General features: G+C 63.1%; 813 protein-coding genes, 2 tRNA genes, 1 other RNA gene and 67 pseudogenes (2 of these 883 only partly in view). 367 read left to right on the plus strand and 516 right to left on the minus strand.

Annotation, left to right across the window (positions count from 1 at the left end):
* The 3 genes from kdpB to ABIG06_RS04575 all read right to left on the minus strand — a co-directional run.
* On the minus strand, positions 1-43 hold the start of the coding sequence (gene kdpB, locus ABIG06_RS04565; protein WP_424578080.1) for a potassium-transporting ATPase subunit KdpB. The gene continues 2,075 nt to the left of window position 1, outside the view; only the first 43 of its 2,118 coding nucleotides appear in the window; it begins with the start codon at positions 41-43; the stop codon falls past the left edge of the window.
* A 24-nt stretch (positions 44-67) separates the two neighbouring features.
* Positions 68-1,771, minus strand: coding sequence for a potassium-transporting ATPase subunit KdpA (gene kdpA, locus ABIG06_RS04570; protein WP_370134582.1), 1,704 nt, complete (start codon positions 1,769-1,771; stop codon positions 68-70).
* A 113-nt stretch (positions 1,772-1,884) separates the two neighbouring features.
* Positions 1,885-1,974 (minus strand): K(+)-transporting ATPase subunit F, encoded by a 90-nt coding sequence (locus ABIG06_RS04575; protein ID WP_035698142.1) that lies wholly within the window; start codon positions 1,972-1,974, stop codon positions 1,885-1,887.
* Positions 1,975-2,566: 592 nt separating this feature from the next.
* On the opposite strand from ABIG06_RS04575, the gene ABIG06_RS04580 reads away from it, so the two are divergent.
* Positions 2,567-3,034 (plus strand): hypothetical protein, encoded by a 468-nt coding sequence (locus ABIG06_RS04580; RefSeq protein ID WP_370134584.1) that lies wholly within the window; start codon positions 2,567-2,569, stop codon positions 3,032-3,034.
* 23 nt (positions 3,035-3,057) lie between these two features.
* On the plus strand, positions 3,058-3,243 hold the full coding sequence (locus ABIG06_RS04585; protein ID WP_370134586.1) for a hypothetical protein: 186 nt from the start codon (positions 3,058-3,060) through the stop codon (positions 3,241-3,243).
* Positions 3,244-3,335: 92 nt separating this feature from the next.
* Here the strand turns inward: ABIG06_RS04585 and ABIG06_RS04590 are convergent, their stop codons facing one another.
* Positions 3,336-3,917, minus strand: coding sequence for a TetR/AcrR family transcriptional regulator (locus ABIG06_RS04590; protein ID WP_370134587.1), 582 nt, complete (start codon positions 3,915-3,917; stop codon positions 3,336-3,338).
* Positions 3,918-4,002: 85 nt separating this feature from the next.
* On the opposite strand from ABIG06_RS04590, the gene ABIG06_RS04595 reads away from it, so the two are divergent.
* The 3 genes from ABIG06_RS04595 to ABIG06_RS04605 all read left to right on the plus strand — a co-directional run bounded on the left by ABIG06_RS04595 (position 4,003) and on the right by ABIG06_RS04605 (position 7,053).
* Complete coding sequence (locus ABIG06_RS04595; RefSeq protein ID WP_370134589.1) at positions 4,003-4,743, plus strand: crotonase/enoyl-CoA hydratase family protein; 741 nt, start codon at positions 4,003-4,005, stop codon at positions 4,741-4,743.
* 69 nt (positions 4,744-4,812) lie between these two features.
* Positions 4,813-5,448 carry a uracil phosphoribosyltransferase gene (gene upp / locus ABIG06_RS04600; RefSeq protein ID WP_370134591.1) on the plus strand — a complete coding sequence of 212 codons (636 nt, stop codon included), beginning with the start codon at positions 4,813-4,815 and terminating at the stop codon, positions 5,446-5,448.
* Positions 5,449-5,481: 33 nt separating this feature from the next.
* The gene (locus ABIG06_RS04605) at positions 5,482-7,053 is read left to right on the plus strand and encodes an AMP-binding protein (protein ID WP_370134592.1); all 1,572 of its coding nucleotides are present in this window, start codon (positions 5,482-5,484) and stop codon (positions 7,051-7,053) included.
* 25 nt (positions 7,054-7,078) lie between these two features.
* On the opposite strand, the gene ABIG06_RS04610 is transcribed toward ABIG06_RS04605, so the two are convergent.
* Positions 7,079-8,245, minus strand: coding sequence for an acyl-CoA dehydrogenase family protein (locus ABIG06_RS04610; protein ID WP_124162503.1), 1,167 nt, complete (start codon positions 8,243-8,245; stop codon positions 7,079-7,081).
* A gap of 147 nt (positions 8,246-8,392) precedes the next feature.
* On the opposite strand from ABIG06_RS04610, the gene ABIG06_RS04615 reads away from it, so the two are divergent.
* Positions 8,393-8,845 carry a MaoC family dehydratase gene (locus ABIG06_RS04615; protein WP_124162502.1) on the plus strand — a complete coding sequence of 151 codons (453 nt, stop codon included), beginning with the start codon at positions 8,393-8,395 and terminating at the stop codon, positions 8,843-8,845.
* Positions 8,845-9,696, plus strand: coding sequence for an HpcH/HpaI aldolase/citrate lyase family protein (locus tag ABIG06_RS04620; RefSeq protein ID WP_370134595.1), 852 nt, complete (start codon positions 8,845-8,847; stop codon positions 9,694-9,696). The genes ABIG06_RS04615 and ABIG06_RS04620 overlap by 1 nt, the downstream gene beginning before the upstream one ends.
* A gap of 100 nt (positions 9,697-9,796) precedes the next feature.
* On the opposite strand, the gene ABIG06_RS04625 is transcribed toward ABIG06_RS04620, so the two are convergent.
* Positions 9,797-10,207, minus strand: coding sequence for a hypothetical protein (locus tag ABIG06_RS04625; RefSeq protein ID WP_370134596.1), 411 nt, complete (start codon positions 10,205-10,207; stop codon positions 9,797-9,799).
* A gap of 308 nt (positions 10,208-10,515) precedes the next feature.
* On the opposite strand from ABIG06_RS04625, the gene ABIG06_RS04630 reads away from it, so the two are divergent.
* Together ABIG06_RS04630 and ABIG06_RS04635 are read left to right on the plus strand one after the other, a co-directional pair.
* Positions 10,516-10,734, plus strand: a complete 219-nt coding sequence (locus ABIG06_RS04630) for a hypothetical protein (RefSeq protein ID WP_370134597.1) — start codon at positions 10,516-10,518, stop codon at positions 10,732-10,734.
* Positions 10,731-10,907 carry a hypothetical protein gene (locus ABIG06_RS04635; RefSeq protein ID WP_199752071.1) on the plus strand — a complete coding sequence of 59 codons (177 nt, stop codon included), beginning with the start codon at positions 10,731-10,733 and terminating at the stop codon, positions 10,905-10,907. The genes ABIG06_RS04630 and ABIG06_RS04635 overlap by 4 nt, the downstream gene beginning before the upstream one ends.
* A 61-nt stretch (positions 10,908-10,968) precedes the next feature.
* Here the strand turns inward: ABIG06_RS04635 and ABIG06_RS04640 are convergent, their stop codons facing one another.
* The 4 genes from ABIG06_RS04640 to ABIG06_RS04655 all read right to left on the minus strand — a co-directional run bounded on the left by ABIG06_RS04640 (position 10,969) and on the right by ABIG06_RS04655 (position 13,687).
* Positions 10,969-12,075 carry a trypsin-like peptidase domain-containing protein gene (locus ABIG06_RS04640; RefSeq protein WP_370134600.1) on the minus strand — a complete coding sequence of 369 codons (1,107 nt, stop codon included), beginning with the start codon at positions 12,073-12,075 and terminating at the stop codon, positions 10,969-10,971.
* Positions 12,076-12,238: 163 nt separating this feature from the next.
* Positions 12,239-12,574 (minus strand): hypothetical protein, encoded by a 336-nt coding sequence (locus ABIG06_RS04645; protein ID WP_124162497.1) that lies wholly within the window; start codon positions 12,572-12,574, stop codon positions 12,239-12,241.
* A gap of 87 nt (positions 12,575-12,661) precedes the next feature.
* Positions 12,662-13,153: an Hsp20/alpha crystallin family protein gene (locus ABIG06_RS04650; protein WP_370134603.1), complete on the minus strand. Its 492-nt coding sequence runs from the start codon at positions 13,151-13,153 to the stop codon at positions 12,662-12,664.
* A gap of 72 nt (positions 13,154-13,225) precedes the next feature.
* Positions 13,226-13,687, minus strand: a complete 462-nt coding sequence (locus ABIG06_RS04655) for an Hsp20 family protein (RefSeq protein WP_124162495.1) — start codon at positions 13,685-13,687, stop codon at positions 13,226-13,228.
* Between the two features lie 436 nt (positions 13,688-14,123).
* On the opposite strand from ABIG06_RS04655, the gene ABIG06_RS04660 reads away from it, so the two are divergent.
* From ABIG06_RS04660 to ABIG06_RS04675, 4 genes are all read left to right on the plus strand, one after another.
* Complete coding sequence (locus ABIG06_RS04660) at positions 14,124-15,614, plus strand: hypothetical protein (RefSeq protein ID WP_370134606.1); 1,491 nt, start codon at positions 14,124-14,126, stop codon at positions 15,612-15,614.
* A gap of 240 nt (positions 15,615-15,854) precedes the next feature.
* Positions 15,855-17,054 (plus strand): ABC transporter substrate-binding protein, encoded by a 1,200-nt coding sequence (locus ABIG06_RS04665; protein WP_124162493.1) that lies wholly within the window; start codon positions 15,855-15,857, stop codon positions 17,052-17,054.
* A gap of 8 nt (positions 17,055-17,062) precedes the next feature.
* The gene (locus ABIG06_RS04670; RefSeq protein WP_370134609.1) at positions 17,063-18,796 is read left to right on the plus strand and encodes an FAD-dependent oxidoreductase; all 1,734 of its coding nucleotides are present in this window, start codon (positions 17,063-17,065) and stop codon (positions 18,794-18,796) included.
* 19 nt (positions 18,797-18,815) lie between these two features.
* Complete coding sequence (locus ABIG06_RS04675) at positions 18,816-19,610, plus strand: IclR family transcriptional regulator (RefSeq protein ID WP_370134611.1); 795 nt, start codon at positions 18,816-18,818, stop codon at positions 19,608-19,610.
* 3 nt (positions 19,611-19,613) lie between these two features.
* Here the strand turns inward: ABIG06_RS04675 and ABIG06_RS04680 are convergent, their stop codons facing one another.
* The 11 genes from ABIG06_RS04680 to ABIG06_RS04730 form a co-directional block, all read right to left on the minus strand.
* Positions 19,614-20,393, minus strand: coding sequence for an SDR family NAD(P)-dependent oxidoreductase (locus ABIG06_RS04680; protein ID WP_370134614.1), 780 nt, complete (start codon positions 20,391-20,393; stop codon positions 19,614-19,616).
* Between the two features lie 39 nt (positions 20,394-20,432).
* Positions 20,433-21,176 carry an aspartate/glutamate racemase family protein gene (locus tag ABIG06_RS04685; protein ID WP_124162489.1) on the minus strand — a complete coding sequence of 248 codons (744 nt, stop codon included), beginning with the start codon at positions 21,174-21,176 and terminating at the stop codon, positions 20,433-20,435.
* Between the two features lie 9 nt (positions 21,177-21,185).
* On the minus strand, positions 21,186-22,451 hold the full coding sequence (locus ABIG06_RS04690) for an NAD(P)/FAD-dependent oxidoreductase (RefSeq protein ID WP_370134617.1): 1,266 nt from the start codon (positions 22,449-22,451) through the stop codon (positions 21,186-21,188).
* Positions 22,452-22,455: 4 nt separating this feature from the next.
* Positions 22,456-24,117 carry a thiamine pyrophosphate-binding protein gene (locus ABIG06_RS04695; RefSeq protein WP_370134620.1) on the minus strand — a complete coding sequence of 554 codons (1,662 nt, stop codon included), beginning with the start codon at positions 24,115-24,117 and terminating at the stop codon, positions 22,456-22,458.
* A gap of 255 nt (positions 24,118-24,372) precedes the next feature.
* Positions 24,373-25,119, minus strand: a complete 747-nt coding sequence (locus ABIG06_RS04700) for a metallophosphoesterase family protein (RefSeq protein WP_370140787.1) — start codon at positions 25,117-25,119, stop codon at positions 24,373-24,375.
* A gap of 233 nt (positions 25,120-25,352) precedes the next feature.
* Positions 25,353-26,138 (minus strand): ABC transporter permease, encoded by a 786-nt coding sequence (locus ABIG06_RS04705; protein ID WP_370134623.1) that lies wholly within the window; start codon positions 26,136-26,138, stop codon positions 25,353-25,355.
* Positions 26,135-26,947 carry an ABC transporter permease gene (locus ABIG06_RS04710; protein ID WP_370140788.1) on the minus strand — a complete coding sequence of 271 codons (813 nt, stop codon included), beginning with the start codon at positions 26,945-26,947 and terminating at the stop codon, positions 26,135-26,137. Before ABIG06_RS04710 ends, ABIG06_RS04705 begins: the two co-directional genes overlap by 4 nt.
* A 253-nt stretch (positions 26,948-27,200) precedes the next feature.
* Positions 27,201-28,259, minus strand: a complete 1,059-nt coding sequence (locus tag ABIG06_RS04715) for an ABC transporter substrate-binding protein (protein ID WP_370134626.1) — start codon at positions 28,257-28,259, stop codon at positions 27,201-27,203.
* A gap of 28 nt (positions 28,260-28,287) precedes the next feature.
* Positions 28,288-29,595, minus strand: a complete 1,308-nt coding sequence (locus tag ABIG06_RS04720; RefSeq protein ID WP_370134628.1) for an NAD(P)/FAD-dependent oxidoreductase — start codon at positions 29,593-29,595, stop codon at positions 28,288-28,290.
* A 16-nt stretch (positions 29,596-29,611) separates the two neighbouring features.
* Positions 29,612-30,328 carry an HAD family hydrolase gene (locus tag ABIG06_RS04725; RefSeq protein ID WP_124162932.1) on the minus strand — a complete coding sequence of 239 codons (717 nt, stop codon included), beginning with the start codon at positions 30,326-30,328 and terminating at the stop codon, positions 29,612-29,614.
* A gap of 35 nt (positions 30,329-30,363) precedes the next feature.
* Positions 30,364-31,443: an ABC transporter ATP-binding protein gene (locus ABIG06_RS04730; protein WP_370134631.1), complete on the minus strand. Its 1,080-nt coding sequence runs from the start codon at positions 31,441-31,443 to the stop codon at positions 30,364-30,366.
* 210 nt (positions 31,444-31,653) lie between these two features.
* On the opposite strand from ABIG06_RS04730, the gene ABIG06_RS04735 reads away from it, so the two are divergent.
* Both ABIG06_RS04735 and ABIG06_RS04740 read left to right on the plus strand, forming a co-directional pair.
* The gene (locus ABIG06_RS04735; protein WP_370134634.1) at positions 31,654-32,592 is read left to right on the plus strand and encodes a LysR family transcriptional regulator; all 939 of its coding nucleotides are present in this window, start codon (positions 31,654-31,656) and stop codon (positions 32,590-32,592) included.
* A 206-nt stretch (positions 32,593-32,798) separates the two neighbouring features.
* Complete coding sequence (locus ABIG06_RS04740; RefSeq protein ID WP_370134637.1) at positions 32,799-33,206, plus strand: nuclear transport factor 2 family protein; 408 nt, start codon at positions 32,799-32,801, stop codon at positions 33,204-33,206.
* A gap of 24 nt (positions 33,207-33,230) precedes the next feature.
* On the opposite strand, the gene ABIG06_RS04745 is transcribed toward ABIG06_RS04740, so the two are convergent.
* A complete protein-coding gene (locus ABIG06_RS04745; RefSeq protein ID WP_370140789.1) occupies positions 33,231-33,986 on the minus strand; it encodes an HAD family hydrolase in 756 nt (251 codons plus the stop codon).
* Positions 33,987-34,156: 170 nt separating this feature from the next.
* Here ABIG06_RS04745 and ABIG06_RS04750 point away from each other — a divergent pair, with 170 nt between their 5' ends.
* Both ABIG06_RS04750 and ABIG06_RS04755 read left to right on the plus strand, forming a co-directional pair.
* Complete coding sequence (locus ABIG06_RS04750) at positions 34,157-35,005, plus strand: SDR family oxidoreductase (protein WP_124162936.1); 849 nt, start codon at positions 34,157-34,159, stop codon at positions 35,003-35,005.
* Between the two features lie 78 nt (positions 35,006-35,083).
* Positions 35,084-35,840 (plus strand): annotated as a pseudogene (locus ABIG06_RS04755) (serine hydrolase domain-containing protein); the annotation flags it as partial.
* Positions 35,841-35,896: 56 nt separating this feature from the next.
* Here ABIG06_RS04755 and ABIG06_RS04760 read toward each other — a convergent pair.
* Positions 35,897-36,400 (minus strand): annotated as a pseudogene (locus ABIG06_RS04760) (dienelactone hydrolase family protein).
* Between the two features lie 679 nt (positions 36,401-37,079).
* Between ABIG06_RS04760 and ABIG06_RS04765 the strand changes: the two are divergent.
* Positions 37,080-37,658 (plus strand): MarR family winged helix-turn-helix transcriptional regulator, encoded by a 579-nt coding sequence (locus tag ABIG06_RS04765; RefSeq protein WP_124162937.1) that lies wholly within the window; start codon positions 37,080-37,082, stop codon positions 37,656-37,658.
* A 12-nt stretch (positions 37,659-37,670) separates the two neighbouring features.
* Here ABIG06_RS04765 and ABIG06_RS04770 read toward each other — a convergent pair whose 3' ends face one another.
* On the minus strand, positions 37,671-38,645 hold the full coding sequence (locus ABIG06_RS04770) for a hypothetical protein (RefSeq protein WP_370134639.1): 975 nt from the start codon (positions 38,643-38,645) through the stop codon (positions 37,671-37,673).
* A gap of 819 nt (positions 38,646-39,464) precedes the next feature.
* Here ABIG06_RS04770 and ABIG06_RS04775 point away from each other — a divergent pair.
* Positions 39,465-40,235 (plus strand): winged helix-turn-helix transcriptional regulator, encoded by a 771-nt coding sequence (locus ABIG06_RS04775; protein ID WP_199752189.1) that lies wholly within the window; start codon positions 39,465-39,467, stop codon positions 40,233-40,235.
* Between the two features lie 256 nt (positions 40,236-40,491).
* Here the strand turns inward: ABIG06_RS04775 and ABIG06_RS04780 are convergent, their stop codons facing one another.
* The 37 genes from ABIG06_RS04780 to motA all read right to left on the minus strand — a co-directional run bounded on the left by ABIG06_RS04780 (position 40,492) and on the right by motA (position 71,184).
* Positions 40,492-40,950, minus strand: a complete 459-nt coding sequence (locus ABIG06_RS04780; protein ID WP_370134642.1) for a hypothetical protein — start codon at positions 40,948-40,950, stop codon at positions 40,492-40,494.
* Entirely contained in the window at positions 40,947-41,459 is a 513-nt protein-coding gene (locus ABIG06_RS04785; protein WP_370134645.1) for a flagellar biosynthesis protein FlgN, read from the minus strand. Before ABIG06_RS04785 ends, ABIG06_RS04780 begins: the two co-directional genes overlap by 4 nt.
* Positions 41,460-41,498: 39 nt before the next feature.
* Positions 41,499-41,972 carry a rod-binding protein gene (locus ABIG06_RS04790; protein ID WP_199752191.1) on the minus strand — a complete coding sequence of 158 codons (474 nt, stop codon included), beginning with the start codon at positions 41,970-41,972 and terminating at the stop codon, positions 41,499-41,501.
* A complete protein-coding gene (locus ABIG06_RS04795) occupies positions 41,969-42,388 on the minus strand; it encodes a hypothetical protein (protein WP_124162942.1) in 420 nt (139 codons plus the stop codon). The genes ABIG06_RS04790 and ABIG06_RS04795 overlap by 4 nt, the downstream gene beginning before the upstream one ends.
* Before the next feature lie 7 nt (positions 42,389-42,395).
* On the minus strand, positions 42,396-43,148 hold the full coding sequence (gene fliR, locus ABIG06_RS04800; RefSeq protein ID WP_370134649.1) for a flagellar biosynthesis protein FliR: 753 nt from the start codon (positions 43,146-43,148) through the stop codon (positions 42,396-42,398).
* Positions 43,145-45,226: a flagellar biosynthesis protein FlhA gene (flhA, locus tag ABIG06_RS04805; protein WP_424578081.1), complete on the minus strand. Its 2,082-nt coding sequence runs from the start codon at positions 45,224-45,226 to the stop codon at positions 43,145-43,147. The genes fliR and flhA overlap by 4 nt, the downstream gene beginning before the upstream one ends.
* A 75-nt stretch (positions 45,227-45,301) precedes the next feature.
* Positions 45,302-45,568 carry a flagellar biosynthesis protein FliQ gene (fliQ, locus tag ABIG06_RS04810; RefSeq protein WP_027572776.1) on the minus strand — a complete coding sequence of 89 codons (267 nt, stop codon included), beginning with the start codon at positions 45,566-45,568 and terminating at the stop codon, positions 45,302-45,304.
* Positions 45,565-45,984 (minus strand): flagellar hook assembly protein FlgD, encoded by a 420-nt coding sequence (gene flgD / locus ABIG06_RS04815; protein ID WP_370134652.1) that lies wholly within the window; start codon positions 45,982-45,984, stop codon positions 45,565-45,567. Before flgD ends, fliQ begins: the two co-directional genes overlap by 4 nt.
* A 14-nt stretch (positions 45,985-45,998) precedes the next feature.
* Positions 45,999-46,409 (minus strand): flagellar biosynthesis repressor FlbT, encoded by a 411-nt coding sequence (flbT, locus tag ABIG06_RS04820; RefSeq protein WP_124162946.1) that lies wholly within the window; start codon positions 46,407-46,409, stop codon positions 45,999-46,001.
* Positions 46,409-46,753, minus strand: coding sequence for a flagellar biosynthesis regulator FlaF (flaF, locus tag ABIG06_RS04825; protein ID WP_199752193.1), 345 nt, complete (start codon positions 46,751-46,753; stop codon positions 46,409-46,411). The genes flbT and flaF overlap by 1 nt, the downstream gene beginning before the upstream one ends.
* Before the next feature lie 55 nt (positions 46,754-46,808).
* Positions 46,809-47,855 (minus strand): flagellar hook-associated family protein, encoded by a 1,047-nt coding sequence (locus tag ABIG06_RS04830; RefSeq protein ID WP_370134655.1) that lies wholly within the window; start codon positions 47,853-47,855, stop codon positions 46,809-46,811.
* A 3-nt stretch (positions 47,856-47,858) separates the two neighbouring features.
* Positions 47,859-49,334 (minus strand): flagellar hook-associated protein FlgK, encoded by a 1,476-nt coding sequence (gene flgK / locus ABIG06_RS04835; RefSeq protein ID WP_370134657.1) that lies wholly within the window; start codon positions 49,332-49,334, stop codon positions 47,859-47,861.
* Positions 49,335-49,368: 34 nt separating this feature from the next.
* Positions 49,369-50,601 carry a flagellar hook protein FlgE gene (locus ABIG06_RS04840; RefSeq protein ID WP_370134659.1) on the minus strand — a complete coding sequence of 411 codons (1,233 nt, stop codon included), beginning with the start codon at positions 50,599-50,601 and terminating at the stop codon, positions 49,369-49,371.
* A gap of 90 nt (positions 50,602-50,691) precedes the next feature.
* A complete protein-coding gene (locus ABIG06_RS04845) occupies positions 50,692-51,273 on the minus strand; it encodes a transglycosylase SLT domain-containing protein (protein WP_124162951.1) in 582 nt (193 codons plus the stop codon).
* Positions 51,224-52,570, minus strand: a complete 1,347-nt coding sequence (locus ABIG06_RS04850; protein ID WP_424578082.1) for a flagellar hook-length control protein FliK — start codon at positions 52,568-52,570, stop codon at positions 51,224-51,226. Before ABIG06_RS04850 ends, ABIG06_RS04845 begins: the two co-directional genes overlap by 50 nt.
* Positions 52,567-53,745 carry a chemotaxis protein gene (locus tag ABIG06_RS04855; protein ID WP_370134664.1) on the minus strand — a complete coding sequence of 393 codons (1,179 nt, stop codon included), beginning with the start codon at positions 53,743-53,745 and terminating at the stop codon, positions 52,567-52,569. Before ABIG06_RS04855 ends, ABIG06_RS04850 begins: the two co-directional genes overlap by 4 nt.
* Positions 53,742-55,055, minus strand: a complete 1,314-nt coding sequence (locus ABIG06_RS04860; protein ID WP_370134667.1) for a MotB family protein — start codon at positions 55,053-55,055, stop codon at positions 53,742-53,744. Before ABIG06_RS04860 ends, ABIG06_RS04855 begins: the two co-directional genes overlap by 4 nt.
* A 6-nt stretch (positions 55,056-55,061) precedes the next feature.
* Positions 55,062-55,757: a hypothetical protein gene (locus tag ABIG06_RS04865; RefSeq protein WP_370134669.1), complete on the minus strand. Its 696-nt coding sequence runs from the start codon at positions 55,755-55,757 to the stop codon at positions 55,062-55,064.
* Positions 55,754-57,379, minus strand: a complete 1,626-nt coding sequence (gene fliF / locus ABIG06_RS04870; protein ID WP_370134671.1) for a flagellar basal-body MS-ring/collar protein FliF — start codon at positions 57,377-57,379, stop codon at positions 55,754-55,756. Before fliF (ABIG06_RS04870) ends, ABIG06_RS04865 begins: the two co-directional genes overlap by 4 nt.
* Before the next feature lie 307 nt (positions 57,380-57,686).
* On the minus strand, positions 57,687-58,601 hold the full coding sequence (locus ABIG06_RS04875) for a flagellin (protein ID WP_370134673.1): 915 nt from the start codon (positions 58,599-58,601) through the stop codon (positions 57,687-57,689).
* Between the two features lie 275 nt (positions 58,602-58,876).
* A complete protein-coding gene (locus ABIG06_RS04880) occupies positions 58,877-59,785 on the minus strand; it encodes a flagellin (RefSeq protein WP_124162957.1) in 909 nt (302 codons plus the stop codon).
* A gap of 266 nt (positions 59,786-60,051) precedes the next feature.
* Positions 60,052-60,792 (minus strand): flagellar type III secretion system pore protein FliP, encoded by a 741-nt coding sequence (gene fliP / locus ABIG06_RS04885; RefSeq protein WP_035715624.1) that lies wholly within the window; start codon positions 60,790-60,792, stop codon positions 60,052-60,054.
* Positions 60,789-61,232 (minus strand): flagellar basal body-associated FliL family protein, encoded by a 444-nt coding sequence (locus ABIG06_RS04890; protein WP_370140790.1) that lies wholly within the window; start codon positions 61,230-61,232, stop codon positions 60,789-60,791. The genes fliP and ABIG06_RS04890 overlap by 4 nt, the downstream gene beginning before the upstream one ends.
* A 39-nt stretch (positions 61,233-61,271) precedes the next feature.
* The gene (gene flgH / locus ABIG06_RS04895) at positions 61,272-61,979 is read right to left on the minus strand and encodes a flagellar basal body L-ring protein FlgH (protein WP_124162958.1); all 708 of its coding nucleotides are present in this window, start codon (positions 61,977-61,979) and stop codon (positions 61,272-61,274) included.
* Positions 61,980-62,744, minus strand: a complete 765-nt coding sequence (locus ABIG06_RS04900) for a MotE family protein (protein WP_370134676.1) — start codon at positions 62,742-62,744, stop codon at positions 61,980-61,982.
* Positions 62,745-62,811: 67 nt separating this feature from the next.
* Positions 62,812-63,942 (minus strand): flagellar basal body P-ring protein FlgI, encoded by a 1,131-nt coding sequence (gene flgI / locus ABIG06_RS04905; RefSeq protein ID WP_124162960.1) that lies wholly within the window; start codon positions 63,940-63,942, stop codon positions 62,812-62,814.
* Complete coding sequence (flgA, locus tag ABIG06_RS04910; protein ID WP_199752199.1) at positions 63,939-64,415, minus strand: flagellar basal body P-ring formation chaperone FlgA; 477 nt, start codon at positions 64,413-64,415, stop codon at positions 63,939-63,941. The genes flgI and flgA overlap by 4 nt, the downstream gene beginning before the upstream one ends.
* Positions 64,416-64,428: 13 nt before the next feature.
* Positions 64,429-65,217 (minus strand): flagellar basal-body rod protein FlgG, encoded by a 789-nt coding sequence (gene flgG, locus ABIG06_RS04915; protein ID WP_124162962.1) that lies wholly within the window; start codon positions 65,215-65,217, stop codon positions 64,429-64,431.
* Positions 65,218-65,234: 17 nt separating this feature from the next.
* On the minus strand, positions 65,235-65,564 hold the full coding sequence (locus tag ABIG06_RS04920) for a flagellar hook-basal body complex protein FliE (protein ID WP_124162963.1): 330 nt from the start codon (positions 65,562-65,564) through the stop codon (positions 65,235-65,237).
* A 2-nt stretch (positions 65,565-65,566) separates the two neighbouring features.
* A complete protein-coding gene (gene flgC / locus ABIG06_RS04925; RefSeq protein ID WP_124162964.1) occupies positions 65,567-65,983 on the minus strand; it encodes a flagellar basal body rod protein FlgC in 417 nt (138 codons plus the stop codon).
* 11 nt (positions 65,984-65,994) lie between these two features.
* A complete protein-coding gene (gene flgB / locus ABIG06_RS04930; protein WP_370134681.1) occupies positions 65,995-66,396 on the minus strand; it encodes a flagellar basal body rod protein FlgB in 402 nt (133 codons plus the stop codon).
* A 65-nt stretch (positions 66,397-66,461) separates the two neighbouring features.
* A complete protein-coding gene (gene flhB / locus ABIG06_RS04935) occupies positions 66,462-67,547 on the minus strand; it encodes a flagellar biosynthesis protein FlhB (protein WP_124162966.1) in 1,086 nt (361 codons plus the stop codon).
* A gap of 13 nt (positions 67,548-67,560) precedes the next feature.
* The gene (locus ABIG06_RS04940) at positions 67,561-68,601 is read right to left on the minus strand and encodes a flagellar motor switch protein FliG (protein ID WP_124162967.1); all 1,041 of its coding nucleotides are present in this window, start codon (positions 68,599-68,601) and stop codon (positions 67,561-67,563) included.
* Between the two features lie 2 nt (positions 68,602-68,603).
* Entirely contained in the window at positions 68,604-68,978 is a 375-nt protein-coding gene (gene fliN, locus ABIG06_RS04945) for a flagellar motor switch protein FliN (protein ID WP_061877142.1), read from the minus strand.
* Between the two features lie 76 nt (positions 68,979-69,054).
* Entirely contained in the window at positions 69,055-69,369 is a 315-nt protein-coding gene (locus tag ABIG06_RS04950) for a hypothetical protein (RefSeq protein WP_124162968.1), read from the minus strand.
* On the minus strand, positions 69,350-70,291 hold the full coding sequence (locus ABIG06_RS04955; protein ID WP_124162969.1) for a flagellar motor switch protein FliM: 942 nt from the start codon (positions 70,289-70,291) through the stop codon (positions 69,350-69,352). Before ABIG06_RS04955 ends, ABIG06_RS04950 begins: the two co-directional genes overlap by 20 nt.
* Positions 70,288-71,184 (minus strand): flagellar motor stator protein MotA, encoded by an 897-nt coding sequence (gene motA / locus ABIG06_RS04960; protein WP_027572805.1) that lies wholly within the window; start codon positions 71,182-71,184, stop codon positions 70,288-70,290. Before motA ends, ABIG06_RS04955 begins: the two co-directional genes overlap by 4 nt.
* A gap of 142 nt (positions 71,185-71,326) precedes the next feature.
* On the opposite strand from motA, the gene ABIG06_RS04965 reads away from it, so the two are divergent.
* From ABIG06_RS04965 to ABIG06_RS04980, 4 genes are all read left to right on the plus strand, one after another.
* Positions 71,327-72,115, plus strand: a complete 789-nt coding sequence (locus tag ABIG06_RS04965; protein ID WP_124162970.1) for a DUF1217 domain-containing protein — start codon at positions 71,327-71,329, stop codon at positions 72,113-72,115.
* Between the two features lie 3 nt (positions 72,116-72,118).
* Positions 72,119-72,847: a flagellar basal-body rod protein FlgF gene (gene flgF / locus ABIG06_RS04970; protein ID WP_035670156.1), complete on the plus strand. Its 729-nt coding sequence runs from the start codon at positions 72,119-72,121 to the stop codon at positions 72,845-72,847.
* Between the two features lie 36 nt (positions 72,848-72,883).
* Positions 72,884-74,209: a flagellar protein export ATPase FliI gene (gene fliI, locus ABIG06_RS04975; protein WP_124162971.1), complete on the plus strand. Its 1,326-nt coding sequence runs from the start codon at positions 72,884-72,886 to the stop codon at positions 74,207-74,209.
* An 823-nt stretch (positions 74,210-75,032) separates the two neighbouring features.
* On the plus strand, positions 75,033-75,668 hold the full coding sequence (locus ABIG06_RS04980) for a MarR family winged helix-turn-helix transcriptional regulator (protein ID WP_124162972.1): 636 nt from the start codon (positions 75,033-75,035) through the stop codon (positions 75,666-75,668).
* Between the two features lie 1,111 nt (positions 75,669-76,779).
* Here ABIG06_RS04980 and ABIG06_RS04985 read toward each other — a convergent pair.
* Entirely contained in the window at positions 76,780-78,321 is a 1,542-nt protein-coding gene (locus ABIG06_RS04985; protein WP_124162973.1) for a porin, read from the minus strand.
* Between the two features lie 530 nt (positions 78,322-78,851).
* Here ABIG06_RS04985 and ABIG06_RS04990 point away from each other — a divergent pair.
* On the plus strand, positions 78,852-79,331 hold the full coding sequence (locus ABIG06_RS04990) for a MarR family winged helix-turn-helix transcriptional regulator (RefSeq protein WP_124162974.1): 480 nt from the start codon (positions 78,852-78,854) through the stop codon (positions 79,329-79,331).
* 183 nt (positions 79,332-79,514) lie between these two features.
* Here ABIG06_RS04990 and ABIG06_RS04995 read toward each other — a convergent pair whose 3' ends face one another.
* A complete protein-coding gene (locus ABIG06_RS04995) occupies positions 79,515-80,810 on the minus strand; it encodes an alpha/beta hydrolase (RefSeq protein ID WP_370134688.1) in 1,296 nt (431 codons plus the stop codon).
* Positions 80,811-81,321: 511 nt separating this feature from the next.
* On the opposite strand from ABIG06_RS04995, the gene ABIG06_RS05000 reads away from it, so the two are divergent.
* On the plus strand, positions 81,322-82,386 hold the full coding sequence (locus ABIG06_RS05000) for a ketopantoate reductase family protein (protein ID WP_370134689.1): 1,065 nt from the start codon (positions 81,322-81,324) through the stop codon (positions 82,384-82,386).
* A gap of 27 nt (positions 82,387-82,413) precedes the next feature.
* Here the strand turns inward: ABIG06_RS05000 and ABIG06_RS05005 are convergent, their stop codons facing one another.
* Positions 82,414-82,998, minus strand: coding sequence for a hypothetical protein (locus ABIG06_RS05005; RefSeq protein ID WP_370134691.1), 585 nt, complete (start codon positions 82,996-82,998; stop codon positions 82,414-82,416).
* A 451-nt stretch (positions 82,999-83,449) separates the two neighbouring features.
* Here ABIG06_RS05005 and ABIG06_RS05010 point away from each other — a divergent pair, with 451 nt between their 5' ends.
* Positions 83,450-84,268 carry a YkgJ family cysteine cluster protein gene (locus ABIG06_RS05010; protein ID WP_370134693.1) on the plus strand — a complete coding sequence of 273 codons (819 nt, stop codon included), beginning with the start codon at positions 83,450-83,452 and terminating at the stop codon, positions 84,266-84,268.
* A 105-nt stretch (positions 84,269-84,373) separates the two neighbouring features.
* A complete protein-coding gene (locus tag ABIG06_RS05015; protein WP_424578083.1) occupies positions 84,374-85,888 on the plus strand; it encodes a helicase HerA domain-containing protein in 1,515 nt (504 codons plus the stop codon).
* A 10-nt stretch (positions 85,889-85,898) separates the two neighbouring features.
* Here ABIG06_RS05015 and ABIG06_RS05020 read toward each other — a convergent pair whose 3' ends face one another.
* From ABIG06_RS05020 to ABIG06_RS05060, 9 genes and pseudogenes are all read right to left on the minus strand, one after another.
* Entirely contained in the window at positions 85,899-86,990 is a 1,092-nt protein-coding gene (locus tag ABIG06_RS05020; protein ID WP_370140791.1) for a HoxN/HupN/NixA family nickel/cobalt transporter, read from the minus strand.
* 209 nt (positions 86,991-87,199) lie between these two features.
* Positions 87,200-87,940 carry an ABC transporter ATP-binding protein gene (locus ABIG06_RS05025; protein ID WP_370134698.1) on the minus strand — a complete coding sequence of 247 codons (741 nt, stop codon included), beginning with the start codon at positions 87,938-87,940 and terminating at the stop codon, positions 87,200-87,202.
* A pseudogene (locus tag ABIG06_RS05030) lies at positions 87,937-88,784 on the minus strand (ABC transporter ATP-binding protein). The gene ABIG06_RS05025 and the pseudogene ABIG06_RS05030 overlap by 4 nt, the downstream one beginning before the upstream one ends.
* Positions 88,784-90,607: an ABC transporter permease gene (locus ABIG06_RS05035; RefSeq protein WP_370134701.1), complete on the minus strand. Its 1,824-nt coding sequence runs from the start codon at positions 90,605-90,607 to the stop codon at positions 88,784-88,786. The pseudogene ABIG06_RS05030 and the gene ABIG06_RS05035 overlap by 1 nt, the downstream one beginning before the upstream one ends.
* Positions 90,608-90,663: 56 nt before the next feature.
* Complete coding sequence (locus ABIG06_RS05040; RefSeq protein ID WP_370134703.1) at positions 90,664-91,821, minus strand: ABC transporter substrate-binding protein; 1,158 nt, start codon at positions 91,819-91,821, stop codon at positions 90,664-90,666.
* A 60-nt stretch (positions 91,822-91,881) separates the two neighbouring features.
* Positions 91,882-92,457, minus strand: a complete 576-nt coding sequence (locus ABIG06_RS05045; RefSeq protein ID WP_370134706.1) for an alkylhydroperoxidase domain protein — start codon at positions 92,455-92,457, stop codon at positions 91,882-91,884.
* The gene (locus tag ABIG06_RS05050; protein WP_370134708.1) at positions 92,454-93,068 is read right to left on the minus strand and encodes a CMD domain protein; all 615 of its coding nucleotides are present in this window, start codon (positions 93,066-93,068) and stop codon (positions 92,454-92,456) included. The genes ABIG06_RS05045 and ABIG06_RS05050 overlap by 4 nt, the downstream gene beginning before the upstream one ends.
* 36 nt (positions 93,069-93,104) lie before the next feature.
* Positions 93,105-94,119 (minus strand): annotated as a pseudogene (locus ABIG06_RS05055) (putative FMN-dependent luciferase-like monooxygenase).
* A 128-nt stretch (positions 94,120-94,247) separates the two neighbouring features.
* A complete protein-coding gene (locus ABIG06_RS05060) occupies positions 94,248-95,030 on the minus strand; it encodes a MetQ/NlpA family ABC transporter substrate-binding protein (protein ID WP_370134711.1) in 783 nt (260 codons plus the stop codon).
* 454 nt (positions 95,031-95,484) lie between these two features.
* On the opposite strand from ABIG06_RS05060, the gene ABIG06_RS05065 reads away from it, so the two are divergent.
* A complete protein-coding gene (locus ABIG06_RS05065) occupies positions 95,485-97,275 on the plus strand; it encodes a peptide ABC transporter substrate-binding protein (protein WP_370134714.1) in 1,791 nt (596 codons plus the stop codon).
* A 546-nt stretch (positions 97,276-97,821) separates the two neighbouring features.
* On the opposite strand, the gene ABIG06_RS05070 is transcribed toward ABIG06_RS05065, so the two are convergent.
* Both ABIG06_RS05070 and ABIG06_RS05075 read right to left on the minus strand, forming a co-directional pair.
* Positions 97,822-97,983 carry a DUF2934 domain-containing protein gene (locus ABIG06_RS05070; protein ID WP_124162990.1) on the minus strand — a complete coding sequence of 54 codons (162 nt, stop codon included), beginning with the start codon at positions 97,981-97,983 and terminating at the stop codon, positions 97,822-97,824.
* Positions 97,984-99,889: 1,906 nt separating this feature from the next.
* On the minus strand, positions 99,890-100,042 hold the full coding sequence (locus ABIG06_RS05075; RefSeq protein WP_370140994.1) for a hypothetical protein: 153 nt from the start codon (positions 100,040-100,042) through the stop codon (positions 99,890-99,892).
* A 675-nt stretch (positions 100,043-100,717) separates the two neighbouring features.
* On the opposite strand from ABIG06_RS05075, the gene ABIG06_RS05080 reads away from it, so the two are divergent.
* Complete coding sequence (locus tag ABIG06_RS05080) at positions 100,718-101,593, plus strand: helix-turn-helix domain-containing protein (RefSeq protein ID WP_370140792.1); 876 nt, start codon at positions 100,718-100,720, stop codon at positions 101,591-101,593.
* Positions 101,594-101,819: 226 nt separating this feature from the next.
* The gene (locus tag ABIG06_RS05085; protein ID WP_370134718.1) at positions 101,820-102,746 is read left to right on the plus strand and encodes a catalase; all 927 of its coding nucleotides are present in this window, start codon (positions 101,820-101,822) and stop codon (positions 102,744-102,746) included.
* A 5-nt stretch (positions 102,747-102,751) separates the two neighbouring features.
* Here ABIG06_RS05085 and ABIG06_RS05090 read toward each other — a convergent pair.
* Positions 102,752-103,682 (minus strand): annotated as a pseudogene (locus tag ABIG06_RS05090) (helix-turn-helix domain-containing protein).
* 426 nt (positions 103,683-104,108) lie between these two features.
* Between ABIG06_RS05090 and ABIG06_RS05095 the strand changes: the two are divergent.
* The 8 genes and pseudogenes from ABIG06_RS05095 (at position 104,109) to ABIG06_RS05130 (ending at position 113,606) form a co-directional block, all read left to right on the plus strand.
* On the plus strand, positions 104,109-105,089 hold the full coding sequence (locus ABIG06_RS05095) for a helix-turn-helix transcriptional regulator (RefSeq protein WP_370134721.1): 981 nt from the start codon (positions 104,109-104,111) through the stop codon (positions 105,087-105,089).
* Positions 105,090-105,621: 532 nt separating this feature from the next.
* Positions 105,622-106,827: an NAD(P)/FAD-dependent oxidoreductase gene (locus ABIG06_RS05100; RefSeq protein ID WP_370134724.1), complete on the plus strand. Its 1,206-nt coding sequence runs from the start codon at positions 105,622-105,624 to the stop codon at positions 106,825-106,827.
* 99 nt (positions 106,828-106,926) lie between these two features.
* Entirely contained in the window at positions 106,927-107,880 is a 954-nt protein-coding gene (locus ABIG06_RS05105) for an MBL fold metallo-hydrolase (protein ID WP_370134726.1), read from the plus strand.
* Between the two features lie 167 nt (positions 107,881-108,047).
* The gene (locus tag ABIG06_RS05110) at positions 108,048-108,848 is read left to right on the plus strand and encodes an acetoacetate decarboxylase (protein WP_370134729.1); all 801 of its coding nucleotides are present in this window, start codon (positions 108,048-108,050) and stop codon (positions 108,846-108,848) included.
* A gap of 24 nt (positions 108,849-108,872) precedes the next feature.
* Entirely contained in the window at positions 108,873-110,048 is a 1,176-nt protein-coding gene (locus ABIG06_RS05115; protein WP_370134732.1) for a patatin-like phospholipase family protein, read from the plus strand.
* A gap of 42 nt (positions 110,049-110,090) precedes the next feature.
* On the plus strand, positions 110,091-110,873 hold the full coding sequence (locus ABIG06_RS05120) for a 3-hydroxybutyrate dehydrogenase (protein WP_370134735.1): 783 nt from the start codon (positions 110,091-110,093) through the stop codon (positions 110,871-110,873).
* A gap of 40 nt (positions 110,874-110,913) precedes the next feature.
* On the plus strand, positions 110,914-111,945 hold the full coding sequence (locus tag ABIG06_RS05125) for an HlyD family secretion protein (RefSeq protein WP_370134738.1): 1,032 nt from the start codon (positions 110,914-110,916) through the stop codon (positions 111,943-111,945).
* Positions 111,942-113,606 (plus strand): annotated as a pseudogene (locus ABIG06_RS05130) (DHA2 family efflux MFS transporter permease subunit). Before ABIG06_RS05125 ends, ABIG06_RS05130 begins: the two are co-directional and overlap by 4 nt.
* 123 nt (positions 113,607-113,729) lie before the next feature.
* Here the strand turns inward: ABIG06_RS05130 and ABIG06_RS05135 are convergent.
* From ABIG06_RS05135 to mnmA, 4 genes are all read right to left on the minus strand, one after another.
* A tRNA-Met gene (locus ABIG06_RS05135) sits at positions 113,730-113,806 on the minus strand.
* Between the two features lie 271 nt (positions 113,807-114,077).
* The gene (locus ABIG06_RS05140; protein ID WP_370134741.1) at positions 114,078-114,434 is read right to left on the minus strand and encodes a hypothetical protein; all 357 of its coding nucleotides are present in this window, start codon (positions 114,432-114,434) and stop codon (positions 114,078-114,080) included.
* Between the two features lie 278 nt (positions 114,435-114,712).
* On the minus strand, positions 114,713-115,351 hold the full coding sequence (locus ABIG06_RS05145) for a class I SAM-dependent methyltransferase (protein WP_124162925.1): 639 nt from the start codon (positions 115,349-115,351) through the stop codon (positions 114,713-114,715).
* A gap of 148 nt (positions 115,352-115,499) precedes the next feature.
* Positions 115,500-116,681: a tRNA 2-thiouridine(34) synthase MnmA gene (gene mnmA, locus ABIG06_RS05150; protein ID WP_370134743.1), complete on the minus strand. Its 1,182-nt coding sequence runs from the start codon at positions 116,679-116,681 to the stop codon at positions 115,500-115,502.
* A 350-nt stretch (positions 116,682-117,031) separates the two neighbouring features.
* Here mnmA and ABIG06_RS05155 point away from each other — a divergent pair, with 350 nt between their 5' ends.
* The 9 genes from ABIG06_RS05155 to ABIG06_RS05195 all read left to right on the plus strand — a co-directional run bounded on the left by ABIG06_RS05155 (position 117,032) and on the right by ABIG06_RS05195 (position 126,629).
* Complete coding sequence (locus ABIG06_RS05155) at positions 117,032-118,621, plus strand: flagellar hook-length control protein FliK (RefSeq protein ID WP_370134746.1); 1,590 nt, start codon at positions 117,032-117,034, stop codon at positions 118,619-118,621.
* Positions 118,622-118,633: 12 nt separating this feature from the next.
* Positions 118,634-119,341: a flagellar hook assembly protein FlgD gene (locus ABIG06_RS05160; RefSeq protein WP_370134749.1), complete on the plus strand. Its 708-nt coding sequence runs from the start codon at positions 118,634-118,636 to the stop codon at positions 119,339-119,341.
* A 264-nt stretch (positions 119,342-119,605) separates the two neighbouring features.
* Positions 119,606-119,881, plus strand: a complete 276-nt coding sequence (locus ABIG06_RS05165; RefSeq protein ID WP_002714638.1) for a DUF1153 domain-containing protein — start codon at positions 119,606-119,608, stop codon at positions 119,879-119,881.
* 182 nt (positions 119,882-120,063) lie between these two features.
* A complete protein-coding gene (gene fliF / locus ABIG06_RS05170) occupies positions 120,064-121,677 on the plus strand; it encodes a flagellar basal-body MS-ring/collar protein FliF (RefSeq protein ID WP_370134751.1) in 1,614 nt (537 codons plus the stop codon).
* A gap of 30 nt (positions 121,678-121,707) precedes the next feature.
* Entirely contained in the window at positions 121,708-122,805 is a 1,098-nt protein-coding gene (gene fliG / locus ABIG06_RS05175) for a flagellar motor switch protein FliG (RefSeq protein ID WP_124162920.1), read from the plus strand.
* The gene (locus ABIG06_RS05180) at positions 122,805-123,428 is read left to right on the plus strand and encodes a FliH/SctL family protein (protein WP_370134754.1); all 624 of its coding nucleotides are present in this window, start codon (positions 122,805-122,807) and stop codon (positions 123,426-123,428) included. Before fliG ends, ABIG06_RS05180 begins: the two co-directional genes overlap by 1 nt.
* Before the next feature lie 3 nt (positions 123,429-123,431).
* A complete protein-coding gene (gene fliN / locus ABIG06_RS05185; RefSeq protein ID WP_124162918.1) occupies positions 123,432-123,782 on the plus strand; it encodes a flagellar motor switch protein FliN in 351 nt (116 codons plus the stop codon).
* Positions 123,783-123,838: 56 nt separating this feature from the next.
* Positions 123,839-125,224 carry a sigma-54 interaction domain-containing protein gene (locus tag ABIG06_RS05190; RefSeq protein ID WP_370134757.1) on the plus strand — a complete coding sequence of 462 codons (1,386 nt, stop codon included), beginning with the start codon at positions 123,839-123,841 and terminating at the stop codon, positions 125,222-125,224.
* 256 nt (positions 125,225-125,480) lie between these two features.
* Entirely contained in the window at positions 125,481-126,629 is a 1,149-nt protein-coding gene (locus tag ABIG06_RS05195; protein ID WP_370134760.1) for a M20 family metallopeptidase, read from the plus strand.
* Positions 126,630-126,740: 111 nt separating this feature from the next.
* On the opposite strand, the gene ABIG06_RS05200 is transcribed toward ABIG06_RS05195, so the two are convergent.
* The 13 genes from ABIG06_RS05200 to ABIG06_RS05260 all read right to left on the minus strand — a co-directional run bounded on the left by ABIG06_RS05200 (position 126,741) and on the right by ABIG06_RS05260 (position 137,072).
* A complete protein-coding gene (locus ABIG06_RS05200) occupies positions 126,741-126,896 on the minus strand; it encodes a hypothetical protein (protein WP_199752170.1) in 156 nt (51 codons plus the stop codon).
* Between the two features lie 96 nt (positions 126,897-126,992).
* On the minus strand, positions 126,993-127,574 hold the full coding sequence (locus ABIG06_RS05205) for a flavin reductase family protein (RefSeq protein ID WP_370134762.1): 582 nt from the start codon (positions 127,572-127,574) through the stop codon (positions 126,993-126,995).
* Between the two features lie 33 nt (positions 127,575-127,607).
* A complete protein-coding gene (locus ABIG06_RS05210) occupies positions 127,608-128,444 on the minus strand; it encodes an ATP-binding cassette domain-containing protein (RefSeq protein ID WP_370134765.1) in 837 nt (278 codons plus the stop codon).
* 20 nt (positions 128,445-128,464) lie between these two features.
* Positions 128,465-129,271 carry an aliphatic sulfonate ABC transporter permease SsuC gene (gene ssuC / locus ABIG06_RS05215; protein ID WP_370134768.1) on the minus strand — a complete coding sequence of 269 codons (807 nt, stop codon included), beginning with the start codon at positions 129,269-129,271 and terminating at the stop codon, positions 128,465-128,467.
* Positions 129,268-130,431, minus strand: coding sequence for an FMNH2-dependent alkanesulfonate monooxygenase (gene ssuD, locus ABIG06_RS05220; protein ID WP_370134770.1), 1,164 nt, complete (start codon positions 130,429-130,431; stop codon positions 129,268-129,270). The genes ssuC and ssuD overlap by 4 nt, the downstream gene beginning before the upstream one ends.
* Before the next feature lie 10 nt (positions 130,432-130,441).
* Entirely contained in the window at positions 130,442-130,588 is a 147-nt protein-coding gene (locus ABIG06_RS05225; RefSeq protein WP_158626787.1) for a hypothetical protein, read from the minus strand.
* Positions 130,567-131,517: a sulfonate ABC transporter substrate-binding protein gene (locus ABIG06_RS05230; RefSeq protein ID WP_370134772.1), complete on the minus strand. Its 951-nt coding sequence runs from the start codon at positions 131,515-131,517 to the stop codon at positions 130,567-130,569. Before ABIG06_RS05230 ends, ABIG06_RS05225 begins: the two co-directional genes overlap by 22 nt.
* A 360-nt stretch (positions 131,518-131,877) precedes the next feature.
* Entirely contained in the window at positions 131,878-133,044 is a 1,167-nt protein-coding gene (locus ABIG06_RS05235; RefSeq protein ID WP_370134774.1) for a cytochrome P450, read from the minus strand.
* Between the two features lie 90 nt (positions 133,045-133,134).
* Positions 133,135-133,992 carry a L,D-transpeptidase gene (locus tag ABIG06_RS05240; protein WP_370140793.1) on the minus strand — a complete coding sequence of 286 codons (858 nt, stop codon included), beginning with the start codon at positions 133,990-133,992 and terminating at the stop codon, positions 133,135-133,137.
* 119 nt (positions 133,993-134,111) lie between these two features.
* A complete protein-coding gene (locus ABIG06_RS05245; protein WP_424578084.1) occupies positions 134,112-134,516 on the minus strand; it encodes a VOC family protein in 405 nt (134 codons plus the stop codon).
* Between the two features lie 352 nt (positions 134,517-134,868).
* The gene (locus tag ABIG06_RS05250; protein ID WP_370140794.1) at positions 134,869-136,230 is read right to left on the minus strand and encodes a metal-dependent hydrolase family protein; all 1,362 of its coding nucleotides are present in this window, start codon (positions 136,228-136,230) and stop codon (positions 134,869-134,871) included.
* Positions 136,231-136,401: 171 nt separating this feature from the next.
* Positions 136,402-136,605: a hypothetical protein gene (locus ABIG06_RS05255; RefSeq protein ID WP_370134778.1), complete on the minus strand. Its 204-nt coding sequence runs from the start codon at positions 136,603-136,605 to the stop codon at positions 136,402-136,404.
* A 185-nt stretch (positions 136,606-136,790) separates the two neighbouring features.
* Positions 136,791-137,072, minus strand: a complete 282-nt coding sequence (locus tag ABIG06_RS05260; RefSeq protein ID WP_370134781.1) for a hypothetical protein — start codon at positions 137,070-137,072, stop codon at positions 136,791-136,793.
* Between ABIG06_RS05260 and ABIG06_RS05265 the strand changes: the two genes are divergently transcribed.
* Positions 137,062-137,997 carry a DUF4105 domain-containing protein gene (locus tag ABIG06_RS05265; RefSeq protein WP_370134783.1) on the plus strand — a complete coding sequence of 312 codons (936 nt, stop codon included), beginning with the start codon at positions 137,062-137,064 and terminating at the stop codon, positions 137,995-137,997. The genes ABIG06_RS05260 and ABIG06_RS05265 overlap by 11 nt on opposite strands.
* A 150-nt stretch (positions 137,998-138,147) precedes the next feature.
* Here ABIG06_RS05265 and ABIG06_RS05270 read toward each other — a convergent pair whose 3' ends face one another.
* Complete coding sequence (locus ABIG06_RS05270) at positions 138,148-138,642, minus strand: RlpA-like double-psi beta-barrel domain-containing protein (protein ID WP_199752168.1); 495 nt, start codon at positions 138,640-138,642, stop codon at positions 138,148-138,150.
* A gap of 228 nt (positions 138,643-138,870) precedes the next feature.
* A pseudogene (locus ABIG06_RS05275) lies at positions 138,871-139,008 on the minus strand (LuxR family transcriptional regulator); the annotation flags it as partial.
* Between the two features lie 108 nt (positions 139,009-139,116).
* Here ABIG06_RS05275 and ABIG06_RS05280 point away from each other — a divergent pair.
* Both ABIG06_RS05280 and ABIG06_RS05285 read left to right on the plus strand, forming a co-directional pair.
* Entirely contained in the window at positions 139,117-140,388 is a 1,272-nt protein-coding gene (locus ABIG06_RS05280) for an SDR family oxidoreductase (protein WP_370140796.1), read from the plus strand.
* The gene (locus ABIG06_RS05285; protein ID WP_370134787.1) at positions 140,388-140,867 is read left to right on the plus strand and encodes a DUF2269 family protein; all 480 of its coding nucleotides are present in this window, start codon (positions 140,388-140,390) and stop codon (positions 140,865-140,867) included. Before ABIG06_RS05280 ends, ABIG06_RS05285 begins: the two co-directional genes overlap by 1 nt.
* Positions 140,868-140,877: 10 nt before the next feature.
* Here the strand turns inward: ABIG06_RS05285 and ABIG06_RS05290 are convergent, their stop codons facing one another.
* The gene (locus tag ABIG06_RS05290; protein ID WP_370134790.1) at positions 140,878-142,080 is read right to left on the minus strand and encodes an LLM class flavin-dependent oxidoreductase; all 1,203 of its coding nucleotides are present in this window, start codon (positions 142,078-142,080) and stop codon (positions 140,878-140,880) included.
* A 255-nt stretch (positions 142,081-142,335) separates the two neighbouring features.
* On the opposite strand from ABIG06_RS05290, the gene napE reads away from it, so the two are divergent.
* The 11 genes from napE to ABIG06_RS05345 all read left to right on the plus strand — a co-directional run bounded on the left by napE (position 142,336) and on the right by ABIG06_RS05345 (position 151,435).
* The gene (gene napE / locus ABIG06_RS05295) at positions 142,336-142,521 is read left to right on the plus strand and encodes a periplasmic nitrate reductase, NapE protein (protein ID WP_370134791.1); all 186 of its coding nucleotides are present in this window, start codon (positions 142,336-142,338) and stop codon (positions 142,519-142,521) included.
* A 26-nt stretch (positions 142,522-142,547) separates the two neighbouring features.
* Positions 142,548-142,862 carry a chaperone NapD gene (locus ABIG06_RS05300; protein WP_370134794.1) on the plus strand — a complete coding sequence of 105 codons (315 nt, stop codon included), beginning with the start codon at positions 142,548-142,550 and terminating at the stop codon, positions 142,860-142,862.
* 16 nt (positions 142,863-142,878) lie between these two features.
* Positions 142,879-145,392, plus strand: a complete 2,514-nt coding sequence (gene napA, locus ABIG06_RS05305) for a nitrate reductase catalytic subunit NapA (RefSeq protein WP_370134796.1) — start codon at positions 142,879-142,881, stop codon at positions 145,390-145,392.
* Positions 145,389-145,859 (plus strand): nitrate reductase cytochrome c-type subunit, encoded by a 471-nt coding sequence (locus ABIG06_RS05310; RefSeq protein ID WP_370134798.1) that lies wholly within the window; start codon positions 145,389-145,391, stop codon positions 145,857-145,859. Before napA ends, ABIG06_RS05310 begins: the two co-directional genes overlap by 4 nt.
* On the plus strand, positions 145,856-146,509 hold the full coding sequence (locus ABIG06_RS05315) for a NapC/NirT family cytochrome c (protein ID WP_370134801.1): 654 nt from the start codon (positions 145,856-145,858) through the stop codon (positions 146,507-146,509). The genes ABIG06_RS05310 and ABIG06_RS05315 overlap by 4 nt, the downstream gene beginning before the upstream one ends.
* A 264-nt stretch (positions 146,510-146,773) precedes the next feature.
* Positions 146,774-147,889, plus strand: coding sequence for an ATP-dependent DNA helicase (locus tag ABIG06_RS05320; RefSeq protein ID WP_370134804.1), 1,116 nt, complete (start codon positions 146,774-146,776; stop codon positions 147,887-147,889).
* A 100-nt stretch (positions 147,890-147,989) separates the two neighbouring features.
* Positions 147,990-149,348: a twin-arginine translocation signal domain-containing protein gene (locus ABIG06_RS05325; protein WP_370134808.1), complete on the plus strand. Its 1,359-nt coding sequence runs from the start codon at positions 147,990-147,992 to the stop codon at positions 149,346-149,348.
* A gap of 160 nt (positions 149,349-149,508) precedes the next feature.
* Positions 149,509-150,213: a peptide-methionine (S)-S-oxide reductase MsrA gene (gene msrA, locus ABIG06_RS05330; RefSeq protein WP_370134811.1), complete on the plus strand. Its 705-nt coding sequence runs from the start codon at positions 149,509-149,511 to the stop codon at positions 150,211-150,213.
* Between the two features lie 28 nt (positions 150,214-150,241).
* Complete coding sequence (gene msrB, locus ABIG06_RS05335) at positions 150,242-150,661, plus strand: peptide-methionine (R)-S-oxide reductase MsrB (protein ID WP_124162896.1); 420 nt, start codon at positions 150,242-150,244, stop codon at positions 150,659-150,661.
* Positions 150,662-150,767: 106 nt separating this feature from the next.
* Entirely contained in the window at positions 150,768-150,932 is a 165-nt protein-coding gene (locus ABIG06_RS05340) for a DUF3309 family protein (RefSeq protein ID WP_035677634.1), read from the plus strand.
* Positions 150,933-151,141: 209 nt separating this feature from the next.
* Positions 151,142-151,435, plus strand: a complete 294-nt coding sequence (locus tag ABIG06_RS05345) for a hypothetical protein (protein ID WP_027560969.1) — start codon at positions 151,142-151,144, stop codon at positions 151,433-151,435.
* Between the two features lie 167 nt (positions 151,436-151,602).
* Here ABIG06_RS05345 and ABIG06_RS05350 read toward each other — a convergent pair whose 3' ends face one another.
* Together ABIG06_RS05350 and ABIG06_RS05355 are read right to left on the minus strand one after the other, a co-directional pair.
* Complete coding sequence (locus ABIG06_RS05350; RefSeq protein ID WP_370140797.1) at positions 151,603-152,148, minus strand: DUF4112 domain-containing protein; 546 nt, start codon at positions 152,146-152,148, stop codon at positions 151,603-151,605.
* Positions 152,149-152,206: 58 nt separating this feature from the next.
* Complete coding sequence (locus tag ABIG06_RS05355; protein ID WP_124162894.1) at positions 152,207-152,632, minus strand: DUF5413 family protein; 426 nt, start codon at positions 152,630-152,632, stop codon at positions 152,207-152,209.
* 145 nt (positions 152,633-152,777) lie between these two features.
* Here ABIG06_RS05355 and ABIG06_RS05360 point away from each other — a divergent pair, with 145 nt between their 5' ends.
* From ABIG06_RS05360 to ABIG06_RS05370, 3 genes are all read left to right on the plus strand, one after another.
* Entirely contained in the window at positions 152,778-153,020 is a 243-nt protein-coding gene (locus ABIG06_RS05360) for a hypothetical protein (protein ID WP_370134814.1), read from the plus strand.
* Between the two features lie 38 nt (positions 153,021-153,058).
* Positions 153,059-153,289, plus strand: a complete 231-nt coding sequence (locus tag ABIG06_RS05365) for a hypothetical protein (protein WP_370134817.1) — start codon at positions 153,059-153,061, stop codon at positions 153,287-153,289.
* 248 nt (positions 153,290-153,537) lie between these two features.
* A complete protein-coding gene (locus ABIG06_RS05370; RefSeq protein ID WP_245454621.1) occupies positions 153,538-153,813 on the plus strand; it encodes a hypothetical protein in 276 nt (91 codons plus the stop codon).
* 126 nt (positions 153,814-153,939) lie between these two features.
* Here the strand turns inward: ABIG06_RS05370 and ABIG06_RS05375 are convergent, their stop codons facing one another.
* The 3 genes from ABIG06_RS05375 to ABIG06_RS05385 all read right to left on the minus strand — a co-directional run bounded on the left by ABIG06_RS05375 (position 153,940) and on the right by ABIG06_RS05385 (position 157,158).
* On the minus strand, positions 153,940-155,523 hold the full coding sequence (locus tag ABIG06_RS05375) for a hypothetical protein (protein WP_124162891.1): 1,584 nt from the start codon (positions 155,521-155,523) through the stop codon (positions 153,940-153,942).
* A 37-nt stretch (positions 155,524-155,560) separates the two neighbouring features.
* Positions 155,561-156,853: an adenylosuccinate synthase gene (locus ABIG06_RS05380; protein ID WP_124162890.1), complete on the minus strand. Its 1,293-nt coding sequence runs from the start codon at positions 156,851-156,853 to the stop codon at positions 155,561-155,563.
* A gap of 155 nt (positions 156,854-157,008) precedes the next feature.
* Positions 157,009-157,158: a hypothetical protein gene (locus tag ABIG06_RS05385; RefSeq protein ID WP_370134820.1), complete on the minus strand. Its 150-nt coding sequence runs from the start codon at positions 157,156-157,158 to the stop codon at positions 157,009-157,011.
* Between the two features lie 121 nt (positions 157,159-157,279).
* Between ABIG06_RS05385 and ABIG06_RS05390 the strand changes: the two genes are divergently transcribed.
* A complete protein-coding gene (locus ABIG06_RS05390) occupies positions 157,280-158,212 on the plus strand; it encodes a DMT family transporter (RefSeq protein WP_124162889.1) in 933 nt (310 codons plus the stop codon).
* Between the two features lie 80 nt (positions 158,213-158,292).
* Here the strand turns inward: ABIG06_RS05390 and ABIG06_RS05395 are convergent, their stop codons facing one another.
* Positions 158,293-158,682 carry a DUF1330 domain-containing protein gene (locus ABIG06_RS05395; RefSeq protein ID WP_199752158.1) on the minus strand — a complete coding sequence of 130 codons (390 nt, stop codon included), beginning with the start codon at positions 158,680-158,682 and terminating at the stop codon, positions 158,293-158,295.
* 105 nt (positions 158,683-158,787) lie between these two features.
* Between ABIG06_RS05395 and ABIG06_RS05400 the strand changes: the two genes are divergently transcribed.
* Positions 158,788-159,723: a DMT family transporter gene (locus tag ABIG06_RS05400; protein ID WP_370134824.1), complete on the plus strand. Its 936-nt coding sequence runs from the start codon at positions 158,788-158,790 to the stop codon at positions 159,721-159,723.
* A gap of 79 nt (positions 159,724-159,802) precedes the next feature.
* Here the strand turns inward: ABIG06_RS05400 and ABIG06_RS05405 are convergent, their stop codons facing one another.
* Positions 159,803-160,744 carry an IS110 family transposase gene (locus tag ABIG06_RS05405; protein WP_370134307.1) on the minus strand — a complete coding sequence of 314 codons (942 nt, stop codon included), beginning with the start codon at positions 160,742-160,744 and terminating at the stop codon, positions 159,803-159,805.
* Between the two features lie 318 nt (positions 160,745-161,062).
* Here ABIG06_RS05405 and ABIG06_RS05410 point away from each other — a divergent pair, with 318 nt between their 5' ends.
* Positions 161,063-162,040 (plus strand): Bug family tripartite tricarboxylate transporter substrate binding protein, encoded by a 978-nt coding sequence (locus tag ABIG06_RS05410; protein ID WP_370134827.1) that lies wholly within the window; start codon positions 161,063-161,065, stop codon positions 162,038-162,040.
* Positions 162,041-162,157: 117 nt separating this feature from the next.
* Here the strand turns inward: ABIG06_RS05410 and ABIG06_RS05415 are convergent, their stop codons facing one another.
* Complete coding sequence (locus ABIG06_RS05415) at positions 162,158-163,843, minus strand: methyl-accepting chemotaxis protein (protein WP_370134829.1); 1,686 nt, start codon at positions 163,841-163,843, stop codon at positions 162,158-162,160.
* 250 nt (positions 163,844-164,093) lie between these two features.
* Here ABIG06_RS05415 and ABIG06_RS05420 point away from each other — a divergent pair, with 250 nt between their 5' ends.
* The 6 genes from ABIG06_RS05420 (at position 164,094) to ABIG06_RS05445 (ending at position 171,133) form a co-directional block, all read left to right on the plus strand.
* On the plus strand, positions 164,094-165,137 hold the full coding sequence (locus ABIG06_RS05420; protein ID WP_370134832.1) for a C-terminal binding protein: 1,044 nt from the start codon (positions 164,094-164,096) through the stop codon (positions 165,135-165,137).
* A gap of 84 nt (positions 165,138-165,221) precedes the next feature.
* Positions 165,222-166,565 carry an ABC transporter substrate-binding protein gene (locus ABIG06_RS05425; protein WP_370134835.1) on the plus strand — a complete coding sequence of 448 codons (1,344 nt, stop codon included), beginning with the start codon at positions 165,222-165,224 and terminating at the stop codon, positions 166,563-166,565.
* A 175-nt stretch (positions 166,566-166,740) separates the two neighbouring features.
* A complete protein-coding gene (locus tag ABIG06_RS05430; RefSeq protein WP_370134838.1) occupies positions 166,741-167,697 on the plus strand; it encodes a carbohydrate ABC transporter permease in 957 nt (318 codons plus the stop codon).
* Complete coding sequence (locus ABIG06_RS05435) at positions 167,690-168,589, plus strand: carbohydrate ABC transporter permease (protein WP_370134841.1); 900 nt, start codon at positions 167,690-167,692, stop codon at positions 168,587-168,589. Before ABIG06_RS05430 ends, ABIG06_RS05435 begins: the two co-directional genes overlap by 8 nt.
* A 124-nt stretch (positions 168,590-168,713) precedes the next feature.
* Positions 168,714-169,685 (plus strand): MBL fold metallo-hydrolase, encoded by a 972-nt coding sequence (locus tag ABIG06_RS05440; protein ID WP_124162881.1) that lies wholly within the window; start codon positions 168,714-168,716, stop codon positions 169,683-169,685.
* Between the two features lie 92 nt (positions 169,686-169,777).
* A complete protein-coding gene (locus ABIG06_RS05445; RefSeq protein ID WP_370134844.1) occupies positions 169,778-171,133 on the plus strand; it encodes an esterase-like activity of phytase family protein in 1,356 nt (451 codons plus the stop codon).
* A 249-nt stretch (positions 171,134-171,382) separates the two neighbouring features.
* Here ABIG06_RS05445 and ABIG06_RS05450 read toward each other — a convergent pair whose 3' ends face one another.
* The 6 genes from ABIG06_RS05450 to ABIG06_RS05475 form a co-directional block, all read right to left on the minus strand.
* Complete coding sequence (locus ABIG06_RS05450; protein ID WP_370134846.1) at positions 171,383-172,213, minus strand: TonB family protein; 831 nt, start codon at positions 172,211-172,213, stop codon at positions 171,383-171,385.
* Positions 172,213-172,653, minus strand: a complete 441-nt coding sequence (gene exbD, locus ABIG06_RS05455) for a TonB system transport protein ExbD (RefSeq protein ID WP_370134849.1) — start codon at positions 172,651-172,653, stop codon at positions 172,213-172,215. Before exbD ends, ABIG06_RS05450 begins: the two co-directional genes overlap by 1 nt.
* 3 nt (positions 172,654-172,656) lie before the next feature.
* Positions 172,657-173,433 (minus strand): tonB-system energizer ExbB, encoded by a 777-nt coding sequence (gene exbB / locus ABIG06_RS05460; RefSeq protein ID WP_370134852.1) that lies wholly within the window; start codon positions 173,431-173,433, stop codon positions 172,657-172,659.
* Between the two features lie 27 nt (positions 173,434-173,460).
* Positions 173,461-173,976 (minus strand): heme utilization cystosolic carrier protein HutX, encoded by a 516-nt coding sequence (gene hutX, locus ABIG06_RS05465; RefSeq protein WP_370134855.1) that lies wholly within the window; start codon positions 173,974-173,976, stop codon positions 173,461-173,463.
* 23 nt (positions 173,977-173,999) lie between these two features.
* The gene (locus ABIG06_RS05470; RefSeq protein ID WP_370134858.1) at positions 174,000-174,335 is read right to left on the minus strand and encodes an antibiotic biosynthesis monooxygenase family protein; all 336 of its coding nucleotides are present in this window, start codon (positions 174,333-174,335) and stop codon (positions 174,000-174,002) included.
* Positions 174,336-174,433: 98 nt separating this feature from the next.
* Positions 174,434-176,782, minus strand: coding sequence for a TonB-dependent hemoglobin/transferrin/lactoferrin family receptor (locus tag ABIG06_RS05475; RefSeq protein WP_370134860.1), 2,349 nt, complete (start codon positions 176,780-176,782; stop codon positions 174,434-174,436).
* 261 nt (positions 176,783-177,043) lie between these two features.
* Between ABIG06_RS05475 and ABIG06_RS05480 the strand changes: the two genes are divergently transcribed.
* The 4 genes from ABIG06_RS05480 to ABIG06_RS05495 are packed head-to-tail and all read left to right on the plus strand — an operon-like array spanning position 177,044 to position 180,089.
* Positions 177,044-177,250 (plus strand): hemin uptake protein HemP, encoded by a 207-nt coding sequence (locus tag ABIG06_RS05480; RefSeq protein ID WP_245454620.1) that lies wholly within the window; start codon positions 177,044-177,046, stop codon positions 177,248-177,250.
* Positions 177,251-177,256: 6 nt separating this feature from the next.
* Entirely contained in the window at positions 177,257-178,210 is a 954-nt protein-coding gene (locus tag ABIG06_RS05485) for a heme/hemin ABC transporter substrate-binding protein (protein WP_370134863.1), read from the plus strand.
* Positions 178,207-179,292 (plus strand): FecCD family ABC transporter permease, encoded by a 1,086-nt coding sequence (locus ABIG06_RS05490; protein ID WP_370134864.1) that lies wholly within the window; start codon positions 178,207-178,209, stop codon positions 179,290-179,292. The genes ABIG06_RS05485 and ABIG06_RS05490 overlap by 4 nt, the downstream gene beginning before the upstream one ends.
* Positions 179,289-180,089, plus strand: a complete 801-nt coding sequence (locus ABIG06_RS05495) for a heme ABC transporter ATP-binding protein (RefSeq protein WP_370134866.1) — start codon at positions 179,289-179,291, stop codon at positions 180,087-180,089. The genes ABIG06_RS05490 and ABIG06_RS05495 overlap by 4 nt, the downstream gene beginning before the upstream one ends.
* 32 nt (positions 180,090-180,121) lie before the next feature.
* Here ABIG06_RS05495 and ABIG06_RS05500 read toward each other — a convergent pair whose 3' ends face one another.
* Positions 180,122-181,795 carry a mucoidy inhibitor MuiA family protein gene (locus ABIG06_RS05500; protein ID WP_370134868.1) on the minus strand — a complete coding sequence of 558 codons (1,674 nt, stop codon included), beginning with the start codon at positions 181,793-181,795 and terminating at the stop codon, positions 180,122-180,124.
* A gap of 169 nt (positions 181,796-181,964) precedes the next feature.
* Positions 181,965-182,585: a response regulator transcription factor gene (locus tag ABIG06_RS05505; RefSeq protein WP_370134869.1), complete on the minus strand. Its 621-nt coding sequence runs from the start codon at positions 182,583-182,585 to the stop codon at positions 181,965-181,967.
* A 204-nt stretch (positions 182,586-182,789) separates the two neighbouring features.
* Between ABIG06_RS05505 and ABIG06_RS05510 the strand changes: the two genes are divergently transcribed.
* On the plus strand, positions 182,790-183,821 hold the full coding sequence (locus ABIG06_RS05510) for an AraC family transcriptional regulator (protein ID WP_370134872.1): 1,032 nt from the start codon (positions 182,790-182,792) through the stop codon (positions 183,819-183,821).
* Positions 183,822-183,823: 2 nt separating this feature from the next.
* Here ABIG06_RS05510 and ABIG06_RS05515 read toward each other — a convergent pair whose 3' ends face one another.
* Entirely contained in the window at positions 183,824-185,035 is a 1,212-nt protein-coding gene (locus tag ABIG06_RS05515) for an NnrS family protein (protein ID WP_370134874.1), read from the minus strand.
* A gap of 129 nt (positions 185,036-185,164) precedes the next feature.
* Between ABIG06_RS05515 and ABIG06_RS05520 the strand changes: the two genes are divergently transcribed.
* Positions 185,165-185,875, plus strand: a complete 711-nt coding sequence (locus ABIG06_RS05520; RefSeq protein WP_370134876.1) for a Crp/Fnr family transcriptional regulator — start codon at positions 185,165-185,167, stop codon at positions 185,873-185,875.
* 108 nt (positions 185,876-185,983) lie between these two features.
* On the opposite strand, the gene ABIG06_RS05525 is transcribed toward ABIG06_RS05520, so the two are convergent.
* Both ABIG06_RS05525 and hemN read right to left on the minus strand, forming a co-directional pair.
* Positions 185,984-186,181, minus strand: coding sequence for a DUF1858 domain-containing protein (locus ABIG06_RS05525; RefSeq protein ID WP_124162865.1), 198 nt, complete (start codon positions 186,179-186,181; stop codon positions 185,984-185,986).
* Between the two features lie 207 nt (positions 186,182-186,388).
* Positions 186,389-187,741: an oxygen-independent coproporphyrinogen III oxidase gene (gene hemN / locus ABIG06_RS05530; protein ID WP_370134879.1), complete on the minus strand. Its 1,353-nt coding sequence runs from the start codon at positions 187,739-187,741 to the stop codon at positions 186,389-186,391.
* A gap of 165 nt (positions 187,742-187,906) precedes the next feature.
* On the opposite strand from hemN, the gene ABIG06_RS05535 reads away from it, so the two are divergent.
* Positions 187,907-188,107 (plus strand): hypothetical protein, encoded by a 201-nt coding sequence (locus ABIG06_RS05535; protein ID WP_370134881.1) that lies wholly within the window; start codon positions 187,907-187,909, stop codon positions 188,105-188,107.
* Between the two features lie 34 nt (positions 188,108-188,141).
* On the opposite strand, the gene ABIG06_RS05540 is transcribed toward ABIG06_RS05535, so the two are convergent.
* Positions 188,142-188,408 carry a hypothetical protein gene (locus ABIG06_RS05540; RefSeq protein WP_424578085.1) on the minus strand — a complete coding sequence of 89 codons (267 nt, stop codon included), beginning with the start codon at positions 188,406-188,408 and terminating at the stop codon, positions 188,142-188,144.
* A 176-nt stretch (positions 188,409-188,584) separates the two neighbouring features.
* On the opposite strand from ABIG06_RS05540, the gene nirK reads away from it, so the two are divergent.
* From nirK to ABIG06_RS05560, 4 genes are all read left to right on the plus strand, one after another.
* Positions 188,585-189,682 (plus strand): copper-containing nitrite reductase, encoded by a 1,098-nt coding sequence (gene nirK, locus ABIG06_RS05545; protein ID WP_370134883.1) that lies wholly within the window; start codon positions 188,585-188,587, stop codon positions 189,680-189,682.
* Positions 189,683-189,734: 52 nt separating this feature from the next.
* Positions 189,735-190,613, plus strand: a complete 879-nt coding sequence (locus ABIG06_RS05550) for an SUMF1/EgtB/PvdO family nonheme iron enzyme (RefSeq protein WP_124162861.1) — start codon at positions 189,735-189,737, stop codon at positions 190,611-190,613.
* A 174-nt stretch (positions 190,614-190,787) separates the two neighbouring features.
* Positions 190,788-191,813 carry a Fe(3+) ABC transporter substrate-binding protein gene (locus tag ABIG06_RS05555; RefSeq protein ID WP_370134885.1) on the plus strand — a complete coding sequence of 342 codons (1,026 nt, stop codon included), beginning with the start codon at positions 190,788-190,790 and terminating at the stop codon, positions 191,811-191,813.
* A 55-nt stretch (positions 191,814-191,868) separates the two neighbouring features.
* On the plus strand, positions 191,869-193,515 hold the full coding sequence (locus ABIG06_RS05560) for an ABC transporter permease (RefSeq protein ID WP_370134888.1): 1,647 nt from the start codon (positions 191,869-191,871) through the stop codon (positions 193,513-193,515).
* A 164-nt stretch (positions 193,516-193,679) separates the two neighbouring features.
* Here ABIG06_RS05560 and ABIG06_RS05565 read toward each other — a convergent pair whose 3' ends face one another.
* Together ABIG06_RS05565 and ABIG06_RS05570 are read right to left on the minus strand one after the other, a co-directional pair.
* Complete coding sequence (locus ABIG06_RS05565) at positions 193,680-194,330, minus strand: CoA transferase subunit B (RefSeq protein ID WP_370134890.1); 651 nt, start codon at positions 194,328-194,330, stop codon at positions 193,680-193,682.
* Entirely contained in the window at positions 194,330-195,067 is a 738-nt protein-coding gene (locus ABIG06_RS05570; RefSeq protein ID WP_124162857.1) for a CoA transferase subunit A, read from the minus strand. Before ABIG06_RS05570 ends, ABIG06_RS05565 begins: the two co-directional genes overlap by 1 nt.
* A gap of 272 nt (positions 195,068-195,339) precedes the next feature.
* Here ABIG06_RS05570 and ABIG06_RS05575 point away from each other — a divergent pair, with 272 nt between their 5' ends.
* The 4 genes and pseudogenes from ABIG06_RS05575 (at position 195,340) to ABIG06_RS05590 (ending at position 200,721) form a co-directional block, all read left to right on the plus strand.
* Positions 195,340-197,268 carry an AsmA family protein gene (locus ABIG06_RS05575; protein WP_424578086.1) on the plus strand — a complete coding sequence of 643 codons (1,929 nt, stop codon included), beginning with the start codon at positions 195,340-195,342 and terminating at the stop codon, positions 197,266-197,268.
* A gap of 235 nt (positions 197,269-197,503) precedes the next feature.
* The gene (locus tag ABIG06_RS05580; RefSeq protein WP_124162855.1) at positions 197,504-198,889 is read left to right on the plus strand and encodes an ABC transporter substrate-binding protein; all 1,386 of its coding nucleotides are present in this window, start codon (positions 197,504-197,506) and stop codon (positions 198,887-198,889) included.
* Positions 198,890-198,983: 94 nt separating this feature from the next.
* On the plus strand, positions 198,984-199,856 hold the full coding sequence (locus ABIG06_RS05585) for a carbohydrate ABC transporter permease (protein WP_370134895.1): 873 nt from the start codon (positions 198,984-198,986) through the stop codon (positions 199,854-199,856).
* Positions 199,853-200,721: pseudogene (locus tag ABIG06_RS05590) on the plus strand (carbohydrate ABC transporter permease). The gene ABIG06_RS05585 and the pseudogene ABIG06_RS05590 overlap by 4 nt, the downstream one beginning before the upstream one ends.
* Before the next feature lie 117 nt (positions 200,722-200,838).
* On the opposite strand, the gene ABIG06_RS05595 reads toward ABIG06_RS05590, so the two are convergent.
* Genes ABIG06_RS05595 through ABIG06_RS05615 form a run of 5 tightly spaced genes read right to left on the minus strand, consistent with a single transcriptional unit; the run spans position 200,839 to position 207,986 of the window.
* Complete coding sequence (locus tag ABIG06_RS05595) at positions 200,839-201,651, minus strand: ABC transporter permease (protein ID WP_370134900.1); 813 nt, start codon at positions 201,649-201,651, stop codon at positions 200,839-200,841.
* 4 nt (positions 201,652-201,655) lie between these two features.
* Positions 201,656-202,570, minus strand: a complete 915-nt coding sequence (locus ABIG06_RS05600; protein ID WP_370134902.1) for an ABC transporter permease — start codon at positions 202,568-202,570, stop codon at positions 201,656-201,658.
* Entirely contained in the window at positions 202,567-203,739 is a 1,173-nt protein-coding gene (locus ABIG06_RS05605; protein ID WP_370134905.1) for an ABC transporter ATP-binding protein, read from the minus strand. Before ABIG06_RS05605 ends, ABIG06_RS05600 begins: the two co-directional genes overlap by 4 nt.
* A gap of 52 nt (positions 203,740-203,791) precedes the next feature.
* Positions 203,792-205,270 carry a glycerol-3-phosphate dehydrogenase gene (locus tag ABIG06_RS05610; protein WP_370134908.1) on the minus strand — a complete coding sequence of 493 codons (1,479 nt, stop codon included), beginning with the start codon at positions 205,268-205,270 and terminating at the stop codon, positions 203,792-203,794.
* Between the two features lie 34 nt (positions 205,271-205,304).
* Positions 205,305-207,986 carry a sensor domain-containing protein gene (locus tag ABIG06_RS05615; protein ID WP_370134909.1) on the minus strand — a complete coding sequence of 894 codons (2,682 nt, stop codon included), beginning with the start codon at positions 207,984-207,986 and terminating at the stop codon, positions 205,305-205,307.
* A gap of 172 nt (positions 207,987-208,158) precedes the next feature.
* Between ABIG06_RS05615 and ABIG06_RS05620 the strand changes: the two genes are divergently transcribed.
* Positions 208,159-209,286, plus strand: coding sequence for an NAD(P)/FAD-dependent oxidoreductase (locus ABIG06_RS05620; RefSeq protein ID WP_370134911.1), 1,128 nt, complete (start codon positions 208,159-208,161; stop codon positions 209,284-209,286).
* Between the two features lie 137 nt (positions 209,287-209,423).
* Here ABIG06_RS05620 and ABIG06_RS05625 read toward each other — a convergent pair whose 3' ends face one another.
* The gene (locus ABIG06_RS05625) at positions 209,424-209,603 is read right to left on the minus strand and encodes a YdcH family protein (RefSeq protein WP_370134913.1); all 180 of its coding nucleotides are present in this window, start codon (positions 209,601-209,603) and stop codon (positions 209,424-209,426) included.
* A gap of 329 nt (positions 209,604-209,932) precedes the next feature.
* Between ABIG06_RS05625 and ABIG06_RS05630 the strand changes: the two genes are divergently transcribed.
* The 3 genes from ABIG06_RS05630 (at position 209,933) to ABIG06_RS05640 (ending at position 210,760) form a co-directional block, all read left to right on the plus strand.
* On the plus strand, positions 209,933-210,139 hold the full coding sequence (locus ABIG06_RS05630) for a YdcH family protein (protein ID WP_008546179.1): 207 nt from the start codon (positions 209,933-209,935) through the stop codon (positions 210,137-210,139).
* Positions 210,140-210,267: 128 nt separating this feature from the next.
* Positions 210,268-210,486, plus strand: a complete 219-nt coding sequence (locus ABIG06_RS05635) for a hypothetical protein (protein WP_124162847.1) — start codon at positions 210,268-210,270, stop codon at positions 210,484-210,486.
* Positions 210,487-210,508: 22 nt separating this feature from the next.
* Complete coding sequence (locus ABIG06_RS05640) at positions 210,509-210,760, plus strand: hypothetical protein (RefSeq protein ID WP_370134915.1); 252 nt, start codon at positions 210,509-210,511, stop codon at positions 210,758-210,760.
* Between the two features lie 2 nt (positions 210,761-210,762).
* Here the strand turns inward: ABIG06_RS05640 and ABIG06_RS05645 are convergent, their stop codons facing one another.
* Positions 210,763-211,485: a GGDEF domain-containing protein gene (locus ABIG06_RS05645; RefSeq protein WP_370134918.1), complete on the minus strand. Its 723-nt coding sequence runs from the start codon at positions 211,483-211,485 to the stop codon at positions 210,763-210,765.
* Between the two features lie 142 nt (positions 211,486-211,627).
* Here ABIG06_RS05645 and purE point away from each other — a divergent pair, with 142 nt between their 5' ends.
* Both purE and ABIG06_RS05655 read left to right on the plus strand, forming a co-directional pair.
* Positions 211,628-212,116, plus strand: a complete 489-nt coding sequence (purE, locus tag ABIG06_RS05650; protein WP_370134920.1) for a 5-(carboxyamino)imidazole ribonucleotide mutase — start codon at positions 211,628-211,630, stop codon at positions 212,114-212,116.
* Positions 212,113-213,219, plus strand: a complete 1,107-nt coding sequence (locus ABIG06_RS05655) for a 5-(carboxyamino)imidazole ribonucleotide synthase (protein ID WP_370134923.1) — start codon at positions 212,113-212,115, stop codon at positions 213,217-213,219. The genes purE and ABIG06_RS05655 overlap by 4 nt, the downstream gene beginning before the upstream one ends.
* 36 nt (positions 213,220-213,255) lie before the next feature.
* Here the strand turns inward: ABIG06_RS05655 and aqpZ are convergent, their stop codons facing one another.
* Positions 213,256-213,978 carry an aquaporin Z gene (gene aqpZ / locus ABIG06_RS05660; RefSeq protein ID WP_370134926.1) on the minus strand — a complete coding sequence of 241 codons (723 nt, stop codon included), beginning with the start codon at positions 213,976-213,978 and terminating at the stop codon, positions 213,256-213,258.
* 259 nt (positions 213,979-214,237) lie between these two features.
* Here aqpZ and rpsU point away from each other — a divergent pair, with 259 nt between their 5' ends.
* Complete coding sequence (rpsU, locus tag ABIG06_RS05665; RefSeq protein ID WP_008546194.1) at positions 214,238-214,534, plus strand: 30S ribosomal protein S21; 297 nt, start codon at positions 214,238-214,240, stop codon at positions 214,532-214,534.
* A gap of 123 nt (positions 214,535-214,657) precedes the next feature.
* Positions 214,658-215,308 (plus strand): tetratricopeptide repeat protein, encoded by a 651-nt coding sequence (locus tag ABIG06_RS05670; protein ID WP_370134929.1) that lies wholly within the window; start codon positions 214,658-214,660, stop codon positions 215,306-215,308.
* 21 nt (positions 215,309-215,329) lie between these two features.
* On the opposite strand, the gene ABIG06_RS05675 is transcribed toward ABIG06_RS05670, so the two are convergent.
* The 12 genes and pseudogenes from ABIG06_RS05675 to ABIG06_RS05730 form a co-directional block, all read right to left on the minus strand.
* Positions 215,330-216,253 (minus strand): hypothetical protein, encoded by a 924-nt coding sequence (locus ABIG06_RS05675; RefSeq protein WP_370134932.1) that lies wholly within the window; start codon positions 216,251-216,253, stop codon positions 215,330-215,332.
* Positions 216,254-216,347: 94 nt separating this feature from the next.
* On the minus strand, positions 216,348-216,632 hold the full coding sequence (locus ABIG06_RS05680; RefSeq protein ID WP_124162840.1) for a cupin domain-containing protein: 285 nt from the start codon (positions 216,630-216,632) through the stop codon (positions 216,348-216,350).
* A gap of 20 nt (positions 216,633-216,652) precedes the next feature.
* Positions 216,653-217,750, minus strand: coding sequence for a calcium:proton antiporter (locus ABIG06_RS05685; RefSeq protein WP_124162839.1), 1,098 nt, complete (start codon positions 217,748-217,750; stop codon positions 216,653-216,655).
* 49 nt (positions 217,751-217,799) lie between these two features.
* Positions 217,800-219,135, minus strand: a pseudogene (locus ABIG06_RS05690) (sodium:proton antiporter).
* A gap of 97 nt (positions 219,136-219,232) precedes the next feature.
* Complete coding sequence (locus ABIG06_RS05695) at positions 219,233-220,030, minus strand: alpha/beta hydrolase (RefSeq protein ID WP_370140798.1); 798 nt, start codon at positions 220,028-220,030, stop codon at positions 219,233-219,235.
* 216 nt (positions 220,031-220,246) lie between these two features.
* Positions 220,247-221,644, minus strand: a complete 1,398-nt coding sequence (locus tag ABIG06_RS05700) for an NAD(P)(+) transhydrogenase (Re/Si-specific) subunit beta (protein ID WP_124162837.1) — start codon at positions 221,642-221,644, stop codon at positions 220,247-220,249.
* A gap of 39 nt (positions 221,645-221,683) precedes the next feature.
* Positions 221,684-222,001, minus strand: a complete 318-nt coding sequence (locus ABIG06_RS05705; protein WP_028180801.1) for a proton-translocating transhydrogenase family protein — start codon at positions 221,999-222,001, stop codon at positions 221,684-221,686.
* 22 nt (positions 222,002-222,023) lie between these two features.
* Positions 222,024-223,154, minus strand: a complete 1,131-nt coding sequence (locus tag ABIG06_RS05710; protein ID WP_124162836.1) for a Re/Si-specific NAD(P)(+) transhydrogenase subunit alpha — start codon at positions 223,152-223,154, stop codon at positions 222,024-222,026.
* A gap of 137 nt (positions 223,155-223,291) precedes the next feature.
* On the minus strand, positions 223,292-223,444 hold the full coding sequence (locus tag ABIG06_RS05715) for an aa3-type cytochrome c oxidase subunit IV (protein WP_008136857.1): 153 nt from the start codon (positions 223,442-223,444) through the stop codon (positions 223,292-223,294).
* A 97-nt stretch (positions 223,445-223,541) separates the two neighbouring features.
* Complete coding sequence (locus tag ABIG06_RS05720; protein ID WP_370134939.1) at positions 223,542-223,937, minus strand: type II toxin-antitoxin system death-on-curing family toxin; 396 nt, start codon at positions 223,935-223,937, stop codon at positions 223,542-223,544.
* A gap of 11 nt (positions 223,938-223,948) precedes the next feature.
* Positions 223,949-224,173, minus strand: a complete 225-nt coding sequence (locus ABIG06_RS05725; RefSeq protein ID WP_124162834.1) for an AbrB family transcriptional regulator — start codon at positions 224,171-224,173, stop codon at positions 223,949-223,951.
* A gap of 101 nt (positions 224,174-224,274) precedes the next feature.
* The gene (locus ABIG06_RS05730; RefSeq protein WP_424578087.1) at positions 224,275-226,197 is read right to left on the minus strand and encodes a M3 family oligoendopeptidase; all 1,923 of its coding nucleotides are present in this window, start codon (positions 226,195-226,197) and stop codon (positions 224,275-224,277) included.
* A gap of 127 nt (positions 226,198-226,324) precedes the next feature.
* Between ABIG06_RS05730 and ABIG06_RS05735 the strand changes: the two genes are divergently transcribed.
* The 3 genes from ABIG06_RS05735 to ABIG06_RS05745 all read left to right on the plus strand — a co-directional run bounded on the left by ABIG06_RS05735 (position 226,325) and on the right by ABIG06_RS05745 (position 232,254).
* A complete protein-coding gene (locus tag ABIG06_RS05735; protein ID WP_370134943.1) occupies positions 226,325-227,821 on the plus strand; it encodes a sigma-54-dependent transcriptional regulator in 1,497 nt (498 codons plus the stop codon).
* A 350-nt stretch (positions 227,822-228,171) separates the two neighbouring features.
* Positions 228,172-230,364 (plus strand): L,D-transpeptidase family protein, encoded by a 2,193-nt coding sequence (locus ABIG06_RS05740; protein WP_370134945.1) that lies wholly within the window; start codon positions 228,172-228,174, stop codon positions 230,362-230,364.
* 279 nt (positions 230,365-230,643) lie between these two features.
* Positions 230,644-232,254: a DUF882 domain-containing protein gene (locus ABIG06_RS05745; protein WP_370134947.1), complete on the plus strand. Its 1,611-nt coding sequence runs from the start codon at positions 230,644-230,646 to the stop codon at positions 232,252-232,254.
* Positions 232,255-232,302: 48 nt separating this feature from the next.
* Here ABIG06_RS05745 and ABIG06_RS05750 read toward each other — a convergent pair whose 3' ends face one another.
* From ABIG06_RS05750 to ABIG06_RS05760, 3 genes are all read right to left on the minus strand, one after another.
* Positions 232,303-234,069 (minus strand): adenylate/guanylate cyclase domain-containing protein, encoded by a 1,767-nt coding sequence (locus tag ABIG06_RS05750; RefSeq protein ID WP_370134950.1) that lies wholly within the window; start codon positions 234,067-234,069, stop codon positions 232,303-232,305.
* Between the two features lie 83 nt (positions 234,070-234,152).
* Entirely contained in the window at positions 234,153-234,425 is a 273-nt protein-coding gene (locus ABIG06_RS05755) for a DUF2312 domain-containing protein (protein ID WP_008546273.1), read from the minus strand.
* 251 nt (positions 234,426-234,676) lie between these two features.
* Positions 234,677-234,982: a DUF1244 domain-containing protein gene (locus ABIG06_RS05760; RefSeq protein ID WP_124162828.1), complete on the minus strand. Its 306-nt coding sequence runs from the start codon at positions 234,980-234,982 to the stop codon at positions 234,677-234,679.
* Between the two features lie 166 nt (positions 234,983-235,148).
* On the opposite strand from ABIG06_RS05760, the gene ABIG06_RS05765 reads away from it, so the two are divergent.
* Both ABIG06_RS05765 and pyk read left to right on the plus strand, forming a co-directional pair.
* Positions 235,149-235,745, plus strand: coding sequence for a DUF1036 domain-containing protein (locus ABIG06_RS05765; protein WP_370134953.1), 597 nt, complete (start codon positions 235,149-235,151; stop codon positions 235,743-235,745).
* Positions 235,742-237,178 carry a pyruvate kinase gene (gene pyk, locus ABIG06_RS05770; protein ID WP_124159094.1) on the plus strand — a complete coding sequence of 479 codons (1,437 nt, stop codon included), beginning with the start codon at positions 235,742-235,744 and terminating at the stop codon, positions 237,176-237,178. Before ABIG06_RS05765 ends, pyk begins: the two co-directional genes overlap by 4 nt.
* Positions 237,179-237,327: 149 nt before the next feature.
* Here pyk and ABIG06_RS05775 read toward each other — a convergent pair whose 3' ends face one another.
* Positions 237,328-238,008 carry a TetR/AcrR family transcriptional regulator gene (locus ABIG06_RS05775; protein WP_124159095.1) on the minus strand — a complete coding sequence of 227 codons (681 nt, stop codon included), beginning with the start codon at positions 238,006-238,008 and terminating at the stop codon, positions 237,328-237,330.
* Between the two features lie 286 nt (positions 238,009-238,294).
* On the opposite strand from ABIG06_RS05775, the gene ABIG06_RS05780 reads away from it, so the two are divergent.
* Positions 238,295-239,806, plus strand: coding sequence for a hypothetical protein (locus tag ABIG06_RS05780; protein WP_370134955.1), 1,512 nt, complete (start codon positions 238,295-238,297; stop codon positions 239,804-239,806).
* A 234-nt stretch (positions 239,807-240,040) separates the two neighbouring features.
* On the opposite strand, the gene ABIG06_RS05785 is transcribed toward ABIG06_RS05780, so the two are convergent.
* Entirely contained in the window at positions 240,041-240,205 is a 165-nt protein-coding gene (locus tag ABIG06_RS05785; protein WP_370134957.1) for a Flp family type IVb pilin, read from the minus strand.
* A 389-nt stretch (positions 240,206-240,594) separates the two neighbouring features.
* On the opposite strand from ABIG06_RS05785, the gene ABIG06_RS05790 reads away from it, so the two are divergent.
* Together ABIG06_RS05790 and ABIG06_RS05795 are read left to right on the plus strand one after the other, a co-directional pair.
* Complete coding sequence (locus ABIG06_RS05790) at positions 240,595-242,097, plus strand: hypothetical protein (RefSeq protein ID WP_370134960.1); 1,503 nt, start codon at positions 240,595-240,597, stop codon at positions 242,095-242,097.
* Positions 242,098-242,107: 10 nt separating this feature from the next.
* Positions 242,108-243,913: a hypothetical protein gene (locus tag ABIG06_RS05795; protein WP_370134962.1), complete on the plus strand. Its 1,806-nt coding sequence runs from the start codon at positions 242,108-242,110 to the stop codon at positions 243,911-243,913.
* A 129-nt stretch (positions 243,914-244,042) separates the two neighbouring features.
* On the opposite strand, the gene ABIG06_RS05800 is transcribed toward ABIG06_RS05795, so the two are convergent.
* On the minus strand, positions 244,043-245,326 hold the full coding sequence (locus tag ABIG06_RS05800; protein WP_370134963.1) for an APC family permease: 1,284 nt from the start codon (positions 245,324-245,326) through the stop codon (positions 244,043-244,045).
* A 9-nt stretch (positions 245,327-245,335) separates the two neighbouring features.
* On the minus strand, positions 245,336-246,175 hold the full coding sequence (locus ABIG06_RS05805; protein WP_370134966.1) for a universal stress protein: 840 nt from the start codon (positions 246,173-246,175) through the stop codon (positions 245,336-245,338).
* A 412-nt stretch (positions 246,176-246,587) separates the two neighbouring features.
* Between ABIG06_RS05805 and ABIG06_RS05810 the strand changes: the two genes are divergently transcribed.
* Positions 246,588-247,454 (plus strand): alpha/beta fold hydrolase, encoded by an 867-nt coding sequence (locus tag ABIG06_RS05810; RefSeq protein ID WP_370134969.1) that lies wholly within the window; start codon positions 246,588-246,590, stop codon positions 247,452-247,454.
* Between the two features lie 138 nt (positions 247,455-247,592).
* Positions 247,593-248,554, plus strand: a protein-coding gene (locus tag ABIG06_RS05815; protein WP_370134972.1) for an IS630 family transposase whose coding sequence is annotated in 2 segments (ribosomal slippage) — positions 247,593-247,929 and positions 247,929-248,554 — 963 coding nt in all. Because the reading frame shifts where the segments join, the coding sequence is not laid out codon by codon here.
* Positions 248,555-248,778: 224 nt separating this feature from the next.
* Here the strand turns inward: ABIG06_RS05815 and ftsH are convergent.
* From ftsH to ABIG06_RS05870, 11 genes are all read right to left on the minus strand, one after another.
* The gene (gene ftsH, locus ABIG06_RS05820; protein WP_124159103.1) at positions 248,779-250,701 is read right to left on the minus strand and encodes an ATP-dependent zinc metalloprotease FtsH; all 1,923 of its coding nucleotides are present in this window, start codon (positions 250,699-250,701) and stop codon (positions 248,779-248,781) included.
* A gap of 278 nt (positions 250,702-250,979) precedes the next feature.
* The gene (tilS, locus tag ABIG06_RS05825) at positions 250,980-252,068 is read right to left on the minus strand and encodes a tRNA lysidine(34) synthetase TilS (protein WP_370134975.1); all 1,089 of its coding nucleotides are present in this window, start codon (positions 252,066-252,068) and stop codon (positions 250,980-250,982) included.
* Positions 252,069-252,237: 169 nt separating this feature from the next.
* Positions 252,238-253,296 (minus strand): tol-pal system protein YbgF, encoded by a 1,059-nt coding sequence (gene ybgF, locus ABIG06_RS05830; protein WP_370134977.1) that lies wholly within the window; start codon positions 253,294-253,296, stop codon positions 252,238-252,240.
* Positions 253,297-253,483: 187 nt separating this feature from the next.
* Positions 253,484-253,972: a peptidoglycan-associated lipoprotein Pal gene (pal, locus tag ABIG06_RS05835; RefSeq protein ID WP_035704649.1), complete on the minus strand. Its 489-nt coding sequence runs from the start codon at positions 253,970-253,972 to the stop codon at positions 253,484-253,486.
* A gap of 244 nt (positions 253,973-254,216) precedes the next feature.
* Complete coding sequence (locus ABIG06_RS05840) at positions 254,217-254,978, minus strand: N-acyl amino acid synthase FeeM domain-containing protein (protein ID WP_124159106.1); 762 nt, start codon at positions 254,976-254,978, stop codon at positions 254,217-254,219.
* A gap of 159 nt (positions 254,979-255,137) precedes the next feature.
* Positions 255,138-257,468 (minus strand): putative bifunctional diguanylate cyclase/phosphodiesterase, encoded by a 2,331-nt coding sequence (locus ABIG06_RS05845; protein ID WP_370134982.1) that lies wholly within the window; start codon positions 257,466-257,468, stop codon positions 255,138-255,140.
* A gap of 257 nt (positions 257,469-257,725) precedes the next feature.
* Positions 257,726-259,069: a Tol-Pal system beta propeller repeat protein TolB gene (gene tolB, locus ABIG06_RS05850; protein ID WP_370134984.1), complete on the minus strand. Its 1,344-nt coding sequence runs from the start codon at positions 259,067-259,069 to the stop codon at positions 257,726-257,728.
* Positions 259,070-259,110: 41 nt separating this feature from the next.
* On the minus strand, positions 259,111-260,070 hold the full coding sequence (locus ABIG06_RS05855) for a protein TolA (RefSeq protein WP_370134987.1): 960 nt from the start codon (positions 260,068-260,070) through the stop codon (positions 259,111-259,113).
* A gap of 3 nt (positions 260,071-260,073) precedes the next feature.
* Positions 260,074-260,523 (minus strand): protein TolR, encoded by a 450-nt coding sequence (gene tolR / locus ABIG06_RS05860; protein WP_124159110.1) that lies wholly within the window; start codon positions 260,521-260,523, stop codon positions 260,074-260,076.
* A 145-nt stretch (positions 260,524-260,668) separates the two neighbouring features.
* Positions 260,669-261,385: a protein TolQ gene (gene tolQ, locus ABIG06_RS05865; RefSeq protein WP_028180156.1), complete on the minus strand. Its 717-nt coding sequence runs from the start codon at positions 261,383-261,385 to the stop codon at positions 260,669-260,671.
* A gap of 453 nt (positions 261,386-261,838) precedes the next feature.
* Positions 261,839-262,366 (minus strand): flavodoxin family protein, encoded by a 528-nt coding sequence (locus tag ABIG06_RS05870; protein WP_370134989.1) that lies wholly within the window; start codon positions 262,364-262,366, stop codon positions 261,839-261,841.
* 258 nt (positions 262,367-262,624) lie between these two features.
* Between ABIG06_RS05870 and ABIG06_RS05875 the strand changes: the two genes are divergently transcribed.
* Positions 262,625-263,143: a DUF2231 domain-containing protein gene (locus ABIG06_RS05875; protein ID WP_370134992.1), complete on the plus strand. Its 519-nt coding sequence runs from the start codon at positions 262,625-262,627 to the stop codon at positions 263,141-263,143.
* Positions 263,144-263,150: 7 nt separating this feature from the next.
* On the opposite strand, the gene ABIG06_RS05880 is transcribed toward ABIG06_RS05875, so the two are convergent.
* From ABIG06_RS05880 to ABIG06_RS05900, 5 genes are all read right to left on the minus strand, one after another.
* Positions 263,151-263,915, minus strand: coding sequence for a serine O-acetyltransferase (locus ABIG06_RS05880; protein ID WP_370134995.1), 765 nt, complete (start codon positions 263,913-263,915; stop codon positions 263,151-263,153).
* Positions 263,916-264,147: 232 nt separating this feature from the next.
* Positions 264,148-264,639 carry a DUF2852 domain-containing protein gene (locus ABIG06_RS05885; protein ID WP_035704640.1) on the minus strand — a complete coding sequence of 164 codons (492 nt, stop codon included), beginning with the start codon at positions 264,637-264,639 and terminating at the stop codon, positions 264,148-264,150.
* Positions 264,640-264,760: 121 nt separating this feature from the next.
* Complete coding sequence (locus tag ABIG06_RS05890; RefSeq protein WP_370134996.1) at positions 264,761-265,501, minus strand: TetR/AcrR family transcriptional regulator; 741 nt, start codon at positions 265,499-265,501, stop codon at positions 264,761-264,763.
* Between the two features lie 128 nt (positions 265,502-265,629).
* Positions 265,630-265,995, minus strand: a complete 366-nt coding sequence (locus tag ABIG06_RS05895) for a YciI family protein (protein ID WP_124159116.1) — start codon at positions 265,993-265,995, stop codon at positions 265,630-265,632.
* A gap of 47 nt (positions 265,996-266,042) precedes the next feature.
* Complete coding sequence (locus ABIG06_RS05900) at positions 266,043-266,447, minus strand: YciI family protein (protein WP_370134998.1); 405 nt, start codon at positions 266,445-266,447, stop codon at positions 266,043-266,045.
* A 261-nt stretch (positions 266,448-266,708) separates the two neighbouring features.
* Here ABIG06_RS05900 and ABIG06_RS05905 point away from each other — a divergent pair, with 261 nt between their 5' ends.
* The 3 genes from ABIG06_RS05905 (at position 266,709) to ABIG06_RS05915 (ending at position 268,874) form a co-directional block, all read left to right on the plus strand.
* The gene (locus tag ABIG06_RS05905; protein ID WP_370135001.1) at positions 266,709-267,497 is read left to right on the plus strand and encodes an SDR family NAD(P)-dependent oxidoreductase; all 789 of its coding nucleotides are present in this window, start codon (positions 266,709-266,711) and stop codon (positions 267,495-267,497) included.
* A gap of 124 nt (positions 267,498-267,621) precedes the next feature.
* Complete coding sequence (locus ABIG06_RS05910; protein WP_124159119.1) at positions 267,622-268,059, plus strand: hypothetical protein; 438 nt, start codon at positions 267,622-267,624, stop codon at positions 268,057-268,059.
* Positions 268,060-268,523: 464 nt separating this feature from the next.
* A complete protein-coding gene (locus ABIG06_RS05915) occupies positions 268,524-268,874 on the plus strand; it encodes a hypothetical protein (RefSeq protein ID WP_370135004.1) in 351 nt (116 codons plus the stop codon).
* 113 nt (positions 268,875-268,987) lie between these two features.
* Here ABIG06_RS05915 and ABIG06_RS05920 read toward each other — a convergent pair whose 3' ends face one another.
* The 4 genes from ABIG06_RS05920 to ABIG06_RS05935 form a co-directional block, all read right to left on the minus strand.
* Positions 268,988-269,401 carry a VOC family protein gene (locus tag ABIG06_RS05920; RefSeq protein WP_124159121.1) on the minus strand — a complete coding sequence of 138 codons (414 nt, stop codon included), beginning with the start codon at positions 269,399-269,401 and terminating at the stop codon, positions 268,988-268,990.
* A gap of 30 nt (positions 269,402-269,431) precedes the next feature.
* Positions 269,432-269,971, minus strand: a complete 540-nt coding sequence (locus tag ABIG06_RS05925) for an SRPBCC family protein (protein ID WP_370135006.1) — start codon at positions 269,969-269,971, stop codon at positions 269,432-269,434.
* A gap of 158 nt (positions 269,972-270,129) precedes the next feature.
* The gene (locus ABIG06_RS05930) at positions 270,130-271,425 is read right to left on the minus strand and encodes an RNA polymerase sigma factor (RefSeq protein WP_370135008.1); all 1,296 of its coding nucleotides are present in this window, start codon (positions 271,423-271,425) and stop codon (positions 270,130-270,132) included.
* Entirely contained in the window at positions 271,422-271,790 is a 369-nt protein-coding gene (locus tag ABIG06_RS05935) for a YciI family protein (RefSeq protein ID WP_124159124.1), read from the minus strand. Before ABIG06_RS05935 ends, ABIG06_RS05930 begins: the two co-directional genes overlap by 4 nt.
* Positions 271,791-271,930: 140 nt before the next feature.
* Between ABIG06_RS05935 and ABIG06_RS05940 the strand changes: the two genes are divergently transcribed.
* Positions 271,931-272,896, plus strand: coding sequence for a 2-hydroxyacid dehydrogenase (locus ABIG06_RS05940; RefSeq protein ID WP_370135011.1), 966 nt, complete (start codon positions 271,931-271,933; stop codon positions 272,894-272,896).
* A gap of 63 nt (positions 272,897-272,959) precedes the next feature.
* On the opposite strand, the gene ABIG06_RS05945 is transcribed toward ABIG06_RS05940, so the two are convergent.
* Positions 272,960-273,604, minus strand: a complete 645-nt coding sequence (locus tag ABIG06_RS05945) for a TetR/AcrR family transcriptional regulator (RefSeq protein ID WP_370135014.1) — start codon at positions 273,602-273,604, stop codon at positions 272,960-272,962.
* Positions 273,605-273,708: 104 nt separating this feature from the next.
* Between ABIG06_RS05945 and ABIG06_RS05950 the strand changes: the two genes are divergently transcribed.
* Positions 273,709-274,353 (plus strand): glutathione binding-like protein, encoded by a 645-nt coding sequence (locus tag ABIG06_RS05950; RefSeq protein ID WP_124159127.1) that lies wholly within the window; start codon positions 273,709-273,711, stop codon positions 274,351-274,353.
* A gap of 83 nt (positions 274,354-274,436) precedes the next feature.
* On the opposite strand, the gene ABIG06_RS05955 is transcribed toward ABIG06_RS05950, so the two are convergent.
* The 12 genes from ABIG06_RS05955 to ABIG06_RS06010 form a co-directional block, all read right to left on the minus strand.
* Positions 274,437-275,204, minus strand: a complete 768-nt coding sequence (locus ABIG06_RS05955; RefSeq protein ID WP_370135017.1) for a substrate-binding periplasmic protein — start codon at positions 275,202-275,204, stop codon at positions 274,437-274,439.
* Between the two features lie 39 nt (positions 275,205-275,243).
* Positions 275,244-275,522, minus strand: coding sequence for a c-type cytochrome (locus ABIG06_RS05960; RefSeq protein ID WP_124159129.1), 279 nt, complete (start codon positions 275,520-275,522; stop codon positions 275,244-275,246).
* A gap of 140 nt (positions 275,523-275,662) precedes the next feature.
* On the minus strand, positions 275,663-277,381 hold the full coding sequence (locus ABIG06_RS05965; protein WP_370135020.1) for a pyrroloquinoline quinone-dependent dehydrogenase: 1,719 nt from the start codon (positions 277,379-277,381) through the stop codon (positions 275,663-275,665).
* A 324-nt stretch (positions 277,382-277,705) separates the two neighbouring features.
* Entirely contained in the window at positions 277,706-279,010 is a 1,305-nt protein-coding gene (locus ABIG06_RS05970; RefSeq protein ID WP_370135022.1) for a TRAP transporter large permease, read from the minus strand.
* Between the two features lie 31 nt (positions 279,011-279,041).
* On the minus strand, positions 279,042-279,635 hold the full coding sequence (locus ABIG06_RS05975; RefSeq protein WP_124159467.1) for a TRAP transporter small permease subunit: 594 nt from the start codon (positions 279,633-279,635) through the stop codon (positions 279,042-279,044).
* A gap of 10 nt (positions 279,636-279,645) precedes the next feature.
* Positions 279,646-280,647: a TRAP transporter substrate-binding protein gene (locus tag ABIG06_RS05980; protein WP_370135025.1), complete on the minus strand. Its 1,002-nt coding sequence runs from the start codon at positions 280,645-280,647 to the stop codon at positions 279,646-279,648.
* Positions 280,648-280,686: 39 nt separating this feature from the next.
* Entirely contained in the window at positions 280,687-282,345 is a 1,659-nt protein-coding gene (locus ABIG06_RS05985) for a hydantoinase B/oxoprolinase family protein (protein ID WP_370135028.1), read from the minus strand.
* A gap of 2 nt (positions 282,346-282,347) precedes the next feature.
* Positions 282,348-284,432 carry a hydantoinase/oxoprolinase family protein gene (locus ABIG06_RS05990; protein WP_370135031.1) on the minus strand — a complete coding sequence of 695 codons (2,085 nt, stop codon included), beginning with the start codon at positions 284,430-284,432 and terminating at the stop codon, positions 282,348-282,350.
* A gap of 140 nt (positions 284,433-284,572) precedes the next feature.
* Entirely contained in the window at positions 284,573-285,379 is an 807-nt protein-coding gene (locus ABIG06_RS05995) for an NAD-dependent protein deacetylase (RefSeq protein WP_370135034.1), read from the minus strand.
* A gap of 37 nt (positions 285,380-285,416) precedes the next feature.
* Positions 285,417-287,219, minus strand: a complete 1,803-nt coding sequence (locus tag ABIG06_RS06000) for a cation:proton antiporter (protein WP_370135036.1) — start codon at positions 287,217-287,219, stop codon at positions 285,417-285,419.
* A gap of 131 nt (positions 287,220-287,350) precedes the next feature.
* The gene (locus ABIG06_RS06005) at positions 287,351-288,187 is read right to left on the minus strand and encodes an SDR family oxidoreductase (protein ID WP_370135039.1); all 837 of its coding nucleotides are present in this window, start codon (positions 288,185-288,187) and stop codon (positions 287,351-287,353) included.
* Positions 288,188-288,259: 72 nt separating this feature from the next.
* Entirely contained in the window at positions 288,260-289,573 is a 1,314-nt protein-coding gene (locus ABIG06_RS06010; RefSeq protein ID WP_370135040.1) for a solute carrier family 23 protein, read from the minus strand.
* A 143-nt stretch (positions 289,574-289,716) separates the two neighbouring features.
* Between ABIG06_RS06010 and ABIG06_RS06015 the strand changes: the two genes are divergently transcribed.
* On the plus strand, positions 289,717-291,045 hold the full coding sequence (locus ABIG06_RS06015; RefSeq protein ID WP_370135043.1) for a dicarboxylate/amino acid:cation symporter: 1,329 nt from the start codon (positions 289,717-289,719) through the stop codon (positions 291,043-291,045).
* A 147-nt stretch (positions 291,046-291,192) separates the two neighbouring features.
* Here the strand turns inward: ABIG06_RS06015 and ABIG06_RS06020 are convergent, their stop codons facing one another.
* From ABIG06_RS06020 to ABIG06_RS06065, 10 genes are all read right to left on the minus strand, one after another.
* The gene (locus ABIG06_RS06020; RefSeq protein ID WP_370135045.1) at positions 291,193-292,806 is read right to left on the minus strand and encodes an ABC-F family ATP-binding cassette domain-containing protein; all 1,614 of its coding nucleotides are present in this window, start codon (positions 292,804-292,806) and stop codon (positions 291,193-291,195) included.
* A gap of 171 nt (positions 292,807-292,977) precedes the next feature.
* The gene (locus ABIG06_RS06025) at positions 292,978-293,325 is read right to left on the minus strand and encodes a RidA family protein (RefSeq protein ID WP_124159140.1); all 348 of its coding nucleotides are present in this window, start codon (positions 293,323-293,325) and stop codon (positions 292,978-292,980) included.
* Positions 293,326-293,337: 12 nt separating this feature from the next.
* Positions 293,338-294,459 (minus strand): NAD(P)/FAD-dependent oxidoreductase, encoded by a 1,122-nt coding sequence (locus tag ABIG06_RS06030; RefSeq protein ID WP_370135047.1) that lies wholly within the window; start codon positions 294,457-294,459, stop codon positions 293,338-293,340.
* Positions 294,456-295,874 carry an NAD(P)/FAD-dependent oxidoreductase gene (locus tag ABIG06_RS06035; protein WP_370135049.1) on the minus strand — a complete coding sequence of 473 codons (1,419 nt, stop codon included), beginning with the start codon at positions 295,872-295,874 and terminating at the stop codon, positions 294,456-294,458. The genes ABIG06_RS06030 and ABIG06_RS06035 overlap by 4 nt, the downstream gene beginning before the upstream one ends.
* Positions 295,871-296,167, minus strand: a complete 297-nt coding sequence (locus tag ABIG06_RS06040) for a (2Fe-2S)-binding protein (RefSeq protein ID WP_124159143.1) — start codon at positions 296,165-296,167, stop codon at positions 295,871-295,873. Before ABIG06_RS06040 ends, ABIG06_RS06035 begins: the two co-directional genes overlap by 4 nt.
* 33 nt (positions 296,168-296,200) lie before the next feature.
* Positions 296,201-297,337: an NAD(P)/FAD-dependent oxidoreductase gene (locus tag ABIG06_RS06045; RefSeq protein ID WP_124159144.1), complete on the minus strand. Its 1,137-nt coding sequence runs from the start codon at positions 297,335-297,337 to the stop codon at positions 296,201-296,203.
* Positions 297,338-297,345: 8 nt separating this feature from the next.
* Entirely contained in the window at positions 297,346-298,152 is an 807-nt protein-coding gene (locus tag ABIG06_RS06050; RefSeq protein WP_370135051.1) for an ABC transporter permease, read from the minus strand.
* Positions 298,149-299,024, minus strand: coding sequence for an ABC transporter permease (locus ABIG06_RS06055; RefSeq protein WP_124159146.1), 876 nt, complete (start codon positions 299,022-299,024; stop codon positions 298,149-298,151). The genes ABIG06_RS06050 and ABIG06_RS06055 overlap by 4 nt, the downstream gene beginning before the upstream one ends.
* The gene (locus ABIG06_RS06060) at positions 299,021-300,061 is read right to left on the minus strand and encodes an ABC transporter ATP-binding protein (protein WP_370135054.1); all 1,041 of its coding nucleotides are present in this window, start codon (positions 300,059-300,061) and stop codon (positions 299,021-299,023) included. Before ABIG06_RS06060 ends, ABIG06_RS06055 begins: the two co-directional genes overlap by 4 nt.
* Positions 300,062-300,084: 23 nt before the next feature.
* Positions 300,085-301,119, minus strand: a complete 1,035-nt coding sequence (locus ABIG06_RS06065; RefSeq protein ID WP_370135057.1) for an ABC transporter substrate-binding protein — start codon at positions 301,117-301,119, stop codon at positions 300,085-300,087.
* 272 nt (positions 301,120-301,391) lie between these two features.
* Here ABIG06_RS06065 and ABIG06_RS06070 point away from each other — a divergent pair, with 272 nt between their 5' ends.
* On the plus strand, positions 301,392-302,363 hold the full coding sequence (locus tag ABIG06_RS06070) for a LysR substrate-binding domain-containing protein (RefSeq protein WP_424578088.1): 972 nt from the start codon (positions 301,392-301,394) through the stop codon (positions 302,361-302,363).
* A 116-nt stretch (positions 302,364-302,479) separates the two neighbouring features.
* Here ABIG06_RS06070 and ABIG06_RS06075 read toward each other — a convergent pair whose 3' ends face one another.
* Genes ABIG06_RS06075 through ABIG06_RS06110 form a run of 8 tightly spaced genes read right to left on the minus strand, consistent with a single transcriptional unit; the run spans position 302,480 to position 310,591 of the window.
* Positions 302,480-303,853: an amidohydrolase family protein gene (locus ABIG06_RS06075; protein WP_370135061.1), complete on the minus strand. Its 1,374-nt coding sequence runs from the start codon at positions 303,851-303,853 to the stop codon at positions 302,480-302,482.
* A complete protein-coding gene (locus ABIG06_RS06080) occupies positions 303,850-305,433 on the minus strand; it encodes an ABC transporter substrate-binding protein (protein ID WP_370135063.1) in 1,584 nt (527 codons plus the stop codon). Before ABIG06_RS06080 ends, ABIG06_RS06075 begins: the two co-directional genes overlap by 4 nt.
* On the minus strand, positions 305,433-306,317 hold the full coding sequence (locus ABIG06_RS06085; RefSeq protein WP_370135066.1) for a polysaccharide deacetylase family protein: 885 nt from the start codon (positions 306,315-306,317) through the stop codon (positions 305,433-305,435). The genes ABIG06_RS06080 and ABIG06_RS06085 overlap by 1 nt, the downstream gene beginning before the upstream one ends.
* Positions 306,304-307,119: an ABC transporter substrate-binding protein gene (locus ABIG06_RS06090; RefSeq protein ID WP_370135067.1), complete on the minus strand. Its 816-nt coding sequence runs from the start codon at positions 307,117-307,119 to the stop codon at positions 306,304-306,306. Before ABIG06_RS06090 ends, ABIG06_RS06085 begins: the two co-directional genes overlap by 14 nt.
* Positions 307,120-307,136: 17 nt before the next feature.
* A complete protein-coding gene (locus ABIG06_RS06095; RefSeq protein WP_370135069.1) occupies positions 307,137-307,901 on the minus strand; it encodes an amino acid ABC transporter ATP-binding protein in 765 nt (254 codons plus the stop codon).
* Complete coding sequence (locus ABIG06_RS06100; RefSeq protein WP_424578089.1) at positions 307,898-308,755, minus strand: amino acid ABC transporter permease; 858 nt, start codon at positions 308,753-308,755, stop codon at positions 307,898-307,900. Before ABIG06_RS06100 ends, ABIG06_RS06095 begins: the two co-directional genes overlap by 4 nt.
* Positions 308,752-309,579, minus strand: a complete 828-nt coding sequence (locus ABIG06_RS06105; RefSeq protein ID WP_370135072.1) for an ABC transporter substrate-binding protein — start codon at positions 309,577-309,579, stop codon at positions 308,752-308,754. The genes ABIG06_RS06100 and ABIG06_RS06105 overlap by 4 nt, the downstream gene beginning before the upstream one ends.
* Positions 309,580-309,634: 55 nt before the next feature.
* Entirely contained in the window at positions 309,635-310,591 is a 957-nt protein-coding gene (locus tag ABIG06_RS06110; protein WP_424578090.1) for an N-carbamoyl-D-amino-acid hydrolase, read from the minus strand.
* Positions 310,592-310,742: 151 nt separating this feature from the next.
* On the opposite strand from ABIG06_RS06110, the gene ABIG06_RS06115 reads away from it, so the two are divergent.
* Both ABIG06_RS06115 and ABIG06_RS06120 read left to right on the plus strand, forming a co-directional pair.
* The gene (locus tag ABIG06_RS06115) at positions 310,743-311,669 is read left to right on the plus strand and encodes a LysR family transcriptional regulator (protein WP_370135076.1); all 927 of its coding nucleotides are present in this window, start codon (positions 310,743-310,745) and stop codon (positions 311,667-311,669) included.
* Positions 311,670-311,696: 27 nt separating this feature from the next.
* Entirely contained in the window at positions 311,697-312,416 is a 720-nt protein-coding gene (locus tag ABIG06_RS06120) for a type 1 glutamine amidotransferase (protein ID WP_370135078.1), read from the plus strand.
* 108 nt (positions 312,417-312,524) lie between these two features.
* Here the strand turns inward: ABIG06_RS06120 and ABIG06_RS06125 are convergent, their stop codons facing one another.
* The 8 genes from ABIG06_RS06125 to ABIG06_RS06160 form a co-directional block, all read right to left on the minus strand.
* Entirely contained in the window at positions 312,525-312,992 is a 468-nt protein-coding gene (locus ABIG06_RS06125; protein ID WP_124159160.1) for a DUF1348 family protein, read from the minus strand.
* A gap of 94 nt (positions 312,993-313,086) precedes the next feature.
* Positions 313,087-313,536: a tol-pal system-associated acyl-CoA thioesterase gene (gene ybgC, locus ABIG06_RS06130; protein WP_370135081.1), complete on the minus strand. Its 450-nt coding sequence runs from the start codon at positions 313,534-313,536 to the stop codon at positions 313,087-313,089.
* A 67-nt stretch (positions 313,537-313,603) separates the two neighbouring features.
* A complete protein-coding gene (locus ABIG06_RS06135) occupies positions 313,604-314,524 on the minus strand; it encodes a metallophosphoesterase (RefSeq protein ID WP_370135083.1) in 921 nt (306 codons plus the stop codon).
* Between the two features lie 129 nt (positions 314,525-314,653).
* Positions 314,654-315,685 carry a Holliday junction branch migration DNA helicase RuvB gene (gene ruvB, locus ABIG06_RS06140; protein ID WP_370140799.1) on the minus strand — a complete coding sequence of 344 codons (1,032 nt, stop codon included), beginning with the start codon at positions 315,683-315,685 and terminating at the stop codon, positions 314,654-314,656.
* Positions 315,686-315,705: 20 nt separating this feature from the next.
* The gene (ruvA, locus tag ABIG06_RS06145; protein ID WP_370135085.1) at positions 315,706-316,323 is read right to left on the minus strand and encodes a Holliday junction branch migration protein RuvA; all 618 of its coding nucleotides are present in this window, start codon (positions 316,321-316,323) and stop codon (positions 315,706-315,708) included.
* The gene (gene ruvC, locus ABIG06_RS06150; RefSeq protein WP_370135087.1) at positions 316,320-316,847 is read right to left on the minus strand and encodes a crossover junction endodeoxyribonuclease RuvC; all 528 of its coding nucleotides are present in this window, start codon (positions 316,845-316,847) and stop codon (positions 316,320-316,322) included. The genes ruvA and ruvC overlap by 4 nt, the downstream gene beginning before the upstream one ends.
* A gap of 125 nt (positions 316,848-316,972) precedes the next feature.
* Positions 316,973-317,914 carry an IS110 family transposase gene (locus tag ABIG06_RS06155; protein WP_370134307.1) on the minus strand — a complete coding sequence of 314 codons (942 nt, stop codon included), beginning with the start codon at positions 317,912-317,914 and terminating at the stop codon, positions 316,973-316,975.
* A 255-nt stretch (positions 317,915-318,169) separates the two neighbouring features.
* Positions 318,170-318,916 (minus strand): YebC/PmpR family DNA-binding transcriptional regulator, encoded by a 747-nt coding sequence (locus ABIG06_RS06160; RefSeq protein ID WP_370135090.1) that lies wholly within the window; start codon positions 318,914-318,916, stop codon positions 318,170-318,172.
* 204 nt (positions 318,917-319,120) lie between these two features.
* Here ABIG06_RS06160 and ABIG06_RS06165 point away from each other — a divergent pair, with 204 nt between their 5' ends.
* From ABIG06_RS06165 to ABIG06_RS06190, 6 genes are all read left to right on the plus strand, one after another.
* A complete protein-coding gene (locus ABIG06_RS06165) occupies positions 319,121-320,869 on the plus strand; it encodes a methyl-accepting chemotaxis protein (protein ID WP_370135092.1) in 1,749 nt (582 codons plus the stop codon).
* A gap of 108 nt (positions 320,870-320,977) precedes the next feature.
* Positions 320,978-322,402, plus strand: a complete 1,425-nt coding sequence (locus ABIG06_RS06170; protein ID WP_370135095.1) for a methyl-accepting chemotaxis protein — start codon at positions 320,978-320,980, stop codon at positions 322,400-322,402.
* 352 nt (positions 322,403-322,754) lie between these two features.
* Positions 322,755-323,006, plus strand: a complete 252-nt coding sequence (locus ABIG06_RS06175; RefSeq protein WP_124159169.1) for a hypothetical protein — start codon at positions 322,755-322,757, stop codon at positions 323,004-323,006.
* Positions 323,007-323,069: 63 nt separating this feature from the next.
* On the plus strand, positions 323,070-323,534 hold the full coding sequence (locus tag ABIG06_RS06180; RefSeq protein WP_199751371.1) for a (2Fe-2S)-binding protein: 465 nt from the start codon (positions 323,070-323,072) through the stop codon (positions 323,532-323,534).
* An 8-nt stretch (positions 323,535-323,542) separates the two neighbouring features.
* On the plus strand, positions 323,543-325,708 hold the full coding sequence (locus ABIG06_RS06185) for a molybdopterin cofactor-binding domain-containing protein (protein ID WP_424578091.1): 2,166 nt from the start codon (positions 323,543-323,545) through the stop codon (positions 325,706-325,708).
* Positions 325,705-327,048 carry a c-type cytochrome gene (locus ABIG06_RS06190; RefSeq protein WP_370135100.1) on the plus strand — a complete coding sequence of 448 codons (1,344 nt, stop codon included), beginning with the start codon at positions 325,705-325,707 and terminating at the stop codon, positions 327,046-327,048. The genes ABIG06_RS06185 and ABIG06_RS06190 overlap by 4 nt, the downstream gene beginning before the upstream one ends.
* Before the next feature lie 213 nt (positions 327,049-327,261).
* Here ABIG06_RS06190 and ABIG06_RS06195 read toward each other — a convergent pair whose 3' ends face one another.
* The 5 genes from ABIG06_RS06195 to ABIG06_RS06215 form a co-directional block, all read right to left on the minus strand.
* Positions 327,262-328,086 (minus strand): TIGR00282 family metallophosphoesterase, encoded by an 825-nt coding sequence (locus tag ABIG06_RS06195; RefSeq protein WP_370135102.1) that lies wholly within the window; start codon positions 328,084-328,086, stop codon positions 327,262-327,264.
* Positions 328,064-328,660: a 5-formyltetrahydrofolate cyclo-ligase gene (locus tag ABIG06_RS06200; protein ID WP_124159173.1), complete on the minus strand. Its 597-nt coding sequence runs from the start codon at positions 328,658-328,660 to the stop codon at positions 328,064-328,066. The genes ABIG06_RS06195 and ABIG06_RS06200 overlap by 23 nt, the downstream gene beginning before the upstream one ends.
* A 196-nt stretch (positions 328,661-328,856) precedes the next feature.
* Positions 328,857-329,017: non-coding RNA, 6S RNA (gene ssrS, locus ABIG06_RS06205), on the minus strand.
* A 233-nt stretch (positions 329,018-329,250) separates the two neighbouring features.
* Positions 329,251-329,634 (minus strand): cell division protein ZapA, encoded by a 384-nt coding sequence (locus ABIG06_RS06210; RefSeq protein WP_124159174.1) that lies wholly within the window; start codon positions 329,632-329,634, stop codon positions 329,251-329,253.
* Positions 329,631-329,951: a DUF4164 domain-containing protein gene (locus ABIG06_RS06215; protein WP_370135106.1), complete on the minus strand. Its 321-nt coding sequence runs from the start codon at positions 329,949-329,951 to the stop codon at positions 329,631-329,633. Before ABIG06_RS06215 ends, ABIG06_RS06210 begins: the two co-directional genes overlap by 4 nt.
* Before the next feature lie 366 nt (positions 329,952-330,317).
* Here ABIG06_RS06215 and tkt point away from each other — a divergent pair, with 366 nt between their 5' ends.
* The 8 genes from tkt to ABIG06_RS06255 all read left to right on the plus strand — a co-directional run bounded on the left by tkt (position 330,318) and on the right by ABIG06_RS06255 (position 339,934).
* Positions 330,318-332,303 carry a transketolase gene (gene tkt, locus ABIG06_RS06220; protein WP_370135108.1) on the plus strand — a complete coding sequence of 662 codons (1,986 nt, stop codon included), beginning with the start codon at positions 330,318-330,320 and terminating at the stop codon, positions 332,301-332,303.
* Positions 332,304-332,451: 148 nt separating this feature from the next.
* Positions 332,452-333,459 carry a type I glyceraldehyde-3-phosphate dehydrogenase gene (gap, locus tag ABIG06_RS06225; RefSeq protein WP_370135111.1) on the plus strand — a complete coding sequence of 336 codons (1,008 nt, stop codon included), beginning with the start codon at positions 332,452-332,454 and terminating at the stop codon, positions 333,457-333,459.
* A 151-nt stretch (positions 333,460-333,610) separates the two neighbouring features.
* On the plus strand, positions 333,611-334,807 hold the full coding sequence (locus tag ABIG06_RS06230; RefSeq protein WP_370135114.1) for a phosphoglycerate kinase: 1,197 nt from the start codon (positions 333,611-333,613) through the stop codon (positions 334,805-334,807).
* A 40-nt stretch (positions 334,808-334,847) separates the two neighbouring features.
* Positions 334,848-335,915: a class II fructose-bisphosphate aldolase gene (gene fba / locus ABIG06_RS06235; protein ID WP_025034030.1), complete on the plus strand. Its 1,068-nt coding sequence runs from the start codon at positions 334,848-334,850 to the stop codon at positions 335,913-335,915.
* A gap of 312 nt (positions 335,916-336,227) precedes the next feature.
* The gene (locus ABIG06_RS06240; RefSeq protein ID WP_370135117.1) at positions 336,228-337,253 is read left to right on the plus strand and encodes a class I fructose-bisphosphate aldolase; all 1,026 of its coding nucleotides are present in this window, start codon (positions 336,228-336,230) and stop codon (positions 337,251-337,253) included.
* A 3-nt stretch (positions 337,254-337,256) separates the two neighbouring features.
* Positions 337,257-337,946 carry a thiamine phosphate synthase gene (locus ABIG06_RS06245; RefSeq protein ID WP_370135120.1) on the plus strand — a complete coding sequence of 230 codons (690 nt, stop codon included), beginning with the start codon at positions 337,257-337,259 and terminating at the stop codon, positions 337,944-337,946.
* 9 nt (positions 337,947-337,955) lie between these two features.
* Positions 337,956-339,032: a tetratricopeptide repeat protein gene (locus ABIG06_RS06250; RefSeq protein WP_124159181.1), complete on the plus strand. Its 1,077-nt coding sequence runs from the start codon at positions 337,956-337,958 to the stop codon at positions 339,030-339,032.
* 110 nt (positions 339,033-339,142) lie between these two features.
* Positions 339,143-339,934: an inositol monophosphatase family protein gene (locus ABIG06_RS06255; protein ID WP_370135123.1), complete on the plus strand. Its 792-nt coding sequence runs from the start codon at positions 339,143-339,145 to the stop codon at positions 339,932-339,934.
* A 145-nt stretch (positions 339,935-340,079) separates the two neighbouring features.
* Here ABIG06_RS06255 and ABIG06_RS06260 read toward each other — a convergent pair whose 3' ends face one another.
* From ABIG06_RS06260 to ABIG06_RS06270, 3 genes are all read right to left on the minus strand, one after another.
* Complete coding sequence (locus ABIG06_RS06260) at positions 340,080-343,241, minus strand: multidrug efflux RND transporter permease subunit (protein ID WP_370135126.1); 3,162 nt, start codon at positions 343,239-343,241, stop codon at positions 340,080-340,082.
* A gap of 6 nt (positions 343,242-343,247) precedes the next feature.
* Positions 343,248-344,441, minus strand: coding sequence for an efflux RND transporter periplasmic adaptor subunit (locus tag ABIG06_RS06265; protein WP_370135128.1), 1,194 nt, complete (start codon positions 344,439-344,441; stop codon positions 343,248-343,250).
* A gap of 228 nt (positions 344,442-344,669) precedes the next feature.
* Positions 344,670-345,689 carry an SAM-dependent methyltransferase gene (locus ABIG06_RS06270; RefSeq protein WP_370135131.1) on the minus strand — a complete coding sequence of 340 codons (1,020 nt, stop codon included), beginning with the start codon at positions 345,687-345,689 and terminating at the stop codon, positions 344,670-344,672.
* 167 nt (positions 345,690-345,856) lie between these two features.
* On the opposite strand from ABIG06_RS06270, the gene ABIG06_RS06275 reads away from it, so the two are divergent.
* The 3 genes from ABIG06_RS06275 (at position 345,857) to ABIG06_RS06285 (ending at position 348,493) form a co-directional block, all read left to right on the plus strand.
* Positions 345,857-346,870 carry a flagellar motor protein MotA gene (locus ABIG06_RS06275; protein ID WP_370135134.1) on the plus strand — a complete coding sequence of 338 codons (1,014 nt, stop codon included), beginning with the start codon at positions 345,857-345,859 and terminating at the stop codon, positions 346,868-346,870.
* Positions 346,871-347,018: 148 nt separating this feature from the next.
* Complete coding sequence (locus tag ABIG06_RS06280) at positions 347,019-348,047, plus strand: peptidoglycan -binding protein (protein ID WP_124159187.1); 1,029 nt, start codon at positions 347,019-347,021, stop codon at positions 348,045-348,047.
* On the plus strand, positions 348,047-348,493 hold the full coding sequence (locus ABIG06_RS06285) for a GNAT family N-acetyltransferase (RefSeq protein ID WP_370135137.1): 447 nt from the start codon (positions 348,047-348,049) through the stop codon (positions 348,491-348,493). Before ABIG06_RS06280 ends, ABIG06_RS06285 begins: the two co-directional genes overlap by 1 nt.
* A 38-nt stretch (positions 348,494-348,531) precedes the next feature.
* Here ABIG06_RS06285 and ABIG06_RS06290 read toward each other — a convergent pair whose 3' ends face one another.
* The gene (locus ABIG06_RS06290; RefSeq protein WP_370135140.1) at positions 348,532-350,382 is read right to left on the minus strand and encodes an ABC transporter ATP-binding protein/permease; all 1,851 of its coding nucleotides are present in this window, start codon (positions 350,380-350,382) and stop codon (positions 348,532-348,534) included.
* 196 nt (positions 350,383-350,578) lie between these two features.
* Between ABIG06_RS06290 and rpmE the strand changes: the two genes are divergently transcribed.
* Positions 350,579-350,806: a 50S ribosomal protein L31 gene (rpmE, locus tag ABIG06_RS06295; RefSeq protein WP_028182497.1), complete on the plus strand. Its 228-nt coding sequence runs from the start codon at positions 350,579-350,581 to the stop codon at positions 350,804-350,806.
* 178 nt (positions 350,807-350,984) lie between these two features.
* Here rpmE and ABIG06_RS06300 read toward each other — a convergent pair whose 3' ends face one another.
* Together ABIG06_RS06300 and ABIG06_RS06305 are read right to left on the minus strand one after the other, a co-directional pair.
* A complete protein-coding gene (locus tag ABIG06_RS06300; RefSeq protein ID WP_124159190.1) occupies positions 350,985-351,494 on the minus strand; it encodes a DUF1465 family protein in 510 nt (169 codons plus the stop codon).
* A 471-nt stretch (positions 351,495-351,965) separates the two neighbouring features.
* Entirely contained in the window at positions 351,966-352,157 is a 192-nt protein-coding gene (locus tag ABIG06_RS06305) for a DUF1192 domain-containing protein (protein ID WP_124159191.1), read from the minus strand.
* Between the two features lie 285 nt (positions 352,158-352,442).
* Between ABIG06_RS06305 and metG the strand changes: the two genes are divergently transcribed.
* The 3 genes from metG (at position 352,443) to ABIG06_RS06320 (ending at position 358,217) form a co-directional block, all read left to right on the plus strand.
* Complete coding sequence (gene metG, locus ABIG06_RS06310; protein ID WP_370135144.1) at positions 352,443-354,122, plus strand: methionine--tRNA ligase; 1,680 nt, start codon at positions 352,443-352,445, stop codon at positions 354,120-354,122.
* 67 nt (positions 354,123-354,189) lie between these two features.
* Positions 354,190-355,188, plus strand: a complete 999-nt coding sequence (locus tag ABIG06_RS06315) for an NAD(P)H-quinone oxidoreductase (protein WP_370135146.1) — start codon at positions 354,190-354,192, stop codon at positions 355,186-355,188.
* A gap of 152 nt (positions 355,189-355,340) precedes the next feature.
* Positions 355,341-358,217: an EAL domain-containing protein gene (locus ABIG06_RS06320; protein WP_061880935.1), complete on the plus strand. Its 2,877-nt coding sequence runs from the start codon at positions 355,341-355,343 to the stop codon at positions 358,215-358,217.
* 43 nt (positions 358,218-358,260) lie between these two features.
* Here ABIG06_RS06320 and ABIG06_RS06325 read toward each other — a convergent pair whose 3' ends face one another.
* Positions 358,261-358,524 (minus strand): DUF7662 domain-containing protein, encoded by a 264-nt coding sequence (locus tag ABIG06_RS06325; protein WP_199751376.1) that lies wholly within the window; start codon positions 358,522-358,524, stop codon positions 358,261-358,263.
* Positions 358,525-358,668: 144 nt separating this feature from the next.
* Between ABIG06_RS06325 and ABIG06_RS06330 the strand changes: the two genes are divergently transcribed.
* The gene (locus tag ABIG06_RS06330; RefSeq protein WP_124159195.1) at positions 358,669-360,165 is read left to right on the plus strand and encodes a sensor domain-containing diguanylate cyclase; all 1,497 of its coding nucleotides are present in this window, start codon (positions 358,669-358,671) and stop codon (positions 360,163-360,165) included.
* Positions 360,166-360,355: 190 nt separating this feature from the next.
* On the opposite strand, the gene ABIG06_RS06335 is transcribed toward ABIG06_RS06330, so the two are convergent.
* Positions 360,356-361,234, minus strand: a complete 879-nt coding sequence (locus ABIG06_RS06335; protein ID WP_370135149.1) for a UTP--glucose-1-phosphate uridylyltransferase — start codon at positions 361,232-361,234, stop codon at positions 360,356-360,358.
* A 207-nt stretch (positions 361,235-361,441) separates the two neighbouring features.
* On the opposite strand from ABIG06_RS06335, the gene ABIG06_RS06340 reads away from it, so the two are divergent.
* Positions 361,442-362,824 carry a lytic murein transglycosylase gene (locus tag ABIG06_RS06340; RefSeq protein ID WP_370140800.1) on the plus strand — a complete coding sequence of 461 codons (1,383 nt, stop codon included), beginning with the start codon at positions 361,442-361,444 and terminating at the stop codon, positions 362,822-362,824.
* 166 nt (positions 362,825-362,990) lie between these two features.
* On the plus strand, positions 362,991-364,718 hold the full coding sequence (locus ABIG06_RS06345) for an SGNH family hydrolase (protein ID WP_370135152.1): 1,728 nt from the start codon (positions 362,991-362,993) through the stop codon (positions 364,716-364,718).
* Positions 364,719-364,853: 135 nt separating this feature from the next.
* On the opposite strand, the gene ABIG06_RS06350 is transcribed toward ABIG06_RS06345, so the two are convergent.
* Together ABIG06_RS06350 and ABIG06_RS06355 are read right to left on the minus strand one after the other, a co-directional pair.
* Positions 364,854-365,222 carry a CsbD family protein gene (locus ABIG06_RS06350; protein WP_124159198.1) on the minus strand — a complete coding sequence of 123 codons (369 nt, stop codon included), beginning with the start codon at positions 365,220-365,222 and terminating at the stop codon, positions 364,854-364,856.
* Between the two features lie 60 nt (positions 365,223-365,282).
* Complete coding sequence (locus ABIG06_RS06355) at positions 365,283-366,020, minus strand: SDR family NAD(P)-dependent oxidoreductase (RefSeq protein ID WP_370135155.1); 738 nt, start codon at positions 366,018-366,020, stop codon at positions 365,283-365,285.
* Positions 366,021-366,116: 96 nt separating this feature from the next.
* On the opposite strand from ABIG06_RS06355, the gene ABIG06_RS06360 reads away from it, so the two are divergent.
* Both ABIG06_RS06360 and ABIG06_RS06365 read left to right on the plus strand, forming a co-directional pair.
* Positions 366,117-366,899 carry an SDR family NAD(P)-dependent oxidoreductase gene (locus ABIG06_RS06360; RefSeq protein ID WP_370135157.1) on the plus strand — a complete coding sequence of 261 codons (783 nt, stop codon included), beginning with the start codon at positions 366,117-366,119 and terminating at the stop codon, positions 366,897-366,899.
* Positions 366,900-366,997: 98 nt separating this feature from the next.
* Positions 366,998-367,885 (plus strand): TauD/TfdA dioxygenase family protein, encoded by an 888-nt coding sequence (locus ABIG06_RS06365; protein WP_370135159.1) that lies wholly within the window; start codon positions 366,998-367,000, stop codon positions 367,883-367,885.
* Positions 367,886-367,958: 73 nt separating this feature from the next.
* Here the strand turns inward: ABIG06_RS06365 and ABIG06_RS06370 are convergent, their stop codons facing one another.
* Entirely contained in the window at positions 367,959-368,603 is a 645-nt protein-coding gene (locus ABIG06_RS06370; RefSeq protein ID WP_124159201.1) for a YqgE/AlgH family protein, read from the minus strand.
* A gap of 142 nt (positions 368,604-368,745) precedes the next feature.
* Between ABIG06_RS06370 and ABIG06_RS06375 the strand changes: the two are divergent.
* The 3 genes and pseudogenes from ABIG06_RS06375 (at position 368,746) to ABIG06_RS06385 (ending at position 372,053) form a co-directional block, all read left to right on the plus strand.
* Positions 368,746-369,589: pseudogene (locus ABIG06_RS06375) on the plus strand (protein-disulfide reductase DsbD domain-containing protein).
* A gap of 81 nt (positions 369,590-369,670) precedes the next feature.
* Positions 369,671-371,038, plus strand: coding sequence for a flippase (locus tag ABIG06_RS06380; protein WP_199751378.1), 1,368 nt, complete (start codon positions 369,671-369,673; stop codon positions 371,036-371,038).
* Between the two features lie 189 nt (positions 371,039-371,227).
* Positions 371,228-372,053, plus strand: a pseudogene (locus ABIG06_RS06385) (sulfite exporter TauE/SafE family protein).
* A gap of 128 nt (positions 372,054-372,181) precedes the next feature.
* Here ABIG06_RS06385 and ABIG06_RS06390 read toward each other — a convergent pair.
* From ABIG06_RS06390 to ABIG06_RS06420, 7 genes are all read right to left on the minus strand, one after another.
* A complete protein-coding gene (locus tag ABIG06_RS06390; RefSeq protein WP_370135166.1) occupies positions 372,182-372,970 on the minus strand; it encodes a 3-hydroxybutyrate dehydrogenase in 789 nt (262 codons plus the stop codon).
* Position 372,971: 1 nt separating this feature from the next.
* A complete protein-coding gene (locus ABIG06_RS06395) occupies positions 372,972-374,147 on the minus strand; it encodes a DUF3734 domain-containing protein (protein ID WP_124159206.1) in 1,176 nt (391 codons plus the stop codon).
* 77 nt (positions 374,148-374,224) lie between these two features.
* Positions 374,225-374,728: a CAP domain-containing protein gene (locus ABIG06_RS06400; RefSeq protein ID WP_124159207.1), complete on the minus strand. Its 504-nt coding sequence runs from the start codon at positions 374,726-374,728 to the stop codon at positions 374,225-374,227.
* Positions 374,729-374,934: 206 nt separating this feature from the next.
* On the minus strand, positions 374,935-375,969 hold the full coding sequence (locus ABIG06_RS06405) for a sulfate/molybdate ABC transporter ATP-binding protein (protein ID WP_124159208.1): 1,035 nt from the start codon (positions 375,967-375,969) through the stop codon (positions 374,935-374,937).
* Positions 375,959-376,870, minus strand: a complete 912-nt coding sequence (cysW, locus tag ABIG06_RS06410) for a sulfate ABC transporter permease subunit CysW (protein ID WP_124159209.1) — start codon at positions 376,868-376,870, stop codon at positions 375,959-375,961. Before cysW ends, ABIG06_RS06405 begins: the two co-directional genes overlap by 11 nt.
* Positions 376,871-376,879: 9 nt before the next feature.
* Positions 376,880-377,716: a sulfate ABC transporter permease subunit CysT gene (gene cysT, locus ABIG06_RS06415; protein WP_370135170.1), complete on the minus strand. Its 837-nt coding sequence runs from the start codon at positions 377,714-377,716 to the stop codon at positions 376,880-376,882.
* A gap of 37 nt (positions 377,717-377,753) precedes the next feature.
* Positions 377,754-378,755: a sulfate ABC transporter substrate-binding protein gene (locus ABIG06_RS06420; protein ID WP_124159211.1), complete on the minus strand. Its 1,002-nt coding sequence runs from the start codon at positions 378,753-378,755 to the stop codon at positions 377,754-377,756.
* Between ABIG06_RS06420 and ABIG06_RS06425 the strand changes: the two genes are divergently transcribed.
* Positions 378,742-378,885 carry a hypothetical protein gene (locus ABIG06_RS06425; RefSeq protein ID WP_370140995.1) on the plus strand — a complete coding sequence of 48 codons (144 nt, stop codon included), beginning with the start codon at positions 378,742-378,744 and terminating at the stop codon, positions 378,883-378,885. The two genes, ABIG06_RS06420 and ABIG06_RS06425, sit on opposite strands and share 14 nt — an antisense overlap.
* Here ABIG06_RS06425 and ABIG06_RS06430 read toward each other — a convergent pair.
* From ABIG06_RS06430 to cysG, 5 genes are read right to left on the minus strand one after another with little or no spacing between them, the layout of a single operon-like run.
* A complete protein-coding gene (locus ABIG06_RS06430) occupies positions 378,864-379,589 on the minus strand; it encodes a phosphoadenylyl-sulfate reductase (protein WP_370135173.1) in 726 nt (241 codons plus the stop codon). The two genes, ABIG06_RS06425 and ABIG06_RS06430, sit on opposite strands and share 22 nt — an antisense overlap.
* Entirely contained in the window at positions 379,586-380,101 is a 516-nt protein-coding gene (locus ABIG06_RS06435) for a DUF934 domain-containing protein (protein WP_124159213.1), read from the minus strand. Before ABIG06_RS06435 ends, ABIG06_RS06430 begins: the two co-directional genes overlap by 4 nt.
* Positions 380,088-381,743 (minus strand): nitrite/sulfite reductase, encoded by a 1,656-nt coding sequence (locus ABIG06_RS06440; protein WP_370135176.1) that lies wholly within the window; start codon positions 381,741-381,743, stop codon positions 380,088-380,090. The genes ABIG06_RS06435 and ABIG06_RS06440 overlap by 14 nt, the downstream gene beginning before the upstream one ends.
* Positions 381,744-381,754: 11 nt before the next feature.
* Positions 381,755-382,072, minus strand: a complete 318-nt coding sequence (locus ABIG06_RS06445; RefSeq protein WP_370135179.1) for a DUF2849 domain-containing protein — start codon at positions 382,070-382,072, stop codon at positions 381,755-381,757.
* Positions 382,069-383,493, minus strand: coding sequence for a siroheme synthase CysG (gene cysG / locus ABIG06_RS06450; RefSeq protein WP_370135180.1), 1,425 nt, complete (start codon positions 383,491-383,493; stop codon positions 382,069-382,071). Before cysG ends, ABIG06_RS06445 begins: the two co-directional genes overlap by 4 nt.
* Before the next feature lie 244 nt (positions 383,494-383,737).
* Between cysG and cysD the strand changes: the two genes are divergently transcribed.
* The 4 genes from cysD (at position 383,738) to ABIG06_RS06470 (ending at position 389,400) form a co-directional block, all read left to right on the plus strand.
* On the plus strand, positions 383,738-384,532 hold the full coding sequence (gene cysD / locus ABIG06_RS06455) for a sulfate adenylyltransferase subunit CysD (protein ID WP_370140801.1): 795 nt from the start codon (positions 383,738-383,740) through the stop codon (positions 384,530-384,532).
* A 22-nt stretch (positions 384,533-384,554) separates the two neighbouring features.
* Positions 384,555-386,471 carry an adenylyl-sulfate kinase gene (gene cysC / locus ABIG06_RS06460; protein ID WP_370135183.1) on the plus strand — a complete coding sequence of 639 codons (1,917 nt, stop codon included), beginning with the start codon at positions 384,555-384,557 and terminating at the stop codon, positions 386,469-386,471.
* A 402-nt stretch (positions 386,472-386,873) separates the two neighbouring features.
* The gene (locus ABIG06_RS06465) at positions 386,874-389,039 is read left to right on the plus strand and encodes a malate synthase G (RefSeq protein ID WP_370135186.1); all 2,166 of its coding nucleotides are present in this window, start codon (positions 386,874-386,876) and stop codon (positions 389,037-389,039) included.
* Between the two features lie 160 nt (positions 389,040-389,199).
* A complete protein-coding gene (locus tag ABIG06_RS06470; protein ID WP_024340516.1) occupies positions 389,200-389,400 on the plus strand; it encodes a CsbD family protein in 201 nt (66 codons plus the stop codon).
* A gap of 227 nt (positions 389,401-389,627) precedes the next feature.
* On the opposite strand, the gene ABIG06_RS06475 is transcribed toward ABIG06_RS06470, so the two are convergent.
* The 3 genes from ABIG06_RS06475 to ABIG06_RS06485 all read right to left on the minus strand — a co-directional run bounded on the left by ABIG06_RS06475 (position 389,628) and on the right by ABIG06_RS06485 (position 391,481).
* Positions 389,628-389,783, minus strand: a complete 156-nt coding sequence (locus ABIG06_RS06475) for a Thivi_2564 family membrane protein (protein WP_008546817.1) — start codon at positions 389,781-389,783, stop codon at positions 389,628-389,630.
* Positions 389,784-390,028: 245 nt separating this feature from the next.
* Positions 390,029-390,679, minus strand: a complete 651-nt coding sequence (locus ABIG06_RS06480; RefSeq protein ID WP_370135189.1) for a DUF2865 domain-containing protein — start codon at positions 390,677-390,679, stop codon at positions 390,029-390,031.
* A 16-nt stretch (positions 390,680-390,695) separates the two neighbouring features.
* Entirely contained in the window at positions 390,696-391,481 is a 786-nt protein-coding gene (locus ABIG06_RS06485; RefSeq protein ID WP_370135192.1) for a L,D-transpeptidase, read from the minus strand.
* A 209-nt stretch (positions 391,482-391,690) separates the two neighbouring features.
* Here ABIG06_RS06485 and ABIG06_RS06490 point away from each other — a divergent pair, with 209 nt between their 5' ends.
* The 5 genes from ABIG06_RS06490 (at position 391,691) to ABIG06_RS06510 (ending at position 395,815) form a co-directional block, all read left to right on the plus strand.
* Complete coding sequence (locus ABIG06_RS06490) at positions 391,691-392,803, plus strand: AI-2E family transporter (RefSeq protein WP_424578092.1); 1,113 nt, start codon at positions 391,691-391,693, stop codon at positions 392,801-392,803.
* A gap of 78 nt (positions 392,804-392,881) precedes the next feature.
* Complete coding sequence (locus tag ABIG06_RS06495; RefSeq protein WP_370135198.1) at positions 392,882-393,253, plus strand: DUF883 family protein; 372 nt, start codon at positions 392,882-392,884, stop codon at positions 393,251-393,253.
* An 84-nt stretch (positions 393,254-393,337) separates the two neighbouring features.
* The gene (locus ABIG06_RS06500) at positions 393,338-393,793 is read left to right on the plus strand and encodes a hypothetical protein (protein ID WP_370135201.1); all 456 of its coding nucleotides are present in this window, start codon (positions 393,338-393,340) and stop codon (positions 393,791-393,793) included.
* 188 nt (positions 393,794-393,981) lie between these two features.
* Positions 393,982-395,124, plus strand: a complete 1,143-nt coding sequence (locus tag ABIG06_RS06505) for an OpgC domain-containing protein (protein ID WP_370135202.1) — start codon at positions 393,982-393,984, stop codon at positions 395,122-395,124.
* Positions 395,125-395,170: 46 nt separating this feature from the next.
* The gene (locus ABIG06_RS06510; protein ID WP_370135205.1) at positions 395,171-395,815 is read left to right on the plus strand and encodes a TetR/AcrR family transcriptional regulator; all 645 of its coding nucleotides are present in this window, start codon (positions 395,171-395,173) and stop codon (positions 395,813-395,815) included.
* On the opposite strand, the gene ABIG06_RS06515 is transcribed toward ABIG06_RS06510, so the two are convergent.
* The 15 genes and pseudogenes from ABIG06_RS06515 to urtA form a co-directional block, all read right to left on the minus strand.
* Positions 395,812-397,473, minus strand: coding sequence for a CHASE domain-containing protein (locus ABIG06_RS06515; RefSeq protein ID WP_370135207.1), 1,662 nt, complete (start codon positions 397,471-397,473; stop codon positions 395,812-395,814). The two genes, ABIG06_RS06510 and ABIG06_RS06515, sit on opposite strands and share 4 nt — an antisense overlap.
* 298 nt (positions 397,474-397,771) lie before the next feature.
* Positions 397,772-398,395 carry an urease accessory protein UreG gene (gene ureG / locus ABIG06_RS06520; protein ID WP_035708617.1) on the minus strand — a complete coding sequence of 208 codons (624 nt, stop codon included), beginning with the start codon at positions 398,393-398,395 and terminating at the stop codon, positions 397,772-397,774.
* Positions 398,396-398,433: 38 nt separating this feature from the next.
* Positions 398,434-399,162, minus strand: coding sequence for an urease accessory protein UreF (locus ABIG06_RS06525; protein ID WP_370140802.1), 729 nt, complete (start codon positions 399,160-399,162; stop codon positions 398,434-398,436).
* Complete coding sequence (locus tag ABIG06_RS06530) at positions 399,143-399,751, minus strand: urease accessory protein UreE (RefSeq protein WP_370135209.1); 609 nt, start codon at positions 399,749-399,751, stop codon at positions 399,143-399,145. The genes ABIG06_RS06525 and ABIG06_RS06530 overlap by 20 nt, the downstream gene beginning before the upstream one ends.
* A 13-nt stretch (positions 399,752-399,764) precedes the next feature.
* Positions 399,765-400,064 carry a putative quinol monooxygenase gene (locus tag ABIG06_RS06535; protein WP_124159230.1) on the minus strand — a complete coding sequence of 100 codons (300 nt, stop codon included), beginning with the start codon at positions 400,062-400,064 and terminating at the stop codon, positions 399,765-399,767.
* Positions 400,065-400,207: 143 nt separating this feature from the next.
* A pseudogene (ureC, locus tag ABIG06_RS06540) lies at positions 400,208-401,924 on the minus strand (urease subunit alpha).
* 34 nt (positions 401,925-401,958) lie between these two features.
* The gene (locus ABIG06_RS06545; protein WP_370135215.1) at positions 401,959-402,498 is read right to left on the minus strand and encodes an HD domain-containing protein; all 540 of its coding nucleotides are present in this window, start codon (positions 402,496-402,498) and stop codon (positions 401,959-401,961) included.
* A gap of 57 nt (positions 402,499-402,555) precedes the next feature.
* Entirely contained in the window at positions 402,556-402,861 is a 306-nt protein-coding gene (locus ABIG06_RS06550; protein WP_370135218.1) for an urease subunit beta, read from the minus strand.
* A 9-nt stretch (positions 402,862-402,870) separates the two neighbouring features.
* A complete protein-coding gene (locus tag ABIG06_RS06555) occupies positions 402,871-403,173 on the minus strand; it encodes an urease subunit gamma (RefSeq protein ID WP_007605424.1) in 303 nt (100 codons plus the stop codon).
* 40 nt (positions 403,174-403,213) lie between these two features.
* Positions 403,214-404,044 carry an urease accessory protein UreD gene (locus tag ABIG06_RS06560; RefSeq protein ID WP_370135220.1) on the minus strand — a complete coding sequence of 277 codons (831 nt, stop codon included), beginning with the start codon at positions 404,042-404,044 and terminating at the stop codon, positions 403,214-403,216.
* 51 nt (positions 404,045-404,095) lie between these two features.
* Positions 404,096-404,791: an urea ABC transporter ATP-binding subunit UrtE gene (gene urtE / locus ABIG06_RS06565; protein WP_370135221.1), complete on the minus strand. Its 696-nt coding sequence runs from the start codon at positions 404,789-404,791 to the stop codon at positions 404,096-404,098.
* Positions 404,792-404,794: 3 nt separating this feature from the next.
* Positions 404,795-405,556: an urea ABC transporter ATP-binding protein UrtD gene (gene urtD / locus ABIG06_RS06570; protein WP_370135224.1), complete on the minus strand. Its 762-nt coding sequence runs from the start codon at positions 405,554-405,556 to the stop codon at positions 404,795-404,797.
* Positions 405,557-405,561: 5 nt separating this feature from the next.
* Entirely contained in the window at positions 405,562-406,731 is a 1,170-nt protein-coding gene (gene urtC / locus ABIG06_RS06575) for an urea ABC transporter permease subunit UrtC (protein WP_370135227.1), read from the minus strand.
* Positions 406,728-408,335 (minus strand): urea ABC transporter permease subunit UrtB, encoded by a 1,608-nt coding sequence (gene urtB / locus ABIG06_RS06580; protein WP_370135230.1) that lies wholly within the window; start codon positions 408,333-408,335, stop codon positions 406,728-406,730. Before urtB ends, urtC begins: the two co-directional genes overlap by 4 nt.
* Positions 408,336-408,418: 83 nt before the next feature.
* Positions 408,419-409,747 (minus strand): urea ABC transporter substrate-binding protein, encoded by a 1,329-nt coding sequence (gene urtA / locus ABIG06_RS06585; protein WP_370135232.1) that lies wholly within the window; start codon positions 409,745-409,747, stop codon positions 408,419-408,421.
* A 478-nt stretch (positions 409,748-410,225) separates the two neighbouring features.
* Between urtA and ABIG06_RS06590 the strand changes: the two genes are divergently transcribed.
* From ABIG06_RS06590 to ABIG06_RS06600, 3 genes are all read left to right on the plus strand, one after another.
* On the plus strand, positions 410,226-411,809 hold the full coding sequence (locus ABIG06_RS06590) for a DEAD/DEAH box helicase (RefSeq protein ID WP_370135234.1): 1,584 nt from the start codon (positions 410,226-410,228) through the stop codon (positions 411,807-411,809).
* Positions 411,810-411,832: 23 nt separating this feature from the next.
* Positions 411,833-412,120, plus strand: coding sequence for a translation initiation factor IF-1 (infA, locus tag ABIG06_RS06595; protein ID WP_024340539.1), 288 nt, complete (start codon positions 411,833-411,835; stop codon positions 412,118-412,120).
* A gap of 262 nt (positions 412,121-412,382) precedes the next feature.
* The gene (locus ABIG06_RS06600) at positions 412,383-412,595 is read left to right on the plus strand and encodes a cold-shock protein (protein ID WP_014439634.1); all 213 of its coding nucleotides are present in this window, start codon (positions 412,383-412,385) and stop codon (positions 412,593-412,595) included.
* A gap of 101 nt (positions 412,596-412,696) precedes the next feature.
* On the opposite strand, the gene ABIG06_RS06605 is transcribed toward ABIG06_RS06600, so the two are convergent.
* The 4 genes from ABIG06_RS06605 to ABIG06_RS06620 all read right to left on the minus strand — a co-directional run bounded on the left by ABIG06_RS06605 (position 412,697) and on the right by ABIG06_RS06620 (position 415,577).
* Positions 412,697-413,311: a TadE/TadG family type IV pilus assembly protein gene (locus ABIG06_RS06605; protein ID WP_199751382.1), complete on the minus strand. Its 615-nt coding sequence runs from the start codon at positions 413,309-413,311 to the stop codon at positions 412,697-412,699.
* Positions 413,312-413,334: 23 nt separating this feature from the next.
* The gene (locus ABIG06_RS06610) at positions 413,335-413,916 is read right to left on the minus strand and encodes a TadE/TadG family type IV pilus assembly protein (RefSeq protein ID WP_370135237.1); all 582 of its coding nucleotides are present in this window, start codon (positions 413,914-413,916) and stop codon (positions 413,335-413,337) included.
* 223 nt (positions 413,917-414,139) lie between these two features.
* Complete coding sequence (locus tag ABIG06_RS06615; protein ID WP_124159243.1) at positions 414,140-414,637, minus strand: pilus assembly protein N-terminal domain-containing protein; 498 nt, start codon at positions 414,635-414,637, stop codon at positions 414,140-414,142.
* Positions 414,638-414,749: 112 nt separating this feature from the next.
* Positions 414,750-415,577 carry a sterol desaturase family protein gene (locus ABIG06_RS06620; RefSeq protein ID WP_124159244.1) on the minus strand — a complete coding sequence of 276 codons (828 nt, stop codon included), beginning with the start codon at positions 415,575-415,577 and terminating at the stop codon, positions 414,750-414,752.
* A 261-nt stretch (positions 415,578-415,838) separates the two neighbouring features.
* Here ABIG06_RS06620 and ABIG06_RS06625 point away from each other — a divergent pair, with 261 nt between their 5' ends.
* From ABIG06_RS06625 to ABIG06_RS06670, 10 genes are all read left to right on the plus strand, one after another.
* Positions 415,839-416,003 carry a Flp family type IVb pilin gene (locus ABIG06_RS06625; RefSeq protein WP_124159245.1) on the plus strand — a complete coding sequence of 55 codons (165 nt, stop codon included), beginning with the start codon at positions 415,839-415,841 and terminating at the stop codon, positions 416,001-416,003.
* A 69-nt stretch (positions 416,004-416,072) separates the two neighbouring features.
* On the plus strand, positions 416,073-416,219 hold the full coding sequence (locus ABIG06_RS06630) for a hypothetical protein (RefSeq protein WP_199751383.1): 147 nt from the start codon (positions 416,073-416,075) through the stop codon (positions 416,217-416,219).
* A gap of 119 nt (positions 416,220-416,338) precedes the next feature.
* Complete coding sequence (locus ABIG06_RS06635; protein ID WP_124159246.1) at positions 416,339-416,863, plus strand: A24 family peptidase; 525 nt, start codon at positions 416,339-416,341, stop codon at positions 416,861-416,863.
* 128 nt (positions 416,864-416,991) lie between these two features.
* A complete protein-coding gene (cpaB, locus tag ABIG06_RS06640) occupies positions 416,992-417,789 on the plus strand; it encodes a Flp pilus assembly protein CpaB (RefSeq protein ID WP_370135241.1) in 798 nt (265 codons plus the stop codon).
* 11 nt (positions 417,790-417,800) lie between these two features.
* Positions 417,801-419,276, plus strand: a complete 1,476-nt coding sequence (locus ABIG06_RS06645; protein WP_370140803.1) for a type II and III secretion system protein family protein — start codon at positions 417,801-417,803, stop codon at positions 419,274-419,276.
* Between the two features lie 20 nt (positions 419,277-419,296).
* On the plus strand, positions 419,297-420,031 hold the full coding sequence (locus ABIG06_RS06650) for a CpaD family pilus assembly protein (RefSeq protein WP_124159249.1): 735 nt from the start codon (positions 419,297-419,299) through the stop codon (positions 420,029-420,031).
* Positions 420,028-421,296 (plus strand): AAA family ATPase, encoded by a 1,269-nt coding sequence (locus ABIG06_RS06655; RefSeq protein ID WP_370135244.1) that lies wholly within the window; start codon positions 420,028-420,030, stop codon positions 421,294-421,296. The genes ABIG06_RS06650 and ABIG06_RS06655 overlap by 4 nt, the downstream gene beginning before the upstream one ends.
* A 21-nt stretch (positions 421,297-421,317) precedes the next feature.
* Positions 421,318-422,787, plus strand: coding sequence for a CpaF family protein (locus tag ABIG06_RS06660; protein ID WP_370135246.1), 1,470 nt, complete (start codon positions 421,318-421,320; stop codon positions 422,785-422,787).
* A gap of 16 nt (positions 422,788-422,803) precedes the next feature.
* Positions 422,804-423,781, plus strand: a complete 978-nt coding sequence (locus tag ABIG06_RS06665; RefSeq protein ID WP_124159252.1) for a type II secretion system F family protein — start codon at positions 422,804-422,806, stop codon at positions 423,779-423,781.
* Between the two features lie 9 nt (positions 423,782-423,790).
* Entirely contained in the window at positions 423,791-424,765 is a 975-nt protein-coding gene (locus ABIG06_RS06670; RefSeq protein ID WP_124159253.1) for a type II secretion system F family protein, read from the plus strand.
* Between the two features lie 56 nt (positions 424,766-424,821).
* Here ABIG06_RS06670 and ABIG06_RS06675 read toward each other — a convergent pair whose 3' ends face one another.
* Together ABIG06_RS06675 and ABIG06_RS06680 are read right to left on the minus strand one after the other, a co-directional pair.
* Positions 424,822-425,649 (minus strand): tetratricopeptide repeat protein, encoded by an 828-nt coding sequence (locus ABIG06_RS06675; protein ID WP_124159254.1) that lies wholly within the window; start codon positions 425,647-425,649, stop codon positions 424,822-424,824.
* Between the two features lie 109 nt (positions 425,650-425,758).
* A complete protein-coding gene (locus ABIG06_RS06680) occupies positions 425,759-425,962 on the minus strand; it encodes a hypothetical protein (RefSeq protein ID WP_124159255.1) in 204 nt (67 codons plus the stop codon).
* Between the two features lie 199 nt (positions 425,963-426,161).
* Between ABIG06_RS06680 and ABIG06_RS06685 the strand changes: the two genes are divergently transcribed.
* The 3 genes from ABIG06_RS06685 to ABIG06_RS06695 all read left to right on the plus strand — a co-directional run bounded on the left by ABIG06_RS06685 (position 426,162) and on the right by ABIG06_RS06695 (position 428,888).
* On the plus strand, positions 426,162-427,535 hold the full coding sequence (locus ABIG06_RS06685) for a leucyl aminopeptidase family protein (RefSeq protein ID WP_370135250.1): 1,374 nt from the start codon (positions 426,162-426,164) through the stop codon (positions 427,533-427,535).
* Positions 427,528-428,382 carry a C40 family peptidase gene (locus ABIG06_RS06690; RefSeq protein WP_370135251.1) on the plus strand — a complete coding sequence of 285 codons (855 nt, stop codon included), beginning with the start codon at positions 427,528-427,530 and terminating at the stop codon, positions 428,380-428,382. Before ABIG06_RS06685 ends, ABIG06_RS06690 begins: the two co-directional genes overlap by 8 nt.
* Positions 428,383-428,561: 179 nt before the next feature.
* Positions 428,562-428,888, plus strand: coding sequence for a BA14K family protein (locus tag ABIG06_RS06695; protein WP_370135254.1), 327 nt, complete (start codon positions 428,562-428,564; stop codon positions 428,886-428,888).
* 127 nt (positions 428,889-429,015) lie between these two features.
* On the opposite strand, the gene ABIG06_RS06700 is transcribed toward ABIG06_RS06695, so the two are convergent.
* From ABIG06_RS06700 to ABIG06_RS06725, 6 genes are all read right to left on the minus strand, one after another.
* On the minus strand, positions 429,016-430,653 hold the full coding sequence (locus ABIG06_RS06700; RefSeq protein ID WP_370135257.1) for an ABC transporter ATP-binding protein: 1,638 nt from the start codon (positions 430,651-430,653) through the stop codon (positions 429,016-429,018).
* Between the two features lie 4 nt (positions 430,654-430,657).
* Positions 430,658-431,839: an ABC transporter permease gene (locus tag ABIG06_RS06705; RefSeq protein ID WP_370135259.1), complete on the minus strand. Its 1,182-nt coding sequence runs from the start codon at positions 431,837-431,839 to the stop codon at positions 430,658-430,660.
* Entirely contained in the window at positions 431,839-432,948 is a 1,110-nt protein-coding gene (locus ABIG06_RS06710) for a microcin C ABC transporter permease YejB (RefSeq protein ID WP_370135262.1), read from the minus strand. Before ABIG06_RS06710 ends, ABIG06_RS06705 begins: the two co-directional genes overlap by 1 nt.
* Before the next feature lie 2 nt (positions 432,949-432,950).
* Entirely contained in the window at positions 432,951-434,837 is a 1,887-nt protein-coding gene (locus ABIG06_RS06715; protein ID WP_370135265.1) for an extracellular solute-binding protein, read from the minus strand.
* Between the two features lie 14 nt (positions 434,838-434,851).
* Positions 434,852-436,768 carry an extracellular solute-binding protein gene (locus ABIG06_RS06720; RefSeq protein WP_124159262.1) on the minus strand — a complete coding sequence of 639 codons (1,917 nt, stop codon included), beginning with the start codon at positions 436,766-436,768 and terminating at the stop codon, positions 434,852-434,854.
* Between the two features lie 212 nt (positions 436,769-436,980).
* The gene (locus ABIG06_RS06725; protein ID WP_370135267.1) at positions 436,981-437,535 is read right to left on the minus strand and encodes a c-type cytochrome; all 555 of its coding nucleotides are present in this window, start codon (positions 437,533-437,535) and stop codon (positions 436,981-436,983) included.
* Between the two features lie 234 nt (positions 437,536-437,769).
* Between ABIG06_RS06725 and ABIG06_RS06730 the strand changes: the two genes are divergently transcribed.
* Positions 437,770-438,510: a 3-deoxy-manno-octulosonate cytidylyltransferase gene (locus tag ABIG06_RS06730; protein ID WP_124159264.1), complete on the plus strand. Its 741-nt coding sequence runs from the start codon at positions 437,770-437,772 to the stop codon at positions 438,508-438,510.
* Positions 438,511-438,547: 37 nt separating this feature from the next.
* Complete coding sequence (locus tag ABIG06_RS06735) at positions 438,548-439,405, plus strand: prephenate dehydratase (protein ID WP_124159265.1); 858 nt, start codon at positions 438,548-438,550, stop codon at positions 439,403-439,405.
* Between the two features lie 129 nt (positions 439,406-439,534).
* On the opposite strand, the gene ABIG06_RS06740 is transcribed toward ABIG06_RS06735, so the two are convergent.
* Positions 439,535-440,551: an LLM class flavin-dependent oxidoreductase gene (locus tag ABIG06_RS06740; protein WP_424578093.1), complete on the minus strand. Its 1,017-nt coding sequence runs from the start codon at positions 440,549-440,551 to the stop codon at positions 439,535-439,537.
* Between the two features lie 377 nt (positions 440,552-440,928).
* On the opposite strand from ABIG06_RS06740, the gene metF reads away from it, so the two are divergent.
* Both metF and metH read left to right on the plus strand, forming a co-directional pair.
* Complete coding sequence (gene metF / locus ABIG06_RS06745; protein ID WP_124159267.1) at positions 440,929-441,840, plus strand: methylenetetrahydrofolate reductase [NAD(P)H]; 912 nt, start codon at positions 440,929-440,931, stop codon at positions 441,838-441,840.
* 6 nt (positions 441,841-441,846) lie between these two features.
* A complete protein-coding gene (gene metH / locus ABIG06_RS06750) occupies positions 441,847-445,701 on the plus strand; it encodes a methionine synthase (RefSeq protein ID WP_424578094.1) in 3,855 nt (1,284 codons plus the stop codon).
* A 371-nt stretch (positions 445,702-446,072) separates the two neighbouring features.
* Here metH and ABIG06_RS06755 read toward each other — a convergent pair whose 3' ends face one another.
* Positions 446,073-446,702 carry a glutathione S-transferase family protein gene (locus ABIG06_RS06755; protein WP_370135275.1) on the minus strand — a complete coding sequence of 210 codons (630 nt, stop codon included), beginning with the start codon at positions 446,700-446,702 and terminating at the stop codon, positions 446,073-446,075.
* Between the two features lie 133 nt (positions 446,703-446,835).
* Positions 446,836-447,138, minus strand: a complete 303-nt coding sequence (locus ABIG06_RS06760) for an ArsR/SmtB family transcription factor (protein ID WP_370135278.1) — start codon at positions 447,136-447,138, stop codon at positions 446,836-446,838.
* Between the two features lie 27 nt (positions 447,139-447,165).
* Here ABIG06_RS06760 and ABIG06_RS06765 point away from each other — a divergent pair, with 27 nt between their 5' ends.
* Positions 447,166-448,149 (plus strand): threonine/serine dehydratase, encoded by a 984-nt coding sequence (locus ABIG06_RS06765; protein WP_370135281.1) that lies wholly within the window; start codon positions 447,166-447,168, stop codon positions 448,147-448,149.
* Between the two features lie 11 nt (positions 448,150-448,160).
* Entirely contained in the window at positions 448,161-448,508 is a 348-nt protein-coding gene (locus tag ABIG06_RS06770; protein WP_370135284.1) for a DUF6636 domain-containing protein, read from the plus strand.
* 215 nt (positions 448,509-448,723) lie between these two features.
* On the opposite strand, the gene ABIG06_RS06775 is transcribed toward ABIG06_RS06770, so the two are convergent.
* Positions 448,724-450,076 carry an MFS transporter gene (locus ABIG06_RS06775; RefSeq protein WP_370135286.1) on the minus strand — a complete coding sequence of 451 codons (1,353 nt, stop codon included), beginning with the start codon at positions 450,074-450,076 and terminating at the stop codon, positions 448,724-448,726.
* A gap of 120 nt (positions 450,077-450,196) precedes the next feature.
* Between ABIG06_RS06775 and ABIG06_RS06780 the strand changes: the two genes are divergently transcribed.
* Positions 450,197-451,111, plus strand: coding sequence for a LysR family transcriptional regulator (locus ABIG06_RS06780; RefSeq protein ID WP_370135288.1), 915 nt, complete (start codon positions 450,197-450,199; stop codon positions 451,109-451,111).
* A 124-nt stretch (positions 451,112-451,235) separates the two neighbouring features.
* Here the strand turns inward: ABIG06_RS06780 and ABIG06_RS06785 are convergent, their stop codons facing one another.
* The 8 genes from ABIG06_RS06785 to ABIG06_RS06820 form a co-directional block, all read right to left on the minus strand.
* A complete protein-coding gene (locus ABIG06_RS06785; protein ID WP_370135290.1) occupies positions 451,236-451,829 on the minus strand; it encodes a GNAT family N-acetyltransferase in 594 nt (197 codons plus the stop codon).
* A 191-nt stretch (positions 451,830-452,020) separates the two neighbouring features.
* Positions 452,021-453,526, minus strand: a complete 1,506-nt coding sequence (gene glpK, locus ABIG06_RS06790; RefSeq protein ID WP_370135293.1) for a glycerol kinase GlpK — start codon at positions 453,524-453,526, stop codon at positions 452,021-452,023.
* Positions 453,527-453,804: 278 nt separating this feature from the next.
* Positions 453,805-454,578: an SDR family NAD(P)-dependent oxidoreductase gene (locus ABIG06_RS06795; RefSeq protein WP_370135485.1), complete on the minus strand. Its 774-nt coding sequence runs from the start codon at positions 454,576-454,578 to the stop codon at positions 453,805-453,807.
* Positions 454,579-454,701: 123 nt separating this feature from the next.
* The gene (gene pimD / locus ABIG06_RS06800; protein WP_370135488.1) at positions 454,702-455,844 is read right to left on the minus strand and encodes a pimeloyl-CoA dehydrogenase small subunit; all 1,143 of its coding nucleotides are present in this window, start codon (positions 455,842-455,844) and stop codon (positions 454,702-454,704) included.
* Between the two features lie 132 nt (positions 455,845-455,976).
* Entirely contained in the window at positions 455,977-457,167 is a 1,191-nt protein-coding gene (pimC, locus tag ABIG06_RS06805) for a pimeloyl-CoA dehydrogenase large subunit (RefSeq protein ID WP_370135491.1), read from the minus strand.
* Positions 457,168-457,183: 16 nt separating this feature from the next.
* Entirely contained in the window at positions 457,184-458,371 is a 1,188-nt protein-coding gene (locus ABIG06_RS06810) for an acetyl-CoA C-acyltransferase (RefSeq protein WP_370135493.1), read from the minus strand.
* Positions 458,368-460,050 (minus strand): dicarboxylate--CoA ligase PimA, encoded by a 1,683-nt coding sequence (gene pimA, locus ABIG06_RS06815; RefSeq protein ID WP_370135496.1) that lies wholly within the window; start codon positions 460,048-460,050, stop codon positions 458,368-458,370. The genes ABIG06_RS06810 and pimA overlap by 4 nt, the downstream gene beginning before the upstream one ends.
* 220 nt (positions 460,051-460,270) lie before the next feature.
* The gene (locus ABIG06_RS06820; protein ID WP_370135498.1) at positions 460,271-462,367 is read right to left on the minus strand and encodes a 3-hydroxyacyl-CoA dehydrogenase NAD-binding domain-containing protein; all 2,097 of its coding nucleotides are present in this window, start codon (positions 462,365-462,367) and stop codon (positions 460,271-460,273) included.
* A 130-nt stretch (positions 462,368-462,497) separates the two neighbouring features.
* Between ABIG06_RS06820 and ABIG06_RS06825 the strand changes: the two genes are divergently transcribed.
* The 10 genes from ABIG06_RS06825 (at position 462,498) to ABIG06_RS06870 (ending at position 473,813) form a co-directional block, all read left to right on the plus strand.
* Positions 462,498-463,364 carry an IclR family transcriptional regulator gene (locus tag ABIG06_RS06825; RefSeq protein ID WP_199751403.1) on the plus strand — a complete coding sequence of 289 codons (867 nt, stop codon included), beginning with the start codon at positions 462,498-462,500 and terminating at the stop codon, positions 463,362-463,364.
* Between the two features lie 66 nt (positions 463,365-463,430).
* Positions 463,431-464,228 (plus strand): ABC transporter ATP-binding protein, encoded by a 798-nt coding sequence (locus ABIG06_RS06830; protein WP_124159284.1) that lies wholly within the window; start codon positions 463,431-463,433, stop codon positions 464,226-464,228.
* Positions 464,225-464,938 (plus strand): ABC transporter ATP-binding protein, encoded by a 714-nt coding sequence (locus ABIG06_RS06835; RefSeq protein ID WP_124159285.1) that lies wholly within the window; start codon positions 464,225-464,227, stop codon positions 464,936-464,938. The genes ABIG06_RS06830 and ABIG06_RS06835 overlap by 4 nt, the downstream gene beginning before the upstream one ends.
* A 13-nt stretch (positions 464,939-464,951) precedes the next feature.
* Positions 464,952-465,830 (plus strand): branched-chain amino acid ABC transporter permease, encoded by an 879-nt coding sequence (locus ABIG06_RS06840; protein ID WP_124159286.1) that lies wholly within the window; start codon positions 464,952-464,954, stop codon positions 465,828-465,830.
* A gap of 2 nt (positions 465,831-465,832) precedes the next feature.
* Positions 465,833-466,852: a branched-chain amino acid ABC transporter permease gene (locus ABIG06_RS06845; protein WP_370135501.1), complete on the plus strand. Its 1,020-nt coding sequence runs from the start codon at positions 465,833-465,835 to the stop codon at positions 466,850-466,852.
* A gap of 38 nt (positions 466,853-466,890) precedes the next feature.
* Positions 466,891-468,126 carry an ABC transporter substrate-binding protein gene (locus ABIG06_RS06850; protein WP_124159288.1) on the plus strand — a complete coding sequence of 412 codons (1,236 nt, stop codon included), beginning with the start codon at positions 466,891-466,893 and terminating at the stop codon, positions 468,124-468,126.
* Positions 468,127-468,243: 117 nt separating this feature from the next.
* Positions 468,244-469,470 (plus strand): ABC transporter substrate-binding protein, encoded by a 1,227-nt coding sequence (locus ABIG06_RS06855; RefSeq protein WP_370135504.1) that lies wholly within the window; start codon positions 468,244-468,246, stop codon positions 469,468-469,470.
* 241 nt (positions 469,471-469,711) lie between these two features.
* Positions 469,712-470,938, plus strand: coding sequence for an ABC transporter substrate-binding protein (locus ABIG06_RS06860; RefSeq protein ID WP_124159290.1), 1,227 nt, complete (start codon positions 469,712-469,714; stop codon positions 470,936-470,938).
* Between the two features lie 175 nt (positions 470,939-471,113).
* Complete coding sequence (locus ABIG06_RS06865) at positions 471,114-472,343, plus strand: ABC transporter substrate-binding protein (protein ID WP_124159291.1); 1,230 nt, start codon at positions 471,114-471,116, stop codon at positions 472,341-472,343.
* Positions 472,344-472,529: 186 nt separating this feature from the next.
* Positions 472,530-473,813, plus strand: a complete 1,284-nt coding sequence (locus ABIG06_RS06870) for a glycerate kinase type-2 family protein (protein ID WP_370135507.1) — start codon at positions 472,530-472,532, stop codon at positions 473,811-473,813.
* 32 nt (positions 473,814-473,845) lie between these two features.
* Here ABIG06_RS06870 and ABIG06_RS06875 read toward each other — a convergent pair whose 3' ends face one another.
* On the minus strand, positions 473,846-474,367 hold the full coding sequence (locus tag ABIG06_RS06875) for a MarR family winged helix-turn-helix transcriptional regulator (RefSeq protein ID WP_124159293.1): 522 nt from the start codon (positions 474,365-474,367) through the stop codon (positions 473,846-473,848).
* A 177-nt stretch (positions 474,368-474,544) separates the two neighbouring features.
* On the opposite strand from ABIG06_RS06875, the gene ABIG06_RS06880 reads away from it, so the two are divergent.
* Genes ABIG06_RS06880 through ABIG06_RS06890 form a run of 3 tightly spaced genes read left to right on the plus strand, consistent with a single transcriptional unit; the run spans position 474,545 to position 478,090 of the window.
* Positions 474,545-475,585, plus strand: coding sequence for a branched-chain amino acid ABC transporter permease (locus tag ABIG06_RS06880; protein WP_199751387.1), 1,041 nt, complete (start codon positions 474,545-474,547; stop codon positions 475,583-475,585).
* Between the two features lie 7 nt (positions 475,586-475,592).
* Positions 475,593-477,362: an ABC transporter permease subunit gene (locus ABIG06_RS06885; RefSeq protein ID WP_124159294.1), complete on the plus strand. Its 1,770-nt coding sequence runs from the start codon at positions 475,593-475,595 to the stop codon at positions 477,360-477,362.
* Positions 477,359-478,090 carry an ABC transporter ATP-binding protein gene (locus ABIG06_RS06890; RefSeq protein WP_124159295.1) on the plus strand — a complete coding sequence of 244 codons (732 nt, stop codon included), beginning with the start codon at positions 477,359-477,361 and terminating at the stop codon, positions 478,088-478,090. The genes ABIG06_RS06885 and ABIG06_RS06890 overlap by 4 nt, the downstream gene beginning before the upstream one ends.
* A gap of 176 nt (positions 478,091-478,266) precedes the next feature.
* Here ABIG06_RS06890 and ABIG06_RS06895 read toward each other — a convergent pair whose 3' ends face one another.
* Positions 478,267-478,902, minus strand: a complete 636-nt coding sequence (locus ABIG06_RS06895; protein ID WP_124159296.1) for a pyridoxamine 5'-phosphate oxidase family protein — start codon at positions 478,900-478,902, stop codon at positions 478,267-478,269.
* Between the two features lie 120 nt (positions 478,903-479,022).
* Between ABIG06_RS06895 and ABIG06_RS06900 the strand changes: the two genes are divergently transcribed.
* On the plus strand, positions 479,023-479,907 hold the full coding sequence (locus ABIG06_RS06900; RefSeq protein ID WP_370135512.1) for a LysR family transcriptional regulator: 885 nt from the start codon (positions 479,023-479,025) through the stop codon (positions 479,905-479,907).
* A gap of 59 nt (positions 479,908-479,966) precedes the next feature.
* On the opposite strand, the gene ABIG06_RS06905 is transcribed toward ABIG06_RS06900, so the two are convergent.
* From ABIG06_RS06905 to pobA, 3 genes are all read right to left on the minus strand, one after another.
* Positions 479,967-480,908: an IS110 family transposase gene (locus tag ABIG06_RS06905; RefSeq protein WP_370134307.1), complete on the minus strand. Its 942-nt coding sequence runs from the start codon at positions 480,906-480,908 to the stop codon at positions 479,967-479,969.
* Between the two features lie 259 nt (positions 480,909-481,167).
* Positions 481,168-481,587: a PaaI family thioesterase gene (locus ABIG06_RS06910; RefSeq protein ID WP_370135513.1), complete on the minus strand. Its 420-nt coding sequence runs from the start codon at positions 481,585-481,587 to the stop codon at positions 481,168-481,170.
* Positions 481,588-481,842: 255 nt separating this feature from the next.
* A complete protein-coding gene (pobA, locus tag ABIG06_RS06915; protein WP_370135516.1) occupies positions 481,843-483,012 on the minus strand; it encodes a 4-hydroxybenzoate 3-monooxygenase in 1,170 nt (389 codons plus the stop codon).
* A 263-nt stretch (positions 483,013-483,275) separates the two neighbouring features.
* On the opposite strand from pobA, the gene ABIG06_RS06920 reads away from it, so the two are divergent.
* The 9 genes from ABIG06_RS06920 to ABIG06_RS06960 all read left to right on the plus strand — a co-directional run bounded on the left by ABIG06_RS06920 (position 483,276) and on the right by ABIG06_RS06960 (position 492,213).
* Positions 483,276-484,292, plus strand: a complete 1,017-nt coding sequence (locus ABIG06_RS06920) for a TRAP transporter substrate-binding protein (RefSeq protein ID WP_370140805.1) — start codon at positions 483,276-483,278, stop codon at positions 484,290-484,292.
* A gap of 192 nt (positions 484,293-484,484) precedes the next feature.
* Positions 484,485-484,994: a TRAP transporter small permease gene (locus ABIG06_RS06925; RefSeq protein WP_370135518.1), complete on the plus strand. Its 510-nt coding sequence runs from the start codon at positions 484,485-484,487 to the stop codon at positions 484,992-484,994.
* 2 nt (positions 484,995-484,996) lie between these two features.
* The gene (locus ABIG06_RS06930) at positions 484,997-486,316 is read left to right on the plus strand and encodes a TRAP transporter large permease (protein WP_370135521.1); all 1,320 of its coding nucleotides are present in this window, start codon (positions 484,997-484,999) and stop codon (positions 486,314-486,316) included.
* 12 nt (positions 486,317-486,328) lie between these two features.
* Positions 486,329-486,790 (plus strand): DUF3237 domain-containing protein, encoded by a 462-nt coding sequence (locus ABIG06_RS06935; protein ID WP_124159302.1) that lies wholly within the window; start codon positions 486,329-486,331, stop codon positions 486,788-486,790.
* Positions 486,791-487,047: 257 nt separating this feature from the next.
* Positions 487,048-487,857, plus strand: a complete 810-nt coding sequence (locus tag ABIG06_RS06940) for a crotonase/enoyl-CoA hydratase family protein (RefSeq protein ID WP_370135523.1) — start codon at positions 487,048-487,050, stop codon at positions 487,855-487,857.
* A 24-nt stretch (positions 487,858-487,881) separates the two neighbouring features.
* A complete protein-coding gene (locus ABIG06_RS06945; protein WP_370135525.1) occupies positions 487,882-489,765 on the plus strand; it encodes a feruloyl-CoA synthase in 1,884 nt (627 codons plus the stop codon).
* Between the two features lie 25 nt (positions 489,766-489,790).
* Positions 489,791-490,552 carry an SDR family NAD(P)-dependent oxidoreductase gene (locus tag ABIG06_RS06950; protein ID WP_370135527.1) on the plus strand — a complete coding sequence of 254 codons (762 nt, stop codon included), beginning with the start codon at positions 489,791-489,793 and terminating at the stop codon, positions 490,550-490,552.
* A 10-nt stretch (positions 490,553-490,562) separates the two neighbouring features.
* Entirely contained in the window at positions 490,563-490,982 is a 420-nt protein-coding gene (locus ABIG06_RS06955) for an acyl-CoA thioesterase (RefSeq protein ID WP_370135529.1), read from the plus strand.
* A 79-nt stretch (positions 490,983-491,061) separates the two neighbouring features.
* Positions 491,062-492,213: an ABC transporter substrate-binding protein gene (locus ABIG06_RS06960; RefSeq protein WP_124159308.1), complete on the plus strand. Its 1,152-nt coding sequence runs from the start codon at positions 491,062-491,064 to the stop codon at positions 492,211-492,213.
* A 264-nt stretch (positions 492,214-492,477) separates the two neighbouring features.
* Here ABIG06_RS06960 and ABIG06_RS06965 read toward each other — a convergent pair whose 3' ends face one another.
* A complete protein-coding gene (locus ABIG06_RS06965) occupies positions 492,478-493,206 on the minus strand; it encodes a glutathione S-transferase family protein (RefSeq protein WP_124159309.1) in 729 nt (242 codons plus the stop codon).
* A 38-nt stretch (positions 493,207-493,244) separates the two neighbouring features.
* Positions 493,245-493,520 carry a hypothetical protein gene (locus tag ABIG06_RS06970; RefSeq protein WP_124159310.1) on the minus strand — a complete coding sequence of 92 codons (276 nt, stop codon included), beginning with the start codon at positions 493,518-493,520 and terminating at the stop codon, positions 493,245-493,247.
* Positions 493,521-493,647: 127 nt separating this feature from the next.
* Between ABIG06_RS06970 and ABIG06_RS06975 the strand changes: the two genes are divergently transcribed.
* A complete protein-coding gene (locus tag ABIG06_RS06975; protein ID WP_319328818.1) occupies positions 493,648-494,346 on the plus strand; it encodes a helix-turn-helix transcriptional regulator in 699 nt (232 codons plus the stop codon).
* Positions 494,347-494,348: 2 nt separating this feature from the next.
* On the plus strand, positions 494,349-494,672 hold the full coding sequence (locus ABIG06_RS06980; protein WP_199751404.1) for a YkgJ family cysteine cluster protein: 324 nt from the start codon (positions 494,349-494,351) through the stop codon (positions 494,670-494,672).
* Here the strand turns inward: ABIG06_RS06980 and ABIG06_RS06985 are convergent.
* Both ABIG06_RS06985 and ABIG06_RS06990 read right to left on the minus strand, forming a co-directional pair.
* Positions 494,669-495,067: a hypothetical protein gene (locus tag ABIG06_RS06985; protein WP_124159313.1), complete on the minus strand. Its 399-nt coding sequence runs from the start codon at positions 495,065-495,067 to the stop codon at positions 494,669-494,671. The genes ABIG06_RS06980 and ABIG06_RS06985 overlap by 4 nt on opposite strands.
* A 264-nt stretch (positions 495,068-495,331) precedes the next feature.
* On the minus strand, positions 495,332-495,679 hold the full coding sequence (locus tag ABIG06_RS06990; RefSeq protein ID WP_199751405.1) for a DUF3307 domain-containing protein: 348 nt from the start codon (positions 495,677-495,679) through the stop codon (positions 495,332-495,334).
* A 423-nt stretch (positions 495,680-496,102) separates the two neighbouring features.
* On the opposite strand from ABIG06_RS06990, the pseudogene ABIG06_RS06995 reads away from it, so the two are divergent.
* The 3 genes and pseudogenes from ABIG06_RS06995 to ABIG06_RS07005 all read left to right on the plus strand — a co-directional run.
* Positions 496,103-496,860: pseudogene (locus ABIG06_RS06995) on the plus strand (TAXI family TRAP transporter solute-binding subunit); the annotation flags it as partial.
* Positions 496,861-497,099: 239 nt separating this feature from the next.
* Complete coding sequence (locus tag ABIG06_RS07000; RefSeq protein WP_124159315.1) at positions 497,100-497,318, plus strand: hypothetical protein; 219 nt, start codon at positions 497,100-497,102, stop codon at positions 497,316-497,318.
* A 121-nt stretch (positions 497,319-497,439) separates the two neighbouring features.
* Positions 497,440-498,225, plus strand: coding sequence for an enoyl-CoA hydratase/isomerase family protein (locus ABIG06_RS07005; protein WP_124159316.1), 786 nt, complete (start codon positions 497,440-497,442; stop codon positions 498,223-498,225).
* 90 nt (positions 498,226-498,315) lie between these two features.
* Here the strand turns inward: ABIG06_RS07005 and ABIG06_RS07010 are convergent, their stop codons facing one another.
* A complete protein-coding gene (locus tag ABIG06_RS07010; RefSeq protein WP_124159317.1) occupies positions 498,316-498,960 on the minus strand; it encodes a glutathione S-transferase family protein in 645 nt (214 codons plus the stop codon).
* An 86-nt stretch (positions 498,961-499,046) separates the two neighbouring features.
* On the opposite strand from ABIG06_RS07010, the gene ABIG06_RS07015 reads away from it, so the two are divergent.
* Positions 499,047-500,066 (plus strand): helix-turn-helix transcriptional regulator, encoded by a 1,020-nt coding sequence (locus tag ABIG06_RS07015; RefSeq protein ID WP_370135536.1) that lies wholly within the window; start codon positions 499,047-499,049, stop codon positions 500,064-500,066.
* A gap of 98 nt (positions 500,067-500,164) precedes the next feature.
* The gene (locus ABIG06_RS07020; protein WP_028138614.1) at positions 500,165-500,413 is read left to right on the plus strand and encodes a hypothetical protein; all 249 of its coding nucleotides are present in this window, start codon (positions 500,165-500,167) and stop codon (positions 500,411-500,413) included.
* 56 nt (positions 500,414-500,469) lie between these two features.
* Here ABIG06_RS07020 and ABIG06_RS07025 read toward each other — a convergent pair whose 3' ends face one another.
* The 3 genes from ABIG06_RS07025 to ABIG06_RS07035 all read right to left on the minus strand — a co-directional run bounded on the left by ABIG06_RS07025 (position 500,470) and on the right by ABIG06_RS07035 (position 503,409).
* The gene (locus ABIG06_RS07025) at positions 500,470-501,417 is read right to left on the minus strand and encodes a fatty acid desaturase (RefSeq protein WP_370135539.1); all 948 of its coding nucleotides are present in this window, start codon (positions 501,415-501,417) and stop codon (positions 500,470-500,472) included.
* Positions 501,418-501,432: 15 nt separating this feature from the next.
* Complete coding sequence (locus ABIG06_RS07030; RefSeq protein ID WP_370135541.1) at positions 501,433-502,449, minus strand: alpha/beta fold hydrolase; 1,017 nt, start codon at positions 502,447-502,449, stop codon at positions 501,433-501,435.
* Positions 502,450-502,605: 156 nt separating this feature from the next.
* The gene (locus ABIG06_RS07035) at positions 502,606-503,409 is read right to left on the minus strand and encodes an MBL fold metallo-hydrolase (protein ID WP_370135543.1); all 804 of its coding nucleotides are present in this window, start codon (positions 503,407-503,409) and stop codon (positions 502,606-502,608) included.
* 175 nt (positions 503,410-503,584) lie between these two features.
* Between ABIG06_RS07035 and ABIG06_RS07040 the strand changes: the two genes are divergently transcribed.
* Positions 503,585-504,787 (plus strand): MFS transporter, encoded by a 1,203-nt coding sequence (locus ABIG06_RS07040; protein ID WP_124159322.1) that lies wholly within the window; start codon positions 503,585-503,587, stop codon positions 504,785-504,787.
* Between the two features lie 10 nt (positions 504,788-504,797).
* Here the strand turns inward: ABIG06_RS07040 and ABIG06_RS07045 are convergent, their stop codons facing one another.
* Positions 504,798-506,411, minus strand: coding sequence for an acyl-CoA synthetase (locus ABIG06_RS07045; RefSeq protein ID WP_370135546.1), 1,614 nt, complete (start codon positions 506,409-506,411; stop codon positions 504,798-504,800).
* A gap of 213 nt (positions 506,412-506,624) precedes the next feature.
* Between ABIG06_RS07045 and ABIG06_RS07050 the strand changes: the two genes are divergently transcribed.
* The 4 genes from ABIG06_RS07050 to ABIG06_RS07065 all read left to right on the plus strand — a co-directional run bounded on the left by ABIG06_RS07050 (position 506,625) and on the right by ABIG06_RS07065 (position 513,025).
* Complete coding sequence (locus ABIG06_RS07050) at positions 506,625-507,827, plus strand: ABC transporter substrate-binding protein (RefSeq protein ID WP_370135548.1); 1,203 nt, start codon at positions 506,625-506,627, stop codon at positions 507,825-507,827.
* A gap of 244 nt (positions 507,828-508,071) precedes the next feature.
* Positions 508,072-509,139 (plus strand): HlyD family secretion protein, encoded by a 1,068-nt coding sequence (locus tag ABIG06_RS07055; protein WP_424578095.1) that lies wholly within the window; start codon positions 508,072-508,074, stop codon positions 509,137-509,139.
* On the plus strand, positions 509,136-511,910 hold the full coding sequence (gene rbbA / locus ABIG06_RS07060; RefSeq protein ID WP_370135553.1) for a ribosome-associated ATPase/putative transporter RbbA: 2,775 nt from the start codon (positions 509,136-509,138) through the stop codon (positions 511,908-511,910). Before ABIG06_RS07055 ends, rbbA begins: the two co-directional genes overlap by 4 nt.
* Positions 511,911-511,912: 2 nt before the next feature.
* Positions 511,913-513,025 (plus strand): ABC transporter permease, encoded by a 1,113-nt coding sequence (locus ABIG06_RS07065; RefSeq protein WP_124159327.1) that lies wholly within the window; start codon positions 511,913-511,915, stop codon positions 513,023-513,025.
* A gap of 140 nt (positions 513,026-513,165) precedes the next feature.
* Here ABIG06_RS07065 and ABIG06_RS07070 read toward each other — a convergent pair whose 3' ends face one another.
* Entirely contained in the window at positions 513,166-516,222 is a 3,057-nt protein-coding gene (locus ABIG06_RS07070; protein ID WP_370135555.1) for an ATP-binding protein, read from the minus strand.
* Between the two features lie 329 nt (positions 516,223-516,551).
* Between ABIG06_RS07070 and ABIG06_RS07075 the strand changes: the two genes are divergently transcribed.
* Positions 516,552-517,001: a hypothetical protein gene (locus ABIG06_RS07075; RefSeq protein WP_370135558.1), complete on the plus strand. Its 450-nt coding sequence runs from the start codon at positions 516,552-516,554 to the stop codon at positions 516,999-517,001.
* 201 nt (positions 517,002-517,202) lie between these two features.
* Positions 517,203-518,240 carry a thermonuclease family protein gene (locus tag ABIG06_RS07080; RefSeq protein WP_370135560.1) on the plus strand — a complete coding sequence of 346 codons (1,038 nt, stop codon included), beginning with the start codon at positions 517,203-517,205 and terminating at the stop codon, positions 518,238-518,240.
* 690 nt (positions 518,241-518,930) lie between these two features.
* On the opposite strand, the gene ABIG06_RS07085 is transcribed toward ABIG06_RS07080, so the two are convergent.
* From ABIG06_RS07085 to ABIG06_RS07095, 3 genes are read right to left on the minus strand one after another with little or no spacing between them, the layout of a single operon-like run.
* A complete protein-coding gene (locus ABIG06_RS07085) occupies positions 518,931-519,866 on the minus strand; it encodes an acyltransferase family protein (RefSeq protein ID WP_424578096.1) in 936 nt (311 codons plus the stop codon).
* Positions 519,838-519,990 (minus strand): hypothetical protein, encoded by a 153-nt coding sequence (locus ABIG06_RS07090; RefSeq protein ID WP_424578097.1) that lies wholly within the window; start codon positions 519,988-519,990, stop codon positions 519,838-519,840. Before ABIG06_RS07090 ends, ABIG06_RS07085 begins: the two co-directional genes overlap by 29 nt.
* Positions 519,987-521,210 (minus strand): acyltransferase family protein, encoded by a 1,224-nt coding sequence (locus ABIG06_RS07095; RefSeq protein ID WP_424578098.1) that lies wholly within the window; start codon positions 521,208-521,210, stop codon positions 519,987-519,989. Before ABIG06_RS07095 ends, ABIG06_RS07090 begins: the two co-directional genes overlap by 4 nt.
* Positions 521,211-522,130: 920 nt before the next feature.
* Between ABIG06_RS07095 and ABIG06_RS07100 the strand changes: the two genes are divergently transcribed.
* On the plus strand, positions 522,131-523,507 hold the full coding sequence (locus tag ABIG06_RS07100; protein WP_424578099.1) for an O-antigen ligase family protein: 1,377 nt from the start codon (positions 522,131-522,133) through the stop codon (positions 523,505-523,507).
* A 387-nt stretch (positions 523,508-523,894) separates the two neighbouring features.
* Here the strand turns inward: ABIG06_RS07100 and ABIG06_RS07105 are convergent, their stop codons facing one another.
* The 13 genes from ABIG06_RS07105 to ABIG06_RS07165 all read right to left on the minus strand — a co-directional run bounded on the left by ABIG06_RS07105 (position 523,895) and on the right by ABIG06_RS07165 (position 538,837).
* The gene (locus ABIG06_RS07105; protein ID WP_424578100.1) at positions 523,895-525,343 is read right to left on the minus strand and encodes an ABC transporter ATP-binding protein; all 1,449 of its coding nucleotides are present in this window, start codon (positions 525,341-525,343) and stop codon (positions 523,895-523,897) included.
* Complete coding sequence (locus ABIG06_RS07110) at positions 525,333-526,094, minus strand: ABC transporter permease (protein WP_424578101.1); 762 nt, start codon at positions 526,092-526,094, stop codon at positions 525,333-525,335. The genes ABIG06_RS07105 and ABIG06_RS07110 overlap by 11 nt, the downstream gene beginning before the upstream one ends.
* A 107-nt stretch (positions 526,095-526,201) precedes the next feature.
* Positions 526,202-526,522 (minus strand): polysaccharide biosynthesis protein, encoded by a 321-nt coding sequence (locus ABIG06_RS07115; RefSeq protein WP_424578102.1) that lies wholly within the window; start codon positions 526,520-526,522, stop codon positions 526,202-526,204.
* A gap of 78 nt (positions 526,523-526,600) precedes the next feature.
* Positions 526,601-527,821 (minus strand): hypothetical protein, encoded by a 1,221-nt coding sequence (locus ABIG06_RS07120; RefSeq protein ID WP_424578103.1) that lies wholly within the window; start codon positions 527,819-527,821, stop codon positions 526,601-526,603.
* Positions 527,821-529,137 (minus strand): glycosyltransferase, encoded by a 1,317-nt coding sequence (locus ABIG06_RS07125; protein ID WP_424578104.1) that lies wholly within the window; start codon positions 529,135-529,137, stop codon positions 527,821-527,823. Before ABIG06_RS07125 ends, ABIG06_RS07120 begins: the two co-directional genes overlap by 1 nt.
* A complete protein-coding gene (locus ABIG06_RS07130; protein ID WP_424578105.1) occupies positions 529,106-530,488 on the minus strand; it encodes a glycosyltransferase in 1,383 nt (460 codons plus the stop codon). The genes ABIG06_RS07125 and ABIG06_RS07130 overlap by 32 nt, the downstream gene beginning before the upstream one ends.
* The gene (locus ABIG06_RS07135; protein WP_424578106.1) at positions 530,488-531,741 is read right to left on the minus strand and encodes a glycosyltransferase; all 1,254 of its coding nucleotides are present in this window, start codon (positions 531,739-531,741) and stop codon (positions 530,488-530,490) included. Before ABIG06_RS07135 ends, ABIG06_RS07130 begins: the two co-directional genes overlap by 1 nt.
* Entirely contained in the window at positions 531,738-533,336 is a 1,599-nt protein-coding gene (locus tag ABIG06_RS07140) for a TylF/MycF/NovP-related O-methyltransferase (RefSeq protein ID WP_424578107.1), read from the minus strand. The genes ABIG06_RS07135 and ABIG06_RS07140 overlap by 4 nt, the downstream gene beginning before the upstream one ends.
* 108 nt (positions 533,337-533,444) lie before the next feature.
* Entirely contained in the window at positions 533,445-534,581 is a 1,137-nt protein-coding gene (wecB, locus tag ABIG06_RS07145) for a non-hydrolyzing UDP-N-acetylglucosamine 2-epimerase (RefSeq protein ID WP_424578108.1), read from the minus strand.
* 19 nt (positions 534,582-534,600) lie between these two features.
* Positions 534,601-535,635: a polysaccharide biosynthesis protein gene (locus tag ABIG06_RS07150; RefSeq protein WP_424578109.1), complete on the minus strand. Its 1,035-nt coding sequence runs from the start codon at positions 535,633-535,635 to the stop codon at positions 534,601-534,603.
* Entirely contained in the window at positions 535,628-536,515 is an 888-nt protein-coding gene (locus ABIG06_RS07155; protein ID WP_424578110.1) for a dTDP-4-dehydrorhamnose reductase family protein, read from the minus strand. Before ABIG06_RS07155 ends, ABIG06_RS07150 begins: the two co-directional genes overlap by 8 nt.
* Positions 536,508-537,725 (minus strand): glycosyltransferase family 4 protein, encoded by a 1,218-nt coding sequence (locus tag ABIG06_RS07160; RefSeq protein WP_424578111.1) that lies wholly within the window; start codon positions 537,723-537,725, stop codon positions 536,508-536,510. The genes ABIG06_RS07155 and ABIG06_RS07160 overlap by 8 nt, the downstream gene beginning before the upstream one ends.
* Positions 537,725-538,837: a glycosyltransferase gene (locus tag ABIG06_RS07165; protein WP_424578112.1), complete on the minus strand. Its 1,113-nt coding sequence runs from the start codon at positions 538,835-538,837 to the stop codon at positions 537,725-537,727. Before ABIG06_RS07165 ends, ABIG06_RS07160 begins: the two co-directional genes overlap by 1 nt.
* A gap of 1,272 nt (positions 538,838-540,109) precedes the next feature.
* Between ABIG06_RS07165 and ABIG06_RS07170 the strand changes: the two genes are divergently transcribed.
* Positions 540,110-540,253, plus strand: coding sequence for a hypothetical protein (locus ABIG06_RS07170; protein WP_424578113.1), 144 nt, complete (start codon positions 540,110-540,112; stop codon positions 540,251-540,253).
* 267 nt (positions 540,254-540,520) lie between these two features.
* Here the strand turns inward: ABIG06_RS07170 and ABIG06_RS07175 are convergent, their stop codons facing one another.
* Together ABIG06_RS07175 and ABIG06_RS07180 are read right to left on the minus strand one after the other, a co-directional pair.
* The gene (locus ABIG06_RS07175) at positions 540,521-540,805 is read right to left on the minus strand and encodes a DUF2840 domain-containing protein (RefSeq protein WP_424578114.1); all 285 of its coding nucleotides are present in this window, start codon (positions 540,803-540,805) and stop codon (positions 540,521-540,523) included.
* A pseudogene (locus ABIG06_RS07180) lies at positions 540,801-541,049 on the minus strand (hypothetical protein); the annotation flags it as partial. The gene ABIG06_RS07175 and the pseudogene ABIG06_RS07180, both read right to left, overlap by 5 nt.
* Positions 541,050-541,432: 383 nt before the next feature.
* Between ABIG06_RS07180 and ABIG06_RS07185 the strand changes: the two are divergent.
* The 9 genes and pseudogenes from ABIG06_RS07185 to istB (ABIG06_RS07225) all read left to right on the plus strand — a co-directional run bounded on the left by ABIG06_RS07185 (position 541,433) and on the right by istB (ABIG06_RS07225) (position 552,005).
* Positions 541,433-542,011 (plus strand): hypothetical protein, encoded by a 579-nt coding sequence (locus ABIG06_RS07185; RefSeq protein WP_424578115.1) that lies wholly within the window; start codon positions 541,433-541,435, stop codon positions 542,009-542,011.
* Between the two features lie 23 nt (positions 542,012-542,034).
* Positions 542,035-542,874, plus strand: a complete 840-nt coding sequence (locus ABIG06_RS07190) for a S1/P1 nuclease (protein WP_424578116.1) — start codon at positions 542,035-542,037, stop codon at positions 542,872-542,874.
* 35 nt (positions 542,875-542,909) lie between these two features.
* On the plus strand, positions 542,910-543,743 hold the full coding sequence (locus ABIG06_RS07195; protein ID WP_424578117.1) for a hypothetical protein: 834 nt from the start codon (positions 542,910-542,912) through the stop codon (positions 543,741-543,743).
* Positions 543,744-543,747: 4 nt separating this feature from the next.
* Positions 543,748-545,592 carry a hypothetical protein gene (locus ABIG06_RS07200; RefSeq protein WP_424578118.1) on the plus strand — a complete coding sequence of 615 codons (1,845 nt, stop codon included), beginning with the start codon at positions 543,748-543,750 and terminating at the stop codon, positions 545,590-545,592.
* A gap of 205 nt (positions 545,593-545,797) precedes the next feature.
* Positions 545,798-546,203 (plus strand): annotated as a pseudogene (locus tag ABIG06_RS07205) (sulfite exporter TauE/SafE family protein); the annotation flags it as partial.
* Positions 546,204-547,483: 1,280 nt separating this feature from the next.
* Positions 547,484-549,169 (plus strand): recombinase family protein, encoded by a 1,686-nt coding sequence (locus tag ABIG06_RS07210; protein WP_424578119.1) that lies wholly within the window; start codon positions 547,484-547,486, stop codon positions 549,167-549,169.
* Positions 549,105-549,446: a recombinase family protein gene (locus tag ABIG06_RS07215; RefSeq protein WP_424578120.1), complete on the plus strand. Its 342-nt coding sequence runs from the start codon at positions 549,105-549,107 to the stop codon at positions 549,444-549,446. Before ABIG06_RS07210 ends, ABIG06_RS07215 begins: the two co-directional genes overlap by 65 nt.
* Positions 549,447-549,475: 29 nt before the next feature.
* Positions 549,476-551,260, plus strand: coding sequence for an IS21 family transposase (gene istA, locus ABIG06_RS07220; RefSeq protein ID WP_424578121.1), 1,785 nt, complete (start codon positions 549,476-549,478; stop codon positions 551,258-551,260).
* Positions 551,238-552,005: an IS21-like element IS1631 family helper ATPase IstB gene (istB, locus tag ABIG06_RS07225; protein ID WP_424578122.1), complete on the plus strand. Its 768-nt coding sequence runs from the start codon at positions 551,238-551,240 to the stop codon at positions 552,003-552,005. Before istA (ABIG06_RS07220) ends, istB (ABIG06_RS07225) begins: the two co-directional genes overlap by 23 nt.
* A 277-nt stretch (positions 552,006-552,282) precedes the next feature.
* Here istB (ABIG06_RS07225) and ABIG06_RS07230 read toward each other — a convergent pair whose 3' ends face one another.
* Positions 552,283-552,468, minus strand: a complete 186-nt coding sequence (locus tag ABIG06_RS07230; RefSeq protein ID WP_424578123.1) for a hypothetical protein — start codon at positions 552,466-552,468, stop codon at positions 552,283-552,285.
* Between the two features lie 110 nt (positions 552,469-552,578).
* Complete coding sequence (locus ABIG06_RS07235; RefSeq protein WP_424578124.1) at positions 552,579-552,803, minus strand: hypothetical protein; 225 nt, start codon at positions 552,801-552,803, stop codon at positions 552,579-552,581.
* Positions 552,804-554,004: 1,201 nt separating this feature from the next.
* Here ABIG06_RS07235 and ABIG06_RS07240 point away from each other — a divergent pair.
* Together ABIG06_RS07240 and ABIG06_RS07245 are read left to right on the plus strand one after the other, a co-directional pair.
* On the plus strand, positions 554,005-554,286 hold the full coding sequence (locus ABIG06_RS07240; RefSeq protein WP_424578125.1) for a DNA -binding domain-containing protein: 282 nt from the start codon (positions 554,005-554,007) through the stop codon (positions 554,284-554,286).
* Positions 554,287-554,549: 263 nt separating this feature from the next.
* A complete protein-coding gene (locus ABIG06_RS07245; RefSeq protein ID WP_424578126.1) occupies positions 554,550-555,302 on the plus strand; it encodes a hypothetical protein in 753 nt (250 codons plus the stop codon).
* A 242-nt stretch (positions 555,303-555,544) separates the two neighbouring features.
* Here ABIG06_RS07245 and ABIG06_RS07250 read toward each other — a convergent pair whose 3' ends face one another.
* The 7 genes and pseudogenes from ABIG06_RS07250 to tnpA (ABIG06_RS07280) form a co-directional block, all read right to left on the minus strand.
* Positions 555,545-556,147: a plasmid pRiA4b ORF-3 family protein gene (locus ABIG06_RS07250; RefSeq protein ID WP_424578127.1), complete on the minus strand. Its 603-nt coding sequence runs from the start codon at positions 556,145-556,147 to the stop codon at positions 555,545-555,547.
* A pseudogene (tnpC, locus tag ABIG06_RS07255) lies at positions 556,144-557,710 on the minus strand (IS66 family transposase). Before tnpC (ABIG06_RS07255) ends, ABIG06_RS07250 begins: the two are co-directional and overlap by 4 nt.
* A 51-nt stretch (positions 557,711-557,761) precedes the next feature.
* Positions 557,762-558,115 (minus strand): IS66 family insertion sequence element accessory protein TnpB, encoded by a 354-nt coding sequence (tnpB, locus tag ABIG06_RS07260; RefSeq protein WP_091898177.1) that lies wholly within the window; start codon positions 558,113-558,115, stop codon positions 557,762-557,764.
* Positions 558,109-558,531, minus strand: a complete 423-nt coding sequence (tnpA, locus tag ABIG06_RS07265) for an IS66-like element accessory protein TnpA (protein WP_424578128.1) — start codon at positions 558,529-558,531, stop codon at positions 558,109-558,111. The genes tnpB (ABIG06_RS07260) and tnpA (ABIG06_RS07265) overlap by 7 nt, the downstream gene beginning before the upstream one ends.
* Positions 558,532-558,733: 202 nt before the next feature.
* Entirely contained in the window at positions 558,734-560,383 is a 1,650-nt protein-coding gene (gene tnpC / locus ABIG06_RS07270) for an IS66 family transposase (RefSeq protein ID WP_424578129.1), read from the minus strand.
* Between the two features lie 44 nt (positions 560,384-560,427).
* Complete coding sequence (gene tnpB / locus ABIG06_RS07275) at positions 560,428-560,775, minus strand: IS66 family insertion sequence element accessory protein TnpB (RefSeq protein ID WP_424578130.1); 348 nt, start codon at positions 560,773-560,775, stop codon at positions 560,428-560,430.
* The gene (gene tnpA / locus ABIG06_RS07280) at positions 560,772-561,173 is read right to left on the minus strand and encodes an IS66-like element accessory protein TnpA (protein WP_424578131.1); all 402 of its coding nucleotides are present in this window, start codon (positions 561,171-561,173) and stop codon (positions 560,772-560,774) included. Before tnpA (ABIG06_RS07280) ends, tnpB (ABIG06_RS07275) begins: the two co-directional genes overlap by 4 nt.
* 80 nt (positions 561,174-561,253) lie before the next feature.
* On the opposite strand from tnpA (ABIG06_RS07280), the pseudogene ABIG06_RS07285 reads away from it, so the two are divergent.
* Positions 561,254-561,451: pseudogene (locus tag ABIG06_RS07285) on the plus strand (IS66 family transposase); the annotation flags it as partial.
* Between the two features lie 35 nt (positions 561,452-561,486).
* Here the strand turns inward: ABIG06_RS07285 and ABIG06_RS07290 are convergent.
* From ABIG06_RS07290 to ABIG06_RS07320, 7 genes are read right to left on the minus strand one after another with little or no spacing between them, the layout of a single operon-like run.
* Positions 561,487-562,407 carry a LysR family transcriptional regulator gene (locus tag ABIG06_RS07290; RefSeq protein ID WP_424578132.1) on the minus strand — a complete coding sequence of 307 codons (921 nt, stop codon included), beginning with the start codon at positions 562,405-562,407 and terminating at the stop codon, positions 561,487-561,489.
* Between the two features lie 54 nt (positions 562,408-562,461).
* Positions 562,462-563,133, minus strand: a complete 672-nt coding sequence (locus ABIG06_RS07295; RefSeq protein WP_424578133.1) for a peptidase C39 family protein — start codon at positions 563,131-563,133, stop codon at positions 562,462-562,464.
* A 9-nt stretch (positions 563,134-563,142) separates the two neighbouring features.
* Positions 563,143-564,060 carry an ABC transporter permease gene (locus tag ABIG06_RS07300; RefSeq protein ID WP_424578134.1) on the minus strand — a complete coding sequence of 306 codons (918 nt, stop codon included), beginning with the start codon at positions 564,058-564,060 and terminating at the stop codon, positions 563,143-563,145.
* Between the two features lies 1 nt (position 564,061).
* On the minus strand, positions 564,062-564,988 hold the full coding sequence (locus ABIG06_RS07305) for an ABC transporter permease (RefSeq protein WP_424578135.1): 927 nt from the start codon (positions 564,986-564,988) through the stop codon (positions 564,062-564,064).
* The gene (locus ABIG06_RS07310) at positions 564,985-565,875 is read right to left on the minus strand and encodes an ABC transporter ATP-binding protein (RefSeq protein WP_424578136.1); all 891 of its coding nucleotides are present in this window, start codon (positions 565,873-565,875) and stop codon (positions 564,985-564,987) included. The genes ABIG06_RS07305 and ABIG06_RS07310 overlap by 4 nt, the downstream gene beginning before the upstream one ends.
* A 3-nt stretch (positions 565,876-565,878) precedes the next feature.
* Positions 565,879-566,940, minus strand: a complete 1,062-nt coding sequence (locus tag ABIG06_RS07315) for an ABC transporter ATP-binding protein (RefSeq protein ID WP_424578137.1) — start codon at positions 566,938-566,940, stop codon at positions 565,879-565,881.
* Positions 566,941-566,951: 11 nt separating this feature from the next.
* Positions 566,952-568,511 carry an ABC transporter substrate-binding protein gene (locus ABIG06_RS07320; protein WP_424578138.1) on the minus strand — a complete coding sequence of 520 codons (1,560 nt, stop codon included), beginning with the start codon at positions 568,509-568,511 and terminating at the stop codon, positions 566,952-566,954.
* Positions 568,512-568,694: 183 nt separating this feature from the next.
* Between ABIG06_RS07320 and ABIG06_RS07325 the strand changes: the two genes are divergently transcribed.
* The 4 genes from ABIG06_RS07325 (at position 568,695) to ABIG06_RS07340 (ending at position 573,633) form a co-directional block, all read left to right on the plus strand.
* Positions 568,695-570,188 carry an alkaline phosphatase family protein gene (locus ABIG06_RS07325; protein WP_424578139.1) on the plus strand — a complete coding sequence of 498 codons (1,494 nt, stop codon included), beginning with the start codon at positions 568,695-568,697 and terminating at the stop codon, positions 570,186-570,188.
* Positions 570,189-570,202: 14 nt separating this feature from the next.
* Positions 570,203-570,949 carry a phosphonate metabolism transcriptional regulator PhnF gene (phnF, locus tag ABIG06_RS07330; protein ID WP_424578140.1) on the plus strand — a complete coding sequence of 249 codons (747 nt, stop codon included), beginning with the start codon at positions 570,203-570,205 and terminating at the stop codon, positions 570,947-570,949.
* Between the two features lie 83 nt (positions 570,950-571,032).
* Positions 571,033-572,196: an acetylornithine deacetylase gene (argE, locus tag ABIG06_RS07335; RefSeq protein ID WP_424578141.1), complete on the plus strand. Its 1,164-nt coding sequence runs from the start codon at positions 571,033-571,035 to the stop codon at positions 572,194-572,196.
* 318 nt (positions 572,197-572,514) lie between these two features.
* On the plus strand, positions 572,515-573,633 hold the full coding sequence (locus tag ABIG06_RS07340) for a mandelate racemase/muconate lactonizing enzyme family protein (protein ID WP_424578142.1): 1,119 nt from the start codon (positions 572,515-572,517) through the stop codon (positions 573,631-573,633).
* A gap of 122 nt (positions 573,634-573,755) precedes the next feature.
* On the opposite strand, the gene ABIG06_RS07345 is transcribed toward ABIG06_RS07340, so the two are convergent.
* The 3 genes from ABIG06_RS07345 to ABIG06_RS07355 all read right to left on the minus strand — a co-directional run bounded on the left by ABIG06_RS07345 (position 573,756) and on the right by ABIG06_RS07355 (position 577,737).
* On the minus strand, positions 573,756-575,411 hold the full coding sequence (locus ABIG06_RS07345; RefSeq protein ID WP_424578143.1) for a Na/Pi cotransporter family protein: 1,656 nt from the start codon (positions 575,409-575,411) through the stop codon (positions 573,756-573,758).
* A 239-nt stretch (positions 575,412-575,650) separates the two neighbouring features.
* Positions 575,651-576,526, minus strand: coding sequence for an isocitrate lyase/phosphoenolpyruvate mutase family protein (locus ABIG06_RS07350; RefSeq protein WP_424578144.1), 876 nt, complete (start codon positions 576,524-576,526; stop codon positions 575,651-575,653).
* A gap of 11 nt (positions 576,527-576,537) precedes the next feature.
* Positions 576,538-577,737, minus strand: coding sequence for a pyridoxal phosphate-dependent aminotransferase (locus tag ABIG06_RS07355; RefSeq protein ID WP_424578145.1), 1,200 nt, complete (start codon positions 577,735-577,737; stop codon positions 576,538-576,540).
* Between the two features lie 536 nt (positions 577,738-578,273).
* Here ABIG06_RS07355 and ABIG06_RS07360 point away from each other — a divergent pair.
* Entirely contained in the window at positions 578,274-578,555 is a 282-nt protein-coding gene (locus ABIG06_RS07360) for a helix-turn-helix domain-containing protein (protein WP_424578146.1), read from the plus strand.
* A gap of 1,245 nt (positions 578,556-579,800) precedes the next feature.
* The gene (locus tag ABIG06_RS07365; protein WP_424578569.1) at positions 579,801-580,712 is read left to right on the plus strand and encodes a LysR family transcriptional regulator; all 912 of its coding nucleotides are present in this window, start codon (positions 579,801-579,803) and stop codon (positions 580,710-580,712) included.
* Here ABIG06_RS07365 and ABIG06_RS07370 read toward each other — a convergent pair.
* The 12 genes and pseudogenes from ABIG06_RS07370 to ABIG06_RS07425 form a co-directional block, all read right to left on the minus strand.
* Positions 580,676-580,933, minus strand: coding sequence for a DUF2274 domain-containing protein (locus ABIG06_RS07370; protein ID WP_424578147.1), 258 nt, complete (start codon positions 580,931-580,933; stop codon positions 580,676-580,678). The two genes, ABIG06_RS07365 and ABIG06_RS07370, sit on opposite strands and share 37 nt — an antisense overlap.
* Positions 580,930-582,132 carry a TrbI/VirB10 family protein gene (locus tag ABIG06_RS07375; RefSeq protein ID WP_424578148.1) on the minus strand — a complete coding sequence of 401 codons (1,203 nt, stop codon included), beginning with the start codon at positions 582,130-582,132 and terminating at the stop codon, positions 580,930-580,932. Before ABIG06_RS07375 ends, ABIG06_RS07370 begins: the two co-directional genes overlap by 4 nt.
* On the minus strand, positions 582,123-583,202 hold the full coding sequence (gene trbG, locus ABIG06_RS07380; RefSeq protein ID WP_424578570.1) for a P-type conjugative transfer protein TrbG: 1,080 nt from the start codon (positions 583,200-583,202) through the stop codon (positions 582,123-582,125). Before trbG ends, ABIG06_RS07375 begins: the two co-directional genes overlap by 10 nt.
* Complete coding sequence (trbF, locus tag ABIG06_RS07385) at positions 583,199-583,888, minus strand: conjugal transfer protein TrbF (protein ID WP_424578149.1); 690 nt, start codon at positions 583,886-583,888, stop codon at positions 583,199-583,201. The genes trbG and trbF overlap by 4 nt, the downstream gene beginning before the upstream one ends.
* 3 nt (positions 583,889-583,891) lie before the next feature.
* The gene (gene trbL, locus ABIG06_RS07390; protein ID WP_424578150.1) at positions 583,892-585,253 is read right to left on the minus strand and encodes a P-type conjugative transfer protein TrbL; all 1,362 of its coding nucleotides are present in this window, start codon (positions 585,251-585,253) and stop codon (positions 583,892-583,894) included.
* Positions 585,250-585,570 carry a putative entry exclusion protein TrbK-alt gene (trbK-alt, locus tag ABIG06_RS07395; RefSeq protein ID WP_424578151.1) on the minus strand — a complete coding sequence of 107 codons (321 nt, stop codon included), beginning with the start codon at positions 585,568-585,570 and terminating at the stop codon, positions 585,250-585,252. The genes trbL and trbK-alt overlap by 4 nt, the downstream gene beginning before the upstream one ends.
* A 10-nt stretch (positions 585,571-585,580) precedes the next feature.
* Positions 585,581-586,339, minus strand: coding sequence for a P-type conjugative transfer protein TrbJ (trbJ, locus tag ABIG06_RS07400; RefSeq protein WP_424578152.1), 759 nt, complete (start codon positions 586,337-586,339; stop codon positions 585,581-585,583).
* Positions 586,336-588,774, minus strand: coding sequence for a conjugal transfer protein TrbE (gene trbE, locus ABIG06_RS07405; RefSeq protein ID WP_424578153.1), 2,439 nt, complete (start codon positions 588,772-588,774; stop codon positions 586,336-586,338). Before trbE ends, trbJ begins: the two co-directional genes overlap by 4 nt.
* Before the next feature lie 7 nt (positions 588,775-588,781).
* The gene (locus ABIG06_RS07410) at positions 588,782-589,057 is read right to left on the minus strand and encodes a VirB3 family type IV secretion system protein (protein WP_424578154.1); all 276 of its coding nucleotides are present in this window, start codon (positions 589,055-589,057) and stop codon (positions 588,782-588,784) included.
* Positions 589,057-589,398: a TrbC/VirB2 family protein gene (locus tag ABIG06_RS07415; protein WP_370137518.1), complete on the minus strand. Its 342-nt coding sequence runs from the start codon at positions 589,396-589,398 to the stop codon at positions 589,057-589,059. The genes ABIG06_RS07410 and ABIG06_RS07415 overlap by 1 nt, the downstream gene beginning before the upstream one ends.
* Positions 589,395-590,387, minus strand: a complete 993-nt coding sequence (gene trbB / locus ABIG06_RS07420) for a P-type conjugative transfer ATPase TrbB (protein WP_424578155.1) — start codon at positions 590,385-590,387, stop codon at positions 589,395-589,397. Before trbB ends, ABIG06_RS07415 begins: the two co-directional genes overlap by 4 nt.
* 295 nt (positions 590,388-590,682) lie before the next feature.
* A pseudogene (locus ABIG06_RS07425) lies at positions 590,683-590,889 on the minus strand (MFS transporter); the annotation flags it as partial.
* Between the two features lie 917 nt (positions 590,890-591,806).
* Between ABIG06_RS07425 and ABIG06_RS07430 the strand changes: the two are divergent.
* The 6 genes and pseudogenes from ABIG06_RS07430 (at position 591,807) to ABIG06_RS07455 (ending at position 594,077) form a co-directional block, all read left to right on the plus strand.
* Positions 591,807-592,055, plus strand: a complete 249-nt coding sequence (locus ABIG06_RS07430) for a DUF5372 family protein (RefSeq protein WP_370137515.1) — start codon at positions 591,807-591,809, stop codon at positions 592,053-592,055.
* A gap of 250 nt (positions 592,056-592,305) precedes the next feature.
* On the plus strand, positions 592,306-592,647 hold the full coding sequence (locus tag ABIG06_RS07435; RefSeq protein ID WP_370137513.1) for a helix-turn-helix domain-containing protein: 342 nt from the start codon (positions 592,306-592,308) through the stop codon (positions 592,645-592,647).
* On the plus strand, positions 592,551-592,859 hold the full coding sequence (locus ABIG06_RS07440; protein WP_370141002.1) for a hypothetical protein: 309 nt from the start codon (positions 592,551-592,553) through the stop codon (positions 592,857-592,859). The genes ABIG06_RS07435 and ABIG06_RS07440 overlap by 97 nt, the downstream gene beginning before the upstream one ends.
* Positions 592,860-593,020: 161 nt before the next feature.
* Positions 593,021-593,251, plus strand: a pseudogene (locus ABIG06_RS07445) (hypothetical protein); the annotation flags it as partial.
* Between the two features lie 2 nt (positions 593,252-593,253).
* Positions 593,254-593,733, plus strand: coding sequence for a recombinase family protein (locus ABIG06_RS07450; protein ID WP_424578156.1), 480 nt, complete (start codon positions 593,254-593,256; stop codon positions 593,731-593,733).
* A 122-nt stretch (positions 593,734-593,855) separates the two neighbouring features.
* Complete coding sequence (locus tag ABIG06_RS07455; RefSeq protein WP_225132272.1) at positions 593,856-594,077, plus strand: hypothetical protein; 222 nt, start codon at positions 593,856-593,858, stop codon at positions 594,075-594,077.
* Between the two features lie 5 nt (positions 594,078-594,082).
* Here ABIG06_RS07455 and ABIG06_RS07460 read toward each other — a convergent pair whose 3' ends face one another.
* Positions 594,083-594,718 carry a hypothetical protein gene (locus ABIG06_RS07460; protein WP_370137511.1) on the minus strand — a complete coding sequence of 212 codons (636 nt, stop codon included), beginning with the start codon at positions 594,716-594,718 and terminating at the stop codon, positions 594,083-594,085.
* 1,687 nt (positions 594,719-596,405) lie between these two features.
* Here ABIG06_RS07460 and ABIG06_RS07465 point away from each other — a divergent pair.
* Both ABIG06_RS07465 and ABIG06_RS07470 read left to right on the plus strand, forming a co-directional pair.
* On the plus strand, positions 596,406-596,576 hold the full coding sequence (locus ABIG06_RS07465; protein ID WP_204524487.1) for a hypothetical protein: 171 nt from the start codon (positions 596,406-596,408) through the stop codon (positions 596,574-596,576).
* Complete coding sequence (locus ABIG06_RS07470) at positions 596,566-597,030, plus strand: recombinase family protein (protein ID WP_424578157.1); 465 nt, start codon at positions 596,566-596,568, stop codon at positions 597,028-597,030. Before ABIG06_RS07465 ends, ABIG06_RS07470 begins: the two co-directional genes overlap by 11 nt.
* On the opposite strand, the gene ABIG06_RS07475 is transcribed toward ABIG06_RS07470, so the two are convergent.
* Positions 596,931-597,458, minus strand: a complete 528-nt coding sequence (locus tag ABIG06_RS07475) for a hypothetical protein (RefSeq protein WP_424578158.1) — start codon at positions 597,456-597,458, stop codon at positions 596,931-596,933. The genes ABIG06_RS07470 and ABIG06_RS07475 overlap by 100 nt on opposite strands.
* Before the next feature lie 110 nt (positions 597,459-597,568).
* Here ABIG06_RS07475 and ABIG06_RS07480 point away from each other — a divergent pair, with 110 nt between their 5' ends.
* Both ABIG06_RS07480 and ABIG06_RS07485 read left to right on the plus strand, forming a co-directional pair.
* Positions 597,569-597,703 carry a hypothetical protein gene (locus tag ABIG06_RS07480; protein WP_424578159.1) on the plus strand — a complete coding sequence of 45 codons (135 nt, stop codon included), beginning with the start codon at positions 597,569-597,571 and terminating at the stop codon, positions 597,701-597,703.
* Positions 597,685-598,092: a hypothetical protein gene (locus tag ABIG06_RS07485; RefSeq protein ID WP_424578160.1), complete on the plus strand. Its 408-nt coding sequence runs from the start codon at positions 597,685-597,687 to the stop codon at positions 598,090-598,092. The genes ABIG06_RS07480 and ABIG06_RS07485 overlap by 19 nt, the downstream gene beginning before the upstream one ends.
* Here the strand turns inward: ABIG06_RS07485 and ABIG06_RS07490 are convergent.
* Positions 598,062-598,855, minus strand: a pseudogene (locus tag ABIG06_RS07490) (IS3 family transposase); the annotation flags it as partial. The gene ABIG06_RS07485 and the pseudogene ABIG06_RS07490 overlap by 31 nt on opposite strands.
* A gap of 64 nt (positions 598,856-598,919) precedes the next feature.
* On the opposite strand from ABIG06_RS07490, the pseudogene ABIG06_RS07495 reads away from it, so the two are divergent.
* Positions 598,920-599,914: pseudogene (locus ABIG06_RS07495) on the plus strand (IS110 family transposase).
* A 239-nt stretch (positions 599,915-600,153) separates the two neighbouring features.
* Here the strand turns inward: ABIG06_RS07495 and ABIG06_RS07500 are convergent.
* Together ABIG06_RS07500 and ABIG06_RS07505 are read right to left on the minus strand one after the other, a co-directional pair.
* Positions 600,154-600,410 (minus strand): annotated as a pseudogene (locus ABIG06_RS07500) (transposase); the annotation flags it as partial.
* Between the two features lie 45 nt (positions 600,411-600,455).
* Positions 600,456-600,923 (minus strand): hypothetical protein, encoded by a 468-nt coding sequence (locus tag ABIG06_RS07505; RefSeq protein ID WP_370137500.1) that lies wholly within the window; start codon positions 600,921-600,923, stop codon positions 600,456-600,458.
* 1,185 nt (positions 600,924-602,108) lie between these two features.
* Here ABIG06_RS07505 and ABIG06_RS07510 point away from each other — a divergent pair.
* Entirely contained in the window at positions 602,109-603,392 is a 1,284-nt protein-coding gene (locus ABIG06_RS07510) for an IS256 family transposase (RefSeq protein ID WP_424578571.1), read from the plus strand.
* A 981-nt stretch (positions 603,393-604,373) separates the two neighbouring features.
* Here the strand turns inward: ABIG06_RS07510 and ABIG06_RS07515 are convergent.
* Entirely contained in the window at positions 604,374-604,727 is a 354-nt protein-coding gene (locus tag ABIG06_RS07515) for a hypothetical protein (protein WP_370137498.1), read from the minus strand.
* A 447-nt stretch (positions 604,728-605,174) separates the two neighbouring features.
* Positions 605,175-605,402 (minus strand): annotated as a pseudogene (locus ABIG06_RS07520) (IS256 family transposase); the annotation flags it as partial.
* A gap of 263 nt (positions 605,403-605,665) precedes the next feature.
* On the opposite strand from ABIG06_RS07520, the pseudogene ABIG06_RS07525 reads away from it, so the two are divergent.
* Positions 605,666-606,882 (plus strand): annotated as a pseudogene (locus ABIG06_RS07525) (IS110 family transposase).
* Between the two features lie 281 nt (positions 606,883-607,163).
* On the opposite strand, the pseudogene ABIG06_RS07530 reads toward ABIG06_RS07525, so the two are convergent.
* Positions 607,164-607,889: pseudogene (locus tag ABIG06_RS07530) on the minus strand (IS256 family transposase); the annotation flags it as partial.
* Here ABIG06_RS07530 and ABIG06_RS07535 point away from each other — a divergent pair.
* The 3 genes and pseudogenes from ABIG06_RS07535 to ABIG06_RS07545 all read left to right on the plus strand — a co-directional run.
* Positions 607,875-608,282 (plus strand): annotated as a pseudogene (locus tag ABIG06_RS07535) (IS21 family transposase); the annotation flags it as partial. The pseudogenes ABIG06_RS07530 and ABIG06_RS07535 overlap by 15 nt on opposite strands.
* Before the next feature lie 10 nt (positions 608,283-608,292).
* Positions 608,293-608,819: pseudogene (locus ABIG06_RS07540) on the plus strand (ATP-binding protein); the annotation flags it as partial.
* A gap of 55 nt (positions 608,820-608,874) precedes the next feature.
* Positions 608,875-609,906 carry an IS110 family transposase gene (locus ABIG06_RS07545; RefSeq protein WP_370112517.1) on the plus strand — a complete coding sequence of 344 codons (1,032 nt, stop codon included), beginning with the start codon at positions 608,875-608,877 and terminating at the stop codon, positions 609,904-609,906.
* On the opposite strand, the gene ABIG06_RS07550 is transcribed toward ABIG06_RS07545, so the two are convergent.
* The 5 genes from ABIG06_RS07550 to ABIG06_RS07570 form a co-directional block, all read right to left on the minus strand.
* Positions 609,888-611,120: a cytochrome P450 gene (locus tag ABIG06_RS07550; RefSeq protein ID WP_370112519.1), complete on the minus strand. Its 1,233-nt coding sequence runs from the start codon at positions 611,118-611,120 to the stop codon at positions 609,888-609,890. The two genes, ABIG06_RS07545 and ABIG06_RS07550, sit on opposite strands and share 19 nt — an antisense overlap.
* Positions 611,121-611,245: 125 nt before the next feature.
* Positions 611,246-613,246, minus strand: a complete 2,001-nt coding sequence (locus ABIG06_RS07555) for a di-heme-cytochrome C peroxidase (protein WP_370112521.1) — start codon at positions 613,244-613,246, stop codon at positions 611,246-611,248.
* A 344-nt stretch (positions 613,247-613,590) separates the two neighbouring features.
* Positions 613,591-614,934, minus strand: a complete 1,344-nt coding sequence (locus ABIG06_RS07560; protein ID WP_370112523.1) for an IS1380 family transposase — start codon at positions 614,932-614,934, stop codon at positions 613,591-613,593.
* Positions 614,935-615,682: 748 nt separating this feature from the next.
* The gene (locus ABIG06_RS07565; protein WP_424578161.1) at positions 615,683-617,446 is read right to left on the minus strand and encodes an oleate hydratase; all 1,764 of its coding nucleotides are present in this window, start codon (positions 617,444-617,446) and stop codon (positions 615,683-615,685) included.
* Positions 617,447-617,491: 45 nt separating this feature from the next.
* Positions 617,492-618,250 carry a glucose 1-dehydrogenase gene (locus tag ABIG06_RS07570; protein ID WP_370137490.1) on the minus strand — a complete coding sequence of 253 codons (759 nt, stop codon included), beginning with the start codon at positions 618,248-618,250 and terminating at the stop codon, positions 617,492-617,494.
* Between the two features lie 1,200 nt (positions 618,251-619,450).
* On the opposite strand from ABIG06_RS07570, the gene ABIG06_RS07575 reads away from it, so the two are divergent.
* Positions 619,451-620,281 carry an acetoacetate decarboxylase family protein gene (locus tag ABIG06_RS07575; protein WP_370137489.1) on the plus strand — a complete coding sequence of 277 codons (831 nt, stop codon included), beginning with the start codon at positions 619,451-619,453 and terminating at the stop codon, positions 620,279-620,281.
* 597 nt (positions 620,282-620,878) lie between these two features.
* Here the strand turns inward: ABIG06_RS07575 and ABIG06_RS07580 are convergent.
* The 3 genes and pseudogenes from ABIG06_RS07580 to ABIG06_RS07590 all read right to left on the minus strand — a co-directional run.
* Positions 620,879-621,911: pseudogene (locus ABIG06_RS07580) on the minus strand (IS110 family transposase).
* Positions 621,912-622,283: 372 nt separating this feature from the next.
* Entirely contained in the window at positions 622,284-622,496 is a 213-nt protein-coding gene (locus ABIG06_RS07585) for a transposase (protein WP_424578572.1), read from the minus strand.
* Positions 622,497-622,519: 23 nt separating this feature from the next.
* A pseudogene (locus ABIG06_RS07590) lies at positions 622,520-622,768 on the minus strand (integrase core domain-containing protein); the annotation flags it as partial.
* 78 nt (positions 622,769-622,846) lie between these two features.
* Between ABIG06_RS07590 and ABIG06_RS07595 the strand changes: the two are divergent.
* A complete protein-coding gene (locus ABIG06_RS07595; protein WP_424578162.1) occupies positions 622,847-623,869 on the plus strand; it encodes an IS110 family transposase in 1,023 nt (340 codons plus the stop codon).
* Positions 623,870-624,127: 258 nt separating this feature from the next.
* On the opposite strand, the pseudogene ABIG06_RS07600 reads toward ABIG06_RS07595, so the two are convergent.
* From ABIG06_RS07600 to ABIG06_RS07615, 4 genes and pseudogenes are all read right to left on the minus strand, one after another.
* Positions 624,128-625,047: pseudogene (locus ABIG06_RS07600) on the minus strand (IS3 family transposase); the annotation flags it as partial.
* Positions 625,048-625,304: 257 nt separating this feature from the next.
* Positions 625,305-626,819, minus strand: a complete 1,515-nt coding sequence (locus ABIG06_RS07605) for an ISNCY family transposase (RefSeq protein WP_424578163.1) — start codon at positions 626,817-626,819, stop codon at positions 625,305-625,307.
* A gap of 621 nt (positions 626,820-627,440) precedes the next feature.
* The gene (locus ABIG06_RS07610; RefSeq protein ID WP_424578164.1) at positions 627,441-627,584 is read right to left on the minus strand and encodes a hypothetical protein; all 144 of its coding nucleotides are present in this window, start codon (positions 627,582-627,584) and stop codon (positions 627,441-627,443) included.
* Between the two features lie 142 nt (positions 627,585-627,726).
* Positions 627,727-627,943, minus strand: a pseudogene (locus ABIG06_RS07615) (transposase domain-containing protein); the annotation flags it as partial.
* Positions 627,944-628,194: 251 nt separating this feature from the next.
* On the opposite strand from ABIG06_RS07615, the gene ABIG06_RS07620 reads away from it, so the two are divergent.
* Positions 628,195-629,382, plus strand: a complete 1,188-nt coding sequence (locus ABIG06_RS07620) for an IS110 family transposase (RefSeq protein WP_370140853.1) — start codon at positions 628,195-628,197, stop codon at positions 629,380-629,382.
* Here the strand turns inward: ABIG06_RS07620 and ABIG06_RS07625 are convergent.
* From ABIG06_RS07625 to ABIG06_RS07635, 3 genes and pseudogenes are all read right to left on the minus strand, one after another.
* A pseudogene (locus ABIG06_RS07625) lies at positions 629,340-629,908 on the minus strand (IS66 family transposase); the annotation flags it as partial. The gene ABIG06_RS07620 and the pseudogene ABIG06_RS07625 sit on opposite strands and share 43 nt — an antisense overlap.
* Before the next feature lie 681 nt (positions 629,909-630,589).
* Positions 630,590-630,991: a hypothetical protein gene (locus ABIG06_RS07630; protein ID WP_370137482.1), complete on the minus strand. Its 402-nt coding sequence runs from the start codon at positions 630,989-630,991 to the stop codon at positions 630,590-630,592.
* 169 nt (positions 630,992-631,160) lie between these two features.
* Positions 631,161-631,370: pseudogene (locus ABIG06_RS07635) on the minus strand (transposase); the annotation flags it as partial.
* Between the two features lie 153 nt (positions 631,371-631,523).
* On the opposite strand from ABIG06_RS07635, the gene ABIG06_RS07640 reads away from it, so the two are divergent.
* From ABIG06_RS07640 to ltrA (ABIG06_RS07655), 4 genes are all read left to right on the plus strand, one after another.
* A complete protein-coding gene (locus ABIG06_RS07640) occupies positions 631,524-631,811 on the plus strand; it encodes a transposase (RefSeq protein WP_126262243.1) in 288 nt (95 codons plus the stop codon).
* A gap of 137 nt (positions 631,812-631,948) precedes the next feature.
* A complete protein-coding gene (locus ABIG06_RS07645) occupies positions 631,949-632,278 on the plus strand; it encodes an IS3 family transposase (protein WP_424578165.1) in 330 nt (109 codons plus the stop codon).
* Positions 632,279-632,859: 581 nt separating this feature from the next.
* On the plus strand, positions 632,860-634,389 hold the full coding sequence (gene ltrA / locus ABIG06_RS07650; RefSeq protein ID WP_424578166.1) for a group II intron reverse transcriptase/maturase: 1,530 nt from the start codon (positions 632,860-632,862) through the stop codon (positions 634,387-634,389).
* Positions 634,390-634,938: 549 nt separating this feature from the next.
* Positions 634,939-636,237 (plus strand): group II intron reverse transcriptase/maturase, encoded by a 1,299-nt coding sequence (gene ltrA, locus ABIG06_RS07655; protein ID WP_370137478.1) that lies wholly within the window; start codon positions 634,939-634,941, stop codon positions 636,235-636,237.
* 268 nt (positions 636,238-636,505) lie between these two features.
* On the opposite strand, the pseudogene ABIG06_RS07660 reads toward ltrA (ABIG06_RS07655), so the two are convergent.
* A pseudogene (locus ABIG06_RS07660) lies at positions 636,506-636,790 on the minus strand (IS5/IS1182 family transposase); the annotation flags it as partial.
* 126 nt (positions 636,791-636,916) lie between these two features.
* Between ABIG06_RS07660 and ABIG06_RS07665 the strand changes: the two are divergent.
* Positions 636,917-638,016 (plus strand): annotated as a pseudogene (locus ABIG06_RS07665) (IS110 family transposase).
* A 269-nt stretch (positions 638,017-638,285) separates the two neighbouring features.
* On the opposite strand, the pseudogene ABIG06_RS07670 reads toward ABIG06_RS07665, so the two are convergent.
* From ABIG06_RS07670 to ABIG06_RS07690, 5 genes and pseudogenes are all read right to left on the minus strand, one after another.
* A pseudogene (locus ABIG06_RS07670) lies at positions 638,286-638,557 on the minus strand (transposase); the annotation flags it as partial.
* A gap of 220 nt (positions 638,558-638,777) precedes the next feature.
* Positions 638,778-639,140 (minus strand): hypothetical protein, encoded by a 363-nt coding sequence (locus ABIG06_RS07675; RefSeq protein ID WP_370137475.1) that lies wholly within the window; start codon positions 639,138-639,140, stop codon positions 638,778-638,780.
* Between the two features lie 345 nt (positions 639,141-639,485).
* On the minus strand, positions 639,486-639,815 hold the full coding sequence (locus tag ABIG06_RS07680; protein ID WP_370137473.1) for a cold-shock protein: 330 nt from the start codon (positions 639,813-639,815) through the stop codon (positions 639,486-639,488).
* Positions 639,816-640,327: 512 nt separating this feature from the next.
* Positions 640,328-641,608 carry a group II intron reverse transcriptase/maturase gene (gene ltrA, locus ABIG06_RS07685; RefSeq protein WP_424578167.1) on the minus strand — a complete coding sequence of 427 codons (1,281 nt, stop codon included), beginning with the start codon at positions 641,606-641,608 and terminating at the stop codon, positions 640,328-640,330.
* Positions 641,609-642,205: 597 nt separating this feature from the next.
* A pseudogene (locus ABIG06_RS07690) lies at positions 642,206-642,754 on the minus strand (transposase); the annotation flags it as partial.
* Positions 642,755-642,896: 142 nt separating this feature from the next.
* Here ABIG06_RS07690 and ABIG06_RS07695 point away from each other — a divergent pair.
* From ABIG06_RS07695 to istB (ABIG06_RS07710), 4 genes are all read left to right on the plus strand, one after another.
* On the plus strand, positions 642,897-643,757 hold the full coding sequence (locus ABIG06_RS07695; RefSeq protein WP_424578168.1) for a tyrosine-type recombinase/integrase: 861 nt from the start codon (positions 642,897-642,899) through the stop codon (positions 643,755-643,757).
* A 9-nt stretch (positions 643,758-643,766) separates the two neighbouring features.
* Positions 643,767-644,960 carry an IS91 family transposase gene (locus ABIG06_RS07700; RefSeq protein ID WP_424578169.1) on the plus strand — a complete coding sequence of 398 codons (1,194 nt, stop codon included), beginning with the start codon at positions 643,767-643,769 and terminating at the stop codon, positions 644,958-644,960.
* A 531-nt stretch (positions 644,961-645,491) separates the two neighbouring features.
* On the plus strand, positions 645,492-647,024 hold the full coding sequence (istA, locus tag ABIG06_RS07705; RefSeq protein WP_424578170.1) for an IS21 family transposase: 1,533 nt from the start codon (positions 645,492-645,494) through the stop codon (positions 647,022-647,024).
* 11 nt (positions 647,025-647,035) lie between these two features.
* Positions 647,036-647,779, plus strand: a complete 744-nt coding sequence (istB, locus tag ABIG06_RS07710; protein ID WP_225145676.1) for an IS21-like element helper ATPase IstB — start codon at positions 647,036-647,038, stop codon at positions 647,777-647,779.
* Positions 647,780-648,340: 561 nt separating this feature from the next.
* Here the strand turns inward: istB (ABIG06_RS07710) and ABIG06_RS07715 are convergent.
* Positions 648,341-648,553 (minus strand): hypothetical protein, encoded by a 213-nt coding sequence (locus ABIG06_RS07715; RefSeq protein WP_370137468.1) that lies wholly within the window; start codon positions 648,551-648,553, stop codon positions 648,341-648,343.
* Positions 648,554-648,990: 437 nt separating this feature from the next.
* Between ABIG06_RS07715 and ABIG06_RS07720 the strand changes: the two genes are divergently transcribed.
* From ABIG06_RS07720 to ABIG06_RS07775, 12 genes and pseudogenes are all read left to right on the plus strand, one after another.
* On the plus strand, positions 648,991-649,311 hold the full coding sequence (locus ABIG06_RS07720) for a hypothetical protein (RefSeq protein ID WP_370137466.1): 321 nt from the start codon (positions 648,991-648,993) through the stop codon (positions 649,309-649,311).
* Between the two features lie 300 nt (positions 649,312-649,611).
* Positions 649,612-651,015, plus strand: coding sequence for a GGDEF domain-containing protein (locus tag ABIG06_RS07725; RefSeq protein WP_424578171.1), 1,404 nt, complete (start codon positions 649,612-649,614; stop codon positions 651,013-651,015).
* 652 nt (positions 651,016-651,667) lie between these two features.
* Positions 651,668-653,284 carry a putative bifunctional diguanylate cyclase/phosphodiesterase gene (locus tag ABIG06_RS07730; protein ID WP_370137461.1) on the plus strand — a complete coding sequence of 539 codons (1,617 nt, stop codon included), beginning with the start codon at positions 651,668-651,670 and terminating at the stop codon, positions 653,282-653,284.
* 840 nt (positions 653,285-654,124) lie between these two features.
* A complete protein-coding gene (locus ABIG06_RS07735) occupies positions 654,125-654,343 on the plus strand; it encodes a hypothetical protein (protein WP_424578172.1) in 219 nt (72 codons plus the stop codon).
* A 151-nt stretch (positions 654,344-654,494) separates the two neighbouring features.
* On the plus strand, positions 654,495-655,700 hold the full coding sequence (locus ABIG06_RS07740; RefSeq protein WP_424578173.1) for an HlyD family secretion protein: 1,206 nt from the start codon (positions 654,495-654,497) through the stop codon (positions 655,698-655,700).
* Entirely contained in the window at positions 655,700-657,670 is a 1,971-nt protein-coding gene (locus ABIG06_RS07745; protein ID WP_370137457.1) for a glycosyltransferase family 2 protein, read from the plus strand. Before ABIG06_RS07740 ends, ABIG06_RS07745 begins: the two co-directional genes overlap by 1 nt.
* Before the next feature lie 58 nt (positions 657,671-657,728).
* The gene (locus tag ABIG06_RS07750) at positions 657,729-658,766 is read left to right on the plus strand and encodes a cache domain-containing protein (RefSeq protein WP_370137455.1); all 1,038 of its coding nucleotides are present in this window, start codon (positions 657,729-657,731) and stop codon (positions 658,764-658,766) included.
* A 134-nt stretch (positions 658,767-658,900) separates the two neighbouring features.
* Positions 658,901-659,455, plus strand: a pseudogene (locus tag ABIG06_RS07755) (Mu transposase domain-containing protein); the annotation flags it as partial.
* Between the two features lie 8 nt (positions 659,456-659,463).
* Positions 659,464-660,327: an IS21-like element helper ATPase IstB gene (gene istB / locus ABIG06_RS07760; protein WP_424578174.1), complete on the plus strand. Its 864-nt coding sequence runs from the start codon at positions 659,464-659,466 to the stop codon at positions 660,325-660,327.
* 547 nt (positions 660,328-660,874) lie between these two features.
* Positions 660,875-661,159, plus strand: coding sequence for a DUF3892 domain-containing protein (locus ABIG06_RS07765; RefSeq protein WP_109145499.1), 285 nt, complete (start codon positions 660,875-660,877; stop codon positions 661,157-661,159).
* Between the two features lie 584 nt (positions 661,160-661,743).
* The gene (locus tag ABIG06_RS07770; protein ID WP_109141614.1) at positions 661,744-662,028 is read left to right on the plus strand and encodes a DUF3892 domain-containing protein; all 285 of its coding nucleotides are present in this window, start codon (positions 661,744-661,746) and stop codon (positions 662,026-662,028) included.
* Positions 662,029-662,442: 414 nt separating this feature from the next.
* Positions 662,443-662,880, plus strand: coding sequence for a hypothetical protein (locus tag ABIG06_RS07775; protein ID WP_424578175.1), 438 nt, complete (start codon positions 662,443-662,445; stop codon positions 662,878-662,880).
* On the opposite strand, the gene tnpC (ABIG06_RS07780) is transcribed toward ABIG06_RS07775, so the two are convergent.
* From tnpC (ABIG06_RS07780) to ABIG06_RS07810, 7 genes and pseudogenes are all read right to left on the minus strand, one after another.
* Positions 662,881-664,509 carry an IS66 family transposase gene (gene tnpC / locus ABIG06_RS07780; protein WP_424578176.1) on the minus strand — a complete coding sequence of 543 codons (1,629 nt, stop codon included), beginning with the start codon at positions 664,507-664,509 and terminating at the stop codon, positions 662,881-662,883.
* Between the two features lie 54 nt (positions 664,510-664,563).
* Positions 664,564-664,914: an IS66 family insertion sequence element accessory protein TnpB gene (gene tnpB, locus ABIG06_RS07785; protein WP_424578177.1), complete on the minus strand. Its 351-nt coding sequence runs from the start codon at positions 664,912-664,914 to the stop codon at positions 664,564-664,566.
* A complete protein-coding gene (gene tnpA, locus ABIG06_RS07790; RefSeq protein WP_424578178.1) occupies positions 664,911-665,384 on the minus strand; it encodes an IS66-like element accessory protein TnpA in 474 nt (157 codons plus the stop codon). Before tnpA (ABIG06_RS07790) ends, tnpB (ABIG06_RS07785) begins: the two co-directional genes overlap by 4 nt.
* A 27-nt stretch (positions 665,385-665,411) precedes the next feature.
* The gene (locus ABIG06_RS07795) at positions 665,412-665,693 is read right to left on the minus strand and encodes a hypothetical protein (protein WP_424578179.1); all 282 of its coding nucleotides are present in this window, start codon (positions 665,691-665,693) and stop codon (positions 665,412-665,414) included.
* Between the two features lie 556 nt (positions 665,694-666,249).
* Positions 666,250-666,627, minus strand: a pseudogene (locus tag ABIG06_RS07800) (IS110 family transposase); the annotation flags it as partial.
* A gap of 274 nt (positions 666,628-666,901) precedes the next feature.
* Positions 666,902-668,247: pseudogene (locus ABIG06_RS07805) on the minus strand (IS1380 family transposase).
* 120 nt (positions 668,248-668,367) lie between these two features.
* A complete protein-coding gene (locus tag ABIG06_RS07810; RefSeq protein WP_370137451.1) occupies positions 668,368-668,682 on the minus strand; it encodes a hypothetical protein in 315 nt (104 codons plus the stop codon).
* Between the two features lie 659 nt (positions 668,683-669,341).
* Between ABIG06_RS07810 and ABIG06_RS07815 the strand changes: the two genes are divergently transcribed.
* From ABIG06_RS07815 to ABIG06_RS07835, 5 genes and pseudogenes are all read left to right on the plus strand, one after another.
* Positions 669,342-669,830 (plus strand): hypothetical protein, encoded by a 489-nt coding sequence (locus tag ABIG06_RS07815; RefSeq protein WP_424578180.1) that lies wholly within the window; start codon positions 669,342-669,344, stop codon positions 669,828-669,830.
* Between the two features lie 495 nt (positions 669,831-670,325).
* Positions 670,326-670,643, plus strand: coding sequence for a DUF7662 domain-containing protein (locus tag ABIG06_RS07820; protein ID WP_370137449.1), 318 nt, complete (start codon positions 670,326-670,328; stop codon positions 670,641-670,643).
* 230 nt (positions 670,644-670,873) lie between these two features.
* Positions 670,874-671,095, plus strand: coding sequence for a hypothetical protein (locus ABIG06_RS07825; protein ID WP_370137447.1), 222 nt, complete (start codon positions 670,874-670,876; stop codon positions 671,093-671,095).
* Positions 671,096-671,155: 60 nt separating this feature from the next.
* Positions 671,156-671,965: a tyrosine-type recombinase/integrase gene (locus ABIG06_RS07830; protein ID WP_370137446.1), complete on the plus strand. Its 810-nt coding sequence runs from the start codon at positions 671,156-671,158 to the stop codon at positions 671,963-671,965.
* 161 nt (positions 671,966-672,126) lie between these two features.
* Positions 672,127-672,889: pseudogene (locus ABIG06_RS07835) on the plus strand (IS6 family transposase).
* A gap of 3 nt (positions 672,890-672,892) precedes the next feature.
* Here the strand turns inward: ABIG06_RS07835 and ABIG06_RS07840 are convergent.
* Positions 672,893-673,425: pseudogene (locus ABIG06_RS07840) on the minus strand (helix-turn-helix domain-containing protein); the annotation flags it as partial.
* A 702-nt stretch (positions 673,426-674,127) separates the two neighbouring features.
* On the opposite strand from ABIG06_RS07840, the gene ABIG06_RS07845 reads away from it, so the two are divergent.
* From ABIG06_RS07845 to ABIG06_RS07855, 3 genes are all read left to right on the plus strand, one after another.
* Positions 674,128-674,394: a hypothetical protein gene (locus ABIG06_RS07845; protein ID WP_370137445.1), complete on the plus strand. Its 267-nt coding sequence runs from the start codon at positions 674,128-674,130 to the stop codon at positions 674,392-674,394.
* Between the two features lie 428 nt (positions 674,395-674,822).
* A complete protein-coding gene (locus tag ABIG06_RS07850) occupies positions 674,823-675,065 on the plus strand; it encodes a hypothetical protein (RefSeq protein WP_370137443.1) in 243 nt (80 codons plus the stop codon).
* A gap of 124 nt (positions 675,066-675,189) precedes the next feature.
* Complete coding sequence (locus ABIG06_RS07855) at positions 675,190-675,657, plus strand: hypothetical protein (protein ID WP_424578181.1); 468 nt, start codon at positions 675,190-675,192, stop codon at positions 675,655-675,657.
* A gap of 38 nt (positions 675,658-675,695) precedes the next feature.
* On the opposite strand, the gene ABIG06_RS07860 is transcribed toward ABIG06_RS07855, so the two are convergent.
* The 3 genes from ABIG06_RS07860 to ABIG06_RS07870 form a co-directional block, all read right to left on the minus strand.
* Positions 675,696-676,082, minus strand: coding sequence for a hypothetical protein (locus ABIG06_RS07860; RefSeq protein ID WP_225132205.1), 387 nt, complete (start codon positions 676,080-676,082; stop codon positions 675,696-675,698).
* Positions 676,083-676,184: 102 nt separating this feature from the next.
* Entirely contained in the window at positions 676,185-676,673 is a 489-nt protein-coding gene (locus tag ABIG06_RS07865; protein WP_424578573.1) for a tyrosine-type recombinase/integrase, read from the minus strand.
* 106 nt (positions 676,674-676,779) lie between these two features.
* A complete protein-coding gene (locus ABIG06_RS07870) occupies positions 676,780-677,316 on the minus strand; it encodes a hypothetical protein (RefSeq protein ID WP_424578182.1) in 537 nt (178 codons plus the stop codon).
* 123 nt (positions 677,317-677,439) lie between these two features.
* Between ABIG06_RS07870 and ABIG06_RS07875 the strand changes: the two are divergent.
* Positions 677,440-677,613, plus strand: a pseudogene (locus ABIG06_RS07875) (transposase domain-containing protein); the annotation flags it as partial.
* Between the two features lie 253 nt (positions 677,614-677,866).
* Here ABIG06_RS07875 and ABIG06_RS07880 read toward each other — a convergent pair.
* Positions 677,867-678,256: pseudogene (locus tag ABIG06_RS07880) on the minus strand (transposase); the annotation flags it as partial.
* Between the two features lie 379 nt (positions 678,257-678,635).
* On the opposite strand from ABIG06_RS07880, the gene ABIG06_RS07885 reads away from it, so the two are divergent.
* The 4 genes and pseudogenes from ABIG06_RS07885 to ABIG06_RS07900 all read left to right on the plus strand — a co-directional run bounded on the left by ABIG06_RS07885 (position 678,636) and on the right by ABIG06_RS07900 (position 683,090).
* Complete coding sequence (locus ABIG06_RS07885; RefSeq protein WP_109141623.1) at positions 678,636-679,136, plus strand: DUF1269 domain-containing protein; 501 nt, start codon at positions 678,636-678,638, stop codon at positions 679,134-679,136.
* A gap of 665 nt (positions 679,137-679,801) precedes the next feature.
* Positions 679,802-680,853, plus strand: a pseudogene (locus ABIG06_RS07890) (patatin-like phospholipase family protein).
* A gap of 4 nt (positions 680,854-680,857) precedes the next feature.
* Positions 680,858-682,308: pseudogene (locus tag ABIG06_RS07895) on the plus strand (GntP family permease).
* A gap of 368 nt (positions 682,309-682,676) precedes the next feature.
* Positions 682,677-683,090: a hypothetical protein gene (locus ABIG06_RS07900; RefSeq protein ID WP_424578183.1), complete on the plus strand. Its 414-nt coding sequence runs from the start codon at positions 682,677-682,679 to the stop codon at positions 683,088-683,090.
* Positions 683,091-683,747: 657 nt separating this feature from the next.
* On the opposite strand, the gene ABIG06_RS07905 is transcribed toward ABIG06_RS07900, so the two are convergent.
* The 8 genes and pseudogenes from ABIG06_RS07905 to ABIG06_RS07940 form a co-directional block, all read right to left on the minus strand.
* Complete coding sequence (locus ABIG06_RS07905) at positions 683,748-685,493, minus strand: oleate hydratase (RefSeq protein WP_424578184.1); 1,746 nt, start codon at positions 685,491-685,493, stop codon at positions 683,748-683,750.
* Positions 685,494-685,533: 40 nt separating this feature from the next.
* Entirely contained in the window at positions 685,534-686,292 is a 759-nt protein-coding gene (locus tag ABIG06_RS07910; protein WP_424578185.1) for a glucose 1-dehydrogenase, read from the minus strand.
* Between the two features lie 80 nt (positions 686,293-686,372).
* A pseudogene (locus ABIG06_RS07915) lies at positions 686,373-688,072 on the minus strand (oleate hydratase).
* A gap of 382 nt (positions 688,073-688,454) precedes the next feature.
* Positions 688,455-689,021, minus strand: a complete 567-nt coding sequence (locus ABIG06_RS07920) for a hypothetical protein (RefSeq protein WP_370137439.1) — start codon at positions 689,019-689,021, stop codon at positions 688,455-688,457.
* Between the two features lie 258 nt (positions 689,022-689,279).
* On the minus strand, positions 689,280-689,735 hold the full coding sequence (locus tag ABIG06_RS07925; protein ID WP_424578186.1) for a hypothetical protein: 456 nt from the start codon (positions 689,733-689,735) through the stop codon (positions 689,280-689,282).
* Positions 689,732-690,031 carry a hypothetical protein gene (locus tag ABIG06_RS07930; protein ID WP_370137435.1) on the minus strand — a complete coding sequence of 100 codons (300 nt, stop codon included), beginning with the start codon at positions 690,029-690,031 and terminating at the stop codon, positions 689,732-689,734. The genes ABIG06_RS07925 and ABIG06_RS07930 overlap by 4 nt, the downstream gene beginning before the upstream one ends.
* A 1,230-nt stretch (positions 690,032-691,261) precedes the next feature.
* Positions 691,262-691,739: pseudogene (locus ABIG06_RS07935) on the minus strand (integrase core domain-containing protein); the annotation flags it as partial.
* Positions 691,740-692,552: 813 nt separating this feature from the next.
* Positions 692,553-692,819: pseudogene (locus ABIG06_RS07940) on the minus strand (IS630 family transposase); the annotation flags it as partial.
* 173 nt (positions 692,820-692,992) lie between these two features.
* Here ABIG06_RS07940 and ABIG06_RS07945 point away from each other — a divergent pair.
* From ABIG06_RS07945 to ABIG06_RS07965, 5 genes and pseudogenes are all read left to right on the plus strand, one after another.
* Positions 692,993-693,351, plus strand: a pseudogene (locus tag ABIG06_RS07945) (sigma factor-like helix-turn-helix DNA-binding protein); the annotation flags it as partial.
* 262 nt (positions 693,352-693,613) lie between these two features.
* Complete coding sequence (locus ABIG06_RS07950) at positions 693,614-694,759, plus strand: tyrosine-type recombinase/integrase (protein WP_370137434.1); 1,146 nt, start codon at positions 693,614-693,616, stop codon at positions 694,757-694,759.
* Positions 694,686-695,630, plus strand: a complete 945-nt coding sequence (locus ABIG06_RS07955) for a tyrosine-type recombinase/integrase (protein WP_424578187.1) — start codon at positions 694,686-694,688, stop codon at positions 695,628-695,630. Before ABIG06_RS07950 ends, ABIG06_RS07955 begins: the two co-directional genes overlap by 74 nt.
* A 31-nt stretch (positions 695,631-695,661) precedes the next feature.
* On the plus strand, positions 695,662-696,024 hold the full coding sequence (locus tag ABIG06_RS07960) for a site-specific integrase (protein WP_370137430.1): 363 nt from the start codon (positions 695,662-695,664) through the stop codon (positions 696,022-696,024).
* The gene (locus ABIG06_RS07965; RefSeq protein WP_370137428.1) at positions 695,955-696,611 is read left to right on the plus strand and encodes a tyrosine-type recombinase/integrase; all 657 of its coding nucleotides are present in this window, start codon (positions 695,955-695,957) and stop codon (positions 696,609-696,611) included. Before ABIG06_RS07960 ends, ABIG06_RS07965 begins: the two co-directional genes overlap by 70 nt.
* Positions 696,612-696,710: 99 nt before the next feature.
* Here the strand turns inward: ABIG06_RS07965 and ABIG06_RS07970 are convergent.
* The 4 genes and pseudogenes from ABIG06_RS07970 to ABIG06_RS07985 all read right to left on the minus strand — a co-directional run.
* Positions 696,711-697,052 (minus strand): annotated as a pseudogene (locus tag ABIG06_RS07970) (helix-turn-helix domain-containing protein); the annotation flags it as partial.
* Between the two features lie 484 nt (positions 697,053-697,536).
* On the minus strand, positions 697,537-698,730 hold the full coding sequence (locus ABIG06_RS07975) for an IS91 family transposase (protein WP_424578188.1): 1,194 nt from the start codon (positions 698,728-698,730) through the stop codon (positions 697,537-697,539).
* Positions 698,731-698,739: 9 nt separating this feature from the next.
* On the minus strand, positions 698,740-699,600 hold the full coding sequence (locus tag ABIG06_RS07980) for a tyrosine-type recombinase/integrase (RefSeq protein WP_370137425.1): 861 nt from the start codon (positions 699,598-699,600) through the stop codon (positions 698,740-698,742).
* 1,551 nt (positions 699,601-701,151) lie between these two features.
* Positions 701,152-702,253: pseudogene (locus ABIG06_RS07985) on the minus strand (IS3 family transposase).
* A 109-nt stretch (positions 702,254-702,362) separates the two neighbouring features.
* On the opposite strand from ABIG06_RS07985, the pseudogene ABIG06_RS07990 reads away from it, so the two are divergent.
* Positions 702,363-702,986: pseudogene (locus ABIG06_RS07990) on the plus strand (DDE-type integrase/transposase/recombinase); the annotation flags it as partial.
* 16 nt (positions 702,987-703,002) lie between these two features.
* On the opposite strand, the pseudogene ABIG06_RS07995 reads toward ABIG06_RS07990, so the two are convergent.
* The 3 genes and pseudogenes from ABIG06_RS07995 to ABIG06_RS08005 all read right to left on the minus strand — a co-directional run.
* Positions 703,003-703,779: pseudogene (locus ABIG06_RS07995) on the minus strand (helix-turn-helix domain-containing protein); the annotation flags it as partial.
* An 821-nt stretch (positions 703,780-704,600) separates the two neighbouring features.
* Positions 704,601-706,307, minus strand: coding sequence for a M4 family metallopeptidase (locus tag ABIG06_RS08000; RefSeq protein ID WP_424578189.1), 1,707 nt, complete (start codon positions 706,305-706,307; stop codon positions 704,601-704,603).
* A 30-nt stretch (positions 706,308-706,337) separates the two neighbouring features.
* Positions 706,338-707,621 carry a M20/M25/M40 family metallo-hydrolase gene (locus ABIG06_RS08005; RefSeq protein ID WP_424578190.1) on the minus strand — a complete coding sequence of 428 codons (1,284 nt, stop codon included), beginning with the start codon at positions 707,619-707,621 and terminating at the stop codon, positions 706,338-706,340.
* Positions 707,622-709,109: 1,488 nt separating this feature from the next.
* On the opposite strand from ABIG06_RS08005, the gene ABIG06_RS08010 reads away from it, so the two are divergent.
* A complete protein-coding gene (locus tag ABIG06_RS08010; protein WP_370137420.1) occupies positions 709,110-709,769 on the plus strand; it encodes a prepilin peptidase in 660 nt (219 codons plus the stop codon).
* Positions 709,770-710,018: 249 nt separating this feature from the next.
* On the opposite strand, the gene ABIG06_RS08015 is transcribed toward ABIG06_RS08010, so the two are convergent.
* Genes ABIG06_RS08015 through ABIG06_RS08060 form a run of 10 tightly spaced genes read right to left on the minus strand, consistent with a single transcriptional unit; the run spans position 710,019 to position 718,183 of the window.
* Positions 710,019-710,663, minus strand: coding sequence for a hypothetical protein (locus ABIG06_RS08015; RefSeq protein WP_370137418.1), 645 nt, complete (start codon positions 710,661-710,663; stop codon positions 710,019-710,021).
* Positions 710,660-711,223 (minus strand): type II secretion system protein GspM, encoded by a 564-nt coding sequence (gspM, locus tag ABIG06_RS08020; RefSeq protein ID WP_370137416.1) that lies wholly within the window; start codon positions 711,221-711,223, stop codon positions 710,660-710,662. The genes ABIG06_RS08015 and gspM overlap by 4 nt, the downstream gene beginning before the upstream one ends.
* Entirely contained in the window at positions 711,220-712,287 is a 1,068-nt protein-coding gene (locus tag ABIG06_RS08025) for a PilN domain-containing protein (RefSeq protein ID WP_109145501.1), read from the minus strand. Before ABIG06_RS08025 ends, gspM begins: the two co-directional genes overlap by 4 nt.
* Positions 712,271-713,212 (minus strand): general secretion pathway protein GspK, encoded by a 942-nt coding sequence (locus ABIG06_RS08030; protein ID WP_109141634.1) that lies wholly within the window; start codon positions 713,210-713,212, stop codon positions 712,271-712,273. Before ABIG06_RS08030 ends, ABIG06_RS08025 begins: the two co-directional genes overlap by 17 nt.
* On the minus strand, positions 713,212-713,940 hold the full coding sequence (locus ABIG06_RS08035) for a PulJ/GspJ family protein (RefSeq protein WP_370137413.1): 729 nt from the start codon (positions 713,938-713,940) through the stop codon (positions 713,212-713,214). Before ABIG06_RS08035 ends, ABIG06_RS08030 begins: the two co-directional genes overlap by 1 nt.
* Positions 713,940-714,350 (minus strand): PulJ/GspJ family protein, encoded by a 411-nt coding sequence (locus ABIG06_RS08040; protein WP_225130348.1) that lies wholly within the window; start codon positions 714,348-714,350, stop codon positions 713,940-713,942. Before ABIG06_RS08040 ends, ABIG06_RS08035 begins: the two co-directional genes overlap by 1 nt.
* Positions 714,322-714,783: a prepilin-type N-terminal cleavage/methylation domain-containing protein gene (locus ABIG06_RS08045; protein WP_109141637.1), complete on the minus strand. Its 462-nt coding sequence runs from the start codon at positions 714,781-714,783 to the stop codon at positions 714,322-714,324. The genes ABIG06_RS08040 and ABIG06_RS08045 overlap by 29 nt, the downstream gene beginning before the upstream one ends.
* The gene (gene gspG / locus ABIG06_RS08050; RefSeq protein WP_109141638.1) at positions 714,776-715,288 is read right to left on the minus strand and encodes a type II secretion system major pseudopilin GspG; all 513 of its coding nucleotides are present in this window, start codon (positions 715,286-715,288) and stop codon (positions 714,776-714,778) included. Before gspG ends, ABIG06_RS08045 begins: the two co-directional genes overlap by 8 nt.
* A 21-nt stretch (positions 715,289-715,309) precedes the next feature.
* Complete coding sequence (locus ABIG06_RS08055; protein WP_109141639.1) at positions 715,310-716,521, minus strand: type II secretion system F family protein; 1,212 nt, start codon at positions 716,519-716,521, stop codon at positions 715,310-715,312.
* A 9-nt stretch (positions 716,522-716,530) separates the two neighbouring features.
* Positions 716,531-718,183: a GspE/PulE family protein gene (locus ABIG06_RS08060; protein ID WP_225138111.1), complete on the minus strand. Its 1,653-nt coding sequence runs from the start codon at positions 718,181-718,183 to the stop codon at positions 716,531-716,533.
* A 364-nt stretch (positions 718,184-718,547) separates the two neighbouring features.
* On the opposite strand from ABIG06_RS08060, the gene ABIG06_RS08065 reads away from it, so the two are divergent.
* From ABIG06_RS08065 to ABIG06_RS08080, 4 genes are all read left to right on the plus strand, one after another.
* On the plus strand, positions 718,548-718,859 hold the full coding sequence (locus ABIG06_RS08065) for a hypothetical protein (RefSeq protein ID WP_424578191.1): 312 nt from the start codon (positions 718,548-718,550) through the stop codon (positions 718,857-718,859).
* A gap of 758 nt (positions 718,860-719,617) precedes the next feature.
* The gene (gene gspD / locus ABIG06_RS08070) at positions 719,618-721,825 is read left to right on the plus strand and encodes a type II secretion system secretin GspD (protein WP_370137408.1); all 2,208 of its coding nucleotides are present in this window, start codon (positions 719,618-719,620) and stop codon (positions 721,823-721,825) included.
* Positions 721,815-722,447: a tetratricopeptide repeat protein gene (locus tag ABIG06_RS08075; protein ID WP_338129112.1), complete on the plus strand. Its 633-nt coding sequence runs from the start codon at positions 721,815-721,817 to the stop codon at positions 722,445-722,447. Before gspD ends, ABIG06_RS08075 begins: the two co-directional genes overlap by 11 nt.
* 1,342 nt (positions 722,448-723,789) lie before the next feature.
* Entirely contained in the window at positions 723,790-723,972 is a 183-nt protein-coding gene (locus ABIG06_RS08080; protein ID WP_225130346.1) for a hypothetical protein, read from the plus strand.
* Positions 723,973-724,202: 230 nt separating this feature from the next.
* Here ABIG06_RS08080 and ABIG06_RS08085 read toward each other — a convergent pair.
* Positions 724,203-724,588, minus strand: a pseudogene (locus ABIG06_RS08085) (tetraacyldisaccharide 4'-kinase).
* On the opposite strand from ABIG06_RS08085, the gene ABIG06_RS08090 reads away from it, so the two are divergent.
* Entirely contained in the window at positions 724,505-724,714 is a 210-nt protein-coding gene (locus ABIG06_RS08090; protein WP_370141001.1) for a hypothetical protein, read from the plus strand. The pseudogene ABIG06_RS08085 and the gene ABIG06_RS08090 overlap by 84 nt on opposite strands.
* Positions 724,715-725,079: 365 nt before the next feature.
* Here ABIG06_RS08090 and ABIG06_RS08095 read toward each other — a convergent pair whose 3' ends face one another.
* From ABIG06_RS08095 to ABIG06_RS08170, 16 genes are all read right to left on the minus strand, one after another.
* Positions 725,080-725,496, minus strand: coding sequence for a hypothetical protein (locus ABIG06_RS08095; protein WP_424578192.1), 417 nt, complete (start codon positions 725,494-725,496; stop codon positions 725,080-725,082).
* A 59-nt stretch (positions 725,497-725,555) separates the two neighbouring features.
* The gene (locus ABIG06_RS08100; RefSeq protein WP_424578193.1) at positions 725,556-725,852 is read right to left on the minus strand and encodes a hypothetical protein; all 297 of its coding nucleotides are present in this window, start codon (positions 725,850-725,852) and stop codon (positions 725,556-725,558) included.
* 46 nt (positions 725,853-725,898) lie between these two features.
* The gene (locus ABIG06_RS08105) at positions 725,899-726,357 is read right to left on the minus strand and encodes a CopG family transcriptional regulator (protein ID WP_370137404.1); all 459 of its coding nucleotides are present in this window, start codon (positions 726,355-726,357) and stop codon (positions 725,899-725,901) included.
* A gap of 7 nt (positions 726,358-726,364) precedes the next feature.
* Entirely contained in the window at positions 726,365-728,344 is a 1,980-nt protein-coding gene (locus tag ABIG06_RS08110; protein WP_424578194.1) for a conjugal transfer protein TraG, read from the minus strand.
* 41 nt (positions 728,345-728,385) lie between these two features.
* Positions 728,386-730,125: a relaxase/mobilization nuclease domain-containing protein gene (locus ABIG06_RS08115; RefSeq protein ID WP_370137402.1), complete on the minus strand. Its 1,740-nt coding sequence runs from the start codon at positions 730,123-730,125 to the stop codon at positions 728,386-728,388.
* A gap of 468 nt (positions 730,126-730,593) precedes the next feature.
* Positions 730,594-731,502, minus strand: a complete 909-nt coding sequence (locus ABIG06_RS08120) for a lytic transglycosylase domain-containing protein (RefSeq protein ID WP_424578195.1) — start codon at positions 731,500-731,502, stop codon at positions 730,594-730,596.
* A gap of 4 nt (positions 731,503-731,506) precedes the next feature.
* Positions 731,507-731,842: a DUF736 domain-containing protein gene (locus ABIG06_RS08125; RefSeq protein WP_424578196.1), complete on the minus strand. Its 336-nt coding sequence runs from the start codon at positions 731,840-731,842 to the stop codon at positions 731,507-731,509.
* Positions 731,843-731,876: 34 nt separating this feature from the next.
* Entirely contained in the window at positions 731,877-732,422 is a 546-nt protein-coding gene (locus ABIG06_RS08130) for a S26 family signal peptidase (RefSeq protein ID WP_424578197.1), read from the minus strand.
* Positions 732,419-732,937: a DUF2840 domain-containing protein gene (locus tag ABIG06_RS08135; protein WP_424578198.1), complete on the minus strand. Its 519-nt coding sequence runs from the start codon at positions 732,935-732,937 to the stop codon at positions 732,419-732,421. The genes ABIG06_RS08130 and ABIG06_RS08135 overlap by 4 nt, the downstream gene beginning before the upstream one ends.
* Positions 732,934-733,188 (minus strand): ribbon-helix-helix protein, encoded by a 255-nt coding sequence (locus ABIG06_RS08140; RefSeq protein WP_424578199.1) that lies wholly within the window; start codon positions 733,186-733,188, stop codon positions 732,934-732,936. Before ABIG06_RS08140 ends, ABIG06_RS08135 begins: the two co-directional genes overlap by 4 nt.
* Entirely contained in the window at positions 733,185-733,823 is a 639-nt protein-coding gene (gene parA, locus ABIG06_RS08145) for a ParA family partition ATPase (RefSeq protein ID WP_370124226.1), read from the minus strand. The genes ABIG06_RS08140 and parA overlap by 4 nt, the downstream gene beginning before the upstream one ends.
* A complete protein-coding gene (locus tag ABIG06_RS08150; RefSeq protein ID WP_370124223.1) occupies positions 733,820-734,935 on the minus strand; it encodes a replication initiator protein A in 1,116 nt (371 codons plus the stop codon). Before ABIG06_RS08150 ends, parA begins: the two co-directional genes overlap by 4 nt.
* 12 nt (positions 734,936-734,947) lie before the next feature.
* Positions 734,948-735,199, minus strand: a complete 252-nt coding sequence (locus ABIG06_RS08155) for a helix-turn-helix transcriptional regulator (RefSeq protein ID WP_271553340.1) — start codon at positions 735,197-735,199, stop codon at positions 734,948-734,950.
* Positions 735,200-735,401: 202 nt separating this feature from the next.
* On the minus strand, positions 735,402-736,070 hold the full coding sequence (locus ABIG06_RS08160; RefSeq protein WP_370124219.1) for a DUF2285 domain-containing protein: 669 nt from the start codon (positions 736,068-736,070) through the stop codon (positions 735,402-735,404).
* Positions 735,979-736,188, minus strand: coding sequence for a transcriptional regulator domain-containing protein (locus ABIG06_RS08165; RefSeq protein WP_370124216.1), 210 nt, complete (start codon positions 736,186-736,188; stop codon positions 735,979-735,981). The genes ABIG06_RS08160 and ABIG06_RS08165 overlap by 92 nt, the downstream gene beginning before the upstream one ends.
* A gap of 115 nt (positions 736,189-736,303) precedes the next feature.
* Complete coding sequence (locus ABIG06_RS08170) at positions 736,304-736,567, minus strand: DUF2285 domain-containing protein (protein WP_370124214.1); 264 nt, start codon at positions 736,565-736,567, stop codon at positions 736,304-736,306.
* Positions 736,568-736,854: 287 nt separating this feature from the next.
* Here ABIG06_RS08170 and ABIG06_RS08175 point away from each other — a divergent pair, with 287 nt between their 5' ends.
* Together ABIG06_RS08175 and ABIG06_RS08180 are read left to right on the plus strand one after the other, a co-directional pair.
* Positions 736,855-737,652 carry a hypothetical protein gene (locus ABIG06_RS08175; protein WP_370124230.1) on the plus strand — a complete coding sequence of 266 codons (798 nt, stop codon included), beginning with the start codon at positions 736,855-736,857 and terminating at the stop codon, positions 737,650-737,652.
* Entirely contained in the window at positions 737,564-737,773 is a 210-nt protein-coding gene (locus ABIG06_RS08180; RefSeq protein WP_271553351.1) for a helix-turn-helix transcriptional regulator, read from the plus strand. The genes ABIG06_RS08175 and ABIG06_RS08180 overlap by 89 nt, the downstream gene beginning before the upstream one ends.
* A 561-nt stretch (positions 737,774-738,334) precedes the next feature.
* On the opposite strand, the gene ABIG06_RS08185 is transcribed toward ABIG06_RS08180, so the two are convergent.
* Together ABIG06_RS08185 and ABIG06_RS08190 are read right to left on the minus strand one after the other, a co-directional pair.
* Entirely contained in the window at positions 738,335-738,865 is a 531-nt protein-coding gene (locus ABIG06_RS08185; protein ID WP_370124212.1) for a thermonuclease family protein, read from the minus strand.
* Between the two features lie 475 nt (positions 738,866-739,340).
* Positions 739,341-740,069, minus strand: a complete 729-nt coding sequence (locus ABIG06_RS08190; RefSeq protein WP_370124210.1) for a Crp/Fnr family transcriptional regulator — start codon at positions 740,067-740,069, stop codon at positions 739,341-739,343.
* Positions 740,070-740,827: 758 nt separating this feature from the next.
* On the opposite strand from ABIG06_RS08190, the gene ABIG06_RS08195 reads away from it, so the two are divergent.
* Positions 740,828-741,244, plus strand: coding sequence for a hypothetical protein (locus tag ABIG06_RS08195; RefSeq protein WP_424578200.1), 417 nt, complete (start codon positions 740,828-740,830; stop codon positions 741,242-741,244).
* A 107-nt stretch (positions 741,245-741,351) separates the two neighbouring features.
* On the opposite strand, the gene ABIG06_RS08200 is transcribed toward ABIG06_RS08195, so the two are convergent.
* Both ABIG06_RS08200 and ABIG06_RS08205 read right to left on the minus strand, forming a co-directional pair.
* Positions 741,352-741,678: a DUF736 domain-containing protein gene (locus tag ABIG06_RS08200; protein ID WP_370142622.1), complete on the minus strand. Its 327-nt coding sequence runs from the start codon at positions 741,676-741,678 to the stop codon at positions 741,352-741,354.
* A gap of 1,094 nt (positions 741,679-742,772) precedes the next feature.
* Positions 742,773-742,979 (minus strand): cold-shock protein, encoded by a 207-nt coding sequence (locus ABIG06_RS08205; protein ID WP_211959214.1) that lies wholly within the window; start codon positions 742,977-742,979, stop codon positions 742,773-742,775.
* A gap of 450 nt (positions 742,980-743,429) precedes the next feature.
* On the opposite strand from ABIG06_RS08205, the gene ABIG06_RS08210 reads away from it, so the two are divergent.
* Positions 743,430-744,188 carry a class I SAM-dependent methyltransferase gene (locus ABIG06_RS08210; RefSeq protein ID WP_424578201.1) on the plus strand — a complete coding sequence of 253 codons (759 nt, stop codon included), beginning with the start codon at positions 743,430-743,432 and terminating at the stop codon, positions 744,186-744,188.
* Between the two features lie 42 nt (positions 744,189-744,230).
* Here ABIG06_RS08210 and ABIG06_RS08215 read toward each other — a convergent pair whose 3' ends face one another.
* Positions 744,231-744,671, minus strand: coding sequence for a hypothetical protein (locus tag ABIG06_RS08215; protein ID WP_424578202.1), 441 nt, complete (start codon positions 744,669-744,671; stop codon positions 744,231-744,233).
* Between the two features lie 296 nt (positions 744,672-744,967).
* Here ABIG06_RS08215 and ABIG06_RS08220 point away from each other — a divergent pair, with 296 nt between their 5' ends.
* On the plus strand, positions 744,968-745,636 hold the full coding sequence (locus tag ABIG06_RS08220) for a hypothetical protein (RefSeq protein ID WP_424578203.1): 669 nt from the start codon (positions 744,968-744,970) through the stop codon (positions 745,634-745,636).
* A 75-nt stretch (positions 745,637-745,711) separates the two neighbouring features.
* Here the strand turns inward: ABIG06_RS08220 and ABIG06_RS08225 are convergent, their stop codons facing one another.
* The 6 genes and pseudogenes from ABIG06_RS08225 to ABIG06_RS08250 all read right to left on the minus strand — a co-directional run.
* The gene (locus ABIG06_RS08225) at positions 745,712-746,641 is read right to left on the minus strand and encodes a DUF2493 domain-containing protein (RefSeq protein WP_424578204.1); all 930 of its coding nucleotides are present in this window, start codon (positions 746,639-746,641) and stop codon (positions 745,712-745,714) included.
* Positions 746,642-746,966: 325 nt separating this feature from the next.
* Positions 746,967-748,034 carry a DUF7146 domain-containing protein gene (locus tag ABIG06_RS08230; RefSeq protein WP_424578205.1) on the minus strand — a complete coding sequence of 356 codons (1,068 nt, stop codon included), beginning with the start codon at positions 748,032-748,034 and terminating at the stop codon, positions 746,967-746,969.
* A pseudogene (locus tag ABIG06_RS08235) lies at positions 748,034-752,369 on the minus strand (strawberry notch-like NTP hydrolase domain-containing protein). The gene ABIG06_RS08230 and the pseudogene ABIG06_RS08235 overlap by 1 nt, the downstream one beginning before the upstream one ends.
* Positions 752,370-752,644: 275 nt before the next feature.
* A complete protein-coding gene (locus ABIG06_RS08240) occupies positions 752,645-753,058 on the minus strand; it encodes a hypothetical protein (protein ID WP_424578574.1) in 414 nt (137 codons plus the stop codon).
* Positions 753,059-753,161: 103 nt separating this feature from the next.
* Complete coding sequence (locus tag ABIG06_RS08245) at positions 753,162-755,306, minus strand: ParB/RepB/Spo0J family partition protein (protein WP_424578206.1); 2,145 nt, start codon at positions 755,304-755,306, stop codon at positions 753,162-753,164.
* Between the two features lie 173 nt (positions 755,307-755,479).
* Positions 755,480-756,121, minus strand: a pseudogene (locus ABIG06_RS08250) (DUF932 domain-containing protein); the annotation flags it as partial.
* A 184-nt stretch (positions 756,122-756,305) separates the two neighbouring features.
* Here ABIG06_RS08250 and ABIG06_RS08255 point away from each other — a divergent pair.
* Genes ABIG06_RS08255 through ABIG06_RS08275 form a run of 5 tightly spaced genes read left to right on the plus strand, consistent with a single transcriptional unit; the run spans position 756,306 to position 760,394 of the window.
* Positions 756,306-757,679, plus strand: coding sequence for a hypothetical protein (locus tag ABIG06_RS08255; RefSeq protein ID WP_424578207.1), 1,374 nt, complete (start codon positions 756,306-756,308; stop codon positions 757,677-757,679).
* A gap of 22 nt (positions 757,680-757,701) precedes the next feature.
* The gene (locus ABIG06_RS08260) at positions 757,702-758,082 is read left to right on the plus strand and encodes a hypothetical protein (RefSeq protein WP_424578208.1); all 381 of its coding nucleotides are present in this window, start codon (positions 757,702-757,704) and stop codon (positions 758,080-758,082) included.
* Between the two features lie 4 nt (positions 758,083-758,086).
* Positions 758,087-758,500, plus strand: coding sequence for a hypothetical protein (locus tag ABIG06_RS08265; RefSeq protein ID WP_424578209.1), 414 nt, complete (start codon positions 758,087-758,089; stop codon positions 758,498-758,500).
* A gap of 36 nt (positions 758,501-758,536) precedes the next feature.
* On the plus strand, positions 758,537-759,946 hold the full coding sequence (locus ABIG06_RS08270) for an integrase (protein ID WP_424578210.1): 1,410 nt from the start codon (positions 758,537-758,539) through the stop codon (positions 759,944-759,946).
* The gene (locus ABIG06_RS08275; RefSeq protein WP_424578211.1) at positions 759,936-760,394 is read left to right on the plus strand and encodes a TetR family transcriptional regulator; all 459 of its coding nucleotides are present in this window, start codon (positions 759,936-759,938) and stop codon (positions 760,392-760,394) included. Before ABIG06_RS08270 ends, ABIG06_RS08275 begins: the two co-directional genes overlap by 11 nt.
* On the opposite strand, the gene ABIG06_RS08280 is transcribed toward ABIG06_RS08275, so the two are convergent.
* Positions 760,395-761,288 carry an ArdC family protein gene (locus ABIG06_RS08280; RefSeq protein ID WP_424578212.1) on the minus strand — a complete coding sequence of 298 codons (894 nt, stop codon included), beginning with the start codon at positions 761,286-761,288 and terminating at the stop codon, positions 760,395-760,397.
* Between the two features lie 59 nt (positions 761,289-761,347).
* Positions 761,348-761,911: pseudogene (locus ABIG06_RS08285) on the minus strand (DUF932 domain-containing protein); the annotation flags it as partial.
* 523 nt (positions 761,912-762,434) lie between these two features.
* On the opposite strand from ABIG06_RS08285, the gene ABIG06_RS08290 reads away from it, so the two are divergent.
* Positions 762,435-762,650, plus strand: a complete 216-nt coding sequence (locus ABIG06_RS08290; protein ID WP_424578213.1) for a helix-turn-helix transcriptional regulator — start codon at positions 762,435-762,437, stop codon at positions 762,648-762,650.
* Between the two features lie 529 nt (positions 762,651-763,179).
* Here ABIG06_RS08290 and ABIG06_RS08295 read toward each other — a convergent pair.
* Both ABIG06_RS08295 and ABIG06_RS08300 read right to left on the minus strand, forming a co-directional pair.
* Positions 763,180-763,959 (minus strand): ImmA/IrrE family metallo-endopeptidase, encoded by a 780-nt coding sequence (locus tag ABIG06_RS08295; protein WP_424578214.1) that lies wholly within the window; start codon positions 763,957-763,959, stop codon positions 763,180-763,182.
* The gene (locus ABIG06_RS08300; protein ID WP_424578215.1) at positions 763,863-764,306 is read right to left on the minus strand and encodes a helix-turn-helix domain-containing protein; all 444 of its coding nucleotides are present in this window, start codon (positions 764,304-764,306) and stop codon (positions 763,863-763,865) included. The genes ABIG06_RS08295 and ABIG06_RS08300 overlap by 97 nt, the downstream gene beginning before the upstream one ends.
* 58 nt (positions 764,307-764,364) lie before the next feature.
* Here ABIG06_RS08300 and ABIG06_RS08305 point away from each other — a divergent pair, with 58 nt between their 5' ends.
* Positions 764,365-764,508 carry a hypothetical protein gene (locus ABIG06_RS08305; RefSeq protein ID WP_424578216.1) on the plus strand — a complete coding sequence of 48 codons (144 nt, stop codon included), beginning with the start codon at positions 764,365-764,367 and terminating at the stop codon, positions 764,506-764,508.
* 326 nt (positions 764,509-764,834) lie between these two features.
* Here ABIG06_RS08305 and ABIG06_RS08310 read toward each other — a convergent pair whose 3' ends face one another.
* Complete coding sequence (locus tag ABIG06_RS08310; protein WP_424578217.1) at positions 764,835-765,092, minus strand: hypothetical protein; 258 nt, start codon at positions 765,090-765,092, stop codon at positions 764,835-764,837.
* Between the two features lie 467 nt (positions 765,093-765,559).
* On the opposite strand from ABIG06_RS08310, the gene ABIG06_RS08315 reads away from it, so the two are divergent.
* The 4 genes from ABIG06_RS08315 to ABIG06_RS08330 all read left to right on the plus strand — a co-directional run bounded on the left by ABIG06_RS08315 (position 765,560) and on the right by ABIG06_RS08330 (position 769,403).
* Positions 765,560-765,781 carry a hypothetical protein gene (locus tag ABIG06_RS08315; protein ID WP_424578218.1) on the plus strand — a complete coding sequence of 74 codons (222 nt, stop codon included), beginning with the start codon at positions 765,560-765,562 and terminating at the stop codon, positions 765,779-765,781.
* A gap of 1,104 nt (positions 765,782-766,885) precedes the next feature.
* Positions 766,886-767,542: a DJ-1/PfpI family protein gene (locus ABIG06_RS08320; protein ID WP_424578219.1), complete on the plus strand. Its 657-nt coding sequence runs from the start codon at positions 766,886-766,888 to the stop codon at positions 767,540-767,542.
* Positions 767,543-767,781: 239 nt separating this feature from the next.
* Positions 767,782-768,156 (plus strand): hypothetical protein, encoded by a 375-nt coding sequence (locus tag ABIG06_RS08325; protein WP_424578220.1) that lies wholly within the window; start codon positions 767,782-767,784, stop codon positions 768,154-768,156.
* A gap of 14 nt (positions 768,157-768,170) precedes the next feature.
* Entirely contained in the window at positions 768,171-769,403 is a 1,233-nt protein-coding gene (locus ABIG06_RS08330; protein WP_424578221.1) for a hypothetical protein, read from the plus strand.
* A 129-nt stretch (positions 769,404-769,532) separates the two neighbouring features.
* Here ABIG06_RS08330 and ABIG06_RS08335 read toward each other — a convergent pair whose 3' ends face one another.
* A complete protein-coding gene (locus tag ABIG06_RS08335) occupies positions 769,533-769,745 on the minus strand; it encodes a hypothetical protein (protein WP_424578222.1) in 213 nt (70 codons plus the stop codon).
* 141 nt (positions 769,746-769,886) lie between these two features.
* Between ABIG06_RS08335 and ABIG06_RS08340 the strand changes: the two genes are divergently transcribed.
* Entirely contained in the window at positions 769,887-771,143 is a 1,257-nt protein-coding gene (locus ABIG06_RS08340) for a S8 family peptidase (RefSeq protein ID WP_424578223.1), read from the plus strand.
* Here ABIG06_RS08340 and ABIG06_RS08345 read toward each other — a convergent pair.
* The 5 genes from ABIG06_RS08345 to ABIG06_RS08365 all read right to left on the minus strand — a co-directional run bounded on the left by ABIG06_RS08345 (position 771,140) and on the right by ABIG06_RS08365 (position 778,696).
* Positions 771,140-773,485 carry a hypothetical protein gene (locus tag ABIG06_RS08345; protein WP_424578224.1) on the minus strand — a complete coding sequence of 782 codons (2,346 nt, stop codon included), beginning with the start codon at positions 773,483-773,485 and terminating at the stop codon, positions 771,140-771,142. The two genes, ABIG06_RS08340 and ABIG06_RS08345, sit on opposite strands and share 4 nt — an antisense overlap.
* Positions 773,478-774,527, minus strand: a complete 1,050-nt coding sequence (locus tag ABIG06_RS08350; protein WP_424578225.1) for a caspase family protein — start codon at positions 774,525-774,527, stop codon at positions 773,478-773,480. Before ABIG06_RS08350 ends, ABIG06_RS08345 begins: the two co-directional genes overlap by 8 nt.
* A 101-nt stretch (positions 774,528-774,628) precedes the next feature.
* Positions 774,629-775,156, minus strand: coding sequence for a hypothetical protein (locus tag ABIG06_RS08355; RefSeq protein WP_424578226.1), 528 nt, complete (start codon positions 775,154-775,156; stop codon positions 774,629-774,631).
* Between the two features lie 21 nt (positions 775,157-775,177).
* The gene (locus ABIG06_RS08360; RefSeq protein ID WP_424578227.1) at positions 775,178-776,362 is read right to left on the minus strand and encodes a tyrosinase family protein; all 1,185 of its coding nucleotides are present in this window, start codon (positions 776,360-776,362) and stop codon (positions 775,178-775,180) included.
* Positions 776,363-776,692: 330 nt separating this feature from the next.
* Positions 776,693-778,696: a multicopper oxidase family protein gene (locus ABIG06_RS08365; protein WP_424578228.1), complete on the minus strand. Its 2,004-nt coding sequence runs from the start codon at positions 778,694-778,696 to the stop codon at positions 776,693-776,695.
* A 237-nt stretch (positions 778,697-778,933) separates the two neighbouring features.
* On the opposite strand from ABIG06_RS08365, the gene ABIG06_RS08370 reads away from it, so the two are divergent.
* From ABIG06_RS08370 to ABIG06_RS08380, 3 genes and pseudogenes are all read left to right on the plus strand, one after another.
* On the plus strand, positions 778,934-780,073 hold the full coding sequence (locus ABIG06_RS08370; RefSeq protein ID WP_424578229.1) for a hypothetical protein: 1,140 nt from the start codon (positions 778,934-778,936) through the stop codon (positions 780,071-780,073).
* Entirely contained in the window at positions 780,052-780,585 is a 534-nt protein-coding gene (locus ABIG06_RS08375) for a hypothetical protein (RefSeq protein WP_424578230.1), read from the plus strand. The genes ABIG06_RS08370 and ABIG06_RS08375 overlap by 22 nt, the downstream gene beginning before the upstream one ends.
* Before the next feature lie 70 nt (positions 780,586-780,655).
* Positions 780,656-780,796: pseudogene (locus ABIG06_RS08380) on the plus strand (non-homologous end-joining DNA ligase); the annotation flags it as partial.
* 331 nt (positions 780,797-781,127) lie between these two features.
* On the opposite strand, the gene ABIG06_RS08385 reads toward ABIG06_RS08380, so the two are convergent.
* Complete coding sequence (locus ABIG06_RS08385) at positions 781,128-784,151, minus strand: hypothetical protein (RefSeq protein WP_424578231.1); 3,024 nt, start codon at positions 784,149-784,151, stop codon at positions 781,128-781,130.
* A 241-nt stretch (positions 784,152-784,392) separates the two neighbouring features.
* Here ABIG06_RS08385 and ABIG06_RS08390 point away from each other — a divergent pair, with 241 nt between their 5' ends.
* Positions 784,393-784,836 carry a GNAT family N-acetyltransferase gene (locus tag ABIG06_RS08390; protein WP_424578232.1) on the plus strand — a complete coding sequence of 148 codons (444 nt, stop codon included), beginning with the start codon at positions 784,393-784,395 and terminating at the stop codon, positions 784,834-784,836.
* A gap of 17 nt (positions 784,837-784,853) precedes the next feature.
* On the opposite strand, the gene ABIG06_RS08395 is transcribed toward ABIG06_RS08390, so the two are convergent.
* The gene (locus tag ABIG06_RS08395) at positions 784,854-785,528 is read right to left on the minus strand and encodes a hypothetical protein (RefSeq protein WP_424578233.1); all 675 of its coding nucleotides are present in this window, start codon (positions 785,526-785,528) and stop codon (positions 784,854-784,856) included.
* Between ABIG06_RS08395 and ABIG06_RS08400 the strand changes: the two are divergent.
* The 4 genes and pseudogenes from ABIG06_RS08400 to ABIG06_RS08415 all read left to right on the plus strand — a co-directional run.
* Positions 785,445-786,146: pseudogene (locus tag ABIG06_RS08400) on the plus strand (ABC transporter permease); the annotation flags it as partial. The gene ABIG06_RS08395 and the pseudogene ABIG06_RS08400 sit on opposite strands and share 84 nt — an antisense overlap.
* A gap of 1 nt (position 786,147) precedes the next feature.
* A complete protein-coding gene (locus ABIG06_RS08405; protein WP_424578234.1) occupies positions 786,148-787,152 on the plus strand; it encodes an ABC transporter ATP-binding protein in 1,005 nt (334 codons plus the stop codon).
* Positions 787,130-788,107 (plus strand): annotated as a pseudogene (locus ABIG06_RS08410) (ABC transporter ATP-binding protein). The gene ABIG06_RS08405 and the pseudogene ABIG06_RS08410 overlap by 23 nt, the downstream one beginning before the upstream one ends.
* A gap of 268 nt (positions 788,108-788,375) precedes the next feature.
* Positions 788,376-790,175, plus strand: a complete 1,800-nt coding sequence (locus tag ABIG06_RS08415; protein ID WP_424578235.1) for a vanadium-dependent haloperoxidase — start codon at positions 788,376-788,378, stop codon at positions 790,173-790,175.
* 454 nt (positions 790,176-790,629) lie between these two features.
* Here the strand turns inward: ABIG06_RS08415 and ABIG06_RS08420 are convergent, their stop codons facing one another.
* From ABIG06_RS08420 to ABIG06_RS08435, 4 genes are all read right to left on the minus strand, one after another.
* On the minus strand, positions 790,630-792,087 hold the full coding sequence (locus ABIG06_RS08420; RefSeq protein WP_424578236.1) for an ABC transporter substrate-binding protein: 1,458 nt from the start codon (positions 792,085-792,087) through the stop codon (positions 790,630-790,632).
* Between the two features lie 659 nt (positions 792,088-792,746).
* Entirely contained in the window at positions 792,747-793,094 is a 348-nt protein-coding gene (locus ABIG06_RS08425) for a DUF3088 domain-containing protein (RefSeq protein WP_424578237.1), read from the minus strand.
* A gap of 452 nt (positions 793,095-793,546) precedes the next feature.
* Positions 793,547-794,191 (minus strand): hypothetical protein, encoded by a 645-nt coding sequence (locus tag ABIG06_RS08430; protein ID WP_424578238.1) that lies wholly within the window; start codon positions 794,189-794,191, stop codon positions 793,547-793,549.
* A gap of 180 nt (positions 794,192-794,371) precedes the next feature.
* Positions 794,372-794,986, minus strand: a complete 615-nt coding sequence (locus ABIG06_RS08435) for an FAD-dependent oxidoreductase (RefSeq protein WP_424578239.1) — start codon at positions 794,984-794,986, stop codon at positions 794,372-794,374.
* A gap of 257 nt (positions 794,987-795,243) precedes the next feature.
* On the opposite strand from ABIG06_RS08435, the gene ABIG06_RS08440 reads away from it, so the two are divergent.
* From ABIG06_RS08440 to ABIG06_RS08455, 4 genes and pseudogenes are all read left to right on the plus strand, one after another.
* Positions 795,244-796,200 (plus strand): class I SAM-dependent methyltransferase, encoded by a 957-nt coding sequence (locus ABIG06_RS08440; protein ID WP_424578240.1) that lies wholly within the window; start codon positions 795,244-795,246, stop codon positions 796,198-796,200.
* Positions 796,201-796,244: 44 nt separating this feature from the next.
* Positions 796,245-797,590 (plus strand): annotated as a pseudogene (locus ABIG06_RS08445) (LLM class flavin-dependent oxidoreductase).
* 298 nt (positions 797,591-797,888) lie between these two features.
* Complete coding sequence (locus ABIG06_RS08450) at positions 797,889-798,041, plus strand: hypothetical protein (RefSeq protein ID WP_424578241.1); 153 nt, start codon at positions 797,889-797,891, stop codon at positions 798,039-798,041.
* 54 nt (positions 798,042-798,095) lie between these two features.
* Positions 798,096-798,465, plus strand: a pseudogene (locus ABIG06_RS08455) (Lrp/AsnC family transcriptional regulator).
* A 337-nt stretch (positions 798,466-798,802) separates the two neighbouring features.
* Here ABIG06_RS08455 and ABIG06_RS08460 read toward each other — a convergent pair.
* Positions 798,803-799,000 (minus strand): hypothetical protein, encoded by a 198-nt coding sequence (locus tag ABIG06_RS08460; protein ID WP_424578242.1) that lies wholly within the window; start codon positions 798,998-799,000, stop codon positions 798,803-798,805.
* Between the two features lie 1,421 nt (positions 799,001-800,421).
* On the opposite strand from ABIG06_RS08460, the gene ABIG06_RS08465 reads away from it, so the two are divergent.
* Together ABIG06_RS08465 and groL are read left to right on the plus strand one after the other, a co-directional pair.
* A complete protein-coding gene (locus ABIG06_RS08465) occupies positions 800,422-800,736 on the plus strand; it encodes a co-chaperone GroES (protein ID WP_025037205.1) in 315 nt (104 codons plus the stop codon).
* Between the two features lie 47 nt (positions 800,737-800,783).
* Positions 800,784-802,424, plus strand: coding sequence for a chaperonin GroEL (gene groL / locus ABIG06_RS08470; protein WP_424578243.1), 1,641 nt, complete (start codon positions 800,784-800,786; stop codon positions 802,422-802,424).
* A 409-nt stretch (positions 802,425-802,833) separates the two neighbouring features.
* Here the strand turns inward: groL and ABIG06_RS08475 are convergent, their stop codons facing one another.
* From ABIG06_RS08475 to ABIG06_RS08520, 10 genes and pseudogenes are all read right to left on the minus strand, one after another.
* Positions 802,834-803,064 carry a diguanylate cyclase domain-containing protein gene (locus ABIG06_RS08475; protein WP_424578575.1) on the minus strand — a complete coding sequence of 77 codons (231 nt, stop codon included), beginning with the start codon at positions 803,062-803,064 and terminating at the stop codon, positions 802,834-802,836.
* A 61-nt stretch (positions 803,065-803,125) separates the two neighbouring features.
* The gene (locus ABIG06_RS08480) at positions 803,126-803,614 is read right to left on the minus strand and encodes a hypothetical protein (RefSeq protein ID WP_424578244.1); all 489 of its coding nucleotides are present in this window, start codon (positions 803,612-803,614) and stop codon (positions 803,126-803,128) included.
* Positions 803,615-804,116: 502 nt separating this feature from the next.
* Positions 804,117-805,865 (minus strand): hypothetical protein, encoded by a 1,749-nt coding sequence (locus tag ABIG06_RS08485; RefSeq protein ID WP_424578245.1) that lies wholly within the window; start codon positions 805,863-805,865, stop codon positions 804,117-804,119.
* Positions 805,784-807,619: an AAA family ATPase gene (locus ABIG06_RS08490; protein WP_424578246.1), complete on the minus strand. Its 1,836-nt coding sequence runs from the start codon at positions 807,617-807,619 to the stop codon at positions 805,784-805,786. Before ABIG06_RS08490 ends, ABIG06_RS08485 begins: the two co-directional genes overlap by 82 nt.
* 3 nt (positions 807,620-807,622) lie before the next feature.
* A pseudogene (locus ABIG06_RS08495) lies at positions 807,623-808,889 on the minus strand (metallophosphoesterase family protein).
* A gap of 276 nt (positions 808,890-809,165) precedes the next feature.
* Positions 809,166-811,262, minus strand: coding sequence for an AAA family ATPase (locus ABIG06_RS08500; RefSeq protein ID WP_424578247.1), 2,097 nt, complete (start codon positions 811,260-811,262; stop codon positions 809,166-809,168).
* A 137-nt stretch (positions 811,263-811,399) separates the two neighbouring features.
* Positions 811,400-811,568 (minus strand): annotated as a pseudogene (locus ABIG06_RS08505) (DNA polymerase IV); the annotation flags it as partial.
* A 192-nt stretch (positions 811,569-811,760) separates the two neighbouring features.
* Complete coding sequence (locus tag ABIG06_RS08510) at positions 811,761-812,201, minus strand: hypothetical protein (protein WP_424578248.1); 441 nt, start codon at positions 812,199-812,201, stop codon at positions 811,761-811,763.
* Between the two features lie 769 nt (positions 812,202-812,970).
* Entirely contained in the window at positions 812,971-813,402 is a 432-nt protein-coding gene (locus tag ABIG06_RS08515; protein WP_424578249.1) for a PIN domain-containing protein, read from the minus strand.
* Positions 813,399-813,701 carry a hypothetical protein gene (locus tag ABIG06_RS08520; RefSeq protein ID WP_424578250.1) on the minus strand — a complete coding sequence of 101 codons (303 nt, stop codon included), beginning with the start codon at positions 813,699-813,701 and terminating at the stop codon, positions 813,399-813,401. Before ABIG06_RS08520 ends, ABIG06_RS08515 begins: the two co-directional genes overlap by 4 nt.
* A gap of 374 nt (positions 813,702-814,075) precedes the next feature.
* Between ABIG06_RS08520 and ABIG06_RS08525 the strand changes: the two genes are divergently transcribed.
* Both ABIG06_RS08525 and ABIG06_RS08530 read left to right on the plus strand, forming a co-directional pair.
* Positions 814,076-814,234, plus strand: a complete 159-nt coding sequence (locus ABIG06_RS08525; protein ID WP_424578251.1) for a hypothetical protein — start codon at positions 814,076-814,078, stop codon at positions 814,232-814,234.
* A gap of 9 nt (positions 814,235-814,243) precedes the next feature.
* Positions 814,244-815,320 (plus strand): annotated as a pseudogene (locus tag ABIG06_RS08530) (recombinase family protein); the annotation flags it as partial.
* Positions 815,321-815,353: 33 nt separating this feature from the next.
* Here ABIG06_RS08530 and ABIG06_RS08535 read toward each other — a convergent pair.
* Both ABIG06_RS08535 and ABIG06_RS08540 read right to left on the minus strand, forming a co-directional pair.
* On the minus strand, positions 815,354-815,731 hold the full coding sequence (locus tag ABIG06_RS08535; RefSeq protein WP_424578252.1) for a hypothetical protein: 378 nt from the start codon (positions 815,729-815,731) through the stop codon (positions 815,354-815,356).
* 127 nt (positions 815,732-815,858) lie between these two features.
* A tRNA-Met gene (locus tag ABIG06_RS08540) sits at positions 815,859-815,935 on the minus strand.
* A 368-nt stretch (positions 815,936-816,303) separates the two neighbouring features.
* Here ABIG06_RS08540 and ABIG06_RS08545 point away from each other — a divergent pair.
* Both ABIG06_RS08545 and ABIG06_RS08550 read left to right on the plus strand, forming a co-directional pair.
* The gene (locus ABIG06_RS08545; protein ID WP_370140806.1) at positions 816,304-817,680 is read left to right on the plus strand and encodes a coniferyl aldehyde dehydrogenase; all 1,377 of its coding nucleotides are present in this window, start codon (positions 816,304-816,306) and stop codon (positions 817,678-817,680) included.
* Between the two features lie 129 nt (positions 817,681-817,809).
* Complete coding sequence (locus tag ABIG06_RS08550; RefSeq protein ID WP_370135562.1) at positions 817,810-819,408, plus strand: GMC family oxidoreductase; 1,599 nt, start codon at positions 817,810-817,812, stop codon at positions 819,406-819,408.
* Positions 819,409-819,631: 223 nt separating this feature from the next.
* Here ABIG06_RS08550 and ABIG06_RS08555 read toward each other — a convergent pair whose 3' ends face one another.
* On the minus strand, positions 819,632-820,393 hold the full coding sequence (locus tag ABIG06_RS08555) for an SDR family oxidoreductase (RefSeq protein ID WP_370135563.1): 762 nt from the start codon (positions 820,391-820,393) through the stop codon (positions 819,632-819,634).
* Between the two features lie 137 nt (positions 820,394-820,530).
* Between ABIG06_RS08555 and ABIG06_RS08560 the strand changes: the two genes are divergently transcribed.
* Together ABIG06_RS08560 and ABIG06_RS08565 are read left to right on the plus strand one after the other, a co-directional pair.
* Entirely contained in the window at positions 820,531-821,043 is a 513-nt protein-coding gene (locus tag ABIG06_RS08560; RefSeq protein ID WP_124159334.1) for a CvpA family protein, read from the plus strand.
* Positions 821,044-821,168: 125 nt separating this feature from the next.
* The gene (locus ABIG06_RS08565) at positions 821,169-821,951 is read left to right on the plus strand and encodes an SDR family oxidoreductase (RefSeq protein WP_035669603.1); all 783 of its coding nucleotides are present in this window, start codon (positions 821,169-821,171) and stop codon (positions 821,949-821,951) included.
* Between the two features lie 46 nt (positions 821,952-821,997).
* Here the strand turns inward: ABIG06_RS08565 and ABIG06_RS08570 are convergent, their stop codons facing one another.
* Positions 821,998-822,474, minus strand: a complete 477-nt coding sequence (locus ABIG06_RS08570) for a DUF3775 domain-containing protein (RefSeq protein WP_124159335.1) — start codon at positions 822,472-822,474, stop codon at positions 821,998-822,000.
* A gap of 111 nt (positions 822,475-822,585) precedes the next feature.
* Between ABIG06_RS08570 and ABIG06_RS08575 the strand changes: the two genes are divergently transcribed.
* The 7 genes and pseudogenes from ABIG06_RS08575 (at position 822,586) to ABIG06_RS08605 (ending at position 829,917) form a co-directional block, all read left to right on the plus strand.
* Entirely contained in the window at positions 822,586-823,434 is an 849-nt protein-coding gene (locus tag ABIG06_RS08575; protein ID WP_370135565.1) for an MBL fold metallo-hydrolase, read from the plus strand.
* An 85-nt stretch (positions 823,435-823,519) separates the two neighbouring features.
* Complete coding sequence (locus tag ABIG06_RS08580; protein ID WP_124159337.1) at positions 823,520-824,362, plus strand: fumarylacetoacetate hydrolase family protein; 843 nt, start codon at positions 823,520-823,522, stop codon at positions 824,360-824,362.
* A 136-nt stretch (positions 824,363-824,498) separates the two neighbouring features.
* Entirely contained in the window at positions 824,499-825,110 is a 612-nt protein-coding gene (locus ABIG06_RS08585) for a glutathione S-transferase family protein (RefSeq protein WP_370135567.1), read from the plus strand.
* A gap of 14 nt (positions 825,111-825,124) precedes the next feature.
* Positions 825,125-825,995, plus strand: a pseudogene (locus tag ABIG06_RS08590) (MBL fold metallo-hydrolase).
* A gap of 161 nt (positions 825,996-826,156) precedes the next feature.
* Positions 826,157-827,305, plus strand: coding sequence for an alpha/beta hydrolase (locus ABIG06_RS08595; RefSeq protein WP_370135570.1), 1,149 nt, complete (start codon positions 826,157-826,159; stop codon positions 827,303-827,305).
* Between the two features lie 65 nt (positions 827,306-827,370).
* Positions 827,371-828,342 carry an iron exporter MbfA gene (mbfA, locus tag ABIG06_RS08600; protein WP_124159341.1) on the plus strand — a complete coding sequence of 324 codons (972 nt, stop codon included), beginning with the start codon at positions 827,371-827,373 and terminating at the stop codon, positions 828,340-828,342.
* A gap of 102 nt (positions 828,343-828,444) precedes the next feature.
* Complete coding sequence (locus ABIG06_RS08605; RefSeq protein ID WP_124159342.1) at positions 828,445-829,917, plus strand: amidase; 1,473 nt, start codon at positions 828,445-828,447, stop codon at positions 829,915-829,917.
* A 153-nt stretch (positions 829,918-830,070) separates the two neighbouring features.
* Here the strand turns inward: ABIG06_RS08605 and ABIG06_RS08610 are convergent, their stop codons facing one another.
* Both ABIG06_RS08610 and ABIG06_RS08615 read right to left on the minus strand, forming a co-directional pair.
* Positions 830,071-831,159: a Zn-dependent alcohol dehydrogenase gene (locus ABIG06_RS08610; RefSeq protein ID WP_124159343.1), complete on the minus strand. Its 1,089-nt coding sequence runs from the start codon at positions 831,157-831,159 to the stop codon at positions 830,071-830,073.
* A 77-nt stretch (positions 831,160-831,236) separates the two neighbouring features.
* A complete protein-coding gene (locus ABIG06_RS08615) occupies positions 831,237-833,021 on the minus strand; it encodes an acyl-CoA dehydrogenase family protein (protein WP_370135573.1) in 1,785 nt (594 codons plus the stop codon).
* Positions 833,022-833,242: 221 nt separating this feature from the next.
* Between ABIG06_RS08615 and ABIG06_RS08620 the strand changes: the two genes are divergently transcribed.
* A complete protein-coding gene (locus ABIG06_RS08620) occupies positions 833,243-833,944 on the plus strand; it encodes an SDR family NAD(P)-dependent oxidoreductase (protein WP_370135576.1) in 702 nt (233 codons plus the stop codon).
* A gap of 108 nt (positions 833,945-834,052) precedes the next feature.
* Complete coding sequence (locus ABIG06_RS08625) at positions 834,053-834,883, plus strand: enoyl-CoA hydratase (RefSeq protein ID WP_370135579.1); 831 nt, start codon at positions 834,053-834,055, stop codon at positions 834,881-834,883.
* A 229-nt stretch (positions 834,884-835,112) separates the two neighbouring features.
* Here ABIG06_RS08625 and ABIG06_RS08630 read toward each other — a convergent pair whose 3' ends face one another.
* Both ABIG06_RS08630 and ABIG06_RS08635 read right to left on the minus strand, forming a co-directional pair.
* Positions 835,113-835,736 (minus strand): GNAT family N-acetyltransferase, encoded by a 624-nt coding sequence (locus ABIG06_RS08630; RefSeq protein ID WP_370135581.1) that lies wholly within the window; start codon positions 835,734-835,736, stop codon positions 835,113-835,115.
* A gap of 68 nt (positions 835,737-835,804) precedes the next feature.
* Positions 835,805-836,008 (minus strand): DUF1127 domain-containing protein, encoded by a 204-nt coding sequence (locus ABIG06_RS08635; RefSeq protein WP_370135584.1) that lies wholly within the window; start codon positions 836,006-836,008, stop codon positions 835,805-835,807.
* Positions 836,009-836,118: 110 nt separating this feature from the next.
* Between ABIG06_RS08635 and ABIG06_RS08640 the strand changes: the two genes are divergently transcribed.
* Together ABIG06_RS08640 and ABIG06_RS08645 are read left to right on the plus strand one after the other, a co-directional pair.
* Positions 836,119-837,018, plus strand: coding sequence for a transcriptional regulator GcvA (locus ABIG06_RS08640; RefSeq protein ID WP_370135586.1), 900 nt, complete (start codon positions 836,119-836,121; stop codon positions 837,016-837,018).
* Between the two features lie 143 nt (positions 837,019-837,161).
* Complete coding sequence (locus ABIG06_RS08645; RefSeq protein WP_424578253.1) at positions 837,162-838,490, plus strand: MFS transporter; 1,329 nt, start codon at positions 837,162-837,164, stop codon at positions 838,488-838,490.
* An 87-nt stretch (positions 838,491-838,577) separates the two neighbouring features.
* Here the strand turns inward: ABIG06_RS08645 and ABIG06_RS08650 are convergent, their stop codons facing one another.
* From ABIG06_RS08650 to ABIG06_RS08660, 3 genes are read right to left on the minus strand one after another with little or no spacing between them, the layout of a single operon-like run.
* On the minus strand, positions 838,578-838,991 hold the full coding sequence (locus tag ABIG06_RS08650) for a Rieske (2Fe-2S) protein (protein ID WP_124159351.1): 414 nt from the start codon (positions 838,989-838,991) through the stop codon (positions 838,578-838,580).
* Positions 838,991-840,100 carry an amidohydrolase family protein gene (locus ABIG06_RS08655; protein WP_370135589.1) on the minus strand — a complete coding sequence of 370 codons (1,110 nt, stop codon included), beginning with the start codon at positions 840,098-840,100 and terminating at the stop codon, positions 838,991-838,993. Before ABIG06_RS08655 ends, ABIG06_RS08650 begins: the two co-directional genes overlap by 1 nt.
* A 25-nt stretch (positions 840,101-840,125) precedes the next feature.
* Positions 840,126-841,184, minus strand: coding sequence for an amidohydrolase family protein (locus ABIG06_RS08660; RefSeq protein ID WP_370135592.1), 1,059 nt, complete (start codon positions 841,182-841,184; stop codon positions 840,126-840,128).
* Positions 841,185-841,327: 143 nt separating this feature from the next.
* Between ABIG06_RS08660 and ABIG06_RS08665 the strand changes: the two genes are divergently transcribed.
* Complete coding sequence (locus ABIG06_RS08665; RefSeq protein WP_370135595.1) at positions 841,328-841,810, plus strand: CinA family protein; 483 nt, start codon at positions 841,328-841,330, stop codon at positions 841,808-841,810.
* A gap of 109 nt (positions 841,811-841,919) precedes the next feature.
* Here ABIG06_RS08665 and ABIG06_RS08670 read toward each other — a convergent pair whose 3' ends face one another.
* From ABIG06_RS08670 to ABIG06_RS08725, 12 genes are all read right to left on the minus strand, one after another.
* A complete protein-coding gene (locus tag ABIG06_RS08670; RefSeq protein WP_370135597.1) occupies positions 841,920-842,195 on the minus strand; it encodes a DUF1488 family protein in 276 nt (91 codons plus the stop codon).
* Between the two features lie 81 nt (positions 842,196-842,276).
* Positions 842,277-843,746 (minus strand): AMP nucleosidase, encoded by a 1,470-nt coding sequence (locus ABIG06_RS08675; protein WP_370135600.1) that lies wholly within the window; start codon positions 843,744-843,746, stop codon positions 842,277-842,279.
* Positions 843,747-843,857: 111 nt separating this feature from the next.
* Positions 843,858-845,192 (minus strand): HlyD family type I secretion periplasmic adaptor subunit, encoded by a 1,335-nt coding sequence (locus ABIG06_RS08680; protein WP_124159357.1) that lies wholly within the window; start codon positions 845,190-845,192, stop codon positions 843,858-843,860.
* A gap of 25 nt (positions 845,193-845,217) precedes the next feature.
* Positions 845,218-846,966 (minus strand): type I secretion system permease/ATPase, encoded by a 1,749-nt coding sequence (locus ABIG06_RS08685; RefSeq protein ID WP_424578254.1) that lies wholly within the window; start codon positions 846,964-846,966, stop codon positions 845,218-845,220.
* 255 nt (positions 846,967-847,221) lie between these two features.
* Positions 847,222-847,491 (minus strand): GlsB/YeaQ/YmgE family stress response membrane protein, encoded by a 270-nt coding sequence (locus ABIG06_RS08690; protein WP_124159359.1) that lies wholly within the window; start codon positions 847,489-847,491, stop codon positions 847,222-847,224.
* 118 nt (positions 847,492-847,609) lie between these two features.
* Positions 847,610-848,587 carry an ABC transporter ATP-binding protein gene (locus ABIG06_RS08695; protein ID WP_370135606.1) on the minus strand — a complete coding sequence of 326 codons (978 nt, stop codon included), beginning with the start codon at positions 848,585-848,587 and terminating at the stop codon, positions 847,610-847,612.
* A complete protein-coding gene (locus ABIG06_RS08700; RefSeq protein ID WP_370135609.1) occupies positions 848,584-849,999 on the minus strand; it encodes an amidase in 1,416 nt (471 codons plus the stop codon). The genes ABIG06_RS08695 and ABIG06_RS08700 overlap by 4 nt, the downstream gene beginning before the upstream one ends.
* Entirely contained in the window at positions 849,996-850,193 is a 198-nt protein-coding gene (locus tag ABIG06_RS08705; protein ID WP_028179607.1) for a hypothetical protein, read from the minus strand. Before ABIG06_RS08705 ends, ABIG06_RS08700 begins: the two co-directional genes overlap by 4 nt.
* Positions 850,190-851,248, minus strand: coding sequence for an ABC transporter ATP-binding protein (locus ABIG06_RS08710; RefSeq protein ID WP_424578255.1), 1,059 nt, complete (start codon positions 851,246-851,248; stop codon positions 850,190-850,192). The genes ABIG06_RS08705 and ABIG06_RS08710 overlap by 4 nt, the downstream gene beginning before the upstream one ends.
* Before the next feature lie 3 nt (positions 851,249-851,251).
* Positions 851,252-852,154 carry an ABC transporter permease gene (locus tag ABIG06_RS08715; protein WP_370135613.1) on the minus strand — a complete coding sequence of 301 codons (903 nt, stop codon included), beginning with the start codon at positions 852,152-852,154 and terminating at the stop codon, positions 851,252-851,254.
* A gap of 3 nt (positions 852,155-852,157) precedes the next feature.
* Positions 852,158-853,111, minus strand: coding sequence for an ABC transporter permease (locus ABIG06_RS08720; protein ID WP_124159364.1), 954 nt, complete (start codon positions 853,109-853,111; stop codon positions 852,158-852,160).
* Positions 853,112-853,304: 193 nt separating this feature from the next.
* The gene (locus tag ABIG06_RS08725; protein ID WP_370135614.1) at positions 853,305-854,963 is read right to left on the minus strand and encodes an ABC transporter substrate-binding protein; all 1,659 of its coding nucleotides are present in this window, start codon (positions 854,961-854,963) and stop codon (positions 853,305-853,307) included.
* A gap of 199 nt (positions 854,964-855,162) precedes the next feature.
* On the opposite strand from ABIG06_RS08725, the gene ABIG06_RS08730 reads away from it, so the two are divergent.
* Entirely contained in the window at positions 855,163-856,758 is a 1,596-nt protein-coding gene (locus tag ABIG06_RS08730; protein WP_370135617.1) for an ABC transporter substrate-binding protein, read from the plus strand.
* A 266-nt stretch (positions 856,759-857,024) separates the two neighbouring features.
* On the opposite strand, the gene ABIG06_RS08735 is transcribed toward ABIG06_RS08730, so the two are convergent.
* Positions 857,025-859,256: a CHASE2 domain-containing protein gene (locus ABIG06_RS08735; RefSeq protein ID WP_370135619.1), complete on the minus strand. Its 2,232-nt coding sequence runs from the start codon at positions 859,254-859,256 to the stop codon at positions 857,025-857,027.
* Positions 859,257-859,396: 140 nt separating this feature from the next.
* Positions 859,397-863,863: a VCBS domain-containing protein gene (locus ABIG06_RS08740; RefSeq protein ID WP_370135620.1), complete on the minus strand. Its 4,467-nt coding sequence runs from the start codon at positions 863,861-863,863 to the stop codon at positions 859,397-859,399.
* A gap of 618 nt (positions 863,864-864,481) precedes the next feature.
* Here ABIG06_RS08740 and ABIG06_RS08745 point away from each other — a divergent pair.
* Entirely contained in the window at positions 864,482-865,213 is a 732-nt protein-coding gene (locus ABIG06_RS08745; RefSeq protein WP_370135622.1) for a transglutaminase-like cysteine peptidase, read from the plus strand.
* A 226-nt stretch (positions 865,214-865,439) separates the two neighbouring features.
* Here ABIG06_RS08745 and ABIG06_RS08750 read toward each other — a convergent pair whose 3' ends face one another.
* The 6 genes from ABIG06_RS08750 to ABIG06_RS08775 form a co-directional block, all read right to left on the minus strand.
* Positions 865,440-866,639 carry an ABC transporter substrate-binding protein gene (locus tag ABIG06_RS08750; RefSeq protein ID WP_370135623.1) on the minus strand — a complete coding sequence of 400 codons (1,200 nt, stop codon included), beginning with the start codon at positions 866,637-866,639 and terminating at the stop codon, positions 865,440-865,442.
* Between the two features lie 140 nt (positions 866,640-866,779).
* Entirely contained in the window at positions 866,780-868,618 is a 1,839-nt protein-coding gene (locus tag ABIG06_RS08755) for an AMP-dependent synthetase/ligase (RefSeq protein WP_370135625.1), read from the minus strand.
* A gap of 95 nt (positions 868,619-868,713) precedes the next feature.
* A complete protein-coding gene (locus ABIG06_RS08760) occupies positions 868,714-869,502 on the minus strand; it encodes an ABC transporter ATP-binding protein (RefSeq protein WP_424578256.1) in 789 nt (262 codons plus the stop codon).
* A 4-nt stretch (positions 869,503-869,506) separates the two neighbouring features.
* Entirely contained in the window at positions 869,507-870,265 is a 759-nt protein-coding gene (locus ABIG06_RS08765) for an ABC transporter ATP-binding protein (protein WP_124159372.1), read from the minus strand.
* Positions 870,262-871,413 (minus strand): branched-chain amino acid ABC transporter permease, encoded by a 1,152-nt coding sequence (locus tag ABIG06_RS08770; RefSeq protein ID WP_370135628.1) that lies wholly within the window; start codon positions 871,411-871,413, stop codon positions 870,262-870,264. Before ABIG06_RS08770 ends, ABIG06_RS08765 begins: the two co-directional genes overlap by 4 nt.
* Before the next feature lie 5 nt (positions 871,414-871,418).
* Complete coding sequence (locus ABIG06_RS08775; RefSeq protein ID WP_370135629.1) at positions 871,419-872,294, minus strand: branched-chain amino acid ABC transporter permease; 876 nt, start codon at positions 872,292-872,294, stop codon at positions 871,419-871,421.
* A 262-nt stretch (positions 872,295-872,556) separates the two neighbouring features.
* Between ABIG06_RS08775 and ABIG06_RS08780 the strand changes: the two genes are divergently transcribed.
* From ABIG06_RS08780 to ABIG06_RS08805, 6 genes are all read left to right on the plus strand, one after another.
* Positions 872,557-873,306 (plus strand): ABC transporter ATP-binding protein, encoded by a 750-nt coding sequence (locus ABIG06_RS08780; protein ID WP_370140808.1) that lies wholly within the window; start codon positions 872,557-872,559, stop codon positions 873,304-873,306.
* Entirely contained in the window at positions 873,303-874,829 is a 1,527-nt protein-coding gene (locus tag ABIG06_RS08785) for a permease (RefSeq protein WP_370135631.1), read from the plus strand. Before ABIG06_RS08780 ends, ABIG06_RS08785 begins: the two co-directional genes overlap by 4 nt.
* A gap of 69 nt (positions 874,830-874,898) precedes the next feature.
* Positions 874,899-875,153: an AbrB/MazE/SpoVT family DNA-binding domain-containing protein gene (locus ABIG06_RS08790; protein ID WP_124159376.1), complete on the plus strand. Its 255-nt coding sequence runs from the start codon at positions 874,899-874,901 to the stop codon at positions 875,151-875,153.
* Positions 875,150-875,554, plus strand: a complete 405-nt coding sequence (locus tag ABIG06_RS08795; protein WP_370135632.1) for a type II toxin-antitoxin system VapC family toxin — start codon at positions 875,150-875,152, stop codon at positions 875,552-875,554. The genes ABIG06_RS08790 and ABIG06_RS08795 overlap by 4 nt, the downstream gene beginning before the upstream one ends.
* Before the next feature lie 59 nt (positions 875,555-875,613).
* Positions 875,614-876,429, plus strand: coding sequence for an MBL fold metallo-hydrolase (locus ABIG06_RS08800; RefSeq protein ID WP_424578257.1), 816 nt, complete (start codon positions 875,614-875,616; stop codon positions 876,427-876,429).
* 65 nt (positions 876,430-876,494) lie between these two features.
* Positions 876,495-877,016: a hypothetical protein gene (locus ABIG06_RS08805; RefSeq protein WP_370135633.1), complete on the plus strand. Its 522-nt coding sequence runs from the start codon at positions 876,495-876,497 to the stop codon at positions 877,014-877,016.
* 99 nt (positions 877,017-877,115) lie between these two features.
* Here the strand turns inward: ABIG06_RS08805 and ABIG06_RS08810 are convergent, their stop codons facing one another.
* The 3 genes from ABIG06_RS08810 to pcaB all read right to left on the minus strand — a co-directional run bounded on the left by ABIG06_RS08810 (position 877,116) and on the right by pcaB (position 880,597).
* A complete protein-coding gene (locus ABIG06_RS08810) occupies positions 877,116-877,565 on the minus strand; it encodes a cupin domain-containing protein (RefSeq protein ID WP_124159380.1) in 450 nt (149 codons plus the stop codon).
* Between the two features lie 300 nt (positions 877,566-877,865).
* Positions 877,866-879,122: an aminopeptidase gene (locus tag ABIG06_RS08815; RefSeq protein ID WP_370135636.1), complete on the minus strand. Its 1,257-nt coding sequence runs from the start codon at positions 879,120-879,122 to the stop codon at positions 877,866-877,868.
* 113 nt (positions 879,123-879,235) lie between these two features.
* The gene (gene pcaB / locus ABIG06_RS08820; protein WP_370135637.1) at positions 879,236-880,597 is read right to left on the minus strand and encodes a 3-carboxy-cis,cis-muconate cycloisomerase; all 1,362 of its coding nucleotides are present in this window, start codon (positions 880,595-880,597) and stop codon (positions 879,236-879,238) included.
* Positions 880,598-881,050: 453 nt separating this feature from the next.
* Here pcaB and ABIG06_RS08825 point away from each other — a divergent pair, with 453 nt between their 5' ends.
* Positions 881,051-882,607, plus strand: a complete 1,557-nt coding sequence (locus ABIG06_RS08825; protein WP_370135640.1) for a winged helix-turn-helix domain-containing tetratricopeptide repeat protein — start codon at positions 881,051-881,053, stop codon at positions 882,605-882,607.
* A 43-nt stretch (positions 882,608-882,650) separates the two neighbouring features.
* On the opposite strand, the gene ABIG06_RS08830 is transcribed toward ABIG06_RS08825, so the two are convergent.
* From ABIG06_RS08830 to ABIG06_RS08880, 11 genes are all read right to left on the minus strand, one after another.
* On the minus strand, positions 882,651-883,340 hold the full coding sequence (locus ABIG06_RS08830) for a hypothetical protein (protein WP_370135643.1): 690 nt from the start codon (positions 883,338-883,340) through the stop codon (positions 882,651-882,653).
* Between the two features lie 89 nt (positions 883,341-883,429).
* Positions 883,430-884,143, minus strand: coding sequence for a hypothetical protein (locus ABIG06_RS08835; protein WP_370135646.1), 714 nt, complete (start codon positions 884,141-884,143; stop codon positions 883,430-883,432).
* Between the two features lie 134 nt (positions 884,144-884,277).
* Entirely contained in the window at positions 884,278-884,526 is a 249-nt protein-coding gene (locus ABIG06_RS08840) for a hypothetical protein (protein WP_124159385.1), read from the minus strand.
* Positions 884,527-884,654: 128 nt separating this feature from the next.
* Positions 884,655-885,620 (minus strand): NAD(P)H-dependent flavin oxidoreductase, encoded by a 966-nt coding sequence (locus ABIG06_RS08845; protein ID WP_370135649.1) that lies wholly within the window; start codon positions 885,618-885,620, stop codon positions 884,655-884,657.
* 445 nt (positions 885,621-886,065) lie between these two features.
* The gene (locus ABIG06_RS08850; protein WP_370135652.1) at positions 886,066-886,839 is read right to left on the minus strand and encodes a thioesterase family protein; all 774 of its coding nucleotides are present in this window, start codon (positions 886,837-886,839) and stop codon (positions 886,066-886,068) included.
* A 146-nt stretch (positions 886,840-886,985) separates the two neighbouring features.
* Entirely contained in the window at positions 886,986-887,954 is a 969-nt protein-coding gene (locus tag ABIG06_RS08855) for an NAD(P)H-dependent flavin oxidoreductase (RefSeq protein ID WP_370135655.1), read from the minus strand.
* Positions 887,955-888,246: 292 nt separating this feature from the next.
* Positions 888,247-889,647 (minus strand): aspartate ammonia-lyase, encoded by a 1,401-nt coding sequence (locus ABIG06_RS08860; RefSeq protein ID WP_370135658.1) that lies wholly within the window; start codon positions 889,645-889,647, stop codon positions 888,247-888,249.
* Between the two features lie 30 nt (positions 889,648-889,677).
* Positions 889,678-890,217, minus strand: a complete 540-nt coding sequence (locus tag ABIG06_RS08865; RefSeq protein ID WP_370135660.1) for a hypothetical protein — start codon at positions 890,215-890,217, stop codon at positions 889,678-889,680.
* A gap of 48 nt (positions 890,218-890,265) precedes the next feature.
* Complete coding sequence (locus ABIG06_RS08870) at positions 890,266-890,868, minus strand: YqaA family protein (protein ID WP_193374339.1); 603 nt, start codon at positions 890,866-890,868, stop codon at positions 890,266-890,268.
* A 45-nt stretch (positions 890,869-890,913) separates the two neighbouring features.
* Complete coding sequence (hisE, locus tag ABIG06_RS08875) at positions 890,914-891,318, minus strand: phosphoribosyl-ATP diphosphatase (RefSeq protein ID WP_124159391.1); 405 nt, start codon at positions 891,316-891,318, stop codon at positions 890,914-890,916.
* Between the two features lie 117 nt (positions 891,319-891,435).
* On the minus strand, positions 891,436-891,804 hold the full coding sequence (locus ABIG06_RS08880; RefSeq protein WP_370135664.1) for a hypothetical protein: 369 nt from the start codon (positions 891,802-891,804) through the stop codon (positions 891,436-891,438).
* A gap of 229 nt (positions 891,805-892,033) precedes the next feature.
* Between ABIG06_RS08880 and ABIG06_RS08885 the strand changes: the two genes are divergently transcribed.
* From ABIG06_RS08885 to ABIG06_RS08910, 6 genes are all read left to right on the plus strand, one after another.
* Positions 892,034-893,083 (plus strand): ABC transporter substrate-binding protein, encoded by a 1,050-nt coding sequence (locus ABIG06_RS08885; protein ID WP_370135667.1) that lies wholly within the window; start codon positions 892,034-892,036, stop codon positions 893,081-893,083.
* 85 nt (positions 893,084-893,168) lie between these two features.
* Positions 893,169-894,965: a glucan ABC transporter ATP-binding protein/ permease gene (locus ABIG06_RS08890; RefSeq protein ID WP_370135670.1), complete on the plus strand. Its 1,797-nt coding sequence runs from the start codon at positions 893,169-893,171 to the stop codon at positions 894,963-894,965.
* Between the two features lie 190 nt (positions 894,966-895,155).
* A complete protein-coding gene (locus ABIG06_RS08895; RefSeq protein ID WP_370135672.1) occupies positions 895,156-896,715 on the plus strand; it encodes a D-alanyl-D-alanine carboxypeptidase family protein in 1,560 nt (519 codons plus the stop codon).
* Between the two features lie 190 nt (positions 896,716-896,905).
* On the plus strand, positions 896,906-898,591 hold the full coding sequence (locus tag ABIG06_RS08900; protein WP_370135674.1) for a long-chain fatty acid--CoA ligase: 1,686 nt from the start codon (positions 896,906-896,908) through the stop codon (positions 898,589-898,591).
* Positions 898,592-898,607: 16 nt separating this feature from the next.
* Entirely contained in the window at positions 898,608-899,162 is a 555-nt protein-coding gene (locus tag ABIG06_RS08905; protein WP_124159397.1) for a DUF924 family protein, read from the plus strand.
* A 108-nt stretch (positions 899,163-899,270) separates the two neighbouring features.
* Positions 899,271-899,756: a peroxiredoxin gene (locus ABIG06_RS08910; protein ID WP_370135677.1), complete on the plus strand. Its 486-nt coding sequence runs from the start codon at positions 899,271-899,273 to the stop codon at positions 899,754-899,756.
* A 95-nt stretch (positions 899,757-899,851) separates the two neighbouring features.
* On the opposite strand, the gene rnhA is transcribed toward ABIG06_RS08910, so the two are convergent.
* From rnhA to ispH, 3 genes are read right to left on the minus strand one after another with little or no spacing between them, the layout of a single operon-like run.
* Positions 899,852-900,316 carry a ribonuclease HI gene (gene rnhA / locus ABIG06_RS08915; protein WP_124159399.1) on the minus strand — a complete coding sequence of 155 codons (465 nt, stop codon included), beginning with the start codon at positions 900,314-900,316 and terminating at the stop codon, positions 899,852-899,854.
* A complete protein-coding gene (locus ABIG06_RS08920; protein WP_424578258.1) occupies positions 900,313-901,296 on the minus strand; it encodes a homoserine kinase in 984 nt (327 codons plus the stop codon). The genes rnhA and ABIG06_RS08920 overlap by 4 nt, the downstream gene beginning before the upstream one ends.
* 6 nt (positions 901,297-901,302) lie before the next feature.
* Complete coding sequence (gene ispH / locus ABIG06_RS08925) at positions 901,303-902,271, minus strand: 4-hydroxy-3-methylbut-2-enyl diphosphate reductase (protein WP_124159401.1); 969 nt, start codon at positions 902,269-902,271, stop codon at positions 901,303-901,305.
* A gap of 266 nt (positions 902,272-902,537) precedes the next feature.
* On the opposite strand from ispH, the gene ABIG06_RS08930 reads away from it, so the two are divergent.
* On the plus strand, positions 902,538-903,233 hold the full coding sequence (locus ABIG06_RS08930) for a DUF1013 domain-containing protein (protein WP_199751396.1): 696 nt from the start codon (positions 902,538-902,540) through the stop codon (positions 903,231-903,233).
* An 80-nt stretch (positions 903,234-903,313) separates the two neighbouring features.
* On the opposite strand, the gene ABIG06_RS08935 is transcribed toward ABIG06_RS08930, so the two are convergent.
* The 5 genes from ABIG06_RS08935 to ABIG06_RS08955 form a co-directional block, all read right to left on the minus strand.
* Entirely contained in the window at positions 903,314-904,042 is a 729-nt protein-coding gene (locus ABIG06_RS08935; RefSeq protein ID WP_370135680.1) for an OmpW/AlkL family protein, read from the minus strand.
* Positions 904,043-904,222: 180 nt separating this feature from the next.
* Positions 904,223-904,489 (minus strand): hypothetical protein, encoded by a 267-nt coding sequence (locus ABIG06_RS08940; RefSeq protein WP_370135682.1) that lies wholly within the window; start codon positions 904,487-904,489, stop codon positions 904,223-904,225.
* A gap of 120 nt (positions 904,490-904,609) precedes the next feature.
* The gene (locus ABIG06_RS08945; RefSeq protein WP_370135684.1) at positions 904,610-906,544 is read right to left on the minus strand and encodes a propionyl-CoA synthetase; all 1,935 of its coding nucleotides are present in this window, start codon (positions 906,542-906,544) and stop codon (positions 904,610-904,612) included.
* 257 nt (positions 906,545-906,801) lie between these two features.
* The gene (locus ABIG06_RS08950) at positions 906,802-908,199 is read right to left on the minus strand and encodes a tetratricopeptide repeat protein (protein WP_424578259.1); all 1,398 of its coding nucleotides are present in this window, start codon (positions 908,197-908,199) and stop codon (positions 906,802-906,804) included.
* Between the two features lie 130 nt (positions 908,200-908,329).
* Positions 908,330-909,088 carry a tetratricopeptide repeat protein gene (locus ABIG06_RS08955; RefSeq protein ID WP_370135688.1) on the minus strand — a complete coding sequence of 253 codons (759 nt, stop codon included), beginning with the start codon at positions 909,086-909,088 and terminating at the stop codon, positions 908,330-908,332.
* 111 nt (positions 909,089-909,199) lie between these two features.
* Here ABIG06_RS08955 and ABIG06_RS08960 point away from each other — a divergent pair, with 111 nt between their 5' ends.
* Both ABIG06_RS08960 and ABIG06_RS08965 read left to right on the plus strand, forming a co-directional pair.
* Positions 909,200-910,777, plus strand: coding sequence for a cation:proton antiporter (locus tag ABIG06_RS08960; protein ID WP_370135690.1), 1,578 nt, complete (start codon positions 909,200-909,202; stop codon positions 910,775-910,777).
* 269 nt (positions 910,778-911,046) lie between these two features.
* Positions 911,047-911,817, plus strand: coding sequence for a hypothetical protein (locus tag ABIG06_RS08965; protein WP_370140809.1), 771 nt, complete (start codon positions 911,047-911,049; stop codon positions 911,815-911,817).
* Positions 911,818-911,896: 79 nt separating this feature from the next.
* Here the strand turns inward: ABIG06_RS08965 and ABIG06_RS08970 are convergent, their stop codons facing one another.
* Positions 911,897-912,703, minus strand: a complete 807-nt coding sequence (locus ABIG06_RS08970) for an SDR family NAD(P)-dependent oxidoreductase (protein WP_370135693.1) — start codon at positions 912,701-912,703, stop codon at positions 911,897-911,899.
* Between the two features lie 93 nt (positions 912,704-912,796).
* A protein-coding gene (locus tag ABIG06_RS08975) for a DUF1850 domain-containing protein (RefSeq protein ID WP_370135696.1) crosses the window boundary here: on the minus strand, positions 912,797-913,019 show its 3' portion. The gene runs 191 nt beyond the window's last position; 223 of the gene's 414 nt are visible here — the last part of the coding sequence; the start codon falls outside the window, past its right edge; the stop codon is at positions 912,797-912,799.

Consider the following 913,019-nt stretch of genomic DNA (forward strand, 5'->3'; position numbering starts at 1 on the left):
CCGAGACCGGCATGCGCTTGTTGGGTTTATGGACAGATTCCATGGAGGTCACTCCGAAAAAGCTGGATCAGAACAGGTTGCCGGCGTTCATCGCCAGATGTTCGACGATCGGGCCGAGCGCGAGCGCCGGGAAGAAGGTCAGGCCGCCCATGATCAGGATGAGGCCGACGACGAGGCCGACGAACAGGCTTCCGGTGGTCGGGAACGTGCCCATCGAGGGCGGGATCGATTTCTTGGCCGCGAGCGATCCCGCGATGGCCATCGCCGGCACGATCATGAAGAAGCGGCCGACGAACATCGCGCTGGCGAGCGTAAGATTGTAGAAGAAGGTGTTGCCGGTGAGGCCCGCGAAGGCCGATCCGTTGTTAGCCGTCCCCGAGGTGAAGGCGTACAGCACTTCGGTGAAGCCGTGCGGTCCGGCATTCGCCATGGAGGCGACTGCCGCCGGATAGACCACGCCGACGGCGGTCCAGCCGAGGATCATCAGGGGCAGGACGAGAATGGCGAGCATCGCCATCTTGACCTCGCGCGCCTCGATCTTCTTGCCGACATATTCCGGCGTACGGCCGACCATCAGGCCTGCGACGAAGATCGCGAGGATGACGAACAGCAGCATGCCGTACATGCCGGCGCCGACGCCGCCGACGATGATCTCGCCGAGCTGCATGTTGATCAGCGGAATCATGCCGCCGAGCGCGGTGAAGCTGTCGTGCATGGCATTGACGGCACCGCAGGAGGCGGCCGTCGTGATCACGGCGAACAGCGAGGACGCGACGATGCCGAAGCGGACCTCCTTGCCTTCCATGTTGCCGCCGGTCAGGCCCAGCGCATGCATGGTGGCGGTGCCGTCGGCTTCCGCCCAATAGCAGACGCCCACGCCGGCGACGAACAGCACGCCCATCACCGCGAGGATCGCCCAGCCCTGGCGCTGGTTGCCGACCATGCGGCCGAACACATTGGTGAGCGCCGCGCCGAGCGCGAAGATCGACAGCATCTGCACGAAGTTCGACAGCGCGGTCGGGTTCTCGAAGGGATGCGCGTCGTTGGCATTGAAGAAGCCGCCGCCATTGGTGCCGAGCATCTTGATCGCGACCTGCGAGGCAACAGGACCGACCGCGATGGTCTGCTTGGCGCCTTCGAGCGTGGTCGCCTCCACATAGGGCCCGAGCGTCTGCGGCATGCCCTGCCAGACCAGGAACAGCGTGTAGACGATGCAGATCGGCAGCAGGATATAGAGCGTGCAGCGGGTCACATCGACCCAGAAATTGCCGACGGTGCGAGCAGAGGCGCGGGCAAAGCCGCGGATCAGCGCGACAGCGAGCACGATGCCGGTCGCAGCAGACAGGAAATTCTGGTGCGTGAGGCCGACCATCTGGGTCAGATAGGACAACGTGCTCTCGCCGCCGTAGTTCTGCCAGTTGGTGTTGGTGATGAAGGAGATCGCGGTGTTGAACGATAGGTCTTCGGCGACCGCGGACTGCCCGGCCCGATTGAACGGCAGCACGGCCTGCAGTCGCATCAGGCCGTAGATGATCAGGAAGCCGCCGACATGGAACAGCAGCATGGCGACCGTGTAGGTCAGCCAATGCTGCTCGCGCTTCTCGTCGACGCCGGAGATCCAGTAGATGCCGGCCTCGATCGGGCGCAGGACGGGCGACAGGAAGGTGCGCTCGCCGTTGAATACGCGCGTCATGTACCAGCCGAGCGGCTTCGTCAGCGCGACGACAATCGCACAGTAAAGAATGATCTGGAACCAACCGATGACAGTCATGGCATTAACCCTTCAGGCTTTGGGTCCGGCGCAACAGCGGCAGGAGCAGCGCAAGCAGGCCCGCAACGAGCGCAGCGTCGGCCAGCAGCAATTCGACAAGCAGCAGCACGGCCTCAAAACCGCTCGGGACGCAACAGCGCGTAGGTGAGATAGATCAGGAGGCCGAACGAGACGGCGCCGGCGAGGGCATAATCGAAAATCATGATCGGCTCCCTCACAGCCGTTCACAGGCGCAGGTGTAGCCGATCGCGAGGGCGAAGAAGGCGGCGGCAAGCGCCAGCATCAGAAGATCCATCATGACGATACTCCTCAGTTGAGACGTTTCCGGCATATCCCGTCTGGATTCCGGCGGGCCGTTGCTGCGACCGAACGCGCGCGGCCGGGAATTCACCGCGCTGACGTGCCACCGCGCGCATAGGTTTTCGAGATGAGGCCTATGGCGACGTTATAGGAATCTCATAAAGGCCGGCACGCCATGGCCGCCGGCGACGTGACGCCGGCCAGACATTCCGGATGGTCTTCCGGGCCGGCAGCACAGCGGCGCGGCCCACGATCGCTCTCGCAACCGTGGTTGCAGCAAGCCGCAGCCAAGATCCTCTAAAAGAGCCCTGCTCGCATAAGCCGCCACCTTCGGCGGAGATGACGGTCGAGGATCCGGCGCGCCCGCACGAAAGACTCTGTGCGCCTATGAAATCCCTATATCTCTCGCCCGATCCCTATCTCGTTTTCAAATGCCCTCCGGGCCATCTTGGTGAGGCCGGCCGACTGACCGACGCCAACTCCAGGAGGCCTGACATGACCGCCGCTCTCCGACGCTACGATCCGCCATCACTCGGCGACCGATTGCGCAATGCGCATGCGATGACGCGGCCGTTGATGCTCGACATCATTGGTCACGTCTGCCGGCGCATCCCCGCGCTCGGACAGAGCGGGCGCACCGCACGCCTCGCGCGCCTGATCGACGCCGAGGCATGGGCCGATGCGGCGCTGGCGCTGATGGAGTTGGAGCTGCCGATGTGGCAGGTCCGCCGCATCGCCTATGACGAGGGCGAGTGGCAGTGCGCGCTGTCACGCGAACGCGAGCTGCCGGACTGGCTGGACGCCGCGGTCGAGGTGCGCCATGCCGACCTCGCGCTCGCGCTGCTGTCGGCGTTCCTCGAGGTGCGGGCGCTGGCGGTCGATCTGTCGCCGCCGAGCGCTCCTTCCGTCCGTCCTGTGCCGGATCCGCTCTGCGAGCCGGTCGCCTGCGATCACTACGGCTAGACGTATCTGAAAGGACACGAGAAATGCCGACGCCGATTCTCGGCTTTGAACGACCCCATCTGAGGGCTGAACAGCAGTTGCGCATATCGAAGCTGCGCAAAGCTCGACTCGAGCGTATCGCCCTGCATGGGCTGGCCATGCTGTCGATGGGCAGCGTGCTCACCGCGCTGATCGCGCTGAGGACAGCAATCCTGTGCCTTGCGAGGTAACGACATGGTCGAGTTCAAGCTCGTCATCATGGCCGCCTTGATCAGCGCATTGCTGCTCGGCATGCGCGTGACTGCGAACCCGGCCTCGGGGTCTAGCTCCCCCGCTCCGCTTCGATCAGCCGTGCCAGCTCCGCCGCGGTGACCTCGATCGGCCGGCCGCTGCGCTCGACGCGGGCCTGGATCAGCGCGCCCTGAAGCGCCGAGGTGCAGAGCACGGCCAGCGCCTCCGCCCGGGGTCTGGCAAAGCCGTCCGCGAGAAGCTTGTCACGCAGGATGGATAATCGCACCGCATAGGCTTTGCGACCAGCATCGGACACGGCGCGCTCGCGCGGTGCAAGCTCGAGCAGCACGGTCGTGATCGGGCAGCCGTTGCGAAAGCCGGAGCCCTGCATCCAGCCTGCCAGCAGCCTTGCGTGCGCGCGCAGGAGCTCGCCGGTCGAGCCGCACTCTTTCGCGAGCTTGGCGACTGTCGCCGCGACGCGGCGTCCCGCCTCCTCTACCGCCGCCACCGCGATCGAGGATTTTCCGTCCGGAAAATAATGGTAGAGCGAGCCCTTCGGTGCGCCGCTGACGTCGACGATGTCGTTGAGGCCGGTGCGGGCAAATCCCTGCCGCCGGAACAGGGTCACCGCTGCGTTGATGATGGGCTGACGGTGCTTTGGCACGGCCGGCATGGCACTCTCCTCCGGTCAAGAACTATATTGATTGGTCTACATCAGCCTCCGACAGTCAAGACGTGACGATGACAGGGAGAGGCAGATGCCTGAGAGAGTGACTTATGAGCTGAACGGCGGCGTGGCGCGGATCGGACTCGACGACGGCAAGGTCAATGCGATGTCGGCCGCGATGCTGGGCGAGATTGCAGCCGCCTTCGACCGTGCCGAGACGGAGGCGGAGATCGTGGTGCTGCGCTCGGCGCGGCCGGGCGTCTTTTCCGCCGGCTTCGATCTGAAAGTGTTCGCCTCGGGCGATGCCGCCAGGAGCCTCGAGATGGTTCGGGCCGGCGCGGAACTGGCGCTGCGGCTGATGTCGTTTCCGCATCCGACCATCGGCGTGATGGAGGGCCATGCTTATCCGATGGGGACGTTCCTGCTGCTCGCCTGCGACGTCAGGCTCGGCGCACGCGGACCGCACCGCATGGGACTGAACGAGGTCGCCATCGGCATCGCACCACCCAGTTTCGCCATCGAGCTCGCGCGCAGCCGCCTGCATCCGGCCTGGCTCAGCCGTACCGCCACGCTGGGCGAGATGTTCGAGCCGGAGGTGGCGTTGACCGCTGGCCTTCTCGATCGCGTGGTTGCGCCGGAGATGGTCGACACCACGCTCGAGGAGATCATCGCTGGCTTGCGCGCCATCCACAAGCCATCGCATGCAGCTGCGAAGAGGCGCCTGCGCCAGCCGGCCATGGACGCCATGCGCATGGCGATCGACCGCGAGCTGACCATGGCTGCCTACGAGGCGAGCAACCGAGCGCGCAGCGCGGTCGCGATGCCCCGTTGAAGCCGCGTCGTCCACGGAAAAGACCCGCGCGATCTGGCGCAATTTCATGGAACGGTGTAGAGCGGTTTCATGAGCATTGGCAGCGTCAACGTCGTCACCCATCCTCTGATCCAGCACAAGCTCTCCCTGATGCGGGAGAAGGACCGCTCGACCAAGAGCTTTCGCGAGATCCTGAACGAGATCGGGATGCTGCTCTGCTACGAGGTGACGCGTGACTTGCCGCTGGAGCTGGTCGAGATCGAGACGCCGATCGCCCCGATGCGGGCACCCAAGATCGCCGGCAAGAAGCTCACGCTGGCACCGATCCTGCGCGCCGGCGTCGGCTTCCTCGACGGCATGCTCGCCCTGATGCCGTCGGCGCGCATCGCCCATATCGGGCTGTACCGCGACCCCGAGACATTGCAGGCCGTGGAATATTACTTCAAGGCGCCGCAGGACCTGTCCGACCGCACCGTGATCCTGATGGATCCGATGCTGGCGACCGGCAACTCGGCCTGCGCCGGCGCCTCCCTGCTCAAGGCGCGCGGCGCCCGCGACATCCGTTTCGTCTGCCTTCTGGCCGCGCCCGAGGGCATCGCCCAGTTTCAGAGCGAGCATGGCGACGTGCCGATCTGGACCGCCGCGATCGACGAGCGGCTCAACGACCACGGCTACATCGTGCCGGGCCTGGGCGATGCCGGCGACCGGATGTTCGGCACCAAGTAGACAGCTCGGCACGATCGGGCTACTCCGATTGCCATGAGTGCCAACGATTTCTCGCTGCAATCGCTGATCCGGACCGAGGCCGCCGATCCCGCCCTGGTATTCGACGGTAGAACTGTCTCTCGCGCGGAATTCTCGACGAAGGTCGAGCAGACCGCCGCCTGGCTTGCGGCCCAGGGCATCGGCCAGGGCGACGTCGTCGCGGTCTGGCTGGTCAACCGCCTCGAATGGCTGGCACTGCTGTTCGCCGCCGCACGGCTGGGTGTGGTCGTCGCGGCCGTCAATACACGCTACCGCAGCGCGGAGGTCGCGCATCTGCTTAAGCTGTCCGGCGCGAAGCTCATAATCGCCGAGGCGGGATTCCGCACGATCGACTTTGCCGCCATCCTTGCGGGCATCGCCAAGGACGAGGTGCCGGCGCTGCAACGGCTCGCGGTGGTCGGCGCGGATACCATCTCGGCACACTGGCCCTGCGTGCGGTTCGATGCGTTCGACGCGCCCTACCCGCCGGCACAGCATGTTCAAGGCGCCGTCGACCTGCCCATGCTGCTCTACACCACGTCGGGCACGACCAAGGGGCCGAAGCTCGTTGCGCATTCGCAGCGGACGCTGGCGACGCACGCCGTCTCCGTCGCCCGCGCGCTCCAGCTCGATCCGCAACGCCATTCGCTGCTGGCGATGCTGCCGTTCTGCGGCACGTTCGGCATGACGAGCCTGCTCGGCTTCGTCGCAGCTGGCGCGACCGTCCATGTGCTCGACGCCTTCGAGGCGGCGCTGGCCGTGAAGATCCTTCGGGACTGCAGGATCACGCACTCTTTCGGCTCCGACGAGATGTTCCGCCGCATCCTCGCGCTCTCGGATGAGCCACGTCCGTTCCCGCATCTCGAAGTCTGCGGCTTCGCCGCGTTCCAGCCCGGCTGGCGCGAACTGGCCGCGGAGGCTGAAACGCGCGGCATGAAGCTGTTCGGCCTGTACGGCTCGAGCGAGGTGCAGGCGCTGTTTTCCATCGCCCGTGATAGCGATGCGTTCGCCGATCGCATCGAGGGTGGCGGCTGGCCGATGTCGCCGAGCGCGAGAGTGCGCGTGCGCGACACCGAGACCGGCGAGCTTGCGGCGAGCGGCGTGTCCGGCGAGATCGAGATCCGCGCGCCCTCGCGCTTCCTCGGCTATTTCAACAACCCCGAAGCGACGCGCGATGCGATCACCGCAGACGGGTTCTTCCGCACCGGCGACATCGGCCGGCTGCGCGGCGACGGCTCCTTCGCCTACGAAACCCGCGCCGGCGATGCGATGCGGCTCGGCGGCTTTCTGGTCGCGCCCGGCGAGATCGAGGACGAGCTCAAATCGTGTACCGGCGTTGCCGACGCCCAGGTGGTTGCAGTGGATCTGAAGGGCCAGGCGCGCTGCGTCGCCTTCGTGATCCCGGCAAAGCAGCCGCCAATGCAGGAAACGCTGGTCGCGCACCTGCGCGAGCGGCTCGCCGGCTACAAGGTACCGGCGCGGATCTATGTCGTGGACGCCTTCCCCATCACCGACAGCGCCAACGGCGTCAAGATCCAGCGCGCCAGGCTTCGTGCAATGGCGATGGAGCGGATCGCCGCCGAATAGGCGGCTTGCGCCACACAAGGCGCGTTCAGTACGACTTGGCGAGTCCCAGCACCTTTTCCGCGATGAAGCTGAGCGCGAGCTGCGGGCTGACCGGCGCGATGCGCGGGATCAGCACTTCGCGCAAGTATCGCTCGACGTGGAATTCCTTGGCATAGCCGAAGCCGCCATGGGTCATCACCGCCTGCTCGCAGGCCGAGAAGCCCGCTTCGCCTGCGAGATATTTCGCGGCATTGGCCGCGGCGCCGCACGGCATGCCCTTGTCGTATTGCCACGCCGCCGACATCACCATCAGCCAGGCGGCCTCGAGCTCGACCCAGTTCACTGCAAGCGGGTGCTGGATGCCCTGGTTCTTGCCGATCGGGCGATTGAACACGACGCGCGTCTTCGCGTATTCGGTCGCGCGCGAAAGCGCGAGCTTGCCGAGGCCGACAGCCTCCGCTGCTATCAGGATGCGCTCGGGGTTCATGCCTTCGAGGATGTACTCGAAGCCCTTGCCCTCTTCGCCGATCCGATCCTCCATCGGAATCTCGAAATCCTCGAAGAACAGCTCGTTGGAATCGACGATCTTGCGTCCCATCTTCTCGATCTCGTGGACCTTGATCCTGTTGCGGTCGAAATCGGTATAGAACAGGCTGAGGCCGTGGGTGGGCGAGCGCACCTCTTCCAGCGGCGTGGTGCGAGCCAGCAGCAGGATCTTGTGCGCGACCTGCGCGGTCGAGATCCACACCTTCTGGCCGTTGACGATGTAGCGGTCGTTCTTGGCGACCGCACGGGTCTTGAGCTGCGTGGTGTTGAGGCCGGTGTTGGGCTCGGTGACGGCGAAGCACGCCTTCTCGCGGCCCTCGACCATCGGCGGCAGCATCCGTTTGCGCTGCTCCTCGGTGCCGAACACGACGACGGGATTGAGGCCGAACACGTTGATGTGCACCGCGGAGGCGCCGGACATGCCGGCACCCGATTCCGCGATGGTGCGCATCATGATCGCAGCTTCGGTGATGCCGAGGCCGGAGCCGCCGTATTCCTCGGGCACGCAGATGCCGAGCCAGCCGGCGTCCGCCAGCGCCTTGTGGAAGTCGTGCGGGAAGCCGCCGTCGTGGTCTTTCTTCAGCCAGTAGGCGTCCGGAAAGCCTTCGCAGATCTTGGCGATGGCATCGCGAATGGCTTCCTGCTGATCGGTGAGCGCGAAATCCATGGTCTTGACCTCCCTTCGCCAAGCGTTCTTTAGCTCGAAAAACCACATGCAGATACGTGAATTTGCCCGCGAAGTGTGTCTACCATGCATAGGGTCATGCGGCGCGACGCTATGAGCGCGCCGTTATTTCGTGAGGAGGAAACCGCGATGGCCGGACTCTATTTCGAGGACTTTTCCGTAGGCCAGGAGTTCAGGCATCCGCTGACCCGGACCGTCACGGAGATGGACAACACCATGTTCAGCCTGCTGACGCTCAATCCGCAGCCGCTGCACATCGACGCGCATTTCGCCGAAAAGACCGAGTTCGGCCAGCGCATCTTCAACAGCCTTTACACCCTCGGCATCATGATCGGCATGACGGTCTATGATACGACCCTGGGCACCACCGTCGCCAATCTCGGCATGACCGAGGTCACGTTTCCAAAGCCGGTCTTCCATGGCGACACGTTGCGGGCTACGACGAAGGTGCTGTCGGTGCGGGACTCCAAGTCGCGGCCCAGGGCCGGCATCGTCGAGTTCGAGCACCACGCGTACAACCAAAGCGACGAGGTCGTCGGCAAATGCCGCCGCATGGCGATGATGCACAAGAGGCCGGTCTGATGCGTTCGATGCTGTTCGTGCCGGGCGACACCCCGCGCAAGTTCGAGAAGGCGAGCGAAGGCAAGGCCGACGCGCTGATCATCGATCTCGAGGACTCCGTCGTCGCGGAGAAGAAAGCGGAGGCGCGCGGGTTGACGCTTGCGATGCTGAAAAGTCGCAGCAAGCCACATCAGCTCTACGTCCGCGTCAACGCGCTCGACACCGGCATGACGCTCGCCGATCTTGCCGCGGTGATTCCGGGCAGGCCCGACGGCATCGTGCTGCCGAAATCGCAGGGCGGCGACGACGTGCGACAGGTCGCGACCTGGCTCGAAGCCCTGGAAGCGGCAGCCGGCATCGCGATCGGCACGACCCGTGTCGTCTGCGTCGCCACGGAGACCGCCGGCTCGATCTTCGGGCTCGGCAGCTACAAGGGCTGCTCCGCTCGCCTTGCCGGCCTGATGTGGGGCGCGGAGGATCTCTCCGCCTCGCTCGGCGCCACCGAGAAGGCGAGCGGCGGCGTGTTCCACAGCCCATACCGCCTGGCACGCGATCTCTGCCTCATGGCTGCGGCGGCGGCCGAGGTCGCAGCCATCGACACGGTCTACACCGACATCGACAATCTCGCGGGACTCGAAGCCGAAACGCGCGCCGCGCGGCGCGACGGCTTTTCGGCCAAGGCGCTGATCCATCCCAAGCACGTCGACATCGTCAACGCGGCCTTCGCGCCGACGGACACCGAGCGCAAATGGGCGGAAAAGGTGATTGCGGCGTTCGCGAGCAATCCCGATTCCGGCACGCTGCGGCTCGATGGCCAGATGATCGACAAGCCGCACCTTCGCGCCGCGAAGAAGATTCTCGGCCAGCCCTAGCGCGGGACGCAAGCTTCGGCATGATCGTCACCGTGGCTGCGCTGATGGCGCGGACGGGCGATTGATGGCCGCCGAAGGCGGACGGCCTACTGCCGGGACCTCAGTCGAATCCCTGAACGGGCGGCATCGCGGCTTGCGCCGGGACGGCAGGCGCAGCCTGGACGGGGGCGGTCTGGATGGGGGCGGCCTGAACCGGCGGCGGATTGCTGGCAGCTGGCATCTGGCCATTGGCATTCATCGCCTCGCGCGTACGCGGTGGGACGCGGGTCGTGGCCGCGCGTCGCGGCGGCTGCCGGTATCTTGCCGATTGCGAGCCCCTCAGGCCCCAGGACCGGGCAATCGAGGGTCCGGCGGTGTAGCCGACCAAGGCTCCGGCGACGGCTCCGACCGGGCCCAGCACGACCGCGCCTGACAAGGCACCGAGCGCTGCCGAGCCCGCGCGCTCCTGCGCAAGCGCACCCGCCGGCACACAAGCCAGCATTGCAATGGCGGTGATCAGAGCCTTGGTCATCGGAGTGCCTCCCTCACGGAAGATCACTCCTGCTCAAATATGGCCGCACGAGGTTCGCTTGCTGGCCGACAAAAGGCAATCGCTGGCGGAACCCAGCTATAGAACTCCTTGTGGGCCATCCTTCGAGACGCGCGCTCAAGGTCAGCCCCAAGAGTCAGATGCGATTGCTCTGCCGCGAGTGGGGAGAGGCGAATGCGGCTTCGATCATCTTGACACCGGTCACCCGCTGCATATTTTTTTTCGCCGAGAAGAGACTTTCTCACCCTCGACATCAAAAGGAATTAACGCGACCGTCTGGAGAGACGATCATGCTCGATGAGAATCTGGCCCGCATTCGTGCGCACCGCAACAACATCCACCGCTATCGGCGTCTGCTGAAGACCAGGCTGTCGGATCTGGAGCGCCATTTCGTCGAGAGGCGCCTCGCGGAAGAGCAATCGGCGCTCGATGGCCTGACCGCGGTGACCTTCCCGGTCGGCTTGCGCGCTTCCGGAGCGCCGGCCAATGCGGCGGGGATGGCGCAATGAACAGTCAGCGAGACCTGCTCATTCGAGGCAGCGAGAAGGTCATCGGCCATTACGAGCTGCTTCTTGCAAGCGCGAAGACCGAGCATGAGCGCGAGCTCTATCGTCAACGCATCGAACGCGAGCGGCGGCTGATCCGGGACCTGCAAGGCGAATGGGATCACCGCGCGGCCTGAGCTGGAGATCGTCGCAGGGGCCGAACCGCCCTTCCTTCCGCGGTTCGTCCCCGCATTCGTTTCAGCGAACGAGTCGATTGGGGCCTGCGAGCGCGCTGCTGGGCTCAGTCGCCGGCGCCACTCTCACGGTAGCGGTGAGCGGCGCGCCATTGCGCAACAAGGTCAGCCTCACATCCTCGCCGATGCGCGCAAGGCCGATCGTGTTGCGGAGCTGGGCGGCGGTGCGGATCGGGCGGCCGTCGGCTCCGGTGACGATATCACCCTTGCGCAGACCGGCCTTTTCCGCGGGCGAATCCGCAGCGATCTCGGCGATGACGGCGCCTTGATTCAGTCCCCTATTGACCGACGGATGCAGGTCCTTCAGCGAAACGCCGATGCGGCCGCGCTCGACGCGGCCATTGGCGATGATCTGCTCCATCACCTTGCGCGCCATGTTGACCGGTATGGCAAAGCCGATGCCGACATTGCCGCCCGCGGGCGAGATGATCGCAGAGTTGATGCCGACGAGTTCGCCGCGCAGGCTGACCAGCGCGCCGCCGGAATTGCCGGGATTGATCGCCGCATCGGTCTGGATGAAATCTTCATAGCCCTGCTTGCCGATGCCGGTGCGGCCCAGGGCGCTGACGAGCCCTGATGTCACGGTCTGGCCGAGGCCGAAGGGATTGCCGATCGCAAGGACGAAATCACCGACCTCGAGCCCGTCGCTGTCGCCGAAGGGAAGCGCCTTGAGCCCGGCCGGGTTCTGGACCTGGAGCACCGCGACATCGGTGGGCGGATCGCGGCCGATGACCTTGGCGGAAAACTGGCGGCCGTCCTTGGTCGTGATCTGAACGGCGGAGGTGCCTTCGACAACATGATTGTTGGTCAGCACATAGCCGCGCTGGGCGTCGACGATGACGCCGGAGCCGGTCGCATTGACCTCCTTCTCGATCTGCCTGGGAACATCGAAGAATTCGCGGAAGAGCGGGTCGCGATAAAGCGGGTTGTCCTCGCGCACGCGGCCGTGCACGGAGATGTTGACCACGGCGGGCGTCACCTGGCGCACCAGCGGCGCCAGCGTCGGCACCGGGCCGCCGGTCTTCAGATCCGGAATCTGGCCGGCAGCAGGCTGCGATGCCGTGAGCGTCAGCATGAGCAAGGCCAGGAACAGCAGACGCACAGCAGTCATCATCGTCACCCTGCCGCTTGTGTTGTGGGGATAGTCGGAATCTTGGTGCTTCAGCCTTCGTCGCCTGATGCGACGATCCAGCCCTGCAAGGCCAGAAACGGGACGGTCCAGGCGGCCGCGGCCTGGCCGAGCAGCACGAGCCCGAGGACGGTGGGCGTGAACATCATGCCGCCTGCCCTTCGGCGGCGGCCCATGGCCGCCGCAACCGCATCGGCACGCCGCCGCCCCGCGGCGGGTCGTCATTGTCGTTGTCGCCATCGAGCTTGCGCAAGGCGGCCAGAATGTCGGCGAGCCGGACCGTGTGGCTCATGCCGGGAATCTCGCGCAAGGCGGGACAGGATTCGACCGCGTACATGTCCGATGCCCAGGACGACAGGATGACGCGCTTCTCGGGCGACGAGAGCTCCTCGGCATTCAGGACGTCGGCAGGCGAGTCGTAGTGGGCGGCGGGATGAAACAGTGGATTGAGAGTGCCGGAATTGGTATTCACGTTGGTCATCGGTGGGTCTCCCACATGCTCCTTTCCAGGGGGACGGCTTGTTGACGAGGAGACGGCGGCGCCACATCGCCGCCGCCCCGCTTGACACTAGTGCGTGTTGATCGCGATGCGCTTGACGCCTTCGCGCGCCTTCTCCGATTTCGGCAACGACACGGTCAGGACGCCGTTCTTGAACGAGGCCTCGGCCTTGTCTTCCTCGACACCCTCCAGCGGGATCTGCCGCTCGAAGGCACCGTAATAGCGCTCGGTGAAGTACCTGCCTTCGCCGTTGCGCTCCGCCTTCTTCTCGCCGCGGACGGTCAGGACGCCATTGGCGATCTCGACCTGCACGTCCTTCTCGGTGAGGCCGGGAAGCTCGGCCGAGACGGTCAGCGCGTTGTCGGTCTCGCTGAGCTCGACCTTCGGCCAGCCGAAGCGGCCTTCCATCAGCGGCGACAGGCCGGTCCCGCCGAAGCCACGGAAGACGTCGTCGAACAGACGGTTCATCTCGCGGTGAAGCGTCAGGAACGGATCGAAGTTGTCGCGCGCTGGCGCAAGCTCCTGGTTTCTCGACCAGGGAATGAGATCACGAAAAGCCATGGTTCTCTCCTTCATGCATCGGGAGCGCGGCCCGCGCATCCGCGCGCCGCGTTCCGCCATTCGATCGAGCGCTCAGGCTGCTTTCTTCTGCTCAATCTGCGATGCCGCAGAAGCGCCGCCCGCGATCGGAATGCGGCGCGGCTTCATGGCTTCCGGAACCTCGCGGACGAGGTCGATGATCAGGAGCCCGTCCTGGAACGAGGCCTGCTTCACCTGCACGTAGTCGGCGAGATTGAACACGCGCCGGAACGGACGCGCGGCGATGCCCTGGTATAGATATTCGCGCGCAGCAGTCTCGGGCTTCCTGCCCTCGATGGTAAGCGCGTTCTGCTCGGCCGTCACGGTGATATCGCTGGCCCCGAAGCCCGCTACCGCAAGGCTGATCCGGTAATGGTCTTCGCCGGAACGCTCGATGTTGTAGGGGGGATAATTGTCCTCGGTCGCCTGGCGCAGCGTGCTGTCGACGAGGTCGGCCAGGTGGTCGAAGCCGATGGTGGAGCGCCACAGGGGCGCGAAGTCGAAACTGGTCCTCATAACCAAGTCCTCCAAAGAGCAAGATGGATACGAAGGAGCGCAAGGCGGGATTTCAGACGGGTCCGAAAGGCCAGCCCGGCGCCCGTGCCGGACCCGATCCTGGCATCCGGCACACCGCTCTCGCGGCGAAAAACGACTTAGAAAGCCGGAAACCGGCTTCAAGGGGGGCTGGAAGATTTTTTTTCGTCCCGATCCATTTGGTCGGCCGCCGGGCCGTCCCCCTTCGCTCCTGCGGAAGCCAGCTCCCGGGCCCGCCAATGGGGGGAGCCCCGAAGCTCTCGGCGGCACGGCGAGGTAAAATGGAGATGGAATTGTGGTTACAGGCAAGGCCAGATTGCCTCTTGTGCATCTGGCCCGGGCATCGCGCATGAACCAGGCGGCAGCAAGCGACAGGCCAGGGTCCCGACCGCGTCCAGCCGGTCGTGCGGCAGTCGCGATGACGATCGCCCTGCTCGCCGCCGCAACGGCGTGTGCTGCGCACGCCGACGCCATCTCACCTGCCGGACTGAAAGCGATCGGAACGATCGACGTGCGCTTTCAATCCTACAACATCGAGATGGTGGAGGTCACCGGCGGACGGTTCTGGAAGCCTTACCCGCGCACGGCACGCGCCTTCGACGAACGGAATCGCTACAGCGCGAGACCACCGACCGATCTTGCCAATGCGCGCCTGCGCCTGCTCGCCGCGGCGTTGTCGCCGGCCTATCTGCGCGTGAGCGGCACCTGGGCCAATGCAACGTTCTTTGCCGAGACGCCGGGAGAGCCGCCGCCGGGATTCAACTCCCTGCTCAGCCGAGCGCAGTGGCGCGGCGTCGTGGAGTTCGCGCGCGCGGTCGATGCGGAGATCGTCACCTCCTTTGCGATCAGTCCCGGCAGCCGCGATGCCATTGGTGTGTGGAGACCGGATCAGGCACAGCAGCTGATCGACACCACGCGCGCGCTGGGCGGTCGCATCGCCGCCGCCGAATTCATGAACGAGCCGACGCTCGCAGCAAAGAATGGTACACCGGCAGGATATGATGCGATCGCCTATGGCCGCGACTTCAAGGTCTTCCGCGATTGGATGCGGCGCGCCGCGCCGGACACGCTAATCCTCGGCCCGGGCTCGGTCGGCGATGCACCATTCCGATCCGGCTCGGGCATCACCACGCGCGAGCTGCTTGCCGCATCCGGTCCCGGCGTCGATCGCTTCTCCTATCACCATTACAACACGATCTCGCCGCGCTGTAGCGGTCACGACGATCCGGCGCAGGCGCTCTCGGAACATTGGCTGGCCCGTCCGGAGGCGACACTCAGGACCTACCAGGCCCTGCGGGACGCATTCGAGCCGGGCAAGCCGATCTGGCTGACCGAGACGGCTGATGCGGCCTGCGGCGGCAGCCGATGGGACCAGACCTTTCTCGACACGTTCCGCTATCTCGACCAGCTCGGACGCCTGGCGCGGGCCGGCGTCCAGGTGGTGATGCACAACACGCTGGCCGCCAGCGATTACGGCCTGCTCGACGAAACAACGTTCCGGCCGCGGCCGAGCTATTGGGCCGCGCTGCTCTGGCGCCGGCTGATGGGAACGATCGTACTGGACGCAGGCAGGGCTGCTCCGCGCGATCTCCATCTCTATGCGCATTGCCATCCGGCCATGGCAGGCGCGGTGTCGCTGCTCGCAATCAACACTTCGCGCCGCACATCACGTGCGCTGACGCTCTCGGATTCCGCCGAACGGTACACACTGCACGCGGCGCGGTTGCAGGGCACGATGGTGCAGTTGAATGGCAAGAGGCTCGCGCTGACCGCCGATGGCCGGCTCCCCCGGCTCGAGGCACGGGCAACACCAGCGGGAGCAGTTCAGCTCGCGCCGACGACCATCACCTTCCTGGTGTTTCCGAACGCTGCAAATCCCGCTTGCTTGCCCCGACGCTCAGCACTCTAGCGAGTCCCGCCCCGTCTCCGGCGCCACCAGCGCGGCGACGAAGAGTGCATCCGCGGAGACATTCTGGATTGCTTCCCTTCGCTCGTGATGACGATGCCGAAGCAGCCGCGTCCCTGTTGTCGCCAAGGAGGAACCGGCCCTTTCACCCAATCATTCGTCATTGACAAACTCATTTGTCAATATCTAATTGGCTGCAGAATACCCGCCGCCCCAAGCGGCCAAGAAAGAGAGGGAACGACGATGAAGGGGTTTCTGGCCTGCGCCATGCTCGCGGCCATGACGTCTGCTGCTTCTGCTCAAGTCTCCGACGATGTGGTGCGGATCGGCGTGCTGACGGATCTGTCCAGCTGGGGCCGCGACAACAGCGGGCCGGGCTCCGTCGAAGCCGCGAAGATGGCGGTGGAGGAGTTCGGGCCGACCGTGCTCGGCAAGCCGATCGAGATCATCGGCGCCGATCATCAGATGAAGACCGACGTCGGCGTGCAGATCGTGCGCGGCTGGTTCGACAACGGCAAGGTCGACGCCGTCGTCGACATCCCCAATTCCGGCATCGCGATCGCCGTGCACAACATGGTGCGCGAGCGGGGCAAGGTCGCGCTGCTGTCCGGTCCCGGCGCGAGCTCGCTGACCGACGAGCTGTGCAGCCCGAACACCGTGCACTTCACTTATGACACCTACGCGCTGTCGAAGGTGACGGCCTCGGCCGTCATCAAGGAAGGCGGAAAGTCCTGGTACTTCATCACCGCCGACTATGCTTTCGGCCAGCAGCTCGAGAAGGACGCCACGCGCTTCATCAACGAGATGGGCGGCAAGGTGCTCGGCGGCGTGAAGCATCCGACCAACACCGCCGACTTCTCCTCCTTCGCGCTCCAGGCGCAGAGCTCGAAATCCGACGTTGTCGCCTTCGCCAATGCAGGCCAGGACACCGACAATGCCATCAAGCAGTCCGGCGAGTTCGGCCTCGTCCAGGGCGGCCAGAAGCTGGTCGGCCTTCTGATGTTCGACACCGACGTACACGCGATCGGTCTGAAAGCTGCGCAGGGCACCTACATGACCACGGCGTCCTACTGGGCCATGAACGAGGCCACCCGCGCCTGGTCGAAGAAGTTCTACGAGCGCACCAAGGTGATGCCGACCATGATCCAGACCGGCGTCTACGGTTCGGTGCTGCATTACCTGAAGGCAATCAAGGCCGCCGGCACCGACGATTCCGCCAAGGTGATGGCCAAGATGCGCGAGCTGCCGATCGAGGATATCTTCGTCCATGGTGGCAAACTGCGCGAGGACGGCCGCGTCATCCGCGACATGTATCTCGCCAAGGTGAAGACGCCCGAGCAATCGAAGGAGCCGTGGGACTACCTGGAGATCGTCAAGACCGTGAAGGGCGAAGACGCCTTCCGCCCGGTCTCCGAGTCCAAATGTCCGCTCCTGAAGAAGTGAGGTGAGACATGACCGGCAGCGAGCATAGCGCAATTGAGACTTACGAGTGCGATGTGCTCGTGGCCGGATCGGGTTGCTCCGGCATGTCGGCCGCGATCACCGCGCGCTATCGCGGCCTGGACGTGCTGATTGTGGAAAAGGAGCCGCGCTTCGGCGGCACCACCGCCCGCTCCGGCGGCTGGCTCTGGATTCCCGGCACCTCGCTGGCGAAGGCCTACGGCATCGAGGAAACGCCGGAGCAGGCCCGCACCTATCTGCGGCACGAGGCCGGCAACAATTACGACGCGGCACGCGTCGATGCTTTCCTGAGCGCCGGTCCCGAGGCGGTCGATTTCTTCACCTCCAAGACCGCGCTGCGCTTCGACATGCCGCTGGTGTTTCCGGACTATCACGCCGAGGCCCCCGGCGGCGCCCAGGGCGGTCGCTCCATGGTGACACGCCCGTTCGACGGCCGCGAGCTCGGCGACCTGATCAAGTCCTTGGGCATGCCGCTGCCGGAGCTCACCGTGTTCGGCATGATGCTGGGCTCCGGCAAGGAGATCATCCATTTCATGCGGGTGACGAAGTCGCTGACCTCAGCCGCTTATGTCGCCAAGCGGCTGTCGCGGCATCTGATGGACGTGCTGCGCTACGGCCGCGGCATGACGCTCACCAACGGCAACGCGCTCGCCGGGCGCCTGGCAAAATCTGCGCTCGACCTGAAGATTCCGATGTGGCTGTCCTCGCCGGTGCGCGAGCTGACGGTCGAGAACGGCACGGTGACCGGCGCAATCGTTTCACGCGAGGGGCGCGAGGTGCGCGTTCGTGCCCGACAGGGCGTCGTGCTCGCCTGCGGCGGTTTCCCGCACGACGTGGCACGCCGCAGAAAAATGTTTCCGCACGCGCCGACCGGCAATGAGCATTATTCACCCGGGCCGACCGGCAACACCGGGGATGGACTGCGCCTGGCGGAAAGCGCTGGCGGTCGCATCGAGGATCGCCTGCCGAACGCGGCGGCCTGGGTGCCGGTGTCGCTGACCACGCGCAAGGACGGATCGAAGGGCGTGATGCCGCATTTCATCGACCGCGCCAAGCCCGGCGTGATCGCGGTGATGCGCGACGGCAGGCGTTTCGCCAATGAAGGCAATTCCTATCACGACTTCGTCCAGGCCATGGTCAAGGCGGCCAGGCCCGGCGAGGAGATCGCCGCCTTCCTCGTCTGCGATCACAAGACGCTGCGCAAATACGGCCTCGGCTGCGTGCCGCCCTTCCCGATGCCGCTGGGCCATCATTTGAAGACGGGCTATCTCATGCGCGGCGACACGCTGGAGGCGCTGGCGGCGAAAGCCGGGATCGACGCCAAGGCGTTCACCGAAACGGTCAGGCAGTTCAATGCGACCGCTCCACTGGGTCACGATGCCGCCTTCGGCAAGGGCTCGAAGGCCTATAACCGCTACCAGGGCGACGCACTGCACGGCCCGAACCCCTGCGTCGCGCCGATCGAGAACGGACCGTTCTACGCCATCAAGATGGTGATCGGCGATCTCGGCACCTATGCCGGCATCGTCACCGACGAGAACGCGCGGGCGCTAGACGCCGAAGGCCGCGTGATTCCCGGCCTCTATGCCGCCGGCAACGACATGGCGAGCATCATGGGCGGCAATTATCCCGGCGCCGGCATCACCCTTGGGCCGGCGCTGACCTTCGGCTACATTGCCGGACGACATCTTGCCGACAGCGCCGCCAAGCGCGACGCAGCGTAGGCCACCCGCCAGGAGGCGCATGAAGAGGGAAAGCCGCGGCATCCAGTCGATCGAGGTCGGCGGAGAATTGCTCCGCGCGCTCGCAAGATGCGGCGAGCCGATGATGCTGCGCGATCTTGCCCGCGAGGCCGGCATGACGCCGGCCAAGGCGCATCCCTATCTCGCCAGCTTCTCCCGCATCGGCCTGATCGAGCAGGACGAGACCACCGGCCGCTACGAGATCGGCGCGCTGGCGCTCGAGCTCGGCCTGATCAGCCTGCGTCGCCTCTCGGGCGTGCGCATCGCGCGGCCGAAGATCGCGGGCCTGGCGAGCCAGATCGGACACGCGGTCTCGCTCGCGGTCTGGGGCACGCACGGCCCGACCGTGGTGCAGCTCGAAGAGCCGGCCCAACCGGTGCACATCGTGATGCGCGTCGGCTCGGTGATGGCGCTGCTGGAGACCGCGACTGGCCGCGCGTTTGCGGCGTTCCTGCCGGAGAAGACGATCAGCGCCGCGCTCGAAAGCGGTCTCGACCGTCATGGCGTCGGCTACAATCCGAAGCGCGCCGTGAAAGGCGCCAAGCTCACCGAGATGCTCGCCGAAGTCCGCAAGCACGGCCTCGCCCGTGCGCTCGGCGATCCCCTGCCCGGCGTCAACGCGTTCTCCGCGCCGGTGTTCGATCATTCCGGCCATGTCGCGCTGGTCATCACCGCGATGGGACCGGAAGGCACCTTCGATGCCCGCTGGGACAGCCCGATCGCGCACGCGCTGCGCGACTGCGCGGGGGGCATCTCGAAGCGGCTGGGTTACGGGATCACCGTTGCGGCAGAGTGAGCCCTACTTCTCCTTCACCGGCACCGTGTAGTTCAGGATCAGCCGGCCGCCGTCCGGATAGATCGTCTGCCCGGTGATGTAGGACGCATCGTCGCTGGCAAGGAACGCCACGACCGAGGCCACCTCGCTCGGCTCGCCGCCGCGGCCCGCCGGCGTGCGTGACATCACGGTCCTGCGGGCATCTTCCGAGGTGTAGATGGACGAGGCCACCATGTCGGTCAGGATCGTGCCCGGCCCGACCGCGACGACGCGAATGTTGTGCGGCGCGAGCGCGACAGCCGCGACCGAGGTGAGCTGCTTCATGCCGCCCTTGGAGATGGCGTAGGTCGCAAGCGTCGGGATCGCCAGCAGCGCATTCACCGAGGACATGTTGATGATGACCCCGCCGCCGCCTTGCCCGATCATCTGCCTGGCGGCCGCCTGCACGCCGAAGAATGCGCCTTTCAAGTTGATGCCGATGATCTCGTCGAACTCCTCTTCGGTAATCTCGAGAATGTCGCGGTTGCGGGCGACACCGGCATTGTTGACCATGATGTCGAGCCGGCCGAACTCCTTCACGGCCGTCGCGACCAGCTGATCCACGTCCGCGCGCTTGGCGACGTTGCCAACGACAGTGCGCAGGGCGTCCGGCCGCCCGAGCTCGGCGGCCGTCGCGGCGAGGCCGTCTGCATCGACATCGGAGATGACGACCTTGACGCCATCGTCCAGGAATCTCTTCGCGCAGGCCTTGCCGATACCGCGCGCCGCACCGGTGATGGCGGCGACCTTGCCGGATAGTTTCATGGGTTCGCTCCAGGACTAGTGACGATCTCGCGGACGCGTTCACGCAAAGACGCGCGGGCGCAGTCCAGCATGAAACCAGGTGATCATGGAATAGATGTCGTAGACCGGCAGCCCGACTTCGGCCTGAAGCGCTGCGGCATAAGGCGGCATGTTGGTGCATTCGAGCACGATGGCGCCGACATCCGGATTCCTTGCGACGAGCTCTTTACCAGCCTCGACCACGTCGCGCTCGGCTTGCGCCACGTCCATGTCATCCTTCTCGGCCTTGATCAGGACACGGAAAAACTCCTTGCCGTTCTCGGTGCCGACCAGCGGCGTGTCGAGCGGCACGCCGGCGCCTTCGAGATGAGCCGGGGTCAGGGTCGCGCCCGATACCGTGACGAGGCCGACGCGCTTGCCCGGCGGCAAGGTCGCCTGCACCCAGGGCACCTGCATCAATGACGAGGTCGCGACGGGAACGCCGACGGCGGCCGCGATCTCCTTCTGGAACAGCGAGAGGAAGCCGCAATTGGTGGTGATGGCCTCGGCGCCCAGCCGCACCAGATCCTTGGCCGCGTCGATGAAGTCGGGCAACAGGCCGGCCGCGCCCTTCAGCACCACCTTCTCCGGCGAAGCCCCGCTCACCACGCGATACAGAACTGGGAACGGCCAGGTCGTGCCGTTGCCCATGTCGCCGGGAATCCGGGGGAAGCGCGCCTCCAGCATCAGGATGCCGAGGGGCGCGCCATAGATGGCCTTGCCACCACGGGCGATGCGGGAGGTCGAGCTGGCAGAATAGGTCATGGTGCGCTCTCAGAGGAAACGATCAGGCGCGAAGGGGCCGAGCGGAATCTCAGGCGCCTTGCCGCTCACGAGCTGGGCGACGAGACGGCCGGTGCGGGCCGAGCCGACCAGGCCGACATGGCCGTGGCCGAACGCATAGACGACGTCGCGGGAGGCGCGCGCATAGCCGATGCAAGGACGTCCGTCCGGCATGCTCGGGCGATGGCCGAACCAGGTCTTGACGCGCGAGGCCGGAATGTCCTTCGGCAATTTCGGGAACATGCCGATGAGGTGGTTGCGCAGGATCTCGGCGCGCTTCCAGTTCGGTGCGGCTTCGAGACCGGCAAACTCCACCGTGCCGGCGGCGCGCAGGCCCTTGTTGGTCCAGTTCACCACCATCTTGGCGTCGGACGCCATCATCGAGCTACGGGGACCGACTTCCGGATTCTCGATCACGACATGATAGCCGCGCTCGGTCTCGAGCGGCAGGGGATCGCCCACCGACGCGGTGAGCTGCTTCGACCTCGCGCCGGCGGCGATCACAGCGGCATCGCAGGCGATCTCGCCGGTCTCGGTGATGACGGCGACGAGCTTGTTGCCGGAGAGCTTGAGCCCCGTCGCCTTGGCGCGCACCTGTCTGGCGCCGCTCGCCAGCGCATGCGCGGCGAGCGCGGCGACATAGGCGCCGGGATCGCGGCAGCGCCCGGCCTCCTCCACCACCACGCCAAAGGTGTAGCGCGGATGCAGCTCCGGCTCGCGCTGGCGCATCTCATCGGCATTGAGCTCCAGCCATTGGACGCCGACCTTCTTGCGCAGGCGCCAGCCGAGATCATTGTCGAAATTGCCGCGCGAGGGAAAGACATGCATCACGCCGTTGCGCTCGATCAATTCAGGGACGCCGGCCTCTTCCGCGAGCTTCCGGTGCAGCAACGGCGCGTCCTTCAGGAGATCGCGCAGCGCGAACGCCGTGGTCTCGACCCGCGCCGCGGTCCAGCCCGAGAGCAGGTACTTGACCAGCCAGGGCAACGCCTTCGGCAAGTAGGACCAGCGGATCGCGAGCGGGCCGAGCGGGTCCAAGAGATATCCCGGCACCTTCCTCCAGATGCCCGGCTCGGCCGGAGGAATCACCGAATGCGACGACAGCCAGCCGGCATTGCCGTAGCTCGCCGCCTGTTCGCCACCGGGCTCGCCCGGATCGATCAGCGTGACGCGATGGCCCTCGCGCAGGGCCTCGATCGCGCTGATCACGCCGATCGCACCGGCACCGATGATGGCGACGTGACGGCCGGCCGGCATCGCCTTAAGCCTTCACTGCGGGCACAAAATCCTTGCCGACCGAGATCGCGCGCGGATCGATGATGCAGTGGAGGATCGCCGGCTTCCCCGAGGCGAGCGCGCGCTCGAAGGCCGGCGCGAACTCTTCGGTGCGCTCGACGCGCTCGCCATGACCACCGAATGCCTTCGCGTACATCGCGAAATCCGGATTCTTGAGCTGGGTGCCGACGACACGGCCGGGATAGTCGCGCTCCTGGTGCATGCGAATGGTGCCGTATTGCGAATTGTCGACAACGATCACGATCAACGGCGCGTCATACTGCACGGCCGTCGCAAATTCCTGGCCGTTCATCAGGAAGCAGCCGTCGCCGGCGAACGCGACGACGACGCGATCCGGATATTGCCGCTTGGCGAGCACGCCCGCCGGCACGCCGTAGCCCATCGAGCCCGAGGTCGGCGCGAGCTGGGCGGCGAAGCTGTGGAAACGGTGATGGCGATGGATCCAGCCGGCATAATTGCCGGCGCCGTTGCAGACGATGGCGTCCTTGGGCAGGCGGTCGCGCAGCCAGGTCATCACCTGGCCGTACTGGAACGTGCCCGGCAGCTCGCGCGCCTTCCCGGTCCAGGCGAGATAATCGGCGTGCGCCTTGGCGGCCTCGCCCTTCCAGGCGACCGTGCCGGAGGGCTTCAGCGTCTCGACGGCCGCCGCGAACGCAGCCGGCGTCGCCTGGATCGCGAGCGCCGGCTGATAGACGCGGCCGAGCTCTTCCGAGCCCGGATGCACATGGATCAGCTTTTGCTGCGGGGTCGGAATGTCGAGCAGCGTGTAGGACGAGGACGGCATCTCCGACATGCGGCCGCCGATGAGCAGAATGACATCGGCGCCCTCGATGCGCGCCTTCAGGCCCGGGCTCGGCCCGATGCCGAGATCGCCGGCATAGTGCGAATGGTCGGCGTCGATCAGCGAGGCCCGGCGGAACGAGGTCGCGACCGGCAGGTCGAACCGCTCGGCAAACCGTGCAATGCTCTTGGTCGCCTCATCCGTCCAGCGCGAACCGCCGAGAATGACGAGCGGCGCCTTGGCGCTCGCAAGCATCGCACCAACGCGTTCGATATCGGCAGGCGCCGGCCAGCTCACGGCGGGCTCGATGCGCATGGCATCGGCAACGGCTGCGGTCTCGGTCAGCATGTTCTCCGGCAGCGCGATCACCACGGGGCCGGGGCGGCCCTGCATGGCGACGCGAAAGGCGCGCGCGACCAGCTCCGGAATGCGATCGGGGCGATCGATCTCGACCGCCCATTTCGCCATGGAGCCGAACACCGCCTTGTAGTCGAGCTCCTGGAACGCCTCGCGCTCCCGCATGCCGGTGTCGACCTGGCCTACGAACAGGATCATCGGCGTCGAATCCTGCATCGCGATGTGGACACCGTGACTGGCATTGGTCGCGCCGGGCCCGCGGGTGACGAAGCAGATTCCGGGCCGCCCCGTGAGCTTGCCATAGGCCTCCGACATCATCGCCGCGCCACCTTCGGCCCGGCAGATCACGACGTCGATCGCGCTGTCATGCAGCGCATCGAGCGCCGCCAGATAGCTCTCGCCCGGCACGCAGGTGACGCGCTCGACGCCTTGGGCGACGAGCTGATCGATCAGGATCTGGCCCCCGGTACGGGTGTTGCGAATGGTCATGTCGGCTCCCTCAAGTCTTCGGCGATGCCCCTGACCGCCTCGCAAGAATTTCGTTCGGACGTGGCGTAGGACAGGCCGACAGGACGCGCAAGATCGAAAGGCTTTTTGCACCCTGCGCGGGCGGCATGCCCGTCCCTGCCCGTTGCACGACGGCCCGTGCCGCTGCCGCCTGGAGCAGATCCGTGAGCAGATACCGGAGGACTTCAAGGTCCGCGGCGTCAGCGCGAACCAGGGGTGGTTCTGACCGGCGCCGGCCTAATGGCGCTCCGGCCGAACCCAACCGGTTGCAATCGCGCTCGCCCAGGTGAGCATGCCCCTGCTGCGCGCCAGCGCGGCCATGGCCGCGCTATCGTAGGGCACGTAGCGGATCGTCGCGGTCCAGGCGCGTCCGGCGTGCTCCAATATGGCGTAGCACGCGTGGGGCGTGCCGACCTCAACCACGTAAGGGACAGGCAACTTCCCGTCGTAACCGGGCAGCCCGACGCTGCCGGGGTTTACGACCAGCCGTCCATCCCTCAGGCGAACGACCCTCGGAATATGAGTGTGCCCGCACAGGATGATTTCGGCCGCGATCCCCTCGGCTTCGGACTCGATCGCCTCGATCGGACTGGCGCGCACGCCGCCGTCACCGGCTATATGATCGAGCCAGAAGGCGGCGTCGTTCCCAGGCGACGCATGGCACAGGAACACCCGGTCTCTGTACATCAGCGTGGGTGGCATGCTTGCCATCCAGTCGAAATGCTTGCGCCCGAGTTGCTGGAAGTCGCTGCGCGCCGAAGTGCCCGCCTGCCGGAGCTCCAGGAGGATTCGGTCCTGATCGCCCCGCACCGAGGGAAAACCCCGCTCGATGAGCAGGTCTGCAGTTCTGGCCGCCTCGAGCGGTCCGCTGACGTGGTCCCCGAGATTCACGACGTCGTCGATACCGAGCGCGGCAATGTTCGCAAGGACGGCATCCAGCGCCGGTCGATTCCCGTGCACATCCGCGATCGCAGCAAACTTCATCTGGCCCTCCCGGTCGAGATGGCCGACGATTTCACGCAATGCGGGACGATGCAGGGCTAGCGGTTCTCTTTAGCTGCATTTGTAGAAGCGCCCGCAAGCTGAGGATCAAATCGGCGCGGGCGGAACCATGGCACGATCAACGCGCCGCGATCAAGCGATTTGCTACCGCGCTCCGACGTCTTCGCCTGCGATCGGCCGAACCGAACGCCGGGATCCCCGGACGGGCGCCATCTTCACCCGCTCCGCGTCTGCCGCGTGCTCGCCAGCAGCACCAGCATGAAGGAGGCCGCAGTCATCAGCGTCGAGATCGCGGCGATGGTTGGGTCGATCTCGTCGCGCAGCGCGGTGAACATGCGCTTGGTCAGCGGCTGGTACTGGCCGCCGGAGATGAACAGCGCGACGATCGTCTCGTCCATCGCCGAGATGAAAGCGAAGATGCCGCCGGCGACGACACTGGACTTGATCTGCGGCAGCGTCACCGCGAAGAAGCTGCGCAGGCGGTTCATGCCGAGACTGCGCGCCACCATCTCCTGCGCCGGATCGAAGCTCTGCAGGCCCGCGAGCACGGAGATGACGACGTAAGGCAATCCCAGCATCACATTCGCCAGCACGAGGCCGGGCAGGGTCGCGACCAGACCGACCCGGGCATAGACGAAGAAGATGCCGACCGCGGTGATGATGATCGGCACCACCAGCGGCAGAAGCAGCGCCATGTGGATAACGCGCATGATACGCAGCCTGGACTGGCTGACGGCATAGGCGGCGGCAACGCCGCACGGCGTCGCGATCAGGACGGTCAGGAATGCAACCGTCAGCGTCACCCGCGTCGCCTGCATCCAGGCGGGATTTGAGAAATATTGCTCGTACCAGCGCAGCGAGAAGGACGGCGGCGGGAACGTCAGGAAACGCGCGCTGGAGAACGAGATCGGCACGATGATCAGCACGGGAAGGATCAGATAGACCAGCACCAGCACGCTGATCACGTACACGACAATCCGGGCGGGCGAGGCGCGCATCATTTCTGTCCCAGCACGCGATCGAGCGAGATGAAGCGGCTGACCGCGAAGAAGATCACGAGCACGCCGAGGAGCAGCACCACTGCGACCGCGCTCGCGGCCCCGAACTGGTTGTAGAGCTCGACATTGCGGCTCACCAGCATCGACACCATCACGGTACGGCCGCCGCCGAGCAATTCCGGTGTGATATAGAAGCCGAGGCAGAGCACGAACACCATGGTGCAGCCTGCCAGCACGCCCGGCAGCGACAGCGGCAGGAAGACCCGGAAGAACGTCAGCGACGGGCTCGCGCCCAGGCTGGCGCCGGCCTGCATCAGATCGTTCGGGATCTTCTGCATGGTCGCATAGAGCGGCAGCACCATGAAGGGCAACAGGATGTGCACGGTGGCAACCACCGTGCCGAAGGTGTTGTGGACCAGCGCGAGCGGCTCGGAGATCAATTCGAGATGGCGCAGGAACTGGTTGATCACGCCACTGCGCTGAAGCAGCACCAGCCAGGCATAGGCGCGAACCAGCACGCTGGTCCAGAACGGCAGCACGACCAAGGCCAGGATGAAAATGCTCCACCCTTTCGGCAACGAATTGGCGAGATAGGCCAGGGGATAGCCGAGCAGCAGCGCAATCAGTGTGACGGCGAGGCTGATCGCGAAGGTCAGCGCGAAGCTGCGCCAATAGATGTCCTCGGTGAAGACACGGCGATAGTTCTCCAGCGTGAAGCCGTCATGATAGATCGACTGCCAGGCCAGCCAGCCGACCGGCAGTACGATTAGAGCCAGGATTACCAGCAGCGCCGGCGACACCAATGCCAGCATCAGGCCGTGCTCACGGCGCTGGTGCTTTTGGGAGGGATCTGGCACTGATGTCGTCAACTCCGCCTCGCCAAGGTCAGTTGTTGCACCTCTCCCGCTTGCGGGAGAGGTCGGATCGCGAAAGCGATCCGGGTGAGGGTTCCGTCCTCTTGGGGAGTCTTCGTCGTCGAGACACCGTCTCCCCAACCCTCCCCCGCAGGCGGGGGAGGGAGCGCAGCGGCGGCTCTGGCACGACCTGCGCGCATCACGAACTCGCCTACTTCTGCATGAACGACGCCCAGCGCTTCTCGGCGGCTTCGCCCGCGGGCGAGGACCACCAGGCGTAGGACATCAACGCCTGCTTGGCCGCGTTCGCCGGTTCGCTCGGCAGCTGCGCGGCGCGCTCGGGCTTGATCACGCCCGTCTCGAACGCCTTGGGATTGCCCGGCCCGTAGTCGATGTTGAGCGGCAGGTGAGCCTGGTGCACGGGATCAACCGCCTCGTTGATGAACTTGACCGCCGTAGCGAGATTCGGCGCGCCCTTGAGGATGCAGAGCGAGGTGCTCTGCAGGATGCCCTGGTTGTAGGTGAAGGAGACCTTCGCGCCCTCCTTGGCGACGGCGCTGACGCGGCCGTTCCAGGCCATCTCCATATCGACCTCGCCGTCATTGAGCAGCTGTGCCGACTGCGCACCCGAGGTCCACCACACCGTGATGTGCGGCTTGATCTCCTCCAGCTTCTTGAACGCGCGGTCGACGTCCAGTGGGTAGAGCTTGTCGGGTGCGACGCCGTCGGCCATCAACGCGGCTTCGAGGGTTGCGATCGGGTGATTGCGCAGCGCGCGGCGGCCGGGGAATTTCTTGACGTCCCAGAAATCGACCCAGCTGTTCGGCGCGTCCTTCGGGAACGTCTTCTGGCTGTAGGCGAGCACGCTGGAATAGAATTCGTAGGACACCGAATATGGGCTGCGATACGCCTCCGGCATCGTTGCGGCGTTCGGAATCTTCGAGAAGTCGAGCTTCTCGATCAGGCCCTGCTCGCCGCCGCGCAGGCAATAGCCGGTCGGGGTGTCCACGACGTCCCAGATTGGCTTGCCGCTGCCGACCTGCGTCTTGATCGCGGGCCAGGCGTCCGGGATGGAATCCTGGTTGATGGTGATGCCGAGCTTCTTGGCGGAAGGATCGAGGATCGCCACTGTCTGCGCCTGCTGATAGGCGCCGCCTTGCGAGACGAAGGTGATCTGCTCGGCGGCGTTGGCTGCAGTACCGAGCGCGACTGCACTGATCGAAGCGCCCAACAAGGCGTAACCAAATCCGGAATTCCGTTTCGTCGTCATCCTCGCCTCCTCCATCGCCAAAGAAATCTCACTGACCGATCGCATCGAGAAACTGGTACCAGCCGGCGACCATGCGGACCGCGGGCTCGCGCAGCGGATAGAACGGAATGGGCTTCATGCGCCTGACATCGAGCAGGCCGACCTCCGGGGTCTCGCCGCGCACGAAGGCGGCGAGATAGCGGCCCATCAGGCTCGACATCGCGACGCCGGCGCCGTTGTAGCCCATCGAGACCAGCGTGCGGTCGTCGAGCCGGCCGATATGCGGCACCGAGTCGAGCGTCATGCCGACGAGGCCCGACCATTTGTATTCGAGCGGGATATCGGCGAGATCGGGGAAGATGCCGACCATCGCCTTACGCAGGGCGTCGAAGGCGGCTTGCGAGTCCTGCTTGCCGAAGGCGCCGCGACCACCAAAGATCACCCGATTGTCCACCATGCGGAACCAGCGCATCATGCGCTTGGTCTCGGTATAAGTGCGCCCCGTCGGCATCAGCTTGCCCGCGAGATTGCGCGGCAACTGCCCGGTCGCGACCATGGCGCTGCGGAACGGGATCAGCGTGCGCTGCATGTGCGCGGTCGCACCGGTCAGATCGGAATAGCTGTTGGTGGCGATGATCGCCTGCTTGGCTCGCACCACACCTTGCCGCGTCTCGGCAACGATACCGCCGCTCTCCTTCCGCAGCCGCACCACGGGTGATTCCTGGAAGATCGGAACGCCGCGGCTCGCGACGCCATTTGCCAGACCACGCAGATAATTCAACGGATGGATGCCGCCCGAGCCGGGATTGAGCACGCCGCCGACAAAGATGTCGGAGCCGGTCTCGTCCCGCACACCGTGCTTGTCGAGGATGCGGACCTCGGCCGCCCCCATCTCGCGCGTCATCCAATCGGCCTCGCCGATCGCGGTCTTCAGCGTCGTCTCGTTGTGCGCCGCCTTGACCTGGCCGGTGCGCGTGAGGTTCGCACTGGTGATGCCGAACTCCGAGACCAGCTCCTCGACCATGTCGGTCGATTCATGCGCGATGTCGTACATGCGCTTGGCCATGGCGCGGCCATGTGCGGCGTCGATCTCGCGGAACGAGAGGCGAAACTTTGCGGTGATCACGCCGCCATTGCGCCCGCTCGCGCCCCAGCCGGGGCGGTTGGCCTCCAGCACGACCGGCGACAGGCCGTCTTTGGCAATGTGGTGCGCGGCGGAGAGTCCCGTATAGCCCGCCCCGATGATCACCACATCGGCCTGCTGCTCGCCCGACAGCACGGGAAACGCGCGCGTTGGCTCGGCCGTCGCTTCCCACAGCGAGTTAACCGATGGCAGCGCGCTCCAGTCCCGTGTCATGCTCGCGCTCACAACGTTAGACCGCGGGCCCGATGGCGGCGTCCGCCAGTGCCTTCAACGTCGGGTAATGAAAGTCCGGCTTGGTCAGCGTCTCCACTGCCGGCGTGCCGCCGAAGCCTGCAATGCCCTGGCGGCGCTCGATCCAGCACACCTGGTAGCCGAGCTTCCGCGCGATCCCGATGTCGTGATACTGGCTCTGCGCGACGTGCAAAATGTCGGACTGCTTGTAGCCGAAAGCGGACTGGCGCCCCCTGTTGTAGGCGAAGAATTCCGGATTCGGCTTGGCGACACCGGTGTCGTCGGCACACACCGTGTCGTCGAAGGGATCGCCGAGCGCGTGCGCGTAACAGGACAGCGCAACGCGGTCGGCATTGGTCATCGCCACCAGGCGGAATTTCGTCCGCAGGCGCTTCAGCGCCTCGACCGAATCCGCGAATGGCCCCCAGCGCAGCACCGAGAGCTGGAATACATCGCAGGATGCATCGTCAGCCGGCAGCCCGAGCTCTTTGGCGAGATGGCGATAGACGTGGAACATCGCCTCGCTCGAGCGGCCATAGTGCTTGTCGCGGCCGCGCTTGTACGGCTCGAAAATCTGGTCGTCGCTGAGCTCGGCCGGCGTCTTGCCGGAAATCTTGCGCACCGCGTCGAGGACGCCGGTCTCGAAATCGATTAAGGTGCCGACGACGTCGAAGGTGAGAACCTTGAAATTGCTGAACGCGGCTTGGGTCGACATGTCAGTTTCTTCTCTCAGGTTGAACAAGGCTGGTTTCAGTCCGCCCGGGGCACGACGATGGTGTCCTCGGGGTGAAGGGTGACGGTGAGGCTGCCGCCGAGCGGCGGAATGCGGCTGTAGGCCTGGTGGTAGCTCGGCTGGCGCAGGCTGAGCGCGATGCCGTCAGCGAGCGCCAGGAAGATGCGCAGGCTCTCGCCCTGGTAGACGATGTCGGTGACCGTGCCGGTCAGCCGGTTGCAGGCGGCATCCTGCGCGCCGTCGTCGATCAGGAGCTTTTCGCTGTGCACGGCGAGCATCAGCGCATCGCCATCGGGAATGGCACGGGCGCTGCGCAGCAGCGCATTGCCGAGCGCGACGCTGGACGCATCGACACGGCGAACGGGCAGCATCGTCGCCTCCCCGATGAAGCTGGCGACGAAGGAATCTGCCGGATGGTCGTGCAGGCGCTCGGGTTCGTCGATCTGGATCAGCCGGCCGTCCTTCATCACGGCGACCCGGTCGCTCATGGTCAGCGCCTCGCGCTGGTCATGGGTAACGTAGATGATGGTGGCGCCGATGCGCCGGTGTAGCGCGCGCAGCTCGATCTGCATGGATTCGCGCAACTGCTTGTCGAGCGCGGAGAGCGGCTCGTCCATCAGGATCAGGCGCGGCTCGAAGATCATGGCGCGCGCCAGCGCCACGCGCTGACGCTGGCCGCCGGAGAGCTGGGCGATGCCGCGCTCCTCGTAGCCGGCGAGCCCGACCATGCCGAGGGCCGCGCGCACCTTCTCGGGCCAGCTTGCTTTCGGCAGACGGCGGGCGCGCAAGGGAAAAGCGACGTTCTCGCCGACGCTCATATGCGGGAACAGCGCGTAATTCTGGAACACCACGCCGATGTCGCGCTTGTGCGGGGGCATGTAGGTGACGTCGCGGCCGCCGAAGAGAATCGATCCGCTCGACGGCAGGATGAAGCCGCCGAGAATGCCGAGCAGAGTGGTCTTGCCCGAGCCGGAGGGACCGAGCAACGAGACGAACTCGCCGGCGCCGACATTGAGGGAAACGTCGTCGAGGGCGCGGACGGCGCCATACGCCTTGCTCGCGGACCTGATCTCGACACTTTCCGCTCGTTTGTCCAACGATCGACCTCGCCCATCCCTGCAACGGCGTGCCTCACTGCGCGCCATAAGCCTGCTTTATAGACAGGGTGATTGAGCACCCACGGTTGAAGCGTGCAGTGCACCTAATCTTCTCTCGCGAGCCCTGTCTTTAGGCTGTGATGCCGATGACAACAGACTTGGCAAAACCCGGCAATTGCCAAATTATTACGGGCCGCATAACATGATGTTATGCCCGAGCTGCGCCGCATGCTGCCCTCCAGTAACGCCCTGTTCGTCTTCGACGCAGCGGCGCGCAATGGCAGTTTTACAGCCGCTGCCGCAGAGCTGAACGTCACGCAGCCGGCAGTGAGCCGGATGCTCGGTCAGTTCGAGGAGCATCTCGGCGTTCGCCTGTTCGACCGCACAGCGGGACGCGCGGTACTTACAGAGGAAGGCGAGCTGCTCTATCGCCGCGTGCTCGAAGGCTTTCGCAGCATCGAGACCGGCCTCGTCGAGATCGAGCGGCGCCGCAAGGGCACCGAGACAGTGACGCTATCGGTCTCATCAGCCTTCACCACGCATTGGCTGATGCCGCGCATCGACAAGCTGCAGAAGCAGTTTCCCGAGGTCGATCTGCGCTTCCAGCTCATCTCCGGTGCACTACGCGGACCGGTGGAGAATGTCGATCTGGGCATGCGCTTTCGCGACCGCGACGAGCCGTCCTCCGGCGGCACGCTGGTGATGAAGGAAGTCATGCTGCCGATGTGCAGCCCCGGCTATCTCGGCGAGAGCGATCCCACCGAAGGCAACACCATCATCCGCCTCGCAGAGACGCCGGGAGACTGGGCCGCGGATTACGCATCACTCCTCACCGGACGCCGCGGGGCGGCGAAAGCGCTGAGCTTCACCGACTATGCGGTCGTGGTGCAGGCCGCGCTGCTCGGCCAGGGCATTGCGCTCGGCTGGCTGACGGTGGCTTCGCATTGGCTCCTGACCGGCGCGCTGGTACCCGCCTCCGACACGCTCACCACCACGCGCCGCATCTGCGAATTCCTGCCGCCGCGCAACCGGCCAATGCGTCCGATCGCCGCCGAGATCCGCGACTGGATCATCGCGCAGATGAAGAGCGAGATCGTCGCGATCGACCGTCTCTATCCGAACCTCGGCGCGATGGCGGCGTGTTATTGACGCGCTTCTCCCTCTTCCCACCTGCAGGGAGGGACGATCCCGCAATTCCGCGACCGGCTGGAGACCTGTCGCGACATCACGCTGGCGGTGCGCGCCGGGCGGTGGAGACGACGTCTCAGCTTGATCGCATTTTGAATGCTGCACTGCGGCCAAAATCGACGGAAGTCGCGCTTGATTTTTGCCTGTCCTTGCCCCACCCGGGAGGCATGGCAAAGGACAGCAAGGTCATCGCCGCCAACGCGGCCTTTTACGCCGCCTTTTCGGCCGGCGATTTCGAGGAAATGCAGCGGATGTGGGCGGATGACGACGCCATCTCCTGCATCCATCCCGGCTGGCCGGCCATCATCGGGCGCGCCACCGTGATCGGAAGCTGGCGCGATATCCTGCAAAACCCGGAGCGGCCGCAGATCGTCTGCGCCGAGCCGCAGGCCATCGTCGACGGCGACAGCGCGCGGGTGCTCTGCATCGAGATCGTCGACGGCACCGCTTTGGCGGCCGCCAATCATTTTCGCCGCGTCGGCGACGACTGGCGCCTGGTGCACCATCAGTCGAGCCCGATCGCGCAGATTGTCGAACAGACTGAGGACGATAGGACGAGTCACCGCGTTCACTGAACACGGCGATCACGCGAGTGTGATCTACTGTGCATGGGGTTGTTTTTCAGTTTCTTGTTTGGCGGCACCGAGTTCCGACAGATCGTCCAGCACGACCTGCGCCGCCGTGAAGTCATCGTCTCCAAAAAACATGCTGCGTGTGATCAGAACCGGGATGCCGGCACGCGAGGCCGCGACCAGGCCGTTGGCGGAATCCTCGATCGCGACGCAGTCCGACGCGCCCAGCTTCAGCCGCGCCAGGGTCTCGATATAGACGTCCGGCGCAGGCTTCTTGCGCCTGACATCATCGCCGGCGACGATCGCCTCGAAATCCCCGGCCCAGCGCGTTCCCAAAGCCTGCGAGAGCAGCGCATCGATGTTGCCGTGCGAGGTGGTGGTCGCGATGGCAAGCCGCTGGCCGCGCGCCCTTGCCGCATTGAGCAGATCCACCACGCCGGGCCGCAAGGGGCAGCAGCCGGTCTCGATCAGCTCGGCATAATGCACGGTCTTGATGCGATGCAGCTCTGCGATTTCGATGTCCGACAATGGCGGAGCGGCCCCCAGCCTCGTGTGGTAGGCGCGCATGCGCTCCTTGCCGCCCGTGACGCGCAACAGGTCCTTGTAGACGGCACGGTCCCACCGCCAGTCGAGACCGTGGCGGACGAAGGCGTGGTTGAAGGCTTGCCGATGCAGTTCCTCGGTCTCCGCCAGGGTGCCGTCGACGTCGAAGACCAGCGCCGCCGCGCGCCGGATCAGCTCGCTGGCTTCACATCGCGTCGCCACAGGCGCTTCAGCCTTCATGATCGAACCGGTCGCCAACGACGCTTCCCTCCCGACCTGCCTGCGACGTGCGAGCATTGCCCGCCGTGGCGGGCGAGACAAATCGCAATATCTTTTGCCGGACCCAAAAATCTCTTATGAGCGAAAAGCGCCACGGCGCGAACGGGAACTCCGACCTGCACGGGAGACGCATGCGGCTCTTCATCCTTGGCCTCGGCTACAGTGCCCGGCACTTCGTCCGCCAACACGGCGCCAGCTTCTCGCATGTCGCCGGCACCGTGCGCGATCCCGCGCAGCGAGCCGACCTCGGCAGCATGGAGGCGCATCCGTTTTCCGGCAGCCGTCCATCGCGCGAGACGATTCAACGGCTTCGCGACGCCGATGTCCTCCTGGTGTCGATCCCACCCGGCAGCGCCGGCGATCCCGCGATCGCGGCGTTCGGCGACGTACTCGAAGGGGACCGCCGCAAGGTCGTCTATCTCTCGACCATCGGCGTGTATGGTGATCACGGCGCTGCATGGGTCGACGAGAGCACGCCGCCTCAGGCCGTCCTCGACCGCACGCGCATGCGCGTTGCTGCGGAGCAGGCCTGGACGGACGCGGCGCGCGGCGATGCGGCCATCCTGCGGCTCGCGGGCATCTACGGTCCCGCCCGCAACGCGCTCGTGACGCTGCGCGCGGGAACGGCGAGGCGCATCGTCAAGCCGGGACAGGTCTTCAATCGCATCCATGTCGAGGACATCGCGAGCGCGATTATGGCCGCTATTCGTCACGCGAGCGGCGGCATCTGGAACGTCTGCGACGACGAGCCCGCGCCGCCGCAGGACGTGATCGCCCATGCGGCGAAGCTGATGGGCATGGCGCCGCCGCCCGAAGAGGCGTTCGCGACCGCCGAGATGTCGGCAATGGCCCGCAGCTTCTATGCCAGCAGCGCCCGTGTCTCCAACGCGAAATTGAAGCGCGAGCTCGGCGTCACGCTGGCCTACCCCACCTATCGGCAGGGCCTCGAGGCGCTGTGGCGGGCAGGCGAAGGACGATAGCGTTCCTGCACTCCCGCGCTTCCCAGACATGCCCCGCCCGCGCTTGACTTCATCCCAGCGCGGTCGTGATCTAGGCATCGAGCGGACTCGTCGAGCCCGGTGGCGCGGCAATATCGCGCTGGCGATCGAAGGCGACACCCAGGCCTTCATCGATCGCATCACCAAGCTGCCGCTGGCGCATCAGCCCTCGACCGAGTTCGAATATGGTTTCTCGATCGACGTGCTCGGCGCGGTTGTCGAGAAGGTGAGTGAGCAGAAGCTCGGCGACTATCTCGCCGCCAATGTCTGGCAGCCGCTCGGCATGAAGGATGCGACCTTCCACCCGACCGACGCGCAGCGCCCTCGCCTTGCCCACCCGTTCACGAACGATCCGCTCACCGGCAAGCCGCAGGCCATCAGGCTCCTGGACACCCCGACCAAGTTCGATTGTGGCGGCGCCTGCTCGTTCGCGACGGTCGGCGACTACATCCGCTTCGGACAGATGCTGCTCAACGGCGGCGAGCTCGACGGCCAGCGCATCCTCGGTCCGAAGACCGTGCACCACATGACATCCGATCACCTCGGCCCCGAGATCAAGAACAAGGTGGCCAATGTCGAGCCGCATCGCGGCGGCTTCGGCTTCGGCCTTTCGGTTGCGGTCCGGACCAGCGAAGGATTGTCGTCGGTCCCCGGCAATCCCGGCGAGTTCACCTGGAACGGCGCCTACGGAACGCAGTTCTTCTGCGATCCCAAGGAGCGTCTCGCCGTTGTGGTGGGGACGGCCGCGCCCGGCGAGCTCAGGAAATACTACCGCGAGCAGGTCCAGGACATCGTCTATGGCGCGATGACGAAGTGAGATTGCTGCGCCGAAATCAAAAGGACGGCCGATCCGGCCGCCCCTTGAACCGTGCGTCAGCTCAACACGCCGTAGTTCTTGAACCAGGCCTGCGCCTGCTTCCAGGCATCTTCCGCGGCGTCCTTGCGGTAGCTGCCGCGATAGTCGGCATGGAAACCGTGCGGCGCATCGGGATAGATCTTGAACTCGGCCGTCTTCTTGTTCTGCTCGAGCGCTGCCTTCATCTGCTCGACCTGGGCGACGGGAATGCCGGTATCGGCGCCGCCGTAGAGGCCGAGCACCGGCGCCTTCATCTCTGGCGCGAGCTGCATTGGGCTCTTCGGCCACCGGCGCCCTGGTATTGCTGGCCGGACGGGCGAAATAGGCGGGCATCTCCTCGGAGCCGACCTTGATCTTGGCATCGCCGGCTTCGAGACCATTGGTGTCGGTCGTGACCACCTCGGCGCGCACCGGCCCGGCCGCAAGCGTGTAGCCCGCCGCCACACGGCCGCGGTGGCACTCATGAATCCGCGACGTGAGACCGGAGCACTTTTGGTCAGCCCGACGACGTCGGACGTCATGACAGTTTCGAGTTCATTGGTCCATCCCTTCCTGCTGCCTGCTACGCTCAGGGGCGACGCATTCGCCAATAGTTGCCGACGAAACGCAAATCACCATCCTGCGCGCACGAGTCGTCGAATTCCAGGATATTGCCGGTCATAGCTATGAAGGCGGCACGCTTTGTCGTTGAACCGCGCGGCTTGTCCAATGCCCAACGACACCCTGACATTCCCTGGATCGCGCGTGTGCCGGGCTTAACCGTCTAGCTGCATTGCGTCGCAACATCCATTAACCGAAAAAGTCGGTTCTCTCCCGGCCGGCCACGCCGCTAGAGATTGCGAAAAATGCCCCTGTTCGCACACTAGACATGCTCAGCCGCAACAAATGGCCACTGGCGTGGCGGCAACGACAAATCATGTTGCTCGCGCAACGAACAACATCGCCAATCTCGGGCGAACCGTCGTCATTTGATTGAAATTTTCCGAGGATCCGAGCTGCGCGATTTACTCGAACTTTCTTTGCGACGCACTAGTTCCACGGTCGGAAGTTCCATCTCCGCTCCGAAACGGAAAGGCTTCTTCCCCAGCCATCCGCCGCCCGCCAACGGACGAAGGAGCGCTCGCGGGCTTCATTCTCGTCCACTCAGATTGCGCTACCGAAAGCTCAATTGAATGAACGCTTATACGACCTGGAACTGAAATGAATTTGGCTCGCGAATCGATTGAACTGTTGGAGCAGGCCGCGCGAATCCTGTGGTTCGAAGGCACCAAGCACGGCTTGCGCGACCGCGAATGGATGGCGCTGCGCTTTCTCTCCCGGGCCAACCGCTTTTCCCGAACGCCCTCGGCGCTGGCGAGCTACGTCGGCACCACACGGGGCACCGCCTCGTTCATCATCGGCGAGCTCGAGCGGCTCGGCTACCTCGAACGAAAGCGCTCGGCCACGGACAAGCGGTCGGTGATGTTGAGCGTGACCCAGCAGGGCAAGAAGTTCCTCGTGCGCGACCCCGTCAACGTTCTCGTCGAAGCGATTGCCGTTCTCGACGACGACGTCAAGATCCGCTTCCGCGACACGTTCCGGCACGTGCTGGATCAGTCCGACGCAGCCGAGCAGCGGCATCACACCGACGTTTGCAAGCGATGCATCTTCCTGCGGGAAGATCGCACCACCACGGACAGCAAGACGACGGTCGAGTTCAGCTGCCGCCTCTTTCGCGCACCGATCGCGGAGACGGAGGTCGATCTGCTATGCACCAGCTTCGAGCATCACCGTCAATAGACGACGGCGCGATCAAGGCGTTGCCTTACGTGACGAATAGATGACGCCGCCGCTGGATTCCACCACCAGGCGCCCGTTCTCGTTCCTGATCTCTTCGATGCGACCGAGGCCGGGCACCTGTTGTCCCAGCACGGCCTCGATGACCCCGTTCGGGCCTTGCAGGATCGCAATCCCTTCATAGGCCTGGCGGACCGACCAGCCCTTGATCGTCTTGCGCGGCACCGACGCACGCTCGGCCGCAGGCACCGAGCCGGTGAATTCGGGCGCTGCGACCGAAGCCATCATCGGCCCTTGCTGTGACGCCGGCTGCGATTGGACCATTGCCGGCGCCGGAGCCTGAACCTGGGCTTGGGCTTGGGCTTGGGCTTGGGCTTGGGCGAGCTTGTCAAGTTTCGCCGTCGAGGACGAGCTCACCCGTTCGATCCGGTCCAGGTTCTCGGCAAATCTGCCGAAGCGATCATTCGTCACCTTGCTCGATTGATCGACCGCAGTCCGCAAGCCATCGAGATTTTCGGACACGCCCGATACCTGCCTGCGCAGTTGCGCGACGGTCTCCCGCAGATTTCTGATCTCGGCACTGGCCGCAACGTTGCTCTGAGCGGGCTGCGTGGTGAGATAGGCAATCACGCCGGTGCAGGCGCAGACCACCAACATGGCAGCGACCGCCAGAGTCGCGAGCGGTGCGACCCAGGTCGGACGGGGTGGCGGCGGTTTCGCCACGATCACGGCCGGCTTGATCACGGCCGGCGCAGGTTTCGGGATCGCCATCTTGTCGAGGCGCGCTTTGGCACGAATGCGCTTCAGCCCCTCGAGAGCTTCCTTCGCGAGAGCTTCGTCGCTCGCCGCAGCCGATACACGCTTTGCGCCGGCACCAGCTTTGGCCGCCGGCGTCGCACTGTCCTTTGCATCGCGCGCCTCCGGAGTCGGCTTCGCCGCCGCGGAAGCATCCGCGGTCGCGTTGGGACGAGCTTGTCCGTCGGACAACATGTGAAAATGCTCCGTTCGTTCGATCTGTCGAACGGCGACATTATTTGCCGAAGCTTGCCTGAAACGTGCGCATCGAAAACTTGCCACTAGCGCATGGTGCGACTCCGCATGAGTCAATCGCGCCATACACGTGGCGATAGTGCGACTCGAAAGACACACACTCGCCAAGATTTCAGCAGGCTGGCGTCGTCTCGCGAAGAGTGAGTCGAGTTGTCGCATCTGGAAAGGCGAGCCCGGGAGTCAATCCCGGGTTGAAGAGCCCTCGATTTGCCCGACCTGCACACTGCTAAAAATAGCTGTAATTGTACGGGGTTGCGCAACATTACAACCGCCGCGCCGCGAAACTAGTTTAGATTCCAAATCAACTGATGCGATTGAGTACATCAAGAAACAACCAGAAACGTATCAACAACATAAAGCACGTGTAGCAACCGCTTTGTTGCGCACGCTTGATCGGAAATCGGCAATTGTTACGGTCCTACTCAAGTGATTCTCGCCAGTTGGCGGGGAGATCGACATAGTTCAGCAGTGTTCGGACGCGATGAGCAACTTGGCGCAACTGTTCTAGGTCGTTTTCTCAATCCGCTCCGCGAGGTGATCCGCAAGGCACCCGCCGGACCTCACCCAGTAAGCGTTCAGTATCGAGTTGATGTAGCAGGCCTGCGGGAACGCAGGCACTGAATGCGTAGGGCTGCCCGCGAATATCGAAACCATAACAACGTTCGCGGGAAGGAATGTCGTCAAACAGCATCGTTGCCGAGCCGGAGCATCACAACAACCAGCCGGCCGCAACAAGTGCGAAACAGGGGCGAAAGACTGATGTATATTATCGTTGATGATCGCGAGAGCGTCGCGAACAGCTACGTCGGAGGGCTCGTTCGCGAAGGTGTGTCGTCGATCGGCTTCTCCTCCGGAGAATTCTGGGACTGGCTGCAATCCGCAAGTGAATCGGATCTGGCAGCGGTGGACGCCTTTCTCCTCGGGGATTGCGATGCACGCGGAAGGCTGCCACGGGCGATGCGCAAGCGTTCCTCGGCGCCCATCATCGCCGTGAGCGGCCAGAAGATGCTCAAGAACACGCTGGAGCTGTTCGAATCGGGCGTCGACGACGTCGTGCACGTGCCGGTTCACCTGCGCGAGATCCTCGCCAGAACGGCTGCCATCGCGCGACGCCGGGTAGGCGAGCTGCCGAGGCCCTGCGAGAGCAGGATCCAGGTCTTCTTCAACGGCCGCGACCCTGAGATCGCGGGGCACGCCCTCACCCTGCCCCGCCGCGAACTGCGCATTCTCGAATATATGGTCGCCAACCACGGCAAGTGGATCACCAAGACGCAGATCTTCAACGCGGTCTACGGCATCTTCGAGTCCACCTTCGACGAGAGCGTGATCGAGAGTCACGTGAGCAAGCTGCGCAAGAAGCTCCGCGACCGCCTCGGCTTCGACGCGATCGTGGCCCGACGTTACGTCGGATACCGCCTCAACATCCCGGCCGGCGAGTCCCTCGACGAACCGGCGCAGGAGCTCGACGAGGTCGGCATCCTCCTGAACAGGGTGCATGCCGCCCCGGCGGCCTATCCGGCCGGAAACTGAGACGGCAAGACACTGCCACGAAACCGGCAACGGCCTCTGCGAACACCTTTGCAGAGGCCGTTGTACTTTCAGCGGCAGCGGCCTGGGATGAGCCCTGCCCGAGCCACCATGGAGGTGCGTTTGCCTCCTGCATCAGGGCTGGGGATCGCATTGCGGCGAGCTGAGCGCACGCCTCGTCCTTCGAGACGGCGCTGACGCGCCTCCTCATCCTAAGGAGCCGCGAAGCGGCGTCTCGAAGGATGGCCGCAGAAAAGAGCTACGGCTTCTGCTGAAATTCTTCCCTGGACACGTAGTTGAAGTCCTCGATCAGGACGTCCTGGACGATTTCAGTCTGCATCCGTTCGTTGACACGCTGCTTGATGGCCGTCGTCAGGATGGAGAGGTCGTAACGGGCGAGCTTCCCGAAATCGAGGCGCTCGTCGGCATAGATCCTGCGAAAGGCCTCGTCGACGACGAACGGTTCTGGAGGAACGTTCAGCTGGCGCATGGTCCGCCCCTCGACGGTGTAGACGAAGCGCGCGACGATGTAACCCTGCACATTGCCGTTCTCGACCATGGGCACGCTCAGTGCCCTCGTCTTCTGATATTGCAGCCCGTCGAGATATTCGTCCTTCGCCGGCAACAGGCTGCCGTTCTCCTTCCAATAGGCGACGGCATAGCTCGTGCCCGCGGTGAGGATGCATACCCACAGTCCGCCCAGCACCAGCCTGATCATTTTCCGTCCTGCGCTGCGCGACCGGTATAAGTGCCGTCCGATTCGGCTTCCTTGATCGCCGTGACGATGATGCTCGCGACCTCACGCACCGCGTCATAGTGCATTTCCAGAATGGAACGATTCCGCTCGAGCTTCTCGCGCAGCCGCTGAATCTCCTCGGTGATATCGACTTCGCCGCCGAGATGCATCCGTGCCCGCATCAGGCGGACGAACTCGAGCATGCTCCGGCTCTTCCGCGCGCTGAAGTCGTCGAAATCGATCTTCCGGCCCGTCGCGAGCGCGGCCGTCTCCTCCTCGACGATATTCGCGAGCCTGCGGATTGCGGCCAGCAGGCCGCGCACCTCGTCCGATCTCGCCGCATCCGCGGCATCGACCATCGCTTCGTCACCCGCGATCGGCAGCAGCACGGGCAGCAGAGCATGGCTTGCTGCTGCTTCCGTCGTCGTCACCTCGGTGTCCGCGACCGTCTGGTCCATTGCCATGACCGCCGCGCCTTCTTGTACCTGCATCGGAAATTCACCCCTCAACTTCTGTCACTCGTTCGCGGATCATGATCCGGCCTTCGCCGCAGCGTCCGGCCCCGCCGGATGTGCGGCGGCGAGCTGCTTGGCGATGCCAATGCCCTTGCCCTTTGCCAACTGGTTGCCAAGCTGCTCTGCAAGCATCGACTTCCAGACGCCGCCAGCCGTGCCCTTGCCAAACACCTCCTCCGACTCCTTCGGCAACATCGTCTCGACGAAGGTCTGGAGGATGAAAGCTTCGAACTTGCGGTAAACCTCGCCGGATGCCGGCGCCTTGATCATCTGCACTGGCGGACTGTTCGCTGCGCCCGGCTGCAATTCCGAGCCCCTCGTCGCGGATTGATCGGCAGCAGCCTTGCCGATCTCCGCGTCCATCGCCGCGGCGAAGTCGGCATCGGCGGATTTCAACGCGTCGAGCTTCGCGGTTGCCGCGCGCTGGGTCACGGGATCGGCGGCTTCGAGGACATCGAGAACGAGGTCGGGTGTCGCGGTCACGATCATATCTTGTCCCGGTTGGCTGGCCGTGGCATCCAGGCGTGCACGGCAGGGCTTATTCCCGTCATCTCCTCGAGCGAGCGCTTCTCCGCGTCACGCAGCTTGTCTGCGAGCGCCGCCTTTGCGACTTCCTCGAGCTGCTTCACGCGGCGGCTTTCCGCGCGAACCTGGCCGAGCTGCTGCGCGGCCTGCACCTGTACTGCGCGTGCGCCGGCGCTCGTCCTGTTCAAGCGCCGCGCGATCGATTCACTCGACGAGCCCGCGGGCGGCCTGCCATCGTTCAGGGCTCCGACCAGCCATTCCTGCTCGTCCTGCAGGCTGCGCTCCTGCTGCCGCAGTTGCGCGAGCTGCCATTCGGACAGCCGAAGCTGGAGCTTCACCAGCGAAACCATCCGGCCGAGCTTGTCCGAGCGCGACGTCATGATCGGGTCACTCCGCCAGCCACGACGAGACGCCGAGCATGAATTGCGTCAGCAGTTCGTCGCTGGTGAGGTAGAGCAGCAGGAAGCCGCCGAACAGCACGAAGGGCACGGAGATGAAATAGACCGGGATCGCCGGCGTCAGCTTGTTGATCAGGCCGACCGCCAGGTTGACGATCACCGAATAGACGATGAAGGGACTGGTGATCCGCAGCGTCAGGACGAAGGCTTCCGAGAGGCGGCCGACGAGCAGGTCGAGCGCCACGCTGCCACCAAGCTTGCTGCCGGGCTGCCAGACGTCGTAGGAGTTCATCAGCCCGCGCAGCACCTGCCAATGCTGGTCGGTCATGAAGAACAGCGTGGTGACGGCCGCCATGATCAGGGGCACCAGGGCCGGCGCCGGATCGGTGTCGCCGACCGGCGTCCCCGGGATGTTGCTCAGCCCGATCGCACTGGCCATCATGGTCGCCATGGTCTGGAGCGCGAGAAAGAACACCCGTCCGCCGAGGCCGATGATGCTGCCGACCACGAGCTCCGAGCAGATCAGGAGCGCCAGCGTCAGCGGTGCCGCATTGTCCGTGAGCGGCTTGAGGACCGCGATCAGGATCGGCGTCAGCGCAAACGTCGTGACCAACGCGACGAACAAGCGCACCTGGGGCGGAACGTTGACGCTGGAATAGCCCGGCACCAGCATGAGGCAGGCGCCGATGCGGCAGAACACGATGAACGTCACCAATACGCTGTCCGCGAGGCCGCTGATCACGATACGGCTCCGAGCGCCCTGATCTCGATGCTGCGCGCGACTTCGACATGCGACAGGATCGGCAGGGTCGGGAACACCCGCTCCAGGATCATCCGGACATACGGACGTGCCTCGGGGGTCACCGCCAGCACCACGCTGGTGCCGTTCTCAGTGAATTTGCGGATCGCGGCGCTGGCTTCGGTCGCGAACTGCTCGATCAGGCGCGGGTCGGCGTCGAACTCGACGACGTCGCCCTTGGCATCGCGCTTCAGGCTCTGGTGGAACGCCAGGTCCCAACGGTTGCCGAGACGGACAACGTTGAGCACGCCATTGTCGGAAAGGTCGCCGCAGATCTGCTGGGCAAGCCGCGTCCGCACGTGCTCTGCGACCTGCTCGGAGCGCCGCAGATGGGGCGCGATCTCGGCGATCGCCTCGAGGATCAGGTGAAGATTGCGAATGGAGACTCGCTCGGCCAGCAGGATCTTGAGGATGGTCAGCAGGCCCGAATAGGAGATCTGCGAGGGGCAGAGATCCTCGACAAGGCGCTTGTATTCGGGATCGAGCCGCTCGAGCAGCGCGCGCATGTCCTTATAGGACAGGAGCTGGGCTAGATTCGCCCTGATCACTTCACTCAAATGCGTGAGCAGAACCGACAGATTGTCGACCGGCTTGCAGCCCTGCCGCTTGACTTCGTCGGTGAAGGCCTCCGTCACCCACAGCGCCTTCATGCCGAAGGCAGGCTCAATCACCTCGTCGCCCGGCACGTCGGGCTTGCCGTCCTTGTCGACCAGAACCAGCACCTCGCCGAGCCTGAGCTCGCCATGGGCAACGCGCGTGTCGTGGATCCGGATCTGGTAGCTCTTGGGATCGATCGACAGATTGTCGGTGAGCTTGATCTCGGGAATGACGAAGCCGTACTGCTTGGCAAACTTCTTGCGGATCTTGGCAACGCGGTGGGCGAGCTCGGTGCGCGAACCCAGGAGATGGACAGAAAGGTGGCCGCCGAGCGCCAGCTCGATCTCGGCGGTCTTGAGCTGCTCCTTCACCGATTCCTTGGCCTCGGCCTGGGCGCGCTCGTCGGCCTTGGATGCGGCTTCCTTGCGCTCCCGCGCCGCCTGCCGCCTCGGCAGCGAATAGCCGACGAAGGCCATGACACCCCCAAGCAGCACGAACGGCGCCATCGGGAGCCCCGGCATCAGGGCGAGCACGAACATCATCAGCGCGGCAGCCGACACCGCGCGCGGATAGCCGCCGAGCTGCCGCAGCACCGCCTGCTCCGCCGAGCCCCTGGTCCCGCCCTTGGAGACCAGGAGGCCCGCCGACAGCGACACGATCAACGCCGGCATCTGCGACACCAGACCGTCGCCGACGGAGAGCTTGGTGTAAACGTCAGCGGCGCGGGAAAGAGTCAATCCGTGATGGGTGACGCCGATGACGATGCCGCCGAAGATGTTGATTGCAGTAATGATGAGGCCGGCGATGGCGTCGCCGCGGACGAACTTCGAGGCGCCGTCCATGGCGCCGAAGAACGCGCTCTCCTCTTCGAGCTCGCGCCGTCGACGCTGGGCTTCCTTGTCGTCGATCAGGCCGGCGGACAGGTCCGCGTCGATTGCCATCTGCTTGCCGGGAATGGCGTCCAGGGTGAAACGGGCGCCCACCTCGGCGATACGCGTCGCACCCTTGGTGATCACGACGAAATTCACCGTGACAAGGATCGCGAAGATGATCAGGCCGATGACGAAGTCGCCGCCCATGACGAACTTCGAGAAGCCGGCAACGACATAGCCCGCGGCCTGTTCGCCCTCCCCGCCCCGCGACAGGATCAGGCGCGTCGTCGCGATGTTCAGCGCTAGGCGGAGGATCGTCGCGATCAGCAGCACGGTCGGGAAGGCCGAGAAGTCGAGCGGCCGCTGAATCCATAGCGCGACCATCAGAATCAGCGCCGACAGTGCGATCGAGAACGCAAGGCCGAGATCGATCAGGATCGGCGGAATCGGCAGGAACAGGATCGTGAGCATGGTCACGATGCCGGCCGCGAAGAAGGCGTCCGCTCCGAGGCGGCGCGGGCTGGGCAGGCTGGCAGCTAACGTATCGGCCATGGGTCACCGGCAGAAGGGTCCGCCCGCAATCTGCCGTGCAAAGCTTACGCGAGGGTGGTGCCGGGGTTGTCCGGATCAGAAGCCGTGCTCGATCCGCGAATAGACCATTTCGGTGAAGGTCGAGAGATGCGCGCCGATGAAAGAGCCCGAGACGGCAACGACCAGGAGAATGACGATGATCTTTGGAACGAAGGTCAGCGTCACCTCCTGGATCTGGGTCAGGGCCTGGATCAACGCGATGACGGTGCCGACCAGCATCGCGGCGCCGACCGCGGGCCCGGAGGCGACGATGATGGTCCAGATCGCGGCCTGGACGATATCGAGGGCGTCCCGCTCGTTCATGACTGGCTGATCGTGAGCCCGGGCCCGACGGCGACCTTGGTGCCGTCCGCGAGGGTCGCGATGGAGCCGTCGCTGTTAATGGAGACCGAAACGACCTTGCCGCTGAAACTGGCACCGGTCGAGTCGGTGAAGCTGACTGTCTTCCCGATCAGCCCGTTGGCCTGCGACAAGGACTGCGAGGACAGCAGCGCATCCAACTTCGAATTCGTCTGCATCGCCTGCTCGACCGTCGAGAGCTGGGCGAACTGACTCATATATTGCGAAGTATCCATCGGATTGGTGGGATCCTGATTCTTCATCTCGGCGATGAGGAGCTGAAGAAACGTATTGTAGTCCACGGTGTTGCTCGACGTCGCCGAGCCGGAGTCGGTCGAACTGGACCTGCTGGTGCTATCGGTCGCGCTGGTGACGTTCATGTGTCTCTCCGCTGTCAGGCAGCCTCGACTGGAGGAATAGTGGCGGCGCCGGCCAGGATGGCCTGCTCTACCGGGAACAGGGCTCGAATCCGCTTGAGCGCCTCGAAGTAGCGGGTCGCGCTTACCAGCTCGTCGACGACACCAAGTCCGTCCAGCATCTCGCGGCTCTCGCACACGGCACGCAGGGCCGCATGATGTTGCGCGTAGAGCGCCGCAGCGTCGCGAACGTCGGTCGGATTCATCAGCATGAGCTGGACGATGAAATAGAGCTGCCGCAGCGCCGTGGTGGCGTCGGAAGCCTGCATGACCTGCCCCTCGAGCAGGAACATCACGTCGTTGACGAGCTCGACGGAGACCTTGCGGTCCACGCGAAGCACCGCGCCGTTGATGTAGATCCGTTCGCCCGCCCGCAAGGAGATCTTCATTAAAGCGCGTCTCGGATCAGGCGGTTGATTTCGATGAGCTGCACCACGTCGTTCGACCTCTGCTCGCGAAGGCGGTCGGCTTCCTTGACGACCCACAGTCCGATCGAGATGATGTCGGCGCGCAGCTTGTCCGGCAGACCATTCTCCGGATGCGCGAGATCTTCGATGAAGATCGTCCATAGCCGCCGCACATAGAGCAGGCTCTCGACCAGATCCTCGGCGCTGAAGCGGCCCTTCTGGATCCGCTCGAGCCGGTCGATTCCGAGAGTGAGCGCCTGCCGCTCGCGGCTTCGCGCCTCATAGCCACTTTCGTCAACGACCGCTTCATAGGCTTCAAACGTCATCAGCGTCACTCTGCGCAGGAGACCGAACAACTAGACAAAGGTTACGAGCTCCGCCTCAGAGGTAATTGATGAGGCTGATCTTCTGGAGCTGCGAGGTGAGCGCCAGCGCCGTCTGGATCTGGGTCTGCAGGGTGTTGACCCGGACCGAGGCTTCGGTCGGGTCGACCTTCTCCATACCGACGATCTGATTGTTCAGAATGTCCTGCTGCGTCTTGAGCTTGGCGGTTGCGGTGGTGACCCGCTGCTGGACCGTGCCGACACTGCCGCCGAGCGCGGCGAGGTCGTTGATGGCGTTGCCGACGAGGCCGATGGCCTTGTCCACGACGACCTGGAACGTCTCCTGGCTCAGGCTCACATTCCCGAGATCGGCCATCATGGTGTAGGCCTCGGCGAGCCTGCGGAAGCCGATCTCGTTGGCGCTCACCGACGTTTCCGCGATCTCGGTGGTGGAGATGCGGCTTTGCATGGTCTGGTCCGTCGCCGAGGACCAGTTGGTGTTCCAGGCCGGGCTCGCGAACTCGGCATCGAAGGTGGTGTCCAGGAAGGTCTGCATCTGGGCCGGAGTGATGGTGGCCACGGCGGGCGAGGATTGCGGGAAGCCGAAGGTCGCGAGAAAATCGGCATCGACCCGGTTCTTGCTGGCCGAGCCCGCGGCGTACGGCGTGATGGGCGCGTTCTGCGTGTTGATGCCCGAGAACAGCGACGAGCCGTTATAGGAGACATTCAACGCGCCGATGAGGTCCTGGAGATTGGAGGCTGCAGGCGGCAGGATGACCCGCCCGCCGCCATCGGTGCTGCGGGCCGCGATCAGATCCTTGAGGAAGTCGGTCGCGGTCTTGTTGAGCTGCGTGATCCGGTTCTGCGTCACGTCCAGGCGTCCCGCGACGAGACCGTTGGTGTCGACGAGCTGGTCGGCGAAGCTCCAGTCCGCCCGCAGCGTGAGGTCGCTTCCCGTCGTGGCGCCGAGTTCGAGGCCGACATCGTAGAAGCGTCCGGTGGTCGCCTCGGTCGTTGCCCTGCTCAACGCCGCCTGGTTGTTCGTGATCGAGAACCTCAAGGACGAGGACAGCATCAAGGTCGAGACGTAGTTCGCGCTCATCATGGCTTAGTTCCCCACGGCAGCCAGCAGGCTCTGCAGCATTTCATCGACGGTCGAGATGATCTTTGACGAAGCCGAATAGGTGCGCTCGACCTGGAGCATCAACGCCATCTCGTCGTCCATGTTGACGCCGTTGACGTTCGACAGCGCCGTGATGCTGCGGTTGAGCAGCGTGGCCTGGTACTCGGAGTTGTCGTTGGCAGTCTTGCGCTGGTTCTCGATCCAGCTCGTCGAGGACGACGCGAAGTCGATCAGGTTGCCGCTCGGCTTGCCTTGCGTTGTTGGATCGAACGGCTGCGACGCATCCATGCCGCCGATGAGCTGCTGCAGCCGGGTCGAGTAGCCTCCGTTGCCGGCGGTGTTGTATTGGTAGGCGGGGTTGCCGCTGATCGCGCCGTCGCGCAGCAGATTCGGGTTGCCGCCCAAGGTCGGATCGACCGATGCAGCGACCGAGATCGTGCCGGCGAGGCCCACCGAGACGGTTGCGCTCGCCGGCATCGCCGGTGCGCCGGGATAGGTGAAGAGGCCGGGAACGTCGGGCAGCGCCGCGGCGGTCTGATCGCTTTCCCTGAACGTATTGATCAGACCGCGCGCGATTTCATCGAGCTGGCTCTGATAGGTGACGGTGTCCCGGTCACGCAGCTGGGCCAGCCCTGCGAGCTTGCCCGATTTCAGCGGCATCACCGAATTGGCCCCGGTCACGGGGACGCCGTCGATGTAGACGGCATTACCCGTGGTGCCGGCGGTGTAGACATTCGTCGGCGCAAAGCTCACCGTCCGCGCCGTCTTGTCGAACAGCACGACGCCACTGTCGGTGTAGAGCGCCGCGTCGCCGTTGGTACGGATCGACATCGAGACGCCGACCTCCTGCGACAGCTTCGAGACGATGTTGTCACGCTGGTCGAGGTAATCGGTGATGTCGTCGCCGGAGATCGTGCCCTTCACGATCGCGGTATTCACGGTCGCGAACTGGGAGAGCAACTGGTTGATGTTCTGAACCGACGTGTTCATGTCGGCATCGGCGCCCTCGCGGACCGACTGCACGGTCCGGGTCGCCTGGTTCAGCGCGGTGGCCATATCCTTGGCGGACGCGACCGCCGCCTGCGCCAACGTGGTGTTGTCCGGGGCATTGGCGTATTTCTGCAGCGCCTGCTTCAGCGCATTGAGCTGCGCCGTCGGCGACTGCTCGAGTTCGGGATCATCCACGGTCGACGCCGCGATCTTCTGGAGACCGTCGTAGATCACGCTTTGCTTGGCGGACGCCGAGGTCGTGGTCAGGACGTTGGTGAACAGGCCGCCGCTCGCGGCGCGCTGGATCGCCGCGACATAGACGCCGGCACCTGGCAGATTGTCCAGAACGGCGATCTTGCGCGAATAGCCGGCAGCGCTGGCGCCGGCGATGTTGCGCGAGATCGTCGAGGACTGAATGCCCGACGCCATGAGCGAAGCGCGAGCGGAGTCGAGAGCGGAGGTAAGGGACATGGCTTGCTCTTGCCCGGAATGGGCGCTGAAGAATTCAGCGCTTCAAGTTGACGACGACGTCGAGCAGGTCTGCACCGGTCTGGAACGATTTCGAGTTCGCGGTGAAGCCGCGTTGGGCCTCGATCATCCCGGTGAGTTCGTCCGCGAGGTCGACGTTAGAGGCTTCCAGGGCGCCGGACTGGATCGTGCCGAGCCCGCCGGTGCCGGCATTTCCGGCCTGCGCGTTGCCGGAATTCATGTTGGTCGAATAGACGTTGCCCGGCTCCGGTGTCAGATTGTCGGGGCTCGCGACGTCGGCGAGCATGATGGTGTAGAGCGTCCGTTGCTGGCCATTCTTGAGGATTGCCGTCACGTGGCCCGCCTCGTCGACGTCGACCTTGTCGATGGCCGAAGGAGCACTGCCGTTGACGGTCGCCTTGAAGCTGAAGTCGGTGCCGGCCTGCGTCATGTTCGACAGGTCCATGGTCAGCGCCGCGCCGCCCGGCACAGTCACGGTGAGACCGGTCGGGCTTGCAGCAGCCAGAGCGCCCTTGCCGGCCGCCGTGGTGTCGAAGGTGAAGGTGGTGGCGGGGGCGAGCGAGGTACCGGTCGCGGAATCGTACACCTGGATCTGCCAGGTGTCCGAGCCGGCCGCCGTCGCGGTGTGAGACATGTAGACGTCGAGCGTGACGGGCTGGCCGATATTGTTGTAGGCCACGATCGAGCTCTTCGAGGAATATGACGCGGGGCCGGGCGGACCCGCAATAACAGCCGCCTTCGGATCCAGATTGCCGGCCGTCAGCGTTCCCGCGGTCGACGGCACCGGCACCTGTGAGACCTGAGCGACGTTCACGATCTGCATTCCGGCCAGGCTATTTTGCGAGAAGTTGGTCACGAGACCGGGCTGACCTAGAAGATAGAAGCCGGCCGCGTTGACCAGATTGCCCTGACTGTCCGGCACGAAGGAGCCGGCGCGCGTCAGATACTGCTGCGTATTGTTTGCGTTCGACACCACGAAGAAGCCATTGCCCTGAACGGCGAGGTCCGTGCTCGACGTGGTGAACTGCGTATGCCCGGGATCGGTGATGGCGTAGCGGACCGTGGTCTCGACGGCGCCGGAATCGTAGTTGCCGGAGCCGCTCTTCAGGATCAGCGAGGAGAACTCCGTGGAAGCCCGCTTGTAGCCGGTCGTGTTGACGTTGGCGATGTTGTCCGAGACCGTCGACAGCTTGTTGGACTGCGCAGACATGCCGGAAACGCCGGTGCGCATAACACCATACAGGCTCATGAATTGGGCTCCTTTGGTAGGTTGCAGCTACAATGGGGGGTCTTGCTTGCGCGGGGCTGACGATTGGAAGCGATGCACAACTTCCTGTTGTCATGTTGTTTTCGGTTGGCAGAACGAGCGCGCCTTGTCGGTCCACGCGCCGAAGCCGCTCGATACGAGATGAGCGACGATGTGACAGACGTAGCGCTTCTGAGCCGGCTGGTTGTTGGGACCGGCATTGTAGCGCGCGACCGCCATGGTCCAGCTGCCTTCGCGCTGCTTCAGCTCTTTCAGGAAGCGCGCGGCGTAGTCGACGTTCCCAGCGGGATCGAACATCGCCCGTACCGAAGCGAACTTGTCGCCGTGATAATAGTGGTTGATCTGCATGCAACCGAGGTCGATGAGCTTGATCCCCTTGCTGCGCATCGTCTCGAAATTCGCGATTGCGTCGTTCATGTCCTTGGCGAACACGGTCTGGCCGTCGGCACCGAGGGCGTAGGGATGCAGCGCGCCGCGCCGACCGGTCTCGGTGAGGCCGACCGCGTAGAGAATGCCGAGCGGAATCCCGTGCTGCCGAGCCGCACGCGCCATCTCACGCTCGCAGGGGCGCGCAATTTCCTCGGCCGCCCGGGCAGCGCTCGCACTAGAGATAAACAGGGCCGCGACGATGATGCGGCGCCACGTCCTGATCATGACGCGTCTCCTGGTTGAACTGGCGCTCCTGCCGGGCCTGCTTCGCACCGCCGTCGGACTGCCCCGGGGACGTGCCGGCGCCGCCGAACGCGCCTTGCGACTGCGACGAGGGCTGGTGCTGGCCCGAGAGCTGCGGCTGCGAATGGCCGGAGCCGCTCTGGAATCCGTCCAGCGAGCCGTGCTGGACCGGCGCGACGTCGGCGACGTAGCCCGCCGACTGCATGAGATCGCGGATCTGGTCGCGCTGCTGGTCGAGCATTTGGCTCGTGTCCTTGCGCTCGGCGGCAAGCTGGACGGACACTTCGGTGCCGACGAGACGCAGGCGCACGGTGACGTTGCCGAGCGCCGGCGGCTCGAGATTGATGGTCAGGATCTTGAGCGGCTGATCCGGCGCATCGGTCCGGGAAGCTGCAAGATCCGGCGTTGCCGACGCTGTCGGAGCCGAGGACTCCTTCAACTCGGCGACGACTGCATTGGCGACCTGTTGCGGGGCGTTGAACTGCGCCGGCGGCAGATGGGTTTCCTGCTGGACCACGGTGACCTTGGTCGTCTCGGGCAGCGCGGCGCGCGTCGAAGCCCTGGCAGCACGCTCGACATTGGCCGTGACCGCTTCGAAGCCTGGTGACGCAGGCATTGCGCTCGAAGGCTCCTTTCCTTGCGTCGATGGCAACTGCGGCGCGGCCATCGCTTGCGAAGCCGCAGCCTGCGAGCGCGTGCCGGTCGAAGCGACACTGGATGGGGCGGTGTCGGCCGGCGCTGCCTTCGCCGCGCCCATGGCCGGAGCGTCGCGCTTCATCGTCGAGGACCGCTCGTCGCGCGCAGACACGTCCCTGTCGGAGGACTGTAGCATCTGCAGCTTCACGGCAGACGCAAGCGCGATCTCCTGCCCGACCGCAACAGCAACGCCCGATTGGCCCTGGACGTCTGCCCTCGTGGCATGATCGACCGGATGTTGCTTCTCCGATGACCTGTCCGTCTTATTGTCGGAGGATACTTCTGTGGGATCTGGTTGGTCGATCGCCGCGACAGGTTCGTGCACCGTCGCGTGCTGCGGCTTCTCTTTCTCGGTCGGGTGGGCCAAACGCGTGCGCAGCGTTCCGGCCTTCGCGGTCATATCGCTGCCGTCATCGCTCAGTGCCTGCTTTGCGAGGTTCGAGACGGTGTGGAGGAGATCGTTGAACGAATTTGCCGGCGATTTGGTCCCGGCGCTCTTTGCGGAACGCGACGCCCCGCGCACGTTGAGGCTCTCGGCGAGACCCGAGAAGAGCTGTCCGGAGGTTCCATTGAGCTTGGTCATGGACGGCGGTCCCTGGTAAGGAGTTCAAGCTCGCCGAGCTGCTTCTGCGCGCGCGCGAGCGTCACGCTCGATGAGGACAAATCGAGCCGCGCCGGCGTTGCCGGCGGTTTGTCGGCAGCGGCAACGGATGCGCCAGCGAAAGGCTTGCGAACGTCGAGCGCGAGCTGCACCGTGGCATTCAGAAGGGGGACGTCGCGCTCGGGCAGCTTCGACCGGTCGAGCGCCTTCAGCTCGGCCAGACCGCCGTCATATTCGTCGGTGAGTACCCGCGAGGCGCCGCGGAAGAAATGGGCCCGCTCGCGATCTGCCGAGGCGTCGGCGCTGAGCGTCAGCGCCTTCTCGCCCGCCAGCCGGGTCACGGCCAGCCGTCCGCGCACCATCGCGGCGCGCGCGATCACGAAATACAGCTTGAGGCGGCTCGAGCGATCGATCTGCTCCAGCAGGGCCGTGATCCGCGCAAAGCGGCGGTCGTCGAGCGCCAGGCTCGATTGCGTCAGCCCCGCGGAGAAGCGCTGCCAGAAATCGCCGGCATAGATCGAATTGCGGTAATGACGGATATAGGCCAGCGTCAGGAACTCGAACTTCTCGAAATCCTCCGCCTGCCCCACCAGCAGGATCTCGCGCCGCAGCGCCGCCTCCTCGACGAGCGTGCCGGGCAACAGCAGGCGCGCGTCATCCAGACGCTCGATGGCGAGCGATGCCTCCGCACGCGCGAACAGCGCACCCTGGACCAGCGCGACCTGTCCGCCCAGGCCCGAGGGAATCGTCCGCGGCTTGACGTCCTTGAGCAGCTCCCGCGCCTCGTCCTGACGACCCTCGACATAGGCGAGCGCACCGTTGAACAGCCGCTCGTCGACGTTCATCTTGTCGCGCGGCAGCTTGCGGACGACTTGCGGCGCACCGCCGCTGAGCAGGTAGATGACCACGGCCTGACTGTTCTGCGGATGGCTCCACACGGCGGGATCGGCAGCGAGAAACTTCTCGCCGATCTGCCGGATCATCGCGATGTGGCTGTTATGCGCAGCGGTGTCGCCGTTGGCTATGCCGTCCTGCACCGCCTGTAGCGCACGGACGAGCTCATAGGGCTCGCCGGATGGGGGCGCCGGCTGGGCAAGCGCACTCGCCGCCGTGAACGGCAGCAGCAGCAAGGCGGCGCGGCGCAGCAGCCTGATCAAGGGCGCTTCTCCCGGATCAGGATCTCGATCCGGCGGTTCTGTGCGGCCGCCGGATCGTTCGGAAGCTTCGGCCGCCGGTCGGCGTAACCTTCGATATGCTCGATCCGCCGCGCATCGACGCCGGAGCGAACCAGCATGTAATAGGCCATCTGCGCACGGGCAGTCGACAGCCGCCAATTGTCGTAGGTTTCCGACCGATACGGCCGATTATCGGTATGGCCGCGCACGATGATCACGCCCTGGCGCTTGGTCAGCAGCGGCCCGATCTTGTCGATCACGCGGATCAGCTCGGGCCGCGGCTCGGCCGAGCCGACCGCGAACATGCCGAAGCTCGCATCGTCGGTCAGGCTGATCAGGAGTCCTTCTTCGACCTGACGCACCTCTGCCGCTGGCCCCGCGCCCGCTTTGATATCCGACAGCGCGTCCGCGATCGCGGACTGAAGCTGCTTCAGGGTCGGCTGCTGCGTTTGCGCTTCACCGCGCGGTTCGGACTCCTTTGCCGTGTCGTTGAAACGCGTCTGGGGGGCGGCATTGGCTTGAACGCCAGATTGGGCGCTGCCCTCGCGCGAGGATTGCGCGGGTGCGGGGCCCGGCGGCAGCAGTGGCGACAGGCTTGCGGACGGGCTATCCGCGTTCGGAGCCACGCTTCCGCCCGCCTCTTCCACCTTGGCCCGGCGCGCCTGCGACTCGCCCGCATTTGTTCCGGCTGCGCCGTCGCGCGCGGACGCGTTCGGCTTGGGCTCGCTCTCGATGAAGCGATCCGCGTCCTTGGACGCCTGCGGCGCCAGCCTCCAATAGCCGGGATCGAAGGGATCGCGGTAAGCGTCGCCACCCTTGAGGCCGTCCTCTTCGGCCGACGTCAGAGCGCCGGCACGCCGCTGGCCCGTGGACTGGTTCGCGCTGTTGGCGATCTCGGCGAGCGTCGCATAGGGGTCCCGGAACAGGACCTTCTCCTCGAAAGAGGCCGGCTTCTCGGCAGTCGGAGAATCGCCGCGACGTTCTTCGTTCGGCCCGGCCGGCTGACGCTTGCCGTCCTGGCCTTCGAACGACGACGGCTCTTTCTTGGAGAGATCCTTCAGACCCTTTGGGGCAGGCGCGTTCTCGGCGAGCTTGATCGGGTTGAAGTAACTCGCGACCACCTGCTTCTGGTCCTGGTTGAGCGCATTGAGCAGCCACATGACCAGGAAGAACGCCATCATCGCGGTCATGAAGTCCGCATAGGCGATCTTCCAGACGCCGCCATGATGCGCCTCCTCGGCGAAGGCGCTGCGCCGGCGGACGATCACGATCTCATGCTTGACTTCTTCCATGGCGGACTACCGGCGCGCTTCCTTGAGGCGTTCACTCCAGGCGGAGATCTGTGTCTCGATCACGGTCTGGTCGGCCACGACGCGGACCTCGAAGGTGTCGGCGGCCTCGTACTCGATGCCGGTTCGCCGGGAAGCCTCGAGCTGCGTCTTCACGAGGTCGAGCAGCTCGCTCGGGCCGGTGACCTTGAACACCGGGGTCGGTGAACTGCCGGTCAGCGCCGCAACCTGCTCGACCAGCGACCCGATTGCCTTGTCGCGCACCGCCTCAGTGAGGAACGGCAGCAATATCCGCGCAACGGAGCTTGCGATGTTGCTCTCGATCTCGCGGCAAGCCGCCTCGAAGCCGCTGACGATCGCGAGCGCCTGCTGGTCGGACCATTTGGCCCGCTCCTCGCCGAGCCGGATCGCGCTACGTACGCGCTCCTCCGCCAACCTGGCGTCGCCCTCCGCGACGCCGGCCGCATGACCTCGCCGATAGGCATCGTCCAGGAGATTGACGGACGGAGCTTCCGGCGCGGGAGGCGGCGGCGCCTGAAGCTGCGGCTGCGCCTGGGTCTGAGGCTGCGTTTGAGGCTGCGGCTCGCGCCGGGTTTCCTTCGTCCTGGTCAGCACGTCCTGGATTTTCGGCGGCGGAGGCGGCGACGACTTGACCCGGCCATTCGCGTCGAACTGCGTCAGGAGTTTTCCGATTGCCGCGTTCATGCCGCCTCCTCACGCCGCATCCAGTCTTTAAGGATCGCTGCCGCCTGCATCTGATCGAGCCGGACGATCTGCTCCAGCCGCTTCTGCGGCGTTCGCTGCATCTTGCCTTCGAGATCTTCGACGAGGTTGAGCTCGGCCTCCTCGCTGTCGGGCAACGCAAGGGCCGCCGCAGCCTCGAGTTGGGCGGCCTCAGCCGCCTCGGCCTGCTCCTGCTCCGCGCGATGGGTCAGAATTCCGTTGACCGCGGGCCGAAGCCCGAACCAGACCAGCATCGAGGCAACGGCCAGGATCGTCACGGCATTGATGACGCTGCCGAGCTGCTTGTTGATCATCTCGACGAAGCTGATCGGAGGCACCGGCGCCAGCTCACGCGAGCCCTCGATGAAATCGACGGCCGTCACCTGGATCTGGTCGCCGCGCGCCTTGTCCAGTCCGCCCGCCGTCGCCGCGAGCTGACTGATCTCCGCGAGCTTGCTGTCGATGATGGCCTGGTTGCTCTTGTCGCCGAGATCGGCGACCAGTCGCGCGCGGTTGACCAGGACGGCGATGAAGAGCTTCTTGACCGAATAGCCGTCGCTCACCGTCGTCGTGGTCTTGGACGAGACCTCGAAATTGGTGACGTCCTCGCGGCGGCTCTTGTCCTCGCTGGAGTTCTTGCCGCCGCCGGCATTCACCTGCTGGTCGGGAAGATTCTGCTGCACCGTGGTCGGCGTCGAGCGGTCGGCGTTCTGCGACGATTCCTTCTCGCGCACGTTCCGCACCGAACGTTCGGCACGGCTCTCGGGATCATAGACCGTCTCGTTGATCTGCCGCTTGTCGGTGGAGAGCTGCGGTGCAACGCTCACCTCGAAATTGTCGAGGCCGAGATACGGCGTCAGCGCCTTGCGGATGTTCTCCTGCACCATGCCGCTGACCGTCTTCTGCAGGCTCGCCATCCTGGTCGGCGCGGCGCTCGCCTCGTCCTCTTCGGCGAGCAGCATCGAGCCGTCGGCGTCCAGCACCGTCACCTTGTCGCGGCTCATGCCGGGGATGGCGGCGGCGACCAGATGACGGATCGACTGGGCCGTGCGCGCCTCGATCGCGCCGTCGGTGCGCAGCACGACCGATGCCGATGGCGGCTGCTGCGTCGCGCGGAACGAGCCTCGCACCGGCAGCACGATATGCACCCGCGCCGCCTTCACGCCCTTCATCAGTTGGACCGTGCGCGCAATCTCGCCCTCCAGTGCCCGGAGCTTGGTGACCTCCTGCATGAACGAGGTCAGGCCGAGCGAGCCGATCTTGTCGAACAGCTCGTAGCCGGAATTGGCGCTGGTCGGCAGCCCCTTCTCCGCAAGCAGCATCCGCGCCTGCATGGTCTGGCTCGGGCGCACCGAGACCGCATCGCCAGCGGAATTGACGTCGAAAGTGATGTTCTGCTCGCGCAGCGCCGCGCCTATCCGCGTCACGTCCTCGCGGGTGAGGCCGGTATAGAGCGTTTCGAACTCGGGCCGGCTGAGATAATAGGTACCGCCGACGACGGTGACGAGAACGGAAAAGCCGATCAGTCCCAAGGCCATCAGGCGTCGCGGCCCAAGCTCCAGCAGATTGTTGAGCAGTTGCTGTACCTGCGCACGACTGAGCATATGACCTCGTACCAATGCGAATGGTGAGGACACTCAGCTGCCAACCTTGTCTGAAGGTTGCGCGAGGCCACGAATGTGTCAGTTCGCGGGCGAGGCGTTGCAATTTTGCAGGAAGCCTCGACGACGCAATCAGCTTGGCAGCCACAAGCGAAACGCTCGGACGCATGGCAGCGCTATCGGCCGCGGCGGACTGCATGAAGACTGGCGTCGGAAGGTCGATTGCCGGCACGTCCCGTGCCGCCGCATCCGCCGATCATGGCGGGGAACCGTGCTCCCTGAGGGAGCACGGTCGTTTCGAAAGCGCCGCTTAGCCGCGGAACAGCGACAGGATGCTCTGGCTGTTCTGGTTGGCGATCGAGAGCGCCTGAACGCCCAGCTGCTGCTGGGTCTGCAGAGCCTGGAGGCGGGTCGATTCCGCGTTCATGTCGGCGTCGACGAGCTGGCCGACACCGCGGTCCACGGAGTCCATCAGGGTCTTCACGAACTCCGAGTTGGTCGAGATGCGGTTCTTGACCGCACCGAGATCGGCAGCAGCCGAGCTCACCGAGTTGATCGCAGCGGTGACCTGCGCGATGTAACCATCGAGCGTGGTCTGGTCGGCCGCCGAGTCGGTCAGCGCGGAGATGTTGATCGTGTTGACGGACGCGCTGCCGCTCACCGTGTCCAGAATGCCGGTCTGCGTGGTGGAGTAGAGCGTGTAGTTGGCGGTCGTCACCGTGATGGAGCCGATGGTGGGCGTGCCGCCGACACGCGAATACGACGATACGAGGTTGAAGCTCGTCGGGGTGGTACCGGTCGTCGTGCTCAGCCAGTTGATCCCGTTGAAGGTGGCCGAATTGGCCTTGAGCTTCATGTCCTGCTGGATCTGGGTGATGTCCGCCTGAATCTTGGTGCGGTCGATACCCGCGGTCTTGGCTTCGACCAGCAGCGCCTGGAGCTTGGTCAGGCCGGATTCCTTGTCGCCGATCACCGAGGTCAGAGCGGTATATTCGGTGTCGACGGTCGCGGCCGACAGACCGAGCGAGTCGGAGACGGCGGACAGCGCGGCGTTGTCGGAGCGCATCGACGTCGCGATCGACCAGTAGGCGGCGTTATCCGAAGCGGTGGCCACGCGCTGGCCGGTGGAAATCCGGTTCTGGGTGGTGGCGAGTTGCGCGCTGACAGACCGCAGGGTCTGGAGCGCGGTCATGGCGGAGGAGTTGGTGAGAAGGCTAGAACCCATTTTGATGTCCCTTTGAAGATTGAATCGAACTTGGGGGACATACCGGACTTGCACCGGTACGACAGAGCGGCGTCATGCCTTTGGGCCCCCGCAAACGCGGGTTCAAGGCCCAATCTGTCGTAACGGCGAGGTTAGCGCGCGAAGCTTGTGCGGGGCTTGTGGCTCTGTGCTCAAGCTGCAACAGAGAGCCGAAATGACGGCGTGCGCATGGCGTCACGCCAAACGAAAGGGCCGCGCTTCGCGAGAAGCGCGGCCCTCCTCCGATGACCTGGATCTTAGCGGAACAGCGACAGGATGCTCTGGCTGCTGTTGTTGGCGATCGAAAGCGCCTGAACGCCGAGCTGCTGCTGGACCTGAAGGGCGGCCAGGCGGGTGGATTCCGCATTCATGTCCGCATCGACGAGCTGGCCGACACCGCGATCAACCGAGTCCATCAGCGACTTTACGAACTCCGTGTTGGTCGAGATACGGTTCTTGACGGCACCGAGATTGGCGGCGGACGCGGCCACCGAATTGATGGCGGTCGTGACCTGCGCGATGTAGCCATCGAGCGTGGTCTGGTCAGCTGCCGAGTCGGTCAGCGCGGAGATGTTGATCGTGTCGACCGACGCACTGCCGCTCACGGTGTCCAGAATGCCGGTCTGCGTGCTGGAATAGAGCGTGTAGTTGGCGGTCGTCACGGTGATGGAGCCGATCGTGGGCGTGCCGCCGACGCGAGAATACGACGACACGAGGCTGAAGCTCGTCGGTGTGGTGCCGGTCGTCGTGCTCAGCCAGTTGATGCCGTTGAAGGTCGCGGCATTGGCCGTGCTCTTCATCTGTTGCTGGATCTGGGTGACGTCCGCCTGGATCTTGGTGCGGTCGATACCTGCGGTCTTGGCTTGGACCAGCAGCGACTGGAGCTTGGTCAGACCGGAGTCCTTGTCACCGATGACCGTGGTCAGAGCGGTATATTCGGTGTCGACGGTCGCGGCCGACAGACCGAGCGAGTCGGAAACCGCGGACAACGCGGCATTGTCGGAGCGCATCGAGGTGGCAATCGACCAATAGGCGGCGTTGTCCGAAGCGGTGGCCACGCGCTGACCGGTGGAGATCCGGTTCTGCGTGGTGGAGAGTTGCGAACCCACAGACCGCAGGGTCTGGAGTGCGGTCATGGCAGTCGAGTTCGTAAGCAGGCTTGACATTGCGAATGTCCCTTTTTTGTACGCGATACATTTTCACGAGGGGACATACCGGACTTTCACCGGTACGGAGGGACGGCATCATGCCTTTGGACTGATGTGGGGTGGGGTCCAACCCGCCGTGCCGCATTGCTAGCACGCCGAATCTTGCTTCCAGATTAAGGCTCGACCAAATTCCGCAGTAAAATCATATGGTTAACATTACTCGACGCTAACCATAACCGGCACGTTTCGCTTAACCATAACCAGCAGGTCGGCGATCGCGGTGGCTACGAGAACGAGCGTACCAATCCGGAGGCCAGCAGGTTCCAGCCGTCGATCAGCACGAAGAACAGCATCTTGAACGGCAGCGCCAGGATCGTCGGCGGCATCATCATCATGCCCATCGACATGGTCAGCGTCGCCACGATCATGTCGATCACCAGGAACGGCAGAATGATGAGGAATCCGATCTCGAACGAGCGCCTGAGCTCCGAGATCATGAAGGCCGGAATGATGACGCGCAAGTCGATGCGCTTGTCGTCGAACTTTTTGCGGAAGCTCTCCGCGGCGAGCGCTTCGAAGGTCTGGAGATCCTTGTCGCGGACATGGGCCAGCATGAACTCCCGGAACGGGTCGGTGATCTTCAGATACGCTTCCTCTTCCGAGATCTCGTTCTTCATCAGCGGCTGGACGCCGGTCTCCCAGGCCCTGTCGAAGGTCGGCGCCATGACGTAGAAGGTCATGAACAACGCGAGACTGATCAGCACGAGGTTGGCAGGCGTGGTCTGGAGGCCGAGACCGGCGCGCAGGAACGACAACGCCACCGCAAATCGCGTGAAGCTCGTCACCATGATGAGCAGCCCCGGCGCCACCGACAGCACCGTGATCAGCGCCATCAGCTGGATGATGCGGCCGCTGGTCGAGCCGTTTCCCGGCGGCAACAGGGAATTCAGGTCCGGAATCTGGGCCAATGCCGCTTCGGGCAGCACGACCAGAACCAGCGCGAGCAGCAGGACTCTCACTCTCACTGGATCACCAGCGTCTCGATGATCAATTCGCGAACCTTGCCCGACGATCGGATGTTGGCGCGCTCGGTCAGGTCTTCGCGCAGATGCTGGAGCCCGCGCGATCCCTCGAACTGCGCGACCGTCGCCGACCGCAGATAGGTCACGATGTCCTCGCTGATGTGGGCGGCCAGAATGCCGGCATCCTCGTCGCTCATGCTGTCGGTCACCATGGAGGCCTCGATGCGCGCCCAGTTGTTGGCCGGCGCGGCGAGATTGGTCACGATCGGTGAGAGTTTCCTGAGCCGCGCGCTGCCGGCGTAGCTCGAGGCGATCGGCGGCGGCGTGGCGCTCTTCTTCGCATCGGCAACGCGCTCGGCGGTCGCGATCAGATGCAGGCCGGCAAGAGCGCCCGCGCCGATCGCGATCAAGGTCAGCACGACGATGGCGGCAATCAGGCGCATAACGTCCCCTGCCATGGCGGCGCGACCGGACCGCAAGCCTCAGAATGGTGCCACGGCATCATAGATCCGGTGTCCCCATCCAGGCTGCTGCACGTCCGACAGATTTCCGCGCCCGCCATAGGACACGCGCGCCTCGGCGATCTTTTCGTAGGAGATCGTGTTGGTTCGCGAGATATCGCGCGGACGTACGATGCCGCCGACGTTGAGCACGCGCATCTCCGTGTTGACGCGAAATTCCTGCGAGCCGCTGATCATCATGTTGCCGTTCGGCAGCACGTCGGTGACGATGGCCGCGATCGACAGCTTGATGTCCTCGGTGCGATCGATCTGGCCGTTGCCCTTGATCTGGGTATTGGTGCTGAGATTGGCGTTGGCCTGGCCAGTGTCGCTCCAGCCTGCGATGTCCATCAGCCAGTCGAGCCCGAACTTGACCTGCGAATCGCGCGAGCGGCCGGTCTTGTTGTCGAGCTTGGCCTTGTCCTGCATCGAGATAATCACCGTCACGACGTCGCCGGTACGGCGGGCGCGGGGATCGCGGTAGAGATCGGTGCCGTCGTCCCAGGTCGAGCGGTAGCTGACGGGCGTGCGCATGCGCGGTGTCACCGGGATCGGATCAGCCTGCATCCGCAGGCCGCTGCCGACAGGGGACATCTGCGGACCGGTCAGGACTTCGGCCGGATCATGGTAGCATCCGGCCAGGAGCACGGACGCGGCCAGGAGCGAGAGGATGAGGATCGGCTTGTTCATTTATTTGCTCTTTCCGTCGTCCACGCGACGCATGCCGCCGAGCAGGTCGGCGAGATGTGCCGCGCGCGCCGTGTCCATCTCGTTGAAGATGGCGCTCGAGTTCCTCGGGCTGAGCTTGGCGAGCACGGCGGCAGCAGTCTCGTCGGTCATGCCGGCGATCTGGGTCGCCGCAGCTTCGGGCTTCATGCGCGAATAGATCTCGACCACGCTCGCTTCGGCCTTCTTCAGGAAGTCGTCGCGCAGCGCCATCCACTTCTCGTATTCGGCGCGCTTGGCCTCGACTTCGGCAATGCGCTCGCGCAGCAGGCTCTCGGCCTTCTCCAGCTCCTTGAGCTGCCAGGCCAGCCTTGCGTCGACGGCGGGATCGGCGACGTTGCTGCAGAACAGGGCGATTTCGTTGTCCGGGGCCGGGGCAGCCTGCGGCGGCGCAGGCTTCGGCGGCGCCGTGACGCTGCCGGGCTTGGCCGGACGCAGCGGTGCGGGCGCGGGTGTGGGGACCTCGGAAGCCGGCATCGCCCCGGTGACCGCGGGTCCCGACTCTTCGGCCGCCCATGCCGCCGCCCGGATCGGAGCACTCTCGCCGGAATTTGGGGCGGCCGGCGGCTGCGGCTTCTGCGGTCCAGCCGCACGCGCGCGCGCGAAGGAGAGCAGGTTGAGCGGCTTCGACGCCCTGGCCTCGTCCAGCGCCAGCACGGGCGGTGCGCTCGCGAGCATCGAGGCCGCGGCCAGCAGGAGGAGTTTGGCTTTGTGATCCAGCTTCAGCATCGGGCCGCGTGCGATTCTCGGTCGAGACTTGAGCATTGAGCGACCAAGCTTGCACGACGCTTATGCATCATTGCACGATGACGTCGGCCTGGAGCGCACCTGCCGTCTTGATTGCCTGGAGGATCGCGATGATCCCCGATGGCTTCAGGCCGATCTGGTTCAGCCCGCGCACCAGGCGCTGGAGATCGACCCCACTCAGGATTGCCACCTGCGCTCCCGCCTCGTTGGCTTCGACCACGGTCTGCGGGACGACCACCGTCTGCCCTCGCGAGAACGGCGCCGGCTGCGACACGACCGGCATTTCCGTGACACGAACCGTCAGATTGCCGTGAGTCACGGCAACGGTCGATATCCGCACGTCGCGTCCGATCACGACCGTGCCGGTGCGCTCGTTGATCACGACCCGCGCCGGCGTATCCGGTTCGACCGTCAGTTCGCCGATCTCGGCCAGGAAGCGGACAGGGCCGATGTGGCGCGGCTTCGACAGCACGATGGTGCGGTAGTCGCGCTCGAAGGCGATCTGCGCGCGATAGCGTCCGCCGGCGTAACGGTTGATGGCGTCGAGAATGCGCGTTGCAGTGACGAAGTCGGGGTTCTTCAGCTCCAGCACAAGGAACTCCATCTCGTGGAGGCTTCCCTGCACCTCGCGCTCGACCAGCGCACCGTTCGGGATACGCCCGGCGGTCGGCGTGCCCTGGCTGACGTTCTGCGCCTGGCCTCCGACGCTGTAGCCGGCGACCGTGATCGCACCCTGCGCCACCGCATAGACGGCGCCGTCCGCGGCGCGCAGCGACGTCATGACCAGCGTGCCGCCGAGCAGCGACGTCGCATCGCCGAGCGACGACACGGTGACGTCCATGCGCTCGCCGGGCCCGATCGATGGCGGCAGGTCCGCAGTCACCATCACCGCCGCGACGTTGCGCGTGCGCAGCGTCGTCGGACGCGGGGGGTTGTTGGTGCTCGTGGTCTCGTTCCTGACATTGATGCCCATGTTCTCGAGCATCGATTGCAGGGACTGTTCCGTGAACGGCGCGTTGCGAAGCGTGTCGCCGGTGCCGTTCAGGCCGATGACGAGGCCGTAACCGACGATCTGGTTCTCGCGCAAACCCTTGATATCCGCGATGTCCTTGATGCGGACGGCGGCCTGGGCGCTGGCGACCGACATGAGCAGGACGAGCGCAAGCAGGAGTCTGGTCATGACCCGTCCACGACCCTGACGGTGCCGTCCGGCTGGACGACTCCCCTGATGATAACCCCGGTATCCGTATTGCGTACCGGGATGAGCGCGCCGGCCGCACCCGACTGCATCGCCGAACCGTAGGTGACGATGGACAGGCCGCTGTCTTCGACCACGACCTTGACCGTGGCGCCGCGAGCGACGGTCCAGGGGTCCTCCACCGCATTGGTCGGAATGGGCTGGCCCGGAAGCAGAGCGCGCCTCGCCATGCGGCCGACCAGGACCTGACGGCCCTCGATGAACATGGCGACACCGAGCAGGCTCGGCGCGAAGGCGCGTTCGGTGATCATCTCCTCCCGGATCAGCTCACCGGCTCGAATCGAGACGGCCGGCACGGGAAGCCGCTTCTCCTCGGCCGCAGCGCCGCGCGCCACGACGAGAACCAGCAGCACGGCGGCCAACCCGCGCATGATCAGGCCCACCCTGTTCAACATCGCGACACCGGAACTAGCGCATGCCCTTAGAGACCGTCTGGGCCATCTCATCCGAGGCCTGGATGACCTTGGCATTCATTTCGTAGGCGCGCTGGGCCGAGATCAACTCGGTGATTTCCTTGACCGGGTCGACGTTCGAGGCTTCGAGCCATTTCTGGTTGATCTTGCCGTAGCCGGCATCGCCCGGCAGTCCGACGACGGGCGTGCCCGACGCCGTGGTCTCCTTGTAGAGATTGCTGCCGAGTGGCTCGAGGCCCGCTTCGTTGGCGAAATTGGCGAGGTTGAGCTGGCCGATCTGCCTCGGGTTCACTTCCGTGTCGAGCTTGGCAAACACCTGGCCGGTCTGGTTGACAGTGACCTCCACCGTCCCCTGCGGAATGGTGATCGCGGGATCGAGCAGATAACCGTCGATCGTGACGAGCTGAGCGTTGGCATTGACGTTGAATGAGCCCGCACGGGTGTATTGCACCTCGTTGTTGGGACCGAGCACCTGGAACCAGCCGCGGCCGTTGATGGCGAGATCGTACGGATTTCCGGTCTGCGTCAACGCGCCCTGAATGTGCAGCTTGCGGATGGCCGCCGATTTGACGCCTAGGCCTAGATTGGCGCCTTCGGGGATCGGCGAGGAACCGTTGACGTTCGCCACGCCCTGCATGCGGTCCATCTGGTAGAACAGATCGGTGAATTCCGCGCGCGCCCGCTTGTAGGAGGTCGAATTGATATTGGCGATGTTGTTCGCGATGACTTCGATGTTGGTCTGCTGGGCGTTCATGCCCGTGGCCGCAATGGCGAGCGATTTCACTTAGGTCACTCCTCAGATCAAATCGACATCCGAACGACTTCCTGGTAGGCCTGCACGACCTTGTCGCGCACCGCGACCGCCGTCTGCAGCGCCTGCTCGGCTGACATCAGCGCCTCGACGACGCGTCGCGTCGACTCTTTGCCCTGCATCGCCGAGATCGACGCCGCCTCGCCCGCCTTCAGCGTTCCGATCGCGTCGGTCGTTACCTGTTTCATCACCGAGTCGAAGCCGACGTCGTCAGTGGTCTGGACCGCCGCAGTCGACGCAGGCGAGATGGCCTGCGTCTCGGTGGCGCGGCTCGCGGCCTGTCCTGCGGAGATCGCCGTGGATGAAATCGCCTCAAGCATCGTCAGCTCCTCAAGAGGTCCATTGTCATGCCAAGCATCGACCTCACCTGTTTCACGACCTGGAGATTGGCTTCATAGGACCGGTTGACTTCCCGCATGTCCGCCATCTCGATCATCATGTTGACGTTCGGCAGCTTGACGTAGCCGGCTTTGTCGGCGGCAGGATGTCCGGGATCGTATTCGACGCGGTAAGGCGTGGTGTCGACGCCGATCTCCTTGACTTTCGCGAGCTGCGCACCCGCGGCCCGGTCCATCGCTGCATCGAAGGTGATGGTCTTGCGCTGATAGGGATCAGCGCCGGCTGTGCGTCCCGTCGAGGTCGCGTTGGCGAGATTCTCCGAGACGATGCGCATGCGCGTCGACTGCGCTTCGAGCCCGGAACTCGCGACCGTCAGGGAGGCGCTCAGTGAGTCCAGCATGTCAGTTCACCTCAGGCCTTTGCGCTCGACAAGACCATGCGGTGAAACGACCGCACGATCGCCGAGTTCATCGAATAGTCGCGATTGACGTCGCTGCCCTTGATCATTTCCTGCTCGAGGCTGACGGAGTTTCCGGAGTGAACCACTTCCCAGCTATCCTTCTTCGCGGTCGCACGCGTGTCGGTCTCGGCCGCGGACAATTGCATGTGCGACGGCGACGTCGTGGCGAGCCTCACCGGCATGCCGTCGAGCACCTTGTTGAAAGGCTCGACGTCTCGCGCCCTGAAGCCCGGCGTGTTGGCGTTGGCAACGTTGGTGGCGATGGTCGACTGGCGGAGCTCGAGATAGCGCGCCTGCGACGATGCGAGTTCGAAGAGATAAAGCGGTCCCACGACAGCTCCATTCCGGTCCATTCGGAGAGGAGCCTAGGGCGTTAAGCTTTCGTCAAGCTGTTGGGCCGGACGTCGTCCTCGGAAATCTACTGGACCTTCTCGGTCCGCGGCGCCTGCTTCGACTGGAGGAAGTAGATGATCTCGGCGACGGGGCGGAAGAACTCAGCCGGGATCACCTGATCGACCTGAACCGCCTCGTAGAGTGCGCGCGCCAGCGCCTTGTTCTCGATGACGGGAATCCTGTTCTGCTCCGCAACCTCGCGGATCTTCAGCGCGATCACGTCCATGCCCTTGGCCACCACGAGCGGCGCGGGATTTTCCTCGCGCTTGTAGCGCAGCGCGATCGCGAAGTGCGTCGGGTTCGCGATCACAAGCGTGGCGCGCGCGGCGGAGGCGATCATCCGTTGCCGCGAGCGGTCGCGCGCCAGCGAGCGCAGGCGCGCCTTGATCAGCGGATCGCCCTCGGCCTGCTTGTGCTCGTCCTTGATCTCCTGCTTGGTCATGCGCAGCTCGCGTCGCCAGTGGAAGCGCGCCCAGGCGAGATCGATCGCGACCAGGACGATGGTCGCGATGCAGATCGCCGAGACGATCCGCATCGCGATGTTGAGGATCATCTCCGGCAGCGCGACCGGATCGGTGTACATCGCCTCGAAAGCCCTCGCTTCGGACGCGCGCAGCACGAAGGCGACGACGGCGGTCACCGCGGCAAGCTTGAACAGCGACTTGGCGAACTCGATCAGGCCCTGCGTCCCGAACAATCGGCTCCAGCCACTGACCGGAGAGATTCGCGACAGGTCCGGCTTGATGCGCTGGAGCACAAGGCGCGGTGCGTTTTGCAACAGCGAAGCGGCAAGCCCGAACACCACCAGGACCACCACCAGCGGCAGCAGGAACCGCACGGCCTGCAGGCCGACAACGGAGAGCAGGTTCTGCGCGTCAGCGCCGGTGCTGAGCGGGAAGCCCTCGGGATCGTCGAGCAGGCTCTTCAGCGTCGGCGTCAATTGCTGCACGCCGTGGCCGATCAGGAACGCCTGGATCACCATCAGCGCGGCCATCGAGGCGAAAATGGACGCCTCGCGAGAGACCGGAATCTTGCCCTGTTCGAGCGCATCGCGGACTTTCTTCTCGGTCGGCTCTTCTGTCTTGCTCTCCTGATCGGATGTTTCTGCCATGCCCGTTCAGCGGTCAGCGGAAGACCAGCTCATCCTCCTGCTCGGGGTTGAGCTCGATTTCGCCCTTCTCCGCCAGCTCGAGCGCCAGATCGGTGATCACGCGCCGCGCCTCCAGCACGTCGCGCTGGTTCGACGGCTCGCCGATGGCGAGCTCGTGCTCGACGACGCGGCGGACGCGCGAGGCGACCGAGGACAGGATCAACTCGCGGAAATGCTTGTCGGTGCCCTTCAGCGCGACGACGATGCGGTCAGTCGGCACCTGGTCGAAGATCATGGTACGCGCCTTCGGCGTCAAATTGACCACGTCGTCGAAGGTGAACAGCAGCTCCTTCAGCACTTCGGCCGACTTCGGCCGCTTCTCCGACAGGCTCTTCAGCATGTCCTCGATATGGCCACGTTCCATCTTGTTGATGATGTCGGCGACGCGGGCGTAGGTGTCGGCGCCGAGGTTGCGGGCGAAGTTCAACGTCAGGTCCTCGTGCAACGTCTTCTCGATGATGCGCATGGCCTCGTCGACGATCGGCTTGAGGCTCAGAACGCGCCGCATCAGTTCGTTGCGCAGGCTCGAGGGCAACTGGCTCATGACCTTGGCGGCGCAGGCCGGCTTGACCTTGGACAGGATCAGCGCCGCCGTCTGCGGATGCTCCTTGGACAGATAGCTCGCGAGCGAGTTTTCGGACACCGACGAGACGCGGTCCCACACCGACCGGCTCGAATTGCCGAGCAGATCCGACATGATCTGCGAGACCTGGTCGGCCGGAAGCACGTCGCCGAGCACGGCTTCCAGGCCACCGAGAGTGCCGAGGATGTTCGCGCCCATCGAGAACTGCTGGGCGAACTCCTCGACGATGCCCTCGAGCTCCTGCGCGGTGATCGGCCGCAGCTCCGCCGCCGCCTTGGTGACGATGCGTATTTCCTGCGGCTCGAACTGCTGCAGCACGCTCGCCGCCGCCTGCCGGCCCATCGCCAGCAGGAGCGCGGCTACCTTTTCGGTGCCGCCCAGCGTGGTAACACCTCGCTGCTTGGCTGGCGCGATGCCGACCGGTGCCGCCATGATCAGGTATCACCCTGCCCCAGCGGACCAACGATCTCCGTGAGCGAAACGCCGAAGCGGGAATTGTCCTCTTCGACGACGACCACCTCGCCGCGGGCGACGATGCGGCCGTTGACGACGACGTCGACGGGCTCTCCGACCCGGTGATCGAGCGGAACCACCGCGCCGCGGCCAAGCTTCATCAGGTTCGCCACCGGAATGGTGGCCGAGCCGAGCACCACTTGCATGGTGACGGGAATCCGCAGGATGGCATCGATATTGGCGAACTTGCCGGTCTCCTCGGCCGTGCGCTGGGCGATCTCCGCCAGCCGCTCCAGGGGAGAGGTTTCGGCCTCTGCCGATGCGGGTGCAGACTCATAGTCGAAGGATTGCGCCATCTGGTATCGCCTCTTGGTATTTCCGCTGCCGGAGCGCCGTGACGTTCCGATCGTAGTCGTTCTGCCGGCTTCGGCTTCAATGCTTGTTCAGGTCGGCGCCGCCTGCGGTCGCGGCGGGTGCGAGGCCGCTTCTGGCATCGAGTGCCGCGATCGCCTCGTGGGCCTGATCGATCTTCGTGCTCAGCACGTTGGCGAGCCGTCCGAGATTTGCGGTGGAATCGTGCGCTGCCGTGATGACCGTGTCGAAGGCGCCCGCCGTCTCGTGCACGATGGTCGAGAATTCGCCCTGATAGCTGCGCAAGCGCGCCAGCTCGCGGTGCATCCGCGTCACCCGCATGCTGGTGAAGGCGAGCGCAATCAGCAGCACGACATCAACGAGATAGGATATCATCGACGAACTCCCGCTTCTGATCGACGGGATCTGCCACCTGCATGGCGTAATAGCCATCAAGCTGGCCGATCTGACACCAGAACAGCACCTGATTGTTGCTTTCGAGACGGGCCAGCGTGCGCGGCGTGGCCTCGAGCTCGAGCACCTGCCCGACCTGGAACTTCACGACGTCACCGAGGGACACCATCTTCTCGTCGAGCACCGCACTGAGCGTGACCTCGGTCCGGTGGACCTCGCTCTCCATCTGCTCGCGCCAGCGCGGGTCGGCGGCGCGACCGTCGCTGACGACGACATGAGCAAGCTTCTGCCGGAGCGGATTAAGCGCGGAGTGCGGAATGATGAGGAACATCTGGCCGCCGCGGTAGAGGGCCTGCAGCATGATGTTCGCGCAGATCGACATGTTGCCACTCCGCCCGATCGCGAGCGAAGCCATCGCCGTCTCGACCCGCTCCACGCGAAAGGTCACGTTCGAAGTGCCGGCGAAGGCGGATTGCAGCGCCTTGGCAAACCGTTCGAACAGCGCCTGCACCAGGCGAAGCTCGATATTCGAGAAAGAGCGCTCGACGTCGAGCGGCGGCTCGGCGCCGTCGGAGCCGAACATCGCCTCGACCATGGTGAACACGAAGTCACGGTCGAGCATGATGATGATGCGGGAGTCCCACTGCTCGGCATAGAGCACCGCCGCGACGGCGTTGGCCTCGTAGTCCTTGATGATGTCGCCGACGCGGTCGTTGGTGATGCCGTTGACCGAGAAATAGCAGGGTGTTCCAGCCATCGGCTGGAGGCTGTCGGTGCACGATGCCGCCATGCGATCGAAGATCACATTGAGCATCGGCATGCGATCGATCGATATGCCGGCGGCGTCCAGCAGGTAGTTCGGCAGCTGCTTGCGCTGATCGACTTCGGCGTCTTCCATCATCATGCGCGCGCCGCCTTGGGTTCGGCATCGGCAACGACGGCCTTGGGACCTGCGATGGTCTCGTTCTCGACGACGTCGATCGAGGGACGCTCGCTGCTGGAGATCATCTTGCGGCCGTGCTCGACCGCGATCTGCGGCATGGCGCCGTTCATGAACGCCAGCAGCGTCTGCTTGACGATGATGTAAGGCCGGCACTTCTTCTCGCGCGTCATCTTGATCTTGATCGCAAAGGGCGAAATGATGCCGTAGGACAGGAAGATGCCGGCGAAGGTGCCGACGAGAGCGGCGCCGATGAAGCCGCCCAGCAGCTTCGGCGACTGATCCAGCGCGCCCATCGCCTTGATGACGCCGAGCACCGCGGCGACGATGCCGAGCGCCGGCATCGCTTCCGACACCGTCACCAGCGCATGATAAGGTGCCAGCTTGCCCTTCACGATGGTGTGGATCTCCTCGTCCATCAGCGCTTCGATCTCGTGCGTGCGCGCGTTGCCCATGATGATGAGACGGACATAGTCGCAGATGAACTGGAGCAGCGAGGGGTCGCCGAGCACGCTGGGGAATGCCTTGAAGATCTCTGACGACGAGGGATCGTCGATATGCGCCTCCACCTCGTTGCGGCCCTTGCCCCGCAGCTCACGCATCAGGGCGTGCAGCGCCCCGAGCAGGTCGAGGTAATAGCGCTGTCCCGGCACCGCGTTGGTGATGGCCTGCATGCAGGCGACCCCGCTGTCGACGACCGTCTTCCACGGATTGGCCAGGATGAAGGTGCCGACCGCGGTGCCTATGATGATGACGAATTCCCACGGCTGCATGAGCACGGCCAGGTGCCCGCCCATGGCGGCAAAGCCGCCGAGCAGCGCCGCTACCGTGATGAAAATCCCCACGAAACTGCCCAACGCGCCGCTCCATCACCGATGCCATCGGGAATATCTAGTCGGCCACGCTTGCGCGAGGCTGGCTTCTTCGTCGCCAGCCTCGCGCAAGCAACCGGCGGCAGCTTGCAGCGGTGCCGCAACAGCGGCCAGAGGGGCGCGTGTCATGCTATCCACCATTGCGGACTACACCAGACTGACCAACGACATGGGCAAGTCGCTGACGCAGGTCGCGAAGCAGCCGGATGTCAGCCGCGAGACGGATTACTTCCTCAGCCATATCGGCAACGTGAAGACCATCGACGATTTCCTGAAGGACTATCGTCTCTATTCCTACGCGATGAAGGCCTACGGCCTCAGCGACATGACCTACGCCAAGGCGTTCATGCGCAAGGTGCTGACCGAGGGCGTTGCGAGCAAGGACGCCTTCGCGAACAAGCTGACCGACACCCGCTACCGGCAATTTGCCGCCGCCTTCAATTTCGCCGCCCTCGGCGACAAGGCAACCCAGGCCGCCGCGGCCACGACCGGCACCGCGACCCAATACGTCACGCAGACCATGGAAGAGAAGGCCGGCGATCAGAACGAAGGCCTGCGACTGGCGCTGTACTTCACCCGCAAGGCTTCCACGATCACGACCGGCTACCAGATCCTCGCCGACAAGGCACTGACGCAGGTGGTGCAGACTGCAATGGGCTGGTCGTCGACGATCAGCTCGGCCGACATCGACGCCCAGGCCAAGATGATCACGGACAAGATCGATCTCGCCGATTTCCAGGACCCGGCCAAGGTCACAAAATTCGTACAGCGTTTCGCGGCGATGTGGGATGCGACCCAGGCCCAGAGCGACGCCTCGACCAACCCCGCACTGGTTCTGATCGCCGGCGCGTCGACGTCGATCAGCATGGATACCAACATGCTCACGACGCTTCAGAACATCAAGTTCAACAGGTAAGCCATGCAATCGGCCCTCTATGTGGGATTGTCGGCGCAGGTCGCCCTCGAAAAGCGCCTCCAGACGATCGCCAACAACGTCGCCAACGTCAACACGGCGGCGTTCCGCACCGACGTGGTGAAGTTCGAGACCGTGCTGTCCAAGGCGGGCCCGACCCCGGTGGCGTTCTCCTCGCCCGGCGACAACATCATCTCCCGCGAGATGGGCAGCATCACCGAGAGCGGCAACCCGCTCGACGTCGCCGTGGTCGGACAGGGCTGGATCGCCTTCGCCGGTCCGAACGGCACGGTCTACACGCGCGACGGCCGCCTCCAGATCGCTCCCAATGGCGATCTTCAGACCGTGAGCGGCTTCCCCGTCGTCGATTCCGGCGGCGCGCAGATCACGCTCGATCCGAACGGCGGACCGATCTCGATCGCGCGCAGCGGCGCTATCACCCAGGACAACAACGAGATCGGCACCATCGGCCTGTTCAACATTCCGGCCGATGCCAATCTCGAACGCTACGGCAATTCCGGCGTGACGCCCGACCGGCCTGCGACCGCCATCGCCGATTTCTCCCGGGACGGCTTCAAGCAGGGTTATGTCGAGGGCTCCGGCGCCAATCCGATGCTCGAACTGACGCGACTGATCTCGGCCTCGCGCGCCTTCGACGGCACCAATTCGATGATCGAGGGCACCGAGAGCTCGCTTCAGAACGCGATCCGCACACTCGGCGAACCCGGCAAGTAGACTGCGCCTCGCGCGCGTTGAGATTGGACGGCTTCCTTGAACGCTCTTCGGCAACTCGAGTGGGCGCTGCTGGAGCTTCAGCAGAGCACTCCCCTGGCAAGCGTCAGCGGCGCGATCTCCGAGATCGCGCCGACGCATTTCCGCGTCTCGGGCCTGTCGCGCTTCGTCAGGCTCGGCGAGCTCATCGGCGTCAATTCGGCCGGCAAGCGCCAGATCGGCGAGGTGGTGCGGATCGACAGCGACGGCATCGTTGCCAAGCCATTCGACCGGCAGTTCGCCGGCGGGCTCGGCTCGGTCGCCTACCGGATGCCGCCTCTGTCCTTCGCGCCCGATCCGAGCTGGAAAGGCCGCGTCATCAACGCTCTCGGCGCGCCGCTGGACGGACAGGGCCCCCTCACCCAGGGATCCCAGGCGGTCTCCGCGGAAGCGGAGGCGCCGTCGGCGATGAAGCGCGCACGCGTGCACAAGCCGCTGCGCACCGGCGTGCGCGTCATCGACCTGTTCGCGCCGATCTGCGCCGGCCAGCGCGTCGGCATTTTTGCCGGATCCGGCGTCGGCAAATCGACGCTGCTTGCGATGCTCGCCCGCAGCCAGGGTTTCGACACCGTGGTGCTGGCCCTGGTCGGCGAGCGCGGCCGCGAGGTGCGCGAATTCATCGAGGACGTGCTGGGCACCGACCGTCACCGCGCAGTCACCATCGTGTCGACGGGAGACGAGAGCCCGATGATGCGGCGGCTGGCGCCGAGGACGGCCATGGCGGTCGCCGAATATTTCCGCGATCGGGGCGAGTCGGTCCTGCTCATGGTCGATTCGATCACCCGTTTCGCCCATGCCGCTCGCGAGGTCGCGCTCGCCGCCGGTGAGCCCGCGGTCGCGCGCGGCTACGCGCCGACGGTCTTCACCGATTTGCCGCGTCTCCTGGAGCGCGCCGGTCCAGGCGAGGAGGGAACCGGCACGATCACCGGGATCTTCTCCGTGCTGGTCGACGGCGATGATCACAACGAGCCGATCGCGGACACCATCCGCAGCACACTTGATGGGCACATCGTGCTCTCCAGGCACATTGCCGACCAGGCGCGCTATCCGGCCGTCGACGTCCTGGCGTCGGTCTCACGCCTCGCCCATAACGTCTGGGACCCCGAGGAGCGCGAACTGGTGAGCAAGCTGCGCGCCATGATCGCGAAATATGAGGACACGCGCGACCTTCGCCTGATGGGCGGATATCAGTCGGGACGTGATTCGGGGCTCGACCAGGCGGTCGACATGGTTCCGAGAATCTACGACGCGATGCGGCAAGGCGCTTCGGCTCCGCCGAGCGCCGATCCATTCCGCGAGCTCCGGGACATGCTCAAGGGCAACTAGCGGATGGAGAGGGCGAGGCGGCGTATGAGACGGGCCTGCCGCTCATCCTGCTCGTGGTTTTCGACAGGAGATTGCGCATGGCGTTACGCTTCCGACGCATGCGTGCCCGGATTGATCACCGATTTGCGTCATGAGCGCGTCACCATTCGGGTGAGCACAACGCGCCGCCGCGGTGCAAGCGATCGGGCGTGACGATTCTGCGCGCACGGCGACAACAACCGTCACGTGTAATTCCTGTGAGCTCCCTTGGCGATTCTCCGCCGGAACGCACAAGTTGTGGATGACGTGCCGACACACATCATCGTCGTGCACAAGCTTCGATCAGATTGCGTCGACGACAGACAACAACATGCCGTGCAATCAGCCTCTCGCAAAGACGCGCGCGTGTTGCTCATCAAGCAGCGTATTGCGTTCACCATCATGTGTCCCGAAGAGCGGGATTGTCTTGAACGTTACAGTCGCTTACGACGACATCCAGTCTCTGCGAGCGTCTTGACTTGATTTTGTTGAGAAGCTCATTCATCGTTTCTTGCGGGTATAAGAAACGTCTGCCTGTGACTTGAACTTTGGGGGCTTCGGTTGAACCACTCCGATCCACCGTCTGCCGGTGACGGCAATCCGGGCTCCCGCGCGATGACGATGCTGCTGGCATGCCATCGACGCAGCCTCTCGCTCCGGACGAGGCGTTCCCCAACGGCCAAGGTGCGGCGCGTTGCGGTTCGTGCCTTCGAACGAGAGCGCGAGACGACAGGTTCGTCGAACACTCAGGGGGCAAAGCCGCTCCGGGACGCCGCAAACGAAGTTCCGGAGACGAGGTAGATTCATGCCATTGGCGCGAGAAGCCGTCGAGCTGCTGGTTCAGGCGGCGAGAGCTTGGTATTTCGAAGGCGATCAGCATGGATTGCGCGATCGGGAGTGGATGGCGCTGCGCTTTCTCGGCCGCGCCAACAGGTTTTCGCGCACCCCCTCCGCGCTCGCCGGCTTCATCGGCGCCACCCGAGCGACTGCATCGCAGATCGTGAAGACTCTGGAGAGCAAGTCCTTTCTGGTGCGAAAGCCGTCGCATGAGGACAAGCGTTCCGTCGTCCTGCACGTCACCGCCCAGGGCGAGAAATTCCTGAGCCAGCACGACCCGATCAATCACGTGATGAATGCGGTCACCGCGCTCGGGACCGACGAGTGTATCAGGCTGCGCGACTCTCTCCGCGAGATCCTCAATCACCTCGACGCGGCTCATCAGCGGCTCAATGCCAGTATCTGCAGGGACTGCATGTTTCTCGCAGAGCGCGGACCGGGAACCGGCAAGGGACGTGCAACCGCCGAGTTCATGTGCCGGTTGTATCGCGCCCCTGTTTCGCTCGAGGAGACCGAGCTGCTCTGCACCAGTTTCGAGCGTACGCGCGACCGCCCCAGAATCGAGCAGCATCCCGACCGCGCGCGCGTGGCGAGCCAGGGGTGAGGGGCGCACTCGCCACATCGTCAATGCGAGCCAACGGGTCCGCGCAGAGCGCGGCCCGATGACAGGCTCCGCGAAGCAATCCACAATTCCTACGCGGAAAGACTCTGGATTGCTTCCGACTTCGCCGAAGGCTTCGGCGGACAAGTCGCTACGCTCGCAATTGTCGATGTTCAATAATTCGCTGATTGGATTGCGGTGGTCTTGGTTGCTGCAAAAGCCTTGGGAGTTTGTCCTGCCAAGGCGAGACGTCGCATTCATTCAATTCACATTTCGACACGCAGACACGCTTTCGCATTCTCGCGGCGCTTTTCGCCCGAGCTTTGCTTGGTCGCTCACCCTCTTGAGCCAAGAGGGCACAGGGAAGGCCGGGTGCTGACAACGCACCCGCGGTCCGCTGCGCGAAAATGTAGCGCAAAGAGACCGCACAGCAGCATACAGGTGGTGCCGATCACTCGGCCTTCCCTGCGCGATGGTCGGACGGCTTATGCCGCGCTCTCCCGGGAGCCGAGTTCGTTCTGGCCTCCCTCGCTCTCGCGAAATTCGCCGGCCTCCGCGCCGGTTGACGCGACTGCCGCCTCCGCAAGAGCTTGACCGTAGCAACGACGGCCAGGACCACACGGTTTTGCCGTACGCGCGGCTCGCTTGACCCCAGCGGCTCCGACGACGTCGTGCACGTTGCCATCGAAGACCGCCGGGACGAACCTGTCAGCGCCGCTCGTCCGCACGCGGTTCGGGCTCACGGAGAGCAATCCGCCCTGCCCTTCACCTCTCGTGCACGACGCTGCCGCGTCCACCGCAAGCCCGGCTCGCGAACATGACGACCACATGATCGCCCCTCAAGAATGAGCCGGGATGGGCGACACATACGACAAATCCGAATTTCGGTAAAGCGGAATATTTTCGCTGCAGCGGCTTGACAGAGGCGACACAGCAAAGGCCCCGCTCCCCGGTCGCGCGCAACGCCATCCAACAATCGCGTCTCTGGCGCGGACGCCCGGATGTTCGCGGCGCGTGATCGGACAAACGACTCCAGTTGCATGGCGCGTACCGTACAACAAAAAAACACCCGGCGGTTTCCCGCCGGGTGCTCGTCGAAATGCTTCGACAGATCTTACCAGTTGCGCTGAGCGCGGAGCAGCAGCGTGAAGCTGTCCTGGTCCTTCAGCTCGTACGCAGCGGTCGGCTTGGCCGTGTTGGCAGCCGGGCTGAGCACGGCAGTGCCCGAGTACTTCTGGTCGAGACGGGTCCAGTTGAAATCCGCCGAGAAGGTCAGATTCTTCACAGGAGTCCAGCGGGTGATCACACCCACCTGGCCGACGGCGAAGTCAGGGTTACAACCCGTGACACCGGCGAGACCGCCGAACACGCCGCCAGCACCGCCGACGCCGCAGAGCGTGTTCTTGGCGAGCGTGCCGAACTGGGCCTGAGCGTAAGCACCGTAGAGTGCGGAGTTCCAGTAGGGATCCCAGTTGTGGGTGTAAGCACCACGGAAGCCCCAGGTCTTGACCGTTTCCTGCTGCGAACCCGTGACGTACACGGTATCAGGAGCATTGGCGAAGCCGACGCTCTGGTAGGCAATGCCCGAGCTGCCGTACATCTGGTAGGAGCTGCCCGCCAGGTTCTGGAAGTTGTAGCGGGTCGCACCGTCCGTGTAGACGCCCTGGATGTTGATCGTGTCACCCGCGCCGGTCGGGATGTTCTTGATCGACAGAGCGAGCTGAACCGCCCAACCCCACTTGTCGTCGGGGTGACCAGAGGTCTCGGTCGCGCCGTAATAGGCGACGTGGTTGTCATGCGCGGCAACCGACGCCTGGAACAGACCCCAGGCCTGGTCGACACGGACCATACCGACCAGGTTCGGCGAACGCGAACCGCCGATGGCATTCGAGCCGTACGAACCGCCAACCATGCCAGCGGCAGTCGCGCCGTTCATGTTGAGGTTGCCGGCCTGATAGTAGGCCGTCGCATCTTCGGCCGAGAAGGCCGCCGTGATGCCCTGACCGAAGTCAGCGGTGTAGGTGAACTGGTTCACGCCAGTGACCGTGCCGCTGCCGCCGACGAGGCTGTCGATGTTGTTGCCGGGATAGTTGGTCCAGGGCGCGTCGAACTGCGACACGGCCTTACCCATGGTGAAGCCGGCGAACTGGATGAAGGCGTAGTACACGCCGAGCGAACCACCCGAGGTGCCGCCGTCGGTCGAGTTGATGGTGGTGGTACCAGCCGTCGTGGCCGTGTAACCAGTCGTGCCCGTGCCGGAGCCCGTGCCGACGTAGCCGCCGGTCGTCCAGGTGAAGACCGCGTCGAAGTAGGTGCGGACGACGCCGTATTCGGTCGCGGTGCGCGTGTCGATGTTGAGATCCTGACGAGCGCGCATCGAGTAGTAGTTGCTCAGACGGTTGTGAGCACCGGCGGGAGCGCCGTTCGAGATGCCGTAGTTGCTGTTGGTGTTCATCGCGACTTCGGCGCGCAGGTAACCACCCAGCTTGATGCAGGTGTCGGTGCCCGGGATGTAGTAGAAGCCGGCGCCGTACAGCGAGCAGATCTTCACGTATTCGACCGCCTTGGCCTTCACGGGGAGATCGGCTGCGAACGCACCGGAGACGGCCATCAGGCCGGCTGCCGAGCCGAGAAAGAGCGTCTTCGTCAACTTCATTAGTAAACCTCCAGGTCGGTTCAGGGGGCTCGGCTCCTCGGCGGAGGCCGCTTTACCCTCTTTAATTTCCGTTCAATTCAGATCCGCACTGAAGGTCCGGACTGAAACGACAGCGAGGTGCCCCCCCTCCGTCGTGCTTCACGTATAGTTTATAAAAACCATTGCCTCAATTTATTGATCTCGTGAATTGAAACTTCCGTCGGGGATGTTGCCCGGGAGCAACAAGCTGCCTCAACGGGACATATAAACCACTGAACAAAAAGAAAAAACCCTCGGGGGGCATCCCGAGGGCCTTCTTGGAGGTCTCACATCGCTGCCTATCGCAATGGTCAAGAGCAGCAAATTCTGAGCGCGATGTGACGTAATCTAATTAATTGTTTTCTGCAAGCATCAAAATCGTCGATTTGTTCTTGCGATACGGTCTTGTCGTTCCGTCACTGCGCGAAGTCCGAGACGGCCCCCCAATATCCGGCTAAAACACTGCTCCAAGAACAATAAGAAAAACGGTCAGAGCAAAATGGGGGAGCCGGATGATCGAGAAGAAACTCGACAGGGCGATTACGGACTTCATCTGGAACGTCGTCGAAATTCACTCGCAGCTGGAGAACATCCACACCAGCTGGGCCGGACTGCTCGGCATTACCCAGCCGCAATGGCTGATCCTGATGGCGATCACCGAACTGGACGAGGGGCGCGGCGTCGCCGGGATCGACATCGCCAACAAGCTGCGGGTCCACCCGGCTTTCGTGACCAACCAGACCAAGACCCTCGAAAAAGGCGGCTTTCTATCACGACGACCGGCGGCGGACGATGCCCGCTTCGTCCTGATGTCGCTCACGGCGAAGGCGACGACCGAGATCGAGAAATTGTCGAAGCGAAAGCTCGCCCTGAATTCGACGATGTTCAACGATCTGGACGAGAAGACCTTGGCTGAATTGAACGCTTCGCTCGCAACGATCGCCAAGAACGCCCGGCTGGCTGCGCGATTGCTGGCTATCGACGCCTCCTGATATCGGCCGATGCCGGGCCCAGAATGCGAGCCGGATGCTGCGGTCGTCGCGCCGCGGGGTCCTGCAATGCCGCCGGACCAGGCTAAAGCGCGACGAGATTTGGATGAACCGTCATCGCGCTTTAGGTTGGTGTTTACGCATGATCTTTCCGGAAAACCGCTTCGCACTTTTCCGGATCATGCTTTAGAGCTGGGTCGCCGGGTCGAGCTTGCGGGCAGTTCCAAGCTTGCTATCGAGCCACTCGACAATGAAGTCGTCAACGGCGACGAAATTCTCGACCTCGCCGAGCGGGTGCGGGACGTTGTTGGGCACGACGACCGAGCAATCTCCTCCAATCCGCCGGTAGTCGGCTTGCAACTCGAGAGCATCCTGCTCCCACACCATGGAGCGACTCCCGACGACCAGGAGCAGCGGGCACGGGACTCGACGCGGCGGCAGCATTGCCTCTCTCGAGACCTCGTCAGGGACGGCCTGCCCGAAGCCGGTCATCCAGCGAAGTGTCGCCTGACACATGACCGGACGCATAAGCCCGCCGTCGCAGACGGCGGCCGCGATTCTGCGATCCGAGAGCGCAAGGCGGGAGGCATGAGCTGCGCCCGCCCCTTCGCCATAGATACCGATCCGCCGCGCGTCGACATCAGGGCGGGCTTCCAGGTAGTCCAGCCAGAGCTGAAGCCTGTGCTCCGGCTTGAAGGAGCGGTGAACAGTCGAATTGCCGGAATCGACGAGCAGCAGCGACATGGTCCCGCAGAGCGAGACGGGCAACAGCCTGCTCATCATCGAGCCCAGGGTGACATCGTCGTCACAGACGCAGATCACCGCCGGCGCGGCAGAGCCGTAACGACGCGCGGGCAGAAAGAAGCCAGCCAGCGCGCCTTGATCGAAGCAGTCGATCTTGACGCGCTCGATCGGCAGTCCGGCCTCTGTCTCGAGGCCTCTCAGCCCGGTGCCGACCTCGTCTGCGAGGGCGGCACTCTCGTCATCTCCGGGACCACACAGACTTCTGACGACTTCGAGGGCCGTCAACGAGCACAGCCACGCTTCCCCGGCAATCTGAGCGGAACGCGTTTCGCGTGCAGATTCTGCCAATGTCCGGTAGTCGTCGGCGACCCTCAACCAGTCCGAAATCCACAGATGCCGGTGCGACTCTCTCGCAAGCTCCGCGACCGACATGCTTTCGAAAAATTGGGAGGCTCGATCGCGCAAATGTGCCAGATTTCGCCCGGCGCCGTCGCACGAACGATGAGGCGAATGTTCACCATCCATGTCAGCCACCGAACGACGGCGCGAACGATTGTCCGGACTTGCCGGCGTCGCGCTCTGCGCGGCGCCTCGCACGCCCGATCGCGGGCGCGCCTGATCGCGTCTGCGTCCGGCAATGCTGCCTGCCTCGGTGATTTTCTTCGCGGCCATCTCGCCGCCGCGCAGCAAAGCTGCTGCGCGAAGCCGTCTGCATTCCAAACGGGCGGGCTTGGGCACGAAGTCCCCGCCCGCTCACCCCAATCGTCACGTCCCAGCTCCGTCGCTGATACACAGTCTAGCGCCACGCAACCTGCGAGGTTTACGCAGCGGGCTTTGTCGTTTCTTGTTGCGACCGGCGAGTCAAAACCACTCGTGCCGACACAAGACACATGCCTGTGTAAGCCCCGATTGTGAAAGCACGATGTGGTGAAGAGTGCAGCGCATTACCCTCGTGTGCCAAGCCCGCAGGAGAGACGCCAAGATCTTCATTGTGACAGTCTTTCGTGAGGGGCGTGTGATGACGACGGTCGCGCCCACGAAGAGTGGAATAGCCGAAACGCCCACTCAATTCAGAAAGCTCAATCGCCTGAAAGAACAAGGTCCGAGCCTCAGCTCCGGGGCAGCGGCGCCTCCTTGTATGCATTATCCCAGTTGCCAACTTCCCGCAGTTCGCCTTACATGCCGCCAACTCGCCCGCGGATGACAGGTGAGGCTGAAGAATCACACACAATCTTCAAAGGGACGGAGCATGGCGCGCAACATATTGATTCTGGGGGCTTCTTACGGGTCCCTGCTGGGCACGAAGCTGCTGATGGCAGGGCATAACGTGACCCTGGTCTGCCGTGCCAAGACCGCGGAGCTGATCAACCGCGACGGTACCGAGGTGCGCATCAAGTTGCGCGACGAGGCGGTGCACCGTGCGATCTTCTCGCGTGACCTGCCCGGCAAGCTCGATGCAGTGACACCGGCCAATGTCGACCTTTCCCGTTACGATCTGGTCGGCCTTGCGATGCAGGAGCCGCAATACACCAATCACACGGTGCGCGTTCTCATGGTCAAGATCGCCGCGGCGAAATTGCCGTGCCTGTCGATCATGAACATGCCGCCGCTGCCGTATCTCAAGCGAATTCCGGCACTCGCCGGCATGGACCTCGAAGAGGCCTACACCAATGCGCAGGTGTGGGAGCGGTTCGAGCCGGGGCTGGTGACGCTGTGCTCGCCCGACCCGCAAGCGTTCCGCCCGCCGGAAGAAGCCGCCAACGTGCTTCATGTCGGCCTGCCCACCAACTTCAAGGCGTCGGTCTTCTCCGACGAGAGGCACAACAAGCTGCTGCGCGAGCTCGAGGCCGACATCGACGCGGTCACGCTCGACGGCCACGACGTGCCGGTGAAGCTGAAAGTGTTCGACTCGCTATTCGTGCCGTTGGCGAAATGGTCGATGCTGCTCACCGGCAATTACCGCTGCATCACTCCCGGCGAGCCGCAGTCGATCCGCGACGCCGTGCATGGCGATCTCAAGCGTTCGCAGACGATCTACGACCATGTCGACGCGCTCGCCCGCCGACTCGGCGCCGATCCGCAGGACCAGGTGCCGTTCGCGAAATATGCCAAGGCTGCCGAGAGCCTGCTCAAGCCGTCCTCGGCCGCACGCGCGGTCGCGAGCGGCGCGCCGTTCATCGAGCGCGTCGACCTCCTGGTGAAATTGATCTCGCATCAGCTCGGCGTGCCCAACACCGAGATCGACCGCACCGTCGACACCGTGGACCAGAAGCTGAACGAGAAGATCGTGCAGGGTGGATCGGGCGCGCAATAACGCGCCGTTTTCCAGCGACGTCGGCGCTCAGGCGATCAGGAACGATTGAAGCCAGATCAGGCCGGTCACGGCGACCAGCGTGACCGCGCCGGTGCGCGCGATCAGGTCGGGATGCCCGAGGTGGCGGGCGCCGCGGCCGAGCGTCGCGCCCAGAATGATCCACGCGGCTCCTGCAGTGACGATCTGAAGCGCGATCACACCGAGCCAGGGCAGCAGTTCAAGCGGTCCGACCCCAAGGGGCAGGAGCAGGAACGCGAAGGCCAGCGCTTTCGGGTTCAACAGGGTCGTCAGCAGCACCTGACCGAACGTCACCGCAGCCCCCTCGCGCAGCTCGTGCGTGTTGACGCACCAGAGCATGACGGCGAGGCACAGGATATAGACGGTCACAGCCACGCGGAGCACGACCGCCGCAATCGGGATGTCGCTGATGACAGGACCAAGCGCCAGCCGCAGCACTGCGATCGCCAGTAGATAGCCGCACAACTCCGCCGCAAGCAGGTGAAGAGAGCGCGAGATGCCAGCCCCTGCGCCTGATGTCGCGAGCAAGGTGTTGGTCGGCCCCGGCACCGCCAGCAGGAAATAGGCCGTCGTGATGAAGGTCAGAAAAGTCATACGGCCGAATAACAGGCCTGGGGCTCACGGATCTTGATCTGCGTCATTCCGCGCCGAGCGTGGGATCGCCTCTTTGCATTCCCGCTCACCCAGCTTCGGCGCGACGCTGTTCCTGGTGTGGCACAAACTCAACGACAATTCTCGCGCGTCATATTCCACACGCCCCGCGCGCTGACGGCTGATATCACGACTGCGTGAGACGGCCGCATGCCGCTCGTCAGATCCCGGCGCTTCGCGGGCAAAGCGCGCCGATTGGACGCGAAATCAGCTCCCACACGTGCAGGTCCTTCATTCGCGCAGACGTTGCATGCGCGCAGGACGGGCCCGGCGTCTTGCCCAGCCAGGGAGAGATGAGCACCATATCTTTCTAGATCAGGTTTTTATTACCTGTTAGCCGGTCCGTTTGTTCCGGCGTGTTCGCAATGCACCGAGAGCCAGAAGAACAACAAGAATGGATCAGGCGATGCTGAGCGTCGTCCGCGCAGTGGAAGCAGGCGCGACGACGATGAAGGGCGTGATCGACGCCACCGGACTATCCCGTCTCAAGATCGAACGCGCGTTGAATGCGCTGGAGAAGCAGAAGCTGCTGGTCCGCGACGGACAGGGCTTTCGCGCGACCGGCCTGCCAAAGACGACCCGGCCCGCCCGGCATTGCGGATCGTGCAATGCCTGCTGCGATATCCTGGAAGTGGCCGCCGTCGACAAGCCAGTGAACCAGCTCTGCAGACACTGGCAGACGGGGACAGGGTGCACGATCTATGACCGCCGCCCGCAGATGTGCCGCTCATTCGTGTGCGCCTGGCTGCAAGGCCATCTCGAGGACGACTGGTTTCCCGAGACGGCCGGCCTCGTCGTGCATTTCAGCCAGGACGCCGTCAATGTCACCGTCGACGACGACTGCCCGGATCGCTGGCGCGAGGAGCCATATTTCAGCAAGCTCGCCGAATGGTCGCTGAACGGCATCAGGCGGATCGGAAACCGCGGCTATGCCACCCTCGTCGTCTCCGGCACCGAGCGATTCCTGCTGCTTGGACGCACTGCCGTTCCCGATCCGACGCCGTTCGGCACTGCCTTCCTGCCGCTCACGGCCGACACGTTCCAATTCTGGAAGGCGACATCGCCGGAGCATTTGCAGCGGCTGCACGAGCGAATCGCCGAGATCGAGCGGATCAGGCAGGAATTCGGCTCCTGCGCGATCCCCGAGACCGAGGACGATGATCCGCAAGCCCCCTATCGGCCCGCGCTTCTGCGGCTGTCGGGACACGCCTGAACCCCGCCGTGGGCAACGCGGCATGATTCGCCCTGCGCCGCTCGACGCGCCGCGACGGGATTGATAAGCCCCTGTCCGCGAATGATGGGGATTTGAGTCGGGGACATGACAGTTGCGATCGAGATGGGGCAGACCACGGCAGGCGCCGCGGCCGCCATGGACCTCGAGGAACTGCTGGCGACCCGCCTCCTGGTGCAGGGCAATTCGGGCTCCGGCAAATCGCACCTCTTGCGGCGGCTCCTGGAACAGAGCGCCCCCTGGGTGCAGCAGGCCATCATCGACCCCGAAGGCGACTTCGTGACGCTGGCCGAGCGCTTCGGCCATCTCGTGATCGAGGCCGAGGATCACACCGAGCGCGGCCTTCAGGTCGCGGGCGAGCGTGCCCGGCTGCATCGCGTCTCAACCGTGCTCAACCTCGAGGGGCTCGACGCCGAGAACCAGATGCGGCGCGCCGCGGCGTTCCTCGGCGGTCTGTTCGACGTCGACCGCGACCATTGGTATCCGATGCTGGTCGTAGTGGACGAGGCGCAGCTGTTTGCGCCCGCCGTTGCCGGCGAAGTGTCCGACGAGGCGCGAAAACTGTCGCTCGGCGCCATGACCAATCTGATGTGCCGCGGCCGCAAGCGCGGACTTGCAGGCATCATCGCGACCCAGCGCCTGGCAAAACTCGCCAAGAACGTCGCAGCGGAAGCCTCCAACTTCCTGATGGGGCGGACCTTCCTCGACATCGACATGGCGCGTGCCGCCGATCTGCTCGGCATGGAGCGGCGGCAGGCCGAAGCCTTTCGCGACCTCGAGCGCGGACAGTTCATGGCGCTTGGTCCTGCACTGTCGCGGCGCCCATTGCGTTTGAACATCGGGCCGACCTCGACCAGCCCGCGCAATTCGACGCCGCGGCTGATGCCGCTGCCGGAGGCGATGCTGGAGGATGCGCGCGCCGTGATCCTGGCGGCACCACCGCCCGATGCCAGCCGGCCGCAGCGCCGGCCTGCGCCGGATCTGCTGGAGCAGCTTCGCGCGGCGAAGGCGGCCGCCATACCGGAGATCCGGCCCGAGGCGGTCGAGGTGCCGGTCAGCGCAGAAGAGCTCGCCGCGCGGCGCGAACGCGTCGCCCGCACCTTGCAAGCCGTGCTGGCCGAGCCCGATGCCGGCTTCCGTGCCATCGGCGTGCTCTATCAGGAGTTCGTCGTCCGCTGCCGCATCGAGGGGCTCGGCGCGGCGGTGCCGGACCTCAACGAATTCCGCCGCATGCTGACGCATGCGCGCGCCGGGCTCGGGACTGATCTCACTGAAGACGACGCCTGGCAGGACGTCGCGCTGCGCGCCTCGATCCTGCCCGACGACATGCAGGGCGTGTTCATGATGATCGCGCGCGCGGCGAAGGAAGGCTGGCCGTGTCCCGGCGATGCTGCGATCGCCCGCGCCTACGGCTCGCATTCGCTGCGCCGCGCACAGCGGCTGCTCGGCTACATGGAGGAGCAGGGCCTGATCGTCTGCCAGCTCGACGGCGGCGGACGCCGGATCGTGACTCTGGTGGAGCTCGCCTGGGCGACGGCGCCGGGCGATCCCCACGCCGACGACTTGCCGGTGGAACGGTTCCCGAGCGCGGCTTCGCTCTGAACAGGTGGAATCAGGGACGTCTCATCACGACGGCCTCGGTCGCATCGAAGCCCTCCACCGCGTCCGGCGAACTGCGCCCGTCATCCGAGAACATGCGGCGATAGAGCACGACCGAGGCGAGCCATGCGATCGCGAACAGTGCGATCACGACGAAGCCGACATTCGCGAGCGACTCGTTCAGGCCGTCGACCAGCGTCCACATGCCGCCGGAGAGGCCGAGCCGATCGCTGATCAGGCCGAGCGCTTCGACGCCGCCGATGAACAGCGCGACCGCGACGGAGGCGCCGGTGATCGTGAGATTGTACCAGAGCTTGCGCAGGGGATCGACGAAGGCCCAGCGATAGGCGCTCACCATCAGGGCCGAATCGGCGGTGTCGACCAGCGCCATGCCGGCGGCGAACAGCGCCGGGAAGACCAGGACATCGGCGAGCGAGGCGCCACGCGCAGCTTCGCTGGCGGAGATGCTGAGCAGGCTGATCTCGGTCGCGGTGTCGAAGCCGAGGCCGAACAGAAACCCGAGCGGATACATATGCCACGGCTTCGTCACCAGGCGGAACAGCGGCCCGAGCAGCCGCGCCAGGATGCCGCGACGGGCGAGGAGCGCATCGAGGCCTACGGCATCGTGAACGCCCTGCTCTCGCGCCATGCGAAACGTCCGCCACAGGCCGGCGAAGATGGCGAGATTGATGGCCGCGATCACCAGCAGGAACAGCGCCGACACTGACGTGCCGATCAGACCGCCGATCTCCTTGAGCAGGCTGTCACCGCCGAGACTCACGACGCCCAGCGCCAGCAGCATGGTCGCGACCACGACCACGGTGGAATGGCCGAGCGCAAAATAGAGGCCGACGCTGCGCGGCGTGCCGCCGGCCTGCATCAGCTTGCGCACGACATTGTCGATGGCCGCGATGTGATCGGCATCGACGGCGTGGCGGAGGCCGAACACCCAGGCCAGCAGCGCGGTTGCCATCACCGTAGGACGGTCGCCGAACGCCGCGAAGGCCCAGGCCCATGCGGCGATATTGGCGGCGACGAGCCCGCCGAACAGCAACACCACGCCGGGCTCGACCGCCCGCAAAGACCATCTCGTCACGACAACCATCCGTCCGCTGCGCACCCCGTCGCGCCACCCGTATGATATTTTCACAGGATACTCATACTGACTAGCCCCGTTGGCAGCCAGCTGATCGCATATGCGAATTTGCAGATAGGTCGTCATGACCGGGCCTGTCCCGGGCATCCACGTTCTTCGTGGCGAGGCAAGCCGTGGATGGCCGGGTCAAGCCCGGCCATGACGGTGGATCAATCGAGCTACGCCGCCTCGGAACCGCCCAGATAGGCGTCGCGGATGCGCGGATCGTCCTTCAGCGCCCGCGCCGGGCCTGACAGCACGATCCTGCCGGTCTGCAGCACATAGGCTTCGTGCGCGATCTCGAGCGCGAGGCTGGCGTTCTGCTCGACCATGAACACCGAGACGCCCACCTGGTTGATGCTGCGGATCAGCTCCAGCACGCGATCGACGTAGAGCGGCGACAGGCCCATGGTCGGCTCGTCCATCACGATCATGCGCGGCCGGCTCATCAACGCGCGCGCCATCGCGACCATCTGCTGCTCGCCGCCGGACAAGGAGCCGGCGCGCTGCGACAGCCGCTGGCCGAGCTTGGGGAACAGCGTCAGCATCCTGTCGAGGTCCTGCGCCACCGCCTCACGGTCGTTGCGCACGAAGGCGCCCATCAGGATGTTCTCGCGCACGCTCATGTCCGCGAACAGCCGCCGCGCCTCCGGCACCGAGGCGATGCCGCGGCGGACGATCTGCGGCGTGGAGAGGCCGATCAGTGAGGCGCCGTCGAACGTCACCTCGCCCGAGCGCGGCTTGACCAGACCCAGAATGATCTTCATCGTCGTCGACTTGCCACTGGCATTGCCGCCGAGCAGGCAGACGATGTGGCCTCGTGAGACCGTGATCGACAGGTCGAAATGCACCTGGGCCTGGCCGTAGAAGGTGTTGACGTTGGACAGAGTCAGCAGCGGTTCGGGAGAAGCGTTGATCATGCCGCGCTCTCCTGCTCCGTCGTGCCCGACAAGCCGTGACCGAGATAGGCCTCGATCACCTTGGGATCGGTCCGCACCTCTTCGCCCGGCCCCTCCGCGATCTTCCTGCCCTCGTCCATGACGATGACGCGGTCGGACAGGCGCATCACATCTCCAGCTTGTGCTCGATCAGCAGGATGGTCAGCCCTTCGGCCTTGAGCTCGGCGACGAGGCCCTGCATCTCCGCGGTCTCGGTCGGGTTCATGCCGGCGGTGGGCTCGTCGAGCAGCAAGAGGCGCGGCCTCAAGGCGAGCGCGCGAGCGATCTCGACACGGCGGCGGTTGGCGTAGGAGAGGCTATAGGCGGGCTGGTCGACCCGCGGCAGCAGCCGTTCGCCGAAGCGCGCGAGGATGGCCTTCACCTCCTCGCGCAGCCGCTCCTCCTCGGCCCTGACGCCGGCGGGTCGCAGCAGCGCAAGGCCCAATTCCAGCAGCGGGCCGATCACTGGCACGGCCGGCTTCACCGCGCGCAGTCGCGTGTGCGCGCCGATCAGGACATTGTCCATGACGCTGAGATTGCCGAACACGCGGCCGAGCTGAAAGGTGCGCGCGATGCCTTCCGCCGCGAGCCGTTCCGGCGGGAGACCGGTGATGTCCTGGCCTTCGAAGCGGACGGCGCCGTCATCGGGCCGATCAAGCCCGGTCACGAGATTGAACAGCGTCGTCTTGCCGGCGCCGTTCGGGCCGATGATGCTGATGAGCTCGCCCTTGCCGAGGTCGAGATCGATCGCATCGACCGCAATGAGGCCGCCGAAGCGGCGCGTCAGGCCGCGCAGGGACAACATGGGCGCGTTCTGATCCGCCATCAGATCGTCCCCAACAGGCCCTGCGGCCTGAACCGCACGAGCAGCAGCAGCACGATGCCATAGATCAGGATGCGGTACTCGGCCGCGATGCGGAAAAGTTCGGGCAGGCCGACCAACGCGACCGAGCCGGCGATCGCGCCGACGACGTTGCCGAGGCCGCCGAGGATGACGACCGTCAGCGCCAGGATGGATTGCTGCGTGTTGAAGGTCTCGTGGTTGATATAGGAATAGAGATGTGCAGCGATCCCGCCGCTGATTCCGGCGGCGAAACCGCCGAAGATGAAGGCCAGCGACTTGTAGCGGTTCAGGCTGAGACCATAGGCACGCGCGGCGATGTCATCGTCGCGGATGGCCCGAAAGCTGCGGCCGAGATGCGATGATAGCAGGCGGCCCTGCAGCAGCGCGAGCACGACCATGACCGCGAGGCTGAACCAGTAGACTGAGGACGGGCTGATCAGGTCATAGCCGAACAGCGACAGCGGCGGGATGCCTGAGATGCCGATCGGCCCGCGGGTGACGCTCTCCCAATTCAGGATCACCAGCGAGACGATTTCGCCGATCGCGAGCGTCGCGATCGACACGTAGTGGCCGCGCAGACGAAACGACGGCGAGATCAGGAGCGTGCCGAGTGCGGCGCTCATCAGGCCACCGCCGATGACGGCAAGTCCGGCGGGAACGGCCAGCGTCAGCGACAACAATGCGGAGGTGTAGGCGCCGATCGCGAGCAGCGCGGCATGACCGAGCGAGACCTGACCCATCGTGCCCGCAACCAGCGTCAGGCTGAGTGCGAGCATGCCGAGCAGCCAGGCGTTGATCAGGGTCTGGAGCACGTAGAAGGACACTGGAAACAGCGGCAGGAGCGCAAAGCCGGCAACGGCGACCAGCAGCACCAAGCGCGGAATGTGAACCGGGCGGCTCGGCGCGACGAACGTGCCAGTGAGCGGCTCCGGCGGGGCCTGCCGTGCGCTGACGAACAGACCGTTCGGCCGCAGCACGAGCACGACGACGAGCAGCAGGAAGGCGAACAGATTGCGGTAGCTGGTGCCGAGTATGGCGACGCCGTAGCTCTCCACCAATCCGAGCAGCAGGCTGCCGATCACCGCCCCGGGCACGTTGCCGGCGCCGCCGACCACTTCCGCGACGACGCCTTTGAGCGTCGCCTGCAGGCTCATCGCGGTGTCGATCTGGTTGTAGTACATGCCGACCAGCATGCCGGAGACGCCGCCGAGCGCAGCCGCAATGCCGAACACGGCCTGATTGACGCGGTTGACGTCGACGCCCATCTGCATGGCGGCGTCGCGATCCTGCGCGGTGGCGCGCACCGCCCAGCCGAGCTTGGTGTAGCGCAGGAACACAAACAGCAGCAGCGCGCTGGTGAGCCCGACGCCGGCGATCAGGAGATCAAGCGGTCCGATGGTGCCGCCACCGAGCTGAAAGCGAACGTCAGGCAGCTGGCTCGGCAGCGCGCGCGGATTGGGCGAGAAGGTCAGCATCACCAGCTGGTCGAGCACGAAGCTGATGCCGATGGTCGCGAGCAGCGGCGCGATGCGCACCGAGTTCTGAAGCGGACGCAGGCCGAACCGCTCGATGATCAAGCCGACCACCGCGGCGGCCGCCGCCACCACGATGATGGTCAGCGGCAGCGGCGTGTGCAGCCGCACCACCGCGACCCAGCCGATATAGGCGCCGACCAGATAGATCGATCCTTGCGCGAAGTTGATCAGCCGGCTGACGCCGAAGATCAGCGCGAGCCCGACCGCAACGAGGGCGTAGACATTGCCGACGATCAGCCCGTTGATCGTGTAGTCGAGCCAGGAAGACAAGCGATGATCCCCGCGAAAAGAGAAGCACGGCCGGAGCGCCCGCTCCGGCCATCAGGTCAGGTCGGCTTGCCGTCCCAGAGCGCGAACTGGCCCTTGCGCACCACGAGCTCGGCGTTCATGGCGCCCTTGACGCGGCGACTCTCGACGTCGAACGTCGCCTGGCCGTAGATGACGCTGGAGACGTCCTTCACCTTGGCGAAGGCGTCGCGGATGGCCCGGCGGTCGGTGCCGCCGATCTTCACCACGGCAGCGGCCATGTTCATCGCATCATAGGAATAAGCGTTGAAGGCATCGGGCTCCTGTCCGTTGTACTTGGCCTTGAAGCCCGCGATGAACTTCTTCACCTCTGGCCGCGGATCCTCGGGGAAATAGCGCGTACCGAGATGGACGTCCTCGACCGCTTCGCCGCCGAGCTCCAGGAATTTCGGCGAGTACACCGAACTTGCCGCACAGATCGTCTGCTTCAGGCCGACTTGGCGTGCCTGGCGGGCGATCAGCGCACCGTCGGAATAATAGGAGATCAGGATCAGCCCGTCCGGACCGGCGTCACGCACGCGCACCAGCGTGGAGCGGAAGTCGCGCTCCTCCGCGATGTAGCCCTCGGTGACCGCGATCTCGGCGCCGTATTCCTTGGCCGCCTTGACGAAATGGTCGCGGCTGGTGCGGCCCCAATCGGTGTTGAGGTGCAGCACCGCGAGCTTCTTCAGGCCAAGGCGCTTGACGGCATAGGACGCCAGCAGCGGCTGCTCGTCGGCCTGGCTGACGGAGGTGCTCCACATGAAGTCGCCGCCCTTGGTGAAATCGGGGTGCGAGTTGGTGAAGCCGAATTGCACGAGGCCGCCGCGCTGATAGATCGGCGAGGCCGCCATCGAGGCCGGACTCGAGAAATCGCCGAGCTCCATGACGATGCGGGGATCGGAGACGAATTTCTGGGCGATCGCCACCGACTGGCGCGGATCGCTCTGGCTGTCCTCGAACTGGTAGGCGAGCTTTCGCCCGTTGATGCCGCCGGCGGCGTGAATCTCGTCGAGCGCGAGATCAAAGCCCTGCTTCCATTGGGCGCCATATTGCGCGTTTGGCCCGGTCAAGGGACCGCTGACGCCGAGCAGGATCGGTTCGGCCGATTGCGCAAGGGCGGCGCGCGAAAACGCCGCTCCCGCCATCATGGCGGCGAGTGAGCCCCTGACCAGGGTACGACGATCGATGTTGCTCATGCACGGCTCCATCCATTCAATGTTGAAGACAGCAGCAATTCTTGTGCCGGTGAGGATTGCCTATTTCGAGGGCTCGCCGAGCGACAGCATCAGCCGGTTCGCCCAGTTGAAGAACGAGGCGCCATTGATGACGTCGACGATCTCGGCATCGTCGAGGCCGGCACGGCGCAGCTCCTCGATATTGCCGGGACCGAACGCGATCGGCGTCGCGGCCAGTGCCACGGACGCCTTGACCACCGCATTCCAGCGTTCGCCGAGATCGGCTTCGACGCCCTCGTCGAGCAGGCGCTGCACGTCGTCGCGGCGTTTGGAATAGGTGCTGGCAAACCGCGCATGCACGGAGGCGCAGTAGATGCAGCCGTTGTAGCGCGAGGTGGCCGCCGCTGCGAGCTCGCGCTCGGCGCGCGGCAGGCCGTCCGCGGTATTGTAGAAGATGTCCTTGTCGGTCCTGGTGCGGGCTTCAAGGACTTCGGGATCGCGCACCAGGAGACGGAAATATTCCGACTTGGCACGGGTACGGTCGACCAGGCCCGCGTAATGCCGTTCGGTCAGCTCGGCCTCGGGCAGCGGATCGATCCACGAGACCCAGCCGAGCTCGTCCTGGGTGAAGACGACGGGCGGGTTGACGGTGCTCATGATGCGACCTCCTGCGCGCTTGCTGCTGCGAGCGTGCGCAAACCGCTGACGACGCGCACCTGGAACGACAGGAACGCAACGAGCTGAGAGAGCGTGACGATGCCGGTGGTCGACCAGCCGGCGGCCAGCAACGCCTTCATGTCCGCGGACGCGGCATCGCGCGGCCGGAACACCAGAAGGTGTGCATGCTCGAGCGCCGCTGTGAGCCTCGCGCCGAGGTCGGGCTTGCGCTCCGTGCTGACCCGATAGATCAGCCCTGCCTTGTTCTCGATCGACAACGGACCGGCCGGAAAGGCGCCATAGGGACCCGACGTCTTGCCGCGCTCAATCTCGGCCTTGATCGGCTCGACCAGCACCGCTCCATCGGCATTCGCGGCGAGCTTCTCGCGATAGAAGGCGGCGACGGGGGACTCGCCGTGGAGCCCGGTCACGAAGGCCGCGACCGCCGCGCGCTCGGCAAGCGAAAACTCGCTCGGGTCGATCGGCTCGAACAGGGCGAGGTAGCTCTTCTGCGCGTTCTCGCGTGCCTGCAGGCGCCGCGCGCGGATGGCGTCGAGAGCCGATCCCGGCTCGATTCCGGCGAGCGTGTCGATGATATCTTGTGTACCCATCAGTCAGCCCCGTGCAACCAACGATGTTCATCTCGTCTAGCCCGCCAGCGCCACTTCGGGTGCCGTCCGGGTCCAGCCCAGCGCCGGCGCGACCTTGTCGGCGACGAGCTCGATCGAGCGCAGCACATAAGGATGCGGCGCATCGACCGAATGCACCTGGAAGACGAGATCGGTCACCCGCTCCAGCGTGGCATCGGTGCGGAGCGAGGCGATCACCTCGTCGGCGGCGCCGACATGGGTGTCGAACGCGGTGATCATCTCCTCCAGCGTCTCGCCCGGGGGAAGGTGACCGCCCTTCATGAATTGCGGGAGCGCGCGCCGCAGTCCGATGTCTGCGAGGCGCATCGCCTCGCGATGGTCGTCGGCGACGAAGACGCTGCGCGAGGCCATGATGCGCGGCTCGCATCCCGGCGGCAGCGCGGCGAGATAGGCATCGATGATCGGGTTCTGGATCTCGGCCAGCGTGGCCTTCGGCGCATCCTTCGTCCGCGGCTGGGTGCGCGACAACAAGAGGCCGTCGCCTGCCTTGCCGGCCCGGTCACCGCCGGCGACCGAGAACGTCGCCTGCCAGATGCGCTTGTCCAGTTGCGGCCGCTGCGGATAGAGCGTGTCGCCGCCGGCGAGCGGCTTGCCGACCAGCGCGGTGCGAACGACCTCGAGGTTGCGCGCAAAGATCTCGTTGCGCTGGCTGCTGTCGAGGCCGAAGGCGGCAAAGGCGGCCGGATTGCCGCCGGTGCCGACGCCGAGCTCGAAGCGGCCATTGCACATGAGATCGAGCACCGCGGCGTCCTCCGCCACCCGCACCGCGTTCTCCAGCGGCAGCGTGACGATGCGAGGTCTTCGCCGCGACATAGCCGAGGAAAGTGAAGGGCGATGGCAATCCGCCCTCGCGCTCGTGAAAATGATGCTGCGCGATCCACGCGGAATCGAGACCGACCTCCTCGGCCCGCACGATCTGCTCGGCGGCGAAGCGATAGCGGTCCGCCGCCGGCGCCTCGTCGAGCAGCCGCGTGAAGAAGCCCAGGCGTTTCAGGTTTGCAAAGCGTTTCATACGACCCCTGTCGGGCGAGGATTGCCACGCCCCCGATGATGTCGGTTGCCGCAGCTCCAGACAAGCGGGGCATCGCGCAAGGCTGCCCGCCGGATCGCCCCTACATGGACTTTACGCAGGCAGATTGCCTACCAGCTCGGCAGCACGGCGCCCTTGAACTTGGCGAGGACGAACTCCTTGACCTCCGGCGTGTGGTAGCTGTCCACGAGGATCTTGACCCAGGGCTTGTCCTTGTCGGCAGTGCGCACGGCGATCAGGTTGACGTAGGGGCCCTTCGGATCCTCGCGCAGGATCGGATCCTTGACGGGATCAAGGCCGGCCTGGGTTGCATAATTGGTGTTGATCGCGGCGGCGTCGACGTCGTCGAGCGCGCGCGGCGCCTGCGCCGCGTCCACCTCGATGAACTTCAGCTTCTTGGGATTCTCGGTGATGTCGAGCACCGTCGGCTTGAAGCCGACGCCGTCCTTCAGCTTGATCGCGCCCTTGTCGCGCAGCAGCAGCAGCACGCGGCCGCCATTGGTCGGGTCGTTCGGGATCGAGACCTTGCCGCCCTCGGGGATGTCGGCGAAGGCCTTGTGCTTCTTCGAATAGACGCCGATCGGGAAATTCACGGTCAGGCCGACGGCCTCGATCTTGTAGCCGCGGTCGGCCTTCTGGTTGTCCAGGTAAGGCTGGTTCTGAAACGAATTGGCCTGGATGTCGCCGGAATCGAGCGCGGCGTTTGGCACCACATAGTCGGAGAACTCGAGGAGCTGAATATCGAGTCCCCGCTTGGCGGCGATCGGCTTCACGGCCTCGAGGATCTGCGCATGCGGCCCCGGCGTCACGCCGATCTTGATGGTCTCGGCCGCAGCTGCGGCGGACCATGCGGCCAGCACGGCGGAGAGAAGCAGGGGGAGGCGAAACGACATCTTGGTCTCCGTAGGTCTGCGACAAGTATGGAACCGTATTCGCTTCTCCGCCGCGCGAAATCAATGAAATGGAAAACCATATTGGCAGGCCACCGGCGGGTGCACGTTCTCCATTCGACATCAAACGGAAAAGAAATCACGCCGAGCGTCTTTGATCTGTGGCGATTTCCCGGCCGCGGCAATGATTCTTTCACTGGTGCAACACTCCGAAACTTGATGGATCTGCGCCGGCCGGATTAGCGTTCCGGTGCGGCCTTAGAACTTCCCCAAGTTCACCTGGATCGCACCGGATCGCCGCCTGGGTCTCTCAGGCAGGCGATCCGGATCGTGCCTCGACCGGGGCGCTCTCCACATCGTCATTTCGTCGCATCCCCGCCTTGCCGGCATTGCCGGCCCGGCCATCATGAAACATGATGGGTTGCCGGAAACGGTTTGTGCAGGTGGAGGTCGTCCGATGAACGAGAATGAGATCCGCGGTTTGATCGCCGAGGTGAAGCAAGGCAGGCTGTCGCGACGCTCGTTCATCCAGAAGGTCGCCGCGATCGGGATCATAGCGCCCGTCGCGAGCCAGATCCTGGTGTGGCACGACGTGGCGATGGCAGACGCCACGCTTGCCTACAAGCCAACCAAGGCCGGCGGCGGCGGCACGCTCAAGATCCTGCTGTGGCAGGCGCCCACCCTGCTCAATCCGCATTTCGCGATCGGCACCAAGGACCAGATCGCCACGCGCATCTTCTTCGAGCCGCTCGCCGGCTGGGACAAGGACGGCAATCTCATTCCCTGCCTGGCCGCCGAGGTGCCGACCAAGGCGAACGGCGGCCTTGCCGCGGACGGCATGAGCGTGATCTGGAAGCTGAAGCGGGGCGTCAACTGGCACGACGGCAAGCCCTTCACCGCCGACGACGTCGTCTTCACCTGGCAGTACGCCGCGGACCTCGCGACCGCGGCGTACACCACGGGCTCCTACAAGGACATCAAGGTCGAGAAGATCGACGACTACGCCGTCAGGGTGCTCTTCAAGGCGCCGACGCCGTTCTGGGCCGACCCGTTCGTCGGCGGCTCGGTCGGGCAGATCCTGCCAAAGCATCATTTCGGCGACTATGTCGGCGCCAAGTCGCGCGAGGCTCCGGGCAATCTCAAGCCGGTCGGCACCGGTCCGTACAAGTTCGTCGAGTTCAAGCCGGGCGACATGATCCGCGCCGAACGCAATCCCGACTATCACGTCAAGAACCAGCCGCATTTCGACACGCTCGAGGTCAAGGGCGGCGGCGACGCGGTGTCCGCGGCGCGCGCGGTGCTGCAAACCGGCGAATACGACTTTGCCTGGAACATGCAGGTGGAGGAGGAGGTCCTCAAGCGCATGGAGGCGGGCGGCAAGGGCAAGCTCGACATCACGCCGTCCGGCAATGTCGAGTTCATCATCCTCAACACGACGGACCCCTGGACCGAGGTCGACGGCGAGCGTTCGAGCGTCAAGACCAAGCACCCGACGCTGTCCGATCCCGCCGTTCGCCGCGCGATCAACCTCCTGATCGACCGCGATTCGATTCAGAAGTTCATCTACGGCCGCGGCGCCCTCGCAACCGCGAGCTTCGTCAACGCGCCCAAGCAGTTCAAGTCGCCGAAGCTGAAATACGAGTTCGACATCGACAAGGCCAACAAGATCCTCGACGAGGCCGGCTGGACCAGGGGCGCGGACGGTATCCGCGAGAAGGACGGCAAGAAGCTCAAATACGTGTTCCAGACCTCGACCAACGCCCCGCGCCAGAAGACCCAGGCCATCATCAAGCAGGCCTGCCAGAAGGCCGGCATCGAGATCGAGATCAAGGCGGTCACTGCATCGGTGTTCTTCTCCTCCGACGTCGGCAATCCCGACACCTACTCGAAATTCTATGCCGACATGGAGATGTACAACACGACGCAGCCGCAGCCCGATCCGGAGCGCTTGCTGAACCAGTGCGTCTCCTGGGAGATCGCCACCAAGGACAACAAATGGCTGGGCCGCAACAACTCGCGCTATTCCGATCCCGAGGCCGACAAGGCCTACAAGGCCGCGCAGAGCGAGCTCGACCCGGTCAAGCGCGCCGCGCTGCTGATGAAGGTCGACGAGATCTTCTGCGGGGCCAACGTGTTCCTGCCGCTGCTCTCGCGCCACATCGTCAACGCGAGCGTCAACAGCCTCATGACCGACATCTCGGGCTGGGACACCATCACCTGGAACCTGGCGGCGTGGTATCGGAGCTGAGGGGCAGACGACACGACGAAGGCGGCGGTTCCTCGGCACTCACGACATTCTTCGTTGTGTGCTTTGGGTCACAGTCGAATCAAGGGCTTTCGCCTAGAAAAGCCAAGGCATGGCCGCAAACAAGGTAACGGCGGTACGCACGAGGCTGCGGAGGCGATCTACAGCTAGGGACTTATGAAGCCGCCGGGTGGAAGACCGGGCGGCTTTTTCTTTCTCGCAGGCAAACGGGCGACCGACGCCGACGCCACGCCCTATCATGCGGGGGAGCTTTCGTCCGTGACCCCCATCAAGATCTCGCAACGAAAACGTGATGGTTGCGCAAGTGCGCTGACGGCGCACTTCGAGCCGCAAAGCCGGCGCCGCTTCAGTGCCACGTCGTGTCCGCTTCAACGATCACCGCTCTTATTTCGGGATCTTCGGCGGTGTTGCAGGTGCAGGGCATGCCCTCACCGCAGCGGCAACCGCCCAGCTTCTCACTCCAAACCCGGAGCGGGTGGTTTTCGCAGACCCATCCCAGCCCCTGGCAGAATGGGCAGGTCTTGTCGGTCACAGCGTATCCGGCGTCCGCAATGTGTTCGACTTGTCCTCGTTGCGCAGCTCCTGCTCGGCGGCGCGCCAAAACTCTTCCTCGCGGCCCTCGGGCTTGCCGGCTTGCTCCCACAAGCGGTGTGCGCGCTCTCTGATGTCTTGCTCGGTCGGCTCGGACAATTGTACCTCCTCTTGGAAGCACGGCCCCACCCTGGGGGGTATGGGGGCTTGGAGGCGGGGCCGTGCGGGCCAGCGATCGGCGGCGATGCTGGCCTGCGGAGTCAAGCTTCGATCATGTGCAAGAGTTCCTGCGCCTGACCACGGCCGGGCGGAATCCTTGCCGGCCGGCGAACTTCGTTTCGAAGGTCAGACAGCGGGCACGGCGGCGCGCTCTCGCGGCGCAATCCGCCCGAGCTTGGCTTCGTCGCTCCACCCTCTTGAGCCAAGAGGGCACAGGGAAGGCCGGGTGCTGACCTCGCACCCGCGGTCCGCTGCGCGAAATAGCGCAAAGCAGACCGCACAGCAGCATACAGGTGGTGCCGATCACTCGGCCTTCCCTGCGCGATGGTCGGACGGCTTATGCCGCGCTCTCCCGAGAGCCGAGTTCCTTCTGGCTTCCCTCGCCCCAGCGAAATTCACCGGCGCCGCGCCGGTTGACGCAACTGCCGCATCCGCAAGAGCTTGACCGTAGCAACGACGGCCAGGACCACACGGTTTTGCCGTATGCACGGCCCGCCATTTCGCCGCAGTATTCCCGGCCCTGTCGACGGAGCCGGAAACTTGCAGACGAGACGAACCTGACAGCGCCGCTCGTCCGCACGCGGTTCGGACTCACGGAGAGCAATCCGCCCTGCCCTTCACCTCTCGTGCACGACGCTGCCGCGTCCACCGCAAGCCCGGCTCGCGATCAAGACGACGACGCGATCGCCCCTCAAGGATGAGCCGGGATGGGCGAGAGATACGACAATTCCGAAATTCGGTAAAGTGGAATCTTTTTGCGGGGAGGGGTTGACGGGGGAGCGGGTGTTTTGCCCGACGGGCAAACGACCGGCTGCACGTCTTTCTAGGCCAGACTCATCAACCGACATCGAGGACGAACAATGAGCATCCGCTGAACGCTCTGGCGGCCGTTCCGGCGGCTGAAGCGTGACGGGTTTCGCAAGAGCCATCCTACAGGCCCGTCAGCCAGCACACGCTCGTTCGATTTCAGTCACGTAGGATGTCCAGTCGAACGCAAAGGGACCGACCTTCGACAGTTTGATTTCGCTGCTATGTCCATTCTCATACGCAAAGTCGGACCAACGCACGACGCGTCGCTCCGCGACACGAGCGCGGTGATAGCTCCGCAGGCAAGGCCTCCACATTCCGAACAGACATACAGAGCCATGCGGTTACTGCCACCGATCGGAACGGCCAACGTCAGAAGTCGCGCGAGTCCATCGTTGAGGCGAACGGCAAGTTCGGGCTCTCGTTGAGGGACTGAAAGACAACCGGACAAATCGAAGTTGGAGGCGCCGGTGACCGCAAAGAGAGATTGCCCGTTGACGACAAAATCGAACGTGTACCGCTCCTGCTTCGGAGGGCTTCCGCCACCGCTCCGATGAAGTGCTACAAGTTCAAGCTGGTCGGACATTCCCATCGCTCTGCGCCACCGTTGCCGATCAATGCAGCGCGCGCGACGCCGCCCGCCAGCAGCCGGCATCAGAGCTATGGGACCAGCATAACGCAACCCGCTACCATCGAGCCGAGTGCACGCGATATTCTGAAAAATCATCAGCTGCTTAGCTGGAAATTGGTAGCGGGGGAGCGCTACCGCCTTTCCCCACACCAGCCAAACCTACGATATCTCATCCGGTCCGTCGCATGAGGCAGTTCTTGAGGTCTTACGCTCCTATAGACATACGTGGAAAGGCCACGAACCGTGAAATCGGGCCAAAGGGGCCGAACTCGCGGAGATTCGAAAGGCGTCGCATATTTGGCGCCAACCGTCGTAAAGAGGGCCGTGATTGCAGCGCACTGAGTGCTCTTAACAGCAATCGCTCTCTACTCACGGCAATCGCTCTCGCATGGCCACGGCTCCGATCCACTAGATCATCATGGTCTGCTCGTCCAATGGAACAGAGAAAAAGATGATCTCGACAAACATCGTTAGATCCGGCGCGATAGCACCGGCTCCTGCGCGAACGTCAGGAATGTTCGCTTTTGCTCGCAAAGCGGCTGAGCTGGTCTCAGAAATCACCGGCCTCTTCCGTAACCTAGCCATGGATGTGCGCAATAGCTACCGGCCCGAGTTGCATTACATGCGGGGCCCTGGTCCGAAATGGCGCACCAGATATCAAGCTTCCAAAGGCGCTGCCTAGAAATCCCAGAAAGCACTGCAGTTCCTCAGCGCCGAAATTAAGACCTTGGCGCTGCCCTGCTCCACATTCGCTCTTCGTCAATGGCAGCGGTGCGTGCGTTCTGCATCTGCTGCCAATCCCCCTGAAAAAACCAAACTGCTCCCGATGGCCAAGTCGCGCGGTAAACCAGCAGATCAGATGGCAAGACAACCCCGTGACGTCGTCGGTGGGTGCGGCCCACTCTGAGCCAGACATTGGGCAGCGCCGTGAAATTGTGACGCGAAGCTCGATACTTATTCAGAAGCGCCGGTGCTGTAGTCAACGGTCGGGATCACCGCAAGCATTGGCGCCCTTGCTGATCGCGGGTGGTCACAACGAGTGCTACGCCGTGCAGCAGGATCGGACAAAGCATGATCGATTTAGGAAAGATCCCAATCCGTGCGGCGCCTAGAATGTCCTAAGGCCAAACCTGAGCGTTTTTCACCGGCGAGTATGGGTCCATGAGCAAATCTGGCTCGCTAAATATCTCGCTGGATCAGCCAGCCACTTCCGAGCCACAGCAGCCCGACCTCTCAATGGGCGCGCGGCCTCACGCGGAAGCGGAAATGACGCGCGTGCTCAAGACAGCACCACTCCGCATAGCTTCAGACCCGTCGAACGGCATTATCGCCTATTGGAGGCATGAGCCCGTGCACGACGTCGTCGGCCCCACGGCCGATCACGTCCTCATGGCTTTCCCTTCGGGATCACTTCGCTTCGAGCGACGCTCCGGAAAGTCCGTGCTGACGGGAACGACGCATCGCGGAGCTGTAACAGTGATTCCCGCCGGCTCGTCGTCCCGGTGGGATATTCCAGAGCCATTGAATGTCGTTCATCTCTACCTCCCACAGGCCACGCTCCAGCGCGTCGCCGTTGAGGCGGGAATGGCTGCTCCCGCCGATCTCGTCGAGAGATCGGCCCATCCCGACCCAGTTACATCCCGTCTTCTCCTGAGTGCGGCAGATGTGCTCGAAGGCAGGGCGGCGCTAGATACCCTGTTCAGGCAGCAGATCACAGACCTGCTCGCCACGCGTCTTCTGGCTGCGCACAGCGGCTCGCCACCCTCCTTCCAGCCTACCCTCAGCGGGCTGTCGCCGGCTGTGCTGCGCGGGGCCATCCAACGCCTGCGCTCCGACAGCGACGCAGACGTCTCACTAGCCGCGCTCGCCGCGGATGCTGGGTTATCGCGCTTCCACTTCTGCCGCGCCTTCAAGGAAAGTACCGGACTCTCGCCACATGCCTGGTTGCGCCAGCACCACCTTGAACAGGCCATGAACATGCTGCGCGAGACCGACGACTCGATCGTGTCGATTGCGGCCGCGCTCGGCTATTCCTCGCAGACGGCCTTCGCTGCGGCGTTCAGGAAACTGACCGGCGAGACCCCGAGCGATTGGCGGCGACGGATGCGGTGAACACGCCGAATTCGCGCGCACTAGCAGCAATAGCTCTGGAATCGTGTCAATCCCTCTGGGGCGGCGGCGCGGCTCGTCCGCTAGATGATTCCCATCGCTCATGACCTTGATCGGGGTGTGGATCACAGGCCTTGAGCAGGATCGGACAAGGCATGGCCGGTTCAGGAAAGGCACCGGACCATCGTGACGTCCGAAACGAGACCCAAGATCAGGCCGAAGACCACGGATGCCCCAGTTCCCGAGCAGCGCCGCCGCGGCCGCGTCAATCGTCGAGGCCCTGAAAGCGATGGCTGACGCGCCGCCAAAGGCACGGGCGAGCTTTGCCAAGGGCCGGTGCGTGCGTGGCACCTATGCCCCGTCGGATCAGGCCAGTGACATCACGAAATCCCGGAGTTTTACCAAGCCGTCCCGCGTGCTGGCGCGCTTCTCTGTAGGCGGCGGTCATCCGAATGTGGCAGACACGGACAAGCTCGTGCTGCGCGGCTTCGCATTCCGCCTCGGCAGCGAGGACCAGCGCTCAGAGATCTTTACCCAGAACGTGCCCGTACATTATGCGAGGACGCTCGATCAGATGCTGGCTTTCCTCAAGGCGCGCATTCCCGGGCCGGGCGGCAAGATCGACGCGGCTCGGGTAAAGGCTTTCTCCGTCGCCAATCCCGAAACGCTGTTTCAGGCGAATTATCTCGCTGCGCGGCCTTTGCCGGGAAGCTTTGCCGGCACGACCTACTGGGGCGTGCACGCCTTTCCCGCGACGAACTCAAGAGGCGAGACGCGTTTCATCAAATTCAAGGTCGAGCCAGTCGGCGGAGAGGTTACGCTGACCGAGGAGGAGGCTAGGGGAAAATCTGCCGACTTCCTAAGCGACGACCTCGATCAGCGGATCGCGGCACGCGACGTCAGGTTCAGCGTGATGGCGCTGCTCGACCGGAGCGGCGATCCCCTCATGGACGTCACCGTCCGATGGCCGGATGAAGACGAACGCGAAGCGGTGCGGCTAGGCACGATTGTCATCACCGGAGTCGAAGCCAACGAGACCTGCAATGAGGCGAACTTCAATCCGGCAAATCTCGCCGAAGGCATCGCCCATCCCCTGGATGAGATCTTTGCGGCGCGCCGCGCCGCCTACGCCATATCGCAGAAGATGCGAGAGTAAGCCGGCTATGTTTCGGTTTCCGAGCCGCCTTGTTTCTCCCGCCTCCACGCCCCCGGACTGACGCCGACCAGCGATGAGAACACCCGCGTAAAGTGGCTTTGATTCGCAAACCCCGCCGAGATCGCGATCTCCGAGAGCGGCAGGTCGCGAACGCTCAGCAACTGCTTGGCCGCCTTTGACGCGTTGGTGCAGCAGCCACTGGTGCGGCGGCAAGCCGGTGGACACACGGAACGCCCGGGAAAAATGGCTAACCGAGAGGTCGAATTCGGCGGCGATCTGCTGCCGTGAAAGGCTTCCGCCGAGGTCGGACTCCAGCCGTTCGCAGGCACGCTTCACCTGCCACGGTGCCAGACCTCCACGGGCAAGCTCGGTGTTGCGCTTCAATCCGCCATAGGTTTGGGCAACGTGGGCCGAGAGCGCAAGCATCGCGTGGTCGAGGAAGAGCTGATTGACTTCATCCGGCCGATGCAGCGCACCCGACAGCGATGTGCCGAGGTGACGGACTACGGAATCGTCATGGCCGATGCCCGGCTCGTAGGCGAGTTCACCAATGCGCACCGCGCCGCTCTGCCTGGCGATGTCCTCAAGTGCCGACCGCGGCAAATAGAAAAACAGCGAGTGGAAGGGCTTGTCGATCACGTAGCGCGGATCGCGCTTCAGGTCGTACAGGTAGGTTGCGCCACCGCGGATGTCCGTCTTGATCACGCACCGGCCGCGCTCCCAGCATTCGCAGTCCGGGTAATCGCGAAACTTCAGACTGACGAGATAGGCATCCTCGGAAGGCAAGGCGCCGCAGAGACCCGGCACGGGATCGTCATCGCGCGTCTCGACAACCGCGAGTTCGGCACTTCGGAGCGAACGCGTAACCAGCGACGGCGCGTCCTTCAGGTTCAAAGGCTGCCCGATCCTTCGTCCGTAGGCGCCCGGCCGTGTCATCAGTCCCACTTCCATTCAATGAAGGCGACCGCGCAGCTCATCATGTCGCGTGGTCGCTCCATTATCTAGGATGGTCGCGCGGTGGTCTAGTACCGCTGCGGCGAAAGCGGGCATTCTGACAAAGCTGTGACAATGCCATTTTCAGAATGATTTCAACGATCAAAGGCATCTGATTTGCGGTTCTGAGCGTGCGCGCATTGCATCGTGATCCTGCAGAAAATGTCGCACGGCGGGCTTTGAGCAGAATCGGACAACACGCAGCGGCTTCAGGAAAGACCCCGTAGTTCTACCTGCCTAGAACGTCTGACGAAAATTCGCGCCGCCCAGAGTCGATTCGGCAGACGAGAGGCAACGGATTCAGGCCAGCCCGGCAGGTCAGGTCCGGCGGTGCGGGTGCATCCTTTTCCGGAAGCTGAGCACTCCGTCATGAGCAAACCCATCGGACACCATCCTTCGCAAGAAAATCCGCACGGCGCCTCCGAGGCGCATTCTGATTCTGCGCAGATGGCCGAGCCCCGTACAGCGGATCAGGAGATGGCACGCGTCCTTCAAACTCAACCACTCCGCATTGCGTTAGAATCATCCGGCGCGATCGCCCATTGGCAACATGATCCCGTGCACGACATCGTCAAGCCTATGGCCGACCATGTCGTTATGACTTACCCTGTAGGCGTGCAGCGACTGGAGCGACGCACCGGACGATCCGTTGCGACCGGAACGGCACGTCCCGGGGTTGTAACAGTCATTCCGGCGGGCTCAAGCGCCCGATGGGACGTCACATCAGCCGGTTCAACTGGTCGACCCGGCATTCACCCGCCTCTGAGTCTCATTCAGCTCTACCTTCCGCACACAACGCTCGCACGCGTTGCCAGCGAAGCCGACACTACTCCTCGGGACCTTTTGGAGCGAATTGCGTATCCAGACCCGATTACATCGCGATTGCTGACGAGTGCAGCAGATGTTCTCGAAGGCAACAAGACGCTGGATGCGCTGTTCAGGCAACGATTGACAGACCTCCTGGCCACTCGCCTGCTGGCTGCACACACTGGCTCGCCAACGACACTTCAGGCGAGCGCGGGTGGGTTGTCTCCAAAGGTCCTGCTCCGTGCCATCGAACGCTTGCGTTCTGACAGCGACGCGGACGTCTCCCTCGATGCGCTCGCATCCGACGCCGGCCTCTCGCGCTTTCACTTTTGCCGCGCCTTCAAGGAAAGCACCGGGCTTTCGCCTCATGCCTGGCTGCGCCAACATCGGCACGCGCAGGCCATGACCATGCTGCGCGACACCGATGATTCAATCGTTTCGATCGCAGCCGCGCTTGGTTATTCCTCGCAGACTGCCTTCGCTGCTGCCTTCAGAAAAATGACTGGCGAGACACCGCGCGACTGGCGGAGGCGCATGCGTTAGCAGCAATCGCTCTACAGTGACGGCAATCCCTCTGGGGCAGCGGCAGGACTGATCGGTTAGACCATCATCATGTCCGAACCAACAGACGGAGACTAAAGATGACCTGGAGGAACTTCGTCAGCCGGCTGCCAATCACATCACAGCGCAGAGGCCTTACCACAGCCACGTTGTATGGACTTTCGTTGGCTGTCCGCTCCACGTCAGCAGCGGGAGGGGACGATGAAGTGCCCACGCCGTCGCTGCAAATGATCAAGCCGGTCACGTCCATCATGGTGAGGACCGCTCCGCGGCTTCCTTGAGGGCTTGGTGCAGGCCACTCAGCCCATCGTCCTTCGCTCCGGTTGGCCACTGGGTTCGTCGGGCTGTCGCGCCGGCATGTGAGGCCTTCATGGCGATGTTATCGATCCCGGATTGCCTCCGTCCATAAGGACCGAGACCTCTCATTTCACCTCTTCGCGTCGTCGTCGAGCGCTGCACAAGCAGCGAGCGACAGCGCGCGGACTATTTGAATTCCAACCACGGGAGCCAACACATGCGACTAGTTATCATCGGCGCCGGCTTTGCCGGCATGTACGCCGCCCTTTCCGCAGCACGCCTCCGCGACATCAAAGGCGTTTCGCCCGACGAGCTCGAGATCGCGCTGGTTGCGCCCGAGCCGATGCTGGTGATCCGCCCACGGCTCTATGAGCCGAAGCCCGAAACCATGACGGCGCCCCTGCTCGACGTCCTCAATGCCGTCGACGTCGTCTACGTGCAGGGCAGTGCCGAGACGGTGGATACCAAATCTCGGATGATGCAGATCGCCACGAACAAGGGCACGCGAAAGACCCTTTCCTACGATCGTCTCGTCGTGGCCACCGGCAGCCGGCTGTTTCGCCCCAATATTCCCGGACTCGCCGAACATGGTTTCAGCGTCGACTCGCTCGATGATGCGATCGCCCTCGACAAACATCTGCATGGCTTGCCGAGGCGGCCTGCGGTGAACGGGCGCGACACAGTCGTCGTTGCCGGCGGCGGCTTCACCGGAATCGAGGCTGCAACCGAAATGCCCACCCGATTGCGCGCGATCCTCGGCAACGGTGCAAAGCCGCGCGTCATCATCGTCGAACGCAATCCGTCGATCGCCCCCGACATGGGTGAAGGCCCCCGCCCCGTCATCGAGGAAGCCCTGCGAAAGGTCGGCGTGGAAACCCGGGTCGGCGTCGGGGTCAGCGCGCTGGACAAATCCGGCGTCACGCTTTCAAACGGCGATCACATCGAGGCGGAGACCGTGATCTGGGCGGCCGGCATTCGCGCCGCCCCACTGACGCAACAGATCCCCGCTGAACGCGACAGTTTCGGCCGGCTGCTCGTTGATCCCTTTTTGCGCGTGCCCGCTGTGCCCGACGTATTCGCCACCGGCGATGCCGCTCGCGCCGCCTGCGACGATGAGGGCAACTATGCGCTGATGTCGTGCCAGCACGCCACGCGGATGGGCGCCTTCGCTGGCAATAACGCCGCGGCAGAACTGCTTGGCGTCCCGACCAAGCCCTACCACCAGAAGGCCTACGTCACCTGCCTCGACCTCGGGGAGGCCGGCGCACTGTTCACGCGCGGCTGGGAGCGCACCGTGGAGATGGTCGGCGATGTCGCCAAGAAGACCAAGCAGGAGATCAACGGCGTCTGGATCTATCCGCCCAAGCCCGAGCGCGCGGCCGCACTCGCCTCGGCCGATCCGGAGCAAGTCACCAAGCAGTAGGCGCCCGACGCAACCGGGCCGCGCCTCGGCGTGAAGCGCGGCCCATCCGGAACCCACCATCAAGATCGAACCTCAATGTCAAACAATGGAGTCTTGACGATGAACCAGATGATCCGCAGCATCAAACAGAAGCCAATCAAGAACCTCGACAACACCTCCCCTCACGGCAGAACCGCGACCGACGAGCTGGTTCCATCGCGCTATGCGCTGCGAATCGGCGAAATCGAGGTGCTCGTGATCAGCGATGGGGTGCTCACGCCACCGTCCGAGTCCATGGCTACCAATGCCGATCCGGCCGTCCGGGCGGCCTGGCTGGACAACATGTTCTTGTCGCGCGACGCGTTCGATTGGGCACTGAACGAGGTGGTGGTGCGCAGCGGCGGCCAAACCATACTCATCGACGCCGGGCTGGGACAGGAGTACCCGGACTTTCCGCGCGCGGGACAATGGGGCCAGCGACTCGAAGCCGCCGGCATCGATCTTGGCTCGGTGAGCGACGTGGTGCTCACCCACATGCACTTCGATCACGTTGGCGGACTGCTCGTCGACGGCGTGAAGAAGCGGCTGCGCCCGGACCTGAGGATCCACGTGGCGGCCGCCGAGGTCAAGTTCTGGGCCTCCCCCGACTTCTCCCGCACTGCCATGCCGCCGGTACTCGCGGACTTGGCGCGGCGGGCGTCCAAGCAATTCCTCGACGAATATCACAGCCAGCTACAGCCGTTCGAAGACGAGTCCAAGGTTGCGCCCGGGGTCGTCGTCCGTCGCACCGGTGGCCACACCCCAGGGCACAGCGTGGTTCGCCTGGCGTCCGGCGACGACCGGCTCATGTTCGCGGGCGACGCCATATTCCCGGTCTCGTTCGACCACCCCGAATGGCACAACGGCTTTGAGCACGACCCTGAGGAGGCGACCCGCGTCCGCCTCGAACTCCTGCGGGAGCTGGTGGCGACCGGTTCGTGGCTGGTGGGCACGCACATGCCGTTCCCGTCCATAGGCCGGGTCGCGGCCGCCGGCGAGCTCTTTCGTTGGGTCCCGGCCTGGTGGGACTACTGACAGCTGGCTGGTCGGGGCCGAACGAGGCGCGAGCTCAAAGCGCAAAACGAGTTCGCGCCTGCGGCACCGATCGGAAGCGTGTCGATCCCGCAATAGATCACCAGCATTTGGTCGCGCCCCCAAGGCGCGCGGCCCGTTCACATCATAGCACCAGCAGAGCTACTCCGATGAAACATGAGACCGTGCGCGCGAGCGCGTTCGCGATGCCGCTGACGAACCCGGCCTTTCCGCCCGGCCCCTACCGGTTCGTCAACCGCGAATACTTCATCATCCAGTACCGGACCGATCCAGAGGCGCTGCGCCGGATCGTGCCGGAGCCGCTCGAAGTCGGCGAGCCAGTGGTGAACTACGAATTCATCCGCATGCCCGACTCAACCGGATTTGGCGACTACACCGAAAGCGGCCAGGTCATCCCGGTGAGCTACAAGGGCCAGGCCGGCAGCTTCGTGCACCAGATGTTCCTGAATGATCATCCGCCGATCGCCGGCGGGCGCGAACTGTGGGGCTTTCCCAAGAAGCTGGCGCAGCCGAAGCTCACGATCGAAATCGACACTCTGGTCGGCACCTTGAACTATGGCTCGGTGCGGATCGCGACCGGCACCATGGGCTACAAGCATCGGGCCCTCGACGCCGCGACCGAAGCGCGAAAACTCGCCGCGCCGAATTTCCTGCTCAAGATCATCCCGCATGTCGACGGCACGGCGCGCATCTGCGAACTCGTGCGCTTCCATTGCGAGGACATCTCGGTGAAGGGCGCCTGGACCGGGCCTGCTGCGCTCGACCTCTGCTCGCACGCGCTTGCGCCCGTCGCCGAACTGCCGGTGCTGCAAGTGCTGTCGGCCAAGCACGTGATCGCGGACCTCACCCTCGGCCTCGGGACCGTGGTCCACGACTATCTGTCACCGGCCGCAGTCTCGCGGCGGCGCGGTACCGAGCCCGAAATCTTGATCGAACGCAGCGCCGGCTGAGCCGCAATGCAAGGAGTTTTGGCCATGTTGAACGTGATGCGCGAGCAAACCGGTTCTGAGCTGCAGCAAACAAGGTCGCTGCCATACGATGTCGTCGCCCTGGTGCTGCAAGGTGGCGGCGCGCTGGGCGCCTATCAGGCTGGAGTCTACGAGGGTCTGCACGAGGCCGGCATCCGGCCGAACTGGCTGGCCGGCATCTCGATCGGTGCACTCAACGCCGCTATCATCGCCGGCTCGCCCGAGGCCGAGCGCGTGGATCGGCTGCGCGAGTTCTGGGAGACCATCTGCGCCTTTTCGATCGAGTGGCCAGCCGGTGAAGGGCTGGCCAATGCCCTGCCCTTTGCTTTCGACATCCACTCGGTACGCAACGCGCTCGCGGCGATGCGGGCCCTGGTGCAGGGCCAGCCGGGCTTCTTCAAGCCGCGCTTCCCGTCGCCGTTGTGGTCGCCATTCTCAGGTGATGCCGCGACCAGCTTCTACGACACTGCGCCGTTGCAGAAAACGCTGGAGCGACTCGTCGACTTTGACCGCCTGAACTCAGGCGAGGTCCGCGTTTCCGTCGGCGCTGTCAACGTTCGCACTGGCAACCTGACCTATTTCGACACCGCCGAGCGCCGGCTGGGTCCGAGGCATTTCATGGCTTCGGGCGCCCTGCCGCCCGGATTCCCCGCCGTTGAGATCGAAGGCGAGCACTATTGGGATGGCGGCGTGGTTTCGAACACGCCACTGTCCCGCGTCCTCTCCGGCGAACCCTGCGACACACTGGCGTTCCAGATCGACCTCTGGTCGGCCAAGGGGCGCGTTCCCTACGACATGATGGAAGTGTCGAGCCGGCAGAAGGACATCCAGTATTCGAGCCGCACGCGCGCGGTCACCGATCAGATGCTGCGAATGCAAAAGATGCGTCAGGCGCTGCAGCGGACTATCGAGAAATTGCCGGAAGCTGCAAAGCAAGATCCGGAAATCCGCGCCATCGCCGATTTAGCGCGCCATCGCTCCCACAACATCATTCACCTGATCTATCAGACCAAGCCCCACGAGGGTCATTCCAGAGACTACGAGTTCGGACTGAGCGCGATGCGCGCCCACTGGCAGAGCGGACTGGAAGACATCCGCCGCACGCTGGCCGACGGCCGTCGCCTCGACCCGCCGCCACCCGAGCTTGGCATCGTCACCCATGACATTCACCGCCGCGACTGAGCTCTCGGCCAATTCATCTCCTGCTCATCGAAAGGAAATACCATGTTGAACGGCAAGGTAGCCATCGTTACCGGATCGACCAGCGGCATCGGACTTGGCATTGCGAAGGAACTCGCCAAGCTCGGCGCTGACATCGTGCTGAACGGTTTCGGCGACGCCGGCGAGATCGAGACTATTCGCAACGGCATCGCGCGCGAGCATGGTGTGCGCGTCATCTATGACGGCGCGGACATGTCGAAGGGCGAGGCGGTGCGTGGCCTCATCGACGCCACCATCGAGAAGTTTGGGCGGGTGGATATCCTCGTCAACAATGCCGGCATCCAGTTCACCGCGCCAGTCGATGAATTTCCGCCCGCCAAATGGCATGCCATCCTCGACATCAACCTGTCCGCGGCGTTCCACGGCATCGCGCGGGCCCTGCCGCAAATGAAAAAGCGGGGCTGGGGCCGGATCGTCAACATCGCCTCGGCGCACGGCCTCGTCGCCTCGACCCACAAGGCGGCTTACGTCGCGGCGAAACACGGCCTGGTCGGCCTCACCAAGGTGGTGGGCCTCGAGACGGCCGGGAGCGGAGTGACCTGCAACGCGATCTGCCCCGGCTGGGTGCGCACGCCACTCGTCGAAGAGCAGATCAGCGACATGGCCGCGCAGCGAGGCATAAGCCAGAAGGAAGCGACCGAGGAGCTTCTCGCCGAGAAGCAGCCCTCGCTGCAATTCGCGTCTCCAGAGCAGCTTGGCGGCACCGTCGTTTTTCTCTGTTCGGCCGCAGCAGACCAGATCACCGGCACGGCGATCTCTGTCGATGGCGGCTGGACCGCACGGTAGCCGCGAGAATGGGCAGAGCTGTCAACGGTAGGAGGACATCGTGGCGCATCCCAACAAGAAGAAGGTTATCGGCTTGTTGCTATGCCTCGGCTCCGTCGTGACCATGCTGGCCGGATGGACCTATGCCCATTCGGGCGAGACGTCGACGGACAACGCCTATATTCGTGGCGACGTCACCTCGCTCGCGCCGAAGGTTGCGGGCTACGTCACGGCAGTGGAGGTTCGGGACAACCAAGCCGTCCATAAGGGCGATGTCCTGTTCCGGATCGACGATCGGGATTACCGCGCGCGGCTGGCGCAAGCGGAGGCCAATGTCGAGGCCGCGCAGGCCCGCCTCGCTAATGTCGATGCGGAGATCCCGCTTCAGGATGCGCTGATCCGGCAGGCCGAGGCGCAGAAGCGTTCGAGTATGGCCGAGATGGCTCTGGCCACCAAAGCTTCAGATCGGCGCCGCGAGCTGATCCGTACGAATGCGGTCAGCCAGGCCCAGGTTGACGAAAGCGATGCGGCGCTGTCGAAAGCTGAAGCGGCTGTCTCCGCAGCGGCCGCCACGGTGGAGGCGCAGAAGCAGCGCATCGCCGTCCTCGCCAGTCAGCGCGAGGCGGCGCTGGCCGCCGTGGCACAGGCGCGGGCCGCGCGCGACCTCGCCCAGATCGATCTCGACAATACCGTTGTGCATGCGCCAGTCGACGGCGTAATCGGCAACCGCCAGGTCCGTGTGGGCCGCCTTGTCGCGCCGGGCACTTCCCTGCTCGACATCGTACCGGTCAGCGATGTGTGGGTCGTGGCGAACTTCAAGGAGACCCAGATCGAACGGATCCGGCCCGGCCAGCGCGTCCGCATCATCGTCGATAGCTATTCGGACCAGCCTCTACAAGGTGTCGTGGACAGCTCTGCGCCCGGCAGCGGCTCCGCCTTCAGCATGCTGCCGACAGACAACGCAACCGGAAACTTCGTTCGCGTCGTTCAGCGCGTGCCGGTGAAGATCCGCTTCGCAATCAATCCGTTGCCCGGCCGGCTCGTGCCCGGCCTGTCCGCGCGCGTCGACGTCGACCACGGGAGGGGCTCATGATCAAGGTCGCGTGCACCATACCAAGCCGCGGACGATCCGCCGCAGGACCCCTTCTCGTCACGGGCATTGTGCTCGCCACCTTAACGGATGCCATCGCGAGCACCGTGCTGTCGCTCGGGCGTGGCTATATCATCGGCGACACCCACACCACTCCCGATGAGTTCGCCTGGCTCGATATCGGATACACAGCGCTGAAGCTGATTGGCTTCGTAGCCACTCCCTGGCTGATGCAGCGTGTCGATGCGTGCCGCCTGGTCATCTGTTCAACCCTGGTCATGGGCGGGGCGTGCGGCATCACCGCCATTAGCGCCCGGCTGGACCTGCTGATCGCGCTGCGCATGGTGCAGGGCTTCTCTGGCGCCCTCCTGCTTGTCGCAGGCCAGGCGATCATTTTCCGCGCCTATCCGCGATCCCAACAGCCAATCCTTCAGGCGTTGTTTGCGATGGGATCGGTCGTGGCACCCGCGACCGCCGCTCCGGCACTGCAGGGCTGGTTGATCGACAGTCGGTCCTGGACATGGATTTTCTTCAGCGTCGTTCCGCTGGCGCTGGCGGCTGCCGGCCTGCTCCTGATCGCCGGCACCCCGCGGTCCGCTACGCCCGTCCGCCGCCCGCTTGACTGGATCGGCCTCTCATTGATCTCGATCGCACTCTTCTGCCTGACCTATGTCCTCAATTAGGGCAGTCGCTGGAACTGGTTCGAGGCGCACCATGTCCTCTGGCTCGCAGTTATCGGCGCGGCCGCGCTTCTGGCATTTCTCGGCCAGCAATTAATGGCTGGAGGTCGCGGCCTGATCGACTTCACCCCATTTCAATCGGAAGATTTCACCTTCGCATTCATCGTCAGTTTTGTTGCCGGCGCCGCATTGTTCGGAAGCGCGTTCCTGATCCCCTCTTTTGCCGTGTCCGTGCTGGCGTTCAGGCCCACCGATGCCGGCCTGCTCCTGTTGCCAAGCGGTGCGTTCTTTGTCGGCACGCTCCTCGTCGCCGTGTTCCTGATGCAGGTTCGCCGCGTTCCTCCTGTCGCCACTGTGCCCCTTGGCATTCTGACGATCATGGTGGCGATGTGGATGTTGTCCGGTTCGACCAGCGAAAGCGGCGCGCACGACATGATGGCTGCCGTCCTCTTGCGGGGGCTCGGCCTCGGCTTTCTGTTTCTATCGATCACCCTGATTGCCTTCAGCAACCTCAACCAAGACAATCGCGCGTCCGGCATAGGCCTCTTCAATACCGGTCGGCAACTCGGCGGCCTGATCGGCGTGGCCGTCCTCCAGACTCTGATCGAACACAACGTCGCCAGCAACGTTACGGTGCTGGGGGCCAGTCTGACCGCCGGGACTCCTGCGATCGGCGAGCGGCTGAGAATGACGGCAGCAATGTTAGCCGCGGAGGGAATGGACACGCTGGCCGGCCGAGCTTCGACGTCCCTGCTGGATGGCGTCCTCATTCGCCAATCCACCGTGATCGCCTTCGATACGGCTTTCAATGCGGTCGCTCTGCTCTTTGTCATTGCGGCGCCGGTGCTCTTCGTCGTGAAGATTGGATTATCCCGATATTCGAAACGGAGTGCAGCGCCACGGTCTGGAGTAGTTGCCCAGGACGCCTGTATACCGCTTGAGCAGGTGCTTCCGCGAAATGTGGCTAACAAAGCCAGTCCTTGACAGTCTTGTTACAGAAGGAACAGCCGCCGCGTCGTGGCCAGCGCAATTCGTGGCGGGTCCAGCGCCAGCTCCAGGAGTAGGAAATCGTAGAAAGTCGCAGCTTGGCATACAAAATCGTACGATTGGTAGCGGGGGAGGGACTCGAACCCCCGACCCCAGGATTATGATTCCCGTGCTCTAACCAGCTGAGCTACCCCGCCACAGGGATCGCGGCGGCGACTTGAGGCCGATCTCGCGAACGCGCGGCATATAAGGAAGGGGGCGGGGGTAAGTCAAGCAAAGTGGTCCGCCTTTTTCCGCCTTCGCCGAGGCCTGTGGCGGGACGAGCCGCCGTGTGAATGCGGCCTCTTTTCAATGAGTTCGTCATGGCCGGGCTTGTAGCGGCCATCCACGTCTTTCCTTGCACCTCAAAGAACGTGGATGCCCGGCACAAGCCCGGGCATGACGGAGAGGGGGGGCGGAACAAGCCCCTTATTTCGGCCTCACATTCGGGTCGCCGCCGGGGCTGCCGGGAGGCGGGATCACCGGGGTGTTTCCGCCGGTGTCCGGCGCCGGGGCGTGCATCTCGGGGTCGATGCCGGAGGGCGGGCAGAGCACGCCGTCGGACTTGGCCAGCTTGTCGCCGAGCGGTTCCCGGGACTGGCCCGTAGTGGTGCCGTCCGATTGACGGTTCGGACGGTCCTGCGGGGTACAGTTGGCCGCGTGTTGCGGGGATGGCGGCGCGGTCTGTTGCGGCGGCGTCGCCGGGGCGGGCGGGGCCTGCGCGATCGCTGTGCCTGAGGCGGCGATCAGGAGGCCGGCCAGAATGATGTTTGATGTCGTGCGCATGGGAGGGAAACGCGCGCCGCGGGCGGCCTGTTCCCGGCCGGAGTGCGATGTGATCGGGAGTGGACTGCGGCAAATTTGACGGTCTGCGCCGCCCGTCGTTGCGCGCATCGGATCGTGCTCCGCTGGAGCGATCCAATCAGCGAATGAGTGAACATGCACAGCAATGCCGAAGTTACGCGCGGGATATCGCGGGTGGAGAGAGCCCTCTCCCCTACCCACTCCCGCAAGCAAAGCGGGAGAGGGGGCGCGCTGCCGGCCTGGCCGCGCCTCGGGCTCGCTCACGCCTTGCGGTATCGGATCAGCGAGAAATGGCCCATCGGCGGCATGGGGCGGCGCTCGGTGAGGGTGATGCCGCCGTGCCTGGCGGCCCAGCCCACGAGGCGGGCCCACGGGAATTCAGGGCGCCAGCCGAGGCGGCGGGCGATGGGAGCAAAGGCGAGCTCGAACAGCTTTCGGGGGCCGCTCTCGGCGCCGATGTGGTTGACGAGGATCAGCTCGCCGCCGGGCTTGAGCACGCGGACGAACTCGTCGAGCGTGCCTTCAGGATCGGGCACGGCCGTGATGACATATTGCGCGACCACCGCGTCGAAGAATTTGTCGGGGAAGGCGAGGTTCTTCGCATCCATCACCGACAGCACTTCGACGTTGGAGAGGCGAAGCGCGCGCACGCGCGCCTGCGCCTTGCGCAGCATCGGCTCGGAAATGTCGACGCCGCAGATCTTCGTGGTGCGCGCATAATCGGAGAGCGAAAGCCCGGTGCCGACGCCGACGTCGAGAATGCGGCCGCCGATGCGGTCGGCCTCCGCGATGGTCGACTGCCTTCCGGCGTCGAACACCTTGCCGAACACGAGATCATAGACCGGCGCCCAGCGGCCATAGGCCTTCTCGACCCCGGCCCGCGAGATGTCTGCTGCCATGCCCCCTGCCCTGCCCGATACTCTTACTTAGATGATGGTCATTGGTGATGATGGTCCTCGCGCCGTACTCGGTCTGGCGCCTCTCCCCCTTGCGGGAGAGGGGGCGCACCGCTGTTGCGGCTACAGTCGGGCTCAATCTCATTTCGCCTCAGCCGCGCACGACTTCCGCGAGCGGGCGCGACGTGGCCGCGCCGACCTTCGCCGCGGCGCTCTGGATGAAGCCGCCGCCGAGCACGCGGGCCTGGCCGCCGGCTGCGTCGTAGAACACGCAGGCCTGGCCGGGCGAGACGCCCTCCTCGCCGGCGACGAGCTCGACCTCGTAATGGCCATTGCCGCCGCGCAGCCAGGCCGGCTGCGGGCTGCGGGTCGAGCGCACGCGCACGAACATCTCGAGGCCGCCGCCGATCGCGCGGTCGATGTCGCCGTCGCCGATCCAGTTGACGTCGCGCAAGCTGATGCGGTGCATCTTCAGCGCATCGCGCGGGCCGACGACGACGCGGCGGGTAGCGGCCTCCAGCCGCACCACGAACAGCGGCGAACCGGAGGCGATACCGAGGCCGCGGCGCTGGCCGACGGTGAAATTGGCGATGCCGCTGTGCCGGCCGAGCACGCGCCCCGAGAGATCGACGATGTCGCCGGGATCCATCGCGTTCGGACGCAGCCGCGTGATGATATCGGTATAGCGGCCGGTCGGCACGAAGCAGATGTCCTGGCTGTCGTGCTTGTCGGCGACCGCAAGACCAAAGCGGCGCGCGAGCTCGCGCGTCTGCGGCTTGGTCATGTCGCCGAGCGGAAAGCGCAGGAAGTCGAGCTGCTCGCGCGTGGTCGCGAACAGGAAATAGCTCTGGTCGCGGTCGGCGTCGGCCGCGCAGACCAGCGCCCGCGAGCCATTGGGCAGGCGGCGCGAGGCAACATAATGCCCTGTCGCGAGCGCCTGCGCGCCGAGCTCACGCGCTGTCTTCAGCAGGTCGCGGAACTTGACCGAGCGGTTGCACTCGACGCACGGCACCGGCGTCTCGCCGAGCGCGTAAGAGTCGGCGAAATTGTCGATGACGGACTCGCGAAAGCGGTCCTCGTAGTCGAGCACGTAATGGGGAATGCCGAGCTTGGCCGCAACATCGCGGGCGTCGTGGATGTCCTGGCCGGCGCAGCAGGCGCCCTTGCGGTGGGTCGCCGCGCCATGGTCGTAGAGCTGCAGCGTGATGCCGACGACGTCATAGCCTTCCGCCTTCAGCAGCGCAGCCGTCGTCGAGGAATCGACTCCGCCCGACATGGCGACGACGACCCTGGTGTCCTCGGGACGGCCTTCGAGATCCAGACTGTTCAGCATGGGCCTTAGAGCGTTGTGACGGCGGCGTAGCGCGATCCGCGATTCCTGTGCCTTCTCGCGGGGTATCGGTGATCCCCCGGAACCCTGGTTCCCCGGGGGGGCACGACGGCCCAAGTCGAAAGCGGCTGAGAGTAACCTCTTTAATATAGGCGGCATTCCGGTGAAGCAATCGCGCGGGCAGTCGGCTTAGGGCAATTCTTGCCGGGGCGGCAGAAATGGCGGGGCCGCGGCACCTTGCCGGCGTCGAGCCAGAACATTCAAGCTATTGATTTTGCTGAATAAAATTACACGGAAGGCGCTGGCCCGCTCCTTGCTACCCCTTGTCCGAAGTTGCTTCCAAGGGGTTGCCTGTGGTTGGTCGTACGTCAGACGTCGTGGCAAGCGTGCAAGTCCAGAGCGCGCAGCAAAAGCCTGCCCGGTCGCAAGCCCCGAAAGACACGCCCGCGAACGACGCTTTCGGCTCGCTGGTGGACAGCAACACCCAGGCGATCAGCAACAATACGCAGGCGCAGGACACTGCGCCGCGCCGGAGCGATTCCACGTCGTCTTCCACCGCGTCCGACCGGAGCCCGCGCGACACCTCTTCCACGGACCAGGCTTCGCACAGCAAGGCGAATGACGACACATCTGCGCCGGCGAAGAACGACAAGAGCGACGCGACCAGCGATCCGGCCAAGGACACCGGCAAGATCAAGGACAAGTCCGAGACATCGGACGCCGGATCGACGGACAAATCCGACGAGACCAAGGGCGACAAGTCCGACGGCAGCGACGCTCCTTCCGTCGCCGCCGATGCGGCTGCCGCCGTGTCGGCCGATGCGACGCAGCCCGCCCTGCCCGATCCGAACGCGATCGTCGTTGCCGCGGCCGTCGTGCCGGCCGATCCGAATGCGGCTGCGAGCCAGGCCGGCGATGCCGCCGCCTCGCCGCTGACGATCGCCGCAGCAGGTCTTGCCGCCAGTGCATCCACTGCGGCGCAGATCGCCGGCAACAATACCGCCACCGCCGCCGACAAGAGCGCCAAGGCTGCAGGCGTCGAGGTCGATGCCGGCACCACGACGACGCTCGGCGAGACCGCGACCGGCGCAAGCGAGGCGACCGCGACCGACGCGAAGGCCAACGGCGGACTGATCGCCGCCGTCAGCCAGGGCACGCCGAAGACCTCGTTCAAGGCGGCCGCAACGACGCAGGTCCAGACCGACGTCTCGAATATCGGCCAGAACACCGGCACGGCGAACGCCGCGCAGGCTCCGGCGGTTGCGCATCCGCAGTCCGCAAAGCCGCAGGCAGATGGCGGAGCGACTGACGCCAAGGCAGGCCTCGCCGACCGCACTGCCGATCCGGCACAAGGCGCGCCAGCCACGCATGCGCATGCGGGCACGCAGGCCACCATCGCTCCGACGGATGCCGGCGCGCAGGCCGCTTCCGCCGTGCAGGCGCCGCTGACCAACGCGACCTCGGCCGCCACGGCATCGACGGCGACGCTCACCGCGACCGCGGCAAACCATGCGGCCGTGCCGATCAGCGGCGTGCCGATCGAGATCGCGGCTGCCATTCGCGCCGGCAAGTCCCGGTTCGACATCAGCCTCGACCCGGCCGAGCTCGGCCGCATCGACGTCCGCATCAATGTCGACCGCAACGGCCAGGTCACCTCGCATCTCACGGTCGAGAAGCCGGAGACGCTGTCGATGCTGAAGCAGGACGCACCGCAATTGCAGCGCGCGCTCGACGATGCAGGCTTCAAGACCGGCAGCAACGGGCTATCCTTCAGCCTGCGCGACCAGAATTCATCGGGCCAGAATTCCGGCCAGAACAGCGACAATGGCGGTAATGCCCGCCGGCTGATCATCAGCGAAGACGAAACCGTTGCTGCCGCGCCTGTCGCCCGCGGCTATGGCCGCATGCTCGGGTCGAGCGGCGGCGTCGACATCAGAGTGTGAGGAGTATTCGAAATGGCCACCACGAATGCCGCCACCGCCCCTTCCGTCGTCTCCGGGACGACCGACATCCCGAAATCCTCCTCCTCGAACTCGTTGAGCTCGACCACGGGCTCGACGCTCGCCGGCAACTTCCAGACCTTCCTGACGCTGCTGACGACGCAGCTCCAGAACCAGAACCCGCTCGATCCGCTCGACACCAACCAGTTCACCCAGCAGCTGGTGCAGTTCGCCGGCGTCGAGCAGCAGCTCAAGACCAACGATTCGCTGGCCCAGCTCGTCGCCCTCCAGCAGACCACGCAGGCGACCCAGGCGCTGGGCTTCGTCGGCAAGACCGCGCTGGTCGACGGCTCGACCACGAGCATGACGAACTCGGCGGCGATCTGGCATCTCAACGTGCCGACCGACTCCACCGTCGAGATCTCGATCGCCAATTCCAGCGGCCAGACCGTGTTCAACGGCAAATACACCGCCGCCGCCGGCAACGACATTCCGTTCACCTGGAACGGCATGGGCAATGACGGCACGCAATGGCCCGACGGCAAGTACACGATCTCGGCCACGGGCAAGGACGTCGCGAACAACAATGTCGGCATCGCCGCGCAGGTGCAGGGCGTAGTGTCGTCGGTCGACCTGACCCAGTCGCCGCCGCTGCTCACCATCGACGGTGCCAGCTACACGCTGAGCCAGGTCAAGAGCATCATCGCGACAAGCGCCTATTGAGGGCGAGGCACCTCTTCCCGGCGGGGAGAGGTGGATCAGAGTCCCGGGCTCGCGCCGAGCCCGCAAAAGTCGTTCGGCGTTAGTAAAGTATTTACCTTCTGCCCGCTTGGCCCGCCGGAATCGCGTCTGGCGCCGGCCGAGACGGCCGTGTTCCCGCAAGTTTCAACGAGAATTGTATTGAACCCTTAGGCTTAGCGGATTTTTAAGCCGGGGAGCGTAGGGTTACGGGCGTGAGTTCAGTGGTTGAGAGTTTGTGAGTACGCCATGACAGAACCCCATCGCCCGAGGGTAAAATACGTCATCGGGCCGGACGGCAGTCCGTTGACGATCGCGGATCTGCCTGCACCGGGCACGAAACGTTGGGTCATCCGTCGCAAGGCCGAAGTCGTCGCCGCCGTCCGTGGTGGACTTCTCTCCCTCGAGGAGGCCTGCAGCCGTTATACCCTGACGGTCGACGAATTCCTTTCCTGGCAGTTTTCTATCGACCAGCACGGTCTGGCGGGTCTTCGCACCACCCGCATCCAGCAATATCGCCAGTAGGCGATCCGGAAATCTGCAGCTTTTGACGAAAATCGGCCTCGCTCCGCGAGGCCGATTTTTTTTCATGATACAGTTTTGTCCGATCTCTTAACTCTCGTTAACCATATCGAAACCATCACCTAGGCAATAATTGCCCAGTCGGCCTTTCCGGTGAAAGCAGCCGAATCTGCTGGGGCGGTTGCTTGCAAGGGCTTGCGGACTTTCTGAAGAGTATCGGCGCCGCCCGGTTCGGGGCGATGATCGCGGTCACCGCCGCGCTCATCGGCTTCTTCGCCTTCGTCATCATGCGCGTCACCACGCCGCAGATGACGACGCTGTTCACGGACCTCAGCGTCGAGGATTCCTCGACCATCATCAAGGACCTGGAACGCCAGGGCATCCAGTTCGAGATCCGCAACGAGGGCTCCATCATCATGGTGCCCAAGGACAAGGTCACCCGGCTGCGCATGAAGCTCGCCGAGGGCGGCCTGCCCAAGGGCGGCGGCGTCGGCTACGAGGTGTTCGACAAATCGGACGCACTCGGCACCACCTCCTTCGTTCAGAACATCAATCATCTCCGCGCGCTGGAAGGCGAGCTCGCCCGCACCATCCGCGCCATCGACCGCATCCAGGCCGCGCGCGTCCATCTCGTGCTGCCCGAGCGCCCGCTGTTTGCGCGCGAGGCGCCGGAGCCGTCGGCCTCGATCGTGGTCCGCGTCCGCGGCTCGCTGGAAGCCCAGCAGATCCGCGCCATCCGCCATCTCGTCGCCTCCGCCGTCAACGGGCTGAAGCCGCAACGGGTCTCGATCGTCGACGAGGCCGGCCAGCTGCTGGCCGACGGCGCGGCGACCGATCCGGAGCAGGCGGTCGGCGACGAGCGCCGCATCTCCTTCGAAAAACGCATGCGCAAGCAGGTCGAGGACATCGTGTCCTCCGTGGTCGGCTCGGGCCGCGCCCGCGTGCAGCTGTCGGCCGATTTCGACTTCAACAAGGTCACCCAGACCTCGGACAAGTTCGACCCCGAAGGTCGCGTGCTGCGCTCGAGCCAGACCCGCGAAGAGCAGAGCATGACCGCCGACAACAACGGCCAGGTCACCGTCAACAACGAGCTGCCCGGCAGCCAGCAGAACAACGCCGCCGCCCCCAAGGACCAGAGCAAGAAGACCGAAGAGACCAACAATTACGAGATCTCCCGCACCACCAAGACCGAAGTGACCGAAGCCGGCCGGGTCAACCGCATCTCGGTCGCGGTGCTGGTCGACGGCATCTACACCAAGAACGAAAAAGGCGAGCTGGCCTACCAGGACCGCACCAAGGAGCAGCTCGAGAGCATCGCCACCCTGGTGCGCTCGGCGATCGGCTTCGACCAGAAGCGCGGCGACCAGGTCGAGGTCGTGAATCTCCGCTTTGCCGACGCGCCTTCCACCGCGCCGATCGGCGAGTCCTCCGGCTTGCTCGGCATGCTCCAGTTCACCAAGGACGACGTCATGTACTTCGTCGAGCTCGGCGTGATGATGCTGCTCGGCCTGGTCGTGCTGTTCCTGGTCATCCGCCCGCTGGTCAAGCGCATCCTCGCCTCCGACGAGGTCGCCGCCGCCATCTCCGGCGTGCTGACGGGCCCCGCCGCGTCGGAAGAGGCCGCGCCGGCCTCCGGCCAGGCGCTGCTGCCGAGCGGTGCCGCCAGCGCCATCGACGTCGCCACCATCCAGGGCCAGGTCCACGCCCAGTCCGTTCATCGCGTGGGCGAGCTCGCCGAGCGCAACCCCAACGAAACCGTCGCGATCATCCGCCAGTGGCTGACCGAGCCAGCCAAGTAATCCGCCAAGTGAATCAAGAAGTGATCTGACATGGCCGCCAGTCTGCAAAACGCCAATTCGAACGACATCACCAGCGTGATCTCCACGCTCGGTCAGCGCGCCGGCATCCGCGCCGCCGACGGCAAGGGCCTCGCGCAGCTGCCCGGGCCGAAGCGTGCCGCGATCCTGATGCTGGCGTTGGGCGAGCAATATGGCGGCAAGATCTGGAGCCTGCTCGACGACGACGAGGTGCGCCAGCTCTCGCTGGAGATGTCGACGCTCGGCACCGTCGAGGTCGACACCGTCGAGGACATGCTGCTCGAATTCGTCTCGCGCATGTCGGCCTCGGGCGCGCTGATGGGCAATTTCGACGCCACCGAGCGGCTGCTGCAGCAATACCTGCCGCCGGAGCGCGTCAACGGCATCATGGACGAGATCCGCGGCCCCGCGGGGCGCAACATGTGGGAGAAGCTCTCCAACGTGCAGGAAGAGGTCCTCGCCAACTACCTGAAGAACGAATACCCGCAGACCATCGCCGTGGTTCTGTCGAAGCTGAAGTCGGAGCACGCCGCCCGCGTGCTCGGCATCCTGCCCGAGGAGCTCGCGCTCGACGTCGTCAACCGCATGCTGAAGATGGAGGCGGTGCAGAAGGAGGTGATCGAGAGCGTCGAGAAGACGCTGCGCACCGAATTCATGTCCAACCTGTCGCAGACCCGCCGTCGCGACGCCCACGAGGTGATGGCGGAAATCTTCAACAATTTCGACCGCCAGACCGAAACCCGCTTCATCACTTCTCTGGAAGAGGACAACCGCGAATCCGCCGAGCGGATCAAGGCGCTGATGTTCACCTTCGACGACCTCGTCAAGCTCGACTCCGGCTCCGCCCAGACCCTGATGCGCAACGTCGACAAGGACAAGCTCGGCGTCGCGCTCAAGAGCGCCAACGAGGACGTCCGCAACTTCTTCTTCGGCAACATGTCCTCGCGCGCGGCCAAGATGCTCCAGGACGACATGGCGGCGATGGGCCCGGTGCGCCTGCGCGACGTCGACGAGGCCCAGGCGCTTCTGGTCAACCTCGCCAAGGACCTCGCCGCCAAGGGCGAGATCATGCTGACCAAGAACCGCGCCGACGACGAGCTGGTGTACTGATGGCCGCTCCGGCAAAATTCCTGTTCGATACCGACTTCGCAGCGCCCGAGCGGGCGACGCGCGAGAAGGCCGCGGCCGCAGCCGAGATCGCCCAGAAGGTCGCGGAAGCCGAGGCGCGCGCCTACCAGGACGGCTTTGCCGCCGGTCAGCGCGAGGCCAAGGCCGAGAGCGACCGCCGCGTCGCGCTCGCCATGGAGGAGATCAACATCGCAATTCGGGGCGTCGCCTCCGGCATCGGCGGCATCGAGACCAGGATGGAGACCGAGGCGGTCGAGGTCGCGGTCGCGGTGGCGCGCAAGCTGTGCGCCGACCTGGTCGCCGCCGAGCCGCTCGGCGAGGTCATCGCGCTGGTCAAGGACTGCTTCTCGCATCTGGTCGCGACGCCGCATCTCGTCGTCCGCATCAACGATGCGCTCTACGACGCCGCGCGCGAGAAGATCGAGCGGCTCGCCAAACAGAGCGGCTTCGAGGGCCGGCTGGTGATCCTGGCCGAGCCGGAAATTGCCACCGGCGACTGCCGGATCGAATGGGCCGATGGCGGCGTCGTGCTGGAGCGCGGCGCCATCCTGGCCAAGATCGACGAAATGGTCGGACGCTATATCGCGTCCCGCAGGGGGAGCTAAGCCATGAGCGACACCGACGGACAGGTCCCGTTGCCCGATCTCAACGGCCCGATGCCGCCGACCGGAGCCGACGTCGGCTACAACGAGGACGAATATGCGGCGCGTGCCGCCGCCGACCTCGAAGCGGTGTTCGACGTTCCGGTGCAGGTCTCGGCCGTGCTCGGCCGTTCGAAGATGGACGTCGGCGAGCTCCTGAAGCTCGGACCGGGCACCGTGCTCGAGCTCGACCGGCGCGTCGGCGAAGCCATCGACATCTACGTCAACAACAAGCTGGTCGCCCGCGGCGAAGTCGTCCTGGTCGAGGACAAGCTCGGCGTCACCATGACGGAAATCATCAAGGCCGAACGCGGCTAGCACAAGACGCAAGGACATGACGCGCGGCAGCGCGAACAGACGGACAGGAGAGTGACATGCGGCTTCTCATCGTTGGCACATTGAAGGGCCAGCTCACCACCGCCACCAAGATCGCGATGGAGAACGGCGCCACCGTGACTCATGCCGAGGATCACGAGCAGGCGATGCGCGTGCTGCGCGGCGGCAAGGGCGCCGACCTCCTGCTGGTCGACGTCGCCCTCGACATTCGCGACCTCGTGCTGCGGCTGGAAGCCGAGCACATCCACGCGCCGATCGTCGCCTGCGGCATCACCAACGACGCCCGCGCCGCGGTCGCCGCGATCCATGCGGGAGCCAAGGAATACATCCCGCTGCCGCCGGATCCGGAGCTGATCGCCGCGGTGCTCGCCGCTGTCGCCAACGATTCCCGCGAGCTGGTCTATCGCGACGAGGCGATGGCAAAGGTGATCAAGCTCGCCCAGCAGATCGCCGGCTCCGACGCCTCGGTCATGATCACCGGGGAATCCGGCACGGGCAAGGAGGTGCTGGCCCGTTACGTCCACACCCGCTCGGCGCGCGCCAAGCGCCCGTTCATCTCCATCAACTGCGCCGCGATCCCCGAGCACCTCCTGGAATCCGAGCTGTTCGGCCACGAGAAGGGCGCCTTCACCGGCGCGGTCGCGCGCCGCATCGGCAAGTTCGAGGAGGCGACCGGCGGCACGCTGCTGCTCGACGAAATCTCGGAAATGGACGTCCGCCTGCAATCGAAACTGCTGCGCGCGATCCAGGAGCGCGTGATCGATCGCGTCGGCGGCACCAAGCCGGTGCCGGTGGACATCCGCATCATCGCGACCTCGAACCGCAATCTCGCCGAGGCTGTGCGCGAAGGCACGTTCCGCGAGGATCTGCTGTTCCGCCTCAATGTCGTCAATCTGAAGATCCCGCCGCTGCGCGAGCGCCCTGCCGACATCCTGGAGCTCGCCCAGCACTTCGTGAAGAAATATGCCGAGGCCAACGGCGTGCCGCTGCGCCCGATCTCGGCGGAAGCGCGCCGCGTGCTCTCCGCCAACCGCTGGCAGGGCAACGTCCGCGAGCTCGAAAACACCATGCATCGCGCGGTGCTGATGGCGCACGGCGACGAGATCGGACCCGACGCCATCATCACGCCGGACGGTGACCGGCTCGATCTCGCCAAGACCGCGCCGGCCGTGGCGCATGCCACCATGGCCGCCGAGCAGGTGACTCGCGCACTCGTGGGGCGCACCGTGGCCGACGTCGAGCGCGACCTGATTCTGGAGACGTTGAAGCACTGCCTCGGCAACCGCACCCATGCCGCCAACATCCTCGGCATCTCGATCCGCACGCTGCGCAACAAGCTCAACGAATATGCCGACGGCGGCATCCCGATCCCGCCCGCGGGAACGCCGGGTGAGTATCCGCGGATGCCGATGATGGGGGCGTAGGCGGCCACGACCGATCGAGACGATGCGAATGCCCGGGCTGGTCCCGGGCATTTTTTTGAATGCAGGCCGCCAAACTCGTCATTGCGAGCGCAGCGAAGCAATCCAGAATTTCTCCGCGGCGACAGACTGGATTGCTTCGCTGCGCTCGCAATGACGGCGTTGAGAGTGCTCCTCGCATAACGGGACCGCGTTAGCCGACTAGGCCGTGGTGACGCCAGGCCCTATAACCCGCGTGAGAACCAGCGCGAGGAACCACATGTCTGAAGCTCAAATCACGGATTGGCTGGCGTCGCAGCGGCAGGCGATGATCGATCTGCTCCGCGACGTCGTGAACATCGATTCCGGGTCCTACGACAAGGAAGGCGTCGATGCGGTCGGTGCGCGGTTCGAGCGGCACTTTGCCGAGCACGGCATTCCGTTCCGGCGCGAGGCCAACGCCGCCTTCGGCGACGCGATCCATGCGGAGGTTGCAAAACCCGGCAGCAACGAGAAGCCGGTGCTGTTGATGGGGCATCGCGACACTGTGTTCGGCAAGGGCGAAGCCGGGCGGCGTCCGTTCACGATCCGAGATGGCCGCGCCTATGGACCAGGTGTCGCCGACATGAAATCCGGCCTCGTCATGAACGTGTTCGTGGCGACCGCCTTCCACAAATTCGGCGGCTCGCCGCACCCGATCAAGGTATTGATCACCTCGGACGAGGAAATCGGCTCGCCCTCCTCGCGCCCGGTGATCGAACGCGAGGGACGCGCCGCGCGCGCGGTGTTCAATTCCGAGCCCGGCCGGCCCACGGGCAACGTCGTCACCGGGCGCAAGGGCGGCATCTTCATGCACATGGCCGTCACAGGCAAAGCCGCGCATTCCGGCGCCAACTTTGCTGCCGGCATCAGCGCGATCGGCGAGCTCGCGCACAAGATCGTCCATGTCCATGCGCTGACCGATCTCGACAAGGGCATCACGCTGAATGTCGGCCTCGTCTCGGGCGGGCAGTCCGTCAACACCACGGCGCCTTACGCCGAGGGTCAGATCGACCTGCGTTACGTCGATCCGGCGGATCGCGCGAGGGTGATGGCCGCAATCGAGACGATCGTCGCGACGTCCTACGTGCCGGGCACGAGTGCAACGCTCACGATCAAGGGCGAGTTCGTGCCGGTGGTGCAGAGCGCGGATTCGAAGGCGCTGTTCGAAAATTATCAGGCTGCCGCAAGACAGGTCGGGCTCACCACGCTGCAGGGCGAATTCTCCGGCGGCTGCGCCGATTCCGGCTTCACCGCCGCTGTCGGCACGCCGACCATCTGCGGCCTCGGGCCGGTCGGCGGGCTCGCGCACACGCCGGAGGAATATCTCGAGCTCGACAGCATCGTGCCCCGCGCGCAGGCGCTGGCGCTGGCGATTTTGCGGGGGTAGCCCACACTCTTCCGTCATGCCCGGGCTTGACCCGGGCATCCACGTTCTCCGAAATCGCCGGTGCACGTGGATGGCCGGGTCAAGCCCGGCCATGACGAGGGCACAGTGTCGTCACGAATAACTCGGCGCGTCGGGCTTGCGGAAGATGTGGATGGGGTCGCCCGGCACGATCGGCTGGCCGCGGAACGTCGCATAGGCGTAGAGCGCGAGATAGGCGATCGCGAGCGCGCCGACGGCGTAGAACGCTAGGATCGCGATGCGCTTCATCGTTCCGCTCCTCTGCCGTCCCGGCGGGAAGGCTCAGGGCGCTTCTAGAGCGATGCTGGGGAAAAGGCCAGCCTTCGGCGCCGCCACGCGCGGCGATCAAATGCCGCGCCGGCCGCGCGCGGGAAGGCTGACATCCGCGAGCCTGACCGCGTCTTCGTCCTGATCGACCGCCACATACTGGCCGTGCCAATAGGCCAGCGCGGCGGTGCGGGCCGAGTTCCTGATATTCCTGATACGGCCGATGACGATGCCGTGCGAGTGGCGTTCGACGATCTCCTCGACCTCACAATCGAAGGCCGAGAGCGCGCCAACCAGGAGCGGAACGCCGGAGACCGCCGTCACCCATTCGGCGCCTTTGAAACGATCGGCACCCTTCAGCCCGCCCTTGCCGGAAAAGCGCTCGGCAATATCGAGCTGGTCGGCATTGAGAATGTTCACGCCGAAGGCGCCGTGGCGCCTGATCAGCGGAAAGGACGACGCATCGCGGTTGATGCTGACCAGCAGCGTCGGCGGCTCGACCGATAGCGAGGAGACCGAGGTCACCGTCATGCCCGTAATATCCTTGCCCCGCCCGGCGGTGATGACGCTGACACCGCCGGTGAGGTGGCGCATGGCGCCGCGGAAATCGGCGGACGAGACGGGGATTTCGGTCATGAGATCGCGGGGCACTACATTCATGGCATTGCTCCCCGAAGCGGGGTTCCCTCTCATTTAGGTACGATCGTCCGCCGACAAAAGGTGGCTTAGGATCGAGCCTTCAAGGCTTGCAAGCTCTGCCGAGCCACGCTGGCGCGGCCGGAGCGCGTTGACCGTGACGTCATGGGCGATCCGGCCCTCCTCGATCACCAGCACCCGGTCCGCCAGCGCGACGGCCTCGGCGACGTCGTGGGTCACCAGGATCGCGGTAAAGCCCTGGTCGCGCCAGACCCGCTCCAGCAGGCGCTGCATCGAGATGCGGGTCAAAGCGTCCAGTGCGCCGAGCGGCTCGTCGAAGGCGAGCACGCGCGGGCGCGAGACCAGCGCGCGGCCGAGCGCGACGCGCTGCTTCTGGCCGCCCGACAGCACCGAGGGCCATTGGTCGCGCTTGTCGGCGAGACCGACCTCGCTCAAGGCTTTCTCGGCACGCGCATGCGCATCGCTGGAAGTACGATCGCGGCCGAGGCCGACCTCGACATTGGCGAGCACGCGGGCCCAGGGTAAGAGCCGCGGCTCCTGGAACATCACGCGGATGTCTTCGGGCTGGACGTCACCGCCGAAGCTGATGCTGCCGGCGTCGATCCCGTCCAGGCCGGCGATCAGACGCAGCAGCGTGCTCTTGCCGCAGCCGCTTTTTCCGACAATCGCGACGAACTGGCCGGCGGGGATGTGCAGGTCGATGCCGCGCAGCACCTCGTTGTCGCCGAAGGATTTGCGCAGGCCCCGGATGCTGAGCGGCCGGCCGCCGGTGTGAACCGGACGCTCCCCATGCACGACACGAGCATGAGGGACGAAATCGGCGCGGCTGGCGAGCTCGGTCTCGGGAAGGGACGTACGAAGCGCTGTCTGCATGTGATTCCCAGTATTTTGGCTCAACGTTTCTGGAAGGCGGGGTGCCAGGAGAGCGTCAGGCGCTCCAGCGCGCGGGAGGCGCTGTCGGCGAGCTTGCCGAGCAGAGCGTAGATCAGGATCGAGAGCACGACGACGTCGATCAGCATGAACTCACGCGCCTGCATCGCCATGTAGCCAAGCCCTGAGGACGCCGCGATGGTCTCGGCGACGATCAGGGTCAGCCACATGATTCCGAGCGCGAAGCGGATGCCGACGAAGATCGAGGGCAGCGCGCCAGGGAAGATGACGCGTCGGAACAATTCGCCGTCGGTCATGCCGTAGATGCGGCCCATCTCGATCAGCTGCGGATCGACGGTGCGGATGCCGTGCAGCGTATTGAGATAGATCGGAAAGAACACGCCCAGCGCCACCAGGAACAGCTTTGCGCTCTCGTCGATGCCGAACCAGAGGATGACCAGCGGGATCAGCGCCAGATGCGGCACGTTGCGCACCATCTGCAGCGTGGTGTCGGTGAGCTTGGCCGAGAGCTGCGACAGGCCGTTGGCGAGGCCGAACGCGAAGCCGATGCCGCCGCCGATCAGGAAGCCGATCGAGGCGCGCCAGAACGAGACCCAGATGTTGTGGACGAGCTCGCCGGAGAGCAGCAGCTTCCAGCCGGCCAGCACGACGTCGCTCGGCGCCGGCAGCACGCGGGTCGGCACGAAGCCGGTCACGCTCGCGACCTGCCAGATCGCGATGATGGCGAGCGGCACGATCCACTGGATCAGGCCGTCGAGGCGCGGCAGGCGCAGGCTGCGCGGAAGCGAAATGCTGTCGATCAGGCTCATGACTGCGACACCCTGTGCTGCGGACGGAGATCGCTGCCGACCGTCTCGCCGAACGGACCGCCGTTGAAATGGAGCTTCGTCACGTTGCTCGGCCGCTCCAGCGAAAGTAGCGGGAACACCAGCTCGGCGAAGCGATAGGCTTCCTCCAGATGCGGATAGCCCGACATGATGAAGGTATCGGTGCCGAGATCCTGATACTCCCTGATGCGCGCCGCGACGGTCTGGGCGTCGCCGACCAGCGCGGTGCCGGCCCCGCCGCGCACGAGCCCGACGCCGGCCCACAGATTCGGCGCGATCTCGAGCTTGTCGCGCCTGCCGCCATGGAGCTGCGCCATACGCTGCTGGCCAACGGAATCCATACGGGCGAAGTTCTTCTGCGCCAGCGCGATGGTGTCGTCGTTGACATGCCTGATCAGCTCGTTCGCGGCGCGCCAAGCCTGCTCGTTGGTCTCGCGGACGATCACGTGCAGACGGATGCCGAAGGAGAGTCTTCTGCCCCGCGCGGCGGCAACCTCCCTCACCTTCGCGATCTTCTCGGCGACCTGCGCCGGCGGCTCGCCCCAGGTGAGATATTTGTCGACGGTGTCGACCGCGACGTCGATGCCGGCATCGGACGATCCGCCGAAATAGAGCGGCGGCCGCGGCGACTGCACCGGAGGAAACAGCAGCCTGCCGCCCTCGATGCGGATGTGCTTGCCTTCGACATTGACGGTCTTGCCGGCAAGCAGGTCGCTGTAGACGCCCAGGAACTCGCGGGTGACCTCGTAGCGCTCGTCATGGCCGAGGAAGACTCCGTCGCCCTTGTTCTCGACCGGATCGCCGCCGGTGACGACGTTGACGAGCAGCCGGCCGTTCGAGATGCGATCGAGCGTCGCCGTCATGCGCGCCGCCACGCTCGGCGATTGCAGGCCGGGACGTACCGCCACGAGATAGCGCAGCCGCTCGGTGAACGGCGCCACGCTCGAGGCGACGATCCAGGAATCCTCGCAGGACCGGCCGGTCGGGATCAGCACGCCGAAATAGCCGAGCTGGTCGGCGGCCTGCGCGATCTGGCGCAGATAGTTGAAGTCGACCTCGCGTCCGCCGATGCCGGTGCCGAGATAGCGGCCGTCACCATGGGTCGGCAGGAACCAGAGGATGTTGCTTTTGGATTGGCTCATGGATGTTCCCCTAACCGTAGGTCGTGCCGACCGCCGCGGCGACGATGCCGATCGACAGCGCGATGGCCGCGATCAGACGTTGAACGATGCGTCTCATCTTCAAACCCTTTTTGATGGGAAGGCCGGTCGGCACGATCAGGCTGCCGGGTTGCGCCACACGATGTCGCGAATCACGATCGGCTTCGGAATCAGGCCGAGCCTGTGGAAGCGATCGGCGACGCCCTGCTGGGTCGCGATGATGTCGTCGGTGACGGGGCCGACCACGAACGACGAGCGGTTCGCCGCGATGGTCTGGATGTCGAGAGGAATGCCGGTCACTGCAGCGAGCGATTTCGCGACCTCGTCGCGGTGCTGCTCGGCCCATTTGGCGGTCGCGGTGGTGACCTCGACGATCTGTTGCAGGATCGCGCCATGGTTCTTCGCAAAGTCGCGATTGGCGATGTAGAACGAATTGGTCTTGGTGACCTCGCGCGCATTGATCAGGATGCGGCCGCTCTGCCTGGTCTCGCCGATCGCGAAGTAAGGATCCCAGATTGCCCAGGCCTCGATACCGCCATTGGCAAAGGCCGGGCCGGCGTCCGGCGGCGTCAGGTAGACCGGCGTGATGTCGGCATAGGTGAGGCCCGCCTGCTCCAGCGTCTGCACCACGATGTTGTGGGCGCTGGAGCCCTTGGTGAAGCCGACGCGCCTGCCTTTCAATTCGGCGATGGTGCGGATCGGCGAATCCCTCGGCACCAGGATGCCCTGGCCGTTGGTGATCGGCTGGCCGGCGGCATAGACGATGGAAGCCCCGGCGGCCTGGGCGAACACCGGCGGGGAATCGCCGACCGCGCCGTAATCGACGCTGCCGACATTCATCGCCTCCATCATCGGCGGACCAGAGGAGAATTCGACCCATTTCACCTCGATGCCCTGCGGGGTGAAATGTTTTTCCAGAGCGGCCTGCTGGCGCGTGATGACCAGCACGCCGTTCTTCTGGTAACCGATACGAATCTCCTTCACCGCGCCTTGCGCGATTGCGGGCGAGGCGAAGGCAGCGGCGGCCGCTGTTCCAATCGACAGTTTCAGAAAGTCCCGACGCTGCATTCCACACTCCCGGCCGCGCGGCCGTCATTCATCTGCGTTCGGGAATGATGGTGCGGCTGATCGGAGGTGTCGAGACGTGCGGAAAAATAGCGATGCGCGCACTGTGCGCGAGGTGCTGCGCATGATTAATCTTTCAATCCGCGGAACGAATGCAGCGCGAATTTTTTCCGCACGCGAATGTGACAATCGCAACGCACGGGGGCCAAGAACCAAAGAAATGCGAAAACAACCCCATGCACAGTAGCCAAGGTCTTGTTTCGAAACGCATTTCGCTTTTAGCGAAACAAACTTGACCCGTCGGGCAACACAGTAGCAGAATGTCATCCTGCGCCAGGAGGACAGGCGGGCCCCCCTCGTTGCCTAGTGCTGCCACTTCACCGGCAGATTGAGCAGCCCGCGGAACGCCCAGCCGCCGATCCGGACCGGCTCGTCGTCAGCGATTTCGATCCGCGGCGCACGGGCGAACACGGTCGGCAGGGCGACATCGGCAATCATGGCGCGCGAGGCGAAGGCGCCGGCGCAGAAGTGCGGGCCGGCGCCGAAGGCGACGCTCTTGGTCGTATCTCGTCTCACGTCGAACGCATCGGCGCGCTCGAAGTGCTTCTCGTCGCGGTTGGCGGAGCCGAACATCAGGAACACGCGCTCGTCGGTCTCGAACGAGACGTCGCGGATGCTCCACGGCCTTGCGATCCGCCGCGGCGACATGCCGATCGGCGAGATCCAGCGGGCGTATTCCTCGAACGCCTGGAGCCAGGACACTTCACCGCGCAGGACCAGATCGAGCTGCTCGGGATGGGTCAGCAGCGCCCACACCGTGCCGGCGATCGCCTTGCGCGGCTCGTTCTGGCCGCCTGATATCGCGAGCTTGACGTTGGCGCGCACGCTCTCCATCGGCATGCCCGAGGCGAGCAGGATGCCGAGAATGCTCTGGTCGGGGTTCTTGCGCATCACCGGCAGGATGTCGTCGATCGCGGCGTCGATGCCCGAGGTCGCCGCGTGGCAGCGCGCCTCGACCTCGGGGTCGCCGGCATAATTGGCGATGCCCTCGATCATGCCTTGCGACCACGCATCCATGTCGCGAAAGCCGATATTGGTGAGGCCCGTGATCGACTTCAGGCATTCGCCGGAGAAGGGCAGCGCGAAGTCACGCATGAAATCGATCCGGCCCGGCTCGATCGAATCGAGAATACGGTCGGCATGGGCCTGGAATTGCGCGGTCCAGTGCGCCTTCACGGTCTTCGGCGACACCGTCGGAAACATCGCGCGGCGCTCGACCTGGTGCGCCTCGCCGTCCTTGCGCATCATGTTGTGGCCCATCAGCCGGTTCATCAGGCCGGCGGGCTGATGCGAGGAGAACACGTCGATCTGCTTCTCTGAGATCGAGATGTCGTCCCGGCTCGTCAGCAGTGTCGAGCCGAGCTGCGGCACGAACGCGATCGGCGTCTCCTTCCGCATCTTCGCGAGCATCGGATAGGGGTCGGTCCAGAATGTATCAGGGTCGATGTCGATGCGCGGCGCGGTGCTCAAGGCGGTCTCTCCCGGATTCTCGTTTCCAGGAGACTAGCGAAGTCCGACGCCGGCGTCTGTCCCCAACGACAGGGACGGGCTGAATTGGAATTACCGGGCCTCGGCGATCTTCGGTCCAGGTGACATCATCTGCGCGTTGGCCGCCAAGGGCCGCTTCGACGGCGATGCCGGATCCGGCAATCGGAAGGCGGCGTCGGGCGGCGTTCCCGGACGACGGGCAGCGGTTGCCGGAAGCACGATCACTTTCGCTCCGACCTTCACCCGCTCGTAGAGATCCGTGACGTCCTCGTTGGTCAGCCGGATGCAGCCAGACGACACCTTCTTCCCGATCGTCGCGGGATTGTTGGTGCCGTGAATTCGATATTCGGTCTCGCCCAGGTACATCGCCCGGGCGCCGAGCGGGTTGCCGGGGCCGCCCGCCATGAACCGCGGCAGATAGGGCTGACGCGAGACCATCTCCGCAGGCGGATGCCAATCCGGCCATTCGGCCTTGCGGGCCACGGTCTGCTCACCGGACCATGTGAAACCTTCGCGGCCAACACCGATGCCATAGCGCATCGCCTGCCTGTCGTTCAGGACGAAATAGAGGAAAGTGTTTCCGGTATCGATGATGACGGTACCCGGCGCCTGGCGGCTCGTGTAGTCAACCACCTGGCGGACCAATGCTCCGGGAGCATCAGCGTCGGCCTTTGGCGGTTCGACCAGGGGCGCTGGGGCCGGAATGGGAGCGGGAGCGGGCGCCGATGCATGAACTGGAGTTGCCACGTAGACCGGAGTTGACGATGCCATGGCCTGGTGCGCGGACGGCTTCCGCACCGGTTGCACGCTCGCCGGGCGAGACAGCAAACCGTAACCCAATGCGGCGACGGCCACGGCGCCAATTGCAACTCTCGCGACCACTGGGAGTGCGAGCGTCTCCGCCTTTCCACGTTTGGTTCGCTTGCTCACGTCTCTCCCCAGGTCACCATGCCCAAGAGAGGTACCCAGCAAAATTTAAGAAACTTCCAAGCGATTTCGCTCAGACCGGAACCGCTAGCTGTGGTTAACGCCGAACGGCGGAGCGTACCTTATGATCGGATTGGCTGCCCGATTCCCAGCACGTTGCCTTCACTGTCGCGGAACCAAGCGCCTCTCTCACCGATCCCCTTGCTGGGATAATTCCCGTTAATCTCCGCGATCCCATCAACCGTCTTCAGACCTGGCAGGTCATACTCCTCGAACTCAACTCCCCGGGCACGAAGCTCGCGCACGGTCGTCTCGATGTCCTCGACTTCCCAGCCCATCTGCGTGTGCGTGCCGGATTGCATTCCAGCCGAGACGAAGATCGCAAACTCACCGCCGGCACAGACGTAGCGGAGCCCGCCCTCACGCTGTTCGACCGGATCAAGCCCAAGTTTTTCCGAATAGAACGCCCGCGCCCGATTCAGGTCCCGAGCAGGAAGCCTGGTTGCCACCTTGGCGTTTATTAGCATGCCCTCTCTCCTCCCAAGTTCAGGCGCGGTCGTCTCCATACACATTGGTAGTAGAGATCGAAGACACCACTTGGTTCGATAGAAGTTTCCACTTTTGCTCACAACAAGGACCGTAATGGGTCCCAAAGGCCGTCTTTGTCCGCTCGCATCGCCTGTTCGGGTCAGCTACAGGAAGCGGACCTTGCGGCGCTTTGGGCCAAGGTCAGGCACGGGCAAAGAGGCGACATCACCCGCTTGTCCCGATATGAAAAGTCTCCCAGGGACACAAGCGGAATTTGCCCGGCACGGATTGGTGCTTCGCCTTGGGATCGCGCGCGGCCTTGTCCATCGAACAGGGCGATGACGTTGCTGGCTAACGGGCAAGCGCATCCTTGTAGATAATTCCATCCTTCATGATGATCTTGAGATTGTTGGCGGGGTCGGCAAGAAGGCCGATATTGTCCAGCGGATTTCCGTCGACGAGCAGCAGATCCGCGAGTGCGCCCTGTTCCACGACGCCGAGTTTGCCGGGATAGGGATTCCGCTTGCCCGACAGTGCCAGCAGTTCGGCGTTCGTCGATGTCGCCATGGTCAGCGCCTCGGCGGGCGTGTACCAGCGAGCGAGCGAGGCCAGGATGGCCCCCTGTTGGCGCGCCAGCGCTGCAGAGAACAGGACGTCGGTGCCCCACGCCGTCTTGATCTTGTACTTCCTCGCCAACTCGTAGGATCTGGATATCCCGGGCCAGACCTCATCCGCCTTGGCTCGCTGGATGGAGCCTACGGGAAAGCCCAGCCTCAGATCCTCGGGGAGAGGCTGTATGCTCAGCCAAACACCCTTCTCCGCCATCAGTTGCGCTGTTGCGTCGTCCATCAGGAAGCCGTGTTCGATACACTTCACCCCGGCCGCAATGGCTCCCCGAATCGCAGCAGACGTAAAGGCATGCGCAGCGACATACGTGCCCCAATTCTCGGCCGCTTCAACGGCGGCGCGTATTTCGGGTTCGGTGAACGTGGTCACGTCGATCGGGCTGAAAGGCGACGACACTCCGCCGCCAGCCGTCAACTTGACCTGGGAAGCGCCTTGCATGAGCTGCTCGCGGACACGGACGCGGACCTCGTCGGGGCTGTCCGCAATCATTGCCCCACCGGTCTGTTCCATGCGGGTGAGCATGCCGCCGATCGTCCGCGGCAGGTCGGTAAGCTGGCGGAAGTCCCCATGCCCGCTCGTGACCGTAATGACCGCGCCGGACGGATAAATGCGCGGGCCCTTGATGATACCTTCGTCGATGGCGCTTTTGAGCCCGAACACCGGCCCGCCCACATCTCGAACGCTGGTAAAGCCGCGCATGAGAGTGTGCGTGGCCTCGTCGCCAGCGACAAGATTGACGTAGCCGACGTCGCCGAACGACTGTGCCGGCGTGACTCGGATCAACATCGCATGCCAATGGTTGTCGATGAGGCCGGGCATCAGTGTGCGCCCGCCGCCTTCGACAATGCGAATGTCCGCCCGGCTGTCCACGGCTATCGGCTGTAGCGAGATTGATTCTATCTTGTTGCCGCGCACCAGGACGTTGGAGGAGGCGGACAGCGTGGCGCTCTTGCCGTCGAAGATGCGGACGTTCTGAAAGAGCGTGACCGCGCCACCTGCCTGAAGCGCTTGCTGCGCCAGGCTTGCTCCACCGATCCAGGTCGAGAGCACCACCGCGATCGACAGCGAGCGGCATGTTCCGCTCATCGACGGTCGAATCCGCAGCGCGCTGTACAATTCATTCAGGAGAGTTCCTGACATCACCGCGCCCGGCCCCTTTCGTTGCGTATCGGCTGCGTTCGGTCGAAGCGGCCAGACCTTCGCGATGGCGATGCTGTGCATGGCTCTCGCAGCGACAGACCGATCTCGCGACCTCGGTCAGAGCGGATCGCCCTGGTTGCGCCTCATGATCTTGAGAACCAGGAAGATCGCACCAGCAACAAGGAAGGCAACACCGATCGCGGTGAATCCGCTGGACTCGCTGCTCAAGCCGATCGCCGTCATCAGCAAACCGAAGAGCAGGAGAAGCATACCCGCGAGCTTCTTGATCAGGAGGATTGGTCTTTCAACTGCGATCGCCATTAGCGCACTCCGTTATACGACTCGTTCCGCTATGCCGTCCTCGCCGCCGGCCGCCATGCATAGGTCGGCCAGGCTATGCCGTGGGAGATCAGGTCGATGCCGAGCACAAATCCAAGCACCTAGCCTGTCATCGGGACTCCACTGAGGACAACGAGGAATTCCGAATGCGCCGGACAGCAGCATCATCATCCGAGTGGCTGCGAAGGTCGCGCAGCCTTCCAACGCGCGGTAAAGAACGAGGCCATCGCTTCCAGCTCGCGAAGAGCTACTGTAGCGTGTAAACATTCGCAATGAAACGACAGGTGAACTGACACAACGGAGCTGTCGAAAGGCATCGCCAAAGCTTGCGGCAGGAGCAGCCAGGTGATTTCAGTCCGTAAATTCGTATCAATATTGGTCAGCTGGCCGAGAAAGCCGATTGGCTTTCTCATTCGGATCATGCTCGTCACATGGGCGGTGCTGGCCATCTATTATTCGAACTTGCCTTGGGACGGGCTGCGCACGGTTGCGGCCGGAGCGTTTGCGGGCTTTGCAAGCTGGGCGCTCTGGCGTTCGCGCCAACGGCGCATGTCCGTTCTCGTCCTCGTCATGTTTCTCGGTGTCGTCGCATGGTGGATCTCGATCCCTCCATCGCACGACCGCCATTGGCGACCGGAAGTCGCGGTGATGCCGCGGGCGGTCATCGACGGCGACCGCGTGCACCTGACCGGTGTCCGTAACTTCGACTACCGGAGTCGAAGCGACTTCACGGTGCGGTACGAGGAGCGCGAAGTGTCGTTGTCGCACTTGATGGCCCTCGATTTCTACATTTCCTACTTCACCGAGGGGCCGGTCGGACACACGTTCGTGAGTTTTGTCTTCGACAATGCGCCACCACTGGCCATCTCGATCGAGACGCGTCCCGAGGTTGGCGAAGGCTTCGCGCCCGTCGCCTCCTTGTTCAAGCAGTTCGAGCTGATCTACATCGTGGGTGAAGAGCGTGACGTTGTGGGCGTACGCACCAACCATCGCCACGAGCCGGTGTACCTGTATCGCCTCAATACATCGGCTGACGACGCGCGCCGGCTGCTGATGATCTATTTGACGCGCATCAACGAACTCGCCGATCAGCCGGAGTTCTACCATCTGTTGACCAACAGCTGCACGATCAACATCGTGCGCTATGCAAATGCGGCGGGCCGGCGGGGGCGCTTCGACATTCGACACCTGTTTAACGGACTGATCGACAGCTATCTCTATCACTCCGGCCGGATAGAGACGACGCTGCCGTTTGATCAACTGAGGCGGGCGTCCTTGATCAACGAAGCCGCACAGGCGGCCGATGGCGCAGCCGATTTCTCACAGCGGATTCGCTTGGCCTTGCCGACAATGATGCGACCCGAACCGCAGTGAGCAGATAGGGCAGATGCAAGGCAACCAATTCATCCCTTCACGTCCTGCTTCGGGTCACAGACGATTTCCGACGACAAGCGCTTGGCAGGTCTGCTTCGGGTCCAGCAACGGAAGTCGCCAACGCAGGTTTAATTCAATCGCGAGCGATGGTCAGCCCACCGGCCCCGTGGTCCAATAGTCTCCTGAAAGCGGGCTAACTCGCACGTCATCGATGACTCCGAGCTCGAGGCTCGGATCGAAATGGCGCATCGTGCGCTCGTTGAAGTCGATGATGCGGCCGGGCCTGAGCGGTCCGACGTCATTGATCTTGACGATGACCTTCTTGCCGACGGCCTCGACCAGGGCATATTTCGGCCTCGCACCGAATTGGACCCCGCCGAATTTCCGGCGCAGGCTCGTCTTGATGGCAGCCGACCAGACAGAGGGATCATAACGCTCGCCGGAGGCCGTCTTCGGACCGCCCTCCTCCTTGCCCGGCTTGAACGGATTGTACATGGATGCAGCGCCAACGACCGCATCCCCGGAGGCGGCATCGACGACGGCACTTGAGTGAACTCCACGCGTTTCACTTCGCGCAACGGCAACAGAAACGGCAAGCGCAACCAGGGCGCCGCAAAGTGCGGCGCTCGAGCGGAACAGCATCATAACTCCTGTGATTTTTCGATCCGGTTCCCGGAACCGCAAACAGGGCAAGCGAACGCGAAAGCGTCCATGAAGCTTGCGCTGATGTTTTGCGGATTCGAGCCAACCCCTTGGCTATGGAACCGTTGTGCGAACCGGGGAGGTTCCCACGCAGTGTTTTAAGTTGTCACCGACTAAGACAGAGATTGCGTCAGCAACATGACTTAACGGCCCCGATCCAACTGATCAGCGGGCCGCACCGAGAGCGCCGCCGATCGGGATATTTGCCGGCATCGAGCAGACAGGTTGCGGCGCCCGCCCGGCTCAGCGCAAATACCATGCAATGGCCGACCCGACCTGCCGACGCAGCGAGTCGATCACGACGTTTGGACGTCGGAGCCGCGAGGAACGATCGCATCACACCCGCTTTATTCTCCACATCTTTGGAGCTTGATCAGCGGTTTGCGCCATCCTGGCCGCAGATCGAAGAAGCAGTCTATGCGCATTCTTCTCGTCGGGGGCACAGGGCTTATCGGATCGGCCATCTACGCCAGACTGTCCGCCGAAAGACATGAATGCGTATTGGTGTCGCGACATCCACCGACGGCGTCCGACCGGCACCACATCACCCTCGATCTCGCTCGCACCGACATTTCAGAATGGAAGGGCGTTCTTGCAGGCGTCGATGCCGTCATCAATGCGGCGGGCGCGCTGCAGGGACAGGATATGCAAGGCGTTCATGTCGCCGGCAGCGCGGCGCTTTATGCTGCCTGCGAAAGCGCGGGCGTCCGCCGCGTCATCCTGTTCTCGGCGATCGGCAGCAATGTCGATGCGCTCAGCGATTTTTCCCGCACCAAGCGGGAGGGCGAAGCCGCCTTGATGGCACGGGAGCTCGATTGGGTCGTGCTGCGTCCTTCGGTCGTGGTGGGCCGGCCGGCCTACGGCGGCAGTGCGCTGTTGCGGGGGCTGGCCGCGCTGCCGGTCCTGCCGGTGATGCCCGGCACCGCCGCCATTCAACCGGTGCATCTCGACGACGTCGTCGAAACCGTGCTGTTCTTCCTGCAACCCGGCGCTCCCTCCCGGGTCGCACTCGATCTCGCCGGCCCGAGGCGGATCGCCTTCAGCGACGCGGTCGCGCTGTTTCGCGCCTGGCTGCGCTGGCGGCCAGCCTGCCGCCTGCACCTACCCTCCTGGCTGGCTTCGGCCGCGTACCGCGCGGGCGACGTTGCACAGATGCTGGGGTGGCGAACGCCCATCAATGCGACCGCACAGGCGGAAATGCGCCGCGGCGCGACCGGCGACCCCGGGCCCTGGCGTCAAGTGACAGGCGTTGCGCCACGCGATCTCGAGGCCGCGCTCGCACGTGAGCCCGCCTCGGTGCAGGAGCGCTGGTTCGCGCGGCTCTATGCGCTCAAGCCGCTGATCTTCGTCGTCTTCGGCGCGTTCTGGATCGCCACGGGCATCATCTCGCTGAGCGCGGGCTGGGATATCGGCATGTCTTTGCTGCGGGAAGGCGGGCTGCAAGAAAACGTCGCGGCGCTCACCGTCACCGCAGGCGCGCTCGCCGACCTCGCCATCGGCTGCGCCATCCTTTACCGTCCTCTGAGCCGCTACGGGCTGTGGGCCGCATTGATCATCTCACTGACCTATGCCGTGATCGGCACGGCGCTGGTGCCGCGGCTGTGGGCCGATCCGCTGGGGCCGATGCTGAAGATCTGGCCGGTGATCATGCTCAACCTGGTCGCGATGGCGATCCGGGAGGATCGCTGATGCTCTACTTCCTCGTGAAGATGGCGCACATCATCGGCGCTGCGGTCCTGCTCGGCACCGGTGCGGGCATCGCCTTCTTCATGCTCGTTGCGCATCTGCGCGGCGACCCGCGCGAGATCGCGGGGGTCGCGCGGACGGTGGTGCTGGCCGACTTCCTGTTCACGGCGAGTGCCGTGATCCTGCAGCCGATCACCGGCACATGGCTCGCCTGGTCGAGCGGGTACTCCCTCGGCGACGGGTGGGTTGCGGCGTCGATCGCGCTCTATGTGGTGACCGGCGCCTTCTGGCTGCCGGTGGTGTGGATGCAGATGCAGATGCGCGATCTTGCCGTCCTAGCGGTCGCGACCAACACCAAGCTGCCTGGCAGGTATTACCGTCTCTTCCGCTGGTGGTTTGCCTTCGGATTTCCGGCGTTCGCAGTCGTGCTGGTCATCTTCTGGCTGATGATCGCCCGCCCAGCCATTCCATATTGGGACTAGGTTCGCGCGTCTATCCCACCGCCTTCACCGGCGCCACATTGATCGCGACCTTGCGGTAGCGGTCGGTGAAGGCCTCGGTGTCGATCTCCTCCAGCTTGATCTCGCCGCTCATCACGCCTTGCTTCCAGGCTGCCTGCGCCGGATCGTCCTGGAACTCCGGCATCACCTCGCGGCCGAACAGCTCGAGCGACTCGCAGATATGCTCGTGGCTGTTCTTGCCGGCCTGGTTGAGCAGGATGACCTGGTCGATGTGCGAGGACTGGAAGCGCTTCAGCTTCCTCCGGATCGTTTCGGGCGAGCCGATCAGGCCGCCGCGCAAGCTTGCCTCCTGGGCTTCCGGATTGTCGCGCTTCCACTTGTTGTATTCGTCCCACATGTTGACGGTGTAGGGCGCGGGCCGCTGGCGGTTCTGCGCGGCGCCGTAGAAGCGCAGCGCGAACTGGAAGAAGGTGGCGCCATCGGCGCGCGCACGCGCCTCCTCGTCCGTCTTCGCGCACATGAAGAACGAGACCAGCGCCATGTTCGGGTTGATCTCGTAGTCGGCCAGCTTGTGCAGACGCTTGGTCATTGCGTTGTAATAGGCGTGCACCCAGGCGTGCGCGGCATCGGCGCTGACGAACTGGAAGCCGAGCGCGCCGAAGCCGTGACGGCCGGCGCGCTCGATGGTCGGCAGCTGCGAGCAGGCCATCCACAGCGGCGGATGCGGCTTCTGCACCGGCTTCGGCACGACGTTGCGCAAGGGAATATCGAAATACTTGCCGTGATGCTCGCTGCCGGCGTCCCTGAACATCGGGAAGATCGCAGCGACGGCCTCCTCGAACACCTCCTTCTTGTTTTCCATGTCGCGGCCGAACGGCTCCAGCTCGGTGATGGACGCGCTCTCGCCCATGCCGAATTCGCAGCGGCCGTTGGAGAGCAGATCGAGCACCGCGACGCGCTCGGCGACGCGCGCCGGATGGTTGGTGGTGAGCTGGAGGATGCCGTGGCCGAGCCTGATCTTCTGCGTGCGCTGGCTGGCCGCGGCGAGGAAGGATTCCGGCGAAGGCGAATGCGAATACTCTTCGAGGAAGTGATGCTCGACCACCCAGGCATGGTCGTAGCCGAGCTTGTCGGCGAGCTCCATCTGAGAGAGCGCGTTCTGATAGAGCCTGAGCTCATCGCCAGCCACCCAGGGGCGTGGCAATTGCAGCTCATAGAAGATGCCGAACTTCATGGCGTCGCTCTCCCGCTTATTGTTGTTAATCGCATCTTAATGCGTGAGGCGGCGCTGTCTACGTAGCAGCAATTCCATGACGCGGGATGAACGTTCCGGCGCTCACACCAAACGCTGGGCGCCGCGCCGCGACATTCGATCAGATCCAGCCATTGATCCAAATCAACGCGCTGTCAGGTTGAACGTATCTAAAGTGCAGCAAGGCGACGGCCCGGATGCCGTCTCGATTCCCCACAGCATTTCAAGAGACCGAATATGTCGGCCCCTGACGACGCGACGACGCGCGTGCGCCGTAAGCGCATGGAGATTTTCGCCTTCCTGTTCCTGACCGCGGTCGTGATGCCCGTGCTCGCGGTCGGAACGGTCGGTACTTACGGCCTTGGCGTCTGGATCTACCAGATGTTTGCCGGCCCTCCCGGCCCGCCGCCCTCCCCGCATTGATCCGCAACCAGCGAAAGACAGGCATCATGGCTCACGCCACACTGAACCGCCGCGCCTTGATCACCGGCCGGGTGCTCGGCGTCGACCGCGTCATCGCGCCGCCAGGCGCCGAGATCGCCAGCATCCTGGTGCAGGCGCGCCCCGAACGACTCGCCGAGGTCGAAGCCGAGATCACCGCGCTGCCGGGCTGTGAGATCCACGGCCGCGATCCGCGCGGCAAGCTCGTCGTGGTGACCGAAGCGCCCGATGCCGGCAGCCTCGGCACCCTGCTCAACACCATCCAGGCGCTTCGGGATGTCTATTCCGCAGCGCTCGTCTTCCACGCCATCGAAACCGCCTGAGTCAGGAAGAGCCATCATGACATCGCCCAAGCTCGACCGCCGCCAGATGCTCAAGCTCGAGGCGGCCGCCATCGCCGCCGCTGCCGCCGGCCTGCCCGCCCCGGCGCTGGCCGCCAATCTGGTCAGCGAGCGCAACAACAGCGAAATGAAATGGGACAAGGCCGCCTGCCGCTTCTGCGGCACCGGCTGCTCGGTGATGGTCGCGACCAAGGACAACCGCGTCGTTGCCACCCATGGCGACATCAAGGCCGAGGTCAATCGCGGCCTGAACTGCGTCAAGGGCTACTTCCTCTCCAAGATCATGTACGGCCACGACCGCCTGACCCAGCCGATGCTGCGCAAGACGGGTGGCAAGTACGACAAGAACGGCGAGTTCACCCCCGTCTCCTGGACCGAAGCCTTCGACATCATGGAGTTGAAGTGGAAGGAGGCGATCAAGAAGCGCGGGCCGAACGGCGTCGCCATGTTCGGCTCAGGCCAGTGGACGATCTGGGAAGGCTATGCCGCCTCGAAGCTGTTCAAGGCCGGCTTCCGCACCAACAACATCGATCCCAATGCGCGCCACTGCATGGCCTCGGCCGTCGCCGGCATGATGCGCACCTTCGGCATCGACGAGCCCCCCGGCTGCTACGATGACATCGAGGCCACCGACGCCTTCGTGCTGTGGGGCTCCAACATGGCGGAGATGCACCCGATCCTGTGGACGCGCCTGGCCGACCGCCGGCTCTCCGCGCCGCATGTTCGCGTCGCCGTGCTCTCGACCTTCGAGCACCGCTCGTTCGACCTCGCCGACATCGGCATGGTGTTCAAGCCGCAGACCGATCTCTACATCCTCAACGCCATTGCCAACCACATCATCAAGACCGGCCGTGTCAACAAGGATTTCGTCGCCGCGCATACCGTGTTCAAGCGCGGCCAGACCGACATCGGCTATGGACTGCGGCCCGAGCATCCGCTGCAGAAGAAGGCGACCGGCGCAGCGAAACCCAACGACGCCATCGACATGAGCTATGACGAATTCGCCACGTTCGTGTCCGAGTACACGCTGGAGAAAGCCGCCCAGATGTCGGGCGTGCCGCTCAACCGTCTCGAGGCGCTCGCCGAGCTCTATGCCGATCCAAAAACAAAAGTGGTCTCGTTCTGGACCATGGGCTTCAACCAGCACACCCGCGGCGTCTGGTGCAACAACCTCGTCTACAACATCCATCTTCTGACCGGGAAGATCTCCGCGCCCGGCAACAGTCCCTTCTCGCTGACCGGCCAGCCTTCGGCCTGCGGCACCGCGCGCGAGGTCGGCACCTTCTCGCACCGCCTGCCGGCCGACATGGTCGTCACCAACAAGGCGCACCGCGATCACGCCGAGCACATCTGGCGGCTGCCCGAGGGCACCATTCCCGACAAACCGGGCGCACATGCCGTGCTGCAAAGCCGGATGCTGAAGGACGGGCTGATCAACGCCTATTGGGTGCAGGTCAACAACAACCTCCAGGCCGGCCCCAACATCAACGAAGAAACCTATCCGGGCTTCCGCAACCCCGAGAACTTCATCGTGGTTTCGGACGCCTACCCCTCGGTGACCGCGCTCGCGGCCGATCTGATCCTGCCCACCGCGATGTGGGTGGAGAAAGAAGGCGCCTATGGCAATGCCGAGCGGCGCACCCAGTTCTGGCATCAGCTCGTCTCGGCGCCGGGCGAGTCGAAATCCGACCTCTGGCAGCTCATGGAGTTTTCGAAGCGCTTCAAGGTCGAGGAGGTCTGGCCCGAGGAGCTGATCGCCAAGAAGCCCGACGTTCGCGGCAAGACGCTGTTCGACGTGCTCTACAGGAACGGCCAGGTCGACAAATTCCCTGTCACCGACATCGAGCCGGGCTATGCCAACGACGAATCCAAGGCGTTCGGCTTCTACGTGCACAAGGGCCTGTTCGAGGAATATGCCCAGTTCGGCCGCGGCCATGGCCACGACCTCGCGCCGTTCGACACCTATCACAGGGAGCGCGGCCTGCGCTGGCCGGTGGTCAACGGCCAGGAGACGAAGTGGCGCTTCCGCGAGGGCAGCGATCCCTACGTCAAGCAAGGCACCGATGTGCAGTTCTACGGCCATCCCGACGGCAAGGCACGCATCTTCGCGCTGCCTTACGAACCGCCGGCAGAGTCGCCCGACAACGAATATCCCTACTGGCTCTCGACCGGCCGCGTGCTGGAGCACTGGCATTCCGGCACCATGACGCGCCGCGTGCCCGAGCTCTACAAGGCGTTCCCCGAGGCGGTCTGCTTCATGCATCCGGACGATGCGCAGGACATGAAGCTGCGCCGTGGCGACGAGGTGAAGGTGGTCTCCCGTCGCGGCTTCATCCGCGCCCGCGTCGAGACCCGCGGCCGAGACCGGCCGCCGCGCGGCCTCGTGTTCGTGCCGTGGTTCGACGAATCCAAGCTGATCAACAAGGTGACGCTGGACGCCACCGATCCGATCTCGCTGCAGACCGATTTCAAGAAATGCGCCGTGCGCATCGAGCGGGTGAACATGTCATGATGAAACGATCCGCAATCGCCCTGCTCGCCTTCGCGATCGCAGCGGGCACGAGCTCACTGACGGCGCAGACGGTGACGTCAGGCCTTCGCGGCCCGACCCCGCTCAATGACGAGGGCCCGGCGCCGCCGATGCTGCCGAACCGCAACACCTCCGAGAAGGAGGTGCGCAACTATCCGGAGCAGCCGCCTGTCATCCCGCACACGATCGACGGCTACCAGGTCGATCTCAACGGCAACAAATGCTTGTCCTGCCATGCGCGGGCGCGCACGGCGGAGTCGCAGGCGCCGATGGTGTCGATCACGCATTTCATGGACCGCGACGGCCAGTTCCTGGGCTCGGTCTCACCGCGACGCTTCTTCTGCACGGAATGCCACGTGCCGCAGAACACCGCCAATCCGCCGGTCAGCAACGATTTCACCGACATCGACACGCTGCTGTCGCGCGCAAGCCCGGGTGGCCGCAGATGACGACGACCGCTGATGAGCCCAACGCAGAGCTGAAGGCCAAGCGCGGCTTCATCGCGCGGAGCTGGGCCTTCCTGCTCGAGCTCTGGCAGGTGCTGACCCGGCCGAGCTCGGTGTTCGCCCTCGGCACCCTGGTGCTCGCCGGGTTCGTCGCCGGCGTGATCTTCTGGGGCGGCTTCAACACCGCGCTGGAGATAACCAACACCGAGAAGTTCTGCACCGGCTGTCATGAGATGAAGGACAATGTCTACGCCGAGCTGAAGTCGACCATCCACTTCACCAACCGCTCCGGCGTGCGCGCGACCTGCCCCGACTGCCACGTGCCGCACAACTGGACCGACAAGATCGCGCGCAAGATGCAGGCCTCCAAGGAGGTCTGGGGCAAGATCTTCGGCACGATCGACACGAGGGAGAAATTCCAGGATCACCGGCTCGAGCTGGCGGCGCACGAATGGGCACGCTTCAAGGCGAACGATTCGCTGGAATGCCGCAACTGCCACAGCGCCGATTCCATGGACATCACCAAGCAGTCGCCGCGGGCCTCGGTCGCGCACCAGCGCTTCCTGTTCACCAAGGAAAAGACCTGCATCGACTGCCACAAGGGCATCGCCCACCAGTTGCCGGACATGCGCGGCGTTCCCGGCTGGCAGTAGCCTCAGCTCTCACCGTCATGGCCGGGCATAGCCGTCCGAAGGACGGCGTCGCTTCCGCTCGCCTATGTCCCGGCCATCCACGCCTAACCACGCGGCACAAGAACGTGGATGCCCGGGACAAGCTTGGGCATGACGACATCTTGCAAGGCTCACATGCGGGTGCACCATTGGCAATGGCGGGGCCACCGCGCTTGAACCGTTGCGGCGAATGGTTAGTTTTGGGAGATGGCGAATCGCCTCGTTTCGCCCTTCCTCAAGACAGATATGGCCACTTTCACCCCGCATCAGGATGCCGCTCTGAAGGCCGTCGGCGACTGGCTCAAGGCCAAGCCGGGCCGTAACGGCACGCCGCCGGTGTTCCGCCTGTTCGGCTTTGCCGGCACCGGCAAGACCACGCTGGCGCGGCACATCGCCGAGGGCGTCGATGGCGAGGTGAAATTCGCCGCCTTCACCGGCAAGGCGGCCCTCGTCATGCGCAACAAGGGCTGCGACGACGCCTCGACCATCCACTCCCTGATCTACCGCGCCCGCGAATCCGGCGAGGAGCAGCCGAGCTTCGAATTATGGGACGATGCGCCGGCCTCGAAGGCGAAGCTGATCGTGATCGACGAATGTTCGATGGTCGATGCCGAATTGGGGCGCGACCTGATGTCGTTCGACTGCCCTCTCCTGGTGCTGGGCGATCCCGCGCAGCTGCCGCCGATCCAGGGCGGCGGCTTCTTCACCAACACCACACCGGACGCGATGCTGACCGAGGTGCACCGCCAGGCCCAGGACGATCCCATCGTGCGGATGTCGATGGACATCCGCGAGGGCCGCGAGCTCGACATCGGCCGCTACGGCGAGAGCGAGGTGGTGTCGCGGAAAGAGCTCGATCCCGATCGCGTCATGGGCGCCGACCAGGTCCTGGTCGGCCGCAACAACACGCGACGCGCCTACAACATGCGAGTGCGCCAGCGCCAGAACATCGAGGATCAGTTTCCGGTCGCTGGCGACAAGCTGGTGTGCCTGCGCAACAACCGCAAGAAGGGCCTGTTCAACGGCGGCCTGTGGCGGGTGAAGTCGCGCAACACCTCGCGCTCGAAATCACGCATTCTCAGCATGCGGCTGTCGCCGGACGAGGATTTCGGCCACAAGGTGACGAAGGTGTCGGTGCGCGCCGACTGCTTCGAGGGCGGCATCGAGCAGATCGCCTGGGAGCAGCGCAAGCCCTATGACGAGTTCGACTACGGCTACGTGCTGACCGTGCACAAGTCGCAGGGCTCGCAATGGGACGATGTCGTGCTCTTCGACGAGAGCTTTGCGTTTCAGGAGTCCCGGGCGCGGTGGCTCTATACCGGCATCACGCGCGCGGCGAAGCGGCTGAGCGTGGTGGTGTAGAACTCGCCAATCTCCGGGTGAGCGGCTTCACCGAGATGCATTCACTGCCCGCTAGGCTTCGCAATGTATCCCGTACGAAAACCGCAATGGAGTGGAGCGAATGACGGCGCGCGCAACAAAGCAGCATCCCGAAACCGATCTCGATAATCTCGCTGCGAGCCGCCGGGACTTCCTGAAATCGGCGAGCGCGGCAGCCGGTTCGCTCGCGCTGTCGATCACGGCTCCAGGGATTGCCCTTGCGGCGCCGGGCGCGTCGGTGCGAATCTCGAAGGAACGGCTCAATACGCTGGCGGCAAAATTCTATGCCGTCTTCAACGAAGGCAGTATTCTGCCGACGAGCTTTGCCGACAAGCATGCGGCGCGCCACGACGTCGAGCTGAGGCGGATCGTCACCTTCACCCGGATTCCGGAGACGGGCGAACGCGTCAAGGTCAGCGGCCTGCTTGCCGTCCCGGCGGGCGCGCGCGGCGCTCTTCCGGTCCTGTCATGGCAGCACGGCACGATCCTGTCGTTCGACCAGGTCCCCTCGAACCTGCTGCGGCTGGCCGATCAGACATATGAGCTGCGCGACAATGTCGATTCGATCGAGACCCTGTTCAACATCCAGCGCTTCGCCGGCAACGGCTATGCCGTCGTAGCGGCCGACTATGTCGGCAAGGGCCCCTATCGCAATGGTCGGAGCGAAGCCTATGCTGTGAAGGGCGCGACCGTGCAATGCTGCCTCGACATCCTGAAGGCGGGGCTGCTCGAACTGCGCAAGCTCGGTCTGCGCCAATCATCCCTGTTCCTGAACGGTTGGTCGCAAGGCGCCCTGAACACGCAATGGCTGAAACAGGAGTTGCAGCGCCGCGGCATCAAGGTGCGGGCGGCTGCGACAGAAAGTCCGTTCAACAATCTCGCCGAGAGCTTCCACTACTGGGCGAACCCGCGAGCCTATCTTCCAGCCTCGGAAAGCTCGTATCCGATGCCGCCGGCCTGGATCACGCCTTGCATGATCGTCCTGCTCGGCAGCTATCGCCGCTATTACGGGCTCAATGATCTGTTCAAGACCGCGGTTAAGCCGCAATATCAGGCCTTTGCGGAAAAGTACTGGTCCGACTACAACCTCGAGGGCGAGATCGCGAAGAGCATTCCTCCCGCCGGCGATTTCCTCGTCGATGGCTTCTTCGAGCGCTTCACCAACGACACGAACAGCAAGCTCATGCGCCAGCTGGGCGACAATGGCACGACGTTCTGGGACTACGATTCCCCGATCAAGTTCTACTACGGACTGGCCGACGAGGCCTTGCCGCCGCGCCTGGTGCAGCCGGCCGTCGTCGCCGGCGGGCACTTCGCCGGCGGCGTTCCGGTCACCGGCGCGAGCCACCGCGGAACCTTCCTGGCGAGCCTCTATGGTGGCGAAAGCACCGTTCTGAACGGATCTCCGACGACGTTCGACTGGTTCAATATGCTGGTGTGAGCGGGACGGTGCGCCGGCTGCCGGCGCCCTCACGGACTCGTGTCCGGCCGCCTGTAACAGCGGGGCGGGTCAGTCGTATCTTCGGCAGCGACAATGCCGGCGAGGCTATTCGCCCGGGCCGGCCCGCCTTAGACTGCCCACCCTTGCCAGAGGATCCGCCATGCGCCGACCTGCCCTCGACTTCCTGCTCGCCGCAACCACCGCCCTGACGCTGGCCCTTGCCGTACCGTCACGCGCCGCGGAGGAGGCGGTCGTGATCCCCGCTCCCGCGCTGGACGTGGCGCCCGCGAGCGGCATCCAGACCGCCGTGGTCGCCGGCGGCTGCTTCTGGGGCGTGCAGGGCGTCTTCCAGCACACCGCAGGTGTCGTCAACGCGGTCTCCGGCTATGCCGGCGGCACCAAGGCGACCGCCGACTACCAGACCGTCTCGAGCGGGCGCACCGGCCACGCGGAGTCGGTCGAGATCAAATACGACCCGAAGAAGATTTCCTACGGCAAGATCCTCCAGATCTACTTCTCGGTGGTGCACGACCCGACCCAGCTCAACCGCCAGGGGCCCGACGTCGGCCCGCAATATCGCTCGGCCATCTTCACCGCCTCGGACGAGCAGAAGAAGGTGGCGGAGGCCTATATCGCCCAGCTCAACGCCGCCCGCGTCTTCAACAAGCCGATCGTGACCAAGGTCGGCGCGCTGGAGGCATTCTACCCGGCGGAAGCCTATCACCAGGATTATCTGACGCTGCACCCGAACCAGCCTTACATCGCCTACAACGACATCCCGAAGGTCGAGAACCTGAAAAAGCTGTTCGCGGATAACTACATTGAGAAGCCGACGCTGGTGAACGCCAGCAAGGCCACCAACTGATCGAGATCACGAAAGAAACGGGAGACCCATGCCCGACACCAAAACGAAGATCACGGACGACAAGGTCATCAAGAGCGAAGAGCAGTGGCGGCGCGAACTGACGCCGATGCAGTACGCCGTGCTGCGCGAGAAGGCGACCGAGCGTCCCTTCTCGGGCGAGTATGAGCACGACGAGCGCGCCGGCACCTATGTCTGCGCCGGCTGCGGCAATGTGCTGTTCTCTTCCGACGCCAAGTTCGATTCCGGCTGTGGCTGGCCGAGCTTCACCCAGCCCGCGGCGGAGAGCCATATCGACGAGGAGCGGGATACTAGTCACGGCATGATCCGCACCGAGGTGCTCTGCGCCAAGTGCAGCGGTCATCTCGGCCACGTCTTCCCCGACGGTCCCGGGCCGACCGGCCTGCGCTACTGCATCAACTCGGCGGCGCTGAAGCTCGAGCCCAAATAAGCTTGCCTGCTGCCGGGTTCCCCCGTGGAACCCGGCAGCGCGATGTGCTTTTCTCCTCTGGCGGTGCGGCCGATCAACGCATTCGGCGGCCGCCAGGGAGGATGCCATGACGCTTGGGACCATCCTGATCATCCTGGTGATCATCTATCTGCTCGGCGGCCTGTCCGGCCGGTTCGGCGGCTACGGCTATGGTCTGGGCCATTCCGGCATGGGCATCGGCGGGGTCGTGCTGGTGGTGCTGATCGTGCTGCTGCTTCTTGGCAAGATGTAAATCATTTAAGCCATTGAAATAATTCGCGTTATTTCGGTTGCGGAGCTGCCATGCGCGGATTCATCATCTCGCGTCGCAGGGGTCGCATTTCTGTCAAATCGGCCTATATTAGAGGGCGAGAATGACATGTGGCGGGCCCGCTTGGCGGCTCCTGCCCTCCCCAACCCCACGCGCTTAAAGCCCCAGAGAAGATCACGAGGTCTTTGACCATGCGTCCACTGCGTCCGTTCAACTTCAACACCTCCGCCGAACTCTTTCCCGCCGCGATCCGCAAGAAGAAGCGCGCAGGCTTCACCTATCGCCGGTTCGGCACCGCGGCCGAGGCCGTGCAGTTCGCGATGGAGCAGTTGCCGACGGATTCGCTGAACGGCGCCTATCTCCAGGTCGAGGAAGCCCGCTTCGACCAGAACGGCATCCGCTCACTCTATGAGAGCGAAGCCTTCCCGCTGCCCCGTCGGCCCAAGCCCGCGCCGGCCGCTGAAACCGACGCCGACGCGGCGTAAGCCTTTCGCAAGCCTCCGATGTGCGCAGAAGGCGCGTTGGCCGAAAGGTCGTCGTGCCTTTTGTGTTTTGGGGACTTTCTCGCCCGCTTTCTCTCACCCGTCATTGCGCAATGACGGCTTTGATAAATCCGGAGCACCGTCGATCAGATGGATTTGCCGCGAGCGCGCTACATCCGCGGCTGCTTTTCCAGCCAGCGGCGCAGGAGCCGCACGTTGCGCATGTTGGCGCGGAACATCACGTCGAAGGCGTCGCCCGCGAACGGGACCAGGCCGACCACGCCGTCGAGCGCGACATTGCCGAGCATCCGCGCGGTGATGTACCAGGGCGCCCCCAGCGCGCGGGCCTCGCGCACAAGCCACAGCGAGATGGCCGTGGTGATGATGTCGCCGACGACGGGGATCAGGCCGATCAGCCCGTCGATGCCGTAGCGGATGTTGGTGCCGGGCAGGATGAAGGCGACGTCGAGCAGCCTTGCGATCGCATCGAGACGTGCGATCCGCTGCTCGCGCGTCAGATTGCCGAACGGGCCCGCTTGCCCGAACTCGAAGCGAAACTCGCGAAATCCCTGCTCCAGGCTTTCGGGCCTGATCTCGTGGCCTTCCTGGTCGATGATCGGCCCGCGAGCTTCAGGAGCCGCCGAGGAACTCGCGCGCGAGCCGCCCCCGGAACGGGATTTGCGCGGAGCAAGGATATCGTCCTCGGACATCATCATGGCCTTCAGTGAACGCGCCAGCGCGGCGGAGGTTGCCGCCGCGATCGAACGCCGCGCGTCAGGTCGGCGCCGCCGCTGCTTGCGGCTCCTCGACATAGCGATGCACGAGCCAGGACGAAATCACCGCCGGCACGAACCCGACGAGGCCATACAGGATGAACTGCACCGCGCCCGAATCCGGCCCGCGCGAGCTGTAGGTGAGCGACGCCAGGACGAAGGCGAACAGGCCGACCAGGAGCATCCGCAAGCCCGGACCGATCCGGCGGATGTGGATCAGGATGTCGTCGAGTGCGCCGATCATCAGGGACGGCAAGAAGCCGAACAGATAGCTGTATTGCAGGGTCTTGAAGAACACCGCGAACAGCTTGCCGACCTCGCCGATATTGGTCTGGGCCCAATAGCCGGACTGGTAGGTCGTCGTCAGCAGCAGCAGGAACCCGCCGACGAATGGGCCGACCAGCGCAAATACCAGATAGCGTTTCATCAAATGCCCTCACACTTCGCCGGTGTTATAGCAGCGCAACGGGAACCTTGAACAGCGGGCGCCGGACTCCGGCCGAGGGGAACAAGTGGCAAGGCGACGAGTTCATGCTGGACCTGAATTTAGCCCTGGCAGATTGGAGCCGCCGATGGCCCGTCAATTCGTTCTGGCGACAATCACGCTGGCAGCCTTGAGCACTCTCTCGAGCGCCCCCGCTTTCGCCCAAGGCCATATGGGCACGCCCAAGGAGCAGAAGGCCTGCTCGCGGGATGCCTCGCGCTTCTGCCGCAAGGAGCTCGGCAACGACATGGCCGTGCAGGGTTGTCTCCAGGCCAACCGCGCCAAGCTGTCGCGCGCTTGCAGCAAGGTCTTTGAGAGCCACGGCATGTGAGGATCGGAACCCATCCCCCGCGAACGGAGAGTGATGCCATGTTGCGCGACGAACAACTCTCGATCCTGCGGGACATCAGCCAATCCGTTGCGTTTGCCGACGACCGGCAGGGCAAGGTCGGGCAACTGATCGCCGACGGCTACGTGATGAAGGACGGCGATCTGTTCGAGCTCACGGCCAAGGGCGTCAGCGCCGTCGAGGAACACGCCGCCGCCCTCGGCTTGAGCGATCCGGAACAAGCGAGCGCATCCTCCAATCGGCAGATCTGATTGCGCGCGACGTGACTCGCGCGCAACAATTGCGAATTCCTTTGCGCTGACCATTGCAGCCGCGTGCCAATGGCGCATACTTCGCTCGGGCGGCGCAGCACTTTCGATTCGAGCATCAAGAGATCGAGCGACCACATGCGGGACCAGAGTTCCCGGCGTGAAGGCTGTGACGTACGGCAGATCAAGCCGCGTGCGGCGCCCCAAAAACCAAGTGGCTCAAGCCCTAGGGAAATCGGGGACCCATCCGCATGACACGCCATCAGACGATCGCTTCGCTCTTCGCTTTCGCCGTCACCGGCCTCGCACTCCAGACCTCGCCCGGCCTCGCCTTCTCGTCCGAAGCACAGCAGATGTGCTCAGGCGACGCGATGCGGCTGTGCTCCAGTGAGATCCCTGACATCCCACGGATCACCGCCTGCATGGTGCGGAACAAGTCGCAGGTCAGCCCCGGCTGCCGTGCCGTGATGGACCGCGAGCACGCCGCCGCGGCGGCATCGCGCAAGCGGGAAGCGGCGGCGCGGTAGTCCAGACTATCCGCAGCGTCATGGCCGGGCCTCGCCCCGGCCATCCGCGTCTCGTCCCGACGTACAAAGAACGTGGATGCCCGGGGACAAGCCCGGGCACGACGATCTCTCTGTCTGGAGAAGTGCCTAATCGCCCCACTGCGCGAAGGCGTCGTTGAAGGCGCGCTCGCCGGGGGCGCCCTTCTCGATGGCGATGATGGCGCGGCGCTGGTTGGCGTAGACCAGGGGCACGTCGAACCAGGAACGCTCCTTCAGGAGTTGGACGTTGCGGGCGCGGTCGGCGTCGACATTGGAGAGGCCGACCAGGAAGAAGCCGTCGGTGACCTTGACCGCGAGGCCTGCGAGCGGCGTGCCACGCGCCTGCTCGTTCGACTTCATCAGGATGCCCGGCACGTTGGAGACGCTGCCGCCCGGAAAATCCGGCGGCAGGATGAAGGTCAGCTCCGCGGTGTGGCTCGCCGGCAGCGAGGAGTCGGTGTTGCGGCGGAACGACATCGTCATCTTGAACTTGCGGTCGGGGATCTCGATGTCGGCGCGCACGGCGACGTCGGCCTTCTGGTTGCCGGACGCCTTGATCGGCTCGAGCCGCCACACCACCGAGCCGACATATTGCTTGCCCTTGGGGTCGGAGGGATCCTCGTCATAGAGCACGACCTTCTGCGCCACCGGCGCGACAGGCTGGTCGCTGGCCGAGGGCTGGCCGACACGATCCGGAATCTTCGGCTTGCTCTGCGGCTGCGCCGGGCTCGGCGTCTCCGCGACCTGAGTCGCGGACGGTTTGAGAAAGCCGTTGACGATCTGAACGGCCTGCTTGCCCCAAAGGATGCCGGCGCCGACCAGGATCAGCACGATGCCGACGGCGATCGCGCTTTTGAACGGAAATGCCGAGCCAGTGCGGACGCGCTTCTTGGCCTCGGGCGCGACGCGCGGACGCGGCGACGGCGGCGCGTAGCGCTCGGCCTCCTCGATCGCTTCGTCGTAGGAATAGGGCGCCTCGGACTCGCCGGCGCGGTTCTCCAGGCTCGGCTCCAGCCGGTCGAATTCCGGCGAGGGCGACGGCACGTTGGCATAGGTGCGGCGCGCGGCGCGGCTGGCCTGCGCGGCAGCGCCGCCGAGATCATTGGCATCGGCCGTGATGTCGCGGAAGCCGCGCACGCCCGGTGCCGGCGGCGGCGGGGGTCCTATGTCGGGCGGACGGCGCGCGCCGGCGCGATCGCGCCCGGCGGGCGGCGGCTCCGGCGGCAGGACGGACGGTCCCGGCGGGCGCGGGGCGTCGAAACGGGGCGCGCGCGGTGGACGCGCGGCGTCGCCCTGGTCATCGACGCTGATTGACGGACGGTCGGCCCGCGGCGGCGTCGGGGCCGGTCGCGTCCGCGGCGGAGCCGGCTGAGATGCGGGAGCGTTGGGTTCGGCGGCGCGGGTGCTGGCCCGGCGAAAAGCATCGCCGCTGCTGCCGGAGCGGACGCCGCCACCGGGGCGCGAGGCCTCGCGGGCGCGCTGAGCAGCCTCCGATTCGACCTTGCGGACAGCCTCTTCGAGCGACAGCCGTTCGCGCGTGATCTCGGATTCGGAGAGCGGCGGCTGCACGCTGCGCAGCTGCGCGATCAGCGCCGTGCGCGCCCGCTCATAGAGCGCGCGTCGGCTTTCGCCGGGAGCGTTGGGGTCCAGGGCGGCAATAGCACGGGCGATCAGCGGATAGTAATCAGCCATTTCTACTCAACTATACGCGCGTCCCGGTAAGATATCGTTAAGCCTCGAACGGATTTTGCACGAGGATAGTATCTTCGCGTTCGGGGCTGGTGGAAAGCAGCGCGACCGGGCACCCCACCAATTCCTCGATCCGGCGGACATATTTGATGGCCTGGGCCGGCAGGTCGGCCCAGGACCGCGCACTGGCGGTCGGCTCCTTCCAGCCCTCGATGGTCTCATAGATCGGCTCGACCCGGGCCTGGGCGCCCTCGCCGGCCGGAAAATGGTCGATCTCCTTGCCGTCGAGCCTGTAGCCGGTACAGACCTCGATCGAATCGAAGCCGTCGAGGATATCGAGCTTGGTCAGCGCGAGGCCGTTGATGCCGCAGGTGCGAACCGCCTGGCGGACCAGCACGGCGTCGAACCAGCCGCAGCGGCGCGGACGGCCGGTATTGGTGCCGAACTCGCGACCGCGTTCGCCGATCTTGCGGCCGATCTCGTTGTCCTGCTCGGTCGGGAACGGACCCTGGCCGACGCGGGTCGTGTAGGCCTTGCACAGGCCGAGCACGTAGCCGACCGCGCCCGGCCCGAGGCCGGCGCCGGTCGCGGCCTGCGCCGCCACCGTGTTGGACGAGGTGACATAGGGATAAGTGCCGTGGTCGACGTCGAGCAGCGCCCCTTGCGCGCCCTCGAACAGCATGCGCTTGCCCTCGCGCCGCTTGATGTCGAGCAGCCGCCAGACCGTCTCGGCATAGGGCAGCAGTTCTGGCGCCAGCGCGCTCAGCTCCTTCAGGATTATCTTGCCGTCGAACTCCGGCAGGTTGAGGCCGCGGCGCAGGGCGTTGTGGTGGGCCAGCAGCCGGTCGATCTTGTGCGGGAGCGTGTCGAGGTCGGCGAGGTCCATCAGGCGGATGGCGCGGCGGCCGACCTTGTCTTCATAGGCGGGCCCAATGCCGCGGCGCGTGGTGCCGATCGCGGTCGCCGCGCTGGCGGATTCCCGGTGCGCATCGAGTTCGCGATGCAGCGGCAGGATCAAGGTGACGTTTTCGGCGACACGCAGGTTGTCGGGGCTGACATCGACTCCCTGCGACCTGAGCTTCGCGACCTCGTCGAGGAAGGCGGCGGGATCGAACACCACGCCGTTGCCGATCACCGACAGCTTGCCTTCGCGCAGCACGCCGGAGGGCAGCAGTGCGAGCTTGTAAGTCTTGCCGTTGATCACCAGCGTGTGGCCGGCGTTATGGCCGCCCTGGAAGCGGACGACGATATCCGCCTGCTCCGACAACCAGTCGACGATCTTGCCCTTCCCTTCGTCGCCCCATTGGGCGCCGACGACGACAACATTGGCCATGCGCGGGTAATCCTTCGAAGATTTCTCTGTAAGTGGCACGATCCGAACGGAAAACCGGGACCCACTTTTCCGGGATCATGCCTGCGCCCAGCCCAATTCCCGGCCGAGGCCGTTCGCACGCGAGGCAGCCCAACCGGATAAAGGAAGCAGCCTCTCTAGGCAAGCAAGAACGGGGCTTTTTTCAGGCCCAGCGTGCACTCCAAGCCTTTGATATCCCCGGAAAATCCAGAAACCATCCAGGCCGGCGCAATGGCTTCGACCAAAGCGTGAGAGGCCGCCTTCACCGCTGCATGGTCGCGATGCATCCGCCCCCCATTGATGCAACCTCGATTTCCGTGTCTTTGGACAATGCCGGGTGATCAGCCGGCCCGGGTCTCGCCGGGCCGGAGGCCTTGGCGCACTCCACGCGGGGCCCCAACAACCACAATGTCCGCCACCGGCCACACCAGGAGCGCGGAGACATCCGGTCACAGCTGGATCGCCAACCAGCCTTATCTGCTGCTCAGCATCACCGCGCTGTGCTGGGCCGGCAACGCCATTGTCGGACGGCTCGCCGCCGGACACATTCCGCCGGTCACGCTGTCGTTCCTGCGCTGGTTCTTCGCCTTCCTGCTGGTGCTGCCGTTTGCCTGGAAGCACCTCGTGCAGGACTGGCCGGCCATCCGCGGCAAGCTCGGCCTGATGGTCACGCTCTCTGTCACCGGCATCGGTGCCTTCAACACGCTGCAATATTGGGCGCTGGAGCATACCCAGGCGCTCAATACGCTGCTGCTCCAGTCGGCCGCGCCGCTGCTCGTGGCGCTGTGGTCGCTGGTCATTCTCGGCATCCGGCTCACCGCGGCGCAGGCCCTCGGTGTGCTGCTGTCGATGTGCGGCGTGCTGATCATCCTGCTGCATGGCGACTTCACCACGCTGTCGAACATCGATTTCAACAAGGGCGACCTGATCTTCCTCCTCGCACTCTTGATCTTCGCGCTCTATTCGGTGCTGACGCTGAAGCGTCCGCCGATGCACGGCCTCTCGTTCCTCGCCTTCACCTTCGGCTGCGGCGCCGCCTGTCTCATTCCGCTGGAGATATGGGAACTGTCCGCGCGTCCGGTCATGAAGCTCGACGGACCGAACCTGCTGACCCTGTTCTACGTCGCCGTCTTCCCCTCGGCGCTCGCCTATCTCTGCTTCAATCGTGGCGTGCGCCTGATCGGCGCCAACCGCGCCGCGCCGTTTTTCCACGTCGTGCCGGTGTTCGGTTCGATCATGGCGATGGCGTTCCTCGGTGAGCACCCGCAGGCGTTCCACTTCATCGGATTTGCATTGGTGCTCGCGGGCGTGTTCGCGGCGTCGCGGAAGCAGGCGGCATAGGCGCCGCTCCTTCTAAATACGCAGGTGCCTCTTACCCTCCCCTGGAGGGTCCTCCAGGGGAGGGTAAGAAGGAACAAGCGCTATTTGACCTTGAACTTGCTGTAGGCCTCGCTTGTCGCGATGATGACGTGCTCGGCGCAGCCGTTGACGCGATGCGGGTCGGCCTGCGTCTCGTAAGCCTCAGATGTCATCATGTCGAGGAAGGCCGCGACTGTCGGGTAATAGACGAGCGCGACGAAGTCCCAATTGTTGCCGTCACGCGAACCGAGCGCGATGGCTTTGGCTTCACCGGTCCAGAGCAGCGTGCCGCCGCGCGCCCTGATCATCGGCACGGTGATCGCGCTGTAGCGCAGATACGCGTCCCAGCCGGACCCGTCGCCGTCGCGCGAGCGCGCATGGAAACGCATCAGGTTCAGCATCACCACCGGCGCCTGCGGATCGAGTTGCTCCAGGCCCTCAACGTTCAACATATTGACCGCCAATGGCACCTCCTCGGGTCGTGTCTGCATTGTAGCATTGCGGCCCTGTGACTTGTGTCACAACGACAATCCGGCGCAAGCTTCCATGCAACGCCAATGACGACCGCCTCGCCCGCGCCACCGGCCTCGAATCCGGCCAGTTGGCTCAACAACCAGCCTTATCTGCTGCTCAGCCTGACCTCGCTGTTCTGGGCCGGCAACATCGTGCTCGCACGCCATGTCGGCGCACATGTGCCGCCGCTGACGGTGACGACGATCCGCTGGTACGGCGTGTTCCTGATCCTGTTGCCGTTCGCCTGGCCACATCTGAAGCGCGACTGGCCTGCCCTGCGCAAGAGCCTGCCGCTGATGCTGTTCCTGTCGCTGGTCGGCTTTGCCTTCAACAACGCGATCTCGTACTGGGCGATGCAATACACCGAGGCGCTGAACGCGCTCCTGATCCAGTCGGCGGGTCCCCTATTCGTGGCGTTGTGGTCGCTGGTGCTGTTCGGCGTGCGGCTGACGGGCGCGCAGCTCGGCGGCATCGCGATCTCGCTTCTCGGCGTGCTGATCATCATCCTCCGCGGCGATCTCTCCGCGCTCAAGAGCATCAGCTTCAACAGGGGCGACATGATGTTCGCCTCGTCGCTGGTGGCGTTCGGCATCTACTCCGCCTTCATCCCGCGGCGGCCGAGGATCCATCAGCTCTCCTTCCTGTCCTTCACCACCTGCTGCGGCGCGACGATGCTGCTGCCGACGGCGATGTGGGAGGCCGCAAGCGGCCGCGTGCTGCAGTTCGACCTGATGACGCTGGCGACGCTGGGCTACATCCTGATCTTTCCCTCCACCCTCGCCTACCTCTTCTTCAATCGCGGCGTGGCGCTGATCGGGCCGAACCGGGCGGCACCGTTCTTCCATCTGGTGCCGGTGTTCGGCTCGGCGATGGCGATCCTGCTGCTGGGCGAAAAGCTGCAAGCGTTCCACCTGATCGGCTACGCGCTGGTGCTCGCCGGCGTCGTGATCGCATCGCGGCAGGGCTCGGCGGTGAAGTAATTCCGTAGCGCGGTCATTGGGCTCTCGTGTCCCGGACAAGATGCAGCGGGCAAGCGGTGCATCGCAGAGCCGGCAACTGTTATGTTGATGGTGCGATTTTATAGGGTTTTCGGTCGCGCAGCATTGCGTTGAGGATGGTCAGCAGCTTCCTTGCGACAGCAATGAGGGCGAGCTTTGCTGGTTTGCCGGCCAGACGGAGCCGGTCATAGAAGATTTTGAAGTGATCGGCGCGACGAACGGCGTTGAGAGCAGCCATGTAGAGGGCGTCGCGGACGCGCTTTCGTCCGCCGCCGATCTTGCGCTTGCCACGATAAGCCCCGCTATCGACATTGAAGGGAGCCAGGCCGGCAAGAGCGGCCACCTCCTTTGGCCCGAGACGCCCAAGTTCGGGCATCTGGGTGAGGAGTTGCATGCAAGCGACGGGTCCCACGCCGGGCACCGAGCGCATCAACTGTGCATCATTGGCAAGCTCCGGTTCGGCTTTGACGAGCGCATGAATCTCAGTGTCGATTTCGGCGATCTCATCATTGAGGACCTCGATGAGGCGAGCGATGCGTTCCACCATGGCGCGGTCCTCGGCTTCGCTGCGGCGGTTCTTTTCCTGGGCCCTCATGGCAACCAGTTGGTCCCGCCGTTTTGCAAGCCTTGCCAAAGTGTTGCGAGCAGGCGTCGCGGCCTGCTCGGTGGCGGGCTTCATGGCGCGGGCAAAGGCCGCCAGCATCCGCGCATCGATCGGATCGGTCTTGGCGAGCTGGCCGCTGGCGCGGGCAAAGTCGCGGGCACGGGCCGGATTGATCCGGGCAAAGCGGATGCCGGCCCGATGCAGGGCCTCCCGAAGCTCGAGGTCATAGACCCCCGTAGCCTCGAAGACGATCAGCGCATCACATCGCCAACGCGCCACCAGCTGTGTGATGGCCTGTGGCGCGTTGGCGATGCGTTCCGCTACGCCGATGGCCTCATCGAAAATATCAAGGTGATGTTTGGAGATGTCGATCCCGACGCAACGAGAGGATATGATCACGGTGCCTGTCCCTGTGATGCGAGGTCTGTTGACGCAGCCTCGTGCAACTGTTCAGGTTGATAGATGGAACGGGCGGGAGACCGAGCCGGCTCACGGCGTCAAGCGCCAAGGACCCAACGGCTTCCCGCCCACCATCATCATGCCAGACTTCCCAGACACAGGGACCCAGTGTGCCGCGGCGTGGGCCCCGGTTCAGCAGTGCATCACGCCGCGAAGACCGGCCTGCTGCACTGCGCCCCGGGGCGCGAAACTCACGTCTTCCGATTTTGACCAAGAGAAGCTAGGTTCCCCGCCAACGAAAAGAGGGAACGACCAAATATGATTTCAGCGTTGATTCGAAACCTGCGGACCGTCGGCGCCGCCGCACTTTGCCTCGCCGCAGCATCCACGGCTCAAGCCGACAACTATCCCAGCCGCAACATCACGCTGGTACTGCCGTTTGCGGCCGGCAGCGGCACCGACACCACGACGCGGCTGATCTCGCAGCACCTGTCGCAAGCGCTCGGCGTAGGCATCGTGATCGAGAACAAGGCCGGCGCCAACGGCATGCTCGCCGCAACCTATGTCGCGAAGGCTGCCCCCGACGGCTACACGCTGCTGGTGACGACCAACACCACGCATTCGGCCAATCCCTATCTGCTCAAGAGCCTCACTTACGATCCGGTCAAGGATTTCACCCCGATCGCGCGCACCGGCGACCTGCCGTTCATGCTGGTCGTCAATCCGGAGGTGCCGGCCAAGACCGTCGGCGAGCTCGTCGCGTACGGCAAGGCCAATCCGGGCAAGCTGAGCTACGCCTCGGGCTCGTCCTCGGCGATCGTCTCGGGGGCGACCTTCGCGCACAATGCCGGCCTCGACCTCCTCCACGTGCCCTACAAGAGCTCGCCGCCGGCCCTCAACGACGTCATGGGCGGTCGCGTTTCGATGATGTTCGTCGACATCCTGACCGGGCTGCCCCACGTCAACGGCAACGCGCTGCGCGCGCTCGCCGTCACCACCAAGAACCGCTCGCCGCTGGTGCCGCACCTGCCCTCGATGCAGGAGGCCGGCGTGCCGGACTTCGACATCTCGTCCTGGCAGGGCTATTTCGGCCCCGCCGGCATGCCGAAGGAGATCGTGACCCGGCTCAACACCGAGATCAGGAAGATCGTCGAGAATCCGGAGATCAGGGCCAAGCTCGCCACGCTCGGCATGGACGCCTTCTCGGGCACGCCGGAAGAACTCCAGGCGTTCGTGAAGGATCAGCTCGTACTGTGGGAGAAGCTGATCACGAACGCGAAGATCGAGAGGCAGTAGGACGGTCTCGTAGGGAGGGCAAGCGAAGCGTGCCCACCGCGAGTGGCGCCGAACTCAAAATAAAGGTGGGCACGACGCTTCGCGTCTTTGCCCACCGTACGAGTTCAGCGCAAGAATTTACGCCGCCCGCACCTTGGCGAGGAAGCCATCGACGGCGGAGCGCAGCGCGCCGGACTGGTTGTCCAACTCGCGGGCGTTGGAGAGCACGTCGGTGGCCGCGCTGCCGGTCGCTTCCGCGGCCGAGGTGACGCTGCCGATATGGGCGTTGATTTCGCTCGAGCCGGCGGCGACCGATTGGATGTTGCGGGCGATCTCGCGGGTCGCCTCGCCCTGCTGCTCGATCGATGTGGAAATGCCCGCGGTGATCTCGCTCATCTCGGCGATCGTCTGGGTGATGCCGGAGATGGCGGCGACCGCGTCGCTGGTCGAGGTCTGCATCGCCGCGACCTGCGCCGAGATCTCCTCGGTCGCCTTCGCGGTCTGGTTGGCGAGCGCCTTGACCTCGGAGGCGACCACGGCGAAGCCGCGGCCGGACTCGCCGGCGCGGGCCGCCTCGATGGTGGCATTGAGCGCGAGCAGGTTGGTCTGCGCCGCAATCGAGTGGATCAGCTTGACGACCTCGCCGATCTTCTCGGCGCCCGAGGAGAGCACCTGAACGGTGGCGTTGGTACGCTCGGCGTCGTTGACGGCGCGGCTCGCCACCTCGGTCGAGCGCGTGACCTGGCGGGAGATTTCCGCAACCGAGCTCGACAGCTCTTCGGCGGCCGCCGCGACCGTGCCGACATTGCCGGAGGCCTTTTGCGAGGCAGCGCCGACCGTCGCCGCACGCGACGAGGCGTCGCTGGCGGTTGCAGTCATCGACTGCGCGGTCGTCTGCATTCCGGCCGCGGCCGAGGAGACCGAGCGGACGATACCGTTGACGCTGCGTTCGAAGTCGTTGGCGATCTCTTCCATCGCGCTACGACGTTCCGCCGCGGCACGATCCTTGGCATCGGCCTCGGCTCGCTCGATCTCGCGGATGCGAACCGCATTGTCCTTGAAGGTCTGCACGGTGGAAGCCATCGAGCCGACCTCATCGCCGCGACCGACGCCGGGGATGTCACCTTCGAGCTTGCCGTCGGCCAGCTCCCGCATCCGAGTGCCGAGCAGGGCGAGCGGAGCGCTGATGCTGCGGCCGATCAGCCAGGCGACACTGCCGGCGACGATGACGATGCCAAGCATGGCAAGGCTGAGCATCCAGTAGACCGGGCCCATCTTGGCATCGATGTCGTCGAGATAGGCGCCGGTGCCGAGATACATGTCGAAGCCGGGGACTGCGACGGCGTAACCGATCTTGCGGATGGGCGTCGGCTGACCAGGCTTTACGTATTCGTAGTACAGCAGGATCGACCCGTTCGCCTTGACGCCGTCCATCAGTTCGACGGATAGCTTGCGGCCGTTGGTCACGACATCCATGCGGTTAGCGCCGATCTGCTTGGGATCGGGCGCGAGCTGCGTGATGCCGTCGTAGGACGTACCGAACAGATAACCGGCGCCGTTGTCGTAGGTCATCGCGTTGCCGTAGCGGCGAAGCTCGGCCATCGCCGCGTCCTTGGTCAGCTCGCCGGCATCGACGCGCTTCTTCAGCGCGGCGGCATAGTTGCGCGCCAGCTCAACGATCGCCTTGGCCTGGTCGATGCGCGCATTCACCATCTCGCGCTTCATCAGATAACCGGCAAGGACCCCGGAGATGCACAGCCCCAACAAGGTGACACCGACAAGGATGCCGAGCTTGGGGGCGATCTTCAGATTGCTCAACTTCACGGGATGGCTCCGGCAAAAAAGGATACGGGCACGCGACAGATCGATCAAAATCGAATCAATTTTTAGGGGGGCAGCCCTTAGCAAGTTACTTACGTCCCTCCGTAGAAGCCCGGACCGCGCACGGAAAAACGGAAATATACCTGGCTCACGACAACCGGGAATTGTACGCACCCGCCCCGATTTCGCGTAAAAGACGCAAAGGCCCGCCACGAAGGCGGGTCACAACAAGAAACCAAATCGGGAGCATGACATGCCGAAATACAGGGTGGTGACGCCGAAGGGTGCGAGCTTCACCGTCGCGGGCAGCGATTATTCCTACGAGCGCGAGGCGCTCGATCCGATCGATGCCGAGATCGTCGAGGCGCCCGCCGACGAGGCCGGGTTCATCGCCGCCGCGAAAAACGCCGACGCCATCTACGCCAAGGGCATCCCGATCACCCAACCGATCATCGACGCGCTGGAGCGCTGCAAGGTCATCACGCTGGGCTCGGTCGGCGTCGACAGTGTCGACGTCAAGGCCGCCACCGCCCGCGGCATTCCGGTCACCAACATCCCCGACACCTTCATCGAGGAGGTCGCCGACCACGCCATGATGCTGCTGCTCGCCGGCTTCCGCCGCCTGGTCGAGCAGGACCGGATGGCACGAGACGGCCGCTGGGCCGAGGGCCGGCCGGCGCTGCTCAAGATCCCGAGGCTGATGGGCCAGACGCTCGGCTTCATCTCGTTCGGCCGCGTCGCGCGTGCGGTTGCGAAGCGCGCGGCGCCGTTCGGCCTGCGCATGATGGCCTACGATCCCTTCATCCAGGAAACGCTGATGTACGACCACGGCGTGATCCCGGCGACGCTGAACGAGGTGCTGTCGCAATCCGACTTCGTGTCGATGCACGCCCCGGCGAGGCCCGAGGTACATCACATGCTGACCGAGAAGCATTTTCGGCAGATGAAGAAGGGTTCGATCTTCATCAACACCGGGCGCGGCGCCACCGTGGACGAGGAGAGCCTGATCAAGGCATTGCAAGAGGGTTGGATCGCGCACGCCGCCCTCGACGTGCTGGAGAAGGAACCGCCCTCGCACAACAATCCGCTGCTCGGCATGGAGAACGTGACCCTGACAGCCCATGTCGCCTCGGCCTCGGCACGGTTCGACGAGGCGCGCAAGCGCCGCGTGGGCTACGAATTGTCACTGGTGCTCCAGGGCATGTGGCCGGTAAGCTGCGTCAATCCGTCGGTGCTGCAGAACACCGCGCTCCGCCGCTGGCAGCCCGTCAGCATGGACCGCGGCCCAAACAGCTAGGCGGCCGGCGTAGAAGCGCCGACGACCGAAACGGCCCTTCACCGGCGATCAACGCCGGGAAGGGAACATCATAGGGAGGTACTGATGAGGAACGACATCACACGTCGTGATGCCTTGGCGCTGGGCCTGTCCGCTGCAACCCTTGCTGCTACCGGTGCTGCAGCGCAAACATCCAAAATCAAGGCTGCCGATGTTCCGGCACCCAAGCGCGAGATCGAGAAGGGCGCGTCCCTGCGCATGCTGCGCCCCGTGCGCTTCGTCCAGGCGGATGAGGACGTGTTCCGCGCCAATGCTGCAAAATTCACCAAGGAGACCGGGGTCGAGGTCAAGGTCGACTTCGTCGGCTGGGAAGACATCAACCAGCAGACCGCGGTGACTGCCAATTCCGGCGCCGGCCCCGACATCATCATCGGCTTCTCCGATGCGCCGCACATCTACATCGACAAGCTGATCGAGCTGACCGACGTCGCCGATTATGTTGGCAAGAAATATGGCGGCTGGCTGCCGCTGGCGCAGCGCTATGGCAAGAAAAACAAGAGCGACGCCTGGATCGGACTACCGTTCGGCGCCACCGCGGGGCCTCTCATCTACCGCAAATCCATCCTGCAATCGGTCGGCTTCGACAAGGTGCCGGAAGACCATGCCGGAATCGTCGACCTGTGCCAGAAGCTGCACAAGGCCGGCAAGCCGGCCGGCTTCGCGCTCGGCAACGCCAAGGGCGACGGCAACGGCTTCGCCAACTGGGCGCTGTGGTCGCACAACGGATCCCTGCTCGACGAAGAGGGCAACGTCGTCATCAACAGCAAGGAGACCATCGCGGCGCTGAACTGGGTGAAGCAGCTGTACCCAACCTTCATCGCCGGCACGCCGTCCTGGAATGACGTCAGCAATAACCGCGCCTACTCTTCGCAGGAAATCTCGCTGACTGCGAACGGCGTATCGCTGTACTTCTCGCTAAAGAACGACCCTGCGACCAAGGCGATCGCAGAAGACAGCGAGCATCAGCTGCTGCCCAAGGGCCTTGCGAAGATCTCGCCCATGGCGGGCCTGACGCTGAACGCCATGCTGTTCAAGCACAGCCAGTATCCCAACGCGGCAAAGGCCTTCCTGCAATATATGCTGGAAAAGGACCAGTACGAGCCGTGGCTCAACGCCAACTCCGGCTACTGGTCCCAGCCGCTGGCCGCCTATGCCGAGGCCGCCGTGTGGTCGCAGGATCCCAAGGTGAAGCTGTTCAAGGACACGATGAACAGCACCTATTACGACGGCTACAAGGGCCCGATCTCGACGGCGACGGGTGCCGTCAGCGCCGACTACGTGCTGATCCAGATGTTCTCGTCCGTCGCGACCGGCACGGCCACGCCAGAGGCCGCCGCCGCCGAAGCCGAGCAGCGCTGCAAGCGGTACTTCCGGCGGCAGAACCGGTGAGAAGCAAGCACGACGGACGTCATTGCGCCGAGCATTGACAAACCGTTATTCCGGGATGGTGCGCAAGCACCAGACTTCGGGTGCGCAATTGCGCACCGGGAAATCTCGAGATTCCGGGTTCGATGCTGCGCATCGCCCCGGAATGACCTTGAAGCCCTGAAAAGACAAAGGTCCGATGTCCGTAACCACTCTTTCAACGCACAGCGTCGCGGCCCGGCAGCCGAACTGGCTGGTGCGGTTGTTCGACTATAAGCCATTCCTGATCGTGATGTGTCTCGCGCCCGCGATCGGGCTGCTCTCGGTGTTCCTGACCTATCCGCTCGGGCTCGGCATCTGGCTCGCTTTCACCGACACCACGATCGGCCGGCGTGGCATCTACGTCGGCCTGGAGAACTTCCAGTACCTGCTCACCGACTCCCTGTGGTGGAACGCGGTGTTCTACAGCGTCCTCTACACGGCCGTCGCGACCTTCGGGAAGTTCGCCCTCGGCTTCTGGCTCGCGCTGCTGCTCAACAACCATTTTCCGTTCAAGAGCGTGCTGCGTGCGATCATCCTGCTGCCCTGGATCGTGCCGACCGTGCTCTCGGCGCTCGCTTTCTGGTGGATCTACGATCCGCAATTCTCGATCATCTCCTACCTGCTGGTCGACGTGCTGCATTGGCGCGACAGCAATGTCGACTTCCTCGGTTCGCCCTGGCCGGCCCGCTTCTCGTTGATCGCCGCCAATATCTGGCGCGGCATTCCGTTCGTCGCGATCTCGCTGCTCGCGGGCCTGCAGACCATCTCGCCCTCGCTGTACGAGGCGGCGATGCTCGACGGCGCCAGCGCCTGGCAGCGCTTCCGCTACATCACCTTCCCGATGATGATGCCGATCCTCGCCATCGTCATGACCTTCTCGATCATCTTCACCTTCACCGACTTCCAGCTCGTCTACGCCATCACACGCGGTGGGCCCGGCAACTCGACCCACCTGCTGGCAACGCTTGCCTTCCAGCGCGGCATCGCCGGCGGAGAGCTCGGCGAAGGTGCGGCGATCGCGGTGTCGATGATCCCGTTCCTGGTGTTCGCGACGCTGTTCTCCTATTTCGGTTTGGCCCGCCGCAAATGGCAGCAGGGAGAAAGCAATGACTGATAGTGTCGCCCAACCGGCCGTCGCCGACGCGAAGGCGGCGCCCGATACCATGGCCTGGGATTCCGGGCTGCGGCGGCTGATGATGATCTACCTGCCGCTCGGCTGCTTCGTGCTCATCCTGCTGTTCCCGTTCTACTGGATGGCGATCACGTCGTTCAAGCCGAACGCGGAGCTGATGAACTACAAGGAGCACAATCCGTTCTGGATCTCCTCGCCGACATTGGCGCACATCAAGCACCTGCTGTTCAACACCGCCTATCCGCACTGGCTGTGGACGACGATGCTGGTGGCGATCGGCTCGACCACGCTGTCGCTGATCGCGAGCACGCTGGCCGCCTATGCCATCGAACGGCTGCGCTTCCGCGGCAGTCCTTATGTCGGCCTCGGCATCTATCTCGCCTATCTGGTGCCGCCGTCGATCCTGTTCATTCCGCTTGCCACCGTCGTGGTGCAGTTCGGCCTGTTCGACTCACCGCTTGCCCTGATCCTGGTCTACCCGACCTTCCTGGTGCCGTTCTGCACCTGGCTCCTGATCGGCTATTTCAAGTCGATCCCCTACGAGCTCGAGGAATGCGCGCTGGTCGACGGTGCCACACGGTTGCAGATCCTGCGGCGGATCACGCTGCCGCTCGCGGTGCCCGGGCTGATCTCGGCCGGCATCTTCTCCTTCACGCTGTCCTGGAACGAGTTCATCTACGCGCTCGCCTTCATCCAGAGCGGCGCCAACAAGACCGTGCCGGTCGCGATCCTGACCGAGCTCGTCACCGGCGACGTCTACCAGTGGGGCGCACTGATGGCGGGATCGCTGCTCGGCTCGCTGCCGGTCGCGATCTTCTACTCGCTGTTCGTGGATTACTACGTGTCCTCGCTGACCGGTGCGGTGAAGGAGTAGACAGCGGTTTCGCAAGCGATCGTGCGATCGTGATAGACCGCTTCACGCTTTCGGTCCCACCTGCCACGCAGAAGACGACGTCGATCGCTGGCGCCGTCGATGATCGCGCGAAAGCGAGCATTGCATGGCATCGCCAAAACTCAATTCGTTATCCCGACGCGGCTTCTGCTTGTGTTGCGTCGGTGGCGCAACGTTCGCGACCACCGCGGGTTGGCTCACGCCGCGTCAGGCCTATGCCGAGGCCCGAGGCATCGTCAGCTTGATCAAGGACAGCGCTGCAGCAGCGCCTATCACGACTTACAAGCTGCGCAACGACGTCAGCGTGCTCGAGGGGTCCGGAGGCAACATCGCCGTCCTGACCGGGCCAGACGGCAAGGTGCTTGTCGATGCCGGAATCGGCGTGTCGCGGCCGCAGCTCAGCAAGGCGCTGGCCGAACTCGGTGGCGAGCCGGTCACGCATCTGATCAACACGCACTGGCACTTCGACCATGCCGACGGCAATGAGTGGCTGCATGCGGCGGGCGCGAAGATCGTAGCCCACGAGAACACGCGCAAGCATCTTTCCGGCATTCAGCGGGTCGAGGACTGGGACTACAATTTCCTCCCCGCTCCCGCCGGTGCCCTACCGGCCGAGGTCTTCGCCAAGGAGCACAAGCTGAAGCTCAACGGCGCATCGATCTTGCTAAAGCACTACGGACCCGCACACACCGATAGCGACATTTCCGTCTGGTTGGCGGAGGCCAATATCCTGCATGCGGGCGATACCTACTGGAACGGCATCTATCCCTTCATCGACTATTCCACTGGCGGCAGCATCGATGGCATGATCTCGGCATCTGACGCCAATCTCGCCGCGACCAAGAGCGATACCATCATCATTCCTGGTCACGGCAAGCCCGTCAGCAATAAAGCCGAACTCCAGGAATTCCGCGACATGCTGGTTGCCATCCGCGACAATGTCGGCAACCTCAAGAAGCAGGGCAAGACCCGGGACGAGGCTGTTGCCGCCAAGCCGACCGCAGCGTTCGACGCGAAATGGGGGCAGTTCGTCGTAGATCCCGGCTATTTCACCAGGCTGGTCTACGAAGGCGTGTGACGCGCCGCGGGCGGCTGCGGCGTTTGGCCCGGCTTCACAAAACTGCAATGCACCGTCCCCATAAGCGTTGCGTCCGCCAACAGGAGACGCACATGCGCGCGACTTTTCTCAGCACCGTCGCAATGATCATTCTCACCGCCAGTTCTGCGCTGGCGCAGAGCGAAGGCGAATTCCCGGCCAAGCTCGCCGGCCACGTGGTGATGCCAGCCAGCTCGTTCATCGATGTGCCGGCTGACGCACCCGCCGATCTCAAGACCGCAGGCAAATACACCACCGGCAAGCGGGTCGACGCGCTTGGCACCGTCATGGGCAAGTCCTACGAGCGACCGACGGGCGTGTCGCTGCCGTTCAAGGGCCAGCCGCTCCAGGGGCATTCGGGCATCAAGACCATGCCCGACGGCAGCTTCTGGGTCATCACTGACAATGGCATGGGTGCGCGCGCCAACTCGCCGGACTCGATGCTGTACCTGAACCGCTACAAGATGGATTGGGCGAGCGGCAAGATCGAGCGACAGGAAACCATCTTCCTGCACGATCCCGACAAGAAGGTGCCCTTCCGCATCGTGCATGAGGATACCCGGAAGCGCTATCTCACCGGCTCCGATTTCGACACCGAAGGCTTCCAGATCGTCGGGGACTCTTTCTGGATCGGCGACGAGTTCGGCCCCTATATCCTGAAGGCCGACAAGTCGGGCAAGATCCTCGGCGTGTTCGACACGGTTGCCGACGGCAAGCCGGTGCGTTCGCCGGACAATTGGGCCGTCGCGACGCCCGGTGCGCCGGGCGCGACCTACACCAATGTCAATCTCCGCCGCTCCAAGGGCTATGAGGGCTTCGCCGCGTCCAAAGACGGCAAGTTCCTCTACGGCCTGCTCGAAGGACCGCTGTGGGATGCCGAGAAGAAGGACTGGGAGAAGGTCGACGGCAAGGAAGCCGCCCGCATCCTCGAATTCGACGTCGCCGCGGAGAAGTTCACCGGCCGCTACTGGCAGTATGTGTTCGAGCAGAACGGCAACGCCATCGGCGACTTCAACACGATCGATCAGGCCTCCGGCCTCGTCATCGAGCGCGACAACGGCGAAGGCACGGCGGACAAGGCCTGCCCGCAAGGCACCCGCGGCGAGAGCTGCTTCCCTGACCTCGCCAAGTTCAAGCGCGTCTACAAGATCGAGCTGACCGACGCCAATGTCGGCAAGCCCGTGCGCAAGATCGGCTATATCGACCTGATGAAGATCAGGGATCCCGACAAGAAGGCGAAGAAGCCGCTCAACGACGGCGTCTACACCTTCCCGTTCTTCACCATCGAGAACGTCGATCGCGTCGACGAGACCCACATCATCGTCGGCAACGACAACAACCTGCCGTTCTCCTCCAGCCGCGACCCCAACAAGGCCGACGACAACGAGTTCGTACTGCTCGAGGTCGCGGATTTCCTGAAGGCGAAGTAGGACGAGTTCTCTCCTCTCCCTCTCCCCGCTTGCGGGGAGAGGGTTGGAAATGACAGCGGCCTCATCCTCCGTCATTGCGAGCGCAGCGAAGCAATCCAGAATCTTTTCGACGGAGACAGTCTGGATTGCTTCGCTGCGCTCGCAATGACGAGGATAGAACTTCAGTCCCTCACGCTCAATGAGGTCGCGCGAAGCCAACCCCTCGCACCCTTTGCACGTCAGACCGTCGATGGGTGTGAGCGAGCATCCTCACCTCACCGTGAACTCCACCGGGATCGAAAAGCTCATCGAACCGTTCTTGATCTCGTCTGGGATCGGCGGGAACGGCGAGGCTTGGCGGATCATCGCCATGGCCTGGGCGTCGAAGACGGCGACGCCTGACGAGCCGCCGAGGCGGCTGGACGTGACTTGCCCGCTGCGGCTGAGGGTGAAGCTCAGCCTCGCGACGCCGCGCTGGTCGCCCCCACCTGACGGATATTGGTGGAAGCGCATCAGATGCGCGCGGACGCGTTGATTGTAGGATGCAATCACGGAGGCCATCGCACCCGCATTCATGGCAGATGCCATCGGCGCATCGCGCTCGGCGCGCGGCGGCGCGCTGGTGCGGGGGGCGGGCGTCGCTTCCGACGGCCTCTTCGCCTCGCGGCGAACCGCCTTCGGCTTCACTGGGGCGGGCCTTTCGACCGGCACCATCTTCGCCGGCTCGGGCTTGGCCGGCGTCGGCTCCAGCTTCTGCTCCGGTGGGGCGACGACGTCCGGCTTCTCCTGCGGCGGCGTCGGCGCGACGGTGTCGTCGACCGCCTGCTGCTGTACGGGTTCCGGCGGCGAGGCGTCGGCCTCTTGCATCACCGGTCCTGGGGCGGCGTCGTCCTGCGTCGGCTGCGGCGCCGAAGTCACCGGGGCCATGTCGATCAAGATCGCCGGCAGGCTGACGCCCTGTTCGGGCTGCGACCTGAGCCAGCTCGTCGCAAGCAGCGCGGCAGCCACATGCAACACCACGATCACGGCCGCCGAGACACCCCAGCGCGCGCCGTCGCGTTCGCAGAGCGGCTCGTGCAGGGCAAACGCGTTCGCGGCCATCAGCTGCGTCCGTCGAGGCCGACCAGAGCGACCTTGAGATAGCCGGCATTGCGCAAGGTGTTCATCACCTCCATCAAGTCGCCATAGGAGACGGCCTTGTCGGCGCGCAGATAGATGCGCTCGTCCTTGCGGCCCTTGGTGGCGGCGGCAAGCGAGCTGCCGAGCGCCTCGCGGCCCACGAGTTCCTCACCCACCGCGATCGAAAGATCCGGCTTGACGGTGACGAACACTGGCTTGTCGGGTCGCGGTGCCGGCTCGGCCGCCGTCGCGGGCAGATCGACGCCGATGTCGACCGTGGCAAGCGGGGCCGCCACCATGAAGATGATCAGCAGCACCAGCATCACGTCGATGAACGGCGTGACGTTGATCTCGTGAGTGACGTCGAGATCGCTGGCGTCGCTACGCGAGCCGAGCTTCGATGCGCCGAGCTTCGCGGCCATGGTCTACTCCGCCGCCCGTGCCAGACGGAAATGGCCGTGGTCGCGCTGGCGGCTCACCAGCAGCATCAGCTGCGCCGAGGCGTCGCCGAGCAAAGCGCGGTAATTGGCGATGCCGCGGACGAGGTGATTGTAGATCACGACGGCCGGAATCGCGGCGACGAGCCCGAGCGCGGTCGCGAGCAACGCTTCCGCAATGCCGGGCGCGACCACCGCGAGGCTGGTGGTGTGGCTCTCGGAGATGCCGATGAAGGAATTCATGATGCCCCAGACGGTGCCGAACAGGCCGACGAACGGCGCGATGGCGCCGATGGTCGCGAGCACACCGGTGCCGCGCGCAATCTGCCTGGACATCGCCGCCTCGACCCGCTCCAGCCGCAACGCGACGCGCTCCTGCAGGCCGTCGTCGAGGGTGCCGCCGGAGAGCTCGGCCTCCCTGGCGCAGGACTGGATCAGCTGCGCGACTGCGTCGCGCGCGTCGCCGGTCCGCGCCGATGCCTCGGCCAGCGTCATGTTGCCCTCGAGGGCGCGCGTCCGCTGCCCGGCGAGTGAGCCCTTGCGGCGCAGCTCGATAGTCTTGGCGAGCCACACCGTCCACGTCACCAGCGACGCGATGGCGAGCCCGACCATCACCGTCTTCACGATGATGTCGGCACTGAGGAACATGCCCCAGGGCGACAGATTGCGCGGCAGCAGGGCCTCGTCGATCGCGAAGGCCGGTGCCGGCGCGAGCGCCAACGCGATGGCTAGGATTGCATGCCGAAGCCTGGAATTGCGCTGCATCCCGATCTCCCGTCCGATTGAAACGAGCTACGCCTCTGGGGCGGCCGCGATCCGGTCCGTAAGTTGCCGAAACCGCGCCAATTGGTCTCCGCGTAGCGCCCGGGTCTCGTCCCGGCCGACGAAGACCTTGAACATGATGCCGCCGTCGGCGTTGACGAACGCAACGAAGGCCGAGGACTTACCCATGAAGGGCCGCTCGACGAAGGCGATGCCTGCGCAGCGCTCGTGGCGGAGATGGCCATGCAGGCCCTTTGGCTGCGTCAGGTTGAAATAGCCGCGGCCGATCTCGCCCGCGGGAACGGTCCCGGTGAACTCGAAGATCGCATCATCGGTGTGGACGATCAGGGTGACCTCGCCCCATTCTGCGATGTCCTTCATGGCGGCGGCAAAATGCTCGCCGCTCCCCATGCGCACCATGGGCGGTGGCAGCGCCTCGATCACCGCACGCGGAGTGACGCTGCGCTCGCGCGCAAGATCCTCGATCACCGCGCCGGGATTGTCCGCCATATGCGCCCTGAGATCGGCGAGATCCGTGCTCAGCATGTCCGACTCCCTGGCTCGCCGTCTCAGGCGGCCGCGCTCGTCTTGCCCTCGGTCATGATGACCTCGAAGCCCTCGAACTTGGGGTGGCCGAGATAGAGGCTGTCGCCGGTCTTGTTGTCGGCGCGCGCATGAGCACGGCGGAATTCCTCAGAACGCGTCCAGGCCTCGAAAGCCGCCTTGTCGACCCACACGGTATGCGAGGAGTACAGCGTGTGGTCCTCGGCGACCGGCCCCCTGAGCAGATGGAATTCGACGAACCCCGCCATGCTGCCGAGATAGGACTCCCGGGTGCGCCAGACGGTCTCGAACGCGGCTTCCGAGCCGGGCTTCACCTGGAAACGATTCATTGCGATGAACATTTGGTCTCTCCTTCTGATCAAAGTGAAAGCGCGCCGAAGCCGCGCTGGAGCATCAGCGCGGCCCGGGAGGTTGTTGTGTTGCGGCGACGCCGGTCGGCTTACGCACCTCCGAAGTGGATCTTCATGCCGGCCTTGTAGACCCTGCCCGGGCCCCGGCTCGACCACAGCACGTCGTTCTGCGACGTGCCGTCGGTCGAGCTGCCGGGAACGGCGTAAGGCCGATAGTACTGGTTCAAGAGATTGTCGATCGACGCCGTGAACACGATGTCCTTGGTAGCGTTGTAGGTCAGGTACAGGTTGACCAATTCGTAGCCGGTCGCCGGCAGATAGCCCGCGGGGACGTCGTTGTTGGGACCGAACGAGGCCCACTGAGCCGACAGGATCAGCGTGCGATCGAGCAGGCGGACACCGCCGGTCGTGACGACCTTACGTGGGGTGATGGTTGCGAGCCCGATATTGGTGGCGACGTTCTTGCCCTGGATGTAATGCCCGGCGACGCCGATAAACCAGTCGCCGGCATCGTACATCGTCTCAGCCTCGAAGCCCTGGATGCGAGCGTTGGCGATGTTCTGATACTGGTAGTACTGGCTGAACGAGCCGAACCCGGTCGGCACCGGCGTGGAAGCAACGAGGTCGATGTAGTCGCTGACATCGTTGCGGAAGAGATTGATCTTGCCGCGGAACGAGTCGTTGGCGCTGAAGATGTTGTCGTACTTCAGGTTGATGCCGACTTCCTTGTTCTTGCCGACCTCGGGACGAAGATTCGGGTTGGGCAGGAAGCAGAACAGCCCGACGGTACCGTCTGGACAGGGAAAGAAGGCCGGTCCGCCACCAGTCGCATGTGCGCCGGAAATCACCGTCTCGGTGATCGAGGGCGCGCGATAGCCTTCGGCGTAGCTGACATAGGGCTGGAAGCCTGGCACAGGCGTGAAACCGAGGGTGATCTTCGGCGAGAAGCGGTCGCCGCCGGCGCTGGTCCGCCCCGAATCGAGGTCGTAGCGGTCATAGCGGATCGCGCTCACCGCCTCGAACCAGGTGCCGTAGTTCTGCTTCAGCTGAAGGAAACCACCCGACACGGTGCGGATGCCGCTCGGCGTCGTGATGTTTGAATTGCCGCGGCTGTCGGTCGTGATCACATCGTCCTGGAAGGCGTCGATGCCCCAGGTGACGGCGTTGCGCCAGTCGCCCACGTTGAATCGCGTGGTGTTGTTGACGTCGATGCCGTAGGTATCGAGGACATAGCCGCGCTTGTCGCCGACACAACCCGAAATGTTGTTGCCGAAATTGCCCGTCCCGCAATAGGCGGCGCCGGACGTGGAATAGTGATAGGTCTTGGTCTGGTCGTTGTCGACGCGATTGCCGTAGATCGACATGTGCCAGTCGAACAGATTGTCGCTCGGCAGCGAATAGTTCCAGGTGATGGTGCCGGTGTAATTCTTCGCATCGGAAGCGTACACCGACGAGCCCTGATAAAGCGCGCGCTGGGCCGCCGTCGCCACCGGACCGCGGTTGAACTGGCCGATATCGTATTGATAGTCTTGGAAGACGGCGCCGAACTTGACCTCGTGACCGAGAGCCGGCCGCACCGTGAGCTTCATCAACCCGGCCTCGACCTGGTTGCCGGTGTTGCCGATCTCGGTGCCGTTGCCGTCCTTGTAATTGCCTTGGGTGCGGTAGACCGCGCCGCCGAAGACATCGACGTCGGGCGTGGCGCGCACGCCGCCGAACACCGAACCGAGGCCGCGATTGTTGTTGGAGCCGTAGGAGCCCGAGAGATCGACGCCCCAGCGCTCGCCGGGGCGCAGCACGTCGTTGATGTCCTTGGTGCGGAACGAGACCAGACCGCCGATCGCGCCGGAGCCGTAGATGTTGGCGGTAGGTCCGCGCAAGACATCGACCCCGCCGATCAACTCGGGATCGAGGAAGAAGGAGCCGTTGGCGTTGTGCCCGGTACGCTGATAGTTCTGCCGCGCGCCATCGACGACGACCGCGACGCGCCCGAAATCCTGCAAGCCGCGAATGTTGATGACGGTCGCGGGATCGTCGCCGCGCTCCTGAAACGATACGCCGGGAATGGCGTAGAAGATGTCCGACAGCCGGTTCGGCTGGAGTCCCTGGATCTTGTCCAGCGAAATCGAGCTGACGGGCGCGAGGGCATCGATCGCCCGTTCCGGAGTCTTGGTCGCGGCGACCGTGATGGTATCGAGCGTCTGCACGGGTGCAGTACCGCCGACTTGCGCGTGTGCATTCATGACATCGGGCGTTGCCTGCTGCGCCGCCTGCGGTTTGGCCGGCTTGCGCTTTGCCTGCTTCGGCCGCTCCGACGCCGCACTTTCAGTTTGCGGCGATGCGGCCTGCGCGAGACTGCCCTCCGTCATCACTGCTGCAATTGAAACCACCGACGCGCCCAAAATCAGGGCGCGCGAATACCTAGCCCCGTCAGCCATATCAGCCCCAGCCTGCACTTCGCTTTAGTTTTGGAGTTACTTGGCTGGCGCGCGTTCGCAACGCGAACGACTGGCTGGCTGATCTTCTCAAACCGCGGGGACGTCACCCCGCTGCCATGATTGGTTACGGGGCAACACTCTGACGGTCAATGATAACTGACTGCAGTTTATATCGATTGTAAGTTGGGGCCGTTGGAATACGCCTCGCGCCGCTTATACAGGACAAGCTAGATCTGAAGTTCGAAAGCGCATCACAACACAATGTCAGCAACATCCGGAGACAGCAGCGGCGTCACGGCGGGGCCGGCGGGAAGTGCTTCTGCGACAACGAGAACCGTCACCATGCGGGGGAGCCGGATCGACAGTCGCGAGCTGTTTGCGGCCGAGCGCGAGATCATCATCGCGCACGGCGAGGACAGCTATCGCCTGCGCCTGACCTCGCAGAACAAGCTGATCCTGACGAAGTAACCTGCAATGGCATTTTGTCGCACCCTTGCCAATCTCCTGCTCTCCGGCGGAATCGCGCTCGCATCTGCCGCGCACGCGGCCGGCATCACCGTGCATGACGCGCGCAACCGCGATGTTGCCGTCACCGACTTCGCGCGCACGGTCTCGATCGGCGGCGCCATCACTGAAATCCTCTATGCGCTCGGGCTGGAGAGCCGACTGGTCGGCGTCGACACCACGAGCCTCTATCCGGCGGCGGCTCTGCAAGACAAGCCCAATGTCGGCTACATGCGCCAGATCTCCGCCGAAGGCGTGCTCGGCCTCAACCCCACCCTGATCCTGGCGATCCAGGGCTCGGGCCCGCGCGAGACCATGGACATCCTGGAAACGGCGAAGGTGCCGCTGGTGCTGGTGCCCGAGACCTTCTCCGAGGAAGGACTGATCGAGAAGATAAGACTGGTCGGCCACGCCATGGGTGTCGATGCGCGTGCCGAATGTCTGAGCGCCGCTGTCGGTGCCGATCTTGCGCAACTGCGCGCACTGCGCGCCAGGGTGACGAAGCCGGTACGCGTGATGTTCGCGATGTCGCTCCAGAACGGGCGGGCGATGGTGGCCGGCCACAAGACCGCTGCCGACGAGATCATCCAGCTCGCGGGCGCGACCAATGCGGTGAACGATTACGACGGCTACAAGATCATCGCCGACGAGGCGATCGTGGCGGCCAAGCCCGAATTCGTGCTGTCGATCGAGCGCGGCAAGGAGTCGCTCCAGGCCGACGCGATCTATGCTCATCCCGGCTTTGCTCTGACGCCGGTCGCGGCCAACAAGAGCTTCATCACCATGGACGGGCTCTATCTGCTCGGCTTCGGGCCGCGGACGGCGGCGGCGGCCCGCGATCTCTCCGTCAGGCTCTACCCGGCGTTGGCCGACCAGGGCGGCGCGTTCACCTCGGCGCTGTCGGCGGCGAACTGCCGGCAATGAGCGTGGCGGTCGGGATCGAAGCACGGAGCCCGCGACAAAGCGCCAGACGGCGGTCCGCATCCTTCGCGATTCCTGTCCTGATCGCGGTGCTCGCGGTGACGGCGATCGTCGCGCTGACCGTCGGCGCCGCCGGCATCCCTCTCTCCCGGCTGCCTGCGGCGCTGGGCTTTGCCAACGAAAGCACTGCCATGACGGCTCGCGACCAGCTCGTGCTGTGGTCGATCCGCATTCCCCGCATCGCGGCGGCCGCGATGGTCGGCGGCCTGCTTGCCGCGGCCGGCGCGATCATGCAGGGGCTGTTTCGCAACCCGCTCGCCGATCCCGCCCTGGTCGGGGTCTCCAGCGGCGGCGCGCTCGCGGCCGCAAGCGCGATCGTCTTCACGGATTCGCACTTCGGCGAGGCGCTGCGCTTTCTCCAGACCGAGCTGCTGCCGCTCGCCGCCTTCGCGGGATCGCTGGCGACCACCGCGATTCTCTACGGCATCTCGAGTCGCTCGGGGCGGACCTCGATCGCGATCTTCCTGCTCGCCGGCGTCGCCATCACCGCCATCGCCAATGCCGGCATCGGCCTGCTCGTGTTCATCGCCGACGACCGCCAGCTGCGCGACATCACGTTCTGGATGCTCGGCTCGATGAGCGGCGCGACCTGGACCAAGGGCGCCCTGCTCGCGCCGGTCCTCGTCATTGGGCTGGCCGCCTGCGCCTTGATCGCGCGCGGCCTCGATCTGCTGGTGCTCGGCGAGGCCGACGCTTTCCACGGCGGGGTCGACGTCGAACGCCTGAAGCGGATCTCGATCGTCATGGTCTCCGCCATGACCGGCGTCGCGGTGTCGATCAGCGGCGTCATCGGCTTCGTCGGAATCGTCGTGCCGCATCTGCTCCGTCTCGTGATCGGCCCGGCGCATCGCCTGCTGCTGCCGGCCTCGGTGCTATCAGGCGCCATCCTGATGGTCGGCGCCGACACGCTGGCGCGCACCATCGTCGCGCCGGCGGAGATGCCGATCGGCATCCTGACGGCGGCCGTCGGCGCACCCGTCTTTCTCTTCATCCTGCTGCGGCAGCGCGGGCTCGCCGCGCTATGACCGCGGTGCTCGAGGCACGAGCGTTAAGCAAGCGCGTCGGCCGCGCGACGCTGGTCGATGGCGTCGGCCTGACGGTTGCGGCCGGCGAGATGGTCGCCATCATCGGCCCGAACGGCGCCGGCAAATCGACGCTGCTGCGGCTGCTCTCCGGCGATCTCCGCCCGAGCGCCGGCGAGGTGCGGCTCAAGCAGCGCGACATCCGCAGCTTCACGCCGCGCGAGCTCGCCGCGCGCCGCGCGATGCTCTCTCAACACATCAACGTCACCTTCCCGTTCACGGTCGAGGAGGTCGTTCTGATGGGAGCAGGCGAGTGCAGCCTTCGCGATGCCGCGCCGCTCGTCGATGCGGCGCTGGACGAGGTCGGCCTCGCACATTTCCGCGAACGGCAATTGCCGACGTTATCCGGCGGCGAACAGCAGCGCGTCCATTTCGCCCGCGTGCTGGTGCAGCTCGCCTGCGGCGAGGCCGAGCACGGCCCCGGACTTTTGCTGCTGGACGAGCCGACCTCGAGCCTCGATCTGCGTCACCAGATCGACCTCGTCGAAGCCGCGCGCCGCCGCGCCGGCTGCGGCACCGCCGTGATCGCGATCCTGCACGATCTCAATCTCGCGATCCGCTTCGCCGACCGGCTGATCGTGCTGAATGGCGGCGGGCTCGTCGCCGACGGCCCGCGCGCGGAGATCGTCACACGCGAGATCATCCGCGATATTTTCGAGATCGACGCTGTCGTCCATCAGACCGATGGCGTGCCGTATGTGCTGCCGCAGTCGATGCGGGCGGTTGAGACTGGTGTCTAGCCAATCCCGTTTCTGCAAAGACGGTGCGCTCCCTACCCCGCCGGCACGATCACCATGCCCTTGTCCTTGGGCCAGCGGATGCGCCAGGCGAAGTTGATGTCGCGGGCCTCGCCGGGCTTGGCGTCGAACGACCATTCCAGCACGCCGCGCCTTTCGCGGATGTTGCTCGCGGTCGGCTGGGTGCTCGAAGGCAGCATCTCGACGACGATATCCTCGTTCTCGCTGACCGGCAGCTGATCCTCGATCGCGACCTTGATCGGGAAATCATGACCGTTGCGGATCGTGGTCTTGAACGAACGCTCGTCGGTCTTCGACGTCGTCACGAGCAAGCCGGCCGAGCCCTCGTTGCGCTTGAGCACCGCGCGCTCGATTCTCACCTTGTCGTCGGCGCCGAAGCCGAGCCGCACGATGTCGTCCTTGGCGGACGCCGTGATCTTGCCGCGCCCGACGAAGGTGCCGTCGCGGTAGATCGCGACCTTGCCCGGCAACAGACTGGCATCGTCGGTCTGCCTGAAGCTGGCTTCGAGGAAGGCGGTCGGATCCATCACCGGCGCCGCGCGCACCGCGAGATCGGCCGGCACCGTCATGGAAGCAATGCGCAGGCTCTTGGCGCCTTCGGCGGCGCCCAGGCTGACGCGGCCGGGAATTTTGAAGGTGGCCTGGAAATCGCCGATCTCGGTGACCGCCTGCTGCTCGTCGGCGCGCTCGGTCGCCTCCGCGATCTTGGCCATGGCCGGCGATTGCGCCTGGCGCGTCATCGGGGCCGGCCGCGCCAGATCGGAGGCCGTGCCGAGCGCCAGCGGCTTGGGGCCTTGCGGATACTGGGCAACCAGCGAGTTCAGCTCCGGCGCGCTGCCGCCGCGGCCAATGCGAACCGTGGAGACGCCGAGCGTCACGTTCGACCAGTCCTCGCCGGTCGACTGCGTGACCTCGGCGCGGCGAACGAGCTCGAGCTGCGGCTTGCGGTCCTTCGCGCCGGTGTCGAGCCGGGCGTCATAGACCGGCATCCAGCGCGCATTGCGCACGGCGTAGGTCACCCGCAGTGTAGCCTTGGTCGCCGCCGCCGAGGCGACGTCGATCCGCACTTCCAGCTTGCTCGGCGGCTTGGCCGAGCGCTCGGCCTCCAATTGCGCGATCTGACGGTCGAGCTCGCGCTGTTTTCGCGTGGCGTCGCGGATCGCGGTGTCGGCAATCGCGATCTCCTCGGCAACCGCCGCAAATGCCGCGCGCCATTCGGTGATCGGCCGCGCCTCGCCCTTCTCGCCGAGGCCGGCCGGGGAGGCTTCGGCGAAATGCTGCGCGAATTTGCGCCGGGCATCGGCAGAGTCGATCGCACCTTGCAGGTCGGCCCGCTGATCTCTCAGTGCTTCGATGCGCTTGTCGAGCTCGGGCAGGTTGACCGGCGGTGCGGCCTTCGGCGGCCGCGCATCGATGGTGCCGATGGTGAGCTTGGCGCCCGCCTCTCCTTCGACGCGGAGGGAGGACGGATCGAGTGAGAGCGGAAAATCCTTGGCGACCAGCGTCGAGTCGCCGGAGGCGAGATCCAGCGAAATGACGCGGGTGACGGTGGCGCCGTCGGGATAGACGGTGACCGTGTCGATCGCCGAATTGGCCTCCACGTTGGCCGCACATGACGACGACGATGCGGCGGCCGTGGTCATCAGGACCAGGCTCGTGGTTGCCAACCATTTGGCGGTGATGCGCATAAAGTCCCTCCTGCCGGTATCGCCGCGCCGCCAGCCGGACGCGCGCGATGAAATGCCTCGCCATCGTGATGAGACGCGGCGGGGAAGGAACTGGTTCGATTGGGGTTTCCTTGGGGCGCTGCCGCGGCGGCAGCATGACCGCGGAACGGAGATCGGCCGCGGCGCAGCTTCAGACCTGCGTGGGCGAACCTTGGCTAAAGATGCGCCGGAGCAGGTCGGTCACGTTGCGGGCACCGGCTTTCCTCAGGATGCTGGCGCGGTAGCCCTCGACCGTCCGCGCGCTCAGATGCATCCGCCGGGCGATCTCCTTGTTGGTGAGGCCGGCGGCGAGATGCTTGAGCACGTCGCCCTCGCGCGCGGTCAGGGGCTCGCAGCCTGTCAGCCAGCGTTGCCGGCTCGCGCCGGGTTGCGCGAATTCGTCGATGGCGGCATCGATCCGTCCGACGATGTCGTGGGTGCGGAACGGCTTTTCGATGAAGTCGGCCGCGCCGCTCTTGATGGCATCGACCGCCATGGCGATGCTGCCGTTCGCCGAGGTCACCAGCACGGGCGCCATGCAGTTCTCCCCACGCAGCCGCTTGAGCACATCGAGGCCGGACCGATCAGGCGGCAACTCCAGCAGTACGCAAGCCGGCATCCGCACTTTTGCGGCGGACAGGAGAGATGCACCGTCGGCGAAGCAGATCACCTGATAGGCGTTCTGTTGGAGCGCGTTCGAAAGTTGCTCGCGGGAGGCTGCGTCGGCGTCGATGACGAATATCTCACCCTTGGAAAGCATGTTTCCCGGCATGATCCCGATCCAGCAATGTCTTGGTCAAAAGGGCCCGAGACGTTAGCGGGCTCCATCGCCTTGCCGCGCGTCGTGAGCACGGCATTCACGCGCGCGCTTCGGTTTCCCCTATGTATGTTCCCCGCGGTTCCTGGATTTGACTGACCGGGACAGAAAATTTACATTTCGGGACATCTGCGGGAACAGCTGGCAGGAACGGTTCGCATGACCGACCTCATTCGCAGCTCGAGCCTGACTTATTATCCGGAGGTCGCCCGGTCGGTCGGGCTCGACCCCAGGCAGATGATGCGCAAGGCCCGGCTGCCGCCGGCCTGCCTCGACAAGCCCGATACGCCCATTGCCGTCGCCGGCCTGCGGCGTCTGCTCGAATCATCCGCGGAGGCGTCCGGCGCCGAAGATTTCGGCTTGCGCCTCGCCGAGCGCGGCGGCCTGACCAATTTCGGCACGGTCGGCCTCATCGTGCGCGAACAGGCGACCGTCGGTGAGGCAATCGATGCATTCTCGCGCTTCATCCATATCCATCACGATGGCATGCGGCTCGACGTTGCGCGCGGCAAGCAGGCCGTGACCATCACCATGCATCTGCGCGGCCGGAAGCCGAGCGCGTCGCGGCAGTCGATCGACGTGGCGCTCGGCAGCGTCCACCGCATCATCCAGTCGCTGTTCGGGCATGACTGGCGACCGCAGGAGGTGCACCTGCATTATCCGCCACCGCACGATCGCAAGCGCTATCGCGAATTCTTCGGCTGCCGCGTGATCTTCAACGCGAAGGATGACGCGATCGTGTTGTCGGCGCACGACATGGAACGCCGGATCCCGAGCGCGCATCCGCTGATCGCGAGCTATCTGCGCAAGCGGATCGAAACGATCGAAACACGGCCCGCCAGCTGGGAGCAGAAGGTCGACGAGGTCGTACGTTTCCTTCTTGCCGGCGGCGGCGACTGCACGGTCGAGCGCGTCGCGGAGCATCTCGCCTGCACCCGCCGCACCATCCACCGCCGCCTCGCTGCATCGGGCACCAGCTTCTCGGCCATCCTGGACGCACGACGCGCCGATCTCGTGATCCAGCTGATCGATGCTCCCGGCCGGCGGCTGACTGACATCGCAATGCAGCTTGGCTTTTCCGCGCAGAGCGCGATGGCGCGCTGGTTCCGCAGCCGGTTCGGCTGCACCATCACCGAGTGGCGCAAGGGCGTCCGGCCCGCGACGGCACCGCCCACGGCGTCTGCAGCTTGAGTTCAGCGTGCGGGTGCGGGCACGCCCATCGTGGCGAGGGCACGCCACCGGCTGCCGGCGAGCAGCGGGCCGAACGCGATGGCAAATCCGAGGAAAGCGACGATCCAGCCGCAGGCGGCGATATGCAACAAAACATCGCCATGCGCGGGGGACACGACGGCAGCGATCCGGGCCAGGGCCGCGATCACGATCGCAGCATAGATCCCCTGGATCGCCGGCGAAGCCGTCAACGCCTGTCCGGTGTGGCCGAGGCTCGCGCGGGTCATCACCGCGAGCGTCATGGTTCCCGCCGCCCCCGCCATCCAGGCGTGGATACCGGCGCTTGGCGGCAGCACACCGAGAACCGCCAGGGCATGCAGGATGAAACCGAACGGCACGAAGACGTAGCCGACATGCAGGATCACGAGCAGCCGCTCGCGGAAGGTGCGATCGCCGGCCCAGCGCGCAAGCCGCAGCAAGTGCAGCCCGCCGACAAGTGCCATCAGAACACCGGTGACGGCATTCGACGGCGCCACGATCCACGAGACGAGCGCGAGCGCGCTGCATCCGATCACCGCGCCATCGAAGCGTCCGAACGGCACGGGCAGACGGCCGGGATTGAATTTGACCAGCCAGTTGCGGGTGAAGCTCGGAATGATGCGGCCGCCGATCAACGCAATCAGCAGAATGACCACGCTGATGCCGACGCGAATGCTGACATCGGCGGCGCCCTGGTCGTGCGCTTCGACATGAAAGGCGATGTTGCCGGCGAGCAGAGCGAACACCAGCCCCACCACGGGCAGGTTGCGCCAATTGCCGCCTGCGATGATCTCGCGCGTCGCGGCGGCGACGACCAATGCCAGGAAGGCGGCATCGACGATCAGCGCAAATGCCCAGCCGATATTGGCCGACACGGTCACCACGATGCGCCCGGCAAGCCAGACCATCAGCAGCACCCCCAGCGGCCTGCCCTGGATCGGCAGCCGCCCCGTCCAGTTCGGGATGGCCGTGAACAGGAACCCGGTGATGACGGCCGGCAGGAAGCCATAGAGCATCTCGTGGACGTGCCAGTCGCGCGGCGCGAATGCGGAACTCACGGACAATTCGCCATGAAACATCGGCAGCCAGACCAGGATCGACAGTGCAGCCTGGATCGCGGCAAGCAGGAAAAAAGGCCGAAAGCTGTTCGCAAACAACGGCCAGCCCGCAAAGTTACGGGATCGGGCGCCAGCCATGGCATCCACTCCAATGAATTCATATCGTCGTCTGGAAAAATACCGCCACTCTGCCGGCCCGTTTTGCGCTACCGCAAACACCAGAACGATTGCAGGTGCCATCACACTCCTGAGCGCCAAGGAGGCAGAATGGCCAAAGTCGACACATCGCTGGTTGCGCATTTGCCGCTGTTTGCGGGGGTGACGCCGGAAGCTCTGGACGAGATCCTGCGTGAGGCCCGCTCGGCCCGTTTTCCCAGGAACAGTGCCATCTTCGAGCAGGGGGCCGACGCGCAGTCCTTCTTCCTGCTGTTGCACGGCCATGTTCGCGCGGCCAAGACCACGCCGACCGGTGAGCAGATCGTGGTACGCTATGTCGCGCCCGGCGAAACATTCGGGCTCGCGATGGCGATCGGAGCCGCGCGCTATCCGGCGACGGCGATGGCGGTCGATGACAGCGTGGTGCTGGTCTGGCCGACCTCGGCCTGGCCGCGGTTGGTCGAGCGGTTTCCGGCGCTCGCCGCCAACACGCTCCAGATCGTCGGCACCCGGCTTCAGGAGAGCCACACCCGCATCCTGGAAATGTCGACCCAGCAGGTCGAGCAACGCATCGCGCACGCGCTGCTGCGCCTCGCCAAGCAGTCCGGCAAGAAGCTCGACCACGGAATCGAGATCGACTTCCCGATCGGCCGGCAGGATATCGCGCAGATGACCGGCACCACGCTGCACACCGTCAGCCGCATCCTGAGCGGCTGGGAGAGCCAGGGCCTCGTCGAGAGCGGCCGCCAGCGCATCATCCTGCGAGAGCCGCACAAGATCGTCGTGTTGGCCGAGCGGAACGCCGACAACGGCGCGGCGTGAGAACCGACGCCGGGAAGCCTCCGCTCACAGGGATGAGGGGCGCCTCCGCTTACGGCGAAAGCGCTCCCTCCTCCGGGAATCCGCGCGCCCGCGCGATTCCAGACCGTTTCACGCAGGCACGCAATCGCTCAAGGCAGCGAGGAATCTGTCGCGGTCGATGCCATGTTCGCGGCAGGCATCATCCACGGTGTGGAAGGTCGCGATCGGACAGCCGACGCAGGCCATCCTGAAGGCGAGAAACACGCGGATCGTATGCGGCGCCGTGCGCATGATGTCGTCGACCAGATCTTCGGATCCGAAGGGCATGGACAACTCCGTTCCGAATTGACGATAGCGAAGCGAGCGGAAGCCTCTTTGTTCAAGCGCAAGCTGGCTGGTCATTCCGGGGCGGGCGCAGCGCGAACTATGATGCGGAACTGCGCATCTGAAAATCCATCGTGCTGCGGATGACGTGGAACAATGGCTTCCGGGGTCGCGCCAAAGAGGCGCGCCCCGAATGACGGGAAGTGGTTCTTACACCGCCCTGCTATGCAATTGCTTCCCGGGATCCAGATGCGCATCGAATGCGGCGGCGACGCTGCGGACCAGGAAGCGCGAATCCTTGGCGACCGCGAGCCGATCGCCTTCCAACCGCACGACGCCGTCGGAGATCAGCGGCTTCAGACGCGCCGCCGATTTCAGCATCGCGCCTGCCTCTGCGCCATGACGGGCGCAGATGTCGCCGAGATCGGCACCGAACTCGCACATGATGCGCTCGATGATGTCGGCGCGCAACCGGTCGTCGCCGGTGAGCCCATAGCCCTTCGCGGTGGCGAAGCGGCCGGCGGCGATGCTCTGCGCATAGGCGCCGATCTGCACCTCGTTCTGGACATAGCCCTGCGGCAGATGTCCGATCGCGCTCGCGCCGAAGCCGAGCAGGACTTCACTCTTGTCGGTGGTGTAGCCTTGAAAATTGCGCCGCAGCGTTCGCTCCTCGAACGCCACCGCCATGGAATCGTCGGGCCGCGCGAAATGATCGAGTCCGATCTGCACGTAACCGGCCTCCTTCAGGGCATTGGCGATCGCGCAGGCCTGGTCGTGGCGCGCAAGGCCGTCGGGCAGCACGGCCTCGTTGATCATGCGCTGGTGCTTCTTGAAGTCAGGCACGTGAGCATAGCCGAACACCGAGAACCGGCTGGGCGCGAGCGCGAGGCTGCGCCGCACTGTGTCCAGGCACGAGGCGACAGTCTGGTGCGGCAAGCCGTAGATCAGGTCGAAATTGATTCCCTCGATGCCCGCGCCGCGGAGCATGCCGACCACGGAAGCCGTCTGCTCGAAACTCTGCACGCGGTTGATCGCCCGCTGCACCACGGGATCGAAGCTCTGCACGCCAAGGCTCGCGCGGTTGACGCCGGAGAGCCGCATGGCCTCGACCATGTCCGCGATCAGTGTGCGGGGATCGATCTCCACCGCGATTTCGGCCGAAGGCAGCACGAAGAACTTCTGCCGCATCGTCGCCATCAAGTCGGCAAAAGCCTCCGGCGCCATGATCGTCGGCGTACCGCCACCGAAGTGGATGTGCTCGACCTTGATCCGACGGCCGATGGTTTCGGCAGCTAGCGCGATCTCGCCGCGCAGCGTCCGCTGATAGCCGGCGATGAGATCGTCGCGGCGGACGATCTGGGTATGGCAACCACAGTACCAGCACATCTCTCGGCAGAACGGCACGTGCAGATAAAGTGACGCGCTGGCGCCCGCCGGCAGTCCCGCCAGCCACCGAGCATACGTGTCTGGACCGATCGCGGGCGTAAAGTGCGGGGCGGTCGGATAGCTCGTGTAGCGTGGCAGACGTTCCTCGCCGTAGACTGCCGCAAGATCAGTTCTCATATCTTACCCATTGTTAAATTTGCGCCGCGCGCAGGCATCACGGCAAATCACGGAGTAGGTTCAATTAACCCGGATGCGAGGCAGCGACTTTGCGCTCGCGCAAAGCGCGGCGCCCGGTTCCCAGCCATGATGACGACAATTCGCGTGGCCATTCGGAGCGTTGCCATGAGACTTCTTGCACTCGAACTCATTCTCTCCCTGCTCGATGTCCGCGGCCATATCCCACGTTTCGACGATTTCCGGCCGACCCCGGCCGCACCAGCCTCGGTCGGAATGGTGCGCGCCCTGGCCGCAGCAATCGCCGTCTTCGTCGTGCTGTCGCTGGCGATCTGGGGGACGGTCGGGCTTGCCATGTCTCTCCTCTAGCCACCACCCCTTCGCGAAGGCCTCGATCAAGATCTCATCCATGCACGCATGTGCCGGCGCAGTTGTCCTGATCTGCCTTGCCGGGGCCAACGTCCACGCCGGCACGCGAGATCGCTATCCAGCTTGAAGATGCGAACGAGTTGCCGCTGAGCGCCGATGCGGCTGCGGTCACGCTCGCCATCCCGAGCATCGCGTGGCGCCGGCCACCGCAGAGGCCGAGCACGTCGGCGCTGTCGACGAGCAGTGCCCGTGTCAGAATGTCAGTGCCGCTATCGGGCCACTGATCCCTCGGCCTCGACATCCCAATATGCCTCGAACGGATCGAAGTGGCGTCACCAATCGCTGCTCTGATGAAGCACCTAAGTCCTGTTGCTGAGGCGAATCCGGCGGAAGCTTGTCGCAGCGCAAACACGCTTGCCGCGATCGGCGCACACTGCAATCCGTCATCAAAACCTTTTCAGATGAAGGATGCTTCCGATGTTCACCCGCAGAGCCGCATTGATCAGCGCCGCCGCGACCGCCTTGATGCTGGCGACCCCCGCTTTCGCCGCCAGCGATCTCAAGCTGCCGCGTCAGAAGGTAGAGCTGGTCGCTCCGCCCTTCGTGCACGCGCACGAACAGGCCACGACGCAGGGCCCCAAGATCATCGAGTTCAAGATGACGATCGAGGAAAAGAAGGTCGTCATCGACGACAAGGGTACCACCTTCCAGGCGATGACGTTCAACGGCTCGATGCCGGGACCGCTCATGGTCGTGCACGAGGGCGACTATGTCGAGCTGACGCTGGTCAATCCCGCGACCAACACCATGCCGCACAATATCGACTTCCATTCCGCGACCGGCGCGCTCGGTGGCGGCGAACTCACGCTCATCAACCCCGGCGAACAGGTCGTGCTGCGCTGGAAGGCGACCAAGACCGGCGTGTTCGTCTATCACTGCGCACCGGGAGGCCCGATGATCCCCTGGCACGTCGTCTCCGGCATGAACGGCGCCGTCATGGTGTTGCCGCGTGAAGGCCTCAACGACGGCAAGGGTCATGCGCTGAAATACGACAAGGTCTACTATATCGGCGAGCAGGACATGTACGTGCCGCGCGACGAGAAGGGCAATTTCAAGTCCTACGATTCGCCGGGCGAAGCCTTCACCGAGACCGAAGAGGTGATGAAGAAGCTGATCCCCACACATGTCGTGTTCAACGGGAAGGTCGGCGCGCTCACCGGGAAGAATGCGCTCACCGCCAAGGTCGGCGAGAACGTGCTGATCGTACATTCGCAGGCCAATCGCGACAGCCGTCCGCATCTGATCGGCGGCCACGGCGATTATGTCTGGGAGACCGGCAAGTTCGGCAATGCACCGGAGGTCGGGCTCGAGACCTGGTTCATCCGCGGCGGGTCGGCGGGAGCTGCGCTGTACAAATTCCAGCAGCCCGGCATCTACGCCTATGTCACGCATAATCTGATCGAGGCCGCAGACCTCGGCGCCACCGCGCACTTCAAGGTCGAAGGCAAGTGGAACGACGATCTGATGACCCAGGTGAAGGCACCTGCGGAAATACCGCCTGCCAGCACCAACTAGACGCGACAAGGGGCCGGTCATCACCGGCCCCTTCTTGTTTCGGGGAACAACCATGCTGATCGCATTCAAACTCAAGCTGGCACTTGCCTGCGCCGCCGGGCTTGCGGGGCCGCTGGCCGTTGCGCCCTTGGTTTCCGAGATGGCGACGCACAATGTGGAAAGCGAGCCGGCCATGGTCGAGATCGCTGCCGGCAGCTTCTCATATCGCGAAGCCGGCGATTTCACACGCGGCGGCCAGCAGGCGGAAGCGCCGCTGCGCACCATGCGGATGGACCGGCCGCTGCACATCATGCGAAATCAGGTTGCTTCATCCGACTATCGACTTTGCGTGCTGGATGGCGCCTGCCGCGCACTCGATCGCGACGTGGCGATCGCCCCTAATCGCCCCGCGGTGCAGGTGAGCTGGTACGATGCCGATGCCTATGCAGGCTGGCTGTCGCGCAAGACCGGCCAGCATTACCGCCTGCCAAGCGACGAGGAATGGGCTTTTGCCGCCGGCTCCAGATTCAAGGATGACGGTGTGCCGGTCGATGCAAGCGACCCTTCAAAACGCTGGATCAGCCGCTATGAGCGGGAATCCGAACGCGACGTCACCGACACCACGGCCCATCCGTTCGGCAAGTTCGGCCCGAACGAGCACGGCATCGAAGATCTCGCCGGCAACGTCTGGGAGTGGACCTCGACCTGCTTCGTGCGCTCGCGCGTCGACGAGGCCGGCAATGCCGGCCGCCCGACCGTGAACTGCGGTGTGCGTGTCGCCGAGGGCGCGCACCGCGCCTATGTCACCGATTTCATCCGCGATGCCCGCGCCGGCGGCTGCGCCCAGGGCGTGCCGCCCGCCAATCTCGGCTTCCGCCTGGTGCGCGAGGAGACGTCATGGCTGGTCAGCATTTCGCAGCGCTTGAGCAAGCCGTGGCCGGCAAGATCATAACCGTGGCAGTGCGCATCGCTTTCGCGTCAACGTCTCGATCCATTAATTAGAACCGGTCTAAACTGCGTTTGGAATCCCTCTAAGTCATGGCCCTCGCGACATCGCGTCGCTAACGTTGCCGCACCGCCTTGCGCTACTCAAGCGGCGTTCAATCGCGCGCCTGGAGCAGCCCTTATGATCAATCTTCGCGTCCTCGCCGCATCCGCGGCGGTGTTGAGCCTGTCCTCGTCCTTCGTGTCGAAAGCAGCCGCCAATGGCGAGGTCAACGTCTATACCTATCGCGAGACCAAGTTGATCCAGCCGCTGTTCGACGCCTTCAGCAAAGATACGGGCATCAAGGTCAATGTCGTCTCCGCAAGCTCGGGTCTCGAGCAGCGCATGAAGGCGGAAGGCGCCAACAGTCCGGCCGACGTTCTGCTGACGGTGGACATCGGCCGCATCGACGAGGCCGTGCAGGCTGGCGTCACCCAGCCGATCAAGTCGGAGGTGGTCGACAAGGTCGTGCCGGCGCAGTATCGCGATCCGGACGGACACTGGGCCGGCATCTCCATGCGTGCGCGCGTGATCTATGCCTCGAAGGATCGCGTCAAGCAGGACAAGATCACCTATGAGGAGCTTGCCGACCCCAAGTGGAAGGGCAAGATCTGCATTCGCTCGGGCCAGCACATCTACAACAATGCCCTGTTTGCGGCTTACACGGCCAAGTACGGCGAGGCCAAGGCCGAGGAATGGCTGCGCGGCGTGAAGGCCAATCTCGCGCAAAAGCCGTCAGGCGGCGATCGCGAAGCCGCGCGTGACGTTGCCGCCGGCAAGTGCGACATCGGCATCGGCAATACCTATTACTGGGCGCTGATGATGAACAACGATCCCGAGAAGAAACCGTGGGCGGAGGCGACCCGCGTCATCCTGCCGACCTTCGAGGGCGGCGGCACCCACGTCAACCTCTCCGGCGTGCTGCTCGCCAAGCACGCGCCCAACAAGGCCAACGGCATCAAGCTGATCGAGTGGCTCGTTAGCGAGCAGGCGCAGCAGATGTATGCCGACCAGAACTACGAATATCCGGTTCGGGGCAGTGTCGCCGTCAACTCCACCATCGCGGGCTACGGCAAGCTCGGCCCGGATCCGTTGGCGATCGCAAAGATCGCCGCCAACCGCAAGGCCGCAGCCTCGCTGGTGGACAAGGTCGGCTTTGACAACTGATCTCTGGCGGCCCTCGTCTGTCAAGCTGGTAGAAGCTACGGGTGCACGGCCTCGTTTGAGAGGCCGCGTCCACGCCGGGCGCGCCGCGACCGCAATCGCGATCGCAACCGCGATCCTGGTCGCGGCGCCCGTGATCTCGATCATTTCGCTGGCTTTGCAGCCGGCGCCCGATGTGTGGCACGACCTGATCAACTACGTGCTGCCGGCCGCCCTGCTGGACACTGCGCTTCTGCTCGTCGGGGTCGGCGCGCTCACGCTTCTGATCGGCGCCGGTACCGCATGGGTGATATCGCGCCACGATTTTCCTGGCCGGGGCATGCTGCTGTGGCTGATGCCGCTGCCGCTGGCGATTCCGACCTATCTTGCCGCATACGTCTATGCCGATCTGTTCGAACCGCTCGGCCTGGTGCATCGCACCCTGGCGATCTGGCTGCCGCTGCGCGATGCCCTCGGCCATCTGCCCAACCTGCGCTCGCTGCCGGGCGCCGTCTTCGTGATCGGGCTCGTGCTCTATCCTTACGTCTATCTGTCGGCGCGCGCGACGTTTCAGGTTCAATCAGCCGAATTCGCCGAGGCGGCCACGACGCTGGGTGCCGGCCGATGGACTGTTTTCTGGCGCGTTTCATTGCCGATGGCGCGGCCGGCGCTGGCAGTCGGCGTGGCGCTGGTCGCGCTGGAAACGCTCAACGACATCGGCGCCAGCGAATATCTCGGCATCCGCACGCTGACGGTCTCGATCTTCACCACCTGGCTCAACCGCGGCAGCCTTGCCGGGGCGGCGCAACTCGCATGCCTGATGCTTGCGATCGTCGCCGGCCTGATCGCGATGGAGCGTTACGGCCGTCGCAACGCCAATGCCGAATTCTCGGCGGAAAGCCCGCATGTGAGGCAGCGAACCCCGCTTTCGGGCGCAAGAGCGTGGATCGCGTTCGCGGTCTGCGTGCTGCCGGTGCTGATCGGCTTCGTCGTGCCGCTGTTCTATCTGGCGCATCAGGCTCTCGGTCGCGGACTGCTTGCAAATTTCGACCCGCTCCTGTGGCGCCACACCTTCCATTCGTTTGCCTATGCGGCGCTCGCGACGCTCATGGCGCTGATGCTTGCGCTCGCCACGACGATCGCGCACCGCTTTCGGCCCGATCCTCTGCGATATGTGGCGATGAGCGTCGCGCAGACCGGCTACGCGCTGCCGGGTCTCGTGATTGCCCTCGGCCTGCTGACCCCCGTGCTGGCGGTCGACAACGCGCTGAGCGCGGTCGCTACCTGGACGGGACGTTCGCTGCCCGGGCTGATCCTGGTCGGCTCCGGGACGGCCGTCGTCATCGCCTACACGATTCGTTTTCTGGCCGTGCCCGTCGGCATGATCAAGGCCGGGTTCGACAGCATTCCGCGCGACTATGACGAGAGCGCACGCACGGTCGGCGCTGGCCAGGCGGTCATGTTGAGACAGATCTATCTGCCGCTGCTCCGGCCCGCGATGCTCGGCGCCGTCATCATCATGTTCGTCGACTGCCTTAAGGAGCTGCCGGCAACGCTGCTGTTGCGGCCGCTCAACGTCGAAACGCTGTCGACGTCGATCTACCAGTTCGCAAGTCGCGGCAATTTCGAGGACGGCGCGCTTGCGGCCCTCCTGATCATCGCTGCCAGCATCGGCCCGGTTGTCTGGTTGACCCGGTTCTCCGAGGTGCCGAGCGGCCCCGCTTGAAGGATGCCCGTCGGGAAAGGCCGTGCGAGCCGGCTGTCGCGCAAGAGCGGCAAGACCTATCGCCCGCCGAGGGACGAATTGGAGGAGGGCGCCGCTGCAGCACACGCCCGTCATTGCGAGCCACAAACTCAACCGTCATCACCCGACTTGATCGGGCGACGACCTTACGTGTTCTTCAGCGCGACCCGGAATTCGGCTTCGGTCTTGGCCTTGACCTCGTCGAGCGAGACGCCGTCGGCCAGCTCGATCAGGGCCATGCCGCCGCTGCCGTGCTTGTCGATGGTGAAGACGGCGAGATCGGTCACGACCATGTCGACCACGCGCTCGCCCGTCAGCGGCAGGTTGCACGTCTTCAGCAGCTTCGGGCCGTCCTTGGCCGAATGCTCCATCACCACGATGACGCGCTTGACGCCGGCAACGAGATCCATCGCGCCGCCCATGCCCTTGACCATCTTGCCAGGGATCATCCAGTTGGCGAGATCGCCGTTCTGGGCCACCTGCATGGCGCCGAGGATCGACAGGTCCATGTGGCCGCCGCGGATCATACCGAAGGAATCCGCGCTCGAGAAATAGGAGGTCGAGGGCAGCTCGCTCACGGTCTGCTTGCCCGCGTTGATGAGATCGGCGTCTTCCTCGCCCTCATAGGGGAACGGACCCATGCCGAGCATCCCGTTCTCGCTCTGCAAAGAGACGTCCATGCCGTCGGGGATGTAATTCGAGACCAGCGTCGGGATGCCGATGCCGAGATTGACGTAATAGCCGTCACGCAACTCCTTCGCGGCGCGCGCGGCCATCTGTTCGCGGGTCCAGGCCATCAGATTTCAACTCCAGTGCCGGCCGCCGGCGCCTTCGTCGGACGCGGGCGAGTGTTGCGGAATTCGATGCGCTTCTTGGCCGTGCCGACCTCGACGATGCGCTTCACGAAGATGCCGGGCGTGTGAATGTGGTCGGGATTGAGTTCACCGGCCGGAACCAGATGCTCGACCTCGGCCACCGTGATCCTCGCGGCGGTCGCCATCATCGGGTTAAAATTGCGCGCGGTCTTGCGGTAGATGAGGTTGCCGGCAGTGTCGCCCTTCCAGGCGTGCACGATGGCGAGGTCGGCGAACAGGCCGCGCTCCATCAGGTACTTCTCGCCGTCGAACTCCTTCACTTCCTTGCCTTCGGCGATCAGCGTGCCGACGCCGGTCTTGGTGTAGAAGGCCGGGATGCCGGCGCCGCCCGCGCGAATGCGCTCGGCCAGCGTGCCCTGCGGATTGAATTCGAGTTCCAGCTCCCCGGCGAGGAATTGCTGGGCGAACAGCTTGTTCTCGCCGACATAGGACGAGATCATCTTCTTGATCTGGCGGGTTTCGAGAAGGCGGCTGAGGCCGATCCCGTCGACGCCGGCATTGTTGGAGACCACCGTCAGGCCCTTGACGCCGGACTCGCGGATCGCATCCGACAACTCCTCGGCGATGCCGCAGAGGCCGAAGCCTCCCGACATGATCATCATGTTGTCCTTCAGAATGCCTGACAGAGCCGACTTGGCGTCGGGATAGACCTTGTTCATACAAAAAACCTTCGACTGAACCTGCGGCTTGGAGGCCTCGCGCCCTATTGGCGGCGATTATTAGGCGAAATCGTCCGAAGCCGTCAATGATACGGGTTCTCCGCTGCGCCGCCGGGTGGTAGAAGCTGCCCACGCCGTGGGCATACCCGTGCAGCGGCCTTGAAAGCGTCAAGAAAACCCATCAAGTTGCGGGGGTTGGGTGTGGGCGCGCAGGTTTCCCGGCCCGCCCTTCTGGCTCCAACGACCAACCCGATCAGGACATGCCATTGACCATGGCCCAAGGAATGAAGCGCCTCGGGACGCCGATCGCGGCGCTGCTCGGCGTCGCGCTGATCGCCCTGATCGCGAGCTCCTGGCTCATCAACCGCGACGCGCTGCGCAAGGCGGTCGAAGCCCAGATCCGCGACGTCACCGGGCTCGAGCTCAATGTCGCAGGCAGCATCGACATCTCGGTGCTGCCGGCGAGCTACATCTCCTTCCACGACGTCGGCCTCAAGGGCGGCGGCACCAGCACGCCAGCGCTCCAGGTCGACGTGCTCACCGCAAATCTGCGGCTGCTGCCGCTGCTGCTGCAACGGTTCGAGATCGCCGACCTCACGCTGCTGCGCCCGCGCATCCATGTCAGCCTCAAGCCGGACGGCGAGAGCAACTGGACGCCCTTCATCCAGACCATCGCGCGCACCATGAAGCCCGGGGCCGAGAACCAGGTCTCGTTCTCCGAAATTCGCATCCAGGACGGCGTGCTCGACTACGAGGACGCCGCCACGCGTGCCACCGAGAAGCTGGAGGACATCGACCTGTCGCTGGCGTGGCCTTCGATCTCGCGCTCTTTTGCGGCGACCGGACAGTTCGACTGGCGCGGCGAGCGCGTCGACGGCTCGATCAGCTTTTCCGATTTCGTCGCCGCCCTCTCCGGCGACCGGTCCGGCCTGAAGGTGCGAATCGCCAGTGCGCCGCTCAAGCTCGCTTTCGACGGCAGCGTCGCCAATCGCACCAGCCCGATGATGGAAGGCACGCTCACCGTCGACAGTCCGTCCTTGCGCAACGCGCTGCGCTGGACCGGGCAGCCACAGCCCGGCAGCGGCGGCTTCGGCCGCTTCGCGCTGAAGGCACGTGCCAACGTCGTTGGTGCCTCGATCGCGCTCACCAACGTCAATGTTGAGCTCGACGGCAATGCCGCCGAGGGTGTCATGACCTACGCCAATAACGGCCGGCAGACGCTGCAGGCCACGCTCGCCGCCGACGCGCTCGACTTCACACCTTATATTTCGACCTTCCGCCTGCTCGCGAGCGGCGCGCGCGACTGGAACAGGCAGCTGTTCGATCTCAATGGATTGTCGACCACCGACCTCGACATGCGCCTGTCCGCGGCCAAGCTCACGGTCGGGCCGACGAAGCTCGGACGCACCGCGATCGGCGCCAATTTGCGCAACGGCACGCTGGCGCTCTCGGTCGGCGAGGCGCAAGTCTATGGCGGGATCGCAAAGGGCTCGTTCGGCATCGCGCGGTCCGATACCGTCGCCGACATCAAGGCGCAATTCCAGTTCACCGACGTCGATCTCCAGGCCTGCGCCACCGAACTGTTCGGTCTCAACAAGCTGTCCGGCCGCGGCAACATCAACGTCTCGCTCCTCGCCTCCGGGTCGAGCCCGTTCGGCCTCGTGCAGTCGCTCGATGGAAGCGCCACCGTGACCGGGCATGACGGTGCGATCTCGGGCTTCAACGCCGAGCAGCTCCTCAAGCGGCTGGAGCGGCGGCCGCTGTCGGGCGGCGGCAATTTCCGCAACGGCTCGACGCCCTACACCAATCTCACCATCGCCGTGAAATTCTCCGACGGCATCGCCACCGCCGAGGACATCCGCGTCGAGGGGCCGGCGACGAAGATCACGCTCACCGGCACCGCCTCGGTGCCGACGCGCGAATACGACATGAAGGGCGTGGCGAGCCTCAACAGCGCCTCGGGATTCGAATTGCCGTTCGTGGTGCAGGGCCCCTGGGACGATCCGCTGATCTTCCCCGATCCGGAAAGCCTGATCCGCCGCTCGCCGGCCTCCGCGCCGCTGCTCGACATGCTCAAGGACCGCAAGGGCGGCGATGCCGTGCGCTCCGCAATCGAGCGCATCACCGGCAGCGGAAAACGTCCCGCGCCGGCGGAATCGCCGACGGCGGAAAATTCTAAAGAGAGCGCCAAGTCCAACTAAGCTGACGTCGGACTCAGGTGAGTTTCAACTGAGTACGGCGCCTCTCCGGTGTTGGCGCGACCGTCGCGAATTGATCCGGCCGAATTGATGCGGCGATTGGATCGATCCACGCGTTGAGCAACTGGGCCAACACCGCCACGAGCCAGGTCTGACAAGATGCGTTGATTGCGCTACCACCATGCGCTAGTGTTTTATACGACCGGTTAAAAACACCGGCCGTTTGAGGGAGAAAAACGTGAGATCCAAGGTAATTGGCGCAGTATCATTGGCGGTCGCTGCGGTTGGGCTTTTTGCTGCCACTGCACCCGCCTTTGCACAGCAGAAGACGATCACGGTCTGGTGGGGCAAGGGCTTCTATCGGTCCGAAGACGACGCGCTGATCGAGACGATCAAGAAATTCGAAGCCAAGACCGGCATCAAGGTCGAATTGTCGCAATACGCGATCCAGGACATGATTCCGAAGACGGTCGCAGCGCTCGATGCCGGCACGGTTCCAGATGTCGCCTATTCCGACTCCTATGACGTGCAGGCGCAGGGCAAGTGGGCCTATGAAGGCAAGCTCGAGGACCTCACGGATGTCATGGAGCCGATCAAGGGCCGGTTCGTGCAGAACACGCTCGATGCGTCGATCCTCTACAACGACGTCGCCAAGAAAAAGGCCTATTACGGCTTCCCGCTGAAGCAGCAGAGCATGCACGTCCAGATCTGGAACGACATGCTGGAGAAGGCCGGATTCAAGCAGAGCGACATCCCGAACGACTGGACGGGCTATTGGACGTTCTGGTGCGACAAGGTGCAGCCGGCGATCCGCAAGGCCACGGGCCAGCGCATCTATGCCGTCGGCCAGCCGATGGGCGTGGAATCCACCGACGCCTTCCAGTCCTTCTACACCTTCATGGATGCCTACCACGTCAAGCTGGTCGACGACGACGGCAAGTTGCTGGTCGACGACCCGAAGGTCCGCGACGGCCTGATCAAGGCGATGAAGGACTATACCGACACCTACATCAAGGGCTGCACGCCGCCGTCCTCGACGACATGGAAGGACCCGGACAACAACGTCGCGTTCCACAACAAGACCATCGTGATGACCCACAACTTCACGATCTCCATCGCGGCGAAATGGTTCGAGGACTCGCAGAACCAGGCCCTTACCCAGGAGCAGCGCGACGCCGGCAAGAAGGCCTATGAGCAGGACATCATCACGGCGTCCTTCCCGAAGGCACCCGATGGTTCGACCATCCGCTACCGCTCCGACGTCAAGACCGGACTGGTGTTCACCGCGGCCAAGAACAAGGCCGAGGCCAAGCAGTTCATCAGCTTCCTGCTCCAGGAAGAGAACGTCCGTCCCTACATCGAAGGCGCGCTCGGCCGCTGGTTCCCGGTGACCAAGGAAAGCCAGGAAAGCCCGTTCTGGCAGGCCGACAAGCACCGCAAGGCCGTCTACACGCAGTTCAAGGGCGGCACCGCGGCGTTCGACTTCACCAAGAACTGGAAGTTCACGATCCTCAACAACGAGAACGTGTGGGCCAAGGCGATGAACCGCGTGGTGAGCGAGAAAGTTCCGGTCGACAAGGCCGTCGACGAACTGATCGCCCGCATCAAGCAGGTCGCGGGTTGAGCCAACCTTCCCTCTCCCCGCGTTGCGAGGAGAGGGATAAGAACAACACCGGCCGCGTTTCGCGGCCGGCTTCTCTTTGAAGAGTCAGAAAAGAATGGCGATCACGCTCTCTGGCGCTCAGGCAATCCCCGGCCCGCCCCTGTCGTCGCGACTGACCCCGGCGCAGGTCTGGGGCATCGTGCTGCTCGCGCCCTATCTGCTCGTTTTCCTCGCCTTCGTCGTCTATCCCGTCTGCTACGGGTTGTGGCTGGCGCGGGCCCCTTCGAATTATGTGGCGCTCTACAATGATCCGATCTTCGCGCGCGCCGCAATCAACACGCTGATCTTCCTGGTCATCGGCATCAACATCAAGATGTTGATCGCATTGTTCCTGTCAGGCTTCTTCGCCCAGCAGCGCACCTGGATCAAATGGCTCTCGGTGATCTTCATCCTGCCCTGGGCGGTGCCGTCGATCCCGACCATCCTGTCGGTGCGCTTCATGCTCAATCCCGAATGGGGCATGATCAACCACTACATCTTCTCCTTGACCGGCGATGACGGCCCGAACTGGCTAAACGATCCGACCGTGGCGCTGACCATGGCGATTGCCGTGCATATCTGGAAGTCGCTGCCGTTCTGGACGCTGATCCTGATCACCGGGCGCCTCGCGATCTCGCACGATCTGTTCGAGGCCGCCGAGGTCGACGGCGCGAGTTGGTGGCAGAAATTTCGTTACATCACCTGGCCGTCGATGCAGACGCTCTACGTCACCTGCACGCTGCTCTCGATGATCTGGACGCTCGGCGATTTCAACAGCGTCTACCTGCTCACCGGCGGCGGCCCGGCCGACCTCACGCACGTGCTGGCGACGCTCGGCATCCGCTATCTCCGGCTCGACCAGCTCTCGCTGGCAATGGCATCGATCGTCTGCGCGATGCCGTTCGTCCTGCCGCTCGTGTACTTCATGATGAAACGGTTGTCGCGATGAAGCTCCCCGGCGTAAGAGAGTTTTCCTGGCGCGAAGTCGGAACCGAAGCGCGGCTGCTGCTGATCGGCATTCCCGTCTTCCTATGGACGATGATCCCGATCTATCACATGTTCCTGTTCGCGATCTCCCCGAAGGAGGACGCCTTCTCGGGCAAGCTGTGGCCGGATCACCCGACGCTGCACAATTTCGAGATCGTCTTCAAACAGCAGCATTACTTCCTGCGCGACTTCTACATCCAGTTCTGGAATTCGACCGTGATCGCGGTCTCCGTCGGCGTGCTGACACTGTTCATCGCGACTGCAGCGGCGTTCTCGATCTCGCGGCTGAAGGTGCCTGGCGGTCGCACAGTGTTGAACCTCGCGCTCTTCACCTATTTCATCCCCGCGGCATTCCTTGCCGTGCCGATGTACCGCACCATGGGCAATTACGGCCTGCTCAACAATCACTGGTCGCTGATCTTGGCGATGGTGACGATCGCCAGCCCCTACGCGATCTGGGTGTGCTGAAGCAAGCCTCCGACAAGCTGCCGGTCGAACTGGACGAAGCTGCGGTGATGGACGGCGCCACGACGCTGCAGATCTTCCGCCTGGTCTACCTGCCGCTGATGATGCCCTCGCTGGTCGCGATCGGCACCTACGCGGTGCTGCTGGCCTGGAACGAATATCTCTACGCGTTCCTGCTGCTCTCGAACGATCGCGAGATCACCCTTCCCGTCGCGCTCGGCAACTTCCTCGCCGCCGACGACTCGCCCTGGGAGCTGCTGATGACCACCGGCTTCATCTACGCGCTGCCGCCGGCCGCCGTCTACTACGCCTTCCGCCGCTACATGGTGGGCGGGCTCACGGCGGGTGCTGTGAAGTCGTAAATAGGCCGTCATTCCGGGATGGTCCGAAGGACCAAACCCGGAATCTCGAGACTCTCAGATGCGCAAATTGCGCACCTGAGTTCGATGCTTCGCATCGCCCCGGATTGACGCTCTCCACTACAACGGCGCTGCGCTCTCGCCTTGCGAGCTCGAGAGTTTCGAGGCCAGCGAGGCCATCACGATGACGACCGCGATCAGCGCAATCACCAGCGTGCAGATCGCGTTGATCTCAGGCTTCACCCCGAGCCGCACCTCCGAATAGATGCGGATCGGCAGCGTGGCGGAGCCGGGGCCGGTGGTGAAGCTCGCGATCACGAGATCGTCGAGCGAGAGCGTGAAGGCCAGCATCCAGCCGGCAACGATCGCCGGCGCGATCAGCGGCAGCGTCACGGAGAGGAAGGCGCGCACCGGGTCGCAACCGAGGTCCATGGCCGCTTCCTCCAGCGAGCGATCGAGCGAGCCGAGGCGGGACTGCACGACGACGGCGACGAAGCACATCGTCAGCGTGGTATGGGCGATCGTCACGGTCCAGAAGCCGCGCTCGGCGTTCAGCGCGACGAACAGCAGCAGCAGCGACAATCCGGTGATAAGCTCCGGCATCACCAGCGGCGCATAGAGCATGCCGGAGAACAGCGTGCGGCCGCGGAAGCGCTCGCCGCGCGACAGCGCCACCGCCGCGAGCGTCCCGAGCAGCGTGGCGATGGTCGCGGAGGAGACCGCGACCCGCAGGCTCATCCAGGCCGCCTCGATCATGGCGCGGTCATTGAAGAACTCGTGATACCAGCGCAGCGACCAGCCGCCCCACACCGTCACCAGGCGCGAGGCGTTGAAGGAATAGATGACGAGGATGAGGATCGGCAGATAGAGGAACGCCAGCCCCAGCGCGAGCGAGGCGATGTTGAAGCGGGACAGGCGGGTGATCCTGCGCATCGCCTCACCGCTCGTGTTCGAGCTGCCGCTTCTGCAGCCGTTCGTACAGCAGCAGCGGCACCAGCAGCACCACCAGCAGCACGATGGCGGCCGCGGACGCAACCGGCCAGTCCTTGTTGGTGAAGAATTCCAGCCACAGGGTCTGGCCGATCATCAGCGAATTGGAGCCGGCCAGAAGGTCCGGGATGACGAATTCGCCGACGATCGGGATGAAGCACAGCAGCACGCCGGCGCCGACGCCGGGTAGCGAAAGCGGAAAGGTGACGAGCCAGAACACCTGCCAGGGGGGCGCGCCGAGATCGCCGGCTGCCTCCTCCAGCACCGGCTCCATCTTGGCGAGCGTGGCGTAGAGCGGCAGGATCATGAACGGCAAATAGGAATAGACGATGCCGATATACATCGCGCTGTCGGTGGAGAGCCACACCACGGGCCGGCTGACCAGATGCAGCGCCAGCAGGATCTGGTTGAGCAGGCCATCATGCTGGAGGATGTTGATCCAGGCATAGATGCGAATCAGAAACGAGGTCCAGAACGGCACGATCACCAGCACCATCGCCACCGCCTGCCAGCGCCTCGGCAATCGCGCCATGCCATAGGCGATGGGATAGCCGATCAGAAGCAGCAGCACGGTGGCCGTGATGGCGACGGTCAGGCTGCGCACATAGGCAAATACATAGATGTCATCGGAGACGAGCAGCTTGAAATTGTCGAATGAGAGTGCAGCAAAGGCACCCCTGAGCGCGTCCCATCCCGCCGTCAGGTCGAAGACCGGATCGTAGGGCGGCTGTGCGATGGCCGTCTGCGACAAGCCGATCTTCAGCACGAAGGCGAACGGCACCATGAAGAACAGCACCATCCAGACATAGGGTGCAATCACGGCAAAGCGCGCCGGTCGCGCGAAGATGCGGCGGGAGCTCATGACGGCAGCACCACGCAATCGTCGGGCGTGAACCAGGCGACGACATGCTGGTTCAGGCTGTAGGCGTCGACGTCGATGCGTGCGCTGTTGGCGACCGAGGCCTGCACCGTCCCGCCGGTGTCGAGCTTCACCTTGTAGGTGGTGGTGCCGCCGAGATAGCAGATGTCGGCGATGACGCCGTCGAGCCGGTTGATCGCCGTTTCACGACCGGCCTCGCTCACGGGACCGCGGCGCGACAGCTTGACCTTTTCGGGGCGGATCGCGACCGCCAATCTTCCCGCGCCGACCGGCTCGCGCGGCTCGGCCACCACCAGCGCACCCGCATCACGCGTGCCGATGACCAGACGATGACCGTCGCGCAATTTGGACTCGCCGTCGAACAGATTGATGTCGCCGACGAACTCCGCAATCCAGCGCGAACGCGGCGCCTCGTAGAGCTCGCGGGGGCTCGCGACCTGGGCGAGCTTGCCGGCCTTCATCACGCCGATTCTATCAGCCATCGTCATCGCCTCCTCCTGATCGTGGGTGACGATGATGAAGGTCATGCCGAGCCGCCGCTGCAGCTCCATCAGCTCGCCTTGCGTGCTCTCGCGCAGCTTCTTGTCGAGGGCCGCGAGCGGCTCGTCGAGCAGCAGCAATTGCGGCCGGCGCGCCAGCGCGCGGGCCAGCGCCACGCGCTGGCGCTGGCCGCCCGAGAGTTGATCCGGCTTGCGCTTCTCGAGCCCTTCGAGCTTCACCAGCGCGACCATCTCGGCCACGCGGATGGCGATCTCGGCGCGCGGCATGCCGGCGCGCTTCAGGCCGAAGGCGATGTTGTCTCGCACAGACAGATGCGGGAACAGCGCGTAGTTCTGGAACATCATGTTGATCGGGCGCTCGTGCGGTAGCGCCTGCGCGATGTCCTTGCCGCCGAGCAGGATGCGTCCCTCGTCCGGCGCCTCGAAGCCGGCAAGCATGCGCAAGAGCGTGGTCTTGCCGCACCCACTGGGACCGAGCAGCGCGAAGAACTCGCCGGCCTTGATGTCAAGCGAGACGCCATCGACGGCGCGGAACGTCCCGAACGTCCTGGTGACGCCCTCGATGCGCAGCAACGGCTGCCCTGCCGAGGGATACGGATCTCCACCAGCCGCATTGGACGCGGTGTTTGTTCTGGGCAACTCGTCCGTCATGTTCCCTGCCAACCCCGATTCCGCCGCACGCTAGCGGCCGATCGTTCCCAGCTCAACCGGTTCGGGATGAATCGTTCACACCCGTCATGAACGCGGCCAGCGCGTCACGGTCCGCCGCGGGCATGGTCAGGCCGAGCTTGGAACGACGCCACAGGACATCCTCGGGGAAGCGCGCCCATTCGTGACTCATCAGGTAACGCACCTCGGCGCCGGTCAGTTCGGGGCCGAAGGCCGGGCCGAGCTCGTCGCGGGTCCAGGCGTCACCGAGCACCGCCGGCAGGCGCGAGCCATAGGCCGCAACCAGGCGCTGAGCTTCGGGCTCCGAGAGAAACCGCCAGCGGTCGCGCGCGAGGTCGACCTCGGTGTCGAAACGATCCCAGGCGAAATCGCCGCCGGCCAGCGCTGCGCCGGCGGTCCAGGGCGGCGACATCGGATAGAACGACGTCAGCTTCGTCACCGCGCGTTCGGCGCGCAGGCGCGACGTGGTGACGTCGCCGCCGAACATCGTCAGCAGCGGCGCCTTGCGCCGGCGCGCGTGGAACAGGGTCGTGCCGTCACCCCGCCGCACGGACGCCGGCCTCAAATTGACGCCGGAGACCGTCCGGACCACGTCGGCCGGAGCGACGCGCTCGCGGAAGTAGCGGCTGGCCGCGTCGCAGAGATAGCCGATGTCGGACCCGGACATCGCCACGATGGCAGGATCGCCGGTGAAATCATGCGTGACCGTGCCGATCAGCGTGAACTCTCGCTCGAACGGGCTTGCGAAGACCAGCCGGCCATCGTTGTTCTGGAAGACGTAGACGTTGTCTGACTCGAACAGCCGCGGCACGATGATCTGGCTCATCTGCATCGCTGTCGCGGCGGGCCGCGGCTGGCGCAGGACCGTCTCCGCGACCATCGACGCCCACGCGCCCGTGGTATTGGCCAGCGCGCGGGTCGTGAGGGTGCGGCGATGGCCGCGATCGACCACGGCGAGCCGCCAGATGTCGGTTCTGTCGGCACGCACGCAGCGTGCCCCGGTTCGGATCGCCGCGCCACGTTCGGCCGCGTCCAGCGCCGTGAGCACGACAAGGCGGGAATCGTCGACGACGCAGTCCGAATATTCGAACGCCGTACCGAAAGGGCGCTTCAGCGCGTTGCCGACCGGATGGTGGGTGATGTCGAGGGTCGTCGATCCGGGCAGGCCGCTCCGGCTGGCGAGGCTGTCATACAGGAACAGGCCGGCGCGCAGCAGCCATGGTGGACGCTCATCCGGATGCGCGGGAACAACGAAGCGCATCGGCCGGACCAGATGCGGCGCGATCCGGAGCCAGGCCCGGCGCTCGGCCAGAGCCCGGCGCACCCGCCAGAAGCCGCGGCGCTCCAGCACCGAGAGATCGCCGTGGATCAACCGCGGTGTTGCCGACGACGCCGCGCCGCCGAGATCGCCCTGCTCGAAGAGGATAACCCGCAGGCCGCGACCCGCCGCATCGCGCGCGACGCTGACGCCGTTCAGGCCGCCGCCGATGATCGCGAGGTCGTAATCCGCCATGAAGCCGTCGAATGGAAGCGAAGCACCCCCATAACTAGCCGGTCTTCAGCGCAAGCTCCATGGCTTCGGCGCGACCGACGAGGCCGGCATATTTCCCGATCGGCAGCGGCTTGCCGAGCAGATAGCCCTGCACGCCATCGCAGCCCTCCTTGGCTAGGAAGGCGAGCTGGTCCACCGTCTCGACGCCTTCGGCGATGATCGACATGTCGAGGCCGTGGCCGAGATCGATCACCGCGCGCACGATTGCCGCCGATTGCGGGTTGCGGCCGAGATTGATGATGAATGCGCGGTCGATCTTGATCTTGTCGAACGGAAACGCCTGGAGATAGCTCAGCGAGGAGTAACCGCTTCCGAAATCGTCCATGGAGATGCGCACGCCGAGCGCCTTCAGGCGGCGCAGCAGCGCAAGGCCGCGATCGAAATCCTCGATCAGCACGCCCTCGGTGATCTCGAGCTCGAGCCGGCCCGGTGCAAGGCCCGTCTCGATCAGGATCGAATGGACGAGGCCAACCACGTCACCGTGCATGAACTGCGCCGGCGACAGATTGACCGCGACCTGGAGCGGCTTCGGCCAGGACGCCGCCTCGCGACAGGCCTCCCGCAGGATCCACTCGCCCATCTCGACGATCAGGCCGCTCTCCTCGGCGATCGGAATGAATTCGGCGGGCGAAACCTGGCCGCGCACCGGATGCTGCCAGCGCGCCAAAGCCTCGAAGCCGATGATCTCGCTCTCGCCGACGCTGTGGCCCGCCGCCCCCTGCGGCTGGAAGGCGAGCGAGAGCTCTCCGTTCTTTACCGCCATCGAGAGGTCCTGATGCAGCACACGGCGGTCGCGGATCTGCTGGTCCATCTCCGGCTGGTAGAGGCTGATCGTGCCGCGCGACTTCTGCTTGGCGCGGAACAGCGCCGCGCCGGCATTGGCGAGCAGCGAGGCGCCATCGGCGCCATTGTGCGGAAAGACCGACATGCCCGTGGTGATGCCGGCGCGGACCGGCCGGCCGTCGATCTGGAATTCCCGGGCGACGGATTCGCCGATCTGCCGCGCCAGTGCGAGGCCCGCCTCAGGCTGCTTGCCGTCGATGATCAGGCCGAACTCGTCGCCGGACAGGCGCGCCACCACGCCGCCACGCGCGGAGTCCTGGAGCCGATGGGCCACCTCGATCAGGAGCTTGTCGCCGAGCGCATGGCCGAAGACGTCGTTGACCTCCTTGAGGCCGTCGAGATCGACGCAGAGCACGGCGAACTCCTCGCCGGTGCCTTCGCAGGCCTCGATCATCTGGGTCAGTGCCTGCAGGAAAGCGGCGCGGTTCGGCAGGTCGGTGAGGCCGTCATGATAGGCCATGTGCGCCATGCGCGACTCGGTCTGCCGGCGGTCGGTGACGTCCTCATGGGTCTTGATCAGATATTGCGGCTCGCCGGCATCATTGAGCACGGTGGCGCGGCGGGTCAGGAACAGCCGCAGGCCGTCCTTTGTGGAGATCGGATGCTCCTCGGTGATCATCCCGCGCTTCTTGATCGCGGCCTCGTCGCGCGCGATGATCAGCCTGGCTTCCTTGGGGTTGAAGATGTCGGAAGCCGTCAGGCCGGTGGTTTCCTCGCGCCTGCGGTTGAGGATCGTCTCCGCGCTGCGGTTGGCGAGCAGATAGCGGCCGTCCTTGACCTGCTCCACGATCAGCGCAACCGGGATGTTGTCGACCACGAGCTCGAGGAACTTCTTGGTGCTCTCCAGTTCCTGCGACAGCGAGCGGCGGTCGGTGATGTCCTCGAACACGATGAGCAGAAATTCGGGCTTGTTGCTCTCGTTGCGCACCACGATCCGGATCGAGGCGACCATGCACCGCGCACCGGCACGGTCGACCTCGAACTCATTGCGGTACTGGCCATCCGGCGAACTGAGCGCCGCCCGGTCGGCCGCCTCGATGCTGGCCGCCGAGCCCGGCGCAAACAGCTCCTGCGCGTTCCTGCCGACGGCGAAGTCCCGCGACAATCCCCAGAACCGCTCATAGGCGCTGTTCGCAAAGATGTAGCAACCGTCCTCGATGTTCTTGGCTGCCACGCAGGCCGGCACATGGTCCAGCACCGATTCCAGGAATTGCTTGGTGGAGGCAAGCTGCCGCGACAGCTTGCGCTGGTCGCTGACGTCGAGATGGGTCGCGACCGAGCCACCGTTCGGCAGCACGAAATATTTCACCAGGATGGCCCGCCCGTCCGGCAGTTCGGTGATCAGGCCGTTGGGGCTTGCCGCCTTGTCGTAAAATTCGTCGTCGGAGGCGCCCAGCACGCCGCGCCTGCGTCGCAGCTCGAGGAGTTCGCGGCCATTCATGCCGGGTCGGACATCCGACCGCGTCAAACCATAGATCTCGAGGTAGCGGTCGTTGCAGAAGATGACGCGGCGCTGCGCATCCGTCATCACCACGCCCTGATTGAGATTGTTCATGGCGGAGGAGATGAAGGCATTGCGCCGCAACTGCAAACGCCGGGTCCGGCGCAGCGAGGAATGGATCCACAGCGCGATCGCAGCGAGGAACGAGCAGACGACGATGCCGGCGATCAAGATCTCCCAGATCACGTTGGGATCGAGCTTGGCGAGATCCGGAGCGGAGAGGCCGTCCGAAAGCGCAAAGGCGCGCGCCGGCGCGCCCGCACCGGCCAGGCATAGGAGGGCCTGCACAGCAATCGAAAGCGTGCTGCCCACGTGCCAGTTCTTCTCAGCCATCAGCCACCCGCGATTTCAACGTCGGATTGTCTGGCCTCGCGGGTTTGGATCGGGTAAACGCCTGTAAGCACAACAGAATAATGTGACGTGAAATACGGCAATTGCCCTGACATGATAAATACTTTCTTAACGGAAAATTCCCCTGTGCCGCCAGCGGACTTCCTGCACAACCATGGATAGGGTCGATTGCATCGTTATCGGAGCCGGCGTGGTCGGGCTCGCGGTGGCCCGGAAGCTCGCCCAGGCCGGGCGCGAGGTCATCGTGCTCGAGGCAGCCGAGGCCATTGGCACCGTCACCTCCTCGCGCAACAGTGAGGTGATCCATGCCGGTATTTACTACCGCGCCGGAAGCTGGATGGCGCGCATGTGCGTCAGCGGCAAGCACGCGCTGTACCGCTACTGCGCCGAGCGCGGCATCCCCCACAAGAATTGCGGCAAGCTGATCGTCGCGACCAATGCGAAGGAAACCGAGAAGCTGCAATCGATCAAGGCGCATGCCGAGGCCAATGGCGTGCTCGACATGCAGCTGCTCGCGGGCGAGGCCGCGCGGGCGCTGGAGCCGGCGCTCGCCTGCGATGCTGCGCTGCTGTCACCGTCAACGGGCATCATCGACAGCCACGCCTACATGCTTTCGCTGCGCGGCGAGGCCGAGGATGCCGGTGCGGCCTTCGCGTTTCACACCCCGCTGATCCGCGCCAAGGCGACTGCCGGCGTCATCGAGGTCGAGGCCGGCGGCGAGGCGCCGATGACGCTGCAATGCAGCCTCCTTGTCAACGCCGCGGGGCTGTCGGCGACGAATGTCGCGCGCAACATCGACGGCATGCCGCTGGACCGGATTCCCCCGGCCTATCTCGCCAAGGGAAATTACTTCAGCTGCAACGCCAAGGCGCCGTTCTCGCGCCTGATCTATCCGGTGCCCGAGCCGGGCGGGCTAGGTGTCCATCTGACGCTGGACATGGCAGGGCAGGCACGTTTCGGGCCCGACGTCGAATGGATCGAGACGATCAACTACGAGGTCGATCCTTCACGCGCCGAGCGCTTCTATCCGGCGATCCGCAAATACTGGCCGACGCTGCCCGATGGCGCGCTGATGCCGAGCTATTCGGGCATCCGCCCGAAGATCGTGCCGCCGGCCGTGGCCACACAGGACTTCTTGATGCAGGGCCCGCGCGATCACGGCGTTGCAGGCCTGATCAATCTGTTCGGTATCGAATCCCCGGGATTGACGTCGTCGCTCGCGATCGCCGATCACGTCGCCGAGCTCGCGGACATCCAGAACGCTATCGAGCGAGGTGAATAGCGGTTCGCGTCGAGAAACGACGTCCCGGCAGAGCTGGCGCCAGGCAAACATCTTGCGCCATCTTGCAGCAGGGATGAGCACGAACGCTCTCATCCCTGCGTAAGGATGTGATCAACTCTACGGTGTTACGGGGGTGGTTAGTGGAGCGTGTCGCCGTGCTTCAGACGCTCGATCTGGTCCTTGACCATCAACTTCCGGCGCTTCAACTCAACAATTTGCAGGTCGTCTGTTGAAAGGTGCACGAGAGCTTCATGCAATTCGCTTTCGAGAAGTTTGTGCTTCCGCTCCAATTCAACAAGATGTGCCTGAATTGTCATTCGAAACCTCCTCGGTAGGTTGAACCTTAGGATTCGATCCGGACAAGCAAGTCTACATCACCGATTCGTCCTGTCGATGGGTATCCGTCGTCGCAGTGTCATTTTTGAAAGTTCATATGTAACGAAGCGTGACTAAGGGAACCGCGCGCGAAAGATCCATGATATCAATGCGCCTGCGCAACGCCGCGTCCGCCTGCAGAAATATGTTGCGGGAGACCGGCGCGCGAGGATCGCAGATCGCTTGCGATCGCGCGGCGCAAGGACGATAATTTCCACAAGGCATCCACAGCCTTTAATCTCACGCTTATCGGTTTTCGGCCACCGCAGACATGACCAATGAAGACGAGCGTGAGCTCGAAGCCGAGCTCACCCGGTTGCAGCAGGAACACCGAGATCTGGACGCCGCGATCGATGCACTGCATCAATCGCCCGCCCCCGACCTATTGCGGTTACAGCGGTTGAAGAAGCGCAAGCTCTTGTTGCGTGATCGCATCGCGTTCATCGAAGACCAGATTACCCCCGACATCATCGCCTGATCCGTGAGCCGGCCTGCGCCGCGGCTCGCCCACATGAATCCGCTTGACTCAAATAGAACAAAAGAGGAACATTCCGGAGCGCCCAATTCTCCGAAAACGCCAATGCTCACCGCACGAGGACAACGCAGATGTCGGCAACGCCCCTTCTCGACAACAGCCATTATGAACAGGCTTGCGATCAGGCGATCGCGATGTGCGACGGCAATCTGCGCAGCACCATCAAGGCGCTGATCATGGCCAATGAATATCTGGAAGCCGAGCTGGAGGAATTGCAGGCGGCGATTTCCGCCGGCTGCATTCCTGAGACCTCGCGCAGCAAGATGCGGAGCAAGAGCAGCGCCGCCTGATTTTCAAAACTGGAGCAACGCCATGTCGGATGTGACCTACTACGTTGCAATGCCCTTCTTGATCGACGCCGACGGCTCGCCGGTCGCGGGCACTGCCGAGGAGTGCCAGACCTCGACCGCCGCGTTGCGGCGCGCCGAGATATTGGCCCACGGTGCCGGCCATGTCGGCGCGGTCGCGTTCAGCCGCAGCGGCGATCCCCTGACCGGCGAATTCGGCGACGCCAGGCTGCTGCGCAAATTCGGCAACGTGCCGGAGGATCTAGGGACACTGTAAGTTCAGCTGCTGACCAGCCTGATCGCTGGCTCGTGCCGCCGACGCGCCTTGCGCACGTACATGGCGGCATCCGCCTCCTCCAGGGCACGGCCTGCGTCGGATTGCGCCCCCAGCAGCGCGACGCCCGCGGAAGCGCCCGCGGTCACGTGTTGGCCGCGAAAGACGAAGCACAATTCGTCGATCGCCTGCTCGAAGGCCGCGGCCTTCGCCTTGGCGTCGGTCTCGCTGAGATTCCAGAGCAGCAGCGCGAACTCGTCGCCCCCGAGCCGGCCGACCACGTCAGAGGCACGGACCTGTCGTGTCAGCGTGGCGACGATCGCCTTGAGCACCTCGTCACCGGCGGCATGACCGAACGAATCGTTGATCGGCTTCAGCCGATCGACGTCGAGCACGATCAGTGCCCCGCTGGCGCGGTAGCGCTTCATATAGGCGATGGCGCGCGCGAGCTCGCGCTCGAAGCCGCGCCGGTTGGGAATGTCGAGCAGGAAATCGGTGTCGGCCGCAGCTTCCAGTTCCGCGACCCGGCGCTGCGCCTGCTTGAGCTTGGCTCGCAAGCCCCGGATTGTCGCCCTGACGTTTTCCTCCGCTGCGCCATCGCCTGAGACGGCACGCTGGGGCGGCTTCGCCGGACGCTTGGTCAGCCGTTTGGGGGCGGATCGGCCGGCGCTGGTCTTCCGGCCGTTTTTTTTGGCCTTCGCAGCACTCGCCCTTTTTGGTTTCTTCATGGGCATCCTGCTCAATGAAGGCTTGCGGGGATTCACCAAGACAGGATAGTGGATTCCCTTCTCCTTGCCACCGCCTTGCGAGCCGCCGGCCGGAACCGTAGATCTGGCCTATGTTTCTGTTTTTCCGGGCACAATTGATGTCATGACCGCGCCGATCGCCATCATCATGGGAAGCCAGTCGGACTGGGACACGATGCGGCATGCCGCCGACACGCTTGCAGCGCTCGGCATTGCCGCCGACAGGCGCGTCGTCTCGGCTCATCGCACGCCCGACCGGCTGTTCGCTTTCGCCAAGGGCGCCAAGGCCGCAGGTTACAAGGTCATCATCGCCGGCGCCGGTGGCGCTGCACATCTGCCCGGCATGGCGGCGGCGCTGACGGAACTTCCGGTATTCGGCGTTCCCGTCGAATCCAAGACGCTCAAGGGCGTCGATTCGCTCTATTCGATCGTCCAGATGCCAGCGGGTGTCCCGGTCGGCACCCTCGCGATCGGCAAGGCCGGCGCGATCAATGCCGCGCTGCTTGCAGCCGCCGTGCTGGCATTGTCCGACCCGGCGCTGTCCGATCGCCTCGCCGCCTGGCGCAAGGCGCAAACCGAGGCGGTCGCCGAGCGCCCGGAGGACAAGGCGTGACCGGCACCAGGCATGTGAAACTGAAGCCCGGTGACACCATCGGAATTCTCGGCGGCGGACAATTGGGCCGGATGCTGGCCATGGCTGCGGCCCGGCTTGGCCTGCGCTGCCAGGTGTTCTCGCCGGATCCGGACTCGCCGGCTTTCGACGTCGTGCTGAACGCGACCTGCGCCGAATATGCCGATGTCGAAGCGCTCGAGCTGTTCGCGAACGACGTCGACGTCATCACCTATGAATTCGAGAACGTGCCCGCAGCAGCCGCGATGGTGCTGGATGCGCGCCGACCCGTGCTGCCCGACCGCAAGATCCTCGAGACCACCCAGGACCGGCTCGCGGAGAAGGATTTCGTCACGCGGCTCGGCATCGGCACCGCAGCCTATGCCGACGTCACCTCCGTCTCCTCACTGCGCGAGGCGATCGCCAGGATCGGCCTTCCCGCCGTGCTGAAAACCCGCCGGTTCGGTTATGACGGCAAGGGCCAGGCCATCATCCGCGAGGGCGACGACATCGCGAAAGTGTGGACCAGCCTCGCCACCAAATCGGCGATCCTGGAAGCCTTTGTCCCGTTCGAGCGCGAGATCTCGGTGATCGCCGCCCGCTCGACCACAGGCGAGGTCGAATGTTTCGACGTCACCGAGAACGAGCACCGCGACCACATTCTGAAGATATCGCGCGCGCCCGCGCCGATTCCGGCTGTGCTCGCCGAGGAAGCGCGCAGCATCGCCGGCAAGATCGCAGGCGCGCTCGACTATGTCGGCGTGCTCGCTGTCGAGATGTTCGTGCTCGCCAATGGCAGCGGACCGAGGGTGCTGGTCAACGAGATCGCGCCGCGCGTGCACAATTCCGGGCACTGGACGCTCGATGGCGCCTCCGTCTCGCAGTTCGAGCAGCACATCCGCGCCATCGCCGGCTGGCCGCTCGGCAAGCCCGTGCGCCACGGCGAAGTCGTCACCATGACCAACCTGATCGGCGACGAGATCAACGATTACGAAAGGTGGTTGAGCGTGCCGGGCGCGACCGTGCACATCTACGGCAAGGGCGCACCGCGCCCCGGCCGCAAGATGGGCCATGTCACCGAAGTCAGGCCGCCAAGGGGCAAATGAGGGGACCGCAGCTGCTGGCCGCGATCCCCTTTGCGATTACGCCGTCTTCACGCCCGCGACGACGCCGGTGGGCTCCTCGCTGAGCCAGCGATAGATCACCCCGCCCAGCGCGCCGCCGATCAGCGGTGCAACCCAGAACAGCCAGAGCTGTGACAGCGCCCAGCCGCCGACAAACAGTGCCGGGCCCGTGCTGCGCGCCGGGTTCACCGAGGTGTTGGTCACGGGAATGCTGACGAGATGGATCATCACCAGCGCAAGCCCGATCGCGAGCGGTGCGAAGCCCGCCGGCGCGCGGCCATGGGTGGCGCCCATGATGATGAACAGGAACATCATGGTCATCACCACCTCGGTGAGGAAGCCGGCCATCATGCTGTACTGACCGGGCGAATGCGCGCCGTATCCGTTCGACGCGAAGCCCTTGCTGACGTCGAAGCCGGGCGCCCCGCTGGCAATGACATAAAGCAGCGATGCGGCCACGATCGCGCCTGCCACCTGGGCGACGACATAAGGCAGGATCTGGCCGGCCGGAAAGCGGCCGCCGGCAGCGAGACCGACCGTGACCGCCGGGTTGAGATGGCAGCCCGAGATGTGGCCGATCGCATAGGCCATGGTGACCACGCTCAACCCGAAGGCAAGGGAAACGCCGACAAGGCCAATACCGACCTGGGGGAAGCCGGCCGCAATCACCGCACTTCCGCAGCCGGCGAATGTGAGCCAGAAGGTGCCGATGGCTTCGGCAGCGTATTTTTTCATGTCCATTGTGGTCCCCTCATTGCAAAACCCCGGAACAAGCTCCGGTCGCCGCCCCGCCCATGGCGTCAAACCGCCCAAATCGGGGCCGCGTGGAGGTATTTTCGCCGCATTTAATGGCCGAACTTGGCCCGAAAACCCGCTTTGCCGGTGGACATCCAAGGTTTTGTCTGATACATCGGCGCGCTCAAGGTTAAGGGCTTGCGCGTTTTGCCATCCCCTTTGACTTACCAGAATTCAAATCCGATCCACCTGAAGAGGATGCCGCGTGCAGGTTCTCGTTCGCGATAACAATGTTGATCAAGCCCTCAAGGCGCTGAAGAAGAAGATGCAGCGCGAGGGCATTTTCCGCGAGATGAAGCTCCGCGGTCATTACGAGAAGCCCTCCGAGAAGAAGGCCCGCGAAAAGGCCGAAGCAGTGCGCCGTGCGCGCAAGCTGGCCCGCAAGAAGCTGCAGCGCGAAGGCCTGCTGCCGATGAAGCCGAAGCCGGTGTTCGGCGCGGGCCCCGGCGGTGATCGCGGCGGTCGTGGCGGCCCCGGTGCAGGCCCGCGCGGCCCGCGCTGATTTGCCGAATCCGTAAGAGTTCAGTTTTCGATGACGCGGGCCCCTGGCCCGCGTTATTGTTTGTGAGCGGTGCCTTTCTGGGACGGGCACTACCGATGCGGCACCAGCGCGAGCGAACCGTAGATGGCCTCCCCTTTCCCCGAGCGTGGCTTGCCGCGGCTACGCCAGATCTGGCGGCAGCCGCTCGCGCTGGCCGTGATGGGGATCGCGCTCTGCGGCTGCTCCTTCGATCTTGGATCGCTACTCCCTGAGAAGGACAAGCCGCAGGAAGCGCCCAAGGCGGCCGCGCCCGCCGAGAGCGCGGTGAGCGCCGGCAACGTCACCGAAGCTCATGCCCATACCGCGAAGGCCCAGTCCCTGGCGAAGTCGGGCGAGACCGCGGCAGCGCTCGACGAGTTCAATCGCGCGGTCGGGCTCGATCCCTACAATGCGCAGGCACTTTATGGCCGCGCCCTGATCTACCAGAGCAAGAACCAGCACGACTTCGCGATTGCCGATTTCAGTGCCGCGAGCGGGCTCAACCCGCAAAAGGTCGAGCCGCTGCTCGGCCGTGCCATCAGCTATCTCGCGCTCGGTAAGGTCAAGGAGGCCACTGCCGATCTCGATGAAGCCTCCGAGGTCGATCCGAACAACGCCCAGGTCTGGACCACGCGCGGGCAGGCCTACGAACGGCTCGGCGACAGGGCCAAGGCGGCGGCGTCCTACACCAGGGCCGTCGCGCTTCGTCCACGCGATGAGGCCGCCCGCAGCGGTCTTGCCCGCGTCGGCGGCTGATTGCGCGGCTCAGCTGTCGCTTTAATCGGGGGTGGCGCCCTTCGGCAGCACCGCTTGGAACATCGACTTCATGCCCGACAGCATCTCGTCGGCGACATTCGTCTTCTTCGGCCGCGGCATGGGGCCACCGGCATCGGCCCGAAGGTCGAGCGGCGGTGCGATCACCGGCACGGGAATATCGGCCGGCGGCGTCACCCGAGTCGGGTCGACATTGCCGATCGTGGCCGTGTAGGACGGGCTCCCTTGTGAGGCGCCGCCATTGCCATAGGCCTCGGATGAAGGCGTCGACACCGTGATCGGCGGCGGCAGCGGGCGGACCGTGGACGGCTCCGCGGCGATGACACGTGGGGCTTCCGGCGTGCGGGCGGCTTCTCGCACCGCAGGCTCCGCCGGCCTCTCGGCCGGCTTGGTTTCGGCAGATTTGGCTTCGGCAGATCTTGCCTCGGCGGCCCTGCCCTCCGGCGACTTGCGCAACCGCTCGATGGCAGCGCGGGCGAGATCGTTGGCGTCGGGGGTCGGGGCCGGGGTCACAGCAGCCGACGCCGAATTGGCCTCCACGATGGCAGGCGCCGGGTTCGACTTGGCGGCGGCTTTCTCACGCGCGGGCGTACGACCCCGCGGGCTGGTTTCGGCGGGGGCCACGTCTGCGGCCTTGGTCTCGGCAGCGGGCTGATGATCGGCGGGCTTCTCGGCTGCCTTGTCCGTCCCGCTCTTCTCGGAGATGCTCTTCTCCGAGATGCCCTTGGCCTTGACGCCGTGCGCGGGGAGGTTGGCGGTATCGGTCGGCTTGCCCTCGCTGCCAGGCTGGGCCGGCGCCGTCACGGCTGACGGAGCATCGGGGGCGGGCTTGGCGTTGATGTAGTGGTTAACGATGTACGCCCCGATGATCGTCGCGAGCACCGAGGGGAAAATATCCATCGAGATTTTAGCGAGGTATTTCAGCATTTCTCGGCCACTCCCCGCGCGATCTGATGCGGGAACTTTAGGGCATTGTGAGGGATCAACTGCGACGGATCAATGGCAAAGGGTAACGCCGAACTTACGGCTTCAGCTCGATTTCAAGGAACACGATCTCAGTTGAGGTTTCGTTAAGTACATCATGTTGGACGCCGGCCTTGCGGAAGTAGGATTTTCCGGCCGCGAGCTGCGCCTTGGACCGTTCGCCACTGGGCGCCACGATGGTCATCTCGCCGGCGGCGACGGGAACAATCACATAATCCATCCCATGGGTGTGATGCCCGGTGGCGCTACCCGGGGCGAGCCGCCATTCGGTCACCCGGACCTGCTCGTTGTCGATCTGAACCTCGGACTTGGCGGCAAGCATCGAAACTCTCCTTTTGCACTTCAGGGCACGAAAACCATGAACACGTAGACGGCAAATACCACCATATGGACCAGTCCGAACAGGACATTGGTCCTGCCCGTGCCGAAGGTCAGCATGCTCAGGAAGAAGGTCAGCAGCAAAAGCACGCTGCCCTGGGCGCTGAGGCCGAGTTCGAGCTCCTTGTCGAGCGCGTAGGTGGCGACGCCGACGGCAGGGATCGTCAGACCGATGGTCGCCAGCGACGAGCCGAGCGCAAGGTTGATGCTCTTCTGGAGATCGTTCCTGCGGGCCGCCGCGATGGCCGCGACCCCCTCCGGCATCAGGATCAGCAGCGCGACCAGAAGGCCGGCGAAGGCCGACGGCGCACCGATCCTGGCGCCGACGGCATCGACCACAAGCGAGAATTTCTTGGCCAGCAGCACGACCGCCAGAAGCGAGACCAGGAGCAGCGCGACGGTGAGCGCGAGCGCCCCGGCCGACAGGTGCACCTCCCCGCCCTCGCCCTCGGCCCGTTCATGAACGAAGTAGTCCTTGTGCAGGACGGTCTGGGTGTAGAGAAACACTCCGTACAGCGCGAGCGTGACCACGTCAACGAAACCGAGCTGAACCGCCGAATAGACCGGCCCCGGCGTGGTCGTGGTGTAGTTCGGCAAGATCAGCGTGATGGTCGCGAGCGCGAACAGCACGCTGAGATAGACGTTGGCTCCCGAGAGCTGGAAGCCCTGCTCGCGATAGCGCAGGCCGCCGATGAAGATGCAGAGGCCGACGAGGCCGTTGCAGACGATCATGACGACAGCGAATACGGTGTCGCGCGCCAGTGCCGGGGCAGGCTTGTCGCCCAGCATGATCGTGGTGATCAGCGCGACTTCGATGATGGTCACCGAGAGCGTCAGCACCAGCGTGCCATAGGGTTCGCCGACCCGCTCCGCGATCACCTCGGCATGATGAACCGCGGCGAACACGGTGCCGAACAGGATGACCAGAAGGACGACGGCGAAAACGAATCCGGCAAACGACAGCGTGAACACATAGTCCGTCGCGCTGACGGCTGCGAACAGCAGCACGGCCAGCGCCGGGAAGACCCAGGCCGACCGGGGCATCGGACTATGCGCGCTCATCCACCACTTCCATTTGCTTGAATGAGCAGTAGCAAATCAGGAGCGAGATTCAATGCCAGTGCAGGATCGGCGCCACCGGCAGCAGCGTCAGCAGCAGGAACAGGGTGGATCAGCACGACACCCGCGCGCAGGAGATAGCCGAAGAAGCTCGGCATCTCGATGCCGTTCTCGCTGGCAATGCTGCTGACCATGAAGTTCGGCGCGTTGCCGATATAGGTGAGCGCTCCCATGTAGACCGCCCCCATGGAGATCGAGGCAAGCGTGCCGGAGAGCTGATGCATCAGCACTTGCGCATCCCCGCCGGCGAGCTCGAAGAACAACAGATAGGTCGGAGCATTGTCGAGGAGCGCGGACATCAGGCCGGTGAACCAGAAATAGGCGACCTCGCGCGGCGCGCCGTCCGGCGCCGTCACCGCAGACAGCAGCCAGGCGAACGCACCGTGATCGCCGGCATTGAGCATGGCAATGACCGGAATGATGGCGACGAAGATGCCGGCGAACAGCTTTGCGACCTCGCGGATGGGCTCCCAGGTGAAGCCGTTGGCCTGCCGGTGCTCGTCCGGCGTGAGCCACACCGACAGCGCCGCAATCGCGAGCAGTACCATGTTGCGCGCGATGTCCTCCAGCTCCAGCCTGGTGCCGAGAATATCGAACGCGATGCCGGGCTTCCACATCGCCGATGCCAGCAGACTGGCGACGATGGCCGCAATCAGCACCAGATTGACGAGCCCGCGGATGCGCACCGGCTGCGCGGGGCCGGCACCGTCGGGCGGCGGCTCGCTCCGGAAGCGCCAGATATCGACGACCACGAACATCGCGAGCAGCAGTCCGGCTACGATCGCGGTTTGCAACCAGAGGGCCCGCGTGGTCCAGAAGAAGTCGACGCCGTGCAGGAAGCCGACGAAGAGCGGGGGATCGCCGAGCGGGCTCAGTGCGCCGCCGACATTGGCCACCAGGATGATGAAGAAGATGACGACATGGGTGTTGTGGCGCCGCGGCCGGTTGGCGCGGATCAAGGGACGGATCAGGATCATCGCGGCACCCGTGGTGCCGACGACGCTCGCCCCCAACGTACCAAGCGCGAGGATGCCGGCATTGGTCGCTGGCGTCGCCTTGATGTCCCCGGTGATGAGGACGCCGCCGGCCACGACATAGAGCGAGAACAACAGCACGATAAAGCCGAGATATTCGACCAGCACGGCGTGAACGAGCGCCGCCAGCGTCGCCATGCCGCCGGCAAAGATGACGAGCGAGGCGAGCGCCAGCAGCGACCAGGCCGCGGCGATCTTGCCGTAATGGTGGTGCCAGAATTTTGCGAACAGCAGCGGGCCCAGTGCGATCGACATTAACAGGCCGGCAAAGGGCAGCGCATAGGGCCAGCGCATCGCCGCGCCGTCGAGCCCGGTCGCGGCCCACGCCTGATGCGGCAACAATGTCAGGATGGCGACGAGAGCCTGGCTCCAGAGCCGCGTGACGAGCCGTTTAGGATCCAATGAATTGCCTTGCCTTTTCGACCGCACCGAAGGCGTCGAGATTGTCGTGTCCGCCACCCGCAAAGCGAACGAACTGCTTCGGTTCGCGCGCGAGCGCGAACAGACGCTCTCCGAACATGATCGAAATGACAAGGTCATTGGTGCCATGCATCACCAACAGCGGCACCGTGACGCGCGCGATCCGTTCGTCGGAACGAAACTGGTCGCGCATCAGGAGGCGCACCGGCACGAACCGGAATGCCAGTGCGGCGATGTCGACCGTCGAGGTGTAAGGCGCCTCCAGGATCAGCCTGCCGATCGGGAGTTCGGATGCGAGCGCCACCGCCACGCCCGTCCCCAGCGAAAAGCCCCAGACGACGATACGTTCCGCTCCATAGCGCGCAGTGGTGAAAGCGTAGGCGGCTGCGGCGTCGCGCAGCAGGCCCCGTTCGCTCGGTGCCCCGCTCGAGCCGGCATAGCCACGATACGACAGGGCAACGAGACCGGTGCCGTCGGCCGTCATCGCCTTGAAACGGCTGACGCGGCCGGCGAGAAAATCGCCATTGCCGGGGAAGTACAGGATCACAGGACGACCTGGCCTGGCCGGCACGTGCCAGGCGACGATTCTCTCGCCGTCCGACGTGGTCAGCACATGCTCTTCCGCCTCGGGAAGACCGGCAGCATCGGGTGCGGTGCGGCCGACGGGCGGGATCGGAAACAGCATCTCGCGCTGCCGGACATACAGCACGACGAGACCGACAAGATAGATGGTCACGAGCAGGATGGCGATCCACTTGACGATGGTCATCATTGCCCGGCCCGGTCCTCAGCTGAGACTAGGGCTTGCGACGGCCCCGCAGCAATTTCATGACATCGGGCCGGAGACTCGCCGGAACGTCGCGACAGCCGCACGCCGCCTTGTGAGCAGCGTGCCATGCGATGCGCTGCTCGCGCGTCGCCTTGGGAGGCATGGGATGAGACCGGTGCCAATCCTTGTTGATGGCCGCGGTCCGTGTGCCTCGCGCTACATCGCCTTGACGATGTTCTCGGTGACCTTCTTGGCGTCGCCAAGGAGCATCATGGTGTTGTCGCGATAGAACAGCGGATTGTCGATGCCTGCGTAACCAGAGGCGAGCGAGCGCTTGATGAACATCACGGTGCCGGCCTTCCAGACCTGGAGCACCGGCATGCCGTAGATCGGCGAGGACTTGTCCTCTTCGGCCGCCGGGTTGGTGACGTCGTTGGCGCCGATCACGAAGGCGATGTCGGCCTGTGCGAATTCGGAGTTGATGTCCTCGAGCTCGAACACCTCGTCATAGGGCACGTTGGCCTCGGCGAGCAGCACGTTCATGTGGCCGGGCATGCGGCCGGCGACCGGGTGAATGGCGTATTTCACCTCGACGCCTTCCTTCTTCAGGATGTCGGCCATCTCGCGCAGCGCGTGCTGGGCCTGCGCCACCGCCATGCCGTAGCCGGGCACGATGATGACCTTGGAGGCGTTCTTCATGATGAAGGCCGCGTCGTCCGCCGAGCCGAGCTTGGCCGGCTTCTGTTCGCCGGTTCCCCCGCCGGCCGCGGCGGTCTCGCCGCCGAAGCCGCCGAGGATGACCGAGATGAAGGACCGGTTCATCGCGTGGCACATGATGTAGGACAGGATCGCGCCGGAGGAGCCGACCAGCGCGCCGGTGATGATCAGCGCGGAATTGCCGAGCGTGAATCCGATGCCGGCCGCGGCCCAGCCGGAATATGAGTTCAGCATCGAGATAACGACCGGCATGTCGGCGCCGCCGATCGGGATGATCATGAGCACGCCGAGCGCCAGGGCGAGGATGACGATCATCCAGAAATCGAACGCGCTGCCTGACAGCACCAGGCCGACGATGAAGAACACCAGCGCCAGAGCCAGCGCGATGTTGATGATGTGGCGGAACGGCAGGATGATCGGCGCACCGCTCATGCGCGCCGACAGCTTCAGGAACGCGATCACCGAGCCGGTGAAGGTCAGCGCGCCGATGGCGACGCCGAGCGACATCTCGACCAGGCTCTGCGGATGGATGTTGCCGGGGGTCCCGATGCCGAAGGCCTCGGGCGCGTAGAACGCGCCGGCCGCGACCAGCACCGCGGCCATGCCGACCAGCGAGTGGAAGGCGGCGACCAGTTCCGGCATCGAGGTCATCGGCACGCGGCGGGCGATCACCGCGCCGACGCCGCCGCCGATCGCGACCGCGAGGATGACGAGGATCCACGCGACGCCGTCGGCCGGCGGATGGCTTGCGAGCGTGGTGGCGACCGCAATCGCCATGCCGATCATGCCGAACAGATTGCCCTGGCGCGACGATGCCGGGCTCGACAGCCCGCGCAGCGACAGGATGAACAGCACCCCCGCCACGAGATACAAGAATGCAGAGAGATTGGCGCTCATCTCAGGTCCCCATTGATCCCTTCAGCCCGAGGTGGCCGCTCACTTCGACTTCTTCTTGTACATCGCCAGCATGCGCTGGGTGACAAGGAAGCCGCCGAAAATGTTCACGCAGGCGAAGACGAGCGCGACGAAGCCGAAGCCGCGCGCCCAGCCCGAGCCGCTCGAAATCATGCCGACACCCACCGCGAGCAGCGCGCCGACCACGATCACCGAGGAGATCGCGTTGGTGACGCTCATCAGCGGCGTATGCAGCGCCGGTGTCACCGACCAGACGACGAAATAGCCGACGAAGACGGCGAGGACGAAGATCGACAACTGGAAGATGAAGGGGTCGACGAGCTGTGCTGCATGCTCCATGGCGGCTCTCCTTAAACCCGATTTAAGATGATTTGGGCTGGAAGTTCGGGTGGATCACGGCGCCGTCTTTCGTCAGCGCAGTGGCCTTGACCAGTTCGTCGTCCCAGTTGACGGCGAGCTTCTTCTCTTTCTTGTCGACCATGGTCTCGATGAAGGAGAACAGATTGCGGGCATAGAGGCTGGAAGCCGAAGCCGCGACGCGGCCGGCAACGTTGGTGTAGCCGACGATCTTGACGCCATCGACATCGACGACCTCGCCCGGCTTGGCACCCTCGACATTGCCGCCGCGCTCGACGGCGAGATCGACCAGCACCGAACCCGGCTTCATCGACCTGACCATGTCGGCGCTGACGAGCTTCGGCGCCGGCCGGCCCGGAATCAGCGCGGTCGTGATCACGATGTCCTGCTTCTTGATGTGCTCGGCGGTGAGCGCGGCCTGCTTGGCCTGGTACTCCCGGGACATTTCCTTGGCGTAGCCGCCGGCGGTCTGCGCGTTCTTGAATTCCTCGTCCTCGACCGCGAGGAATTTCGCGCCGAGCGATTCGACCTGCTCCTTGGTGGCGGGACGCACGTCCGTGGCCGTGACGACGGCGCCGAGACGGCGCGCGGTCGCGATCGCCTGCAGGCCGGCGACGCCGACGCCCATCACGAACACCTTGGCCGCAGGCACGGTGCCGGCGGCCGTCATCATCATCGGGAAGGCGCGGCCGAAGGCCTCGGCGCCCTCGATCACGGCGCGGTAGCCGGCAAGGTTCGCCTGCGAGGAGAGCACGTCCATCACCTGCGCGCGGGTGATGCGCGGCATCAGCTCCATCGCGAATGCGGAGATGCCGGCATCGGCCATCGTCTTGAGCGCCGCCTCGTTGCCGTAGGGATCCATGATCGCAATGACGAGCGCGCCGCGCTTGTACTGCGCGAGCTCGGACGCCTCGGGGCGCTTCACCTTGATGATGATGTCCGCGTCCTTGAGCGCGTCGGCACTGACGGTGGCGCCAGCCGCGGTGAACTCGGAATCCGGCAGGCCCGACTTGATACCCGCACCCGGCTCGACGGCAAGCTCGGCGCCCAGCGCTTTGAACTTCTTCACCGTGTCAGGCGAAGCCGCGACGCGCGGCTCCGACGGATCGATTTCCTTGGCAACGGCAATCTTCATGAGGCCTCCGGCGACGCGGGAAAAAGCGCGCACGCGAACTAAGCGTTACTCCCGCAACGTTGGATACCGGTTTTGGGACCGGCTTGAATGCAAATTTTATGGGCACCGACGACGCTGGCGGTGCGGCAGTCGATGGATCAGGTGAGGAAGATCGCCATCAGGATCACGATGAGCGCGACCGAGGCCGTGCCGTACTTCACCAGTTTGATGAAGCCCTCATAGGTCTGCTCGTGGGCAACATAGTCGTTGCCGTCGGCGGTGGTGTACGCCACTTCGCTATGGTCAGCCATGGAATGTCCCCAGTCGAAAGTCGAATTCTCGGGCTGGGATACCTGAAAGATTTAGACAGGGCAACGGCACCGAGGCGGGGTTTTCCCGCAAATCGGGTCATTTGGAATCCAGATTGTCGCGGATCCAGCGCGCGAGGCTCTCCTCGCTGACTTCGCCGGCAGCGAGAGAGAGTATGATGGTCGTCGCTTCCGCCGGATCGGGACTGAAGGCCACGCCATTCTTGTGCAGAAAGACCATCAACGCCATGAAGGCGATGCGCTTGTTTCCGTCGACGAATGCGTGATTTTTCGCAAGGCCGAATGCATATGCTGCAGCGAGTTCGTCCATCGGCGCCTGCTCATAGCGCCATTTGTTGATCGGCCGTTCCAGCGCCGACCGCAACATGCCTTCATCACGCAATCCCGACGCACCACCGAAGCGCCGGAGTTGGCGACCGTGAATGGCGACAGCCTGTTCGTAGGTGATCCAGAGCGGCTCCTGGGGATAGCTCATTGCATGGCCGACTATTTCGCAAGCGCCGCGAGCGTGTCGCGATACTTGTCCATCACCTCGTCGGCGATCTCCATCGTCCGCTCGAAGTCGGGATCGTAAGGCAGCAACTGAAAACCACCGCCGGGTAATTCCACGACGTGCAATTGCTGTCCGCGCTTGAGATCGAGCCGCTGCATCAATTCACGGGGCAGCAGTAGTCCGTCGGAATTGCCAATCTTCTTGATCTCGATCTTCATGGCATGGGCTCCAGCGCGTTATACATATGTATAACATCGTCGAAGCCTTAGTTCAACAAATGTTTTACGTGCGCCCCGCCCCCAAAAGCGCCCCGGGCACCTCAGCCCATCGCCTCCAGCTCGTCGATCATCCCGGCAATGACGCTGAGCCCGCCGTCCCAGAACTTGGGGTCCTTGGCATCCAGCCCGAACGGCCGCAGCAGCTCGGAATAGTGCTTGGTTCCACCGGCGGCGAGCATGTCGAGATAGCGCTCGGCAAAGCCTTCGGCCGCATTCTCGTAGACGGCGTAGAGCGAGTTCACGAGGCAGTCGCCGAATGCGTAGGCGTAGACGTAGAACGGCGAGTGGATGAAGTGCGGGATGTACATCCAGTAGTTCTCGTAGCCCGCCTTGATCTCGATCGCGGGCCCCAAGCTCTCGCCCTGCACCGACAGCCAGATCTCGCCGAGCCGCGTCGCGGTGAGCTCGCCATTCTTGCGCTCGGTGTGGACCGCCCGCTCGAAGGAATAGAACGCGATCTGCCGCACCACGGTGTTGATCATGTCCTCGACCTTGCCGGCGAGCAGCGCCTGCCGCTGCTTGGCGTTCTTGGTCTGGGCCAGCAGCCGCCGGAAGGTCAACATCTCGCCGAACACGCTCGCGGTCTCCGCCAGCGTCAACGGCGTCGGCGCCATCAGCGCGCCGTTCTTCGCGGCGAGCACCTGATGGACGCCATGGCCAAGCTCATGCGCGAGCGTCATCACGTCGCGCGGCTTGCCTTGGTAGTTCATCAGCACGTAGGGGTGCGCCGACGGCGTGGTCGGATGCGAGAACGCCCCCGGCACCTTGCCCGGCCGCACCGGCGCGTCGATCCAGCGATCGGTGAAGAAGCGCTCGGCGATGTCGGCCATCTCAGGCGAGAAGCTTCGATAGGCCGTCAGCACCATGCTTCGCGCCTCCGGCCAGGCAATGACGTCGGTCGCTGCAAACGGCAGCGGCGCGTTGCGGTCCCAATAGGCCAGCCGCTTCTTGCCGAACCACTTCGCCTTCAGCGCGTAATAGCGGTGCGACAGCTTCGGATAGGCCGCGCGCACCGAGGCGACCAGCGCGTCGACGACCTCGCGCTCGACGCGGTTGTTCAGGTGGCGGGAATCCGCGACGTCCTTGAAGCCGCGCCAGCGGTCGGAGATGTCCTTGTCCTTGGCCAGCGTGTTGGTGATCAGCGCAAAGGTGCGCTCATTGGCCTTGAAGGTCTTCGCCAGCGCCTCCGCCGCGCTCTTGCGCTTGGCGCCGTCGCGGTCCTGCAGCAGGTTGAGCGTCGGCTCGATCGCGAGCTCCTTGGAGCCGACCTTGAAGCGCAGGCCGGAGATGGTCTGGTCGAACAGCCGGTTGAAGGCGGAATAGCCGGTCTGCGCCTTTTCCAGGAAGAGCTGCTCGAGCTTGTCGTCGAGCTGGTACGGCTTCTCCTTGCGCAAATCCTCGATCCAGGGACGATAATGCGCGAGCTCGGCGGCCTGCATCGCGCGGTTCAAAATATCGTCATCGATCCGATTGAGCTCGAGCGCGAAGAACAATAGATGCGTGGACGCCGCCGTCAGGCGCTCGGACACGTCCCCGTAAAACTTTGAAATCGCAGGGTCCACGCTGTCGCCGGCATGGACGAGGCCGGCATAGGAGCCGAGACGGCCGGCGAGGTCATCGATCGCCTCATAGCGTCGCACGGCTTCAGCGAGCCATTTTCCGCCATCTTCGTTTGCTGTCCCTGTCGCCAGCTTGCCCTTGTAGTCCGTCTCGAAGGCGACGCAGTCGGCATCCAACTTTTCGAGATCGCGCGCCACTTCCGGCGCGTCGATCCCGGAATAGAGATCGGCGAGGTTCCACTCCGGAATCTTGCCCGTCTTGCTCGCAGGGTTTGCGGGCGAAGGCTCGGAGGTTTTGTTCTTGGCAGCGGATTTCTTGGCAGAGGATTTCTTGGCGGCTGATTTCTTGGTGGCTGGCTTGCGGAGTGCAGATTTCGAGAGAGCGGCCTTGGAGCGCGAAGTCATTGTGTGGAAAACCTGTGTTCAACAAGCGCGACGGCGGACGGGGGCATCAAGGCTTAAGCATGCGTTAATCGGCTTCGGCCAGAGTGCCCCGATTCGAGACAGATAGTAGTAGCGTGCGGGGAACACCATGGCTGCCAGTATTTTGATCGCCGACGACGATCCTGTAGCTCGCCGGCTGGTCGAGAACATGGTGCAGAAATGCGGCTATGAGACGGTCGTCGTGGACTCCGGTGACGCCGCAATTGCCACCCTCACCGCACCCGACGCACCGGCCATCGACGCCGTCATCCTCGATCTCGTGATGCCCGGCCTCGACGGCATGGGCGTACTTGCGAAGATCCGCGAAGCCGGCCTGAGCATCCCCGTCATCGTGCAGACCGCCCATGGCGGCATCGACAACGTGATCTCGGCGATGCGCGCGGGCGCGGCCGATTTCGTCGTCAAGCCGGTCGGCGTCGAGCGGCTCCAGGTCTCCTTGCGCAACGCGCTCAACACGTCCGCGCTCAAGGGCGAATTGCAGCGCATCCGTCACAGCCGTGAGGGCCGGCTGACTTTCTCCGACATCATCACGCGCGCTGAGGCAATGACCCCGGTGATGCGCGCCGCGCAGAAGGCGGCGAATTCCGCGATCCCCGTGCTGATCGAGGGCGAGTCCGGCGTCGGCAAGGAAATGTTCGCGCGCGCCATCCATGGCAGCGGCGAGCGCAAGGCCAAGCCGTTCGTCGCGGTCAATTGCGGTGCGATTCCCGACAACCTCGTCGAGTCCATCCTGTTCGGCCACGAGAAGGGCGCCTTCACCGGCGCCACCGAGCGGCACATGGGCAAGTTTGTCGAGGCTCATGGCGGCACGCTGTTTCTGGACGAGGTCAGCGAGCTGCCGCTGACCGCTCAGGTGAAGCTGCTGCGCGCGCTGCAGGAAGGTGCCGTGGAGGCCGTCGGCGGCCGCAAGCCGGTCAAGGTCGACGTCCGCATCATCTCGGCAACCAATCGCAAGCTGCTGGAGCGGGTGAAACAGGGACATTTCCGGGAAGACCTGTTCTATCGCCTGCACGTGCTGCCGCTGACGATCCCCTCGCTGCGCGCCCGGCGCGAGGACATCCCGCATCTGCTCAGGCATTTCCTGGCGCGCTTTGCCGCCGAGGAGAACCGCCCGATCACCGGCATCACCGGCGAGGCGGTCGCGCACCTGGCCCGGCTCGACTGGCCCGGCAACATCCGCCAGCTCGAAAACGCGGTCTACCGCGCCGTGGTGATGAGCGACGGCGACCAGCTCGACATTGGCGATTTTCCCCTGCTCGCCTCGCAGCCGCATCCCGTCACGGATATTCCGACCGCACCGTTGATGCTCGAGCCGGCGGCGATGCCATCCTTGGTGTCGGGTAACGAAATACCGATCGCGCCACTCCCCGCCGTGGGAACTCTCGCCATGCTCACCGCGACCGGCGATGTCCGCGCGCTGGAGGACATGGAGAACGAGATCATCCGCTTCGCGATCTCGCACTATCGCGGCCAGATGTCTGAAGTGGCTCGCCGCCTCAAGATCGGCCGGTCGACGCTCTACCGCAAACTCGACGAGGCCGGGGTTCCCGGACATGGCGGCAAAAGCGGTGAGGAGACGCACTGAGCCGGGTGCAAACGGAGGTTCGCGCGAAGGTGCGCGACAGCTGTAAGCCGTTCGCATGACGACAGAATTCGACTGTGATTTGAACCGTGACCTGGAAGTGACAGACAGAGGGAAAATCGCGTGGCAGAAGCGCACAATCCGTTGCCAAGAGGCTCCCTTGAAGTCAGTTTGTCGTGAGTTGTCCCGGGTAGCGCTGGCCGCAGAATCGGGGCCTGTATATCGTCTGCGTAGGAATCGTTGCGTGCAGGCGTGCAACTTTCGAGAGGCCGGCGCGGTTTAGCCGAAGCTCATCAATAGGCGATAACGAAGCTGTTCCACGAGGGGACAGCTCACCCGAGGGGTGCGACACAATGCGTGACTGTTTGAACCACCGTGCGGGCTTTGACCGTGTCTTGATGACGGTCGCAGCGACCTTCCTCGCGGTGTCCGCCAGCTCGGCGCTGGCGCAGGACCAGCCGCGCAGCAGCGCCGCCGAACTCGCGATCGAAGCTGCGATCCCGCGCCCCGAGCCGGCAAACGTCCCGCCCCCCACTGCAGCCGACATCAAGCTCGACACCACCGCCACGGTGCCGGATCCGACCAAGGAAATCGCAAAGGAGCCCGTCAAGGCGGACGCCGCGCCTGCGCCGGACAAGGTCGAGACCAGGCCGTCCGACGTCGCCACCACGCCGGCGCCCGAAGCGCCGAAGAGCGAGACTGCGAAGACCGAGCCCGCAAGCACCGAGCCTGCAAAGGACACTGCGACCGCCACGCCGACGGCTCCCGCGGCACCTGCTGCAGCGGCTCCCGCCGCCGAGCCGGTGAAGGCCGCGAGCAACGTGCCCGCCGCCGACCAGCCGGTCGCGGACAAGCTCAAGGACATCATCGGCGCCAAGACCTCGCGCTATTTCGACCGCAAGAACGAACGCGCGGCGATCGAGAAGTTCTACGGCGCACGCGATTTCGCGCCGGTCTGGACGCAAGGCGGCAACCCGACCGCTGCGGCGAAGGGCGTGATCGCGCGGCTGAAGGACGCGGCCTCCGACGGCCTCAATCCCGCGGACTATCCGTTGCCGGATTTCGCCGCCGCCACGACGCCCGATGCGCTGGCGGATGCCGAGCTCAAGCTCACCGCCGGCATGTTCGACTACGCGCGCCATGCCCAGAGCGGCCGCATGCATTGGTCGCAGGTCAGCGGCGACATTCTCTATCCCGAGCATCCGGTCGACCCCAACGAGGTGCTCGCCAAGGTCACGACCGCGGCGGATGCTTCCGCAGCGCTCGACAGCTACAACCCGCCGCACAAGCTCTACAAGGAGCTGAAGGCCAAGCTCGCCGAGCTGCGCGGCCAGGGCAACGGCCCGGTCCTCGAGATCGCCGACGGCCCGGCGCTGAAATACACCCCGGCCAGCAAGAAGCGCGCTGAAATCGTCGTCGAAGATCCGCGCGTGCCGCAGCTCCGCGCCAGGCTCGGCCTTGCCGAGAACGCCGGCGACACCCGCTACGACGCGGCAGTCGCCGAGGCCGTGCGCAAATTCCAGAGCGGCACCGAGATGAAGCCGACCGGCATCCTCGACGACAAGACGGTCAAGGCGCTCAACACCCCCAAGCGCGACAAGCAGATCGACGTGGTGGTGGTAAACATGGAGCGCTGGCGCTGGCTGCCGCGCGACCTCGGCGCGCCTTCGCTGGGTGATGCCTATGTCATCCTGAACATTCCCGACTTCACGCTGAAGGTGATGCAGCGCGGCCAGCAGGTCTGGACCACCCGCGTCGTTACCGGCAAGCCCGGCCAGCACGCCACCCCGCTGCTGACCGAGACGATGAAGTACATCACGGTCAATCCGACCTGGAACGTGCCGCCGTCGATCGTCTACAACGAATACCTGCCGGCGCTGCAGCAGGACCCGACCGTGCTTCAGCGCATGGGCCTCAAGCTCGAGCAGAACCGCGACGGCTCGGTGCACATCTCGCAGCCGCCCGGCGAAGCCAACGCGCTCGGCCGCATTCGCTTCAACTTCCCGAACAAGTTCCTGGTCTATCAGCACGACACGCCGGACAAGCATTTGTTCGCGAGGGACGAGCGCGCCTTCAGCCATGGCTGCATGCGCGTGCAGAATCCGGATCAGTACGCCTCCGTGCTGCTCAACATCACCATGCCGAACGAGAAGTACACGCCGGAGCGCGTGCGCAGCATGTACGGCAAGAGCGAGATCGATCTAAAATTCCCGACCCCGATCCCGGTCAACATCACCTATCAGACTGCGTTCGTGGATGACGCCGGCAAGCTGCAATTCCGCAAGGACATCTACGGTCGCGATGCGGCCATGATCAACATCCTGAAGAACAACCGCGGCAAGGACCTCGAGGCTGTCGTCGCCCATTCCCAGCCGAGCTATTCGCGCCCGGCGACGACGCTGCCTTCAGGGGTCGCGGTGGCCAACAATGGCGGGGGCTTCGGCTCGTCTGGGCCAAACTTCTTCGAGCGGCTGTTCGGAGCGCCGACCCCGGCCCAGCCGCCGGCGCCGGTCGGCCGTCGTCCGCAGCGGGTGTTTACCCGCTGAGGCCGGCTCAGCGCCAGGCTCACGAGAATTCTGCAATGAAATCAGCGGCCCCGTCCTTTGGATGGGGGCCGCTTAACGTGCACCAACCCGCGCCGGGGCGGCGGGCGTTTTTTTGCCACAGTCAACCGCTTAGGATCGTACTCTGACTTGGTTTGGGGGCGGGAAGGTCAACCTCGAATTAACCTTCTTGCTTTAAGAAAGCGTTCATCCTCTTCGCGCTGCTAACGGGGTTGGCGGGAGAGTCCATTTTGAACGCTCGTCGACTGGGTGGGCTCATACGTGCTGACTGGTCTCGCACGCAAATTCGTTGTGCTGTCGTTGTCCCATGCGGGGGTGAAGGCCGGATCCCGGATCGGCCTCGCCTCCGTGTTGCTGCTTGCCGCCGCAGGCTCGGTCCACGACGCCGCGGCGCTGAACGAGACCAAGACGCTCTCCTTCCACCACACCCATTCCGGCGAAGACCTCACCGTCACCTTCAAGCGCGACGGCCGCTATGACGAAGCCGCGCTGAAGCAGCTCAACCACTTTTTGCGCGACTGGCGCACCCAGGACGAGACGGTCATGGACCGTCGCCTCTTCGACATCCTCTGGGAAGTCTATCGCGACGTCGACGGCAAGCAGCCGATCCAGATCATCTCCTCCTACCGCTCCCCCGCCACCAACGCCATGCTCCGCCGCCGCTCCTCCGGCGTGGCGCGCTCCAGCCAGCACATGCTCGGACATGCGATGGACTTCTACATCCCGGGCGTGCCGCTGGAGCAGATCCGTTTCGCCGGCCTGCGTCTCCAGCGCGGCGGCGTCGGCTTCTATCCAACGTCAGGCTCGCCCTTCGTGCATCTGGACACCGGTAGCGTCCGGCACTGGCCGCGCATGACGCATGACCAGCTCGCCCGCGTCTTCCCGGACGGCAAGACGGTGCATCTGCCGACCGACGGCGTTCCGCTGAAGAACTATGAGCTGGCCAGGGCCGAGATCGAGCGGCGCGGGAGCGGCGACGACGCCGGCAGCAAGCCGAATTTCTTCGCCGCCTTGTTCAGGAGCAAGCCGGCTCCCGCCGCGAGCAGCGACGAGGATGACGAGGGCGCGCCCGCAACGGCCGCGAAGCCGTCCGCGCCGACCGTGGTCGCAGCCGCCGCCAAGCCCGCCGAGCCGGTGCCGACGCCCCGCGCCAAGCCGCAGATTGCCGCAACCCTCCAGCTCGCTTCGGCCGATGCCCAGATCGTTGCGCCGCCGAAGCCGGCGCCCGTGGCTGACAAGCCGGCGACCGGCAAGTCTGTCGAGGGCAAGCTGGAGACACCGGCCGACATCATCAACGCCCGCGGCTTCTGGGATGATGTCCCGGCCGCGCCGCAGCAGGCGACGCCGGCTCAGGTCGCAGCGTTGAAGGCGCGTCAGGCGCTGGCCGCCGCCACCGATCCGCAACCAACCGCGAGCGTCTCCAACGCAGCCTTCCAGGCCCTGGCTTACGCGCCGGCCGCCTCCCCGGTCGACCGCGCCAATGTCGTCGCCGCCTCCGCGCCGATCCCGCGCACCGCCCGACCCGCTGCTGCATCCCGCGGCGTGGCTCACGCGACGGAGGTCAACATGGTGGTCGGCAAGAGCATCGACGGCAGGATCGCCACCGCCACTCGCCTCTCCGCCGCCGGCGAAAGCATCTGGCTCAAGATCGTGATGCTGTCGCCGAGCGCCAGCCGCGCGATGTCGGTGACGCTGATGGGCGAACTCGATACCGCGGCGCTGCGCGGCTTCTTCGTCAAGCCGCAATCCGTGATCACGATGGGTTTTGCCGACGATCCCATGCACGGCCTGTCCTGCGAGAGTTTTTCGGGCAGCGCGACCGCGAGGCTCGAGACGATGTCCTTCGTCGTTCGCACCGCCGCGCTACGCTGAGTCCCGGGTGGCAGCAGGGCTCTTGCTGCTCTTCCTCGCTCCGGTCGATCAAGCCGGCAGGCCAGCCGCGATGAGGCCAGCCTCGTGGCGCTGCCGGTCGAATTCGCGCTTGTAGTGGAGCGTCGCAAGATGAGCTGCCACCGAGAACCCCGGCTCGCGCTTCAAGACCTCCGCGGCGTGAGCGCCGGCCGCGACCGCATTCGTCATCTGCGCGAATGTCGCCGCCAGAAACGCATGATGGGTGTAATCGGGGCGTGTGATCCTTGAAAATGCTTCGGCGGCCTCGGCGTATTTCTCCGCGCAATAGTAGGCGCGGCCCAGGTGGCTCCAGAAGCGCTCGGGATGATAGGGATTGAGGCGCATCGCTTTCCTGATCCAGTCGATGCCTTCCTCCGGCAGGCCCAGCCAGGTCAGGAGTTCCCCCTGTTGCACGACCACGAGGTCGTAGTTTGGATTGAGTGCGAGCGCGCGCTCCTGATGATAGGTGGCCTTCTCGTAATCGTGGCGCGTCAGGTTGAGTGCGGCGAGAATCCGGTGCACGTCAGCGTCATTGTCATCGAGCGCCAGCGCGGTCTCGAGCTCCGAAGCCACCTGCTCGAAGGTCGCCTCGCGGTCGGCGCACCAGCCATAGATCCAGCACTGGCCGAGCACGCATGCCTTCCAGGCATGAGCGTGGGCATAGTTCGGATCCATCGCCAGCGCGCGGTTGAGCAGCGTCTGCGCCTGAGCGTTGTCGTCGCGGGTTGATCGGTGATGCAGGAGCTTTGCAGCCAGCACGCATTCGTAAGCGGGCATGTTGTCGGTCGGCTTGCGCTTGGTGCGGTCGTGCGTTGCGGCTTCTACCCGACCGGGCAAAGTCGCCACGATCGCGCGGGTCATCTCGTCCTGGATGGCGAAGATGTCCTGGAGCTCGCGGTCGTAGCGTTCGGCCCAGATATGGCGGTCGGTCTCTGCATCGATCAGCTGCACGGTGACGCGGACGCGCTCCCCGGCCTTCCGCACGCTGCCCTCGATGACGTAGTCAACTCCGAACTCGCGGCCGATGTCCTGAACCTTCACGGCCTTGCCCTTATAGACGAACGTCGAGTTGCGGGAGATGACAAGCAGATCGTGAAAGCGTGAAAGCTCAGTGATGATGTCCTCGGTGAGACCGTCCGCGAAGAACTCCTGCTCCGGATCGCCACTCATATTGGCGAATGGCAGCACGGCGATGGACGGCTTCTTCGAGACACATGGTGGAGTCGCCGCAGTGTTCGACCCGCCGGGCGGGCCTGCAGGCCCCTCCACCAGCCGAATGCGGAAGACGCGGATCGGGCGGGCGATGTTCTTGACGCTCTGTTCACCGAGATCATCGAACTGAACTCCGTCCAGGCGGTCACCGACCTGATCGCGCACCGCGCCTGAAACGCAGATTCCCCCGGGCTCGGCCAGCGCCTCCAGTCGCGCAGCGATGTTGACGCCATCACCGAAAATGTCGCTCTGATCGACGATCACATCGCCCAGATTGATGCCGATGCGGAATTGTATCCACCGCGGCGGCGGGACGTCGGCATTGCGCCGCGCCATGCGGCGCTGGACCTCGGCGGCACAGAGCACGGCATCGACGACGCTGTAGAATTCGGCCAGCATGCCGTCGCCGGTCGTCTTGATGATACGGCCGCGGTTCTTGGCAATGGCTGGATCTATGAGTTCGACCCGATGGGTCTTGAGCCGCGCGAGAGTGCCGGCCTCGTCGACCTCCATGAGCCGGCTAAATCCGACCATGTCGGCGGCGAGGACCGCGGCGAGCCTGCGCTCTGGTCCCGGCACATCCATCGCTCGGTCTCTTCCCCGAGCAATCTAGCAGACGCAGAGGTTCTGCCCAAGCGTGATGAGCGGCAACGCCCGGGAGATGTGCCTCAGATCATCCCCAGCGCCTGCATGTAGGTCTCGAGAATGGTCTCGGCCTCCGCCCGCTCGTTGGGGTCCTGCTTGCGCAGGCGCACGATGGTGCGCAGCGCCTTGACGTCGTAGCCGTTGCCCTTGCTCTCGGCATAAACGTCGCGGATGTCGTCGGAGATCGCCTTCTTCTCTTCCTCCAGCCGCTCGATGCGCTCGATGATGGACTTGAGCTGGTCCTTGGCAAATTTCGTCGCGGGCTCGTCGTCGCGGACGGCGGCGGAGGTGGCCATCTTGTACTCCCAATGGAACTGGCAAAATGAGGTGACGCCGGCATCCCTCACCGCGCGTGCTGGGTAGACCCTTAGGGTCGGCGCCAGCTGCATTCAAGCAAGCATCGCGCTCGTCCACAGCGCGCCCACAGGAGATGACGCCGTCATTCCGGGGTGCCCGAAGGGCGAACTACGCTGGGCACTTGCGCACCGGAGAATCTCGAGATCCCGGGTCGATGCTTTGCATCGCCGGAACGACGGAACGAAATTGGTCAATGCCCGTGGGGATGGACCTTCTTCATCGTCTCGAGCTGCTCGGGCGTGGCCGTGCCCTGGTATTTCGACTTCCAGGTCTCGTACGGCATGCCGTAGACGGCCTCCCGGCTCTCGTCCTTGCTCAAGGGCACGCCCTGGGCGTCGGCCGCGTCCTTCAGCCAGTTGGAGAGGCAGTTGCGGCAGAAACCAGCCAGATTCATCAGATCGATGTTCTGGACGTCCGTCCGGCTCCGCAAATGATCGACCAGGCGCCGGAAAGCGGCCGCCTCGAGCTCCGTTCTGGTTTTGTCGTCGATTGCCATGGCTGTGTTCCTTAAGGCCCGTCCCGATGGCGGTCACCCTTACGGGATCAGGTGGGTTCTGTCACAGATTTTGCCATATCGCGGCGCAAACGGGCCGACGCCCGGCTTCGGGACGGGTCCCGGCCCAACGCCAAATTGTCAATGATCTGGTATAGCTTCCGCGACAATGATTGCCGAATCTCCCCCCTCCCCGCTTCGCCTCGTCGCCCGGCTGGTTCCGGTGCTGGTCGTCGCACTGCTGTGCCTTTACGCCAGCCCGGCCTCGGCCGATTTCCGCCTCTGCAACAACACATCGAGCCGGGTCGGGATCGCGCTCGGCTACAAGGACGCCGAGGGCTGGACCACCGAAGGCTGGTGGAACATCTCGTCGCGCTCTTGTGAGACGCTGCTCCGGGGCACGCTGGTCGCCCGCTACTACTACATCTATGCCATCGACTATGACCGCGGCGGCGAATGGTCGGGCCAGGCCTTCATGTGCTCGCGCGACAAGGAGTTCACCATCCGCGGCACCGAGGATTGCCTCGCGCGCGGCTACGACCGGACCGGCTATTTCGAGGTCGATACCGGTGAGCAGCGGGCCTGGACGGTGCAGTTGACCGACGCCAACGAACAACAGCCGGCGCAGCAACGCGTACCAGGCCTGCCCGGCCCGGTTGGCCCCGGCGGCGTTCCGGGTTTGCCCAATGGTCCGCCCAGTGGTACGCCCCCCGCCGCGCCTGGCCTCCCGCCAGCGCCCTCGCCCCCGCCTGGGAATAAGCCATGAGGCGTCTTCGCCGTATCAAGATTCTCGCGACCCTGGGACCGGCCTCTTCAGACCTCGCGATGATCCGCCGCCTGTTCGAGGCCGGCGCCGACCTGTTCCGCATCAACATGAGCCACACCCCGCATGACAAGATGCGGGAGCTGGTGGCGACGATCCGCAACGTCGAGAGCAGCTATGGCCGGCCGATCGGCATCCTGGTGGACCTCCAGGGCCCCAAGCTCCGGCTCGGCGCCTTTGCCGACGGCGCGGTCCAGCTCCAGAACGGGCAGACCTTCACGCTGGATTCCGACAAGACGCCGGGCGACGCCACGCGCGTCAATCTCCCGCATCCGGAGATTCTGGCTGCGCTGCGGCCGGGCCATGCGCTGCTGCTCGACGACGGCAAGGTGCGGCTGATCGCGGAGGAGACCTCGAAAGAGCACGCGGTGACCCGTGTCGTCGTCGGCGGCAAGATGAGCGACCGCAAGGGCGTCAGCCTGCCCGACACCGATCTGCCGGTCTCCGCCATGACGCCGAAGGACCGTGCCGACCTCGAGGCGGCCCTCGTCACCGGCATCGACTGGATCGCGCTGTCCTTCGTGCAGCGGGCTGACGATGTCATCGAGGCCAAGAAGATGATCCGCGGCCGGGCCGCCGTGATGGCCAAGATCGAGAAGCCGCAGGCGATCGATCGCCTCGCCGACATCATCGAGGCCTCCGACGCGCTGATGGTGGCACGCGGCGATCTCGGCGTCGAGCTGCCGCTCGAACGTGTGCCGAGCCTGCAGAAGCAGATGACGCGGATGGCGCGCCGCGCCGGCAAGCCGGTGGTGATCGCGACCCAGATGCTGGAATCGATGATCCAGTCGCCGGTACCGACCCGCGCCGAGGTCTCCGACGTCGCCACGGCCGTCTACGAGGGGGCCGACGCCATCATGCTGTCGGCGGAATCGGCGGCCGGCAAATTCCCGGTCGAGGCGGTCTCGACCATGAACCGCATCGGCGAGGAGGTCGAGCGCGACCCGACCTATCGCTCGGTGGTCACGGCCCAGCGTCCCGCGCCGGAATCCACCGCGGGCGATGCCATCGCCGACGCCGCACGGCAGATCGCCGAGACGCTCGATTTGCCCGCCCTGATCTGCTGGACCAGCTCGGGCTCGACTGCCGTGCGTGTTGCGCGGGAGCGGCCGAAACCGCCGATCGTGGCGATCACGCCGAACATCGCCGCCGGCCGCAGGCTCGCGGTCGTCTGGGGCGTGCATTGCGTGGTGGCGGAAGATGCGCGCGATCAGGACGACATGGTCGGCCGCGCCGGCCAGATCGCGTTCCGGGACGGCTTCGTCCGCGCCGGGCAGCGTGTGATCATCGTGGCCGGAGTGCCGCTCGGCATCCCCGGCACCACCAACATGGTGCGCATCGCCTCGGTCGGCCCCGAGGGCGACGCGAACATGTAGGCCGCCAGTCCACGCCAAACAAAAACGCCGAAAACAACCCCATGCACAGTAGCCGAGGCTTCCGGCGAGTTCGCTGCGGTTTTGCGAAAAGGCCCGCTCAGTCAACGACCTGAGCGAGGTCAGGGCGCCACCTCGGCCGCGCGGCGATTTTACGCCCCCACCAGCGCCTTCGTCGTCGGCAACAGCGTCTGCTGCACCACGAGGCCGCGGGCGCGGGCGTCCATGACGCCGACCGCGCGCAGCGCCAGCAGCGTCACGGTCTGCACCGCGTCGCGCATCTTGACGGGATCATCGAGATTGTCGGGCGCGAGCGGCCCGACCAGGGCCTCGTGCAGCGCGCCGAGCAATGCGGTGGCGGCGAGCGCGGTGTCCTGGGCCGGCAGGTGACCGGCGCGCACGGCGGCATCGATCCGCGTGGCGATTTCGCCCGCGATCTCGCGCCGGCTGGCAAGGCGCGAGGCGCTGACATCGACGTCGACAGGCTCGGCCAGGATGCCCCAGGCCAGCCTGCGCTGCGACAGGGTATGGACCGCCACGGTGGTCACGGCCGCCGCCAGCGCCGACGACGGCCCCGGCGCAGCGTCGGCTGCCCTACGGATCGCCGCGAGCTCGTCGCGGGAGACCTCGGCAATGAGCTCGGAGATCAGGTCGGCCTTGGAGGGGAAGTAGCGGTAGACCGTCCCGGCCGCGACGTTCGCCCGGACCGCGACGGGCGCGATCTGCACCGCCGCCATCCCGCCTTCCGCCGCCGCCTCCCGCGCCGCCGCCAGAATCGCGCTGCGCCGCGCCGCAAGGCGCTTAACCACTTGATGCGTCCGCCGATAAACCATGGCGCGCTTCCTGTCCCACACGCCGGCCGCACGCCCTGCGGCCAAACGCTTCGTCACGTCAAAGATGCAAATCGCCCCGCAAGGACTGAACAACTATTCAGAGTGAATGACAAGATGCAAATGCGTATGCAAGCGCAACGCAACTACGAGCTGCATGTGAGCAGATAGTAAATGCATCATTGCACCGCCTGGTGCGGAAAACCGGTGCGATTTACCCCAGCTTAAAGGCGATCATGCTCAGGTCCCGGTGCGCTGTTGTGCGTGGTCGTTCAACTCCGGGAGTGCAATGTCGATTTCCGTCACCAGCAGCGTTCCGGTCCGCGGCATTGCGCGCTGGGTCATGCCGCTCTGTATTGGCGCCATCGTCTACGTGTTCTTTCTGGGCATCGGCGACATCATGCTGCGCGATTCCGATACGCTGTGGCAGATCAAGATCGGGCAGTGGATCCTCGAACACCGCGCACTGCCCTACAACGACATCTATTCGTTCACGCGAGCCGGCGAGGCCTGGATCTCGAGTTCATGGCTGTCGCAAGTCCTGTTCGCCCTTGTCTATGAGCCATCGAACTGGTCGGGCCCCGTTATCCTGACATCGCTCGCGATCGGCGTGACTGCGGCGATTTTCGTCTACCGGCTCGTGCCCTATCTGGAACCTGCGCGGGCCTTTCTGCTCCTGACCCCGCTGCTCGCGATGTCGGTCGGCCACGTTCTCGCCCGTCCGCACATGCTGGCGCTGCCCGTCATGCTGGCCTTTGTCGGCGGGCTGCTGGCGGCCGCCGATCGGCGTGGCGCGCCCTCCTGGCTGTTGCTGCCCTTGATGGCGCTGTGGGCCAATCTTCACGGCGGCTTCGTCATGGGCCTGGCGCTGATCGGAGCCATTGGCCTTGATGCGATCGCGGCCGCCGATCGCAAGGACCGGCTTGCACTGGCGGCGCGCTGGGCCGTGTTCGGCCTTGCTGCGCTCGCCGCAAGCTGCTGCACGCCCTATGGCTGGAACACGCTCCTGGCGTCGACGAAAATCCTCAGCCTCGGCAAGCTGCTCTCGCTGATCTGGGAGTGGATGCCGGCCGACTTCAGCTCGCTTGATCTGTTTGGAGCCAGCCTGCTCGGCTTGATCGCCATCGGCTATTGCAGCGGGGTGGTGCTGTCATGGACCCGTATTTTTCTGCTGCTCGGGCTGATCTGGGCGGCACTCAACCACGTCAGAAACATCGAGGTCTTCGCGCTGGTGACGCCCCTCGTGCTGGCAAAACCGCTCGCCGAACATTTCGGAGTGACGAGAGCGCTCGCGCTGAAGGGAAGCGAGGCGCGGCCCTCCTTTGCCCTGACCGCAATCGCGGCGCTTGCCATCGTCGCGGCCGGCTGGAGCATCACGCGTTCTTATGCGACGCCGTACCGGTATGCCTTCATTGGCAATCAGAGCCCTGCCGCTGCAGTCGACCTGCTCGAAAAACGGCACGCGCAACGGATATTCAGCACCGCTCCGATCGGCGGTTATCTGATCACGCGCAACATCAAGAGCTTCATCGATGGCCGCGCCGAGCTGTATGGCGAGCAGTTCGTGCTCGACTATTTCGATGCCGTCGAGGGCAAGAACGTGGACACCCTGCTGCGGCTGCTCGAGACCTACCGGATCGACGCGACGTTGCTGAACACCACCATTCCCGCAGCCAGGATCATGGACCATCTGCCGGGCTGGAAGCGGCTCTATGCGGATGATATCGCCGTGGTTCACGTCCGCGACGACGCGCCGGCGCAACTGCCTTCCGCGTCCGGTGAACCAAAACCAGGCCGTTAGCTTCTCGCCGGCCTTCGCGTACGCAAAGCTTGCCTTGAGCCATCCTTCGCGGCATCCGGCTGCGACGGACTCTCAGGCGCTCTTGCAGCGGGACATCCGAGGCTCATCGCGAGGCGGCTGCCAAATCGCACGTCTTGAACCACGCACCTCAACCGATCGTTCGGTGCAGGCGCCCATACGAAAAAGAGCCCCGCCACAGACGGGGCTCTCAAGAAATTCGCAGTTCGTCCAGTCTTACTTGAGGCTGGTCGAGATCGAGCCGAACTTGCCGTTCAGCGTGGTGCCGAGATTGTTGACGACGGTGATGATCGCCAGCGCGATGCCGGCGGCGATCAGGCCGTATTCAATGGCGGTGGCGCCGGATGCATCCTTCACGAAACGCGCGACGAGGTTCTTCATAGAGTGCTCCAAATGGGTACACGAGGCTTACAACTGATCTGGTCTTTTCGGCTTCCCAGCGCCGCCCGACCATGGAACCGAACGTAGAGGCAAAGAATTGCGCCGCAGTTAATTCGACTGCGTAAACATCGAGCGGCTTGCGTGTATCGGCCCATGGTAAATCGAAACCCACAACAATCCATTAAATTGTCTGGACACGAAGCCGGCCCGGCCGGTTTACCCGAAGTTATGACCACCGTGGTCCAATGCCGCCCGCTCGGGCCGAAGCCGATGAGATGAATCGTTCATCGCGCTTCGCGTCTGTTCGAGCATGATCTTCTCGGAAATACCGCTACACGATTTTCCGGATCATGCTCGGCCCGACGAGAACAACAGGACGACGAGGCGGCATGTCCCTTTCCCTTGCCAACAGCATCGCGGTTCAGAGCCGCGCGCGGGCTCTGGTGCCGCTGTGCGTGGGTGCCGGCGCGTACCTGTTCTTCCTCTATCTCGGCGACACGCTGCTTCAGGATTCGGACTCGTTCTGGCAGATCAAGATCGGGCAATGGATCCTCGACCACCGCGCCATGCCCACCACCGACTTCTATTCCTTCACGCGAACAGGCGCGCCGTGGATCTCGACGTCCTGGCTGTCGCAGGTAGCGTTCGCCTTCTCCCATGCGCAACTGGACTGGGCAGGTCCGGTCATCCTCACCGCGGTCGCCGTCGCGCTCGCGGCCGCCATCTTCGTCCATCTGCTCGACGCGCAGATCGGGGCTCCGCGCGCCGTTCTGTTCGGGATGCTGGCGCTGCTGCTGTCGATCCATCACGTGCTGGCACGTCCGCATATCCTGGCGCTGCCCGTCATGGTGGCGTGGGTCGGCGTGCTGATGACGGCCGCCGACCGCAAGAGGGCGCCCTCCTGGACTTGGCTGCCGCTGATGGCGCTCTGGGCGAACCTGCATGGCGGCTTCGTGCTGGGCCTCGCGCTGATCGGTCCGATCTCGCTCGAGGCCGTCGAGCACGCCGAGAAGGGACGGCGGCTTGCCCTGTTCATGCGCTGGGTGCTGTTCGGGATCGGCGCGCTGATCGCGAGTTGCTGCACACCCTATGGCTGGCGGACGCTGCAGGGTGCGACCAACATCCTCAGCCTCGGCGAGCTGTTGTCGCTGATCTTCGAATGGATGCCGGCGAACTTCGCCACGTTCACCTCGTTCGAAGGCGCCCTGCTCGCCCTGATCGCATTCGGCTATTATCGGGGCCTCGTACTGTCGGCGCCCCGGATCTTCCTGATCCTGTTCCTGACCTGGAGTGCACTGACCCATGTCAGAAGCATCGAGGCATTTGCGTTCCTGGTGCCGCTGGTGCTGGCAAAGCCGCTCGGCGAGATGTTCCCGCGTCCGGCGCCCGACGCCGCCGGTGCCGACCGCTGGCCGGCCCGCTATGTCACCGCGGCTGGCGCGCTGATGATCGTGGCGGCAAGCTGGACCTCGACGTCGCTCTATCTGGGGAACCACCGCTTCTCCTTCACGATGACGCAGACGCCGGTCGCGGCGGTCGACCTGCTCGAGCAACGCAAGGTGCAGCGCATCTTCAACGCCTACCAGTTCGGCGGCTATTTGATCTCGCGCGATGTCCCTGTCTTCGTCGACGGCCGCGCCGAGCTCTATGGCGAGAAGTTCGTCATGGACTTCTTCAAGGCGACGGAGGGCAAGAAGCCCGAGCTGCTGCCGCGCTTGTTGGACGAGTACAAGATCGACGCGACACTATTGGTGGCTGACGCGCCGGGCCCGCAGATCCTCGACCAGCTCAAGGGCTGGAAGCGAATCTATGCGGACGACATCGCGGTCATTCATATGCGGGACGACGGGCAGAGCGCGGCTGGCAGGTCCACCCCCGCAGCATCAAATTGAGGGCAGTACGATGTCTTCCCCCGTCCTGCCGACCGAGCGAGGATTTACCGCTGCTCCGAATCCTGCGATCGTGCTCACGATCACCTGGGCGGCGATCGTGGCTACGCTCGGGTTTCCCGCGATCAAGACGGGGGTGTTCGACGCGCTGTCGACCGACGACGCGATGCGGCTGGTCGAGGTGCGCGATCTCCTGGCCGGCCAGGGCTGGTTCGACCTGACGCAATACCGGCTCGATCCTCCCGGAATCGCGATGCACTGGTCCCGCATCGTCGACGCGCCCCTGGCCCTGTTGATCCTCCTGTTTCGGCCCCTGCTCGGCCAGCACGCTGCCGAAGCGCTCACGCTGGTCGCATGGCCCTCGCTGCTGATGGGCGCCGCGCTCTGGCTCGCAGCGACGATCGCAAGTCAGGCGAGCGCGCCGGCCGACCGCGCGCGGATGCGGCTCGCCGCGATTCTGATCACCGCGTTGTCGATCCCTGCCCTGATCCACTTTCGCACCGGCGCGATCGATCATCACAATGTACAGATCGTGCTGCTGCTCGGTTTCGTGCTCTGCATCACCGGTCTCGAACACTCTGCAGCCAAGGCGGCTCTGGCCGGGTGTCTCGCTGGGCTGTCGCTGGCGATCGGGTTGGAAATGCTGCCCGCGATCGCCGTGGCAAGCGCGGCCGTGATGGGACTGCTGATCTGGAAGGGCACTGAAGCCCTGCGCTCGGCCTGCGTTTTTGGTGCGGGCCTCGCCGGGTCGTCGCTGCTGCTCGCGCTGCTGCTGCTCCCGCTGAACAGTCTTGCCAGGCCGGTCTGCGATGCCTTCGGCGGTCCCATCCTGCTGTTGTCCGCGGGCGGCGGCATCGCGCTGCTTGCGGTGGCCGGCGTCAGCTGTCTCCGCCGGTCCATCTGGATGCGGCTCGCCGCGGCTGCGCTCGCCGGTGCGCTCCTGCTGGGCGCGTTCTTCAAATCGTATCCGAGCTGCGTTGCCTCCCCCTATGCGCAAGTCGATCCCCTGCTCGTCAGCTTCTGGCTCGAGCGGGTCAGCGAGACTATCTCGGTGACGGAGCTGGCGCGGATGCAGCCGCAGAAGCTGCTCGCGTATTATGCGTTTCCGTTGCTGACGCTCGGTCTCTGCCTTGCCGCCATCACCCGCGACACGCCGCAGACGCGCTTTCGCTGGATCGTCTCGACCGTCACGCTCGCAGCGCTGTTCGGCGTCAGCCTGTGGGAATTGCGCGGCGGCGCCGCCGCCAACATCGTCGCGGCCCCCCTCTGCGTCATGGCAATCGCGGCGCTTCGCACGGGTGCCGCGGCCAATTGGGGGCTGTTGCGTGCCGCACTGCTCGTATCGCCAGCCACGCTTGGCGGCGTCGGCTTTGCCATCTGGCCGGCATTCGCCGCGGAAACGAGCGGCCACGAGATCGCGATGCCCGACCCCAACGTGTCCTGCCAGACCGTCTCCAGCGCAGCTCCGCTCGCCGCGCTGCCGCCCGGGCGGGTGATGGCGCCGATCGACTCCGGTCCTGCGATCCTGGCTGCGACGGGTCATTCCGTGTTCGCTGGCCCCTATCATCGCAACAACGACGGCAACCTCGTCATGGTGCACACGATGACGGCAACACCGGAAGCCGCGCGCGCAATGCTCCGCGCCCGGCAGGTCGACTATATCCTGACCTGCAACCGCTCCGCCGATCAGGGGGACCTTGTCCGCATCGCGCCGGAGGGCCTCGCCGCACGGCTCGGCCGCGGTGAAGCTCCGGATTTTCTGGAGCCGGTCGAAGCGATGTCGAAACCCGGCTGGACGGTCTGGCGCGTGCGCAAGTGAGAGCGCGCGAGCCGCGCCTAAGCTGCAAATCCAGTCGATGATCTTTTCGGAAACCGCTGCACACTTTTCCGGATCATGCTCCGGAAGCGCACCCACGATTTCAACCCACTTCGGGCTGCTCGCCCGAACTCACGGCGCGCGCCAGCCGACGAGATCGATCAGGAGCAACGCGACGCTTGTAAATAGCCCCGCGACCGGCACCCACGCAGGCGCCAGGAACACGCCGGCAGGCGGCTTCGGTTCGCTCGCCTTGATCCGAAGAAGCGCGAGGTTGACCAGGGCAAAGACTCCAAGCGTCAGCCGTGAAGTCCATTCGGCCAATCCGGTCAGCGGAATGCCGAGCGCGAGGATCAGAATGGCGCCGACCCCAAAGAGGGTTGCAACCACCGGAGCACCGCTTTTGGCATTCACCCTCGCGAGAAGAGACGGAAGACTGCCCCGATCCGCCAGGCCGTACAGGACACGCCCGATCATGATCATGTGAACGATGATGCCATTGAGCGTCGCCACCACCGCAATCGCGCTCAGCACCGAGAGAGGAAGCCCTGTCAGCCGCTGAAATACCAGGGCAAGAGGAGCCGATGAGCGCGCGAGCTCGGCCGGCGGCACGGCGACCACCGCAATCCAGACGACAGCAAAGTAGAGAAGCGCCGTCACGCCGAGGGTGATGAAGAGGGCCCAAGGCAGGGTCCGAGAAGGATTCTTCATTTCCTCGGAGATGTTCACCAAATGCTCGAACCCGATGAACGCAAATACGGCGAGCAGCGCGGTCTGTGCGATCCCCGTCCAGGCTGTCACGTCGGTCATGGGGGCCCACAACTCGGGCAGCCGCGAGACCAGGGCATCGCCCTGGAAGAGGCCGGCTGCTCCGATAATGAGGATCAATCCTCCGATTTCCACGACCGTCATCAGCCCAGCGAAGCTGATGGACTGAACCGCGGACAGGCAGGCGATCGCTCCCATCGCAAGCACGACGCCGGCGACGATCCAGGCCGAAGGCAGCGGCAGGAATACGCCGATATAGCCGGCGCTCCCAACGGTAATGGTTGCACCTGAAATCGTCGCTGCGGCGACCACGAGCAGCCCCGTGGCACCGCCGAGCCATTTGCGGTGAAATGCGGCCTGGACATAGGCCGCCTCGCTCGCCGCAACCGGCAGTCGGGTGCCCAATTCAGCAAAGGTGCCCGCGGTCAGGCCCATGACGACCGCAGCAGCGAGAAACGCCAGAGGCGCGTGCATCCCGCTCCGCGCGGCGGACGCCCCCACCAGGACGTAGATTCCGGCGCCGATCGTCACGCCGAGCCCGTAGAGCACTGCGTGTGTGAGCGTGAGCGATCTGATCAGCTTTGTCGAACCGGGCGACACTCTCCTGATGGCAGGTTGCTGATTGGCATCTATTCCGACGTCCTGCATGGCCAGGCGTCAATGCGAAAACAGAATCGGGATCGGCGGCTTGGCCAGCAGGCCCCTGGTCGCGCCGCCGAGCACGAATTCCCGCCACCGCGGCGTTCCGTACGCGCCCATCACGAGGACGTCGATGCCGCGAGACAGCACGTAGGCCTCGAGGACCTCGGCAATCGGCTTGCTGCCGGCATCGATCTCGTCCAGGATAACCTCGATGCCGTGACGAGCCAGGTTCTTCGCCAGTTCTTCGGCGGAATGTCTGGAATCCAGAGCCTTTTCATTCGTGACAGTCACGACGCGCACATATTTCGCCCTTTCGAGCAGAGGAAGCGCGTCGGAAACCGCTCGCGCAGCGGCGCGGCTGAAGTCCCAGGCCACGCTGACAGCATCGAGCTGGAACGGACGCGATCGCACGGCAGTGGGCAGGATCAGCGTCGGCCGCCCGGACTCGAAGATCACCTCCTCAGCGTGCCACCGATCATGGGATTCCGGCACCGCCATGATCGTGAGATCGCGATGCCTTGCATAGTCGACCAGCAGTGCCGCCTCGCTGTAGGTTGTACATTGCTCGAAGATGGTCTCATGCCGAACGCCGGATTTCACGGCCGACGCTTCGAAAGCCGCGAGCAGCGCTTTTACATTCTGGCGGCTCTTGGCGGCCTCGCGCGCAACAAGGGCGGGTATGTCCAAGATGACATCCCCGAGCAAGCTCCCGCGCACTTCCGCATGGACTTCGCAGGAAATGGCTGCGAGGTGCGCATCCAGGACGGCGGCTATCGAAACCGCATGGTCGATCGCCGAGACCGGCGTCGGTTCCGGATAGCTCGCCAGGGTCAACAGAACATCCTTGAAAGCCATGTATCCTCCTTTGACGAGCCGGAAGCCTAACGCCGTGAAGGTCCCCTATCTTGATCGACCGCAACCGATTCAGTCGAGATGGGTGTGGCAAAACGGCCTAGGCTCGAACGATGCCCCCCGGAACGGAAGTGCCCTGGTTCGGCGGTGCTCGCTTTGCATGAGGGAGCCAGCGGAATGCCGGCTCGCGAATGCGCGCTTGGCCCATAAAAAAGGCGTTGCCGCCGCGTTCTTCAATTCGGTTTGCCGCTTGCGATCAGGCCTGCGGCTGCGGCTCCAGGCCGGGATCCGGATCGGGCCGCGGCCGCCGGCCTGAGCGCAGGGGATGTTCACTTCTCGGTGCGAACTAACTTGCGAGCCGACACGCCCGTTCTGCCATACGGTACTGTCCGATGCTCGAAGAGGAAGGTGTGTCATGCTGCTTCGCAAGCTCTTCATCGCACTTCTCGTAACGGTCTCGATCACCACGGCGGACGCGGCGCCGCGATGGCTCAGCCTGCCGCCGACTCCAAGCCTGCCCAAGGCGACGCAGAGCGGCTTCGCTCCCGTCAATGGCATCAAGGTCTGGTACGCCGTATTCGGTCGCGGCCAGCCCGTTCTGTTGCTGCATGGCGGCCTCGCCAACGCCAACTACTGGGGCCATCAGGTCCGCGCGCTGCAACGGCATTACCAGGTCATCGTCATGGAAAGCCGCGGCCATGGCCGCAGCAGCCGCAACCAGGAGCCGTATGGCTACGATTTGATGGCTTCGGACGTGATCGGGCTGCTCGATCATCTCGAGATCAGGAAGGCCGCTATCGTCGGCTGGAGCGACGGCGCGATCATCGGCCTCGATATCGCCATGAAGCATCCGGAGCGGGTGAGCAGGCTGTTCGCCTTCGCGGCGAACTCGGACCCGTCAGGCGTCGCGGATATTGCGTCAAGCGACGTCTTCAATGCTTACATCGCCAGGGCCGGAGAGGAGTACAAGCGCCTTTCGCCGACCCCGACCGAATATAAGGGGTTCGTCGCCGAGATCACCAAGATGTGGGAGAGCCAGCCGAAGTGGACGGCTTCTGACCTTGCGACGATCAAGGTGCCGACCTGGATCGTGGACGGCGATCACGACGAGGCGATCAAGCGCGAGAACACCGAGTTCATGGCCGCGAGTATTCCGGGCGCCGGCCTCTTGATCCAGCCAGATGTCAGCCACTTCTCGTTCCTGCAGGATCCGGAACAGTTCAACGACGACGTGCTGCGTTTCCTCGCCCGTGGCGCCAAGCCGGGAGCAGCGACGAAGTGAGGAGATCGCAGGCGGGGCAAAGCGGACTTGTCCCGCCGTAGCTCTAGAGCGGTAGCCTACCTGACTGAATCGTTTGGGATTCCCAAATCAGCGGTTTAATGATTCAAACTGTCTGCCGGGGACTGGAGGCCGGCGGGCATGGCGAAACCGTTGTCGATGGATCTTCGTGAACGCGTTCTCGGCTGTATTGAAGGGGGCGTTTCAGGCCGGCAGGCTGCCGAGCGATTTGGCGTCAGTCCGGCGAGCGTAAGCCGCTGGCGAACGCGTGAGCGCAAGCAAGGCGATGCCCTGCCGAGGGCTCAAGGGGGCGATCGCAAGTCTCACCGCATTGATGCCCATCAGGCGACGATCATGGCTCTGCTCGAGGCTTCGCCCGATATTACCATCGAGGAATTGCGGCATAGCTTGAGCAAACAAGGCCTATCCTTCGGCTATGGCACGATCCGCCGCTTCTTCGCGCGTCACAAGATCACGCGCAAAAAAAGACTGCCCATGCCGCAGAGCAGGACCGTCCGGATGTCTTGAAGGGGCGCGAGGCTTGGCGCGAGCGTCAGGACAAGCTCGACCGGGATCGCCTCGTCTTCATTGACGAGACCTGGGCATCGACCAACATGGCGCGGACACATGGCCGCTGCCGGCGCGGCGAACGCCTGCGCGCCGCCATTCCGCACGGCCATTGGAAAACGACAACCTGCGTAGCTGCTCTCACCACGCACGGCATCATCGCTCCCTGGGTGCTCGACGGTCCCATCAACCGCGACGCCTTTGAGACCTATGTCGAAAAAGTGCTCGTCCCCGAGCTGCCCGAGCACGCCATCGTCATCATGGACAATCTGTCCAGCCACAAAGGGCCACGCATACGCGAGATGATCGAGGCGGCCGGCGCCACGCTCCTCTATCTCCCGCCGTACAGCCCCGACCTCAATCCCATCGAGAACGCCTTCGCCAAGCTCAAGGCGCACTTGCGAAAGGCCGCCGAACGTACCGTCGGCGGCCTTTGGGACGCGATCGGGCGCATCGTCGACACCTACACGCCCACTGAATCCAAAAACTACTTCGCCGCCGCCGGCTATTTGCAACCTGATCGGCTAACGCTCTAGAGCCTTTCCCGTTCCGACCGAATCGGAACGGGGCTCCAGATTCCTGTCTTGACGCGTTTTCTTGACGCGAACCGGCGTCCACTTCGCTCGAAAACGCTCTAACAGCGAAGGTAGAGCCGCGCTGCCTCCGGGGCACGGGATTGAACTTCGAGGCGCAGATCGCCGCCGCCCCAAAAAAACGCGGCGTTGCCGCCGCGTTCTTCAATTCGGTTTGCCGCTTGCGATCAGGCCTGCGGCTGCGGCTCCAGGCCGGGATCCGGATCGGGCCGTGGGCGCGACTTGCCGGCCGGGGGCACGGCGGAGGCGCGCGGCGTGGCGGGCTCGAGTACGGATTCGCGGTTCGGCTTCTTGCCCTTGAGCAGATCGACGATCTCGTCGCCGGTCAGCGTCTCGAATTCGAGCAGGCCCTTGGCGAGCGCTTCGAGGTCGGCGCGCTTCTCGGTGAGGATGCGGGTGGCTTCCTGATAGCCCTCCTCGACCAGGCGCTTGATCTCGGAATCGATCTTCTGGACCGTCGCCTCGGACGCGTTCTGCGTGCGCGACACCGACATGCCCAGGAAGACTTCGTCCTGGTTCTCGCCATAGGAGACGGTGCCGAGCTCTTCCGACAGGCCCCAGCGCGTCACCATCATGCGGGCAAGGCGCGTGGCCTGCTCGATGTCGGAGGCGGCGCCAGAGGTCACCTTCTCGCGGCCGAAGATCAACTCTTCGGCGACACGGCCGCCCATCATGATGGCGAGCCGCGAGGTCATCTGCTCCAGGGACATCGACAGCTTGTCGCGCTCCGGGAGCTGCATGACCATGCCCAGCGCACGGCCGCGCGGAATGATGGTCGCCTTGTGGATCGGATCGGTCGCGGGCACGTTGAGGCCGACGATGGCGTGGCCGCCTTCGTGATAGGCCGTCAGCAGCTTCTCTTCCTCGGTCATGACGAGCGACTTGCGCTCGGCGCCCATCATCACCTTGTCCTTGGCCTCCTCGAACTCGGCCTGGGTCACCATCCGCTTGTTGCGGCGGGCGGCGGTGAGCGCAGCCTCGTTGACGAGGTTCATCAGGTCGGCGCCGGAGAAACCCGGGGTGCCGCGCGCGATGGTCTTCAGGTTGATATCCGGCGCCAGCGGCACCTTGCGGACGTGAACCTTGAGGATCTGCTCGCGGCCGACGACGTCCGGATTTGGCACCACGACCTGGCGGTCGAAACGGCCCGGACGCAAGAGCGCGGGATCGAGCACGTCGGGGCGGTTGGTCGCCGCGATCAGGATCACGCCCTCGTTGGCCTCGAAGCCGTCCATCTCGACCAGCAGCTGGTTCAGCGTCTGCTCGCGCTCGTCATTGCCGCCGCCGAGGCCGGCGCCACGGTGACGACCGACGGCGTCGATTTCGTCGATGAAGATGATGCAGGGCGCGTTCTTCTTGGCCTGCTCGAACATGTCGCGGACACGGCTCGCGCCGACGCCGACGAACATTTCGACGAAGTCAGAACCGGAAATGGTGAAGAACGGCACGTTGGCTTCGCCCGCGACCGCACGCGCGATCAAGGTCTTGCCGGTGCCGGGAGGGCCGACCAGCAGCACGCCGCGCGGAATGCGGCCGCCGAGGCGCTGGAATTTGCCGGGGTCACGCAGGAATTCGACGATCTCCTGCAGGTCCTGCTTGGCTTCGTCGACGCCGGCGACGTCCTCGAAGGTGACGCGGCCATGGGCCTCCGTCAGCATCTTCGCACGCGACTTGCCGAAGCCCATCGCCTTGCCGGCGCCGCCCTGCATCTGCCGGGACAGGAAGATCCAGACGCCGATCAGCGCGATGAAGGGCAGCCAGGAGACCAGCAGCGAGACGAACCAGGGCACGTTGTCACCCGGCGGCTTCGCGGTGATCTGCACCTTGCTGTCATAGAGGCGCTTCACCAGCGTCGGATCGTTCGGCGCGTAGGTCTGGAAGCTCGAGCCGTTGGTGAAGGTGCCATGGATGTCAGGCCCCTGGATCACGACGTCGCGCACATTGCCGCGGTCAACTTCGCTCAGAAGCTGGGAGAAGGCGATGTCCTGCGACGATGCCCGCTGACCCGGATTCTGGAAGAGCGTGAACAACGCCAACAGCAGCAAGACAATGATGACCCAGAGGGCGAAATTGCGCAGATTGGCGTTCATCGATCTTCCTTCGTGGTCGCGCGGATCGCGACCCTGATCCTTGGGCAGTGGCTTTGGTCAATGCGAGGAAATCCCAAGGAATCCTCATCGTTAGACGGATACAATTTAGGTGCCGCCCCGGTCGCTGCCAAGGGAACGAGGTGGGACTATTTATCCCATCTTAGCGCGATTCCCGCGCAAATAATGGCGCCCAATCGGGGGTTTTTCCGGCCTGGTTAAGGTGGCCTGACGCTGCGGAAGGCGAAACGGCCGGTGTCATGATCCGCCCTCATTCGTGCTCACCTCCCGGTGCGCCGCCGGGCCGGTGCCGGCGCGATGTGGATACGCCCGCCGGCAAGGCTGATCAAGGCTCCCGCGAGGGTCTGCTTCAGGGCCGGCCGGCCGGTCGCGCGGGCGCGGAGACTTGTCGCCATGTCCTGGTTCAATATGTCCTGGTCCAATATGGCCTGGTCCAATGCGGACATCAGGGTTTCGACCTTGCCGAGTTCCGCCGGCCCCTCACGTCCGAGCGCGTTGATGGCCCGCAGCAGGAGCCGCAGCCGGACCTCTTCGGGCAGAGCCGCAAAAGCCGAGGCCTCGAAGCTTCGGACGCCTTCTTGCGGCGCAACGCCGCGATCCCGCAAACGGAGGAAGCGCTCGGCGCCGTCGGCCAGCACCTCGACCGCAGCATTGGCCCGCGCCAGCCTTGCCGCGAGCCGCGCCAGATTTCTGCTATCGCCGCCCTCCGCCGCGAGAAGCGGCAGCAGCGCGCGCAGCCGCGGCCGGGTGAAGGCGGTGTCCCGGTTGGTGGGATCCTCGGCAAAGCCGACCTTCGCCCGCCTCAGGGTCGCGATCAGCTGCGACTTGGGAACATCGAGCAGCGGACGCGCCAGCACGATTCCGTCGCGCTCGCTGAGGGGAGCCATGGCCGACAAGCCGGCAAGCCCGCTGCCGCGGAACAGGCGCATCAACAGCGTCTCGGCCTGGTCGTCGCGGGTGTGGGCGGTCAACACGTGGCTCGCACCGGCGGCACGCGCGGCCTCGGCGAGCAGACGGTAGCGGGCCTCGCGCGCTGCCGCAGGCAGCCCCGTCTTCGGCTTTGCGCCGCGCCAGCGCAGGGTCCGGTGAGGCAATCCGAGTTCGGCGGCGAGTCGCTTGACCTCGCGCGCCTCGCGCGCCGCCTCTCGCCGCAGGCCGTGATCGATCGTGACGACGGTGAGAAGCGGGCCGCGCGCGAGGCTGCGCCGCCAGCGTGCCGCAAGCCACATCAGCGCGACCGAGTCCGGCCCGCCGGACACGGCGAGCACCAGCGCGGGCGCAGCTTTCAGGCCGGCGAAGAGCCGTCTCGCCTCGCGCGCCGAGATTGGAGAGTTGTCGTCGTCTGACATGACGCGGCCCTGACAGTCGCGGACTGTTTAGCGCAGGGCGATGCGCATTGTCAGCGCCTGGACGCAGCATCGGCACGGGGTAAGCCTTGGTCGGATCGACCCGAGCCGATGGTTCACCTCTCCGCGTGGGGAGAGCTGAAACCGCGGACAGCCGGCGGCGCTCAACTTTCTAGCACTTCACCCGCTTCTGCTCGCGATCGACCGCCGCTTTGACGCCGGTGGAGGCGCGCGGATATTTGCGGCCGACCTCGCCGAAGGCGGCGCAGGCGGCCTCCTTCTCCTTGAGCGCGGCGAGCGACTGGCCGAGCCGCAGCAGCGCATCCGGCGCCTTGGCCGATTTTTCGTATTTGGTGGTGACGGCGAGAAAGGCTTCCGCGGAGTCGCGATATTGCTGGCGCTGGAAGTAGCTCTCGCCGAGCCAGTATTGCGCATCCCCGACGAGCGGGTCGCTCGGAAATTTCTGCGCAAAGTTCTTCATGGTCTGCTCGGCAAGCGCATAGTCCTTGCGCTGCATGTAGCCGATGCCGAGGTCGAACTCGTCGCGCGGCGTCGCCGAGGGCGGCAGGGTGGTCAGGCCGGCGCCGCCGGCCGGCGCAGGATAGCCGGATTGGGCCGGCGGATAGCCGGGCTGCGCGGCTGGCGGCGCGCCTTGCTGGTAGCGGGGGCTGGTGTTGGCGAGGTCGAGCGGCTCGCCCGGGTTGCGGCCGCCGGCACCGGCTCCCGCCGGCAGCGGCTGCTGTCCGCCGCCGAGGGCGCGCGGCGCGCCCGGCGCGTTCGGGTTCTGGCTCGGATCGAACGCATCGCCGCGCCGGCGCATGCCGGGTGCACCGGCCGCCGGCTGCTCCTGAAGGATCGGCGCCGGGGCGGCGATCTGCGGCTGCTCGTAATTCGGCTGCACGGCCGGCTGCTGCTGGCGATAGCCCGGCGCGGCCTGGGTTGGTGCGATTTGAGCGGGCGGCATCGCCGCAACGTTCGGCGCCTGGGCGGGCGCGCCTTGCGCGCCGCCTTCGAGCGCCCGCAGCCGCTCCTCGAGCTGACGATTGCGGTATTGGAGCTCCTCGTTCTGTCCGGTGAGCTGGCGGAGCTGGTTCTCCAGCCGCTCGATCCGCATCTCGGGGTCGGCATCATCCGACTGCGCGAAGACCGGCTGCGCAAGTGCGGGCGAGCACAAAGAGAGCAGCGCGGCGGTCGCCACGGTGCCGGTAAAGACCTTGAATCTGGATGACATCTTGCCCTGACGACAAAAGCGAAATGGCCTGCGACGGAACATTCGACGCGCCCCACATTGAAGTGGAGTACGCCAAAAATGTGACTGGTACAAAGCGGTTTCTGTCACAGAATCCTGAAACGAAACCGGCGCCCGAGAGGGCGCCGGCATAGTCGATTTCCGAAGCTGAACGGCGCCTGACTGAACGTCAGGAGCTCGCGTTGAGCACCGTGACGGCGCGACGGTTCTGCGACCAGCAGGAGATGTCGTTACAGACGGCGACCGGCCGTTCCTTGCCGTAGGAGATCGTGCGCATGCGGTTCGGATCGATGCCGCGCGAGGCCAGGAACGAGCGCACCGACTGGGCTCTCCTTGCGCCGAGCGCGATGTTGTATTCCCGGGTGCCTCGCTCGTCGGCATGACCTTCGATGGTGAAGCTGTAGCGCGGATAGGTCTGGAGCCACTGCGCCTGCTTCTCCAGGGTCACGATCGCTTGCGGGGTCAGGTCGGTCTGGTCGCTTTCGAAGAACACGCGGTCACCCACGTTGACGACGAAATCCTGCTGGCTGCCGGGCGTCGCCGCATTGGCCATCGCATCCGTCGCGGCATTCTTGTTGGCGCAGGCGCCCATCGACAGCGCGACGGCGAGCACAGCGACCAGCTTCAATCCCTGGAGGATACGCATAGGATGTTTCATTCCGGAGCCTCCACGCTCACGTTTAGTTCACTGCTATCCGGTCTACAGGGGGTTGGTTAAGCGAACGTTCCGTCAACCTTGACGGAACCTTGCCTCAGCCGCTCAAATGCCCCCAATCAGCGAAAAGCAACCGCCATGGTTAATGAGTTGTAAATGTGGCGCGAGGGTGAAGGCAAGCCGTGCCGGCCGGCAAAAACGCCGGCTTCTGCTGGAATTTTGGGCCGAGACGAGAAGAGTGGCCGCCCTAGTAGGCCGAACCAACTGCTGGAGCCACCACATCCAGGTTCCGCGACGTGGCCAGCAGCGCCGGCCGCGTGGCAACCTGGCGCGGGGTGCTGCGCGTAAACAGCATGCGCCGCTCAAACGCGCTGGAACGCATGATCGGGAAGCGCGTCAGGATCTTTTCCCGGACCTTGGGATAATCCGAGGCCATGAGCACGGCCTTCTTCGTCGGCCAGCCCGGAAATGAACGCGGCTCAGTGAGCGTCTCGGACAGGAACACGCGGCGGTAGAACGCCTGATGATCGGTCCGCACCATCGAGAGCCCGACATCGGCATTGAAATGCTCGCAGGCAACGAAGGGAAGCCGGACAGTCAGATAAGGCAGTTCGGGGAATCGCTGCTGCATTTCGGGATCGGCAACGAATCGACACGGATCGACAAAAACCTCGCCCCGGTCCAGGCGAGGGTGCAGGACGTCGCCGAACACCTCCGTGGTGTAGGACATCCGCCATTCGGACGTCAGAACGTGGATGCGAACGGCACTGCAGAGTTCGTCGTCGACGTAGACGCCGAAATTCCAGACGTTGGGCGCGTCGTCGAAACGGTCCGTCACCCGCTCCGACTCCGACGGAGGGATCAGTCCGGCCTGCAGATAGGCGCGGTAGCGCATCAAGTAGAGGCTGTCTTTGTCCTCGGGAGTTTCGATGAGTCGGTAATCGATGCGGTCAAACAACGCGGCGCCGCGTGGAAGGAGCGCCGCGCTCGGTTCGGCTCCGGACTTCATCTGCTACCTCTACTCCAAGCAACTTCCGCGAGTAGTAACAGATTAAGGGTTCGTTAACGAAATTGCAAAGCCTTAGAATTGTTAGGGTTAACTTTAGGGGGCCCGCATAACTACGGAGCCGCCGAGAACCGACTGCGATGAAGAAGCCGTCAGAAGGGATCAGGCCGATCGCGACGACGCGATGGCGAGCTGGTCGTCAGGCATACGACGGCCATGCGAGGCATTGAGCAATTGGCGGACGCGAACCGCCGGAACGGGCCGGCTGAACAGATAACCCTGCCCTTCGGTCACGGTGCCGTCGGCGCTGATCAGCTCGAGCTGTTCGTTGGTCTCGATACCTTCGACCACCACGGCCATTCCGAGGTCGGCGGACAGCCGCGCGACGCCGCGCAGCAGCGTCAGCGGCCGGTCGGTATCGATGCCTTCGAGGAAGGAGCGGTCGATCTTCACTTTCTGCATCGGAAAATTGTGCAGGTAGCTGAGGCTGGAATAACCGGTGCCGAAATCATCGAGCGAGATACGCACGCCGAGCGCGCGTAGTTGCGACAGGATGTCGTGGGTGAGCTGGGTGTTGCGCAGCAGCGATGACTCGGTGATCTCGATCTCTAGTCGATGCGCCGGCAGGCCCGACACTTCGAGCGCGTAGCGGATTTCGCTCAGAACGTCGCGCTGGTGGAATTGCTGCGGCGAGAAATTGACGGCAACGCTGACGCCGTCCGGCCACTTCATGCATTCCATGCAGGCGCGGCGCAGTATCCAGCGCCCGAGATCGACGATCAGGCCCATGTCCTCGGCGACCGGGATGATGTCGACCGGCGACACCGTGCCGCGCACCGGATGATTCCAGCGCAGCAGCGCCTCGCACGTGGTGATCTTGCCGGACTTCAGATTGACCAATGGTTGGTAGAACAGCTCGAATTCCTCGTTGGCGAGCGCCTTGCGCAAGTCGAGCTCGAGGATACGACGAGCCTCGACGGTCGCCGCCATCTCGTCGCGGAAGAAGCAGAAGGTGCCGCGGCCGTCGGCCTTGGCTCGATACAGCGCCATGTCGGCATTCTTGAGCAGCGTATCGGCGCTGACCTCTCCCGGGGAGGTCAGCGCGATGCCGACGCTGGCGCCGATCTCGACCAGATGATTTTCGATACGATAACGTTCGCTCAGCCGCTCGACGATGCGGCGGGCAAGCGCCGCGGCGTCCTCGGGCGAAGAGATGTTCTGCTGGAAGACGACGAACTCGTCGCCGCCGAAGCGGGCGACGAAATCCTCGGGGCGCAGCATCTCGCGCAGGCGGTTGGCGACCGCACACAGAAGCTGATCGCCGCAGGGATGACCCAGCGTATCGTTGACTTGCTTGAACTGGTCCAGATCGACGAAGAGCAGAGCCGACAGACCTTCCGAATGCCGCGCGATTGCGAGCAAACGTTCGATCTCGTCCCGAAAATTGACACGGTTCGGCAGCGCCGTGAGATCGTCGTAACGGGCCAGATGGCTGATCCTGGCTTCGGCGTTGCGACGCTCCGTGATGTCCTCGAGCAGCAGGACCGCACCGCCATCGGCCATCGGCTGGACGGTCCATGACAGCGAACGATTTCTGTGCGGATCGGGGTCGGTGGTGATGATTTCGTTCGCCCGCGCTGTTTCGATGTCGGCGATGATCGCCTCGCCGCTGGCAGCCGAAATCGATCCCGCTTCGACGCACGCGGCGATGATGTCGCGCGCAGTCGTGCTGTTCTGCGTGAGATTGTCGGGCAGATTCATCATCGCGCCAAAGCGGTGGTTCATCACCGCAAGCTGGCCGTCGATGCGAAACATGCAGAGCCCGTGCGGCATGTTGTTGAGGGCCGTGTCGAACTGGCCAGCGAGCGCGGCCTCGCGCTCGCGTGCGACAACAGCGCGCAAGAATATCCTGTGCAGGTTGCCGGAGAGCCGCATGACCGAGATGAGGAACGCGGCGCACACTACCGACATCGCCACGTAATAGGGTGTAGCGTGCAGCGCCAGCGCGATCACGGCCGGGCCGAATATCAAGGTGGCTTGCAGACGAAATATCCACTGCCGTCCGTAGGCTCTCCCCGCTCCTCCCGCCACGATTCCGGTAGTGACCGAGAGGGCAATCATGTGAGCGATGGCATCCTCATTGCTCAACAGGGTCGTGGAGCACCATAGACCGATCACCGCAGCCTGGATGAGCGCTCCGATTTGGTAGCGCTGCTGCCAGCGCGCCGCTTGTTCTGCGCTCAGAACCGACTTTCTGGCCTGGTACCGGCTCAGATCGAAGGCGCGTATGGCTCCCGCAAGAATGAGCAGCGGGACGAATACCCAAAGCAGCGTCTGTCCCGTCTTGAGCGCCGTCAAGGAGGCCGAGAACGCCGAGAACACTATGCCGGTAAGTACCGTGCCGGGCGCCTCGAACAGCGAATCGGTCAGCGCCGCCGAAATCGTCGGCGAGGCCTGTTCGTCCTGCTCTCCGCTCTGGCTAGCGAACTGCATCTTGGTTTACGCGCGTCCTGTTTAAGCGCGTAGTTCTACCCCAGCTGAGATGAAGCCTTTCTGAGGGAACATCGTTAAAGTCGAGTTGTTTTTCGGCAATAGCGAACCGATTTTCGCTTGAATATCAAGCAACTAGGAAAGCATTGCCGGGCACAAGGTGAAGGAAGTCTTGCCTCGCGCCACGAACTCGAAAAAATCGGCGCTCTTTTTCGAAAACATCGCGCGTCTGAACGCGCGATATTTTAGCTGCACTCTTGTCAGCCCGATGTCGAAGACAGCAGCGGCGACCACGCGGGGTCCGAGGCAAAGCCCGGCGTCGGCACCTTCAGCTCGTTGCGGCCGGAGATATCGACGGAGTACAGCGACGGTCCGCCATTGCCGCCGGGATCGCGGAAGAACATCAGCACGCGGCCGTTCGGCGAGAAGGTCGGGCCTTCATTGTGGAAGCCGGAGGTGAGCAGCCGCTCGCCGGAACCATCAGGCTTCATCACGCCGATCGCGAACTGCCCGCCACCTTGCCTGGTGAAGGCGATGTAATCGCCCTTCGGCGACCACACCGGTGTCGAATAGCTGGCGTTGGTGTCGTCCTTGGAGAAGGAGATGCGCTGCGCCTGTCCTCCGCCCGACGCCATCACGTAGATCTGCGACCGGCCGCCACGATCGGACTCGAAGCAGATGCGGTTGCCGTCCGGCGAATAAGACGGAGACGTGTCGATCGCCGGCGTGTCGGTGAGACGCGTGGTCGAGCGCGAGCGCAGATCCATCACGAACAGGTTGGAATTGCCGCCCTGCTGAAGGCTCATGATGACGCGCTGGCCGTCCGGCGAAAAGCGCGGGGCAAAGGTCATGCCCGGGAAGTTGCCGACGATCTCGCGCTGGCCGGTCTCGATGTTGAAGAGGTAGACTTTCGGATCGCCCTGGCCGAACTCCATGTAGGTGATCTCTTGCGAGTTCGGCGAGAAGCGCGGCGTTAGCACGAGGTCGGAGCCGCGGGTCAGATAGCGCACGTTGGCGCCGTCCTGGTCCATCATCGCGAGCCGCTTGACGCGGCGCTCCTTCGGGCCGGTCTCGTCGACGAACACCACGCGGCTGTCGAAATAGCCCTTCTCGCCGGTCATCCGCTCGTAGATCTGGTCGGAGATGATGTGGGCGATGCGGCGCCAATATTCCGGCGAGGTGAAATATTGCTGTCCCGCAAGCTGCTGGCCGGAGATGACGTCCCACAGACGGAATTCGGCCTTGAGCCTGCCGTCCGGCTGCCGCGTCATGCGGCCGGTGACGAGGGCCTGCGCGTTGAGGGTCTTCCAGTTCTGGAATTGCGGCGCGACATCGATGTTGCTGATGCGCTCGATGAAGGCAGCCTGGTCGATCGGGGCGAACAGGCCCGAGCGTTTGAGATTGTTGGTGATGACCTGCGTGACGCCGTTGCCGACATCGCCGTCGGACGGCGAGCCCGGCACGAAGTTGGAGATCGCGATCGGGATCGGCTGGAATTCGGTGGGATCGATGCGAAGGCGCGGCTGACTCTGCGCGAAGGCGTGTCCGCCGCCGAGCATCGCGAGCGTCGACCCGGTCAGGGTCATGAAGCGGCGGCGGTTCATTGATCGAGCGTCATTCATCGCAAAATTCTTTTGTTCGGATGTCACAACATGTCTTTCAGGCCGAAAGTCATGGGGATGAGCTTCCAGCTCTCGTATTGCTGCTTCGGCATGAAGGAATAGATCTGGCACTGCACGATGGCGCGCTTGGCACTCTCCGCCACCGCCTGCGCGATCGAGCGCGACGGTCCCCTCACCGCGACGACGATCGGCTCGGACGCGAGCGACCCATCGATCTTCATGGGAATGTCGATGTCGGCTTCATATTGATCGGCGTCCTGCCCGTTATAGGTGGGCGTGAAGCAGCGCTTGACCGCGCCCTGGAATGCACCGCGCCAGGTCGCAACATTGTTTGCCGCAGTCCCGGTCGCCGCTCCCAGCGAAGCCGACGCGTTCAGTGCCGAGCCGGCGAGTTCGTGCCGGGTCGCGGCACGCTTGTCGAGGTCGCGCTGGATCTGCGCGGGATCAAAGGTGCGCTCCTTGGGCTTCGGCTGCTGCTGCGGTTGCACCGCCGCGACCTTCTGCTCCACGGGCTTCGGCGGCGGCTTCTTGGTCTCCTGTTTCTTCATGAGCTCGGCCAACGGATCTTCCTTGGCCGGATCAGGCTTCTTTTCCTGCGGCTTCGGCTCTTCCTTCGGCTTGGCCTCCGCCACGGGCTTCGGCGGCTCCGGCTTCTTCTCGACCGGCTTCTCGACGGGCTTCGGCGGCGGCTCCGGCTGCGAACTGGTCTTGATCAGCTCTTTCTTCTCGGTGACTTTGCCGACGGCGTCATCCTCCGGCTTCGGTTCCGCGATCTTCTCGACCTTGGGCTTCGGCTCTTCCTTCTTCCCGGTCTTCTGGCCTGCCATCATCTTGGCGAGCTGATCGGTGGAGATGATGTCGACCGGGAGCGACTCCTCCGGCGCGACGTAGGCCTTGCTGCTAAAGGTGACGAGCCCCCATCCAAGCACGAGGACATGGAGGGCAATCGACGCAACGAGTGTCTTGTCGACGTTCACCTTCACCGGTTACCCCTGATCCGCTTCCGTGACGAGGGCCAGCTTTTTGAAGCCGGCGCCGGACAACAGCCCCATGACCTTGGCCACCGTCCCGTAATCCGCCTTCTTGTCGGCGCGCAGATAGATGCGTTCCTCGAGCCCGCCGCGTGCATCCGTGATCGCCTTGAGCTTCGGCACCAGCTCGTTCAGCGCGATCTCGGCATCATTGATGAACACCTTGCCCTTGATGTCGACCGACATCTGGATCGGCTTCTGGTCGTTGTTTTCGAGGCTCTTGGCCTGGGTCTGAGGCAGGTCGAGCGGCACGCCGACGGTCAACATCGGCGCCGACACCATAAAGATGATGAGCAGCACCAGCATCACGTCGACCATCGGCGTGACGTTGATCTCGGCCACAACGGGCTTGCGCCGGCCGCGGCGTCCGCCGCCTCCGGATGAACTTGCGACGTTCATGCCCATGGTATGGTGCCCAAATTGCCCTTCACAGTAGAGCCAATTCCGCTCCGATGAAATCGGAACGGGGCTCTGGATTCTTGTCCTGACGCGTTTTCTTTACGCGAACCGGTATCCACTTCGCTCGACAACGCTCCATACATGCCGTCCGTCAGCCCCGCTCGTCGATCTGACGCGAGAGAATGGCTGAAAATTCATCAGCGAAGCCCTCCAGCCGCTGGGCCTGCCGGTTCACCTCGGACGTGAACTTATTGTAGAAAATAGTGGCAGGAATGGCGGCGATAAGGCCGACGGCGGTCGCAAACAGCGCCTCCGCGATACCGGGGGCGACAACCGCCAGAGAGGTATTTTTCGACGCCGCGATCGACTGGAAGCTGGACATGATGCCCCAGACCGTGCCGAACAGGCCGACGAAGGGGCCGGCGGAGCCGACGGTTGCGAGCACCAGCAGCCTGCGTTCCAGCCGTTCGACCTCGCGCGCGATCGAGACGTTCATCACCTTGTCGATGCGCATCTGCAGGCCCGCGACCGACCGCGCATGGCTTTCGAAAGAACGTTTCCACTCGCGCATCGCCGCCACGAAACAGGCCGCCATGGAATGCGTCGGCTTGGCCGAGAGCGTGCGATAGAGCTCCTCGATCGACTCGCCGGACCAGAACGCCTGCTCGAATCGGTCCATCGAGCGCCGGGTGCGCGCGTAAAGAAAGATCTTGTCGATGGCGATCGCCCAGACCCAGACCGAGCAGGACAGAAGTCCCAGCATCACCGCTTTCACGATCCAGTGAGCCTGCCAAAACAGCGCAATCAGCGACACGTCGGCGGAGGCGGCAACCGGAAGGGCTGACTGAGCCACGTCGGCCGGATTCATAAGCAGTATCCTCTCAAGGCGATCGTCACCTAATGTCCTTCGGCCAGCAAATCGCTGCCGGTGTTCCCCAACAGCCGCACTAGAGCCGGCGCGGCCGGCAAATCCGCTCAAAGCCTTGTTCTTTCTGGGGTGCAGGGCTCGTCCAAAGCCGGCCGCCTGCATTCCCCGCCAAGATGTCAAAACTATGGGCCTCGACACGGCTTTGGGCGCGACTGTCCGCAATTACCAGAGCCCGGCGTTGGTTAATGCGGGGTTACCGGCAGCAAATTTGGCTGCCGGAAAGGCAGGCGGACCAGGGATTTGGCCCGGCAGCCCAGGGGCGGCGGCATCCGGCCGAGGAAATCGAGGGCAAGACGCGCGGTCCCGGAACCGGGTTTGAGCTCCGCGTGACCTCACTCGGCACGCGCCTAAAGACCGCTTCCTTGTCTTCCAGACCGCTGAACGAGCATTCCCTCAGGCGGCGTTCGTCGCTGCACTGCTGCGCCCGTTCCCAATGGCCCGCTGTATGGCCTCAACGAAAGTGGCGAGCCGGGGTGCGTCATTCGCCGATGCCACGTCGCGCGCAGTGATGGAAAGACAGTCAAGGGGCTGCTTGCCGACGAGCTCCCGCATCTGGCCGAAGACCTGATCGCTGCCGGCCCCGCCAAGCGTACAGAAGAATGCCACCTCGGGGAGTTTCGGCCTGTTTGCGAGCAAGTAGGCACGGACGGGCGAAGAGAGCGACCAGGCCCAGACCGGCGTTCCGATCACAACGAGATCGTAGAGAGATGGATCCCTGAGGGGCGCGGCGATGCGCGATGGGATCTGCCGTCGCGCTTCCATGGCCGAGCGCAGATAGCCGAATATCCCACTGCGGCTACCAGCCTCGGTGATCTCTTCAATGTCGCAGGACAGCGCAGCCGACAGGGATTGAGCAACTTTGCGCGTCGTGCCGGTCCGGGAATAATAGACCACGAGAATCCTTGCCTTCGCCATCGCCATGCTCCTCGCCTGTGCCTGACGGACTACATCGCGTTCACGATGCGCGCGGCTTGATTCACGTCAACAGGCGCCGAGAACGCGTCGATGATGCGTGCCGGGCTTGAAACATCTTGCCGTACGACCTGACGTGCGAGCGCCGCACGCCCCGAACACGGTCCGCTCCCTCCTCCCTGTGGACGGAACACATCGCGTGTGCCGGAGGAACCAGCCCTGCACCCGCAGAATTGTCCCGAAAATCACCTTCGGCGAGGCTTTGCCATGACCATCAACCCCAAGACGACCGCCGCTATCGGCGATCACCCGCTCCACCCCATGATCATCCCGTTTCCCGTCGCGTTCCTGGTCGGCGCGCCCATCGCCGATCTGGCCTTCATCGGAACCGGCGACGCGTTCTGGGCACGCGCCGCGATGTGGCTGATCGGCGCCGGCATCATCATGGCGCTCGTTGCTGCCACGGCCGGCTTTACGGACTTCTTCAGCGAGCCCCGCATTCGCCGGCTCAACGATGCCTGGTACCACATGATCGGCAATCTCGTCGCAGTCGCGCTGGCCCTGGTCAATTTCTATCTCCGCTATGCGCAAGGCACGGAGACCGCGATCACGCCATGGGGCGTCGTGCTTTCACTGGTCGTGGTCGGCATTCTCCTGTTCACCGGATGGAAGGGCTGGGAGATGGTTTACCGGCATCACGTCGCAGTGCTGGATGCGCCGGGCCAGACCAGTTCGGAGCCGGTCACGCCGCATCATGGCGGCGAAAGTCGCCGCCGCGCCGCCTGAGGGCGCCTCAAGCCGCCGAGGCGGACTCGGGACAGTTGGTCAGTCGCGCAGGATTGCCGATCGCTGTGCAGCCGGCGGGGACGTCGCCCGTCACAACAGTGCCGGCGCCGATCTTTGCAGAATCGCCGATGCTGATGTCGCCGAGGATGCTCGCGCCCGCACCGATGTAGACGCCGCGTCCGATGCGCGGCGAGCGCGCCGGCAGTTCGCTGCCGCGGCCGATGCTGACGTTCTGGAGGATGGTGACGTCGTCGCCGATCACGACGTTGGCGCCGATCACAATGCCGGTGGCGTGGTCCAGATAGACGGCGGACCCAATGCTGGCAGCCGGATGAATGCTGACCTGAAGCACGTTCGACGCCTCGTTCTGAAACAGCAGCGCCGCGTCGCGATGATCATGACGCCAGAGCCAGTTCGAGGCACGCCAGGCTTGCAGCGCGATGTAACCCTTGTAGTGCAGCAGTGGTGGCAGCAGGTCGGTGACAGCGGGGTCGCGGCGCGCGATGGACGCCAGGTCCCTGCCGGCAGCTTCGATCAGGCCCGGCTCGCGGTGAAAGGCGTCGCGAGAACAGGATGTGAAGCGCGCGCGTTCGGCGCCGCTGCCAAGCCGCCGTCCGATCAGATCGGCCAGAGCGGCGACAAAATCGTCATGAGCGAGGATAGCGCCGGCAACAGCCTTGCCGAATACGGGATCGGCAGCTGCCGCACGCCGGGCCTCGCGGCGGATCGCCTGCCAGAGGTCGTCGCTCGCGTCTATCGCAGCTTCCGCCACCGTCGCCTCCGATCCGCGTGCATCTGTGACGGCGAATATAGGCGGTCCGGATCAAGGCGCCAGCGGTGCCCACGGGATGCGCGTCCTCTCGCGTGGCTATCCGGCCTCTCCCGCTGGCGCGAACACGCCAAAACCAAACCGCCCGCCTGCGGGTTGCGCAAGCGGGCGGCTCGGGGCCATCAGGACTTTGGGGGCATGCGCCTGAAGGCTTTGACAGGTGTCAGGCTCGGAGTCAGCCCTGCTGCTGGTCGGTGGGCGGCGGGGTCGGACGCGTCTTGTGCTGCGCCATGAACTGGTCGAACTCTTCCTTGTCCTTGGCGTGACGCAGACGGGTCAGGAAATCCTTGAACTCGCGCTGCTCTTCCTCGAGGCGCTGCAGCGTCTCGGCGCGGTATTCGTCGAAGGCGCGGTTGCCGGAGGACGGCGGGCCGAAGCCAAAGCCGAAGCCGCGGCGCTCCATGCGGTCACGCATGCGATCCATCCTGTACTGCATCCGCTCCATCTTGTTCTGCCAGCGATCCTGGTGGCTCCAGCACGACATTCTTCTGCTCCCGAGTGTGAAAAAGAGAAGGGCAAGTCCGATCGGCCACCAGATGATGAAGCCGAGAATGGTTACGGCAATCCAGCCGGGATGCCAGGGCGTATCGAGCATGCGGGGACGCTCGTACTGTTGGTATTGGTCCGAAGGGCCGCGCCATCGATTGACATCAGCGGTGTAGGCCATTTCCCATCTCCATCACGGCACCAGCGCCGTTGTGAATGTAAATAACATTTACATAGCTAGACCATCCCGCGATTTTGTCAAGCCGGCCGCCAGACAGGGCGGGCGAATTATTTGCGCAACTTTATTTCGGCTTGCCCCAGGGGCCGCCCGGAGGCACGCCCGAACCGGAGGGAGCCTCCGGCGGCACCGGCGGCGGCTCGGCCCCCTTCGTGGCCGGACGGCGGTCGATCGGAAAGCCGAGTCCGCGCAGATAGATCAGCACCTCGGCCTCTAACAGCTCGTCCGGCGACATCGGCAATTTGCGACGCGCGGCATCGCCGCGGGAGAACAGCGAAGCGACGCCGTGCGACATCGACCAGATGTGCAGCGCCATCATCATCGCCGGTGGACGGGGTGTGCCGGGCGGCGTCAGTGCGGCGAGACGCTCGGCGGCGGCACGGATGATGTTGAAGGCGCGCTCGCTCGCCGCCTGAAGTGCCGCATTGGCATCGACCGGCACGCCCGATTCGAACATCGCGTTGTAGAAGGCCGGCTCCTCGCGAGCGAAGGCGAGATAGGCCTTGCCGACGCGCTCGAAGGCGGTGACCGTGTCGGGCCGCCCGTCGTCCCAGGCCGCCGACAGGCGTGCCTCGAACTGCTCGAAGCCGCGCTGAGCGATCGAGGACAGAAGCTCGTCGCGGTCGCGGAAATGCCGATAGGGTGCCGCGGCGCTGACGCCGGCCATGCGGGCGGCATCGGCGAAGGTGAAGCCGGCCGCCCCCTTCTCGGCGATCAGCCCGAGAGCGGCCTGCAACAAGGCTTCCTTCAGATTGCCGTGGTGATAGCCGCGCTCGGCGCGGCCGTGCTCCTTGCGCCAGCTCATGTGAACGACCTTTACATGAGCCGGGCGCGAAGGTCACTAGCGGCGATGAGGCAGGATCAGCCCCGTACTTCCACGGCAATCCCGGGCCGGTGCGTCGGCATCGAGCCCGGAACGGGCTCGCACCGAAGCTACATCTGCGGAATGGGCAGGATGGGCATCACTTCGATCGCCTCGCCCGGAAAGATCGCAAAATGCGGATGGTTCTCGAACAGTTTGGCAGCTTCCTCCTGCGAGGCGGCACGCACCACCGTGAAGCCGGTCAGCGCATTGCTGACCTCTGTGATGCCGCCGGCGTCGATCCTGCGGGTCTTGCCCAGCGGGCCGCCGATCTCGACGATGACGGACTTGTGCTTCTCGACCCAGCCGTGCCAGGCAGCCATGCCCTCCTGCTCCCTAGCCTTCCGTTCGGCCTCCGGCAGGGCACGCCAGGCCGCCATCTTGGTACCGGTCGTGCTGCCGAGATAGACGGCGAGAAATTTGTGTTCGACGCTCATGGATATCTCCTTCGGTTGGTCGATCGGAAAACGCTAGTGGCTGTCGTCTACTTCTTCAGGTCGCCAAACCCGGCCACGACCTCCTGCACTTCAGGCGAATAGTCGGCCACCTCCTGCACCTGCCGGATCTCGATGATTTCGTTGGCCGAAGCCGGGCACTTCTTCGCCCAGGCGATCGCTTCCTCGCGCGAGGCGACCTCGATCATCCAGTAGCCGCCCAGCACTTCCTTGGCTTCAGTGAAGGGGCCGTCGGTGACGATGGGCTTGCCGGTCGCAAAGGAGACGCGCGCGCCCATCGAGGGCGGGTGCAGGCCGTCGAGCGTGATCAGCACGCCGGCGTCCTTCAGCGCCTCGTTGTAACGCATCATCGCCGCGACGCGCTCCGGATCGAGCTGCACGTCCGGCGGTGCAGCTTCGTATCCGAGCGGAATCATCAGCATCATGAATCGCATGGGATTTCCTCGCTGCTCTCAGTCATTCCGATCTTTCCCGCGGGCGGAAACAGCCGGGCCGCGTTCCCTCTAAGACGAACGACCTTCTGCCGAGCCGACAGCGGGGCGGGGAATTATTTGGAGGCGCGCCAGCGCGACTGCGGCAGGGGCATTCGGGCCGAATTGGGCTCGATAGCGCGGTGGGGCCTTTCGTGCCGGAACCAAAGCGAAGTAAAAGGGGCCGGCGCTCGCGCGCCCCCCGGACACAGGACAGATCAGCCAATGCCGCAAGCCCCGCAAAAAGTCGCCCTCGTCACCGGAGCTGCACGCGGCATCGGGCTTGCGACCGCGAAGAAATTCCTGGCCGAGGGCTGGCGCGTGGCGCTGCTCGACATCGAAGGCGACTTGCTCGGCCGCGCCGTCGCCGAAATCGGCCAAAGCGAGTCAACGCTGGCGCTGACCTGCGACGTTTCCGACGCAGCCACAGTCGCCACCGCGATGACGACGATCGAGCGGCGGTTCGGCCGGTTGGATGCCCTCGTCAACAATGCCGGCATTGCGGTGTTCGCGCCGCTGATGGAGACGTCGGAGGCCGACTGGCGCCGCGTGCTCGAGGTCAACCTCACCGGACCGTTCCTCTGCACCAAGGCGGCGGTGCCCTTGATGCGCGACGGCAATGGCGGCGCCATCGTCAACATCACCTCGATCTCGGCGGTGCGCGCCTCGACGCTGCGCTCGGCCTACGGCACCAGCAAGGCGGGCCTTGCGCACCTTACCAAGCAGCTCGCGGTCGAGCTCGCCTCGCTCAACATCCGTGTCAACGCGGTCGCGCCGGGACCGGTCGACACCACGATGGCGAAGCAGGTTCACACCAAGGAGATCCGCGCCGACTATCACGACGCCATTCCGCTCAACCGCTACGGCCTGGAAGAGGAGCTCGCGGAAGCGATCTACTTCCTGTGCTCGGGAAGTGCGAGCTACATCACCGGCCAAATTTTGGCCGTCGATGGCGGCTTCGATGCCGCGGGTATCGGCCTGCCGACGCTGCGCGGCCAGCGGCGCAACGGGTAGGCACGGATTTGGTGGGTGGGCAAAAGGCGCGCAAGCGCCTACCTACCACCTCTCTGGATTTGCGGTACCATTGGTAGGCACATACGCTATGCCGCCTTACGATGTCGAGATTTCGGAGAGTGCCATGCGACGCATCACCTTCCTCAAAGCCCTGATGCTTGCATTCGCGCTGCTCGGCGTCACGCCGGCGGCGGCCGAGATCCGCATCATCCAGTCGCCGGGTGGACAGGTCGGGCCGTTCCTCGATCTGTTCGAGAAGGTGCGCGAGAGCGGCGAGCGTGTGGTCATCGACGGCCCCTGTCTGTCCGCCTGCACGCTGGTGCTGAGCATCGTGCCGGGCGAGCGCATCTGTGTCACCAAGCGCGCGGTACTGGGCTTCCACGCCGCGCGCTCGGTCGACCGGCGCGGGCGCTTCTATGCCGAGCCGGAAGCATCGGTCGCGGTGCTTGCCGCCTATCCCGGCCCGGTGCGCGACTGGATCAGCCGCCGAGGCGGCCTGAGCTCACGGCTGCTGCTGTTGAAGGGTCGCGATCTCGCCGCGATCTATCCGCGATGTCGGTGACGATGCGTCGTTGATAGTCTCGCGATCGCTCGCGCCCGACACTGACGACCATTGTTGTCGGAACCGCTGCAGGGCCTCGTCAGAGGGCTCGCCGTCTAGAACAAAGTCTGGACTACGGGCGCGAGCTTCATGCTCACGCAAATGACCATTCCCCAAAGAGCAAAGTTGATTTGTAGCGCCGCCGCCATCGGTCGCTCCCTTCCAAGTCGCCCCGCCCTAGTTTGTAAATTTTATGAAGCGAAGTTAGCGATTCTGTTGTGCAGATCACAGCCCAATATTGCGCCAATTGTTGTGCGGTGCAGTCGGCTTCACGAAGCGGCCTCACTCCGCGCGCAAAGTGATGCGAAATTCCGATTCGTATTCGACCATGCCGGCTCGTCCGTTTGCCTTAAGTTCCATTAGAACGTCGTGATGCGAAGCGCTTCACGCGGATTGCGCGTCGCATACGCAGCAAAGGTCCTGGCATGATTCGATACTGCTTCATCTTGCTTACTTTTTGCACAGCGCTGATTGAATGCGCAGGCGCTCAAGCGCAGGAACGGCGTCCTATCGCATGGGATGGTCTTGGCAAGGATCCGAACCGTCCTCATGTCGCGAAGCGGCGCGTGGCGAATCCCGCACCCGCGGCGCCGGATCCCAATCTGGAGCGGGAACGCGTGCTCGGCACCTTGCAGCCATATTCACAGGCGTGGTGGGCGGTCCATGACGAGATACAGGCGGAGAACGACAGGCGGCTCGGCACCAAGCTCCTGATCTGCCCTCGTTGCGTGGAGCCGTCGCCGCCGAGCGAGAACGTCACCGGATCAATCCGGTGAAAGGACAAACGGCCGATCGGCGCGTGAGGTAAGGAGTCCATGCGTGTCCCCTCTCCCGCAGCATTGGAGAGAGGGGATCGCAACTCAATGGATCGCGGGCGCGGCCGTGCCCGTCACATTCCTTCCGCCGGGCAGTTCACCATCCAGGGAATGCCGAACTTGTCGACGCACATGCCGAAGCCCCTCGCCCAGAACGTCTTGCTGAACGGCATGGTGATCGAGCCGCCATCGGCGAGCGCGTTGAACTTGCGCTCGCCGTCTGCGGGATCCTTGACAGTGAGCGAGATCGAAAAGCCCTGCGGCTTGTGAAAGTGCTCGGCCGGCGCGTCGGAGGCCATCAGCACGCTGCCGTCGGGCAGCGACATCCGCGCATGCATGATCATCTTCTCGCGGCCAGGCGGGGCCGGCACCTCCGGCGGTGCATCCGACGAGCGCATCATTGCATCGATCTTTCCGCCGAGAACCTTGGCGTAATAGTTGAACGCCGCTTCGCAACTGTCCTGATAGAACAGATAGGGATTAAGCATCGTTTCTCTCCTCTTCGTTTGCAGTGAGGCTTATTGCTTCTCGGTGAGCTTCTTCAGGCCGGCGAGACCTGCCTCGAAGTCCTTGCCGATCATGCTGTCCATGTTGATGAACACCTGCATGACCTTCGACAGGAACGGGGCCGGACCGTACATCGCCCACGTGACCAGAGTGGCATCGCCTTGCGGCACAAAGGTGAACTCGGCGGTGTTGTGCCCTTCGAATGGCCGCTCGAAATCGAGCTTGATGCGAAGCCTGGAGGGCCCGTTCGCCTCCAGTATCTCCATGTGGCCGGCACCGACATTGTTGTTGCCGTTCCAGGCATAGGTGGCACCCTTTCCCGCCGCGGTTCCGCCGAACGTCCGCTTCATGGCGGGATCGCGCTCCTCATAGGGCGACCAGGCGGTCCAGCGATGAAAATCAGCAACCAGCGGATAGATCGCGTCGGCCGGAGCTTTCACGGCGAGACTGCGCTCGACGCGGAACGTGTCGGGTTTCGTCAAAGCGAAGATGAGGACGGCGGCAAAGCCGACGGCAATAGCGATGGCGATGACGGAAAAGACCTTCAGCATGAATGGCTCCCCTTGTACGGGCTAAGGACGAAGGGGAACAGCGTGGGCCGACAATTCGAAGACGAAATAATTCCGGCGTCATTCGGGGCACCCGAAGGGTGAACCCGGAATGACGGAGTGGTTGGATGCCAGGTCAAGCCGTGGCTTTGAGTTGCGCTTTACTTCGCTTCGGTCCCCTGCCTCGCACTCGCCTTCTTCGGCTGGCTGTCCCGGATCAGGCGATCGAGATGCATGCGGATGTGGGCGGCTTCGGCCGAGGTGTTGGCAAGCGCGATGGCGCGGTCGAAGGCGACGCGGGCTTCGTCGTTGCGGCCGAGCTGCATCAGGAATGCGCCGCGGACGCCGTAGAAATGGAAGTAGTTGGCAAGCTTCGGCGCCAGTGGCTCGATCAGATCGAGCGCGGCCTGCGGCCCGCGCACCTTGGAGACCGCGACCGCGCGATTGAGCGTCACCACCGGTGACGGCTGCACCACTTCCAGAGCGCCATAGAGCAGGTCGATCTGCGTCCAGTCGGTCTCCTCCGGCGTCGCGGCCCGCGCATGCAGCGCAGCGATCGCGGCCTGGATCTGATAGGGACCGCTGCGGCGGTGGCGCATCGCCTTGTCGATCAGGGCGAGACCTTCGGCGATCATGGTGCCGTTCCACAAGGAACGATCCTGATCGTCCAGCAGGATCAGCGATCCGTCCTCGGCAAAGCGCGAGGCGCTGCGGGCGTGTTGCAGCAGAATCAACGCCGTCAGGCCCATGATCTCGGGCTCGCTCGGAAACAGGCGCAGCAGCAGCCGCGCCAGCCGGATCGCCTCTTCGCACAGCGGCTTTCTGATCTCCGCGGTGTCTCCACTCGCCGAATAACCTTCGTTGAAGATCAGGTAGATCATTGCGGCGACACCGGCGAGCCGCTCGGAACGTTCGACGGCGCCGGGCGCTTCGAAGGGAACGCCTGCGTCGGCGATCTTTGCCTTGGCCCGCGTGATGCGCTGCTCCATCGCGGCTTCCGAAACCAGGAAGGCGCGTGCGATCTGCTTCACGGTGAGGCCTGAGACGATGCGCAACGCCAGCGCGATCTGCTGCGTCGCCGGCAGCTGGGGATGGCAGCAGATGAACATCAGCCGCAGGATGTCGTCGCGATAGTGCGAGCCGTCGAGCCGCTCGGCGAGCGCACCTTCGGCGTCGTCGAGATCGGAGATCGCCTGATCGTCCTCCGGCAGCGGCTGCTGCTTGCGGGCCCGGCGGACCTCGTCGATCGCGACGTTGCGGCCGACCATGATCAGCCAGGCTGCGGGATCGCGCGGCGGCCCGTTCTGAGGCCAGGTCTTGAGTGCGCGCAAGGACGCGTTCTGGAACGCCTCCTCTGCAGTGTCGAGATCGCGGAAATAGCGCAGCAGCGCGCCGACCGCCTGGGGTCGCGCCGAGGTCAGCGCAGTCTCGATCCAGGCGGTATCGGCCTCGCTCACGTCAGGTTTCCTCCGGGCCGGAACACGCCGACGGGACGCACCTCGTAGGCACCGCCGGGATTGGCAGCGCCCAGCTCGCGCGCGACGTCGAGCGCATCGTCGAGGTTCTTGCAGTCGACGATGTAGAAGCCGAGCAGCTGCTCCTTGGTCTCGGCGTAGGGGCCGTCGAGCACCAGAGGCGGATCCTCCTTGCGCAGCGTTGCCGCCGCGGTCGTCGGCAACAGCCGTGCCACCGGTCCGAGCCGCCCCTGCTTGCTGAGCTTCTCCTGCACCACGGCGAGCTTCTTCATCACGGCCTCGTCCTGCTCCTTGCTCCAGGAGCCGACGAAATCCTCATCGTGATAGCAAAGAATGGCGTAAAGCATAGGCGACACTTTCCTCGTCTGTTCTGAAGACGCGCCAATATGCCCCGCGCCGACAGGGCTGCGGAAAAAATTTGCAAGAAAAATCCGGCAGATCGTGCCAAGGAGGGGCTTTCTCAAGCGGAACCGACGAGGCACTTCGAATGACCCTGGGCACACTGGCCGTCCTGATCAACAGCACGCAGCAGAACTGGCTTCCCGAGCGCTGGAAGGCCCGGTTCGAAGCGGTCTGCGGGGAGCGCCGCGTCGTGCTGCTGCCGGATGCCGGGCTCGACCCGGCGGAGGTGCACTATGCCGCGGTGTGGAAGCCGGTGCCGGGCGATCTCGGTGCGTTCCCCAACCTGCGCGCGATCTTCAACCTCGGTGCCGGTGTCGATGCACTGATGGCGGACAAGAGCCTGCCGGATGTGCCCTTGGTGCGCGTCGCCGTGCCCGATCTCACCAACCGCATGACCGAATATGTCGTGCTGCACGTGCTGATGCACCACCGCCAGGAGCTGTACCTGCGCGACTCGCAGCGCGTAAAGCGCTGGGCGCCGCTCTATCAATGGCCGGCCAGCGCGGTGACTGTCGGCGTCATGGGCCTGGGGACTCTCGGCGCTGACGCTGCCGATGTGCTGAAGCGGCTCGGCTTCCGCGTCGCCGGCTGGAGCCGCAGCCCGCGGACGATCGACGGCGTCGCGTGCTTCCATGGCGCTGCGCAGATCGATGCTTTCCTGCACACGACCGACATCCTGGTCTGCCTGCTGCCGCTGACGCCTGACACCAACGGCATCCTCAACCGCGACGCCTTCACAAAGCTCAACCGCAACAGCCCGCTCGGCGCGCCCGTGCTGATCAATGCCGGCCGCGGCGGCCTTCAGAACGAAGCCGATATCCTGGCCTGCCTCGACGACGGCACGCTGGGCGCCGCCTCGCTCGACGTCTTCGTGCAGGAGCCGCAGCCGGCGGACAGCCGCTTCTGGAGCCATCCCAAGGTGGTGTTGACGCCGCACAACGCGGCCGACACCGACGCCGACGCGATCTCGGCCTATGTCGCCGAGCAGATCGCGCGGTTCGAGGCCGGCGCAGCGCTGGAGAATGTGGTGGATCGGGCAAGGGGCTACTAAGCCCCTGGATTCGCCAGCACTGGCGCTTCAGGCTCGGTGTCTCCGCTTGCCCGCGACGGCAGCCTACGCTTTCGCGCCGACCATCATATCGATCGCACCCTTCACGATCGCCTCCAGCTCCCTGCGCGGAACGCGGGCGCGCGAACGGACGGCGATGGAGTGCACGGTAGCTGATGCGATCTGCGCCAGCACGGCCGGATCGGCGCTCCCCGGCAACTCGCCCTTCTCCTTGGCACGGCGGAAGCAACCGGCAAAAGCCTTGTCGAGCTCGGTGAGACCGTCGAGCACCATGGCGCGGATCTCGGGATCGCTCACCGCCTCGGACGCCGCCGTCACCACCGTGAAGCAACCGCGCGGGCCGGCCTCGCCGGAGAGATAGATGTTCAGCGCGGAGGCGAAGATTCGCTCCAGGCGCTGGCGCAGCGGCATTTCCTCGCGAAAGATCGCGGCCATGGAGGCTCGCGCTTCCTCACGGTAGCGCTGGTAGCTCTTGATGTAGAGCTCACGCTTGTCGCCGAAGGCGCCGTAGAGGCTCGGGCGGTTCATGCCGGTGGCCTCGCTGAGATCGTCGAGCGAGGTCGCGGCAAAGCCCTGCCTGCGGAACAGGTCGAGCGCCTTGCCGAGCGCGACATCAGGCTCGTAGGCGCGGGGACGGCCGCGGCGCTTGGGCTGACTGGCAGCAGCTGGCGGCTTTGATTTTTGTACCATTTTGCAAATTAATCCTTGACCGCGGGTATATTATGCAACACAGTACAAAAATCAATCTGGCCAGGTTGAGCGAAACTCCAGAGAATTGCCCAAGGAGGCTACAGATGGATCTCTATTTCTCGCCGCTCGCCTGCTCCATGGCGACGCGCGTCGCGCTGTATGAAGCCGGCGCCGAGGCGAACTATCTCGAAGTCGACCCGCCGACCAAAACAGTGCTGAGCGACGGCTCCGACTTCCGCGCCGTCAATCCGATCGGCCTTGTACCGACGCTGCGCACCGACGAGGGCGTGGTGCTGACCGAGAACGCCGCGATCCTGCAATATGTGGCCGACCGCTTCCCGCAGTCCGGCCTCGGCACCGCCGCGGGCATCGAGCGCACCCGGCTGCATCAATGGCTCTGCTTCGTCGGCACCGAGCTGCACAAGGGCCTGTTCATTCCCATGCTCGACCGCAAGGCGCCGCAGGAAGCGAAAGCCTACGCGCTGGAAAAGAACCTGTCGCGGCTCGACTATCTCGACAACTATCTGAAGGGCCGCGATTTCCTGCTCGACCATTTCAGCGTGGCGGATGCCTATCTCGTCACGGTCATCAACTGGACCATGGCGACGCCGCCGATCGAGCTTGCGAAATGGCCCAACGTGAAGGCCTATTACGAACGCCTGCGCCAGCGCCCGTCGATCGCCAGGGCAATCGCGGAGGAGTTCGAGTTGTACAAGGCCGAGCTCGCGCGGAAGAAGGCCGCAGCGTAAGGCCAATGCTATCTGCATATTTGGTGCGGCAGCGACGCCGTCCCGGCTCAGTCCGGACAGCGTCGTTCCGTCGCGCAACTCGACTATTTCGGCGCCTGCAGCACGACGCCATAGCGGCCGTATATCCGATCGATCGTGCCGTCGCTTCGCAGCCGTTCCAGGGCTCGGTCGATGGCTTCGCGCAATGCATCATCCGGGCGGATCATGCCGACGGCGACATTCCAGTTGAGATCGGCGATGCTCTCATCACGATCCAGGATCCGGAGCGGATTGTCCGGATGCGTCAGATTGAAATAGCCTGCCGCAGTGGGTGTGACCGCGGCGGCATCGATCTCACGGTTCGACACAGCCTCCAGGCTGTCGCTCTCGAAGCCGAACGTCGATAGGGGCACGTGCCGTTGCCCGATGATCATGGCGGCGATCGATCCGACCTGCACTCCCACCTTGGTATTTTCATTGAGACTCTTGAACGAGGTGAGCGGGCTGGATGACGGCACCGCCAGCGCGACGCCCGTGCGATAATATGGTTTCGATATCCTCAAACGTGTTTCGCCTTGCGCCTCGCGGTCGGCGATGGCGTCCAGGAGAATGTCACAGCCGGCGCTACGCATCTGGTACTGCGTGATGATCCAGTCGAGCCTCAGCGCCACACCGAGCTCGCGCGCCAGCACCTGTCCCAACTCGACCTGAAAGCCGGGCGGCTCGCCGGTCTTGCGGGCAAAGGGAAGCGAGTTGGGATGCGCGCACAGCCCGATCACGCCGCTCGCACGGATCGCGTCCAGGGTTCGCGCCTGCGCCGGTCCCGGCAGCCCGATGGCGGCAGCGACGATGACCGGCACGATCACCTTCATTCCACACCCTCATCTGGACGCATCGGGGTCTTCGCTGATTCAGCCTTCGCGTGGTTTCAAGGCGCGGATGTACTTGACGATCAGATCGATCTGCGCGTCGGTGAAAGCGCCATCGAATGCCGGCATCGCGCCTTGCTTGCCGTGCTTGATGCGGTTGCGAATGAAGTCGTCGTCGCGCGGCGAATTCATCAGTTGCGGCCCCTTGCCGGCAGCCCGTCCGCCGTCGGAGTGACAGAATCCGCAAGTTCCCGCGAACACCTGCTCGACCTCGAACGGCGCATTCTCGGGCGCAGGCGCCGCGGGTTGTGCTTGAGCCATTGCAGCGCACAGCAACGAGGCGCCCACCGAGGCTGATCTCAAATGCAGCTTCAACACGTTGACTCCATTCCTGAAGCAGGTGGCCGTTGCGATCAGCAAGGAGCGGGCTTGCACCCGCTCCTGCAGATCGTTTGCGGCGACTATTTCAGGCTGAAGACGACGAGCGCGCCGTCGTCACGTGGCATGCTCTTGTATACGCCGCCGAAGTTCGGCGCATATTCGTCAGCCAGCATGCCGCCGAAGCCGGCGGTCACGGCGATATATTGCTTTCCGCCGACGGAGTAGCTGACGATGCCGCCCTGGTGACCGGTGCCGTTGTTGTGCTTCCACAGCTCTGCTCCGGTTTCGGCATCATAGGCGTGAAGGACGCCGCGGGAGTCCGGCACGAAGACCAGATTGCCCGCCGTCGACAGCACGCTTCCAAGCGGCGGCTCGGGATAGCGGACCTCCCATTTCTTCGCTCCCGTTATGGGATCACGCGCGTCGAGATGGCCATAGATCTCGCCGCCGGGAGGAGGCGTCATCTTGAAATCGGCGCCGATGTTGAGCTGGACCTGGGGCGTCGTAACCGGTGTCGTCTTCTGGATGTCCAGCGTCATGCACCATTCCTGGCCGATCTTGTAGTAGAGGCCGGTCTTCGGGCTGTACGAGCCGGCGTTCCAGCTGATGCCGCCGCCGATGAACGGACACAGAGGCGGTTCAGTGACTTTCCCGACCGAGAAATCGCGGCGGCCGATCAGCGCGCCGGTCTTGGGATCGATATCCTTGACGAAGTTGATGTTCTCGACCAGCCGCCAGACGTTCTTCACCTTGAGATTGCCGTCGTAGACGAAGACGAAGCCGCCCTTGTTCGGATGAACCACGTATTTCTGACCGTCGCGCTCGAGCATCACGAACTCTCCGACGGAGCTGTCAAAGTCCCAGGCGTCGTGCGGCAGTTCCTGATGATAGAATTTCAGCTTGCCGGTATCGATATCGAGGCCGATCACCGAAGTCGTATAAAGATTGTCGCCGGGACGTGCGCCTTGCGTCTTGTAGTCGGCGCCCGACCAATCGTAGAGCGGCGCAGGGTTCGCGGTGCCCCACAGGATGGTGTTGGTCTCGGAATCGTAGGTGCCCGGCATCCAGCCGCCGCCGCCGCCGGTGCGCCAGGACTCGTTGCCCCAGGTCTTCATGGCCTCTTCGGTGCCCGCGACCGTCAGGAATTCCCACTTCTTCTTTCCCGTCGTGGCATCGAGAGAGAAGATCGGGCCGCGGCCCGGCCATTCTCCACCTTGCGAGCCGATGATCACGCTCCCCTTCGCGTAAAGCGGCGCGCCGGTAAAGCCGACCGTGAGCTTCTGCGAGTCGATCAGCTTGGTCTCCCAGAGGACCTTTCCCGTCTTCGCATCCAGCCCGAAGACACGACCATCCATCGTGCCGACGAAGACCTTGCCATCGCCGAGAGCTACGCCGCGGTTGTAGGGGGAGTGGGTCTGCCGGCTGATGAGCGCCTCGTCCAGTTCCGGAAAGAACGACCAGATGACCTCGCCGGTTGCGCCGTTCAGCGCAAAGACGCGGCTGTAAGAGCCCGAGTAATAGAGCACCCCGTCAGCCACGAGCGGCATGGACTGCAGTCCACGCGTCGATCGCCCGGGGATGTGCATCCAGGCCACGCCGAGATTGCCGACGTTGCTCGTGTTGATCTGCGCGATCGGGCTGTAATGGTGGGACTTGTACGAGCCGTGATAGGTGAGCCAATCGTTCTGGCCGGCGGCCTCGATGCGCGCCGAATCAACGGCCTGGGCCGACGCCGCTGACGCTGCAAGTGTCGCAACGACAACGACAGGCAAGGCCGAGCTGAGCCACTGCTTTCTCATTTTCACTTCCTCCCGCTCTTGTATTTGTTGATTGCATCTCGTGAGCGTCGCCGCGAGGGATGTTTGCAGTTCAGTACGCGTCGATCGTCCTCCATCGGACCGAGTCGCCAACAGATGCCCCCTCTTTCGGCGCATCGCGGCGAAAGAGCGACGTTCACTATGTGATTGCTGTTGTACTTCTGCTTGCCGCTGCAGCTTACGACGGATCACAGCGCGTGCAAATACGGAACGCGCGCGAGACGACTTTGACGCACGGGGTGAATTGAAATGGCAGCGGCACTGACCGTTTCGACCTCGATCGCCCGGTCCCGGAAACGAAACGGCTTATCCGTAGAGCACTTTCGGCAGGATCGTGACGATCCCCGGCCACAGTGTCAGCAGCAGCACGAAGCCGATCATGATCATGAGATACGGCATCGTCACGCGGGCGATGTAGCCGAGGCCGTCATCGGTCAAGCCCTGAATGACGAACAGGTTGAAGCCGACGGGCGGTGTGATCTGCGCCATCTCGACGGCGAGCACGAGGAAGACGCCGAACCAGACCTCGTCGAAGCCGGCGCCCTTCACGATCGGCAGCACGATCGGCAGCGTCATCACGATCATCGAGAAGCCGTCGAGGAAGCAGCCGAGAACGAGATAGAAGACGATCAGCGCCACGATCAGCATGAACGGCGACAGGCCGAGCCCCTTGACGAAGGCGGCCACCGCCTGCGGGATGCCGAGGAAGGCTGCGGCATTGCCGAGGATCGAAGCGCCCAGCACGATCAGCGCGATCATCGAGCAGGTCACGACCGAGCCGATCAACACGTCGCGCATCACCTGCTGCGACATCGCGCCTTGCGCCCAGGCCACGAGCGCTGCGCCGAGCACGCCGACGGCGGCGGCCTCCGACGGGGTCGCGAGGCCGCCATACATCGAGCCGAGCACGCAGGCGATCAGGAACAGCGCCGGGGCGAGGTCCTTCAGCGCGGCGAAGCGTTCGCTCCATGGCACCTGCGAGAGCTTGGCTTCCGCTTCCGGCACCATGCTCCGATTGAGGCTCGCGTGCAGCATCACCCAGGCCATGAAGGTCGCGGCCAGCAGGAATCCCGGCAGCACGCCGGCCGTGAACAGCTTCAGGATCGAGACATCGCCGAGCACGCCATAGATGATCATGATGTTGGAGGGAGGGAGCAGGAACCCGAGCGTGCCGGCACCGGCGAGCGAGCCGATCGCGATGTCGCGGGAGTAGCCGCGGCGCAGCAGCTCGTTGAGCGACATGCGACCGATCACTTGTGTGGTCGCGGCCGACGAGCCCGAGATCGCAGCGAAGATGGTGCAGCCGATCACGTTCACATGCAGCAGGCGGCCGGGCAGCAGGCCGGCCCACGGTGCCAATCCCTGGAACAGCGAGCGCGACAGGCGGGTGCGGAACAGCAACTCGCCCATCAGGATGAACAGCGGCAGCGCAAGCAGCTCCTGCGTGGTCAGGATGTTCCAGGCGTATTGCGGCAGCAGCTTGTCGAGCGGGATCGAGCGGAACATCGGGAGCAGCATCGTCGCGGTCAGCGCAAGCGTCAGGCCGATCCAGACGCCGCAGGCCAACAGCGCGAACAGAATCGCGAACAGTGCGACGACTTCGATGGTCATGCGATCTTGGATCCGGGAATGGACAAAGCGGTCATTCGACGGGCGAGGCCTTCATGCGATGATCCTCCAGGGGCAGGCCGAGCGCGGCCTGGATCGCGCGCGCCAGGAACTGCAGCGTCAGCAGCAGCATGCCGAAGGTGACGACGGCTTCCGGAAACCACAGCGGCGTGTCGCTCGAGGTGGAGACCTGGCCGCGCACGAAGGCGCCCCAGGCAAATTTCGCCATGGCCGAGGTCAGGAACGCCATGAAGGCGAAGCCGGCCGCCGCCGAGAGAATCTCGAGCGCGCGCTGCACCGGCACTGGTGCGTTCTTCAGGAGCAGCACGACGCGGATATGGCCGCCGACACGTAGCGTCATGGCGGCGCCGAAGGTGAAGGACGCCGCCATCAGATAGGAGGAATATTCCCACGCGATCGAGATGCTGGGCGGGAAGAACGGCAGAAAGTTCGACAAGAAGCGGGTTGCGACCTCGCACAACATCAGCAGCGTCAGCATCAAGAGGCAGAAGCCGCCGATCCAGCCGTCGAGCCGGCCGAGGCGATCGATGCCGTCGAGGACGATGCGCAGCGGCGCGGGCGCCGCAGCATTGAGGCTTTGCGGTGCTTCGGGCGAAAGGCTCACCACTATCCCGCCCTCAGCCACGCTTCATTTCGGCGAGATAAGCCCGCACCGGCTTGTCGGCGGCCGGCACGCGCTTGAGGAAGGCATCGAGCTGCGGCGCTGTCTTGGCCCGGATATCCGTCATCATCGCGTCCGACACGGGCACCACCTCCATGCCGCCTTCCTTCAGGCGGTTGAGGCTGTCGACGTCGGCCTTGAGCGAATTGGCCCAGAAGCCCGGCTCCATCTTTGCGGCGATATCAGCGACGAGCTTCTGCTGGTCGGCGCTGAGCGCCTTCCACGAATCGAGATTGACGGTGAGCATCTGCGACGACCAGACGTGGTTCGTCGGGTAGACATATTTCAGGAATTCCCAGAACTTGCCGTCGACGCCCGACACCGACGAGGTGGAGACGCCGGCCACGGCGCCGGAAGCGAGCGCGGGAATCGTCTCGCCCCAGGGGATCATCACGGCCGCCATGCCGATCGCGTTCAGCATGTCGACCGCGTTCTTGTCGGGCACGCGGATCTTGATGTTTTTCAGGCCCTCGACATCCGCCACTTTGGCCTTCAGATGCAGATACTGCGTCGGCCACGGCACGATGTAGAGGATCTTCTGGTTGTTTCGCGCGGCGATCTTCTCGTATTCGGGCCGCACATATTTGTGCAGCACCTTGAGCTCGTCCACCGAGCCGCAGAGGAAGGGAATGCTCTCGACGCCCATGAACGGTTCGTCGCCGACCTGCTGGATGTTGAGGACGTCGGCGAGCGGAACCAAGCCGTCGCGCACGGCGCGCAAGTGCTCGGGGCCCTTGAAGCCGAGCTGACCACCCGCCTTCACGGTGATGTTGACCGTGCCGCCGCTCTGCTTCTTCACCTCCTCGGCGAAGGCAAAGGCGTTCTGGGTGTGGAAATTGCCGTCAGGCCACACCGTCGACATGTCCCAGCTTACCGTCGCCGCCCGCGCGCGGGTGGAGGCATGGCCGGCGGCGAGCAGCGTCGCTGCGCCCACGGTGAAGTTCCGCCGTGTGATCATTGCACCCCTCCGTTTGCTACGCGTATGACGCCTGAGGCGTCACCGCGAGTACCCATAAACTGCGACCGCCTTCTCGACGGACACGAGGCCGCTTTCGACGTCGTCATTGACTGCCGCGCGCCCGCGCTGGGCGGGATCGCCGATGCCGGCGCCGCCCGGTGTCAGCACCACCAACCGGTCGTCCGGCGGCACCTGCTGAAAGCCTTTCCCTCGCAGCTTCTTTCCGGACTTGAGACCGACATAGCCGGCCTCACCGTCCCCGCCGCCATCCCGGCCGCGCGGCGGATGATCGATGCGGTCGAACGCCGCGAGAATGTCGAACGGCGCATCGACGCCGCTGCCGACCTCGATGATCTGGCCGAGACCGCCGCGGGTGCGCCCTGCCCCGCCCGAATCCGGACGCAGCTCCTTGCGCCAGAAGATCAAAGGCGTCTGCGTCTCCGCGATCTCGACCGGCGTGCCGCGCACACCGCTTGGGTAAGCGGTCGCCGACAGCCCGTCCTTGCCGAAGCGCGCGCCGGTGCCGCCATTGGAGGTCACCGCCATGGAGAACCCGTAATTGCCGCCGACGCCGCTTCGCGTCTGGCCGCGCACGTTGAGATTCCACAGGCACGAGGTGCCTTCCGCAGGCACGCGCTCGGGAATGATCTGGCGCAGGCAGCCGAACACGACGTCGGGCAGCATCTGGCCGATGATGTGGCGCGAGGCGACCGGCGCCGGCTTCGGCGCATTGAGGATCGCGCCAGGGGGAGCCGACACCGTCAGCGGCGACAGCGAGCCGGCGTTGTTCGGGATCTGCGAGGCGACGACGCAGCCGAGGCCGAACACGGTATAGGCGGTGGTGTAGGACAAAGGCACGTTGATGCCGAACTTCGAGGCGGCGGAGGTGCCGTCGAAATCCACGTGGATGCCTTCGTCCGAGATCGTCAGGGTCGCAGCCAGCGTCACCGGCGCGTCATAGCCGTCGACCACCATGGTATTGCGCCAGCTGCCCTTCGGCAGCTTGGCGATCTCGGCGAGCACGGCATCGCGCGAACGGTCGCAGATGTAGTCGCCGAGCTCGTCGAGCGAATCGATGCCGAACTCCGTCATCATCTCGATCAGGCGCTCGCAACCGACGTCGTTGCAGCCGGCGAGTGAATAGGTGTCACCTTCGGTGTCGATCGGCAGCCGCGTGTTGGTCCGGATCATCGCCATCAGCGTCTCGTTGACGACGCCCTGGTCGATCAGCTTCAGCATGGGGATGTAGAGCCCCTCCATGAATACGTCGGTGGCATCGGGCCCGAAGCCGATGCCGCCGATGTCCATGAGATGGCTGGTGCAGGAGAACAGCGCCACCGGCTTGCCGTCCTTGAAGCAGGGCGTGGTGACGACGAAGTCGTTGAGATGGCCCGTGCCCATCCAGGGGTCGTTGGTGATGTAGGCGTCGCCTTCCTTCATCGTCTCGATCGGGAAGTGGTCAATGAAATGCTTGACCGATTCCGCCATCGAGTTGACGTGGCCAGGCGTGCCCGTCACCGCCTGCGCCAGCATGCGCCCCTTGAGGTCGAACACGCCGGCCGACAGGTCGCCGCATTCGCGCACGATCGGGCTGAACGCGGTGCGCAGCAGCACCTGCGCCTGCTCCTCGACCACGGCGATCAGCCGGTGCCACATGATCTGGAGGTCGATCAGGCTCGCGCCATTTGCCTTGCGCATGATCAGGCCGCCTTCCGTTCCATGACGATGCTGCCCGCACCGTCGATGTGGGCGTCAAAACTGGTGGAGACGAAGGTCGAGGTCTCGTCCTCCGCGATCACGGCGGGGCCCGTAATCGTCGCGCCGGGCGCCATGTCCTCGCGGCGATAGAGGGGGATCTCGATCACTTCGCCCGCGCGGCCGTCGAAGAACCTGCGGCTGCCGGATGCCTTGGCCGCGGGCATCCGTGCGACGGAAGCGACGGTGGGCGGATTGCGCGCGTCGGTGGTGGCGAGCACCGACCAGCTCAACACCTCGATGGCAGCCCCCGGGATTGGCCGCTCGAACATCGCGGAATAATCCGCCTCGAACTTCTGGCGTAGGCCGGCGAGATCGGCGGGCGCCAGCCGCCGGTTCGGCAGTTCGACCGAGATCTCATGGCCCTGCCCGACATAGCGCATGAAGGCGGCACGGCGCTCCCGCACCGGCGCACCGGCTGCACCCGGCTCCACCAATCCGCGCGCTTCGGTCACCATCTCCTGCAAGAGATCGGAGACGGCCTCGGTGTCAAAATCATCGAGCCGGACATGACGGCTGCGCACCAGCTCATAGGCGATGGGCGCCGCCAGGAAGCCCACGGCCGAGCCGACACCGGCATTCGATGGTACGATCACGCGGGAGACGCCGATCTTCTCGGCGACGCGGGCCGCATGCAGCGGCGCGGCGCCGCCGAAGGCGATCAGCGTGTGCTGGCCGATAATCTCCCCGCGCTCGACCGCATGCACGCGCGCCGCGCTCGCCATGTTCTCGCAGACGACTTCGTGGACAGCATAGGCCGCGGTTTCCGCGGACAGGCCAAGCGGCTCGCCGACGTCCCGAAGCAGCGCCTGCCTCGAAAGCTCCGGATCGAGCTTGATCGTGCCGGCCGCAAACGCATCGGGATCAATCACGCCAAGCGCGACGTCCGCATCCGTCACCGCCGGGCGCTGACCGCCGCGGCCGTAGCAGGCGGGTCCCGGCTCCGAGGAGGCGCTCTCGGGACCGACGGTGACGCGCTTCATCGCGTCGACATGCGCGATCGAGCCGCCACCGGCGCCGATCTCGACCATCTCGATGACGGGAATGCGCACCGGCAGGCCGGAACCCTTGAGGAAGCGCGCCGCGCGATCGACCTCGAACACGCGCGAGGTCTCGGGCTGGTACTTTTCGATCAGGCAGATCTTTGCGGTGGTGCCGCCCATGTCGAAGGAGAGCACCTTGCTCTCACCAAGACGAGCCGCGATCTGGGCCGCGAAGATGGCGCCGCCGGCAGGACCGGATTCGACGAGACGCACCGGAAAGCGTCGGGCAGTCTCGATCGAGGTCACGCCGCCGCCGGAGGTCACGAGATAAATGGCGCCGCGAAACTGCTCGACCTGCAGGGCATCGGCCATGCGGGCGAGATAGCCATCGATCAGCGGCTGCACATAGGCGTTGGCGACCGCTGTGGATGTGCGCTCATATTCCCGGATCTCGGGACACACTGCCGACGATACAGTCACGGAGATGCCGTGCATTTCATCACTGATGATCGCGGCCGCGCGGCGCTCATGCTCGGGATTGGCATAAGAGTGCAAAAACGCGATCGCGACGCTCTCGACCTTCAGCTCACGCAATCTCGGCGCGAGTGCGCGCACCGCCGCTTCGTCGAGCGGGAGACGAACGGCGCCATGCGCGTCAATGCGCTCGGGCACGGTGAAGCGCAGGCTGCGCGGCGCCAGCGGCTTCGGCTTGTCGATGCTGAGATCATATTGGTCGTAGCGGCTTTCGGTGCCGATATCGAGCACGTCGCGGAAGCCCTCGGTCGCGATCAGCGCGGTCTTGGCCCCGCGACGCTCGATGATGGCATTGGTCGCGAGCGTCGTGCCGTGAATGAAGACGTCGATGTCGCTGATATGCGCACGTGCATCGGCCAGAATGAGGCGCATGCCGTCCAGCACGGCCTGCTCGGGGCGCTGCGGCGTAGTCAGCACCTTGCGGGTTTTGCGATCTTGCCCCACGTCCAGCACGATGTCGGTGAACGTGCCACCGATATCAACGGCAAGCCGCACCTCGGCTCCCTCAAGCATTCCAAATTCTCCGTGCTGATCGTCAAGATTGGGGTCAAAAGCGCAGCAATTTCCATGCCATGGCGACCAGGAGAATGCCGCTCCCGGCTATTCTGCTTGGCACCTATGCAATAGGCAAGGCGCGTTCGCCGCCTGTACGATCAGAGCAGGAATGCAAGCGCTGTCTCGCAGCGCTCCTCGATCTTGAGCGTCAGAAGATCGTCGGCACGGGTACGGCCAAGGTTGACCGCCGCAATCGGAATATTGCGGCGCGCGGCGGCCTGGACGAAGCGGAAGCCGGAATAGACCATCAGCGAGGAGCCCACGATCAGCATGGCGTCGGCTTGCGTCAGATGATCCTGCGCGGTGGCGACGATGTCGCGGGGGACGTTCTCGCCGAAGAACACGACGTCAGGCTTGAGGACGCCGCCGCAGGCTTCGCATGGCGGCACTTCGAAGGAGGAAAAATCCTCGTGCTCCAGATCGGCGTCGCCATCAGGTGCATCCGCGGCATCGAGCGTCAGCCATGCCGCATTCGCGCGGCCAAGTTCGCGCTGAAACTCGTCGCGCGGTGTCTTGCGGTCGCAGCCCATGCAGCGGACAAGATCGAGCCGGCCGTGCAGGTCGATGACCTGCCGGTGGCCGGCCGACTGATGCAGCCGATCGACGTTCTGGGTCAGCAGCATCCCGCACCGGCCGTTCGCCTCGAGCCGGGCCAGCGCATGATGCGCATCGTTCGGCTTCGCCTGGCCGAACCGCCGCCAGCCGATCAGGCTGCGCGCCCAATAGCGCCGGCGCGTCTGCTCGTCCGACATGAAGGCCTGGAAATTGACCGGCTGGGTCCGCTTCCAGTTGCCTTGGCTGTCGCGGTAGTCGGGAATGCCTGAATTGGTGCTGCAGCCGGCGCCGGTCAGCACGAACAGACGTTCGTGCCGGCCGACGAAATCCTGGAGCGGAGCGTTTGACATAGTACCAGATGTAGGTCGCGAGGGCGGTTTTTCCAGACTACCGTCGGCGGGACGGGCCTCCTGCGATAGCTGACGGGTGAGATTTCTCCTGGTTTGCCGTGTGGGCGGCTTGCTGCAGCATCCGCCGAAACTCGTCACGCTTTTCGTGCACCGAGGCTATCGCATGCCCGACCTCGACTCCGAGGCCGACCAGCGCGGCTTCTGAAAGCTGCAGGCTCGCCTCGATGGTTTCCGGCACCGCGTCGGTGGCGCCGATTGCATAGAGGTGACGGGCATGATCAGCGTCGCGCGCACGTGAGACGATCAACACATCCGGCCGCACCGAACGGATCCGCTCGACGACGGCATCGATCGCCGTTCGCGACTGAATCGTAATGATCACGCCGGTCGTCTGCATCAGGCCGCAAGCTTCGAGAAAGCCCGGTTCTGTCACGTCGCCAAAGAAGACCTTATGGCCGCCGCGGCGGTCGCGCGCCACGGCGATCGGATCGTGATCGACCGCGATGTAGTCCACGCCATGTGTGGTAAGCAGCGAGCAGACCACTTTTCCAACGCGGCCATAGCCGACCACGATGGCCTGCGTTCGGCCACTGGGCGGCCGAACCGCGAGTTCCGGATCTGGCGGGCGCTCGCTATCCAGCTCCGCGGCCAATCGTCGTCCGACCATGCCAAGAAGCGGCGTCAATGCCATCGTCACGGCGGTGATGGCGACGACAAAGCTCGACACGCGAGGCTCGATCAGGCCGCCGGCCGACGCCATTCCGATGCTGACGAAGGCAAATTCCCCGACGGGACCCAGCAGGAAGCCGATCTCGATCGCCGCCGGCCATGAGAGCCTGAAGAGGCGCCCCAGAATGATGAGCACGATCGCCTTGCCGACGAGAATGCCGACAACGGCAGCCAGCAGCCAACCGGGCTCGCGCATGAACACGCGGAAGTCGATGGCCATGCCGACGGTGAAAAAGAAGATGCCGAGCAGCAGGCCCTTGAACGGCTCGACGGTGGCCTCGATGGCTTTGCCATACTCCGTTTCCGCCAGCATCAGCCCTGCAACGAACGCCCCGAGCGCCATCGACAGGCCGGCCTGGTGTGCGGCAAGCCCTGCGCCGACGATGACGAACAGGGTCGCCGCGACAAACAACTCCGTCGAATGGGTGCCCGCAACCATCTGGAAGAGCGGACGCATCAGCAGCCGTCCGATCAGAATGAGAAAAACGACCGCCACGACCGCCTTCAGGATCGCACTGGAGATGTGCGTCACGACCGAACCAGCGCTACCTGCACCGAGGACCGAAACGAAGACGAGAATGGGGACCACGGCGAGGTCCTGGGCCAGCAGCACCGAGAAGCTGGCGCGCCCGGCTGTGGTCGCAAGCCGTCTCTCGGCGGAGAGAATCTCGAGCACGATGGCCGTCGAGGACAGCGCAAGGCTCGCGCCAATGATAACGGCGGTATCGGAGTCTTGCCCGAATAGAAGCGCCACGCCGAATATCAAGGCGGACGTTGCCGCCACCTGCAGGCCGCCAAGCCCGAACACCAGCCGTCGCATCGTGACGAGCCGCCTGAAAGACAGCTCGAGCCCGATCAGAAATAGCAGGAAGACGATGCCAAGATTGGCGATACCCTCGACGTTCTGCGCATCCGTCACCGTAAACCAGTACAGGAACGGGATTTCTCGAACCACCGAGCCGAGCCCGAGTGGACCGAGAATGGCGCCGGCACCGAGATAGCCCAGCACCGGATTGATACCCCAGTGGCGGACGATCGGCACCACGACGCCGGCAGTGCCGAGGACCACCAGCGCGTCACTGTAGGCATTGATGTTGATGGTTGTGGTCACGAGCCCGTCACGTGTCGGCGCTTGCCAATAGCGGCCGCGGCGCCCGCGGTCGATAGCACACGGCGCCGCAGCCCCCAACCCGCCTGGTTTCTCCGTGCGGGCAGTGGCGGCCGCCGATGCGGATGGGACGTTCAGCTGGCCCAATTCTCCCGGAATTCAGGGAACAGCGTCAGGCCTCCGCAGGCATAGAGCGTCTGTCCAGTGATGTAGCTCGCGTCCTCCGAGGCAAGGAAAGCGAACACGGCGGCGATCTCTTCCGGCGTGCCGACGCGGCCCAGCGGAATGTGGCTGGTAACCACGCCGCGCTTTTCGGGGTCACCGGTCCATGCCACGTTGATCGGCGTGTCGATCGCGCCTGGTCCCACCGCGTTGACGCGAATGCCCCGGCTGGCAAATTCGAGCGCCAGCGTGCGCGTCAGATTGGCCATGCCTCCCTTGCTGATCGAATAAGCGAGATAGCCGGGTTTTGGAATGATCTGGTGGACGCTCGAGCAGTTGATGATGCTGCCGCCTCCGCCGCGTGCGACGAAGTGAGCGAGCGCCTTCTGCGCGCAGAGCACGGCACCGTTGAGATTGACGTCGATGATGCGGCGATAGGCTTCGACGTCGAGGGCCTCGCTCGGCGATTCCTTTTGGAAGCCGGCATTGTTGACAAGACAATCGAGACGTTTCCAGCGGGAAAAGATCGCCTCGAACATCGCAGCAATGTCCTGCTCATCGCCGACATTGGCCTTGACGATGCAATGATCGGGCTCGCCGTGGCCGCGCGAGCGCGAAGCTGCCCGAGCGAGCGCGAGCGTCTCCTCGGCCCGCTCCACGTTCTCGAAATAGTTGATGGCGACGGTTGCGCCTTCCTGGGCGAGCCGGACGGCGACGGCGCGGCCGATGCCTTGCGAGGCACCGGTCACCAGCGCGTATTGGCCGACAAGGCGCGAGGGAAACGAGGTTGAACGTTCGGTTTGCGGCATGGGTTCTCTCCGGAATGCCTCATCATCGGCAGAAGCGCATTTTTGTTCCATCCATCAGCGCATCGCAGGGCTTCATTCGGCGCGCCGCACCGCTGACGAGGTCAGGATCTGGTGAAGGATGATAGCCCCGAAGGTCGCGGTGCCGATCCCGCCGATCGTGAACCCGCCGAACCTGAGCGTGAGGTCACCAGCGCCCGCGGTCAGCGCCACGGCGACGGTGATCAGGTTTGCAGGATTGGCAAAGTCGACCCTGTTCTCGACCCAGATGCGTCCCGCCATTGCAGCGATCAACCCGAACAGCACGATCGAGAGGCCTCCGATGACTGCCCCGGGGATCGACAGAATCAGCGCGCCGAATTTCGGCGAGAAGCCGAGCATGATCGACACCGCCGCGGCGAAGGCAAACAGCAAGGTCGAATAGACCTTCGTCGCCGCCATGACCCCGATGTTCTCGGCATAGGTGGTGACGCCGGTGCCGCCGCCGCAGGCCGCGACGATGGTCGCAAGGCTGTCGGCGAACAGGGCACGGCCGAGATAGGCATCGAGACTGCGGCCCGTCATGGCGCCGACGGCCTTGATGTGACCGAGATTCTCGGCGACGAGAATGACCGCAACCGGCGCGATCAAGACAATCGCATCGGCATGGAAGCTCGGCGCGGTGAAGCTCGGCAGGCCCAGCCACGGCGCGGCCGAGAGTTGCGCAAAGTCGATCCGCTTGCCGAAGCCGAGGCCGTTCGCGAACAGCAAGTACAAGAGATATCCGCCGATCGCGCCGAGGATGATCGGGAGGCGACGCCACAGGCCTGGAGCGGCAACGGCCACGACGCCGATGATCAGAACGGTCGCGAGCCCGATTCCCGTGTCGAACGCATTGGCGCTCACCGCCTTGACCGCCACGGGCGCGAGGTTGAGGCCGATCGCGGCGACCACAGCGCCGGTGACGGTCGGCGGCATCAGGCGCTCGACCCAGCCGACGCCCGACCACATCACGATCAGGGCAATCACGCCGTACAGCACTCCGGCTCCTACGATGCCGCCGAGCGCCACCGACAGATTCGGGTTCGGCCCCTGCCCGGCATAGCCGGTGGCCGCGATGACGACGGCGATGAACGCGAAGCTCGAGCCAAGATAGCTCGGCACGCGCCCGGCGACGATGACGAAGAAGATCAGCGTGCCGATGCCGGAGAACAAGACCGCAACATTCGGATCGAACCCCATCAGCAGCGGCGCGATGATCGTCGAGCCCGACATTGCGACGCAATGCTGGAGGCCGGACACAGCAGTCTGGCCCCAGGACAGCCGCTCCTCGGGCATGATCACGCCAGAGGTCTTCAACGTCCAGCGCGGAAAATAGCCTTGCTGGTCCGAGCCCGTTGCAGTCGACATGTTTCCCCCAATTGCGGGCGCAACGACCCGATCTTCGTGCGAACAGACAAAAATGTGATTGTCGCTTCTGCTGCGGCCATCACATGATGCAGCTCATGCAAGATTCAAATCCTGCAAGATCAATGCGTTCCGGGGCTCACTCTATGACACAAGTCGCGATCCAGCCAGCCATCCATCGCCGGCACCAGCCCTGGTACAAGATCCTCTACGTGCAGGTCTTGATCGCGATCGTACTCGGCGTGCTCATCGGCTATTTCTATCCTGATCTCGGCAAGGCCTTGAAGCCGCTCGGCGACGGCTTCATCGCGTTGATCAAGATGATGATCGCGCCGGTGATCTTCTGCACCGTGGTGCACGGCATCTCCTCGATGGGCGACCTCAAGCGCGTCGGCCGGGTCGGGCTGAAGTCGCTGATCTATTTCGAGACGGTCTCGACCGTCGCGCTCGCGGTCGGCCTGCTGGTCGGTGAGATTCTCCAGCCCGGGCGCGGCTTCAACATCGATCCCGCCACCATCGATCCAAAATCGGTCGCGACCTACGTCACCAAGGCCAAGGAAGAGGGCATCGTCGCCCATCTGATGGCGATCATCCCCGACAGCTATCTGGGCGCAATCGCGCGCGGCGACCTCCTGCAGGTGCTGCTGATCTCGATTCTCTCCGGCTTCGCCATCGCCTTCCTCGGCAAGGCCGGCGAGCCCATTGCGGACGCGATCGACAAGGCCGCGAAGATGTTCTTCGGCATCATCCGCATCATCGTCCGCGTCGCGCCGATCGGCGCCTTCGGGGCGATGGCGTTCACCGTCGGCGCCTACGGTCTCGGCTCGCTGCTCAACCTCGCCGCCCTGATCGGCACGTTCTATCTCACCAGCATCCTGTTCGTACTGGTCGTGCTAGGTGCGATCGCACGGCTGGCGGGCTTCTCGATCCTGCGCTTCATCGCCTACATCAAGGACGAGCTCCTGATCGTGCTCGGCACGTCTTCCTCCGAGACGGTGCTGCCGCAGATGATCCAGAAGATGGAGCATCTCGGCGCCTCGCGCTCGGTGGTCGGCCTCGTCATTCCGACGGGATACAGCTTCAACCTCGACGGCACCAACATCTACATGACGCTGGCGACGCTGTTCCTGGCGCAGGCGACCAACACGCATCTGACCATCTGGCAGGAGCTCGGCATCCTCGGCATCGCCATGATCACCTCGAAGGGGGCCTCGGGCGTGACCGGAGCCGGCTTCATCACGCTCGCGGCGACGCTCTCGATTGTGCCTGATATTCCGATCCAGTCGATCGCGATCCTGGTCGGCATCGACAAGTTCATGAGCGAATGCCGCGCGCTGACCAACCTGATCGGCAATGGCGTCGCCTGCGTCGTCATCAGCATCTCTGAAGGCGAACTCGACCGCGACGCGCTGCACGAGACCATGGCCCACCCGCTGGAGATCGGCGAAGCGCTGGAACCGGGCGGAGGTGCGTAGATCGAAGACAGGCGCAGCCCAATTCCGATGCGGTAGTTTCCCGGAGTGGAAAATCGGCAGGATAAGCGTCACAAGAAGGCATTGGAATCACGGACTGATACTCATCTTTTTTACCCGACGCGCTGGGGGCAGGGCGTCGGGTTTTTATTATTCGAATGATGAGCCTTTGGAATCACGTTCGCCGGCAAGATCGAGCCGCCGCGTGACCCCGATTGCCTGCAGGAATGTCTCGTCATGACTGACGACGAGCAGAGCGCCGTCATAGGTTCTCAAGCCTGCCTCGACGGTTTCGATGGACTCGACATCCAGATGGTTGGTCGGCTCGTCGAGAATCAGCAGGGACGGCGGAGTCAGTCCGCCAAGCACACAGGCAAGGCCTGCACGAAACAGCTGCCCGCCGCTCAGGCTTCCGACGATCTGCAAGGCCGCATCGGCGCGAAACATGAACCGCGCCAGTGCGGCGTGGCATTCATTCGCACCCGCCTTCGGATTGAGACGCCCGAAATTGTGCAGGATGGAGATCGCGGGATCGAGTAGCCTGACCTTCTGGTCGAACAACGCGAAGTCCGGCCTGACCCGCACGGTGCCGGAGAGCGGGCGCAGCTCGCCCGCGATCAATTTCAGCAGCGTCGTCTTGCCGGAGCCGTTGGGTCCGACCAGCGCGACGCGCTCCGGACCGACGATCGTGAGCGATAGATCCCGGAAGACCGGCCGCTCAGGCCGATAGCCTACACTGACGCCGTCGAGCCAAAGCACCTCCCTGCCCTCCGGCAGGCCGGTCGCGGGCAACTTGACCGACAACGGCTGAAGAATCTCGATGCGCCGGCGCGCCCCATCCACAGCATCGATCGCGTCTGCGCGCCGCCGCTCGGCGATTTGTGCGTTCTTGCCGCCGCTGTCCTCGCTACGGTCCTTGCGTGCACCGGCCAGGATCCGCGGCATGTCGCCCTTGGCGCGTTTCTTCCTTCCGCTGCCATCCTTGCGCGCTTTCCTTTCCGCAGCCTCTTGGGCCTTGCCGTCGATCTCGGAGAGACGCTTTTCGGCATGCGCGAGGTCGTGCCGGACGGCCGCAAGCTCGACGGCCTTCTGCTCGCGATACCGACTCCAATTGCCGCCGTATCGCGTAGCTCCGAGCGAGGTCAGTTCGACGATCGCGTCCATGGTCTCCAGCAAGCTCCGGTCGTGGCTGACGACGATCGCGCCGCCGCGCCAGGCGGCGAGCAGATCGGTCACCGCTTTGCGTCCGTCCTTGTCGAGATTGTTGGTGGGCTCGTCCAGGAGCAGGAAGTCGGGCTCGGCGAAAATCAGTGCGGCGAGTCGAACCCGGGTGATCTGGCCGCCGGACAGGCAAGATAGCTCCGTGTCGGGAGACGAATCGAACCCGAGGCGCGCCAGCGCGGCTTCGAGCCGCGTCTCGAGCGTCCAGTCGATCGCAGCGATCTCATCGGCCGAGGCATCGCCTCGCTCCGCACGGCGAAGCAGGTCCAGTGCCAGCCGCGCGCCGAACAGGTCGGCCACGGTCGCGCCGGCAAGGACCTGCACATCCTGACGCAACAGGCCGATGGTCCCGTTGATCAGAACGCGCCCTGACTGGGGCACGGATTCCCCGGAGATCGACGCAAGCAGCGTCGTCTTCCCGACTCCGTTGCGGCCGACGAGACCGGTCCGCTCGGCTGGGAATGTCAGATCGATGTTGGAGAGAAGAGAACGGCCGTCAGGCGTGGACAGCGACAGGTTCGAGAGAACGATTGAGGCAGACATGGAATTCCCCGTGAGCAAGGCAGGTGGGCTTTGCGGTCGGGCTCATATCCATGGCTGCAAGTATCCTGATTGAGGAACTCTCCAAATAGTCCCATCGAACGGCGAGATCAAGGCACGCCGCGAGGAGACGACAGCGCGGGAGGCGCTGTCGTCCTTCGTCGCCGTGTGCGGTCAACCCTTCAGGGCGGTGACCACCACCTCGATCAGTGCGCCGCCGCCGAGATCGGCGACGCCGACGGTGGCGCGGGTGGGGAGATTGTCGCCGAAGAACTCGGTCCAGGCGGCATCCATCTCCTTCTTCTTGGAGAGATCGGTGACGAAGATCGAAGCGCTGACGACGCGAGACTTGTCGGTGCCGGCCTCCTTCAGATAGCCGGCGATCTTGCCGAGGATGTTGCGGGTCTGCTCGCCCATCGAGACTGAGGTGTCGTCGGCAATGGTGCCACCGAGGAAGACGAAGCCGTTGGCCTCGACGGCGCGGTGCATGATGGGCGTGCGAATGCTGCGGTTGATGCTCATGATGTCCTCTTCTTAGAGCGTGGAGGGATGGAAGCGATCGATGCCGAGATCACTGACGCGAGTCTGGGTGCCCCCGTTGACGATCAGCTCCGCCATCACGGCGCCCGCGCCGGGGCCGAGCTGAAAACCGTGCAGCGAGAAGCCGAACTGGTGATAGAGGCCCTTGTGACGGCTGCTTGGCCCGAACACGGGCAGATCGTCCTTCATCCTCGCCTCGATGCCGGCCCATGCGCGAACGATGGTGGCGCTGCGCATCACCGGGAATAGCTCGAACACGGTCTGCGCGCTGGTCGCGAGGCTCTTCCAGTCCAGCACCGTCTCGTTCCGGTCCTGGTCGGGCGTCGCCAGATGGCCGCCGCCGATCAGCACGGTGCCGTTCTTGAATTGCTTGAAGGAGAGTTTGCGCCCGCGCAGGATCACGACGGGATCGATGAAGTGTGGCACGCGCGAGGTGATCATCAGCATCGGCGCAACGGTCTCGACTGGAACGGCTTCGCCGAGGGCGGCTGCGATCCTGCCGGCCCAGGCGCCCGCGGCGTTGACGAGCACCGGCGCAGCATAGCTGTCCGTGCCGACGTCGACGTGCCAGAGCCCATCGCTGTAGCGGATATTGCTGGCGGCCACGCCCTCGCGCACGGTCGCACCTAATTGCTCCGCCTTGCGACGGAATGCCGTCGTCGTCTGCGCCGGATTGGCGGCTCCGTCCCGGCGCGAGACCACGCCGCCGGGACAGGTCTCGGCGACGGCCGGCACGAGGCGCCGTAGTTCAGTCGCGTCGATCAGCTCTTCATGGGTAAAGCCGAGCGCGTTGAGCTCGGCGACACGCGCGCGACAGATCGCGAGCTCCTCCTCGTCTTCCGCGACCAATACCTGGCCGTGGCTCTCGAAGCTGCAATTGTCGTCGAGGAGATCTGATATCTTCTCCCAGATCCCCATTGAGCGGATCGAGAGCGGGATTTCGGGAACATGCCGTGCGAGCTGACGGACTCCGCCGGCATTGACACCCGAGGCATGGCGGCCGGCGTAGTCCTTCTCGATCAGCACCGGCTTCAGGCCGGCGAGGCACAGATGCAACGCGGTCGAACATCCGTGGATGCCGCCGCCGACGACGATCGCATCCACGTTCCTGGTCATCCGCGCACCACGGCCTTGACGTCGGCTTCGGTCTTCGGAACGGTGGCCAGCTCGGCGAGCGTGATCGGCTTCACCGGCGCGCGCAGACGGTAATAGCCGATCTCCTGCGGGGACTTGCCGCGCGCCTGCGCCATCAGCTCGGTGACGGTGAGGCCGCAGAGCCGGCCCTGGCACGGACCCATGCCGGTGCGGCGATAGGCCTTGAGCTGGTTCGGCCCGGTCGCGCCGATCGCGACGGCATCGAGCACGTCCTTTGCCGTGACCTCCTCACAGCGGCAGACGATGGTGTCGCCTGAAGGAATGCGGAATTGCGGCGCTGGGCGGAACAGGGTGTCGAGGAAGACGCGGCCGCGCTCGGCCTTCGCGAGATCGGCGCGGAGCGTTGCAATTGCAGGGAGCTTCGCCGCGGCTGCAGGTGCTAGTGCATCCACCGCCGCACGCGCCGCGATGCGGCCGCGGACTACGGCTGCATTTGCGCCGCCGATGCCTGCCCCGTCCCCTGCGATAGCAATGCCGGCGACCGACGAATGGCCGCTCGCATCGAGCACCGGCGACCAACACAATTGCAGATCGTCCCAGTGATGCTCGACGCCAGCCGCCATCGCCAGATTGACGTTGGGCACGACGCCCTGATGCAGCAGCAGCAGATCCGCAGGTATGGTCTCGCGCTTGCGGCCGGCGACATAGCTTACGCTGGCGAGCAGGCCGTCACCAGCCGCAGAGAGCTCGGTGACGCCCGAGACGACCTGCACCTTCGCCTTCACCTCGCGCATCATCGACAGGCCCTTGGCGAAATAGGGCGAGGTCAGGAACGCGAAGGCGTGCGGCAGCGCCGCGAGATAATTGCGGCGCTCGGTGGTGTCGAGAATGCGGTCGATGCGGCCGCCAAGTCGCAGGATCTGCGCGGCGAGCAGCCAGAGCAGCGGCCCCTGCCCTGCGATCACCGTGCGTCCATCGGGCACCAGTGCCGAGGACTTCAGCATGGTCTGCGCCGCGCCCGCGGTCATCACGCCCGGCAGCGTCCAGCCGGGAATCGGGAACGGCCGCTCCAGCGCGCCGGTCGCAAGAATCACACGCTTGGCCTTGACGAAGGCGGATGCGCCGCCGATGGACACGGCGATCTCGAGATTGCGGTCGAGGCTCCAGACCGTGGCACGATGGATGACCTCGGCGCCGCTCGCACGCAGCGCCTGCACGAGATCGGCACCGACCCAGTAATCGGCGCCGAGCTGGTTGCGGTTGGTCACCGGCGTCGAGGAGATCGCGCGAAACACCTGGCCGCCGGGGCCGATATTCTCGTCGAGCAGCAGCGTCGAGAGGCCGGCCTCGGCGGATGTCGCGGCAGCAGCAAGGCCCGCGGGCCCGGCGCCGATCACCACGACGTCGTAGTCTTCGGACTTGGGAGCCACAGTCATTTTCCGATCTCCCGCTTGCCCTTCTGGATTTCGACCTGCATGCCCTCGGCGACGGGCACGAGGCAGCCTTGCCGATTGCCGACGCCGTCAATCGTGACGAGGCAGTCGAAACACACGCCCATCATGCAATAGGGCAGACGCGGCGCGCCGCTCACTGCGGTAGAACGCCGTGCGTCAACGCCGGAGGCCAGCAGCGCGGCGGAGACGGTGTCACCTTGGCGCGCTGCGACGGCAACGCCGTCGACGAAGATCTGGACCGGTGGACGCTGGTCCTGTTCGGATCGCCTGAACATGGGGATGCCTCTTGGCTCCTTGCTGAATAATTTCTAGTAGCCGCTGTTGTTCGCCGCGCCCGCGCCGCCAAAACGGCTGGCCGAGAACGCGCCGACAAGCTCCGGCTCGAGCGCGCCCTGCGCCACCATGCGTGCGACCTCGAAAGCGTGGTTGGATGCGAGCGTCACGCCGGAATGGCAGCAGGCCACGAACGCGCCGGGATGCGTCTCCGACTGGTCGTAGATCGGAAAGCCGTCCTGCGGCATCACGCGAATGCCGGCCCAGCTCCTGACTACGTTGAGGCGCGACAGATGCGGGAACATGCGCTGGGCGCGGTCGGTCATCACTGAGCTGATCGAGTGCTTCAGTGCGCGGTCATCGAGCTCGTCCTCCTTGCTGTCGCCGATCATCACCGTGCCCTCGTCGGTCTGGCGGATCGTCGTCAGCGGATGCGGCAAGAACGGCATGGTGCGCTCGGTTACCACGATCTGGCCGCGAGTCGGTCCCATCGGAGCAAGGAGGCCGACCATCGGCGCCAGCGTCTGATTGGCATTGCCCGCCGCTAGCACGATCTTGGCGGCGCGCAGCTCGCCCTTCGGCGTGGCCAAGCGGAATTCGCCGCCGCTCTTGCCGATCGCCGAGACCGGCCGCTCCGGAAAATAATCGATGCCGAACGCCCTGAAGCCAGTGTGGAAGGCCCGGAAAGTGCGCAGCGAGTTGACGTGACCGTCGAGCGGGCAATAGCTGCCGCCCGAGACTTCGGGGCCAATCAGCGGCAGCGATTTCTTGACTTCCGACGCCGACAACATCTCCATCTTGTAATCGGCGGCGCCGATCTGGTTGTGCATGCGTTTGACGAGGTCGGCGCGCTGGCCGAATTCGTCCTCGCCAAGCGTGAGATGAAAGCCGCCGTTCTGCTGGAGGCAGACATCGAGGCCGGTCTGCTGCTTCAGTTCGGACGCGAGCCGGCCCCACGCCTCCGACGCGCGCACCGTCCAGACCGTATAGGCCGGCATGCCGAGCCCCTTGCTCTGGACCCAGACCAGCGCAAAGTTCGCGCGCGAGGCGCGCTTCGTGATATCGCCCTCGTCGAGCACGGCAACCTTCTTGCCGATGCGGCCGAGGCCCCAGGCAATGGCGGAGCCGAGCAGTCCGCCGCCGACGACGGCGACGTCGTATTCCCCTGACATGAGTTCTCCTATCGTCCCGTATCGCCCTTGCCGGCGAGCACGCGGTCGAGCCCGTAGAAGCGGTCGAGCAGAATGAGGGCGGTCATGGTGATCGCGATCACGCAGGCCGAGACCGACGTTACCAGCGGATCGATGTTGTCCTGGATATAAAGGAACATGCGCACCGGCAACGTCTCGGTGCCGGGGGCCGCGAGGAAGACGGTCATGGTGAGATCGTCGAAGGACTGGATGAAGGCGAGCGCCCAGCCGCTGATGACGCCCGGCAGGATCAGCGGCAAGGTCACGCGGCGAAACAGCGTCCAGCCGCCGGCGCCGAGCGAGACGGCCGCCATCTCGACCGTGCGGTCCATGCCGGTCGCCGCCGCCAGCGTCAGCCGCAGCGCAAACGGGAACACGATGAGGACATGGGCGATGATCAGCGCGGCGAAGCTGCCGCCGAGCCCCGCCGAGGTGAAGAAACGCAGAAAGGCGATGCCGAGCACGACATGCGGGATCATCAGCGGCGACAGGAACAGCGCCGCCAGCACATCACGGCCGCGGAAGCGATAGCGCGCGATCGCGAGCGCGGCAGGCACCGCGAACAGCAGCGCCACCGAGGAAGAGAGCGCGCCGAGTCCGAGGCTGACCCAGAAGGCGTGGATGAACTCGGGATAGCTCGCGATGGTCCTGAACCAGCGCAGCGAAAAACCGTTGGTCGGCAGCGATAGAAAACCTTCGGGCGTGAACGCGACGAGGCAGACCACCAGGATCGGCGCCACCATGACGATGACGAAGATGGCATGGAAGATCAGCGCCAGCGGACCGTTCCGTCTCATCGGAACACCTCCGCATAACGCCGCTCGATCAGCGCGTTGCTGCCGACGACGATCAGCACCAGCGCGACCAGCAGCAGCGTCGCGACGGCAGCGCCGAGCGGCCAGTTCAGCGTGTTGAGGAACTCGTCATAGGCGAGCGTCGCCGCGACCTTGAGCCGCCGGCCGCCGATGATCGCCGGCGTCGCGAAGGCGCTGGCCGAGAGCGAGAACACGATGATCGCGCCCGAGAGCACGCCCGGCATGATCTGCGGCATGATGATGCGGCGGATGATGGTGGCAGGGCTCGCGCCGAGCGACATCGCGGCATTCTCGATCTGCGGATCGAGGCGCTGGAGCGCCGCCCACACCGACAGCACCATGAACGGCATCATCACATGCGCGAGCGCGACGACCATGCCTGTTTCGGTGAACATGAAGGGAATGGGCGAACGGATCGCGCCAAGCGACATCAGCAGCTTATTGACGAGGCCGTTATTGCCGCCGAACAGCAACGCCCAGCCGAGCGTGCGTGCCACCACCGAGATCAAGAGCGGCCCGAGAATGACCAGCAGGAAGAAGCTCTTCCAACGGCCGCTCATGCGGTTGAGGATGTAGGCTTCGGGCGCGCCCAGCAGAGCCGTGAGCAGCGTGGTCAGGATCGCAATGCGGAAGGTCCGCCAGAACATCTCGGCGTAATAGGGATCGGTCGCGATCTCGTGCCAGTTCTTGAGGATGAAGACCGGCTCGATGCCCTTGTACTGGCCCCAATCGTGGAACGACAGCATCACCGTCATCGCCAGCGGAATCAGCAGCACGCCGACGAACAGCATCAAGGCGGGCGCCGTCAGCGCCCAGGGCGCGCGCGTGCTGCGCTCCTCGACGGCCATGCTCATGCGCCAGCCCTCGCGCGCACGCTCATGTCCGCAGGTTGCCAGGTGAGGCGAACCGCGTCGCCTTCGGCCGGCTGCGCCTTGCCGTCGTTCTGGCGGATCACGATCGCCGGGCCGCATTCGCTGTCGCACTGGAACAGCCAGTGATTACCCTGGAAGATGCGCGTGATGATCTTTGCGCTGAGCCCTGTATCGCCAAAGCCGATTCTTTCGGGGCGAACGCTGACGGTGACGGGACCGCCAAGCCCAGCCGGCGCCGGTGCGCGCCAGGAGCCAGCCACCAACTGCGTCGGCGCGACGGTCCGGTCGATTGTTCCGGCAAAGTCGTTGGTCTTGCCGAGGAATTGCGAGACGAAGGCCGAGGCCGGCTTCTCATAGGTTTCCTGCGGCGTGCCGATCTGCTCGATCTTGCCCTGGCTCATCACCACGATACGGTCGGACAGCGACATCGCCTCGTTCTGGTCGTGCGTGACCAGGATCGTGGTGGTGCCGACGGTGCGCTGGATCTGGCGCAGCTCGATCTGCATCTCCTCGCGCAGCTTTGCGTCGAGATTGGACAGCGGCTCGTCGAGCAGCAGCACGCTCGGCTTGATCACCAGCGCGCGCGCCAGCGCCACGCGCTGTTGCTGGCCGCCGGACATGCGGCGCGGATGGCGGTTCTCGTAGCCGGCAAGTCCCACCATCGCCAGCGCGGCCCGCACGCGCTCGGCCCGCTCGCCTCGGGACACGTTGCGCATCTCGAGGCCAAAGGCGACGTTCTCCGCCGCGGTCATATGCGGAAACAGCGCGTAGCTCTGGAACACGATGCCGAGGCCACGCTTAGCCGGATGAACCGCGGTGAGGTCCTTGCCCTCCAGGCGGATCGCGCCGCGCGTGGGATCGAGGAAGCCCGCGATCATCTGCAATGTCGTGGTCTTGCCGCAGCCGGATGGGCCGAGGAAGGAGATGAACTCCCCCTTCCCCACCGATAGGCTGAAGTCATCGACCACAGTCTGCGCGCCGAACTGCTTTGCGACCCGATCGAGCTCGAGATAGGCCATGACGCTGTCTCCGCCGCGACCGATCAGCGCTCGACCTCGCGGTTCCAGCGCTTGGTCCACTCCTCGCGCTTGTCGTTGATGACCGTCCAGTCCGGATTGTAGAGCTTGGCCGCACGCTCGCCGATCGGCGCCATCTTGCCGAGCTCGGGCGGAATCACCAGCGATTTCAGCACCGGGCCGTAGCCGTAGTCCTTCAGCAGCACGAGCTGGATCTTTGGATCGAGCAGCATCTTGACGAAGCTCGCTGCGAGCGGCGAGGCGTTGGGCTTGTTGATCGGACACGCCGTGGTCAGCAGGGTCGCTGCGCCTTCCTTCGGGTACACGAAGTCGACGGGAAAGCCGGTATTGGCAAAGCTCTGCACGCGGCCGGTACCCCACACCGCGATCACGGCCTGGCCGGACTGGAACAGCTCGGTCATCTTGCCCGGCGACGGCTCATAGGCCAGCACGTTCGGATTGATCTGCTCCTTGAAGATCTTGAAGCCGGAATCGACGTTGGTCTCGCCGCCGCCGTTCATCTTCGACAGCATCACCAGTGCCTCGAGGCCGTAGGTGTTGTTGATCGGCGGGATCACGAGCTGCTTGGCGTATTTCGTGTCCTTCAGGTCATTCCACGAAGTCGGCGGCGCCCAGCCCTTCTCCTTGAACACCTTGGTGTTGTACATCAGGCCGGTCGCGACGATGCCGATCGCAACGGCACGATCGTCCTTGAAGCGGGCTGTATCGTAGAGATCGGCCGGCAGCCCGTCGAGCTTGCCGCAGAAGCCGAGCTGGATCGCCTGGTACATCGGGCCGTCGTCGACGATGGCGACGTCGATCTGCTGGTTGCCCTTCTGCGCCTGAAGCTTTGCCAGCGTGTCGGTGGAGTTGCCGGCAACGTACTCGACCTTGACGCCGTTCTCCTTCTCGAAGGCCGGAATCACCTCGTCGCGGATGGTCTTCTCGAACGAGCCGCCATAGCCGGCGACATAAAGCGTTTTCTGCTGGGCCGAGGCGACCGAGGGGGCGGCAATGAGCGCTGCGATGCTGACCGCAGTCAGAAGGCGAAGAGTCTTCATATGGACCGATCTCCAATACCGGAATGAGGTGACGTGCCGACAAGTCTCCGGCCGAAGCGCCTGCCGCATTTCCTTCCGCGCCATCCTTCTCCCGACCAGGGCTCCGGCCCCTGCTCGGCGGGTTTAGCGCGATCTGGAGGTTGGAAGTCCTCCAATCTGCCGAAAAAGCGGGCTGTCTCCAGCTCTGATGAAAAAGATCGCAACCTATACTTCCATCGTCCAATGAATAATGGCACCCTTTGCATGCTGAAATGTTATGATTGGATCACGGGATGGCGCGGATCAATTCGCGGCAGGTGGAGGCCTTCCGGGCCACGATGCTGACCGGCAGCGTCACCGAGGCGGCGAAGCTGATGGCGGTGACACAACCCGCGGTCAGCCGGCTGCTGCGCGACTTCCAGGCGCTGCTCAAGATGGAGCTGTTCGAGCGGCGCGGCACCGGCCTCGTGCCCACCGCGGCCGCGATGGCGCTCTACACCGAGGTCGAGCGCTCCTTCGTCGGTCTCGAGCGCATCACGGCAGCGGCCGAGGAAATCCGCGGCCGCCGCACTGGCTCGCTGCGGATCGCTGCGCTGCCGGCGCTGGCCAACGGCTATCTGCCGCGGCTCGCGGGGCATTTCTTGATGGAGCGGCCCAATCTCAACCTTGCCTTCTTCGGCGTGATCTCGCCGATCGTGGTCGACTGGGTGCTGAACAACCAATGCGACATCGGTTTTGCCGAGGTGCCGATCGCGCATTCCGGCCTGCCGAGCCTACGGCTGCCGGGCCTGGCGCGGGTCGCCGTGCTGCCGACCGGTCATCATCTGGCCGAGAAAGAGGTGCTGGAGCCGCGCGATTTCGAGGGCGAGACCTTCATCTCACTGTCGGCGGGATCGTCGAGCCGGCACCTCGTCGATCAGGTTTTCCATCGTCACGATGTCCGTCGCGTGCTCAGAGTCGAGACCACGCTGTCGGAAATCATGTGTGGCATGGTGTCGTCGGGGCTGGGCGTTTCGATCTGCGATCCCTTCACCGCGCAGGAATTCGCAACGCGCGGCGTCGTCGTGCGGCGCTTCCTGCCGCGCATCGACTTCGAATTCTCCGCGGTCTTTCCGGCACAGCGCAGTCCTTCACCGGTGGCGCTGGACCTGGTCGAGACCATGCGCAAGGCGCTGGTGGAGTTCGAGGATCAGGACTTGGGTTTGCACAGTGCAGCCACAGGCTCGCTGCAACCTCTCCCGCGCGCGGGAGAGGTCGGCGCGTAGCGTCGGGAGAGGGTTCTCTCCACACGGGGGGTATCCCTACGAGGAGAGAGCCCTCTCCCCTACCCTCTCCCGCAAGCGGGAGAGGGAGCGCACCGTCGTCGTAGCGCCAGCCGCGCTCAACCGTTGAACGCAGCCTGCGCCTCCGGCAGATCCCAGATCTTGCCGATCGCGGCGCTGCCCGCCGCCGTGATCGCCGCCTCATCGGCGCCGAGATAGCGGCCAGCGTCGATCAGCACGCGGCCGTCGACCATGACCTGATCGATATTGGCGCGGTTGGCGAGCGCGATCAATGCGCGGCGCGGGTCGAACAGCGGCCGAAGATGGGGGTGAGTGAGATCGACAACGGTGAGATCGGCGGTGGCGCCCGGCTCGATGCGGCCGAGATCCGGACGCTTGATGACATCGGCGGCGACAGCCGTGTTCGCTTCGATCAGCTCCGGCGAGTTCGCGACGTCGGGACGCGCCGAGGTGACCTTTGAGATCAGCGACGCCGCATTGAGCTCGCCGAGCAGGTCCATGTTGTAGCCGTCGGTGCCGACCACGGTGCGCACGCCGTGCTCGGCGAAGCGGCTGAACGCCGCGGTGATGCCGGCGCGCGCGAAGACGCGCGGGCAGTTCAGCACGGTCATGCCACGCGCGGCCATCAGCTTGAGGTCGTCGTCGCTGCTGAACATGCAATGTGCCGCCATGAGGTCGGGCGCCAGCAGGCCGAGCCAGTCCAGATATTGCGCCGGCGTGCGGCCGCCAAAGCGTCGACCGATGGTCTCGACCTCGGCGCGGCTCTGCGCCATGTGCGTCGTGATGGGCACGCCGAGCTCGCGCGCCCGCACCGCGCAGGCCTGCAGGAGATCGGGGCCGCAGGTGTCCGTGGCATGCGGGCTCATGGCAAGGCTGATGCGGCCGTCGCCGCGATCGTTCCAACGCTGATAGAGCGCATCCCAGGTCGCCATGTGGGCGGCGCTGTCATCACCCGAATAGTGCACCACGCCGTCCGGGCCTGCTTTGGCGTCGGATGTGGAGAACAGATAGGGCGCGCCGTAGAACCGGATGCCCATCTCCTCCGCCGCGTCGAACATTTCCGGAATCGAATTGCGGAACGGCTCCATCACCGTGGTGGCGCCGCCCTTCAGGAGTTGGAGGATGCCGAGCCGCGCCACCGCCATGCGCTCTTCCGCCGATAACAGGTCGGCGCCGCGCTTGGTGAGCGGCAAGAGCACCGTATAGACGATGCTCTGGTTGTTGCGGCGACCATTGCCATCTTCCGTGTGGCTGCGCGCCACCGCTTCGGAGAAGCAGTGATTGTGCAGGTTCAAGAGGCCCGGCAGCACGAAGCGGCCGGGACGGTCGTAGACCTGATCCGCCTGCGGCTTGTCATGCGTAACCGCGGCGATCTTCCGGCCCTCGACCAGAACCCAATGGTCGCGCAGCACGTGCTGCGCGCCGTCCTTGCGTGACAGCACATAGCTGCCAAAGATTGCGGTGGTGCTCATGCGGGGCGTACGTTCCAGAACACAGCGGTGCCGTCGAGAATGCCGGTGATGGCCTTGCGATAGGCGGTCGGCTGCTTGTAGAGGCCGATCGGAACATAGGGGATTTCCTCGAACGCCACCGCCTGGATCTCGCGGCAGATGCGCTGCTGCTCGGCGAGCTCGGAGGCCGCCAGCCATTGGCTGCGCAGCTCGCCCATCTTCGTGCTCGCATACCAGCCGGCGACCTTGCCTTCGCCGCGGATGTTGGTGTTGCCGGCCGGGTTGAGCCAGTCGATGCCCTGCCAGTTGCCGACCGCCGCGCTCCAGCCGCCCTGCCCGATCGGGTCCTTCTTCAGCTGGCGCTGCAACACGACGGCGAAATCGAGCCCGGCATATTCGACGTTCATGCCGGCCTTGCGCAACGAGTCGACCGCGATCTCGCCCAGCGGCTTCTGCGCCAGCGAGTTGGCGGGGACGAGCACCACGATCTTCTCGCCGTTATAGCCGGCGGCCTTGAGGTCGGCCTTGACCTTGTCGTAGTTGCGCGGGCCGCGGAAGACGTCGAGACCGACCTCGCTCGCCATCGGGGTGCCTGGGGCGAAATAGCCGATCGGTGAAACCTGAAAGGCGGGATCGACGCCGGCAACCGCGGTCATGAAGGCGGACTGGTCGATCGCCCCCAGCAGCGCGCGGCGGATCGCGGGATTGTCGAACGGCGGCTGCAGATGATTGAGGCGCAGCATGCAGGCATAGCCTCTGGGATCGAGGATGCGCGTCTCGATGTCTCCGGCGGCCTTGATGACGGGCAACAGGTCATGCGGCGTGGTCTCCTGCCAATCCTGCTCGCCGGTCTGCAGCGCGGCGACGCCGGTGCCGGCATCGGGCGTCGTGGTCCAGACCACGCGGTCGTAGTGCACGATCTTAGGCCCGGCGGTCCAGTCCGGCTTGCCGTCGGTGCGCGGCTGATAGCGCTCGAATTTGGCATAGGCGTTGCGGGCGCCCTGCACGCGCTCGTCGGCGAGATAGCGGAACGGGCCGCTGCCGATGACCTCGGTCAGCGGCTTGAACGGGTCCTGGCTCGCCAGCCGCTCCGGCATCATGAAACAGGCATTGATCGCGGCCTTGCCGAGCGCCTGCGGCAGCAGCGGGAACGGGCGCTTGAGACGAAAGCGGATGGTGCGGTCGTCAGCAGCCGACAGCTCGGCCGTCGCCTCCATCAGCTCGCCACCAAAACCGTCGCGCGCCGCCCAGCGGCGGATGCTGGCGACGCAGTCGCGGGCCAGCACGCGCTCGCCGTCGTGCCAGAACAGGCCGTCACGCAGCGAGAGGTCCCACTGCAGCTGGTCGCCTGAGATGACCTGGCCGGACAGCATCTGCGGCGAGACCTGCAGCGAAGAGCTCATGCCATAGAGCGTGTCGTAGACCATGAAGCCGTGGTTTCGCGACACCTGCGCGGTCGAATAAATGGGATCGACGAAGGCGAGGTCGATCACGGGGATGAAGCGCAACGTGGATTGCGATTCAGCGCGGACGATGCCCGGCAGCGCGAGCGCCGGCACTGTAGCGGCTGCCTTGAGGAGCGAACGGCGGGAGATGGGCATTAGCGGTTACCGGCTTCGTGGCGCAGGAAGTTTTCCGCGATGTTCTCGCCGGTGGTGATCCAGACATCCGGGCACGACTTTGCGTAGGTCAGAAACTCGCGCAGCAGCCGCAGCCGCATCGGACGGCCGCTGCATTGCGGATGCAGCACGGTCGTCACCATCGCGCCCCAATCGCGGACTTCGTCGAACTCGTCCTTCCACATCGAGAGCACATGCTCTTTCGGGAAGATCGAGCGCGGGCTGAAGCGGGCGGACAGGCCGTGCATCCAGTCGTCATAGCTTGCGGTCACCGGCAGCTCGATCGTGCCGGGCTTGCCGTCGGCGAGGCGATGGCGATAGGGCCTGACGTCGTCGCGGAACGAGGAGGTGTAGACGATTCCGTGGCGCACCAGCGCGACGCGCAGCTCTTCCGTGAACTCGCCGTAGGGCGCGCGGTAGCCGGTCGGCTTGACGCCGAGCCGGCGCTTCAGCGCCTCGAAGCCGCGCTCCAGCTCCTCCTCGATCCAGGGATCGCCGGGATCCGGCAGTAGATGATGATAGCCGTGATGGCCGATCTCGTGACCGGCCTTGAGGATGGACTCCGCCATCGCCGGATGCGCGTCGACCGACCACCCCGTGACGAAGAACGTCGCCTTGAGATCGAGTTGGTCGAGCAACTCCAGCAGCTTCGGCGTGCCGACGCGCGCCTCATAGCCACCATAACTCATGGTGATGAGCCGCTGCGCATGACCTGCGTCCTTGCTGGTCCAGGCGCTCTCGGCATCGACGTCGAACGACAGGAACATCGCGGATGTGTACGGCTTCGGCCAGGGATATTCCGGCGCGGGATCCGCGGTGTTGGCCGGAACGAGCGGAATGCTCTGGAGTGCCTTACTGTCCAGCATTGATGGTCGCCTTCTCGATTGCGTTGTCGCTCAATTTCCACTTCGCCAGCAGCGTCTTGTAGGTGCCATCCGCGATCAGCGCGTCGACCGCCTCCAGCATTGCCTGCTGCAATGCCTTCTCCTTCACCGGCAGAGCAATGCCGGTGAACTGCTGTGCGATGGGCTCGCCCACGGTCGCATAGGTGTTGGGCTCGAGGTCCATGATGTAGGGCAGCGTCTCGTTGCCCTGGGCGGCGGCATCGATGCGGCCTTGCCTCAGCTGGGTGCGCGCGTCCGCCGAGCCGTCGGTGCCGACGACCTGGATCGGATTGCTGCCGCAGTTCTTCTCGCTCCACGCCACGATCTGCGCCGGGAACATGGTGCGGCGGCTGGCGCCGACTTTCTTGCCGCAGAGCGCCACCGCATCCTTGAACTCGGTCTTGCGCGACGCTTGCACGAAGAACTGCGGACCGCTCCGCAAGTAATCGACGAAGGACGCGACCTCGTGCCGGCTCGCATAGTCGCTGAAGCCGGACAAGATGGCATCTACCCGCCCGGTCGAGATCGACGGCATGAACTCGGCAAAGCTCGTCTCCTGCCATTCGATCTTGAGACCGAGCTTGCGGCCGATGGCCTCGCCCAGATCGATATCGAAGCCGGAGAGCGCGTTGGTGGCGGGATCGCGGAATTCCATGGGCGGATAGTTCGGCACCAGCGCCACCTTGAGGCTGCCACGCTTGACGATCTCCGCCGGCAGCTCGATCGCCATCGCGGACACGCTCATGGCCCCCAGCAATGCCGCCGCAACCAAAAGTCTCCTCATCACTACGCCCCCAATTTTCAGATCACAGCCGAAAGAAATGCCCTGGTGCGCTCCTCGCGCGGCGCGCCCAGAACGTCCGATGCCTGCCCCTGCTCGACGATCGCGCCCTGGTCCATGTAGACGACGCGGTCGGCGACCTCGCGCGCGAAGCCGAGCTCGTGCGTCACCACCATCATGGTCATGCCGCTCTTCGCCAACTGCTTCATCACCGCGAGCACCTCACCGACGAGCTCGGGATCGAGCGCGCTGGTGGGCTCGTCGAACAGCATCAGCATCGGCTTCATCGCGAGCGCCCGCGCGATCGCGACGCGCTGCTGTTGCCCGCCGGAGAGCTGCGCGGGATACCAGTCCGCCTTGGCCGCAAGCCCAACGCGACGGAGCAGCTCGATCGCCTCCGCGCGCACCTCGTCGGCCTTACGCCCCTGAACCTGGGTCGGGCCCTCGGTGATGTTCTCCAGCGCAGTCTTGTGCGGGAACAGGTTGAAGCGCTGGAACACCATGCCGGTCTTCAGCCGCTGCCGCGCGATCTCGCCCTCGCTCAAGCGACGGAGCTTGCCGCCCTGCTCGCGCACTCCGAGCAGTTCGCCATCGAGCCAGATGCCGCCCGCATCGGTCGTGGCAAGCTGATTGATGCAGCGGAGCAGCGTGGTCTTGCCGGAGCCGGAGGCGCCGATCAGGCACATCACCTCGCCGGGCCAGACGTCGAGCGAGACGCTTTTGAGAGCCTGGAACTCGCCAAAGTTCTTGCCGACGGACCGGATCGCAACGAGGGGTCTTGTCATCGCGCCAACCGCAATATGCCGCGTGCAAAGCGACGTTCGAGCAGCATCTGAAGCGGGGTCAGGATTGAGACCACGAGCAGGTACCAGAGCCCGGCGACAATCAGGAGCTCGATGACGCGGGAGTTGGCGTAGTAGATGTTCTCGGCGTTGTGCAGCAGTTCCGGATATTGGATGACGCTGGCGAGCGAGGTCGCCTTCACCATGCCGATGAACTCGTTGCCGAGCGGCGGGATCACCACGCGCATCGCCTGCGGCAGCACGATCCGGCGCAACGCGCGCAGCCGCCCCATGCCGATCGCCTGCGCCGCTTCATATTGTCCGATGTCGACTGACAGCATGCCGGCGCGCATCACTTCGGAGGTGTAGGCGCCCTGGTTGATGCCGAGCCCGAGCAGCGCGGCGAGGAACGGCGTCATGACGTCGACGGCGCGCGCGGACCACAGGCCGGGAATGCCGATGGTCGGAAACACCAGCGCGAGGTTGAACCATAGCAGCAGTTGCAGGATCAGCGGGGTGCCGCGAAACAGCCAGGTGTAGCCGGCGGCCACCGACTTCAGCACCGGATTGGGCGACAGCCGCATGATGGCGACGACGATGCCGAGCACGATGCCGAGCGCCATCGCCAGCACCGCCATCACCATGGTGTTGACGATACCTTCGAGGATGACCTTTGCGGTCAGGAAGCGGCCGACATAGGACCATTCGATCTGGCCGCCGGCGAACGCGCGTGCGATCGCCGCCAGCACGAGGACGATCAGGGCCGCGCTCAGCCAGCGGAACCAGTGCGGCTCGCGCGCGATCTGCATTCCCGACAGGTCGGGAAATCCGTCGGCGAGTGCCGGTGCCGGCTTCATTGCGGCGCCGCGTTCAGCATGGGCTGGGCGACCGCGTTGGCACCTAAGCCCCATTTGTCGAGAACGGCCTTGTAGGCGCCGTCGGTGATCATCGCCGCGAGCTTCTCCGTCACGACCTCGCGCAGGGCCGCATCGTCCTTGCGGAACATGATGCCCTGGTAGCCCTTGGCGAAGGGCTCGCCGACCACGCGGTATTTCCCGGGCTCCTGTGTTTGCGCGTAAGGCAGCGTCTCGCTGCCCTGCACGGCGGCGTCGATGCGGCCCTGCTTGAGCTGGTTGCGGACATCGATCGAGTTCTCGCCCGGAACATACTGGATCGCCGGCTTGCCGGCCGGTTCGCAATTCTGCTTGCTCCACTTCTCGATCTCGACCGGGAAGCTGGTGCTGCGGGTGGTGCCGACCTTCTTGCCGCAGAGATCGGTCGCGGCCTTGGCCGCGTTGTCAGCCATCACGAAGAACTGCGGGCCGGTTGCGAGGTAGTCGACGAAATCGGCAGTCTCGCGCCGCGAGGCGCGATCGGAGATGCCGGAGATGATGAAGTCGGCGCGCTTGGTCTGGAGCGAAGGAATCAGCTCGGCGAACGGCGTCTCGCTCCAGACGATCTTCAGCCCACCGAGCCGCCTGGCGAGCTCGTTGGCAAGATCGATGTCGAGCCCGACCAACTCGTTGGTCGCGGGATCGCGATATTCCATCGGCGCGTAGGTGGAGTTGACGGTGAGCTTCAGCGCGCCCGCCTGCTTGATCTCCGCCGAAAGCTCGGCTGCCTGCGCCGACGTCGCGGTAGCCAGCGCTGCAAGCACAAGGAAATGCGAGAGGCGTGTCATGTCAGCTCCTTTGCCAACGGTTGGCGGGTCCTATTGCTAACGGCGTGCCATTTTGTCAGTCCGCGTCGAGAACGGCCGGCTCGATGACGCCGGCGCGTTCGGTGATCACCCTGTACTGTTCGGGCCGCCGGTGGGCGGCGAAATTGAACATCTTGTCCTTGCCCTGGCGGCAGAGATCGAGATCGATGTCGGCGACGATCACCTCGTCGGCCAGCGTCTCGGCCTGAGCGACGATGCGGCCATTGGGATCGACGATGCAGGAGCCGCCGATCAGCCCGGAGCCGTCCTCCTCGCCCGCCTTCGCCACCGAGATCGCCCATGTCGCGTTCATGTAGGCATTGGCCTGCGTCACCAGCGTCGAGTGGAAGGTGCGCAAGGCGCCATCTTCCGTCGTGCCGCCATTGGGATCGTAGGCCGCCGAATTGTAGCCGATGCAGACGAGCTCGACGCCTTGCAGGCCGAGCACGCGCCAGGATTCCGGCCAGCGGCGATCGTTGCAGATCATCATGCCCATGATGGCGTGGGCCCAGGACGAGCCGGCGCGGAAGGCGGGAAAGCCGAGGTCGCCATATTCGAAATAGCGCTTCTCGAGCTGCTGGTAGCGCGCGCCCGGACGCGGCTCGACCGAGCCCGGAAGGTGCACCTTGCGGTAGCGGCCGAAAATCTCCCCTTCGCGATCGACCAGGACAGAGCAATTGTAGCGCCGGCCCTCCGGCGTCAGCTCGGCATAGCCGACATAGAAGCCGACACGCAGCGCACGCGCTCGATCGAACAGCTTCGCCACCGCCGGGTTCGGCATGCCGCGCTCGAAATATTGGTCGAGGGCCTCGCCTTCGAGCAACCAGCGCGGGAAGAAGGTGGTGAAGGCAAGCTCGGGAAACACCACGAGGCTCGCGCCGCGGCCGGCCGCCTCCTCCAGCAGGTCGAGCATCCGCGACAGCGTATGCTCGCGCGTATCGGCTTTTTGCGTCGGCCCCATCTGAGCGGCGGCGGCGCGAAGAACACGAACCAAGTTTGCCTCCAATCTGTGCGCAGTGCTGCCTCAATGGGCGAATGAACCCTTTGATGCGACGCGCAAATCCGCTGCCATTACGGGCGAGCGGGGCTGCAAAATCAATTCGCGTTGCTATGATGTTTTGGCCCTGAGTATAATCGGCAGTGATATGAACCTGCGTCAGCTCGAGATCCTGCGCGCCGTCATCCGCCACCGCACCACGGTCGCGGCGGCGGACGAGCTGGCGCTGTCGCAGCCCGCGGTGAGCAACGCGCTGAAGACGATGGAGGCGCAGACGGGTTTCGCGCTGTTCGAGCGCGTCAACAACCGGCTGTTTCCGACCGCCGAGGCAATGGCGCTCTACAAAGAGAGTGAGGCGATCTTCGCATTGCACGCCAAGCTCGAGAACCGCGTGCGCGACCTGCGCGAGAACCGCTCCGGGCATCTCGCCATCGTGGCGACCCCGCCGCTCGCCTACAGCATCATCCCTTCCGCGCTGTCAGGCTTCCTGCGCCGTCGCCCGGAGACGCGCGTGTTCTTCGACGTGCGCCGCTACGAGGGCATCATCGAAGGCGTGCTCAGCCGCGTCGCCGAGCTCGGCTTCGCGCTCGGGCTGACGCATCATCCCGGCATCGCGCATGAGGTGGTGCATACCGGCGAGATGGTGTGTGTACTGCCGCCGCAGCATCCGCTCGCTGACAGGCCGGTGATATCCGCTTCCGATCTTTCCGGCCTGCCCTTCATCGGGCTCGAGCGCGGCACGCGGCTTGGCGAAGCCGTGCGCGACAGCTTTGCCCGTGCCGGTGCGCCGTTCCGGCCGACTGTCGAGGTGCGCTACTGCAACACGGCCTGCGTACTCGCGGCCGCCGGCGTCGGCGCTGCGGTGGTGGATCCGTTCTCGCCGCGGCAGAACGGCGGCAGCGGCCTCGTCGTCCGTCCGTTCACGCCGACGACGCAGGCGGTCGCCTATATGCTGTGGTCGGAAGCCGAGCCGCTGTCGCGCCTGGCAAAGGCCTTTCTCAACGAGGTCCGCAAGGAAAGCGCTCTACTCGAGCGCACAGCGCCACACCAGCAATATGGGGCAGAAAGCGACTGAGCTTCGCAACCTTGATCTGGGGAGCACATGGCACGCATCACCATCATCGAGACCGGACAGGTCCCGCCAAAATATCGCGAGCAGCACGGCTCGTTTCCGGACATGTTCAAACGGATGATCCGCACCGAGGATCCGACGGCGACGGTCGAGGTCGTCAGCATCCCCAACGGCGATGCGCTTCCCGATCCGCGCAAGGTGGAGGCCATCCTGATCACCGGCGCGGCCGCCGGCGTCTATGACGAACTGGACTGGATGGCGCCGCTGGAAGATTTCGTGCGCAAGGCTTACACCAACAAGACGCCGATGGCCGGCGTCTGCTTCGGCCATCAGCTGATCGCGCAGGCGCTCGGTGGCATCGTGCGCAAGTCGGAGAAGGGCTGGGGCATCGGCCGGCACGTCTATCAGGTGCTGCCGGAGAATGGCGTCATCGACGGCGACGCGGTCGCGATCGCCGCCTCGCATCAGGATCAGGTGATCGAGCCCCCAAACGACGCGCTGACGATCCTCTCCTCGGACTTTACCCCGCATGCCGGCCTGCTCTATGCCAACGGCGCAACGCTGACCGTGCAGCCGCATCCGGAGTTCGACGTGGCGTTTGCGCAAGTGTGTTGCGATCTGCGCGACGGCAAGGCGCCGGACGTGATTGTTGCCACGGCGCGGCAGTCCCTTGCACAGCCGCTGGACAACGCGAAGTTGGGCGGGGCGATTACGAGATTCCTGGTGCGCAAATCCATCCCCTCCTCCTGAGAGCCCGCCAAGGCGGGCGTCTCGAAGGATCGAGGCCCCCCGCTGCAGCAGCTGGGCCTGCATGGTTCGAGACGCCGCTTCGCGGCTCCTGACCTTGAGGGGTGAGAGTTAGAACGGATCGCTGCCCAGCCCCGGCACGTCGGCCGGCCGCGGCCCGGGCGCCGGCCAGTGAAACCGGCGGTCCTTCTCGGCAATCGCGATGTCGTTGATCGAGGCCTCGCGCCTCTTCATCAAGCCGTGCTCGTCGAACTCCCACTGCTCGTTGCCGTAGGAGCGATACCACTGGCCGCCGGCATCGCGCCATTCGTACTGGAAGCGCACCGCGATGTGGTTGCCGTCGAACGCCCAGAGGTCCTTGATCAGCCGGTAGTCCAACTCCTTCTCCCATTTGCGGGTGAGGAACGCGACGATGGCCTCGCGACCCTGAAACACCTCGGAACGATTGCGCCAGCGGCTGTCCTCGGTGTAGGCGAGCGACACGCGCACCGGATCGCGTGAATTCCAGGCGTCCTCGGCCATGCGGGCCTTTTGCGCAGCAGTCTCGCGGGTGAAGGGTGGAAGCGGCGGGCGCGACATGATGGCCTCATCGGTTGATCGGGGCCGTGAATGTATCGCCGCAGCCGGCGGTGTCGATAGGCCATCACAAATCAGGCGATCACTTATCGGGCGATCACGAAATCAGATCGGCTTTCATCAGCGTGCGGATCGACTTCGGAATCGGCTGGGCGCGACCGCCGCTGATGAAGGCAACGCGCACTTCGGCCTTCACCAGCACATCGCTGCCGCGCCGCACCTCCTGCGCCAGCATGATGGAGGCGCCCTTCACCGCGATCGGCCAGGTCACGATGTCGAGCACGTCGTCCATCCGCGCGGGCTTGAGGAAATCCAGATGCATCGAGCGGACGACGAAGGCAAAGCCGGCGCCCTCCGTCTCGACCTGCTCGAACAGCGCCTGCTGCTCCGCGCCCATCAGCCTGAGATGGTTGGTGCGTCCGCGCTCCATGTAGCGCAGATAATTGGCGTGATAGACGATCCCCGAGAAATCCGTGTCCTCGTAATAGACGCGGACCTGCATGTGGTGGCGGCCGTCGCGGATATCGCCGTCCAGATGGGCAGTCACGTCGTGAGCCTCTTCGCTTGTCGCTGTCGGCCCGTTTTGCGCAAAAACCGCGGTCCGCGCAAGCGTGTCAGGATACAACCGGCGCGGCCCGCCCCAGCGTCACCTCGACGATCTCCGGCGGAACGCCGACGCGGAGCGGCATGATGCTGCACCCGAGGCCACCGGAGATGATCACGTCGCATTTCAGCCTGACATGACCATAGGCGAGGCGGACGCCGTGCTGCGGCGGCACCGCGGGGGACCAGCCGAGCAGGCGGACCTGGCCGCCATGGGTGTGGCCGGACAGTTGCAGCGCGACGCGCGCGGGCACGCGCGGCGCGATGTTGGGCTCATGCGCGAGCAGGATGATGGGCGCATCGTCCGTGACCTTGGCGAGCGTCGCATTGAGATCGTTGGCACCGAAACGCACCATGCTACGGAAACGGCGCGCCGGCAGAAAAGCCAATTGATCGCCGAGACCGGCGAGCCAGAACGGGCGGCCGTCCTTGGTGAGGCGCACGACGTCGTTCTCGTAGACGGGGATACCGGCCGCTTCCAGCGCGCGGTGCGCGACGGTCACCCCCTGCCCGGCCCGCTGCACCGTGCCGTCATCCCAATAATCGTGGTTGCCCATGACGGCATGGACCCCGAGCGGCGCCTTGAGGCCGGCCAGCACGCGCGCCCATTCGCTGCACGGAATGAGGCGCGTGACCTGATGCAAGCCGGCGACATAGTCGCCGAGCAGCACGATGAGGTCGGCGTTCAGCGCGTTGGTGCGGTCGACGATGGCCTCGACCCGATCCAGCGGCATCCAGGGATCGCAGGCGTGGAGGTCGGCGATGACGGCGATCTTGAGCGGAAGATCCGTCGGCCATTGCCGCGGCATCGGATGATAGCGGGTGACGCGGAGCCGCAGCATCGGCTCGACGCCGACGCCATAGGCGGCGGTCGAGACGCCAAGGGCGGACAGGCCGCCGATGGAACGGATGAGATGACGGCGCGTGATCATGGAAGCCCGATGGTGATGCGGCGTCTTGATGATGTCTGATTGGAGCGGAATTGGGGTGGGTTCGTGCAGATCGTCTGCACGAGATTACGGGAAATTCATCAAAGCCGGAACGGCGAACGTTTCAGCAGGTCACTCGTCGCTGTCATCCGAACCGAACAGGCCGAACTGGGCCGGATCGCGATTGGGCTCGGCGAGGCCAAGATGGCGGAAGGCGTGCGAGGTGAGCAACCGGCCGCGCGGCGTGCGCTGCAGATAGCCGCACTGGATCAGATAGGGCTCGATGATGTCCTCGATCGCATCGCGCGGCTCGGACAAGGCCGCGGCCATGGTCTCGACGCCGACCGGGCCGCCGCCATAGTTGAGCGCGATGGTCGTGAGGTAGCGGCGGTCCATGGCATCCAGCCCGGCGGCGTCGACCTCGAGCGCGCTCAGCGCGTGGTCGGCGATCTTGCGATCGATCTTGTCGGCATCGGCAGCCGAAGCGAAATCGCGCACGCGCCTGAGCAGGCGGCCGGCAATGCGCGGCGTGCCACGGGCGCGGCGCGCGATCTCGTTGGCGCCTTCCGCGGTCATGCCGACATTGAGCACGCGCGCACCGCGGCTGACGATGCTCTCCAATTCCTCGATCGTGTAGAAATTCAGTCGCACCGGAATGCCGAAGCGATCGCGCAAGGGATTGGTCAGAAGGCCCGCGCGCGTGGTGGCGCCGACGAGGGTGAATTTCGACAGCTCGATCTTCACCGAGCGCGCCGCCGGGCCCTCGCCGATGATGAGGTCGAGCTGAAAGTCCTCCATCGCGGGATAAAGCACCTCCTCTACCGCGGGGCTCAGGCGATGGATCTCGTCGATGAAGAGCACGTCGCGCTCTTCGAGATTGGTGAGGAGCGCGGCGAGATCGCCGGCCTTGGCGATCACCGGGCCCGACGTGGCGCGAAAGCCGACGCCGAGCTCTTTCGCCACGATCTGCGCCAGCGTGGTCTTGCCGAGGCCGGGCGGTCCCACGAACAGCACGTGATCCAGCGCCTCGCCGCGTTTGCGCGCCGCCTCGATGAAGATCGAGAGATTCTTGCGCGCCTGCTGCTGGCCGACGAAGTCCGACAGCGATTGCGGACGCAGCGCGGTATCGCCGACATCGTCGCTGCGGCGCTCGGGCGAGACCATGCGGCTGGCCTTGGGATCACTCACTTCGCGAGCTCCTTCAGGCCGAGACGGATGAGCTGCGCGGTCTCGGCATTCTCGCCCGCACTACGCGAGGCCGATGCGATGGCCGCGGCGGCCTGCGGCTGACCGTAGCCGAGATTGACCAGCGCGGAGATCGCATCCGCCACGGGGCGCGGCGCGCGCTGGTCGTCGACGGCGCCGGCGAGATGCACCACGGCCGGATCGACATTGGCGAACGCCGGCGCCTTGTCCTTCAATTCGGTGACGATGCGCTCGGCAACCTTCGGGCCGACGCCGGGGGTGCGCGCCACCGCGGACTTGTCGCGCAGCGCAATGGCATTGGCGAGGTCGGCGGTCGAGAGCGTGCCGAGCACGGCGAGCGCGACCTTGGCACCGACGCCCTGCACGGTCTGGAGCAGGCGAAACCATTCGCGCTCCTGGTCGGTGCGGAAGCCGAACAGCTTGATCTGATCCTCGCGCACATAGGTCTCGATCGACAGCACGGCTGCTTCGCCCGGCGTGGGCAGATGCTGCAAGGTGCGCGAGGAGCAATGCACCTGATAGCCGACGCCGCCGACATCGAGGATGACGAAATCCTCGCCGTAGGAATCGATCAGGCCCTTGAGCTTGCCGATCATATCCCCACCACCTTCAGCCGGAGCGCCGCACTCTGGCGGTGATGGGCGTGGGTGATGGCGATGGCGAGCGCGTCGGCCGCATCCGCCGACGGCGGCTCGGCTTTCGGCAGCAATATCTTCAGCATCATCGCGATCTGTTGCTTGTCGGCGTGACCGGCGCCGACCACCGTCTTCTTGACCTGGTTCGGCGCGTATTCGGCGACAGAGATGCCGAACATTGCGGGCGCCAGCATGGCGACGCCGCGGGCCTGGCCGAGCTTCAACGTGGCAACGCCGTCCTTGTTGACGAAGGTCTGCTCGACCGCCGCTTCCATCGGCTGGTGGTTGGAGAGAACGGCCGCGAGCCCCTCATGGATCGCGAGCAGGCGGCTCGACAGCGGCAGGTCGTCCGGCGGTTCCACCGAGCCGCAGGCGACGTAGATCAGGCGATTGCCCTCGGCCTCGAGCACACCCCAGCCGGTGCGGCGCAGGCCGGGGTCGATGCCGATGATGCGGACGGGGCCACGAATCGGGAGCGCAGTCATGGGCCAGTGATAGCGGCTGGCCGCCGCGGGGGAAACAGAAACAGAACGGAAGTAACAGGGGAAAGGCGGTCTCGCGTCCCGGGCGCGGCGCAGCGCAAAGCGGTGCGGCGCTGAACCGGCAACTGTTATGTTGATGGTGCGATTTTATAGGGTTTTCGGTCGCGCAGCATTGCGTTGAGGATGGTCAGCAGCTTCCTTGCGACAGCAATGAGGGCGAGCTTTGCTGGTTTGCCGGCCAGACGGAGCCGGTCATAGAAGATTTTGAAGTGATCGGCGCGACGAACGGCGTTGAGAGCAGCCATGTAGAGGGCGTCGCGGACGCGCTTTCGTCCGCCGCCGATCTTGCGCTTGCCACGATAAGCCCCGCTATCGACATTGAAGGGAGCCAGGCCGGCAAGAGCGGCCACCTCCTTTGGCCCGAGACGCCCAAGTTCGGGCATCTGGGTGAGGAGTTGCATGCAAGCGACGGGTCCCACGCCGGGCACCGAGCGCATCAACTGTGCATCATTGGCAAGCTCCGGTTCGGCTTTGACGAGCGCATGAATCTCAGTGTCGATTTCGGCGATCTCATCATTGAGGACCTCGATGAGGCGAGCGATGCGTTCCACCATGGCGCGGTCCTCGGCTTCGCTGCGGCGGTTCTTTTCCTGGGCCCTCATGGCAACCAGTTGGTCCCGCCGTTTTGCAAGCCTTGCCAAAGTGTTGCGAGCAGGCGTCGCGGCCTGCTCGGTGGCGGGCTTCATGGCGCGGGCAAAGGCCGCCAGCATCCGCGCATCGATCGGATCGGTCTTGGCGAGCTGGCCGCTGGCGCGGGCAAAGTCGCGGGCACGGGCCGGATTGATCCGGGCAAAGCGGATGCCGGCCCGATGCAGGGCCTCCCGAAGCTCGAGGTCATAGACCCCCGTAGCCTCGAAGACGATCAGCGCATCACATCGCCAACGCGCCACCAGCTGTGTGATGGCCTGTGGCGCGTTGGCGATGCGTTCCGCTACGCCGATGGCCTCATCGAAAATATCAAGGTGATGTTTGGAGATGTCGATCCCGACGCAACGAGAGGATATGATCACGGTGCCTGTCCCTGTGATGCGAGGTCTGTTGACGCAGCCTCGTGCAACTGTTCAGGTTGATAGATGGAACGGGCGGGAGACCGAGCCGGCTCACGGCGTCAAGCGCCAAGGACCCAACGGCTTCCCGCCCACCATCATCATGCCAGACTTCCCAGACACAGGGGCCCATTTTGCGACGGATGCCGAAAGAACCTCGGGTCCCGGCTCTGCGCAGCAGCGTTTCACGCTGCAGCGCGTCCGGGACACGAGAGTACCCTACCCGCCCATCTTCGCCATCAGCGCGTCCGATATCTCGAAATTGGCGTAGACCTGCTGCACGTCGTCGTGCTCGTTGAGCAAATCCATCAGCTTGAGAAGCTTCTCGCCGGTCTCGTCATCGACGGCGACCGTGTTCTGCGGTTTCCAGATCAGCGCGGCCTTGCGCGGCTCGCCGAACTTGGCTTCCAGCGCCTTGGCGACGTCGCGGTAGCCTTCGGTCGAGGCGTAGATCTCGTGGCCGTTCTCGCCCGAGACCACGTCGTCGGCGCCGGCCTCGATCGCGGCATCTAGCATCGCGTCATCCGAAGCGACGCTGCGGTCATATTCGATGACGCCGGTGCGGTCGAACATGAACGACACCGAGCCGGTTTCGCCGAGATTGCCGCCGGACTTGGTGAAGAAGGAACGGATGTCGGAAGCGGCGCGGTTGCGGTTGTCGGTCAGCGCCTCGACGATGACGGCGACGCCGCCGGGGCCGTAGCCCTCGTAGCGGATCTCGTCATAGTTCTCGCCCTCGCTACCGAGCGCCTTCTTGATCGCGCGCTCGATATTGTCCTTCGGCATGTTCTCCTGGCGCGCCGCGATCACGGCGGCACGCAGGCGAGGGTTCATGGCGGGGTCGGGCGTGCCGAGCTTGGCCGCGACGGTGATTTCCCGCGCCAGCTTGCCGAACAGTTTCGACTTCTGGGCATCCTGCCGCCCCTTGCGGTGCATGATGTTCTTGAATTGGGAATGTCCGGCCATGCGTGGTCTCGTTAAGGAATCGTGCGCCAAGGTGAGCGTGGGAAGCGCGGCCTTATAGGCCGCCAACCCACCGGAATGAAAGAGGCTCTACGACTTTAAGGTAACAACGTACTAGGTCGTGCCTAGGGGGCAGGCACCGTTAACCCTGATTTCATTCCGGACTGCGAAAATAGCGCCCGACCGTTCTCCGACAAGAGAGGCGCGATGGCGTTCGGATTATTTCGGAAGCGTCTGCCGGACCAGGCTGCGCCTGCGACAGCCCCAGAGGCTCCGCAGCCGGCGCCCCATTCCGCCCCCGCCCCGACCGCCGAAAGTGATTCGGCCCGGGAAATCCTGGAACTGCTGGAACTCGAGCTCGGCGCCATGATCCGCCAGCTCGAGCGCGCCGCCAATTCGGTGGCCGGAGGCGCCGAGGCGACCGCCGCGACGCTTGCCGCCATTCGCGACCGCACCGACGCCCTGACCGGCCGGACCAACGCGGCGCAGTCGACCGCCTCCACCTTCGCCCATGCCGCCGACAAGTTCACCCAGTCCGCGCAAGGAATCGGCGCGCAGGTTCGCAATGCCGGCAAGCTAGCCGACGAGGCCAGCGCCGCGGCGCAGGAAGCCCGCGCCAATGTCGAGCGCCTGCGCGTATCCTCCGCCGCCATCGGCAACGTCGTCAATCTGATCGCGCAGATCGCGCGGCAGACGACGCTGCTTGCGCTCAACTCCACCATCGAGGCCGCACGCGCCGGAGATGCGGGCCGCGGCTTTGCGGTCGTCGCCACCGAGGTCAAGGCGCTCGCGGTGCAGACGCAAGGAGCGACCGAGGAGATCACAAGGAAGATCGACGCGCTCCAGCGCGACGCCGCCGGCTCTGCCGATGCCGTGCACCGCATTTCCCAGGCGATCGAGGCGATCCGCCCGGTGTTCGACACCGTCAACGGCGCGGTCGCCGAGCAGAACGCCACGACCAGCGAAGTCTCCGGCAACGTCGCCAGCGCCTCGGAGTTCATCATCTCGGTCGGCGAGAGCGCGGCCGAGATCGATGCCGCGACCAAGGCGGCCGAGACCCATGGCGAGAGCGTCGCCAGTGCCGGCAAGGCCGTTACCACTTTTGCTCAAAAGCTGAAATCGCGCTGCGCTGTGCTGCTCGGCCAGAGCGAGCACGACGACCGGCGCAAGACCGAGCGCCTGCCCTGCCATCTCAGGTTAGAGACCCCGCGCGGGGTGATGCCGGTCTACGAAATCGCGATGGATGGCGTGCTGATCGGCGGCGCGGATGCAGGCAGGCTTGCACCGCAGGCGATGATCGAAGGCACACTCGAGGACATCGGCGCCTGCCGCCTGCGCGTGGTCGAGCAATCCAAGGCCGGCGCCCGCGCGCAATTCGTTGGTGCCAGCGCCGCGCTCGGCGAAAAGATCGAGGACAAGCTCTGGTCCATCCACGAGGAGAACACGGAGCTAGTCACCCGCGCCATGGAGGCGGGCAACGCGCTGACGAAGATATTCGAGCAGGCTGTTGCGCGCGGCGAGGTCAGGATGGAGGACCTGTTCGACACGGACTATGTGGAAATTGCAGGCACCGATCCGCAGCAATTCCGCACGAGATATCTCGACTGGGCCGACCGTGCCCTGCCGCCGTTCCAGGAAGCCTTCCTGGCGAGGGAGCCGCGGATGGCATTCTGCGCCATGGTCGACCGCAACGGCTTCCTGCCGGTGCACAACAAGATCTATTCGCATCCGCAGCGGCCGGGCGACATCGCCTGGAACACGGCCAACAGCCGCAACCGGCGGATGTTCAACGACCCGGCGGGGTTAGCTGCCGCGCGCAACCTGCGCTCGTACCTGGTCCAGAGCTATGCGCGCGACATGGGCAACGGGAACACGGTGATGATGCGCGAGATCGACGTCCCGATCCGCGTGCAGGGCCGGCACTGGGGCGGATTTCGCACCGCCTACAAGCTGTAGTGCACGCTCAGGCAAGACGGCGGCGGCGAATCATCCTCTAAGGTCGAATTTGGAATGGGAATGCCGCCGTGAGCCGGTGAACGGCTCTGACTGGAGGACTCATCGAACATGTCCGTCGCACAACTTGCCGTCATGGACACCGGCTCCAACCGCACCCTCGCCGAGCGGCTGATCGACCAGCTCGCCGACCGCATCGGCGGTCTCGGCGTGGAACTCGCCGACATCGCCGGCAACGTCCAGGAAGTCGCAGACCGCGTCGCGAACCAGTCGGAACGGTTCCACCGCCTGCAGGAGACGGCCGAGACGATGGTCTCGGCCAACCACGACATCGCCAACGCATCGCAGGCCGTGCAAACGACGACGTCCGCGGCAGTCGGCGAGATCGCGCAATCGCGCAGCGCCGTCGATGCCGCGGTCAGCCACATCTCCGAGCTGGTCGCAGCCGTGGAGCGGATCGAGGCGCGCCTGAGCGCCGTCGGCTCGGCGCTGGCGCAGGTGGCGAAGGTCTCCGGCTCGATCGAGGCGATCGCCAAGCAGACCAATCTGCTCGCGCTGAACGCAACCATCGAAGCGGCGCGCGCCGGCAATGCCGGCCGCGGCTTCGCGGTGGTCGCGAGCGAGGTCAAGAACCTCGCGGAAGCCACACGCCAGGCCACGCATGAGATCTCCGATACCATGCGCGATCTCGACGGCCAGATCGAAGGCCTGATCGGCGAGAGCAGCGACGCTTCGCAGCGCGCCAAGACCGCCGGCGAAGGCGCCCGGCAGATCTCCGGCATCATCACACGCGTCCAGCAGGGCTTTGCCTCGGTGGAAGCGGAGATCGACAGCGTCGCGCGCGCGGCCACCTCCAATCTCGGACATTGCGACACCGTCATCAGCGAGCTCAGCGAGCTCGCCAAGGGCGTTGACCTGTCCTCGCGCGATCTCAAGAACGCCGACGAGCGGGTGGCGAAGCTGCTCGACACCTCCGAAGGCCTGATCGCGCTGATCGCCGACAGCGGCGTCGAGACATCGGATGCGCCGCTGATCCGGGTCGTCGTCGACACCGCAAAGCGGATCTCGGCGGAGTTCGAAGCCGCGATCGACCGCGGCGAGATCACGCTCGACCAGCTCATGGACGAGACCTACCGCGAGATATCAGGCACCGATCCGAAGCAGTACCTCACCAGCTACGTCGCGTTCACCGACCGCGTGCTGCCCGCGATCCAGGACCCGATTCAGAAATCCGATCCCCGCATCGTGTTCTGCGTCGCCTGGGCGAGGGGCGGCTATCTGCCGACACACAACCCGAATTACCGGCTGCCGCAGGGCAAGGACCCGGTCTGGAACAACGCCAATTGCCGCAACCGCCGCCTTTTCACCGACCGCACGGTGAATAAGGTCGCAGCGAACACGAAGCCGTTCCTGCTCCAGACCTACCGCCGCGACATGGGCGGCGGGCAGTTCGTGCTGATGAAGGACCTGTCCTCGCCGATCTTGGTCCGCGGCAAGCACTGGGGCGCCTTCCGGATGGGCTTTCGACAGGGCTGACGGCCGCTCCTGCGGCCCTTGAATCAAAAACCTGAAAACAACCCCATGCACAGTAGCCGGGGTGTGTGAAATCATTGGCTTATGCCGGCATGCCATGGCGCGCGTTGACTCGTCGGGCAAAACAGGGGCATAATGCTATTATTCCGAAAATGTCATGCGCTGCTCTTCCTTTTCCCCTTGCGGGAGAAGGTGGCGCGTAGCATCGGATGAGGGGTCTGTTCCTGCGGGTTGAGCTGCTTCGAGAACGAGCGGGTCATACGCGGATAGAGACCCCTTACCCCAACGTGCCCGTGTCTACTGGCGTCGCTGCCCTCTCCCGCAAGGGGAGAGGGCACAACAATGTCGGACGGACTTGCGACCGCCTGACTTTCCCAATCGCACGACTTTCGTCATCGCACGGCTTTGCCTGTTCGCACGATCATCTGCGGCGATCGACGACGCACGCGCCGAAAATGCCTCAAAAAATGACGATTATCATACCAATTGGCCTAAAATCTGCGCAGCGATCGCCGCACAAATTCGTGAACGTCATGGCCTCACGCCTCGTCCGCGCAAATATGCATTGCCGGAAATTTCGACGCTTCATCGTTTCGCATCGATATGATTATCGTCGCGCAAAATTCGTCGACGCGATTGCCGCAAGCGATCGCCGAGCAAGGGAATGCATATGGCAACTGTTCTCACCATCAACGGCGAAACGAAATCCTTCGACGCGCCACCTGACATGCCGCTGCTATGGGTGCTGCGCGACATCCTCGGAATGACCGGCACCAAGTTCGGCTGCGGCATCGCGCAATGCGGCGCCTGCACGGTGCATGTCGACGGCAAGGCGGTGCGCTCCTGCGTGCTGCCGGTGAGCGCGGTTGAGAACCGCGCCGTCACCACGATCGAAGCCGTCGGCAGCACGCCTGCGGGCGCGAAGGTGCAGAAGGCCTGGCTCGAGGCGGAAGTGATCCAGTGCGGTTACTGCCAGTCCGGCCAGATCATGGCGGCTGCGGCGCTGCTGGCGACGACGCCGAATCCTGACGATTCCGACATCGACGCCGCCATGGCCGGCAACATCTGCCGCTGCGGCACCTATGTGCGCATCCGCGAGGCCATCAAGCAGGCCGCCAACGGCCGCCAGTCCTGAGGTTCGCCATGAATGCACATCACAGCGTCTCCCGCCGCGCGTTGCTGACCGGCGGTCTCGCCACCGGCTTCCTGCTCGCCTTCCATCTGCCGCTGCGCGCCGCTCAAAACGAGCCGCCGCAGCGCGATGTGACCGACGGCAAGTTCGCACCCAACGCCTTCATCCGCATCGACCAGACCGGCCGCACCATGCTGATGATGCCGCAGGTCGAGATGGGCCAGGGCACCTACACCTCGATCTCGGCCGTGATCGCCGAGGAACTCGATGCTGACTGGAGCAAGGTCGAGGTGCAGCACGCCCCGCCCAACGACAAGCTCTATGGCAATCCGACTTTCGGCCTTCAGGTCACCGGCAATTCCAACTCGATCCGCGCCTGGTGGCTGCCACTGCGCAAGGCCGGAGCGACGGCGCGCGCGATGCTGGTGCAGGCTGCGGCCAGCCAGTGGGCCGTCGAGCCATCGAGCTGCACCGCGTCGAAGGGCGAGGTCGTGCATGCCGCGAGCGGGCGCAAGCTCGGCTATGGCGAACTGGCGCTTGCCGCGCAGGGCCAGACGCCGCCGAAGGACGTCGCGGTCAAGGACCCCCGGGATTTCGTCCTCATCGGTCAGCCGCTGAAGCGCCTCGATACGCCGGACAAGGTCAACGGCAAGGCGCTCTACGGCATCGACGCGATCCTGCCGGGCATGAAGATCGCCGCGATCGCCAATTGCCCTGTGTTCGGCGGCAAGGTCGGCAAGGTCGACGACAGCGCCGCGGTGAAGGTCGCCGGCGTGCGCAAGGTCGTCGTGCTCGACGATGCGGTCGCGGTGATCGGCGATCACATGTGGGCAGCGAAGAAGGGTCTCGAAGCGCTCAAGATCGAATGGAACGAGGGACCGAACGCTGAGATCTCCACCAAGGACATCTGGGACGATCTGCGCAAGGCCAGCCAGAAGGATGGTGCGGTCGCAAAATCCGAGGGCGATATCGCCAAGGCGCTCGCCAGCGGCGACAAGTTCGAGGCCGCCTATGAGCTGCCGTTCCTGGCGCATGCCTCGATGGAGCCTATCAACGCGACCGTCCATGTCAGGCCTGACGCCTGCGAGATCTGGACCGGTACGCAGATCATGACCCGCGTGCAGTCGGAGGCCGCAAAGGCCGCCGGTCTTCCTGTCGACAAGGTGATCGTCAACCAGCACCTGCTCGGCGGCGGGTTCGGACGCAAGCTCGAGCCCGACATGGTCGTCGCGGCGGTGAAAATTGCAAAACAGGTCGACTATCCCGTGAAGGTGGTGTGGACCCGCGAGGAGGACATCCAGCACGACGTCTACCGCCCGGTCTATCGCGACCAGATCACGGCGTCGCTGGTCGACGGCAAGGTCGCGGGCTGGAAGTACAAGGTCGCGGGCTCAGCGGTGCTGGCGCGCTGGCTGCCGCCGGCGTTCCAGAAGGGCATCGACATCGACGCGGTCGACGCCGCGGTGGATGCTCCCTACGACTTCGCCAATTTCCACGTCGAATACGTTCGCGCGGAGCCGCCGGCGGTGCCGACCGGCTTCTGGCGCGGTGTCGGCCCGAACAACAACGTGTTCGCGGTCGAATGCGCGATGGACGAGCTCGCGCGCAAGGCCGGCAAGGACCCGATCGAATTCCGCAAATCCATGCTGACGAAAAACCCGCGCATGCTCGCGGTGCTCGACCAGGTCGCGGAGAAATCCGGCTGGGGTCAGCCTTTGCCGCCGCGCGTCGGCCGCGGCGTCTGCGTGCAACCGTCCTTCGCAAGCTTCATCGCCACAGTGGTGGAAGCCGAGATCGACGACATCGGCGAGATCGTGCTTCGCCGCGTCACCTCGGTGGTCGACACCGGCATCGCGGTCAACCCGGACACGGTGAAGGCGCAGATCGAGGGCGGATTGATCTTCGGCCTCACCGCCGCGCTCTATGGCGAAATCACCATCGAGAAGGGCCGCGTGCAGCAGTCGAACTTCCACGACTACCGCATGATGCGCATCAACGAGACGCCGAAGATCGAAGTCATCGTCGTCAAGAGCGGCGAGGCGCCCGGCGGCATCGGCGAAGCCGGCGTCAATGCCGGACCGCCTGCGCTGCGCAACGCGATCTATGCCGCAACCGGCGTGGCGCTGCGGCGCCTGCCGATCGATCGGAAACTGCTGGCTGCGGGGAAGAAGGCATGAGCGGCAAGATGCGTATCCTCGCAAGTATCGTCGTGATCGCCTTCGTCGCGGTGGCGCTCGGCGTCTTCATCATCCGCGGGCCCGGCCCGCTCGACTTCGCAGGCGGCACGAAAGTGGCGCTGGCGGACTACCGCGCGGGCAAGCCGACCGGCGTTCCGGCGAAGCTGGAGAAAGCCGGCATCGTCGAGCGCGGCGAATATCTCGCCAAGGCCGCCGACTGCATGGTCTGCCACACCAAGCCGGGCGAGAAGGAATATTCCGGCGGGCTCGCCTTCAAGCTGCCATTCGGCACGCTCTATTCCACCAACATCACGCCGGACAAGGACACCGGCATCGGCAATTACAGCGACCAGGACTTTTTGAACGCGGTCCAGCACGGCAAGCGCCGTGACGGCGCGCGGCTCTATCCGGCGATGCCGTACACGTCCTACACCTTCATGACGGACGAGGACGTGCTGGCGGTGAAGGCCTATCTGTTCAGCCTGCCGGCGGTGCGCGCGAAGGCACCGGACAACACGCTGTCGTTCCCGTTCAACCAGCGCTGGGCGATGATCGTCTGGTCGGCGGTATTCAATCCGGACACGCGCTTTGCGCCAGACACCTCGAAAAGCCCTGAGTGGAATCGTGGTGCGTATCTCGCCGAGGCCCTCGCGCATTGTGGCGAGTGCCACACCCCGCGCAATCTCGGCTTCGCGCTGGACAACCGCAGGAAGTTCGCCGGCGCGATCACGGCCGGCTGGCGCGCTTTCAACATCTCCGCCGACAAGGCCACCGGCGTCGGCAATTGGAGCGACCAGGACCTGATCTCGTACCTGTCGCTCGGCCATGCGCCGGGTCATGGCTCGGCCTCGGGTCCGATGGGTGAAGCGGTCGACAACAGCCTCAGCCATTTCGCCCCCGAAGACATCCGCGCCATCGTCGCCTATCTGCGTAGCGTGCCGCCACAGGCTTCGCCCGATCTGCCGGCCACCACGGCGCCCGTCGCACCGGCCTCGCACCGCGACGGCGTCACGGCGGATGCCCGCGGCAAGCAGGTGTTCGCCAGCGCCTGCGCCAGCTGCCACGGCTGGAGCGGCGAGAGCCCGGTCTCGCCGATGGCGACGCTGACCGGCACCTGGGCCGTCAACGACCCCGCCGCCACCAACGTCGCGCAGATCGTGATCTCGGGCACCAGGCGCCACACGCCTGACGGCGCGCTGTCGATGCCCGCATTCGGCAAGGCCTACACGGACGATGAGATCGCGGCGGTGGCGAACTATGTCACCGCACGGTTCGGGACCAAGGGCTCGAAGCTGACGGCGAAGGACGTGGCGGAGTTGCGGGAGCAGACGGCGGAGTAAAGTTTCTCTTACCCTCCCCTGGAGGGGTCCGGGACGAGCGTAGCTCGCCCGTGGGTCGGCTCACATGGAGCGCAGCGGAATGTGAGACGGGGGAGGTGACGGTCTCTCCGCATCGAACAATGCCCGAGTGGAGGGATCACCCCACCCCGCTCGCGCTTCGCGCGATCGACCCTCCCCCTCCAGGGCAGGGTGGCAGTGCGAATGCCGCTCTACTCAGCTCAACCAGAACTTCGGCGTCGTCGGCTCCAGCCTTCCCCCCACACGCACCGGTGCGATGCGGAGCGCTAATCCCGTTGCGTCATCCGTCTCCACCGCAACGCCGCTGAGCGTTGCCGCACCCGCCGCCGGCTCGAAGCGGCCCGACGGAATCCCCGAGGTGAACCGGCGCAGCGGTTCTTCCTTCTGCATGCCGATGATGGAGTCGTAATCGCCGGTCATGCCGGCATCGGTCATGTAGGCGGTGCCGCCTGCGAGGATCTGGTGGTCGGCGGTCGGCACATGGGTGTGCGTGCCGACGACGAGGCTGGCGCGGCCGTCGCAGAAGAAGCCGATGCCCTGTTTCTCGCTGCTGGCCTCGCAATGGAAATCGACGACGATGGCATCCGCAGCGACGCCGAGCGGACAGGCGCCAAGCTCGCGCTCGAGCGCGGCGAAGGGATCGTCGAACGGGGTCATGAAGACGCGGCCCAAAGCGTTGACGACGAGGGCGTGCTTGCCGTTCTTGGTCTCGACCAAAGCGGCACCGCGGCCCGGCGTGCCGCGCGGATAATTCGCCGGACGCACCAGGCGGTCGGCGCGCTCGATGAACACCAGCGCCTCGCGCTGGTCCCAGGAGTGATTGCCGAGCGTCACCGCATCGGCGCCGGCCTCGAGAAATTCCTGGTAGATCGCTTCCGTGATACCGAAGCCGCCGGCGGAATTCTCGCCGTTGACCACGACGAGATCGAGCGACCAGTCCTTGACCATGCCGGGCAGATATTCGGCGACGGCCTCGCGCCCGCTGCGGCCGACGACATCACCCACGAAGAGAATGCGCAACTTCAGAACTCCGGAAATCGAACACGTCCGATTCCGTTAGCACATAATCCAGCGCGACGTCGTGCGATAGTGCCGGAACCGCCTCGATCTCCTGCGCCGCAAAGGCAAGCCCGATGCCGATGATGTGCTTGGCTTTGCGCAAATGCGCGAAGGTGAAATCGTAATGCCCGGCGCCATAGCCGATGCGATGGCCGAGACGGTCGAAGGCAGCGAGCGGTGTCAGCATGATGTCGGGAATGACTTCGGCAGCTGCAGGTGACGGCTCGGGAATGCCGAGCGGGCCGAGCATCAGGCGGTCGTTCGGATGGAAGATGCGGAAGATCAGCGATTGGCCGCGCGCGGTGACGCAAGGCAGCGCCAGCTTCGCGCCCTGCTCCGCGAGCTTCTTCAAGAGCGGCATCGGATCGATCTCGCTGCGGATCGGCGAATAGCCGGAGACGATGCTGCCGGGCAGCAGCTCGAACGGCAGCCCGCGCTCGGCGAGCCTGGCGGCGGCGCTCGCGCGCTTCTTGTCGCTCAGCGCATCGCGCCTCGCGAGGGCCTTGGAACGGAGCTCGGCTTTGGAGTTGGTCATGCGCGTTGGTCCCCGAAGGCAGAGCCTTGCTCCACTGTCATTACCCGCGAATGGGTGATCCAGTATTCCAGAGACGAGTGCTAGAACCTCGACGCCGCGGCGTACTGGATGCCCCGGTCAAACCGGGGCATGACACCGAGTCTCAAATGAACCGCAAGCGTGTCGGGGACGCAATTCGACAGACACGAAGAAACAGTACGAAGCCGCGAACGCCGTTGAAGCACTCGATCCCGGAGTTCCCTACGAAAGTAGGTGGGCACCATATGTCCGGGCCCACGGGCCCGGCCAGGGACAGTTCCCTAAAGGATCGATAAGGCCCCGGGGATATATGGCTCCTGACGCACGTCGCAGCCTCGCCCGGGCAATGTAACAACGATAGTGAGGAAGTGCCAGTGCGGCGAGAATGCTAGGCTTCGGCGGAGTGAAGCGACCAACGAGCCGCGGCGGAGGTGAACTCCCTCTCCCGCCTGCGGAGGGCTGGGGAGAGGGCTCTCACCTCTTGGGAGTTCTCGATCGTGGAGACACCCTCTCCCCAACCCTCCCCCGCAGGCGGGGGAGGGAGCGCACCGGGCGTGTGGCGCTATCGAGCCTCACCCAATGGCGATGCCGCCTCCGACGGTGCGGTTCAGCACCTGGGTCGACTTCTCGATGCGTTCGGCGGCGGCGTTGAGCGCGTTCACCACGGCGGTCTGCGTCATCCTGGCGCGTTCGACCGCGGCGTTGCGGAAGTCCCTGAGCTCGGTCAGCTCCTGCTCGAGGGTGCGGACACGGTTGCTGGTGTCGATCAATTCATCGCACACGGTGAGCGCCGCCATCACGGTGAGGCGTGCATCGCCGATCTCGCCGAATTTTCCGCGCAGCGACTGGATGCGTGTCTCCAGGCTCTCGGCGAGCTTGAGCAGCCGCACCTCCTGGCCCTCCTCGCAGGCCATGCGATATTGCCGGCCGTTGATGGTGACGTTGATGTGGCTCATCCGTCCTCTCCGGTATCGAGCACCGAGCGTATCGTGACGATTGCGGAATCCAGCCGGTCGGAAATCGCGCGATTGGTGCGCTCGAGCTTGCGCGCCTTCACCAGCGCGCCGTCGAGTTCGTCGGCAAGTCGCGAGCGATCCGCGCCGAGCGCCTGTATCCGCGCCGCGAGCTCGTTCTCGTCGCGATCGGCATCGCGTCGCCGCTCGACCGCGCTTTCGAGCGCGTCGAGCGCCGCCGTGAGCCTGCGCGTCGCAATCTCGATCTCGACGGCGGATGATTCCGTCATGGCAGAGCTATTGGACACGCGATCGTTCATGCAGTCAGCGGCGGAACCTGGCGGCCTTTGCCCAGTGGCCTTTTCCTGGGGCTTGCCGTCCGGCAAAAGACTCGGTTCGGCAAGCGGTTAGAAGCAGAAATTTACAAAGCAAGCTAGCCCAGCGCAACGCCGCCGCAAAACTATGCACCGATCAATCGGCACGCGGTTGCGATCGATCGATTCCTTCCGGCACGATCCCGGCGGAAAACCGATCTCGACAGGCAACTTTTACGGCCAAACCGGCGTTTGACCGCCTTGGACTCCCGGAACCGAGGTGCTATCCCAGCGCCAACCTCCAGTGGCCGCCAGGCTTCTCCCCGCGCGGGCAACCATCGCCAAGCGCCTCATTTCAGACGGATTTCAGACATGACGCAGGTCGATCACACCCGTATGGCCAACGCGATCCGCGGCCTTTCGATGGACGCTGTCGAGAAGGCGAAATCGGGCCATCCCGGCCTGCCGATGGGCGCCGCCGACATCGCCACGGTGCTGTTCACGCAGTTCCTGAAATTCGACGCCGCCGCGCCCGCCTGGCCGGATCGTGACCGCTTCGTGCTGTCGGCTGGCCATGGCTCGATGCTGCTCTATTCGCTGCTGTACCTGACCGGCAATGACGAGATGACGCTGGACCAGATCAAGCAGTTCCGCCAGGTCGACTCGCTCACGCCCGGGCACCCCGAGAATTTCCGCACCAAGGGGATCGAGACCACCACCGGCCCGCTCGGCCAGGGCATCTCGACCGCAGTCGGCATGGCCCTCGCCGAGAAGATGCTCGCGGCCGAGTTCGGCAAGAAGATCGTCGACCACCACACCTATGTGCTCGCCTCCGACGGCGACCTGATGGAAGGCGTGTCGCAGGAAGCGATCGCGATGGCCGGGCACTGGAAGCTCAACAAGCTGATCGTGCTCTACGACGACAACGGCATCTCGATCGACGGCCCGACCTCGATCTCCGATTCCGTCGACCAGGTGAAGCGCTTCAAGTCGGCGGGCTGGGCCGCCGAGAAGATCGACGGCCACGACCAGGCGGCGATCACCGACGCCATCACCCGCGCGAAGAAATCGAACAAGCCGACGCTGATCGCCTGCCGCACCACCATCGGCTTCGGCGCGCCGCACAAGGCCGGCACCTCGAAGGTGCATGGCGAGGCGCTCGGCGCAGACGAGCTCAAGGCCGCAAAGGAAAATCTCGGCATCTCGCTCGAGCCGTTCTCGGTACCCGACGACGTGCTGAAGGCGTGGCGCGCGGCCGGCAGCCGCGGCGCCGCGGCACGCCAGGAATGGGAAGCGCGGATCAATGAGCTCGGCAGCCGCAAGCGCGCCGAGTTCGAACGCCGCCTGCGCCATGAGCGTCCGGCGTCGCTGGCCAAGGCGCTGAAGGCGCACAAGAAGGAGCTGCTGGAGAAGCCGCTTGTTGCGGCGACGCGCAAATCCTCGGAGGCGGCGATCGAGGCGATCGCGGCGGCGATGCCGATGGAATTTTTGGCCGGCTCGGCCGATCTCACCGGCTCCAACAACAACAAGGCGAAGTCGGCGACCGCCTTCTCGGCGAAGACGCCGAAGGGGCGCTTCATCCATTACGGCATCCGCGAGCACGGCATGTGCGCCGCGATGAACGGCATCTTCCTGCACGGCGGCTTCGCGCCGAACGGCGCGACCTTCCTGGTGTTCACCGACTACGCACGTCCCGCGATGCGCCTCGCCGCGCTGATGGGCGCGGGCGTCGTCTACGTGATGACGCACGATTCCATCGGCCTCGGCGAGGACGGGCCGACGCATCAGCCGGTCGAGCATCTCGCCGCGCTTCGCGCCATTCCCAACATGCGCGTGTTCCGTCCCTGCGACTCCATCGAGGTCGCCGAGTGCTGGGAGCTCGCGCTCAACCGCATCGACGGTCCGACCGTGCTGGCGCTGACGCGGCAGAACCTGCCGCAGCTGCGTACCACCGCACCGAACGACAATCCCTGCGCAGTCGGCGCCTATGAGCTGGTCGCGGCCCAGGGCGAAGCCAAGGCGACGCTGTTCGCCTCCGGCTCCGAAGTCGAGATCGCGGTCGCGGCCCAGAAGCAGCTCGCGGAACGCGGCATCGCGTCGCGCGTTGTCTCCGTTCCCTCGCTGGAGCTGTTGTTAGCGCAACCAGAGGCCAAGCGTGCCGCGATCATCGGCAACGCGCCGGTCAAGGTCGCGATCGAGGCCGCCGTGCGCTGGGGCTGGGACGCCGTGATTGGCCAGGACGGCGAATTCATCGGCATGCATTCCTTCGGCGAAAGCGGTCCCGCCAAGGAGCTTTACAAGCATTTCGGCATTACCGCCGAGGCTGCGGTTAACGCTGTGCTGAAGCGCATTTCCTGAGAGTTGAGCTTGCCCCAAAAAAGGACTACGTAATCTCCCATATGATCAAGCACCGCCCGGCCGAACCGGGCGCCCGCCCCTAAAAAACCCTCGCAGGCGTGCAAAGCGCGTTGTGCGGGATGACAACGGTCATTGAAGGAGACGAAACATGGCAGTCCGCGTCGGAATCAACGGTTTTGGCCGCATCGGCCGCAACGTCCTGCGGGCTATCGCGGAGTCAGGCCGCAAGGACATCGAGGTCGTCGGCATCAACGATCTCGGCCCGGTCGAGACCAACGCCCATCTGCTACGTTTCGACAGCGTCCATGGCCGCTTCCCCGGCACCGTCACCGTCGATGGTGACTCGATCAACCTCGGCGGGGGCAAGATCAAGGTGACCGCCGAGCGCGATCCCTCGAAGCTGCCCTGGAAGGATCTCGGCGTCGACATCGCGCTGGAATGCACCGGCATCTTCACCTCGAAGGACAAGGCCTCCGCGCATCTGACCGCCGGCGCCAAGCGCGTGCTGGTCTCCGCGCCGGCCGACGGCGCCGATGCCACCATCGTCTACGGCGTCAATCACGACACCCTGACCAAGGATCATCTGGTCGTCTCCAACGGCTCCTGCACGACGAACTGCCTCGCGCCGGTCGCCAAGGTGCTGAACGATCTCGTCGGCATCGAGACCGGCTTCATGACCACGATCCACGCCTATACCGGCGACCAGCCGACGCTGGACACGCTGCACAAGGATCTCTACCGCGGCCGTGCGGCAGCGATGTCGATGATCCCGACCTCGACCGGTGCTGCGAAAGCGATCGGCCTCGTGCTGCCCGAGCTGAAGGGCAAGCTCGACGGCGTCGCGATCCGCGTGCCGACCCCGAACGTCTCGGTCGTCGACCTCAAGATCGTCGCCAAGCGCTCAACCGACGCCAAGGAGATCAACGCGGCGATGAAGCGCGCCAGCGAGCAGCAGCTCAAGGGCATCCTCGGCTACACCAGTGCGCCGAACGTCTCGATCGACTTCAACCACGACCCTCACTCCTCGACCTTCCACGAGGACCAGACCAAGGTGCAGAACGGCACGCTGGTGCGCGTGATGTCCTGGTACGACAACGAGTGGGGCTTCTCGAACCGCATGGCCGACACCGCCGTCGCGATGGCGAAGGTGATCTGACCAGGGTCTCGTGTCCCGGACGCGGCGCAGCGCGTAAGCGCTGCTCCGCGGAGCCGGGACCCATCCAACCGCGGGACTCGCAGTGATGTGAGTCCCGGTTCTGCAGCGCACCGCTTCGCGCCGCGCAGCGCCCGGAACAAGAGAGCGTCAGATGACCAACAAATTCCGCACCCTCGACGACGTCGACGTGAAGGGCAAGCGCGTGCTGCTGCGCGTCGACCTCAACGTGCCCATGGAGAACGGGCGCGTCACCGACGCGACCCGGCTCGAACGCGTCGCGCCGACCATCATCGAACTCGCCGACAAGGGCGGCAAGGTCATCCTGCTTGCGCATTTCGGCCGGCCGAAGGGGCGCGATGCCAAGGAGTCGCTCAAGCCCGTCGCCGAGGCACTGTCGAAGGTGGTGAAGAAGCCGGTCGGCTTCGCGGACGACTGCATCGGCGAGCCCGCAGCCACCGCCGTGGCGGCTCTGAAGGACGGCGACATCCTCTGTCTCGAAAACACCCGCTTCCACAAGGAAGAGGAAAAGAACGATCCGGCCTTCGTCGCGGAGCTCGCCAAGCTCGGCGACATCTGGGTCAATGACGCCTTCTCGGCCGCGCACCGCGCCCACGCCTCGACCGAAGGCCTCGGCCACAAGCTGCCGGCCTATGCCGGCCGCACCATGCAGGCCGAGCTCGACGCGCTGGAGAAGGCGCTGGGGTCGCCGACCAAGCCCGTCATCGCGATCATCGGCGGCGCAAAAGTCTCGACCAAGATCGACCTCCTGGAAAACCTCGTGACCAAGGTCGACGCGCTCGTGATCGGCGGCGGCATGGCCAACACCTTCCTGCACGCCCAGGGCGTCGCGATCGGCAAGTCGCTGGCCGAGAAGGACCTCGCGCCGACCGCGCTGCGCATCATGGAGAAGGCGGACGCCGCCAATTGCGCCATCATCCTCCCCGTGGACGCGACCGTCGCCTATCATTTCGCGGCCAACGCGCCGTCGCATGCCTATGGGCTCGATGCGATCCCCGCCGACGGCATGATCCTCGATGTCGGTCCGCAATCGGTCGCGCGCGTCCACGCGGCGATCGACGATGCGGCAACCCTGGTCTGGAACGGACCGCTGGGCGCCTTCGAGATGCAGCCGTTCGACCGCGGCACGGTCGCTGCCGCCAAGCACGCCGCCGAGCGCACCAAGGCGAAGAAGCTGGTCTCGATCGCGGGCGGCGGCGACACCGTCGCGGCGCTCAACCAGGCCCATGTGGCCGGCGACTTCACCTATGTCTCGACCGCCGGTGGCGCATTCCTCGAATGGATGGAAGGCAAGCCGCTCCCCGGCGTCGAGGTTCTGCGCATCAAGTAAGCAAGCGGCCTAGCAGGCCCCCAACGGGAGAAAGACACAGATGGCTCGGATCACGTTACGTCAACTGCTCGACCACGCGGCGGAGAACGATTACGGCGTACCGGCCTTCAACATCAACAACATGGAGCAGGCGCTGGCGATCATGGACGCGGCCAACCAGGTCGACGCGCCGGTCATCATCCAGGCCTCGCGCGGCGCCCGCTCTTACGCCAACGACGTCATGCTCAAGCACATGATGGACGCGGTGACCGAGATCTATCCGCACATTCCGGTCTGCGTGCATCTCGACCACGGCAACGAGCCGGCGACCTGCATGACCGCGATCCAGGCCGGCTTCACCTCGGTCATGATGGACGGCTCGCTCAAGGCCGACGGCAAGACGCCCGGCGATTGGGGCTACAATGTCGGCGTGACCAAGACCGTGACCGACATGGCCCATCTCGGCGGCATCTCGGTGGAAGGCGAACTCGGGGTGCTCGGCTCGCTCGAAACCGGCATGGGCGACAAGGAAGACGGCCACGGCGCCGAAGGCAAGCTCAGCCACGACCAGCTCCTGACCAATCCGGACGAGGCCGTGAAGTTCGTGCAGGAGACCAAGGTCGACGCGCTCGCGATCGCGATGGGGACGTCGCACGGTGCTTACAAGTTTACCCGCAAGCCCGACGGCGACATCCTCGCCATGAACGTGATCGAGGAGATCCACCGCAAGCTGCCGAACACGCATCTCGTCATGCATGGCTCCTCGTCGGTGCCTCAGGACCTCCAGGACATCATCAACGCCTATGGCGGCAAGATGAAGCCGACCTGGGGCGTTCCTGTCGCCGAGATCCAGCGCGGCATCAAGAACGGCGTGCGCAAGATCAACATCGACACCGACAACCGCATGGCGATGACCGGCCAGATCCGCAAGGTGCTCAAGGACAATCCGGAAGAGTTCGATCCGCGCAAATATCTGAAGCCGGCGATGGAGGCGATGACCAAGCTGTGCAAGCAGCGGCTCCAGGAGTTCAATACCGCCGGCCAGGCCTCCAAGATCAAGAAGGTGCTGACCACCGCCGAGATGGCCAAGCGCTACGCCAAGGGCGAGCTGGATCCCAAGGTGGCTTGATCTATCTTCCCCTGCCTCCGCGAACTCGGTTCACCTCTCCCCATTGGGGAGAGATCGATTTGCGCAAGCAAATCGGGTGAGGGTTCAGGTCCCTACATGGGGCGAAACCCTCACCCGGCACCATAGCCGATGCTGCGCATCGGCGTCTCTTAAGGACGGCCGCCGAAGGCGACCTATGCCGACCTCTCCCTATGGAGAGGTGTGGGACCCAGCCTCCCCGCCTTTACCCTGCGACGAACGTTAACTCGGCAATTGCCCGAGAACGGTCTATTTTTGCGGGCAAGGGCAGACTTGTTTTGGGAGGACCTCTCGATGAATCTGACTGAGCTCAACAGGATCGCCACCGCCATGGTCGTATCAGGCAAGGGCATCCTTGCCGCCGACGAATCCTCCGGCACCATCAAGAAGCGCTTTGACGCCATCGGCGTGGAATCGACGGAAGAGAACCGCCGCGACTATCGCGAGATGCTGTTTCGCGCCAAGGAGGCCATGAGCCAGTACATCTCCGGCGTGATCCTCTATGACGAGACGATCTGGCAGGATGCCAAGGACGGCACGCCGCTGGTCAGGCTGATCGAGGAGAGCGGCGCCATCCCGGGGATCAAGGTCGACGAGGGCACGCAAGCCCTGCCGATGTGCCCGGGCGAGCTGGTGACCGTCGGGCTCGACAAGCTCGCCGAGCGGCTGAAGAAATACTACGAGCGCGGCGCGCGCTTTGCCAAATGGCGCGCGGTGATCGACATCGGCAGCGGCATTCCCTCGATGACCGCGATCAGCGTCAACGCCCACGCACTGGCGCGCTACGCGGCGCTGTGCCAGGCCGCGCAGATCGTCCCGATCGTCGAGCCGGAAGTGCTGATGGACGGCGATCACGACATCGACCGGTGCTATGAGGTGACGCAACGCGTGCTCAACAAGACGTTCCAGGAGTTGCGCGTGCAGCGCGTTGCGCTCGAAGGCATGGTGCTGAAGCCGAACATGGCAATCTCAGGCAAGAAGTGTCCAAAGCAGGCCTCCGTCGAAGAGGTCGCGGAGAAGACGATACGGCTGCTCAAGGCCTGCGTGCCCGCAGCGGTGCCCGGCATCGCTTTCCTTTCCGGCGGCCAGTCCGACGAGGAGGCGACTGCGCATCTCAACGCCATGCACAAGCTCGGCCCGCTGCCCTGGGGCCTGACCTTCTCCTACGGTCGCGCGCTCCAGGCCGCGCCGCAGAAGGCCTGGTCCGGGAGGCCTGAGAACGTCGCGGCCGGACAGCGCGCCTTCAGCCATCGCGCTCGGATGAACGGCCTCGCCTCCAAGGGCGAATGGCAAAGCAGCCTGGAACAGAAGGCAGCCTAGATCTTGTCGAACAAACCGCCTCCGCCGCGCCCGGCGCCGCGTCTCTACCTCGCGACGCCAATTGTCGATGACCCTGCGGGACTCCTCGCCGAGTTGCCGGGCCTGCTCGCTTCGGCCGATGTCGCGGCCGTGCTGCTGCGGCTGAAGGAGACCGACCAGCGCACCATGATCTCGTGCATCAAGGCGTTGGCGCCGCCGGTGCAGAAGGCAGGCGCAGCGCTCCTCATCGACGGCCATCCTGAAATCGTCGCGCGCGGCGGCGCCGACGGCGCGCACCTCACCGGCCTTGCCGCGCTGGAAGAGGCGGCGCAATCGCTCAAGCCCGATCGCATCGCCGGCGTCGGCGGGCTCACGACGCGCCATGATTCCATGAGCGCGGGCGAGATGGGTGCCGACTATGTGCTGTTCGGCGAGCCCGACAAGAAAGGCCAGCGCCCGTCATCCCAGGCCATCGCCGAACGGCTGGACTGGTGGGCGGAGCTGTTCGAGCCGCCCTGCGTCGGCTTTGCCACGTCGCTGGAAGAGGCTCACGACTTCGCCGCCAGCGGTGCCGATTTCGTGCTGGTCGGCGACTTCATCTGGGCCGATCCACGCGGGCCCAAGGCCGCGCTGGTCGAGGCCGATGCTGCGATCAAGAAGGCGCACGCGACTGCGCCGGCGAGCCGGGATCCTGCGGGTCAGGAGCACGGCTAGCGCCCCGACATGAAGCTCCCTTGCATCACCATGCTGGCCACGCTGCTGCTCACAGCGCCCGCGGCGGCGCAGCTCCAGATCACGCCACCGGCCGCAACGCCGAGCGCCCCCGCCGAAAAGCAGAAGCCCAAGCCGCACACGATCACCAAGAAGAAGGAGGCCGCTCCCGCGCCGAAACCTTCGGCATCCCCCAAGCCGTCTCCCTCGCCGAAGCCGGCCGCAACCGTGATCCCCGCGCCGCCGACCGACGATCCCAAGGTCGACATGGTGTTCGGCGCCTATCAGCGCGGCCAGTACAAGACGGCGTTCGAGCTCGCCACCGCCCGTGCACAAGCCGGCGATCCCAAGGCGATGACCATGCTCGGCGAGCTCTATTCCAATGCCATGGGCATCCGGCGCGACTACGCCAAGGCAGCCGAATGGTACAAGCGCGCCGCCGATTCCGGCGATCGCGAGGCGATGTTCGCGCTCGCCATGCTGCGCATGTCGGGCCGCGGCGGCCCGGTCGACAAGGGCGAGGCGGTCAAGCTGATGGCATCCGCCGCCAAGCTCGGCGAGCCCAAGGCCGCCTATAACCTCGCCTTGCTCTATCTGGACGGCCAGACCCTGCCGCAGGACGTCAGGCGCTCAGCGGAGCTGCTGCGCCAGGCCGCCGATGCAGGCCTGCCCGAGGCGCAATACGCGCTCGCGACCTTCTACAAGGAAGGCACCGGTGTGCCGAAGGACCCGGAACGCGCGGTGCGGCTGCTCCAGGCCGCCTCGCTCGCCGACAATGTCGACGCCGAGGTCGAATATGCGATCGCGATGTTCAACGGCACCGGCACACCGAAGAACCAGCCGGCGGCTGTCGCGTTGCTGCGCAAGGCGTCCCGCCAGGGCAGCGCGATCGCGCAGAACCGGCTGGCATGGGTGTTGATCAATGGCGTGGGCACACCCACGGACAAGGTCGAGGGGTTCAAATGGCACCTGGTGGCCAAGACGGCCGGCAAGGGCGACCCCGAGCTCGACAAGCAATTATCCGATCTGCCGGCCGAGGAGCGGGCCAAAGCCGAGGCCGCCGCCAAGAAATGGCTCGGGACCAAATGACTTGACGCAATGACTTGACGCAAGCGTCCTCGCAGGGCACCCAATCCCTCAAACGGGCGCGACGTCCCGCCCCTGCCCCTGATCCCTGCCCCCGATCAAGTCCAGAGCTCATGCTGTATTCCGCCACTATCAATGTCATGGTCAAGGCCGCGCGCCGCGCCGGCCGCAGCCTCAAGCGCGATCTCGGCGAGATCGAGCATCTCCAGGTCTCGCTGAAGGGGCCGGCGAATTTCGTCTCGCTCGCCGACAAGCGCGCCGAGGAGATCCTCTATCAGGACCTCGCCAAGGCCCGGCCCGGCTACGGCTTCATCGGCGAAGAGGGCGGCACCCGCGATGGCACCGACAAGAGCCACACCTGGATCGTCGACCCGCTCGACGGCACCACCAACTTCCTGCACGGCATCCCGCAATTCGCGATCTCGATCGGCCTCGCGCGCGAGGGCACGGTCATCGCCGGCGTGATCTACAACCCGGCCAATGACGAGCTCTACATCGCCGAACGCGGCAAGGGCGCCTTCCTCAACGACCAGCGCCTGCGCGTGGCCGGCCGCCGCCAGCTCAACGAATGCGTGGTGGCCTGCGGCCTGCCCCATATCGGCCGCGGCGACCACGAAGAATTCCGCCGCGAGATGACCGCGATCCAGAATCGCGTCGCCGGCCTGCGCCGCTTCGGCGCCGCCTCGCTCGACCTCGCCTTCGTCGCCGCCGGCCGGCTCGACGGCTATTGGGAGCGGAATCTGTCGCCCTGGGACATCGCGGCCGGACAGATCATGGTCAAGGAAGCCGGCGGCACGGTGAGCGACATCGACACCCCGGGCGATGCGCTCGTCACCGGGCACGTCGTGTGCGGCAATGAGGTCGTGCACGGGGAGCTGGTCAAGATTTTGCGGAAGGCGGCGTAGCGCCGCAGCTTCTCTATTACGTTCCGGGGCGCGCCGCTTGGCGAACCCGGAAACCATTCATCGACTGTGATTGCTGCCCGATGGATTCTCAGAAGCGCAATTGCGCATCATAGCTCGCGCCACGCGCCCCGGAATGACGGGGCATTCAGTGGCTCGTGTGCGCCCGCGCCGGCGGCCCGTACGCCTCGCCTTCCTTCGCCGCCGCCGGCTCCCGGTCCCCACCCAGCACGCGCTGTACCGAGACGAAGAACACCGGCACCATCAGGAGCGCCAGGATCACCACCGCGATCATGCCGCCCATCACGATTGAGCCCAGCGCCTGCTGGCTGGCGCCGCCGGCACCATGCGCGATTGCCATCGGCAGCACGCCGCAGATGAAGGCGAGACCGGTCATCAGGATCGGGCGGAAGCGCAGGCGGCAGGCCTCGATGGTGGCTTCCACCAGCGGCTTGCCTTCCTTGCGCAGATCCTTCGCGAACTCGATGATCAGGATCGCGTCCTTTGCGGCGAGGCCGATGATGGTGATCAGGCCGACGGTGAAGTAGACGTCGTTGGGCAGGCTCCGCAGCGTCGCTGCGACGACCGCGCCGACGATGCCGAGCGGCACGGTCAGCAGCACCGCGAGCGGAATGGTCCAGCTCTCGTACAGCGCGGCAAGGCACAGGAACACCACGAACACCGACAGCGCCAGCAGGAACGGCGCCTGCGAGCCCGACAGTTTTTCCTGGAGCGACTGTCCGGTCCATTCATAGCCGAAGCCGCGCGGCAGCCTGTCGGCGAGCCGCTCCATCTCGGCGATCGCATCGCCCGAGGTAAAGCCGGGCCTGGCTTCGCCGGAGATGCGGACCGCCGGATAATAGTTGAAACCGGCGATCTGCGTCGGACCGCGCGCCCATTCCACCGTGGCGAAGGAGGAGAACGGCACCAGCTGGCCGCGGCTGTTCTTGACGTTGTAGTTGAGGATGTCCTCGGTCCGCATGCGGTCGCGGGCATCGGCCTGCACCACGACGCGCTGCATGCGGCCGCGATTCGGGAAGTCGTTGATGTAGTTCGAGCCGAGATTGGTCGAGATCGTGTTGTTGATGTCCTCGAAAGTGACGCCGAAGGCGCCGGCCTTCTCGCGGTCGATGACGAGATTGACTACGCCTGCCTCGGGCAGGCCTTCGATATACACCTTCTGAAGCACAGGGCTGGCATTGGCCTCCGCGATCAGCTGGTCGGCGGCGCGCATCAAGGCCGGATAGCCCTTCTGGCCGCGGTCCTGCAGGCGGAACGAAAAGCCCGAGGAGTTGCCGAGATTGTCGATCGGCGGGGGCTGCAGCGCCGAGATCTTTGCGTCGCGGACCGACGAGCCCAGGTCGCGGTTGACGTCATTGACGATCGCGGCGGCGGAGTCCTTCGGACCGCGCTCCGACCAGTCCTTCAAGGTGATGAAGGCCTGCGCGGTGTTCATACCCTGGCCGGAGAAGCTGAAGCCGGTGAGGAAGGTGACGTCCTTCACGCCCGGTCGCTCGGCGAGATATTTTTCGACTTTCTCGATCACGGCCTCGGTGCGGGGATAGGACGAATCCGAGGGCGTCTGCACGTCTGTGGTGACGAAGCCCTGATCGTCGACGGGCAGGAAGCCGCCGGGCAGGTTGACGAAGGCCCAGGACAGGCCGACCAGCAGCGCGGCATAGACCAGCATCAGGCGCCCGGTGCGCTTCAGCGAGAAACCGACCGTACGCTCGTAGCGGAACCGCGCGGCCTCCAGCATGCGGTTGAACCAGCCGAAGACGAAATTACTGGAATGACCGTGCCCCTTGGCGACTGGCTTGAGCAGGGTCGCGCACAGCGCCGGCGTCAGCGACAGCGCGAGGAAGGCGGAGAAGCCGATCGCGGCGACCATGGTGACGGAGAACTGGCGGTAGATGATGCCAACCGAGCCCGGGAAGAATGCCATCGGCACGAACACCGCCATCAGCACCAGGGTGATGCCGATGATGGCGCCGGTGATCTGCGACATCGCCTTGCGGGTCGCTTCCTTCGGCGGCAGGCCTTCCTCGGCCATGATGCGTTCGACGTTCTCGACCACGACGATGGCGTCGTCGACGAGGATGCCTACCGCGAGCACCATGCCGAACATCGAGAGCATGTTGATGGAGTAGCCGGCGAGCAGCAGGGTGGAACAGGCGCCCAACAGCGCCACCGGCACCACGATGGTCGGAATGATGGTGTAGCGGATGTTCTGCAGAAACAGGAACATCACGACGAACACCAGCACCACGGCTTCCACCAGCGTCGACAGCACCTTCTTGATCGAGGCCTCGACCACGGGCGTGATGTTGTAGGGGATCTCGTAGGTGATGTTGGCCGGGAAGAAGCGCGACAGCTCCTTCATCTTCGCTTCGACCGCGCTCGCGGTCGCCAGCGCATTGCCGGTCGGCGACATCAGCACCGACAGACCCGCGGTCGGCTTGCCGTTGAGGCGTGTGTTGAACTGGTAGCTGAGCCCGCCGACCTCGATGCGCGCGACATCGCGCAGCCGCACGGTCGAGCCGTCGGCATTGGCGCGCAGGATGATGGCGCCGAATTCGTCCGGAGAGGAGAGCTGTCCCTTGACCAGCACCAGCGCGGAGGTGCGTTGGCCGGACGTCGAGGGTTCGGCGCCAATGCTGCCGGAGGCGACCTGCGCGTTCTGCGCGGCGATGGCCTTATTGACGTCGTCGGCGGTCAGCCCGTAGCCGACGAGCTTGGCCGGATCGACCCAGACGCGAAGCGAGCGCTCGGTCGAGTACAGCGTGGCGCGGCCGACGCCGGGAATGCGGCGGATCTCACCCAGCACGTTGCGGATCATGAAGTCGCCGAGGCCGACCTCGTCGAGACTGCCGTCGGTCGAATTCAGCGTGATGATCTGAAGCACCGCGCTGGAGGCTTCCTCGATCAGGATGCCCTGCTGCATCACCGCGCGCGGCAGGCGCGCTTCGACGCGCTTGATGCGGTTCTGCACCTCGACCGACGCGGCGCTGGTATCGGTGCCTGGCTGGAAATTGGCGATGATCTCGACTTGGCCGAGCGAGTCGCTTGTCGATTCGAAATTGAGGATGTTGGCGGCGCCGTTGAGCTCTTCCTCGATCAGGCGCGTGACGCTGTTATAGAGATTTTCCGGCGAGGCACCGGGATAGCTGGTCGAGACCGAGATCGAGGGCGGCGCGATGATCGGATACTGCGCGATCGGCAGCAGCGGCACCGCGATCGCGCCGATCAAGCAGATGAACAGCGCGACCACCCAGGCGAAGATCGGCCTGTCGATGAAGAAGCTCGGCATAGCGCGTTACCGCGTGAGCTGCTGGGCGTGCCGGTTGTCCGCGATCGCGTCCGCCTCCGACCAGGGTTGCGGCTTGACCTTGTCGCCGGCCGCGAACTTCTGGAAGCCTTCCACCACGACCTTGTCGCCGGCCTTCAGGCCTTCGGTGACGAACCAGAGTCCGTCTTGCACCGAGCCCGTACGCACCGGCTGGACCGCGATGTGGTTGTCGTCCTTGACGACGAACACCTCGCTGCCGCCGCCGCCATTGCGCTGAACCGCCTGCTGCGGCACCGCAATCGCGTCGGAATCGAGACCCTGGTCGATGCGGACCCGGACATACATGCCCGGCAGCAGTTCGCGCTTCGGGTTGGGGAACTCGCCGCGCAACGTCACCTGCCCGGTGTGGGCGTCGACCTTGGCATCGGAGAACAGCAGCTTGCCGTCGAGCGAATAGATGGTGTTGTCGTCGAGCACCAGGCGCACCTTGGCTGCATCGGCGGCGATGCGCTCGAGATCGCCGGTCTCGAAGGCACGGCGGAGCTGATTGAGCTCGGTCACCGACTGGGTGAAGTCGGCATAGATCGGATCGAGTTGCTGGATGGTGGCGAGATTGGTCTCGTTCTGCACGGCGAGCGCGCCCTCGCTGACCAGCGCCGCGCCGACCACGCCGTCGATCGGCGCGCGCACGGTGGCATAGTCGAGATTGAGTTTGGCCCGGGCGAGCTCGGCCTTGCGGCCCTCGACCTCTGCATGGGCCTGACGTTCGGCCGCGATCGCCTTCTCGTTCTCGGCCTCCGGGGCGGCGCGATCCTTGGTGAGGGTGGCGATACGATGCGCCTGCTGCTTGGCCTGCATCAATGCCGCTTCGGCCTTGGCGAGCGCGGCCTCGTTGGCCAACACCTCGACCTCGAACGGACGCGGATCGATGCGGTAGAGCGGATCGCCCGCCTTCACCTCGCTGCCCTGGCGGAACAGACGCTCGACCACGATGCCGGAGACGCGGGGCCGCACGTCGGAGACACGCGTCGGAGCGATACGGCCTGGCAGCTCGCGCACGACGGCGCGCGGCTGCGGCTTGACGACGACGATGCTGACGTCAGGCGCGGCCGGCTGGGCGGCGGACACCGCCGAGCTGGATTCGTCGCAAGCACCAAGCAGCGGCGCAAGGGCCGCGAGCATCAATGCAACGCATGCCGATCGCGCGCGAAGTCCTGACATGAACTGTAGTGCCCCGATGTTGTTGATACTATTACGCGCAGCGAGCCCGTTCTGGACTCCAATTCGCGCGGCCGATGACGTCAAAATAGAGTGGACGTGCTGCGACGCAACGCGTGTTGCGGCGGCTCATTGTCACACGAACTAACCTATTGAGTTCAGACGCCTTTTATCGACTCACCTGATTGTGAGTCCAGTTCCACCGGCGCGTGCTGCGACCGAACACCGCAATCACTCGGCGGCTTTCGTCCGATAATGGCTGATTCCCCATTCGGTTCCACCGGCGTAGCCGAACAGGCCGGATGTTGCGAGGAGGAACCAGCGCCAGCGACGCATGCAAAGCGCAGTCTCCTCGCCGTAGACCCTCCGCAAGGACGCCTCGATGGGGCCGCGATGCGCATCGAAATTGGCGAGCCAGTCGTTGGCGGTGCGCTGGTAATGCGTACCGCTCCAGCACCATTCCTTCTCGATCGCAAGGATATCGTCGAACTGCCTGACGAGGTGATGGCTCGGCATCAGCCGGCCGGTGAAGACGTGCTGCGCCATCCAGTCGTTGCGATCGAACCGGTCGAACAGCTGTGAAGCCGAGCGATGGGTGACGACATGCATGAAGAACCGCCCCTCCGACGCGAGCCATGACCGCACGCGCGTCATCAGCTTGCGCCAGTTCGTCATCTGCCCGAACATCTCGACCGAGACGATGCGGTCGAACTGGCCTTCGGGCGCGAACACGTTCATGTCCGCGGTGACCGCGCGCAGGTTCAAAAGGCCGCGGAGCCGCGCCTCGTCCTCGACATGGGTGCGCTGCGCCTGGGAGTTCGACACCGCCGTCACCTTTGCATGCGGAAACTGCCGCGCCATCCACAGCGACAGCGAGCCCCAGCCGCAACCGAGCTCGAGGATGGTCTGGCCATCGGCAAGACCGGCATGCTCGACGGTCTGGCGCAACGCCTCCTCTTCCGCCTCCTGCAAGGTGCTCGCGCCGGTCTTGTAGAAGCAGGAGGAGAATTTGCGGTTGGGGCCGAGCATTTCGGCGAAGAAGGAAGCAGGCGCCTCATCATGCCCGGTCCCCGCGTCCTCGGCGATCGGCCTCAGCATCATGCGCCCGGCGAAGGCGGCATCGTCGGCGGCGCCCGGCGCGGACAGGCGCGTCGCCGTGCGGGAGCACAAGCGCTGGATCGCGGCACGGATGACCACGTCCGGCAGCGGCACCCGTTCGGCAGTCCCGATGATCGCGGAAACGACGCTCATGCACCTCCGAATGGCGATCTTCTGCAGATACCTGCTCATCAAAGCGCCGCTTCCGGTCCCGGTTCCCCGAGCTGTCCCCGAAATCGGCGCATCCGGCGCTTTTTTTGGGCCGGCGCTGTGCCATAGTGCGCACTGCAAGCAAGCTTACGTAACGGATGATACCGGCCATGCCGTCTGGCACTTCCCGCTCCACCTTGGATATCGAGTACACGAAACTGTCCTCGCCCAGCGTCTTCCTGGTGCGGATGCTGGTCTTCCTGGTGCTGTGCACGCTGGTGGGCGTGGTGCTCTACAAGCAGATCATCCAGGCCTTCTTCGCCAATCCCGGGCTCAATGCCCTGATCGGGGCAGTGCTGTTCATCGGCATCGTGCTGGCCTTCCGCCAGGTCATCCGGCTCTATCCCGAAGTCTCCTGGGTCAACAATTTCCGCATCGCCGATCCCGGCCTGGCACCGGCCCGCCACCCGAAACTGCTGGCGCCGATGGCGGCGATCCTCGGCGGCGAGCGCTCCGGGCGGATGACCATCACCCAGACCACGATGCGGCATCTGCTCGATTCGATCGCGACGCGGCTGGACGAGGCCCGCGACATCTCGCGCTACATGACCGGCCTGCTGGTCTTCCTCGGCCTGCTCGGCACCTTCTGGGGCCTGATCGAGACGGTCGGTTCGGTCGGCAAGGTGATCGACGGACTCAAGGTCGGCGGCGATGCCGGCTCGCTGTTCGACACCCTGAAGGAGGGCCTCGCCGCCCCGCTCGGCGGCATGGGAATCTCGTTCTCCAGCTCGCTGTTCGGCCTCGCCGGCTCGCTGATCCTCGGCTTCCTCGACCTGCAATCGAGCCAGGCACAAAACCGCTTCTACACCGACCTCGAAGACTGGCTCGCCACCACCGTGCGCGAATATGGCAACGGCGAGGCGCCCGTTGCGGCAGGCGGCGGCGTCGTCAGCGGCGAGCTCCAGGCCGCGGTCGAACGGCTGCGCTCCGTGTTCGAGGAAGGCAGCGCCAGCCGCGGCACCACGGCGGCGATGGCGAGCCTTGCCGAAGCCATCCAGGCGCTGGTCTCGCACATGCGCACCGAGCAGCAGATGATCCGCGAATGGGCCGACGGCCAGGGCGAGCAGAACCGCGAGATCCGGCGGCTGCTGGAGCGCATCGCGCGTCAGCCGGAGAAGAGCTGAGGCGGTATCGTGCCCCGAACACGACGCGGCATGAAATGATGCGTCGCCGAGCCGGGGGCCCAGCGTCAGGGACAATATGGGTCCCGGCTCTGCGCAGCAGCATTGCACGCTGCAGCGCGTCCGGGACACGAAGGTGGAGACGGACAACATGGCTCTAGCGCGCGGCCGCCGCAGCGAAGGCGCTTTCAACTACTGGCCCGGCTTCGTCGACGCGCTGTCGACGCTGGTGCTGTCGATCGTGTTCCTGCTGTCGGTGTTTCTGGTCGTGCAGTTCTTCCTCTCGCAGGAGGTGACCGGCAAGGACAAGGCGCTGGAGCAGCTCAATGCCAAGATCGCCCAGCTCAACGAGCTCCTGTCGCTGGAAAAGCTCGGCAAGCTCAGCCTCGACGACCAGGTCTCGCAATTGAAGGCGGGCCTCGCCTCGGCCGAGTCCGAGCGCGACCGCATCAAGGGGCTCTATGACGGCCTTGCTGCCGCCGGCAATGACGCGCAAGGTAAGACCACCGAGCTCGGCAAGGCGCTGGACTCGGAGAAGGCTGTCTCTGCGCGGGCCCTGGCGCAGATCGAGGTGCTGAACCAGCAGATCAGCGCGCTCAGGCGGCAATTGGCGGCGCTGGAAGAGGCCCTCGAAGCCAGCGAGAAGCGCGACAAGGAATCGCAGAACCGGATCGCCGATCTGGGCTCCCGCTTGAATGTCGCCCTGGCGCAGCGCGTGCAGGAACTGTCGCGCTACCGCTCCGAATTCTTCGGCCGCCTGCGTGCCATCCTCGGCAACCGCCCCGACATCCGCATCGTCGGCGACCGCTTCGTGTTCCAGTCCGAAGTGTTCTTCGATACCGGCCAGGCGACGCTGCTGCCCGAGGGCCGCGCCGAGCTCGACACGCTGGCGACTGCGCTGATCGAGCTCGACAAGAAGATCCCGAGCGAGATCCCCTGGGTGCTGCGCGTCGACGGCCATACCGACGTGCGGCCGGTGAGCGGCGCGAACTTCAAATCGAACTGGGACCTGTCCGCCGCGCGCTCGATCTCGGTGGTGCAATATCTGATCTCGCTCGGCGTGCCTGCCCAGCGCCTCGTCGCGGCCGGCTTCGGCGAATTCCAACCGCTCGATCCCGGGAACACCGAGGAGGCCTACAAGCGCAACCGCCGCATCGAGCTGAAGCTGACGGAGCGGTAGTGAGCGCGCTCCACCTCCGCCCCTACCGACCCGAGGACGAAGCCGCTGCGATCGAGCTCTGGCATCGCACCTGGCAGCAGGCTTATCCGCAGATCGACTTCGCCGCACGGCTCGAATGGTGGCGCGAGCGCTGGCGCAAGGATCTGGTGCCGAAGGCCTCGATCGTGGTGACGGAGCAGGACGGCACGCTGACCGGTTTCGTCACGATCGACGGCGAAGGTTACCTCGACCAGCTCGTCGTCGATCCCGCGCATTGGGGCTCCGACGCAGCAAGGCTGCTGGTGGACGAGGCCAAGCGGCTGTCACCCTTGGGCGTCACGCTGCTCGTCAACAAGGACAATGCCCGCGCCATCCGCTTCTACGAGCGCAACGGCTTTGCCCATGCCGGCGACGACGTGAACCCGACCTCGGGGCGGCCGGTGCTGAAGATGGTGTGGCGGGCGTAAATCCTTCTCCACGCGCAAATGACTGCGCCCAAAGGCCCTCACGCGCCCTCGAACTGCAACCGCGCCAGCCTCGCATAAAGTCCGTTCGTCGCCACCAGTTCGGCATGCGTGCCCTGCTCGACGATCCGGCCCTGGTCCATCACCAGGATGCGGTCGCAGGAGAGCACGGTTGCGAGGCGATGGGCGATCACCAGCGTGGTGCGGTGGCGCATCAGCTCTTCCAGCGCGGTCTGCACCAACGTCTCGCTTTCGGCATCGAGTGCGGAGGTGGCCTCGTCCAGCAACAGCAGCGGCGCGTCGCGCAGGATGGCGCGGGCGATCGCGATGCGCTGGCGCTGGCCGCCGGAAAGCGTCACGCCGCGCTCGCCGAGCGCCGTCTCGAAACCCTCGGGCAGGCGGCGGATGAACTCGGCGGCATGCGCCAGCTCGGCGGCGCGCTCGACCTCGGCATCGGTCGCATCGGGCCGGCCGAACCGGATGTTCTCGCGGGCAGTCGCGGCGAACACCACCGAGTCCTGCGGCACCAGCGCGATGCGGGCCCGGAAATCTCTGGGGTCGGCGGATTTGACCGGCACGCCGTCGAGCGAGATCGTCCCGCTGCGCGGGTCGTAGAAGCGCAGCAACAGATGAAAGATCGTGCTCTTGCCGGCGCCGGAGGGACCGACGATCGCGACTTTCTCGCCGGGGCGCACCGTGAACGACACGGCGTCGAGCACCTTGACGTCGGACCGCGCCGGATAGGCGAAGCTGACCTGGTCGAAGCCGACCTCGCCGCGCGCCGGCACCGGCAGCGCCCGCGGCGCCGCGGGCGCCGTGATCTCGGGCTTCACGTGCAGGATCTCGAACAGGCGCTCGGCAGCGCCCGAGGCCGCCGAGACCTCGCCCCAGACCTCGCTGAGCTGGCCGAGGCCCGCCGCGGCGAACACGGCGTAAAGCACGAACTGGCCGAGCCGGCCCGGCGTGATCGCGCCGGAGAGCACATCATGCGAGCCGATCCAGAGGATGGCGACCACGCTTGCGAACACGATGAAGATGATGATCGCCGTGAGCACGGCGCGGGCCTGGGTCGAGGTTCGCGCGGCTTCATAGGCCTCTTCGACCTCGCCGCCGAAACGCTTCTCGGCAAATTGCTCGCTGGTATAGGCCTGCACGGTACGGATCGCGCCGACCAGCTCGCCGGCATAGGCCGAGGCTTCGGCGAGCGTGTCCTGCGCATTGCGCGACAGCCGCCGCACCCAGCGCCCGAAGGCCACCAGCGGCAGCACGATCAAGGGAATGGCCAGCAGCACGAAGCCGGACAGCTTCGGGCTAGTGATCACCATCATCGCCGCGGCGCCCAGGAACATCATCAGGTTGCGCAGCGCGATCGAGACCGAGGCGCCGACGGCCGATTTGAGCTGGGTGGTGTCGGCGGTGAGCCGCGAGATCAATTCGCCGCTGCGAGCGGAATCGAAGAAGGCGGGGGACAGCGAGAGCAGATGGGCGAAGACGTCGCGCCTGAGGTCGGCGACGATGCGTTCGCCGATCGTCATCACGAGGTAGTAGCGCGCCGCGCTCGCGAGCGCGAGCACGCCCACCACCGCGAGCATCACCGAGAAGTAGCTGTTGATCAGCTCGATCCCCTCGGGCGTCAGGCCGAAATCGATCATCCTGCGCACCGCGATCGGCACCAGCAGCGTCGTCAGCGCGGCGACCGTGAGCGCGACGAAGGCCAGTGCCGCCCGGCCGCGATAGCGGCTCACATAGGGCGCGAGCGCAAGCAGCGGCCGCAGCTTGGCGCGCCCCTTGGCGGGCTCTTCGATCAGCTCGGCCTCGATCGACGGGATGTCCGCGGCGTTCATTGCGGGCCGATTGACATGCTGGTCATCAAGCCGTTCCACTGCGCTCATGATATCCGACCCATTCTATTGCCTTGCTCCCAATAGGCCGGTGTAGGGGTAGTGGCAAATCCGGGAAGTCCCTTAGGGGTAAGTCCGGTCACCAGCCCGGCATGGCTTGTTTTGCCTGATATCGTGCGGTATAGAGCCGCCCAAATCCGTCATTCGCTAGCCACCCAAGAAGGCGCCGGAGCGCCGAGGAATTGCCATGAAAGCCGAAATTCATCCGGATTATCACACCATTAAGGTCGTCATGACCGACGGAACCGAGTACCTGACCCGCTCGACCTGGGGCAAGGAAGGCGACACGCTGAACCTCGATATCGACCCGAAGTCGCACCCGGCCTGGACCGGCGGCTCCACGCAGATCATGGACCGCGGCGGCCGCGTCTCGCGCTTCCAGAAGAAGTTTTCGGGCTTTCTCAAAAAGGATTGAAGCCGGCCGCAAGGCTGGAGACGAAAACGCCCCCGCAGAGACGGGGGCGTTTTTGTTTTCTACTACACCGTCATTCCGGGGCGGCTCGGAGAGCCGAACCCGGAATCTCGGGATTCTCAGGTGCGCAAGTGCGCACCAGGGTTCGCGCGTCGCGCGCCCCGGGATGACAGCGTGAGACTTACCGCTCGAACGCCGCCTTCAGCGCATTGAGGTGCGGCACCAGCGGATTGCCGATCGCCACCTGCTCGGCCGGCGGCGTGTGGATCGTGCTGTCGAGGCGGCGCACGCGGGTCTGCAGACTCATCGAGCGATGGATCAGCTCCTGGAGTTGCGCGGGCAGCTTCTCGATGGTGTCGGCGGGACCGGGATCGGCGGCGGTGAGCTTGACCTTGGTCTTCTCGCGGTTGGCCTGGCTCAGCGTCATCTCGCCCTCCTTCACCGCCCGATGCAACAGCAGCCAGGACGCAAGCTGCATCAGGCGCGTGGTGAGACGCATGCTCTCGGTCGCATAGGAGAGGCTGACGGCGCGATCGAGTGCCTTGGCCTCGACGCGGCCGGCGCCGTCGAGATAGGCGGCGGTCTCTTCGACGAGGTCCATGCCTTCACGGAACAGAGCGCCGAACGCCGCAGAATTGGTAAACCGCTCACTGAGCTGAACGAGAGCGCCTTCGGCCTGCAAACGTTCCATGGTTAACGCCCCTTACGCAACTGTCTGACTGTCCGGCTTGGCGCCGGCTTATGATGAACAAATCATTGCGCGCTGGGAGCGCCGAGTCCAGTGACAAGCGCGGATATGGTTTCCGCGCGTCATTCCCCGGAATGCAACTGGGCGGATATTCCTGTTTCGGCGCGTCTTCTCGACGCGAACCGGTATCCGCTCCGCTGGAAAGCGCTTTGCGCAAAAAAAGAGCCGCCGGAGACCGGCGGCTTTGAAAGTTGATAACAGGGAGGCGTCAAACAGAGTGGACAGGAGCCACTCGGTGTCCAAACGAGGACGGTTCCAGTCATAAACCCGAAAGCTTAATCGACCGTAAACGAGCTAATTTTTTGAGAGTTCGTTAGCCATGTCGGCCAGCGGCCGAGCCGGGGTCACGTGCCGCGGACGCAGTGCGGCACGACGCGCTGCACTGCTGAGCCGGGACCCGAGAGTCGTGAATGACTACGTCTTGAAAAGGCTGTTCGCCGCATCGCGCGAGGCGCGCTTCCTGGTGGCGGCTTCCTCCAGTCTCGCGATCTCGGTCTTGAGCAGCGCGACGCGCTCGGTCAGTTCCTCGACCGATAGCAATGAGAGATCCTGGCCGATCTCGTGCGTGATCTTCTTGCGCGGGCGGTCGTCGTCTTCCATCGCCATGGTGTGTCCTCCCGAGCTGCCTGAAGGACGCCGATCTGGCGTTCTCCATACCGAAATGCTATCGCCTTTGTACAAGGAGAAATGTGCAGTGACTTTCGCGAGCGCGCAATATCTGACGCGAATGCCCCGGCCCGACCGCAAGGAGGCTGACCGGACGGGATAAGAGCGCGCATACGCGCGTGAGGCATGAGCCGACCCCAAGCCCTTCCGATCATGCGGGAGGGCTTTTGATTTTCCGGTTTGACTTGTTCCGGGTCGGCATCCCCAAGCGCGAAAGACGCAGCCATGACCAAAATCCTCATCACCAGCGCCCTTCCCTATGTGAACGGCGTCAAGCATCTCGGCAATCTCGTCGGGTCGCTCCTGCCAGCCGATGTCCATGCCCGCTTCAGGCGACAGATCGGCGACGACGTGCTCTTCGTCTGCGCCACGGACGAGCACGGCACGCCGGCCGAGCTCGGTGCCGTTCGCGCCGGACAGGACATCCAGACCTTCTGCAGCACGCAGCACGCAATCCAGGCCGACATCTACCGCCGCTTCGGCCTGTCATTCGACCATTTCGGCCGGACCAGCTCGCCGCAGAATCGCACCCTGACGCAGCACTTCTATCGCAGGCTCGAAGATGGCGGACTGATCGGGGAACGCGCGTTGCAACAGGTCTGGTCCCCCGTGGACGGCCGTTTCCTACCAGACCGCTACGTGCTCGGCACTTGCCCGCATTGTGGCGACCCATCCGCGCGCGGCGACCAATGCGACCGTTGCGGCACCCTGCTCGATCCACCCGAACTGAGCGATCCGCGATCTGCGCTGTCGGGCGACCGCGCGCTGGAGATCCGCGAAAGCCGCCATCTGTTCCTACGACAGTCGCGGCTTCTCGCAGCGTTGAGCGCGTGGATCGATAGCCGATCCGGCTGGCCTGCCTTCGTGGTGTCAACCGCGAAGAGCTGGCTCACGGCGAATTTACGCGATCGCTGCATTACGCGCGATCTGACCTGGGGCATTCCGGTTCCGCGCCGGGGATTCGAAAACAAGGTCTTCTACGTCTGGTTCGACGCGCCGATCGGTTACATCGCAGCCACACAGGAATGGGCCGCCGCCGCGCCAGGCCGAGACTGGCGAAAATGGTGGTGGCAGGCCGATGACGTCCGTTACATCCAGTTCCTCGGCAAGGACAACATCCCATTCCATGCTGTCAGCTTCCCGGCAACGCTGATCGGCTCGAACGAACCGTGGAAAACCGTCGATATCATCAAGGGATTCCACTGGCTGAATTACGAAGGCGGCAAGTTCTCGACCAGCCGCAATCGGGGCATCTTCACAGATCAAGCCCTGGAAGAACTGCCGGCGGATCTCTGGCGCTGGTGGCTGATCGCCAACGCGCCTGAAAGCGCCGACACCGATTTCAGTATCCCGAAGTTCGTCGCCGACGTGAACAAGGATCTCGCGGACATCTTCGGCAACCTCGTCAATCGCATCGTCAGCTTCGCCCATCGGGCCTTCGACGGCCGAATTCCGGAAGGCGGTGCGCCCGGCCCGACCGAACACCGGCTCGCATGCGAACTGGAGCAACGTATCGCGACACTGCGACGCCATCACGAGGCGCTCGAGTTTCGCGCGGCGGCGGCGGCAACTCGCGCGATCTGGGATGTCGCGAATGCTTACCTGCAGCACGCCGCGCCATGGACAGCCAGCAAGTCCGATCCGCTTCGCGCTGCTCTCGTGACACGAACAGGCCTTAATCTGATCAGCGTCTACGCCGTGCTGGCTTGGAGTATCATACCCAGCCTGTCTGAAAATGTGCTGCGCGCCTTCGGTCGCATTGACGCTGTTCCAAGCTGGCCCGTTGGCCCACTCGCGGGCCTGCTCGACGGCGGTGCCGGCACGGCCGTCGCTCCGATCCGCCCACTGGTCGATAAAATCCCTCCCGAGAAAGCACGGAGTCTTGCAGCGCGGTTCGGGCCTTAATGTCGTTTCACTTTGGCGGAAAAGGCGATATGCCATCCGCCGATCCCATGCACTCAAGGACACAATCATGGACAAGCTGCCCGCGCAAATGACCGTGATCGCCATCTCCAAGCCCGGCGGACCGGAGGTGCTGGTGCCGGAACAGCGCGCGCTGCCGCAGCCCGGCCCGGACGAGATCCTGGTCAAGGTCGAGGCCGCGGGCGTGAACCGGCCCGATGTCGCGCAGCGTTCCGGCGCCTATCCGCCGCCGCCCGGCGCCAGCGACCTGCCGGGCCTCGAGATCGCCGGTGAGGTGGTGGCGGTCGGCAGCAATGCCAGGCGGCACAAGATCGGCGACAAGGTGATGTCGCTGGTCGCTGGCGGGGGCTATGCGCAGTACTGCATCGCCCAGGATGCCCAGGCGATGAGCGTGCCGCCGGCCTTGTCGATCAAGGAAGCCGGCGCGCTGCCGGAAACCCTGATGACGGTCTGGCACAACGTGTTCGAGCGCGGCGGCCTCAAGGCCGGCGAGACGCTGCTGATCCATGGCGGCTCCTCCGGCATCGGCACCATGGCGATCCAACTTGCGAAAGCATTCGGTGCCAAGGTGTTCGTCACGGTGGGATCGCAGGACAAGATCGACGCCTGCCTCAAGCTGGGCGCCGACCGTGCCATCAATTACAAGACCGAAGACTTCGTCGCCGTGGTCAAGGCCGAGACCAACAACCTTGGCGTCAACCTGATCCTCGACATGGTCGCCGGCGACTATGTCGACCGCAACTATGATGCCGCGGCGGTCGATGGCCGCATCGTCCAGATCGCGACCCTCAACGGCCCCAAGGTCAGCGTCAACATCGCCAAGGTGATGGTCAAGCGCCTGACCCATACCGGCTCGACGCTGCGCCCCCGTACTAATGCGGACAAGGCGGCGATGGTGACCGCGATCGAGGCAAAAGTGATGCCGCTTCTGCGCGAAGGCCGCATCAAGCCGGTGATGGACAGCACTTTCCCGCTGGAAAAGGCGGCGGACGCCCATCGGCGCATGGAAACCAGCGCACATATTGGCAAAATTGTGTTGGAGGCCTAGGCCGCCGGCCCACAGGCCAGGCCGGAAACCCTTTGATTCTCCTCGCTTTCGTGGCATCTATCGCGACGCGCCGAACCACTTCGGTCCGGTCTGAATCGCCTTCTAGATTCGCCTTGCACTGACGAGTTTGCGTCGAACGCGGAGAACTGACCTTGCGTCTGATCAGGTGCCTCGCGCCCATCGCGCTGGGCCTCATGATTCTTGTCGCCGCGTATCCCGCGCGCGCGCTGGACGCCGTCAGCGTCCGCAGCGACGCGCCCGCGATCGACCTCACCGGCGTGCTCGAGCATCAGCGCAGCGATGCCGATCGTATCCAGGTCTCCACCGCGCCCGGCACCGACGGCATCGTCCGCCGCATCGAGGTGCGCGCCCGCGAAGGGGGGCAGAACTGGGTGGTGTTCGCGCTCGCCAACAACACCGACGACCAGCTCGACCGCCTGATCGTCGCCCCGCATTATCGCATCGTCTCCTCGGGGCTGCTGTGGCCCGACCTCGGCCTGTCGCGCATCGCGACCATCACGCCCTCGATCGGCGACCGGCCGGAACGTCAGGAAAGCGCCACCGCCGACGTGTTCCGCATCACGCTCGACCCCGGCGCCGTCGTCACCTTCGTCGCGGAGCTGCGCACCGACAAGCTGCCGCAGCTCTATCTGTGGGAGCCGGAATCCTACAAGGACAAGGTCAATTCCTTCACGCTCTACCAGGGCATCGTGATCGGCATTTCCGGCCTGCTCGCGCTGGTGCTGACCATCCTGTTCGTGGTCAAGGGCAGCATCATGTTCCCGGCCGCCGCGGCGCTGGCCTGGGCGGTGCTGGTCTATATCGGCGTCGATTTCGGCTTCTGGGGCAAGGTGCTCGACATGTCGAACAACGCCGAGCGCATCTGGCGCGCGGCGGGCGAGGCCATCCTTGCGGCCACGCTGCTGGTGTTCTTGTTCGCGTACCTCAATCTCAGCCGCTGGCACGTGCGCTATTCCCACATCACGATCGGCTGGCTCGCCTTCCTCGGCTCCCTGGTGGCGCTGGCGCTGTTCGATCCGGCCGTGGCCTCCGGCATCGCACGCATCTCGCTGGTGCTGATCGCCTTCGCCGGCTTTGCGCTGATCGTCTATCTCTCCACCCACGGCTTCGATCGCGCGGTGCTGTTGATCCCGACCTGGTTCCTGCTGGTGGTCTGGGTGGTCGCGGCCGGCATGACCGTCGCCGGCTCCGTCACCAACGACATCGTCGGCCCGGCCCTGCTCGGGGGCCTCGTGCTGATCGTGATGCTGATCGGATTCACGGTGATGCAGCACGCCTTCGCCGGCGGCGGCGCCACCACCGGCATCGTCTCCGACATCGAGCGGCGAGCGTTGGCGCTCGCCGGCTCCGGCGATCTGATCTGGGATTGGGACGTGTCCGCCGACAAGGTGTTCACCAGTCCCGAGACCGAAGCCCTGCTCGGGCTCAAGCGCGGCACGCTGGAAGGACCCGCGGCGTCCTGGTTAGAGGTGCTGCATCCGCTCGACCAGGACCGTTTCCGCGCCGCACTCGACAGCGTGCTCGACCAGCGCCGCGGCCGCCTGGTGCAGGATTTCCGTCTCCGTACGCCGGACGGCCACTTCATGTGGTTCGCGCTGAAGGCCCGTCCGGTGGTCGGCTCCGACGGCGAGGTCTCGCGGGTCGTCGGCACGCTCACCGACGTCACGGAGCTGCGTAACGCCGAGGAACGCCTGCTGCACGATTCCGTGCATGACAATCTCACCGGCCTGCCCAACCGCAAGCTGTTCATGGACCGGCTGGGTGCTGTCGCCAACTTCGCCAAGACCATGCCGACGCTGCGGCCGACGCTGATGGTGATCGATCTCGACCGCTTCAAGCAGGTCAACGATTCCGTCGGCATCGCGGTCGGGGACTCGATCCTGCTGACGCTGGCCCGCCGCCTCACCCGCATCCTGAAGCCGCAGGACACGCTGGCGCGACTGGCCGGCGACCAGTTCGGCCTGATCCTGCTCTCCGAACAGGACCCGGCCCGCATCACCGCCTTCGCCGAGACCATCCGCAAGACCATCCGCGCGCCGATCGCCTTTAACGACCGCGAGATCTTCCTGACGGCTTCGATCGGCCTCGCCTTGTCCGATCCTCAGACGCAGCTCACGGACGAGATCATCAAGGACGCCGAGCTGGCGATGTATCATTCCAAGCGCATCGGCGGCGACCGCATCGACGTCTACAAGCCCGCCATGCGTGCGCGGAAGACGGACCGGCTGACGCTGGAGAGCGAATTGCGCCGCGCCATCGAGCGGCAGGAGATCACCATCCTTTATCAGCCGATCGTGCGGCTGGAGGATCGTTCGATCGCCGGCTTCGAGGCCCTGGCGCGCTGGGATCATCCCAAGCTCGGACGCATGGCGCCGTCGGAATTCATCACTATAGCCGAAGAGACCGGGCTGATCGTCGACCTCGGCATGTTCGTGCTCGACCAGACTGCAAAGCAGCTCTCGGTGTGGCAGCGCGCGATGCGCTCGCGCGACCCGATCTTCGCCTCCGTCAACGTCTCCTCGCGGCAGCTGCTGCGCCACGACCTCATCCACGACATCCGCACCGTGCTGTCGCGATCCTCGGTGGCGCGCGGCACGCTGAAGCTGGAGCTGACGGAATCGCTGGTGATGGAAAATCCCGAGCACGCGGCGCAGATGCTGACGCGGATCCGCGAGCTCGGCACCGGGCTGTCGCTCGACGATTTCGGCACCGGCCATTCTTCGCTGGCCTATCTCCAGCGTTTCCCGTTCGACACCATCAAGATCGACCAGTCCTTCGTGCGCACCACCAGCCGCGGCACCCGCCCGGTGATCCTGAAGTCGATCATCGCGCTCGCGCACGACCTCGGCATGGACGTGGTGGCGGAAGGCGCCGAGACCGATTCCGATGCGGTCGAGCTCTACCAGATGGGCTGCGAATACGCTCAAGGTTTTGCCTTCGGCGAGCCGATGGACGCCGACGCGGCGATGCGCCTGCTGACGGAAGTGCGGCTGGAAGCGGCGAGCTGACTGCTCTCTTACCCTCCCCTGGAGGGGGAGGGTGGGTCTCGCGCTAGCGCCGTCGATCACCCTTCTGCTTCCTGAACCGCACGCTCGCACCGTCCGGCATCCGTGTCGCCACGAATCCCGCGGCGAGGCAGGCTTCGCGTTGCGGCATCTGGATGTCGGGGCTGCGCAGGCTGTCCCACCAGGAGGCACGCTGGGCTGCGCGCGGCAGCGCGGCGCCGATGATCTCCTCGATCTGCTCGAAGCTCAGCACGAACTCCTCCTGCTTCTGCCGCAGCAGATAGTCGCGCAACGCGTCGTAGTCGTTCACAAGCGTCCTCTCGTCCGAAGTCCCGTCCGATCTGCCTAAAACCGTTCGATCCATAAACCGATTCTTAACTCATTGCGGTCGTGCCGTCCTGCCTTAAACACTACTCAAGCTTTCGGGCGCATCCACTGGTGGCGGGAGCGAACGATGCCCTTTGGATGGCGCGGAATTACGGCCCGGCGGCCGTGGCGAATTTCGGCGAAACTGCTGATCATCTCGTCCGTGGTGACGGTGATCGGCTTCTCGGCCGTCTGCGTCAACGTGATGCTGGACATGCGCCGCGGCGAGGAGGCGCTCGCCCGCCAGACGCTGGAGAACCTCGCAACCACCATCGAGTCCGACATCGGCCGCAACATCGAGATCTACGACCTGTCGCTGAAGGCGGTCGCCAGCAACATGCTGCTGCCCGAGCTCGCAACAGTCTCCAAGACGATCCGCCACCTGATCCTGTTCGACCACGCGACGACGGCCCGGCATTTCGGCGCCATCCAGGTATTCGATGCCGAGGGCCAGCTGACCATCGACGCTTCCACGCTCGATCCCCTCGCCGAGAATCGCAGCGAGGAGGACTATTTCACCGTCCACCGCGACAATCCCGAAGCCGGGCTCTTCATCAGCCGCCCGATGCTGTTCCGCGGCGCCTATTCGATCGTGCTGAGCCGGCGCATCAGCGATACCGACGGCGGCTTCCTCGGCGTCGTCGCAGGCTCGATTCGCTTCAGCTATTTCCACGAATTGTTCGAACGGCTGAATCTCGACACTGAAGACACCATCACCGTGCTCAGGCGCGACCGCACCATCATCATGCGGCGGCCGTTCGATCTCGACGTCATCGGCACGAACCTGAGCGACCGGCGGAGCTGGAACGCCGACAATCTCCGGGCCGGCACCTCCTATTCCGGACAGGGCCCGGTCGATCCGACGCCGCGGCTCTATGTCCGCAGCGGCGACAGCGGACCGCTGTTCGTGGTGGCGGGCAAGCCCCTGACCGCAGTGTTCGCACTCTGGCAGAGGGAGGCGTTCCGCATCGGCGCCGTGGTGCTGGCACTCGCGCTGTTCGTGCTGGGATCGACCCTCGTGCTCGCGCGCGAGATCGGCCGGCGCGCCGAGGCCGAGCGCAAGCTCGAGGAGATGGCGACGACGGACGCGCTCACGGGCCTGAGGAACCGCCGCAAGTTCGATTCCGTCATCGACGTCGAATGGCGGCGCGCCATGCGCCAGAAGGCGCCGATCGCGCTGCTCATGATCGATGCCGATCATTTCAAGGCCTACAACGACACGTTCGGCCATCAGGCGGGCGACCAGGTGCTGGTCGGCATCGCCATCTGCATTTCCGATTCCGTGAGCCGCGCCGGCGACTGCGCCGCGCGCTACGGCGGCGAGGAATTCGCCGTTTTGCTGCCGAACACCTCGGCCGACGACGCCTTCAAGGTCGCCGAGAAGATCCGCCTCAAGGTGCAGGGCTGGTCCGACGATCAGGCGGCATCGACGGTCTCCTGCGGCATCGCCAGCCTCGTGCCCGCGGCCGGCATGGACTGGCCGGTCCTGGTCGCCGCCGCCGACAAGGCGCTCTATGCCGCGAAAGCCGGCGGGCGCAACCAGTCGGTGGTTGCGAGCTTGCCTCAGCTGTCGCTGGTGGCGTGAGGCGTTCTCTCCCCGTCATTGGGTGTAACGCGATCCACCAAATACTCAGTGTCGTCCCTGCGAACGCAGGGACCCATAACCACAGGGAGTGGTTTGGCGATGACACGTCGTTCGGTACTCCGACCGAACGCGATCGAGGGATCACGCGGTATGGATCCCTGCGTTCGCAGGGACGACACCGGGGGTGTGACTATGATTGCGCCAGATACTTCTTCATCTCGGCGATCAACCCCTCGCGCAATTCCGGGCGCTTCATGCCGTAGGCGATGTTGGCGCGCAGGAAGCCGGGCTTGGAGCCGCAATCATGGCGCTCGCCCGCGAACTCGACGCCGTAGAATTTCTGCGTCCTGGCAAGCCCGATCATGGCGTCGGTGAGCTGTATCTCGCCGCCGGCGCCGCGCTCTTGGGTCTCCAGGATCTTGAAGATCTCCGGCTGAAGGATGTAGCGGCCGGTGATCGAGAGATTGGAGGGCGCCGTGCCCTTGGCCGGCTTCTCGACCATGCCGTCGACCTCGAACATCTTGCCGTTGCGCTTGCCGACGCCGCAGATGCCGTATTGATGGGTCAGATGATCGGGCACCGCCTCGACCGCGATCAGATTGGATTTCTCGCCAAGTGAGGATGCCATCTCGATCATCTGCTTCAGGCAGCCCGGCGTGTTGAGCACGAGTTCGTCGGGCAGGACCACGGCGAACGGCTCGTCGCCGACGATGTCGCGTGCGCACCAGACCGCGTGGCCGAGGCCGAGCGGCGCCTGCTGGCGGGTGAAGCTGACGGCACCGGCTTCCGGCTGGTTCTGCGCCAGGATGTCCTGCTCGGCCTTCTTGCCACGCGCGGCCAGCGTCGTGTCGAGCTCGAACATGCGGTCGAAATGATCCTCTATGACACTCTTGTTGCGGCCGGTGACGAAGATGAAGTGCTCGATACCGGCTTCCTTCGCCTCGTCATAGACGTACTGGATCAGCGGCTTGTCGACGATGGTCAACATTTCCTTCGGCATCGCCTTGGTGGCAGGCAGGACGCGGGTGCCGAGGCCGGCGACGGGGAATACAGCTTTACGAATTCTCATGTGATCGATCGAATACCTGGGGACACATGTGACGGGAGCAATGGCATCTTGCTAGCCTGTTTGCAGCTGGCAACAAAGGCGGATGTGGGGCCTCGCCCCGACAGAGTTAAGAAAAAGGCCGTCACCAAAATTTCACCTTTGTTAAGCTATTGGCAACGCTAACCGGGCCTCCTGTGTCGGATTTTTCAGGCCGACGGGTGGAACATGATGCAAACGATGGCAGGGCTGGCAAAACGGGCGGGATTTCTGACCGGCGCAGCGATGGTTGCCACCGCTTCGCTGCTGCCGGCCTGCGCGCACGCCCAGGCGCAGAACGGCCTGTCCAATCTGTTCGGCGGGATCTTTTCCGGCTCCAATCCGGCACCTTCGCAAGCGCCGCCCGGGCCCGGCGGCGCTCAACCTTGGAGCGGCGAGGACGGCGCCTCCGGTCATCCGCTGATGACGGCCGCCGCGATCCGCGAGGCCGCGGGCAAATTCAGCAATTGCGTCGCCGCGATGTGGCCCGATGCCGCACGGCGCAACATTACCCAGGAGAATTTCCAGCGTTTCACGGCCGGGCTCTCACCCGACCTGCGCATCATGGACCTGATGGACTCGCAGCCGGAGTTCACCAAGTCTATCTGGGACTATCTCGACATTCTCGTGAACGACAACCGCCTCGCCAGGGGCCGCGAGATCCTCGCCAAGTACAAGGCGCAGTTCGACGCCACCGAAAGGGCCACCGGCGTCGACCGCTACATCATCGCCTCGATCTGGGGCATCGAGTCCAACTATTCGACGCAGATGGGCGACCGCAGCGTGCTGCAATCGACCGCGACGCTCGCCTGCATCGGCCGCCGCCAGGCCTACTTCAAGGACGAATTCCTCTCCGCGCTGGAGATCCTCAATCGCGGCGATTTGCGTCCGGAGCAGCTGCGCGGCTCCTGGGCCGGCGCCTTCGGCCCGACGCAGTTCATGCCGACCGCGTTCAAGCGCTTTGCGGTCGACGGCGACGGTGACGGACGGCGCGACGTCGTCGACAATCCCACCGACCTGATCGCCTCCACCGCCAACAACCTGAAGAAGGACGGCTGGCAGTCCGGCCAGACCTGGGGGTACGAGGTCGTGGTGCCCCAGGGCTTCAACTACATGCTGGCCGACCGCGCCAAGGCGATGACGATCGCGCAATGGGAGAAGCTTGGGCTGAAGCGGGCGACGGGGCAGCCCTTCCCGCACCCGGCGGAGAAAGCCTATCTGCTGGCACCGGCCGGCGCGCAAGGACCGGGCTTCCTGATGCTGCAGAATTACCGCGTCATCATGAAGTACAATCCAGCCGAGGCCTATGCGCTGGCGATCGGCCATTTCGCCGACCGCCTGCGCGGGGGCCAGCCCTTCGTGCAGCCCTGGCCGCGCCAGGAGCGGGAGCTGGCGCGCACCGAGCGGCTGGAACTGCAGCAGCTGCTGGCCCAGCGCGGCTTCTACAAGGGCACCCCGGACGGCCAGTTCGGCGGTCAGACCCGGGAAGCCCTGCGCAACTTCCAGACCTCGATCGGGGTGCCCGCCGACGGGTTTGCCTCATCGGACGTGCTGGACCGGCTGCGCGGGCGGTAAAATCGCGCCGAAAGTAACCCTGAGGCGGGATTTCGATAGGCAGCCTTGACGGCGGCGGCCGTTCCCCGGCCTATGGAGAAGAATCTGCAAAGAGAATCTGCCCGTTTGCGGCCTGATTCCGTTATTATATTGAGTGCTTCCAATCCCCTCGCGCGCCCGAGATCGCATGTCGAAGAAGTCCCTGTTCAAGGTGCTGACCGAGACCGGCCCGCTGATCGCGCTGGGGACGGCGCTTGCGATCCTGGTCTCGGTCGCAGGACCTGCCTCGGCGCAGTTCTTCAATTTTCCCGGTTTCGGCGGCCCGCCGCAGCGCGCGGCCCCGCCCCCGCCACGGGGCGGAGGTGGCGGCGGATGGTTCGGCGGCGACTTCTTCGCACCGTACCCGCAGCAACAGCCGCAGGCGCCGCGCCAGGATTTCTCGCGCGCACCGGGGCCGGCCAAGCGCGACACGATCCCTGAGAAGAACGTGCTGGTGATCGGCGACGCCATGGCCGACTGGCTCGCCTATGGCCTCGAAGACGCCTACAGCGAGCAGCCCGACATCGGCGTGATCCGCAAGCACAAGACCACATCCGGTCTCATCAAATATCAGCCGAAGGGTGAGCCTGCGGACTGGGCGGCGGCGGCCAAGGGCATTCTCGAGACCGAAAAGCCCGACGTGATCGTGGTCATGCTCGGCCTCAACGACCGCATCGCGATCCGCGAGCCAGCCGCCGAAAAGCCGGACAAGGCATCTGACAAGGACAAGAAGAACGACAAGGGTGCGCGCGCCAAGCCGCAGGCAAAGCCGGGTGACGCCAAGCCCGGTGACGCCAAGTCCGGCGACGCCAAGCCCAATGGCACCGATACCGCGGCCAAGCCCGACGACAAGCCTGCCGATGTCGACCTGCCGCAGGACGATGCCGACAATGCCGACACGCCTGCGGCCGCGCCGGAGAAGACCGCGCGCAACCCGAACGGCCTCTACGAATTCCGCGACGACCGGTGGGTCGAGCTCTACGGCAAGAAGATCGAGGAGCTCGCGGGCGTCCTCAAGTCCAAGGGCGTGCCTGTGCTCTGGGTCGGCCTGCCCGCAGTGCGCGGACCGAAGGGCACCGCGGACACCCTGTTCCTGGATTCGCTGTACCGTGAGGGCGCAGCCAAGGCCGGCATCACCTATGTCGATGTGTGGGACGGCTTCGTCGACGAAGCCGGCCGCTTCCTCCAGAAGGGCCCGGACTTCGAAGGCCAGATCCGTCAGCTCCGCAGCTCCGATGGCGTCTATTTCACCAAGGCCGGCGCCCGCAAGCTCGCACACTATGTCGAGCGCGAGATCACGCGCCTGCTTGCGGGACGCTCCGGCCCGATCGCGCTGCCCAGCGAGCCCGCTACCCCCGATACCAGCGCCGAGCCGGGCAAGCCGGCGCCGCGTCCGCTGGCGGGGCCGATCGTGCCGCTGGTAGCGGCTTCGATCTCGACCGATCAATTGCTGGGTGGGCCGGGCACGCGTCCCGCTGCCGTCGATGCGCTCGCGGCCAAGACCATGGTGAAGGGCGAACCGCTGGCAGCTCCGGCCGGCCGCGCCGACGATTATGCCTGGCCGCACCGGGAAGTCGGCCGTGAGCAGGCCAAGGGCGACACGCCAATCGCCGCAACGACGCCCGACGGCGGCGCGGCTCAGCGTTCGCCGGGAGCGACTGCGGTGATCGCGCCGCCGAAGCTCGCGCCGAAGAAGCCGCAGGTCCCGCCGCAGCAGCCGGCCCAGGCAACGCCCGCAGTCCGGGATTTCTTCGGCTTCGGCTCTCCGCAGCCCCGGCAATGGACGCCGGCCCCAGGGCCGCGCAATCCGAATTCCAATCCGGGGATTCCGCGCCCGCCTGCCAATGTCGGGCGATCGGCGGAGATGTTCCGGTAATCTGTCTTGTGATTTGAGATGACATTCCGGGACGCAGGCAGCGCGGCCCATCAGCCCCGCCATCGCTACCGGTGAAGGAATTCCGGGCTCGCACCGGAAGGTGCGAGCCCGGAATGACGTGGCATTGGCTCGGCCCTAGTAGCGCCAGCGCGGCGGTGGGCGGCGGGCCGGCCGCGACATCAGGAGCGCCAGCGCGAAACCGATGCCGCCGGCGACCAGCAGCGCGCCGAGCGGGTTGTCCTGCACTTTCTGCGCGATTGCCTTCGAGCCGTCGCGAAAAGTGTCGCCACTGTTCTCGTAGGCGTCCTTGGCATAGCTTGCGGCGGTGTCCGTGGCGTCACGCACTGCATCCTTGGCCTGGCCGTAGAGATTCTGCACCGTGCCCGCGGCCTCTCGCGCCTTGCCCGACGCCTGCGTCTTCGCATCGCCTGCCATGTCTCCGACCGCGCCTTCCGCGCGTCCGGCATATTCCTTGGCCGATCCAACAATCCGATCCGTATCCATGATGCTCCTCCTCGGGGGTCAGCCCAAGTAACCGACCAGAAGCAGTGCAGTTCCACGTGATCAGAGAATGAGACCGCCATCGACGACCAGCGTCTGGCCGATGATGTAGGACGACAGCGGCGAAGCCAGGAACAGCGCCGCGCCCGCCATGTCGGCCGGCGTGCCCAATCGCCGCAGCGGGATGCGCGCGAGCGCGCCTTCGAGCCGCTTCGGATTGTCGGTCGTCACCTTCGTCATCTTGGTGTCGACGAGCCCGGGCGCGATGCCGTTGACGCGAATGCCGTCCTCGGCCCAGGCCTCGCCCAGCGTCCGCGTCAATCCGACCGCACCGGTCTTTGACGCATTGTAGGCGGGATTGCCCATGGTGGAATGATAGGCGGCGGTCGAGGACACGATGATCAGCGAGCCCCTGGAATCCCGCAACATGGAATGAAAGCGCGTCGCGCAGGCCATCAGGCTCATCAGGTTGACCTCGACCACCTTGCGAAAGCCAGCCATCTCGAACTCGCCGCGGCGATAGAGCACCGCGCCCTGCGCGAGCACGAGTACGTCGAGCCTGTCGAAGGAGGGCTTGAAGGCCTCGACCGCTCCGGCATTGCCGACGTCGAGGTGTGCATAGGCGAGGCCCGTGAGATCGGAGCCTTCCTCGATGGAATATTCCGCAGCCCGAGCACGCGTGCCGCAAACCGCGACATGTGCGCCTCTCGTGCGAAAAGCCTGCGCGATGCCGTTGCCGATGCCGCTGGAACCGCCGACCACCAGCACTTGCCTGCCTGAGAAATCGAGCTCGTTCGCCATCGCGGCCTCCCCTTTGTCTTGCTTGTTTGACCTGTCTGCGGATCGATGCCAGCCTTGTCAATCACAACAAGAACAAGCACGGCGTGAGGAAACAGCATGTCCGACTCCAGGGAGCTCAGCCGGTCCGTGAAGGGCCTGACCGTTCTCGTCACCGGCGCAGCCAGCGGCATGGGACGCGCGACCGCGCGCGTGTTCGCCGCCGAGGGCGCGAACGTGGCCGTCACGGATTTCGACGAGCAAGGCGCGCATGCTGTCGTCAGGGAAATTGCGGCGAGCGGCGGCTCAGCAAGGGCGTGGAAGCTCGACGTTGCCGACGGCGGCGAGATCAAGCGTGTGGTCGGCGATGTCGCCGCACATTTCGGGGCCATCGACATCGTCGTCAACAATGCCGGCATCTCCGTGCGTGTCGCGATCGACGACGAGGCGGCCTATGAGGACGCCTGGGCCAGGGGCATCGCCGTGATGTTGACGGCGCATCCGCGCATCATCCGCGCTGCGCTGCCCCATTTGCGCAAGTCGAAGAGCCCGCGCATCGTCAACATCGCCTCGACCGAGGCGCTCGGGGCCACCGCATTGCACAGCCCATATTCGGCAGCGAAAGGTGGCGTTGCGAGCCTCACCCGCTCGCTGGCGGTGGAGCTCGGCCGCGAGGGCATCACCGTCAACTGCATCTGCCCCGGGCCGATCCGCACCGCCATCACCGACCGCATCTCCGAGGAGCACAAGACCATCTACGCCAAGCGCCGCACCGCACTCGGCCGTTATGGCGACCCCGAGGAGGTCGCGCATATGACGCTGAGCCTGTGCCTGCCGGCAGCGTCGTTCCTCACCGGCGCGGTGATCCCGGTCGATGGCGGCCTGATGGCGCGCAACGCCTGAGAGCCATGCGCTCGAAGCGTTGACAACGACTGACGCGGGAGTAGCTTTTTCCTCAACAGAGCGGGAATAACCGCTCGCGACCCGCGGGAGAGAACGTCATGACGATCGCCATCCGGCAGCTTCAGAAGCATTTTGTCGGCGAGGTTTCCGGCCTCGACTTGCGAAAGCCTCTCACACCGGATGAAGCGCGCCAGGTCGAGGCGGCCATGGACAAATATGCGGTTCTGGTTTTCCACGACCAGGACATCAATGACGAGCAGCAGATGGCTTTCGCGCTGAATTTCGGCCGGCGCGAGGACGCGCGCGGCGGCACCGTGACCAAGGAGAAGGACTACCGGCTGCAATCCGGCCTGAACGACGTCTCCAATCTTGGCAAGGACGGCAAGCCGCTTGCGAAGGACAGCCGCACGCATCTGTTCAACCTCGGCAACTGCCTCTGGCACTCCGACAGCTCGTTCCGTCCCATCCCGGCGAAATTCTCGCTGCTGTCGGCGCGCGTGGTGAACCCGAAGGGCGGCAACACCGAATTCGCCGACATGCGCGCGGCCTATGACGCACTCGACGACGAGACCAAGGCGGAGATCGAGGACCTCGTCTGCGAGCACTCGCTGATGTATTCGCGGGGATCGCTCGGCTTCACCGAATACACCGACGAAGAGAAGGAGATGTTCAAGCCGGTGCTGCAACGGTTGGTGCGGACCCATCCCGTCCATCGCCGCAAATCGCTGTATCTCTCTTCGCATGCCGGCAAGGTCGTCGGCATGAGCGTGCCCGAGGGCCGCTTGCTGCTGCGCGACCTGAACGAGCATGCGACGCAGCCGGAATTCGTCTATGTCCACAAATGGAAGCTGCATGACCTCGTGATGTGGGACAACCGCCAGACCATGCACCGCGTCCGCCGCTACGACCAGTCCCAGCCCCGCGACATGCGCCGGGCGACGGTGGCGGGGACTGAGCCGACGGTGCAGCAGCAGGCGGCGGAGTAGGCGCGTCTTATTCCGCTGTCGTCCCCGCCTTCGCGGGCACGACAGCGGAGGGTTTGCGACAGCAGCACTGACGCTACGCGTGTCCGGCCTCGTTCGAGAGCATGCCGGGATCGATGCCGATCTTCTGCAAGGCGCGGTTGTACTTGTCGTCGACGTCGTCGCCGAAAATCAGATCGGCATCCGCATCGCAATGCAGCCAGCCGTTGCTCTGGATCTCCGTCTCGAGCTGTCCCGGTGCCCAGCCGGCATAGCCGAGCGCGAGGATGGCGTGCTTGGGACCGGAGCCGTGGGCGATCGCGCGCAGGATGTCGACGGTCGCGGTGAGGCAGACGCCGTCATCGATCCGCAGCGTCGCGTTCTCGATGTAGAAGTCGCTGGAATGCAGCACGAAGCCGCGGCCGGTGTCGACCGGTCCGCCCCGCAGCACCTTCATGCTTTCGGCATTCTCCGGCAGCTTGATGTGCTCGCCCTTCCTGATGATGCCGAGCTGCTGCAACAGCTCGGGGAAGTCGATGCTGCCGGCGGGGTGGTTCACGATGATGCCCATCGCTCCCTCGGCCGAATGGGCGCAGAGATAGATTACCGACCGCTCGAACCGGGAATCGCCCATCACGGGCATCGCAATCAGGAGCCGGCCGTCGAGATAACCGGCCGAATTGGGCAGTGCGGGGCCCGAGCTGCGGGTGCCTTCGCCCGTCCTCTTGCCTGTGGGAGCCATCGGTGAAGCACTCCGGTTTCAATTCCTATCCTGATGTCGGGCCGGGCGGCTGTCAAATCAAGCCTTGCTCTGACTTGATTCAAGTGCATCCATCACAAGCAATTCAATGGTTTGCCCTGGGTCGACCCTGTAAAGACGTGCCATGCTCACAAGAGTTCCCCTGCGTGCGGCGATTGGCGTCGCGACAACCTTGCTTGCGTCCTCATTGGCCATCGTAGCACGTGCCGATGACGCTTCGCCGTGGCAGCGCGACGGACGGACATTCCGCGGTGCGGCTGCTGGCGGGATCGCGCAGCGGCGCGGTCCTGCTTGGCGGTATCGCGTTCCAGCTCCAGCCCGGCTGGAAGACCTATTGGCGCACACCGGGCGATTCCGGCGTTCCACCGCGGTTCGACTTCTCGAAGTCCGAGAATGTCGAGGCGGTGACGATCATGTGGCCGGCGCCGCTGAAATTCGACGACGGCGCGGGCGGCCATTCGATCGGCTACCACAACCAGATCGTGCTGCCCTTGCGGATCGTCGCCAAGGCGGCCGACAAGCCCGTGACCTTGCGCGCAGAGATCAATTACGCGGTCTGCGAGAAGCTCTGCATTCCGGTCGAGGCCAGCGCCGAGCTCGGCTTCAACAGCGTCGCCTCGACCGAGGATGCGAACTTGCGTGCCGCGCTCGACACCGTGCCCAAGCCCGCCAATATCGGTGACCCCAATCCGCTGACCATCCGCGACGTCAAGCGCGACGGGCCCAAGAATGTTGTGGTCGACGTGGTGACGCCGGACAGCCGCAACGTCAATCTGTTCGTGGAAGGGCCGACGCCCGATTGGGCGCTGCCGATTCCGGCGCCGGTGCCGCACGGCCCGCCTGGGGTGATGCGGTTTTCTTTCGAGCTCGACGGGCTGCCGCCGGGCGCCAAGCCGGATGGTGCGGCGCTGAAGTTCACGCTGGTCGGGCCTGACAAGGCGTACGAGTTCAATACGAATCTGAACTAGCGTCCACCCAACCGAATCTTAACGAATGGTTGCTAGTCCCCTGGCATGCCGCAGCTTGCGGCTGCTTGGGGACTGTTCGACGTGGCCGTGATGGACGCACAACCCGCAACGACCGCATGGGCCGGGCTGATCGCGCGGCTGCGGGCCAAGCTGACGGGCGGATCGAGCGAGGCGTCCCTGACGCGGCGGCTCGCCGGCACCATCTTCATCATCCGCGTGATCAGCGCGGGTCTCGCCTATGTCTCGCAGGTTCTGCTTGCGCGCTGGATGGGCACGTCCGACTACGGCGTCTATGTCTCTGTCTGGACGTGGGTGCTGCTGCTCGGCAGCATGATGGATTTTGGAATCTCTGCCTCCGCGCAGAAGATCATCCCGGAGTACCGCACCAGCGGCGAGCAGGCGCTGCTGCGCGGCTTTCTCTCCGGCAGCCGCTGGCTGACCTTTGCCGTGTCCACGCTGGTGTCGCTCGGCCTTGCCGGCATCGTCAAATTGCTATCGCCCTGGATCGATCCGGCCGAGGAACTGCCGCTCTATATCGGCTGCATGACGCTCCCTGCTTTCGTCGTCGCCAACACCCAGGACGGCATCGCACGCTCGCATGACTGGATGCAGCTCGGATTGATGCCGCAATTCATCATCCGCCAGGCGCTGATCATCGGCCTCACGGCCGCGGCATTCCTGCTCGGCTATCATCTCGGCGCGGTCGCCGCGATGGTCGCGAGCGCAGGTGCGGTGTGGATCGCGATGACCGGGCAGATGCTGGCGCTCAACCGCAAGCTCGCCGATCACATCGAGCCGGGACCAAAAGCCTATGACGTCAAGGGCTGGCTCGCCATCTCATTGCCGATCCTGCTGGTCGAGAGCTTTTACCTGCTGCTCTCCTACACCGACGTGCTGGTGCTGCAGCAATTCCGCCCCTCGGACGAGGTCGGCGTCTATTTCGCCGTGGTGAAGACGCTGGCGCTGGTCTCGTTCATCCACTACGCGATGTCGGCCACGACGGCGCATCGATTTGCGGAATACAATGCGCTCGGCGACAAGACGCGCCTTTCGGCCTATGTGGCGCATGCCATCAACTGGACGTTCTGGCCGTCGCTGGCCGCGACCATCGTGCTGCTCGCGCTCGGCAAGCCGTTGCTGTGGCTGTTCGGGCCGCAATTCGTGGTCGGCTACGACATCATGTTCGTCGCAGCGATCGGGCTGGTGGTGCGCTCCGCGATCGGGCCGGTGGAGCGCCTGCTCAACATGCTCGGGCAGCAGAAGATCTGCGCGCTGGCCTATGCGCTGGCCTTCGTGATGAACCTCGTGCTCTGCGTTGCGCTGGTGCCGCGCTATGGCGGCCACGGCGCCGCGGCCGCAACCTCGATCTCGCTCAGCTTCGAGACGGTGCTGCTGTTCTGGATCGTGCGGCAGCGGCTCGGCCTGCACGTACTGGCGTTCGGCAAATAGGCCGCCGCGGCCTGCGCCGTCGTTGGGGAACGCCTATTCCGTGACAAGCCCGGGCACGAAGCAAAACGACTTGCCCACCAGCGGCCGGCAGCACAATCTTTCTTATTCCATCCAAGTGGTTGCGCCCCAGGGAAAATTTATTCTACGTCATATTGCCCAACCGATGAGATCAACCTAACATTCCCTGAGATGCTTGATCCACTTTACGTCGCCTCCGGATTCGCCGTCGGCCTGCTCGTCGGCATGACCGGCGTCGGCGGCGGCTCGTTGATGACGCCGCTGCTGATCCTCTTGTTCGGCGTCCACCCTTCCACCGCGGTCGGCACCGACCTGCTTTATGCCGCTGCCACCAAGACCGGCGGCAGTGTGGTGCATGGCTGGTCGCGCAGCGTGCACTGGCCGGCGGTGCTGCGGCTCGCCTGCGGCAGCATTCCTGCCAGCGCGGTGACGCTGCTGGTGCTGTGGAAGCTCGACCTCAAGACCGATGCCGAGCGCAGCCTGGTCAATCTGGTGCTGTGCTTTGCGCTGCTGCTGACTGCGACCTCGCTGATTTTTCGCAAGTCGATCATGGACCGCTATCGCAAGCGCCTCCAGCAAGTCGACGCGCGCACCACTTTGATTGCGACCGTGATCACCGGCGTCGTGCTGGGCGTGCTGGTCTCGATCTCCTCGGTCGGCGCTGGCGCGGTCGGCGTCACCGTGCTGCTGCTGCTCTATCCGCGCCTGCCGATGGCGGCCATCGTCGGCTCCGACATCGCCCATGCAGTGCCGCTGACACTGGTTGCCGGTATCGGGCATTGGGCGCTCGGTGACGTCGACTGGGGCCCTGATGGGCGTGCTGCTGCTGGGCTCGCTGCCCGGCATCATCGTCGGCAGCTTCAGCGCGACGCGCGTGCCCGAGACGGTGCTGCGCCTGACGCTCGCCTGCGTCCTGTTCGTGGTCGCCGGCAGGATCATCTTCGCGGAACTGAACCTGTCGTCGGCCATCGTCACGGCTCTGGCCTGGAGCCATTGAGCGCAAAGCCGGCGCCTCGATCTTGCTTTCGTAGGATGGGTTAGCCGAAGGCGTAACCCACCTCTTTTCTTTCCGCGGTGACAGACGCGGTGGGTTACGCTGCGCTAACTCGCCCTACCGCATAGTGCCTACTCTGCCGTCCAGCCGCCATCGATCGAGAGATTGGTGCCGGTGATCTGGGCTGCATCGTCGCTGCACAGGAACAGCGCGAGCGCTGCGACCTGCTCGGAGGTGACGAACTCCTTGGTCGGCTGCGCATCGAGCAGCACGTCATCGATGACCTGCTCGCGTGTCAGGTTGCGCGCCTTCATCGTGTCGGGGATCTGCTTCTCGACCAGCGGCGTCCAGACATATCCCGGGCTGATGCAGTTGCAGGTGATCTTGTGGGTCGCGACTTCCAGCGCCACGGTCTTGGTGAGGCCGGCGATGCCGTGCTTGGCCGAGACGTAGGCCGACTTGAACGGCGAGGCGACCAGGGAATGCGCGGACGCCGTGTTGATGATGCGGCCCCAGCCCTTCTTCTTCATGCCGGGAACGGCGGCACGAATGGCATGAAAGGCCGAGGACAGGTTGATAGCGATGATCTGGTCCCACTTCTCGACCGGGAATTCCTCGATCGGCGAGACGAACTGGATGCCGGCATTGTTGACGAGGATGTCGACCGACCCGAACGTCTTCTCGCCGAGCGCGATCATGCCAGCGATCTCGGCGGGCTTGGTCATGTCGGCAGACGAGTAGATCGCCTTGACCTTGAAGTCGGACTCGATCTTGGCGCGTTCCTTCTCGATGTCCTCCGGTGAGCCGAAGCCGTTGATGACGACATTGGCACCGGCGGCAGCGAAGGCGCGCGCATAGGCCAGCCCGATGCCGCTGGTCGACCCGGTCACGACGGCGTTCTTGCCTGACAGACTACCCATTCTATTCGCTCCTTTTTGCCGGGGGCGCGGTGACGTCCCCCGTGAGATCGTAGGTCACCATGGTCTCGCCGGACTGCGGCCGTTCGAGCCAATCCCTGTGCCGCATCGACAAATGCACGTCGCGGACGCCGGCTTCCCAATGCTCGACCATGGCAACATGCGAGAAGTCGTAATCTTTTGACGAGGATTCGTAGTTCTTGCTGCGGTAGATCAGATGCACCACCGTGACGGTGCTTTCGCGCGACACTTTCGCCAGGAATTCGACGGAAGGATCGTTCTTGAGATAGTCCGGCAATTTGCTGATCAGGTCCCGCACGGCACGCCGCGCATTGTGCAGCTGCTTGTTCTTATCGGTATTCATCCGCGTACGGCTGGAATAGCGGATGTCTTTCTCGCGCTCGGCCGCTTCCAGCAGCGAGTTCGGCAGGTCCCCGCGCGCGGAGAACAGATCGACCTGGAAGATCAGCATGTCGCGTTCGACCTCGGCATCGAGCACGTAGTCGAGCGGGGTGTTGGAAGCGATGCCGCCGTCCCAGTAATGTTCGCCGTCGATCATCACGGAGGGAAAGCCGGGCGGCAGCGCGCCGGAGGCCATGATGTGCTCGGGGCCAATGGTCTTGCCGAGCTTCTTGAACTCGTAATTGTCGAAATATTTGAAGTTGCCCGAGGTGACGCCGACCGCGCCGACCGACAGGCGCGTCTTCAGATCGTTGATGCGGTCGAAATCGACGAGACGCTCCAGTGTCTTCTTCAGCGGCGAGGTGTCGTAATAGCTTTCCGCTTCGGGATGCCCCGGCGGCCAGAGCGGCGCCGGCGGAATGCGCGGCGTGAAAAAGCCGGGCACGCCGAAGGTCGCAATCAGCGCAGCACTGGTCGAATTGAACAGCTCGCGGCTGTGGTCGCTCTTGCCGATCGGCTTCCACGGTACCGGCGCGGAGACCATCTCCCAGAACTCCTTGAGCCGCTTGACGCGCGTCTGGCCCTCATTGCCGGCGATGATGGCAGCATTGACCGCGCCAATGGAGATGCCGGCCACCCATTCCGGCTCGAAGCCGTAGCCGCACAGCGCCTGATAGGCCCCGGCCTGGTAGGAGCCGAGCGCGCCGCCGCCCTGGAGAACCAGGACCGGTTGCGCATTCGTCGGAACTGTTGCGATTTCCGGACTATGATCGGTCATAAGGGAACAATAGCAAAAGGCCGGCCACCGTGGCGATACTCCGCCGCGGCGTCAATGCTTCCCGGATCAAGTCTGGCTTATCGAGGCTCCGTCGAGGCCAGGATCATGGTCCAGAACACCTTGTATTTCGTGCCGGGAGCATAGCTCGCCGCGATGCCCAATTTTGTGACACCGCCCTTGAGCATGTTGGCGCGGTGAGGCGGCGAGTCGCGCCAGCCGGAAAACGCTTCCGCCAGCGTGTGATAGCCGGCCGAAATGTTCTCGACTGCCACGGTCGCGGGATAACCGCCGGCGGCGAGACGCTTGGCCAGCGGCGCGCGGACATCGTGATCCATCTTGTTCGCGGCCGCCATCGCGCCCGACTGGGACTCGGCGAGCCGCATCAGGTCGGGATCGATCACGACGGTGCCGAGCCCGTTGTTCTGGCGGTATTGCGAGATCATCACCGCAGCCGCCTGCGCATCGAGCTTGGAGCCCGGAACCGCCATGTCGGCGTACATGGATGGCTGCTGGACCGGTGCTTCGTTGCCGGCACAGCCGGCGAGCAGCAAAGTGATGAGAATTGCGGCCGCAGCGCGCATGTTTACAGGCCCCCAAATGAGGGGGCGTTGTTGCATACCAACCGTGGCTGAAAGGTGAATTTTGAGGAAAATCGTAGCTGTCATTCCGGGGCGCGCGTCAGCGCGAACTATGGTGCGCAATCGCGCACCTGAGAATCTCGCGCCTCAATCTCGGGATTCCGGGTTCGATGCTCCGCATCGCCCCGGAATGACTGTGCTGGCCTGTGCTAGCCCGCAAATATCCGGTAGCGGCGAGGCTCCAATCCGATCGTGTCGCCGACGCGCAGTTCCTTGTCACGGGGGGCGTCGATCTCGATGGTCTTGCCGCCCGAGAGCGTGACCTCGGCGCGCTGTACGGGGCCGAAATTGCGGACATGCCGGACCGCGCCCTCGAAGGCGCCGCTGCCGGGCGGGCCGACCAACATGTCATGTCGCCGCACGAACAGCTTTGACGCGCCAGGCGCAAGCCCGTCCGCCGCGAGGGCGAGCGGCCGGCCGTCGAGCCTGACGGCGCCGCCCTCGACCTGGACCGGCAGCTCGATGGACTCACCGATGAAGCCATGGACAAACGCGCTCGCCGGGCTCTCGTAGACGTCATCGGGCGAGCCGATCTGCTCGATCCTGCCCTTGTCCATCACCACGACGCGGTTGGCGACTTCCAGCGCCTCCTCCTGGTCATGGGTGACGAAGATCGAGGTGACGTGGATTTCGTGATGCAGCGAACGCAGCCATTTGCGCAGCTCTTTCCTCACCTTGGCATCGAGCGCGCCGAACGGCTCGTCGAGCAGCAGGATGCGCGGCTCGATCGCGAGCGCGCGGGCGAGCGCGATGCGCTGGCGCTGGCCGCCGGAAAGCTGGCTCGGGTAGCGATCGGCGAGCCAATCAAGCTGTACGAGATCGAGCAACTCCTTGACCCGGATACGGATCGCCGCCTCGTCCTTGCGGACCGCGCGCGGCTGCACGCGCAGGCCGAAGGCGACGTTCTCGAACACCGTCATGTGTCGGAACAGCGCATAATGCTGGAACACGAAGCCGACGTGACGCTCTCGCGCGCCTTGCGCCAGTGCGTCCTCGCCATTGATGAAGACCTCGCCGGAATCAGGCCAGTCGAGCCCCGCGACGATCCGCAGCAGCGTGGTTTTGCCCGACCCGGACGGACCGAGCAGCGCCACCAACTCGCCGCTGTCGACCTTGAGATCGACGCCGTCAAGTGCCTTGAAGCTGCCGAACGACTTGACGAGATTTCTGACTTCAATGGTCACTTGGCTCTTGTCCTTCGTCCAGATGACGTTCGAGAACGGTCTTCACAATCAGCGTGATCAGCGCCAGCATCGCCAGCAGCGAGGCGATCGCGAAGGCGGCGACGAACTGGTACTCGTTGTAGAGAATCTCGACAAGGAGCGGCATGGTATTGGTCTCGCCGCGGATGTGGCCCGAGACGACCGAGACAGCGCCGAACTCGCCCATGGCGCGGGCGTTACAGAGCAGGACACCGTAGAGCACCCCCCATTTGATGTTGGGCAGCGTGACGCGGAAGAAGGTCTGGAGGCCCGAGGCGCCCAGCGAGATCGCGGCCTCCTCCTCCTGCGTGCCCTGCTCCTGCATCAGGGGGATCAGTGCACGGGCCACGAAGGGAAAGGTGACGAAGGTGGTGGCGAGCGCAATGCCGGGCACCGCGAACAGGATCTGGATGTCGTGGTCGCGCAGCCAGCTGCCGAAATAGCCCTGGGCACCGAACAGCAGCACGAAGACGAGACCCGAAATCACCGGGCTGACCGAGAACGGCAGGTCGATCAGCGTGATCAGGAACGTCTTGCCCGGAAAATCGAACTTGGCGATGGCCCAGGCAGCGACGAGGCCGAACACAAGATTGAGGCCGACTGAGATCGCTGCGACCAGAAGTGTCAGCCTGATTGCAGCCAGTGCCTCCGGCTCGGCCAGTGCGGCGAGATAGGCCAAGACGCCTCTCGAAAACGCCTGCGCAAACACGACGACGAGCGGCAGCACGACGAAAACGGTGAGAAAGAGCATCGCCAGCGCGATGATGACGATGCGCACCGCGCGCGGTTCGGTACGCAAATTGTCCCGCGCTGCCGCCGCCTGCGCACGCGCCTTGGCGTCGGAGGCCGAGAGCGGTATGGAATCTGCGATCTGCATCGTCATGATCCGCCCTCACCGCGCCGGAATCCGGCTCTGCGCCCAGCGCTGGAGCCGGTTGACGGCAAAGATGATCACGAACGACACGACCAGCATGACCACCGCGATCGCCGTCGCATCGGCATAGCGGAATTCGGAGAGCCGGATCACGATCAGGAGCGGCGCGATCTCCGAGACGTTGGGCAGATTGCCGGCGATGAAGATCACGGAGCCGTATTCGCCGACGGCCCGGGCGAAGGCGAGCGCGAGGCCGGTAAGCAGCGCCGGTGCGAGCGACGGCAGGATCACGCGGAAGATGGTCTGCGAGCGGCTGGCGCCAAGGCTTCCCGCGGCCTCCTCGATCTCGGGGTCGAGATCCTGGAGCACCGGCTGCACCGTGCGAACCACGAAGGGAATACCGATGAAGATCATCGCGACGAAGATGCCGACTGGCGTGAACGCGACCTTGAGGCCGAGCGCGGCAAGCGGCGCGCCCAGCCAGCCCTTCTCGGCGAATAGCGCGGTCAGCGCCACGCCGGCCACCGCGGTCGGGAGCGCGAAGGGCACGTCGACGATGGCGTCGAACAGCCGCCGGCCCGGAAAACGGTAGCGCACCAGCGCCCAGACGATGATGCTGCCCATGACGAGATTGACGCAGGCCGCCGCAAAGGCGAGGCCGAACGAGACGCGGAGCGCGTTCAGCGTGCGGCGGCTGGAAAGGATGTTCCAGAACTGCTCGGGGCTTAGTTCGAGCGATTTCAGGAACAGGCCGGCGAGCGGAATCAGGATGATCACGGACAGCCAGGTCAGCGTCAGTCCCATGGTGAGACCGAAACCCGGCAATGTCCGGCGTCGTGCTGCAACTGCGCTCACCAGGCCCCCTGCAAAAGCCTCTTAAGACAGCGCCTGATCAATTCTTGTAGATCTGATCAAAGACGCCGCCGTCGGCAAAATGTTCCCTCTGTGCCTTGGTCCAGCCGCCGAAAACGTCGTCGATCGTGAACAGCTCGACCTTGGCGAAGGCATTTTCATACTTCTTGGCAATTTCGGCGTCGCGCGGACGGTAGAAATTGCGCGCGGCGATCTCCTGCCCCTCCTTGGTGTACCAATATTGGAGGTAGGCGTCGGCGGCGTTGCGGGTGCCTTTCTTGTCGGCAACCTTGTCCACGATCGCGACCGGCGGCTCGGCGAGGATCGATTGTGGCGGCGCCACGATCTCGAATTTGTTCGCGCCGAACTCCTTCAAAGCGAGGTGCGCCTCATTCTCCCAGGCGAGCAGCACGTCGCCGACGCCGCGCTCGACGAAGGTCACGGTGGCGCCCCGCGCGCCGGTATCGAGCACCGGGACCTGCTGATAAAGCTTGCCGATGAAATCCTTGGCCTTGTCGGCCGAGCCGAACTTCTTCTGCGCAAAGCCCCAGGCTGCAAGATAATTCCAGCGCGCCCCGCCCGATGTCTTCGGGTTCGGCGTGATCACCGCGACGCCCGACTTGATCAAATCGTCCCAATCCTTGATGCCCTTGGGATTGCCCTTGCGCACCAGGAACACGATGGTCGAGGTATAGGGGGACGAATTCTGCGGCAGGCGCTTCTGCCAGTCCGCCGCGGTCAGTCCCTTGTTCGCGATCGCGTCGATGTCATAGGCGAGTGCGAGCGTCACCACGTCGGCCTGCAATCCGTCGATCACCGCGCGCGCCTGCGAACCGCTGCCGCCATGCGACTGCTTGATCTCGATGCTCTTGCCGGTCTCCTTCCGATAGGCATTCGCGAATGCCCTGTTGAACTCGACATAGAGCTCACGTGTCGGATCGTACGACACGTTCAAAAGGTTGATATCGGCGGCGACAGCCGAGCTTGCCCAGAGGAGTCCTGCAGCGAGCGGAACGATACGGCGCATCATGTCCATCTCCATTCACCTCGACGACATCGGCGTCATCGACGGCAGGCATAACTCGGGGCGAAAGACGCTCAAGTCAACGGAACCGGATTTTCTTGTTCGCAGCGTGGCAGCACAACCGTGCTACGAAATCTTCATCGTGTGAATGCCGCATTCTGTCTTCGTCCGGCCCCGCCATCGGCCGGCGCGTGCGTCCTCGCCCTCGGCCGTTCTGCTCGTGCAAGGCATGCAGCCAACCGACAGAAATCCTGACGCAACCAGAGGATGCCGCGGCAGTTTGGCACCGGTGAAGATGGCCTCGATCTCCTCGCGCGAGACGTTGGCGAAGGGATTGAACTTCAACCGCGCGCCGTCGTCCTCGACGACGGGAATGTCTGCGCGCGCATTGCCCTGAAAACGCTTGCGGCCGTTGATCCAGGCCGAGAACGGCTTCAGCGCCCCCGCCAGCGGCTCGACTTTTCGGATGCGGCAGCAGGCGTCGGGATCGGAGAACCAGAGGTCGCGGTCGGGATCGGCGCGCGAGAGCGTCTCCTCGGCCGGCTTGACCGACCGGACGTCCTTCAGACCAAGCTTTGCGATCAGCATATCGCGATAGGCCAGCGTCTCCTCGAACAGCCAGCCGGTGTCGAGAAAGATCACCGGAATGGCGGGATCGACGTCCGCCATGACCTTCAGCAGCGTCGCCGATTCCGTGCCGAAGGACGATACCAGCGCGAGCTTGTCGCGCCCGACCGTCTTCAGCGCCGCGGCAATGATCTCGGCGGGCGAGGCATCGCGCAAGCTCCGATCGAGCTCGTCCGCCGAGGGCAACGCAGAGACCGTCGGAACCTGAGGCGCGATCGCGTTCACGTGCCAACGCCTTCGGAATGACGCAGCTGCATGCGCCGGTGCAGCGCCGTGATGCGGCCATCGCCGGTCGGCTGGTAAAACACCGAATAGCGCTTGGCCGTCTGCATGAAGGCTTCCGCGTCCGCCTGCTTCTTGACCTCGAAGGCGTCGAAGCCGGCGCGCAGCATGAAGACGAACTGATCGCGCAGCACCTGTCCGGTGGCGCGCAACTCGCCGCGGTAATTGTAACGTTCTCGCAGCAGCCGTGCCTGGCTGTAGGCCCGCCCGTCGCGGAAGGTCGGGAACACCAGGGCGACGGCGGCGATCCTGCCGAGATACGGCACGAGTTCGGCGATGTCGCGATTGTTCGGCCAGATCACGCCGACCTTGCCGGAGCGTTCGAGCAAGCCTTCGGCATCGCCAAGGAAACGCTCGGCCGGCACCAGAATGTCGCCGCGCTCGGGCAGCGGCGTATCGACGGCGAGCTTGACGAAGCCGTCGTCGACGATCTTTCCGCCGTTAACGAGTGGCATAGACGCGCTCCTTGAAGGGTTCGACGCCGAGGCGCTTCACCGTGTCCATGAAAAGCTCTTCGGGCCGCTCGCGCAGCGCCAGATAGGCTTCCACGATGTCCTCGACGACGTCTGCGACCTCGTCGAACTTGACGCCCGGCCCGATCAGAGTCCCGAGCGCGGCGTTCTCGTCGGCGCGGCCGCCGATGGTGATCTGGTAGACTTCCTCGCCGTTCTTCTCGACGCCGAGAATGCCGATATGGCCGACATGGTGATGGCCGCAGGCATTGATGCAGCCTGATATGTTGATGTGGAGCCGGCCGATCAGGTTGGCGAGCTCGTGATTGGCGAAGCGCCGCGTCAGCTCCTGCGCAATCGGGATCGAACGCGCATTCGCCAGCGAGCAATAATCGAGTCCCGGGCAGGCGATGATGTCGGTGATCAGGTTGACGTTCGGTGTCGCCAGCCCGAGCTTGTCGAGCGCCTTCCACAGCGCCGGCAGGTCGCGCTTGGCGACATGCGGCAGCGCCAGGTTCTGCTCATGGCCGACGCGGATCTCGCCGAAGGAATATCTGTCGGCAAGATCGGCCAGCGCGTCCATCTGCTCGGCCGTGGCATCGCCCGGAGGCCCGCCGGTCGGCTTCAGCGAGATCGTGACGATCGAGTAGCCCTGAACCTTGTGCGGGGCCACCGAGTTCTTGCGCCATGCCTCGAAATCCGGATCGGCCGCGGCCTGCCGCAGTTCGTCGGGCATGTGCGGCAGCTTCTCGTAAGCCGGATAGGTGAAGCGCGAGCGGATGTCCTCGATCACCTCGTCGTCGATCTGGAGCGAAGAGTTGCGGATGTGCTGCCACTCGTCCTCGACCTCGCGCGAGAACTTCTCGATGCCGAGCTCATGCACCAGGATCTTGATGCGGGCCTTGTAGATGTTGTCGCGGCGGCCGTACTGATTGTAGACGCGTAAGATAGCCTCGATGTAGCTGAGGATATCGCGGCCGTGCACGAAGTGCTTGATGGTCTTGGCAATGAACGGCGTGCGGCCGAGACCGCCGCCGACCAGCACCTCAAAGCCGGTCTCGCCCTTCTCGTTCTTGATCAGGCGCAGGCCGATGTCGTGGATCTTGATCGCGGCGCGGTCGTGATCCGAGGCGGTGATCGCAATCTTGAACTTGCGCGGCAGGAACGAGAATTCCGGATGCAGCGTGGTGTGCTGGCGGATCAGCTCCGACCAGATGCGGGGATCCTCGATCTCGCCGGGCGCGACGCCGGCCCACTGGTCCGAGGTGACGTTGCGCATGTTGTTGCCGGACGTCTGCATCGCATGGATGCCGACCTTGGCGAGGTCTTCGAGCGCGTCCGGCAGCTCGGCAAGCTTGATCCAGTTGAACTGGATGTTCTGCCGGGTGGTGAAATGGCCGTAGCCGCGGTCGTATTTGCGCGCGACATGGGCGAGCGCCCGCAGCTGGTTGGTCGCCAGCGTGCCGTAGGGGATCGCGACGCGGAACATGTAGGCGTGCAGTTGCAGATAGACGCCGTTCTGAAGCCGCAGGATCTTGAACTCGTCCTCGGTGAGCTCGCCGGAAAGGCGGCGCTTCACCTGGTCGCGGAACTCCGAGACGCGCTCGTTGACGAGCGTGCGGTCGATTTCGTCGTAAGCGTACATAAGAGAATGCCTTAAACCTGGGCCGGCTGTCCGATGGTGACGCCGGTGCGGCGGATCTGTTCACGCAGATTGCCGGGCAGGATCTTGCCGTCCTCGCCGACCTGCACGGGCGCGATATAGGGACCGATGGCACCGACGTCATCGGCCACGGCTTCCGCAAGCAACGCCCTGGCCTCGTCGGAGTTGCGCACGATCGCGGCTTCCGAGAGCTCCGCGGACCAGCCCTTGGCGGCGGTGCGGTAGACGACGATGCCGTCCCAGGTGCGGTTGGCGGTCACGACAGAGGGGCCGGCGATTTTGATCTTCTTCTGTTCAAGCGGGGAGGTCATTCGGCTGCATCCAGGAGGTCGGAGATGATTTGCTTGGGTGTCTGACGGCGAAGCGAGCCGGCATGCCGGACCACGTCGCCGATGATGAGGATGGCGGGACCACCTTGGGTCCGCCGCACGAGTTCGGGCAGGTCGCGCAGCGTGCCAACCGCGCCCTGCGCATCGGGCCGCGTGACGCGGGCGAACACGCCAACCGGCGTTTCTGGCGACCGGCCCGCGGCGAACAGGCCGGCGCGCACAGCCGGCGCCGCGGTCATGCCCATGTAGACCACGACGGTCATCTTGGTGTCGGTCAGCGTCGACCAATCCACGTTCTCGGCATCGCGCGCCTTGTGCGCGGTCAGGAAGGTGATGCGGGTTGCTTCATGGCGGTAGGTGAGCGGCACCTCGAAGTCGGCGGCGCCGCCGAGCCCTGCGGTGATGCCGGGGATGATCGAATAAGCGATGCCCACGGCGCGCAACGCTTCGACCTCTTCACCGCCACGGCCGAACACGAAGGGATCGCCGCCCTTCAGCCGCACCACACGCTGCCCGGCCCGCGCGGCTTCGATCATGCGCTTGTTGATAGCGTCCTGGCCGATGCCGGGCTTGCCGACACGGCGGCCGACCGGCACGCGCGTGGTGTCGCGTCGGATGCGGTCGAGAATCTCGGACGAGACCAGCTCGTCATGGAAGACAATGTCCGCATCCTGCAACGCGCGCAGCGCCTTGATGGTGAGAAGGTCAGGATCGCCGGGGCCGGCGCCGACCAGCGCGACCGAGCCTTCCGGCTTGTCGGCGCGCGCGAACTCGGAGGGATCGGAGATAGCCTTGAGCGATGCGTCCGCTTCGCCCTTGCGGCCGGCGAGCACGGCGGCGCCGATCGGACCGTCGATGACGCGCTCCCAGAAGCGGCGGCGCAGTGGAAATTCGGCAATGCGCTCGTTGATGGACTTGCGGAATCCACCGATGAATTCGGCAAGCTCGCCGATGCGGGCCGGCAGCAGCGCCTCGATCTTCTCGCGCACGCGCCGCGCCACCACCGGCGAGGTCCCGCCGGTGCCGACCGCGACCACGACATCGCCGCGGTCGACGATCGCCGGGAAGATGAAGCTGGAGTGCTCGAGATCGTCCATGACGTTGACGGGCAGGCCGAGCGCCTTCGCCCGCACGGACATCGCGACGCCGACGTCGCCGGCACCCGCGCAGACAATGGCGATGACACCCGAGAGATCGGCGGTGAGCGGATCCCCGCCAACCATTTCAACGCGCCCCGCGTCCTCAAAGCTGAGGCCAAAATCCTGATTGCCGTCGATCGCATGCACGCGGATGCGCGCGCCGGCAGCGGCGAGCACGCGCAGCTTGGCGCGCAACAGCTCGCCCGCGCCGATGAGGACCACCGGACCGGCCTTGAGATCGAGAAACACCGGCAAGAACCGCATGCGCTACTCGCTTCCCCACAAACGGGGTTGACTGGAATTATTTTCTATATATGTCTCGTTCCGAGCGCGCAAAGAGAAAATTTTTTCTTCTCTTCCGCAGTGCAACTATAGAATTTTCGCCTCCAAACGCAAAGTGGCAGAGATGCATCTTCTCAAGGACGAGTCCGCTGCTGATCGGATGAGCAACCCGGCGCTGGCCGAGCGCGTGCGCGCGCAAGAATTTTCTGCCGAACTTGCCCCGAGCATGGACCATCTCGACCAGCTCGAAGCGCAGAGCATCTACATCTTCCGTGAGGCCTTTGCCCGGCTGAAGAAGATCGCCCTGCTGTGGTCGCTCGGCAAGGACTCCAACGTCATGATCTGGCTGGCGCGGAAAGCCTTCTTCGGCAAGATGCCGTTCCCGGCCCTTCACGTCGATACCGGAAAGAAGTTTCCGGAGATGTATCGCTTCCGCGATTACTACAGCAAGGAGTGGGATCTGGACCTGCGCGTCGAGCCCTGCCCGCCGATCGACGCCGTCGACCCGACGCTGCCGCCGGCCGCGCGTTCCGCCGCGCGCAAGACCGAAGGCCTCAAGATGGCGCTCGCCAAGTATGGCTTTGACGGCCTGATTGCCGGCATCCGCCGCGACGAGGAGGCAACGCGCGCCAAGGAGCGCGTGTTCTCGCCGCGCGGCCTGGAGGGCAATTGGGACGTGCGCGACCAGCCGCCGGAGTTCTGGGATCATTTCAACGCCTCGCCGCCGCAAGGCGCGCATTTGCGCATCCATCCGATCCTGCATTGGACCGAGGCCGACATCTGGGCCTACACCAAGCGCGAGAACATCCCGATCATCCCGCTGTATCTCGCAAAGAACGGCAAGCGCTATCGCTCGCTGGGTGACCAGGACATCACCAATCCGGTTGCCTCAAACGCCTCCAGCATCGACGAGATCCTGATCGAGCTCGAGCAGACCAAGGTGCCGGAGCGCTCGGGGCGCGCGCTCGACCACGAGACCGAGGACGCTTTCGAGCGCCTGCGCGTCGCCGGCTATCTCTGACCTCAAGGACGCGAGCGCCCGCATGAACATGATCGTCACCCCGGCTTCGTCCGCCACTCCGAACGGCACCACGCGTCCCCAGGTGCGCATCGTCATCGTCGGCCATGTCGACCACGGCAAGTCGACGCTGGTCGGCCGCCTCCTGCACGAGACCGGCAGCCTGCCCGAGGGCAAGCTCGAAATGCTGAAAGCCGTCAGCGCGCGCCGCGGCATGCCGTTCGAATGGTCGTTCCTGCTCGACGCGCTCCAGACCGAGCGCGACCAGGGCATCACCATCGACACCACGCAGATCCGCTTCCGCACCAATTCGCGCGACATCGTGCTGATCGACGCGCCCGGCCACGCCGAGTTCCTGCGCAACATGATCACCGGCGCCTCGCAGGCCGACGGCGCGGTGCTGATCATCGACGCGCTCGAGGGCGTGCGCGACCAGACCAGGCGGCACGGCTATCTCCTGCATCTGCTCGGCGTGAAGCAGGTCGCAGTCGTCGTCAACAAGATGGACCGCGTCGATTTTTCGGACCTGCGCTTCAAGGACATCAGCGACGAGATCTCCGCGCATCTCAGCGGCCTCGGCGTGACGCCGACGGCTGTGATCCCGATCTCCGCGCGCGACGGCGACGGCGTCGCCGGGCGAACCGACCGGATCGGCTGGTACAAAGGGCCGACCGTGGTCGAGGCGCTCGACCGGCTCGAGCCGGCACGGGCGCTGGAAGCGCTGGCGCTGCGGCTGCCGGTGCAGGCGATCTACAAGTTCGACGACCGGCGCATTGTCGCCGGCCGCATCGAATCCGGCAGCCTGCTTGCCGGCGACGAGATCGTGATCATGCCGGCCGGCAAGATTGCCCGGATCAAGACCGTCGAGAGCTGGCCGGTGACACCGGTGGCTGGACGGCAGGGCGCCGGCCGCTCGGTCGGCATCACGCTCGACCGCGAGCTGTTCATCGAGCGCGGCGACATCATCGCGCATGCAGACAGCGCGCCACGCGAAACGCGCCGGCTGCGCGCACGCATCTTCTGGCTGCACGACAAGCCGCTTGCCAAGGGTGACCAGATCCTGGTGCGCTGCGGGCCGAAGGAAAGCCGCGCCACCGTGGTGGCGATCGAGAAGGCGGTCGATCCGGGCGAGCTCTCGAGCACCGAGAACAAGGCGATCGCCCGCAACCATGTCGGCGAGATCGACATTTCGCTGTCGAATCCGATCGCCACCGATCCCTACACCGAGAACCCCCGCACCGGCCGTCTCGTGATCGAGGTCGCGGGGCGCATCGCCGGCGGCGGCCTGGTGCTGTCGGTCGATGCCGGCCAGCGTGCCGTGCCGGTCGACATCGTGCCGGTGGAATCGGCGCTGCGTAGCGACGAGCGCTCGGCCCGCTACCGCCACAATGGCGCCGTGGTCTGGCTCACCGGCCTGCCGGCCTCCGGCAAGTCGACGCTGGCACGGGCGCTGGAGCGGCATCTCTTCACCAATGGCGGCTCGCCGATCCTGCTCGACGGCGACACGCTGCGCGCCGGGCTCAACAGCGATCTCGGCTTCTCCGCCACTGATCGCAGCGAGAATATCCGCCGCCTCGCCGAGGTCGCGACGCATCTCGCCCGCAACGGCCACATCGCCATCGTCGCCGCGGTCTCGCCCGCGCGCGAGGACCGCGCAGCCGCGCGCCGCATTGCCGATACCGCGTTCCGCGAGATCCACGTCGCGACACCGGCCGAGATCTGCGAGGAGCGCGATCCCAAGGGCCATTACAAGAAGGCTCGCGCCGGCGCGCTCGCCTCGTTCACCGGCATCGGCAACGACTACGAGAAGCCCGAGGCGGCGGAGCTCGTGATCGACACGTCGAGGCGAACGGTCGCGGAGGCGGCCGACGAGATCGAGCGCATGCTGAAGACGACCGGCGTGCTGTTCGACGAGGTCGTGGACCTCGCGGCGAATATTTGAGGCACGTGCATTCGTTGGTGCGCTCGCTGCCGCCAACACTGGCAGTGCGTTCCCTCCTCCCTTGCGGGGGAGGGTTAGGGGAGAGGGGTCTACACGGGGACTCTCTCCATCAGCGCGAACTGATTTCACGCCGAACTCCGACACACCTTTTGCTGGGCCACCCCTCTCCCCGCCCTCCGGGGCAGGGAGCGCAGTAGCGCGCGTGGCACGAAGTTGGGCTCAAACTTGTAAAACGCGCTGCGTCCCTCCCCTCTCCTTGACATTTTGACAACCCCCTGGGGGTCTTCTCACGGCCTTGATTTTGGGGCTAATAGGCCCCGAAAGTCGCCCTGCGTGGGCGCATTTTGCTGCTGACGGGTCAAAAGCAGCCAAAAACAGCCATTTCCAACAAGAAAGCCCATCATGAAACGCGTCGACGCCCACGGATTGAAGATCGCCCCTGTTCTGTTTGACTTCATCGCCAAGGAAGCGGCCCCGAAAACCGGGATCGCGCCGGATGCGTTCTGGGCCGGGCTTGCCGCCATCATCAAGGAAATGGGGCCGAAGAACCGGTCGCTGCTCGCATTCCGCGACACGCTTCAGGCCAAGATCGACGACTGGCATCGTGCCAACAAGGGCAAGGGGTTCGACCTCGCCGCCTATACCACCTTCCTCAAGGAGATCGGCTATCTCGTCCCGGAGCCGGCGACTCAGAAGGTCGAGACGGCCAATGTCGACGAGGAGATTGGCCGGATCTGCGGCCCGCAGCTCGTCGTGCCCCTCACCAATGCACGCTATGCGCTGAACGCGGCGAACGCACGCTGGGGCTCGCTCTATGACGCGTTCTACGGCACCGACGCGATTCCTCACGACGCTGCCGAGAGCGGCAAGGGCTACAACAAGGCGCGCGGCGACAAGGTGATCGCCAAGGCCAAGGCGTTTCTCGATGCCGCCGTCCCGCTCGCGACCGGCAGCCACACCGACGTCACCGCCTACAGCGTCGTCGCGGGCCAGCTCGCGGTGAAGCTGAAGAGCGGCAACGCCACCGCACTGAAGAACGCCGCACAGTTCGCCGGCTTCCAGGGCGATGCGGCGGCGCCGAGCGCGGTGCTGCTCGTCAACAACGGCCTGCATATCGAGGTCAAGATCGACCGCAGCAGCGCGATCGGCAAGGACGATCCGGCCGGCGTCGCCGACATGATCATGGAGGCCGCGGTCTCCACCATTCTCGACATGGAGGACTCGGTCGCCGCGGTCGATGCCGAGGACAAGGTGCTGGTCTACCGCAACACGCTCGGCCTGATGAACGGCACGCTGTCAGCCGATTTCGAGAAGGGCGGCAAGACGCTGACGCGCTCGCTCAACCCCGATCGCAGCTACAAGACCCCGGACGGCACGGGCGAGCTCAAGCTGCACGGCCGCAGCCTGCTGTTGATGCGCAATTGCGGTCACCACATGTTCACCGACGCCGTGCTGGACGAGAAGGGCGAGGAAGTCCCGGAAGGCCTGCTCGATGCCGCCGTGTCCGGCCTTCTCGCCATTCACGACCTCAAGGGCCTCTCCAAGTTCAAGAACAGCCGCACGGGATCTGCCTATATCGTCAAGCCGAAGATGCACGGCCCCGACGAGGTGTCGCTGACCTGCGAGATCTTCGACCGCGTCGAGAAGATGCTGGGCCTGCCCGAGAACACGCTCAAGGTCGGCATCATGGACGAGGAGCGGCGCACCACCGTCAACCTCAAGGCCTGCATCCAGCGCGCCTCCAAGCGCATCATGTTCATCAACACCGGCTTCCTCGACCGCACCGGCGACGAGATCCACACCTCGATGGAAGCGGGCCCGATGATCCGCAAGAACGAGATGAAGGCGCAGGCCTGGATCAAGGCCTATGAGGACTGGAACGTCGACATGGGCCTGACCTGTGGCCTGCCCGGCCACGCCCAGATCGGCAAGGGCATGTGGGCTGCGCCCGACAAGATGGCGGACATGCTGGCGCAGAAGCTCGGCCATCCGCAGGCGGGCGCCACCACCGCCTGGGTGCCCTCCCCGACCGCGGCGACGCTGCACGCACTGCACTACCACCAGGTCAACGTCATCGCGCGCCAGCAGGAACTCACCAAGGGCGGCCCGCGCGCGAAGCTGTCGGACATCCTCACCATCCCGGTGTCGAAGTCGAACTGGGCGCCAGATGACGTCAAGCAGGAGATCGACAACAATTGCCAGGGCATCCTCGGCTACGTCGTGCGCTGGATCGACCAGGGCGTCGGCTGCTCCAAGGTGCCCGACATCCACGATGTCGGCCTGATGGAAGACCGCGCCACCTTGCGCATCTCCAGCCAGCATCTCGCCAACTGGCTGCACCAGGGTGTGATCACCGAGGCGCAGGTGATGGAATCGCTGAAGCGCATGGCCATCGTCGTCGACAAGCAGAACGCGGGCGATGCCATCTACAAGCCGATGGCGCCCGCCTTCGACGGCGTCGCCTTCAAGGCGGCCTGCGACCTCATCTTCAAAGGCCGCGAGCAGCCGAACGGCTACACCGAATACATCCTCACCGCCCGCCGCCGCGAGGCCAAGGCGCTGGGTTGAGAAGGCGCTTGGCTGAGCTGATCTGTTGAATATCAAGAGCCCCGGCCATCGCCGGGGCTTTTTGGTGCGCACTCGTATCGCGGACGAAACGTCGCGATACGCGGCGGAACCGGCTGCGCGAGCCTCGCGTTGTCCGGCCATCAACCCATGGGAGATGGTCATGGACTGGAATCGGATCGAAGGAAACTGGAAGCAGTTCAAGGGCTCGGCCAAGGAGAAGTGGGGCAAGCTCACCGACGACGACCTTCAACTGATCGAGGGCCGCCGCGAACAGCTCGAGGGCCGCCTGCAGGAACGTTATGGCAAGGCCAAGGACCAGGTTCGTCAGGACGTCGACGACTGGCTCAAAGGGCTGCACTAGAGCGTTTTCGAGCGAAGTGGACGCCGGTTCGCGTCAAGAAAACGCGTCAAGACAGGAATCTAGAGCCCCCGTTCCGATTCCGTCGGAACGCGAAACGCAGCACCAGGAAGCCTCGGCTCAGGCCGGGGTTTTTGTTTCTGAAGATTCGCAACCCAGACGATGCGAAGCGAATCCGGCACTTGTCTCGATTGAGGCACGTCCCGGATTTCGCTTTCGCTGCGTCGGGGCTAGAACACTGCAAGATATTTCAGCAGCGACACGATGCCGATGATGATGACGATGACGCGCGCGATCTGCTTGGCGCGGCCATCCATCGGCAACATGTTGATGAGATAAAGTACGAGAATGACGACGAGAAAGGTAACGAGTACGCCCACCAGCATTGCAGGACCCCCTTGTGGCAAATTGCGCCGCCGTTCTTAACGCGCTGCACTCTAGTCGGTTCCATTTCAGCAACCCGCTGCAACCTCTCGCAGAATCCGTCGTCCTACGATCGGCCCGGCCGCCTATGATGTCATTCTTCCGACGAGATTGAGACCACCATCACAGTTGAGATCTGCGTGCGGTCGCGGCGAGCTTGCCCGGAGACCACTGTTGTTCGGCGACGGTCCCCTTCGATGCGGCGTCCCTACTCCTTCGCCACCACCGGGACCCGGCGGAATTTGGCGCGCACCGACTCCGGCAGTGGCGAGAAATTCATTGCGACGCCGCGGCGGTCGTTGGCGTTGCGGCTGGCGACCACGAGGCCGCCAGCGCCGGCGACGATATCGCCCTTGCGCAGGGTGGGATCGTCCTCGACCTTGACCGATGCGAGACCTGCCGGATCCTTGCCGTTGCAGGTGCAGCCCGCGACGATCTCGTTGCGATACCGGAACGCGTTCGGCAGATTGGAGTAGGACTTTCCGTTCTCCGTCGTGGCGTCGTCGATATTGCTGCCGTAGACCAACGAGGTTTCGGAGGCCGGGCAGAAGCTCTTGCAGGACTGCGCCTTGCTTTCGGCATCGCTCCCTTGCGCGGGGAAATAGCGGCCGTCGCAGCCGCGCACGCAATAAGCCGTGCCGCCACCATAGGAGGCTCGCTGGCGCGGCGCATCGTAGCGCGGCATGTCGTCATGCGGGAAAGGCATCCGGATCTCGGGCGGTGGCCGCATCCGGAAGCCGCCGAACAACGCCGAGAAGAAATCCTCCGCGTGCGCCGACGGTACCGACGCCAGACCGGCGGAGACAACGGCCAGGATCGCCGCACCACCGGCCACCTTGCCAACCAGGCGTCTGCTCATATGACCTCGCTCACTCCTAGTTCACGGCCGACGTCGTGATGTTCAACGCCTGCCTGCCCGAGGACAACGTCGTCACGGCCGGACGCTTGCGCACGGGCTCGCCGGCCCTGTCGCCTCCCCTGGCCATCAGCGGCGCGTTCTTCGGCAGCACCACGACCTTGGCACCGACATTGACCCGGTTGAACAGGTCGATGACGTCCTCGTTGGTCATGCGGATGCAGCCGGACGAGACGAATTTGCCGATTGTAGAGGGATCGTTGGTGCCATGGATGCGGTATTCGCTGGAGCCGAGATACATCGCGCGCGCGCCGAGCGGATTGCCGGGGCCGCCGGCGACGAAGCGCGGCAGATAGGGCTGGCGCGCGATCATTTGGGCTGGCGGATGCCAGTCCGGCCACTCGGCCTTCCGGCTGACGCTCTGCACGCCCGACCAGGTGAAGCCTTCCCGGCCGACGCCGACGCCATACCGAATCGCGCGGCCGTTGCCGAGCACGTAGTAGAGATAGGTATTGTTGGTATCGATGACGATGGTACCGGCGGGCTCGCTCCTGTCGAAGCTGACGATCTGCTTGCGAAGCCGGTCGGGCAACTGGGCGTCCTCGTCGGCGGGCTGCGGCGCCTCGTTGACGTCGCTCTGGGAGTAACCCTGGTCCTGCGGGTACGCCCGTGGCTGGAACGGTGCATAGCCGAACGTTTGCGCGCTCGCGCTGCCAAGGGACACTGCGAGCAGAGCGGTTGCGAAAGCGAAAGCGCCGACGGCGCGCGGCGAGAAGCTGCGACGGACTGCAAACAAGTTGGTCATGTGCTGCCCCGTTGGAAAGGTGCATCAGGGTGATGCGCTGCCGGACAAACTCCGCCGGCTGGATCGAAGTTCCGGCGCAACGTGCGGCACCGACGTCACAGTCAAGCGAGCAGCCGTTCACGAAGCCGCGATGGAACCGGTGCGCCGTCCTTGCGTTGTGTAGTCGTCAATGGGCGCGCGGATCGCGGCTTCCGTGCAGGAGAGATATTGTGCGCGTCCTTCCCAGCGAACGTCTGATTTCCGGCAACAGCGAAGGCGATCCGCTTCCCGAGAGCCGTGCCGAGCTGCCGCCGGTGATCCGCCGCACCGAATTCGTCGCCTTCGCGCTCGCAGGACTGTTGCTGATTGCCATCGTTACGGTGCTCTACGTTGGAAGGGCGTTCTTCCTGCCCGTGGTGATGGCCTTCGTCACTGGCACGATGCTATCTCCGGCGGCGGGCTTTCTCGAGCGGTACAAGGTCCCCCGCAGCGTCGGCGCCGTCCTGATCGTGGTCGCGGTGACCGCGGTGGTCACCTTCATGGTGGCGCTGATCGCCTCGCCGGTGATGGAATGGAGCACGCGCCTTCCGGAGCTCGGTGCTCAGCTGAAGGACAAGCTCCACGTGTTCGACCGGCCGCTCGCGCTGTGGCGGGAGATGCAGGCCATGCTCGGCGGTTCGGAAGGATTGCCGAGCTTCCAGATCCCCAAGGTCGACTGGGTGCAGCCGACGATCGAATTCCTGTCACCGACCTTTACCGAATTCCTGCTGTTCTTCGTCACCCTGATCCTGTTCATCGCGAGCTGGCGCGACCTGAGGCGGGCCATGATCATGACCTTCAGCGATCGTGACGCGCGGCTGCGCACGCTGCGGATCCTCAACGAGATCGAGGTCCATCTCGGCAATTATCTCCTGACCGTCACCGTCATCAATGTCGGAGTTGGTGTCGCCACCGGCCTCATCTGCGCGCTCACCGGAATGCCCAATCCGGCGGGGCTCGGCGCGCTGGCAGCGACGCTCAACTTCATCCCGATCATCGGGCCGGTGGCGATGTTCGCGGTGCTGGTCCTGGTTGGGCTTATCGCCTTTCCGACCATCGGCGGCGGCCTGATAGCCGCACTCGCCTTCGGCGGCCTCACCTTTCTGGAGGGGCACTTCATCACGCCGACAATCATCGGACGGCGGCTGGCCCTGAATGCGCTCGCCGTGCTGCTCGCGCTCGCGTTCTGGACCTGGCTGTGGGGACCGATGGGCGCGTTCCTGTCGTCGCCGCTCCTGATCGTCGCGCTGATCCTGAAGGAGCACCTGCTGCCGGAGAATTCGCCGCAGCTCCCGCAAGCCTGACCGGTTTCCCCGAACGGAACTTACCCGGCGACGAAACGTTTTCCGCCCAACTCAGCCGTCAACAGCTCGGAGCTCCTGATGTCCACGACCAATGCCCAACCCGGGATGAGAGACTGGACCGACAAAGCCACCAGAGAACGCCTTGAGAAGGATGTAGCAGCCGTGAAAAGCGATATCGCCGCCCTCACCGACCAGATCACCGACGCACTCAACACCTTTGCCAATTCCACGAGCAAGCAGGCTCGCCGAGGCTATCGCCAGGCGCGCGACAACATGGATACCGCGATCGACGACGTGTCGGAGCGCGGCAGCGCGATGATGGAGGCAGCACAGGACGCCTACGGCTCCATCGAGGAGACGCTGGAAGACGCGATCACGCAGCGTCCGCTCGCGACCGTCGGACTCGCGCTCGGCATCGGCTTCCTGATCGGCGTTGCCTGGCGCCGGTAGAATCGCTAGCGCGTATCGAAGCGGCGGCGCGCCGCCGCTGTCGGCCCGTGACGATTCGGCTGGTGGGAATTGAGGAGTAAGGCCATGTTTCAGCGCATCATAGACGGGATCAGTGCATCCACCGGCACGACTGTCCGGCTGACCTCCCTTGCCGCTGGCGCGGCCTTGGCCCTGTTGGTGACGACAGGCTTCCTTTGTGCCGCCGCCTTCATCTCGGTCCTGGAGAAGTATGGCCCGGTGCAGGCCTGTCTTGCCGGCGCGGGCATCTTCTTCCTGCTGACCCTGGCCGCGGCAGGCTCTTATTGGGGCTACAAGCGCGAGGTGCAGAAGCGTGCCCGGATCGCGGCCGAGCGCGCTGCGAAGTCGGCCGCGCAGAGCATGCTTGCAGATCCAATGCTCCTCGCCACCGGGCTCCAGATCGTTCGCGCCATCGGGATGAAGCGGCTGTTGCCGATCCTGGCGATCGGCGGCGTCGCCCTCGGAATCCTGGCGAGCCGCGCCGGTGTCTCCGACGAGGTGTCGGCTGAACCTGCCGAGTAGCCGTCAGAGCCGGTTAGAAAATTTCGTCGCAAGCTCCGCGAGCGCGTCTCTCCGCATTCGATAGGGGCGACGCCGCGCAATTTTGCGCCCACTGGTGCAAACCCGGCCCCACTCACGCAAACGCTACTCGGATGGGCAGGCGGTTGCCGCTAAAAGCATCACCCTGATTCCAAAAGCTATTTTACTCAATGAAACCGTCCGTCAAGGCGAACCTCGCCGCATTCCATCACGACGCCAGGCTGTATTTGACGCTCGGCATTGCCAACTGGTCGGTTTTCGTCGACCACATTCCGAACAACGTCGTCAACCTGCTGACGCTGCGCAACTTCGGCTTCAGCGGTGCTGCGGACCTGTTCGTGTTCGTGGTGGGTTATGGCGTCGCCATCATCCACGGCAGGATGGCCCTGGAGCGCGGCTACGTGGTCGCGGCGACGCGAATCTTTCGCCGCGTCTGGCGGCTCTACGCCGCCTATGTCGTGCTGTTCGTGATCTATATCGACGCCATCGCCTACGTCGCCTCGCAATCGATGGCGCCGGAGATCATCCACGAATACAACATCTCAGGGATTCTCGAGCATCCGTTGCGGATCCTGATTCGCGGTCTCGTGCTCCAGGAAGAGCCGCTGAACCTCGACCTTCTGCAGTTGATGATTCCGCTGATGGCCTTCTTTCCGCTCGCGCTGTGGGGTCTGTTGCGACGGCCGAACCTGACGCTTGCGGCATCGGTGGCGCTGTATCTTGCCGCACGCTGGTTCGAGTGGAATTTTCGGGTCTCCCCCGACCAGGAGTGGACCTTCAATCCGCTCTGCTGGCAGATGTTGATGGTGCTGGGCGGATGGTTCGCCGTCACGGGCGCACCGGGGCGGGCGCTGCGCGACCTTCCCTGGCTGCGGATACTCGCAGGGAGCTATCTCGTCTTCGCGATGGCGGTCACCCTGTCGCGCCATTCGCCGGAACTGGCAGCCTATCTGCCGGGCCCGCTCCTCGACAGCATCGCGCCGACCGACAAGGAGAATCTCGCGCCTTATCGCGTGATTCACTTCCTAGCGCTCGCCTTGCTCGCGACCCATCTGGTTCCGGCCGATCACCCCGGCCTGCGATTGAAGCCGCTTCAGGCGGTCATACGATGCGGCGAGGAATGGCTCGCCGTGTTCTGCGTCGGCGTGTTCCTGTCCTTTGCCGGCCATCTCATCCTGATCACCAGCCCTAACCTGGTGGTGATGCAGATCGTGGTGAGCATCATCGGCTTCGCGGCGATGACCGCCGTCGCCTACTACGTCGCCTGGTCGAAGCGGCAGGACCTGCCTGCCGCCCTGAGGCAGCAGGCCTAGTCGCAAAATCGTGCGATTCTGCTAGGCCGAAGGCTATGGCTGCGCTATGCCGAAAGTCTGTGTGAGGAGACCGGGCGTGGCGGGGGCGAAAGGCGGGAGTGACGAGGCTGACAGCGCGCCCCGGCGCGGCCGGCCAAGGTCAATCGAGACCAGCAACGCCATTCTCGAGAGCGCCTATACGCTGATGGCCTCCACCGGCCTTGCCGCCACCACCATCGACGCGGTCGCGCGCCATTCCAGCGTCTCCAAGATGACGATCTACAAGTGGTGGCCGTCCCGCGAGGCGCTTTTGATCGACGCATTTCTCCACCACGCCGCGCAGATGCTGCCGCTGCCGCCGGCGAGTGCCGGCAACCCCGCGGCGCGCGCGCGCCGCCATGCCGCGGCCTATGCCGAAGCGCTCCAGGGCGAGTTCGGCAAGGTCCAGCTCGCCGTCATCTCCGAATGCATCTCGAAGACCGGCTCGGCGGAGCTGTTCTACGCGCGCTATCTGCAATTCCGCCGCGACGCGCTCGTCGAGATGATCGCCGCGGGCCAGCAGGATGGCAGCATTCTGGCCGAGGGCCTTCCCGAGGATCTCTACGATGCGATCTATGGCAGCCTGTTCTATCGCTACGTCTTCGGCATCACGCCGGTCACGCCGGCTTACGCGCGCAACCTCGTCGATCTCGTGTTGCTTCCGAAGGGTTAGCTGCGCACGGGCCTGACCGGCGCCGAGATCTTGTCCGTGCGGTCGCGCTCGGTCATGTCGACCACCGTCTCCATCGGTGCGGTCAATTCATAGACGTAGGAGACGTCGGTGAAGAAGCGCTTGGCGGTGCCCCCTAGCGCCTCGGGCGCAACGCGGTCGAGCAGGATCAGGCCGAAATCGGAATCGGGCCGGCGCGTCGCCTCGCTGGTGTTGAACTCCTCCCAGCGGAAATGGAAGACCTCGCTGCCGTCCTCTCCCGTCACCGTCCAGTTGGCGGTGATGTGTGGATGCTTTCCAACCAGCGACAGGCCCTCGTCGGAATGCGAGGCCAGCTCGAAGAACAGCAGCGACAGGCTCTGCGCCGCGCGTGCGCTGACCGCGATATCGGGACCGGTGACGGCGATGCGGTCGGCATGCGGGATGGCGCGCGCCTCGAACAGGCCCTTCAGCTTGACGCCCTGCCACTGGCTCTCGCTCAGCAGCGAGACCACGTTGGACATCGCGTGGATGCGCCCGATCAGCAGCTCGCGCGCGGTGTCGATGTCCGAGCCGTGGCGCAAGGTGCGAGTCACGATCGACTGGATCACCGCCAGGATGTTCTTGACGCGGTGGTTGAGCTCGTCGATGACCGCGGTCAGCCGGCGCTCGAACCCGATCCTGACCTGGATCTCCCGGCTGAGCCGCAGATTGTTGTAGGCGACATAGCCGAACAGGCCGCACACCATTGCCGTGATCGCAAAGCCGATTGCCGCCACGATGATCGCGGTCTGCTCGGCACGACGCGCCGAGTTGGTTTTCGCGTAGTAGCTGAGCTGCCAGTCACGCCCACCGAAGCTCACGGTGCGCGTCGCCGACGGCGCCGGCCCGTCCGCTGCAACCCTGCGCGACGAGACCACGCCCTGATCGTTGGCGATCAGCTCGCCGCCTTCCTTGCGCGGATCCCTAAGCGCGACCGCGAACACCGACAAGTCGTCATTGGTGAGCATCAGCGTGGCGAGCTCGTAGGAGAATGTGACGAAGCCGGCAGGCTCCGTTGCTCCCTCGGGAATGACGGGCGCAGCCACGATGATGCCGACGGCGCCGTTCCCTCGGATCAGCGGCACCGGGTCCGAGGCAACCGACCTCTTCTCGGCGCGCGCACGCGTCAGCATAGCGCTGCGAACGGGATCCTGATCGTAGCTGCGACCGGGCAGCGTCTTGGTCTCGTTGCTGCGTGGCTCGAGGTCCATCAGCACGTCGATCGGCTGAGTGATTTCGGCCGGATTGATCGGCTTGTCGTCATAGGAACGGATCTGCGGATTTGGGAAGCCGGCGCCGGCGATCGCGGCCTGCGCCGCCGCGAGCTCGTTCGGCTTCAGCCGGGCGATCCAGCCGGCCACCACGAAATCGGTCTTGAAGGCGTAGATCGCCGAGCGCAGCGGCTCCAGCATGTTCGGCTTGATCACGGATGGCGTGCGGAACAGGCCTGAGGCGACACGCGCGAGCAGCTCCCGCTCGGTGAGGCGGTCCTGAACCAGGCTCGCATGAACGTCGATCGCACGCGCGAGCGCGATCCGATCCAGCGCCAGCTCCTGGTCGTGGACGCGATAGGCTGCAAGCCCGGAGAGCAAGACCCCGAGCAGAGCGATGAAGCCGATGATGAAACCCAGCCTGACCACGCGACTACTCAGGCGAAAGCAGGAGGTCGGCAATAAACACGGAGCATGTGAACGCCGCTTGAACGGCCATCTGCCGAGACAGGGGAGACCACAGTGGCGGAGATAATGGAGGAGGAGGCATCAGTACGCAACTTGGGTCGCCTGGAAAGCTTAATCCGCCCGGCCGATGGTCTGGCAGGGATGAATTTGCCCCGGGCGCCGGAGGTAGTTAATCGTCGTGTCCGAAATTTGTTCCGCGGTCACGGCGCCGCCCAAACGTTAACGGCGGAAAATGCCTGCGCCAAGTGGTCGCGTCCCGTCAGCCCGGCCGTTTCAGGCCACCTTTGGCCTCGATGAAGCCGACAATTCGGTCGAGCCCCTCGCTTTTCTTCAGGTTGGTCATGACGAAGGGACGCTCGCCGCGCATGCGTCTCGCGTCCGTTTCCATCTTCTCCAGGGAGGCGCCCACATGGGGCGCGAGGTCGGTCTTGTTGATGACCAAGAGGTCGGACCGGGTGATGCCGGGGCCGCCTTTGGACGGGATCTTGTCGCCGGCGGCGACATCGATGACGTAGATGGTGAGGTCCGCCAGCTCTGGGGAAAAAGTGGCAGCGAGATTGTCGCCGCCCGACTCGATCAGCACGAGATCGAGTCCGGGAAACTTGGCGCGCATGTCCGCGACGGCGGCAAGGTTCATCGAGGCATCCTCGCGGATCGCGGTGTGCGGGCAGCCGCCGGTCTCGACCCCCGCGATGCGATCCGGCGTCAGCGATCCCGAACGCACCAGGAACTCCGCATCCCATTTGGTGTAGATGTCGTTGGTGATCGCCGCAATGTCGTAGCGCTCGCGCATGGTCTTGCAGAGCAGGTCCATCAGGGCGGTCTTGCCCGACCCGACCGGGCCGCCGACGCCGACACGCAAGGGGCCGTGGGATTTCGACATGTGATTCGCTCTCTCTCGATTGGTTGAAGCCGCGCCGGTCACGAGCGAAACAGCCGCGTATATTGCGTCTCGTGCCGCAGGCTGGCGAGATCGGCCCGGAAGGTCGCGCTGCCGAGATCGTCCAATGCCGCGTCCAGCGCACGATCGGCGGTCGCGGCGACGGCGGCTTCCAGCCTTGCCAGCACACGCTGGCTATCGGTCTGGCCGAGCGGAATGAGCCGGCTGGCCGCCGAGATCCAGTTCGAGACCAGCGCATGCAGGAAAGCGTGCAACGTCGGCGCCAGCGGCACGGTGTGCATCGCGGCGACGACACCGACGGCAACGGGATAGACCAGCGGAGTGCTGCATGCCGCAATCATGGCATCCAGTCCGTCGGCATTCCACGCGGAGCGGGCGATGTCGATGAAGGCGCGGCCCTGCGAGGTCGTCTCGAGCTGCCGTTCGCGCGACGGCACGAAGGCGCTCGCGAGCCCGGCGATCTCGTTCAAAGCGGCAGTCTCGCCCGCTTCCGTGGCGCGATAGGCGTGGACCAGAAACGTCGCGTCACAAAAGCCGGAGCCGTCGCCGAGCATCGCATCGAGCCAATCCGCCAGCGAGGCGGCGTCGGTGATGTCGCCCGCCTCGACGGCCCATTCGAGGCCGCTGGAGTAGGAGAAACCGCCGACCGGGAACGCCGGCGACAGCCAGGTCATCAGCCGGTACAGCGCCGCTGCCTCACCCTCGGCAAGGGCACCGGCGCCGACCCGCTCATTTGTGGTCATGAGCATGCTTGTGGCCGTGGCGATGGTCGGGGTGGTCGCAATGCTCATCGTGGTGACCGTGGCCATGATCATGCGCGGCATGATCATGATTGTGGTGGCCGTGATCATGGTGATGATGGCCGTGATCGTGATGCGCATGGTCCTCATGTCCATGGGCGTGGCTCGTATCGACATAGGCCCCACCCTCGGGATTGAACGGCGCCTCGATCTCGATCACGCGGGCGCCGAGGCCCTTGACCATGGCCTCGATGACGTGGTCGCGGCGAATGCGCAAGGCTTTGGCCATGATCTGCGTCGGCAGATGGCGATTGCCGAGATGCCAGCCGACCCGGATGAGATGGTGCGGATCGCGGCCGCGGATCTCGAGCAGCGGCTCGGGCGCCGCGACCACTTCGATCAGCCGGCCGTCCTCCAGCACCAGCGCGTCGCCGCCGCGCAGCGCAACGGCATGCTCCAGGTCGAGCAGGAATTCGAGGCCGCGCGTGCCGGTCATCGCCATGCGGCGGCGGTGCCGGTCGTCGAAATCGAGCACGACCGTATCCACCGGCGCTTCCGTGAAGCGGTGCTGTCCCTTGACCTGCGTCGCCCGGATCATGCGTCTTACCTCTTTACCGTGTCTCGACCTTCTCGGGCGTGATGATTTCGATCTTCGGCGGCGCCGTGAAGCATTTCACCGCGACGCGGCCAAACGTCTTCATGTGCTCCATGGCGCGATGCGGCACCAGCGCCTCGGCGTTCTCCCACTGCTCGACGAACACCATCTTGGCAGGATCGGTGACGCTCTCGTGCAAATCATAGGCGATATTGCCGGGCTCCTTGCGCGTCTCCTTGATGCAGGCGGTGGCGGCTGCAATGAACTCGGCGCGCGTTTCGGGCTTGATGGTCAAAGTGGCAACGACGTAGATCACGAGAAATCCTCCCGGCTTTTCTTCTGAGGGTTAAGATACCGGGCGGGACATTAGACCAGGCGGCACCGAACGCAAAACCGCAAAAGGCCGTTCCCGGATACGCGGCCAGACTTCCCTCCCTGGACATGCGTTGAGGCGCTATTTCAGTACATGAAATATCGCTGCGCCATCGGCAGCACCTCCGCAGGCGGGCAGGTCAGCAGCTCGCCATCGGCGCGCACCTCGTAGGTCTCCGGATCGACCTCGATGTTGGGCGTGGCATCGTTGTGGATCATGCTCTTCTTGGAGATCCTGCCGCGGGTGTTCTGGACGGCATAGAGCTTCTTGTCGATGCCGAGCTTGCGCGCCAGCCCCGCGGTGACCGCCGCCTTGGAAGTGAACACCACCGACGATGCCGTACGCGCCTTGCCGAACGCGCCGAACATCGGCTGGTAATGCACCGGCTGCGGCGTCGGGATCGAGGCGTTGGGATCGCCAATGGGCGCCGCGACGATCGTGCCGCCCTTGACGATGCAGTCCGGCTTGACGCCGAAGAAGGCCGGCGACCACAGCACGAGATCGGCCAGCTTGCCCTTCTCCACCGAGCCGATCAGCTTCGACACGCCATGCGCGATCGCGGGATTGATCGTGTACTTGGCGATGTAGCGCTTGACGCGGAAATTGTCGTTGTCCCTGCCCTTGTCCTGCGGCAACGACCCGCGCTGCTTCTTCATCTTGTCGGCAGTCTGCCAGGTCCGGATGATGACCTCGCCGAGACGGCCCATCGCCTGGGAGTCCGAGGACATCATCGAGAGCGCCGCCGAGGTCGTGCAGGATGTCTTCGGCCGCGATCGTCTCCTTGCGGATGCGGCTTTCGGCGAACGCCAGATCTTCCGCGATGGACGGATCGAGATGGTGGCACACCATTAGCATGTCCAGATGCTCGTCGATGGTGTTGCGGGTGAAGGGCCGTGTCGGGTTGGTCGAGGACGGCAGCACGTTCTTCAGCCCGGCCACCTTGATGATATCAGGGGCATGGCCGCCGCCGGCGCCTTCGGTGTGGAAGGCGTGGATGGTGCGGCCCTTGAAGGCCTTGATCGTGTCCTCGACGAAGCCGGATTCGTTCAGCGTGTCGGTGTGGATCATCACCTGGATGTCGTGATCGTCGGCGACCGACAGGCAATTGTCGATCGCGGCCGGCGTGGTACCCCAATCCTCGTGCAGCTTCAGCGCACAGGCGCCGGCCTTGATCATCTCGACCAGCGCGGCCGGGCGCGACGCGTTCCCCTTGCCGGAAATGCCGAGATTGACCGGGAAGGCGTCGAACGACTGGATCATCCGCCCTATGTGCCACGGCCCCGGTGTGCAGGTGGTCGCGAAAGTGCCATGGGACGGTCCTGTGCCTCCGCCCAGCATCGAGGTAACCCCTGACATCAGCGCGTGCTCGATCTGCTGCGGACAGATGAAATGGATGTGGCTGTCGAAGCCGCCGGCGGTGAGGATCTTGCCTTCGCCCGCAATCACGTCGGTGCCGGGGCCGATGATGATGGTGACGCCCGGCTGGATATCGGGATTGCCGGCCTTGCCGATCCCGGAGATCATGCCGTCCTTGATGGCGACGTCGGCCTTCACGATGCCCCAGTGATCGACGATCAGCGCATTGGTGATGACGGTATCGGCCGCGCCCTGCCTATTGTTGACCTGCGACTGCCCCATGCCATCGCGGATCACCTTGCCGCCGCCGAACTTCACCTCCTCGCCATAGGTGGTGAAATCCTTCTCGACCTCGATAATCAGATCGGTGTCGGCGAGGCGTACCTTGTCGCCGGTGGTGGGGCCGAACATGTCGGCATAGACGGAACGCTTCATCTTGACGGACATCACAAGCCCCGTTTGCGTTTGAATGTCTGGTGGGTCATAGCAGCGCCCTCGCTGCTTTCACGGCATCATCGAATTTCTCGTCGAGCCACGCATTGCCGCCGCGGCAACCCGCCACGACCTGCGTGGCCCACACGATGTAATCGGCGAGATCCTCGCGCTCCTCAGCACTCGGGTCGGTTTGAATGCGCGCGCCCGTGTTGCTGATCTTGTCGGCGATCTTGATCAGCTTGGCACCCTGCGATTTATGGGGCGCGTCCTCGATCTGTTTTTGCCGCCGTTTTGCCTTCGGCAGGCTCATGTCATCGGTGCATTCGGCGACGAGGGAAGCGACACGCTCGGAAAATCTCTGTGCCAGCTCCTCGCGCGTGGTGTCGGTGTCCTCAATGGTGTCATGCAGCCAGCCGGCCGCGACCAGCTCGGCGTCAGCCCCATCGGTCGCGGTCGCAAGCAGGTTCGCGACCTCGGCGAGATGATTGATGTAGGGCTCGTTGCCGCGGCCCTTACGCGCCATGCCGTTGTGGCGGTGCGCGGCGAGTTCGGCAGCTTCCGAGACGAGGCGGATGGGGGACAGCATGGAAAAAACCTCCGTTTCCGCCTCAACCGTGCCGCGCTGCGCTCGTTCCTCCGGGTGTCACAGCTTGCCCATGACGTCGCCGCGGAAACCGTAGATGGTCTTCTTGCCGGCCACGGCGACGAGCTGCACGTCGCGGGTCTGGCCGGGCTCGAAACGGACGGCGGTGCCGGCGGCGATGTTGAGGCGCATGCCGCGGGCCTTTTTGCGGTCGAACTTCAGCGCGGGGTTGGTCTCGAAGAAATGGTAGTGCGAGCCAACCTGGATCGGGCGGTCGCCGGTGTTGGCGACCGTCAGCGTCACGGTCTTGCGGCCGGCATTGAGCTCGATCTCGCCGTCCTGGATGAAGAGTTCGCCGGGGATCATGTCGCACTCCTATCGGATCGGCTCGTGCACGGTGACGAGCTTGGTGCCATCCGGGAACGTCGCCTCGACCTGGATGTCGTGGATCATCTCTGGGATTCCCGGCATCACCTGATCGCGGGTCAGCACCTGCGCGCCGGATTGCATCAGCTCGGCGACGGTGCGGCCGTCGCGCGCGCCTTCGAGGATGAAATCGGAGATGATCGCGATCGCCTCGGGATGATTGAGCTTGACGCCGCGATCCAGCCTGCGGCGCGCCACGATCGCCGCCATCGAGATCAGAAGCTTGTCCTTTTCGCGGGGAGACAGGTTCATGCGAAATCTCTTCCGTTCAACACGTCAATTCAACCAGTGATCAGTTCAGCCAGAGTCGCGGCAGGGCTACACCGGTGCGCGCCAGCACCGCCATCATGTCGGCGCGCAAACGCGCCGCATCTTGGGCACAGAACCGCGCCATTGCAAAGCCATTCCAGGCGGATACCCCGACCTCGCCGGAGAACGACTCCGATGCCTCGCGGATGCGCTCGACCAGTGCCTCATCGCCGGGCACGATCAGGGCCGTGCCGATCGCCGCGCCACCCTTGGCGACCGCTGATCGCGCGAGCTTTGCGCCGATATGGCCGTCGAGCCTGACCGTTTCCGCGAAGACCAGCTTGCCGCCGCGGGAAAGCCGCCAGCGGTCGACGAACTCGCCCTGCTCCATCCGCTCGCCCATGGCGGTGCGGCCGAACACGACGATCTCGCAAAGCAGGAGCGAAGCGTTCTCGTCGAGCGCTATGTCGAAGCGGCGGTGAACCCGGGCGCGATCGAACAGGATCGTCTCCTGTGGCAGCCAGGCGAGATGTGCACCCGCGGCGACCTTCAAGGCAATCCCGAGCTGCGCCGCGGGCCCGGGCGCGCGATAGATCTTTTCGGCCGCCGCGGTGGTCAGTGTCAGCCGCGAGCTATCCGCCGCCGATATCTCGATGTCGAAGCGATCGCCACCGGCGACGCCGCCGGCGGTGTTGACGAACACGCCGGAGAGGCCCTCGTCTTCGGGCGAAGGAAAGCGCACGCGGAGCGAACCGGATTCATGCAAGGCCCCGCGCCGCGTCACACCGTCACGAGCGTGCACGTCGAACCTGACAGCACCGCGGGCGCGGTTGGCCTCGAACACCGAACTTGTCGCTGAAGCGTCGCTGCGCATCCGTCTCCCCAGCCGGTCGCGGCAGGATTTCTTGGCTTACCGGTCCCCGACTTACAGCGCCATCTGGCGGCTGATCTCGCCGGGATCCAGGTTGGCGCGACCGCAGGTGAACTTCACCGCGCCGCGATCCATCACCGCGAAACTGTCGCCGAGTTCGCAGGCAAAGTCGAGATATTGTTCGACCAGCACGATGGCGATGTTGCCGAGGTTGCGTAGGTAGGAGATGGCCCGGCCGATGTCCTTGATGATCGAGGGCTGGATGCCCTCGGTCGGCTCGTCCAGCAGAAGCAGCTTCGGCCGCATCACCAGTGCGCGGCCGATCGCGAGCTGCTGCTGCTGGCCACCGGAGAGGTCGCCGCCGCGCCGGCCGAGCATGGATTGCAGCACCGGAAACAGCGAGAACACGTCGTCCGGAATATGCTTGTCTTCGCGCTTGAGCGGCCCGAAGCCGGTCTTGAGATTTTCCTCGACTGTCAGCAGCGGAAAGATCTCGCGGCCCTGTGGGACGAAACCGATGCCCTTGCGCGCACGCTCATAGGGCTTCAGACCCGTGATATCGCTGCCATCGAACACGATCGCGCCCGAGGAGATCGGATATTGCCCGACCATGGCACGCAAGAGAGAGGTCTTGCCGACGCCGTTACGCCCCAGCACGCAAGTCACCTTGCCGGGCTCCGCCGAGATCGAGACGCCGCGCAGCGCCTGCGCCGCACCGTAGAACAGGTTGATGTTCTTGACCTCAAGCATGGCTCAGCGCCCCAGATAGACTTCGATGACCCGCTCGTTGGACGAGACCTGGTCGATGGTTCCTTCCGCGAGCACGGTGCCTTCGTGCAGGCAGGTGACCTTGACGCCGAGCTCGCGCACGAAGGTCATGTCGTGCTCGACCACCATGACGGTGTGGGTCTTGTTGATCTCCTTGAGCAGCTCGGCCGTGAGATGCGTCTCGACGTCGGTCATGCCGGCGACGGGCTCATCGACGAGGAGCAGCTTGGGGTCCTGCGCGAGCAGCATGCCGATCTCGAGCCACTGTTTCTGGCCGTGACTGAGACTGCCCGCGAGGCGGTTGCGGGCGTCGGTGAGACGGATCGTTTCCAGCACCCTGTCAATGCGCTCGGATTCCGCCTTGCTGCCGCGCCAGAACAGCGTGGCCTTGACGGCGTGGTCGACATTGAGCGCGAGCAGCAGATTGTCCTGCACGGTCTGGCTCTCGAACACGGTCGGCTTCTGGAATTTCCGGCCGATGCCGAGCTCGGCGATCCGGGTCTCGTCGAGCCGCGTCAGGTCGGTGACGCCGTCGAACAGCACGGTACCCTCGTCGGGCTTGGTCTTCCCGGTGATGATGTCCATCATCGTGGTCTTGCCGGCGCCGTTCGGGCCGATGATGGCGCGCATCTCGCCGGGCTCGAGCGTCAGTGACAGATTGTTGATGGCGTGGAAGCCGTCGAAGGAGACGTGCACGCCATCGAGATAGAGCATCGCGGAGGTCGCGCGGGTGTCCATGACGTTCATTGCACCTACTCCGCCATCTTGGGTTCGGTGACACCGTCTTCGGCCGCCGCGCTCACGGAGGCCGCGGCGGTACGTTTGTCCTTCGACGAATCCCACCAGGCGTTGAAAGTGCCGACGATGCCCTTCGGCAGCAGCAGGGTCACCAGGATGAACAGCGCGCCCAGCATGAACAGCCAGTACGGCGCCAGCATGCCGGAGGTGAAGAACGTCTTGGCGTAGTTGACGACAACGGCGCCGAGCGCGGCACCGACCAGCGTCCCGCGGCCACCGACCGCGACCCAGATCACCGCCTCGATCGAGTTACCCGGAGCGAACTCGCTCGGATTGATGATGCCGACCTGCGGCACGTAGAGCGCACCGGCGACGCCGGCCATGCAGGCCGAAACCGTAAACACGAACAGCTTGTAGGATTCGACGCGGTAGCCGAGGAAGCGCGTCCGCGATTCCGCGTCACGCACCGCGATCAGCACCTTGCCGAGCTTGGATGAGACGATGGCGCGGCAGATCAGAAAACCCATGATCAGTGCCAGGCAGCTCAGCGCGAACAGCGCGGCACGGGTGCCCTCCGCCTGCACGTTGAACCCCAGAATGTCCTTGAAGTCGGTGAGGCCGTTGTTGCCGCCGAAGCCGAAATCGTTGCGGAAGAAGGCGAGCAGCAGCGCATAGGTCATCGCCTGCGTGATGATCGACAGGTACACGCCGGTGACGCGGGAGCGAAAGGCGAGCCAGCCGAAGCAGAAGGCGAGCAGGCCCGGCACGACCAGCACCATCAGCGCGGCAAACCAGAACATGTCCAAGCCGTACCAGTACCAGGGCAGCTTCTGCCAGTTCAGGAACACCATGAAATCCGGCAGGATCGGATTGCCATAGACGCCGCGGGTACCGATCTGCCGCATCAGGTACATGCCCATGGCGTAGCCGCCGAGCGCAAAGAAGGCGCCGTGGCCGAGCGAGAGGATGCCGCAATAGCCCCAGATCAGGTCGATCGAGAGCGCGAGGATGGCGTAGCAGACATATTTGCCCCAGAGCGCGACGAGATAGGTCGGCACCTGCAGGAACGAGTCCGCGGGCAACAGCAGGTTGGAGAGTGGGATGAGGATGCCGCAGGCGGCGACGACGGCGAGGAAGATCGTCGCGCCGCGGTCCAGCGATCGCGTCAGCATGTGAGGGGTCATGCTTCCACCGCACGGCCCTTGAGCGCGAACAGGCCGCGCGGCCGCTTCTGAATGAACAGGATGATGAGGACCAGGATCGCGATCTTGCCGAGCACGGCGCCGGCGACCGGCTCCAGGAATTTGTTGGCGATGCCGAGCGTGAACGCGCCGACCAAGGTGCCCCAGAGGTTGCCGACCCCGCCGAACACCACGACCATGAAACTGTCGATGATGTAACTCTGGCCAAGATTGGGGCTGACATTGTCGATCTGCGACAACGCCACGCCGGCAATACCGGCAATACCGGAGCCGAGGCCAAAGGTCAGCGCGTCGACGCGCGAGGTGGCGATACCCATCGAGGCCGCCATGCGGCGGTTCTGCGTCACTGCGCGCATCTCCAGCCCCAGCGCGGTATAGCGCAGCATCGCGAGCAGGATCGCGAACACGGCCAGCGTGAAGCAGAGGATCCAGAGCCGGTTATAGGTGATGGTGATCTGGCCGAGCTCGAACGCGCCGCTCATCCAGGAGGGGTTGCCGACCTCGCGGTTGGTCGGACCGAACATGGTTCGCACCGCCTGCTGTAGCACGAGCGAGAGGCCCCAGGTCGCCAGCAGCGTCTCGAGCGGCCGGCCGTAGAGGAAACGGATGATGCTGCGCTCGATCAGCACGCCGATGGCGCCGGCAACCAGGAAGGCGAGAGGCACGGCGATCAGCAGCGAATAGTCGAACAGGTTGGGATAGCGGGTGCGGATCACCTCCTGCACCACGAAGGTGGTGTAGGCCCCGATCATCACCATCTCGCCGTGCGCCATGTTGATGACGCCCATCACGCCGAAGGTGATGGCGAGTCCGATCGCCGCGAGCAACAGCACCGAGCCGAGCGAGAGGCCGTACCAGGCGTTCTGCACCATGGACCAGACCGCGAGCGAGCTCTGGATCGAGCCGATCGCGCTGGCGGCGGCCTTGGTTACCGACGCCGGCTGGTCGCCCATGCCGGTGAGCAGCGCCAGCGCATCCTGGTCGCCGCGCGCCTTGAGGGTGGCCACTGCCTCGAGCTTCTCGACCTCGCTGGCGTCGGACTTGAACAGCAGGATCGCGGCGCGGGCCTCGCCGAGCGCGGTCTTGACGGATCTGTTGGTCTCCTTGGCAAGCGCAGCATCAACCGCCTCGAGGGCGGTCTCCTCGTGCGACTTGAACACCGACTGCGCTGCCTGCAGGCGCGTTCCCACATCCGGCGATTGAAGCGTCAGGCTGCCGATCGCGGCATCGACGCTGCGGCGAAGACGGTTGTTGAGACGGACCGCGCTCGCATTGTCCGGAACGGCGGCGACCGCCTCGCCGGTCGCAGCGTCGATCGACTTGCCGTCGGCGCCGGTGACGTAAACCTTCTTGCTGTCGGAATCAGCCATGAGGCGGCCGTCCTGGAGCGCGCTGATGATGGGAAAGGCCAGCTTGTTGCCGCTGCTCGCGACCACACCGATCGCCTCTTCCGTGTCGGAAAAATCGTCATTGGCGAATTTGGCGACCGCGTCCTCGAACGGACCGGCGAAGGCCGGCAGCGCGAACGCGATCAGAAACAAAGAGAGTGCAAGCGTGCAGAGACGGGCGGACAAATGGGCTGGCACTGTGAATGACCCCGGCAGAAATGAGTGGAGAAGGCGGCGGGATCGCCGCCCTCTCCGATCTTGCAATGGACGTCAGATCCGGATCAGGAGCCCGAACCGAGACACTTGTTGGTCTTGGTGTTGAAGTTGCCGCACTTCTTGCCGACCCAGTCGCCGATCAGGTCCTTGGAGCCTTCGAGCTCCTTCGACCAGGCATCGCCCGCGACGAGCCCGGGGGTCTTCCAGACCACGTCGAACTGGCCGTTCGCCTTGATCTCGCCGATGAACACCGGCTTGGTGATGTGGTGGTTCGGCAGCATCTTCGAAACGCCGCCGGTCAGGTTCGGCGCCTCGATGCCGGGAAGCGCGTCGATCACCTTGTCCGGATCGGTCGACTTCGCCTTCTCCACCGCCTTCACCCACATGTTGAAGCCGATCACGTGCGCTTCCATCGGATCGTTGGTCACGCGCTTGGGATTCTTGGTGTAGGCCTGCCAGTCCTTGATGAACTTCTCGTTCGACCCGTCCTTGGTCTTGATCGACTCGAAGTAGTTCCAGGCGGCGAGATGACCGACCAGCGGCTTGGTGTCGATGCCGGCGAGCTCTTCCTCACCCACGGAGAACGCAACGACCGGGATGTCCTTTGCCTTGATGCCCTGGTTGCCGAGCTCCTTGTAGAAGGGAACGTTGGCGTCGCCGTTGATGGTCGAGACCACCGCGGTTTTCTTCCCGGCCGAGCCGAACTTCTTGATGTCGGCCACGATCGTCTGCCAGTCGGAGTGACCGAACGGCGTGTAGTTGATCATGATGTCTTCCTGGGCGACACCCTTCGACTTCAGATAGGCTTCCAGGATCTTGTTGGTCGTGCGCGGATAGACGTAGTCGGTGCCCGCGAGCACCCAGCGCTTCACCTTCTCTTCCTTCATCAGATAGTCGACGGCCGGGATCGCCTGCTGGTTCGGCGCCGCACCCGTGTAGAACACGTTGCGCTCGCTCTCCTCGCCCTCGTACTGAACGGGGTAGAACAAGATGTTGTTCAGCTCCTTGAAGACCGGGAGCACCGACTTGCGCGACACCGAGGTCCAGCAGCCGAACACGACCGAGACCTTGTCCTTGGTGATCAGCTCGCGCGCCTTTTCGGCGAACAGCGGCCAGTTCGAAGCGGGGTCGACGACGACGGCTTCCAGCTTCTTGCCGAGCACGCCGCCCTTCTTGTTCTGCTCATCGATCAGGAAGAGGATGGTATCCTTCAGGGTGGTTTCGCTGATCGCCATGGTGCCGGACAGGGAGTGGAGCACGCCGACCTTGATGGTGTCGTCCGCGGCCTTCGCGCCAGTCAATGAAGCCAGACCAAGCACCAGTCCGGCGGTCGCGGCGAGCACGCCGCGGCGGCTCAATGACGCCGCTATATCGTGAGTGGATTTCCTAAACATGAGTGTCTCATCTCCCTGACGCAGACGTGAAAATGCTGCGAAACGGCCCGCGGCCGCCTGCGATTAACGGAATCGCAAGAACCATGCCATGGGCTGATCACCTATCAACTGTTTGAATTTACTTAGGTAATTGGCAGAATTCGAAGTTTAGCCGCAGTCAGACCGCCCAAACTCTAGGCAATCAAAATGTATGCGAAAGCGGCAGTCAGTTTATTTTTTGAGCAAACCGCCAATTCTGGCTAAATTTCCGGCATCACTATTTTTGCACCGCAATTGCAGTTTCGGACGCGTTTGCCTTGAAAGCGCCCCCTCGATGTTCCATATGACCTCCCGAGACCTCTTGCGAATCAAGGGGTCATAGCGAGCCGCGTGTTCTTAAGCCCGTATGGGCCTCTGGCTTGCCCCATTCTCCCAAGCCCATCCGACACCCCAAACACGCAGGTGTCTTCTCGACACCCTTTTGCGCGCGCCGCGCCGAATGCGCCGGGCGCCCGCTTTTGACATGGAAAGAACCCCTCTTTTGACTTCGTTTCAGGATTTCGGCCTCGCCGAACCCATCGCGCGCGCTCTTCGTGAAGAGAACTACGTCACCCCCACTCCGATCCAGGCCCAGACCATTCCGACCGCGCTGACCGGCCGCGACGTCGTCGGCATCGCCCAGACCGGAACCGGCAAGACCGCGTCTTTCGCACTGCCGATCCTTCACCGGCTGCTCGAGAACCGCATCAAGCCGCAGCCCAAGACTTGCCGCGTACTCGTGCTCTCGCCGACCCGCGAACTGTCCGGCCAGATCCTCGACAGCTTCAACGCCTACGGCCGTCACCTCCGGCTGTCATCGACGCTCGCTATCGGCGGCGTGCCGATGGGCCGCCAGGTCCGCGCCTTGATGCAGGGTGTCGACGTTCTGGTCGCCACCCCAGGCCGCCTGCTCGACCTCGTGCAGAGCAACGGGCTGAAGCTTTCCAGCGTCGAGTTCCTCGTGCTGGACGAGGCCGACCGCATGCTCGACATGGGGTTCATCAACGATATCCGCAAAATCGTCGCGAAGCTGCCGATCAAGCGGCAGACGCTGTTCTTCTCGGCGACCATGCCCAAGGACATCGCCGAGCTCGCTGATTCCATGCTGCGCGATCCGGCCCGCGTCGCGGTAACCCCGGTCTCCTCGACCGCCGAGCGGATCAACCAGCGCATCCTGCAGGTCGACTTCTCTTCCAAGCCCGCCTTCCTGACCAAGCTCCTGAAGGACGAGCCGATCAACCGCGCACTGGTTTTCACCCGCACCAAGCACGGCGCCGACAAGGTGGTGAAGACCCTTGAAAAGGCCGGCATTGCCGCGAGCGCCATCCACGGCAACAAGTCCCAGAACCATCGCGAGCGGACGCTCGCGCAGTTCCGCTCCGGCGAGATCCGCACCCTGGTTGCCACCGACATCGCCGCCCGCGGCATCGACGTCGACGGCATCACCCACGTCATCAATTTCGACCTGCCTAATGTCCCCGAGACCTACGTTCACCGCATCGGTCGCACCGCCCGCGCGGGCGCCGACGGCACTGCGATCTCGCTGGTCGCAGGCGGCGAGGAGCTCAGCTATCTCCGCGATATCGAGCGGCTGATCCGCGTCGCCCTGCCGCGCGAGGACCACCGCACCGATGCCGGCCGCCGCGATACCGGCCCCGCCCCGTCGCAGCAACGACAGGGCCGGCCGGGCGGCCGCCCCGGCCAGCGCCCCCAGGGCGCACGGCACGGTGACGGGAGGCGTGCCGACGAAAGACATGGTGACGGGCGCCACCACGGTGCCGGCAAGCAGGGCGACGGAAGGCACGGTGAAGGACGGCACGCCGAGGTAAGGCATGCCGACGGACGGCCTGGCACTGGCCCGAATGCCCCGAAGGGTTCTCGCCGCCGCCGCTCCGGTGGTAAGATGCATTCATCGCCTGTCGACCGTCCGGAACAGCGTTCCGCGCATAGCGCCGGGACGCCCGATGGGATACAAGGCGTTGCCTTTTTGCGCCGCGAGAGTCGGCCAAACAGCCAACCGAACCGCAAACCCTATTCGCACTAGCCGTCCACGACCTGGAGAAATTCATGGCTAAGGAAGAGCTGATCCAGTTCGAAGGACTGGTCACCGAAATCCTCCCCGACGCCCGCTACCGCGTGCAACTCGACGCCGGACACGAGATCGTTGCCTATACCGCCGGCAAGATGAAGAAGAACCGCATCAAGACGCTGGCGGGCGACCGCGTGACGGTCGAGATGTCGCCGTACGACCTCGAGAAGGGCCGGCTGATTTTCCGCCACAAAGACGAGCGTCCCAGCACGGCAGGCGGACCGCCCCGTCCCGGACAGCGCGGCGGCCAGTTCCGCCGCCGCTGATCGGGCTACGGCGCGCACCTGCGGCATAGAACTCTTAGATATTGATCCGCCGCCGACATCGCGGCGGATCAAAAATTCGTGCACGCCCGGATTGTTTCGGGCTCCTGTTTCCGATAAAATGAATTAATCGATTTTCGGCCGGACGACATTGGCATCCACCGGTACAGCCGGTTCAGACACGCTGACGACCCTTCCAGAAATTCGATCTAACCGGCCTGCGTAAGCGGGCTCTTACATTGTGTTATCTGAGAAGGATCTACCCATGAGCATGGGAACCGTGAAGTGGTTTAACGCGACCAAGGGCTTCGGCTTCATCCAGCCCGACGACGGTGGCCAGGACGTATTCGTTCACATCAGCGCCGTGGAGCGCGCCGGTCTCGGCTCGCTGCGCGAAGGCCAGAAGATCTCCTACGAGATCGTGGCGGATCGCCGCTCAGGCAAGTCGGCGGCGGACAACCTCCGCGCCGCGGGCTGAGTTCTCGGCTGTCGGCCCCGACGGGCCGAAGCGAGCAAGGCAAAAGGAAAAGGCCGTGCGTGACGCACGGCCTTTTTCATTCCAGCGTCGGCTCGCAAATCTCAACACGTCGACGGTACGCCGTTGTAGGGCACGCAGGTGACCTGGCGCGGCCGCGTGTAGGAGACATCGCTCAGCGTCACGCTCGACTTCAACACGTAGCCGATGGTCGGCGTGTAAGTGTACTTGGCCTCGCTCAGAATGAGATAACTCGACGGAATCAAGAGCGTCGGGGGAATTATCGTGGTGACGTCGTCGCCGGCGTTCCGAGCCGAGGTCGCCAGCGTGGCTTGCGTCGCGCCGCTCGCAATCGTGCCGGCCCTGCTCCACTTGACCGTGGCGATGCTGTTGGCATCGATGTAGATCTCAGAGATCGTGCCCTTCACCAGTGTCGCGTCGTAAGGCATGATGACCGAGATGCTTGCCGTAAACGTGTTCTGCATGTCGGCATCGACGAGCGTCGTCGACTGCGATGTCAAATCGGACAGTGTCCGCGCGATCAACGTGACTTTGCGGTCAATCGCCACGGCGGACGAGAATTCGACGGTGCCGAAGAACATGACCAGCATCAGCGGTACGATGACCGCGAATTCGGTCGCCGCGAGCGCGCGCTTGTCGGCGACGAAGTCGCGCACGGAGCAGCGTGCCTTCCGCCAGATATTCGCAATCGCCTGCATCGGTCCGCTCAGATCCATCTGCCTCAGAAGGGTTCGTTCTTGAAGGCCGCGGTCGCCACCATCAGCCGTTTGTTGCTGCATCCGGCGTTGTAGCCCAGGCCGGTGACGATGAGCGGCCATTGGTAGAACAGCCGCACCACGACGACCTGGCCGGAGGCCCCGGCATTGTACTGCATGCCGCTCGCGTTGAAATTGCAGGAATCGCCGTAGCTGGTGAGGCTCAGCGTCCCGAAGGAGCTGGTGCTCACGACGTCGACGTAGAGCTTGCTGCAATCAAACAGTGCCGGAATCTGGGTACAGACATAAGCCTTGAACGTTGTCTGGTCGCACGCGGTGACCGAGTTGGGCGCGGTCTGGCAGGCCGCCACCGAACCGCCCTGCGCTTGCGCCTGGCCGGTCAGAATTGCGCGCGCGGAATTCTGCGTGATGGTCTCGAGCACCTGGCTTGCGAAGAACATGAGCGCCGTCTCGATGATGGCGAACAGCAGCCCGAAAAACATCGGTGCGACCAACGCAAACTCGACGGCCGCGGAGCCGCGGCGGTTGCCGCGAAACCGGGCCAGCGCTTTCCGGATCGTGAACCTCGTAGGTGCAGGCGATGGCATCACGTCGAATTCCCCAGCAACAGGCGATCGTCTGCCCCGTTCAATAGCGCAAACTGATTGCCTAAATGTTCAGGCGATCCGCGCCCGACGGACCGCGCCCTTAGGAATGCGTTAACCAGGCACGGCCCCAGGGCGCATGGAGACACGGCGCCCGCGGAGAGACGTCGCCCTCCGGTCCGCAAGAGGCCGGGCGCGATCCTGCCCCGGCAGACCCACCGGCCGGCTAGTTGGATTTGGCGCCCCCGCCGGCGCTGCCGCTGGCACTGCTGCTCAGCGAACCGGCCTGGCTCATCGTGTTGTTGAAGTAGGTGTCGCTGTCGCCGAGCGTCACGCGACGCTGGCAAAGCGGTACGCAGCTGTAGGACTCGCGCTCGATCCCGCGATAGACGGTGACGAGCCGGTCGCTCGGACCTTCAACCTGGATCTGGCGGTCGACCAGGATTTCGCCGCCCCGGTCGAGCGCGATGAAGTTGGTCGCACCATAGCCCTTTCCGGTCACGACGATCATGCCGCCCGGCTGGAGCGTGACGTCGGCAATCAGGGGATTACCGACCACGATGGTTGCCACCTTGCCGGGCAGCCGTACCAGCTTGGCCTGGTCGACACTGACGGCGATCGTGTCCACGGTGGACTCGGCAAGGCCGGCGGCCGGCCATGCCAGCACCGCGGCGGCAACCAGAAGACAGGTGCGCGCATGACGGCGCAGCAACTCTTTACGCATACTCTTACCCCCGGGACGTCACAAACCGGCAGAAGCGATCAGATAACAGCGGAGCCGGTGCCCGACCCGGCCAACCTGCCTTCAATTCATGAACGTTCCGCAAACTCGCCGACTATTGTTTGAAAGGATAGGCGAGTTGGCCCCAGATCTCCTTCGGCATGGTCGCTTCGTCCTTGCCGTAATCCTGCGGCAGCTTCCCCTCCGGCATGCGAAAGGTGCCGAACAGCACGTCCCAGATCGGAAACGTCCCGGCGAAATTGGTGTCGCCGCCCTCTTCGAGCGAGGTATGGTGCCAACGGTGGAATACCGGCGTCGCCAGCACGCATTTGAACGGCCCGAAGGTCCAGTTCAGGTTGGCATGCACGAAGGCCGAATGGAAGGTGGTGAACGGGCCGACCCAGATCATGACGTTGGGGGAGATACCGGCCATCAGCAGCACGACGTCGACGCTGATCGTCCCGAGCATGAGATTGACGGGATGGAATCGGGCCGCGGAGATCCACCCGATTTCCTCCGACGAATGATGCACGGCGTGGTACTTCCAGAAGCCGCCGCCGTGGAAAAGCCGGTGCAGCCAGTACAGCATGAAATCGGACAGCACCAGGAACAGCAGAGCCTGAACCCACAGAGGCAGCTGCGACAGCGGACCATGGCCATTGTCGTAGAAGGCAATGAGTTCGTCGGCATCGTGGATGTTGAAGACGAGGCTGGCGCCGACGATCAGAAGACCGATCCGCATGGTGCGGGCGAACACCGGAACGAAGAACCAATAACAGATGTCGGTGATGATCTCCCGCTTGCGCCACCACGGCGCGCCGGGATTGCAGGCCCAGAAATGCTCCAGCACGGTGAAGACGGCCGCGAGCACGAAGGTGACCGGGATCACCTTGACGATGGTCTCGCCGAGCATCAGGGCGACTTGCATGGGCAGGCTCGACATCGTCGCCTCTCTTGCGAATTCCAGTCCTGCCTACGCCTACTCCGCGAGATTTAAGGGAGCGTGAAGCAGGCACCACACTGCCGATGCGCCCGGAACCGGAATGTATCTGCCGCTTTAAGGCGAAATTCACTCTGGATGAAAGCATCGCGCCGGCGCGGGGTTTACCCGATCGGATTAACTTTACCGAAAGAGCTCGGCTCTCATGCTCTTTGCATCAGACAGCGCCGGACGAGCCGATCTCACCCAGACGGAGTTTTGTTCATGAAGAACTTGGTTGCGCGTTTCGCGAAGGATGAATCCGGCGCCACCGCCATCGAATACGGTCTGATCGCCGCCGGCATCGCGCTGGCCATCATCACCGTCGTCAACAATCTCGGCACCACGCTGAACGGCAAGTTCACCTCGATCAGCACGTCGCTGAAGTAGGCAACCGACGACCGGCAGCAGAAGCCCCGGTCCTCCGGGCCTTTATTTTTCCGAAGACGGCAAGTTCCAGTGGCGTTGTACAAGTTCAGAACCGATGCCGCGGTCGCGGCGAGAGAGGCGGGGGCGGATCCGGCCGGCTCGCCGGCCTATTGGATCTGCCTTGCACTGCTGCTTGCGACGGTCGCGCTCGCCGCGCGCATCGCCAGCTTCTGGTGAAACGCATTCAGCGGGCCCGGCCTCGCGTCCCTGTCGCCGTTGTCGGTTTGTTTAGCACTACGCGCTAGCATCTGGCGACGCCAGCTCCCGCGGCCAATCCAGGCCTCAAGACGCAGCCCATGACCCTTGACCTTGCGCGCCTTCTGCTCTTCCCGGCCCTGATGGCATTCGCCGCCGCGAGCGATCTCTTCACGATGACGATCTCGAACCGCGTGTCGCTGGCTCTGGTCGCGGGCTTCTTCGTGCTCGCCCTCGCCGGTGGCATGGCACCTTACGAGATCATGACTCATGTCGGCGCCGGCGCGCTCGTCCTGGTCGTGGCCTTCACCTGCTTTGCGATGGGCTGGGTGGGCGGCGGCGACGCCAAGGTCGCGGCTTCCGTCGCGCTCTGGTTCGGCTTCGCGCAGCTGATGAACTTCCTGCTCTACGCCTCGCTGTTCGGCGGCGCGCTGACGCTGCTCCTGCTCCAGTTTCGGCAATGGCCGCTGCCCTACGGGCTGGCGGGTCAGGCCTGGCTCGCACGGCTGCACGCCACGGAGAGCGGCATTCCCTACGGCATCGCGCTCGCTCTGAGCGCGTTGATGGTCTACCCGGAGACCGAATGGGTGAAGGCGATCGACCTCGCTCACCTCGCACTGCGCTGAACGCACAGGGTAAACCCGGCGTTAAGGCGATTTAGATACGCCTCATTAACCATGCTTTGACGAATAGCTGGTCAACTGCCGATCACGGCAGCGGCAGCGTCGCAGCGTATTGTTGGAAAGTGAAGCGTATGAATAGGGCACGCATTGTCGTCCTGACGGTCGCCATCTGCGCCGGCGGCGTCGCCGCGTACCTGGCGAGCGGCACCGATAATTCTGCGCCACCTCCGCTTCCGGTCGCGCAGCTGCCGACCGTCGACGTCCTCGTCGCCAAGAACGACATCGGCCTGGGCGAGACCGTGAAGCCGGAAGACGTGCAATGGCAGACCTGGCCGGCCGCGACCGCCAGCACCACCTTCATCCGTCGCAACGAGCGTCCCGACGCCGCGACCCAGGTGAGCGGCTCGATCGCGCGCGCGCCGTTCATTCAGGGTGAGCCGATCCGCGACCAGAAGCTGGTCAAGCCCGAAGGCTCGGGCTTCATGGCGGCAATCCTGCCCACCGGCATGCGGGCGATCTCGACCGAGATCTCGCCGGAGACCGGGGCTGGCGGCTTCATCCTGCCGAACGATCGCGTCGACGTGCTTCTCACGCGCCGGTTGAAGAACCCGGACCAGAGCAGCGGCGCCCCCGACGTCGTCACGTCCGAGATCATTCTGGTCAATATCCGCGTCCTGGCCATCGACCAGGCGCCCAAGGAGAAGGATGGCCAGAACACGGTGATCGGCAAGACCGTCACGCTCGAGCTCAATCCCGCGCAGACCGCAACGCTCTCCGCGGCGCGGCAGAGCGGCACGCTGTCGCTGGCGTTGCGCAGTATCGCCGACGTCAAGATGAGCGAAATCACGCTCGACGAGTCCGCGCAGAAGCGAGAGGGCGTTTCGATCATTCGCTACGGCATTCCAAGTCAGACGGCTAAGGTGCGATGAAGACAGTCGATATGAGATGCAGGGCAGATTCGGCGGCGATACGAACCTCACTGGTCCGCGCCCTGTCGTTTTCGGCCGCCTTCGCGCTGGCGTTCAACCCGGGGACGACCTCGGTGATCGCTGCCGACTACCGCCCCGTGGCACCGGCCGCGGCGGACGGCCAGATCAACGCGCGCTTCCTCTCGCTCGGCGTCGGCAAGTCCATCGTGATCGACCTGCCGCGCGACATCAAGGACGTGCTGGTCGCCGATCCAAAGATCGCCAATGCGGTGGTTCGCTCGGCGCAGCGCGCCTATATCATCGGCGCCGCGGTCGGCCAGACCAACATCGTGTTCTTCGATTCCGCCGGTCAGCAGATTGCGGCCTATGACATCGCGGTCAAGCGCGACCTCAACGGCGTGCGCGCAGCGCTGAAGCAGGTCCTGCCCAATTCAGACATCCAGATCGACGGCCTCGGCGACGGCATTGTCCTGACCGGCACGGCTGCCAACCCAATGGAGGCACAGCAGGCCAACGAACTTGCCGCGCGCCTGGCCGGCGGTCCCGACAAGGTGGTGAACTCGATCGTGGTGCGCGGCCGCGACCAGATCATGCTCAAGGTGACGGTGGCCGAGGTCCAGCGCAACATCGTCAAGCAGCTCGGCATCGATCTCACCGCCAATCTCAACTACGGCACCTCCGTGGTGAGCTTCACCAATTCGAACCCGTTCACAGCCTATGGCCGCAACCTGGTGGACGGCAACAATCTGACCACCAAGTTCGGCGCGACGCCGTCTGTGCAGGCCACCCTGCGTGCGATGGAAACCGCTGGCGTGATCCGCACGCTGGCCGAACCGAACCTGACCGCGATCTCCGGTGAATCGGCGACGTTCATCGCCGGCGGTGAATTCCCGGTCCCGGCGGGCTACGCGTGCGATCCCACCACGCATGTCTGTACCACCCAGATCAGCTTCAAGAAGTTCGGCATCTCGCTGAACTTCACGCCGGTGGTGCTGAGTGAAGGCAAGATCAGCCTGCGGGTGATGACCGAAGTCTCGGAGCTTTCGAACGAGAATGCGATCACGCTGTCGCAAGCGGTGACCTCGAACACGGTGAACTCGCTGACGGTGCCCTCGATCAGGACCCGCCGCGCGGAGACCTCGCTGGAAATTCCCTCTGGCGGCGCGATGGCGATGGCCGGTCTGATCCAGCAGCAGACCAAGCAGGCAGTCAGCGGATTGCCGGGACTGATGCAGCTCCCGATCCTGGGCACGCTGTTCCGCAGCCGCGACTTCGTCAACAACGCGACTGAGCTGGTCGTGATCGTGACGCCGTACGTCGTTCGCGCGGTGGCGCCGAAGGACCTGTCGCGGCCGGATGACGGCTTCGCTCCGCCTGCGGATCCGCAGGCCCAGCTGATCGGCAATATCAACAGGCTCTACGGCGTGCCCGGACGGACCGAACCGGCCAAGAGCTACCGCGGCACCTACGGCTTCATTACCGACTGAGGCGGAACGGGGACTTCACGATGATCACGAGACCACCCCAGCTTCGCAAATGCGCCATCCGCCTCGGTGGCGCGCTCGTCGGCATGGCGCTCGCGCTCGGCGGCTGCCAGCACGACGAAGTCGTCACGGCCTCCATTCCCGACGATTACAAGCAGCGCCATCCGATCGCGATCGAGGAGCAGAACCGCTCCATCGTCGTCTTCGTCGGCCATGCCCGCGGTGGATTGACCGCCGCCCAGCGCGCCGACGTGATGGGTGTCGCATCAACCTGGTTGCGCGAAGGCACCGGCGCCATTCGTATCGACGTGCCGTCCCATACGCCCAACGCCCGGCCGATCGCAGATACGATGCGAGAGATCCAGGCGATGCTGGCGGCGGCAGGCGTTCCGCCGCGCGGCGTCAGCGTTCACCCCTATCAGCCGGAAGACAGGCGTTTCCTGCCGCCGATCCGGCTCACCTATACCAAGATCGCCGCGGTCGCCGGCCCCTGCGGCCTGTGGCCTGAGGACATCGGCCCCTCGATGAAGAACAAGCGCTGGTTCGAAAACAAGGACTATTACAATTACGGCTGCGCCTCTCAGCGCAACCTCGCGGCCATGGTCGACAACCCGTCGGATCTGGAGCAGCCGCGGCCCGAAACTCCGTCATACACGCCGCGGCGCATCACCGGTCTCGAGAAATATCGCAAGGGGCTCTCGACGACGACCACCTATCCCGAGGCCGACAAGGCCAAACTCAGCGAAACCGGCAGATGATCAACTACGCGCGTCAGACACAAGAAGAGCAGCCGCAAGCCGCTCCCCCACCGATGGAGGAGCATATTGCGCCTGCGCCGCGCGTCTCGGTCCAGGCCTTCTGCGAAACCGTGGAGACTGCCGCCGCGGTACAGGCGGCCGGCGAGGATCGCCGCCTCGGCAAGGCCCATCTGAAGATCCAGATGGGCGGCATGGCGGCCGCGATCGAAGCCTATCGCTCGGCCCCCACGCCGAACGTGATCGTGCTCGAGAGCGACGGCCGCAGCGATCTCTTGAGCGGGCTCGACCAGCTCGCCACCGTCTGCGACGCCGGCACCCGCGTGGTCGTGATCGGCCGCATCAACGACGTGATGCTCTATCGCGAGCTGGTTCGCCGCGGCGTCAGCGACTACGTGCTCGCGCCGGTCGGCGCGATCGACGTCGTGCGGTCGATCTGCAACCTGTTCTCGGCGCCGGAAGCCAAGGCGGTCGGCCGCATCATCGCCGTCGTCGGCGCCAAGGGTGGCGTCGGGGCTTCCACCATCTCTCACAATGTCGCCTGGGCGATCGCGCGCGACCTTGCGATGGACGCCGTCGTCGCCGATCTCGACCTCGCCTTCGGCACCGCCGGGCTCGACTACAACCAGGATCCGCCGCAGGGCATTGCGGACGCCGTGTTCTCGCCCGACCGCGTCGACACCGCCTTCATCGACCGCCTGCTGTCGAAATGCACCGACCATCTCAGCCTGCTGGCGGCGCCTGCGACGCTCGACCGGGTCTATGATTTCGGCACCGACGCTTTCGACGCCGTGTTCGACACGCTGCGCTCCACCATGCCCTGCATCGTGCTCGACGTTCCGCATCAATGGTCGGGCTGGACCAAGCGCGCCTTGATCGGAGCGGACGACATCCTGATCGTGGCCGCGCCTGATCTCGCCAACCTGCGCAATACCAAGAACCTGTTCGACCTGTTGAAGGCCGCGCGCCCCAACGACCGGCCGCCGCTCTACTGCCTGAACCAGGTCGGCGTGCCGAAACGGCCCGAAATCGCCGCCACGGAGTTCGCCAAGGCGATCGAAAGTCAGCCGATCGTCTCGATCCCGTTTGAGCCGCAAATCTTCGGCTCGGCGGCCAACAACGGCCAGATGATCGCGGAGATCTCCGCCAACCACAAGTCGATCGAGATGTTCCTGCAGATCGCCCAACGCCTGACCGGCCGCAGCGAGACCAAGAAGCAAAAGTCGTCCCTGCTTTCACCTCTGATTGAGAAGTTGCGGGGAAGATAAGCCGCCGCATGGAGTTGTTAAGTGTTCGGTAAGCGTAGCGGAACAGACACCGACTTTCGGGCACCAAAGCCCGGCGCCGTGTCGCACGAGCCTGCCCAGGCTCCGGCGCCGACGATATCGCGCGCCCCGCCTCCGCCGACCGTCGCCTCGCCGCCGCTTGCCCCTGCCAAAGTCGCGCCGCCTCCGACCATGGAGAGCCGGCGTTCGGACAATTATTACGAGGTCAAAGCGACCATCTTCGGCGCACTGATCGAGGCGATCGACCTCGCCCAGCTCGCCAAGCTCGATTCTGAATCGGCGCGAGAGGAAATCCGCGACATCGTCAACGAGATCATCGCGATCAAGAACATCGTGATGTCGATCGCCGAGCAGGAAGAGCTGCTCGACGACATCTGCAACGACGTGCTCGGCTACGGCCCGCTGGAGCCTCTGCTCGCGCGCGACGATATTGCAGACATCATGGTGAACGGAGCCGGCACCGTCTTCATCGAAGTGGGCGGCAAGATCCAGCGCACCGGCATCCGCTTTCGCGACAACCAGCAGCTCCTCAACATCTGCCAGCGGATCGTCAGCCAGGTCGGACGCCGCGTCGACGAATCCTCGCCGATCTGCGACGCGCGCCTCGCCGACGGCTCCCGCGTCAACGCCATCGTGCCGCCGCTCGCGATCGACGGCCCTGCCCTGACCATCCGCAAGTTCAAGAAGGACAAGCTGACGCTCGATCAGCTCGTCAAGTTCGGCGCGATCTCGCCGGAAGGCGCCGAGATCCTCCAGATCATCGGTCGGGTCCGCTGCAACGTGCTGATCTCCGGCGGTACCGGCTCGGGCAAGACCACGCTGCTCAACTGCCTCACCAACTACATCGAGCACGACGAACGCGTGATCACCTGCGAGGACGCGGCCGAGCTCCAGCTCCAGCAGCCCCATGTGGTTCGGCTGGAAACCCGCCCGCCCAACATCGAGGGTGAGGGCCAGGTCACCATGCGCGAGCTGGTGCGCAACTGCCTGCGCATGCGGCCCGAACGCATCATCGTCGGCGAGGTCCGCGGACCCGAGGCCTTCGACCTGCTTCAGGCCATGAACACCGGCCATGACGGATCGATGGGCACGCTGCACGCCAACAACCCGCGCGAGGCGCTGTCGCGCTGCGAATCCATGATCACGATGGGCGGCTTCTCCCTGCCCTCGCGAACCATCCGCGAGATGATCTGCGCCTCGATCGACGTGATTATCCAGGCCGCGCGCCTGCGCGACGGTTCACGCCGCATCACTCACATCACCGAGGTGATGGGCATGGAAGGTGACACCATCATCACCCAGGACATCTTCCTCTACGACATGATGGGGGAGGACGCCAACGGCAAGATCATCGGGCGGCACCGCTCGACCGGCATCGGCCGTCCGAAGTTCTGGGAACGCGCCCGCTATTACGGCGATGAGAAGCGCCTTGCCGCTGCGCTCGACGCAGCGGAAGTCGCTCCGAACACATGAGCAGGTCAGCGCCGCCATGAACATGCAGGTCCTCGCCCTCGCCTTCCTCGCCACCGCAGCGGTCGGTGGCATCGCCTGGGTCTTCCTCTATCCGCTGCTGTCCGGAGAACGAAAGGCGGAGAGCCGCCGCGCTTCGGTCGCGCGCGCCGAGGCGCCTATCGTCCGCCAGGCCGAGAAGACCCAGCGCTCGCGCCGCGAGCAGGTCGAGACCACGCTCAAGGACCTCGAGGCGCGGCGCGCCCAGGAGAAGAGCGCTCCGCTCAGCGTCCGCCTGTCGCAGGCGGGGCTTGACTGGACGCCGCAGAAGTTCTGGATCGTGTCTGCCGTCGTGGCGGGCGTGTTCTTCGCGGGCGCTCTGTTCGGCGGCGGCGGCCTGATCGGCGCTGCCGGTCTCGCCTTTGCCGGCGGCTTCGGCCTGCCACGCTGGGCACTCAACTTCCTGAAAAAGCGCCGCGAGGCCAAGTTCCTGGCTGCGCTGCCCGACGCGGTCGACGTGATCGTTCGCGGCATCAAGGCGGGCCTTCCGCTGTTCGAATCGATCAAGGTCGTGGCCGCCGATTCTCCCGAGCCGCTGCGCAGCGAGTTCCTGGCGATCATCGAGACTCAGACGATCGGCATGCCGCTGGGCGAGGCCTGCGCGCGGCTCTACGAACGCATGCCGCTGCCGGAGGCCAATTTCTTCGGCATCGTGGTGTCGATCCAGCAGAAGTCGGGCGGCAACCTCTCCGAGGCGCTCGGCAACCTCTCCAAGGTGCTGCGCGACCGCAAGAAGATGAAGGAAAAGATCCAGGCGATGTCGATGGAAGCCAAGGCCTCGGCCGGCATCATCGGTTCGCTGCCGCCCATCGTGATGTTCCTCGTCTATCTCACGACGCCGCAATACATCGCCCTGCTTTGGACTCATCCTACCGGACAGCTGATGCTGGTCGGCTGCGTCGTCTGGATGTCGATCGGCGTCATGGTGATGAAGAAGATGATCAACTTCGATTTCTGACGGTGCCGTATGGTCGAATTCCTCGTCTCGAAACTGCACGACGTCCGTTTCATGACCATGCTGCTCGCGGCCATCGCCGCCAGCGCAACCGTGTATACGCTGGTGATGCCGTTGTTCGCCGGCGAGGGTCTCTCCAAGCGCATGAAAGCGGTGGCAAGCGAGCGTGAGCGCATCCGGCAACGCGAGCGTGAGCGTCTTCACAAGAGCGAAAAGGTCTCGCTGCGCCAGACACCGAAGCAAATCGTTTCCAAGGTGGTCGAGGACTTCAACCTCACCAAATGGCTCGCGCAGGAAGCGGCGCGGGACAAGCTCATCATGGCGGGTTACCGCGGCCAGGCACCCTACATCACCTTCCTGTTTGCCCGCATGGTCGCCCCGATCGTGCTCTTCATCGGCTCGGCCCTCTACGTCTTCGTGATCGCGCGTATGGAACAGGCGCTGCCGGTCAAGATCGGCATCTGCATCGGCGCGGCCTATCTCGGCCTTCAGGCGCCGATGCTGTTCCTCAGGAATGCGATCGCCAAGCGCCAGCTCTCGATCAAGCGCGCGTTTCCCGACGCGCTCGACCTGCTCCTGATCTGCATCGAATCCGGCATGTCGGTCGAGATGGCGTTCCGGAAGGTTGCGACCGAGATCGTGGGCCAGTCGATCGCGCTGTCGGAGGAGTTTACCCTGACGACGGCCGAGCTGTCCTATTTGCAGGATCGCAAGGTCGCCTATGAGAACTTGGCACGACGTACCGGGCTCGAGGGCGTCAAGTCGGTGTGTCTGGCGCTTCAGCAGGCGGAGCGCTACGGCACCCCGCTCGGCCATTCCTTGCGCGTCATGGCGCAGGAGAACCGCGACATGCGCATGAACGAGGCCGAGAAGAAGGCCGCCGCCCTGCCGCCGAAGCTGACGGTGCCGATGATCCTGTTCTTCCTGCCGGTGCTGTTCGTGGTCATTCTCGGACCGACTGCCATCAAGGTCACGGAGTTGCAGTGAGCCAGAGCGAACCGCGCGGTTCGCAACTCAGGCCCAGTCCGGGCGAACAGATCTGATCAGTCGGACTGACTGAGCGAAGCAACCGGCGTCCGCTTCGGTGCACCGTGCGGGGCCTCGCTGCGGCTGAGCATGTCCTTGAGATAGGCGACATTGGCCGCTGCCTGGTCCGGCGGCAGGTCCGCTTTGACGATGGTCTCCGCTTCCGCGAAGCGGCCCTGGAGACCGACGACCAGGGCGAGGTTCTGCCGCACCCGCGCGTTCGCACGCGGCGAGGCGTAGGCCTGCCGCAACGCCTCTTCGGCTTTCGGCAGCTCTCTCGACAACATATAGGACAGGCCGAGATTGGAGAGCACGCCGGGATCACCCGGCGCGATCTTCAGCGCGCTCGCGTAATAGGATCGCGCCTCCTCATGACGGCCCATCTGGTCCAGCGCCGTGCCCTGCACCGAAAGCAGGCGCCAGTCCGGATTGTCGGGTGAATGCGCCTTCGACAGGACGTCGTAGGCCTGCTGGAAATTGCCATTGTCGGCGAGTGCGCGGCCGTACTGGGCGAGCAGCGCCTTGTTGCCGGGATTGGCGATGGTCGCCTGCTCAAGCACGGCGGCGGCCTGGGCGCGCTGGCCGTTGGCGCGCAGGGCCTGTCCGTAGCCGAGCGCGGCATCGGCATCCTTGGGATTGGCACGGTATCGCTCGCCATAGACTTCGACGGCACGCGCTGGATCGGTGGGCGCGCGATCGGTGGGAGCCGCCTCCGCCCGGGCGCCGACCGAGCCCGTGACGTCGGACAGCTTTGACATTGCCGTACAGCCGCCGAGATTCACCGCCACCATCGCGACGAGCGAGGCGGATGCAAGAAGCCGGGCAGGACTGAACCGTTGACGCATGACGCTTTTGACTCTCGAGCGGATGGATCGAGCTGAACGCGCCAGCAATAGACTGTTAACCCTAATGGCGGGTTAACGGGGAACCCCGCCCTGGGCTTCCTCGGCCTGGTCAATATTCGATGGCAAGCCGCCTGCGGATTTCGTCGATGCGCTTGTCGAGCGCATCGAACCGCGCATGGACGGAGCGATCGTGGAGATAGAAGACATAACCGCCGGCAAGGAACGCGAAGATCCAGTGGTGATGCTCGATATAGCCAAAAATCGCCTCGATGGCCTGGCCGACGAATGTGACCGCGCTCCACACAAAATCCATCGCATTCCTCCGGCGCTTCCTGGTCGGTCGCCGGCGATCTCAACGTCTGGCGGCCGCATCCCCGAGCCTAGCATGGCCCCCTTGCGGCGAGTAGCGATCGCCGAACGGTCACGGCAAAGCCCGATTGCAGCGGCGGCGAAACTCTGCGAAGTCTCGTTCGTTCGCATGACCCGCTTGATCTGACGATCCGGACCCGCCAATGCCCTCCATCTTCGAGACGTCGCCCACCGCCATCCCCATCACTTTCGTGACCAAATCGAGCTGGGATCGGGCCGCCGAGACGTTACCGCCAGCGCAACGCAAGTACGCCGCCGCGAGCGCCTTTGCCGCCAAGCCGGGCAGCTATCTGGCGCTGCCCGCGCCGGACGGGGCGATTGCGCAGGTGCTGTTCGGCCTCGAGGATGAGGGTGCAAGATCGCGCGACCTGTTCCGACCCGGCGCCCTGCCCGGTCTGTTGCCGCCTGGCGTTTATCGCTTTGCCAACGCACCGCACGATCCGCGGCTGGCGGCGCTCGCCTTCGCACTGGGCTGCTACCGCTTCGCCCGCTACCGCAAGGCTGATCGCCCCGACGTCCGGTTGGTGCCGCCTGACGGTGTCGACGCGGAGGAGATCGAGCGGATCGCTGATGCCGCAATGCTGGCGCGTGACCTCATCAACACGCCGTCCAACGACATGGGCCCGGAGGAACTCGCCACAGCCGCGCAAGCGCTCGCAACCGAGTTTGGCGCAAGCTTCGCCTGCACCATCGGCGAGGATCTGAAGACGAATTTCCCGCTGGTCCACGCCGTCGGCATGGCCTCCAGCCGCGCGCCGCGGCTGATCGAAATCGGCTGGGGCGATCCTGATCATCCCAAGGTGACGCTGGTCGGCAAGGGCGTGTGTTTCGACACCGGCGGGCTCGACCTGAAGCCGTCGAGCGGCATGCTGATCATGAAGAAGGACATGGGCGGCGCCGCAAACGTGCTCGCGCTCGCACGCATGGTGATGGACGCGAAGCTGAAGGTGCGGCTGCGCGTGCTGATTCCGGCGGTGGAGAACGCCGTCGCCGGCAATGCCTTCCGCCCCCTCGACATCTTCACCTCGCGCAAAGGCATTACCGTCGAGATCGGCAATACCGACGCCGAAGGCCGGCTCGTCCTCGCCGATGCGCTGGCGCTCGCCGACGAGGAGAAACCCGACCTGCTGATCGACCTGGGCACTCTGACCGGCGCGGCGCGCGTCGCGCTGGGGCCGGATCTACCACCCTATTACACCAATGATGAGACGCTGGCCGCCGACATCGCGCGCTGCGCGGTGAAGGAGAACGATCCGTTGTGGCGCATGCCGCTGTGGCCGCCCTACGATGCCTGGCTGGACTCCAAGACCGCTACCATCACCAACGCGCCGTCCGGCGGCTTCGCCGGCTCGATCACCTGCGCGCTGTTCCTGCAGCGCTTCGTCGAGCACGCCAAAAGTTGGCTGCATGTCGACATCTACGGCTGGACGCCCTCGGCGAAGCCGGCGCGGCCAGAGGGCGGCGAGTGCCAAGCCGCGCGCGCCATCTACGCATTGCTGAGCGAGCGCTATGCATGATCCAAGATACGATCCAAGGCTGACGCCGGCGCGGGGCGACATCGCCGCGAAATATCTCGAAGGCAAGGTCGAGGCGGAGCGCTTCGTCACCGGGGAAGAATTCGAGGTGGTCGAGGCGATCGCGCCGATGCGCGAGCAGCCGTCGCCGAACGCCATGCTGGTGACGGAGGCGCTACGCGGCGAGCGCGTCACCATCTACGACCGCAACGGCGAGGGCTGGGCGTGGGGCCAGCTCGATGGCGACGGCTATGTCGGTTGGCTTCCCGATGCGGCGCTCCTGAAGCCGACGGCCGCGCCGACGCACAAGGTCAGCGCGCTGCGGACGTTTGCGTTTCCTGGTCCCTCGATCAAGCTACCGCCCGCCGACACGCTTGCGCTCGGATCAAAGCTCGCAATCATGCGTACGGACGGGGCGTTCGCGGTGACGCGGGAAGGAACGTTCCTGCCGAAGACGCACCTTGTTCCGCTCGATCATCGCGAACCGGACTTCGTCGCCGTCGCCGAGCGCTTCGTTGGCACACCCTATCTGTGGGGCGGCAAGAGCAGTTTCGGGATCGACTGCTCCGGCCTCGTGCAGGTGTCGCTGACATCGGCAGGCATCGGCTGCCCGCGCGACAGCGATATGCAGCAGGCCGGACTCGGCCGCGCGCTGGAACCGCACGAGCAGAGCAGCTTGCTGCGCGGCGATCTGATCTTCTGGAAGGGCCACGTCGCCATCGTCCGAGATGCCAGCACCATGGTTCACGCCAATGCCTATCACATGGCGGCCGTGATCGAACCGATCGAGCCCGCGATTGCGCGGATCAGGCAGGCCGGCAGCGAGGTCACCGCGATCAAGCGACTCTAGCGGGCCTGCCTCGACCACTGCCTCTCGTTCCACAAACACACGACGCTTTCTGTGTTTGAACGACAGCATTGGGCCGGGCAGCAAGTTTGGGCTCACGGCGAGCTTGTTGACCGCACCATGTCGATCCACATCTCACCGCACCGGCAGCACGATGCACCGGCTGGTGATGGAGATCGACTATGACTGGACTCAAGATTCTCGCTGCAGCGGCTTTGCTGTCGGGCCTGACCTTAAGCACCGCCTACGCGCAGTCCGGCTTTGCAAGCAGCCACCCGGATACTTACGAGGCCGAGTACCCCAATCGCAATCTGAATGGCACACTGACGCCGGCAGGTCGGATCGGCCTCGAGTTGCCGGATGGCGCGGCTCCTTCTCGGAGGGTGGATAACGCCCTGGCTCGCACGAACGGCGCCGCCTTGCGTTCTTGCGCGGAGCGCTACCGATCCTACGATCCGGCAACGAGCACCTACATCGGTCGGGACGGCCGCCGCCATCTCTGCAGGTAACGCCGCGAATTGCGGACCTGCATCCGTGGCGGGATTCGAGGCGATGCTGAGGCGGCGCCTCGAATCTCCCGAGCATTTCGCCTTCGCCCCGGGACGGACAGCTCGCAGTCCCAGGAATGACGAAAAGCTACGTCGCCACCGCCCCGTTCCCCGCCGTCTCCAGCCGGAACGCAGCCGCGAACAGGGCGCGCGTGTAATCCGTCTTCGGATTCTTGAACAACTCGGCGGCCTGGCCTTCCTCCACCACCTTGCCGCCGCGCATCACGATGAGATGGCTGGCGAGCGAGGCGACGACCCGCAAATCGTGCGAGATGAACATGTAGGTGAGTTCGCGCTTGCGCTGGAGCTCGCGCAAGAGATCGACCATCTGGGCCTGGAACAGCATGTCGAGCGCGCTGGTCGGCTCGTCCAGCACGACGAAATCCGGCTCCAGCACCACCGCGCGCGCGATGCTGATGCGCTGGCGCTGGCCGCCGGAGAATTCATGCGGATAGCGGAAGCGCGTCTCAGGATTAAGCCCGACATCCTCGAGTGCCTTGACGACGCGCGCCTCGCGCTCCTCGCGCGACAGCTTCGGCTGATGCACGGAAAGACCTTCGGCGATGATGTCGGCGACCGACATGCGCGGTGAGAGCGAGCCGAACGGATCCTGGAACACAATCTGCATGTCGCGCCGGAAGGGCCGCATCTCCTTGAAGCGCAGGCCCTGGATGTCCTTGCCCAGGAATACGATGCGCCCGTTCGAGGAGATCAGCCGCAGCAATGCGAGCCCCAGCGTGGTCTTGCCCGAGCCTGATTCTCCGACGACTCCAAGCGTCTCGCCCTTGCGCACGGCGACGCTGACGCCATCGACCGCCTTGATGTGGCCGACCGTTTTGCGCATCAAGCCGCGCTTGATCGGAAACCAGACTTTGAGATCATTGGCCGACATCACCACCGGCGCATCCGGCTGCGGCGGCGCTGGATCCGGCTTCGGCTCCGCCGCGAGCAGGTCGCGCGTATAGGGATGCTTCGGGGTCTTGAAGACCTGCTCGACCGGCCCCTGCTCGACGATCACGCCGCCCTTCATGACGCAGACGGTGTCGGCGATGCGGCGGACGATGCCGAGATCGTGGGTGATGAACAAGAGGCTCATGCCGAGCCGCGAACGGATCTCGGCGAGAAGCGCCAGGATCTGCGCCTGCACGGTGACGTCGAGCGCCGTGGTCGGCTCGTCCGCGATCAAGAGGTCCGGTTCGTTGGCAAGCGCCATCGCGATCATCACGCGCTGGCGCTGGCCGCCGGAGAGCTGGTGCGGATAGCTCTTCAGCCGCGTCTCGGGCTCGGGGATGCCGACCTGGGTCAGCAACTCCAGCGTCCGCTTGCGCGCCTGCGCATTGCTGGTCGGATTGTGCAGCTGGATGATCTCGCCGATCTGCGCCTCGATCGTGTGCAGCGGATTGAGCGAGGTCATCGGCTCCTGGAAGATGATGGAGATGTCGCGGCCGCGGATCTCGCGCATCTGCTGCTCGGAGCGGTCGATCAGCTCCTGCCCCTTGAAGCGGATGCTGCCCGAGGGATGCGACGCGTTCGGATAGGGCAACAGCTTCAGGATCGAGAGCGCGCTGACCGACTTGCCGGAGCCGGACTCGCCGACCAGCGCCACGCATTCGCCGCGCTTGATCTGGAACGAGACCTTGTCGACCGCGAGCGTGGTGGCGCCGCCCTGGTGGAAGGCCACCGAAAGGTCGCGCACGCTGAGCAGGGGCTGGTTGATTGCGTCCATCGCCTTACCTGAACGTCTTGCGCGGATCGAAGGCGTCGCGCACGGCCTCGCCGATGAAGATCAACAGCGACAGCATGATCGCAACCGAGAAGAAGCCGGAGAAGCCAAGCCAGGGTGCCTGCACATTGGACTTGGCCTGCGACAGCAATTCGCCGAGCGAAGGCGATCCCGGCGGCAGGCCGAAGCCCAGGAAATCGAGCGCCGTCAGCGTCATCACCGAGCTGGACACGATGAAGGGCAGGAACGTCATGGTCGCGACCATCGCGTTCGGCAGCAGGTGGCGGAACATGATGACCGGGTTGGAGACGCCGAGCGCCCGCGCCGCCTGGATGTATTCGAAGTTGCGTCCGCGCAGGAACTCGGCCCGCACGAGGCCGACCAGCGAGACCCAGGAGAACAGCAGGAGGATGCCGAGCAGCACGAAAAAGCCGGGCACGAGGACCGAGGACAGGATCAAGAGAAGGTAGAGCGAAGGAATCGCCGTCCAGATCTCGATGAAGCGCTGGAAGATCAGGTCGACCCGACCGCCGAAATAGCCCTGCACCGCCCCCGCCGCGATGCCGATGACCGACGAGACGATCGTGAGACAAAGTCCGAACAGCACCGAGATGCGGAAGCCGTAGATCAATCGCGCGACCACGTCGCGGCCCTGATCGTCGGTGCCGAGCCAGTTGTATTCGAGGTCGCGGCAGCTCTTCAGCCCCTTCTTCTCCACCACCGGCTGACACTGCTTCTCCGTCAACATCCAGGTCGGCGGCGACGGCGCCGGCGTCGGCAAGTCGAGATTGTGAGTATCGTAGGAATAGCGGATCAGAGGCCAGACGATCGTGCCGTTCTTGTCCTTGATGAGCTTCTGCAAATAGGGATCGCGATAGTCGGCCGCGGTTTCGAAGTCGCCGCCGAAGGTCGTTTCCGAATAGGTCACGAAGGCGGGCCAGTAGAGCCGGCCGTCGAACTTGATCAGGAAGGGCCGATCATTGGCGATCAGCTCGGCGAACAGCGAGATCACGAACAGGCTGATGAAGATCCAGAACGACCAGTAGCCGCGCCGGTTGGCCTTGAAGTTCTGCCACCGTCGCCTGTTGAGCGGCGAAGGCGAGAACGGCTTACGCGTGATCGGCACCGAATCGCCGAGCGGCGATTTCGCCGTGGTTTCGACCGGCGTCGTTGGGGCGGCCAGCGTCATCAGACCTCCCGCGCCTCGAAATCGATCCGGGGGTCGATCCACATATAGGTCAGGTCGGAGATCAGGTTGATCACGAGACCGACGAGCGAAAAGATGTAAAGCGTACCGAACACCACGGGATAGTCGCGGTTGAGCACGCTCTCGAAGCTGAGCAGCCCCAGCCCGTCCAGCGAGAAGATGGTCTCGATCAGGAGCGAGCCTGAAAAGAAGGCGTGGATGAAGGTGCCGGGGAAGCCGGCGATCACGATCAACATCGCATTGCGGAAGACATGGCCGTACAGCACCCGGTTCTCGCTGCACCCCTTGGCGCGCGCGGTCATGACGTATTGCTTGCGGATCTCGTCCAGGAACGAGTTCTTGGTCAGGAACGTCATGGTGGTGAACGCGCCGAGGCCCATGGCGATCAGCGGCAGCGTCAGATGCCAGAAATAGTCGATGATCTTCCAGTACCAGGGAAACTCCGACCATCCGTCTGACGTCAACCCGCGCAGCGGAAACCAGTTGAAGAAGGAGCCGCCGGCGAACAGGATGATCAGAAGAATGGCGAAGAGGAATCCGGGAATGGCATAGCCGAGCACGAGGACGGTTGATGTCCAGGTGTCGAGGCGCGTACCGTCATTCATCGCCTTGCGGATGCCGAGGGGGATCGAGATCAGATAGGTGATCAGCGTCAGCCAGATCCCGAGCGAGATCGAGACCGGCAGCTTCTCTTTGATGAGCTGGATCACGCTGACGTCGCGAAAGTAGCTCTTGCCGAAATCGAAACGGGCGAAATTCCAGACCATCAGCGCGAAGCGTTCCGGTGCCGGCTTGTCGAAGCCGAACTGCACCTCCAGCTTCTTGATGAAATCAGGATCGAGCCCCTGCGCACCGCGATATTTGGAATTGATGGCGTCGCCCCCGCCACCGACCTGCCCAGGCGCGCGCTGCGCAAAATCGCTGCCGCCCGAAATGCGGGACGTGCCGCCGGTATCGGCGCCCGAGAGCTGCGCGATCACGCGTTCGACCGGGCCGCCCGGCGCGAACTGCACGACGACGAAGGACACGAAGAGGATCCCGAGCAGCGTCGGGATCATCAGGAGGATGCGCCGGGCGATATAGGCACTCATGGCTATTTTGCCTGCTCGAGCTTGGCCGCCTTGGCGGGTTCATGCCACCAGATGTCGGGCGCGCCGACGCCGTTGGCATAACGCGGCAGCTTCTGCGGATGGCCGAACTGGTCCCAATAGGCCAGCCGGTGCGTCTTGTTGTACCATTGCGGCACCCAATAGCGGCCGGCGCGGAACAGCCGATCGAAAGCGCGGCAGGCGACGGTCAGCTCTTCGCGGCTGTCAGCCGACATGATTTTCTCGATCATGGCGTCGATCGCCGGGTTGGCGATGCCTGCGAGATTGTACGAACCCTTGGTGTTCGCGACCTGCGATGAGAAGAACGAGCGCATGGCGTCGCCCGGCGTCGCGGACATGCTGAAGCGCTGGATCGTCATGTCGAAATCGAAGTCGTCCTGACGCGCCCTGTATTGCACGGGATCGACGAGGCGCACGTTCGCTTCAATGCCGAGCGTCCCGAGGTTTTTGATGTAGGGCGCATGATGCGGCTGGAAGGAAGGTTCGTCCAACAGGAACTCGATCTTGAACACCTCGCCATTCGGCAGCATCCGCTTGCCGTCCTTGATCGGCACGCCGGCTTCGTTCAGCAATTGTTGTGCCTTGCGCAACAGGGTGCGATCCTGCCCGGAGCCGTCCGTGACCGGCGGCGTGAATGGTGCGGTGAAAACGTCGTCCGGAACCTGGCCGCGAAACGGCTCCAGCAGCTTCAGCTCTTCCGGCGAAGGCGGCGCATTGCCTGCCATGAGGTCCGAGTTCTGGAATGGCGACACCGTACGGGCATACGCGCCGTACATGATGGTCTTGTTGGTCCACTCGAAATCGAAGGCGTTGATCAGGGCCTCGCGCACGCGCGGGTCTTTGAACTTGTCGCGTCGCGTGTTGATGAACCAGCCTTGCGCGCCGGACGGCGTATCGTCGGGCACGACCTCCATCTTGACGCGGCCATCTTTCACCGCCGGAAAGTCATAGCGCGTTGCCCATATGCGCGAGGTGAATTCTTCCCGATAGAGATAGCTCTTGCCGGTGAAACCTTCGAAGGCGACGTCGCGGTCGCGATAGAACTCGTAGCGCACGACATCGAAATTATAGCTGCCGCGGCAAACCGGCAGGTCGGCGGCCCACCAATCCTTGACCCGCTCGAATTCGATGTAGCGGTTGACCTCGAACCTGCCGACCTTGTACGGACCGGAGCCGAGCGGAACGTCCAGCGTCGATTCGTCGAACGACCGGGGCGTGTAGTACGCTTTCGAAAAGATCGGAAGGCCGGCGACATAGAGCGGCACATCCCGGGCGCGCCCCTTGGCAAAGGTGACGACGAGCGTTGCGTCATCGATCGCTTCCGCGCTCACGAAGTCGCGCATGTTCACGACGATCAGCGGGTGGCCCTTGGCCTTCAGCGTCGTCAGCGAGAACGCCGCATCATGCGCGGTCAGCTTGGTGCCGTCGTGGAATTTCGCCTCCGGCCGCATCGTGAAGCGATAGACCAGCCTGTCCGGCGATATCTGCACGGATTTGGCGGCAAGCCCGTACATCGCGTCCGGCTCGTCGCTTGCCCGCACCATCAGCGGCGAAAACGTCATGTCCATGCCTTGCGCGCCGTCGCCTTTGAGAATGTAGGCGTTGAGCGAGTTGAAGGTCTGGTAGGACTGGTTATGCGATTTCGTCGACGGGATCAGCGAGAACGTACCGCCCTTCGGAGCGTCGACATTGACGTAGTCGAAATGATGGAAGTCGGCCGGATATTTGAGATCGCCGAACGCCGAGATACCATGCGCCTCGATCACCGCTTCCGACGCTCGCGCACCGTGCAGCAGCGGCGCGCCGACGGACGCCCCAAGGGCGCCGCCAACGCCCAAGACCAACACATGGCGGCGTGACATCTGCGTCATGCGGGGAATGTCCTTCACGACTTCTTTGCGATCCGCGCCGCCTTCTCTGCGTCGTACCACCAGATGAACGGGAAACCGGACTGACCGTATTTGGGCAATTCCGCCGGCCGGCCGAAGCGATCCCAGCGCGCCGTGCGCACCTTGTTGTAGGTCCACTGCGGCACGACGTAGTGATTCCACAGCAGCACGCGGTCGAGCGCCTTGGTTGCGGCCACCAGATCGTCGCGATCGGTCGCGTAGATCACCCGTTCGATCAACTTGTCGATCGCGGGATTCTTGATGCCGCCGATGTTGCGCGACCCGGCGATATCAGCCGTCTTGGACGACCAGAACTCGCGCTGCTCGTTCCCCGGCGACTGCGACTCGCCCCATGAGTTGGTGACGATATCGAAGTCCCACTCGCGCGTCCTGTTCTCGTACTGGGTCGGATCGACTGTCCGTACACTGACGGCGATGCCGAGCCGTTCCAGGGACGGCTTGTAGAACAGCGTGATCCGCTCGAAGCTCGGATCCTGGTTCAGCAACTCCAGTGAAAACTGGGTGCCGGTCTTGACGTCGATCAGCTTGCGGTCGCGCACCTCATAGCCGGCGTCCTTGAACAGGCGCAGCGCCTCGCGAAGATTCTCCCGAACGGCCTCCGGGCTGCCGCCAACCGGATTGCTGTAGGGCGTCGTGAAGACCTCGGGCGGGACCTGAGCGCGGACGGTTTCGAGGATCTCGAGCTCCTTGCCCTGCGGCAAGCCAGTTGCCATGAGCTCCTCGATGCCGTCGAAATAGCTGCTGATACGCTTGTACTGACCGTAGAAGATCTGCTTGTTCATCTCCTCGAAGTCGAAGGCGTAGTTGAGCGCACGACGCACGCGGGGATCACTGAACTTGGCGCGCCGCAAGTTCGGCACGAAGGCCTGCATCACGCCCGAGCTGCGATTGACGAATTCCTCGAGGATCACGCGCTTTTCGCTCACGGCCGGGAAGTCGTAGGCCGTCGCCCAGCTCTTGGCGCTGTTCTCGGTTCGCCAATCGACCTGATCGGCCTTGAAGGCCTCGATCGCGACAGTGGCGTCGCGGAAATACTCGTAGCGCAGCTCGTCGAAATTGTTGCGGCCCACATTCGCGGGAAGGTCGCGGCCCCAATAGTCCTTGACGCGCTCCAGCGCGATCGACCGTCCCGCTACGAACTCCTTGACCCTGTAGGGGCCGGAACCGAGCGGCACTTCCAGGGTGGTGGCGGAGACATCGCGCTTGCGGCCCTGCGCGTCCGTCCCCTCCCACCAATGCTTCGGCAGGACGGTGAGCTGCCCGACGATCTGCGGCAATTCGCGGTTACCGGGCGCGTCGAATACGAACTTCACCTCGCGCTCACCGACCTTCTCGGCCTTGACCACATGGCTGTAATAGGCCGAATACATCGGGTGATGCTTCTTGAAGGAATCGAGCGAGAAGATCACGTCCTCCGGCGTGACGGGTTTGCCGTCATGCCATTTCGCCTGCGACCGCAAACGATAGGTGACGAAGGAGAAATCGTCCGGGTGGCTGACCGCTTCGGCCAGCGCACCGTACTCGGTCGAGACCTCGTCAAGCGAGGGCGTCGTGAGGGATTCGTAGATGAAAGCGACGGCACCGGCGACCTGCCCCTTCACACCTGATACGACGATGTTGAAATTGTCGAACGTGCCAACGGCGATCTGGCGCGCGATACCGCCTTTTGGCGCATCCGGATTGACGTAGTCGAAGCGTTTGAAGTCGGCGGGGTACTTGACCTTTCCAAACAGCGACAGTGCATGGCGCCAAGGCAGCCCACTCGAAGGCAGCTCATTGGAAGACTGCGCTTCGGCCGTGCCGACGACGGGAACGCCCGCGACGGAACCGAGGGCGGGGAGCGCTGCGGCCGCAGTGCCGGTGAGCAGAAGATCGCGTCGGGTAATGGCCAAATCAACATCCCTGTCTTGAAGGAGCTTCTCCTTTAAGTTTCCAATATAGGCGAGGTTTCGACGGAAAATATGTTGCTTTTTCCTCATCTTGGAAGACTGGACTGCCTGGCAGATGCGGCCAAACGCCCCGATAACGTCGTCGCGAGGCCCGAATAGCGAAACGGCCAGGCTTTTCAGCCTGGCCGCATGTTCCAAAATCGGGCTTTGAGGCCTTACTTCGAGGCCGTCGGCAGCGGCTGAGGATGCTCCGACAGCGAGTTCAGGTAGGCAATGACATCGGCGCGCTCGGAATCCTTGGCAATACCGGCAAACCCCATCGCGGTGCCAGGAATGAAACCCTTCGGATTGGCGATGAACTTGTTGAGGTCGTCGAACGTCCAGTTGCCGCCCTTGGCCTTCATCGCGGCGGAGAAGTTGAAGCCACCGTGGCCCTGGCCCTTTGGTTCGCCGACGACGCCATAGAGGTTCGGGCCGACCCGATTCGGGCCACCCTTCTCGAATGTGTGGCAGGCGCCGCACTTCTTGGCGGCCGCCGCGCCCTTCTCGACGGAGGCGGTCTGGAGCAGCTTCTCGATCGGCTCGGACGATGCGGCCGCAGCAGTGCCTTCCTTGCCGTGGCCGGCATCTTCCTTCACGGCAATCTCGAAGCCCGGCTTTTCCGGCATCTTGGGGGAGAACAGCGCACTCGCGGTGAAGCTCGTCACCAGCAGAAAGAGGCAGGTGCCGAGCACGGCACCGAGAATCTTGTTGAGTTCGAAAGAGTCCATTTCCGGCCAGGCCCCACCGCAAGAAGGAAACAGCGGCCCAAGCGGCCGCCAGGACGAGCCTCGGGAGAATCAAAGCGTTCCTTATTGTTTCCCCGAGTTTTGCCATTGAGATATCGGTTTGCCCGGGGTCTGGCAACCCGTATAAGCAAGCCGGCTTTCAGCCCGTCCCCACTCCATTTCTCGGCGCGGAAAACGTCCCGTTTCCAGGCTCTTGACCCCAGACCTTTGAACCCAATGATCGATCCTCGCATCCTGGTGCTGATCCCGGCCCGCATGGCCGCCACCCGCCTGCCGGGCAAGCCGCTCGCCGATATCGCGGGATTGCCGATGATCGTGCATGTGCTGCGCCGGGCCGAAGCCGCTGCAATCGGCCGGGTCGCGGTAGCAACCGACACCGACGAGATCGCCTCCGTGGTGACTGCCCATGGCGGCGAGGCGGTGATGACCCGCGCCGACCACCCCTCCGGCTCCGATCGCATTCACGAGGCCATGCAGAAGCTCGATCCCGAGGGCAAGACCGAGATCGTGATCAATCTCCAGGGCGATTTCCCCACCATCACGCCGGCGACGATCCGCGAGGTGCTGCCGCCCTTCGACGACCCCGCGGTCGACATCGTCACATTGGCCTCGCAGATCCACACCGAGGAGGAGGACCGCGCGCCGAGCGTGGTCAAGGCCATCGGCTCGCCGATCGGGCCGAAGCGGTTGCGCGCACTTTATTTCACCCGCGCCACAGCCCCTTACGGCAACGGACCGCGATACCACCACATCGGCCTCTATGCCTATCGCCGCGCGGCGCTGGAGCGGTTCGTGTCGCTGCCGCCTTCGTCCCTGGAACGCCAGGAGAGCCTGGAGCAGCTCCGGGCGGTGGAGGCCGGCATGCGCATCGATATCATGATCGTCGACAGCGTACCGCGCGGCGTGGACACGCCGCCCGACCTCGAAACCGCGCGCAGCATCCTTTCCAAATCCTGAGCCGCTGCTACAAGGCCGGGCAGGAGCACTTCAAAACATGAGCAAGCTGAAAATCGCATTCCAGGGCGAGCCCGGAGCCAATTCCCATATCGCCATCGTCGAGGCCTATCCCGACGCCGAACCGATGCCCTGCGCCACCTTCGAGGACGCGCTGTCGGCGATCTCATCGGGCGAGGCCGATCTCGGCATGATCCCGATCGAGAACTCGGTCGCCGGGCGCGTCGCCGATATCCATCACCTTCTGCCGGCCTCCGGCCTCTTCATCATCGGCGAATGGTTCTTGCCGGTCCGGCATCAGCTGATGGCGGTGAAGGGGACCAGGCTCGAAGACATCAAGAGCGTGGAGAGCCATGTCCATGCTCTCGGCCAGTGCCGGCGCATCATCCGCAAGCTCGGCATCAAGCCGATCGTCCACGCCGACACCGCCGGCAGCGCCCGCGACATTTCCGAGCGCAAGGACAAGACCGTGGCCGCGATCGCCTCGCGCCTTGCCGCGAAGATCTACGGCCTCGACATCCTCGCCGAGGACATCGAGGACGAGGCGCACAATACCACGCGCTTCGTGGTGCTGGCACGCGAGCCGAAATGGGCGCCCCAAGGCGCGGGCCCGCTGGTCACCACTTTTGTGTTCCGGGTGCGCAATTTGCCGGCCGCGCTCTACAAGGCGCTTGGCGGCTTTGCGACCAACGGCGTCAACATGACCAAGCTCGAGAGCTACATGGTCGACGGCAACTTCTTCGCCACGCAGTTCTATGCCGACGTCGACGGCCACCCCGATGACAAGGGCCTTGCCTTCGCGATCGAGGAGCTGAAATTCTTCTCGCGCGAATTCCGTATCGTCGGCGTGTATCCGGGACATCCGTTCCGCGCGACGTTCAGCGAGACGCAGGATTAGCGGCGTGTCGCGGACGCGCGAAGCGCGAGCCGGGACCCAGGGGCTGCAAGACTCCGGACTGCGGTGGGCCCCGGCTCTGCAGCGCACCGCTGTAGAAGCGCTGCGTCCGGGGCACGAGAGCGGCCTAGACTATTCCGCCTGCTTCGCCAGCCCGAACGCCTCCGCCAGCAGCGAATACGATTTCTTGCGCGCCTCGTGATCGTACACGGCGGTGATCACCATCAGCTCGTCCGGCTTGCTGGCGTAGATCAGCGGCTGAAGCTTCTTCTGCACCGTTGCGGGGCTGCCGACGAACAGGCGCGAGCGGTTGCGCAAGATCGAGGTGCGCTCGGCGTCCGTATACGGATAGGCCATCGCCTCCTCGACGCTCGGCAGCGGCAGATATTGACCGCGGTCACGGCGCAGCCGATTGAGGTCAAAGGAAGAGGCGAGCCTTTCGGCCTCCTCGTCGGTATCGGCCGTAATGACGGCGACCGCGAGAATGGCATGCGGACTCGCGCACCAGGCCGAGGGCTGAAAGCGATTGCGGTAATGCACCATCGCATCGATCGCGTCGTGGGTGGCGAAATGATGGGCGAAAGCGAAGCCCATGCCGATTTGGGCGGCCAGTTCCGAGGAATAATCGCTGGAGCCGAGCAGCCAGATCGGCGGCAACCTGGTGTCGTCGGGCATCGCGACGACGTTGTTGTAGGGGTGGCCCGCAGGAAATTCGCGGGTCTCCCACAGAATCAACTCGTGCAGACGCTCCAGGAAATCGTCGCCCTCGCGCCGATCGAGCCGGCTGCGCAGCGCATAGGCCGTGGCACCATCGGTGCCCGGCGCGCGGCCGAGGCCGAGATCAATCCGGCCGGGAAACAGCGCCTCCAGCATCTTGAAGCGCTCGGCCACCACCAGCGGTGCGTGGTTGGGCAGCATCACGCCGCCGGAGCCGACGCGGATGTGCTTCGTCACCGCTGCGATCTGCCCGATCATGATGTCGGGTGCAGGACTCGCGACCGAAGCAAGGTTGTGATGCTCCGCGAGCCAGTAGCGGACATAACCGAGCCCGTCGACGTGGCGCGCCAGATCGATGCTGTTGCGCAGCGCCGCGGCGGGCTTGGTGCCCGTGGTGACGACGGAGAGGTCAAGAACTGAGAGCGGGATCATGGGGCGCTAGCGTAATGGATGACCGTGCGGCGGCAATTGCGGGCTGCGCAGGGCTGACGGTATGGACGAGCGGGCCGCCTCGAGAGAGGTCCGTTGGGCCAAATTACATCTTAAACACCGTAACTTCATACTGCCCACAGCCAAAACCGACAGGGTCAAGGCGCATGAAATCAAATAACATATTATACTATAACTATATTTAGTCTCTGTAGCGATCTTCCCACAATAGAGCAATCTAGGTCTATAAATTGAATGTATCGGCTTGATAGTGGGCTATTTCCCATCATCGATGGGCTGTCGTGCAACCTGTCTTTGCCCTATCTTGGGCACTCCCAAGCCAGACCGCAGGGCCGGCGGAAATTGGAGCGAGTGGTGCCATGACTGACGTGACGACGCCTGCGACAGCCGACGGGCACCTGAAGCGGCCGGCGATCTCCTTCGAGTTCTTTCCGCCCAAGACCGAGGAGATGGAGCGCAATCTCTGGGACACCATCAAGCGGCTCGCCCCGCTCGAGCCGAAATTCGTCTCGGTGACCTACGGCGCCGGCGGCTCGACCCGCGAGCGCACCCATTCCACCATCGCGCGCATCCTGAAGGAAACCGCGCTGCTGCCCGCGGCACATCTAACCTGCGTCGGCGCCTCGCGCGGCGAGATCGACGAGATCGTCGACCGCTATCACGAGGTCGGCGTCCGCCACATCGTGGCCTTGCGCGGTGATCCCGTCGGCGGCATCGGCACGCCCTATTCAAGCCATCCCGACGGCTACCAGAGCTCGGCCGAGCTCGTCGCCGGGATCAAGAAGCGGCACGGCGATATCGAAATCTCCGTTTCCGCCTATCCCGAGAAGCACCCCGAAGCGCGCGACTTCGATGCCGACATCGACACGCTGAAGGCCAAGGTCGAGGCCGGCGCGACGCGCGCGATCACCCAGGTGTTCTTCGACAACGACCTCTACTTCCGCTATCTCGATCGCGTCCGTGCCCGCGGCATCGACATCCCGATCGTGCCGGGCATCATGCCCATGCACAATTTCAAGCAGGCGCGCAACTTCGTCACCCGCGCCGGCACCACCGTGCCGGACTGGTTCGCCGCGAAATTCGACGGCCTCGATGACGACGCCGAGACGCGCAAGCTGGTGGCTGCGACCGTCGCGGCCGGCCAGGTGCAGAAGCTCGCCAAGCACGGCGTCGACACCTTCCACTTCTACACGATGAACCGCGCCGATCTCGTATTCGCGATCAGCCATTTGCTCGGCATTCGCGTCAAGACCGCCCAGAAGGCTGCGTAACACAAAATGACCTTACCCGTTTCGCCCAAGCGAACCGCCCTCCTCGACGCCGCGCGCGAACGCATTCTCGTGCTCGACGGCGCCATGGGCACGATGATCCAGAACCTCCAGCTCGACGAGGCCGCCTTCCGCGGCGAGCGCTTCAAGAACTTTCATCGCGACCTGCGCGGCAACAATGATCTCCTGATCCTGACCCAGCCGCAGGCGATCGAGGACATCCACGCCGCATACTTGCGCGCCGGCGCCGACATCGTCGCGACCAACACCTTCTCCACGACCTCGATCGCGCAGGCCGATTACGACCTCACCGACATCGTCTACGAGATGGCGCGCGAAGGCGCCCGCCTCGCCGGCAACGCGGCGCGCCGCGTCGCGGCCGAGGACGGCAAGCCGCGCTTCGTCGCCGGCGCGATCGGCCCGACCAACCGGACCGCCTCGATCTCGCCCGACGTTTCCAATCCCGGCTATCGCGCCGTCACCTTCAACGACTTACGCAAATCCTATGGCGAGCAGATCCGCGGCTTGCTCGACGGCGGCGTCGACCTCTTGCTGGTCGAGACCATCTTCGACACCCTCAACGCCAAGGCGGCCCTCTATGCGATCGCCGAGATCACCGAAGAGCTCGGCATCGACGTTCCCGTGATGGTGTCGGGCACCATCACCGACAAATCCGGCCGCCTGCTCTCGGGCCAGATGCCGGAAGCGTTCTGGAATTCGGTGCGGCACGCAAAGCCCATCACCATCGGCTTCAACTGCGCGCTCGGCGCCGAGGACCTGCGGGCGCATATCGCCGATATCGGCCGTGTCGCCGATACGCTCGTCTGCGCCTATCCCAATGCCGGCCTGCCCAACGAGTTCGGCCAGTATGACGAGACGCCCGAATACATGGCGCGCCTTATCGGCGAGTTCGCCCGCGACGGCCTCGTCAACATCGTCGGCGGCTGCTGCGGCACCACACCGGACCATATCGCGGCGATCGCCGCCGCAGTCGCCCCGCACAAGCCGCGCATCGTGCCGGACATCGAACCACGCCTGCGGCTCTCCGGCCTCGAGCCGTTCGTACTGACGGACGCGATCCCGTTCGTCAATGTCGGCGAGCGCACCAACGTCACGGGTTCGGCCCGCTTCCGCAAGCTGATCACGGCCGGCGACTACACCGCCGCGCTGCAGGTCGCGCGCGACCAGGTCGAGAACGGCGCGCAGATCATCGACGTCAACATGGACGAGGGCCTGCTCGACTCCGAAGCCGCGATGGTGACCTTCCTCAACCTCGTCGCCGCCGAGCCGGACATCGCCCGCGTCCCTGTCATGGTCGACTCCTCGAAATTCTCGGTGATCGAGGCCGGCCTGAAATGCGTGCAGGGCAAGCCGGTCGTCAACTCGATCTCGATGAAGGAAGGCGAGGAGAAGTTCATCCTTGAGGCCAAGATCGCCCGCCGCCACGGCGCGGCCGTCGTGGTGATGGCGTTCGACGAGGTCGGCCAGGCCGATACGTTCGCGCGCAAGACCGAGATCTGCAAACGCGCCTACGACATCCTGGTGGGCCGCGTCGGGTTCCCGCCCGAGGACATCATCTTCGATCCGAACATCTTCGCGATCGCGACCGGCATCGAGGAGCACAACAATTACGGCGTCGACTTCATCGAGGCGACGCGCTGGATCCGCCAGAACCTGCCGGGCGCGCATGTCTCCGGCGGCGTCTCCAACCTGTCGTTCTCGTTCCGCGGCAACGAGCCGGTTCGCGAGGCCATGCACTCGGTGTTCCTGTATCATGCCATCAAGGCCGGCATGGACATGGGCATCGTCAATGCCGGTCAGATGATCGTCTATGACGACATCGATCCGGAGCTGCGCCAGACGTGCGAGGATGTCGTCCTCAATCGCGATCCCGGCGCATCCGAGCGCCTGCTCGCGCTCGCGGAGAAGTTCCGCGGCAAGAAGACGGAAAGCAAGGAAGCCGATCTCGCATGGCGCGAATGGCCGGTTGAGAAGCGGCTGTCGCATTCGCTGGTGCACGGCATCACCGAATTCATCGAGCAGGACACTGAAGAAGCCCGCAAGAACTCGTCCCGTCCGCTGGACGTGATCGAAGGCCCATTGATGGCCGGCATGAACGTGGTCGGCGACCTCTTCGGCGACGGCAAGATGTTCCTGCCGCAGGTGGTGAAGTCCGCCCGCGTCATGAAACAGGCCGTGGCTTACCTGATGCCGTTCATGGAGGAAGAGAAGGCGCGTAACCTCGCCAACGGCATCGGCACGAAGGGCTCCTCGTCCGCCGGCAAGATCGTGCTCGCGACGGTGAAGGGCGACGTCCACGACATCGGCAAGAACATCGTCGGCATCGTGCTCCAGTGCAACAATTTCGAGGTCATCGACCTCGGCGTGATGGTGCCGGCGGCGAAGATCGTCGAGACCGTGAAGGCGGAGAAGGCCGACATCGTCGGGCTGTCAGGCCTGATCACGCCCTCGCTCGACGAGATGGCGTTCTTCGCCGGCGAGCTGCAGCGCGAAGGCCTCAAGCTGCCGCTTCTGATCGGCGGCGCCACCACGAGCCGCGTTCATACCGCCGTGAAGATCGATCCGAGCTATCGCGCAGGTCCCGTCGTGCACGTCAACGACGCCAGCCGCGCGGTCGGTGTTGCCTCCGCGCTGCTCTCGCCCGAGAAGCGCGAGGCTTACGCCGCCGAGGTGCGCGCCGAATACGCAAAGATCTCGGAAGCGCATCTGCGCGCGCAGGCCGACAAGAAGCGGCTGAAGCTGGCTGACGCCCGCGCCAACCGCGTGCCGGTCGACTTCGCCAAGAGCAAGCCGGTGAAGCCGACCTTCCTCGGCATCAAGAGCTTCGACGAGTACGATCTCGCCGAGCTCGTGCCGTACATCGACTGGACGCCGTTCTTCCAGACCTGGGAGCTCGCCGGCCGCTTCCCCGCCATCCTCGACGACGCCAAGGTCGGCGAGGTCGCGCGCTCGCTCTACGACGACGCGCGCAGGATGCTCGACACCATCGTCAGGGAAGAATGGTTCCGGGCGCGCGCGACGATCGGCTTCTGGCCGGCGAATGCGCAAGGCGACGACATCGTGCTCTATGCCGACGAGAGCCGGACCAAGCCGATTGCGACGCTGCACACGCTGCGCCAGCAGCTGGAGAAGCGCGAGGGCCGCTTCAACGCTGCGCTCGCCGACTTCATCGCGCCTGCCGGCGTGCCCGACTATATCGGCGGCTTCGTCGTCACCGCCGGGATCGGCGAGGATGCCGTTGCCGATCGCTTCAAGATGGCCAACGACGACTACTCATCGATCCTGTGCAAGGCGCTGGCCGACCGCCTCGCCGAGGCGTTCGCCGAACGCATGCACGCCCGCGTCCGCCGCGAGTTCTGGGCCTATGCACCGGACGAGGCACTCTCGAACGAGGAGCTGATCCTGGAGAAGTACTCCGGGATTCGCCCCGCGCCCGGCTATCCCGCGCAACCCGACCACACCGAGAAGGCGACGCTGTTCGAGCTGCTCGACGCCGAGAACACGGCCGGCGTAAAGCTCACCGAGAGCTTTGCGATGTGGCCGGGCTCGTCCGTCTCAGGACTCTATTTCGCGAACCCCGAGAGCTATTATTTCGGTGTCGGCAAGATCGAGCGCGACCAGGTCGAGGACTACGCGGCGCGCAAGGGCATGACGGTGGCAGAAGCCGAGCGCTGGCTCGCGCCGGTGCTGAACTACATCCCGTCGCAGCAGAGCGCGGGCGACAAGGCTTTTGCGGCGACGCCCGCGAATGACGAGATGCCGAAAGACCTCGCCTCGCATCCGCCGGGCTGCACCTGCGCAGTGCATCTGGTCTGGCAGAAGAAGCGCGCCGGGGCGGGGTAGACGCCGCCTAAACACAAACGTGAAAAGCAACCCCATGCACAGTAGCGATGGGGTTGAAAAGGCTTGAGGATCTTCGGTGTTGCCGAAATCCCGTTGCGGCGTCGGGCAAAACAGGGGTACTATGGCATTATTGGGCTGCTGTGGCCATTGAACCAACGCCGGCGGCGATGTGTCTCTTCCTACACGTACGGTGCCCATCCTTCCCTGGAGGGGGAGGATCGGTTCGCACGGAGCGCAGCGGAGAGCGAGCCGAGGTGGGGTGACAGTCTCTCCCCACAGGCGGTCCCCGTGTTGAGAGATCACCCCACCCCGCTCGCGCTGCGCGCGATCGACCCTCCCCCTCCAGGCCCCTCCAGGGGAGGGTAAGCGCTTCATCCCTTCGGCGGGGCCAGCGGCTGCACGATCTCCTTGAACGGGGCCAGTGCTTCGCAGCGCTCGCTATGCGCTGCGAGCGCGGGATAGCGCGCGACATCGAACAGCTGCGGATGCGCTTCGCGGGTGAAGCGGACGACGCAGGCCACCGCGACGTCGGCGTGGCCGATGCGGTCACCCAGCCAGTGTGGCGTCGTCACCCTGGCGCGCTCGGCCTCCAGCACCTTCAGCACGTCCGCGATCTGCGCCTGGCAGCGCTCGACCCACAGCGCGAGCTGCTCCTTCCGCAGCACGCGCTCGTAGAGCAGGCTCACCGCCTTGTCGCCGAGGCCGGAGGCGAGCGCGCAGATGCGCAAATGCCTGCGCCGTTCGGCGCCGCTACGCGGCAGCATGGCCTTCTCGGCACCGACGAGGTCGTCGAGATAATCGAGGATGATCGTGCTCTCGATCAGCGCCTCGCCGTCGTCCAGCACCAGCGTCGGGACGCGGCGCAGCGGATTGTACGGCGCGATCTTGTCGGCATCGCCGAAGGTCGACCACGGCCTGTGCTCGAAGGCGAGCCCGTAGAGCCGCAGCGCAATCGCGACGCGGCGGACGAAGGGGGAATCATATTGGCCGATCAGGAACATGGTTCTCGCTCTTCTCGATCATTGAACTAGGCAGGGCCGGTCAGTCTCCCCGACCAGCTCGGCGCGGCGCAACAAAAATCTCGGAAATGGAGCATTGCGCCGGCTGCAACGACGCCCGCGGGCGGCCTTGCGCTCAAAGGCCGTCCTGGATCGAGCGCTTGATCGCGGCGATGGCCGTCTCGTTGCGCTTGTACATCGTCCACCGCTTGATCCGCTTGGCGCGCACCAGCTTGGCTGCCGTCAGCACCCGCATGTGCTCGCTCAATGTCGGGGCGCTGACGCCGAGCTTTTCGGCGATCAGCAATCCGCAGACGCCGTCCTCGACCAGGTCGCCATCTTCCTGCTCGCGAAAATGCTTCCGCGGATCCCGCAGCCATTCCAGGATCTGCAGGCGGCGTTCGTTGGCGAGCGCGCGCAAGGCGACGGCAAATTTCATTTAGCCATTTTGCTAATTACCTAATTGATGTCAACGCCCTCTTGCGCTATCCTGGACGACATCATGACAGCGACAATGGACATCACGCGGGAGCGGATTGCGGCGACCGAGCCGGTCATCCGTCCGCATATCAGGCGCACGCCGCTCCTTCAGGCCGATCTCGCCGATTTCGGCCTGCCGGCCGCGCCCGTCACGTTCAAGCTTGAGATGCTGCAGCATTCCGGATCGTTCAAGGCGCGCGGCGCCTTCGCCAACCTGCTGCTGCGGCAGGTGCCGCAGGCCGGTGTCGTCGCCGCATCCGGCGGCAATCACGGCGCGGCTGTCGCCTATGCGGCGCAGCGGCTCGGCATTCCCGCCACGATCTTCGTGCCCGACATCACGTCGCCCGCCAAGGCCGAGCGGATCAGGGGGTATGGCGCAAAGCTCGTGATCGCGGGCAGCCGCTACGCCGATGCGCTCGCCGCGAGCGAGGCGCATGTCGCGCTGACCGGCGCGCTGGCCGTCCATGCCTACGATCAGGCCGAAACCCTGCTCGGCCAGGGCAGCGTCGGGCTGGAGCTGGAGCAGGACGCGCCAGGCATCGACACGTTGCTGGTGGCGGTCGGCGGCGGCGGACTGATCGGCGGCATCGCTGCCTGGTACGGCGGTAGGACGCGCATCGTCGCGGTCGAGCCGGAGCAATCGCCGACACTGCACGCCGCGTTCGAAGCGGGCGCGCCGGTCGATGCGCCTGCTGGCGGTCTCGCCGCCGACAGCCTTGCGCCGCGGCGCGTCGGCGCATTGATGTTTCCGGTCGCTCGGGCTCATGTCGAGCGCGTCGTCCTGGTCAGCGACGATGCGATCCGGCAGGCGCAGGCCGCGCTGTGGTCGCACTTGCGCCTCGTGGCCGAGCCCGGCGGCGCCGCCGCCTTTGCAGCGGTGCTCTCCGGCCGCTATCGTCCCTCACCTGCCGAGCGCGTCGCAGTTCTGGTCTGCGGCGCCAACACAACGGCGGTGAATTTCGATAGCTAAGTGTGAATGACATGACGGGATTGCGCGGACTGATCCTGATATCGATCCTGCTGCCGATAATCGTCGCCGCCCATGCCCAGGATCGCCCGATCGGCTTCCTGGGGCCGTCAAAAAACATCGCCTGCCAATTCTTCAGCGACAACGGTCAGGGCGTGCTCCGCTGCGACATCATGAACATGGACGCGCGCCCGCGCCGGCCCGCCGATTGCGAGCTCGACGGGGGCCACACCTTCGAGATGAGTGGCAAGAAAGCCGCGGGGCGCATCTGCGCTGGCGACACCGTGATGGACGCTTCGCTGCCGGTGCTCGCCTATGGCGAGGTGTGGCAGCGCGGGGGACTCACGTGCCGGTCGGAGTAGACCGGGCTGACGTGCTTCAATGCGATGCAACGGGGGTTCTCGCTGGCGCGGGGAAAGCGGGGGGTGTTTTGAGACAGAAGAGCTGAAAGCCTTCCTGCGGAGCGTCGGCAGAGGCAATGAAATCGTGCCCTTGACTGATGAGGATCGACCGGATCGGGAAGGACGGTCTCCGGCGCAACATGGACGATGCCGCAACCAGACCATATTTCATGCGCTCATCGATCGGCGGGAAGCAGGAAAAGTGCTGCAAGAACGCCCAAGACTGCTGTTGACGCCGCGGTAGCAAAGATGGCCTCGAAGGCTTGCCCGCCACCAACTGCGGCCAGCGCAGCGATCCCAAGCGCGAAGCCACCCTGCCGCGCCACGATCGTCATGGCAGAGGCCATGCCGGAACGGTCTGGCGGGACGAGCGCAAGCATAGCACCCGAAAGTTGCGGGTGGGCGAGCGCCGCTCCGCTGCCGATCGCGACCATGCCCGCGAGCATGAGGACGAGGGTCTCGGCCGTATCTGTACGCCGGAGCGATGCAAATAAGAGGAGATTACCGACCGCGAGTATCGCGAGAGAATGCGCGAAGTGCCAGCGCCAACCGATGCGCATGACGAGGTAGCCGCCAATTGGCGGCACGATCAGCATCGGCGCCGTTGCGGCGAGCAGCGCGAGCCCGCTACGATTGGCTTGCCACCCGAATGCGCTCTGCAGCGCTGGCGGCAGATAGACAAGGATGGCCCAGTAGCTGACGGAGACCGCAATCAGCAGCAGGCCGACACCGATCATCGCGAGTGTCCCGAACACGGTCGGGTCGAGGAGCGGCACGGCGCGCCGACGCTGTTGCAGGGCGAATCCTGCCAACAGCAGAAGTGCCGCGCCGCCGAGGCTCGCAGCACCAATCGTGTCGGCGCGTATACGCAACGTGGCGTCGATCAGTAGCGCAAGTGCCATCGTCAACAGGCCGGCGCCGGCAATATCGAGCGCGCGCTTCTCCACGGCCTGGCTCTCCGCCACGAGCCGCGGCACCACAATGGTCAGAGCCACGCAGAACGGCACGTTGATGAAGAAGATCCAGCGCCACCCGGTCCAAGCCGTGATCACGCCACCGAGCGTCGGCCCCACGGCCATCCCAACACCGGAGACGATGCCCAACAAGGCGAACACACGCGCTCTGACGGGGGCATCCGGGAAGGCGCTGGCGACGAGCGCCAAGGCGCCTGTGACGACGAAGGCTGCGCCAATCCCTTGCAGACCTCGGGCGAGCCACAACGACGGACCATTCCAGGCAAGGCCGCAAGCAAGGGAAGCGACAAGGAAGATCGCGTTGCCGGTCAGCAAAGCGCGGCGGCGGCCGAAGCGATCGGCGATTGCCCCAGCCGCCAGCAGCATGCCCGTGAAAGCAAGCGAATATGCATCGATCACCCACGCCGTCGCGGCCATGCCAAAGCCGAGGGTATGCTCCATCGCCGGCAGCGCAACGACGACGGCGGTGACGTCGAGATTCGTGAAGAACGCACCGAGGCCGAGCGTCAGGGCAACGGAAACATCACGAGCGGATAGCGAGGGTGCCGTCTTCACAAATCCTCTGCCGATAAGTGCCGCGCAGAAGCGCTGCGATGCCCGCTGGTTATCATCGGTATGCGCTCGTGGCGTATGCCGAGTGTTCAACTCAGCATGAATCTCCTTCATAATGCCGGCATGACCGCCCAACCTCCATTCGATGCCCTGATTGCCTTCGAAGCCGTGCACCGTCTCGGCAGCGTCACCGCTGCAGCAAGCGACCTCGGCGTGACGCAGAGCGCAGTGAGCCACCGGTTGCGCCGGCTGGAAGACTTTATGGGTTTGCCACTGCTGATGCGGACTTCGGGCGGCATGCGGCCGACGCCCGCCGGTGAGGCGCTTGCATCCGGCCTCGCAGAACTCCTCACCGGCCTCGGAGAGTTACGCGCGCGATGCCGCGCTGCGGCCAGCGGTGGCCCACTGCGCGTCGGCGTCAGCGCGGCGCTTGCGGACTATTGGCTCGTCGCACGCCTGCCGATGTTCAAGGCCCCATCGACGCCGATCGAACTGATCATCGTCGAGAGCACGGCGCAAGCGATTCACCTGGATCTCGACATCACGATCCATTGGCTCCTCGAGGGCGAGGCACGCGAGACCTCGACGCAGCGCGTGCTGTTCCGCGAGCAGGTCTTCCCCGTTTGCCACGCGCGACTATTGCCGTCCGCGCCGCTCGACGACCCGATGCGCATTACCGCGCTGCCGCTGATCCATAAGGGAGCTGGCGAAGACGCGAACGCGGGAACGGAGTGGTCCTGGTCGACGTGGTTCGCGCGACTTGGCCTCAACGCGCCGCCGCCGGTTGGACTACGTTACGCCAACATGGCGACAGCGATCGGTGCCGCACTTCAAGGCAGTGGCGTCGTGCTAACGCGCTCACTCCTCGCGCGCGACGCGCTCACCGACGGCCGCCTTGTGCGCGTGCTGCCTGAGACCTGGGACATGCCGTCGACGAAGGTACACCTCGTGCGCTGGCCCGCGGTCTTGGCAAGTGATGCTCGGGTGAAGGCATTCGTTGCATGGCTCTTGGACGAGGCCGACTCATGCGTCCACTAGGAAGGCCCGCCCGGCACCCTCGCACGTTGGTGTGCTGACTGCCGCGTCGGCACGGAGCCTGTCATCGGGCCGCGCTCTGCGCGGACCCGTTGGCTCGCGATGACGGTGTAGAGCCGGCTGCATGCTATTCGATGATCGGTACATGCCGCGCCGCATCGCGCGGCGCGGTACCATCGAGGCGCGGATCATCCGCGATCTCGATCTGGCGGCGGAAGGGGCGGAAGCCGGAGCGCTGGTAGAACGCGACGGCGGAGGGATGGTCGAAGGTGCAGGTGTGCACCCAGACGCGGTGCAGATCGCGTGACCACGCAATCTCCAGCGCGCGGTTCATCAGGAAGCGGGCGGCGCCGGTGCCGATCAAGGGTGCGGTGACGCCGAAATAGACCAGCTCGCACTGGCCGGACTCGCGGAAGTCGAGCTCGAGCAGGCCTTCGTCGCGGCCGTCGAGGGCGAGGGCGTAGACTTCGATTCCCGGCGTGTGGATGACTGCGGCGAGCTCTGCATCGCTCATGCGGGCGCGCGAGAACCACAGCCAGTCCTCGCCGACGCGACGGAAGAGATCGCGGTACCAGGGAAGCGCGGGGGCGTCGACCTTGCGCAGGGTCCAGTTGCCGGAGGGATCGTCACGGCGTGCCGGCGGCGCGGTCATCTCCAGATGGGTGACGACGGCGGCGATCTTGCCGGCGGGGACGTCGGAATAACCGTCGGGAAGGATCATGCTTGGTTGCTCCATTTTCATCGCGGGTGACTCCGAGTCGGCGCCACACACTCCGTCATTGCGAGCGACGCGAAGCAATCCAGAATCTCTCCGCAGAGACAGTCTGGATTGCTTCGTCGCAAGAGCTCCTCGCAATGACGGTGTCGAGACAGTTGGATGCGCCTCGCGTTATCCGGGCTACGACTCTGCGCCTACCCCTCCCCCTCGTCGCTCGCCAGCACGCCTTTCACCGCCCGCGCCCAGCCGGCGAGCTTCCGCTCCCTTGTCGCCTGGCTCATGTTCGGCTTGAAGCGGTGCTCCAATCGCCAGTTGTCGGCGAATTTGGTCGGCTCGGGATAGACGCCGGCGTTGAGGCCGGCGAGATAGGCGGCGCCCAGCGCCGTGGTCTCCTGGATCACGGGGCGGTCGACCGGTGCGTCCAGGAGATCGGCGAGACGCTGCATGGTCCAGTCGGACGCGGTCATGCCGCCGTCGACGCGGAGCACGACGCTGGCGGTTTCCGAGCTCGGCCAGTCCGCGCGCATCGCGGCCCAGAGGTCGAAGGTCTGGTAGCACACGCTCTCCAGCGCGGCGTGGGCGAGCTCGGCGGGGCCGGTGTTGCGGGTGAGGCCGAACAGCGCGCCGCGCACGCGCGGATTCCAGTAGGGCGCGCCCATGCCGACGAAGGCGGGCACGAGATAGACGCTCTGCATCGAATCCGACTGATCGGCAAGAGGCCCGGTCTCGGCGGCGTGCTTGATGATCCCGAGGCCGTCGCGCAGCCATTGCACAGCGCTGCCGGCGACGAAGATCGAGCCTTCGAGCGCGTAGGTGCGTTTTCCCTCGAGCTGATAGGCGACGGTGGTGAGCAGCTTGTTCTTGGAGACCACGGGCGTGGTGCCGGTGTTGAGCAGCGCGAAACAGCCGGTGCCGTAGGTGGACTTCATCATGCCCGGGCGGAAGCAGGCCTGGCCGATGGTGGCGGCCTGCTGGTCGCCGGCGATGCCTGATATCGCGATGGGGCCGCCGAACAGGTCGGGCGTGCTCTCGCCGAAGCGGGCGGAAGAGTCCTTCACCTCGGGCAGCATCGAGCGCGGCACGCCGATGATCTCCAGCAGCTCGTCGTCCCACTGGCCGGTGTGAATGTTGAAAAGCAGCGTGCGCGAGGCATTGGTGGCGTCGGTGGCGTGCACCTTGCCGCCGGTGAGGCGCCAGAGCAGGTAGCAGTCGATCGTGCCGAACATGAGCTCGCCGCGCGCGGCGCGGGCGCGGGCTCCGGGAACGTGATCGAGGATCCAGGCGACCTTGGTGCCGGAGAAATAGGGATCGATGATCAGGCCGGTCTTCTGCGAGATCACGCCCTCGCGTCCCTCGGCTTTCAGTTTGGCGCAGATGTCGGCGGTGCGGCGGTCCTGCCAGACGATGGCGCGGTGCACGGCCTGGCCGGTGGCGCGGTCCCACACCACGGTGGTCTCGCGCTGGTTGGTGATGCCGATCGCGGCGATATCCTTTGCGGTGATGCCGGCGTGCTCGATCGCCTCACGGCAGACCATCACGGTCGAGGTCCAGATGTCCTCAGGCTCGTGCTCGACCCAGCCCGAGGCCGGAAAGTGCTGCGGGAACTCGGCCTGCGCCTTCGCCGCGATGGAGATGTCGCCGCGAAACACGATCGCGCGCGATGAGGTGGTGCCCTGGTCGATGGCGAGGACGAAAGACATGGCAGCTTACCCTAGCGTTTTCTTGGCGTTTCCCTGGAGGGGATCATTGTGTCGCGCCAAAGGGAGCGGATTAGGGCGGCAAGGTCAAGGTTTGGATGCGGTGCCGCGGCGCCCTTCCCTTCTCCCCTTGTGGGAGAAGGTGGCGCGAAGCGCCGGATGAGGGGTTCTGTCGGCAAAGAGTATTGCGAGAGAGGGTCACGTGCGGATAGAGACCCCTCACCCGTCTCGCCGCTACGCGGCGATCCACCCTCTCCCACAAGGGGAGAGGGGAAGAAAAGCTACACCGCCGCCGTGGTGACGCCGCCGTCGATGACGATGGTCTGGCCGGTCATGAAGCTCGATGCGTCGGAGGCGAGGTAGGCGACGGCGCCGGCGATTTCGTCGGGCTCGCCGATTCGGCGCAGCGGGGTGGTGGCGGTGCGGCGCTTGAGGTTGGCTTCGTCTTCCCACAGCGCGCGGGCGAAATCGGTCTTGACGAGGCCGGGGGCGATGCAGTTGACGCGCACACCCTTCGGACCCCATTCGCCGGCGAGCGAACGGCACAGCGCGAAATCGGCGGCTTTGGAGATGCCGTAGGCGCCGATCACGGTGGAGCCGCGCAAGCCACCGATCGAGGAGATGATGACGACGGAGCCGTTGCCGCGCTCGGCCATCTCAGGGATCGCGAGCGCGGAGAGCCAGATGTTGCTCTTGACGTTCGAGCCCATGATCTTGTCGAAGGCTTCATCGCTGATGTCGAGCAGCGGACCGTAATAGGGATTGACGGCGGCGTTGCAGACGAGAATGTCGATCTTGCCGTAGTGCTTCGTCGCGCCCGCGATCAGCGCCTCGACTTCGTCCTTGCGCGCGATGTTGCAGGGGATGACGATGGCGTCGCCGCCGGCCGCATTGATGCCGTCGGCGACCTCCTTGCAGGCATCCGCCTTGCGCGAGGAGACCACGACCTTGGCGCCGAGCCTGGCGAGCAGCTCCGCCGACGAGCGGCCGATGCCGCGGCTGGAGCCGGTGACGACGGCGACCTTGCCGGTGAGATCGAACGGGGTGTTTTTCATTTGTTGGTCTCCGCTACGGCCGCATATGCCGTCATTGCGAGCGCAGCGAAGCAATCCAGGATCTTTCCGCGGAGAAGGTCTGGATTGCTTCGTCGCTACGCTCCTCGCAATGACGGTGGTGGCTTAAATCAACCCGCCCGCATCGGCGACGCGGCGCTGGTGGTAGTCGGTGTCGCCGAACGTGTTCTCGATCATGGTGAGGCGCTTGAAGTAGTGGCCGATTTTCGCCTCCATGGTCATGCCGATGCCGCCGTGGAGCTGGATCGATTGCTGGCCGACAAATTTCAGCGACTTGCCGATCTGCACTTTGGCCGCGGCGATCGCATTGGTGCGCTCCTTGGCGTCCTCGAAATCACCCGCCATGGTCGCGAACATCGACATCGAGCGCGCCTGCTCGGCGGCGACGAACATGTCGGAGGCACGGTGCTGCAGCGACTGGAACGAGCCGATCGCGACGCCGAACTGTTTTCGCGTTTTTATGTACTCGACGGTGGTCGTGAGCGATTCGTCCATCAGGCCGACCGCCTCGGCGCAGAGCGCGACGCGGGCTTCGTCGACCACGCGCTCGATCAGCGCGAGTGAATCCTCGGGATTGCCGAGCACGGCCTCAGTGCCGACCTCGACACCGGTGAAGGTGATATCGGCGGCGTGCAGGCCGTCCTGGGTCGGATAGCCCTTCCTGGCGACGCCCTTGGCATTCGCCGGGACCAGGAACACGCCGATGCCGCTTCTGTCACGACGATCGCCCTTGGTCCGGGCAGTGACGACAAGCGTGTCGGCGTTCTCGCCGTTGAGCACGACGAACTTCTCGCCGTCGATGATCCAGCCGTCGCCTTTCTTCTTCGCGGTCGTGGTGACGTCGAACAGATCGTAGCGCGAGTTCTTCTCGAGCTGCGCAAAGGCGAGCGTCTTGCTGCCGTCGATGATCGAAGGCACGTGCGCGGCCTTCTGCGCATCGGTGCCGGCATGGCGCAGGAAGCCGCCGCCGATCACGACTGTGGCGAGATAGGGCTCCAGCACCAGTGCCTTGCCGAGCGCCTCCATCACGATCATGGTCTCGACGCCGCCGCCGCCGAAGCCGCCATCGGCTTCCGCGAAGGGCAGGCCGAGCAGGCCCTGCTCGGCGAGCTTGAGCCAGACCGTTTTGCTCCAGCCGCCCTTCTCCGCCATATATTTCTTGCGCTGCTCGAAATCGTAGGAATCGGTCAAGAGCCCGTCGATGCTTTCCTTGAGAAGCCGCTGCTCCTCGGACAGATCAAAATCCATGTTGTTTTGTTCCTCGTACCCGAATTTTTTGCTTCGTCATTCCGAGACACGCGCGATAGCGCGGGGACCCGGAATCCAGAGATTGTCGCGCGAGATTCCGGGTTCGCGCTGACGCGCGCCCCGGAATGACGTCTACAGCCCCAGCACCGCCTTGGCGATGATGTTGCGCTGGATCTCGTTGGAGCCGCCGTAGATCGAGACCTTGCGGTTGTTGAAGTAGCTCGGCGCGATCTGGGCGGTCCAGTCCATGGCTTCGTTGGAGCCGTCGTCGCCGTGCTCGTCGAAAGGCGCGGCGAACGGGCCGATCACTTCCATCAGCAGCTCGGTGGTGGTCTGCTGGATCTCGGAGCCCTTGATCTTCAGCACCGAGGAGGCCGGGTTGGGCTTGCCCTTGCCGTGCTTGCCTTCATCGGCGACGACGCGAAGCTGGGTGAGCTCGAGCGCCTTCAGCTCGATCTCGCAGGCCGCGAGCTTCTCGCGGAACGCCGCGTCCTGGATGATCGGCTTACCGCCGGATTCGACCTTGGAGGCGAGCTCCTTGATGCGGCGGATGCGCTCCTTGGAGACGCCGACGCGGGCGATGCCGGTGCGCTCGTTGCCGAGCAGGAATTTTGCGTAGTCCCAGCCCTTGTTCTCCTCGCCGATCAGGTTCTCGATGGGCACCTCGACGTCGTCGAAGAACACTTCGTTGACCTCGTGGCCGCCGTCGATGGTCTGGATCGGGCGTACGGTGACGCCCTTCGACTTCATCGAGAACACGATGAAGGAGATGCCCATCTGCTTCTTGGCGTTGTTGTCGGTGCGGCAGAGGCAGAAGATCATGTCGGCGTGCTGGGCCAGCGTGGTCCAGGTCTTCTGGCCGTTGATGATCCACTTGTCGCCACGGCGCTCTGCCTTGGTCTTCAGCGAGGCAAGGTCAGATCCCGAGCCGGGCTCCGAAAAACCCTGGCACCACCAGTCGTCGACATTGGCAATGCGCGGCAGGTATCTCTTCTTCTGCTCCTCATTGCCGAAAGTGTAGATGACCGGGCCGACCATGCTGACGCCGAAGGCGAGCGGCTGCGGCGCGGGGTGAGCCTGCAGCTCCTCGTTGAAGATGTAGTGCTGCACGGCCGTCCAGCCCGTGCCGCCATATTCCTTCGGCCAATGGCTGACGCCCCAGCCCTTCTTGTTGAGGATGCGCCACCAAGTCACCATCTCGTCCTTGGAGAGGTGGCGGCCCTCGACCATCTTGCGCCGCGTCTCCGGCGGCACGTTGTCGCGGAAGAACTGCCGCACTTCCTCGCGAAACGCCTGCTCTTCTTTCGTGAATGCGAGATCCATCGGATCCTCCTGTGAATTACTGCAATACTTCGAACAGCCCCGCCGAGCCCATGCCGCCGCCGACGCACATGGTGACCACCGCGTATTTGGCTTTGCGGCGGCGGCCTTCGATCAGGGCGTGGCCGGTGAGGCGCGCGCCGGACATGCCGTAGGGATGGCCGACCGCGATCGCGCCGCCGTCGACGTTGATCTTCTCGGGGTCGATGCCGAGCTTGTCGCGGCAATACAGCACCTGCACCGCGAAGGCTTCGTTCAATTCCCAGAGACCGATGTCATCGACGGTGAGACCGTGGCGCTTGAGCAGGCGCGGCACGGCGAAGACCGGGCCGATGCCCATCTCGTCCGGCTCGCAGCCGGCGGAGACGAAGCCGCGGAAGATGCCGAGCGGCTTGAGGCCGCGCTTTGAGGCTTCCTTGTCGCTCATGATGACCGAGGCGCTGGCGCCGTCGGAGAGCTGGCTGGCATTGCCGGCGGTGATGCTGAAGCCCTCGCCGCGCACGGGCTTAAGCCCGGCGAGGCCTTCGATGGTGGTCTCGGGGCGCGGGCCTTCGTCCTGCGACAGCGTGATCTCCTTCATCGAGACAGTGCCGGTCGCCTTGTCGGTGACGGCCATCTGCGTCGTGATCGGCGCGATCTCCTCCTTGAACCTGCCGCCCTGCTGCGCGGCGGCGGTGCGGCGCTGGCTCTCCAGCGAATATTCGTCCTGCTTCTCGCGCGAGATGCCGTAGCGCTTGGCGACGACTTCGGCGGTGTCGATCATGGGCATGTAGACCTCGCCCTTGATCTTGAGCAGCGCGGGGTCCTGGGCATGGAAGCCGTTCATCTTATCGTTCTGCACCAGCGAGATCGACTCGCCGCCGCCGCCGACTGCGATCTCGACGCCGTCGAAGATCACCGAACGCGCGGCGAGCGCGATCGCCTGCAGGCCAGAGGCGCATTGCCGGTCGATGGTGGTGCCGGCGACGGTGACGGGCAGGCCGGCGCGGAGCAGGGCCTTGCGCGCGATGTTGCCGCCGGTCGCGCCCTGCTGGAGGGCTGCACCCATCACGACGTCCTCGACCTCCTTCGGGTCGATCTTGGCGCGCGCGACGGCTTCGCCGATGGCATGGCCCAGAAGGGTCGCACCCTCGGTGGCGTTGAGCGCGCCGCGATAGGCCTTGCCGATCGGGGTGCGGGCGGTGGAAACGATGACGGCGTCGGTCAAGAACGAACTCCTGATGCGGTTCTGGTGGATTGTGACGGTTTCTGCTGCTGGCGCAATTCGTGGCGCGACAGTTTCCCGACCGGCGTGCGCGGCAGATCGTCGACGAACTCGACTTCGGCCGGCAGTTCGTGCTTGCCGAGCTTGCCAGTGAGCTGCGCGCGCAGCTCGTCGAGCGAGAACGGCTTTGCGCCGGGCTTCAACTTGATGAAGGCCTTTGCGGCCTCGCCGCGGTACTGGTCGGGAATGCCGAGCACGATCACCTCGTGCACGCCAGGGATGGTGTAGATCGCCTGCTCGATCATCTGCGGATAGACGTTGAAGCCGCCGGAGATGATCATGTCCTTCTTGCGGTCGACCAGGAAGAAATAACCGTCTTGATCCATGTAGCCGATGTCGCCGGTGAGGAAGCGGCCGTCGACGAAGGCATCCGTGGAGCCCTCCGGCTTGTTCCAATAGCCCTTGGTGACGTTCGGGCCCTTGATGCGGATCTCGCCGACTTCGCCGGGCGGCAGCACGCGCCGGGGATCGTCGAGCGCGACGACGTCGAGCTCGATGCCGGGCAGCGTCAGGCCGATCGAGCCCGGTTTCTCGGGGCCCTCGGGCGGATGGCCGGTGCCGGGCGAGCAGGTCTCGGTCATGCCCCAGCCGCTCTTGAGCTTCTTGCCGACCTTGCGTTCGAAGAAGCCCGCGATCTCGACCGGCAGCGGCGCGCCGCCGGAGCCGATGGTGGCGAGCGAGGAAAAGTCGCGCTTGTCGAGATCGGGCAGCGCGGCGATCGCGATCCACATCGTCGGCACGCCCGGAAAGTAGGTGGCGCGCTTGACCTCGATGTCGCGCATCACCGCCTCGACGTCGAAGCGCTGGTGCAGCGAGATCAGATTGCCGCGGCGGAGCGAGGACAACAGCACGACGGTAAGCGCGTAGATGTGGAACAGCGGCAGCACGCAGATGACGCGCTCGATGGCAGCGCCACGCGCGGCACGCCCCGGCTTGCCCCAAACGTCGTAGATCGACACCGCCGCGGTGAGATTGCCGTGCGTGAGCATCGCGCCCTTGGGCAGGCCGGTGGTGCCGCCGGTATATTGCAGCAGCGCGACGTCGTCGGCCCTCACGTTCGGCCACTGTGCCGGCGGGGTCGCCCCCTCGACGAAGGTCTTGAAGGTCACGATGCGGGGATCGTCGGGGATTGCCGTCTGCGGCGTGCCGACCTTGCCCCAATGATCGTCCTCGCAGACGACCAGGCGGTCGATCAGCCCCTTCTCCAGAAATTTCAGCGCGGTCGGCAGCAAGGCCTGGAGGTTCGAGGTGACGAGCAGGCGCGAGCCGGAGTCGGAGACCTTGTGCGTCAGCGCGATCTCGCCGTCGAGCGGGGACAGATGCGCAACGCGGCTACCTGCCTTCAGCGCGCCGAAGAAATTGACGGGATGATCAGGCGTGTTGCCGAGGAACAGCGCGACGGAAGAGTTCTTGCCGCAGCCGGCACGCAGGAACGCCGCGGCAGCGCGGTCCGCCTGAGCTGCCAGCTCGGCATAGCTGATCGGACGGTCCCGGAATTCCAACGCGGTGCGCGGGCCGTACTCGGCGGCGGCCTTCGCCAACAGGTCGGGCAGCGTGCCCTGGACGATAGTCTCGTCCCAACGCACGCCCTCGGGGTAAAACTGTTCGCCGGGATGGGTCATTAGCGGTCGATACTCTTCGCTGCCTGGGCAGCAATTCCATGTGAGGCAGGCACGGGCGCTCGGGCTCCCTCCCCCCTTGTGGGGGAGGGTTGGGGAGAGGGGTAGCCACAAACTCGAACCTCGCCCGGAGCCACCCCCCTCCCTGACCCTCCCCCACAAGGGGGGAGGGAACGGAGAGAGCGTTGCCCGGAGCGCGACATCGCGGCAGTTACCAATCCGATCACGCCGCTTTCGACGCCGCCGCGAGCGAGGCAAACGTCTTGCCTTCGGCCGCGAGCTTCTTCAGCAGCGGGGCGGGCTCGAGGCTCGGGTCGTTGGTCTCCTTGGCATAGAAGGACAGGCGATCGGCGATGTGCTTGAGGCCGACGCTGTCGGCCCAGTACATCGGGCCGCCGCGGTAGATCGGCCAGCCATAGCCATAGAGCCAGACCACGTCGATGTCGGACGGACGCGCCGCGATGCCCTCTTCGAGGATCTTCGCGCCCTCGTTGATCATCGGATACATCATGCGCTCGAGGATCTCCTCGTCGCTGACGACGCGCTTCTTGCGGCCGAGGCGGGCAAGCGTCTCGTCGATCAGCTTCTCGACCTCGGGGTCGGGCAGCGGGGCGCGGCTGCCTGCTTCATACTTGTAGTAGCCCTTGCCGGTCTTCTGGCCGAAGCGGCCGGCTTCGCACAGCGCGTCCGCGATCTCCGACTTGATGCCGCGGTCCTTGCGCGAGCGCCAGCCGATGTCGAGGCCGGCGAGGTCGCCCATCGCGAACGGCCCCATCGGCATGCCGAACTTGGTGACGACGGCATCGACCTGCTGCGGCAGCGCGCCTTCGAACAGCAGCTTCTCGGACTGCTTGCCGCGCTGCGCCAGCATGCGGTTGCCGACGAAGCCGTCGCAGACGCCGACCACGGCCGGCACTTTTGCAATCTTGCGCGCGATCGTGACAGCCGTCACGAGAGCGTCCGGCGCGGTCTTGTCGGCACGCACGATCTCGCACAGCTTCATGACGTTGGCCGGCGAGAAGAAGTGCATGCCGAGCACGTCCTGCGGACGCTTGGTCGACTTCGCGATCTCGTCGATGTTGAGGTAGGAGGTGTTGGAGGCGAGCACCGCGCCGGGCTTGGCGTACTGGTCGAGCTTGGCGAACACTTCCTTCTTCACCGCCATGGTCTCGAACACGGCCTCGATGACGAGATCGGCGTCGCCGACATTCTCGATGCCGACCTTGCCGTCGATCAGCGCCATACGCTTGGCGGGCGCGTCCGCCGGGATGCCGCCGCGCGCTGCCGTCGCCTCCCAGTTCTTCTGCATGACGCCCATGCCGCGCTTGAGCTGCTCCTCGGCGGTCTCGATCAGCGTGACTGGGATGCCGGCATTGGCGAACGACATCGCGATGCCGCCGCCCATGGTGCCGGCGCCGAGGATGGCGACGCGGTTCACAGGGCGCGACTTGGTGCCTTCGGGGACACCCGCGATCTTGGCGGCTTCGCGCTCGGCGAAGAACGCATAGCGCTGCGCCTTGGACTGGTCGCTGGCGACGAGCTTCAGGAAGCCCTCGCGCTCCTTCTTCAACCCTTCGTCGAACGGAAGGTCGATGGCGTAGCCGACGGCGTCAGCCGCCGCGAACGGCGCCTCCAGGCCGCGTGACTTCTTGGTCATGGCGGCGACGGCATTGGTGAAGATCGAGCGGTCGGCCTTGGCCGCCGCGATCTTGGAATCGTCGTCGCGCAAGCGGCGCAGCGGGCGCTTCTCGGCCAGCAGCTTGCGCACGAAGGCTTCGCCGCCCGAAGCCGGGCCCTCGACGATCTCCTCGATCAGGCCGTTCTTCAGCGCTTCCGCCGCACCGATGGGGTCGCCGCCGACGATCATCTTGACTGCGAGTTCCGGCCCGACCGCGCGCGGCAGGCGCTGGGTGCCGCCCGCGCCCGGCAGCAGGCCCAGCTTCACCTCAGGCAGACCGAGCTTGGCTTCTTTCACCGCGACGCGGAAATGACAGGCCAGCGCAACCTCGAGGCCGCCGCCGAGCGCGGTGCCGTGGATCGCGGCAACGACGGGCTTCGGCGAATTCTCGATCTCGGACAGCACGTCGTTGAGGGCCGGCGGCTTCGGCGGCTTGCCGAATTCGGTGATGTCGGCTCCGGCGATGAAGGTACGGCCGGCGCAAGTCAGCACGATGCCCTTGATGGCGGGATCGGCGATTGCGGCCTTGATGCATTCCAGAATGCCGCCGCGGACTGCGGCACTCAGCGCATTGACCGGAGGACTGTTGACCGTGACGATCCCGATTTCGTCATGACGCTCAAGCTTGACCACTTCGCTCACGGTGTCCCTCCTTGGTGGGGATTTACTTTTGTTCGATTTCGCGGTGCGGAATTTAATTCCGCATCTTGACGGCAGGGTTATTTTGAAGCACGGACGTTGTCAACGACTCCGCGCAAGAAGCAGATCAGGGATGAAGCGTACAGGAAAGAAGACTGCGACCGATCGGAATTTCGTCGTCGCGCTTTCCCGCGGACTGGATGTATTGCGCGCGTTCCAACCCAATGACGGCCTGCTCGGCAATCAGGAGATTGCGGCCCGCACCAATCTGCCCAAGCCCACCGTGTCGCGGCTGACCTACACGTTGACCAAGCTTGGATATCTGACGCCGGTTCCCCGCTTCGAGAAGTACCAGCTCGCACCCGCTGCGATGGCGCTCGGTTACGCGGCGTTAGCCAATCTGGGCGTTCGGCATTTGTCGGAGCCGTTCCGGGAGGAAGTAATGCGCGCGACCGGCGGTGCCGTCGCCGTCGGCGGCCGCGACCGTCACAGCATGATCTATTTCGGGCAGAGCCGCGGTAGCGAGACGGTCGGCGTTCAACTTGACGTCGGCGCGCGCGTGCCGATTGCAACCAGTGCGATGGGCCGCGCTTATTTCTGGGCGCTCGACGACGAGGGTCGCGCTGAAGTGTCGCGCATCCTGCGCGAACATTACGGCAGCCGCTGGCCGAAGATGCGCGACGGATTGGAGCGTTCCGGCGAAACCGTGGCGAAGTACGGTTTTGCGATATCCGTCGGCGACTGGCACGACGACATCGGCGCCGCCGGCGTCGCACTCAAGCTCAACGACGGAACCGGACCTTACGCATTCAATTGCGGCGCGCCGGCATTCCGCTTCACGGAAGAGCGCTTAATCAACGACATTGGACCGCGTCTGCTTGCGATGGTAAGGAACATCGAAGCGGCGCTCGGGGGTCTGATGCCGCACTCAAAAAAAGACGTCAGCAAAAAGCTGAAATCAGGAGGAAAAGTTGCACGTGTGGCCGAGGGGTTCAGATAGCCTTTGTCATCATCGGGAGCGGTCCGCATCGCCCCATCGCTCACTGAACGACGTGAGCGAGACGAGATGACGCAGGCACAGCTCGCGCGGGGGACATCGCCCCTGCTCGCAGTTCGCGACGTCAGCGTCGTGTTCGGCGGCATCATCGCGCTCAACGGCGTGTCGTTCGACATGCACAAGGGTCAGATCTTGGGATTGATCGGCCCCAACGGCGCCGGCAAGACCACGCTCTTCAACTGCCTCTCGCGGCTGTACCAGCCGTCGTCCGGCGACATCCTGATGGAAGGCGTCAGCATCCTCTCGCGGCCGCCGCACCGGATCGCCGAGATCGGCATCGGCCGCACCTTCCAGAACGTGGCACTGTTCCCGAATTTGTCGGTGATGGACAACGTCCGCGTCGGTGCGCATTCGAAGACCTCGAGCGACATCATCAGCGATTCCCTGAGGCTTGCCTGGGTTCGGCGCAGCGAGACTGACGTCAACAGGAAGGTGCACGAGATCCTCGCCTATCTCGATCTCGAGGACGTCGCCCACACCGTCGTGTCCGGCCTGCCCTTCGGCACGCAGAAGCGCGTCGAGCTGGCGCGCGCGCTGGCGGCCGATCCGAAGATCCTGCTGCTCGACGAGCCGGCCGGCGGCCTCAATCATGAGGAGGTCTATGTGCTCGGCGATCTCATCCGCCGCATCCGCGATGAGCGCCACATGACCGTGCTGCTGGTCGAGCACCATATGGGTCTTGTGATGTCGATCGCCGACCACGTCGTCGCGCTGAATTTCGGCAAGAAGCTCGCGGAAGGCACCCCTGCCCAGGTGCAGGCGGACCCCGACGTCATCAAGGCGTATCTCGGGAGCAAAGACCAATGACGACACTGCTCAACGTCAAGGACCTGCGCGCTTATTACGGCCAGGTCCAGGCGCTCCATGGCCTGTCCTTCTCGCTCAACGAGGGCTCCCTCACGACGCTGCTCGGGGCCAACGGCGCCGGCAAGACCACCACGCTCCGCGCGATCTGCAACATGGTGCGCTCCACCGGCGGCATCGAGTTCGAAGGCAAGCCGCTGAACAACCGCTCGACCGAAAGCATCGTGCGGTTCGGCATCGCCCACGTGCCGCAGGGCCGCGGCACCTTCACCACCATGACGGTGGAGGAGAACCTGCAGCTCGGCGCCATCACCCGCAAGGACAGCGCCGGCATCGTCTCCGACATCGAGCGCATGTACGCCCACTTCCCGGTGCTGAAGCAGCGGCACACCCAGGTGGCCGGCACGCTGTCCGGCGGCGAGCAGCAGATGCTCGCGGTCGCCCGCGCCCTGATGCTGCGGCCGCGGCTGATGCTGCTGGACGAGCCCTCCTTCGGACTCGCGCCGCTGGTGGTGCGCGACCTGTTCGGCATCCTCGGCAAGATCAACCGCGAGGACAAGGTGTCGATCCTGGTGGTCGAGCAGAACGCCCAGCTCGCGCTCGAACTCGCCGACCAGGCCTATGTGATCGAGACCGGACGCATCGTGATGTCGGGCAAGGCCAAGGACATCGCGAACAACGAAGAAATCCGCAAATCCTATCTGGGTTACTGAGGGAGCCGGGACAATGGAGCTGTTCACCAACCAGATCCTGGCTGGAATCGCCACCGGCGCCATCTACGCCTGCATGGCGCTGGCCGTGGTGATGATCTACCAAGCCATCGACCATCTCAACTTCGCACAAGGCGAGATGGCGATGTTTGCCACTTTCGTCTCATGGCAGCTGATGCAGTGGGGCGTGCCCTATTGGGCTGCGTTCGTGATCACGCTGGCCTTCGCCTTCGTCGGCGGCGTCGCGATCGAGCGCATCCTGTTCAAGCCGCTCGCGAAGGCGCCGGTGCTGACCAACGTCGCCGGCTTCATCGCCCTGTTCGCGATCATCAATTCCTCGGCCGGCCTGATCTGGGACTTCACCATCAAGCAGTACCCGACCCCGTTCGGCTCCTCGCCGTTCCTCGGCAGCCAGCTGATCTCGACCCACCAGGCCGGCATGATCGGCGTCACGGTGCTGCTGCTGATCGGCCTCTATTTCTTCTTCCAGTACACGCGGATCGGCCTCGCCATGCGGGCCGCCGCCTCGGTGCCTGAATCCGCCCGCCTCGTCGGCATCAACACGAGCTGGATGATCGCGCTCGGCTGGGGCATGGCCTCGGCGATCGGCGCCATCGCCGGCATGCTGATCGCGCCGGTCGTGTTCCTGGAGCCCAACATGATGGGCGGCGTTCTGATCTACGGTTTTGCAGCCGCCGTGCTCGGCGGATTGACCAGCCCGTTCGGCGCCGTCGTCGGCGGCTTTCTCATGGGTATCTTCGAGAACCTCGCCGGCACCTACATCCCCGGCGTCGGCAACGAGCTGAAACTTCCGATCGCGCTCGCGCTGATCATCTCCGTCCTGGTCGTCAAACCCGCTGGCCTGTTCGGCCGGCACATCGTCAAGCGAGTTTGATCATGAGCGCAGCAGAAGAAGTCGTTGCCGAAGGCCACCAGGCTGTCGAGGCCGTTCCGAAGCGGGCCATGACACTGGGCACCGGCACCTCGCTGGTGGTGCTGGCTGCGCTGTTGATCGTGCCGCTGCTCGTCAAGAACTTCATCGTCTTCCAGATGACGATGCTCCTGATCTACGGGCTCGCCGTGCTGGCGCTGAACATCCTGACCGGCGGCTCCGGCCAGTTCTCGCTCGGACAGAGCGCGTTCTACGCCGTCGGCGCCTATACCTCGGCGGTGTTGATGGAGCATGCCAACATCAACTACGCACTGACCATTCCTATCTCCGCGGTGGTCTGCTTCGGATTCGGTTACCTGTTCGGCAAGCCGGCCCTGCGGCTGTCGGGCGTCTACCTCGCGCTCGCGACGTTCGCGCTCGCCACCGCGATGCCGCAGCTGTTGAAGCTGAACTTCCTGGAACACTGGACCGGCGGCGTGCAGGGCCTCGTCGTCACCAAGCCGGACGCACCGTTCGGCCTGCCGATGTCGCAGGACATGTGGCTGTATTACTTCACGCTCGTCGTGACGATCGCGATCTACATTTTCGCGGTGAACCTGCTGCGCTCCCGCTCGGGCCGCGCATTCATGGCGATCCGCGACAACGAGATTGCGGCATCGGCCATGGGCGTCGACGTCGCGCGCTACAAGACGCTGGCCTTTGGCGTCTCCGCCGCCGTCACCGGTATCGCCGGCTCGCTCGGCGCCATCGCCGTGCAGTTCGTGGCCCCCGACAGCTACACCATCACGCTCGCGATCTCGCTGTTCCTCGGCATGGTCGTCGGCGGCGTCGGCTGGCTGCCCGGCTCGTTCGTCGGAGCGGCCTTCATCATCTTCGTGCCAAACATGGCGGAAAGCATCTCCAAGGGGCTCTCCGGCGCGGTGTTCGGCGTGCTGTTGTTCCTCGTCATCTACCTCGTGCCGCATGGCGCGCGGCAGGTCGCGATCTTGGGCCAGCAACTCGTCAACAAGCTCAAGAAGAACTGAAAACTCTCAAGGACTGTCGTCTAACCAAGGAGACCCAATTGCTTTTCGGAAGAACACTGCGAGCCGCCGCGCTGGTCACGGCAACGGCGGCCGTCACCCTCACCTCCGGCGCTGCACTCGCCCAAAAGAAATACGACACCGGCGCGTCCGATACCGAGATCAAGATCGGCAACATCATGCCGTATAGCGGTCCGGCCTCGGCCTATGGCATCATCGGCAAGACCGAAGAGGCCTATTTCAGAATGGTCAACGACAAGGGCGGCATCAACGGTCGCAAGATCAACTTCGTCACCTATGACGACGGCTATTCGCCGCCGAAGGCCGTCGAGCAGGTCCGCAAGCTGGTCGAGAGCGACGAGGTGCTGGCCGTCTTCAACCCGCTCGGCACGCCCTCGAACACGGCGATCCAGAAATACCTCAACGCCAAGAAGATCCCGCAGCTCTTCGTCGCCACCGGCGCCACCAAGTGGAACGATCCGAAGAACTTCCCCTGGACGATGGGCTGGCAGCCCTCCTACCAGAGCGAAGCGCACATCTACGCCAAATGGCTGATGAAGGAGAAGCCGGACGCCAAGATCGCGATCCTCTATCAGAACGACGATTTCGGCAAAGACTACCTCAAGGGCACCAAGGACGGTCTCGGCGCGAAGGCCTCGTCCATGATCATCATGGAAGAGAGCTACGAGGTCTCCGAGCCGTCGATCGACGGTCACATCGTCAAGATCAAGGCGGCCAATCCCGACGTGCTCCTGATCTACACCACGCCGAAGTTCGCGGCCCAGACCATCAAGAAGACCGCCGAGCTCAGCTGGAAGCCGCTCCAGATCCTCACCAACGTGTCGATCTCGGTTGGCAGCGTGATGAAGCCAGCCGGCTTCGAAAACGCGCAGGGCGTGTTGTCGGCAGCCTATGCCAAGGACTCCACCGACCCGCAATGGGCCAATGATCCCGGCATGAAGAGGTGGAACGAGTTCGTCGACAAGTACATGCCGGGTGCCGACAAGTCCGATACCAGCATGGTCTATGGCTACGGCGCCGCGTCGACCCTGGCCAAGGCGCTGGAAATGTGCGGCGACGATCTCACCCGTGCCAACCTCATGAAGCAGGCGGCTTCGTTGAAGGATTTTGCGCCGGACACGCTGCTGCCCGGCGTCAAGATCAACACCAGCGCCACCGACTTCGCCCCGATCGCCCAGCTCCAGATGCAGCGCTTCAAGGGCGAGAAGTGGGAACTGTTCGGCGAGATCATCAGCGGCGACGTCGCCTCCGAGTGACCCGCTGACGCAACGATCCGGCGTAGATGGCCCCCGCGGGCAACCGCGGGGGCTTTTTGTTGACGGCGGGTATCAATCTTGTTCAATGCGACCCATCCACCCCGAGGAAGGAGAACAATGCTCGCGGTTCGTTTCCAGGTTGCGTCCCTCTGGGTCGCGCTCGCCTTGTGCACTGCAATGAGCAGCGAAGCGCTGGCGCAGAAGAAATACGACAGCGGCGCATCCGATACCGAGATCAAGATCGGTAACATCATGCCCTATAGCGGGCCGGCCTCCGCCTATGCCTCGATCGGCCGGACCGAGGAGGCCTATTTCAACAAGGTCAATGCCGAGGGCGGCATCAACGGCCGCAAGATCAAGTTCATTTCCTATGATGACGCCTACTCGCCGCCGAAAACGGTGGAGCAGGCGCGGAAGCTGGTCGAGAGCGACGGGGTGCTCCTGATCTTCGGCTCACTCGGCACCTCCACCAACAGCGCCATCCGCAAATACATGAACGAGAAGAAGGTGCCGCAATTGTTCGTGGCGAGCGGCGCGTCGAAATGGAACGATCCAGAGCAATATCCCTGGACCATGGGTTGGCAGCCGAACTACGCGAGCGAGGCGCGCATTTACGCCAAATACCTCATGAAGGAGAAGCCGGACGGAAAGATCGGCGTGCTCTACCAGAACGACGATTTCGGCAAGGACTATCTGAACGGGCTGAAGGAGGGCCTCGGCGCCAAGGCTTCGATGATCGTGCTGGAAGAGGCCTACAGCACCTCGGAGCCGGCCGTCGACGAGCACGTCGTCAAATTGAAAGCCTCCGGCGCCGACGTCTTCATCAGCATCACCACACCGAAATTCACGGCGCAGGCGATCAAGAAGGCGGCAGAGATCAACTGGCATCCGGTCCACGTCATCTCCAACGTCTCCGCCTCGGTCGGCGGCGTGATCGAACCGGCGGGGTTCGAGATCTCGCAAGGCATCCTGTCGGCGAGCTACACCAAGGACGGCTCCGATCCGCAGTGGAATGCCGATGACGGCATGAGAAAGTTCTACAGTTTCCTCGCCCAGTATGACCCCAAGGCCAACAAGCTCGATGCCGGCGTCGTGTTCGGCTATGCCGCCGCGCAGACCATGGTGAAGGTGCTGCAGATGTGCGGCGACGATCTCACCCGCGAGAACGTCATGAAGCAGGCCACCAGCCTGAAGGATTTCGAACCCGATACGCTGCTGCCCGGCATCAAGATCAATACCGCGCCGGACAATTACGCCCCGATCGAGCAGCTCCAGATGATGCGGTTCAAGGGCAGGAAATGGGAGCTGTTCGGCAATATCATCTCCAGCGAGATGGGCCACTGAGCGGCGGTGCAATTCAAGATCGCCGCCTCTGCAAGAAGCAACTCCAGCGGTGGGTTGGCGCCGCAAATCTCACGCGCCGGAATATTCCAGCATCGAAGGATCGCCGGCCCTGCGACGCTCATGCGGTGCGTTCTCCTTGCTGACGGCCGTCGATAGGTATTGAATGCACGATGGAGCGACGAGCAACGATCGCCCCCAACAAGAACAATCGACACATTCAAATCTTCCTAGGGAGATCAAGATGCCTGCAATGCATGTGCGATTGGGGGCCTTCTCGGCTGCCCTCGTGCTGGCTGCCGCCCTTTCCACGGCAGCATCCGCGCAGAAGAAATACGACACCGGCGCATCCGACACCGAAATCAAGATCGGCAACATCATGCCCTACAGCGGACCGGCCTCCGCCTACGGCGTGATCGGCAAGACCGAGGAGGCCTATTTCCGCAAGGTCAACGCAGAAGGCGGCATCAACGGCCGCAAGATCAATTTCGTCTCCTATGACGATGCCTATTCGCCGCCGAAGACCGTGGAGCAGGCGCGCAAGCTGGTCGAGAGCGACGAAGTGCTGCTGATCTTCAATTCGCTCGGCACGCCGCCGAACTCGGCGATCCAGAAATACATGAACCAGAAGAAGGTGCCGCAGCTGTTCGTCGCGACCGGCGCCACCAAATGGAACGATCCGCAGAACTTCCCGTGGACGATGGGCTGGCAACCGAACTACCAGAGCGAGTCGATCATCTACGCCAAGTACATCCTGAAGAATCATCCGAACGCCAAGATCGCCGTGCTCTACCAGAACGACGATTACGGCAAGGACTATCTGAAGGGCTTCAGGGACGGGCTCGGCGCCAAGACCTCGATGATCGTGATGGAGGAAAGCTACGAGGTATCGGAGCCGACCATCGACTCCCACATCGTCAAGCTCAGGGCGACCGGCGCCGACGTGTTCTTCAACATCACAACGCCGAAATTCGCGGCACAGGCGATCAAGAAGAACGCCGAGATCGGATGGAAGCCGCTGCATTTCCTCAACAACGTCTCGGGCTCGATCGGCAGCGTGATCAAGCCGGCCGGCTTCGAGAACGCCCAGGACATCATCTCGTCGCAATATTTCAAGGATCCGACCGACGCGCAGTGGAAGAACGACAAGGCGATGATTGGCTGGAACGAATTCCTGGATAAGTACTATCCGGAGGCGAACCGCGCCGACGCCTCGGTGATGTACGGCTACATCGTGGCCCAGGGTCTCGTTCACGTGCTCAAGGCCTGCGGTGACAATCTGACCCGCGAGAACATCATGAAGCAGGCCGCCAGCATCAAGGACTTCGAGCCAGCCGGCCTGCTGCCGGGCATCAAGGTCAACACGTCGGCCTCCGATTTCGCGCCGCTCTCGCAACTGCAATTGATCCGCTTCAAGGGCGAGCATTGGGAGCGATTTGGCGACGTCTTGAGCGGCGATGTCGGCGGCTGACCTTAACCAGCCGCTAAAGATGTAAGCCTCAATCGACTAAAGACGCATCCCCTGCGGCCTTGCCGCAGGGGTTTTCCTTGAAGCTTTCCGGCAAATCGTATTGAATTGCAGCCGCGTCGCCAAAAAATGAGACAAGAAAAGGGACGCACACACCAAGAAAAATAGGGAGATTGGAATGCCCGCTGTCACCGGCAAACTCGCGGCCGCATCATTGGCGCTCGCGCTCATTGCGGCTTCGACCTCAACTGCATCGGCCCAGAAGAAATACGATACCGGCGCGACCGACACCGAGATCAAGATCGGCAACATCATGCCCTACAGCGGACCGGCCTCCGCCTATGGCATCATCGGGCGCACCGAAGCCGCCTATTTCAAGAAGATCAACGACGAAGGCGGCATCAACGGCCGCAAGATCAATTTCGTCTCCTACGACGACGCCTACTCACCGCCGAAGACGGTGGAGCAGGCCCGCAAGCTGGTCGAGAGCGACGAGGTGCTGTTCATCTTCAATTCGCTCGGCACGCCGCCGAACTCGGCGATCCAGAAATACATGAACTCGAAGAAGGTTCCGCAGCTGTTCGTCGCCACCGGCGCCACCAAGTGGAACGATCCGCAGAACTTCCCCTGGACGATGGGCTGGCAGCCCAACTACCAGAGCGAGACGCAGATCTACGCCAAATACATTCTGAAGGAGCTGCCGAACGCCAAGATCGGCGTGCTCTATCAGAACGACGATTACGGCAAGGATTACCTGAAGGGCCTGAAGGACGGCCTCGGCGCCAAGGCCGCAAGCATGATCGTGCTGGAGGAAAGCTACGAGACGTCGGAGCCGACCATCGACAACCACATCGTCAAGCTGAAGGCGACCGGAGCCGACGTCTTCATCAACATCACCACGCCGAAGTTCGCGGCGCAGGCGATCAAGAAGAACGCCGAGATCGGCTGGAAGCCGATCCACTTCCTCAACAACGTCTCGGCCTCGGTCGGCAGCGTGATCAAGCCGGCCGGCTTCGACAACGCGCAGGACATCATCTCGGCCGCCTACCTGAAGGACGTCTCCGATCCGCAGTGGAAGGACGACGCCGGCATGAAGGCGTTCCTCGACTTCATGACCAAGTACTTCCCTGAAGGCGACAAGCTCGACGGCGGCACCGTGGTCGGCTACGGCGTGGCACAGACGCTGGTGGAAGTGCTGAAGAAGTGCGGCGACAACCTCACGCGCGAGAACGTCATGAAGCAGGCGGCGAGCCTGAAGGACTTCCGCACCGAGGTGCTGCTGCCCGGCATCAAGATCAACACCGGCGCGAACGACTTCGCACCGATCAGCTCGCTCCAGCTCATGAAGTTCAAGGGCGAGAAGTGGGATCTGTTCGGCGACGTGATCAGCGCCGACCCCAGCGGCTAGCCTCCAGCCCGAGTCCATCGGTCCAAATGGCCCTCCGCGAGAGCATCGCGGGGGGCCTTTTCGCCATCACGCGATTGCATATTCGAATGATGGCAAAGCCGGCTTACGCTCCGGCGCCCGATGCGCTAGGCAGGTGAACGGCGGCGCGTGTCGCCACTCCGTTCAAGTCTGCCGAAGGCCATCGCCATGACCGACCGACGTCCCCTGCTCCGCGCGCTCTACGACGCCGCCGTCGCCGCCGCCCATCCCGATGTGGTGCTGGCACCGCATTTGCGGCCGGCGCCCAAGGGGCGCGTGATCTGCCTTGCTGCCGGCAAGGGCGCCGGCGCCATGGCCGCAGCGGCCGAGCGGCACTATCTCGACACGCTCAAGCTCGCCCCGGAACGCCTCGTCGGCATCGCCACCACGCGCCACGGCTATGGCGTGCGGACGCGCCGCATCCGCGTGGTCGAGGCCGGGCATCCCGTGCCGGATGAGGCCGGCCTGAAGGGTGCCGCCGACACGCTCGCGCTCGCTGCCGAAGCCGGGCCGGACGATCTGCTGCTCGTGCTGCTCACCGGCGGCGGCTCGGCGAACTGGATCGCACCGGCGGACGGCATCAGCTTCGCGCAGAAGCAGGCGGTGAACAAGGCGCTGCTGCGCTCGGGCGCGCCGATCGGCGAGATGAACGTCGTGCGCAAGCACCTCTCGCGGATCAAGGGCGGACGCCTGGCGCGCGCCGGCGCGAATGCCGCCGAGATCGTGACGCTCGCGATCTCGGACGTGCCGCATGACGATCCGTCCGCGATCGCCTCCGGCCCGACGGTGCCCGATCCGACCACGCTGGCGGACGCGCGCGCGATCGTCGCGAAATACAAGCTCGACGTCGACGATGCCATCCGCCGCGCGCTCGACGATCCCGCCAACGAGAGCTGCAAGCCCGGCGATGCCGCCTTTGCGCGCACGCATTTCGAGTTGATCGCGCGGCCCAAGCAGTCGCTCGACGCCGCGGTGAAGCTCGCACGCGCCTCCGGCTACGAGACGATCGATCTCGGCGCAGACCTCGAAGGCGAGGCGCGCGAGGTCGCCGCCGATCACGCCAGGCTGGCGCTGGAAGCACGGGCCCAGGGCAAGCGCGTCGCGATCCTCTCCGGCGGCGAGCTCACGGTGACCGTGCGCGGCCAGGGACGCGGCGGACCGAACCAGGAATACGCGCTGGCGCTCGCCGGCCTGTTGCAGGACATGGCCGGTGTCGCGGCCCTCGCCGGCGACACCGACGGCGCCGACGGCGGCGCCGGCCACCCCACCGACCCCGCCGGCGCGCTGATCGACGCGGCAACGTTCGCAAGGATGAAGGCGCAGGGGCTTGCCCCGCAGGCCTATCTCGACAACAACGACGCGACCTCGTTCTTCGAGGCGACGGGCGATCTGCTGCAGCCGGGACCGACGCTGACCAATGTGAACGACATCAGGGTGATCCTGGTGGATTGAGATCGCGCTCACCCTGCCCTGGAGGGCAAGAGTCAGAATTCGTTGGCGATCTTCGAGAGCATCCCGATCAGGGCTTCGCGGTTGGCCTGACCGAGCAGATCGTTCAGCCGGGCCTCATGCTTGGTGGCGACGAGCTTTTTCGCCCGCGACAGCACGGCCTTGCCCTTGTCGGTCAGCACCAGGATGTGCGAGCGGCGGTCGTTGGTGGAGCGGATCCGCGCGCAAAGATCGCGGCTTTCGAGATTATCGAGCATCGCCACGAAGTTCGGCCTGAGAATGCCGAGGGTGGAGGCGATCTCGGTCTGGTTACGGCCGGGGTTCTTCTCGACCAGGAGCAGGACCGAAAACTGCGCCGGCGTCAGCTGGAGCGAGGCCATGCAGCGCAAGAAGTTCTCGAACACCTTGAGCTGGGCCCGCTTCAGGACATAGCCGAGCTGTTCGGAGAGCTCGCCGAGCTGGAGCGCTTCGGCTTGGACGTCGCCCGCGTCCTTGCGGCCCTTGGCCGCGTCGGCGGGTTTTTCGGAGGACTTTTCAGCGGCTTTCGAAACGGTCATCGCCTCGTGCTCATAATCCCGCTAAATTCGGGACGGGTCGTTCCCCACCCTTGATGTTATATTTGATAATTGTTATGGACCATATCAAATAACGTCAGCGTATTTCAATGGCTGTGAGGGGACCATCCACCGCAATTGCGGAGACCGGTCCTCAATCTTGAGGGGGAGCGTCCGGTCTTGAATACCACCATCATGCTGTTCCTGGTGCAGGACGGCATCACAAATGGCGCGATCTACGCGCTGCTCGGCCTGGCGCTGGTCCTGGTGTTCGCCGTCACCCGCGTCATCCTCATTCCCCAAGGCGAATTCGTCACCTATGGCGCGCTGACCTATGCCTCGCTGGCCGCGGGCCAGATGCCGGGCACGGCCAAGCTCGCGCTCGCGCTCGGCATCGGCGCGTTCGCCTTCGACCTGTTCGTGGCGCGCAAGGCGCTGCATGCGCGGCTGATCGCGCGCAGCCTCATCACCAACATCGTGCTGCCAGCCATCGTGCTGGCGTTGACGCTTTACTTCGCCGCGCAGAAGCCGCCGGTCGTGGTCTGCATCGCGCTGTCGCTGGTGATCGTCGCGATGATCGGGCTCTATCTCTACCGTATCGCGTTCCAGCCGCTGGCGCACACCTCGGTGCTGGTGCTGCTGATCGCGTCGGTCGGTGTCCATCTCGCGCTGCAGGGGCTGGGCTTGCTGTTCTTCGGCGCCGAGGGCCAGCGCGGACCTGCCGTGCTGTCCGGTGCTTTCACCGCCGGCGCGCTGCGCTTCACCGGCCAGAGCATCACCGTCTACGCCATCACCATCGCCTTCATCGTCGGGCTCTGGCTGTTCTTCGGCCTGACGCTCTACGGCAAGGCGCTGCGGGCAACCGCCGTGAACCGGCTGGGAGCGCGGCTCGCCGGCATCCGCACCACGCTGTCCGGGCAGATCGCCTTCCTGCTGGCGTCCGTGATCGGCGCGCTGTCGGGCATCCTGATCGTGCCGATCACGACGCTTTATTACGACAGCGGCTTCCTCATCGGCCTGAAGGGTTTCGTCGCCGCGATCATCGGCGGGCTCGTCAGCTACCCCCTCACCGCCGTCGCGGCGCTGGTGGTCGGCATCGTCGAGGCGTTCTCGTCCTTCTATGCCTCCAACTACAAGGAAGTGATCGTTTTCATGCTGCTGATCCCCGTGCTGCTGCTGCGCTCGCTCGCCGCGCCTGCGGTCGAGGAAGAGAAGGACTGACGCCAAGATGCAGAGCCGGCTTCCCATCCTCATCTTCGCAGCTCTCATGGCGGCCGTCCCGTTCGTCCCGGGCATGCCGCCGTTCTGGATCGTGCTGCTCGACAATATCGGCCTTGCGGCGCTCGTCGCGATGGGCCTCGTGCTGCTGACAGGCGTCGGCGGCCTGACCTCGTTCGGACAGGCAGCCTTCGTCGGCTTCGGCGCCTACACCACCGCGGTGCTGTCGACGGCCTACGGCCTGTCGCCCTGGCTGACGCTGCCGCTGTCGCTTCTGGTCAGCGGATCGCTCGCGGTGCTGCTCGGGCTTATCACCGTCCGTCTTTCCGGCCATTATCTGCCGCTCGGCACGCTGGCCTGGGGGCTCGGGCTGTTCTATCTCTTCAGCAAGCTGGAATTCTTAGGGAGAAACGACGGCATCTCGGCGATCCCGCCGCTGTCGATCGGCGCGTTCAAGATGCTCTCGCCCGGCTCGATCTACTACGCGATCTGGGTCGCCGTGATCCTCTCGGCCCTGCTGACGATGAACCTCCTGGACTCCCGCACCGGCCGCGCCATCCGCGCGCTCAGGCGCGGCCATATCGCGGCGGAAGCCTTCGGCGTGCACACGCCGCGCGCAAAACTGCTGGTGTTCATCCATGCCGCGGTGCTCGCCGGCCTCTCCGGCTGGCTCTATGCGCATCTTCAGCGCGCGGTGAACCCGACGCCGTTCGGCGCGCAGGCCGGCATCGAGTATCTCTTCATCGCGGTGGTCGGCGGCGCCGGCTATGTCTGGGGCGGCGTCCTGGGCGCGGCGATCGTCGTGGTGCTGAAGGAGGTGCTGCAAAGCTATCTGCCGCTGATCCTGCCGGGCTCCGGCCAGGTCGAGACCATCGTGTTCGGGATCATGCTCGTGGCCCTGCTGCAGCTTGCGCCCGGCGGCCTCTGGCCCTGGCTGATGTCGTTCTTCCCCGAGCGCACCGATGGCAGGAAGCCGGACACCTCCCTGAAGCTGGAGCATCGCGCCCGCGCGCCCGCCGAGACCGGCGTCCTGCTTCAGGTGGAGAAGGCGCGAAAGCAGTTCGGCGGCGTGGTCGCGGTGAACAACGTTTCCTTCGAGGTCCAGGCCCGCGAGATCGTCGCACTGATCGGACCGAACGGCGCCGGCAAGAGCACGACCTTCAACCTGATCACCGGCGTGCTGTCGGCGACCTCGGGTTCGATCTCGGTGCTCGGTCGGAAGGTCGACAACGCGCCGCCACAGGAGATCGTCAAGCTCGGCATCAGCAGGACCTTCCAGCACGTCAAGCTCGTCCCCGACATGACCGTGCTGGAGAACGTCGCGATCGGCGCACATTTGCGCGGCCATTCCGGACCCGTTTCCTCCATGCTGCGGCTCGACCGCGCCGATGAGGCCAAGCTGCTCGCCGAAGCTGCCCGCCAGATCGAGCGTGTCGGCCTCACCGAGCAGATGCACCAGCTGGCAGGCTCGCTCTCGCTCGGCCAGCAGCGCATCGTCGAGATCGCCCGCGCGCTCTGCGTCGATCCGATGCTGCTGCTGCTCGACGAGCCGGCCGCGGGCCTGCGTCACATGGAAAAGCAACGGCTGGCAGCTCTACTCCGCGAGCTGCGCGACGGCGGCATGAGCGTGCTGCTGGTCGAGCACGACATGGGGTTCGTGATGAACCTTGCCGACCGCATCGTGGTGCTCGATTTCGGCACCAAGATCGCGGAAGGCACGCCGGCGACGATCAAGACCAATCCCGAAGTGATCAAGGCCTATCTCGGAGTGGCGGCATGAGCACGCTGTTGTCCGTCACCGATGCCCATGTCGCCTATGGCAAGGTCGAGGCGGTGCGCTCGGTTTCGCTCGAGGTCGGGGCCAACCAGATCGTCACCATCGTCGGCGCCAATGGCGCCGGCAAGACCACGCTGCTCTCGGCCGTCATGGGCATTCTGCCGCTGAAGGGCCGCGTTGCCTTTGCCGGCCAGGATCTCGCACGGCTCGACATCGAGGACCGCGTCGCGATGGGTCTCGGCCTCGTCCCCGAGCACCGCGAATTGTTCGTGACCATGAATGTCGAGGACAATCTCGAGCTGGGCGCGTTCCGCATCGAGCGGAGCAAGGCCAAGGCCTCGATGGAGCGGGTCTACACGCTGTTCCCGCGGCTGAAGGAGCGGCGCAAGCAGCTCGCCGGCACGCTCTCCGGCGGCGAGCAGCAGATGCTCGCGATGGGCCGCGCACTGATGGGCGAGCCCAAGCTCCTGATGCTGGACGAGCCGAGCCTGGGGCTTGCGCCGATCATCGTCGCCGACATTTTCCGCATCGTCACCGAGCTGCGCGCCAGCGGCGTCTCGGTGCTGCTGGTCGAGCAGAACGCGCAGGCCGCGCTGAAGATCGCGGACCAGGCCTACGTGATGGAGCTCGGCGAGTTCGTGCTCAGCGGCAAGGCCAGCGACATCGCGGCAAACGAGCGGGTGGCCGCGAGCTATCTCGGCTTCCAGCACGAAGGCGCGAGCGTGGTGTGACTCTTACCCCCCTGGAGGGGGACGGTCGGCTCATATCGAGCGAAGCGAGGCATGAGACGGGGTGGGGTGACGGTCTCTCCTCGTAGAACACTGCCCGCGTGGAGAAATCGACCCACCCCGCTCGCGCTTCGCGCGATCGACCCTCCTCCTCCAGGGGAGGGTAAGAAAGCAGCAGGTTAGGGAACTACTCCCCCCACCTTCTCGCCCTTCAGCGCCGCGACTTCCGCTTCCAGTTCCGCGATCCGCTGGTCCCTCGCCGCCAGCGCCGCCGCGACATCGCCGGCGTCGAACTTCTGCGGGATGTGCTGCGGGCAGTTGGTGTCCCAGGCTGCGATCTTGAACAGGATCACCTGTTCGGGCCGCGCGCGGTAGCCTTTCGGCATCAATGACGTGGTCAGTGCCTCGTCGTCCTCGACTATGCGCGCCTCGCCCCAGATCTTCACCCTGCGGCGATGGGCGTAATCCATCACGAAGATATAGGCCTTGGGGTTCTCCGAGAGATTGCCTTGCGTGATGAACTGCTGATTGCCGGCATAGTCGGTGAAGGCAAGCGTCTGCTTGTCGAGCACCTTGAGAAAACCCTTCGGGCCGCCGCGGTGCTGAATGTAGGGCTGGCCGTCGGCCGCGGCGGTAGCGAAATAGAAGCTGTTGGCCTCAGTCAGGAAGGCCGCGAGGTTGTCGTCGACCTCGGTGCGCCAGCCGCGCTGCTCGCTGCGCGCATAGGCCTCGCGCGAGCCCTTGCGCGCCTGGATCGCCTTCACCGCGGGCGAGAAGGCGACGTCGCTGGCATAGGTGTGAACTGCTGTCGTCATCGGAACATCTCCTGAAATTCCGGCGCATCGCTGCGTCTTCCTTCGCAAGATGGACCCTCACGCCAACCAAAACAATCGACCCGCTTGACACTTCATCGTTGCGATATATGCAATAATACCATGGACCGCCTCGAAGCCATGCACGTCTTCGTCACCGTCGCCGATCTGCGCGGCTTTGCGCCGGCGGCGCGCAAGCTGCAGCTGTCGCCCTCGGCAGTGACGCGAACGATCGCGGCGCTGGAGGAGCATCTCGGCGCGCGGCTGTTGCAGCGGACGACCCGGCAGGTGAGGTTGACCGACGTCGGCACCCGGTATCTGGAGCGCGTCAGGCGCATCCTCGCCGACGTCGATGAAGCCGATGGCTCGGCACGGGAGGAGCGCAACCGCCCGAGCGGGCGTCTGGTGGTGTCGGCCCCGGTCGGCTTCGGCCGGCTGCATGTCGGGCCGGTCATGACCGCCTATCTCACCCGTTATCCAGAAGTCGCCTGCGAACTGCGGTTGTCGGACCATCTCGTCAACCTCGTGGAGGACGCCGTCGACGCCGCGGTGCGGATCGGCCATCTCGCCGATTCCTCGCTGGTCGCGCGCCAGGTCGGCGAGATGCGGCGGATCGTGGTGGCCACGCCCGGCTATCTCAAGCGCCACGGCGAGCCGAAGACGCCTGAGGCCTTGCTCGAGCACCAGACCATCCAGTTCGGCCCCTGGTCCGAATGGCGCTTCCGGCGCGATGGCCGCGACATCGAGGTGACGCCGACCCCGCGCTTCACCAGCAACAGCGCCGACGCGGCGCTGCAATATGCCGAGGCCGGCGGCGGCGTGACCCGCGTGCTGGCCTATCAGGCCGCCGAGGGCCTGAGGCGCGGACGGCTGAAGATCGTGCTGGCGAAATATGAGCAGCCGGCACTGCCGATCCACATCGTCTATCCGACTTCGCGGCTGCTCTCGGCCAAGGTGCGCGCGTTCATCGATCTCGTGGTGGAGACGGCGGAGTGGAGGTTTGGGTGAAATTCGTGTCCCGGACAAGCTGCAACTCCCTGGGCGTTGCGGCGCAGAGCCGGCAACTGTTATGTTGATGGTGCGATTTTATAGGGTTTTCGGTCGCGCAGCATTGCGTTGAGGATGGTCAGCAGCTTCCTTGCGACAGCAATGAGGGCGAGCTTTGCTGGTTTGCCGGCCAGACGGAGCCGGTCATAGAAGATTTTGAAGTGATCGGCGCGACGAACGGCGTTGAGAGCAGCCATGTAGAGGGCGTCGCGGACGCGCTTTCGTCCGCCGCCGATCTTGCGCTTGCCACGATAAGCCCCGCTATCGACATTGAAGGGAGCCAGGCCGGCAAGAGCGGCCACCTCCTTTGGCCCGAGACGCCCAAGTTCGGGCATCTGGGTGAGGAGTTGCATGCAAGCGACGGGTCCCACGCCGGGCACCGAGCGCATCAACTGTGCATCATTGGCAAGCTCCGGTTCGGCTTTGACGAGCGCATGAATCTCAGTGTCGATTTCGGCGATCTCATCATTGAGGACCTCGATGAGGCGAGCGATGCGTTCCACCATGGCGCGGTCCTCGGCTTCGCTGCGGCGGTTCTTTTCCTGGGCCCTCATGGCAACCAGTTGGTCCCGCCGTTTTGCAAGCCTTGCCAAAGTGTTGCGAGCAGGCGTCGCGGCCTGCTCGGTGGCGGGCTTCATGGCGCGGGCAAAGGCCGCCAGCATCCGCGCATCGATCGGATCGGTCTTGGCGAGCTGGCCGCTGGCGCGGGCAAAGTCGCGGGCACGGGCCGGATTGATCCGGGCAAAGCGGATGCCGGCCCGATGCAGGGCCTCCCGAAGCTCGAGGTCATAGACCCCCGTAGCCTCGAAGACGATCAGCGCATCACATCGCCAACGCGCCACCAGCTGTGTGATGGCCTGTGGCGCGTTGGCGATGCGTTCCGCTACGCCGATGGCCTCATCGAAAATATCAAGGTGATGTTTGGAGATGTCGATCCCGACGCAACGAGAGGATATGATCACGGTGCCTGTCCCTGTGATGCGAGGTCTGTTGACGCAGCCTCGTGCAACTGTTCAGGTTGATAGATGGAACGGGCGGGAGACCGAGCCGGCTCACGGCGTCAAGCGCCAAGGACCCAACGGCTTCCCGCCCACCATCATCATGCCAGACTTCCCAGACACAGGGACCCAGGAGCAGCAGGTTGGACTGCGGATGGATGGGCCCCGGCTCTGCAACGCACCGCGGAAGTGGCGCTGCGCCGCCTCCGGGGCACGAGACCGATCACCCCTTCTTCGGCACCACCCTGAACGTCCCGCTCGCCCGCGCGATTACGGCGTCGTCGGCCTTCACCAGGCATTGCGCGAAACAGATCGTGCTCCCGGTCTTGATCGCCTCGCCCTCGACCGCGAGCCATTGGCCGATCTCGGCGGCGCCGACATAGTCGACCGACAGCGAAATCGTGACGAATGACGTCGTCCAGCCCGTCGCCTGCGCGCAGCTGTAGCCCATGGCGGCATCGGCCAGTGCCGCGATCAGTCCGCCATGGATCAGCCCGCGCGCATTGGTGTGCGGCGTCGCCAGCCGCAATCCAACGGTGACGCTCTTCTCGGACTTCTTCGAATAAAGCGGCTCCCAGGGATCGGTGAGCGGGGCTTTGCGGAAATGCGGCTCGAAGCCGGCGGGGACGTCAGGCATGGTCATGGCGGTCTCGCGTTGCTGTGTGGCCGGCATTGAACGCGATAGACGTGGCAGATGCATCAATTACAAAGTTTCAAACGGAATTTGCGCGGGCGTTTGAAACGGATGCGCCTCGTCATTGCGAGGAGCTCTTGCGATGAAGCAATCCAGGCTGTCTCGCGGAGGGATTCCTGGATTGCTTCGCGGAGCCTGTCATCGGGCCGCGCTTCGCGCGGACCCGTTGGCTCGCAATGACGATGCGGACAGAGCGATGCCGTCCTAAAATGGCAGCCCGACATAATTTTCCGACAGCGACGTCGTCGCCGCCTGGGACTGCGTGACGTAGTCGAGCTCGGCGAGCTGGATGCGGGCGCCGATGGTGCCGGTGTCAGGGAATTTGTGCAGCATCGAGGTCATCCACCAGGAAAACCGCACGGCTTTCCAGACGCGCGCCAGCGCCTTGCTGGAGTAAGCGTCAATGCCGGCGCTGGATCGCTCGTCGTAGAATTCGCGTAGCGCACTCGACAGATAGTGCGCATCGCTGGCGGCGAGGTTCAGTCCCTTGGCACCGGTCGGCGGCACAATGTGAGCGGCGTCGCCGCACAGGAACATTTTGCCGAAACGCATCGGCTCGGCGACGAAGCTGCGCAGCGGCGCGATGCTCTTTTCGATCGACGGGCCCGTGACGAGGCTGTCGGCCGCTTCCTGGTCGAGCCGGCGCTTCAACTCGTCCCAGAAGCGGTCGTCCGGCCATTGGTCGACATGATCGTCGAGCGCACATTGCACATAGTAACGGCTGCGTTTGGTCGATCGCATCGTGCACAGCGCAAAGCCGCGGGCGTGGTTGGAATAGATCAGCTCATGGCTGACAGGCGGGGTGTCAGACAAAATGCCGAGCCAGCCGAATGGATAGACCCGCTCGAACTCCTCGATCGCCGAAGACGGGACGCTCGCGCGGCTGACGCCGTGGAAACCGTCGCAGCCGGCGATGAAATCGCAATCAATCGCGTGGGTGACGCCATCTTTCACATAGGTCACGCGCGGGTGACTGCCGTCGAAATCATGCGGCTGCACGTCCCTGGCCTCGTAGACGGAGGTGAGACCAGCGGCCTTCCTCGCATTCATCAGGTCGAGCGTGACCTCGGTCTGGCCGTAGATCATCACCGTCTTGCCGGTCGCGCCCTTCATGTCGATGCGGTGACGGCGGCCGGAGAAGGCGAGCTCGATACCTTCATGCACCAGACCTTCGGCATGTGCGCGCGCGCCAGCGCCGACCTGATCGAGCAGTGAGACGGTTCCTTCCTCCAGGAGACCCGCGCGGATGCGGCCGAGCACGTAATCCGGGCTCTGCCGCTCCAGGATGACGTTGTCGATGCCGTATGTGTGCAGCAGTTGCCCGAGCAACAATCCGGCCGGCCCGGCCCCGATGATTGCGACTTTTGTCCGCAATACTTGCTCCTTCCGATCCTGTAGGCTTTCGTCGCGGGTCGCTTGTCGCCTCGCTCCGTGCAGGATAATTATATCATATAACGGTTGGGAAGAAGGGAGGGCGTTCGCCGCAGCGCGACAAATCCATGCAACATGGATGATGTAGACGGCGTGGCGAGGTGCGCGCCAGTTTCCGGCTTGAACGCGCCGGCCAATTAGATAACATGTTAATTAACGAGACCGGGCCATCGAAGCCCGCCGTCGAAAACAGGGAGAGACGCGTGATGAGGAAAGCCTGTCTGGCGTTGCTGCTGGCAGCAAGCGTGAGCCCAGCGTTCGCGCAGGAGAAGACCTTCGATCTGAAGATCTCGCACTGGGTGCCGGCCTCGCATCCGCTGCAGAAATCGCTGGAGGACTGGGCCGCCGCGGTCGAGAAGGATTCCGGCGGCACCGTCAAGGGCAAGGTGTTTCCGGCCCAGCAGCTCGGCAAGGCGTTCGACCATTACGACATGGCGCGCGACGGCATCGCCGATGTCACCTATGTCAATCCCGGCTATCAGCCCGGCCGCTTCCCCATCATCGGCGCAGGCGAACTGCCCTTTCTGATCTCGGACGCCAAGGGCGGCTCGATGGGGCTCGACGCCTGGTATCGCAAATATGCCGAGAAAGAGATGAAGGACGTCAAATACTGTCTCGCCTTCGTCCACTCGCCCTCCTCGTTTCACTCCCGCACCAAGAAGATCGTCAACCCTGAGGACGTGAAGGGCCTGAAGATCCGCCCCGCTCATGCCACCATGGCGAATTTCGTTACCTCGCTCGGCGGCACCAATGTGCAGTCCTCAGCACCCGAAGTGCGCGACATCATCGAGCGCGGCGTCGCCGACGGCGTCACCTTCCCCTGGGGCTCCCTGGTGCTGTTCGGCATCGACAAGGTGACCAAGTACGACATGGAGGCGCCGCTCTACACCACGACCTTCGTGTTCGTGATCAACAAGGACAAGTACAATGCGATGTCCGACAAGCAGAAGGCCGCGATCGACAAGAATTGCACGGTCGAGATGGCGGGCGCGGTCGGAGAGCACTGGGGCAAGTTCGAGGATGCCGGCATCGCCAAGGTGAAGGCGGAGTCCGGTCACGAGGTCTACAAGCTGACGGCCGAGCAGACCGCCGCCTGGAAGAAGGCCGCCGAGCCGCTGGTCAAGACCTGGAGCGATAATGCCAAGAAGGCCGGCGCCGATCCCGATGCGGCGCTCGCGGACCTGAAGGCATCGCTGAAGAAGTACAACGCGCTGGCGGAGTGACGCCGCGGCGCAGTCGCTGCACCTCTCCCGCTTGCGGGAGAGGTCGGCGCGTCGCGCCGGGTGAGGGTTCTCTCCTCTAGGGGATTGTCGCGTTGTGGAAACACCCTCTCCCCAACCCTTCCCCGCAAGCGGGGGAGGGAGCGCAGCTTCATCGTGGACACACCTCGCACTCGTCGGAAGGACTCTTTCCCCATGAAGCGCGCCTGGATGGACCGCGTGATCGACTCGATCGAATGGATCGCGGCCGGCTTCGTCGGCATCGTCGCGCTCGACATCTTCCTGTCGGTGCTGCTGCGCAACACGCTGAACTATTCGATCCCCGACAGTTTCGACATCGGCCGCATGCTGCTCGGCATCCTCATTTTCTGGGGCATCGCGGCGACGTCCTATCGCGGCACCCACATCACGGTGGACCTGGTCTGGGGCAATGTCGGCCCGCGCTATCAGCGCTGGATCGACGTGTTCGCGACGCTGGTGCTGCTGTTCGTCGTCACCGTGCAGACCTGGACGCTGTTCGACAAGGTGCGCGGCACCTACAACGACAACGTCCAGACCTTCGACCTGCACATGCCGACCTGGCCGTTCTTCGCGGTCGCCTGGATCGGCGACGTCTGCGCCGTGCTGCTGATCGCGATTCGCACCTACCGGCTGATCTTCCATCCCGAAGAGATGCACGACCCCAAGATCAAGGCGACGGAGTAGTCATGAGCACCGATGCCGTCGCCGTTATCGGCTTCGTTTCCCTCTTCGTCCTGATGCTGCTGCGCGTGCCGGTCGGCATGGCCATGGGCCTCGTCGGCGTCTCCGGCTTTTCCTATCTCGTCGGCGCGACGCCGGCGCTGAAGCTGGTCGGCCAGACCTCGATGCGAACGGTCACCGATTACACGTTCGGCGTCATTCCGATGTTCCTGCTGATGGGCTCCTTCGTCAGCAATTCCGGCATGAGCCGCGAGCTGTTCCGGGCCGCCAACGGCTTTGTCGGCCACTTGCGCGGCGGGCTTGGCATTGCGACCGTCGGCGCCTGCGGCGGCTTCGCCGCGATCTGCGGCTCGTCGGTGGCGACCGCCGCGACCTTCTCCGCGGTCGCCTACCCCGAGATGCGCCGGTTCGGCTATCCGCAATCCTTCGCCACCGGCGTGATCGCGGCGGGCGGCACGCTGGGCGCGATGCTGCCGCCCTCCACCGTGCTTGCGGTCTACGGCATCATCACCGAGCAGGACATCGGCAAGCTCTTCATCGCCGGCATCATCCCGGGCCTGCTCGCGATGACCATGTACATGATCACGATCTTCCTGATCGGCTATTTCCGCCCCGACTTCCTGCCCAAGGGCAAGGTGACACCCTGGCGCGAACGTTTTGCCGGATTGAAGGAGATCTGGGCGCCGGTGCTGCTGTTCGTCTTCGTGATCGGCGGTCTCTACGGCCTGCCCTTCCTGCCGCGCTTCACGCCGACCGAGGCCGGTGGCGTCGGCGCCACCGGCGCCTTCATCATCGGCGTGCTGACGGGCCGCCTCGACCGCGAGAAGGTGCTGGCCTCGCTGCTGCAGGCCACGCGCACCGCGGCCGCGGTGTTCACAGTGCTGATCGGCGCGCTGATCTTCGGCTATTTCCTCACGGTGACGCAGACCCCGCAGAAGGTGACGGAATTCCTCACCGGCCTCGGCCTCGGGCCCTACGGCGTATTGGCGCTGATCATGGTGATGTATCTCGTGCTCGGCTGCCTGATGGACGCCATGGCGATGATCATCCTGACCGTTCCGATCATCTTTCCGGTGATCATGCATCTCGGCTTCGACCCGATCTGGTTCGGCATCATCATCGTCATGACCGTCGAGCTCGGCCTGATCCATCCGCCGGTCGGCATGAACGTCTTCGTCATCAAAAGCGTGGTGAAGGACGTGTCCTTCTCCACGATCTTCAGGGGCGTGATCCCGTTTGTGGCGACCGACCTCGTGCGCCTCGTGATCCTGATCGCATTCCCGCTGCTGGCGACCTGGCTGCCGACACGCATGATGGCGCATTGAAGAGGTGAAGCGATGACCACGCCGACTCTCGAAACCAAATACGTCTTCACCATCACCGCGCGCATCGGCGACGTCGTCACCGCCGGGGAGACCGGGATCGGCGTCCGCCGCATCATTCCGATCATCGGCGGCGAGGTGACGGGCGCGGTCAAGGGCCGTGTGTTGCCGTTCGGCGCTGACTTCCAGACCATCCGTCCCAACGAGCTGATCGATCTCGAGGCGAAATACGCCTTCGAGACCGGCGACGGCGCGATCGTCTATGTCGAGAACAAGGGCATGCGCTTCGGCCCGGTCGAGCTCCTGCAACAGCTCAAGCGCGGCGAGCCGGTCGATCCCAAGCTGATCTACTTCCGCACCGTGCCGCGGTTCGAGACCGGGCACGACAAGTATCGCTGGCTGATGGAGCACATCTTCGTCGGCTCGGCCGCGCGCCATGCGGACCGCGTCGTGATCGACGTGCACCAGGTCATGTGAGGAAGCTGCCACCTCGTCATTGCGAGCGCAGCGAAGCAATCCAGAGTCCCTCCAGGGAAAGATTCTGGATTGCTTCGCTGCGCTCGCAATGACGGAGAATGTGGCAACAGTTGCGCATTGCAACCTCCTCCCGGGCCGCCGCCTCGCCGGGCGGACGCCGGGCAGCTCAATGCCGGCCGAGGGCGACTATCCGGCGCCGCCCTCCTTGACTCGCCCGGAATTCGTTATACAACATAACTATTCTGACAAGGACGCAAATGACACAGGGAAACGCCGAGACCGCTAGCGCGGGCGCCTCCGGGCTGTTGAAGATCGAGCGAGCGGACCGGGTTCTGACCGTGGGTCTGAACCGGCCGGCCAAGCGCAATGCGCTCAATGACGGCATCATCCTGGAAATCGGCGAGTGTTTTGCGTCCCTGCCCGAGGACATCGGCGCGGTGGTGATCCACGGCATCGGCGATCATTTCTCCTCAGGCCTCGACCTCTCCGAGCTGACCGAGCATGACGCGACCGGCGGCCTGCTCCATTCCCAGATGTGGCACCGGGTGTTCGACCGCATCCAGTACAGCCACGTGCCCGTCATCGCGGCGCTCCGGGGCGCCGTGATCGGCGGCGGACTGGAGCTGGCCTGCGCGGCGCATATCCGCGTCGCCGAGCCCTCGACCTATTTCGCGCTGCCGGAGGGGCAGCGCGGCATCTTCGTCGGCGGCGGCGGCTCGGTGCGGCTGCCGCGGCTGATCGGTGTCGCCAGGATGATGGACATGATGCTGACCGGACGCGTCTATAGCGCGACCGAGGGCGCATCCTACGGCTTCGCGCAATATCTGACCGAAGCCGGCAACGGGCTCGGCAAGGCGCTGGAGCTCGCGACCAAGATCGCCTCCAACGCGCCGCTGACCAATTTTGCCGTGTTGCAGGCGCTGCCGATGATCGCGGAGGCCAATCCGCAGACGGGCCTCTTGATGGAATCGCTGATGGCGACCGTCGCGCAGAGCGACAAGGAGGCCAAGCGCCGGATCCGCGAGTTCCTCGAACACAAGACCGCGAAGGTGAAGCCCAAGTCATGAGCGTAAAGTCATGAGCGTAAAGTCATGAGCGCGCAGCCGTCCTCTTCCAGCACGGAGCGCGGCGCGAACACTTTCCCGCTGCGCCCGATCTCGTTCGGCGATCCCGCCGTCAACATCGAGCGCCGCGATGACGGCACGATCTATCTCAGGCCGAAGCAGCCGCTCGGCGACTATCCCGTCCGCATCACCGACCGCCTGCATCATTGGGCGACGACGACGCCGGACCGCGTCTTCATGGCCGAGCGCGAAGGCGGGCGCGGCTGGCGCAAGATCACCTATGCCGAGCTGCTCATTGCGAGCCGGCACATTGCATCAGGCCTGATTGCGCGCGGCCTGTCCGCAGAGCGCCCGGTCGTGATCCTCTCCGGCAACTCGATCGACCACGCCTTGCTCGCCTTCGGCGCGTTCTATGCCGGCATTCCGTTCTGCCCGGTGTCGCCGGCCTATTCGCTGGTGTCGAAGGATTACGGCAAGCTATCTTACCTGATGAAGCTGCTGACGCCCGGCCTCGTCTTCGCCGAGGACGGCGACAAGTTCGCCGACGCACTCACCGCCAATGTCTCGCTCGGCACCGAGATCGCCGCGTCCTATGGCCATGTGCCGGGCCGCGACGTCACCCTGCTCGCCGACCTCATGGCAACGCCGCTCCGCAGCGATCTCGACGACGTCCACGGCCGGATCGGCCCCGACACCATCGCAAAATTCCTGCTGACCTCGGGCTCGACCGGCAACCCCAAGGCCGTCATCAACACCCAGCGCATGATCTGCGCCAACCAGGTGATGCTGCGCGAGACGCTCGCCTTCCTGAAGGATGAGCCGCCCGTCATCATCGACTGGCTGCCCTGGAACCACACCTTCGGCGGCAACCACAATATCGGCCTGACGCTCTACAATGGCGGCTCGATGTATCTGGACGCCGGCAAGCCGATGCCCGGCGGCATCGAGGAGACCGTGCGCAATCTCCAGGAGATTTCGCCCACGGTCTATTTCAACGTGCCCAAGGGCTACGAGTCGCTGCTGCCATATTTGCGCGACGATCAGGGCCTGCGCGCAAAGTTCTTCGACCGGCTGCACGCGATGTTCTTCTCGGGCGCGGCGCTGTCGCCCTTCGTCTGGGACAGCCTCGACGAGCTCGCGGTGAAGGAAAAAGGCTACCGCGTGCCGATGCTGACGGGCCTCGGCGCGACCGAGACTGCGCCGTTCTTCATGTCGGTCAATCCACGCACCAGCCGCTCCGGCCATGTCGGCCTGCCGGTCTCGGGCAATGACGCCAAGCTGGTGCCGAACAACGGCAAGCTGGAGGTGCGCTGCAAGGGGCCGAACGTGATGCCCGGCTACTGGCGCCAGCCCGACATCACGGCAAAATCGTTCGACGAGGAAGGCTTCTACAAGCTCGGCGATGCGCTCAAGCCAGCCGATCCCGACGATCTCAACGCCGGCTTCGACTTCGACGGCCGCGTCAGCGAGGATTTCAAGCTGGCGAGCGGCACCTGGGTCAGCGTCGGTCCGTTGCGCGCGCGCTTCGTCGCGGCCTGCGCGCCGCTGGTGCGCGACGTCGTCATCGCCGGCATCAACCGCGACGAGATCTCCGCGCTGGTCGTGCTCGATCTCGACGGTTGCCGGCTGATCAACCCGACGCTGCCGACCGACGATCTCGTCGTCGCCACGCGCGACCGGCTGGTGCGCGAGGCGTTTCGCGAGCGCCTGACCCGTTTCCTGAGCCAGGCCACGGGCTCCTCGACACGGATCACGCGCGCGATCCTGATGGACACGCCGCTGTCGATCGACAAGGGCGAGGTCACCGACAAGGGCTCGATCAATCAGCGCGCGGTGCTGGAGCATCGCGGCGAACTGATCGAGGAGCTCTACGCTGCCAATCCATCGAACCGTGTGATATCGGTCGCTTGAGGAATCATCGCCAAAGGAGAATGCCATGTTGTTGAAGGATCAGGCAGCCATCGTGACCGGCGGTGCATCGGGGCTTGGCGCTGCCACTGCGCGAAAGCTGGCGGCGCAGGGCGCCAAGGTCGCCGTGTTCGACCTCAATGCCAAGCTCGCGGAAACGGTCGCGGCGGAGATCAAGGGCGTCGCCGTGACCTGCGACGTCTCCGATGCCGCCTCCGCTGAAGCCGCGATCGCGCAGGCGACGAAGGCCCACGGCCACGCCCGCGTGCTGATCAACTGCGCCGGCATCGGCGTCGCCAAGCGCGTGGTCGGCCGCGACGGGCCGATGGCGCTCGCCGATTTCGACAAGGTGATCAAGGTCAACCTGATCGGCACCTTCAACATGCTGCGCCTTGCCGCGACCGAGATGTCCAAGCTGGAGCCGCAGGCGACCGGCGAACGCGGCGTCATCATCAACACCGCCTCCGTCGCGGCCTATGACGGCCAGATCGGCCAGTCGGCCTATTCCGCGTCCAAGGGCGGAATCGTCGGCATGACGCTGCCGATCGCGCGCGAGCTCGCGCAGTTCGGCGTACGCGTGCTGACCATCGCGCCCGGCCTGTTCCTGACGCCGCTGCTCGCCAACCTGCCGCAGGAAGCGCAGGACTCGCTCGCCGCAGCGATCCCCTTCCCGCGCCGGCTCGGAAATGCCGACGAGTTTGCCGCGCTCGCGCTGCACATGGTCGAGAACGCCTATCTGAACGGCGAAGTGGTGCGCCTCGACGGCTCGCTGCGCATGGCGCCGAAGTAAGGCGGCATCCATGTTCGTGAACCGGCGCGAGGTCCAGATCCAGTGGGGCGATTGCGACCCTGCCAACATCGTCTATTACCCGCGCTATTTCGCGATGTTCGACGATTCGACCTCAACCCTGTTCGAGGTCGCCGGCTTCTCCAAGCAGGATCTGGTCCACAAATACGGCTTGGTGGGCATTCCCATGGTCGACACGCGGGCCAAGTTCTACATCCCCTCGACCTATGGCGACTGGATCACCATCGAAACCAAGATCGAGAGCATCAAGCGCTCGAGCTTCGAGGTGAAGCACAACGTCTACAAGGGCGAGGCGCTGGCGATCGAAGGGTTCGAGACCCGCGTTCTCGTCGGCCGCGATCCCGTTAACCCAGACAAATTGAAATCGGCACCATTCCCGGCGGAAATGGTAGCCAAATTCACGGGAAGCTAAATCGCCGCATCACCAAAAGAGGGGGGCTGAATTACCCCCCGATTTCTGCTTTCAAAGAAACTCGTCAAGGGAGGAATAGATGAAACGTTTTTATTTGACCGCCGCCATCACTGCGGCCGCGCTGGTGCTGCCGGCATTGCCCGCGCTGGCCCAGACCAGCGAAATCACCATCGGCATCACCACCACCACGACCGGCCCGGGCGCCGCGCTCGGCATTCCCGAGCGCAATGCGCTGGAATTCGTGCCGAAGGAAATCGGCGGCGTGCCGCTGAAGGTGATCGTGCTCGACGACGGCGGCGATCCCACCACCGCGACCACCAACGCCCGCCGCTTCGTGACCGAGTCCAAGGCCGACATCATCATGGGCTCGGCCCTGACACCGCCGACCATCGCGGTCTCCAACGTCGCCAATGAGGCCGGCATCCCGCATTTCGGCCTCGCGCCGTTCCCGATCACGCCCGAGCGCATGAAGTGGTCGGTCGCGATGCCGCAGCCGATTCCGATCGTGGGCAAGGTGCTGTACGATCACATGAAGTCCAAGGGCGTGAAGACGCTCGGTTACATCGGCTATTCCGATTCCTACGGCGACCTCTGGTTCAACGACCTCAAGGCCCAGGCCGTACCGATGGGCATGACCATCGTCGACGAGGAGCGCTTTGCCCGTCCGGACACCTCGGTGACCGGACAGGTGCTGAAGCTGGTCGCCGCCAATCCCGACGCGATCCTGGTCGGCGCGTCCGGCACCGCAGCCGCGCTGCCGCAGACGGAGCTGCGCGAACGCGGCTACAAGGGCCTGATCTACCAGACCCACGGTGCTGCCAGCATGGACTTCATCCGCATCGCCGGCAAAGCGGCCGAGGGCGTGCTGATGGCCTCGGGCCCTGTGATGGACCCCGAGGACCAGCCGGACACCGCGCTGACCAAGAAGCCGGGCCTCGCGCTCAACTCGGCCTATGAGGCCAAGTACGGCCCGAACAGCCGGAGCCAGTTCGCCGGCCATTCCTACGATGCCTTCGAGATCCTGAAGCGGATCATTCCGACGGCGCTGAAGACCGCGAAACCCGGCACGCCTGAATTCCGCGAAGCCATCCGCCAGGCGCTGCTGACGGAGAAGGAGCTCGCGGCAAGCCAGGGCGTCTACAACTTCACCGAAAAGGACCGCTACGGCCTCGACGAGCGCTCGCGCATCCTGCTCACGGTGAAGGACGGCAAGTACACGCTGGTGAAGTAGGCGTCGCCAAAATTCGAGACGACGAGAGCCGGCCCGATGGGCCGGCTCTTTTGTTTGTTTAATGGAGTGAGCTGCGGCTTCGGCGCCGGTGCGCCCCCTCTCCCGCTTGCGGGAGAGGGTTGGGGAGAGGGTGCCTCCGCGCTGGGACCGTCCGAGGCCTGCAGAGATAGTCCCCCAGAGGAGAGAGCCCCCACCCGGGGCTACGCGCCGACCTCCCCCGCAAGCGGGAGAGGTTGCATTGAACCCGCGGACGTGCCGGTGGCCTCAAGCCGCCTGCCGCAGCGGGGTCCAGGCGAACTCCGGATAGTAGTCATCCATCATGCGGTCGACATAGGCGGTGAGGTTTGGAAAGCCCTCGGCGCGCTCGCGCAAAGCCGATTCGAAGAACGGCGAGAGAACACCGGCGAGCATGCCGAAAGCGGTGGCATCGACGCCGCAGGGCTTGTTGCCCATCAGGTACGCCTTGTCGCCGAGTTGCACCGACAGCGCGAACAGCGAGCGCACCGCGAGGTCGACGTCGTCATCCGGCGCATGGCGGCCAAGGCCGGAGAGCAGATAGTTCTCGGCGACGCGGAATTGCGCATCCTCGCGCAGCTTCTCGCGGTTGTGCTCAGGCGCGCCGTCGAAGAAATGCGCAGGCCCCTTGGCGAAATTGACCGGATCGACCCAGCGTGCGCCGACCAACGCCCAATAGACGTGATGCTCGACCATCCGCTCGAATGCCCAGGCCTGCGCGCGTTCCTGCAACGAGAGCCCAGCATCGAAATCGAAGCCGTAGCGGCGCTCGATATGGGCGCGGATGAAGGTGGAATCGGCCACCGCCTCGCCGCCGTCGTCGATGAAGGGCAGCTGCCCCTTGGGGGAAGCGGGCGGCATCGCCCGCTCCTTCCGGTAAGGCAGCCCCGCCATCTTGAGCTGCACTTCCGTCTTGGTGACGAAGGGGCTGATTTCCGGCAGGCCGAAGCCGGCGCCAAAACCGTAAAGCGTGATCATGCGAGCTCTCCTGAACCTGTCGAACGATTTGACGGAACCTAGCGACCGGCTGCTGCCACCATGGTGGCAGCAGCCGTGATATCTTCTGCGAAGCGGGCCCCTCGCCAGGCCCGGCCCATCACGTGCCGGACCAGCGCATCCGCGGCATGGAGCAGCGAACGCGTCACGGCGGTCGCGAGCGCAAGGCGGAGGTCGACGACCGTGACATCGAGCGAGACGAGGCGGCGGAATGCCCAGGCCTGCCATGCCTGGACCTGGAAAGGCTGGCTCCGCCACAACGGGCCGGCCGGGCCGAAATGGGTTGGAATGATCATGGACAAATCCTCTTCAGTCGATGTGTTGTCCCGGTATAGAACTCCCCTGCTGCCAACATCCTGTCAGCAGCCGCGCGCCGCCTTCTGAAAAAGACCACCGAGAAAAAAGCAGCGACAAGGGACTGTCATGAGACGCGCCGACCGGCTGTTTCAAATCATCCAGGTGCTGAGGCGCACGCGTAAGCCGCTGACGGCGGACGCGATCGCGGCCGAGCTCGAGACGTCGAAGCGTACGATCTATCGCGACATCGCGACGCTGATCGGCCAGCGCGTGCCGATCCGCGGCGAAGCCGGCATGGGCTACATCCTGGAAAAGGGTTTCGACCTGCCGCCCTTGATGCTGACGCCCGACGAGATCGAGGCGGCGGTGCTGGGCGCGCAATGGGTCGCAGGCCACGCCGATTCCGCGCTGGCGCGCGCGGCCGAAGACTTGATGGCGAAGATCGCCGACACCGTGCCCGAGCGCCTGCGGCCCTTCGTGCTGGAGCCCGCGAGCCGGGCGCGGCCGAGCTGGAACAGGGAGCCGGACCGCCTGGACATGGCGCGCACCCGCACCCAGATCCACGAAGGCAAGAAGATCGTGCTGCGCTACCGTGACGAGCAGGGCCGCCCCAGCGAGCGCGTGATCTGGCCGATTTCGGTCGGCTATCTCGAAGCCGTGCGGCTGCTGGCGGCCTGGTGCGAGTTGCGCAGCGACTTCCGCAGCTTCCGCACCGACCGCGTGGTCGAGGCGACTTATCTCGACGAGAGATATCCGGAGCGGCGCGACGTGCTGCGCGCAAGATGGCGGCAGAGCCTGGTGTGGGGTCCGCCAAAGGACACGTGATGATGGAAGAGAGTTCCCGGATCGACCTGTCGAGCTGTTGCCAGGGTTGCGGCGCCTGCTGCGGCTATTCGCAGAACTGGCCGCGTTTCTCGATCGAGAGCGACGAGGAGCTTGCCGCGATTCCCGAAGGGCTGGTCAATGCGCGCCAGTCCGGCATGCGCTGCGAGGGTGATCGCTGCTCGGCCTTGCAGGGAGAGATCGGAAAGATGACGGCCTGCGGCATCTACGACGTGCGGCCGGAGGTGTGCCGCACCTGCATGCCGGGCGACGCCGAATGCGCGATGGCACGGCGGAAATTCGGGTTGCCGGTTATTGACGCCGCTTAGGCGGGAACGGCTTCGCTGATCTCGTCGTCGAGCTCGTCATCGAGTGGTGCGAGCACCGAGAGCGGCTTGGTCGACAGCGTGATCGGCTTGCGTCCGCCCGACAGCGACGGCGACGATTTGGCCGAGCTCTCACGCGACAGCGCATAGAGCGTCGAGCCGACGCGGCCGCCGTTCTCGATCAGGTCGCGTTCGCTGCAGCTTGCCGCGATCGCGATCGCCAGCGAGTGCAAATGGCTGCGGCGGTAGCAGAACAGCGCCAGCCTGGCGCGAACGTCAGGGGAAACACTCTCAACCAGCCTCGGTAGGCCACTCTCGTTGGCGCGATACATCTCGCCAAGGAGCTCGTCGCGGACCGGGCAGAAATCGCTTTCAAAGGTGTCGCGGCTTGAAAACATTGCAGTTCTCCCTCGTGTCAGGAAGATGCAGCGCAATTCTCTAACGAAAGGTTAACCACGCTGCCCGATAGTTGCCCGGTGTGGTTGCGCCCCGGCCGCGAATCGGAGGCGGAAGGGTGTTGCAGATTGCCGTCATTCCGGGGCGGTCCAAAGGACCGAACTACGGAGCGCAATTGCGCTCCTGAGAATCTCGAGATTCTCAGGTGCGCAACTGCGCACCATGGTTCTCGCTTCGCGAGCCCCGGAATGACAGATGCGCAGCAGTCAGTTCGCCGCCATGAAGATGGAGAGGCCGAAGCCGGTGAGATGGTGCAGCGCCTGGTCGATGCCGATCAGCGTCCAGAACCAGGGATGCGCAAGGTCGACGCCGAAATTGGCGGAGACGAACCCCTTGGCGCGGTCGATCGTGATGTGGATCGCGAAATCGATCAGCGCCACGAACCAGAATCTCGGCGCCACGATCAGGATCAGCGGCAGCGCAACGGCAAGGTGGATCAGGCAGTGCACCAGAAGCGGCAGGGCCCAGCCATGCTTCTGGTCCTTCCCGTGCGCCATCCAGGCGGTCTGGAGAACGAAATCCGCGATGATGTGCTTGAAGGTGAGCAGCAACATCCAGCCAATGAGCGCTTCAACCGGAATCGCCGATGACATGGGTGGAAACGACAAGCTGACGCCCTCATTGACGTGACGAGAAGAATTGGAGCGTTCAGCGCAACTTCTTCTTGGACCGGTCAAATCGCCGGGACGCGCGATTTATGACATTTCCCGCGGCGGAATGCAGCCGGGGGAACCGGAAAATCGCCAACTGTGGCTAACTGGTGATAGGATGACCAATCGCCGGGGACGCGTCGCGCAAGGTTATCTCCGGCTCGAAATTTGCATTCTGTTACCTTCGCGCTATCATCGCCAACAGAGAATATTTTTCTTTTTCAGACGTTTACGAATTGCAGGGCGCCCGCCGCGAGCCGCCCGCCCTCCGAGTCTAAGGCCAGGTGCTGCCATGATTACTGAAGGCTCCACCTCATTGCCGACCGCAACGCGATCGACGAGGTCAAGGCGCTGGCGCGCAAATTTCCCGGCATTTCCAACGAGACGGTGACGGCGGGCACGCTGTCGGCTTCGCCGCAAATTCCCGACGACGACCTCGACACGACAGGGCTCGAATGCCTGCTGGTCGCGCAATCCAGGATGGCGACGTCCACGGCGGGCGAACTGGCCCGCACCATCTACGAGAACAAATCCGCGCTCGGGCTCCAAACGGCTTTGCCAGCAGGATCGAGCCAGCCTCGACCGAGAAGGACGCCTTCGTGACGGCGCACCAGGGGGCGGCCGATTACATCAACGACGACACCAAGTCGTTCATGGACAGGTACAGCGACCTGATGTACCTGGGCGCCGTCGCGCTCAGCGTCATCGGCTCGATCTTCGCGGCGATCTACGCCAAGATCACCCGCATCGCGCCGGAGAAAGCGAGCGAGCTCTCGACCGCTATCCTCGACATCGGCGAGCGGATCGAGCACGCCCACTCGCTGGATCAGCTCGAATGTCTCCAGGACGAGCTGGAGACCATCTTGCGCGGTGCCATTATCGGCCTCAGAGACGGCACGATCAGCACCGATGGGAGGCTCGACACCTTCAAGCTCGGCTACGAATTCGTCCGCGACGAGATCGGCATGCGCCGCGACTATTTGAAACGTCATGCCGGCGAAGCCGAGAAAGCTGTGCGCGATGCGGGCCCGGCCCAGCTGGAGGACAGCAATCTCGTGGTGGCGAAGACCGCCCAGAGCGCCTGATCCGCCGGTTGGGGCCGCCGACGCTCTCGTGTCCCGAACAAGATGCAGTGCCGAAGAGATTGCGGCACTGAGCCGGGACCTGGGAAGCCACCACACCATGCGCGGCTCATTGGGCATGGGCCGGCTCTGCGCTGCGTCGGGGCACGATCCTGATGACGTTCCGCCCGATCGCTGGCCGGCCGCCTGGAACCTCGCCCATCCGCAACCGTTGGCTTCCGGCTGCAACCGGAGAACGCGGCATGCGTGCACTCCTCATCATCCTCCTTCTGGCCATGCTGGCGGCGGTCGGCTACTTCGCCTATTCCGCAATGGCGATCGAAGGTGAACCGATCCCGACAGAGGGCTATGTGGCGCTGGCGCTGGGCGCGGGGTTTTCCGTCATCGTCGGCGTCGGGCTGATGGTGCTGCTGTTCTTCAGCAGCCGCCGCGGCTACGACGAGCCGCCACATTTCAAGTAGCACTCCGCCAGACGACGGCACGGTCGAGCAGGCCCGGCGCAGCGGCACCGACTGAGCGGCCTGCACCGTGTTGACGGCCTTCGCCTGGGCGGGCACTTTGGCGCCGACAATGGAGACAAGAATGTCGGACACCGCCGACGCAGCTACCGGCCCCCTGCTCGAAATCACCGGCGCACGCGCCACCATCCGCCTCAATCGACCGAAACACCTCAACCGGCTCCAAGCGGAGGATCTCGGCGAGCTGACGAGACTGTTCGACCGGATCGAGGGCGATCCCGATATTCGCGTGCTGGTGCTGACCGGCACCGGGCGCGCCTTTTCAGCAGGCTACGATCTCAATTCGGTGGCGGAGCGCGCAGTCAGCGCGAGCGAGCAGCAGAGCGCGGGCTCGGCCTTCGAGGTGGTCGTCAACCGGCTGGAGGATTTGGGCGTACCGACCATCTGCCGGCTCAACGGCGGCGTCTATGGCGGCTCGACCGACCTCGCGCTCGCCTGCGATTTCCGGATCGGCGTCGATACCGCGGAAATGTTCATGCCGGCGGCGCGGCTTGGGCTGCATTATTACCCGGGCGGCATCAAACGCTACGTGACGCGTCTTGGCGTGGACAATGCCAAGAAGCTGTTCCTGACCGCGCAGAAGATCAGCGCACCGGAGATGCTGCGCATCGGCTACCTCACCGCGATGGTGCCGGTGGAACTCCTCGACGAGGAAGTCGACAGGCTCGCTGGCGTCCTCGCTGGCAACGCCCCACAGGCAATGCGCGGCATGAAGCGCGCCATCAACGAGTTCGCTCGCGGCGAGTTCGATGAACCCGCCGCCGACCAGCGCCACCGCGACAGCATGCGTGGCGACGAGATCAAGGAAGGCATCCAGGCATTTGCCGAGAAGCGGGCACCGCGGTTTTAAGGGAGCGGTCAGCGAAGACGCGCCTCATACTCCGCTCTCGTCCCGGACAAGCGCGCCTCAAGCGCGCGCCGATCCGGGACCCATAGCCACCTACCCTCCAGCCGCAGCCGCATGCTGCGCCGCCATCTCGGCGTCGGCTGCCGTGATGCGCTGGAACGCCGGCCGCGCCGTCATGCGTTCGGCATAGCGGACGAACACATCCTTCTTCGGCACGATGCCGAACATCATGGTCCAGCTGAACGCGACGCCCCACAACACGTCGGCGGCCGTCATGCGCTCGCCGAGCAGATACGGGCCCTTCGACAGCTGCGCCTCGAGCGCACCCAGCATGGTGTCGTAATCGGCATAGGGCGATTGCGTGATCGGCGCCGGCTCGCGTTGCATGAACTTGTCGATCAGGGCCGGCTCGAACGAAGACCCGTAATACGCGATCCAGCGCAGATAAGGGCCGCGCAGCGGATCGTTCAGCGCGGGCGTGAGGCCGGCCTGCGGAAACAGGTCGGCGAGATAGATGGTGATGGCGACCTGCTCCGTCACCAGTGCCTCGCCGTGACGGATCGCCGGCACCTTGCCGAGCGGGTTGATGGCGAGATAGGCGGGCTTGCGCTGCTCGCCGGCCTTCATGTTGAGGACATGGAGATCGTAAGGAGCCCCCAGCTCCTCCAGCAGCACCCGCGTGCCGGTGGCGCGGCTTTGCGGCGAGTAATACAGCGTGATGCGGTTTGGATCGGTCATGGCGGTCTCCATCGGGCCTTTTTGCGATGGCGCAGCTTGTAGCGGGCCATACCTGACATCTCCTGTCAGGTATGGTTTAAGGGATCATGCGCGCGAGCCGGATGCTGTCGATCCTCACCACGCTCCAGGCCCGGGGGCGGGTCACCGCGCCCGCGCTCGCGGAGGCCTGCGAAGTCTCGGTGCGCACGATCTATCGCGACATCGACGCGCTGGCGGCGTCCGGCGTTCCCGTTTACGCGGACCGCGGTGCGGAGGGCGGCTATCGCCTGCTCGACGGCTATCGCGTGCGGCTGAACGGCCTGTCGCAGAGCGAGGCGGGCGCGCTGTTCCTGGCGGGATTGCCCGGCCCGGCGGCGGCGCTCGGGCTCGATGCCGCGATGCTCGCCGCGCAGAACAAGCTGATGGCTGCGCTGCCCGAGAATCTGCGCGAAGACGCCGGGCGGATGCAGGAACGTTTTCACCTGGACGCGCCGGGCTGGTTCGGCGAGGCGGAAGACCCAAAGCACCTGCGTGCCATCGCCGGCGCCGTGCTGCGCGGAACGCTGATCAGGATCCGGTATCAGAGCTGGCGCGCGGAGAAGCAACGCCGCGTCGCTCCGCTCGGCCTCGTGCTGAAGGGCGGCAGCTGGTATCTCGCCGGCCAGGTCGACGGCAGCGTGCGCACCTATCGCGTCGCGCGCGTACTCGACTGCACGGCGCTCGACGACCGCTTCGATCGTCCCGCCGGCTTCGATCTCGCTGCGTATTGGCAGGCCGCGACGCTGCGCCTCGAGGCCGAGATGCATCCCAATGTCGCGGTCGTGCGGCTCTCGCCGTTCGGCGTCAAACTGCTCGACGCGCTGAGCCAGCCCTACGTCAAGGCACGCACGCAGCTTGAAGAGACCACGGATGCCGATGGCTGGCGCATTGCGCGAGTCCCGGTCGGCAAGACGTCCTGGCACGCCGCGGCGGAATTGCTGCGGCTCGGCCCCGAGGCCGAGGTGCTGGAGCCCGCCGATCTCCGCGAGAAGATGGCGGAGATGACGCAGGCGATGGCTGCGCGCTATCGCGCGGTGCGAAAAGCCCGACGGCAGCACACTTTGTCGCAGCCCACGAAACAGTCCTGAAACACGATTCTCCGCATCCCGTGTGAACGCGATCGCATCTCATCTCGACCGAGATGCAGGGACACAACAATGGCCCCTGCGCCAAATGGAGAATGAAGATGTTTCGTAAGCTTGCTCTTGGTCTGATCGCTGCCGGCTCGCTCGGTGTTGCCGCCCTCGCGCCCACCGCGGCCTCGGCGGGCGGCTTCCATCACCATCACGGTCACCACCACTGGGGTCCCGGCTGGGGCTTTGGCGGTATCTACCTCAACACGGGCGTCAGCAACTGCTACCAGGAGCGCCTCGTCCGCACCCGTCATGGCCTGCGCGTGCGCGTCGTGAATGTCTGCGCCTACGGGATCTACTGATATCTCGCCTCGCAGCAAAGCCCCGATCGCCAAGCGATCGGGGCCTTTGCGTCTGACTAGCCGGCCTGCCGCTGCCGGCGAAACCAGGCCCAGGTCTCCCGCGTCGTCCTGATGTAGCCGCGGCCGCGATGCACGATCTCGCCGTCGACGATCTCGTTCAGCTTCGGCAGCGCGTGAAAGGGGATCGAGGGATAGGCGTGGTGCTCGACATGGTAGGGCATGTTCCACGCGAACCATTTGACGACCGCGCCGGTGTAGGTGGTGCGGGTGTTCTGGAACGCGCTCCGGGTGTGGTCGCAGCCGGTATGCTCGGCGTAGAGATAGGGCCGCAGGAAAAACTGCCCGATGATGAGCGGCACGATCCAGACCCAGAGCAGCAGCGTCGAGGAAAACCAGAGTGAGAGCGCGAGCAGCAGTGCATAGAGTGCGGCATAGATTCGCGCCTCCGTCACGATGACGGCGCGCTTGCCCTCGGGGATCCAGGGCACGGTGACCTTGCCGGTGAGCGCATGGCCGAGCATCAGCCGCAGCCGGCCGGCGACCTGGAGCAGGCCGCTATAGGCCAGAGCAAGCTGCGTATCGGATGTCGGCTTCACGCCGACGATCAACTCGGGATCCCTCGCCGGATCCTGCGTGTAGCGGTGATGGTCCCAGTGAAACAGGCAGTAATATTCGTAAGGCAGTCCGATGATGAAGGCCGAGAGATAGCCCACCGCGAGATTGAGGCCGCGGCTCCTGAACGCGGTCTTGTGCGCGGTCTCGTGCACTGCCATGAACAGGAAGGCGACGACATAGCCCTGCACCGCCATCAGCGGCAGCGCCCAGAGCACGCCCCACGTCGACGAAACCTTCCAGATCAACGCGCCTACCAGCAGGATCACGCCGTAATGGCCAAGGCTCTGCGCCGCACCCCTGATATTGGAGCGAACCGACAATTCGCGCAGCATGGCCGGTGTCAGCGGCTTCAGGCGATGACCGGGCTCTGAAACGGTTGCGTCGCTCATGATCGGTTGCCTGCTTTACTTGCTGAGAAGCTCGGCGATCTCGGCCTTGATGAAGGCCTGGTCGCGCGGATTGTTGACGGGGTTGCCGGCGCGATGGCCATGCAGCGATGGGATCGGATGCAGCACGGCTGATGCCGCATTGACGAGCCGGCCGAGTTCGTCCTCGTTGTCGCGGACGTCGAAATAGCGATCGGTCGCGCCCGGCATCAGCAGCATGTGTGCCTTGACCGCCGCCAGCGCCCGATCGAGATCGCCTGCGAAGGTCGGGCAGCGGCTGACGTCGCCATTCTGCCAGATCCCGATCTGCGCCAGGAGGTCGTTGGCGTCGCGCCGCGCAAACGTCGCGTCCCAGGCACGGACGAGATAATCCTCCAGCGATGTGAAGCCGGCCTCGCGCCACAGCTCGTCGCGATAGAAGCCGTGCGACATCGCCCAGCCGGCATAGACCCGCCCCATGGCGCGATAGCCGGCAACGGGCTTTTCGGCGAAACGGCCGTCGCGGAAGGCGGGATCGGCGGTGAGCGCAGCCTTCACGCCTTCCAGGAAGACGTAGTTGTAGGGCGCGCAACGGGCGCTGCCGCAGACGACCGCGGCACGCTCGACCATGTCGGGATGCAGCGCCGCCCAGTGATAGGCCTGCATACCGCCCATCGACCAGCCATAGACCAGCGCAAGCTTGGAGATGCCGAGGCGTTCGGTGAGCAGCCGGTGCTGGACCGCGATGGCATCATGATAGGTCACCGCGGGGAAGGGCGCGGGCGTATTCGACGGCGAGGACGACAGACCGTTGCCGAACAGGTTCGGGATGACGATGAAGTAGCGCGTGGGATCGAGCACGGCGTCGGGCCCGATCAGCCATTCCGTATCGGTGTGCTGCGCACTGAACGAGGTCGGATAGAGGATGACGTTGTCCCGGGCCGGGCTCAGCGTGCCGTAAGTCTTGTAGGCGAGCTTCAAGGAGGGAAAGACAGTGCCGGACCGGAGCAAGACGTCGCCGGCCTCGAAAATCTCGTAGTCGCGATGCGCCGTCATGCATTCAACTCCCGCTCACGGAGGCCGCAAAACCCCACGGCTTCCGCGATGCATCGATCATGCCGGAGCCGCGTGGTTTTGCGGCAGGGCTTAATAAATGTACATTTAGTACAGTTATTTGGGACCGGCAAGATAAATCCGATCCGCAGGACTGGCTCAGGCGATAGCCGACAGATAGCGCGCGACCGACGCTGCGAATGCGGCCTTGGCGCCGCTGGCGATGTTGCGGCCCCACCAGGCTCCATAGATCCGGTCGAAGGCGAGCGGCTCGACGGCGGCCGCGATCCGCCGCACCGCGGCGGCGTTGAGGGGCATGTAATTCGGATAGGAATACATGAAGCTGACGAAGCGGCGGTCCATCGTCACCTGCGCGATGTCCCCGGTGAGCAGCGCGCCCCTGCCGTCCGCACCACGAGCGCAATGCAGCACGGTGGCGCCGGCAAAGTGCCCGCCGGTACGCAGCAGCAGCATGTCATCGGAGATGCGATGACTCTCGCCGGTCCAGTGCACGATCGCCGGATGAGGCCGTGTGACAAAAGCGCGATCGTCGGCGTGCAGGTAGACCGGCACGCCGCCAAACGTGTCGCTCCAGTCGGCGACCGCGCCGTAGTAATGCGGGTGCGAGATCGCGATGGCCTTCAGCCCGCCGAGTGCTGCGACATATTGGATGGCCTCGTCCGTCGCAAGCGGAATGCAATCCCACATCACGCAGCCGTCGTTTTGAGGCACCAGCAGTGCGCGCTGCCCGATGGCAAAACTGGGCTCCATCCCGATCCCGGTGAGGCCAAGATCGTCGCGTCCCACCAGTCGATGCCTCCGCGCGAGCTCCTCGCGCGCGAGAAAGGTCTGTCCCTTCCAGTTCACGAACTGCCGCTCGTCCTCACAAATCGGGCAGGAGTCGGGCGGCGCTCCGCGTGAGGGAAATTGCGCGCCGCAGGTTTCGCAGGTCCAGAGAGGCATGACTCGTGCTCCGTGGGATGATCGCAGGATGCCATTGCGGACGAGCTCTCGGCAAGTTCGATGTCCGGCAGCCGTGACTGGAACCAACGCGACGAGCGCCAGTTACGTTCAGGTCTCCACGCCAGAATGATTGGCCAAAGGGATCACGACACACGAAGAGCATGTTCGAGTATCGATGGCATCGCGGTCCCCCACCTCCTCCCGTATCTGGCCTTTGTTCGCGCTCAACTTCTTCATGGCCGACATGCAGTCGGGCATCGGGCCGTTCGTCGGGGTTTTTCTGCAGGAACGCGGCTGGGCCAGCGGGCTGATCGGCACCGCGATGACGATCGGCAACGTCGCGGGCATGCTGATCACCACGCCGATCGGAGGCTTCATCGATGCCAGCCGCAACAAGCGGCTCTGGGTCGTCATTCCCGGCATCTGTGTCGTTCTCGCGTCCGGGATCATCCTGATCTCGCAGAACTTCTGGGCGGTGACGTTCTCGCAAGTCGCGCAATCACTGGCGAGCGCCGCGATCGTGCCGGCGGTAACGGGTATCACGCTCGGCATCGCCAAGCAGAAGGGCTTCAATGAGCTCAATGGCCGTAACCAGGCCTTCAACCACGCCGGCAACATGCTCGGCGCCGCATTGTCGGGCTATCTCGGCTACAAATACGGCTATGTCGCCGTGTTCGCGCTGGCGGCCGTGTTCGGCGCCATCGCCATCGCCTGCGTCCTGATGATTCCGGCCAAGGCCATCGACGACCGCGCCGCGCGCGGCAGCAAGGAGGACGATTCCAAGGCTCCGCCGGATGCGATGACGATGCTGCTCAAGCACCGGGCGCTTCTCGTGCTGGCTCTCACCCTCGCGCTCTTCCACCTCGGCAACGCCGCCATCGTTCCGCTCTATGGACTTGCCGCGGTGGCCGAGGGACAGGCGAACGGTCCGAGCTTCGTCGCGACCACCGTGGTGATCGCGCAAGGCGTGATGATCGTGACCTCGTTGATCGCGATGAAGGCCGCGAGCAAGCGCAGCTACTGGCCGGTGATCCTGGTGTCCTTCATGTTCTTACCCGTCCGCGGCGTGCTCGCCTTCTTCGTCACGGGATGGTGGGGCGTTGTACCGATGCAGGTGCTCGACGGCATCGGCACCGGGCTGCAGACTGTCGCCGTCCCCGGCATGGTCGCGCGCTCGCTCAACGGCACCGGCCGCATCAATCTCGGCCAGGGCGCCGTGATCACGGTGCAGGGCATCGGCGCCAGCCTCAGCCCCGCACTTGGCGGCTGGATCGCGCAATGGATCGGCTACGGACCGACCTTCCTGCTGCTCGGCGGCTTCGGCCTCGCGTCGATCGCGCTTTGGCTGGCCTTCGGTGCGACCGTGAAGAAGTACTGAGGCGAGATCATCACGTCCCGAAATTCTTCTGGATCGCCTTGTCGAGCGTCTCGCCGCCGACGAAGCGCTGGCGCAGCTCGCGCTTCAGCAACTTGCCGCTCGGATTCTTCGGCAGGCTATCGACAAAGATGACGCGCTTGGGCACCTTGAAATGCGCCATCTGGCCGGCGCAGTGCTTGATGACGGCGTCCTCGTCCAGCTTCTCCCCGCTCTTGACCACGACGATCGCGGTCACCGCCTCGATCCAGCGCGGATCGGGCAGGCCAACGACGGCGACCTCGGAGACTGCGGGGATGCGGTAGACCATCTCCTCGACCTCGCGGCTCGCGACGTTCTCGCCGCCGGTCTTGATCATGTCCTTGACGCGATCGACCACGGTGATGTGGCCTTCGTCATCGACGGTGGCGAGATCGCCGGAATGAAACCAGCCGCCGGCGAACGCCGCCGCCGTCTTCACCGGATCATTGTAGTAGCCGGACAGCAGATGCGGCGAGCGGTGCACGATCTCGCCGACCTCGCCGACCTTGACGTCCTCCATCGCCGTGTTGACCACCCTCGTTTCGACATTGAGCACGGGCTTGCCGGCCGAGCCGGCCTTGCGCAGCTGATCCTCCGGTCGCAGCACGGTCGCGAGCGGCGCGATCTCGGTCTGGCCGTAGAAATTCCAGAACTTGACGCTGGGCAGGCGGCGCTGGAGCTCAAGCAGCACCTCCACCGGCATGATCGAGGCGCCATAATAGCCCTTCTGCAAGGTCGACAGATCGGTCCTGTCGAAGTTCGGCGAGCGCAGCATCGCGATCCAGATCGTGGGCGGCGCGAAGAAGGAGGTGATCTTGTGCGCCTGGATCAGCGCCAGGATGTTGTCGGCAGTCGGCTTGCCCGTGATGACGCCGGAGGCGCCGAGATAGACCTGCGGTCCCAGGAAGACATCGAGCTGGGCGCAATGATAGAGCGGCAGGGCGTGCAGAAACTTGTCCTCCGCGCTCATGCCGCCGTCGATGATGCAGCTGACATATTGCCACATCACGGCCTCGTGGGTCAGCATCGCGCCCTTGGGCAGGGATTCCGTGCCGCTGGTGTAGACGATCTGCGCGAGGTCGCGGCTGTCGACCGATGCGTCCAGGAACGAGCCGTCAGCGTCGAGGAGATCGTCGAAAGTCGTGAGGCCGGGGGGCGCCGATGCGGGATCCTCGCCCGGCAGCCAGATCATCTTCTCGACCGCGCAATCCTTAGCGCTGGCCGCGCGTGCGGGCTCGACGAAATCGGGGCCGGTTGCGAGCAGTTTCGCGCCGGAGCTCTTCAGGATGAAATTGATCTCGTCCGGATTGAGCATGAAGTTGATCGGCACCAGCACGGCGCCGATCCGCGCCGCCGCGAAGCGCAGCGCGGCGAAGGCGTGCGAATTGCGCGACAGCACAGCGACACGATCGCCCTTCCTGACGCCGAGCCCGAGCAGGCCGCGGCCAAGCCGGTTGCAGGTCGCGTCCATCTCGGCAAAGGTCCAGCCGACATCGCCACAGCGTACCGCGAGCTTGTTCGGCTCGCGGCCCGCCGAGCGGCGCAGGAGATCGCCGATGGAATGCTCGCGCGCTTTCGAGATGGTGGCTGCGGTGTCGCCGGTCATGTCCTTCCCCCTGAATCTTTATTCTGCATGAATGGGAGCCTGGGCACTCGTCGGCCCACCGCATTCAAAAAGTATTTTGCGTTTGCGCAACCGTAGTCGGCGCGATTGGCCGCGTCAAATCGACCGGCCTGCGCGGCGCCGTCACGCAAGAATTGCCGCTCCGGAGCGGCAAATCTGGGCTCGTGCACCAACTATGATATTGGGGGAAATACCATGTGCCGGATTATGTGCGCCGCATTTGCGGCCGCACTCGCTGCGTTTGCTATCGGGCCTTCTCGTGCCCAGCAGGGCCCGCTCAAGATCGGCGTCCTCTCCGACTTCTCGTCCGTCTATTCCGACATCGGCGGCATGGGGAATGTCGAGGCCACCAAAATGGCGATCGAGGACTTTGGCGGCAAGATGTTCGGCAAACCCATCGAAATGATCAGTGCCGACGTGCTCAACAAGCCCGACGTCGCCTCCACCATCGCCCGCAAATGGTGGGAGACCGAAGGCGTCGACATGATCATCGATCTGCCGACTTCGGCCACCGCGCTGGCGGTGATGGAGCTGTCGAAGCAGTACGAGAAGATCATGATCGTGACGGACGCGGCGAGCTCCGACATCACCGGAAAGTCCTGCTCGCCCTACACCGCGCACTGGACCTATGACACCTATGCCAACGCGCACACGGTCGGCAGCGCCATCGTCAAGAGCGGCGGCGACACCTGGTTCTTCCTGACCGCAGATTACGTGTTCGGCCATTCGGTCGAGCGCGACACCGGTGACGTGGTAAAAGCGTCCGGCGGCAAAGTGCTGGGCAGCGTCAAGCATCCCCTCAACACGGCGGACTTCTCCTCGTTCCTGCTTCAGGCCCAGGCTTCCAAGGCCAAGATCATCGGCCTCGCGAATGGCGGGGGCGACACCATCAACGCGATCAAGCAGGCCGGCGAATTCGGCATCGTTGCCGGGGGCCAGAACCTTGCTGCGATCGTGATGTTCATTTCCGACGTGCACAGCCTCGGGCTCAAGCTCGCGCAAAGCCTGATCGTCACCGAGGCCTATTATTGGGACCTCAACGACAGGACTCGCGCCTTCGGCAAACGCTTCATGGAGCGGGTCAAGCGCATGCCGACCATGAACCAGGCCGCGACCTACAGCGCAACGCTGCACTATCTCAAGGCCGTGCAGGCCGCCGGCACCCGCGACACCAAGACGGTGATGGCCAAGATGCGCGAGCTGCCGGTACGAGATGCCTTCACCGACAACGGCGTGCTGCGCGAGGACGGCCGCATGGTGCACAGCATGTACCTGTTCCAGGTGAAGAAGCCCGAGGATTCGAAGGGGCCCTGGGATTATTACAAGCTGCTCGCTGAAGTTCCCGCCGACCAGGCATTCCGGCCGCTGAAGGACGGCGGCTGCCCATTGGTGAAGTGAGACGGCCCGGATCGCGCCGACGTCACTTAGTCAACAATTCTGCTCGTCCGTCTGATCTATCAGGGCGGACGAGCCGTGATAAGACGCGGCCCAAAATAGAGGCAGGACGCCTCGCGCCGCTGACTGATCTGCATCAAGTTGCGGTGCAAAATTCCCTGCAATGTTGAGCCTGCCCTTTCCGCGCGATCCGCGGCCGGGCGTTCGTATCTCAACAGTGGGCGCCCCCGCACGGCGTTGTGCACAGATGAACTTCACACCGGGTCGCGTCGTCGCAGCCCTCGCCATCCTGCTCGCGGGCGGCGGTTATTATTATTGGCAGCACCGTGATGCCGACGCGCTGCCACCGGGTTTCGCCCGCGGCAACGGCCGCATCGAGGCAGTCGAGATCGACATCGCCACCAAGACCCCGGGACGGATCCGCGAGATCCTGGTCAACGAAGGCGACTTCGTCAGCGCGGGCCAGGTTTTGGCACGCATGGACACCGAGCAGCTGCAAGCCCAGCGCCGCCAGGCCGAAGCGCAGCTCCAGCGCGCAACGATCAATGTCGAAACCGCGAAGAGCCTGGTGAACCAGCGCGAGGCCGAACGCAGGGCTGCGGAGGCCGTGGTCGACCAGCGCATCGCCCAGCTCGACACCACGAGCCGCAAGCTCGACCGGTCCGAACAATTGATCAAGACGAGTGCGGTATCCCAGCAGGTCCTGGACGACGACCGTTCCGCCAACGCCACGGCGAAAGCGGCGCTGGCCGCTTCCCAGGCCCAGGTCGCGGCATCGGAAGCCGCGATCAGTTCCTCCCGCGCCCTGGTGATCGATGCCGGCGCAGCGGTCGACGCGGCAAAGGCCGCGATCGAGAGCATCAACGCCGACCTCAACGACAGCGTGCTGAAGGCGCCGCGCGACGGCCGCGTGCAGTATCGCGTGTCGCAACCCGGCGAAGTGCTCGCTGCCGGCGGCCGCGTCCTCAACATGGTCGATCTCGGCGACGTCTACATGACATTCTTCCTGCCGACGGCCGATGCCGGCCGCGTCGCGATCGGCGCCGAGGTCCGCCTCGTCCTTGACGCCATCCCGAAATATGTGATTCCCGCCAAGGCCACCTTCGTCGCCGACGTCGCGCAATTCACGCCCAAGACCGTCGAGACCGAGGAGGAACGCCAAAAGCTGATGTTCCGCATCAAGGCGCATATCGCGCCCGATCTGTTGCGCCAGCACATCGAGCAGGTGAAGACCGGCCTTCCCGGCATGGCCTATGTGCAGCTCGATCCGGCGGCGCAATGGCCCGACAACCTCAAGATCAAGTTGACGAGATGAGCACGACTGCCGCAGCCGAAGCACCGGCTGCCGTCGGCAGCGTGGTGCATCTGGAAGGTGTGGGCCTGAGCTACGGCAAGACCCGGGCGCTCGAGTCCATCACGCTCGACCTGCCGTCCGGCTGCATGGTCGGCATCATCGGCCCCGACGGCGTCGGCAAATCGAGCCTACTCGCCCTGATCGCGGGCGCGCGCGCGATCCAGGAGGGGCGTATCGACGTGCTCGGCGGCGACATGGCGAGCGCGCGCCACCGCCGCACCGTGTGCCCCGACATCGCCTATATGCCGCAGGGCCTCGGCAAAAATCTGTATCCGACATTGTCGGTGTTCGAGAACATCGACTTCTTCGGTCGCCTGTTCGGACACGACAAGGCGGAGCGGAACAGGCGGATCGCCGGCCTGCTGCGCGACACGGGGCTGACGCCCTTTGCCGACCGGCCGGCGGCAAAACTCTCCGGCGGCATGAAACAGAAGGTCGGCCTGTGCTGCGCGCTGATCCACGATCCCGAGCTGTTGATCCTGGACGAGCCGACCACCGGGGTGGATCCGCTGTCGCGGCGCCAGTTCTGGGAATTGATCAGCGCGATCCGCAGCAGCCGACCCGGCATGAGCGTGATCGTCTCGACCGCCTACATGGAAGAGGCTGCGCAGTTTGATTTCCTGATCGCGATGAATGCCGGCCGCGCGCTGGCGACCGGCACGCCCGCCGAACTCAAGCGGCAGACCGGCGCCGATACGCTCGATGACGCCTTCATCCGTCTTCTGCCCGAGGCCGAGCGCAGCAACCATACCAATGTCATCATCCCGCCGCGCGACGAGAACCACGAGGAGATCGCGATCGAAGCCGACCACCTGACGCGGCGGTTCGATGGTTTCGTCGCCGTCGACGACGTCAGCTTCCGCATCAGGAAGGGCGAGATCTTCGGCTTTCTCGGCTCCAACGGCTGCGGCAAGACCACGACGATGAAGATGCTCACCGGCCTCCTGCCCGTGAGCGAAGGCACCGCGCGGCTGTTCGGCAACACGATCGATGCCGGCGACATGTCGGTGCGGCGGCGCATCGGCTACATGTCGCAGGGCTTCTCACTCTATTCCGAGCTCACGGTCGCGCAGAATCTCGATCTGCATGCGCGACTGTTCGAGCTGCCGGCGGACACCGTCGCCGCGCGCATCGACGAGATGATCGCCCGGTTCGATCTTGCCGATGTCGTCGACGCCCTGCCCGATGGCCTGCCGCTCGGGCTGCGGCAGCGGTTGTCGCTCGCGGTCGCCATGATCCATGCGCCCGACATCCTCATCCTCGACGAGCCGACCTCCGGCGTCGATCCTGTCGCCCGCGACCGCTTCTGGCAGATCCTGGCCGAGCTCTCCCGCAAGGACAACGTCACCATCTTCGTCTCGACCCATTTCATGAACGAGGCCGAGCGCTGCGATCGGATCTCGCTGATGCACGCCGGCAAGGTGCTGACGTCGGATACGCCGGCCGCCATCGTGGCCGCGCGCGGCACCGCCACGCTCGAGCAGGCCTTCATCGCCTGGCTGGAGGAGGCGATCGCGGACACGACGGAGCCGGCCGGTCAGCCGGCGGTCGGCTCGCTGCCGCCCGCACCTGCAGGCCCAACAACGGTCCGTCGGCACAGCGCCACGTTCAATCCGACGCGCATGCTCGCCTATTCCCGGCGCGAGACGCTCGAGCTGCGGCGCGATCCGATCCGCGCCACGCTCGCGATCCTCGGCAGCGTGCTGCTGCTGTTCGTGCTCGGCTACGGCATCAGCATGGACGTCGAGAACCTGACCTTCGCCGTGCTCGACCGCGACGACACCGCGATCAGCCGCGACTACAGCCTCCAGATCGCGGGCTCGCGCTATTTCACCGAGAAGGCCCCGATCACCGATTACGCCGACCTCGACCGCCGCATGCGCGCCGGCGAGATCGGCCTCGCGATCGAGCTGCCCCCCGGCTTCGGCCGCGACGTCAGCCGTGGCCGCCATGTCGAGATCGGCGCCTGGGTCGACGGCGCCAACCCGACGCGGGCCGAGACGCTGCGCTCCTACGCGCAGGCGATCCACGCGACCTGGCTCGCGCAGAAGGGCCGCGAGCTCTATGGCGAGGCGGCGATCGCCGGGTCCTATCAGCTCGCGCTGCGTTACCGCTACAACCCGGACGTCCGGAGCGTCGTCGCCATGGCGCCTGGCATCATTCCGCTGCTGCTGATCATGATCCCTGCGGTGCTCGCAGCGCTCGCGGTCGTGCGCGAGAAGGAGCTCGGCTCAATCGTCAATTTTTACGTCACACCGGTGACGCGGCTGGAGTTCCTGCTCGGCACGCAGCTGCCCTATGTCGTGCTGGCATTCGGAAACTTCCTCCTTCTCGTCGGCTTTGCCCTTGCCGTCTTCCGCGTACCTTTCACCGGAAGCTTTCCGACCTACGCGCTGGCCGCGCTGCTCTACGTCACGGCCACGACCGGCATGGGGCTGGTGATCTCGGCCTTCATGAACAGCCAGATCGCGGCCCTGTTCGGCACTGTCCTGATCACGCTGATCCCGGCCATCCAGTATTCCGGGCTGATCGATCCGGTTTCGTCGCTGCAGGGATTTGGCGCCCTGATCGGCCGGCTCTATCCCACCACCTATTTCGTCACGATCTCGCGCGGCACGTTCTCCAAAGCTCTGGGGTTCGACACCCTCCACAACGATCTCCTGGCGCTCGCCATCATGGTTCCCGTTCTGGTGATCGCCGGCACGATGCTGCTGAAGAAACAGGCCCGCTGACCATGCGCCTCGACAACGTGTTTCAGCTCGGCATCAAGGAATTGCGCGGCCTTGTACGCGACCCCATGCTGCTCGTGCTGATCGTCTATTCGTTCACGCTGGCGGTTTATGCCGGCGCAAAGGCGCTGCCGGAAACCCTGAACCACGCCGCGATCGCCATCGTCGACGAAGACCGTTCGCCGGTCTCGACCCGGATCGGGATGGCGTTCACCCCGCCCTATTTCTCCGAACCGCGCCTGATCTCGCAATACGAGATGGACCGCAGGATGGATGCCGGCCTCGACACTTTCGCGCTGGACGTCCCGCCCGACTTCCAGCGCGACCTGCTGGCGCGCAAATCGCCCACGATCCAGCTCAACATCGATGCGACGCGCATCTCGCAGGCATTCAACGGCGGCGGCTATATCGAGCAGATCGTCAGCGCGGAAATTGCCGAATTCCTGGCGCGCACACGCGGTGTCCAGACCGTGCCGATCGAGCTGGCGCTGCGGGCGCGGTTCAACCCGGAACTGAAAAAGTCGTGGTTCGGCGCCATCGATCACGTCATCACTTCGATCACCATGCTCTCGATCATCCTGACCGGGGCGGCGCTGATCCGGGAGCGCGAGCACGGCACGATCGAGCACCTCCTGGTGATGCCGGTCACGCCCCTGGAGATCATGGTGAGCAAGGTCTGGTCGATGGGAGCCGTGGTGCTGATCGCCTCGGCGCTGTCGATTGCCGTCGTCGTCAAGGGATGGCTGGCGGTGACGATCGACGGCTCGCTGGCGCTGTTCCTCGTCGGCGCGGCGCTGCAGCTTTTTGCCACCACCAGCATGGGCATTTTCCTCGCCACCGTCGCCGGGTCGATGCCGCAGTTCGGACTGCTGCTGATCATGATCCTGCTGCCGCTGCAGACGCTCTCCGGCAGCATGACGCCGCGGGAGAGCATGCCGCAATTCGTCCAGGATATCATGCTGGCGGCGCCCAACACGCACTTCGTGATGCTGGCGCAGGCGATCCTGTTCCGCGGCGCGGGCCTGGAGGCGGTGTGGCCACAGCTCCTCGCGCTCGCCGTGATCGGCAGCGTCTTCTTCGTGATCGCACTGCGGCGGTTTCGCGCGTTCCTGGCGTGAGGCGCGAGGGCTTCACGTCAAGTCCGCGAAAACAACCCCATGCACAGTAGCGACCCCTTTGCTTTAGCGAGGATTTCTCTGAGGCGTCGGGCAAGGTCCTGCCAGCGGCGGTGCTATCGCTACTCTGACCGGGAGCAGGCTCAGCTGAGCCGATCGTCCCGGGCGAGCATCTCGTTCAGCATCGCCTCAGCTTTCTGCTTTAGCGGCAGCGCGCCGCGTTCGGAAGCGATGGCGATGGCAGCGCGCAGAGCGACGACGATGGCGGCCTTGTTCGCCGCGTCCGATGGCGGGGTCACGACGGCTTCGCCGAACAGGGCCTCGGCCTCGAGGCCCGAAAACCCCTGCTGGCGGGCGGTGTTGCGCGCCTCGCGAAGCATGTTCTGCGCGGCCCTGACATCGCCGAGGCGGTGGGTGGCGAGCGCCAGATAGATCGAGCTGCGCAGCACCGCCGAGGTGTAGCCGACCGCCCTCGCCTCCTCGCGCGCCTCCGTCAGCATGCCGCGCGCCCGGTCGAACAGGCCCTGCTCGAGATAGGCGATGCCGAGATGGCAGGCCAGCACCGGCACGAACAGCCGGATGCCGTGCTTCTGCGCGAGGACAAAACCCTCTTCGAGAATGGCGGCGGCCGCCGCCGGATCGTTCTGCCCGAGCTTCAGCCAGCCGCCGCTATAGGCGGCGGCGACGCGGTCATAGGGGCGGCCGGTCTCCTCGGCGATCGCGGAGGCCTGTCGCTGGAGCTGCTCGGCGGCATCGAGCTCGCCCATGACGGTGTGGGTGAAGCTCTTCATCATGCAGCAGAGGAGGAGCGTGTATTTCGGCGGCGTGCCAAACGGCGCAATCGCTTCCGATCCCATGAGATGAGCGCGGCCTCGTGCGAATGTCTGCTCGGCCTCGCGATAACGCCCCGCAAGAAAATAGGCCTGTCCGAGATTGTACAGCGCAAGATTGCGCCACCCCGGATTGCCAGACTTCTCGGCAAGACCGACGACTTCCTCGCCAAGGAGAACAGCCTCGGTAGGCGTCCCGTAAAAATTCTGGCCACCCGCCATGACCGTCATGGCGGCAACCTTCCTGCCGACATCATCGATCTTGCTGGCCCGCTGGTCGGCTTCCTTTCCCAGATCAATCCATTCGGCAACCCGACCGGACCAAATGAATGCCATGCGCGCCTCCATCCGGAGATCGATGGCGTTGGTCTCCCGCAGATCTGTCGACGGCGTCTTGTCCAGTGAACTCATCGCGGTCCGGAAGTAGTCGACCGCGTCGGCATAGGCCGATCGCACCAAGCATTTCTGTGCGGCGCTTCTTCCGTAATTGAACGCCTTCGGCCAGTCCTTGGCGCGCACGGCGTGATAACAAAGCGTGTCGGGATCATCTCGCCATGTTTCGTCGCTCTCGAAGGCCGAGAGAACACGCGCATGTACGCTCTCACGTACCTTTTCGACCATCGACTCGTAGGTTACCTGGCGGACCATTTCGTGCCTGAACTCGAGTGAGCTCTCGAGATCGCTATCGATCCTGACAAGCAACTCGGCGCGGTCGAGCGACGCGAGGCAGTCCTGGAGGGTGTCTTCAGGCAGTTCCGCGACTCTTCGCACCACGGCTTCCCTCGACCGTGGCCCCAATGCGGCTGCGACCTGCAAGACCATGCGCTGCTGTCTCGATACGCGATCTAGGCGCGCCGCAATCACCCCCTGGATGCTTGAAGGAATACCTAGCTCATCAATGGGACGAACGAGAGCCAGATCGCCCCATTGGCCGCGGAGTGTACCGTCATCTTTCAGGCCGCGGCAAACCTCCTCGATGAACAACGGAACGTTGGCGGTGTGGGAAATGATCCGGTTCTTCAGATCGGCATCCGCCGAGGAAGCTCCGAGCATGTCAGCCAGCATGGCCCTCCCTGAATCATCGTCCAATGGACGCATCGCGATCACTTCGGCGTGACAACGCGCAATCCAGTCCGGCATTCCGTTCGGCCGGCTGGTGAGGAACACAAACAGATTGGGCGCCTGCAGCGACGCAATAGCGGCAATAACGGCGTCGCTGGCGCGATCGATCCAGTGCAGGTCCTCGACGAGGAGGACAGTCCGCCTGTGGCGGGCCATACTCTCCACAACCGCGCAGCTTGCCTCGGAGATCGCGCGACCTCGCGCGTAAGGCTCCAATTCGCTCCAGCGTGAGTCGGAAACGGGCACATCCAACACTGAATCGATAGCCAACCGATGGATCGCCGACAGGCGCTCTCTGGGATCTTCCATACGATCCGGATCTTTGGCCACTGCTTCCAGGAGCGACAGCAAGACGCGCTTCAGGGTGCTGAATGATGCTCCCTGAAGATTTGGACTGCACTCGGTGTCGAGCAGCCGCCAACCTCCCGTCCGAAGGTCCTGCACGAACTCATGGGCCAGCCGTGACTTTCCAATGCCGGCGTCGCCTATCAGCAGAACCGTCTGCCGGCTGGCAGATATCCGCTCCACAGCCCGCCACAACAGGGCCCGCTCCGTCGTGCGATCGACAAATCTGGAGACACTGCGGGCACGCCGGACCCGCCAGCTCGAAAGATCGCTCGCGCCCATGATCCGGTACACAGGCAATGGCTCACCAAAGCCACGGAGCGCCTTCCGGCCGAGGAATTCAAAGCGGACATGCCCGTCCGCGAGCTTTTGGCAGGCTTCGGAGACGAAGATCTGATTCGCCTCGGCCGCTGCCTCGAGCCGCGCAGCCAGATGCTGGGCGGCCCCCCCGATCTCGTAGACTTTGGAGAACTCGCTGGCGACCATGTAGGCGACGACATGGCCGGAGTGGAGGCCGACCCTCACCTGGAGTCCGGGATCGCCGAGGCTGCTGACACGCCGGACAAGCTCGATGGCTGCGTGGCACGCCAGAGGCGCGTGGTTGTCGTCGGCAATCGGGGCGCCGAAGACGGCCGCCAGTCCATCTCCCAGCTCCTTGCTGACGATGCCGCCAAACTGACGTACGGCGGCCCTCATGGCCGCCAGTGCCGGCTCGAGGCGCGAGACAGCCTCCTCCGGCTCCAAATCGGCGACGAGGCCGGTGGAGTCTATGACGTCGGCACGAAGAATCGTCACAAAGCGACGTTCGCTGTCGGGGTCGACCCGCTGACGTACTGCGGCTCCGCATTTGGAGCACCAGCTATCGCCCGGATTGATCGCCGACTGACACGCGAAGCAAAGCATTCCTGCGCCCTAAGGGTTCGCGGCCATTCTGTCGACCAGAATCCGCGAACGGTCTCTCGACAAGAATACCTATCGAGAACCGCTTAGCAATCGGGCCCGCTCCTCACGTTAGCGGAGCACAACACGGTTGGCGATCTGGACGAAATCCGACCCTGAGTGGTAGCGTGAGCAAATCCCAGCAAAGATGGGGCATATATTTCGGCGGCGCCCGGTTCGGCTAGACTGACCGGCGCCGCCGATTTGTATGTATTTCCGCAAGGCCAAGGACATATTGAAGGAAAAAGGCGATGGGCTCGAAAACCTACAACGGGGCTTCATTCCGAAATTTGATGAACAGCAATTACTATCCGTTGGCGAACATGAAGAAGAGTGTCGCCAAGCTCAAGGCATCGGACGACATCGATCTGCCGACCCTGGAATACGGCCAGTACCACCTGATCCTGACGCCGGCCTCGAAGTGGCCGCAGGGAAGCGCCAAATACTGGCACAAGGAGAAGGGCCGGGCTCGTCTCGACCTCAGCACCCAGCCGAACACGATCCCGCTGTCCAGGGACGAGCCGGGCGTGATCCCGCTGACGCGATGCGATCTGCTCGATGCCTGCGTCCGCAAATGCTTCAATTCAGAGCCGCCGATCCCGATGAAGACCAACATCATCGTCCATGCGCCGAACGACGCCTATGCCCACCGGCACGAGATCCGGCTGGAATGGGAGTACAAGAAGGGCTCGGACAAGCCGACGCTGCTGAAGCTGACGATGGTCTGTCCGTATAGGGAGTGATTGGAAAAATTCTAATCTGTTGGCGAAGATCATCGTCGCCCGCGCGCTCCAGGCACGCGGGCGTTTTGTTCGCCGGCGCCGTGACGTGGTCCCACCCGTCTCACATATGGTCACGGGCCTGTCGCACGAAGATGATCCGCTACTGCCAGCTATGCGCGCGAGTCGCCCGACGGCGTGGCGCGCGTTCGACAGGAGCGGCCGATGCCCGTTGGACTGCTGGAAGTCGCAGGCACCATCGACGTCGGCCAATTCTGGCCGGACGGGCAGTCGGACGCCGATACCACCAACGTGTTGGTGATTATGGCGCCGGACGCGGTCCGCTTCCGCAAGAGCGGCTCTGCGCCGTTCCAGCCGACTCACGTCTTCGAGGGCGCCAAGGTCAAGGGCCGCACGTCGACCACGCCGATCAAGCTCGGCAAGCTCACCGTTCGCCTCCAGGGCATCGACGCACCGGAGCTGCACTATATGCCGTCGCCGCTCTCGGCTGCCGAGAAGAAGGGGCTGACGAATGCCAAGACGCAGGCCTATCGCGAGGTCACGCATTCCTACCGACAAATCCTCGGCGCGACCGCGAGCAACGCGCTGCATGATTTCCTCAGCAGCAGCGGCGAAGCCACGCTTGCCTGCCGGGTGTTCACCCATGTCGATGCGCCGAACGAGGTGTTCGACACCTATGGCCGGCTGGTCGGCGACATCGAGGTGACGGTCGCGGGCGAAAAGGTCGACATCAACCACTGGCTGGTCGGGGAGGGCTTTGCCTATCCGACGTTCTACTCCTCGATGAACGAAGACGAGATCAGGGCTTTCCTTGCGCTGGCCAAGATTGCGCGCACCAGGAAGCTGCCGGTCTGGAAGCATCTCGCGAAGACGATCGGCCCCTTCGACTTCGACCTGCGCGAACCCAAGGCCGGAGACACCGCCGTACTCGCGACCGACAAGGGCCCGGTGATCCCGCCAAAACTCTACCGCCGCTACACCAACTGGTCCGCGCGCAAGAAGGCCAAGGTGACGAGCCAGAACTTCCAGACGTTCCTGGGCGAAGGCGCCAGCGGCAAGCCCGACACCTGCTACGAGACCGGCGACTTCCTGCAAAACGGCGTGCACGCGGCGACGCCAAGGAATTTTGCCGAGTTCGTCGAAGGTGGGAAGACGATCAAGTTTCAGCCGGAGGGGCTGGTGTTCGGGGAAGCGCCGTCGACGCTGGTCGGGGCGGATGGGAAAGTGGTTAGGGAGTTTTGAGAACAGCAGCTCCGAAACAAAAATGGCCCGCGTCACGCGGGCCGTTTTCGTCTCGGATCCGGTCAATCCAAATTTGGTTGCGGGGACACGCAACACCCGATTCTTGCGATTGATGGAAGCGGCAATCCCACGCTTGGCCGCTTAGTTAGACCATTACCCTCTGAAGGCTGATATTAAGGACACTCTGTTAAGAATGAGGCGGTAAAAGACCCGCAAAACAGTGACTTGAGCGCACCGCTCGATGTCCGCAGAAACTCAGCGAGCATCCGCGCAAACAGTTTTGGGACAGTAGTAGCGAACAAGAGGAAAGAAGCTGGTAGTCCAGCACTATGCCCGCGGATCAGAGGTTGCTTAGTTGATGGCCAAGTCCGCTAGCCATCGAAGGGATGCTCCGTAGCTCAGCTGGATAGTGCGCCTCTTCCGAAAGATGGAGGCTAAATGTTCGAATCGCGTCGGGCGCGCCAAAGTCCGCCGATACCCCTCTATAGTACGATATAGCCGCCGATTACCGCCGGAACGACACCACAGCAAGGAATGCGAGGTAGCCTGCGATCGAAAAAGCACAGAAACGGCGGCGTCGGGCGGTGAAAAAGTTCAAATCGCTTATGGCGGTTTTTTGAACGGGCTGCTATGCGCCCCTTCTCCGCCATTCAGTAGGCAACTGAGCTGACTGATGCGGAATGCCCATTGTTAATGATCGCGCATTCGGAAGTAGAACCGCTCGGCTAGCACGAACGAGGCCCAACGTAACGCCGCCGCGCCGGCAAAACCGAGGACGCCTAGATACACGACATTGAACACATCCCCAAGCGGGGGACTCGCAAGCCGCCACCACAGCGCAAACACCGCGGCCAGCGCCACCGAATGCAGCAGGTAGAACGAATAGGATATCCGTCCGAGCGCAACCAGTGGCGACCATGACAGAGAGCGGGCGAGCCAGCCCTCGCCGGCGCTAGCCTTGCACAGCATCAAGATGCCCACCCCGGCGAACAGCCAGACGAACTGTGAGGTGGTCAGATATCCCGCCGTCATTAGTCCGGTCGGGATGCAATAGAGCAGCACCACGATCCCGTCCGGGAACGTCGCCGCGATGCCGCGAACGCTGGCCTGCGACAACAGGCCGACCGCCGCGCCAGCAAACAGGAACACGAAAAATTCGAAGTACATGCCGGCAAGTCCTGGGCCGTAGGCCATCACCACACCGGCGAGAACGGTTGTCGCGAGCGCCGGTACACGGAGCGCGCGCCCGCTCGCCAGCAAAAGCGGTAGGGTGAGATAGAAGGCCATTTCATAGAACAGGGACCATGTGACGTTGTTGAACACGACGCCGGTTACGCCCAGCGCTGGAACGCCGTTAAGGAAGAGGAGATTGAAGGCGAGATCGCCCCAGCTCGGAAACGGAATGTGAAGAAACGGCCCAGTCAACACGCACACCGCCATTGTCAGCAGGAAGGCGGGATAAATCCGCACCAGACGGTTTCGCACGAACTGCGGATAGGCGAAGTCGCTGCGGTTCGCGATCTTGGCAATCAGGAATCCGCTCAACACGAAGAAAATGTAGACGCCGTGGTGCGAATGAAATAGCCAGTACATCGCCTTATCGAACGGCTCGCTCCAGCCGCGCAAGCGGCACGACATTGGGATTGGCGCCGCGGAACGTCGCCATGTAGGTCCCACAATAGTGCACAAGGAAGGTCAGGAGCACCGCGACGCCGCGAAGCCCGTCCAGGCTACGATTACGTCCAATCATGTGCGAGCTGCGATATCGCGGTTGGCGGCTCGAACCGAAATTGGCCGAACGGGAAGCTCCGTTTCGGTGATCGACGGTTCGGCCGGCTTGCCGGGTTGTCGCCGTCGACGGCGATGAGTCCCGACCGCCGTCGCAAGCCGCTTGCCGAGCCGTCGAAGCGGCGTCTCAATGCACCGGAAGCTGATATCAGCCGTGACGCCGAGCAGGATGGTGGCGGCCAAGAGGAACGGTATCGTCTCGGAGGGCCCGGCGGGAGAGCCTGGAAAAGCTCCGCGATATAGCGCAGCCACCAGCCAGAAGACCGTGTTGTGGAGCAGGTACATAGCGAACGAGCGTTCGCCGATCCAGACCAGCGCGCGACGCACGGAGCTCGGCCCGATCAGATATCCGTCGCTGTAGGACGCGAGAAACACGAGGACCAGCGCCAAACCGCTGACGACCGTCGGGAAAAACTTGATATGCATCGCCGGGATAATGCAGAGGGCTAGCAGCAGGCAAGATAGCGTCGCCGTGCGCATCACGGGGCTGCGAAGCGCTGTCGGCCTGAGTCGTTCGTAAAGCCAATGTTGCCGGCATAGTGCGAGCAGAACACCGAGCGCGATCGCGTCGAGCCGCGTCATCCACACCAGTGTCGTTCTCGGAAGCAGGGCAAACACCACGACCAGGCCGACTAGGCCGAGCATTATCAGGCGCCGCGGCAACAAAAATAAAAATGGAAAAACCAGGTAGAACTGCTCTTCCAGCGACAGGCTCCAATAGATCCCGAAGAATGAGCCACAGTAGGGATTGGTGGAATCAATGCAGGCTGCGACATGGATGTTCTGAAGGTTGAGAACTATCGCAGCCAAATCGCCGGTCATGCCCCGCAGGACGATATCGCTCCAGTCGTTGAGGTGCAGCATCAGCAGCGCTGTGACCAGAAACACGGTCCACGAGAGCGGCCAGATCCGGAAGATGCGCCTGATCCAGAACGGGACCGCAGCTCGCCAATAGCTGCGCGGTTTGGCGGCGATCGCGGCACTCATCTCGCTGGCAAAAGCCGAGGTGATCACGAAACCGGAGATGCAGAAGAACAGATCGACGCCGCCGTAAAAGTCGAAATATTGCTCGAAATTGCGCTGCCGCCATGTCAGCAGCGTGTTGATATGCTCAAGAATGACGAAGAGCACCGCGAATGCTCGCAGCGCTTCGATCTCAAGATTGCGGCAACCGGCCTTCATGCAACCCGGGGTAGCGCTACCGGATACACTCGTCAAGGATGTCGCACGAGAATGACTCGCTTTTTATCTCAGCTGTCGCCGCCGGGACGCTGATGCTGTCGTAGACTTGCATTCCGACGACCTGGGTGCTGGGCCGACCCGTCACTCCTGTGTGGATACGGCGTTCGATGACGCGAGCTGCCGCAAGGCTGTTGTGCGACGATCGTATCGCCGGCAGCACTAGGATCGCCGCAACCTTGGATCGCCAATCATCTTTTCCGCGCCAAACGCGACACAGCGCACAAATACTGCATGTCGGACACAAAAAAGCTCGATCCAGACGCCATCGCGAGTCTAGCCTCACCGCCCCGATAGATGGGCGCCTGCGTTGTTGGTGGAGCTAAAGAATGAAGATGGGCAACTCGTAATGCAGGACATCAAGCCAAAATGGGGGGCTGAGTCCCCGCTTGCGATGGCTGCTTTGCAGGATGCGCATGCGCAACGAGACCGCTGCCGTAGCACGCATCATGCGCCGGATTTCTGTTGTTGCGCCGCGCATTCCATTGCACCGATGTGCTTCCCCTTCCGGGGTGATCCCATGAGTTTTGAGGGCACCAGCCGCCTCGGATGAGTGCAGTACTTGGTGATTCTGCATCCTGTCCCTTCATTCTTCTCCTTGCTCCAAGCCGGCCGCAAAAGTCGCAACATTGTTCAGCTTCCGTTGTACGGCTTCTCCACCTTGCGCATTGAACGTCCCATACTCAATCTTCGAAGACCCTAGTTTGGTTTAAGTGCCGTTTGATACTATCAGTTGCCGGTTACACTTTTCATTTTTGATATGCAGTGAACTGCCGGCATAGACTTCGCCGGCTGCAGGTCATCAGCGACCAAACAGCGGGGGGACTTCGAACTGCCGCTCAGCTCCCATCTAGGACCAGAACTTGCTTCTTCCGATGCTCACGTTGCTAGCTCTCAAGCTCGACACCGCCACATCCCGGTTTGCGACTGAAGCGTGCCTCGCGTGTACCACCTGGAGCGGTCCTGAGCTGGCCCGCGCGGAAGCTCTACGAAGTCGCAACGTTGACGTCGCGGTGCTGGGCCTTGCGGCGGCATTGCCTTGGTCGACCACGGCAACCAGCATACTTGGGACCGCCATTCTCTTTCTCATTTGGCCGATGATCGGGAGGGAGCGGTTGCTTACAGCCGTAAGTCAGCCTGCCGGAGCCCTGCCGGTTGCGCTCGTAATGCTTGCAGTCATCGGAACCGCCTGGGCAACCGGGGTACCTTGGTCAGAGCGGCTCGGCGCTCTCGACAAGATGATCAAGCTGCTGCTGCTCCCGCTCCTGTTGCTGCACTTCCAGTACAGTAGACGGGCGACATGCATATTCGTCGCCTTTATCGGATCGAACGTCATTTTGCTGGGGTATTCCTTCCTAGCATACGCAGTGCCCTCGTTGGCCATTGTTGAAAAAGTTGGTTACGCGGGCGTTCCGGTGAGAAACTATATCGACCAAAGTCAGGGATTTGGGTTCGTTGCGATTGCCTTGGCAGGTCTCGCGTTCGAGGCCGCGTCTCGAAAAAACCGCTATTCAGCTGCGGCCCTCGGAGCGACCGCTAGCCTATTCTTCGCTAACCTAGCCTTCGTCAACGTCGCTCGGACTGCATTCTTTTACATCCCCATCATGTTGGTTCTGTTGATGGTGCGGTACGTAAATCGAAGGCAACTCGTTGCGGGACTGATCGTTGCGGCGATCATTTGCGGGGGGGTATGGCAGATATCTCCAAACCTCCATCGAAAAGTCTCTACGATTTTCGCGGAGTTGGCTGTGCAGCCGGATGCTCCAATAGGAGTGAACGAGCCTTCGGCAGCCATGAGACTTGAATTTTGGCGCAAGTCATTGCGTTTTTTTGAAATGGCGCCCTTAATCGGCCATGGGACCGGTTCGATCCGAGGTCTCTTCCAGCAAGATGCGATCGGCCAGGCAGGGGTATCGGCCGTTGTTGTCAGAAATCCTCATAATCAGACGCTTGCCGCTGCCGTCCAGTGGGGCAGCATCGGAATCATAATTCTTTGGGCAATGTGGATAGCCCATCTACGGCTCTTCCGCATCAGCGGCCCGGCCGCTTGGATCGGCATGCTGGCGACAGCGCAAAATATCGCAAGCTCGGTCTTCAACTCTCATCTGATGGATACGTACGAGGGCTGGCTCTACGTTCTGGCGGTTGGAGTAGCAGGCGGAGAAGTGTTACGTATTCAAACCAGCAATCCGGTTCTTCGCAACACCGCGGACCGATCGCAGGCAACTCAGGCGCAGTGAGTTGCGAGTTCTTGGCTTATCTGCGTCGATCCGGATTTGCCGACCGCATCTCGCGCAGCGCACATCCAACAAGGCGTCGCGGCTAAGATTGGGCTGTCGCGAGTCATGATTTCAGAAATTTCAGATTTAGGTTGGCCACGTTCACGAGATGTTGGCGCCATCCAGCAATTTCAGTAGCGGGCCCGACCGAACGACAGCAGCGTGTCTTCTGCTGGCGCCGATCGGGAGCGGATTCTTACTTGGCTAGAATTCGTATGCCAGCGCGATGACGGGACTCGCGACTCTCTAAGCCGATTGAAGCGCGGAAATTTTTCTAACGAGTGAGCAGCTAAGGGAAGCGTCAGGTTGCGTCAGCCGCGTCCGTTTCGAGGCGCGCTCATAGACTACTCAATCGCGCAGATTTGTCTCGATTATCTTGAGTTCCATTTCTTGCATAGGTATCGCGACCATAACGCCGTTACGGTGCCGCGAGTGCACGTCGAACAGCAGCGCGTCGTGTAGCCAATGGTGCTGCACATGGACGTCGAGAGTGCCGGAGGCGATGGCCGTCGTCACGGAGTAGCGTCCGGATGCGAGGTTAGGGAGAACGAACACGAAGCGGGCCGCGACCTGCTGTCCTTGCCGGAAAACCAATCCTTGGTCGGCATAGCTCAAAAATGTGTTGTCCCCGAACAATGGTTGGCCGAGGCGATCTTTGACATGAAAGCCGACGATGGGACTTTCCATTTCCGCGGCGATCTTGATCCGAATGGTTATCGCGATTGCCTCGCCGCCCTCGATCCAGGACAGTGGCGTGCCGTCCGGAGCCGTCATCGTTGTTTCGACAATTTCGGCAAGCCCGCTGCCGAAAGAGCTGCTCTCCTCGCGGACGTCGAAGATAGGCGGCTCCGCCTGTGGTGCCGGCGGCCGAGGCCTCCTGGCCTCGCCTTCCTTAGCAGGAGGCATTGCCAAGGACCCTGCCCCCTTGTCGGAGGTTTGGTTCTGACTGGCCGCGACTTGACGAGGGCGGGGGCGCGCCAATCGAACAACATTTTCCGGCAAACCCATCGCCTGGGCCTGGATCGCCGCGGCATATGCCTCACAGACATCCTTGGCAGTGCCCTCCATTTGCAGTCGTCCTTTGTCGAGCCAGAGGGCGCGCTGGCAGAGACTCATCACGGCGCCGGTGTCGTGACCGCAAAACAGAACCGTGCCGGTCTCTCGGAATTGTCGCAGCCAGCGTAGGCATTTTTGCTGGAAATAGGCGTCACCGACCGCCAGCGCCTCATCGATGATAAGAATATTGGCGTCGACATGGGCGATCACGGCGAACGCCAACCGCATCGCCATGCCGCTGGAATATGTCTTGACCGGCTGGTCGACGAAGTCGCCGATATCTGCGAAGGCGACTATGTCGTCCATTCGTGCCCTAGTCTCCTCCTGGGACAGTCCGAGCACCGAGGCATTCAGAATCACGTTCTCGCGACCCGTATATTCCGGATTGAAACCCGACCCCAGCTCCAACAGCGCCGCGACCCTTCCTTTGACCTGAACGTCACCGGTCGTCGGAGTCAAGGTGCCGCATACTAATTGCAACAGCGTCGACTTGCCCGATCCGTTGCGGCCGATCACGCCTACCGTCTCTCCGCGGGCTACTCTGAAATCAAGCTCCTGCAATGCCCAGTGGCGGCTGAAATAGGTTTTCTCGCCGAGTTCAGCGCCGAAGCAGCGCGCCATCGGGCGAACGAACCGTTGCAGGCGCGGCACTACGCCCTGCAGCAGACGATCCGTTGGCTGGGAATAGATTAGATAGGCCTTCGACAGGCCTTTGGCCAAAATGGCCGGGTCAGAGGACATCGGCGAATCCGTTTCGTAACCTCTGAAAAACCCAAAACCCGCACGCAAGCGCTAGAAGCGCCGCCACACTGTAAATCGTAAGTCCGACGAAATCCGGCCACCGGCCGAAAATCGTGACGTCGCGCGCTTGTTGCACCACGAAGGTGAGTGGATTGAGTAGGATGGCGCGTCTGAACGATTCTGGAATGGCCTCGATCGGAAAGAAGATCGGCGTCAGGAACAACGTCACGGTGATGAGCAAGGACACAAGTTGGGAAAGGTCACGCAGATAGACCCCCGCGGCTGCAAAGAAGAACACCAAGCCGATCACAAACAGCAGATAAGGAGCAATCACAAGCGGCAGCATCAGAACCGTGAAATAGATCTTTCCGTTCAGGAGGAGGTTGCCGATGAGGACGATGGCGATGCCGATGCCTGCGTTCACGAGCGCCGTAAGGGCGGTAACGACCGGCAATATCTCGAGCGGGAACACCACCTTTGTGACGTAGCTTGCGTTTCCAAGCACAAGCGCAGGAGCGCGCGCCACTGCCTCGGCGAATATCGTATGGACCACCATTCCGGTCAGACAGATGACCGCGAAGTCGAACGGTCCGTCAGACACGCCTGGCCATCGCGCCTGGAACACCTTGCTGAAAACGAAGGTATAGACCGCCGCCGTAAACAGCGGCATCAGCACCGCCCAGGTGGCGCCAAGCATGCTGCCGCGAAACCGCTGCGTGAATTCCCGCGCCGCGAGACGAAAGATCAGCACGCGGTGGCGTCCCAATGATTTGACGAATTCGGCGAGCGAGGCTGGGTGATGCCGCATTGTTGAGGTTCAGTTTTCCCGGGACAGTTCGTTCTGGATGAAATCCAGGTTCAAAAGGTCGTTTTCCACGCGGTCGACATCGAGCAGAAATTCTGTGCTTTCGCAGGTGTAGTCTGATCGGTCAGCGTGATCGGACGGCCGGCCTTCGCTTGCGTCACGAAACGCGAAATCACGGACCCGCTGACGGCTGCGACATTTCCGTAGCGGGTGGCGTATAGGATCGTGCCCGTGTCGAGTGCCAGAGAGCAAGCTTTGGCAACCATCAGCTTTTCCATCAGCGCATTGCTCATGCCCATGGCATTGATGGGACATACCGCCTTGTCGGTCGACAACATGACGACGCGCTGAACGAAGGTGGGGCTTCCGAGCATCCCGGAACTCCAATCCCGAGAACCTTCTGCATGGAAATCCCCGACCGGCGCGTACCTGCCTCAGTTTCGATCTGATGTCTACCCAAGGTATACCCCCCGCTTTTGATACCCAAGAAACTCGCGCACGCCGGCTTCCATGCGTTCGAGTGTAAAGTCCGCCATGAAGGATTCCTGAGCCGAAAGGGCGAGACACGCATAGAGCTGGGCATCCTCGACCAAATGCATCAAGCCATCATATACGGCGTCGGGGTCCATGGACCGGCAAATGAACCCGGCGCCTGTCGATTTCAGGTATTGCGCAGGCCCTGCATAGTCCGGCCCGTGGAAAAGGATTGGTCTACCCGCGGCGAGGTAAGTTGGGATTTTGGATGGGAAACTCAATCTAGCGACGTCGGCCATCGAAGTCGCATAGGGGTACGGGCAGTAGAGAATGTCGCAGGTATTCGATAATAGCTCCACGGATTTCGCCTGCGATTGCCAGCCAAGAAAATCAAGATGATTGTCCGGTATGGCTATCGGGCGTTGATGCCCGAATACGCGAATGGTCACTCGGCGGCCGGCCACTTGCCAACGGGCGAGTTCGAGCGCCCTCACGAGCGCAAGCCATTCTTCATTGGCATAAAATTGCCCGGCCATTCCGATCACCAGTTCGCCGGTGGTTCGCAATGCGAGCTCTGGCCGTCGCGCGATAGACCTATCGAGCGAGGCAATGATGGCCTGGCTCGGTGTCCCATAGAGCTCTTCGTATTGTCCCGCCATGGCCCACGAGGCGGCAGCGCAGGTTGTCGCCGCGCGCATGGTGCGGTCGAAGGCGGCGAGATCCCATCTACGGTTGAGACGATCGACCCCATGAGCCCGGAGCCACCAATCCAGCGGATCCCAAACCTGGGCTCGGAGCGGAACGCCGAGTCCGTCCGCAACTCCAGAGGCCATTCGGACCATGGTTTGGCCCTGAAGGATGACCCAGAGGGATGCGACGTCCTGTTCTTTGCCGTAGGCGATGGCCTGACGCACCAGCGGCGAAATCCTGGTCCGGCGGCGGAACGTCTCGATCGCGGTCGCGCCAGCCGAGCCGACCGAAATCCCCCGAATGCTGCGACAGCTGAGTTCGTTAGGTTTGACCGCGAAGCGTATCGGGATATCAGACAGGTCCGGATAAGGCTCCGGGCTTAGATGGCGGTTTTGCACGCAAAAGATCGCCAATTCTCCGGCGGGAACGAACCGGCACATTTGCGCTGTGACGATCCCGGCCGTGAGGTTGCTGGACGGCGGTATGTCGGTGAGCAGTAACGTCTTCATTATGACGCAGCCTCGCTGGGACCGTTCAAGGCATGCTTGTCGGCCACGGACCGGTACAGGCCGGCTAGACGCCGAGCAAATAATCGATCGCCGTACAAGTCTTCGGCGATGCCCCGAGCCGCCGATCCCCGCGCGCGTCTTTCCGCGTCATCGCCGGCAAGGCGGCGCATGGCCGCCACGAGGCAATCGACGTCCCCCATCGGGACCGATATCGCGATGTCGGGAGCGCGGGCGACTTCGGGCAGGGAGGTGCCGTCAAATACGATGACCGGTTTCCCACACGCCATCGCCTCGATCGCCATCATGCCGAACGCTTCCGCTGTCGACGGCATAACGAAGAAATCCGCAGCCTTGAAGGTGTCGAGAATCAAAGCCTCGTCGTTTGTCCATCCCAAATCGATGATCTGATGCGTTCCGACGAATTCATTCAGCTGCGCCTTGGCATGGGTCGCTACAATGCAGAGCGGGACATTGATCTCTCCCAGACGGCGCAGGGCTTCAAGGAAGAAACCAAAGCCTTTATAAGGGCTATCGGGAAACGCCCGCACGCCTATCACCACCCGGTTTGGCAGCACCCCGAGACGCGCGCGCGCGGCGGCGCCATCGCCTGGACAGAATTTCTCCAGATCGATGCCGAAGGGAATGCAATGCACCCGAAGGGCCCGACCGATCGGCGATGATTGCACCATCCGCCGCATATGCTCGGATGCAACCACAACATCGATGTCGCTCTTGTGTATCAGCCGCTGCTTCCATTGGAAGTCCTGGGCCGTGCGATCGCGGCGCATCTCGAACACGAGGTCCAGCCTCGGGCATTCCCCACAGCCGATCTTCCACCTTTCGCAGCCCAGTGGATAGATGCAGTGCCCCGTCATCGGCCAGGGATCGTGCCAAGTCCAGATACTCGGCTTGAGCCGGGTGAGCCAGGGCAGCGCATCGAGGCCGAAATAGCCATCGTGAATGATGTGATAGTGAACCACATCTGCTTCGCGGAACGCGCGATGTAGCGGCAACGTGAACGATTGAAGCTGAAGACGCGAATGGAAAGAATACGCCCGTTCGATTCTTCCTAGCACTTTCGTTAAGTCGCGACTGCGAGGAATTTCAAAAAACTTGCTCGAGGAGTCGCTGTCGCTCAGCTTGTTCCAGACCAGATGATGCGTTTCGATCCCGTCCGCCGCGAGCAGGTGGCGAACGTCGAAGCCGTTAAAACGACTTCCGATCAGGTCGGATGAATTAAGTTGAAGTACCTTCATGCTTTGAAAGCCAACATACGGATCGCAATCATTGGGCAAGTGCCCGTCGGTAGAACTCATCCATTTTCGGACGAAGCACTTCGACCTCCAGTCTCGATTTTATGATTTCGAAATTCTCGACAGCGGCAGTGTCAACCAGATTGTCGTCCGTCAACGCGGCTACGAAGCGCTCGCATATCTTCTCAAAATCGTCCGGCGGGATGGCAAAGCCGGTCTTTTCGTGAACGAACCATTCCTCACAGCACGAGGTATTGGTCTGGATCGGAAACGCTCCCATCACCATTGCTTCCAGCACCGACGTCGAAATAGCGTCAGAGATGCTGATCCCGAGATAGATTCGCGCCTGCCCGAAATGCCGCAGAATATCGTCATGGGTTGCCCAGTCGATCACCTTGATTTTCAGGGTTCCTGCTTCGGTGAGTTCGAGTGCGCGAACCCGCGGCTTTGCTCCGACTGAAAACAGGACGATCGTGTAGTCCTTCAGTTGCTCGGCAAAGCGTTCCAGAACAGCCAGAGATACCATCGCACGGCCGGCGAAGTGGTCGTACCCCTTTACCATGATTAGCTTGCGCCTCGAGGGGGGCTCTGGACCACGGAGTGACAGGACATGGTTGATGTCCATGCCGCCGGAATTCGGCAGGACCGGCAGGTCCGGTCCGCGATATCCGAATTCCCGTCCAAGTCGTAGGTCTCGATGGCATTCGCAGGAATAGATATCGATTGCTTCGCACACCCGCCGGATCTGCCGCGCATGGCCGGGTTGCCGGCCGAATAAAAAGATATCGCTGCCCCAATTAGTCGCGAGCCAGCGAGGAAACGGACCTTTAATACGATCGCGCGCAGCGAGCACGAGATAGGCCGAATGTTGAAACTCCATCGAGTGGATCAAATCTGGCTTGAGCTTGTTGATGAGCGAGGCAAGCACGTCAGGACCATGAATGCGCAGTGTGGTTTGATCACTCTCGTCATCGCGTCCGAGGCGAACGGTTTCCGTGACATCGGCAACGGCGCCGATAGTCTCAAAAGTCGACAAGTGTCGAAACTTCACGCGCAAACTCGTAGTGTCAAAGTGCGGGAGCTCGATGTCGACAATTTCTGCCTCCGGATTCACCAACATTACTTGCTTGATGCGCTTCAGGGCACGTTCCGGGTCAGACCGCAGCAGACGCAGGAAGTTGAGGACGCGAGAGCGGATATCTTTCCGGCGCGCTTCCTTCACCGGCTCTTTTGGCGGCTGATCCAGGACCGGAACGTGAAGCGTTAAATCGCGCAGCATGTGGTGTGGCGCGCTCGAGTCCAGCGGAAACATATGGAGGTCGTATCCCAGATCTGCCGCCATATCGATCCACCGCGCAGTGTGCGGGCTGGTATGCATGGCGACGAAAAGAATTTTTTTAACGGGCGCGGCCATCAGTAATCCAACGACGAGATGATTGAACAAAACGCATCTCGCGCCCGATCCACGTGGAATTCCTCGGCTAGGAGCGCTGCTTTCTCGGCGAGACGGCGCCTAAGTTGGGGGTCGTTGGAAATCGTGGTCAACGCCGTGACCAGCCGATCCGGATCGGAGGTGTCGACAATCAGGGCGGCGTCGGCCTTCCGCAGGAGCTCGGTCGCAAACGACCCGCTGGGCGCATGAACCAGGATAGGGGTGCCGGCGGCAAGATATTCTCCGAGCTTGGCGGGCGAAGACGATAGGATCGCCTCGGGAATCGCGGAGTCGAATGACAGCGGCAGAAAAAGGACGTCCGCATTTCGTTGCAACGACAGCGCTGTCGACTGAGGAGTATGTGCATGATGCCGCACATAGGGGCCCTCAAGGCCGTTTGCGACCAGCGCGCTAATGGGCTGAGAGGTGTAGACGTCAAGTTCGAAGCGGCCCGCCAACCGGTTAAGCGCCGCGTTCAGGTTGCGAAAGGCGCTCGCCTGCGCCGAATAGACTGATCCCGTATACAGTAAGCGGCAGGGCCGTCCGGCGTGGCGTTCCGGTTCATCCTCCGGTATGCCGGTGGGCTCCTTGGAGAAGGCCGCGGGGTCTACGGGATTTCTCACAATATAGATCTTCGCCGCCGGAAGACGCGCACGCACGTCGTTCGCAAGGACCTCGTTCGGGGCGATTATGGCGGCGGCGCCGCGGCCCCATATCGGCTCCCAAAAACGCGCCAGCCACCGGTAGATGCCTGGCTCCCACTGAAAGATGGGATCATCGAACAGATAGGCGACGAAGGGAACTTTGAGCCGCCGCGACGCAAAATAAGCTGCGGGAAGGTCGAACGGACTGGCCGTGCAGCCCACGATCGCATCGACCGGCTCGTTCCGCAGGATCGATGTGATTTCCTTCGTTCTCGACATCGCACTGCGCAGCAACCCACCATAATTGTTTAATTTCCGCAACGCTTCGGGTGCGTGAGAAATCAATTGATGGCGGGGAGCACCAAGCGAATGATAGCTGCCGAAGCGATTACCATCAGCCTCGAGCGCGTGAAGTTGATCCGTGAGGTAGACTGGAGGAGCAACTCTTGCAGGTACCATGAGATGCCCCAGAACTCTCGCTTGTCCACTCGCAGACGGAGGCGCGGCCGTGGTGACCACGGCGATTTTCGGCAATCGTGAGGGATGTTCGCCGGCCACCGGCAGGCTTTCCGTGGGAACGCTGCGGTTCATGCCTCACCGCCGAGGTTGATTGGAGATCCGGCAGACGAATCCTTTGGCACCTGCCACCAAACCGCCGCGCCGTCGACTTCGTGCATAGGTGCTAAAATTCCATAACGAGCTCGGAAGTCATCCACGGCCTGGGCGCAGGCCTTGAGAATGTAGTCGTCGACAATCACGAACCCGCCTGGAGATACTTTCGAGTAGAGTGCGTTGAGAGTATCCATCGTGCTTTCGTACATGTCGCCATCCAGCCGCAGAACGGCCAATTTCTCGATGGGGGCGGTCGGCAAGGAATCCTTGAACCATCCCTCCAAGAACACGACCTGTTCGTCTAGCAACGCGTACCGACGAAAATTGGCCTCGACTTCGGCGCGCGAGACGGCGAGCTGATCGAACGTGTGGTGCTGGTCGCCGGCGTCCGCGGGGTAGGCGGCTTCGTCAGGAGCAGGTAGGCCGCGAAAGCTATCGGCGACAAATACCCGACGGCTTGTATCACCGGCCGCTGCCAGAATGCCCCGCATGTAGATGCACGCGCCCCCACGCCAAACCCCAGTCTCGATCAGATCGCCCGGCACTCTTTCTTGGAGCGCACGCTGCGTTAGGACTCGCAAGTTTCGCATTCGCGCCGTGCCGATCATCGTCTCGGCCTGCGACGGCCAGTCTTGTCCAACCGCCCGGCGCGCGGGGTCAAAGACATCCTTCGCCCAGGGGGCCTGTGAGACATCCGGGCGCAGCGTTCCCGTCAGCGCGGCTTCCAAAAGATCGAGAAAACGATCCGCCGCCGCCATGCCGGCTCCAGCAACCGATCCGTTTAGCCGGTTGCGAAGGCTCCGGAATTCCTCATCCTGTCCACAGCGAAGGGCAACAAGGTTCGCCGTTAATAACGGTATTTGGCCGGTAAATACGGCCTGAGCTTCCGCGAAACGGCCCAGGAGGAGATTGCCGAGCGTAGGGAGATGTTCTTGGATGTGCGCGCTGAGCGTCGCGACATGTTCCTGGAGTCGAGCGACATCTGCTAAGCTGCGAGCGAGACTGTCGGCTCGCTCGTTTGAGGCGGCAAGCTGACCCTTGGCGCTTTCCAATTCCCGTGAAGTCTGGGATTCACGTGAGGACAAAGCTGCCAGTTCACTCCGGATGCTTTCCAATTCCTGCGAGGCTTGGGCTTCACGGGCGGACAAAGCTGCAAGTTCACTTCGGATGCTTTCCAATTCCCGTGAGGCTTGGGCTTCGCGGGTGGACGAAGCTGCCAGTTCACTCCGGATGCTTTCCAATTCCTGCGAGGCTTGGGCTTCACGGGCGGACGATGCTGCCAGTTCGCTCCGGACGCTTTCCAATTCCCGCAAGGCTTGGGCTTCACGGCCGGATGATGCTGCCAGTTCGCTCCGGATGCTTTCCAATTCCCGCAAGGCTTGGGCTTCACGGCCGGATGATGCTGCCAGTTCGCTCCGGATGCTTTCCAATTCCCGCAAGGCTTGGGCTTCACGGCCGGTCGAGGCCGCAACTTGGTCTTGGAGCACACCGATCTGTGCATACAGCTCTTTAAATACCCACAGCTTTCGGGCAGCTCGACCGAGCATTGAGTGGTTCTGTTTTGGCTGCGTCATAGCCTCCGCGATTCCTCACCAAATCAAAACAATCGCGCCAGCGTCTAGCAAGCGCAGCCTGCCAGCGGCCAATATCATACTAGAGAGCATCGTCGGGACCTGACAACGTTATCCTCCGCCTGAAGCTTTGTGCCAGACGGTTCTGTTGACGTAGTCGACATAGCTCAACACGATGCGAAGCACCTGCTTTGAGACCGGCCCGGTTTCGTAGTCCGGCACTGTCTTGAATGTCCGGGAGCTTGTTTGGTGATGATTGATGACGACCTGCACCGCCTCCAAGACGCGCCGGCTCTTCAGCCCGCTCATGACGAGCGTCCCCACGTCCATGCCTTCGGGTCTCTCGTGTGCATTGCGAATTGTTATGGCTGGAAGGTTGAGGAGCGATGCCTCCTCAGTGATGGTACCACTGTCGGAGAGTACACACAGTGCACCCATTTGAAGACGAATGTAATCGATAAACCCGAACGGTTTCGCGAACACGATCCGATCATCCATTTCCATCTGCCCGAGCGCATCGAGCCGCTTGCGGGTCCGAGGATGCGTGGAAACCAGGACGGGGTATCCATAGGTAGTCGACAAATCCCGTAACGTGCCCAGGATGTCGCGCAAATGTTCGACGCTATCGACGTTTTCTTCGCGGTGAATGCTCACGAGGAAGAATTTTCGCTCGTCCAGGCCAAGTCGCGTCAGAACATCGGACGCCTCGATCTTCGGCATGTAAAACTGAAGCACCTCCTGCATGTGGGAGCCGGTCTTCATAATAGTCTCCGGCCGGATCCCCTCTGCGAGCAGGTAGCGACGCGCGTGCTCCGTGAGCACGAGATTTACGTCGCTAAGATGATCCAGCACCTTCCGGTTCAACTCCTCCGGCACCCGCTGGTCGAAGCATCTGTTCCCGGCTTCCATATGGAAGACGGGAATCTGCTTCCGTTTCGCGGCAATGACAGCGAGACAGGTATTCGTGTCGCCGTATAGCAACAGAGCATCCGGTTTTTCCGTGTTCAGGACGTCGTCGGTTTTCGCGATGACATCCGCTATCGCCTTGGCAGGCGTTTCGTTGTTCACTCCCAGAAAGTGATTGGGCTTGCGGATTCCAAGTTCATCGAAGAAGATCTGGTTCAGCTCGAAATCATAGTTCTGTCCCGAATGGACCAGAACATGATCAAGCTGAGCGTCGAATTCCGCAATGACGCGGCTCATTTTGATGAGCTCTGGCCGCGTTCCGACCAATGTCATCACCTTCATTTGCTGAGCCGCTCCTTTTTCACAACACGGACAGAGCAAGCCGATCGGACGATCGTCCAAGTTCGGCCCGGACAAAATCGAGAGATAACAGGCGCTCCTTAAGGCCTTCAACGGTGAGGCGATGAGTGTTGTGAGATGTGTAGTCGTCCACTGTCGAGAGCTCCACTTCACCCTCCACAAAGAACTTATCGTAATTCAGGTCGCGGTTGTCTGCAGGGATCTGAAAGTACCGGTCTGAATGACTGGCCCTCATTATTTCTTCGCGGCCAATGAGCGTCTCGAACAGCTTTTCTCCGTGCCGAGTGCCAATGATATTAACCGCATTGCTCGCTCCAAACAGCTCTTTCAGTGCAATCGCCAGATCACCCATGGTGGCGGCTGGAGCCTTCTGTACGAAAATATCGCCTGGCCTGCTGTGCTGGTACGCATGAACGACGAGCTCGACCGACTCTTCCAGCGACATCAGGAACCGAGTCATATTGGGGTCTGTCACGGTGAGGGGGAGGCCGTTCTTGATCTGCTGCATGAACAATGGAATGACGGAGCCGCGGGAGCCCATCACATTGCCGTATCGGGTAATACACATGATCGTGTCACCGGCCACCCTCGATTTCGCCAGCACAACCTTCTCTGCCATGGCCTTCGACAGACCCATGGCGTTGATGGGGTAGACCGCCTTATCTGTGCTTAGGAAAACAACGCGCTCCACGCCCGTCTCTATCGCCGCCTGCAGCACGTTCTCCGTGCCAATCACGTTGGTGCGCAAGGCTTCTATCGGGTAGAATTCACAGGAGGGCACCTGCTTCAGCGCTGCGGCATGGAAGATATAGTCGGCGCCCTTCATCGCATCACGAACGTTTCCGTAGTCTCGAACGTCGCCCAGGAAGAACTTAAGCTTGGGGTTCCTAAGCTCCGTACGCATATCTTCTTGCTTCTTTTCGTCGCGGCTGAAGATGCGAATCTCTCCGATCTCCGTGTGGAGAAAGCGACGCAAGACGGCGTTCCCAAAAGAGCCCGTACCGCCAGTGATCATCAATGTCTTGTTGTCAAACATTATTCATCTCTCGACGCAAATCAGCTTCATACAATCGCCGGATCAGTTCCGGCCAATCGGCCGCGCGATAGCCTGTCTCTCTCTGAAACTTCTCGGAGTTGAGAGAACGATCAATCTTCGTCTGATCGTCCTTCAGTATTTCAATTCGCTTTCCGTACTGACGCGCGAGAAGGTGCAGCAGATCGAATTTGCAGATCGGCGCTGCAGAGACGTGATAGAGCCCCGCGAGATCTTTGTTCGGCAGGACGACATCGCGAATAACTGCAGCGAGTTCCGCTGTCGGCAGCCCGGAAAAAATGGCTTTTGCGTAACCCTTTACGGCCTCTTGCTGGGAAAGAAACCACTCGACGAGCGAATGAGCGCTGTAGAGTTCCCGGCCGATAATCGACGTGCGCAACGTCACAGCATGGTCGTAGTCAACGAGCTCTCCCAAGAGTTTTGATCGGCCATATAGGTCTTGAGCGTCGGTGACGTCACCTTCCGTGTAATTTCCCTTCCATCCGGAGAAGACGCAGTCGGTGCTGATGTGAATCAGCCGGGCGCCAATCAAGGAGCAGATGCGGGCAAGCCGGTGTGGAAAAATCGCATTGATCGGTAGAGTGACCAGCGGGTCGGCCGCTGACGCAAGCTGCTTCACAAGGCCGATACAGTTGATAACCGCGGCAGGACGCTCCCGATCCAGAAGCGAGACAAGCGCGTCCTCGTCAAGGACATCCAAATGCAGCAGGCGCGCCGATGCTACCGACGAGAAGAAGCCCAGAGCCACTTTGTCCCTTATGGTTCCAACCGCCTCGAAATCGGCGGATGCAAGAAAGGAGCGGAATACAGCGGCGCCTAACATTCCGCTGGCGCCCAGGATAAGGACTTTAGTCTTAGGCATGGCAACTCATTTCCCTTTGCAAAATTCCCAATAGCCGGCTCAGCACCTGATCGGCATCAAAGTGTTTTTCGTAATACGCGCGGCCGGCTCGACCCATTTCCAGCCGTTCGATTGCAGGCATTTTCGTCAGAGCGAGTATGCTTTGCGCGAGGCCAGCCCCGTCTCCGGCTTGAACAGTGAGGCCGACTCCCGCGCTTACGATCAGATCCGCAGCCGCGCCGTTAATAGCGCCGACGATCGGCCTGCCCGCTTTCATGTAGGCCTGTATTTTGCTTGGAATGGTTGCGTTGAGAGCTGGATGATCGCCGAGAGTCACGAGGAGGCAGTCCGCATGCCTGAACAATTCCGGCATCATGCGGCGATCCAGCATGCCGATCATTTGGACGTTCGTTAGCTTAGCAGCAGTGACTGACTCTCTAAGCGTCTCGGCATGGCTGCCCGTTCCAGCGACCACGATCAGGATCTCAGGGTGAAACCGAAGAATGCGCGCCGCGTGGACGATCGTGGACAGCGACTGGGCTCTGCCAAGATTGCCTGCAAACACCACCGAAAACCGGCGCGGAAACAAGCCCGCGATAGCAAGGGGCAATGGAAGCACTTCGTCACTCGGGGGAGCAAAATTCGGGAGGACGAATATCTTCTTCTTTGGAATCATCTTGGCGATCGGCCCCACGAACTGGTTTGATTGGACCAGAACGGTGTCTGCGGCGCGATAAATGAATCTGACTAGAACATGAAGAATGGCTACGACGAAGCGGCTATCTACAAAGCCGGTCGACGTCACGACCTGCGGCCACAAGTCCTGTACCCAGAGCGCAAGGTGGCAACGTTTGATCCAGCGCAGAAGAATAGCTGGAAGCGCCGCCGTTATCGGCATCGCGAGCACGAGGATAACGTCGAACTCCTGCCTTTTGAGCAGCCGCGGGAACCACAGGAGACCTGACCAAGCGAAGGACAGGTAGTTCAGGGCAAGATTGAGCGCCGTAGACTGGTGTCGCGGCCGGCTCGGGATTCTGAATACTTGCGAGCCGGCAAACGTTTCGCATTGAACCTTATCCCGCGTATAGCCAGGTGCGAGTTCGCCGGTCGGATAGTTCGGCTTGCCGGTCGCGACCGTCACCGAGTGTCCGGCCTTGGTTAGCCATCGAACCAGGTCGTTCACAACAAATGACTCCGGCCAAAAATACTGAGTCACAATCAAAATACGCATTAGACCAAGCTCACCCATTCAGGCTTGGACGCTGTTTGATCGCAGAGCCATTCGAAAGTTTTAAGATATTGGGCGACAATGTCAGGCCATGAAAACTGCACCGCGTAGTGCCGCGCCGCATCGGCTGTCGCTTTCAGCTGAAATGGAGGAAGAGACACTGCTTCTCGCAACGCTTGTCGCAACTGACCGACGTCATTTTTGACAATCCAACCAAGGTTCTTTTCCGCAAGGTGTGCCCAAGGCGTTGCGCTGGTGGTGATGACCGGGAGGCCGGCTGATAGTGCCTCGGCAACCGTGATCCCGAAGCTCTCGGTGTAAGACGGCAGCACATAGATAGAGGAGGCGTGAAGCTTTTCCCATTTCTCCCGCTCGTATAGTGGACCGAGAAGCTTCACGTCGCGACGGAGACCGAGTTGTCGGATTCGCACCTCCAGGTAGGCGCGATAGCCTGGGTCGCCAAACCCATGGATATGCAGTTCATAGCCACGGCGATCCTCAAGGCCGCGCCACGCTTCCAGCAGGTCAGGAATTCCTTTCGTGGGACAGAGACGCGCAAGAAAAAGAATGACCTTTTTCCTCTCCGCGTTTACGTTCTCCGACGATATGACAGGCATTTTCGGGCCATCGACTCCATTAGGAATAATGGCAATGGGTGAGGTGAGCCCGGATCTCCGAAGATGGTCATGCTCTCGCTCTGAATTTGCAATCAGCAAATGGGCGCGCTGAACTATTCTACGCTGGTACAGAGTCCACGCCATAAACTTCTTTAAGCGCTTGCGATCCAGTGCACGAGGCGACAGCGCACCATGTGGACTGATGACTAGCAAGGCTTGACTACGCCTTGCTTGTAGCTGCGCCCAGCATTCAAAAGGGGTCCATAATCCGTGAATATGGATCACACCGCAAAGCAATTGTTTTGGGATCACGCCAATGGGGCCAACGGTTCGGCCCGCCACGTAGACATGCTCGACATCTTGTTCCGGCGCCAGTCCGCAGACCAAGCGAGCGTCAACTCGCTGCGCCAGCAACGCATGATGCAAAGACAACGCAACAGCAGCCATGCCGCCGCCACTTCGGCTCGCATCTCGCACCACACCAGTAATGGCGCCCACCCCCGCCATTCTCATTCCACTACCTTACGCAATATTTCACTTCAGCATCTGCTCTCACGAGAGCCCCTCCCGTGAGCGAACTCCAATAAGTAGAACAACACCCTTAACTACGACGGACGCCCTCAAAACACTCGACCACTGCGCCCAGCGTTGCGCATGCACAAAGCCCGGCCCCATAACGAATACTGGAATTACGGGCACGACTCCGACAAAGACCGTACGGAACGTACTAACAATCGTGTTACGCATCCGAGCGTGCCGCCCCGACAACAGATCGGTACGCTTCGAACAAACGCCATTCTCCCGCTCCAGCCTTGCGGCTCGGCAGGCTCGGCCAGAGTAGCCCTGTACTTGCGCTCGGGTTGCGCGTTTTCTGGGGTTAAGACGCAGCAATTCTGCGTAAAGCGCGGGAATGCGCCGATACTCGATCGGGCAATGACCGCAAGCCGCGTCATTGCCCGCGATGTGGTTGGTGATCCTAGTCAGCATCAAGGATGCATTCGGCACCGTTGGATGCGACACAGGGTTGATCGCAACTTTGCGTCCTAATATTGGGTGCCCCACTACATTGGTGGTGGGAGCTTGACGTGGGGGTATGGGTTCGGCGAGCCGCGGCTCAACCTCGGATCTCATTTATTGACTGCGCCTTTGGAACGCACATCCTGAAGCACGGTCACGCGGCATGTGCGGCGCAATCATTGATCAGGAACGTTTCGCTATGCTTGAGACACGGGCATCTCGCGCGCCTGTATCAGCTCCTCCACTTACCCGATTTCGCGTCTGACAAACTCCATCGCGATCGTTCAGCGGCTGACGATGCAGAAACTGAACCGCGTGAAGTCAAGCTACTCTCGTATCGTTCGAGAGCGCCGATGACTGCCTGGAATCTCCGTACCTACCAGACGCGCGAGAGAGCGTTGCGTCCGTCTCGTGCCGTGACGTTTGGATCGATATGTGACCCGCTTTGAACAATATTTCCTAAGGTTGACAAGCGCGCCGCATTAGCAGGAGCGCACGAGCTCTTTCGGTGTTTATGAAATGCCAAGGACGGCTCTGGCCAGCGACGGTTACTTGACAGATTGCGTCGGCTAATTGCCGGAATTTGATATGGACGGGACGTGATAAGCGAACAATATCCCATTCGGTACTTGTCGGGCCTCCACCAGCGAAGCTATTTTCGCTCGCGGGGCGTGGCAAGCGGGGCGGAAGTCGGTCGAAGGATTGGCCCGCGAACGCGCTATGTTGACCTTGAGGAAAGAGCAAGTGTCGAGAATGACTGACCTGCCAATGCGTACGGACGGCGCCACGGCCGAGCGGCTGAAGGCCTTGGAAGAGGAGAAGGTAGAGCTGAAGAAGCTTCTGGCTGAGAAACTGCTCGAAGCAGCCGCCCTTCGGAAGCATCTTTCAAGGGAATGATCGGGCACGCGCGCTGCGTCGCGCGTCCGCAGACCGTTCTCTCCGCCCTGTAAAGAGATCTCTTCAAGTGGCCAAATCGAAAGCGAAAGCAGCGGCTGTGGATGATGTCACGCTCGCGTACTGGCTGATCGGAGCTGGAGCAGTCCTAGTCCTGATCGGGCTATTGGGGGTAGTGGCCTTGCGCAGGCTCGAGGCGAAGGCGGGGAGAACGCGAGAGTTGGCAGGCACGACTCCTGGTACAGCACGCTTGCCAGAAGTTCTTGATCACTAGCGCGTGAGCAGACGGTTCGCCTGTTCGCTGGCGACGCGGCCGCGCCATCCTCGTCCCGGCCGAATCCTCGGATGCCGAGAACGCGCCGGACTACCGTACACTTGAGATGCTGCGGCGACGATAGACTTCTCCTCCGCGTGACGGCCGAAGCGCAGCCAATGCTCGATCCGCTTCACGATCCAGGTCAGCTCGACATGAGTGAGAGCAACACTGCGCCGATGCGGGGGCGACAACCTCCTTCTCGCGGCCGAGAGGATGCTGGATGATATTGACGAAGTCATCCGGTGTTACCGTGATCTTTCCCTGAGCCTCGTTCAGAGTAAGCCAGCCATACTGGTCCATCCCGGCGCCCTGATTGCTCCTCGGCGCTACGGCTACGATCGCAAAGTCCAGGCTTCGATTATTGAGGAACAATCGGGCCGGCTCGAAAGCGAAGAGTTGCGGTTGAGGATTTGGCGCAAAGCGATTTTGTTCATAATCCATCTGAATGAAACAAGTCGCGGCCTGCTCTTGCGTACGAAGCACGTGTTCATTTGTCAGGACAACACCGCTGCCAATGAGAAAGCCGGTCCCACGCGCCCGAAGACCTCCGCCCGTATCGATGAGAATGCGGCCGACGCGCCGGCTTGCTTGTATGCCGCGAAGCCATGGTGTCGTCCTAAAGGCTAGAAGACGTTTGTGAATTGCAGAAGGAGCTTCGCGAAGTGGCCCGTGCAAACGATACGCTCGTCTCAGTTATTCCGGACCTTCCGGAGTATGGCCTTGAGAATGGTCAGAAACGCTGTCGGGACGGCAATCCGCAGCTGCGATAAACAAACAACTTGGCTCAGTGCTCTAAACGAAAGGTTGTGTAATCGAGTATTCGATGTATCGTAGTCGAATACAACTATGACTTTTTATCGCTCACCATGATTGCTGTCATACGTTTTTCATATGCCGCAGTCGTTCGCTTTGCAGCGCTGGGGATCGTTCTTTCGGCCGTCGCAGCGACGTCTTGTCTAGCGAGAGCCGGCAACAGCTGGCCCGTCAAGCACGAGCTCATCGGCAAGGACGGCAAAAAGTCCAAAGACGTCAGCGGGATTGCGTGTACGGAGGGGCATGGATCTCCCCGCTACTGCCTTGTGATCGATGACAATTTGCAAGAGGCCCAATTCGTAACCCTCAAGCAGGGCAAGCTTATAGCAGGTGAGCCGGCCAAGCTCATCGACAATACGTTCAAGCGCAAGCCGGTCGAACTCGATGGCGAGGGTGTCGCGTTTGGCAGTGGCCGGTACTATGTCAAGGACGGCGCAGGGACTTATGCAGTCTACTCCTGGGACGGCCGGACGGAAAACGTCAAGTTGCTATCCGAAGTACCTTTTCGCTCCTCCCGGAAGCCGGAAGCTCTGCTGCCTTTGGAAAAGCGCGGCTTCGAGCTGCGCGTCCTGATCTTGTTCGACGGCGACAAGGAAGGCTCTCCAACTCCGGTCAATGTCGCCGCGCCCTGATGCATCACGCGTTGAGGATCCACATGAGACTGCTTTTCTTGGTCGCCATCGCCCTTTTGGTTCAGAACGATCGCGTTCTGGCTTGGGGCCAGGAAGGTCACTCGATCGTCGCCGAAATCGCGGCGCATTGTCTGGACCAAACGACCTACGATAGTATTCGAGCCCTCCTGAAGACCGACCTTTTGCCCGATGTTCAAGACGGCCACGTGTCCCTGGGATCCATTGCGAGTTGGGCAGACGACTATCGCGCTGAGCACGAAGAAAGCCGCAACTGGCATTTTGTGAATATCCCTTTCGAGCGTGGCACCTATGATCCTCAAGTCGATTGCAGGCCGGATTCGCGGTATGGTGATTGCATCATCAATGCCATCGAGCGACAGCGTGTAACGCTGGCGGACTGTGAAAAATCGCCGGCCGAGCGCACTGCCGCTCTGAAATTTATCGTTCATTTCGTGGGCGACATTCACCAGCCCTTGCATGCCAGTGAGCGAAACGGTGACCATGGCGGCAACGACGTCGTCGTGAGCTTTTTCGGAAAGAGCGCAAAATTGCATGCGGTCTGGGACACCGATATCATCCTGCGCACCGTCTATGCGTGGGGTGCCTACGTCACCCGCCTCGAAACCAAATGGTTGCCGGGGCGCGACCTCTCTGGATTGGATGGTGGCACGCCGGTTGATTGGGCCCTCGAGTCGCACAAGTTTGCACGCGATGTCGTCTATGACATCCCCGATGGCGCCGTCCTTGAGATGAACTACTACAGCCGGGCGCTTCCTGTCGTAGATCGCCAGCTCGCGCTGGCCGGTTTGAGGCTCGCGCAGCTGTTAAAGGACACGCTGAAGCCCACGGCATCGTGTCCCTAATCGCTTGCCGCACTAGCCATTTGGGGAGATTATGAATGGACATATCCCGTGCTGCCTGCTTAGGAGCACTGCTGGTGCCCGCACTTCTCGCCGGCGTCAATGCACACGCGCAGCAAAGCACTGAATGCTCTCGAAATGCCTTTTGCTACTGCGTTCATGATGACCTCAAGAAAGCGATTTCCGCGCGGGTCGACGAGGTCCGCGCCCGCATTGCGGCCCAGCGGGCCCAGGGCAAAGCGATCGGCTATCTAAGCATTCCGATCTCGACCGTCGCCGGCAGCTATTTTGGCGTCAATGCTAAGGTTGCGGCCCGGACCAAAGAGCGCGTCGAGGATCGCTTCGGGGTTCGCTCTCTGTGGCTATTGAACACTGCCGCAAAGGAGTTTTCGCTGCCTGGTTCGGCCTCGGGCGCCGACTACATGCTAATGTGGACCCGTATCCTCGAAGGCGAGGACGGGCTCGGGCGCGATTTCGATTTCATCTATTTCGCTGGCCCGTCGGATTTCGCTGAGTTCTTCTCCTTCGATGGCCGCTCCGATCTTGAAAAGCTGGAGCAATATTACGACGGCCTACGGAAGACTGAGACGGGCCTTGCTACCGTAAACAGGACCGAGTTCCGCAACTACCACGGTCTTCGCGCTTCCGTTTCCTTCAGCCTCGGCTCTCACGATGAATGGAGCATCGTGCGCAAGATCAATGAGCGGCGGAAAGAGGAAAAAGATGGGCAGGACGGTTTCGGTGTCGCAAGGCAGGTCGCGCTCATGTTCAATGGCTCGGGTGTTGCGCCGGGGCTTTTCGAAGCGACAACAGCGAGCGGAAACGAAAGCCAGTGTCCGCTGCCGCGACAGACAACCACAGAAAAACAGTAGGTGCATGCGGCTCTTACGTATACTCTGCAATCCGGCAGTGGGCGGGCTGCTTATCGTTTCATTGGTGTTCGTATCTGGCCTCTCACGAGCGTCTACGCAGCAGGTTGACAATCCGGGCCTGACCGAGCCCGAGCAATGGGTTTGGACGGAAGTGCTTGAAGGACGGGCAGCTAACCTAAACCAACACTGCGGGACTGGCGATTTAGATCCGGCCGTAGGGGATGCGACGTGGGATGAGACTTGCCGCGCTATCAGTGCGGTGTTCATCAAGAAAATTCTAGTAAGCAAGCCTTGGCGCGACGAGTTGCCTCGTCGATTTCTCATGATCGGGGCTCGGATAAAAGACTCACTCGACCTTACAGACGAAAGCGTTGGTGTCAGCGTTGTACTGTATAAAAGCAGATTTGACGCGCCGGTCTCTCTTCCAAGGGCGAATTTTGCTGGCTTACTTGACCTTAGCGGTTCGCTTTTCGAGCGTGGGATTGTTGCAAACTCCATACGCGTCAAAAGCGATCTTTTCCTGCGATCCGGCGCGGTCGTGCGCGGCGATTCGTTGAATCTCGTGACCGCCCACGTAGATGGAGACATGAGTCTAAGTGGTTCGACCCTCGAGGCTGGCTTGGTTGCCGACGGTCTCCAAGCAAACAGAATCCTCTTGAATCGGACAACCGTGCGTGGTGGTCCTGTACGGTTCACGAATGTCGAGGTTAGGGCGAACTTGGTCTTGCGTGATGCGACGTTGGAGCCTAAGTTCGCCGCTGGTTCGCCTGATGAATCAATCAATTTTGATAGCGTCAAGATCGCAAAAAGCTTGGACCTTCGTGGCACGTCAGTGCGACATGGCAGCGTCTGGCTCGTGAGAGCTGAGATCAACGGCAATATCGAGTTGGAAGGTTCTGCCTTGGCTGGCTTCATCGCCGACAATGCGCAGATCGGAGGCAACCTTCAAATGCGATCGGCGATCCTGGCCGGTGTGCCACGGATCGACTCGAGCGATATCAAAGGAAACATTGATCTGAGTGCGTCCAAGTTGCCAAGTTTGGACCTCGTGAACTCGAATGTTGGAGGAATTCTTCGCCTCGGTTCGGATGCTCGTGATGCCCCTCAGTGGCAAAGCAATGGAATGTTGAACCTGAACGGCACGCGCACCAAAGTGCTGCAAGACCGCATGAGTTCTGGCCGCGAAAGCTGTGAGCTGAGCGACAGCTGGCCGAGCAAGCTTAACCTCCAGAGTTTCAGCTACGAGCAATTGGGAGCGAAGCCTGGACATGACCTGCGAGCACGAGATGCTTGCTGGTACCGCAACTGGCTCGAGCGGGATCCCTATTTTTCGCGCCAGCCCTATCAACAACTCGCGCGCGTCTTGGAAACTCAAGGTGACCCTGATCGAGCGAATGCCGTACGTTACGCCGCGCGTGACCGCGAACTGCGCGAGGCATGGCGGAAGGGGGATTTCGGGAGCGTGGCCCTTCTCGGTCTGCTCAAGATCACGATCGGCTACGGGATTGGCGAGTACACGTTCAGGGTGCTTTGGTGGATTGGAGGGGTGGCCCTATTTGGCATGCTCGTGCTGGTGTTCTCGTCAAAGGCGAGGAAGAGCAAGCGAGCAGACTGGAAGACGCCCCGGCATTTCGGCCTAATTTGGCCAATTTGGTGCTTTGGCGCCAGCTTGGATCAGCTCTTGCCGATAGTGGAACTAAACAAGGAATTCTCCGACTTTTTCAACGACCCGAAACGGGAGAGATTGGACAACAGTCAGCATCTCTATTTCGGAGTCCAGGCTTTGATCGGATACCTGCTTGGGCTAGCGCTCGTCGCGGCACTCTCCGGTGTGACACAGGCAAGTTGATGTGTCGGCAACAACTGCGAGCGGCTGCTACATGTCGACGTGCATCCATGTTGTCGGCCAGGCCTATCGACTTTGTTGTCGGCTTCCCCTCACAAAGTGCACCCGAGGGACGATCTTGCCGGTTCACGGGCTGTAACCGGACATTCCGACGGGCTACAGCCCAAAGACTAGTCGGGAGGAATCCACGTCCAGATCGGCCGCGTTGATCGTTGGCATTCCGCTACTCTCTCTCGTGATGGTTCTGGCGACAGTGGGCACCCCTATTCATGGCGATGGACCTGTTCGCGCTGCGCTACTGGAAGCCATCGACCTGGTCGAAGCCGGATATTGTGCTGCTGTTGCCGGCTCTCCTGATCGGTATCGGATGCGGCTATCTGCTATTCCGCGTGCTAGACCATTGCGCCGTGGCGATCGTGATGGCAGTCGTCACCCTGATCTATGTCAGCGTGTGGTTTGTCGGCGGTTCGGAGGTGACCGTTCGTCCGCATTCGTCGCCGAAAGCTGTCGCTGCGGGTTTGGCCCCAGGCGTTACGACCATAGTTGCGCATTCGCGCGGACCATATATCTGCTGCCGCCTAAGCAAGGAAGTCGACGTCGGCACGACGAGCCTAATCATGCTCAATCCTGCCAGTCCGAGCGTCAAGCGGGCGAAGGATATGCTACAGCAAGCGGCGACTAGACTCGGCGTGCAGTTCAACGTGCTGGAGTCCAGTAGCGATGCCGAGATTGAGAAGGTTTACGCCACGCTCAAGCGGGGCAGCCCGCTTCTGATCGGCGCCGCCCATGTTCGCTCGCCGTCCTCGTTGATTGCGCTCAGCGCCAAGCACGGCATCCCCGCCATGTATGACAATGGCGAGTCTGCCGATGCCGGCGGCCTACAAAGTTAGGGCCAAGACACCGAGAGCAGTTGGGAACAGGCCGGCTTCTCCGTCGGACGCATCCTCAAAGGCGTCAGGCCGGCAGAATTAGCGGTCCTGCAGCCACGAAATTCGAATATGTCATCAAGCTGAAGACCGCCAGGGCGCTCGGCATTGACGCGCCGCCGGCGATGCAGGCCCGCGCTGACGAGTGATCGAGTAGCGATTGATGTCTGCTGTTGGACCATCGCGGCAGCGCCGCCCGCCGCCTAGACGTGAGCTGTGAGGGTAGACCGGCGCAACCCGAGATCAGGCCCAACCAGACGCGCGCTTAACTATGCGCAACTCAAAGCCTACTTGGTGAAACACCAGCTGCTATAATCGGGATTATTTGGTGATCCCATGCTTGACCATAAATTTAACAAACAGCGGGCCGGTTTGTCCGCGACTTGGCGAGCCGGGCCGACCCTTTTAACAAGCGGAGCCTGCTCGATGGGCCTCTCGCTACGAGAAAGGGCCTCCCAAGACCAGGCCCCTACCGCTCGTTTTACCAGACAACCGGAATTCTTCTGATCAACCTGACAGTGGCGACGCCGACTAGCCTGGTCATTCGGGGCTGCCCCGATCGGGTAGACAATTGGACTTGCCGCATTCGGCCTCACGCGCCTGTTCGGAAGCGCAATGACGGCTTCGTGCCTGTGGGTCCGTGATCTTCGAGAAGGCCCGCAACAGCCTCAACGTCTGCAAATCCCTCTTCGGTGGCTTTCATCTTCCCTCCGGCGCAACTACACGACCGAGTCCACGTGACAGCTCACCAAACTCAGGTCACTTCGACTTATCCCTAATTTGGGCACCGCAATGGTCTAGGCCCGTATTCATAAATCCATCGGCCGAACGACGTCCGCATTACCGTCAGAAGCGGGCGAAAGAGCTGCGCCGGACATGTCGGCTACGGGCCAAAAAGCGCAAGCCCGCATTCCTCTGCAGCTCGCTTCGCACGCCGCAACGTGCTTTCAAGAAATACGACATAGCAGTTGACTCTTTCTGAATACACTTTCCGATGGCGCGGACTTGATGACGCGCCTAAATGGTTTGCGATGCGCAATACGGCGCGGCGCGATATCGCCGCGGGAGGCAACATGGGGAACGCCCTTGTTGTACACGCGAAACGTCTGCCTCAGTCGCAAAAAGCGCTACGGGCGGCGCAGTATGTTCGCATGTCGACGGATTACCAGGAGTACTCGATTGAAAATCAGGCCGTGGTCATCGCGACCTACGCCGAACTTCACAAACTAACCATCGTCCGTACCTATCGTGACGAGGGAGAGAGCGGCCTCAAGATCGAAAACCGAGTGGGGCTTACAGAACTGGTCGAAGACGTGCAATCGGGACGCGCTGATTTCGCTCATCTGCTTGTCTTCGACGTGAGCCGGTGGGGACGCTTTCAGGACGTTGACGAGAGTGCGCACTACGAGTTCATCTGCCGCAAGGCGGGCATCAAGGTTGCATATTGCGCGGAGCAATTCGACAATGACGGAAGCCTTCTTGCCAGCATCATGAAGAATATCAAGAGAGTGATGGCGGCTGAGTTCAGTCGGGAACTCTCCGCCAAAGTGTTTGCAGGGTCAGTCCGATTGACGCATCGCGGCTTCAAAATGGGGGGCCCTAGTGCTTACGCGTTGCAACGACGTCTCGTCGACGATCAATGCAGGCCGAAGGGCACTTTAACGATCGGCCAGCGCAAATCTTTGCTTACCGACCACGTCAGGCTTATCCCTGGCGCGCCCGACCAAGTCGAGATCGTGAAATGGATTTTCCACGAGTATCTCCGTCACAAATCGCAGGCGGCCATTGCCCGAGAGCTCAACCGGCGAGGGATTGTGAATAGCCAGGGAAGACCGTGGCTTGGAAAGGCGGTCGGCGATCTCCTTCGAAACGAAGCCTATGTTGGCGTTTTGACCTACAATCGCAAAAGCAAGAAACTTGGTGCCAAGGTCACGCGCAACCCGAGGGAGCTTTGGATTAGAAAGGAGGATGCCATCGAACCTATCATCCATCGCGACGTATTCCGGCGCGCGCAAAAGGTCATCGGCGAGGAGCACGTCAGCATTCCCGAGGCCGAGATGTTACTTCGCCTTCGTAAGGTCCTGATGAAGAAAGGCAGGCTTAGCAAGACGATCATCAATTCAAGTCCAGGCCTGCCGTCCATGTCTTCGTATCTTGTGCACTTCGGCACGCTGCGGAACATCTATCGTCTCATCGGGTACAGCGGCAATCAAGGGTGGTTTGACAAGCACGCCGCGCATCAACGATGGGTAGCCCTGCAGCTCAGCAATGCTGCTCGTCTTCGAGACGATTTCGAGAAACTTGGTCGCCATGCCACCCTCAATACTTCGACTGAATGTCTTCGAATCGATAATGCCGTGAATGTCGTCTTTCGGGTCGCAAGATGCCGCAACTACAGAAACCGGCCCTTGCGCTGGACACTGCAATACCGCGTGAGGTGGCCGAAGGGATGGGTTGCCGCCGTCCGGCTGGACGAGAAGAACGAAGCGATCTTCGATTATGTCTTGATGCCCTCCGCTTGGCTCACCTTCAGCCGCCGCATGTTCTGGTTCTCCAGGGAAGTCTATAAGGGTCGCCCCATAAACCGCTTTGAGACGTTCGAAGCGCTGTCACGCTTCCTCATCGAATGCGTCGGCAAGGAAAAGCCTTCGTGAGTCTAACACCGCAGATGAAGAAGCCGTTGAAGGCGGCAACTCGCCACGCGACATCGCAGCTGCCTTGAACAAGAAAGGCGTACCCGGGCCACGTGGCGGCGCCTGGAACGCCTCGACCATTGACGGTAGCCGCAAGCGCTTGAACGGCATCCTTCAGAATGAGCTGTACGCCGGGCGCATCATCTGGAACCGACAAAGGCCCCGTGGGTCGGTCAAAATCCCCCGGGTATGGTCACTTGAAACTCCCCCACCTGGTGATCGGCTGCGGATCGGCTGAACAGCAGTAGCCGGTCAGGCAGGACGTTTATGTTCGCCCCCTTTAGCCAGCAAGGGGCCGGGGAGTTGAACGTCTTGAAGCGACATCTGCAAAGCACCGTACTTACATTACTTGATCGCAACACCAGCCAGCGCGAGATTCACCGGCTGACGGGTGTCGATCGCAAGACGATCCGGCGTTACCGGGCGCTGCGGGCTGGTGCGGAGGCAAATTCCCCCGGGGAAGTGACCACCGGCTCGGTGAGCGTGGACGGCCAAATTCCCCCACCCCGACCACCGGCTTTTGGGGCATCGGAAGCGACGGTCACCAGCAGCCTGGCCCGTTCGGCTTGCGAAGCGCATCGGACGTGGATCGAAGAACAGGTCCGGCTGAAGCGGAACGCGCAGGCGATTTACCAGGACCTGGTTGATCAATTTGGCTTCCCGTCCAGCTACCAGAGCGTCAAGCGGTTTGTGCGCCGGTTGCGGCACGCTGATCCTGAGCAGTTTGATCGTCTTGAGTTCCTCCCCGGCGAGGAAGCCCAGGTCGACTATGGCGAGGGCGCGCCGACGGTTGATCCGAAGAGCGGGCGGTACCGTCGTCCCCGCCTGTTCGTGATGACGCTGCGCTACTCGCGGCGCAGCTTCCGGCGGGTAGTCTGGAAGTCCAGCCAACAAGTCTGGGCGCAGCTCCACGAAGAGGCGTTCCGGTATTTTGGCGGGGTCCCCAGCTATGTCGTGCTCGACAACCTGAAGGAAGGCGTCCTCAAGCCGGATTTGTACGAGCCCGAGCTCAACCCGATTTACAGCGCGATGCTGGCTCATTACGCCCTGGTCGCCGATCCCGCGCGGGTGGCCGATCCCAATCGGAAGGGATGCGTCGAGAATGCGATTCAACATACCCAGGGCACCGCGCTGGCCGGACGGCGCTTCGAGACGCTGGAGGCGCAGAACGAGTTCTTGAGGCACTGGGAGGAGAACTGGGCTTCCAAACGCATCCACGGCAGCACGCGCCGTCAGGTCGAGGCGATGTTCCAGGAAGAGAAACCGCACCTGCGGCCGCTGCCTGTCGCTTCCTTCCGCATCTTCACTGAAGTCGTCCGGACCGTCTGCGACGACACCACCGTACGCGTCGACAACAGCTATTACGCCGCGCGGCCCGCGCCGATCGGCAGCCAGGTCGTCGTGCGCATCTACACCACCACGATCGAGATCCGTGATCGCCACACCCGTGCGCTGCTGCGTGTTCATTCCCGGATGGCGCACCCCGGTTCTGTCGTCCTGCCGACCAGCGAACGGCCGTTCAACCCGTCGCGGCAAACCGCCGTGCTGCTGGCGAGCGCCGAGCGCATCGGACCGCAGACCAGGGCCTTGTGCCAGCAGGTGTTCGACACCGAAGGGCGCCCCGGACAGCGCGCGATGTGGGGCATTGTCGGGCTGGGCCGGAAGTATCCGGCGCGGCTGGTCGAGCAGGCCTGCGCGCACGCCATCGACAACCGCATCTACCGCTACAAGCACGTGCGTGCGACCGTCGAGCGGTTGTTCGAACAGGCGATCGAGCAGGTTGGAGTGACGCCACAGCCGGCATCGCCGCTCACCCAGGATCATCCGCTGATCCGTACCCCCGCGGAATACGGCGACCTCTTCAGCCGCGCTGTGCGGCGCGACGCCGACGATAATGGTCGGCAGGCCGAGGCTCACGACGATCACGCCACGGCAATCCGCGCTCGTGTCGCCTGCGCAACCCCGGCCAGCTCCGGCGCCACGAGCGCTCCCGCTGCACCTTCTCACCCTAAACTGGAGACCCAGCCACATGATGACCATGCCGGAAATTGAGCGTTGCCTGCGACAGCTGCGCCTGTCGGGCGTCCGCGACACGCTGCAGACGCGCGTGCTGCAGGCGCAGGGCGCCAACCAGCCCTTCCTCGAGACCTTCTCCCTGATCCTACAGGATGAACTGGACCGTCGTCAGTCCCGTCTTATCGAGCGGCGATACCAGCAATCCGGGCTCGACGAAAAGCTGACGCTCGCAGAGTTCGACTGGTCCTTCAATCCCAAACTGCCACGTCAGACCTGCTTCCAGCTCCACACCCTGGCGTTCATTGCCGCTGGCGAGAACGCGCTGCTTGTCGGCAAACCTGGCACCGGGAAGTCGCACATCGCCAAGGCGATTGCCTATCAGGCGATCCTGCAAAGCCACAAGGTCCAGTATCTTGAGACCGATGACTTCTTCCACCGCAACGCCCTGAGCCCCATCGCGCAACGCGAGGTCCGGCTGCGAACCATCATCGACTGCGATCTCCTCGTGCTGGACGATCTGTTCCTCGCACGCGCCATCCCCGACGACGCCGGCGCCTTGCTGCAGACCCTGATCCATCAGCGCTACAAACTGCGCCGCAGCGTCATCGTCACCTCCAATCGCATCGTGCAGGATTGGGGGGCATACCTGGGGGACAACACCATGAGCACGACGATCCTCGATCGCCTTATGCATCATTGCCATCTGCTTGAGTTCGACGGACGCAGCTATCGGCTCAAAGAAGCCGCTGAAGCTCTTGCCCGGGAAACAAACTCGAACTAACAGTCCCTTCTGTCCTGCCTCGCGGGTGGAGGATTTTGACTGACCACACCCGGAGGAATTTGAAGTGACCCGCGGGGCAAAGGTTCATCAAAGACCCGGAGACCGCCAAGCGTATCAGCCGCGTGAAGCCGCGCGAGCAGTGGATGACTGCTGAGGGAAGAAATCTGCACGCGGCATAAAGGAAACTGGTCTCTGATAACCGGCGCACGGTGCCGCGCGAAGCGACTGAAGCCACGGTTCTAAAGGGCACCGAGCAGATACTCGCGGTCTGCTGAGATCACGCGTCGGTTTCTTCAAGCTCGGCGATGCGCTTGCGCAGCGTAGCGACTTGGCGGCGCAGCTTCCATATCTCGTCGCCGGCCCAATAGGCGCCGCGCTGGGCGATTTCCTTGCGAACGTCGTTCGCTTCCGCGATCTCGCGGCGGATGACGCTGTCAAAGGCTTCGATGATCAGGTCTCGCACGGGTTATTACCACTTTTAGGAGCGTGCCGAGGCCATCAGATGCCGGCTTTTGCCGGCCGCGTTGCTCAAATGCGTAGATCGCTCCCTAGGGAGCGCTCTACGATCGTCAGTTACGCCTTCGGCAAACTGCCGGCGCGCAAGATGGCTTCGCACCTTGCTCGGACGCTTTGATGCTCGGTGCGCATGTGCATCGAGTAGATTTCCTCAAGCCCAAGGAAGACGTCTTCTACCGCTCCGGAGCCGCGTGCATTTTCGAGATCCTTTTCGACCCGCGCCAAAATCTCCAACTCTTTGGCGCAAGCTCTGTCTGCCTTCTTTTTTGTTACCGCTTTCACTGTCGTTTTCTCCGTCGATCTTTCTGAGATCGAGGTAGTCGTCCGGAGCCAGAACTAAGCAACGACAGGCGCTCCCTCGCGTCTTTACGCTTGCGCCACTGGACATATGCGCGAGGACTCAGGACTTTGGGGAAAACGATTACGCCTGCCGTACGAGGTTTTCTGGACCTCATCGCGACAATAGGAAATGCGGTTCGGCCATGTCAACGTTTAAGTTGTACTGTTTGGTATAACACGTAAGAGTCATTAATTATATCGACACACAAAGGTGCACCGGGTTTGAATCGCGCGATGAAGCGCAGAATCAACCGAACTCCGCAGATTTGGACGGAAAGCGAAGCTGCTCAACTGCTGCGTTGCTCGACGAGCCACGCGTGACATCTGCGGCTCACTCGTCAGCTCGGGTGTTATCCAGGCCGCCCCGGCCTCTCACAAGCCGATCTGGAAGTATACGGAGATCATCAGAGTTCGAATGCCCGGAACAGCCAAGGGGTACGCCGGCGTACCGTCGCTTCGGCAAGTGGCGGACCCACGCGATACGGTCGCCTTCCATTCGATCCGCCTGCCGAGCCAAAGTCAGGCTTCAACATCGGCAACCACCTTTAACAGTTTAGTCCTGAGGGCCGCTGCTTCCGGATCGGCGCTTGGACGTTCTGCGGTATGCTTCATGCGACGGTTAGCCAGGTGGGCAGTTTAAACGTGGGCGGGTAGCATTCGGTGACTACCTCGCTGCAGAAGCATTGCGCAATGCTTTCCGGCCGCTGTGTGGGGTAGCGGCAGCGCCAGATCGTGCATTCGGCCTTCCCAGGCGGTCCAGTCGCGCTGCTGATTGGCTGCTCCGACTGCGGCGGCAATGTCTCATTTTCGGCCGTCACCGCCCGCACTGCGGCTCGCGTGAGCCAGCCGGTCGTTATGTGCAAAGCTCCAAAAGAGCACGCCTGCACCGGATCGAAGAGCTGAACGATCAGACACTGATCGGCATGGTTGTCTTGTGTACAGGTATCGGCTTTTCTACGGCGCGGTGATGATCGGTCCCGGTGGCGCCGCCGGCTATGGCCTAGTCGGCGCTATCATCGGAGCACCGGGCGGTTTCATCATCAATGTCAGCTGCCGGCTGTTTGGGTGATCCTGCAACGGTCACGCCGCCGACACAAACACCGGGAAATATCCCGGTGTTACAATCAATGATCGCAGGGAGCCAATGCCGCCGCTGCTCAAGCCAGTCGTCGCCAATCTGGCGCCCTCCGGGTCCGACTTTACCGTCTACGATGAAGAGCACACGATCACGTATTGGCGCCTGCTCGACGCCAATGCCGAAGGCGCTGACTGGCGCGAGGTATCGCGGATCGTCCTGGGTATCGCCCCAGACCGCGAGCCCAAGCGGGCCCGGCAGGCGTTTGAAACCCATCTTGAGCGCGCGCTATGGATGGCTAACAGCGGATACCGTCAACTGCTGCGAGGCGGGCCTTCGAAGGCTCCGTAACGGCCGAGAGTGCGGACAGTCTCTTCGAGCAAAACGGCCGGCGGAGGTCATCCACCGCCGGCCATCTTACGCTGCCTTGGGCTGGGGGGCTGATTAGGCAGCGATAACAGTGGCTGCAAGCCTGCCGAACGGCGGTTAATAACCTACTAACCAATTAGGGCGGGCTCCGGATCATTCAAAGGCCGGAAATGGGCGGCCTTGCGTCTTGGGGCGAGCCCCATTGTAATCGGCATTCAGCGCAGCATGGACCTGGCGCGGCCAAAATGTTCGGATGGGGACGATCAAAGAAGTCGGTTCTGGCCTCTGCCGAAGAGCCTATAGGCGATCTCTTCGAACCTCTGACGCCCCTGTCAGCCCTCGACAGGCTGCTTCCGCTGTACATCAAGGAAACCGATGAAGGCCGGTTGGTCTACCCTGCCTGCAAGCGTGGACTGGGCGACGCCGACGGGAATGTGCGTGCCATCTGGGAGCACACGCGGCTCGAAGCCTGCCGCTACGTGATGATGGTGCCGTGGCGCGACGTAGATCTTTTGGTCAGCGCCGTCCGCCAGGCCGAAATGATGGATGCCTTTCTCAGGCAGGCTCCGCACGAAGAAACCGTCGCCGGCTTCAAGGGCGTTCCTGTTGTCGATTATCCAGTTGCGATCATGGCGGGCCTGAATTGGCTCGATCATTGCGCCTTCATCGGCGGCGTCGACCCTGACAAGTTCAGCCGAACGAGACGAGACTTTCGACGGCTCGTGGTGCTCGCGCAGCAATGGTGGGCGATCGAAAACGCTGGACCGCGCTGCTATGAGATGCTTGCGAACTGTCAGGTCCCGCCGCTGATGTTCTATCTCATGTGGCAGAGCTATACGCGCTTGGCCAAGGAGATCGCGATTGCGGCGATATACGGCTCTTCGCTCGATCGCACCATCGAGCGGCCCGACAAAATGCAAGCTGCGCTCTCTGCTCTGAGCGAAACCGCAGCCAGATTAAAAGACGCTTCTGATCCAGACGATTTGGTCCGTCGATAATAGCGCCGCGGCTTGCGCGCTTAGATCAAGGGCGAAACGAGCTCGACCGTGGCAGTCAAATCTTTGCGAAAGGCTGGTCGAACAAGAGCGGAACGTCCTGAAGATCTTCGGCCCGTTCCGCCGCAAGCCTCGGATAGTACACGTCGACGAACCCGCTGGATCGAAGTTCTGAGATGAATTGGTCACGGTGCTGGATCTACGGTAAGCGTAGCTCTGCGGCCCTTTTGATTGACGCTTGAAGTTTATTTGAGCCGCGCGGCGCGACGCCGCGGCTTCCAAATTCCGGACAATGCGTTGACGGCGGCCTCGAGCGTCTTCCGGTCGACGACGTTGGGATCGAACTGTTCGGGCCCCCAGAGGCGCATATTCTCATGTTCTGGATGAGTAGGGTCGCCGATGGCGTCGAGGTAGTCGGCGTAGCCTGGTGCACCGCCGACGTCCTCCGGAGGACAACGACCGGCAGCCTCGAGCAGGAGCGGTAGTCCCTCTATCGTCGTGTTGTCGAACCATTTTTCGAGTTTGATCACATGGTCCCAGCTGTCGCCGAAGTCATAGAGATAATGGATCGTCTTGGCGCCTGTCTCTTGAACGATATCGTAGAGCCGCGCCTTGCGGGCATCGATCGGCTGGGGGCCAAAATCACCGTCGGGATCAGGGATACCCCAACGCCCTTCGGCAGCTAGGAACTCGAAGAGGTGGCTGTTCGTCCAGCCAAACGCCGCCTGGAGCGTCAGATGCAGCCGATCAAGGCGTAGGGTGACGGGTACGACAAGGCAACGCATCACCTCCGGCTTCACGTCCTTGAGGGTTACCCTGATCCGGACGGCGGTCGTGTTCAGGCTCATGCTGCCAGCCTCGGATCGTGCGCATGCATCGTGTAGGTCGACGCCCAGGGAAGCAGTTCGTCCAGTCGCGCCGCAGGCCAGCCGTTGACGAGCTTTGCGAGGACGTCAGAGAGCCAATGTTCGGCGCTGATGCCACTGAGCTTGCACGTTTCAATGAGCGAAGCCAGCAATGCCCAATTCTCGGCACCCTCGTCGCACCCAGCGAACAGGGCGTTCTTGGCATTGAGCTTGATCGGCCGCATCGCACGCTCGACCGCATTCGTGTCCATCTCGATGCGCCCGTCATCAAGGTAGAGCGTCAAGCCGTTCCAATGACGCAGCGCATAGCGCAAAGTCTTCGCCGTGTCGCTTTTTTGCGCAAGGTGATCAAGCGTTGCCTCAAAAACACTGCTTCAAGGCTGCAGCCAGCGGCCGGGCATGCGCTTGTCGGCCCGCGCGGCGCTCGGCATCAGATCGGCCGCGGAGGGCTTTCTCGACCGCATAGAGCTGGGCGATGCGCGCGAGGGCCTCACGGGCAACCGGAGCCGGTGCCGGCGAAGCCTCGCGCTCGATCTTCACAAACTGACGCCGTAGATGCGACCAGCAGAACGCGAGCGTACCGGACAGAGCGTCCGCACGCGTCTCTCGTGTCATGGTCTTGTAAGCCTCATAGCCATCGCAATGGATGATGCCACGGTAGCCTTCGAGCAGCCTCAAGCCATGAACAGCGCCGCGGCCCGGTGCATAGGCATAGATCACCCCAGGTGGGTCAGGTCCGGCCCAAGGCCGGTCATCGCGCGAGAGCGCCCAGAAGTAGCCGGTTTTGGTCCTGCCACGCCCCGGATCCAACACTGGCGCCGGGGTCTCATCGACACAAAGCTTCGGGGACCCGAGCAGAAGCTCGCGCAGACGATGCCACAAGGGCTTCAATTCCTGGGCGGCGTAGCCGACCCAGAAGGCGAGCGTGGAACGGTCGATGGCGATACCATGCGTCGCCAGCATCTGCGCCTGACGATAGAGCGGCAAATGCCAATGATACTTGGCATCAATTACATGCGCGACGAGACGCTCGGTGGGCAGTCCCCCCTTGATCAATCGCTCGGGCGCGGCGTGCTGGAGGACGACGCCATGACAGGCGCGGCAGGCCAGTTTGGGCCGGCGGGTGACGATTACGCGATACTGCGCCGGTACGACGTCCAGCCTCTGGCTCTCATCGTGACCAATCTTAACGAGATCGCCTTTGCAGGACGGGCAGCAGGTTGCAGCCGGCATCAGTGTTTCAACGATGCGTGGCAAATGCTCCGGCAACTGACCGCGATTGGCCCTGCGCTCGGCAGCTCTCTTCTCGCATGTTTTGGGATTGGCACGATCCTCGGCTGCTTCGAGAGCCGCGACGGCCTGATCGATATCCTCCAGAACAAGCTGGAGCTGATCAGCGTCAAGCTTTTCGGAGGATCGACCGAACTGCGCATCTTTTGCAAGCTTGAGCAACCGCTCGAGCCTGGCGCAGCGCTCCAGCAGAGCCGCGGCAAAGGCACGCAACTCGGCTGGATCGCTCGGCAGCACATCAGGCAAATCACTCATTGGCCCGAGTCTGCCATGCTTCGCGCCCCGATGCAGCGAAGATTTTATGCCCTACGCAAGTGCTTTCGGCTGCGGGATTCGAGGTGCGTGCATGCGTGTCCAATCCATGCCGGCCAGAAGCGCCGACAGCTGCGCGGCGTTCATTCGCATCACACCGTCAACAACCGGCGGCCATTTGAAGGCGCTGCCCTCAAGCCGCTTCCAGTACAGCACAAGGCCACTGCCATCCCAAACGACGATCTTCACCCGATCGGCACGCTTCGCACGGAAGACCACTGCCACGCCCTTCATCGGATCGTGGCCCAGCGTCTCCTTCGCCAAGAGTGCCAAGCCATCCGCGCCCTTCCGGAAGTCTACAGGTCGGGTCGCAACATAAATCATGAGGCCAGCCGGAGCCGTCAGCATGAACGTGTCCGGCGTAATGCCACAAACACATCACTCAGCACGGCAAGCCCAGGTGTTCCGCGCACCTCCACCCGTGCCCCCAGGAACTCAATTGTAATAGCGGCAGCCTCCGGCGATCCGGAGGGCGCGGCAGCCGCCGGCAGCGACGTCTCCGACACCAAAGGCACGAATGATAGTGTATCCACCGAAGCCGGCAGCACCAGTTGACCTGAACGCGCCCGGCGCCGCCAGTCATGCACCTGCTGCGGCCGGCGGCCATGGCGGCGTGCGATATCTGTCACAACCGCACCTGGCTCGAGGCTCTCCGCCACAATCTGTGCCTTCAAATCATCCGGCCACTGCTTCCGGCCTGCGCCAGCATACACTTCGATACGCTGCGTCACCGGTCGTCTTATGTCGTCCGAATGGTCGTCCATTATGAGCACCCTTGCCGAAGATGACTCTTCTAACGGTGCTCCGAAGGCTGCGCACAGACAATCTGAAGGGCCTCGGCGCTACGCTTACGATCTACGTCCGGGACGATCGGCCGTTTGGCGGCGCCGTAGGCATACGATGAAGACCGCCCGATTGCCGCGTGCGCGCGGGCCCGGCGAGCTCTATGATGGCGTTGCGTGAAGGTCAGGCGGCCTGTTGACCGGCGGGGTTGCCGGCTTGGCCCAGCTTCCATTCCCAGGGCAGCAGTTCGTGCAGACGCGATGTGGGAAGGTCGGCGATACGGGCTAGGACGTCGGCGAGCCAGGCCTTGGGATCGACCTCGTTGAGGCGACAGGTCGTGATCATCGTCAGCATGATGGCGGCACGGTCGGCGCCGCGCTGGCTGCCGGCGAAGGTCCAGTTCCGCCGTCCCAAGGCGATGCCTCTCAATGCGCGCTCGGCACAATTATTGGTCAAGCAGATCCTACCATCGTCGAGGAAGCGGGCGAAGTCGCCCCAGCGCCTGAGCATGTAATTCATAGGCTTCAGGACCTCGGAGGAGCGCGAGAGGGTTTCGCGCTCACGCAGCAACCAGACGTGCATGTCCTCGAGAAGCGGCTTGCTCTGTTCCTGGCGCACGGCACGCCGCTCCTCGGCGCCGCGGCCGTTGATGGCGCGCTCGATCTCGAACAATGCATCCAGGCGTCTGACCGCCTCCAGTGCGATCGGAGAGACCGGTTTGCCCTTCTTACCTTGCCGAGCATTTTTCTCGATGTCGGCCAGGTCGAAGAAGCCCCGTCGTGCATGGGCATAGCAAAACGCCGGCGTAATCGGCCGCGCCTTCTTCTGCGGATCGAACAGCGGCTCGAACCCGCTGTAGCAATCGGCTTGCAGGATACCGGCGAAGGCGGCCAGATGCTTCTGGGGATGCTCGCCTCGTCGGTCGCTCGAGGCGTAATAGACCGCAGCCGGCGGCGCGGGCCCGGCGAAGGGCCGGTCATCTCGCACATAAGTCCAGATCCGTCCGGTGGTACACTTGCCCTTCGCCAGGATACGGATGGTGGTGTCATCGCCATGAAGGCGCTCGGCCGCGAGCACATGGCGTTCGATCAAATGGAAGAGCGGCATGACGGCGAAGGTGCCGTGGCCGACCTGGTCGGCCAGGGTCGACAACGACAGGTCGATCCCCTCGGCCTTGAAGCGCGCACTCTGGCGGTTGAGCGGGATATGCATGCCGAACTTGTCGAACAGGATCGTCGCCAGCAATTGTGGGCCAATGAAGCCGCGCGGCGTGGCATGGAACGGCGCGGGCGGCTGGCTGATCTTCTCGCAATCGCGGCAGGTGAACTTCTCCCGTACCGTCTCGATCAACTTGAAGCGGCGTGGGATCTCCTCCAGCGTCTTGGTCACATCCTCGCCGATCTTCGCCAGCCGCGATCCACCGCAGCAGGCGCAGCTCGTTGGAGCCTCCATGACGACGCGCTCGCGTTCGATGTCATCCGGCCATGGCTTGCGCACCGGCCGCTTGCGCGTGAAGGAACGGACGTTCTGCGTCTTTGCTGCTGCAGCCTGCGCGGCAAGCTCATCTTCGCTCGCTGTGGTAACGAGTTCCTCGAGCTCCAGCTCCAACTGCTCGAGCAGCCGTGCCGTGCGCTCGGAGCGCGGCCCGTACAGTTCGCGCTTGAGCTTCTCGATCCGCAGCTCCAGATGCGCGATCAGCGCCTCGTTGTCCGACAGCTCCGCCCGCACACTGGCAGCCACCGCCTCGGCGTGTAGCCGCGCCTCACGCTCGGCCTGCAGCGCCGCCAGGGCACTCGCAAGGTCCGATGGAAGATCGTCCGGCTTCGACATCATGAAGCCAGTGAATCAGATCAAGCCGCAGATTCAAACATAAAACGCTATCCGATCCGCGTTGGACGCTGGGTTTCTTGTGGGTTGCGCCAATCGATCCCTGACAACAGATAGCTCAACTGCGCCGGCGAGATCGTGACTGATTCACCGGCAACCGATGGCCAGATGAACCTTCCTCTCTCAAGTCTTTTGGTAAACAGGCATGCTCCCTGGCCATCGTGCCAGATCATCTTCACAAGATCGCTGCGGCGACCACGGAAGACGAACAGATGACCGTTGAGCGGGTCTTTGTGCAGCACCTCCTGCACCTGGAGTGCCAACGACGGAAAGCCTCTGCGCATATCGGTGTAGCCTGTCGCGAGCCACACTCGCGCGCTGGTCGGAACCGGGATCATCGGCGCACCAGGGCATCGACAACGCGACGCAGCGCGTCTCCATCAACCTCGCCATCGACCCGGATGCGGTGTCCGCTACCCAGATCAATCTCGATGATGCCCTGGCTCCTCCGTCGACGCGCCGGCGCCGTCGTCAACGGCACTTCGGTCAGGTCCCGCGGCGGCACAGACGGTCCGATCTCGACTGGCACGAACGGCGCCATACTCGTCTCACCGCGCTTGCAAAACTCTTTGCGCCACCTGAACAGCTGGCTCACATGAAGGCCGGCCATGCGAGCCACCTCGGAAACAGTGGCTCCGGGCGCGAGCGATGCGGCAACTAGTCGTTCCTTCTCATCTCGCGACCACCGCCGCCGCCGCTCGACGGATGTGATCACCTCTGCCCGCGAAATCGTCATAGCGCTTCTCCTAGGATTACCCCTAGGACCTGCAGCGCTCGCCTCCCTCAAACAAGGCGGCTGTCAACGGAGGCGTACGCGGCGCCGGGCCGCCGGCGGCGATGTTCTACTACTCCCGCGACCGTAGGGGCGAGCATCCCCAGGCGTATCTGGCGGGGTATGCCGGCATCCTGCAGGCGGACGCCTATGACGGGACAACCAGCTCTATCTGGCGGGATGCCACCCTGGACCGTCCCAAGGAAGCGGCGTGTTGGGTCCATGCGCGGCCCCCGTTCTTCGCCAGGACCCTAGTAGGAGCCGCTCGTGCACGCGACTACCATGCATATGATGGAATCAGCTTGGTCTCCTGCCGGCAGAGTCTAACAAGCCAGCGACAGAATGCGCGCGCCAGATCAGGGTTGTCGCTACGATCGAGTGAATAGGCGTGATATTGCTTCCCACTTGGCACCCGTGAGTTCGGAAGGACCCTGAGCAGGCCACCACGTACGAGACCGGCAATCACGATCTCCGGTGCAACGAGAAGGGAATTTCCGCTCAAGACGGCAGGCAGTGCCAGATAGTGATGGTCATATCGGGCTCCAAGCGTTATTTCGTCCGGAGATAGTCCTTGAGACTTCAACCACGTTGGCAAAATATCTGGTCGGGAAGTGACGGTAAGCATGGGTAACGTCTTTATGACACCCGTACCCTTCTCAGTTACGTTGCCTGGAGCGCCCACGCAGACCAAGTGCTCTCGATAAATCTCCCAGTCGTCTGCCTCCTCAATGGGCGCGAGATTCCGTGTGATCAACACATCAAAGCTGTCAGGCGAAGACGGTAGTGACAGTGAACTCATCACATCCACGATCGCGCCACCTGCTTCCGTCGAGAACGACTGAATGTTTGGTATGAGGAGCGCGTAGGCAAAGGTCGGCAGTGATGAGCTGACAACGATGCGATTGGCATCACTCTGGCTACGCCGGCGCATTCGCCGTGCCGCAAATGAAATCACGTCTAGCGGCTCAGCAACGGTGTCGGCAAAGAGCCGGCCAAAATCCGTGAGCTCTATACCCCGACCCTGCCTTTTGATCAGCTCCGCCCCAAGATATTCCTCAAGGACTGACAAATGCCGACTGACCGAGCTTTGCGTCAGCCCCAACGCCGAAGCTGCGCGGGTTACGCTCCTCTCCCGAGAGACCTTCACAAATGCGCGGATCGCATTCAAAGGTAAACGATTGTCGTCTTGGTCCGGCACACGATAGGACTCCTGATCTGATTTTCACTACGCTTTCGCTGCGAAACCGCACTTCTAGGAAAAAGGAGAACTTGCCAAGGCTAGTTCAGGCGGGCCGGCCAACACAATAGCTCGCTCGTCATGCGGGCCGAACCTGGACATCTTGTCGAACGACGCGACATCAACTGCCGAAGTATCATTCTCGGCATGTGCGGACTTCAGCGGATCGTTCAGAAGCACATGCGTGGAGGTAATGCCTGTAACTACCACCCAATGCGTAATGGTAGCGCCCTCGAATTGGATACTGACCATGGCTATCGGATGCCAGCCTTGATGCATCCAGCGCATCAGGTCGGAAATAGAGTAGTCGCCAAAAGCGATATCCACGCCGCGCTCCTTGGCCTCGCTAAGATCGCGGTGTTGCAGGATCCTCATCGCTTCCTTTTGAGCATCCGTCGAGGCGCGACACTCAAGAAACGCACCATCATGGCTCAGCATCGTATGGGCAACGGCTCCTCGCTTGTTCAGCGACAGCGCCAAGCCTATCGGACCGCATCCGCCATGAATCGTCGTCGCCTCTCTCCAGATCTCCAATTCTGCCGTTTCGTTTGGACGAAACTCCGGATTCAGCGCAGACATCACCATCATTACTGATGAGGGTCCGCATGTATAGTTTCGCCTTTGGCGGTAAAGGGAGATTTTGCGGGTGATTTCCGCCGCACCCGTGTTGCTTGTGGATAGTGACACGATCGCTCCCTATGCCTTGTTGGATTCTTTATCGGACCAGCCCTCACCTCGAAGGTGGTCACTGGCTAACATCAACGCGAGAGCAGATGCGGCGATAGCAAGGCCTGGGAATACGGCTATCCACCAGGCAGTCATCAAATATCCTCGGCCAAGACCAACCATATTCCCTAAACTTGACATCGGAGGCTGGATACCAAGTCCAAGAAAGCTCAGGGTACCTTCCAGGAGCACCACCTGTGCGAGGCCAACGGTAGTTCCGGCCACGATCGCTGGAAAACAGGCCGGAAGAACGTGCTTGAGGTAGATGCGCGGCAGCGAGGCGTTATATGTACGAGCCGCTGTGGCGTAGAGATGGTTACGCGCAGTCAGCGCCACATTCCGAACCACCCTTGCATGGCGCTCCCAGCCGTAGAGTCCCAAAACGACTATAAAAAGCGGCACGGAGTTGCCAAATACGGTGATCACGAGAAGCGCGACGATCATGAACGGCAACGCTGCCTGCATGTCGACAACCGCCATGATGCACTCGTCAATAGCGGAATTGAACTCGGCTGCGATGAAACCGAGCAGCGTCCCAAGCACTGTACTGAACACGGTCCCGCATACTGCGACCGCCACGCTAATCTGGATCGAATAGATGAGCCTTGAGAGTACATCTCTTCCCAGCTCGTCCGTCCCCAGAAGATGATCCGATGACCCACCAAGAAACGCCGGCGGAGCAAGTCGAGCGTCAAGCGAAATAGCTGCCGGATCATAGGGCGCAACAACCTGGGCAAAGATCGCCGTGAAGACACAAACGGAGATCCAGGCAATCGCAAGGTACGTACTGAAACCAAATGGCAACGTGAGCCCTTGGCTCAAGGACAACCTCATCAATCGTCGAGGAAAACTAGACGGGAGGCCCAACATCATTGCCTTCAGCTCCATGTTAGACTCGTCGCGCTCGCGGATCGATCAGGATACAAAGGACATCCACCGCAAGATTGGAGAGTATCATCGCCGTGCCAGAAAGAATAACGATCGCCTGGACTACCGGTATGTCGCGGCTGCCGATCGACGTGATGAACAGATTTCCCATCCCGGGCCACGAGAACACCGTCTCGACTACCATTGAGCCCGTAACCACTCCCCCAACAAGCAACCCGAGCACCGTCAATATCGGCACGGCCGCGTTCGGCAACGCATGATGGATCAAGATGCGCCAGGCGGGAATGTCGCGTGATCTTGCCGCGAGAACATAGGGGCTTTCGAGCGCATCGATCATCGCAGTTCGCGTGTAGCGTGCCAAGACCGCAGAACTTGCAGCCGCCACAGTCGTCGCTGGGAGTATCAAATTGCGCCAACTGTCCGCCCCGCTCGTTGGCAGCAGTTTGAGCTGAATTGCGAAGACCAACATAAGTATCAAGGCAAGAAAGAAGGCCGGGACGCAAAGGCCTACGGAACTTGCGACTGTTAGAAACCGATCAATTAACGTGCTACGAAAGACTGCAGAAAGAACCCCCGCAAAGAGACCGAATATGATCGCCAGCGCCAATGCCGTTCCCATCAGAATTAACGTCAAGCCAAGATGGTCTATCACGACCAGCAATGCTTCGCGGTGATCGACATAGGATCTTCCGAAGCTGCCTCTCAGCACGTTGTCAAAATAGGCAAGGAACTGTTCGAGAAGAGGCCTGTCGAGCCCGAATTGATGTGTGTAGGCCGTTCGCATTTCCGGCGTCGCGTCTGGGCCAAGAAATACAGTCACGGGGTCGCCTGCATTGCGAAGCAAGACGAAGACGGCGGTAACCATTAGGAAGATTGTGATAATTGCCCGTGCAAGCTTCGCAACGGGCTGCGCGAGGCGGCCTATCATCTGACAACTGCCCCTTTTTCGCCGCTCGGACTCTGCGTTGAGGCACGGGTGTCCGCAAGGACATGACCAACTCTGCTTGGCCTAAAATTGGGAATAGAGCTGAGAAGCAGCTTGGTATACTCCGCCCCCGGTTGCGTGAGAACGTTGTCCCGAGTTCCGCTCTCTACGATACGGCCGCTGCGCAGAACAACGACCTCGGAACACAGGTGCGAGACCGCTCGGATATCGTGACTGATGAACAACAGACTGAGGTGCCGTTTACTCTTGAGTTCACTTAAGAGGTTTAGGATTTGCGCCTGGACCGTCATGTCCAATGCAGAAACAGGCTCGTCGCAAACGAGTAGATCGGGATTGAGAACTAGGGCCCGCGCGATGGTGACTCGTTGTGCTTGTCCGCCACTTATTTCACGAGGACGCTTTTCGGCGATCTGGATCGGAAGTCCAACCGCGGCCAGCGCTTCTGCCATGCGCCTCCCACGCTCCACGCGAGGAAGGCGGAAGTTCACGAGCAGCGGCTCTATGATTTGCTCTTGCACCGTCATACGTGGGTCAAGAGCATCCATCGGGTTCTGGAATATCGGTTGAACTCGGCGGCGGAACGCCGACAAATTCGCCTTTGAAAGTTGCCTACCATCGAAGTAGATCGCTCCCTCTTTCGGCGTCGCAAGTCCAAGGGCCAGCTTGGCGATTGTGCTCTTCCCGCTTCCGGATTCGCCTATAAGGCCGAGCGCCTGACCGCGACCGATTGCGAAGCTGACATTGCTCAAGGTAGGCCTGCCACTCCTTCCAGTTTGCGAGTAGGCAAACGCCACATCCCGCAATTCAAGCAAAGGCGAGATCTGGTGCCTGTCCGAACTCTCTAAACTGGTTTGTTTCTCAGGAGCCATCGCCTACCTCGGATTGTGGCATGCCGCTGCGTGATCGACATCGGTCGCGAGGTACGGCGCTGTTTGCTCGCATTCGCTAACCACTTTTGAGCATCGGGAGGCGAAGTGGCATCCTTCTTTCCGCTGGGTCGGGTCAGGTACGCCACCGGCAAGAGCTCGAAGTCCAGTCGGGCAAAGCGAGATGTCCGTTATCGAGGAGAACAGAGCATCTGTGTAAGGATGTAGTGCAGTGTCGGCCAGGAGCTTTGCTGGACCGACCTCCACGAGCTGGCCCGCGTACAGAACGCCAATGCGGTCGGATCGCTCGGCCGCCAGGGCGAGATCGTGCGTTACGAACAGGACTGCCATTCCCCAGTCCGATCGAACGCGGTCTAATAGATCCATAATCTGCTTCTGCGTCGTAACATCAAGCGCCGACGTTGGTTCGTCAGCGATGAGCAGCTTGGGGCGAAGAGCAAGAGCAAGTGCAATCATGACCCGCTGATTCATACCTCCCGACATCTCGTGCGGGTATTTGCGCATCGTCCCGATGGGGTCGTGTATTCCCACGCTTCGCAGGAGATCGACGGCGCGCTCCCGCGCCTCGCGCTTTGTCGTTCGGGAGGCAATCTCCACGGTTTCTTGGATCTGAAATCCTATGGTGCGGAGTGGATTAAGATACTGAGTAGGCTGCTGAAAAATCACGGCGCGCGAGCGTCGATGAGACTGGGCCAGCGTCCTCCCATCGAACCAAATTCGACCAGTCGACGTAAGGCTAGATGGCAACAATCCCATGAGCGCTGAGCAGAGTACGCTCTTGCCACTGCCGCTCTCGCCGACCAACGCAAAGAACTCACCCCGGCGAATTTCAAATGAGACTTCTTCAAGTAATCTAGCCTTTCCTTCCCCGCCGGCGGAAACGCTTAGGCCAGAGACCTCGAGAAGACGCATATTTTCGCGCTCGGAAAACGTGGATCCAGATCCAAGTGAAGGGGAAGGTCGTTGAACAATCGTGGAGCGAATGCCGATCGCCCCCGCATCTTGAGCGAGGGGGAGTTTGGCGGGCTGTGGAACATGCTTTTCCATGCGCACCTCCGCTAAATGGAGATTGCCCCCGGCCGGAAGTCAAGCAGTCCTGTTGATGTAGGCGCCCATTTGATGTCTGCGCGTTTTCCAAAAAACTCGCCAAGGGAGTGCAGCACGGTCCCAGGAGGATCAACCTCGTCGAATATATCGAGCATCTCTTGGTATGCTGCACGACGGACATTCGGGTCTAGAGCCGTGAGAAGCGTACCTTGAAGCTCATTGAAACGGTCGTTCTTCCAATATCCGCCGCTCTGGAACGTGCTCGCAGAACCCCAGCGAGCAACGAAGGACGCAGCAGGATCAGGATAATAGGTACCATCGGACGAGTTGTTCACCCACCGAGGCGATTGATCCTGAACCTGCGACCAATTTTCCTTGATCTGGATCTCGACATTGAGACCGATGGCGCCCCACATCGCGACCATAGCCTGTGTCTCGGCGATCTCCGCAGTGTAATAGTCACCGACCGTCTTGAAGATGATCTTCTCGCCCTTGTATCCGGCTTCCAACAACAACTGTCTCGCCCGCTTGGGATCATATGCCGGGACGGGCCGATCCGGATTGTATAGCGCACCATAAGCCGGGTGCTGGTGGTACCGGGGAACGGAAATGCGCCCCCTCCAAATGCTCCTCACCATAGCTTGCCGATCGATCGCGAGATTCATCGCACGGCGAATGCGCGGATCGCGTAGCACGGTGTTGGTGAGCGTGTCGTATTGGACCGTTCGAAATGAAGTCGTATCACCACCCACGATGTTGAGCTTTGGATCAGCCGTGATGGAATCAAACTGGTCGGGTGCGATGGTGGTGATGATATCGAAGTCGCCCGCCCGAAGACCCGCTACGCGCGCTGCGGGCTCCCGGATGACCCGAAACTCGATGCTCTCCAGAGGGGGCTTGCCGCCCCAATAGTCGGGATGGGCTTGGAGGCGAACATGGCTATTTCCAACGGCCTCAACGACTCGATAGGGACCCGCGCCAACGGGGGATTTGGCCCATTCTTCAAAGCTGCCGGCCTTCGAGTAGGCCGACTTCGAAACGATCCCGCCACCATAGGAGGTCAGCCTTTTCCCAAAAATTGGATCCGGCGCCTTGGTGGTAAATTCGACGACATAGCGCTCGATCGCCTTCACACCAGCTAGGGAAGGAAAAGTGATCCGCCCAACGCCATACCCGGGCGCACCTTTGTCCAGCATGCGTTCCGGACCGAACGTGAATGCCACATCGTCTGCGGTCAATTCGTGACCATCGTGGAATTTGACGCCTTCGCGCAGGCGCACGCGAAAGACAATGTTGTCTGCCGTCTCGATCGAGGTTGCGAGCTTCGGACGGAACTGTCCGCCATTCCGATAGTCAATCTGAAAAAGCTTGTCATAGACGCTTTCGAGGACTCGAAAGCTGACTAGCGCTGTTGCGCGCGTGTGAAGCGGGTCCAACTCAATTCGCAGATCTTGCATTGCAACTTTAAGTGCGGCGCCATCGCGCCGGTGGGCCAGGGCCGGAATCGCGAAACTCGACAGGCCCACGGCACCCAACATTCTCAGAACTGTCCGACGCGAACGTGCGCTCATGCTCATCTCCTCATTCGCTGATTTCGTGCGGCGCGTAAGCGGCGCCTTGGATCGCTGTCGCGGACTCTCTTAGCCCGTCAGTATGACAGGAATAATACGGGTGTCTAGGTGCCTAGGTCTCTAGACATTGTGGCCAGCGCCATCTATGCTGAAAGCTGAGTCGAAAGCGGCGGAGAGTCTCAAGTGAAGTTTATTGCCATCGTGTTTGATGGCCTTCGGCCTGATCAGATCGATGAGCGCGTAACGCCAAATCTCTGTGCGCTTGCGAGGGCCGGGCTTCGCCTCGACCAACATACTGCGTCGTTTCCTAGTGAGACGCGCGTTTCTTCGGCCGCGATTGCCACGGGTAGCCATGGCTCCGGCCACGGCATCGTTGGAAACAAATTCTTCACGAAGGGGCAGTTCATTGACGGCGCTTCCCTTCCTACTCTCCTTTCACTAGGGAGTGAAACGCAAGGCGTCCTGACTTCGACTGCAATTGGCGAAGTCTTGCGAGCGCACGGAAGGACGATGCTATCCATCGGCTCCCAGTCTCAGGGGTCTTGGGGACTCTCAAGCTGGGGCAGCTGGCAATCGGACGCACCTGCTTTTTGGGTGCACGACCCGAAAAAGTTCAGCAGCAACCCAATCGTTCATCGGATTGCGTCAACATTCCCGGAACTCCCGAAAGGGGAGGCGCCCGCTCTCGACACGATCAAGCGAGTCGTGGACGTATTCTTTTCATACGTTGCCTGCGCGCCATTGCCGGATCTGACCTTACTTTGGCTTTCAGAGCCGGACATCTCTTATCACCTGTTTGGCCTTGCTCACCCGAAGGCTCGAGAAGTCCTATCCAAGGTCGATGGCGAATTCGGGCGAATTCTCAATTGGTGGGATGCAGAAAGAAGCAAGCAGCAGCTCCAGCTCATCGCTGCGTCCGATCATGGCCATGCGATCATCGGAGAGAAGGTCTCGGTTTCGAGTTACCTAGCCAAAGCTGGTTTCGCGGTTGGTGCGGAATTCAGCGATAAGTCCAACGTTGTGCTCACAGCACAACGGGCCGTAAATATTTGGGTTCGTGACAAGGACCTTGGCCTCTTAAGCGAACTGCATCATTGCCTGTCAGAAACGCCATGGTTTGGGGTTGCGTTCTCCCGGACGATGCCAGACGGGCTGCCGCTGCTGGAGACGACTCTCCCCCACTCTGCAGTTTTCGCGGAGCACGCCAGAAGCCCAGACTTGTCATTTGTGCTCGGTGATTGCGCGCAGACGAACCGTGATAGCAGCCCTGACACGGTCTTTTATGATGGCACATACCCGGTAGGGGTTGGAATGCATGGCGGCCTAACACGCTTCGAACTCTCCTCCCTCTGCATCCTTGCTGGGGACCATTTTGGTCATGGCGTCCTCACGACACCAACGAGCATTGTTGATCTTGCACCCACAATTCTGAACGGCCTTGGCCTACCACTCCCCCAGACTGTTCAAGGACGCGTCATGGAGGAGGCGTCGCATGCTCAGCCGACGGAAAGATATTCAGCCGACGATGCAAGCCTTTCGGTTACATCTTCTCGGCGCCAGGCAGTTCTCCACCGCGTCCGCTACCGAGAGCGCCTCTATCTTAAAGGCGCGGAAATCAATTGGAATGCAGCAGAGAAGCGAGGCAGCGAATCGCGACCGCCGATAACAGCCGGTTGAAAGAAGGGAATCTGATGTTTCAGGGAAAACGCTGGGAATTTGTTCGAGCGAGGATCGAGGAAAATATCGCTTCGAAACAATTTCCTCCCGGAGAAAAAATACCGAATGATGTCGAGCTCGCATCAAAATATGGGGTCAATCGCCATACCGTGCGGTACGCGATACGCGCATTGGAGCAGAAGGGTGTTCTTCGGGTAGAGCAAGGGCGCGGAACGTTCGTCGTCGAAAACCCAACCCCGTACCTTCTCTCCTCCCAAACTCGCCTCACGGATAACCTGCTTGCCCAAGGTCGCCTGGCCCGCCGGGACATCCTTTCGGCCAGGACCATGCCCGCGGATGACCGATTGGCCGGCCATCTCGATGTCACGCGCGGCGATGATGTGTTGTGCATCGACACCCTGAGTTATCAGGACGACATTCCGATCGTTATCGCCCACAACTACTTCGCGGCGAAACGGACTCCAGGTCTCTTGGATGTGTTTTCCGGGTTGAACTCAGTTTCAACCGCCTTGAAGCGCGTCGGAATAGCGTCCTACACGCAGCAGTGGGTCCTCATCAACGCAAGGCTTCCGACCGAGGACGAAGCTCGTCTTCTTGGAATGTCCACGGCATCACCTGTGTTCGTAAAAGAGAACCTCGACTGCTCGGATGGCGTACCAATTAAATTTGGCGAGAACATCTTATGCGCCGCGCGGATACATTTTCGAATCGACTTCAATGAGCTCGCTTCGGCTGGCCTCTCTGCGACGCGCCTGATCTGAGGGAGGCAGGACTGTTTAAGACCATTAGTAACATGGATCCCTTGAGCGGAGCCAAGAGGCGCAAAGATCACGCCAGTTCCGACATGCTGTCGAAAGCGGTATCCATTTTGCAAACCCTCATTTCAATGGACACTACAAGCAGCAAGTCGAATCTACCGCTAGTCGACTGGGTGGAGGCCTATGTGGCCGCACTCGGCGCGACCGCCGAAAGGTTTTCTTGTGATTCAAAAGCGAAGGCAGCGCTCTGGATCACATTTGGACCTGCAGCGAGGCAAGGTCTTGTGCTGTCTGGACACACGGATACTGTTCCAGCAGTCGAAAGTTCGTGGAAATCAAACCCGTTCAGACTCCACAAACGTGACGACAGACTATACGGCCGCGGTGCGTGCGACATGAAGGGCTTCATCGCAGCTTGCCTCGCCGCGCTTCCTCGCTTGGCACGACAAGAGCTGTCGTTCCCAATCCATTTGTCACTGTCATATGACGAAGAGGTTGGAATTGTCGGTGTCCGACCGATGCTCCGGGAGATTGCAACGCGGCCCGTGAAGCCATTTGCATGCATTGTCGGAGAGCCGACGATGATGCAAGTTGTCGTTGGGCACAAGGGAAAGCGCGCCGAGCGCGTGACGGTTCGCGGAAGAGGCTGTCATTCCTCGTTGGCTCCTCATGGCGTGAATGCGGTTTTGTACGCTGCCAGGCTCATCAGTCATATAGATCACTTGGGAAGGCGCCTTATGCGTGACGGCTCCCAGGATGCGCTCCAAACGGTCCCTTCTGTGACGGTAAACGTTGCACCCATCCGCGGCGGACAGTGGGTCGCCGCCGTTCCCGACGAATGCTCCTTCGACTACGAGATAAGAGGATCTTGTCAGAAAGAGATTGATGAGTTCGTACACCAGGTCCATGCTTTTGCGCAGGACACTCTTCTGCGCGAGATGCAATGCATCGCTCCAGAAGCCGCGATTGAATTCGAATTTCACACTAGCTATCCGGCGTTCAACATTTCACCCAATGCATCGCTGGTAAAATCAGTCCAAGATTTGCTCGATCAACGTGCCGTGGCGAAAGTGCCCTACGGCACTGAGGCCGGACTGTTCGCCGCGATCGCCGATATTCCAACTGTTGTCGTCGGCCCAGGTTCGATTGAGCAAGCCCACAAACCCAACGAGTTCATCGAGATTTCGCAATTGGAAGCCTGCGTTCATTTTGTCGATGACCTGCTTTCGATCGCGACCGGCCAGATGTAGGACACGCAAAGACGGCCTGACGCGCTGAATAATTGACCAACATTCCCAGCGGAGAGAGAAATAATTCACGAAATGACGGCCAGCTCGAATGCAAATATCCGAGTTTTCGATCGATTCATTCAAGAAAGCGATAGCCTGGTTGGTTAGGCAGGCGGAGAATGAGTAGAAGCGGTTGGCCCCGTCCTTTCTTATGCCCGTAAGGATCATTGTGTCCGCCTCTTCGAAACAGGGCGTCGCCTGCACTTCAACATTAAGCGTGTGCACGCGCTTGCCGCGCCGTGAACGCGGACGCATGCTCGAGCGGCAAGGTGCTCTCCCATGGATCTCCAAATCAAACGTGTGACAGCAACCCCCGTGCTCGTGCCCGTTATTGTCGGTGAAACCGCCCGTTGGGTCCGACGGACTCATATCGACCGAACAATCGTCGAGATCGAGACGGCAGACGGTCTCGTCGGGGTTGGCGAGGCGCGGGCCCTGTGGCCAGCCAAGACCATCATGGAGCGGTTCAGGCCGGCCATCTTAGGGCTCTCTGCACGTGACTTTGCTACGATTCGAGCGCGCTGTCTTTCTGCGCGCAGCGACTACGGGTTTCCCGAGCGCGACTGTGATCGACTTGCGTTTGCAGCAATTGATCTTGCTCTGTGGGACCTCGTCGGCAAGGCAGAGAGCAAGCCACTTTACGAACTGCTCGGTGGTGCCGCGCGCGAGCAAGCCCTGTTCTGCGCTTGGGGCTATCCTCCCGATCCTCAGGCCGGTTACGATGGAAAGGATGTCCCGAAGGCCATCGCTGACCAGGCAGTCTCTGCAATCGAGGTGACGGGATCGGACTATTTTGAATTCAAGATCGCGCGTTTTTCCGTAGACGTGGACATCAAGACCGTCCATGCAGTGCGGGCGGTGGTTGGCGATCAGGTCGAGATCGCAGTCGATGCCAACATGAGCTACGATGGCGATAATGCGGCTCGATTCCTGGGCGAGACGCGCGACTTGCGCCTCGCCAATGTGGAGGAGCCAGTGCGCTCCCTCGCCGAGGCCGATATTCTCGCGCGCACCTTTGGCGTTCCTTTGTCAACGCATTGCATCGATCTAGACACCGTCCGGGCCTTTCCGAATATTGCAAGCACCGTGCCCGACATCTGCGTCTTCGGCGGGGTCGCCGAATTGATGGCCTATATGGATGCGGCCGCGCGAGCAAAGCGGGGGACCTGGCTCCGAGCCATGTGGGAGCTCGGCCTCAGCTGGGCGGCCATGTGCCATGTGGGACTTGCCTCTAGGGCGGTGACACGTCCGTCTCAATCGCTGATCGATTACGCCGAGGACGACCTTATTTTGGACGACCCTTGGCTCCTGCGAAATGGTGGCGTTCGGCCTCCCAACACGCCAGGTCTCGGGGTCACGCTGGATCGCGCGGCAGTGGAGCGCTATCGCGCGATCTGAGGGGTCGCTTGCGGGTGGCAATCTCTCTGCGTCAGCCTGGCCCGGACAGGCCGTTAGAATACAGGCGGGCTGTCGCCGAAGTTACGACTGGCGGGGACAGAGATTTGATTCGATTGAATCCGCTAAATAGAGGCCTGCAGGTCTTCCACACGTTGCGCGTCAATCAGGCGTGTTTCTCGCAGCGCGCCGGCTTGCTTTAATATCGGATAGGCGACGGTCGCCACATGAGCATTGATGCGCTTCAGATCGCGCAGAACATCCAGGTCGAGTGAGCTCGTCTGTACGCTCTTGACGTGTCCCTCACGGAGGCGGGCAATATGATTCATAGCAGACCGCTCCTCAAGACGGCGAATTTCGAGCTTTGATTGAACGAGCCGGCGTGCGAGTTGCTCATCTCCCGAAAGGAGGATGGTTTGAGCAAGGTGAAGGTTCTCAGAAGTGACCTTGTAGAACTGCTCGATCTCAGCCGCGCCCTCGTCAGAAAAAGAAAGCTGTTGCTTGATCTTTTTTTCGATTAGTTCCCGCAAGTTCTTGTCGACGATATCGCCGGCGTGCTCAAGGTTGATTGCGTAGGAAACAATCTCACCGGATCGTAGCACGTCCTTTTCGGCCAGAGCTGTGCGGTTGAGCCTCGCGAGATAGAGCTTCACCGCGCTATTCAACTTGTCAACCTCATCGTCCATAGCAGCTATTGAAGCGCATCGCTTCGCGTCGTTCCGGCGCATGGCTTCAAGACTTGTATCGAGCATTTTTGCCACGCGGTCACCGATGCGCAGCGTCTCGCGGGCTGCTGCGGTAAGCGCTAACGCTGGTTCATCAAGGATGTTGGAGTCGAGGTGTCGTGGACTGTCTTCGCCATTATCAACGTCGGGCAATATGCGACAAACTGCCCACGAGAAGGGGGCGAGAAAAGGCAGCATGAACGCGGCCAGCGCGATGTTGAAGAGAATGTGGGCTTCGACGATGCGCTGGGTCGGGTCCCAGTCAAAGCTCGCCAGAAGCGAGGCCGCTTCGTTTGTGAACGGCAGGACTACAACACAACCCACGAGCCGTACCGCCAAATTGCCGAAGGTCACCCTGCGAGCCAACGGACCATCTGCAAGAGACGCGAGCGCCGGTGGCACGGCACTACCGAGATTGGCGCCAAGAACCAATGCGATACCTAGTCCAGTCTGAACTGTTCCGATTGCTGCCAAGGACATCACTAGTAGTACGACGGCCATGCTGGACGACGAGGCAACCGCCAGTACGGCGGCAACAATGACGGCCACGGCCGGCGTGGTAGCCAGAGAAGCCATCAGCGCCCTGATCACTTGTGAATCGCGCATTGGTTCTGTGGCTTGGCCAAAAAGATAGACGGACTGAAGGATCAGTCCGAGCCCCTGCACAGCTCGTGCGATTGCCTTAGTCGGCTTGGCTTCGCTAAAATTGAAGACGACGTAGCCGGCGGTGAGCAATGCGGGTGCCAGCCAATGAATATCAAAAGCAAGGATGCGGGTCGCCAGGCCCGTTCCGACGTTAGCGCCCAGCATGAGGGCTTGCGCCACCACTGAATCCACCAAGCCTCTGCTGGCGAACGATGCCGTCATCAAGGCCGTAGCAGTGCTACTCTGGAGTGCTATCGTGACGACAAGGCCGATGCTAAAAGCAGCGACTCGGTTGCGCGTGCCTACCGCGATCCAATGGCGAAGTCGAGCACCGAAGGCCCGGCTCACGCCCGTCTTCACCATGCGAAGACCCCAAAGCAGAAGGGCTACAGCGCCGATGAAATCGAGCATCTGCCTTTATCCAACCGCTGGCCGCTTTGCTCCGAACCGAAGTGAAAAAGTGATCGGCGACACCGAGCCGATTGTACTCGACTTCGATTTAGGGAGATTGCAACTCATCAAGCAAATTGTTGGCGCCAAACTCACCCTCCTTGCGCAATCCTTTAAGAGGCGAAGGTCTTTGACCATTGGTCACTGCAATCTACCTGTAGATCGATGTGCGTGCCAGGTCATGTTTTGAGTGGCCGATTTCACGCGAGGAAGCGCGCTTCGTCGGCCTTGACCTGTTCCATGTTTTGCAGGCGGAATATCTCTTCCACCTTGACAATGCTCTTGTGCACGTTCTGCACGCCGCCATCGGCAATGATCCGCCGGAAAGCATCCTGCATGGCCGTGGTTGCAGCGCGGATGCCGTAATTGCCGTAGATCGTCATTTTGATGTTGCCGAGCGCTTTGATCCGCGTGCTGTCGAGCTCCGGATAGGCGTTTGGCACGATCACCAGCGGGACCGATCCTTTCCACGAGCGAGAGAAGCTCTCGATTTCGGAGGGATCTTTCTTCTTCGAATGAATCAGGACCATGTCGGCGCCTGCCTCCACGTAGGCCAGGCCTCGCTTTAAGGCTTCGTCTTCGCCCAGGCCCGCGATCAGCGCCTCGGTGCGGGCAATGACGATAAAATCAGCACTTTGTCTTGCCGCGACCGCGGCTCTGATTTTGCTCTGGAACTCTTCGATAGGAAGAAGCTCCTGACGGCCATCGGCGGCGAGGCTCGTCACCTTGGGAAAGGTCTTGTCTTCGATCACGACGGCGCTGGCGCCGGACCGCTCGTATTCGCGGATGGCATGAATGACATTGATCGCGTTGCCATAGCCCGTGTCGATGTCGGCGACGATGGGCAGCGTCGTGCGCCCTGCGATCGCCCGCATCATGTCGAGGTGCTGTGTCATCGATATCAGGCTCATGTCAGGCAGGCCGTAGAGCGCCGAAAGCTCAAAGCCGGACGCCCATAGGCCATCAAATCCGGCTTCTTCTGCGAGGATCGCCGAAAGAGGACTATGAGTGGCCATGATGTGGACCAGGCCAGTCTCGGCAATGCGGAGACGGAGGCGTTTGGCAGGAGACAACATCGGGGCGCCTTTCAGGACAGAGCCGCGCAGGCCGCGATAATGCGGTCGCAGGCCCGAGTAAGTTCCTCGGCCGAGGAGGCATAGGAAATCCGGATATAAGGGGAAGCCCTAAAGCCGCTGCCGGGCACGACGGCCACGGCGAATGCTTCGAGCAAATACATCGCGAAATCGGTATCGGTTTCGATCACCTTGCCCTCCGGCGTGCGCTTGCCAATTACACCGACGCAAGAGGGGAAGACGTAGAAAGCCCCCTCGGGCTCGCGGCACGAAAGCCCGGCGGCCTGTTTCAGCTTAGCGACGACGAGGTCCCGACGCTGCCGAAACGCGCTCGCGAATTCCTTGACATGGTGCCGGTCGCCAGACAACGCCTCGATGGCCGCATATTGAGAAATTGAGCTTGTGTGTGAGGAGGTCTGGCCTTGGATGAGGTTCATGGCCTTAATCAGCACCAGCGGCCCGGCCCCATAGCCGACGCGCCAGCCGGTCATTGCATCGGCCTTAGACACGCCGTTGACTAGTAACGTACGCTCAGAGAGGTCCGGCGCAACCGCCGCCATGGTGGCAAAGTCGACGTTATAGGTCAGCTTCTCGTAGATGTCGTCTGACAGCAAGTGGACGTGTGGATTGCGGCGCAACACGGCGGCGAGCGCGAGCAACTCGTCTCGGCTGTAGACGGCACCGGTCGGATTGCACGGCGAGTTTAGCATCAGCCACTTTGTGCGCGGCGTGATAGCCGCCGCCAGTGCCTGGGGCCGCAGCTTGAAGCCATCAACTTCATGGCAGTCGACAAGGACCGGTTTGCCGCCGGCAAGCGCCACCATATCGGGATAGGAGACCCAGCATGGTGTGGGTATTATCACCTCGTCGCCAGGATCGAGGCTTGCGAAGAGCGCGTTGAACACGACCTGCTTGGCGCCGCAGCCCACTGTGATTTGATCGATACCGTAGTTGAGTCCATGGTCACGGCTGAAGCTATGGCGGATCGCTTCGCGAAGCGCCATCATTCCGGCAACCGCCGTGTACTTCGTCCGCCCGTCGCGGATTGCCCGGATGCCGGCTTCGCACACGGCGGAGGGTGTGCTGAAATCCGGTTCACCCTGACTGAGCGTGATGACATCCACGCCGTGCTCGCGCAGCTCCGCCGCACGAGCGGTCATGGCTTTCGTTTCGGAGGGGCGGACGACATTCAGTCGTTCTGCAAGCAGAGACAAGACTACACCTGCGCACATAGAGAAGGATCGAATACTTTGTACTCGTTCACAGCCTGTCAGGCCATTCAGGCTTATCGTTTTTTTGAATAATTGGATCGAAAGTCGAGATATTTGCATTCATGTTTTTTTGCACACATCGTCACATTCGCCGTATCCTTAAATTAGTTGCCTAAGATGCGCCTCCTCCTCGTTTCTTCTGCGGAAGCGCAAGGTTGGCATAGACACGAACTTTCTCAATGGGATCCTTCCGAGACGGTCCCTTTGCCTTCGTTGCGCAAGCGACTGTCCTGAGGCAGTCTCGCGCAGGATGGGACCACCAGAATGGATATCCCGGTTCTATCCATTTAGATCGAAAAATTGCTTCCGATTAACGGAAGGACATTCCACTGCCAAGTTGAATTTGCGATTGGTCCAAACTCGATTCGGAATCGTAGTATTTGGCCGAATCATGCGAGTAGAGGGGGTTGCGCTTCGACTTGCCGGTGGAATTTCGAGATTAGGCTAGCCCCTGAAGGCGGTGCTGTCGGAGTTGGCGCATGAAAAGTCGTGCGATTGTGGCCTGGAATGTTCGTCGGATCCGCGTAGATCGAGGTATTTCGCAAGAGATATTGGCTTACGAGGCCGGGATTGATCGCTCCTACATGAGTGGTCTTGAGCGCCAATCGAAGAATCCGACAATTGATCTTCTCGAGCGCATTGCCGAAACGCTGGACGTCCATTTGTCCGAGTTCTTTGTTCAGCCGCCCAAAGGTGCGACGGCTTTCAAGACCTTGCCTAAAGGTCGCAAGCAAGCGCGTTCACGTCACAGGAAGAAATAACTCGGTCAGTGCAAGTCCTGCTGATTGCGGCAGAGCCTTCGTTGAGGCTCCGGACATCCGCGACCGAAAAACACCAACGGTTCTGAGCAAGGTCGGTCAGTTCCTTCGCAGTCCCGCGTGAGAAAGCGATTGCAAAGCATCTTCACTGGCCAAGCGCGCGTTCAGGATGCGCGTCGTCCCACGCCTGTGCAGCCTGGAAAGCCGGTTCTCTCATCGACCAAACATACATTGAATAGTTCGATGACGTATTTCGATTCTTCTATGGATGACGGAAAGAACTCCCCGCGCTGGCCGGGTTCAAATCACGATCGGAGCGCGTTCGCAGCATGGGAGCGAGTGATGACTAGCAGCCGGATGGACGTCCGCGGGATGCATTGGGCGGGCGCGGTCGCACCGCTTCGATATTACAAATGCGTCAACTCTTTCAAAGATTTGTACGGAGTGGATTTACCATTGAGCAAACTGCGTTTGTCCAACTGGGGCGAAGTTTCGTAATCTCGAATGTTTATATGTATTGAGCACGCGGGCGCGGAGATCGCGGCACGTCATCAGGCAGAGCGATGGACACGGCCAAGCCATCCGACACAACCAAAAATAGTCATATTTTCTGGCACACATCCTAGTTACCTACAATTTGTTTGGTAAATGTGCGATGATCGATGCAGGTTCACGGCTGTCTCTCGAAACACCTCGAACTCCGAACTTTGATCCTCGGCAGCGCCGCTATGGTGTTATGAGTTGCCGTTGGAAATCTCCGGCAGGCAGTCGACGCATCGCTGTCAAACAAGCGCCCCTTTGCTCGATGCGACACCTTCAGCATCCCATAGGGATGGCGGGTTCTGACCGGTCGAGCGCTGGTCCTCCATAGACTGACACTGGGTCGCTGCAGGATCTTCAGAAATGGCCAGCTCTTTGGACGAGCCTCATTGATCACAACATGAGTTCGAGCTGACCTTTTTGGCTCCAGCCTCGCCCATTTGCGCTCGCCTCATTTCGTGAGCGACGCTGTTGCCACGTGGGGCCTGGCGAATCACATGAAATTTGAGCGTTCTCGTTCTGACGATTGTGAATTCAACTGCATCGATCGTAGCGACATCGTGGAGATGCTAGGAAGGGAGTCGCAGAACGCCGGCTTCTCGGCGACGATCGAAGGTGCGAGTTCGTGAGGCCGCGATCTCGACCTATTGGCTTACCAACGCGCCGCCACGTTAGACTTCTCCCGCCATAGGATTTCGAACAGTGCCTGTGGAATTTCGACATCTACGCTGGGCAATCGCCGCGTCCCAGCACCGAAGCTTACGCCAAGCGGCAGAGACGCTCAGAATCAAGCAGTCAACGCTCAGTCGCAGCCTGCGAAGTCTCGAGCACACGTTAGGGAGCAAGCTCTTTCAGCGAACCAACGGCGGAACGCGGCCAACCGTGGAGGGTCAAGACTTCCTTGAGGATGCACGGCGTCTTCTAGGCGAAGCTGAGGCAATGACCGCCCGTCTCAGGAGCCGCTCCCGCGGCGTGAGTGGTCGGCTGACCGTCGGCATTCAGACCTCTCTCTCAGCCGGCAATCTCCGAGCCACACTCCTCGAGCACAGGGACCGCTATCCCGAAGTCGACCGACGGATGGTCGACGAAGCGAGCGATCATCTGATTGCGCACCTCGCCAGCTCCGCCATTGACGTCGCCATCGTGGCCGAGCCCAATCCGAAATGGAGCGACAGGTCATTGCTGCTCTGGAGCGAGCGTGTTGTTGCCGCCCTCCCCGCGAACCATCCGCTGGCTGGCCGTGACGTAGTTCACTGGGGCGAACTGAGGCGCGAACCGCTTTTGACGTCACGGCGTGGCCCTGGACCGGAACTCCTCAAGCTCCTCATCAGCAAATTGGGGTCTTCCGATCCTTGTACGCTGCTTCGCCATGACGTGGGGCTCGACAGGCTTCTCTCTTTGGTGGGTGTGGGCTGGGGTATTCTGCTCGCACTGGAAAGTGCGACTGGCGCATCCTATCCGGGTGTCAGCTTCCGCGAGGTGCATGATGCCAACGGACCGACGCGGCTGAGCTTCCACGCCTATTGGCGGAAGGCCAACGGCAATCCGTCATTGCGTCCGTTTTTGGATCTACTTCGCGAGCGCTACCCGGATCTTTCCGCTGCTGTTGGTGCAAGCTGAGCAGCATTTCGCCGAGCCTTGGCAAACGCGCGATCAGTTGCCATGAAACGCTCGATCATCGGCGCGACCAATTTGGCAGGCTCGGTCGGCACCGTTGCGCCTCCGCTGCGCGTCAGAATCTCGGCGTAGCTCTTGAGATCCCTGAAGACCGCCGCAGGCAACTCGATCGTGAGCTTGACAGGCTTGTCGTCTTCAAGCGCTCCAAGCTTGAGCTTCGTCATGGCGTTCCTCCCTTCCCGTAGGGTGCCAGCACCAAATCGCGCGTCACGATGACCCGCACCGGGAAACCTGGCCGGATCGTTAGCGTTGGCTGGATGTTGAGCTGGCGTTGCACGATCTGCTGGCCGGTCTGGCTAATGCTGTTGGACGCACCGCTGCGGATCGCTTGGACGAGGTTGTTCTCATTCTGGCTCGTGCCCGCCTCCGCTCCAACGCTGAGCATTGTCGAGAGGACGGCGGCCTTGAACAGCATGCCCCAGTGGTTGTCGACCTCGTCCTCGAGGCCGGCATAGCCACCGGTGTCGGCACCAGGCTGGCGCTCCAGCACGATCGAGTGACCGTCCGGCATGATGATGCGGGTCCAGACCAGGAGGATGCGGCTCTGGCCGAACGCGACGGAACTATCGTACTGACCTATCAACTTCGCACCCTGGGGGATCAGAAGATATTTGCCGGACGGGCTGTCCCAGACCGCTTCCGTGATCTGAGCAGTGACTTGGCCGGGCAGATCGGAACGAATGCCCGTGATGAGCGCGGCCGGAATCACGGTGCCCGCCTGCACAACGTAAGGTGAGGCCTTGGCTTCGAGCCGGTCCGGACTGACCGTGCGCTTGTCTGTCGCAGCAGTGAGGAAGGCCGTCTTGCGATCCTGCATGTTCTGGGCAGATCCGGCATCGACGGGCGGTGTCGCAGCCGGAGTGGCCGTGGCTGCAGCGGAGGCATTCGGGACGAGTTGGCCGGTGCTCTGAGGTTGCTGAGCAGTTTGGGCAAAGAGGCGGCTGACCCGTGCCGCCTCGATTTCCTGGCCCATGCGCTGCGTCTCAGGATCTGACGTCGCTGCCATGGTGTTTGGTGCGGCGCCTGCGTTGAGAATCGGCTTGCCGAGGTCGCCGGGCAGCGGCGGCCCGAGCGGCGGCGCCTGACGCGGCAGACCGGTATAGTCTCTCGGCAAGGCGGCCAGGCCGTCGGCCGAAGGCCTGTTCTGGGTGCTAAGCAGCTCCTGGCCGGTCTGCTGCTTGTTGCCAGTCTGGAGCGCATAGCCGAGTGCTCCCGCGACCGCGCAGGCAGACACTGCGCCGAGGCCTACAAGAACCTTGCGCGAGAGCCGTGTGACACGCGGCCGCTCGCCCCGGAGCCGAAGGTCGGGCGGCGCAACAGGCGGGATGTTGCCCTGATGTTCGTCTTCACTGCCTATTGCCATGAGCGCGGCCTTCCGTCGGTACGGACGATGCGCACGCGCCGCTCACTGTCCTTGTCGCCAAGACGCAATTCGGCGGCGGCGAACAGGCGATCGACGATGTAGTAGTTGCGGTTGACGCGGTAGTTCACGAGTTCGGAGCCACCGGCAGGCCCGATGACGAACAGCGGCGGCATTTCGCCCTGGACGATGCCGCTTGGGAATTCGATGTAGACCTTGTTCCCGTCGTCAAAGGCGCGCAGCGGACGCCAGGCCGGATTGTCGCCTTCAATCGCATAGCGGAAGTTGATCGCGGCGAGATCGACCCCGGCCGCAATGGGGGCTGCGGTTTCAGCCGCCGCATTTCGCCGCCGAAGAGCAATCAGTTGGTCCTCGGGATACTGCCAGGAGACCGAGGCCATGTAGGTCTTCTCCGTCGAGCGCAGCTCGAGGAGGTAGGTCCGCCGGTCGGTGTTGATCACAAGATTGGTGACCAATTCCGGCCGCGTCGGCTTGACCAGGATGTGGATCTTCCTGGTCGCGCCCGCTCCGCTCTCGGTATCGCCGATGATCCAGCGCACGGTGTCGCCGGCAGCAACCGGGCCGGAGCCGACGAGTTGCTCGCCCTCCTGGAGGGCGACATCGGTGATCTGACCGGGCGCCGTATAGACCTGATAGAGGGCTCCGCCGGAGAACGGATAGACCTGTACCGCGTTGATGAATCCGTTGCGGACCGGCTGCACCCTTGCCGCAGCATTGGCCTGCTTGACGCGAACCTTCGGATCTGCGGCTTCCGGGACGCGTTTGCTTGCGGCGAGCGGTTTCAACTGCCCAGGCAGCGGCAGCGGTTTTGGCAATTCCACGATCTGGACTGGCGGCGGCGGATCAGCGGTAAGCGTCGCCGGCTCCGCGGTGTCGTAACTGATGTCGGGGGGGATGAAACTGTGTGCGCAGCCGCCAAGGACAGAGACGAACATCAGTAAAGCCGCAAAGGCGGATTTACGGAAAGACGTATCGCCGTCTTTTCGGTTTTGCTGAACGATGAAGAAAAGCGAAGCCGGACCGCCGGCTTTTGAGAAAATCGGCGGGGTCATTGTCCCAGCTCCTTTGACCAGTTGATGGCGTTGACGTAGATCCCGAGTGGATTCTTGCGAAGCCGATCGGCGTCGGTAGGCGGCTGAATCGCGATGGTGAGGATCGCGGTCCAACGTGTGGTGCCAGCGAGCGCCCCGTCTTGATAGCGATGCTCGACCCAGGCCACGCGAAAACTGTCGGGTGAGGCGCGGATGACGCTGGAGACGTCGACGGCGACCTGCTGCTTGCCGAGATTGGCGAAGGGGTCATTGGCGCGGGCGTAGTCGTTCAACGCCGCCGCGCCCGCCGTCGTCGTGAAATCATAAGCCTGCAGCCAGTTGTGCCGCACGATGATCGGGTCGGCCGGAAGCGAGCGGACGATCTGGATGAAGTGAGCGAGATACCAGGCTATCTGCGGGTCATTTGGCCTGTAGTCAGCGACGGCGGGCGCCACGGCTTGTGCCTCGCCGAGCTTGTCGACCTGCACCACCCAGGGAACGACGGTGCCATGGGTGGATCGCCAGACGAGCCCGCCTGCGAGGCCACAAGACAGGATCAGTGACCCGAAGGCCATCAGCCGCCAGTTCTTGGCCTGCACGCGGGCGGAGCCGATGCGCTCGTCCCAAACTTGAGCTGCGCGCTGGTAGGGGGTTTCGGGCTCGGGCGTGCGGCCGTAGCGGACGGACGATCGCCGAAAGACTGACATTGATTATTCTCCTCCCGAGAGGTCGACGGAGTGGCCGCCGCCATGGCTGTCGCCGGATTTGAGGGCTTGGGCGGCGGTCTGCGCGCCGTGAATGACGGTCTGATTGCGCTTGACGCGTTGGGCCCAGGCGGGCGGGCCGGTTTCGCTCGCTGCTGGAGATGCGGCTCCATCGTTCGGGGCCTTGCCACTCCCAATGGTCCCCATGGTCGAGGAGCCGCCTGTGTTGGCGATGACGGCACGGGCACCGGAGGTGAAGCTCTCCCTCATTGCCCCCGCTGCTTGCGAAGTCGCGCGTCTGACGGGAGCTGCCGCCGTACCGGCAACAGCGCGGCCCGCACCACCGACACCGGACACGACACCGCCAGCGCCGGATCGGCCAGCTGATGCGAGGCTGTAGGCGGAGGACATGCCGCCCGCCATCGCGGCACCACCACGTGCGGCGGCCGCAGCACCGGAGCTCGCTGCCATCGCTCCCCTCCCGGCCAAACCGAACGCCGCGCCGCCGACCATCGCCGTACCGACGACGGCGAGACCAGTGCCGACGGCAGCGCCCGCGCCAAGCTGCGGCGCCCCCGAGACAAGACCGGTGGCGATGCCCGGACCGAAGATGCCGAGGCCGAGCATCGCGAGCGCTGCCAGCACGACAGAGAGCGCTTGCTCAATGGTCGGCTGACCGCCGGCATAGGTGGTGGTGAACTGGGAGAAGAGTCCGGTACCAATGCCGACGATGACAGCAAGCACCATGACCTTCACGCCGGAGGCAACGACATTGCCGAGCACCTTCTCCGCGAGAAAGGCCGTCTTGTTGAAGAGCGCGAAGGGAATGAGGATGAAGCCGGCAAGCGTCGTCAGCTTAAACTCGATCAGCGTGACGAACAGCTGCACAGCCAGAATGAAAAAGGCGATCAGCACCAAGAGCCAGGACACCATCAGCACGGCAATCTGGACGAAGTTCGCAAAGAAGCTGGTGAAGCCCATCATCTGGCTTGCTGCGTCCAGCAGCGGCTGCCCAGCGTCGAGCCCAACCTGTGCGAGCCTGCCGGGACGAAGGAAATCCGCGGACGAGATCGACGAGCCGCCGGCCTTCAGGCCGAGGCCTGCGAAGCTATTGAAGATGATGGATGACAGCTTGGTGAAGTTGGTGATGATGAAGGCGAAGAAGCCGATGTAGAGGGTCTTCTTCACCAGCCTTTGGAGGATGTCCTCATCTGCGCCCCAGGCCCAGAACAGGCCGGCGAGCGCGATGTCGATGACGATCAATGTCGACGACAGATACGTGACCTCGCCCTTGATCAGGCCGAAACCTGAATCGATGTAGGTCGTGAACGTATTGAGGAAGGTGTCGATAACGCCGACATTGTTCATGGCCTCCCTCCCTGCGGAGCGCTCGTCGTTGGCGGTGTGGCCGGCGCCGCCTGCGGCAGAAGTGGCCGCGCCGGCCTGCCGAAGAAGCGCGCGCGGTTCTCCTTCCAAACCGTCTGGCAGTGCGGATCTTCGGCATCCTGGGGTCCAAGCTCAGCGCAGCGGAGCAGCTCGGCCGAAAGGTCATCGGGAGCGGAGACAGAGGGGACGTCGGATACCGGCCGCTCGGCCGGACGCCGATGGATGACATGCAGCGCTGCGAGGAAAATCACGAACACGACGATCATCGCGCCTGCGCGAAGGATATCCGAGCGCTCCATGACCTAGGCCTCAGTTGCCGCTGAACATGGTGACGTTGCCGGGCTGATAGCCGCTACGCGTCGAGAAGATCTTGTATTGTTGCTGGCCTTGCGATTCGCTCGCCGTGACGCGCGCCTGCTCGAGCGCGTCTGCCCTCCCCTTCGCTGCGAGAACCGCGACAAGATCTGAAAGTTGCTGGGAGTGCAGAGCAAGAAGCTGGTTGCCGGCCTGAGCAGCCTGCAGGGCGCCGGTTGCGGACTGGCTAGCGGTGACCAACGAGCTCATTGCGCTGGAGTTGGTCAAGATATTGCCGACGACGCCGGCCTGCACCTTCAGCGAGTCTTCGAAAGCGCCCACCGAGTTCTGCCAACGACTTTGAGCCGCGGCAAACATTGTCGCATTGGAGCCCGTGGCCGCCGCTGTGCCGTAGGTGCTGGAGTACGCGGTCTGGATCCGTTCAACGTTGAAGGCGATATTCTGGGCCTGGCTCAGCAGCGACTGGGTCCGTGCGACCTGTGCCTGGAGCTGGGTCAGCGTCGACAAGGGTAGGTTGGCGAGGTTCTTTCCCTGGTTCACCAGGCTTTGGGCCTGGTTGTTCAGCATCTGGACCTGATTGTTGATCTGCTGCAGTTCGCGCGCCGCGGTCAGCACGTTCTGGCTGAAGTTGGAGGGGTCGTAGACGATCCACTGCGCGGAGGCTGGCGCCGTCACAAGCGGCGAGATCGACAAGGTGAGCGAGAGAGCGGTCGCAGCGGCCAAGCGAGCGCGCCGCACGTCAAGAGTCGTCATGATTGCACCTCCAGGTTTGTCAGGTCAGGGATGAGATCGGCGGCCCAGAGCAGTTCGTGATCCGCGAGCCAGGCGGCCGTGAAGTCGTCGCGGCCGTGCTCGGCGAGCAGCCGTTCAATGGCGGCATGGTCAGCCTTGGAGGACGCAGCGCAGAAAGCGAGCGCGACCGGCCCGAGGCCGAGTTCAAAGAGCCGATTGCCGCGGCGGGACTGGCAGTAATAGTCCCGCTTCGGCGTCGCCCGCGCGATGATCTCGATCTGGCGATCGTTCAGACCGAACCGCTGGTAGATGGCGGTGATCTGCGGTTCGATCGCGCGCTCGTTCGGCAGGAAGATCCGCGTCGGGCAGCTCTCGACGATCGCGGGTGCGATATTGCTGCCGTCGATGTCGGAAAGCGATTGGGTGGCGAAGACGACAGACGCGTTCTTCTTTCGGAGGGTCTTTAGCCACTCCCTGAGCTGTTGCGCAAAGGCCGGATCGTCGAGGACGAGCCAACCCTCGTCGATGATGAGGAGGGTCGGTCGGCCGTCGAGCCGTCTCTCGATGCGATGGAAGAGGTAGGTGAGGACGGCAGGCGCAGCTCCAGCGCCGATCAAGCCCTCGGTCTCGAACGCCTGGACCGACGCAAATCCGAGTTGCTCGGCCTCCGCATCGAGCAGGCGGCCGGAGGAGCCGCCGACGCAATAAGGTTGCAGCGCCTGCTTGAGCGCTGTTGATTGCAGGAGAACCGTGAGGCCGGTGATCGTGCGCTCCTCGACCGGCGAGGACGCCAGCGAGGTCAACGCCGACCAGACGTGCTCCTTCACGGTCGGATCGATGGTCATGCCCTCCTTGGCGAGGATCGCGGTCACCCATTCGGCCGCCCAGGCGCGCTCCACCGCATCGCCGATGCTCGCGAGCGGTTGAAGCGAGACTGAATCCTCGGCGCTGTTCGACAGGCTGCCGCCGAGGTCGTGCCAGTCGCCACCCATGGCAAGCGCCGCCGTGCGGATCGAGCCGCCGAAATCAAAGGCAAAGATCTGGCTCTTCCGATAGCGGCGGAACTGGATCGCCATCAGCGCCAGCAGCACGGACTTGCCGGCGCCGGTCGGGCCGACGATCAGGGTGTGGCCGACGTCGCCGACATGGAGCGAGAAACGGAACGGCGTCGAGCCTTCCGTCTTGCCGAAGAACAGCGGGGCGCTGCGGAAATGCTCATCGCGGTCTGGCCCGGCCCAGACCGCCGAAAGCGGAATCATGTGGGCCAGGTTCAATGTGGAGAGCGGCGGCTGACGGACATTGGCGTAGGCATGCCCCGGCAGAGAGCCGAGCCAGGCTTCGAGCGCGTTGACGCCTTCCGGCATGCAGGTGAAGTCGCGACCCTGGATGACCTTCTCGATCAGGCGAAGCTTCTCAGCGGCGAGGCCGGGATCCTCGTCCCAGACGGTGACAGTCGCGGTGACGTAGGCTTGGCCGACGTCGTCAGTGCCCAGTTCCTGCAAAGCGAGGTCGGCATCGACGGCCTTGTTCGCCGCATCGCTGTCGACCAGTGTCGAGGCCTCGTTGGTCATCACCTCCTTGACGATGGCAGCGATCGACTTTCGCTTGGCGAACCACTGTCGGCGAATCTTGGTCAGCAGCTTCACCGCCTCGGTCTTGTCGAGGAGGATCGCGCGCGTTGACCAACGGTACGGGAACGCAAGCCGGTTCAACTCGTCGAGAATTCCGGGATGGGTGGCGGTCGGAAAGCCGACCACCGTGAGCGTGCGAAGGTGGTGGCGGCCAAGGCGCGGCTCGAGGCCGCCGGCGAGCGGCTCGTCCGTGAGCAACGCGTCGAGATGCATCGGCGTCTCGGGGACGCGTACGCGCTGTTGCCGTGTCGAGATGGTCGAATGCAGGTAAGTCAGCGCCTCGCCGTCATCGAGCCACGCCACCTCCGGCATGAACCCTTCGACCAGTTGCAGGACGCGGTTGGTCCGATCGACGAAGCCACGCAGCAGTTCATGAGGATCGACGCCGCTCCGCGCGCGCCCCTCATAGAGCCAGCCCTCGATGCGCGAGGCGTCCTCGGCTGGCGGGAGCCAGACGAAGGTCAGGAAATAGCGGCTCTCGAAATGCGCGCCGGCCTCCTCGAAAGCGTCCCGTCGCTCCAGGTCGACCAGCGCTGATGCCGCATCAACAAAGGTGTTGTGGGGATACGTCTGGGCGGCGATGCGCTGGGCCTCGACGAAGATCGCCCAGCCCGAACCGAGGCGGCGGAGCGCGTTGTTGAGGCGGGCCGTCACGCCCACGAGTTCGGCAGGCGTCGCGCTGTCGAGATCCGGACCACGGAAGCGCGCCGTGCGCTGGAACGCGCCGTCCTTGTTGAGGATGACGCCCTTTGCGACCAAAGCGGCCCAGGGCAGGAAGTCGGCGAGGCTGTGGGGCCGGCTGCGATATTCGGCGAGGTTCAGCATGGAAGCCTCACTCGCCGAGATAGGATGGATAGCGGAGGTGACGCCGGACGACGTCCAGGAATAGCGGATCGCGCTTGGCGGCCCAGACCGCCGCGGCGTGGCCTACGGCCCAAATCAGCGCTCCGGGAATCCAGAGGTGGAGGCCGAGCGCTATCGCCGCCGCCAACGTGCCGTTGGCGATCGCAACCGTGCGGGGCGCGCCGCCCATCAGGATCGGTTCGGTGAGCGCGCGATGGACCGGCGCGAAGAAGCCCGGCACTTCCGGATCGACGATGCTGGCCATCACACCAAGGCTCCCCCGGAGAAGCTGAAGAAGGTCAGGAAGAAGCTCGACGCGGCGAAGGCGATCGACAGTCCGAAGACAATCTGGATCAGCCGGCGGAAGCCGCCGGACGTATCGCCGAACGCGAGCGTCAGGCCGGTCACGGTGATGATGATGACCGACATGATCTTGGCGACCGGACCTTGCACCGACTCCAGGATCTGATTGAGCGGTGTCTCCCACGGCATCGAGGAGCCGGAGGCGTAGGCAGCTGGCGCGAATGCGACGGAGATGAGGGCAAACGCTGCGAGCCCGCAGAAGCGGATTCGCACGCGACGGATCACGGGAGAGAACTGGATCATGATGGGTCCTTGGGAGATTGGCCGCCCGCCTCGGCGGACTGGACGCGGTAATCGCCGGTGACGGGATCGAGGCCGGCGACGAGGGCGAGTTCGGAGAGGCGGCGGTCGCTGCCGCGGCCGCGCAGTACCGCGACGAGATCGATGGTCTCGGCAATCAGCGCCTTGGGAACGGAGAGGACGGCTTCCTGGATGAGCTGCTCGAGACGACGAAGCGCGCCCAGCGCCGTGCCGGCGTGAATTGTTCCGATCCCACCGGGATGGCCTGTGCCCCAAGCTTTAAGGAGCTCCAGGGCTTCGCTGCCGCGGACCTCTCCGATCGGAATCCGATCCGGGCGCAGGCGCAGGGAGGACCGAACCAGGTCGGATAGCGACGCGACACCATCTTTGGTACGCAGCGCGACCAGATTCGGAGCGCGGCATTGCAGCTCGCGCGTATCCTCGATCAGGACCACGCGATCAGTGGTGCCGGCGATCTCGGCCAGCAGTGCGTTCGTCAGCGTGGTCTTGCCGGTCGAGGTGCCGCCGGCGACCAGGATGTTCTTGCGGGCGGCGACGGCTTCGCGGAGCACGCCCAGCTGCCCGGCCGTCATGATGCCGGCGGCCGCGTAGTCGTTCAGCGTGAAAACAGCGACGGCAGGCTTGCGGATGGCAAAGGCCGGCGCCGCAACGACGGGCGGCAGAAGCCCCTCGAACCTCTCTCCCGTCTCGGGAAGCTCGGCCGAGACGCGCGGCTTTTCCGCATGCACCTCCGCGCCGACATGGTGCGCAACCAGGCGCACGATGCGCTCGCCGTCGGCGGCGGACATCGTCCGGCCGCTATCCTCCAGGCCACCGGAGAGCCGGTCGATCCAGAGCCGTCCGTCGGGGTTAAGCATCACCTCGACGATCGCGGGGTCTTCGAGGAAGGTCGCGATCGCGGGACCAAGCGCGGTGCGCAGCATGCGCGCGCCACGCGAGAATGCTTCCGAATGGAGTGAAGTGCCCGCCACGATCGTCCCCCGTCGAGCGCCAACCGCGGCAAGCGATCAGCAACGGGGATGGATAGAAAAAGCAGGAGATGGGTTAGTTCAACAAGTATTCAGCCGCCGTGGGGCGCAGGCGTAGAGCAGAGCAAAAATACTTGCAGGGGAGTGAACCCATCAAACTTCAGCGGTCAATTTTGCGGCCAATATGCTCTCAAAAAGCACGGATCACGCTCGTATTGAGCTCACGGTAGCATCTCGCTCAATTCAGGCGAACCTGGCGGTTGGCTTTTCATGAGCGTCGTGAACGTTGGTTCTGATCGTAGCGCGCACTCAACAAGGCGGTCAAAAACATCGCGAGAACCGAGTCCAAACCTAGGCATAGCAGCAGAAAAACGAGAACGCCCTCGTCGACCGCCAGTCGTTCCTTCGCGAACGGCACCAGCGGCCCCCAGGCCGCCATACCAAAACCAGCGACAAAAAATGCAAGACGCATCGCCAGCCGCGTGGCCGGCCGATCGGCAGACATTTTTAGGAACTCCGAAGGCAATTGTTGGCGAGCGCAGCGCGCGGGTAATTTGCACAGCCTGGCGGCATGTTAGGGCGATCGAAACGGACTAGCCACCCGCTAAAAATGAGGGGGCTTTTAGGTCACTGCGCACAGACTCTGGTCTGTCCAACTTTCTCACGCGCCGGGCTCGATCGTCTCCACCAGCCCGTAGATTCGGCCGTGACCCTGTATGAGCTGTACCGTGGACCTGAGCTCGCGGCGTGCGTCACTGCGGGTGCGATCCCTAGATGTGGTGTTTCAAAAGGTTGTCCATCTGGTCTGAACCGAGGAAGCTGGGGTTGCGAAGGTTCAGCGTTCCGAGGAGAGACCAGATGGACGTCCACAAGAATGGGCCTTTGACGACCAAAGCTCCAGAGGCGATGGTACGAGGCGTAGTCGAGAGTTAATGGCATGGACCACGCCCGCTCTCAGGGGCAACGTGGATTGAGCCCGGCGGGGCGGCAGCAGGAGCGCAGGCCATATCGAATACGAACCTTGTCACAATCGGCATCGATCTCGAGAACATACTCCACGTCGTCGGTCTCGATGCCACAGGCGCAATTACGCTACGCAAGAAGCGGTCGAGAAATCAGCTGGTGCCAGTTGCTGGGCAATGTTCCGCGTTGTCTGATCCAATGGGGCGTGTGCAGGCGCTCATCACCTGGGGCGCAAGCTCAAGTAACCGGCGGCCGTCACGCCGAGCCGCCGGATCGGCCGCTCCTCGTTGGGCCTGGTGAGCAACTCGCCGCTCACCGCGTTGACTTCGGCAAGGCTGTAGAAGACGCGGTGGCGCAGGTGGCCGAGCAGTCAGCGCTCGACGATGAGGACAGCCTGCTCGACCTTGGCCTTGGAGAAAGTCGTCGACTACAGGCCGTGTAGGTACAACCCGCCAAAAGGTGCAGATCACTCATCCCTGCCATCCGCTGTGCGGTCGCATGTTCGATCTGATCTGCCGGCGGCGACATTGGGGCGAAGACCGGGTGATCTATGAAGGGCAGAATGGACGACTTTGCACGATTGCGAGCGCCTGGACCGACATCGATCCCGTGGATGAGCTTCGGCTGATTGCCGCGGGTCGAGCAGCCTTTAGGACCATTGATCTGCTGGCCTTTGTGACGCGCTGGATCGGCTCGCTGAGGGTTTGAGGTCCGACCGTGCGTAAAGAGAATTACGCCGCGCATGCAAAGGGATTGACGCCGCTCCACAGCTGCCAAACGACGGATTTATCGGATATTCTCGCAAAGTATCAGCATATAGTGCCGGCTTGGGGAAGGCTCCAAAAAACAGGATCCGAAGAGCGCGGCGCTGGCGCAGGACGGCGTCCTCAATCCCGACCCCGAAGCTGTCCGCGACCTGCTGTTCGTCGGCAATCCATTCTCTTTTCATCCCAAGGACTTGGTCCAGGTCCGTTACGAGATCGCGCGGCGACATCAAGTCGACGGCGTTGCCATCAGCGAAGCCGCCGCGACGTTCGGCGTCACCGGTCCAACCTTCTACAAGGCCCAGAGTGCGCTCCAGAGCGCAGGAGTCGCCGGCTTGCTGCCGAACCGGCGAGGCCCCAAGAGTGGCAAGATCTCCGCCGAGGTTATTGCGTTCGTAGCCGATCTCAAGGTAGCAAGCCCCGAGCTGACGACATCGCAATGTCTCGACGCGATCGAGACACGCTTTGGCATCAAGTGCACCGGCGCAGCCTGGAGCGGGCGCTGGCGCGCAAAAAAACGACTCACTTCAACCTGATCGTTCCGCCGGCGGACGGCACGGACCGTTACGAGGAGCTACGTGCCGCGGTATTGGGAGGCGAGCTCAATGCCTGCTTTGCCTCGGCATTCTCCGCCGCCAAGGGGGGCTCGCTGCATGGATCAGGGCGCTCGGGCAGCGCCGCGACGCCGAGATGGCGTGCTGCGATCATCCGACTACGCCAGCGATCACGGTCGATCCATTGCCTGTAGCGGGCGACCTCACACGTCTCATCGCGGGCATCATTATCGCCATCGCAATTGAGCCTGCCCATGGCTGACCTCAAAGTCACCCCGAGCATCTCAAGCGCGCCGCCTACCTTTATGTCCGCCAATCGACCCTCCGCCAAGTCGCCGAGCACGGCGAGAGCACGCAGCGCCAATATGCGTTGCGCGCTCGGGCAATCGCCGTGCGCTGGCCGATTGAACGCATCCATGTCATCGATTGCGATCTCGGCAAATCAGGATCAAGTACGACAGCACGTGAGGACTTCCAGCAACTCGTGAGCGAGGTGGCGCTGGGCAAGGCCGGCATTGTCATGGGTTTGGAGGTCTCGCACGCAACTCGGCTGACCGGCACCGCCTCATCGAGTTGTGCGCGTTGACGATGACGCTGATCCTCGACGAGGACGGAATCTACGATCCAGCCAATTTCAAAAATGATCGCCTCCTGCTCGGCCTTAAGGGTACGATGAGCGAAGCCGAGCTGCATATCCTCAAAGCACGCATGCGCGGTGGCCAACTCAACAAGGCGCGACGTGGCGAGCTCGAGATGTGCCCTCCAGTCGGCCTGGTTTACCGGAATGATGGGACCCTCGGCCTCGATCCTGACGCCAAAGTGCAGAATGCCATCCGTCTCGTGTTCGACACCTTCGAGCGGACCGAAAGTGCCATGCAGACCATCCGCTTCTTCCGAGAGCAAGGTCTGTTGTTTTCACGTCGATTGCGCGCAGGTCCAAACAAGGGAGACCTCCTATGGGCGCCGCCGAATCATGCGCGCATCCTGCAGGTGCTCCACAATCCACGCTACGCCGGCGCCTTCGTCTATGGTCGCACGCGCACACGGTACAGGCCCTGTCAGGATTAGGTGCAATATGAAGCAATCTTCTTCGCGCGGCTTGCGCGGCCGCGCCAGCAAAGACGGCGGTGCCGCAATGCGCGGCCATCTCCGCACAGGCGCGATTGATCTGCGGATCGTAGAGGCACGCCTTGATGACCGCGACCTTGGTGTTCGATGCACCACGTGCCGGCCATCTGCATAGCGGCATCTTTGCTGCCGAGATCGGCGATCGCGTCGCTGAACCAGGGCCGAGCCGAAGGGAATTCGCAAGGGCGGAAGGCTGCAGTGAAGCCGCTCAGATTACGCAGGCAAGTGTGGACATACCGCCGGACGCTGCGCAGGCCTATAAGAGCGAGGATTGCGCAAAATAAGCGCCTCAGTTCGCGCGGGACGGATAGCTCGCAATCTTGCGAGTGAGCTGCCAAAGCTCGACCCTGTTGGTCTCGGCTAATTGCTGTGCTCGCTGTTTAGCCGCTTCCTCATCAGCGCAAATCAGCCTTACGCAGTGCACTATATGGCCGTCGGGCTCGAACAAGTAGACCATGAACTCCTCGATCGAAGGGCTTCCAGTCACGCGCGGGCCGTGACTTTGAAGGTTGTTGCTTGGTCCGATGGCGCTGCGTGCATGTCTTTGGTGGAGGTCGTCATCGCTCATGCTTATTTGATCGCGACACCGGCCGGCGTATTGCCCAGTTGCAAAGTTCCTGCATGGGCATCTCTCGGATCTTATTCCCCGCCGGTTGCGTTCGACGATAGCTAGAATCAATTCTTCGGTGGCGATCAGTGCCAGCTCCATTTTTTCCTCAACAATGGTCGACGTATCTTGACCGATACTGTCGAGGTGGTTCAGGGCCATCGCTTTGAAACTATGGGCTAGCCGCTCCTCGGTATCGTCGCGTGCATAGTCTATAATAGTATCCAGGTGGGCGACGGTTTCAGCCCGTTGCTCGGTCGATTTTGGTCCGTCAAGCAACGTTATCGCTCGAATAAAGGACTCCTCAATAGGGATCATATCAGGTTTCCTTTGACTGTGATCGGAAGCAGTGATTCCAGCTCGCACCGTTGGTGCAGATTCAGCGGATTGAAAGGCGGGGAACTTCAAGCGGCTTGCCCCTTCTCTTTAAGAAGTACCAGGCAGAGGGTATCTGTAGATTTCTTCGAATTTTCCGTCGACGACGTGCCCCACGGCCCATTCCGTGAACAACACCGCGTCATCTAAAGCCACCTTTTCGGCTTTGCCCGTATCGATGTTGAAGTATTCACGGTGATGCCGATCTTGTTCTCCTTTTGAGTAGCGTATGGGGCGGAGTGCTTGCCATCTACGACGACCGTCCATTCGTCATTGTGGAGTGTGATGATGTGTTGAATACGCGCCATAAGGTCCTTCTCCCCAGGTTCTGGAAGCGCGTGTCCACGCCGGGAGGGATTTGCAACCTGACGCGGTCGCCTCATCTACCGGATTGGGTAAGGGGCCGAGCTGGCCCCTTGCAGTACACATTTCTGTAGCAGGCTGAGCGCTAGATGATGGACCTGAAGCGCGCCCGAGATCTGGTACCCCGCGCGCGTGAACATTCGCGTAGAACCCTCGACCGGCAGCGAAGTTGAGCTTTTGGTCGACAGTTGCGATCGCGAGCGCGCGCATCCAGTGGACAGTCGCCGGCAGCGCGAAGCGCGCGTCTGGCACGTCGCGCGGCGCTTCGATCAGGGTGCCGTAGCTCTGCATTCGCGAGTAGAGGGATGCGGTTTTCGGATCAGCGGCCATGACGCGTTCGTCTCAAGTATTCCTTAGTCGGCCCCAGTTTCTGCGCAAACAGGAGCACGCGCCTATCAATGATTTTCGAATCTGCTCCTGCATTGTTTCAAATACTCTGTCGAATTATATCCTCGGAGAGACCCGCGAGGCACCTACCAGGTTCGGTTGGTTACGCAGACTAGCCGTGGCTAGTCGAGGACGCCGATCCAGGTCAGCACGAGTTAGGTATCACTTCGCAGCAGTCGTCTGAGGAAGCTCAGTGAGCGTCAACGAATCGCGCCTCGTTCGGCGCTCGAGGTATCCGACGGCTCTTATGCGATTGCCCAATTTCAACAAATGCTCCGCTTCCATGGCATTAAAGGAAGGGGCGTCCATCGTGAACGTAACTTCCGTTCCGCGCAGCGATTGATAAACGACGGTATATCGCTTGTCGTTTGTCTGGATGATGCGGCCGTGATCGGTGACGGGACGAGCCTCGATCAGTGAAGTGGACCTGTGCTGAGGACCACTGGGTCCGGTTCTTTAAGTGGAGCTGCTGCCGTTCGTTCTTGCCAATAGGTTTACGCTACTCTTACTTGCTGCTGTGGCTGTGGGGATGTGGGCAACGTGCAGCGTTGTCCAAGCTTCTCGCTTGCGAGAAGCTTCATATTCACAGCCTCTTCGCCGAATGCGCCGGTGACACCGGCCCGCCAGACCGCCATCGGCGCGCGGTTTGCCAGCGCCTGATGGGGGCGCTGGAAATTGTACAACAAGGCTCAAGAACGCCCACAGGATCGTTCTTCGCGAGGTTCTTTATCGCCATCATCCCTGGTTTGGTCGCCGAGTTTGCGTTCTGGCGCATCCAGAGCCTCTCACGACCAGAATCGGGGAGAGACTCATGTCACGGCAGACGGCAGTGCCAGGGAGCGTATACCGACACAATCGACGACCGCGGCCGCAGCAGCAGATGGATCTGTTCGGGAGTGGCCTGTCGAACGGCGCCATCGGCGCGCCCACATGGCTAGATCTGCCCGCAGAAGAGCGGGCAGCGCTCACGAGCCTGATGACGCAGTTGGTCCTCGACCATGCAGCGATGACAGCGACGCCGCCCGCGAAGGAGGTCGATCATGATCTCTGACAAGGTCAGGCCTCATCATCTGGAGCGCAAGCCGATTCTTTACGTGCGTCAGTCTTCGGCCCATCAGGTGTTGCACAATCGCGAGAGCAGCGCGCTCCAATACGCCATGCGAGACCGGCTGACGGCACTCGGGTGGTCGGAGAATGAAGTGATCGATGATGATCTCGGTCGTTCAGCCGCCGGCGCCATACAACGCGCCGGATTCGAGCGAATGGTGGCGGAGGTTTGCCTCGGCAAGGTTGGTGCGGTTTGCGCCCGCGAGGTCTCGCGCTTCGCCCGCAACAGCCGGGGGTGGCAGCAACTCATTGAGATGTGCCGCGTGGTCGATACCGTTCTGGTCGATCAAGAGACCATCTATGCGCCAAGGCACGGCAACGACCGCCTGCTGCTCGGCTCAAGGGCAGCCTCAACGATTACGAGCTGGATCTGTTGCGCTAGCGGGATGGCAGAGTAGTTTGGTCGCTGCCAGGCCGTGTCGCCGTTGGTCTGCTTCACCGGCAGATCCAGATTGTACTCGTGGAGCCAGCAGAGCGCCTGTCGCGCGCTGCCCAGTTCCTCGACCTTGTCGAACACCAGCTTGACCACTGCATCGCCTTCGGAATGCGCGTCGATGACGCCATCGAGGAAGCACTGCTTGGAGTCGTCGGTCCGGGCGCTGTTGCTGCCGCAACCGCTGCGGCCAAGGGGGCCAGGGAACGGCGCGATCAGGTACGCGATGCCCTCAGTCGCGACCTCGAATCGGCGCGCCATGCCGTCGACAGGGCTTTCCGGCAATACGATGCCGCTGATCCCGCGAACGGGCTGGTGGCGAGTGAGCTGGAAGCGCGCTGGAACAGGGCGCTTGCCCAAGCGGCTGAGGTCGAGGGTAAGATCGCCACGCACAATGCGGCGACGCCCGCGCCGATTGCGATCCAGCTTCGCTCGGCGTTCTGGCCTCGAACCTCAAAACGGTCTGGGATGCGCCGACGGATGCTCGCCTCAAGAAGCGCATTGTGCGCACCCTCATCCGTGAGGTCGTGGCCGATATCGACGACGCGGCCTCGGAGATCATTCTCGTGGTCCATTGGGTGGCGGGCGCCCACAGCGAGCTGCCGATATCGTCCAGGCCGTGCGTCAACTGGTGCTGATCGCCAGCGACGATCTGATTGCCGGCCTCCTCAATCGCAACGGCCTCAAGACCGGTAACGGCAATCGCTGGACCCGCGAGCGCGTCACATCAATGCGCTCGAACTACCACATCCCGGTGTTCAAGCCCGCCCAGGACGGGATCGAGCCATGGCTCAACCTTGGCAACGCCGCGAAGCTCCTGAAGATCGCGCCCAAGACGCTCCGACTGGCCACTGAAGCCGGCGAGATCGACTCCATCCATCCTCTGCCGGATGGTCCTTGGATCTTCGCCCGCACCTCGCTGACAACAACTGCTGCTCAATCTCTCGCCGAACGAGCGCGACAGAACGCAAATCAACCCGCGGGATCGCATCCCGCTCAACAAAATCTCTTCTCTTCAATTACATAGCCAGATGGGTGTTCTGATGCGCAGTTGTAGTATCTGCGCCAAGTCTGCACCTTTTGCCGGGCATCCGCAAGGGACAGGAACCAATGGGCGTTGAGGCATTCGGCTCGGAAGCGGCCGTTGAACGCCTCGATGAAGGCGGCGTTGTCGGTCGGCTTACCAGGCCGTGAGAAGTCCAGCGTGACGCCGCGCTGGTAGGCCCAGAGGTCAAGATCGCGCGACACGAATTCGCTGCCTTGATCGACGCGGATCGTCGCCGGGAGTCCCACTTCCTTGCAAACCCTTTCCAGCACTTCCACGACGTCGGTGCCGCGGAAGGTGAGCCGCGGCTCCAGCGCGGGCGAGAAGCGCGAGAAGATATCGACCATCGTGAGCACCCGGAGCTTGCCGCCGGTGGCCAGCTCGTCATGAACGAAGTCCATCGCCCAGATCTCGTTGACCCGCGTCGCGGACCGCCGGTCGTCGCGCAGCTTGGCCTTGACCCGGCGCTTGGGCGATTTATTGCGCAATTGCAGGCCCGATTCGCAATAGATGCGCCGCGTCTTGTTCTGCCTGTGACGCTATCCCTCGCGGCGCAGCAGCACATGGACACGGCGATAGCGAGCGCGAACATGGCAGATCTCCTTGATCCGAGCTTCGAGGGTCGCCTGGCCGGAGCGACGAGATTTGTAGTGGTAGGTCGATCGGTCGAACTCGAGGGCCACCACACCTGCCACTCACCGCAAACCTCATCGACGAGCTTGCGCTTCTGGCAAGGCTTCACAGCTAATGGGATGGAACCCGCGCATACTGCGCGGCGAGTGTTCGACCGAGAAGAGGAGGACCAGAAAATGTTGAGCAACAAGCCTCAGCCCGCCGCTGTCTTCGGCATCGAAGGCGTTGAGTCATTCAAAAAGTAAAGCTCCGCCGCGACACACCTTTGCAGTTCTTGGATACCGCGCAGCGTACGACCGTCGCGATGGAGGCTTGCCCAGGCTCCCAATGGCTGGCACGCAAGTTACAACAGCTCGGGCACGCAGTCCGAGTGATTCCTGCGCAGTTCGTGAAGCCTTACGTGAAGACAAGAACGATGCGGAAGCGATCGCCGAGGCCGCCAGCCGACCCGCTATGCGCTTTGTTGAGATCCAATCGGAAGCCCAGGTTGATATCCAGGCGCTGCACCGTATCCAAGATCAGAAGGTTGCTCTACGAACTCAGCTCGTCTGCCAAATGCGTGCGTTTTGCGTCGAATACGGCATCGCAGTCCATCAGGGCATTGGCAAGTTCAAGGCCGGCCTCCCTCGCATATTGACCGACCAAGGCAACGATCTGACGCCGATGATGAGGCGTACGCTTCGTCGGCTGTTCGAAGACTTCGGGCACATCGAACACCGCATCACCGAGATCACTCGTGAAGTTGAGGCTTTGGCGGCGAGTGACGAACGAGGGCGGCGGCTCATGACTGTTCCCGGGATGGGCCCACTGGTGGCGACGGCATTCGTCGCGAGCGCCGGCAATGCTAGTCAGTTCCGAAGGGCCAAAGACCTCGCCGCGTGGCTTGGGTTGGTCCCTCGCGAACACTCAACGGGTGGTAAGACGACCCTCCTTGGGATCAGCAAAAGAGGCAATCATTACCTCAGACGGCTGCTGATTCACGGCGCAAGGTCATGCGTCATGCATCTGAACCGTACTTCCGATCGCCTGGGTTCGTGGTTGACCGGCCTCGACAAGCATGCATGCCAACAAAGTCACTGTGGTCCTGGCCGCAAAGATTGCGCGGGTGGCCTGGGTCATCCTCACGCGGCCCGGCTCGACCTACGAGCGGCGGCTTCCCGCATTCCCGTAGGGCCCGGGCAGCAGACTGCGAGGTTCGAGGTAGTGATGACGAGACAGTTGATCGGCGCCGCGTAAGCCCTTCGCCGAAAACGGGCCAGTGCCCGATTAGCTATCTGGGAACGCGGCGTGCTGATCTCATCATGGCCTGGCTGCAACCGCAGCCCACTCGCGAGAGGCCGGATACATTTACGCAGACTGTCAAGGTCGGATCGCTCAAGAGCCTTGCACAGGCGGGGCAGACCATACATTTCGGCGGATCACGTCCTGCAGCATCTCCTTGTCGTGCGACAGGTCCGCAACCAACTTCTTCAGCTTGCCGTTCTCCTCCTCGAGCTGCTTCAGCCGGCGCATCTCGGTCGGCAGCAGCCGTTATACTTCTTCTTCCAATTAAAGTAGGTCGCCTGGCTGATCCCGGCCTTACGGCAGATCTCCGCCACCGCAACCCCGTCGTTGCACTGTTTCAGGATGAACGCCTTCTGGGCGTCCGAAAACTTCGAGGCCTTCATCGTCGTCCGCTCCTCCCAGCCGAGGGGATTCGGCAGCGCAAGACTCTAGATTCGTGGTACTTGCTCAGCAAGATCGAGAATGCGCCGTCGGGTCTCAGCGCTCAGTGCTGCGGGCTGCTGTTTGCAACGGCGCTCGTAGTCTTCCGCCGCGTCGGCATGAATGCGCAGCTTCTCGTTCCATGCCGCTTCGAGTGCATCGGCGACGAGGCGGTTGTCGGAATCGACCTTCATGTAGCGTCGACGCGCGAGCTCGCCTTCATAGCGCATCCGCTCGACAGGCTGGGGACGCGCTGCGTCAGTCTCCGCGGCGCGCGCCTGGAGCTCGCGCTGAATCTCCAAAGTGACCGCCAGGCTCATCGGTGTCATCAGCTCGATCATCAGGGCGGCGATCGCGGGATCGACGAGCTTCCCGGGAACTGTTTGGCATGTCCATCCGGCGCGCCGCACCGCATTAGCTTGACAGACACAGGTCGGCACTGTGCGGCTGTGCTCTTGGCTGTAGCGCACACCCATGCGTTCGCCACGGAGGCCACAGACCACGCGACCTTGCAGCAACGCTGGTCCTTCGCGTGCCGGACCTGACCGCCGTTCGCCGCCGAAGGCGCGAGCATTGTCGGCGAGCCGCCGCTGATTGACTTCGAGCCGTTCCCAGTCGATGTAGCCTTACGAACTGCCAGTCCGCCCGGGCACCCTCTGACGACACTGCTGCCGCCGTCGGGCCTGTACCGTGTGCGCGTAGACGAAGGTGCCGGCCCGAGCGCGCAACGCATATTGGCGTGCTCGGTTGGCAATCTCGAAGTCGTCCCTGCGGGCGTTATGCACCGCGGTCTTCACATCGAGCTGCACACCTTTTGAACGCCATCAGGCGGCGGCTGTAGAGACGACCGCGGAAAGAACTATGAACCCGGCAGTGGATGATTTTTGTCTAATCGGGGTTGACACCGTGCCCGCGATTAAAGAACGGACGACTAGCCCCGAGAAAGTCGGGTGGCACTCACCCCCCCTCTAGAAGCGCGCGTATACGTGCAGCGATCTTCCCCGCCTCCTTCGGCCCGGGGTTGAGCTTCACGCTATCGAGTATGCCTAACACTGCCTGAGCCTCCTCTGCATCAAACGTTGCAAGTTGGCGATCTGCCAGGCTCAAAGACTGATCGGCCGCGCGGGCCTGATTGGCCGCAAGCACCTCAAGCGCTTGCGACCGTAGGGCTGTGATGTGCCGCTCTAATATATGCATCCTTGGCCCCACGGTTGGAAGTTAGCGGCCACATGACTCGGCGCCCTATTGCAGACGAGCGCTGTCCCTACCACGCGTCGCTAACTCCACCCCCAGCCTCGCGGCGAAAGAGGCTGATGGTAGGATACATCCACCGCAAAAAGCCCCGGCACAACTACCAGAATCGGTTGCCGCCTATGAGGCTTGACGATCAGCCTCAGATCGCAGGCAGCGCGGGCGTGACTCGGCGCCGTTCAGTTGCGCTGGGGCGGACGCTGTCCCTGCCCCGCCAGCACTGCCGATTAAGTTAGCGGCTACGTGACTTGGCGCTTGAAAGGCCCCACGCATACACAGGGGAAGCGCTGTCCCTGCCACGCGCCGCGAACCGAGCTATCGCTGAAAGTTGGTGACGGCGGGAATCGGAAAGGCGGCATTTCGTGGGGGTGCTTGACGCCTCCAGTTCTCCACCGAAGGAGCGATATGCCGTGTCCAAAGATAACATCATCAAGCTGATTCAACCAGGAAACGTCGACGATCAACTCACCGAAATCTTGCGCAATGGGGCGCGTGCTCTGTTGGCCCAGGCGGTCGAAGCCGAGGTCGCGGACTTTCTCGGCAAGCATGCCGATTTGAAGACCGCGGACGGCCACCAGCGCGTCGTGCGCCACGGTCACCTGCCGGAACGCGAGGTGATGACCGGTATCGGTCCGGTCGCCGTCCGCCAGCCGCGTGTACGCGATCGCGAGGCGGACGCTACCGACCCCGACCGCATCCGGTTCTCTCCGTCGATCCTGCCGCCCTACATGCGTCGCTCGAAATCGATCGAGACGCTGCTGCCGATCCTTTACCTGAAGGGTATCTCCACCGGCGACTTCTCCGAGGCTCTGGCGGCGCTGCTCGGCAAGGATGCTGCCGGGTTGTCGGCATCGGCCATCGGCCGTCTGAAGGACGGTTGGCTCGACGAACACACCGCGTGGCAGAGGCGCGATCTGTCGGCGAAGCGCTACGTCTACATCTGGGCCGATGGCATCCATCTCCAAGCACGCCTCGAAGACGAAAAGCAGTGCATCCTGGTGCTGATCGGCGCGACGCCGGAAGGCCGCAAGGAACTGGTCGGCTTCACCGATGGCGCCCGCGAGAGCGCGCAGGACTGGCGCGATCTGCTGCTCGACCTGAAGCGGCGCCGGCTCGACGTGCCGCCGCGGCTCGCCATCGCCGATGGCGCGCTCGGGTTCTGGAAGGCCGCCGGTGAGGTCTGGCCGAAAACGCGCGAGCAGCGCTGCTGGGTGCACAAGACCGCGAATGTGATCGCCAAGTTGCCGAAGAGCCAGCAGCCGAAGGCCAAACGCGCGTTGCAGGAGATCTGGATGGCCGAAACCAAGGCCGCCGCCGAGCTGGCGTTCGACGCCTTCATCGAGAGCTACACGCCCAAATACGAGAAGGCGGCCGACTGCCTGAGCAAGGATCGGGACACGCTACTGGCGTTCTACGACTTCCCGGCCGAGCACAGGAAACACCTGCGGACGACCAATCCCATTGAAAGCACCTTCGCTACCGTGCGCCACCGCACGATCCGATCGAAGGGGTGCCTGTCCAACAGGACGGCGCTCGCGATGGTCTTCAAACTGCTCGAAGCCGCGCAGAAAAGCTGGCGTCGTCTCGATGGCCACAACCAGTTGCCAAAACTCGTTCTCGGTGTGACATTCAACGACGGGATCGAGGTCATCGCCAAACCGACTGACCGTCAGCCCATAACCGCCGCCGCCTGACCGACCAGGCCGTCACCAAAATTTAGCGATAGCTCCGCGAACCCTCCCACGGCCAGCCTCAAGCTGACCGGCAGGACATCGCCCGCAGAGCGAGCGTTTATCTACTAGAACGGGATTTGGAAGCAGTGCGGGCGCGAATCGGCGCCTGACGGCTGGGGGGGCTGAGTTGAAGGCACGGTCCCTGCCACATCCGCACTGCTGGTGCGGTTTAGCGGAAAGGTGACACTCCACCCCTTCGCTCTGGAAGCCACAGCAATGTCCGTCCCACCCCCACTGAACCCAACAATCATGTATCGGGCCTAGCTTACTGGAAGCTGACGAGACCGCGCGGCATCCAAAAAACGGAAAGCGGCCCGCGTGGGCCGTTCGAAGCTTAGCCGGCTTTGACGACAGTGCGCTCAATCTGCTCCGGGCAATCTTGCAGCCAAGCAAAGACGCCCGCTAGACTGTAAGGCCGTGCGACTTCACGGCCGCCAAGCTTAATGGGATGATCTTCGATAAGATAGAATTGCCCATCGGCTGTTCTGACCATCCGACCTCTTATCTCAAACCACACGCCCGTTGTCGGCGACCTTTTGTAGGATACGCGCGTCGCGAAATGGACCGCTTTAGCAAGGCACCGCGCTGTCGGGTTCCGTTTCCGCGCGCGCAAATGCCTTAAAGGCTGAGCCTTTGGTGCCGTGATTTGTCGCTTGAACATACGCCTTCCTCGTCGGCTCAAAAGCCGCGCGGATGCGACTCGGCGCCCTTATCGGCTGAGGGCCTCGGATAGAGGCGCTATTCCTGCCGCATCCGCACTGCCCGTGAAGTTAGCCCTGGGATCGACAGGCTAACCCGCACCCAGCTTCCCCGTGAACGGGGCTGAAGTGCAGTTTAGCGAGAAAGCCGCCGTGAGTGGCCTACCTGAATTGATAGGCTAGACTGAGCGACTTGACGCCGCTCAGCCTGTGAGTATTTCAGCCTAGCGGTCTTGCAGAACGATCAGGCCGCAGACAAAAAGCGTTCAGCCCGCTTACGATCAGCGGCAGCCGTACCACGACGACGGGCCGGATCGGCGCTCAGCCAAGCCACTGCACGCTTATGGCTGATCGCCGTCACGACCTCACGATCTCCCGGCTCCTGCGGCTCTTCGACCAAGTAGAGCTGGCCGTCCGAATTGCGCATCAGGTGCGTTCGAGCCAGATACGTCGCACCACTCATCGGGTATCGCTCCAGACTGATCCTTGTGAGGACAAGATTCCACGCAAGTCGTAGAAGTCTCCCCAACGCCTTGCGGCTTTCGGGAAGTACGACTTGGCTTTCGATGAAGGCGTACTCATTACAGGTGGTTGCCATGTACGTCGTGCTCCTTTTGGACACAACCAGGTACCGGTTGACTGGCCGAGAGCATTCCTTGAACTCCAGCAAGGCTTCAATATGGGAATACTGCGGATTGACGAAAAGCGAGCTCCGATGTACAGTTACACCCATAAGTTGTAAGCTTTGTAACGTGACAGACGTTACAGGACCGAACAAATTAACGCCGCTCGGTGATAGATTGATGTCTGTGAGAAAGCAGCGTGGATGTGACTCGGCGCCCTTATCGACCGGGGCCTTAGACAAAGGCGCTGTTCCTCCCGCATCCGCACTTCCGGGGAAGTCAGAAGCGACGTGAGCCTCCTCTGGAGAGCAAAGTAAAGCACGGTCACTATCGCGTGCTGCTAACTTCGGTGGCTAGCCTGGGCATCAAAAGGCTAACCCGTCCGGCTTTCGAGCTATGCGGGATTTTGGGTGACGAGGCGATCAGGCGGCGTGGTTTGCCGGCACTTGGATGACCTCGATGCCGTCGTTGAATCTGACACCAGCGATGATCTTCGGCAACTGGTTTGTGCCTTTGAGTCGCCGCCAGGTCTTTGACGCGGCGATCACCAGCTTGAACACCATCAGCTTGGCGGAGGTCGGCGACAACGAGCCTTTCGTGCGCACCGCCCTGTGCCGCACGGTGGCGAACACGCTCTCGATGGGGTTAGTAACCGGTATGAGATGCCTCGGCGCCAATGTTCCGCCGCGGCGTTCTACCTCGTGGCATATGGTGCGACCATCGGGACAGAGGCACCGGGAGCACGAAGTGCGGGCAGGCCGATGCACACGATGAGCCGAGAGCTCGAGTTAGTAGCTGGCCGCCTCTGCGACTCGCCCGGTTGCGCCGCGAGCGCGAATCCGTAGTTGTCGTGTCGCCCGCAGCTCCCGTCATGTGTCCGGCAGAGGAGGTGCGAATGCGACGGGTAATTGGCATTGATGTCCACCGAACTTTCGGCGAGGTGGTGTTTTGGGAGAACGGCAGGCTTCGACATGCGGGTCGCATCGATATGACGCGGACTGCGCTGGAGGGATTTGGCAAGACCTTGCTGGCCAGTGATGAGGTGGTACTCGAAGCGACCGGCAACAGCATGGCGGTCTCGCGAGTGCTCGCGCCATTCGTGGCGCGGGTGATTATCGCTAATCCGTTGCAGGTGAAGGCGATCGCCCAGGCTCACGTCAAGACCGACAAGATCGATGCTGGGACGCTCGCCAGTCTGCAGGCGGCGGGATACCTGCCGCAGATCTGGACGCCTGACGCGGAGACCGAACGCAAGCGTAGGCTGGTGGCGCGGCGCTACCAGGTCGTGCGGCATCGCACGCGGCTCAAGAACGAGGTGCATTCGATCCTGCACACACACTTGATCTCGAAGTGCCCACATGCCGATCTTTTCAACGCCCGCGGCCGGGCGTGGTTGGCCGCCCAACAGCTGCCGGACGATGAGCGCGCGGCCATCGATCGGCACGTCCGTGAGCTTGACCGGCTGGCGGAAGACCTGGCTCTGCTCGACCGCGAGATCGCGCAGGACGCCATCGACGATTCCGCGGTCAACAGATTGATGACCATCACCGGCGTCAATCTGGCGGTTGCCGCCGGCATAGTGGCGGCGATCGGCGACATCAGCCGGTTCAACAGCCCGCAGAAGCTGGAGAGCTATTTCGGGCTCAACCCACGGTGCGGCAGTCGGGACTGGGAGCCGCCCATCACGGTCGCGTCAGCAAGATCGGCCGCAGTCATGCGCGCGCCATGCTGGTCGAGGCGGCCTGGGCCGCGGCCAAGGCGCCCGGTCCACTGCATGCTTTTTTCGTGCGGATCCGCGCCCGGCGTGGCCATCAGGTCGCCGCAGTGGCCGTGGCTCGCAAGCTCACGGTGCTCTGCTGACATTTGCTGACGAAGGGCGAGGACTACCTGTGGGCGCGCCCGGCGCTGGTCGCCAACAAGACCCGCGCGATGCAACTTCAAGCTGGACATCCGCAACAGAAGGGCAGCCGGCGTGGACCAGCCTATGCCTACAACATCAAGGCGCTGCGCGACCGTGAGATGTTGATTGCCGCCCAGGCGGAACGAAGCTACGAACGATTGGTGTCGCAATGGAAACCGCGGCGGCCAAAACCCGGCGCGCGGGCGCCTCAGTTCGGCAGGACAAAATAGGCAGTCCGGTGACGCTTGCAGCCGACGCGTCACGCTTCGCCACGAGGTCGCCCGCGCCCGACAACCATAACCGCCGCTGACGGCAAGTGCCAGCCAGGAATGCAGTGCCGTTCCACGCCAGCATGCCGCCGTGCTCGGGCCGGTCAACCAAGCCGTGCGGTGGCCGCAAACGCGGCCAGCCTTGACCGACCCTGCGCGCGGCAGCTGCGAGATCGGTGGCCGGGACGGAAGAATGGCCCGCGGCGCGGCCGAACAAAAGAATGGACGTACGCGATTTCCGCAATCGTCATCGCGGCGGTCATAAAAAATCGCTTGTCCATCTCATCCGTCGTGCGCAAGTGATCCCAATGCTCGGCGGGGAAGTCGTAGAAGGCCAGCAGCGCGTCGCGATCCTTGACCAGGCAGTCGACCGCTCGGCCGTACTTGGCGAGGTATTTCTCGGCGAAGACGTCGATCGCCACTTCGGCGGCCGCCCGGTTCGGCGCCCAGTAGACTTCCCGCAGGTCCTTCTTCATGTTGGCCTGCACCGAGAGCGGGACCTTGTCCAGGACGTTCACGGTCTTGTGCACCCAGCAGCGCTGGTGCCGCGTGCCGGGAAAGACCTCGTCAAGCGCCTTCCAGACGCCGAGCGAGCCGTCACCAACGGCAATTTCCGGGGCGATCTGCAACCCGCGCTGCTTGACGTCGATCAGCAGTTCACGCCAGCTCTGCGCGCTCTCCCGCACGCCGACCTGAAAGCCGATCAGTTCCTTCTTGCCTTCCGGCGTCGCGCCGATCAGCACCAGCATGCATTCGCCGTGGTCTTCCATGCGCGCCTGCAGGAAGACGCCATCGGCCCACACATACACATAGCGCCGCGCCGGCAGATTGCGCCTTTGCCAGCGCTCATACTCGCCCTGCGACTCGGCCGTCAGCCGCGAGATCACCGCCGGCGACAGGTTCGGCGCGTCCTTGCCCAGCAAGGCCGTCAGCGCCTCCTGGAAATCGCCGGTCGAGATGCCGCGCATCAGCGCATGACCGGCAATCACAAGCATACCACCGTGCCCGAGCACATGGCGTCCAGCCATCGGCGCTACGCCGGCTGGACCATCGAGCGAATCCGCCAGGACGCCGTGGCGATCGGGCCCGCGACCATGGCGCTGTGCAATCTCATTCTCGACGAGCGGCCGCATCCTGAGCAGGGCTTCCGCGCCTGCCTCGGGATCATCCGGCTCGCCCGATCCTATGGAGGCGACCGGCTTGAGGCTGCTGCCACGCGCGCGATCGACATCGGCGCGCGCACCTACGGCTCGGTCAAATCCATTCTCGCCAACAACCTCGATCGCCGTCCCGCACACAGGCCCGCGGACGGAATTGCGACCGTCCATCCCAACATCCGCGGACCGCGCTGTTACAATTAGGAGAACAGACGTGCTGACACATCCGACCCTCGATCAGCTTCATGCGCTTGGCCTGCATGGCATGGCCAAGGCCTTCGTCGACATCCAAGCCTCCGGCGAGGCAGCCGGCCTCGGCCACGCCGAGTGGCTGGCGCTGCTGCTTGAGCGCGAAGCCTCCCTGCGTCACGACAAGCGCCTGTCCGCACGCCTTCGCTATGCCAAGCTGCGCCAGCAGGCCTGTGTCGAGGACATCGATTACCGCACGCCCCGCGGCCTCGATCGTGCGCTGTTCACCCAGCTCGCCGAAGGCAGTTGGATCGATGCACACGCCAATCTTTTATCTGCGGCCCCGCCGGCGTGGGTAAGAGTTGGTTAGCCTCGGCGCTTGGCAACACGGCCTGCCGCGACAACCGCTCGGTGCTCTATCAGCGCGTGCCGCGACTGTTCTCCGAACTCGCGCTCGCCCGCAGCGATGGTCGCCATCAGCGCCTGCTGCGCGTCCTCGGCCGGATCGATCTTCTGATCCTTGATGGTGTGGACGGCCTCACCTCAACGGCATCATAGTGCCAAGGCCTGGTCGCCAGAGCGCCACAAAGAAGGGAGACCGTCCGAGATGAAGTTTATTAGAATAGGCGTTGATCTCGCCAAGAACTATTTTCAGATTCATGCGCTGTCTAGTGAGGATGCACCAGCCGTAAAGCGCAAGCTGACGCGCCGGACGATGCGCGAGTTCTTCTCGAGGATCGAGCCGTGCCGCGTTGGCATGGAGGCTTGCGGCTCAGCGCACTATTGGGCGCGCGAACTGAAGGTCATGGGACACGATGTGTCTCTGATGCCGCCGGCCTACACAAAGCCCTATGTCAAACGAGGTAAGAACGATGCCGTCGATGCGGAAGCCATCTGTGAAGCGGTCTCGCGCCCTGCCATGCGTTTTGTGCCAATCAAGAGCGCTGATCAGCAAGCGACCCTGATGTTGCACAAGACGCGCGAGCTGCTGGTCAAACAGCGAACGATGAGCGTGAACGCTCTACGCGGCCATTTGGCCGAATTCGGTCTTGTCGTCGCCAAGGGCACCGGCCGCGTCGACGAGCTTTTAGGCCTCGCAGAAGGCGACGCGACTCTTCCCGACGCCGCTGTCCTGGCCGCGAAGGTTCTCGGTCAGCAAATTGATGCGCTAGGAGGCGCACTCGATGATTTGGAGAGGGAGATCGCCAAGGCTCACGCGCTCAGCGAGACGAGCCGTTCGCTCGGAGAAATTCCCGGCGTTGGCAAGCTTGTTGCCTCGGTAATTACAGCCAGTGTACCAGACCCAAGCGTATTCAATTCGGGACGGGATTTTGCTGCCTGGCTGGGTCTGACGCCCAGGCAAATTTCAAGCGGGGGTAAACCAACTCTCGGAACCATCACCAAGGCGGGTAATCGATATATAAGGAAGTTACTCGTTCTCGGAGCAACATCGCTTCTAAACGTTGTGGAAAAACGCCGCGGCGGCTTGCGCGACTGGATTGTCGGGCTTTTGGCTAAAAAGCCGGCGCGGCTTGTGACCGTCGCCCTCGCCAACAAGCTTGCTCGGATCATCTGGCGGCCGGATCGGTACTCGCGGCTCGTTGCTGGGAAGTCCGGCCTTCAGACGGGCGTGTCGTAGGTGATGGGATAACGCTCTGGAAACGGCCCTCCTGCGTAGTCGATCTCCGCGGCGGGACGGACGCCCCGGATTTGCAGGATGCGGCGAACGATTTCCGGAACTTGGATGCGGCTGATCTGGTCGCCGAGGCAGGTGTGCATCCCGTAGCCCAGATGCATGTAGACCGACTCCGGCCGGTCGATCGCGAAGCTGGACGGCGCCCGCAGTTGCAAGCCATCGCGCATCGCCGATCGGGTCGAGATCAGCACCGTGCTGCCGGCCTTGATTGTCGTGGCGCGCAGCGAGCCCTTGGCTATCCGGTAATCGGTCCGGCAGCGGCGCACCACGAACGGATTGATCGGGTTGAAGCGCAGCGCTTCCCAGCAATAGCGATACATCAGATGGTCGTTGTTGCTGCTGGCGACGTCGATGGCCTCCTTCAGGATCCTCGGGCGCTTGAACAACTCGTCGAGCAGCTGCACGATGGCCGCCGATGTGGTCTCAATCCCGCCGACCAGTGTGCCCATCATATTGGTAATAATGCGTTCGTCGGCGAAGCCGATCGAATCGTCAAAATGGCTATTCAGTAGGCGGCTGAACACGTCCTCGAGCGGCGCCCCATTTTTCAGCTGCTCGCGCCGTTGCGGGAGCAGTTGTGTCAGATAGGCGCGCATCTCGTGCCCAGCGTCAATGTTGTCCTGGTGCACCTTCGGATCTTTGTCCAGGTTGTGAAACATGTCATATTGCGTCGCGCGCGACCAGCGGAACATCGAGGCCAGATCGGGGCCGGGAAAGCCGAAATATTCTCGGGTCAGCTGAATGGGCACCAGGCGCGACAACGTGCTGACCACGTCGATCTGGTTCTGGGTATAGATCTGCTTTTCGACAGACGCATTGGCGAGGCTGTGCACCTTCTGGCGAATTGCCGGCAGATCCTCCATGCGCATGAAGGCGCGCATGATACCCTTGTCGCGCTGGTTTATTTCGGTGCAGTCGCGGCCGAGCATGAAGGGGCCGACCGAAGGGTCCATCATCGGCGCATAGGTGACGTTGAAGATGTCGGGGCGGCTCAGCGCTTCCTGCACGTCGGGGAAGCGGGTGATGAACACCGGCCCCGCGGCGCCCAACGCCAGGTTGGGCCTGACGCGCCGGATGAGTGCGAACAATGCATCCGGATGTTTGGCGATCATCCATTTCAGGAACTTCGCCGCCGGCCCCTGTTTCTGTTCCGCCATTGCTGCCGCACCCTAACTCAAGAAAGGTTCGCCTGGTCGGTCGATCCGGGCTTCCGTCCACCTTTCCCCCTGCGGGAGCGAGATGGTCTTCGCTACTGCTCCAGCTGGAGCTGACCCAATCAATTTCAGATCGACTTGAGGAACTCGATGATTGCGTTGCGCTCCTCCGGAGACAGCGCGGGGCCAATGACGCCCTCATGCTTCTCATTCGAGAATTCGTGGCCGGTATTGCGATTGGCGGGCCTCGACGTATCGATGATGAAGTAGCCCTTGCTGTCGTAGGTCCTGCCTTCAGGAGCGACCGTCCGTGTCACGATACCGACGCGGACAGGATCGAAGCTGGGCTCACCGAGCAGGAAGACTTGTGGGCGTTCCGCAACCGGGCTGAGCAGATCGTAGATCGTCGGCACCGAGCCGTTGTGCAGGAACGGGGCAGTCGCCCATACGCCGTTCAGCGGACGCGCCTTATAGCCGAAACCTGCCGCGAGACAGTTCGGCCGATCGCCTTCGATATCCGCTTGGACCGTCCCGGTCGACCGAAGCCATTCGTCGATGCCGGATTGGACCACGGCGCCGAGCGCAAGCGCGTAGAGTTGCATCGCATGGTCCGAGAGGTGGATCGTATCCAGCGTCTTGTCAGCCTTCCGTTGGCAGACATCGATGTCGAGGCCGAGTCCTGGGCTGCTCTGGCCCGCCCTGGCCAGTTCGCTGCCGGCGGTGTCCACGGTGCGATTGCGCAGCACGTCGCCTTGGGCCGGATCGGTGCCGATATGGCTTTGCTTGATGATCTTGACGTTGAGTACGGATTCCCTCGTCTGCTTCTCCTGCCCATCGAGACCGCGCCAGCGGATAGGGCCGAAGTTCTTCCAGAACTCCGCGTCCGGGGCCTTGCCGTGCACGATGTCCGGCGTCAGCGCTGGAAGATGGCAGCCGCTGCAATATTTGTCGTAGAGTTGGGCTCCCACGGCGGCCTTGGCTTTGTCGATCGCAGGAAAGCTGTCGGGCCAGGCCGGCGCATTCAGTCCGGTGAAGGCTTTCGCCACCAGCGGCTGGTCCTTTCCAGCGAGCTGTTGTTCGATCCAGTGCAGATTATCGAAGGGGATGCTGCTGGCAAAACGTCCCCCCTTGGGCGGGGCCGTGAGGTTGAGCTCCGCCGAAACCCCCATCGCCTCGCCGGCATTGCGCACCAATGGCTGCATAATCGAGCCGTCGTACTGCACCCAATCGAACCATGACGATGTCCAGATGTGCGGGTAGCTGACAGGGGCGTTGAGGTTGACGTAGTTGCCGTAGCGCTTGGGGTCGAGTGCGAACACCTGGTTGCCGATGCGATTGAGCGCATCGAGGCGGGTAAACCCTTCCGTGACGTCGATCCCAGCGGGCTGATCGATCAGAGCACCAAGTATTCCATCGAGCTCCTTGGACAGTTGGACGCGTGTAAGATCGCTGTACTCGGTTCCTAAAACGCGCTTCGCGAACCGCCCGAAGCGACCGTCGAAGAAGGGTAGCTTTGCCGACAAAGCGGTCTGTGCGAGCGCAGCGCGGAGCGCATTTGTCAATTGACCTAGATCGGTCACGGCGGGGCCGCCTTCAATGACATAGCGCTTCTCTTTGAAGATCAGTTGGCCGGTATGGCACGCGGCACAGGTCAATCCAACGGCAGTCTCCTTACGCGATAGCCCGCGGATCGACTGAAACGGCGAATATGCAAAGCCGATCGGCAAACCGTACTCATTGTTCTCGCTTTCGGCAGACTCTATGAATCCAAACCGCAGTAAATAGCGGTTGTCAGAAAACCGTTCTCGTTTGAAAAAGGGGATAGCGAAAGGCGAGTTCAGCGGCGCTTCCAGGGCGAGAAACCATGACAGCGGGATCGGTAAGGTCTGCGTGCCCTGGGCTTTATGATGGAATCGATCGGCGTCTTCGGCATTCCAGCCCTGATCGAGCGAAACCTGCTCGCCCGCGGAAACCGGTTCAGGGAGACCAGGCGGCGTCAGAGCTTCGATTGTCGCGCCAAGCTGGGAGCTGGTCATGACTGCGATCAAAGCAATGACCATGATGATCGCCAGAAGAACAAGAAAGCGTCGCCACCAAAGGCGCCGAATTGCGCTGGTAACTGTCGACATGGCTCCCCCGTGTCAGCGAACGGCCTCCAGCAGAGAGCCGTGCAAACAGCAATACTACAACTACATGATCTTGTAGGCTTACCCCTGCTGTTGACGTCCTTGAGACGCGATCGCTATTCTTTCTGACGTCACAATCGGTGGTCTGTGGAATGGGCAAACTTGACCGCATAACAAGAACATCTAGCCCGTCTTATTCACGATGTGCCAGCGAGAAGAATGCCACATTTGCGTTCCCGGGGTGGGGTCGCGAGTGAGGGTTGCGGAGTTTTCCGCGGTTTGCGTCGAACGTGGGGAACGCGTTTGAGGAGCGATGGGGATGAACGGGGCATCAGCCGCCCCGTTGGTCACGGCGGTTGAGGGAAGAATGCGTTGACAAGGCCGCGGAACAGGTCGGCCTCGGGACAGGCTGCGGCGAAGGCGATGCGGATCCGGCTTGTGGTCTCGACGATGCGGGCGGCGATCTTGAGAAGCCTGAGCCTGATCGTTGCGAACTCGGCGGTGGCGAGGTCGCGCGGTTTCGGGATCCTGTCGCGCACGACGAGCACGAGCCAATAAGCGGCGGTGTGGAGCACGAGGCGGACCTGATTAGCGAGCGCCGAGCGGCAGCTGGTCCGATCGGAAGCGAGCTGGCTCTTGTGCAGCTTGATCAGGTTCTCGGCCTGTCCACGTTGGCAATAGAGGCTGTCGTAGATCCATTGAGCCGAGCCGATGCCCAGGCTGGTGACGACATAACGGATATCGAGCCCGTGCTCGCTCGCCTCGATGCGGGCGACGATGCGGCGCTCGTGGTGCCAGGAGCCGGCGGCGTGGCGGACCTCGGTGTAGTCCCGCACCACCGCCTTGCCTTCGATCGCCCTTTGGACGCGGGCCGCGTCGGCGATCTGCTCGACCTTCACGGCGAGCGGCTTGGTCCCGGCCACGGCGAAGACGTAATCGATGCCGTATTGCTCGCAGAACTCCATGGCTTCGGGGCGGGCGTAATGGCTGTCGCCGCGGAAAGTGATGCGCGTCGTGGGCCAGCGCTTTCGAATGTGACGGACGAGGCGGCGCAGATGGCCACGAACTTCGAGGCCGCCCGGCACCTTACCCGGGCGCAGAACGACAGCAACCGGCCGGCTGCGCTCGGTATCGTAGACATGGATCGGCAGAAAGCAGTGCTCGTCGTAATGGGCGTTGAACAATGATAGCTGCTGACGCCCATGCACCACGTTGACGGTGTCGTCGATATCGAGCGTCACAGCGCCCGGCGCGCATGAGTAGCTGTCCATCCACAGGTCGACAAGCGCATAGCTCAGTCGGATCGTCTCGCGCAGGTCAGGGGCATTCTCCAGCCGCGACAGGGTCGGCTGCGAGCAGAGGTCCAAACCGCTGTCCGGTAGACGGCCGCAGGCCAGCTTGAAGGCCGGATCGCCGCGCAGCTGGTCGAGATCATTGCCGTCCTCGTAGCCGCACGCGATGGCGAAGATCCGGGCGCGGATCAGATCGACAAGGCGATGTGCGATGCGGGCCGGATCGCGCCGCTCGGGAAAAACGCGCGCCAGTTTCTCCGAGACCTTGGCATGACCGTCGGCCAGCGACAGCAGCATGACGCCCGCATCCGACGTCAGTCGCCCGCCATCGAAAGCGGCTGTGATCTTCTTGCGTCCGACCGCTGGAAATATGAAGGGCAGAATCGTATCGTCGACCATGGCGGGTGTGGCGGCCTCGATGTCAGCGCAGAATTGGTGTCAGCAACCAAATCCTACGCCCCATCAGCGGCTTACGCCACACCCGCCAGCCACTTCAAAGCTCATCGTGAATAAGACGGGCTAGAGCGTTCGGACGAGCTCTTGTTCGAGCCGCCATCCCATCCTCGCGATCGAATTTGCAGTGACGTTGGGTCCGCTGTGGGAGATCGGGGCTGTAATCCGCGGGAACGCGAGCGAACGGAATCGGCCGGGCGCCTGAGGGCAATAGGCTCGCACTCGGAGATCAGGACTCCGTAGGGCGCAATGACCATGAGCATACATCCGGCCACGCCGATCACGATGATGCAGACGGCGAATTCGAGCCAAGCAACGCGGCTACCCTTCTAACGGCTTCGTTTGGCAAGCACGATGACGGCGCGGCCGACCTGAATTACCAGCATCGGCGTCAGGCTGTAGCCCGCGACAATGCTCCACATCGCGAGCGTCGGTGGCAGACGTGGAAGACCTCTGTCATCGGCGGCCAGTAGAGTAGCTAGTTTCGCCCTCATCTCGTGGCAAGAGGTTAATCGGATGCGTGTGGCGAGAATAACATCAAGCCGAAAGAACACCGAATTCCAGAGTACGCCTAAAGGTTGCCTGGAAGTCGGCGCGAACGTTTGATCCGCGCTTTGGCGAGTCCGAGCCGTCACGGCGCAGGACAGCGCTTCTCTATCCGAGCGAACGGTCGCCCGCAGCGTCCGCGCCTTAGTCAACTCAGGTGATATTTATTGAGTAGTTCTCCAAGCTCAGTCGCTTCAATCTTTTTTAGAATGAGCTCGCGCAGGAACGCAGGTCCCGGGATCTCAATTTCATTGCCGTCGCGCAGTCTGCCCATTGCTGCAAGCAGCTTGCGAATATCATAGGTCGAGTTGAATACCTCGGGCACGCCACCACGTTCAATCTTGAGGAGGATATACACGGCTTCCATCGCGGTCCGAACGGAGTATTCCGTCGTGAAGATACAATCCCGTTCCCCCGACTCCGCGAACTGGCCGATGAAGGCGAAATTGACCGCATCTTTCGGCACAACATCTGGCCGATCGCCCGCCTGCCGCGGCATGAAGAAGGAAGTGACGTAGGGCATCATCACCGGGACCGTCTTGGCGGCCCCAGCGGCGAGTTCCGGTATACTCGCAACCGGCACACCGAGGTGATAAAGCCATTCTTGCGTGATTTCCTCGCCCGTACAATCTTGCATCGGTTTCCTCACGTAGTCGCCGGCTTTATCGACGAATAACGAATAGGCCCAGACGACGACTTGATCGCTGGGCTGGCGCTTGAAATGCGGCTGGCGATTTGTGGTCCAACTGAGCAACCAGCTCGAATCTTTCACCGTAACGATGCCTCCTGTGACAACCTTGCCGCTGAACGGATCGCGTTTGGCGATCTTGCGGATGTATGCTGGAATGCGTTTGTCCAGGGTCGTGATCGTCGCCGATTCCCATTTGCTTGCAGGAATATTGCCGCAAAAGACATTTGGGCGTCCAAAGGCCGCATCTTTGGCCGCAAGACGCCGCCACAGATCCCAGGCGGGCGCCGGTCCTTCGTTGAGCCTGGCGGCCGTGTGATGGTCCCCCATGTCCGAGTTTTCGGTCAGCGACCCGATCGTCATGAAAACAAGATCGTCGGCGCCAATAATGAGACTGCCCTCAATGCCATTCTCCAGCCAGCGGATGGCTGTGGCTTGCTTGCGGCCACGCTTTATGTCGAAATCGATATCGGTGACTACGACCCCGTAGCGAAAGTTGACGCCTTGCGCCAACAGCCATTTGGATAACGGCAGAACAAGCGATTCATATTGATTGTATTTGGTAAACTTCAGCGTACTGAAATCCGGCAGGCCGCCGATATGGTGGATGAATCGATGCAGATAAAGTTTCATCTCGAGGGCTGAATGCCATTCTTCAAAGGCGAACATGGTCCGCCAATAGAGCCAGAAATTGCTGTTGAAGAAATCTCTCCCGAACACTTCGTCGATGCGCTTGGTCTCCATCTGCTTACGAGTGGCAAGAAAAAGGGCAATCAGCTCTTTCTGGGCCTGTTCGCTCAGTGTGAAGAGGCCATCGGTATGGGCATCCTGCCCCTGCTTCACCGTCGCCCGCCGTAGTGTGTAGTTCGGATCATCCTTGTTCAGCCAGTAAAACTCATCGAGCACGCTGGCGCCTTCAAGTTCGAGCGATGGGATCGAACGAAACAGATCCCAGAGACACTCGAAATGATCCTCCATCTCTCTACCACCTCGAATCACGAATCCCTTTTCCGGATCCTGACAACCGTCCAACGCGCCCCCCGGAACCGTCTGTCGTTCGAGGATGGTGATACGGTCGCCACGCATCTGCCCGTCGCGGATCAAGAAGGCCGCGCCGGAGAGCGCAGCCAACCCCGAACCAACGAACCAAGCTGTCTTGCTATCCACGCCGGCGGGTTTGCGGGGCCGAGCAAAAGCTTCGTAATTTCCACTGGTGTAATACATCGCGACATTCCATCTCGTTTGATGTGACAATCCATCCGCTGATAGTCAGAAGATGTTTTCGACCGCCTGCCCCTTCTGCGGGACGCCGATCGTCAGACCGCCATCGACGACGATTTCGGAGCCGGTAAGATAAGAGGACTCGTCGCTAAGCAGGAACAAGACTGCCTGTGACACTTCCTGCGGCTCGGCTGGCCGCGCGAGCGGAATTGGAAAACTGGAAAGATCGATGTTCTCTGTCATCCGAGTGTTGATGAAGCCCGGATGGATAGAGTTTATGCGAACTCCGGACGCGGCGGCCTCCAAGGCAGCGGACTTCGTTATGCCCCGCACGCCGAACTTGGAAGCAACATAGGCGTGAAGCCCAGGACTACCCCTCAGCCCCTCGACCGACGAGATGTTGACGATCGAGCCTCCGCCCGCGCGGCGCATCGCAGGTAGGGCAGTCTGCATTCCCAAGAATACACCGGTGAGATTGACAGCCAGGGTCTTCTCCCACTGCTCGAGCGGGAACCGCTCGATGGGAGCCATGCTCGCTATGCCTGCATTGTTGACGAGGCCGTGCAGCGCGCCGAACTTGCCCTCCGCAGCCGCAATCGCCTGGCACCATTCCCCTGGCTGAGCGACGTCTTGACGCACATAGATCGCGGATGGGCCAAGTTCGGCCGCGAAAGTCGCTCCTTCATTGTCAAGAATATCGGTGATCACGACTTTCGCGCCCTCGGCTACCAGCAGGCGCGCATGAGCGGCCCCCATCCCTCGAGCCCCGCCGGTTACCAAAATGACTTTTTCGCTCACACGTCCCATAACTCTTGGTTCCCTCGATCAGTGGCGGTGCAGGGTTTTACAGAATCAAAAAGGATGACGGGCATGTTGATCAAAATGGTTGAGAATGAGCATTGGAAAGTCGGGCAAGCCAAGAGTTGCGGTCTGCACCACGCCCCGGACTCTTGCCGATCTGCCCTCTGCTACGCATCATCTTTGATGCCCAAAGCCTGTGCGCAGTACCCGTGTAAATTGGCGCTAAAGCACTTCAGTAACGATTTCACGTCGCGAACATGCTTCCGCCGCTCAGGCGTTAGCCATCCTTTGGATTGTTGCATTGGCTTTGCCGAACTATCCCACCTTCTAGACGCCGACAATTTGCGACCGAATTTCCTCCGGTTTCGGAGATAGGATCGGTACCGGCGAGGGGAGCGATACCGGTGCCGAACGGTGCTGAGCTCCTTGTGGATCGAAAAGTGGGGCGCAGAACGCATGAGGTTCTCCTAAGTCTTGCGAATTGGAGTATCCATTCCGTGCAATCGGCGCGCCGAGACTCTGATGGGAAGTCAGCCTCACGTGACTCTTACACAGGCGCTGGAGGTCTTCCGACTCTCCACCGAGACGGCGATGTCAGGGCCTGCGTTTTCGACTATGCGAGCGATAATGTTGCGCTGATCTGGTTTAATCGAGACACAATGGCGATAGCCATGCTGTTGCGAAAACTCGTGAGAGAGCCTCATCGACTTTCTGTCCGCTACTTGATCATGTCGGGCTTTCGACATCGCGTCGTCAATCGGACAAGCGAGGAAGGTAACAGAACAAGGGTCGAAAGTTGTCGGGTCACTCGTACCCAATTTGACGTCAGCCAGTGAGCCGTATAAACCGCACGAGGTGCCTGGCATCGACGTTGCATAACGACTGATAGACAAATTGGAATCACCCACTCGCCTTGACGTCATCATCGGTGAGCAGGCTCCGCCGGAATGGATGCACAATCAGGCGCATCCGGCAGCACAGGACAGCTGCCGGCTTCTAGAATGGAAAAGGTCAAGCGTGTCGGATGTTTTCGGATCGTTTAATCCGGCGGATTGACGTGCAAGGCGTAGACACGGCACTGCGGCCTCGCGTAGCGAAGATCGCTATCACCGGATCGATGTGCCGCACGGACTACCGAACCCACATCGCTGCCAGCGCAGTACAGTCGCTTCAGGGGCGCTTCAACAACCGGAGAGGCGCGGTGAGATGAATAGCGCAATCTCCAACCGCGCGAATTATTCTGAGATCAAGGAGGATGCGATGCCCGACGTCAAAGGCATTCCGCTTGATGCGCCTCTTTACCATGGGGGCAAAAATCGTGGCAGTGCGTTTCTCGGCTGCCAAGCCATAAACCTTATGTTCAGCGTGGGGCACGAGGCGAATTGTTTATTGCCGAAGGAGCTAGCACGTGCAGCAAACCCTGCAATCGCCATTGTGGGGGTCGCGAGCTATCGCTCAAGCACTGTCGGGCCATACTTGGAGTGCTATTCAGGAATTCAAGTTCGTGATCCCGACGGCGAGACTGGCTACTACATCCCTTACATTTACGTGACGGTAAATGATGCAGCTCTCGCCTCGGGACGAGAGGTTCTTGGTGCTCCAAAAAAGCTGGCGCACATTAGACTGATCAGAGAAGGCGGTCTAATTCAGGGTACGCTCGAGCGTCCGAAAGGCAAGCGCCTGCTGACCCTTACCGCTCAACCAGACGAGCGCATGAGCTCGGATTCGCGGCAGATGTATTCTGCGCGGACGAATTTCTACTCGGTTCGGCAGCTGCCGCCCATCATTGAGTCCGGGAAGGGAGAGGTCACGCAACTCGTCAAATGGTGTACGGACCGAACGTTGCGACGCGACGAGCGTGGCGAAGAAGTTCTATTTACTGGACCAACCTCCCTAACTTACGACTCCCCCTCGATTATCGATCCCGTGCACAACTTGACAGTTGGCCAAGCCCTGCTCGGCACATACGAGGAGTATGACGCAAGGCTCGAGGCCATTGATATCCTTTCGGAGGAATCAAACCCGGTAAACAGATGATCGACGAGCTTGAAGAATTCATCCAATCCTAAATTGCTGCCAGGGCTGTCGGTTTGCCAGCTGACGGGCGGTATGTGGGGTTCGCCTCCTCCCGGCGACTCGTTCTGGAAGATGGTCGACAAGGGCCGGCTTCAAGACCCACGTCTACAACAAGAATAGCGGCAATAAGGAGAAGAAGGCCGACGTGGCGATCGCCACAGCCATGATGGATGGGCGTTCAACATCATCGACAAGGACAACGACGATATCCTCTGGTTGCCTCGTCAGAAGCAGACGAAAGAGCTGCGCCGGACATGTCGGCTACGGGCCCATGTGTGGACGTATATGGACCCCGCCCGATTGCAACGATCGGCTTGATCAGGATCGACGGCCACAACTGCTGACGTATATCCGGCTTCTTGATGCGGCTGGACAACGTCTCCGCCGCGAGCCTCGATGGTTTTCGCCCGCTTCCACCTCAACGGCCCCGAGACATCGGCGCAAGCCGTGCCGGTCCACACATCAGGTTCGGGAAGCGACGGGGTGACCGTTTCGCCATCTCCTGCCATTTGTTGCAATTGCCGGGTGAGACCTCCTTTCCTTGATTGCCGCCTCGCTTCAGGCCGCCTTCACCGACAGCGCCGGCTGATAAGCCGCGTCGCCCGTGAGCATAGCCCACACGATCCGCGCATTCTTGTTGGCAAGAGCCACGGCCGCGACATTGGGATGGCGCCGTTGCCGCAGCTTGCCGAGCCAGAGGCTTCGCGGATCCTGCTTGCCAGTAGCCCGGCTTAAAGCGGCGCGAGCTCCGTGAATCATCAGCGTCCGCAGGTATCGATCGCCGCGTTTGCTGATGCCGAATAAGCGGGCCCGTCCTCCACTGGATCGCTGCTTCGGTACCAGGCCAAGCCAGGCCGCGAACTGGCGGCCGTTCTTGAAACAGCTTCTATCGCCCACGGCGGCGATCAAGGCTGTTGCTGTCACAGGTCCGATGCCTTCGATTTTGCCGAGCCGCTGGCACTGCTCGCTTGTACGGAAGATTTCCCTTATCCGCCGGTCATAGGCTGCAACGCGGGTATCAAGCTCGGACAACTCCTCTTGCAATTCCCTCATGAGCGCTCGGAGCATCTCGCTGAGGCCGTCATTGATGTTCCCTACGATGACAGCGAGGCCACGCCGCAGCTGCGCGATGTCACGGGCAATGACAATCCCATGCTCGGACAGAAGACCGCGAATCTGGTTGACGAGCCATGACCCGGTCGGCGACCAGGCGCCGGCGAATGCGGTGCACGGCTTGTACCACCAGCTGATCGGTTGATTTCGGTGGCACGAAGCGCATGGACGGACGGCCGACCGCCTCGCAGATGGCTTCCGCATCGTTCTGGTCGTTCTTGTTCGACTTGACGTATGGCGTCACGAACTGAGGGCTGATCAGTCGGACCTGATGGCCAAGCTCCGTGAGCACGCGAGCCCAATAGTGTGCCCCGTTGGAAGCCTCCACGCCGACCAGGCAGGCCGGTAAATTGGCGAAAAAGCCGGCCACCGCATCGCGACGCAACCTCTTTCGCACAACGACTTTCCCGTGGTTGTCGACGCCGTGAACTTCGAAAACATACTTCGCCAGATCTAGACCAATCCGAACGACCTGCATGACATCCTCCTTCACTGTAGTTGACGCTCGAGATTCCACCGCGGCAAGGGCGGGGTCCATACCATTGGCTCCGGGTTGGCAAGGAGAATCTTCACTTTGCGGCGTTGGTCGGAGCGGCCATGTGTTCGGCCTGTTTGCGCGGTTCACGTGACCGCTGGCCATAATGCCCTCCGCGGATCAGGTCCCGATCAAAAGCACGCATTCGGAGATGCCGTGGCCCGTGTGGGTTGTCCTGATCGCCGGATCGACCGGCGCTGCATTAAGTGCTGTTCGCCCTTCCAACCGCACGCCGGCATGCCCGGCGTAATCTCGTTTACGCCATGAGAGCGGCGGGTTCGTTGTAGCGTTCGTTCCTCGCCATCATCGCCCAGGCTATCCTGGCGAGTTTGTTGGCGAGCGCGATGGCAGCGACCTTAGTTGCTCGCCGCGCCAGCAGTGCGGAGAGCCAGGGTCGATGCCCGTTCCATGGATTTTCGCATAGCGGATCACGGCGAGTGCGCCGGCGGTGAACAGGCTGCGCAAATAGCGATCGCCCTTCTTGCTGATGCTGCCAAGCTTGTCCTTGCCTCCTGAGTTTGCCCCCAGAGTTTATCCAGTTCTGAGTTCGCTCAAGCCATGGATTTGCCCAGTTGGGCGGTGGTAGCGACGGGAGCTGGCGCGGAGCCATCGGCATAGCGCAGCGCCAGATCCCGGCGCGGGTGGCAGGTGAAGGCGAACTCGGAGGGCGTCTTCCATCCGAGCTGTGAGTGCGGTCGTGTGTAGTTATAATCGGCACGCCAGCATCCGAGTGCGACGCGGGTCTGAGCCAGCGACGTGAACAGCGTCTCGTTCAGCAATTCATCCCGGAGCCGACCGTTGATGGGGAAGACGGCCCCGCTCCCTCGGCGCCAGCGATATACTGGCGATGTACAGACCCGCTAACAGGAGCTTTTCCTATGGAAGTCGCGACAATCGGATTGGACATTTCGAAGCACGTGTTTCACATCCATGCAGTTGACAGCCAAGGCCAAGTGAGCAGTCGCCAGCGCCTCCGGCGAGGCGAGATCATGTCGTTCTTCTCCTCGCTCGCACCTTGCTTGGTCGGCATCGAGGCCTGCGCGACCGCTCATCACTGGGCGCGGGAGATTCGGCAGTTTGGACACGATGTAAGATTGATTCCGCCGGCCTATGTCAAACCCTACGTACGAAGAGGAGCCAAGAATGACGCCGCTGACGCGGCCGCGATCTGCGAAGCCGTCACCCGTCCAAATATGCGGTTCGTTCCAATCAAGAGCGTCGAGAACCAAGGGTTCTTGATGCTTCATCGTGCAAGAGGCTTGCTGGTCCGCCAGCGAACCATGGCAGCCTGCGCCATTCGGGCTCACTTTGCTGAGTTCGGAATTATTGTCGGGCAAGGCCGGCAACGGGTGGATGGTCTGGTGGACTTGTTGGATGACGAGGGGTTGACACTACCGGCCCATGCCCGCATCGCACTGGTCGTTCTTGTGAACCAACTGAAGGAATTGGAGCGGCAGGTCGAGGCCATCGAGCGCGAGCTGGCTCAGATCCAGCGAGCAAATCCGATGGCGAAGTTGTTGTCCTCCATTCCCGGTATTGGTCCCATAACGGCCACGGCTCTCGCTGCGACCGTGCCGGACCCGACAATGTTTCGCTCTGGGCGAGAGTTCGCGGCCTGGCTTGGCCTGACACCTAAGCAGAATTCAACTGGCGGGAAGGATCGGCTGGGCAGGATAACAAAACAGGGCGATTCCTATCTCAGGCACTTGCTTGTGATCGGAGCACGTAACGTCGTTCGGTACCCAAAGGCACGCTCCAGGGTCGGAGGCGGCTGGATCGAAGCCCTGCTTGAACGGCGTCGGCCCATGGTGGTCGCCATCGCCGTTGCCAACAAATTGGCCCGGATCATCTGGGCAATGATGACCACCGGGGAATTCTATCGGCCTAAGCTCGCGGCTTAACTTTCCCCGTATCCTGGCCACCTTATGGTGTGAGGGCAAATGACAGCATGATGGACACCGGCGGAGCTGGGGATCGAGCAAGCCCGAAGAGCTTTAAGCGCACAAGCGCGACCCGTTGATGAGGCCTCGATCCGCGATCTCCATCAGGGCCAGCGGCCATGGCATCGGTCGCACTAACAGGCCGTATACATGAACGCACCCGACCAGTATCCAAAGTGCTGCCAAAAATCCCTTGCATCCGCGGGGCCGTCTATACATGAAGCTTTCGATGAAGCCATTCTGCATGGGCTTGCCCGGAGCGATATAATGCCAGGCGACGCGGCTCCGATCGGCCCAGGTCAGGATGGCGTTGCTGGTAAGTTCGGTGCCGTTGTCGCTGACCACCATCTTCGGCTTGCCGCGCTCCATCACCAGCCGATCCAACTCCCGCGCCACCCGGGCCCCGGAGAGCGAGGTGTCGACCACCAGCGCCAAGCACTCGCGGGTACAGTCATCGACCACGGTCAAGATGCGGAAGCGGCGGCCATCCGTGAGCTGATCGGAGACGAAGTCCAGTGACCAGCGGTCGTTCGGTGCTATCGGCACCGTCATCGGCGCCCGGGTCCCGATCGCCCGCTTGCGGCCGCCACGGCGGCGCACCACCAACTTCTCTTCCCGGTACAGCCGGAATAGCTTCTTGTGGTTGATCGCAAAGCCCTCCCGCTTGAGCAGAACATGCAGGCGCCGATAGCCGAAGCGACGGCGCTCCTGGGCGATCGCCTTCATGCGCTGGCGAACGCCGGCATCATCCGCTCGGGTCGTCCGATATCTCATGGTCATGCGGCAGCAGCCGATGGCTTTACACGCCCGCCGTTCGCTCATCCCGTGGGCATCCACGAGATGCGCGACAGCCTTCCGCTTGGCCGCGGGCGTCACCACTTCTTTCCCAAGAGGTCCTTCAACGCCGCATTGTCCAGCATGGCGTCAGCCAGGAGCCGCTTCAGCTTCGTGTTCTCGTCCTCCAGCGTCCTCAGCCGCTTGGCCTCGGAGACGTCCATCCCGCCATACTTGGCCTTCCATTTGTAGATGCTGGCGTCGCTCACGCCGTGCTTGCGGCATAGATCGGCGACCGACATCCCGGCCTCGTGCTCCTTCAAGATCCCGATAATCTGCTCTTCCGTAAAGCGGCTACGCTTCATGCTCTGGTCCTCGTCGTGGCCCAGAACCGATTGCAGGCGTCTGCGAGGAACGGAGCGCCTGGCATTCGCCGCCTTCTCGGCCCGGTGTATAGCGCGACAATCAGGATGAGAGCGTCGTATTGCCTCACGTATCGATGCTCCCGGGCGCGATCGGTTGCCTCGTTTATTTTGCTCCTGGCTTGGGTTGAGGAGGAGGCCGGGTGCGGAGATGGCCGGGGTTTCGGAGCGCCCGGCCTCCTCCGCTGGCAGCCGGTACATCATTGCGTTGTCGTGACCTCTGACCTTGGTGGCATTTTCTCCGTAGGAGCGAACAGCAGCGCATTCGCTTGCTCGCTGCGCCAGGATTTAAGCCGCCGTTGAAGCGTTCGAAGAAGCTTGTTCGGGTAGGCTCCAGGATATTCCACCTGCAGGCGGGAGAGCAGCTCGCTGCCAGTCCGCCAGGGCTCGGCTTCAAACCATTTTCGCAAATCGGGCGTTGCGCGAATGAGCGGGTCGGGACGACGCCGGCCTCTTTTCGCCGTCACGATTGGCCGATCCGTCGGTCGCATAGCACCGTCCTTCCAGGCCGTTCGCAGGCTTGCCAGGAAGCGATCGGTCGATTGCGATGCCGCAGCAGGATGGGCGATTGGTTGAGTATCTGCGAGGGCCGCGAGGCGCTCCTGCGCGTCGCGGATGTCGCGCAACAACGCGACCGGATCGAGAGCGGAATAGATTTCTTCGAGATGGTGGCGGACTGCGTCAGGCGTGCGGGCGTCGGCGGCCAGGCGCTGGTGGGGTGTTGCCGGCGCGCTGTATGTCTTGCGCACACGAGCACCGTCGCGCTGCTTGGCTATCAGCTTGAACGAGGGTTGGAAGAAGTTTACGAACAGCCGGGCTGCTCGATAGAGTTCTGCCAGCAGCTCGGCCGCTTCGAGGCCTTCGAACCGACGATAACCGACCATCCTGCGCACGACCGCGCCGTTCTTCTGCTCAACGAACGCCTGGTCATTCTTCCGGTAGGGACGGCAACGCGTGAAGACAATGTTGGCTGCCTCGCAATAGCCTTTCAGCGTCTCGTTCATGAACACCGTATCATTGTCAGTGTCGAGGCCGAGCAGCGCAAAAGGCAAATGTTTGCGCAATTCCGTCAGCACCGTGCTCAACAGCGTCTGTTCGCGCACGATCAGGGGAGCGCACTCTGTCCAGCCGGTAGCAATGTCCGTGAGCACGAGGGTCTGGATAAAGCTGCCGCGCGCAGATGGTCCGCTATGCGCTTCAAGGTCAGCCTCGACGAATCCTGGCGCCGGATCGTTCCAATCCGCCGACGTCCGTATTGGAACACTGCGACGCAGAGAATGCGCTGTGTGCCGCCGGCGCTTGCGACCCAATTTTTCTCGGATCGGCACCAATACGCGGTCAATCGTCGCAGCGCTCATCGCCAAAAGCTTGGCGCGGATCTCGGGGGCAAGGTCGAGGTGGCCATGCCGTTCCATCGCCTCAATTAGCGCAGGCATTAACGCCTTCAGCCGCTTCCCGCAGATCCGGTCTGACGCTTCCCAAAGGAGCACGAGCGCATTGTGTTCTGCCTCATTATAGATCCGACGTCGCGGCCGTCGGCCTGGGCGTGCGTCTTCCTGGCCTCGAAGTAGTCGCATCGCATGCTTGCGATGAAACCCAGTGATGTCGACGAACTCGTCTAATATTCGCGCCTTCTTCGCGCGATCCGAATGCCGATAACGCACGCCTGCCGCCGCCGTCAGTTCCTTCCGCGTTGCCATGCTCAGCCGCCCCATCTGCGCCCCCGCTTGTCCCCGATCCAGGGGAGCAATTTACGTGAGGCAACGGCTCAGCATCCGGTAACAATTAAGGCGAGGCAATGCGGAGTCTCACCCTGATCGCCGCCGCGCACCGGTGGTAGATTTCCCGGTTTCGCTCGGAATCGGCAGCATCGGCGGTGCCTGCGGACGCATTTTGCTGAGCAGAACAGATTGCTGCCATCGACCTCAGCTGTGAGGATCGTGCCGAGCCACTCGCGCCAGTGCGCCGGCATGTCGAACCGCGCATCCGCAGACGCAAAATGGTGCGGCGTCATCCCTTCGAGCGGCACCGGGTCGTCGAGTTTCGCGCTTAAGGCGGTCGAGCAACAATTCACCAACTTTAGGCCGTGGCCAAAATCGCAATAGGCAGGACCTGCTGCGGTTACGCGGCCATCCTCGACCGCGTTCGGCACTGCGCTTGAGAAGCATGGCGTGCATGTGAGCGATGACGGCGGGCATGGGAAGACGCTCGTCCACTTGGACGGCCATTGAGGTCGGCGAACTACGGTTCGGCGGCTTCGCCGATGACGAAGGCAAACGTCCCACACGCTGGACCTGGCTTCACGGTATACATCCGAGCTGGCCGCGGACAAGGACTTACCGAATGCACCGCTTGAGACGTTCGGGATTTTCTTCGTGCATCCTGATGAGCTCCGTCAGGTTTTCGATGCCGAAGTCGGTGAACGCCACGACCTGATCACCCATACCATCAACCCAGATGACGCCATCCTCCGTGTCCATTCCGTTGGCCACGTCCCAGACCCAGTCCTCGTCTTCGCCGAGGTCTTTTGCGACGCGTGCGATGGTGAAGAGGCGTGAACTTTGTTGACGTGCATGGCTACGCCCCCTGGGCGGAGGACCTCGACGCAGAAGGCGTCCAGTTTCAGGGCAGCAACTCGTGAGGGCGGTTCTGCGGCATGTCGGCAATGCGCGCGAAGACGTCGGCAAGCCAGGCTTTCGGGTCGATGTCGTTGAGACACGCCGTCATGAGAAGCGTGGGCATCATGGCAGCCCCGCTCCGCGCCGCGATCAGAACCAGCGAACACCCGTGACTTTCTTCCCAGAGCAAAACCGCGCAACGGTCGCTCCGCTGCATTGTTAAAGGGCATGATGTTTTCAGCGCTCAAACCCGGTGGAGAGGACCGGTCGGCCGGATTAGTCTGTCCAAGCCGGGATAGGGGCGCTGGAGCACGAAACGGTGGCAGGCCGCCATGACCATGAGCTGTGAGCTCGCTTTGTTACTTGGCCGCCCCTACGACTTGCCCGGCTGCGCTGCGAGCGCGGATCCGTAGATGTCGTGCAAGCCACTGGCTCCTGAGACAGAGGAGAAGCAAGCATGCAAATCGTCGGCATGGACATCCACCGATCCTTCGCCCAAGTAGCGATCCTGGAGGACGGAACAATAATCCGACAGCTCCGCGTTGATCTCGTCCACGATCGGCTTGTCGCCTTTGCCAAGACACTCAGCCTCGAGGATGAGGGGGTCATCGAGGTGACGGGCAACAGCGCGGCGGTCGAACGTATTCTACGTCCGCATGTTAAGCGCGCCGCGGTCGCCAATCCGAGCCTCGTTCGGGCGATCGCCTATGCGCGAGTCAAAACGGACAAGGTCGATGCTGGGACCCGGGCAAAGTTGCATGCTGCTGGCTTCTTGCCGGAGGTCTGGGTTGCTGACGAGGACACCTACAGCCGCCGGCGCCAGATGGCCGAGCGCGCTGGCGTCTTGGCGCAGATCATCCGGATTAAAGGACGCATGAAGGCTATCCTGCATGCCAACCTCATCCCGCCCTACAAAGGCCATCTCTTCGGCAAGCACGGACAGCATTGGCTGGACAGTCTGCCTCTTCCATCGGAGGAGCGTGCGATGCTCCAGCGTCTGATCACGGAACTCGAGCGCGTGACGAAGCAACTATCGGAAATCGACAAAGTCGTGGCCCAACAGGCTCTGGACGCTCCACGGGCTCTCAAGCTGATGACGATCCCCGGCGTGAGTTCGGTCGTCGCATCGAGTGCACTGGCCTCCATCGGCGACAGCGCACGCTTCCAATCACCGGATAAGCTCAGCAGCTACTTCGGTTTGACCCCTCGAGTTCGGCAATCGGGAGAGCATCCGGCAAGGCATGGTCGTATCTCGAAACAGGGCAATCGTGACGCCCGCAAGATGCCGGTTGAAGCGGCCTGGTCGGCCAAGACGGCGCCCGGGCCGCTGCGGGCCTTCTTCAATCGCATGCAGAAGAAGCATGGGCCTGGAGTCGCGGCCGTCGCCACGGCACGCAAGCTCGCAGTGATGATCTGGCACGTCCTGACGACCGGGAAAGATTATGCTTACGCACGACCGGCGTTCACAGCGATGAAACTCCGGAAGGTGGCACTCAAGGCTGGAGCGCCTCGTGCCTACGGCAAGGCTGGCTCGGGTCGGGACTACTGGATCAAGGAACTGCGTGAGCAGGAAGCTGGCTATGTCGCACGCGTCGAGCAGGCGGACGAGCGGATGGTGGCGGCCTGGAAGGAGAAGCCAAAAAAAGTGGCCTTGAACTGACGATAGGGCTTCTCAACACCATCCGTCGTCATGCAGATCCTTCCGTCGTGCACAAGGTGGGCAAAGCCTTCCCAACTGTTGAGCAGATTGTCGATCGGCTTAATCATGTTAAACGAATGTGAGAGCCGGGCAAACTCCGTCAGAAGCCAAGTCTCAAGCTCAGTCAGCAGTTGCGCGCTTCTCTCCCGGCGGATCTGCAGCCGCTCCTCAGTGCTAGGCCCATAGATGTGGTGCTCGATCTCGAACAATTGGTCGATCCGGCGAAGCGTTTCCAGCGCGACGGGCGAGATCGCCCTCGCCGATCTTCCGCGGCGAGCCTTCTGGGCGATGTCGGCAAGTGCGAAGAACGCCCTCCGGCCATGTGCCCAACAGAAGGCGGGCGTGGCCGGAATCGCCTTGCGTCCGGGATCGAAGAGAGCGTTAAACCCGGTATAGGCATCAGCCTGATACCGGCGAAGTTCTGAAGATGCCGCGCGGGATGCTCGCCGCGCCGCTCATGTGAGGCGTAGAACGGCGCCGCCGGAGGATGTCTGAGCGCGCACGCCCCGCTTCTTTGACTACAGGATGATTTGGATCCCAGTGCGCCGTAGCCACCTCGACGGCGCTTGCAGCTACCCAAGCGCGCTCATCGGTAAGTGCGCAGCGCATCTGCACCTGGTCGCCAGCTCGCATGTCTAACCAGACCCAGCGACGCTCTGCGGCGATGACGGTCATGCCGGGTTGAAGCGTCGCAAACGCATCACGACCAGAGATTTTGATCACAGCGCCCTCCGAGGGAGAAGTGGCAGACGGGATTGGATTGCATGTCAACGCGTTACTCAACTGCTATATTTGGGAGGCAACGGTCGCTACTGCGCGCCCAGTACGGCGTGTCAATCGGCCCATTACGTAATTGCGGGTTACTGTCAAGCTGCCATTGTTCTCTCCAGTGGCACGCCGCTCGCGATTGCTCCGTCGGAGCTGGTCGGGATTGCGGAGACGGAGCGATCGTGGATGGCGAGACATCGCCTAGCGGGATTGGATAAATCGATGTCGTTGGCGGCTTCGGCGCAATTGGGTTGATGTCGCAGTTGGTCATGTTCCTTTCGGAGGTCGGGAGCGCCTCATGATGATGTCCGGATCGGGCGGTCCCATGTCCGGCTGGCAAGCCATGTATCACCCGCGCGCGCGCCGTCTCCGCTGCCCCTGTTCGCGCTCGGCGAACTGCTTACGTTACCGCAGATGATGGCGGTGTTTTGAGATGATCCAATATCTTCGAGCCTTCGCTAAAGGAGCTCGACCGGCATTTCTCCGCGAAGTCCAGGTGGCACTTCAGTAGCTCAGAGGGACTTTTGCAGTCGGCAACGTTCTTCAGAAAATTGGCTTGATCGTGCAGAGAAGAAGCAGCCAATCGGAACCCGTCCTTCAGTGCCGTAACGAACAGGTTTCTTGTCGCTTCGATTGATTTTTGCCATTCCGGAAACGTAAATGAAATTCTTGATATAGCTGCCGCCGAACCTCCAATGCCATCGGCAGCGCCACCTGCTCCAGAGGCTGATGCCTGAGCCAGCTCGGGCCCTGGACGTGTCCGCCGCTCGCGGTTCTCGTCTTCGGCTGTAGTCGCGGGCATTCGATATCTCCCAGGGTTCGCTACTCAGTTCCCATCGTCAACCTTCGAAGGGACTGTACCACAACCTCCAACATGTCATACCTACCTCATTTGGTATCGCTTGATCGCAAGGAAGAAGCACGACGTCCACTGGACGATCTTTCCTCGAAAGTTGGACTTCTCTTGCTTCGGGTGTGAAGGCGTGAAGGACCTGGCCGGTGGCGGTGCAAACCGCGTCGACGGTTCTTGCGGCAGCCTTTCGGAGCAGATGTTTGAGCTTGGCAGAGACCTGTTCGATCTGGTTCAGGTCGGGTGAGTATTTTGGCACGAAGAACGGCTTGGCTTAAGCGTAGCGGATGAGCTGGCGCACGGCTTTACTTCTGTGGCTGTCGAGATTGTCCACGCCATGCTTAGTTGCCTCATTATCGCCCCGCGGTCCCATCCTATTGCGGAGCAAATTACGTGAGGTAACGGCCCTGAAGTGGACCCCGGATTGTGGACCGGCGGCTTAGGTGGTGCGGATGCCGTTCCGTTTTGATAAACGGAGCGGACCATGAAGAAGACGAGACGGAAGATCGATGCGGCACTGAAGGCAAAGATCGCCTTGGAGGCGCTGCGAGAACAATCAACGGTGACGGATCTGGCGCAGCGCTATCAGGTGCATGTGAACCAGATTTATGCGTGGAAGAAGCAGCTTCAGGATCAAGCGGTTCGGGCGTTCGACGCGGGCGCTGGTCGGGATGGCGAGGCGGCCCACGAACTGGAGGTCGAGAAGCTCCACGCCAAGATCGGCCAATTGACGGTCGAACGAGATTTCTTAGCCAGGAGGTCCGGAAGATGAGCGCGCCGGATCGCCGAGGATTGCTTCAGCGCGATCATGAGAGTCTGTCGATCCGCCGGCAATGCCAACTGCTGAGCGTTGCGCGATCGAGCGTCTATCGGCCGCCGCGGCCGGCCAATGACAACGAGCTTGAGCTGATGCGACGGATCGACCAGCTGTTCACGGCCTGGCCGTTCCTGGGCTCGCGGCGGATGACGGCGATGCTCAATGGCGAAGGCTGTCGCATCAATCGCAAGCGCGTGCAGCGGTTGATGCGCAAGATGGGCATCGCGGCGCTGGGACCAAAGCCCAGAACCACCACGTCGGCGCCGGGACACAAGATCTTCCCGTATCTCCTGCGCCAGATGGTGATCGACCGGCCGAATCAAGTGTGGGCGGCCGATATCACCTATGGTGCGCCTCGCCCCACAGTTGGGGAAGCGTATGACTGGAATGCAAAAGAGAAAGGAGGACTGGAAAAAAAGTGACTTGTTCCCTGCTGTGAGGGGACATGAGCCCAAGCGGCGGTGACCTGTCGTCAACTGGCAGGGTGACGTAGCCCGCAGGTAAAGGGGATTGAGGCGAAGCCGTTAAGCCGAGATGGTCCCCGAGGCTGAAGTATTGGAAGGTTGAGGAACACGAACCGGTTTACCCGCATCTGAGGGCTGAAATGTCGCCTCCGTCTACACGGCTTAACAGGTGGAATGCTGATGATGTTGCCGGACAGATAGGACGGCCTGCATCCGAACGCGAGCCCAGATGTAAGGACGCTCGCGAGGGTCATGGGGAGAACGCAGCCAGACCATGGCATCGGCATCGACTTGCGGAAAGCAAGGGAAAAGACTGCGACCGGCAGCCTCACCAATACGATGACGTCCAGCATATGAACGAGGGAAGGCATGATGGAATGCCCACGATGCTTTGCGTCGCAAGGGAGTTGACCCTGATGTCCACCATGCTGGCGGAGGTCCCGTAGTAGTCCGCGGCAGGGAAAGCCTGCCACATGGCGAAGGGGAACAGTTCAAACTGCTTGGAGTGCAAACTACCTGACCGAATGAGGTGAAGACCTTTGATAATCAGTGAAATGCAGCACAAGCTCGCGACATGGGCCGAGAGCGATCCGAACCGAAGGTTCGATCGCCTCCTTCGGCTGATTGCCACCCGGGAATGGCTTGCCGAGGCCGCTCGGATTGTTCTGGCGTCAAATGGCGCACGAACACCCGGCATCGACGGAATAGATAAGCAACGACTGCAGGTCAGACTGGATCAGCATCTGGATGACCTGCGGAAAAGCTTGCTGGACGAGAGTTATCGCCCCCAGCCGGTGAAGCGAATCTATATCCCGAAGACCAATGGCAAGCTACGCCCACCGGGTATTCCGACTCTGACGGATCGCATCGTCCAACGAGCCATGCTCATGGCCATGGAGCCAATCTGGGAAGGCGACTTCCATCGCCTATCCTATGGCTTCCGGCCTGAACGGAGCGTGCACCATGCCGTCCGCACCGTGAAGATACAGCTCCAGGATGGAGCCGACATGACGAGGGGCCGCTGGATCATCGAAGGTGATCTGGCAAGCTACTTCGACACGGTCCATCACCGGCTGCTTATCAAATGTATGCGGCGACGAGTGCAGGATGGGCGGTTTGTTGATCTTCTCTGGCGGTTCCTGAAGGCAGGTCACATTGACCGTGACCTGTTTACAGCCTCCAGCGAGGGTGTTCCGCAAGGTGGCGTGCTGTCACCGCTCTTGTCCAACATCATGCTCCATGAGTTTGATGCGTGGCTGGAGGCGAAATACCTGAGCGACAAGGCTCGCAAGGACCGCTGGGCATGGAACTTCGGCATCAAGTTGGGCCGCCCTATTACGGTTCGAGAGAACCGGCAATGGAAGCCGGCGGTTGCTTATTGCCGATACGCTGACGACTTTGTCGTCATCGTAAAAGGGACCAAAGCTCAAGCAGAGGAAATCCGCGAAGAATGCCGCGCCTTTCTGGAAGGCAAGCTGAAATTGACGCTGAATATGGAGAAAACCCATATCACCCACGTCAATGACGGCTTCGTCTTTCTGGGGCATAGGATCATTCGCAAGCGAGGGTCGCACGGGCGCATGTCCGTCGTCACAACGATACCCAAGGAAAAGGCGAAGGGGTTTGTTCGCAGGCTCACTGAAGCCCTTTCCGGCAATCATAGTGTCAGCACGGTCGACATGATCGCTGGCCTGAACCGTCAACTGGCGGGATGGGCAGCGTTCTACAAGTTCACCGACTTCACCGCGCACGTATTCCGGCGTATCGACCATGTCGTATTCTGGAAAATGGCGCATTGGCTGGGGCACAAATACCGATCTCGCATCAAACCTTTGATGCGGAAATGGTACCGAACCCCGGAACCGGGCAAGGCGAAAACCTGGCTCGTGTTTGGTCGGAATGAACGCGGCGCGCTGCACGGAAAAGCACTTTACCGGCTTGTCTCAAGTCCGAAGGCGCAGTTCCGGTGGCGCAATCCGGAGGAAAATCCCTACATCTTCCGAAAAGAAACCCGCAGCACTGTCACCTCGCACTACCATGATGTTGCTATGGCCATGGGCCAAGCTTGAACAGAGAGCCGTATGCGCTGAAAGGTGCACGTACGGTTGTGTGTCCAGGTAAAGCTGGCATGTTCAGCAGGAGATGGTCCTGCCGGGGTAGAAGTCAGAGCCCCGTAGTTTGGATAGCAGAGGAGATGGAAACAGAACTTCTGAAGCCTATCGACAAGGTCTCCTTCAGGGAGATCCACGAGTCACCGGGCTGTAACAACAGTGAACGCGTTGTGGCCTCGAAAGTGAGTAAATCCGAGGGCCGAGCTCGCAACCGTAGGGCGAAGGCAGCATGAACAGCCGAACACTGACCGATACGGCTGTTTATCTCGGCGGGGTGGAAGCGACGGCACGGTGACAAGGACATGCTGAGCAACTGGAGAAACCCTCCTCGTCCCGGCGAGAAATCGACGGAGCAAGGTAGGCCGTATAACCGGCGACACCGGGAAATCGGCCGAAGGCGAGAGGGTGGCGGCTGGGTTCGGAGTAGCGAGGAAGCGGAGTAATGTCCGTGGAGCAAAGGGGCCCTGCCATTTGTGACGTCTCCAACGTAAGGAAGGCAAGGACGAGATGACAAAGGCGTCCATCGATTTGCAGGACCTGAGGCGGAGGCTATACGTCAAGGCGAAGGCTGAACCGTCCTGGCGTTTCTGGGGTCTATACGTCCACGTGTGCAAGATGGAGACTCTGCGCGCGGCGTATGAGATGGCGAAAGAAAACGACGGCGCACCGGGAATAGACGGGGTGACGTTCGAAGCCATCGAGGCGCGAGGTGTGGAGTCGCTGCTTGAACAGCTAAGGGACGAACTGACCGGGCGTACCTATAAGCCACTTCCCGCGCGACGGCAGGAAATACCGAAAGATGGGGGTAAAGTCCGCATCCTCTCGATTCCTGCAATCCGCGACAGAGTGGTGCAAGGTGCGCTCAAGCTCATACTCGAACCTGTCTTCGAGGCGGATTTCCAACCGGGGTCGTTTGGATATCGTCCCAAGCGGGCAGCACATGATGCGATCAAGCGAGTGGCTGAAGCAGTAGTCCAACGGAAGACGCGAGTTCTCGACTTTGATCTGAAAGCTTACTTCGACAATGTCCGGCACGATCGGCTGTTAGAGAAGGTGGCGCAACGGATCGATGACGCGGATATCATGCATCTCCTGAAGATTATGCTGAAGGCCTCTGGCAAGAAGGGCGTTCCGCAAGGCGGTGTGATCTCGCCGTTGCTCAGTAATCTCTATCTCAATGAGGTAGATAAGATGCTGGAAAGAGCAAGGGAAATCACACGCAGTGGCAAGTACACCTACGTCGAATATGCGAGATTCGCTGACGATCTGGTGGTCTTGATTGATGCCTACAAGCGACATGACTGGCTAATTGGAGCGGTAACTAAGCGGTTACGGGAAGAGTTCGCCAAGCTGCGGGTTGAGATCAATGATGAAAAGAGCCGCGTTGTCGACTTGGAACGAGGTGAGAGCTTCGGCTTTCTGGGGTTCGACTTCCGCTATCTCCGCAGTCTGCGCGGGGTGATGCGGCCGCACTACGTGCCCAAGCTTAAAAAGCGGACGGCGCTCCTGCGGGCGCTCAAAGAGGTGTTCCGCCGATATCGATCGCAGCCGATTGAACGGGTGATAAACCTGATCAACCCGATGCTGCGAGGATGGGTGAATTACTTCGCAGTTGGGCACTCGAGCGAGTGCTTCAGCTACATCAAGGATTGGGTGGAGAAGAAGGTCAGACGCCATATGGCGCATGCTCGGAAACAAAAAGGCTTCGGCTGGAAGCAGTGGAGTAGGCCGTGGTTGTACGACGCGCTAAAGTTGTTCAACAGCTATCGAGTGCGCCGTGGCGGGTCGAAAGCTGTTCCGGCATGATCAGGTCTCATAAGCCTTGGCGTGAAGCAAATGGGTGCGCGCAGTGCGGGAAATCCGCATGCTGCGTTGCGACGTGGCGGGGATTGGAAACGTGGCTTGCCCGGGGGCTCACCCCGGGTAGACGGCGCGCCAGTCCTCGACCCTACCTGTGAGGGGCTGAGGGTGAAACTCCCTCGGCCCACTCGACAGTTCTTCACCGGCGAAGAGTTTTTCCAGCACGTTTTCCCGCACGAGCGTTCGGACCTGAGCCATTAGCGCAAGCGGGCGCATAGGACTGGCGCAACGGCACCGCGTGAAGCTTCGCCAGCTCCACCAACTTCTCGCGCGCCCGGTTCAGCAGCTTCGCATCGGTGGGGAACGTCACGTTCTTCGGCTGCACCGTGGTGTCGACGATCACCCGCGACAACTCGGACGGCTTGATCGCCTCCGTCCTAGTGGCAACCGACACGCTATCCTGGATCAACGCAGCCAGCCGCTCCTCGCCCGTCCGGTTGCGCCAGCGCGTCAGCGATGAGCGATCGAACACCAGGCGGTGCTGGAAGAATTGGTAATAGATCCTATGCAGGTATGGGCTGGAGCTTGAGGTTATCATCTGGTGCCGACGCTAAACATCCGGAGAAAGACCATGGACAACGTCATATCGCACGGAACAACGGATAGGATTAAAAGCACCTGTTTCATGGCGATCGAACTGAGCAAGGCTAAATGGCTGGTCGGGATGCTCACGCCATTGTGGACAAAATCTCGCTTCGGAGCATTCCGTGCGGAGCCGTGCAGTCGCTCATCGAAATCATCGACCGGACCCTCGACAAAGTCTTGCGGGCAACAGGGCAGCCGGCGCGGATCGTTTCATGCTATGAAGCCGGCTATGACGGATTTTGGCTCCATCGCGTTCTCGATGCGCACGGCGTTACAAATCATGTGATCGATGCGGGGAGCCTGCTCGTCAGCCGCAAAGCTCGGCGCGCGAAAACCGATCGGCTCGATGCTGAAAACCTCGTCCGAGTCCTTGTGGCTTTCTGGCGTGGCGAGCCGAAGGTATGCAGTGTGGTTCAGCCACCATCAATCGACGAGGAAGACGCGAAACGCCAGCACCGCGAGCGAGAATTCCTGATGAAGGAGCGGGTGCAGCACATTGGACGGATTAAAGGATTATTGGCGACACAAGGCGTTTACGAGTTTCAACCAAGCCGCAGAGACTGGCAAAGCCGCCTTGCGAAGTTGATCACCGGCGACGGTCGACCACTGCCGCCGCGTCTGGCCGCAGAGATCGATCGCCACTGCCGGCGTTTAGCCACGGTCAATGCGATGTTAAAGGAAATCGACGAGGAGCGCGACGCCGCGGTGAAAAAAGCGGCGCCGTTGGCTCCGTGCGCCAGCGGAGCTCAGCGCCTGGCTCAGCTCAAGGGTATCGGCTCGCAAATTGCGACAGTTCTGACGACGGAAGTGTTCTATCGCCGGTTCAAAAATCGGCGCGGCTTGGGCAGTTACCTCGGCCTGACGCCGAGTCCTTTCCAAAGTGGTGGCATGGATCGGGAGCAAGGCATCACCAAAGCCGGCAATCCGAGAGGGAGAACGATTAGCATCGAGCTCGCGTGGCTGTGGCTCAGATATCAGCCCCAGAGCACTCTGGCTCGATGGTTCCATGAGCGGACGAACGGCCTGAAGGGACGGGTTCGGCGCATCATCATCGTTGCTGTGGCCCGCAAACTCATGATTGCCGTGTGGCGATATCTCGAAACGGGTCTCGTGCCCGACAACGCGGAGCTGAAGGCCTAACAAGAAAGAGCGAAGATCGCACTTCGCCATGGCCAAGATGGACGGTGACCGCGAGAACCCGTGGCTCGGCTTCGGCCGGCCGCCGTAATAGATTGGTCCCGTAATCCTGGAAACTCCTCCTCCCTGAATGAGGGATTTTGGCCCGGCCATCGAAGCCGACCGGATATAAGGTTCAGCGAGTTCTTCGCTGCTGTTGGAGTTTCCCATCCTGGCGTACGATCAGCCGACCGGAGGATGTCTTATGTGAGAAAAAACTTGACGGCTCATACCTGATATAAGGGGTTCTCCACCCTGCGCTCGCATAGCACCTCGTCGGACAGGTCATGGGTTTGCTTGAGGATCGCAAGTCCCGCCATCAGCGCGTCGGCAGCGGCGGCCGGCCGGAATCATCGGTGTAGACCTCGCCGAACCGCTCCTCCGGGAACCTCCAATCCACCGTCCGGCCCAGCGCCCTCAGTGGATGTTTCATGTCGATGATCTGATCGAGCCGAGAGCGGAAAAGATCCTGCTCTCCCGTCTCGCTCCGCTCCCGTGGTCGCATCTCATCCCCTCGCCAAAGCCGGTTCTGCGCGAGTGAACCACAAATCAAGTTTGCAAGGAATCCCGCTCCAAAGGCCCGCTTTCCGGCAAATTCAGTCACAGCAAATGCCGTTTCCGGATTCCAAATCAACGGCTTGGGAATTCTTCAGGGACGACTAGCGCGCGATTTCACGTCGGCGAATTGCTCACCTTTGCCGCAGATGACGGGCCCGCTTTACATATTATCTGTCACTTTCGTTGAACGATTTCGACCAGAGCCGCTCCGCGAAATCCAGATGGCACTTCATTACGTCCGAGGGAGTTTTGGAATTGGCAAGATTCTTCAGAAGATTGGCCTGAGCGTGCAGAGAGGAAGCAGCCAGCTTTGACCCGTCCTTCAATGCCGCAGCGAACAGGTCTGTTGTCTCTTCGAGAGATTTTTTCCATTCCGGAGACGCCAATGAATGGCTTGATGCGGCCTTCGCTGATTCTCCAACATCGTGCGTGGTGCCACCCGATTCAGAGGCTGATGCCCGGGCGGCCCGTTCGGGCTCTGGATCTGTCTTCCGTTCGCGTTTCTCGTATTCGGGACTTCTCGCGGGCATTCAACGTCTCCCCGTCTGAACAGGATCGCAGCGCGCCGCGTGGTCTAGATGCGACCAAGAGGCTTCGGAAAGTACCACAACCGGCAACATGGCGAACCTATCTCATTTGGTAGCGCTTGCTCAATCGTAAGCGGATATGCACGGGCGAGCTTGGCCGTCTGCTCGGCATTGACAATGAAGACAATTCCTATCGATTAGCTTAGCGTCGCGCTTCCGAGCGCGAGCGTCGCAAACGTCCATGACTAGGTGTCTGATTCCCGCAAATGAACTCATGCACGATCCATTGCTGCTTTTGCGCTATGGATGTTATGTAACGCGCACGCCTGCAGCACGATGCGCGATATTTCAATCGATCAGCTTGACCTCGACGGCTCTGTACTTCGAGCGCTGTTTATTGAAACGAATACCGAAAGTCACGCGCGTGCCGGACACCAGATCAGCTCCTGCGCAGTCGCGAAGGTCCGATATGTGCACGAACAAATCCTTGCCGTCGCCATAGTCAGGCCGAATGAACCCCCAGCCCTTTTCAACGCTGTACGACACTACTGTTCCGGTGCGCATGTTTGTTCCAAGGTCTTGCGGCTCGATATCGCCGCCTATTACTCCGGAGCTGCGGGTGCACTTTCCGTTCCTAACTCGGCGGCGACGAGCGCGAGCGAAGATGAGCGCCGCCACTTGAACATCCTGACTCACCTCGCCTCACAGCAAACCGGCGGGGCGGACCAGGCGCTAGAAGCGACGAGCCCGCCCCTAACATTACCGCATCTGGAGACTCGGTGATGCTGCCCAGGATCGAGCAAGGGCCGTGCCGAATCGAGAATTGGAGATTCTGCAGGCGCTTCGTGGCGGGGTAGCGGCTCGTCCGCACCCCGTTGCAAACGAGGAGGCACCCGATCCGGACATCATCATGAGGCGCTTACGACCTCGGAAAGGACCATCGGGCAACTGATCACATTGAAACCAGGTGACAGCAGATCAGCTTACTACTACGAGCTCGCTATAGATCCACCAGCCGCGCTCGCCCCGTCTGCGGTAGGGTCGAGGACTGGCGCGCCACACGACAAGTATTTTTGTCGAGTGCGTTTCCAGCCCCCGCCACCTCGCACGGAGCGTGCGGATTTCCCGCACTCCGCGCACCCACTTGCTTCACATCAAGGTTTATGTAGCCGTATCATGCTGGGCAGCTTTCATCGTGGATACTTTACCCGGTAGTTGTTGAACAACCTCAAGGTGTCGTACAGCCATGAGTTACTCCACTGCTCCCAACCGAAGCCCCTTCGTTTCCGTGCCTGCGCAATTTGGCGCCTGACCTTCTTCTCTACCCAATCTTTGATGTATTTGAAGCACTTGCTAGAGTGTCCAACTGCGAAGTAGTTCACCCACCCTCGGATCTTCGGATTGATCAGGTTGATTACCCTCTCAATCGGTTGGGATCGATGGCGTCGAAACACCTCCGAGAGCTCTCGCAATAACGCTGTTCGCTTCTTCAGCTTGGGCGTGTACTGCGGCCGCATCACTCCGCGGAGACTGCGGAGATAGCGGAAGTCGAAACCCAGAAAGCCGAAGCTCTCGCCTCGTTCCAGGTCAACTATGCGGCTCTTTTCATCATTGATTTCAACCTGCAACTTGGCAAACTCCTCTCGGATTCGCTTGGTCACAGCACCAATCAGCCAGCCATGGCGCTTGTGGGCGTGGATCAAGATCACCAGGTCGTGCGCGAATCTTGCGTATTCGACGTTGGTGAACTTGCCGTTGCGTGTGATTTCTCGCGCCCTCTCCAGCATCTTGTCCACCTCGTTGAGGTAAAGATTACTGAGCAGGGGCGAAAGAACACTGCCTTGCGGAACGCCTTTCTTGCCAGAGGTCTTCAGCATGACCCTGAGAAGACGCATGACGTCCGGATCGTTGATCCGCTGAGCCACCTTCTCCAGCATCCGGTCATGCCGGACGTTGTCGAAATAGGCTCGCAAATCAAAATCGAGAACCCGCGTCTTCCGTTGGGCTATTGCATCGGACACCAGCTTGATCGCGTCATGCGCTGTCCGCTTGGGCCGGTATCCAAACGATCCCGGTTGGAAGTCCGCCTCGAACACAGGTTCGAGTATGAGCTTGAGCGCACCTTGAACCACCCGATCACGGATTGCTGGAATCGAAAGGATTCGAACTTTGTTCCCATCCTTCGGGATTTCCTGTTTCCGTGCCGGAAGTGGCTGATAGGTGTGCGTGGTCAGTTCGTTCCGTAGCTGCTCAAGTAGAGCCTCTACGCCTTGCGCTTCGATGGCCTCGAAGGTCACCCCGTCTGTTCCCGGAGCGCCATCGTTTTCTTTGGCCATCTCATATGCCGCGCGCAGCGTCTCCGCCTTGCAGACGTGAACGTATAGACCCCAGAAACGCCAGGATGGTTCAGCCTTCGCCTTGACGCATATTCTCCTCCTCAGGTCTTGCAAATCGATGGACGCCTTTGTCATCTCGTCCTTGCCTTCCTTACGTTAGAGACATCACAAATGGCAGGGTCCCTTCGCTCCACGGGAATTACCCCGCTTCCCAGCTACTGCGAACCCAGCCGCCACCCTCTCGTCTTCGGCCGATTTCCCGGTGTCGCCGGTTATACGGCCTACCTTGCTCCGGCAATTTCTTGTCGGGACGAGGAGGGCTTCTCCAGTTGCTCTGCATGTCCTTGTCATCGTGCTGTCGCTTCTACCCCGCCGAAAGTGAGCAGCCGTGTCGGTCAGATTTCGGCTGCTCCTGCCTTCGCCCTGGGTTGGCGGGCTCGGCTTTCGGGTTTAGTCCTTTCGAGGCCACAACGCGTTCTCTTTCGATACGGCCCGATGACTCGTGATCTCCCTCAAGGAGATTTTGTCGATAGGCTTCAAAGGTTCTGTTTCCGTCTCCTCTGCTATCCGAACTACAGGGCTCTGACTCTTGCCCTGGTAGGACTGACTCCTACTGAACATGCCAGCCTTCGCGGGACGCACCAACCCCGACCTGCTTCGTCGGGCCGAGCGCTACTACTTTGCCACATGGCTTCAAAAAAAGTTGACAACAACCGGCAATTAAAGAGCCGATTGGCGATAGCCCTCATACTGGGGCGCTCGGCGGCTGTCAGCAGATTGGGACCAATCGTAGTCGCACCGATGACGACGCGGATCTGACGCATCGATTTGCGGACGGCCTTCGAGGAAGGCTCGGCTCGCGTCCTCCATTAGATGCCAGCGATCCGCGACCTGCACCGCCTGCGGCAAGGCTTTGGCCGCCGCCTCTCAATATTCTCCACCACGGTCTCGGGCGACGATCGCGATCGTGGGATGAGCACGTCAGGCTTGGGCGGTCGTGGGTTCACGATCCGGCAGTAGGGTGACGATCCGGCGTCGTTCCAGATTGAAGATGATGCTGGCGCATCGGTGATTGCGCCGCCAGGCCCAATCATCAATCCTGATAACCCTGAGCGGGCCAGCCAGGGAACGGCGACGGCGTTGGACCACGCGCAGGAGCGTATCCTTACTTACCGGCAACATCAGCTGTTTTGCGAAGGCTGCCGCCGGACGACCGCCAAGCGCCAGACCAAGGTGATGGACGATAGAGCCCAGCCTCACCGTGCGTCGCGCCGACGGAGCCAGTATCTGCGGATTCCGATCGATGTCGCCCAGGATTGAACGAACCCGCTACGCGGGAGTGGGGGCAAGCCTGGTGAACTGAGGTGTCCTGTCTGAGAGGATGTTGGTCTTCGCACCACCCCTCTCAAGACAGGAGATCCAGATGGCTACGATGAGCCCTCTTCGGCAGCGCATGATGGAGGACATGACGGTCCGCAATCTGTCGCCGTCGACTCAACAATCCTATATCTATGCGATCGCAAAGTTTAGCCGCCATTTCGGCTACGCCCCGGACCGGTTGAGTTTCGAGCAGGTCCGCGCCTACCAACTGCATCTCATCGGTCAAAAGCGTTCGTGGTCCCACATCAATCAGGTGGCCTGCGCGCTGCGGTTCTTCTACGGTGTCACACTCGGGCAGACGGAGGCATTCGAGCGGATCATCGGTGGCCAGAAGCCCGACAAGCTCCCGCTCGTGCTTAGTGCCGAAGAGATCGAGCGCTTCCTGGACGCGGTTACAGGGGTGCGCAATCGCGTCGTGCTGGCGACGGCTTATGCGGCTGGCTTACGGGCTAGTGAAGTCGTCCGCCTGAAGGTGAGCTCGATCGACAGCAAACGAATGTTGATCCACATCGAGAACGGCAAGGGCGGCAGGGATCGTTACGCGATGCTTTCTCCGCGACTGCTGGAGATTCTGCGTACATACTGGATACGAGCCCGACCGGGGCTGTGGCTATTTCCAGGCCAAGACCCAATTGAACATGTCAGCGTCCGCTGCGTCCAGGCGGCCTGCCGCGCCGCCCGCCGCCGCGCTCGGCTTGCCAAGCCGATTACTGTCCATACGCTCCGGCACTCGTTTGCGACCCATCTCCTGGAAAGCGGGATCGACATTCGCATCATTCAAGTTCTGCTCGGACATGCCGACCTGGGATCGACCGCGCGCTACGCTCAGGTTGCGACCAATCTGCTCGCCCGCACGACCAGCCCATTCGATGGACTCTCCGTCAGGGTGATCCCACCCGATTGAGCTGCGCATATGCGCCCGATGCTTGAGGTGGCGGACATCCTCCGCCGCCACGGCGACGCGTTCCGTGCCGCGCAGGGTCCTCGGCTGTCCTCCGATCAGCGCCGTGTGATGGCGGCCATCGAGGCGTGTCGCACAGCGACGCTCGGCGGCCACGTCGAGCGGTGCGACGACTGCGGCCTGGTCCGTGTCACCTATAACAGCTGTCGCGATCGGCACTGTCCAAAGTGCCAAGCGCTCGCGCGCGCCCAATGGCTCGCCGAGCGCCAGGCCGACCTGCTGCCGGTCCCCTATTTCCATGTCGTCTTCACCGTGCCGGCGCCGGTGGCTGCCATCGCGCTGCAGAACAAGGCGGTGGTCTACGACATCCTGCTCAAGGCAGCGGCTGAGACGATCCGTCTCATCAGCGCCGACCCGAAGCATCTCGGTGCCGAGACCGGGATGATCGCCATTCTCCATACGTGGGGCCAGACCCTGACGCATCATCCGCACGCCCATTGCCTCGTGCCAGGCGGCGGGATCGCCCCTGATGGAAGCTGGGTTCATTGTCGCCCCGGCTTCTTCCTTCCCGTTCGCGTCCTGTCACGATTGTATCGTCGGCTATTCCTGGAGCGCCTGCAGGCGGCGTTCGATGGCACCAAGCTCCAGTTCTTCGGCCATCTCGCGCACCTCGTCGAGCCAGCGGCATTCGCCCGCCATCTAAACGCCCTCCGCAAGGTCGAGTGGGTCGTCTACGCCAAGCGTCCCTTCGGCGGACCAGAACAGGTTCTGGCCTATCTCGGGCGCTACACCCATCGCGTTGCGATCGCCAACAGCCGGCTCCTTACCTGTGACCAGGGCCACGTTCGCTTCCGGTGGAAGGATTATCGTGCTGGCAACAAATCCAAAGTGATGACACTCGACACTGAGGAGTTCCTTCGTCGCTTTCTGCTCCACATATTGCCGAAGGGGTTCCGCCGCATCCGTCATTTTGGTTTCCTGGCGAACGCCTGCCGCGCCGCCAAACTCGCGCGCATCCGAGCGGCGCTTGACGCGCCGCAGCCACCTCCGCCTGCCGAAGCTATCAACTATCGTGAGCGCTGCGCCATCCTCCTTGGTCACCGCCTCGACTTGTGCCCCATCTGCGGAGGCCGCATGGTCGAGGTTGGGCCTGTGCCGCGGGCGCCAGCGCAGCGACGCGCAGCACCTCGCTGCGATACATCATGACCGACGACCTCGACTTGTCCGCTCCCACTGCACGCATCGCCATGCCGACGTTCTCCGCCGGAACGATCAAGCACGCTCACAACGCCCGGCGAACGGGCGATAGTCAGCCGCCTGGGCCTCACGCGCCGTTCGACGCTATCGACGGCGACATCCTTTGCTGCCAACATCAGCCACAATCTGCCGCCACACTCGCTCGCGGACCCGACATCAGGTCAATTGCGCCTACCGGCGCCTAGATCGAGCCCCCATAGCTCCCCGCTCACAAGACGCGGCTTCGTTCAATCCAGGTTCAAATAGGTCCCGCGCTGGAGTTGCGGCGAGATCTGCGACGCGGGACCTATTTGAACCCTCCGGTATTCCGAGATGATCTCGCCCACCATTCCGATTTGAAGTCGCCCACCCGTTCCGAGATGATGTCGCCCACCATTCCGGGATGATGTCGCCCGGGTGACGAGACCTCTTCTGGCTCCCATAGGGTCAACCTTTCGGTTTTGCGAAGGGGGACCCTGGATGCCGACGGAGAGGCTTGCGATGCGCCGTGTGCGCGATGTGATCAGGATGAAGGCGGCTGGGCTGCCGAGCCGCGAGATTGCTCGGCGGATGGGCGCGGCGCCCTCGACAGTGCGGCTGACCATCCGGCGGTTCGAGGCCGCAGGCCTGAGCTGGCCGTTGCCCGACGAACTCACGGATGCGGCCCTGGAGGCCCGCCTGTTCGCCAAGACCGGCAACGGTAACCGGCAGGGTCATCGCCGCATCGCCGAGCCCGACTGGGCGGCGGTGCACCGCGAGCTCAAGCGCAAGCATGTGACGCTGTCGATCCTGTGGGAGGAGTACATCGGCGCCGAGCCCGGCGGATACCGGTACTCGCGCTTCTGCGAGCTTTACCGCGCCTGGGAGGGACGCCTGTCGGTGACGATGCGCCAGGCGCACGCGGCCGGCGACAAGCTGTTCGTCGACTACGCGGGCGACGGCGTGCCGGTGGTGGTCGACCGCCTCACCGGCGAGCGGAGGACGGCGCAGATCTTCGTCGCCGTGCTCGGCGCCTCAAGCTTCACCTACGCGCAGGCGACGTGGACGCAGGGGCTCGCCGACTGGATCAGCGCCCATGTTGGCGCCTTCGCGGCGATCGGCGGCGTCCCGGCGCTCTTGGTGCCTGACAACACCAAGGTCGCAGTCATCAAGGCGAGCCTCTACGACCCGCAGATCAATCGCACCTATGCGGAGATGGCCGCGCATTACGGCACGGCCGTCTTGCCGGCGCGGCCGCGCAAGCCGCGCGACAAGGCCAAGGTCGAGCAAGCCGTCCTCATCGTCGAGCGCTGGCTGCTCGGCCGCCTGCGCCATCGTACCTTCTACAGCCTCGCCGAGGTCAACGCGGCGATCGGCGAGTTGCTCACCAGGCTCAACGAGGAGCGGCCGATCCGGCGGCTCGGCGTGACGCGCCGCCGGCTGCTCGAGGAGGTCGACCGGCCGGCGCTCAAGCCGTTGCCGGCGAGCCCCTACATCCTCGCGGAGTGGCGGATCCGCCGCGTCAGCCTCGATTACCACGTCGAGGTGGAGAAGCATTATTACAGCGTTCCGCATCGCTTCGCCCGCGCCGAGGTCGAGGTGCGGTTCACCGCCCGCACCGTCGAGATCTTCCACAAGGGCGAGCGGATTGCCGCGCATCAGCGCATGAGTGGCAATCACAAGCACACCACCGTGCCGGAGCACATGGCCTCCAGCCATCGGCGCTACGCCGGCTGGACTATCGGGCGTATCCGTCAGGACGCCGCCGCGATCGGGCCGGCAACCAGCGCATTGTGCGACCTCATTCTCGACGAGCGCTCGCACCCCGAACAAGGCTTCCGCGCCTGCCTCGGCATCCTCAGGCTCGCCGCCTCCTATGGGCGCGAACGGCTGGACGCGGCGGCTGCGCGGGCGATCGACATCGGCGCGCGCACCTATGGCTCGGTCAAGTCGATCCTCGCCAACAATCTCGATCGGCGTCTCGCTCACCAGCGCTCCGCGGACGATGCGCCGATCCTGCATGCCAACATCCGCGGACCGCGCTACTACAATTAGGAGACCGTCCCTTGCTCACCCATCCGACCCTCGACCGCCTCAACGCCCTCGGCCTCCACGGCATGGCCAAGGCCTTCGCCGACATTGAAGCCGCCGGTGAGGCTGGCAGCCTCGGTCACGCCGAATGGCTTGCTCTGCTGCTCGAACGTGAAGCCTCGCTGCGGCACGACAAACGGCTCGCCACTCGCCTGCGCTACGCCAAGCTGCGCCAGCAGGCATGCGTCGAGGACATCGACTATCGCACCCCGCGCGGTCTCGACCGCCCGCTGTTCGCCAAGCTTGTCGAGGGCCGTTGGATCGACGACCACGTCAATCTCCTGATCTGCGGCCCGGCAGGCGTCGGCAAGAGTTGGCTCGCCTCGGCGCTCGGCCACAAGGCCTGTCGCGACAATCGCTCCGTGCTCTATCAGCGCGTCCCGCGCCTGTTCGACGATCTGGCGCTCGCCCGCGGCGACGGTCGTCACCCACGCCTGTTGCGCAGCCTTGGCCGTGTCGATCTGCTGATCCTCGATGATTGGGGGCTCGAGCCGCTCGATGCCGGCGCCCGTCACGACCTCCTGGAAATCCTCGAAGATCGCTACGGTCATCGCTCCACCATCGTCACCAGCCAGCTCCCCGTGGACCAGTGGCATCTGCTCATTGGAGATCCCACCTATGCCGACGCCGTGCTCGATCGCCTCGTCCACAATGCCCATCGGCTCGACCTCACCGGTGAGAGCCTGCGCCGAACCCGGCAATCCGCCCGAAAGACCTGAGCGCTGTGGACATGCCGCTGCGCTTGGACAACGCAATCGCGTTGCCCACATGCCCACAGCAACCGCAGAAGAAGAAAAAAGGTTGAAGTCGCGATTCCAGATTGACCGCGCGGCTTGACCGATGCCAGAGAACCAGCCGGCCAGAACGCCTCGCTGCTGGGCGAGATCAAATCGGAAAGGTGGGCGACATCGTCTCGGAATCCACGGGCGACTTCATATCGGTACGCCTGGGCGACTTCGTCGGAATCCGCACAGTATCCCTTGCGAAGCGCTCAGCGAATATATAGCACCGCACAGGACGGCGTGGCAGCGGAAGCGGCGGGCGATCACCAGGAGCTCTACGATCCGCCCCAAGAGCGGCAGATCGGTCACGCGTCGTCGATACCGCCTATCGACACGTCGTGAATCCGTTCTCTACGACGGACATACGCCAACGCTTCTGGATGCTCGGACCGTAATGACAACTTTGTCACCCTCATAGCACGCACTCTCTTCAACGAACCCACGCGGCACCAGACTGGAGCGGTGGAGTGCTTGCTGCATGGCGCTGATTTTCCCCAATCAAAGCGCAAGACATCCTCCAAACTGCATCAAAAGTGAGAAGAACGCGTGCTCGAGCCCGCCCGCACCAACATGCACGATGATGAAATTGCTGATCGTGCCATATTGACGATCTAGCAACATCGGTCGCCAAATTGCCCCGACAACGTGCTGCCCATCACGGCCCAGCGCATTCTCTTGCACGCCCGGCCTGTACGCGATGGCGGCATTCATCCGACCTGCTAAGCACACAGAAATTTCGCTGGCGTATCGAACAGCAGGCAAGCGGGCCTTTTAATCGATCGCATCCCTTCGGACGCGCACCCGTTCTCCAACACGCCGTACGCGATGGAGGCTCGAAAACTACGCAATCACGAGCTCGACCATCTCCATCTCAGAATCACAGCTTCACGAGGAGGAGCATTCGCATGGGTAGTCGAGCACGTAGCGAAGCTGGACTGGGGTGATTGTCACCACGTCCGCCGCCGACGGCTACAAAAAGCGGCCGCGATCCAGCCGCTTGGTATAAAGTGACCTGCCCAGTCCTGGCAGGCTCCAAATGTCGGCCGCCTACAAGATCTGGCAGGGGCTTAGCTTAGTCAGTTAATGTATATAGCGGAACCTCTGTCCCGCATTTTGCCGCGGGGACACGGGCAGGACGGAGGTCGCAGATGGTATACAAGAAACTCATCAATCAAAGCGGGGTGACACTTACGGTGTTGCTCATCACGCTCGTCGGCTCCGAGCCGAACCAGTCCGGACCGACCGTCACAGCGGCGCTACCAGTGGGTGACAAGCAGACGATTGAGTATGGTAATGCGCAGAATCCCTTCCTCAATGGCCTCGTGATTTCCTCCTCCTCCGGCGCGTTTTCGACCGGGTCGCAGATCGTGACGACTCGGGGCAGCAGCTGGGATACTGTACTGAACACGCACGATACCCTTACCGTCAGCGGAGCGGGTGGGCTGAACCTAGTGGGCTCGAACACATAACCCGCCACGGCACCGACGATCCCGCAGTGGCGAACTTGGCCGCTCTTGGATGGCAAGCCAATCCTGGCGGCGTCGCAGCCCCGTCCGGATGAGTGCAGCCGATGGACGGAAACGTAAATCTTGTGACTTCCGCGCCCGTTCAGCGGGATCACCCGTGCCGGGTGTTGGATGAGCTACGGCGGAGACGAGCCATGATGCCTTCACTTTGCTTGTCTAGCACGACTCCAAGATGCTTGAAGAAGGGCCCCACGAGTTCATGAAAGGACCGCGTGCGATCATCATGGAATGACGGTATAGCATATGAGTACCAATCTTATGTTGCAGGAGCCGCCCAGCGCGCTTCGGCTGATCACACAGGCGTATACGAGCCTTCTCATTATCGGCTTCGCGCTGCTCCCCACTCAGTTCATCGCTTACCTCTATTTCCAGCAAGATCCCGCGCTGAAGTTTGAAGACCACCTATTCCACGAATTCGCCATCGCCGTCGCTACCCTCGAGGGGCTGTTCGTCACATATGTGACGTGGCGGTGCTATCGGTCTTCAGGCGAGCCTCTGTTGCGGTGGTTGACGCTTGGTTTTCTGGCCTTCGTGCTGATCTATACGCTGCACGGCGCCTTCACCGGGATGGCACATCGCAACATTTGGCTGTTTCTGCTCTATGGGCCAGCGTCGCGTCTGGCGATGTCGATTTTGCTCTTCGTCGGGCTACTCAGCTACAACCGGCCGTCAGACGGACTTGAGAAGCGCTCGGACACGCGCGCATGGCTGACGTGGATTGGCCTGTTCCTTACGATGGACCTAGCTGTCGCACTGGTCGCCTATTCGCCCTATGCTGGGCACCCGGTGGTCCGCCTGTCCATGGAGGGCGGCGCATTGCTCTTCAGTGCGCTGAACGTCGCGGTCTTGCTCATGCGACGGATTCACTCGCCGCTCATGGTTGTTTTCGGCGTTTCTGTCGCATGGTTTGCGCTATCGTCGCTCGCATTCATTTTGGCCGCGCCGTGGAATCATATGTGGTGGCTGGCTCACGCAATCTTTGCTGGCGGATTTTTTTTGCTCAGCTATGGCGTCGTCCAGGCTTTCCGAACAACGCAATCGTTCGCCACCATCTATAGCCAGGAAGAAATGACCGCCCGCCTGGCCAAATCGATGGCCGACACTCAAAAGGCACTTCAGCAAGTGAAATTGAGCAATCGTCGGCTGGAGCGGCTCGCCGCCACTGATCCACTAACCGGTGCCGGGAACCGGCGCCACTTTATTGAGCATATCGGCGCGGAGATCGCACGAGCCAAGAGGACCGGAGCTCCGTTGTCTCTGCTGTCCCTCGATCTAGACCATTTCAAGGATATAAACGACTCACGTGGTCACAGCGTCGGCGATGAGGTCCTGCGCGTATTCGTGCGAAAGTGTCTGGAGGCAATCCGGCCTTACGACTCTGTCGCGCGCGTGGGCGGTGAAGAATTCATGGTACTGCTACCGGGGGCGACGCTCGACGCGGCTGGCGCGGTCGCCGAGCGCCTTCGATCGGCCATCGAACGCACTGCATTCGACGTCGGAGCCGGACCGTCGGTCGGCGTCACCATCAGCGTTGGAGTGTCGGAGTTCAGGCGTGATGGAGACACGCTCGACGGGTTCTTGAACGTCGCCGACCAGCGACTCTATCGCGCAAAATTTGAAGGCCGCAACCGTGTGGTTGTCGCCTAGGATATCGTTCATCGTTCACTCCGTCTCCGGTGCTCTTGACCGGGACGCCCGTTCTCGCTGTTCTTCGAGCCAAAGCCCGCCTCTATTAACAACTATTCGGTCATGGTCCATCCATTGCAATTTGCAGGCAGGTTCGCACCGCAATAGGCTGCGGCCACTAGCTGCCGGGAGCTGTTATGTCGTTGCTTGCTACGACGGCGTCGCGTGACAGCCGTCGTTCCATCGAGCGCTCAACTGGCGGTCGCCTCACCTCGCCAAGGCGGCCGCCCCTTGGCGCGCGCCGCGAGCCAATCCGCTCGCCAGGCACTTGGCAGAAGGTCCGGATCAGGAGGTACAACTAGTAGGAGCTTGGTCGCGCTGATTGCTATCGCACGTAAACTAGCGCCCTCCCTTGGCGCTCGCGCTCCAGAGTGTTCAAAGTCTTGAAGCGGCATATTCAGGATATAGCTCGTTGCTTCGGTGCGCGAACTTGCCGGTCGCTCGAACACAACGTTTGCGGGAGGCCGCTATCGCGCCCCGATGGCTCGTTGCTGCTTGCGAAGCCGTTACTGAAGTTCGGCAATCGGCACAACATCTGGTTCTCAACAATCATGCTGCGGCTAAGAACCTCACTGGGCCACCCCGCGCTGCGGAGTGTTTGAATGAGATGAGAATGTCAACTCCACGATTGCGCGTATTGCACTTCGATTGGCGCAGTCCTGCCACGAGGGACGTCATTGCTCTATTCGGTGGCGTCGTTCTCACTTCAGTTTTAGCGTATCTCTATGGGCTTGGCCCTCGTTTAGCGCAGCTGGGACAGCGCTATGTGGAGTCGGTACTCGACGACATTATCTTCATCGTGTTCGTTGCATTCTTGCTTAGCATTGGGCTCACGATCTTTAGTGTTCGGCGCTACCGAGAACTCGCCCGCGGAACTGAAGCACGAACCATCACAGAAGGAGAAGCCCGCGATTTGGCGCGACACGATCCATTGACTGGCTTGCCAAACCGCCGCCTGTTTGATGACAAACTTGATCTGTGCGTTGGCCTCGCCACCGACACGCATCAAGTCGCAGTTCTGATGCTCGGCCTCGACGGCTTAAAGCGAATCAAGGATACGCACGGCCATGCAGCGGTGGACAAGGCACTCTGCGAACTTGCCACAAGGCTTGCCGACATCTTGTGCAAGGACGGCCTCCTGGCGAGGATCGGAGGCGACGAATTCGGGATCGTCCTGCCCAACATTAGCTCCCTCAAGGATCCCGCCAATCTGGCGCGCCGTATCGTGGCGTCTGCCGCCGACAGTTTCGCGATTGAGGCTGGCGCAGCCGAGCTTAGTCTTGGAATTGGCATCGCCATCGCTCCGCTTGATGGCGTCGCTCCCCACGAATTGGTTAGGCGCGCAGAACGCGCACTTTATCGCGCTCAAGGCGACGGCAGGTCGCGTGTTCGCTTTTTTGAACCTGACATGGACGTGCATGTCGAGCGGCGCATCAATATTGAGCGTGAGCTTCGGAGCGCTATCGCAACGGATATTATCGAGCCCCATTACCAGCCGGTGGTTTCACTTGTAAGTAATCGCATAGTCGGGTTCGAGGCGTTGGCGCGTTGGGAGAGCAAGACATCGGGCCATATCCCGCCTGACGTGTTTATTCCGATTGCAGAAGAAACAGGCCTCATCAACGCTCTTGGAGATCAGCTGTTTCGCCGCGCGTGTCTTGATGCCACTGCGTGGCCAAAGACGTTTTCGCTTGCCTTCAACATTTCGCCTGTTCAGTTGCGGGATTCCGCGCTTGGAGAGCGCATTATATCGATCCTAGAGCAAACCGGCTTTAGTCCGCGCCGCCTGGAGATTGAAATTACAGAGAGCGCGTTCGTGGAAAGAAACGGGGCTGCGAAGACCGTGATTGACGAACTTCGTCAAGCCGGCGTCCGCATTGCGCTCGATGATTTCGGGACAGGTTATGCTACGCTTAGCCAGCTGCTTTCGTTTCGTCTTGACAAGATCAAGATCGATCGCAGCTTCGTGTCTCATCTCGACCACAGCACTGACAGCCGGGTGATCGTTCGTGCTATACTCGGCCTTGCTGAAGGGTTTGGTTTGACGACCACGGCCGAGGGAGTCGAAGACGAACGCCAGCTCGTCTTTCTGGTGTCTAATGGTTGCACAGAAGGACAAGGCTACCTGTTCAGTGGTCCCGTTCCAGCCGCCGGTATCCCCGCGCTGCTCGATCGCGAAGCCAGCCGCGGACCGGTCACTGAAGCTGGAGCAAGAAACCCACATGCGTGAGCCGACGCGCTGAGTTCAAGCGTGCTGGGGAGGCGCTTGATTAGAATAAAGCGTTTAGAGTTGCCGCGATACATTCGACGCATCACCCTGCATTATTGCTCAGGGCGGGCGCATTCACTTGGACGGGGCGCAGACTCTTAAGAGATCACCTTGGCTCGATTACGCGATTGCGGGCGGCGGCCTGTCGTGCATCACCGTTTTTGACCGACTCCAGCGTCAACGCACAGGGGCCCGCGAACGGCCCTATGCGCTCAGGGTGCGCGAGCGGCCAAGCGCCTGATCTTCGACTACTCCTCTTCGCTCTGGCGGCTTGCAGATACACGATGAGCTGAATTAACGGCGATCAGATACCCGAAGTCTGGATTATCATCTCGAAGAGCCGTTATCCAAATCCCCTAATGCCCCTCGGACTGAAGCGCCGGAGCCGTCTCCTAACGGCTCCTGATTACTCCAGGGAGCGCCGGACGCACACGATCCGAATCACACTTCCACGGACATCCGCTGCCTCCCGTCAGGTGGGACCCCTCCTGATCAGGCCGTTTATGATCAGCCAAACCTCCCAGGCCGCATTACTCAGCACCAAACGATCCCCCAAAGGATTCCAAAACGAGACTCAGTCCGATTTGCGACCTTACGTTAGAACATGACCTTGACTGTCCGATTTCTGACATGCTGTCGGTTTGGTACACTTCCTTGAAAAATTATCCCTTACTGATCAAGCTGTCGCGATTGGCACAGGATTTGAATAGCGAGGTCCATCTACCGCAGCCGCCACGAAGCGGCGGCTACACTAACGCTTCTTCGGCTGTGGCCTTTTGACGCAATTACACGAGCTGCCACATGGAGTCGGTCTCAATAGCACGTCAGAAAAACTGCCCTCAATGTGGCTCTGCATTGGTCCACCTCGAGTGGCATGAACGAATCGGTGCGCGGAGGGTCCAAGATCTCTGGCGCTGCTCGAACTGCAGGAATGAATTCATGACCGTTTGCACTTCTGACGATACGGATCCTCCTGCCGCTGAGATCACGAAGCTCTTCTTTACCAGCCTGTTAGTCTGATCATGACGCCTGAGCCGCTAACACTTGCATCCGAGCGGACTTGGCAATCCAAAGCAGGGCGGAGGGTCGCTTAGGCGAAAACGATTGGACCGTAGCTGCTCAGTAATACGCTGCGCGACCTTCCCGTCATAAATGCAGTTGGAATGTCCTTATGAGGCTCGTACGTGCAATCGTCGGCTTGGCCCTGTTGGCAATGGGATTGTACGTTATTATCGGTGAGCACTTCGCTGGAACATCGGCGGATGCTACACTCAATGCGCGGCTCTACATCGTTCGCGCCCCGATCGAAGGAAAGGTAACGCTTGCCGTAAAGAGCATCGGCGCGCGCATTAATCCCGGCGAGTTCATAGCAGAAATCAACGACCAACGCTTCGATACCGCGAGGCTTCTTGAGCTTGATCGCGATCGCACGAACCAGCAGATCGAGCTCAACCGTCTTGTTGGCCAGCGAGAGGCCTTGTCCGCATCCAGGTCTCGCTTCGACGTTCAATCAACTGATTACCAGCGCGGAAGGGTTCGGCAGATTGAGGCTCGAATTGCCGAAACGAAAGCAGCTCAAGACGCTGCGGCCACACGTCTTCGTCAAGCGGACGCAGAATTCAAGCGAGCAAACGAACTGAGCACGCGTGGTGTACAGACGGCGGCGAATTTGGATCGCGCTCGCGCAACTTACGACGTCGCGCAGCAAGAACTGGAGAGTGCGCAGCAGCGAGTGAAATATTTAGAGACGGAACTTGCGTCCGCTCGCGAGGGCGTCTTCATCGGGGAGTCCTATAACGACGCTCCCTCCTCGGCCCAACGTATCCGAGAGCTCGAGCAGCGGTTGGCCGAGCTAAATGTCGACCAGCAGCAGGTGAAAGCACGTATTGTACAGCTCGACCGGCAAGTCGATGCCGAGCGTCTTCGTGTCAATAATTTGAGCTTCGCTACCCTTAATGCCAGCGTCGTTGGTTTGGTCTGGGACATACTAATAGACGATGGCCAATACGCGCGGCGCGGCCAGGATCTCGTCAAGATCGTAGACTGCAGTACCCTGATCGTCACCGCGGGCGTCAGCGAATCTCTCTACGACGGTCTCTCGGTGGGAACCGCCGCGCAATTTCGGTTGTTTCGAGATGATCGTATTTTCAATGCAACCATAACCCGCCTTGGCGGATCCGGTGCGGCCTCGCTCTACACCAATCTTGCTGTGGGTCCAAGTGCGCAACATCTCCAGCGCTTTGATGTCACAGTGACAGTTCCAGACCTTGCAGGAGAGGCAGATCTCGGCTGCGCGATTGGACGTACTGGACGCGTCATCTTCACAGCTGGCCCAATCGCACAATTCCGTCGCTTTATAACGCGGTACGGACTCTGATGATTCTGCTGTCGCCACTCGTTGCTGCCTTCGCAGGCGCCGCCTTCATAATTGGGCTCTGCCTTACCGTCTTTCCGTTTCTCAATCCGATGAAGTGGTATTGGCGCGCTCTTCTCCTGGGGACGGCTGCCGTACTGTCTTGGCGTTATATGGCTTGGCGCTTCACCGAAACGCTGGCGCCCCTCGACTGGACTGCGGACGCGCTGTTCAGTTGGGGATTCGCCATCCTCGAAGCTCTGACGATGCTTTCCTCTACCATCGCGTTTTTCATACTGTCGCGGGTGAAAGAGCGGTCGGCAGAAGCAGACCGGTACTCCGAATGGTGGCTGCCTGGAGAAGCGCCGCGTGTGGACGTTTTTATCACGACTTACAACGAGCCGTCGGAAGTGCTCGAGCGCACGATCATTGGCGCGGCGCAAATCCGCTATCCACGGCTTCGGATTTTTATCCTCGACGACGGCGCCAGGAATTGGGTGCGGCAACTTTGCGAGCTGCACGAAATCGGATATCTCGCACGCTCGGATAAGGAGCACGCTAAAGCGGGGAACATTAACCATGCACTTCGCGCGTGCGCCCGCGATCCAGCCCCCCCGGTCTTTGTCGCTGTACTTGACGCAGATTTCGTTCCCCATGCGGACTTCATCGAGCGGACGCTAGCGTTGTTTCACGAGCCAAGCGTCGGACTAGTGCAAACCCCGCAGCACTTCTTCAATCCTGATCCGATCCAACATAACCTTGGAATAAGCACCGCATATCCGGATGAACAACGTCATTTCTTTGACAACGTCGAGCCAGCGCGGGACGCTTGGGGGATTGCCATCTGCTGTGGGACATCATCCGTAATGCGGGTACAGGCCGTCGAGCAGATTGGCTGGATTCCAACACAAAGCGTAACCGAGGACTTTCTACTCACCCTCAAGCTTGCGGAAAACGGCTGGCAAACTGTGTACCTTAACGAGCCATTGACTGAAGGTTTGGCTCCCGAAGGACTGAAAGAGTATATTACTCAGCGTGGACGGTGGTGCCTCGGCTTGATGCAAATTGTCCGCAACTCATACAGCCCCTTTGGCATGCGCAGCCTTGGTCTGATGCATAGAATCGGGATCCTCGATTCATTGCTCTACTGGCTCAGCACTTTTCCCTTCAGGCTTGCCAGCTTGGTTTGCCCCCTGTTGTACTGGTGGTTCGGTATCACCATCGTGAACGCGTCGCTGGTGGAAATTATCAGTTATTATGTACCCTATTACCTAATGGTTCTGGTGTCCCTGAACTGGCTTTCAAAAGGGTTGTTTGTCCCGCTTCTCAACGATACGGCTCAACTGATCGCGGCCTGGCCCATCAGCCGGGCAGCTGCTCTCGGGCTTCTGACCAGCGGATCGCATAAATTCTCGGTCACGGCCAAAGGCGGCGACCGCACCAAGGTCGTTGTTCAATGGGCGTTGATGCGACCGTTTCTACTCCTACTCGCACTGACGATCGGCGGCCTGATCGTGCCGTTAAACTCCGATTTTGTCTTCGATACGTCCGCAACAGCGGGCGACGGCACGGCTATCGTGATGTTCTGGACAGTTTACAACATTCTGGTGCTGTTCGTGGCAGTCGTGGTGTGCATTGAACGACCTCGATACGATCGACCTCAGCGCCAGATTCCAGAACCCATCACGTTGGTGATCCAAGGTGAGAAGCACCGCGGATGGCTTCTCAATCTGGGCCGAGGGGGCGCTCGAATCAGCGGTCCATCCGGACTTTCTGCCGGAGCAGCAGGGAAGCTCGACCTGCCTGGGATAGGCGGAGTAGACGCGCATGTTGTTGCGAATACTCGTGATGGCTATCGAATCAAGTTCTCTCCAACTCCCGAGCAAAGGGCGAAAATTATCAAGAAGCTTCACACTGAATCGGCCATGCCAGGGGCCTATCGAGGGAACATCTTGCAAATGATCCGCGAGTTGGCGCGAGCTCTAACGAGTTAAGGAGCACGAGATGCCGAGAAGACCGAGCCTACTCTCCTTGGTGTTCTGTGGAGGCGCCTTGCTCATATTGGTGCCGGCCGTGGTGACCGCGACGATCTACACGACCTTGCTACAGCAAGGGGGAGAGCAGCTGCAGTTCGACGCGTTAAGAATTCGCGGCGAAATGAGTTCCGCGCTGTTGGCCCGCCGGCTCTACGGAGTTTGGATGGATGTAGCTCGGTCCGCTGAGCTCATTGACCTAACTGATCTAAAGAATGCGCGAGAACACATCGACTTCTTGAGCCGTCTTGATCGACGCTACACTTGGCTCGGCGTCGCGGATCTCGAAGGGACCATTCTCGCGGCTAAAGACGGCATGCTCGAAGGAGCAAGCGTTGCACAGCGACCTTGGTTTAGGCGGGGCCTTGTCTCGCCGACGGCTATCGATGTGCATGCCGCTCAACTACTGGCCACCCAGTTGCCTCCACCTCGTGAGCCCTATCGCTTTATCGACCTGGCAGCGCCGTTGCGCCACGCCGGCTCCGTTGCCGGGGTCATCGGCGCTCACCTCGACTGGAAATGGGTCGCAGAAGGCATGGACTCGTTACAAGTACCCGGCATTGATGTGCTGCTGCTTTCGGGAGATCGAACCGTCCTGTTTGGTCCGCCGGATCTTATCAACAAGCCGCTCAGCATCGGCTCCGCGCTTGCGGCTAGTCGCGTCACGACTGCGTCTCTGCGCGAACGTTGGCCTGACGGCCGGGACTACTTCACGGTGATCGTTCCGACGGTCGGCTTCGCGAACCTTCCAAGCTTCGGTTGGTCTCTTCTGGTTCGGCAGAGTGCCGACGGGGCGCTTGCGTCCACCCGTAATCTAATCCGATCATTCTGGAGTAGTTTTGGTGCTTGTGCCATTGCTACACTAGCACTACTCTTTTGTGCGGCGCAGTGGCTGAGGACGCCCCTTCGCCGGCTCTCGAATACAGCGGAGGCCCTCTTGCACGATCCATCCGCGCGCCCGCCATATTCGGAAACACGCTTTAATGAAGCGGCGAGGCTCAGTGACGCGCTAGCTCGTATCCAGTCGAAGCTGATGGGGCACTCTGGTCGCAACTGAATCCAAGCACCGGCTGGAGACGACAGCTGAACGATGATCAGAATGGCCTTCACGACGGAGGCCTGACGCACCGGGCATGAATTTGCGTGAGGTGTGAAATGGACTCGCGGAGCGGGACCACGTGAACCGGTTTGTTCCATGCGGTGACGGCATCGGTCTCCAAGACCTGTCTGGTGCGCTTCGACAACAACAAATACTCAGTCGCAGCCAGCGCGGTCGGGCGCCCGGTCGAGGTCCAGGCCTATGCCGACCGCATCGTGATCCGCCAGGATGGGCGCATCGTCGCAGAACATCCACGATCCTTCGGACGTGGCGAGACGACCTACGATCCCTGGCACTATGTGCCGGTGCTTGCTCGCAAACCCGGCGCCTTGCGCAATGGCGCTCCCTTCAAGGACTGGGTGTTGCCGGCAGCGATCGAATGGATCTGGCGCAGGCTCGCCAGCACCGACGATGGCAATCGGCAGATGGTCGACATCCTCAACGCGGTGCCGACCGACGGTCTGCCGGCGGTGGAAGCCGCCTGTGCCGAAGCGCTCCGCCACGGCGTCCATTCCGCCGATGTCGTGATCAACATCCTGGCCCGGCAACGCGAACCCGCGCCACCGGCAAACATCATGACGCCGGCGGCGCTAACGCTTCGCCATGCGCCGATCGCCGACTGTTCCCGTTACGACAACCTTAGGAGGACCAGCTGATGGAACGAACTCAAATCTTCGACCTCATGGGCGAGCTCAAGCTCTACGGCATGAAGGCCGCCTTCGACGAGATCATGGCGACCGCGATCAAACGCCAGCACGAACCCCAGCGCATCGTCGGCGACCTGCTCAACGCCGAAATCGACGAGAAGCAGGCCCGGTCGATCAAATACCAGCTCACCATTTCCAAGCTGCCGCTTGCCAAGGATATCGCCGACTTCCGGTTCGACGGAATGCCGATTAACCAGACGCTCGTCAATGATCTCGCTGGCGGCCGCTTCATCGCTCAGCAGCGCAACGTCGTCCTGGTCGGCGGTACTGGAACCGGCAAGACCCATCTTGCCATAGCCATCGCAAGAAGCTGCATCCGCGGCGGCGCCCGCGGCCGCTTCTACAATGTGGTCGACCTCGTCAACCGCCTCGAGGCCGAGACCCGCAGCGGACGTCAGGGCCGGCTTGCCGAGCATCTGACCCGGATGGACTTCATCGTCCTGGACGAACTCGGCTATCTGCCTTTTGCCCGGTCCGGTGGCCAGCTTCTGTTCCACCTCGTCAGCCGGCTCTATGAGCGCGCCTCCGTGATCGTCACGACTAACCTTGCATTCGGCGAGTGGCCCAGTGTGTTCGGCGACGCCAAGATGACCACCGCGCTGCTCGACCGATTGACCCACCACTGTGACATCGTCGAGACCGGCAACGACAGTTGGCGATTCAAAAGCCGAGACGACGATCACATCACCCGCGCTCGGCTCGCCTCCGCTATCCCGGCCAGCTCCGACGAGCCGAGCGCTACCAGCAGAATGCGCCGATCAAAGGGGGGCCTTTTGGATGCCGATCGGAGGTCCCAGTCCAACGCCGATTGACAGGTTGACACCGTGCCCGCGATTAAAGAACGGACGACTAGCCCCGAGAAAGTCGGGCGCACTCACCCCTCCCCCTCTAGAAGCACGCGTATACGTGCAGCGAGATCTTCCCCGCCTCCTTCGGCCCGGGGGTGAGCTTCACGCTATCGAGTATGCCTAACACTGCCTGAGCCTTCTCTGCATCAGATGTCGCGACTTGGCGATCTGCCAGGCTCAAAGACTGATCGGCGGCCCGGGCCTGATTGGCTGCAAGCACCTCAAGCGCTTGCGACCGTAGGTCTGTGATGTGCGGCTCGAGTGTGTGCATCCTTCGGCCCAGGGGTTGGAAGTTAGCGGCCACGTGATTCGGCGCTCGACGAGAGAAGAAGCGCTGTCCCTACCACGCGCCGCTAACTCCACTGCCAGCCTCAGCGACGGAATAAGGCTGACGGTAGGATACTTCCATCAGCAAAAGCCCTGGCACAACTACCTGAATTGGTCGGCAGCATGGTCCGCCACTGAACGCTAAGCTGGTTGCTCTTTTTGCATGCGGAAGAAGAGGACCCCCGTGGCCAGGCTCGCACGCGTTCGTTGCATCAGTAAGACCGACAGGACGAATCCACACGAGAGAATCAGCAGCATCGGCGGGGTATATTCGAACGGAAGTCAGTGGAAGCAATCTGTCGTTCAGACGATCAGAGACATCGAAAGCGGCGCGTGGGAATTCTATGTGCAGGAAGACGGGCTCACGGCTGGTTTGATCGTGGCCAAACACGAAGGGCACAAGTACATCAAGACAACAGCGGACGGAATTCAGCCGAACAATCTCCTCTCGCTCCCTGAGTGTCCGTGATGGTTATCGACCCCAGATCGCGCTCACCGGCCTGCACGTCTAGAAGCCAGCCACTCTGCCAGGGCTACATCCGGATCGCTCGATGCGGTCTCCCCGGTAGGCAGACCGGAAGCTCGGTCAAGATACCAGTCAATCGCCTTGCGATCCCAACGCTGAGTGCCGGGATAGCCCCCGGCACCAAGCCCTTCTTAACCCATGTGTCGAACGCGTCCTCGGAGCAGCCGCAGTAGGCGGCTGCGTTGACCTTTGTGAGGCCCCGAGGCGCGATCTGATCGGCGCGTAGTATCCGCTCCGAACGTCTCAGCTCTGGGGGCGAAGGTTTGTCACGCTGATGATCATCGTCCATTTGGACCTATGGTAGAAGTTAGCGGCAACGTGACTCGGCGCCCCGAGCGTTGGAGTTAGAGCGCTGTCCCTACCACGCCCCGCCAACTTCAACATGGCCAGCCTCAAGCGACTGAAGCTGACGGCGGAACGTATCGTCCGGAAAGCACGTGGCACAACTACCTGAATTGGTCGGCCCCACGTCGTCAGGCACGCTCTAATCTGGTCCGACAGCTTGCCGAAAACGGGAGACACCCAGCATGCCAAAACGCGTGCGCATTTGTTGCGTAAACAAAACTGACAGGCGAAACGCGCATGAGAGAATCAAATATGTCGGCGGGGTAAATTTAGACGGAACGCGATGGAGGCTATCCGTTAAGAAGACTATCCGAGACCTCGAAAGCGGCGAGTGGGAGTACTACGTCGAAGAATCAGGCGTCACTGCCGAGGTCATCGTCGCCACTGACGGTCGACACAAGTACATCAAGACAACAGTGGACGGAATTCAGCCGAACAACCTCCTCTCCCTCCCTGAGTGTCCGTGAGGAATTATGAGTGCCAGATCGCAGGCAGTGCGGGCGAGACTCGGCGCTGTTCGGTTGCGTTCGATCAGACGCTGTCCCTGCCACACCCGCACTGCCGATTAAGTTAGCGGCTACTCGGCGCTTGAAAGGTCCCTGCGTTCACTCTGAGGCACAGGCACTATGGCTGCGCGACCACCCTTCAAGGTGTCGAGAATTTCAGCGACGACTTTGGATTCTACCTCCAGTGCGCGCAGATACGATTCTCCTTGGAGCAATGCCTGCCCTCGTCCGTTGGTCCGTGAGCGTCACGAGAGGAGCACTGGTGCCCGGGCTTGACTTGCGCGGAATGCTCTGGATAGCGCGGTCGGGATGATTGACGCTGCCGGCGCGCGGTGATGGGGTGATCCCGGTTCGGAGTGGGCAACGGGGATCAGAATGACCAGCGAATCGCAGCTGCGCGAGAAGCTTCGGAAGATCGAGGCGTTGTTCGCGGGTGCCGGAACTGCCGGTGAGCGCCTTGCGGCGGAAGCTGCGCTACAGCGGGTGCGTGCCCGGGTCGCGGAGCTCGCTCGCCACGATCCGCCGATCGAGCAGCAATTCTCACTTCCTGACCAATGGTCGCGGCACCTGTTTTTGGCGCTTTGCCGCCGGTACGGGCTGCGGCCGTTTCGTTATCACCGCCAACGACGCAACACGGTGATGATCCGTGCGTCCCGAGGCTTCGTCGACAAAGTTCTGTTGCCGGAGTTCACCGAGCTGGAGAGGGCGTTGCAAGTCTATCTGCACGAGATGACGCTGCGCGTGATCCGCGAGGAGATCTATGACGACACCAGCGATGCGCAGGAAGTTCCAGATGCCCTGCCGTCGAACTGATCAGGCGGCGAGCTTTGCCAGCGAACTGTCGCGCTCGGCCTTCCAATTCCACGGCAACAGCATGTGCAGCTGATTGATCTTTGTACGTCCGGAGACGATGCGCTCGATAACATCGGTCAGATAGTGCCGCGGGTCGATGTCTTGCAGCTTTGCCGTGTTGATGAGCGACGCGAGAATGGCCCATGTCTCGGCGCCGCCTTCACTGCCGGCGAACAAGTAGTTCTTCTTTCCCAGGCCTATCGGCTTGATGCTGCGCTCGACCGTATTGCTGTCTATTTCAATGCGTCCGTCATCGATGAAGCGCGTCAGGCCGTCCCAATGGTTGAGGGTGTAGCGGATGGCTTTGCCCAGACCGGACTTCTTCGAGACTTCCAGCAGTCGCGCCTCGAGCCAGGGTTTGAAGTCCTCGATCAGTGGCCTGGTGTCGGTTTGCCGCACCGCAGCCCGCTGCGCCGCCGGCAGACCACGGATGCGGTCTTCGACGGCATAGAACATCGCAATCCGTCGCAGCGCTTCCGCGGCAATCGGCGACTTCGTCGCGACGTGAACGTCCCAGAACTTCCGCCGCGCATGCGCGAAGCAGAATGCCAGTTGCACCAGACGGCCGCCGTTCTTGATCAGCCCCTTGTAGGCGGCATAGCCGTCGACCTGCAGGATGCCGTGGTAGTCTCCGAACAGCTGTTTGGCGCGGATCGCCTTGCGATCCTCGGCGAACACGTAGACCACCGCCGGCGGTGCCGGGCCGCCCCACGGCCGGTCATCGGTGGCGATCGCCCAGAACTGGCAGATCGTGGTCCTGCCACGGCCAGGATCAAGAACCGGCAGCGGTGTCTCATCGGCAAACAGCCGCGGGTAGGAGCTCAACGTGTCGCGCAACAGCGCGTGAAGCGGCCTCAGCCACCAGGCGGCGCGGCCCATCCATGAGGCCAGCGTCTGCCGGTCAAGCGTGATGCCTTGCGCGGCGAACATCTGTTCCTGCCGATACAGCGGCAGCTGGTAGCCGTATTTCATCACCGCGATGTGGGCCAGCAAGGCTTCCGTCACCATCCCGCCCTCGACCGCCTGGGCCGGCGCGGGTGCCTGCAGCACACCTTGGCGGCATCCCCGGCAGCCGTAGCGCGGACGCACAATGCGCTTGACCTGGTACTGCATCGGAATGACGTCGAAGGCTTCCTTGACGGTCTCCCCGATCTTGTGCAGCCGCTCGCCGCAGCAGGGGCAGATGAGGCTCTCGATATCGATCACGACGTCGATGCGCGGCAAATGCTCCGGAAGCCTCCCCCGGTTGCGTCGCGCCGGTCGCTTGCTACGGCCTTCTGCTCCATCAGGCAGCCTGCCTCCGGTCCCGTCGTCGTTGGCGGCGGCACCTGCCGCCTGCGCCGTGATGGTGAAGAGAGACAGCTGTCCGGGATCCAGTGTCTCGGAGCGGGGACCGAAGATCGTGCGCTTGTACTGGGACAGGATCATCAGGAGCTTGTCGTTCTCCTGGACTGCAGCATCGCGTTGGGCGATCGCCACATCACGCTCGGCCGCCAGCGTGCTGCATTCCGCCGACAACACGGCAAGCCGTGACGACAGTGCCGTCACGGCTTGCCGGAGCAATGCTGGATCGGAAGGCAAATCAATCATGCAACCTGTTTCTACTACAGCTCTGCATGAATGACGAACTACTCTTGACGATGATCAGCCAGCTCGTGTTGGTTGATCCACAACCCGCATCGGCACACGCTTCCAATCCGAGCCGTCGAGCAGAACCGAGAACTGAGCATGAGATAGCGGCATGACGCCTTCCTTGATCGGCGGCCAAGTGAACTGCCCTTCGATTCTCTTGTAGTAAAGAACAAGGCCGCTTCCGTCCCAGGTCAGGATCTTCACGCGATCTCGGCGCTTGGAGCGAAACACCCACAGCCCGCCGGCGAACGGATCGGCTCCAAACGCCTCGCTCACCAGCAGCGCCAGCGAGTCCATGCCGCGACGGAAATCGACCGGCTGCGTCGCGATCCAGATCGACAACCCAGGTCGGAGCCCGATCATCGGCCGACCGTCCCGACTGCCGCAAGCACCTCGCAGAGTGCTCGCCGGTCGACCGTTCCCATGACACGGATGCGAACTGCGCCGACCTCGATCTCAATCGCTCCCTGCTCCTCGCATAGCGGCAATTTGCCTCCACAGTCGGTGATCGCGACCGGCATAAAGCCTGATGGCATGCCTCCATCCCTGCGCTCCGCGAGCTTCGCCCGCGTTGCCTGACGACGCCAAAGAAACAACAGGCTCGGGCTGATGTCGTGTCGCCGCGCCACCCCGGAAACGCTTGCACCCGGCGCAAAACTCTCCGCGACAATCGCCGCTTTCGCATCGGTCGACCAGCGCCGTCGTCGGCCGGTCCCCGTGATGATCTCGACGCGCCGCAGCGTGTCGGAGCCGTCCTCAAGGATAGGCGTATGCCTATCCTTATCGCCATCCTTACAACTATCTCTTGACATGGTGACCTCGTGACGAACCAATCCACGAGATCTTCCTAGCCGACCAGATCAGCCCTCAGGGCGTGGTCGCCGGATGACGCTCACGTTGGTCCTCAGCGCGCCGAAATACGCTTCGCCGTCAGCTGCAGCGGGGTGTAGCGAGAGGGTATCCAACGCTTCCCGGTACGCACCCTCCTCAAGGCCCAATTGCGAGAGCGGGATGACATTGCCACGCCACGCTTCGATAACAGCGATAGCGAGTTCCTCGCGGGCAAGGATGTTGGTTTCTTCAGCCTCGCAAACGCGGTTATGCAGGGCCCCGTCGTTGTTTACGACTAAGCGGAATTCCATTTTCGTCGTGCTCCTTTTGGACTCGACCGGGTGTCGGTCGACTGGACGAGAGCATTCCTTGAATTCCAGCAATCCTTCAATCTGGGAATACTGCGGATTGACGAAAAGGGAGCACTGATGATCATTACGCCTTAAATTGTAACGTGTGTAATCTGACAGATATTACAGGACTGAACGACTTAACGCCGCTCTCTGTTTCAGTTGCCGCAAGCGCTGAAGGCCAAGCGCTCGCTCAAGCATCGGCTCGCCGCAGCACTTCATCACGGCCCGAATGGCGCGAGCCGGAATGTCCTGCAGTCGTGAAGCCGCTCAAGCTAGGAACGGCAACACGACTTCAGGCAGCTCATCCGTCAAGCGCAAGACGTTGATTGCATCGCCCCCACATTGCCTCAGCTTCGCGAGCGCGTGTGCGAGGACATCGGGAGTATCGGGCTCGACGGCCGCAGTGCGCGGTGCGAACTGTAGCTTTACGACGCCCATGTCACTCTACGCCCCTGCCAAGCCGAACGACCTTGACTTCGATACGTGCAACGCTGTCAGACTTGATGTCTGTTACCTCATGCGCCGCATCCGGAACCCACACCGCTGTCAGCTCGCCGCTCCGTTGCAGCTTGGCCAGCATCGCCGCATCGCGCCGGTCCGTCTTGACCCGATCCCCAGCCTTCATCGGGATCAGCGAGGGTGCCACCACGATGCAGTTGTGCCCCAGTCCCGTCAGTTGTCGATGCAGGCCATATCCGCAGGGTCCGGCCTCGTAGCAAAAATTTACCTGCCGGTCACCCATGCCAAGCTTCTTCGCCAGCTTGGCGATTTGATCAGCGCGATTAGGAATGATCCCCAAGTTACGAACTTCCCCGCCGCGCATTCCTTCGGCCACTGCAACCGAAATCGTCGTCTTGTGCACATCCAGCCCCACGAAAATGCTATCGTTCATCAGGCCCGCTCCCCATGCTTGAGGTTCGGCGCCGGACCATCCGGCGCAACCCTCGATAGGAGCTTGCCGCGGGGCGGGCCGCCCGTCACCTCAGAGGGCAAACATAGGGTCTAACCCGTCTTATTCACGATGTGCCAGCGTGAAGAATGCCACATTTGCGTTCCCAGGGTGGGGTCGCGAGTGAGGGTTGCGGAGTTTTCCGCGGTTTGCGTCGAACGTGGGGAACGCGTTTGAGGAGCGATGGGGATGAACGGGGCATCAGCCGCCCCGTTGGTCACGGCGATTGAGGGAAGAATGCGTTGACAAGGCCGCGGAACAGGTCGGCCTCGGGACAGGCTGCGGCGAAGGCGATGCGGATCCGGCTTGTGGTCTCGACGATGCGGGCGGCGATCTTGAGAAGCCTCAGCCTGATCGTTGCGAACTCGGCGGTGGCGAGGTCGCGCGGTTTCGGGATCCTGTCGCGCACGACGAGCACGAGCCAATAAGCGGCGGTGTGGAGCACGAGGCGGACCTGATTGGCGAGCGCCGAGCGGCAGCTGGTCCGATCGGAAGCGAGCTGGCTCTTGTGCAGCTTGATCAGGTTCTCGGCCTGTCCACGTTGGCAATAGAGACTGTCGTAGATCCATTGAGCCGAGCCGATGCCCAGGCTGGTGACGACATAACGGATATCGAGCCCGTGCTCGCTCGCCTCGATGCGGGCGACGATGCGGCGCTCGTGGTGCCAGGAGCCGGCGGCGTGGCGGACCTCGGTGTAGTCCCGCATCACCGCCTTGCCTTCGATCGCCCGTTGGACGCGGGCCGCGTCGGCGATCTGCTCGAGCTTCACGGCGAGCGGCTTGGTCCCGGCCACGGCGAAGACGTAATCCATGCCGTTTTGCTCGCAGAACTCCATGGCTTCGGGGCGGGCGTAATGGCTGTCGCCGCGGAAAGTGATGCGCGTCGTGGGCCAGCGCTTTCGAATGTGACGGACGAGGCGGCGCAGATGGCCACGAACTTCGAGGCCGCCCGGCACCTTACCCGGGCGCAGAACGACCGCAACCGGCCGGCTGCGCTCGGTATCGTAGACATGGATCGGCAGAAAGCAGTGCTCGTCGTAATGGGCGTTGAACAATGATAGCTGTTGACGCCCATGCACCACGTTGACGGTGTCGTCGATATCGAGCGTCACAGCGCCCGGCGCGCATGAGTAAGCTGTCCATCCACAGGTCGACAAGCGCATAGCTCAGTCGGATCGTCTCGCGCAGGTCAGGGGCATTCTCCAGCCGCGACAGGGTCGGCTGCGAGCAGAGGTCCAAACCGCTGTCCGGGTAGACGGCCGCAGGCCAGCTTGAAGGCCGGATCGCCGCGCAGCTGGTCGAGATCATTGCCGTCCTCGTAGCCGCACGCGATGGCGAAGATCCGGGCGCGGATCAGATCGACAAGGCGATGTGCGATGCGGGCCGGATCGCGCCGCTCGGGAAAAACGCGCGCCAGTTTCTCCGAGACCTTGGCATGACCGTCGGCCAGCGACAGCAGCATGACGCCCGCATCCGACGTCAGTCGCCCGCCATCGAAAGCGGCTGTGATCTTCTTGCGTCCGACCGCTGGAAATATGAAGGGCAGAATCGTATCGTCGACCATGGCGGGTGTGGCGGCCTCGATGTCAGCGCAGAATTGGTGTCAGCAACCAAATCCTACGCCCCATCAGCGGCTTACGCCACACCCGCCAGCCACTTCAAAGCTCATCGTGAATAAGACGGGCTAGGGGCCTGGCTGCTTGCGATGATGGCACTTGTGCTGCTCTAAGCGAGTGAAGACAACGAGCTTGAAGGCCGCGCGAAACGTCGGCTCCGTTCGACGCGTTCGCGCGCCCAGAAGCGGCATGATCAACGACATCTTGCGTGAAGCGGCAACGCGCGCTTGGTACTCTTCGAGATCCACTTCGCGCGTCACATGTGCGAACGAATCTTCGAAGCTGGCTTGAAGTTCGCCTTGTTCGATCCACGCCTGACCGCCGCCCGCACTGATGCGAGGGCCGACAAATACCTCACGTCGGCGCGCCTTGCGGTAAGACATGCGTTCGATCGTCCAACTCGTCAGGGTCCCTCACGGTAGCAGCACGATTTGAGCCGAACCGCGTTGCCGCGCCCTCTCTATTGCTCCCCTGCACGCCCTGGGGAACGTCATTGGGATCTCCGTTCTTAATTCATAGTCTTTGACTGCAATACTGGGCGATATGATCCGGAAGCGCCAATAGCGGCGCCCGCTTGGCTTCTTCCCGTACTCGCGCTCCCACCGCGAAGTGTCAATCCGCACATCCGTCATGCTCGCTGATCGCCTCAAAGATTACAACCTTGCCCTAGCGACAGTGCTTCAGAGCGTCAATTCCTTCAGGCTGGTAGGCCTTGGGCTCGTCCTTGATGTTCCAACGGATATCGCAAGCCGCCGAATCTTCTCCAATCGAACAAGCGCCTCTTGGAGTAACGAGGCTCGGAATTTGCAAGTCGTCTGGGCGGGGTAGCGCTGCTCAGCCGCCCTTCGGAAATCCCTCCGTTCAATGCAGAAACACCATAGCGGCGGCACTCCTGACAGCTCTTGATTTCCGTTACCTACAAATTCTTGTAGTTGACCCGCGCAGTATTCTCCGGGCCGAATCGCGATCAACCCCACAGGAGAACAAAGCTATGTCCCCACTAGAAGCAATCACCCGTTGGCTGGACTCACAAGATTTGGTCATGCAACTTGAGATCGCCGGTTTCGCGACATTCTTGGTTTTCGGGGATGATGACACTTTCACGCTCGGCGACTCGGAGCGGCTCGAGTCTCTTTACCGATGGTTGAACGAGCCAAGCTTGGCATCGGACATCGCCGCCGAACGTGCCCTGACCTTTCGAGTGTACTTCGCTTCCTTGGCCGAGGATAGAGCGACGGGCGCCGGATGGAAGCGAACCGAAGTGTTGGTGCGGAAAAGTCTGAAAGACGCTACGCGCGACGGGAGGTTTGCCGCTGCCCGCAAGGCGCAAAGGATGCTTGAGCTCTTGCCCGCCCGAAAAGAGAGCTGGAATCAGGTCTTGAGATCCTGGAATGAATTGACCGCGACGTATCTAACACATGAGGCTCTCAGTAGTTGGAGCGCCGCCGAGAAGCTCCGAGGCCTGAGGGCCATTTCAAGCACCAGCGTTCCTGTTGCTGGGCTTGGGTCGCCTCATCGAGGCGCTGCTTAATTCTGATAAAGCCGCAATTCCCCTGTGCTGCGGGGCGTGCGTCTGCATGCACCTGTCGGATCCATAGAGGCCAGCTAGCCGCTTAAAAGCATGACACAGGGGCCACCGGAGGATATCTCCACCCGACCGGTGGCCCACTTGCGACGCTGTAGCGCAAAAGCCGAAACCGGCATCTGAACGGCAGGCACGGCTTCGCGCTTTTCTTCGAACATACGCCAATGCCAGCGGGCCTAACACATCGAGATGAACGAAAGTCTCCGGATAGGCTATATCGTTTCGGTAGCTTCTTTGCTCGAGAGCCGCTCAGGCCGATGTTCAGGGCCGTACAAGGTGGCGCCTGCCTTCGGCGCAGACGCGGTTGCTGCTCGACATGATGTCGCGGCGGCATCAGTGCCGCTGCGAACGAAAACCGACAAATATCGGACAAAATCCGCAATTGGTGACGAAAAGTCCGGATTGGCTATATAATATGAGATCGTTGGATGGGGGAGCCCGATGGCGATCTATAACCCTTTGAGAGACAAGCTGGTCGCAAACAGCTCTGCCTCGCTCAAGATGACATTTGCCGACATCGAGATGCTTATCGGTCGGTCCCTCCCGAAATCAGCGTATGAATATGATGCGTGGTGGGCCAACGAAGACCCCGTCAAAACTAATCACAGTCACAGCCTTGCGTGGACAGTTCCGGGGTATCAAGCCGAACCAAATCGATTGCAGCCGACAGTAACATTTTCGGCGCAGGGGGTAGCATTTTCCGCACAAGCGAATGCCTATGAACCCGGCTCTAATTCGAGAACCGAGGATGCGTCGTGAATGAAATGAAAATGATCGCGCGATACGACTAAGCCCGTATCGACAAGATATCATTATTTCTTATCGCATTAGCCTCTCCCTCCGTTGGCAGCAAGCAAGGGGCGGCCGGCCGCCGATACGCGTGCCGAGCTCGGTCTTGGCGTCCCTCATCTCCGCCAGCAGGGCCACGGGATCGAGCGTGCGATAGCTCTCGAAGGCGCCGTTCGTTTGACGCCTTTGCTCAGCTACGGATGCGCGAGAGCGCGCTCAGGGATCATCGCCGCTTCGAGTTTGGGACGGAGCTGATCGGCGACCTTGCCAAACTGCGCCGTTGCAGCTTCTGCATCGAACTCGGTGACGATGAAGACGAAGACGACACGGCGCCCGGTCTTCCAGCATGCGGATTCCGCTCTATGTCGCCCAGCATTGAACGAACCCGCTACGCGGGAGTGGGGGCAAGCCTGGTGAACTGAGGTGTCCTGTCTGAGAGGATGTTGGTCTTCGCACCACCCCTCTCAAGACAGGAGATCCAGATGGCTACGATGAGCCCTCTTCGGCAGCGCATGATGGAGGACATGACGGTCCGCAATCTGTCGCCGTCGACTCAACAATCCTATATCTATGCGATCGCAAAGTTTAGCCGCCATTTCGGCTACGCCCCGGACCGGTTGAGTTTCGAGCAGGTCCGCGCCTACCAACTGCATCTCATCGGTCAAAAGCGTTCGTGGTCCCACATCAATCAGGTGGCCTGCGCGCTGCGGTTCTTCTACGGTGTCACACTCGGGCAGACGGAGGCATTCGAGTGGATCATCGGTGGCCAGAAGCCCGACAAGCTCCCGCTCGTGCTTAGTGCCGAAGAGATCGAGCGCTTCCTGGACGCGGTTACAGGGGTGCGCAATCGCGTCGTGCTGGCGACGGCTTATGCGGCTGGCTTACGGGCCATTGAAGTCGTCCGCCTGAAGGTGAGCTCGATCGACAGCAAACGAATGTTGATCCACATCGAGAACGGCAAGGGCGGCAGGGATCGTTACGCGATGCTTTCTCCGCGACTGCTGGAGATTCTGCGTACATACTGGATACGAGCCCGACCGGGGCTGTGGCTATTTCCAGGCCAAGACCCAAGTGAACATGTCAGCGTCCGCTGCGTCCAGGCGGCCTGCCGCGCCGCCCGCCGCCGCGCTCGGCTTGCCAAGCCGCAACACGTGGAAGCACACGGAATTGCCGCCATGTCGACGTGTGGTACTTTTCGTCTGGAATTAAGCCGAGCTTCTTTCCATAGAACGCCACGCTGGCATCCAAGTCTGATACATCTACCTTGGATACAAAAGCATATTCGCCAATAACATCTTTCAGTGCCATTATTTGCTCCCTATGCTGTGGCAACGCAGATTGCAAGAATTTGTGCTACACGCAAAGCATGCTGTCGCCTCCTCGTCCTGGTAGGGGGTCCGGGGGTGCCGTCAAGTTCGACGAACTGGAGCGGCGCAAGGGGTATACGAGCGACGTGCGGACTGCCAAGGATCCTCCTTATTACCGCCATCGCTTCCCGCCGGAAGTGATCAGCTATGCCGTTTGGTAGAATTTCCGGTTTCCCTTAAGCTTGCGCATGGTCGAGGAAGTGCTGGCGGCGCATGGCATTGGCGTGACCTTATGAAGCCGTGCGCCAGTGGGGACGGAAATTCGGCAAGCCGTTCTCCGATCGGATCCGCCAGCGCGCTCCCGCGCGCGGTGACAAATGGCATCTGGACGAAGTCATTATCTCGATCGCGGGCGAACAACATTGGCTCTGGCGCGCTGTCGACCAGAATGGCTTCGTTCTCGACGTCTTGGTCCAGCGCCGAAGAGACTCGCGCGCTGAGCAGCGGCTCATGAAGAAGCTCTTGAAATCCGCCGGCACGCCGCCGCGCGTGATGATCACGGACAAGCTCCGTTCGTACGGCGCTGCGAGGGCGAAGATAGGCTTTTATGTCGAACATCGCCAGCACAAAGCTCTCAACAATCGGGCCGAGAATTCTCATCAGCCGACGCGGCGACGCGAGCGGATCATGAAGCGTTTCAAATCGTCCCGTCAGGCTCAACGGTTTCTGTCAGTTCACGATCAGGTCGCGAACCTTTTCCAGATCCCCTATTCCGGAGCCGTCACCGCCGACTTCCGTCGTGCTTCGCGCGAGCGCGCCTTTGCGACTTGGCGCGAGATCTCCATGACAAGCGCTATCGCCGACTCTCGACCTCTGAGAATCGTCTCCTTCGGCTCGGCGGTCGATTAAGTTGACGATGCCGCGCAAGGTTGTGTTGAGTGCAAGCTCGGTGGGTTTGGGCCGACGGGCCGATCGCTCGGCGTGCCATTGGGCTGTCGATGCACGATACTCCAAGCCGCCGCTGCGCGTCGCGGCGTTGCGTCGTAACTCACGCGAGATGGTCGAGGCAGATCGACCAAGACGGCGCCCGATCTCACGCCTCGAGAGGCCCTGAACGCGAAGAGTACGATCTCCTCGCGTTCTGCAAAAGACAGATACCGCCCGGACGGCGGCTTGGCTGAAGATCTGAACGTCGCCGGTAGCATTCCGCCTGCCTTTCGGAACAATCTGGTTCCCACAGGCTGCGACATACCAGCTGTTAGCGCAGCATCCTCGCTGGTCATTCCCTGTGCAATCCCCAACCAGAATCGTTGAAGTTCAAATCGCCCCGCAACTGACGGCCGTCCCGGGGACGGTAACGGCGCCCGTCCAGATCGCAGTGATCGTCGCTTTCGAATGGCCGAGCGTGAACTCGCGTCCGGAAAACGCGACCGGCACCTACGCATATAAGTAGGTGTAGGGCTTGGATTGCTGTGTCAGGTTTCAGAGCTTGGTCGCTTTTGAACGACCCTCCTGAGCACCAAGCCTCGTCCTATGGGACCGTGCGGGCGGTCCGTCAGCGGCGGCAGTCGCCCGCACGTTTCGATGTCCTTTAGGAGGCTTGGAGCTGGGTAATGCGCAGCGACCGTCATTTTGATGGGACTAGGCTTCCTCGCGATCATAGCGATCGCCATGCTTATGCAATAAGGCCCGGGGCCGATGTAGCGTTCAGCCCTTTCAAAGGGCAAGGACGCCCTTACGAGATTCACATGCAGGCTTTCCGACCTAGCGCGGGATCAGGCCCTTCAAGATGGCTTCCGCGCGGATAGAGACGGCCGTGTAGTGCTGTGCGGCCTTGATGGACTATACCGCCCCGGATAGGTTTCCGCGATGTAGGGATCAGATAGAAGGCGCTGGAGCCCGCTTCCGGCGCCATGCCTGCACCCGGCGAAGCCGCGACAGCACAGAAGGCCGTCCTTCGACCCTGATCCTCTTCTCACTCGTCACACGTCCGCTCCTCATGAGGTTGGGAGCCTAGCTCAATGTGCGGCGCGGAGGGAAGGGCTCCCGGAATGCTACGGACGCCAGCTGACCTCAAGATCGTTCGATGGGTCCGGATTTGCAAGGCTCAGCAGCTCATAGCTGACAACTTACGGGAGCACAGCAAGATGGATGGTTGGTTGGTGACGGTCGCTGTCTTCAAGGAAGACGGCGACGATGACGAAGAATTCAGGCACATAACTTACGTCGTTGCTGCCGCTGACCCGGCGGAAGCAGTGAAGCTGACCGTAAAAGACAGCGGCGCGAAGGCCGCAATCCTCAGCTGCCCCATCGAGGAGGAGCAATTGCTAAGACTTGGCGTGAAGCCCGGCGAGCTTCTCGTTATACACGATGGGGAGTTCGATCCGATCAACTCGCGCCATCGTCATCACTAAGCGCTCCACGTCCGATCTTGATCAGTTGCGTCGAGTTCATGACATTGTCGTTCGGAAGCCGCCGCTCGCACGAGCAGTCAATCTGCACAAGCTATGAAAGCGCGCCGTTTGCTTGTCTCCGCAATATGGCCGCCTGGCACGCTGATTGCTGAACCATGATTGCTTGGTCGCTTATTGATTGAGTGAGGGCCAAGTCTACGCATCGTAACTCGTGCGGGCGGTCGTCAGCAGCCGCCCGCACGCTTTTTCATAGCGCTACGCGCTGCTTTGTGAATGGCACCCGAGTTGCTGAGAGACGCTTCGGCTTGGCTCCTCATACTTCACGCAACCCCCATGAGATAGCCAAGCCTCTTTGTTGGCGCAACTCGCGCGGGTGGTTCCTCCAGCCGCCCGCGCGTTTTTCGCGCGAAAAGCCGTAAGGTCATACCATGACCCGTGAAGAGGCTAAGGAAGCTGTTGCAATGAACAGGCTCAAATTCGTCCCCGCATTCGAGGCCGCTATTCGCTGTGCCGATCCAGACAAGCTCGCCGCACTTCGCGAGACGATCCGTGAGCGCGGAGGCCCTGACGAGTTCGTACTGACGAGCACAGAACTCATCCGCAAACATCCGCCTACGCTCTTTAGACTGCTTAGGATCATCTCCGACGCGGCACATGAGGACAAGCGCTAATGAGCATCCACCCAGCCTCCGGAAGTCACACCATTCTCATTGCAGAGGCAGCCGTATCGCTCGTTAAGGTGGCTTGCGCAGCATGGCGGCTGTACGTGCGATCCGACAGAGAAGACCCAAGTGGTTGGACTGGGATGAAGGCAAAGAGATCGGCCAGAAACGCAAGGCCAGCGCGATGGCCGGCCCTATCAATCTCCGATCGCTTGATGGTTTCAACGGAATTACGAGGTCAGCCGACATGTCACCGCTCATCCTCATTGTCGCTTCGACGCACCTCAGCATTTTAGCCACCGTCAACATCGCTGCTCGGCCATCAAAGACTTTAGATGAGTGTCGAAGGATTGGTGAGCTAGCGATAGAAGCCGCGACCGCGAAGCCCAGCCGCTCCGCGTCCTATGTCTGCCACGATACTACGCGCGAACAGGGCTTAACGGGCGCACTAGGTGTGATTGCCTACGTTTCGCAAGAGGACGGTAAAATAACGATCCTTGAGGGCTACATGGCGACGATGTCTGACTGCAAAGTTGCCGGAATGGCGGCAGCCGCGAGCAAGGCTGTTCCCGGCGTTAGAACCCGGGCTTGGGCTTGCTAGGATCTCGGCATCTTTGAACAATGATGCGATAAGCGTTTCTAATCTTCGCGCGTGTAGCGTACGCGCTGCATCACCTTCAGGAGTTGTCGGAACGTCGCGACCAGCGCGAGCACGCTATCGGCAATCCGTATCCCGTGCGACTTTCCGGATGTGCGGAGCACGTCCGGCTTTCCGCAGGCCCGTAGGGCCTGCGGCTTGCCCGTGGTACGTGGTGTGTTCCGGCTCATTATGCGGCCCCTCGCCTTTCTTGGACGTTTCGCATCCCGAGTAAGTTTGAGCCCGAGCAATTCGAACACCCGGCGCGAGATGGATTCTTGCGCCTCGCGTAGCTCCACCGACCGCAGCACGGCCAATTCGCCGATGTAGCGCCCGCTGATGCCGGGCACGGCGTGGCCTAGCAAAATGCTGGACAGAATTTCGGGCACGCCCAGCGCGGTCGCCAGCGATTTGTAAGAATGCCGAGGGCTCCGCGCCAGCTCCCGTCGCTACCACCGCCCAACCGGGCAAATCAAACAGCCGGGGCGAACTCAGGACCGGATAAAACTTGGGGCAAGGTCATCGGTAGCGAGACTATGTCGGAAGATATGGGTGCCGCGGTGGGCGCAACCTTCGATTCCAACTCGATCGAGAGCGGCCTCGGCGATCATGGTGATCGCGCATCCGGAAGCAAAGCCGACGTGTGGCGCGAGTGTGCGGACGAACAGCCGTCGGCACGACGACTTTGGGCGGCCATTGCGCAGATATGCAACGATAGCCGCGCCAATGTCTGGCGGTACCGGCATTCGTGCACGCTGTCGGCCCTTGGCGCGAACGAGTATCTCGCTGGCGCGCCAGTCGATATCGTCGACGGTGAGCGTCGCAACCTCGTCGGCTCGCAGGCCGAGCTTGGCCAGCAACAACAGAATGGCGTAGTCGCGCCGTCCCATCACCGTCTCTCGGTCGCAACCGTCGAGAGCCTTCCGCACCTGAGCAGCAGGCAGATAGGTCGGCAGAGTTGCGAGCTTCCATCGGCGCATCGATGGAACGCAATCCGCCAACGAGCGCGCGTTCAGCCCCCGATGGTGGAGGTAACGGAGAAAGGCACGCAACGACCAAGCACATCGCCTTGTCTGTTTCCGGGCCTCAATCCTGGGCGTGGGGCTCAACGTAGCGGATCACGTCCTCTTGGCTGATCTTGCGCAGGGCGCCGGCGCCGCCGGAGCACACCTCGTACAGGAACCTGCGGATGACTGGGAGATGGCGGACGATGGACCTCGGGGCCAAGCCGCGCTCTAATCGCAGGTAGGCATCGAACTCCTTGAAGATCCGTTCGTGCGGGTTGAGAGGCGGTAGCACCAACGGCGCGATCGCGCCTTCCTCGCGCAGCACCCACAGCCATCGCTTGAGCGCAGCTCGGTCACCAGGTTGGATAGACTGCCTCCCGCCTCGATGTCGGAGGTACCGCTCAACGACCAGCTCATCGAGATCGACCAGCTTGTGGCGACGGCCCGCGATCCAACTCAGGAGCCCGCCAATCACGTCGAGGTAACGCCACGTGCCGTGCCGAACGAGCCTCTCTTCGACGAGACGAGTGGCGCAGCGCTCGACGAACTGTCCGTGCGGCCCACTTCTGAGACGCCGGTACAGCCGGCTTCTGCCCAAGTACTCTTCAACTTCCATCTTCCTGTTCTCCGCTGTTGAAAGTGGAGGCACAGAACGAACTATGCCGAACCGACCAAACGCCGGTCAGCGAAAAATCTGGGGAAAACGATCCGACTCGGCATAGTTCGGCGGGCGGCATAAACCTGCAAGCTTAACGACGTTGACCCGCTTGCCTATCTCACCGACGTCCTGACCAGGATCGTCAACGGGCATCCCAACCGCGACATCGGCCGGCTATTGCCTTGGCCTACCGCGCTCAAACCCTCAAAACCGTGGCCTGAAAACGACGCTCTGATGTCCGCTGTCAAGGATTAGAACGCAGAGCATCGTCCGATCGTCGATCGGCTGTTCGTAGAGATGGTCGTGAATAGGTGGAGGCGGAACCGAAGGACGTCGGTGATCAAGCTCTGATGCGCGGATTGGCTACCGCATTCCCGATTGTGCGTCCGAGGTCTGCTCCTATCTTACTACGGGCGTCGGCGCTCTTGCCGGCCACAAAGCGTCTGACGGGCATTCCCTCTGCCGTGGTCCCGCCTCCGCCCATGCACGATGATAAGAAGGGCGCCTATCAGACTGTGTGCACTTGCCTGGCAACCGCCCACATAAACCCGACCAGTTCACGGGCGATAGCGGTGCAGACTACCGTCGTTCGCTTGCCGCGCGCAGCCAGCTTCCGGTAGCGGGCCGTCAAGCAGCTCTGCGCCTTCCAACCAATCTCTCGCACTGCAGGCGACACCTGCTCAAGCCGGTATAGCTTTGTCTTGCCGATCTTCGGCGGGTGTCTATATGTCCAGACGCTTTCGACCAACATGTGGCGAACACGGCCGTTGCTGGCCTTGGTCATGCTACCACGCCTGACAGACTCTCCCGTCGATCGTTCGCTTGGCACTAGGCCGAGGTAACCCATAAGTTGACGTGGGCTCTCAAAACGGTTCACGTCACCAACCTCGGTCAGCGTATTTGCGAGCGCCTGGCTTGAAGGTCATCGCGACTTCATTTCCACCCAAAGCAGTCCGACAGCGATGGCGAGCGAGCCGACACTCGCGGTCGAGCTGATCGGCCTCAATTTTGTTTTCGCCTCCCGGCCAGCGGATCGTACTGGCGTCGGCGATCAGGCCCGGCTTTGACGGGTCGGTTTCGGCTGCGACTGTTTGTTTGAGTTCCGTTACGTTGACCGTTGAGGGGTGGACGTCCATTGGGCGCGGCCCCAAATCAAAGCATCTTGAGATTGTCAACCTGCTTGTCTGACCAGTCGACAAGAGATCTTCGGGGGGTAAGCTTCGGCCGTGCATCAAGCAGGCAATTGGGGAGCACTACAGTCACCAGGGGAGCTTTTAATGTCAGACCTTGTTGCGATCGTGTACCCATCCGAAGCCAAAGCGGAGGAAGTTCGGCAAAGAATATTCAAGCTCCAGAGCGAGTATCTGATCACGATCAGCGATGCCGTGATCGCCGTCAAAACTGGGGACTCTGTAAAACTCAGTCAACTTGTGAATACCACTATGACCGGCGCCGCAAGTGGCAGTTTCTGGGGATTGCTATTGGGGATGGTCTTCCTGAATCCGCTTCTAGGCGTGGCTCTCGGAGCCGGCGCAGGCGCACTGAGCGGTGCGCTGACCGATTTCGGGATCAGAGACCAGTTCATGAAGGATCTCGCGTCGAAGGTAAGATCGGGCGATGCCGTCCTCTTCCTGCTGATCCAGTCTATGACGTCAGACAAGGTTCTCAATGCGATTAAGGATGCGGGAGGGATTGTCCTGACAACCTCGCTCGATGAAAAGAGAGAGCAGCACCTGCGTGATGCTCTCGCAGCCGCAACTCAGGCGAAGCCTGCCTAGCCAGTGAGCCAAAACCTGGCGCCAGCGTCAAAGCGTCGCCGAGAACGGTAGTAGCTGCGCTGTCACGGCAGTCGCTGTGGCAGCGGAATACGCTACAGTTTTGCGTAGGGGTCGGTGCGCAAAGGCATCGGTCCCTGGGCGGGATCGCCGCGAAGGAGGCCGGCTGCAGCCATACGGCTCCGCGACCGCTCAGCCGGGCTCTCTTCGGCGCTATCAAAAGCCGGGAGAAAATCATGCGCAGATTGCTTCTATGGCGGCTCGCACTTGGGATTGCTTCGGCAGGGATTACGGCGACCAGCGGTCGCTCGCAAGCCGGCCTTATCGCGCCGCTGGGCGTGCGTCAGGCCGCCGACGAGCTTCGTCTCGCGGAAACTGTCCAGTTCACGTGGAGAGGCCATCGCTATTGTTGGTACAATATGGGATGGCGCGGTGGCGGCTGGTATAGGTGTGGTTTTGCTTCGAGGCGCGGCATGGGCTGGGGTGGTCCGGCGGGATGGCACGGATGGCGACGGCCAGGCCACCGCCCGGTCACTCGGCCTCCGAGGCCAGGTCGGCCAGGAATCGAGCGGCCGCGACCACTCCCGCAACCGTTCCCTGGCAGGAGCTGACGACAACTTTGTATGTCGTTCGCCGGCCGCGACGTGGCACGCCAGTCGGAGCCCGCCATGGCCTTGAAGGAGCCGCAAAAACGCGCGGGCCAAGCGCGCGATGCCGTGCTGGTCGATCTCGCGCTGCAGGGCGGTGGATCGCACGGCGCTTTTACCTGGGGGGGCTCGATCGGCTCATGGATGAGCCGTGGCTGCGCATCGAGGCGATATCGGGCACCTCGGCCGGCGCGATGAACGCCGTCGTGCTGGCGGGCGGGTTTATGACCAACGGCCGGGCCGGCGCCAAGTCTGCATTGGAGGCCTTCTGGCGACGGGTCGCTCACTCAGCGCGGTTCAGTCTCATTCGGCGAAGTCCGCTGGACGTCATCCTCGGTCGCTGGACCCTTGATACGTCGCCCTTCTATCTCGCCTTCGATCTGGCGAGCCGCGTGTTCTCGCCGTACGACCTCAATCTTGCCGGCACAAACCCTTTGCACCAGGTCCTCGCCGAGTCGGTCGATTCTCGACAAATCGCGAACTCCCCGATCCGCTTGTTCGTGACGGCGACCAACGTTCATACCGGCCGTGGGCGTGTGTTTCGCAACGCCGAGCTTTCACCCGACGTTCTGCTCGCTTCGGCCTGCTTGCCGACCCTGTTCCGCGCGATAGAGATCGATGGCGAGTCCTATTGGGATGGCGGCTACTCCGGGAACCCGACGATCACGCCGCTCGTACGCGAGTGTGACTCGCATGACACGCTTCTCGTCGCGGTCAATCCGGTCGAGCGACCCGGGACACCGCGCTCCACGCGCGAGATCCTCGATCGGTTGAACGAGATTGCGTTCAACGCCACGCTGCTCAAGGAGTTGCGCATGATCGCGCTGCTGCGGCAGGTCGCGGACGCTGGGAGTTCCGAGGGGCGCAAATGGGCCGAGATGCGCATCCATCTGATCGCGAGCAAGGTTCTGGCCGGGCTCGGCGTCTCGTCAAAGCTCAATGCCGAGTGGGACTTTCTCTGCATGCTGCGCGACGAAGGCCGCCGTGCCGCGGAGGCATTCCTCGTCGCGAACGACCAGAATATCGGCAGGCGTTCCTCGATGGATTTGGATTTGCTCTTGGAGCAGGTTTGACGCCATGGGCCTCGTCGGGATCCTGGTTGCCCTTGGCCTGCTCATCTCTCGTTCCGCGGATGGAGCGTGCTCCTGCTGGCGCCGGCTGCCGCGATCGTCGCTGCGGCTTTCGCCGAAGAGCCCTTGCTTGCCCATTGGACGCAGACTTTCATGGACGGCGCTGCGCAGTTCATCGCGCAATTCTTCCCAATATTTCTGCTCGGTGCGCTGTTCGGCAAGCTGATGGACGACAGCAGATCGGTCCACGCGATCGCTCATTTCATGAGCACCAAGCTCGGGGCGCGTCGCGCGATCCTTGCCGTGGTGCTTGCCGGCGCGGTCGCCACCTACGGCGGGGTAAGCCTTTTCGTCGCCTTTTTCGTTTTGGCGCCTATGGCACGGGAAATGTTTCGCGTCGCGAACATCCCGCGTCGGCTCATGCCGGCCACCATCGCTCTGGGCACCTCTACATTCACGATGTCAGCAATGCCCGGAACGCCCGCGATTCAAAATACGATTCCGATGCCGTTCTTCGGAACCACTCCGTTTGCCGCGCCCGGATTGGGCATCGTCGCTGCGGCGATCATGCTTGCATTCGGGCTCTGGTGGCTCCGCCGCGCCGAGGGATCGGCACGCAAGGCCGGTGAAGGCTATGGCGGAGACGCAGAGCTCGTCAGCGGAGCGGTCGCTGACGATCAGTTCATCCGCGAGCGCGCAACATCGTCCCACGAGTTCGATCCGGCCGAAATAACGCATGGCAAGCGCGGCGACGTGCCACCACCGATCGGCACGGCGATCATCCCGCTTCTCGTGGTCGTGGGCGTGAACCTGCTGATGTCGCTCCTGATCCTGCCACGGCTCGATTTCTCATTCCTCGCGCAGGAGCGCTGAGGCGGGACATCCCTCGCCGGCGTCGCCGGGGTGTGGTCGGTCGCAGTCGCTCTCGCCGCCGCCGCGGCGACGCTCATCGCCCTCAATCGAGCCCGTCTGACGGATCTAAGGGCGAGCATGGATGCCGGCGCAAACGCCTCGGTGCTCCCCATTTTCAGCGTGGCGAGCCTCGTCGGCTTTGGAGCCGTCGTCGCTGCGCTACCGGCCTTTGTGTCGGTGCGCGACTGGGTACTGTCGATCTCCGGCGGTCCTATCGTCTCTCTCGCCATCGCGATAAACGTTCTTGCTGCCTTGACCGGATCGGCCTCCGGCGGATTGACCATTGCGCTCGATGCCCTTGGTGACACTTATTTGCAGATCGCCCAGACGTCTCACATTGATCCGGCGCTCATGCATCGCATTGCCGTGATCGGTTCCGGCACCCTCGATAGCCTACCGCATAACGGTGCCGTCGTGACGCTGCTTGCGGTCTGCGGTTCGACCCATGGCAAGAGCTACTTCGATATGGTGATGGCCAACATCGTTGGGCCGATCATCGCCTTGGCCCTCGCCATTTTTTTGGGTTCGATGATCGGATCATTCTAGGAGGGACGACGAGGACGCTATCGACGCGATCTTGTCCGCCGTAAGGGCCGACTTCGAACTCGTGAGCAATTATTGAAGGTCTGATTGGCCTGTATCGACGTGCGACCTTACCGCCTCGGGCAGCGCAAGCGATCTACACATAGCCGGCGCCCATCAGAGGTTACCGCGGTTCTCGGTCTCGAGCCGAAGACGGGTGAACATTCCGGCAAATGGCGCGCAGAGTTCGCAATTTGCGGTGTGATCACGCGATACCAAATGAGGTAGGTATGACATGTTGGCGGTTGTGGTAGCTTCTCAAGGTTGATGATCGAAGCTGAGCAGCGAACAACTCAGCTCGTTACAATCCCCCTTAGGCTAGGAGACGTCGAATGACCACGAATATAACCGAAGACGAGAAACGCGAACGGCGGGCACGTCCGGAGCCCGGACCGGTCCAGGCATCGGGCGCCGCCACCGATGGCTTTAGAGAACATGCGGCGGCAGCAGCGGCATCACGCATTCCATTAATTTTCCCGGAATGGGAAAAATCGATCGAAGCGACAAGGCACCTGTTCGCGACGACACTGAAGGACGGATTAAGTTTCGCTGCTTCCTCTCTGCACGACCAGGCCAACCTTCTAAGAAATCTTTCCGACTCCAAGACTCCCTCGGAGCTCCTGAAGTGCCACCTGGACTTTGCGGAGAAGTTCTGGTCGAAGTCGTTCAGCCAAGGCTCGAAGATATTGGATCATCTCAAACCACGGCCATCATCTGCGGCAAGCCAAACAATCCACCGAGCTTGAAGCAACGGCCCGACCGTACTCTGCTTCATCCGGGGCCACACGTCGGCGGTCGGCGACGTTGTGGATACTGCATTCGGCTCGACCTGAGAGCACCTCCGTCCGCCTCCTGCTCGATATGGAGCTCAGATGGCGCATCGAACGCGACTATCAAGCAACGGTCGCCGTCAGCATTATGTGAAGGCGCGATGGTTGCGGCTTCCATTACCACGCCATGTTATGCATCGCGCCCGAAGGAGGACGTTTCCGTCCTCCCGATCTCACGGCTGGAGTCCGAAAAACCTCAAACTTCTCAGAAATCAAAGCCCCTGCAGTCCCTCTCAGAACCGAGCGTCATGCCGAATTTGGTCACTACCATGGCAGCGGCTCCTCAAGAGCGTCGTTGGCTCGACGCCTAGTTGTCCGAGTTTGCGCAATCCGAGCAAGGCCCATGCGTCCGATCTGTGACGCCTCAAGAATTGGTTTTCATGTCCGATTTGACAGGATGGTAGCCTCGCGTGCGCCGTCATGCGCAATATTATGAGTGCGCCGCTTTCGGCCCTCGACGAAGCACTCGCCCCTTGCAATTCACCCTCGTACGAGCAGTGGAGAACAGAGCTCTCCAGCTGCACAAGACAGGTGGGATCGCACAAGACCCCCTCACCTGGAGATCGATGATATTCATTGAGCAGTTTTGCCGGGCTCCATAGCGTCGATATTCTTCAGCATTAGCTCGCGCAAGAGCGTCGATCCGGGGATTCTGACTTTCTTGCCGTCGCGCAGTATGCCGATTGCAGCGAGAAGCTTGCGGATATCATAGGTCGAATTGAACACCTCCGGCACACCGCGTTCAACGTTGAGGAGCGTGTAGGCGGCTTCCATCGCAGTGCGAACTGAGTATTCGGTCGTGAAGATGCAATCGCGCTCCGCCGACTCAGAAAACTGGCCGATGAAGGCAAAATTGACAGCGCCTTTGGGCACAACATTTGGTCGATCACCCGCCTGCCGCGGCATGAAGAAAGATGTGACGTAGGGCATCATCACCGGCACTGTTTTTGCGGCTGTCGCGGCCAGTCCCGGTATTTCATCGATCGGCACGCCGAGGTGATACAACCATTCCTGCGTAATTTCCTCGCCCGTGCAATCTTGCATCGGTTTGTTCACGTAATCGCCGGGCTTGTCGACGAAAAGTGAATAGAGCCAGACGACGATCTGATCACTGGGCTGGTGCTTGAAATGCGGTTGACGGTTTACAGTCCAACTGAGCAGCCAGTTCGAATCCTTCGCCGTGACGACCCCCTCCCGTGACGACCTTGCCGCTGAACGGATCGCGTTTGGCGATCTTGCGGATATAGGCCGGAATGCGCGCGTCAAGAGTCGTGATCGTTGCCGATTCCCATTTTGTTGCAGGGATATTGCCGCCGAAGACGTCCGGGCGGCCGAAAGCCGCGTCCTTGGCCGCAATACGCCGCCACAGATCCAAGCTGGCGCCGGGCCTTCGTCAAGCCTGAAGGGCGTGTGATGGTCTCCCTTGTCCGAGTTTTCAGTGAGCGACCCGATCGTTATGAATACAAGATCGTCGGCGCCAAGGCCGATACCGCCGGCGACGCCATCCTCCAGCCAGTGGATGGCCGTGGCCTGCTTGCATCCGGCCTTTAAGTCGAAATCGACATCGGTGACTTCGACGTCGTAGCGGAACTTGACGCCCTGCTCCAACAGCCATTTGCACAACGGTAGAACCAGCGATTCATACTGATTGTACCTGGTAAACTTCAGCGCACTGAAATCCGGCAGGCCTCCGATATGGTGGATGAACCGATGCAGATAAAGCTTCATCTCCAGGGCGGAATGCCATTCCTCAAAGGCGAACATCGTCCGCCAATAAAGCCAAAAATTGCTGAAGAAAAACTCTTTCCCAAACACTTCGTCGATGCGCTTGCTCTCCATCTCCTCACGGGAGGCAAGAAAGACAGCAATCAATTCCTTCTGCGCTTCTTCACTCAGAGTGAAAAGGCCGTCGGTACGCGCATCCTGTCCCTGGTTCACCGTCGCCCGCTGCAGCGAGTAGTTCGGATCATCCTTGTTCAACCAATAGAATTCGTCGAGCACGCTGGCACCTTCGATTTCCAGCGACGGGATCGACCGGAACAAGTCCCATAGGCACTCGAAATGATCCTCCATCTCGCGGCCGCCCCGGATCACGAAGCCCCCTCCCAGGTCTTGGTTACCGTCGAGCGCTCCACCGGGGATCTTCAGCCGTTCGAGGATGGTGATCCGGTCGCCACGCATATGGCCATCGCGGATCAGGAAGGCCGCACCGGAAAGCGCCGCCAGGCCCGCACCGACCAGCCACGCCGTCTTGTTGTCCGCACCTTCGGGTTTGCGGGGGCGGGCAAAGGCTTCGTAATTTCCGCTACCGTAATACATGGAACATTCCGTCCGATTGGATCGACAATCCTTGGGCTCATTAAAAGGTGTTCTCGGGCGCCAGGCATTTGCGCGGGACGCCGATCGTTAGACCGCCATCGATGACGATCTCGGAACCGGTAAGGTAGCTGGACTCGTCGCTGAGTAGGAACAAGACTGCCTGCGACACTTCCTGCGGCTCGGCTGCCCGCCCGAGTGGAACGGGGAAGAGGGAGGACTCGAAGCTCTCGGCCATCGGGGTGGCAATGAAGCCGGGATGGATCGAGTTGATGCGGACTCCCGAGGCTGCGGCTTCCAGCGCAGCGGATTCTGTTATGCCCCGAACGCCGAACTTGGAAGCGACATAGGCGTGGAGCCCGGCACTGCCCCGCAGCCCCTCGACCGAGGAGACGTTGACGACCGAACCTCCGCCGGCGCGCCTGATGGCCGGCAGGGCCGCCTGCATTCCGAGGAATACACCGGTCAGATTGACGGCGAGGGTCTTGTTCCACTGATCGAGCGGGAACTGCTCGATAGGGGCCATGTTGGCGATCCCGGCGTTGTTGACTAGCCCATGCAGCGCGCCGAAGCGCCGCTCGGCGCTTGCGACCGCCTCGGCCCACTCCTTCGGCTGGGTAACGTCCTGAGGGACATAGAGCGTGGATTCGCCCAGTTTAGCGGCGAGAGCCTCTCCTTCTATATGAAGAGTATCAGTGATTACGACCCTCGCCCCCTCAGCCACCAGCAGACGCGCGTGAGCCGCACCCATCCCGCGAGCTCCGCCGGTCACCAGAATAACCTTGTTCTTCAAACGTCCCATGATCCTTGCCTCGTGCCGTTGGTCAATGGCGGTGCAGCGTCTTCCAGGCGTCGAAGAGGACGCGGGGATCATGCTGGCCCTTATACAAAGGGCGAGACCGGACGCTGGATGTCGAGCAAGCCCAAAACGGCGGTCTGCGCCGCGCGCACGGAATATTCGACGGTAAAGACAACGTCGTCGGGAATCTCGCAGAACTGGCTGATGAAGGCGAGGTTGCGCGATCCCTTCGGGATGACCTTCGGCCGGTCGGTCCTCACGCGCGGCATGAACTGGGCGGTAATGTAAGGCATCATCGCCGTTATGACGCGCGAAGTGTCGAGGATGTGCGGAATACTCTCTGTGAATCGCAGGTGCGAAAGCAATTCGATGAGAATTTCACGCCCTGTGCACTCCGACATGGGCTTATGCACGAAGTTACCCGGCTGATCCGGGAAGAGCCCATAGCCCCACCACACCAAGACATTCTTCGGCTGTTCGTAAAAGTGCGGTTGACGATTAAGGACGACGGTCAGGAGCCAATTGGAGTCTTTGATCGTTACCAGTCCGCCCTTGCCGGCTCTGCTGCCGGAAAAGGCTTCGAGCCGGTCGAAGAAGCTCGAATCGTCCGCCGTGACTGTGAAGGATTCCCATTTGGACTGGTCGATCCTGGAAACGAAGACGGCGGGGCACCCGAAGTCTGGACTCTTGACAGCCAGACGTTCCCAAAGTTCCCACGAACCTCCATTTCGCGTCGTATTCAGCGCCGGAACCGTGTCCATCGAACCGTAGCTGGTATCGGATGTCATTGATCCGTTGGTCACGAACACTAGATCCTGTTCAGCCAGATCGATGACGCGATCTTCACCGTCCTGCCGATAGTGCAAATGCGTCGCGGTCTTCTGCCCGCCTTCGATCACAACATCAATATCGGTCACTTCCGCCCCCATCTCGAGCCGCACGCCCCGGGCCTTCAACCATGCGACGATCGGGCGGACCATGGCGTCGAACTGGTTGAACTGCGTGCGGTAAATGCCCGCCATAGTGTCGATCGTCGAGAACAGATGCAGGAAGCGTAGACAGTAGCGCTTGAAATCGATCGCACTGTGCCAAGGCGCAAAAGCAAAGGTCGTGGACCAGATGAACCAGAAGTTGCTGCGGAAAAAGTGGGGTTCGAACCAGTCCTGGATCGTCCTGATGTCGAGCACCGATTCTGGAGTCGCGCAAAGCGCGATCAGGTCGAGCCGATCCCTCTCCCTGAAACCCAGATCGGAGACGTCGACGATCTGACCGCCCGAAACCAGACGCGCCCTGTCGTTCCAGAAGAACTCCTGATGGAACTCCATCAGCTCGTCCTTCGCTGATTTCATGGGGTCGGCAATTGAGGGGATGAAGGACAACAGGTCGTAGGTGCAATTGACATGCGGCCGCCGCGCATGACGTATCCATCCTTCGGATTGCCATGCGCGTCGAGGCTTCCGCCGAACAGCTCCATCTGCTCGAACAGAACGATATTCGAGCCCGATAGCCCGCCCTCCTTGACGAGGTAGGCCGCTGCGGCCAAGGCAGCGATCCCTGTTCCGACCAAATAGGCGTTGCGAGGAGCCACCTGCTTCGGTGGATCAAGGCGGGAAACGAGAGAAGCAAGAGCACATAAAGTTCTCCGGCATGTAGCGGTTGGAAATATAGATTCCATGCAATCGGCGCGCCGATGGCGGCGCGTGCTAAAAATGTGATCGCGAACCACCGTTCCCGAGACTGCATAATCAGCAAGCGCCGAAGCTCTTCGACGTACACAAGCCATATGCAGACGCCGTCGGGCGCCTGACCATAAGCAGCAATAGCGCCGCGTTGATCGGGATCGATCAAATCATACCAGCAGCGGCTGTGCGTCGCGCAAGGAGCTGGTTGCGGGCCCTGCTTGAAGACGGAATGCAAGCGTCGTCATGTCGGGTTTCCAACCGACCCGTCGCCAACCAGACAAGACAGAAAGCAACCGGACAAGACGGAAATTGAGTTGGTTCCGGTTGTCGCTTTTGCCAAACCCGACCATATTGCAGCACGACGATGCCAAGGTGACGTTACAAGGTGCTTGGTCAGCGACCGGGTCGAGTTCGAGCGCAAGCACTAGCGGTCCTTGCGCCTCGCTAAAGTCTTTCGGGATGGCGCGGCACTCTTCGCCTAAATTAGAGCCCGTGAGCCTTCATTTCGTCTGCAAAGGTGCTCCAAACTCTGAGACTTCGGGCTGTGAGGCTGGCACTGGCCAGTTCTCTCCAGGACTTCCGCACCTCCATCCAACGGCCCTTTCGAGCGGGCAGGGTGTCGAGCATTCTCTCGGCAATCGGTGCAAGGCGCGCGGCTTCCGAGTTCGGGTCGCACTTAGCATCTTCGAGAATTTTAAGAGCGGTCGTTTCGGACCGCCTCCACCCCGACTCGGTGAACCTGCTCTCCGCAAAATACTCAAAACAGGTCCGGAACGTCAAAGCGCGGCCGATGATCGTATGGGCTGGCAAGCCCGCCTCACTCAGCCACCTCCGAAGACAGTCACACCACTCTCGGCTGCTGAGGTCGAGAAGGTCCGCACCTTCGAAGACCAAAAGCGCCGCCATGCCAGCGATCTCGCATTGCACCCCGTCGTCCTGTTTTTCGAACCAAGCCCGGATTGCATGCAACGGCGTCACCGGCCGATTCACAACCGGCACCTGCGCCGTGCCGGCGCGATGGAACTGAACCACGTTTTCCAGCGGTGGCATGGCCACGGCCTCCCTCTGCGTCCCACAAGACCCAGCGCTCAGCGATCTTCTTTGCCTCTTTGGGAGACCTGCTTCGCCAAAGCTCCTTGAGCGCCTCATTGACGTAATATGAGACGTCAGCTTTCAGACCGCATGTACGTGCTATTGCCGCGAGACGACCGGCGTCAATCAGCCGTGCCGCGAAATTGTTCTCTGCGTTCATTTGCCGAGGCCTTGCGTGCCCTTTCTAGTGCGTCCCGTTCATCCGGCTCGATGTGATCAAACCAAGAGCCCGGGGGAAATGTCGCAATACGCTTGGCAAGGAAGGATTGCGGCTCCCACTCTTGTCCATCGCGTTTCTCGAAGGTGATGACCCCCCTCGCGGGTAAAATAACGGGGTCCCGGAATATTGCAGTTCACCAAAAGCAGCACGCGCCACAGATCACCTGTCGTGGCCTGATTCTCGTCCACCTTCGGCAAGTAATCCCCGCTAACAGGTTCAACGATCGTGCAACGGCCGTGCCCGAGGAGATTACCCAGCTTGCCTTGCGCGGTCGTGACGACGTTGAAATTGGTCGGATCATGCAGAAAGCGAAGGTTCACGTTCTTTTCGCCGTCAGCGACTTCACCGGCAATCAATGAGAGCGCGAAGGCCCGCCAGCTCAATTCCATCGGCTTCGCATATGTCGACGCAATCTTAATCGCTCCGTCCGGTCTGACCTTCCAGGTGATCACGTATTCTTCGAGTGATCTGTGGTGGCGGTGCCTAGTCCACGAAAGAAAGACATACTCAGTTGATCAATTGCTCCGACAACTCCCCACGTTCGTGGGACGAAGTGCGCCACCTTCGCGACCCTGGAAATAATTCGTTCTACTGGCTCGCCGTCTTGTGCTCGCCACATCGACTTGACCTTGTCGATAAGTGGATTGTCGTCGGCGCGAACACTGTTGCTCGTGGCGGCCTCAGCCAGGCAGATCAGCAGCAGGCCGAAACAGAACCAAAGCGCGCGTCTTCCAACCATTCTGTTCATAAGTCCGCCCATCCGCTCTTGTCGACACGCCAGTTCTAAAGCGGACCAACCGCCGAACGCGCTATTCGCGAAAGATAGAAGTTAGCGGCGACGTGACGCAGGTGCCCGCCAGTGTCGCGCACGAGCAGGCGCCGTCCCCCGTCTATGTCACGCGCCGCTAACCTCGGGGGCCAGCCACAGCCTCAACTTGCGATGGTGGCCATGCCCAAGGGAGGGCACCCCGGGCATATCGAGGGGCTGCATTCTTCGTGCCAAGCAATGGCCGGCAGTTGGCACCATGTTCGTGTTGGCCTTGCCTGCTTTCCGACTTGTGCACGTCTTAATGTTTGCACCTAGCGCCTATCCAGAACGACTTCATGTCGATCGTTGTCGGCCTCGCAATCATCGACAGCGCAAGCGAACGTCTTGGTGCCAGTTCCGGCACGGATGAAAAGCCCCTAGCTTACCGTCATCGCCGTTGTTCGAGTCGGCGCTGTTGCAACAAGGTTGACGCTCAAGCCCGGCCGCGCTTTTGCACGCATGCGACCAAACTTCCAAGGCGGCGACTTGGCGCTCCTGAGGGCGGCATCGCTGAGAATCGCGCACCGGCCGGAATTTGGTCGCTAAGCTGTTGATCTGAAAGACTGAACGACTCCTCGACCGACAGCGCGTGATGCTCTTTCGGCCGGAAGGCTGTTAGTTCGAGCGCGGTTGTTTGAGAGTGTAGGGGCGACGACGCATGCGAGTGGCCCATCGGTACTGATCCCAAAGCCGTTGAGCTATGCTCTGGTGCGTGAAGACGCGTTCCCCGCTCTCTTCGATCACCAGCTCGCGAGTAAGCCACTCTAAACGCAGCTCGGCTTCCAACGGAGATTTGCCGTCGCAGATGGCCGCCGCGACGACTTCAATCTGTTCTTCGATAAGATTCCGGAGAACTTGGATGCGAGGGAGTACGTCCATTGTTGCTGCTCTCGTGCCGAGAAAAAGTGGCCGACCATCTTACGCTCCAAATTCTGGCTGGCACCCTACCAGAATTGGTCGGTCTACCATTACCCCGAAGGTCGCGGCGCGCCCGCTCTGAACAATCCCACCTTGCTAATTCGAGCGGAGGGCTAGGGCTACAGGCTTTCAGGCGATCAAGCTTTGAATTCGGCGTAGATAATTTTCTTCTCCCCCATTGTCCGTCGTCAGATGATTTGAGACTGGTCAGGCTTTTTGAGAAGGGAGGCTCTGGCTCATCAGGGTTAGAGTTTAAGCGACCTGCAGTTGATGCTGCAAGCGGCGGTTTGCGTTGGTGTCGCGCTTGATGCGGGTTCGTTCTGCGAGGATCGCCTCAGCCATGCCGAAGTAGACATCGGCTGGCGTGAGGTCGTCAATGCTCTCATGATAGCGGACGTGATTATAGTGCTCGACGAAGGACCGTACCTGACGTTCGAGATAACAGGGTAGGTAGTAATTGTCGAGCAGAATGCGGTTCTTCAGCGTCTGATGCCAGCGCTCGATCTTTCCCTGAGTCTGAGGATGGTACGGAGCGCCGCGCACGTGCTGCATGCTCTTCTGGTCGAGCCACTTGGCCAGATCGTCCGCGACGTAACTCGAACCGTTGTTTGCTGAGAAGCTTTGGCCGGTGCGCGACGGCGATGTGGTCAAGGCCGGATGCGGCGAGTGCCTGGTCGAGGGTAGCTGTGAAATCCGAAGCGCACATGGTGGGACCAAGCCTCCAGGCGAGGGCTAATGCTGGCAAGACGATTCGTTCGATTGCAGACGCGCTTCAGATCAGACCTTCCTGCTGTGACGAAGTGGAAAAATCTGCGGCGCGAGACCGGAGGCGTTTCTTCCAGCAAGATTGGCCCTTACAACCAAGCGGTTCTGTCTGGCACCAACGCCGACCGGCTGCGCAAGCGCATTCGCTCCGGACCATTCACTTTGCGGAAATTGACGCAGGAACTGGCTGATCGCAGGATCAAGACGGACGTGCGGGCGGTATGGTCGCCATCCTCGGCAACGTCGGCAGTCACAAGAAGGGGGCCCGCAACGCACCGCACCTGCCCAACAGGAGCGCATTTCCTCTTCCTGCCACCCTACAGTCCCGACCTCAATTCATCGAGCATGTCTCCGCGAAGCTCAAACACGTGATGCGAGCCACACAGACACGTGATGTCAAAGCGACTGGCGCAAAATCGGCGAACTCCTCGATATCTTCTCCAAGAAGAATGCGCCAACTATCTCAAAAATTCAAATAGGTGTGTAAAACCATCATGCCCTAGTACCGGAAATCCCAAGATTCTGCTGCCTCTCCGTCATGCCGGGCGCCTACGACACCCATTGTGAACTCGACATGCGAGAACGCTCCCGTGATCGGCACTATTTACAGCGGCGTTAGCGAGGACCCGCCCTTCGATCATGATATTCTCGATGCAGGACAGTTTCATTCGAAACGACTGAGGACTATGCATTCTAGCGACTGCGTGAGCAGAATGTTCGGGCGAGCGCTTGGCAAGCCGCTGACGCAAGTGGGGCCGAACAAGGCTGGCTGCTGTCGCTAGTGTCCTGAACCAGAAGTTCGCAACATTGCGTCGTGTTGTAGCGGGGCATTGTAACGGCAGAAGCGCTCGATGGAAGCAAGGATATCATCAGCTGACTTGGTCCATCGGAACGGCTTGGGATCAGCGTTATGTCGTTCGATAAACGAGGCGATGTCCGCCCTGAGGGCGGCTACGCTGCGATAGACGCCGCGCCTGATCTTCTTATCGGTAAGAAGCGCGAAGAAGCGCTCGACCTGATTGAGCCATGACGAACTGGTCGGGGTTGCGCGTTTCGCGGGATCGTGAGCGCGGATTTCAGGGGATCGTGAGCAGAGATTTCAGACGATCGTGAGCAACGATTTCGCGGGATTGTGAGCAAGGTTTTCGGAGCCTTGCAGCGCTTCGGCCGACAACTCAACCGGCTTAGGGATGACCTCGTGATTAACGAGGAAGCCCAATGCCTACTCAGAGATTGTCGATGCGCCGGATCAAGGAAGTCCTTCGGTTAAAACATTTTCAAGGCCTGCCAGAGCGGGCCATTGCGCGGAGCGTGGCGTCAGCAACGGCGTTGTGCACAGCTACCTGAGCCGCGCGCGCTCTGCTGGGTTGAGCTGGCCGCTTCCGGAGGGAATGACCGATGAAGACCTGGAGCTTTTGCTTTTCCCGGCCCCACGACCAGCGTCTCAGAGCCCGCAGCGGCCGGTGCCCGACTGGAGCTAGATCGATAAGGAGCTCCGCCGACGCAACGTAACCCGTCGCCTGCTCTGGGAGGAGTATCGCGCCGTCAATCCCGACGGTTTCGGGTACACCTGTTATGTAGCGGCCAAATTTATATTGTGCATGGAGCTATAATTACGGGGAGCGTGAACGCTGGGAGCATTGTTCGCGCAACATAATTCGACGTCTGGGTAGCGAACCATTTGTCCAATGGAGGCTCGCTATGGATCAGACGATTTATTCCATCCCCTTGACCGTGCCCCACCGTGATGATGCGCCATTCAGCGACGAGCGGTAGCTTCGCCACTGTGCAGAAGCCGGTGCGACCGCAGCTTCTCTCAAGATCAAGCGCAACGAGCTGTTGCGGATTGCCGCACGTCTCGGTCCAGATGCTTCGCAGGGCATCGATATCGAGGCACTCCAACGGATCGCGACCGAGCGTCTGCGCCTGACGGGGGCTGCCACCGCAGCACGAAGAGTGGTCGACATCGGACGGCCTTGGCTTCGATTTCTCGGTTGGTGGCGTGAACCAACCGTCGTGTTTCAGTATCAGAGCCAACTCGACCAGCATGTGACATGGATGCGCAATGAGCGCGGATTCTCGTTATCGACGGTGGAGCAATGGAGCCGGATAATCGGCAGGTTCCTGCGCTGGTGCGACAAAACCAACCGGCAACTCAGGGATCTTCAGCCTGAAGACGTTGACGCCTATTTCGTCGCCCACGCGACGGGACGATGGTCCCGCGTTTCGGTGGCCAACACAGCCTCTGCCTTGCGGGGATTTCTGCGCTACGCGGCAAAGCGGAGCATGTGTACGGACCGCTTAGCGGTCTCGATTTGCCGGCCTCGGCTCTATCGTCAGGAGTCGCTGCCGTATGCCCCAGATTGGTGCGACGTGCAGCGCATGTTGGCCGACGCCGAGACTGACAACCCCCGGGACATTCGTGATCGTGCGATCCTGCTGTTGCTTGCGATCTACGGGATGCGCAGTGGCGAAGTGGCGGCATTGCGCCTCGATCAGATCGACTGGGCCGGTGGGAGGCTACGGCTTTTCCGCCTGAAGCGCCGGCAGCCGCAGATTTACCCGCTGCTTCCCTCTGCAGCTGAGGCGCTCGCCCGCTACATCGACACGGTGCGGCCACTATCATCGTGCCCGGAAGTGTTCCTCTGCATGCACGCGCCCCGTCGACCGTTGAAGGCAGGGAGCATCTATGATGTCGCTAACCGCAGATTTTTTGCACTTGGAATCGACGCGGCCCACCGCGGTGGCCATGCGTTGCGCCACGCCTGCGCGTCCCGGCTTCTTGCCGAAGGTCTGTCGATAAAGGAGATCGGGGACCATTTGGGACATCGCAGCGCGGCGTCAACGAGCATCTACGCCAAGGTGAACATTCAGGCGCTTCGCAAGGTCGGAGCGACCTGGGAGGCCTCCAATGATGCTGACCCATGTTGTCGACGCCTATCTGGCCAAGCAGCGCTCACTGGGGGCGCGTTTCGAGTCGGCTGAGGTTCTGCCCCGCAGGTTCTGCCGAACGATGGGCCATCGAGATATCGGCGAAGTCACCCCAGAGGCAGTAGCCGAGTTTCTCCAAGGCAAAGGATCGCTCAGTGCCACCTGGATGCTCCGATATAGGGTTTTGAGCGGCTTTTATCGATTCGCCATCAGTCGCGGGTACGCGGCATCCTCCCCACTGCCGACAACGTCTCCAAAGCTGCCGCCGCAACAAACGGCCTATGTTTACTCCACGGAAGAACTGCGCCGCCTGTTGGACGCGACGTCGATCCTGAAGGTTGGGCATCGCCCTCACGTGCCAGCTATGTACCGTACGCTCCTCTTGTTGCTGTACGGAAGCGGCGTGCGCATTGGCGAGGCGCTTCGTTTAGTCTTGCAAGACGTGGATCTGATTGATCAGGTCATCACCGTGCGTGACACGAAGTTCTTCAAAACGCGCCTCGTGCCAATCGGACCAAAGCTCAACCAGGAACTGGTCGAGTACGTCGAGCGCCGTCGCCGGCTCCCTCTGCCGCGCGGGCAAGAAGCTCCATTATTCACTACGCGCGGAAGTCGACCGTGGCACTATGTGCGGGTCATCTCCTGGTTTCAGCATGTCCACCGAGCCGCCGGAATCAGTTGCCCTGTCGGCGAGCCTCGACCTCCACGGCTGCACGATATTCGCCATACAGCCGCGGTGCACCGGGTGATCGCATGGTATCGCTCCGGCCAGGAGGTGCAGCGACTGCTTCCGCAACTCGCAACCTACCTTGGCCACATCGATATCCGTTCAACCCAGCGCTATTTGCAGATGGCGCCGGATCTCCTCCAGGCAGCCAGCGAGCGCTTTGCTCTGTACGCGATGGAGGTCGACCATGAAGGATAAGAGCCTGCTTGGTCCGTGAATCCGGCGGTTCTTGCTGGAACATCTGGTCGCCGAGCGCAATCTTTCCCGCAACACTCAAGCCAGCTACCGAGACACGCTGACATTGTTATTGCCGTTTGCCAGCAAGCAGGGAGGCCGCGCCATCGATCGCATGACCGTGGAAGAGCTGACGCCGGAAGTCGTCCGCAAGTTCCTGGACCACCGGGAGCTCGCCAGTGCAGCGAGGTCACCCGCAACCAACGGCTGGCGACCATCCATTCACTGGCGCGCTTTATCGGGACGCGTTCGCCGGTCCACCTGGCCTGGTGTTCCGAGATACGGGCAGTGCCGTTCAAGAAGACGGCCAAGACCGCGATCGGATATCTCCAAAAGGCCGAGATGGACGCGTTGCTAAACCAACCTGACAGACGCACGAGTCTTGGCGTGCGCGACCATGTTCTGCTGCTTTTCTTATACAACAGCGGTGCTCGCGCCGATGAGGCAGAAAAATTGACCGTCGGCAATCTCCAACTGGGTGCGTCCCCGTCAGTGCGACTTCACGGCAAGGGAAACAAAGTCAGAATCTGTCCATTGTGGTCAACGACGGCAACTTCGTTGACTCGTCTTGTGGCCGACCGGAACAAAAGTGAAGCGGTCTTTCTCGGGCGGACGAACCAGCCTTTGACGCGCTTCGGAATACACCGTCTCGTGACGCAATATGCCGCTATGGCAGGCGAAACGGTGCTGACGTTGGCGACGAAGCGCGTGAGCCCGCATACGGTTCGGCACACAACGGCCGTGCACCTGCTGCGCGCCGGCGTCGACATCAACACGATCCGTGTTTGGCTGGGCCACGTGTCATTAGACACTACGCACATCTATGCTGAAGTCGACCTGGAGATGAAAGCAGAGGCGTTAGCCAGGGTCGATATCAGCAGCCTGAGGCCGCCGCCTCGGCAACCCTCTCTCCCGTCGTTGATGGCATTCCTGAAGGCCCTGTAGGCCGAAAGGTTGTACACTCTTATGTTGCGGAGTGAGCCGAGGAGATTGGCGGAAATCCTTGGCTCACTCCAGCGGCGACAACATTAATTTGGCCGCTACATAACGCGAGTACCGGTATCCGCTGGGCTCGGCGGCAATGTACTCCTCCCACAGGATCGACAGCGTCACGTGCTTGCGCTTGAGCTCGCGGTGCACCGCCGCCCAGTCGGGCTCGGCGATGCGGCGGTGACCCTGCCGGTTGCCGTTGCCGGTCTTGGCGAACAAACGGGCCTCCAGGGCCGCGTCCGTGAGTTCGTCGGGCAACGGCCAACTCAGGCCCGCGGCCTCGACCCGCCTGATGGTCAACCGTACTGTCGAGGGCGCCGCGCCCATCCGCCGCGCAATCTCGCGGCTCGGCAACCCGGCCGCCTTCATCCTGATCACATCGCGCACGCGGCGCATCGCAAGCCTCTCCGTCGGCATCCAGGGTCCCCCTTCGCAAAGCCGAAAGGGACGACCTATGGGAGCCAGAAGAGGTCTCGTCACCCGGGCGACATCATCCCGGAATGGTGGGCGACATCATCTCGGAATACCGGAGGGTTCAAATAGGTCCCGCGTCGCAGATCTCGCCGCAACTCCAGCGCGGGACCTATTTGAAGCTGGATTGAACGAAGCCGCGTCTTGTGAGCGCGGAGCTATGGGGGCTCGATCTAGGCGCCGGTAGGCGCAATTGACCTGATGTCGGGTCCGCGAGCGAGTGTGGCGGCAGATTGTGGCTGATGTTGGCAGCAAAGGATGTCGCCGTCGATAGCGTCGAACGGCGCGTGAGGCCCAGGCGGCTGACTATCGCCCGTTCGCCGGGCGTTGTGAGCGTGCTTGATCGTTCCGGCGGAGAACGTCGGCATGGCGATGCGTGCAGTGGGAGCGGACAAGTCGAGGTCGTCGGTCATGATGTATCGCAGCGAGGTGCTGCGCGTCGCTGCGCTGGCGCACGCGGCACAGGCCCAACCTCGACCATGCGGCCTCCGCAGATGGGGCACAAGTCGAGGCGGTGACCAAGGAGGATGGCGCAGCGCTCACGATAGTTGATAGCTTCGGCAGGCGGAGGTGGCTGCGGCGCGTCAAGCGCCGCTCGGATGCGCGCGAGTTTGGCGGCGCGGCAGGCGTTCGCCAGGAAACCAAAATGACGGATGCGGCGGAACCCCTTCGGCAATATGTGGAGCAGAAAGCGACGAAGGAACTCCTCAGTGTCGAGTGTCATCACTTTGGATTTGTTGCCAGCACGATAATCCTTCCACCGGAAGCGAACGTGGCCCTGGTCACAGGTAAGGAGCCGGCTGTTGGCGATCGCAACGCGATGGGTGTAGCGCCCGAGATAGGCCAGAACCTGTTCTGGTCCGCCGAAGGGACGCTTGGCGTAGACGACCCACTCGACCTTGCGGAGGGCGTTTAGATGGCGGGCGAATGCCGCTGGCTCGACGAGGTGCGCGAGATGGCCGAAGAACTGGAGCTTGGTGCCATCGAACGCCGCCTGCAGGCGCTCCAGGAATAGCCGACGATACAATCGTGACAGGACGCGAACGGGAAGGAAGAAGCCGGGGCGACAATGAACCCAGCTTCCATCAGGGGCGATCCCGCCGCCTGGCACGAGGCAATGGGCATGCGGATGATGCGTCAGGGTCTGGCCCCACGTAATGAGAATGGCGATCATCCCGGTCTCGGCACCGAGATGCTTCGGGTCGGCGCTGATGAAACGGATCGTCTCAGCCGCTGCCTTGAGCAGGATGTCGTAGACCACCGCCTTGTTCTGCAGCGCGATGGCGGCCACCGGCGCCGGCACGGTGAAGACGACATGGAAATAGGGGACCGGCAGCAGGTCGGCCTGGCGCTCGGCGAGCCATTGGGCGCGCGCGAGCGCTTGGCACTTTGGACAGTGCCGATCGCGACAGCTGTTATAGGTGACACGGACCAGGCCGCAGTCGTCGCACCGCTCGACGTGGCCGCCAAGCGTCGCTGTGCGACACGCCTCGATGGCCGCCATCACACGGCGCTGATCGGAGGACAGCCGAGGACCCTGCGCGGCACGGAACGCGTCGCCGTGGCGGCGGAGGATGTCCGCCACCTCAAGCATCGGGCGCATATGCGCAGCTCAATCGGGTGGGATCACCCTGACGGAGAGTCCATCGAATGGGCTGGTCGTGCGGGCGAGCAGATTGGTCGCAACCTGAGCGTAGCGCGCGGTCAATCCCAGGTCGGCATGTCCGAGCAGAACTTGAATGATGCGAATGTCGATCCCGCTTTCCAGGAGATGGGTCGCAAACGAGTGCCGGAGCGTATGGACAGTAATCGGCTTGGCAAGCCGAGCGCGGCGGCGGGCGGCGCGGCAGGCCGCCTGGACGCAGCGGACGCTGACATGTTCACTTGGATCTTGGCCTGGAAATAGCCACTGCCCCGGTCGGGCTCGTATCCAGTATGTACGCAGAATCTCCAGCAGTCGCGGAGAAAGCATCGCGTAACGATCCCTGCCGCCCTTGCCGTTCTCGATGTGGATCAACATTCGTTTGCTGTCGATCGAGCTCACCTTCAGGCGGACGACTTCAATGGCCCGTAAGCCAGCCGCATAAGCCGTCGCCAGCACGACGCGATTGCGCACCCCTGTAACCGCGTCCAGGAAGCGCTCGATCTCTTCGGCACTAAGCACGAGCGGGAGCTTGTCGGGCTTCTGGCCACCGATGATCCACTCGAATGCCTCCGTCTGCCCGAGTGTGACACCGTAGAAGAACCGCAGCGCGCAGGCCACCTGATTGATGTGGGACCACGAACGCTTTTGACCGATGAGATGCAGTTGGTAGGCGCGGACCTGCTCGAAACTCAACCGGTCCGGGGCGTAGCCGAAATGGCGGCTAAACTTTGCGATCGCATAGATATAGGATTGTTGAGTCGACGGCGACAGATTGCGGACCGTCATGTCCTCCATCATGCGCTGCCGAAGAGGGCTCATCGTAGCCATCTGGATCTCCTGTCTTGAGAGGGGTGGTGCGAAGACCAACATCCTCTCAGACAGGACACCTCAGTTCACCAGGCTTGCCCCCACTCCCGCGTAGCGGGTTCGTTCAATGCTGGGCGACATCGAGCGGAATCCGCACCGGCGGAATCAACTTGATGATGTTGTCTTTGGATAGGGCATATCGCTCCTTCGGTGAAGAAGTGGAGGCGTCAAGCACCCACGATATGCCGCCCTTTCGATTCCCGCCGTCACCAACTTTCGGCGATCGCTCGACCGAAGCTGCTACCTCCATCTAAGTCATATCGCGTTCATCATGTGTGAACACCTTCACGTCGCACTTGATCCGAGACAAGTCGTAGACCAAAGCTCGTTTACGCAAGCCGGCGAGGCGTTTCGGACTTCCTGCCGGCCTAAATTGACGATCGCAGCACCAAATCTATGCCTTAGCTGATCCAAGCCTTCACGGCCGATCCGGCCACCCGGCCGGGGTCATAGGCCCGTCTGGCCTCGGGCGAGGGATCAATTTCACGAGGCGTTTGCTTGTCCCCGTCTGCGGCGGTGAGGATAGATGAACGCCGCATCGAAAGATGCCTCGGCCAGTGGCACAGGGCGTGCAGTGCGTTTGTTGCGTGGGAAATTTCAGTGTCCCGGCTCAGGCATAAAAATGGCGCGGCGTATTTTCGTGACACGAGTGTCGTCCTTCCTTGGGACACCCGACGCGATTTCGTAACAGGTCAATGTAGGAGGAACTGTTGAGCCACGAATTACCTCCGCAACAGTCCAGGTTCCTCGTTCGAAGGGGGACCACCGCTGGATGTTTTATGATCGAGAACGCAAGGGGCCGGCGCTGTTAAAGGACCACAGCTTGGCCGAGAAGCTGAAGGAACGGGCCGAACAAATAAGGCAGGCACTCGTCGATGGTTCGATTAACTGCTGGCCGTGATCCCTTGAGGTGAGCCCTTATTTAGGGAAATGAAAGTCTACCCTGCGTTCAGCTCCGCTCTGGGGTCTCCACGCGGAGAACATAGCCATTCGTTCATGCCCCCAGCCGGGCCTGGTGAGTTCGCCGATGATCTTGAGAAAATCGGCCTGCGAACAGCTGGGCGTCGGACAAACCCACAGGCGTGTCCTTGCTCTGGCAGCATCAGCCGTTTTGCAAAGGCCTGTCCGTCGCCCGCTAAGCACCAGACCGAGATGCTGGACCATGGAGTCCAGCCGCGCCGTGCGTCGCGCGGATGACGCCAATATCCGGTCGGCGAAACGCTCAGTGAAGATCTGGCGTCCGCACGGGACGGCGTCGCAGCGGAAGCGTTCGATGATCACCACGAGCTCTACGAACGCGGCGCCAGCGACAGATCGGTCACGCGTCGGCGCGTTTTTGGATACGCCGTGGAATCGTCCCGCACCTATCACTCAACTTTCATCCAGCAGCGCTTACAGTCTCGGGTTTATGCAGCGAGGCCGACCTTTGGACCATCCAGAACTAGAGTTTTTCGCCGTGATGCAGCGAGACCGAACTTTGGACCACCCGGAACTAGAGTTTTGCGCCTCTGATCACGTTGGCGGGCTGGTGTCGCCGACGTGATATTGCAGCAACATCGGCGGCCGATTGCCGATCGCCCCGTGGGCCGTTCTTCGTTATAGTGTCTGCGCCAACTCTCCACCTTTTGCCGGGCATCCGCAAGGGACAGGAACCAGTGGGCGTTGAGGCATTCGGCCCGGAAGCGGCCGTTGAAGGCTTCGATGAAGGCGTTGTCGGTCGGCTTGCCGGGTCGTGAGAAGTCCAGCGTGACGCCGCGCTGGTAGGCCCAGAGGTCAAGATCGCGCGACACGAACTCGCTGCCTTGATCGACCCGGATCGTCGCCGGGAGTCCCACTTCATTGCAAACCCTTTCCAGCACCGCCACGACGTCGGTGCCGCGGAAGGTGAGCTGCGGCTCCAGTGCGGGCGAGAAGCGTGAGAAGATATCGACGATCGTGAGCACCCGGAGCTTACCGCCGGTGGCCAGCTGGTCATGAACGAAGTCCATCGCCCAGATCTCGTTGACGCGCGTCGCGGGCCGTCGGTCGTCGCGCAGCTTGGCCTTGACCCGGCGCTTGGGCGATTTGTTGCGCAATTGCAAGCCCAATTCGCGATAGATGCGACGGGTCTTGTTCTGCCCGTGACGCCATCCCTCGCGGCGTAGCAACACGTGGACACGGCGATAGCCGTAGCGAACGCGCACATGGCAGATCTCCTTGATCCGAGCTTCGAGGGTCGCCTGGCCGGAGCGACGAGATTTGTAGTGGTAGGTCGAACGGTCGAACTCGAGGGCCGCACAGGCCTTACGGATCGACACATGCCATTCACCGCAAACCTCATCGACGAGCTTGCGCTTCCGGCCAGGCTTCACAGCTTTCGGCGGATCACGTCCTGCAGCATCTCCTTGTCGAGTGACAGATCCGCCACCAGCTTCTTCAGCTTGGCGTTCTCGTCCTCGAGCTGCTTCAGCCGGCGCATCTCGGTCGGCAGCAGCCCGTCATACTTCTTCTTCCAATTAAAATAGGTCGCCTGGCTGATCCCGGCCTTGCGGCAAATGTCTGCAACCGGGACCCCGTCATTACCCTGCTTCAGGATAAACGCCTTTTGGGCGTCCAAAAACTTCGAGGCCTTCATCGTCGTCCGCTCCTCCCAGCCGAGGGGATTCGGCAGCGCTAGACTCTAGATGTCTAGTCCCGGAGTGTGGGGGAATCAGCCAAACTGATCCCTCATTCCGGGAGCAGTTATGGGACAGATACTTCACGGCAGCGCCACGACCACGCACGCCATCCGAGCAGCGATACAGCGATCTAAGGCTCCGCTCAAAGAACTAGCCGCGCAGCATGGTCTCAATCAGAAGACAGTCTCCAAGTGGCGCAAGCGGACCTTTGTTCACGATGCGCCGATGGGTCCGAAGATCGTGCGTTCGACAGTTCTGACGGCAGAGGAGGAGGCGGCGGTCGTTGCGTTCCGCAAGCACACGCTGCTGCCTCTCGATGACTGCCTCTACGCTCTGCAGGCGACCATTCCCCATCTGACGCGGTCATCCTTGCACCGTTGCCTGCAACGCCATGGGATCAGCCGCCTGCCCGAGGTCGCCGGTGACAAGCCTGCCAAGCAGCCTTTCAAGGCCTATCCGATCGGCTACTTCCATATCGACATCGCCGAGGTTCGCACTGAGGAGGGCAAGCTCTACCTCTTCGTGGCGGTGGATCGCACCTCGAAGTACGCCTTCGCTCGGCTGATGCAGAAGGCGACCGTTGCCACCGCCAGGGCTTTCCTCAACGACCTGGTCAAGGCTGCCCCCTACAAAATCCACACCGTGCTCACGGACAACGGCATCCAATTCGCCGACCTGCCCAAGAACCGATCGGGTCCAACCGCCATGTGGCGCGGATGTCCTCGACGGCGAGGTAGAGCTCGTATTCGTGATGCTCCGGATTGCCGCAATACTCGGTGCCGCGGTCGGTCAGGATCCGGTTCAGCGGGATACCCCGCGCATCGAAGAACGGCACCACGCGATCATTCAACAGTTCGGCCGCCGTGATCGGCGTCTTGCGATCATACAGCTTGGCGAACGCCACCTTGCTGTAGGTGTCGATGAAGGTCTGCTGATAGATCCGCCCGACCCCCTTCATGTTGCCGACATAGAAGGTATCCTGCGCACCACAATAGCCGGGGCACTCGCTCTCGAACTCGCCGTGCGCTTCCTTCTCGGACTTGGCCTTTTCCAACGCAACGAGCTGGGCCTTGATCAGCACCAGGCCGTCCTGGGCCATCTTAGCCTCCAGCGCCGTCAGCCGCTTCTTGACGTTGGCGAGGTCGTGACGCAGCCACACCGCCCGCACACCGAACGGGGAGATCGACAGGCCGCGGCTCCTGAGCTCATTGCTGACTCGCACCTGGCCCCAGGCCGGCTGGTCGATCGCCAGCTCAACGACGGCCGCCTCGACCTCCGGCGCGACCCGGTTCTTCAGGATCGGTTTCTTGCGGCTGATCTCAATCAGCGCTAGCTCGCCGCCCCTGTCGTACAGTTCCTTGAACCGGTAGAAGCTGTCGCGGCTATAGCCCATCATCCGGCAAGCCTGGCTGACATTGCCGAGCTGCTTGGCCAATTCCAGCATTCCGACTTTCGCGCGAATGACCTTCTGTTCCTGGGTCATGGTAACGTCTCCTGTGAGACGCTGCGGGCTGCGCGGGAGCGCCCTTTGGGTGAGCGCTCCTGCTCGCCCGCAGCTTCATTCCCCGCCAGTTCCAACCTTGCCGTCAGATTAAGTCGAAACTTCTACAGACAAGGCTTGCCCAGAAGCTGACAAGCTTGTTGGCTACGAGAAGCATGCTTCCTTCACCAGGGCGCCGATCGAGGCCGAGGCGATCAAGCACATTAATGTTCTGTTCGCCATTGTAGGCGAGATCAACGGTCTTGCGCCGCGGGAGCGCCGGCGCGTGCGCCAGGAGCGCCGCCGGGTCTGGTCCTCGAACTGCAGGGATGGTTGCGCGAACAACGCACAAAGCCGTCCAAGCAGAACGAGACGAAAGGCGATCAAAACTGCCTAAGCCGCTGGGACGCAATTTACCCGCTTGTCGCCCTCGTGGGCCAAGAAATTGAACCTTCGCGGGCTCCGATGAGGGCGTGCGGCTGCGATCTATACCTTGATCGCACCACCAAGCTCCACGAGATCGATCCACAGGCTGGGCTCGCCGACGTGCTGGCCCGCCTGCCGGATCATCGCGCCAAGCGCATGTCCTGGAATTGTCGACCTCAGAACGTCACTCTCGCCCGCATGAGCGCGGACGACCTACCCCGCACGATGGACATAAGCCGACATTTCCGGTCGCCCGAACCGGTGACGGCTTCTCATCCCGGGAGCACGCACTCTCTACAACAACTCCACCCGGCACCGGACTGCATCGGTGGAGTTCTTATTGCATGCCGCAGGTTTTAGGAACGGGATCTGGTCCTGGCCTAGGAAGCCATACGCCGTCAGTTTACCGAGCCGGCAGAGGTCCGGTCAGAGTCACAGACCCAACGCGGTTTGTCTTCGCCCCGGGATGCAGCCATCGCGCAGCTAATCCCTACTTGATCAAATGCAAAAACGACATCTTTGGTTTCATACTTCAGTTTATCCGCCGCCCGGAGCACCCCTTCGGCACCATTTTGAAACGTGGCGTTCAAAGTCCAGTAGTCTTGATTCGCGACAACAAACGTGTGGAATGCCTTCCTGATATCCCAACCAGAGCGTTTTAGGATACAAAACACCTTGTTATAAATTCCACTGGAATAGTGAACGTCCAGTCGATCAGAGTATTTGGAGACGTGGTCTATAGAGTAGCCATCCTGTGGCGGGTCGCACATATATCGCAAAGACGTCCCAGCTTTTTTGGTAACATCCGCCCCCACGGTCAAGTCAGACCCCGATCTTCCGAATGTATTGCCATACTTCTGGAAGTAATAGGATTCGGCAGCTTCTCCTGCCATGTCGGAAAACGACTCATTCATACCACCTGACTGGTACTGATATTCGAGGTTCGAATTCTGCTCTGTGAAACCATGCGACACTTCATGGGCAACAACATCCAAGCCCACCAGAGGGTAGAACATCGCTTTCCCATCGCCAAACGTCATTGAGCTGCCATTCCAAAATGCGGTGTCCTCATTCCTGGAGAAGTGTACGCGCAAATGCAGTTTCTGCTTCAAAGGACTGACGCCGTACCAGTCCCTATACATGTCCACAACAACCTGCCCGAAAAATTGGGCATCATTCAGCGGTGAGAACGCGCCATTGATATTATCCCCTGCGTTGTTGTAACACCTAAACGCAAAAGGCTTGTTCGTACCTTCTACAGAGTAGTTCATGTGCTCGGTGAAAACATCTGGGCTATCCATTTCACAGATGCTGCCCTGCTCGCTCACTTCGAAAGGCGGAACGGTTTCGCTTCCATAGGTGTACTGGCCAGTCTTGGCATTTCCGCCAGGCCCCGTTCCTCTTTGTGCGTGTTGTAGGTTTTCATAGGAACTCACAGTTTCGCCAGTAATAGCATCGATAAACAACACAGGACGTGTCGGGCGTGGGCCTGCTGTGCCGTCCCGGACAGTTGTAAAGAACGACGTGCGGTACACAAGCCGGACCTCGCCCTTCTTTTGAACGAGATACACGAGATCGGCCTCTTCGTTTTCGTAGCTGCTCGCGCGAAGCGTAGGGGCAGAAGAGAGTACAATCTCCTTAGCTTTTTGAAGCGCCTGCTGCTTGGTGATCTTCGCGGTCAGGGCCGGACCTAAATCGTAGGCGGCAGTTCCGCTTATGGCAACAATTCTCGTGCCATCAGCAGATCTCTCGGCAACGATCTGCTGGCCCCACACGGGAATTCCGTCGTGCTGCTGCTCAAGGCGGAGAGTGGCGCCGGAACGGTTAGGCAGCGCCTTAAGCGACGAAGAAGTATCGAGCTCGAGCAATCGGGCAACGGAGGCCTCAGGTGATCTTCCTTGAGCTATTTCAGCTAGGGGACTGGTTTGAGGTACAACCTTGTTCACCTCACGGATCTCGGCGGCGGTAGCTGACCCTAGCGAGGCACCCAATACAAAGCACGCCAGTGCGTGGACACGGTTATGACGCATTACACTCTCCTCAAGCTCGATTAATCGCGTCGCTGCATTGAAAGTAGCGAACGTAATTGCTGCGATCTGGCTCAACCTGCATATCCAATGTCATCTCTCCCATCGTCAGTTGCGATAGCTCTCACGACCATCGACGCCTTTTGCCGTTTCGATCAGAAACTCAATGGCGAGCTTGGCGAAGCGGGCGGCTTTTGTTGCATCCAACTTGGAAACCACGTCCTCCGAGGTGTGAATGTATGGATTGCTCTCTTTGAGCGGAGCCTCGAACGGCCAGGCTGCGCGGATGCCATTTCGCGTCCACGAGGCATGATCAGAGCATGCGTAGCAGCCCTTAGTTTCACCGTGCGTGATCGCATGAGCACCAGAATGGTTGTATTCCTTTAGGAGCTTCGTGAGAAAACCATTTAGTTCGGGGCTGGTGTATTGGTTCACCAGGTAGATGTCCCGGGTGTCCCGGCCGGAATTGAAGCCGGTCATGTCAAACTGCAAGGCCGCAATTACCTTTTGCCCTTTACTTTCGGCCGCGTACCTGTCCGCGATTTCAGCGGAACCTCGAAGCCCTACCTCTTCGGCCGAGTAGGCCATAAACTTAATAGTCCGCTGCGGTTTGAATCCCGTTTCCATCAGCACACGAAGCGCCTCTGTGACGACCGCGACTCCGGATGCGTCGTCGTCAGCACCAGGCGCGTTCTCTTTGGGGTTATCTTTATTCTTCCAATTAATGGAGTCGATATGCGCGCCAATCACCACTACTTCATCCGGCCGGGACGCGCCTCGGATTGTTCCGATAACCGAGTTCTGAACCCAGCCGTGCGAAAATAGCGCGACCGTGAAGTCCGGACGCTCCTGTCCCATGCTCTCCCATTCTCTACGAACAAACTCAGCCGCTTCTTGCCCTTTGGACGTTTCGAAGTGTCGCGTCCCGAAACCTTGGAGCATTGTGATCGTGTTGAGGATCTTATCGCCCTTAACCCGCTCAAGGGCGCGCCTCACGGCACTCTGCTGATCAAGCGTCTCCGGAAGGGGAGCTAAGTAGCGAAATCCGGGCTTGTAAGCTGGGTTGTCCACCTCCTTGAGGGCTGCCTCGCGCGAGGCGTGGACAGTGAAGCCGCCGCAGCGCGGGCATGCGCTGCGCATCCAATTAGAAAACCTGTCCAGGTCTTTTTCAGCGATGTCAGCAACCGACATGCCGTTGATCACTTGAAACGTGGGAACAACGAGATCGTCCGCAACTGATTGTCGGCTCGCAAGAGACCGCTGCGCGGCAGCTGCCACATTGTCGCTAGTGACAACCCAAAGCCTTGAGGATTGTGCATAAGTACAGGGACCACCCACCAGCAACATGGCTAAAGCAGTTAGAATTGTCTTTGAGCCACTCATTCCTTTCATGTCTACTCCTTTTCGCCGACGCATGAGCATGCTGATGACGCAACCACGCTACACACCGTCACAGCAGCTTCCGGACAACCAGTCGTTTAGCGATGAATCGCGGCCGGTCCGCCTGAAGATGATGTTCTCTGCGAGAGTTGCTGTGGTCGCGCGAACAGAGCAAGCGGCGTGCCAAATCGAAACTCCAATATTACTCGTGCTTCGTAGCATCTTAGTGCGTCGTAGCTCGGTATTGGGCTAAACCTGACCATCGGCACGGCTAGTGACCGACATTCGTTGCAGAGTTAGCGACGAAATCGCGACTATTCAGATACTGTGCAACCGGTGCCGCTGAGCGCACCGAATTGCAGGACCGGGAGCCGGCCGTGGGGATCCGGCGCCATCAAGTTCTGTTTAAATGGAGAACCAAACTAGCCCTGCCGCCATTCTCGAGGTCACGCAAGTAGCCAGCTTTATGCTTGTGTTGGATCGTTCAGAACGACCCGGCGCTCACAGGGGGTTGCGCCAGCGGCAACTGAACGCCGGCGAGCACTTTGTAATGGCCGGGCGGGCCGGTGTGGGAGACTTTGTCCTACTCAGCCGCACCGAGTTGCCGCTAATTCAAACAGGACCGTTCGCATGAGAGCAGGCCTGAGCTACTCGAATTCGGACGGCTGCCAGCGTTGCCGGAGCGACGCGGATCATATTCTCACTGCGCCATATTCTGCGTGTGGCAGGGGGCATCCACTCGAGACCTTAGCGCCAGGGCCTCGTTGTAAATGCGCGTGCGTTCATTAGATGGTCCCCGCAGATCGGGCTGCCAGCGCTACATTCTCCAGACGCGCCGCTTGCGGGGAGGAGGATGAAAATTGTAATGTGGCACTCCGAGGGCCTGGATCGCCGTTGTTGTCGAGGGGGACTCAATCGAGACGAAACTATTCTTTTCCGCCGCGGCCGAGGGCCTGCAGAGCAGGTCGAGTGAATGTGTCGCTGATGTCGAATCCTCGTCGGGACTACCCTTGTGCGGTCAAACCCGGGAGGCCGACCTGCGGTTAGCTGCTTTGTGTGTGACGAAACCGCCACTCGCCCTCTGAGGCGAATGACGATCCAAAGAAGCTCGAAAAGGCGCGCCATGAGCGGGATGAATGCGGGATGATTCCCTTGCTTGGTTGCTGCTCGCCACTGCGCTACGCATTCCCACGCCGCTGTTGTGCGCGGACTACCGTCACCGGCATTTGACCGTGGGCGACCGGTGCAGCAGCGTCCCGCCTCAGTCATTGCATGCCGGTTGCGGCCCGGCTAAGGTCGTAGCATCCCTATGTGCATCGCAATTACATTCTCATGGCGCTCACCTTTAAGTTCTGCCGAACCGAGTCCCGGTGGCAACGCGCGCGCTCTGGTCACCCCGGCGCTCGGAAGCTGGATCGCCGCGGTCGATCTTGGTGGCCCCCGCTCGCATTGTGAACCGCCGCTCCATGTTGTCGTCATGCCGCACCCTTCATGACAGACTTGACTGACGCGATCTGCTGCACGCTGCTGCTGTTTGCTTGTGGCTGGCTGATCTGGACCGATCTCCGCCATGGCATCATCCCTGATTGGATCAACGGCTTGATCGCAGCGCTGGGACTTGCGAGGACGTTTGCGATGGAGGGGGCTCTTGGTCCACTGATCGCGGGCAGCCAAGGCCTAATAATCGCTGCCCTGCTCCTGCTGTTGAGAGAACTCTACTTCCGTTGGCGCAGCATACAAGGGCTCGGCCTTGGTGACGTCAAGTTCCTCGCCGCCGCTACGCTTTGGACTGGACTATTCGACTTCCCGATTCTGTTGCTTGCCGCAAGCGTCGCGGCGCTGTTCGTCGTACTCTGCCTCCATATGGTCGGGCAAGGCGTCACCGCACGAACGTCGATCCCGTTCGGACCATTTCTGGTCGTCGGCCTACTCGTCGTGCTTGCTGTGCAGACAAGTGCTGCAAGTATGCCTTTCCAGACTATCAATTTACTGGATAGTTTATTGCCGCCAGCCAGAATACGGCCGGACGTTCACGGCGCCACAACAACGCGCCGTGCTGCCTCGCCTATGCACCCGCTCTGGCGCAAGAGAGGTCACATAATGACGAAAATTGAGGTCAACGGCGATTGCGGCATTCCTTCGGATATGAAGGTGTTTTAGGGATCCCGAGCAACAACATGCTCACGACTAGCTCCTGGACCCTGACGAAATTGCGCGCTTACCAAAATCCGATCGAGAACCTCGACACACGCACAGGCGAGTCGAACTCGCTGGGCGCTCGGGCATTGAATCCATGCAGCGGAGAAGCGTGCAAAGGCAACGCGCATTCATTCCGCGACTACATAGATTAGATTGACAGTAAGACGAAACACAGGCGTTGTTTGGAGGATCGGATGTTGGATCGGACCACTACTGCGTTTGTCGAGGTCCCAGCTCCTGTTCGGCGGTCGTCGAGTTCAAAGGTGATAGCTGGATCTCTCCCTCACTTCCTTTTCCAGGCTGGGGCATAGACATGATCGCCTTCTTGGAGGGGTTTTCCAACATCACCTCGCGAGCTCGCACCTCGCGTAGCACCCAGCCATCATGCTGTTCGCCGACCCTGATCCGAAGCGACAGCTTGCTGGACTGATCGATGAAGATCCCGAAGCTCTCGAAACCTCCCACAACGGTTCCAACCAGCGCGAGCGCCGGCTTCTCCGGCCTCTTGGAGGACAGCGGAGGCACGGGCACAGCGGCAACCGGCGTCGGCACGGGGACCAGCGCCCGTCGTGAGGGCGAGAAGATGGGACGGTCCCGGGTAGCGGATAGCCGGGTCAACGAAATTCCCCACAAGGGATTGGCACTGGATGCCGGCTCTTTCGGCGCCGACACCGAGTTGATGGTCAATGACGACGGCTCAGGCTTGTCGACTCCTGCCCCACCCTCCCGCTGCCCTATCGAACCAGTGTCCGTCACTTCCTCGCTTTTCACAGCCGCTATGGCCGCGCAGACCGACAGGTTTGTCATGGCCAATACGACAGCGGCGAAACGGATCGTTGCGATAGGACGCATCATTTGCGTTCCTGCCATTGACCCGATACCGTCAGCGAAACGCGCAGCTTTCCTGGCGGGGTGGTCGTGCCGGTCAACAACGTTTCGACCAAGAGTTGCTCCACAAAGAGGAATGGAAGACCGGCTTCCAGGTCATAGAGCAGTTGCTGTAAGGCTGGTTGTTCGACCTCGCAGCTCGTCACTACACTAATGAAGCCTGCTTTCGAATGCTTACCCTGCAGTTCGACCTCGGTCGACAGGACGTTGCCCCCGGTTTTTGTGACGGCGCCCACCACCCTTTGCACCAGTGCAGCGCCTGCAACGGTCACAGTCTTTCCTTCGAGAAAGGCCGAACCTCCAGGTCCGGTCAGATTAGGCTCGCCGCTGCGATCAGGCCGAACCGCTCCTCCCTCGAACTGAGGCAATAGCACTCCAGCCTCGTGGAGCTGGTCGTATCGCGCAAATAGATCGGTGATGGCGCTTACGATTACCCAGAGGAAAAGGAGAACTGCGATACCATAGCCTGAAGCAGCTGCAGCAGGTGATGACCGAAATGCCACCCGAAAGAAAGCGGATCCCCTCATGTGCTTCCCCTGAAATAGGCATTCACATGAACCTCGATGTGAAATCGCTCGCCGGGCTCGTTCGATGATCTGGTTGTCGGTGCGAAGAATGCGGCTCGGCTGAACTGCGGTGACTGCTCGATCAGCTGGATCAGCGTCGGGGCATCCTGAGTCAGACCAATCAGTTGCAGCCGATTGCCCTCGACACGCAGGTTGGTGACATAGGTACCATCGGGCAGGATGCTCGAAAGATGATCCAGGACCAACACCGTCGCTGGCGTCGTTTGCTTACGCCGAGCGAGCAGCGCGCCGGCAGTTGATGCAGCGTCGCTCGGATCGCCCTTGACTGCTGCCCGCTGACGCCCGATCGTGCTGCGCAGTTCTTGCAATGCTCCGTCTGCCTTTGTGCTGAGCACCATGGTTACTATCAGCACCAATGCAGTCGCAGTCCCAGCGCCGAGCAGAAAAAACTTCAGGAGTTTCGCAAGGTCTCGGCGACCGGAGATCGCCGAACGAAGACCTGCGGTGAAAAGCGTAATCGGATGCAAGGACAACTCACTCTGTGTATGGATCGCGACTGTGGCAGCTCCGACATGATCCGCGAACTGGACCAGCGGCTCTACCGTGGCACGCGACACCGCCGCTAAAATGAGGCCGATGCGTTCCTTGGGTGCCGACTGAGGCTCACTGAAACCAAAGAGCGCCTGTTCGGCACTCCAGGGCGTTAGTCGATCGATCTGTGAACGGATCATTCCGTTTAGAAATGGTTCTGCCTGCTTTGGAAAGTCGAGCTGCCGAACCAGCACTTGGTTTGGGGCGAGGTAAATGTCCATTACGCACCCGCGCAGTACCCCAATCCAGTTGCTTGGCAGGTTATGGTCGCCGGCCAGCCGAACTTGGGCATTCTCTGGCTGCAGCTTGCGTGCGGAGTGCTGCAGCAGCTGTAGCGTCAGCCCATCCGCTCCGTCGTGGCAAGCGCTTACCCGACGGCGCCGGTGGACACGGTTCGCGATCGCTTCAAGAGCGCTAGCCACCAGGGCACACCAGGCGGTAAGCGCCATTTCGATGTCACTTGCCATCTTCATGCCCACCTCGCCCGTCGTGTGTTTGCGCGCCCTCCTCCTCGTGCGACAGAACTCGATAAGGCAATTTCCCTTCGCCCAATTCAATTACGACCACCGACGACCGCCGCCGACCATCGGCTGCCCGCAATGACACGCGCAACCTCCACGCGTTGCTCTTGCCCGCGATGACCCTGGCACTTGCGGGTACCAGCGCCTGCGCAATAGCAGCCGGGTCGGCGGATAACGCGTCTCGTGAGGCGAGGAAATCCTTCAGGATCAGCGGCGTCATGCCCGGAACTGAAGCGACCACCTCCGCCGGGGCGGCCAAAATGTCTATCCCAGGCGAGCCGCTGAAGACGGTGACAAACGGCATCACTCGGTCAAGCAGCCAGGACGGCGGCCCGAGCACTAGCGGTAGCTCGTCGACATGGACGAAGGGGGCCAGCCTCGGACCATATTTACGTCCCGCCGCTGCATAAAGCGCCTCTTCCGATCGCGCAGCCGCCTTATCCACCGGCTTGGTACGCCACGATACCACCCTATCGGCATAATCCTGCGCCGCTTCGGCGTCTGCGCCAAGGATATTGAAGAGATTGGCGATCATCTCCTTCGGCGCGGCATTGAGATCGACTCGGGCGGCCTCGGTTAGGAACGAGACCGCCACAACGTCACCGCCGATCCGGATGCTGAATCCACCGCGCCTTGGCCGCTCCTCATTTTTCGCCATGAGCAACTGATAAGCCGCTAGCTCAACGCCGGCAGCGACCAACGCTTCTGCTTGCAAGGCGTCATCATCAATCCGCAAGACTCGCGCCGAGTTCGAAAGGTACTGTGAGAATACCACGATGAGCGCGGCCAAGACTGCTAGAAACCAGAGCACCGCCACCAGGATGAAGCCATCCCAAGGGCCAGCCTTGCGTGACGATTGCCCTTTCGATTGCAACATCAATCGCTCCGCGCGCCACCGAGAGCGGCCTTAGAGCCCTGCTGCGGCTCGTCCGGCCTCGAGCTCACGCAGTCCCTCTCACCTTCAATACATCCCGCAGCCGGAGCATCGACATGAATCCGGACCACCCGCGACATTATGGCTAATCCGCCCCGACTACGATCTAGAATAGTCAAGCGAACCGCAGTGGGAAGCCGACCCGCCTCATGCCAATCCGGCCACCAAGCAAGGCTCGCATCCGCATAGGCAAAGGACAGTCGGAAGGGAGGACTAAGCAGCACCACTCGATCGGCGAAATGCAGAGTTTCGGAAAGTGAAACGCCGACCGGCAAAGGTGTGAATGAGGTTCGCGAGCGCACGAGCGCAACATCGGATCCGTTAGCAGTTTCGCCAATCTGGACGATGTCAAGGCCAGGCCCGACATTCGGTCCAATCGCCTTGCGAACAAACGTCACCCCTAGCTCTCCCCCTTCAAACAGCGGCTGCGTCTGGTCGCGATTGGACGGGACAAACTCCGCTGCAGAAAGATCGTTGGCTATTCGGCGCAGCGCCAAACCGAGCATCTCCGCGCGTTGAACACGATTGACGCCGCGATTCCACGCCGGAAACCATTGCGACGTCATTGTCGCAAGCACCGACATCACGAGCCCCGCGACAACAAGCGCAGCCAGGGCCTCGATCAGGGTAAAACCGGCTCGCGCGTCACGATGTTCTGATGCCGCACACATCAGCCTGCAGTCCGCGCCAGTCGCACTGTGCGCACATCGACGACGGCGCCCGATGCCGAACGAAGACGCAGCTCCACCATGCGAGGAATCCAGCCCGCCTGACCGGCGGCGACGTCCCAACCCGTCCCGATCGGCGCAACCAGAACAGTCCACTCGCCGGAGGCGGACGCACCGCGGAATGTACCCGGTAGCAACCGATCACGGCCTGGAATCGCGGTGACAAGAGCCGCGCTCGCCTCTTGGATGACTGAGACCCTCTCCTCGATCTTACGAACGGCACGCATATTGGTTGATACGACAGTGCCAATTAACCCAAGTGACAGGCTGAGCACCGCGAGCGCGACCAGCATCTCTATCAGAGTGAAGCCAGCGTCACTCTCTTCAGCCTTTGATGAGGGAACGAGAGACAACCTCAATCCTCCCAGTCAGCCAGTTGATCCTGATCTCGACACGCAGGTCAGCCCGCCAGAGCGCAATCGCACCACCGCAGGACAGGCCGTCGGGAAAGAAACTGATCGCCGATAAGACCGGACGTTGGTTGCAGCTGCGTGGCAATATCGCCTCGAATTTGACGTCGTCCGGCACCTGGACAGCAGCGGAGCTGGCGCCCGAATGAATCGCCCGGCGTGGCGGATCGACCAGAGTATCCACCCTGACGCCACCGCCGACCGACATCGCCCGGTCAGCTTTCAGGATCGAGGCGGCCGCAAGAGCATAGGCCTGCAGCCTTGCCTTGGATGTCTGCCGCGGCACGAACGGCAATAGCACTGCCGCGATCATTCCGGTGATCGCGAGCATGCAAACCACCTCCAGCAATGTGAAGCCGCGTTGACCATCATTCATTGCGTGCACTCGTCTGCGCACCGAGCATAATGTCAGCAGCCGTCCCGCTACCTCCCTCCTGACCGTCGGCGCCATACGATATGATCTCGTATGGGCCACGCTCGCCAGGGGAGCGATAAACATAAGGCGTATTCCAGGGATCGGCGGGGATCGCGCCACCTCTCAGGTATGGGCCATTCCAGGCCGTAATGCCGGCGGGCCGGCTCGCCAAGGCTCGTAACCCTTCGGATGCTGTGGGATAACGACCCGCGTCCAGATAAAAGAGGTCCAGTGCGCTCGCGAAGCTCTGCAACTGGATCTTCGCTGCCTTGACCTTGGACTCCCCGAGATAATTGAGGACCCTTGGCCCGATCAGCCCCATGATCAGGCCTATGATGGTGATCACAACCAGCATCTCGGCCAAGGTAAATCCGCGCTCCCCTTCGGGGGCCTCCACTGGAATACGCCATATAAGTCTCGATTGGTATGCACGACGTTCCGCGACCGGCCGGCATTCTGTTGTCATGCTGAGCTCCTCTGCGCTTCGTCAGTCGACGAGCTGCGTGACGGAAAGCAGCGCCGTCATGACGGAAACGATCAGGCCTCCGACGACAATACTGATCGTCAGTATTGCGGCTGGCCCGACCATTCCCAAGACACGATCAAGGCTGCGCTGGAGTTTCGCCTCATAGAATTCCGCGATTCGGCCGGCCAGCACCGGCAATTCGCCGGTCTCCTCGCCCAGCCGTAGCATGCGAACTGCCATGGGCGGGAGCACGTGGGACTCTGCCAGCGCTTGCGACAGCTTGCCGCCGTACCGAACGCGATCAGCCGCTTCGATCCACGGGGCAGGAGACGAGGTCACGGACATCACGTCGACGAGAATGCGCTGCGTTGCGGTGAGATTAACACCACACCCCAACAACAGTCCCAAGTTCCGACAGAACAGGCTCGTGCGGTGGAAGACGAAGATTCTGCCAATTCCAGGCAGCGTTGCAAGCGCAGCGACGATCGAAGCACGTACCTTGGTCTGCCGCATGAGCCACCAGCCCCCGGCCAGGACGAACGCGCCTGAGATCAGCAGCAAAGCGCGGTTAGCTCGCATCAGATCAGAGGCTTCCATGAAGAAGCCAAGTGCCGGGTCGGCGCGGCCGCCGAAATCGCGCAGCACTGATGAAAATTGTGGCAACACAGCCAGAATGAAGAACAGCATAACGCAGCCCGCCGCAAGCAAAACGAAGATCGGATAATGCATGGCATCACTGAGCTTCCGCCGAGTTGCCTCGGTCCGATCCCGCTCCGCCGCCAGAACCTCAAGGACTTGGCTGAGCGTACCAGAGGCTTCACCGACCTTCATGAGTGCGCCATACATTGACGGAAACAGATCAGGTTGCGCGGAAACTGCATCGGTAAAGCTTTCGCCGCCAAGTACGGCCAACCTCAATCTTCTAATCACCGGCCGCAGCCGGCCAACATCGCAATCGTCTGACAACAGATCAAGAGCGTCATCAAGGCGCGCTCCTGCCTTCAGAAGCAGCGCAAGGTCGCGCGTGAAACTCGTGACCTCCGCGTATGAAGGGCGGTTAGGCCAGAATCCGCGGCGAAAGACCGACGGGGAACGGGCCTCCTCCACGGCTTCAATCGGTAGCAGATGCAGAGATGAAATCCGGCGCTCGGCCTCTGCTTGCGTCGATGCGACCAACGAGCCGGCAACGATCTCTCCGAACTGGGTCAACGCTCGATAGCGGAAACTTGGCATAATCCTGATTCAGCGTGCAGCAACAACACGAAGAATTTCAGCCGGCGCTGTGATTGCAGCCCGGCATTTAGCAATCCCATCGTCCAGCATCGTCGTCATCCCCTCGCCGATCGCCGCATGATCGATTGCGAGCCCATCGGCATTATCGGCGATCAGCTCACGCAAACCGCTGCTGAGTTCGAGGAGCTCAAATACTCCGATCCGACCGCGATAACCGCTGTGGCTGCAGCGTGCGCAGCCCCGCGGCTGCCACATGATTTCCCCTGCAGATAGCCCGAGGCGGCTCACTGTGGTGTCCTGGCTCTGTTCATCCTCGCCGAACGGTGTCGGCGCCTTGCAATGCTCGCAGAGTTGTCGCACCAGCCGCTGTGCGATGACGCCACGCAAAGTCGATCGCAAAAGATAGCCTTCCACACCGAGATCAAGCAGGCGCGGCACGGCCGCCGCGGCCGTTTCGGCGTGCAGCGTCGTGAGCACAAGATGTCCCGTGAGCGCGGCATGGACGGCCACATTCGCCGTCTCCGAATCTCGGACTTCACCGACCATGATCACGTCGGGATCCTGACGAACAAAGGATCGGAGTGCACTCGCGAAAGTAAGCCCGATGGCAGGCTTGATTTGCGACTGATTGATTCCGGGGATGTCGTATTCCACGGGGTCCTCGACCGTCAGGATTTTCCGTTCTGGCACATTGAGCATGGACATTATGGTGGCGAGAGTTGTCGTTTTGCCACTGCCAGTCGGCCCTGTGACCACAATCATGCCATGCGGAGCCGTGATCAGCCTGCGCAGAACAGCCTCATCGCGCTCGGAAAGGCCGAGACGGTCTACTGCAAGCTGGGAGCGGTCCTTCGGCAGAAGGCGCAGAACCGCGGACTCGCCATACTGCGTCGGCATGATAGCAACACGCACGTCGATCTCGCGGCCGACCCGAATTCGCGCAGCTCCGTCTTGCGGCAGACGTCGTTCCGCGATGTTCAACCCAGCAATGATCTTGATGCGAGAGATGACTGCCTGGGGCAGCACACCCGCTGGCGGCTGAATGGCACGAAGCAGCCCATCGATCCGCAGCCGAACCGTAAGGCCCGTTGAGAACGGCTCGATGTGAATGTCACTCGCGCGCATTTCGAGGGCTTTTTCGATCAGATCAGTGACCGCGCGCACGACGGGCGCGCCGCTCGCCAGGTCGCGCAGACTTTCGATATCGTCATCGCGTAGCTGCTGAACGGCGGACTGCCCCCTCTCTTCCGCAGCCCCGAGCTTCTGATCGAGACAGATAGAAATGTCCTCTATCGAAGCTACCTTAAATGAGGTCGCCCCCCCGAACACCAGCTCCGCGGCTCTACGCGAGGGCTGGTCGGTGGGATCCGCCATGGCGAAGACCGGTGTGCCATCCGAAACGCGGTGAGGAAAAGCCACCACTTCGCGAAGAAAGGCTGGCGAAAACTGGTCGATTGCAGGAGCAGCCGCCATCATTTCCCGCAGCGTAATACGTTCGAGACCAGAAAAGCGGGCGGCTTCGTCGGCAAATGACTCTGCCGATAGGTCAAACATCTCCCAAGTTCTCGTCGGCCGCTCACCGGTTTGAGCGTCGCCCTCCGGGTGCGCCGAACACATGCGCCGGAGATGCTCGATGAATTGCGTTGACGATGTACCGCACATAACATGATCCGCGCCCAAGGGTCGGCATCGGACCCGAGTCGACTCGTCAAACATCTCTGGCAAGTCACATGCCAAATTGCGAGAGACGCTGACATCGGCGCGCAATGTTGTTTAGGCAGATCGTCCGACGGCGAGCCGCGCGCTTCGTCGGCTCGAATGCGCTAGTGTTCGACTCCGAACAAAAAGTGGAGCGAGGTCTATATGCCGCCAGCTCCGTCGCGAACGCGACATTCAGAGCGCCGCCATGTCGCACCTGCAGCTTGGTACAGCCCTTGCAGAAGACTTAAAGCTGGGGCGGCCCTGAGACTCTAACCGGTTGACCAATTTGACTTGGGCCGCTCCGCCGAAAGCGACAGAGGGGAGAATGACCCAGAGCACGAGACGAACGATTGATGCGGCGCTGAATACGAACATCGCGCTGAAGGGGCTGCAGAGGCATGCAACAGAGGCCAATCTGACGCAGCGCTATCAGCTGCATCCGGAGCAACGAAAGCAGCAACTTCTGGAGCCGGTGGCCCGCACGTGCGAGAGCGGCAGCGGCAAGTACGGCGCAGCAATCATGGAAAGCCGCTGGTCGCCGGCACTGCTCGTTGCTCGGTCTTGTCCGCTCAAGCGCCACGGCCGCCACCCGTCGCTAACCAGGCGACGATCCGGCGCTGGTGCGGCGCATCGATGAACGTTCACGAGTTGCCACGGCTACTTCTGGACGACATCTGTGGCGCTGGCACTGAGCCTTGAACGATCCCGGCGACCGCGGCCGGCGAGTGAGGCGCGTGGTCAAACCAGCCAAAACATGAAACGCTATCCGCACGAGGCCCGTCGTTTGGAGAGGCGTTGAGCTTCACCAACCGCCGGTGGCGAGCGCCAACGACACGTCTTCCTATAGCGGCACTTGGATACGTGGGCCTATGACGCTTGGCCACTCAAAGGGTACGAGATAATGCCTGCGACGAACTACACCGCAGACTGGGCGCTCGCCACAACGTTGAGCTCTTCTTGCCATTGCGCATCTTCAGGGTCGCCATCCGGCTCTTCAGTAACGTCGATGTGGGCGGAGCGACTTCAAGCGCATCAAATACTGCAACGGGCAAACAGGTCGTCCATTCCACTGCACTTCGAAGAAGACGTGGGCGGGCAACCGATAACAGGATGAGTCGGCCGGACATAAGCGATCGAGCTCGTGCTTCGGCAAGATAAACTTGGTGGCGAGATCACCCGTCCTCCGGCGGAATGGGCTTCAACTTCAAACGATTGGCTATCGACATGGAAGTGGTTAATCGCGGCGGATCGGTACCCCCACCTGGCTGGCTTTCGTGCGCGGGGCAGTAAATCTGCCGCGGAGCTCCAAGCCACATCCATCACTAGCCTAAGTGGATCAGCAATCCAGTGAGCCTTCCAGTAAGTCGCAGTCAGTGCGGTGGGGTCGCGCGCAACATGCTGCTTGTCGCGGCAATGTTTCTGTTCGCTTCATGTAGCATCGTCACGAACGGCACATCCACGACAGCACCCGCTGACTTGGACGTGCTCGACAAGGTCCGATCGCTCGACATCCTTCCGCGCGGCGAACAGCCGATCACGGCTTTCCAAGCATCGCCTAACTCAGGCGGTGTAGCAAGCAGCACCTATTCGGGTTCAGAGATCTCCGAAGCCACGGAGGCGCGGCCGCAGCAGACCCCAAATGGTCCGGGCTACAATCTGGACTTCGAGAACTTGCCTGTCGCCACTGTGGTAAAGGCGGTGCTCGGCGACATTCTCGGTCTCGGCTATACCATCGATCCACGCGAGCAGGCCACAGTCAGCCTGTCGTCCGCACGACCGGTGCCCAGATCTGACATCGTTTTCGTGCTTGAGAGCGCGCTGCGACTTTCCGGGCTTGCGCTGGTACGCGATACGGGCGGATACAAAGTGACGCCCCTCGGCAACGCCACTGGAGCAGGCCACGTCGATACTGATGCTCGTCGTTCCGAAGCCGGCTATGGAGTGTCAGTGGTACCGCTGCAATACGTTGCAGCGAAAACCATCCTCAAGTTGATGGACAGCTTTGCAACTCGCGCCGGAAGTGTACGTGCGGACCCCACGCGAAACCTGCTTCTGATCCAGGGGACCGGACCCGAGCGGCGAATGGCCGTCGAAACCGCCCTGAGCTTTGATGTCGACTGGATGAAAGGCCAATCGGTAGGCATTTATCCCATCCACAATTCCGCGCCGGAGCCTCTGATCGCAGAGCTCGAGAGTATCTTGGATTCCGGCGACAACGGGCTCAGTCATGACCTTGTGAAGCTTCAAGTCGTCTCCAGATTGAACGCCATCATGGTCGTAACTCGCAAGCCGCCCTTACTCCAGACCGTAGCGACTTGGATCCATCGGCTCGATCGGGCAGACTCGGCTCAAACCGGCGTTCGTGTCTATCGTGCCCGCTATAGTGATGCCCGCCACTTGGCCAAGGTGCTGAACCAGATGTTCGTCGGCAGCGCCTCAACGTCGATCGACATCGCCGATAAGGAGGTCGCTCGCACGACCTCGGCTGCCGAACGGCTGTCTGCCAATACGTCCGCCCCGTCCCCCAGCCTGTCCGCCCCCGCATCGGGCAGCAACGGCGTAAGTAACCCCTTCCCATCAGGCATGAATTCGTCGAACGGAACGGATGCCAGCGGTGGACTTGATACACCAACCGGGGGTGGACCGCCGGTCATGCCCAACGTACGGATCACCCCTGATATCGTGAATAACTCTGTCTTGATCTATGCCAGTCGCGAAAACTATCGGATCATCAGTTCCACCTTGAAGCAGCTCGACCAACCCGTGCTGCAGGTCGGCATCGAGGCGACGATCGCCGAGGTAAAGCTCACCAACGAGCTGAGTTACGGTGTCCAGAGCTATCTGACCAGCAAGCAGCTTGGATTGAAGGCCGACCAGGGTTCTATCCTTACGTCGACCTCGACCAGCGGGACAGTGAGTAAGGCCGCGAGCGCGCTGCTAAATCGCATTCCGGGCTTCAACTTCCTGATCGGATCGGAGTCACAGCCGGCCATTATCCTCGATGCGCTGCACGGGGTGACCAGCGTCAATGTGTTGTCCAATCCGTCACTCGTTGTCACCAACAACCAGCCCGCAACCCTTCAGGTCGGCGATGTTGTTCCGGTCCAGACTAGCAAAACAAGTTATCCATCGCAAAACGGCGCTGTGGTTAGTACTATCGACTACCGCAACACGGGCATTATTCTTCGCGTTGTGCCGCGTATCACCACAAGTGGGCACGTCAGTCTCGAGATCGAACAGGAGATCAGCCACGTATCCTCGGCCGGTTCAACCGAGCTTACGCCGACCGTGTCTCAACGCAGGGTGAAGAGCGCCGTCTCTGTGGCAAACGGCCAAACCGTGGTCCTGGCCGGACTGATCAGTGAAGGCCACGATGGGAAGCGCAGCGGCATTCCGCTACTTGACGAGATTCCCGGTCTTGGCGATGTGTTTTCACACCAGAGAAAGAAGGGCGAGCGGACAGAGTTGATCATCTTCATTCGACCCCAGATCATCCAGACCGGCAGCGATGCGCATCAACTGGCAGAGGAGCTACGTTCCAAGCTTCGCGGTGCAGTCGGCGCGAGCATTACAGATGACTTGCGTGTCCGCAATGTCCGCTGATCATTGTCATATCCCGCTGTTGGCTCGACGCGACATCATTTGGTTCGTGCTGGCGCAAATGATGGCTCTGCTTGTCGCGTTAGCGCCAGCACGCGCAGACGCAATTGCATCGGCAAGGAGCGCTTATGCACATGGGGACTATCAGAAAGCAGTCCGCCAGCTCACCCCACTTGCTTTACGCGGCAACGCGCAAGCACAGGCGATGCTTGGTTTCATGTACGAAAACGGATTCGGCGCACCAAAAGCCTACGATGCTGCAGTCGGCCTATATATTCAGGCCGCAAATGCCGGAAGTCCATTTGCCCAGGCGATGCTCGGCCTGATGTATGACAAAGGCCATGGCGTCCCGCAGGATGTCGTTCTCGCCTACAAATGGATGGATATTGCGGCAGCTCAGGCCCGCAGCGCTCAAAGGGATTATTTTCTCCGCTTGCGCAACGCGATTGCCTCCAAAATGTCGATGAATCAGATCGCACAGGGTCAGGCATGCGCGCGGGCATGGACACCAAGTCCATGGTCAGGCCGGATGCGCAGCTCCCCCTTGCAGTTCCCGAAGGACGGAGCGGCCCGCGGGGCTATTCGATCAAGAGGCGCTCGCGGTGGTACAGCCGGGACGCCCTAGCTGAACCCACAGCGAAGGCCTCGCGCCTTCCCGCCGTAAAGGTCTTCTTGCCGGCTTCGTGCGGATGCGGTGCCCCGGTCCCAGCCAATGCTACCAAGCATAGGTCAGAAAGTGTCATTCGTGGCGCATCGTTCAAAACGCTGATCGCGGCCCTGAGACGGCCTTGAAATGCTCAAGCCGCGTCGTCGGTGTCATGAAATTGCCCCGGAAGCATTGCTGGAGCAGAGACGCCAGCGGGTGATGCAGCGGGAGAGGAAGTCACGGCTTTTATTAACGTGATGCCAAGTAAACGACCTCGATGGCGCCTAACGACAAATGCGCAGCCCCGCTGGAGTTCGGAGCCGCCGGATCGCATCCTAACCTGACTTAATCCGATCATCTGAACGATGCGTGGCAGCCTTGCCGCCGCCTCACGGGAGCACCCGATCACGCCTAAGCCTGATCAACGAAAGGTGTGATCTCTCGCTTGCGCAGAGCAAGCACCGCCCCCCGACCGGCCCTTCGAACCGGTTCACTGCTCCGTGGCATCTCCGCCTACGCACCTCTTGATGAAACTCCTCCTGGACTCCCCAACGACCTTCTGATCGATCGCCTGCTTCAGCCTGCGCCATGCACAGCTGCATCTGGTCGCGCTTGTCCTGTCCCTCCAGATTTTGCGTCGTGGCGAGACAAGTGACGCGCTTGGCCGCGGGAACCGGCACGGTAGTCGGAGCGGCCGACGGCGCCGTCGTTTGCGCGAACATGGGCCCAACAATTAGACACACAAGGCTAGCGGCAACGACGGCGGACGGCGTTTCATCGAACTCTCCTGATCGTCCGGAAGCGATAGAAGTTTTGCGATGAATGCCGGCTGAATGGCGAACTGGTCGCGGCTGCGCGAAGCGCAGTCCGCTGGCGTGACACCATGTCTCAGCGGATGCGGGACGAAGTTGGTGGGTTACACCGGCACGCTTCGCGCGGTCGCAAGGTTAACCGACCGTACGGGACCTGCAGGCCTATCGCGACATCACCCTCGTCGCGTCGATCCGCGTTGTATCCAACCGTGCTTGCACTCCGAGGTAAGTCATTTCGCTTTGTGGTTGGGATTTTCGTCGCGGTCCGGCGCCCTTAAGTTGTTTGACGAAGTCTTGCTGAAACACAGCGCTGCTAAACTGCGCGCTAGGTAACTAGCCCTGTTCTTTTTACCGCACAGACGATCAAGTCAACCAAACGACCGTTGAGTTTTGGAATTGGCGCAGTCTGTGAGCGGGCTCATATCGAAGAGCCACCTGACGGGCTACTGATCACCTCGAAATCCGCGGTGGAATATCTGTCAATTTAAAGTCAATCGATGGGGGTGATCATGCCCATCATACTGGATTTGCTCTATCGCGAATATTGCCGCGCCCGCCTCGCTGAAATGCGCAAGCAGCTTCTGATCGCAGCTGAACTCTTTGAAGCACTCGAAGCGGACTACCTTCTTTCGGATCAGAGTGACGAGAGGGCGGCGGCATACCGTAAGACCGGTCGCGGCGCGCCGCACTGAAGCGACCAAGACCGGCAATCTCTCCCGCATGGCAGTGACCAAAACAGCTTGGGAGACAGCGATGAACACACCCGAATGCTATACCGTTATGGTGACCTGCGTCTCGTGCCTGACCATCATCGGAATGATGGTCGTTGGGGTGTGGTGAGCATGACTGTCTGCTGAGGCGGTAGCTTTAGCGAGTACGGAACGAAGTTGGTGGGCACGCTTCGCTTTGCCCACCCGACGGATCAGCGTCTGGAGAAGCGCCGCTCGCGAGCCTCGTAGAGATGGTTGCTGATCAATTGCCGCAGCTTGGCCGGGTCGTCGAATTCGAGTTGGACGGCGAACAGCACGATGCCCGCCGGCACGCCTTCGCTGCCATGCAGTCGCGCAAGATCCCTCTCCGTCGTCACCAGCGTCAACTGCTCGCGCTGTACTTCCGCCGCGAGCGCGGCGAGTTCCTCGCGCGAGAACATGTGATGATCGTCGAACGGCGCGTGCGCGCGACCTCGATGCCGCTGGCCTGCAATGTGCGGAAGAAGTGCTGGGGATGGCCGATGCCGGCGAAGGCGAAGACCCGCTTGCCGAGCAGTTGCGCGAGCGAGGCCGCATCCGGCTTCAGGCGCGCGCGCAGCTTGGGCTTGTTGCGTTTGGCGACCTCGGCGGCGACATCGGCGGCGGCGAGTCTGGCTCGCGCCTTGCCAAATGCATAAAAAGGTCAGGCCGCGCCGACGTCCTCTCGAGAGGAAGCACTGCTTGAACCCGGAAAACTCGCTTAGGCTGGATTCTATCAACTCGCCACGCGGGAGTGTCGTCGGGACTGCCGGGCTCTACCCATTTCGTTCGGAAATCACGCGAAGTCCCGTGCCACAAAAGTGCTCGCCGCCGACCCTCGAGACCTCAGTCAGCCGTCATGACGTCATCGAGCACCGTATCCCAGAATGTGCGCAGCAGTTTCTCCTTGAGTATCCCTTCGCCGTGCTCCGGCTTGAAGAACCAGCGCGGCATCTTCAGTCCAAGTCCTGGCGTTAGGCCGAGGGGCACCGTACCCGACCAAAGGCCTCGGCGAATCTTGCTCAATCTCGCAGTTACTCACCCAGCAACTTGATAACGCTCGACCAACTCTCACTCACTGCAAAGATGGCCTGCGAACTGATTCTGATATTGTCTGATCATACGCAGATTGTGCCGCTTGACGTCAGAGTCGCAGATGTGCTGTTCACCAACGCACTTGATGACGATCGCTTGCGGCTCGATCTTTGCCCCTCGGTTCACTTTCGCACGTAACGAGGAGGTAGAAAGCCGCAATGTTGTGAGACCGCGCGCCGCAGCGTAATCGAGGGGCTCGTAATAGCACAAGACGAAATATCTGTAATCCTTGAGATCGCGACTGTAGTCTGCCCCGAAGTAGCGCAAGTGAAGTGCCGTTCCAAAGCGATAGAAAACAGCAAGCCCGGTTATCTCGTTGTTGCGCTCGGAAATAGCTGCGGCACCGAACTGCGACACACCCGCCTTTCTCTGCCCGGCGAGTATCCTTTCCATCCAGTCGCGACCCTGGGTGCTTCCGTGTCGAGACCTGTTTTGGGTTATGAGATCAGCGACTATGGAGTCATCGAGTTCTTCGGCTGAGGCCCATCCGATCTCGCCCCCGGCTCGCCGGAACGCGGCGACTTCAGACTTTCCAGGCCCAGCTTGGCCGCCACTTCCTTGTTCTGACCGCCTTCCGCGCAGGCCAGCACGATCCGGGCTCTCAGAGCCAACGCCTGCGCCGTCTTTCGCCGCATTGTCAGCGACTGAAGTACAGCGCGTTCATCATCGATCAATATCAGGGGCGCAAGTCGCTGGGCCGTCATCAGATCCTCCGTCGCTGCTGCAGCCACCATCTCTGGCACCGCCACGCGAATCTAACGCGAATCTACGATTGCGAACTTGTGACTCGGGACACTAGTGGCCGTCCGCCTTCATTGTTTCTGGGCTGAATTGGACGCCATCCACGTCATTCGGGATCTCCTGCCGCAATTTCGGCCCCTGATTGAGTCGGCGGCCCAGTGCAGCGACAAAGTTATCATAGCGCGCTCCGGCCTGTGCCCTCGCGGCCTTGGCGGTCGGTTCGGGGAGTGGCGGTGTCGTCGTGAGCCAGAACCGGATGAAAAGCGCGATGGTCTCGACCGCAATCCCGACATCCCGCTCTAGGCGCGCGATGCGGCGATCAATTTGATCGAGTCGCTTGGCAATAGCGGCCTCCCGCCGTTCATCGGAGTCGGGCGACAGAAAGGACGCGATCGCGGCTTCGGCGATGAGCGACTGCGACTGCTCGCGCCGGGCGGCATAGGCCGACAGCGCCTTCATGACGTCGGGATCGAGATAGACCGACATCTGGACCTTTTTCTTCGGCGCGGCCATGCCAGCCTCACAATCCGAGATCGTCGCTAGGATCGAGCGACGCTTGTCGTGCCACGCCCTGCATCACGTCATTCATGCGCCTGATCCGTGGGGCATCGTCATCGACCTCGTCGGCGTGGTCAGACGCGAACTCGTTGTCGAGCGGTTCCTTCTTTTCGAAGATGTCTCGATCCAGTTCCGGGTGCCACCGCCGATCCGCGGTCTTGGGTTCTTCGTCATCCATCTGATCGCCGGTCGGCGCCTGCAATGCCATTGGTCGCGGCGGCAGCGGCCGTGAACTCCAGTCATCCAGCCTCCCATCGCTGGCCTTGGTTAGCCTCGGCGGCGCAAAGATGCGCTCCTGGAAGCGCGTGTCCTCGTAGTAGCGCGCCTTCTTGGCGCGGATCGGATGGAGACCTGACATCATGACAATCTCATCTGATGGCGGCAGTTGCATCATCTCGCCGGGCGTCAGCAGCGGACGGGCGGTCTCCGACCGCGATACCATGAGGTGGCCGAGCCAAGGCGCGAGCCGGCTGCCGGCGTAGTTCTTCATCGCCTTCATCTCGGTCGACATCCCAAGTGCGTCGCTCACCCGCTTCGCGGTCCTTTCGTCATTGGTCGCGAAGCTGACCCGGACGTGACAGTTATCGAGGATCGAGTTGTTGGGGCCATAGGCTTTCTCAATCTGGTTCAGCGACTGGGCGATCAGGAAGCTCTTGATGCCGTAGCCGGCCATGAAGGCCAGCGCGGACTCGAAGAAGTCGAGTCGGCCGAGCGCCGGGAATTCGTCGAGCATCAGGAGGAGGCGGCGGCCGGCCTTGGCCTGCAGATCCTCTGTCAATCGGCGGCCGATCTGGTTGAGGATCAAACGAATCAGCGGCTTGGTGCGGTTGATGTCCGACGGCGGCACGACAAGATAGAGCGTGGTCGCTCGCTCTCCGCCGACGATGTCGGTGATCCGCCAGTCGCAGCGCCGTGTCACCTGCGCCACCACCGGATCCCGATAGAGGCCCAGAAACGACATCGCGGTGCTCAGGACGCCGGAGCGTTCGTTGCCGGACTTGTTCAGCAACTCGCGGGCAGCGGACGCTACGACGGGATGGACACCGGCCTCACCGAGATGCGCCGTTCGCATCATCGCGGCAAGCGTCGTCTCGATTGGCCGCTTGGGATCGGACAGGAAGGCAGCGACGCCGGCGAGCGTCTTGTCTTTCTCGGCATAAAGGACGTGGAGGATCGCACCCACCAGCAGAGCGTGGCTGGTTTTCTCCCAGTGGTTCCGCTTTTCAAGGCTACCTTCTGGATCGACGAGAATGTCGGCGATGTTCTGGACATCGCGCACCTCCCACTCGCCGCGGCGGACCTCAAGCAACGGGTTATAGGCTGACGACTTCGCGTTGGTCGGATCGAACAGAAGAACGCGGCCGTGATGGCTGCGGAAGCCGGCGGTGAGCTGCCAGTTCTCCCCCTTGATGTCGTGGACGATCGCCGAGCCCGGCCAGGTCAGGAGCGAAGGAATGACGAGGCCGACGCCCTTGCCGCTCCGGGTCGGCGCGAAGCACAGGACATGTTCCGGTCCATCATGGCGGAGATAGGAGCCCTCGAACCGGCCGAGCACGACGCCGTCCGGCCCGAGCAGGCCCGCCTGCTCGATCTCCTTTGCCTCCGCCCATCGCGCGGAGCCATAGGTCTCGGCATTCTCTGCTTCGCGAGCGCGCCAGACGGACATGCCGATCGCAACGGCTGCGGCGATGATGCCGCCAGATGATGCGATGTAGGCGCCCTCGGTGAAGATGGAGGGTGCATAGGCGTCATAGGCGTACCACCACCAGAAGAAGGCAGGCGGAAGATAGAAAGGAAAATGCAAGAGCTCGAACCAGGGCTGTCCCAATTGGGCTTGAAAGCCGAGCCGCCACGCCGTCCATTCCGTCGCGGCCCAGGTCGTCAGCAGGACGATCGCGAATACCGTGATGACCTGCCCCCAGAGGATTCTGGTTGCAGACATTGCGGCCGCCCTCTCCTGACGCCGGTGATTGGAGGGATCGTTCACAGGCCGAGCCCCCGATTGCGTCCAAAACCCCAATCGATGCCGCCATCTGCGCGAGCGACGCCGGAGACATGCCGGCCGAGCTGCTTTTCCAGTGAGGGCGTCCAGGGCACGAGCTGGAAGCCGAGACCGTCGTCGATCATGGCGAAACGGCCGGAAGCGAGCGCGAAACGCTGCCGATAGGTGCCGGCGACATACTCGCCGCCAGCCGACGGATTGAACGGCTGACCGGTCTCGGCGGCAAGCTGCTTACCGAGAGCATCCACCTCCCGACGGCGCAGCGCGCCAATCAGATTCTTCGCGAATACCAGCCCACGCGCCTGCCGTTCCGCAAGACCGTGTTCAACAAGCTGCTCGGCCCGGCGATGCATGGCGTCGCGAACCTCGGCGCCGAAGCCGGCCTGGCCGAGCACCACAGGGTCGCGCGCGACGGCCTGGCGGTCGAGCCATGTCGCGCCGCTCGCGGTCACCTGCGCTTCGATCGCGAGATCCGAGCGAACCGCGAGCGCCACGCGACGCTGCCCTCGCGCATCATCGAACTTGCGGAGCTCGACGATCGAGCCCGGTGCGCTGTCGCCGGCGGCGTCGAGATCGGGCAGCCTGATGTGGTGGGTACGGCCGTCGACGCCGTCGACCACTGCATAGGCAGTCCCCTTGAGTTCGTCGTCGAGGCCGCGATCGACGAGACGTCCGATGATGGGGACGTCAAGGTTTTCGCCAGCCAATACGTAACTGGCGCTTCCGCGCTCGATCCCCCGTTCGGTCAAGCTGCGGTGGATACGCTTGATGATGTCGCCGCGCTCGCCGAGTTCGCGCAACGTCGTCTCGGCGCTCTCGTCCATGATCCATTGGCCTGGCCCAAGCTGATGAGCAAGGCCAAGGCTTTCCAAGCGCCGCAGCCGGCCCACCTTCGATGCATGGAACTGATCCGGCTGCCGCGCGGAATCGGGAGCGAGGTCGATGACACCGTGCCGGCCTGCATCGCGAACAAGCTGGCGATCGAGCTGTGTCCAGCTCTCGGCTTCGACTTGGCGCTCGAGTGAGCGACGGATGTCGAGCTCGGAGCGCGGTCCGAGTTCTTGTGTGACCAGATCCCGGGCGCGGGCGCGCATCCCCTCTTTGATGTAGTCGCGGGAGATGACGAGATCCTGGCCGTCCTCTGCGACGCCGCGCACGATGATGTGTACGTGCGGGTGCTGCGTATTCCAGTGATCGACACCCACCCAATCGAGCTTGGTGCCGAGGTCCTTTTCGATTCGGCCGACCAACTCCCGCGCGAAGCCCTTCAGGTCGGCCATATCGGCTGCGTCTTCCGGGGAGACGATGAAACGAAAGTGGTGCCGATCATCCTGGCAGCGCTCCGCAAAGGCCTTGGGATCGGCGTCCTCGGTGTCCGGGCCAAACAGGTGGGCCTTTTCCCCGTCCCGCGTGACCCCCTCGCGCCGAAGGTAGCCGAGATGGGCGCCGAGCGGCGCCGATCGCGCTCTATGACGGACGACGCGGGTCTTGATCGTCACCAGACGCGAGCGGCCGGTGAGGAGACGATTTGCCCGCACGCTGGCTAGGCGGCCGCGGCCGAAGCGCGAATGCCGGTGGCTCACGAGATGGCCGGCCCGCGAAATGCCGCCGCCGGCGCGCTGAGTGGCTGCGAGCGCCTGGGCGATGAAGGGCTTGGCTCGTTGGGCGCGCAATGAGCGGATGCGGCCTGGCCGGGGCTGAAAGTCGCTGTCTTCAGCCATGGTCGGCCTCGACAATGTGCGAAACGTCGAATTCCCACAATGAGTTGACGACGAGTCGCACATTGCGCGCCGAAGCCGTACATTGCCGGATCAGTAAAAAAGCGAAGCAACAACAACCGACCGACCGAGCCGCACATTGCGGCCTTTTATCTCGCCATCGTTCGGTCGGTACTCGCGGAAGCCCCCACTGTTTGCGAGCGTTTGCGATAGCGATCGTTACCCGAAGGGCCGAGACACCCGTAGGGTGGCTCGGTGAGGAGCGAAGCGACGAGTAGAGCGCGGGCCGAAGGCATCGCCCGTATGACTGCATTGCAACGTTTCGAATGCAAACCGAATGTCCGTCACGGGGCGCCAGCGAACCTGGAAGCTGACAGCTGATACCGCGAGCTGCCCGATGTGCAGCCGCCGCAACAAGGGTGCGTGCAGACCTACCGCGGTCCGCGCATTGACGTTGAAGATGCCGTGCAGTCACTGCGATCGTCCCGTGGCCGAGAGCGCGACGAACAGGCCCTCCGACTGCGGCGCAATCGCCGAAATATCGTGCACCGGAGTGCCAACTGAGCCGCCGTGCGCGGGTTGATCGAGCGCCGCTCGCGCGCCAGGGGACGGCCCGTCAGCGTGGTCGAAGAACAGCGGCGCCCGCGTCCAGGATGAACGAGAAGAAGCCGCGAGGAGAAGAGGTCCTGGTGCCCTCTCCGCATCGACAAAAGGGACGATGGCCGCGACATAGGCTGTCGTCTCGGCCGGCAGCGGACGATGTCTATCGCGAAACTCCTCGTAGCGGCCGGGACCCGCATTGTAGGCCGCGAGAAAACCCGGCGAGCCGTAGCGGTCGTGCAGTTCGCGAAGGAACGCGGCACCGGCAAGGATGTTGTCATGGGGATCCAAGGGATCACGCCCGAGACCGTAACGAGCGCGCATCTCCGCCCAGGTCTTGGGCATGAGTTGCATCAGGCCGAGTGCACCTTTCGGTGAGACGGCACGCCGATCGCCGTTGCTCTCGACCCGCATGACGGCGCCTATCCATGTAGCCGGAATGCCGAAGCGCTGCGCGGCCTCTGCCACATGAGCTGCATAGTGATCGTTCGCCGGTTGACTTTGCGCCGGCGCTCTCTGCCCGGAGACTGCTGCCGTTGGCCCGCCAATCAGCAGCAGTCCGGTAAGGAGGAGAACGGCAAACCCCGCCGTGGCTCCGCCATCATGGCGAGGCGTCGTGCTGCCTACCGGCGGCGCGCAGGGACCGCCGGTTTGACAACTAGTGTGCGCGGCTGCCGGCCGACGGTTGCGCGGACCGAAGGGACGAGACGGCGTTGCCGCGAACAAAGGGATGGAGATTAGATCCGCCTTGTCGGTAGCACGCGTGACAGGATCCTGCATGCAATCAGTCCCGCTCGGCGCGTTGGGGCTGACGATTCCAGTTCAGCGTCCAGGCCGCCTTGTCCTCGCCCGACTGGAAGAGGTTGGCGCGGATCGGCCGCGGCAGCGCCGGGTCGTCGATGATCAGCGAAACGTATTCGCCGGCCTTCTCGCCGGTACGCTTCCAGCCTGCCCCGATCTCCGGGCCGTCGGCGTCGCCAAGGCGGATACGGTAGTCCGGCGCATTCTCGGCATCTGAGGATTCGGCCGGGACGAGGGTGAGAATCCGCTCGAAGAACAGCGTTTCAACGCGTCCGGTGAAGCCGGACTTCTCGCGTGTGAACTGACCGATTTGCGCCATGGGAAAGCTCCTGGGTTGCTGGGTTGAAAGCGGGTCAATGGGTGGCTGCACGCCAGACGAAGCGGCCGTCGCCGGCCTCATTGGTCCAAAGCGGGATCGCGCGCGCGACGATGGAGGTGACGGGGAGCGCGCCGAAATAGCGGCCGTCCAGGCTGTCCGGGACGGTCGGGTTCATGAGAAAGACCTCGCCCGGCTCGAGGGTATGGCAACCGCTCCAACGCGGTAGCGGACCGCCGCGATGATCGTGGTCGTGTGCAGCGCCGACATCGATATGATCGACGGAAACGGTGTCGCCTGACCGGCAAACAGTCTGTCCGGGCAGCGCCATAACACGCTTCAGCAGCGGCACACCTTTGGGAAGAAAGCCGGCATCGGCAAGGAAGCTCGCGATCGGCTCCGGCAGCCGTACCGCGACCAGTTCGAGGGCGTGCAGTTCTTCAACCGGATGCAGCACGTAGAGTCCTATCGGCGTGCTCGCGGTAGCGTTCCAGATCAGCCGCGGCGCAGGATGAATGAGGGCCAGGGCGCCAGCGACCAGCGCCGCAAGGTAGGTCAACATGAGATAGCCGAAGGGGGTCATGGCGTGACGCTCCGGCGCTTGAGCCAGGCGATATGTTGCTCGCGCGTGTAAGCGCGCGGCACATGGTCGGCAGCGAGACGGTTATGGAGATGCCGCCAGTATTCGGGTGCGGCGTCAGCCGGATCGATGGAGAGCGCCTCAATGGCGTCGATGGCTTGCAAGACGCGCTCAACCTTCGGCCAGCTATCGACGCGCAGCAGGATTTCGCCACCCGGCCGGACGAATGGTAGCGTCTGATAGCGCTGGCCGGCCTCCACCGCGCGCACGATGTCCATGCGCGACACCACGGTGCCATAGTCGTTCGATGCCCAGCGGACGAAGCCGAAGATGCTGCCTGGCGTAAAACTCGAGATGCTGCGGCGACGGTCGAGGATCTTCTCCTCCGCGCGACGGCCGAAGCGCAGCCAGTGCTCGATCCGCTTCTCGATCCAGGTCAGCTCGACATGGGTGAGCGCGACACCGCGTCGATGCGACGGAGGTACGGCGCGCGGCGGCAAGGCCTCATTGTCGTTCATGACGGCTCTCCGGCGTCAGCGGGGAATTCTCGCGCCAGCAATTCGCGGAGCATGTCGGCGACGGTCAGGCCACGTTGGAACGCGGCGACCTTGATGCGGCCGCGCAGCGCCGGCGTGACGTCGATGGTCAAACGCGCGGTGAATGCGGCCCCCTCATCCACGCGGCGCGGCGGTGCGTCGTTGGCCTTGATCCAGCTTTCGGCATCGCCGGGACGCGAAGCGAAGCCGCGCTTGGTGGAGCGCTCGCTCATGGCGCGAACCTCGCAACTTCGGCAGCGAGAGCTGTGATCTCGCGGGCAGCGGCGCTCTGCTCGACGAACTCGAAGACGAGCCGACCGGACTGCGCGGCATCAGCGAAGACGACACGTTGGCCGATGGTGCTGGCGAGCACCGGCGGGTCGTGATCGGCAAGAACTTCAGCCGTTTCGCGGGCGATGATCGTGCGCGCGCCGCAGCGGTTGAGCACAAAGCGAGCGGCGAGCTGGGGCCGGTAGATGCGGGCCTCTCGCAGCAGAGCGAGCATCTCGGCCGAGGCCCAGCCGTCGAATGGCGACGGCTGCACGGGGATCAGTACCAGATCCGCCGCCAGCAGCGCCGAACGCATTAATCCAGCGACGCGCGGCGGCCCGTCGATGACGACATGATCGGCGGTGCGCGCGATCTCCGGCGCCTCGCGGTAGAGCGTATCACGCGCGAGGCCAACGACGCCGAACAGCCGTACGACGTTCTCCCTCGCGCGCTGCTGCGACCAGTCCGATGCCGAGCCCTGGGGGGCAGCATCGATCAGCGTCACCCGTTTTCCGCGCAGAGCCCACTCACCGGCAAGATGCAGGGCGAGCGTTGTCTTGCCGACACCGCCCTTCTGGTTGAGCACGGCGACGATCATCGCTTGCCTCCCGTCTTGCGACCTGAAGGCGGCAGAGATGATTGGCTTGGGTGCTTAGTTGGTGGCTCAGCGCGAGGGTCGTCTTTATCCGCAGGACGTACGGGCCTACTACAACAGTTAGATTCTAAGTTAGACTCTAAGTTAAGGCCGGGAATCGCGGTTTCCGGCCAAAGCGTTAGTTGCGGTTCACGCGTGCGAAGTCCCGATAGGGCTGCGTGCGGAATCCCGATAGGGTTTGCGTGCGAAGTTCCGAACGCTTCCACAGCGCCGTCCACAGGGGCAGTGGATAGTTTGGCCGGAACAATGCGCAGCAATTCGCGGCGTGCTTCACGCTCGATGCGCAAGCGGTAGCCGGGAAGCGGCTGACGCGCAGCGATGCGCCGAATCTGCAGCGCAAAATCAGAGACACGCACCAGACTGCCCGACTTCGCATGGAGGTGCGCGACCTCAAACAGCCATCCTCTCGGCTGGCGACCAGCGTGCTTGCGCGCGACGCGGTACAGCCAGCGCTCGATCCCGCCGGTCAGGCTGAAATAGGCCGGATCGATCGTGAGAACGAGTGAGCGATCGATGACGCCGCGATAGAACCAGTCGGGGAGGACAAATTCCATGCCTTCGACGCGGCCGTCGCGCCGGGCGCATTCCTCCCATTCGTTAATCCAGGAGAACTGGTGGCGCCGCCAATGTTCGCCCTGCCGGATGCTGGTGCGGATCACGGTCGCCTGCAGGCGTGTCAGCGCTCCCTTCAAGAGCTTGTAGTCGCGGGCTCCGGTCTGCCGGCCGACAGCGGTCAGAAGCTGGTAAGGTGTGAAGCGCAGGAAACGCGAGGTCTTCAGTCCAAGGTTCTCCGCCTCGACGATCTGGCTCGCTGCCCAAATCAGCACGTCGGCATCCCAAATGGTCGCCATCCCGTGCTCGGGAACCGCATAAACCTCGACGCAGATGTCGCCGGCCTCATAAAGGATCGGTGTCGTCCGCTTGGCCTTGGCCAGCGAAAAGAACGGGCGCTCCATCAGATCGCGCTGATCGCGCGGGCTGGCATCGCCAGTGGCGACAACGAACGGGTCGAGCTTGCTTCGCTCGCTGGGTGTGATGAGGCGACGCGACGACATAACGACCGTTGCCTAGCGATGCGCGTTGCCGGCAGCGCGGGCCTCGAGATAGCGCGGATCCGACGTTGAATTGCAGGCGGCCTGATCGGCCCAGGCTTCGAGATCGCCGATGGCGTAGACGACGCGGCCGCCGAGCTTGCGAAAGGTCGGGCCATTGCCATGGCAGCGGTACTTCTCCAGCGTGCGCGGCGAGATGCCGAGGAGGCGCGCGGCCTCGGGGGTGCGCACGTAGCGGGTGGCGAGTTGCGCGGGCCTGTCGAGCATGGGAGTTCTCCGTCTTGCCTCGAAGCGCCGCGGCCAAATCGCGGCATGTCCGGGCCACAGTGGCGGAGAGTTCAGGCGTTGGGGGTGGACGAAAATTGACGTACGTTTGTGTCCCCCCATCGTCGCAACCAGGCGAAGCCAGGCGCTACCAGCGGACGCGGGTTAACTCATCGGGACGATGGCTTTGAGGGATTGGGGCCGATCACAGGCCGCGTAGAAGTTTCAGATAACCGCGCTCGACCAGAGCGATCGAGTCATGAATGAGGCGGTTCGCCTTACGGCGGGCATGCGAATCCTTCCACTCGACCGAACGACGGTGCGCGTGGTCGGAGGCCAGCACCTTCGCCGCCACGTCGCGCGGGCCGCCGCCCAGGTCGTAGACGTCGAAGGCGTGAAGGAGCTGTATCAGTCGACCTTTCTGAAACGACGTCAGCCGCAGCGCCGCCGGCAGAAGACCAGTGCGCTGGCCAGCGAGGCGGCGGGCCAAGTGCAGCGCCACGTCGGCGCGCAGTTCGCCCATGCTGTCGAGCGGCACAAGCACGGCGGGGCGGCGCATGGCCTGCTCGTCGCGCAACCGGACATGGAGCTCGCCCAAGCCGTCGGAGACAACCAGCTCGCGACCGTCAGCATCCGTCTGCTCTACGGTCGCCAGTCCGAAAGACTTGCGATCAATCGGATGAACGGTCTGAAACTCCGGCGGCGCGGACTGGAGGATCAGTGTTCCCGGTGAAGCCTCGGGCAGCCAAATGGCTGGTTCGGGCCCAACCGGAGAGGCGGGGTCATGGGCAACATCGCAACCTCCATCGACGTGCGAAACTGGTTCGGATGGTTTCGGGATCAGCGCCCTCGCGCGCGATCTGGCGCTCAGCACGGACGAAATCGCGGCGATAGTCGGCATTGCGCCGCAGAAACTCAAGGGCAAAACCCGGACGCTCAAGGCGCTTCAGGCGTTCAATGGTCTCGGGCGCCCGCCAATACTGGGTCGGCATGGTCTTCTCGTCTTTCGTTCTGTGCCCCGCACCACGAATCCAGAAAGACGCTACGGGAAACTAGACCCTTAGGTTGCATCACGCGATGCCGCAATTTGTGTGATCGGACGCAAATTCACTGCATCCGCGGCAGCAAAAGGTCCCGATATCCGGCTTCCGACATCCATCGCGCACGGGCGAGATGGCTGTCGTGGACGATTTTGGCACGATCCGGTTCGCGTGCGGGGTCGAGGCCGAAGATCACGCTGACCACCTCACGCCAGTCGGCGCCCTCCTCCTCGGCCATTAACAACCTAACGTAGATCGCGAGATGTTTCTCGTCGTAGGCGTTGACGCGATCAGTCATTGGCGGGCTGTCCTGGAATGGCGCCTCGTTCATTGCAATTGCCCCTCAGCACGGATGCAGCGATTAGAACTCATCTAAGCCCCGGAACTTTGCAAGCTGGGAAACTGTCGCACGCGATTTGTGCCGTGATGCGCAAACCGCATCGCGGCGCTCCCCGGAAGTGGCAAACTCGACCCAAGCCAGATGTTGGTGTTCGAGGTTTCTCGAATCGGCGAGCGAGCGAACTCGAATCAAACCATCATGTGCGTGCATAGGTGTGGTCCCAGGTTTGTGAACTGACGGGCAAACGTTCGAGGATTGCGTACTGAGTCGTTTTCCGAATGGAGGACGAACTGCGCCGCATTCCACTTAGTCGACGGTCGCATGTGGCCGGGTTCCAAGCTCTCGACCGGATGGCCGAGCATGAGAGCGCCCTTGAAGGGGACTTCGTGACGCTCGCAAGCTTCATGGACGCGAGCGCGGTAGTGACGGCACAGCCGGTAACAATCCACTTCGAGCAGAGGGGCGCCGGCGGCGATACACACCGGACTTTCGCGTCGACTGGGGCGATGGCCATTGCGAGATCGTCGAGATCAAATACCGGGCTGACTCCGAGCTGGCTGACTCCGCTTTCGGCCGACTTTTGCGGCCGCGCGAAACTGCGCACATTGGCGCGCTCCAGGATCGCAACCGAACGCGGCATTCGATTTCCGCAGCTCGATAATGCAAAGCGGTTGCTGCCGCTCGGGAGCGCCCCTGTCGATACGGTGTTGGCCGAAGGGGCGGTCGCACATGCCTGCGCACATGCGGTCAGCTTTGGCGATTTGATCGATGCGCTGCCGATCTCGCGTGAGGCAAGCCTTGCGGAGGTCTGGCGGCTCATCGCACGTGGCGCCCTCATTGTCGGTTTGACGATGCCGATTACCTCCAAGTCACGAGAGACGGCCGGAGGGTTCCCTCGCGTAGATTGTCGAGAATACTCCGTGGTGAAATACTCTTCAATAGACCTCTCTCGTATCCATGGCGATACGGGAGATTCTGGCGCTCAATTTGATAAAGTACCGGCAGGCTGCAGGCCTGTCTCAGGAGGAACTCGCCCACCGTGCCGATATAGACCGCACGTACATCAGTTCGATTGAACGCTGCAAATATGCAGCCAGCATCGATGTTCTCGATCGACTTGCCCGTGAACTGGGGGTTGAAGCAGCGGATCTCCTGCAAAAGAGAACCCGCGCGCCACGTGCGAAGCGGGGCACCTAACCAATAGAGAAGTGTGTACCCGAGCGGGGTCTTCTCTCATGCTTGCCGCCGCTCAAAGCCTGCTGCTCCCCAAAACCACAAATGGACCTACCCGCCACCAGATTCCTGACTTCTGCCAACTGAGCCAGTTCGCGAACTCTGGGAGAATTCACGAAACCTTCGGACCAGTTCGCGAAACCTCGGACATCGACACCAGACGATAATCCGGCGGATGCGGTGAAGCCGTTACACGGCCAGTGTTCGTCATCCGACGAACCACGCGCATCTACATAGGCTCACCGCTCCCTCCGACAGCATGATGTGGCCGCCAGGCGCTGACCACGAACAGAAGCATGAGCTCGGCGGCGTGACGTTCACTCGGGGGGCTTGACATCATCGGGCCATTACAGAAGGCGGTGTACTCATTTAGCGGCTGGTCTCCTGACGTCCGGTTAAGCCCCAACAGCGGCGGTGGAGCCGCAATCTCTTGATGTCGCTGAAGGGCCATTTGCGAGCATGTGCCGGAGGCGTAGGCAGGTCCGCTTTCCCCAAAGCCATCGTGCGCTTTGGTAGACGCCCTAATCAGCGGTGTGCGTTCGCATCGTCCGAGCAGCCGCCCGGCTTGCCGCCCGCTCGGATACAGGCGCGATAGAGCCATGGCGCGACGTAGCTGCCCGCCCATATTCCTCGACCGGCGCGCTCGGCATCGCGCTGAGCATCAATGTACTTGCCCCTGGAATATCGCCGCCCATCAAGAGCGAAGCCGTTGTGGACAAGCCATTCTCCTAGATCAACTCCGCCGACCGAGCAGGTCGCCACTGTGCGCCCGTATTGGTCCAGCGCAACAGGCAGACAGGTTACAGGCCGCCGCGCGATGAACGCGCTGAGATCGTTGGCGGCCGTCGCGCCACAGCGATATTGCCGGCTGTCCTCGCCCCGGCAGAGCTGGGTGCTCTCCGGCGCATCTATGCCCGAGAGTCGTATGCGGCTGCCGTGGATTTCGAGCGTGTCGCCGTCGATGATGCTGACCTGCCCAACGAAATCGTCTGACAAGGCGACGCTGGTCGCCGCGAAGAGCAACAGTATGACGAGCAGCCAACTTTGAAGGCGCATGCGTTAATTGCTCTTTTGATGTTTTCCTAGCTTACGCCAATAGTAACCACTTGTTTGCACGGCCGTCTTGATCTCATCACTTACTGCGACAACCGCTTTCTTCTTTCGCCATCGAACGGAGTTCGCATGGGTCGGGATCGATTGGCCCTTGGGGACGACCAAGAGATGATCTCGCTTAAGACTTAAGTACACATCAAACATCGGTATCTTCTACGAAATGAAACAGTCGGTGATGATGCGTTCATCGGCCGCCCCGCAGCATGCCGAGCGGCCACCGGGTCAAATCGATCCGAATTGAAACGTCTAATCCCAGCTCGGGTCCGGGGATGCTACCGGCAATACAACTACGGGGAATGTTCGGTCATGGACGTTCCCAGCCAAAGAATAAGGACCGTTGCAAAACGGACACAGACAGATCGGCGCAGCCACGGATGTTGCTGCCTTTATCATCGGGCAAAACACGCGGTCGGCCGCGCTACTTGAGAAAGATCTCCTCAACTTCGAGTCGCATCGTATTGTGACATTCGCACGCCATCGCCGCGAGCCGCGATCGATCGATCTCGATTTGGCCCCGTCGATCAGATCTTATCCCTCCGGCCGCACGCAGATTGCGCATCAGGAGCGTCACCGTCGTTCGTCGCACGCCGAGCATTTGCGACAGCGCCTCATGCGTGAGTGGGAGCACGTCGTGGTCGATGTGGTCGCGGAAATGGAGCAGCCAGCGTGCCATGCGGGCTTCGACCGGGTGCAGCGCATTGCAAACCGCGCCGAGCTGAAACTGCATCAGCATCGCCCTGGTGTGAAGCTGGACCGCGCGCCGGATCGCGGGGCTCCGGTTGAAGGCGGCGTGAAATCGCGATGCGGGGATCCGCGACGCGGTGCCCGCCGCACGGACGACGGCGGTGGCGGCCGAAGGTGACGGCCCTAGCACGGAAAGAAGGCCTAGCGCCCCCTCGCGCCCGACTGCGGCGCTGGCGACCGTGTCCCCGTTCGCCATCTCGAACATCAGCGAGATGGCGCCGCTATGAGGGAAGAAGACATGCTCGATCTCGTCACCCGCTCGCGCGAGGACCGCGTCGTGATCGAGCGCGACCGTCACCAGCTCAAGCGCCAAAAGGTCGAAGTCCGCCGCTGGCAGTGCTGCCAGCAGACGGTTGCTTATTCCGCCTGGACGCATCACTGCAAGTAACTCGCTGCGAGGCATCCGCCGCCTGCTCCATGCGGAGTGGCGCGGAACGGTCTTAACATTTGCTCAATTGTGCGTTCGTTACGCGCAGCAACATCCTAATCACTTGCAGACGCTCTCACCTTCAACAACAAACTTCAAAGGCTCGCGACCGCCGAGTGCCAGATTTTGCTTTCAGCATGGTCGGGAAATAGTTGCAAGTACGCCGCGATCCACAATTGCAACCCACGTATGCGCGTCGCGTGAGCTCGATGTTTGTGAAGGTTTTGTGAAGGTCCGAACGGTCATTGTCCGGTTTGAGCCAGACAAATCCCATTCCATGCAGGTCGAGCGCCTCGACAAACAGTCGATCACCGCGTTGCCCTCGCCTACCCAATCGTCCAGACATTCCAGCAAGAGCGTCCGCCGGAATCTGTCCGCGCCTTCAACGAAGCATCCCATCCGTATCCCCATCACGAAACGGAGAAATCCGTAGCCCACTCGTGGCTTTTCACACAGCCAGGGTCACTAGCTGCCTCGTTACCCACCTGAACCTAGTTTCGCTTGTCACTCGACAGCGGACATTACCGCGCCCTACGCGAAAGTCAGCCACGGGCCAAAAGCGGTAACGACCCTTCCCAGCAGAAGATTCCCACTCTTCCCTTAGGAAGCCGACATTGCTTTTATAAAAACACGCCCTAGTTGACAGGCGACCTTTACGTAAATCTGGTCTGTCTCCAGAGACGCATACGTTTCCTGGGATGGAAGGGCGTGCTGAGTGAGATGGAGTAGGCTTTATGACCCTGTACGAGCACTTGCCAGCCGACATCCGCGAAGTCGTGGACGCTTACGTCGGGGACCTCAGGCCCCAACCTTGGCGGATTCGCTTCCTCTTGCTGATTGATCTCCTTCAAGAGAAGTTGGAGAGCGGACCCGCCGCTGAGCATTGGCGTCTACTTCAACAATGGACCGGCATAGTGACGGCAGTCTTGGAACACTTGCCGCCTGACAGTTCGGTCGTCGAATGTTTGGGGTTGATGAGCATCAGCTTCAACGACCAATGGCGCGCTCAGGCGCTCGGCCAGATCGAGCGCGATCCTACGGTGCTGGATCGTCTCGTCGCAATTTGCCCCGACTGGGAGGACATCGTCGAAACCGTATTGGAGGCCAATCAGAGACGGCCGATCAAGGCCGGTCAGGTTCGCGCTCGCTGATCGGGATCGATCCGGCACGTGCACCGGCTCGCCAAGCTCTGCGCGGCCAGCTCTTGAGCTTAGCGATGCCCCGCCCGGGCCAGCCGGGCGAGGCGTTGCGGATCGGATCAGTCGCCGTTCCGACGGTTGGGACGAGACCAGATCAAGCTGAAGCCCTCGCCCTCTTCATCGGCGAAGAGGTTGGCGAAGATCGGTGCGGTGAAGCTCGGGTCGTCGAGCTTGAGGCCGAGATAGTCGCGGCCCTCGTTGGAGCGCTTGGACCAGGCGGCCCCGATCTCAACCCGGCCGACATAGATCCGGTGGCTGGGGGCGTTGTCGCCCGAGCGGCTGGTTTCGGGGACGATCCGGACATTCTTGGCCTGAAGAGAGAGGGTGACGATTTGGCCGTTGAACTCGTTGTTGCCGGACTTCTTGAAGGTGCCGATGGTCGCCATGGTAGTTCTCCTTGATTTGAAGTTTTCCGAGCCCGCACCTTGCGGCCTCGATGGTGATCGACAGGCCGGAGGCGATCGACGGCGCACCCCGAAGGGGCCGAAGCGCCAGCGGAGGATGGCAGCCAGGCGACTTTCTTGTTTCGCGAGGAATGACGGCGCAGCCGGCAGGGGAAGAAAGTCGATCGGCGCCGTTGCGCCATAGGCGGTCGAGGCGTCAGCCGTCCTTCGGCCAGATCAATCCATCGAAGAGGCCGTTTGGTGCGCTCGGTCCGAACAGAGCTGACATCAAGGAGAACGTGGCGATCTGCGAGTCAATGAAAGAGTTGGCGCCACCGAATCCAATGGTGATGAGCTCTCTCTATTGCAGGTGGACGGATCTCCGCTTCCACGATAGCGCGTCGACAGCACACCACGTTCACGAGAGCGGCTGGCCGTATCTGTGATCCGTCGCCGTTTTGTCGAAGCCGCACAAGGACTGCCACGAAACTGCCACTCTGCGATGATCGGTCGAGGCTCGACGCTTGGGCCGCTCTGAGTCTAGCTCGAAGACAAGAATCGCGAGCGCGCTGGATGCCTGATTCGCCCGTTCAATGTGACGCTATCGGCCGTCGCCAGGCCTTTCCCTGGACGGCGCAGAGGTCACGACATAGGAGCCGTGCAGCCCACGGAGGATCTGGTGCAGGACGGTACCCGTTAAGAGCTCGAGGGAGAATAGAATCGGATGAGCGACAATAGCAACCTCGAACACAGAAACCATCGAAGCGATACGGCACTATCGCGAGGCCCTCGTCGTGGTCGACGGCCTGGAGCGAAAAGAACGTTCCGCGCATCGAGCGCTGACCAGGATACTGCCTGAATTGGGGCGCGCCTTACGCAGCCAAGACACTCGGTGTCGTAAGAATAGCATTAAGATCGGCTTGGCAGCTGTCTCGCGGCAGGACGAAGCGTGGGCCAACCTAACTGAGGCGACCGCACGTTTGGATTCAGCCGGCTCACTTTGGCCGCCCTCAAGCGCCAACTGGGATATCTTCCAAATGTCTCAAAAGCACGAGATTCGGACTAGCTCAAAGAATGCCGGGACGTCGAGCTCCGCCTCATCCTAGGCGGAGATTTTCTGCCGCTTGTTTGCCGCTGCGGTTCGTCACCAGCTCGTAGCTGACCTTCGCGCCTTCAACAAGCGAGGTATAGCCCGCCTTCTCTACCGCCGAGATGTGCACGAAAACATCGTTGCCGCCATCGTCCGGCGCAATGAACCCATAGCCTTTGGTCGGGTTGAACCACTTAACAGTCCCTAACGCCACGTCATTTGCTCCAAAAAGAAAAAACACCTTCTCATCTAAATCATTGAACGAGCAGATCGCAAGTCTCCGCGCGAAAGCGGCTCGATGGATCCGTTGTCCCGCCCGTTCGTAGGTCTTGGACAGAAGAAATGGAGTGCCCCGACTCGATGAAATGAACGAGCACGCTGAAATCGGCCGGCATTCAAGAACGACGACGCGAAGGTCACATTTTCTTCGAAAACCCCATGCTAACTGTCGCCTGGTTGTCGCGGCCGGATGTACGTCGTGGCATCACGGGAGCCCCGGCCTTCATGCCGGGGTTTTTCGTGTTTGGCACGAGAAGCCCGTTGATTCAATGCCTTTTGCGCAGCTGATGTGAGTAGGATCATGACGCGTCGTAGACCGCGACAATTCTGCTTGGATCTGCAGGAACTGTCCGGGGCAGAGCGAAAAGCCGAATAGCAGGCAGACATGGCGCAGAATATTTACGACAATCCCGATTTCTTCGCTGGCTACAGCCAGTTGCCCCGACAGGTGCATGGACTGGACGGCGCTCCTGAATGGCCCGCGATCCGGGCTATGCTGCCCGATCTGGGCGGGAAACGTGTCGTCGATCTGGGATGTGGCTTCGGCTGGGCCTCGCGCTGGATGCGCGAGCAGGGCGCGGCCTCGGTTCTGGGTCTGGATCTGTCGCAGAACATGATCGAGCGTGCCAGGGCGCACACAGCGGACACCGCCATCGAGTATCGCATCGCCGATCTCGACACACTGGACCTACCTGAGACGGCTTTCGACCTCGCCTACAGCGCACTGACCTTTCACTATGTTCAGGATTTTGGCCGCCTCGTGCGCGTGATCCGCAAGGCGCTGGTTCCTGACGGGCATTTCGTCTTTACAATTGAGCATCCGATCTTCATGGCAGCGGCACATCCGCACTGGATTTCCGATGAGGAGGGCCGCAAAACCTGGCCAGTCAATCGATATTCCGTCGAGGGTGAACGTCGGACGGACTGGTTCGCCAAGGACGTTCTGAAATACCACAGGACGCTTGGCACTACCCTGAACACGCTGATCAGCGCGGGCTTTCAAATTCGGCGGGTCGAGGAGTTTGCCCCAACACGCGAGCAGATCCAGCAGATGCCGCAATTGGCCGAAGAACTGGAGCGTCCCATGATGCTGATTGTGTCTGCGTCCACATTAATCGCTGGCGACGCTTCGAAGCCGTCGTAATATCTGGTCTGATTAGGTCCTGCCGGGCGCCCAGCACTGATGTCAGCCTCGCGCCACGCGTTGTCTTGCTGGTTCGTCTAAGGCCATCCCGGTGAAGCGAACCAAGGCCGTGATGCTAACGGCAACAGCCCCGACGACCGCGAAAAACATCTGCCACGCGGGTGATGACATCACCATCTGGGTAATTCCGTGCGTGGCGCTGTAACCGGCGACCGTGGCGGGCGCAACATAGAGGAGGATGATCAGGAGCCGAAGCCAAGTCCATGGCGCGAAGGCGAGCGCGAGTTGGCCAATGCAAATGGTTGCACCGCCCGCCACGAGCCCTGCTGCGATGCCGCCGAACACCCCGGCGCCGGTGTGGAAGGCCCAGATGCCGATCGTCAGGCCAACGAAGAAGGGCAGTGCGAAGACAGCGAGCGTGAACAGCAGCCAGCAGAAAAAGCCGATGCCAACTAGGATAAGCAGTGGTCCAAAGATAATCATGGTGGGTAGTCTCCGTGAGATAAAGGTCTGACGGTCGCGCCTTCCACCACCACCACGGCGCGAACGCTGTATAGCAGCAAACGCCAGGAATCGGAATCATCACAAATCCGGTTGCGCGCGACCGACAAAGTCACCATATTAGGCGTCAGGAGCCGATCGCCTGGGCTGCAAGCGACCCAAAAGGCGGCATCTCGATTTCCCAATCGAACACCCGAACGGCAACCATTCTGCCGGCGCGCGGTGGTCATGAAGCGCTTGTGACTGCCACTAAGACGCCGGTGTGAATAGGATTTGCCATGTCTACCATCCAAAAGGACTGCGCAGACTTTCTGCGTATGACGTTCAACAATCTGACCGGCGGCAAGCTCGGGTCATGTCACGCCCACGAGATCGTGGCTTCGTATTTTGGCTATTGCACCGCGGCGGCTTTAAGGACCGAACCCAAATACCAGCTTTCTGCTTTGGACGAAGCCGCGATCCTAATACCTGATCTCCGCTTGATGGACCACCGGGTGCAGCAGCTCAACGGTCTCCCCGCGGGCCTACCCAATGTTGACGAACTGGCGTCGCAGCTCTCCGGCTTTCTCAGTAAAAACGGCTACCTTTCAGGTGAGGTTTGGTACACCCGAGATCTCGAAGAGTATATCGAGGTGTCCTTCATTCAAGAAGATCCCTTGATGATCGAGGACGCTCTCTCGGGTGAGATGGCAACGACGAATGCTTTTTTTGACGAGCTTTACATCGACAAAATAAGCCTGGACGTCGGAGACGATGTGCTTGTGGCAAATGTCTCAGGCGCTCTCAATGGAGAGAACGATCCGGATAAGCCGTTCCACGGGGATTCGATCGCTTTTACGACGATGATGACATTTGAGCGCGTGGCCGGTCGAATCGGCTATAGGCGACCGGAGCTGGAGACATCGGGCGCCGTTGATGACTCGTACTATTGCGATGAGGACGCCTGAAGGCCGTTAGCTATTTGATGGCGCGATTGGACCCTGAGCTCACGCGTAATTCTGCACGACAACGTACGGCGGCGCTCACGCGCCGCCGAATTTCCAGACCGGGATGCCTAGCTTCTTGGCCTTGTCGGCGAGATTGTCCTGGATCCCGGTGCCGGGAAAGTGCATCACGCCGATCGGCAGCTCATTGAGCATCGCATCGTTGCGCTTGAACGGAGCGGCTTTGGCGTGCTTAGCCCAGTCGGGCTTGAAGGCGATCTGCGGGACCTTGCGGTTATCGGCCCATTTGGCGGCGATCAACTCGGCGCCCTTGGGGGATCCGCCGTGCAGCAGCACCATGTCCGGGTGCTTGGCGTGTACCTGGTCGAGCTTAGCCCAGATTAGCCGGTGGTTGCTGAAGTCGAGACCGCCTGTCAGCGCGACCTTCGGGCCGGGCGGCACGAGCACCTGGTTGTCGGCGCGCTTCTTCGCGGACAGGAAATCGCGGCTGTCAATCATCGCGGCGGTCAGATTGCGGTGGTTGACCTTCGACCCGTTGCGCGGCCGCCAACTCGAGTGGGTGTGGCGTTCGAACTCCTCGGCGGCGTGGTCGCGCATCAGCTCGAAGGCGCCTCGTCGCTCGATCAGCGTCTGCCCTTCCGCCGTCAGTCGTTCCAGCTCGACGCATTTGATCTCGCTGCCGTCCTGCTCCCGCTGCGAGCGTTGCTGCGCCAGCTCGTTGTCGTCGAGCTCACGCTCGATCCTGTCGATGGCGCGATGGAAGACGTTCACCATTGACCAGAGCAAGTCTTCGAGGTCGGGCTCGAGACGGCTATCGGACAGCGCCACCACGAGACCATCGAAGATGTCGGCGACGCTGCCGGCGAGGATGTGCGCTTCGGGAAGCGGCCGCGGATCAGGCTCGTCCTGGAACGCACGGTAGCTATAGAGCTGGAGTTCCTGGAGGACCTGGTCGGTCGGGGATGAGCTGTGGTGCGGCTCGAAATCATCGTCGTGGTCGGTGGTCATTGCGGCTTTCCTCGCCGGGATCGACCGCGCCCATCGCGGCCTTCATGGCGACGAAGGCGGCAGGCGGAACGGACTTGCACCCGCAGCGAAGCGAAGGGCCGAAGCGGAGCGGAGGACCGAAGGGGGCCGACTATTTTGCCTCGCGATGTAAAGGCGGCTCTCCCGCCGACGGAAAATAGTCGGCCCACGAGGTTGCCGGTCCGGGCCGCTTGCCGCCCGATCGCCCTCTTAAGAAGGCCGTGGGGCGGTCCTCTCCGGCGCCGAGGGAAGCATGGCCACCGGCCTCGCGGTAACGAAGCGGCCGCGGCACCCCTCCCCGTTCCGGCTATGCCGCCAGCTCCATAAAGCGCGCTACGTCCTGCGCCGCGATCTGCACGCGGCTCGCGGCCCGAAGGGCTTCAAATCCGAGCAGGCGAAGATCCTCGTTGAAGTCGCCGAGCCGTGGCGAGATCACGATTGCTTCGATCCCGACCTCCTGCGCCCGATCGATCAAGGTCGCCATGGCGCCGCTACCTGCGGGATCGTCGTCGCGAGCGATGTAGAGCCGGCGGAGCGTGTCCGGGAAGAGGATGGCGGAGAGATGCGCCGCCGAGAGGGCCGCGACCATCGGCATGGCCGGCAGGACGCTGCGGAGCGACAGCATCGTCTCGATGCCCTCGCCGGCCGCCATGACGTCACCAGCTACGCCAAATCGAACGGCGTGACCAAGCAGGTCGCCCATCGCCCGTTTCGGCGTGTCGATCAACGCCTTGCCGAGCGTCGTCTCGCTGAAGCCTCCGGGGTCAAGCCAGGTGCGATGCGCGCCGGTCAGATGGCCGTTCAGATCGGTGACGGCGGCGATCATCGCCGGCCAAGTCTCGGTCGGACTGTGGTCGTCGGGCCGGTAGTAGCAACGCGGATGAAAGCGCAGACTTCCGGTTTCGTGCAAAGCCGTAATGCCGCGATTGCGGAGATACGCTTCTCCCAGCGTGCCCACGATCGACTGCGCCATGCCAAAGAGCCGCCGCGCCGCCTCTGGCGATCCGAGGGGCGCGGGCAATTGTCTCGACCGGTGGTGATTTGGCTCGGACTCCAGTTCCGGACGCGGTAGACTCAGAAAGCGTCGTGCCTCATCGGCGACATCGCGAAAATTGGTGAAACCGCAGCTCTCGCGGATCACGTCGAGAAGGTCGCCATGTTCCGCCGAGGCGGCATCTCGCCAGTGCCCGGCGGCGCCAGGACCAGATTCCGGTCCGCTGAGCCGGACGAACATCGACCGGCCTGGCGTATTGCGGACGTCGCCTACTGTCCAGTAGCGGCCCTGACGCCGCCCGTTGGACAGGTAATGGCGGCACACAGCCTCGGCGTCACGCGCGAGATGGCGGGCCAGTTCGGAAGCGTTGTCGCGGGCCATCAGGCGGCCTCCCGCTCGCCGATGCGCTGGACCGGGTATTGGTCGAGCACCTTTGCCAGCACCACGGCACCGGTCTCATTGGTCGGCACGAACATGCGCAGCTTCCACGAGATGATCTCGCTGAAGAGGCCGTACGCGAGCAGCCGCTCACGCATCGCATCGGTGAAGCCGGACAGCTCGATACGATGGGCGCCCATCACGCGGACGCGACGGAGCTGCAGGTCCTCGGCGAGGTTAAGGACGGTGCGCCCCTCCATCAGCGCCGAGAAAGCCTCGTGTGGGGTCAAGCTGCAGGTCGCTGTCGGGCAAGCGTTCGCCGCCCAGGCCGGCGAGACCCTGCGACCGATGATGCGCTCGCCCTCGTCGGTCTGAAGTCGATAGACCCGGGTCGACTCGTTCGGGAGCCGCTTCCAGATGGGCAGCAGCAGACCAGCGACGATGTGGAGGGTGTTCTCGGCGAACTCAGGGACCTCGACGACTTCGGCGTTCCAGGCTGCGGCGAACGTCTCGCGATCTGCAGGCTGCCAGTGGCTTTCGTCCATCACCTTCATCGAAGCATGATGCTGCTCCATGGGGCGGATCAGCCGGACGCGGCGTTCGATCTCGCCGTCATCGAGCATGAAGCTCGGCGCCGGAAACTGCACGGCGGCACGCCCCGAGCGCTCGTTGACCAGCAGCACAGCCCGAGCATCGGCGAGATAATCGAGTGCATGATCCAGCGTCATTGGACGGTTGCGCCGGCGTTCCGTGATCGTGAGCAGCCGGGTTTCCGCGCCGGTCGCGGGGTGCGTGTAGATCGGGTGCCGATCGGTGACGACGAAGCTGTCAGCCTGCAGAGTCTCCAGGCCGATGTCATAGACGCCGCTGGCAATGGCGCCCTCGACCTTGGCGTTCAGCAACTGCTCGAAGGCCGTGAACAGTAGGCCTTGCAGGTCGATGGTGAGCGCGAGCAGCCGGTTCAGGAACGTCGTGATCGGCGGCAGCTCGTCCTTGATGCCGTTTTCGTCCACGAGAATCAAACCCGTGGCGTCCTCGAAGGTCTGGAGCGAGCAGCCTTCGACCTTGCCGCGCGCGAGCAGCAGGTAGAGCTGGCGCAGCGCATCGCGGGCGTAGTGGCTCTCAAGATTGTCCTCGGGCCGGAACAGGCCTTGGCCGCCGGTCTGGCGCTGGCCGCGCGTGATGGCACCGAGCGTGTCGAGCCGGCGGGCAATGGTCGAGAGGAAGCGCTTCTCCGCCTTGACGTCGGTCGCAACGGGGCGGAACAGAGGTGGCTGCGCCTGGTTGGTGCGGTTGGTTCGACCGAGGCCCTGGATCGCGGCATCGGCCTTCCAAACCCGGCTCGAGCAGATAATGGATCCGAAGCCGGCGATTACGCGCCGAGAGCTCGGCGTGGTAGCTACGGCCCGTGCCGCCAGCCTCCGAGAAGACAAGTACGCGCTTCAAATCATCCATGAACGCAGCGGTCTCTGCGAGATTGGCGGAGGCCGAACGGTTCTCGACGGCAAGGCGGTCACCCCGGCGCACCACGCGCCGCGAACGTCCGGTCACTTCCGCCACGAGGTCCGTGCCAAAACGCTGCACGATCTGGTCGAGCGCGCCGGGAACGGGCGGGAGCGAAGCGAGCCTTCCGATCAGCTCATTACGGCGGGCGATGGCCTCGCGGCTCTCGACCGGCTGGCCGTCGCGGAAGACAGGCCGGGACGAGAGATTGCCGTCGCTGTCAGTGAAGGGCTCATAGAGCTGCACCGGGAAGGAATGGGCGAGGTAATCGAGGACGTATTCGCGCGGCGTGATGTCCACGCGCACGTCATTCCATTCCTCAGGTGGAATTTCGGCGAGCCGCCGCTCCATCAGCGCCTCGCCGGTCGACACGATCTGGATGACCGCGGCATGGCCCTCGGCCAGGTCCCGCTCAATCGAGCGGACCAGGGTCGGCGTCTTCATGCTGGTGAGCAGATGGCCGAAGAAGCGCTGCTTGGCCGATTCGAAGGCCGAGCGTGCGGCCGCCTTCGCCTGACGATTGAGCGTGCCGGTCTCGCCGGTGATGTTGGCGGCCTGCATCGCCGCGTCGAGGTGATTGTGAATGATGGCGAACGCACCGGCGTAGGCATCATAGATGCGCCGCTGCTCGTCGGTGAGCTGGTGCTCGACCAGCTCATATTCTACGCCGTCGTAGGAAAGCGAGCGGGCAGTGTAGAGGCCAAGTGAGCGAAGATCACGGGAGAGTACCTCCATCGCCGCCACGCCGCCGTCCTCGATCGCCTCGACGAATTCCGCCCGGGTGGCGAATGGAAAATCCTCGCCACCCCACAGCCCAAGCCGCTGGGCATAGGCAAGATTGTGGACCGTGGTGGCGCCGGTCGCCGAGACATAGACGACGCGGGCATTGGGGAGCGCATGCTGCAGCCGCAAGCCCGCACGACCCTGCTGCGAGGGCGCGACATCGCCCCGCTCGCTCTTGCCGCCACCGGCATTCTGCATGGCATGGCTCTCGTCGAAAATGATGATGCCGTCGAAGTTGGAGCCCAACCATTGAACAATCTGCTGGACGCGTGAAAGCTTCTCGCCGCGGTCGTCGGACCGCAGCGTAGCGTAGGTTAAAAATAGGACGCCTTCGACCAACCGGATGTCGCGCCCCTGAGGGAAACGCGAGAGCGGCGTGACCAGCAGACGCTCCATGCCGAGGGCCGACCAGTCGCGCTGGGCGTCCTCGAGCAGCTTATCGGACTTCGAGATCCAGACCGCCTTGCGCCGGCCCTGCAGCCAGTTGTCCAGAATAATGCCGGCGGACTGGCGGCCCTTGCCGGCACCGGTCCCGTCGCCGAGCATAAAACCTCGACGGAAGCGGACGGCGTTCGGTGCATCGTCGCGGGCAGCCGTGACGAGATCGAAGGTCTCGTCTACCGTCCAGGCGCCGGCGAGATAGTTGCCATGCGCCTCCCCAGCATAGATGACGGTTTCGAGCTGGGCGTCGGACAGGATGCCGTCGCTGACGAGATTCGCCAGCAGGCGCGGCCGATAGCTCGGCTTCGGCGGCGCGACCGAGGCCATCGCGGCCGACTGCACCAGCTTCGTCGGATGCGCCTGCGCACCGGCGATCCGGATCGATTGGAGACGGTATTCCTCGTAAATGGCGTCGCTGAGGCGCGCGCCCTCGGGCGGTGTCCAATCGAATGTCTCGTAGGCGAGGTCGACGCCCTCGGGATCGGTGACCGGTGCGTTGACCGACCGCGCAGCGGCCCGCGCGAGATAGCCGCGCACAATACGAGGCGCCGGCGATGCTGACATGGGAAGTGCAGCGGTTGACGCGACGCTCAGGCGGGGTGGAACGTGTTCGCCGATCCAACGGAGCAGCGTCGCGACATCGGGCGCCATTCTCGGCGACTCCGGGAACGCGTTCGGATCATCGGCAGGCACTTTGTCGATCACGGTGAGGCGCGTCTCCATCGTGGTGCCGTGCTTGGCATAGACCGTGTCGGCGATCGCGGCGGTGAACACCACGCGGCTGCGTTCCTGCAATCGGGCGAAAGCATCGCGCCAGGCAGATGCTTCAGGTGAGAAGTTTGCGCCGGTGATCGTCACCAGCCGGCCGCCATCGGCCAGACGGGCCAGGGCCGAGGCGATGTGACGGTACGCCGTGTCGGCCATGCGGCCGGAGACGTTCGCCATCGCCGAGAACGGCGGGTTCATCAGCACGACACTCGGGACCACCGTGGGATCGAGGTGATCGTCGATCTGGGCGGCGTCAAAGCGCGTGACGGAAATGGCCGGAAAGAGGGAAGAGAGCAACATGGCCCGGGTCTCGGCCAGTTCGTTCAGCACGAGGGCGCCGCCCGCGATCTTAGCTAGGATGGCGAGCAGCCCGGTGCCGGCGGATGGCTCCAACACTCGATCCGCCGCCGTAACGGCGGCCGCGGTCACCGAGGCCAGGCCGAGCGAGATCGGGGTCGAGAATTGCTGGAAAGTCTCGCTCGCGGCAGAGCGACGCGTGTGGGTCGGCAGAAGCTTCGCGATCTTGTCCAAGGCGGAAAGTCGTGAAGCCGGAGAAGCGGCTTTGCGGAACAGCGCCTTTCCGTATTTGCGCAGGAATATGGCGCTGGCAGCTTCACAGGCATCGTAGGCCGTCTTCCAATCCCATGCGCCCGTCGCATCGGATGCGCCGAAGGCCGCTTCCATTGCGGAGCGTAGGATTGCGGCGTCAATGCGCCGACCATGCTCAAGATGCGGGAGAAGCTGCTCAGCCGCAGCGATGATAACGCTGACGCTCTCAGGAGCAGCGCGCACAGGAGAGACCGGGGCGGCCTCGTCGGCCGCAATCCAGAAAAGGTGGTTCATGAGGGGAGCCTTAAGGAGAGCGGGAACGGGCGAGCCGATCGGCGCTCTCTCTGGACCGGACCGGCTCAAACCCGTTCCGGCAGCCCTCTCGCTCTCAGCATCAAGGCGGTGCCCGACATGAGATACGGCGCCCCACCGGATGGCAGGGCGCCGCGCACAGAGCATTCCTCAGTATCCAAACTGCCAAGAAGGCCAACCTTAGCCGTCGTCAGCCTCGGCGGCGGCTTCTGCGAGGTAGCTCGCGTCGTGCTTGACGACGGTGACGATGTATTGCCTCATGACGCAGCTCCCTCGATCGGATCGTTTTCGGCCGCGAGAATGGCCTCGGCCTTCGCGATGGCGGCCTCCGCCCGCCGACGCCAAAGCTCGACATCCGCTGAGCCTCCCTCCGGAGCGTGAGCGAGGATCTTAAGCAGACCGAGCAGCACCTCGAAATGGTCGGCCTTGCGCTGGACCTGCTCGTCAAAACGTGAGGGAAACGACAGGAGTCGGCCGATATAGGCGGCGTCGCGGCCTTCCCATGCACCAGTGACATAGGTATGGCGGGATGCTTCAACGTCCGACTTGCTGTCGTCCCAGCCCTCGTCGGCGATCGCGAGATCGCAGGCTTGGTCGAGCGTTTCGGCGTCGTAAGTTCGCTGCCGATAGATCCGCAGGCGATAGGTCGTCTCGATGGTGAAAAGGGGCACGAGAGCCTCCATAATAAATGCAAAAGCCCGGCGGGAGCCGGGCTTTGGGGTGGATTGGTAGTGAAGAGACGCGGGACGGCCGAAGCCGGCCCGCGCGGTCGAGTTATTCGGCCGCGATCATGTGCGGCTCGTCCGCTTCATCGGCCGGAGCTTCCTCGTCGTCGCCGGTGAGGAATTCCGGCAGCGCCTCGCTATCGCTTTCAGACTGCACGGCGTCGGCGCTCGCAGCCTGGTCGACGTCGGCCATTCGCAGGGGTTCGGGCAACCACCCGGTCCCGGCCAGGAGCCGTTCGGCCTCCTTGGCCATGTCGCCTTTGTTCAGATGGTCGATGAGCTGGGCAGCTCGCGCGCCGGCCCCCTCCCCCACCGCCTCCAGGATGCGGCGCTTCGGGACCCGGCCGAGATAGTTCTCGACGGTCGGGCGCCAACCGGACGCCACCATGTCGAGGTCGACGGCGAGAGCGATGCAGTTCGCATCCGCGATCCGCTGCTCGACGGCGTGCGGGGTGGCGCCGCCGCCGTAGCGGTCGCCCTTCTCGTAGAGCGCGTTGACGCCAAATGAGGCGCAGTGCGCAAAGAGCGCCGCCTGCTCGTCGCCCGTGAGAGCCGTGAGCCAGTCCCAGAGATCGGACTTGTCTTTCGGCAAGCGCTCCTCCCAGGTCTTGTGGCGCGCGTCGATCGCCTTGGCCGCCGGAGTGTCCTTCAACCCTTGCGCCTGCACCGGAAAACTCGCGCTGCGCACGGAGACCTCCATCGCCGAAGCAAAGGAGGAATAGCGGGAGAACACGTCCAGGCAGAATTTGTGCAGCACCGATTGGAAAGCGACCGAAGGGGTGATCGCCAGCTTGTCGCGCAGCGCCAGTGTCCGCTCCGCCGTGAGCTCGGTCAGAAGACGGTCCGGCAGCGGCTTCACCGCATCGTCATCCTCGTCCTCGGGATCCGCGACCTGCCCGCCGATGGTGATGACGGCGCGCTGGACAGCCGGTGCTGATGGTTCGTCGCCATCCATGGCCGCGGCGACAGGTTCACCGCCCGTGCCCTGCTCCGGTTCGGTCACGGGCACTTCGTCCTCGGGTCGGACGTAGCCGCGATCAACCAAGAGCTTGCCCTCGGCGTCGATGCCGACAAACACGCCCGCGCGGGCGATGTCGGCCGGCTGATAGATGGCGGGTCGATCATTGAATGCGGCGAGAGCCGTCTCAATTTCGCCAAGGCGCAGGTCAACTTCATCGGGAAGCTCATCCGCGCCGTCATGCTCGGCTTCGAGCTTGGCATATTCGGCCTCGAGCGCCTCGATGGTCGCCCGTTCTTCGATGGTGAGATCGGCGGGCACGCCGTCCAGTTCGCGCAAGCCGCGCGTATGGCCATAGGGGAAGTCGATCGCGACCTCGATCCACTTCCAACCTTCGGCGGCGATCGTTTCCGCCTCTACCTTCAGCTTCTCGGCAACCAGGCCGTCGAGCAGAGCAACGTCCTCAAGCCAGCCGCCATCGTCGGACTGGAACAGGTCGCGCAGCACCACGCCACCGGCAGTCTCGTAGGCGTCGATACCCACAAATACGGCGCGCCGGTCGGAGGCACGCACCGTCTTTTCCGTCAACATGCGGCGGATCTGATAGGGCTCCTTGTGCCAAGAGCCGGAGATGGCCTGCCAGACCTGCTCCTGGCGTCCATGATCTGCGCTGACGGTGAAAGCCATCAACTGCTCGAGCGACATGCCATCGTCGGCATAAATTTCGAGCAGCGCTGGCGAGGCCACGGCGAGGCGCAGCCGCTGCTTCACGACATTAGCCGACGTGAAGAAGGCAGCGGCGATATCCTCCTCGGACTGCCCCTTCTCGCGCAAAGCCAGGAATGCCCGGAATTGGTCAAGCGGATGTAGCGGCGCGCGCTGAATATTCTCCGCAAGCGAGTCGTCCTCGGCGAGAATGTCGGTCGCCGGGTCGCGTACGACACAAGGCACCGGCGCGGTCTTAGCCAGGCGCTTTTGCTTCACGAGCAGCTCCAGCGCACGGTAGCGCCGTCCGCCGGCCGGGATCTCGAACATGCCGGTCTCGGCGCCCTCCGCGTCGAGGACCGGACGGACATTGAGGCTTTGGAGCAGGGTACGCCGGGCGATGTCCTCGGCCAGCTCTTCGATGGAGATGCCCGCCTTCACGCGCCGGACGTTCGACTGGCTGAGCACCAGCTTATTGAAGGGAATGTCGCGCGAGGACGACAGGGTGATCTTCTTAACGGCGTTAGCCATGGGTGATACTCCGCGACGGGCGGCCCAAAGACTCTCTTTGGTCCTCCAACCCGTCACGAAGCGCAGCGCGGCCCTCTTCCTCTCAAGGGCCCCGCCGCAAACCGACGATCAGTACGAACGGAAGGGCATGAAGCCGCCAGACACGCCGTTCCGCATCTCCGGCTTTCCAGGTATCAGGTTGCGCGATCGAGCAGCTGCTTCGCGCGCGTCTCAAGATCGAGTCGTGCGTCCTGATGAGTCTTGCCGCGCGCAACCGCTGTGATGCCTTGCACGAAATCGAATACGCTTTCGGGCTTGCGCCCTTCCTCAGATAACACCCGTTCGATGATCCTCGCTGTCTCGGCCTTAGAGAACCCACGCTTGCGCAGGAATTCGTTGCGGTCGTCGTCGGTGCGGGCGACGATCTTTTGCCGTGCGACCTTGATGCCGTTGACGAAGGGCATCGGTGAGGAATTGGCAAAGCTGGCCAGCGCCGGGGCCGCCTCGTGGGCAAACCGTGAGGCGGCGTATTTGGAGTGGCGGATGGTGATCTCCTCAAAATCCTCGACGCCCCAAAGATTGCGGTTCTGGCAGACGGCGCGAAGATAGAAGCTCGCCATGCCGAGCGTCTTCGCGCCCACCTCGGAATTCCAGCAGTAGAAGCCACGGAAATGGAGGTCCGGCGAGCCGTCGCTCAACCGGCCGGCCTCGATCGGATTGAGATCGTCGACCAGGAACACGAAGACATCGCGATCGGACGCGTAGAGCGTCGTCGTATCCTGGGTGATATCGACGTTCGGATTGTAGACGCCAGTCGACCAGTCGAGCACGCCAGGATAGTTCGCGTCACGGACCTGTCTCGATAGTCCTGTATGAGACGTTAGCGCAGATGCCCGAAGGGAGCATCAGCGTGCCTCCAGCCGGCATTGCGCCGGGGAATCCGCGCAGGGCGGAGGCGTAGCCGAAGCCCGGAGCGGATTTCCCGGCGCAATGCTGATCCAGCCCCCTTGGAGGCGTGGCATGGCGATGATCGTTCGTGCTGCGCCTGGCTATCTCCCGATCCTGACCAACTTTCCCCTCCTCTTCTCTAATCAGATGCAGATCATCGAGCCTGCCTTCGCCTATCTGATTGAGCAGGCTGAGTTGCGGGCGCACTCGCCGGAAACGGTGCGAACCTATGGCGAGCATCTTTACGACTGGTTTGACGCGCTCGAACAATCGGATCGGCATCATGCGGCGTCGTCACCTGCCACGCGTCACCAATGCTGGAACGCGCTGAAGTTCTTCGCCCGCTTCCTGGCCGATGGCGGCAGTGCGCCGGCTGATTTAACGACGGAATTGTTCGGGCGATACATATTGTGGCTGGACGGCTTGCCTTCGCGAACCGGGAAGCCCCGTGCTCCGGGCCTGCGTCATAACCGCTATCAACCGGTCAAGCTTCTGACCGAGTGGATAGCGAGGCGACGGCCCGATCTGCTGCCGGTTAGGCCATCCTTCCCGTTTAATCCGTTCCCCGGCAGGCATGCGCCGAAGGAAGGCCACCGGCTGTCCGGCTCGCAGCTCAAGGCTATCTTGCGGTCCTGCTATGAAGAGATCGAGGATGCCTGGGCACTCTTCGAGGAAGGGCAGCGACTGCTTTCGGCTCAGGCCAAGAGCGATGATCCCGATGGCTTCGAAACAATGCTGCGGGAACTCCATCGCCTCGGGCACGGCGTGATGCCATCTCGTCGCGCCTTGCCGGATAGACTCGGCCGCAGGTTACACCTCCATGGTGGGCACGACAGGTTCGAACGCCATCTTCACGCAACACCAGACTGTCTGGCCCCCTTCTTCATCGCCATCGCGATCCAGACGGCGGGAAACGTCGAGGCGCTTCGGCTTATCGACCGCGATTGCATTGAGCCTCATCCCCTGATCGAGCATCGGACGATGATCGACTGGCAAAAGGGCCGCGCTGGGCACCTCGTGAAACGGGCCCAGCGCCGGTCCTTCGATCGCCGTCGGCGCTATGCGGCACCCAATCTCATCGACAAGCTGCTGAAAATGACCGCCCCACTGGCGGCACGCGCACCTGCGAGTGAAAAGGATCGGCTGTTCCTGATGCACAGGCCAAGTCGGAACATTAGCGTCATTCAGCGCACAACCCTTGAAGGCGCCATTGCTCGATTCATCGAGCGGGCGAACCGACGTATCAATGCGTGGAATGCCAACCATCCCGATCAATTACGCATTGCCGCGCTTCCACACCAGGATGTTCCGAGGCAGCGTCGCCATCGAGCACTATCGGGCATCGGGCGGGGACGTGCGGGCGGCGCAGACCGTGCTCAATCATGGCAGTCCGGAACGGACGGATCGCTATATCAGGGGAGATTAAAGCCGCGCGCTCCAGTATGAAACCATCGCCAGGTTACAGGTAATGATGGTGAGCTGGATCCTCGAAACCCCCAGCGAATCCAGTCCACGTTCGTCAACGTCGGCTTTTACTGCGGAGACGTTCGGCCATCGCTGTATTGATCCGACAGCTGGCGGGGAAAAACTCTGTCCGCACTTCGGCGGCTGCCTGTCCTGTCCGGGCCTGGTAGTGCCGATCGATGCAATCCATCTCGCACGCATTCTTCTGACGATCGAGCAACTGGAGAAGGCGCGCACGCGCCTCGACCCGCAGCGGTGGGTGCTGATCTACAAGCCGAGCCATGATCTTCTTGTCGGCGGCATCCTGCCGGACTTCCCTGCCAAGCTTCACGAGGAGGCGCGTGGCCTGATGCCTTCGTTACCCGCCTTGCCAGCGCTGGAGTGAAACGATGACGCAGGTCGCAACGAACCGACGAAGTGCTTCAGCCTTGTCGCAGGCAATCTCCTCGACCTCGACTTGGAATGATGACACATGGCGCTTCGATCTCACCCGGCCAGGCGTGACCGACAGTAGCCGGACGATCGACTGGGCGTTCGAGCTTCCCGATGGCAGCCGGTTCACCAACCCAATATGGACGGAGTTGCGCGAGGCCGTCAAACGCTTCCTATGGTCACTCAGGACCGACCCGCCAGCGGGCAAACGACGGCTCGGACCTGGCTCCCTGATCTCGATCTTCAACCAGATGCGCGTTCTAGTCTGCTGGATGGTCGGTGAAGGATATGACAGCTTCAATCAGCTTGATGCCGATGCTGCAGCCCGGTTCATGACCACGCTGAGGGAACGACCGGGACGGAAGGGCTAAGCGCTGTCGCTTGCCACTCGGGCCAGGTATCTGTCGATGCTGGCACGCCTCCATGCTCAACGGGAAAAGCTGGTCGATAGCGTTCCCGACGATCTTTACAGATTCCTGGATGAGCACGGCCCCCGACTTCCGCGCCTCGACCGACAGGGTCGAGGCTTCCCCTATACACCTGATGCGGTGGCAACCGCGTTGATCGGCGGTGCCTTGCGACTCGTTGGTACGCCAGCTGATGACGTGATCGCGCTCCGCGATCTGGCGGCTGTTGCCTATGCTTATCGGCTTGACGGCAAGAGGCCGACGCCTGCCGGCGAAGGACAGGCCCGTCGAATGTTCGACAACTTCTCGAGTTTGCTAAATGAAGACGGTCCCTGGCATGCACCGGTCGCGCAGTTGAAAGACATTCATGCCCTGATCGAGCGCATCTATGATGCCTGCTTCGTCGTGATTGCCTGGCTCGTCGGCGCACGCGTCTCAGAAATCCTCGGGCTCGAGGCCGGATGCATAGAGCGTCATGTCGGTCCGGATGGCCAGGAGATCACCTATCTGCATGGACGGATTTACAAGATGGCGACGGGCGACGGCGGCCAGCCTCATCGTTGGATCGCACCCGAACCGGTGGTCCGCGTCATTGACGTACTGGAGCGGTTGTCGGCCCCGATCCGCAAGAAACTTGGGACGAGTAACTTATGGATGCTAACGCGGGATCCAACGCTGCTGCGGCAGCCAATCGACATCCCGCACAGTGGGGCCTTCGGCGGCCGGCTGAACAGCAGCTTCCGAATAATGCTCGGCCTTCCTCTTCATCAAGGAAGACCTTGGCACCTGAACGCACATCAAGGACGGAAGACGTTCGCACGCTTCATCGGCAAGCGTGACAGGACAGGCCTTCACGCCCTCCAGGAGCATCTCGGGCACGTGAGCCGGGTGATGACCGATACCGCTTATGTGGGCACGGACTTCGAGCTCGCCGAATTGATCAACGACGAAATCCTGAAGGAAACGCGGGCAGCACTGGAGAATCTTCTAACGTCATCAAATCTGTCAGGCCATGCCGGGCGCATGATCGCGTCGCGGTCGCCGTTCCGGGGCCGCACACATGATAGCGATCTCGGCGAATATATAGACTTCATCCTGAAAGACAGCGGGATGGTGCTGGGCGTGTGCGACTGGGGTTACTGCCTCTATCGTCGCGAGCATTCCGCCTGCCAGGGTGATGACCATGGACCGAATGCAGTCCTCCGCACACAGAGCGTATGTGCCCGCTGCGCCAACTTCGCCGTGAGCGAGCGCCATAGAGCCGTTTGGGAAGATAGGAAGGTGCGCAATGCTCAGTTGCTTGAGCATCCTGCCCTCGACGGTGAAAGCCGGAAACTCGCCCAAGAGCGCATCCTCGAATGTGACCGAATCCTCCGGGGGCTGAATGGGGAGAGCGATAATGCCCGATGATAAAAAGGGCTCCACGCCCCAGCAGAAGCGCCGGGATACAACTGCCTATCGCCTGCGCGCGGCGTTGGCGCGATTGTTGGCGCGGGAGGGAGGCGCGAAGCTGTCTGTCGCCGCCCTTGCGCGTGAAGCGGGCGTCGGGCGCAACGCAATCTATGTCAATCATCGCGATGTCATTACCGAGCTATTCCAGACCGCCTCGCATAGAACCGACGCTGCTGCGGCATCGAAAGAAGCGCCGGAAACCGACTGGCGCGCCGTCGCAATCGAGTTGAGGGAGCAGCTTCGTGCGCTGGCAACCGAGAACGCGAGATTGCTCAAGCGCGCGCAGGACGCAGAACTGGCAACTGCGCGCGTCGAGAAAAGAGCCGCGAAGCTCGATGCGGAGCTGCGGGCACTACGGTCTCCCGTGCATCTGCACGGGACGGAGCCGAACACCCGCAACCGTTGATCAGGCCGCCTGTTCATGCCGAGCGGGTTGCTGCGCGTGCATCCAATCTGCCGCTTGTTGCGCCTTGCTGGCGGCAGTGAAGATTGCGCGGGGATCGTCCTTCAGCACTTCGATCCACGAGGCAATGTACGCTGCATGGTCGGCACGCGGGTGATGGGCGATGCCCAGATCGGCAAGAACAAGCCCGCTGAGAATCTCGACACAGCATTCCTCGGCGGCATAGGCAGCCGAACCGAACCGGCCCGAGAGATCGCGGTCAAGCCGGTGCTTCGAACCACTGGCGTGACCAGATTCGTGAATCCACACGCCGTAGAACGACGCGGCATCCCGGAAAGAAGCGAAGTCGGGCATGAACACCGTGTCCGACGATGGAAGATAGTAAGCCTCCGCCCCACCGAATACCGCCTTGATGCCGAGGTTGACGATGAACTCATCCGCATGCGCCAAACGCTCGCTCTCCGGCAAGACTTGCACTGGCGGCTGCTCGTACCCATCCACCTGCGCCACGTTGAACACCGAGAAGGCCCGGGCGAACATCCGTCGGTGGCCACCGTCATCGCTGTCATCGCCGCCAGCCGGCTCGGACGAAGCGATCTGCTTCCACAACACGACAGTGGTTGAGCGTTCGCCCTTGCGTACCTGCGCGCCGGAGTCCTGCCATTGCCGGTAGGTGCCCCATAGGCCATCGCTGTAGCCGTTGGCCATGGCAGCACCCCAGAGCGCTACCGTGTTGATGCCGCGGTACCCCTTCCCCGATGCGACGTTGGTCGGACGGGCAACGCTCGTCCCGTTGTGAAACCACGACGCGTGCCACTCGCCTGCACCTTGCTCGATTGCCGCGATGATCTCCGCCGTGACGCGGGTGTACACGTCTGCCCGATCTTTAGCCGCCATGATCAGGCCCTCCCTGCGCAGGAGGTGTCAGCGCTCAAGAATACAGTTGCAAGATGACCTAAACCAGGGATCTTCCAGCGCGTGTCGCCCGTACCATTGCCGGCGATGCGCTCAACGGCCGCCACGATTTCGTGGTCAAATATGCGCCCGTATTCGGGGCCCGTAACGGCGCGAAGCTCGACGCGACCGTCTTCGATCTCGAGCGTCTTCACCTGCTCGGCGGAATGGGAGGTCAAGCCGTATTGCAGATTGATGCCAGCCAGCGGCACGGGAAGCTGCCGGAGGTAGGCCGCGGGCGCTCCGACCAGGCTGGCAAGTTGGCCGAAGCTCCAGTGAGTCGGCGCGACCGGCGCGTCGGAACCGGGCAGCCGCAGAACCAGGTGCTCGACATCGTCGCGGCTGGCCTCAACTCGGATCGCAGCGCTCTCAACGGTCCGGGTCCGGCTGCGTTCTGTCCGTCCGCGCACGGTGGCATGGAGGTCCGACAGTGACAGATAGCGCTCGTCCGCCGGCCGCGCGAACCACTCCGAGGATACGCGGCCGACGCGCTCGCCGCGGGTCACATCCACCTTGTAGCCGCCAGCGTGTTTGCAAGCAGCATCGAGAACTTCGACTTGGGTCATGGTCATCTCCACGACAGGCGCCGGAGGCCTCTCCTCCGTTCTTCAACCCGTCACGGCGAAGCCCGTCCGCCCTCTCACTCTAAGGGGGCGTTGCGGGGTTTCCCCGCAGAAGGGGTCGACCGAGACCTCAGGCTCGGGCGTAGGGGAAGGCTTTCCCCTCAAAAGCCTCCCGAGAATTCAGGATGCCGGGATCGACAAATTTCCGCCCGTTTGGCCGCTTCCGCAGAGCTGTTCCTCACTTCACCGCATCGGATTTCTCGTGCGATCTCCCTTTCATGTCCATCGTGGATGCGCTCGCACCTTGGGTACATCGCAAGCCAGCAGCCGAGAGGACTAAGTATTTTTATTACGCTCCGTCGCGCTATCCCACGAGGATCAAGGAAGGTCGACGCGCCAACCCGTCAGCGTTCGACGCAAGCTGGCAGGGCTATCGAGATTGTCGTTTTCTTTCGTCATTCTAGATGTAAACATCAAAGCGGTATCGACCATGACGGCTCGGACGATGGAGTGATGGAGAAGACGTATGACAGACGCTAAGTTCCTTACCACCGAGGAAGTGTCTGCACGCTATCGTGGCGAGATTACCGTGGGTACGCTGCGGAATTGGCGCGCGATGCGAACAGGGCCTGCTTACATCAAGATCGGGAAAGCCGTCTTATACCCAGTTGACGAACTTGACGCATGGGACCGCAGGAATCTTGTGATTTGTAGTGCGTCGAAAGGACTGGATGTGGGCTAGCATGGGGCATCGACGTCGCGCACAAATATTCCGAGCGCGATCAGCTTGTATGCCCCGACCGGGTTTAGCTGCTGTGCCCGAAATGCTAGAGGTCAGACATGCATGATAGTGATCATCGGTTGTTGCCGCGGCAACGAACGATCGAAAAGGCGATTAAGAACGTCGCGAAAACACGCGAGCAGAAACGGCGGGCCCGCGCGCCAAAATTCATATCGAGTGTAAGAATCGGGAGGCTAATGTTGACGCCAGAGTAATGCGCGGTCCACTTGGCGTTATCGCCGATAGCGGGCTACAAACGGGACATGCGCAACAACGTCAGATTTGACAAAGGAGGCGAAAGGCTTTGCGAAGAGAAACCTCGGCTCGATTTCATCGAGATCAGCATTGGTCCGGCACATGAACGCGTATGTTGGACGCACTTGGTTTTACAGAATCGAGCGACTGGTTTCCGAAACTCAAAACGGCAAGGCCCGCAGAGCGGCGCCGCTTCAGGCATATCATGGCGATCGAAAGTCAGTGGTAGATCCGGTTAGTCGTGAGACAACTTGATCCGCTTACCGGTGTGCTCACGCCAGAGACCAAGGCGCTTCACTCGATACTCAACCAATTCGGTCGACGTACCGAACGTCTGCGCGATTTCGTTCGAGGTCCGTTTCTTGCTTACTGCTTCGACAACCGCCGTCCTCGGGAGCAGTACTGCGGAAGCCAGATAATAAGCGTCGTGCTCCTCCGTCTTGTCGTATGTTCTGCCGTATGATTCAGCTACGCGGGCTATCTTTGTGAGCTTGTGGCCCAGAAGGATGTGCCAGTACTCCTCCAATAGAGTTACGCGTTGGCGCTCGATCGTGTGACTGTCATTCAAGAGCACGACCCAATTCTCATTGTCAGCATCCAGCGGAATAGTCATTGCAGACCATTCGCCTCCGGCAATCCCCCTTAGATGTCTCACTGTTTGCGCATCAAGGCAGTTCGTCCTCCCAGCAGGGACAACTTGCACCCCATCCACTTCGATGCGAAGGCTATCGATTGGCTCATCCCGCGAGAGCCCTAGATCCGCTCTGAACTTTTCAGCGGCTTGCTCAAGCTCTTCTTTGGACAGCGACACGCTGGGAGGACTTGCGTGGTCATCAATGTCCTGATGACCAGGCCAGTGAGCGCCAGTCGCTAGAGTTTGGCGCAGGCATTCAGCCGCTTTCAACAGGGTGCGGACAGTTAACGAACGAACGTTCTTGCCTGCTCGGAAGTGCACGAATGCGACTTTATCGAACCCGAGCCCGGCGTCTTCGGCATCAGGACCAAGCCACTCCATAAGTCGAATTTTGGAGTTGTTATCTGCAGTCCTTCCCCTCTTTCGATTCTCGCGAGCGTTGAAAAACTGACGCCGATGGCTGCTGACAGCGCTCGGATGCTCAGACCTTCAGCCTCTCGTTTCCGCCTTATGGCTCGAACCAGCTTTTCGTCAAATGATGGCATGCTCCCTCTGTGCGAATGGCACGGCTTGACACAACCGGCGACCGGGCGCAGGCTGTGCGTGTGATAAAGACTCGCACATTTCCGATTCTGGGTGAAGCCTCCCTGGGGAAGGACGTCCGGGCCGTGTTGCATGAGGTCGGAACTGCATTGGACCAACACCGGCCTCTCCGAGTCCATGTCCATGGCTTGATCACCGTCGACGACCAGTTGCCGGTGCTCACTTCAACTCAGGAGATTGGTAATGAACGACAAAGTACGCGAGGACCCTCAGCCCGACCACGGAAAGGGGCCGCCCGACGACAAGGGACGGCCGGTCGATCATGGGCGGCCCGTTCCTCATCATGGATCGGCGGCGACCTGCGTGCCGCTTACGAAGATCAAGTGATCCGCCTTGCTGAGGCGTATCCCACTCTTCAGACTTTCGCAGACAAAGACGGAATGTGGCTTCTCGCCAAAAGCTCGGTAATTTCGGGCTTGCAGCGAAAAGCCATATTTCTCTTAGCCCTTCCATACCGAGCGGGTTTATTGCCGCGCGCGTGGGGCTTTTGGACTGATGCGGCCGAGCCGGCGCGCTGGATCGGCCCGCGTCACACAAACTTCTGGGACGGTTCAATTTGTGCGTTCTCGCCCAACGACGGAGTTTGGATCGAGGGTGGCGACCTTAGTACTCTCTTCGATCTCTACACGGTTTGGGCTCTTCGGCACCTCCATTTAGAAATATGCGGCCGATGGCCGGGAAAGCAGTATGGAATCATTGGCGCAGATCCACGCGCGGAAGCCTACTACCGCCAGCGGGAGTGCCAGGACGATGAGCTTTGCTGCTGTGGCTCCCAAACACTGCGATATGCTGAATGCTGTAAGGCTACCGATCTGCGAGGCGATTTCGTAGAAGGAGCCTCCCTCTTCCTTAAACACACCGGAGGTTTTGAGAATCGCAAGCCCCCGGATGCTGTGACTAAGTTCATCCAAGATCACTCCGCCGTGCCCATTATGGCAGATGTCCATTTAGAGTTACGGTGCAGCTGCCTTCGCTAAACTGATGCCTCGTGACGTATCGTGATGATCACGAATGATCACTTATTACAGTCCCCAAGTAGCGCCCCACTTTCCGTTTACGCCCCGGAAACCTTCGCAGCTTCAATGTGATCGGCAGACTACTCGTCTGGTGCACAAGTGTCCCACTCGACTACCCCAATTACACGGTTGCTCACGGCTGATTCCTCGATTGGGGTAATTGAGCGTGATCTTCTGCAAGGTATCAAAGGGCTTGTGGTCCGGCGCCTGGAGCGCTGCCGCCAGGTGCGCAGCCCACAACTTATGGGTACACTCGCCCGTATGGTCGCTTAGCACCATCTGGATGGCGTGAAATCGCGATCGGCATCGTCGTCGAATAGCCGCTCCGTCTCTCTCGCCCAAGTGGTACGGCGATCCTCTATATGCTTGATGCGCGCATCCAGTTCGCGGCGACGACGCTCCTCTTCGATTCTCCGCTGCTCCGCTTCGCGCCCAAGCCACTCTTCCGTTTTCGCTGCTACAAGCGCCGCGAGGCCTACAGCGATGTCACTCGCCATATGCTCAAGCCGCTACACCTTGGCGTCGCGGAAACTGCGGCGCAATGCAGAGCCGCGGAACACATAGACCTGTTCGAGTTTAAATGAGAGTTGGCGGTCGGATGAAAGTCCCACTCGGGAAAGCGGGCCTGTTACAGAATACGTCGTCCCAAGAATTCCGCCTCGCCGCGCGATCCCTCTTCCGCTCCCAGGCCTCTTCCTCGGCCTGCTCAACATCTGTCAGAACGTGCTCCTCACGCCTAATCTGCCTGAACCGCAATAGCGGGCGGCCAAGCGTTGCAGAATCTTCACGGCCGTGTATGCTACCCAGCATTGCACAAATTGTACTGCGCCACCGATACTTTCACCTAGGTTTTCAGGAGCGGTTTCATCCCGAATTTTACGACTCCCAACGGATCAACTGTTTCCATTCCGGGACCGACCGTTGTGCGCATGCGCGACGCTTATCCCGAGGAGTCAACCAAAGCCGAATGCCAAATGCCGGATCGACCATCCCGACCTGCAGTTCGTCGTCGAAGACTCGAGCACCGTCGTGCTCGCCGTGAAGGCCGAAAACGGCCATATTGGCCAGCTCGCTCTGCCGAACGACAAACCTGTCTGGTTCAATGGAACGGCTTCTCGGGGACCGGTACGTCTTGTGAGCGGGCATCCATCCGCTGCGCAGTCGGCACTCTATATTACCGATAAAATCCCATACGTCACCGAGACCCCGAGAGTGGTGAGGAGACGCCGTAGCCGCCGCCGGGGTACCGCGCTGCCGGTTCCGTCCCGGGAGCTTCTTTGCAGCCGTGCCGAACGTCTTCAGCAAATTCAGTTCACCGCCCGCAGTCTGGGACTTACGGCTGCCGCCGTGATGGGTACGAACTTCATGCGTGCAACAATGCCGTACGGTGCCGCAGAAGATCGACGGCAGACACTTATGCTTTTCGGCAAGGACCCGATCTTGCATAGGCTGGAGAGGCATAACTATTTGCTCGGTGGATTTCGAACGCGTTCTTTTAAGCGAACGCCGCCGATATACCTCGGTTGAATGCTGGCCAAGGGCTGCTCGTTCCGTTTTCGACGCAGAAGTGAAACTCCTCAAGCGCTTCGCTTCCAGCATCCTCAGCATATCCGCAACGGATTGATATCGATTCGGCATCCGTGATTTGATGGGACCACGGGGTGCAGCAGCATCAGAGAGGTTTCGCCATGAACCTGGGAATACCGATTTATGAAGGCGTCAATCTGCTCGACGTCGCCGGTCCACTCGAAATGTTCTATTGGGCGGGCCATGACAATGGCGATTTGCGGTCGACCCTGATCTCTGAAGACGGCCACGCCGTGACATCCATAAACGGCGTGCGTTTTGAGGCGCAGGCGAGTTTCGCTCAGATGCCGGCCCTCGATATCGTGTGGGTCCCCGGCGGTGATCCCGTTGCACTGCAAGCCATCATGAATAATCCCAACTCTCCTTATCTGCAGTATCTTCGCCAGGTCGCATCCAAAGCAAAATGGGTTTGCTCGGTGTGCGAGGGTGCGCTGTTGCTCGCGCGTGCAGGACTGCTGGACAACCACGAGGCGACCACCCACTGGTATTTCACCGAATGTCTGCAGCAATTCCCGCGCATCAAGGTGGACATCACCCATCCGCGCTTTGTGGTCTCACAAAATGCTTCCGGTAACCGGTTGACCGGTGGCGGCATCTCCGCTGGCCTCGATGAAGCGCTAAAACTCATTTCCCTGCTGTTCGACGACGAGCGCGCCAAGGAAGTGCAAGTTACGACGCAGTATTTTCCAAAACCGCCCGTTATGGGTGTGATTCCCATGACACCGAAGTGCCCGATCAAGTGGGACGAACTGACCTAGGCCGCCCCGATTGCTCGGCAAGGCACTTCTTTGGGCGCGCCGGCTAGCGGACGTTGCTGCATCGGCGACGGGTTGCGGCCGCTGCTTCATTCGGCGCTCGGCCGCGTGGAACGCCGAACGCTCGCTACGAATTTGCTATACGTGCAGGACTCGCCTCCCACCTGCAACTTCATCCTAGACAATTTACAATTGAATGGTAGGTTTGATCTTGGCACATCGTGTTCGCAAGGAGGGCTGGCGTGGCAATAACCTTTCTGCGTCTTCAGGAGTATCTCGACAAGATCGCCCAGAAAGCAAACCTTGACGCGAACAACAGTCTGCACGGGCTCTTCTGGCAGACGACATTTGAAAAGTTCGCTGCGGGCGACGTTCCGAACAAGCGCTGCGGAGGCGCGCCTGTCCCCATCATCGATAAAATCGATCCCACCAAGTCGGCGTTTTACCAAATTCTGCAGCAGGGGTGGTGCGCGATGCCCCAAATGCCGAAAACGGGGCCGTTTGTTTCCGATTCCAACTATTCGATCACGCTTGCCGACGGCACTGTCGTGACTGGGCAGCAAATACTTTCCGACATCCATGCATGGCTGGCCGCAGGTTCGCCTGAAAACGGCTGACAAGGAGAATGGCAATGATCAAGCCGATGCGACTGCTGGCCGGGTTTGTCTTTCTCCATGCAATGTTGCTGGCTACCGCCGCGATTGCGGCGCCCGAAAATTATTGCAGAACGATACCTGCGAGGTCGGACGCGTTGGATTGGCCAAGCAAGCATGCTTGGAATTTATTCGTCATGCTCAATCACCCTGCAAAGGACAAGAAGTTCGGGCGCGGCGTGCCGGACTGCACTCGCCCCTTTGGCTCTCCCGGCAGTACTTCCGTTTGGGAAACCTGGCGCAATGCAGACTCGGAGGTCTACCTGAGCGACGGGAGAGAACCTCCGGAGTGGAACGATACTTCCCTGCCAGACGAAAAGCCCGGCAAGGTGCCGCAGCTTCAACCTCTCGTCGGCGCGGGGCGCCCCGGAATCCTGTTTTCGCCGACTGACGGCATATTCCATGATTCCGGAGGTTTCGGCGAAACGCGACTTAACCGCAGCACCTACGAGTTCGTTCGGCGAGAATGCTTGTTCAGCCGGGATGGTCAGCAACGTTACGCGAAGGCCGTTGAAGACGGCACGAAGAGTGCGATCCAATTTCCGCCGGACTCCATCGAAGTCAAGGCCGCGTGGATCGATTTTGCTGAGCGACTAATTCCCGTCGACAAGCAGCAGACCTATTACACGGCTGAGTATCAGGGAAAGAAATACGGCCTCGTGACTTTGCACATCCTCACAAAAGATGTTCCCAACTGGTTCTGGGCGACCTTTCATCACAAGGACAACCCGTCTAACACATTTGAGACACCCGACACATTCGGGATGCCCCTTATGGTCAAAGGCACCGTTTGGGAAAATTATCGGCCCGGCGGCACTCAAACTGAGTTCACGCGTACGGATGGAACGGCCACGATGCTGTCGGACCACTTTGTCGAATTCGCCTTTCAGCGGTCGTCTTGCATCACGTGCCACGCGACGGCAACGATTTCGCAGAACACCCCTCTGCCCGCCGCGCAGGCGAGGGCGTTGTGTGCGATGACTCCGGCATTACCTGCGTTGGGTTTGGATCCGGTGGTATGCAAGGGACTGATCGGCGAAAAGGCATTTGAGCCAGGCACCGACAAGCTTCTGATGGAACGGGGCGTGCCAGATCCAGAATGGTTCAAGAAGGATGGAAAGCCGTTCTATCTTCAAACAGATTTCGTCTACTCGATTCCATTTCGAGGAAAAAGAGAAGCGAGCGCACCACCTGCTCGGTGCATTTGGTGAAAGTACAACAAGTGCCCCCATAAGCATTCCAACCGAGGGACATATTGATCGAGCTGAACTGGTCAAGATATTTTGAAACTTTCGGATGGGGCTATCCCGGACAACCAATGTTGCAACGGATTGTGAGCGCTAGAAAGGTGAGAAATGAACGTCGCCATGGACCTTTGTCGTCTCTCCCACCTTGCTCCTGATCCATGCCTCCTCTTCTGCGGTGAAATCTCTGGCGACAATGACAGGCTGAGATTTGGCCGACCGAAGCTTGGCGTACAACAGCGGATTATCCTGCGCGACCATATGCAAGAAATCATCCCTAGCTTGATCGGTTTCAAAAGTGAGAAACATATGGCTCCTGCCGTCTTGGGCCGTGCACATCGACTATACCCCACAATGCCCGCACCGTTACAATGAATCCAACTGTTCAACGTTCCTGTTCGGTGTTGCAAGATTGCGTTGCGCCTTCGAACGAACTGTCAGAGAGGCAACATGAAGCGGTATTTCATCGTAGCACCCAAGGACCGACCTGCGCTGGCGAGAGATCGCATCGTTACCAAGGGGATTGAGACAGGGATTGGCACCGAAACAGCATCAATCAGGCCTTCTCGGACCCACCCTGACACGACCATTGCGACCTTAAGTCCGGAAACGGCGAATCAACTCATCGCTGAGGGTTCTGAACTCTACGAAGACGTCCAGTTTCAAATCTTCGATCCCGGAATTCCGCGAGATCCGCAGTCGCAATTCTGGATTAAGAAACCGGGGCCGCTACTTTCGCCCGCAGGGGGAAATCTTGCGGAAGTTACAACAATGATCCGCGCGCCCCAAGCGTGGTCGACGACGAAGGGAGCTGGCGTCACCGTAGCGATCATAGACACCGGCGTCACCAAAAGCTTGAAGGAATTCGGCCCGGCCCGGCGACTGGACCTCGATATTCCGAGTGCCGCTCACAGCAACCACTGGACCGATGAGGTTGGACACGGCTCCATGTGCGCGGCGATCGCCGTTGGTTCCGTCGCCGACGGAGGCAAGTATGACGGGGTCGCTCCGGAAGCAAAACTGATTGCGGTACGGACCGACTTCTCCGCGACCGACTTGTTCCTCATCTACGACGAGCTCATCAACGCCAAGAAGACCGGCACGATCAGCGGCCCGCTCGTTATCTCAAACAGCTATGGACTGTATCAATGCGCGTCAAACAGCGTCATGCAGCAGGACCATCCCTATCTAAGGAACATACTGGCCGCGATTGATGCAGACATCACCGTGGTCTTCGCCGCAGGCAACAATCACGTGGATGTGTGCCAGCATAAACCGGAGGGGGATACCCCCAACACGATCTGGAGCGTGAACTCCCACGACCGGGTCATTTCGGTCGGCACCGTCGATCGCAATGGCTCCAATCAGACGATCCCAAGCAAGCACACCAATTCGAGCCGAGGCCCCGGCGAGTGGGCCGATCAGTTCAAGAAACCCGACGTGGTCAGCCCAACGTTCGGTGAGGTCGTCTGGAAAGACGGCTACCAAGTGATGGAATGGTGGGGAACAAGCGGTGCGTGTCCTCAGGTCGCGGGACTTGCCGCGCTGATGCTTTCAAAAAATAGCCAACTCAAGCCTGCTCAGGTGGCTGACATCATCCGTAAGACGGCGAAAAAGCTTTCCGGACCCCAGACCTGTGTGGGTGCCGGCATGATCGACTGTGAGCAAGCTTTGGCCGCAGCGATTGAAGCAATACCCGGCGCTTAGCGTTTAGCTCCGATTGGGCTAACGGGCGCCGCCAAGGATAGCCGGAGCGGCCCAAGTGAAGGCGCCACGGTAGTCCCCGGCACCGTTTCGATAGAAGCTTGCACGTTTTCGCGTAGCGGTCTGATTGCTTCTCGGAGGCTGTTCAACGCTGACGTTCGGGAAAGATTGCGCGGATCATCAGCATCCCTAACAATATCGACAAAACTGTAGGCGGCATGATCGATCGCCGACGCGAGATCGATCAATCGTCCCGCTTTCCACGTCTCGAGCGCTGCCGGACTTGTTTTGTCAATTTCCTGATCGCCGACAAGAGCTGCATCTAGTTCGTCGATTGCCATCGCCCAATATTCGTCTTGGAGATTGAGAAAGCGAGCATTGATGTCACCCTTCACGGCGACGGGCACGAACGCTTCCGCCTCGACCGGCCCGTAGCCATACCAGCGGCCATACAACAGTTGCGAAATACGGCCTTCAAGTTTTGCTCCCAGCGGCGTCGCTGAGATCGTACCGCGATAGTCCTGGGCCTTGAGTTTCACGAACCAGCCTGATCGTATTCTTATTTCAAGTTTGCGTCCGACCAGCAGAAACGGAAAAAAGCCCGTCGCTAGCCCACCCAGCATGCCGGCCAGCAGCATGGCATCGTCGGCCTCGGGCGTATCGCGCCCCAGCAGTTCGCACGCCTTCAATGCAGTACCGCTCAGCAGCACCATCCGCCGCTTGCTTCGAGCGGCCGTTGAGGCTTGCAGGTTTCTCTCTGTGTCTTCAGGAATCCACAAATCCACAATGGAGCCGATCGTTTGCCGGTCGCGATCCGACACAGGCTGACGTGATAACCCAGCGTCGGCAGCATTCAGGATAATGGAGCCAATAGCCTCAGCCGCAGTTGTCGGCAACCGCTGCAAAGCTTGACCGGCGCTGCTTTGCGGAAAATTTTGAGCCGCGCGGAGCAACCGCTGTGTCTTGTCCTTGGCACTCTCGACCAGCGCGGGCGGCAGACCGAGGTCAGACGCCAATTGCGTCGTATCCTTGTCGCGGATCCACGTCTCAAAGCGCTGAACTGCAGCATTGAGGTCGGGCGTCGCCGGCGGCGCCTTCAGAAGGTTCTGCACAAGGCCTGGTACTTTCTGCAGCAGCCTTCCGGCTTGTTCTGCCACCTTGCTTAGGAACGGGCCGCTTCCGGCGGCGTCTCGGCGCCAGACCGTGTATTGACCGGGCAGCAAATTTTGCAATGCTTCCGAAACGACGGGATTCAATTGAAGAACAGCGGGTACCACTGCCGAGCGGGCACGAACCGCGTCGAAACCGATACGGAGATTAGGCGGAAATGACAACTGGTACTCGTCGGTTTGACTAGCCGGATCGATGCGAAAAAGCATCGACGAAAGCGCAATAATATCCGGGTGACGGCTGCCAAGGGCCGAGCGCAAATTTGAAACCACGGTTCGCATCAGATCGACGTCAACGGGACGATCGGTTCTCTGCAGGAGGGCGTAAGCCGCGATGATGGCCGCAAATGGATTGTAGAACTTGCGATCCAGCATTTGCCGAACGGCCGGTTCGTTAACCAAAATCTTGGCGCGGCGAAAACCGCCAAGTAGCGTGTCGCCGTATTCCGCTTCGGTTTGACGCTCCGGTACAAATCCCTCCGATTTGGGGGCCATCACAATCGAGCAACCGTCCAACGCAATCTGGCGAAAAACGGGAAAGAAGACGAAGGTCCCATAGTTAGGCTGCAACCAAAGCGGCAGGCAGTATTCGCCTCCGTCGGGTGCCGGCGCGGAAAGGATATATCCGCCCTCTGCCAGATCGACGCTCAACGCGCACCAACCCTCGTCCAGATTGCTCATTACTCCGCTTGAAAAATCGGTAACTTGGTGACCCGCAGTGTCGGTAAGTCTAATTTCGCGCCAGAACGGGTCTGTCGTCTTTACCCACTGCTCGTCCTCTCCCCGCACCAGGACACGCCCAAAAACCAAAAGCCGACAGGGTCCTTCGGGACCAGCGCGGAGTGTTACGGTGGTGCTGTAGCGTTGCGCGGCCGTATCATGGCCTTCGCGCAATATCGAAGAGCGCGGAAGTGGTGCGGACGTCCGGTATTGGAGTTGCCAATCGCTGGCGGCGATCTTCACTGCGGTCTCACCAAGCATGACACTCTTGCGTTCGGAACTGCCGGCGATCTTCGCTTCGAGATCGTAAAGCCCAGGAGCTAGATCCGCCCTCAGTTCTCCGACGCCACACTTCAAGAGCTTGAAAGAGGAATCGTAGACGCCGAGTTCCGCTCCCGCCGTCGGTCCTTCGATAGTCAACGGAATAGAACCTGACGTCGGGATCGGATCAGACATTATATTCGACTGTCCTCTGGTGATCGAGTTCTGCGGCAGCGCCGGTCGTACCGAAGTTGATTCGAATGATCTGGCGGACGTCCGGTTCCCCGGTTGCGGAGTCGCCAAGGAATACAATTTGATAAAGCCCCGGGGCTAGCACCGCCTGCAGTTTCGTGTCACCAACGTTGCTGCGCCGGATCAGCGTACCATCGCCTCGCTGTAGTTCAATCGGCCTCGGCCAGCCCGGCTTGATCCCCAACGTGATGAGTCGCTGATTGTTTATTCCCTTTCGAAAAATGATTTCGGCGGGCTTTGCAAGTTCAGGAACCTGCCGCTTGCCGTAGTTGAGTGCTTTCGCAGTGACCTTTGGCTTGACGTACTGCATCAGCGACTCTACCGAAATCGATTGATCGCCGGCCGCTGCCGCGCCTCGCAAGCCCTCAAGAAGAAATTCGGTGAAAAAACTGCGTTGGGTCGGGGAGTCCGGCGCGTTTGAGAGTTGCCCAATCTGGCTGCCTACCGCGACCGTCAATTTGACATTCGTGTAGTCGACTGCAGGCTGAGGCCGCTTGAACGGCGGCTGTTGCGGGTCGACCGTATCGTCGACACCGCGACAGCAATCTAGGAAAAACACCAGTTCATCGAAGTTGGCGCGCTCTACAAGAGTTGCCGCGTATAGCCGCGCTCCAATATTGCGGTTCGGTACGCCCTTCGAAGAGTTCGCCATGATCAGCGCAATCTCGTCATAGGACGGTGCACAGCCATGTCCTGAAAAATAGAAGTAGAACCGACGTCCTATGCGGCCAACTCGGTTATTCAAAAGCTTGATGAATTCGTCTTCCACGTCGTCTCTTATCGGACGGCCGATCCGTAGTTGCGGCGGCAGATCGCTGGAGAGAAGAAGAACCAAACTGACGTTTTTTTTGGGCAGATCACCACCCTGGGGGTCGCACAGCCACTTCGCAAAATCTCTCGCATCGCCCTCAGCCGCATCGATGGCCTGGTAGCTGGCATACGTGGCGATGCCTACGACGATGGCGTAGTCGTCATCGTTGGGCACCGAGTCTCTCCCACCCAAAAGTCTGAGTGCTCGCTGCAGCCACCTCGCCCGCGTGTATCGAATTCATTCTGTCTGCGCCTCGAGAGATCGCCGAATATGCATCAAGTCTGGATTACGATGTTGCGGCGCCCGGTTGCATCCGTGATGAACACCTGTTGAACCGTTGATCCCAGCATCTCGGTGAACTGATTGGTCCGCGGCGCTTCGTTGACGCCTTGCGGGGCGGGTCTTAGGCACAGCGTATATTCTACGTCGGTCGGCGACAATGACTGTTCGCGCTCCAGCCAGGCATCCGCGCCGCCGTTCTGCAATTGGACTGAGACGTTCACCATGACCTGCCCATTGCCGAGCCTCCGCGCGGAATACTGACCATCAGTTCGCTGCAGCCGCTGAAAGCCTTGCGCAGCCCACGCCTCAAAAACCTGAATCCATCCTTCAGGCCATGGACCGCCCGAAGCCTTGGTGGGCATGGAATTCGGAGGAGGCTTCCTCAGCATTTCCGCAATCCGCGGAGCCAAAGCCACGACCTTGTCGTAGTCCCAGAGGTCAAGCTTCCACAGCATGTGGTCGCGATCGATAGCGCGAAACATGGGCTTGATGTGCAATTCGAAGTAGGGGGGGACTGACATCAGAATATACTCAGATTGTTGCTATTTGAACGACACTGACCCAATCTTTGTGTTGCGCTCTAAATCGGCATCCGCCTGTGGCGCCAACGGAGCGGGCCCCCCTTTTTGCGCCTGCGGATGGATCGCAACCGAAACAGTGAGCGGACCGTTGGCTGCTGCCTGCACAGCGGGATACGAAGCGAGGTCGACCGAAATCAAATAGTCACTGGAGTCCGCATGACCTGCCTGCGCATGCTGGCTGGGCCAGCGCGCGACGTGACCAACGAGATAGCGGTTCCGAAATTGCGCGTCCGCGGGGGTGAACGCCGCTCCTCGGGGATAAACGTACACAAACGCCATATAGGCTATATCGGCCGGAGCGGCCACCTGCTGAAGCGCGACTGTGATTTTACCGGAAGTGCTCGCTGGAACGTTCACCGAAAATTCGCGCACTAAGGCCGGCTTTTGCAACGAAAGTTCGGCCAGGACCGGTAGCCGATCGCTATAGGTCGATGCCAGCACGACCGGAGCCGCATCAGGCGTGAACTGGTATGTATAACCGAGTTGCGCTGCGGCGTTGGTCACGTTCTTGGCCATTGTCGGCCCATCTGGACGCAGCGCTGTCTGCGGCATCATGCCGTTCAGAACGCAATCCTCGCATGGCGGCACGTCGGTGATCGATTGCTGGCGCCACCACCAGACCACATCGAAGAACGTATGAAACGACCAGAAGATCACATCGTCCGCTGCCGAAGACGGGCAGCAAAGCGCACCGCCTACGAAGCCATGCATCGCGTCGTGGATATCTTTCTCAAAATCGCCGCCATCCGACGCCGTACCCAAAAAGGAGGCCATCCCTGTTCGAGCTGCCGTGGACACGACCGGCCACGGGAACCATGGCTGACTCGGCGCTGAGTTGCGCGGAGGACTGGTTAGAATCGTCAGCAGTGCCGGATCGATGGGACGCCCATAGTGGGCTGTCACTGCGGCTGTATCATTCTCAAAGACGACAGGAAATCGCTTGCCGCTCGGCTTCTTGGTCCAATCCCAATAGGGAACCATTACGTTTGCGGTTCGCGGCGGATCACTTGCCCGTAGCGCATCCTCATAATTGATCAGGTGCGCGCGATGCCAAGCCCAGAAATTGTAGGTGTGGTGCATGCACGCACCGCTGAAAAGCGCGGGTATATTGTGCAGCCCGGCCATATGCGCGTAGCTGAACTGCACAAGCGGGTCTTGTAGTACTCTTGTCGCGCACCTTCTTGACCGCATGGATGTACGTTTCGAGTTCGTCGGCCGAGAGGTCATCGATGGATTTTCTCGTGCGGAGATCTGCCGCATGGGCAAGTGATGCGACCAGGAGCAGCGCGATTGATGCCGAAAGCCAGCGATTGAAAAATGGCATTTTTCCTCCTCAACACATGCGCGCCCCCGGGGCGCCAAACCTGCACATCAGAACATGGTGTAAAACATCTTGCGGCGATCACGACTGCCGACGGTCGGGCCTCTTCTCATGGAAACGAAAGCTCTAAACTTCTTGACTGCGCGACAACAGTTCTAATGATGATTCGTCACTACACCCCCGGCCCCATTAGGAACAGCGATGCGGACGTTTTGCATCATCCCTTGATCCTCATGATCCAGGATATGACAATGCAGGACGAAATCACCAATGTAACGGCGATAGCGCGTTCGGATGACAACCTGATAGCCGGGCTTGACGAACAGCGTGTCCTTCCAGACTCCCTTAAGGTTGGCGTATTGAGGATCGTTGCTCTCGCCTGCGCTGCTGATATCGTTGCCGCCCGGATCAAGAATTTTCACGATCTGGAATGGGTTCACATGGATGTGGAATGGGTGTCCGACCGGGGGGCTAGTACCTGACGTCAGAGTCCATTCTTCTACGCTTCCCAGCGGCAAGGTTCGATCAATCCGCGTGGCATCGTAAGCCTTACCATCGACCAAAAACTTGAGGCCGGAACTGACGTCGATCTTAAGCTGAAGCGTCTGGCGTCCCTTGACTTCGGAATCTGCTACATCTGGATGGGGCACGAAAGAGAAGAGCCGCATATCATTGGCAAGATCGTCCCGCACCTTCTGTCGGATCGTTTCCGGCATGGTACGGTTGGCGGCCGCCATCAATTCTGCCCGGAGAAACGCCTTGGCGTCGGCGCCCACCGCTTGACCCATGGCGACATTTACGCGCGCGAGAAACTTCCGGATTTTCGTTGTGGCATTCACGGTGCCGGACGGACCCGCCATGTCATCAAGAACGCAATAATCCCCCGCCTCCGGGAAGACCATCAAGAGATCTTCCCGATAGCCGGGCTGCAGCACGGTGGTATCACGCTCGCTGATGCTTGCTCGCGTGAGGCCGTCACTGGCGAACCCAAATTGGGGTAGGCGAGCGCCAATGCAATTCTGCTCGATCCAGTTCAGTTGCTGGGTCGGGTCGAGCGATGCGAAGTCGGGCGCACCGTGTCGCATTTTCTTGAATTGCAGTTGGACGGTGTCGCGTACGCCGGCGTGAGCAATTCGCCAGCGCTCAATGCGCCCAACTTGCGCGCCCGTAAAAACCGGAGCTACTTGACCGTTGATCGTGGTAAAGCGACCTGACTTCGGCCATGTTGTGGGCCCGAACTGGTCGTATCCTTCAATCTCACCGACCTGACCCGGCTGGCAGACATACTTGCCCGTCGCGGTCTCTTGAACGGCTCCGGAAGCATCGCGGCATGCGTATTGAATTTGCTGCAGCAGCACGAGCCGCTCTGTAAACGGCAGGCCGTCGGTGCCCTTCAGAAGCGTATCGACATCGCCGCTTGTCTGCGCGCTCGGGAGCCGCGATCCTCTCACGATAAGAAATCCGGCCATTCCGCTTGACACTTGCAAGGCGGTCGATCCGTGCAAATGCGGATGATACCAGAACGTGCCGGCGGGATGATCGAGCGATATGTTGTATTCGTATTCAAAGCTCACCGATGGAGCGATGCTCAGCAGGACATTGTCGCTATTTCCCGTCGGACTCACCCAGAGTCCGTGGGCGTGCAGATTGGTGCGGTTGAAGCAGTGCGGAACGTTGATGTCAGGCATCGACGCCGGACAGTTCGAGTCAGACGATGGCAGGTCATTCTTGAGCGTGATGCGCACAGTTTCGCCCGGCGCGACCTCGATGGTAGGCGCAACGAATGGGATCGCAGGCGCCGCCGTTTCGTGGAGGTCGCGATAACTGCGCAGCCGTACCGGATCGTTCTTGTTGGTCTCTGGATTGTAGATCGTGGCATTGCTGTAGTCGATCTTGAACTCGATGCGCGCCTCGCCACCGATTGCGGTAACTGTCCCGGCAAAGAACGGAGAGGGTACCGTGCCAGTGCGCGGCCGTTGCGTCAGCGCGGTAGGAGGCGCAACGACAATGCGTTCGCTGCTCTGTGCCGAGGCACGCTGTTCGACGCCGGGCGGGGCGCAGAGGAGCAATGCACTGGCTGGAAGCAACAGCATCCCGCGCATACGCCGCGCGCTCACGTGCAGTATTGCAATGCGGCATGGCGATGCGGCGAACAGCATTATTACCCCTCATGTGGGATGCAGGATGGAAATCTCCTGCCCGGCCTGTGGCTTCGCCGTGAACACCTTCCCAATCCAGCCGACCCACCACGGATCATGCAATGGTTTGTACCCGGTTGCAACCCACCTCTTTGCGACTTATGATCGCGACACGTTAATTTCACCAAACCTGATGTTTGGCTTGAGCATTAATTTGGCTCGGACAGCAATTCGGCCACAGACTTTGGACGAACCAACATGTTTCTGATGCTGCGCGTGGCCGCAGTCAGTGTTTTAGCTTTTAACTTCGCGATGACGTCGAGCGTATCCTTCGCAGAGACGCCCGTCGTGCTGGCAAACGCGGAAGAAAATCCGCTGATTGTTAGGGGGACCTTCCAAAAGGGACAGGCGATCTCCAACCTCTTTGGTAACCTCCTGCTGAAAACTTCCTCTGATGTGAAGATCGACCTAAATATGCGGTCGACCCATCTAACGCTTGAGGGCAATTATCAGATTTTCGTCAATCGCGCGGACGTCACTATTCAAACCGGGATTAAGATCGGCGCGGGCGCGGTGCAGGATGTGCGGATCACAATTGCCAATATCCCGCGACCTGGCCGCTACAAAGGAATGCTAAAGCTTTGGGCCAACAGCGATGAAGCCAATGCATTGAACGTCCGCATTGAGGTCGAGGTCGGCATCCGCCCTATGCTGGCACAACTGCGCACCGCTCCACAATGGAATCTCGTACGATGTGATTGGGCGTGGACTTGCTGGATAGCGCGCGAATTCATAAGCAACTCGGCCACCACGGACAAGCAACCAATCAGGCTGGAAAATCAGTCACCCCTTCCGGCCCAGCGCATCGATACGCTGGTGCTCCTGCGCGGCACCAACAACAAGAGCAATGATGTTACTCGAGACGTGAGCCTCGGGCCTGTGGGGACAATTCCGGGCAGCGGCACCGCCGAAGTCCCCATAACAATCAACTATAACGCGCTGGATGCCGATACCTATGACGGATCGGTCCGCTTTCGCGTGCCGGCAACCGATGAGGCCCTTACCGTACCGCTAGTCGTCAATGTTCGAGACGGGCCGATCCTGCCGCTGCTTCTTATTTTGGTCGGCGTTATCGTCGGTAGATGGGCGCGAGAACTGGATTCGCCAGCCATCAAGGCGCAAATGAAAGCGCTGCAGCGATTGTATGGTATCCGTTCCGATATGAAAAGCGTGCGAAACGCGGTAAGCGCCAGTTTCCTCAAGGAGCAGGCGGATCTGCTTGAACATCTAACGAAAAGGGCCCAGCAACTGAACAGCAACTCGTCGAGAGGTCAAACCAGTTGGATGAGCAAGTGGATGTCTTGGCTCGGGTCGACTTGGTCGAGGTCGAGGCGTTGAAGATTCCCGGCCTAAGTGCTGCAATCGCTACCGACTTGACTGCTGCGCGCAACACCGCCATGACGGGCGATCGCGCGAAAGCTTTGGAGAACCTTGACGCGGTCAGGAAAAAGGTTCGTGACGCAGCCGCAGCACCGCAGCCTGCTTTGCAGGCGCCTGACATTCGCGTCGTATTCGATCATATTCTCTTGTCGGTGACACCAGGCCTCCCGGCTGGTCAGCGTCCTGCCAACGACGGCGCGCCCAAATGGAGCGACTGGTTTGCCAGATTTATGGCCGTCTTGTCCGGAGACTCGTCCGTCGGCAAGAAGTTTCGATTTTGGATCCTGAGGCCGGTGCTCGGGCTCGCTCTGCTGCTGCTACTTTGTCTGACCGGTCTCTATACGCTTTACATTAAAGTCCCGACGTTCGGATCCGCGGGCATGTACGAATACCTTGGGCTATTCCTTTGGGGCCTTGGCGCCGAAGTCGCGCAGCGAACGCTTACCAGTCTGCAATTGCCAACGCGGTAACGGGTCCGACAAGAGCAAAATGTAACACAGGGTTATCGAAGCGTTGGCCTACCTCGTGATAGATCGGTGCGTCCGGCCGGCGTTGGCGGCCGAGGTGAAGTTCGCGGAATGGACGAGCAAAGGCGAACTTGGCCAACTCGTCTATCTCGGACTCAGGGACGACAAGCAGCCGAAGGACGTCGTGAGCGAAGGCGAGCGGCCGCGGAGATAGTCCTTTATCCGCTCGCTGGGCGAAAGGCAGGGAATCGGATGAATCCGGTGATTTGCCGTGCTATAGGAGCATCGTGCGGGACGAAGCTTGAGATATCGGGATCAACACGAACGGTCACGTATTACAGCGCCCAGACACATACCCTAGTTGCACAACAACCCCACTCGCGGCCCGTCCTCACGATCATTCATAGTTGAGCACACTTAGGCGGTGATCGAGCGTGATCTTCGCCTCGTACTTCTGACGGATCGAGGGAATAATCACGACTGGCATCGTTGCTCTCCGAAGGCAAAGGTCACACGTTCGAATCGTGTCGGGTGCGCCAGCAATTTCAGGCATTTACCGGTTTTTTGCCTTTTCCCTTCTTCCCCTGGGTAAGCATAGGGTAAGCAGGTTGTGGTTTCTCGGGCTTCTTATGCCCAACGATTGATGGTTCGGCAGCCAGTTTCATTCTCAGCAAATCCATCGGGCCGCCTTGCGCATGCAAGGTGTCCGGCAGGCCAAGTACGTCGACCATGAGTCGGCGATCTAGTACCTGTCTGTTGGTGTCGGAATGAAGCTCATTGAGGGGCCGTAGAGGCTCGCCCGCGACCGCGTCGAAAATGTCTTCCACCTGCCTTAGCTGGATTTCGGACAGTTTAGTAACGTCGAGGATCGTGAGATCCTGCAGGGCGGACTTCCCAATGCTGCCTCGACCCGCCTGCTGCTTATTGGCGAGCCACCAATAGAGAAGGAGACCCAGCGTACTATTGCCCCATAATGCGAGTGCCTTCTCTTGCCGCTTGTTTGCGAGCTTAAGCGAGAGCCATGCCCTTCCGCCGATTGTCTTTCGCTTCGTAAACTGCATCGCTGTTGATTGGCTGTTGAACCTAAAGTCGCGATTGAAGTGAACAAACGATGCCGTGGCCCAAATCTTTTCGATCTTGTCATCGATCAGTGCCTGCTCCTCAAAATCGCTGCCAACAACTGGAATTGCCTCGCTTTCCGCCTCAAATGCGATTGCTCTCTCTCGCTCCGCATCGTGCGACCAAAGCACCGGATATGTGGGGACACCCTTCGTAGGGGCGGGGTGTATATCGAATGGTCCACGAATTTCCCCCTTTGCGGTCCGACCATTAATATCGGCGTGGTACGGACCTATCTGCGCGATCACTTTGATCTTGGTCATCGGGAGGCTCAGCGGCTCAGGCTGCTTGCAGGAGGGCAGCCAGAGCTTCCCTAAACTCAGCTGATAGGCAGACTGAGCTGTGGAGAAATCTCGTACACGAGCGAGATTCCACCCCTCAGCTGTGGGCGCGCTTACGGCATGGCCGACTAGTTCGCTGCCCAGGAGAAGGGGGGTTCCTCCCAAAGGCCCATCCTCCAATTTGCGCAACTTGCTGTGCGAGATGAGGCTCTGGATGCTGGATGCGATGTGAGTACCAGAAATGGTCGAGTCCGGACGCTCATTCAACGTCACAAACGTTGAGCGCTTCCCGCCTTTGAATCCCTTTCGTCCGACCACTAGACATTCCCCCATGTCTGTGTCGGAAGAGAACGACAGATCCGATCCGCCAAGTCCCGCATTGGTAACGAATATCAGATCCTGATATTTTTTAGAGACCAGGGCGCGCGACTCCTCCCATGCTTCCCCGAGCATGAAGCTCAAGGGCAATACGAGCGCTATAGTGCCGCCCTGCTTTAATTTCCTGTCACCCAACACCAGGAAGATCGATGCCTCTCCCGCATTGCCGTGGGCGCTTGTATTGGCTGTAAGATTTGCCGCAACACGTCCCATTATCTTTTGAGTTTCGGCATCCGCCGCAAAAGCTGCGAACATCGGGTTGTGAACACCAATTTTCTTGCCCTCGTGCCCGGTCGCTCGCGTGAATGGCGGGTTCATGATCACGAGATCAAATCCGCCGTGCGGCATCGATGTCCAAATGTCCTTGAGAGACTCGCCCGTGCCCTCGGCAGCCTTCGCAGTAATAGCTAGAATTTCAAACCGACGCTGAGGATCGAGCAAGTCTAGGGAGCCTAAGGCAACACCCCCGTCCTTTTGCTTACCGTACGCCAAGGTCATAATGGAGCTTTCGGCGTATTTCAGAGTGGGGTGAACGCTAGACAAGGTTGCTGCTGTAAGGTGCGCAGCCGCTGGGAGCACATCACACCCAACGAGAGATCCGCCCATCATATATGAATGAAGGAGCCTGGCATCTCCTCCGGCGAGTTCGTGAAACTGACCCACTCGCTGATATGCAGCCGACAGCAATGTTCCAGTTCCGCATGCAAAGTCGGCAATCCTGAGATGTTTCAGGGATTCCGTATCCGCCCAAAGTTTTCCGGCTGGCGTGGTGTCCCCGCCGATGGCAAGGCCGGCGAGCAGAGCCGCTGACGGCGGCGTGGTGTAGTAAGCGGCCAAGAACTTTCTATCGGCAATCAATTTCTGGAACACGGCTCCAGTCAAATCGTGGGACCGCATCAGGCGATGTTCGAGCAGCTTGGCTGAGACTCGCGCCATCGTATCGACGACCGACTTGCTTATCTTTGCCGGCGTCGCCTCCAAAATGCGCCGGGCGATATCGAAAATCGACCAATAATTCACCTCCAAGATCTTCCGCCACTCTTCCAGGACCGTGGCCCTAGAGAGTTCGCCTTCCCCCTTCAGCTCCTCGATTGATCTAACCTTAGACAGCTTCCCTGGACCACCTGCCAGGCCCTCATGAAATACAAAAGCATTCGCGAGAATGGCAGAGGCCATCCGCCAGGTCTGCTCGCCCGCTTCTTGCCTGAGCTCCCTGCTTATTTTTTGTAGAGCACCTTCATGCGACGCCGCGGCCTCATCAAAGAGGCCAGCCGCTTCTCGAATGCCGGAAATCAGCTCGTCAGCAGCTCTGTCGATGACCTCCGGAGGAACCGACGCCGCCTGAGTCAGAATGGAGAGGTCGGAGACGCTTCCCGAAATCCACTGGTTATGAGGCCAGCGAGCCGCCTTCGTTGGTGACGTTCCCGTGAAGAGCGCCATCTCCAGATCTGACGCCGACATTAATTCAGCTCGAAGCGTTCCGTTGCTGAAATTGCGCAGCCTCTTGGGTAGCTTCACTGCGATTGAAGAGAGGATCGTGCGGCCCGTCGATTTGATGTTTGCTCCAAGTCGCGAGAGAGCTTCAGGCTCTACTGTCGGTGCGGGTATGACTTCAGTTTCGATCGCGACAGGGGAGACGTCCGGCTCGAGAACCAGGATGTCAGGCCGAGCGCTGACGCCTTTCAGCATTCCGGTTGTCTCGGAATGAATGACATTGTCCCGCCAAGCTTGGCGGCCCCCTTTCAGTACGGAAGCCAACGCATCATTGATGGTATGTTCGGTGGTCGGCACGGCAATCCCCCATCCCCGCGTGAAGTTGGGAGAGCAATCGCAAGAGCCATGCCGACTAAAAAGCGCAGTCAACTGAATCGGTTAGCAAATCGCAGACGCTGGAGAACCCGGCGAAATCTGCCTTATCGGCAGATTTTTCCTACCAAGCGTTCATGCTAGGATCATCGTGCGGCCCGCTTGTCTGCACCATTTCTGACGTTGAGCACTGACTCCGGGTTGACAGCCCCAACGGAGAAACCATGTGACGAAAGATATGTCTTACCGTGTTGCTGCTTCTGGCGATGAAGCCGGTGTTCTCAAAGTCTTCGCTGAGGTCGCCCCCGAGGTCCCCACGGCCGTTCGTTCAGGGACGAAGGAGTTGATCGAGCGCCTGGTCGAAACTGGACAGTCGTGGGTTGCGACCGATGACACCGGCTCAATCGTTGGATATGCGTTAGCTGAAGGTGACGATAAAGCGATATGGCTGGTTTACCTTGGAGTTTCCAAGGCTGCGCGAAATCAGCGCGTTTCCTCTTCGCTCATAGCGAGATTAAAGGAGACTGGAAGGCCGATCGACACCGATGTTCGCTCCAACAACACCAGCTCAATGGTTGAGCGCTTTGAGCACTTCGGGTTTGTCAAAACCGACGTAAATAAAGACCGCACAAAACTTCGATGGGAGAAGCCAGCGAGCCCGCCAGCGTGAACTGGCGGGCTGGCTCTTTAGGCGCTGATTGCTTTGCCCATCTGCTGAAGATCGAGCAGTAGCGATTCCGAGATAGGTGTATTCAGATCATCGAGCTGGCCGTTGATTTCGATGCACCTCAATTTTGCCTGGAGGCCAGACAGCGTTGTCGCCCGCTCCGAGCAAACCGCCGCTTCAGCGCGATGATAGGCGCGGGACGCTCTTTCCTTGGCCTTGGCCGCCTTAGTGAAGCCGCGCTTGCGAGGCTGGTTATACCAAGCGTCATAGGCTGCGCAGATCTCCACAGCTCGCGATCGCAGCTCATCGGAAGCCGGAATACGTCTCGTGGTGATCGTGAGGCTGTCTGCGGTTTCCTGCCTGTCAATCTCCCATCGATCAACGTCTCTCCATTGAGTGATGTCGCAGGGGCGGCGCCAATACTCGTCTGAAGGCTGGAATAACGTCATCCCAAATTCAAGATCTCGCGGTTGGATGCGCAGCACCTCGGGCAATGGCCCCTGCCGTTCCGAGAGCTTGTCGAAGGCTAGGCAGGCATCGGAATATCGCTGTTGAATAGCGAGGAAGTCCTCCACTAGGTCAAGCAACCTCTTGCTCGGGATGGTCGCACGCCCCTGCTGTGGCCGGGGCAGGATCTCGCATATCCCCTCGGTACCGACTCGCTTGGACGTGACGTTGCCGCCGGCCTGATGCATGGAGCGCGAGTCTCGCTCCTGATCGGATTTGTCGCCACCACGATCGGCCTCACGGTTGGCATTATTGTCGGCGCTACGGCCGGGTATCGCGGCGGGCGCATCGACGACGTCCTCGTCCGCGTGATCGAGCTGTTCCAGACGGTGCCGAGCTTCATCCTGCTCATCGTCCTCGTGGCCATCGCACAGCCCTCCATCGTGACGGTGACATAGGCCATCGGGCTGGTGACATGGCCGACGATTGCCCGGCTCATCCGCGTCGAATTCAGGGTGCTGCGGGAGAAGGAGTTCGTCATGGCGGCGCGGAGCCTCGGCTTCGGTCACGCACGGATCGTCATTCGCGAGATCCTGCCCAACGCGCTTCCGGCGATCATCGTCACGGCGTCGGTGATGGTGGCCTCCGCGATCCTGATGGAGGCCGCGCTATCGTTCCTCGGTCTCGGCGATCCGAATGTCGTGAGCTGGGGCAGCATGATCGGCTCCGGACGCGAGTTGATCAGGACGGCATGGTATCTCACCGCACTTCCCGGTGTCGTCATCGTCCTCACGGTACTGTCGCTGAACCTGATCGGCGACGGATTGACCGACGTGCTCAACCCTCGATTCAGCCGGGAGCGCTGACGTGACGGCCCTGCTCGACGTCCAAGACCTCACCATCGGGTTTCCGAACGCCACCCCGGTTCGGAACCTGAGTTTCAGCGTCGCGCCGGCGGAGACGCTCGCCGTTGTCGGCGAATCCGGCTCCGGCAAATCGCTGACCGCGCTCGCGCTGATGCGGTTGCTGCCGAGGGCGGCTCGCATCGTATCCGGCCGTATTCGGCTCGGCGGTGAGGATCTGCTTGGCCTTTCCGAGGTCGAGATGCGGCGGCGGCGCGGCCGCGACATCGCCATGATCTTCCAGGAGCCGATGACCTCGCTCAATCCGGTGCTGACGATCGGACGGCAGATCACGGAAGTGCTCTATCTCCATCGTGGCCTGAGCAAGGCGCAGGCGCACCGCGAAGCGGCAGCGCTGCTCGACCTCGTTCGAATACCCAACCCGGAGCGCTGCCTCGATGACTATCCGCACCGCCTCTCCGGCGGGATGCGTCAGCGCGTCATGATTGCCATCGCCGTGGCGTGCCGCCCCAAGATCCTGATTGCGGACGAGCCGACGACCGCGCTGGATGTGACCATCCAGGCGCAGGTCCTCGAATTGCTCGACCGGCTGCGCCGTGAGCTCTCACTGTCGCTGCTGCTCATCACCCACGACCTCGGCCTGGTGGGCCAATGGGCCGACCGCGTCGTCGTCATGTATGCCGGCCGGAAAGTCGAGGAGGCCGCGCCCGGCGCGCTATTCGACTACCCTCTGCATCCCTATACGCGTGGGCTTCTGGCGGCCTCACCGCGTTTGCACGATCGGCTGCACTATCGAAACGCCAGGTTGTCCGAGATTCCCGGCAGCATCGCCTCTGCCGCTAGCCAGGCAGGTTGCCCATTCGCCCCGCGTTGCCCGGAGCGGTTTGCGCCATGCCGAACCGATGTCCCGTCCGAACGGGAGGCGCAGCCCAGGCAGCGCGTTGCCTGTCACGCCGAACCCGCTCAATCCTCTCACGGTGCGATCCATGACACTGCTATCGGTCTCTGAACTCAGGACGACCTATCGATCGGGATCGTCGCCGGTCCACGCTGTCGATGGCGTTTCGCTCGATATCGCTCCCGGCGAGACTGTGGGTCTCGTCGGGGAGTCCGGTTGCGGCAAGTCCACCCTGGGCAAGACCATTCTCCGGTTGGTAGAGCCATCCGGAGGCCGTATCGAGCTTCGACGGGACTGATCTCACCACGCTGCCTGAGCAAGACCTGCGAACCTACCGCCGCAGGCTCCAGATGGTGTTTCAGGATCCGTTCGCATCGCTCAATCCGCGGCAGACGATCGGCGACATCCTTGGCGCGCCGCTCGACGTCCACCGTGTCGGCTCGCGCGGCGAGCGGCGCCAACGTGTCGGCTCGCGCGGCGAGCGGCGCCAACGTGTCGGCGAGATTCTCTCGCAGGTGGGCCTGCCCGAGGACTCAGCGTCGCGGTATGCTCACGAGTTCTCGGCGGTCAACGCCAGCGAATCGGCATTGCACGGGCGCTGATCCTGGGGCCGGACCTGATCATTTGCGATGAACCGGTGTCCGCGCTCGATCTGTCCGTCCAGGCTCAAGTCCTGAACCTGCTCGCCGACATCAAGCGCCGACTGAAGCTGTCATTGCTGTTCATTTCGCACGACCTTTCCGTGGTGCGATATCTGTCGGACCGGGTGCTGGTGATGTATCTCGGCCGTATCGTGGAAAGCGGCAACCATGAGCAGATCTTGAAAGATCCGTTGCACTCGTATACCCGCGCCCTGATCGACGCCGTCCCGGACCCTGCGCGCCGCCGCTATGCGGCGCCGCTGCCGGGCGACCTGCCCGACCCCCGCAATGCCGCCAAAGGCTGTCGCTTCCAGCCACGGTGTCCGCTCGCAACGGAGCTCTGTGCTCAACAGGATCCTGAACTACGTGACAGTTCATCAGGCCAGCGGGTGGCCTGCCATCACGCGGGGCTCGTAGCAAACTAGGCGCGGCTTAGCATCGTAGCTAGACGACACGCAGGTTTTAGACGGTCACGGGCTTGCCGAGCAGCAACGGATTGATCGTGATTTCGTCCGCCCCGATCTCCTGGCTGGAAGATATTTGCGGCGCGCAAGAGCAATTCGTCTCTCGAAATTCGCTTCCCAAGAACAACCGCAATATGAGCGAACAATCTTTGGTATATGAATTCAGTGTCGCGCATGATTGCGCATGTTAGCGTTTGCGCCGTGATGCCAGATGGAGCATCTCCCTCATATGGGTGCACGCATGACACGTCAAAGTCAAACCAACTCTAACCCCTCGAGCAATGCGACAACGACGATCGATGGCGACACCGACAAGCAGCGACGAAAATTCATCGGCCTGGTTGGGGGTGCGGCGCTGCTCCCCGTCGCGAGCCTGCCTGCGCTAGCCAGTGCAGAGGACAAGCCTTCCGCCGTCGCGGGCGAAGGGCCGGCATCCACCGACGAGGCATTTCGCGAGCGCGCCTTCAAGGTGCGTGTTGCCGCCGCACAGGCCAATCGCGACACACCCATTTTGCCGCACCCGACCAATGGCGACGAGGCGCGCTATGCCAGCTATATCGGCTCCGACACGCGCGGCCTACCGCATGACGCCCGCGGCGAGGTGGATCCTGCGGCGTTCAAGGCATCGCTTAAGGCCTACGCATCTCGCGATCCCGCCCTGTTTGAAGCGATCCCGCTCGGCGGCATCCGCAAGCAGCTCAACCCGATCGGCACGCTTGCCGTCAGTCTCGAAGGATTGAACCCGGCCCAGTTTGCTATCCCTCCGGCGCCGGCACTCGATAGCCCGACGCGCGCGGCCGACGCAGTCGAGCTCTACTGGCAATCATTGCTGCGCGACTTGCCCTTTACTGCTTTTGCGGACGACACCGACAACAAGGACGTGCTTGCCGCTGTCGAGGAGCTCAACAAGTTGTCCGGTTTCAATGGTCCCCGTGCCAATGGACGCATCACACCGCAGACGCTGTTCCGGGGAACGGCACTTTATCTCGACAAGTCGGATCCTTCAGGCCGCACCGGGCGCTACGTAGTCCCGCCGGGCACGCTCGACGGTCCCTATATTTCGCAATTCGCCCTGCGAGATGCGCCGCACGGCGCTCAGTACATTCCGGCGCAAATTCGCACCGTGACACCCGAGAGCACCTTTCTGACCGGCTACGATGAATGGCTGACGGTGCAGAACGGGAAATTCTCGGGTAAAACCGCGAGGTACGACTCCGCGCTGCGCTTCATTGCCACGGGCCGTGACCTCGCCGAATATGTCCACAACAACTCGGCGACGTTTTGGGCCGCGGCGCTGCTGCTCGGCACCGGCGCGGACAAGACGAACCCGAGCTATGGCGGCTTCGGAATTCCACTTGCATCGAACAACCCATATCTGAAGTCGAAGACCCAGACCGGAGCATCGAACACGTTCGCCCTGCCTTACATTCAGGGCCTCCTGCCCTATGCCGCGTCGCGGGCGATCCGCGTCGCTTATTGGCAGAAGTTCTTCATCCACCGGACGCTGCGCCCGGAAGCCTATGGCGGCCTGATTCACCATCGCGTTACCGGCAAGGCCGACTATCCCGTCCACGCGGATGCCCTCAACTCGCAGGCGCTGGCACGCAGCGTCGCGAAATTCGGCACACACCTGCTCGCCCACGTCTATCCGGAAGGCGCGCCGATCCATTCGACCTATCCGGGCGGCGCCTCGCAGATTGCCGCGGCGTCGGTGACGATACTGAAGGCATTCTTTGACGAGGATGCCGTGGTGCCGAACCCGGTGCAGCCAGATCCGAAAGATCCGACCAAACTCGTTTCCTACAATGGGCCGCCGCTGACGGTCGGCGGCGAACTCAACAAGCTCGCCTGGAACTACGGGGTGGGTCGCGACTGGGCGGGCATTCACTTCCGATCAGACTTCTCTTCTTCCCTGGCGCTCGGCGAAGAGTTCGCCATCAGCATTTTGCGCGACGAGCGGCTGACATTCCGTGAGCCCTTTGAAGGGTTCAGCTTCACGCGATTCGATGGCACCAAGGTCACGGTCTAGGACCTGACATCCGCTTGTAGCCGGTGGAGGAGCAACAGGACTGGAGCGCGGCCGAGAAGTGATCGCGCTCTGGATAGCCGCGACGGGCGGTAGGCCGCAGGCGGGCACCGTTCGGTTTTGACGGCGCGCGCCAAGGGACTGCAAATGCCTCGTCGATCGCCAACACCCGCCCCGGAATTGGCACCGGCAAGAAAGGAGAGAGCCGCGAGGATGCGGCTCTCGCCTACGGTCAAGCGACCGGCTGGCCCACGATCGTTGCAGCCTCAAGCACCGGTCGCAGCTAGCCCGGCCCAGCCAGCAACTGCTCGGCACGCGCGGCCTTGGACTGCTCGTTGAAAATAGCTAGTCGCGGTCGGCTGCGGGTCGCGGCTCATGTCATGGGGGGCACAGCCTGCGCCGACGTATCTCTGCACGGCCTGCCCTCACGCCAAGCTGATCTTAACTAGGCGCGGACTCAGCCGCGGACCCAGACATCGGCGAAATTGCCCTGCACACCGGCGCTGTCGATGGTGTGGCCGACGACGCGCTTGTTGTAGACCGTCACGGGCTTGCTGAGCATCAATGGAAGAACCGGCAGCTCGTCGGCCACGATCTGCTGGAAGCGGTCGATCGACGCCTTGCGCCTGGCCACATCCGCCTCCACAGCAATCTCGGCAAAGAGCCTGTCGATCTCCGGATTTGAGTAGTGGCTCGCATTGGTAAACGCGACACCTTTGCGGTAGTTGTCGCTGGTGTAAAAGCGTTGCAATCCGACCGTGGGGTCGAACATGTTCGTGAACGGATGGAAGGTGAAATCGAAATCACGGTCGGTATAGACACGTTTGAGATAGCTCGGAAAGCTCTGCCCGCGGACGGTCACGTCGATGCCGACCGCAGCAAGCGCGCTCTTGAGCGCCTCGCCGCTGCGCTTGAAATTCTCGCCGAACGGCTGGAAGTCGTGCGTGAGAGCAAAGCGCCACCGTCCCTTCAAGGGGAAGCCGGCCTCGTCGAGTAACCGCGCTGCCGCCTTCGGATCGTAGGTATGGATCGGCACCTTGGAATTGTAGAAGCGTTTCAGGGTCGGACTGACGATGCTGACCGTCCGCTCTCCGAGACCGTACCAGGCCACATTGAGAATGACGGCTGGATCGACCGCATGGGCGATCGCCTTGCGAACCTGAACATTCCTGAGGATGGGATGGTCGAGGTTGAACTCGATGCCGTACAGCGTCGGCGAATATTCGTAGCCGCGTGTCTCCAGACCCAGATGCGGTACCTTCTGGAAGCGCTCAAGATCCAGCGGCGAAACCGGCGTCGATCCACCGAGGTCGAGCTCGCCGGTCTCGAACGCGACGGCGCGCGCCGCACCGTCCGGGATGACACGAACCAGCAGGGCCTCCAGATACGGCCTGGGACTGTCCCAATATTTGGGGTTGCGGACATAGCTGACATAATTGCCCAGGACCCACTCCTTGAAAACGAAGGGACCTGTTCCGATCGGCGCACGGTTGTTGGGATTCTGGAGCAGATCGCCCTTGCCCTCATAGACGTGCCGCGGAACGATCGGGGACTCTCCGGCCGCGAGCGCATAGAGCAAATATGGCGCCGGCCTGGACAGTTTCAGCACCACAGTGTGCTCGTCGACGGCCGCCGCCTCGAGCATGTTTGCGAAGGTGGTGCGGCCGCGCGGGTGTGCCGACTTCAACAGGCCAAGCGAATAGACCACGTCCGCTGCGGTAAAGGGCTGTCCATCGTGCCATTTCACGTTCCGGCGCAGCTCGAAACGATATTGCAGGCCGTCCTCGCTGACGCTCCAGGCCGTTGCAAGCTGAGGCTTGGGCTTGGGATTGAGATCGAAGTCGTAGGCCAGAAGACCCTCGACGACCTTGGTGCTCGCCTGGATTGCCGGCCCCTCCGTCGTATTGAAACACACCAGCGTGGTCGGTTCGGGGTGAATGACGAAGGACAGCCGCCCTCCGGCACGCGGGGCGCCCTCTGGGCTCGCGTGGACGTCGAGACCGCGAGCGCAGCTGCGGTCCCCGCAACGAAGCCTCGCCGGGATATCAGTGTCATGAGCTTTTCCTAAGACCCGGGAAAGCTGACGGGCGATCCGTAGAGCTCGCGCTGCTTGGCGTGGACCGCTTCCGGACTGCGATCTCGACGGCCGGATTCGATATGCTGGCCGCCAGACCGATCCGCAGCCGCTTCTCCTGCTCGGCACAGCTGACTTCCCAATCCACAGAATGCCGAGCAGAGCAAAGCCAAATGCCGCCGATGCAATTCGCAACACCTGACTCGCCGGCCGACCGCCGCGGCCTTGGATTGTCGCAATACACTGTCTTCCTTTCCTCGATATCGATCCTGCCCGCGACCCTTTGCGGCCAGCCTCATGCGCTCTGAAACCAATGAGTAGACTGCCGCGTGAGACGCACGATCCAGACCGCCATCCGATCGTGAGCTCACGCGACAGCCGTTCTGATCGACGGGCCCGCCCCGTATTTGGGCCCCCGGCTCAGAACTCTCCCCCAGGAGATCCAGTCCCTCGTTGTCTTTCTCGGTTGCGGCCTCTGCGATGGCGGCCACCACCCCGGCCTACTGATGGACATGTGGAAAGGTGTAGCGATCAGCGAGATAGCGGAGTATTCGCTCCGAAGCGTCGATGAACCGCCAGCCATTTGCGACTTCCGCATCGTCGGGTACCGGACGGGACTGATCGAACACGAGAACCGGAAGCGACTGATGCTGCTCTCCGAGAAGTTCGACGATCTCGGCTCTCGGTCGCGCAAATGACAGGCGATGCACCTCAATCTGCGTTGCCAGCCCTGGAAACGATGCCAGCAAGCCCTCGATCGCGTTGCAGTGCGGGCAGACGAAGAACCGACCCGGCTGCGCCGAATCTTCAAATCCTGGCTTCAACAGAAAGAGGCGATCTTTACTCATCACCGTTCTCCGAAATACCGGCACCTAGCCCTGCACTCGCCGAGGGTCTACGAAACTTGGTCGTGCTAGCACGGTCGATTTCGTCTCATCGTGCCCCGCACATCGTAGCGCCGGATCGTAAGTGCGAATGATCCTCAGTCAATGAAATGGAAGGAGCGTTGTTTTTCTTGTCCGTCATGTCATCTTCCCCAAGACTGCGATCCCATTTGGACAAGGCTCCGCCATTGGCCGATCGCAGAAAGCGACGGCGGAGAGAGAACAGGTGATATCGTGATCGATCCTCTTGCGAACTGTCGTCTGCTCTGACGCTGCTCGCGTCTGGCGGGATCTTCCCGAGGAGACTGCATCGATGCTAACTCAAGGACTTCGGAAATAGCTTCCAAAGTTGGAGGCAGCTGAGAAACAGACGCATCCACGGTCACGGCGTGTCCAGCTGCTACTTGCACTCTCCTCTATTCCGCCGCGATGGTGTTCGGCGAACGCCAGACAGCCGACGCATACAGCGCCGGCTCGAAGTCGTCGGCGATGGGCCCATTGATTCGCGCCTCATGCGCCGGAAGGTCGTCAAGGAACAGATCCCGGCTGATCCGCGCAACGACGCTCCGAATATCGCGCTTGAAGCTCGGCACGTCGCCAATCGGCAGGCCGAAGCTGACGAACGCTGCGGGATTGAACACGTGGATGTTCCGCAAATAAGGCGCGCGGCCGGGCTCCTTCTCCAGGAATTCATGCCCCGAGCCAAGATAAGGATGTGCGCTCAGACTATCATCCTGCTCGTCCGCAGCCAGCGAAAAGCGGTCTCGCCACAGCAGGATCTCGTCGAAGAAGGCGGCGAGCTCGGGCCGCTTTGCGAGATCGACCTGGTAGCCCGTACCGGCGATGACGAAATCAAATGCAATATCGCTCCGCGGAGTAGTTGCAAGCAGCCGTCGCCCGAACGGCTTGGCTGAGGTCCACGGCGCCGCCAGATGAAGATGGAAGTTTGGGAACCTGACCGCGCGCGCAATTGCATCAGGCGGCGGCGTCGATCCCGCACGGCGGAAGCGGATGGCTTGATGCCAACGGACCGCGTCAGGGAGCGCAACCGTAATTGTCATATGCGCCTGGATATCCACGTGTCCTGATCACAGGCTCTGATGCAAGCTTGTCGCGACGCGCAAAAAGGTGCAGCTCCCTCGCCCCGGCCTCGAGCGCAACTGCTGCGGCATCGAATGCGGAGGCCGCACCGCCCAGCACCGCGACCGATTTGTCGCGCAGCTTCTCGAAATCGATCGCCTCTAACGTATGGGCGTAAAAATCTTTGGCAGATTGCGCGAGAGCACGTCGGGAACGGCCGGACCACCATTACTGGGGAAACCGCTGGCAAGGATGATCTTGCGGGCGGTTTCCGTTCGCACTTCGCCCGCTACGTCGAGATGAAGCCGCAGGTGGTCCTGAACCGGCTCGATACGGAGGAGCTTCGTCCGATAACGCACCTTAATGCCGAGCGTTTTGCGATACCAATCGAGGTAGGCGGCCCAATCCAGGCGGGAAATGCGATCAATTGCTCCATATGCGGCCGCCCCGTGCCGGGCTTCATACCAGGCCTGGAAACTCAGCCCGGGTAAACCGAGCTCGGGTCCCGGCAAGCTTTTCGACGTCCGCAGCTTGTGCATCCGCGCGCTGCTCAGCCACGGGCCGGACGAAGCGGCGTCGCCGGCGGCGTCGACCACTGTGACCTTGCCGATCCCGGCACGGCGTAGTGCAAAGGCGAAAGCGCTTCCGGATTGCCCGCCCCCGATGACGATAACGTTGTGATCAACCGCGTGACGATCCGGGACCCAGTTCTGCGGATCGGGACCAATCAGACGCAATGTCTCGCGAGCCGCGGCGTCGATATCAGACTGAGACATGTTGCACCCGGATTTGTCAGCATCAGATGCGATCAAATCGTAGAAGCGAACGACATTCAGTCAATGAAATGGAATCGGTTTTGTTTGGCAGCCCGCACAACGAACCCACCGCGAGATCACAGCGCGTTGAAAGATTTGCGTCGACAGTGTGGAGCGAGCCAGGAAGCGCGACGAGACATTCGGCCTGCGCGGCAGCTTTTCATTGAGACGATCGGTTCGGGACATCATCTATTCCATGCGCTCCCGCCGCTAGATTCATGCTCGCATCGCACCGAACAACGCAAATACATTTCATCGACATTTCTCGCTCCGACAACATAGAGTTTGTCTCCAACGAGCGCTCTCGACGGCTCGTTGGAGATTTTTGGAAAGCACGATGTCGACCCCCCGGTGTCATCAGCCTTGAACGGGACACGCCCGAGCTTGCTCGCACCTACGAGCAGGCCGGTATCCTCCAGTTTCACCACGGCAAATTCCTCGTCGGCCCGCTGGCATTGAAGTCCGGGGATCGTGTTCTCGACATCGGCGCCGGTACCGGCCGCCTGACCGAATTTGTCGCGGGCCTTGTCGGCCCGGACGGCCGCGTGATCGGCATCGATCCCCTGGAGAACCGGATCGCCATCGCGAGCCTTCGCGTATCGAAGACGCTGACGTTCGATGTCGGCCGCGCCGAAGACCTATCGCGCTTTGGATCCGCAGAATTCGATGCCGTCTACCTCAACAGCGTCTTCCACTGGATCGCGTGCAAGCGGCAGGCGCTGCGTGAGATCGAACGTGTCCTCAAGCCTGGGGGCCGGATCGGGTTGAACGTTCAGGACCCGACCAAACCTCACGAGTCGCGAACTCTGCTTCGCCAGGCGATCGAGCGGGCCGGGTTCGGCGAGAGAAGCGGTGAGCCGCGTCGCGTGCTCGGGGCGACGGACGACGAGCTCAAGGCGCTGTTCGCCGAGACCGGCTTCGTCGATTATCGTAGCGACCTGCGCTCACTCGTCGATGTCCACGGCGACGTCGATTCGGTGCTCGGATGGTCTGAAGCCAGCGCTTTCGGCAACTTCCTCGGCGGCTTTTCCCTGACGGAACGGCAAGCGATCGACGAAGCCTTTGCTGCGCTGGTCGAATCAAAGCGCACTCCGGAGGGACTCCGTCTGGAAAGATATCTGCGTTTCGCATTCGCGCGAAAACCGGGGTCGCAAACCACCCCTTCCGCCTCGTAGCCGCTCCGCCCCTTCCCCGGCAATCGCACCTGGACATTCGAACCATGAGCAATCAACGGCAGCTTGTTCTCAATCTCTTCATCTATCCCGGCGGTCATCACGAAGCAGCGTGGCGCTACAAGGGATCGTCGGCGGGGCGCATTCTCGACATCACCTATTACCAGGAGCTGGCGCAGCGCGCCGAGGCGAGCAAGCTCGACGCCATCTTCTTTGCCGACGGGCCGGCGCTGGCCGACAACGTCCGCTACGCACAGCGCTTTCGTTTCGAGCCGATCACCTGGCTGGCGGCGATCGCCGCAGTGACGAAGCGCATCGGTCTGATCGCAACTGCGTCGACCACCTATACCGAGCCTTACAACCTCGCGCGCCTGTTTGCCTCGCTTGACCATCTGAGCCAAGGTCGCGCCGGTTGGAACATCGTGACGACCGGCGCGCCGCAGGCTGCGCAAAACTTTGGCCTGCCCGAGCCCCCCCCCCGCATCACGAGCGCTACGAGCGCGCACGCGAATATCTCGACGTGATCTCGCGGCTCTGGGACAGCTGGGAAGATGACGCGCTGGTCAATGACCCAGCCTCGGGCATCTTCGCCGATACCAGCAAGATCCACACGCTGGACCATGTCGGAAAGCATTTTCGGGTTCGGGGCCCGCTGAACATCTCGCGTACGCCGCAAGGCCGGCCGGTCTATGTGCAAGCCGGCGCCTCCGATGACGGCCGAGCCTTCGCCGCGCGCTTTGCGGAGGCGATCTTCACGGCGCACCAGACCCCGGACTCGGCAAAGGCCTTCTATGCCGACATCAAGCGCCAGGCCCGCGCCTTCGACCGCGGTCCCGACCAGATCAAGATCCTTCCCGGCATCAGCCCCTTCATCGGCAGCACGCAAGCTGAGGCCGACCGCCTGCAGGACGAGTTCAACGAGCTGATCCAGCCGGAATATTCCCTGACCCAGCTGCGCCAGATGATCGGCGTCGATCTCACCGGTTACGATCTCGACGGTCCCGTCCCCCGCCACCTGATCGACACCGCGAGCGCGCGCGGCGTCGCCAGCCGTTTCAAGCTCGTGGTCGACATCGTCGATCGCGAGAAGCCGACCATCCGCCAGCTGGTGCAGCGCCTCGCCGGCGCGCGCGGTCACTGGGTCATTGCCGGCACGCCCGAAAAGATCGCCGACAACATCCAGACCTGGTTCGAGGGCGGAGCGGCGGACGGCTTCAACGTCATGCCGCCTTGGCTGCCCGGCGGGTTCGATGTCTTCGCCGAACAGGTTGTCCCGATCCTGCGCAAGCGCGGTCTGTTCCGCGAGGACTATACTGGCACGACGCTCCGCGAGCACTACGGCCTCGCCCGTCCCGCCAGCATCTACTCCAACGCGGTGAAGGCGATCGCCTGATACCGCCCCGCACTCAGATTTGGACCCGTTCCGCAAGCCGCTGTACGTTGATTTCACACCTCGCCTGCCACACGCCGACGTGATCGCCCTGCTCGCAGATGACAGATCCGCCCCCCGAACAAGCGCCCCCATGAAAATCGTCCCTCGCGAAATGGCTCCGTGGAATTTCCTGCTCGGACACACGGCTTCGGTACGATCCAACCAAACTGATCGTTGCCAACGGGTAGCGATGCTCAACGTCTTCCTGCTCGTGATAGCCTTGTCGGGTTCTCGCCCTACACCGTTGTCCGGAGTGAACATGAGCTACATCATCTCGCTGCATTCAAGCTTCGCAAGCTGGCTCGAACAAGCACGCGAATGGTTCCAGCGCTCGCTGCGGCCCCATATGGGCCGCCAGGACGGCGAACAGAACGACCTTTACGAGATCTTTTTGTTCGGGCCTCACGGCTAACAATTTCAGGCAAGTGCTAGCGCCGATCCTCCACTGATACCAAAGGTTTTAGTCATGATCGACGCTGCCTTGCAGCTCGCCGACAACGGCCGCCCACTCGATACCATCGATCGCAAGATCCTGACGGTGCTGCAACAAAACGCCTCGCTCTCGGTTGCCGAAATCGGTGGTCGGGTCGGCCTGTCGTCAACGCCCTGCTGGAAGCGCATCCAGCGACTGGAAGCCGACAGGTGATGGAGTTTTATCGGATGGCCGGCGACATCGATTACATGCTGCGCGTCGTTATTCCGGACATGCAGAGTTACGACACGTTCTACAAGAAGCTGATCCACGCGGTACCGCTCAAGAATGTCACCTCGCGCTTCGCGATGGAAAGATCAAGTCGATTACGGCGCTTCCGATTCCGCCGCTGGCGACGGACTAGCTTTGCTCGGCCAGGTCGCAAAGCTGGCTAGGATCCTCTTTTACTCAGTTCTCCCGCGGTGGGATTTCATCGCCTGCGCCGCGCAATCTCGTCAGCGACTGCACGCGTGGCGCGCAAAAGCCGTTCGTGCAGTGTCTCGGAAAACAGCTTCCTGGTGTCGGCCAGCGTGCAGGGCAAAGCGGCTGTCCGTACGGTGACGGGACCTAAATTCTTGGCGCTGGCGGAAGAGCTTGACCTTGAGTGGAGGGACGAGCTCAGGAGCAGGCCTGGAGCGCCAGGAGAGTCACAAGGAGAAGATGGCCGCTCCGCACCGGGGGATTGGACTAGCTGTCTCGCGTCAGGCTTCGCCGGATCTGGAGAAGAGCAGGGTTGGCGGCGTTGCGCGTGGCGCCGGCGGCCGTCCGCGACTTGCTCCAGGTCTACTCTTGAGGTCGTACCTCTGGGCCAAATCAAGCAAGCGCCGCCGGGTGAACGGGTCCGCCTTCTCGGCCAGATCGCGCGCCCGCTGCGCGAAGCCTCTGTAGAACTCTTCCACGACGCCACCCCCGCAACATCACTGAAAGTGAATGTCAGTGTGCGCGCGCTTCGCGTCAAGTGATTTGACGCAGCCGGACAAACTTTCGGGGATCCGCTTGTGTTCGCGGGGCGCATGGAACTATGCTCCGTCTGCAGGGCAAATCCGATGACTGCGCTACTCGAGCCGCAAGCTGTGCCCCTCGTGCGGTAAGCCTCGACGGCCGTGCCCGACGAAATTGGCGAACGGCGGCAGCGCTACGTCTGTCTCGCCTGTCAGGACGATCCGCTGCGCGATCCCGCCGCCCGCAAGTGGGCGGACAGCCCCTGCGGCCTCCGGCCAAGTAGCCTTGAAGGAAATTTGCATCGGTATCCAGGGGAGCTCTCAAGGCCGATTGTCGGAGTGGTTGCTCGTAGGACTCCTCCTTTTTGCCGAATTTATACTGCAACCTATGCGCGACATAGAACTTCGTTGCACTTGCCACTTGGATCGCCTACAGAAAGGGCCGGGAGCTGGAAAATGAATGACAACGCGCCTTCAGCGCGAAGCGATCTGCAGGGACTTAGGTTGATCCGCGCTTTTTTCCGGATACGCGATCAACGGGCCAGAGACCAACTTGTCGAACAAGTCGAAAGGCTCGCCGCGGGCGGGTCGGTTTTGATCCCGTCTTGTTTACCTGATTTCGCCGAGTATCCGGCGGACCCTCTCAGTTAGTCTCTGCACGCCTCCTTCGTCACCAACCCCACATGCCGCGTTCCAGTGCCATTCCCGTCTGCCCTCGTTGCAAGAAGCCGATGACCTTGTCCGCAAGTCGTGATGGTAAGGAAGCCCCTATGTGGCGTTGCTTCAAATGCGAATCTGCCGATTAATCCCGCTCTGATCCAGCGCCGCGACAGGGTTGGGTTTGTGGCTCTGCCTCGCAAGAGCTAACGCGTTGCGCCGATGTCCGGTGTTCCTGTCCGAGGACGAGAAGCGGAACTACGGAAAGAAGCTCGACGGGTGGCGCGTCCAGCGCTTCAAGTCGACGCAGATGCTGTCATCCGTCCATTCTCGGCGGTCGCGGTCTTGCTGCGGCGCGTGGGGCGCCGGTCTTCGCATCGTCACTGCCTCCTCCGCCAAGAAAGAATTGAAAAACATATATCGACGCCGCGGGCATCGCCGAACTGGTGGATGTCGCGACCGTCAGAGGACGTCTATGAGTCCAAGCCGGCACCGGATATCTTCAATTCGTGCTGAAGAAGCTCGATCTCGAGGGCTGCGACGAGATGGCGATCGTTAACGAGTAGCCGATCGCGCGGCGGGAGTGTCAATTTCTTCTGCTAGAACCCTTGCTCCCGCAAAAATCCTGTCCTATCTCACTTTCGCCAGCGTTAGCACTCGCGGGCATTGATTGCTAACAAACCCTAAAATCTCCATCTCGTCCAAATGTTTAGGAGGACTGCATGAAATTCCGTCCGCTTCACGACCGCGTCGTGGTCAAGCGCATCGACGCAGAAGAGAAGACCGCTGGCGGCATCATCATTCCCGACACTGCCAAGGAAAAGCCCTCCCAGGGCGAAGTCGTCGCCGTTGGCCCCGGTGGCCGCGACGAAGCCGGCAAGCTGATCCCGATCGACCTGAAGGTCGGCGACCGCGTGCTGTTCGGCAAGTGGTCCGGCACCGAGGTCAAGATCGACGGCCAGGACCTGCTGATCATGAAGGAGAGCGACGTGATGGGCGTTCTCGAAGTCAGCGAGTCCAAGAAGAAGGCGGCTTAAGAGCCCCTCTCCTCCCTCCAGTCAAACTCACCTAAGGAAAACTCCAGATGGCAGCCAAAGAAGTCAAATTCTCGGTTGAAGCGCGCGACAAGATGCTGCGCGGCGTCGACGTTCTCGCCAACGCGGTGAAGGTCACGCTCGGTCCGAAGGGCCGCAACGTCGTGCTCGACAAGTCGTTCGGCGCTCCCCGCATCACCAAGGACGGCGTCACCGTCGCCAAGGAGATCGAGCTCGACGACAAGTTCGAGAACATGGGCGCGCAGATGGTGCGCGAAGTCGCCTCCAAGTCCGCTGACGCGGCCGGCGACGGCACCACCACCGCCACCGTGCTCGCCCAGGCGATCGTGAAGGAAGGCGCGAAGTCCGTCGCCGCCGGCATGAACCCGATGGACCTCAAGCGCGGTATCGACCTCGCGGTCGAGGCAGTGGTTGCGGACCTGCAGAAGAACTCCAAGAAGGTCACCTCGAACGACGAGATCGCCCAGGTCGGCACCATCTCGGCCAACGGCGACCAGGAGATCGGCAAGTTCCTCTCCGACGCCATGAAGAAGGTCGGCAACGAGGGTGTCATCACCGTCGAGGAAGCCAAGTCGCTCGAGACCGAGCTCGACGTCGTCGAGGGCATGCAGTTCGACCGCGGCTACATCTCGCCCTACTTCGTCACCAACGCCGACAAGATGCGCGTTGAGATGGACGATGCCTACATCCTCATCAACGAGAAGAAGCTCTCCTCGCTGAACGAGCTGCTGCCGCTGCTCGAGGCCGTGGTGCAGACCGGCAAGCCGCTGGTCATCGTCGCCGAGGACGTCGAAGGCGAGGCACTCGCGACCCTGGTCGTGAACCGTCTCCGCGGCGGCCTGAAGGTCGCGGCCGTCAAGGCTCCGGGCTTCGGCGATCGCCGCAAGGCCATGCTGCAGGACATCGCGATCCTGACCGGCGGCCAGGCGATCTCGGAAGACCTCGGCATCAAGCTCGAGAACGTCACGCTCAACATGCTCGGTCGCGCCAAGAAGGTGATGATCGACAAGGAGAACACCACGATCGTCAACGGCGCCGGCAAGAAGGCCGACATCGAGGCGCGCGTGGCCCAGATCAAGGCGCAGATCGAGGAGACCACCTCGGACTACGACCGTGAGAAGCTCCAGGAGCGTCTCGCCAAGCTCGCAGGCGGCGTCGCGGTGATCCGCGTCGGCGGCGCGACCGAGGTCGAGGTGAAGGAGCGCAAGGATCGCGTTGATGACGCGATGCATGCGACCCGCGCGGCTGTCGAGGAAGGCATTCTGCCGGGCGGCGGGGTCGCCCTGCTCCGCGCTACCGAAGCGCTCAAGGGCATCCGCACTAAGAACGACGACCAGAAGACTGGCGTCGAGATCGTGCGCAAGGCGCTGTCCTGGCCGGCTCGCCAGATCGCGATCAACGCCGGTGAAGACGGCTCTGTCGTGGTCGGCAAGATCCTCGAGAAGGATCAGTACTCCTACGGCTTCGACTCCCAGACCGGCGAGTACGGCAACCTCGTCTCCAAGGGCATCATCGACCCGACCAAGGTCGTGCGCACCGCAGTCCAGAACGCCTCCTCCGTGGCGGCGCTGCTGATCACCACCGAGGCCATGGTCGCCGAGTTGCCGAAGAAGGCCGCTCCCGCGCCCGCCATGCCTCCTGGCGGCGGCATGGGCGGCATGGACTTCTGATCCAGCCGTTCCGGCGAACGACCAAATGCGCCCCCCGGCAGTGATGCCGGGGTTTTTGTGCGCTCTCGCAACTTCCACTTCGTCATTGGGCTCGCGCTACGCGCGCCCCGGAAATGACGATCACCTTAACCGCCAACGCTGCCGAGTTCGGATCGTCGGCCAAGTTCGGCATGATCTATTTCTCCGTTGCCGCCAGTGGCGATCGCCGGACGGATTTGAAAGGTAGTTCGGTCGGCGCGATAGTTTGGGAATGTCAACCGGCGGATTTAAAACCGCCGTCGCGAACGATTTTCTGGCCACAAACTCGAGCGATGGCCCTTTGGTTCCGACGATTCTTAGCACGCGGGGCTCAAGATATTCGTAGTACCCCTATCGCCTCGGCAAAAGCTGCAGCCGCGAGCGACTGCCTTCAGGCTCGTATCGAGCCGGGCCAGGCGATCACTTGTCCTGACATCACAAGCCGACCGCGTCCACTCTCTTTGGCGGCGTAGAGTGCCTTGTCTGCAGCCCCTATCAACGACGTGCAATGCACCTTGTCGCTGGCGGGCAAATGTGTCGCGCCGCCAAGACTCACGGTGACCCGCTTGGAAGGCGGGTTGAGCGCGGGCAGGATGCCGAGGTCGTGGATCGCCTGCTGGATCCGGGTTCGCCAATCCCGTCAGGCGTCCGAAATGGCGAGAACAGCGAGCCGGTCTTGCAGATCATTGTGCTCTGTCATGTCGCGTGAGAGCTGCGCCACCAAGTGCACCGATGAGGCCGACGACCACAGCCGTGCGCGTTAGCGCGGCTCTGCGCCAGGGCGCCAGCACGTCATCCTGCGATTGCGTGGCGACGACGATCACAGGGTAGCGATTACTCAGCTGGTAGAAGCTCAGGCGCTGGACGCCATCGAGGGGCGATTGGAAATAGTAGGCCCCCGCGGCAGGCCGCTTGCGGAGATTCCTGAAAAGCGCTGCGTCAGACAGGTCACTGCCGGTGAAGTTACCGTCATCCGGGCTCCGCGCAAGCATGATACCGTCTGTGCTCGCAAAAGCGATGCAGCCGTTACGGCCAACGTCGAACCCGCGATAGAACTGCAGGAAAAAGGCGACATCGATCGTCGTGAGAGCGACGCCGGCAAAGCTGCCATTGGGATGATTGAAACGTCTGGACGCCGTGATGACCCATTGGCCACGGGATCTGCTTCGCACCGGCCGTCCAATGAAAGTTCCACGGTCGGCAGAGCCGCGATGATGCTGGAAGTATTCGCGGTCGCTGTTGTTGAGCCCGCGAAATTCACGGGCTCGTTAGTCGCCAGCCAGCGGGGCGCAATCACGCGCTGCTGACAAGCGGCAATCGCGTTCCCATAGGACAAGATGGCGTGTGGATCGACCAAAGGCCCCTTCTTTCGACGATAGCTTTCGATCTACGGAGCTCCTCTTCGAGGAAGGCTGAACCTGGCATCGCACGAGAAGGCGGATCTTTCGAAAGTGGCAACTTCGAGAGATCTGCTTTTCGTCCATAGAGTAAGTATCCCCCGGCAAAGCAACCCTTGCAGGGCTCGAACTCTAAGGTCTCGCAACCACCCATTGATCGATGCTCTACATAGGAGGTCACCCGAGCTACCTTTGCTTCATTCGCTCCCATTTCTGGAACGATACAAAATATGGCGAGGTTACTGTGACCCTTCAGCTACGTCAGCGCCAGCAACGCTCAGGCGAACTCATGTTGACATGTCGCCACGTCCAAGCGATGCAAGCGCGCGGTCGGACACACCCGTCGGGCGATCTCGCACAGATGCTGATGATGGGTGAGGTAGATGACCTGTCCGGCCTGCGCCATCTCGGCGAACAGGCGGAAGGCTTCCTCGGCGCGAAAATCGTCGAACGTCTCCATGATGTCGTCGGCGACGAACGGCACAGCGCTGCGGGCACGCGTGAACTCGTCATATCCGGCAACCCGAAGCGCGAGGTAAAGCTGAAAGCGCGTGCCCTTCGAGAGTTCGTCTGCCGCTTTAGAGCCACCCGCAGCGGAAAGTGCGATGAGCGACTCCCCGTCTTTGCCGGGCTGCGCAGCAAGCCCCGTATAAGCGCCGCGGCTAATGGTGCGGAACGCCGCCGAAGCGCGCATCATCATAGAGCTGCGATGGCGCTCACGATAAGCGGCGAGCGCCTGCTCCATCGCCGCGATGCCAGCGCGGAGCTGGAGATAGCGCGTCGCGCCGTCCTCAATCTCTAGCAGCGTCGTGCGGCGGCGCTCTTCAATGGCAGCGACCGTGGCATCACCGCCGATTGCCTCGACCCCGTCTTTCGCCGCCGACCATGCCGCGAAAAGCTCGTGGCAGCGCGTGTCCTGGTCTTCGAGGCGCGCCTTTAGCTCGATCAACTCCGCCTCCAGCGCCGACCGATCCGCCGCATCGAGTGCGGCCTCGGCGCCGACGAGATCGGGCGTTCGTACCGCCTCGAGGATGTCGCGCTGTGCATCTTCGGCCTGCCCGCAGAGCTCGGCGCGCCGCGTGACGTCGGACAGCTTATCCGCCACCGCCGCCAGCGAGGTGACGCCGAAGAAGGCGATCATTCGATGCTTATGCTCCTTGTGGATCGTTAATCTTTCGATGAGAGAGCGCTGCCGTGCTTTCGCCTCCTCCAACCGATCAATAGCCCTCTTCCGGCGATCACTCTGGGCATTTGCCTCTCGGACCTCCTCGCCGATGCGCTGCGCCAGTTCGAGGGCAGGTGCCGGACTAGTCGGGACGCCCAACACGTCCGCCAAAGATATCACCTCGTCGCGAAACGCTGCCTGATCCTTCTCCATTTTCTCAATGCGATCGACCAGGCCTGCCCGCTTTTCAAGTCCCGGCGCGAGATCAGCTAGCGCGACAAGAACCTCGCGGACCACGCCGATGGCTGGCACCTCGGGCGCCTCGCCGAGCCAGCAGGTACGGCAGGTCGCGGACCATGCCTTGGCCCAGGTCCGGTCCTCGGCTTGAGCCAGCTCGGCCGCACGCTCGCGTAAGGCGACGTTACGCTGGCGCTCGTCCAACTCGGCGCGTAGGCGGCGCAGCTCGGCTTCACGGTCGAGCGCCGCCTCAGCATTGGCGAGCAGCGCGTCGAAATCCGCATCGGCCTCCTGCAACCGGCCGGTCCGAGCGAGCGCAGCGCGCAACCGCTCCGTTGCGGCGCCAGCATCCGATTGTGCTGCGCGCAGATCCCGCGCGGCAGTTCGGACAGCTTCCCGCGCTTCGAGCGCTCTTTCACGACGGGCGAGCCAATCCTCAATCTCCGGCAAGGATGGCACCGAAACGAAGGAGGTTGTCATCGCGAGGACCGCTTCCGCCACTGCAACGTCGAGGTGTCCCAGCGCCGCGGCAGCACCGTCCTTCAGCTCGACGGCGCGCTCAAGGTCGGCCCGCGTGACAGCCAGCGCCTGCCCGCCCTGGTGCAGCTTCGCCAGCTCGGACATGTGCGAGAACCGGCCGGCGCTAATGATGTCGTCGTGACGCATCGCTGCTTCGAAGGCAACGGCCGATTGAGGTCGAGAGCGTGCCGATGCACGGCCCAGGCCTGCTCGCGCCGCGTGCGAATCTCTGCGGCCTCCTGGTCGGTCACGACTCCGGTTACGGAGGCCAGACCTACCTGTTCCGCCTCGATATGCCGAATCTGGGTCGTCAGCCGCTCAATCTCGCTCTGATGCCGAGCAAGCACCGCCTCAGCGTCGCCACGAGCCGCTTTCCAGCGCTGCACCTTGTCAGGACCGGGGCAAGGCATGCTGACGAGATCATCTGCCGTCCCTTGCCAGGGGCGCAGCGTCGAGAGGCGATCGGCGAGCGCCTCCAACGCGGCGGCACGGGCTCGGTCGGCCAAGCGGCGCCGCACATCGTGATCGGCCGAACGCAACGCCTCGACGGTGATCGCAAGCTGCGGCATCGCGCGGTCTCGCTCTTGCGTGGCATGCGCATCGCCACCGCTCTCAGGCACCCGTTCCGCAATCTCGCCGAGGCAACGGCGCGCCTCGGCGAGCTCCGCAGCGGCGTTATGGATTGATGCGTCGATGCCCGAGCGGGCTTCGATCAGCTCGCGCAGTCGGCCGACGGTGGCTGCGGTTAGCACAAGGCGGCGGGGCTCCGTCTCCCCTTCGCGCTCGACCCGTTGCAGGATCACCGAAATGGCGCGGTCGATCTCCCGGAGTTGCAGCCGCCTCTCGGGAACATCCTTCTCCGCAGTCACATGGCGTGCTCGCAGTTCCGCGAGCCGTTCCATGCGTTCGGCGAGCCGCAGGGCAGCCTCGTTCACCACGATCGCCGCGATCTCTTCCGCAAGCCGGCCGACTTCGTCGTTGATGGCGTCCATCTGGACGCCGAGCTCGATCTCCTCCCTCTGCAACCCGGGCACCTCACTCGTCCAGCCAGGTGGGGCCTCGGGTACATCCGCAAGCGGAGCGAGGCGCTCGCGGATGCCGCGCAGTGCCACAAGCCGTGGCATTGCGACGAGATGGCGCTGGATCTCGTCAATGCGTCCACGAGTGCGGGTGCGTTCGGAGACGGCCTCATCATAATGCGCCTTGGACCGATCCCTAATTTCAACGAGCCGCGCGTGATCCGAGGCCAGAGTGTCGAATCTCTCCCGCTCTGCCTTCAGCTCCACGAGCCGCGTCTTGAGGTCCACGAGCGCGCCGCTGCGTGCCCGCAATCTGTAGAAGCCATCTGCCTCGCTCCTGAGATCGATGAGCCTTTGGCTGAGATGAGAAAGACCTGCGCTCGCAGAAAACAGCAATTGTCCGAGATCGCCCTTACTTGCTAGAATGCTTTCGCCACCCTTCTCGAGCGTCTCGTCGTCAAGCGAGAACATGGTGCGATAGGCGTCACGGTCGATGCCGCTGAGTTCGCCGCGAATTGCGCTTTCCGGGATAGGGCGATCATCGGCGTCAAGCAGGCTGTTGTGCGGACGTTTGATGCGCGCGAAGTCCCGCTTTTCGGCACCGAATTCCAGTGTTCCGCCAATCCGCATGGTGGAATAGGGATGGAGAAAATCGAACGGACTCTGCGTCGCAATTCCGAACAGCAAGTCGAGAAACGCGGTAAAGGCGGTCGATTTGCCAGCCTCGTTCGGTCCGTAGATGACATGCAGGTCCGGCTGATCGGTGGGCCGCTCGCCGAAATCGATACTGTGGTCGGTGAATTTCCCGTACCGGGTAAGGTCGAGGCTGCGCAGGCGCATGTCTTAGCCGCCCTGTCCGGCAGGCTGAAGGCGCGCCATCACGCTTTCCGCTCCGTCACGCGCCATGCGCCTGAGCGCCTCCCGAAACGACACCTCGTCAACCCCGAAGGTGTCGCGGATTTCCGGGGGGAGCTGCGCTCTTATCTCCTCAGCCATGTCGACGAGTTCGTTCTGAAAGGCGTCGGAGGCGAGTATGTCCTCCTCGATCACGCGGTGGAGCTCGAAGAGCGGATCCTCGGATGGCTCCTCCTGCCGCTCGGTCGGACGGCAGAGGATCTCCAGCTTCTCAACCCAGCAGGTCCCGATGACCGAGGCCCTGTCGTCCGCCTCCGCCTTCAGCAGATCCGTGTCCCGGCGAATCCGCCAAGCCAACGGAGTTACTCCCTCTATCCTAATGCGCGCGACGAGATGATCTGAACTAACCTCGCTGCGCTTCCTTCCCAAGGCACGCGATATGGCAGACACTAGTTCGCGCCAGTTCTATTCGGTTCGCATCCACCAGAACGCGCTCGAACTGCGCGATGCTGGTGGTGCGCTCTTCGATGTGAATCGAACGATCGTCCTCGATGATCACAAGCGTCACGGATTTCGGGCCAGCCTCGCTGATGTCCCGGCCCTGCGGCATGCCCGGCATCACGATGGCGCACGCCCCTTCGATGACCGAACGCTTGTGTACATGGCCGAGCGCCCAATAGCGAAAGCCCGTGGCGGTCAGATCAGCAATGGTGCAGGGAGAATAGAGGTCGTGGCCTAGCGCACCCCCGAGGCTGGTGTGCAACACGCCGATGTTCACCGCCCCCTCGATAGCCGGCTTGTACCTGCCAAGCAGGCTCTCGGGTGCATGCGGCTGGGCGAAGCTCAACCCATGGATCACGATCGGGGTGCAGCCGGGCGCGCGATTGATCTCCACGGCCTCAGCGCGTCCCGTGAACACCTTCACCGAATCGGGCAGCACCAATTCCTTCGTGATTTTCGAGATGGCGTCGTGATTGCCGCGGACGATGAATACCTTGATACCCACCGCGTCCAGGCGCCGAAACTGCTCGGCGAGGAATCGCGCCGTCTTCATCGAAGTCTGCTCGCCATCATAGAGATCGCCGGCGATCAGCAGAGCATCGACCTGTTCTTCAAGACACAGATCGATAATCCGCACGAAGGCTCCCCGCGTGGCATTACCGATCACATCCGCCAACCTCCCGTCGCGGAGCGCGAGCGAGCGCAGCGGCGAGTCTAGGTGGACATCCGCAGCATGGACGAATCGATATGCCACCACTCAGTTATCCCCAGTTGCATACTCGGAAGCTTACGTTCCAATCAATACCCATGATATTGGAATGTTTGGACATGGTCAGGATATCCGTGGAAATCTACGGAAGCGCAGCGTCGTCAATCAGGAGGAAGAAATGGGTGGGAGCCGATTGATGACGTCTTGGAATGGTCAAGAAGCTCTTGCCCTGGAAACAGGATGCCCTACTTCTCGCGATCAGCAATGAGCTTATCGAGGTTGATGTCAATGAATTGCTAGCACCGGTCAACTCCACAAGGTCTATTGGATAGGTGGCAGCATGCGAACGCATTCATCAATGACATACTCGGGGATGCTCTCGAACTTATGCGGATTGAGCTGCATCACGTACTCATTCTCGATGTGGTACGACTCGTTGATAAATTTCCGGATCACATCATCGTCGTGTTCGATGTTGAAAATCCGGAACAGCTGGATTTTCTCGTAGCCGACATCCGTGGCCGCGAATTTGGCGCGGATGGCGTTCACGTCGTTCACCTCGGCGACCAGCGCATCATAGTTGAACCCTGCTAGGTGCTCTTTTCGGATACTTTCCTCCGCTGCCTGTTTCTCTTCCGGGGTCATGTTCCGGTTTTCAGTTGCCGTCTGCAGCGTGGGAACGACGCGGCCTTTGAATAGGCTTGCCAACAGATTGTACTCCACGCCGACTTCATCACGCAGTTCATAATCGCGCCGGAGATAAATGGCCTGCAGGATCGGGTCCTGCAGCGTGGCGATGTTAGCCCTGCAGACCCTGGCAAAGGTCTGGATGTCTTCCCTTGCGATCGGCACTTCTTTCACAATGCCGCCGCGCGAAGAAAGAAAAGATGCCGATGGTTTTGCCCCCTGAAACACCTCCTTGGTACTTTTGATAACATCGATGGCAGGCTCGATGTCGTGGGTCAGCAAAAGCGTGGTCCGCCCTCTCAGGCTAGCCTTGCCCTGGAACAGCTCGTGCAGGATGGCGAACTTCTTGCTCTTGTCGAACGACGAAATGGGGTCGTCCAGTACCACCAAATCCGGACTTTCGCTCAGCACTTGGTGCATGAAAAGAACCAGGGCGAAGGCGTTCTTTTCGCCGTAGCTCAGATGCTTGGACGCAGCTTCCAGATGACCGGCTAGATCCTGGTGCACCAGCTTCATTTTGTAGGATTGTTCCTCCGGAACGATCTCAACGACGTATTTGTACCCGGCGGACTTCAGGAACGTGTTGATGCTGACTTGGTTGGCCTCTATCGCCTTCTTGATCTTCGCCTTGTGCTTGTTGACCTTTCCGGTCAGGTCGCCAACCTTCGTAAGCAGGTCTTCAAGCTGCGCATTGACAGGATCTGTGATGCTCCGGGTCCCTGGGGAATCGAGCTTGTCCATGAGCGCTAGGTCGATCTTCAGCGGGGTGATCTTCTCACGGATTTGGTCCACGTCTCGCAGAGAGAAAAAGGAGATGGCCCGGAGACCTTCCAGCTGGGTGATCATGCCGTCGATCTCAGCCTTGAGGCTCGTAAGGAAACTTACCTCGGCGGCGGTCAGGTCAATCTTGGTTTTCGTTACCTTCTGCAGATTTTCGCAGCACTTCTCGCTGAAATATTTGCCGAGCCTTTCGATGACCGCCTTGAGCGCATTGAGGTGGCCGACCGCCGTGGCGTCGAATTCCTTCTCGACTGCGAGGGCTGCGTCTTTCTGCCCCTCACCAACAAGCGGGGTGGCGCAATAGGGACAATTGTCGCCCAGCTTTAGATACTCGTTGCCTTTGATCTGCCAGCTGATCCACTTGGACGGCTCCTGGCTTTTGATAAAAGTCTCGAAGGGCTTCAGTGCCTCAGGAATATTTTCGGTCTTATTACCGGTACCGAAAGCTTTATGAATCTTGCTGTTCTTCGGAATGTTGCCGGGCTTCGATTTGCCGAACGCATCCCGCAATTCCTTGAAATCGGAAGTGGCCTGCTCGATTTCTGTATTGTTGGTGAGCGTCTGCTTCACGCCAGCCAGCAGAACGTCGATGGCGTCCATCGCAGCGACATAGTCGGGCGTTTTGATGAAGATGTCGAAGCTGTTCTTAAGGACTTCGTCTTTCTGGAAAACGAACTGCTGGACGTAATCCTCATCGAAGACAAGGGCGGAAGCTAGACCGTCAATACCCTGCACAGACGGCGGCGGTGCATCCGCCTTGCCTCGGCTTTTGAAGGGCATGAGGTCACCGAGCGTACCATCTCCGCGAATTTGGCTGACAACGGCCTTTGCCAAGGTACTTTTGCCAAGGCCGTTTGGCCCGTATTTGATGTTGAGCGTACCTTTCAGCACGTTGATTTCGGCACGATCCACGCTGTTACAGTTAGTGATGACAATAGTTAGCTGGGTCATGCAACGTGCTCCGGTTCCAGAGAGGAGGGACTATGAACCAAAAGCTCCGACTTGCGCGCAGCAGGTAAACTCAATCCCCAAGAAAACTCAAAGTTATCGGCGGAGATGGCGGCTGTGGGACGCCTTCGGCAGTTTAGCCGCCGCCGCGCTGTAACCGAAGACATAGCAGATAGTACCTCGAACTTACCGGCTTCATAGCTCGCAGCGGCTATGACGCCGAGTTCGGCCGAACCGCCTATTGCGACCGGTTTTCCGCGCAGGTCCGGAATATCCCGTTGCTCGACAGAGCACGTAGAAGGCGTCCATGTCGATGTGGATGACTTTGCGCTGGCAGGCCCGAAAGCGACGCGCCGATCAGGGTGGGTGGTGTGCCGCGCTCAGTCCGGGAATTACCCTTGATGGTGCGCAGTCTTGTCGAAGGCGCTGGGCGTCCATCGAGCGAGTGTCTTTAGGTGCTCCGCTGCCCGATGACGTCAGCGTCTAATCGGGCGTTCTTCCTTATCGGGCCGTCAGCAGACGACATGCGAGCTCGCGCCCGCCCCAGCGCATCGAGAAGGTGTCGGAGACCTCGAACCAGCTGCCGTCGTTGCCGATGCCATGATTGGCGCCCATACAGGAGCACTGGCATTCGTGCCCGTGTGCTTCCTGGCACGCCCGCGCGCAGATCTCCTGTTCGCGGTAAGGCTGGATGATATAGACTTTGCCGTAGCGCTGCAGTGCCCGATCGACGAAGTCGTTGAACCAGGATTTCGGCAGCTCCCAATAGGCCTCTGTCCCGCCGATCCACTCAGGCGGCGTTCGTCGCCCGTTCTGTAGCCATTGCCTGTTGTCGGCAGCAAATGGCAACCGCGCCCGAAGCCGTTCGCCACGCCCAGTTCGGCGCAGCACAACAGGAATCGGCTTCTGCTTCCAGACATAGTTGAGGTCGAGCCGCGCCATAGGAACCTACCTCGATTCACGGGCGATCGCCCGAATTGCCGGCATCATACTCGATGCCACTCTTCGATCGTCCACGTAAACGCCAGATTTATATTGCAACCCATGCGCGACGCGGAATCTCGTTGCACTCGCCACTTGGATCGCCTACAGAAGGGGGCAGGGAGCCGGAAAATGAATGACAACGCGCCTTCAGCGCGAAGCGATCTGCAGTGACTTAGGTTGATCCGCGCTTTTCTCCGGATACGCGATCAACAGACCAGGAACGAACTTGTCGAACAAGCCGAACAGCTCGCCACGGCGGGGTCAGTTTCGAGCCTGCCTGGTTCACTTGATTTCGCCGCATCCGGCGGACCCTCTCACTTTGTCTCTGCACGGCTCCTTCGTCCCCGACCCCAAATGCCGCGTTCCAGTGCCATTCCCGTCTGCCCTCGTTGCAAGAAGCCGATGACCTTGTCCACAAGTCGTGATGGTAAGGGAGTCCCGATGTGGCGCTGCTCCAAATGCGAATCTGTCGGCTGATCCTGTTCTGATCCAGCGCCGCGAGAGGGCTGGATTTGGGGCTCGGCCTCGCGAGAGCTAACACATTGCGCCGACGTCCGGTGTTCCGGTTCGAGGACGAGAAGCGGGGCTACGGATTACGTCGGATTGCAACTAGCGGATCCGACAGTGACGATTGTGCATCCCGCGGCACGATTTCAAGTGGCGCCTCTCTACTCGATAGGGTTCGGCCATCTTGCCCCTCGCATATGCTATTCAGTTTGTGGCCGCATTACATCGATCCGCGGATCGGATTAATGACCCGGATTCCAGCAAAATCTTTCTCGTTGTCCGTTACCACGACACACTCGTTTGCGCCGGCGACGGCGGCGATGACCATATCTAGCCGACTGCGTGGTCGGCCGGCGGCGCTGCCTTCCGCCATCAACCCCGCCCAGATGAGGCCCGCTTTCTCGTCGAACGGCAGGATGCGGCCCGCGAACAAAGCTTGAGGCCCCTCTGGACCTGAGAACCAGGCGTCGAGCGCTGCTCGTCTCTTGCCGTTCGGCTTCTCCAGGATGCCGCGACGGATTTCGGCGAGGGTCAGCGAGGTGATGAACAAATGGTCGTCGCGCTGGGCCGCCATCCAAGCCAGGAGGGCTTCCGACGGCTGCGGCTTGACGACATTGCTGATGATTTTGGTGTCGAGAAGATAGCGCGTCACAGATCGACCTTGCGCCCTTCTTCACGTGGACGAGTTACGTCGAGATCGGCGCCGACGAGCGGCGAGCGACGTAACGCGGTGAGGATGCCACCAGGCTTCGATGGCTCGCCAGAAACGGCCTGTTGCAGAGTGCGTCGGAGATGCCCGGCTTCTGGCCCCTCCTCGGTCAACTTACGTGCAAGCGTTCTGATTAGGTCGCGGTCGGCCTCGAGGGCTTGGAGCTCAAACCGCACGATGCCCCGCTTAGTCAGCCGAGATCGGTAATTTTCGATCGCCCGTTTCTGCGCGTTATTGCTCACCGCCCGGCTCCATGATATATCTGGTTATATAGCCGAATCCAGGACTTGCCGCAACACTGCGATTGTCCCGTATGACGTCGGCAGCGGTGATATAAGGGCGGTGCGTTGTCCGACGTCGGGATCAACAAGATTGCATCTCGCAGAGCTGATCACGAAAATATTTTTCGTGCGCTGGACTTCGTCAACTCCCGATCCGCTACGCTTCCGATCTCGATTCAGCGCCGCAACACGCCACAACACATTGATATCACATATTATTTTTTCTTGCGTTGCAGTCCCAACTTGCCATCTTTGTCAAGACGCGGAGCGATCCGCGCAACGACAAGGACACCGCGGTGGCGCGACCGAGAGGGACAACAGCCGAAGTGCTTCGTGTGGTCGCCGATGCGGCGCCCGGCCCCTCGGCTGCGCCCGTCGGATCGAAGCCCGATCCGCGCATCGTCAATCTGCTGCGCCTGCTGGCTCGGCAGGCCGCGCGGGACTTCATCCAAGCCGAAAAAGACAACCGGAAGCGGGACCGTCTCCCGGAATGAGGAGGCGTAATGAAAGTCGCGCTCTATGCCCGTTACTCATCAGACAACCAGCGCGACGCTTCGATCGAGGATCAATTGCGGCTCTGCCGGCTCCACGCCGAGAAACAAGGTTGGACTGTCGTCGACAGCTATACGGACCGGGCCATCTCTGGTGCATCGCTGCTTCGCCCCGGCATCCAGGAACTGATCAGCGACGCGACCCGGGGGAAGTTCGCAATCGTACTTGCAGAGGCGATGGACCGCCTCAGCCGCGATCAAGAGGACATTGCAGGGCTCTTCAAGCGCATGGCCTTTGCCGGCGTACGGATCGTCACGCTCTCGGAGGGCGACGTCACACATCTCCACGTCGGGCTGAAGGGCACGATGAACGCCCTGTTCCTGAAAGACCTGGCGGACAAAACGCGGCGAGGCCTGCGCGGCCGCATCGAGGACGGCAAGTCTGCCGGGGGGCTGTGCTTCGGTTATGACGTCGTCAAGCAGTTCGCTGCCAATGGTGAGTTAATCCGCGGCGATCGCACGATCAACAAGGCCGAAGCGGATGTCGTCCGCCGCATCTTCGCAGATTATCTCTGCGGCAAATCCTCGCGCACGATCGCCTTCGAACTGAACCGCGAGGGTGTGCCCGGACCGCAAGGTGCCGAATGGGGGCCATCGACCATTCACGGCAATCCAAAGCGCGGCGTTGGCATCCTCAACAACGAACTCTATGTCGGTCGCCTCGTGTGGAACCGGCTTCGCTATCTGAAGGACCCGGATACTGGCAAACGAGTTTCTCGGCTCAATCCCGAATCGGACTGGGTGACCCTGGACGTTCCCGAATTGCGCATCGTCGACCAGGATAGCTGGGCCGCTGTGAAGGCGCGTCAGCAGACGCTCGCCTACGAGCCCTCGGCCTCCGGCGAGAATAAGCTCAATGACCGTAGGCGGCCCAGGTATCTCTTCGCCGGCCTAGTGAAATGTGGTCGTTGCGGCGGCGGGTACACGATGATCTCGAAGGACCTGCTCGGCTGCGCGACGGCGCGCAACAAGGGGACGTGCAATAATCGCCTGAACATCCGGCGCGATGCGCTGGAGGCATCCATATTGAACGGTCTCCGGACGCACTTGATGGAGCCCGAGTTATTCAAGGAGTTCTGCGAGGAATTCACCCGTGAAGTCAACCGGCTGCGGATCGAGCGTCGGACGGATCAGGATGCTTGGCAGAGTGAGCTGGGAAGAGTGGAAAAGCAGATTCGAGGCATCATCAGCGCGATCAAAGACGGCATGTATCAACCGTCGATGAAGGTTGAGATGGATGCACTCGAAGCTCGCAAGGCGAAGTTGACCGATCTGCTCGCGAACGCCGAAGAGCCTCCGCCGCTCTTGCACCCGAACATGGCGGAGATCTATCGGCAGCGCATCTCGGCGCTTTATGAAGGCCTGCAGAGCGAAGAGGAGAAAGCCGAGGCGGCGGAGGTGTTCCGTACCTTGGTCGATCAGGTGACGCTCGTGCCCCACGCGGAACAGCTCGCCATCGTGCTGCGCGGTGATCTGGCTGCGATCCTGCGATTTGCGGCAGGCAAGAAGAACCCCGACTTCCTCTCGGAGGCCGGGGCTTTGGATGGCTTGCTATCGCAAGCATCGGTGGTTGCGGGGATAGGATTTGAACCTATGACCTTCAGGTTATGAGCCTGACGAGCTACCGGGCTGCTCCACCCCGCGTTAAACTGTTGCGTGCCTTTGTGAAAATCCCGGGGACGGTCGGTTGAGGCCGGCGCTGTTCGCGTGGCTTGCTCTTCCGTCCCAAAGGCTTCCTTGGAAGGCGACCCCGGGGCAAAGCCCATCGGGTGCGGGGCGTATGTATCAAGGCGGGCTGGCTTTGGAAAGGGCTGCGGGAACGTTTTTTTCGACTTTATGACAGGGGAATCGACCGATTTCCGCTACGTTCCGCGCGCTCTTGCCAGAAGTTCCACAAAGGGCCAGCTTGCGGCAACAAGATTCAGGCTGAAACGCCGGTTCGAGGGAGGAACGCCGTGGACAAATCCCTGACGAACGCTCCGCTGCAGGCCCTCGAAGAGGCCTTCCACGCCATGCGCGCACGGTCGCGGGACGAGCCGGCGCCTGACCTCGCCCAGCGGCTCGACCGGCTGGCGCGGCTGCGCAGCGTCGTCGCCGACAATGAAGAGCGCTTCCGGCAGGCGATCTCGGTCGATTTCGGCCACCGCTGCGCGGTCGAGACCACCATCGCCGAGACCATGCTGCTGTTCTCCGAGCTCCGGCATGCCACCAAGCACCTCAAGGCCTGGATGACGCCGCAGCGCGTCGCCACCGCGCTGCAATTCCTGCCTGCGCGCAACCGCCTGATGCCGCAGCCGCTCGGCGTCGTCGGCATCATCGCGCCGTGGAATTACCCGCTCCAGCTCACGCTCGCGCCTGCGATCGGCGCCATCGCCGCCGGCAACCGCGTCATCATCAAGCCGAGCGAGCTGGTCCCGCACTTTTCGGCACTGCTCCAGGAGACGGTCGCGCAGCGATTCGATGCAACGGAGGTGCTGATCACCGGCGTCGAGGACGAGGTCGCCAAGGGTTTTGCGAGCCTGCCGTTCGATCATCTCGTGTTCACCGGCTCGACGCGCGTCGGGCGGCTGGTCGCCGAGGCCGCGGGACGCAATCTGACGCCTGTCACGCTCGAGCTCGGCGGCAAGTCGCCCGCGATCATCGATGCCTCGGCCGATCTCGACGAAGCGGCCGAGCGCATCGCCTATGGCAAGCTGCTCAATGCCGGGCAGACCTGCATCGCGCCGGACTACGTGCTGGTGCCGGAGCGCTCGTTACAGGCCTTCGCCGAAAAGGTCCGCGCGCAGATGCGGCGGATGTTCGGCACCGATCCCGCCAACAAGGATTACACCTCGATCATCTCCGACCGGCATTATACCCGGCTCGAAGGCCTCGTCGCGGACGCAGCCCGGCACGGCGCAAAAATCCTGCAACCGGCAAAGCCCGATGACCCGAACTGGAAGGCGCATCGCAAATTCCCGCCGACGCTGATCGCTGGTGCGACCGAAACGATGGCGGCGATGCAGGAGGAGATCTTTGGCCCGGTGCTGCCGGTGCTCGGCACTCGCGAGCCGGTGGAGGCGATCGCTTTCGTCAACGCCCGCGACCGGCCGCTGGCGCTGTACTGGTTCGGCAAGGACGCTGCCGCGCGCGACGAGGTGCTGGCGCGCACCGTCTCCGGCGGCGTCACCGTCAACGACTGCCTGTTTCACTTCACGCAAATCAACCAGCCGATGGGCGGCGTCGGCGCCTCCGGCACCGGCGCCTATCACGGCGAATGGGGTTTCAGGACGTTCAGCAAGCTGAAGCCGGTGTTCTATCGCTCCAGGTTCAACCGCCTCGCCGATCTCTATCCGCCCTACGGCGGCAAGATCGCGCGGCTGGAGAAGCTGATGCGGTTCATGTCGTAGGGAACAGTCATTCCGGGGCGATGCGCAGCATCGAACCCGGAATCCATTTCGCCGCACGTCATCCTGATCGATGGATTCCGGGTTCGCGACTTCGTCGCGCCCCGGAATGACGACAAAGGGGAACAACAATTGACCGACACATTCGATTTCGTCGTCGTGGGCGCGGGCTCGGGCGGGTGCACGGTCGCGGGCCGGCTGTCGGAGGATGCGGCGACATCCGTGGCGCTGCTCGATGCCGGCGGGGCTTGCGACAACTGGGTCGTGACCACGCCGGGCGCGCTGGTGCTGATGGTCGCCGGCACCGTCAACAACTGGGCCTTCAACACCCTGCCGCAGAAGGGGCTGAACGGCCGCATCGGCTATCAGCCGCGCGGCAAGGGGCTCGGCGGCTCCTCGGCGATCAACGCCATGGTCTATATCCGCGGCCACCGCGCCGACTACGACCACTGGGCTTCGCTCGGCAACACCGGCTGGTCGTACGCAGACGTGCTGCCCTATTTCAAGCGGTCGGAGAACAACGCCGATTTCGACGACGACTATCACGGCAAGGACGGGCCGCTCTTCGTCAACAAATTGCGCTCCGGCAATCCGGTTCAGCAGATCTTCCTGCAGGCGGCGCAGGAGGGGCAATTCCGCATTCGCGAGGATTTCAACACTGACGACCATGAAGGCCTCGGCATCTACCAGGTGACGCAGAGGAACGGCGAGCGCTGGAGCGCGGCACGGGCCTATGTGCATCCGCACATGGGCAAGCGCGCGAACTTGCGCGTCGTGACGCAGGCGCATGCCACGCGCATCCTGTTCGAGGGCAGGCGCGCGGTCGGCATCGAATACCGCCAGGGCAAGGAATTGAAGCAGCTTCGCGCGCGGCGTGAGGTGATCCTGGCCGCCGGCGCGTTCCAGTCGCCGCAGCTCCTGATGCTGTCGGGCATCGGCGACGCCGCCGCGCTTCGCGCACACGGCATCGCAAGCGTGCATCATCTGCCGGGCGTCGGGCAGAATCTGCAGGACCATCCCGACTTCATCTTCGGCTACATGTCCGACAGCCCCTATTTCTCCGGCATCTCGCTGAAGGGCATGCCGCGGCTGATCCGCGCCATCCTGCAATATCGGCGGGAGCGCCGCGGTCCCCTCACCTCCAATTTCGCCGAATGCGGCGGCTTCCTGAAGACGCGGCCCGATCTCGACATCCCGGACATCCAGCTGCATTTCGGCATGGCGATGGTCGACGACCACGGCCGCAAGCGCCATGGCGGTACCGGCTTCTCCTGCCATGTCTGCCTGCTCCGGCCGAAGAGCCGCGGCAGCGTTTCGCTCGCCAGCCTTGATGCGATGCAGGCGCCGCTGATCGATCCGAACTTCCTCGGGCACGAGGACGATCTCGAGACCATGGTCGCGGGCTTCAAGACCACGCGCCGCCTGATGGAGACGCCGGCGCTGCGCGCGCTGCAGAAGAAGGACATGTTCACCGCGAACGTGCGCAGCGACGACGATATCCGCGCCGTGCTGCGCGAGCGCGTCGACACCGTCTATCACCCCGTCGGCACCTGCAAGATGGGGACGGACGCGATGGCCGTGGTCGATCCGGCGCTGAAGGTGCACGGCGTGGGAGGATTGCGCGTCGTCGACGCCTCGATCATGCCGACGCTGATCGGCGGCAACACCAATGCGCCGACGATCATGATCGGGGAGAAGGCGGCGGACATGATAGGTGCGGAGATGCGGTAGTGTGAAGCTGCCGCCGCGTCATTCCCCTCTGTCGTCCCGGACAAGCGTAAGCGCCGATCCGGGACCCATAGCCACAGGACATGGTTTGGCGAAGACTCGGAGTTGCCATCGCGCGCCCCAACTTCTCCCTGTGGTTATGGGTCCCGGATCTGCGCGCGCTTTGGGCGCGCTTGTCCGGGACGACAGCGGAGCGAAAAGCGCTTGTCCGCAACGACGACGTGAATCAATTCAGCAAGAACCCGCCGTCCACCGTCACCACGCTCCCGGTCATGTACCGCGACGCGTTGGACGCCAGCAGCAGGATGGCGCCGTCGAGATCGGACTCGGCGCCGACGCGGCGCTGGGGGATGCGTTTGGCGAGGCGTTCGCCTGATGGCGTCGACCAGAACGCATGGTTCATCTCGGTGTCGATGTAGCCCGGCGCGAGCGCGTTGATGCGGATGTTCTGTCCCGCCAGTTCCAGCGCCATCGCTTTCGTCGCCTGGATGATGCCGGCCTTGGAGATCGCGTAGGGCGAGACCGCCTTGAGCACGCCGGTGCCGAGCACGGAGGCGATGTTGACGATGTTGCCTTCCTGCTTGCGCGCAATCATGCGGCGGGCGATTTCGGTCGCGAGGAAATAGGCACCCTTCAGATTGGCGCCGATCACCGCGTCCCAGTCCGCCTCGGTCTGCTCGGTCGCGAGCTTCTCGATGGCGATGCCGGCATTGTTGATCAGCACGGTGACGGGACCGAGCGCGGCTTCGACGGCATCGACAGCCTTGGCCATCGAGGCGGTGTCGGTGACATCGAGCGCGACCGCTGCCGCACGGCCGCCCTTGCCGCGGATCTCCGCCTCGAGGCTCTTCAGCTTGTCGGTCTGCCGCGCGGCGAGCGCAACCGATGCGCCATGCGCCGCCAGCACCCGGGCAAATTGCCGGCCCAGCCCCTGGCTCGCGCCCGTGACGAGGATGGTTTCTTTACTGACGTCGAATAGGTCTGACATGACGACTTCCTTGCCGATTTCCTTATCGATTTCCTTGGGCGCGATCCCGCGAGCTTTGGGGCCATCAATACAGACGATTTTAGCGATCTGAAACCGGAATGATCGGTTCGACGTTCATTCGTTCCATAGGCAGGCTCATGAACAGTTTCGATCTCGCCGTCTATGCCGCGCTCGCCGTCGCGGTCGGCTTCGGCTTCAGGACCGGCCTGCTGCGCAGCGCCATGACCATCCTCGCCTATCTTCTCGCCGCGCCGATCGCGGTTGCGCTGATGCCGATGATCGCACCGCAGATTGCCGGCAATGCCAACTCGCCGCTGCTCCAGAACTGGATCTGGTTCTTCGCGATCTTCGTGGTGATCGGCATGCTGTTCGGCCATATCGGCCGCATGGCGCTGAACGACACCATCGGCGAGGCGGGCATCGGCGACCGGCTCGGCGGCGCCGCGCTCGGCGCCATCAGGGTCGGCCTCGTCGCCACCACGCTGGTGCTGGTGTTCGACCAGATCGTGCCGGCCAACCGCGAGCCGCCCTTCCTCGCCGGCTCGCACCTGCGGCCGCTGTTCTCGGCCGCCGGCCAGATGGGCTTCAAGTCGCTGCCGCCGGAGGCGACCTCCGCCATCGACCGCCTCAAGCAGGAGCGGCGCATCTGATCTGGCGCATTTGCATCGCAGCGTGGACGCGCATGCATTTTGGTGCGAGCCCCTCCCTTACCAGCGGCGCCACTCTTGGCTAGAGTGCCGTCGTCCAACCCTACCTGACATTACGGAGTGAAACAGTGGATCTTGGGATCAAGGGTCGCCGCGCCATCGTCTGCGCATCCAGCAAGGGTCTCGGCCGCGCCTGCGCCATCTCGCTGGCGGACGCCGGCGTTCATGTCACGCTGACCGCGCGCGGTGCCGAAGCCCTGAAGAAAACGGCTGATGAGATCCGCAAGGCCTATCCCGATGTCACGGTCACCGAGATCGTCGGCGACATCACGACGCCTGCGGGACGCGAGGCGGTGCTGAAGGCCTGTCCCGAGCCCGATATCCTGATCAACAATGCCGGCGGCCCACCGCCCGGCGATTTCCGCAACTGGACCCGCGACGACTGGATCAAGGCGATCGACGCCAACATGCTGACCCCGATCGAGCTGATCAAGGCGACGGTGGACGGCATGATGGCGCGCAAGTTCGGCCGCATCGTCAACATCACCTCGGCCGCGGTGAAAGCGCCGATCGACATCCTCGGCCTCTCCAACGGCGCGCGCGCCGGTCTCACCGGCTTCATCGCCGGCCTCTCGCGCAAGACTGTCATCAACAACGTCACCATCAATGGCCTTCTGCCGGGCCCGTTCGAGACCGATCGCCTGACCAGCACCGCGAAGGGCGAAGCCGACAAGCGCGGCGTCACGCCGCAGCAGATCCTGGCGGAGCGCGCCAAGCTCAACCCCGCCGGCCGCTTCGGCCAGCCGGACGAGTTCGGCTATGCCTGCGCCTTCCTGTGCGGCGCCAAGGCCGGCTTCATCACCGGGCAGAACATTCTGCTGGATGGTGGTGCGTTCCCGGGCACGCTGTAAGGCTTCTCCTCTCTCCCCGCCCTCGCGGGGAGAGAGCTCTCCGCATTCAGCGCTGCTTCGTCGCCTCGTCCTCGTCACGCTCGCTGGGATCGGAGGAATCGGCGGTGAGGCGCTCGCCGGTCCAGTCGATGCCGAATTCCTCGAGCCCGTTGGCGAGCAGATCGCCCAGCATCGGCTCGCCGAGCAGATAGTGCACCGTTTCGCGGCGCGGGCTGCGATACTCACCGCGCGCCTCCACGGCGCGGGCGCGCAGATCGTCCCAATCGTCGATCGTGCCGTCACCGCGACCAAGCCAGGTCAGCGCGACGAGATCGACCTGTTCGTCCTCGTTCAAGGCGATCATGAAGCTGCCGAGCTCTTGCACGACAGGGTCGGAGCCATCGTCCTCGAGGACATCGACCGCATCGTCGTCGCTCGGGTTCGAGCCGGAATCCGGATCGGAATCCCCCTCCTTGACGTCGAATTCACGCGCCTTCTCGATGATGAAGGCGACCTTCTCAGCGGAAATCGTAAGCTCCGGCATGGCTCTCTCCAGGGTTCCCGCGATAACGCCGTATCGCGTCAGATGATCCATTGCGCTTGACGGCGGAAAACCGCATGTTTCGGCACCAAAAAGAAGCTGGGAAGGTGCCGGATGCAGTGGCAGGTGGGCAAGGTCAAAATCACCAAAGTGGCGGAATTGGAGACGGTCGGCTCGACCCGCTTCATCCTGCCGCTCGCGAGCAACGAGGAAATCCGCAAGCTGCCCTGGCTGACCCCGCATTTCGCCACTGAAGAGGGCCGGCTGAAAATGTCGATCCATTCGCTGGTGGTGGAGACGCCCGGCAAGCGCATCGTGGTCGACACCGGGCTTGGCAACGACAAGCAGGGCCGCAACGTCCCGACCTGGAACAACCGCAGCACGCCATTTCTGCAGACCATGACGGCGGCGGGCTTTGCGCCCGACAGCATCGACACCGTGCTGTGCACGCATCTTCATGTCGATCACGTCGGCTGGAACACGAAACTGTCCGGCGGCAAATGGGTGCCGACCTTCCCGAAGGCGCGCTACGTTTTCGGCAGGATCGAGTACGAATACTGGCGCGACCATTCGACCGAGCCGGACAAGCAGGCCGTGTTCGGCGACTCCGTGCAGCCGATCGTCGATGCCGACAGGGCCGATTTGATCCCGAGCGATCACCGGCTCTGCGAGGAGATCAGCATGATCCCGACCCCCGGCCACAGTCCCGGCCATATGAGCGTCCTCATCCAGTCTGAGGGCGAACAGGCCCTGCTCACCGGCGATGTCGCCCATCACCCCTGTCAGATGGCGCATCTCGACTGGTCCTCGACCGCCGATTCCGACCAGGCGCAATCGGCCGCAACGCGGGCAGCGCTGTTCGGCCGCTTTGCCGATACGCCGACGCTGGTGATCGGCGGACATTTTTCGGCCGGGCATATCAGGCGGGAGGCGGACGCGTTCAGGTTCGTAGCGCTGGGGTGATCTCTGTTTTGGGCGGTTGAATTTCCTGCCGCCCTGTTCCATGAAGCTATTAACCGATCGGTCCAATCTCCAGGGAGAAACGAGAATGAAGCTTGTTCGTTACGGCGAGAAGGGTGCGGAAAAGCCCGGTCTGATCGACAAATCCGGCCAGTTGCGCGACCTGTCGGCGCATCTGAAGGACCTCACCGGCGAGGCCTATTCGCCTGAGTCCCTGAAGAAGCTGGCGGCGCTCGATCCCGCCTCGCTGCCCGCCGTTTCCGGCAAGCCGCGGTTCGGCGCGCCCGTCACCGGCATCTCGAAATTCGTGGCGATCGGCCTCAACTACAGCGACCATGCCAAGGAGACGGGCGCCGATATTCCGAGCGAGCCGATCATCTTCATGAAGGCCAACACCTCGCTGTCGGGTCCGAACGATCCGGTCGAGAAGCCGCGCGGCTCGACCAAGCTCGACTGGGAGGTCGAGATCGCCGCCATCATCGGCACCCGCGCGAAATACGTGTCGGAAGCCGACGCGCTGAACCATGTCGCCGGCTATTGCGTCTGCAACGACGTCTCCGAGCGCGCGTTCCAGATCGAGCGCCTGGGGCAGTGGACCAAGGGCAAGTCGCACGATACGTTCGGCCCGCTCGGCCCGTGGCTCGCGACCAAGGACGAGATCAAGGACGTGCAGAATCTGTCGATGTGGCTCGACGTCAATGGCCAGCGTCGCCAGACCGGCTCGACCAAGACCATGATCTTCTCGATGGCCAAGTGCATCTCCTACGTCTCGCAGTTCATGACGCTGCTGCCCGGCGACATCATCACCACCGGCACCCCACCCGGCGTCGGCCTCGGCATGAAGCCGCCGACCTTCCTCAATGTCGGCGACGTCGTCACCCTCGGCATCGAAGGCCTCGGCGAGCAGCGCCAGGAGATCATCGCGGCGTAAGCCTCCGCTCTCTCCCCGTCGTTGCGAGGAGCTCTTGCGACGAAGCAATCCAGGTTCTTTCTGCGGAGACAATCTGGATTGCTTCGCTTCGCTCGCAATGACGAAAACACCGCCCGATGTTCATCAGGATCGTTCCATGAAACTCACCTTCTCCCCCGCCTCGCCCTTCGCCCGCAAGGTGCGCATTGCCGCGATCGAGCTCGGGCTGATCGACAAGATCGAGTTCGTGTCCGCGGCCGTGACGCCGGGCACGCCCAACGAGGACTATTCGAAGATCACGCCGCTGAAGAAGCTGCCGGTGCTGATCACCAATGACGGCGACGTGATTTTAGATTCCTACGTCATCGTCGAATATCTCAACGAGATGGCCGGCGGCAGCCTGATCCCGGATTACGGCCCGCGGCGCTGGAAGGCCAAGACAAATCACTCCCTGATCAACGGTATGCTCGATTCCATGCTGTTGTGCCGCTACGAAAAGATGGTGCGCCCGCAAGGCCTGCAATGGCAGGCCTGGTCGGACGACCATTGGAACAGGGCCTGGACCGGTATGGCGCGCTTCGAGAACATGCCGGAGGTGCTGAACGGCCCGTTCGACATCTCACAGGTCGGCCTCGTTTGCGTGCTCGGCTATGCCGACTTCCGCTTCGCCGATTGCGGCTGGCGCAAGGCCTATCCGAAGCTCGACGCCTTCCACCAGAAGATGCTGGAGCGGCCCTCGGTGAAGATCTCGGTGCCGCCAGCCGCATAACAGCGGGAGTTCTCATGAGCCTCAAGTTCTCGATCGGCGATCTCACCATTCATCGCATCGTCGAGCAGGAGACGTCCTTCGTTCCGGCCCTGGAGATACTGCCGGGACTGACGGCGGAGGTGCTGGCCGAGAATCGGCAATGGATGCGTCAGGCCAGGGCGCTGGACGAGCAGGACGTGTTGCTGCTGTGTTTCCAGTCCTACCTCGTGAAGACGCCGCACCACACCATCCTCGTCGACAGCTGCATCGGCAACGACAAGCCGCGCCCCAATCGGCCGAAATGGAACATGAAGACCGACGACACGTATTTGAGCGCGCTGAACGCGGCCGGCTTCTCGGTGGACGATATTCGACTTCGTGATGTGCACGCATCTGCATGTCGATCACGTCGGTTGGAACACGCGGCTGGAGAACGGGCGATGGGTGCCTACCTTCCCCAAGGCGCGCTACGTCTTCGCCAGGCAGGAATTCGACCATTGGTCCGCGCAGAACGCGAAGGCGGAAGTCCCGCCCTTCGCCGACAGCGTGCTGCCGGTGGTCGAGGCTAACAGGCACGAGCTCGTCGGCAACGACCATCAGATCGGCGACCACGTTCGCATCCTGCCGACACCCGGACATACACCGGGCCATATCGCCATCACGATGGGTCGCGGCAAGGACGATGCCGTGTTCTCCGGCGATCTCATGCACTCGCCATTGCAGACGCTCTATCCGGAGCTGTCGATCAAGTTCGACGTCGATCCGGCCAAGGCCGCAACGACGCGTCGCAGCTTCCTGGAGCACTATTGCGACACCGACACGCTGTGCTGCACGGCGCACTTCCCGTCACCGTCCGTGGGGAAGATCAAGCGCAAGGGCAATGCGTTCGTCTGCGCGGCGGTGTAGCGCACCCGATCTTCCTGTTTCTTGCCGTTATGCCCGGGCTTGTCCCGGGCATCCACGTCCTTACAATTGCCGGCAACGAAGAACGTGGATGGCCGGGCATAGACGAGCGGAAGCGACGCCGTCCTTCGGACGGCTATGCCCGGCCATGACGAGGAGGCACCATGCCTGATCTGCCCCCGATTCCGCTGCCCGCCGACATCCGCTCGCGCTATGTCGACGGCATCAATGGCTTGCGCATGCATGTGCTGGAGGCCGGCTTCGAGACCAAAGGCCGCTCCTGCATCCTCTTGCTGCACGGCTTTCCCGAACTCGCCTTCTCCTGGCGAAAGGTGATGCCGGCGCTCGCCGCTGCCGGCTACCACGTGATCGCACCGGACCAGCGCGGCTATGGGCGCACGACGGGATGGAGTGCGGAGTACGACGGCGATCTCGCGCCCTTCTCGCTCCTCAACCTCGTGCGTGACGCGCTCGCCCTGGTGTCGGCGTTCGGCTACAGGCAGGTCGATGTGGTCGGGCATGATTTCGGCAGCCCGGTCGCGGCCTGGTGCGCCTTGATCCGGCCTGACGTGTTTCGGTCAGTGACGATGATGAGCGCGCCGTTCGGCGGACCGCCGCCGCTGCCGTTCAACACCGTCGACATGCCGGCAAAGCCTGCGGCCGAAGACCCCGTTCATCGCGAACTCGCCGCGCTGCCGCGCCCGCGAATACACTATCAATGGTACTATTCGACGCGCGAGGCGAACGCCGACATGCACCGCGCGCCACAAGGCGTGCATGATTTTCTGCGCGCCTATTATCATCACAAGAGCGCGGATTGGGCCGGCAACAAACCCTATCCGCTGGCGTCGTGGTCGGCGAGCGAGCTGGCAAAGCTGCCGACCTATTACGTGATGGACCTGAGCGAGACCATGCCGGAGACGGTCGCCAAGGAAATGCCCTCGCCGGACGCGATCACCGCCAATCGATGGCTGCCGGACAGCGAGCTCGCCTATTACGCCGCCGAGTATGGCCGCACCGGATTCCAGGGCGGGCTGCAATGGTATCGCTACGGCACGTCAGGCATGCTGAACAATGAGATGCAGCTGTTCGCCGGCCGCAGCATCGACGTGCCCTCCTGCTTCATCTCGGGCGAGCAGGACTGGGGCACTTATCAGCGCCCCGGCGCATTCGAGGCGATGCAGAGCCGCGCGTGCACGAACATGCTCGGCTGCCATCTCGTCGATGGCGCCGGCCACTGGGTCCAGCAGGAGCAGCCCGCCGAGGTCAGCCGGTTGCTGCTCGGCTTCCTGGCGAAAGCTGGCGGCAGCTGATTTGACCGGGGAACCTCGGCACCCTATATATTTAGAATAGTTCTAAATTAGGAAGCCAGGGTGCCGTGAAAAATTTTGCCGATCTGACCGAGCGCGAAGTGCTGGCGGTCGCGATCTCCTCCGAGGAGGAGGACAGCCGGATCTACATGACCTTCGCCGAGGATCTGAAGGAGCGCTATCCGGACTCGGCAAAGCTGTTCGAGCAGATGGCCGAGGAAGAGCGTGGCCATCGTCACATGCTGCTGGAAACCTACGAGCAGCGCTTCGGCCAGCATTTGCCGCCGATCCGCCGCGAGGACGTCAAGGGCTTCCTGCGCCGCCGCCCGATCTGGCTGACCAAGAACCTGCCGCTCGACACGATCCGCCGGGAAGTCGAGACCATGGAGCTCGAGGCCGAGCGCTTCTACGCCAAGGCCGCCGAGCAGGCCGAGGACGTCAACGTGCGCAGGCTGCTCGGCGATCTCGCCGAAGCCGAGAAGGCTCACGAGCATACCGCCGTGAAACTCACCGACGAGATCCTGAAGCCGGACGTGCGCGCCGAGGAGGATCGCACGCGGCGGCGGATGTTCGTGCTGCAATATGTGCAGCCGGGTCTTGCCGGCCTGATGGACGGATCGGTCTCCACGCTGGCGCCGCTGTTTGCGGCGGCCTTCGCCACGCATCAGAACTGGCAGACCTTTCTGGTGGGCCTCGCCGCCTCGATCGGCGCCGGCATCAGCATGGGATTTGCGGAAGCGCTGTCCGATGATGGCTCGCTCACGGGGCGCGGCTCGCCCTGGCTGCGCGGCATCACCTGTGGCGCGATGACGACGCTCGGCGGGCTTGGCCACACCGCGCCCTATCTCGTTCCCGACAGCTGGGCCAATGCGTTCTGGATCGCGACGGGAATCGCCTGTGTCGTCGTGTTCTTCGAATTGTGGGCAATCGCCTTCATCCGCTCGCGCTACATGGACACCCCGTTCCTCCAGGCGGTGTTCCAGATCGTGCTGGGCGGCGCCATCGTGCTGGCGGTCGGGATCGTGATCGGGGCGGCGTAGGAGCCACACTGTCCCACTGACATAGCAATCTCCATCAAACAGCCGTTGCCGCGTTCGGCCAAACTGCGCATCATCCTCCAACAACCAGAGCGGGAGAACGCCGTGGCGAGGTCGGAATGGAGTTTCAAGAGTGCGGTCGAGTTGTCGGCCGCATTGAGCGCGAGGAAGGTCTCCGCGGTCGAGCTCACGCAGGATGCGATCGAACGCATCGAACGGCATGACGGCAGGATCAACGCGATCTGTGTGCGCGATTTCGAGCGCGCGCTCGTTGCGGCGCGCGAGGCGGACGCGGCGCTGGCCCGCGGCGAGCGCAAGCCGCTGCTCGGCCTGCCCACGACGATCAAGGAATCCTTCAACATCGCCGGCCTGCCGACGACCTGGGGGTTCGTGCCGCAGAAGGACTTCAAGCCTGTGGAGGACGCGCTGGCGGTGACCCGCATCAAGCAGGCCGGCGGCATCATTCTCGGCAAGACCAACGTGCCGGTCGGCCTCGGCGACTGGCAGAGCTACAACGACATCTACGGCACCACCAGCAACCCCTATGATCTCGGCCGCACACCGGGCGGATCGTCCGGAGGATCGTCCGCAGCCCTCGCCGCGGGCTATTGCGCGCTCGCCACCGGCTCGGATATCGGCGGCTCCCTGCGTGTGCCGGCATTTCATTGCGGCATCTTTGCGCACAAGCCGACCATCAATCTCTGCGCGGCGCGTGGCGAGACTCCGCCGCCGTTTCCAGCCATTCCGCGCGAGGGCGACCTCGCCGTCATCGGGCCGATGGCGCGCACGGCGGCGGATCTTTCCTTGCTGCTCGACGTCATGGCGGGACCCGATCCGCTCGACGCCGGTATCGCCTACAAGCTCGACTTGCCAGCTGCACGGCATCAGTCGCTGCGGGATTTTCGTGTCCTGGTGATCGACAGCCATCCGCTGCTGCCGACCGACCGGGATGTCCGCGGCGCGATCGACAAGCTCGCAACCGATCTTGCGAAGGCCGGCGTGACCGTCGCACGAGAGAGCCCACTGCTCCCGGACTTCGCGGAGACGTCGCGGCTTTACATGCGCATGTTGCTGAGCTTCCTCGGCGCGTTCTTGCCTCCCGACGAGCTGGCGGATGCGCAGGCGCGGGCGAGCCAGCTGTCACCGGAGGATCGCAGCCTCGGCGCGGAGCGACTGCGTGGCATCACCGCAAGCCACCGCGCCTGGGTGCTCGACGCCGGCAGCCGCGCCGGCCTGCGTGCGCAATGGCGCGCGCTGTTCGGGAGCTTCGACGCGGTGATCTGCCCGATCATGCCGACGCCGGCCTTTCCGCATGATCATTCGCCGGAGCAGCGGCTGCGAACGATCAGCATCGACGGCAAGGACTATCCCTATTCCGACCAGCTCGCCTGGCCGGGCATTGCCACGCTTCCGGGTCTACCTGCAACGGCAGTTCCGCTCGGTCTGTCGAAGAGCGGCCTGCCCGTCGGCGTCCAGATTGTCGGCCCCTTCCTCGAGGACCGCACGCCGCTCAAGCTCGCCGAGCTGATCGAGCGCGAGTTCGGCGGGTTCGCGCCGCCGAAGATGTTTGACGATTGATCCCTCCACGTCATTGCGAGCCAACGGGTCCGCGCGAAGCGCGGCCCGATGACAGGCTCCGCGAATCAATCCAGACTACCTCCGCGGAGGATCCTGGATTGCATCGTCGCAAGGGCTCCTCGCAATGACGGAGCGAAAACAGCGATACCGACCTCAACTATCGAACATGATCACGCTGCGCAGCGTCCTGCCGGCTTTCATGTTGGCAAAGCCCTCGTTGATCTCGGAGAGCTTCAGCTTGGCCGAGATCCAGTCCTCGAGGTGCAGGCGGCCGCGCAAATAGAAGTCGACCAGGCGCGGCATGTCCACGCGGAAATGGTTGGAGCCCATCGAGGAGCCCTGGATCTTGCGCTCGCGCAGGAAGTCGAAGCCGTGCAGCTCGATCTTCTGGCCGAACGGGATCATGCCGACGATGGTTGCGGTGCCGCCGGAAGCGAGCATGCCGAACGCCTGCTCGGCGGTCTCCTTGCGGCCGAGCACCTCGAAGGAATGATGCACCCCCCCATTGGTGAGGTCGCGCACCTGCTTCACGACGTCACCATCCGCCGGGTTGATGATATCAGTCGCCCCCAGCTTGGTCGCAAGCTGGAGCTTGGCCGGATTGGTGTCGATGGCGATGATGCGGCCGGCGCCGGCGATCTGCGCGCCGTTGATCGCGGCCATGCCGACGCCGCCGCAGCCGATCACCGCCACGGTCTCGCCGGCCGTCACCTTGGCCGTGTTCACCACGGCGCCGTAGCCGGTGATGACGCCACAGCCGATCAGCGCGGCGAGATCGAGCGGCATTTCCTTGCGGATTTTGACGATGGCGTTCTCGTGCACCAGCATCTGCTCGGCAAATGACGAGAGATTCAGGAACTGGTGCAGCTTCTCGGGCTTCGACCATTGCATCCGGTTGGAGACGCCCGGCAGCATCTTCACCGTGGTGTCGGTGCAGAGCACGGTGCGGCCCGTGGTGCAGTTGTCGCAGGTGCCGCAGAACACCGACAGGCAGGTGACGACGTGGTCGCCCGGCTTGACGTAAGTGACATCGGAGCCGACCTGCTCGACCACGCCGGCGGATTCGTGCCCGAGCACCGCGGGCAGCGGATGCGGATAGAGTCCTTCCATGAAATGGAGATCGGAGTGGCAGAGGCCGGCGACCGCGGTGCGGATCAGAACCTCGCGCGGGCCGGGCTTGGGCAGGCTGACGTCCTCGATGACGAGCGGCTGGTTGACTTCATGGAGGACGGCGGCCTTCATCGGTGTTTCCTCATTGTTATGATTTTCGTTACTTGCGGGGACTTCACCTCTCCCATCGAGAGAGGTGAAGGGCGAGCCTACGCCGCCAGAACCAGTTCGCCAACCTCGCTCATGCTGCCTGCGCGATCGCCGAGCAACAACGCTGCGATGTTCGCTTGCGCGGCATTTTCCGTCAGCCGGAACGGATCGCTCGGCAACACCCGATGATCGATGACGAGGCGTGACAGCAGCAAGCGGCGCGCATCGCCGCGCATGTCGTGGATGCGATGCGCCTCCCAGGCGAACGCGACCGCGCTGGCGACATGATAGAGCAGGCTGGTGGCGCGGCGCGCCTCCGCCTCGTTCTCGGACTTGCTTGCGACCTCGCGCGCAAAGCCGACGGCGCGATCGGTGAGGCGGCGCAGACGATCGCGCCAGGCCTGCGGCACGGAGGCGCTGTCGTCGAGCCGGGCCTGCAGATCGGCCGCGAGCGCGGACTCCGCGCCGTGACGGCCGACCGCACGCCGCAGCGCATCGATCGCCACGATGTTGCCGGTACCCTCCCAGACCGAGCCGAGATGCGCATCGCGCAGCAGGCGGGCGGTGGCGAACTCCTCGATATAGCCGATGCCGCCGCGCATCTCGAGCGCATCGCCGCAGACCTTTCGCGCGTCGCGCGTGGCGCGGAATTTCAGCGTCGGGGTGAGAATGCGCAGGAGCGCCGCCGCATCCTGGCTGCCGGCTTCGGCGCGATCGAGTGCATCGGCGGTGAGAAAGCTCATCGACAGCGCCTGCTCGACCGGCAGCATGATCTTCAGCATCTGCCGCCGCCCGAGCGGCAGGTCGATGATGCGGCTGCCGAACACGACGCGGTTCGTCGCCACCGTCATCGCGTCGTGATAGGCGCGGCGCATCAGCGCGGCGGACTTGACGCCGTTGGAGAGCCGCGACGAGTTGACCATCTCGGCCATCTGCACGAAGCCGCGGTCGAGCTTGCCGACCGCGTAGGCGATCGCGCCTTCGAGCTTGATCTCGCCCGAGGCCATCGAACGCGTGCCGAGCTTGTCCTTGAGGCGCACGATCCGGTAGTTGTTCTGCGAGCCGTCGTCGAGAAAGCGCGGCATCAGGAACAGGCCGACGCCGCGCGTGCCGGGGCCGGCGCCTTCGGGCCGCGCCAGCAGCATCACGACCTTCGCATCCGCATTCGAGCAGAACCACTTCTCGCCGTAGAGATGCCAATGGTCGCCCTCCTGCACCGCGCGCGTGGTCAGCGTACCGACGTCGGAGCCGCCCTCCTTCTCGGTCATGAACTGGCCACCTTGAGTCAGCTTGCTCATGTCGGTCGAGGTCAGGCCATCGAGATATTTTGCCTTCAGCGCCTCGCTGCCGAAGTTTGCTAGCAGCTTGGCGCAGCCGTCGGTGACGTTGATCGGGCAGCCCATGCCGAATTCGGTCTGGTTGAACAGGAAGGTGAAGGCGTGCTTGGCCACCACAGGAAATTTGTCCGGCCAGCCCATGATACCCTTGCGGATCGAGAGCGCATGGATGCCGAACTCGCCGAACGCAGCGTTCTCCAGTTCGCGATAGGCCGGGTGGTATTCGATCCACTGCACGTCACGGCCGAACTTGTCGCGCTGGTGCAGAATGGGCGTATGCCGGTCCGCGAGCCGGGCGCACTCGTCGAGACGGCCGCCGGCGAGTTCGCCGAGACGATCGAGATGCGGCTCGATATGACGGAACAGCGTATCAGGCAGATGGATGCGCAGGAGATCGGCGAGCGCCGGATCGGCGCGGTAGAAATTCATGCCTGACGTATCGGGCGCCAGCAGGCCGGATGGTGCGGCCGCGACACCTTGTGGCTGCGCTGTGACCGGCTTGTGCATGATCGTCCTCTTCGTTTCCGTCCCACGGCAATTCTTTGCGCTTGCCGCTTGGGATGATGTCGATCATGCTCCAGTCGCGGACCGCGATAAAGCCGCAAATTGTCAGGGCGGCATGATCGCCGCAGAGGAGCAATTCGCTCTGCGGAATTGTCATCGTCCCGGCTGGTTCTTCGCACAGCCCATGCATAGATCAGCGGCTCCTGCTTCCGAGAGATCACGCCATGGAACATCCGAAATACAAGATCGCCCTCCTCGTCGGCGCCGGCGAAGGCCTGAGCGCCTCGCTGGCGCGGCTGCTCTCCGCCCAGGGCGTCCGCGTCGCGCTCGCCGCGCGAAAGATCGAAAAGCTCGGCGCGCTCTGCAGCGAGACAGGGGCCAGGGCCTATGCCTGCAATGCCACCGAGCCCGACGAGGTGGAACGGCTGTTCGGCCTCGTCGAGCGTGAAATCGGAACGCCCGACCTCGTCGTCTACAATGCCAGCGGCCGCACGCGCGGGCCTTTTATCGAGCTCGTTCCGGCCGACGTCGCGCAGGCGATTGCGGTCAGCGCCTATGGCGGCTTCCTGGTCGCACAGCAGGCGGCCAAGCGCATGCTGCCGAACAAGCACGGCGCGATCCTGTTCACCGGCGCCTCCGCCAGCGTCAAGGGTTATGCGCAGTCCGCGCCGTTCGCGATGGGCAAGTTCGCGCTGCGCGGCCTCGCACAGAGCATGGCGCGCGAGTTGTCGCCGCAAGGCATCCATGTCGCGCATTTCGTCATCGACGGCGGCATCAGGAGCGCGACGCGAACCGAACCGGCGGACAAGCCGGATTCGATGCTCGATCCCGACGCGATCGCGGAGAGCTATTGGAACGTGCTGCAGCAGCCGCGCAGCGCCTGGAGCTGGGAGCTGGAGCTGCGGCCCTGGGTGGAGAAGTTTTGAGTTCAGCTCGTCATTCCGGGGCGGTCCGCAGGACCGAACCCGGAATCTCGAAATTCCGGGTTCGCTGCTTCGCATCGCCCCGGAATGACAACAAAATGGGGAGGCGACATGACCACGGAAATTACCATCGCCACCGGTACCAGCGAGCTCCTCTGCGTCATTCGCGACCGCGTCGCCATCATCACGCTGAACCGGCCGGAGGCGCGCAATTCGCTGTCGGACGCGCTGACGCCGGCGCTGCGCACGATGATCCGAACCTGCGGCGAGGATCCACGTGTCGGCGCGCTGCTGCTCACCGGCGCGGGCGAAGCCTTCTGCGCCGGCGGCAACGTCAAGGGGATGGGCGCGCATCGCGATCCGAAGAAGCTCGAAATGTCCTTCGACGACAAGGTCGCCGATCTCCAGGAGCGGCAGCGGCTGCTGACCGGCGCGCTGGTGTCGGTGCGTAAGCCAACCATCGCCGCGCTACCCGGTCCCGCGGTCGGCGCCGGCCTCGCCATCGCCATGGCCTGCGACATCCGCATCGCCGCGCAATCGGCCTTCGTCGCCACCGGCTACGCCCGGATCGCGCTCTCCGGCGACTACGGCATCGCCTGGCTGCTGACCCGGCTGGTCGGCACCGCCCGGGCGCGCGAATTGATGTTCACCGGCGATCGCGTCGATGCCGCGCGTTGCGAAGCCATCGGCCTCGTCAACCGCGTGGTGCCTGATGACAAGCTGCAGACCGAGGCCTTCGCACTGGCCAGATCGCTCGCCGAAGGCCCGCGCCTGGCGCTGCGCTACATGAAGGACAATCTGGACGAGGCCGTGCTGTTCGATTTCGAAACGGCCAGGGATCACGAGGCTGAACGGCTGATCCGCCTGACCACGACCGCCGATCACAAGGAGGCGGTGCAGGCGTTCATCGAGAAGCGGAAAGCGGTGTTCACGGGGAAGTAGCTCCGAAACGAGGAGCGTCATTCCGGGGCTATGCGACGGGACCGCAAGGCGCGGCCCGGAGCATCGGGCCCGGAATCCATTGGGCCGCAGAACGCGCGGCGAAATGGATTCTCCGATGCGCAATTGCGCATCATGGTTCGCGCTATTCGCGCCCCGGAATGACGATGAAGAGAGCGGAAGGCGAAAAAGACGCCCGGCTCTGGCGTGGCCAGGCCGGGCTGCAGTGGTGTCAGGCCGAGGCTGAGGGGCTGTCGGCCTGACGGGAAAGGGCAGCGAGGCGCCAGCTCGCGCAGGGAATGTCTTTCGGAGCGACGCTGATCTCCTTGTCGAAGCGCACCAGCTTCCAGTCGTCGGGATGGCGGACGAAGGCGAAGCCGGCTTTGCGCGCGAGCGAAACCATCGCCTCGTTGGAGCGCAGCGTGTCGCCGAACATGTGCTCGGCTCGCAGCGCGGCGGCGCGGCATTCGAGGTTCTTCATCAGCGCGGTGGCAATGCCGTAACCCTGCCAGCGGTCGTCGACCGACAGGCCGAACTCGAGAGTCGCGGTCTCGGCATGAAAGGCATAGCGCGCTTCGGCCACTATGGTCTCGAAGCCCTCGACCATCATGGTCGCAACGATCGTGAAGCGCTCGCCCTCGCCGATCTGAAGGAAGTCGTGCAGCAGGCCCTGCGGCAGCTCGCTGATCGCGCCGAAGAAACGATTGTAACGAGAGCGCGTCGATAGCGAACGGAAATAGTGCTGGAGCTCCTCGGTGTCGCGCGGCTCGACGAAGCGAACGTTGAGCGCCGCGCCGTCGCGGGTGCGCAGCGTATCCGAATATTGCTTCAGGTCTTCGAGGCGAAGGATGCTCATGACACATGCCGTGCGGAAAAAGGGACCGCCGGCGCCCCAAATTCAGGCGGCGCCGGCCTGGCGGCCAATCAGGCCCGCCAGAAGGGTTTGTCGGCCTCGTAGGCGATGTCGGACCAGGACAGCCCGACATCATGGAGGTCGCGGGCGGTCCAGTTGGTCAGCTCGCGCCTGGTGCGGTAGCGCTCATGCCAGACGTGAAGCGTCTCGCCGATCTGCTGGATCAGGCCGAGTGCATGATGATTTGTCATCGAATTGTCGGTCAAAGTAGACATTTTCAGCTCCTGGAGCTAAGTTGACCGCTAATATCTGCTTCCTACGGCGCTGCGACAAACGACAATTTGTACCTTTTCGCATGAAATAACGTCATGTATCCTGCTGCCAAATGACTGCCAGATTGCCGTCCTTGAACGGATTGCGGGCGTTCGAGGCCGCCGCGCGCCATCTCAGCTTCACGCTGGCAGCCAGCGAGCTGAACGTGACCCAGACCGCGATCAGCCATCAGATCCGCAGGCTGGAGGAGGAGCTCGGCATCCGCCTGTTCATCCGGCAGAACCGCGCGCTGGCGCTGACGCCGGAGGCGCGCGACTACCTCCCGGGCGTTCGCGCCGCCTTCAACGACCTCCGGCTCGCCACCGACCGCCTGCTGCGCAAAGAGGACGACAAGGTGCTGACCGTGTCGACACTGGCCTCGCTCGCGGCAAAATGGCTGCTGCCGCGCCTGACCGATTTCCAGGAGCAGCATCCCGGCATCGACGTGCGCATCACCACCTCGACCAGCCTCGTCGACTTCCAGCGCGACAATGTCGATGCCGCGATCCGCTATGGCCGCGGCCAGTGGCCGGGCGTGCGCGCCGATTGGCTGATGGCGGACGAGCTGTTCCCGGTGTGCAGTCCGTCACTGCTGCGCGGCGACAAGCCGCTGCGCCGGCCGGAGGATCTGCGCAACCATCCGCTGCTGCACACCTCGAACGCCAACAGCGATGATTGGCGGCTGTGGCTGACTGCGGCGGGCCTGCCGGCCGACATCGCAAGGCAACCTGGCATCACCTTCGACATGATCTTCATGACCATCCAGGCCGCGATCGACGGCATCGGCGTGGCGATGGGGCGGACCTCCTACGTCCAGGACGACATCGCCAAGGGCCGCCTCGTTGTCCCCTTCAAGATCGCACTGCCGGCCGATGCCGGGTTCTACCTGGTCGCGCCGGAGGGCCGCCGCGAGGCGCCGAAACTTGCCGCATTCCGGCAATGGATCGTCGCTGCAACGCAAAATAAAGCCTGAAAAATCATCAGCTTCCTCCGGAATACCGGTTGACTCGCCCCGCTCCGCGCGGGAAGGGGTATGACAGATTGTCGCAGCATCAATCTGTCGCCTTGCCGTGAATTTCAGTCGGCCCGGCCACGTCTTCCAAGGGGAGCAACGTCATGGCTGGACCAGCCGCCTCAACCAGTCCGCCCGCAATCAAGTCACGCGTCGGGGCGATCCTGCGCGCAACTAGCGGCAATTTCCTCGAGCAGTTCGATTTCTTTCTGTTCGGCTTCTATGCCGCCGCGATCGGCAAGGCGTTCTTCCCCTCGACGAACGAGACCGCCTCCCTGCTCAACACGTTCGGCGTGTTCTGGCTCGGCGCCTTGATGCGCCCGGTCGGCGCCATCGTGCTGGGGGCCTATATCGACCGCATCGGCCGCCGCCACGGACTGATCGTCACGCTCGGCATCATGGCCTTCGGCACCGTCGTCATTGCGTTCTGCCCGAGCTACGCGACCATCGGCATCGCGGCGCCAGTCATCGTGCTGATCGGCCGGCTGCTGCAAGGCTTCTCGGCCGGCGTCGAGCTCGGCGGCGTGTCTGTGTATCTCGCGGAGATCTCGACGCCCGGCAATCGCGGCTTCTACACCTCGTTCCAGTCCTCGAGCCAGCAGGTCGCGATCTTCGTGGCCTCGATCCTCGGCTACATCCTCTCCGAGGTGATGCCGGCCGACACCGTGGGCGCCTGGGGCTGGCGCATTCCCTTCTTCGTGGGCTGCCTGATCATTCCGCTGATCTTCCTCCTGCGGCGGACGCTGGAGGAGACGCCGGCCTTCCTCGCCATGAAGAAGCATCCGAGCGCGAGCGAGGTGTTCGCCTCGGCACTCGCCAACTGGCGCGTCGTCGTGCTCGGCATGATGATCGCGATCCTGACCACGACGACGTTCTACTTCGTTACCGTGTATACGCCGACCTTCGGCAAGTCCGTGCTGAAGCTGTCGACGCAGGATGCGCTGCTGGTCACCCTGCTGGTGGCGGTGACCAACTTCATCTGGAATCCGGTCGGCGGCGCGCTCTCCGATCGCATCGGCCGCAAGCCGGTGCTAATCGCGATCGCCTGCCTGTCGCTCGTCACCGCCTATCCGGCTCTGCACTGGCTGGTGGCGGCGCCGACCTTCGGCAAGCTGCTCGCGGTCGAAATGATGTTCTCGTTCTATTTCGGCGTCTACAGCGGCACCATGTTGGGTGCCCTCGTCGAGATCGTGCCGGCGCATGTCCGCACCACCTGCTTCTCGCTGGCGTTTGCGCTCGCCGCCGCCCTGTTCGGCACCTTCACGCCGTTCGCCTCGACCTGGCTGATCGAGCGGACCGGCGACAAGGCATCGCCCGGCTTCTGGCTGATGTTCGCCGCCCTGCTCGGCATCATCGCGGCCTCGACGGTGTATCGCGGCGGCAAGGCGGTGCCGGCCCATGATGCGGTGCCGGAGCCGGTGGCGGGGCATTAGGACGGTGTCATTCCGCAAGAGGCGAGCATTTCTGTCGCACGATGGATTCCGGGTTCAGCCCTGCGGGCCGCCCCGGAATGACAGGGGCTACAGCTCCACCACCACGTAGTCACTCTCGATCCTGACCGTGACAGTCTCGGCGACATACGGCCCCTTCACCACGCTCGCGCCCGGCTCGACATGGGCCGGATAGGCCTTGACGCGGAAGCGGCGGGGGTCGCAATAGGATTGGCCGGTGCGGATGTCGAACTCCCAGCCGTGCCAGGGGCAGCGGATGATCTCCCCCAACTTGGTGTATTCGATCTCGCCGGGATTGCTCGACTGCGCCAGCCCGATCAGCGGTCCCTCACACAGCGCCGCGCCTTGATGCGGGCAGCGGTTCATCAGGCCGAAATACTCGCCCTTGATGTTGAAGATTGCGATCGGCCGCCCGTCGATCTCCAAAAACTTTCGCGTGCCCGGCGGAAGCTCGTCGACCGGCGCGATGACGTGTCTTGCCATCAGGAAACGCCGTAGAGCTTCTTCGCGTTACCGAAATAGAACGCCTCGCGATTGGCCTCGCTGACGCCCGCCGGCAAGACGCGCGAGGGCTCATCGTAATCCCAATGCGGATAGTCGGTCGCGAACAGAAGCCGGTCCCAGCCGATCCATTTGATGACGTCGAACAGGTCCTCGCGACGCTCCGGATCCTCCATTGGCTGCGTCGTCCACCACACCTGCTCGCGGATATATTCCGACGGCGGCCGCTTCACATGCGGCACCTCGCTCCTGAGCCGCTGCCAGGCCTTGTCGAGCCGCCACGCCAGCGACGGCGCCCAGCCGAATCCGGCCTCGATCATCACCATCTTCAATTTCGGGAAACGCTCGAACACGCCCTCCAGCACGAGGCTCGCCAGCGCCGATTGCTGGCATTGCGAGTGACCTACCATCTCCTCGATGTAATAGGACGGCCAGCCCGACGGCGTGATCGGGTTGCCGCCGAAGCCGAAGGCGTGGACGCCGACCGGAAGGCCAGCCTCCTCCGCGGCCTGATAGATCGGCCAATAGCGGCGCTGGCCGAGCGGCTCGACATTGCGGCTGAGCAGCAGCACCTGCACGAAGTTCTTGTCGCCGGCGCGCTCGCGGATCTCGGCGGCGGCCGACAGTCCGTCCTCATTGCCGACGACGATGGATGCCTTCAGCCGCTTGTCCTTGGACGTCCATTTGTCGATCTGCCAGTCGTTAATCGCCGAGCATAGGGCCGCCGAGAGCTCGTGATTGCGGATGCCCTGCCCGGTGTTGAGCGGGTTGAGCACGCCCAGCTGCACGTTGTTGGGATCGAGCAATTGCTTCTGCATGAACGACAGCGAGGACCCCTGCGGGCCGCCTTCCGGCGGATAGGCATCGCGGCGCGAGGCGTTGGGCTGGGCTTTGGGATAGGGCGGGCCCTCCATCATGCCCTGATAGGCATGGACGCCGTAGACCTCGAGGTGATGCTGCCAGCGTTTTGCGAGATAGGGGTAGAGCTCGGTGCGGGTAGCGCGTGCCGGGTGGATGTCGCAGTCCGCGATCGCGGTTTTGACGGTCAGGGGGGACGCGGCTTCTTGGCTCTCGCGGAACTGGATATTCATCGCCTTGCCTCCTTTGGCAGCGGGCTCATTTCAGGCGGGGATAGGTTGCATGCGGATTGTCGATCATGATCTTGCGCACGAGATCGGGGGACAGACCTTCGGGCAGCGCGTCCTGGCCGTCGAACTGCCAGTGCGGATAGTCCGTGGAGAATAGGACCAATTCGTCCGACTGCATATGATCAAACAGGCGAATTAATGTCTCCGGTTCCGGCGGCGCATCAAATGGCTGTAACGAGAAGCGGATGTTGCTGCGCACAATCTCCAGCGGAGCGCGATCGACCCAGGGCGTTTCCATCCGCACCCCGCGCCAGAACTTGTGCAGGCGCCAGAGATAGGGCGCGATCCAGGAGACGCCGGACTCCAGCATCACCATTTTCAGCTTCGGATATTTGGCGAACACGCCTTCGACGATCAGGCTGGTGAGCTGGGTCTGGAACGCCTGGGCCTGCCCGACATAGTCCTCGATGTGGTAGGACCCCCACCCCACCGCGGTCGGCGGATTATGATAGGCGGAACCGGCATGGATGCCGACCGGCAGTTCCAGGCGCTCCGCGGCCTCATAGATCGGCCACAGCGCCCGCTTGCCGAGCGGCACGTCGCCCATCACGAGCATCAAGACCTGCACGAAGCGCCTGTCCGGCGCACAGCGCTCGATCTCGGCGACCGCCTTCTCGACGCCTTGCGTCGGGATCACGATCGAGCCACGCAGCCGCGCGTTGCGATCGAGCCATTCCTTCGCCAGCCAATCGTTCAGCGCGCGGCAGAAGGCGGCCTGCATGTCCTCGGAGAACACCATCTGCACGCCGTACAGCGGATTGCAGATGGCATGCTCGAGCTGGAAGGGATCGAGCACATGGCGCTGCATGTCCGCCAGACTCTCGCCCGGCTTGCCCTGCTCGGGCCGCCAGTCGGGCCGTGCCGTAATCGGCGAGTTCTGCGGATAGGATTGCGAGACGAGGTCGACCATGCCGCGCGTCGTGACCTGATCGCGCCAATAATCGTTCAGGTAGGGCAGCAGGCTGGTCAGATGCGGCACGGCCGGATGCACATCGCAGTCCACCCCGCCGGCGATCAGGGACGCCATGACGTCTCCTTCACGTTTCCTCGTCAATTCTTGTCTCGTGCCTGCATTCAAGCAGGCCTGCCCGCCGCCCGCAACTCAGCCGGGGCCACCGGCATATGCTAGGAAGGCGCAGCTCGGTTGCGAAGGAAAGAGGGGTTTCAGGGATGAAAGAGCTCGTCGGAATTGCGGAACGGGTCGCGGCCCAGCTGATCACACGCAAACAGACCATCGCGGTTGCGGAATCATCGGCCGGCGGCCTGATCTCGGCCAGCCTGCTCGCGGTGCCTGGCGCCTCCGCCTATTACCTCGGCGGCGCGGTGGTCTACACCCGCGATGCCAGACGGGTGCTGATGGATATTTCGGATGACGGCATGAAGGGTTTTCGGTCGTCGTCGGAGCCTTACGCCCAACTGCTGGCCGAGCAGATGCGCAGCCGCTTCAATTGTGATTGGGGTCTGTCCGAGACCGGCGCCGCCGGCCCCACCGGCAACCGCTACGGCGACGCAGCGGGCCATAGCTGCATGGCGGTCGCAGGCCCCGCCGCGGAGGTGATGACGCTGGAGACGGGCAGCAGCGACCGGTTTGCCAACATGCAGGTGTTTGCGGCAACAGCGCTGAAGTTGCTGCTGAGGAAGCTGGAGGGGTGAGCGGCTGCCGCAGCAGGGACACTTCCAATACCGTTATCCTGAGGTGCTCCCCTTGCATCGCAAGGGGAGCCTCGACGGCGAGGGACGGTGCTCGTCGTGACGTTCCATCTCACCGTCCCAAATGCCGCGTGAAAATCCGCACCACATACCCCTTCACCCGCGGTGCTTCGTCGTAGAGATCTGATGCGATCCGCTCGATGGTCTCGCGCAGGGACAGGAATTGTGCCTGACGGGCGCTGCTTTCGGTGCCCTGCATGCCCGCGAGCTCGTCCATCGCGGCGTCGCTGATCTGGCAATGCACGACCTCGCCATCGTTCAGCATGGTGAAGCGGAAGGCCAGCCGTTCGAGGTCGTGGCCGATGATCCTGTCGCGCGTCAGCGGCATTGAAAGCGTCCCGGTCGCCCCCCTCGCGCACAATGCGGAAAATTCTCCGGCTTGTCAGCAGGGATGAAGGGGGGCCCGGACCTACTGGAACGCGACTTCGGCGAAACTGCGGAGCTTTCGCGAATGCAGGCGCTCGGACTCCTGCCGCTTGAGCCGCTCCAGCGCCTTGAGCCCGATCTCGAGATGCTGGCCGACACGGCGGCGGTAGAATTCGCTGGCCATGCCGGCCAGCTTGATCTCGCCGTGCAGCGGCTTGTCGGAGACACAAAGCAGCGTGCCGTAGGGGACGCGAAAACGGTAGCCGTTGGCGGCGATCGCGGCCGATTCCATATCGAGCGCGACCGCGCGCGATTGCGACAGGCGGCGGATCACTTCAGGCCCGGAAATCTCCCAGTTGCGGTTGTCGACGCTCGCCACCGTCCCCGTGCGCATCAGGCGCTTCAGCTCGAAACCTTCGAGGCCGGTGACATCCTCGACCGCCTCCTCGAGCGCGACCTGCATCTCGGCGAGCGCCGGGATCGGCACCCACAGCGGCAGCTCACGGTCGAGCACATGGTCCTCGCGCACATAGCCATGCGCGAGCACGTAGTCGCCGAGCCGCTGCGTGTTGCGCAGTCCCGCGCAGTGGCCGAGCATGAGCCAGGCGTGCGGCCGCAGCACCGCAACGTGGTCGGTGATGTTGCGCGCATTGGAGGGACCGGTGCCGATGTTGATCAGCGTGATGCCGCGATAGCCGGCCTCGACCAGATGGAAGGCCGGCATCTGCGGTGCGCGCGCGGGGGCAACACCCGTCGTCGCGCCGCCGGCGCGCGTGACGACGTTGCCGGGTGCAACGAAAGCGTCGAGGCCCGCCTCGCCGGATTGAAGCCGCTGCTGGCAGAGTTGCGCGAAGGCGTCGACATAGAACTGGTAATTGGTGAAGATCACGAAGTTCTGGAAATATTCGGGATCGGTGCCGGTGTAGTGATAGAGCCGGCGCAGCGAGTAATCGACGCGGGCGGCGCGGAACAGGGACAGCGGCTCGGGCGCCCCCGGCCGGAGCTCGAAGGTGCCGTCGGCAATCGCATCGTCCATCGTCGCGAGATCAGGCACGTCGAACGCATCGCGCAGCGACCGCGTGACGGCGGAGTTCTCGCTGGTGGTGATGGCGGCCTCGATATTGATGTCGCGGCGATAGGCGAAGTGGATCGGGATCGGCTCGGCCGATTCGCCGATCTCGACCGGCACGCCGTGATTCTGGATCAGCAATCCGATCTGCTCGGTGAGATAGCTGCGGAACAGATCCGGCCGCGTCACGCTGGTCTCATGCACGCCGGGGCCCGCGACGAAGCCATACGACAGACGCGAATCCAGCCGCGCATGCGTCGCGGTGGTGATGCGGACAAAGGGATAATAGGCCCGCATTCGCGTCGTGACTGTCTCGCCATTGACATAGGCCTCGAACCGGTCGCGCAGGAACTTGGTGTTGCGCTCGTAGATCTCTTCGAGGCGGGCAACCGCGAGGCTCGCGTCGGTGAGGGATTCGGTGGCGATGGAAGGTGGGGATTGCATGATTCGACCGCCGCTTTGCTTGAAACAAGCGCACTATAGCAGGATCGTAGCCAAGTCGTCATTGCGAGCGCAGCGAAGCAATGACGAGGAAAGATGACGCGCTTTCGCGCGTCACTTCTCCCGGAACGCCCGCATCAGCTGGTCGTGCAGCGGCTTCATCAGGTAGGACAGCATGGTGCGGTCGCCGGTCTGGACGAAGGCTTCCACGGGCATGCCGGGAATCAGCTTGACGTCGCCGAGCCGGGCGACCTCCTCGGCCGGCATCGAGACGCGGATGGTGTAGTAGCCCTGGCCGGTGCGCTGGTCGGTGGTGACGTCGGGCGAGACGCGGCTGACGACGCCGTTGAGCTCCGGCGTGGTGCGCTGGTTGAACGCCGAGAGGCGCAGCAGCGTCTTCTGGCCGATCTGAAGCTTGTCGATATCGACCGGATTGACCTTGGCCTCGACCTGGAGATCGTCGGCCTGCGGAACGATCAGCATCAAGGTATCGCCGGCCGTGACGACGCCGCCGACGGTGTGCACGGTCGATTGCAGCACCATGCCGTCCTGCGGCGCGCGGATGTCCACGCGCCGGAGCTGGTCTTCGGCCGCGACCTTGCGCTCGATCAGCTCGCCGATCTTGTCGTTGGTCTCGCGCAGGTCCTTGGAGACCTCGCTGACCACGTCCTTGTCGATCTGGATGATCTGGAGCTCGGTCTCGGTGATCTTGCCCTTGGCCTGGGCGCGTGAGGCGATGTACTGCGCGCGCTCGCCGTTGAGACGCGCCGAGTCGCGTTCGAGCTGGGTCAGCCGCGAGATCTGCACCAGGCGCTTTTCATAGAGCTCGCGCACGCCGGTGAGCTCGTTCTGCACCAGCGCGATCTCCTGGTCCTTGGCCTTCTCCTGGGCGCTGAGACCGGAGATTTCCTCGTTGAGCTGCGTGATGCGCTCACGCAGCTGCGCTTTCTGCCCGGTGCGGCCGTTGACGCGGACGTCGAACAGCTTGGTTTCGGCCGAGAGCAGCACCTTGACGTCGGGATCGCTGGTACGCTCGAGCAGCGTCTGCGGAAACTCGATGCTGTCGAGGCCGCGCTGCTCGGCCTGCAATCGCGCCGCACGCGCCTGCGCGGCATCGAGATTCTTGGTGACGATGGCAAGGTTGGCCTTGGTCACGGTGTCGTCGAGCCGCACCACGATGTCGCCGGCCTTGACCAGATCACCGTCGCGGGCGCGCACCTCGCCAACCACCCCGCCGGTCGGATGCTGCACCTTCTTGACGTTGGATTCGACCACGATCTGCCCCGGCGCGATCAGCGCGCCGGAAATCAAGACGGTCGACGCCCAGCCGCCGAGGCCGACGACCAGGACCAGCACGATCGCGAGGCCGAGGATCAGGTGAAACTTGATGGAGTCGCGCACGGTCTTCTTCGCGGCCGGCTTCGGGCCGCCGATGGCCATCGTGCTCATGACTTTGTGCTCATGGACTTTGTGCTCATGACTTGGCCACTCCGCCTTCGCTGACGATCTTGATCGGTGCCGGCGGCGTCGCTCGCGGCTGCAGCACCTGGGCGAGCACCTGCTCCTTGGGGCCGAACGCCTGCATGCGGCCGTCGCGCAGCACCAGGATCTGGTCGACCGCCTCGACGCCGATCGGGCGGTGCGCCACCACGACGACGATGGCCCCGCGCTCGCGGGCAGCGCGGACGGCGCGGGTCAGCGCCTCGTCGCCTTCGGTGTCGAGGTTGGAGTTGGGCTCGTCGAGCACGATCAGGAAGGGCTTGCCGTAGAGCGCGCGCGCCAGCGCCACGCGCTGCGCCTGGCCTGCGGAGAGCGCTGCGCCCTGCTCGCCCACCTGGGTATTGTAACCCTCGCGCATCTTGATGATCATGTCATGCACGCCGGCTTCTTTCGCAGCCGCGATGATGTCCTCGGAGGTCGCCCCGGGATCGAACCGGCTGATGTTCTGCGCGATGGTGCCACCGAACAGTTCGACGTCCTGCGGCAGATAGCCGATGTGGCGGCCGAGCATGTCGGACGACCATTGATCGAGCGCCGCGCCGTCGAGCCGCACCTTGCCGCGCACCGGCTGCCAGACCCCGACCAGCGCGCGGATCAATGACGACTTGCCGGAGCCGCTCGGGCCGATCACGCCGAGGCCGTTGCCGGCGGCGAGCGCGAAGGTGACGTCCTGCACCACGAGGCGCTGGTCGCCGGGCGGCACCATGGCGAGGCCTTCGACAGAGAGCCGGCTGGTGGGCGCCTGCAACTGGGTCGGCATCGCCTGCGCCGGCATCTGCTCCAGCAGGCGCGTGAGGCGGTGCCAGCTCTGGCGTGCCGCGACGAAGGACTTCCAATGCGCGATGGCGAGATCGACCGGCGCGAGCGCGCGGGCGGAGAGGATCGAGCCGGCGATGATGATGCCCGCCGTCGCCTCCTGGTGAATGACGAGATAAGCGCCGACCGCGAGCACGGCCGATTGCAGCATCATGCGCAGCACCTTTGCGACTGCACCCAGACCGCCAGCGACGTCGCTCGCACGCTGATTGCCGGCGAGATATTTTTCGTTGGCTTCGCTCCAGCGCTGGTTCATCCGTCCGGCCATGCCCATCGACACCATCACCTCGGCGTTGCGGCGGCTGGCCTGGGCGAGATCGTTGCGCTGGGCGGCGAGCCCCATCGCCTCGCGTGCCGGCTGGCGGGACATGAACTCGGTGACCAGCGTCAGGCCGACCAGGATGATGGCGCCGACCAGCGCGGTGACGCCGATCAGGACGTGGAAGGCGAAGCAGATGGCGAGATAGAGCGGCAGCCAGGGCAGATCGAAGAACGCGCTCGGACCCAAGCCGCCGAGGAAGGAGCGGACATTGTCCAGATCGCGCAGTGGCTGCAGGCCCTCGTTGCGGCTGCCGACCAGGAGCGGCAGGCGCACGATGGTGTCGAACACGCGCTTGTTGAGGGCTTCGTCGAGCGAGGTACCGATCCGCCCCAGGATGCGGTTGCGAATCATGTCGAGCACGCCCTGTGCCATGTAGAGGAAACTGGCGAGGATGATGAGGCCGATCAGGGTCGGGATGCTGCGGCTCGGCAGCACCCGGTCGTAGACCTCCAGCATGAAGATCGACCCGGTCAGATAGAGCAGGTTGATCATGCAGCTCATCAAGCCGACGCCGATGAACGCCGTGCGACAAGCGCGCAAGGCGTCACCGAGCTCTGAACGGCGGACGCCAGGGATGGCTGCCATCAGTCTGATCTCTTTCGGCTAGGGGGCAAGGCCCCTGATTTCACGGGCAATTCAGGGTACTCGCCCCGGATTAACATCGTGTTCGCCCGGCGTCCAACGCAGCCGAGCTCATCCAGAGCCCTGATGGGCCACATCTACCCCTGATGGCCTCCCGCGCAAGTCCGGAATTTCACAGGCTTGCGGCTTTTTCTTGCAGGCTTTCAGCCTCTTCCGGGAAATCGCGAGGTTGAAAGTTCCGGCCAGCCGAATGCGGGGCTAGAACCTGCCCCCGCCACGCACCAGGCGGACGACGACCAGCAGGATGACGGCGCCGATGGCGGAGTAGACGATTTCGGAGACGAGCCCCGTGCCGAGACGAATGCCGAGCTTGGGAAACAGGAAGCTCGCCACCAGCGCGCCGGCGATGCCGACCACGATGTCGCCGATGATTCCGAACCCGGTCCCGCGCACCACCTTGCCAGCAAGCCAGCCGGCGACCAGGCCGACGAACAGGATGACCACCAGGCCTTCGTTGGAAATGTACATGAGTGAGGTCCCTCTCCGTGACCGGAGCCATGGAACGGGAACCGGAATGAATGAGGTGTGAATACTGGCGGTGTGGCTCGCGCAGCCGGGATCATGCTCCAGCTCAACTCATCCGGGACTATGACACCACGGTGACCGGCTCCGCCAGCACGCATCTCGCCGCCCGCCCCGGTCCGACCTCGACATTCGCGGGCAGCCCTTCCAGGCAGCGCGGCATTGCGAGCTTGCAGCGGGGAGCAAAGGAGCAATTGTGCGGCTTCTCCGCCAGCGAGGGCGGGGTGCCGGGAATGGTCTCCAGGCGGGCGCCGCGCTTGGCGCCGTGGATGGTCGAGGCGAGCAGGCCCTTGGCGTAGGGATGCACCGGCGAGCGGACGATGTCGCGAAGCGTGCCCTGCTCCACGATCTGGCCGGCATACATCACCGCGACGCGGTCGCAGATCTCGATGGCAACGCCGATGTCGTGGGTGACGAAGATGACGGACATGCCGAACTCGCGCTGCAGCTCGCGCAGCAGCAGGAGGATCTGGATCTGCACGGTGGCATCGAGCGCCGTGGTCGGCTCGTCCGCCAGCAGGATCTTGGGCCGGCAGGCGAGTGCAAGCGCGATCATCGCGCGCTGACGCATGCCGCCTGACATCTCGTGCGGATAGGCGTCGAGACGCCGCTTGGCCGAAGGGATGCGTACGACCTCGAGCATTTCGAGCGCCCGCGCCCTCCCTTCCGCAAAGCTCTTGCCTTCATGGCGCACCACGCTTTCGGCGATCTGCGCGCCGATGGTGTAGACCGGATCGAGCGCCAGCGCCGGCTCCTGGAAGATCATCGACACGGTCTGGCCGCGGAACGACGAGAGCTGCTCGTCGTTCATGGCGAGCACGTCCTGCCCCAGCACGTTGACCTTGCCCGTGATCTGCGTCCGCTTCTTCGGCAAGAGCCGCATCAGCGCACGCAAGGTCACGCTCTTGCCCGAACCGGATTCACCGAGCAGGCCCAGCACCTCGCTGTTCCCCAGCGAGAGGCTGAGATCGTTTACGGCATAGACCGTGCGCTCGCCGGTGAAGCGGATGTTGAGGCCCGAGATCTCGACGAGATTGGTCATGACGGCAGCTTCGGCAGACGGTCGTGATAGTCGGTGGCGCGCTGGAAGGCGGCGCCGATGGTGAGCAGGGTCGCCTCGTCGAAGGAGCGCCCGATCAGCTGCATGCCGACAGGCAGGCCGGATTTGGTGAAGCCTGACGGCACCGTCAGCGACGGCAGGCCGAGGAAATTCACCGGTCGGGTGAACAGCGTCAGGCGCTGCACCATGGCCGGTGCGTTCGGACCGCCGCCGACATCGCTCTCCTCGATCGTGGGCGCCGGCACGGGCGAGGCCGGAGCGATGATCGCGTCGACACCGGCAGTGGCCGCATTGTGCGCAGCGAGCGCCGGGCCGCGCCAGCGCATCGCCTCGAGATAGGTGATGGCGGGAACGGCGAGACCGTTCTGGAGCCGCATCAGGACCTGCGCGCCGTAGTCCTGCGGACGCTCGATCATCCAGCGCTTGTGGAAGGCGGCAGCTTCGGCCGCCAGCACGAGCTGGCTGGCCGAGGACAATTGCCGCTGGTCCGGCAGCTCGACCTTGACGATGTCGGCGCCCTCGCGCTTGAGCACCGCGATGGTCTCGTCCAGCACGCGCGCGACCTCGCTGTCGAGATCGTCGACGTAGAAGGACGTGGGCACGCCGATCTTCAGGCCCTTCAACGAGCCCTTGGTCGCGCCGACATAATCCGACAGCGGCTCTTGGCTGCAGGTGGAATCGGCGGGGTCGGCGCCGGCCATCAAGGCCAGCAGCAGCGCACAGTCCTCGGCGGTGCGGGCGAGCGGCCCGACGGTGTCGAGCGATTGCGACAGCGGCATCGCACCGGCGCGGCTGACGCGGCCCACGGTGGTCTTGAGTCCCGTGACGCCGCAAAAATGCGCGGGCATGCGGATCGAGCCACCGGTGTCCGAGCCAAGCGCTGCATAGGTCAGCCGCGCGGCCACCGCCGAGCCCGAGCCGGACGAGGAGCCGCCGGTGATGTGCGCGACCTTCCAGGGATTGCGCACCGGCCCGTAATGGGCGTTGTGCCCGGTCGGGCCATAGGCGAATTCGGCCAGATGCAGCGTGCCGAGGCGAACCTGGCCGGCATCCTTCAGCCGCTGCAAGGCGGTGGAGGTGACCGTCGGCACGAAGTCGCGCCGGATCAGCGAGCCGCAGGTCGCGACGTGACCGGCGTCGTAATACATATCCTTGTGCGCGAGCGGCACGCCGTGCAGCGGACCACGGACATTGCCCTTGGCAAGCTCGGCATCGGCGGCATCGGCCGCCTTCAACGCAGCCTCCGCTTCGATCGACATGAACGCGTTGAGGTGCGGCTGCCATTGCCCGATGCGGTGCAGCAGCGCGCGCGTCGCCTGATGCGAGGACAGCTGCTTCATTGCGATCGCACGCGCGACCTCGGTGAGCGTCATCAATGCGGGTTCGGTGCTCATTTCGACACCTTCTGCGTCTGCGCGAGCACATAGCCGGCGGGCTCGAGGTCGAACGGCAGCGTGCCGGCAATGGCCGCGAAGCCCTCGAAGGCAGGCCCGATGGCATTGGAGATGCGGGTTGCGATCTCGTCGTCCACGGGCACGCCCGCGACCAGCGCGATCGGCTTGATGTCTTTCGGTGTCGGTCTCGTCATGCGGTCTTCTCCCTGGGCGCGCGGCTATGGCCTGAACCCGGTATCGCCATGTAGCACGCAGCCTCGTGGCCCATACTATCGAGCGCGGTGAGCTTTGGTGTCGCATTTGCGCAGAGCGGCTCCGCAAACGGACAACGGGTGTGGAAGCGACAGCCCGAGGGCGGATCGATCGGATTGGGCGGGTCGCCCGATATCGGCGGCGTCTCGGTGCGCTTGTCGGGATCCGATGACGGCATCGCCGCAAGAAGGGCGCGCGTGTAGGGATGGGCAGGCGCGTCCCAGACCTGGTCGACCGGACCGAGCTCGACGACCTCGCCGAGATACATCACCAGCACGCGGTCCGAGATGTAGCGCACGACGTTGAGGTCGTGGCTGATGAACAGATAGGTCAGGCCGAACTCGCGCTTGAGATCGGCGAGCAGATTGAGCACCTGCGCCTCGACGGACTTGTCGAGCGCGGAGACGGCTTCGTCGAGGATCACCAGCCGCGGCGACAGCGCCAGCGCCCGCGCGATGTTGACGCGCTGCCGCTGGCCGCCGGAGATCTCGTGCGGATAACGGTTGGCGAAGGTTTCCGGACGCAGGCCGACCTTGCCGAGCAGCTCGCGCGCGAGCGCACGTGCCGTGGCGTCGGCCATGCCGTGCACCTTGGGGCCGAAGGCGATCGATTCCTCGATGGTGAGGCGCGGATTGAGCGAGGCGTAGGAGTCCTGGAACACCATCTGCATGCCGCGGCGCAATTCGCGCAAGCTCAGCGACTGGCCGACGGTCATGCCGTCATAGATGATGTCGCCGTCGTCGCGCGGCATCAGATGCATCAGCAGCCGCGCGGTGGTGGACTTGCCGCAACCGGATTCGCCGACGATGCCGACCGTCTCGCCCTTGGCGATGGCGAAGGAGACGTTGTCGACGGCGCGCACGGTACGCCTTGCGGCGAACAGCCCTCCGCGCACGGGAAAATGCTTGTTCAGCCCGTTGACCTGCAGCAGCGGCTGCGCGACGCCGCCGCGATCTTCGACCTGTTCGAGCATTTCGATGGAGGCATTCTCGCTCATGGCTTAGTTCCTGATGTCCATGGCGCTGCGCAGGCCGTCCGAGAGCAGGTTGAAGCAGATCGAGACCGCGAAGATCATCGCGCCGGGCAACGCTGCGACCCAGGGGTTGACGTAGATCGCCGTGCGCAGCGTGTTCAGCATCAGGCCCCATTCCGGCTCCGGCGGCTTTGTGCCGAGACCGAGGAAGGACAGACCGGCCGCCAGGATCATCGAGACCGAGATCAGGCTGGTGGCATAGACGAAGATCGCACCCAGCACGTTGCCGAGGATGTGCACGCGCATGATGGTGAAGGGCCCGGCGCCGGAGGCACGCGCGGCCTCGACGAAGTCCATGTTGCGCACACCTGTCGTGACGCTCTCGGCGACGCGGGTGATCTGAGGCACGAACACCACGGTCAACGACACGATGGAATTGAGGATGCCGGCCCCGAGCGCGCCGGAGATCGCGATCGCCAGAAGCACGGAGGGGAAGGCGTAGAACACGTCGACCGTGCGCATGATCGCGGTGTTGAGCTTGCCGCCGACATAGCCGGCAATGATGCCAAGCGAGGTGCCGATGCAGAAGGCGAGGATCACGGGCAGGATGCCGATGACCAGCGACAGCCGCCCCCCATAGATCAGCCGTGCCAGCATGTCGCGGCCGAGTTCGTCGGTGCCGAGCGGATAGCCTGGCGTGCCGATGTGGCGCAGGCGGCGGATCATCGAACCCTTGTAGGGATCTTCGAGGCCCAGCCATGGCGCAAGGACCGCGGAGAGGAAAATCAGCAGCAGCACCAGCGCGCAGGCCATGCTGACCTTGTCGCGCATGATGCGGCGGCCGACGGTCGCCCAATAGCCGCGCGCCTTGGTCGCGGGCGCGGCCTGCAGCGCGGCATCGGCGGTGGCGTGAAGCGGAAGCTCGCTCATCGGCTAGCCCCGCTTGATGCGCGGGTCGATCGCGGCTTGGGCGATGTCGACCAGCAGGTTGAGAAAGACGAAGAACAGCGCCAGGATCAGAATCGTGCCCTGCAGCAGCGGCAGGTCGCGCTGGAAGATCGCCGAGTTGAGCAGGAAGCCCGAGCCAGGCCAGGAGAACACGGTCTCGATCAGGATCGAGCCGCCGAGCATGTAGCCGAGCTGAAGCCCCATCACCGCAAGCGCGGTGGGCGCGGCGTTCTTGATGACGTGGCGGAACACGCCGCGCTCGTGCAGGCCCTTGGCCCGCAAGGCCTCGACGAAGTCCTGCGAGAGAATGTCACCGGTGAGCGCGCGCACGGTGCGCGTGACGATGCCCATCGGGATCACCGATGTCGTGATCGCCGGCAGCACCAGATATTTCAGGTGCGCCCAATCCCAGGCCCAGGAATTGGAGCCGCTGGGGCCAGCGCCCACCGCGGGCAGCCAGTTGAGCTGCACCGAGAAAATGATGACGAGCAGCATGCCGAGCCAGTAATGCGGCACCGAGACGCCGGCGATGGCAAAGGAGGTCGCGACCTTGTCGATCCAGGTCTCGCGGAAATAGCCGGCGATCAAACCGAGCAGGATGCCCATCGTGAAGCCGATGATGGCCGCGGCAATCGCGAGCGTCACGGTGTTGCCGACCGCGCGCATGACCTCGGCGAGCACCGGGCGTCCCGTCGCGATGGAATTGCCGAGATCGCCATGGAGGGCACGAAGCAGCCACAGGCCGAACTGCACCGGCAGCGGCCGGTCGAAGCCATAGGCGGCGCGGAGCTGCGCGGCGAGCTCCTGCGAGGCGTCGGCCGGCAGCACCGCGACGAGCGGATCGCCCGGCGTGATGTGCACAAGGAGAAAGCACACCAGCGCCACGCTGATGACGATGGGGACGACATAGACGATGCGTCGGGCGATATAGGCGAGCACGTTGTTTCTTTTCTTCCCTTCTCCCCTTGTGGGAGAAGGTGGCGCAAAGCGCCGGATGAGGGGTTCTAACCGCGGACGAAACTTTTCCAATCGAAGGGTCCGCATCCGCGGAGAGAGACCCCTCACCCGGCTTCGCTTCGCGAAGCCACCCTCTCCCGCAAGGGGAGAGGGTGCACCGAGCGTGTGGCGCGAGCTACTGTATCGACACCGGCGAGAAGTCGATGAACCAGCTCTTCGGCTGCACCACGCCTGTCACCTTCGGGCTCATCGCGCGCGGCCCGACGTCGTGGGCGACGTAGAGGAAAGCCGCGTCGTCGACGGAGGCCGCATGCAGTTCGGCGAGCGCGGCATCGCGTGCGGCGGGATCGAAGGTCTGCCGCGCCTTCTTCACCAGCTCGTCGAATTTGGGGTTGTTGATGAAACCCCAATTGTTCGAGACCGGCGGCGCCATGCCCGATTGCAGGAAGCGCACCAGCGCGAAGAACGGGTCCATCGCCGCATAGGTGACGTTGGTCGCGTTCGAGCCGTTGGCGCTGGGATCCTTGGCGCCGCGGCGCCAGTTGGTGAACAGCGTATTCCACTCGATGACGTCGAGCTTCACGTCGAAATAGCATTCGGCCAGCGCCTGCTGGAGATACTCGTTCATCGCCAGCGGCTGCATCTGACCCGAGCCGGACGCAGATGTCTGCGTCTTCACCGTCAGCTTCTTGTTGGGGCCGAAGCCGGCCTCCTGCATCAGCTTCTGCGCAGCCGCCTTGTCGTATTTGATCTGGAAGGTGGGATTGCCGCGCCAGGGATGGCCAGGCTCGAAGGTGCCGGTCGCGGGCACCATCAGGCCGGCGAGCAGGCCGTCCCTGAGGCCTTCCCGATCGATGCAGAGGTTCGCCGCCTTGCGCACGCGGATGTCGTTCCAGGGCGAGCCCTCGATGCGCGAGAATTGCCACGGCCAGACGTGCGGCTGCTCGTTGGCGTAGAGCTTGAAGCCGCGCTGCTTCAATTCGGGGATCGCGTCCGGCGCCGGCGCCTCGACCCAATCGACCTGGCCGGAGAGCAGCGCCGCGGTGCGCGCATTCGCTTCCGGCATCGGCAGCAGCACCATCTTGTCGATCTTGGGGACGCGTGCCTTGTCCCAATAGTTCGCGTTCTTGACCAGCTCGAGCCGCTCGCGCGGCGTGAAGCTCGACATCTTCCACGGGCCGGTGCCCGAGGCGTCCTTGGCGAACGCGGTCCAGGCGGCCTGCGACTTCGCCTTGGCATCGGCGCCCTCGGCCTTGTCGTAGAAGGCCTGCCACTTCGCCGGGCTCGCCATGAACAGGTTGGTGAGGTTGATCGGCAGGAAGCTGTCGGGCTCCTTGGTGGTGAGCTCGACCGTCATGTCGTCGATCTTCTTCGCCGAGGCCAGCGTCGGCATGCGCGAGGCGGTGACGCCGACCTGGCTGGCATCGAATTGCGGCGCGTCCTGCTTCAGCACCTTTTCGACGTTCCACACGACAGCATCGGCGTTGAACGGCGAGCCGTCATGGAACGTGACGCCGGGACGCAGCTTGAAGACCCACTTGGTCTTGTCGGCATCGTCGACCTTCCACTCGGTGGCAAGGCCGGGGATCACCACGCTCGCCTTGTCGGCAGAGGACAGGTCCCAGCCGGTCAGCGCGTCGTACATGGTGAGGCCGGTGAAGCGATTGCCTTCAAAGCCCTGATCGGGCTGACCCAGGGTGCGCGGAATATCGGCAGCGGTCATGCCGATGCGCAGCACGGTCTCGGCGCTGACTGCGCGCGGCCATGCGGCCACGCTGCCGAGCGCCAACAGCGCGATCAGCGCCGCGCGGGTCTTGTTCTTCTTGATAAGCATCGCCTCAATCCTTTTCCGGCTTTCGATGATTAATTTTGATGCACCCGTATGCAATGGCTATGCCAAGGAGAAACTTATTCTGCAAATTGCCCTCAGGACGACAAGTACTTGTGATGACGCACCGGCGAAATCGGCGCACTGCCTATTCTGGCATCAAGATTGCAAGTCCAGGCCCAGACCCTCCCTGGAGCTTTGATCCATGCGTATTCGTCTGTCGACCTGTCTCGCCATGCTTGCGTTGACAGTTTCCGCAATCTCGGCGCGTGCCGAAACGGTGGTGCGTTACGGCATCTCGATGGCGGACATCCCGCTGACGACAGGCCAGCCCGATCGCGGCGCCGGCGCTTACCAATTCACGGCCTACACGATCTACGATCCCCTGGTCGCCTGGGAAATGGATGTCGCCGATCGCCCCGGCAAGCTGGTGCCGGGCCTCGCCACCGAATGGAAAGTCGACGATGCCGACAAGACCAAGTGGCGCTTTACGCTTCGCAAGGGCGTGAAGTTTCACGACGGCAGCGAGTTCAACGCCGATGCGGTGATCTGGAATCTGGACAAGGTGCTCAACGACAAGGCGCCGCAATTCGACAAGCGGCAGAGCGCACAGGTGAAGACCCGCCTGCCCTCCGTCGCGAGCTACGCCAAGGTCGACGACTTTACCGTGGAGATCACCACCAAGACGGTCGATTCCTTCTTCCCGTATCAGATGCTGTGGTTCCTGGTGTCGAGCCCGGCGCAGTATGAAAAGCTCGGCAAGGATTGGGACAAGTTCGCCAGCCAGCCCTCGGGCACCGGCCCTTTCAAATTGACCAAGCTGGTGCCGCGCGAGCTCGCCGAGCTGACCAAGAACCCTGACTACTGGAACAAGAAGCGTATCCCCAAGGTCGACAAGATCGTGCTGGTGCCGATGCCGGAAGCGTTGACGCGCACCAATGCGTTGCTTGCCGGCCAGGTCGACCTGATCGAGACGCCGGCGCCGGATGCCGTGCCGCAGCTGAAAGCGGCCGGCATGAAGCTCGTCGACAACGTCACGCCGCATGTCTGGAATTATCACCTCAGCGTGCTGCCCGGCTCGCCCTGGACCGACATCCGCCTGCGCAAGGCGCTCAACCTTGCGATCGATCGCGAGGCGGTGGTCGGCCTGATGAACGGCCTCGCCAAGCCGGCCAAAGGCCAGGTCGATCCGTCGAGCCCATGGTTCGGCAAACCGACCTTCGAGCTGAAATATGATCTCGCAGCAGCCAAGAAGCTGGTCGAGGAGGCCGGCTACTCCAAGGCCAAGCCGCTGAAGACCACCTTCATCATCGCGCAGGGCGGCACCGGACAGATGCTGTCGCTGCCGATGAACGAATTCCTGCAGCAGAGCTTCAAGGAGATCGGCATCGACATCGATTTCAAGGTCGTCGAGCTCGAGACCCTTTATACGCATTGGCGCAAGGGGGCGGCCGACGAGATGAACGCCGGCATCACCGCCAACAACATCGCCTATGTCACCTCGGACCCGCTCTATGCCATCGTCCGCTTCTTCCATTCCGGGCAGATCGCGCCTGTCGGCGTCAACTGGGGCGGCTACAAGAACCCGAAGGTGGATGCGCTGATCGACGAGGCCAAGCAGACCTTCGATGCCACCAAACAGGACGAGCTGCTGGCGCAGGCGCACGCGCTGATCGTGGACGATGCCGCACTGGTCTGGGTCGTCCACGACACCAACCCGCACGCGCTGTCGCCAAAGATCAAGCAATTCGTGCAGGCGCAGCACTGGTTCCAGGATCTGACGACGATCGGAGTGGAGTGACGGGAGCGGAGACAGCTGTCCCTGCCTAGGCAACGCGCAAGCGCGCCCGCCGCTTCGGACCAATGCGAGGAGAGATGGTGGGCACGGCGCTGACGCGCCTCTGCCCACCCTACGGAAGCGGATGTTTGGCGCACACAGGCGCATCAAACTCGTCATTGCGAGCGCAGCGAAGCAATCCAGTAATGCATCCGCGGAGACATTCTGGATTGCTTCGCTGCGCTCGCAATGACTGAGCGTGAGGCACCGGAGATGCCTCGATCGCACCGCTACTTCGTCAGCAGCGCATAGGCCCCGGTCCAGCCCTCGGGCGGCGGATTGAGCTGGAAATCCTTGATCCTTGCTTCGTAGAGCCGGAACAGCTTCTCCAGCGTGTCGGCGTCTTCGCTGCGGCGGCCGCGCTCGATCGCATCCAGCGCGCCCTGCCAGTCGCGGCTGCGGTAGCAGCCGAGCATCTCGATGGTGATGTTGCGCAGGCGCTGGAACGCGCCCGAATGCATCACGTCCTCGCGGCCCGCGATGGCATAGATGACTTCCGGCTCGGTCTTGCCCTTGACCATGATGAAGTCGAGCTCCAGAATCGCGAACTTCTCCTTGGCCGCGAGCGCGGTCCTGGATCCCACGATGATCGGGAAGCCGTATTCCTTGGTCTGCCCTTCCAGCCGCGACGCCAGGTTCACGCTGTCGCCAAGCACCGAGTAGTTCTTCTTCAGGTCGGAGCCCATGTTGCCGACCACACCGATACCGGTGTTGAGGCCGATGCCGACATTGAGCGGAATGTAGACGTGGCCGCCATCCGCGGCTTCCTGCTCGCGCTCCTTGTTGACCATGTCGATCCGCTCCAGCATCTGAATCGCAGCCTCGCAGGCATTGAGCTCGTGCTCGGCATCGTCGAGCGGCGCGTTCCAGAACGCCATGATGGCGTCGCCCATGTACTTGTCGATGTAGCCCTTGCGCTCGATGATGACGTCGGTCAGCGGCGTCAGGAAGCAGTTCATCAGCGCGATCAGCCCTTGCGGATCCTGCTTGTAGCTCTCGGAGATCGTGGTGAAGCCGCGCACGTCGGAGAACATGATCGTCATCTCGCGCTCCTCGCCGCCGAGCACGAGCTTTTCCGGCGACTGCGCCAGCTGCTCGACCAGCACCGGCGACATGTATTGCGCGAACATGCCGCGGATCTGCACGCGCTGGCGCTGCTCGCGCACGAAGCTGGCGAAGATCAGCGTCAGATAGATCGCCGTGGTCGAGAGCAGCGGATAGGTGAAGTCGATGAGATAGCGGTACTGCGCGTAGAAGAACCAGGACGTGCCGACCAGGATCGCGGCGAACATCGCACCGGCGAGCACGAGGCGCACGGGACCGAGATTTGGCGTGAAGATGATGACGAGCAGGCCGATGATGAGCGCGGCGAGCAACTCGACTCCGAGCGCGTAGTTCGGCTGCGAGATCACCGCGCCGCTCAGCAGGCTCTCGAGTACCTGGGCGTGGATCTCGACACCCGGCATGGTCGAGGATACCGGCGTGGTCTTGATGTCGTTGAGCCCGACCGCGGAGGTGCCGACCAGCACCAGCTTGCCGGCGAGCCTGGCGGGCGGCACGGTGTTGTCGAGGACGTCGGCCGCCGAGACGTAGATCGAAGGATCCTGGCGCGCATAGTGCACCCAGAGCTGACCGTTCTTATCGGTCGGAATCTCGACGCCCTTGAGGCGAATGGCCCGCACGCCGGTCTTGTCGGTCCGGATCAGCAGCGTCGGCGTGCCCGTGGCGACGCGCAGGATCTCGAGGCTGAGCGAGGGCATGACGTGGCCCTGGGCACGCATCACCATCGGCACGCGGCGGATCAGGCCGTCGCGTTCGGTCTTGATGGTGAACAGGCCGCGGCCGGCGGCGACCTTCTCGATGACGGGCACGTTGCGGAGCAGGCCAGGGAATTCGAACAGGAAGCGTTCGGCGCCCTCCTCGCCGACCGTCGCGATGCCGGTGAAAGGCAGCGACTTGTCGATCTCGGACGAGATCGCCCGCTGCCCGGTCTCGCCCAGCACCACGCGCGAGCGCTTGATCGCTTCGGCGAGGATCTGGTCGTTGGTCGGCAGCTCGCGCAGCTTGGCGCGGGTGCTATCGTCGAGATAGCGCATCTGGTCCGCGACCAGGTCCGGATTGAGCCGGTCTGGCTCAGAGAACACCACGTCGAAGCCGATCGCCACCGCGCCGTTCTGGGTGAGGTTCTGGATCAGGTCGGCGATCCGCGTGCGCGGCCACGGCCACTGGCCAAGCCTGGCGAGGCTCTTGTCGTCGATATCGACGATGGTGACCGGCCGCGCCGTCTTGTGGCGCGGATCGATCAGCTGGAACATGTCGAAGGTGCGCAGCCGCAATTCCTGGATCGGCGGCGGATCCCAGAGGCGAACGCCGGCAAACAGAACCAGCAGCGCAAGGCACATCAGCCGCGCAAAGCCGAACTTCCGCGCAAACCACCGCCGCAGGATCTTGAGACGTTTCATTTCGACCGGACTTCCTGCCCCGCTTCAGGTCTGATCTTGGATTGCCATGACGCAGATGGCGAACTACTCGGCGACAGAGGATAGGGATTTTCTGTCGCGATCAAAGCGGAATAAAGGGCCGCGTGCCCGGACGGAAGTCTCTAACCTACATGAAGGATGAAGTCGCTGGCGTGGAGATCACCGGCGACAGTGTTCTTCAGGAGGACCTTGTCGTTGCCATCGAGCGTGAGCAAAGTGTCGGTGCCCTGCTGCTCCGCGAGCTGGGAGACCTGTGTCCACGACGTGATACTCGTGAACAGCCGTAAATCTATCTTGTCGAGGCCGATTTCGAAGTCGTTCACGGTGTGCTGAACCGCGGTCTGCGACGACGTCGGCGCGAACACGAACTGGTCCTTGGCGCCGCCGCCAATCAGCGTGTCGCTCGAGTTCGTTGCGAAAATGACGTCCTTGCCGTCGGCGCCGGCCAGAGTGATATCCTGGCTGCTCGCTCCCTTGACGAAGATGAAGTTGACCGTGTCGGAGTGGCCGGCCGAGTCGGCAACGGTCAGCGTGATCTGGTCGGTCGCGGGGGGCTGCGGGTAATCGTCGGTGCTGGCGCCTGTCGGGTCGTAGGTGACACCGGCACCGCTGGCGAGGCCGGTGTTGATCTGATCGAGCGAGCCCGTGATCGGATAAACACTGACGCTGCTGACGTCCGGATGCGCAGTCGACAGCGCGACTGTGAAAGTGTCCGCCGCTGCGCCTGGATCGGTGTCGATGACGACAAGATCGCTGATGATGTCGTTGCTGTTCTCGGCGATGTGCTCGACCTGGAAGCTCTCGGTGTCGATGACCGGGCCGCCGGCGGGAGCGGTCACTTCCGTGCCAATGGTGGTGATATCCTGCGAGACTGGAGTTTTGCCGCCGGTGCCGGTAACCGAAAGATCAATCGTCGCCATCGACGGATCAGTCGTGATGGCGCCCGTATAGGTGTCGTCGAGTGCGTGGACTCCCAGCGTGCCCGGCGTCCCGGAGAAGCCATTGGCTGGCACGAACCGGATCAGCGTATCGGGGCTCAGCACCAGCGCGGTCGTGTCGCTGACCGATCCGATATCGACCCATTGATGCGTACCGGCCAGCGCGTACTGCCAGGTGCCCTGCGCCGCGGTGGCCGCATCCGACGTCACGGCGATGGCCTTGAAGGCCGCGCCGGTATCGGCGTCCTGGAACTTGTTCGCAAAGAGATCGGCGATCGCAGCTCCACTCGGGTCGCTCTCGTTACCGGCGATCGCAGCCAGCGTGGCGTTGCCGAGCGTCGGCGCGTCGTTCACGCCGTTGATCGTGACCGTCACGTCCTGAGAGACCTGGGCGCCATGATCGTCGGTGAAGGTGACGGTGTAGACCTGGGTGATGGTCTGGCCCTGCGCCAGCGACTGCAGCACCGCATTGCTATTGTCGAGCGTGAAATGCCAGCCCAGCGTCGCGCCGACGTTGGTGTCGGTATTGAACTCGTCAACTGCGCAGTCGATCGAGAAGGTGCCGAGCGGCGTGCCTGTGGCGAAGCCCGGAAGCTGAACGCTCGACGTGGATGATTTGAAGACGGCATCCGCCGTATGGGTATCGATCAGGTCGAGATCCTGAATCGCCAGCGTACCACAGATCGACAACGTCGAACTGGCATCTCCGGTCACCGCTCCAGTAGCATCTGCGGCGCTGCTGGTGACGGTCGGCGCGTCGTTGACGCCGTTGATCGTGACGGTGACGTCCTGCGTGACCATCCCACCATGATGGTCGTCGATCGTGACGGTGTAGACTTGGGTGATGGTCTGGCCCTGCGCCAGCGACTGCAGCACCGCATTGCTGTTGTCGAGCGTGAAATGCCAGCCCAGCGTCGCGCCGTTGTCGGTGTCGGTGTTGGATTCGTACACCGACGGATCAATCGTGAAGCAGCCGAGCGGCGTGCCGTCGTCGAAGCCCGGCAGATGTACGCTCGACGTCGAAGACTTGAACACGGCCTGCGCGGCATGAGTGTCGATCAGGTCGAGATCCTGGATCGCCAGTGTGCCGCAGATCGAGAGTGTCGGGCCCGCGTCCTCGATGACACAGCCCTTCGCCGCGTCTTCATGGCTCGTGACGGTCGGGGCATCGTTGGTCCCCGTGATGGTGACCGTGACATCTTTGGTGACCGTCCCACCGTGATGGTCGTCGACCGTAACGGTGTAAACCTGCGTGACAGTCTGGTCTTCGGCCAGCGACTGCAACACCGGGTCGTTATTGTCGATCGTAAGTGTCCAGCCGACCGATCCTCGCGAGCTGACGCCGGGACTCTCGCTCACCGACGTTAGCGCGAACGTGCCGATATGCGAGGTGCCATCGCTGAATCCAGGCAGGTGCGCGCTCGACGTCGTCGACTTCAGCTCGAAGCTTGCGGTGTGGGTATCCGTGAGATCGGGATCGTTGAACGTGATGGTACCGTTGGCCACGAGCGTGACCGCCGCATCGTCCTCGGTTACCGCGCCGGTCGGGGTCGTGTCGTCCTCGATGATCGTCGGCACGTCGTTGGTGCCCTCGACATTGACGTCGGCACCATTGATGGAAACCGTGAGCGGCGTGCTGACGATGCCGCCGTGCCCGTCATCGACCTGCACCACGTAATTGAGGATCAGCTTCTCGTCCTCGGCAAGGAAGTCGAAGAGATGGTCGGGAACGCTGTAGGTCCAGGTAGCCGAGCCGTTGTTGCCGTTCCCTGCACCCTGCACCACCGTCAGCGGCACCTTGACGGCTGCAATCGCGGCGAGTTGCTGCGGCGTCAGCGTGGCGGTGATGTCGTTGCCTTCCGCATCGAGATATTTAAACGGCTGAGTGGACGAGAGCTCAGCGCTCACGATCGGCCGGTCCGTCAGATCGACGTCGGTGAAGGTGACCGTGCCGGTGATGACGTCCAGAGCCTCGTTACCGGTCCCGACCTGCTCGATGACGCTGCCACCCGACGTCGCAACGGTAGGCTTGTCGTTCGTACCCGTGATCGTGATGGTGATCGGGATGAACCTGGACTCGGGGTTCACCACGAAATTGGTGTCGACGCGCACCATATAGGTCAGCGTCAGGGTTTCATCGGCGGCGAGGAAGTCGAAGACCTTGTCGGGGATCGTGTAGGTCCAGATCGCCGAGCCGTTGTTCTCGTTGGCGGGGTCGGCAACGACGCTGATCTGGATCTGCGTCGCCGCGATGCCCTGCCTCTGGAGCTCGGTGAGCGAGCCGGTGACGTCCTGCTGACCGGCGCTCTTGTAGACGTAGTTCGGCGCTTCGGCGAGGCTCACCGACACCGTCGGCCGGTCGCCGAGGTTCTGATCGACGAATCTGATCAGGCCGGTGATCGTGTCGGCATGCGTGTCGCCCGTTGTGCCCGCGCGCTCAGTCAGCGCGAAGGCCGTCTTTACGTTGCCCCCGGCGTCGAAGCTTTGCACGATCGGCTGGCCGGGAACACGGGTGGCCTGCTGCGTCGAATTGCCGGGTGCGTCGCGTCCCTGCGGACTGAGATTGACGAATGTCGCGACTGCGACGGAGCCGGCTCCCGACTTGAACACCACGTCCAGGCTGATCGGGGTGATCGTGTCGGTGAAATTCGTGGTCAGCTTGGTGTTGGTGTTGTTGTCGGTGAATTTCAGCGTGAACACGTCCGTGATCAGCTTCTGCACCTCCGGCGACATCAGCGCGTTGGTGATGGAGACGTTGCCGCCGCTGATCTGAATCATCTGGCCGGCCTGGTTCACCGTCGCGATCGGCAGCAGCGTGACCTTGTCGAACAGGATGTAGGAGCCGGTCGTCCCGTTCGGCTCGACCAGCACCTGGAAGCTCGCCTGCGGCTGCGGATCCCCGCCGCCGGCGGGAACGACGAAGTTGATCTGGGTCAGCACCGCCGTGCCGCGGATGCCCATGGTGGCGACCGGCGTGTCGACCTTCATGTCGCCATGCTTGGCGGTTTCGCCGGCGACGAAGGTGATGGTGCCCGCAACCAGGCTGAGCAGCGAGGAGTTGCTCGACCCGTTGGGGTCGTAGACCATCTCGTTCAGCACCATCCGCGCATTGGAGGACAGGCCGAACACGGTGCCGTCGATGAAGGTGATACCGAGCGTCGAATCGGCGCCGGTCGAGACCACGTCGCCCTTCTCGACATTGTCGCCGTTGTTCAGGATGACCGAGACACCGTTGCGAATAGCGGTCGCACTGCCGGAGAGTTTGGTGACGTGACCGATGACCTGGGCCGCAGCGGCGCCGGGTGCGGCCTGGGCGACCTGGACATGGCCGGTGAGAGCGTTGACGACGTCGCCGGTGAGGTGGGCGCCGTCGGGCGAGGCGACCGCGGCGCGCTTGTCGCCCCTGAAATAATCGTGAACCACGAACTCCCGCCCTTCGTGGGACAGCACGAGATCGAGGCCGGCGCGCTTGAACTCGCCGTTGAAGATCAGGTTGGGATCGGGAACAACGAATGCGCCATCAGGCACATGGCCATGCGCCTTTGCGATGAAGGACTTGGCCGCAAAGGAACCGGCATGGACATAGCCAGGTGAACCGGAACCCTGGCCGTCCAAAGACGTCGCGGCGTCAAACTTGCCAGCGTAATTCAACCGGGCACCGTAAAAGGGTTAAAATTTAAGTAAGTATCAGCTACCTAAGCTTGCTTAGCATTACCAAGTCCTTAGCGAAACCACCTATTGCTTGTGTGATATCGCGTCACTTGGCCAAAAGAGCTGCCGCAGGCCGGTGCTTCCCCAGAGGAGCGGAAGTCGTCTTTCAAGCATTCCGAAGTCGAAAGAAGCTTAGATACCCGCATTCCCGGTCACCCCAAGTCGTTCAAAGTAAAAACGGCAAGACAGATACTCGTGTTGTCTTTTCCGAGTGATACCCTGCAGCATCCTGCGGCAAAGACGGAACTAAATCTGTGACCTAACTAACAGAACCCGTGAAATAGCGGCTGTTAGCCATAGGGAACAAATCAGCGGCGACCGCAACTTATGCCTGCAACCGGCTCCGTTTCGCGGCAACGAGGCCGTCCTAGCTTTCGAATCGTAAAATTTTACGCAATTTGGGCAGGCCTGTTTCAGCCTGTCACCCGGTTTTGACGCCCCTGCCGGGCGCGTTAAGCAGACCAAAACGGCGCGCCTCGCACTATCTCCGGGAAAGCAACGAAGCCCGGCACGTCGAGATCGAGAGGGATCTCGCGAAGCCTGGCAAGGGGATGTCAGATGGAGACCGCCGCTCGCTCGCGCGCCTGGCGCGCAATCCTGATCTTGTGCGGCTTGATCCTGCTCGGATCGGCCGCCGAGCTTCGCGCCGGCACGCTGCTGTCGCCGGGCGCCGGCGTCCTCGTGCGCAAATCCGCCGAGCCGTTCGGCGTGTTCGCCTTCGCCATCTCATCCGGCCGCCTCCAGCACAAATGGTCGACGCTGAAGCACGAGCTCGACGGGGACATGGTTCAGCTCGCGCTCTGCGACGGCGACCGGGATAATTGCGTTTCGCCCGCGGCCCTGAAGCTGCTCGCCATCGTCGACCAGGCCCGCGCCCGCGACGGCCGTGCGCGCCTCGGCGAGATCAACCGCGCCGTCAATCTCGCCATCCACGCCGCCAATGACGGCACCGACGACGTCTGGAGCTCACCGCTTGCTACCTTCGCGCGCGGCGCCGGCGATTGCGAGGACTATGCCATCGCCAAGCTCGCCGCGCTGCGGCTGGCGGGCGTTCCTCCCGAAGACCTTCGCATCCTCGTGGTGCGCGACATCCGCGCCGGCGAGGAGCACGCGATTGCTGCTGCACGGCTCGACGGCCACTGGCTGATGCTCGACAATCGCCGCATGGCGATGGTCGAGGACGACGCGACGCGGAGCTATCAGCCGCTGTTCGTGCTCCACCAGTCGGCGGTGATGAAGTATGTCGACGAGCCGGTGCAGGTTTCGGTGGCGGTCGCCGAGACGCGCTGACTGCTCGAAGCTTTCGACACAAGTCAGTCGGCCCGCAATTGCCTAAAGCGCGATGAGATCCGGATGAATCGTCACCGCGCTTTGGATTGTTGCTTGAGCATGATTTTTCCGGAAAACCGCTGCGCACTTTTGCGCATCATGCTCTAGACGCGAACCACGGCACCGCCGGGCTAGTCTAGGTGGCCGCTTTCACCTTCCCTTAAAGGCGAGGGTGAAAGCGAACCGATCAAAACATCAGATTGTCCTTCACCAGCACCCAGCGGCCACCCTTGACCTGTTGCACCTGGGTGATGGTGTTGGCGAGGTGGTCGGTCTTGGAGAACTTGGTCGGCGGCGAGTTGAAGATGTCGAGGAATTTCTCGCCCGACTCGAGCGAGTCCAGCATCTTCTGGCCCGTCAGATCCTTGCCCGCCTTGTTCGCGTAGAACGCAAACGTCATCATCGCGTTGTAGCCGATGATCGCCTGCGTGTTGGCGTCCGCGCCAAACATCTTCTTGTAGTTGACGAGCCAATCCTTCACCTTGCCCTTGGCGGTGTCCTCATAGGGAATCTCGAAGCCGCTGGCGGCATAGAGACCCTCGACGGCTTCCTTGCCCAGCGCCGGGACCTCCATCACGTTGGTGGGGGTGGCACCGAGGAAGGTGACGTCCCAGCCGAGCTTCTTGGCTTCGGACATCGCCCCTATGGTCTCGCGGAGCACGGTGCCGAGCACGACGAGGTCGCAGCCGTCGGACTTCATCTTGGCGATCTGCGCGCTGAAATCGGAGGCGCCGCGCTTGTAGCTCGTGATCGACGCCGGCTGCGCCTTCATGGCGATGAGCTGCTGATTGAAGCCGTCGAGCACGTTCTTACCGTACTCGTCGTCCTGATGCATGATGCAGGGCTTCTTGAAGCCCTTCCATTCCATCATGTATTTCAGCGCGGCCCGCGTGCTCTCGACGTATGGCAGCAGATTGTTGAACTTCAATCGTTCCTGCGGCTTGGCCGGATCGAACTTGAAGGTGAACTCGGCCGCGGTTAGCGGGAAGAGCTGCAGGACGCCGGCATCGAAGAGGATGTCCTGCGCGGCGAGCACCGTCGGCGATCCCATCGGTCCGACCATCGCGAAGATCTTGTCGCGCTCGATCAGTTTTTGCGAAGCCAGCACGGCCTTTTTCGGGTCATAGCCGCTGTCCTCGACGACCAGCCGAATCTTGCGGCCGTTGATCCCGCCGGACGCATTGATCTCCTCGGTTGCCATCTTCATGCCGTTTGCGACCGGGACGCCCCAGCCCTTGATCGGACCCGACAGGTCCTGGTGCGTACCGATGACGATCTCGGTCGCCGAGATGCCTTCGTTGGTGACCTTGGTTTGCGCTGCGGCCGGCAGACAGGTGAGCACCACGGCGCCCACAGCAAGGCCGAATGCGCTGAACGATTTCGACATTGACGTCTCCTCTCCTAAAGGCCCGTGTTGGACGAAGGGCGGGGGCCACGGCTCCTTCGCTTTCTCGAATGGGACGTTTCCTTTTTGCGCATGCCCTTCTCGGAAAACCGGTTCCCACTTTTCCGGGTCATGCGCATGCGTCACGCCACCGCGCGCTCGCGATACATCGCTTCGATCTCGGCAGCGTAGCGTTTGTTCACGAAGCCGCGCTTCAGCTTCATGGTCGGCGTCAGCTCCTCGTCCTCCGGTGTGAGCTGGCGCTCGATCAGGTAGAACCTCTTGATGGTCTCGACACGGGCAAAATTGCCGTTGACTTGTTCGATCTCGCGCCAGATCAGGTCCTGGATTTCCCTCGCTCGGCACAGGCTTGCGTAGTTGGTGAAGGGGATGTCGTGATCCTGGGCGAACTTCTCGACGTTCTCCTGGTCGATCATCACGAGGCAGGTGAGATAGGGCCGCTTGTCGCCGATCACGACCGCATCCGAAATGTAGGGCGAGAACTTGAGCTGGTTCTCGATCTCGGAGGGCGTGATGTTCTTGCCGCCGGAGGTGATGATGATGTCCTTCATCCGGTCGGTGATGCGGACGAAGCCCTCATTGTCGATGGTGCCGACGTCGCCGGTGTGCAGCCAGCCGCGGGAATCGATCGTCTCCACAGTCTTCTCCGGCTGGTTCAGATAGCCCATGAACAGGAAGTCGCCCTTGATCAGGATCTCGCCGTCAGGCGACAGGGCGACCTCGCCCCAGGGCACCGCGGTGCCGACCGAGCCGAGCTTGATCCTGTCCGCCGGCATCATGGTGGCGACTCCGCAATTCTCGGTCTGGCCGTAGACCTCGTGCACGTCGATGCCGAGCGCCAGATACCAGCGGATCAGTTCCGGCGCGATCGGCGCCGCGCCGGTGAACGCGATGCGGCAACGGTCGAGCCCGATCATGCGGCGAATGTTGCGGAACGCGACCTGGTAGGCGATGCGGTTGGCAAGACGCAGCGACAGCGGCGGCGCCCTGCCCTCGAGGCGGCAATCGACCATGCGGTAGCCGATGCCGATCGCGCGCCGATAGACCCATTGCTGCAGCGGCGTCGCATCCTTCAGCGCGATGGTGATGGCGGAGTAGAACTTTTCCCAGATGCGCGGCACCGCGAGGAAGACGGTCGGCTGCACCTCGCGCAAATTGTCCGGCACGGTTTCCGGGCTCTCGGCGAAATTCATCACCGAGCCGAGCGCGACCGAGATGTAGTAGCCGCCGATGCGTTCGGCGACATGGCAGAGCGGCAGGAAGATCAGCCGGTCTTCGTCCTCCCGCGCCGGGATGAAATCGTTGGCGTGCCGCATCTGGTGCGTGACGCTGCGGTTGGCGTGCATCGCGCCCTTGGGCGGACCGGTCGTGCCGGACGTATAGACGAGGATCGCGAGATCGCCGGCGCCGCGGCTGTCGATCATCTCCTGCCACAGCGCTTCGCGGCCGACCATGTGGTTGCGGCCGAGCGCGCGAAACTCGTCGATCGACATCACCATGTCGTCGGAGAAGCCGCTAAGGCCTTCCATGTCGAAGATGATGATCTTCTGCAGGGACGGGCAACGTGCGCGGCAGGCGAGGATCTTGTCGAGCTGCTCCTCGTCCTCGGCGAAGATCACCTTGGTGCGGGAATCGTTGACGAGATACTCGACCTGGGACGAGGAATCGGTCGGATAGATTCCGGAGGAGACGCCGCCGGCACACAGGATGCCCGTGTCGGCGTGGACCCATTCCGGAACCGCGTTGGCGACGATGGAGGCGACTTCGCCCGGCATGAATCCGATCGCACGGAGCGCGTACGCAATCTCCTTCGAGATTTCCAGCCATTCGCGCCAGCTCGTCGGTTGCCAGATGCCGAATTTCTTCTCGCGGATCGCCGGGCTGTCGCCCCGCGTCTCGGCGGCCCGCAAGAAGCTCTTCGCGATCGTGTCAGCGACCGTCAGCACCGCCGGTCGGGCCATGCGCCTCTCCTCCCTCCTTGTCGCCGGCCTCCGCTGCCTGCCTTGCCGGCGGTCTATGTTGCGGATGGCAAGCTCATCTTACTGCCAGCTCTTCCTCACCGCCACGTCTTCTTCTTTTTCCAGCGCCGCTCGCCTCGCGCGCCCGCTTCCTTGGCGCCAAGGTAGAACTCCTGGATGTCCTGGGAATGCATCAAGCGGTCGCAGCTGTCGTTCATTACGATACGGCCGATCTCCAGCGCATAGCCGTAATGTGCGGTCTCCAGCGCCACCTTGGCGTTCTGCTCGACCAACAGGATCGACATGCCCTGCTCCTCGTTGACGCGGCGGATGATGGTGAAGATCTCCTTCACCAGTAGCGGCGACAGGCCGAGCGAGGGCTCGTCGAGCAGGAGCAGCGTCGGCCGGTTCATCAGCGCACGCCCGATCGCGAGCATCTGCTGCTCGCCGCCCGAGAGCTGGCCGGCCGGCTGGTTGATGCGCTCCTTCAGGCGCGGGAAATAGCCGTAGACGCGCTCCAGATCCTCCGCCACGCCGTCCCTGTCCTTGCGCGGATAGGCGCCCATCATCAGGTTTTCGCGCACGGAAAGGAACGGGAACACCTCGCGCCCCTCCGGCACGTGGCTGAGGCCGAGACGCACGATGCGGTCGGCTTCCATGCGCTGGATCGGCCTGCCCAGAAATTCGATCGTCCCCTTCTGCGGGTCGAGGATGCCTGAGATGGTCTTCAGCACCGTGGTCTTGCCGGCGCCGTTGGCGCCCAGCAACGTGACGATGCGGCCGCGCGGCACCTCCAGCGAGATGCCGCGGATGGCCATGATCGGCCCGTAATAGCTCTCGATGTTCGAGAGCTTCAGGATGGTCTCGGGCGTCGCGGTCGCGTCCATTGCGTCAGGCTCCCAGATACGCAGCGACGACGTCGGGGTGCTGCTGCACCTCGGCCGGCGAGCCCATCGCCAGCACCCGTCCGTAGTTCAGCGCGATGACGCGGTCGGAGACGCGGTTGACCAGCGACATGTCGTGTTCGACCATCAGCACGGTGACGCCGAGCTCGTTCTTCAGGTCGCGGATCCAGAACGACATGTCGTCGGTCTCCTCGACATTGAGACCGGAGGACGGCTCGTCGAGCAGGATCAGCTTCGGCTCCGAGCACAACGCCCGCGCCAGCTCGATGACCTTGCGCACGCCGTAGGGCAGGCCCGAGATCAGCTTGTCGCGATAGGGTTCGAGATCGAGGAACTCGATGACTTGCTCGACCCGGCGTCGATGCACCTTCTCGTTGGCCCGCACGCTCGGCAGGAACAGCAGCTCCTGCCAGAGCTGCGTCGTCGAGTGCCGGTGGCGGCCAACCAGGAGGTTCGACAGCACGGTCGCGTTCTCGAACAGCTCGATGTTCTGGAAGGTGCGCGCAATGCCGAGCTTGGCGATGTCGTAGGGCGGCTCCTCGGTGATGTCCTGGTCCTCGAAGAAGATGCGGCCCGAGGTCGGCCGGTAGATCCGCGAGATCAGGTTGAAGATCGAGCTCTTGCCTGCGCCGTTAGGCCCGATGATCGAGAGGATCTCGCCCTTCTCGACCGCGAACGAGACCGCGTCGACGGCCTTGAGGCCGCCGAAATGCAGCGACAGGTTCTCGGCGCGAAAATAGCTCATCGGTTGCGCTCCGACTTCACGTAGATCTTCTGCCGCTTGAAGGTGGCGCGCTTGTAGAGCGGGAACAGCTGGAAGAAGAGCTTGATCTTGAGCCAGCGGCCGTAGAGCCCGAGGGGCTCGAACAGCACGAACAACACGATGATGATGCCGTAGATCGCGCCTTTCAGGCCGTTGAGCGATGCGAAAGCCGCGACGCTCGACTGGATGCTTCCCGCGGTGGCCGGGCCAGCGCCGAAGGTCGCGGCGATGCCGGCGATGATGCCGGGCATGTCGTCCTTGAGATAGGTGAGGAACGGGTCGATCATCACGATGAAGATCGCGCCCAGCACCGCACCATGCAGGCTGAAGGTGCCGCCGATCAGGATCACGATGATGAACTCGATCGAGAGCTGCAGCGTGAACATCTCCGGCGAGATGAAGGAGAGCTTGTGCGCGAACAGAACGCCGGCAAAACCGGTGATCGCCGCCGAAATGGCAAAGGACTTCACCTTGTAGAGCGCGACATTGACGCCCATGCTGCGCGCCGCCGTTTCGCTGTCGCGGATCGCGACAAAGGCACGGCCGGTCGGCGAGCGCAGCAGGTTTAGCGTGCCGACGATGGTCAGCACCAGCACGGCAAGACAGAGGTAATAGAAGGTCGGACTGTCGCGCGGCACGGTGACGCCGAGCAGCGACAGCGTCTTGACCCGCATGCCCTCGTTGCCATGCGTGACGCTCTCCCAGCGCGCCAGGATCTCCTCGACGATCAGGGCAAAGGAGATGGTGGCGATGACGAGATAAATGCCGGTGAGCCGCAGGGCAGGAAAGCCGACCATCGCGCCGATGATGCCGGTCAAGAGTCCGGCGGCGAGGAAGTAGACCGGGAACGGCACGTTGTATGTCTGCAAATAGGCCGCGGTGTAGGCCCCGATCGCGAGGAACGCAGCGTGCCCGAGCGAAGCCTGGCCGGTGAAGCCGGTCAGGATCAAGAGCGCCACGCCGACGATTGCATAGATGCAGACGAAGACGAGCTGGCTCATCAGATAGCTGGAGAGCACATAGGGCGCGATCAGCAGCAGCGCGAGCAGGATGCCGTAGGACACGACGTAGCCCGAATGCGGGAACAGCTTGATGTCGTCTTCGTAGTCGGTCTTGAACAGGAAGCGCATGGCGTTCAGACCTTCTTGCGGACGTGGAGGCCGAACAAGCCTTCGGGCTTCAAGAGCAACACGGTCAGCAGCACGACATAGGGCGCGACGTCCTTCCAGCCTTCGGGCAGGTAGAAGCCGGCCATGCTCTCGATCACGCCGATCAGGACGCCGCCGACCACGGCGCCCGGGATCGAGCCGAAGCCGCCGAGCACGGCGGCAGGAAACGCCTTGAGGCCGAGCACGAGACCGACATTCGAGTGGATGAAGGTGATGGGCGCCAGCAGCACGCCGGCGCAGGTCGCGACCGCCGCGCTGATCGCCCAGACGACCGACACCACGCGCTTGACCGGAATGCCCATATAGTAGGCTGCGAGCATGTTCTCGGAGCTGGCGCGCATCGCGGTGCCAAGCGTGGTCTTGTTGAAGAACAGCCACAGCAGCGTGCACAGGATCATCGTCGCCGCGATCACCGAGAGCTTGTCGTAGGCGACCACCAGCGAGCCCATCCGCAGCACGCCCTGGCTGAACGGCGTCTCGATCTTCAGGTCGTCGGTGCCCCAGATCATGCCGGCGACCGAGCGCAGGAAATAGCCCAGCCCAATCGTTGCCATGATGATCGAGAACTGTGGATAGCCGAGGATCGGCCGCACCACGACGCGCTCCGCCACCATGCCGAACAGAGCCATCGCCGCCACCGCACCGGCAAAGCCGATCCAGTAGTTCAGGCCCATCATGCCGATGAAGGTGAAGGCGAAGAAGCCGCCCAGCATCATCAGGTCGCCCTGGGCGAAGTTGACGACCTCGGTGGCCTTGTAGACGAGCACGAAGCCGAGCGCGATCAGGCCGTAGACGCAGCCGAGCGCAACACCGCTGACCAGCTGCTGAACAAAATCCAGCATCGACGCGCGTCCTCCCGATGCAGCCGGCGGTTCTTCCTGACCGCCTCGCCGCATCTTGTGTCCAGTCGCTACGCAGTCGTTTCGCTGCGTTAGCGCCATTTGTCCCGGCGCCAATTCAGCCTGAACGCCCGCGTGCTGTCAACAAACGGTGACTTGCCTTTGGTCGATCCCGGATGAGGAATTTGCGTCAAAACGATTCACCGTGCCGAAATATCTTCGGGGCATGGTCTCGGAGCATGCAAAACCGGATGGTGTGGCCATCATGAAGCCGGACGACTCGGCGCTGGAAGTCCGAGGGTTAACGAAGCGTTTTGACCGTCCGGCGGTCGACAGCCTCGATCTCACCATTGATGCCGGCGAATTCTACGCGCTGGTCGGCCCCAACGGCGCCGGCAAGACCACGACGTTGCGCATGGTTGCGGGCCTGCTGCGCCCCGATGCCGGCGCGGTCTCGATCTTCGGCATCGATGCGCTGCAAAACCCGGTTGCCGCCAAGCAGGCAATGGCTTGGGTCTCCGACGAGCCCATGATCTACGACAAGCTGACCCCGCTCGAATATCTCGAGTTCGTCGCCGGGCTCTGGGGCATCACCCCATCGGCCTCGGAACCGGCGGCGCAAGAGCTGCTCTTCTCGCTCGGGCTCGAGGCGCACAGGCACGAGCGCTGCGAGGGCTTTTCCAAGGGCATGCGCCAGAAGGTCGCTCTCGCAGGGGCACTGGTGCACGATCCCCGCCTCATCATTCTCGATGAGCCGCTGACGGGGCTCGATGCCGTCTCAGCACGCCACGTGAAGGGCCTGCTCAGCGAGCGCGTCCGCACCGGCTGCACCGTCATCATGACCACGCATATTCTCGAGGTCGCCGAGCGCATGGCCGACCGCATCGGCGTGATCGCGTCCGGGCGCCTGGTCGCCGAAGGTACGCTCACCGAGCTGCGTCAGCAGAACGGTCATGCCGACACCAGCCTGGAGGATCTCTTCATCGCGCTGGTGACGCTTCAGGCCGCAGCATGAACTCGGCGACGGCGCTGTCGTGGTTTGCCCGCCACGAGCTGCGGCTCGCCTGGCGCGAATGGTTCGCCATGATGACCGGCGGGCGGCGCAAGCGGGCGCGCGCTACCGTCATCGGCCTGCTCTGCTTCGCCGCGCTGCTGCACCTGCCGGCCTGGGCGGTGATCGGCCGTTTCGCCGACCTGCAGCTGCCGCTCGACAAGTCCTCGCTGATCGTGATTTCGGCGACGATCCTTTTCGCCTGGACCTTGATGCTGTCGCAGGCAATCGAATCGGTGACGCGGGTGTTCTACGCCCGCGCCGATCTCGACCTGATCATGTCCTCGCCGGCGCGGCTCGCCAATCTGTTCTCGGTCCGCATCGCCGCCATCGCGCTGACCGTCACCGTGCTCGCGCTGCTGTTCTCGACACCGTTCATCGACGTGCTGGTGATCGGCGGCGGCGCGCGCTGGCTTGCCGCCTTCGGCGTCGTCGTTGCGATGGCCCTGTCGGCCGCGGCGATCGCGATCGCCGTCACCATTCTCTTGTTCCGCCTGATCGGCCCGGCGCGAACGCGCCTGATCGCCCAGATTCTCGCCGCGATCATCGGCGCGGGCTTTGTGATCGCGGTCCAGGTCGCGGCCATCATGTCCTACGGCACGCTGTCGCGCTTCACCATTCTGACCTCGGGGAGCCTTGCCGCCTACGCGCCCGAAATCGACAGCATCTGGTGGTGGCCGGCGCGGGCAACGATGGGCGACCATGAGGCCCTGCTGCTGCTTCTCGCGCTGGCTCTCGTGCTGCTCGGCGGCGTGATGGCGATCTTCTCGCACCGCTTCGCCGACACCGCGATCGATGCGGCGGCGCATGGCGCATCCGGCCGCGTCCGCACCAGAAAGCGCCCGTTCCGTGGCGGTTCGCGCCAGCAGGCGCTGCGACGGAAGGAGTTCATGCTGCTCTGGCGCGATCCCTGGCTGATCTCGCAGACTCTGATGCAGCTGCTTTATCTGGTGCCGCCGGCCTTGCTGCTCTGGCGCAACTTTGCCGACAGCTCCGCGGCGCTGACGCTGATCACGCCTGTCATCGTGATGGCGGCCGGACAGCTGGCCGGCGGGCTGGCCTGGCTGACGATCTCGGGCGAGGACGCCCCTGACCTCGTCGCCACAGCGCCGCTGATGTCATCCAGCGTCATCCGCGCCAAGATCGACGTGGTGCTGATCGCAATCGCCGTGATCTTCAGCCCTCTGGTCGCGGCGCTGGCCTTCGCCTCGCCGTTCCAGGCGGCCATCAGCGCCGGCGCGATCGTCATCGCCGCGGCCTCGGCGACGGCGATCCAGCTCTGGTTCCGGGTGCAGGCCCGGCGCAGCCAATTCCGCCGCCGCCAGACCTCGTCGCGGCTGGCGACCTTCGCCGAGGCCTTCTCCTCGATCGGCTGGGCGGCGAGCGCGGCCCTGCTGCTCGCCCTGCCCTTGGCCGGCCTCATCAGCGGCCTGATTACCGCGGGCCTCGTCGCGATCACTTGGAAGTTCAGCCCGAGACGAGAGTGAGGGCGGAAATGGTTTCCCTTGAAAGTAAGGCTAAATTGCCTTACTAATTGACGCAACAAGGAGACGCGGATGAGCACGCTGACCGTCACCGCGAAGGGGCAGGTTACGCTCCGCAAGGACCTCCTGGAGCACCTTGGCGTGCATCCGGGCGACAAGATCTCGATCGAGAAACTCCCCGGAGGACGGGTCGAGGTGAAAGCCGCGCGACCCGCCGGGAAGATCTCGGATGCCTTCGGTTTCCTGAAAGGAAAGACCAACAATCGATCGCTGTCGATCGAGGAAATGAACGAGGTCATCGCCGAGGGCTGGGCCGGCAAGCGGTGAAGATAACACCCGACACCAATGTCCTGGTGCGAATTTTGGTCCGCGATCATGCTGAACAGAGCAAAGTGGCCGAAGCCCTTCTCGAGAAGGCCGACCTCATCGCCATTTCGATCCCCGCATTATGTGAACTGACCTGGGTTCTCTCTCGCGGCTACGAGACGTCGGCTGCCGACATCGCGGCTTCGATCCGGCACTTGATCGATGCTTCCAATACGGTCGTAGACCGGCCCGCGGCCGAAGCCGGATTGGCGTTCCTCGACGCCGGAGGTGATTTCGCTGATGGCGTCATCGCCCACGAGGGCAACTGGCTTGGAGCCGAGACCTTCGTCTCCTTCGACAACAGGGCCGTGAAACTGATCGAGGCGAGCGGCGGATTGGCGCGATTGGCCGGCGGCACATGACGCCAGGACCATTCGTCGCTACACTCGAAATGTCGGTGATGAGTGGCGGACGGTGCTTCATGTCTCGATTGGTGCTGACGGCTATTGCCTTCCTCGGATGGTTGATGGCTCCTGCGCTGGCCCAGCAGCCGCTTCAACGCAGCGAATGCCTCGCGATGGCGAACGCGGCTCCCCGCGCGCTGCCGGCCGCGTTCCAGCGGGCCGCAGCAGCGAGCGAGGTCGAGATCACCTATGCCGGCCATTCCACTTATTTCATCGACACGCCCGCCGGCCTGCGCATCGCGACCGACTATAGCGGCGCATACCAGGTGGGACGATTGCCCGACGTCGTCACCATGAACCGGGCGCACAGCACGCACTATTCCTTGTATCCCGACAAGCGCATTCCCCATGTGCTGCATGGGTGGAGCGATGACGGCAAGCCGGCGATCGTGTCGCAGCGCATCAGCGACACCTTCATCCGCAATGTCACGACCGACATCCGCCGCTATTTCGCCGACGATGCCGGCAGCGACATGATCCGCGACGGCAATTCCATCTTCATCTTCGAGGCCGCCGGCCTCTGCATCGGCCATCTCGGCCACCTCCACCACAAGCTGGACGACAGCCATTTCGCCCAGATCGGACGGCTCGACATCGTGATGGTGCCGATCGACGGCACCTACACCATGTCATTGGACGGCATCTCCGAAATTACCAAGCGGCTGCGCGCCTCGGTGGTGCTGCCGATGCATCGCTTCGCCACCCCGCTCGACGACTTCATGCGCCGGATCGGCCAGCAGTTCGAGATCGACCGGCGCATAGAGCGCTCGTTCCGGATGTCGCGCGATGCGCTGCCGCCGAAGCCGACCGTGATCATCCTCGACGGGGTCTGAGGCGCAATTTTCTCCAAGCCGACTGTCGACCTTTGGTGCTGATCTCCTCGCGACAGGAGATCGACATGACCGATTTTGCGAGATTGTTGCACGCGGACGGACCGAATCCCGAGCACGCAGCGGCGCTTCAGCTTTACGGCCGCTTCGTCGGCGACTGGGATGCCGAGATCACGGCCCACGGGCCCGGCGGAACGAAACACGTGGCGCCCGGCGAGATCCATTTTGGCTGGGTGCTGGAAGGGCGCGCCGTGCAGGACGTCTGGATCATCCCCCGCGCTGCAGACGGGGCCGCCTTCCCGATCGCCGGAAACTGGTACGGCACGACGCTGCGCGTCTATGACCCCGCCATTTCCGCGTGGCGGATCTCCTGGTTCGATCCCGCGCGCTGCGTGTTCCGCCAGCAGATCGGCCGCCCGCGCGGCAAGGACATCGTGCAGGAAGGCACCACCGAAGCCGGCGAGCTGACGCGCTGGAGCTTCACCGGGATCAGCCAGGACTCCTTCCATTGGCTCGGCGAGGCCAAGTCCGCAGCAGCACGGGATTGGCGGTTAATGGTGGAGGTCAGAGCACGACGGCGCAGGCCATAGGCTGGCCATGATATCGAAACGAAAAGAGGGGCCGGGATCTTGATCCCGCCCCTCTTCGTCGTGGCCGCTGGGAAGCGTCCTTGAAGCGCTATGTCCGCTTTAACCGGCACCCATCAGCGAGGCCGGACGGCGCTCGCCGGTGGAGACGAACATCTTCTTCAGCTTGTTGACGACGCGGATCAGGAAGCCGATCATCACCGGATTGGTCTTGCGGCAGAACGCGATCTTCTTGACGTGCCCTTCGACGTGCCATTTGGCATGTGCGCCGTCGCGGAAGAAGATGACATCGCCGGGCCCGTAGCGCTTGGGCGGCATGCCGTCGCTTTCGAGCACGATCGATCCTTCCATGATCATGATCGTCTCGTCGATGTCGTAGTACCAGTTGAAGCGTCCTTCGGTGCAGTGCCAGATGATGGTCTGGGCGGTGCCGTCGGCGCTGGTCGACAGGACGCGGGAGCTTGATACCGGATTGCCCTCGATGATCCAGGACGGCTCGATCGGCCGCAGCTCGAGGTCCACATTGAAATTGCCGACTTCAATCAATGACATCTGCTTCCTCGGGAAATGATATTTGCGGCCGAATCTCGGCCGGGAGTGTCTCGAAAGATGCTCGGACGCTAGTCGCCCGTTTCTAATTCTTTCTTACATCGATTTCGAAAATCTACCGGAAGCGACAGGTGCAAACGGTTAACGTCGCAATTCCCTTGCAAATCCGCGAACATGACCCGGTCCTTCCCGGGTGCGACAAAGCGCGCAACGGCACTGGGACGAAGCCCGGCAACGCCGTTGCGGCCGATGCACCGGCCGCGGCGGCGCGGCTCGTCCGCTACCGAAGAGAGTTACCGCAGGCTACTTCGCCCACTCGCCCTTGCGGAACACCGGCACCTTGCTGCCGTCCGCCAAAATGCCGTCGATATCCGTCTCGGCCGAGCCGATCATCCAGTCGATATGGATCAGGCTCTGGTTGCCGCCTTGCGCCGCGATCTGCTGCGGCGTGAGCTGGGCGCCGTTGACGAAGCATTTCGAATAGCACTGGCCGAGCGCGATGTGAGACGCTGCGTTCTCGTCGAACAACGTGTTGTAGAACAACAGCCCGCTCTGGGAGATCGGCGAAGAATGCGGCACCAGCGCCACTTCGCCGAGGCGCCGGGCGCCCTCGTCGGTGTCGAGCACCTTGTTCAGCACCTCGGCGCCGCGCGAGGCTTTTGCGTCGACGATCTTGCCGTCCTCGAAGCGCACGGCGATGTTGTCGATCAGCGTGCCTTGATAGGACAGCGGCTTCGAGCTCACGACATGGCCGTAGACCCGGCGGCAATGCGGCGTGGTGAAGACCTCTTCGGTCGGGATATTGGCGTTACAGCTGATGCCGTTCTTGGAGAGCGAGGCGCCGCCTTCCCATTCGTGGCCGTCGGCAAGTCCGATGGTGAGGTCGGTGCCGGGACCCGAATATTGCAGCGCGCGAAAGCGCTGGCCATTGAGCCAGTTGGTGCGCTCGCGCAGCACCGCATTGTGGCTCGCCCAATTGCCCATCGCGTCCTCGCGATCGACGCGGGACGCGGCGAAAATCGCATCCGCGAGCTTGCCGACCGCGACGTCCTGGGGATCATCCGGGAACACCAGCTTCGCCCAGGACGGGCTCGGATAGGCGATGATGTTCCAGTTGGTGTCGAAATTGACGATCTTCTCCAGCGCGGGCTGATAGGCCATCGAATTCGCCTTGCTCGCGCGCGCCACCTTGGAGGGATCCTCGCCCGACAGCAGCATCGGGTTGTCGCCGACGATGGCGAGCCGTGCGGTGTTGTCCGAGAACGCCTTGGCCATGCCCTCGTAGAGCCAGCCGGCGGCACGATCGAAACTGGCGTCGTGGCCATGGCGATAGCGCGCCAGCGTCATCTCCTCGTCCGACAGGATCGGCGTCACGAGGCCCGCGCCGGCCTTGTAGGCATGCACGGCGATCCGCCGCACCAGCGGCAGCGCGATCGCGGGCGCCGTCAGAAGCAGATCCTGTCCCGGCCGCAAGCCCAGGCCCACCTTCACCGCCACCTCGGCCAGCCGGTCGAGCTTCGCGGGATCGATGGGAGTGGCGATATTGCGTTGGTCAGTCATGCCGGGCCCTCTGCCGAAAGTCTCTCGCTCAATCTAAGTCTAGCATCGCAAGACACAAGTGTGCGAGCGTCTTGCAACGCACGAAAGATACGCAGTTTCACGCATTTTGGTTTTCAACGCGTTGCCGATTTCAGCACCCGGTCGACCATGGCGGGCGCGAGCCCGAGGTAATTTTTCGGTGAGGTGAGTGCCTCGATTGTGGCACGGTCGATGCGGCTCGATATCCGTGAATCTGCGGCCAGCGCATCAGCAAGGCTCATCTCCTTCTCGTTGGCCCGACGGCAGGCATCATAGACCACGTCATGCGCCTCCTGCCGGCCGATCTGCGGCGCAAGTCCCATCATGACCGCTTCGGCCACGATCAGGCCGCGGCTGATGGCGAGGTTGTCATTCATCTTTGCTTCGTCCACGATCAGACCTGCGAGCGCAAACTTCGCCTGGTGCAGCGCGCCAGCGGTCAGCACGAAGCTTTCGGGGATCGCCATCCATTCGGCGTGCCACGGCCCCGTGGCACGCTCGAAGTCCTGCACCATGGCGTCGAGCATCAGGCCGGCGTGCTGTCGCACCGCCTTGGACGCGGCAAGCATCAGCTCCGAAGAGATCGGATTGCGCTTCTGCGGCATGGTCGAGGAGGCGCCGCGCCCCTTGACGAAAGGCTCGTAGAGCTCGGCGAATTCGGTCGAGGCCATGATCATGATGTCGAGCGCGATCTTGCCGAGTGAGCCGGTGACCAGCGCAAGGAAGTTCACGGCCTCGGCAAAGCCGTCGCGCGCGACATGCCAGGTCGAGGCGGGAACGCCGAGCTTCAGCTCGGCGCAGAGCGCCTCCTGCACCTCGAAGCCTTTGTCGCCGAGCGAGGCCAGCGTGCCGGCAGCGCCGGCGAACTGGCCGACCAGCACGCGCGGCTTGAGCTGCGCCAGCCGCTCGGCGTGGCGGTCGAACATCGCGAGCCAGATCGCGGTCTTGTAGCCGAAGGTCACCGGCAGGGCCTGCTGGAGATGGGTTCGGCCCGCCATTGCCGTGTCGCGATGGCGCTTCGACAGCTCGGTGAGGATCTTGCGCAGCTCGGCGATGTCGCGTTCGACGAATTCGAGGGCGGCGCGCAGTTGCAGCACCACGGCGGTGTCCATGATGTCCTGCGTGGTGGCGCCCCAGTGCACGTAGCGGCCGGCCTCGCCGCATTGCTTCACCATCTGATGCACCAAAGGGAGGATCGGATAACCGACGACATCGGTCTCCTGCCTGAGCAGATCGAAATCGAGCGCGGCGACGTCGGTCCGCGCCGCGATCGCCGCGGCCGCCTCTTGCGGGATCACACCGCACTTCGCTTCCGCCTTCGCCAGCGCCACCTCGACCTCGGCATAGCGCGCGACCGTCGCGACGTCGGAGAACACCTCGCGCATCTCAGGCGTACCGAAGGCGTCGCGAAACAGCATGGAGTCGAGCACGGTGGTGGAGGCGGGGAAAGCTGGCATGGTGCGTTTCTTCGTGGTTGGTGTTTTGTGTGGCGGCAGCTTACGCAGGCCGCGCATTTCGGCAATGGACATTCACCATTCGCCACACATTCGTCCGGCCCGACAAGCGTCGCGCCATCGCCCGTCATCCTGAGGTGCCGGAGCGAAGCGGAGGCCTCGAAGGATGGACGGCCCGGCTGCATCGTGGCCGTTCATCCTTCGAGGCTCCGCGTACGCTGCTGGGCAGCCTACGCCTCGCACCTCTGGATGACGGATTGATTGTGGTGGGAATCTCGGCGGCCTGCGACCGCAACATTCCAGCTGCGGTTGTATTCCCCTCCGAGACGGACATGGCTGCCATCACGCAATCGCGATGAACCAAGCGCTCCCTTCGACAGACACATGATTTTCAATCCAAATTTCATTTTGTCATTTTGCGTGCCCGATTTCACAAATGAGGCCTGAGTTTTCGAAGTGCAGTTCCTGTTCCGGGATCACCTTCTCGATACCGACCGGCGCGAGCTGAGCCGCGAGCAGGTTCCCATTGCCGTGGAGCCGCAGGTTTTCGACCTCGTCGTCCACCTCATGCAGAACCGCGACCGGGTGGTCAGCAAAGACGAGTTGATCGACAAGATCTGGCACGGGCGCAGCGTCTCCGAATCCACCCTGACCAGCCGAATCAATGCGGCGCGCAAGGCGATCGGCGACAATGGCGCGAGCCAGGAGCTGATCCGCACCATCACCCGCAAGGGTTTTCGCTTCGTCGGTGATGTCCAGACACAAGTTGGCGCGGTCGCGCCGGAGCCGGTCCGTGTCGCCCAGGCTCAGGCCACCTTCGCGCTGCCCGAGCGCCCCGCGATCGCCGTGCTGCCCTTCACCAATATGAGCGGCGAGGCCGGGCAGGATTATTTCTCCGACGGCATCAGCGAGGACATCATCACCGCGCTGTCGAAGCTGCGATGGTTCTTCGTCGTCGCGCGCAATTCCTCCTTCGTCTACAAGGGCCGCGCCGTGCACATTCACGAGGTCGCGCGGGAACTCGGAGTGCGCTACGTGGTCGAAGGCAGCGTGCGGCGCAGCGGCGAGCGGGTGCGCATCTCGGCCCAGCTCAACGACGTCTCGACCGGGAGCCATCTCTGGGCCGAACGCTACGACCGAGAGCTTGCCGACATCTTCGCCGTGCAGGACGAGATCACCGAGGCGATCGTCGCCGCGATCGAGCCGCAGCTCTATGCCGCCGAAAGCTTCCGAGCCCAGCAGAAGCCGCCGGGCAGCCTGGATGCATGGGACCTCGTGATGCGCGCCCTGTCGCATTACTGGCGCATCACCCGCGAGGACAATGCCGCCGCGCAAGGGCTGCTGGAACAGGCCGTCGCGATCGATCCCGCCTATGGCAAGGCCCTGGGCCTGCTCGCGACCAGCCATATCTTCGGCGCGCATATGGGCTGGGCCGACATGGCCGCGACCTTGCCGCTTGCCGAACGTGCGGCGCTCGCGGCGGTGGAGGCCGATCGCGAGGATGCCTGGGCCCATCACGGCCTCGCCTACACCTATCTGTTCCGCCGCCGCTTCGACGACGCGCTGGCGGAATTCGAATTGGCCTTGAGGCTCAACCCGAATTTCGCGATGGCGCATGCCTTCCACGGCGTGACGCTTTGCTATGCCGGACGATGGCAGGACGGCGATGCCGCCGCCCGTCGCGCGCTGCGGCTCAGTCCGCGCGACCCGCTCGCGTCGATCTATTGCGGGGTTGCGGCCTATGCCCGGTTCGTCGGCCGCGACTACGAGGGAGCCGTCCAGATGGCACGGGAATCGATGCGCCAGCGCGGAGATTTCGTCGGCGCACACCGCGTGCTGACCGCCGCTGCCGGTATGCTGGGCGATCCGGCGCTCGCGGCGTCCGCCCTGGAAGGCCTGCGCCGCGCCCAGCCCGAGGTCTCGCTTGCCTGGATCACGCGCGAACTGCCGATGCTGCGCGAAGAGGATCGTGCGCATTATCTCGAAGGCTTGCGGCGCGCGGGCATAACGTGACGGTCGCCGGCGCGACTGCTCCGCTCGATCCCCGCGTCAGGTGCTAATCGTCGTCAGGCCCGAACAGCTTGATCTGCGGGAAGCCGCCGCGCGGACGGCCCGCGTAATCGCGCGCCTCGGAATCTTCTCGGATGTTGCGCGCGACGTCATCCCAATCGGTGCGATCGCGCATGCCGCGTGGCTCGCGGGACTCGTGATAATAGCGGCGCTCGGCCCAGCGCTCGCGGCGCTCGGCTCGGCGCCGTTCGGACGCTGCACGCTTCACATCGGAATCCCTCGCCTTGGCATAGGCGTTGTTCGGTGATGACGACGGCTCGGTCGAGACCTGCTGCTCGGCAGGCTTTGCGGCCTGTGACGCAGCGGCGGGCTTGGGCGGCTCGACCGCTGCGGCTTGCAAAGGCTGCGGCGCCGGTGCGGCATTCGCCGGCGTGGTTTGCGTGTCGGGTTTTGCGGCTTCAAGCTTTGCTTCGGTCTGCGCGGGCGCGGCGATCATCGCGCCAAAAGCTTGCGAGCCGGTGAGATAGTTCACGCGCTCGGAGGGAGCGTTGGTGCTCGCCGGCATGGGAGCCGGCGTGGGAGTTGCCGTGCGCTGCGCCACCTTGCCGGTATCAGGCTCCTGCTTGGACGCGACCGGATTCATGATGTTGCCGGCAACGATACCGCCGCCGAGACCAATGGCGATGGCCGCGATGATGGTTCCGGCACCGACAAAATAGGCGGTCGAGGCGCGCATTCATCCACTCCCTCTTTGGAGCGGGCAACGCGTGGGGATTGCCAGATGTTCCTGATGGTCGCGGCTCCTCAAAGAGGAAACCACGCAGATCAGATTTGCTGCGCGACCTTCTCGAGCCCGATGAGGCGAGCGAGCTTGCGCACTTCTTCCTTCTGGTCGTCACGGAGCTGGAACAACAGCGGCATCGCGGCCGACTTCAACTGCTGCACCTCGTCGCAATTCGGATCGATCTGCGCGCTGGGCGGCGCATTCGGATTCGACAGCTTGTTCGCCTGGATCTTGCGGGCGACGTTGCGCAGCGCGGTCTCCACTGAGGGCCAGTAATATTCCTGCGACGACGACAGTTTCAGGCGGTCCCTGATGCCTGCGATCTGCCCGTCGGACAGCAGCGAATAGGCCTTATGCGGCTGCGGCTTGGCAACCACCTTCGGCTTGGCCGGAACCTCAACGGCAGGAACCTCCGTCGCGGCGGGCGCCTCGTTCGCGCTTGCCTTCGGCATCGGGAAATCGGAGGGCGTGGCGGCGGCGAAGGCCTGACGCAGCGGTTCGGTCAGGACGGGCGCCTGGGAAAGCTTGTCGGCGGCCACCTGGACCGGCTCGATCGCCGCCGAGGCCAGCGCGAGTGTCGGAACCAGACGGTCGGCCTTGGCGGCGCGGTTGGTTGCGAGCGGCTTGGCCGGGGGCGTCTGGTCAATCATCTCGGCGCTGACGCTGGGCACGCTGTCGCGGCCGAGAATGGCGGTGGTGGCGGCGCCGAGGACGAGGAAACAGGTCAGCGCGACGATAGTGATGGCTTTCGACAAACGTCTCTCCGCGTCCGACTTCAAGTCCACGTGATCACTGCCCCAAAAACTGGGCGATAAATAAGGCTTAACCGTGCCATTGCAGCGGCAATCGCGCGGACTGCGGCGACATCACCCCCAAAGCCCCAAGGAAATCAGGCGGCGGCTGCCAGATCATAGGCATCCTGGATGTCGGCTACGATCTCCGAGGCCTCCCAGACCGCACGCGGCTCGACCGATTGCAGCGTCACCGTCCAATTGCCGCCGCGGCGGGTGCGGGGGACGCTGACGATGTCGAAACGGACGTTGCGGCACAGCGGGTGGCGGGCCAGGGCATGGGCGACGCGGACTCGGATTTCGTCCATCGTCGCAGCTGACTTGCTGTTGAGAAAATCGAAGTCCATCGCCTGTCCCCCTCTCGGTCCTGGTTGGCGGCCGTGAAGGGGATTCTTGGCGGGCGATGGTTAATCTGCCGTTAAGTGCGGGCGCGCGGAGGCGCGCTCGATTAACTGTGACCGGGGCTGGAGAACATCTACCGCCCACCCGCCTCTCGATATTCCGCACGCGTCCGCGCGACGAGATCGTCGACCGCGAGCACCTCGGTCACCCCGGATGCGGAGTGCCCGGCGCTCCAGATGTCGCGCCAGCGCTTGGGCCGGTTCTCGCGCGCGGCGACGTCGATGTCCTTGACGATGTCGATCGCGCCGCGCGCCGGCAGATCGTCCGGATCAAGTCCGGCGGCGACGATCGACGGCCGCAGCATGCTGGTCTGCAAGCCCGTGAACGCGGTGGTGAGCACGATGTCGTCGGCGCTACTCTCGACCAGCATCCGCTTGTAGCGGTCGTCCGCCATACTCTCCCGCGTCGCAATGAACTTCGTGCCCATATAGGCGAGATCGCAGCCCAGCACCTCCGCGGCCTGCAGCGCGCGGCCATCGCTGATGCCGCCCGCCAGCACGATGATGCCGTCGTAGAATGCGCGCACCGCGCGGACGAAGGCGAAGGGGTTGAGCCAGCCGGTCTGCCCGCCCGCGCCCGCCGTGAGCAGCACCAGCCCGTCCGCGCCGGCTTCCGCCGCACGCTCGGCGTGGCGGATCGAGGCGACATCCGCCAGCACCAACGCCCCGGCATCATGGAGCGGCCTCAACACCTGGGCGGGCGATCCGACCGAGGTGATGACGATCTCCGGTCCATGTCGCAGCAGCACGGCCAGATCCTCTGCGAGCCGCGCATTGGAACGGTGCACGATCAGGTTCGGACAGAGCGGCGCGACCTTGCGCCCGGTTTGATTTTCATGCTGCCGCAGCCGCGTGCCGATCTCGGTGAGCCATGCGTCGAGTTGTTCAGTATCGCGGCAATTCGCGGTGGGAAAGCTGCCGATCACCCCGTTGCGGCAAGACGCGACCATGAGCTCGACGCCCGACACCAGAAACATCGGCGCCGCGATCAGCGGCAGCGCGAGACGATCGCGGAAGCGTTGCAGTCGATCCGGTGGCATGCATGCCTCCCTGTGCGGGCTTTGCCGTTCCCTCCCGCAATCCCTGTGCTAGCGTCGTTCCCGGCTTGTGACAAAGGTATTGCGTGCGGGCTTCTGGACCGGGCGGGACCGGATGGTGGGGTAAATACCCCGGGATTTTACGGTGTCGTTGTGGCCCCGGCACCACAGCGCGCAACGGAGTATGCGACGGCAATGCACGCGCAATTGCCGGCGAATCAGGGAATCACCTAGACCGCTGACGGGGCTGGGAAGCGGAGTAAGACATGAGAGTCGCTTCCCTGGAAAGTGCAGTCGCCGCGGTTACGTTGATCACGGCTATTATCGTGGTGCTGTGGGGGATCAAGATCTTCTACGGTCTGTGAACTGGTAGGATGGCAAGCATCCCTTCCGCGGCGGCGGAAGCTTGCCGTTCAATCGGCTCCAAGAGCGACGCTAGCCGTCACGCTCACCGCTTCTCGATCACCAGGCTCTGCACCGCCCGGCCGAAATAGCCCTGCCGGTCCGCCAGCCGGGACATCGCAAGGCCGGCGCCGTCGGGACCGATCCACGACTCGCCATCGAGCAAGATCCACTCTCCGACGGGTTGGCGCGAAAAGTTCACGGTGAGATCGGCATTGATGTAGGTCCAGGCGCGGAAGTCGAGCGTCGAGGCGGTGCCGTTGGAGAAGTCGGCGGCGACCACGGCGCGCATCGCCTGCGAGACCGCTTCACCTTCGATCAGTGGATGGTCGACACGAAACCAGATCGCGCCGGCGCCGGCCTGGCCGAAGCGGCCGCGCGCGGCGCGCATCGAGACCGATCGCACGAACGGGCTGGTCGCGGCGTGACCGTCCTCGACCAGCGAGTCCTCCGGCAACGGCAACGTGACCGGCAGCTCCTCGACGTCATCGGGCAGGCTCAGCGCCTGGCGCCTGACCTTCAGCACGGTGGCGCCGACGACCTGCACGCCATCGGCGAGCAGCTTGATCCCGCACAGCTGGATCTTGCGGCCCTCGCGCAGAACCTCCGTCGCGATCGTCAGCGGCGCGACCGGCACCGGCCGCATCAGATCGATGGTGACACGCGCGATGTCCATCGGGACAGGCGTCGGAATGCGTTCGGCCGCCCACGTCACCAGCGAAGCCGGCGCCGAGCCGTGCTGCATGCGCCTATCCCAGGGACCGGCGGCATCCGGGCTGGTGATGACGCTGTTGCCGTCGACGCGGTAGATGGGGGACATCGTTTTCAATCAGTCTCAGTTGACGTTCCCCGGACGCTGCGCAGCGCGTAGCGGTGCGCTGCTGATCCGGGGTCCAGGCGTTGCGACGATGGGTCCCGGCTCTGCGGAGCAATGCTACGCATTGCATCGCGTCCGGGACACGAGAACTATAACGGCGGATCGACCGCTTCGTCGTATTCCTTCTTGAAGCGCGCGATCAACTCGGCGGCGGGGACGACCTTGTCGATGCTGCCGATGCCTTGTCCGCTTCCCCAGATCTCCTTCCAGGCCTTCGGCTTGGCGCGCTCGCCGGAGGCGTCGGTGCCGAAATTCATCTTGGAGGGATCGGAGGTCGGCAGATTGTCGGGATCCATGCCGGCCGCGAGGATCGAGGGCTTCAGATAATTGCCGTGCACGCCGGTGAAGAGGTTGGAATAGACGATGTCGTCGGCGCTCGAGCCGGCGATCATCTCCTTGTACTTCTCGACCGCATTGGCCTCCCTGGTCGCGATGAACGCTGAGCCGATATAGGCGAAGTCGGCGCCGAGAATGCGTGCAGCGCGGATGGCCTTGCCGTTGCCGATCGCTCCCGACAGCGCGATCGGACCGTCGAACCATTTTCGCGTTTCGGCAACGAAAGCCAGCGGCGAGACGGTGCCGGCATGGCCGCCGGCTCCGGCCGCGACCAGGATCAGGCCGTCGGCGCCCTTCTCGATCGCCTTGTGCGCGAACTTCTGGTTGATCACGTCGTGGAAGACGATGCCGCCCCAGCCGTGCACGGCCTGGTTCAGCTCCTCGCGCGCGCCGAGCGAGGAGATGATCATCGGCACCTTGTACTTGGCGCAGAGCTGCATGTCATGGTCGAGCCGGTTGTTCGACTTGTGCACGATCTGGTTGACTGCGAACGGCGCCGACGGCTTGTCGGGATGGGCGCGGTCGTACGCTGCGAGCTCTTCGGTGATCCGCGCCAGCCATTCGTCGAGCAGCTCCGGCGGCCGCGCGTTCAGCGCCGGAAACGAGCCGACCACACCCGCCTTGCACTGCGCGATCACCAGATCAGGCACCGAGATGATGAAGAGCGGCGAGCCGATCACCGGGATCGACAGGCGCCCTTTGAACAAGGCAGGCATGGACATTGCGAAACGATCCTCTGTTGACGGTCAAAAATCGAAGGTTGGCCGTCATACCAACAAGGCAATCTTTCCACTGTCAAGTATTGCGTTTTGGCGCCGTGGCGGAGGGGCTGGTGCAATTCCAAGCAGCGGAATTCTTAGCCCATCTGCCTCCTCCATCATTGCGAGCGCAGCGAAGCAATCCAGTCTCTTTCCATGGAGACAATCTGGATTGCTTCGTCGCAAGGCTCCTCGCAATGACGCGCGGAGAAAGCATCGATCACCCATGAACGCCGGTGGTCGATGCGACGACCGCCTACCCGACCAGATCCGGATTGATCAGCCGCTCGAACGAGAACATCTCGTCCCACTTCTCCTGTGTCAGCAGCTTGCGCTCGACCACCACGATCTGGTGCAGCGGCTTGCCCGTCCTGTAGCCCTCGCGCGCGATCTCGGCGCATTGCTTGTAGCCGAGCAGCGGCTTCAGCACCGTGACGATACCGAGCGAGTTCAGCACCATGTTGCGGGTGTGCTCCTCGTTGGCGGTGATGCCGACCACGCAATTCTCGCGCAGGCTGTTGACCGCGCGCTCCATGGTGCGGATCGAGAAGAACAGCGCGAACGAGATCACCGGCTCCATCACGTTGAGCTGGAGCTGGCCGGCGGAAGCCGCGAGCGTCACCGTGGTGTCGAGGCCGATGACGAGGAAGCTGGTCTGGTTGACGACCTCGGGGATAACAGGATTGACCTTGCCGGGCATGATCGAGGAGCCCGGCTGCAGCTGCGGCAGGTTTATCTCGTTGAATCCGGCGCGCGGGCCCGAGGCGAGCAGGCGGATATCGTTACAGATTTTCGTCAGCTTGCTCGCCGTGCGCTTCAGGACGCCGGAGAGCTGCACATAGGCGCCGGTATCGGAGGTCGCCTCGACGAGATCGCCGGCAAGCACGAAGTCGACGCCGGTCAGTGCGCTGAGGTGCCGGACCGCGAGCTTGGGATAGCCGACCGCGGCCGTGACGGAGGTGCCGATCGCGGTGGCGCCGAGATTGATCTCGCGCAACAGCGCGCGTGCTTCCGAGATGCGGTCGACCTCCTCGCCGATGGTGGTGCCCCACCCGCGGAATTCGGCCCCGAGCGACATCGGCACCGCGTCCTGGAGATGCGTGCGGCCCATCTTCAGCACTCGCTCGAACTCGCGCCCCTTGGCGAAGAAGGCCTCCTGGAGCTGGCGCAGCGCCGTCATGTAGCTCTCGAGCCGCAGGATCAGCGCCAGCCGGAAGGCGGTCGGATAGGTGTCGTTGGTCGACTGGCCGTAATTGACGTGGTCGTTGGGACTGACGTGCTGGTAGTCGCCCTTGCTGAAGCCGAGCGCTTCCAGTGCGAGGTTGGCGATCACCTCGTTGGCGTTCATGTTGGTGGAGGTGCCGGCGCCGCCCTGGATGAAATCGGTGACGAACTGATCCATCATGTCGCCGGCGATGACGCGGTCGCAACCGAGGATGATGGCTTCCGCGACCTTGGGGTCGATCGCACCGAGATCGCGATTGGCCATGGCGGCAGCCTTCTTCACGTAGCCAAGCGCCTTCACGAAGTAAGGCTCCTGGCTCATCGGAATGCCGGTGATGTGGAAGTTCTCCTTCCCGCGGATGGTCTGGACGCCGTAATAGATGTCGTCGGCGATCTCACGCTGCCCGAGGAAATCCTGCTCCGTCCGGCTCATGGGCGCTCCTTGTTGCTCGCGCGATGTCCTCTAGTTCTGGCACAGCGCGCTGGTCACGAACGTATCGGTGCGGCAGTCGTCCGGTTTGCGTTGCCTGCCGGGGATCAGGACCTTGGCCGAGCATTTTTCCGCGGAGTCGGCGTTCAGGCTCTTGCCTTCCTTGTAACCCTTGCCCTGGCAGAGCTGGTCGGCCGCCTGCTTGCAGTCGGGCGCGCCGTTCGACGAGATCGGGCAGACCGCGCGTCCCGACACCATGGTCGAGGGCGTGGCCAGCCGCGACAGGTCGTTCATGGTCTCGCTCGGGCTTTTGATCGGCGGCAGGATCGAGGGCAACTTGTCGAACAGCTTGCCCATTTCATTGATCAGCCCGGGATTTTCGTCGCGCGCCGGCGGGGCGGAAGGGGCCGGCGTCGAGGGCGGCGGCGCGGCCTGCGGCCCCTGTTGCTGGAGGCCGAGTGATGACGGTGCAGATTGCGTCCACCCGATGCCGCCGCCACTGAGCAGGAGCAGCAGCGCCGCTGATATCAGCGTCCCGAGCCGCACCGCCGGATTGCCGGATCGAACCATCATGGCGCAACCGTAGCCGAAGCGAGCCCCGCGGCAAAGCCGCCAAGGCCCCTATATCAACTTGACCGCCACCACGAAGCCGAGCACCAGCACGATGGCACCGAGCGCGACCCACAATCCGAGATGCCGTTCGATCCTGACCCGGATCCAGTCGCCGTAACGGTTGAGCAGGATCGCGACGACGAAGAAGCGTCCGCCACGCGCGATAATCGAGCAGAGGATGAACAGGATGATGTTGTAGCCGGCAAAGCCGGAGGTGATGGTGACGAGCTTGTAGGGAATTGGCGTCAGCCCCTTGAGCAGGATGATCACCGCGCCCCATTCCGCATAGGAGGCGCGGAAGGCGTCGACCTTGTCGCCGAGACCATAGACCTGGATCAGCCATTGGCCGACCGAGTCGAACAGGAGCGCTCCGATGGCGTAGCCGACGATGCCGCCAAGCACCGACGTCGCGGTGCAGACCGCCGCATAGAGCCAGGCACGCTGCGGGCGCGCCAGTGACATCGGAATCAGCATCACATCCGGCGGGACCGGAAAGAAGGAGCTTTCGGCGAAGGACACGACACCCATGATCCAGAGCGCGTAGGGCTTGTGGGCGGCGTCGATGCACCAGTCGTAGATACGTTTCAGCATGGCGCCGCGATGAAGCACCATGGGACGGATTTGTCCATGCCGAGATTGAGGCGAATAATGAGGTTTCTAGTGGCGCTTGCGCGTTGCGCGGCCCTCGAGCGCGACAATTGGCCGCCTGGCCGCAACCCGCGGTGACGCGACTTTGGGCAGCTTCATCGGTGATTTCGGCAGCTTCTCGGCAATACCGAGCATGTCCTCACGCCGCGTCATCTCCCGCCAGACGTCCTCGGGACGTACCCCGGCCGATGCCCAGAGAACGGTCAGATTGTAGAGCAGATCGGCGCTTTCCCGGATGACGGCCTCGCTATCGCCATTGACCGCATCGATCACGACTTCGATGGCCTCTTCGGCCAGCTTCTTCGCCATTTTGGAAGGGCCGCGCTGAAACAGCCGGGCGGTGCGCGATGTTGCCGGATCAAGATCTCTGGCCGCGAGCACAGCCAGATATAGCCGCTCAAGCGAATCACTCATGGTACTCAAAACTACTCTAAACCAATGGCGAGCGCGTTAACGCGCGACCATAAAAGCAGAGAACGGGCCGGCGCGGCAAGCGCGACGGCCCGTCATGGTCAATCCATGAATTTCGGGCTAGTAGCAGTTCTGATAGTAGCCCTGGCCGCAGAACTCGGACGGAGCCGTGCCGCCATAGCGCTGATACTGGTAGTTCGGGCCCGGACCATAATAGGGACCGTAGGCCGGCGCGCTGTAATAGACCGGCCCCCCGTAATAGCCGTAGCCCGGACCGTAGTCATAGGCGTAGGCATCGCGGCTGGCCGCGATGGCGAGACCCGTGCCGATGGCGGCGAAAGCCGCAGCTGCGGCCGCGCCGCCTCCGCCGCCATGCCAGTGGCGACCGCCCGCATATGACGCGGTCGGGGCAATTGTGGTCAGCGCCAGCACCGCGGCGGTGGCAAGAACGGCCTTTCGGCCCGCAAATCTGGAGAATCGCTCGAACATGTCTTGGGCCCTCCTTTGGGACCTGGAATGGACGCCTGCGGACAGGCTCATGCCTCTCAAAACCCGCATAACGTAAGTTAGGTTCCCCAACCCCAACACAAGCTGAACGGGGTTGCGTAACGATGCCGCAACCTCGCTCATCCTCCGTTCATGTTGGCGCGCGCACGGTCGCCGCGGGCCGGCGCTGCAAGCGTCACGAAACCATAACAATGCGGGACCGGCGCAACTGATGTCAGGATTCAAGACGACCGCACTTCACGGCCTGCTGGCTCTGTCGCTCTTGCTTGCGACGCTGATTGCACGCGACGTCAGCGCGACCGAGACCACCGCGCCATCCGTTGCGATCCGCCTCACCTTCGACCGCGCGCCGGACGCAAGCATGGCGCCGTTCTTCCTTGCGGCGAAGGACGGCAGGTTCGGCGCCGAGCGCCTCAATGTGTCCTTCACGAGCGCAAACGGATCGCCGGAGGCACTCGCACGCGTCGCCAGGGGCGACAGCGAGCTTGCGTTCGTCGACATCAACGAGCTGATCCGCTTTCGTGACAAGGACGACGCGGCTCCGGTTAAGGCGGTGTTCGTGCTGTTCAACCGCGCGCCCTATGCGATCGTCGCGCGCAAGAGCCGCGGCATCCAGCTGTTGCCCGATCTCGACAGCAAGGCCGTCGGCGTCGCCGACAGTGATCCATCGATGTGGCTGTGGCCGGCACTGGCACGGCAGAACGGAATCAATCCATCGCGCGTCAAATTCCACAAGATCAGCGCGGCGGTTCGCGAGCCGATCCTCTCCGCGGGCCAGGTCGATGCGGTCGCCGGCTTCAGCTATCTCTCTGCGGTGAACCTGCGCGACCGCGGCGTGCCCGGAGCCGATCTCGTCGTGCTGCGCTACGCTGACTACGGCTGCGAAGCCTACGGCTTTGCCGTGGTGGTCAATCCCGCCTTTGCCGCAGCAAAGCCGCACGCGGTAAAGGGCTTCGTCCGCGCCTTGATGGCGGGCATCACCGCGACCGTCAGAGAGCCGGGGCGAGCGGCGGAGGAGGCAGCGAGCCGCATCGGCGACGGCGACCGCAACCTGGAGCTGGAGCGCCTGCGCACCATCATCGCCGACAACATCCTGACGGACGAGGTCAGGCGCAACGGCCTCGGCGGTGTCGACCCGGCGCGCTTCGATCGTTCGATCGACCAGGTCGCGCAGGACTTCAAATTCCGCAAGCGGCCCACCGCGGGTGACATCTTCGACGACCGGTTCCTGCCACCGGTCGCCGGGCGCCTGATCAATTGAGCAAAACTGACAGCTTCCGCTATATCTCCCGCACGATCCCTGCTTAAAATACGGGCTCCGTTACCCACTCGAGTTCGCCGCCCGCATGTCCATCCTCCGTCTCTACACCCGCGTTCTCGAACTGCTCGGCAAGGAAGCGCGGCTGGGCTGGCTGCTCGCGGTCGCCAATCTCCTGCTCGCGGCCTCGCAATTCGCCGAGCCTGTGCTGTTCGGCCGTATCGTCGACGTGCTCTCGGGCAAGACGGTGGCCGGGTCGAACTCGGCCTGGCCATTCCTGGCCGCCTGGGTCGCGTTCGGGCTCTTCACCATCGCGTGCAGCGCGCTCGTGGCCTTGCAGGCCGACCGGCTCTCGCACCGCCAGCGTCAGACGGTGCTGACGAGCTATTTCGAGCACATCCTGCAACTGCCGTTGACCTTCCATTCCGGCACCCATTCCGGCCGGCTGATGAAGGTGATGCTCAACGGTACGGACGCACTGTGGCGGCTGTGGCTCGGCTTCTTCCGCGAGCACTTTGCCGCGATCCTCTCGGTCGTGGTGCTGCTGCCGCTGTCGCTCTACCTGAACTGGCGGCTCGCAATCCTGCTGTTCGTGCTCTGCATCGTCTTCACCGCGCTGACCACCTTCGTGGTGCGCAAGACCTTCGGCATGCAGATGGAGGTCGAGGAGCACTACAGCGAGCTCTCCGCGCGCGCTTCCGACGCACTCGGCAATGTCGCGCTGGTGCAGAGCTTCGTGCGCGTCGAATCCGAGGTCAAAGGGCTGCGCTCCGTCGCCGACGAGCTGCTGGCCGCGCAGATGCCAGTGCTGTCCTGGTGGGCGCTGGTCACGGTGATCACACGCGCCTCCACAACCATCACGGTGCTCGCGATCTTCACCTTCGGCATCGCCCTGCATGACCAGGGGCTCACCTCGGTCGGCGACATCGTGATGTTCGTGAGCTTCGCGACGATGTTGATCCAGAAGCTCGAGCAGGTCGTGAGCTTCATCAACAACGTATTTATGGAAGCCCCGCGCCTGCGCGAGTTCTTCAACGTGCTCGACGCCGTGCCCGCGGTCCACGACCGGCCCGATGCAATCGACGCCGGCCGGCTGTCGGGCCTCGTCGAGTTCAACGACGTCACGTTCTCCTATGATGGCAAGCGGCCGGCGATCGAGGACCTCACCTTCACCGCGCTGCCCGGCCAGACCATTGCGCTGGTCGGCCCGACCGGCGCCGGCAAGTCGACGGCGATTGCGCTGTTGCATCGCGCCTTCGATCCGCAATCCGGCGTCATCAAGATCGACGGCATGGACGTGCGCGGCGTCACGCTGACCTCGCTGCGGCGAAACATCGGCGTGGTGTTCCAGGAAGCGCTGCTGTTCAACCGCTCGATCGCCGATAATTTGCGCGTCGGCAAGCCGGACGCGACCGAGGCCGAGATGCGCAAGGCGGCGGAGCGCGCGCAGGCGCTCGAGTTCATCGAGCGCAGCGGCGGCTTCGAGACCAATGCCGGCGAACGCGGCCGCATGCTATCAGGTGGCGAGCGCCAGCGCCTGTCCATCGCCCGTGCGCTGCTGAAGGACCCGCCGATCCTGATCCTGGACGAAGCCACCAGCGCGCTCGACGCCGTCACCGAGGCCAAGGTGAATGCCGCTCTCGACGAAGTGATGAAGGGCCGCACCACCTTCGTGATCGCCCACCGCCTGTCGACCATCCGCAATGCCACGTGGATCCTGGTATTCGAGAATGGGCGCGTGATCGAAAGCGGAACTTTCGATGAACTCGTGGCCAAAGGCGGCCATTTCGCCGAGCTTGCCAGGGCCCAGTTCATGGTTCAGGAGAACGCACGGGCCAGCGTGACGGCGGCCGAGACTGCCGCGACGGCTGTCAAATCCCCATAGCAAGTCCCCACAGCACCGTCGAAATTCGGCCTACTTCATTGCGGAATACCGCGCCGATCCCCCTATTCTCGACGCACGAGCCGGTATAGGTTTGCGATGCCGCAAGCGGCGGCGCTGGATCTCAAAACCGAACATCAGATCACGAGAGCCGTCCGGAACCGGCGGGTCTCCAAGGACCGGAAATCGGATAGTGCACGCCCTTCGCCCGCTGCTTCGCAAATCGCTGTTCAACCTGCTCGCCGTGAGCCTCGCATGCGCCGCATTGCTCGCGCCGCGCGCGGCGAGCGCCGAAGCGCTGCTGCTGATCGAGGCCGACAGCGGCAAGGTGCTGCAGGCCGACAACGCGACCATTCCCTGGTATCCGGCCTCCGTCACCAAGATCATGACCGCCTATGTCACGCTGAATGCGGTCAAGGACGGCAGGCTGACGCTCGACACGCTGCTCACGGTGTCGCCGACGGCGGCCTCCCAGTCGCCCTCGAAGATGGGCTTCCGTCCGGGAACGCAGCTCACGGTCGACAACGCGCTGAAGATGATGATGGTCAAGTCGGCGAACGACATGGCCGTGGTGCTCGCCGAAGGCGTCGGCGGCTCGATCGACGGCTTCTCCGCGATGATGAACGACACCGCGAAGAAGCTCGGCATGACGCAGACGAGCTACGTCAATCCGAACGGCCTGCCCGCCGACGGCCAGATCACGTCCGCGCGCGATCTCGGAATTCTGGCGCGCGCGTTCCTGCGCGACCTGCCGGAATACGAGTACTTCGTACACATTCCGGCGATCCGCTTCGGCAAGCGCGTCACCGGCAATTTCAACAAGCTGATCGGCCGCTATCCCGGCGCCGACGGTTTCAAGACCGGCTTCATCTGCGCCTCCGGCTACAACCTCGTCGCCTCGGCCACGCGCAACGGCCGCCGGCTGATCGCGGTGGTGCTCGGCGCCAGTTCCGGCACCGCGCGCGCGGTGAAGGCGGCGCAGTTGCTCGAGCGCGGCTTCGCTCAAGACAATCTCACCTGGCTCCGCCCCTCGCTCGGCACCGTCGACAATCTCGTGCCTGTCGACGCCTCGCCGCCGAACCTGCGCGACGAGATGTGCGGGCCTCACCGCAAGCGGCCGGCCAGTGATGACGACGATGCGCTGATTGCGGCCAATGGCGGCGCGACCGGATCGGCCTCGGCCACCGGTGGAGAAGCCCAGGTCACCTTCTTCACGGCGGGCCTGCAGCCGCCCCTGATGATGAAGGCTTCCGAGCTGATGGCCTCGGCCCCCGCGGCGGCCGAACCCGTGCTGGTCTATACCGGCCCGACCCGCACCGGCACCGCCCTGATCGCGGCGGTCGCGGCCGATGCCGACCAGCAGGCCGCGTCCAAGCCGCATGGCAAGAAGTCGCGCGTCGCCAGGAAGCCTGACGCCGCCGACAAGCCCAAGGATGGAAACAAGGACGGGCACAAGGACGCAGGCAAGGACACCAAGACGGCAGCGGTGAAGCCGGACGCCAAGTCCGAATCCAAGTCCGAATCCAAGTCCGAGACCAAGTCTGCAGCCAAGCCTGAAGCCAATTCCGGTGCCAAGGGTGACGCAAAGACCGCAGCCAAGCCGGCCGGGACCAAGCATCCCACGACCAGGCACGATGCGGCGGCGAAGCCCGCCGAGAAACCTGCGGCAGGCGGCGATCAGGCGGTCAAGCCCGCCAAGCCCAAGGCCGCGACCAAGCCCGCCGCGGCCGCCAAGCCGGCGAACAACAGTTAACGTCCCTCGGAATCAAACCGCAGCCCGCGCTTCGCACCCGCGGCAGCGCGGTTTGCGACGATTCCAGTAGCTACGCCCCGACTTTGCCCTAAGCCACGACCGCTTGCCACCAGTTCCGGCAGGCTGGATACTGGCGGCAATGCGGCAAGCCCGAGACACAACAGGCTCTGGTCAATGAGGGGAGTTTTCCATGGAGCGCATCTGGCTCAAGCAATATCCGCCCGGCGTACCCGCCGATATCGAGCCGACACAATACGCATCTCTGGTCGACCTTCTGGAGGAGAGCTTCACCAAGTTCGCCGACCGCAAGGCGTTCATCTGCATGGACAAGTCGATCAGCTATCGCGACCTCGACCAGATGTCGGTCGCGCTCGCCGCTTACTTGCAGGGCCGCGGGCTCCAGCGCGGCGCCCGTGTTGCAATCATGATGCCGAACGTACTGCAGTACCCCGTCGCGACCGCCGCCGTGCTGCGCGCCGGATACGCGGTCGTGAACGTCAACCCGCTTTACACCCCGCGCGAGCTCGAGCACCAGCTCAAGGATTCCGGCGCCGAAGCCATCATCGTGCTGGAGAACTTTGCCCACACGGTCGAGCAGGTGATCGCGAAGACGCAGGTGAAGCACGTCATCGTCGCCAGCATGGGCGACCTGCTCGGGTTCAAGGGGATCATCGTCAATCTCGTCGTCCGCCGGGTCAAGAAGATGGTGCCGGCGTGGTCGCTGCCGGGGGCGGTGGCCTTCAACGACGCGCTCTCGGCCGGCCGCGGCATGACGTTCAACAGGCCGAAACTCTCGCCGGGCGACGTCGCATTCCTGCAATATACCGGCGGCACCACCGGCGTCTCCAAGGGCGCCACGCTGCTCCATCGCAACATCGTCGCCAACGTCCTGCAGAACGACGCCTGGCTCCAGCCGGCGCTCACCGCGCCGCCACACGTCGACCAGCTCATGATCGTGTGTGCACTGCCGCTCTATCACATCTTCGCCCTGACGGCCTGCTACCTGCTCGCGGTGCGCGCCGGCGGCTGCAATCTCCTGATCCCCAACCCGCGCGACATTCCCGGCTTCGTCAAGGAGCTGGCGAAATACCAGGTCAACAGCTTCCCGGCCGTGAACACGCTGTACAACGGGTTGATGCACCATCCCGACTTCAAGAAGCTCGACTTCTCCAAGCTGAAGATCTCCAACGGCGGCGGCATGGCGGTGCAGCGACCCGTTGCCGACCAGTGGAGGGCGATCACCGGCTGCTTCATCGCCGAAGGCTACGGCCTGTCGGAGACCTCGCCGACGCTGACCTGCAATCCGGCGACCGCGACCGAGTTCTCCGGCTCGATCGGCATCCCCGTGCCATCGACTTACATCTCGATCCGCGACGACGACGGCAACGAGGTCCCGCTCGGGCAACCCGGCGAGATCTGCGCCAAGGGCCCACAGGTGATGTCGGGCTACTGGAACAGGCCGGAAGACACCGCGAAGGTGATGACCGCGGACGGTTATTTCCGCACCGGCGACATCGGCATCATGGACGAGAAGGGGTACACCAAGATCGTCGACCGCAAGAAGGACATGATCCTGGTCTCCGGCTTCAACGTCTATCCCAACGAGGTCGAGGAAGTGATCGCGAGCCATCCGGGCGTGCTCGAATGCGCCGTGATCGGCATGCCCGATTCCAAATCGGGCGAGGCGGTGAAGGCCTTCGTGGTGAGGAAGGACCCGAACCTCACCGCCGAGGCGGTGATCGCGTTCTGTCACGAGCAGCTCACCGGCTACAAGGTGCCCAAGCACATCGAATTCCGCACCGACCTGCCGAAGACCAATGTCGGCAAGATCTTGCGCCGGCAGCTCCGCGACGAGCAAAAGGCCGAGGCGGCGTAAGCCGCGCCTCCGGTTCATGACTGACGTCGGCGACATCTCGCCGTCAGGCATTCTCGCCTTCTGGCGCGAGGCTGGCCGCGACCGTTGGTACGAGCGCGATGAGGGTTTCGACGCGGAGATCAGGCGCCGCTTTCTCGCGCTCTGGCACAAAGCAGCTGCCGGGGAGCTGGCGGACTGGGAGACCAGCGACGAGGGCGCGCTGGCGCTCGTCATTCTGCTTGATCAGTTTCCGCGCAACATGTTCCGCGGCACGCCGCAAGCCTTTGCCAGCGATCCGCTGGCGCGCGACGTTGCCCGCCGCGCCATCCAGCGAGGGGTCGATCGCAGGATCGATCCCGCCCTGCTCGAATTCCTCTACATGCCTTTCATGCATTCCGAGCACCTGGCGGACCAGGAGCGCTGCGTCGCGCTGTTCGAGGGCGCCGGCGACGCCGAGAGCCTGAGTTACGCCCGGGAGCACGCAGACATCATCCGCCGCTTCGGCCGCTTTCCTCACCGCAACCGCATCCTCGGCCGCGAGACCTCGCCGGAAGAACAGGCGTTCCTGGACGGTGGCGGCTTTGCCGGCTGATGACGTAGCCGTGAAGGCGGGCCGGCCTTGCTGCTTCCCCGGCCGGCAATATTGTGCAGTCCCGCCGCCCGGTCTAAAACGCGGGACCGATTTCCAGGGAGACTGATGATGGCGATCCAGATTGGCGACAAGCTACCCGAGGCAAAATTCCGCGTGATGACGGCGGAAGGCCCGCAGGTGAAGACCACCGACGACATCTTCAAGGGCAAGAAGGTTGCCCTGTTCGCGGTGCCCGGCGCCTACACCGGCACCTGCCACAAGATGCATCTGCCGAGCATCTTCCTCAACGCCTATGCCATCAAGGACAAGGGCGTCGACACGATCGCCATCGTCTCCGTCAACGACGCCTTCGTCATGAACGCCTGGAAGCGCGACACCGACCAGCGCGACGAGGCCGTCTTCCTCGCCGACGGCAATGCCGATTTCACCAGGGCGATCGGCATGGAGCTGGACGCCTCCGCCAACGGCCTCGGCATCCGCTCCAAGCGCTATTCGATGCTGGTCGAGGACGGCGTGGTCAAGAAGCTCAACCTTGAGGCCATGCCCGGCAAGGTCGAGGTCTCCGGCGGCGATACGCTGCTCGGGCAGCTCTAGTTGAAGTCATTCCGGGGCGGTGCGCAGCACCGAACCCGGAATCTCGAACTTCCGGGTTCGCTCGCTAATGCGAGCGCCCCGGAATCACATCCCAACTACTCCCTCACCCGCTGCTGCAACCGGGCCATGGCGATGCCGTCGCGCGCGAGCTGATCGGCGCGCTCGTTCTCGGGATGGCCGGCGTGGCCCTTGACCCAATGCCAGCGGACCTCGTGCTGCTTCAGCGCGGCATCCAGGCGCTGCCATAGCTCCACATTCTTCACCGGCTTCTTGTCGGCGGTGCGCCAGCCATTGCGCTTCCAGCCGAAGATCCAGCCGGTGATGCCCTGCCGGACATACTGGCTGTCGGTATAGAGATCGACCGTGCACGGCTTCTTCAGCGCCTCGAGCGCCGAGATCGCCGCCATCAGCTCCATCTGGTTGTTGGTGGTGTGGCGCTCGCCGCCGCTCAGCTCCTTCTCCTTGTCGCCGAACCTCAGGATCGCACCCCAGCCGCCCGGCCCGGGATTTCCCGAGCAGGCGCCGTCGGTATAGATCGTGACATTGGGAAGCTCGCTCACGCCACCAGCCCCGACGGCGTCAGCCCATAATCTCGCACGCTCGTCACGCTCTGGTGGAAGCGCAGCTTGCGGGCATATTCCAGCGGATCCTTCGGCTTGACCAGCGCGCCAGGCGGCACGTTGAGCCAGTCGACCAGCCGCGTCAGGAGGAAGCGGATCGCGGCGCCGCGCGCCAGCAGCGGCAGCGCCGCCTCTTCCGTCTCGGAGAGCTTTCTCACGCGGCCATAGGCGTTGAGAAAAGCCCGCGCCTTGGTGACGTTGAAGGAATGATCCGGCTCGAAGCACCAGGCGTTGAGGCAGATCGCGACGTCATAGGCCAGCATGTCGTTGCAGGCGAAGGTAAAGTCGATGATCCCCGAGAGCTTGTCGCCGAGGAAGAAGACGTTGTCGTTGAAGAGGTCGGCGTGGATCACACCTTCCGGCAGGTTGGTCGGCCAGACCCCGCTGGAGAGAAAATCGAGCTCGGCGGCGAGAAACGCACGCAGACCGGGCTGCACCTCGTCGGCACGGTTCGCCGCCGCGTCGAACAGCGGACGCCAGCCCGCGACCGACAGCGCATTGGCGCGCTTAATCGCGAAATTGGCGCCGGCCAGATGCATCCGGGCCAGCCCCTCGCCGACCCCGGCGCAATGGGTCGCGTTCGGCTTGCGCGGCCAGACGCCCTCGAGAAAGGTGATGATCGCCGCTGGCCGGCCTGCCAGTTCGCGCAGCGCCTCCCCGTCGCGTCCCCTCACAGGCAGCGGACAATTGACGCCGTGTTCGGCCAGATGCGTCATCAGCGCGAGAAAGAACGGCAGATCGTGCCTTGCCACACGTTTCTCGTAGAGCGTGAGAATGAACGAGCCCTTGCTCGTATGCAGCAGGAAGTTGGAATTCTCGACACCTTCGGCGATGCCCTTGTAGGAGAGCAATTCGCCGAGATCGTATTGTTTCAGGAAGTCCGCAAGCTCGTCGGCGGCGACGTCCGTGTAGACCGCCATAAACGTCTACTCGGCGGCAGCTTCGGGGCGCACCGATCGCGGCAGCGGGAAGAACTCGTTCTCCTCGGCGGCCGAGACCGTCTCCACATGCAGCGTGAAGCGCTCGGCGAACGCGTCCATGATCTCCTCGACGATCACCTCCGGCGCCGAGGCCCCCGCGGTGATGCCGAGGCTGGTGATATTCTCGAACCGCTTCCAATCGAGATCGGCGGCCCGCTGCGCCAGCACGGCGATCGGGCATCCCTCGCGCTCGGCAACCTCGCGCAGGCGCTGCGAGTTCGACGAGTTCGGCGCACCAACCACGATCAAGGCGTCCACCACCGGCGCCACCTTCTTCACCGCGAGCTGGCGGTTGGTGGTGGCGTAGCAGATGTCCTCCTTGTGCGGGCCGTTGATGTTCGGGAAACGCTCCTTGAGCAGCGCCACGATCTCCGCGGTGTCGTCGATCGACAGCGTGGTCTGGGTCACGAAGGCAAGGTTGTCCGGGTCCTTCGGTGTGATCGTCTTGGCGTCCTCGGCGGTCTCGATCAAGGTCACGGCGCCGGGCGGAAGCTGGCCGAGCGTGCCGACCACCTCGGGATGGTGGGAGTGGCCGATCAGGAAGATCTCGCGGCCACGCTTGAAGTGGATCGCCGCCTCGCGGTGCACCTTGGTCACCAGCGGACAGGTCGCATCCAGCGAGAACAGATTGCGGGACTGGGCGTCGGCCGGAACCGACTTCGGAACGCCGTGGGCCGAGAACACCACCGGGGCCGTGGTATTTTCCGGGATCTCAGCGAGTTCCTCGACGAAGATGGCGCCCTTCTTCTTCAACCCGTCGACGACGTATTTGTTGTGCACAATCTCGTGGCGAACATAGACCGGGGCGCCGTACTTATCGAGCGCCCGTTCCACGGTATCGATCGCCCGGACCACGCCGGCACAAAAGCCGCGGGGAGAACAAAGCACGATCTTGAGGTCTGGTTTGGCTGACATTGAGCGATCTCGGGACCGAATCGCCCGTTTCGCCTTCTGGCGGGGGCGGTCGATGGATGGAAATAGGGGCTTAAAAGTGTCGGCTTGAACCCTACAGCGGTTCAAAGGGAATTGGGCCCCCTTTCGGGCGGTGTCAAGGCACTATCTATAGCAGAACCATTGCGTGGCTAGCCCCTCCCGGCTTATATAGCGCGAATTCCCTGTCATCGCTGATGACCACCGGTTTCGCCTCCAGAGGGGTGGGCGAAGCACAAAGGAGATTTGCCATGAGCAACGCACCTCTGATGCCCAAGGCGACCGCCGTCTGGCTGCTCGACAACACCGCGCTGACCTTCGACCAGGTCGCCGATTTCACCAAGATGCACCCCCTCGAGGTCCGCGCGATCGCCGACGGCGACGCCGCCCAGGGCATCAAGGGCATGGATCCCCTCTCCAACGGCCAGCTGACCCGCGAGGAGATCGAGAAGGGTGAGAAGAACCCGGATTACCGGCTCCGCCTCCAGGAGAGCAAGGTCGTGCTGCCGCCGCAGCCCAAGCGCAAGGGACCGCGTTACACCCCTGTCTCGCGCCGCCACGAACGTCCGAGCGCCATCCTCTGGCTGCTGCGCAACCATCCGGAACTCAAGGACGCCCAGATCATGCGCCTGGTCGGCACCACCAAGAGCACGATCGCGAGCGTGCGCGACCGTACCCACTGGAACACGTCGTCGCTGACGCCGATCGACCCCGTCACCCTCGGCCTGTGCTCGCAGATCGAGCTCGACTTCGAGGTGCAGCGCGCGGCCAAGGAAAAGCCGATCGACGCAACCTATGGCGGCGCGACCCTGCTGCCGGCCTCCGAGACCACCCGCAAGGACGAGTACGAGCCGGCGGAGAAGTCCAGCGACGATCTCAATGTCGACGCCGTGTTCGCCAAGCTGAAGACGCTCGGCGGCAAGAAGCAGGACGACGAGGAGGAATAGTTTCTCTCTCGTTCATTCACTTCGAACGCAAAAGCGCGGCAGGGGAAACCCTGCCGCGCTTTTGTTTGGTGTACCGCGCCTCAGAACTTGTACGTCACGCCCGCACCGACCAGCCAGGGATCGATATGCGCGGTCCCAGTGACCGGGATCGCGCCGTTGACCGTGGCCGAGTAGTTCGGCTGCAGCCACAGCTTCTTCACGTCCACGTTGACGCCCCAATGCTTGTCGAACATATAGTCGAAGCCGAATTGCACGGCGCCGCCCCAGGCGTTGCTGACATGCAGGTTGGTGACGGCGAGGCCGCCGAACGCGGTGTTCGACGCCGAATTGTTGAAGAACACCGTATAGTTCACGCCGGCGCCGATATAGGGCTTGAAGGCGCCGAAATTGGTGAAGTGGTATTGCAGCGTGAGCGTCGGCGGCAGCAGCGTGGTCTTGCCGATATCGAGCCCCTGAAGCGTGCCCGTTCCGGTGATGTGATGCCTTGTCACGCCGAGGATCAACTCAGCCGCGATGTTCGGGGTGAAGAAATAGGAGATGTCGAGCTCGGGGACGACCTGGTTGCTGATATCGAGGCCCGAGTTCGGCGACGACAGAGCAGGTACACCCGCGACATTCACCGTGCTGTCACCGCCGTCCGGCAAAACGCCGAGAACGCGCAGACGGATCATCCAGGGATTCCACGCCTCCACCGGCGGCGGCGCCTTCTTGTAAACCGGCAGATCGGCGGCCTGCGCCGTGGCAAAGGCCCCCACGAGCATCGCACCGAGCGTCGCGAGCCGCGCCAGGTTTCTTATCGTTCCGTCCATATCAATCCCCTTCAGCCATATCTGCGCATCGTTGCGCGACATCAGCGTCAGAGCAGAAAGGGGATGGTGAAGGATTTGATGCCGATCAAATCAGGACCAACGCGACACGATTTGGCTGCTGCGTTGCAGAAGTGTCACGACCGACGCGCGTCAATGACACCGGATGATACCGTCACCGATTTACGGCCGCTCGGGATTATTCAGCATGTACTCGCCTAGATCGCGCTGGCGGCGGTCGGCGCGGGCGATGGCGGCATTGCGCTGGACGTCGCGGTCCTTGCGGCAGGCCACGTATTCCGGCGAGCCTTGCGCATAGCCCCGGCTCTGGCAGACCGCGTCATCATCATCGCCGCCCATCGCCGCCGGTGTCTGGTAGCGCGCGGAGCAAGCGGAGAGAGCAATGGCGAGCAGAGAGATTGCTCCATACTGCGCGAGTTTGGCTGACATTTGGTCGTCCTGTCTCATTCGTCGTTGCCGGGCTTGACCCGGCAATCCATCGAAATCAAGGCAAGTGCTTGCTCATTGATGGATGCCCGGGTCAAGCCCGGACACGACGGATGGGCAAACTCACACCCTTCCCTTCAGCGCCTCCCCGATCTCCTCCAGCGCCTTGGGATCCTCGATCGTCGCCGGCATGGTCCAGGATTCGCCGTCGGCGATCTTCTTGATGGTACCGCGCAGGATCTTTCCGGAACGCGTCTTGGGCAGCCGGCCGACGGTGATGGCGAGCTTGAAGGCGGCGACCGGGCCGAGCTTGTCGCGCACCAGTGCGATGATCTCCTTCTCGATCTCGGCCGGCGGGCGCTTCACGCCGGCCTTGAGCACCAGGAAGCCGCAGGGCACCTCGCCCTTGATCGCGTCCTTGACGCCGAGCACGGCGCATTCGGCGACATCAGGGTGCGAGGCCAAAATCTCCTCCATGCCGCCGGTGGAGAGCCGATGGCCGGCGACATTGATGATGTCGTCGGTGCGGCCCATGACGAAGACATAGCCGTCCTCGTCCTTGTAGCCGGCATCGGAGGTTTTGTAATAGCCGGGGAATTCGCTGAGGTAAGCCTCCTTGAAGCGCTCGTCCTGATTCCACAGCGTCGGCAGACAGCCCGGCGGCATCGGCAGCTTGATGACGATCGAGCCCATGGTGTTGGTGCCGACCGGCTTTGCCGCTTCATCGACGATATCGACCTGGTAGCCCGGCATCGGCACCGTCGGCGAGCCGTGCTTCACGGGCAGCATGCCGAGGCCGACCGGATTGCCGGCGATGCACCAGCCGGTCTCGGTCTGCCACCAATGGTCGATCACCGGCACCTTCAGTTGCTGCTCCGCCCATTCCACCGTCGGCGGATCGGCGCGCTCGCCGGCGAGAAACAGCGTGCGGAATTTGGAGAGGTCGTACCGCCGGATGAATTTCCCTTCCGGATCGTCCTTGCGGATGGCGCGGAATGCGGTCGGAGCGGTGAAGAAGGCCACCGCCTTGTGCTCGGAGATCACGCGCCAGAACGCGCCGGCATCGGGCGTGCCGACCGGCTTGCCCTCGTACATGATCGAGGTCGCGCCATGAAACAGCGGGCCGTAGACGATGTAGCTGTGGCCGACCACCCAGCCGATGTCGGAGCCGCACCACCAGACCTCGCCCGGCTTGACGCCATAGAGGTTGAACATCGACCATTTCACCGCGACGAGATGTCCGCCATTGTCGCGCACGACGCCCTTGGGCACGCCGGTCGTCCCCGAGGTATAGAGGATGTAGAGCGGATCGGTCGCGGCGACAGGCACGCAAGCCGCGCTCTTGCCGTCGTTCAGCGCCTTTCGGCGCAGGCTGGCCCAGTCGTAGTCGCGGCTTGGCGTCATCTCGCAGGTGAGTTGCGGGCGCTGCAGCACGATGCAGGCCTTCGGCTTGCTGCCGGCAAGCCTGATTGCCTCGTCGAGCAGCGGCTTGTAATGGACGATACGGCCGGGCTCGATGCCGCAGCTGGCGGAGAGGATCAGCTTCGGCTGCGCATCGTCGATGCGGGTGGCGAGCTCTTTCGCGGCAAAGCCGCCGAACACCACGGAGTGCACCGCGCCGATGCGCGCGCAGGCGAGCATCGCGACCACCGCTTCCGGCACCATCGGCATATAGAGGATGACGCGGTCGCCCTTGGCGACGCCGAAGTCCTGCATGATTGCGGCGAGCGCCTGGACCTCGTTCAGCAGTTCGGCATAGGTGAGTTTGGTGACCGAATTGGTCAGCGGCGAATCATGGATCAGCGCGACCTGATCTGCACGGCCGCGTTCGACATGGCGGTCGAGCGCGTTGTAGCAGGTGTTGACGACGCCGCCGGCAAACCAGCGGCCGTAGGTTCCTTGCGAGGGATCGAAGATCCTCATCGGAGGCTCGATCCAGTCGATCTCCTTCGCAGCCTCAGCCCAGAAACCTTCGGGATCGGCCAGCGAGCGCGCGTGGACCTCATGATAACGACTTTTGCCGTCGGCGTTCCCTTGGACGTTCCCTTGGACGTTCATTCCCGCGCTCCCGTGCCTTTATTCGCCCTGGCCTTGACCCTTGTGGCAGGACAGGCGCCCCGCCATGACCAGGATCAATTGCCGGCCTTGTTGTGGGCTTATTTTCGCGGGAACGGGCCGCGGTTCAAGCTCAAAAGGATGGGCCTTTCGGGGAAGACACAACTACCGCCGCGCGGGCGGGTGCGCCTTGCCCCGCTTGCGGGGGGCAGGGTCTCTGGAGGGACGGCGGCGGTTCGACTCGAGGAGTGACGACGAGTTCAGAACGCTTCTGAGCTCTCCATCGCGTTCAGCTTCTGCAACCGCTGCTGCATGATCTTCTTGAGATCATAGTTGGGCCGGCCGAAACTGGCGTTGCGGGTGGCGAGGAAATCGCGCTGGGTCTTGCGCAAATCGCCGGCCGAGCGCTTGCTCGCCAGCTTCAGCACGCGAGCATAGGCTTCGGCGATCCGGCGGTCGAGCACGCCCAGCTGGGGATCGGCGCAGATCACCTTCTCGACCTCGCGCTTCGCCGTGGCGCAATCGAACGACGGGCCGTTGCCGGAAGCCGCATTCAGCGGACGCAGCGGCTCGGCGCCGAACTTCGCGATCTCGGCGATCATGGCGCGACGGCCGCTGGCTGCATTCTCGTTACCGGGATCAAGCTTCAGCGCCGTCTCGTAATCCGCCAGCGCCTTCTTGCGCTCGCCCATCTTCTTGTAGAGCACGGCGCGGTTGTTGTAGGTCTTTGCGAAGTTCGGATCGAGCTCGAGCGCGGCATCATAGTCGCTCAGCGCAGCCCCGAGCTCGCCCTTGAACTGGTAGGAATCGCCGCGGTTGGTCAGGAAGTTGGCGCGCCGCTCACGCCGGATCGCCTGGTCGTAATCGGCGATGGCCTTGTCGTACTCGCCCATCGCGGCATAGGCGAGGCCGCGATTGTCGTAATATTCCGGCACCTGCGGATCGAGCCTGATGGCCTCGGTGTTGTCGGCGACCGATTTGTCGTTCTGGCCGAGCTTCTTCCAGGCCGCGCCGCGGTTGGTGTAGGTGCGAGGCCGGTTGGGGTCGAGCCGCAAGGCCTCGTCGAAATTCTCGATCGCCTTTTCGTTGTCGCCACCGAGATAGTAGGTCACGCCGCGGTCGGACCAGGCCTGCGCATCATTCGGCTTTAGCTTGATCGCCTCGTCGTAATCGGCGAGCGCGCGGTCGAGCCGACGCTGATTGGTGTAGACCACGCCGCGCGACTCGTAAGCCTGCGCATCCTGCGGATCGAGCTCGATCGCCCTAGTCAAATCCGCCGCAGCACGGTTGAGATCGCCGCCGGCCTCGCGCAGCAGGTCGCCGCGCAGGCGCCAGGCCTTTGCGTTCCTGCCGTCGAGCGCGATGGCGCGGTCCAGATCGCGCAGCGCCTGCGATTGCCCTCCAGGGGTTCGCGCATTGGCTTCGGCGCGGACGACGAGGGCCGCGCTACGATCGGAGGTCGGATTTGCGGTCTTGTCGATGATGGCGCTGCACGCCGGGATCAACTCGGCCGGGGCAGCCCTGCTGTCCAGCATGCACTCGGTGCTCGCCGCGGCTGGGGCCGCGAGAACAAGACTCATTGCCGCGCCGAGAAAGAAGGCGCGAAGCGAGATTTTGGCAGGCGAAAGCGCTTGCGCGGAAGAATGCGTGCCGCACATGGCATAGGGCTCCGTGACGTCGGGTTCTCACCGTTGTCGCGGCTGGCAGGAGATGGGTTCAAACCGGCCGGCTCAGGGACGCACCACTTTTTCATTCCCTCGCCCTGCCTGCGGGGAGAGGCGAAGCGCCTCAAGAGCCGCCCACCCCGTTCAGCCGCTGCAGCCGCTCCTGCATCGCCTTTTTGAGATCATAGCCCGGCCGGCCGAAACCGGCATTTCGGCGCGCGATGAACTCATCCTGCTCGCGCTGGAACGCCTTGGCTTCATCCGGAGTGCGCGCCGCGCGGATCACGCGTGCGTTCGCTGCAAAAACCTCCCGGTCGAGATCGGCGAGCTCGCGATTGCCGCAGATCGCCCTTTCCACCGCGCGGCGCGCTCGCGCGCAATTGAAGCTGGGCTTGCCGGCGACTGCCATCTGCGCGCCGATCCGCTCGAGCTCGCGCGCCATCGCCTTGTGATTGGCCCTGGCCTTCGCGTGGTTCGGATCAATCTTGAGTGCTGCGCCGAAATCTTGCACCGCCTTGGGCTTGTCGCCCTTCTTCAGCCAGAGCTCGCCGCGCGCGTTGAAGATATCCGCAAGGCCCGGATCGAGCTCGAGAGCACGGCTATCATCGGCGATAGCACGGTCGACCTGGTCGTGCCTCGCCAGCAGTGCGCCGCGCGCGATCAGCACCTTGATCAGGTCTTCCTTCGCCGTCTTCTCATCGTCGATCACGGCGGCGCAGGCGGTAGCCGCCTTGTCCACGTCGTCGGCCGCGGTCGCCGCAAGGCACAGCTCGACATCGACCTGTGTCACCGCAACCGACTCGCCGCCGGTCGCAGCATCGGCGGGGGCGAGCGAGAGTGCGTAGAGCAGCCCGGCGCCGAACAGGTGAATGAAAGAACGCATGCTCGTTGCTGTCGGAGGGTCTTGTCTTAGGGTCTTGTCTGGGGGGCTTTTCTTGGGGGGTCTTGCCTTGCAGCCGCGTTATCCATCATACGGCCGGATTGGTGCTAGCTTGTGGCGCCGCTCAGATCGGTCTCGGGGATCATCGTGTCGACATTCGAATGGATCATCGCGCTTCTGCTCGGCGCTGTTGCCTTATCGGCGCTTGCGCGGCGGATCAAGGTCCCCTACCCGACCTTTCTCGCCATCGGCGGCGCTCTGATCGCCTTCGTGCCGTCCAGCCCGTCCTGGGCGCTGGAGCCGGACCTGGCGTTGGCTCTTTTTGTCGCACCGGTCCTGCTCGATGCCGCCTTCGACACCTCGCTGCGCGATCTGCGCAACAACTGGGTTCCGGTCTCGACCCTGGTGGTCGCCGCGGTCGGCCTGACCACGGCCGCCGTGGCCTATGTCGCGCACCGGCTGATGCCCGACATGCCCTGGGCCGCCGCGGTCGCGCTCGGCGCGATCGTGGCGCCGCCGGATGCGGCCGCTGCCGTCGCGATCCTGAGCCAGGTGAAGCTGCCTCACCGCATGGTGAAGGTGCTGGAGGGCGAGAGCCTGCTCAACGACGCCAGCGCGCTTCTGATCTATCGCATCGCCGTCGGTGCGGTCGCCACCGAGCACCTGACATGGAGCCAGGTCGCACCGACCATGGCGCTGGCGCTGGTCGGCAGCGTCATCGCCGGCCTTGTCGCAGCACGCATCATCGCGCCCATGATGGAGCGCGTGACGGAAGCCCCGAGCGCGATCATCGTTCAGTTCGCCACCACCTTCATGATCTGGATCGGTGCCGAGCATCTCGGGCTGTCCGGCATCCTCACCATCGTGATCTACGCCATCGCCCTCGCGCGCACCGCGCCGGCGCGCATGCCGGCCCGGCTGCGGGTGCCGTCCTATGCGGTGTGGGAGACGATGGTGTTCGTGCTCAACGTGCTCGCCTTCATGCTGATCGGCATGCAGATGCGGCCGATCTGGACGCGGCTCGATGCCGACGTGCGCTGGGAATATTGCGTGGCTGCCGCCTGGATCCTGCTCACGGTCATCCTGGTGCGCCTCGGCTGGGTGACGTTCTATCGCACGACCCTGCGCGTGCTGATCGCAAACGGACTCTATCATCCGAAGGATCCGAAGCAGATCGCTTCGCCCAAGGGCGGCCTCATCATCTCCTGGTGCGGCATGCGCGGCCTCGTCACGCTCGCGACCGCCTTTGCCCTGCCGGAGGGTTTTCCCCATCGCGACTTCATCGTCTTCATCGCCTTTGCGGTGGTGCTGGGATCGCTCATCATCCAGGGCCTGACGCTGCGGCCGCTGATCCTCGCCTTCGACCTGACGGACGATGATCCCGTCGGCATCGAGGTCGCGCGAGGTCGCGCGGTCGCCTATCGCGCGGCGCTGGATGCGATCGAGAGCGATCCGTCGGAGGAGGCGGAAATCCTGCGGCTCGAATATCGCGCCATCCTGATGCAGACCGAGACCGATCCGAACGGTGGCATCGCCAGCGGCGAATTGCCGGCCGATCCCCTGCGCCGCCGCGCCATCGAGGCCGCACGCAAGTCGATCTTCGATCTCCGCGCCACCGAGGTGATCGGCGACGATGCGTTTCATCGGCTGGAGGAAGAGCTCGATCGCGCGGAATTGAGCGCGGGAGGATGAGGCAACTTCGCGATACAAACTCGGTATCGTCCCGGACAAGCGAAGCTCCAGACGACGCGCAGCGTTGACTGGAGCGGAGTGCAGATCCGGGATTCATAGCCGCAGGGAGGGGTTTGACGAAGACTCGGAGTGACCAGCCCGCCCCCAAACGTGACCCGGTGATTATGGGTCCCGGATCGGCGCGCGCTCAGGGCGAGCTTGTCCGGGATGACAGCGGAGGATGAATGGCCGCCTTTGAACCAAACGCCGCCTCTCCAGACACACTCCAGATGACGACCCTGATCGACGACCGTCGTGTGCGCGCGCGTGATGCGTCGCCTGCACGATATTTTTATTTCCACATGGCCCTGGCCTGCGCGGCCACCGCCTTTCTCGGCTTCGCACCGACCTATTGGGTGCCGCTCGCCAACCGGACGCTCTCCGCAAGCCCCGTGATTCACTTCCACGGACTCTTGTTCTTCACCTGGTCGCTCTACTTCGTGCTCCAGACCTGGCTCGCTGCCTCGGGCCGCGTGGTCAATCACCGCTCGCTCGGCATCGCCGGCGTATCGCTCGCGACTGCGATGACGATTTTCGGCTTCCTCGCCTCGGTGCACGTGATGCAGCATTCCGCCGCGCTCGGGCAGAAGGACGCCGGCATCGGCTTCTCGATCGTGCCGATGAGCGGAATTGCGTTCTTCGCCGTGGTGTTCGTGCTGGCGATCATGAACACGCGCAGGCCCGAGATTCACAAGCGCCTGATGCTGCTGGCGGCGGTCTCGATCCTCGATGCCGCGATCGCGCGCTGGTTCCTGACCTTTCTCGCCCCTCCGGGACCGCCCGGTCCACCGCCGGTGCCCGTGACGATTGCGCCGGCTGTGGTCGCCGCCCTCCTGCTCGTCGTCGCCATGGTGCGCGACTGGCGCACCGAAGGCCGCGTACATCCGGTCTACATCTACGGCACGCTCGCGCTTTTGGCAGTGAAGGTGCTGAACTGGCCGGTCAGCGAGAGCGCCGCGTGGCATGCGTTCGCCGGCGGCATCCTGGCGCTGGCGCAGTAGGTGGCGACAAACTCCGTTATCGTCCCGATCGGAGCGCGCTTGAGGGCGCGCTCGTCCGGGATGACGGTGGAGATTGGAACTACGCCCCTGCCTTGCACGTGATCCCACCGTCTACCACGAGCTCGATACCCGTCACGTATTTCGACTCGTCCGAGGCCAGGAACAGCGCGGCGTTGGCGACGTCGAAGGCATCGCCCATGTGGCCCATCGGCACCTGCGCATCGCGCGCGCGCCACATCGCTTCCACGTCGCCCTTGGCGTAGCTGGCGGCAAGCCCCGCTGAATGTTCGACCATCGGCGTCTTCATCAAGCCGGGCAGGATCGCGTTGACCCGCACATGGTGGCGCGCGAACTCGATCGCCGTGGTGCGCGTCATCTGGTTCATCGCCGCCTTCGAGGTGCCGTAGGTGACGTAGGAGATGCCCATGTGGCGGATCGAGGCGATCGAGGAGATGTTGATGATCGAGCCGCCGCCCTGCTTCACCATGACGGGGATGACGTGCTTCATGGCGAGATAGGCGCTCTTGAGGTTGACGCTGAAGACGCGGTCCCAGCTCTCCTCGCTCACCTCGACCACGCTGCCCATCTCGGCGATGCCGACATTGTTGTCGAGCACGTCGATGCGGCCATAGGCCTTCAGGCACGCCGCGACCATCGCCTCGATCTCACTTGCGCGCGACACGTCAGCGGTGAACGCCGTCGCCTTGCCGCCTTCCCCGATGATGATCTTCGCGGTTTCCTCGGCCGCAGCACCACTACGATCGACGCAAAACACCTGCGCGCCCTCGCGGGCGAACGTCACCGCGGTCGCCTTGCCATTGCCCCAGCCGGGGCCAATCGAGCCGGCGCCCACCACCATCGCAACCTTGCCCTTGAGCCGATCCATCGCGTGTCTCCCTGTTTGTTGTTCTTGTAGCCTGGATGGAGCGCAGCGCAATCCGGGGGCGTCAGTCCCGGATTGCGCTTCGCTCCATCCGGGCTACGGATCGCTGCAAATTTCCATCTTGGTGACGTTAACACCGATCGGATGGCCGACAATCTCCGACAAGGTCCGGCACTTCCCGTCATGGCACAACCGCCACTCCCCGGCCGCACCGGAGTTACCGAGCACGACCTCGTGCATCGGCGAACGCTGCGGCCGCCATTGAAACCAGCCGTCGACGAGCCGCGCCTCGGGCGGCGGCTCCATGCCGGGGCCGGTG

The organism is Bradyrhizobium sp. USDA 326, from assembly GCF_049739485.1.
In the GTDB taxonomy this organism is placed as follows: Bacteria; Pseudomonadota; Alphaproteobacteria; order Rhizobiales; family Xanthobacteraceae; genus Bradyrhizobium.

Excerpts from the sequence above, each read along its gene's own strand:
- ABIG06_RS07050 (WP_370135548.1), top strand. The coding sequence starts at position 506,625 with ATGTGCCGGATTATGTGCGCCGCATTTGCGGCCGCACTCGCTGCGTTT.
- ABIG06_RS05575 (WP_424578086.1), top strand. The coding sequence starts at position 195,340 with ATGGCCCAAGGAATGAAGCGCCTCGGGACGCCGATCGCGGCGCTGCTC.
- ABIG06_RS07315 (WP_424578137.1), bottom strand. The coding sequence starts at position 566,940 with ATGGAAAAGCATGTTCCACAGCCCGCCAAACTCCCCCTCGCTCAAGAT.
- urtA (WP_370135232.1), bottom strand. The coding sequence starts at position 409,747 with ATGTTTAGGAAATCCACTCACGATATAGCGGCGTCATTGAGCCGCCGC.
- ABIG06_RS08300 (WP_424578215.1), bottom strand. The coding sequence starts at position 764,306 with ATGGACATGGACTCGGAGAGGCCGGTGTTGGTCCAATGCAGTTCCGAC.
- ABIG06_RS08675 (WP_370135600.1), bottom strand. The coding sequence starts at position 843,746 with ATGCAATCCCCACCTTCCATCGCCACCGAATCCCTCACCGACGCGAGC.
- ABIG06_RS05250 (WP_370140794.1), bottom strand. The coding sequence starts at position 136,230 with ATGAGCGGAACATGCCGCTCGCTGTCGATCGCGGTGGTGCTCTCGACC.
- ABIG06_RS04680 (WP_370134614.1), bottom strand. The coding sequence starts at position 20,393 with ATGAAACTATCCGGCAAGGTCGCCGCCATCACCGGTGCGGCGCGCGGT.
- pimC (WP_370135491.1), bottom strand. The coding sequence starts at position 457,167 with ATGGATCTCGCATTCACGAAAGAAGAGCAGGCGTTTCGCGAGGAAGTG.
- ABIG06_RS05110 (WP_370134729.1), top strand. The coding sequence starts at position 108,048 with ATGAAACATGAGACCGTGCGCGCGAGCGCGTTCGCGATGCCGCTGACG.
- ABIG06_RS06670 (WP_124159253.1), top strand. The coding sequence starts at position 423,791 with ATGGTCGAATTCCTCGTCTCGAAACTGCACGACGTCCGTTTCATGACC.
- ABIG06_RS07630 (WP_370137482.1), bottom strand. The coding sequence starts at position 630,991 with ATGCCCGCGACTACAGCCGAAGACGAGAACCGCGAGCGGCGGACACGT.
- istB (WP_424578174.1), top strand. The coding sequence starts at position 659,464 with ATGGAACGAACTCAAATCTTCGACCTCATGGGCGAGCTCAAGCTCTAC.
- ABIG06_RS08510 (WP_424578248.1), bottom strand. The coding sequence starts at position 812,201 with ATGGCGCGGCTCGACCTCAACTATGTCTGGAAGCAGAAGCCGATTCCT.
- ABIG06_RS07160 (WP_424578111.1), bottom strand. The coding sequence starts at position 537,725 with ATGCGTATTTTGATTGTGACTCAGTATTTTTGGCCGGAGTCATTTGTT.
- ABIG06_RS07090 (WP_424578097.1), bottom strand. The coding sequence starts at position 519,990 with ATGATTGGACGTAATCGTAGCCTGGACGGGCTTCGCGGCGTCGCGGTG.
- ABIG06_RS06980 (WP_199751404.1), top strand. The coding sequence starts at position 494,349 with ATGGAAGAGAGTTCCCGGATCGACCTGTCGAGCTGTTGCCAGGGTTGC.
- ABIG06_RS05765 (WP_370134953.1), top strand. The coding sequence starts at position 235,149 with ATGATTGCCGAATCTCCCCCCTCCCCGCTTCGCCTCGTCGCCCGGCTG.
- ssuC (WP_370134768.1), bottom strand. The coding sequence starts at position 129,271 with ATGAGCCTGATCGACAGCATTTCGCTTCCGCGCAGCCTGCGCCTGCCG.
- ABIG06_RS05885 (WP_035704640.1), bottom strand. The coding sequence starts at position 264,639 with ATGGCCTACACCGCTGATGTCAATCGATGGCGCGGCCCTTCGGACCAA.
- ABIG06_RS05385 (WP_370134820.1), bottom strand. The coding sequence starts at position 157,158 with ATGCATCGCGACCATGCAGCGGTGAAGGCGGCCTCTCACGCTTTGGTC.
- pal (WP_035704649.1), bottom strand. The coding sequence starts at position 253,972 with ATGAAACATCCTATGCGTATCCTCCAGGGATTGAAGCTGGTCGCTGTG.
- trbK-alt (WP_424578151.1), bottom strand. The coding sequence starts at position 585,570 with ATGGAGCGCTCGGATATCCTTCGCGCAGGCGCGATGATCGTCGTGTTC.
- ABIG06_RS05505 (WP_370134869.1), bottom strand. The coding sequence starts at position 182,585 with ATGCCGGGAAACATGCTTTCCAAGGGTGAGATATTCGTCATCGACGCC.
- ABIG06_RS05970 (WP_370135022.1), bottom strand. The coding sequence starts at position 279,010 with ATGACCATCGAAGTCGTCGCACTGTTCGCGATTCTGTTCGCGCTGTTG.
- ABIG06_RS05365 (WP_370134817.1), top strand. The coding sequence starts at position 153,059 with ATGTTGCGCGACGAACAACTCTCGATCCTGCGGGACATCAGCCAATCC.
- fliF (WP_370134671.1), bottom strand. The coding sequence starts at position 57,379 with ATGCTCAGTCGTGCGCAGGTACAGCAACTGCTCAACAATCTGCTGGAG.
- ABIG06_RS05430 (WP_370134838.1), top strand. The coding sequence starts at position 166,741 with ATGTCCGTAACCACTCTTTCAACGCACAGCGTCGCGGCCCGGCAGCCG.
- ABIG06_RS08595 (WP_370135570.1), top strand. The coding sequence starts at position 826,157 with ATGCCTGATCTGCCCCCGATTCCGCTGCCCGCCGACATCCGCTCGCGC.
- ABIG06_RS08185 (WP_370124212.1), bottom strand. The coding sequence starts at position 738,865 with ATGCGCCTTCAAAGTTGGCTGCTCGTCATACTGTTGCTCTTCGCGGCG.
- ABIG06_RS06610 (WP_370135237.1), bottom strand. The coding sequence starts at position 413,916 with ATGCCATCGCCTGCACCTACGAGGTTCACGATCCGGAAAGCGCTGGCC.
- ABIG06_RS06865 (WP_124159291.1), top strand. The coding sequence starts at position 471,114 with ATGCCCGCTGTCACCGGCAAACTCGCGGCCGCATCATTGGCGCTCGCG.
- ABIG06_RS05695 (WP_370140798.1), bottom strand. The coding sequence starts at position 220,030 with ATGACCATCGTCAAGTGGATCGCCATCCTGCTCGTGACCATCTATCTT.
- ABIG06_RS05300 (WP_370134794.1), top strand. The coding sequence starts at position 142,548 with ATGGCTCACGCCACACTGAACCGCCGCGCCTTGATCACCGGCCGGGTG.
- nirK (WP_370134883.1), top strand. The coding sequence starts at position 188,585 with ATGTTCACCCGCAGAGCCGCATTGATCAGCGCCGCCGCGACCGCCTTG.
- ABIG06_RS06780 (WP_370135288.1), top strand. The coding sequence starts at position 450,197 with ATGACCGCCCAACCTCCATTCGATGCCCTGATTGCCTTCGAAGCCGTG.
- ABIG06_RS06975 (WP_319328818.1), top strand. The coding sequence starts at position 493,648 with ATGAGACGCGCCGACCGGCTGTTTCAAATCATCCAGGTGCTGAGGCGC.
- ABIG06_RS06030 (WP_370135047.1), bottom strand. The coding sequence starts at position 294,459 with ATGACCAGGAACGTGGATGCGATCGTCGTCGGCGGCGGCATCCACGGA.
- ABIG06_RS05725 (WP_124162834.1), bottom strand. The coding sequence starts at position 224,173 with ATGAAGATCGAGATCAAGAAGATTGGCAATTCCGACGGACTACTGCTG.
- ABIG06_RS06475 (WP_008546817.1), bottom strand. The coding sequence starts at position 389,783 with ATGCTGGTGGGCGTACTCGTTACCTTTCTCGTCGTCATTCTCGTACTT.
- ABIG06_RS06100 (WP_424578089.1), bottom strand. The coding sequence starts at position 308,755 with ATGAAGCCGGCACCGGCACTCGCCGACGGATTTCCCGACCTGTCGGGA.
- metG (WP_370135144.1), top strand. The coding sequence starts at position 352,443 with ATGACCAAAATCCTCATCACCAGCGCCCTTCCCTATGTGAACGGCGTC.
- ABIG06_RS07150 (WP_424578109.1), bottom strand. The coding sequence starts at position 535,635 with ATGTTTGACAACAAGACATTGATGATCACTGGCGGTACGGGCTCTTTT.
- ABIG06_RS05165 (WP_002714638.1), top strand. The coding sequence starts at position 119,606 with ATGACAGAACCCCATCGCCCGAGGGTAAAATACGTCATCGGGCCGGAC.
- ABIG06_RS06925 (WP_370135518.1), top strand. The coding sequence starts at position 484,485 with ATGAAGCGCGCCTGGATGGACCGCGTGATCGACTCGATCGAATGGATC.
- ABIG06_RS06695 (WP_370135254.1), top strand. The coding sequence starts at position 428,562 with ATGACTGGACTCAAGATTCTCGCTGCAGCGGCTTTGCTGTCGGGCCTG.
- ABIG06_RS06395 (WP_124159206.1), bottom strand. The coding sequence starts at position 374,147 with ATGACCGATCATAGTCCGGAAATCGCAACAGTTCCGACGAATGCGCAA.
- ABIG06_RS08950 (WP_424578259.1), bottom strand. The coding sequence starts at position 908,199 with ATGTGCGGCACGCATTCTTCCGCGCAAGCGCTTTCGCCTGCCAAAATC.
- hisE (WP_124159391.1), bottom strand. The coding sequence starts at position 891,318 with ATGAGTGATTCGCTTGAGCGGCTATATCTGGCTGTGCTCGCGGCCAGA.
- ABIG06_RS08630 (WP_370135581.1), bottom strand. The coding sequence starts at position 835,736 with ATGAGCATCCTTCGCCTCGAAGACCTGAAGCAATATTCGGATACGCTG.
- ABIG06_RS07460 (WP_370137511.1), bottom strand. The coding sequence starts at position 594,718 with ATGATCCCTATTGAGGAGTCCTTTATTCGAGCGATAACGTTGCTTGAC.
- ABIG06_RS05180 (WP_370134754.1), top strand. The coding sequence starts at position 122,805 with ATGGCCGCTCCGGCAAAATTCCTGTTCGATACCGACTTCGCAGCGCCC.
- istA (WP_424578121.1), top strand. The coding sequence starts at position 549,476 with ATGTTCGCCCCCTTTAGCCAGCAAGGGGCCGGGGAGTTGAACGTCTTG.
- ABIG06_RS05095 (WP_370134721.1), top strand. The coding sequence starts at position 104,109 with ATGAGCAAACCCATCGGACACCATCCTTCGCAAGAAAATCCGCACGGC.
- ABIG06_RS05410 (WP_370134827.1), top strand. The coding sequence starts at position 161,063 with ATGATTTCAGCGTTGATTCGAAACCTGCGGACCGTCGGCGCCGCCGCA.
- ABIG06_RS07200 (WP_424578118.1), top strand. The coding sequence starts at position 543,748 with ATGCGGCTCTTACGTATACTCTGCAATCCGGCAGTGGGCGGGCTGCTT.
- ABIG06_RS04695 (WP_370134620.1), bottom strand. The coding sequence starts at position 24,117 with ATGACCATTCGCAACACCCGTACCGGGGGCCAGATCCTGATCGATCAG.
- ABIG06_RS07240 (WP_424578125.1), top strand. The coding sequence starts at position 554,005 with ATGCCGCCGCTGCTCAAGCCAGTCGTCGCCAATCTGGCGCCCTCCGGG.
- trbJ (WP_424578152.1), bottom strand. The coding sequence starts at position 586,339 with ATGACGACTCTTGACGTGCGGCGCGCTCGCTTGGCCGCTGCGACCGCT.
- ABIG06_RS08705 (WP_028179607.1), bottom strand. The coding sequence starts at position 850,193 with ATGACGAGACCGACACCGAAAGACATCAAGCCGATCGCGCTGGTCGCG.
- ABIG06_RS07720 (WP_370137466.1), top strand. The coding sequence starts at position 648,991 with ATGGTATACAAGAAACTCATCAATCAAAGCGGGGTGACACTTACGGTG.
- ABIG06_RS08585 (WP_370135567.1), top strand. The coding sequence starts at position 824,499 with ATGAAACTCACCTTCTCCCCCGCCTCGCCCTTCGCCCGCAAGGTGCGC.
- ABIG06_RS05720 (WP_370134939.1), bottom strand. The coding sequence starts at position 223,937 with ATGAGCTATCCCCAGGAGCCGCTCTGGATCACCTACGAACAGGCTGTC.
- ABIG06_RS06095 (WP_370135069.1), bottom strand. The coding sequence starts at position 307,901 with ATGACAAGACCCCTCGTTGCGATCCGGTCCGTCGGCAAGAACTTTGGC.
- ABIG06_RS06505 (WP_370135202.1), top strand. The coding sequence starts at position 393,982 with ATGAAACCGTCCGTCAAGGCGAACCTCGCCGCATTCCATCACGACGCC.
- ABIG06_RS08945 (WP_370135684.1), bottom strand. The coding sequence starts at position 906,544 with ATGAACGTCCAAGGGAACGTCCAAGGGAACGCCGACGGCAAAAGTCGT.
- ABIG06_RS08640 (WP_370135586.1), top strand. The coding sequence starts at position 836,119 with ATGACTGCCAGATTGCCGTCCTTGAACGGATTGCGGGCGTTCGAGGCC.
- ABIG06_RS04675 (WP_370134611.1), top strand. The coding sequence starts at position 18,816 with ATGAAGAGGGAAAGCCGCGGCATCCAGTCGATCGAGGTCGGCGGAGAA.
- ABIG06_RS05320 (WP_370134804.1), top strand. The coding sequence starts at position 146,774 with ATGGCCACTTTCACCCCGCATCAGGATGCCGCTCTGAAGGCCGTCGGC.
- ruvA (WP_370135085.1), bottom strand. The coding sequence starts at position 316,323 with ATGATCGGCAAGCTCAAGGGCCTGATCGATTCCTACGGCGAGGATTTC.
- ABIG06_RS07035 (WP_370135543.1), bottom strand. The coding sequence starts at position 503,409 with ATGCCTCTCTGGACCTGCGAAACCTGCGGCGCGCAATTTCCCTCACGC.
- urtE (WP_370135221.1), bottom strand. The coding sequence starts at position 404,791 with ATGCTTGAGGTCAAGAACATCAACCTGTTCTACGGTGCGGCGCAGGCG.
- ABIG06_RS05735 (WP_370134943.1), top strand. The coding sequence starts at position 226,325 with ATGGCTGCCAGTATTTTGATCGCCGACGACGATCCTGTAGCTCGCCGG.
- ABIG06_RS07350 (WP_424578144.1), bottom strand. The coding sequence starts at position 576,526 with ATGTTGTCTCCTGCCAAACGCCTCCGTCTCCGCATTGCCGAGACTGGC.
- ABIG06_RS07695 (WP_424578168.1), top strand. The coding sequence starts at position 642,897 with ATGGCTACGATGAGCCCTCTTCGGCAGCGCATGATGGAGGACATGACG.
- ABIG06_RS07065 (WP_124159327.1), top strand. The coding sequence starts at position 511,913 with ATGCGCCTCGACAACGTGTTTCAGCTCGGCATCAAGGAATTGCGCGGC.
- ABIG06_RS05920 (WP_124159121.1), bottom strand. The coding sequence starts at position 269,401 with ATGCTTAATCCCTATCTGTTCTATCAGGACAGTTGCGAAGCGGCGTTC.
- cysW (WP_124159209.1), bottom strand. The coding sequence starts at position 376,870 with ATGACGATGCAGATCGCAGATTCCATACCGCTCTCGGCCTCCGACGCC.
- ABIG06_RS08485 (WP_424578245.1), bottom strand. The coding sequence starts at position 805,865 with ATGTCCGAGCTGGCGAAGCTGCACCAGGGCGGGCAGGCGCTGGCTGTC.
- ABIG06_RS07340 (WP_424578142.1), top strand. The coding sequence starts at position 572,515 with ATGGATCTCCAAATCAAACGTGTGACAGCAACCCCCGTGCTCGTGCCC.
- fba (WP_025034030.1), top strand. The coding sequence starts at position 334,848 with ATGGCTCGGATCACGTTACGTCAACTGCTCGACCACGCGGCGGAGAAC.
- ABIG06_RS05680 (WP_124162840.1), bottom strand. The coding sequence starts at position 216,632 with ATGCTTGCCGCCAAGTCCGAGGTTCAGATCGACAACGAGCAGGTCCGG.
- tnpA (WP_424578128.1), bottom strand. The coding sequence starts at position 558,531 with ATGGACGACCATTCGGACGACATAAGACGACCGGTGACGCAGCGTATC.
- ABIG06_RS07170 (WP_424578113.1), top strand. The coding sequence starts at position 540,110 with ATGACTGACCTGCCAATGCGTACGGACGGCGCCACGGCCGAGCGGCTG.
- ABIG06_RS06005 (WP_370135039.1), bottom strand. The coding sequence starts at position 288,187 with ATGCCGCAAACCGAACGTTCAACCTCGTTTCCCTCGCGCCTTGTCGGC.
- ABIG06_RS06305 (WP_124159191.1), bottom strand. The coding sequence starts at position 352,157 with ATGGCGATGGAAGACGACGACCGCCCGCGCAAGAAGATCACGCACGAG.
- ABIG06_RS07550 (WP_370112519.1), bottom strand. The coding sequence starts at position 611,120 with ATGGCGGAACAGAAACAGGGGCCGGCGGCGAAGTTCCTGAAATGGATG.
- ABIG06_RS08270 (WP_424578210.1), top strand. The coding sequence starts at position 758,537 with ATGCTGGCACGCCTCCATGCTCAACGGGAAAAGCTGGTCGATAGCGTT.
- ABIG06_RS08860 (WP_370135658.1), bottom strand. The coding sequence starts at position 889,647 with ATGAGCCGGACGGAGCAGGATTTCCTCGGGCAGCGTGAGATCGCCGAC.
- ABIG06_RS07465 (WP_204524487.1), top strand. The coding sequence starts at position 596,406 with ATGGATCTGTTCGGGAGTGGCCTGTCGAACGGCGCCATCGGCGCGCCC.
- ABIG06_RS06215 (WP_370135106.1), bottom strand. The coding sequence starts at position 329,951 with ATGAACGATCGCGTGTCCAATAGCTCTGCCATGACGGAATCATCCGCC.
- ABIG06_RS05350 (WP_370140797.1), bottom strand. The coding sequence starts at position 152,148 with ATGATGATGTCCGAGGACGATATCCTTGCTCCGCGCAAATCCCGTTCC.
- ABIG06_RS05145 (WP_124162925.1), bottom strand. The coding sequence starts at position 115,351 with ATGGCAGCAGACATCTCGCGGGCCGGGGTCGAGAAGGCCTATGGCCGC.
- ABIG06_RS05935 (WP_124159124.1), bottom strand. The coding sequence starts at position 271,790 with ATGCTTTACGCCATTCTTTGCTATCACGATGAGGATTTCGTCGGCTCC.
- ABIG06_RS06615 (WP_124159243.1), bottom strand. The coding sequence starts at position 414,637 with ATGCGTAAAGAGTTGCTGCGCCGTCATGCGCGCACCTGTCTTCTGGTT.
- ABIG06_RS08355 (WP_424578226.1), bottom strand. The coding sequence starts at position 775,156 with ATGTCAGTCCCCCCCTACTTCGAATTGCACATCAAGCCCATGTTTCGC.
- ABIG06_RS05755 (WP_008546273.1), bottom strand. The coding sequence starts at position 234,425 with ATGGCCACCTCCGCCGCCGTCCGCGACGACGAGCCCGCGACGAAATTT.
- ABIG06_RS08365 (WP_424578228.1), bottom strand. The coding sequence starts at position 778,696 with ATGCTGTTCGCCGCATCGCCATGCCGCATTGCAATACTGCACGTGAGC.
- ABIG06_RS07245 (WP_424578126.1), top strand. The coding sequence starts at position 554,550 with ATGTTCGGATGGGGACGATCAAAGAAGTCGGTTCTGGCCTCTGCCGAA.
- ABIG06_RS06950 (WP_370135527.1), top strand. The coding sequence starts at position 489,791 with ATGTTGTTGAAGGATCAGGCAGCCATCGTGACCGGCGGTGCATCGGGG.
- ABIG06_RS04980 (WP_124162972.1), top strand. The coding sequence starts at position 75,033 with ATGCCATTGGCGCGAGAAGCCGTCGAGCTGCTGGTTCAGGCGGCGAGA.
- ABIG06_RS07015 (WP_370135536.1), top strand. The coding sequence starts at position 499,047 with ATGCGCGCGAGCCGGATGCTGTCGATCCTCACCACGCTCCAGGCCCGG.
- ABIG06_RS06885 (WP_124159294.1), top strand. The coding sequence starts at position 475,593 with ATGCAGAGCCGGCTTCCCATCCTCATCTTCGCAGCTCTCATGGCGGCC.
- ABIG06_RS07010 (WP_124159317.1), bottom strand. The coding sequence starts at position 498,960 with ATGACCGATCCAAACCGCATCACGCTGTATTACTCGCCGCAAAGCCGC.
- ABIG06_RS05045 (WP_370134706.1), bottom strand. The coding sequence starts at position 92,457 with ATGAGCACCGTCAACCCGCCCGTCGTCTTCACCCAGGACGAGCTCGGC.
- ABIG06_RS05490 (WP_370134864.1), top strand. The coding sequence starts at position 178,207 with ATGAGCGTGGCGGTCGGGATCGAAGCACGGAGCCCGCGACAAAGCGCC.
- ABIG06_RS08885 (WP_370135667.1), top strand. The coding sequence starts at position 892,034 with ATGTCAGGATTCAAGACGACCGCACTTCACGGCCTGCTGGCTCTGTCG.
- ABIG06_RS05450 (WP_370134846.1), bottom strand. The coding sequence starts at position 172,213 with ATGGCCGCGAACGCGTTTGCCCTGCACGAGCCGCTCTGCGAACGCGAC.
- ABIG06_RS08715 (WP_370135613.1), bottom strand. The coding sequence starts at position 852,154 with ATGAGCGAGCTTCCGCTTCACGCCACCGCCGATGCCGCGCTGCAGGCC.
- pimD (WP_370135488.1), bottom strand. The coding sequence starts at position 455,844 with ATGGATTTTGATCTGTCCGAGGAGCAGCGGCTTCTCAAGGAAAGCATC.
- ABIG06_RS08165 (WP_370124216.1), bottom strand. The coding sequence starts at position 736,188 with ATGCCGACCCAGTATTGGCGGGCGCCCGAGACCATTGAACGCCTGAAG.
- aqpZ (WP_370134926.1), bottom strand. The coding sequence starts at position 213,978 with ATGGACATGAAAAAATACGCTGCCGAAGCCATCGGCACCTTCTGGCTC.
- ABIG06_RS08555 (WP_370135563.1), bottom strand. The coding sequence starts at position 820,393 with ATGTCAGACCTATTCGACGTCAGTAAAGAAACCATCCTCGTCACGGGC.
- ABIG06_RS06830 (WP_124159284.1), top strand. The coding sequence starts at position 463,431 with ATGACGCAGGCACAGCTCGCGCGGGGGACATCGCCCCTGCTCGCAGTT.
- ABIG06_RS08465 (WP_025037205.1), top strand. The coding sequence starts at position 800,422 with ATGAAATTCCGTCCGCTTCACGACCGCGTCGTGGTCAAGCGCATCGAC.
- ABIG06_RS07905 (WP_424578184.1), bottom strand. The coding sequence starts at position 685,493 with ATGTATTACGGTAGCGGAAATTACGAAGCCTTTGCCCGCCCCCGCAAA.
- ABIG06_RS07115 (WP_424578102.1), bottom strand. The coding sequence starts at position 526,522 with ATGCTCGGAAGCCCCACCTTCGTTCAGCGCGTCGTCATGTTGTCGACC.
- ABIG06_RS06025 (WP_124159140.1), bottom strand. The coding sequence starts at position 293,325 with ATGAGCATCAACCGCAGCATTCGCACGCCCATCATGCACCGCGCCGTC.
- ABIG06_RS06890 (WP_124159295.1), top strand. The coding sequence starts at position 477,359 with ATGAGCACGCTGTTGTCCGTCACCGATGCCCATGTCGCCTATGGCAAG.
- ABIG06_RS06960 (WP_124159308.1), top strand. The coding sequence starts at position 491,062 with ATGAAACGTTTTTATTTGACCGCCGCCATCACTGCGGCCGCGCTGGTG.
- ABIG06_RS06240 (WP_370135117.1), top strand. The coding sequence starts at position 336,228 with ATGAATCTGACTGAGCTCAACAGGATCGCCACCGCCATGGTCGTATCA.
- ABIG06_RS04685 (WP_124162489.1), bottom strand. The coding sequence starts at position 21,176 with ATGACCTATTCTGCCAGCTCGACCTCCCGCATCGCCCGTGGTGGCAAG.
- ABIG06_RS07410 (WP_424578154.1), bottom strand. The coding sequence starts at position 589,057 with ATGGCCAGCATCGTCGATCCGGAAGTGCCGGGCTTCTTCGCGCCGGTC.
- ABIG06_RS07815 (WP_424578180.1), top strand. The coding sequence starts at position 669,342 with ATGCAACTTGAGATCGCCGGTTTCGCGACATTCTTGGTTTTCGGGGAT.
- ABIG06_RS04635 (WP_199752071.1), top strand. The coding sequence starts at position 10,731 with ATGAACAGTCAGCGAGACCTGCTCATTCGAGGCAGCGAGAAGGTCATC.
- ABIG06_RS08570 (WP_124159335.1), bottom strand. The coding sequence starts at position 822,474 with ATGCCGGAGCTTACGATTTCCGCTGAGAAGGTCGCCTTCATCATCGAG.
- ABIG06_RS08735 (WP_370135619.1), bottom strand. The coding sequence starts at position 859,256 with ATGAAACGTCTCAAGATCCTGCGGCGGTGGTTTGCGCGGAAGTTCGGC.
- ABIG06_RS07070 (WP_370135555.1), bottom strand. The coding sequence starts at position 516,222 with ATGCTTTGCTTCGCGTGTCAGTCGGCGATCAATCCGGGCGATAGCTGG.
- ABIG06_RS04875 (WP_370134673.1), bottom strand. The coding sequence starts at position 58,601 with ATGGGTTCTAGCCTTCTCACCAACTCCTCCGCCATGACCGCGCTCCAG.
- ABIG06_RS05495 (WP_370134866.1), top strand. The coding sequence starts at position 179,289 with ATGACCGCGGTGCTCGAGGCACGAGCGTTAAGCAAGCGCGTCGGCCGC.
- ABIG06_RS08765 (WP_124159372.1), bottom strand. The coding sequence starts at position 870,265 with ATGAGCTATTTTCGCGCCGAGAACCTGTCGCTGCATTTCGGCGGCCTC.
- ABIG06_RS06065 (WP_370135057.1), bottom strand. The coding sequence starts at position 301,119 with ATGAAGACTCTTCGCCTTCTGACTGCGGTCAGCATCGCAGCGCTCATT.
- ABIG06_RS05750 (WP_370134950.1), bottom strand. The coding sequence starts at position 234,069 with ATGGATGTGCCGGGACCAGAGCGCAGGCTCGCCGCGGTCCTCGCCGCC.
- ABIG06_RS05670 (WP_370134929.1), top strand. The coding sequence starts at position 214,658 with ATGGCCTCCCCTTTCCCCGAGCGTGGCTTGCCGCGGCTACGCCAGATC.
- flgH (WP_124162958.1), bottom strand. The coding sequence starts at position 61,979 with ATGAACAAGCCGATCCTCATCCTCTCGCTCCTGGCCGCGTCCGTGCTC.
- ABIG06_RS07570 (WP_370137490.1), bottom strand. The coding sequence starts at position 618,250 with ATGGGACGTGTGAGCGAAAAAGTCATTTTGGTAACCGGCGGGGCTCGA.
- ABIG06_RS04585 (WP_370134586.1), top strand. The coding sequence starts at position 3,058 with ATGCCGACGCCGATTCTCGGCTTTGAACGACCCCATCTGAGGGCTGAA.
- ABIG06_RS08685 (WP_424578254.1), bottom strand. The coding sequence starts at position 846,966 with ATGGCAGCCATCCCTGGCGTCCGCCGTTCAGAGCTCGGTGACGCCTTG.
- ABIG06_RS08125 (WP_424578196.1), bottom strand. The coding sequence starts at position 731,842 with ATGGCGCAAATCGGTCAGTTCACACGCGAGAAGTCCGGCTTCACCGGA.
- gspG (WP_109141638.1), bottom strand. The coding sequence starts at position 715,288 with ATGACAACAGAATGCCGGCCGGTCGCGGAACGTCGTGCATACCAATCG.
- ABIG06_RS06040 (WP_124159143.1), bottom strand. The coding sequence starts at position 296,167 with ATGTTCAGGCGATCCGAACAGGACCAGCGTCCACCGGTCCAGATCTTC.
- ABIG06_RS08340 (WP_424578223.1), top strand. The coding sequence starts at position 769,887 with ATGAAGCGGTATTTCATCGTAGCACCCAAGGACCGACCTGCGCTGGCG.
- ABIG06_RS07865 (WP_424578573.1), bottom strand. The coding sequence starts at position 676,673 with ATGCGCCGATGGAAGCTCGCAACTCTGCCGACCTATCTGCCTGCTGCT.
- ABIG06_RS06355 (WP_370135155.1), bottom strand. The coding sequence starts at position 366,020 with ATGGCGAACGAGCTCGATTTCTCAGGCAGGCAAGTGCTGGTGGTCGGC.
- ABIG06_RS07955 (WP_424578187.1), top strand. The coding sequence starts at position 694,686 with ATGATGCTGACCCATGTTGTCGACGCCTATCTGGCCAAGCAGCGCTCA.
- ABIG06_RS08275 (WP_424578211.1), top strand. The coding sequence starts at position 759,936 with ATGCCCGATGATAAAAAGGGCTCCACGCCCCAGCAGAAGCGCCGGGAT.
- ABIG06_RS07725 (WP_424578171.1), top strand. The coding sequence starts at position 649,612 with ATGAGTACCAATCTTATGTTGCAGGAGCCGCCCAGCGCGCTTCGGCTG.
- ABIG06_RS07075 (WP_370135558.1), top strand. The coding sequence starts at position 516,552 with ATGAACAGCAATTACTATCCGTTGGCGAACATGAAGAAGAGTGTCGCC.
- ABIG06_RS05955 (WP_370135017.1), bottom strand. The coding sequence starts at position 275,204 with ATGAAGGTGATCGTGCCGGTCATCGTCGCTGCCGCCATCGGGCTGCCG.
- ABIG06_RS06990 (WP_199751405.1), bottom strand. The coding sequence starts at position 495,679 with ATGTTGCTGCTCACCTTCAAGCACATCATCGCGGATTTCGTTCTCCAG.
- ABIG06_RS05600 (WP_370134902.1), bottom strand. The coding sequence starts at position 202,570 with ATGAGCTCCCGCCGCATCTTCGCGCGACCGGCGCGCTTTGCCGTGATT.
- ABIG06_RS05340 (WP_035677634.1), top strand. The coding sequence starts at position 150,768 with ATGACGCTTGGGACCATCCTGATCATCCTGGTGATCATCTATCTGCTC.
- flgI (WP_124162960.1), bottom strand. The coding sequence starts at position 63,942 with ATGACCAGACTCCTGCTTGCGCTCGTCCTGCTCATGTCGGTCGCCAGC.
- ABIG06_RS04735 (WP_370134634.1), top strand. The coding sequence starts at position 31,654 with ATGCCCGAGCTGCGCCGCATGCTGCCCTCCAGTAACGCCCTGTTCGTC.
- ABIG06_RS04890 (WP_370140790.1), bottom strand. The coding sequence starts at position 61,232 with ATGCGCCTGATTGCCGCCATCGTCGTGCTGACCTTGATCGCGATCGGC.
- ABIG06_RS08930 (WP_199751396.1), top strand. The coding sequence starts at position 902,538 with ATGAGCAACGCACCTCTGATGCCCAAGGCGACCGCCGTCTGGCTGCTC.
- ABIG06_RS05980 (WP_370135025.1), bottom strand. The coding sequence starts at position 280,647 with ATGATCACACGGCGGAACTTCACCGTGGGCGCAGCGACGCTGCTCGCC.
- ABIG06_RS06945 (WP_370135525.1), top strand. The coding sequence starts at position 487,882 with ATGAGCGCGCAGCCGTCCTCTTCCAGCACGGAGCGCGGCGCGAACACT.
- ABIG06_RS04750 (WP_124162936.1), top strand. The coding sequence starts at position 34,157 with ATGCGGCTCTTCATCCTTGGCCTCGGCTACAGTGCCCGGCACTTCGTC.
- msrB (WP_124162896.1), top strand. The coding sequence starts at position 150,242 with ATGCCCGACACCAAAACGAAGATCACGGACGACAAGGTCATCAAGAGC.
- ABIG06_RS05065 (WP_370134714.1), top strand. The coding sequence starts at position 95,485 with ATGAACGAGAATGAGATCCGCGGTTTGATCGCCGAGGTGAAGCAAGGC.
- ABIG06_RS07715 (WP_370137468.1), bottom strand. The coding sequence starts at position 648,553 with ATGAATGCCGCCATCGCGTACAGGCCGGGCGTGCAAGAGAATGCGCTG.
- ltrA (WP_424578167.1), bottom strand. The coding sequence starts at position 641,608 with ATGACAAAGGCGTCCATCGATTTGCAAGACCTGAGGAGGAGAATATGC.
- ABIG06_RS05445 (WP_370134844.1), top strand. The coding sequence starts at position 169,778 with ATGCGCGCGACTTTTCTCAGCACCGTCGCAATGATCATTCTCACCGCC.
- ABIG06_RS06120 (WP_370135078.1), top strand. The coding sequence starts at position 311,697 with ATGGCACGCATCACCATCATCGAGACCGGACAGGTCCCGCCAAAATAT.
- ABIG06_RS05790 (WP_370134960.1), top strand. The coding sequence starts at position 240,595 with ATGTCCCTTTCCCTTGCCAACAGCATCGCGGTTCAGAGCCGCGCGCGG.
- ABIG06_RS08785 (WP_370135631.1), top strand. The coding sequence starts at position 873,303 with ATGAACTCGGCGACGGCGCTGTCGTGGTTTGCCCGCCACGAGCTGCGG.
- ABIG06_RS07930 (WP_370137435.1), bottom strand. The coding sequence starts at position 690,031 with ATGAACAGAATGGTTGGAAGACGCGCGCTTTGGTTCTGTTTCGGCCTG.
- ABIG06_RS06050 (WP_370135051.1), bottom strand. The coding sequence starts at position 298,152 with ATGAGACGGAACGGTCCGCTGGCGCTGATCTTCCATGCCATCTTCGTC.
- ABIG06_RS06340 (WP_370140800.1), top strand. The coding sequence starts at position 361,442 with ATGCAAACGATGGCAGGGCTGGCAAAACGGGCGGGATTTCTGACCGGC.
- ABIG06_RS08865 (WP_370135660.1), bottom strand. The coding sequence starts at position 890,217 with ATGATGGTTCGATCCGGCAATCCGGCGGTGCGGCTCGGGACGCTGATA.
- ABIG06_RS08805 (WP_370135633.1), top strand. The coding sequence starts at position 876,495 with ATGACCGATTTTGCGAGATTGTTGCACGCGGACGGACCGAATCCCGAG.
- ABIG06_RS05845 (WP_370134982.1), bottom strand. The coding sequence starts at position 257,468 with ATGCAGTTCGCTAGCCAGAGCGGAGAGCAGGACGAACAGGCCTCGCCG.
- hemN (WP_370134879.1), bottom strand. The coding sequence starts at position 187,741 with ATGAGAACTGATCTTGCGGCAGTCTACGGCGAGGAACGTCTGCCACGC.
- ABIG06_RS07505 (WP_370137500.1), bottom strand. The coding sequence starts at position 600,923 with ATGGGTGTGCGCTACAGCCAAGAGCACAGCCGCACAGTGCCGACCTGT.
- ABIG06_RS06600 (WP_014439634.1), top strand. The coding sequence starts at position 412,383 with ATGAGCATGGGAACCGTGAAGTGGTTTAACGCGACCAAGGGCTTCGGC.
- ABIG06_RS05480 (WP_245454620.1), top strand. The coding sequence starts at position 177,044 with ATGTCAGCAACATCCGGAGACAGCAGCGGCGTCACGGCGGGGCCGGCG.
- tnpC (WP_424578176.1), bottom strand. The coding sequence starts at position 664,509 with ATGATTGATTTGCCTTCCGATCCAGCATTGCTCCGGCAAGCCGTGACG.
- ABIG06_RS07095 (WP_424578098.1), bottom strand. The coding sequence starts at position 521,210 with ATGAAGGCCGGTTGCCGCAATCTTGAGATCGAAGCGCTGCGAGCATTC.
- ABIG06_RS08330 (WP_424578221.1), top strand. The coding sequence starts at position 768,171 with ATGATCAAGCCGATGCGACTGCTGGCCGGGTTTGTCTTTCTCCATGCA.
- ABIG06_RS04765 (WP_124162937.1), top strand. The coding sequence starts at position 37,080 with ATGAATTTGGCTCGCGAATCGATTGAACTGTTGGAGCAGGCCGCGCGA.
- ABIG06_RS05425 (WP_370134835.1), top strand. The coding sequence starts at position 165,222 with ATGAGGAACGACATCACACGTCGTGATGCCTTGGCGCTGGGCCTGTCC.
- ureG (WP_035708617.1), bottom strand. The coding sequence starts at position 398,395 with ATGTCGAAATCCCACGGCCCCTTGCGTGTCGGCGTCGGCGGCCCGGTC.
- ABIG06_RS06055 (WP_124159146.1), bottom strand. The coding sequence starts at position 299,024 with ATGAGCATGGCCGTCGAGGAGCGCAGCACGCGCGCGCCCTGGGCGCTG.
- ABIG06_RS08430 (WP_424578238.1), bottom strand. The coding sequence starts at position 794,191 with ATGACAATTACGGTTGCGCTCCCTGACGCGGTCCGTTGGCATCAAGCC.
- ABIG06_RS06795 (WP_370135485.1), bottom strand. The coding sequence starts at position 454,578 with ATGAAAAACACCCCGTTCGATCTCACCGGCAAGGTCGCCGTCGTCACC.
- ABIG06_RS08415 (WP_424578235.1), top strand. The coding sequence starts at position 788,376 with ATGGGTGCACGCATGACACGTCAAAGTCAAACCAACTCTAACCCCTCG.
- ABIG06_RS06705 (WP_370135259.1), bottom strand. The coding sequence starts at position 431,839 with ATGACGCTGGCCGCCCCAACGACGCCGGTCGAAACCACGGCGAAATCG.
- ABIG06_RS05605 (WP_370134905.1), bottom strand. The coding sequence starts at position 203,739 with ATGACGGACGAGTTGCCCAGAACAAACACCGCGTCCAATGCGGCTGGT.
- ABIG06_RS08490 (WP_424578246.1), bottom strand. The coding sequence starts at position 807,619 with ATGCGCCTGCGCAGCCTCGACCTTACCCGGTACGGGAAATTCACCGAC.
- ABIG06_RS08255 (WP_424578207.1), top strand. The coding sequence starts at position 756,306 with ATGGCGATGATCGTTCGTGCTGCGCCTGGCTATCTCCCGATCCTGACC.
- flbT (WP_124162946.1), bottom strand. The coding sequence starts at position 46,409 with ATGAAGATCTCCTTGCGGGCGGGCGAACGGATCTACATCAACGGCGCG.
- ABIG06_RS06085 (WP_370135066.1), bottom strand. The coding sequence starts at position 306,317 with ATGCTGGACAGTAAGGCACTCCAGAGCATTCCGCTCGTTCCGGCCAAC.
- ABIG06_RS05520 (WP_370134876.1), top strand. The coding sequence starts at position 185,165 with ATGGCCAAAGTCGACACATCGCTGGTTGCGCATTTGCCGCTGTTTGCG.
- ABIG06_RS08345 (WP_424578224.1), bottom strand. The coding sequence starts at position 773,485 with ATGTCTGATCCGATCCCGACGTCAGGTTCTATTCCGTTGACTATCGAA.
- ABIG06_RS08060 (WP_225138111.1), bottom strand. The coding sequence starts at position 718,183 with ATGTGCGGTACATCGTCAACGCAATTCATCGAGCATCTCCGGCGCATG.
- ABIG06_RS05525 (WP_124162865.1), bottom strand. The coding sequence starts at position 186,181 with ATGCCCTTCGGATCCGAAGATCTGGTCGACGACATCATGCGCACGGCG.
- ABIG06_RS06080 (WP_370135063.1), bottom strand. The coding sequence starts at position 305,433 with ATGCCCATCTCCCGCCGTTCGCTCCTCAAGGCAGCCGCTACAGTGCCG.
- flgD (WP_370134652.1), bottom strand. The coding sequence starts at position 45,984 with ATGAACGTCACCAGCGCGACCGATAGCACCAGCAGGTCCAGTTCGACC.
- tnpB (WP_424578177.1), bottom strand. The coding sequence starts at position 664,914 with ATGATCGGGCTCCGACCTGGGTTGTCGATCTGGATCGCGACGCAGCCG.
- ABIG06_RS05290 (WP_370134790.1), bottom strand. The coding sequence starts at position 142,080 with ATGAAGTTCGGCATCTTCTATGAGCTGCAATTGCCACGCCCCTGGGTG.
- ABIG06_RS05270 (WP_199752168.1), bottom strand. The coding sequence starts at position 138,642 with ATGATGCTGTTCCGCTCGAGCGCCGCACTTTGCGGCGCCCTGGTTGCG.
- gap (WP_370135111.1), top strand. The coding sequence starts at position 332,452 with ATGGCAGTCCGCGTCGGAATCAACGGTTTTGGCCGCATCGGCCGCAAC.
- ABIG06_RS08150 (WP_370124223.1), bottom strand. The coding sequence starts at position 734,935 with ATGTCGTCGCGTCGCCTCATCACACCCAGCGAGCGAAGCAAGCTCGAC.
- ABIG06_RS05890 (WP_370134996.1), bottom strand. The coding sequence starts at position 265,501 with ATGAGCTGGCGCAAGGAGCACGGCCGCGCCGAGCGCGGCTATCACCAC.
- ABIG06_RS06365 (WP_370135159.1), top strand. The coding sequence starts at position 366,998 with ATGACGATCGCCATCCGGCAGCTTCAGAAGCATTTTGTCGGCGAGGTT.
- ABIG06_RS08225 (WP_424578204.1), bottom strand. The coding sequence starts at position 746,641 with ATGACCACCGACCACGACGATGATTTCGAGCCGCACCACAGCTCATCC.
- ABIG06_RS08230 (WP_424578205.1), bottom strand. The coding sequence starts at position 748,034 with ATGGCCCGCGACAACGCTTCCGAACTGGCCCGCCATCTCGCGCGTGAC.
- ABIG06_RS07130 (WP_424578105.1), bottom strand. The coding sequence starts at position 530,488 with ATGGCCGCGCCCGTTAAAAAAATTCTTTTCGTCGCCATGCATACCAGC.
- ABIG06_RS06700 (WP_370135257.1), bottom strand. The coding sequence starts at position 430,653 with ATGGACGCAATCAACCAGCCCCTGCTCAGCGTGCGCGACCTTTCGGTG.
- ABIG06_RS06690 (WP_370135251.1), top strand. The coding sequence starts at position 427,528 with ATGCATGATCCAAGATACGATCCAAGGCTGACGCCGGCGCGGGGCGAC.
- ABIG06_RS06180 (WP_199751371.1), top strand. The coding sequence starts at position 323,070 with ATGGCAACTGTTCTCACCATCAACGGCGAAACGAAATCCTTCGACGCG.
- ABIG06_RS08260 (WP_424578208.1), top strand. The coding sequence starts at position 757,702 with ATGATGGTGAGCTGGATCCTCGAAACCCCCAGCGAATCCAGTCCACGT.
- ABIG06_RS06060 (WP_370135054.1), bottom strand. The coding sequence starts at position 300,061 with ATGGCCTATCTCGAGCTCGATCGGGTCGCAAAGCAGTTCGGCGCGCAG.
- ABIG06_RS05190 (WP_370134757.1), top strand. The coding sequence starts at position 123,839 with ATGCGGCTTCTCATCGTTGGCACATTGAAGGGCCAGCTCACCACCGCC.
- ABIG06_RS06210 (WP_124159174.1), bottom strand. The coding sequence starts at position 329,634 with ATGAGCCACATCAACGTCACCATCAACGGCCGGCAATATCGCATGGCC.
- ABIG06_RS06685 (WP_370135250.1), top strand. The coding sequence starts at position 426,162 with ATGCCCTCCATCTTCGAGACGTCGCCCACCGCCATCCCCATCACTTTC.
- ispH (WP_124159401.1), bottom strand. The coding sequence starts at position 902,271 with ATGTCAGCCAAACCAGACCTCAAGATCGTGCTTTGTTCTCCCCGCGGC.
- istB (WP_424578122.1), top strand. The coding sequence starts at position 551,238 with ATGATGACCATGCCGGAAATTGAGCGTTGCCTGCGACAGCTGCGCCTG.
- flgC (WP_124162964.1), bottom strand. The coding sequence starts at position 65,983 with ATGCTGGACTCACTGAGCGCCTCCCTGACGGTCGCGAGTTCCGGGCTC.
- ABIG06_RS08265 (WP_424578209.1), top strand. The coding sequence starts at position 758,087 with ATGACGCAGGTCGCAACGAACCGACGAAGTGCTTCAGCCTTGTCGCAG.
- ABIG06_RS05285 (WP_370134787.1), top strand. The coding sequence starts at position 140,388 with ATGCTCTACTTCCTCGTGAAGATGGCGCACATCATCGGCGCTGCGGTC.
- ABIG06_RS07030 (WP_370135541.1), bottom strand. The coding sequence starts at position 502,449 with ATGACGGCGCATCGCGACTACGAGATTTTCGAGGCCGGCGACGTCTTG.
- ABIG06_RS08025 (WP_109145501.1), bottom strand. The coding sequence starts at position 712,287 with ATGAAGATGGCAAGTGACATCGAAATGGCGCTTACCGCCTGGTGTGCC.
- ABIG06_RS07820 (WP_370137449.1), top strand. The coding sequence starts at position 670,326 with ATGGCGATCTATAACCCTTTGAGAGACAAGCTGGTCGCAAACAGCTCT.
- ABIG06_RS06075 (WP_370135061.1), bottom strand. The coding sequence starts at position 303,853 with ATGAGCACCACCGCAATCTTTGGCAGCTATGTGCTGTCACGCAAGGAC.
- ABIG06_RS05585 (WP_370134895.1), top strand. The coding sequence starts at position 198,984 with ATGGCGATCACGCTCTCTGGCGCTCAGGCAATCCCCGGCCCGCCCCTG.
- ABIG06_RS04720 (WP_370134628.1), bottom strand. The coding sequence starts at position 29,595 with ATGACACGGGACTGGAGCGCGCTGCCATCGGTTAACTCGCTGTGGGAA.
- ABIG06_RS05080 (WP_370140792.1), top strand. The coding sequence starts at position 100,718 with ATGGGCGCGCGGCCTCACGCGGAAGCGGAAATGACGCGCGTGCTCAAG.
- ABIG06_RS06115 (WP_370135076.1), top strand. The coding sequence starts at position 310,743 with ATGAACCTGCGTCAGCTCGAGATCCTGCGCGCCGTCATCCGCCACCGC.
- ABIG06_RS05940 (WP_370135011.1), top strand. The coding sequence starts at position 271,931 with ATGACCCTGGGCACACTGGCCGTCCTGATCAACAGCACGCAGCAGAAC.
- tolR (WP_124159110.1), bottom strand. The coding sequence starts at position 260,523 with ATGGGCATGAACGTCGCAAGTTCATCCGGAGGCGGCGGACGCCGCGGC.
- ABIG06_RS07140 (WP_424578107.1), bottom strand. The coding sequence starts at position 533,336 with ATGACGCAGCCAAAACAGAACCACTCAATGCTCGGTCGAGCTGCCCGA.
- ABIG06_RS04705 (WP_370134623.1), bottom strand. The coding sequence starts at position 26,138 with ATGATGCGCGCCTCGCCCGCCCGGATTGTCGTGTACGTGATCAGCGTG.
- ABIG06_RS06435 (WP_124159213.1), bottom strand. The coding sequence starts at position 380,101 with ATGCCACTCGTTAACGGCGGAAAGATCGTCGACGACGGCTTCGTCAAG.
- ABIG06_RS06635 (WP_124159246.1), top strand. The coding sequence starts at position 416,339 with ATGACCCTTGACCTTGCGCGCCTTCTGCTCTTCCCGGCCCTGATGGCA.
- ABIG06_RS06350 (WP_124159198.1), bottom strand. The coding sequence starts at position 365,222 with ATGGATACGGATCGGATTGTTGGATCGGCCAAGGAATATGCCGGACGC.
- ABIG06_RS05010 (WP_370134693.1), top strand. The coding sequence starts at position 83,450 with ATGGATCAGGCGATGCTGAGCGTCGTCCGCGCAGTGGAAGCAGGCGCG.
- ABIG06_RS04795 (WP_124162942.1), bottom strand. The coding sequence starts at position 42,388 with ATGACGTCGCGCTCGGACAAGCTCGGCCGGATGGTTTCGCTGGTGAAG.
- ABIG06_RS05435 (WP_370134841.1), top strand. The coding sequence starts at position 167,690 with ATGACTGATAGTGTCGCCCAACCGGCCGTCGCCGACGCGAAGGCGGCG.
- ABIG06_RS07640 (WP_126262243.1), top strand. The coding sequence starts at position 631,524 with ATGAAGAAGACGAGACGGAAGATCGATGCGGCACTGAAGGCAAAGATC.
- ABIG06_RS04645 (WP_124162497.1), bottom strand. The coding sequence starts at position 12,574 with ATGACCAACGTGAATACCAATTCCGGCACTCTCAATCCACTGTTTCAT.
- fliN (WP_124162918.1), top strand. The coding sequence starts at position 123,432 with ATGAGCGACACCGACGGACAGGTCCCGTTGCCCGATCTCAACGGCCCG.
- ABIG06_RS06135 (WP_370135083.1), bottom strand. The coding sequence starts at position 314,524 with ATGATCACGCGCCGTCATCTCATCCGTTCCATCGGCGGCCTGTCCGCC.
- ABIG06_RS05905 (WP_370135001.1), top strand. The coding sequence starts at position 266,709 with ATGCCGCAAGCCCCGCAAAAAGTCGCCCTCGTCACCGGAGCTGCACGC.
- ABIG06_RS04610 (WP_124162503.1), bottom strand. The coding sequence starts at position 8,245 with ATGGATTTCGCGCTCACCGATCAGCAGGAAGCCATTCGCGATGCCATC.
- ABIG06_RS06740 (WP_424578093.1), bottom strand. The coding sequence starts at position 440,551 with ATGATCCCGCTCTCAGTTCTTGACCTCTCCGTCGTCACCACGGGCACC.
- ABIG06_RS07735 (WP_424578172.1), top strand. The coding sequence starts at position 654,125 with ATGGAGTCGGTCTCAATAGCACGTCAGAAAAACTGCCCTCAATGTGGC.
- ABIG06_RS05400 (WP_370134824.1), top strand. The coding sequence starts at position 158,788 with ATGACGACCGCCTCGCCCGCGCCACCGGCCTCGAATCCGGCCAGTTGG.
- rpmE (WP_028182497.1), top strand. The coding sequence starts at position 350,579 with ATGAAAGCCGAAATTCATCCGGATTATCACACCATTAAGGTCGTCATG.
- ABIG06_RS08370 (WP_424578229.1), top strand. The coding sequence starts at position 778,934 with ATGTTTCTGATGCTGCGCGTGGCCGCAGTCAGTGTTTTAGCTTTTAAC.
- ABIG06_RS08130 (WP_424578197.1), bottom strand. The coding sequence starts at position 732,422 with ATGACCCCCTTCGGCTATCTCATGTTGACCTACCTTGCGGCGCTGGTC.
- ABIG06_RS08745 (WP_370135622.1), top strand. The coding sequence starts at position 864,482 with ATGGAGACCGCCGCTCGCTCGCGCGCCTGGCGCGCAATCCTGATCTTG.
- ABIG06_RS05540 (WP_424578085.1), bottom strand. The coding sequence starts at position 188,408 with ATGTCGAGGCCGAGGGATCAGTGGCCCGATAGCGGCACTGACATTCTG.
- kdpA (WP_370134582.1), bottom strand. The coding sequence starts at position 1,771 with ATGACTGTCATCGGTTGGTTCCAGATCATTCTTTACTGTGCGATTGTC.
- ABIG06_RS08650 (WP_124159351.1), bottom strand. The coding sequence starts at position 838,991 with ATGGCAAGACACGTCATCGCGCCGGTCGACGAGCTTCCGCCGGGCACG.
- ABIG06_RS06725 (WP_370135267.1), bottom strand. The coding sequence starts at position 437,535 with ATGGACTCTTTCGAACTCAACAAGATTCTCGGTGCCGTGCTCGGCACC.
- ABIG06_RS05390 (WP_124162889.1), top strand. The coding sequence starts at position 157,280 with ATGTCCGCCACCGGCCACACCAGGAGCGCGGAGACATCCGGTCACAGC.
- cysG (WP_370135180.1), bottom strand. The coding sequence starts at position 383,493 with ATGCGGTTCTTGCCGGTGTTTCTCGATCTCAAGGCCGGTCCGGTGGTC.
- ABIG06_RS04850 (WP_424578082.1), bottom strand. The coding sequence starts at position 52,570 with ATGACCAAGCTCAATGGAACCTCCGGACAGCTCTTCTCGGGTCTCGCC.
- ABIG06_RS07135 (WP_424578106.1), bottom strand. The coding sequence starts at position 531,741 with ATGAACCGCAGCGTTCCCACGGAAAGCCTGCCGGTGGCCGGCGAACAT.
- ABIG06_RS08175 (WP_370124230.1), top strand. The coding sequence starts at position 736,855 with ATGGAGGACGAACTGCGCCGCATTCCACTTAGTCGACGGTCGCATGTG.
- ABIG06_RS04860 (WP_370134667.1), bottom strand. The coding sequence starts at position 55,055 with ATGGAAGAAGTCAAGCATGAGATCGTGATCGTCCGCCGGCGCAGCGCC.
- ABIG06_RS06555 (WP_007605424.1), bottom strand. The coding sequence starts at position 403,173 with ATGAACCTGTCTCCCCGCGAAAAGGACAAGCTTCTGATCTCGATGGCG.
- ABIG06_RS05200 (WP_199752170.1), bottom strand. The coding sequence starts at position 126,896 with ATGAAGCGCATCGCGATCCTAGCGTTCTACGCCGTCGGCGCGCTCGCG.
- ABIG06_RS06035 (WP_370135049.1), bottom strand. The coding sequence starts at position 295,874 with ATGACTGTGGCTCCCAAGTCCGAAGACTACGACGTCGTGGTGATCGGC.
- ABIG06_RS05470 (WP_370134858.1), bottom strand. The coding sequence starts at position 174,335 with ATGTTCATCGCAATGAATCGTTTCCAGGTGAAGCCCGGCTCGGAAGCC.
- ABIG06_RS08115 (WP_370137402.1), bottom strand. The coding sequence starts at position 730,125 with ATGGCTGAAGACAGCGACTTTCAGCCCCGGCCAGGCCGCATCCGCTCA.
- ABIG06_RS08120 (WP_424578195.1), bottom strand. The coding sequence starts at position 731,502 with ATGCAGGATCCTGTCACGCGTGCTACCGACAAGGCGGATCTAATCTCC.
- ABIG06_RS07620 (WP_370140853.1), top strand. The coding sequence starts at position 628,195 with ATGGACATCCACCGATCCTTCGCCCAAGTAGCGATCCTGGAGGACGGA.
- ABIG06_RS06530 (WP_370135209.1), bottom strand. The coding sequence starts at position 399,751 with ATGATCCGGGCGACGCAGGTCAAGGGACAGCACCGCTTCACGGAAGCG.
- mnmA (WP_370134743.1), bottom strand. The coding sequence starts at position 116,681 with ATGCTGAACAGTCTGGATCTCGAAGGCCGTCCCGAGGACACCAGGGTC.
- ABIG06_RS07000 (WP_124159315.1), top strand. The coding sequence starts at position 497,100 with ATGCGTGCACTCCTCATCATCCTCCTTCTGGCCATGCTGGCGGCGGTC.
- ABIG06_RS08725 (WP_370135614.1), bottom strand. The coding sequence starts at position 854,963 with ATGCTTATCAAGAAGAACAAGACCCGCGCGGCGCTGATCGCGCTGTTG.
- ABIG06_RS06440 (WP_370135176.1), bottom strand. The coding sequence starts at position 381,743 with ATGTACGCTTACGACGAAATCGACCGCACGCTCGTCAACGAGCGCGTC.
- ABIG06_RS05325 (WP_370134808.1), top strand. The coding sequence starts at position 147,990 with ATGACGGCGCGCGCAACAAAGCAGCATCCCGAAACCGATCTCGATAAT.
- flgB (WP_370134681.1), bottom strand. The coding sequence starts at position 66,396 with ATGGACCGGAATGGAGCTGTCGTGGGACCGCTTTATCTCTTCGAACTC.
- ABIG06_RS08575 (WP_370135565.1), top strand. The coding sequence starts at position 822,586 with ATGCAGTGGCAGGTGGGCAAGGTCAAAATCACCAAAGTGGCGGAATTG.
- ABIG06_RS06765 (WP_370135281.1), top strand. The coding sequence starts at position 447,166 with ATGTCAACGCCCTCTTGCGCTATCCTGGACGACATCATGACAGCGACA.
- ABIG06_RS06290 (WP_370135140.1), bottom strand. The coding sequence starts at position 350,382 with ATGAGCGCAGTGGAACGGCTTGATGACCAGCATGTCAATCGGCCCGCA.
- ABIG06_RS08770 (WP_370135628.1), bottom strand. The coding sequence starts at position 871,413 with ATGCGCTTCCTGTTCAAGACCGACTACGAAGACGACATCAAGCTGTTC.
- ABIG06_RS04900 (WP_370134676.1), bottom strand. The coding sequence starts at position 62,744 with ATGCTGAAGCTGGATCACAAAGCCAAACTCCTCCTGCTGGCCGCGGCC.
- ABIG06_RS05230 (WP_370134772.1), bottom strand. The coding sequence starts at position 131,517 with ATGCAGCGTCGGGACTTTCTGAAACTGTCGATTGGAACAGCGGCCGCC.
- flaF (WP_199752193.1), bottom strand. The coding sequence starts at position 46,753 with ATGACGTTTGAAGCCTATGAAGCGGTCGTTGACGAAAGTGGCTATGAG.
- ABIG06_RS07300 (WP_424578134.1), bottom strand. The coding sequence starts at position 564,060 with ATGGAGCTGAAGGCAATGATGTTGGGCCTCCCGTCTAGTTTTCCTCGA.
- ABIG06_RS05020 (WP_370140791.1), bottom strand. The coding sequence starts at position 86,990 with ATGGTTGTCGTGACGAGATGGTCTTTGCGGGCGGTCGAGCCCGGCGTG.
- ABIG06_RS05700 (WP_124162837.1), bottom strand. The coding sequence starts at position 221,644 with ATGAGCGCCAATCTCTCTGCATTCTTGTATCTCGTGGCGGGGGTGCTG.
- ABIG06_RS05925 (WP_370135006.1), bottom strand. The coding sequence starts at position 269,971 with ATGCTGAAGGTCTTTTCCGTCATCGCCATCGCTATTGCCGTCGGCTTT.
- pcaB (WP_370135637.1), bottom strand. The coding sequence starts at position 880,597 with ATGCCAGCTTTCCCCGCCTCCACCACCGTGCTCGACTCCATGCTGTTT.
- ABIG06_RS08935 (WP_370135680.1), bottom strand. The coding sequence starts at position 904,042 with ATGGACGGAACGATAAGAAACCTGGCGCGGCTCGCGACGCTCGGTGCG.
- ABIG06_RS06485 (WP_370135192.1), bottom strand. The coding sequence starts at position 391,481 with ATGACCAACTTGTTTGCAGTCCGTCGCAGCTTCTCGCCGCGCGCCGTC.
- ABIG06_RS08750 (WP_370135623.1), bottom strand. The coding sequence starts at position 866,639 with ATGTCGAAATCGTTCAGCGCATTCGGCCTTGCTGTGGGCGCCGTGGTG.
- napE (WP_370134791.1), top strand. The coding sequence starts at position 142,336 with ATGTCGGCCCCTGACGACGCGACGACGCGCGTGCGCCGTAAGCGCATG.
- ABIG06_RS08135 (WP_424578198.1), bottom strand. The coding sequence starts at position 732,937 with ATGAACGACAATGAGGCCTTGCCGCCGCGCGCCGTACCTCCGTCGCAT.
- ABIG06_RS08710 (WP_424578255.1), bottom strand. The coding sequence starts at position 851,248 with ATGAGCGAGAATGCCTCCATCGAAATGCTCGAACAGGTCGAAGATCGC.
- ABIG06_RS07375 (WP_424578148.1), bottom strand. The coding sequence starts at position 582,132 with ATGGCAATAGGCAGTGAAGACGAACATCAGGGCAACATCCCGCCTGTT.
- ABIG06_RS08625 (WP_370135579.1), top strand. The coding sequence starts at position 834,053 with ATGACCACGGAAATTACCATCGCCACCGGTACCAGCGAGCTCCTCTGC.
- ABIG06_RS05950 (WP_124159127.1), top strand. The coding sequence starts at position 273,709 with ATGGATCTCTATTTCTCGCCGCTCGCCTGCTCCATGGCGACGCGCGTC.
- ABIG06_RS08755 (WP_370135625.1), bottom strand. The coding sequence starts at position 868,618 with ATGGCCCGACCGGCGGTGCTGACGGTCGCTGACACGATCGCGAAGAGC.
- ABIG06_RS07185 (WP_424578115.1), top strand. The coding sequence starts at position 541,433 with ATGATTGCTGTCATACGTTTTTCATATGCCGCAGTCGTTCGCTTTGCA.
- ABIG06_RS06390 (WP_370135166.1), bottom strand. The coding sequence starts at position 372,970 with ATGGGTAGTCTGTCAGGCAAGAACGCCGTCGTGACCGGGTCGACCAGC.
- ABIG06_RS08195 (WP_424578200.1), top strand. The coding sequence starts at position 740,828 with ATGACCCTGTACGAGCACTTGCCAGCCGACATCCGCGAAGTCGTGGAC.
- ABIG06_RS05510 (WP_370134872.1), top strand. The coding sequence starts at position 182,790 with ATGACCGACCTCATTCGCAGCTCGAGCCTGACTTATTATCCGGAGGTC.
- ABIG06_RS06045 (WP_124159144.1), bottom strand. The coding sequence starts at position 297,337 with ATGTCAGGGGAATACGACGTCGCCGTCGTCGGCGGCGGACTGCTCGGC.
- ABIG06_RS05260 (WP_370134781.1), bottom strand. The coding sequence starts at position 137,072 with ATGGCCAGCACCGCCCATGTGACGAGCATGATCCGAATGAGAAAGCCA.
- ABIG06_RS05705 (WP_028180801.1), bottom strand. The coding sequence starts at position 222,001 with ATGGAGCATGCAGCACAGCTCGTCGACCCCTTCATCTTCCAGTTGTCG.
- ABIG06_RS08090 (WP_370141001.1), top strand. The coding sequence starts at position 724,505 with ATGGCCGATGCCGGCGAAGGCGAAGACCCGCTTGCCGAGCAGTTGCGC.
- ABIG06_RS04650 (WP_370134603.1), bottom strand. The coding sequence starts at position 13,153 with ATGGCTTTTCGTGATCTCATTCCCTGGTCGAGAAACCAGGAGCTTGCG.
- ABIG06_RS07320 (WP_424578138.1), bottom strand. The coding sequence starts at position 568,511 with ATGAGCGCACGTTCGCGTCGGACAGTTCTGAGAATGTTGGGTGCCGTG.
- ABIG06_RS05780 (WP_370134955.1), top strand. The coding sequence starts at position 238,295 with ATGTCGATTTCCGTCACCAGCAGCGTTCCGGTCCGCGGCATTGCGCGC.
- ABIG06_RS08065 (WP_424578191.1), top strand. The coding sequence starts at position 718,548 with ATGACCCAGAGCACGAGACGAACGATTGATGCGGCGCTGAATACGAAC.
- ABIG06_RS04630 (WP_370134597.1), top strand. The coding sequence starts at position 10,516 with ATGCTCGATGAGAATCTGGCCCGCATTCGTGCGCACCGCAACAACATC.
- ABIG06_RS05115 (WP_370134732.1), top strand. The coding sequence starts at position 108,873 with ATGTTGAACGTGATGCGCGAGCAAACCGGTTCTGAGCTGCAGCAAACA.
- ABIG06_RS07440 (WP_370141002.1), top strand. The coding sequence starts at position 592,551 with ATGTCTCGACGCGATCGAGACACGCTTTGGCATCAAGTGCACCGGCGC.
- ABIG06_RS05800 (WP_370134963.1), bottom strand. The coding sequence starts at position 245,326 with ATGCAGGACGTCGGAATAGATGCCAATCAGCAACCTGCCATCAGGAGA.
- ABIG06_RS05715 (WP_008136857.1), bottom strand. The coding sequence starts at position 223,444 with ATGGCTGACCATAGCGAAGTGGCGTACACCACCGCCGACGGCAACGAC.
- ABIG06_RS06015 (WP_370135043.1), top strand. The coding sequence starts at position 289,717 with ATGACACAAGTCGCGATCCAGCCAGCCATCCATCGCCGGCACCAGCCC.
- ABIG06_RS05100 (WP_370134724.1), top strand. The coding sequence starts at position 105,622 with ATGCGACTAGTTATCATCGGCGCCGGCTTTGCCGGCATGTACGCCGCC.
- ABIG06_RS07080 (WP_370135560.1), top strand. The coding sequence starts at position 517,203 with ATGCCCGTTGGACTGCTGGAAGTCGCAGGCACCATCGACGTCGGCCAA.
- ABIG06_RS06345 (WP_370135152.1), top strand. The coding sequence starts at position 362,991 with ATGTCGAAGAAGTCCCTGTTCAAGGTGCTGACCGAGACCGGCCCGCTG.
- groL (WP_424578243.1), top strand. The coding sequence starts at position 800,784 with ATGGCAGCCAAAGAAGTCAAATTCTCGGTTGAAGCGCGCGACAAGATG.
- ABIG06_RS08890 (WP_370135670.1), top strand. The coding sequence starts at position 893,169 with ATGTCCATCCTCCGTCTCTACACCCGCGTTCTCGAACTGCTCGGCAAG.
- ABIG06_RS07770 (WP_109141614.1), top strand. The coding sequence starts at position 661,744 with ATGCCAAAACGCGTGCGCATTTGTTGCGTAAACAAAACTGACAGGCGA.
- ABIG06_RS08500 (WP_424578247.1), bottom strand. The coding sequence starts at position 811,262 with ATGACCCAGCTAACTATTGTCATCACTAACTGTAACAGCGTGGATCGT.
- ABIG06_RS04785 (WP_370134645.1), bottom strand. The coding sequence starts at position 41,459 with ATGCAGGTACAAGAAGGCGCGGCGGTCATGGCAATGGACCAGACGGTC.
- ABIG06_RS07700 (WP_424578169.1), top strand. The coding sequence starts at position 643,767 with ATGCGCCCGATGCTTGAGGTGGCGGACATCCTCCGCCGCCACGGCGAC.
- ABIG06_RS08690 (WP_124159359.1), bottom strand. The coding sequence starts at position 847,491 with ATGTACATTTCCAACGAAGGCCTGGTGGTCATCCTGTTCGTCGGCCTG.
- ABIG06_RS06895 (WP_124159296.1), bottom strand. The coding sequence starts at position 478,902 with ATGACGACAGCAGTTCACACCTATGCCAGCGACGTCGCCTTCTCGCCC.
- ABIG06_RS06420 (WP_124159211.1), bottom strand. The coding sequence starts at position 378,755 with ATGGAGATGGACATGATGCGCCGTATCGTTCCGCTCGCTGCAGGACTC.
- ABIG06_RS04880 (WP_124162957.1), bottom strand. The coding sequence starts at position 59,785 with ATGTCAAGCCTGCTTACGAACTCGACTGCCATGACCGCACTCCAGACC.
- argE (WP_424578141.1), top strand. The coding sequence starts at position 571,033 with ATGCTGTCGAAAGCGGTATCCATTTTGCAAACCCTCATTTCAATGGAC.
- rbbA (WP_370135553.1), top strand. The coding sequence starts at position 509,136 with ATGAGCACGACTGCCGCAGCCGAAGCACCGGCTGCCGTCGGCAGCGTG.
- ABIG06_RS05245 (WP_424578084.1), bottom strand. The coding sequence starts at position 134,516 with ATGCTAATAAACGCCAAGGTGGCAACCAGGCTTCCTGCTCGGGACCTG.
- ABIG06_RS06160 (WP_370135090.1), bottom strand. The coding sequence starts at position 318,916 with ATGGCCGGACATTCCCAATTCAAGAACATCATGCACCGCAAGGGGCGG.
- ABIG06_RS07870 (WP_424578182.1), bottom strand. The coding sequence starts at position 677,316 with ATGGAAGTTGAAGAGTACTTGGGCAGAAGCCGGCTGTACCGGCGTCTC.
- ABIG06_RS05570 (WP_124162857.1), bottom strand. The coding sequence starts at position 195,067 with ATGAACAAGGTCTATCCCGACGCCAAGTCGGCTCTGTCAGGCATTCTG.
- ABIG06_RS07190 (WP_424578116.1), top strand. The coding sequence starts at position 542,035 with ATGAGACTGCTTTTCTTGGTCGCCATCGCCCTTTTGGTTCAGAACGAT.
- ABIG06_RS08665 (WP_370135595.1), top strand. The coding sequence starts at position 841,328 with ATGAAAGAGCTCGTCGGAATTGCGGAACGGGTCGCGGCCCAGCTGATC.
- ABIG06_RS07645 (WP_424578165.1), top strand. The coding sequence starts at position 631,949 with ATGCGACGGATCGACCAGCTGTTCACGGCCTGGCCGTTCCTGGGCTCG.
- gspM (WP_370137416.1), bottom strand. The coding sequence starts at position 711,223 with ATGAGGGGATCCGCTTTCTTTCGGGTGGCATTTCGGTCATCACCTGCT.
- ABIG06_RS06010 (WP_370135040.1), bottom strand. The coding sequence starts at position 289,573 with ATGTCGACTGCAACGGGCTCGGACCAGCAAGGCTATTTTCCGCGCTGG.
- upp (WP_370134591.1), top strand. The coding sequence starts at position 4,813 with ATGAGCATTGGCAGCGTCAACGTCGTCACCCATCCTCTGATCCAGCAC.
- ABIG06_RS08215 (WP_424578202.1), bottom strand. The coding sequence starts at position 744,671 with ATGATTATCTTTGGACCACTGCTTATCCTAGTTGGCATCGGCTTTTTC.
- ABIG06_RS08200 (WP_370142622.1), bottom strand. The coding sequence starts at position 741,678 with ATGGCGACCATCGGCACCTTCAAGAAGTCCGGCAACAACGAGTTCAAC.
- ABIG06_RS07795 (WP_424578179.1), bottom strand. The coding sequence starts at position 665,693 with ATGGAATTCCGCTTAGTCGTAAACAACGACGGGGCCCTGCATAACCGC.
- ABIG06_RS05910 (WP_124159119.1), top strand. The coding sequence starts at position 267,622 with ATGCGACGCATCACCTTCCTCAAAGCCCTGATGCTTGCATTCGCGCTG.
- ABIG06_RS06940 (WP_370135523.1), top strand. The coding sequence starts at position 487,048 with ATGACACAGGGAAACGCCGAGACCGCTAGCGCGGGCGCCTCCGGGCTG.
- ABIG06_RS05515 (WP_370134874.1), bottom strand. The coding sequence starts at position 185,035 with ATGGCTGGCGCCCGATCCCGTAACTTTGCGGGCTGGCCGTTGTTTGCG.
- ABIG06_RS06470 (WP_024340516.1), top strand. The coding sequence starts at position 389,200 with ATGGACTGGAATCGGATCGAAGGAAACTGGAAGCAGTTCAAGGGCTCG.
- ABIG06_RS05630 (WP_008546179.1), top strand. The coding sequence starts at position 209,933 with ATGACCAATGAAGACGAGCGTGAGCTCGAAGCCGAGCTCACCCGGTTG.
- ABIG06_RS08645 (WP_424578253.1), top strand. The coding sequence starts at position 837,162 with ATGGCTGGACCAGCCGCCTCAACCAGTCCGCCCGCAATCAAGTCACGC.
- ABIG06_RS05535 (WP_370134881.1), top strand. The coding sequence starts at position 187,907 with ATGAGACTTCTTGCACTCGAACTCATTCTCTCCCTGCTCGATGTCCGC.
- ABIG06_RS07450 (WP_424578156.1), top strand. The coding sequence starts at position 593,254 with ATGACGCTGATCCTCGACGAGGACGGAATCTACGATCCAGCCAATTTC.
- ABIG06_RS08320 (WP_424578219.1), top strand. The coding sequence starts at position 766,886 with ATGAACCTGGGAATACCGATTTATGAAGGCGTCAATCTGCTCGACGTC.
- ABIG06_RS05310 (WP_370134798.1), top strand. The coding sequence starts at position 145,389 with ATGATGAAACGATCCGCAATCGCCCTGCTCGCCTTCGCGATCGCAGCG.
- ABIG06_RS06920 (WP_370140805.1), top strand. The coding sequence starts at position 483,276 with ATGAGGAAAGCCTGTCTGGCGTTGCTGCTGGCAGCAAGCGTGAGCCCA.
- ABIG06_RS06480 (WP_370135189.1), bottom strand. The coding sequence starts at position 390,679 with ATGAGCAGACGCCTGGTTGGCAAGGTGGCCGGTGGTGCGGCGATCCTG.
- ABIG06_RS07515 (WP_370137498.1), bottom strand. The coding sequence starts at position 604,727 with ATGGCAACCACCTGTAATGAGTACGCCTTCATCGAAAGCCAAGTCGTA.
- ABIG06_RS04985 (WP_124162973.1), bottom strand. The coding sequence starts at position 78,321 with ATGAAGTTGACGAAGACGCTCTTTCTCGGCTCGGCAGCCGGCCTGATG.
- ABIG06_RS08970 (WP_370135693.1), bottom strand. The coding sequence starts at position 912,703 with ATGGATCGGCTCAAGGGCAAGGTTGCGATGGTGGTGGGCGCCGGCTCG.
- ABIG06_RS08780 (WP_370140808.1), top strand. The coding sequence starts at position 872,557 with ATGAAGCCGGACGACTCGGCGCTGGAAGTCCGAGGGTTAACGAAGCGT.
- msrA (WP_370134811.1), top strand. The coding sequence starts at position 149,509 with ATGCGCCGACCTGCCCTCGACTTCCTGCTCGCCGCAACCACCGCCCTG.
- ABIG06_RS08080 (WP_225130346.1), top strand. The coding sequence starts at position 723,790 with ATGCCCATCATACTGGATTTGCTCTATCGCGAATATTGCCGCGCCCGC.
- ABIG06_RS08760 (WP_424578256.1), bottom strand. The coding sequence starts at position 869,502 with ATGGACGCGACCGCGACGCCCGAGACCATCCTGAAGCTCTCGAACATC.
- ABIG06_RS05685 (WP_124162839.1), bottom strand. The coding sequence starts at position 217,750 with ATGAGCGCGCATAGTCCGATGCCCCGGTCGGCCTGGGTCTTCCCGGCG.
- ABIG06_RS05105 (WP_370134726.1), top strand. The coding sequence starts at position 106,927 with ATGAACCAGATGATCCGCAGCATCAAACAGAAGCCAATCAAGAACCTC.
- ABIG06_RS06625 (WP_124159245.1), top strand. The coding sequence starts at position 415,839 with ATGAAGAACTTGGTTGCGCGTTTCGCGAAGGATGAATCCGGCGCCACC.
- ABIG06_RS05805 (WP_370134966.1), bottom strand. The coding sequence starts at position 246,175 with ATGGCTTTCAAGGATGTTCTGTTGACCCTGGCGAGCTATCCGGAACCG.
- tnpA (WP_424578131.1), bottom strand. The coding sequence starts at position 561,173 with ATGACGATTTCGCGGGCAGAGGTGATCACATCCGTCGAGCGGCGGCGG.
- ABIG06_RS06620 (WP_124159244.1), bottom strand. The coding sequence starts at position 415,577 with ATGTCGAGCCTGCCCATGCAAGTCGCCCTGATGCTCGGCGAGACCATC.
- ABIG06_RS07740 (WP_424578173.1), top strand. The coding sequence starts at position 654,495 with ATGAGGCTCGTACGTGCAATCGTCGGCTTGGCCCTGTTGGCAATGGGA.
- ABIG06_RS06425 (WP_370140995.1), top strand. The coding sequence starts at position 378,742 with ATGTCCATCTCCATTCACCTCGACGACATCGGCGTCATCGACGGCAGG.
- napA (WP_370134796.1), top strand. The coding sequence starts at position 142,879 with ATGACATCGCCCAAGCTCGACCGCCGCCAGATGCTCAAGCTCGAGGCG.
- ABIG06_RS07595 (WP_424578162.1), top strand. The coding sequence starts at position 622,847 with ATGGAAGTCGCGACAATCGGATTGGACATTTCGAAGCACGTGTTTCAC.
- ABIG06_RS06590 (WP_370135234.1), top strand. The coding sequence starts at position 410,226 with ATGCGCCGGGCGCCCGCTTTTGACATGGAAAGAACCCCTCTTTTGACT.
- ABIG06_RS07775 (WP_424578175.1), top strand. The coding sequence starts at position 662,443 with ATGACCAGCGAATCGCAGCTGCGCGAGAAGCTTCGGAAGATCGAGGCG.
- ABIG06_RS06930 (WP_370135521.1), top strand. The coding sequence starts at position 484,997 with ATGAGCACCGATGCCGTCGCCGTTATCGGCTTCGTTTCCCTCTTCGTC.
- ABIG06_RS07910 (WP_424578185.1), bottom strand. The coding sequence starts at position 686,292 with ATGGGACGTTTGAAGAACAAGGTTATTCTGGTGACCGGCGGAGCTCGC.
- ABIG06_RS06260 (WP_370135126.1), bottom strand. The coding sequence starts at position 343,241 with ATGCCGAGCTTCTTCATCGACAGGCCGATCTTCGCCTGGGTGGTCGCG.
- ABIG06_RS05395 (WP_199752158.1), bottom strand. The coding sequence starts at position 158,682 with ATGTTGAACGTTGAGGGCCTGGAGCAACTCGATCCGCAGGCGCCGGTG.
- ABIG06_RS06970 (WP_124159310.1), bottom strand. The coding sequence starts at position 493,520 with ATGATCATTCCAACCCATTTCGGCCCGGCCGGCCCGTTGTGGCGGAGC.
- gspD (WP_370137408.1), top strand. The coding sequence starts at position 719,618 with ATGCTGCTTGTCGCGGCAATGTTTCTGTTCGCTTCATGTAGCATCGTC.
- ABIG06_RS07730 (WP_370137461.1), top strand. The coding sequence starts at position 651,668 with ATGTCAACTCCACGATTGCGCGTATTGCACTTCGATTGGCGCAGTCCT.
- ABIG06_RS07345 (WP_424578143.1), bottom strand. The coding sequence starts at position 575,411 with ATGCTCGATTTCATCGGCGCTGTAGCCCTTCTGCTTTGGGGTCTTCGC.
- tnpB (WP_091898177.1), bottom strand. The coding sequence starts at position 558,115 with ATGCTGACGGCTCCGGCTGGCCTCATGATTTATGTTGCGACCCGACCT.
- ABIG06_RS05140 (WP_370134741.1), bottom strand. The coding sequence starts at position 114,434 with ATGCGCACGACATCAAACATCATTCTGGCCGGCCTCCTGATCGCCGCC.
- ABIG06_RS08190 (WP_370124210.1), bottom strand. The coding sequence starts at position 740,069 with ATGCCTCGCAGCGAGTTACTTGCAGTGATGCGTCCAGGCGGAATAAGC.
- ABIG06_RS04625 (WP_370134596.1), bottom strand. The coding sequence starts at position 10,207 with ATGACCAAGGCTCTGATCACCGCCATTGCAATGCTGGCTTGTGTGCCG.
- ABIG06_RS05345 (WP_027560969.1), top strand. The coding sequence starts at position 151,142 with ATGCGTCCACTGCGTCCGTTCAACTTCAACACCTCCGCCGAACTCTTT.
- ABIG06_RS04670 (WP_370134609.1), top strand. The coding sequence starts at position 17,063 with ATGACCGGCAGCGAGCATAGCGCAATTGAGACTTACGAGTGCGATGTG.
- ABIG06_RS08955 (WP_370135688.1), bottom strand. The coding sequence starts at position 909,088 with ATGCGTTCTTTCATTCACCTGTTCGGCGCCGGGCTGCTCTACGCACTC.
- ABIG06_RS05040 (WP_370134703.1), bottom strand. The coding sequence starts at position 91,821 with ATGAGCAACATCGATCGTCGTACCCTGGTCAGGGGCTCACTCGCCGCC.
- ABIG06_RS06840 (WP_124159286.1), top strand. The coding sequence starts at position 464,952 with ATGGAGCTGTTCACCAACCAGATCCTGGCTGGAATCGCCACCGGCGCC.
- ABIG06_RS08615 (WP_370135573.1), bottom strand. The coding sequence starts at position 833,021 with ATGCACAAGCCGGTCACAGCGCAGCCACAAGGTGTCGCGGCCGCACCA.
- ABIG06_RS08730 (WP_370135617.1), top strand. The coding sequence starts at position 855,163 with ATGCGTATTCGTCTGTCGACCTGTCTCGCCATGCTTGCGTTGACAGTT.
- ABIG06_RS08695 (WP_370135606.1), bottom strand. The coding sequence starts at position 848,587 with ATGACCAATCTCGTCGAGATCTCGGGCCTCAACATCCGCTTCACCGGC.
- ABIG06_RS04620 (WP_370134595.1), top strand. The coding sequence starts at position 8,845 with ATGCGTTCGATGCTGTTCGTGCCGGGCGACACCCCGCGCAAGTTCGAG.
- fliQ (WP_027572776.1), bottom strand. The coding sequence starts at position 45,568 with ATGAACGAGCGGGACGCCCTCGATATCGTCCAGGCCGCGATCTGGACC.
- ABIG06_RS05945 (WP_370135014.1), bottom strand. The coding sequence starts at position 273,604 with ATGGTACAAAAATCAAAGCCGCCAGCTGCTGCCAGTCAGCCCAAGCGC.
- ABIG06_RS08700 (WP_370135609.1), bottom strand. The coding sequence starts at position 849,999 with ATGAGCACCGAACCCGCATTGATGACGCTCACCGAGGTCGCGCGTGCG.
- ABIG06_RS05915 (WP_370135004.1), top strand. The coding sequence starts at position 268,524 with ATGATTCGATACTGCTTCATCTTGCTTACTTTTTGCACAGCGCTGATT.
- tolQ (WP_028180156.1), bottom strand. The coding sequence starts at position 261,385 with ATGAATCCGGCCGACGTGGCTCAGTCAGCCCTTCCGGTTGCCGCCTCC.
- ABIG06_RS06360 (WP_370135157.1), top strand. The coding sequence starts at position 366,117 with ATGTCCGACTCCAGGGAGCTCAGCCGGTCCGTGAAGGGCCTGACCGTT.
- ABIG06_RS07605 (WP_424578163.1), bottom strand. The coding sequence starts at position 626,819 with ATGGGGCGGCTGAGCATGGCAACGCGGAAGGAACTGACGGCGGCGGCA.
- ABIG06_RS08095 (WP_424578192.1), bottom strand. The coding sequence starts at position 725,496 with ATGGAAAGGATACTCGCCGGGCAGAGAAAGGCGGGTGTGTCGCAGTTC.
- ABIG06_RS08900 (WP_370135674.1), top strand. The coding sequence starts at position 896,906 with ATGGAGCGCATCTGGCTCAAGCAATATCCGCCCGGCGTACCCGCCGAT.
- ABIG06_RS06835 (WP_124159285.1), top strand. The coding sequence starts at position 464,225 with ATGACGACACTGCTCAACGTCAAGGACCTGCGCGCTTATTACGGCCAG.
- ABIG06_RS07370 (WP_424578147.1), bottom strand. The coding sequence starts at position 580,933 with ATGACGAAGCTCAAGCTTGGAGCGCTTGAAGACGACAAGCCTGTCAAG.
- ABIG06_RS08395 (WP_424578233.1), bottom strand. The coding sequence starts at position 785,528 with ATGCATCAGGCCGGCGGCAACGTCACGTCCAAGCGAGTCGGTACCGAG.
- ABIG06_RS07885 (WP_109141623.1), top strand. The coding sequence starts at position 678,636 with ATGTCAGACCTTGTTGCGATCGTGTACCCATCCGAAGCCAAAGCGGAG.
- cysD (WP_370140801.1), top strand. The coding sequence starts at position 383,738 with ATGGACCATCTCGACCAGCTCGAAGCGCAGAGCATCTACATCTTCCGT.
- pimA (WP_370135496.1), bottom strand. The coding sequence starts at position 460,050 with ATGACCCATCCCGGCGAACAGTTTTACCCCGAGGGCGTGCGTTGGGAC.
- ABIG06_RS08075 (WP_338129112.1), top strand. The coding sequence starts at position 721,815 with ATGTCCGCTGATCATTGTCATATCCCGCTGTTGGCTCGACGCGACATC.
- ABIG06_RS07900 (WP_424578183.1), top strand. The coding sequence starts at position 682,677 with ATGACCACGAATATAACCGAAGACGAGAAACGCGAACGGCGGGCACGT.
- ABIG06_RS06855 (WP_370135504.1), top strand. The coding sequence starts at position 468,244 with ATGCTCGCGGTTCGTTTCCAGGTTGCGTCCCTCTGGGTCGCGCTCGCC.
- ABIG06_RS05015 (WP_424578083.1), top strand. The coding sequence starts at position 84,374 with ATGACAGTTGCGATCGAGATGGGGCAGACCACGGCAGGCGCCGCGGCC.
- tnpB (WP_424578130.1), bottom strand. The coding sequence starts at position 560,775 with ATGATCCCGGTTCCGACCAGCGCGCGAGTGTGGCTCGCGACAGGCTAC.
- ABIG06_RS06200 (WP_124159173.1), bottom strand. The coding sequence starts at position 328,660 with ATGACCAACTCCAAAGCCGAGCTCCGTTCCAAGGCCCTCGCGAGGCGC.
- istA (WP_424578170.1), top strand. The coding sequence starts at position 645,492 with ATGCGCCGTGTGCGCGATGTGATCAGGATGAAGGCGGCTGGGCTGCCG.
- ABIG06_RS07195 (WP_424578117.1), top strand. The coding sequence starts at position 542,910 with ATGGACATATCCCGTGCTGCCTGCTTAGGAGCACTGCTGGTGCCCGCA.
- ABIG06_RS07120 (WP_424578103.1), bottom strand. The coding sequence starts at position 527,821 with ATGAAGACGTTACTGCTCACCGACATACCGCCGTCCAGCAACCTCACG.
- ABIG06_RS07310 (WP_424578136.1), bottom strand. The coding sequence starts at position 565,875 with ATGGCTCCTGAGAAACAAACCAGTTTAGAGAGTTCGGACAGGCACCAG.
- ABIG06_RS08845 (WP_370135649.1), bottom strand. The coding sequence starts at position 885,620 with ATGCCACCGGATCGACTGCAACGCTTCCGCGATCGTCTCGCGCTGCCG.
- ABIG06_RS08775 (WP_370135629.1), bottom strand. The coding sequence starts at position 872,294 with ATGCTGGATTTTGTTCAGCAGCTGGTCAGCGGTGTTGCGCTCGGCTGC.
- ABIG06_RS04660 (WP_370134606.1), top strand. The coding sequence starts at position 14,124 with ATGACGATCGCCCTGCTCGCCGCCGCAACGGCGTGTGCTGCGCACGCC.
- ABIG06_RS04605 (WP_370134592.1), top strand. The coding sequence starts at position 5,482 with ATGAGTGCCAACGATTTCTCGCTGCAATCGCTGATCCGGACCGAGGCC.
- ABIG06_RS05730 (WP_424578087.1), bottom strand. The coding sequence starts at position 226,197 with ATGACTTCGCGCTCCAAGGCCGCTCTCTCGAAATCTGCACTCCGCAAG.
- ABIG06_RS06105 (WP_370135072.1), bottom strand. The coding sequence starts at position 309,579 with ATGACACGCCTCTCGCATTTCCTTGTGCTTGCAGCGCTGGCTACCGCG.
- ABIG06_RS06965 (WP_124159309.1), bottom strand. The coding sequence starts at position 493,206 with ATGATCACGCTTTACGGTTTTGGCGCCGGCTTCGGCCTGCCGGAAATC.
- ftsH (WP_124159103.1), bottom strand. The coding sequence starts at position 250,701 with ATGAACGCCAATCTGCGCAATTTCGCCCTCTGGGTCATCATTGTCTTG.
- ABIG06_RS06525 (WP_370140802.1), bottom strand. The coding sequence starts at position 399,162 with ATGCTCATGACCACAAATGAGCGGGTCGGCGCCGGTGCCCTTGCCGAG.
- ABIG06_RS07040 (WP_124159322.1), top strand. The coding sequence starts at position 503,585 with ATGGCATCGCGGTCCCCCACCTCCTCCCGTATCTGGCCTTTGTTCGCG.
- ABIG06_RS05840 (WP_124159106.1), bottom strand. The coding sequence starts at position 254,978 with ATGAAGTCCGGAGCCGAACCGAGCGCGGCGCTCCTTCCACGCGGCGCC.
- ABIG06_RS07470 (WP_424578157.1), top strand. The coding sequence starts at position 596,566 with ATGATCTCTGACAAGGTCAGGCCTCATCATCTGGAGCGCAAGCCGATT.
- ABIG06_RS06785 (WP_370135290.1), bottom strand. The coding sequence starts at position 451,829 with ATGATCCTTCCCGACGGTTATTCCGACGTCCCCGCCGGCAAGATCGCC.
- ABIG06_RS05050 (WP_370134708.1), bottom strand. The coding sequence starts at position 93,068 with ATGGGTACACAAGATATCATCGACACGCTCGCCGGAATCGAGCCGGGA.
- ABIG06_RS06020 (WP_370135045.1), bottom strand. The coding sequence starts at position 292,806 with ATGTCTGCCTCAATCGTTCTCTCGAACCTGTCGCTGTCCACGCCTGAC.
- ABIG06_RS04745 (WP_370140789.1), bottom strand. The coding sequence starts at position 33,986 with ATGAAGGCTGAAGCGCCTGTGGCGACGCGATGTGAAGCCAGCGAGCTG.
- ssuD (WP_370134770.1), bottom strand. The coding sequence starts at position 130,431 with ATGAGCCAATCCAAAAGCAACATCCTCTGGTTCCTGCCGACCCATGGT.
- ABIG06_RS06275 (WP_370135134.1), top strand. The coding sequence starts at position 345,857 with ATGCCGTCTGGCACTTCCCGCTCCACCTTGGATATCGAGTACACGAAA.
- ABIG06_RS06330 (WP_124159195.1), top strand. The coding sequence starts at position 358,669 with ATGCCCTTTGGATGGCGCGGAATTACGGCCCGGCGGCCGTGGCGAATT.
- ABIG06_RS05640 (WP_370134915.1), top strand. The coding sequence starts at position 210,509 with ATGTCGGATGTGACCTACTACGTTGCAATGCCCTTCTTGATCGACGCC.
- ABIG06_RS07005 (WP_124159316.1), top strand. The coding sequence starts at position 497,440 with ATGTCGGACACCGCCGACGCAGCTACCGGCCCCCTGCTCGAAATCACC.
- ABIG06_RS06370 (WP_124159201.1), bottom strand. The coding sequence starts at position 368,603 with ATGGCTCCCACAGGCAAGAGGACGGGCGAAGGCACCCGCAGCTCGGGC.
- fliG (WP_124162920.1), top strand. The coding sequence starts at position 121,708 with ATGGCCGCCAGTCTGCAAAACGCCAATTCGAACGACATCACCAGCGTG.
- ABIG06_RS06315 (WP_370135146.1), top strand. The coding sequence starts at position 354,190 with ATGGACAAGCTGCCCGCGCAAATGACCGTGATCGCCATCTCCAAGCCC.
- ABIG06_RS05380 (WP_124162890.1), bottom strand. The coding sequence starts at position 156,853 with ATGGCCAATGTTGTCGTCGTCGGCGCCCAATGGGGCGACGAAGGGAAG.
- ABIG06_RS06770 (WP_370135284.1), top strand. The coding sequence starts at position 448,161 with ATGACGGGATTGCGCGGACTGATCCTGATATCGATCCTGCTGCCGATA.
- ABIG06_RS05985 (WP_370135028.1), bottom strand. The coding sequence starts at position 282,345 with ATGCGCAAGGCAAATGGCGCGAGCCTGATCGACCTCCAGATCATGTGG.
- ABIG06_RS04590 (WP_370134587.1), bottom strand. The coding sequence starts at position 3,917 with ATGCCGGCCGTGCCAAAGCACCGTCAGCCCATCATCAACGCAGCGGTG.
- ABIG06_RS08840 (WP_124159385.1), bottom strand. The coding sequence starts at position 884,526 with ATGGACTTCGATTTTCTCAACAGCAAGTCAGCTGCGACGATGGACGAA.
- ABIG06_RS08855 (WP_370135655.1), bottom strand. The coding sequence starts at position 887,954 with ATGTCCATGCCTGCCTTGTTCAAAGGGCGCCTGTCGATCCCGGTGATC.
- tilS (WP_370134975.1), bottom strand. The coding sequence starts at position 252,068 with ATGTCAGACGACGACAACTCTCCAATCTCGGCGCGCGAGGCGAGACGG.
- ABIG06_RS04725 (WP_124162932.1), bottom strand. The coding sequence starts at position 30,328 with ATGTCGACCCAAGCCGCGTTCAGCAATTTCAAGGTTCTCACCTTCGAC.
- ABIG06_RS05990 (WP_370135031.1), bottom strand. The coding sequence starts at position 284,432 with ATGCTTGAGGGAGCCGAGGTGCGGCTTGCCGTTGATATCGGTGGCACG.
- pyk (WP_124159094.1), top strand. The coding sequence starts at position 235,742 with ATGAGGCGTCTTCGCCGTATCAAGATTCTCGCGACCCTGGGACCGGCC.
- ABIG06_RS06845 (WP_370135501.1), top strand. The coding sequence starts at position 465,833 with ATGAGCGCAGCAGAAGAAGTCGTTGCCGAAGGCCACCAGGCTGTCGAG.
- cysC (WP_370135183.1), top strand. The coding sequence starts at position 384,555 with ATGAACATGATCGTCACCCCGGCTTCGTCCGCCACTCCGAACGGCACC.
- ABIG06_RS05500 (WP_370134868.1), bottom strand. The coding sequence starts at position 181,795 with ATGCGCATCACCGCCAAATGGTTGGCAACCACGAGCCTGGTCCTGATG.
- ABIG06_RS04665 (WP_124162493.1), top strand. The coding sequence starts at position 15,855 with ATGAAGGGGTTTCTGGCCTGCGCCATGCTCGCGGCCATGACGTCTGCT.
- ybgF (WP_370134977.1), bottom strand. The coding sequence starts at position 253,296 with ATGTCATCCAGATTCAAGGTCTTTACCGGCACCGTGGCGACCGCCGCG.
- ABIG06_RS07250 (WP_424578127.1), bottom strand. The coding sequence starts at position 556,147 with ATGAGCCTGAACACGACCGCCGTCCGGATCAGGGTAACCCTCAAGGAC.
- ABIG06_RS08610 (WP_124159343.1), bottom strand. The coding sequence starts at position 831,159 with ATGAAGGCCGCCGTCCTCCATGAAGTCAACCAGCCGCTCGTCATCGAG.
- ABIG06_RS05610 (WP_370134908.1), bottom strand. The coding sequence starts at position 205,270 with ATGGCGGATTACGACCTCGCGATCATCGGCGGCGGCCTGAACGGCGTC.
- ABIG06_RS07045 (WP_370135546.1), bottom strand. The coding sequence starts at position 506,411 with ATGACCGGCGACACCGCAGCCACCATCTCGAAAGCGCGCGAGCATTCC.
- ABIG06_RS05595 (WP_370134900.1), bottom strand. The coding sequence starts at position 201,651 with ATGCGCAGGATCACCCGCCTGTCCCGCTTCAACATCGCCTCGCTCGCG.
- ABIG06_RS06545 (WP_370135215.1), bottom strand. The coding sequence starts at position 402,498 with ATGCTGTCCCCCATCCGCCTCGTCTCGGAAGCTGCCGAACTCGCCGCG.
- ABIG06_RS05210 (WP_370134765.1), bottom strand. The coding sequence starts at position 128,444 with ATGCAGACAGCGCTTCGTACGTCCCTTCCCGAGACCGAGCTCGCCAGC.
- ABIG06_RS05675 (WP_370134932.1), bottom strand. The coding sequence starts at position 216,253 with ATGCTGAAATACCTCGCTAAAATCTCGATGGATATTTTCCCCTCGGTG.
- ABIG06_RS08910 (WP_370135677.1), top strand. The coding sequence starts at position 899,271 with ATGGCGATCCAGATTGGCGACAAGCTACCCGAGGCAAAATTCCGCGTG.
- ABIG06_RS08210 (WP_424578201.1), top strand. The coding sequence starts at position 743,430 with ATGGCGCAGAATATTTACGACAATCCCGATTTCTTCGCTGGCTACAGC.
- ABIG06_RS06335 (WP_370135149.1), bottom strand. The coding sequence starts at position 361,234 with ATGAGAATTCGTAAAGCTGTATTCCCCGTCGCCGGCCTCGGCACCCGC.
- ABIG06_RS06550 (WP_370135218.1), bottom strand. The coding sequence starts at position 402,861 with ATGATCCCCGGCGAACTCTTCATCCAGGACGGCGAGATCGAGCTCAAT.
- ABIG06_RS06680 (WP_124159255.1), bottom strand. The coding sequence starts at position 425,962 with ATGGATTTTGTGTGGAGCGCGGTCACATTCGTCGGCCAGGCCATCGAG.
- ABIG06_RS05645 (WP_370134918.1), bottom strand. The coding sequence starts at position 211,485 with ATGAAGAAACCAAAAAGGGCGAGTGCTGCGAAGGCCAAAAAAAACGGC.
- ABIG06_RS06445 (WP_370135179.1), bottom strand. The coding sequence starts at position 382,072 with ATGACCTCCCCGCTTGAACAGAAGAAGATCAAAATCGCCGGCCCCTCT.
- flgA (WP_199752199.1), bottom strand. The coding sequence starts at position 64,415 with ATGTTGAACAGGGTGGGCCTGATCATGCGCGGGTTGGCCGCCGTGCTG.
- ABIG06_RS04940 (WP_124162967.1), bottom strand. The coding sequence starts at position 68,601 with ATGGCGGCACCGGTCGGCATCGCGCCAGCCAAGCAGCGAGGTGTTACC.
- ABIG06_RS06280 (WP_124159187.1), top strand. The coding sequence starts at position 347,019 with ATGGCTCTAGCGCGCGGCCGCCGCAGCGAAGGCGCTTTCAACTACTGG.
- infA (WP_024340539.1), top strand. The coding sequence starts at position 411,833 with ATGGCTAAGGAAGAGCTGATCCAGTTCGAAGGACTGGTCACCGAAATC.
- ruvB (WP_370140799.1), bottom strand. The coding sequence starts at position 315,685 with ATGGTCTCGCCCGAGCGCCGCAGCGACGATGTCGGCGATACCGCGCTG.
- ABIG06_RS06935 (WP_124159302.1), top strand. The coding sequence starts at position 486,329 with ATGACCACGCCGACTCTCGAAACCAAATACGTCTTCACCATCACCGCG.
- ABIG06_RS08280 (WP_424578212.1), bottom strand. The coding sequence starts at position 761,288 with ATGGCGGCTAAAGATCGGGCAGACGTGTACACCCGCGTCACGGCGGAG.
- ABIG06_RS07175 (WP_424578114.1), bottom strand. The coding sequence starts at position 540,805 with ATGACTTCGTCAATATCATCCAGCATCCTCTCGGCCGCGAGAAGGAGG.
- ABIG06_RS08335 (WP_424578222.1), bottom strand. The coding sequence starts at position 769,745 with ATGTTTCTCACTTTTGAAACCGATCAAGCTAGGGATGATTTCTTGCAT.
- ABIG06_RS08620 (WP_370135576.1), top strand. The coding sequence starts at position 833,243 with ATGGAACATCCGAAATACAAGATCGCCCTCCTCGTCGGCGCCGGCGAA.
- ABIG06_RS07105 (WP_424578100.1), bottom strand. The coding sequence starts at position 525,343 with ATGTCCTCTGACCCGGCCATTTTGGCCAAAGGCCTGTCGAAGGCCTAT.
- ABIG06_RS06825 (WP_199751403.1), top strand. The coding sequence starts at position 462,498 with ATGAAGCGTACAGGAAAGAAGACTGCGACCGATCGGAATTTCGTCGTC.
- cpaB (WP_370135241.1), top strand. The coding sequence starts at position 416,992 with ATGAATAGGGCACGCATTGTCGTCCTGACGGTCGCCATCTGCGCCGGC.
- ABIG06_RS08920 (WP_424578258.1), bottom strand. The coding sequence starts at position 901,296 with ATGGCGGTCTACACGGACGTCGCCGCCGACGAGCTTGCGGACTTCCTG.
- ABIG06_RS05160 (WP_370134749.1), top strand. The coding sequence starts at position 118,634 with ATGGCCACCACGAATGCCGCCACCGCCCCTTCCGTCGTCTCCGGGACG.
- ABIG06_RS07055 (WP_424578095.1), top strand. The coding sequence starts at position 508,072 with ATGAACTTCACACCGGGTCGCGTCGTCGCAGCCCTCGCCATCCTGCTC.
- ABIG06_RS08800 (WP_424578257.1), top strand. The coding sequence starts at position 875,614 with ATGTCTCGATTGGTGCTGACGGCTATTGCCTTCCTCGGATGGTTGATG.
- metF (WP_124159267.1), top strand. The coding sequence starts at position 440,929 with ATGACTGACGTGACGACGCCTGCGACAGCCGACGGGCACCTGAAGCGG.
- ABIG06_RS06910 (WP_370135513.1), bottom strand. The coding sequence starts at position 481,587 with ATGACCATGCCTGACGTCCCCGCCGGCTTCGAGCCGCATTTCCGCAAA.
- ABIG06_RS08830 (WP_370135643.1), bottom strand. The coding sequence starts at position 883,340 with ATGCGCGCCTCGACCGCCTATTTTGTCGGTGCCGGAACCATCATCGCG.
- ABIG06_RS06270 (WP_370135131.1), bottom strand. The coding sequence starts at position 345,689 with ATGAGCGTCGTTTCCGCGATCATCGGGACTGCCGAACGGGTGCCGCTG.
- ABIG06_RS06125 (WP_124159160.1), bottom strand. The coding sequence starts at position 312,992 with ATGTCGCGCCCGCCGCTTCCACCCTTCACCCGCGAGACTGCTGCGCAA.
- ABIG06_RS06985 (WP_124159313.1), bottom strand. The coding sequence starts at position 495,067 with ATGTTTTCAAGCCGCGACACCTTTGAAAGCGATTTCTGCCCGGTCCGC.
- ABIG06_RS08305 (WP_424578216.1), top strand. The coding sequence starts at position 764,365 with ATGAACGACAAAGTACGCGAGGACCCTCAGCCCGACCACGGAAAGGGG.
- glpK (WP_370135293.1), bottom strand. The coding sequence starts at position 453,526 with ATGTCTTTCGTCCTCGCCATCGACCAGGGCACCACCTCATCGCGCGCG.
- ABIG06_RS08440 (WP_424578240.1), top strand. The coding sequence starts at position 795,244 with ATGCTCGCATCGCACCGAACAACGCAAATACATTTCATCGACATTTCT.
- ABIG06_RS07745 (WP_370137457.1), top strand. The coding sequence starts at position 655,700 with ATGATTCTGCTGTCGCCACTCGTTGCTGCCTTCGCAGGCGCCGCCTTC.
- ABIG06_RS04715 (WP_370134626.1), bottom strand. The coding sequence starts at position 28,259 with ATGACGACGAAACGGAATTCCGGATTTGGTTACGCCTTGTTGGGCGCT.
- ABIG06_RS06730 (WP_124159264.1), top strand. The coding sequence starts at position 437,770 with ATGATCGATCCTCGCATCCTGGTGCTGATCCCGGCCCGCATGGCCGCC.
- ABIG06_RS08425 (WP_424578237.1), bottom strand. The coding sequence starts at position 793,094 with ATGAGTAAAGATCGCCTCTTTCTGTTGAAGCCAGGATTTGAAGATTCG.
- ABIG06_RS05485 (WP_370134863.1), top strand. The coding sequence starts at position 177,257 with ATGGCATTTTGTCGCACCCTTGCCAATCTCCTGCTCTCCGGCGGAATC.
- tkt (WP_370135108.1), top strand. The coding sequence starts at position 330,318 with ATGACGCAGGTCGATCACACCCGTATGGCCAACGCGATCCGCGGCCTT.
- trbE (WP_424578153.1), bottom strand. The coding sequence starts at position 588,774 with ATGCTGAACCTCGCCGAATATCGCAGCCGGCCCCACAGCCTCGCCGAC.
- ABIG06_RS07565 (WP_424578161.1), bottom strand. The coding sequence starts at position 617,446 with ATGTATTACACCAGTGGAAATTACGAAGCTTTTGCTCGGCCCCGCAAA.
- trbL (WP_424578150.1), bottom strand. The coding sequence starts at position 585,253 with ATGAACAATGTCGGCGTTATCGACACCTTCCTCAATACGTTCACGACC.
- ABIG06_RS06650 (WP_124159249.1), top strand. The coding sequence starts at position 419,297 with ATGATCACGAGACCACCCCAGCTTCGCAAATGCGCCATCCGCCTCGGT.
- ABIG06_RS07020 (WP_028138614.1), top strand. The coding sequence starts at position 500,165 with ATGTTTCGTAAGCTTGCTCTTGGTCTGATCGCTGCCGGCTCGCTCGGT.
- ruvC (WP_370135087.1), bottom strand. The coding sequence starts at position 316,847 with ATGACTGCGCTCCCGATTCGTGGCCCCGTCCGCATCATCGGCATCGAC.
- ABIG06_RS07830 (WP_370137446.1), top strand. The coding sequence starts at position 671,156 with ATGGCTACGATGAGCCCTCTTCGGCAGCGCATGATGGAGGACATGACG.
- ABIG06_RS08030 (WP_109141634.1), bottom strand. The coding sequence starts at position 713,212 with ATGTTGCAATCGAAAGGGCAATCGTCACGCAAGGCTGGCCCTTGGGAT.
- ABIG06_RS08110 (WP_424578194.1), bottom strand. The coding sequence starts at position 728,344 with ATGTCTGCAACCAGAATCCTCTGGGGGCAGGTCATCACGGTATTCGCG.
- ABIG06_RS05810 (WP_370134969.1), top strand. The coding sequence starts at position 246,588 with ATGCTGCTTCGCAAGCTCTTCATCGCACTTCTCGTAACGGTCTCGATC.
- ABIG06_RS06465 (WP_370135186.1), top strand. The coding sequence starts at position 386,874 with ATGAAACGCGTCGACGCCCACGGATTGAAGATCGCCCCTGTTCTGTTT.
- ABIG06_RS05965 (WP_370135020.1), bottom strand. The coding sequence starts at position 277,381 with ATGAGAAAGCAGTGGCTCAGCTCGGCCTTGCCTGTCGTTGTCGTTGCG.
- ABIG06_RS05205 (WP_370134762.1), bottom strand. The coding sequence starts at position 127,574 with ATGAATGTAGTGCCCCGCGATCTCATGACCGAAATCCCCGTCTCGTCC.
- trbF (WP_424578149.1), bottom strand. The coding sequence starts at position 583,888 with ATGTCAGTCTTTCGGCGATCGTCCGTCCGCTACGGCCGCACGCCCGAG.
- ABIG06_RS06735 (WP_124159265.1), top strand. The coding sequence starts at position 438,548 with ATGAGCAAGCTGAAAATCGCATTCCAGGGCGAGCCCGGAGCCAATTCC.
- ABIG06_RS05440 (WP_124162881.1), top strand. The coding sequence starts at position 168,714 with ATGGCATCGCCAAAACTCAATTCGTTATCCCGACGCGGCTTCTGCTTG.
- ABIG06_RS08850 (WP_370135652.1), bottom strand. The coding sequence starts at position 886,839 with ATGTCCCCCATCTACCGCGTCGACGGCAACAGCGTCATCACCAGCCCG.
- ABIG06_RS08545 (WP_370140806.1), top strand. The coding sequence starts at position 816,304 with ATGCGCGCACGGTCGCGGGACGAGCCGGCGCCTGACCTCGCCCAGCGG.
- ABIG06_RS05120 (WP_370134735.1), top strand. The coding sequence starts at position 110,091 with ATGTTGAACGGCAAGGTAGCCATCGTTACCGGATCGACCAGCGGCATC.
- ABIG06_RS05420 (WP_370134832.1), top strand. The coding sequence starts at position 164,094 with ATGCCGAAATACAGGGTGGTGACGCCGAAGGGTGCGAGCTTCACCGTC.
- ABIG06_RS04770 (WP_370134639.1), bottom strand. The coding sequence starts at position 38,645 with ATGTTGTCCGACGGACAAGCTCGTCCCAACGCGACCGCGGATGCTTCC.
- ABIG06_RS07560 (WP_370112523.1), bottom strand. The coding sequence starts at position 614,934 with ATGGTCGACGATACGATTCTGCCCTTCATATTTCCAGCGGTCGGACGC.
- ABIG06_RS06265 (WP_370135128.1), bottom strand. The coding sequence starts at position 344,441 with ATGTCAGGACTTCGCGCGCGATCGGCATGCGTTGCATTGATGCTCGCG.
- ABIG06_RS07575 (WP_370137489.1), top strand. The coding sequence starts at position 619,451 with ATGAATAGCGCAATCTCCAACCGCGCGAATTATTCTGAGATCAAGGAG.
- ABIG06_RS08810 (WP_124159380.1), bottom strand. The coding sequence starts at position 877,565 with ATGTCATTGATTGAAGTCGGCAATTTCAATGTGGACCTCGAGCTGCGG.
- ABIG06_RS08035 (WP_370137413.1), bottom strand. The coding sequence starts at position 713,940 with ATGTGTGCGGCATCAGAACATCGTGACGCGCGAGCCGGTTTTACCCTG.
- ABIG06_RS08680 (WP_124159357.1), bottom strand. The coding sequence starts at position 845,192 with ATGAGCACGATGGCCATCGGCGGCCCGAAGCCGGCCGCGAAGAAGACC.
- ABIG06_RS06190 (WP_370135100.1), top strand. The coding sequence starts at position 325,705 with ATGAGCGGCAAGATGCGTATCCTCGCAAGTATCGTCGTGATCGCCTTC.
- ABIG06_RS05635 (WP_124162847.1), top strand. The coding sequence starts at position 210,268 with ATGTCGGCAACGCCCCTTCTCGACAACAGCCATTATGAACAGGCTTGC.
- ABIG06_RS07025 (WP_370135539.1), bottom strand. The coding sequence starts at position 501,417 with ATGAGCGACGCAACCGTTTCAGAGCCCGGTCATCGCCTGAAGCCGCTG.
- ABIG06_RS08290 (WP_424578213.1), top strand. The coding sequence starts at position 762,435 with ATGACAGACGCTAAGTTCCTTACCACCGAGGAAGTGTCTGCACGCTAT.
- ABIG06_RS05005 (WP_370134691.1), bottom strand. The coding sequence starts at position 82,998 with ATGACTTTTCTGACCTTCATCACGACGGCCTATTTCCTGCTGGCGGTG.
- ABIG06_RS06400 (WP_124159207.1), bottom strand. The coding sequence starts at position 374,728 with ATGCGCGCTGCGGCCGCAATTCTCATCACTTTGCTGCTCGCCGGCTGT.
- ABIG06_RS06665 (WP_124159252.1), top strand. The coding sequence starts at position 422,804 with ATGAACATGCAGGTCCTCGCCCTCGCCTTCCTCGCCACCGCAGCGGTC.
- ABIG06_RS05740 (WP_370134945.1), top strand. The coding sequence starts at position 228,172 with ATGCGTGACTGTTTGAACCACCGTGCGGGCTTTGACCGTGTCTTGATG.
- ABIG06_RS06090 (WP_370135067.1), bottom strand. The coding sequence starts at position 307,119 with ATGAGGAGACTTTTGGTTGCGGCGGCATTGCTGGGGGCCATGAGCGTG.
- ABIG06_RS06255 (WP_370135123.1), top strand. The coding sequence starts at position 339,143 with ATGCTGTATTCCGCCACTATCAATGTCATGGTCAAGGCCGCGCGCCGC.
- ABIG06_RS05615 (WP_370134909.1), bottom strand. The coding sequence starts at position 207,986 with ATGGCTGAGAAGAACTGGCACGTGGGCAGCACGCTTTCGATTGCTGTG.
- ABIG06_RS06500 (WP_370135201.1), top strand. The coding sequence starts at position 393,338 with ATGTTTCAGCGCATCATAGACGGGATCAGTGCATCCACCGGCACGACT.
- ABIG06_RS05255 (WP_370134778.1), bottom strand. The coding sequence starts at position 136,605 with ATGGCGATCGCAGTTGAAAGACCAATCCTCCTGATCAAGAAGCTCGCG.
- ABIG06_RS04775 (WP_199752189.1), top strand. The coding sequence starts at position 39,465 with ATGTATATTATCGTTGATGATCGCGAGAGCGTCGCGAACAGCTACGTC.
- ABIG06_RS05025 (WP_370134698.1), bottom strand. The coding sequence starts at position 87,940 with ATGATCAACGCTTCTCCCGAACCGCTGCTGACTCTGTCCAACGTCAAC.
- ABIG06_RS06495 (WP_370135198.1), top strand. The coding sequence starts at position 392,882 with ATGTCCACGACCAATGCCCAACCCGGGATGAGAGACTGGACCGACAAA.
- ABIG06_RS08435 (WP_424578239.1), bottom strand. The coding sequence starts at position 794,986 with ATGTCTCAGTCTGATATCGACGCCGCGGCTCGCGAGACATTGCGTCTG.
- tnpC (WP_424578129.1), bottom strand. The coding sequence starts at position 560,383 with ATGATGTCGAAGCCGGACGATCTTCCATCGGACCTTGCGAGTGCCCTG.
- tolB (WP_370134984.1), bottom strand. The coding sequence starts at position 259,069 with ATGAACCGCCGCCGCTTCATGACCCTGACCGGGTCGACGCTCGCGATG.
- ABIG06_RS07810 (WP_370137451.1), bottom strand. The coding sequence starts at position 668,682 with ATGTCTTACCGCAAGGCGCGCCGACGTGAGGTATTTGTCGGCCCTCGC.
- ABIG06_RS04710 (WP_370140788.1), bottom strand. The coding sequence starts at position 26,947 with ATGCTGGCATTGGTGTCGCCGGCGCTGCTGGTAATCCTGGCTCTAATC.
- ABIG06_RS05355 (WP_124162894.1), bottom strand. The coding sequence starts at position 152,632 with ATGAAACGCTATCTGGTATTTGCGCTGGTCGGCCCATTCGTCGGCGGG.
- ABIG06_RS05760 (WP_124162828.1), bottom strand. The coding sequence starts at position 234,982 with ATGGCAATCGACGACAAAACCAGAACGGAGCTCGAGGCGGCCGCTTTC.
- ABIG06_RS04580 (WP_370134584.1), top strand. The coding sequence starts at position 2,567 with ATGACCGCCGCTCTCCGACGCTACGATCCGCCATCACTCGGCGACCGA.
- ABIG06_RS04840 (WP_370134659.1), bottom strand. The coding sequence starts at position 50,601 with ATGAGCCTGTATGGTGTTATGCGCACCGGCGTTTCCGGCATGTCTGCG.
- ABIG06_RS04780 (WP_370134642.1), bottom strand. The coding sequence starts at position 40,950 with ATGATCAGGCTGGTGCTGGGCGGACTGTGGGTATGCATCCTCACCGCG.
- ABIG06_RS04575 (WP_035698142.1), bottom strand. The coding sequence starts at position 1,974 with ATGATTTTCGATTATGCCCTCGCCGGCGCCGTCTCGTTCGGCCTCCTG.
- ABIG06_RS08170 (WP_370124214.1), bottom strand. The coding sequence starts at position 736,567 with ATGAACGAGGCGCCATTCCAGGACAGCCCGCCAATGACTGATCGCGTC.
- ABIG06_RS08315 (WP_424578218.1), top strand. The coding sequence starts at position 765,560 with ATGCTTGATGCGCGCATCCAGTTCGCGGCGACGACGCTCCTCTTCGAT.
- ABIG06_RS06560 (WP_370135220.1), bottom strand. The coding sequence starts at position 404,044 with ATGCGCAGCGACGCTTCAGCGACAAGTTCGGTGTTCGAGGCCAACCGC.
- ABIG06_RS06165 (WP_370135092.1), top strand. The coding sequence starts at position 319,121 with ATGGCGTTCGGATTATTTCGGAAGCGTCTGCCGGACCAGGCTGCGCCT.
- ABIG06_RS05375 (WP_124162891.1), bottom strand. The coding sequence starts at position 155,523 with ATGGCTGATTACTATCCGCTGATCGCCCGTGCTATTGCCGCCCTGGAC.
- ABIG06_RS06715 (WP_370135265.1), bottom strand. The coding sequence starts at position 434,837 with ATGACGCAGATGTCACGCCGCCATGTGTTGGTCTTGGGCGTTGGCGGC.
- ABIG06_RS07545 (WP_370112517.1), top strand. The coding sequence starts at position 608,875 with ATGAAGTTTATTAGAATAGGCGTTGATCTCGCCAAGAACTATTTTCAG.
- ABIG06_RS04615 (WP_124162502.1), top strand. The coding sequence starts at position 8,393 with ATGGCCGGACTCTATTTCGAGGACTTTTCCGTAGGCCAGGAGTTCAGG.
- ABIG06_RS04655 (WP_124162495.1), bottom strand. The coding sequence starts at position 13,687 with ATGAGGACCAGTTTCGACTTCGCGCCCCTGTGGCGCTCCACCATCGGC.
- ABIG06_RS05900 (WP_370134998.1), bottom strand. The coding sequence starts at position 266,447 with ATGCGATTCATGATGCTGATGATTCCGCTCGGATACGAAGCTGCACCG.
- ABIG06_RS08015 (WP_370137418.1), bottom strand. The coding sequence starts at position 710,663 with ATGATGCGTCCTATCGCAACGATCCGTTTCGCCGCTGTCGTATTGGCC.
- ABIG06_RS05625 (WP_370134913.1), bottom strand. The coding sequence starts at position 209,603 with ATGACAATTCAGGCACATCTTGTTGAATTGGAGCGGAAGCACAAACTT.
- ABIG06_RS05060 (WP_370134711.1), bottom strand. The coding sequence starts at position 95,030 with ATGTCGTTTCGCCTCCCCCTGCTTCTCTCCGCCGTGCTGGCCGCATGG.
- ABIG06_RS07845 (WP_370137445.1), top strand. The coding sequence starts at position 674,128 with ATGGATGGTTGGTTGGTGACGGTCGCTGTCTTCAAGGAAGACGGCGAC.
- ABIG06_RS07980 (WP_370137425.1), bottom strand. The coding sequence starts at position 699,600 with ATGGCTACGATGAGCCCTCTTCGGCAGCGCATGATGGAGGACATGACG.
- ABIG06_RS06070 (WP_424578088.1), top strand. The coding sequence starts at position 301,392 with ATGGCGCGGATCAATTCGCGGCAGGTGGAGGCCTTCCGGGCCACGATG.
- fliN (WP_061877142.1), bottom strand. The coding sequence starts at position 68,978 with ATGGCGCAATCCTTCGACTATGAGTCTGCACCCGCATCGGCAGAGGCC.
- ABIG06_RS04790 (WP_199752191.1), bottom strand. The coding sequence starts at position 41,972 with ATGATCGTGACCGCGACACCCGACCTCGTTCTCGATGTCCTCGAAGCC.
- ABIG06_RS06250 (WP_124159181.1), top strand. The coding sequence starts at position 337,956 with ATGAAGCTCCCTTGCATCACCATGCTGGCCACGCTGCTGCTCACAGCG.
- ABIG06_RS05475 (WP_370134860.1), bottom strand. The coding sequence starts at position 176,782 with ATGGCTGACGGGGCTAGGTATTCGCGCGCCCTGATTTTGGGCGCGTCG.
- ABIG06_RS04865 (WP_370134669.1), bottom strand. The coding sequence starts at position 55,757 with ATGAACGCGGCAATCGGAAAACTCCTGACGCAGTTCGACGCGAATGGC.
- flgK (WP_370134657.1), bottom strand. The coding sequence starts at position 49,334 with ATGTCCCTTACCTCCGCTCTCGACTCCGCTCGCGCTTCGCTCATGGCG.
- ABIG06_RS05895 (WP_124159116.1), bottom strand. The coding sequence starts at position 265,995 with ATGAGCGTCGAACACAAATTTCTCGCCGTCTATCTCGGCAGCACGACC.
- ltrA (WP_370137478.1), top strand. The coding sequence starts at position 634,939 with ATGACAAAGGCGTCCATCGATTTGCAGGACCTGAGGCGGAGGCTATAC.
- urtC (WP_370135227.1), bottom strand. The coding sequence starts at position 406,731 with ATGACCCCTCACATGCTGACGCGATCGCTGGACCGCGGCGCGACGATC.
- ABIG06_RS06710 (WP_370135262.1), bottom strand. The coding sequence starts at position 432,948 with ATGAGTGCCTATATCGCCCGGCGCATCCTCCTGATGATCCCGACGCTG.
- ABIG06_RS06185 (WP_424578091.1), top strand. The coding sequence starts at position 323,543 with ATGAATGCACATCACAGCGTCTCCCGCCGCGCGTTGCTGACCGGCGGT.
- ABIG06_RS05960 (WP_124159129.1), bottom strand. The coding sequence starts at position 275,522 with ATGGCTCAAGCACAACCCGCGGCGCCTGCGCCCGAGAATGCGCCGTTC.
- ABIG06_RS06760 (WP_370135278.1), bottom strand. The coding sequence starts at position 447,138 with ATGAAATTTGCCGTCGCCTTGCGCGCGCTCGCCAACGAACGCCGCCTG.
- ABIG06_RS07125 (WP_424578104.1), bottom strand. The coding sequence starts at position 529,137 with ATGAGTTCTACCGACGGGCACTTGCCCAATGATTGCGATCCGTATGTT.
- ABIG06_RS08155 (WP_271553340.1), bottom strand. The coding sequence starts at position 735,199 with ATGCTCGACAGGCCCGCGCAACTCGCCACCCGCTACGTGCGCACCCCC.
- ABIG06_RS08880 (WP_370135664.1), bottom strand. The coding sequence starts at position 891,804 with ATGTTCGAGCGATTCTCCAGATTTGCGGGCCGAAAGGCCGTTCTTGCC.
- wecB (WP_424578108.1), bottom strand. The coding sequence starts at position 534,581 with ATGAAGGTGATGACATTGGTCGGAACGCGGCCAGAGCTCATCAAAATG.
- ABIG06_RS08560 (WP_124159334.1), top strand. The coding sequence starts at position 820,531 with ATGAACAGTTTCGATCTCGCCGTCTATGCCGCGCTCGCCGTCGCGGTC.
- ABIG06_RS05280 (WP_370140796.1), top strand. The coding sequence starts at position 139,117 with ATGCGCATTCTTCTCGTCGGGGGCACAGGGCTTATCGGATCGGCCATC.
- ABIG06_RS04845 (WP_124162951.1), bottom strand. The coding sequence starts at position 51,273 with ATGATCAGGACGTGGCGCCGCATCATCGTCGCGGCCCTGTTTATCTCT.
- ABIG06_RS08660 (WP_370135592.1), bottom strand. The coding sequence starts at position 841,184 with ATGGCGTCCCTGATCGCCGGCGGGGTGGACTGCGATGTGCATCCGGCC.
- ABIG06_RS08870 (WP_193374339.1), bottom strand. The coding sequence starts at position 890,868 with ATGGTGCTTCATCGCGGCGCCATGCTGAAACGTATCTACGACTGGTGC.
- ABIG06_RS06170 (WP_370135095.1), top strand. The coding sequence starts at position 320,978 with ATGTCCGTCGCACAACTTGCCGTCATGGACACCGGCTCCAACCGCACC.
- ABIG06_RS05775 (WP_124159095.1), bottom strand. The coding sequence starts at position 238,008 with ATGGTTTATCGGCGGACGCATCAAGTGGTTAAGCGCCTTGCGGCGCGG.
- ABIG06_RS04920 (WP_124162963.1), bottom strand. The coding sequence starts at position 65,564 with ATGCTTGAGGCGATTTCATCCACGGCGATCTCCGCAGGACAGGCCGCG.
- ABIG06_RS05085 (WP_370134718.1), top strand. The coding sequence starts at position 101,820 with ATGCCCCAGTTCCCGAGCAGCGCCGCCGCGGCCGCGTCAATCGTCGAG.
- hutX (WP_370134855.1), bottom strand. The coding sequence starts at position 173,976 with ATGCTGAGCACGGATCTCGCCGATCTCAGGGCGCATATGGCGGACAAT.
- ABIG06_RS07675 (WP_370137475.1), bottom strand. The coding sequence starts at position 639,140 with ATGCCCGCGAGAAGTCCCGAATACGAGAAACGCGAACGGAAGACAGAT.
- ABIG06_RS08635 (WP_370135584.1), bottom strand. The coding sequence starts at position 836,008 with ATGTCTACTTTGACCGACAATTCGATGACAAATCATCATGCACTCGGC.
- ABIG06_RS05795 (WP_370134962.1), top strand. The coding sequence starts at position 242,108 with ATGTCTTCCCCCGTCCTGCCGACCGAGCGAGGATTTACCGCTGCTCCG.
- ABIG06_RS04830 (WP_370134655.1), bottom strand. The coding sequence starts at position 47,855 with ATGATGAGCGCGAACTACGTCTCGACCTTGATGCTGTCCTCGTCCTTG.
- ABIG06_RS06875 (WP_124159293.1), bottom strand. The coding sequence starts at position 474,367 with ATGACCGTTTCGAAAGCCGCTGAAAAGTCCTCCGAAAAACCCGCCGAC.
- ABIG06_RS08940 (WP_370135682.1), bottom strand. The coding sequence starts at position 904,489 with ATGTCAGCCAAACTCGCGCAGTATGGAGCAATCTCTCTGCTCGCCATT.
- urtD (WP_370135224.1), bottom strand. The coding sequence starts at position 405,556 with ATGAACGTCATGGACACCCGCGCGACCTCCGCGATGCTCTATCTCGAT.
- ABIG06_RS05785 (WP_370134957.1), bottom strand. The coding sequence starts at position 240,205 with ATGAAGAACCTCGTCGCGCGTTTCGTGAAGGATGCATCCGGCGCCACC.
- ABIG06_RS04690 (WP_370134617.1), bottom strand. The coding sequence starts at position 22,451 with ATGCCGGCCGGCCGTCACGTCGCCATCATCGGTGCCGGTGCGATCGGC.
- ABIG06_RS04955 (WP_124162969.1), bottom strand. The coding sequence starts at position 70,291 with ATGATGATGGAAGACGCCGAAGTCGATCAGCGCAAGCAGCTGCCGAAC.
- ABIG06_RS04740 (WP_370134637.1), top strand. The coding sequence starts at position 32,799 with ATGGCAAAGGACAGCAAGGTCATCGCCGCCAACGCGGCCTTTTACGCC.
- ABIG06_RS08905 (WP_124159397.1), top strand. The coding sequence starts at position 898,608 with ATGACTGACGTCGGCGACATCTCGCCGTCAGGCATTCTCGCCTTCTGG.
- ABIG06_RS06510 (WP_370135205.1), top strand. The coding sequence starts at position 395,171 with ATGCCGAAAGTCTGTGTGAGGAGACCGGGCGTGGCGGGGGCGAAAGGC.
- ABIG06_RS07850 (WP_370137443.1), top strand. The coding sequence starts at position 674,823 with ATGACCCGTGAAGAGGCTAAGGAAGCTGTTGCAATGAACAGGCTCAAA.
- ABIG06_RS06300 (WP_124159190.1), bottom strand. The coding sequence starts at position 351,494 with ATGGAACGTTTGCAGGCCGAAGGCGCTCTCGTTCAGCTCAGTGAGCGG.
- ABIG06_RS06655 (WP_370135244.1), top strand. The coding sequence starts at position 420,028 with ATGATCAACTACGCGCGTCAGACACAAGAAGAGCAGCCGCAAGCCGCT.
- metH (WP_424578094.1), top strand. The coding sequence starts at position 441,847 with ATGACCTTACCCGTTTCGCCCAAGCGAACCGCCCTCCTCGACGCCGCG.
- ABIG06_RS04950 (WP_124162968.1), bottom strand. The coding sequence starts at position 69,369 with ATGATATCCTATCTCGTTGATGTCGTGCTGCTGATTGCGCTCGCCTTC.
- ABIG06_RS05000 (WP_370134689.1), top strand. The coding sequence starts at position 81,322 with ATGGCGCGCAACATATTGATTCTGGGGGCTTCTTACGGGTCCCTGCTG.
- ABIG06_RS07825 (WP_370137447.1), top strand. The coding sequence starts at position 670,874 with ATGCGCGAGAGCGCGCTCAGGGATCATCGCCGCTTCGAGTTTGGGACG.
- ABIG06_RS06900 (WP_370135512.1), top strand. The coding sequence starts at position 479,023 with ATGGACCGCCTCGAAGCCATGCACGTCTTCGTCACCGTCGCCGATCTG.
- ABIG06_RS05550 (WP_124162861.1), top strand. The coding sequence starts at position 189,735 with ATGCTGATCGCATTCAAACTCAAGCTGGCACTTGCCTGCGCCGCCGGG.
- ABIG06_RS07155 (WP_424578110.1), bottom strand. The coding sequence starts at position 536,515 with ATGCCTAAGACTAAAGTCCTTATCCTGGGCGCCAGCGGAATGTTAGGC.
- ABIG06_RS06955 (WP_370135529.1), top strand. The coding sequence starts at position 490,563 with ATGTTCGTGAACCGGCGCGAGGTCCAGATCCAGTGGGGCGATTGCGAC.
- ABIG06_RS08005 (WP_424578190.1), bottom strand. The coding sequence starts at position 707,621 with ATGAAAGGAATGAGTGGCTCAAAGACAATTCTAACTGCTTTAGCCATG.
- ABIG06_RS08580 (WP_124159337.1), top strand. The coding sequence starts at position 823,520 with ATGAAGCTTGTTCGTTACGGCGAGAAGGGTGCGGAAAAGCCCGGTCTG.
- ABIG06_RS07610 (WP_424578164.1), bottom strand. The coding sequence starts at position 627,584 with ATGGACACGGAGGATGGCGTCATCTGGGTTGATGGTATGGGTGATCAG.
- ABIG06_RS06870 (WP_370135507.1), top strand. The coding sequence starts at position 472,530 with ATGACCGACCGACGTCCCCTGCTCCGCGCGCTCTACGACGCCGCCGTC.
- ABIG06_RS08105 (WP_370137404.1), bottom strand. The coding sequence starts at position 726,357 with ATGGCCGCGCCGAAGAAAAAGGTCCAGATGTCGGTCTATCTCGATCCC.
- ABIG06_RS05555 (WP_370134885.1), top strand. The coding sequence starts at position 190,788 with ATGATCAATCTTCGCGTCCTCGCCGCATCCGCGGCGGTGTTGAGCCTG.
- exbB (WP_370134852.1), bottom strand. The coding sequence starts at position 173,433 with ATGCAGCGCAATTCCAGGCTTCGGCATGCAATCCTAGCCATCGCGTTG.
- ABIG06_RS08295 (WP_424578214.1), bottom strand. The coding sequence starts at position 763,959 with ATGGAGTGGCTTGGTCCTGATGCCGAAGACGCCGGGCTCGGGTTCGAT.
- ABIG06_RS05870 (WP_370134989.1), bottom strand. The coding sequence starts at position 262,366 with ATGGCGATGGCGAAGGCAAGGATTCTCGTGGTCTATTATTCCCGGACC.
- ABIG06_RS05710 (WP_124162836.1), bottom strand. The coding sequence starts at position 223,154 with ATGAAGATTGCCGTTGCCAAGGAAATCGATCCGTCGGAGCCGCGCGTC.
- ABIG06_RS08655 (WP_370135589.1), bottom strand. The coding sequence starts at position 840,100 with ATGAATATCCAGTTCCGCGAGAGCCAAGAAGCCGCGTCCCCCCTGACC.
- flgF (WP_035670156.1), top strand. The coding sequence starts at position 72,119 with ATGCAATCGGCCCTCTATGTGGGATTGTCGGCGCAGGTCGCCCTCGAA.
- ABIG06_RS06605 (WP_199751382.1), bottom strand. The coding sequence starts at position 413,311 with ATGCAGGCGATTGCGAATATCTGGCGGAAGGCACGCTGCTCCGTGCGC.
- ABIG06_RS07920 (WP_370137439.1), bottom strand. The coding sequence starts at position 689,021 with ATGCCACCGCTGGAAAACGTGGTTCAGTTCCATCGCGCCGGCACGGCG.
- ABIG06_RS06645 (WP_370140803.1), top strand. The coding sequence starts at position 417,801 with ATGAGATGCAGGGCAGATTCGGCGGCGATACGAACCTCACTGGTCCGC.
- ABIG06_RS07360 (WP_424578146.1), top strand. The coding sequence starts at position 578,274 with ATGAAAAGTCGTGCGATTGTGGCCTGGAATGTTCGTCGGATCCGCGTA.
- ABIG06_RS06230 (WP_370135114.1), top strand. The coding sequence starts at position 333,611 with ATGACCAACAAATTCCGCACCCTCGACGACGTCGACGTGAAGGGCAAG.
- ABIG06_RS08220 (WP_424578203.1), top strand. The coding sequence starts at position 744,968 with ATGTCTACCATCCAAAAGGACTGCGCAGACTTTCTGCGTATGACGTTC.
- ABIG06_RS05875 (WP_370134992.1), top strand. The coding sequence starts at position 262,625 with ATGACCATCAACCCCAAGACGACCGCCGCTATCGGCGATCACCCGCTC.
- exbD (WP_370134849.1), bottom strand. The coding sequence starts at position 172,653 with ATGGCCGCGAAGCTCGGCGCATCGAAGCTCGGCTCGCGTAGCGACGCC.
- ABIG06_RS06675 (WP_124159254.1), bottom strand. The coding sequence starts at position 425,649 with ATGCGTCAACGGTTCAGTCCTGCCCGGCTTCTTGCATCCGCCTCGCTC.
- ABIG06_RS04965 (WP_124162970.1), top strand. The coding sequence starts at position 71,327 with ATGCTATCCACCATTGCGGACTACACCAGACTGACCAACGACATGGGC.
- ABIG06_RS08045 (WP_109141637.1), bottom strand. The coding sequence starts at position 714,783 with ATGAATGATGGTCAACGCGGCTTCACATTGCTGGAGGTGGTTTGCATG.
- ABIG06_RS08450 (WP_424578241.1), top strand. The coding sequence starts at position 797,889 with ATGAGCTACATCATCTCGCTGCATTCAAGCTTCGCAAGCTGGCTCGAA.
- ABIG06_RS05995 (WP_370135034.1), bottom strand. The coding sequence starts at position 285,379 with ATGTCAAACGCTCCGCTCCAGGATTTCGTCGGCCGGCACGAACGTCTG.
- parA (WP_370124226.1), bottom strand. The coding sequence starts at position 733,823 with ATGATCGTCGCCGTGCTCAACCAGAAGGGCGGTGTCGGCAAGACAACG.
- ABIG06_RS05565 (WP_370134890.1), bottom strand. The coding sequence starts at position 194,330 with ATGGCCTGGACCCGCGAACAGATGGCCGCGCGCGCCGCGAAGGAGTTG.
- ABIG06_RS05315 (WP_370134801.1), top strand. The coding sequence starts at position 145,856 with ATGACGACGACCGCTGATGAGCCCAACGCAGAGCTGAAGGCCAAGCGC.
- ABIG06_RS08140 (WP_424578199.1), bottom strand. The coding sequence starts at position 733,188 with ATGAGCGAGCGCTCCACCAAGCGCGGCTTCGCTTCGCGTCCCGGCGAT.
- flhA (WP_424578081.1), bottom strand. The coding sequence starts at position 45,226 with ATGGCCGATACGTTAGCTGCCAGCCTGCCCAGCCCGCGCCGCCTCGGA.
- ABIG06_RS08670 (WP_370135597.1), bottom strand. The coding sequence starts at position 842,195 with ATGCCGCTGACGCGCGACAGGATCATCGGCCACGACCTCGAACGGCTG.
- ABIG06_RS07555 (WP_370112521.1), bottom strand. The coding sequence starts at position 613,246 with ATGTCGACAGTTACCAGCGCAATTCGGCGCCTTTGGTGGCGACGCTTT.
- ABIG06_RS05370 (WP_245454621.1), top strand. The coding sequence starts at position 153,538 with ATGACACGCCATCAGACGATCGCTTCGCTCTTCGCTTTCGCCGTCACC.
- ABIG06_RS04595 (WP_370134589.1), top strand. The coding sequence starts at position 4,003 with ATGCCTGAGAGAGTGACTTATGAGCTGAACGGCGGCGTGGCGCGGATC.
- ABIG06_RS04640 (WP_370134600.1), bottom strand. The coding sequence starts at position 12,075 with ATGACTGCTGTGCGTCTGCTGTTCCTGGCCTTGCTCATGCTGACGCTC.
- trbG (WP_424578570.1), bottom strand. The coding sequence starts at position 583,202 with ATGACCCCGCCGATTTTCTCAAAAGCCGGCGGTCCGGCTTCGCTTTTC.
- ABIG06_RS04700 (WP_370140787.1), bottom strand. The coding sequence starts at position 25,119 with ATGAAGTTTGCTGCGATCGCGGATGTGCACGGGAATCGACCGGCGCTG.
- ABIG06_RS05620 (WP_370134911.1), top strand. The coding sequence starts at position 208,159 with ATGGATAGGGTCGATTGCATCGTTATCGGAGCCGGCGTGGTCGGGCTC.
- flhB (WP_124162966.1), bottom strand. The coding sequence starts at position 67,547 with ATGGCAGAAACATCCGATCAGGAGAGCAAGACAGAAGAGCCGACCGAG.
- ABIG06_RS08245 (WP_424578206.1), bottom strand. The coding sequence starts at position 755,306 with ATGGCTAACGCCGTTAAGAAGATCACCCTGTCGTCCTCGCGCGACATT.
- ABIG06_RS07975 (WP_424578188.1), bottom strand. The coding sequence starts at position 698,730 with ATGCGCCCGATGCTTGAGGTGGCGGACATCCTCCGCCGCCACGGCGAC.
- purE (WP_370134920.1), top strand. The coding sequence starts at position 211,628 with ATGACCGCGCCGATCGCCATCATCATGGGAAGCCAGTCGGACTGGGAC.
- ABIG06_RS08965 (WP_370140809.1), top strand. The coding sequence starts at position 911,047 with ATGACGACCCTGATCGACGACCGTCGTGTGCGCGCGCGTGATGCGTCG.
- ABIG06_RS08790 (WP_124159376.1), top strand. The coding sequence starts at position 874,899 with ATGAGCACGCTGACCGTCACCGCGAAGGGGCAGGTTACGCTCCGCAAG.
- ABIG06_RS08055 (WP_109141639.1), bottom strand. The coding sequence starts at position 716,521 with ATGCCAAGTTTCCGCTATCGAGCGTTGACCCAGTTCGGAGAGATCGTT.
- ABIG06_RS04990 (WP_124162974.1), top strand. The coding sequence starts at position 78,852 with ATGATCGAGAAGAAACTCGACAGGGCGATTACGGACTTCATCTGGAAC.
- ABIG06_RS07415 (WP_370137518.1), bottom strand. The coding sequence starts at position 589,398 with ATGATCCAGTTCTCTCCCGTGATCCGTCGCGTGCGAATCCGCTTCTGC.
- ABIG06_RS07305 (WP_424578135.1), bottom strand. The coding sequence starts at position 564,988 with ATGATAGGCCGCCTCGCGCAGCCCGTTGCGAAGCTTGCACGGGCAATT.
- ABIG06_RS05360 (WP_370134814.1), top strand. The coding sequence starts at position 152,778 with ATGGCCCGTCAATTCGTTCTGGCGACAATCACGCTGGCAGCCTTGAGC.
- ABIG06_RS06755 (WP_370135275.1), bottom strand. The coding sequence starts at position 446,702 with ATGTTCCTGATCGGCCAATATGATTCCCCCTTCGTCCGCCGCGTCGCG.
- ABIG06_RS05195 (WP_370134760.1), top strand. The coding sequence starts at position 125,481 with ATGTCTGAAGCTCAAATCACGGATTGGCTGGCGTCGCAGCGGCAGGCG.
- phnF (WP_424578140.1), top strand. The coding sequence starts at position 570,203 with ATGTTTCAGGGAAAACGCTGGGAATTTGTTCGAGCGAGGATCGAGGAA.
- ABIG06_RS06860 (WP_124159290.1), top strand. The coding sequence starts at position 469,712 with ATGCCTGCAATGCATGTGCGATTGGGGGCCTTCTCGGCTGCCCTCGTG.
- ABIG06_RS08815 (WP_370135636.1), bottom strand. The coding sequence starts at position 879,122 with ATGACTGACCAACGCAATATCGCCACTCCCATCGATCCCGCGAAGCTC.